General features: G+C 70.6%; 650 protein-coding genes, 4 tRNA genes and 16 pseudogenes (2 of these 670 running past the window's edge). 356 read left to right on the top strand and 314 right to left on the bottom strand.

Going from position 1 to position 922,746, the window contains the following annotated elements; translation table 11 throughout:
• A protein-coding gene (locus WMF19_RS48795; protein ID WP_272096312.1) for a glycosyltransferase family 2 protein crosses the window boundary here: on the bottom strand, window positions 1–449 show its 5' portion. It extends 1,117 nt beyond the left edge of the window; only the first 449 of its 1,566 coding nucleotides appear in the window; it begins with the start codon at window positions 447–449; its stop codon lies beyond the left edge, outside the window.
• A gap of 519 nt (window positions 450–968) precedes the next feature.
• Between WMF19_RS48795 and WMF19_RS48790 the strand changes: the two genes are divergently transcribed.
• Window positions 969–2,009, top strand: a complete 1,041-nt coding sequence (locus WMF19_RS48790; protein WP_437896608.1) for a hypothetical protein — start codon at window positions 969–971, stop codon at window positions 2,007–2,009.
• Between the two features lie 82 nt (window positions 2,010–2,091).
• Here the strand turns inward: WMF19_RS48790 and WMF19_RS48785 are convergent, their stop codons facing one another.
• The 16 genes from WMF19_RS48785 to WMF19_RS48710 all read right to left on the bottom strand — a co-directional run bounded on the left by WMF19_RS48785 (window position 2,092) and on the right by WMF19_RS48710 (window position 24,091).
• Window positions 2,092–2,466, bottom strand: a complete 375-nt coding sequence (locus WMF19_RS48785; protein ID WP_272096310.1) for a response regulator — start codon at window positions 2,464–2,466, stop codon at window positions 2,092–2,094.
• 322 nt (window positions 2,467–2,788) lie between these two features.
• Window positions 2,789–3,547 (bottom strand): ABC transporter ATP-binding protein, encoded by a 759-nt coding sequence (locus WMF19_RS48780; protein WP_272096309.1) that lies wholly within the window; start codon window positions 3,545–3,547, stop codon window positions 2,789–2,791.
• On the bottom strand, window positions 3,544–4,344 hold the full coding sequence (locus WMF19_RS48775; RefSeq protein WP_272096308.1) for an ABC transporter ATP-binding protein: 801 nt from the start codon (window positions 4,342–4,344) through the stop codon (window positions 3,544–3,546). Before WMF19_RS48775 ends, WMF19_RS48780 begins: the two co-directional genes overlap by 4 nt.
• Entirely contained in the window at window positions 4,341–5,591 is a 1,251-nt protein-coding gene (locus tag WMF19_RS48770) for a branched-chain amino acid ABC transporter permease (RefSeq protein WP_437326267.1), read from the bottom strand. Before WMF19_RS48770 ends, WMF19_RS48775 begins: the two co-directional genes overlap by 4 nt.
• Before the next feature lie 56 nt (window positions 5,592–5,647).
• Window positions 5,648–6,382, bottom strand: a complete 735-nt coding sequence (locus tag WMF19_RS48765; protein ID WP_437896607.1) for a ClpXP protease specificity-enhancing factor SspB — start codon at window positions 6,380–6,382, stop codon at window positions 5,648–5,650.
• Between the two features lie 271 nt (window positions 6,383–6,653).
• On the bottom strand, window positions 6,654–8,027 hold the full coding sequence (locus WMF19_RS48760) for a phenylacetate--CoA ligase family protein (protein ID WP_437896606.1): 1,374 nt from the start codon (window positions 8,025–8,027) through the stop codon (window positions 6,654–6,656).
• A 239-nt stretch (window positions 8,028–8,266) separates the two neighbouring features.
• A complete protein-coding gene (locus tag WMF19_RS48755) occupies window positions 8,267–9,190 on the bottom strand; it encodes a DMT family transporter (RefSeq protein WP_437896605.1) in 924 nt (307 codons plus the stop codon).
• A 72-nt stretch (window positions 9,191–9,262) separates the two neighbouring features.
• Entirely contained in the window at window positions 9,263–10,930 is a 1,668-nt protein-coding gene (locus WMF19_RS48750) for an IgGFc-binding protein (RefSeq protein ID WP_437896604.1), read from the bottom strand.
• A gap of 704 nt (window positions 10,931–11,634) precedes the next feature.
• A complete protein-coding gene (gene uvrA, locus WMF19_RS48745; RefSeq protein ID WP_437896603.1) occupies window positions 11,635–14,673 on the bottom strand; it encodes an excinuclease ABC subunit UvrA in 3,039 nt (1,012 codons plus the stop codon).
• A 126-nt stretch (window positions 14,674–14,799) separates the two neighbouring features.
• Window positions 14,800–15,570 (bottom strand): PP2C family protein-serine/threonine phosphatase, encoded by a 771-nt coding sequence (locus tag WMF19_RS48740; protein WP_437896601.1) that lies wholly within the window; start codon window positions 15,568–15,570, stop codon window positions 14,800–14,802.
• Window positions 15,571–16,009: 439 nt separating this feature from the next.
• Window positions 16,010–16,456: a hypothetical protein gene (locus tag WMF19_RS48735; RefSeq protein ID WP_272096295.1), complete on the bottom strand. Its 447-nt coding sequence runs from the start codon at window positions 16,454–16,456 to the stop codon at window positions 16,010–16,012.
• 13 nt (window positions 16,457–16,469) lie between these two features.
• Entirely contained in the window at window positions 16,470–17,450 is a 981-nt protein-coding gene (locus WMF19_RS48730; protein ID WP_437896599.1) for a DUF2894 domain-containing protein, read from the bottom strand.
• A gap of 35 nt (window positions 17,451–17,485) precedes the next feature.
• Window positions 17,486–18,118: an OmpA family protein gene (locus WMF19_RS48725; RefSeq protein WP_437896598.1), complete on the bottom strand. Its 633-nt coding sequence runs from the start codon at window positions 18,116–18,118 to the stop codon at window positions 17,486–17,488.
• Between the two features lie 118 nt (window positions 18,119–18,236).
• On the bottom strand, window positions 18,237–20,885 hold the full coding sequence (locus tag WMF19_RS48720) for a hypothetical protein (RefSeq protein WP_437896597.1): 2,649 nt from the start codon (window positions 20,883–20,885) through the stop codon (window positions 18,237–18,239).
• A gap of 18 nt (window positions 20,886–20,903) precedes the next feature.
• Window positions 20,904–21,710 (bottom strand): hypothetical protein, encoded by an 807-nt coding sequence (locus WMF19_RS48715; protein WP_437896596.1) that lies wholly within the window; start codon window positions 21,708–21,710, stop codon window positions 20,904–20,906.
• Between the two features lie 236 nt (window positions 21,711–21,946).
• Window positions 21,947–24,091 (bottom strand): prolyl oligopeptidase family serine peptidase, encoded by a 2,145-nt coding sequence (locus tag WMF19_RS48710; protein WP_437896595.1) that lies wholly within the window; start codon window positions 24,089–24,091, stop codon window positions 21,947–21,949.
• A 374-nt stretch (window positions 24,092–24,465) separates the two neighbouring features.
• On the opposite strand from WMF19_RS48710, the gene WMF19_RS48705 reads away from it, so the two are divergent.
• A complete protein-coding gene (locus tag WMF19_RS48705) occupies window positions 24,466–25,572 on the top strand; it encodes an AraC family transcriptional regulator ligand-binding domain-containing protein (protein WP_437896594.1) in 1,107 nt (368 codons plus the stop codon).
• A 260-nt stretch (window positions 25,573–25,832) separates the two neighbouring features.
• Complete coding sequence (locus WMF19_RS48700) at window positions 25,833–26,633, top strand: alpha/beta fold hydrolase (protein WP_437896593.1); 801 nt, start codon at window positions 25,833–25,835, stop codon at window positions 26,631–26,633.
• 119 nt (window positions 26,634–26,752) lie between these two features.
• Here WMF19_RS48700 and WMF19_RS48695 read toward each other — a convergent pair whose 3' ends face one another.
• The 3 genes from WMF19_RS48695 to WMF19_RS48685 form a co-directional block, all read right to left on the bottom strand.
• On the bottom strand, window positions 26,753–27,868 hold the full coding sequence (locus tag WMF19_RS48695) for a lactonase family protein (protein WP_437896592.1): 1,116 nt from the start codon (window positions 27,866–27,868) through the stop codon (window positions 26,753–26,755).
• Window positions 27,869–27,923: 55 nt separating this feature from the next.
• Window positions 27,924–29,237, bottom strand: coding sequence for a lactonase family protein (locus WMF19_RS48690; RefSeq protein ID WP_437896591.1), 1,314 nt, complete (start codon window positions 29,235–29,237; stop codon window positions 27,924–27,926).
• Between the two features lie 270 nt (window positions 29,238–29,507).
• A complete protein-coding gene (locus WMF19_RS48685; protein ID WP_437896590.1) occupies window positions 29,508–30,416 on the bottom strand; it encodes an AraC family transcriptional regulator in 909 nt (302 codons plus the stop codon).
• Window positions 30,417–30,527: 111 nt separating this feature from the next.
• Between WMF19_RS48685 and WMF19_RS48680 the strand changes: the two genes are divergently transcribed.
• Window positions 30,528–31,421 carry an SDR family oxidoreductase gene (locus WMF19_RS48680; RefSeq protein WP_437896589.1) on the top strand — a complete coding sequence of 298 codons (894 nt, stop codon included), beginning with the start codon at window positions 30,528–30,530 and terminating at the stop codon, window positions 31,419–31,421.
• A gap of 82 nt (window positions 31,422–31,503) precedes the next feature.
• On the opposite strand, the gene WMF19_RS48675 is transcribed toward WMF19_RS48680, so the two are convergent.
• A complete protein-coding gene (locus tag WMF19_RS48675; protein ID WP_437896588.1) occupies window positions 31,504–32,346 on the bottom strand; it encodes a DUF998 domain-containing protein in 843 nt (280 codons plus the stop codon).
• 139 nt (window positions 32,347–32,485) lie between these two features.
• On the opposite strand from WMF19_RS48675, the gene WMF19_RS48670 reads away from it, so the two are divergent.
• Genes WMF19_RS48670 through WMF19_RS48655 form a run of 4 tightly spaced genes read left to right on the top strand, consistent with a single transcriptional unit; the run spans window position 32,486 to window position 35,004 of the window.
• A complete protein-coding gene (locus WMF19_RS48670) occupies window positions 32,486–33,379 on the top strand; it encodes a LysR family transcriptional regulator (RefSeq protein WP_437896587.1) in 894 nt (297 codons plus the stop codon).
• Between the two features lie 29 nt (window positions 33,380–33,408).
• Window positions 33,409–34,146 carry an RCC1 domain-containing protein gene (locus tag WMF19_RS48665; protein WP_437896586.1) on the top strand — a complete coding sequence of 246 codons (738 nt, stop codon included), beginning with the start codon at window positions 33,409–33,411 and terminating at the stop codon, window positions 34,144–34,146.
• A gap of 7 nt (window positions 34,147–34,153) precedes the next feature.
• The gene (locus WMF19_RS48660; RefSeq protein WP_437896585.1) at window positions 34,154–34,420 is read left to right on the top strand and encodes a putative metal-binding motif-containing protein; all 267 of its coding nucleotides are present in this window, start codon (window positions 34,154–34,156) and stop codon (window positions 34,418–34,420) included.
• Complete coding sequence (locus WMF19_RS48655; RefSeq protein WP_437901795.1) at window positions 34,306–35,004, top strand: hypothetical protein; 699 nt, start codon at window positions 34,306–34,308, stop codon at window positions 35,002–35,004. The genes WMF19_RS48660 and WMF19_RS48655 overlap by 115 nt, the downstream gene beginning before the upstream one ends.
• A 4-nt stretch (window positions 35,005–35,008) precedes the next feature.
• Here the strand turns inward: WMF19_RS48655 and WMF19_RS48650 are convergent, their stop codons facing one another.
• Window positions 35,009–35,269: a hypothetical protein gene (locus WMF19_RS48650; protein WP_437896584.1), complete on the bottom strand. Its 261-nt coding sequence runs from the start codon at window positions 35,267–35,269 to the stop codon at window positions 35,009–35,011.
• Between the two features lie 91 nt (window positions 35,270–35,360).
• Between WMF19_RS48650 and WMF19_RS48645 the strand changes: the two genes are divergently transcribed.
• Together WMF19_RS48645 and WMF19_RS48640 are read left to right on the top strand one after the other, a co-directional pair.
• Complete coding sequence (locus tag WMF19_RS48645) at window positions 35,361–37,691, top strand: nitric-oxide reductase large subunit (RefSeq protein WP_437896583.1); 2,331 nt, start codon at window positions 35,361–35,363, stop codon at window positions 37,689–37,691.
• Window positions 37,692–37,774: 83 nt separating this feature from the next.
• The gene (locus WMF19_RS48640; RefSeq protein ID WP_437896582.1) at window positions 37,775–38,740 is read left to right on the top strand and encodes a universal stress protein; all 966 of its coding nucleotides are present in this window, start codon (window positions 37,775–37,777) and stop codon (window positions 38,738–38,740) included.
• A gap of 101 nt (window positions 38,741–38,841) precedes the next feature.
• Here WMF19_RS48640 and WMF19_RS48635 read toward each other — a convergent pair whose 3' ends face one another.
• The gene (locus WMF19_RS48635; protein WP_437896581.1) at window positions 38,842–39,552 is read right to left on the bottom strand and encodes a DUF998 domain-containing protein; all 711 of its coding nucleotides are present in this window, start codon (window positions 39,550–39,552) and stop codon (window positions 38,842–38,844) included.
• Window positions 39,553–39,630: 78 nt separating this feature from the next.
• On the opposite strand from WMF19_RS48635, the gene WMF19_RS48630 reads away from it, so the two are divergent.
• A complete protein-coding gene (locus WMF19_RS48630; protein WP_437896580.1) occupies window positions 39,631–40,602 on the top strand; it encodes a LysR family transcriptional regulator in 972 nt (323 codons plus the stop codon).
• Window positions 40,599–40,832 (top strand): hypothetical protein, encoded by a 234-nt coding sequence (locus WMF19_RS48625; RefSeq protein ID WP_437896579.1) that lies wholly within the window; start codon window positions 40,599–40,601, stop codon window positions 40,830–40,832. Before WMF19_RS48630 ends, WMF19_RS48625 begins: the two co-directional genes overlap by 4 nt.
• A 29-nt stretch (window positions 40,833–40,861) precedes the next feature.
• Here the strand turns inward: WMF19_RS48625 and WMF19_RS48620 are convergent, their stop codons facing one another.
• On the bottom strand, window positions 40,862–41,146 hold the full coding sequence (locus WMF19_RS48620) for a hypothetical protein (RefSeq protein ID WP_437896578.1): 285 nt from the start codon (window positions 41,144–41,146) through the stop codon (window positions 40,862–40,864).
• Window positions 41,147–41,533: 387 nt separating this feature from the next.
• Complete coding sequence (locus tag WMF19_RS48615) at window positions 41,534–42,385, bottom strand: aldo/keto reductase family oxidoreductase (RefSeq protein WP_437896577.1); 852 nt, start codon at window positions 42,383–42,385, stop codon at window positions 41,534–41,536.
• A gap of 76 nt (window positions 42,386–42,461) precedes the next feature.
• On the opposite strand from WMF19_RS48615, the gene WMF19_RS48610 reads away from it, so the two are divergent.
• The gene (locus WMF19_RS48610) at window positions 42,462–43,364 is read left to right on the top strand and encodes a LysR family transcriptional regulator (RefSeq protein WP_437896576.1); all 903 of its coding nucleotides are present in this window, start codon (window positions 42,462–42,464) and stop codon (window positions 43,362–43,364) included.
• A 246-nt stretch (window positions 43,365–43,610) separates the two neighbouring features.
• On the opposite strand, the gene WMF19_RS48605 is transcribed toward WMF19_RS48610, so the two are convergent.
• Window positions 43,611–44,048 carry a hypothetical protein gene (locus WMF19_RS48605; protein ID WP_437896575.1) on the bottom strand — a complete coding sequence of 146 codons (438 nt, stop codon included), beginning with the start codon at window positions 44,046–44,048 and terminating at the stop codon, window positions 43,611–43,613.
• Window positions 44,049–44,312: 264 nt separating this feature from the next.
• Between WMF19_RS48605 and WMF19_RS48600 the strand changes: the two genes are divergently transcribed.
• The 4 genes from WMF19_RS48600 (at window position 44,313) to WMF19_RS48585 (ending at window position 48,317) form a co-directional block, all read left to right on the top strand.
• Complete coding sequence (locus tag WMF19_RS48600; RefSeq protein ID WP_437896574.1) at window positions 44,313–45,014, top strand: DNRLRE domain-containing protein; 702 nt, start codon at window positions 44,313–44,315, stop codon at window positions 45,012–45,014.
• Window positions 45,011–46,426, top strand: coding sequence for an oligopeptide/dipeptide ABC transporter ATP-binding protein (locus tag WMF19_RS48595; protein ID WP_437896573.1), 1,416 nt, complete (start codon window positions 45,011–45,013; stop codon window positions 46,424–46,426). The genes WMF19_RS48600 and WMF19_RS48595 overlap by 4 nt, the downstream gene beginning before the upstream one ends.
• A complete protein-coding gene (locus WMF19_RS48590) occupies window positions 46,423–47,517 on the top strand; it encodes an ABC transporter ATP-binding protein (protein ID WP_437896572.1) in 1,095 nt (364 codons plus the stop codon). The genes WMF19_RS48595 and WMF19_RS48590 overlap by 4 nt, the downstream gene beginning before the upstream one ends.
• A gap of 392 nt (window positions 47,518–47,909) precedes the next feature.
• On the top strand, window positions 47,910–48,317 hold the full coding sequence (locus tag WMF19_RS48585; RefSeq protein ID WP_437896571.1) for an OmpA family protein: 408 nt from the start codon (window positions 47,910–47,912) through the stop codon (window positions 48,315–48,317).
• A 360-nt stretch (window positions 48,318–48,677) separates the two neighbouring features.
• On the opposite strand, the gene WMF19_RS48580 is transcribed toward WMF19_RS48585, so the two are convergent.
• From WMF19_RS48580 to WMF19_RS48555, 6 genes are all read right to left on the bottom strand, one after another.
• A complete protein-coding gene (locus WMF19_RS48580) occupies window positions 48,678–49,118 on the bottom strand; it encodes a hypothetical protein (RefSeq protein WP_437797048.1) in 441 nt (146 codons plus the stop codon).
• 211 nt (window positions 49,119–49,329) lie between these two features.
• The gene (locus WMF19_RS48575; protein ID WP_437901762.1) at window positions 49,330–49,614 is read right to left on the bottom strand and encodes a GrpB family protein; all 285 of its coding nucleotides are present in this window, start codon (window positions 49,612–49,614) and stop codon (window positions 49,330–49,332) included.
• Window positions 49,615–49,680: 66 nt separating this feature from the next.
• Complete coding sequence (locus WMF19_RS48570; RefSeq protein WP_437896570.1) at window positions 49,681–50,148, bottom strand: hypothetical protein; 468 nt, start codon at window positions 50,146–50,148, stop codon at window positions 49,681–49,683.
• Window positions 50,145–50,507, bottom strand: coding sequence for a c-type cytochrome (locus WMF19_RS48565; RefSeq protein ID WP_437896569.1), 363 nt, complete (start codon window positions 50,505–50,507; stop codon window positions 50,145–50,147). The genes WMF19_RS48570 and WMF19_RS48565 overlap by 4 nt, the downstream gene beginning before the upstream one ends.
• Window positions 50,508–50,570: 63 nt before the next feature.
• Window positions 50,571–51,113 (bottom strand): response regulator transcription factor, encoded by a 543-nt coding sequence (locus WMF19_RS48560; RefSeq protein ID WP_437896568.1) that lies wholly within the window; start codon window positions 51,111–51,113, stop codon window positions 50,571–50,573.
• Window positions 51,103–52,830, bottom strand: a complete 1,728-nt coding sequence (locus tag WMF19_RS48555) for an ATP-binding protein (RefSeq protein WP_437896567.1) — start codon at window positions 52,828–52,830, stop codon at window positions 51,103–51,105. Before WMF19_RS48555 ends, WMF19_RS48560 begins: the two co-directional genes overlap by 11 nt.
• Between WMF19_RS48555 and WMF19_RS48550 the strand changes: the two genes are divergently transcribed.
• Window positions 52,831–53,124 (top strand): hypothetical protein, encoded by a 294-nt coding sequence (locus tag WMF19_RS48550; RefSeq protein WP_437896566.1) that lies wholly within the window; start codon window positions 52,831–52,833, stop codon window positions 53,122–53,124.
• 162 nt (window positions 53,125–53,286) lie between these two features.
• Here WMF19_RS48550 and WMF19_RS48545 read toward each other — a convergent pair whose 3' ends face one another.
• Window positions 53,287–53,751 (bottom strand): hypothetical protein, encoded by a 465-nt coding sequence (locus tag WMF19_RS48545; protein ID WP_437896565.1) that lies wholly within the window; start codon window positions 53,749–53,751, stop codon window positions 53,287–53,289.
• Between the two features lie 59 nt (window positions 53,752–53,810).
• Between WMF19_RS48545 and WMF19_RS48540 the strand changes: the two are divergent.
• The 5 genes and pseudogenes from WMF19_RS48540 to WMF19_RS48520 all read left to right on the top strand — a co-directional run.
• Window positions 53,811–54,044, top strand: a pseudogene (locus WMF19_RS48540) (hypothetical protein); the annotation flags it as partial.
• A gap of 65 nt (window positions 54,045–54,109) precedes the next feature.
• Window positions 54,110–54,232, top strand: a complete 123-nt coding sequence (locus WMF19_RS48535; RefSeq protein ID WP_437901794.1) for a hypothetical protein — start codon at window positions 54,110–54,112, stop codon at window positions 54,230–54,232.
• A gap of 298 nt (window positions 54,233–54,530) precedes the next feature.
• Window positions 54,531–55,289, top strand: coding sequence for a hypothetical protein (locus WMF19_RS48530; protein WP_437896564.1), 759 nt, complete (start codon window positions 54,531–54,533; stop codon window positions 55,287–55,289).
• A gap of 198 nt (window positions 55,290–55,487) precedes the next feature.
• Window positions 55,488–56,114, top strand: coding sequence for a hypothetical protein (locus WMF19_RS48525; protein ID WP_437896563.1), 627 nt, complete (start codon window positions 55,488–55,490; stop codon window positions 56,112–56,114).
• Window positions 56,115–56,214: 100 nt separating this feature from the next.
• Window positions 56,215–57,213, top strand: coding sequence for an NADPH:quinone oxidoreductase family protein (locus WMF19_RS48520; RefSeq protein WP_437896562.1), 999 nt, complete (start codon window positions 56,215–56,217; stop codon window positions 57,211–57,213).
• Window positions 57,214–57,319: 106 nt separating this feature from the next.
• On the opposite strand, the gene WMF19_RS48515 is transcribed toward WMF19_RS48520, so the two are convergent.
• Entirely contained in the window at window positions 57,320–59,539 is a 2,220-nt protein-coding gene (locus WMF19_RS48515) for a glycoside hydrolase family 3 protein (RefSeq protein ID WP_437896561.1), read from the bottom strand.
• A 1,032-nt stretch (window positions 59,540–60,571) separates the two neighbouring features.
• On the opposite strand from WMF19_RS48515, the gene WMF19_RS48510 reads away from it, so the two are divergent.
• On the top strand, window positions 60,572–61,777 hold the full coding sequence (locus WMF19_RS48510) for a hypothetical protein (RefSeq protein ID WP_437896560.1): 1,206 nt from the start codon (window positions 60,572–60,574) through the stop codon (window positions 61,775–61,777).
• Between the two features lie 33 nt (window positions 61,778–61,810).
• Here the strand turns inward: WMF19_RS48510 and WMF19_RS48505 are convergent, their stop codons facing one another.
• Complete coding sequence (locus WMF19_RS48505) at window positions 61,811–63,736, bottom strand: fructose-bisphosphatase class III (protein WP_437896559.1); 1,926 nt, start codon at window positions 63,734–63,736, stop codon at window positions 61,811–61,813.
• 261 nt (window positions 63,737–63,997) lie between these two features.
• Between WMF19_RS48505 and WMF19_RS48500 the strand changes: the two genes are divergently transcribed.
• Window positions 63,998–64,351: a response regulator gene (locus WMF19_RS48500; protein WP_437896558.1), complete on the top strand. Its 354-nt coding sequence runs from the start codon at window positions 63,998–64,000 to the stop codon at window positions 64,349–64,351.
• Window positions 64,352–64,558: 207 nt separating this feature from the next.
• Window positions 64,559–64,921 (top strand): VOC family protein, encoded by a 363-nt coding sequence (locus WMF19_RS48495; protein WP_272096251.1) that lies wholly within the window; start codon window positions 64,559–64,561, stop codon window positions 64,919–64,921.
• Between the two features lie 77 nt (window positions 64,922–64,998).
• On the opposite strand, the gene WMF19_RS48490 is transcribed toward WMF19_RS48495, so the two are convergent.
• The gene (locus tag WMF19_RS48490; protein ID WP_437896557.1) at window positions 64,999–67,509 is read right to left on the bottom strand and encodes a protein kinase domain-containing protein; all 2,511 of its coding nucleotides are present in this window, start codon (window positions 67,507–67,509) and stop codon (window positions 64,999–65,001) included.
• Window positions 67,510–67,789: 280 nt separating this feature from the next.
• Here WMF19_RS48490 and ggt (WMF19_RS48485) point away from each other — a divergent pair, with 280 nt between their 5' ends.
• Together ggt (WMF19_RS48485) and WMF19_RS48480 are read left to right on the top strand one after the other, a co-directional pair.
• Entirely contained in the window at window positions 67,790–69,619 is a 1,830-nt protein-coding gene (ggt, locus tag WMF19_RS48485) for a gamma-glutamyltransferase (RefSeq protein WP_437896556.1), read from the top strand.
• A gap of 834 nt (window positions 69,620–70,453) precedes the next feature.
• A complete protein-coding gene (locus WMF19_RS48480) occupies window positions 70,454–75,415 on the top strand; it encodes an AAA family ATPase (protein WP_437901761.1) in 4,962 nt (1,653 codons plus the stop codon).
• 77 nt (window positions 75,416–75,492) lie between these two features.
• Here the strand turns inward: WMF19_RS48480 and WMF19_RS48475 are convergent, their stop codons facing one another.
• Window positions 75,493–76,482 (bottom strand): terpene synthase family protein, encoded by a 990-nt coding sequence (locus tag WMF19_RS48475; protein WP_437896555.1) that lies wholly within the window; start codon window positions 76,480–76,482, stop codon window positions 75,493–75,495.
• A 62-nt stretch (window positions 76,483–76,544) separates the two neighbouring features.
• Window positions 76,545–77,783 carry a cytochrome P450 gene (locus WMF19_RS48470; RefSeq protein ID WP_437896554.1) on the bottom strand — a complete coding sequence of 413 codons (1,239 nt, stop codon included), beginning with the start codon at window positions 77,781–77,783 and terminating at the stop codon, window positions 76,545–76,547.
• A 1,356-nt stretch (window positions 77,784–79,139) separates the two neighbouring features.
• On the opposite strand from WMF19_RS48470, the gene WMF19_RS48465 reads away from it, so the two are divergent.
• The 3 genes from WMF19_RS48465 (at window position 79,140) to WMF19_RS48455 (ending at window position 82,325) form a co-directional block, all read left to right on the top strand.
• The gene (locus tag WMF19_RS48465) at window positions 79,140–79,808 is read left to right on the top strand and encodes a TetR/AcrR family transcriptional regulator (RefSeq protein ID WP_272096246.1); all 669 of its coding nucleotides are present in this window, start codon (window positions 79,140–79,142) and stop codon (window positions 79,806–79,808) included.
• Between the two features lie 22 nt (window positions 79,809–79,830).
• Complete coding sequence (locus WMF19_RS48460; protein ID WP_437896553.1) at window positions 79,831–80,595, top strand: SDR family NAD(P)-dependent oxidoreductase; 765 nt, start codon at window positions 79,831–79,833, stop codon at window positions 80,593–80,595.
• Between the two features lie 203 nt (window positions 80,596–80,798).
• A complete protein-coding gene (locus tag WMF19_RS48455) occupies window positions 80,799–82,325 on the top strand; it encodes an ATP-binding cassette domain-containing protein (RefSeq protein ID WP_437896552.1) in 1,527 nt (508 codons plus the stop codon).
• Between the two features lie 46 nt (window positions 82,326–82,371).
• Here WMF19_RS48455 and WMF19_RS48450 read toward each other — a convergent pair whose 3' ends face one another.
• The 3 genes from WMF19_RS48450 to WMF19_RS48440 form a co-directional block, all read right to left on the bottom strand.
• The gene (locus WMF19_RS48450) at window positions 82,372–84,606 is read right to left on the bottom strand and encodes a S46 family peptidase (protein WP_437896551.1); all 2,235 of its coding nucleotides are present in this window, start codon (window positions 84,604–84,606) and stop codon (window positions 82,372–82,374) included.
• A gap of 524 nt (window positions 84,607–85,130) precedes the next feature.
• A complete protein-coding gene (locus WMF19_RS48445) occupies window positions 85,131–85,391 on the bottom strand; it encodes a hypothetical protein (RefSeq protein ID WP_437896550.1) in 261 nt (86 codons plus the stop codon).
• Between the two features lie 142 nt (window positions 85,392–85,533).
• Entirely contained in the window at window positions 85,534–87,510 is a 1,977-nt protein-coding gene (locus WMF19_RS48440) for an ABC-F family ATP-binding cassette domain-containing protein (protein ID WP_437896549.1), read from the bottom strand.
• Between the two features lie 352 nt (window positions 87,511–87,862).
• Here WMF19_RS48440 and WMF19_RS48435 point away from each other — a divergent pair, with 352 nt between their 5' ends.
• Entirely contained in the window at window positions 87,863–88,798 is a 936-nt protein-coding gene (locus tag WMF19_RS48435) for a BON domain-containing protein (protein ID WP_437896548.1), read from the top strand.
• A 114-nt stretch (window positions 88,799–88,912) separates the two neighbouring features.
• Here the strand turns inward: WMF19_RS48435 and WMF19_RS48430 are convergent, their stop codons facing one another.
• The 8 genes from WMF19_RS48430 to WMF19_RS48395 all read right to left on the bottom strand — a co-directional run bounded on the left by WMF19_RS48430 (window position 88,913) and on the right by WMF19_RS48395 (window position 96,280).
• Window positions 88,913–89,671, bottom strand: a complete 759-nt coding sequence (locus WMF19_RS48430) for a hypothetical protein (RefSeq protein WP_437896547.1) — start codon at window positions 89,669–89,671, stop codon at window positions 88,913–88,915.
• Window positions 89,672–90,101: 430 nt separating this feature from the next.
• The gene (locus tag WMF19_RS48425; protein WP_437896546.1) at window positions 90,102–90,368 is read right to left on the bottom strand and encodes a hypothetical protein; all 267 of its coding nucleotides are present in this window, start codon (window positions 90,366–90,368) and stop codon (window positions 90,102–90,104) included.
• A 10-nt stretch (window positions 90,369–90,378) separates the two neighbouring features.
• Window positions 90,379–90,906 carry a hypothetical protein gene (locus WMF19_RS48420; protein ID WP_437896545.1) on the bottom strand — a complete coding sequence of 176 codons (528 nt, stop codon included), beginning with the start codon at window positions 90,904–90,906 and terminating at the stop codon, window positions 90,379–90,381.
• Entirely contained in the window at window positions 90,899–92,215 is a 1,317-nt protein-coding gene (locus WMF19_RS48415) for a DUF3696 domain-containing protein (RefSeq protein WP_437896544.1), read from the bottom strand. Before WMF19_RS48415 ends, WMF19_RS48420 begins: the two co-directional genes overlap by 8 nt.
• A 79-nt stretch (window positions 92,216–92,294) precedes the next feature.
• Window positions 92,295–93,086 (bottom strand): carbohydrate-binding family 9-like protein, encoded by a 792-nt coding sequence (locus WMF19_RS48410; protein WP_437896543.1) that lies wholly within the window; start codon window positions 93,084–93,086, stop codon window positions 92,295–92,297.
• A gap of 265 nt (window positions 93,087–93,351) precedes the next feature.
• Window positions 93,352–94,995 carry a signal recognition particle protein gene (gene ffh / locus WMF19_RS48405; protein ID WP_437896542.1) on the bottom strand — a complete coding sequence of 548 codons (1,644 nt, stop codon included), beginning with the start codon at window positions 94,993–94,995 and terminating at the stop codon, window positions 93,352–93,354.
• A gap of 188 nt (window positions 94,996–95,183) precedes the next feature.
• Window positions 95,184–95,726, bottom strand: coding sequence for a hypothetical protein (locus WMF19_RS48400; RefSeq protein WP_437896541.1), 543 nt, complete (start codon window positions 95,724–95,726; stop codon window positions 95,184–95,186).
• Between the two features lie 11 nt (window positions 95,727–95,737).
• A complete protein-coding gene (locus tag WMF19_RS48395; protein ID WP_044967211.1) occupies window positions 95,738–96,280 on the bottom strand; it encodes a hypothetical protein in 543 nt (180 codons plus the stop codon).
• A 315-nt stretch (window positions 96,281–96,595) separates the two neighbouring features.
• Here WMF19_RS48395 and WMF19_RS48390 point away from each other — a divergent pair, with 315 nt between their 5' ends.
• The 5 genes from WMF19_RS48390 (at window position 96,596) to WMF19_RS48370 (ending at window position 102,660) form a co-directional block, all read left to right on the top strand.
• Window positions 96,596–97,456: a hypothetical protein gene (locus WMF19_RS48390; protein WP_437896540.1), complete on the top strand. Its 861-nt coding sequence runs from the start codon at window positions 96,596–96,598 to the stop codon at window positions 97,454–97,456.
• A 169-nt stretch (window positions 97,457–97,625) separates the two neighbouring features.
• Window positions 97,626–98,336 carry a hypothetical protein gene (locus tag WMF19_RS48385; RefSeq protein WP_437896539.1) on the top strand — a complete coding sequence of 237 codons (711 nt, stop codon included), beginning with the start codon at window positions 97,626–97,628 and terminating at the stop codon, window positions 98,334–98,336.
• A gap of 40 nt (window positions 98,337–98,376) precedes the next feature.
• Window positions 98,377–99,216, top strand: a complete 840-nt coding sequence (locus WMF19_RS48380; RefSeq protein WP_437896538.1) for a hypothetical protein — start codon at window positions 98,377–98,379, stop codon at window positions 99,214–99,216.
• Window positions 99,217–99,578: 362 nt separating this feature from the next.
• Window positions 99,579–101,588: an AAA family ATPase gene (locus WMF19_RS48375; protein ID WP_437896537.1), complete on the top strand. Its 2,010-nt coding sequence runs from the start codon at window positions 99,579–99,581 to the stop codon at window positions 101,586–101,588.
• On the top strand, window positions 101,578–102,660 hold the full coding sequence (locus WMF19_RS48370) for a 5-methylcytosine restriction system specificity protein McrC (protein WP_437896536.1): 1,083 nt from the start codon (window positions 101,578–101,580) through the stop codon (window positions 102,658–102,660). Before WMF19_RS48375 ends, WMF19_RS48370 begins: the two co-directional genes overlap by 11 nt.
• Window positions 102,661–102,779: 119 nt before the next feature.
• Here WMF19_RS48370 and WMF19_RS48365 read toward each other — a convergent pair whose 3' ends face one another.
• The 3 genes from WMF19_RS48365 to WMF19_RS48355 all read right to left on the bottom strand — a co-directional run bounded on the left by WMF19_RS48365 (window position 102,780) and on the right by WMF19_RS48355 (window position 106,302).
• The gene (locus tag WMF19_RS48365; RefSeq protein ID WP_437896535.1) at window positions 102,780–103,964 is read right to left on the bottom strand and encodes a hypothetical protein; all 1,185 of its coding nucleotides are present in this window, start codon (window positions 103,962–103,964) and stop codon (window positions 102,780–102,782) included.
• A gap of 47 nt (window positions 103,965–104,011) precedes the next feature.
• On the bottom strand, window positions 104,012–105,493 hold the full coding sequence (locus WMF19_RS48360; protein ID WP_437896534.1) for a hypothetical protein: 1,482 nt from the start codon (window positions 105,491–105,493) through the stop codon (window positions 104,012–104,014).
• Window positions 105,494–106,020: 527 nt separating this feature from the next.
• On the bottom strand, window positions 106,021–106,302 hold the full coding sequence (locus WMF19_RS48355) for a hypothetical protein (protein WP_437896533.1): 282 nt from the start codon (window positions 106,300–106,302) through the stop codon (window positions 106,021–106,023).
• 346 nt (window positions 106,303–106,648) lie between these two features.
• On the opposite strand from WMF19_RS48355, the gene thiO reads away from it, so the two are divergent.
• The 4 genes from thiO (at window position 106,649) to WMF19_RS48335 (ending at window position 110,358) form a co-directional block, all read left to right on the top strand.
• On the top strand, window positions 106,649–107,758 hold the full coding sequence (gene thiO, locus WMF19_RS48350; RefSeq protein WP_437896532.1) for a glycine oxidase ThiO: 1,110 nt from the start codon (window positions 106,649–106,651) through the stop codon (window positions 107,756–107,758).
• A 204-nt stretch (window positions 107,759–107,962) separates the two neighbouring features.
• Complete coding sequence (locus WMF19_RS48345) at window positions 107,963–108,547, top strand: RNA polymerase sigma factor (RefSeq protein ID WP_437896531.1); 585 nt, start codon at window positions 107,963–107,965, stop codon at window positions 108,545–108,547.
• On the top strand, window positions 108,487–109,230 hold the full coding sequence (locus WMF19_RS48340) for a zf-HC2 domain-containing protein (RefSeq protein WP_437896530.1): 744 nt from the start codon (window positions 108,487–108,489) through the stop codon (window positions 109,228–109,230). The genes WMF19_RS48345 and WMF19_RS48340 overlap by 61 nt, the downstream gene beginning before the upstream one ends.
• Window positions 109,231–109,251: 21 nt before the next feature.
• Window positions 109,252–110,358 carry a cytochrome c biogenesis protein/redoxin gene (locus tag WMF19_RS48335; protein ID WP_437896529.1) on the top strand — a complete coding sequence of 369 codons (1,107 nt, stop codon included), beginning with the start codon at window positions 109,252–109,254 and terminating at the stop codon, window positions 110,356–110,358.
• A 15-nt stretch (window positions 110,359–110,373) separates the two neighbouring features.
• Here WMF19_RS48335 and WMF19_RS48330 read toward each other — a convergent pair whose 3' ends face one another.
• Window positions 110,374–110,802, bottom strand: coding sequence for a (deoxy)nucleoside triphosphate pyrophosphohydrolase (locus WMF19_RS48330; protein WP_437896528.1), 429 nt, complete (start codon window positions 110,800–110,802; stop codon window positions 110,374–110,376).
• Between the two features lie 214 nt (window positions 110,803–111,016).
• Window positions 111,017–112,360, bottom strand: coding sequence for a hypothetical protein (locus tag WMF19_RS48325; protein ID WP_437896527.1), 1,344 nt, complete (start codon window positions 112,358–112,360; stop codon window positions 111,017–111,019).
• Between the two features lie 341 nt (window positions 112,361–112,701).
• On the opposite strand from WMF19_RS48325, the gene WMF19_RS48320 reads away from it, so the two are divergent.
• The 4 genes and pseudogenes from WMF19_RS48320 to WMF19_RS48305 all read left to right on the top strand — a co-directional run.
• A complete protein-coding gene (locus WMF19_RS48320; protein ID WP_437896526.1) occupies window positions 112,702–113,487 on the top strand; it encodes a PhzF family phenazine biosynthesis protein in 786 nt (261 codons plus the stop codon).
• A gap of 520 nt (window positions 113,488–114,007) precedes the next feature.
• Window positions 114,008–114,367 (top strand): transposase, encoded by a 360-nt coding sequence (locus WMF19_RS48315; protein ID WP_437894792.1) that lies wholly within the window; start codon window positions 114,008–114,010, stop codon window positions 114,365–114,367.
• Window positions 114,367–115,491: an IS3 family transposase gene (locus tag WMF19_RS48310; RefSeq protein WP_437894791.1), complete on the top strand. Its 1,125-nt coding sequence runs from the start codon at window positions 114,367–114,369 to the stop codon at window positions 115,489–115,491. Before WMF19_RS48315 ends, WMF19_RS48310 begins: the two co-directional genes overlap by 1 nt.
• A 39-nt stretch (window positions 115,492–115,530) precedes the next feature.
• A pseudogene (locus WMF19_RS48305) lies at window positions 115,531–115,872 on the top strand (AIR synthase related protein); the annotation flags it as partial.
• Window positions 115,873–115,904: 32 nt separating this feature from the next.
• Here the strand turns inward: WMF19_RS48305 and WMF19_RS48300 are convergent.
• The 3 genes from WMF19_RS48300 to WMF19_RS48290 form a co-directional block, all read right to left on the bottom strand.
• Window positions 115,905–117,536 carry a hypothetical protein gene (locus tag WMF19_RS48300; protein ID WP_437896525.1) on the bottom strand — a complete coding sequence of 544 codons (1,632 nt, stop codon included), beginning with the start codon at window positions 117,534–117,536 and terminating at the stop codon, window positions 115,905–115,907.
• Complete coding sequence (locus WMF19_RS48295) at window positions 117,521–121,546, bottom strand: RHS repeat-associated core domain-containing protein (RefSeq protein ID WP_437896524.1); 4,026 nt, start codon at window positions 121,544–121,546, stop codon at window positions 117,521–117,523. The genes WMF19_RS48300 and WMF19_RS48295 overlap by 16 nt, the downstream gene beginning before the upstream one ends.
• Window positions 121,547–121,815: 269 nt before the next feature.
• Window positions 121,816–121,950, bottom strand: coding sequence for a hypothetical protein (locus WMF19_RS48290; RefSeq protein WP_437896523.1), 135 nt, complete (start codon window positions 121,948–121,950; stop codon window positions 121,816–121,818).
• A 508-nt stretch (window positions 121,951–122,458) separates the two neighbouring features.
• On the opposite strand from WMF19_RS48290, the gene WMF19_RS48285 reads away from it, so the two are divergent.
• Both WMF19_RS48285 and purM read left to right on the top strand, forming a co-directional pair.
• Window positions 122,459–122,875, top strand: coding sequence for a hypothetical protein (locus WMF19_RS48285; protein WP_437896522.1), 417 nt, complete (start codon window positions 122,459–122,461; stop codon window positions 122,873–122,875).
• A gap of 591 nt (window positions 122,876–123,466) precedes the next feature.
• On the top strand, window positions 123,467–124,513 hold the full coding sequence (gene purM / locus WMF19_RS48280; protein ID WP_437896521.1) for a phosphoribosylformylglycinamidine cyclo-ligase: 1,047 nt from the start codon (window positions 123,467–123,469) through the stop codon (window positions 124,511–124,513).
• A 102-nt stretch (window positions 124,514–124,615) separates the two neighbouring features.
• Here the strand turns inward: purM and WMF19_RS48275 are convergent, their stop codons facing one another.
• Entirely contained in the window at window positions 124,616–128,257 is a 3,642-nt protein-coding gene (locus WMF19_RS48275) for a protein kinase domain-containing protein (RefSeq protein WP_437896520.1), read from the bottom strand.
• A gap of 217 nt (window positions 128,258–128,474) precedes the next feature.
• Between WMF19_RS48275 and purN the strand changes: the two genes are divergently transcribed.
• Window positions 128,475–129,197 (top strand): phosphoribosylglycinamide formyltransferase, encoded by a 723-nt coding sequence (gene purN / locus WMF19_RS48270; RefSeq protein WP_437896519.1) that lies wholly within the window; start codon window positions 128,475–128,477, stop codon window positions 129,195–129,197.
• On the top strand, window positions 129,194–130,819 hold the full coding sequence (locus WMF19_RS48265) for an NAD(P)-binding protein (RefSeq protein ID WP_437326184.1): 1,626 nt from the start codon (window positions 129,194–129,196) through the stop codon (window positions 130,817–130,819). Before purN ends, WMF19_RS48265 begins: the two co-directional genes overlap by 4 nt.
• Before the next feature lie 265 nt (window positions 130,820–131,084).
• On the opposite strand, the gene WMF19_RS48260 is transcribed toward WMF19_RS48265, so the two are convergent.
• Window positions 131,085–131,879, bottom strand: coding sequence for an ABC transporter ATP-binding protein (locus WMF19_RS48260; protein ID WP_437896517.1), 795 nt, complete (start codon window positions 131,877–131,879; stop codon window positions 131,085–131,087).
• 327 nt (window positions 131,880–132,206) lie between these two features.
• Between WMF19_RS48260 and WMF19_RS48255 the strand changes: the two genes are divergently transcribed.
• Together WMF19_RS48255 and WMF19_RS48250 are read left to right on the top strand one after the other, a co-directional pair.
• A complete protein-coding gene (locus tag WMF19_RS48255) occupies window positions 132,207–133,676 on the top strand; it encodes a cellulose binding domain-containing protein (RefSeq protein WP_437896516.1) in 1,470 nt (489 codons plus the stop codon).
• A 291-nt stretch (window positions 133,677–133,967) separates the two neighbouring features.
• The gene (locus WMF19_RS48250) at window positions 133,968–135,332 is read left to right on the top strand and encodes a hypothetical protein (RefSeq protein ID WP_437896515.1); all 1,365 of its coding nucleotides are present in this window, start codon (window positions 133,968–133,970) and stop codon (window positions 135,330–135,332) included.
• 213 nt (window positions 135,333–135,545) lie between these two features.
• Here WMF19_RS48250 and WMF19_RS48245 read toward each other — a convergent pair whose 3' ends face one another.
• Together WMF19_RS48245 and WMF19_RS48240 are read right to left on the bottom strand one after the other, a co-directional pair.
• A complete protein-coding gene (locus WMF19_RS48245) occupies window positions 135,546–136,568 on the bottom strand; it encodes a phosphotransferase (protein WP_437896514.1) in 1,023 nt (340 codons plus the stop codon).
• Between the two features lie 203 nt (window positions 136,569–136,771).
• Window positions 136,772–137,113 carry a hypothetical protein gene (locus tag WMF19_RS48240; protein WP_272096212.1) on the bottom strand — a complete coding sequence of 114 codons (342 nt, stop codon included), beginning with the start codon at window positions 137,111–137,113 and terminating at the stop codon, window positions 136,772–136,774.
• Window positions 137,114–137,211: 98 nt separating this feature from the next.
• On the opposite strand from WMF19_RS48240, the gene WMF19_RS48235 reads away from it, so the two are divergent.
• Together WMF19_RS48235 and WMF19_RS48230 are read left to right on the top strand one after the other, a co-directional pair.
• Entirely contained in the window at window positions 137,212–139,002 is a 1,791-nt protein-coding gene (locus WMF19_RS48235) for a DUF2169 family type VI secretion system accessory protein (protein WP_437896513.1), read from the top strand.
• Between the two features lie 115 nt (window positions 139,003–139,117).
• Complete coding sequence (locus tag WMF19_RS48230) at window positions 139,118–140,566, top strand: type VI secretion system Vgr family protein (RefSeq protein WP_437896512.1); 1,449 nt, start codon at window positions 139,118–139,120, stop codon at window positions 140,564–140,566.
• A gap of 65 nt (window positions 140,567–140,631) precedes the next feature.
• On the opposite strand, the gene WMF19_RS48225 is transcribed toward WMF19_RS48230, so the two are convergent.
• The 3 genes from WMF19_RS48225 to WMF19_RS48215 all read right to left on the bottom strand — a co-directional run bounded on the left by WMF19_RS48225 (window position 140,632) and on the right by WMF19_RS48215 (window position 143,700).
• Entirely contained in the window at window positions 140,632–141,834 is a 1,203-nt protein-coding gene (locus WMF19_RS48225; protein ID WP_437896511.1) for an STAS domain-containing protein, read from the bottom strand.
• Window positions 141,835–142,117: 283 nt separating this feature from the next.
• On the bottom strand, window positions 142,118–142,648 hold the full coding sequence (locus WMF19_RS48220) for a hypothetical protein (RefSeq protein ID WP_437896510.1): 531 nt from the start codon (window positions 142,646–142,648) through the stop codon (window positions 142,118–142,120).
• The gene (locus tag WMF19_RS48215; protein ID WP_437896509.1) at window positions 142,645–143,700 is read right to left on the bottom strand and encodes an AAA family ATPase; all 1,056 of its coding nucleotides are present in this window, start codon (window positions 143,698–143,700) and stop codon (window positions 142,645–142,647) included. Before WMF19_RS48215 ends, WMF19_RS48220 begins: the two co-directional genes overlap by 4 nt.
• A 109-nt stretch (window positions 143,701–143,809) precedes the next feature.
• Between WMF19_RS48215 and WMF19_RS48210 the strand changes: the two genes are divergently transcribed.
• The 9 genes from WMF19_RS48210 (at window position 143,810) to WMF19_RS48170 (ending at window position 160,682) form a co-directional block, all read left to right on the top strand.
• A complete protein-coding gene (locus WMF19_RS48210) occupies window positions 143,810–144,598 on the top strand; it encodes a hypothetical protein (protein WP_437896508.1) in 789 nt (262 codons plus the stop codon).
• A 579-nt stretch (window positions 144,599–145,177) separates the two neighbouring features.
• Entirely contained in the window at window positions 145,178–146,626 is a 1,449-nt protein-coding gene (locus WMF19_RS48205; RefSeq protein WP_437896507.1) for a hypothetical protein, read from the top strand.
• Window positions 146,623–148,815, top strand: a complete 2,193-nt coding sequence (locus WMF19_RS48200; protein ID WP_437896506.1) for a hypothetical protein — start codon at window positions 146,623–146,625, stop codon at window positions 148,813–148,815. Before WMF19_RS48205 ends, WMF19_RS48200 begins: the two co-directional genes overlap by 4 nt.
• A 140-nt stretch (window positions 148,816–148,955) precedes the next feature.
• A complete protein-coding gene (locus tag WMF19_RS48195; RefSeq protein ID WP_437896505.1) occupies window positions 148,956–149,864 on the top strand; it encodes a hypothetical protein in 909 nt (302 codons plus the stop codon).
• Between the two features lie 29 nt (window positions 149,865–149,893).
• The gene (locus WMF19_RS48190) at window positions 149,894–150,955 is read left to right on the top strand and encodes a hypothetical protein (RefSeq protein ID WP_437896504.1); all 1,062 of its coding nucleotides are present in this window, start codon (window positions 149,894–149,896) and stop codon (window positions 150,953–150,955) included.
• A gap of 157 nt (window positions 150,956–151,112) precedes the next feature.
• Window positions 151,113–152,921 carry an ATP-binding protein gene (locus WMF19_RS48185; RefSeq protein WP_437896503.1) on the top strand — a complete coding sequence of 603 codons (1,809 nt, stop codon included), beginning with the start codon at window positions 151,113–151,115 and terminating at the stop codon, window positions 152,919–152,921.
• Window positions 152,918–158,458 carry a hypothetical protein gene (locus WMF19_RS48180; protein ID WP_437896502.1) on the top strand — a complete coding sequence of 1,847 codons (5,541 nt, stop codon included), beginning with the start codon at window positions 152,918–152,920 and terminating at the stop codon, window positions 158,456–158,458. The genes WMF19_RS48185 and WMF19_RS48180 overlap by 4 nt, the downstream gene beginning before the upstream one ends.
• A gap of 172 nt (window positions 158,459–158,630) precedes the next feature.
• Window positions 158,631–159,206, top strand: coding sequence for a DUF488 domain-containing protein (locus WMF19_RS48175; protein WP_437896501.1), 576 nt, complete (start codon window positions 158,631–158,633; stop codon window positions 159,204–159,206).
• A 255-nt stretch (window positions 159,207–159,461) separates the two neighbouring features.
• Window positions 159,462–160,682: a hypothetical protein gene (locus WMF19_RS48170; protein ID WP_437896500.1), complete on the top strand. Its 1,221-nt coding sequence runs from the start codon at window positions 159,462–159,464 to the stop codon at window positions 160,680–160,682.
• A 209-nt stretch (window positions 160,683–160,891) separates the two neighbouring features.
• On the opposite strand, the gene WMF19_RS48165 is transcribed toward WMF19_RS48170, so the two are convergent.
• Window positions 160,892–161,821, bottom strand: a complete 930-nt coding sequence (locus WMF19_RS48165; RefSeq protein WP_437896499.1) for a ketopantoate reductase family protein — start codon at window positions 161,819–161,821, stop codon at window positions 160,892–160,894.
• Window positions 161,822–161,952: 131 nt separating this feature from the next.
• Between WMF19_RS48165 and WMF19_RS48160 the strand changes: the two genes are divergently transcribed.
• The 5 genes from WMF19_RS48160 (at window position 161,953) to WMF19_RS48140 (ending at window position 172,084) form a co-directional block, all read left to right on the top strand.
• Entirely contained in the window at window positions 161,953–164,658 is a 2,706-nt protein-coding gene (locus WMF19_RS48160; RefSeq protein ID WP_437896498.1) for an ATP-binding protein, read from the top strand.
• A 353-nt stretch (window positions 164,659–165,011) separates the two neighbouring features.
• On the top strand, window positions 165,012–167,552 hold the full coding sequence (gene nirB / locus WMF19_RS48155) for a nitrite reductase large subunit NirB (RefSeq protein WP_437896497.1): 2,541 nt from the start codon (window positions 165,012–165,014) through the stop codon (window positions 167,550–167,552).
• Window positions 167,553–167,589: 37 nt separating this feature from the next.
• A complete protein-coding gene (gene nirD / locus WMF19_RS48150; protein ID WP_437896496.1) occupies window positions 167,590–167,988 on the top strand; it encodes a nitrite reductase small subunit NirD in 399 nt (132 codons plus the stop codon).
• Between the two features lie 119 nt (window positions 167,989–168,107).
• Window positions 168,108–169,838 (top strand): DmsC/YnfH family molybdoenzyme membrane anchor subunit, encoded by a 1,731-nt coding sequence (locus WMF19_RS48145; protein ID WP_437326168.1) that lies wholly within the window; start codon window positions 168,108–168,110, stop codon window positions 169,836–169,838.
• Entirely contained in the window at window positions 169,838–172,084 is a 2,247-nt protein-coding gene (locus WMF19_RS48140) for a molybdopterin oxidoreductase family protein (protein WP_437896495.1), read from the top strand. Before WMF19_RS48145 ends, WMF19_RS48140 begins: the two co-directional genes overlap by 1 nt.
• Window positions 172,085–172,129: 45 nt before the next feature.
• Here WMF19_RS48140 and WMF19_RS48135 read toward each other — a convergent pair whose 3' ends face one another.
• From WMF19_RS48135 to WMF19_RS48115, 5 genes are all read right to left on the bottom strand, one after another.
• Window positions 172,130–176,161: a non-ribosomal peptide synthetase gene (locus tag WMF19_RS48135; RefSeq protein WP_437896494.1), complete on the bottom strand. Its 4,032-nt coding sequence runs from the start codon at window positions 176,159–176,161 to the stop codon at window positions 172,130–172,132.
• A 44-nt stretch (window positions 176,162–176,205) separates the two neighbouring features.
• On the bottom strand, window positions 176,206–177,381 hold the full coding sequence (locus tag WMF19_RS48130) for a PAS domain S-box protein (RefSeq protein ID WP_437896493.1): 1,176 nt from the start codon (window positions 177,379–177,381) through the stop codon (window positions 176,206–176,208).
• A gap of 677 nt (window positions 177,382–178,058) precedes the next feature.
• A complete protein-coding gene (locus WMF19_RS48125; protein WP_437896492.1) occupies window positions 178,059–178,409 on the bottom strand; it encodes a PE-PGRS family protein in 351 nt (116 codons plus the stop codon).
• A 1,241-nt stretch (window positions 178,410–179,650) separates the two neighbouring features.
• A complete protein-coding gene (locus WMF19_RS48120; RefSeq protein ID WP_437896490.1) occupies window positions 179,651–181,324 on the bottom strand; it encodes a hypothetical protein in 1,674 nt (557 codons plus the stop codon).
• Window positions 181,318–182,397 (bottom strand): hypothetical protein, encoded by a 1,080-nt coding sequence (locus WMF19_RS48115; RefSeq protein WP_437896489.1) that lies wholly within the window; start codon window positions 182,395–182,397, stop codon window positions 181,318–181,320. Before WMF19_RS48115 ends, WMF19_RS48120 begins: the two co-directional genes overlap by 7 nt.
• 215 nt (window positions 182,398–182,612) lie before the next feature.
• On the opposite strand from WMF19_RS48115, the gene WMF19_RS48110 reads away from it, so the two are divergent.
• Both WMF19_RS48110 and WMF19_RS48105 read left to right on the top strand, forming a co-directional pair.
• On the top strand, window positions 182,613–183,716 hold the full coding sequence (locus WMF19_RS48110) for a sigma-70 family RNA polymerase sigma factor (RefSeq protein WP_437896488.1): 1,104 nt from the start codon (window positions 182,613–182,615) through the stop codon (window positions 183,714–183,716).
• 96 nt (window positions 183,717–183,812) lie between these two features.
• The gene (locus WMF19_RS48105) at window positions 183,813–184,043 is read left to right on the top strand and encodes a hypothetical protein (RefSeq protein WP_437896487.1); all 231 of its coding nucleotides are present in this window, start codon (window positions 183,813–183,815) and stop codon (window positions 184,041–184,043) included.
• A 533-nt stretch (window positions 184,044–184,576) separates the two neighbouring features.
• Here the strand turns inward: WMF19_RS48105 and WMF19_RS48100 are convergent.
• The 3 genes from WMF19_RS48100 to WMF19_RS48090 all read right to left on the bottom strand — a co-directional run bounded on the left by WMF19_RS48100 (window position 184,577) and on the right by WMF19_RS48090 (window position 187,487).
• On the bottom strand, window positions 184,577–185,392 hold the full coding sequence (locus WMF19_RS48100) for an ExeA family protein (protein WP_437894233.1): 816 nt from the start codon (window positions 185,390–185,392) through the stop codon (window positions 184,577–184,579).
• Complete coding sequence (locus WMF19_RS48095) at window positions 185,389–186,744, bottom strand: DDE-type integrase/transposase/recombinase (RefSeq protein WP_437894231.1); 1,356 nt, start codon at window positions 186,742–186,744, stop codon at window positions 185,389–185,391. The genes WMF19_RS48100 and WMF19_RS48095 overlap by 4 nt, the downstream gene beginning before the upstream one ends.
• Before the next feature lie 119 nt (window positions 186,745–186,863).
• Window positions 186,864–187,487: a hypothetical protein gene (locus tag WMF19_RS48090; protein ID WP_437894230.1), complete on the bottom strand. Its 624-nt coding sequence runs from the start codon at window positions 187,485–187,487 to the stop codon at window positions 186,864–186,866.
• A gap of 1,638 nt (window positions 187,488–189,125) precedes the next feature.
• On the opposite strand from WMF19_RS48090, the gene WMF19_RS48085 reads away from it, so the two are divergent.
• Window positions 189,126–189,623 (top strand): lipase family protein, encoded by a 498-nt coding sequence (locus tag WMF19_RS48085; protein WP_437896485.1) that lies wholly within the window; start codon window positions 189,126–189,128, stop codon window positions 189,621–189,623.
• A gap of 250 nt (window positions 189,624–189,873) precedes the next feature.
• Here WMF19_RS48085 and WMF19_RS48080 read toward each other — a convergent pair whose 3' ends face one another.
• Window positions 189,874–190,047, bottom strand: coding sequence for a hypothetical protein (locus WMF19_RS48080; RefSeq protein WP_437896484.1), 174 nt, complete (start codon window positions 190,045–190,047; stop codon window positions 189,874–189,876).
• 98 nt (window positions 190,048–190,145) lie between these two features.
• On the opposite strand from WMF19_RS48080, the gene WMF19_RS48075 reads away from it, so the two are divergent.
• The gene (locus WMF19_RS48075; RefSeq protein ID WP_437896483.1) at window positions 190,146–190,475 is read left to right on the top strand and encodes a hypothetical protein; all 330 of its coding nucleotides are present in this window, start codon (window positions 190,146–190,148) and stop codon (window positions 190,473–190,475) included.
• On the opposite strand, the gene WMF19_RS48070 is transcribed toward WMF19_RS48075, so the two are convergent.
• Window positions 190,459–191,583, bottom strand: a complete 1,125-nt coding sequence (locus WMF19_RS48070; RefSeq protein ID WP_437896482.1) for a 2-isopropylmalate synthase — start codon at window positions 191,581–191,583, stop codon at window positions 190,459–190,461. The genes WMF19_RS48075 and WMF19_RS48070 overlap by 17 nt on opposite strands.
• Before the next feature lie 306 nt (window positions 191,584–191,889).
• Here WMF19_RS48070 and WMF19_RS48065 point away from each other — a divergent pair, with 306 nt between their 5' ends.
• From WMF19_RS48065 to WMF19_RS48040, 6 genes are all read left to right on the top strand, one after another.
• A complete protein-coding gene (locus tag WMF19_RS48065; RefSeq protein ID WP_437896481.1) occupies window positions 191,890–193,389 on the top strand; it encodes a hypothetical protein in 1,500 nt (499 codons plus the stop codon).
• Between the two features lie 147 nt (window positions 193,390–193,536).
• Window positions 193,537–195,906 (top strand): type VI secretion system Vgr family protein, encoded by a 2,370-nt coding sequence (locus WMF19_RS48060; protein ID WP_437896480.1) that lies wholly within the window; start codon window positions 193,537–193,539, stop codon window positions 195,904–195,906.
• A 69-nt stretch (window positions 195,907–195,975) separates the two neighbouring features.
• Window positions 195,976–198,654, top strand: coding sequence for a DUF2169 family type VI secretion system accessory protein (locus tag WMF19_RS48055; protein ID WP_437896479.1), 2,679 nt, complete (start codon window positions 195,976–195,978; stop codon window positions 198,652–198,654).
• The gene (locus tag WMF19_RS48050) at window positions 198,651–199,778 is read left to right on the top strand and encodes a pentapeptide repeat-containing protein (protein WP_437896478.1); all 1,128 of its coding nucleotides are present in this window, start codon (window positions 198,651–198,653) and stop codon (window positions 199,776–199,778) included. The genes WMF19_RS48055 and WMF19_RS48050 overlap by 4 nt, the downstream gene beginning before the upstream one ends.
• 51 nt (window positions 199,779–199,829) lie before the next feature.
• A complete protein-coding gene (locus tag WMF19_RS48045) occupies window positions 199,830–200,471 on the top strand; it encodes a DUF3540 domain-containing protein (protein WP_437896477.1) in 642 nt (213 codons plus the stop codon).
• 29 nt (window positions 200,472–200,500) lie between these two features.
• Window positions 200,501–200,902: a DUF4150 domain-containing protein gene (locus WMF19_RS48040; protein WP_437326155.1), complete on the top strand. Its 402-nt coding sequence runs from the start codon at window positions 200,501–200,503 to the stop codon at window positions 200,900–200,902.
• A gap of 61 nt (window positions 200,903–200,963) precedes the next feature.
• Here WMF19_RS48040 and WMF19_RS48035 read toward each other — a convergent pair whose 3' ends face one another.
• Together WMF19_RS48035 and WMF19_RS48030 are read right to left on the bottom strand one after the other, a co-directional pair.
• Window positions 200,964–201,914, bottom strand: coding sequence for a hypothetical protein (locus tag WMF19_RS48035; RefSeq protein WP_437896476.1), 951 nt, complete (start codon window positions 201,912–201,914; stop codon window positions 200,964–200,966).
• Between the two features lie 102 nt (window positions 201,915–202,016).
• Window positions 202,017–204,563, bottom strand: a complete 2,547-nt coding sequence (locus tag WMF19_RS48030; RefSeq protein ID WP_437896475.1) for a DUF2169 domain-containing protein — start codon at window positions 204,561–204,563, stop codon at window positions 202,017–202,019.
• Window positions 204,564–204,810: 247 nt separating this feature from the next.
• On the opposite strand from WMF19_RS48030, the gene WMF19_RS48025 reads away from it, so the two are divergent.
• Both WMF19_RS48025 and WMF19_RS48020 read left to right on the top strand, forming a co-directional pair.
• Window positions 204,811–205,539 carry a metallophosphoesterase family protein gene (locus WMF19_RS48025; protein WP_437896474.1) on the top strand — a complete coding sequence of 243 codons (729 nt, stop codon included), beginning with the start codon at window positions 204,811–204,813 and terminating at the stop codon, window positions 205,537–205,539.
• A 204-nt stretch (window positions 205,540–205,743) separates the two neighbouring features.
• Window positions 205,744–206,205 carry a hypothetical protein gene (locus tag WMF19_RS48020; RefSeq protein ID WP_437326150.1) on the top strand — a complete coding sequence of 154 codons (462 nt, stop codon included), beginning with the start codon at window positions 205,744–205,746 and terminating at the stop codon, window positions 206,203–206,205.
• A 383-nt stretch (window positions 206,206–206,588) separates the two neighbouring features.
• On the opposite strand, the gene WMF19_RS48015 is transcribed toward WMF19_RS48020, so the two are convergent.
• Together WMF19_RS48015 and WMF19_RS48010 are read right to left on the bottom strand one after the other, a co-directional pair.
• The gene (locus WMF19_RS48015) at window positions 206,589–207,335 is read right to left on the bottom strand and encodes a class I SAM-dependent methyltransferase (protein WP_437896473.1); all 747 of its coding nucleotides are present in this window, start codon (window positions 207,333–207,335) and stop codon (window positions 206,589–206,591) included.
• 102 nt (window positions 207,336–207,437) lie between these two features.
• Window positions 207,438–209,342, bottom strand: a pseudogene (locus tag WMF19_RS48010) (transketolase); the annotation flags it as partial.
• Window positions 209,343–209,977: 635 nt separating this feature from the next.
• Here WMF19_RS48010 and WMF19_RS48005 point away from each other — a divergent pair.
• The 4 genes from WMF19_RS48005 (at window position 209,978) to WMF19_RS47990 (ending at window position 213,429) form a co-directional block, all read left to right on the top strand.
• Window positions 209,978–211,108 (top strand): beta-ketoacyl-ACP synthase III, encoded by a 1,131-nt coding sequence (locus WMF19_RS48005; protein ID WP_437896472.1) that lies wholly within the window; start codon window positions 209,978–209,980, stop codon window positions 211,106–211,108.
• A gap of 28 nt (window positions 211,109–211,136) precedes the next feature.
• A complete protein-coding gene (locus WMF19_RS48000; RefSeq protein WP_437896471.1) occupies window positions 211,137–211,835 on the top strand; it encodes an iron-containing redox enzyme family protein in 699 nt (232 codons plus the stop codon).
• A gap of 1 nt (window position 211,836) precedes the next feature.
• Complete coding sequence (locus WMF19_RS47995) at window positions 211,837–212,742, top strand: DUF6999 family protein (RefSeq protein WP_437896470.1); 906 nt, start codon at window positions 211,837–211,839, stop codon at window positions 212,740–212,742.
• Window positions 212,743–213,000: 258 nt separating this feature from the next.
• Window positions 213,001–213,429, top strand: coding sequence for a CBS domain-containing protein (locus tag WMF19_RS47990; protein ID WP_272096166.1), 429 nt, complete (start codon window positions 213,001–213,003; stop codon window positions 213,427–213,429).
• A 41-nt stretch (window positions 213,430–213,470) separates the two neighbouring features.
• On the opposite strand, the gene WMF19_RS47985 is transcribed toward WMF19_RS47990, so the two are convergent.
• The 5 genes from WMF19_RS47985 to WMF19_RS47965 form a co-directional block, all read right to left on the bottom strand.
• Window positions 213,471–214,874 (bottom strand): protein kinase domain-containing protein, encoded by a 1,404-nt coding sequence (locus WMF19_RS47985; protein ID WP_437896469.1) that lies wholly within the window; start codon window positions 214,872–214,874, stop codon window positions 213,471–213,473.
• A gap of 301 nt (window positions 214,875–215,175) precedes the next feature.
• The gene (locus tag WMF19_RS47980; RefSeq protein ID WP_437896468.1) at window positions 215,176–217,068 is read right to left on the bottom strand and encodes a hypothetical protein; all 1,893 of its coding nucleotides are present in this window, start codon (window positions 217,066–217,068) and stop codon (window positions 215,176–215,178) included.
• Window positions 217,069–217,200: 132 nt separating this feature from the next.
• Complete coding sequence (locus WMF19_RS47975; protein WP_437896467.1) at window positions 217,201–218,259, bottom strand: hypothetical protein; 1,059 nt, start codon at window positions 218,257–218,259, stop codon at window positions 217,201–217,203.
• Complete coding sequence (locus tag WMF19_RS47970) at window positions 218,256–219,920, bottom strand: M16 family metallopeptidase (protein ID WP_437896466.1); 1,665 nt, start codon at window positions 219,918–219,920, stop codon at window positions 218,256–218,258. Before WMF19_RS47970 ends, WMF19_RS47975 begins: the two co-directional genes overlap by 4 nt.
• Before the next feature lie 35 nt (window positions 219,921–219,955).
• The gene (locus tag WMF19_RS47965) at window positions 219,956–221,866 is read right to left on the bottom strand and encodes an insulinase family protein (RefSeq protein ID WP_437896465.1); all 1,911 of its coding nucleotides are present in this window, start codon (window positions 221,864–221,866) and stop codon (window positions 219,956–219,958) included.
• A gap of 178 nt (window positions 221,867–222,044) precedes the next feature.
• Between WMF19_RS47965 and WMF19_RS47960 the strand changes: the two genes are divergently transcribed.
• From WMF19_RS47960 to WMF19_RS47950, 3 genes are all read left to right on the top strand, one after another.
• Entirely contained in the window at window positions 222,045–222,266 is a 222-nt protein-coding gene (locus WMF19_RS47960) for a DUF350 domain-containing protein (RefSeq protein WP_272096160.1), read from the top strand.
• Window positions 222,267–222,282: 16 nt separating this feature from the next.
• Window positions 222,283–223,455 (top strand): hypothetical protein, encoded by a 1,173-nt coding sequence (locus WMF19_RS47955; RefSeq protein ID WP_437896464.1) that lies wholly within the window; start codon window positions 222,283–222,285, stop codon window positions 223,453–223,455.
• Window positions 223,456–223,683: 228 nt separating this feature from the next.
• Window positions 223,684–224,094, top strand: coding sequence for a response regulator (locus WMF19_RS47950; protein WP_272096158.1), 411 nt, complete (start codon window positions 223,684–223,686; stop codon window positions 224,092–224,094).
• Here the strand turns inward: WMF19_RS47950 and WMF19_RS47945 are convergent.
• Window positions 224,091–224,342 carry a hypothetical protein gene (locus WMF19_RS47945; protein WP_437896463.1) on the bottom strand — a complete coding sequence of 84 codons (252 nt, stop codon included), beginning with the start codon at window positions 224,340–224,342 and terminating at the stop codon, window positions 224,091–224,093. The two genes, WMF19_RS47950 and WMF19_RS47945, sit on opposite strands and share 4 nt — an antisense overlap.
• 337 nt (window positions 224,343–224,679) lie before the next feature.
• Here WMF19_RS47945 and WMF19_RS47940 point away from each other — a divergent pair, with 337 nt between their 5' ends.
• Window positions 224,680–225,123 (top strand): hypothetical protein, encoded by a 444-nt coding sequence (locus tag WMF19_RS47940; RefSeq protein WP_437896462.1) that lies wholly within the window; start codon window positions 224,680–224,682, stop codon window positions 225,121–225,123.
• Between the two features lie 73 nt (window positions 225,124–225,196).
• On the opposite strand, the gene WMF19_RS47935 is transcribed toward WMF19_RS47940, so the two are convergent.
• Window positions 225,197–226,444 carry a P1 family peptidase gene (locus WMF19_RS47935; protein ID WP_437896461.1) on the bottom strand — a complete coding sequence of 416 codons (1,248 nt, stop codon included), beginning with the start codon at window positions 226,442–226,444 and terminating at the stop codon, window positions 225,197–225,199.
• Window positions 226,445–226,728: 284 nt separating this feature from the next.
• Window positions 226,729–227,343: an NAD(P)H-dependent oxidoreductase gene (locus tag WMF19_RS47930; RefSeq protein ID WP_437896460.1), complete on the bottom strand. Its 615-nt coding sequence runs from the start codon at window positions 227,341–227,343 to the stop codon at window positions 226,729–226,731.
• A 68-nt stretch (window positions 227,344–227,411) separates the two neighbouring features.
• Between WMF19_RS47930 and WMF19_RS47925 the strand changes: the two genes are divergently transcribed.
• The 5 genes from WMF19_RS47925 (at window position 227,412) to WMF19_RS47905 (ending at window position 235,685) form a co-directional block, all read left to right on the top strand.
• On the top strand, window positions 227,412–228,347 hold the full coding sequence (locus WMF19_RS47925; RefSeq protein WP_437896459.1) for a LysR family transcriptional regulator: 936 nt from the start codon (window positions 227,412–227,414) through the stop codon (window positions 228,345–228,347).
• A gap of 171 nt (window positions 228,348–228,518) precedes the next feature.
• Window positions 228,519–229,691: a hypothetical protein gene (locus WMF19_RS47920; RefSeq protein WP_437896458.1), complete on the top strand. Its 1,173-nt coding sequence runs from the start codon at window positions 228,519–228,521 to the stop codon at window positions 229,689–229,691.
• 825 nt (window positions 229,692–230,516) lie between these two features.
• The gene (locus WMF19_RS47915) at window positions 230,517–232,988 is read left to right on the top strand and encodes an FG-GAP-like repeat-containing protein (RefSeq protein WP_437896457.1); all 2,472 of its coding nucleotides are present in this window, start codon (window positions 230,517–230,519) and stop codon (window positions 232,986–232,988) included.
• Between the two features lie 195 nt (window positions 232,989–233,183).
• On the top strand, window positions 233,184–234,137 hold the full coding sequence (locus WMF19_RS47910; RefSeq protein WP_437896456.1) for a class I SAM-dependent methyltransferase: 954 nt from the start codon (window positions 233,184–233,186) through the stop codon (window positions 234,135–234,137).
• 204 nt (window positions 234,138–234,341) lie between these two features.
• The gene (locus WMF19_RS47905) at window positions 234,342–235,685 is read left to right on the top strand and encodes a serpin family protein (protein ID WP_437896455.1); all 1,344 of its coding nucleotides are present in this window, start codon (window positions 234,342–234,344) and stop codon (window positions 235,683–235,685) included.
• A gap of 1 nt (window position 235,686) precedes the next feature.
• Here the strand turns inward: WMF19_RS47905 and WMF19_RS47900 are convergent, their stop codons facing one another.
• The 4 genes from WMF19_RS47900 to WMF19_RS47885 form a co-directional block, all read right to left on the bottom strand.
• On the bottom strand, window positions 235,687–236,667 hold the full coding sequence (locus WMF19_RS47900) for an HTTM domain-containing protein (protein ID WP_437896454.1): 981 nt from the start codon (window positions 236,665–236,667) through the stop codon (window positions 235,687–235,689).
• Entirely contained in the window at window positions 236,664–237,218 is a 555-nt protein-coding gene (locus WMF19_RS47895) for a hypothetical protein (protein ID WP_437896453.1), read from the bottom strand. Before WMF19_RS47895 ends, WMF19_RS47900 begins: the two co-directional genes overlap by 4 nt.
• A gap of 238 nt (window positions 237,219–237,456) precedes the next feature.
• Entirely contained in the window at window positions 237,457–237,780 is a 324-nt protein-coding gene (locus tag WMF19_RS47890) for a hypothetical protein (protein ID WP_437896452.1), read from the bottom strand.
• Between the two features lie 289 nt (window positions 237,781–238,069).
• The gene (locus tag WMF19_RS47885) at window positions 238,070–238,819 is read right to left on the bottom strand and encodes an SDR family oxidoreductase (RefSeq protein ID WP_437896451.1); all 750 of its coding nucleotides are present in this window, start codon (window positions 238,817–238,819) and stop codon (window positions 238,070–238,072) included.
• Between the two features lie 106 nt (window positions 238,820–238,925).
• Here WMF19_RS47885 and WMF19_RS47880 point away from each other — a divergent pair, with 106 nt between their 5' ends.
• Window positions 238,926–239,702: a helix-turn-helix domain-containing protein gene (locus tag WMF19_RS47880; protein WP_437896450.1), complete on the top strand. Its 777-nt coding sequence runs from the start codon at window positions 238,926–238,928 to the stop codon at window positions 239,700–239,702.
• Window positions 239,703–239,919: 217 nt separating this feature from the next.
• On the opposite strand, the gene WMF19_RS47875 is transcribed toward WMF19_RS47880, so the two are convergent.
• From WMF19_RS47875 to WMF19_RS47865, 3 genes are all read right to left on the bottom strand, one after another.
• On the bottom strand, window positions 239,920–240,390 hold the full coding sequence (locus tag WMF19_RS47875) for a GxxExxY protein (RefSeq protein ID WP_437896449.1): 471 nt from the start codon (window positions 240,388–240,390) through the stop codon (window positions 239,920–239,922).
• A gap of 842 nt (window positions 240,391–241,232) precedes the next feature.
• Complete coding sequence (locus WMF19_RS47870) at window positions 241,233–242,471, bottom strand: type I restriction endonuclease (RefSeq protein ID WP_437896448.1); 1,239 nt, start codon at window positions 242,469–242,471, stop codon at window positions 241,233–241,235.
• 291 nt (window positions 242,472–242,762) lie between these two features.
• On the bottom strand, window positions 242,763–243,323 hold the full coding sequence (locus tag WMF19_RS47865) for a hypothetical protein (RefSeq protein ID WP_437896447.1): 561 nt from the start codon (window positions 243,321–243,323) through the stop codon (window positions 242,763–242,765).
• Between the two features lie 926 nt (window positions 243,324–244,249).
• Here WMF19_RS47865 and WMF19_RS47860 point away from each other — a divergent pair.
• The 3 genes from WMF19_RS47860 (at window position 244,250) to WMF19_RS47850 (ending at window position 249,990) form a co-directional block, all read left to right on the top strand.
• Window positions 244,250–245,398 carry a glycosyl hydrolase gene (locus WMF19_RS47860; protein WP_437896446.1) on the top strand — a complete coding sequence of 383 codons (1,149 nt, stop codon included), beginning with the start codon at window positions 244,250–244,252 and terminating at the stop codon, window positions 245,396–245,398.
• A 201-nt stretch (window positions 245,399–245,599) separates the two neighbouring features.
• Window positions 245,600–247,069 (top strand): hypothetical protein, encoded by a 1,470-nt coding sequence (locus WMF19_RS47855; RefSeq protein WP_437896445.1) that lies wholly within the window; start codon window positions 245,600–245,602, stop codon window positions 247,067–247,069.
• An 89-nt stretch (window positions 247,070–247,158) separates the two neighbouring features.
• Window positions 247,159–249,990, top strand: coding sequence for an AAA family ATPase (locus WMF19_RS47850; protein ID WP_437896444.1), 2,832 nt, complete (start codon window positions 247,159–247,161; stop codon window positions 249,988–249,990).
• Window positions 249,991–250,061: 71 nt separating this feature from the next.
• On the opposite strand, the gene WMF19_RS47845 is transcribed toward WMF19_RS47850, so the two are convergent.
• The 3 genes from WMF19_RS47845 to WMF19_RS47835 form a co-directional block, all read right to left on the bottom strand.
• Complete coding sequence (locus tag WMF19_RS47845) at window positions 250,062–250,445, bottom strand: nuclear transport factor 2 family protein (protein ID WP_437326123.1); 384 nt, start codon at window positions 250,443–250,445, stop codon at window positions 250,062–250,064.
• Between the two features lie 41 nt (window positions 250,446–250,486).
• Complete coding sequence (locus WMF19_RS47840) at window positions 250,487–251,191, bottom strand: hypothetical protein (protein WP_437896443.1); 705 nt, start codon at window positions 251,189–251,191, stop codon at window positions 250,487–250,489.
• 80 nt (window positions 251,192–251,271) lie between these two features.
• Complete coding sequence (locus tag WMF19_RS47835) at window positions 251,272–254,079, bottom strand: DUF4388 domain-containing protein (protein WP_437896442.1); 2,808 nt, start codon at window positions 254,077–254,079, stop codon at window positions 251,272–251,274.
• A gap of 328 nt (window positions 254,080–254,407) precedes the next feature.
• Between WMF19_RS47835 and WMF19_RS47830 the strand changes: the two genes are divergently transcribed.
• From WMF19_RS47830 to WMF19_RS47785, 10 genes are all read left to right on the top strand, one after another.
• On the top strand, window positions 254,408–254,605 hold the full coding sequence (locus tag WMF19_RS47830) for a hypothetical protein (RefSeq protein ID WP_437896441.1): 198 nt from the start codon (window positions 254,408–254,410) through the stop codon (window positions 254,603–254,605).
• A gap of 66 nt (window positions 254,606–254,671) precedes the next feature.
• Complete coding sequence (locus WMF19_RS47825) at window positions 254,672–255,361, top strand: sterol desaturase family protein (RefSeq protein ID WP_437896440.1); 690 nt, start codon at window positions 254,672–254,674, stop codon at window positions 255,359–255,361.
• A 162-nt stretch (window positions 255,362–255,523) separates the two neighbouring features.
• On the top strand, window positions 255,524–256,693 hold the full coding sequence (locus WMF19_RS47820; protein WP_437896439.1) for a hypothetical protein: 1,170 nt from the start codon (window positions 255,524–255,526) through the stop codon (window positions 256,691–256,693).
• 82 nt (window positions 256,694–256,775) lie between these two features.
• Window positions 256,776–258,482 carry a substrate-binding and vWA domain-containing protein gene (locus WMF19_RS47815; protein ID WP_437896438.1) on the top strand — a complete coding sequence of 569 codons (1,707 nt, stop codon included), beginning with the start codon at window positions 256,776–256,778 and terminating at the stop codon, window positions 258,480–258,482.
• Window positions 258,483–258,490: 8 nt separating this feature from the next.
• On the top strand, window positions 258,491–259,288 hold the full coding sequence (locus tag WMF19_RS47810; protein WP_437896437.1) for a hypothetical protein: 798 nt from the start codon (window positions 258,491–258,493) through the stop codon (window positions 259,286–259,288).
• Window positions 259,285–260,481, top strand: a complete 1,197-nt coding sequence (locus tag WMF19_RS47805; protein ID WP_437896436.1) for a substrate-binding domain-containing protein — start codon at window positions 259,285–259,287, stop codon at window positions 260,479–260,481. Before WMF19_RS47810 ends, WMF19_RS47805 begins: the two co-directional genes overlap by 4 nt.
• A 222-nt stretch (window positions 260,482–260,703) precedes the next feature.
• Window positions 260,704–262,377: an ATP-binding protein gene (locus WMF19_RS47800; RefSeq protein ID WP_437896435.1), complete on the top strand. Its 1,674-nt coding sequence runs from the start codon at window positions 260,704–260,706 to the stop codon at window positions 262,375–262,377.
• Window positions 262,374–263,543 (top strand): response regulator, encoded by a 1,170-nt coding sequence (locus WMF19_RS47795; RefSeq protein ID WP_437896434.1) that lies wholly within the window; start codon window positions 262,374–262,376, stop codon window positions 263,541–263,543. Before WMF19_RS47800 ends, WMF19_RS47795 begins: the two co-directional genes overlap by 4 nt.
• Window positions 263,544–263,730: 187 nt before the next feature.
• Window positions 263,731–264,762, top strand: coding sequence for a hypothetical protein (locus tag WMF19_RS47790; RefSeq protein ID WP_437326115.1), 1,032 nt, complete (start codon window positions 263,731–263,733; stop codon window positions 264,760–264,762).
• Between the two features lie 256 nt (window positions 264,763–265,018).
• Entirely contained in the window at window positions 265,019–265,675 is a 657-nt protein-coding gene (locus WMF19_RS47785) for a superoxide dismutase family protein (RefSeq protein ID WP_437896433.1), read from the top strand.
• Window positions 265,676–265,794: 119 nt separating this feature from the next.
• Here the strand turns inward: WMF19_RS47785 and WMF19_RS47780 are convergent, their stop codons facing one another.
• The 6 genes from WMF19_RS47780 to WMF19_RS47755 form a co-directional block, all read right to left on the bottom strand.
• A complete protein-coding gene (locus WMF19_RS47780; RefSeq protein ID WP_437896432.1) occupies window positions 265,795–267,537 on the bottom strand; it encodes a protein kinase domain-containing protein in 1,743 nt (580 codons plus the stop codon).
• 206 nt (window positions 267,538–267,743) lie between these two features.
• Window positions 267,744–271,130, bottom strand: a complete 3,387-nt coding sequence (locus WMF19_RS47775) for a protein kinase domain-containing protein (protein ID WP_437896431.1) — start codon at window positions 271,128–271,130, stop codon at window positions 267,744–267,746.
• A gap of 67 nt (window positions 271,131–271,197) precedes the next feature.
• Entirely contained in the window at window positions 271,198–274,860 is a 3,663-nt protein-coding gene (locus WMF19_RS47770; protein WP_437896430.1) for an FIST N-terminal domain-containing protein, read from the bottom strand.
• 118 nt (window positions 274,861–274,978) lie between these two features.
• Window positions 274,979–276,256: a PP2C family protein-serine/threonine phosphatase gene (locus WMF19_RS47765; RefSeq protein ID WP_437896429.1), complete on the bottom strand. Its 1,278-nt coding sequence runs from the start codon at window positions 276,254–276,256 to the stop codon at window positions 274,979–274,981.
• A 48-nt stretch (window positions 276,257–276,304) separates the two neighbouring features.
• Window positions 276,305–277,327 (bottom strand): hypothetical protein, encoded by a 1,023-nt coding sequence (locus WMF19_RS47760; protein WP_437896428.1) that lies wholly within the window; start codon window positions 277,325–277,327, stop codon window positions 276,305–276,307.
• A gap of 239 nt (window positions 277,328–277,566) precedes the next feature.
• A complete protein-coding gene (locus tag WMF19_RS47755; RefSeq protein ID WP_437896427.1) occupies window positions 277,567–278,430 on the bottom strand; it encodes a hypothetical protein in 864 nt (287 codons plus the stop codon).
• A 526-nt stretch (window positions 278,431–278,956) separates the two neighbouring features.
• Here WMF19_RS47755 and WMF19_RS47750 point away from each other — a divergent pair.
• A complete protein-coding gene (locus WMF19_RS47750) occupies window positions 278,957–280,681 on the top strand; it encodes an ABC transporter substrate-binding protein (RefSeq protein ID WP_437896426.1) in 1,725 nt (574 codons plus the stop codon).
• A gap of 115 nt (window positions 280,682–280,796) precedes the next feature.
• Here WMF19_RS47750 and WMF19_RS47745 read toward each other — a convergent pair whose 3' ends face one another.
• Window positions 280,797–281,891 carry a PEGA domain-containing protein gene (locus WMF19_RS47745; protein WP_437896425.1) on the bottom strand — a complete coding sequence of 365 codons (1,095 nt, stop codon included), beginning with the start codon at window positions 281,889–281,891 and terminating at the stop codon, window positions 280,797–280,799.
• A gap of 95 nt (window positions 281,892–281,986) precedes the next feature.
• On the opposite strand from WMF19_RS47745, the gene WMF19_RS47740 reads away from it, so the two are divergent.
• Both WMF19_RS47740 and WMF19_RS47735 read left to right on the top strand, forming a co-directional pair.
• Complete coding sequence (locus tag WMF19_RS47740; protein ID WP_437896424.1) at window positions 281,987–282,376, top strand: sigma factor; 390 nt, start codon at window positions 281,987–281,989, stop codon at window positions 282,374–282,376.
• Between the two features lie 345 nt (window positions 282,377–282,721).
• On the top strand, window positions 282,722–283,189 hold the full coding sequence (locus WMF19_RS47735) for a hypothetical protein (RefSeq protein WP_437896423.1): 468 nt from the start codon (window positions 282,722–282,724) through the stop codon (window positions 283,187–283,189).
• Here the strand turns inward: WMF19_RS47735 and WMF19_RS47730 are convergent.
• Complete coding sequence (locus WMF19_RS47730) at window positions 283,152–283,532, bottom strand: hypothetical protein (RefSeq protein WP_437896422.1); 381 nt, start codon at window positions 283,530–283,532, stop codon at window positions 283,152–283,154. The two genes, WMF19_RS47735 and WMF19_RS47730, sit on opposite strands and share 38 nt — an antisense overlap.
• A 596-nt stretch (window positions 283,533–284,128) precedes the next feature.
• On the opposite strand from WMF19_RS47730, the gene hsdR reads away from it, so the two are divergent.
• From hsdR to WMF19_RS47715, 3 genes are read left to right on the top strand one after another with little or no spacing between them, the layout of a single operon-like run.
• Entirely contained in the window at window positions 284,129–287,707 is a 3,579-nt protein-coding gene (gene hsdR, locus WMF19_RS47725; RefSeq protein WP_437896421.1) for a type I restriction-modification system endonuclease, read from the top strand.
• A 25-nt stretch (window positions 287,708–287,732) separates the two neighbouring features.
• Entirely contained in the window at window positions 287,733–289,157 is a 1,425-nt protein-coding gene (locus WMF19_RS47720; protein WP_437896420.1) for an N-6 DNA methylase, read from the top strand.
• Window positions 289,154–290,743 carry a restriction endonuclease subunit S gene (locus WMF19_RS47715; protein ID WP_437896419.1) on the top strand — a complete coding sequence of 530 codons (1,590 nt, stop codon included), beginning with the start codon at window positions 289,154–289,156 and terminating at the stop codon, window positions 290,741–290,743. Before WMF19_RS47720 ends, WMF19_RS47715 begins: the two co-directional genes overlap by 4 nt.
• A 201-nt stretch (window positions 290,744–290,944) precedes the next feature.
• Here WMF19_RS47715 and WMF19_RS47710 read toward each other — a convergent pair whose 3' ends face one another.
• The gene (locus WMF19_RS47710; RefSeq protein WP_437896418.1) at window positions 290,945–291,730 is read right to left on the bottom strand and encodes a hypothetical protein; all 786 of its coding nucleotides are present in this window, start codon (window positions 291,728–291,730) and stop codon (window positions 290,945–290,947) included.
• A 351-nt stretch (window positions 291,731–292,081) separates the two neighbouring features.
• Between WMF19_RS47710 and WMF19_RS47705 the strand changes: the two genes are divergently transcribed.
• Together WMF19_RS47705 and WMF19_RS47700 are read left to right on the top strand one after the other, a co-directional pair.
• A complete protein-coding gene (locus WMF19_RS47705) occupies window positions 292,082–292,267 on the top strand; it encodes a hypothetical protein (protein WP_437896417.1) in 186 nt (61 codons plus the stop codon).
• Window positions 292,268–293,312: 1,045 nt separating this feature from the next.
• Window positions 293,313–293,642 (top strand): DUF6968 family protein, encoded by a 330-nt coding sequence (locus tag WMF19_RS47700; RefSeq protein ID WP_437896416.1) that lies wholly within the window; start codon window positions 293,313–293,315, stop codon window positions 293,640–293,642.
• Between the two features lie 569 nt (window positions 293,643–294,211).
• On the opposite strand, the gene WMF19_RS47695 is transcribed toward WMF19_RS47700, so the two are convergent.
• Window positions 294,212–294,403 (bottom strand): ATP-binding protein, encoded by a 192-nt coding sequence (locus WMF19_RS47695; RefSeq protein WP_437901760.1) that lies wholly within the window; start codon window positions 294,401–294,403, stop codon window positions 294,212–294,214.
• A 389-nt stretch (window positions 294,404–294,792) separates the two neighbouring features.
• On the opposite strand from WMF19_RS47695, the pseudogene WMF19_RS47690 reads away from it, so the two are divergent.
• The 3 genes and pseudogenes from WMF19_RS47690 to WMF19_RS47680 all read left to right on the top strand — a co-directional run.
• Window positions 294,793–295,399, top strand: a pseudogene (locus tag WMF19_RS47690) (hypothetical protein); the annotation flags it as partial.
• 760 nt (window positions 295,400–296,159) lie between these two features.
• Window positions 296,160–296,519, top strand: a complete 360-nt coding sequence (locus WMF19_RS47685) for a hypothetical protein (RefSeq protein ID WP_437896415.1) — start codon at window positions 296,160–296,162, stop codon at window positions 296,517–296,519.
• A 153-nt stretch (window positions 296,520–296,672) separates the two neighbouring features.
• A pseudogene (locus tag WMF19_RS47680) lies at window positions 296,673–297,178 on the top strand (hypothetical protein); the annotation flags it as partial.
• 270 nt (window positions 297,179–297,448) lie between these two features.
• On the opposite strand, the gene WMF19_RS47675 reads toward WMF19_RS47680, so the two are convergent.
• Window positions 297,449–298,423, bottom strand: a complete 975-nt coding sequence (locus tag WMF19_RS47675; protein WP_437896414.1) for an ATPase — start codon at window positions 298,421–298,423, stop codon at window positions 297,449–297,451.
• An 842-nt stretch (window positions 298,424–299,265) separates the two neighbouring features.
• Here WMF19_RS47675 and WMF19_RS47670 point away from each other — a divergent pair.
• Window positions 299,266–300,174 carry a hypothetical protein gene (locus WMF19_RS47670; protein WP_437896413.1) on the top strand — a complete coding sequence of 303 codons (909 nt, stop codon included), beginning with the start codon at window positions 299,266–299,268 and terminating at the stop codon, window positions 300,172–300,174.
• Window positions 300,175–300,721: 547 nt separating this feature from the next.
• Window positions 300,722–301,396: a hypothetical protein gene (locus WMF19_RS47665; protein WP_437896412.1), complete on the top strand. Its 675-nt coding sequence runs from the start codon at window positions 300,722–300,724 to the stop codon at window positions 301,394–301,396.
• 81 nt (window positions 301,397–301,477) lie between these two features.
• Here the strand turns inward: WMF19_RS47665 and WMF19_RS47660 are convergent, their stop codons facing one another.
• The 10 genes from WMF19_RS47660 to WMF19_RS47615 all read right to left on the bottom strand — a co-directional run bounded on the left by WMF19_RS47660 (window position 301,478) and on the right by WMF19_RS47615 (window position 314,791).
• On the bottom strand, window positions 301,478–303,754 hold the full coding sequence (locus tag WMF19_RS47660) for a hypothetical protein (RefSeq protein WP_437896411.1): 2,277 nt from the start codon (window positions 303,752–303,754) through the stop codon (window positions 301,478–301,480).
• A 9-nt stretch (window positions 303,755–303,763) separates the two neighbouring features.
• On the bottom strand, window positions 303,764–305,812 hold the full coding sequence (locus WMF19_RS47655; RefSeq protein WP_437896410.1) for a DCC1-like thiol-disulfide oxidoreductase family protein: 2,049 nt from the start codon (window positions 305,810–305,812) through the stop codon (window positions 303,764–303,766).
• A complete protein-coding gene (locus WMF19_RS47650; RefSeq protein WP_437901759.1) occupies window positions 305,809–306,921 on the bottom strand; it encodes a tryptophan 2,3-dioxygenase family protein in 1,113 nt (370 codons plus the stop codon). The genes WMF19_RS47655 and WMF19_RS47650 overlap by 4 nt, the downstream gene beginning before the upstream one ends.
• Before the next feature lie 241 nt (window positions 306,922–307,162).
• Entirely contained in the window at window positions 307,163–307,846 is a 684-nt protein-coding gene (locus tag WMF19_RS47645; protein ID WP_437896409.1) for a hypothetical protein, read from the bottom strand.
• A 19-nt stretch (window positions 307,847–307,865) separates the two neighbouring features.
• The gene (locus WMF19_RS47640) at window positions 307,866–308,273 is read right to left on the bottom strand and encodes a hypothetical protein (protein ID WP_437896408.1); all 408 of its coding nucleotides are present in this window, start codon (window positions 308,271–308,273) and stop codon (window positions 307,866–307,868) included.
• A 195-nt stretch (window positions 308,274–308,468) separates the two neighbouring features.
• Window positions 308,469–308,804: a hypothetical protein gene (locus WMF19_RS47635; protein WP_437896407.1), complete on the bottom strand. Its 336-nt coding sequence runs from the start codon at window positions 308,802–308,804 to the stop codon at window positions 308,469–308,471.
• 406 nt (window positions 308,805–309,210) lie between these two features.
• A complete protein-coding gene (locus WMF19_RS47630) occupies window positions 309,211–310,581 on the bottom strand; it encodes a sigma-54-dependent transcriptional regulator (RefSeq protein ID WP_437896406.1) in 1,371 nt (456 codons plus the stop codon).
• 47 nt (window positions 310,582–310,628) lie between these two features.
• Complete coding sequence (locus WMF19_RS47625) at window positions 310,629–312,143, bottom strand: sensor histidine kinase (RefSeq protein ID WP_437896405.1); 1,515 nt, start codon at window positions 312,141–312,143, stop codon at window positions 310,629–310,631.
• Window positions 312,144–312,175: 32 nt separating this feature from the next.
• Window positions 312,176–313,546, bottom strand: coding sequence for a hypothetical protein (locus WMF19_RS47620; protein ID WP_437896404.1), 1,371 nt, complete (start codon window positions 313,544–313,546; stop codon window positions 312,176–312,178).
• Window positions 313,547–313,576: 30 nt separating this feature from the next.
• Window positions 313,577–314,791 carry a hypothetical protein gene (locus WMF19_RS47615; RefSeq protein WP_437896403.1) on the bottom strand — a complete coding sequence of 405 codons (1,215 nt, stop codon included), beginning with the start codon at window positions 314,789–314,791 and terminating at the stop codon, window positions 313,577–313,579.
• A gap of 402 nt (window positions 314,792–315,193) precedes the next feature.
• Between WMF19_RS47615 and WMF19_RS47610 the strand changes: the two genes are divergently transcribed.
• Together WMF19_RS47610 and WMF19_RS47605 are read left to right on the top strand one after the other, a co-directional pair.
• A complete protein-coding gene (locus tag WMF19_RS47610; RefSeq protein WP_437896402.1) occupies window positions 315,194–315,916 on the top strand; it encodes a hypothetical protein in 723 nt (240 codons plus the stop codon).
• Between the two features lie 68 nt (window positions 315,917–315,984).
• A complete protein-coding gene (locus tag WMF19_RS47605) occupies window positions 315,985–316,338 on the top strand; it encodes a hypothetical protein (protein ID WP_437896401.1) in 354 nt (117 codons plus the stop codon).
• Window positions 316,339–316,434: 96 nt separating this feature from the next.
• Here WMF19_RS47605 and WMF19_RS47600 read toward each other — a convergent pair whose 3' ends face one another.
• Window positions 316,435–317,910 (bottom strand): MBOAT family O-acyltransferase, encoded by a 1,476-nt coding sequence (locus tag WMF19_RS47600; RefSeq protein WP_437896400.1) that lies wholly within the window; start codon window positions 317,908–317,910, stop codon window positions 316,435–316,437.
• Between the two features lie 387 nt (window positions 317,911–318,297).
• Here WMF19_RS47600 and WMF19_RS47595 point away from each other — a divergent pair, with 387 nt between their 5' ends.
• Genes WMF19_RS47595 through WMF19_RS47585 form a run of 3 tightly spaced genes read left to right on the top strand, consistent with a single transcriptional unit; the run spans window position 318,298 to window position 320,452 of the window.
• Complete coding sequence (locus WMF19_RS47595; protein ID WP_437326096.1) at window positions 318,298–318,858, top strand: hypothetical protein; 561 nt, start codon at window positions 318,298–318,300, stop codon at window positions 318,856–318,858.
• 3 nt (window positions 318,859–318,861) lie between these two features.
• Window positions 318,862–319,662, top strand: a complete 801-nt coding sequence (locus WMF19_RS47590; protein WP_437896399.1) for a polysaccharide deacetylase family protein — start codon at window positions 318,862–318,864, stop codon at window positions 319,660–319,662.
• 46 nt (window positions 319,663–319,708) lie between these two features.
• Window positions 319,709–320,452 (top strand): SirB1 family protein, encoded by a 744-nt coding sequence (locus tag WMF19_RS47585; protein ID WP_272096089.1) that lies wholly within the window; start codon window positions 319,709–319,711, stop codon window positions 320,450–320,452.
• A gap of 37 nt (window positions 320,453–320,489) precedes the next feature.
• Here WMF19_RS47585 and WMF19_RS47580 read toward each other — a convergent pair whose 3' ends face one another.
• On the bottom strand, window positions 320,490–322,139 hold the full coding sequence (locus tag WMF19_RS47580) for an ATP-binding protein (protein WP_437896398.1): 1,650 nt from the start codon (window positions 322,137–322,139) through the stop codon (window positions 320,490–320,492).
• Window positions 322,140–322,456: 317 nt separating this feature from the next.
• Between WMF19_RS47580 and WMF19_RS47575 the strand changes: the two genes are divergently transcribed.
• Window positions 322,457–323,314, top strand: a complete 858-nt coding sequence (locus WMF19_RS47575) for a CPBP family intramembrane glutamic endopeptidase (RefSeq protein WP_437896397.1) — start codon at window positions 322,457–322,459, stop codon at window positions 323,312–323,314.
• A 333-nt stretch (window positions 323,315–323,647) separates the two neighbouring features.
• Entirely contained in the window at window positions 323,648–324,079 is a 432-nt protein-coding gene (locus WMF19_RS47570; RefSeq protein ID WP_437896396.1) for a hypothetical protein, read from the top strand.
• 328 nt (window positions 324,080–324,407) lie between these two features.
• Here WMF19_RS47570 and WMF19_RS47565 read toward each other — a convergent pair whose 3' ends face one another.
• The 8 genes and pseudogenes from WMF19_RS47565 to WMF19_RS47530 form a co-directional block, all read right to left on the bottom strand.
• Window positions 324,408–324,629 carry a hypothetical protein gene (locus tag WMF19_RS47565; RefSeq protein WP_437896395.1) on the bottom strand — a complete coding sequence of 74 codons (222 nt, stop codon included), beginning with the start codon at window positions 324,627–324,629 and terminating at the stop codon, window positions 324,408–324,410.
• 12 nt (window positions 324,630–324,641) lie between these two features.
• Window positions 324,642–324,812 (bottom strand): hypothetical protein, encoded by a 171-nt coding sequence (locus tag WMF19_RS47560; protein ID WP_437901793.1) that lies wholly within the window; start codon window positions 324,810–324,812, stop codon window positions 324,642–324,644.
• A 718-nt stretch (window positions 324,813–325,530) separates the two neighbouring features.
• Window positions 325,531–325,755: pseudogene (locus WMF19_RS47555) on the bottom strand (RHS repeat-associated core domain-containing protein); the annotation flags it as partial.
• A gap of 2,177 nt (window positions 325,756–327,932) precedes the next feature.
• Window positions 327,933–328,298, bottom strand: coding sequence for a hypothetical protein (locus tag WMF19_RS47550; protein ID WP_437896394.1), 366 nt, complete (start codon window positions 328,296–328,298; stop codon window positions 327,933–327,935).
• A gap of 169 nt (window positions 328,299–328,467) precedes the next feature.
• Window positions 328,468–328,704: a CPCC family cysteine-rich protein gene (locus WMF19_RS47545; RefSeq protein WP_437896393.1), complete on the bottom strand. Its 237-nt coding sequence runs from the start codon at window positions 328,702–328,704 to the stop codon at window positions 328,468–328,470.
• Between the two features lie 550 nt (window positions 328,705–329,254).
• Window positions 329,255–329,635: a hypothetical protein gene (locus WMF19_RS47540; protein WP_437896392.1), complete on the bottom strand. Its 381-nt coding sequence runs from the start codon at window positions 329,633–329,635 to the stop codon at window positions 329,255–329,257.
• A gap of 60 nt (window positions 329,636–329,695) precedes the next feature.
• On the bottom strand, window positions 329,696–336,118 hold the full coding sequence (locus tag WMF19_RS47535) for an RHS repeat-associated core domain-containing protein (RefSeq protein ID WP_437896391.1): 6,423 nt from the start codon (window positions 336,116–336,118) through the stop codon (window positions 329,696–329,698).
• A gap of 346 nt (window positions 336,119–336,464) precedes the next feature.
• Window positions 336,465–338,078, bottom strand: coding sequence for a sigma 54-interacting transcriptional regulator (locus tag WMF19_RS47530; protein ID WP_437896390.1), 1,614 nt, complete (start codon window positions 338,076–338,078; stop codon window positions 336,465–336,467).
• Window positions 338,079–338,638: 560 nt separating this feature from the next.
• Between WMF19_RS47530 and WMF19_RS47525 the strand changes: the two genes are divergently transcribed.
• From WMF19_RS47525 to WMF19_RS47515, 3 genes are all read left to right on the top strand, one after another.
• Entirely contained in the window at window positions 338,639–341,212 is a 2,574-nt protein-coding gene (locus tag WMF19_RS47525; protein WP_437896389.1) for a sensor domain-containing diguanylate cyclase, read from the top strand.
• 70 nt (window positions 341,213–341,282) lie between these two features.
• Entirely contained in the window at window positions 341,283–341,642 is a 360-nt protein-coding gene (locus WMF19_RS47520) for a hypothetical protein (protein WP_437896388.1), read from the top strand.
• Between the two features lie 72 nt (window positions 341,643–341,714).
• Window positions 341,715–342,044 (top strand): hypothetical protein, encoded by a 330-nt coding sequence (locus WMF19_RS47515; RefSeq protein WP_437896387.1) that lies wholly within the window; start codon window positions 341,715–341,717, stop codon window positions 342,042–342,044.
• A gap of 1 nt (window position 342,045) precedes the next feature.
• On the opposite strand, the gene WMF19_RS47510 is transcribed toward WMF19_RS47515, so the two are convergent.
• The gene (locus WMF19_RS47510) at window positions 342,046–342,603 is read right to left on the bottom strand and encodes a dihydrofolate reductase family protein (RefSeq protein ID WP_437896386.1); all 558 of its coding nucleotides are present in this window, start codon (window positions 342,601–342,603) and stop codon (window positions 342,046–342,048) included.
• A gap of 666 nt (window positions 342,604–343,269) precedes the next feature.
• Window positions 343,270–344,928, bottom strand: a complete 1,659-nt coding sequence (locus WMF19_RS47505; protein WP_437896385.1) for a recombinase family protein — start codon at window positions 344,926–344,928, stop codon at window positions 343,270–343,272.
• Between the two features lie 1,291 nt (window positions 344,929–346,219).
• Here WMF19_RS47505 and WMF19_RS47500 point away from each other — a divergent pair.
• Both WMF19_RS47500 and WMF19_RS47495 read left to right on the top strand, forming a co-directional pair.
• The gene (locus WMF19_RS47500; RefSeq protein ID WP_437896384.1) at window positions 346,220–349,162 is read left to right on the top strand and encodes an SBBP repeat-containing protein; all 2,943 of its coding nucleotides are present in this window, start codon (window positions 346,220–346,222) and stop codon (window positions 349,160–349,162) included.
• A gap of 765 nt (window positions 349,163–349,927) precedes the next feature.
• The gene (locus WMF19_RS47495; protein ID WP_437896383.1) at window positions 349,928–353,188 is read left to right on the top strand and encodes a serine/threonine-protein kinase; all 3,261 of its coding nucleotides are present in this window, start codon (window positions 349,928–349,930) and stop codon (window positions 353,186–353,188) included.
• Between the two features lie 19 nt (window positions 353,189–353,207).
• Here the strand turns inward: WMF19_RS47495 and WMF19_RS47490 are convergent, their stop codons facing one another.
• Entirely contained in the window at window positions 353,208–355,079 is a 1,872-nt protein-coding gene (locus tag WMF19_RS47490; RefSeq protein WP_437896382.1) for a hypothetical protein, read from the bottom strand.
• A 157-nt stretch (window positions 355,080–355,236) separates the two neighbouring features.
• Between WMF19_RS47490 and WMF19_RS47485 the strand changes: the two genes are divergently transcribed.
• On the top strand, window positions 355,237–356,622 hold the full coding sequence (locus WMF19_RS47485; protein WP_437896381.1) for a sigma 54-interacting transcriptional regulator: 1,386 nt from the start codon (window positions 355,237–355,239) through the stop codon (window positions 356,620–356,622).
• Window positions 356,623–356,716: 94 nt separating this feature from the next.
• On the opposite strand, the gene WMF19_RS47480 is transcribed toward WMF19_RS47485, so the two are convergent.
• From WMF19_RS47480 to WMF19_RS47470, 3 genes are all read right to left on the bottom strand, one after another.
• The gene (locus WMF19_RS47480) at window positions 356,717–357,295 is read right to left on the bottom strand and encodes a hypothetical protein (protein ID WP_437896380.1); all 579 of its coding nucleotides are present in this window, start codon (window positions 357,293–357,295) and stop codon (window positions 356,717–356,719) included.
• Between the two features lie 502 nt (window positions 357,296–357,797).
• Complete coding sequence (locus WMF19_RS47475; protein ID WP_437896379.1) at window positions 357,798–358,979, bottom strand: protein-glutamine glutaminase family protein; 1,182 nt, start codon at window positions 358,977–358,979, stop codon at window positions 357,798–357,800.
• A 312-nt stretch (window positions 358,980–359,291) separates the two neighbouring features.
• Window positions 359,292–360,032: a pectate lyase family protein gene (locus WMF19_RS47470; RefSeq protein ID WP_437901758.1), complete on the bottom strand. Its 741-nt coding sequence runs from the start codon at window positions 360,030–360,032 to the stop codon at window positions 359,292–359,294.
• A 649-nt stretch (window positions 360,033–360,681) separates the two neighbouring features.
• On the opposite strand from WMF19_RS47470, the gene WMF19_RS47465 reads away from it, so the two are divergent.
• From WMF19_RS47465 to WMF19_RS47455, 3 genes and pseudogenes are all read left to right on the top strand, one after another.
• On the top strand, window positions 360,682–360,876 hold the full coding sequence (locus WMF19_RS47465; protein ID WP_437896378.1) for a hypothetical protein: 195 nt from the start codon (window positions 360,682–360,684) through the stop codon (window positions 360,874–360,876).
• 530 nt (window positions 360,877–361,406) lie between these two features.
• Window positions 361,407–361,625 (top strand): annotated as a pseudogene (locus WMF19_RS47460) (RICIN domain-containing protein); the annotation flags it as partial.
• A 1,386-nt stretch (window positions 361,626–363,011) separates the two neighbouring features.
• Entirely contained in the window at window positions 363,012–363,527 is a 516-nt protein-coding gene (locus WMF19_RS47455) for a lipase family protein (protein ID WP_437896377.1), read from the top strand.
• Between the two features lie 207 nt (window positions 363,528–363,734).
• On the opposite strand, the pseudogene WMF19_RS47450 reads toward WMF19_RS47455, so the two are convergent.
• The 6 genes and pseudogenes from WMF19_RS47450 to WMF19_RS47425 form a co-directional block, all read right to left on the bottom strand.
• Window positions 363,735–363,920, bottom strand: a pseudogene (locus WMF19_RS47450) (ABC-2 family transporter protein); the annotation flags it as partial.
• 45 nt (window positions 363,921–363,965) lie between these two features.
• Window positions 363,966–365,255 (bottom strand): outer membrane protein assembly factor BamB family protein, encoded by a 1,290-nt coding sequence (locus WMF19_RS47445; RefSeq protein WP_437896376.1) that lies wholly within the window; start codon window positions 365,253–365,255, stop codon window positions 363,966–363,968.
• A gap of 334 nt (window positions 365,256–365,589) precedes the next feature.
• Window positions 365,590–366,342, bottom strand: coding sequence for an SDR family oxidoreductase (locus WMF19_RS47440; RefSeq protein WP_437326079.1), 753 nt, complete (start codon window positions 366,340–366,342; stop codon window positions 365,590–365,592).
• A gap of 103 nt (window positions 366,343–366,445) precedes the next feature.
• Window positions 366,446–367,030 (bottom strand): TetR/AcrR family transcriptional regulator, encoded by a 585-nt coding sequence (locus WMF19_RS47435; RefSeq protein WP_437896375.1) that lies wholly within the window; start codon window positions 367,028–367,030, stop codon window positions 366,446–366,448.
• A 260-nt stretch (window positions 367,031–367,290) separates the two neighbouring features.
• On the bottom strand, window positions 367,291–368,796 hold the full coding sequence (locus WMF19_RS47430) for a carboxypeptidase regulatory-like domain-containing protein (protein WP_437896374.1): 1,506 nt from the start codon (window positions 368,794–368,796) through the stop codon (window positions 367,291–367,293).
• A 400-nt stretch (window positions 368,797–369,196) separates the two neighbouring features.
• Entirely contained in the window at window positions 369,197–369,910 is a 714-nt protein-coding gene (locus WMF19_RS47425) for a TetR/AcrR family transcriptional regulator (RefSeq protein WP_437896373.1), read from the bottom strand.
• A gap of 83 nt (window positions 369,911–369,993) precedes the next feature.
• Between WMF19_RS47425 and WMF19_RS47420 the strand changes: the two genes are divergently transcribed.
• Window positions 369,994–371,130 (top strand): FAD-dependent oxidoreductase, encoded by a 1,137-nt coding sequence (locus tag WMF19_RS47420; protein WP_437896371.1) that lies wholly within the window; start codon window positions 369,994–369,996, stop codon window positions 371,128–371,130.
• 99 nt (window positions 371,131–371,229) lie between these two features.
• On the opposite strand, the gene WMF19_RS47415 is transcribed toward WMF19_RS47420, so the two are convergent.
• Window positions 371,230–371,910: a hypothetical protein gene (locus WMF19_RS47415; RefSeq protein WP_437896370.1), complete on the bottom strand. Its 681-nt coding sequence runs from the start codon at window positions 371,908–371,910 to the stop codon at window positions 371,230–371,232.
• Window positions 371,911–372,393: 483 nt separating this feature from the next.
• On the opposite strand from WMF19_RS47415, the gene WMF19_RS47410 reads away from it, so the two are divergent.
• From WMF19_RS47410 to WMF19_RS47400, 3 genes are all read left to right on the top strand, one after another.
• Entirely contained in the window at window positions 372,394–373,959 is a 1,566-nt protein-coding gene (locus tag WMF19_RS47410; protein WP_437896369.1) for an MYXO-CTERM sorting domain-containing protein, read from the top strand.
• An 87-nt stretch (window positions 373,960–374,046) separates the two neighbouring features.
• Window positions 374,047–374,736: a helix-turn-helix transcriptional regulator gene (locus WMF19_RS47405; protein ID WP_437896368.1), complete on the top strand. Its 690-nt coding sequence runs from the start codon at window positions 374,047–374,049 to the stop codon at window positions 374,734–374,736.
• A gap of 120 nt (window positions 374,737–374,856) precedes the next feature.
• Window positions 374,857–376,017, top strand: a complete 1,161-nt coding sequence (locus WMF19_RS47400) for an epoxide hydrolase family protein (RefSeq protein WP_437896367.1) — start codon at window positions 374,857–374,859, stop codon at window positions 376,015–376,017.
• A gap of 36 nt (window positions 376,018–376,053) precedes the next feature.
• Here the strand turns inward: WMF19_RS47400 and WMF19_RS47395 are convergent, their stop codons facing one another.
• From WMF19_RS47395 to WMF19_RS47380, 4 genes are all read right to left on the bottom strand, one after another.
• Window positions 376,054–376,581, bottom strand: coding sequence for an RDD family protein (locus tag WMF19_RS47395; RefSeq protein WP_437896366.1), 528 nt, complete (start codon window positions 376,579–376,581; stop codon window positions 376,054–376,056).
• 209 nt (window positions 376,582–376,790) lie between these two features.
• Window positions 376,791–379,961 (bottom strand): hypothetical protein, encoded by a 3,171-nt coding sequence (locus WMF19_RS47390; RefSeq protein WP_437896365.1) that lies wholly within the window; start codon window positions 379,959–379,961, stop codon window positions 376,791–376,793.
• Window positions 379,962–380,211: 250 nt separating this feature from the next.
• Window positions 380,212–382,149, bottom strand: a complete 1,938-nt coding sequence (locus WMF19_RS47385; RefSeq protein WP_437896364.1) for an RICIN domain-containing protein — start codon at window positions 382,147–382,149, stop codon at window positions 380,212–380,214.
• Between the two features lie 1,154 nt (window positions 382,150–383,303).
• The gene (locus WMF19_RS47380) at window positions 383,304–384,734 is read right to left on the bottom strand and encodes a hypothetical protein (RefSeq protein WP_437896363.1); all 1,431 of its coding nucleotides are present in this window, start codon (window positions 384,732–384,734) and stop codon (window positions 383,304–383,306) included.
• 28 nt (window positions 384,735–384,762) lie between these two features.
• On the opposite strand from WMF19_RS47380, the gene WMF19_RS47375 reads away from it, so the two are divergent.
• Window positions 384,763–386,352 (top strand): IS1182 family transposase, encoded by a 1,590-nt coding sequence (locus WMF19_RS47375; RefSeq protein ID WP_437894432.1) that lies wholly within the window; start codon window positions 384,763–384,765, stop codon window positions 386,350–386,352.
• Window positions 386,353–386,373: 21 nt separating this feature from the next.
• Here WMF19_RS47375 and WMF19_RS47370 read toward each other — a convergent pair whose 3' ends face one another.
• The 4 genes from WMF19_RS47370 to WMF19_RS47355 form a co-directional block, all read right to left on the bottom strand.
• Window positions 386,374–387,948, bottom strand: coding sequence for a hypothetical protein (locus WMF19_RS47370; protein ID WP_437896362.1), 1,575 nt, complete (start codon window positions 387,946–387,948; stop codon window positions 386,374–386,376).
• Window positions 387,949–389,235: 1,287 nt separating this feature from the next.
• Window positions 389,236–390,651 (bottom strand): hypothetical protein, encoded by a 1,416-nt coding sequence (locus WMF19_RS47365; RefSeq protein ID WP_437896361.1) that lies wholly within the window; start codon window positions 390,649–390,651, stop codon window positions 389,236–389,238.
• 101 nt (window positions 390,652–390,752) lie between these two features.
• Complete coding sequence (locus WMF19_RS47360) at window positions 390,753–391,202, bottom strand: HNH endonuclease (RefSeq protein ID WP_437896360.1); 450 nt, start codon at window positions 391,200–391,202, stop codon at window positions 390,753–390,755.
• Entirely contained in the window at window positions 391,162–392,940 is a 1,779-nt protein-coding gene (locus WMF19_RS47355; RefSeq protein WP_437896359.1) for a recombinase family protein, read from the bottom strand. The genes WMF19_RS47360 and WMF19_RS47355 overlap by 41 nt, the downstream gene beginning before the upstream one ends.
• A 1,088-nt stretch (window positions 392,941–394,028) precedes the next feature.
• Between WMF19_RS47355 and WMF19_RS47350 the strand changes: the two genes are divergently transcribed.
• The 4 genes from WMF19_RS47350 (at window position 394,029) to WMF19_RS47335 (ending at window position 397,401) form a co-directional block, all read left to right on the top strand.
• Entirely contained in the window at window positions 394,029–394,706 is a 678-nt protein-coding gene (locus tag WMF19_RS47350) for a hypothetical protein (protein ID WP_437896358.1), read from the top strand.
• 168 nt (window positions 394,707–394,874) lie between these two features.
• On the top strand, window positions 394,875–395,270 hold the full coding sequence (locus WMF19_RS47345) for a GFA family protein (RefSeq protein ID WP_437901757.1): 396 nt from the start codon (window positions 394,875–394,877) through the stop codon (window positions 395,268–395,270).
• Window positions 395,164–396,684, top strand: a complete 1,521-nt coding sequence (locus WMF19_RS47340; protein WP_437896357.1) for a hypothetical protein — start codon at window positions 395,164–395,166, stop codon at window positions 396,682–396,684. The genes WMF19_RS47345 and WMF19_RS47340 overlap by 107 nt, the downstream gene beginning before the upstream one ends.
• A gap of 66 nt (window positions 396,685–396,750) precedes the next feature.
• The gene (locus WMF19_RS47335) at window positions 396,751–397,401 is read left to right on the top strand and encodes an NAD-dependent epimerase/dehydratase family protein (RefSeq protein ID WP_437896356.1); all 651 of its coding nucleotides are present in this window, start codon (window positions 396,751–396,753) and stop codon (window positions 397,399–397,401) included.
• A 110-nt stretch (window positions 397,402–397,511) separates the two neighbouring features.
• On the opposite strand, the gene WMF19_RS47330 is transcribed toward WMF19_RS47335, so the two are convergent.
• A complete protein-coding gene (locus WMF19_RS47330) occupies window positions 397,512–399,098 on the bottom strand; it encodes a vWA domain-containing protein (protein WP_437896355.1) in 1,587 nt (528 codons plus the stop codon).
• Window positions 399,099–399,746: 648 nt separating this feature from the next.
• Between WMF19_RS47330 and WMF19_RS47325 the strand changes: the two genes are divergently transcribed.
• The 5 genes from WMF19_RS47325 (at window position 399,747) to WMF19_RS47305 (ending at window position 404,624) form a co-directional block, all read left to right on the top strand.
• Window positions 399,747–400,334 (top strand): hypothetical protein, encoded by a 588-nt coding sequence (locus WMF19_RS47325; protein ID WP_437896354.1) that lies wholly within the window; start codon window positions 399,747–399,749, stop codon window positions 400,332–400,334.
• A 141-nt stretch (window positions 400,335–400,475) separates the two neighbouring features.
• The gene (locus tag WMF19_RS47320) at window positions 400,476–401,105 is read left to right on the top strand and encodes a hypothetical protein (RefSeq protein ID WP_437896353.1); all 630 of its coding nucleotides are present in this window, start codon (window positions 400,476–400,478) and stop codon (window positions 401,103–401,105) included.
• Between the two features lie 254 nt (window positions 401,106–401,359).
• Window positions 401,360–403,099, top strand: a complete 1,740-nt coding sequence (locus WMF19_RS47315) for a CotH kinase family protein (RefSeq protein ID WP_437896352.1) — start codon at window positions 401,360–401,362, stop codon at window positions 403,097–403,099.
• Window positions 403,100–403,174: 75 nt separating this feature from the next.
• Complete coding sequence (locus tag WMF19_RS47310) at window positions 403,175–403,738, top strand: deaminase (protein ID WP_437896351.1); 564 nt, start codon at window positions 403,175–403,177, stop codon at window positions 403,736–403,738.
• A gap of 64 nt (window positions 403,739–403,802) precedes the next feature.
• Window positions 403,803–404,624 carry a phosphodiester glycosidase family protein gene (locus WMF19_RS47305; protein ID WP_437896350.1) on the top strand — a complete coding sequence of 274 codons (822 nt, stop codon included), beginning with the start codon at window positions 403,803–403,805 and terminating at the stop codon, window positions 404,622–404,624.
• 94 nt (window positions 404,625–404,718) lie between these two features.
• Here the strand turns inward: WMF19_RS47305 and WMF19_RS47300 are convergent, their stop codons facing one another.
• The 3 genes from WMF19_RS47300 to WMF19_RS47290 form a co-directional block, all read right to left on the bottom strand.
• Complete coding sequence (locus WMF19_RS47300) at window positions 404,719–405,285, bottom strand: YaeQ family protein (RefSeq protein ID WP_437896349.1); 567 nt, start codon at window positions 405,283–405,285, stop codon at window positions 404,719–404,721.
• A gap of 11 nt (window positions 405,286–405,296) precedes the next feature.
• Entirely contained in the window at window positions 405,297–405,650 is a 354-nt protein-coding gene (locus WMF19_RS47295) for a DUF3817 domain-containing protein (RefSeq protein WP_437796727.1), read from the bottom strand.
• A 233-nt stretch (window positions 405,651–405,883) separates the two neighbouring features.
• Window positions 405,884–408,709, bottom strand: coding sequence for an FG-GAP-like repeat-containing protein (locus WMF19_RS47290; RefSeq protein ID WP_437896348.1), 2,826 nt, complete (start codon window positions 408,707–408,709; stop codon window positions 405,884–405,886).
• Between the two features lie 569 nt (window positions 408,710–409,278).
• Here WMF19_RS47290 and WMF19_RS47285 point away from each other — a divergent pair.
• Together WMF19_RS47285 and WMF19_RS47280 are read left to right on the top strand one after the other, a co-directional pair.
• The gene (locus WMF19_RS47285; protein ID WP_437896347.1) at window positions 409,279–409,677 is read left to right on the top strand and encodes a hypothetical protein; all 399 of its coding nucleotides are present in this window, start codon (window positions 409,279–409,281) and stop codon (window positions 409,675–409,677) included.
• A 302-nt stretch (window positions 409,678–409,979) separates the two neighbouring features.
• Window positions 409,980–410,132, top strand: a pseudogene (locus tag WMF19_RS47280) (fuconate dehydratase); the annotation flags it as partial.
• A gap of 7 nt (window positions 410,133–410,139) precedes the next feature.
• Here WMF19_RS47280 and WMF19_RS47275 read toward each other — a convergent pair.
• Both WMF19_RS47275 and WMF19_RS47270 read right to left on the bottom strand, forming a co-directional pair.
• Complete coding sequence (locus WMF19_RS47275) at window positions 410,140–410,703, bottom strand: hypothetical protein (protein WP_272096021.1); 564 nt, start codon at window positions 410,701–410,703, stop codon at window positions 410,140–410,142.
• Entirely contained in the window at window positions 410,700–411,308 is a 609-nt protein-coding gene (locus WMF19_RS47270) for a hypothetical protein (protein ID WP_437896346.1), read from the bottom strand. Before WMF19_RS47270 ends, WMF19_RS47275 begins: the two co-directional genes overlap by 4 nt.
• A gap of 1,246 nt (window positions 411,309–412,554) precedes the next feature.
• On the opposite strand from WMF19_RS47270, the gene WMF19_RS47265 reads away from it, so the two are divergent.
• Complete coding sequence (locus tag WMF19_RS47265; protein WP_437896345.1) at window positions 412,555–414,882, top strand: LysM peptidoglycan-binding domain-containing protein; 2,328 nt, start codon at window positions 412,555–412,557, stop codon at window positions 414,880–414,882.
• A gap of 36 nt (window positions 414,883–414,918) precedes the next feature.
• Here WMF19_RS47265 and WMF19_RS47260 read toward each other — a convergent pair whose 3' ends face one another.
• The 4 genes from WMF19_RS47260 to WMF19_RS47245 form a co-directional block, all read right to left on the bottom strand.
• Window positions 414,919–415,764, bottom strand: coding sequence for a hypothetical protein (locus WMF19_RS47260; RefSeq protein WP_437896344.1), 846 nt, complete (start codon window positions 415,762–415,764; stop codon window positions 414,919–414,921).
• Window positions 415,765–416,134: 370 nt separating this feature from the next.
• On the bottom strand, window positions 416,135–417,499 hold the full coding sequence (locus WMF19_RS47255) for a prolipoprotein diacylglyceryl transferase family protein (protein WP_437896343.1): 1,365 nt from the start codon (window positions 417,497–417,499) through the stop codon (window positions 416,135–416,137).
• 16 nt (window positions 417,500–417,515) lie between these two features.
• Window positions 417,516–418,001 (bottom strand): hypothetical protein, encoded by a 486-nt coding sequence (locus tag WMF19_RS47250; protein ID WP_437896342.1) that lies wholly within the window; start codon window positions 417,999–418,001, stop codon window positions 417,516–417,518.
• A 2-nt stretch (window positions 418,002–418,003) separates the two neighbouring features.
• Window positions 418,004–421,639 (bottom strand): eCIS core domain-containing protein, encoded by a 3,636-nt coding sequence (locus WMF19_RS47245; RefSeq protein WP_437896341.1) that lies wholly within the window; start codon window positions 421,637–421,639, stop codon window positions 418,004–418,006.
• Between the two features lie 412 nt (window positions 421,640–422,051).
• Here WMF19_RS47245 and WMF19_RS47240 point away from each other — a divergent pair, with 412 nt between their 5' ends.
• The 3 genes from WMF19_RS47240 (at window position 422,052) to WMF19_RS47230 (ending at window position 427,095) form a co-directional block, all read left to right on the top strand.
• Window positions 422,052–422,720, top strand: coding sequence for a hypothetical protein (locus WMF19_RS47240; RefSeq protein WP_437896340.1), 669 nt, complete (start codon window positions 422,052–422,054; stop codon window positions 422,718–422,720).
• A gap of 375 nt (window positions 422,721–423,095) precedes the next feature.
• Entirely contained in the window at window positions 423,096–424,919 is a 1,824-nt protein-coding gene (locus WMF19_RS47235) for an eCIS core domain-containing protein (RefSeq protein WP_437896339.1), read from the top strand.
• Between the two features lie 25 nt (window positions 424,920–424,944).
• Entirely contained in the window at window positions 424,945–427,095 is a 2,151-nt protein-coding gene (locus WMF19_RS47230; RefSeq protein ID WP_437896338.1) for an ATP-binding protein, read from the top strand.
• A 197-nt stretch (window positions 427,096–427,292) separates the two neighbouring features.
• Here WMF19_RS47230 and WMF19_RS47225 read toward each other — a convergent pair whose 3' ends face one another.
• From WMF19_RS47225 to WMF19_RS47175, 11 genes are all read right to left on the bottom strand, one after another.
• Window positions 427,293–427,790, bottom strand: coding sequence for a hypothetical protein (locus WMF19_RS47225; protein WP_437896337.1), 498 nt, complete (start codon window positions 427,788–427,790; stop codon window positions 427,293–427,295).
• Entirely contained in the window at window positions 427,780–430,143 is a 2,364-nt protein-coding gene (locus tag WMF19_RS47220) for a glycosyltransferase (RefSeq protein WP_437896336.1), read from the bottom strand. Before WMF19_RS47220 ends, WMF19_RS47225 begins: the two co-directional genes overlap by 11 nt.
• Window positions 430,140–430,556, bottom strand: coding sequence for a hypothetical protein (locus WMF19_RS47215; protein WP_437796706.1), 417 nt, complete (start codon window positions 430,554–430,556; stop codon window positions 430,140–430,142). The genes WMF19_RS47220 and WMF19_RS47215 overlap by 4 nt, the downstream gene beginning before the upstream one ends.
• A gap of 14 nt (window positions 430,557–430,570) precedes the next feature.
• On the bottom strand, window positions 430,571–431,080 hold the full coding sequence (locus WMF19_RS47210) for a hypothetical protein (protein ID WP_437896335.1): 510 nt from the start codon (window positions 431,078–431,080) through the stop codon (window positions 430,571–430,573).
• 71 nt (window positions 431,081–431,151) lie between these two features.
• Complete coding sequence (locus WMF19_RS47205) at window positions 431,152–432,561, bottom strand: hypothetical protein (protein ID WP_437896334.1); 1,410 nt, start codon at window positions 432,559–432,561, stop codon at window positions 431,152–431,154.
• An 89-nt stretch (window positions 432,562–432,650) separates the two neighbouring features.
• Window positions 432,651–433,136 (bottom strand): DUF4150 domain-containing protein, encoded by a 486-nt coding sequence (locus WMF19_RS47200; RefSeq protein WP_272096004.1) that lies wholly within the window; start codon window positions 433,134–433,136, stop codon window positions 432,651–432,653.
• Between the two features lie 12 nt (window positions 433,137–433,148).
• Window positions 433,149–434,219, bottom strand: coding sequence for a hypothetical protein (locus WMF19_RS47195; RefSeq protein WP_437896333.1), 1,071 nt, complete (start codon window positions 434,217–434,219; stop codon window positions 433,149–433,151).
• Window positions 434,216–435,238, bottom strand: a complete 1,023-nt coding sequence (locus WMF19_RS47190) for a DUF2169 family type VI secretion system accessory protein (RefSeq protein WP_437896332.1) — start codon at window positions 435,236–435,238, stop codon at window positions 434,216–434,218. Before WMF19_RS47190 ends, WMF19_RS47195 begins: the two co-directional genes overlap by 4 nt.
• A gap of 2 nt (window positions 435,239–435,240) precedes the next feature.
• On the bottom strand, window positions 435,241–437,421 hold the full coding sequence (locus WMF19_RS47185) for a DUF2169 family type VI secretion system accessory protein (RefSeq protein ID WP_437896331.1): 2,181 nt from the start codon (window positions 437,419–437,421) through the stop codon (window positions 435,241–435,243).
• On the bottom strand, window positions 437,418–438,647 hold the full coding sequence (locus WMF19_RS47180; protein WP_437896330.1) for a TIGR02270 family protein: 1,230 nt from the start codon (window positions 438,645–438,647) through the stop codon (window positions 437,418–437,420). The genes WMF19_RS47185 and WMF19_RS47180 overlap by 4 nt, the downstream gene beginning before the upstream one ends.
• A 43-nt stretch (window positions 438,648–438,690) precedes the next feature.
• Window positions 438,691–440,868, bottom strand: coding sequence for a type VI secretion system Vgr family protein (locus WMF19_RS47175; protein WP_437896329.1), 2,178 nt, complete (start codon window positions 440,866–440,868; stop codon window positions 438,691–438,693).
• Window positions 440,869–441,111: 243 nt separating this feature from the next.
• Here WMF19_RS47175 and WMF19_RS47170 point away from each other — a divergent pair, with 243 nt between their 5' ends.
• From WMF19_RS47170 to ycaC, 7 genes are all read left to right on the top strand, one after another.
• On the top strand, window positions 441,112–442,584 hold the full coding sequence (locus WMF19_RS47170; RefSeq protein ID WP_437896328.1) for a hypothetical protein: 1,473 nt from the start codon (window positions 441,112–441,114) through the stop codon (window positions 442,582–442,584).
• Between the two features lie 284 nt (window positions 442,585–442,868).
• On the top strand, window positions 442,869–443,840 hold the full coding sequence (locus WMF19_RS47165) for a hypothetical protein (protein WP_437896327.1): 972 nt from the start codon (window positions 442,869–442,871) through the stop codon (window positions 443,838–443,840).
• A 29-nt stretch (window positions 443,841–443,869) separates the two neighbouring features.
• A complete protein-coding gene (locus WMF19_RS47160; RefSeq protein ID WP_437896326.1) occupies window positions 443,870–444,817 on the top strand; it encodes a glycosyltransferase family protein in 948 nt (315 codons plus the stop codon).
• Window positions 444,818–445,004: 187 nt separating this feature from the next.
• On the top strand, window positions 445,005–447,467 hold the full coding sequence (locus WMF19_RS47155; protein WP_437896325.1) for a glycosyltransferase: 2,463 nt from the start codon (window positions 445,005–445,007) through the stop codon (window positions 447,465–447,467).
• Window positions 447,468–447,678: 211 nt separating this feature from the next.
• A complete protein-coding gene (locus tag WMF19_RS47150) occupies window positions 447,679–448,599 on the top strand; it encodes a LysR family transcriptional regulator (protein WP_437896324.1) in 921 nt (306 codons plus the stop codon).
• A 98-nt stretch (window positions 448,600–448,697) separates the two neighbouring features.
• Entirely contained in the window at window positions 448,698–449,210 is a 513-nt protein-coding gene (locus WMF19_RS47145; RefSeq protein WP_437896323.1) for a pirin family protein, read from the top strand.
• Window positions 449,211–449,289: 79 nt separating this feature from the next.
• Window positions 449,290–449,913 carry an isochorismate family cysteine hydrolase YcaC gene (gene ycaC / locus WMF19_RS47140; RefSeq protein WP_437296142.1) on the top strand — a complete coding sequence of 208 codons (624 nt, stop codon included), beginning with the start codon at window positions 449,290–449,292 and terminating at the stop codon, window positions 449,911–449,913.
• Between the two features lie 95 nt (window positions 449,914–450,008).
• Here the strand turns inward: ycaC and WMF19_RS47135 are convergent, their stop codons facing one another.
• The 15 genes from WMF19_RS47135 to WMF19_RS47065 form a co-directional block, all read right to left on the bottom strand.
• On the bottom strand, window positions 450,009–453,077 hold the full coding sequence (locus tag WMF19_RS47135; protein WP_437896322.1) for a vWA domain-containing protein: 3,069 nt from the start codon (window positions 453,075–453,077) through the stop codon (window positions 450,009–450,011).
• 64 nt (window positions 453,078–453,141) lie between these two features.
• Window positions 453,142–454,737 carry an IPT/TIG domain-containing protein gene (locus tag WMF19_RS47130; RefSeq protein WP_437896321.1) on the bottom strand — a complete coding sequence of 532 codons (1,596 nt, stop codon included), beginning with the start codon at window positions 454,735–454,737 and terminating at the stop codon, window positions 453,142–453,144.
• A 33-nt stretch (window positions 454,738–454,770) separates the two neighbouring features.
• A complete protein-coding gene (locus WMF19_RS47125; RefSeq protein ID WP_437896320.1) occupies window positions 454,771–457,314 on the bottom strand; it encodes a hypothetical protein in 2,544 nt (847 codons plus the stop codon).
• Window positions 457,307–458,872, bottom strand: a complete 1,566-nt coding sequence (locus WMF19_RS47120; RefSeq protein WP_272095984.1) for a baseplate J/gp47 family protein — start codon at window positions 458,870–458,872, stop codon at window positions 457,307–457,309. Before WMF19_RS47120 ends, WMF19_RS47125 begins: the two co-directional genes overlap by 8 nt.
• An 18-nt stretch (window positions 458,873–458,890) precedes the next feature.
• Window positions 458,891–459,280 (bottom strand): GPW/gp25 family protein, encoded by a 390-nt coding sequence (locus WMF19_RS47115; RefSeq protein ID WP_272095983.1) that lies wholly within the window; start codon window positions 459,278–459,280, stop codon window positions 458,891–458,893.
• Complete coding sequence (locus tag WMF19_RS47110) at window positions 459,277–459,705, bottom strand: hypothetical protein (RefSeq protein WP_437896319.1); 429 nt, start codon at window positions 459,703–459,705, stop codon at window positions 459,277–459,279. Before WMF19_RS47110 ends, WMF19_RS47115 begins: the two co-directional genes overlap by 4 nt.
• A gap of 16 nt (window positions 459,706–459,721) precedes the next feature.
• A complete protein-coding gene (locus WMF19_RS47105) occupies window positions 459,722–460,585 on the bottom strand; it encodes a phage baseplate assembly protein V (RefSeq protein ID WP_437896318.1) in 864 nt (287 codons plus the stop codon).
• Between the two features lie 5 nt (window positions 460,586–460,590).
• Window positions 460,591–461,727: a phage late control D family protein gene (locus WMF19_RS47100; protein ID WP_437896317.1), complete on the bottom strand. Its 1,137-nt coding sequence runs from the start codon at window positions 461,725–461,727 to the stop codon at window positions 460,591–460,593.
• 3 nt (window positions 461,728–461,730) lie between these two features.
• Entirely contained in the window at window positions 461,731–462,024 is a 294-nt protein-coding gene (locus WMF19_RS47095) for a hypothetical protein (RefSeq protein ID WP_272095979.1), read from the bottom strand.
• Between the two features lie 9 nt (window positions 462,025–462,033).
• Entirely contained in the window at window positions 462,034–462,630 is a 597-nt protein-coding gene (locus WMF19_RS47090) for a CIS tube protein (protein ID WP_437896316.1), read from the bottom strand.
• A 19-nt stretch (window positions 462,631–462,649) separates the two neighbouring features.
• Complete coding sequence (locus WMF19_RS47085) at window positions 462,650–463,960, bottom strand: hypothetical protein (protein WP_437896315.1); 1,311 nt, start codon at window positions 463,958–463,960, stop codon at window positions 462,650–462,652.
• Window positions 463,961–464,145: 185 nt separating this feature from the next.
• Window positions 464,146–464,910, bottom strand: a complete 765-nt coding sequence (locus WMF19_RS47080) for a hypothetical protein (RefSeq protein ID WP_437896314.1) — start codon at window positions 464,908–464,910, stop codon at window positions 464,146–464,148.
• Between the two features lie 17 nt (window positions 464,911–464,927).
• On the bottom strand, window positions 464,928–465,389 hold the full coding sequence (locus WMF19_RS47075; protein WP_437896313.1) for a phage tail protein: 462 nt from the start codon (window positions 465,387–465,389) through the stop codon (window positions 464,928–464,930).
• Between the two features lie 18 nt (window positions 465,390–465,407).
• Complete coding sequence (locus WMF19_RS47070) at window positions 465,408–466,937, bottom strand: phage tail sheath family protein (protein WP_437896312.1); 1,530 nt, start codon at window positions 466,935–466,937, stop codon at window positions 465,408–465,410.
• A 45-nt stretch (window positions 466,938–466,982) separates the two neighbouring features.
• The gene (locus WMF19_RS47065) at window positions 466,983–467,591 is read right to left on the bottom strand and encodes a DUF4255 domain-containing protein (RefSeq protein ID WP_272095970.1); all 609 of its coding nucleotides are present in this window, start codon (window positions 467,589–467,591) and stop codon (window positions 466,983–466,985) included.
• Between the two features lie 697 nt (window positions 467,592–468,288).
• Between WMF19_RS47065 and WMF19_RS47060 the strand changes: the two genes are divergently transcribed.
• Window positions 468,289–468,765, top strand: a complete 477-nt coding sequence (locus tag WMF19_RS47060; RefSeq protein ID WP_437896311.1) for a glutathione peroxidase — start codon at window positions 468,289–468,291, stop codon at window positions 468,763–468,765.
• A gap of 40 nt (window positions 468,766–468,805) precedes the next feature.
• Here WMF19_RS47060 and WMF19_RS47055 read toward each other — a convergent pair whose 3' ends face one another.
• Complete coding sequence (locus WMF19_RS47055; protein ID WP_437896310.1) at window positions 468,806–469,831, bottom strand: hypothetical protein; 1,026 nt, start codon at window positions 469,829–469,831, stop codon at window positions 468,806–468,808.
• 414 nt (window positions 469,832–470,245) lie between these two features.
• Here WMF19_RS47055 and WMF19_RS47050 point away from each other — a divergent pair, with 414 nt between their 5' ends.
• Complete coding sequence (locus tag WMF19_RS47050; RefSeq protein ID WP_437896309.1) at window positions 470,246–471,067, top strand: aldo/keto reductase; 822 nt, start codon at window positions 470,246–470,248, stop codon at window positions 471,065–471,067.
• Window positions 471,068–471,155: 88 nt separating this feature from the next.
• On the opposite strand, the gene WMF19_RS47045 is transcribed toward WMF19_RS47050, so the two are convergent.
• A complete protein-coding gene (locus tag WMF19_RS47045) occupies window positions 471,156–472,160 on the bottom strand; it encodes a hypothetical protein (protein ID WP_437896308.1) in 1,005 nt (334 codons plus the stop codon).
• 447 nt (window positions 472,161–472,607) lie between these two features.
• The gene (locus WMF19_RS47040) at window positions 472,608–475,340 is read right to left on the bottom strand and encodes a Kelch repeat-containing protein (protein WP_437896307.1); all 2,733 of its coding nucleotides are present in this window, start codon (window positions 475,338–475,340) and stop codon (window positions 472,608–472,610) included.
• 692 nt (window positions 475,341–476,032) lie between these two features.
• On the opposite strand from WMF19_RS47040, the gene WMF19_RS47035 reads away from it, so the two are divergent.
• The 4 genes and pseudogenes from WMF19_RS47035 to WMF19_RS47020 all read left to right on the top strand — a co-directional run bounded on the left by WMF19_RS47035 (window position 476,033) and on the right by WMF19_RS47020 (window position 480,190).
• Complete coding sequence (locus WMF19_RS47035) at window positions 476,033–476,854, top strand: hypothetical protein (RefSeq protein WP_437896306.1); 822 nt, start codon at window positions 476,033–476,035, stop codon at window positions 476,852–476,854.
• Between the two features lie 632 nt (window positions 476,855–477,486).
• On the top strand, window positions 477,487–477,888 hold the full coding sequence (locus tag WMF19_RS47030; protein ID WP_437896305.1) for a hypothetical protein: 402 nt from the start codon (window positions 477,487–477,489) through the stop codon (window positions 477,886–477,888).
• A gap of 118 nt (window positions 477,889–478,006) precedes the next feature.
• Window positions 478,007–479,378, top strand: a pseudogene (locus WMF19_RS47025) (DDE-type integrase/transposase/recombinase).
• Complete coding sequence (locus tag WMF19_RS47020; RefSeq protein WP_437896304.1) at window positions 479,375–480,190, top strand: ExeA family protein; 816 nt, start codon at window positions 479,375–479,377, stop codon at window positions 480,188–480,190. Before WMF19_RS47025 ends, WMF19_RS47020 begins: the two are co-directional and overlap by 4 nt.
• 220 nt (window positions 480,191–480,410) lie before the next feature.
• Here WMF19_RS47020 and WMF19_RS47015 read toward each other — a convergent pair whose 3' ends face one another.
• On the bottom strand, window positions 480,411–480,548 hold the full coding sequence (locus tag WMF19_RS47015) for a hypothetical protein (RefSeq protein ID WP_437896303.1): 138 nt from the start codon (window positions 480,546–480,548) through the stop codon (window positions 480,411–480,413).
• A gap of 436 nt (window positions 480,549–480,984) precedes the next feature.
• Between WMF19_RS47015 and WMF19_RS47010 the strand changes: the two genes are divergently transcribed.
• Window positions 480,985–481,356: a hypothetical protein gene (locus WMF19_RS47010; protein WP_437896302.1), complete on the top strand. Its 372-nt coding sequence runs from the start codon at window positions 480,985–480,987 to the stop codon at window positions 481,354–481,356.
• 963 nt (window positions 481,357–482,319) lie between these two features.
• Complete coding sequence (locus tag WMF19_RS47005; RefSeq protein WP_437896301.1) at window positions 482,320–483,342, top strand: lipase family protein; 1,023 nt, start codon at window positions 482,320–482,322, stop codon at window positions 483,340–483,342.
• Window positions 483,343–483,416: 74 nt separating this feature from the next.
• On the opposite strand, the gene WMF19_RS47000 is transcribed toward WMF19_RS47005, so the two are convergent.
• Both WMF19_RS47000 and WMF19_RS46995 read right to left on the bottom strand, forming a co-directional pair.
• The gene (locus WMF19_RS47000; RefSeq protein ID WP_437896300.1) at window positions 483,417–484,250 is read right to left on the bottom strand and encodes a toxin TcdB middle/N-terminal domain-containing protein; all 834 of its coding nucleotides are present in this window, start codon (window positions 484,248–484,250) and stop codon (window positions 483,417–483,419) included.
• Window positions 484,251–484,288: 38 nt separating this feature from the next.
• Complete coding sequence (locus tag WMF19_RS46995; RefSeq protein ID WP_437896299.1) at window positions 484,289–484,513, bottom strand: hypothetical protein; 225 nt, start codon at window positions 484,511–484,513, stop codon at window positions 484,289–484,291.
• A 208-nt stretch (window positions 484,514–484,721) separates the two neighbouring features.
• On the opposite strand from WMF19_RS46995, the gene WMF19_RS46990 reads away from it, so the two are divergent.
• The 12 genes from WMF19_RS46990 (at window position 484,722) to WMF19_RS46935 (ending at window position 498,164) form a co-directional block, all read left to right on the top strand.
• A complete protein-coding gene (locus WMF19_RS46990) occupies window positions 484,722–485,582 on the top strand; it encodes a hypothetical protein (RefSeq protein WP_437896298.1) in 861 nt (286 codons plus the stop codon).
• Between the two features lie 153 nt (window positions 485,583–485,735).
• Complete coding sequence (locus WMF19_RS46985) at window positions 485,736–486,233, top strand: DUF2505 domain-containing protein (RefSeq protein WP_012240946.1); 498 nt, start codon at window positions 485,736–485,738, stop codon at window positions 486,231–486,233.
• Window positions 486,230–488,902 (top strand): signal peptide peptidase SppA, encoded by a 2,673-nt coding sequence (sppA, locus tag WMF19_RS46980; RefSeq protein ID WP_437896297.1) that lies wholly within the window; start codon window positions 486,230–486,232, stop codon window positions 488,900–488,902. Before WMF19_RS46985 ends, sppA begins: the two co-directional genes overlap by 4 nt.
• Window positions 488,903–488,906: 4 nt before the next feature.
• Window positions 488,907–489,905 (top strand): ABC transporter ATP-binding protein, encoded by a 999-nt coding sequence (locus WMF19_RS46975; RefSeq protein WP_437896296.1) that lies wholly within the window; start codon window positions 488,907–488,909, stop codon window positions 489,903–489,905.
• Window positions 489,906–489,935: 30 nt separating this feature from the next.
• A complete protein-coding gene (locus tag WMF19_RS46970; protein WP_437326019.1) occupies window positions 489,936–490,589 on the top strand; it encodes a hypothetical protein in 654 nt (217 codons plus the stop codon).
• A complete protein-coding gene (gene proB / locus WMF19_RS46965; protein WP_437326018.1) occupies window positions 490,582–491,745 on the top strand; it encodes a glutamate 5-kinase in 1,164 nt (387 codons plus the stop codon). The genes WMF19_RS46970 and proB overlap by 8 nt, the downstream gene beginning before the upstream one ends.
• A gap of 345 nt (window positions 491,746–492,090) precedes the next feature.
• Window positions 492,091–492,627 carry a hypothetical protein gene (locus WMF19_RS46960; RefSeq protein ID WP_437896295.1) on the top strand — a complete coding sequence of 179 codons (537 nt, stop codon included), beginning with the start codon at window positions 492,091–492,093 and terminating at the stop codon, window positions 492,625–492,627.
• A gap of 323 nt (window positions 492,628–492,950) precedes the next feature.
• A complete protein-coding gene (locus tag WMF19_RS46955) occupies window positions 492,951–493,778 on the top strand; it encodes a trypsin-like serine peptidase (protein WP_437896294.1) in 828 nt (275 codons plus the stop codon).
• A 72-nt stretch (window positions 493,779–493,850) separates the two neighbouring features.
• Window positions 493,851–494,489 (top strand): signal peptidase I, encoded by a 639-nt coding sequence (lepB, locus tag WMF19_RS46950; RefSeq protein WP_437896293.1) that lies wholly within the window; start codon window positions 493,851–493,853, stop codon window positions 494,487–494,489.
• Window positions 494,490–494,714: 225 nt separating this feature from the next.
• A complete protein-coding gene (locus WMF19_RS46945) occupies window positions 494,715–495,773 on the top strand; it encodes an FHA domain-containing protein (protein WP_437326014.1) in 1,059 nt (352 codons plus the stop codon).
• A 30-nt stretch (window positions 495,774–495,803) separates the two neighbouring features.
• The gene (locus WMF19_RS46940; protein WP_437896292.1) at window positions 495,804–497,585 is read left to right on the top strand and encodes a DUF2169 family type VI secretion system accessory protein; all 1,782 of its coding nucleotides are present in this window, start codon (window positions 495,804–495,806) and stop codon (window positions 497,583–497,585) included.
• A 27-nt stretch (window positions 497,586–497,612) separates the two neighbouring features.
• Complete coding sequence (locus tag WMF19_RS46935; protein WP_437896291.1) at window positions 497,613–498,164, top strand: DUF3540 domain-containing protein; 552 nt, start codon at window positions 497,613–497,615, stop codon at window positions 498,162–498,164.
• A 60-nt stretch (window positions 498,165–498,224) separates the two neighbouring features.
• Here the strand turns inward: WMF19_RS46935 and WMF19_RS46930 are convergent, their stop codons facing one another.
• The 5 genes from WMF19_RS46930 to WMF19_RS46910 all read right to left on the bottom strand — a co-directional run bounded on the left by WMF19_RS46930 (window position 498,225) and on the right by WMF19_RS46910 (window position 505,496).
• Window positions 498,225–498,791: a hypothetical protein gene (locus WMF19_RS46930; protein WP_437896290.1), complete on the bottom strand. Its 567-nt coding sequence runs from the start codon at window positions 498,789–498,791 to the stop codon at window positions 498,225–498,227.
• A 550-nt stretch (window positions 498,792–499,341) separates the two neighbouring features.
• Complete coding sequence (locus WMF19_RS46925) at window positions 499,342–500,304, bottom strand: S41 family peptidase (RefSeq protein WP_437896289.1); 963 nt, start codon at window positions 500,302–500,304, stop codon at window positions 499,342–499,344.
• 19 nt (window positions 500,305–500,323) lie between these two features.
• Complete coding sequence (locus WMF19_RS46920; RefSeq protein ID WP_437896288.1) at window positions 500,324–502,063, bottom strand: pentapeptide repeat-containing protein; 1,740 nt, start codon at window positions 502,061–502,063, stop codon at window positions 500,324–500,326.
• Window positions 502,060–504,297: a pentapeptide repeat-containing protein gene (locus WMF19_RS46915; protein WP_437896287.1), complete on the bottom strand. Its 2,238-nt coding sequence runs from the start codon at window positions 504,295–504,297 to the stop codon at window positions 502,060–502,062. Before WMF19_RS46915 ends, WMF19_RS46920 begins: the two co-directional genes overlap by 4 nt.
• Window positions 504,297–505,496, bottom strand: coding sequence for a hypothetical protein (locus WMF19_RS46910; protein WP_437896286.1), 1,200 nt, complete (start codon window positions 505,494–505,496; stop codon window positions 504,297–504,299). The genes WMF19_RS46915 and WMF19_RS46910 overlap by 1 nt, the downstream gene beginning before the upstream one ends.
• A 53-nt stretch (window positions 505,497–505,549) precedes the next feature.
• On the opposite strand from WMF19_RS46910, the gene tssI (WMF19_RS46905) reads away from it, so the two are divergent.
• Complete coding sequence (gene tssI, locus WMF19_RS46905) at window positions 505,550–507,607, top strand: type VI secretion system tip protein TssI/VgrG (protein WP_437896285.1); 2,058 nt, start codon at window positions 505,550–505,552, stop codon at window positions 507,605–507,607.
• 12 nt (window positions 507,608–507,619) lie between these two features.
• Here the strand turns inward: tssI (WMF19_RS46905) and WMF19_RS46900 are convergent, their stop codons facing one another.
• From WMF19_RS46900 to WMF19_RS46875, 6 genes are all read right to left on the bottom strand, one after another.
• Window positions 507,620–508,318 carry a GbsR/MarR family transcriptional regulator gene (locus tag WMF19_RS46900; RefSeq protein ID WP_437326005.1) on the bottom strand — a complete coding sequence of 233 codons (699 nt, stop codon included), beginning with the start codon at window positions 508,316–508,318 and terminating at the stop codon, window positions 507,620–507,622.
• A complete protein-coding gene (locus WMF19_RS46895) occupies window positions 508,315–508,503 on the bottom strand; it encodes a hypothetical protein (protein ID WP_437896284.1) in 189 nt (62 codons plus the stop codon). The genes WMF19_RS46900 and WMF19_RS46895 overlap by 4 nt, the downstream gene beginning before the upstream one ends.
• Window positions 508,504–509,352: 849 nt before the next feature.
• On the bottom strand, window positions 509,353–510,003 hold the full coding sequence (locus WMF19_RS46890) for a TlpA family protein disulfide reductase (protein WP_272101816.1): 651 nt from the start codon (window positions 510,001–510,003) through the stop codon (window positions 509,353–509,355).
• A 78-nt stretch (window positions 510,004–510,081) separates the two neighbouring features.
• A complete protein-coding gene (locus WMF19_RS46885; protein ID WP_272101817.1) occupies window positions 510,082–510,330 on the bottom strand; it encodes a glutaredoxin family protein in 249 nt (82 codons plus the stop codon).
• Window positions 510,331–510,368: 38 nt separating this feature from the next.
• On the bottom strand, window positions 510,369–511,859 hold the full coding sequence (locus WMF19_RS46880; RefSeq protein WP_437896283.1) for a B12-binding domain-containing radical SAM protein: 1,491 nt from the start codon (window positions 511,857–511,859) through the stop codon (window positions 510,369–510,371).
• Between the two features lie 84 nt (window positions 511,860–511,943).
• Window positions 511,944–514,499, bottom strand: coding sequence for a DNA internalization-related competence protein ComEC/Rec2 (locus tag WMF19_RS46875; RefSeq protein WP_437896282.1), 2,556 nt, complete (start codon window positions 514,497–514,499; stop codon window positions 511,944–511,946).
• Window positions 514,500–514,746: 247 nt separating this feature from the next.
• Here WMF19_RS46875 and WMF19_RS46870 point away from each other — a divergent pair, with 247 nt between their 5' ends.
• The 6 genes from WMF19_RS46870 (at window position 514,747) to WMF19_RS46845 (ending at window position 520,903) form a co-directional block, all read left to right on the top strand.
• Window positions 514,747–515,928 carry a trypsin-like serine peptidase gene (locus WMF19_RS46870; RefSeq protein WP_437896281.1) on the top strand — a complete coding sequence of 394 codons (1,182 nt, stop codon included), beginning with the start codon at window positions 514,747–514,749 and terminating at the stop codon, window positions 515,926–515,928.
• Window positions 515,921–516,994: an ABC transporter substrate-binding protein gene (locus WMF19_RS46865; RefSeq protein ID WP_437896280.1), complete on the top strand. Its 1,074-nt coding sequence runs from the start codon at window positions 515,921–515,923 to the stop codon at window positions 516,992–516,994. The genes WMF19_RS46870 and WMF19_RS46865 overlap by 8 nt, the downstream gene beginning before the upstream one ends.
• A complete protein-coding gene (locus tag WMF19_RS46860; protein WP_437325997.1) occupies window positions 516,991–517,749 on the top strand; it encodes a TlyA family RNA methyltransferase in 759 nt (252 codons plus the stop codon). The genes WMF19_RS46865 and WMF19_RS46860 overlap by 4 nt, the downstream gene beginning before the upstream one ends.
• Before the next feature lie 317 nt (window positions 517,750–518,066).
• Window positions 518,067–519,266, top strand: a complete 1,200-nt coding sequence (locus tag WMF19_RS46855; RefSeq protein ID WP_437896279.1) for an ABC transporter substrate-binding protein — start codon at window positions 518,067–518,069, stop codon at window positions 519,264–519,266.
• A gap of 76 nt (window positions 519,267–519,342) precedes the next feature.
• Window positions 519,343–520,227 carry a branched-chain amino acid ABC transporter permease gene (locus WMF19_RS46850; RefSeq protein WP_437896278.1) on the top strand — a complete coding sequence of 295 codons (885 nt, stop codon included), beginning with the start codon at window positions 519,343–519,345 and terminating at the stop codon, window positions 520,225–520,227.
• A gap of 109 nt (window positions 520,228–520,336) precedes the next feature.
• A complete protein-coding gene (locus WMF19_RS46845; protein ID WP_437896277.1) occupies window positions 520,337–520,903 on the top strand; it encodes a hypothetical protein in 567 nt (188 codons plus the stop codon).
• A gap of 11 nt (window positions 520,904–520,914) precedes the next feature.
• Here WMF19_RS46845 and sdhB read toward each other — a convergent pair whose 3' ends face one another.
• From sdhB to WMF19_RS46830, 3 genes are read right to left on the bottom strand one after another with little or no spacing between them, the layout of a single operon-like run.
• Entirely contained in the window at window positions 520,915–521,736 is an 822-nt protein-coding gene (gene sdhB, locus WMF19_RS46840) for a succinate dehydrogenase iron-sulfur subunit (RefSeq protein WP_437896276.1), read from the bottom strand.
• A 1-nt stretch (window position 521,737) separates the two neighbouring features.
• Window positions 521,738–523,810, bottom strand: a complete 2,073-nt coding sequence (sdhA, locus tag WMF19_RS46835) for a succinate dehydrogenase flavoprotein subunit (RefSeq protein ID WP_437896275.1) — start codon at window positions 523,808–523,810, stop codon at window positions 521,738–521,740.
• A gap of 55 nt (window positions 523,811–523,865) precedes the next feature.
• Window positions 523,866–524,675, bottom strand: coding sequence for a succinate dehydrogenase (locus WMF19_RS46830; protein WP_437896274.1), 810 nt, complete (start codon window positions 524,673–524,675; stop codon window positions 523,866–523,868).
• Between the two features lie 176 nt (window positions 524,676–524,851).
• On the opposite strand from WMF19_RS46830, the gene WMF19_RS46825 reads away from it, so the two are divergent.
• The 4 genes from WMF19_RS46825 (at window position 524,852) to WMF19_RS46810 (ending at window position 529,626) form a co-directional block, all read left to right on the top strand.
• Entirely contained in the window at window positions 524,852–526,783 is a 1,932-nt protein-coding gene (locus WMF19_RS46825; protein ID WP_437896273.1) for a hypothetical protein, read from the top strand.
• A 160-nt stretch (window positions 526,784–526,943) separates the two neighbouring features.
• Window positions 526,944–528,083 (top strand): hypothetical protein, encoded by a 1,140-nt coding sequence (locus tag WMF19_RS46820; RefSeq protein ID WP_437896272.1) that lies wholly within the window; start codon window positions 526,944–526,946, stop codon window positions 528,081–528,083.
• Window positions 528,084–528,086: 3 nt separating this feature from the next.
• Window positions 528,087–528,638 carry a tRNA (adenosine(37)-N6)-threonylcarbamoyltransferase complex ATPase subunit type 1 TsaE gene (gene tsaE, locus WMF19_RS46815; protein WP_437896271.1) on the top strand — a complete coding sequence of 184 codons (552 nt, stop codon included), beginning with the start codon at window positions 528,087–528,089 and terminating at the stop codon, window positions 528,636–528,638.
• A 187-nt stretch (window positions 528,639–528,825) separates the two neighbouring features.
• The gene (locus WMF19_RS46810) at window positions 528,826–529,626 is read left to right on the top strand and encodes an MlaE family ABC transporter permease (RefSeq protein WP_272101832.1); all 801 of its coding nucleotides are present in this window, start codon (window positions 528,826–528,828) and stop codon (window positions 529,624–529,626) included.
• A 55-nt stretch (window positions 529,627–529,681) separates the two neighbouring features.
• Here WMF19_RS46810 and WMF19_RS46805 read toward each other — a convergent pair whose 3' ends face one another.
• Complete coding sequence (locus tag WMF19_RS46805; RefSeq protein ID WP_437896270.1) at window positions 529,682–530,602, bottom strand: hypothetical protein; 921 nt, start codon at window positions 530,600–530,602, stop codon at window positions 529,682–529,684.
• A gap of 150 nt (window positions 530,603–530,752) precedes the next feature.
• Here WMF19_RS46805 and WMF19_RS46800 point away from each other — a divergent pair, with 150 nt between their 5' ends.
• Window positions 530,753–531,778: an NADP-dependent oxidoreductase gene (locus WMF19_RS46800; RefSeq protein WP_437896269.1), complete on the top strand. Its 1,026-nt coding sequence runs from the start codon at window positions 530,753–530,755 to the stop codon at window positions 531,776–531,778.
• Between the two features lie 195 nt (window positions 531,779–531,973).
• Here the strand turns inward: WMF19_RS46800 and WMF19_RS46795 are convergent, their stop codons facing one another.
• Both WMF19_RS46795 and WMF19_RS46790 read right to left on the bottom strand, forming a co-directional pair.
• On the bottom strand, window positions 531,974–533,182 hold the full coding sequence (locus WMF19_RS46795) for a hypothetical protein (protein WP_437896268.1): 1,209 nt from the start codon (window positions 533,180–533,182) through the stop codon (window positions 531,974–531,976).
• Between the two features lie 9 nt (window positions 533,183–533,191).
• The gene (locus tag WMF19_RS46790; protein WP_437896267.1) at window positions 533,192–534,145 is read right to left on the bottom strand and encodes an ArsA family ATPase; all 954 of its coding nucleotides are present in this window, start codon (window positions 534,143–534,145) and stop codon (window positions 533,192–533,194) included.
• Window positions 534,146–534,256: 111 nt separating this feature from the next.
• On the opposite strand from WMF19_RS46790, the gene WMF19_RS46785 reads away from it, so the two are divergent.
• The 4 genes from WMF19_RS46785 to WMF19_RS46770 all read left to right on the top strand — a co-directional run bounded on the left by WMF19_RS46785 (window position 534,257) and on the right by WMF19_RS46770 (window position 538,367).
• Window positions 534,257–535,024, top strand: coding sequence for a phosphoadenylyl-sulfate reductase (locus tag WMF19_RS46785; RefSeq protein WP_437796588.1), 768 nt, complete (start codon window positions 534,257–534,259; stop codon window positions 535,022–535,024).
• A gap of 128 nt (window positions 535,025–535,152) precedes the next feature.
• Window positions 535,153–535,815 (top strand): HAD family hydrolase, encoded by a 663-nt coding sequence (locus tag WMF19_RS46780; RefSeq protein ID WP_437896266.1) that lies wholly within the window; start codon window positions 535,153–535,155, stop codon window positions 535,813–535,815.
• 70 nt (window positions 535,816–535,885) lie between these two features.
• Entirely contained in the window at window positions 535,886–537,466 is a 1,581-nt protein-coding gene (locus WMF19_RS46775) for a lactate racemase domain-containing protein (protein ID WP_437896265.1), read from the top strand.
• A gap of 22 nt (window positions 537,467–537,488) precedes the next feature.
• Window positions 537,489–538,367 (top strand): 5'-3' exonuclease, encoded by an 879-nt coding sequence (locus WMF19_RS46770; protein WP_437896264.1) that lies wholly within the window; start codon window positions 537,489–537,491, stop codon window positions 538,365–538,367.
• Window positions 538,368–538,380: 13 nt separating this feature from the next.
• Here the strand turns inward: WMF19_RS46770 and WMF19_RS46765 are convergent, their stop codons facing one another.
• Complete coding sequence (locus WMF19_RS46765; protein ID WP_437896263.1) at window positions 538,381–540,174, bottom strand: DUF885 domain-containing protein; 1,794 nt, start codon at window positions 540,172–540,174, stop codon at window positions 538,381–538,383.
• Between the two features lie 47 nt (window positions 540,175–540,221).
• Entirely contained in the window at window positions 540,222–541,520 is a 1,299-nt protein-coding gene (gene purB / locus WMF19_RS46760) for an adenylosuccinate lyase (protein ID WP_437896262.1), read from the bottom strand.
• Between the two features lie 129 nt (window positions 541,521–541,649).
• Here purB and WMF19_RS46755 point away from each other — a divergent pair, with 129 nt between their 5' ends.
• A complete protein-coding gene (locus WMF19_RS46755) occupies window positions 541,650–542,396 on the top strand; it encodes a universal stress protein (protein ID WP_437896261.1) in 747 nt (248 codons plus the stop codon).
• 77 nt (window positions 542,397–542,473) lie between these two features.
• Here WMF19_RS46755 and ggt (WMF19_RS46750) read toward each other — a convergent pair whose 3' ends face one another.
• The 4 genes from ggt (WMF19_RS46750) to WMF19_RS46735 form a co-directional block, all read right to left on the bottom strand.
• Window positions 542,474–544,366, bottom strand: a complete 1,893-nt coding sequence (gene ggt / locus WMF19_RS46750) for a gamma-glutamyltransferase (RefSeq protein ID WP_437896260.1) — start codon at window positions 544,364–544,366, stop codon at window positions 542,474–542,476.
• Window positions 544,367–544,519: 153 nt separating this feature from the next.
• Window positions 544,520–545,353 carry a hypothetical protein gene (locus tag WMF19_RS46745; RefSeq protein ID WP_437896259.1) on the bottom strand — a complete coding sequence of 278 codons (834 nt, stop codon included), beginning with the start codon at window positions 545,351–545,353 and terminating at the stop codon, window positions 544,520–544,522.
• 217 nt (window positions 545,354–545,570) lie between these two features.
• Window positions 545,571–546,701: a WD40/YVTN/BNR-like repeat-containing protein gene (locus WMF19_RS46740; RefSeq protein WP_437896258.1), complete on the bottom strand. Its 1,131-nt coding sequence runs from the start codon at window positions 546,699–546,701 to the stop codon at window positions 545,571–545,573.
• A 7-nt stretch (window positions 546,702–546,708) separates the two neighbouring features.
• Window positions 546,709–547,809, bottom strand: coding sequence for a hypothetical protein (locus tag WMF19_RS46735; protein WP_437896257.1), 1,101 nt, complete (start codon window positions 547,807–547,809; stop codon window positions 546,709–546,711).
• A 160-nt stretch (window positions 547,810–547,969) separates the two neighbouring features.
• Here WMF19_RS46735 and WMF19_RS46730 point away from each other — a divergent pair, with 160 nt between their 5' ends.
• On the top strand, window positions 547,970–548,191 hold the full coding sequence (locus WMF19_RS46730) for a hypothetical protein (protein WP_272101848.1): 222 nt from the start codon (window positions 547,970–547,972) through the stop codon (window positions 548,189–548,191).
• A 91-nt stretch (window positions 548,192–548,282) separates the two neighbouring features.
• Window positions 548,283–549,485 carry a protein kinase domain-containing protein gene (locus WMF19_RS46725; protein ID WP_437896256.1) on the top strand — a complete coding sequence of 401 codons (1,203 nt, stop codon included), beginning with the start codon at window positions 548,283–548,285 and terminating at the stop codon, window positions 549,483–549,485.
• A 101-nt stretch (window positions 549,486–549,586) separates the two neighbouring features.
• Here the strand turns inward: WMF19_RS46725 and WMF19_RS46720 are convergent, their stop codons facing one another.
• Window positions 549,587–550,888: a citrate synthase gene (locus WMF19_RS46720; RefSeq protein WP_012240890.1), complete on the bottom strand. Its 1,302-nt coding sequence runs from the start codon at window positions 550,886–550,888 to the stop codon at window positions 549,587–549,589.
• Window positions 550,889–550,964: 76 nt separating this feature from the next.
• Here WMF19_RS46720 and WMF19_RS46715 point away from each other — a divergent pair, with 76 nt between their 5' ends.
• Entirely contained in the window at window positions 550,965–551,636 is a 672-nt protein-coding gene (locus WMF19_RS46715; protein ID WP_437325972.1) for a hypothetical protein, read from the top strand.
• Window positions 551,637–551,714: 78 nt separating this feature from the next.
• Here the strand turns inward: WMF19_RS46715 and WMF19_RS46710 are convergent, their stop codons facing one another.
• The 6 genes from WMF19_RS46710 to WMF19_RS46685 all read right to left on the bottom strand — a co-directional run bounded on the left by WMF19_RS46710 (window position 551,715) and on the right by WMF19_RS46685 (window position 557,788).
• Window positions 551,715–553,145 carry an ABC1 kinase family protein gene (locus tag WMF19_RS46710; protein ID WP_437896255.1) on the bottom strand — a complete coding sequence of 477 codons (1,431 nt, stop codon included), beginning with the start codon at window positions 553,143–553,145 and terminating at the stop codon, window positions 551,715–551,717.
• A 143-nt stretch (window positions 553,146–553,288) separates the two neighbouring features.
• Window positions 553,289–553,624, bottom strand: coding sequence for an HU family DNA-binding protein (locus tag WMF19_RS46705; protein ID WP_012240887.1), 336 nt, complete (start codon window positions 553,622–553,624; stop codon window positions 553,289–553,291).
• 495 nt (window positions 553,625–554,119) lie between these two features.
• Window positions 554,120–555,067: an NAD(+)/NADH kinase gene (locus WMF19_RS46700; protein ID WP_437896254.1), complete on the bottom strand. Its 948-nt coding sequence runs from the start codon at window positions 555,065–555,067 to the stop codon at window positions 554,120–554,122.
• Window positions 555,067–555,729, bottom strand: coding sequence for an NUDIX hydrolase (locus tag WMF19_RS46695; RefSeq protein WP_437896253.1), 663 nt, complete (start codon window positions 555,727–555,729; stop codon window positions 555,067–555,069). Before WMF19_RS46695 ends, WMF19_RS46700 begins: the two co-directional genes overlap by 1 nt.
• Window positions 555,730–555,842: 113 nt before the next feature.
• Window positions 555,843–556,583: a CPBP family glutamic-type intramembrane protease gene (locus tag WMF19_RS46690; protein WP_272101855.1), complete on the bottom strand. Its 741-nt coding sequence runs from the start codon at window positions 556,581–556,583 to the stop codon at window positions 555,843–555,845.
• Window positions 556,583–557,788: a decaprenyl-phosphate phosphoribosyltransferase gene (locus WMF19_RS46685; RefSeq protein WP_437896252.1), complete on the bottom strand. Its 1,206-nt coding sequence runs from the start codon at window positions 557,786–557,788 to the stop codon at window positions 556,583–556,585. Before WMF19_RS46685 ends, WMF19_RS46690 begins: the two co-directional genes overlap by 1 nt.
• 311 nt (window positions 557,789–558,099) lie before the next feature.
• On the opposite strand from WMF19_RS46685, the gene WMF19_RS46680 reads away from it, so the two are divergent.
• From WMF19_RS46680 to WMF19_RS46670, 3 genes are read left to right on the top strand one after another with little or no spacing between them, the layout of a single operon-like run.
• On the top strand, window positions 558,100–559,002 hold the full coding sequence (locus WMF19_RS46680; protein WP_272101857.1) for an AAA family ATPase: 903 nt from the start codon (window positions 558,100–558,102) through the stop codon (window positions 559,000–559,002).
• Window positions 559,003–559,012: 10 nt separating this feature from the next.
• The gene (locus WMF19_RS46675; protein WP_437896251.1) at window positions 559,013–560,233 is read left to right on the top strand and encodes a DUF58 domain-containing protein; all 1,221 of its coding nucleotides are present in this window, start codon (window positions 559,013–559,015) and stop codon (window positions 560,231–560,233) included.
• Complete coding sequence (locus WMF19_RS46670) at window positions 560,230–562,404, top strand: transglutaminaseTgpA domain-containing protein (RefSeq protein WP_437896250.1); 2,175 nt, start codon at window positions 560,230–560,232, stop codon at window positions 562,402–562,404. Before WMF19_RS46675 ends, WMF19_RS46670 begins: the two co-directional genes overlap by 4 nt.
• Before the next feature lie 132 nt (window positions 562,405–562,536).
• Here WMF19_RS46670 and WMF19_RS46665 read toward each other — a convergent pair whose 3' ends face one another.
• A complete protein-coding gene (locus WMF19_RS46665) occupies window positions 562,537–564,573 on the bottom strand; it encodes a hypothetical protein (protein WP_437896249.1) in 2,037 nt (678 codons plus the stop codon).
• A gap of 197 nt (window positions 564,574–564,770) precedes the next feature.
• Here WMF19_RS46665 and aspS point away from each other — a divergent pair, with 197 nt between their 5' ends.
• Both aspS and WMF19_RS46655 read left to right on the top strand, forming a co-directional pair.
• Window positions 564,771–566,720 (top strand): aspartate--tRNA ligase, encoded by a 1,950-nt coding sequence (gene aspS, locus WMF19_RS46660; RefSeq protein ID WP_437896248.1) that lies wholly within the window; start codon window positions 564,771–564,773, stop codon window positions 566,718–566,720.
• A 208-nt stretch (window positions 566,721–566,928) separates the two neighbouring features.
• On the top strand, window positions 566,929–568,314 hold the full coding sequence (locus tag WMF19_RS46655; protein ID WP_437896247.1) for a DUF4388 domain-containing protein: 1,386 nt from the start codon (window positions 566,929–566,931) through the stop codon (window positions 568,312–568,314).
• A gap of 196 nt (window positions 568,315–568,510) precedes the next feature.
• Here the strand turns inward: WMF19_RS46655 and WMF19_RS46650 are convergent.
• The 6 genes from WMF19_RS46650 to mxcH form a co-directional block, all read right to left on the bottom strand.
• Window positions 568,511–568,597, bottom strand: a tRNA-Ser gene (locus WMF19_RS46650).
• 333 nt (window positions 568,598–568,930) lie between these two features.
• Window positions 568,931–569,245, bottom strand: a complete 315-nt coding sequence (locus tag WMF19_RS46645; protein ID WP_437896246.1) for a hypothetical protein — start codon at window positions 569,243–569,245, stop codon at window positions 568,931–568,933.
• Window positions 569,238–569,585, bottom strand: coding sequence for a hypothetical protein (locus WMF19_RS46640; protein WP_272101864.1), 348 nt, complete (start codon window positions 569,583–569,585; stop codon window positions 569,238–569,240). The genes WMF19_RS46645 and WMF19_RS46640 overlap by 8 nt, the downstream gene beginning before the upstream one ends.
• Window positions 569,578–571,185, bottom strand: coding sequence for a PepSY-associated TM helix domain-containing protein (locus tag WMF19_RS46635; RefSeq protein ID WP_437896245.1), 1,608 nt, complete (start codon window positions 571,183–571,185; stop codon window positions 569,578–569,580). The genes WMF19_RS46640 and WMF19_RS46635 overlap by 8 nt, the downstream gene beginning before the upstream one ends.
• Window positions 571,186–571,233: 48 nt before the next feature.
• Window positions 571,234–572,499, bottom strand: a complete 1,266-nt coding sequence (locus WMF19_RS46630; RefSeq protein ID WP_437896244.1) for a hypothetical protein — start codon at window positions 572,497–572,499, stop codon at window positions 571,234–571,236.
• 53 nt (window positions 572,500–572,552) lie between these two features.
• A complete protein-coding gene (gene mxcH, locus WMF19_RS46625; RefSeq protein WP_437896243.1) occupies window positions 572,553–575,279 on the bottom strand; it encodes a TonB-dependent siderophore myxochelin receptor MxcH in 2,727 nt (908 codons plus the stop codon).
• A 570-nt stretch (window positions 575,280–575,849) separates the two neighbouring features.
• On the opposite strand from mxcH, the gene WMF19_RS46620 reads away from it, so the two are divergent.
• The 11 genes from WMF19_RS46620 to WMF19_RS46570 all read left to right on the top strand — a co-directional run bounded on the left by WMF19_RS46620 (window position 575,850) and on the right by WMF19_RS46570 (window position 618,726).
• Window positions 575,850–581,210, top strand: a complete 5,361-nt coding sequence (locus WMF19_RS46620) for an amino acid adenylation domain-containing protein (RefSeq protein ID WP_437896242.1) — start codon at window positions 575,850–575,852, stop codon at window positions 581,208–581,210.
• Complete coding sequence (locus tag WMF19_RS46615) at window positions 581,207–584,434, top strand: type I polyketide synthase (RefSeq protein ID WP_437896241.1); 3,228 nt, start codon at window positions 581,207–581,209, stop codon at window positions 584,432–584,434. The genes WMF19_RS46620 and WMF19_RS46615 overlap by 4 nt, the downstream gene beginning before the upstream one ends.
• A gap of 2 nt (window positions 584,435–584,436) precedes the next feature.
• Window positions 584,437–586,227, top strand: a complete 1,791-nt coding sequence (locus WMF19_RS46610) for a cyclic peptide export ABC transporter (RefSeq protein WP_437896240.1) — start codon at window positions 584,437–584,439, stop codon at window positions 586,225–586,227.
• Window positions 586,224–588,626 carry a penicillin acylase family protein gene (locus tag WMF19_RS46605; RefSeq protein ID WP_437896239.1) on the top strand — a complete coding sequence of 801 codons (2,403 nt, stop codon included), beginning with the start codon at window positions 586,224–586,226 and terminating at the stop codon, window positions 588,624–588,626. Before WMF19_RS46610 ends, WMF19_RS46605 begins: the two co-directional genes overlap by 4 nt.
• 32 nt (window positions 588,627–588,658) lie before the next feature.
• On the top strand, window positions 588,659–588,880 hold the full coding sequence (locus WMF19_RS46600) for an MbtH family protein (RefSeq protein WP_437325953.1): 222 nt from the start codon (window positions 588,659–588,661) through the stop codon (window positions 588,878–588,880).
• A 95-nt stretch (window positions 588,881–588,975) separates the two neighbouring features.
• The gene (locus tag WMF19_RS46595; protein WP_437901756.1) at window positions 588,976–589,911 is read left to right on the top strand and encodes a TauD/TfdA family dioxygenase; all 936 of its coding nucleotides are present in this window, start codon (window positions 588,976–588,978) and stop codon (window positions 589,909–589,911) included.
• A 9-nt stretch (window positions 589,912–589,920) separates the two neighbouring features.
• Complete coding sequence (locus WMF19_RS46590) at window positions 589,921–603,990, top strand: non-ribosomal peptide synthase/polyketide synthase (protein ID WP_437896238.1); 14,070 nt, start codon at window positions 589,921–589,923, stop codon at window positions 603,988–603,990.
• 4 nt (window positions 603,991–603,994) lie between these two features.
• Window positions 603,995–612,127, top strand: coding sequence for an amino acid adenylation domain-containing protein (locus WMF19_RS46585; protein ID WP_437896237.1), 8,133 nt, complete (start codon window positions 603,995–603,997; stop codon window positions 612,125–612,127).
• 50 nt (window positions 612,128–612,177) lie between these two features.
• Window positions 612,178–616,131, top strand: a complete 3,954-nt coding sequence (locus tag WMF19_RS46580; protein WP_437896236.1) for a non-ribosomal peptide synthetase — start codon at window positions 612,178–612,180, stop codon at window positions 616,129–616,131.
• The gene (locus WMF19_RS46575) at window positions 616,128–617,180 is read left to right on the top strand and encodes a TauD/TfdA family dioxygenase (RefSeq protein ID WP_437896235.1); all 1,053 of its coding nucleotides are present in this window, start codon (window positions 616,128–616,130) and stop codon (window positions 617,178–617,180) included. Before WMF19_RS46580 ends, WMF19_RS46575 begins: the two co-directional genes overlap by 4 nt.
• Window positions 617,181–617,277: 97 nt before the next feature.
• Complete coding sequence (locus tag WMF19_RS46570) at window positions 617,278–618,726, top strand: diaminobutyrate--2-oxoglutarate transaminase (RefSeq protein WP_437901755.1); 1,449 nt, start codon at window positions 617,278–617,280, stop codon at window positions 618,724–618,726.
• A gap of 25 nt (window positions 618,727–618,751) precedes the next feature.
• Here WMF19_RS46570 and asnB read toward each other — a convergent pair whose 3' ends face one another.
• The gene (gene asnB, locus WMF19_RS46565; protein ID WP_437901754.1) at window positions 618,752–620,425 is read right to left on the bottom strand and encodes an asparagine synthase B; all 1,674 of its coding nucleotides are present in this window, start codon (window positions 620,423–620,425) and stop codon (window positions 618,752–618,754) included.
• 486 nt (window positions 620,426–620,911) lie between these two features.
• On the opposite strand from asnB, the pseudogene WMF19_RS46560 reads away from it, so the two are divergent.
• Window positions 620,912–621,075, top strand: a pseudogene (locus WMF19_RS46560) (diaminobutyrate--2-oxoglutarate transaminase); the annotation flags it as partial.
• A 110-nt stretch (window positions 621,076–621,185) separates the two neighbouring features.
• Here WMF19_RS46560 and WMF19_RS46555 read toward each other — a convergent pair.
• Window positions 621,186–622,070 carry a hypothetical protein gene (locus WMF19_RS46555; protein WP_437896234.1) on the bottom strand — a complete coding sequence of 295 codons (885 nt, stop codon included), beginning with the start codon at window positions 622,068–622,070 and terminating at the stop codon, window positions 621,186–621,188.
• 445 nt (window positions 622,071–622,515) lie between these two features.
• Between WMF19_RS46555 and WMF19_RS46550 the strand changes: the two genes are divergently transcribed.
• Window positions 622,516–623,526 (top strand): hypothetical protein, encoded by a 1,011-nt coding sequence (locus WMF19_RS46550; RefSeq protein WP_437896233.1) that lies wholly within the window; start codon window positions 622,516–622,518, stop codon window positions 623,524–623,526.
• A gap of 102 nt (window positions 623,527–623,628) precedes the next feature.
• Here WMF19_RS46550 and WMF19_RS46545 read toward each other — a convergent pair whose 3' ends face one another.
• Entirely contained in the window at window positions 623,629–624,102 is a 474-nt protein-coding gene (locus WMF19_RS46545; protein ID WP_437896232.1) for a nucleoside 2-deoxyribosyltransferase domain-containing protein, read from the bottom strand.
• 76 nt (window positions 624,103–624,178) lie between these two features.
• On the bottom strand, window positions 624,179–624,850 hold the full coding sequence (locus WMF19_RS46540; protein ID WP_437896231.1) for an RNA polymerase sigma factor: 672 nt from the start codon (window positions 624,848–624,850) through the stop codon (window positions 624,179–624,181).
• A 112-nt stretch (window positions 624,851–624,962) separates the two neighbouring features.
• Here WMF19_RS46540 and WMF19_RS46535 point away from each other — a divergent pair, with 112 nt between their 5' ends.
• Window positions 624,963–626,126: a hypothetical protein gene (locus WMF19_RS46535; RefSeq protein ID WP_437896230.1), complete on the top strand. Its 1,164-nt coding sequence runs from the start codon at window positions 624,963–624,965 to the stop codon at window positions 626,124–626,126.
• Window positions 626,127–626,214: 88 nt separating this feature from the next.
• Here WMF19_RS46535 and WMF19_RS46530 read toward each other — a convergent pair whose 3' ends face one another.
• Entirely contained in the window at window positions 626,215–629,400 is a 3,186-nt protein-coding gene (locus tag WMF19_RS46530) for an efflux RND transporter permease subunit (RefSeq protein ID WP_437896229.1), read from the bottom strand.
• 7 nt (window positions 629,401–629,407) lie between these two features.
• Window positions 629,408–630,496 (bottom strand): efflux RND transporter periplasmic adaptor subunit, encoded by a 1,089-nt coding sequence (locus WMF19_RS46525; RefSeq protein WP_437896228.1) that lies wholly within the window; start codon window positions 630,494–630,496, stop codon window positions 629,408–629,410.
• Between the two features lie 332 nt (window positions 630,497–630,828).
• Here WMF19_RS46525 and WMF19_RS46520 point away from each other — a divergent pair, with 332 nt between their 5' ends.
• The gene (locus WMF19_RS46520) at window positions 630,829–631,461 is read left to right on the top strand and encodes a TetR/AcrR family transcriptional regulator (RefSeq protein ID WP_437896227.1); all 633 of its coding nucleotides are present in this window, start codon (window positions 630,829–630,831) and stop codon (window positions 631,459–631,461) included.
• A gap of 478 nt (window positions 631,462–631,939) precedes the next feature.
• On the opposite strand, the gene WMF19_RS46515 is transcribed toward WMF19_RS46520, so the two are convergent.
• A complete protein-coding gene (locus WMF19_RS46515; protein WP_437896226.1) occupies window positions 631,940–632,749 on the bottom strand; it encodes a hypothetical protein in 810 nt (269 codons plus the stop codon).
• A 110-nt stretch (window positions 632,750–632,859) separates the two neighbouring features.
• Between WMF19_RS46515 and WMF19_RS46510 the strand changes: the two genes are divergently transcribed.
• From WMF19_RS46510 to WMF19_RS46500, 3 genes are all read left to right on the top strand, one after another.
• Window positions 632,860–636,702 (top strand): RHS repeat-associated core domain-containing protein, encoded by a 3,843-nt coding sequence (locus WMF19_RS46510; RefSeq protein ID WP_437896225.1) that lies wholly within the window; start codon window positions 632,860–632,862, stop codon window positions 636,700–636,702.
• 10 nt (window positions 636,703–636,712) lie between these two features.
• Entirely contained in the window at window positions 636,713–637,213 is a 501-nt protein-coding gene (locus WMF19_RS46505) for a hypothetical protein (protein WP_437896224.1), read from the top strand.
• Between the two features lie 554 nt (window positions 637,214–637,767).
• Window positions 637,768–640,077, top strand: a complete 2,310-nt coding sequence (locus WMF19_RS46500; protein WP_437896223.1) for a hypothetical protein — start codon at window positions 637,768–637,770, stop codon at window positions 640,075–640,077.
• A 283-nt stretch (window positions 640,078–640,360) separates the two neighbouring features.
• Here WMF19_RS46500 and WMF19_RS46495 read toward each other — a convergent pair whose 3' ends face one another.
• Entirely contained in the window at window positions 640,361–640,501 is a 141-nt protein-coding gene (locus WMF19_RS46495) for a hypothetical protein (protein WP_437896222.1), read from the bottom strand.
• 251 nt (window positions 640,502–640,752) lie between these two features.
• On the opposite strand from WMF19_RS46495, the gene WMF19_RS46490 reads away from it, so the two are divergent.
• The 4 genes and pseudogenes from WMF19_RS46490 to WMF19_RS46475 all read left to right on the top strand — a co-directional run.
• Window positions 640,753–640,917, top strand: a complete 165-nt coding sequence (locus WMF19_RS46490; RefSeq protein ID WP_437896221.1) for a hypothetical protein — start codon at window positions 640,753–640,755, stop codon at window positions 640,915–640,917.
• A 285-nt stretch (window positions 640,918–641,202) separates the two neighbouring features.
• Complete coding sequence (locus WMF19_RS46485) at window positions 641,203–642,018, top strand: DUF5131 family protein (protein ID WP_437742513.1); 816 nt, start codon at window positions 641,203–641,205, stop codon at window positions 642,016–642,018.
• A gap of 9 nt (window positions 642,019–642,027) precedes the next feature.
• Window positions 642,028–643,320 (top strand): three-Cys-motif partner protein TcmP, encoded by a 1,293-nt coding sequence (locus tag WMF19_RS46480; protein WP_437896220.1) that lies wholly within the window; start codon window positions 642,028–642,030, stop codon window positions 643,318–643,320.
• 51 nt (window positions 643,321–643,371) lie between these two features.
• A pseudogene (locus tag WMF19_RS46475) lies at window positions 643,372–643,662 on the top strand (DUF488 family protein); the annotation flags it as partial.
• A gap of 6 nt (window positions 643,663–643,668) precedes the next feature.
• Here WMF19_RS46475 and WMF19_RS46470 read toward each other — a convergent pair.
• Window positions 643,669–643,866, bottom strand: coding sequence for a hypothetical protein (locus WMF19_RS46470; RefSeq protein ID WP_437901792.1), 198 nt, complete (start codon window positions 643,864–643,866; stop codon window positions 643,669–643,671).
• 636 nt (window positions 643,867–644,502) lie between these two features.
• Between WMF19_RS46470 and WMF19_RS46465 the strand changes: the two genes are divergently transcribed.
• The 7 genes from WMF19_RS46465 (at window position 644,503) to zigA (ending at window position 657,083) form a co-directional block, all read left to right on the top strand.
• Window positions 644,503–647,022 carry a protein kinase domain-containing protein gene (locus tag WMF19_RS46465; protein WP_437896219.1) on the top strand — a complete coding sequence of 840 codons (2,520 nt, stop codon included), beginning with the start codon at window positions 644,503–644,505 and terminating at the stop codon, window positions 647,020–647,022.
• A 12-nt stretch (window positions 647,023–647,034) separates the two neighbouring features.
• Complete coding sequence (locus WMF19_RS46460) at window positions 647,035–647,805, top strand: hypothetical protein (RefSeq protein ID WP_437896218.1); 771 nt, start codon at window positions 647,035–647,037, stop codon at window positions 647,803–647,805.
• Between the two features lie 5 nt (window positions 647,806–647,810).
• Window positions 647,811–648,911, top strand: a complete 1,101-nt coding sequence (locus WMF19_RS46455; RefSeq protein WP_437896217.1) for a hypothetical protein — start codon at window positions 647,811–647,813, stop codon at window positions 648,909–648,911.
• Window positions 648,912–648,964: 53 nt separating this feature from the next.
• Window positions 648,965–650,509, top strand: coding sequence for a PGRS family protein (locus tag WMF19_RS46450; RefSeq protein WP_437896216.1), 1,545 nt, complete (start codon window positions 648,965–648,967; stop codon window positions 650,507–650,509).
• Window positions 650,510–651,820: 1,311 nt separating this feature from the next.
• Complete coding sequence (locus WMF19_RS46445) at window positions 651,821–652,939, top strand: hypothetical protein (RefSeq protein WP_437896215.1); 1,119 nt, start codon at window positions 651,821–651,823, stop codon at window positions 652,937–652,939.
• Between the two features lie 209 nt (window positions 652,940–653,148).
• A complete protein-coding gene (locus WMF19_RS46440; protein ID WP_437896214.1) occupies window positions 653,149–654,537 on the top strand; it encodes a PGRS family protein in 1,389 nt (462 codons plus the stop codon).
• Between the two features lie 1,301 nt (window positions 654,538–655,838).
• Window positions 655,839–657,083: a zinc metallochaperone GTPase ZigA gene (gene zigA / locus WMF19_RS46435; protein WP_437896213.1), complete on the top strand. Its 1,245-nt coding sequence runs from the start codon at window positions 655,839–655,841 to the stop codon at window positions 657,081–657,083.
• Between the two features lie 94 nt (window positions 657,084–657,177).
• Here the strand turns inward: zigA and rpmG are convergent.
• Window positions 657,178–657,318 (bottom strand): annotated as a pseudogene (gene rpmG / locus WMF19_RS46430) (50S ribosomal protein L33); the annotation flags it as partial.
• 288 nt (window positions 657,319–657,606) lie between these two features.
• Between rpmG and WMF19_RS46425 the strand changes: the two are divergent.
• The 7 genes from WMF19_RS46425 to WMF19_RS46395 all read left to right on the top strand — a co-directional run bounded on the left by WMF19_RS46425 (window position 657,607) and on the right by WMF19_RS46395 (window position 667,263).
• Window positions 657,607–658,473, top strand: a complete 867-nt coding sequence (locus WMF19_RS46425) for a fumarylacetoacetate hydrolase family protein (RefSeq protein ID WP_437896212.1) — start codon at window positions 657,607–657,609, stop codon at window positions 658,471–658,473.
• An 11-nt stretch (window positions 658,474–658,484) separates the two neighbouring features.
• Entirely contained in the window at window positions 658,485–659,990 is a 1,506-nt protein-coding gene (locus tag WMF19_RS46420; RefSeq protein ID WP_437896211.1) for an aldehyde dehydrogenase (NADP(+)), read from the top strand.
• Window positions 659,987–661,936, top strand: a complete 1,950-nt coding sequence (locus WMF19_RS46415; protein WP_437896210.1) for a YjhG/YagF family D-xylonate dehydratase — start codon at window positions 659,987–659,989, stop codon at window positions 661,934–661,936. Before WMF19_RS46420 ends, WMF19_RS46415 begins: the two co-directional genes overlap by 4 nt.
• Before the next feature lie 478 nt (window positions 661,937–662,414).
• A complete protein-coding gene (locus WMF19_RS46410) occupies window positions 662,415–663,611 on the top strand; it encodes a sugar ABC transporter substrate-binding protein (RefSeq protein ID WP_437901753.1) in 1,197 nt (398 codons plus the stop codon).
• A 57-nt stretch (window positions 663,612–663,668) separates the two neighbouring features.
• A complete protein-coding gene (locus tag WMF19_RS46405) occupies window positions 663,669–665,237 on the top strand; it encodes a sugar ABC transporter ATP-binding protein (protein ID WP_437896209.1) in 1,569 nt (522 codons plus the stop codon).
• Window positions 665,234–666,289, top strand: a complete 1,056-nt coding sequence (locus WMF19_RS46400) for an ABC transporter permease (protein WP_437896208.1) — start codon at window positions 665,234–665,236, stop codon at window positions 666,287–666,289. The genes WMF19_RS46405 and WMF19_RS46400 overlap by 4 nt, the downstream gene beginning before the upstream one ends.
• Window positions 666,290–666,294: 5 nt before the next feature.
• Complete coding sequence (locus WMF19_RS46395) at window positions 666,295–667,263, top strand: ABC transporter permease (RefSeq protein ID WP_272101894.1); 969 nt, start codon at window positions 666,295–666,297, stop codon at window positions 667,261–667,263.
• Here the strand turns inward: WMF19_RS46395 and WMF19_RS46390 are convergent, their stop codons facing one another.
• The 4 genes from WMF19_RS46390 to WMF19_RS46375 all read right to left on the bottom strand — a co-directional run bounded on the left by WMF19_RS46390 (window position 667,264) and on the right by WMF19_RS46375 (window position 676,539).
• Window positions 667,264–668,184 (bottom strand): SMP-30/gluconolactonase/LRE family protein, encoded by a 921-nt coding sequence (locus tag WMF19_RS46390; protein ID WP_437896207.1) that lies wholly within the window; start codon window positions 668,182–668,184, stop codon window positions 667,264–667,266. It lies immediately after the preceding gene.
• Between the two features lie 149 nt (window positions 668,185–668,333).
• The gene (locus tag WMF19_RS46385) at window positions 668,334–669,233 is read right to left on the bottom strand and encodes a M20/M25/M40 family metallo-hydrolase (RefSeq protein ID WP_437896206.1); all 900 of its coding nucleotides are present in this window, start codon (window positions 669,231–669,233) and stop codon (window positions 668,334–668,336) included.
• Window positions 669,234–669,344: 111 nt separating this feature from the next.
• A complete protein-coding gene (locus WMF19_RS46380; protein WP_437896205.1) occupies window positions 669,345–671,825 on the bottom strand; it encodes a GH25 family lysozyme in 2,481 nt (826 codons plus the stop codon).
• Between the two features lie 457 nt (window positions 671,826–672,282).
• A complete protein-coding gene (locus WMF19_RS46375; protein WP_437896204.1) occupies window positions 672,283–676,539 on the bottom strand; it encodes a DEAD/DEAH box helicase family protein in 4,257 nt (1,418 codons plus the stop codon).
• 135 nt (window positions 676,540–676,674) lie between these two features.
• Here WMF19_RS46375 and WMF19_RS46370 point away from each other — a divergent pair, with 135 nt between their 5' ends.
• The 3 genes from WMF19_RS46370 (at window position 676,675) to WMF19_RS46360 (ending at window position 682,381) form a co-directional block, all read left to right on the top strand.
• Window positions 676,675–677,466: a hypothetical protein gene (locus WMF19_RS46370; RefSeq protein ID WP_437896203.1), complete on the top strand. Its 792-nt coding sequence runs from the start codon at window positions 676,675–676,677 to the stop codon at window positions 677,464–677,466.
• Window positions 677,467–678,030: 564 nt separating this feature from the next.
• Entirely contained in the window at window positions 678,031–679,305 is a 1,275-nt protein-coding gene (gene ltrA, locus WMF19_RS46365) for a group II intron reverse transcriptase/maturase (protein WP_437894755.1), read from the top strand.
• Between the two features lie 1,243 nt (window positions 679,306–680,548).
• Complete coding sequence (locus WMF19_RS46360) at window positions 680,549–682,381, top strand: ParB/RepB/Spo0J family partition protein (RefSeq protein WP_437896202.1); 1,833 nt, start codon at window positions 680,549–680,551, stop codon at window positions 682,379–682,381.
• Here the strand turns inward: WMF19_RS46360 and WMF19_RS46355 are convergent.
• Window positions 682,362–682,808 (bottom strand): HNH endonuclease family protein, encoded by a 447-nt coding sequence (locus tag WMF19_RS46355; RefSeq protein ID WP_437896201.1) that lies wholly within the window; start codon window positions 682,806–682,808, stop codon window positions 682,362–682,364. The two genes, WMF19_RS46360 and WMF19_RS46355, sit on opposite strands and share 20 nt — an antisense overlap.
• A gap of 400 nt (window positions 682,809–683,208) precedes the next feature.
• Here WMF19_RS46355 and WMF19_RS46350 point away from each other — a divergent pair, with 400 nt between their 5' ends.
• Together WMF19_RS46350 and WMF19_RS46345 are read left to right on the top strand one after the other, a co-directional pair.
• On the top strand, window positions 683,209–686,898 hold the full coding sequence (locus WMF19_RS46350; protein WP_437896200.1) for an AAA family ATPase: 3,690 nt from the start codon (window positions 683,209–683,211) through the stop codon (window positions 686,896–686,898).
• A gap of 4 nt (window positions 686,899–686,902) precedes the next feature.
• On the top strand, window positions 686,903–688,675 hold the full coding sequence (locus tag WMF19_RS46345; RefSeq protein ID WP_437896199.1) for a DEAD/DEAH box helicase: 1,773 nt from the start codon (window positions 686,903–686,905) through the stop codon (window positions 688,673–688,675).
• Between the two features lie 172 nt (window positions 688,676–688,847).
• Here the strand turns inward: WMF19_RS46345 and WMF19_RS46340 are convergent, their stop codons facing one another.
• A complete protein-coding gene (locus tag WMF19_RS46340) occupies window positions 688,848–689,366 on the bottom strand; it encodes a hypothetical protein (protein ID WP_437896198.1) in 519 nt (172 codons plus the stop codon).
• Window positions 689,367–689,672: 306 nt separating this feature from the next.
• Between WMF19_RS46340 and WMF19_RS46335 the strand changes: the two genes are divergently transcribed.
• From WMF19_RS46335 to dbpB (WMF19_RS46260), 16 genes are all read left to right on the top strand, one after another.
• A complete protein-coding gene (locus tag WMF19_RS46335) occupies window positions 689,673–690,188 on the top strand; it encodes a TIGR00725 family protein (RefSeq protein WP_437896197.1) in 516 nt (171 codons plus the stop codon).
• Window positions 690,185–691,117: a polysaccharide deacetylase family protein gene (locus WMF19_RS46330; RefSeq protein ID WP_437896196.1), complete on the top strand. Its 933-nt coding sequence runs from the start codon at window positions 690,185–690,187 to the stop codon at window positions 691,115–691,117. The genes WMF19_RS46335 and WMF19_RS46330 overlap by 4 nt, the downstream gene beginning before the upstream one ends.
• Entirely contained in the window at window positions 691,114–691,935 is an 822-nt protein-coding gene (locus tag WMF19_RS46325; RefSeq protein ID WP_437896195.1) for a M20/M25/M40 family metallo-hydrolase, read from the top strand. Before WMF19_RS46330 ends, WMF19_RS46325 begins: the two co-directional genes overlap by 4 nt.
• Complete coding sequence (locus WMF19_RS46320) at window positions 691,932–693,503, top strand: carbamoyltransferase C-terminal domain-containing protein (RefSeq protein ID WP_437896194.1); 1,572 nt, start codon at window positions 691,932–691,934, stop codon at window positions 693,501–693,503. The genes WMF19_RS46325 and WMF19_RS46320 overlap by 4 nt, the downstream gene beginning before the upstream one ends.
• Entirely contained in the window at window positions 693,500–694,627 is a 1,128-nt protein-coding gene (locus tag WMF19_RS46315; protein WP_437896193.1) for a hypothetical protein, read from the top strand. Before WMF19_RS46320 ends, WMF19_RS46315 begins: the two co-directional genes overlap by 4 nt.
• Complete coding sequence (locus tag WMF19_RS46310; protein ID WP_437896192.1) at window positions 694,624–696,885, top strand: glycosyltransferase family 2 protein; 2,262 nt, start codon at window positions 694,624–694,626, stop codon at window positions 696,883–696,885. Before WMF19_RS46315 ends, WMF19_RS46310 begins: the two co-directional genes overlap by 4 nt.
• Before the next feature lie 247 nt (window positions 696,886–697,132).
• Window positions 697,133–697,396: a hypothetical protein gene (locus tag WMF19_RS46305; RefSeq protein ID WP_437277888.1), complete on the top strand. Its 264-nt coding sequence runs from the start codon at window positions 697,133–697,135 to the stop codon at window positions 697,394–697,396.
• 780 nt (window positions 697,397–698,176) lie between these two features.
• A complete protein-coding gene (locus WMF19_RS46300) occupies window positions 698,177–698,434 on the top strand; it encodes a hypothetical protein (protein WP_437896191.1) in 258 nt (85 codons plus the stop codon).
• Between the two features lie 9 nt (window positions 698,435–698,443).
• Window positions 698,444–699,157 (top strand): 7-cyano-7-deazaguanine synthase QueC, encoded by a 714-nt coding sequence (queC, locus tag WMF19_RS46295; RefSeq protein ID WP_437896190.1) that lies wholly within the window; start codon window positions 698,444–698,446, stop codon window positions 699,155–699,157.
• Complete coding sequence (gene queE, locus WMF19_RS46290; RefSeq protein WP_437896189.1) at window positions 699,154–699,795, top strand: 7-carboxy-7-deazaguanine synthase; 642 nt, start codon at window positions 699,154–699,156, stop codon at window positions 699,793–699,795. The genes queC and queE overlap by 4 nt, the downstream gene beginning before the upstream one ends.
• Before the next feature lie 11 nt (window positions 699,796–699,806).
• Window positions 699,807–700,166, top strand: coding sequence for a 6-carboxytetrahydropterin synthase QueD (queD, locus tag WMF19_RS46285; protein ID WP_437277885.1), 360 nt, complete (start codon window positions 699,807–699,809; stop codon window positions 700,164–700,166).
• A 1-nt stretch (window position 700,167) separates the two neighbouring features.
• The gene (gene folE2, locus WMF19_RS46280; RefSeq protein ID WP_437896188.1) at window positions 700,168–701,013 is read left to right on the top strand and encodes a GTP cyclohydrolase FolE2; all 846 of its coding nucleotides are present in this window, start codon (window positions 700,168–700,170) and stop codon (window positions 701,011–701,013) included.
• Between the two features lie 30 nt (window positions 701,014–701,043).
• Entirely contained in the window at window positions 701,044–702,000 is a 957-nt protein-coding gene (locus WMF19_RS46275) for a hypothetical protein (protein WP_437896187.1), read from the top strand.
• On the top strand, window positions 702,000–703,178 hold the full coding sequence (gene dbpB / locus WMF19_RS46270; protein ID WP_437896186.1) for a DGQHR domain-containing protein DpdB: 1,179 nt from the start codon (window positions 702,000–702,002) through the stop codon (window positions 703,176–703,178). Before WMF19_RS46275 ends, dbpB (WMF19_RS46270) begins: the two co-directional genes overlap by 1 nt.
• Window positions 703,175–704,476, top strand: coding sequence for a tRNA-guanine transglycosylase DpdA (dpdA, locus tag WMF19_RS46265; RefSeq protein ID WP_437896185.1), 1,302 nt, complete (start codon window positions 703,175–703,177; stop codon window positions 704,474–704,476). The genes dbpB (WMF19_RS46270) and dpdA overlap by 4 nt, the downstream gene beginning before the upstream one ends.
• Window positions 704,473–705,627: a DGQHR domain-containing protein DpdB gene (gene dbpB / locus WMF19_RS46260; protein ID WP_437896184.1), complete on the top strand. Its 1,155-nt coding sequence runs from the start codon at window positions 704,473–704,475 to the stop codon at window positions 705,625–705,627. Before dpdA ends, dbpB (WMF19_RS46260) begins: the two co-directional genes overlap by 4 nt.
• 17 nt (window positions 705,628–705,644) lie before the next feature.
• Here the strand turns inward: dbpB (WMF19_RS46260) and WMF19_RS46255 are convergent, their stop codons facing one another.
• Genes WMF19_RS46255 through dpdE form a run of 7 tightly spaced genes read right to left on the bottom strand, consistent with a single transcriptional unit; the run spans window position 705,645 to window position 722,068 of the window.
• Entirely contained in the window at window positions 705,645–706,211 is a 567-nt protein-coding gene (locus tag WMF19_RS46255; protein ID WP_437896183.1) for a hypothetical protein, read from the bottom strand.
• 8 nt (window positions 706,212–706,219) lie between these two features.
• Window positions 706,220–711,736, bottom strand: a complete 5,517-nt coding sequence (locus WMF19_RS46250; RefSeq protein WP_437896182.1) for a DEAD/DEAH box helicase — start codon at window positions 711,734–711,736, stop codon at window positions 706,220–706,222.
• Window positions 711,736–712,503 (bottom strand): hypothetical protein, encoded by a 768-nt coding sequence (locus WMF19_RS46245; protein ID WP_437896181.1) that lies wholly within the window; start codon window positions 712,501–712,503, stop codon window positions 711,736–711,738. Before WMF19_RS46245 ends, WMF19_RS46250 begins: the two co-directional genes overlap by 1 nt.
• A complete protein-coding gene (gene dpdH / locus WMF19_RS46240) occupies window positions 712,496–715,414 on the bottom strand; it encodes a protein DpdH (protein ID WP_437901752.1) in 2,919 nt (972 codons plus the stop codon). Before dpdH ends, WMF19_RS46245 begins: the two co-directional genes overlap by 8 nt.
• A 59-nt stretch (window positions 715,415–715,473) precedes the next feature.
• Window positions 715,474–716,364 (bottom strand): protein DpdG, encoded by an 891-nt coding sequence (gene dpdG / locus WMF19_RS46235; RefSeq protein ID WP_437896180.1) that lies wholly within the window; start codon window positions 716,362–716,364, stop codon window positions 715,474–715,476.
• Entirely contained in the window at window positions 716,361–718,898 is a 2,538-nt protein-coding gene (dpdF, locus tag WMF19_RS46230) for a protein DpdF (RefSeq protein ID WP_437896178.1), read from the bottom strand. Before dpdF ends, dpdG begins: the two co-directional genes overlap by 4 nt.
• Window positions 718,895–722,068 carry a protein DpdE gene (gene dpdE, locus WMF19_RS46225; protein WP_437896177.1) on the bottom strand — a complete coding sequence of 1,058 codons (3,174 nt, stop codon included), beginning with the start codon at window positions 722,066–722,068 and terminating at the stop codon, window positions 718,895–718,897. Before dpdE ends, dpdF begins: the two co-directional genes overlap by 4 nt.
• A gap of 615 nt (window positions 722,069–722,683) precedes the next feature.
• Between dpdE and WMF19_RS46220 the strand changes: the two genes are divergently transcribed.
• The 23 genes and pseudogenes from WMF19_RS46220 to WMF19_RS46110 all read left to right on the top strand — a co-directional run bounded on the left by WMF19_RS46220 (window position 722,684) and on the right by WMF19_RS46110 (window position 742,639).
• On the top strand, window positions 722,684–722,908 hold the full coding sequence (locus WMF19_RS46220) for a hypothetical protein (RefSeq protein WP_437896176.1): 225 nt from the start codon (window positions 722,684–722,686) through the stop codon (window positions 722,906–722,908).
• Between the two features lie 58 nt (window positions 722,909–722,966).
• Window positions 722,967–723,101, top strand: a complete 135-nt coding sequence (locus WMF19_RS46215; protein WP_437896175.1) for a hypothetical protein — start codon at window positions 722,967–722,969, stop codon at window positions 723,099–723,101.
• Window positions 723,088–723,597, top strand: a pseudogene (locus WMF19_RS46210) (recombinase family protein); the annotation flags it as partial. The gene WMF19_RS46215 and the pseudogene WMF19_RS46210, both read left to right, overlap by 14 nt.
• Before the next feature lie 561 nt (window positions 723,598–724,158).
• A complete protein-coding gene (locus tag WMF19_RS46205) occupies window positions 724,159–724,308 on the top strand; it encodes a hypothetical protein (protein ID WP_437896174.1) in 150 nt (49 codons plus the stop codon).
• The gene (locus tag WMF19_RS46200; RefSeq protein ID WP_437896173.1) at window positions 724,305–724,655 is read left to right on the top strand and encodes a hypothetical protein; all 351 of its coding nucleotides are present in this window, start codon (window positions 724,305–724,307) and stop codon (window positions 724,653–724,655) included. The genes WMF19_RS46205 and WMF19_RS46200 overlap by 4 nt, the downstream gene beginning before the upstream one ends.
• Before the next feature lie 28 nt (window positions 724,656–724,683).
• Window positions 724,684–725,283, top strand: a complete 600-nt coding sequence (locus WMF19_RS46195; protein WP_437896172.1) for a JAB domain-containing protein — start codon at window positions 724,684–724,686, stop codon at window positions 725,281–725,283.
• A 158-nt stretch (window positions 725,284–725,441) separates the two neighbouring features.
• On the top strand, window positions 725,442–725,729 hold the full coding sequence (locus tag WMF19_RS46190; RefSeq protein WP_437896171.1) for a hypothetical protein: 288 nt from the start codon (window positions 725,442–725,444) through the stop codon (window positions 725,727–725,729).
• Window positions 725,713–726,456, top strand: a complete 744-nt coding sequence (locus tag WMF19_RS46185; protein ID WP_437896170.1) for a hypothetical protein — start codon at window positions 725,713–725,715, stop codon at window positions 726,454–726,456. The genes WMF19_RS46190 and WMF19_RS46185 overlap by 17 nt, the downstream gene beginning before the upstream one ends.
• Before the next feature lie 121 nt (window positions 726,457–726,577).
• Window positions 726,578–727,516: a hypothetical protein gene (locus WMF19_RS46180; RefSeq protein ID WP_437896169.1), complete on the top strand. Its 939-nt coding sequence runs from the start codon at window positions 726,578–726,580 to the stop codon at window positions 727,514–727,516.
• Window positions 727,517–727,611: 95 nt separating this feature from the next.
• The gene (locus WMF19_RS46175; protein WP_437896168.1) at window positions 727,612–728,763 is read left to right on the top strand and encodes an AAA family ATPase; all 1,152 of its coding nucleotides are present in this window, start codon (window positions 727,612–727,614) and stop codon (window positions 728,761–728,763) included.
• Between the two features lie 9 nt (window positions 728,764–728,772).
• Window positions 728,773–729,942, top strand: coding sequence for a vWA domain-containing protein (locus tag WMF19_RS46170; RefSeq protein ID WP_437896167.1), 1,170 nt, complete (start codon window positions 728,773–728,775; stop codon window positions 729,940–729,942).
• Between the two features lie 21 nt (window positions 729,943–729,963).
• Window positions 729,964–730,356, top strand: a complete 393-nt coding sequence (locus WMF19_RS46165; protein ID WP_437896166.1) for a DUF6573 family protein — start codon at window positions 729,964–729,966, stop codon at window positions 730,354–730,356.
• A gap of 589 nt (window positions 730,357–730,945) precedes the next feature.
• A complete protein-coding gene (locus WMF19_RS46160; RefSeq protein ID WP_437896165.1) occupies window positions 730,946–731,446 on the top strand; it encodes an RNA polymerase sigma factor in 501 nt (166 codons plus the stop codon).
• A gap of 248 nt (window positions 731,447–731,694) precedes the next feature.
• Window positions 731,695–731,859, top strand: a complete 165-nt coding sequence (locus tag WMF19_RS46155) for a hypothetical protein (RefSeq protein ID WP_437896164.1) — start codon at window positions 731,695–731,697, stop codon at window positions 731,857–731,859.
• Window positions 731,856–732,137: a hypothetical protein gene (locus WMF19_RS46150; protein ID WP_437896163.1), complete on the top strand. Its 282-nt coding sequence runs from the start codon at window positions 731,856–731,858 to the stop codon at window positions 732,135–732,137. The genes WMF19_RS46155 and WMF19_RS46150 overlap by 4 nt, the downstream gene beginning before the upstream one ends.
• A gap of 96 nt (window positions 732,138–732,233) precedes the next feature.
• Window positions 732,234–733,265 carry a recombinase RecA gene (gene recA, locus WMF19_RS46145; RefSeq protein WP_437896162.1) on the top strand — a complete coding sequence of 344 codons (1,032 nt, stop codon included), beginning with the start codon at window positions 732,234–732,236 and terminating at the stop codon, window positions 733,263–733,265.
• A 222-nt stretch (window positions 733,266–733,487) separates the two neighbouring features.
• Complete coding sequence (locus tag WMF19_RS46140; RefSeq protein WP_437277852.1) at window positions 733,488–733,673, top strand: hypothetical protein; 186 nt, start codon at window positions 733,488–733,490, stop codon at window positions 733,671–733,673.
• A gap of 74 nt (window positions 733,674–733,747) precedes the next feature.
• Window positions 733,748–734,074 (top strand): hypothetical protein, encoded by a 327-nt coding sequence (locus tag WMF19_RS46135; RefSeq protein ID WP_437896161.1) that lies wholly within the window; start codon window positions 733,748–733,750, stop codon window positions 734,072–734,074.
• A gap of 902 nt (window positions 734,075–734,976) precedes the next feature.
• Window positions 734,977–737,634, top strand: a complete 2,658-nt coding sequence (tssI, locus tag WMF19_RS46130; RefSeq protein WP_437896160.1) for a type VI secretion system tip protein TssI/VgrG — start codon at window positions 734,977–734,979, stop codon at window positions 737,632–737,634.
• A 51-nt stretch (window positions 737,635–737,685) separates the two neighbouring features.
• Window positions 737,686–739,359, top strand: a complete 1,674-nt coding sequence (locus WMF19_RS46125; protein WP_437896159.1) for a hypothetical protein — start codon at window positions 737,686–737,688, stop codon at window positions 739,357–739,359.
• Window positions 739,360–739,581: 222 nt separating this feature from the next.
• Entirely contained in the window at window positions 739,582–740,379 is a 798-nt protein-coding gene (locus tag WMF19_RS46120; protein WP_437896158.1) for a hypothetical protein, read from the top strand.
• Window positions 740,380–740,413: 34 nt separating this feature from the next.
• The gene (locus WMF19_RS46115; protein ID WP_437896157.1) at window positions 740,414–740,830 is read left to right on the top strand and encodes a PAAR domain-containing protein; all 417 of its coding nucleotides are present in this window, start codon (window positions 740,414–740,416) and stop codon (window positions 740,828–740,830) included.
• Between the two features lie 9 nt (window positions 740,831–740,839).
• On the top strand, window positions 740,840–742,639 hold the full coding sequence (locus WMF19_RS46110; RefSeq protein WP_437896156.1) for a hypothetical protein: 1,800 nt from the start codon (window positions 740,840–740,842) through the stop codon (window positions 742,637–742,639).
• 104 nt (window positions 742,640–742,743) lie between these two features.
• On the opposite strand, the pseudogene WMF19_RS46105 reads toward WMF19_RS46110, so the two are convergent.
• Window positions 742,744–743,157, bottom strand: a pseudogene (locus WMF19_RS46105) (HIT family protein); the annotation flags it as partial.
• Window positions 743,158–743,349: 192 nt separating this feature from the next.
• Window positions 743,350–744,102 carry a hypothetical protein gene (locus WMF19_RS46100; protein ID WP_437896155.1) on the bottom strand — a complete coding sequence of 251 codons (753 nt, stop codon included), beginning with the start codon at window positions 744,100–744,102 and terminating at the stop codon, window positions 743,350–743,352.
• Window positions 744,103–744,392: 290 nt separating this feature from the next.
• Between WMF19_RS46100 and WMF19_RS46095 the strand changes: the two genes are divergently transcribed.
• Together WMF19_RS46095 and WMF19_RS46090 are read left to right on the top strand one after the other, a co-directional pair.
• The gene (locus WMF19_RS46095) at window positions 744,393–745,373 is read left to right on the top strand and encodes an AAA family ATPase (protein ID WP_437896154.1); all 981 of its coding nucleotides are present in this window, start codon (window positions 744,393–744,395) and stop codon (window positions 745,371–745,373) included.
• Between the two features lie 23 nt (window positions 745,374–745,396).
• Window positions 745,397–747,850, top strand: coding sequence for a S8 family peptidase (locus tag WMF19_RS46090; RefSeq protein WP_437896153.1), 2,454 nt, complete (start codon window positions 745,397–745,399; stop codon window positions 747,848–747,850).
• A gap of 445 nt (window positions 747,851–748,295) precedes the next feature.
• On the opposite strand, the gene WMF19_RS46085 is transcribed toward WMF19_RS46090, so the two are convergent.
• Window positions 748,296–749,147, bottom strand: coding sequence for a hypothetical protein (locus WMF19_RS46085; RefSeq protein ID WP_437896152.1), 852 nt, complete (start codon window positions 749,145–749,147; stop codon window positions 748,296–748,298).
• 118 nt (window positions 749,148–749,265) lie between these two features.
• On the opposite strand from WMF19_RS46085, the gene WMF19_RS46080 reads away from it, so the two are divergent.
• Both WMF19_RS46080 and WMF19_RS46075 read left to right on the top strand, forming a co-directional pair.
• The gene (locus WMF19_RS46080) at window positions 749,266–749,490 is read left to right on the top strand and encodes a helix-turn-helix transcriptional regulator (protein WP_437896151.1); all 225 of its coding nucleotides are present in this window, start codon (window positions 749,266–749,268) and stop codon (window positions 749,488–749,490) included.
• Window positions 749,487–751,244 (top strand): ParB N-terminal domain-containing protein, encoded by a 1,758-nt coding sequence (locus WMF19_RS46075; RefSeq protein WP_437896150.1) that lies wholly within the window; start codon window positions 749,487–749,489, stop codon window positions 751,242–751,244. Before WMF19_RS46080 ends, WMF19_RS46075 begins: the two co-directional genes overlap by 4 nt.
• Window positions 751,245–751,321: 77 nt before the next feature.
• Here WMF19_RS46075 and WMF19_RS46070 read toward each other — a convergent pair whose 3' ends face one another.
• Window positions 751,322–753,601, bottom strand: a complete 2,280-nt coding sequence (locus WMF19_RS46070) for a hypothetical protein (protein ID WP_437896149.1) — start codon at window positions 753,599–753,601, stop codon at window positions 751,322–751,324.
• A gap of 331 nt (window positions 753,602–753,932) precedes the next feature.
• On the opposite strand from WMF19_RS46070, the gene WMF19_RS46065 reads away from it, so the two are divergent.
• Window positions 753,933–754,706 carry a hypothetical protein gene (locus WMF19_RS46065; RefSeq protein WP_437896148.1) on the top strand — a complete coding sequence of 258 codons (774 nt, stop codon included), beginning with the start codon at window positions 753,933–753,935 and terminating at the stop codon, window positions 754,704–754,706.
• A 567-nt stretch (window positions 754,707–755,273) separates the two neighbouring features.
• Here WMF19_RS46065 and WMF19_RS46060 read toward each other — a convergent pair.
• Both WMF19_RS46060 and WMF19_RS46055 read right to left on the bottom strand, forming a co-directional pair.
• Window positions 755,274–755,417, bottom strand: a complete 144-nt coding sequence (locus tag WMF19_RS46060; protein WP_437896147.1) for a hypothetical protein — start codon at window positions 755,415–755,417, stop codon at window positions 755,274–755,276.
• Window positions 755,414–755,668: a hypothetical protein gene (locus WMF19_RS46055; RefSeq protein WP_437896146.1), complete on the bottom strand. Its 255-nt coding sequence runs from the start codon at window positions 755,666–755,668 to the stop codon at window positions 755,414–755,416. The genes WMF19_RS46060 and WMF19_RS46055 overlap by 4 nt, the downstream gene beginning before the upstream one ends.
• A 1,413-nt stretch (window positions 755,669–757,081) precedes the next feature.
• On the opposite strand from WMF19_RS46055, the gene WMF19_RS46050 reads away from it, so the two are divergent.
• From WMF19_RS46050 to WMF19_RS46035, 4 genes are all read left to right on the top strand, one after another.
• Complete coding sequence (locus WMF19_RS46050) at window positions 757,082–757,771, top strand: hypothetical protein (protein ID WP_437901791.1); 690 nt, start codon at window positions 757,082–757,084, stop codon at window positions 757,769–757,771.
• Between the two features lie 91 nt (window positions 757,772–757,862).
• Window positions 757,863–758,186, top strand: coding sequence for a hypothetical protein (locus WMF19_RS46045; protein ID WP_437896145.1), 324 nt, complete (start codon window positions 757,863–757,865; stop codon window positions 758,184–758,186).
• On the top strand, window positions 758,183–758,497 hold the full coding sequence (locus WMF19_RS46040) for a hypothetical protein (RefSeq protein ID WP_437896144.1): 315 nt from the start codon (window positions 758,183–758,185) through the stop codon (window positions 758,495–758,497). Before WMF19_RS46045 ends, WMF19_RS46040 begins: the two co-directional genes overlap by 4 nt.
• Window positions 758,498–758,502: 5 nt before the next feature.
• Complete coding sequence (locus WMF19_RS46035; RefSeq protein WP_437896143.1) at window positions 758,503–759,600, top strand: tyrosine-type recombinase/integrase; 1,098 nt, start codon at window positions 758,503–758,505, stop codon at window positions 759,598–759,600.
• Window positions 759,601–759,693: 93 nt separating this feature from the next.
• On the opposite strand, the gene WMF19_RS46030 is transcribed toward WMF19_RS46035, so the two are convergent.
• From WMF19_RS46030 to rpe, 3 genes are all read right to left on the bottom strand, one after another.
• Window positions 759,694–759,780: transfer RNA gene (locus WMF19_RS46030), tRNA-Ser, on the bottom strand.
• A gap of 171 nt (window positions 759,781–759,951) precedes the next feature.
• Complete coding sequence (locus tag WMF19_RS46025; protein ID WP_437896142.1) at window positions 759,952–761,544, bottom strand: hypothetical protein; 1,593 nt, start codon at window positions 761,542–761,544, stop codon at window positions 759,952–759,954.
• Window positions 761,541–762,254: a ribulose-phosphate 3-epimerase gene (gene rpe / locus WMF19_RS46020; RefSeq protein ID WP_437896141.1), complete on the bottom strand. Its 714-nt coding sequence runs from the start codon at window positions 762,252–762,254 to the stop codon at window positions 761,541–761,543. The genes WMF19_RS46025 and rpe overlap by 4 nt, the downstream gene beginning before the upstream one ends.
• A gap of 176 nt (window positions 762,255–762,430) precedes the next feature.
• Here rpe and WMF19_RS46015 point away from each other — a divergent pair, with 176 nt between their 5' ends.
• Together WMF19_RS46015 and WMF19_RS46010 are read left to right on the top strand one after the other, a co-directional pair.
• A complete protein-coding gene (locus tag WMF19_RS46015) occupies window positions 762,431–762,865 on the top strand; it encodes a GNAT family N-acetyltransferase (protein WP_012240797.1) in 435 nt (144 codons plus the stop codon).
• A 184-nt stretch (window positions 762,866–763,049) separates the two neighbouring features.
• Complete coding sequence (locus WMF19_RS46010) at window positions 763,050–763,553, top strand: cyclic nucleotide-binding domain-containing protein (RefSeq protein WP_272101903.1); 504 nt, start codon at window positions 763,050–763,052, stop codon at window positions 763,551–763,553.
• Between the two features lie 721 nt (window positions 763,554–764,274).
• Here the strand turns inward: WMF19_RS46010 and WMF19_RS46005 are convergent.
• The gene (locus tag WMF19_RS46005; protein WP_437896139.1) at window positions 764,275–764,664 is read right to left on the bottom strand and encodes a hypothetical protein; all 390 of its coding nucleotides are present in this window, start codon (window positions 764,662–764,664) and stop codon (window positions 764,275–764,277) included.
• 216 nt (window positions 764,665–764,880) lie between these two features.
• On the opposite strand from WMF19_RS46005, the gene WMF19_RS46000 reads away from it, so the two are divergent.
• Genes WMF19_RS46000 through WMF19_RS45990 form a run of 3 tightly spaced genes read left to right on the top strand, consistent with a single transcriptional unit; the run spans window position 764,881 to window position 767,545 of the window.
• Window positions 764,881–765,579: a YggS family pyridoxal phosphate-dependent enzyme gene (locus WMF19_RS46000; RefSeq protein ID WP_437896138.1), complete on the top strand. Its 699-nt coding sequence runs from the start codon at window positions 764,881–764,883 to the stop codon at window positions 765,577–765,579.
• Window positions 765,576–766,160: a redoxin domain-containing protein gene (locus WMF19_RS45995; protein WP_437896137.1), complete on the top strand. Its 585-nt coding sequence runs from the start codon at window positions 765,576–765,578 to the stop codon at window positions 766,158–766,160. Before WMF19_RS46000 ends, WMF19_RS45995 begins: the two co-directional genes overlap by 4 nt.
• Window positions 766,157–767,545 (top strand): replication-associated recombination protein A, encoded by a 1,389-nt coding sequence (locus WMF19_RS45990; protein ID WP_437896136.1) that lies wholly within the window; start codon window positions 766,157–766,159, stop codon window positions 767,543–767,545. Before WMF19_RS45995 ends, WMF19_RS45990 begins: the two co-directional genes overlap by 4 nt.
• Before the next feature lie 29 nt (window positions 767,546–767,574).
• Here the strand turns inward: WMF19_RS45990 and WMF19_RS45985 are convergent, their stop codons facing one another.
• Both WMF19_RS45985 and hpt read right to left on the bottom strand, forming a co-directional pair.
• A complete protein-coding gene (locus tag WMF19_RS45985) occupies window positions 767,575–767,907 on the bottom strand; it encodes a tetratricopeptide repeat protein (protein ID WP_437896135.1) in 333 nt (110 codons plus the stop codon).
• On the bottom strand, window positions 767,904–768,425 hold the full coding sequence (hpt, locus tag WMF19_RS45980; RefSeq protein ID WP_157907284.1) for a hypoxanthine phosphoribosyltransferase: 522 nt from the start codon (window positions 768,423–768,425) through the stop codon (window positions 767,904–767,906). Before hpt ends, WMF19_RS45985 begins: the two co-directional genes overlap by 4 nt.
• A 151-nt stretch (window positions 768,426–768,576) precedes the next feature.
• On the opposite strand from hpt, the gene WMF19_RS45975 reads away from it, so the two are divergent.
• Window positions 768,577–769,023: an acyl-CoA thioesterase gene (locus WMF19_RS45975; protein ID WP_437325914.1), complete on the top strand. Its 447-nt coding sequence runs from the start codon at window positions 768,577–768,579 to the stop codon at window positions 769,021–769,023.
• A gap of 45 nt (window positions 769,024–769,068) precedes the next feature.
• On the opposite strand, the gene WMF19_RS45970 is transcribed toward WMF19_RS45975, so the two are convergent.
• Together WMF19_RS45970 and WMF19_RS45965 are read right to left on the bottom strand one after the other, a co-directional pair.
• A complete protein-coding gene (locus tag WMF19_RS45970; RefSeq protein WP_437896134.1) occupies window positions 769,069–770,367 on the bottom strand; it encodes a hypothetical protein in 1,299 nt (432 codons plus the stop codon).
• Complete coding sequence (locus WMF19_RS45965) at window positions 770,364–771,119, bottom strand: HAD family hydrolase (protein ID WP_437896133.1); 756 nt, start codon at window positions 771,117–771,119, stop codon at window positions 770,364–770,366. Before WMF19_RS45965 ends, WMF19_RS45970 begins: the two co-directional genes overlap by 4 nt.
• Before the next feature lie 217 nt (window positions 771,120–771,336).
• On the opposite strand from WMF19_RS45965, the gene WMF19_RS45960 reads away from it, so the two are divergent.
• Window positions 771,337–771,729, top strand: coding sequence for a hypothetical protein (locus WMF19_RS45960; protein WP_437796397.1), 393 nt, complete (start codon window positions 771,337–771,339; stop codon window positions 771,727–771,729).
• A gap of 30 nt (window positions 771,730–771,759) precedes the next feature.
• On the opposite strand, the gene WMF19_RS45955 is transcribed toward WMF19_RS45960, so the two are convergent.
• Together WMF19_RS45955 and WMF19_RS45950 are read right to left on the bottom strand one after the other, a co-directional pair.
• Window positions 771,760–774,735: a carboxypeptidase regulatory-like domain-containing protein gene (locus WMF19_RS45955; RefSeq protein ID WP_437896132.1), complete on the bottom strand. Its 2,976-nt coding sequence runs from the start codon at window positions 774,733–774,735 to the stop codon at window positions 771,760–771,762.
• Window positions 774,736–774,843: 108 nt separating this feature from the next.
• Window positions 774,844–776,106 (bottom strand): LeuA family protein, encoded by a 1,263-nt coding sequence (locus WMF19_RS45950; protein ID WP_437796395.1) that lies wholly within the window; start codon window positions 776,104–776,106, stop codon window positions 774,844–774,846.
• A 193-nt stretch (window positions 776,107–776,299) separates the two neighbouring features.
• Here WMF19_RS45950 and WMF19_RS45945 point away from each other — a divergent pair, with 193 nt between their 5' ends.
• From WMF19_RS45945 to WMF19_RS45920, 6 genes are all read left to right on the top strand, one after another.
• The gene (locus WMF19_RS45945) at window positions 776,300–778,594 is read left to right on the top strand and encodes a heme lyase CcmF/NrfE family subunit (protein WP_437896131.1); all 2,295 of its coding nucleotides are present in this window, start codon (window positions 776,300–776,302) and stop codon (window positions 778,592–778,594) included.
• Window positions 778,591–779,163 (top strand): cytochrome c-type biogenesis protein, encoded by a 573-nt coding sequence (locus tag WMF19_RS45940; RefSeq protein ID WP_437325907.1) that lies wholly within the window; start codon window positions 778,591–778,593, stop codon window positions 779,161–779,163. The genes WMF19_RS45945 and WMF19_RS45940 overlap by 4 nt, the downstream gene beginning before the upstream one ends.
• Entirely contained in the window at window positions 779,160–780,032 is an 873-nt protein-coding gene (locus WMF19_RS45935; protein ID WP_437896130.1) for a hypothetical protein, read from the top strand. The genes WMF19_RS45940 and WMF19_RS45935 overlap by 4 nt, the downstream gene beginning before the upstream one ends.
• Window positions 780,029–781,666: a hypothetical protein gene (locus WMF19_RS45930; protein WP_437896129.1), complete on the top strand. Its 1,638-nt coding sequence runs from the start codon at window positions 780,029–780,031 to the stop codon at window positions 781,664–781,666. Before WMF19_RS45935 ends, WMF19_RS45930 begins: the two co-directional genes overlap by 4 nt.
• Window positions 781,667–781,696: 30 nt before the next feature.
• Window positions 781,697–782,569 carry a formylglycine-generating enzyme family protein gene (locus tag WMF19_RS45925; RefSeq protein WP_437896128.1) on the top strand — a complete coding sequence of 291 codons (873 nt, stop codon included), beginning with the start codon at window positions 781,697–781,699 and terminating at the stop codon, window positions 782,567–782,569.
• 150 nt (window positions 782,570–782,719) lie between these two features.
• Window positions 782,720–783,961 (top strand): CinA family nicotinamide mononucleotide deamidase-related protein, encoded by a 1,242-nt coding sequence (locus tag WMF19_RS45920; protein ID WP_437896127.1) that lies wholly within the window; start codon window positions 782,720–782,722, stop codon window positions 783,959–783,961.
• A 39-nt stretch (window positions 783,962–784,000) separates the two neighbouring features.
• Here the strand turns inward: WMF19_RS45920 and clpB are convergent, their stop codons facing one another.
• From clpB to dnaN, 4 genes are all read right to left on the bottom strand, one after another.
• Window positions 784,001–786,610: an ATP-dependent chaperone ClpB gene (clpB, locus tag WMF19_RS45915; protein WP_272101922.1), complete on the bottom strand. Its 2,610-nt coding sequence runs from the start codon at window positions 786,608–786,610 to the stop codon at window positions 784,001–784,003.
• A 288-nt stretch (window positions 786,611–786,898) separates the two neighbouring features.
• Complete coding sequence (gene gyrB / locus WMF19_RS45910; RefSeq protein ID WP_437896126.1) at window positions 786,899–789,397, bottom strand: DNA topoisomerase (ATP-hydrolyzing) subunit B; 2,499 nt, start codon at window positions 789,395–789,397, stop codon at window positions 786,899–786,901.
• A 445-nt stretch (window positions 789,398–789,842) separates the two neighbouring features.
• Entirely contained in the window at window positions 789,843–790,994 is a 1,152-nt protein-coding gene (gene recF, locus WMF19_RS45905) for a DNA replication/repair protein RecF (protein ID WP_437896124.1), read from the bottom strand.
• Window positions 790,991–792,121 carry a DNA polymerase III subunit beta gene (gene dnaN, locus WMF19_RS45900; RefSeq protein WP_437896123.1) on the bottom strand — a complete coding sequence of 377 codons (1,131 nt, stop codon included), beginning with the start codon at window positions 792,119–792,121 and terminating at the stop codon, window positions 790,991–790,993. The genes recF and dnaN overlap by 4 nt, the downstream gene beginning before the upstream one ends.
• Window positions 792,122–792,874: 753 nt before the next feature.
• Here dnaN and WMF19_RS45895 point away from each other — a divergent pair.
• Entirely contained in the window at window positions 792,875–794,227 is a 1,353-nt protein-coding gene (locus WMF19_RS45895; RefSeq protein ID WP_437896122.1) for a serine/threonine-protein kinase, read from the top strand.
• A 24-nt stretch (window positions 794,228–794,251) separates the two neighbouring features.
• Complete coding sequence (locus tag WMF19_RS45890; RefSeq protein WP_437896121.1) at window positions 794,252–794,908, top strand: ABC transporter ATP-binding protein; 657 nt, start codon at window positions 794,252–794,254, stop codon at window positions 794,906–794,908.
• Window positions 794,909–795,060: 152 nt separating this feature from the next.
• On the opposite strand, the gene bioD is transcribed toward WMF19_RS45890, so the two are convergent.
• From bioD to zapA, 3 genes are all read right to left on the bottom strand, one after another.
• Entirely contained in the window at window positions 795,061–795,711 is a 651-nt protein-coding gene (gene bioD, locus WMF19_RS45885) for an ATP-dependent dethiobiotin synthetase BioD (RefSeq protein ID WP_437896120.1), read from the bottom strand.
• A 44-nt stretch (window positions 795,712–795,755) separates the two neighbouring features.
• Window positions 795,756–796,910, bottom strand: a complete 1,155-nt coding sequence (locus WMF19_RS45880) for an aminotransferase class I/II-fold pyridoxal phosphate-dependent enzyme (protein WP_437896119.1) — start codon at window positions 796,908–796,910, stop codon at window positions 795,756–795,758.
• Between the two features lie 79 nt (window positions 796,911–796,989).
• Complete coding sequence (gene zapA, locus WMF19_RS45875) at window positions 796,990–797,319, bottom strand: cell division protein ZapA (protein WP_276597790.1); 330 nt, start codon at window positions 797,317–797,319, stop codon at window positions 796,990–796,992.
• Between the two features lie 206 nt (window positions 797,320–797,525).
• Here zapA and WMF19_RS45870 point away from each other — a divergent pair, with 206 nt between their 5' ends.
• Window positions 797,526–798,140, top strand: a complete 615-nt coding sequence (locus WMF19_RS45870; protein ID WP_437325896.1) for a hypothetical protein — start codon at window positions 797,526–797,528, stop codon at window positions 798,138–798,140.
• 34 nt (window positions 798,141–798,174) lie between these two features.
• On the opposite strand, the gene WMF19_RS45865 is transcribed toward WMF19_RS45870, so the two are convergent.
• Window positions 798,175–798,930 carry a hypothetical protein gene (locus tag WMF19_RS45865; protein WP_437796381.1) on the bottom strand — a complete coding sequence of 252 codons (756 nt, stop codon included), beginning with the start codon at window positions 798,928–798,930 and terminating at the stop codon, window positions 798,175–798,177.
• A gap of 259 nt (window positions 798,931–799,189) precedes the next feature.
• Between WMF19_RS45865 and WMF19_RS45860 the strand changes: the two genes are divergently transcribed.
• The 9 genes from WMF19_RS45860 to WMF19_RS45820 all read left to right on the top strand — a co-directional run bounded on the left by WMF19_RS45860 (window position 799,190) and on the right by WMF19_RS45820 (window position 813,604).
• Complete coding sequence (locus WMF19_RS45860) at window positions 799,190–799,528, top strand: DUF167 domain-containing protein (RefSeq protein WP_437896118.1); 339 nt, start codon at window positions 799,190–799,192, stop codon at window positions 799,526–799,528.
• On the top strand, window positions 799,525–800,322 hold the full coding sequence (gene dapF, locus WMF19_RS45855; protein WP_437325894.1) for a diaminopimelate epimerase: 798 nt from the start codon (window positions 799,525–799,527) through the stop codon (window positions 800,320–800,322). The genes WMF19_RS45860 and dapF overlap by 4 nt, the downstream gene beginning before the upstream one ends.
• Window positions 800,319–802,205: a diguanylate cyclase domain-containing protein gene (locus tag WMF19_RS45850; protein WP_437896117.1), complete on the top strand. Its 1,887-nt coding sequence runs from the start codon at window positions 800,319–800,321 to the stop codon at window positions 802,203–802,205. Before dapF ends, WMF19_RS45850 begins: the two co-directional genes overlap by 4 nt.
• A gap of 52 nt (window positions 802,206–802,257) precedes the next feature.
• On the top strand, window positions 802,258–803,871 hold the full coding sequence (locus WMF19_RS45845; RefSeq protein WP_437896116.1) for a DUF4388 domain-containing protein: 1,614 nt from the start codon (window positions 802,258–802,260) through the stop codon (window positions 803,869–803,871).
• A 156-nt stretch (window positions 803,872–804,027) separates the two neighbouring features.
• Window positions 804,028–805,140, top strand: a complete 1,113-nt coding sequence (gene ald, locus WMF19_RS45840) for an alanine dehydrogenase (RefSeq protein ID WP_437796379.1) — start codon at window positions 804,028–804,030, stop codon at window positions 805,138–805,140.
• A gap of 16 nt (window positions 805,141–805,156) precedes the next feature.
• Window positions 805,157–806,248: an isocitrate/isopropylmalate dehydrogenase family protein gene (locus WMF19_RS45835; RefSeq protein ID WP_437796378.1), complete on the top strand. Its 1,092-nt coding sequence runs from the start codon at window positions 805,157–805,159 to the stop codon at window positions 806,246–806,248.
• A 113-nt stretch (window positions 806,249–806,361) separates the two neighbouring features.
• The gene (locus WMF19_RS45830; protein WP_437896115.1) at window positions 806,362–810,054 is read left to right on the top strand and encodes a response regulator; all 3,693 of its coding nucleotides are present in this window, start codon (window positions 806,362–806,364) and stop codon (window positions 810,052–810,054) included.
• 123 nt (window positions 810,055–810,177) lie between these two features.
• A complete protein-coding gene (locus WMF19_RS45825; RefSeq protein WP_437896114.1) occupies window positions 810,178–812,487 on the top strand; it encodes a sulfatase-like hydrolase/transferase in 2,310 nt (769 codons plus the stop codon).
• Between the two features lie 355 nt (window positions 812,488–812,842).
• A complete protein-coding gene (locus WMF19_RS45820; protein ID WP_437896113.1) occupies window positions 812,843–813,604 on the top strand; it encodes a hemerythrin domain-containing protein in 762 nt (253 codons plus the stop codon).
• Window positions 813,605–813,640: 36 nt separating this feature from the next.
• Here WMF19_RS45820 and WMF19_RS45815 read toward each other — a convergent pair whose 3' ends face one another.
• A complete protein-coding gene (locus tag WMF19_RS45815) occupies window positions 813,641–814,498 on the bottom strand; it encodes an SOS response-associated peptidase (RefSeq protein WP_437896112.1) in 858 nt (285 codons plus the stop codon).
• Between the two features lie 61 nt (window positions 814,499–814,559).
• Here WMF19_RS45815 and acnA point away from each other — a divergent pair, with 61 nt between their 5' ends.
• From acnA to WMF19_RS45790, 5 genes are all read left to right on the top strand, one after another.
• Window positions 814,560–817,313 (top strand): aconitate hydratase AcnA, encoded by a 2,754-nt coding sequence (gene acnA, locus WMF19_RS45810; protein ID WP_437896111.1) that lies wholly within the window; start codon window positions 814,560–814,562, stop codon window positions 817,311–817,313.
• 128 nt (window positions 817,314–817,441) lie between these two features.
• Window positions 817,442–818,743 carry a serine--tRNA ligase gene (gene serS / locus WMF19_RS45805; protein WP_437896110.1) on the top strand — a complete coding sequence of 434 codons (1,302 nt, stop codon included), beginning with the start codon at window positions 817,442–817,444 and terminating at the stop codon, window positions 818,741–818,743.
• A gap of 5 nt (window positions 818,744–818,748) precedes the next feature.
• Window positions 818,749–821,004, top strand: coding sequence for an ATP-binding protein (locus tag WMF19_RS45800; protein ID WP_437896109.1), 2,256 nt, complete (start codon window positions 818,749–818,751; stop codon window positions 821,002–821,004).
• 20 nt (window positions 821,005–821,024) lie between these two features.
• Complete coding sequence (locus WMF19_RS45795) at window positions 821,025–822,053, top strand: hypothetical protein (protein WP_437896108.1); 1,029 nt, start codon at window positions 821,025–821,027, stop codon at window positions 822,051–822,053.
• Between the two features lie 149 nt (window positions 822,054–822,202).
• Window positions 822,203–822,652 (top strand): universal stress protein, encoded by a 450-nt coding sequence (locus WMF19_RS45790; protein WP_437896107.1) that lies wholly within the window; start codon window positions 822,203–822,205, stop codon window positions 822,650–822,652.
• Between the two features lie 16 nt (window positions 822,653–822,668).
• Here WMF19_RS45790 and WMF19_RS45785 read toward each other — a convergent pair whose 3' ends face one another.
• Window positions 822,669–823,214, bottom strand: a complete 546-nt coding sequence (locus WMF19_RS45785) for a chalcone isomerase family protein (RefSeq protein ID WP_437325880.1) — start codon at window positions 823,212–823,214, stop codon at window positions 822,669–822,671.
• Between the two features lie 394 nt (window positions 823,215–823,608).
• On the opposite strand from WMF19_RS45785, the gene WMF19_RS45780 reads away from it, so the two are divergent.
• The 3 genes from WMF19_RS45780 to WMF19_RS45770 all read left to right on the top strand — a co-directional run bounded on the left by WMF19_RS45780 (window position 823,609) and on the right by WMF19_RS45770 (window position 828,376).
• A complete protein-coding gene (locus tag WMF19_RS45780; protein ID WP_437896106.1) occupies window positions 823,609–825,147 on the top strand; it encodes a vWA domain-containing protein in 1,539 nt (512 codons plus the stop codon).
• A gap of 461 nt (window positions 825,148–825,608) precedes the next feature.
• Window positions 825,609–826,805: an aminotransferase class V-fold PLP-dependent enzyme gene (locus tag WMF19_RS45775; RefSeq protein WP_437896105.1), complete on the top strand. Its 1,197-nt coding sequence runs from the start codon at window positions 825,609–825,611 to the stop codon at window positions 826,803–826,805.
• 746 nt (window positions 826,806–827,551) lie between these two features.
• Window positions 827,552–828,376: a hypothetical protein gene (locus tag WMF19_RS45770; protein WP_437896104.1), complete on the top strand. Its 825-nt coding sequence runs from the start codon at window positions 827,552–827,554 to the stop codon at window positions 828,374–828,376.
• A gap of 242 nt (window positions 828,377–828,618) precedes the next feature.
• On the opposite strand, the gene WMF19_RS45765 is transcribed toward WMF19_RS45770, so the two are convergent.
• Window positions 828,619–828,939, bottom strand: a complete 321-nt coding sequence (locus WMF19_RS45765; protein WP_272101952.1) for a hypothetical protein — start codon at window positions 828,937–828,939, stop codon at window positions 828,619–828,621.
• 1,661 nt (window positions 828,940–830,600) lie between these two features.
• Between WMF19_RS45765 and WMF19_RS45760 the strand changes: the two genes are divergently transcribed.
• Both WMF19_RS45760 and WMF19_RS45755 read left to right on the top strand, forming a co-directional pair.
• A complete protein-coding gene (locus WMF19_RS45760) occupies window positions 830,601–832,241 on the top strand; it encodes a thiamine pyrophosphate-binding protein (protein ID WP_437896103.1) in 1,641 nt (546 codons plus the stop codon).
• 5 nt (window positions 832,242–832,246) lie between these two features.
• A complete protein-coding gene (locus WMF19_RS45755; protein WP_437896101.1) occupies window positions 832,247–832,768 on the top strand; it encodes a M17 family peptidase N-terminal domain-containing protein in 522 nt (173 codons plus the stop codon).
• A 26-nt stretch (window positions 832,769–832,794) separates the two neighbouring features.
• Here the strand turns inward: WMF19_RS45755 and WMF19_RS45750 are convergent, their stop codons facing one another.
• The 6 genes from WMF19_RS45750 to WMF19_RS45725 all read right to left on the bottom strand — a co-directional run bounded on the left by WMF19_RS45750 (window position 832,795) and on the right by WMF19_RS45725 (window position 843,310).
• The gene (locus WMF19_RS45750) at window positions 832,795–834,861 is read right to left on the bottom strand and encodes an ATP-binding protein (RefSeq protein ID WP_437896099.1); all 2,067 of its coding nucleotides are present in this window, start codon (window positions 834,859–834,861) and stop codon (window positions 832,795–832,797) included.
• Window positions 834,862–835,412: 551 nt separating this feature from the next.
• Entirely contained in the window at window positions 835,413–836,225 is an 813-nt protein-coding gene (locus WMF19_RS45745; protein WP_437896098.1) for a hypothetical protein, read from the bottom strand.
• Between the two features lie 62 nt (window positions 836,226–836,287).
• Window positions 836,288–838,651, bottom strand: coding sequence for an AAA family ATPase (locus WMF19_RS45740; protein WP_437896097.1), 2,364 nt, complete (start codon window positions 838,649–838,651; stop codon window positions 836,288–836,290).
• A 135-nt stretch (window positions 838,652–838,786) separates the two neighbouring features.
• The gene (locus WMF19_RS45735; RefSeq protein WP_437896096.1) at window positions 838,787–839,773 is read right to left on the bottom strand and encodes a universal stress protein; all 987 of its coding nucleotides are present in this window, start codon (window positions 839,771–839,773) and stop codon (window positions 838,787–838,789) included.
• A complete protein-coding gene (locus WMF19_RS45730) occupies window positions 839,767–842,811 on the bottom strand; it encodes a glycoside hydrolase family 65 protein (RefSeq protein WP_437896095.1) in 3,045 nt (1,014 codons plus the stop codon). The genes WMF19_RS45735 and WMF19_RS45730 overlap by 7 nt, the downstream gene beginning before the upstream one ends.
• Before the next feature lie 88 nt (window positions 842,812–842,899).
• Window positions 842,900–843,310 (bottom strand): response regulator, encoded by a 411-nt coding sequence (locus WMF19_RS45725; protein WP_437896094.1) that lies wholly within the window; start codon window positions 843,308–843,310, stop codon window positions 842,900–842,902.
• 345 nt (window positions 843,311–843,655) lie between these two features.
• Here WMF19_RS45725 and WMF19_RS45720 point away from each other — a divergent pair, with 345 nt between their 5' ends.
• Window positions 843,656–844,318, top strand: coding sequence for a response regulator (locus WMF19_RS45720; RefSeq protein WP_044970202.1), 663 nt, complete (start codon window positions 843,656–843,658; stop codon window positions 844,316–844,318).
• Window positions 844,319–844,367: 49 nt separating this feature from the next.
• Here WMF19_RS45720 and WMF19_RS45715 read toward each other — a convergent pair whose 3' ends face one another.
• Complete coding sequence (locus WMF19_RS45715; protein WP_437896093.1) at window positions 844,368–844,937, bottom strand: pentapeptide repeat-containing protein; 570 nt, start codon at window positions 844,935–844,937, stop codon at window positions 844,368–844,370.
• Window positions 844,938–844,990: 53 nt separating this feature from the next.
• Here WMF19_RS45715 and WMF19_RS45710 point away from each other — a divergent pair, with 53 nt between their 5' ends.
• Together WMF19_RS45710 and xth are read left to right on the top strand one after the other, a co-directional pair.
• Complete coding sequence (locus tag WMF19_RS45710) at window positions 844,991–845,875, top strand: alpha/beta fold hydrolase (protein ID WP_437896092.1); 885 nt, start codon at window positions 844,991–844,993, stop codon at window positions 845,873–845,875.
• Window positions 845,876–845,954: 79 nt separating this feature from the next.
• Entirely contained in the window at window positions 845,955–846,764 is an 810-nt protein-coding gene (gene xth, locus WMF19_RS45705; RefSeq protein WP_437896091.1) for an exodeoxyribonuclease III, read from the top strand.
• Window positions 846,765–846,777: 13 nt separating this feature from the next.
• Here xth and WMF19_RS45700 read toward each other — a convergent pair whose 3' ends face one another.
• Window positions 846,778–847,977, bottom strand: a complete 1,200-nt coding sequence (locus WMF19_RS45700) for a penicillin-insensitive murein endopeptidase (protein ID WP_437896090.1) — start codon at window positions 847,975–847,977, stop codon at window positions 846,778–846,780.
• A 329-nt stretch (window positions 847,978–848,306) separates the two neighbouring features.
• On the opposite strand from WMF19_RS45700, the gene WMF19_RS45695 reads away from it, so the two are divergent.
• Window positions 848,307–848,380, top strand: a tRNA-Arg gene (locus WMF19_RS45695).
• A 79-nt stretch (window positions 848,381–848,459) separates the two neighbouring features.
• A tRNA-Lys gene (locus WMF19_RS45690) sits at window positions 848,460–848,532 on the top strand.
• Between the two features lie 280 nt (window positions 848,533–848,812).
• On the opposite strand, the gene sbnB is transcribed toward WMF19_RS45690, so the two are convergent.
• The 8 genes and pseudogenes from sbnB to WMF19_RS45650 all read right to left on the bottom strand — a co-directional run bounded on the left by sbnB (window position 848,813) and on the right by WMF19_RS45650 (window position 876,184).
• Window positions 848,813–849,835: a 2,3-diaminopropionate biosynthesis protein SbnB gene (gene sbnB / locus WMF19_RS45685; protein WP_437896089.1), complete on the bottom strand. Its 1,023-nt coding sequence runs from the start codon at window positions 849,833–849,835 to the stop codon at window positions 848,813–848,815.
• A gap of 168 nt (window positions 849,836–850,003) precedes the next feature.
• Window positions 850,004–850,231, bottom strand: a complete 228-nt coding sequence (locus tag WMF19_RS45680) for an MbtH family protein (RefSeq protein ID WP_437896088.1) — start codon at window positions 850,229–850,231, stop codon at window positions 850,004–850,006.
• Between the two features lie 215 nt (window positions 850,232–850,446).
• Window positions 850,447–851,613 (bottom strand): cupin-like domain-containing protein, encoded by a 1,167-nt coding sequence (locus tag WMF19_RS45675; protein WP_437896087.1) that lies wholly within the window; start codon window positions 851,611–851,613, stop codon window positions 850,447–850,449.
• Window positions 851,614–851,687: 74 nt separating this feature from the next.
• Complete coding sequence (locus tag WMF19_RS45670) at window positions 851,688–853,049, bottom strand: MFS transporter (protein WP_437896086.1); 1,362 nt, start codon at window positions 853,047–853,049, stop codon at window positions 851,688–851,690.
• A complete protein-coding gene (locus tag WMF19_RS45665) occupies window positions 853,046–858,901 on the bottom strand; it encodes an amino acid adenylation domain-containing protein (protein WP_437901751.1) in 5,856 nt (1,951 codons plus the stop codon). The genes WMF19_RS45670 and WMF19_RS45665 overlap by 4 nt, the downstream gene beginning before the upstream one ends.
• A gap of 12 nt (window positions 858,902–858,913) precedes the next feature.
• A pseudogene (locus tag WMF19_RS45660) lies at window positions 858,914–866,704 on the bottom strand (amino acid adenylation domain-containing protein); the annotation flags it as partial.
• An 8-nt stretch (window positions 866,705–866,712) separates the two neighbouring features.
• The gene (locus WMF19_RS45655) at window positions 866,713–875,235 is read right to left on the bottom strand and encodes an amino acid adenylation domain-containing protein (RefSeq protein WP_437896085.1); all 8,523 of its coding nucleotides are present in this window, start codon (window positions 875,233–875,235) and stop codon (window positions 866,713–866,715) included.
• Window positions 875,236–875,359: 124 nt separating this feature from the next.
• On the bottom strand, window positions 875,360–876,184 hold the full coding sequence (locus tag WMF19_RS45650) for a phytanoyl-CoA dioxygenase family protein (protein ID WP_437896084.1): 825 nt from the start codon (window positions 876,182–876,184) through the stop codon (window positions 875,360–875,362).
• Between the two features lie 106 nt (window positions 876,185–876,290).
• On the opposite strand from WMF19_RS45650, the gene WMF19_RS45645 reads away from it, so the two are divergent.
• Entirely contained in the window at window positions 876,291–877,070 is a 780-nt protein-coding gene (locus tag WMF19_RS45645) for a GNAT family N-acetyltransferase (RefSeq protein WP_437896083.1), read from the top strand.
• 38 nt (window positions 877,071–877,108) lie between these two features.
• On the opposite strand, the gene WMF19_RS45640 is transcribed toward WMF19_RS45645, so the two are convergent.
• Together WMF19_RS45640 and sbnA are read right to left on the bottom strand one after the other, a co-directional pair.
• Window positions 877,109–878,434: a hypothetical protein gene (locus tag WMF19_RS45640; RefSeq protein ID WP_437896082.1), complete on the bottom strand. Its 1,326-nt coding sequence runs from the start codon at window positions 878,432–878,434 to the stop codon at window positions 877,109–877,111.
• Window positions 878,435–878,569: 135 nt separating this feature from the next.
• Window positions 878,570–879,640, bottom strand: coding sequence for a 2,3-diaminopropionate biosynthesis protein SbnA (sbnA, locus tag WMF19_RS45635; RefSeq protein ID WP_437896081.1), 1,071 nt, complete (start codon window positions 879,638–879,640; stop codon window positions 878,570–878,572).
• Between the two features lie 527 nt (window positions 879,641–880,167).
• On the opposite strand from sbnA, the gene WMF19_RS45630 reads away from it, so the two are divergent.
• The 5 genes from WMF19_RS45630 (at window position 880,168) to WMF19_RS45610 (ending at window position 887,122) form a co-directional block, all read left to right on the top strand.
• The gene (locus WMF19_RS45630; RefSeq protein WP_437896079.1) at window positions 880,168–882,204 is read left to right on the top strand and encodes a carbamoyltransferase family protein; all 2,037 of its coding nucleotides are present in this window, start codon (window positions 880,168–880,170) and stop codon (window positions 882,202–882,204) included.
• A 45-nt stretch (window positions 882,205–882,249) separates the two neighbouring features.
• Window positions 882,250–883,809, top strand: coding sequence for a hypothetical protein (locus WMF19_RS45625; RefSeq protein WP_437896078.1), 1,560 nt, complete (start codon window positions 882,250–882,252; stop codon window positions 883,807–883,809).
• A gap of 127 nt (window positions 883,810–883,936) precedes the next feature.
• Window positions 883,937–885,262 (top strand): TauD/TfdA family dioxygenase, encoded by a 1,326-nt coding sequence (locus tag WMF19_RS45620; protein ID WP_437896077.1) that lies wholly within the window; start codon window positions 883,937–883,939, stop codon window positions 885,260–885,262.
• 272 nt (window positions 885,263–885,534) lie between these two features.
• Entirely contained in the window at window positions 885,535–885,984 is a 450-nt protein-coding gene (locus WMF19_RS45615) for a hypothetical protein (RefSeq protein WP_437896076.1), read from the top strand.
• A gap of 220 nt (window positions 885,985–886,204) precedes the next feature.
• Window positions 886,205–887,122 carry a cation diffusion facilitator family transporter gene (locus WMF19_RS45610; RefSeq protein WP_437896075.1) on the top strand — a complete coding sequence of 306 codons (918 nt, stop codon included), beginning with the start codon at window positions 886,205–886,207 and terminating at the stop codon, window positions 887,120–887,122.
• A 410-nt stretch (window positions 887,123–887,532) separates the two neighbouring features.
• On the opposite strand, the gene WMF19_RS45605 is transcribed toward WMF19_RS45610, so the two are convergent.
• Entirely contained in the window at window positions 887,533–887,814 is a 282-nt protein-coding gene (locus WMF19_RS45605; protein ID WP_437896074.1) for a hypothetical protein, read from the bottom strand.
• Between the two features lie 214 nt (window positions 887,815–888,028).
• On the opposite strand from WMF19_RS45605, the gene WMF19_RS45600 reads away from it, so the two are divergent.
• Window positions 888,029–888,427 carry a phage holin family protein gene (locus WMF19_RS45600; RefSeq protein WP_437325859.1) on the top strand — a complete coding sequence of 133 codons (399 nt, stop codon included), beginning with the start codon at window positions 888,029–888,031 and terminating at the stop codon, window positions 888,425–888,427.
• Between the two features lie 30 nt (window positions 888,428–888,457).
• On the opposite strand, the gene WMF19_RS45595 is transcribed toward WMF19_RS45600, so the two are convergent.
• On the bottom strand, window positions 888,458–889,183 hold the full coding sequence (locus WMF19_RS45595) for a hypothetical protein (RefSeq protein ID WP_272101970.1): 726 nt from the start codon (window positions 889,181–889,183) through the stop codon (window positions 888,458–888,460).
• Between the two features lie 361 nt (window positions 889,184–889,544).
• Between WMF19_RS45595 and WMF19_RS45590 the strand changes: the two genes are divergently transcribed.
• Both WMF19_RS45590 and WMF19_RS45585 read left to right on the top strand, forming a co-directional pair.
• On the top strand, window positions 889,545–889,751 hold the full coding sequence (locus WMF19_RS45590) for a hypothetical protein (RefSeq protein ID WP_272101971.1): 207 nt from the start codon (window positions 889,545–889,547) through the stop codon (window positions 889,749–889,751).
• 69 nt (window positions 889,752–889,820) lie between these two features.
• Window positions 889,821–891,236, top strand: a complete 1,416-nt coding sequence (locus tag WMF19_RS45585; RefSeq protein WP_437896073.1) for a sugar porter family MFS transporter — start codon at window positions 889,821–889,823, stop codon at window positions 891,234–891,236.
• Window positions 891,237–891,290: 54 nt separating this feature from the next.
• Here WMF19_RS45585 and WMF19_RS45580 read toward each other — a convergent pair whose 3' ends face one another.
• From WMF19_RS45580 to WMF19_RS45570, 3 genes are all read right to left on the bottom strand, one after another.
• Entirely contained in the window at window positions 891,291–892,130 is an 840-nt protein-coding gene (locus tag WMF19_RS45580) for an SDR family NAD(P)-dependent oxidoreductase (protein WP_437896072.1), read from the bottom strand.
• Between the two features lie 197 nt (window positions 892,131–892,327).
• On the bottom strand, window positions 892,328–894,295 hold the full coding sequence (feoB, locus tag WMF19_RS45575) for a ferrous iron transporter B (protein ID WP_437896071.1): 1,968 nt from the start codon (window positions 894,293–894,295) through the stop codon (window positions 892,328–892,330).
• Window positions 894,292–894,813: a FeoA family protein gene (locus WMF19_RS45570; protein ID WP_437896070.1), complete on the bottom strand. Its 522-nt coding sequence runs from the start codon at window positions 894,811–894,813 to the stop codon at window positions 894,292–894,294. The genes feoB and WMF19_RS45570 overlap by 4 nt, the downstream gene beginning before the upstream one ends.
• Before the next feature lie 405 nt (window positions 894,814–895,218).
• On the opposite strand from WMF19_RS45570, the gene WMF19_RS45565 reads away from it, so the two are divergent.
• Window positions 895,219–895,440 (top strand): heavy-metal-associated domain-containing protein, encoded by a 222-nt coding sequence (locus tag WMF19_RS45565; RefSeq protein WP_272101976.1) that lies wholly within the window; start codon window positions 895,219–895,221, stop codon window positions 895,438–895,440.
• Window positions 895,441–895,970: 530 nt separating this feature from the next.
• Window positions 895,971–897,236: a cellulase family glycosylhydrolase gene (locus WMF19_RS45560; protein ID WP_437896069.1), complete on the top strand. Its 1,266-nt coding sequence runs from the start codon at window positions 895,971–895,973 to the stop codon at window positions 897,234–897,236.
• Window positions 897,237–897,293: 57 nt separating this feature from the next.
• Here WMF19_RS45560 and WMF19_RS45555 read toward each other — a convergent pair whose 3' ends face one another.
• On the bottom strand, window positions 897,294–898,025 hold the full coding sequence (locus WMF19_RS45555) for a nucleotidyl transferase AbiEii/AbiGii toxin family protein (RefSeq protein WP_437896068.1): 732 nt from the start codon (window positions 898,023–898,025) through the stop codon (window positions 897,294–897,296).
• The gene (locus WMF19_RS45550) at window positions 898,022–899,053 is read right to left on the bottom strand and encodes a non-canonical purine NTP pyrophosphatase (protein ID WP_437896067.1); all 1,032 of its coding nucleotides are present in this window, start codon (window positions 899,051–899,053) and stop codon (window positions 898,022–898,024) included. The genes WMF19_RS45555 and WMF19_RS45550 overlap by 4 nt, the downstream gene beginning before the upstream one ends.
• A gap of 351 nt (window positions 899,054–899,404) precedes the next feature.
• On the opposite strand from WMF19_RS45550, the gene ltrA (WMF19_RS45545) reads away from it, so the two are divergent.
• Window positions 899,405–900,679 carry a group II intron reverse transcriptase/maturase gene (ltrA, locus tag WMF19_RS45545; RefSeq protein ID WP_437894755.1) on the top strand — a complete coding sequence of 425 codons (1,275 nt, stop codon included), beginning with the start codon at window positions 899,405–899,407 and terminating at the stop codon, window positions 900,677–900,679.
• Between the two features lie 64 nt (window positions 900,680–900,743).
• Here the strand turns inward: ltrA (WMF19_RS45545) and WMF19_RS45540 are convergent, their stop codons facing one another.
• From WMF19_RS45540 to WMF19_RS45515, 6 genes are all read right to left on the bottom strand, one after another.
• On the bottom strand, window positions 900,744–901,133 hold the full coding sequence (locus WMF19_RS45540; protein WP_437896066.1) for a hypothetical protein: 390 nt from the start codon (window positions 901,131–901,133) through the stop codon (window positions 900,744–900,746).
• Window positions 901,134–901,206: 73 nt separating this feature from the next.
• Window positions 901,207–901,440 (bottom strand): hypothetical protein, encoded by a 234-nt coding sequence (locus WMF19_RS45535; RefSeq protein ID WP_437896065.1) that lies wholly within the window; start codon window positions 901,438–901,440, stop codon window positions 901,207–901,209.
• Window positions 901,427–901,990, bottom strand: a complete 564-nt coding sequence (locus tag WMF19_RS45530; protein ID WP_437896064.1) for a DUF99 family protein — start codon at window positions 901,988–901,990, stop codon at window positions 901,427–901,429. Before WMF19_RS45530 ends, WMF19_RS45535 begins: the two co-directional genes overlap by 14 nt.
• Window positions 901,991–902,153: 163 nt before the next feature.
• Window positions 902,154–903,815: a DUF3556 domain-containing protein gene (locus WMF19_RS45525; RefSeq protein ID WP_437896063.1), complete on the bottom strand. Its 1,662-nt coding sequence runs from the start codon at window positions 903,813–903,815 to the stop codon at window positions 902,154–902,156.
• A gap of 221 nt (window positions 903,816–904,036) precedes the next feature.
• Window positions 904,037–904,180, bottom strand: a complete 144-nt coding sequence (locus WMF19_RS45520; RefSeq protein ID WP_437896062.1) for a hypothetical protein — start codon at window positions 904,178–904,180, stop codon at window positions 904,037–904,039.
• 117 nt (window positions 904,181–904,297) lie between these two features.
• Complete coding sequence (locus WMF19_RS45515) at window positions 904,298–905,254, bottom strand: NADP-dependent oxidoreductase (protein WP_437896061.1); 957 nt, start codon at window positions 905,252–905,254, stop codon at window positions 904,298–904,300.
• A gap of 103 nt (window positions 905,255–905,357) precedes the next feature.
• Between WMF19_RS45515 and WMF19_RS45510 the strand changes: the two genes are divergently transcribed.
• Window positions 905,358–905,936 (top strand): TetR/AcrR family transcriptional regulator, encoded by a 579-nt coding sequence (locus tag WMF19_RS45510; protein ID WP_437901750.1) that lies wholly within the window; start codon window positions 905,358–905,360, stop codon window positions 905,934–905,936.
• A gap of 234 nt (window positions 905,937–906,170) precedes the next feature.
• Here the strand turns inward: WMF19_RS45510 and WMF19_RS45505 are convergent, their stop codons facing one another.
• Window positions 906,171–906,326, bottom strand: coding sequence for a hypothetical protein (locus WMF19_RS45505; RefSeq protein ID WP_437896060.1), 156 nt, complete (start codon window positions 906,324–906,326; stop codon window positions 906,171–906,173).
• Window positions 906,327–906,852: 526 nt separating this feature from the next.
• Here WMF19_RS45505 and WMF19_RS45500 point away from each other — a divergent pair.
• Together WMF19_RS45500 and WMF19_RS45495 are read left to right on the top strand one after the other, a co-directional pair.
• Window positions 906,853–907,788 carry a hypothetical protein gene (locus WMF19_RS45500; protein ID WP_437896059.1) on the top strand — a complete coding sequence of 312 codons (936 nt, stop codon included), beginning with the start codon at window positions 906,853–906,855 and terminating at the stop codon, window positions 907,786–907,788.
• Window positions 907,789–908,075: 287 nt separating this feature from the next.
• Window positions 908,076–908,375: a helix-turn-helix domain-containing protein gene (locus tag WMF19_RS45495; RefSeq protein ID WP_437896058.1), complete on the top strand. Its 300-nt coding sequence runs from the start codon at window positions 908,076–908,078 to the stop codon at window positions 908,373–908,375.
• A gap of 211 nt (window positions 908,376–908,586) precedes the next feature.
• On the opposite strand, the gene WMF19_RS45490 is transcribed toward WMF19_RS45495, so the two are convergent.
• Window positions 908,587–910,509 (bottom strand): methionine--tRNA ligase, encoded by a 1,923-nt coding sequence (locus WMF19_RS45490; protein WP_437896057.1) that lies wholly within the window; start codon window positions 910,507–910,509, stop codon window positions 908,587–908,589.
• 870 nt (window positions 910,510–911,379) lie between these two features.
• Between WMF19_RS45490 and WMF19_RS45485 the strand changes: the two genes are divergently transcribed.
• Complete coding sequence (locus WMF19_RS45485; protein ID WP_437896056.1) at window positions 911,380–912,903, top strand: serine/threonine-protein kinase; 1,524 nt, start codon at window positions 911,380–911,382, stop codon at window positions 912,901–912,903.
• Between the two features lie 137 nt (window positions 912,904–913,040).
• The gene (locus WMF19_RS45480; protein ID WP_437896055.1) at window positions 913,041–914,330 is read left to right on the top strand and encodes an Hsp70 family protein; all 1,290 of its coding nucleotides are present in this window, start codon (window positions 913,041–913,043) and stop codon (window positions 914,328–914,330) included.
• A 1,265-nt stretch (window positions 914,331–915,595) separates the two neighbouring features.
• On the opposite strand, the gene WMF19_RS45475 is transcribed toward WMF19_RS45480, so the two are convergent.
• Complete coding sequence (locus tag WMF19_RS45475; RefSeq protein WP_437896054.1) at window positions 915,596–916,891, bottom strand: metallophosphoesterase; 1,296 nt, start codon at window positions 916,889–916,891, stop codon at window positions 915,596–915,598.
• 781 nt (window positions 916,892–917,672) lie between these two features.
• Between WMF19_RS45475 and WMF19_RS45470 the strand changes: the two genes are divergently transcribed.
• Complete coding sequence (locus WMF19_RS45470; RefSeq protein WP_437896053.1) at window positions 917,673–919,082, top strand: glycoside hydrolase family 6 protein; 1,410 nt, start codon at window positions 917,673–917,675, stop codon at window positions 919,080–919,082.
• Window positions 919,083–919,377: 295 nt separating this feature from the next.
• The gene (locus WMF19_RS45465) at window positions 919,378–920,307 is read left to right on the top strand and encodes a LysR family transcriptional regulator (protein ID WP_437896052.1); all 930 of its coding nucleotides are present in this window, start codon (window positions 919,378–919,380) and stop codon (window positions 920,305–920,307) included.
• 90 nt (window positions 920,308–920,397) lie between these two features.
• Here the strand turns inward: WMF19_RS45465 and WMF19_RS45460 are convergent, their stop codons facing one another.
• Both WMF19_RS45460 and WMF19_RS45455 read right to left on the bottom strand, forming a co-directional pair.
• Entirely contained in the window at window positions 920,398–921,477 is a 1,080-nt protein-coding gene (locus WMF19_RS45460) for a hypothetical protein (RefSeq protein WP_437325836.1), read from the bottom strand.
• Window positions 921,478–921,580: 103 nt separating this feature from the next.
• Complete coding sequence (locus WMF19_RS45455; RefSeq protein ID WP_437896051.1) at window positions 921,581–922,255, bottom strand: DsbA family protein; 675 nt, start codon at window positions 922,253–922,255, stop codon at window positions 921,581–921,583.
• Window positions 922,256–922,686: 431 nt separating this feature from the next.
• On the opposite strand from WMF19_RS45455, the gene WMF19_RS45450 reads away from it, so the two are divergent.
• Window positions 922,687–922,746: the start of an Eco57I restriction-modification methylase domain-containing protein gene (locus WMF19_RS45450; RefSeq protein WP_437896050.1), read on the top strand. It continues 2,883 nt past the right edge of the window; the window shows 60 of its 2,943 coding nt (coding positions 1–60); its start codon is at window positions 922,687–922,689; its stop codon lies beyond the right edge, outside the window.

The raw sequence follows: 922,746 nt of genomic DNA, 5'->3' as shown, positions 1-922,746 counted from the left end.
AAGTCGGCGTCGAAGATCGCGACCAGCTCGCCCTTCGCGACCTTGAGCCCCGCGTCGAGCGCCCCCGCCTTGTAGCCGACGCGATCCACGCGGTGCAGGTACACCGCGTCGAGGCCCTGCGCGCGCAGCCGCTCGACGTGCGCGCGGACGAGGCCCTGCGTCTCGTCCGTCGAGTCGTCGAGCACCTGGATCTCCAGCTTGTCGCGCGGGTAGTCCATCTTCGCGACGGCATCGAGCAGCCGCGCCGCGACCGTCGACTCGTTGAAGAGCGGGAGCTGGATCGTCACCGGCGGGAGGTCGCGATCGGTCAGGGCCGCGACCTCCTGCGCGCGGGTGATCTTCGCGCGGTTCAGGCGACAGAGGACCACGAGGTGCAGCCGGTGCAGGCCGTAGGCGCTGAGACCGAGCAGCACGCCGAAGTACAGGACACAGAGCAGCAGGGAGAGCATCGCGAGCACCTACCGCCGGCGGGTTGCCGTGCAGCCGTGGGAACGGGCGAGAGCGCCGATCTCCACCCCTGCAGGCGCCGGCAGACAACGAACGCGTACCATCCGCCGGATCCGAAGTTGTCAGGCACTTGTAATTCGTTGCAACTCACTGTCGCGAGGTGCGCAAAGTTGACTTCGGCCCGAGTCGCTCCCCGCGGAAAATGACAATCACCGACAATCCCGCTTCGCCGGGGCGCGCGGCGCTGCCCGCAGGTCTGCCTCGCGAACGCACGTGCGCGAGCGGCGCGCCGACTCAGGGCGTCCCCGGACACTGGAGCTCCAAGTAAGGTGTTTTCGGTAAGGCTCCTCCGAATCCACGTTCGATGAGTAGGGTGCTCACCCGCTGGGCAGATTCACAGTACTGCGCGATTTCAAGGCCCGGGCCCCTGCCGACGCGCCGCGCGCCGCGCGCCGCGTCGGCAGGGGCCCGGGGTCATCTGCGCCTGGCACCAGCGGGGGCTCGGGGCTATCGGTTCCCCGATGGATCGGGCGCTACTTAATGAACTGAAGGCTCGTCAGATCGCGTTCCTCGAGGCGCGGCTCGTCTCCGAGGCCGCCGCGCGCGACTTCCGGGAGCGGCTGCCCGCCGGCTTCGCCGCGCTGCTCGCGACGCCGCTGGGCGAGCTCGTGGACGCGGGGGCGATCGGGCGCGCGCTCGAGGCCCTTGCGGCGGAGGAGCCGCTCCGGCGGGCGGTCCGGCCCGCGGCCGCCGCGGCGCTCGCGGCGCTCGTCGAGGCGGCGCGCGCCGAGCGGCGGCGCGGGAAGGAGCTCCTGCCGGAGGGCGCCCGCGACAAGCTCGATCGCATCCTCGAGCAGCCGAAGATCGTGCCGGAGCGGCTCGTGCGCGAGGTGCTGGAGAGCGCGGCGCTCGACGCGGTGATGCGCGACGTCCTCTACGACACGCTGATGGAGTTCTCCGACAAGGTGAACCCGTTCTTCGCCGAGTGGGGCCTGCCGGCGCTCCTCAAGCGGGTCGCCCCCTTCGGCCTCGGCGGGGTCGGCAAGACGATGGGCGCGATGCGGGGCGAGTTCGAGCGGCGGCTCGAGCCGGAGATCCGCCGGTTTCTGCAGGGCTTCTCGCGCACGGCGATGCGCCAGGTGCACGACCTCCTCGTCGCCAAGGGCGACACGCCCGAGTTCGTCGGCCTGCGCAAGCAGGTCGCCACGTGGGTGCTGGAGCAGGAGATCTGCGCGCTCGTCGGTCAGCTCGACGCGAAGAGCTCGGCGATCGCCGAGGAGCTCGGCGCCGACATCGCCGCGCAGCTGCTCCGCGATCGGCCCGTCCGGGCGCGGACCAGCGAGGCGATCGCGGCGTTCGTGGCGGCGCACGCGGGCGAGCCGCTCGGCGAGGCGCTGGGGCGCCTCGGGATCGCGCCCGAGCTCGACGTCGGCGCGCTCGCGGATGCGCTCTGGCCCGTCGTGAGGAGCATGTGCGCGACCGGACCGGTGCGGGCCTGGGTCGCGTCCGTGGTGGAGGAGTTCTTCGACGGGCTGCCGGACGGGATCGAGCCGTCCGCCTGAGGCGAGCCGTCGCGATGGGCGCCTGCCGCGGGTGGGACCAGGCCCGCGGCGAGCGCGGGCCCCGGCCCGCGACTGGCCGCGCTCAGCCCATGGCCGAGGCGTCGGCCACCGCAGACTCGATGTACGCGAGGCCGCGCGACGGGCACGCGGGCACCGTGGGCGCAAACGCCTCCATGTCCAGGATCAGCTCGGGGCCGGCCGCGGGCGTGAGCACCACGACGGGCACGCGCGGCGACATGCGGCGGAGCTGCTCCATCTCGCTGTGGAGCTCCGCCTCCTCCCGCGGCACGAGCACCATCACATGAGGACGCCAGCGGGCAAGCACGTCACGCGCATGGCCGAGCCCGCAGCACGTCTCCACCGTGTAGTCCCGGGATGAGAGGAAGTGGACGAGCGGCTGGGAGTTGCTGGCGTCGTCATCGATCACCAGAACGCGGGTCGTGCTCTCAATCTCCATGGGTATCCCCCGTCAGCGGCCGGCGCTGACCGCCGCTGTGAAAACCAGGTCTTCATGGCCTGGCTCACAGTGACCATACTCCATATTCAGCAAAGAGCGATATCAATCGCGCCTCAGCGCATCACGCGATGCGTTGATACGCGCTTGAAACACCAGCGCTTTCCGCCTGTCTCTTTTGCGATCCGCTGCGATCCGCTGCGATCCGCTGCGATCCCCTGCGATCCCCTGCGATCCCCTGCGATCCGCCGTGATCCGCGATGATCTGCGACCCGTCCGGGGGATTCGCGGCGCGCCGACACGGGTCGACGCGGGAGCGGCGGGATCAGCCGCCGAGGTAGGCCGCGCGGATCTCTTCGTTCGCCGCGAGGTCCTTCGACTCGCCGCTCATGGCGATCTGCCCAGTACGGAGCACGTAGGCGCGCATCGAGTACTTGAGCGCCAGTCGGGTATTCTGCTCGACGAGGAGTACGGTAGTTCCCGACGCCGCGATCTTGGCGATCGACTCGAAGATGTCTGCGACGAGCCGCGGCGCGATGCCGAGCGAGGGCTCGTCGAGGAGCAGCATGGCGGGGCGCGCCATCATGGCGCGGCCGATCGCGAGCATCTGCTGCTCGCCGCCGGAGAGCGTGCCGCCGTGCTGGTGCATGCGCTCGCCCAGCCGGGGGAAGAGCTTCACCACGTCGTCGACGGTCTCCGCCATGGTGGGGCCGTGCTTGTGGCACCACGCGCCGAGCTCGAGGTTCTCGCGGACGCTGAGGTTCGAGAAGATCGCGCGCCCCTCCGGGACGAGCGAGACGCCGGCCGCGACGAGCTCCTCCGTCGAGACGGACGCGAGGTCCTTGCCGTCGTAGCGGACGCGGCCGGAGGCGATCGGGAGGAGGCGGACGATCGTCTTCAGCGTGGTCGTCTTGCCGGCGCCGTTCGCGCCGATCATCGCCACGATCTCGCCTCGCCGCACCTCGAGGCTGACGCCCTTGAGCGCCTTGATGCCGCCGTAGCTGACCGCGAGATCCTCGACGACGAGCAAGGGGTCGCCAGGGGCCACCGAGGGGGGCTGCCGCGTCGGATGCGATGTCTTCATGCGGGCTCCTCCGCCGCCGCGCCGGCCGCCTCGTCGTCGATCTCCTCGCCGAGGTACGCGGCGAGGACCTTCGGGTCCCTGCGCACGACCTCCGGGGTGCCGTGCGAGATGGTCTCGCCGTGATCGAGGACGTGGATCTCCTCGCACACGCCCATGACGACCTGCATGTTGTGCTCGACCAGCACGACCGTGATGTCGAAGGTGTCGCGCAGCCAGCGGATCTGCTGCTTGAGCCCCTCGGCCTCGCCGTAGTTCATGCCCGCCGCCGGCTCGTCGAGCAGGAGCAGCCTCGGCTTGAGCATCATTGCCCGGGCGATCTCGAGGCGGCGCTGGTTGCCGTACGAGAGCGACGTCGAGATCTCGTCGGCCATCTCCTCCAGCTTGAACACCGAGAGCAGCGAGAGGGCGCGCTCGGTCATCTCCTGCTCGTCCTTGTAGAAGAACGGCGAGCGCAGCAGGGCGGAGGCGAGCGTGGATCTCCGCAGGTTCTCGCAGGCGACGAGCACGTTCTCGAGCACCGTGAGCTGGCCGAAGAGGCGGATGTTCTGGAACGTGCGGGCGATGCCGAGGCGCGCGATCTGGCTCGGCCGGAGCGGCGCGAGGTCGGTCCCGCCGAAGCGGATCGCGCCCTCGTCGTGCTTGTAGACGCCGGTGATCAGGTTGAACACCGTCGTCTTGCCCGCGCCGTTCGGGCCGATGAGCCCGAAGATCGAGCGCTCGGGCACGGTGAAGGAGACGCCGCCGACGGCCCGCAGGCCGCCGAACCGCTTGGTCACGTGCTTCAGATCGAGGTTCACTCGAGATCCCTCCCGGTCGGCGCGCCCTCGCGGCCGACGGTGATGCCGGGCGGCGGCTCGTCCGGCGGCGCGCCCGGGCTGGGCAGCGCGCCCTCGTGCCCGACGGCCACCTCCACGCCGGTCGTGGCGGGGACGGGCTCGGCCGGGCCCACCGGGAAGCGCTTCCTGCGCGACCAGCGCCGGCCGAAGAGCTCGCGCTCGCCGAACAGGCCCTCGGGGCGGAGGACCATCAGCCCGATGAGGATGCCCGCGTAGAGCACCATCCTGAGGGCGTTCAGATCGAGCGCGGGGTAGGCCGCCTTCAGCGCGAGGACGCTGTCGAGGCCCTGCAGCTGCTCGATGAGCTTCACCGTGAAGGTCACGAACACGCCGCCGAGGATCGCCCCGGAGACGCTGCCCGAGCCGCCGAGGATCACCATCGTGATGGCGTCGAACGAGTAGTTGAACGTGAACTGGTCCGGCTGGACCGTGGGGTTGCCGTCGCGCATCGAGGAGAGCAGGGCGCCGGCGATGCCGCCGCCGGCGGCGGAGATGACGAACGACGTGACCTTGTAGCGCGTCGGATCGACGCCCACCGCGGCGGAGGCGATCTCGTCCTCGCGGAGCGCGCGCAGCGCGCGGCCCCAGCCGGAGAACTTCAGCCGCCAGGCGAGGATCGTCGCGATCACGACGGCGCCGAAGATCCAGAACGGGCCGGCGTACTGCGGCACGCCGGTGTCGTCGGGCCCGGCGTAGCCGATCGGGCCGCCGAGCGCCCCGAGGAGCTTGCCGAGCGCCCCCTGGTCGGGGCCGCCGGTCGTCGCCGTCGCGATCGTCAGGCGGAAGATCTCGGCGAACCCCAGGGTCACGATGGCGAGGTAGTCGCCGCGCAGCCGGAGGCTCGGCAGGCCGACCACGAGGCCGAAGAGGGCCGCGACGAGCCCGGACGCGAGCAGCGCCGCGGGCATCACGACGAACGAGTTGCCGAAGAGCGGCTCGCCGCCGCCGAGGTGCTGGTGCAGGTTGCCGGCGACGACCGCCCCGGTGTACGCGCCAATCCCGACGAAGCCGGCGTGGCCGATCGAGAACTGGCCGGCCATGCCGTTGATGACGTTGAGCGAGAGCGCCGCGATGACGTTGACCATCGCGAACAGGGCGAGCTGCCGCCAGGCGGCGTCCGGCAACAGGGTCTCGAAGCCAAACTCGAGGGCGACGACGACGCCGAGGAGCAGGAGCGCAGTGAGGACGCGCTGCAACGGTCGAGGCATGGCCGGCCAGAGTTGGAATGGCCGAGCCGCACCGTCAAGCAGTAGCGTCAGTGGCGTTACTTGATGACCCGCAAATAAGGGGGCAGTTCCCGCTTCGGCTTGCCCGCTCCCTGGCGAGGCTTGGGCTCGGGCTCACCAGAGCCCCCCGATTCGTCGTCTTCGCGCTCCTCGGTGGACCGCACCGGCGCGAGCGCCGGCGCGGGCGCCGGCACCGGCGCCAGCGGCCTCACGGCCGCGCCCGCGTCCCGCGCCGGGGCCTCGCCCGCGCCGAGGCGCTCGCCGGCCTCCACGGACTCGAGCTGGGGGCGCGCCCTGTCGCGCGCCCGCGCCTCGTCCGCCGCCTCGTCGCTCCGCTCGTCGTCGCTGCTGGGGGGCGCGACGGCGGCGAGCCGGGGGCGCGGCCGCTTGGCGGGCTTCTGCGGCGGGGCGACGGCGGGGCGCTGCTGCTTCTGCGCTGCGAGATCGGCCGGGATGTCCTCGGGCCACACCATGCCGCGCTGGTCCTCGCTCACGAGCGCCCAGATCGCGTGCCACGGCAAGCGGCACCAGAAGGGCGCGCGGTTGAACGACAGGGTGCAGCTGATCCCGTCGTCGTCCACCTTGAGGTCGGGGATGGCGATCGCCATGTTCATGCCGACCTGGAGGATCAGCTGCGGCTGTCCCGTGAACCACTTGGGGACGGAGACACCAGGCCGGCGCGGATCGAGGTGGATGAACACGCTCGGCTCTCGCTCGAGGAGAGCCAGCGCGACGTCCTTCTTCGGCGGAAGCGGTCTCTGCACGTCGGACATCGTACTGCTCTGCCCAATACCCCGGACCGCGCGGCTCCGCCAGCGCTTCGGGGGACGCCGCGCGCCGAGCACCGTGACGGGTGAGCAGGCCGCGGCGCGCCAGCCGCCAGGCGCTCCAGCAGATCTGTAGAAAGCGCGCTGTGACCGTGAGCGCCGCGCTTGGCGTGGGGCGTGGCCGAGGCCGGCGCCGCTCGAGGCCCCGGGCGGCCCAGCGTCGCCGGGGGCGCCGCGCGGCGCGGCGCGGCAGGCCCGCGCCCGACCCCGGCGACGCTCACGCTGCGCGCCCCCGGCCCAGCTGGACGGGGACCTCGGAGAGGGTGACCCGGTGCTTGCCGCCGCTCGTGAGGGGGATGTCGTCGACGATCTGGACGCGGACCTCCGCGCGCTCGCCCAGGTGCTGCCGGACGACGCGCTCGATGAGCCTCGCGGTCTCGAGCTGGAAGCCCTTGCCCGGCACGAGCTTGACCGTGAGCGCGCGCCGCCGGTCCTGGTAGACCTGGTAGCGGGCGATCGTCGGCTGGTCCTTGATGAGGTGCGGGAAGAACTCCCCGGCGAGCAGCTCGCCGTCGGGGCCGACGAGCAGGTCGAGGACGCGGCCCTCGACCGAGGCGAGCATCGGCAGCCCGCGGCCGCAGGCGCACGGCGCGCCGGCGGCGATCGCGACGTCCTGGTTCTTGTAGCGGATGAGCGGCATCGAGCGGCAGACGAGGTCGGTCACGACGACCTCGCCAGCCTCGCCGGGCAGGGCGTGCCGCCCGTCGCGGATCAGCTCGACAAACACGTTCTCCATGTTGATGTGCTTGCCGGCGTGCCGCCCGCACTCGGCGGCGATCAGCATGAGCTCCCGGCAGCCGTACCGATCGAACACCGGCGCGCCGAACGCGCGCTCGATGGCCTCGCGCTGGTGCGCGAACAGCCGCTCTGCGCTGGTGACGATGCCGCGCGGCGCGGGGAGCGCGCGGCCGTCCGAGAGCGCGTAGCGCGCCGCGTGGTACAGCGCGCTCGCGTAGCCGACGATGAGCTGCGGCCGGTACCGCGCGATCTCGTCGAGCAAGGCGGCGAGGCGCCGGTCGGACAGGTCGAAGGCGGAGATCATCTTCTTGCGGAGGATGGCCTCGTGAAGGGAGCGCTTGGCCTTCTTGGCGAGCGTCTCGCTGACCAGCACGGCGCTCCACAGGTGGAGCTCCCGGTCGCCGAGCCGGGCGCCCGCCCACCCGTCGGACCGCATGGCGGCCGCGATGCGGCGCTCGTACGTGCGGTGGTCGAAGCGGAACTGCACCGGCTCCCCCGTGGACCCGCCCGTGCCGCTCGAGTAGAGCCGGCCGACGAAGCCCTCGGCGAGGAGGTCCTGCCCGTGGGCGCGGAGATCGGCCCTCGTGAGGACGGGGAACCGCAGGAGGTCCTCCGGCGCCTTCACCGAGGCGGCGCGCACGCCGTGCTCGGCGAAGCGAGCCCGATAGAACGGGACGTGCTGCTCGGCGAACTGGAGGGCGGCGAGCATCCGCCGGAAGCTGAGATCGCGAATCTCGTCTTCCGATCGCCACTGGGAGCGCTCTATCTGCTCCAGGTCTTTCAGGGTCTCCCTGCCCCTCAAACGGGTCTCGTAGAACGGAAACAGGATGTTTCGAAACAGCCCACCATACATGGGCGAAGCGTTCTTTCGAATCATCGACCGTCAAGCGCGCGCGGGCGGCTCTCCCGCGAAAATCCCTGTGTTCGTGGCGCGGAGTCCGACCGGAGCGGCGCGCGCGGGGCAAGCTCCGTCCCGGCAGAGCCGGTGAGCGCTCGGCGCGACCGCTGCACGGACACACGCTGTCACGCCTTCACGCCGCGCCGGGCATCGCGCGCCAGCCGGGGGCCGCGTCGCGCCGGAGGGGGCGCGCTTCAGCCTGCGCTCGTGGCCGCGGACGAGCTCGACCCGAGGATCGCGACGGTGGCGCCGAGGAGGATGATCGCGGCGCCCGCGATCTCGAGGGCGGTGGGGGTGGCGTGGAGCCACAGGGCGCCGATGACGATCCCGCCCAGCGTCTCGCCGGGGGACACGAGCGCGACGATGGACGGGGACATGCGGCGCGCCGCGATCTGGACCGCTGTGTGGCCGACGACGGTGGGGACGAGCGCGAGCGCGACGATGGCGACGGCGGCGTGGGCCGGCGGCGGGGCGACGCCCTCGAGCGCGCCGGGCGCGAACGGGAGCGCCACGGCGAGGAAGACCGCGGCGCTGCCGTAGACGAGGGCGGCGTAGCTCCGCGCTGGCAGCGCGTCCCGGAGCGCGCGGGCGAAGGAGACGTAGAGGCCGTAGAGGAGGGTGGCGCCGACGACCAGGAGGTCGCCCGAGAGCCGGTGATCGCCGGCGCCGGCCGAGCGCCCGACGACGAGCGCGCCGACGGTGGCGAGGAGCACGCCCGCCTGCTCGGAGCGCGTGGGGCGGACGCCGAAGAACGCCCACGCGCAGAGCACGACGGCGAGCGGCTCGAGCGAGACGAGCGAGAGCGCGGCGGCGAGGGACGTGCGGTCGAGCCCCCAGAGGAAGAGCGCGAAGTGGACGGCGAGCAGGAGGCCGGCGCAGAGGACGGCGGCGCGCTGGCGCGGCGAGAGGCCGGCAGCCGAGCGGGCGATGGCGCGCAGGTCGACAAGGGAGAGCGCGATCGCGGCGAGGGCGACCCGGCCGAAGGCGATGGCGAGCGGGTGGACCGGGCGCGCATAGCGGGCGAGCGGGCCGCTCGCGGCGAAGGCGAGGCTGGCCAGGACGACGAAGAGCGCGGCGCGGCGGGCGCGACGTGCCGAGGAGCGCGGCTCGTCCGTCATGCGAGGGTGCTAGTTCAGGAGACCGGGAAAGACAACCAGCGCGACGCCCGACGACGATCACCGCGCGCGCGGTCAGCGGGGCGGGGGCGGCGGAGGCGCGATGACGACGAGGTTGAGTCCGCCAGGGTACTGGTAGCTCGTGTAGGCGCCGTAGCCGAGCACCTGGATGCCGACAGGGGCCGAGGCGGTCAGCACGTGCGCGCCGCCGTTGCCGGGGCCGAGCCGGACGCGCGCGACGCCGAAGCCGGAGCCGTTGCCGATCGGGGTCGGCGCGACGTCGACGGGGGCGTCGTCGAGCGTGATCCTCGCGTCGAGCGGCTGGATGATGTCGACGTAGCTCTCATCGTAGTCGCTCGGCGCGAGGAAGACGTACTTGGAGCGGTATTGCTCGACCGCGGTGGGGTGGCTCTGCGACGGATCGCCCTTCTGACGAGACTCGGTGTCAGCGTCGACGATCTCGGCGCCCAGCATGAACGTGCTGACCGCGAACTCGTGGTCTCCCACGACCTCGAAATCCCGCCTCACCACGTCGAGATCGACGACCTGACCAGCGTTGATGGTGGTCGGCGCGCCGTCCGGCCTGCCGGACGGATACGTGAGCGCCGTGCCATCGACGTTGCCGTAGAGGCGCACGAGGTGGCCGATGACGTGGCCGCCGGGCGACGTCGGGACCGTGACGAAGTACCGCTTGCCCAGCGTCTCGGCGGGGAACACGGACTCCTCGATGTGGTCGCAGGCCTGGTGGCCGACGGGCGCCTGCACGCACGGTATGCCCGTCAGCACCTGGACAGGGCGGGTCGCTGTGACGAGGCTGCCGCTGAGGTCGCTCCTCGGGTGCCCGAGGACCTCGACGACGTCTCCCGCTTCGAGCTGGACGGTGAAGCTGCCGCCGCCGCTCGTCCGGGGGATGCCGTCGCCCGCGACCACCGAGCCGCCCTGGGCGACGTTCACAGTGACGCTGGTGCCGTCCTGGATCCCGCTGATGACGATGTAGCCGCCGAAGTCCGCCTCCGCCCAGCCGCGCTGGCCGGTGATGCGGTAGTTGCCTGTCATCGCGGTGCTCGGCAGGAGCAGCGACGCGTCGTTGGTGAAGGAGAAGCAGCCGAAGGGTTCCCCGTCGTTGGCCGCGCACGCCTCGTTGCCGGGGCAGGAGGACCAGTCCTTCCCGGACGGGCCGCCCTCCCCCTTGTACTCGAGCGCGTTGAATTGATAGACGGTGACCGGCCTGGTCGAGACGAGGTGGTAAGCGCCGCCGTCGACGCGGACGGAGCTCGTGATCGAATCGCCCCCGGTGCAATGGGTGGCGTCGGGCCCCTTCAGCTCGCGCACCCAGGGGAGGTAGATCTTGCTCAGGCTGTTGGGCTTGACCTCGGCGCGCGCCACGGCGGCGCCGGCGCGCGTCACCTCGACCTCGGCGATCTCGTCGCCGGCGTTCGCGACGACGACCGCATAGTCGAAGATCGACCAGACGATGTTCGCGGTGACCGTGGGCCAGAAGTCACAGCCGATATAGGACTTGCTCGCGGCGGCCTCCGCGCACGTCTTCGGGTCGCCGGCCAGCTCGGGGCCGACGGCGTCGCCCCCGGTGCCGGCGCCGATGTCGTCGCCGAAACCGCCGGAGCTCATCGACCCGACGTCGTCGCCGCCCGAGCCGCCGCCGGCGCTTGAGGTGGTCCCCGGCCGAGGGGCGCCCGCCGACGAGCCGCTGGCGGAGCACGCCGCCGCCGAGGCGGCGCCCACCCAAAGTCCTACGCCGAGAAATAGAGCATGCTTCGAGATCTGCATGGGCCCTCCCGTCAACGGATCTCGAGCGCAGGGGCCTGTACGACAGCCCCGCTGGCGCGAGATATCATGATGTTTTCTTGCTGAAGGTGCTGGTCGGGTGCTCGCGCACTCCTGGACACGATGGTGTCCATCGATCCCGGCTACGCGCTTTTGTGCCGCGGCGCAAGCCGATCGAATAAATCCGTTATGGGCGCCACCAATGAATATCGCGCTTATCTGAAATGGATGGTCTGCAGGCGACGCAAATCACAAGTGCGCCTGTCTCAGGCCTGTCGGAGTGAGCCGTCGCAGACGTTCTCTGCCCCACTCTGCCCCAGATGATCCATCGTCGAGCGGCCAGCGCCTGCACAGGGCATAGGCGTTAACCAAGCTCGTTCGGTTGCACTCAACGCACGAAGCCCTCCCCCTCCACCCCACCATCGGTCACCAACGTGAACGTGGTCGTGAACGTGGTCGTGAACGTGAACGTGAACGTAAACGTGAACGTGAACGTGAACGTGAACGTGAACGTGAACGTGAACGTGGTCGTGGTCGTGGTCGTTCACGGTCTACCGTTGACGACCACGACCACGTTTACGACCACGACCACGTTTACGACCACGACCACGTTTACGACCACGACCACGTTCGAATGTAGGAGAACGCGGCGCGGGGCTTGGTTAACGCGGGAGAAGGGGGCTAAGGAACTGCCCTGTATACGAGCCCTTCACCTTCGCGACATGCTCCGGCGTCCCCTCGGCGATGACCCGGCCTCCTCCGGCTCCGCCCTCGGGGCCGAGATCGATCACCCAGTCCGCACACTTGATGACGTCAAGGCTGTGCTCGATGACCACCACCGTGTTCCCCGCTTCGACCAGCCGGTGGAGCACGCCGAGCAGCTTGCGGATGTCCTCGAAATGCAGCCCCGTCGTTGGCTCGTCGAGGACGTAGAGCGTTCGCCCCGTCTGGCTCTTGCCGAGCTCCCGGCTCAGCTTCACGCGCTGCGCCTCGCCGCCGCTCATCGTCGGCGCGCTCTGGCCGATCTTCATGTACCCGAGGCCGACCTCGACCAGCGTCTCGAGGATGCGGCGCAGCGCGACGTGGTGCTCGAAGAGACGCAGGCAATCCTCGATGCTGGTGTCGAGGATATCCGCGATGCTCTTGCCCTTGTACCGCACCGCCAGCGTCTGCGCGCTGTACCGCTTGCCGGCGCACACCTCGCAGGGGACATAGACGTCGGCGAGGAAGTGCATCTCCACCTTCACCATGCCGTCGCCGCTGCACGCCTCGCAGCGCCCGCCCTTCACGTTGAAGCTGAACCGCCCCGGGCCATAGCCGCGCGCGCGCGACTCCGGCAGCTCGGCGAAGATCTCGCGGATCTGGTCGAACGCCTTCGTGTACGTCCCCGGGTTCGAGCGCGGCGTGCGGCCGATCGGCTTCTGATCGATCGCGATGACCTTGTCGAGCGCCTCGAGCCCCTGGATCGCGCGGTGCGCGCCGACCGGCTCGGTGCTGTGGTGAAGCGCCCGGCCCAGCGCCGGCAAAAGGATGCCGTTCACCAGCGAGCTCTTGCCCGCGCCGCTCACCCCGGTCACCGCGAGCAGCACCCCGAGCGGGAAACGGACGTCGATGCTCCTCAGGTTGTGCTCGGCCGCGCCGAGGATCTCCAGCCACCCGCGCGGCGCGCGCCGCGCGTCGGGCACCTCGATGCGCGCGCGCCCCGCCAGGTACGCCCCGGTCACGCTCTCGGGGTCACGCGCGATCTCCTCGGGCGTCCCCGCGGCCATCACCCGGCCGCCGAGGTGCCCGGCCCCGGGGCCGAAATCCACGACGTAGTCGGCGGCCCGGATCGTCTCCTCGTCGTGCTCCACCACGAGCACCGTGTTGCCCAGATCCCTGAGGCGCCGCAGCGTCTCGATGAGGCGCTGGTTGTCCCGCTGGTGCAGGCCGATGCTCGGCTCGTCGAGCACGTACATCACCCCGGAGAGCTCGCTGCCGAGCTGGCTCGCCAGCCGGATGCGCTGCGCCTCGCCGCCGCTCAGCGTCGGCCCCGAGCGGTCGAGCGTCAGGTAGTCGAGCCCCACGTTCAGGAGAAAGCTGAGCCGGCTCGTGATCTCGCGGCGCACCCCCTCCGTGATCTTCTGCCGGTTGCCCGGCAGCTCCAGCCGGGCGAAGTGCTCGTAGGCGTCCCTCACCGTCATCGCCGTGACGTCGGCGATCCCCTTGCCGGCGACGCGCACCGCGAGCGACTCGGGGCGCATCCGCCGGGAGCCGCAGGCGTCGCACGGGCGCTCGCTCATGAACTTGCGGTAAGCCTCCCGCGCCGACTCGGACGACGACTGCTGGAACCGGCGCATCAGGCTGGGGATCACGCCCTCGAACTTCATGCCCCAGGTGCCGTGCGTCTCGGTCCCCTCCTTCCCCCACGTCACCGCGATGCGCTTGCCGGAGAGGCCATGGAGCACCATCTCCTGCTTCTTCGCCCCGAGCTTGCGCCAGGGCACGTCGAGGTCGACGGAGCACGCCTTGGCCACGGCGTCGATGATGCGGAACGTCCAGCCCTCCCCGCGCGCCATGGCCGACGCCCAGGGGGCGATGGCGCCCTCCCGGATCGACAGCGCAGGATCCGGGATCACGAGCGCCGGATCGATCTCGAGGCGGGTGCCGAGGCCGTTGCAGGCGCCGCACATGCCGAGCGGGCTGTTGAACGAGAAGCTCTGCGGCGAGAGCTCGGGGAAGCTCTGGCTGCAGCAGGAGCGCGCGGCGCTGAACAGCAGCGGGGCGTCGGGGCGACGCCGCTTCCCGGACGCCCCCTCGTCGGCCTGGAGCTCGACCCGGAGCTCGCCGCGCCCCTCCTGGAGCGCGAGCTCGACCCCCTCCGTGATGCGCTGGCGCTCGTCCGACCGCACGACCAGCCGGTCCACCACGAGCGCGATGGTGTGCTTGAGCTTCTTGTCGAGCTTCGGCAGCTCGTCGAGCCGGTGCTGCGCCCCGTCGATCTCGACCCGCACGAAGCCGCGGCCCCGGAGCTCCTCGAACAGGTCCTTGAACTCCCCCTTCCGGTGCGTCACGAGCGGCGCGAACAGCACGAACTTCGTCCCCTCCGGCATCCCGAGGAGCTCGTCGACGATCTGCTCCGAGCTCTGCGCCTTCACCGGCTTGCCGCAGAGGTGGCAATGCTGCTCGCCGGCGCGCGCATAGAGCACGCGCAGGTAATCGTAGACCTCCGTGATCGTGCCGACCGTGGAGCGCGGGTTGCTCGACGCGCTCTTCTGCTCGATGGCAATGGTCGGCGACAGGCCGCGCAGGTGCTCGACCTGCGGGCGCTCGAGCTGACCCAGGAACTGGCGCGCGTAAGAGCTCAGCGTCTCGACGTAACGCCGCTGCCCCTCGGCGTAGAGCGTGTCGAACGCCAGGCTCGACTTGCCCGAGCCGCTCACCCCCGTGAACACAACGAGCTTCCGCTTGGGCACCTCCAGCCGATCGATGCGGAGGTTGTGCTCCCGCGATCCGAGCACCTCGATGAAATCCGGCTCCCGCGCCGCGTCGAGGAGCTTGAGCGCCGGCCGGTGGTGCTCCGCAGGATCGAGCTCCGTCGCCGCCGGCCCGGCGCGCCGCGCGCCCGATGAGCTGCCCTTCCCGGGCTTGCTCAGCGCCCCGCTCCGGGACGGGGATTCGATGGATTGCGGGTGTGTGGAGCCGTTCGTTCGCGCGCCCATTGGATTCCCCACCGCCATTAACACGGTGGCGCGCTCTCCGGCACGCGGTGTTCCATGGAAAAACCGGCGAGCTGAGCGCAATGCTGTCGCCCGCACACCGCCGGAGCGGCGGGGCGGGCGCGCGGATCAGCGCCTGGTGGGGCCGCCGGGCGAAGCGCGCCAGCGCACGACAACGCAGGTGACGTTATCGGGGCCACCGTTCTCGTTGGCACGCTTGACGAGCCGCGACGCGATCTCGGCCGGATCGGCGTGGGTCGCCAGGATACTTGCGATATCTTGCGCCGGCACCACGCCGGACAGGCCGTCTGAGCAGAGCAGCAGGACATCGCCTCCCTCGATGGCGTCGATCCGCGTCTCCACGTCGACCGCCTCGTCGGTGCCGAGGGCGCGGGTGATCACGTGCTGGAGCGGGAACGAGCTCGCCTGCTCGGGGAGGAGGTGGCCGAGCCGGATGCACTCGTTGACCAGCGAGTGATCCCGCGTGAGCTGCTCGAGGCGATGATCGCGGAGGCGGTATACGCGGCTGTCGCCCACGTGCGCGACGGCGATGAAGCCGTCGCGCGCCAGCACGGCCGCGATCGTGGTGCCCATGCCGCGCTTCTCCCGGTCGCGCCGCGCCGCGGAGAAGATGCGGCCGTTCGCGAGCTGGATGCCCGCGACGAGCAGGGGGAGCCCCTGATCGACGTAGCGCGCCTCCGAGCCCCGCGTCGTGGGCGGCCCCACGCCGACGGCGACAGGCCAGGTGGAGTCCGGATCGTCGAAGAAATCACGCACCGTATCGATCGCCATGCGCGAGGCGACCTCCCCGGCGGCGCGCCCTCCCATGCCGTCGGCCAGGAGGAACAGCCCACGGTGCTCGAGGATCGCGAAGCTGTCCTCGTTCGTTTCTCTGACCATGCCAGGATGGGTGATCCCGGCGGCTTCAAAAACGAGGTGACGCTGCACGGCGCTTCCCTCCAGCTTGCTCGCAGGCACGCTCTGCCGGACTGCCGGACGACGGGCGCGCGTCTTCCGTCATCGCGTCATCCACACCCTTCCGGCACACCCTTCCGGCGCCTTCATCGGACCGATCGCGCGACACGGGGTGCTTCGTCTGCTCATCTTGCCGCCCGCTCCGACTGCTCGTAGCGAGCCTACGCGCCAAGGATCGGTCGCGTCCACCAGATCAGGCCTCGGGCCGCGCCCGCCCGCGGCTGTCCGCGCCGGGCTCGGCGCGGGCGGCGATCGCGCCTCACGCTGCGCGCCCGTCACCGTTCCGTTTCCAACGTCTCAATTTGCCGCGGCTTCGGGGCAGCCTCCCGTCGGGCCGCCGGGCCGACGGCGCGTGGCGGCCTCGTCACGGGACCGCGAACCGCTCGGCGCCGCCGCCGGAGCACGCGCTCAGCGCGAAGCCGAACCGCCGGTCCTCGGTGCCGTCCTGCATGATCCGCTCGAGGTTGCGGCACTCGTGGCGGAAGACGCCCCGGAGCGCGTAGCGATCCTTGCTGTTCACGACGACCACGACGCCCGTGAGCGTGACCTCGAGGCGGTAGGTGACGGGGTCGCCTTCGATGGTGTACCGCGTGGTCGTGAACTCGGACGGGTCGTGGTTCCTGTACGCCTGCCAGATGCACTCGCGCGCCGCGCCGTTGTAGCCGTCGCCGTGCTTGACCACCTCGGTGCCGCACTGCTTGAGCGGCGGCGTGAGCGGCCCGCTCTGCACCTTGTCGGGCGAGGACGAGCAGGAGCCTGCGAGCAGGAAGAGCGCGAGGGAAGCGAGCGATCGGCCTGGCGAGCGAAGCATGGGGACTACTTACCTAACGCGATCCGCGAAAAAGGGATTCTTTTTTTCGGGCGGACCGGGCTGGCCGTCGGCGAGGGGCAGCGTCGCTGCTGGTGTTCCGCGGGGCGGCCTTTTTCCGCGCTGGCTTCTCGGGCTGCGGCTCGAGCGCGGCGGCCAGGGCGCCGAGGTCCTGGAGGCTGGCCACGAGCGCGCGCAGGTAGTGCTCCGAGAGCCGCTCGGCGGCGCAGAGCGCCCGGGCGGCGAGCACCTGGGCGTTGTAGGGGCCGGCGTCCTCCGGCACGTTGTCGGCCGCGCGCGCGACGGCGAGCGTGGCGCGAGCGCTCACCAGCGACTCGTGGAACAGCGCGGTGGACAGCGCGCTGCTGAGGGCCTGGGCTTGCCGCTTCACCCGGCGCTCGACGACGTCGCCGTCGCACGGGAGCTCCGCGAGATCGCGCGCGAGCGGCTCGGGGAGGCGCACGTCGCGCGCGGCCACCTCGCCGCGGAGGCGCGCGAGCGAGGGGACGGCGGTCGTCTTCCGCTCGGCGGCGAGCGCGCGCAGGCGGCGGCGCGCGGTCCTCACGACGGCGGGGAAATCGCCGAGCGCGAGCGCCGCGGCCAGGGCGCCGTCGTGAGGGAGGCCGGCGTCGGCGAGGGCGCGGAGGTGGGCCTCCGCATCGGCGCGGGCGCGGTGGAAGGCGGCGTCGAGCGCCGCGAGCCGCGCGGAGGCGCGGGCAGCGAGGCGCGCGCGGGCGCCGCCGTCGAGGGCGCGAGCGCGCTCGAGGAGCGCCTCGACGAGGCGGTAGCCCGCCGGGTCGAAGCGGTGGGCGCCGGCCGCCCGCAGGGCGGCGAGGCGGGCGTCGGACGGGGGCGACCCGGGTTGGGAGGACGCGGGCGACCCAGGTTGGGACGACGCGGCCAACCCGGGTTGGGGCGACGTGGCCAACCCGGGTTGGGACGACGCGGCCAACCCGGGTTGGGGCGACGACGCGGCCAACCCGGGTTGGGAGGGCATGGGCATCCTCGGCGAAAAATCCGCCGTGGATGTCATCAGGGCGCGCCTCGCCGCGGGATCGGCGAGATCTCCACCCGGCGGTTCTTCGCCCGGTTCTCGCTCGTGTCGTTGGGCGCCACCGGGTGCCGCTCTCCGAAGCCGGCCGCGAACAGCGACGTGTCGGGGACACCCGCCGCGGCGAGCGCCCGCGTCACCGTGAGCGCTCGCTGCGCCGAGAGCTCCCAGTTGTCGGCATATCCGCGGGACGAGCTCGTGAGCGGGCGGTCGTCCGTGAAACCGCTCACCATGATGAGCTCGTCATGAAGATCGAGGTACGCCTTGAGCGGGCCGGCCAGCGCGCGGAGCAGCGTGATGCCGGCAGGCTGAAGCTCGGCCGAGTTGAGCTCGAACAGGATGCTGCCCCGGATCCCGATGCGCCCCTCCGTCAGGGTGATCCGTCCCTCGGCGAGCGGTCCGGCCAGGGCGCTCTCGAGCGCCTCCAGGCGCGCGCGCTCCGTCGCGCGGGTGGCGCGCTCGGCAGCGAGATCGCGGGCCAGATCGACCTGAAACGAGATCGCCCAGACGAAAAAGAGCACGAAGAGGCCGAAGAGACAGGCCATGAGGTCGCCGAAGACCGGCCAGACCGCCGCCTGCTCGGGCACATCGTCCTCGGCCGGCGTCAGGGACATCGCATCGCGCTCGCGGCAGACGTCAGCAAACAACGCGGTGAGATCTCGCCACGATCCTCGGAGCCCACGATCGCGAGGCGCGGGAGACCAGGGCCGGACGCACGCGAGGCGCGGCGCATCAGCTCGTCTTGCTCCTCAGCGCCCGCAGCTCGGAGAAGAGCTCGCGCTGGAACTGCAGCGAGTGATCGAAGACCTCACGGGTCTGGTCGAGGTAGGCGCCGAGGAGGTCCGTCGCCTCGCCGTGCTCCCGGCGCTCGATCGCGTCCTCGATCGCCCCCAGGCTGTTCAGCCAGCGATCGCTCGCGTCGCGGTAACGGTCCACCGCGACGGTGAACATTTCCGCCACAGCCGTCATCTCGGCACCGCCGGCCCGCACGAGCTCCGAGGCCTCCCGCACGACCGCTGCGGTTGCCTCGAGGCTCTCGCCGAGGCCGCGGGCATGGGCGCTGAGCCGCTCGGCGAGCCCGTCGGCCGCCTCCCGCCGCGCTCCGTCGAGCCGCTCCTCGAACGCCAGCAGCCGCGCCGCCTGCTCCGCAAGCTGCGCCCGCGCCGCCTCGCCCAGCGCCGCCACGCGCGCCTCCGCGCGCGCCTCGCGCTCCGCGCCGCTGCGCTCCGCCGCCTCCGCCAGCGCAGCCACCCGCTCCGCCTGCTCCCGCGCGCTCCCCGCCATCCCCGCCGTCGCTTCCGACAGCTTCTCCAGCAGCGCGTCCAGCCGCGCGTCCCGCGCTGCGTCCGCCTCTGCGCGCGCCGACAGCCGCTCCGACGCCTCCCCGATCAGCCGCGACGCCGCCTCCGGCGCCGCCTGCGCCGCCCGCGCCGCCTCCGACAGCGCGCCCGACAGCGACTCGCCCAGCGCCGTCAGGTGCGCCGCGCGCTCCGCGTCCAGCTCCGCCTGCCGCTCCGCAGCTTCCGCTGCGCGCGCCGCGTGCGCTCGCTCCAGCCGCTCGATCGCCTCCCCCACCACCGACGACAGCCGCTCCGCCTGGCCCTCCAGCCTCGACGCCGACGCCGTCTCGAACTCGTGCCGGCGCGCGGCGGCCTCCTGGTCGAGCCGAGCGAGCCGCTTCGCAGCGCCCTCTTCCATCTGCTCGAGCCGCGACGCCACGCCCCCTTCCATCTGCTCCAGACGCGACGCCACGCCCCCTTCCATCCGCTCCAGCCGCGACGCCACGCCCCCTTCCAGATGCGCCAGGCTCTCGCCGAGGCCGCGGGCATGGGCGCTGAGCCGCTCGGCAAGCCCGTCGGCCGCCTCCCGCCGCGCTCCGTCCAGCCGCTCCTCGAACGCCAGCAGTCGCGCCGCCTGCTCCGCCAGCTGCGCCCGCGCCGCCTCGCCCAGCGCCGCCACGCGCGCCTCCGCGCGCGCCTCGCGCTCCGCGCCGCTGCGCTCCGCCGCCTCCGCCAGCGCAGCCACCCGCTCCGCCTGCTCCCGCGCGCTCCCCGCCATCCCCGCCGTCGCCTCCGACAGCTTCTCCAGCAGCGCGTCCAGCCGCGCGTCCCGCGCTGCGTCCGCCTCCGCACGCGCCGACAGCCGCTCCGACGCCTCCCCGATCAGCCGCGACGCCGCCTCCGGCGCCGCCTGCGCCGCTCGCGCCGCCTCCGACAGCGCGCCCGACAGCGACTCGCCCAGCGCCGTCAGGTGCGCCGCGCGCTCCGCGTCCAGCCCCGCCTGCCGCTCCGCAGCTTCCGCTGCGCGCGCCGCGTGCGCCCGCTCCAGCCGCTCGATCGCCCCCCCCACCACTGACGACAGCCGCTCCGCCTGGCCCTCCAGCCTCGCGGCCGACGCGACATCCGCCTCCCGCCTCGCGCGCGCCTCCTCGTCGAGGCGCCGCTCGACCGCCTGCAGCGCGCCGCCCGCGGCCGCGCCAGCGCGCTCCACCGCCTCCGCCAGGATCGGCTTGACCACGCTCGCCGCGACGTCGGCGGTCTGCCGGAGGCCCGCGGCGATGTCGCCGCGGACCTCGGCCGCGGCCGCCGCGAACGACGCGGCAGCCTGGCGCGCGCCCTCCACCTGGACCGCGAGCAGCCGCTCCTCGAGGCGCTCGAGGCGGCCCGTGGCCTCGCGGAGCGACGCCGCCGCGGCGGGGAGCGCCTCGCCCTGCCGCGCGAGCGCCTCCAGCGCCGCGAGCTGCCGCCCCGCCACCGTGAGCGCCGCGAGCGGGCCCGACGCGTAGGCCTGGAGCGCCGCCGCGGCCCGCGCCTCGGCCCGGCGCAGGAGCACGCCGGCGAGCCCGAGCATCCCCGACGCCGCGACGCCCGCCGCCGAGGTGCCGAACGCGCGCGAGAGGCCCTGCATGGGCGCGGCCAGGCTCTCCCGCAGCGCGTCGACGTCGGCGCTCATCGTCAGCGCCTCGCGGGCCCCCCGCAGCGTCTCGAACAGGCCGAGGAACGTGCCGAGCAGCCCGATCATCACGAGCAGGCCGACGAGGTACGACGCGAACGCGGCGCTCGCCGGGGGCAGCGCAGCGCCGGCGATCCGCGCCTCGAGCATCGCTCGGAGCGGCGCGCCGCTCTGCTCGATCGCCGCCCGCGTCGCCGGCCGCGGCAGCGCGCCGAGCTCGCGCTCGATCCGGGCAGCCCGCCCCGCGCGCACGAACAGCTCCAGCGTGCCCAGCGCGAGCCCCAGCGCGATGAGCTGCACGAGGCGGTACGCGAGCGGGTCCGCCCCGCGGTAGACGAGCGCTGCCCGCCCCACCAGGGCGAGGCCGACCCCGCCGGTGAGGAGCACCAGGATCCGCGTCGTCCACTGCCGCGCCGTCGCGAGCCGCATCGTGAAGCTCCCCGCGAGCTACGCGGGCGCGCCCGCCGCCGCCGCCCCGTCGACCAGCGAGAGCAGCCGGCCCGCCTCGTGCGCGAGCACCGCCTGGACCACGAGCTCCATGCGCTGGAGCTCCCGCAGGAGCCACTGCTCCTGCCCGAACCAGCCCGCGACGTCCTCGAGCCCGGCCCCCTCCGGCAGCGCGCCCACGGCCGCGCGGAAGGCCCGCGCGAAGGCGCGCGAGAGCCCGGGGACGAGCTCGGCGAGCGCGCGCTCGCGCCGCTTCTGGGTGGCGGAGGAGATCGCGGCGTCGAGCCGCTCGAGCCGCGCCGCGTCCGGGCCGAGCGCCCGCAGCGAAGGCGCGAGCTCCTCGCGCAGCGCGCGCGTCTCGAGCCGGATGCGGCCGAGGACGCGACCCACGAGCTCCCCGAACGGCTCCCAGAGCTGCCCTGCCGCGGACGCGAGCGGGCGCCCCCCGCGGTCGCGGGCCGCGCGGGCAGGCAACACCCCGGTCTGCTCCAGCGTCGCGTGCACCGCCGCCGCGTCGGGGAGCTTGTTCCGCCGGTGGAACGGGGCGGCGAACACGTGGTCGAGCGCCTCCGCGAGCTCGCCGAGGCGATCGGCGGCGAGCGCCCGGACCTCGGCGCGGGCGCCCTCGGACGCCCGCGGAGGCGCGGCGTGGCGGTCGAGGAGCGAGAGCTCGCGCGCGAGCGAGACGCTCCCGTACAGGTCCATGAGCCCGGCCAGGACCGCCGCAGGATCGGCGAGGTCCGCGAGCGGCGCGCGCGGGCCCTCCGCGAGCGCCGAGACGGCGGCCGCGAGGGGGCGCGAGATCAAAGGCCCGCGGCGCGAGGCCCCGGCTACGGGGTGAAGCGTTCGCACAGCGGCGCGTTGTTAGCCGTCGCGGCGCGGAGCCGCAAGCCTGTCCGTCGCCCCGCCCGCGGCGCGCGTCCCGCGCCTCCTGCGCGGCTCTCGTGGTGCGCCGCGCGCCTCATGCGTCTTGCGGCGTACGAGCGTCGCGCGCCGCACGCGCGGCGCCCGTCATGCGCAGCGCCGCGCGCCGCCTCGACTCGTTACCTGTTTGACTTGTTTGCCGGCGCCTGCGCGCTCGTGGCCCACAGCGCGAACGAGATCTGGTCGGCGCCCTTCGCGACAGCCGACTTGATGAGATCCGCGCCGCCGTGCCCGGCGTTCCGCTCGATGCGGAGCAGGACCGGACCGCCCGCGCTCGCAGACTGCAGCGCGGCGGCGAACTTGCGCGCGTGCATGGGATCGACCCGATCGTCGCTGTCGGCCGACATCAGGAGGACCGGCGGATACCGCTTCCCCGCCTGGACGTGGTGATAGGGGGAGTAGGCGTAGAGCGCCTTGAACTGCTCCGGATCGTCGGCGGAGCCATACTCGCTGATCCACGTCTTGCCGGAGCCGAACAGGTGGTATCGCACCATGTCGAGCAGGGGGACGCCGCAGAGGACGGCCCCGAACAGGTCGGGCCGCTGCGTGAGCGCGGCGCCGACCAGCAGGCCGCCGTTCGAGCCGCCCAGGATGGCGAGCCGCTCGGGCCGCGTGTACCCCTCGTGGACCAGGTGCTCCGCGGCGGCGATGAAGTCGTCGAAGACGTTCTGCTTCTTCAGCAGCATGCCGTCCCTGTGCCACGCCTCCCCGTACTCGCCGCCGCCGCGCAGGTTCGCCACCGCGTACACGCCGCCCCGCTCGAGCCAGGGGTACATCGATGCGGTGAACGCAGGGGTCTGCGACATCTGGAACCCCCCGTAGCCATAGAGCAGCGCGCGGGAGCTCCCGTCCTTCTTCATGTCCTTGCGGCGGACGATGAACATCGAGATCTTCGTGCCGTCCTTGGAGGGGAAGAAGGTCTGCTCGACGCTGAAGGGCGACGGATCGACGGGCACCTCGACGCGCGCATAGAGCTCGGTCCGACCCGTCTTGATCGAGGTCGCATGGATCTCGTGAGGCGAGGTGTAGGACTCGAACGAAAAATACGCCTCGTCCTCGTCGGGTAGCCCGGAAGGGCCGCCGACGGTGCCGATGCCCGGCAGCGCGACCTCGCGGACCAGCTTGCCGTCGAGCGTGCGCACCTCGACCCGGCTCGAAGCGTCCTTGAGATAGCTCAGCGCGAGGTGCCCACCCACGATGGATACGCTGTCCAGGGTGGCGTCGGGGCGCTCCGGGACGATCTCCTTCCACGCAGCGCGATCCGGCCTGTCCGGATCGACCTCAAAGACGCGATAATGCGGCGCGCCCTCGTCGGTGTGGACGTAGAACCGGTCCTTGTAGACCTCGACGCTGTAGTGGGCGTCGCGCCCGACCGCGAGCGGCTTGTCCACGGCGGGCCCGCCCGGCCTGCGGAGATCGCGGAAGTAGACGTCCGCCGAGGTCCACCCGTGGGACACGGTGAGCATCAGGAAGCGGCCATCCTTGGAGAGGGACGCGCCAAGGAACGTCCTTGGATCGCCCGTCCTGCCGCGCACCACGCGATCCTGCTTCGGATCCTGGCCGAGCCGGTGGAAGCGCACCTCCGCGTAACCCGGCCGCTCGGCGACAGGGATGGACGGGTCGGTGGGGAGCCAGACGTAGTAGAAGCCGTCGCCGGAGGGCGTCCATGACGCAACCGCGTACTTGCCTCCTTCGATGACATCCACGTCGGAGCGCTTGCCGGACGCGACATCCATCACATGGAGGGTCGCTTCATCCGAGTTGTTCTGCTGGATCTTGTAGGCGACGTTCTTGCCGTCCCACGACACCTCCCATCCGCCCAGCGAGACGCTGCCATCGTCGGACCAGGTATTCGGATCGAACAGCACGCGCTCCTCGCCGCTCTTTCCTTCCTTCCAGTACACGACCGACTTCTCCTTCGTCGCGTGCCGCCGGCTCAGGAAGTACCGGCCCCGGCGGTGGCGCGGCGCGGAGACCGCATCGATGTAGAAGAGCTGCTTCAGCCTTGACGCGATCGCGTCCCGCTCGGGGAGCCGGGCCAGCTCGGCGCGCGTGAACGCGTCCTGAGCCTTCATCCACTCCTTCACCTCGGGCGCGCTGCCGTCCTCGAGCCAGCGGTACGGGTCGGTGATCTCGACCCCATGCACGGCGTCCGTCACCGGGGCGACGCGGGTGGGCGGGTAGGCGGGGCGGCTGGGACCTTCGGACGCGGGAGCCGGCGCGGCGCTGGCCGCGGTGGGGAGCAGAGAGGAGCTTGCGGTCATGGTCGAACCCGATGGGTGTGCCTCGCCACCTCCGCAGGCGCCAGCGAGAAGCGCCGAGAGGAGCAGGCCGGGAGAGTACTTCATGGTGCGACAAGCATACCGTGCCCCAGCCGACAGGGGCACGCGGGTTCGCGGGGCTCGCGTCGGGGCGCGAGCGCCGTGCGAGGCAGGTCGCCGGGGAGGGCGCTGTTCCCGCGCCGGCCGGAGGGCGGGAGGCCACATGATGGGCTGGAATATCCGATAGATGCGCTTCGAGCGCGCTTCTCGCCGTGTCCTGGCCTGCGGTTCGTGGCGGGGCTCGAGCGCCGGCTGCGGCCTGCCATCTCTTGATTCTCGAGAACGCGTTTGCTCCTCTTGGCCCCTCCACTCGAACGATGCCTCCGCGCGGCACACAACTCTCGGCGCCGAGCCACAGCGCCGCTGCTGGCTCCTTCCTGTCGATTCTCGTTTTCGCCGACGAGCTCGCGCCCGGCGCAGCGAGCCGCCTCCGCGCCGAGGTGCTCGCCGGCGTCCCGCTGGACGGCGTTGACGCCCGCGGCCCTGCCGAGAAGCTCCCCGAGCTCCTGAAGGCCGCCGTCGAGCTGACCCGCGTCGACGATCTCGGGCTTCGCCTTGCGAAGGCGGCGGACCCGCGCCGCTTCGGGGTCGTCACCTATGCTGCTTCCACGAGCCCCACGCTTCGCGCCGCCTACGAGCGGACCGCTCGCTACCTCGTGCTCTGGAACGAAGGAGTCCGCCTCGAGCTCGAGCGCGATCGCGCGGCGCGCCTCACGTCGATCGTGCTCCGGCCCCAGGGGAAGACGGCCATGGCCGCTCCGGAAGGCCGTCGCCAGCTCGCAGAGCTGGGCAGCGCGACGATGCTGATGCTCGGCCGATCCTTCATCGGCGCGCCGATCTCTCCGGTGCGCGTCGAGCTCGCGTCCTCGGCCCCGGCCGACGTGCGGCCTCACCAGCGCCTGTTCGCCGCGCCGATCGCCTGGAGCGCGCCGGTGCCGCGGCTGATCTTCGATGACGCCGTGCTCGACCAGCCGCTTCCGCAGCACGACGCCGTGCTCCAGGAGCTCGTCTCCCGCTCTGCGGAGGCGCTCCTCGCCGCCCTGGCGACGAGGGAGACCTGGTGCGCGAGGACGCGGGAGGCGATCGCCTCCCTCCTGCGCGACGGCTCGCCCGACATCGCCCGCGTCGCGAAGTCGCTGGGGACGAGCCGGCGCACGCTCCAGCGCAGGCTCACGGGCGAGGGCCAGACCTTCGAGTCGGTGCTCGATCAGGTGCGATACGAGATGGCGGCGGGCTTCCTCGCCGACGAGCAGCGATCGATCGCCGACGTCGCGTGGCTCGTCGGGTTCCGCGAGCTCAGCGCCTTTTACCGGGCGTTCCGGCGGTGGAGCGGCCGCACGCCGGCCGAGTACCGCGCTTCGCTGGCGCCAGGCACCACGGCACAGCCGCGTCCCGACAAGGCGCCGGCGCGCCGGGTTCCCTAGGGCGCCGGGCCCGCGCGCGGGCTCGATCCCCGGCAGCGCGCGGCCTCTGGCGAGATCGCAGGACACCGTGCGCTTGGCGTCGCGTGCCACCTTTCTGGCACGTCCGGACAATGTGCGCCGTCGAGCAAGGCGCTAGGGTCGAGTCATCAAGGCCGCCACGCTGCGCCCCAGCGGACGATCCGCGCGCGCGCCGCTTCGACAAGAGCCTTACCACAAGCGGTCCGGCGAGCGCGCTCGCCGCAACCCTCCAGGGAGCCCCCATGGCAACGCACAGCCTCACCCTTCCCGGCCACGGCCAACTCGATGTCACCGTCGACGCATACGGCGCCGGACACCCGTTCCTGCTGCTGCACGGCGGCGCCGGTCCCCAGTCCGTGGCCGGCTTCGCCAGGACCCTTGCCGAACGCAACCACGCCCGGGTGATCGTTCCCATTCATCCTGGCTTCGACGGGACCCACCGCCCGCAATGGCTGACCACCATCGCTGGCCTCGCCCAGCTCTACCGCGCCCTGCTCGATCAGCTCGATCTCGTCGATGTCACCGTGATCGGCAGCTCCATCGGCGGCTGGATCGCCGCCGAGCTCGCCCTCCTGCAGAGCCAGCGCATCAGCAGCACCATCCTCGTCGATGCGGTCGGCATCGATGTCGCCGGCCAGCCCGTCGCCGACATCTTCTCTCTCACCCTGGCCGAGCTGGCCGAGCGCAGCTATCACAACCCCGAATCGTTCCGCATCGACCCGGCCAGCCTCAGCGACGCCCAGCGCGCCGCCATGGCCGCCAACCGGGCCACCCTGCGCACCTACGGCGGCACCATGACCGATCCGACCCTGCGCCCACGGCTGGCCGCCATCTCCCAGCCCACACTCGTCCTCTGGGGCGACAGCGACGGCATCTGCACCCCCGACTATGGCCGCGCCTACGCCGCCGCCATCCCCGGCGCCCGCTTTGCGTTGCTCCCCAACGCCGGTCACCTCCCCCAGATCGAAGCCCCCGAACCCCTCCGCAAGCTCGTCTGGGACTTCGCCGAATCCCACGCCACCCACCGACCCGCCGGTCGCTGACCGAAGGTCACGCCCGCGTCCATCCAAGGTGCCCGGGAACGGCGCGGTCGGGCGCCGGCCGGTCCCTTGAGATTCCTGCGGTCCGTGGAAGGTGGAAGACGCTTGCCGCATCGCCCCGGCTACACAGCGGCGAGCCCGGTAGCGCCCTGGGGCAAGCGGCCTACCGGCGGGCCCAGCGAGGTCAGCGCGCCGCTCGGCTCGATCCGGTAGCCGTGGACGACGGCCGGGCCCGCGCCTGTGAAGGGCGGCACGCTGAACCCGTCGGGGCTCAGCACGTAGAGGAAGTCGTCGCCCATGCTCACGGCGCAATCGAGGGCCAGCCCGCTCGTGAACGCCGCCTGCTCCGTCGCGCTCAGCGGCCCCACCGGCGTCAGGCTGCCGCTCCTGTCGACGCGGAGGGCGGTGACAGAGCGAGAGCCCGCCGACGTGATGAACGCGAACGTCGAGGGGCCGGCGGTCGCGGTCGCCACCCAGCACGCCGCGGTCGTGAAGATGCGTTGCTCCGCGATGAGCCGCATTTCCCCGGTGGGGGCGACGCTGTAGCGCGAGACCGAGCTGTCGCCGGTCAACGACAGATTCGAGAGGATGACGTGGCCGCGCCGATCGAACGTGAAGCCGAACGGCGCCTGGCCGGCCTTCACCACGTCCTGCCGGCGGACCGGCCCGGGCATCCCGTGGTCGTCGACCGTGACGGTCTCGAGGCTCCCCATCGGCTCGCCGTCCCCGCGGCTCGCGATCACAAGGACATCGCCCGTCCGGTTGAACGCGATGGTGGCGAACCCGGAGCCGCTCAGCGAGCGCGAGGCGCCGGCGAGCATCGTCAGCTCTCCCGTGTGGCCGACCCGGTATCCCTGGATGCTCTTGCTGTCCGCGTTCGCGACGTAGAGCACGCCCTCGTGCAGCGCGAGGGAGACCGGGCGCGCGCCGTTCGAGGAGACGAGGCCGACCCGCTGGAGCTCCCCGCCTCGGCGGACGACGAACGAGGAGATCGTGTCGCTCCCTGCATTGACGGCAAAGAGCATGCGCCCGTCCCGGCTGACGACCAGGGCGCTCTGGGACTCGAGGATCGGGAAGCCGAGCGGAGGGTTCGGGGCGTGGCCGTTCCCGCCTGTCGGGTAGGAGGCCCCCGGGGAGAGCGTGCCGTCGCCCGCCCGGTGGAACACCTGGATGGCATTCGGGGTCGCGTTCGTCATCACGTAGACCGCGCGTCGATCGTTCTTCGCATCGTTATGCATGATTCGATTCCTTGAGTTGAGCGTGGATGGATATAGTGGAATGGGCCCGTGAGCCTCAGAGCACGCCGATACCGGCCGGGCTCCCGCCGGGGCCGAAGCGCTCCTCAGGCGCCCTGTCGCCGTCGACGGTCCTCGGGAGCCCGCCGTATTCGCCGATCTTGGTGAGGCCGCCGTCGTCCTCGATCCGCCAGGCACCCACCTTGCCGGAGCCCGGCAGGACGTCGTAGAGGAACCTGCCATCGGGGCTGATGCCGAGATCGAGCGGCGTCGAGCCCTGCTGGCTCGCGCCGGCGGTGCCCGCGCGCTCGTCGGTGAGGCCGGCCTGCTCGTCGAGCACGGTCAGGCTGCCGTCGTCGCCGATACGGAAGCTCGAGACGGTGCCCGAGGTATAATTCGCGGTGAACGCGAACTCCCCGTTGTTCTCGAGCCAGCACGGATCGAGCTGGCTCACCTTCGCGTTCCGCGTGATCGGCGTGAGCGTGCCGTCCGCATTGATCTGAAACGATCCGGCCGCGCCGGCGAGGTCATCGCCGCCCACGAACATGGCCGTGAGCAGGTGCCCGGCCGCGTCGAACGAGAACCCGAACGGACCGTCGTTGTCGAGTTCGGTCTGCGTGAACGTCTGCGCGAGCTGGCCGTCATCGAGCACGTCGAACACGAGCACCCGGCTCGGGCCGGTCGGGGTCACGCCGCCGATCAGGCCGGCGGCGGGCCCGTCCTTGATCGTGATGACGAGCTTCCTCCCGTCCGGCGTGAAGGACGCCTGCGCCGGGTTGAACAGCGTGTCCGGCGGGCTGGCCTGGTTCGCGGCGAGCAGCCGGGTCGAGCCCGGCATCGGCGTGAGCTTCCCCTTGTCGTTCAGGCGGAAGCCGGTGACGCTCCCCTCGCCGGCGCCGTTCAGCGCATAGACGAGATCGCCGTGGTGGGTCACGCTGTTCGGGAAGCCCGGCCCGGCGCCATCGCTGGTGGGCTGGACGTCGGTGACCTCGAGGGTGTCCTTTCCGACGCGAAGCACGGAGAGCGTGTCGCTGCCGGCGTTCGTGACAAGGAGGAATGCCCGGTCCTGGCTGAGCACCATCGAATGGGACGAGCCGAGACCATCGCCGGCGAAGCGCGCCGAGGGCCCGGACCCCTGACCGCCGGTGTCGACGTGATCGGCGAGCTCGAGCGATCCATCGGCGAACCTGCGGTACACGGCGACCTGGTTGGCAGGTTCGCCGGCGTCGTGCGTGTTGTTATGGTTCGTCCCCACGAACACGAATCCGACGGCGCTCTGGCCGTCCGCGGAGCTCTCGGGTTCACCCCCGCAGGCGCTCAGACAGGCCGACGCGAGGGATACGAACAACAGGGCGCCAACTGATTTTCTCATAGCTGCCTCTCCATCCTCTGATGTATTGCGCTGTCCGCGACGCGCCATCCGCGCATTGAGGCCGTCGTGCGGCGTCCACGGGCGAGCCCATGTCCGGATACGGCTGCATGCTTCGGCGATCGGCGCACCGCCCCGCTCATGTCGAGCGGTGCCCAGTCCTACGGCGAAGGCGCCGAGCGGTTTCTGGGCGAGCTCGATCTTTCAGATCGAGGCGGCCACGGGGGCGGGATGTGGGAGCGGGAACGAAGGACGTCGATGGAAGCGGCCGGACTACATGTCCTGGACGACCGCGGCCTTCTGCTTCAGCGCGCGGGCATCGCGCAGCGGCGAGTTGCCGAACATGCGCGAATACTCGCGGCTGAACTGCGAGGCGCTCGTGTAGCCGACCTGGAACGCCGAGACCTCGGCGCCCACGCCCTCTTCGACCATCAGGCGGCGCGCCTCGAGCAGGCGCAGGCGCTTCTGGTACTGCAGCGGGCTCATCGCGGTGGCCTCCTTGAACCGCTTGAAGAACGCCGCCCGGCTCATCCCTGCGGCGCGCGCGAGCGCGGCGATGTCGACGTCCTCGTCGAGCGACGCCTGCAGGTGATAGACCGCCTCGGCGATGCGGTGCGCCTGGCTGCCCGCGCGCACGAGCTGCCGGATCGCCGGGCCGTCGGGGCCTTTCAGCAGGTGAAAGGTCAGCTCCTTCCTCACGAGCGGCGCGAGCACGGCCGCGTCGTCGGGCGTCGCGAGCAGCGCGCCCAGCCGGAGCGCGGCGTCGAGCATGCGGTCGGTCGCCTTGCCGATGAAGATCGCGCGCCCCGGGTTCTCGCCGCCGTCCGGCCGGGCGCCGTCGAGCTGCGCCGCGACCTCGCGCAGCAGGGCCGCGTCGAAGTCCATCTTCAGGCCCAGAAGCGGCTGCGCCGCCGACACGCCCATCACCCGGCTCGTCACAGGCAGGTCGATCGGGCTGACGATGTAGTGCGGCTCCCGCTCGCGAAAGACCTGCCGCTCGAGCAGGATCTCCTTCGTGCCCTGCACGACGATGCAGAACGACGCGCGCCAGTGCCGCTTCGCGCGTTGCTGCGGGCGCGAGACTTTGATGCAAGAAATCCCGGGCACCGGCGAGGCGTGCACGCCGTCGCTGGGGCACCAGCGCGAGATGAGGTTCTTCAGCTCGTCGCTCCCGGGGATCACGGTGGCAGCCTAGCCCCGCGTAGACGATCGGGCAAGAACTGGAGACGGCCGTGTATTTCGCGGTTGCCGCGGCGGTGCCATGGTGGATCGCGAACCAAGGAGAGGTTTCCTATGCGCATCTTCCTCACGGGAGCCAGCGGCTTCATCGGATCTTCCATCGTCCCCGAGCTCGCCCGCGCCGGCCACCGCGCGCTCGGTCTCGCGCGCTCGGACGCGTCCGCCGAGAGGCTCGCCGCCGCCGGCGTCGACGTGCACCGCGGCTCGCTCACGGATCTCGATAGCCTGCGTCGCGGCGCCGCCGCGTGCGACGGGGTGATCCACTGCGCGTTCTCGCACGACGACTTCACCGACTACGCCGGTAACTGCGAGAAGGACCGGGGCGCGATCGAGGCGCTCGGCGGCGCGCTCGCCGGCTCCGGACGCCCGCTCGTCATCGCCTCCGGCATCGCGCGCTTCGCGCCGGGCCGGGTCGCCACCGAGGACGAGGCGCCCGACGCGTCGGCCGGTGGCCTGCGGGCCGCCTCCGAGCAGCTCGCCCTCTCGTTCGCGAGCCGCGGCGTGCGCGTGTCCTCGCTGCGGCTGCCGCCGTCGGTCCACGATGATGGCGACCACGGGTTCGTCCCGATGCTGATCGAGATCGCGCGCAAGACCGGGCGCTCCGGGTACGTCGGTGGCGGCGAGAACCGGTGGCCCGCGGTGCATCGGCTCGACGCTGCGCGGCTGTTCGTCCTCGCGCTCGAGAAGGCGCCGGCCGGCGCGCGACTCCACGCGATCGGCGACGAGGGCATCCCGACCCGCGACATCGCCGGCGTGATCGGCCGCAAGCTCGGCGTGCCTGTCGAATCCGTCCCCAAGGAGCACTTCGGCTGGCTCGGCGGGTTCTTCGCGCTCGACACCCCCGCGTCGAGCGCGCTCACGCAGGCGCGGTTCGGCTGGAAGCCCGAGAAGGCGGGGCTGCTCGCCGACCTCGAGCACGGCACGTACTTCGCGCGCGCATCCACCTGATGCTTCGTTACATGCTGCGGCGCTTCCCCGAGCTCTCCGCGCGTCGCCGGCACCACCCCCGATTTCTCCATTCCGACCGTGGCTAGCTGGAACAGCTCGTCACTCGCTCCGGGCTTGGCGCGCGTTTTGATGATGCAGGCTGCAGGCTGCAGGCAGGCTGCTGCTTCAGCATCGGTGGTCGGGAAGGCTCGTCCTCGCCGCTCGAGCGTGCACACGTCCGGCGATTCCAGATCGACGCCCCCGCACAGATGAAGCCGACAAGGATGGGATAGACGGCGCAGCGTTCGACGAGACCGACGAGGACGTTGGCCCCCGAGCTGGCGACCGAGAGGAAGGCCACCATCGAGGCGAGCCCGAACACGCCGAGGACGACCATAACCCTCCCGGCTTTCGGAGTGACTCCGATTTGCTGGCGCTGGCGCCCAAGAAGGATCACGAGCACGTTGCCTCCGACGATGGACGCGAAGGCGCCCAGGCCGTGACAGTCGACTGCGCCGTCGGGCGGCTCTCCGGAACCGGGGTTGAACGCCAGCAAGACGCCGCCAAGCGCCACGAGGGCTCCCAGGACGAGCGCTGCCCAGCGGCGCCAGCTTCGCAGGCCCTTGAGCGCGGCGACACCGATGAAGAACAGGATCCCGAAGAGGAAGAACCCGGTGTTCATGACCCACGCGAGCGGAGAGTTCATGAACTGCCCAAGCGCCTCGAGGGGGCCACGGACTCCCAGGTTGCTGATGTAGTGATGCGTGTAGCTGTAGGGAGGATCCGTCCATGCCGCGGCGGCGATGAACTCGGCGAGGAAGAAGATCACCGCCCCGGCGACGAGCACCGCGCCGGCGGGGCGACGTTGCATCATCTGGTTCGCCTCGGGCGCGGGGCTCGCGCGCTCCCTTCGTTCGGAGCTGGAAGTGGGGTTGTTCTCGGTCATGGTCGGGTCCTCTCGGTTGTCGGGCGCGAGGCTCAGCGAAACAGAGACATGTCGATGGCCTCCGAACAGCCTGCACCGTCGCGCTCAAGACCACCAAGACATTGATTGCAACGGTTTCAGATCCTATAGGTCTGAAACCATGGAGCTACGCCACCTGCGGTACTTCATCGCCGTCGCGGAAGCGGAGCACTTCGGAAGGGCGGCCGAGCAGCTGCACGTCTCGCAGTCGCCCTTGAGCCGGCAAATCGCTCAGCTCGAAGAGGAGATCGGCGTCGAGCTCTTCGTGCCCTCGGGACGCGGGGTGAAGCTGTCCGCCGCCGGCCGGAGTTTCCTCGAAGGTGCGCGCGCGACCCTGGCTCGCGCCGCGCTCGCGGACGCCCGCGCGACGGCGCAAGGCCGTATCGGGACGGTCGTGGTCGGATTCGACGGCGCCCTGGCCGACACCCTCCTGCTGCCGGAGATCATGCAGACGTTCCGCGCGCGTCATCCGCGCGTCGAGGTGCGCCTTCGGCCGCTGTCGAGCGAGGAGCAGGTCGCCGCGCTGCGCGATGGCAAGATCTCCGTCGGGTACGGGTACCATTCGCCGGAAGACAACCCGCTCTTTCGCTTCCGCGTGCTGTATCGCGAGCGCGTCGGCGTCGTGATGTCGAAGAGCCATCGCCTCGCTGCACGGCGCTCACTCAGGGTCGCGGACCTGAAGCAGGAGCGCTTTCTCTGGCCTCCGCGCAACGAGGGCCCGCGCCTCCACGACGACATCATCGCCGCCTTCCGAGCGCGTGATCCTACGCTCGATCTCGCCCACGAGGAGGTCAGCAGCGATGTGATCCTCATGCTCGTGGCGAGCGGCGAAGGTCTCAGCTTGTTTCCCGAGAGCGCCGCGTCGACGCTCCTTGCCGGAGTGGTGTTCAAGCGGGTTCGGGACCTCGACGTCGTCGTCCTTGGCCGCTCGGTGTGGCGCGCCATGGACGACAAGGACCCGCTCGTGCGGTCGCTCCTCGAGATCACGAATTCGGTGCATGGATCCTCACGGTAGGCGTGCGCTATCGCGCGCACCGGTTGTCCGTGGCTCTACGGAATCGGCAGGGCAACCCTCGACTTACAGCGCCCTGCTGGGGCAACAATACCTATGGCCAGATCGGCACCGGCGGCTCCGGCAGCGCGCCTCAGGGATCGCCCGTCCAGGTCCCGGGATTGCCCGCGATCAAGGCGATCTCCGCCGGCGGTTACCACTCGCTGGCGCTCGACGCGTCGGGCTCCGTGTGGGCCTGGGGCCAGAACAGCTACGGTCAGATCGGGACGGGCAGCGCCAGCAGCGTGCCCCAGGCGACGCCGGTGCAGGTCCCGGGGCTGCCCCCGATCAAGGCCATCTCCGCCGGCGCGTCGCACTCGATGGCGCTCGACACGAGCGGCGTGATCTGGGTCTGGGGCGCCAGCTCCTACGGGCAGATCGGCAACGGGTCGAGCGGGATCAACCAGGTGAGGCCGACGAGCGTGATCGTCCCCGGGGGCGCCGCGGCGATCTCCGCGGGCTGGCACCACTCGCTGGCCGTGAGCACGGGCGGCTCCGTGTGGTCCTGGGGGCGCAACAACTATGGGCAGATCGGGAACGGCACCTCCGGGACCACGAACCGGACGACGCCCTACCAGGTCGCTCTCGGCGGCACGGCCGCCGCGGTCGCCGCCGGTCTGCCAGGCGTGGACCTGGGGCTCCAACAGCAATGCCCAGCTCGGCAGCGGCGGCGCGGACGCCGTCCGGCACCCGACGCCCGCGTCCGCGTGGACACGGATCAGCTACTTTGACAGCGACATGGATGGATACGGCGATCCGTGGTCGCCCGTGACGGAGTCGTGCACGGACCCGGTAACGCCGGGGTACGCCGCGAACGACGCCGATTGCGACGACTTCGACCCATCCATCAACCCGGACGCCCCGGAGCTGTGCAACGGGCTCGACGACAATTGCAACAGCGTCGCGGACGAGGGCGTGCGCTCGTCGCCATCGCGCCCAGGGCGCTGCTGCCCTATGTCGTCCCCGGCACCACGACGCCGTACCACGGGTATGCCCCCTTCGTGATGGACGGCCCCACCAGGAGGCCACATGCCTACGGGAACGGAATCATCCTGGGGAAGGTGCCCTGTAGCAACTGGCTCGGGGGCACGGCTCCCGCGGGTTACCAGAACGGCAGCGACGGGCACGTATCTGGAGTCGCCATCGAGCACTTTCCTGGCATCGGCGACCCCGAAAACAAGACCGCCTGCCCGGCCGCTTCGAGCCAGACAACGCTCGATCCATATGCCGTTTATTCCGTGAAGGTCTTCGTCAAGCAGGCCCCCTGCCCGGCACCTTCCACGGCGCAGTGCCGCTCGGTCGGCTACGCGATCCAGAGGACGGGGGCTGTCTTTGGCGCCACGCTCCTCATCAGGGGCGGGGAAGACACTGTCTTCCTCGACAACTCCCAGCCCGAGCCGTCCGGCCCTGTTTTTGGCGGCGGGCCCACCATCGTGCCGCGCGGCTGGAGCAGGCTGCTGGTCGCGGGCCAGTCCAGCTGGTTCATCGCGCACGCGTTCACCAATCCAGGGACCGACTGGTCCTTCCAGGTCAGGAACCTGCAGCTCAGCGTGAGCAATTCGGCGCCGGCCTGGTGGACGAGTCCGTGAGGACCTACCAGGTCCCACTTTTTTGCTGTCTCGAAATCGTTCCCTTCTTGCCGAAGAACGGGATCGAGATGAGCAGGTCCGTCGTCAAGAATCGCTCGATTTCGGAATCGTAGATCCTGCCCTTCAGGTTCACGAGCCCGAGCTCGTCGTCGCTCTCGTACCCGGTGAGCCCCTGCATCGTCTCGCTGGAGAACGACGCAGGCGGGCGCTCCCCGGCGCGGCGCGCTGGCCGGGGCCAAGACCCCCGCTTCCTCGTCCGGATCATCGTACCCGGCACGAGCGCCGCGCAACGCAGCCTCCTCGGTCGTCATCTCGGGTAACGGGTAGGCCCCTCTCGGCTTGCTCCCGGCATTCCCATGGCGTCCTCATCCAAACGGCGAAACCTCCTCATCTCGCGCGGCTGGGTCCAGGCGACGGCCCTCGTCTTCCTGCTCGGGTTCTTCGTGCTCGGCCTGCTCGCCTACCGCACCTACGCGGCACAGCCACCCATCCCCGCCCGGGTGGTCGACCCTGGGGGGCGCATTCTGTTCACGGGCGACGACGTGCTCACGGGTCAGGAGCTGTTCCTGCGCAACGGGCTCATGGAATACGGATCCGTCTTCGGCCACGGCGCCTACCTCGGCCCGGATTTCACCGCCGATTACCTCCGTCGGGCCGCCTCCCACGCCGCCTCTCGCCACGGCGGCGCGGGCTCGGCGGAGGCGCTCGCGCGCACCGTCGGCGATTTTCGTCGAAACCGCTATGATCCCGCGACAGGGACGCTGGTCTTCACCGACGCCCAGGCAGAGGCCTTCGAGCTGCTGAAGGATCACTATCGCAGCTTCTTCGCCCAGCCCAGCGGCAAGCACGGCCTGCGCTCCGGCCTCTTCTCGGACGCGCGCGAGCTCTCGCAGCTCACCTCGTTCTTCGCCTGGACGGCCTGGACCGCCGCGGCGGAGCGACCCGGAGAGGCCTACTCGTACACCAACAACTGGCCTCCAGAGCCGCTCGTCCGGAACCAGCCCACGGGCGAGCTGGTGGTATGGAGCGTGCTCTCGCTCATCGCGCTCCTCGGCGGGACCGGCTTGCTCTTCGCGGCCTTCGGGCGATGGCGCTTCCTCGGTTGGCACGGGCGGGAAGGGCACCGGCTCAGCTTCCGCCAGCCGGGCGAGGTCGCCTTGACCCCAGCCCAGCGCGCGACGGCGTGGTTCTTCCTGGTCATGGCGCTGCTGTTCACCCTCCAGTCCGTCCTCGGAGGCGCCACGCAGCATTATCGCGCCGAGCTGTCCAGCTTCTTCGGCATCAACCTGGCCGGGGCCTTCCCCTTCAACCTGGTGCGCACGTGGCACCTGCAGCTCGCCATCTTCTGGGTCACGGTCTCCTATCTCGGCGCGGGCATCTTCATCGCGCCCATGATCAGCGGGCGCGAGCCGAGAGGCCAGAGCTGGCTCGCCTATGGTCTGCTCGGGGCGCTCGTCATCGTCGTCGCGGGAAGCCTCCTCGGCGAGCTCCTCGCCATCCACGGCGCGTCGGACAGCATCTGGTTCGCGCTCGAAGGGTTCGAGTACCTCGATCTGGGCCGCTTCTGGCAGGTGCTCCTGACGCTCGGCCTGTTCTCCTGGGTGGCGCTGCTCTTCCGCGTGCTCCGGGGTCGGCTCGCCGTCGAGCACCGGGGCAACATGCCCTGGCTCTTCTTCTTCGCCGCGCTGGCCATCCCGGCCTTCTACGCCGTGGGCCTCCTCGCGCACCCGCGGGCAAACTTCACGAGCACCGACTTCTGGCGCTTCTGGGTGGTGCACCTCTGGGTGGAGGACTTCCTCGAGCTGTTCACCACGCTCATGGTGGCCTATCTCTTCGTCCTGCTCGGGGTGGTGGCCGAGGCGATCGCGCTGCGGCTCATCTACCTGGAGATCATCCTCTATTCGGCGGGCGGGGTGATCGGCACCATGCACCATCTGTACTTCTCCGGCACGCCCGTGGAGCACATGGCGCTCGGCGCCTTCTTCTCGGCCGCGGAGGTGATCCCGTTGACCTTCCTCACGGCGGAGGCGTGGACCTTCCTCCGCCTGGGGATCGTGCAAGGCGAACAGTCGACGAAGCCCTTCCCGCATCGGTGGGCGATCATGTTCCTGGTGGCCGTGGGGTTCTGGAACTTCCTGGGGGCCGGGATCTTCGGGTTCCTGATCAACTTGCCGATCGTGTCCTATTACGAGATCGGCACCGCGCTGACCGCCAACCACGGGCACGCCTCGATGATGGGCGTTTATGGCATGCTGGCCGCCGGGCTCGCGCTCTTCGCGCTGCGCTACCTGATGCCCGCCGCGCAGTGGTCCGACAGGGCGGCCAAGATCAGCTTCTGGTCGCTGAACGTCGGGCTCGCGTGGATGGTCTTTGCCACGCTGTTCCCGCTCGGGCTCATGCAGCTCCACCACGCGGTGAGCTACGGGTACTTCGAGGCTCGAGAGCTCCAGTACCTGACGAACCCCACGAACCGCCTCATGGAGTGGATGCGCCTGCCGGGCGATGTGCTCTTCATCCTCGGCGGCACCCTGCCGCTCCTCTTCCTCGCCTGCCGCGGCGTCCGCCATCGCGCTCCGCAGCTCGCGGGAGCAGGGGCCCAGGACGTACTCTTCACCGAGGTCGAGGCGCCGCCGGACAGCGCCGAGAGGGCAGATCCCTCGGGCGCGGGGCAGGTCGAGCTCCCGTGAGCGTCGCGCCGGAGGCGCTGCTCGGCGCCGGATGAAGGGCGTTCTCCGAGAAGGGACATGCTTCATAGAGAGGAGGTCACACGATGACCGAGAGTCTGAAGAAGCCGAAGGCAGGCAAAGGGCGGCCCGAGATGGACGAGGCCGGGCGCTTCCATTCATTGCTCGTCCCCGTCGATCTGACGGCCATCTCGGACCGCGTGCTCGGCCGCGTCGCACGTCTGCCTCTGGCCGACCGAGCTCGCGTCACGCTGCTTCACGTCGTTCCCGGCAACCTCCCCGCCAGAGCTAAAGACCGCGCCGAGCGGGATGCCAGAAAATCACTCGTGAGCGAGGCGCGGCATCTCGCGAGCGCGCTAGCCGAGGGCGTCGACGTCGAACCGGTGGTGAAGGTCGGCAGCTCGGCCGCGGAGATCGCAGGCTGCGCGACCTCGACGGGGGCCGAGCTCATCGTCATGGGTCGCGGCGGCAGCCGCGCGCTCCGGGACATCTTTCTCGGCTCGACCGCGGAGCGTGTCATCCGCCGCGGGCAGCTCCCGGTCCTGGCGGTCCGGCTGGCTCCTCGCGCGGCGTACAGCCGGCCCGCGGTCGCCCTCGATCTCGAGCAAGGATCCACGGATGTGCTCGCTCTGATGCTCCGGCTGATTCCGACCCCGCCGCCGCGTGTCATGGTGATCCATGCGTTCGACACTCCCTATCGCGGAGCCATCTACCGCAGCCTCTCGGAGGAGGACGCGGAGGCATGGAGCAGCGAGCTCGAGCAAACAGCTACACAGCAGCTCGTGAAGCTGCTCGCTGCCTCGCTTGCGCGGGCGAAGGTGCGGCCAGCGGAGGCGCCGCCCTGGAAGATGCATGTTCGATGCGGCTCCGCGCGGCGCGTGATCGAGAAGGCAGTCAAGAAGGCAGACAGCGACCTCCTGGTGCTCGGCACCCGCGGCTATTCCGGGGTCGCTCACGCCTTCCTCGGAACGGTCGCTGGAGACGTGCTGCGTGAGGTCGCCAGCGACGTGCTGATCGTGCCTGCTCGGCCACGCGCCGAGGAGCCCGAATGAGGCTGCATCCTGCTGGCCTCACCCCAGCCGTCGGCAGGAGCGCGGTGAGCACGCCGACCACCGCGGCGCCGCCGGCCTTCGCGGCTGCGCGAGGATGTCGGTCAGGTAGAGCTCGCCCTGCCACAGATCCTGCGATTCCAGATCGACGTCCCCGCACAGAGGAAGCCGACCAGGATGGGATAGACGGCGCAGCGCTCGACGAGGCCGATGAGGACATTGGCCCCCGAGCTGGCGACCGCGAGGAAGGCCACCATCGAGGCGAGCCCGAACACGCCGAGGGCGACCATGGCCCTCCCGGCCTTCGGAGTGACTCCGATCTGTTGGCGCTGGCGTCCAAGGAAGATCACGAGCACGTTGCCTCCGACGATGGACGCGAAGGCGCCCAGGCCGTGATAGTCGATTGCGCCGTCGGGCGGCTCTCCGGAACCGGGGTTGAACGCCAGCAAGACGCCGCCAAGCGCCACGAGAGCTCCCAGGATGAGCGCTGCCCAGCGGCGCCAGCTCCGCAGGCCCTCGAGCGCGGCGACACCGATGAAGAACATGATCCCGAAGAGGAAGAACCCGGTGTTCATGACCCAGGCGAGCGGCGAGTTCATGAACTGGCCAAGCGCCTCGAGGGGGCCACGGACCCCCAGGTTGCTGATGTAGTGATGCGTGTAGCTGTAGGGAGGATCCGTCCACGCCGCGGCGGCGATGAGCTCGGCGAGGAAGAAGATCACGGCCCCGGCAACGAGCGCCGCGCCGGCGGGGCGACCTTGCATCATCGGGTTCGCCTCGGGGTGAGCCGCCGGGCCTCTCTCGTGTCGCAGCATGTTGAACAGCCTGCGCCGTCGCGTTCAAGGCCACCAGGACATTGATCGCAACGGTTTCAGACCCTATAGGTCTGAAACATGGAGCTACGTCACCTGCGGTACTTCGTCGCCGTCGCGGAAGCGGAGCACTTCGGAAGGGCGGCCGAGCAGCTTCACGTCTCGCAGTCGCCCTTGAGCCGGCAAATCGCGCAGCTCGAAGAGGAGATCGGCGTCGAGCTCTTCGTGCCCTCTGGACGCGGGGTGAAGCTGTCCGCCGCCGGCCGGAGCTTCCTCGAAGGCGCGCGCGCGACCCTGGCTCGCGCCGCGCTCGCGGTCGAGGACGCCCGCGCGACGGCGCAAGGCCGTATCGGGACGATCGTGGTCGGATTCGACGGCGCCCTGGCCGACGCCCTCCTGCTGCCGGGGATCGTGCAGACGTTCCGCGCGCGTCACCCGCGCGTCGAGGTACGCCTTCGGCCGCTGCCGAGCGAGGAGCAGGTCGCCGCGCTGCGCGACGGCAAGATCTCGGTCGGGTACGGCTATCATTCGCCGGAAGACGACCCGCTCTTCCGCTTTCGCGTGCTGTACCGCGAGCGCGTCGGCGTCGTGATGTCGAAGAGCCATCGCCTCGCGGCGCGGCGCACGCTGAGGGTCGCGGACCTGAAGCAGGAGCGCTTTCTCTGGCCTCCGCGCAAGGAGGGCCCGCGCCTCCACGACGACATCATCGCCGCCTTCCGGGCGCATGATCATCGGCTCGAGCTCGCCAACGAGGAGGCCAGCAGCGATGTGATCCTCATGCTCGTGGCGAGCGGCGAAGGTCTCAGCTTGTTTCCCGAGAGCGCCGCGTCGACGCTCCTTGCCGGAGTGGTGTTCAAGCGGGTTCGGGACCTCGACGTCGTCGTCCTTGGCCGCTCGGTGTGGCGCGCCATGGACGACAAGGACCCGCTCGTGCGGTCGCTCCTCGAGATCACGAATTCGGTGCATGGATCGAACCAGGCCGGACGTAGACCACCCCGCTCCGGCGGCCCGCCGTCGCTGCTGGTACGCGGATTGCTTCGAGGCTCATCATGAAAAAGCAGCAGAAGAATCAGCCGACACAAGCGACGAGCCAGCAGAAGCAGGCGGACCCGGCGGCGGAGGGAGAAGCGAAGGAGTCCTCGCCGGAGGACGAGCTCGCCGGAGGGGCGGCCAAGGGGGCGCTCGCCGGAGGCCTCCTCGGAGGCGCCGGCGGCGCGGCCGTGGGCGGCGCGGCCGGCCTGATCGGCGGCGTGCTGGGCGAGGACGAGAAATCCGGCTGGTGACCGGCATCAGCCGCCCGGTGGAATGGACGTCAATCAGAGATGGGGCACTGCTCGTAGCAGCGCCAGACCTCCGTGTTGCGGTCCGTGCCGCCGGCGAAAGACGCCTTGATCTCGTCGCAGGGCGCGTCGAGCACGCACGACGCGCGACACGCCTCGTGTTCGGAGCAGCCGGTGAGGTCGTCCTCGAGCTCGAGATTCTCGACCCCGCAGGCCTCGGCGTGCTCGACGGCATCCGCGCATGTCCCCGTTTTGCAGCCGGCCGTGAGGAGCGCGGTCGCGACGAAAATTGACGCCATGAGATAAGTCTTGCGCATGGTCCAGCTCTGCAGCTCGCAACGTGTGGATGGGGGGAGCCGGCCGGCCCATACAGCGCGGCGCCCCGGAAGCGGCCCGCCGTTGTCGCCGGCCCCTTCGCCCTGGGAAGAACGTGGGGGAGCCAGTTTGGGCACGGGCCGATGTCGATTTTTGAGTTCGAGTCTTGCTGGAATCCGGCGGAGGTTGAACCGGGGGATCGGCCCGCTCGGATGGGAAATCGGCGATAGAGCAGCTTCCTCCCACCGCTTCTACAACCAGAGCAGAGCGGCGGTCTCCCGCACAGGAGACGGGCCCAGATCGGCGTTTTCGGCGCGCAAGCGCACTCCCATGCGCTGAGCACCGAAAACGCCGAGGTGGGCGCGTATCCGAAGCGGGTGACCGTCGCTCTAGAGCGCCTTCATCGCGTCGTCGGGCAAGTCGAGATCTGCCGCCGCGAGGTTCTCGCGCAGGTGCTCGACGCTCGACGTCCCGGGGATGAGAAGGATATTCGGCGAGCGCCGCAGGAGCCACGCGAGCGCGACCTGCATCGGCGTCGCGCCGAGCCGACGCGCGACGTCGGACAGCGTCGAGGACTGGAGCGGCGAGAAGCCGCCGAGCGGGAAGAACGGCACGTACGCAATGCCCGCCGCGGCGAGGCTGTCGATCAGCGCGTCGTCCTGCCGGTGCGCGAGGTTGTACAGGTTCTGCACGCACACGATCTCGGTCATCGCGCGCCCCTCTTCCACTTGCTTCGCGGTCACGTTGCTGAGACCGATGTGGCGGACCTTGCCCTCGCGCTGCAGCTTCATGAGCGCGGAGAGCGGCGCCTCGATCGAGCCTTCCGCGGGTCCCTGCGCGTTGAACAGGATGCGCAGGTTCACGACGTCGAGCGCGTCGACGCCGAGATTCCGGAGGTTGTCGTGGACCGCGCTCATGATGTCCTCGGCGGCGAACGCCGGCTCCCAGGATCCCTGTGGGCCGCGTTTTGCGCCGACCTTCGTGGCGATCACCAGATCCCTCGGATACGGGTGCAGCGCCTCGCGGATGATCTGATTCGTGACGTGCGGCCCGTACACGTCGCTCGTGTCGATGTGATCGACGCCGCGCTTCACCGCCTCGCGCAGCACGGCGAGCGCGGCATCGCGGTCTCTCGGCGGTCCGAACACGCCCGGCCCGGCGAGCTGCATGGCTCCGTAGCCGAAGCGCTTCACCGTGCGACTGCCCATCTTGAACGTCCCGACCTTGGCTAGATTCGTCATGGCTGTCGACGGTAGGCCACGGCGGGGTGTATGATAAGGGCCTCGAATCAGCACGGCCCGTACGGAAAGGCGAACAATGGCAGTGGATCTCGACGACGTCCGAGTCTTCGCCGCGGTGGCGCGCGCCGGCGGCTTCCGCGAGGCGAGCCGCACGAGCGGCACGAGCGCGTCGAGCGCGAGCGAGGCGGTGCGCCGGCTGGAGGGCGAGCTCGGCGTTCGGCTTCTTCATCGGACGACCCGCAGCGTCGCGCCGACCGAGGCCGGCGCGCGTCTCCTCGAGCGGCTCGGTCCTGCGCTCGCCGAGATCGCAGCGGCGCTCGACGTCGTGAAGAGCTCGAGCGAAAAGCCGGCCGGCACGCTCCGGTTGAACGTCCCCGTCGTCGCCGCGCGGCTCGTGCTCCCACGGATCTTGCCGCCGTTCCTCGCCGCATATCCCGATATCCGCGTCGAGGTGACGGCGGACGACACGCTCGTCGACATCCTCGCCGCGGGCTGCGACGCAGGCATTCGTTACGAAGAGACGCTCGAGAAGGACATGATCGCGGTCCCGATCGGCCAGCGCGAGCAGCGCCTGGCGCTCGCGGCGTCGAGCGCCTACCTCGAGCGGCACGGGCGCCCGACCCATCCGCGCAAGCTCCTCGATCACGCATGTCTGCGCGGCCGCTTCCCGAACGGCGCGCTGTGCCCGTGGGAATTCGAGCGCGACGGCGAGGTCGTGAAGGTCGACCCGACCGGCCCGCTCGTCGGCAGCCTCGGGAGCGCGACGGACCTCCTCGTGGACGCAGCGATCGCGGGCACCGGTCTCATCTACTGGTTCGAGGACTGGCTGCACCCGCACCTCGAGAGCGGCGCCCTGAAGCCGGTCCTGGAGCGCTGGTGGTCGCGTTTCTCGGGCCCCTTTCTTTATTATCCGAGCCGCCGCCACATGCCCGCGGCGCTTCGCGCGTTCGTGGACTTCATCCGCGCGGACAGCAAATAGTCATGGTGGGGGCATGGGAAAGAAGTGCTCGACGAACGACGTGGGCGAGACGTTTGTTCTACGACGCGACGCGCGCCGCTTCGGCCTGCGCCGCCGTTCCGGGATCTCGCCGGCAAGAGCGGCACATGCTCCCACCGGGGCCGCCGGAGGATGCTCCGCCTGCGCCCCGCGGACTGCGCCCGGTCAATCAAGGGGCAACGCCCTCGCGGCCGAGCTCCCCGTGCTTCGAACGCCGCCTCCCGCCGCTCAGCGCGGCGTGCTGCTCGCCGCCGGCACCGCCGTCCGCTGCCCCGAGCCCGAGCGCGCGCCGCCCTTGATGCGCGCCTCCGTCACGACCTCGTCCCACTGCGCGTCGTACCCGTCGAAGTGGACCCGGTAGGAGCCGGGGGCGACGACGCCGGTGATGATCGCGGGCTTGTACGAGCCCTTCCACTCGACCTCGATGCGGTCGCCGACCTTCCGCGCGCCGCCCTCGCCCGAGGTGCGCTGCTCCTCTTCGCGCAGGCGCCGGGCGCTCCCCTCGTGCAGGCATTGCTCGCGGTGGCAGGCGAGGCCGGAGGCGCAGTCGTCGTCCGCGCGGCACGGAGACCCGAGCGGCGCTTTCTTTCCGCAGGCGGCGAGCGCCGCAGGCACGGCGGCCACGATCAACAGCGCTCTCAGGAAGGTAATGGCTCGAACGCGCACGACACGGCATCCCAGCAGAGCGGCCGCGGCCCGACAACAGGGATCGCAATGCTCTTGACCGGCAACGCCTCTCGACACGCGCGCGTTCCCGGCGCCCTTGCAACCATGCCCTTCGGACAGCGGCCCGCGCGCGCCCGCCGCCGCCCTCCACGCCCGAGCACCCCCGCTTCCGACGCGCCGCCCCCCTGCGTGCCGCGCCCGCCACCATCCCCGCCACGACCCGCCCCCGCCACCGGGGCCGCCCTACCAGGGCCGCCCTCTGCTATGGTCGGCCCCGCTGTGCGTCTGCTCGCCGCCCTCGCGCCCGTGGCCCTGCTCGTCGCGGCGCCGCCGCTCCTGGGCTGCGGCGGCGGCCCCGCGAAGGACGCGGGCGTGTGCGCAAGCGCGAGCGTCTGCGGCGCCGGCTACTGCGTCGCCGGGCGCTGCCGGCCGGCGAGCGCCCTCCCCGCGCCCATCGACGCGCGCCGCGTGCTGCTCCCGCCCGCCGACCTCGCCGTCCTCGTCGAGGACGACGCCGCGGCCACGCCGGGCGTCCCCGACGCCGTCGCGCTCGGGCGCGCCGGGGCCGGCGATGTCGTCCTGCTGCTCCGGTTCGCGCCGACCTTCGGCGTCGGCGCCGACATCGCGAGCGCCTTCGTCGTGCTGGAGCCGGCCCCGATGGCGCCTCCGGCCGAGCGCGCGCTCACGCTCGAGGTCGCGCGCATCCTCGAGCCGTGGCGCTCGGAGACGGCGACGTGGGGCCGGCAGCCGCGCCTGTCGATCCCGGAAGCCGCCGCCATCGCGCGGCCCCGACCGGCGACGCCGCTGCGGATCGACGTCACCTCGCTCGTGCGCGACTGGGCCAGGCGGCGCAAGGACGACCACGGCATCGCCATCCTCGCGCCGGGGAGCGACGCCGTCGGGGCGGCCTACTCGATGGGCATCTCCCAGGGCGTCGGCCCCCGCCTCGAGGTGTACGTACGGTGAGCAACGGCCAGGACGACGAGGACGACGACCTCGGCGCGCGGAACTCGCTCCCGCTTCCCCTGATCCGCCACGACCTCGGCGAGAGGAGGCCGGCCGTGCCCAGCGCGCCCTCTCTGCCCAGCGCTCCGGCCACGCCCGACGCCCCGAGCGGGGGAGCTCTTCCCGCCCCCACCACGCCGCCCGCAGGCCCTCTTCCCACCCCCACCACGCCGACCGCAGGCGCTCTGCCCGCGCCCGGCGCCTCCGCCGTCCCACGCGGCGCCCTCGCGCGCGGCCTGCTCGACGACGACGAGCCCGCCGTCACCCAGCGCTCGGCGGCGAGCGGGCGCCCCTCCGTGCTCCCCCGCACCGCGCCGCCCGTCTCGCCCGAGGAGGCCCCGCCGCCCACGCTGCTCCGGGTGAGCGACCTGCGCGTGTCGTTCGCCGCCGACGGCCGCGTCACGCGCGCCCTCGACCGCGTCTCGTTCACGGTGCCGCGCGGGCGCACCGTGGCGCTCGTCGGCGAGTCGGGCTGCGGCAAGACCGTGACCGCGCTCAGCATCCTGCGGCTCCTGCCCGCGCCCTACGCGACCATCGACGGCGGCTCGATCGAGCTCGACGGCGAGGACCTCCTCTCGCTGAGCGAGCGCGAGATGCGCGCCGTGCGCGGCGGGAAGATCGGCATGATCTTCCAGGAGCCAATGACCTCGCTGAACCCCGTGTACACGGTCAGCGCCCAGATCGCCGAGGCGATCCGGCTGCATCGGCCGATGTCCCGCGGCGACGCCCGGCTCTACGCCGTGAACCTCCTGCGCAAGGTCGGCTTTCCCGAGCCGGAGGTCCGCGCGAACAGCTACCCGCACGAGCTGTCCGGCGGGATGCGCCAGCGCGTCATGATCGCCATGGCCCTCGCGCCGGAGCCCTCGCTGCTCATCGCCGACGAGCCCACCACCGCGCTCGACACGACGACGCAGGCGCAGATCCTCGACCTCCTCGAGCGGCTCAAGGCAGAGACGTCGATGAGCCTCCTGCTCATCGCGCACGACCTCGCCGTCGTCGGCGAGCTCGCGGACGAGATCGTCGTCCTCTACGCCGGCGTCGTCGTCGAGCAAGGGCCGGCGCGCGACGTGCTCGCGGCGCCCTCGCACCCGTACACGCGCGCGCTCCTCAGGAGCATCCCGGCGCGCGGGCTCCGCCCGCACCGCGTGCGCGGCGAGCGCTCGCTCCGCCTGCCGACCATCCCGGGCGCGCTGCCCGATCTGCGCGATCCGCCGCGCGGCTGCCGCTTCCAGGACCGCTGCGAGGCCGTGTTCGACCGCTGCCGCGTTGAGGCGCCGGACCTGTACGCCGTCCCGCCCGGCGCCGGGCACCACGCGGCGCGCTGCTTCCTCCTCACGGGCCCGGGGCGCGCGGGGAACGAGGGCGCCCCGTGACGCGCGACAGCGGATCCCTGCCGCCCACCCAGCGCGACGAGCCCGGCGCCGCCGCGGCGCACCCGCAACCTGCCGCCGCGGCGCCCCCGGAAGGCGCGGAGAGCGCGCCCGGCGAGCGACCGCTCCTCCAGGCGGAGGGGCTCTCGAAGTTCTACCCGGTGCAGCGCGGCGCCTTCGCGAAGCCGTCGTTCGTGCAGGCCGTCGTCGAGGCGACCTTCCACGTCCACCGCGGCGAGACGCTCGGCCTCGTCGGCGAGTCGGGCTCCGGCAAGAGCACCCTCGGGCGCCTCGTGCTCCGGCTCATCGAGCCCACGGTTGGCCGCGTCCTCTTCGACGGCCACGACCTGAGCGCCCTGTCGAGCCGCGCGCTGAGGGCCATGCGCCGGCGGATGCAGATCGTGTTCCAGGACCCCTACGGCTCGCTCAACCCGCGCATGACGCTGCGAGAGATCGTGGGCGAGGGCATCGTCATCCACCGCCTCGCGAGGAGCCGCGACGAGGAGACCGCGATGGTCGAGGGCGCGCTCCAGAAGGTCGGCCTGCGGCCGGACATGATGGAGCGCTTCCCCCACGAGCTCTCCGGCGGCCAGCGGCAGCGGGTCGCGATCGCCCGCGCCCTCGCCGTGCGCCCGGACTTCATCGTCTGCGACGAGCCCGTGAGCGCGCTCGACCTCTCGGTGCAGGCCCAGATCGTCAACCTGCTGGAGGAGCTCCAGGACGAGCTGTCGCTCGGCCTGCTGTTCATCTCGCACGACCTCCGGGTCGTCGAGCACGTGAGCCACCGCGTCGCGGTGATGTACCTCGGCCGCATCGTGGAGATCGGCCCCACGCAGGGCGTCGCCGGCCGGCGGCACCACCCGTACACGCGCGCGCTCTTCGAGGCGACGCCGTCGATCGAGCGGGGGAGCAAGGCGCGCCGCCTGCTGCCGGGCGCGCCCGGGAGCGCGATCAACCCGCCCGACGGATGCGTGTTCCACCCTCGCTGCCGGAAGGCCGAGGAGGGCAAGTGCGACGTCGAGATCCCGCCGCTCGAGGAGCTCGTCCCCGGCAGCGGCCACCGCGTGGCGTGCTGGTACCCCGAGATCGAGTGACGGCGGCGCGCCGGCGCGTCGCGGGATGAGCCGGGCCGCCTCCGCGGCCCGCCGCGGTTGTCTCCTCGGGGCTCTTGGCCGCTGCGATCAGCGTCGCCGCGTGCGGCCTTGCGGTTCCTGCCGCGCCGTCGCCGGAGACAGCTCCGCGAGACGCGCCTCCCACCGCCGCTGGATTTGATCCGCGGGCTGCTCCGGTGAGCGGACCCGAGCAGCGGAGAGAGCCCGTCGCGCCTCTCGCCGCAACGGTGGGGCCCGGGGAGGGCGGCCGCGCGACGGAGCCATCACCCGCGCGCACGGATAGCGACGACGACGGCATTCCGGATCCGGGTGACGCATGCCCGTCCGTCTCTGGAGCGCCGTCGGACGATCCTACGAAAAATGGCTGCCCCGGAATGGTCGTTGTGACCACGCTAGGAATTCCGATCGTCCCCCTCTTGCAGTTTGACTTCGGCAAATACGCGATCCAACCTGCCAACCGTTCAACCATCGAAGAGATCGCGAAGGTGATGAGCGAGCACCCCGAGATCATTCGCGTCGCCGTTCGGAGGCACACCGACGCCAAGGAGCCGCGTCCAGGGAAGCTTGCGACGGCGAGGGCGAACGCGGTGGTCGACGCGCTCGTCAAGCTGAAGGTCGACAGGGCACGCCTTGTGGTTGAAGCCCCCGGCGCCGAAGAGCCTCTCGACACCAACAACACCGATCAAGGCCGAGCGCGTAACCGTCGCGTCGACTTCAAAATCCGCGAGCAGACGAGCTGCCCGAGCCCAGGCGCCACGTCGAGCGTGGCGGACCCCAATTGAAGAGGTCGAAGCGGTCAGGCGGTTATTCTATTGGAATCCTCACGGCGCGCGGCGGCGCCACGACGCAAAGGACGACTGGGAGTAGGTGACGAGCGCTCACGCCCGCGGTCGTGCCGCCCGGCGTCCTCCGAGACGGCCAGGGTGCACGGCGAAACGGCGGCCGCCGCTGAGGCGCTCGGCGATCTGAAAGGTCTGCGCGCCGATTCCGGCGGCCTCACGCCACAGCCTGCGGGCCGCCCCTGCCCCCGCGCATCGTCGATGCCATACGTCGATGCTCCGGCTCAGCGCGTCGTCGCTCTATCCGAGCTCGGTCCTCGAGACCCCACCTCCGGCGCGCCGCCGGCGGCGCGCCCGGCCGTTTCACTGCTCGACGCCCTCCAGCGTGTGGCAGCTGTTGCACGAGAACCCGGTGCCAGTCGCCGGGTCGTACGTGGCGACCTGCAGCTGGTCGGCCATCTGAGGCAGGACCGTCTCGAACATCCACGTGCCCCACCGCGCATACTCCGGATCCTTCGTGCGCTCGGCAAACGCCTCCTCGCTGGCGGGCAGCGCGGGGAGCTGCGGGCTCGGCATCGCGTACGACCCGTCGGCCGCGCCGCCGCCGTGACAGGTCGCGCAGTTCATCCCCTCGAACTTCGCGTCGAACGCGACGAACGTCTCCGTCATCTGCGGCAGGACGACATCCTCCATGAACGCATAGCGCTGCTCGAAGCTCATGTCCTTCCACGCGACAGGCTCCGCCTCGTCCTCACCTCCGCACGCCGCAACGACCAGGCACATCGCGATCAAGACGCGCTTCATGACCATCTTCCTTCTCCCTTCGTTGCAGCTCGTGCAGCGTCTCACCGGGCGACTCGAACCGCCCTCTCCGGTCGCGGCGGCGGCGCGCAGGGCCGCATGCCCCGAGCACCGCCGCCGTCCCCGGCGACCGCCGGCGCCATGATCGCGACCGGCTGTACCCCATAGACCCCGCTGCCCGCGGAAACTCATCGCCCAAAAGAACGAGGGGGGGTCAAAAATCGAACGTCCCCCGGCCCGACCACGCCATTGTTATCCAACACACACTCAGCCCGACCATCGCAGGCGGCGGCTGCTCCTGCAATGGCGCGGGCGCGATCCACGATCGACTGGACGAGCTCTGTCTTGCTCTTCGTGTACGCCATGGAGTCGCGGCGTCGTCGAGCCGCCGCACGGCGGCCATCATGTCGATGACCGGTTTGGCCTGCAGCCCGGGAACGGCCGAGCTCCCGATGTGCTCGAACGTGGCCCACCGGCGCTGCGCCGAGAGGACCTCGATGCGAGTCCGGAGGGCGCCCGAGGCGCGCTGTCCGAGCGGGGGCGGCGCCGACGATAGGTGGCAGTCTCAGGGCAGCCGGAACAATGGGCGCCCGTAGGGCAGGGACGGCCAGGGGATGGCGGCGAGGACGAGGAGCAGCGCGAAGAGGGCGCCGAGCACCATGCGCCGATGCTGCGCCGTTGGGGTCTGGGCGCGCTTCGCCCTGGCCAGCGCGACGTGGGCGACCACGACCGCCACGACCATGAGGAAGATGTGCTCGACGGCGAAGAAGCGCAGCGCGGAGATGGGCATGGCCGCCCGCAGCGCGGCCAGCGACCCGGGCGTGACCGGGCTGAGCACGACGTAGAGCAAGAGGCCGAGGAGCAGCTGGACGTCCAGCGAGCCGACGAACGCAGCGCCGATCTTGCGATCCGCGTCGGTCCACGGCCCCTTCTGGGCCCAGCCCCGGGCAGACCGCACGACCGCCGCCAGCCCGAGCAGCAGGACGACCCAGCGGAGCCACGAGTGCACGACGAGGACGAACGTATAGATCATGGTCTCTGCATTCCGGCCGCGTTGCCGGCCTCGATCATGTACTGCGCCACATCGGCGAGATCCGACTCACGGACGCCGCGGAAGCTGGGCATCGGGGGGACGTCGGTGCGCTTGCGGCCCGGGCTCACGGCCCAGCGGACGATCGCCTCGGGATTGGCCCCGTGCAGGCTCGCGATCTCGCTGAGCGGAGGGCCGACCAGCTTGGCGCTGGGGGCGTGGCAGGCCGCGCAGTGGGTGGAGAACATGGCCTTGCCCTTCTCGGCGCGGGGCGACAGCCTGGCCGCCTCGTCGGCGGGAGCAGGCCTGTCGCACGCGGCCGCGAGCAGGGGCAGGGCGGCGAGGATCGACGACCATCTCATGCGAACGGGCCGGAACGTAGCGCGCGGCCGCGGCCGGCGGGTGCGACGTATTGACGCAGGGGGTCAGCGGGGCACCGGGTACTTGGCCAGCTTGCGCTGGAGGCTGCGGCGTTGGATCCCGAGCAGGCGCGCGGCCTGGGAGATGTTGCCCCCGCAGTCGGCGAGCACCCGGTTGATGTGCTCCCACTCGGCGCGGGCCAGCGAGGGGACCTCGTGCTCGATCGACGCGGGCTCCGCGGGCGCGTCGGCGCGGGCGAAGGCGGCGAGGATATCGTCGACGTCCGCGGGCTTGGAGACGTAGTGCGTGGCCCCGCGGCGCACCGCCTCGAGCGCGGTGGCGATGCTGCCGTAGCCCGTCAGCACGACCACGCTCGTGCGCGGGTCGATGGCCTTGAGCTCGCGCACCACGTCGAGCCCGGATCGGCCTGGCAGGCGCAGGTCGACCACCGCGAGTTCCAGCCTGATCGCGCGGGCGACGGCGAGGGCCGCGTCCGCGTCGGGCGCGCCCTGCGCCCCGAAGCCGCGCCGGGCGAAGGCCCGGACCAGGCGGGCGCGGTAGGTGTCGTCGTCGTCGACGACCAGGAGCGAGCGCGCCTCAGAGGGCATGCATCACCTGGCGCGGCAGCTCCAGCGTGGCCCGCGTGCCCGCGCCTTCCTCCGAGACCACATCGAGGCGGCCCGAGCAGAGCTCGGCGAAGGTGCGGCCGAGGAAAAGCCCGAGGCCCATCCCGCGGCCCGGCGGCTTGGTGGTGAAGAACGGCTCGCCCAGGCGGGGCAGGAACGCGCTCGGGATCCCGCAGCCCCGGTCCTGGACCGTGAAGCGCACCCGCGTGGGCGCCACCTCGGCGGAGATCGTCACCGCGTGCGCCGATCCCTCGCTCGCCTGCAGGCCGTTCTGGACCAGGCTGACGAGCACCTGGACCAGCCCCTGCACCGGGCACCGGAACGGCGCGTCGCGCACGATGGCGATCTCGATCCGGGCGAGCTCCGCGGCGCCGAGCTGCCCGCGCACGAGGCCGAGGATCGCGGCGGCCGTGGTCAGCTCGGGCAGCTCGCCCAGGAGCCGGCCGGCGCGGGCGCTCATCCGCTGGACAATGCCCCGGCAGCGCTCGACCTCCTCGCGGATCAGGCGGGCGTCCTCGCGCGCCTCATCGGGGGCCTCGGTGATGAGCTCCTCGAGCTCGCTCGAGGCGACCGCGATGGTGCCGAGCGGGGTTCCCAGCTCGTGCGCCGCGCCGGCGGCGAGCGCGCCGAGCGACGCGAGCTTCTCGGCGCGCGCGGCGAGCCGCTGGGCCCGCGCGAGCGCCGCCTGCTGCTCGCGGAGCGCCCTCGCCAGGCGGGAGACGAAGTAGCCGACGATCAGCGCGGTGATCAGGAGCGCAACCGACATGCCGTGCAGGTGGTAAGCGTGCGCCCCGGGGCCGCGGAGCGGCGCGTGGGCGACGTAGAGGCTTGCGTAGCCGGCGGCGGACAGCGCGACGATCCCAGCGGTCCAGCCGAGGCCGAGCACCAGGGCCGCGAGCGTGACCTGGACGAGGTAGAGGACCCCGAACGGGTTCGCGGGGCCGCCCGCGAACGCGAGCAGCCCCGTGAGCGTCAGCGTGTCGAGCGCGAGCACGCCCCCGATGATCCAGGACTGGATCGTCGGCTCCCGGCGCAGCCAGGCCACGAGCAGCACGTTCGACGAGGCGGTGATGGCGACCAGCGCGGCCAGCGCCGCGACGGGCAGATCAAGGCCGAGCCAGCGGGTGGCGATCAGAACGGCCAGCGCCTGACCGGCCACCGCGTGCCAGCGCAAGCGCACGAGCCACGCCAGCGTGATCGCGGTCGACGACATGCGCGCCGCGACGCCCCGGGCCGGTGGCGGTGCTCCGATGGACACGACGTGCCTTGTAGCGCGCGCAAGCGCGGGTGTCCCGGGCGCCATGTCGCGGGCAGGCTGCGCCTCCTTCGCGCGCCGGATGGACGTCGCCTCGACGCGCGCCGCGGCGCTCAGGCCTCTGGAACCGGCGCCGCGCCGGCCGGTGCGGCCGGTCCGCGAGGCCCGCTCCGCACCCCGAAGCAGGCCGAGCTGCTCGAGGGCGAGGTCCGTGCCGACGCTGCTGGTCGAGCGCTGCGCGCACGGGCGCGATCTCGCCGTCGCGGGCAGCGCGCTGCGGCCCACGGACATCTTCGCCCACGACGTGCTCGAGGGCTCGCGCGCCTTCGCCGAGCACGTCTTCAGGGCGCGCGGCGCCCGCCGCATCGAGGTCCCGCTGCCGCGCTCCGACGGGCCGTTCGCGGAGATCACCTGCACGCAGGTCGGCGAGAGCCGGCGGGCCACGTGCTCGTGCCCGGCTTCCGCGCCGGCCCCGACGCGGCGGCGGCGCTGGTCTCGGCGCTGGCCGAGCGCGGCGTCGCGGGCCTCTACGCGATCGCGTACCTCGGCGTACGCAACGCGGGCGCCCAGCCGCTGGTGACGAGCGGCCGCTGGGAGGCGATCTTGCTCTGGAGCGTGATCGACCACCTGTGCGCGTGCCACGGCGCCGGCGGTGCCTCGGTGCTGTCGGCCTCCCACGGCTACATCGGCGCGATGATCGCGACAGCGCGGAGCGCGGGATCCCGGCGGTGTGCGTGAAGGCAGAACCGCGCGGGCCACCAACGCGGGCTGGCGCTCGGGGATGCGCGGGGCAGGAAAAGGCTCAAGAACGAGGGCGCCGCTCGCATGGGGTCGAGCGGCGGGCAGAGGTTGGCCAACGGCCACGCGCGAGCGGCACGCGGAGGGACGAGGCCGAGAGGCTCACGCCGCGTCGAACCACGGCTCTCTGGCCCTGGCGATGGGCGGCGGCTCGGTGGGGATGCCGAGATGGGTCAGGAGCGCCACGATGGCTTCGCGCTGCGCACGTTGACCGATATCGGCGACGAGCCGCCGGCGCCCACCGCACGGACACGCGAGCACATCCTCCCAATAGACGCGGCGGATGAGCGAAGCCCAGTCGATGCGTGCGTAGACCGGCGGGACGATGCCGTCGCCGAGGCTCGTGCGCGCGCTCGCCGGAGGGTCCCAGGTAGCCGCGGGAGGTGGCGCCGTGACGTCGTTGGCGCAGGTCGGTGGCGCCGTCGCGCTCGTCTTCGTCTTCGTCTTCATCTCCGGCACCGGGATGCCCGTCGCCGCGGGCCGGTGAGGCACCACGGCGGCTCGCCACGACGAGCCCGACGCGAGCACGCCGGCCAGGCGCAGCGACGGATACCGGGGTGGAGGCACGAGAGCCGCGATGCGCGCCAGAATCGTCCACGAGCTTGCTCCGCCGCAGCCACCGCATCATGCGCTTGTCGACGCGCGCGGCGACAGCGGCGATGTCGTCGCGCGAGGGCGCAGGGCCCTCGTGGAAAATGTTCATCTCGCACGACCTCCGGGTCGTCGAGCACGTGAGCCACCGCGTCGCGGTGATGTACCTCGGCCACATCGTGGAGATCGGCCCCACGCAGGGCATCGCCGGCCGGCGGCACCACCCGTACACGCGCGCGCTCTTCGATGCGACGCCGTCGATCGAGCGCGGGAGCAAGGCGCGCCGCCTGCTGCCGGGCGCGCCCGGGAGCGCGATCAACCCGCCCGACGCTGCGTGTTCCACCCGCGCTGCCGGAAGGCCGAAGAGGGCAAGTGCGATGTCGAGATCCCGCCCCTCGAGGAGCTCGTCCCCGGCAGCGGCCACCGCGTGGCGTGCTGGTACCCCGAGATCGAGTGACGGCGGCGCGCGACAGCGGCAAGCCGGCGCGTCGTCGGATGAGCCGGTCCAGCCGCTGGTTCGTGCGTTGAGATGGCGCCGGGATGCCCCGGGAAAGCTGGCCTGCCGGGAATGGCGCCTGTGAGCGCAGCCGCTCACATCTCTGCCACGGCTCAAATTGGCACAATCGAAGGTCCGGTGTGTCACGAGCCAGAGGCGCTTCTGCGGGAAGCTGCGCTTGCTGCGCGAGGCATCCCTTTTGCTGGACGCCCCTCGCGGCCGCGCGCGAGGTTCGGTGGCGGAGCGACGAGGTGATGCGATGAAAAGCGACGTGCTTCGCGTGCTGGCAGCAGCCCTGCTGTCTGGTGCGTGCCTGATGGGATGCAAGAACAGCGTGAATGACGGCGTTGGCGCCAGCAGCGGCAACGACGGCAGCGGCGCCAGCAGCAGCAGCAGCGGCGAGGGCGGCACCGGCGGAAGCGGCGGCCACAACAGCGGTGGCGGCGGCAACGACGACAGCGGCGAGGACGGCGCCGGCGGCTGCGGCGAGGGCAGCGGCGGCGGCTGCATCGACCCGTCGGACGGGCCGTGCGCGGTGCGCGACGTCGAGGGCACGATCCCCGGCGTGAAGATCTCGATCGAGTCGAGCCGCTGCAACTACCGCCAGGGAGAGCCGGCCGAGTTCATCTACACGGTCACGACCGACTCGAGCGTCCCCCCGATCGACATCGCGGCCTCCACCGGCTGCGGGCGCTGCGTCGAACCGACGAGCGATCCGCTCTCGCTCGTCTCCTACAAGATCAGCGGCCTCTCGTGGGGTGCTGATCCGCAGCCGCAGCTCTACTGCCTGTGCGACGTGGGCTGCTGCGCTCCCGACGAGGCGGTGACCGTGCAGGTCGACGCGACCACGGCGACGCAGACGATCCGCTGGTCGGGACGGCAGTGGACCGGGCCGTCCGACACGAGCAATCCGGAGGGCGCCCCCTTCGCGCCGGGGAGCTACGAAGTCGAGGTGACGTTCGATGGCAAGGAGCAGGGCGTCGTCACGGCAAAGCTGGGGATCGAGATCTACCCCTGAAGCACCGCTGACGCGACGCCCGCAAGCAGGCCGCGGCCCAGGGTGGCACAGCCGACGCCCCGGGGTGGCGCGCGCCACGGCCTGTCCCTCCGGAGCCCGCGCGCGCTTCGTGGAGCATCTCCCTTGCTGCCGATCGCGCGCCGCCGCAGACAGGCGGCGTGGCGCGAAGGAGGGAGAGGTGAGGGAATGGCGAACGACATGATTCGAGCTCTGGCGATAACCTTGCTGTCCGCTGCGTGCGCGGCCGGATGCGGCGGCAGCAAGGAGGGCGGCGGGAGCAGCGACGACGGCAAGAGCAGCAGCAGCGGCGGCGACCGCGGGCTGCCGCCGGGGGCCGAGCCGTGCGCAGTGCGCGACGTCCAGGGCACGATCCCGGGCGTGACGATATCGATCGAGTCCAGCCGCTGCGTCTACTGGAGGGGCGAGCCAGCGGAGTTCGTCTACACGATCACGACCGACGCGAGCGTCCCTCCGATCGAGATCGCGGCGTCCGACGGGTGCGGGCACTGCGTCGTGCCGAGCGCGGATCCGCGCTCGTTCGTCACGTACCAGATCACAGGGCTGTCGACGGCGGGAGATCCACAGCAGTACTGCCTCTGCGACACGGGGTGTTGCGCTCCCGACGACGCGGCCACGGTGCAGGTCGACGCGACGGCGGCGACGCACACGATCTCCTGGTCGGGGCGGCAGTGGAGCGGGCCATCGGACACGGACAACCCGGAGGACGAGTTCTTCGCGCCGGGGACCTACGATGTCGAGGTGACGTTCGACGGGCAGGAGCAGGGCTCCGTGACGGCGAAGCTGCCGATCGAGATCGTCCGCTGATCTCCCGCGCCGGCGATCCCGCGGGGGATCCGCGGCGCGCGAGGCGGCGCCGCCGCGGCTTCCGCCGGGTCGCCCGGGCTTTCTGCTAAGGTCCGCGCGCATGCACGCCTGGCGCGGACACGCCTTCGGTCCCCCCGAGATCCTCGTCTGGGAAGAGGTGGACGACCCCCCGCTCGCCGAGGGGGAGGTCCGGATCGAGGTGGCCGCCGCCGCGATCAACTTCCCCGACGTGCTCTTCACGGCGGGCGCGCACCAGGTCAAGCCGACTCCGCCGTTCATCCCCGGCTTCGAGGTCGCCGGCGTCGTCGTCGAGAGCCGCGCGCCGTCCCTCCCGCAGGGTGCCCGCGTGGCCGCGACGCTCCCCGGCTCGGGGGGGTACGCGACGCACGCGATCGCGGGCACGCGCACCACCTATGTGCTCCCGGACGCGATGCCGTTCGAGGACGCCGCGGCGATGACCATCACGTATCAGACAGGCTACTTCGCGCTCCACCGGCGCGCCGGCGTCCAGCCCGGCGACACGGTCCTCGTGCACGCCGGCGCGGGCGGCGTCGGCAGCGCGGCGATCCAGCTCGCCAAGGCGGCCGGCGCGACCGTCATCGCGACCGCCGGCGGCGAGGAGAAGACGGCGGTCTGCCGCGCCCTCGGGGCGGACGTCGCGATCGACTACCGGCGCGAGGACTTCGTCGCCATCGTGAAGGAGCGGACCTCGGGCCGGGGCGCCGATATCGTCTTCGACCCCGTCGGCGGCGACGTCTTCGATCAATCGACGAAATGCGTCGCGTTCGAGGGCCGCATCGTGGTGATCGGCTTCGCCTGCGGCCGCATACCCGCGGCGCGCGCGAACCACCTGCTCGTGAAGAACTATTCGGTCATCGGCCTCTACTGGGGCACTTACAGCCGCACCCGGCCCGATCTCACGCGGAGGGCGCAAGACGAGCTCTACGCGCTCTACGGCCAGGGCGCGATCAAGCCGCTCGTCTCCGCCGCGCGGCCGATGGCGGAGGCGAAGGCGGCCATGACGGCGGTCGCGTCCCGCGCGACCACGGGCAAGGTGGTGCTCATGACCGCGCGAGGCAGCAGCGCGCTGACGCGCTGAGGCGCTGATCACGGAGACCCGGCCCGCCGCGCGGCGGGCTGGGCCTCGGCCTCTCACACGAGTGCCGCTGCCGCTGCGGAGAGCAGCAGCGGCGCGGAAGATGGGATCAGTTGCAGCCGCCGGCGGTGGACGCCTCCGGGAGCGCCGCAGGCGTCTCCTTGTTCTCCGTCGTCAGGCCGAAGCCGTACGGGAACAGCGCGCCGTCTTCCCCGCGGTTGACGCGCTGGCAATCGGTCGCAGGCCAGGAGTACGAGAGCTTGCCCTGGAACGGCTGCTTGCCGAACAGCACGTCGGCCACGCCGCCGCCCTCGGAGCCCGGGAGCCACGCGGCCACGAAGGCGTCCGAGCGGTTCAGCTCCTTGTTGACGTAGAGCGGACGGCCCGACAGAAAGACCGTCACGATCGGCAGATCCGGCTTGGCCGTGCGGATCGCCTGGAGGACCTGCAGATCCTCGGGGTGGAAGACCGCGTGCTCCAGCGTCTTCGCGTGCGGCGTGTCGTCCGTCGCGAGCTGGATGTCGCCGTACATCTCGGCATAAGGCGTCTCGCCGATCACCACGATCGCCGCGTCGAAGGTCCCTGAATTGGCGGCGGAGCCGTTGGCGCTCAGCGTCGCCTGGCCGCCGCCGGCCGACACCAGATCCTGGATCCCCTTGAGGATCGACGTCGCGCCGGGGAAGTCGGCGTTCGTGAGGTCGGTGCCCTGCCACGTCCGCGACCAGCCGCCGGACTGGTTCGGGATGCTGTCCGCGGACTTGCCCGCGACGAGCACCTTGGCCGACGCGGCGAGGGGAAGCACCCCGCCGGCGTTCTTCAGGAGGACGAGCGACTTGCTGACCGCCTCGCGCGCGAGGGCGCGGTGCGCCGCCTGCCCGAGCACCGACTGATCGCCCGCGAACATCCGCTTCGACGGCGCCTGCTTGGTCTTCTTCGGGCCGAGGAGCCCCGCCCGCATCTTGACCCGCAAGATCCTCGTCACGGCGTCGTCGACCCGCGCCATCGAGATCTGGCCCCCCTTCACCTGACTGAGGGTGTTCTCGTAGAACGCCTTCCAGTCGTCCGGGACCATGATCATGTCCACACCGGCGTTGATCGAGGCGGCGCACGAGGCGTTGGTGCAGCCCGACACCTGCCCATGACCGTTCCAGTCGCCGATGACGAACCCGTCGAAGTGGAACTTGTCCTTCAGCACCCCGGTGAGCAGATCGCCCTTCCCGTGCATCTTCTGGCCGCGGACGCTGTTGTACGACGCCATGACGGTCTGCGCGCCCGCCGGAATGGCGGACAGGTAGCCCTGAGCGTGGATCGTGCACAGCTCGGTGTCGGAGGCGAGGTTGTTCCCCTGGTCATCGCCCTTGTCCGTGCCGCCGTCACCGATGAAGTGTTTGGCCGTCGCGATGACGTGCATCGCGCCGAGGAGATCAGGGCTGTTCGCGGCGCCCTGGATGCCTTGCACGATCCGGCCCGCGTAGGCGTTCACGATCTCGGGATCCTCGGAGTAGCCCTCGTACGTGCGGCCCCAGCGGTCGTCGCGCACGGTCGCGAGCGTCGGCGCGAAGGTCCAGTCGAGCCCGGTCGCGAGGACCTCCTTGGCCGTCGCGGCGCCGATGCGCTCGAGCAGCTCGGGGTCGTGGGCCGCGCCGAGGCCGATGTTGTGCGGGAAGAGCGTGGCGCCGCGGACATTGTTGTTCCCGTGCACCGCGTCGATGCCCCAGATGATCGGGATGGCCACGCGGCCACCGCTGGTGTCCACCGAGGCGTTGTAGAACTCGTCGGCGAGCTTCACCCAGTCCGCCGCCGTCGCGTTCTTGTTCTTCCCCGGCCACGAGCCGCCGCCGTTCAGCACGGAGCCGATGTTGTACTGCTTCACCTCGGCCGGCGTGATCTTCTGGATCTCGGCCTGCACCATCTGGCCGACCTTCTCCTCCACCTTCATCTTGCCGAGCAGCTCGGTGATGGCCGCCTCGATCTCCGGATCCTGCGCGATCGCGCTCCGCACCTCGGGCCAGCCATTGTCGCAAGGCAAGAGGCCGCTGCTGTCCCCGGCGCCGCTGCCGCCGCCGCCGGTGCTGTCGCTGCCGCCGGTGCCGCCGCCTCCGGTCCCGGAGCCGCTGGCGGAGGAGCCAGCGCCAGCGCCGGAGCCGCTGCCGGAGCCGGAGCCGCTGCCGGAGCCAGCGCCAGCGCCGGAGCCGCTGCCGGAGCCAGCGCCAGCGCCGGAGCTGGCTCCGGAGCCGGTCGCGTTGTCGGACGTGTCGTCACCGCAGGCGGCCGGCGCGAGAACGACAGCCGCCGCCAAGATCCATGTTGCATACCGTGTGAGGCGCATGGGTGCTCCCCTCTCTTGTGAATGAGATGAAGGATGGGCTCTGAGGTGAACCGTGCCGGGCAGCAGAGCCCTGTCGAGCCGTTCGCCCGAGCGAGGCCGAAAGCCGATCGAGGGCGTGAGCATGGGAAGAAATGATCTCCAAGCGATGGGTGTAAGAAATATAAGACAGAGAGCGAACGTTCTAATCCATGACTCCACCGGCACGCAAGCCCCCCTCATGCCGCGAACGAGGGTTCGGTCGCGTGGTCGCGTGGTCGCGTGGTCGCGCTCGCGCGATCGTCGCCGCCGCGCCGTGGCGATGAGGCCGAGCCAGCCCTCTCTCGTGCCTCGTGGCGCACCGGATGACACGGTGCGTCCTGGGACGCCACCGGTTAACCATAGTTCGAGTCGGGCCGCAAGTTGCAAACCCGATGGCGCAGCGCGGTAATTTACCCGTGGCATAACGCGACAACCCGTGCACGAGCCAGGACGCGACGGGCTCATCGATGGATGCGGGCTCACCGGGGTCGAGCACATCCTCTCCGATCCGGTGATCGAGAGACGGCGCGAGGAAGACAAGGAGGAGAGATGATGGGGGCGCAACGACGAGCCATCCTCAACTGAGTTGACATCACCAGCGTTCCACCGGCGGTCGAGGGAGTCGGCGATCAACGCTCCATCATGAAGATGGCGGTGAACAACTATCATGTGCCGTGGCACCTCGGGGATACGATGCAGCCGCCGCACCACGCCGCGCGCGCTCCGCATCGTCGAGCCCGTCCTCGCGTGGTCGTACACCAGCAATGAGGACTCCAGCCGGGCGCGGCGTGATCGGCGCGGTCAAACAGGGCCGGCGGACAGAGCCGTGGCCTCACTGCAGCGCGAGCCGACGGGCGAGCCAGGGCGTCGATCGCCGCGATTCAGCGGAAGCATATTCCGTCAAGGGAGCAATGATAAAATCTTGTCTTCTGTGCGGCAGCATTTACCCGCGATACTGCACGCGCCTATTCTCCGCGCATGGTCTCTATCCCGCGTACTTCCATTCGTCTCTTCATGACCACCGGGACGCTGCTCCTCGCGCTCACCGCGTGCGGAGACGACGAGGTCGGCTTTGGCACAGGCGGCGCAGGCGGTGAGGGCAGCGGCGGCACCTCCACCAGCACCGGCGCAGGAACTGGCGGCGGCAGCACCAGCGGCAGCGGCGGCGAGGGCGGCACCGGCGGCGCTCCTGGCACGGGCGGCGAGGGCGGCGCCGGCGGCGCTCCTGGCACGGGTGGCGAGGGCGGCGCCGGCGGCGCTGCCGGCGCGGGTGGCGAGGGCGGCGAGCCTTCCACCGGCACGGTCGGTGCGGGCGGCGAGCCTTCCACCGCTGCCAGCACCAGCGTCGCGGCTAGCTCCAGCGGCTCGGGCGGCGAGTCCTCCACCGCCGCCACCACCAGCGCCGCGGTCGGCGCGGGCGGCTCGGGCGGCGAGTCCTCCACGGCTGCCACCACCAGCGTCGCGGTTGGCGCGGGCGGCTCGGGCGGCGAGTCCTCCACCGCCGCCACCACCAGCGTCGCAGTTGGCTCCGGCGGCTCGGGCGGCGAGTCCTCCACAGTCGCGGTCGGCGCTGGCGGCGCGGGCGGCGAGTCCTCCACCGTCGCGGTCGGCGCTGGCGGCGCGGGCGGCGAGTCCTCCACCGCCGTCGCAGTCGGCGCTGGCGGCGCGGGCGGCGAGTCCTCCACCGTCGCGGTCGGCGCTGGCGGCGAGTCCTCCACCGCCGTCGCAGTCGGCGCTGGCGGCGCGGGCGGCGAGTCCTCCACCGTCGCGGTCGGCGCTGGCGGCGCTGGCGGCGAGTCCTCCACCGCCGTCGCAGTCGGCGCTGGCGGCGCGGGCGGCGGCGCTGGCGGCGCTGGCGGCGCGGGTGGCGATGACGGCGAGCCCGTGCGATGGGCCGACGTGGAGCCGATCCTGCTGGCGAAGTGCTCGCCCTGCCACACCCGCACGGATCCCCCGCCGGCCAGCGGCTTCTCAATCACCTACGAGTCCGCGAAGCTTCCCTCGAACTCGGCCCAGTGCGCCGTGGGCCCGGGTGAACCCACGAGGACGCAGGGGGAGTGCGCCACCATCCGCATCCACGACCTCGACATCGCCACCCGCATGCCGCGCAACCGCGGATGCACCGGCAACCCGGCGCTCGACGCCGCGAACTCCAACTGCCTGACGGCCGCAGAGCAGCAGACGCTCGTCGACTGGATCGCGGACGGTCAGCTGGAGTGACGAGGCCAGGCGCGGCCCCCGCCGCGCCTCACCTCACCTCGGCTGCTCCAGGAGCGCGCCGTCCCGATACGCCTCGATGAGCCGCTCAAGGATCTCGATCTCCCGCTCGATCTCCTCCGCCTTCTCGGTGTCTCCCACCCGGCGCTCGGCCTCGTAGACCTCCACGTCCGAGATCACGGGGATGATGTCCTCCCCCGCCTCGACGGCCTGCTCGACCGACGTGAAATGGTGGTGCTGCGCGAGCCGCGCCCCGCTCGCCTCGAGCACGAGCGTGTACCCCTTGTCGCCGTACGCCTCCGAGAACGCCCCGTCGATCGTCACCGCGCGGCGCGACGCCTTGATCGGCGACTCCCCCCGCTCGACCCTGACCGGCACGTGCCCGTTCACGATGAGCCCGCGCTCCTCGTCCACACCGAACTCGCGGCACACCCGGCCGCAGAACGCGGCGTCGTGGATCAGGTGGAAATACGGGTTCTTCGTCTCCTTGTGCGTCCTCTCGTCGGCGACGAAATACGACTCGAACGTCGTCATCCGGTCCTTGCCGAACATGGGCGAGAGCGGCCCGGTCCAGAGGTACCAGAGCATGTCGACGTCCTCCTGCGCGCCCGCCCGGAAAGCCCGGCGCACCGTCCGCTCCAGCGCGTCGAACAGCGCCCTGCCGCGGCGAACCTCGCCGTCCACCACGAAAGGAAGGAGCTCGCCCTCGCCGTCCACCGGGACACAGCCGTGGAAGATGAGCGCCCGGTCGCGCCTGAGCCACGTCGTCCCCTGCTGCACCATCCAGCGCATTTGGCGCGACAGCGCCGGGCTCCTCAGGAAAGACTCCTTCAGAAGGGCGATGCACGCCGCCTCGTCCGGCGTCAGCGCGTACGGATCGCCGGGGTCGAGCGTCGGGAAGCGCGCGTCGAGCAGCGGAAACACCTCGCCGTCGATCGCGACCGTGCCCGCGCGCGGGTCGATGCGATGGAGCAGGCAGCGGTGCTCGAGCGCGTACTCCGGGCGGCGCCGGCAGAGCTGCCCCTCCAGCTTGAACTGGAGGACGGCCGCGGCCTTCTGCATCCGCGCCAGCAGGAGGGCGTCGCGCAGCCCCTCGCCCCGGACCGCGAAGCGCTCCGCCGGATCGTCGGCGTAGGCGGTGCGCGCGAGCCGATCGAGCGGCGCCACCGGGATGCCAAAGCCCTCTTCCAGCTGCGACAGGCGCCCGTACCGCAGCGAGAGCCGGACCACCGTGGCGATGAGCGCCTCCTGGCCGAGGCTCGCGCCCATCCAGCTCACGTCGTGGTTGCCCCACACGACCCGCACGCGCGGCTGGCGCATCAGGTACTCGATCACCTTGTCCAGCCGGGGGCCGCGATCGCCGAGATCGCCGGCCACCACGAGCTCGAAGACCGTCAGGTTCCGGATGGCGCGCGCCGTGGCGCGCAGGATCTCTATCTCGCGGCCGTGCTGCACGAACGGCTCGATGAGCGCGTCGAGGTAGCCGCCCTCGCCGAGGGCGGCGCGCGCCGACACGAGCTCGCGGAGCAGGCCCCGCATGTCCTCCGGGAACGCCGACTCCACCTGGCGGAGCGTGTAGCGCAGCGACAGCTGGCGGATGACCTCGACCTCGCGCGCGAGCGTCCAGAGCAGGAAGCCCCGCCGCTCCCCCTCGCTGCGGGACGCGACGCGGGCATAGCTCTCGCGAGGATAGTAGACGACCGAGAGCAGCGCGCGCTTCTCGGCCGCCGTGAGCCGGTCGCCGAAGACCCGCTCGACGAGCGGCCGCAGGCTCCCCGAGGCGTTGTTGATGATGTGCTTCAGCTTCCTGTGCTCGCCGTGGACGTCGCTGACCACGTGCACCGTCCCCTTCGGGAGCGACAGGATCGCCCGCAGATGGCCGATCTCCGAGAGCGCGGCCTCGGTCGTCGGGTACCGGCCCGCGAGGGCCCGGAGGAGCGGCAGCTCCCGCGTGTCGAGCATGGCGCCGCAGCATAGAGCAAGGCCGCGGCTCGACGCACGCGCGCGCGCAACGTGTGCCGCGTGTCGCGCTGAAGCAGCCGGGCAAGCGCGCAAGGCGCGCGCATGCGCCTGGCTCTGCCGCGTTTCTCCTTGCGGCCGCGCGGCGTCCTACTAGCAAATGCAATGGGAGCCCATGCAATTTCGGGGCTGCGAGGCCGCTCCTTTGCGCCGGGCGGACTCGACGCCGGCCTCACATTCACCAGCGAACGCCCTCTTCACTACATGACCAAGTCTGTTCTGATCATCGATGACGACGTGGATCTGGCGACGACCCTGGCCGAGACGCTGCGCGACCTCGGTTATGAAGCGACGCCCTTCTTCAGCGGGCGGGAGGCGCTCGAGCGGCTCCTCGACGGCGAGCGGCCCGGAGTGATCCTGCTCGACCTGATGATGCCGAAGATGAACGGCTGGAAGGTGTGCGACGAGCTCTGCGCGGTCCCCGCGCTGGAGGACATCCCCGTCGTCATCATGACCGCGGCGTCGAACATCAAGCAGCCGATGCCGACGCACGCGCGCAAGGTGCTCAGCAAGCCGTTCGAGCTCGAGGCCCTGCTCAGGACGATCGACGCCGCCTGAGCGGCGCTCGATGACGGCCGGACGGCCGACAGCGGCGGCCGCCCCTGGGTTCCGCGACGGCGCGATGCCGCCGTGAAGGAGCGAGCGCGCGCGTGGAGGCGCGCCGCGCATCGACCGCAAGATTCTCCAAGAGCGCCGGGGGCACCCCTCGCTAGCGTCTCCGGCGTGGAGGCGCCCTCTCGTGGGTCCTCCTCATGAGGAGGCAACATGTACGATCACATCGGACTGAAGGTGAAGGACATCGAGGCGAGCGTTCGCTTCTACGCCGCTGCGCTGGCGCCGCTCGGTCACGTGCTGTGCGCCCGCGACGAGGCTTATGCGAGCTTCGGTCCCGAGGGGGCCCCGGCCCTTTATCTGCAGGTGGACCACGGCCCCCGGGGCCCCGGCGCGCACATCGCCCTGCGCGCCGCGGATCATGCCGCGGTCGATCGGTTCTACCGGGAGGGGCTGGCGGCCGGCGGCCGCGACAACGGCAAGCCCGGCGTGCGCGCGGATTACGCCCCGACGTATTATGCGGCTTTCCTGCACGACCCCGACGGCAACAACCTGGAGGCGGTCTGTATGAAATAGGGGCGCGCGGCCATTGCGCCATTGCCGCAGAGGGCTCCGGCCGCCGCACCGAGGCGGCCTGGGCGCCGGGCGCCGGGCTACCGCTTCTTCTTCGCCTTCGGCGGTGCGCTCGGCTTGATATCGATGCTCGTGGCCCCCTGGCAGGGCACCTGCGCCGTCACACCCGCGCTGAGCCACTCGGGGAACTTCGTCTTCCCGGGCCGGCCGACGCGCACGAAGAAGCGGCCGCAGCGCACGGCCAGCGCCTGGTTCACATCCCCCGCGTACTTGCCCGTCATGTAGACGCCCCCCGGCTGCGGAAACCCCACCGTGAGCAGGCCCTGATCCTTGGGCAGCGACGCGGGATTGCCCCCCTGCTTCGCCTGGCTCGCAGCCTCCTTCGCCGCGGCCTCCTTCGCCGCGGCGGCTTCCTTCGCCGCAGCGGCTTCCTTCGCAGCGGCCTCCTTCGCCGCAGCGGCTTCCTTCGCAGCGGCCTCCTTCGCAGCGGCGGCTTCCTTCGCCGCAGCCTCCTTCGCAGCGGCGGCCTCCTTCGCCGCAGCCTCCTTCGCCGCGGCGGCCTCCTTTGCTGAAAGCGTCTTCGCCGCCTGCGCCTTCCCTGCCGGAGCCTTCTTCGCGGGGGGCGACTCGCTCGCAGCGGACGCCGCCGCGGCCGTGGGCTCGACGAGCGCGGGCGCCAGCTCCACCGCGGCAGCGGCAGCCGGCTCGGGCCGATCCCGTCGCGCCACGTAGATCCAGAGCCCCGCCACCACCGTCGCCGTGATCGCCGACACCGCGATCGTCCCGGCAGGCGACAGCGAACGCGGCGCTTGCCACGCCAGCGCAGGCAGCCGCGGGCGCCGCGACGACGCGCCCGCCGGGGGCGACGACTCCATCGGAGAGCCGCTGCGGCCCTCCGCGCTCGGCCTCGGGTACGGCACGCCCCCGGGCGGCGTCAGCCCCGATGAGCCGTCCACGGGCACCGTCACCCCGGGCGGCGTCAGGCCCGACACGCCCATCGGCACGGTCACGCCGGAGGGGGTCACCGGCGAGCCGGAAGGCGGCTTCGGCGGCGCCCCCAGGAACGCGGGCGCGAGATCCGCCGGGAGGGCCGGCGGCGGACCGAAGCGGATCGCCTCCGGGATCACCGAGGTGGTCGGCACGAAGCGGGCTGCCTCCGCGCCCGTGCCGGGCATCGTCGTGCCGTCCTCCTCGAAGAACACCGGATCGACCTCGGTCAACGTCGGCGGCCCGCCCCCCGGCGGCCCCTCGTCGGCCGCCGCCGCGTCGCGCTCCGCCGCGCGCTTCGACGCCTCGAACAGGCGGCCGAACGTCTCGCGATCCGGCAGCGCGGGCCTTCGTCCCTCGACGCCCTTCGCGCCCTCGCCCCGCACCTCGAGCGCCGACGACGGATGGCCCGCCGGCACCGGGATCGTGATCGGCTCGGGCGCCGGCGCGCCGAGCGTCGGCTTGCCTTCCTGCCGAGCCGACCCGCTCAGCGCCTCGGACGCCGCCGCCGAGGGAGGCGCGGTCTTCGCCTGCGCGCCGGGAGTCCGCAGCCTCGCGGCCCCGCCGTCCCTGGCCGCCTGATCCCTGGCAAAGAGATCCTTCGCGAGCCGCTTCGCCGCGTCCGCCGCGGGCCGCGCGGTCTGGCCTCCCTTGCCCTTGACCGGGATCGTCGGCCGCCTGTCCTCCTCGCGATCCGCGTCCTCGATCTCGATCGTCGCGTGCGCAGATTGCACGCGCGTCACGAGCTCGGCCTTCCCCTTCTCCGGGCGAGCCACCTTCGCGAGCGCCTGCTCGATCTCGTGAACGGTGATCTTCCGATCGTCCGGCGCGGGCGCGAGGGCCGTGTCGAGCAGCGCCACGATCGGGCGCGGGATCTCCGGCCGGATCGTGGCGATCGCCTGCGGGCGCGTGCCGTCCGCGGGCGGCCGCCGCCCCGTGAGCAACGACCAGAGCAGCAGCCCCACGCCATAGATATCGGCCTTCACCGTGACGCGCTCGGCGCGCGCCTGCTCGGGCGCCATGTAGCCCGGCGCGCCCTTCACAACGCCCGCGATCGTATCCGGCGTGCGCCCGAGGATCTTGCCGATGCCGAACCCCGTCAGGCGCACCTGCCCGTCCCACCCGATCACGATGTTCTCCGGGTGGAGGTTGCGATGGATGATCGGCGTGGGGCTGCCGTGCTCATCGACGGACCCGTGCGCGTGCGCGAGCGCCCCGGCGATGCAGTGGACCAGGTAGTAGACTGCCGCGTCGGCGAGCTTCTGCTGCCGCGCCGCGAGGTGCTGGTGCAGCCGATTGAGGTTCACGCCCTCGACGTGCTCGAGCACGAGCACGAGCCGGCCGTCGTGCTCGAAGAAGTCGAACATCCGCACGATCGCCGGGTGGTTCATCGTCGCGCAGATCGACGCCTCGCGGGCGAGCTCGTCGGCGAAGCGCGGATCGCCCTCGGCGGTATTCGGGACGAGCTTCAGCACGCAGACGCGGCGAAACCCGAGCGGGCCATCCAGTCGCCCGAGATAGACGCTGGTGGGCCCAGAACCGGACAGGTGCCGGAGAATCTTGTAGGCCCCAATCGTCTCGGGAGCGGGCTCCGTCGGAAACATCCGGGGCCGATCATACCCAAGCGGGGCGAAGCCCCCAAGCCAACGACCAAGACCGATCACTTCGCGGCGCCAGGAGGCGTCCCCGGGCGCCTCGGTACGAGCCCATGCTCCACGCGCCCTGTACGGCGCGTCGCTCTCCCGTTCGCCAGAGAGCGGTACGGCTGATCAGCAGAAGCCCGAACAGCTGTGACGGATCACCGTGGAGAAACCTCCGGCCGCGCTCGCGCGGCCGCGCCTCCGGCTTTCGAGCGGCGCGGGGCCTGGGCTATAAGCCGCCGCGATGAAGCTCCGTGCCTGGCATCGATTGCTCGCCGTCGTCCTCCTCGCGGGCTGCGAGGCCGCCGTCCCGCCTCCTCCGCCCGCGCCGCCCCCGCCCCCATCGCCGAACGCCGCCCCCGCCTCGGCGCCTGTGCCCGCGCCGGCCGCGCCGCCCGCGCCGGCGTCGCGGTTCCCCGCCGGCTGGCCTTTCCCCGAGGGCGCGCCGCCGGTGCGGGGCCCCTCGATGGTCACGAGCGACGCCGCCCTGGCCACGAAGGTGGGCGCGGAGGTCCTCGCCTCGGGCGGCAACGCCGTCGACGCGGCGGTCGCGACGGCGTTCGCGCTGGCGGTGGTGCACCCGACGGCCGGCAACCTCGGCGGCGGCGGGTTCATGGTCGCGCGCGTCGGCGACAAGGAGCACGCGCTCGATTTCCGCGAGACCGCGCCGGGCAAGGCGACCCACGACATGTACCGGGGCAAGGACGGCAAGGCCACGGAGAGCGCGCGCGTCGGCCACCTCGCGGTCGGCGTGCCCGGCAGCGTGGCGGGGCTCTGGGACGCGTACGACAAGCTCGGCTCCAAGAAGAAGACCTGGGCCGAGCTCGTCGCGCCCGCGATCCGGCTCGCGAAGGAGGGCTTCGCGGTCGACGAGAACTTCGCGACGACCGTCAAGGCCGCTTCGGCCAAGCTCAAGCGCTTCCCGGCGTCGGTCGCGCTGTTCCTGCCGGGCGGCGCGCCCATCGAGATCGGCGCCACGTGGAAATCGCCCGAGCTCGCGGCGACGCTCGAGCGCATCGCCGAGAAGGGGCCCGCGGGCTTTTACGAGGGCAAGACCGCCGAGCTCTTCGTGGCCGAGATGCGGCGGGGCAAGGGCATCATCACGGCCGCGGACCTCAAGGGCTACAAGGCAAAGTGGCGCGAGCCCGTCGTGTTCGAGTACCGCGGGCGCCGCGTCGCATCCATGCCGCTCCCGTCGTCGGGCGGCCTCGCCCTCGCGATGATCGCGCATCAGCTGGAGGGGCTCGACATCGCCAAGCTCGGCTGGCACTCGCCGTCGCACGTGCACGTGGTCGCCGAGGCGATGAGGCGGGTGTTCCTCGCGCGCAACGAGGTCCTCGGGGATCCCGATTTCGTGAAGAACCCGGTGGACGACCTGCTCTCGGTCGCGTGGGCCGAGAAGCAGCGCGCCACGATTGCGGCGGACCGCGCGACGCCGACCGACGAGCTCGCCCGCGGCGCGGCGGTCAAGGACTCGGGCGGGCGAGGCCCGCACACGACGCATTTCTCGGTGGTCGACGCGCAGGGCAACGCCGTCGCGCTGACCACGACGCTGAACGGCTGGTACGGCTCGGGTGTGACGGTGTCCGGCGCCGGCTTCGTGCTGAACAACGAGATGGACGACTTCGCCGCCGTGCCCGGCACGCCGAACCAGTTCGGCCTGGTGCAGGGGGAGGCCAACTCCATCGCGCCCGGCAAGCGCATGCTCTCCTCGATGTCGCCGACGATCGTGACGGGGAAGGACGGGCGCGTGGAGCTCGTGCTCGGCGCCGCGGGCGGCCCGACGATCCTCACTGCGGTGTTCCAGATCCTCTCGAACGTGGTCGACTTCGGCTTCGACGTGACCACGGGGGTCAACGCGCCGCGCTTCCACCAGCAGGATTACCCCGACAAGCTGATGGTCGAGCAGGGCGGCTTCCCCGACGAGCTGCGGAGCGCGCTCGGCGCAATGGGCCATACCCTCGACGACCGCGAGCACATCGCCGACGCGCCGTCGATCGGCCGCGAGGGCGCCGCGTTCGCCGGCGCGCGGGAACCGCGGCGGCCCGGCTCCGAAGCGGCGGCCGGAAAGTAGCGTCGACAGCGTCGACCGGGCGCCGCTCCCCACATCGGCCCACGCGACGCCTGCGTATCCCACAACGGGCGGGATCCATGGTCTGCTGCGAATCGGCAGACCGGCGCCGCGGCGTGCCGGGGGGCGCCGCCAGGCGGGAGCCTCAACAACGAGCCACGCCCGTCGACGGACCCGCCCGACCCGCGTTGTCGCCCGCCGGGCGACGCATGTTGTCGGGACGACATTGCGACGATCAATCGGTCAGGCGTTTCCTTACCTCTCTCAGGCGCCAATCGCCGCTCATTTCGATGGGCTTACCGCCCCCAGAGGCGCCGCGCGCATCAGGCACTCCCCTAAGGAAACCCCTCTCTGTCTGGCGCACGTTGGCCGTTCCCGGCACGCGCGTGTGCCCAATGGACTGTGGCGCCCCCCTCGTGAAGGCGTCATCGCGTGATGCATCCGACGGCCCTCTGCGCCACGGAGCGCCGTGAGTCCGGGCGGCGAGGCGACGCTGTGTCGCATTCGCTCCCGGCCCTCGAACCGAGTCGTGCGTCGCTGGCCTGACGCGCGGCGTCTCGGCGGCGGATCCACGCAGGAGCGCGCGATCTGCGCGCGGAGCCGCGGCGGTTCGACCTTGACACAACCCGTCCGTTTCGATTGCTTATGGCGATGCGCCTCGCCGAGCACGTTCGCTCCCTCGGCGGATCGCGCGCCCGCCTGTCGCCATCCTTGAATTTAGCGCCCCGAGGAGCTGCCGTGAAACGGGGGACTGCAGCTTGACACGGACCGAGATACCGGCTGAACGCCGCGCTGTGGGTAGATAGCCCTGTCACGCAGGGGGGGGTCGCCGTCATGGTGGAGCTGTTGAATCACGAGTTGCTCGAGACGTTGCACGACGGTGCTCGCAGCAGCGTCTACCTCGGCCGGAAGAAGAGCACCGGCAAGATGTGCGTCATCAAGGTCGCGCGCAAGGGTGTCAATGGCACCCGCAACGTGGCGATCCTGAAGCGCCAGTACGAGATCACGAAGCACCTCGACCTCGACGGCGTCGTCCGGGTCCACGAGCTCGAGGTCCGGCTCGATTACGCCGCGCTCGTCATGGAGTACTTCGCCGGTCGTTCGCTGCGGGCGATCATCGACGGCAATGGGCAGGGCGTCGGCCTCGCGCAGGCGGTGAGGATAGCGCTCCAGCTCGCGGACACGCTCGGGGCGATCCATGAGCGGAACATCGTCCACAAGGACATCAAGCCGAGCAACATCATCGTCGACAGCGACGTGCGCACGTCGAAGCTCACGGACTTCTCCATCGCCTCGCTCCTGCCCGGGGAGCGCGCGGCGGTGGTCGACCCGTGGTCGGTCGGCGAGGGCACGCTGCAGTACATCTCGCCCGAGCAGACGGGCCGGATGAACCGGTCGATCGACTTCCGCTCGGACTATTACTCCCTCGGGGTCACGCTCTACGAGCTCACGACGCGGCGCCTCCCCTTCGAGACGACGGATCCGCTGGAGCTCGTGCACCATCACATCGCGAAGACGCCTATCGCGCCGCACCTGATCCGGCCGGCGATCCCGGAGGCGCTCTCCCGGGTGATCATGAAGCTGCTCTCGAAGACGGCGGAGGAGCGGTATCAGAGCACCTTCGGCCTGAAGGCCGATCTGAAGGCCTGCCTCGATATGCTGGAGCACGGCGCGCCGGCGGCGGACTTCGTGCCAGGGACGAGGGACAAGCCCACGCGGCTCCAGATCTCGCAGAAGCTGTACGGCCGGCAGAGCGAGGTCGGCGTGTTGATGGCGGCCTTCAGGGACATCAGCGGGTCTGGGCCGGAGGCAGCGGAGGGTGGCCGATCGGAGCTCGTCCTCGTGGCCGGCTACTCCGGCGTGGGCAAGTCGGCGGTCGTCAACGAGATCCACAAGCCGATCGCGAAGGAGGCGGGTTACTTCGCCGCCGGCAAGTTCGACCAGTTCACGCGCAACGTCCCGTATGCGGCCGTGCTCGCGGCGCTGCGGGAGATCGTCCGGCAGATCCTGACCGAGACCAGGAATGAGCTTGCCGACTGGAGGGCCCGGATCCTCGCGGCGGTCTCTCCGAACGGGCGGGTCATCGCCGAGGTGATCCCGGAGATCGAGCTCATCATCGGCGAGCAGCCGCCCGTCCCGGCGCTGGGCTCGATGGAGACGCGGAACCGCTTCAACCTGACGTTCCGGAACTTCATCGGCGCGATCGCGCTGAAGACGCGGGCGCTCGTGCTGTTCCTCGACGATCTCCAGTGGGCCGACACGGGGTCCCTGAACCTGCTCAGCGTGCTCCTGGAGGACCCGGACATCCGTCATCTCTTGCTGATCGGGTCGTACCGGGACAACGAGGTCGACGACGCGCACCCGCTGACGATGATGCTGAGCGCGCTCCGGAAGAGCGAGGCGCGCGTCCGCACGATCACGCTCACGCCGCTCGGGCCCGATCACGTCAACCAGCTCGTGTCGGACACGCTCGACGCGCCTCGGGAGGAGTGTCGCGAGCTCTCGGGTGCCATCTTCGCCAAGGCGCACGGGAACCCGTTCTTCACCATCCAGTACCTCGAGAGCGTGTGCCGCGAGGGCCACCTGCGCTTCAGCTCCGAGACGGGCGCCTGGCGATGGAACATCGCCGACATCCAGCGGATGGAGGTCGCGGACAACGTCGTCGACCTGATGGTCCGCCGGATACAGGGCCTGGGTGAGGCGACGCAGCGGGTCTTGAAGCTCGCCGCGTGCATCGGCAATCAATTCGATCTGAGGATGCTCGCCCTCATCCACCAGAAGAACCGGCGCGCGACCGACGAGGACCTGTGGGGCGCGCTGGACGCAGGGCTCGTCGTGCCCGTCGACGGCGAGTACGGGATCGCGCGCTTCCTCGACGACGCGGACGAGGACGCTGTCACGTTCAAGTTCCTCCACGACCGCGTGCAGCAGGCGGCCTACAAGCTGCTCCCGGAGGGCGAGCAGAAGCGGATCCACCTGGAGCTGGGGCGGCTCATGCTCGGAGAGAGCCCTCCCGCGTCCGTCGAGGAGCGGATCTACGACATCGTGATGCACCTCAACATGGGGGCAGAGATGATCGTGGACAGGCGCGAGCGCGAGGAGGCCGCGACGCTCAACCTGAGGGCCGGGCAGAAGGCGAGGCGCTCCACGGCCTACGGCCCCGGGGTGCAGTGCCTCCGCGCCGCCGCGGCGTTCTTGCCTGAGGACTCGTGGGAGACGAACCACGAGCTGTCGCTCACGATCTACACGGATCTCGTCGAGCTCGAGTACCTGACGATCAACTTCGACCGCGCGGAGGCGTGCGCGAAGATCGTCGTGGACCATGCAAGGGACGTACTGGAGAAGATCCGGGTCTACGAGACCCGTATTCAATTCCACATGTCGCAGCATCGACTGGCGGATGCTCTCGATATCGCCCTGGCTGTGCTCGCCATGCTTGAGGTGCCGCTCTGCGAGGCGCCGCCCGTCGACATCGACATACCTCGCCTGGCGGAGCTGCCGGTGCTCGCCGATCGGAGGATGCTCGCCGCGAACCGGATCCTCGTCTCTGCCTTTCCAGCGGCCGTCCTGACAAAGCCCCACGTCGTCCCATTGATCGCATTCACGATGATGGGAATATGCGTACAGCACGGGATCTCACCCTCCGCGGCATACGCCTTCGCGATCTACGGCCATATTCAGTGTAGCGTGATGAACAATATAGATCATGGGTTCGCGCTCGGCCAGCTCGCGATCGATCTCACTCATCGCTTCGGGGCGATCGAGCTCGAACCCAAGATCTACACCCTCCATTACATCGCCATTCATCACTGGAAGCGGCACCTGAAGGAGACCATCGAACCGGCGCGCCACGCGGTCCAGGTAGGGCTAGAGACAGGAGACATCGAATACGCCGGATACAGCTCCTGCCAGCACCCCACATACTCCTTATTTGCTGGGGAGGACCTGGGAACGACCGAGCAGCGAATGACACATGCTATCGAGCTCGCGCTGAAGCTCAAGCAGCAGTATCCGCTGTATTATGTAAAAATCTGGAAGCAGCTCGTGCGCAGCCTCCGAGATCCATCTGCAGAGAAGCTGCGGCTGGTCGGCGAGAGCTTCGACGAAACGTCGATGATCCCTTGTCTCGAGCACAACAGGACATCGTTGTTTTGCCTGCACCTCGCGAAGGGCATGATGCTCTACTATTTCGGCGAGCCAAAGCTCGCCTACGAGTGCCTTCGCGCCGGAGAGGAGTACCAGGATGCGGTGGGGTTTGCCACCGTCGTGGAACAGAACCTCTACAGCTCGCTCTCGGTCCTCGCCGCGTTCGATCGACTCTCGAAGGAGGAGCAAGACGCGGCGCTCGCCAAGGTCGACGCGAATCAGCAGAAGCTCGGGATGTGGGCACACCACGCTCCGGAGAACAGCCAGCACAAGCACGACCTGGTGAGCGCGGAGCGGGCCCGCGTGGGGCGCTCGATGATCGAGGCGATGGCCCTCTACGATCGCGCGATCGAGGGAGCTCGACAGCACGGATACATCCAGGAAGAGGCGCTAGGGTGTGAACTTGCGTCGTCGTTCTACCGGGGGATGGGTCGGAGCGAGATCGCTCAGCACTACATGACGATGGCCTACCGTGGCTATGCTCTGTGGGGCGCTGATGCGAAGTGCCAGAGCCTCGTCGCGGCGTTCCCTCATCTGAGGCTCGAGGGGGGGCCAGATCCATCGACGTCGGTGACGGTGACCTCCACCCACGATGACGCGGTCCTGGATCTGCTCAGCGTGGTCAAGGCGTCGCAGGCCGTGGCGAGCGAGATCGTCCTGGAGAGGCTCCTGGAAAACCTCATGACGATCGTGCTGGAGAACGTCGGAGCGCAGTCCGGCATGCTGGCTCTGGCGCATGGCGATGCCCTCCTCGTCGAGGTGGAAGGGACCTTTCAGCCAAAGCAAGTTCACGTGCTCAGGTCCGCGCCCGTCGTCTCGTTCAGCAGAGCACCTCTGTCGATCATCAGCTACGTGCAGCGCACGCAGAAAGCCATCCTGCTGGACAACGCGGCGGAGGAGGCCAGGTTCTCTGCCGACCCTTACATCCGAGAGATGCGTCCGAAGTCGGTCATCTGCGCCCCGATCATCCGTCAGAGTCGGCTCGTCGGCGTGCTCTATCTCGAGAACAACCTGTCCACCGGCGTATTCACGCAGAATCGCCTCGATCTCCTGAAGCTCCTCTCGACGCAGATCGCAATCTCCATCGAGAATGCAAAGCTCTACGAGAGGCTCGAGCAGGCGGTCGCTGCGCGCACGGAGGAGCTCCGGCTGTCCAACGAGCAGCTCCGCGACGTCAACGACCAGCTGCAGGTGGAGCTGGGCGAGCGGGTCCGGCTGCAGGAAGAGCGCGTCCAGATGCAGGAAGCCATCATTCAGACGCAGCGGGATCGGCTCTTCGAGCTATCAACGCCCTGCATACCGATCACCGATCAGGTCATGGTGATGCCGATCATCGGAACCATCGATGAAAAACGGGCGGCGCAGATGATTGAAACCGCGATGCAAGGGGTCGCGTCCAGCTCTGCCAAAGTCGTGATCGTCGACGTCACGGGGGTCAAGAGCGTGGACACAAGCGTCGCGAGCAGGCTGATGAGCTTGGCCCAGGCGGTGGGACTGCTCGGAAGCAAGGCTATTTTGACGGGGCTCCGCCCTGCGGTGGCGCAGAGCTTGGTCGCGCTCGGCGTGGACCTCGGCTCGATAGAGACCCGCTCCAATCTCAAGGCAGGTATCGCCTACGCGATGCGGCGGACAGCGACGAGATTGCACGCGTAGGGCGCCCCCTTTCTCACAGCGCGCCCCGTGACGCCGGCCGACCCCCACAAGCGCACGCGCCGGTAGTCCCCTTGCCTTCATCCAGCGCGCACGATCAAACTTTCTAGTCCGGAGTAGCGACCGGCTTCGAGCGCCCAGCGCTGATTCCCGGCGATCATGGCGTCGGCCGCGTCCAGGTAGAGGCGGATCTCGTCGTCCGCCCAGAGCGCGAGCGCCTTCTCCTTCACGTCCTGGTACTCCGCCACCCGACGATCGTGCATGTGCTTGAGCCGCTCGATCGCCTCTTCCAGCGTGCTCACGCATTCATTCCGAAGAACGACGATCAGGTTGTGCGTCTCGCCGTTGCTCAGCTCCTTCCCGAGCGAGAAGTAGTCGTTCGTCCAGCAGAGGATGTCATTACATATATCGCGAACGGTCTGTATCAATGGATGCTGGACGACCTCGAGCGGCAGCGGCCGTTCGAGCAGCAGCTCCAGCAGGTCGCAGTAGGTATAGACGGCTCCGCTGTAGCGCCGCATCATCAAATATTCTTCAAGATGCGGCACCCTCACCTGTTTTCGGTTGTTCGCCTCCCACAGGTTGGCCTCGTAGTAGTACTGAAAGTGCGAGAGCCATCGATTCAGGAAGAAGTGCGGATGGCTGCGTCGGATGCGCTCACGCACATCGAGCATCCCACGCGTCAGGGGATCGCTCATGTCCGCTTCGGTGTACCCGAAGAGCTCACCCAGGTACTTCTCATTGAGCCACTCGACGGACTCCGGGTCCGCGCTGAGCTGCCCCTCGTCGTACGCGTCATCCAGGAGGAACAGCGCGGCAGTGAAGTCCGACGCCAGCTGGAGCGTCTGCATGCTTGCGGACGGAAAGAGCCATGCCGCCAGCTGGGAGAAGTTCGTCGCCTTGAGACGCGAAAGCGACCGACCGTCTGGCACCAGACGCAACCGGCGAACCCACGCCAGGGTCCTTTGCTCCGCGACCTCTCTCCCGGGGTGACACGACGCAGCAAATGGATATTCGAATACACCAGCATCGCGCTTGCTGACGACAACGCTAGTTCGATCGGATGACATGACGAGCTCCGCCACAGGACGATTTCATGGAATAGAGACATCCTCACGACGACAGCATGGTCCTACCAGATCCCCTGGAGGACCGGCGACTCACGCGTGGCGGTAGTCGAGATGGGGATCACCTCGATGGGCAGCGCCACCGGGGAGCGTGTGTTGAGAGCTGCTTGCCACTCGAGACGGTCGGTACGAAGCACGATGCGGTGGCATCGACGCAGGAGCTCCTCCAGCGCAATGCGGGCCTGCACCCTGGCCAGGAAGACCCCGAGGCAGAAGTGGGCACCATGGCCGAATGCCAGGTTGGCCTGATCGCCACGCTCTGGGTTGAAGCGGTCCGGCTCCTGGAACCTCGCCTCATCGCGCAGACCCGAACTTATGAGCAGCGCGACCACGGCGTGGGCGGGCAGACGCGTACCGCCGAGCTCCGTCTCGGTGAGGGTCAGCCGCATCGTGGCGTGCACAGGCGCCTCGAAGCGCAGGACCTCTTCGATGAAATGCGGGATGAGCGCCGGCTCCGCACGAAGGCGATCCATCCACATCGGACGCTGGGCGAGGATCAAGACCATATGGGTCATCAGCGATGTCGACGTTTCGAGCCCTGCCACGAGGAGCAGGGAGAGGAGGGATACGAGGTCCTGGTCCGTGATCCCATCGTCGTCCCTCCGAGACCGGAGCAGCTCACTTACCAGGTCGTTCTCCAACCGACGCCGGCGGCTCGCCAGTAGGCCCAGCATGTACTGCTCCATCTCATCGATGGTCCTACGCACCTCGGCGATCCGCGCATGGTCCTCTGGAGGTATGACGCCAACGATGACCAGGTCAGTCGCCCATCGCTTGAAGTGCTCCTCCAGCCCTGGATCAAATCCGATCAACTTGGCGAGGACGCTGACCTGCGCGCGGCTCGCGAACTCGGAGATGAACTCGACGAAACGACGCTGCACCAGGCCGTCCGTGAGCCGCACGGCCATGGATCGCATGTGGTGCTCCAGCGTGCTCACCATGTTGGCGGTGAACGCACGGCTGCTGAGGCTGCGCAGCTGTCCGTGCCGCGGCGGGTCGGCGAGGATCATGGATCCGGACAAGGGATTTTGACGCCTCAGGTAAGGAGGCTCGGTGGCCATGCGAAGCCCCGCGGACGAGAACACCTGCGTGTTCTTGAACGCCGCCACGATGTCATCATACCGCGTGACCACCCACATCCCGTTGGGGTCCACCTGACACACGGGCGACTCGCGGCGCAGCGCCGCGTAAAAGGGGTACGGGTTCTCTCGGACCTCGGGGGCAAACAAGTTCAGTCGACTCATCGCGCTCTTCCTGTGGCTGTGGCGAAGGCAGGACGCAGCCGCACCGCCATGACGGCACGCGTCGTTCGGCCTAAGTGTGGTGTTGCCTCGGATGACGCGCTGGGCGACGCGATGGCGTCGATTCGGTGCTGCCTTAAGGCAGCTGGCCCCTAGCGCTGAAAGGAGCACGAGACGGAACCCGCAAGCCGCGTTTTCGCGATGCTCCAGCGCGTGGTCACCTGGGCGCATCTCCCGCGAGCAGGGCGCTGAACAGCCGCCACGCGGTCCGAGCCAACGCTCGGTGTCCGCACGACACGGCTGCACTCCTCGGTCGTCGCCGCGCTCGCCAGGATGCGAGCATGCGACTCACGAGCGCCTGAACTGCTTCCAGGGCATCTCCCGGTGCATCATGAGACCAGAGCAAGCGAGAGAGCCGCTAGGCTCTCTTCATGGCTGCAGGGGTCCGATGGTCGTTGGGTGCTCCTCCATCTGATGACAGCATCCTATACCATGCGGACGAATGCGCAACTGTATTCTTATTTGCGGACTTCACACGACGACCTCGTCGTGTTCGAAACTTCACGGACAACGAATCTTCCAACGCTTCAATACGATGGCCGAGCCGGCACAACATGCCGCGTGAATAAAAATACATTTGAGCGTCCGCGACCTGCGCGCCTCCAGCACGCGCCGAGAGCATCTACTGCCCCCGGGCGACACCTCGATGGCCATCCGATAGAGATGCGTTGCGATCGATGAGCGCAATGATCTCTGGATGATCTACGTCATCTTTCGTGAGCGACTGTGCAGCAATGCAAGATGCAGTCGACTCGGGTTTCATTCGTGAACGCATAGCGCATGACCCGGAGCCGCCCCCGCTACGCTCCGGATGGAGCGAGCCGTGGAGACGAGAACACTGCAGGCATGCGTCGGCCCGGACGCCCGCGGCGTCGGCCTGGGATGCTGATGGCGAAGTAATGCACCATCGATGTGACGTGCATTGCAGTAATGCACGGCCGCACGAGGGTGCTCCTGCGCGCTATGCAAAATGAACGCCTCGCTCGGGCGGACCACGGTCACGCGTGCCGGCATCGTCGACGAGGATGCGCGTCGCTCGATGTCACGCTCGGCTCGATCTCGTGACCTCGAAAGAGGGCGCTTCTCCCTGGAACCACACCTCCTCCGGAGGCCCGCCGACCCACGCCGGAGGCGCGTTCAGGATTGGGTGTCGCGCTCTGGGCACGTCCGGATCGTGCTCACGGAGAGCCCCAGTCTGCTCAGGGTGCGCCCTGCCCTGAACCGCTGAACAGCGGCCAGCGACGCGAACCGCCCCCGCCTTGACGATGCGACCGGTCGGTCATATGACTGACCGGTCGCATGCCGAAGAGCACGTTCTTTGGGTTGCCCGAGGAGCGGCGGGACCGCCTCGTGCGCGAGGCGATCGCCGAGTTCGCGGATCGCCCCTACGCCGAGGCCTCCCTCTCGCAGATCGCGCGCCGCGCCCGCATCCCCAAGGGGAGCTTCTACCAGTACTTCGAGGACAAGCTCGATCTCTACCGGTGGCTCCTCACGGAGGAGGTGCCGCGGCAGAAGCGCGCGTTCCTCGGCGCCGCGTGCCTGGAGGGGGACTTCTGGGCTCGCCTGGAGGTCCACATCGAGCGCGGCATGGCGTTCCTCGTGGAGCACCCGCGCCTCGCCCGCCTGTCCGCCGCGGCGGCCGACCCGACAGCGACGGTCGAGGTCCGCGGCCTCCACAAGGCCATCTGCGAGGCCGGCGCCGCGGAGCTCCGGGCCCTCCTCGAGGAGGGGATCGCGAGCGGCGCCGTCCGGTCCAACGACACGAGCCTCGAGGTGGCGACCCGGCTGGTCGCCGCCGTCATCGGCCCCGGGCTGACCGAGGCGGTGCTCCAGGAGCTCGGGGCCGAGCTCCACGACGTGCTGGCCTCCGACGCGCTGCGAAAGCAGCTCGGCCCGAAGCGCCGCCGTCGCCTCGCCCAGCAGGCGGTCCAGTTCATCCAGCGCGGCCTTGGCGCGAACACTGCGTGATTCCACCAGGAAAGGGAGCCTCATGATCACCTACGACTTCGCCGGACGGGTCGCCCTCATCACCGGGGGCACCTCGGGCATCGGCCTCGCGACCGCGCGCGCGTTCGCGCGAGGAGGGGCGCGCGTCGCCATCGCCGCGCGCGACGGCGACGCCGGGCAGCGGGCCTGCGCCGCGCTGGAGCGAGAGGGCGCGACGGCGCTGTTCGTCCAGACCGACGTGCGGGACGACGCCTCGATGAAGCGCGCCGTGGAAGAGACGATGAGCCGCTTCGACCGGCTCGATTTCGCGGCGAACTGCGCGGGCATCGGCGGCGACATGGCCCGCCTCGAGCGCGCCGATCAGGCGGTGTGGGACGACGTCATGGCGACCAACGCCCGCGGGATCTGGCTGGCCATGCGGCACGAGATCCCGGCCATGCTGGCGTCGGGCGGGGGCGCCATCGTCAACATGAGCTCCATCTACGGCGTCGCCGGGAAGGCGGCGCACCACGCCTACGTCGCGTCCAAGCACGCGGTCCTCGGGATGACGCGCTCGGTGGCGCTCGAGGTGGCGCCGCTCGGGATCCGCGTGAACGCCCTCTGCGCCGGCGTCACCCGCACGCCCGCCATGCAGCAGGCAGAGGCGCTCGCGCCCGAGCTGGTGCAGGCGCTGGTGGCGCAGCACCCGATGGCGCGGATGGCCACCGAGGACGAGATCGCCGGCGCCGCGCTGTGGCTGTGCTCGGAGGGCGCGGGCTACGTGACCGGCGCGGCGGTCCCGGTCGACGGCGGCTTCCTGGCCGCGTGACCGCGCCGATTGCGCAGGCCTCGGCCGTCTGTTAGAGAGCACGGCTGACGCAAGAGGAGAGTGCTCCGGTGAAGATCAACTCCTGAATCGGTCTCCGTCGCAGGTCGCGAGCGCGACAGGTGGCATCCCTGCTCCCTGGCCGCGCGAGGCAGCCTGCCCGTCCCGTGACCGGGCCATGTGGCCCTCTGGATTCAGGAGTTCGTATGTCGTCGTTGCGCGCGCAGCGCCTCTCCTTCTCTTATTCCGACGCGTCCGCGATCCTCGCGGACGTCGATCTGTGCCTGACCCCCGGGTGGTACGGGATCGTCGGGCCGAACGGCGCCGGCAAGACCACGCTCCTCCGGCTCTTCGCCGGCGAGCTCGCGCCCGAGGCCGGGAGCTTGCGGCTCGATCCGCGGGGCGCGACCATCGCGGTCTGCCCGCAGGCCGTGGAGCACGCCGACGCGGCCATCCATGCGCTGGCCGACGCCGAGGACGGCGCCGCGCGCAGGTTGCGCGGCGAGCTCCTCCTGGATCCGGCGGAGCTCGGGCGCTGGGCCACGCTGTCGCCCGGCGAGCGCAAGCGGTGGCAGATCGGCGCGGCGCTCGCTGCGGCGCCGGACGTGCTCCTGCTCGACGAGCCGACGAACCACATCGACGCGGACGCGCGGGCGCTGCTCGCCGGCGCGCTCGCCGGGTTCCAGGGGATCGGGGCGTGCGTCTCGCACGATCGCGAGCTCCTCGACGCGCTGACCACCGGCACGATCCGCGTCGAGCGGGCCGCGGCGAGGCTCTATCCCGGCGGGTACAGCGCGGCGAAGGCGCTCTGGGAGGCCGAGGCGCGCGGGCGCGAGGAGGCGCACCAGCGGATGCGCGCCGAGGAGCGGCAGCTCCGCCGCCGCCTCGGCGAGGAGCGGCGGGCGCAGGCCGCGGCCGACGCGGACCGGAGCACGAAGCGGCGCATGAAGGGCCCGCGCGACAGCGACGCCCGGGGCCTGCTCGCGGACTTCCGCGTGTCATCGGCCGAAGCGCGGCTGTCGCGCAACGTCGGCGTGACCCGGCGCAAGCTCGAGAAGGCGTCGGCCGAGGCGGGAGAGGTCGAGCTCGAGAAGGCGGTGGGCCGCAGCGTGTTCGTCGACTACGAGCGATCGCCCGCGCCGTGGCTCTTCGTGCTCGACGCGCCCCGGCTCCGCGTCGGCGGCGAGAGCGAGGAGCGGACCCTGCTGCGGGACGTGCGGCTCGCGGTCGGCCGCGAGGACCGCATCCGGATCGCGGGCCCGAACGGCGCCGGCAAGACCACGCTGGTGAACGCGCTGCTCGCCGGCGCGCGCGTGCCGGCGGACAAGGTGCTCCATGTGCCGCAGGAGCTCGGCGAGGCGGAGCAGCAGGCGCTCCTCGCGAGGGCGCGGCGCCTCCCTCCGGACGAGCGCGGGCGGGTGATGTCGCTGGTGGCCGCGCTCGGCGTGGAGCCGGGGCCGCTGCTCGGGTCGGCGCGGCCGTCGCCCGGCGAGGCGCGCAAGCTGATGATCGCGCTGGGCCTCGGGCAGCACGCGTGGGCGCTCGTGCTGGACGAGCCGACCAACCACCTCGACCTGCCCTCGATCGAGCGGCTGGAGCGCGCCCTCGCCGACTACCCGGGCGCGCTGCTCCTCGTCACGCACGACAGGGCGTTCGGGCGGAGCTGCACGTCGATCCTCTGGACGGTGGCCGACGGAGAGGTGCGGGTGTCGTCCGACGACGCCGGCGCGTGATCCGCGCCGGCGTCATCGCGATCGTGCTGTCAGCGCAGCGCCGCGCTCACTCGATGGCCGGCTTGCCGCCCATCTCCTTCAGCACGGCGTCCGCGCCCGACACCGCGTCCATCACCCACTCCATGTAGCGGTAATCGACGTGGATGGTCCGGGTGATCGACGGCATGAACAGCCAGTCGGACGCCATCGCCTCGTAGTTGCCGTCGAAGGCGAGGCCCACGAGCTCGCCGCGCGCGTTCAGCGTGGCAGAGCCGGAGTTGCCGTTCGTGATGTCGAGATCGCTCAGGAAGCAGACAGGCACCTCGCCGAGGTCCTTGTCCACGTACGGGCCGAACCGCTTCTCGCGCGCCGCCTCGAGCAGCGTCGCCGGGGTGTTGAACGGCGCCTTGTCGGTGCTCTTCTTCACGACCTCGCTGAGGGTGGTGAACGGGCGATACGCCGGCTTGTTGGCCTCCGGGCGGTACCCCCGCACGGTGCCGTACGTGATGCGGAGCGTGCCGTTCGCGTCGGGCGCCAGGAGGCCGCCCCGGTACGCGCGGAGCGCCTCGACGAAGCGCGGCTTCACGAGGCTCATCGCCCCGGCGTAGGCCTTGTCCCGCGCCTCGATGGCCTTGTCGACAGGCGCGAGCTCGAGCGCCAGGCGGATCATCGGATCCCGGCTCGCCTGGAGCTCCTCGAGCGTCGCCGTCTTGAGGAGCTTGATCCGGGTCGCCGCGTCCTCGAGCGCCGTCTTCTCGTAGAGCGCGTCGATCGCCGCGGCGACGCCGGCCTCCGTCGGCGACTGCGTGCCCGCGAGGCTCCCGAGCAGCGCGGGCCTGTCCTTCGGATCGAGCTGCAGCGCGCGCTTCGTGGCCAGCTTGAAGGTGCTCCGATCGAGCGCGCGGTCGTACGACTTCTGCAGCGACGCCTGCGCCTGCTCGAGGCGCTCCCAGTTGCGCTGCTGGTACTCGGCCTCGCGCTCGGCGTCGGCCTTCGGCCGCTCCTCCGCCATGCGCACGATGGTGACCGCGGCGTCGAGGAGCCTCGCCGACGAGGCGATCTCCGACACGGCCGCGTCATGGTCGCGCGTCGCCCGCTGCTCGGCGTGCAGCGCGGCGATCCGCTCGATCGCGCCGCCGTAGGCCGCCTTGCGCTCCGGGTCGGCGTCGATCCATGCCTTGAGGTCGGCCTCCTGCTTGGCCTTCTCCTTGGCCAGGCCGCCCTGGACCAGCCCGTCGAGCAGGCCGCGCGTCTTGAGCAGGTAATTGGCGTAGCCCTGGATGGTCGGCTCCGCCTTGATCCGCAGGGCCGGGTCGTTCTTGCCGAGCTCCTCCAGGACGGCGATCGACTCCTCGTAGAACGACACCCGCTTCGGGTACAGCCATGAGACAGCGGACTCGACCTCTGCCGCGGTCCGGAGCCGGTTCGTCGTGCCGGGGTAGCCGGCGACCATCACGAGGTCGCCCTGGTGGAGCGGCGACGACGCGAGCTTCAGGTGGTGCGCCGGACGGTAAGGCACGTTGTCCTCGGCGTGCGCCGCAGGCCGGTTGTCCTTGCCGACATAGGCCCTGAAGAAGGCGAAATCGCCGGTGTGGCGCGGCCAGCGCCAGTTGTCGACGTCCCCGCCGAAGTTGCCGATCGCCTCCTGCGGGACATAGACGATGCGAACATCCTTGATCTCCAGCTGCTCGATCAAGGAGACCTGGCCACCGCCGAAGTACTCGGCGACGGAGCAGCGGATCTCGGGGCGCCCCTCCTCGCACGCCGTCACGAGCTGCTTCTTGCGCTTCTCGATCTCGTCGTAGCGCTCGAGATCACCCTGGATCGCCTCGATGCCGCGCCGCACCTCGGCGGTGACATCGCGGAACGCGCGGGTCACGAGCACGCGCGCGGTGGGGCCGGCCCATCGCTCCTCGGCGCGGGATTTCGCGAGGTAGCCGTTCGTCAGGAGGTCCTGCTCCGGGGTGGAGTTGTACTGGAGCGCCCGGGTCGAACAGTGGTGGTTCGTGGCGATGAGCCCATCGGGCGAGACGAACGAGGCCGAGCAGCCGCCCAGGCTCACCACCGCGCCGAGCGGGGACGCCGTGGGATCGGCGAGCGACTCGGGATCGATCTCGAGCCCGAGCGCCTTGAGCTGGTCCTTGTGCTGCGCCATCTGCTCCGGCATCCACATCCCGCCGGGGTTCTCGAAGGGCGCCCCCTGACCGGGCTCGGAGCCCGGCGGCCTGGTATCGCCCGCTTGCGGCCGCTCCGAGCCGCAGCCCGGCGCGAACGCGGAGACCGCGAACAACGCCAGGAGCATATGACTACGTAGAGAGGAGTGAGACATGCGGTGTTGTTACCATCGTCGGTAGACAGTGCAACCACACACCAACTTTCTAGTGATACGAGACACAGTAGAACGAGCCTCATGCGGGCCAGGGACGCGTGAAGGCGGCGCGCGATGCGCTCCATGCGTGATGATGGACACCGGATCTCATCGATGTTCGTGGAGGCGAGCTTCGCCTGCTTCAGCGGGCTTGTCGGGACTTCATGTTCTGTGCGCCGGGCGGCCGGACTGGCATCCACGGCATTCCGGACAAGGCGCGCGCGGGGTGGTGGGGGAATACCGCCACCCTGACGGAAGGATGGAAGAGATGATGGAACCGCCAAGGCGCCAAAAGACGCCAAGAAAAATACAAAAAATCTCGGCGTCTTTGGGCGTCTTATGGCGCCTTGGCGGCTCCAAAGCCCTCCGCCTTCGGCCGAAGTCCCCCGCCGCGCGCGCAGGGGGGACGCCGCGCCAGGGCGGCGCGGGGGTCGGTCGAGCAGCGGGGGCGATGTGGCTCAGTCGACCTGGTGAGCCCGGAACGCGGCGACGGCCCCGTGGGTCTCCAGGCAGCGGTGAATCCAGGCGGCGTCGCGCGCGCGCACGGCGATGAGCCGGACGTTGGCGGAGCCGTCGAGCGCCTGGAGGCCCTGGAAGCCGACAAGCGCTGCTTCCTGGAGCGTCATCACCTGCGCGCCTGTCTCGCTCAGGACCTCGTCGCTGAGCAGGCCGGCGCCGTCGGATCCCTCGGCGAGGTGCACCTCGAACACGGTCATCATGGGGCCATGGTCGCCGGGCCGCGCCGCGCCGACAAGGGTCGTCGTGCGAGGCGGGTCGCCCCCTGCACCGCTGGCCAGCGGCCTCGCGCTCGGTCGCGCCCTGTCACGCCTGGCCGCTCTCCTCGCGCTCGGTCGCGCCCTGTCACGCCTTGCCGGCGGCCTCGCGCTTCGTCTCGAGCTCCTCCCAGCGGCTGACCAGGCGCGCCGCCTCCTGCTTGGCGCGCTCGAGCTCCGAGAGCAGCGCCGCCACGTCCGCGCCGCGGCTCGCGTAGAGCGTCGGGTCGGCGAGCTTCGCCTCGAGCTCGGCGACCTTCTGCTCGGCCGCGTCGATCTTCCCGACGATGCCGTCGAGCTCGGAGCGCTCGGCGTACGTGAGCTTCGGCGCGCCGCCTGCCTTCGCGGCGGCCTTCGCCGGCGCCGCCGCCGGCCGGGCCTCCGCCGCCTGGGCCTTCGCGGCCCGGGCCTCGGCCTCGGTCTCGAGCGCCGCGTTCGCGCGCTGCTCGCGGTAGGCGTCGTAGTTGCCCGCGTACCGCACGACCCGGCCGTCGCCCTCGAACGCGAGGATCGAGGTCGCCACCCGGTTCAGGAACCAGCGATCGTGGGTCACGACGAGCGCCGAGCCGTCGAGCTCGATGAGCATCTCCTCGAGCGCGGCGAGGGTCATCACGTCGAGATCGTTCGTGGGCTCGTCGAGGATGATCACGTTCACGCTCTGGGTGAGCATCTTCGCCAGGGCGACCCGCGCCCGCTCGCCGCCGGAGAGCGAGCCCACTGGCTGCCGCGCCTTGTTCGGATCGAACAGGAACCGCTCCAGGTAGCTGCGCACGTCCATGGATCGGCCGCCCACCTCGACGCGCGTGTGCGAGCCCGCGATGTTCTCGAAGATCGATTTGTCGAGGTCGAGCCCGCTCCTGTGCTGGTCGAAGTAGGCGACGCTCGAGTTCTTTCCGAGCACGACCTCGCCTTCCATGCGGGGCCCCTCGGCGGCGGCGCCGTCGCCTTCGGCGCCGAGCTGGCCGAGGATCGCGCGGAGCATCGTGGTCTTGCCCGTGCCGTTGCGGCCGACGATGCCGACGCGCTCGCCCTTGGTCAGGGTGAAGTCGAGGCCGCGCACGAGCCATTTGCCGTCGAGCGAGAGGCCGAGCTTCTTCAGCTCGAGGATGGTCTTGCCGGTGCGCACCGACTCCACCGAGAGCTGCGCGGTCCGCTCGGCCTTGGGCGGCGGCGCGCTCTTGGTCGTCTCGGCGCGCTGGATGCGGGCCTTCTGCTTGCCGGTGCGCGCCTTCGGCTGCCGCCTGAGCCACTCGAGCTCGGTGCGCAGGAAGTTCTGCCGGTTCGACTCGGTGCGCGCCTCGAGCGCGAGGCGCTCGGACTTCTGCTCGAGGTACTCCTCGTAGCCGCCGTCGTAGCTGTAGACCTTGCCCTTGTCGATCTCGAGGGTGCGCTCCGCGACGCGGTCGAGCAGGTAGCGGTCGTGGGTGATGAGGAGGAGCGCGCCGGGGTGCTCCTCGACGAGGTAGCGCTCGAGCCACTCGACGGTCTCGACGTCGAGGTGGTTGCTGGGCTCGTCGAGCACGGCGAGGGCGGGCCGCGACACGAGGAGGCGGGCGAGCGCGACGCGCCTGCGGTCGCCGCCGCTGAGCACGCTCATGGGCGCGTCGGGCCGGGTGACACCGACGTGGCCGATGATGGCGTCGACCTGGTGCATCATGTCCCACCCGCCGAGCCGCTCGACGTCGGCCCCGGCCTCGGCCTGCTCGGCGAGGAGCGCCTCGGCGTCCCCCGAGCCGGCCGCGAGCGCCCGGCTCACCTCGTCGTGGCGGGCCTTGGCGGCGTGCCAGGCGGAGAGCCCGGCGAGCACCACGTCGCGCGCGGTGTCGGTCGGCTCGAAGACCGGGTCCTGGGAGAGCACGCCGATCTCGGCGCCGCGGCGGCGCGCGATGGTGCCGCTGTCGGCCTGCTCGACCCCGGCGAGGATGCGGGCGAGCGTGCTCTTGCCGGAGCCGTTGACGCCGACCAGGCCCACGCGCTCGCCCGTGCGGATGTTGACCGAGACGCCGTCGAGGATCGTCTGGGGACCGAAGGATTTGTGGAGATCGTGAGCGGTGAGGACGGGCACAGGGCGCGGAGCTTAGCGCAGCCAGGGGGGCATGGGCCGGCTTTGCTGCGCCCGTGACGGATGGTTCCGGCCCCCAGGGGGCGCGGCGCCGCCCCAGCCCTGATCGGGGAGGGCGAGTGTGCCGTGTTCTGCGACGAGCGGCGGAAAGGCGCTCAAGGCAAGCTCTTCTGTGCTGATCCGATGAATCGTCATTTTCGGGATCGCCCGGGCGCGAGACGAAGGGTTCTCCCCGGTGGCAGAGGGCGCCGACACGACCCATCTTCGCGATCCACGCTACCAGGCTGGCGCGATCCATCGCGCGGCGGAGACGTGTTGAAGGCGCAGTGCTCGCTAGGAAGAAAGGAGGCGCAGGATGCGAGGTCGATTCGACAGGGACACAGGCTACGGCCCCAATGAGCACGGTTGGGATCGGCGCTACGGAGACGACCGGGGCCATTTCACCGAGCGCGGCTATCCTCGCGACGAGCGCCGCAGCGCGGGCCCGATCCACGATGACGGGGCCGCGCTGCGCGACGGCCGCGATTGGGGCCGCGAGCACGCTCGTACGGTTGGGCCCACCACGCACCGCGACCCCATGGGCCGCGCTCTCGGCGACGGTCGCTTCGCCAACGGCGACAATCGTCCCGGTGACGAGGAGCGCGGCTGGCCCCACGACGACCGCGGTGGCGATTACGTCGGCGGCCGCGATGACAGCCGCAGCTTCGGCGGCAATCCCCTTCCCGCGGTGGGCAGCGCATACAACTTCAATCTCGGCGGCGCCTATTACCTCGGCATGACCCGCGTCGTGAACCCTGACTACGGTCCCGATGCGGCCTTGGGCGGCGGCGCGTACGGCGGCGAGAGCCACGATCACCGCGAATCCGGCCACTCGGCGCTGGAGGGCGTCGGCCACGCGCTCGGCGAGATCGGAGACCGCGTGCGCAGAGCGCTCGGCCGCGGACCGAAGGGGTACAAACGCTCCGACGCGCGCATCCAGGAGGACATCTGCGAGGTGCTCTCGGGGCGCCACGACATCGACGTGAGCGACGTCACGGTCCAGGTGGAGAACAACGAGGTCATCCTCGAGGGCACGGTGCCCCAGCGTCACCACAAGCGCATCATCGAGCTCGTCGCCGAGGGCACGCGGGGCGTCGAGGACGTGCACAACAGGATCCGGGTCCAGCGAGCGATGGAGTCGACGACCCGCTCGACCGCCACGGCGGGCACGATGGGCGATGCCGCCCTGGCGGGCACGCGGCAGGGCGCTGCTCGCCCGACGGAGAGCCACGCGGCCCGGGTCCGGATCTGAACCTGCTCGGCGACACCCGGACCACGTTGGGCGGCCCGGAGCACTGCACCGGGCCGCTCACGAACATCGCATGGGCGTCCGATGAGCTTCGCCGGGCGGGCGTCAGCGCAAGCGTCAGGGCGCGACGATCCGTCCGGGCGCCCCCTCGGCGCCGTTCTGGGAGTGGCAGCTGTTGCAATCGCCGCTCATCTGCGCGGTAAGCATCTTGCGCTCCTTGTCGCCCTTCACCACCCGTGCGGTGATCGGGAACTTGACGGGCGTTCGATCTCGGACGGTGTCGAAGAGGAAGTTGCCTGACGCGTTGACCGGCAGCTGGATCACCCGAGCGTCGGCGGTCGTGATCTCGACGACCACGTCCTCGGCCTCCCCGTCGACGCCGAGGCAGTCGTCGGGCTCGTGCCCGGTCGGGTAGACGGTGCCGACGATCGGCAGACGCATCGCGACCCGCGGCTCCTTCGTCGAATGACAGGTCCGGCACGCCATGCCTGGGTGCATGAGCGGCGATTCGTGATCGCCCATCGTCCAGTGCTCGTCGCTGCTGCACACAGGAGCGTGCGCGAACGGATCATCGCCGCCCGTGCCCCCCGTGCCGCCGGAGCCGCTCGCGACGCCCGAGCCACCGGAGCCACCGGAGCCGCCCGAGCCGGTCGCGTCGCCTGAACCGCTCGTGCTGCTGCCCGACCCGCTCGTCGGGTCCTCGATCCCCGTGCCCGTCGTGTTCGTCGTGGTGCCCGACGTGGTCGGCCCCTCGCCGCTCGAGCTCGTATCGTCTCCGCCCGCCGAACCCGTCCCGCTCTCCGCGCCGGTGCCCTCCCCCGCACCGCCGCAGGCAGCCAAAAGGATCGCACCAACGAGAGTAAAGAACCGTGTCATCGCATGAACCTCCATCCAACCTGCCCGCGGACGATCGATCCCGGTATGTCGGGATGGGTCACGATCCGAGGCATGCAATTGAATGTCACGACTCTCGATGATCTTTCGCGTCGACGCAATAGATCGATCGCGCTCTCGCATGGAGGCTACCGCCGGCGGGCGTCGTGTCATTGCACGGCGACGCACCCCGCCGCGCGAAATGTGCAGCATCACGCGAGGACGATCGAGCGCACTGCATCTCCGGACACGCGGACGAGAGGCGCGCTGAGATCGATGGATGGAAGGCAGCCAACTCGATGCACCGATGAATTCTGGACACGGCCTCGCTTTCTCATGAGAGCGGATCGGAGGAGGCCTTCTGGATCAACCAACGCCGGTAGCGTGCCTCGTTGAGGAGGACCGCCCCGCAGCTGTGGAGAAGGCGGCCCCTTCATTGCACGGACACGTTATCGATATAGCGTTTCGCTTTCAGGAAGCCGCGGACCTCACTCATGCTGTTGATGTAGCGTTTCGCTTTCAGGAAGCCGCGGACCTCACTCATGCTGTTGATGTGGCGTTTCGCTTTCAGGAAGCGCGCCCACCTCGCGCTGCCTCGTACGAGCCCACGACGCATCGCCCCACGACGCAGCGCGACCCCATGGGGAGCGGCGTCACTGTCCGGGCGGAGAACAACGAGGTCACGGTGCGCCGGCGCCACCGCAAGCGCATCATCGAGCGCGGGGAGGCATCTTCTCGGGGTTCTTGCGCCAGAACTCTCTCTGGCACCACGCCGGGAGGAGCTGCTCCACGATCACCCCTTCTGCGGAGAGCGCCTCTTCGTGCTCGTGCCAGTCGGTGTCGCACGCGTTCACGATGGTGCTCTGACCACCGTCCGCTCGGTGCGCGAGGTGCGCCGCCACGAGCTTCTTGTCGGAGTTGTCGAAGCGAGCGAGCGCCTCGGGCACGACGGCGTACTCGCCGTCGTACTGCACGGAGACGAACGCCGCCGTCCGGAGCTTCTCCATCGCCACGACGATGCCGTAGTCCTGGGCCGTCAGCTTCTTCCTGTACTCGCGCAGGATGCCGCGGGCCCTGTCGATGATCAGACGGCGCCCGTCATCGGCGCGAAAATCCTTGAGCCACGCGAAGACGATCCTCCGCTCGCTCGTCGGGACGTGGGTGTCCTTGAACGGCGAGGCAGGATCGGCGGCGCTCGCGACGATGAGCACGTTGGTGTCGACGACGTGATCAGCCACGTTGCTCGTCCTTCTCCATGCGGTCGAGCATCCGCTCCATCTGTCGCTCGACCTCGCCCACCGTGTCACCGAAGAACTTGTCGGGCCAGTTCGCGACCCGCCCGTACTCGTTCACCTCGAGCGGCTCGAGCACCGAATCCCCTCCGTTGCACCGGGCAAAGTACATGGCGCACTCGTCCGGCGTGATGCGCTCCTCGGCCATCAGCGTCTGGATCCGCCGGAAGAGGTGCTCCGAGTGCGTCTCCACGAGGAGCTGCACCCCGCGCTCTCGCACGGCCTCGACGAGCAGATCGCCGAGCGCGGATTGCGCCAGCGGGTGCAGGTGGAGCTCGGGCTCCGACATGATCACCGTCGAGCCCTCGGGCGCGAAGTACGCCGCCGTGACCACGGGCAGGACCTGGGAGACCCCGAAGCCGACGTCGAGCAGGTTGGTCCGGTGGCCCTGGAAGGTGATCATGACCTGGAAGAACGTCGTCGCCTGGCGCTCGATCTCCATCCTGTCCGCGACCCCGAGCCGCGCGAGCCCCGCGGAGACCTGCTCGACGAGGCGGCCCCGCTCGGACCCGTCGGCGTGGCGGCCGACGAGGCTCGCGATCAGCGCCGGGATCGCGTGCTCGCCGCTCGATCCGAGCTGTCCTATCGAGCGCCCCGTCCAGGCGTAGTGGCGCGTGGGCACGCTCCGGTGGGGCCCGAGGTAGGCGAGCCGCCGGAGCTCCCGCGTCAGCGCGAGCGCGAGATCCTGCGCGTCCGCCCCCGCGGCGCCGAGGGCGGCGACCGCATCGGCCGAGAAGCCGACGGAGCGCTCGGGCTCGTAGGTCCGCCGAGCTCGCCGGTCGTCGGGCAAGGGGCCGCCCGGCGCGGAGAGCGCGTACGCGCCGTCTCGCTGGCGCGCGACGGCGTAGGCGCCCTCGGCGGTGGCGTACGAGAGCCGCTCCACATAGGGATTCTCATCCTCGCCGGCGCCAACCTCCACCTCGTAGTCCACGGAATCAAGCGTGCGCGGCGCGGCCCCCTTCCCGATGCTCACGGGGCCGAACGTCAGGCGGAAGCCGAGCCCGGCGCGCACGTCGCCCCCGGAGACGACGTCGGAGAGCCTGCCGAGGTCCAGCATCTCACCGGGCTGCCCACCCAGGTTGAGCGCCAGGAGCCGGTCGGGCGACTCGATGGTTTGTTTCAGGAGCAAGAGCGGCTGCAGCAGGCTCGTCTTGCCGGCCGAGTTGACGCCGAGCACCAGCGTGAGCGGCCTGAGGTCGAACGCATGTGCGCCACGCCAGGACTTGAAATCCCGGAGTCCGAGCTTCGTGAACATCCTCTGTTTCCCTTTCCACGGAGGGCTCGCGCCGCAACGGGGTTCGCTGTTCTGTTGCTCGAGACGCCGGACGCGCAGCTCAGCGGTCCAGCGGATCAACCCGGTAGCCCGGCTTGGGACCGGCCGACGCGGAGGGCGCCGTCGCGGACGCCGGGCCCGCGTCGCGCGCGGGCGCCCCCGCGCCGCCCGTCTCACCTTCGGCCGCGACGAACCTGACCCTACCGAACCGCCGCGCCCTGTGGAAGTTCCCCTCCCCCAGGATGGGCGACCACGCCGCCCCACCGTTGTTCTGCATGGCGTAGAAGTTCATCCGCCACGCGTCCCCCGGCGCCGGCGGCGCGGCCTTCGCCTTCGCGAACGAGCTCCACGGGATCTTCGCCTCGACGACATACCCCCGGTCCTCGTCCGAGTCGTCGTCGAGCGTCCCTCCCAGCGCGACCGCGCTCGCGAGCCCCGCGCTCCACTCCTCATGACCGAAAGGCCCGCTCGGGCCGCCCCTTGGAGCGTTGTAGTCGTCGAACTGCGAGTCGAAGACGAGGTTCTGAGGGTTTATCTGGATTTCGTAATAGTCTTTATTATCTCCGTCTCCGTCCGGATCGATCATCACCTCGACGGTATCCCGCTCCCAGAGGTGCGGATCCCGCGCGCCCTGGGGGAACCCGCCGGTGAGCGTCCTGTCGCTGACGTCGAATCCGACGTAGAGGAACCCGTCGTCCCAAAGCAGCCGCGCTTCGCCCTGCGTCGGCAGCGACCGATCCTCGCGGCCCGTGCCCACGTTGACGAACGGGCCTGTCATCGCCGCGGCCTGCCACGCCGGCTCGTCGAGGCGGCCGTCGATGACGACCGCCGCGCCGGGCGCGAGCTTGCGCACGGAGAGCTCTTTCACGACAGCAGGCGGTCGTCTCTGACTCTGCCCGGCGCCCGCGCCGCTGCTCGCCGGCGCTGGCGAGCGACCCGTCGCCCCGGACGGCGCCGCCTCCTGCTCGCCCCCGCCGCCCCGGGAGCACGCGGCGGCGAAGGCCACGGCGACAAGCGCGAGCGCCCGCGCGCGAGCGTGCGCGCCGTCCGCGCCGTGCGGGCCGTGCGCACCGTCAGCAACGCGCCGCCGGCCGCAGGGCCCGCGCACGCGGCCGCCGCTACTTCCGCCCCTTCTTGCGGGCGTCGCGCTCGCGCTTGCGCTGCGCCTTCTTCGCGTTGCGCTCGGAGGCGCTGAGCGTCTTCATCTTCGTCATGTTCGGGCCCCCGGCGCCGGCGCCCGGGAAGCCGCCCATGCCCGGCATCCCCAGCCCGGGCATCCCCATGCCCGGGAAGCCCATCCCCGGAAAGCCCATGCCCGGCATCCCCCCCATCCCGGGCAGGCCGCCGCCGGCCATCATCTGCTTCTGCATCTCCCGCATGTTCTTGGCCATGGCCATCTGCTTCATGCCCGGGATCTTGCCCATGAGGCCCATGTTCTGGCCGAGGCCGCTCATCATCTGGCGCATGAACAGGAACTTCTGGACGAGCTCGCTCACGGCCTCGGGCTTCGAGCCCGAGCCCTTCGCGATGCGCTCGACCCGCTTCGGCTCGCGGACCAGCGCGTACGGGTCGCTCTTCTCGAAGCGGGTCATCGACTGGATGATCGCCTCGATGCGGACGAGCTCCCGGTCGTCGAGGTTCACGTCCTGGGGCAGGCCGCCCGGGAACATGCCGCCGAGGGGCAGCTTGTCGACGAGATCCTTCAGCGATCCCATCTTCTGGATCATCCGCACCTGATCGAGGAAGTCCTCGAGCGTGAAGTCGCCCTGGAGCATCCGCGCGGCGTCCTTCTCGGCCTTCTTCTGGTCGACGACCTCCTCGAAGTCCTGCATGAGGCCGACGACGTCGCCCATGCCGAGGATGCGGCTCGCCATGCCGTCGGCGCGGAACGGCTCGAACTTGTCCGTCGTCTCGCCGATGCCGGTGAAGAGCACGGGCGCGCCCGTCACCTCCTTGATGCTGAGCGCCGCGCCGCCGCGGGCGTCGCCGTCGAGCTTCGTCAGCACGACGCCGCCGATCGACAGCCGCTCGTTGAAGCCGCGCGCCGTCTTCACGGCGTCCTGGCCGATCATCGCGTCGACAACGAGGAAGATGTTCTCGGGCTTGGTCGCGTCCTTGATCTGCGCGAGCTCCTGCATGAGCGGCTCGTCGATCGCGAGGCGGCCGGCGGTGTCGTAGATGATGACGTCACGGCCGAGCCGCTTCGCCTCGCCGCGGGCGGCGGCGCAGATGGCGACCGGCGACTCGCCCGGGATGTTGAACACGGGGATCTTGAGCGACTCGCCGAGGACCTTGAGCTGCTCGACGGCCGCGGGGCGCTGCATGTCGGCCGCGACGAGCAGCGGCTTCTTCCCCTGCTTCTCGAGGTAGCGCGAGAGCTTCGCGCAGCTCGTCGTCTTCCCGGAGCCCTGGAGGCCGACCATCATGATGCCCGTGGGCCCGCCGTCGGCCCAGGCGATCTCGTCGCCCTCGTGGGTCATCATCGCCTCGAGCTCGTCGTGGCAGATCTTGATGAAGTGGTCGCTCGCCGAGACCTGGTGGACCTCGCCGGCGTGCTTCACGCGCGTCTCCAGGGTGCGGCCGACCGCGGCCTCCTTGACCCGGGCAAGGAACGCCTTGACCACCCCGATCTCGACGTCCGCCTCGAGCAGGCTGAGCCTTACCTCGCGGAGCGCGACGTCGATGTTGCTCGCGGTGAGCTCCGTGAGCCCGGCGAGGCGGTTTCTGGCCTGACGAAAGCCCCGTGTCAGCGTGTCGAACATGGCAGGGCGGGTCTTAGCACAGGGGACCGCGAGCGCGGATGCCCTTGCCCTCTTCAAAACGCCGCACGCGGCGCGGCGCGGGCGCGGCCGGCGCCCCTCCCCGGGGGCGCGCGCGGCGCGGGCGCCTCGGCCGACGCGGACGCGGCCGACGCGGCCTCGGCCGACGCGGGCGCCGTCGACGCGGGCCGTCACATCCCGCGCCGGCCCGAGCGGCGGAGGATCGCGAGCGCCTCGGCGCACCTCGGCATGACCTCGGCGCTCTCCTTGACCTTGGCGTCCGCCGCGGCGAGATCCGCCAGCGCGCCGGGCCCGGCGGCCCCGTCGGGTGCCTCGAGCAGGGCGCGGACGCGCGCCTCGGCGGCCGTCGCGTCGAGCAGCAGGCGGTAGGCCCGCGCGCACGTGTCCTTGGCGCTCGCGGCGGGCGGCGTCGATGCGGGCTGGCGCTCGAGCTCCGCCAGCAGCGCCTCGCGCGCTTCGCGAGGCTCGCTCGGCGCATCGCGGAGGACGTCGATCGCATGCAGGAGCGCGTCCGCCTCCTGCTGCTCGGCCGACCGGCCGCACCCGGGCGCCGCCTGGGCCATGGCGACGGCGGCGAGCGCCACGGCGATCCGCTTCGCTGGAGCGATCCGCCGGACGGCCGTCCCTGCTGCGCCTGCCGCCCCTGCCGCCTTCGCTGCCCCTGCTGCGCCTGCCGCCCCTGCGCTGCCCGTCGCGCCGGGCCTCGTCGTCACGCTGGGCGCCCTCAGTCGGCCGGCTTCGCGGGCGGGCCCATCTGGATGCGCTCGCCGAGGTAAGAGCCGATCAGCGTGAAGAGCACGCCGATGAGCGCCATGATCACGTACATGAACAGCGGCATCGTCCGGACGGTCTGGCTGTGCAGGAGGTAGAACACGGTCGGGATCGCGACGAGGAACGACGCGACGACCGGCTCGAGGAACGTCTTGCCGGGCGAGATCATGCCGAGGAGGACGCCGCCGATGAACCAGACGGGGATGGCGACGATCATCCCGTTCGACCCCTCGAAGTCGAGCTGCTGCACGATCATGGGGAGGCCGCCGACGAGGGCCGCGGTGAGCACGCTCTGCAGGACGAGGGCGATGAGGCACCAGAGGATCGAGAAGCCCTCCTGCTGGTAGCGGCGGTGGCGGTCGAGCTCGGAGTCGCGGAAGGGCGCGAGCGAGCCCATCCTGGCGCCGCACGCGATGCAGCGCCCGCTCGCCGTCACGGAGGCGTTGTTCGCGCCGCATGACGGGCACACGATGGAGCTGTCGTTCTTCGAGGGCATCGCGGCTAGGCTAGGCAAGGCGCCGCTTGCGGGCAAGCGCGCGGCGCGGCCCCTGCGCCGCGGCCGGGCGAGCGTGCGGCGAGCTCGAGGGCAGCCCGAGAGGGCGGTGGTCCGCTTGACGATGCGTGCGGCGCCTCGTGACCCTGCCGGCCATGGGAGGGTGCCGCCCCCGGCGCGTGTCCGGGCGCCGGCTCGGCGATCGCGCCGCGCGGTTCCTGATGGGCGAAGGCACGGGCTAGACTCGGAGCCCCGCCGACGGACGCTCGCGCGGCGGGGCTCCCGCCGGCTGGTGCGAGCCACACGAGAGGCGCACGAATGGGCCTGGACGCGACCGTGACGTGCAGATGCTGGCTCGACGGGACGACGCGGACGCCGCCCCCGCACGCGGAGCACGTAGGGTTCGATGAAGATGGGCAGCTTTGCCTGACGCTCCCCGAGGAGCGCCGGGACGCGCACGACGCGTTCTATGCATGGATGGAGGACTGCTGCCCGCACCCACGCATGTGCCTCGCCTCCGAGTGGATCTCGAACTGGGCAGGTCTCAGGGCGTTCCAGGCGGCGCTCGATCGGATCGGCTGGCAACATTTCCCGACGCTGCAGGCCGAGCTGCCGGCGGCGAACGGCGGCATGATGCTGGCCGAAGCCAGCGCGCAGGCGCTGGGAGAGCTCGCGCGGTTCGCCGAGCTCGTCGCCTCCGTCCGCTCGGCCTTCCTTGTCGATTCCGAGACCGGCGATGAGCTCTATGACTTCATTCCGCAGTACGACGGCATCTTCATCATGAGCGGCTCGGAGCAGATCGACCTCGGCTTCGACGTGAACGGCTTCTTCGTGCAGAGCCGCGAAGCGCCGCCCTGCGAGCTGTTCCGCGCCCTGCGCGTCGCGCAGATCCTGCTGGAGCCCGAGCGCACCGAGGCCCACGAGGACGGCCGCGTGCTGCTCCGGAACCTCGACACGGGACGCGAATTCGAGTCCAGGATCGCCGTTCCCGGCGGGTGCATTCCTTGGCCCGACGGTCGAATGCAGGACGATAGAGGGCGCGTCCGCTCCGCGTATCCGCGCTCCTTCCACGTGAAGCAGCGCGCGCTGGGCATCGCCGATTTCGAACAGATCCTCGGCTCCCTGCGGCGGGTCTTCGAGGCCTCGGTGGCCACGGGCAACCCGGTGTGCTGGTGCTGAGCCCGCGTACGCACCCCGGGAGCGTGTCGTTCGCGCATGTCTCGCGCGCCGCGCCCGACGTCCTGCGCGCCCAGGGCCGCCACGCCCGAGCCCGCTCCTCCCCTCGTCCGAGGACCGGCGAGACGGCGGTGCACCGCGGCCGGCGCTCCGGCTATATACTCGACGAAGCGTGCCCACCGACCCGACCTCGACCCTGGAATCCATGACGTCCGGCCCGCGCGGCCCGGGCGGCGATGGCCTCGACGTGGCGGGGCCCGATCCGGAGCTGCTCGCGCTGCCGTCGCCCCCGAAACAGGAGCGCACGGTCACGGTGGCGCTGATGGCGGCGACCGCGGTCGCCGCGCTGTGGATGGCCGTCGCGCTCCTCGGGGAGGCGCGTTACGCGCTGTCGCCGGGACAGCCGACGGACGTGGGAGAGCTCGCGTCGCTGCGGCCGCAGGCGGACCTCGCGAACCGCTACGTGCGGGCCGTCGGCCTGCTCGGGACGCGCGGCGCGATCCGGTACGGGCGCGCCGCGGAGGGCGACTCGTTCCGGCTGGCGCCGGTGGCGGGCAACCCGGGGCTGTGGGTGGAGATCCGGGTGCCGGAGGGGTTCGAGGGCCCGCGCTTCGTCCCGCCGAGCACGTTCGCGGGGCGGCTCGTGCCGTTCAAGAGCGCGGGCATCCGGCACGCGCGGCTGGCCGCCGAGGTGGAGGAGCAGGCGGGGACGGCCGTGACGGACGACGCCTGGATGCTCATCGACGGCAGCTCGCCGCGCGCGTCGCGCTGGGCGGTCGCGCTCGTCGCGCTGTTCGTGGGGTTCGCAGGCTGGAACCTGGTCGGCATCGCGCGGGTGCTCCACCGCGTGCGGGACGCGAGGGACGCGCGCCGCGCTTCTTGACGCGCTCGCGGCAGGGGAGCAGGACGCTCCCCGTCCACCGATGCCCAAGGTCACCTTCGTCAACGAGCACAGGACGGTCGAGACCTCGCCGGGTCGTCTCCTCAGCGACATCGCGGCCGAGCTCGGGATAGCGGTCTGCCGCGAGGCGTTCCGGGGCACCGGCATCGGCGATTACACGTGCTGGGTGAAGGGGGAGCCCGGCGCGACGTCGCCCCCGACGTTCCTGGAGAAGCTGCTCGGCGCGCGCGGCCAGCGGCGGATGGCGAACAGGACGCGCGTGCTCGGCGACGTGCAGGTGTGGACCCAGGCCGGCCCTGGCAACAGGCTGCGCGCGCCGCGGCCGATCGCGCCGCCGCCGAGCCCGGCGACGGATCCGGAGGCCCCGCGCAAGCCGATCGACGCGAGCGGCAGCGCGGCGTTCCCGTACGGCGATCCGCGCGCGGTCGGCCACGGCAAGCGCGAGCCGATCGCGGCGGGCGCGCTCGAGGCGAAGGCCGCAAAGGAGAAGAAGGCGAAGGCGGCCCCGGCGAAGGCGGCGGAGGGCGCGGCGCCGGAGGCGGCGGAGGGCGCGGCGCCCAAGGCCGCAAAGGCGCCGAAGGCTGCTGCAAAGGCGCCGGAGCCCTCGGCGTCCGACGCCGCAAAGGCGCCAGAGGCCGCGGAGCTCGAGTCAGCCGCCAAGGCGTCGGAGGCTGCGGCGCAGACACCGGAGCCCACGGCAAAGACACCGGAGACCGCGGCGCCGGAGGCTGCGGCGAAGGCGCTGGAGGTCGCGGCCCCCGACGCCGCAAAGGCGCCAGGGGCCGCGGAACCGGAGGCCGCCGCGAAGGCGCCCGAACCTGCAACGGCAGCCAAGGAGACCGGCGGAGGGGCATCGGAGTAGCGGTCGTTGCGCGCTGGCGCCACGCCGACGCGAGCGAAGTTGAAGGCGTCGAGCGGCCTGTCTTCTCGACGATCCCCGCGCAGGCTGACGGGGCTATACAGGACTTGAGGGGGTATGTCCTTGAGAGCTGCTTTAAGCCTGTGCTCGTAGCTCCAAGGTGCGAAGGCTCTCAACCGTCCACCCGACAACTCATCCTGTTTCTTCCGCGCTGGCCGAATTTGCCCTAGCCTCCCAGGCTGGAGGCTGCCCGCGATGAAAGCACGTCGGCGCAGACGAGCATGACCGAGATATCGAGGAAGGCGATTGCGTCTTGGCAAGCGCATCTCCAACAGGCGCACCACGACGGCGCATGGCTCCAGGCCATGAAGGCTCTCGAGGAGCAGCGCGAAGAAGTCGTGCCGCAGATCCGGGAGCTGCTCGACAGCTTCCTCGCAGGTAGCACCGATCTCGAACGCTTCCGGTCGGAATTCGATCGGCGAAGCCGCACAGAATGGAGCACCTTCGGGCTCGGCGGGTTCGGCGGTGGCATGGTGCTGAACAAGCTGGTCAAGCATGTGCCCGATCACGCCACGCTTGCGGCGAAGCTCAAGGCCGCGCTCCATGTCCCTGCCGACGAGGCTGCAGCCACACGGCAGCTCCGGGAGTTCCTCGATTACCTCGCGGCGCTGGAGACCACGAATGTCACGACGGCGATCAGGGCCGACACGTCGCGGGTACCCTTCTTCGTGCCCTTCTGGTGGCATATCCAGGCCCCTCAGGAGTGGCCCATCTATTACAAGTCCGCGCGCTCCGCGTTCATCGCGGCGGGCCTCCTCGGCGAGGACGCGGGCATCGTAGACCAGTACACGCGTTTCCGCCGCGTCTTCCTGGAGCTCGCAAAGGCACTCGACATCGACGCCTGGCGACTCGAGCAGCTCTGCAAGCGCGTCGGGAGCGGTGAGGGTGAGGGCACGCATGAGGAGAGCGTGATCGCCGCGCCCGACACGACAGAAGGCGGCGTGGAGCGCCGCGTCTGGCTGCTGGCGCCTGGAGAGGGCGCACGCCTCTGGGAGGACTTCAAGAAGGAATCCATCGCAGCGATCGGTTGGGATTCCCTGGGCAACCTGAAACGGTACTCCGACTTCGACGCGATCCGGAAGAAGCTCGCCGAGGGTCGAAACGACGGCAGGATCCCGACGAACGACGCGCTGGCCTGCTACGAGTTCGCGCGCAAGATGCAGATCGGTGACGCCGTCGTCGCGAAGCGAGGCGTCCACCACATCGTCGGCTACGGCATCATCGAATCGGACTATCGCTTCGACCCCAAGCGCTCCGAGTACAAGCACGTGCGCACCGTGAAGTGGCTCAAGTCCGGCGACTGGCGTGTACGCGACAAACCGCTGGTACTGAAGACGCTGACCGATATTGGCAAGTACCCGCAGCTCGTGGCGCAAATCGAGGACGTGCTCGGGGTTCGCGGCGGCAACGGTCCCGAGCCTCCGGAGCCGACAAAATCGTACACGCTCGACGAGGCATGCCGTGACCTCTTCCTCGGGCGCATCCAGATCGAACGGATGCTCGGGCTCCTGCGGAACAAGAAGAATCTCATCCTGCAAGGACCGCCCGGGGTGGGGAAGACGTTCGTGGCGAAGCGGCTCGCGTACCTGCTTCTCGGTGAGAAGGCTCCCGAGCGCATCGACATGGTGCAGTTCCACCAGTCGTACGCCTATGAGGACTTCGTCCGCGGCTACTGCCCGACCGAGGAAGGCTTCGTGCGGCGCGATGGCCCATTCCTCCGGATCTGCAACCGCGCTTTGCAGGATCTCGACAACTCCTACGTGCTCATCATCGACGAAATCAACCGCGGCAACTTGAGCAAGATCCTGGGCGACCTGATGATGCTCATCGAGGCCGACAAACGTGGCCAGGAGTGGGCGACGACGCTCTCGTACTCGACCGAGGACGAGGAGCGATTCTACGTCCCCCCGAACTTGCACATCATCGGCACCATGAACACAGCGGACCGCTCGCTCGCCCTGGTGGACTACGCCCTCCGGCGCCGCTTCGCGTTCGTCTCGGTCGCGCCGAGTTTCGAGACCGACGCGTTCGCCACGGAGCTCTCGCGGATGCAGGTGCCAGAGGCGCTCGTCGGGCGGATCCGGGCGCGCATCAAGCTGCTCAACGACATGATCCGGGAAGATCGGCAGCTCGGCCAAGGCTTCTGTATCGGCCACAGCTACTTCTGCCAGGTGCCGGCGGGGCGCGCTCCTGCCGAGGACTGGTATGGGCAGATCGTCGAAACCGAGATCCGACCGCTGCTCGAAGAGTACTGGTTTGACGCGCCCGAGCGCGCCGCAGAGGCGCTCGCGCTCATGTACGACGATGAGCACTGACACCTTCGAGATTCCGATCCGGAACGTGTACACGCTGCTCGCCTACGCGTCCGGGTTCCTGGAGCTCTCGGCCGTCTCGGAGGTCGGCGCGATCGAAGCGGACACGCCAGCAGATCTCCTCGCGCGGCTGCTCGCGGACGGGCTCAGTGCGCTGCTCCGGCGTGGGCCGTACCGCGCGTACCTCGAACGCGCGGAGGATGTACGGCGGCCGCGTGGTACCGTCGACGTCACGCGCACGGTCAGCTGCGCGCTGCGGTCGCGAGGGCGCGTGGGCTGCCGCTTCGACGAGCTGTCGTACGACGTCATCGAGAACCGTGTCGTCAAGGCAGCAGCCCGCTTGCTCAGCACGTGCCGCAACATCAAGCGCGAGCTCGCCCTCGCGCTGCGCGCCGCGTACTTGCGCATGGAGGACGTCGCGGATGTCGAGCTCAGCGCCGAGCTGCTGCGGCGAGCCCGCGTCCCCCGCGGGTATCGCCTCTACGGGATGCTGCTCGACATATGCCAGCTCGTGCTCGCAAACTTTCTCCCGGACGAGCAAGGGGACGGATCTCGACTCCGGGACTTCACCCGTGACGACGAGCAGATGGCGCACCTGTTCGAGGCGTTCGTACGCGGCTTCCTCCAGCACCATCTGGACGGCGCTAGCGTCGCCCGCGAGTACCCAAGCTGGGCCAGCGCTTCGGGAGAGCGCACGGCGCTCCAGCTCCTGCCGCGGATGATCACCGACGTGTCGGTCCGCTGGCCCGGGCAGTGCACCATCGTCGAGACCAAGTTCGTGAGGCGGCCGCTCAGAGAGCTCGCAGGCAGCGTACGGTTCAAGCTGAGATCGGATCACCTGTACCAGCTCTTCGCCTACGTGAAGAACACCCGCGAGCGGGAGCCCGCATCGATCAATGTAGACAGCATCCTGCTCTACGCGAGCGTCGGACGCGGCCTGTCCGAGACACTTTCGCTGGGAGACATCCGCGTCTCCGTCCGGACGCTCGACCTATCAGCGAGCTGGGCCGACATCCGTGCGGCCCTGCTCTCCTTGCCGTTACGACGCGGCGCGACGCGCATGGTGGCTGTGTGAGAACGCGCTCTCCGCGTGCACAGCGAGGCGCTTCGTCGAACCCAACGATGGCGTGCGGCTTCGCAGCGCCATCGTGTACATCACACCTCGCGACCTGCGGGCCGGGCGTGCCAAGACGATCACTCCTCGCAGCCGCAGACGCCTCCGTGATGTGAGCAGCAGCCACGATACGAGGAGCGGGCGCAGAGGCAGCTCGGCGAGAGCGTGCCGTCGCAGCACTGCACCCGGAGGCTCGCCTGTCGCCTCTCCTCGGCCGCTGCTTTCATCAGCCGCCGTCTCTCCTCCGGGGCCTCTTGGAGCTCCCGCCGCCGCCTCTCCTCCGCCTCCCGCCGCTGCCGGATCTCGTCCACACCCGCGTCGACATCCGGCCGTAATCGCGCGACCCGCGCGAGGAGCGCTGTACACGGCTCTGCCTGCTGCACGTCGGTGCCCCGGAACTCGTCCAGCGCGAGCTCTACGCGGCTCAACGCAGCTTGAGCATCCTCCCACCGTCGTAGCGTTGCCCTGGCGGAGGCGACCTGCAGGTCCCGAGCGATCGCTGGAGCGACATCCTTGAAGCGGGCAGCGGCTCTCTGCTCCTTCGCCGCCCGCTCCTGCTCCTCCTCGACGCGCTGTTGCGCCTTTCGGGCGGCTTCCTCCTCGTCACGTCGCTGGATGGTCTCGCGCTCTCTCCCGTCGACATCGGCCTCCGTGCGCAAAACCTCCAGCAATGCCACCCCGACGCAGGTGCTCCGCGCCTCCTGGAGATGCGACCGGGCCCGATCGAAGCTCGCGGCCTCGAGCGCCTCGTTCGCGCTGCTGCGTGCCTGCTCGCAGGAGGCAAGCGCCTCCCGGCGGACGCGCTCGTCGGCCCTGCGCTTCGTGATGAAGCCCGCGAGGCCCACGCTCAGCAGGCCGGCCACCGCGGGGTAGACCACCCACGGCGCCCGACGCGACGCCAGCGCAGCAGCCGCGAACGGCCGCGGTGCAGCCACGGGGGAGGCACCGATCGCGACCGTCAGGCCAGCGAGGATCCCTGCCCCGAGCACGACGAGCGCCACAGGCTCGAAGGTGGCGCCAATCACGTAAAGTAATAGCAGCGTGTAGACCTGGGTTCCGGCCCACCCGAGGGCGACGCCGAGCCTGGCCCTCGCCTCACCCGTGTATCGCCCCTCCGAGCTGGCGATCTCCCGGAGCACGAGCCGGCCGAGTAGGATCGCAGGCACGCCAAGGAGGGGTCCAAGCACCATCGCCGCAGCGCCCAGCTTGAAGAGCGTCTCGCTCGACGGATGAGGCCGCGGGAAGAGCCCTTCCAGGTTTGGCACTGGACTCGGGCCGTGCGGGGAGCTGGGCGGATCCCGATCTGCCACCGTCACGTCTCCAGCGCCGCGAGCGCCTCCTCGAGCCAGCGAATCTGCTGCGCTTGCAGCTCGTCTGGGACCTCGTCGGAGCGGACGGCATCGAGCGCGGTAAGCAGATGGCGGCGCTTCGCGGCGGCGGTCTTGAGCCCATCCACCTTCTCCAGGACGGCGTCGACCTCGATCTGGGAGGCCTCGAGCAGGAGCTGATCGCGCAGATCGTGGAGCGTGAGCCGCTCGAGGCCGAACCGGACGGCGCTCCTGCGCCCCGCCGGCCCCTTCGCGGCCTCGAGCTTTGCGAGCGCCTCATCGAGCGTTTCCTTTTCTTGCGCCCGCAGCGCCCGTTGGCGGCGCTCCTCCTCCTCGGCAAGGATCGCTCGCCGGCGCGCCTGCTCTCTGGCACGGATCGCCTCCCGGCGTGCCGGTGCGTCCTCATATTCGCCGAGCGCCTCGTACTCCTGGTCGGCCTGCATCGGCGTACCGGCGTCCTCCAGGGCGATCGCCAGCTTGTAGCGAACCCCGCGCGCGGTCTCCTCGTCCATGGGAAGCTTCAACGCATGGCGGAGCCCTGCCGCCGCGAGGCCGTGCTGGCCCGCCGCGCCGAGCTTCTCCGCGTGAGCGATCGCGACCTTCAATGCTTCTCGCTGCTGCACTTCTTCCTGGCGTTTCCGCGCCTCCTCCTCGTGGCGCCGCTCGTCCTCGACCTCGGCCTGCAGCGCCGAAAGACGGTCGGCCGCGTCCTCCAGACCGCCCTGAGCGATCAGCGCCTGGTACTCGACGATGGCGGCAGAGCGAGACTCGCTGTCTTCCAGCAACCGCGCCAGCTTGTAGCGCAGACGGCGCGACAGCTCGGGGGCACAGCCCGGCGCATCCGCGGCCTGCCTCAGCGCCGTCGCTGCATGTTCGATCTCGCCCAGCGCGACCTGTGCGTCCGCCAGCGCGCAAGCGCCCAGCGAGAACGCGGGATCCGAGGCAGAGAGCTTGAAGTCGCCTACGGCCTCACGCGGACGCCCGTCGAGCACATGAATCTGGGCTCGCGCGACCTCGATGCTGCCGGCTCCCCCGCCTCCCGGGCGAAACGGCAACGGCGCCAGCAGCCCAGGAAAGGCCAGCGTCATGCCCGACGAGAGCCGGCCGATGCTCGGGACCCGCGCGGCGGCCCTTTCCAAGGCCGCGAGGGCCTCCTGGTAACGCGCGCGGCACGCGGCGTCGGCTGCGAGGAGCAACCACGCGTCAGCATCGTCCCGTCCGCGGGCCTTCAGCGTGCTGAGCAGCTCGGCGGCCCTGGGATCCGATGCGTGGAGTGCGGCGATGGCATCGAAGAACAGCACCTCCAGGCGCTCACGCCATATCCGTCGAGCTATCCGGTAGATCGCGTAGGTAGCACCGGCGGCGCCGAGAAAGATCCAGACGGCCGGGATGCTCAGGACCATGACGAGCGCGTACAGGAGCAGCGCGAGGACGCCGGTCAGCGCGATGATCGCCAGGAGCACCACGAGAGGGTGTCCACTCCGCGACGCGCCCTGCCCGGAGGGCGGGAGACGCTCGCGGTATACGACATAACCCGCGCCGACGAGCCCGAGCGCGATCCACGGGTACGGCGTCGCGAGGACCGCGGCCAGGGCGGAAATGATCGCGAACAGCGCGGAAAGCCCCAACCCGATCGCGAGCAGGAGCGCAAGCGCACCGGCCGATCCACCACGCCGCCCGTGTGTCCGCGGAAGGCGGACGCGAGGGAAGGGTCGAGGGCTACGGCGTCCCATTCGCCACGTTCATTCTCGGCGGGGACGCCGCTGCTTGTCAATGTGCCCTTGCACGGCGGTGGGACAACATCGCCCCTGGTCCCACGATGGCAGTTGATGCTGGACGGCGTGGTACCGGACCTGGTGGTCCTCGCAGAGACTCCAGTAGCAACAGCCGACGTCACCACTGTACCGCGACCAGCCGAAGCCTTGACGTGACGACCCTTCACTGCGAATCGTCTCGCAGTGTTCTCCATGTCGCTCTCTCAAGGTCGGCCGCTCTAACGGTTTTTGTTTTCTCTCTGCATGCTGCCTGCCGAAATCACTGACTCGGCGCCACCTCCAACAGCATCACCCCCGTTGGGCCCCTGCATGAGCAGCTCGTACAGCGTCCCCTCCGTCTCTAGCGCAGATGGCACGAAGATCTTACTCACGGCCTCCAGGGCGATGTCCCCGCGAGCGACCCAGAAGACTGCCGCCGCCTGCCGCATCTCCAGTGCGACTTGTTCCGGGGTCTTGGGTGTACGGAACGCATCTTCCGGTATTTCCATGATGACCCTCATGCATGCCTCCTGTTGCTCCCGGTCCCTGAGCCCTATCTTCCACGCAAGCACGCCATCCAGTCACTGCCGAACCGCGGCAGCGCTTCCTCTTGCCCCTGCCTGGTGTCGGCAGCGCTTCCCTCTACCCCCTGCCGGGTCTCCGCAGCGCTTCCCCCTTACCCCCTGCCGGGTTTCCCAGCGCAAGTGCTCCGAAAGGCGCACGCCCCGCCGCCGCTCGTCGGTAAATCCTCCCCTGCGCTGAAACATCCCGCGAAGCAGCCCCCGCTCCCATGTCGCAGTGCGCCGCGCTCGCTGCGCTCCAGGTTGTGTGGCTGCCCTCGGCGCCCGGCGTGCTATGCACGCGCCGATGAGCGACGTGGTGGTGATCGGCGGCGGCGTGGCCGGGTGCGCCTCGGCGCTGGCCCTGGCGCGGCGCGGGCTGTCTGTCCGCGTCCTCGAGCGCAACCAGGGTGAGGGCGCTTCGTGGGCGGCGGCGGGGATCATCGGCCCCCAGCTCGAGGCCACGGGCGACGGCCCCCTCGCGCGGCTCTGCCTCGCGAGCCGCGCCCTGTACGCGGAGCTCGCCGCGTCGCTCGTCGAGGCGACGGGGATCGACGTCGGGTACCGGCAGAGCGGCGCCCTCCGCGTGGCGTTCACCGCTGAAGGACGTGAAGAGATCGCGCGCGAGCTCGCGTGGCAGCGGGAAGCCGGCCTCGCCGTCGAGATCTGCGACGGCGACGGGGCGCGCGCGCACGCGCCGGCGCTCTGCGACGAGGTCGCCGGCGGCGCGTGGCTCGCCGACGAGGCGCGCATCGATCCGCCGTCGCTCATGCGCGCGCTGCGCATCGCGGCGGAGCGCGCGGGCGTGCAGTTCAGCACGGGCGCGACCGTCCGGCGCATCGTGGTCGAGCGGGAGCACGCGCGCGGCGCGCAGCTCGAGGACGGGACGAAGGTCGAGGCTTGCTGGACGGTGCTCGCCGCCGGGAGCTGGTCGTCGCTGCTGGAGGCGTCGGGCCTCGCGCCCTCCGCGGTGCGGCCGGTGCGCGGGCAGATCGTCGAGCTCACGCCCGCGACGCCCGTGCTCTCGCAGGTGGTCTTCGGCCCCGGGTGCTACCTGTCGCCGCGCGACGACGGGCGCGTGCTCGTCGGCGCAACCATGGAGTTCGCCGGCTACGTCACCGCGGTGACGTCGCGCGCCGTGCGCGACCTCCTGACCGCGGCGCTCCGGCTCGTGCCCGCGCTCGGCGACGCGCCGATCGGCAGGACGTGGGCCGGCCTCCGGCCCCACCCGAAGGACGCGCTGCCGATCCTCGGCGAGGGGGAGATCGCGAACCTGATCTTCGCGACAGGGCACTTCCGCAACGGCGTCCTGCTCGCCCCGGTGACAGCGAAGATCGTGGCGGCGCTGATCGCCGGAGAGGAGCCGCCGCTCGATCTGTCGCCCTTCTCGGCCAGGCGGGCCGGCATCGCCGGCTGAGCGGCGGCCGCGCAGCTCGGGCCCAGCCCGGCGACGGGCTAGCCGCTCGCACCTCGTCGCCCGAGGACGAAACCGCCGCGATCCGTCGCCACGCCGGGATCCCGGCGAGGCGTGACGGTCAGGAACTTTTCGCGGGGCTCGCCGTGTCCTCAGAGTGTCTGGGGAACGAGGCGGCGCACAGCCCTCCTGCTCCCGGTCCAGCCCATGCCCACGTCTCCCCACACCTCGTTCGTCGACCGGCTCCTCACCGAGCTCCCGTGCCTCCTGCGCGCGGCGCGCCGCCTGACGCGCTCGGAGCAGGACGCCGAGGATCTGGCGCAGGCGACGGTCGTGCGCGCGATCGAGCGGCACACCGACCTGCGCGACGAGGATCGCATGCGCTCGTGGCTGCTCCGCATCGAGCGATCGGTGCTGCTCAACGCGACGCGCGGCGCGCGGCAGCGGCTCGAGGTGATCGAGGGCGGCCGCGGCGCCGAGTCGGTGCCGGAGCCGCAGGGAGATCTGGAGGCGGAGCTGCTCGAGCGCGGCTTCGCGGACGAGGTCGAGCGCGCGCTCGCGCGCTTGCCCCCGGAGTGGCGCGAGGCGCTGCTCCTGCGGGAGGTCGAGGAGCTCTCCTACGAGGAGATCGCGGATCTCCAGGGGTGCCCGGTGGGCACGGTACGATCACGGCTCGCGAGGGCGCGGCTCGCGCTCGTCGAGGGCCTCTCCGAACGATGCGAGGAGACGTCATGGCAGGGTGCAACCGCGAGTGGTTCGAGAACATTTCGGCGTGGCACGACGACGAGGTGACGCCCGAAGACGCGGCGCGGATCGAGGCGCACGTCGCTAGCTGCGGGCCCTGCCGGCGCGCCGCGGAGGTCCTCGGCGGCGTGCGGCGCGCGCTCGTCGCCAAGGCGGACGGGGAGGTCCCGGAGCGCCTGCGCGATCGGGCGGAGGCCGCCGCGCGGAACGCGCGCGCGCGGCGCCGCGGCCCCTGGGCGATCACGGCCGCCCTCGCCGCGGTCGCGGCGGCCGCCGCGCTGGTCGTCGGCAGCCCGAGCCGGGGCGTGAGCGCGGCGATGGCCGACGAGCTCGTGAGCCACCACGTGCGGGGCTTCGCGCGCGAGCGCCCGTGCGACTTCGAGTCCTCCGATCCGGGCGCCGTCGCCGGGTGGCTCGAGGGGAAGCTCGGCTACGCGGTGACCGTCCCGCCGGTGTCCGGCGCCCGGCTGCTCGGGGCGCGCCTCTGCCAGATCGGCGGCACACGCACGGCGGCGCTCATGTATGAGAGCGGGGACAAGCCGCTCACGGTGTTCGTGCCGCCGCCCGGCTCCGGCGCCGCGACGGCGGCGCGCGCGCTCGCGGGGCGCAGCGTGGGGTGCACCCAGGGGCCGCTCGGCAACGCGATCTGCGCGAGGAGCGTGGAGCAGCCGGTGCTCGCGGTGGCTGAAGTGGACGCAGCGGCGCTCGCGCCGGCGCTTTTCGGGCGCTGATCCCGTCGATCTCGAGGACCCATGATGACGATCGGTTCATTGCTGACGCTCTTCGGCGCGGGGCTGCTGACGTTCGCGTCGCCCTGCGTGCTCCCGATGCTCCCCGTCTACCTGTCGGCCCTCGGCGGCGCCGGGGCGCTCGGCGGTCCGGACCCCGCGGCGGCGAAGCGCGGCGTGCGCCTCGCCGGTGTCGGCTTCGCGATCGGCCTCGCGATCGTGCTCGTCGCGCTCGGCGCCGGCGCCTCGGCGATCGCGGCGGTCCTCGCGCCCCACCGGCGCGCCTTCACCGTCGTGTCCGGCGTGATCCTGGCGCTCTTCGGCGCGAAGCTCCTCGGCGTGCTGCGCCTCCCATGGCTGGAGCGCGAGGCGCGCCCGCTCCTCTCCCGCCTCCCGAGCGCGGGCGGCTTCTGGGGGGGCATGCTCTTCGGGATCGCCTTCGCGGCGGGGTGGACGCCGTGCGTCGGCCCGGTGCTCGGCGCCGCGCTGACCTATTCGGCCAGCGCGGGCGCGAGCCCGCTCACCGGCGCGATCCAGCTCGGCGCTTACGCCGCGGGCCTCGCCGCGCCGCTCGTCGCCGCGGCCTTCGTCGGGCCGGCTGCCGTAGAGCTCGCGCGCCGCGTGATGCCGGCCACGCCGGCCCTCCAGCGCCTGACGGGGGCGCTGCTCATGGCCGCCGGGATCGCGGTCGCTGCCGGCCGTCTGGACGCCCTCTCGCCGGCGCCCGCGGCGGCCCTGGACGCGGGCGCGCCCTGCGAGGTCGGCCCCGCCGGCGCGTGCGCGGCCCCGGAGGGCGCCGTGGCGCACGGCGACGTCGCGCTGCCCGAGGGGATGCCTCGGCTGCTCGAGTTCGAGAGCGCGCACTGCGCGGTGTGCGAGCGCATGGCGCCGCTCATGAAGGAGCTCGAGGCGCGCTGCGCCAGGGAGGACGGCACCGTCCTGCGCATCCAGGTCGACGACCCGCGCGGGCGGGCGCTCGCCGCCCGCTACGGCGTGCGCTTCGTGCCGACGTTCCTCAGCGTCGACGCCGCAGGGCAGGAGGTGGAGCGCGCCGTCGGCGAGCTGCCTGCCCAGCGGCTCGCGAGCCTCATCGGCGACGTCCGCGGCGAGGCGTGCCCCCCTGCCATGTGAGCCCCGACGGCGCGGCTAGGCTCCCGCGAGGCGCGCGCGCACCTTGGCCAGCACCGCGACGTCGGCGGGGGGAAAGAGCTCGTCCCGGAGATCGGCCGCCTCGGCCCAGCGCACGGCGGCGACGTCGAGCGCGGCGGGCGCGGGCGAGCCCTCGGCGAGGGCGGCGGCGTAGAAGAGGAGGAGCACCGGCTTCTTCGGATAGCGGTAATAGGTCACCTCGACGATGTCGCCGACCTGGGCCTCGACGCCGATCTCCTCGCGCAGCTCGCGGATCAGGGCGTCTCGCGGGTCCTCATCGGCCTCGACCTTGCCGCCGGGGAACTCCCACGCGCCCTCGAGGTGCGCGCCCGCCTTGCGCTGCGTGAGCAGGACGCGGCCGCGCTCGATGATGACGGCGGCGGCGACGAGGACGAGGGGAGGAGCGGGCTCGGGCGTGGCGGACATGGGCGCGTAGAATGTCGGCCGCGGCGCGCAAGACAAGGGCGAACGGCACGCTCGACGCTGCGCTTCCCTCCGGCGTCTTCATTGCCTTTCTGGGCTGGGATTTCTCACCCTCGGACTCGAGCTCCGGCGGCGGCGGGAGCGGGGGAGCGATCGGCAGCACCGGCACGACCGGGAGCACCTCCGGCACGCCAGCGCGGCCAGCCGCGCCCCGTCATCACGGCTCGTAGCTGGGCAGCTCGATCACGTAGGCGTCGACGGTATCCCCGTTGCCCCAGTCGCTCCCGAACACGGCGCGCGTGCCGCTGGGGCTGGGCACGGTGTGCGGCTCGGCCCAGTACGGCTCGGCGAGGTGGGTGTTCTCCTTGCCCCAGCTCCGGTGGCGGCCAATGCGGCAGACCTTGCCCGTGCTCGTGTCGGCGATCAGGTTTTCCATGTCGAGCACCCCTGCGCCCGACGCATCGCCGATCGACGACACGAAGACCCACCCCGGCTGCTTGTACGCCATCCCCGAGATGTGCCCTGTCGGGGGATAGGGCCACCCCGTCTCCGGGCCAATGACCACCTTCGAGGTGCCCTCCGCGAGATCCCATGTCACGAGGAGCCCGATGTCGTCGTTGCCGCCGGGGCCGGGATCATAGACAGCCCCGTTCCAGGTGTCGTGGCCGTTCACCATGCTCAGCGACGCGTGGCCGTACGGCTCCAGCAGGTCCAGCGTGCGCACCACGTTCAGCCGCGGATCGGTCACGCCGCCGCTGTCGCTCAGGAACGCGAGCGTGCCGCTCGGCGCGACCTGGGCGGGGTTCTCGTCGAACGCCTTCCTGGCGAGCACCGTATTCTGGCCGACATCATAGAGGAACACCTGATCGTCGCACGCGAGGCCGATGCGGTTCGAATCCCACGACATGAACAGCGGGTCGCTGCCCGCGCTCGCGCCGCCCGAGCAGAAATCGAACGTCGTCACGACCTCCTTCGTCCCGGCGCCGACGTGGTAACGGATGAAGTCCTTGTCGTCCACGTAGAACAGGACGTCGGGATCGGAGGTGTGCCAGTACACCTGCTCGATGTCCGCAGGCGAGATGTCGAGCGCCTCGATGAACTCGTATGTCTTGCCGTCGTAGAGCTGGTGCTCGCCGGCCGCGACCGAGAAGAGGATGAGCCTCGACTCGTCCGCGTTCCAGGCCGAGATGGTCGAGTACATCGGCTTGATGACCGGGTCGTTCCCGCCGCCCGGCGCGACCGCCGTGATCCGGCGGATCGTGGTGCCGAACTCGGCGTCCGTGACGGCCTCGCCGGGCGCCGGCTTGGCGAGCTCGGTCATCGGGCGCGCGTCCTTGTCGTGCACGAGGCCCGCGCAAAGATCGATCGGCTCGCCCGGGCCCGCGCCCCCCGCGCCGCCCACGCCCGAAGAGCCGCCCGTACCGGCGGCGCCCGTCCCCGCGGCGCCGCCGGATCCGGGCGTGCCTCCGGTCCTGCCGTCTCCGGCCGATGAGCCGCCGCCGGAGCAGGCGGCGAGGAAGGAAGAGGAGACAAGGAGGGTGACAGCGGCGCCGGCTCTCATGGGGTTTCCTTCGCGCGAGCCACGACGCGTGGCCGCGGCAGCATACCCCGAAGCAACGTCAGGCGTACGGGGCGCCGCAGGACGACGTCTGCACGCCGCTCACGGGCGTCGCCTGCCGGAATCGTGCTGGGTCATCCCACTGCGCCCCGCGAGTGTGGATCTAACTTGCTCATCCCGTGCGTGAATACGGCGAGGCTCCCTTCTGCACGTCATGCTACGTTGCGGAGATCAAGCTCCCTCCGCCCGCTGCGCAGTGATCACGAGGGGGCCCGGGGCTTCGGCCAGCCCCCCGATCGGACAATCAAATCATCGCTGGCCACGTCAACAACCTGGTGAACCCCTTGCGCGCACCCATCTTTCAGCTCGATGCATTCACCACGCGACGATTCACAGGGAACCCGGCGGCCGTCGTGGTTCTGCAGAATTTCCCCGAGGAATCGGTCATGCAGGCCGTCGCCGCAGAGAACAATCTGGCGGAGACAGCCTTCCTCGTGCGCGAGGACGCCGAGTACCGCCTGCGCTGGTTCACACCGATGACGGAGGTGCCGCTCTGCGGCCACGCCACGCTGGCGAGCGCGGCCGTGGTCATGGAGCGCCTGGAGCCCGCGCGCAGCCGGGTGATCTTCCATTCGGCGAGCGGGCCGCTCACCGTTACCAGGGCGAGCGCCGGTTACCTCATGAACTTCCCGGCGCGTTTTTCGGAGGCCGTGCCGCCTCCGCCTGGCCTGGCAGAGGCGCTGGGGCTCGCTCCTCTCGAAGTGCATGTCAATGCCTTCAACTACATGGCGGTCCTGGAAAGCGAGAGCGCTGTCCGGACCGTCGCGCCCGACATGGCGCGTGTGCGCCGCCTCGATCGCAGCGGGCTCATCGTGACCGCTGCGAGCAGCGGTGAGTATGATTTCGTGAGCCGCTACTTCGCTCCGGCGAAAGGCGTCCCGGAAGATCCGGTGACCGGGAGCGCTCACTGCATGCTCACCCCCTACTGGGCCAAACGACTGCACAAGAGTGAGTGTCGCGCCTTTCAGGCATCGCAGCGAGGTGGAGAAATGACGTGCCGGCTGCTCGGCGAGCGCGTCGAGATGGAGGGTGCCTGCGTCTTCTACATGGAAGGCGAGGTGGAATTCTGAAGCTCATGCGCTCGCATCGCTTGTTGCCGATCGGGTCACCCAAGAAGCCCATCCACGCGACGTCAAGACGCTTGCGGATGCCATAACCTTCGCCGGAGGAACGAGCGGCAGGCCGGCCGGTCGCCGGCCCGACCCGAGGCGCTCCCCGCGGCACGGGGAGCCCGGCCGCCCGCCGACCCCGGAGCCGCCCGGAGGCCGGAGCCGGAGAGCGAGCCCGCTTCCCTTTGCCGCCGAGGTGTGGGATGCGCCTGCCATGAGCGTCACGTACCGGGAAGCCGGGGTCGATATCGATGCAGGGGACGCGCTCGTCGAGCGCATCAAGCGGCTCGCGAAGCCGACGCGCATCCCCCCTCTGTGCCAACGTCGGTTGAGACAGGCTCCCCCTAGAAATCTGTGGTGAGAGGGCGGAGAATGGACCTGACTCGTGCCGAAGCCTTCCCATCTCCGATCCGTCGATCCTACCCCCGCCCCAGCGGCGCAGGGCGCTGCTCCCCGCCCGAGTGGCGTCGCCGTCGAGACCATGCCGAAGGCGGGCAAGAGGCGGAAGTTCTCGGCGGCGGAGAAGCTGCGCATCGTGCGCGAGGCGGCCGCGTGCACCCAGCGCGGGGACATCGAGGCGCTCCTGCGCCGTGAGGGCATCTACAGCTCCCTCCTGACGGCGTGGCGCAAGCAACTCGCCCTCCACGGCAGCGAGGCCCTCTCGGGGCGCAAGCCCGGCCGCAAGCCGAAGCAGGACGCGAAGGACCGGCGCATCGCCGAGCTCGAGAAGCGCTCGGCGCGGCTCGAGGAGAAGCTCGCGCTCGCTGAGAAGCTCATCGATCTTCAAAAAAAAGTCTCTTCCATTCTGGGCATCAACCTCACGAACGACGAAGAGCGCTGATGGACATCATCGAAGAGCTCGATGACCCGCACGTCTCCATCGCCCAGGCGTGTGCGGCACTCGGCGTCAGCCGCGCCACGCTCTACCGGCAGACCCAGCCCGCGAAGCTGCCCGCGCTGACCGGGCCCGCTCCGAGCCCACGCCGGCTCAGCGACCCCGAGCGGCAAGCCGTGCTCGACGTGCTGCACAGCGACGAGTTCGTCGACCAGCCCCCGCCGGAGGTCTACGCGACGCTGCTGTCGCGCGGCGTCTACCTCGCCTCCATCCGCACGATGTACCGCCTGCTCGCGGCGTCCCGCGAGAGCGGCGAGCGACGCGCGCAGCGTGGGCCGATGAAGCATGTCAAGCCGACCCTCACCGCCACGGCCCCCAACCAGATCTGGACGTGGGATATAACCAAGCTGCGCGGGCCGCTGCCCGGGGTCTTCTACTGCCTGTACGTCGTCCTCGACCTGTTCAGTCGCATGACCGTCGGCTGGCTGCTCGCTGAGCGCGAGAGCGCGGAGCTCGCCGAGCACCTCTTCGCAGAGACTGTCGCCCGCCACGGCGTCGAGCCCGGCTCGCTCACCGTGCACGCCGACCGCGGCTCCGCGATGAGGTCGGAGGGGCTCGCTCAGCTCCTCGGCTCGCTCGGCGTCGTTCGTAGCTTCAGCCGGCCTCACGTCAGCGATGACAACGCCTTCTCCGAGTCGCAGTTCAAGACGCTTAAATACCAGCCCGACTATCCGGACCGCTTTGCCTCGCTGGCTCATGCACGAGCGTGGTGCCAGGAGTTCTTCAGCTGGTATAACGACCTTCATCAGCATTCTGGCCTTGCGCTCTTCACACCTGCTGATGTATTCTACGGCCGCGTCGATGATATCGCGGCTCGGCGCCAGGTCGCCCTCGACACGGCCTACGCCGCGCATCCTGAACGCTTCCCGAACGGCCCGCCCGTCGTGCGCAGGCCGCCCGCTTCGGTAGCCATCAACCCGCTGTCCATCGACGACGACGCCTGCGCGGCCGCGGCGCCGCCGCACACGGGCACGACCAGCGACGCGCCCACCGCCGTGCCGCGGCCGCCCCGATCTCGACCGGTTGGGGCCCAGAGCCGGAACGCGCCCCTCGTCGCGATCCCCTCATAGGATTCTCGTCCGGCCTGTCTCAAACCCGTTGGCATTCTCCGCCCCGAGGTGCTCGCCGACGTGGGCGGCTTCGCCGGGCTGTGCGCGCTGCCGGGCGGGCTGTCCGAGCCGGTGCTGGTCAGCGGCACGGACGGGGTCGGCACCAAGCTGAAGGTGGCGTTCGCGACGGGCGTCCACGACACGGTCGGCATCGATCTCGTCGCGATGTGCGTGAACGACGTGCTGACCGTCGGCGCGCGGCCGCTGTTCTTCCTCGACTACTTCGCGACTGGCAAGCTCGACGTCGACGTGGGCGAGGCCGTGGTCCGCGGCATCGCCGAGGGCTGCAAGCAGGCCGGCTGCGCGCTGATCGGCGGCGAGACGGCCGAGCTGCCCGGTATGATCCGGGCGCGAGGCCGTCGAACCGCTAGATATCACGAATCCAAGACATCGGAATCATTGAAATCGGACCACCATTGTCGGTTTGACGAGATCGTCCGGATGCCTTCGCGGCCGAGCGCCTGCGACAGCTGCGTCCGGCTCTCGCTCCAAGCGCTGATAGCCACTGACTCCAGCCGCATCACCTCTCGTGCATTCTCGATCAACAGGAGTGCCCGCTCGCTGGTGTCGCAGCGAACCACACAGAACGAGATTCCAAGTGGAGCTATCAGCTCGCGGACCCAGAGGTCCTCCCCCTCATAGCTGGAGACGAGGCGGTCCGTACACTCAGGGACAGGTCGGAGTCCGAGCCGCTCCGCGATGAGCCCCCGCCGTAGGTGCGAATCCAGCGGGAAAGCCAGCTCGACGCGGAGTCGCTCGGCCTCCGCTAGACCGTCCTCCACCGCGAGGATCTCGAGCCATGTCCGGAGCTCGCCTGCCACAAAGTCCATCTGCTCAGGCATATTTGCGTACACCCAAAGTCCGCCTTCGCCGGACCACAGGATGAGCTTCCAGTCGTGCCATGCTCCCACGGCAACGAGCTGCAAGTCCTTCCACGACCAGAGCGGCCAGTGGACAAGGCGAAGGCCGGTCGGAAACGACTCCGCTACGCCTTCGAAATCGAGGAGCGACTGAGCTCGCTCTGGGAGCATCTCGCGCGGAAGCAGCCCCAGCCACAGTGCGCCGTCCGGCATCTCGTGCTCGCGAGGCATGACCACACAGCCTCCGCCCACGAGTCCACGTATGGACTCGACCAGCGCCGACGGCGCAGGGACCGGCGGCGCAGCGACGCAGACGGCCCCTTGGTCCTGCAGGTAGCGATCGAGCCGAGGCGAGCCGAGTGCCGGCGCGCGGCAGCGGTGCTGAGTCGCTTCCTCGCGGAGGATGTCGAGCCGTGCGACTGCTTGTTCCAGCACGAAATCGCCCTGAATCACGTGTTCATCAGTCACCCACACACGGCGCGAAGTGAAGGCGGACGCGTCCGTGTAGAGAGGAGCAGCCGTGGGCACCGATAGCTCTGGAAGCTCGCGCACAGCGACGCCAGCCCCCACGTCGAACACCGCCCGGGCACCTTCATGGGCACAGAACCGAAGCACGTCCCCGAGCACTGCCAGCGTGCGCGTGAAGATGCGCGGCTGCGCGACGACGACATCGTCCGCTCGAAGGAGCGAACCACCTTCTCCAGACGGTGAAAGCGAGAACTGCTCACTCAGTCGCGTCCAGAACGTCTGCGCGGCCCGACGACGGCGCACGACGAGCGAAGGCCAGAAAGCGTCAAAACAGTCCACGCTCGCCATCAGCGCCACATGGTCGCGCCACAGGCCGACACCGAGGCCACCAAAGGAGTCGAGGTAGAGCGCGCCCTTCCAACGATCCCACGCAAAGAGGCGGCGCTCACCGCGGCCCATCGAGGGCACCGTGCTGGGCGCGAGCGCGCGGGCAGCGGGGTAGCCGAATGCTGCCCCCCCGAGGAGCGGGAACCCACGGCGACCCGTCAGCTCAAAAAGCTCTTCGTCCTCGACGGGTGTCGGCGAATCCGGCCGAAGGCTCACGCCAGGAACGATGGGCGCCTGGCGGAGCTGCTCGCACGTCGCAGGAGACCATCGCTGCATCAGAGCTTCGTCCATCTCTTCCCGTCCCAATTCCAGGCACCAGGCTCGGCCGCTCTGCCTTCTTTGTTCATGAACATACCCTCCCTGGTCGGCGACTGTGTCCTGTTCGCCCCAGGCACCCATGATGGGCCGTAGTTCGGCCCTGTTGTGTTCTGAGAAGGGTTGCTGCCGCTCGTGAATCCCCCAGGAACCGTCTGCAGTCCCGGGGGAGGCAACCCTGCAAGGCTCCAGAGGCGGGGGACCGCCTGAGAGCAGTTGGGACATGCCTGCTCGAGCTGACTTTTATCACTTCCTCTGTATGATTTCACACCACCAACGCTCTCGAGCGCTTCTCCCAGGTGCTGCTGCCAGTTCTCATGACCTGGCCTGCACATCTTCCCCGTATCCTGCTCCCATTGCTTCAAATAGTCGCTCAGCGCCTTGGGTTCCGAACAAACATTCTGCGCGCCGCCGCTCTCGGAAGGACGTGCGTTGTTCGGAGCCAGCGCGGCCTCCACTGCGGGATGTAGGTCCGTAGAGCCCGCCCTACCGGAATTTGCGAACTTCGTCACATTGGCTTTCTTCCCGTTCTTCTTTAGATAGGAGCCAGTCACTTCCGTATGCATCTTGGAGAGACCGTTGAAATCCGAGAACTCGAGAGGCCACCCATCAACATACGCGTATGTCCGAAGGCTGCCCTCCAACCGGATGGGCTCCGGGCTCAGGTACAGCCCGGTCTCCGGGTCATAGTACCGGTACCGGTTGTAGTAGAGCTCCGTCTCCTCATCCGCGTACTGCCCCGGAAACCGCATGGGCGTCAGCCCGGCCTGCTCCCCCTCGACCTTGCCGAACAGCGACGCTTCGATTTCGCCCACGAGCCGTCCGTTTCCGCCCACCAGCGCCGCCGGCATCCCGTTCGGCGCCTCGACGTAGTACCGCACCTCGTCGCTGTCGCCCCGCCGCACCCGGTCCGCGAGCGGCGTCACCCCGTCCGGGAGCACCGCGTACGCGCGCTCTTCCACCACCGGCTCCCTGCCCGCTTCCCCGAACAGCTCGCGGATCTCGTGCACCAGCGCATCCCCGCTCCAGGTGTATCGCGTCACGCTCTCCACCACCCGATCGCGCCCCCGCTCCACCCGCTTCTCCAGCCGCCGCGCGAATGGGTCGTAGGCGAAGCGCACCACCCGCCCGTCCGGCAACCGCACCGCCTGGAGCAGATCGTCGTCGCCCCACTCGAAGTAAGCGACGCGCCCGCCCGGCAACCGCTTGCTGGTCATCCGCCCCCGCTCGTCGTACGCGAGCTCCGCGCCTCCCCGCCTCTTGAGCTGCCCGCCCGGCGCATACTGACGCAGCGTCGCGCTCTCGTAGAGCTGCCCGCTCGGCCCGTGGCGATACCCCTCGATCAGCTCCCGCCGCGCCCCGTCCACCCGCTCCCGCCCCACCACCCGACCCTGCGCATCGCGCAGGTACTCCACATACGCCCCGCCCGCCTCGCCGCTGCCCACCGCGCCGAGCTGCCCGGCCGCCGACCACCCGTAGCTCTGCGCGAACATCACCTCATGCGGCAGCGGCCCCACCCACGCTGGCTCGCCCGGTCGCATTGCGGGAGTCACGCTGGGGCCTGTCACCTGCACACCGGACGGGAGTGCATCTTGCGTCACCCCCTCCGCGATGCGCCCTCCCGCTGGCAGCACCCGGTCGAGGAGGTGGCCCGCTGGATCGTACGCCATCTGCATCTTCATCGTCTGCGCGCCGACGTCCCCGACAGCCACCGTCACTGGCCGCCCCACCACGTCGCGCGCGATCTCCATCCTCCCGAACGGCCCGCTCGTGCTCACCGCTTTGCCCAGCGCGTCGTGCGCCGTCTCCACCACCGTCCGCCGCCCGCCGCGCGTCACCGCCTCCCGAACCACCCGCCCGCGCGCGTCATAGGTGTACTCGCACGCCACCTCTCCGCTCGTCACGTATTCGACCCGACCGAGCAGGTCATAACCGAGGCTCTCCGTCCGGCCATCCGTGAAGCTCCGCTCCACGAGCCGGCCGCACGGGTCATAGACGAAGTCGACCGTACCAAGCCCATCCCGGATCTGCGTGATCCGCCCCATCACATCGTGCCGGTAATAGATGCGGCGCCCATCGAACGTCCGCTCCTCGTCGATCCGCCCCTCCCCGCGCCGCACGTACCGGTGCTCCTCGCCGGATTCGTTCACCACCCGCACCAGGTCCTGCTCCCGGTCGTAGAAGTACCGCACGGCGCTCCCGTCCGGCTTCACCACCTCGGTCACCACGCCGATCCCGCCCCATCGCAGCGCCGTCACCCGGCCGTCCGCGTCGGCTATCTCCGACAGGTTCCCGTCGACATCATAACCATACCAGTCCGTCGCCCCGCTCGGCCGGCGCACACGGAGTAGCCTTCCGCAGCCATCGTATCCATAGGATGTCTCCAGCCCGCGCTCGTCGACGAAGCTCGTCAGCCGCCCCAGAAAATCATAACGAATCTTCCGCCTCGCCCCGTCCGGCTCGATCACCTCGACACGATTGCCGAGCGCGTCATAGGCCATCCGCGTCACACCGCCGTTCGGCAGCGTCGCCTCGACGAGCAAGCCGCGCTCGTCGTAGCGGAAACCGACCACCGGCCCGAGCTCGTCCTCGACGGCCACCACATCGCCTCGCGCGTTCCGCTGGTAGCGCGCGAGTCCGCCCATGGCGTCGCGAACCTCCTCGATGAAGCCCCGCTCGTCGTATTCGTACACGGTTCTCGCGCCCATCGGATCCGTCACGACGCGCAGCCGGCCCAGGTCGTCTCGCTCGTAGCGCCATGCGTGCCCCAACGCGTCCCGATACACCAGCACGTTGCCCGTGGCGTCGAACGTGTAGGCGTGCATGCCGCCGTCCCACGCGACGCCGTTCACCTTGTCCAGCTGGTTGCCTTCAATCCGCCGTTTCGCGCGCGAGGTGATCACCTCGACGAAGTGGTCGTAATCGTCGATCTTGACGTGACAGAAGCCCTTGGCCCTCGTCTCGCCATCGTCCAGGGTGCCCGGCACGTCGCCATCGAGGGCGTCGTTGCCCTCGCGACGACACCATGCCTCCACGCAGCGGTCGTTGTCGCCATAGCGGAACTCCGCCACCAGCCCTCCCGGCTCGCGGCGCCGGACCAAGCGGTGCTGTTCGTCGTATTCATAGCGCTCCTCGCTGCCCGCCGCGTCGCGCGCCGAGACCAGATCTCCTCGATCGTCGTAAATATACGTGCGAAACGCTCGCCACCCTCCGCCCGGCGACTCGTCCTTCACCTCGAACGCGGCGATCCTCCCGTCCGCGTGCCGCCGCGCGCGGACCATCCGTCCAACCGCGTCGATCGCATGGGACAGGCGCCCTCGCTCGTACGAGAGCCGTATCTCGTTGTCGTACCGGTCCACGATGCGCGACAAGAGCCACCTGCTCTCCTGCCTCTCGCCGAACACGAGCAGCACGCCCTCGGCCTCGAGGGTGTAGCCGCCCTCGTGACGCCTCAACACGCCGCACGGCATCGGGACGGGACGGTCCGGCTCGGGGATCTCCGCCTCGGTCGGCGCCGCGTGAGGCTCCAGGACACGCAGCGTCCGCCGCCGCTCCTCGATCGCCCACGCCAGCGAGTGGCTCCACCCGAACCCGAGCCCGAGGTCCACGTCGCTCGTCTCGGAGGAGTAGCTCCGCTCGATCCGGAGCGGCAGGATCATCCCACCGAGCGCCAGATCCACGGCCTTCGCGGTGTAGACCCGCCCCGTCATCGGATCGACCGGATCCCCGGCCGATGTGCCGCCCCCGCGCCCGTGCGACGGATTCGGGCACCCGCCGCCGCTGCCCGGCCCGCAGGTGCCCGCGTTCTTGCCGCCGCCTCGCGGCCCTTTGCCGCCGCTCTTGCCGCCCGCCCCCTGGTCGCCGCCGCGGCCCCGCCCTCCGCGGCCGCGGCCGCCGCCTCCGCCGCCCCCGCCACCCAGGATGAATGTGCCGGGGTTCATGCCGGGAATCGCGGGGATGTTCGGGACCGGCGCCGTTCGTGCCATGGCGGCCATAGTCGATAGGCACACCCCGCGCTGTCAAGCCGGGCAGCCTCTGTGCGACGCAGATCTGGAACCGGCGATAGCGGCGTTGAGGGAATGACCCGCGTCCGGCATGCGGGACCGCGGCTCGCCGCGCCGAACTGGCACGCGATCGACCGCTGTTCAGGCTCGCTCGACGGCTGCACCGAAGTCGCGGCGGGCTTATCCTCGCCCATCTCGGTTTCAACTCCGTGATCGTGCGTCGCGAGCGCAGGTCTCGCCCGATCGCCTCGTCACTGCTGGAGGATCGGCGTGAGCAACGCGAGCAGGCCCGAGTTCCTCGCGTGCGTGCGCTCGTCTTGCTTGCCCAGAATCATGGCAACAGCCTCGAGCAGGCGCCCCTGGCCTTTGGCGCGCGCGGCACGCACCCCTGACCCTACAAAAAACGCGGTCTGGTGGCTCCATCAGGCTGCAACCTCGCAAGAGCCGGGTGGCAGCCCGACGCTACAGCCTCGTGCAAACCAGGGCCGCCAGCTCCACTCGCCGGAGGCGGCCTCCGCGCCCGGCGAAAGATCGAGCTTACGGACGCCGCAGATCCCTGTAGCATGGTTCACATATGCGGGCAAATCAGCGGTCATGGCTGCGGCGGACGAGCGGCGCACCCGGCAGACCGACGATGACGGTACGAGCAAACCGTCCCCCCCCAGCTTGCTCGCGGAGGGGCCGCCAGAACACCGGCCCCTCCGCGAGCAAGCTGGAAGGAATTCGGCGGCCCTGTATTCAACCTGGCTTGGAGGCTCGGGATCGTTCGGGCGAACTGGTCCGGTAAGGCATCCTTCGCACGCCATGAAAAACTGATAGGACCCAACAATTCATTCAAGCGAAACCCGCCCTACAGAACGGCTCAATCCAGGCGTTAGCCAGGCAGCTACACCAATGCGAAAGAAGTCACTGCAAGCCATCAATTTCGACAAATTTAGCGAGCGAATGAACTCCGAATCTGACAGGGCCTGCGCGGTACTTGGCGCCGCGCTGCTCGATGCCAAGCTGGAGACGCTGTTCCATCGACACCTTCGAAGCTTCCACGAAGAGCTCCTTGGCGCAAGCCGCCCTATCGGATCCTTTAGCACGCGGATTCAATTGGCAAACGCACTGGCGCTTATCAGCGACGATGCCCGCGCAGACTTGGACACCATCCGCGTCATTCGAAACAATTTTGCTCACAGCTTCGATTACGAACTCGGTTTCGACGACCAGTCCATCACAGATCGTTGCACAAACCTAAGAACAGCCAAGGCTTACATTGACGGCTTTGATTTCGCCGCGGCCGCACCGCACCGCACCGCAAGTTGAGTGCCATGGCAATCCACGCAATACGTGATCGTTTCAGGGCTCCTCGCTGGCGGTATCAGCTTTCGGTTGATTTCTTGGCACAGTACTTGGACGAGATCGCGACGGGCACTCCAAACTATGCGGGTTCGGACCTGCTTGCCGAGGTTCGGGCCATCAGCGCGAACACCGGGTTGAACTAGGGGCGCAAGGGAGTGTTCAACCGCCGGCCGTCACAGAAGCGGCGCAGGAAGCCCCCTCGTCGTGTGATGCTGGCGAACATGGCTTTGCAGCCTTCTGGCCCCTTGCCGCCTGCTCACCGTCGCGACCCGTGCCCTCCCCGACCATGGCCACCGTCTCCGCGCCAAGGATGAACGCGCCCGGATTCATGCCAGGAATCACGGGGATGCTCGGGACCGGGGCCGCGCGCGCCCTGCCGGCCATCGCCGAGAAGCGTTGCACGCGACGTACAGCGGCCCACCATCCTCCCCGCGCTGCCCAGCCAGCCGGCCGTCCTGGCGAGGCTGCTCAGCAGAGGCGAGCCGGACGACCTCGGATGCCGCCCCGAGAGCGAGCCCGCTTCCCTTTGCCGCCGAGGTGTGGGATGCGCCTGCCATGAGCGTCACGTACCGGGAAGCCGGGGTCGATATCGATGCAGGGGACGCGCTCGTCGAGCGCATCAAGCGGCTCGCGAAGCCGACGCGCATCCCCGAGGTGCTCGCCGACGTGGGCGGCTTCGCCGGGCTGTGCGCGCTGCCGGGCGGGCTGTCCGAGCCGGTGCTGGTCAGCGGCACGGACGGGGTCGGCACCAAGCTGAAGGTGGCGTTCGCGACGGGCGTCCACGACACGGTCGGCATCGATCTCGTCGCGATGTGCGTGAACGACGTGCTGACCGTCGGCGCGCGGCCGCTGTTCTTCCTCGACTACTTCGCGACTGGCAAGCTCGACGTCGACGTGGGCGAGGCCGTGGTCCGCGGCATCGCCGAGGGCTGCAAGCAGGCCGGCTGCGCGCTGATCGGCGGCGAGACGGCCGAGCTGCCGGGGATGTACGCGGACGGCGAGTACGACCTCGCCGGGTTCGCCGTGGGCGTCGTCGAGCGCTCGCGCATCCTCGACGGCAAGCGGATCGCGGTCGGCGATGCGGTCATCGGCGTGGCGTCGAGCGGGCTGCACTCGAACGGCTTCTCGCTCGCGCGGCGCGTGCTCGAGAAGGAGATGGGCCTCACGATGAGCGACCGCGTGGCCGATCTCGGCGGCACCGTGGGCGAGGCGCTGCTGACGCCGACCCGGATCTACGCCCGCGCGATCACGGCGCTCCTCGCGGCCTGCGGCGACGCGGTCCGGGGGCTGTCGCACATCACGGGCGGCGGCCTGCCGGGGAACCTGCCGCGCGTGCTGCCGGACGGGCTGGGCGCGCGGCTCGACCTCGGCTCCTACCAGCGGCCGGCGGTGTTCCAGGTGCTCCAGCGCGGCGGCCCCGTGGAGGAGGCCGAGATGCGGCGCACGTTCAACCTCGGCGTCGGGCTTGTCGCGGTCGTCGAGAAGGGCGCCGCGGACCGGGCCATCGAGACGCTCGCGAAGAGCGGCGAGCAGGCCTGGGTGCTCGGCGAGGTCCTGTCGGTCGGCGACGTGCCGTTCGAGGAGCGCGTGCTGTTCGGATGAGAGGGCCGGCGAGGGCGACGCGCGGCGCGCGGGCCGCGCAGCGCGAGACAACCGGGCGGGCCCGGATGCGCTGAGCGACCGCGCGGGACGCGCGGCGCGAGCTCAGCCGCCTTCGAGCCTCGATCGCAGCTTCTTGATCGCCTCGTCGATCGCCCGGTTCGTCTTGTAACAGGGCCTCACCGTCGTCTCGAGCACGACCAGGGTGCGATCGTCGCCCTCCGAGACGGCGCGCTCGAGGAACGGGAGCTTCTCGCCGCACGTGGCGTCGCGCAGCTCGAAGGAGATCCGGAGCGCAGGGGTCCCGCGGGCCGCGATCTCCGGATCCCGCAGCAGCTTCGCGGCCCGGGTGGCCGGCGTGGAGCGGCCGCGGGTCTCGACGATCTCGTAGAGCACGTCGATCCCCGCCGTCCCGAAGCGGCTCGAGAGCGCGTCGAAGACCTTGTCGGCGTGCTCCTCGCCCGTCTTCGCGATGGCGATGGCCACGTTGCGCGCCGCGATCGCGAGCGCGCGCTCGCGGAGCGCCGTCGGATCGTGCTCCGCGAGCTTCTGGATCGCGTCGGCGGCCTTCACCCACCGGCGCGCCCTGACAGCGTCGGTGAGCGCCTTCCGGGCCGCTTCATCCGGCGGAGGCTCGGCCGGCGCATCGGGCGCCGCCGACGCAGCGGCCTCGGGCGCCGGCGCCGTGGGCGCGGGTGCCTCGGGGACGGCGGTGTCTGCCGGGGCCGGCTCGCTCGTGGCGAGCGCGCTCGCGGGAGGCCTCGCGGGGCCGAGCTGGGGCTCCGGCTCGGGCGGGGCGCGCCCACCGCCGGCGAGCGCCGCGATCACGGCCGCCGCAAGGATGCCGCCGCCCAGGTACGGGGCCAGCCGGCCGATGCGGCCGCCGAGTCCTTCGTGACCCAGCCGCGACGCGCGAGCTTCCCGGGCTTCCCGCTTTCGCCTGGCCTTCTCCTCGCGCTCGCGCGCGGCGCGCTCCGCCTCCTCGGCGAGCTTCCGCTTGGCCTCTTCCTCGCGCTCCCGGGCGACGCGCTCTGCCTCGGCGGCCTCCAGCTCCCGCAACAGCGTCGGGGCGAAGGCTGGCCGCGAGCCGCTCATCCGCTCGGACGTCGGCTCCGAGATGGGCGCCGCCTCCTCTGCGGGCGGCTCGTCCTGCGGCGGCTGCGCCTCCACGGACGGCGCGGGCGATGGCGATGACGCCGGCTCCGCGCTCGCCCCTGACGGCGGCTTCGACGACGCCGGCTTCGCTACGGATGCCGACTCCGCAGCGGACGCGGACAGCGGCTCCGATGACGCATGCTCCGCTGCGGGCGACGGCGGCTTCGATGGCGAACTCTCCGCCGACGGCGGCTTCGATGGCGAACTCTCCGCCGCAGACGACGACGGCGGCTTCGACGACGCCGGCTTCGCGACGGACGCCGGCTCCACAGCGGACGCGGACGGCGGCTTCGATGACGCGCGCTCCGCCGCAGGCGACGACGGCGGCTTCGATGGCTCACGCTCCGCTGACGGCGGCTTCGATGACGCAGGTTCCGCCGCAGACGACGACGGCGGCTTCGACGACGCCGGCTTCGCGACAGACGCCGGCTCCACAGCGGGCGCGGACGGCGGCTTCGATGACGCACGCTCCGCTGACGGCGGCTTCGATGGCGCAGGTTCCGCCGCAGACGACGGCGGCTTCGATGACGCACGCTCCACAGCGGACGCGGACGGCGGCTTCGATGACGCACGCTCCGCTGACGGCGGCTTCGATGGCGAGCTCTCCGCCGAAGGCGACGACGGCGGCTTCGATGGCGCCTGCTCCGCTCCAGGCGACGACGGCTCCTCCACGCCCGACGGCGATCGCTTCTTCGCCGAGGGCTCTACCGGACGACGCTCCGCCTGACCCGGCGACGACAATAGATCGTCCAGCGACAGTCGTAGGGAGCTCAGTCCCGTTGCCGCCGTCGCCACAGGCGCTTCGACGGACCGCGCTGACTCCCCAGGCAACGGAGCCGCTTCCGGCGACGGAGGCGTCGAGACCGGCCGCGCCGGCTCCGCCGGTGCCGCCGGCTCCTGCGACGGCGCCGCCGCATCGAGCATCTGCGACGGCTCGCGCGGCGGCCCCGGGTCATCGGCCCCGGAAGGAGCGCCACCGCCTGCAGCTTCGCGAGCGAAAGCGGCCTGGGCGATGAGCGCGGCGCCGCCTACCGTCGTCGGGCGCGCGTCCTCCGGCACGCTCGAGTCGTCGGCCGCGGAGGCAGCGTCAGCCCTGGCGACCTCCTGCGCGAAGGCGACCTGCGCCATGAACGCCGCGCCGCCCACCGCCGTCGGGCGCGAGTCGCGCGTCAGCTCGGCGACGAGGGTCGGCGTGTTGCGCACCGGCGTCGGCCGCGAGTGGCTGAGGGCGTCCTCGTCGTCTTCGTCGCCCTCCGGCAGCTCCGAGGCCGCCGCCCCTGCCGGCTCCACGGGCGCCGTCATCCCCGCCAGCTCCACGCTGTCCGCTCGGCCCTCCCCCGGCTCGCTCGACGCACGCGCTCGCGCTGCCTCCGGCGCGCCCGCGCCGCTCCCGGCCGGCGCCAGCGCGTCCGCGACGTCGTTCAGCGAGACAAGGCACGAATCCCCGAGGACGATCGCCGACGAGCCGCCGGCGCTCGCGTCGATCGCGCGCGACGGCGCGCTGGGCACGGGCGGCCGGTTGCTCGGCACACGCGCCGCGTCCGCGATCGCAGGCACCGACGTCATCTCCGCCCTCGATGACATCTCCCCCCTCGATGCCATCTCCGCCCGCGGCTCGTGCACGGCGATCCCCGACACGGAGCACGCGTCGTCGAGCGCCGCGATCAGCTCCGCCGCGGTCCCGAAGCGGGCGCGCGGATTCTTCTCGAGGAGGAGCCGCACGACCGCCTCGAGGGCGGGCGGGACCTCGACGCCGGGCGAGTGCGCGGCGATCGCCGGCACGGGCGCGCTCCGCTGCTGGTTGAAGAGCTCGACCGGATCCTTGGCCAGGAACGGGTGCTTGCCGGCCAGCATCTCGTAGAAGATCAGGCCCAGGGCGTAGAGATCGGCGCGCTCGTCGACGAAATCCATCCCGAGCGCCGACTCCGGGGCGAGGTAGGCGATGGTCCCGAAGATCACGCCCGCCGTGGTGAGCCGGACCGGGAGCGAGTCGGCCCCTGCCCGCGCGGACTCCGGCGACGCGACGGACCGGCGCAGCTGATCGACGCTCACCTTCGCGAGGCCGAAATCGATGAGCTTCACGAGGTCGCCCTGCGGCTCGACGACCATCACGTTGCGCGGCTTCACGTCGCGGTGGACGATGCCCATCGCGTGGGTCGCGTCGAGCGCGGCCGCGAGCTGCCTGGCGATCAGGGCGGCGCGCGCGGCGGGCACCGGCCCCCGCCGGATGATCTCGTGGAGCGTCGTGCCGCGCACGTACTCGAGGACCAGGAAGAACGACCCGTCCTCCGCCTCGCCGAAATCGGTCGCGGTCGCGACGTTCCGGTGCTCGATGTGGGCGCCGGCGATGGCCTCGCGCTCGAAGCGCTGCACGAGCTCGGGGAGCCGCTCGGTGTCGGGGTGCAGGATCTTGATCGCGACGCGCTTGTGCATGTGCACGTGCTCGCCGCGGTAGACCGCGCCCATGCCGCCCATCGCGATGACCTCGTCGATGCGGTAGCGCTTCGAGATCACCCGCCCGAGGTAGGACCTCGCCCGGTGCTTCGCGGCCTCGTCGGGGGTAAGGGTCGGCTCAGGCGGGCGTTCCGACATCGTGGCGCCGCCACCCTACCCCGAGCGGCGCGGCATTGGTAGGTGGCCGGCCAGAGGGGCCCGGCCCCGACGAGGCGGGAGCGCGCGCAGCCGCAAATGACAGCGCGAGCGGCCCGGCGGTCGCCTCGCAGCCCTCGAGGCGTCCCCCCGGGGGCCGGGCGGCCGCTTCCGCCCCGGATCTCTCCCGCGCCCGCCTCCGCCGTAGTATCTGCCCCCCATGCCCCCCCTCGATCTCGGCGTCCTCATCTCCGGCCGCGGCTCGAACCTCCAGGCGATCCTCGACGCGATCGCCGCCGGCCGCCTCGACGCCCGCGTGCGGCTCGTCCTGTCCAACCGGGCGGACGTGGAGGGCCTCGCGCGCGCCGAGCGCGCCGGGGTCCCCACGCGCGTCATCGCGCACCGGGACTTCGCCGATCGCGACAGCTTCGACGCCGCCGCCGTCGACGCCCTCCGCGAGGCGGGCGCGACCTGGGTCGTCCTCGCGGGCTTCATGCGCCTGCTGACGACGACCTTCCTCGACGCCTTCCCGCACCGGGTCGTGAACATCCACCCGTCGCTCCTGCCCTCCTTTCCCGGCGTCGACGCCCAGCAGCAGGCGCTCGATCACGGCGTGCGCGTCACCGGCTGCACCGTCCATCTCGTGGACGCCGGCACCGACACCGGGCCCATCCTCGCGCAGGCCGCCGTCCCCGTGCTCGACGGGGACGACCGCGACGCGCTCGCCGCGCGCATCCTCGTCCAGGAGCACGCCCTGCTCATCCGCGCGCTCTCGTGGATCGCCGAGGGGCGCCTCCAGATCGCGCCGCCTGACGTGCCGGGCGGGCGAGCGCGCGCGACGCTCGCCGGCGTCGAGACCGCGCTCGGGCTCGCCCAGAACGGCCCTGCGCGCGGGGACGTCGGAGGCGTCGGGGAAGTCGGAGAAGTCGGGGAAGGGGCGTGATCCACAAGCACTACGACGTCATCGTCCTCGGCCGGTCCATCGGCGCGCTCACGGCCGCGGCGCTCCTCGCGCGCCGCGACTTCACCGTGATGGTCGTCGGGCACGGCGAGCGCCCGCCCACCTACCGCCTCGACCAGCACGTCCTCCGCCGGCGCGCGTTCACCATGCTCGCCGAGCCGTCGCCCGCGTGGCGCCGCTTCCTCGTCGAGCTCGCCCAGTCGCAGACCTGGAAGCGCCGCATCGTCCCGGCCATGCCCATGCTGCAGGCGGTCGCGCCGCGCCGGCGCCTCGACGTGCCGCCCGACATGGTCCTCTTCGGCCGCGAGATCGACCGCGAGTTCCCCGAGCTCCGGCGCGTCGTCGACGAGCTCTACGCCGAGCTCGCCCACGTCAACGGCGCCGCGGACGACGCGTTCTCGCACGACGCCCTCTGGCCGCCGGGCACGTTCTGGGAGCGGCGCGAGACCGCGCGCTACGCCGGCCTGCTCCCGTACGCGCGCGCCGAGCCCGACGCCGACCTGCTCGTCGAGTTCCCGCGCGGCCACCTGTTCCGCTCGATCGTCACGCAGTCCGTCCTCTTCGCCACGGACCTCTCGGCGCTCCCGCCCCCCTTCGCGGTCGCGCGCCTGCACGGGGCGTGGACGCGCGGGCTGATGATGCTCCCGCGCGGCGAGGAGGAGCTCGAGGAGTTCCTCGTCGAGCGCATCCTCGCCCACGGCGGTCGCTGTCTGCTCGACGAGCGCGCCGCGTCGGTCCACGTCCGCCGCGGCACAGCCGCGGGGGTCGTCCTCGACGGCGACGATCACCCGAACGGCAGCAGCTTCGTCATCACCGACATGGACGGCGAGACGCTCGCGAGCCTGTCGGGCGGCGAGGGCATCCACAAGCGCGCGCTGCGCGAGTGGCCGCGGATCACCTCGTCGGTCGGCCGCTTCGTCGTGTCGCTCATCGTGCGCCGCGAGGGCTTGCCCGAGCCGCTCGGCCCGGAGGCGCTGCTGTTCCCCTTCCCGTCCGCGTCGACGGGCCGCTCGCCCGCGCCGCCGCGCGTGTCGAGCGACGGCGCGCCCGGAGGCCGGCCGAGCTCGCCGCGGCACACGCGGCCGGCAGGGCCCGGGCGTCCCGTGGTCCACCTCCAGCGCTGCGACCTGCCGGCTCCCTCGACCGACACGCTGCTCGTGGCGGAGATCCTGCTCCCCGACCGGGGCCCGCTGTCGCTTCTCGAGGCGCGCCAGGCGGTGCTCGACGCGCTGACGGCCGAGCTGCCCTTCCTCGAGCGCCACCTCGTGCTCGTCGACTCGGTGCACGACGGGCTGCCCGTGTGGCTCTACGACGGCCAGCGCCGCCGCCTCATCGAGCGCGCCGCGCTGAAGGGCGCCGCGCCGGGCGCCGAGCCGATGGTGCGGCAGCTCGAGGTCGACCCGCCCGGCTACCTCGGGCTCGCGGGGGAGCCGATCCGCGGGCCGATCGAGCGCACGCTGCTCGTCGGCCGGAGCGTGCTGCCCGGCCTAGGCCAGGAGGGCCAGCTGCTCGCCGCCTGGGGCGCAGCGAGGCTCGTGACCCGGACCGATCGGCGGAAGGAGCGGATGCGGCGCGACATGTGGAGCAAGGTGGAGATCGGCTAGCGGGGGGGGCGGACATCGACAGGCTGCACGGCCCCCAGAGAGGGTGTTCTCGGCGCGGGGTGGGGGCCCCGCCGAACTCGCCTGAAACACGAGTCATCCGGCAAGGCCGGATGACTCGTGTTTCAGGCTCAGACATCGGCCCATCCCCCACCCCGCGCCGAGAACACCCTCTCTGGGGGCCTACCGTTTTCTGATTTCTCCACTGCGCAGAGGACGAACCGTGCGTCTTGCGAAGCGGTGAGACGTGAAGGCGAGACTTTGTGTCTCAGGGAGATCGGGGGAAGACCTGAAAGAAGCCTTCGCGCTCGACGACGGTGAGGGGTACGTCGAACAGGCGCGACAGGTTGTCGTCGGTCAGCACCGCGCGCTTCGGGCCATCGGCGAAGACACGGCCTCTCCGCAGCAGGACGACGCGCCCGATCTCCGGCGGGATCTCGTGCACATGGTGCGTCACCAGGATCAGCGTCTTGCCCTGCCGCGCGAGGCGCCTGAGCAGATCGATGAGCTCGAACGCGGCCTTCAGATCGAGGCTCGTCGTCGGCTCGTCGAACACCAGCGCCTCCGGATCGTGCACAAGGGCGCGCCCGAGCAGGCAGCGCCGCTGCTCGCCGGCAGACATCTCCGCGATGGGCTTGTCGCCGAGGTGCGCGACGCCGAGGTCGCGGAGCACCTCCTCGGCGCGCCGGCGCTGCGCGGCGGTCGGCGGCTCGTGCTCGTGCAGGCCGGCGCTCGCGAAGAAGCCAGAGAGCACCACGTCGCAGCCCCGCACACCCCGGGGATAGGACATCTGCAGCTCGTACGACACGAGCCCTAACCTGCGCCTGAGCGCGGACACCTCCCACCTTTCGCGACCGAGTATTCGCACATGCGAGCTCTCGCGGTGGACCGGATAGATTTCCCGTGAGAGCAGCCGCAGCAAGGTCGACTTCCCGGCGCCGTTGGGCCCGAGGATCGCGGTGTTCTCGCCCTGCTCGATGCGCAGCGACAGCCCCTCGAAGACGCGCGTGTCGCCGCGGAAGACCTCGGCGTCCTCGATCTCGATGAGCGCGGGCGCGCTCATCGCTCCACTCCACGGTCCTGGTTCATCGGGCGCAGACTACCCGCTTACCGGCGTTCCGCACCGAGAAATCAGGCCGTTCGCGGTGGATCATCCGTGCCCCGGTTCGGCGATCCACTCCATCGGCCCACTCTCCATCTCTCGCGGACAGGCACCGTCGGAATGCGCCCGTGAACCGGCGTTCTCCGCTCTGGAGAGACGATGGCCCGGCCGTTGCAAAGCTCTACGAACCTTCCTTTCAACAAGCGCCCCGTGCCAAGCCGATGCTGGCACTCGGGAGTGGAAAAATCCGATGCGGCGCGGAGCCGCTCGGTCACTTGGAGATTGACAATGACGAAGATCAAGGGTTCGCTTTTCGGTGCTGGGGCAGCTCTGTGCCTGCTCGCCGCTGTCGGCGGGTGCATCGTTGTCGCGGACGATGGTTCCAGCGCCTCCGAAGAGGACGAGATTTTCGCCGATGAGGCAGCAGCGGCCGCGGCGGCATCGCAGATGCGCTTCGGCGTCGCCCCGCAATGGAGCCAGAGCTGGTCGCCGCCCCAGTCCGGACCCGCCAACGTCGATGTGGTCGCCGTCGGGGACTGGTTGCAATCGGGCGGCTTCACCAGCACACACAAGAACAAGCTTACGCAGATCGTCAACGCGGGGAAGACCCCCTACTTCTTCGGCTACATCGCCACGGACATGACGAAGAAGGGGCTCGGGTCCGAGAACGACTGCGACGGCAACAGTGGCGCACCGCTGTGCCAGAAGGGCGCGGCGTACGTGCGCGCCAACATCGGCGCGATGGTGACCAAGTACAAGGACGCGGCGCAGAAGATCTACGCGGGCCTCGGGGGCAGGGCGGTCGAGCCGCTGATCCACATCGAGCCGGACTGGTACCAGTTCTCGCAGAAGGATCAGCAGAACGCGTTCGACAAGACGGAATCTGACGGCTTCATGAACCAGATCCTCGGCGCCATCAAGTCGGGCTGCCCCTCGTGCAGGGTGGTCATCGACTTCAGCCCGTGGTTCAACCCGTCTGCGACCCGGTGGGCGACGACGCCCGGCGGGTTCTACGCCGGCTGGGATCGCAGCGTCGTCAAGTACGTCGGCCTCACGGGCAAGCAGTTCCCGTTCACCGAGGGCAAGATCGACAACTTCACCTACCGCGATATCACCACCGCGCTCAACCTGCCGCTCGTCATCGTGGACGCGTACACGTTCGGCGGCGGCCCGATCAACGTCGACTCCACCTGGCTCAACGAGAGCAACGTCGCCAAGGCCGTCGACATGGGCGTCGCGATCGTCATGCTCTCCCAGACGGGCGACGTCGCCGGCTATGACAGCTTCATCGCCCGGGTGAAGGGCAGCAGCAGCAGCTCCAGCTCCAGCAGCACCACCTCCAGCAGCTCCAGCTCCAGCAGCTCCAGCTCCAGCACCTCCGGCAGCGGCGGTGGCGGCGGCGGCACCACCACGTCCTCGTCGAGCAGCAGCAGCAGCAGCACTGGCAGCGGCGGCAGCGGCGGGGGCAACCCCGGGACCGGGGTGCGCGTCGAGGGCGGCAACATCACCGTCAGCATCACCCCCAACTCGACGTGGACGGGCGGCTATTGCAACAACATCAAGCTGACGAAGACCGACAGCGGCGAGACCACATGGAAGCTCTACGTGCCCTCGAACGGCGCGACGCTCCGTGACTTCTGGAACACCAACGCCGTCAAGCAAGGCACCGACTTCGTGTTCAGCGGCGTGAGCTGGAACGCCAAGATCAAGCCTGGCACGAACGTCGAGTTCGGGTACTGCGCGAACGGTACGCGCTGAGCTCCAGTCGACGAGCGCCGCGCCGATCGAGGAGGAGAGACGGCCTCCCGGCGGCGCGGCGCGCCTGCCTTGCAGGAGGGGCCGATCGACACGGGAAGAGCCCCTCTCGGGTTCCCCGCGCGGCCTCCGCGCCCGGTCGCGCTCGCCCGCGGCCCGCGCCCTCTGGTACCGTGGGCGCACCGTGCCCTCCGCCCCGCAGCGCATCCCCCTCGCCGGCGATAGCCCGGTCGACCCCCTCTACACCGCTTCGCTCCCTCGTCGTCGGGGGCGCCGTCCGGTCCGGGGCGCCGCATGGCGCTGAGGCTCCGTGTCACCTGGCGCAATGCGGGCAGCCCGCTGCTGCCCGACGCGCTCTCCGACGTACAGGCAACGGCCGACGACGCGCCGCTGCCGCTCGCCGGCTCGAGCCCGGGGCGGCGGGAGTTCGTGATCCCCGCAGGGGCGTCGCGCGTCGCGCTCAGCGCGCGCTTCTCGGCGGCGTTCGACGCCTTCGAGGACGTCCCCGCCCGAGAGGAAGAGGTCCTGTCGATCGACCAGGCGTTCGACGTGACGGGCGGGGGTACGGCGCTCAGCCCCGCCCCTGACACGGCGTTCGGACAGGCTCACCCGCTCGTCGACGTGCAATCGGCGCCCGGCCTCGCGCTCGCCCAGATCAGGACGGATTTCGTCGATATCACCCCATTCTGGATGGCCTACGCCGGGTACTCGGACGAGTACCGGCGCGAGCATCGGCCCGGGACCGAGCTCGTGGCCCTCGGCGCCACCGCGGGTGAGCCGAAGATCTGGTTCGCGAGCATCCCGGAGGCCTGCAAGGCGCCGCCGGACGCGGCGATCTCGGCCCTCGTTTTCTACCGGCCAGAAGGGTACGCCTATACCCGGGTCGACCAGCGCCACGAGATGTTCGGGCTGAATCGATACCTGCTCACGCCCGACCCGTCCCCCGGCGCCTCATTCTGGGCGCGCGACGTGTTCGAGCGCGATCCGCGCGACCAGTCCCGCTGGGTCTATGTCCGCTGCGGCTTCGAGGAGGCGCTCGCCGCGAGCGGCAGGGCGGTGGTCATGCTGCACCCGTGGCCGAGCGGGGCGAGCTTCGGCGCCGCCACGACCGCGAGCCTGCCCGGCCTCGCGGAGGCGGCGCTCCGCTTCCTCTGCGGGGCGCAGAAGATCGGCATTGGACAGGGCGGGCCGCGGCTCGGGAAGCTCGGGCTCGCGGGCTTCAGCGCCGGCGGACTGGCTTTGTGGCAGGCGCTCGCGGCCAACAAGGACCGCGTGAGCGAGGTGTTCGCGTTCGACGCCCGCGGCATCGCCAAGAACGAGGCCTTGCTCGTGCGCTGGCTCGGCGGCGACGCCTCGCGCCGCCTGCGGATGACCGGCGGCCACCAGCTCGACGCGAACGCCGCGCTCCAGCAGAAGCTCCCTGGCCCTTCGAAGGAAGCGCGCCTGACCCGCCTTCCGCCCGACAAGAGCGGCTATCTCCCCGGGGCGAACCCGCGCTGGGATCACGTGTGCTCCTCGCTCGAGGCGAGCGAGAAGGATACCTATCTGCACGCCGACTGGGTATGGCACCAGTTCGCGATGTTCGGGGGCTTCCCGGAAGCTGGAGAGCAAGCCGCCGTCACGTTCCTCCAGCGCTTTCTGGAGGAGTCGGAGCTCTGAGCCGCACAGCGCCCGAGGCCTAGATCCGGCCGGCCGACGACCGGGCATGTCAGATTGAAACGCCAAGACGCCAGAAGACGCCAAAAAAGAGACGATTGTTCGCGACAAGATAGCCAGGGTCATCGATATGGCCTTCCGAGGACCACGCGCCCCCTTTTCTCTCGTCTTTTGGCGTCTCTTGGCGTCTTTTGGCGTCTTGGCGTCAACTCTCTCTCACAACGCGATGAGCCGCGCCAGCGCGCGCATGTCCTCGTCGTCGCCCATCCTCGCGAGCGCGGCGCGCGCCCTCGCGAGCGCGGGCTCGACGTAGCGCAAATACGTCGCATCCACGCCGATGCGATCGAGAAAGACGAAGCGGCCGGCGTCCTTCAGCTTGCGCTGGACCGTGAGCACATCGAACTCCCGGCCGAGCGCGTCGCGCGCAATCCGATCGAGCGAGGCGGCGGCCGCATAGTCGTCCAGCCGGGCCTCGACGAACGGGCGATCCAGGTCCTGGGCGCAGTCGTTGAGGAGCGTCGCCAGATCGTAGGCGCGCGGGCCGAGGAGGGCGTCCTGGAAGTCGAGCCAGGCGATCTCGAGGCACCCGCCCGCCGCGTCCAGCACCATGAGGTTCTGGCTCTGGTAATCGCGGTGAACGAAGCCCCGCGGCCACGCGGCGATGCGCCGGGCGAGGCGATCCGAGACGGCATCGAGCTCGGCCCGCGCGGCGTCGCCCAGCCGGAGCCCGCGCGCGTCGAGCGCCCACGCGCGGAAATGGTCGAGCTCCCAGCGCAGGAGCGTCTCGTCGAGCGCGCACGAGTCGACGATCGAGCCGCTCGGGAGCGCCGCGAGCGCCCGCTGCGCCCGGGCGAGATCGCGCGCGGCCAGCGCGTAGACCTCGGCGCGGCGGGCGGGCGCGCGCTCGACGAAGGTCGAGAGCGTCGCGTCCCCGAGATCCTCCAGGAGGAGCAGGCCGTGCTCGCAATCCTCACCGAGCAGCGCCGGCACCCGGACGCCGCGCTCCCGGAGGAGCGCGTGCACCTCCAGGAAAGCCCACCGCGGGGGAGCGGCGCCGACCGCGACGCCGTCGCCCTCCGCGCTCGGCGCGAACATCGCGACCGCCGTCCCGGCCGGCGTCACGATGCGCAGATAGCGCCGGCACGACACGCCCCCGCGCAGCGGGACCATCGACGACGGGACATGGCCCGTGGCCCGCTGGACGAGCCGGAGCAGGGCGTCGGTGTCGAGCTCGCGCACACCCTCTCCTACGCCGGCGGACGGCGCGGACGCCAGGGCTGTCACGACATCGCCCCGCGCCGCGCTGCGGCCGTCACGCCTCGGCGCCTGTCCCCCTCGCCGCCTGTCCCCTCGCTGCCTCGGCGCCTGTCCCCCTCGCCGCCTCGACGCCTGTCCCCCTCGCCGCCTCGACGCCTGTCCCGATGCAGGAACGGGCCAGACGCTCAGCAGGCGCCGGCGCAGCCGTCGGCGCTGTTGAACCAGAGACCGCCAGAGTCCTCGCACGCGCTGCGGTCGTACCTGCCAGAGCAGCAGCGCTCCTGGCTCTCGCACACCTTCGCGGCGCCCTCGCCGCTCCGGAAGCAGCACTTCCGGCTCTCGGGCGTCTCGGGCGCGGCGGCCGCATCCTCGGGCGCGGCCGGCTCCCCGGGCGCGGTCGCCTTCTCGATGACCACCGGAACCGCAGGCGCGACGAGCGTCGCCACCGTGTCGCAGCCGAACGAGGCAATCATGACGAGGAGGGCGAGCGCCGATCCCAGCCCACGAGCGGTTCCAGCCAGCTTCATGATCGCCGTGGGTGGCATGGGCGCAGTGCGGCGGCAAGTTCGTGACGAGAGCCGTGCTATAACGCCGCGGAATGGCGAACGGTGCGACCAAGAGCGCGATGAACCGTGGGACGAACGGCGCGACCGGGCCCGTGAGGGTCACGCCGCTCAACGGAGCAGCAGCCGCCGCCGTCGCATGGCGCAGCCGGGGCGAGCTCCACATCACCGTCATCGTCAAGGCCACCTTCGCCTTCGCGGCGGACGCGGAGATGCCCAAGGTCGAGCCGCAGCAGGTCGTCCACGCGGAGGTCCATCACGGCAACAACCCTGGGCGGAGCGTCCGGCTCACGAGCGATCTGGCGCCGCACCTGGAGCGCGCCGACGTGCTCTTTACCGGCCACGCCCACGCGCCGCCGCCCGGCGCGCCCGTGCACGCCTTGCCCGTGCGACTCGCGATCTCCGATGAGGGCGGGCCCCTCCTCGACAAGGAGCTCCTGGTCAAGGACAGGGCCGGGTTCCAGCGGATGCCGCTCGTGTACGAGCGGGCGCTCCGCGGGGAGAACGACCAGGAGAACTTCCTCGGCGTGCAGGGGACGGGCGACGCGTCCGAGCCCGAGGCGAACATCGTCGATCCGCTCCAGCCGGCGCGCGCGGCCGGCTTCGGGCCCATCGCGCGCGCCTGGCCCGCGCGCAGGCGGCTGCTCGGGGCCACGCCCCGCAAGGCGCTCGACGCCGCCATCGCCGAGATCCCCGATCCCTTCGAGTGGGCCTATTACCAGGCGGCGCCTCCCGATCAGCGGACGCGCTACCTGCGCGGCGGCGAGTGGATCGAGCTCCACGGGCTCCACCCCACGCTGCCGCGCCTCCGGACGCGGCTGCCCGAGGCGCGCGGGCGAGCGCGCGTCCACGGCCTCTCCGCGTTCGGCGTGACCGAGGGCCACCCGCTCGAGCTGAACGCCGACACGCTGCGCATCGACGGCGACGAGCAGCGCTGCACCCTCGTCTTCCGGGGCAGCCTGGTCGTCCCCGACGAGGCCGCGCTCGCGGCGGCCAACATCGTGGCGGGGGTCGAGCTCCCCGGCGAGCCGCTCGAGTGGCCCGAGCTGCCTGCGGAGCAGGGCGCCGCGGGCGGACTCGCGCGAGGCGTCGACAGCGACCACGACGGCGGCCTGGGGGAGACCCTGGCCGCTCCGGCCGCCGGGGCGCGCACGTTGAGCCTCCCGGACGCCGGCGCGGCGGCGGCTGCCCTGGCCTCGGCGGCGGCGACGCCGTTCCGCCCCGGGTCGGCTCCCGGCGACATCGTCGGGCCGGCGGCGGGCGCGCCCGGGCCGCGGATCGACACCGGGACCCTCTCGATCTCCTCGGTGGAAGAAGGCCCGGAGGCGTTTCCGGCCACGACGCTGGCCCTGCTGCCCGAGCAGGACGCCGACGCGACGGACCAGCCGGCGCTCCCGTTCCAGCCGGCGCTTCCGGGCGCGGGGCTGCCTCCCTCGATGACGGCCCAGGAGCCGGTCGCGGCGGAGGAGCGCGCGGGCTCTGGCACGCTCGCCCTCTCGCTCGACGACGACTGGACGCCGGGCGCTGGCGCGCCCGACCCTTCCGGCGATGGCGCGCCCGCGGCCTCGCCTGCGATCACGCCTGCTCACGCGGAAATGGCGGAGACCGCGGCCGCGCCGCTCCAGGAGCTGGAGCCGGCCGCGCCGCCTCCGGAGCTCGCGCTGCCGGAGCCTCCGCCCCAGCCGAGGCCGGTGCTGAGCGCCTCGCCGGCGCGCTCCCCCGAGCCGGACGAGCCGCCGCCGGCCCCGCCGCCCCGACGGCCGCCGCCACCTCCGCCGGAGCGCCCGGCGCTGCCGACCCCTTCCCCTGCGTTGAGGAGGAGCCTTTACGAACGGTTCGATCGCAAACGGTAGCTCGCGCAAACGGTAGCTCGCCGAGCCCACCTCGACGAGCGCGAGGGGCGTCCGCGCGCGAGGCGCCCCAGGGCAGGAGATCTTCTCCCACGGCACGAAGGATGGAGCTGCGACGATGACCACCCGATCCGATTCACTAGACATTCGACTCGAGCTCTCCGGCTTCTCGTCCGACCTCCTCCAGGTGAACAGGCTGTCCGGGCGCGAGGCGATCTCTCAGCTCTTCACGTTCGAGGTCGAGGTGGCCTGTCCGAGCGACGCCGGGGTCGACGGACAGACCCTCACGGGCGAGAGCGTCGCGATCGTCTTCGAGCAGGACGGGGTCGAGCTGCGGCGCGTCCACGGGATGATCGCGGAGGTCCACGACCTCCTCGCGAACCTGCGCGATTACCGCGCGTACCGGCTGCGCATCGTCCCGCGCGCCTTCCGGCTGACGCTGGTCGAGACCACCGAGATCTCGATGAACAAGGCGGTGCCGGAGATCATCAAGCAGAAGCTCGAGCTCGTGGGCCTGAGCGGGAGCGACGTGGAGCTCCGGCTGACGGGCACCTACCCGCCGCGGGAGTTCACGGTGCAGTACCAGGAGACCGATCTCGCCTTCGTCTCCCGCCTGGCCGAGCACGCCGGGATCAGCTTCTTCTTCGAGCACCAGGACGGGCAGGACACGATGGTCTTCACCGACGGCGCCGGGTTCAAGCCCGCGGCCGGCGCCGAGTCCGTCCATTTCCGCGAGCGCGGCGAGACGCGGGACGTCTTCGAGCTAGAGGCGAGATCGCGGCTCGTGCCGAGCGTGTATGTGGCCCGCGACTACAACTACCGGCAACCGATGCTCGATCTGACGTCGGAGCACGTCCTCTCGACCGGGTATGCGGGCGGCATCGTCGAGTACGGCGGCCATTACAAGACGCCGGCGGAGGGCAAGGCGCTGGCGCAGGTCCGGGCCGAGGAGCGGCAGGCGACGCAGCTCGTGTATGCGGGCAGGAGCGCGGTGTGCGCGATCGGAGCGGGCGGGCGATCGGTGCTGGAAGGGCACCCGAGCCTGGAGTCGCTCGATCTGCTGTTCGTCGAGGTGGAGCATCGCGCGTCGCAGGCGGCCGGCGGCCTGGGCGGCGGCGACGAGCCGCGGCGCTACGTGAACACGTTCCGCGCGATCCCGGGCCAGAACACGTACCGGCCGCCGCGCGTCACGCCGACGCCCCGGATCGGCGGCGTCGTCACGGGCATCGTCGACGCCGGGCCGGGGGGCGGGGGCAACGACGCGCAGATCGACGATCAGGGCAGGTACATGGTGCGGTTCCTGTTCGACACGGGGGCAGCCGGCGGCGTGACGTCCAGGCCGGTGCGCATGCTCCAGAACCACGCGGGAGCGAACTACGGCACGCATTTCCCGCTCAAGCCGGGGACCGAGGTGCTCATCGCCTTCGTGAACGGCGACCCGGATCGGCCGGTCATCGTGGGCGCCGCGCCGAACCCGCTGACGCCCTCTCCGGTCAACAGCGCGAACCGGTCGACTCACCGGATCAAGACGCAGGGAGGCATCGTCTTCGATCTCGTGGACGAGTGAGCGGCCTCGATCTCGTGAACGGGCGCGCCCGCGCGCGGTCCCGGGGCGGCGGGCGATGACGCCGCTCAGGGAGCTGGCTTCTTGCCGGGCGCCGGGCCCGCGGCGGGGGAGGCGCCCTGGGCGCTCGTCATGGCCCGGATGGCGTAGTTGAGCGCGGCGCGCAGGTTGCGTTGCGTGTTGAGCTGGGAGAGGTCGAGGCCGAGCGCGACCATGGTCTGGGCGACCGTCGGCTTGATGCCGGCGACGATGCCGTCCGCGCCGAGGAGGCGGATGGCGGTGATGAGCTGGATGAGGTGGCTCGCGACTCGGGTGTCGACGACCTCGACGCCGGTGAGGTCGAGGATGGCGAAGCGCGCCCGCTTCTCGACGATCTGCGCGAGCAGGCTGTCCATGACCTCGGCGGTGCGGACGCTGTCGACCGTGCCGACCATGGGGAGCGTGAGCACGCCGTCCCAGACCTCGATGATCGGCGTCGAGAGATCGCGGATCACCTTCTGCTGCGCCGCGATCTGGTCGAGCTGGATGCGCAGCTCCTTCTCGACGAGCCTGGAGTCCGACACGTCGAGCGAGACCCCGAGCACGCCGTCGATGGGGCCGCCGGGCTCGCTGCGGAGCGGGATGAGCCAGGTGTCCCAGTCGGCGCCGTGCGCCTCACCGCGACCGCGGCGCACCTGGCCGTCGTACCATTGCCGCATGTCGGCGGCGGCCTCCGGGGAGGTCCCATAGAGGTCGTACACGCTGTGCCCGACGTGCTGCCCCCGTGTCAATCCGGCCTTCGCGGTCGACTTGCCGTCGTGATAGACGTAGATCCCGTCGCGGTCGAGCGCCCATATCGTCAAGGGATCCACGTGCTCGACGAGGCCGTCGAGGAGGCGCGCCTTGAGCCGGAGCGTGCTCAGCTCGTCCTCGGTCACCGGGGCAGGGGCCGCGGGCGCGGGGCGGAGCGAGCCGAGGACGGCGCTTCGGTCGGATGACCGGCTGACGCTGCACGACAGCGGCCGGTAGGCGCCACCGGAGTCGCGCAGGCGCACGCTGAACGAGACGGGCTCGTCCCTCTGAAGGAGCGACGACCAGGCCGCCGAGAGCGCGGCGCGATCGTCCGGGTGCGCGAGATCCGCGAGGAGCGCGCCGCCCGCGACCCCGGGGCCGAGCGCCTCGCGGAGTCCGCCGCTCCCGTGGAGCAACGCTCCGTCGGCCGAGGCGATGAAGAGCAGATCGGCAGAACGGGCGAAGAGCTCGCCAAGCAGCACGCTGGGGGCAGATTCCATCAGTCTCACAACTCCTCAGAGAGCAGAGAAGGATAAGTATAACGTGGACGGAGCAGGCTGCGAAAGAGCTCCCTGGCGGCCGTTGTGCGATTGAGCCGGGAGAAACGCGCCATTTTGTGGGGGCGCTAGCGCTAGCGTGGCGGGCGCTGCGCGGCAAGACGGTGAGCCGGCTCGCCGCTGAATGAGCTACGGCGAGGTGGGCGCAGGACGGCGGGGCGCTGCTTGCGTGGACCGGAGCGGGAGAGGTGGTGAGAGGTGCGGTCCAGGGGATTCCGGGAGCGCCTCACGACAGGTTCGTGACCGAGAGGCCATGAACTGGGTCTCTCTGGACGAGCGACCGGCATGTCACCAGGACCCTCGGATTCAGCCAGATGAGCTCGCGCTTGATGGCTTCGCCGAGCGCTGAGGCGAGCGCAGGCTCGGGCGGGCGATCTTCCTCCAGCCAGAGCACGACGGGAACCTTCTTGGTACGGGCGAGGATCCGTCGCACGAAGCCGCGTAGCTCACCGCGATCGAGCGGCAAGCGATCGCAGGCCCATACCATGCCCGCCACGGTATCCCGCACCTTGTACGCGACCTCTCGGGCGAGCTCTCCGCTCGAGAGGCGGATCTTGTTCTCGATCCGGTACCCGCGGAAGTCCTTGACCTCGATGAAGTAAGGATCGTCGAGATACAGACCGAAGAAATCGACCGCCTTGGTCTCTTGAAACCTCTGCAGCCCACCGACATACGCGCCGTGGTCGTCCCATTTCAGGATCTTCCAGTCGCTGTCGAAGGCGAAACGGAGCTTGCCCTCGTCGTGCACGAAGCTCATGCCGCGGAGCCCTCCTCGGGCGCCTCGTCGAAGAGCTTGCGCTCGAAATCGTAGTGGCGCGAGAACTCATCGAGGATCGGGTTGGTCGGCAGTTCCGCCAGCGTATCGCCGCCATCGACGAGCGCAGGGCCATGCGCCTCCTGACGGTGGAACGCGAAGAACCGGATCGGCACGTCGGGCTGCTTCCTGTACTCGGAGAGGAGCGACAGCTTGTGGGAGAGCAGATAATCGTGCGTCGTGACGAAGATCTGCACGCCGCGCTTCCCCAGCTCGAGGAGGATGTCGACGACCAGCGAGACGAGCTGCGGGTTCAGGTTCGCCTCGGGTTCATCCCAGAAGAGGATGCCATTCGTCGTCAACGAGCCGTTCGAGACCATGTGGGCGAGGCAAGCGATCTTGCGGAGCCCTTCGGCGACGAGGTGCGCCTCCATGCTGCCGTCCTTGCGCAGGAGATAGAACCGACCTCCCTGGAGGGAGACCTTGCCGCCGAGCGCCGTCTCGATCGGCTCGATCAGCACCCTCGCCTCCTCGGATCGGGGGCCGCGCAGCGCCGCCTGGCTGAGGGCGACGCAGGCGTCATAGTATGTCTCATCGAACGAGAGCTTGCGTTCCTGGTACGCGGCGATGAATCCTTCGAACATGGCGAGGACCTCGCGCGTCGGCAGGAAGATGGATGGCGCCTCGGTCTTCCAGGTCGCGGTCTTGACCTCGACCTGCTGTTTGCCCTTCGTGTTCAGCACGACAGCGACGTCGCCCGTGCTTCCTCGGATGGTGATGAACCCCTTGCCCTGCCCCTTGCGGCGGTGGACGAGCCTGCCCATGTACGCGTCGTCCGGCCGGAAGACGTTGGCCAGCTTCTCGTGCAGCCGCAGATCCAGGGGAATGACGGAGCCCTCCTGCTCGAGCGTCTTGAGCGGGGCATAGAGCGCCTTCATGGTGTGGCTCTTCCCGGTCGCGTTGGTGCCGAGGAAGACGTTGATCCCCGGTGAGAAGGCGAGGTCGACGTCCTCGAACGCGCTGAACTGCTTCATGTGCAGGTGCTGGACCTTCATGGCTCTCCGGGGCTTCTCGTTGACGGTGCAGGACGGCGACTGCGGCAGGGTAGCTCAGCGGTCGCGAGCGGTCACACAGAGGGGATGCCCCGAGGCAGCGTCGAAATTGGTGACCGACAGGGACAAGTCCAGCCGCGCCGTGGCCGCGTCGGCCGAGACGCACGCCGACGAGATCGCGAAGGGGATTGCGACCGAGCTCGCGCCCTGCCTGAGGTCCGGCGAAAAGATGCCCGACGTGGCGTTGCTTATGCGCCTCGTCGCGCGCCGGCTCGCCGCGGACACGGCCGCGCTCGTGGCGGCCGACGACGCGCACGAGCGCGAGCTCGCCGACGACGCCGCGCCCCGCGAGGCGCGCGACGAGGCGGCCGCCCGGTTGCGCTCGGTGCTCGTCGACGTCGTCGACGGGTGCGCCGCCGTCGACGCGGCGTTCGGGCCGGCGGGCCTGCGCAAGCTGCTGCTGGACGGGGCCGTCGCCGAGGACCCTTCCGTGCTCGTCACGGCCGGCGAGCGGGTCGCGAGCGCCCTGCGGGACGCGGAGATCAAGCTCCCGAAGCCGAGGCGCGCGTCGATGAAGCTCGATCGCGCAGCGCTCGCCGACGAGATCGCGGCCGAGCTGCCGGCGCTGAAGAGGGCGCTCGCGAAGGTCGCGACCGAGGAGCGCGAGAAGGAGGCCACGCTGCGCGCGAAGCAGAACGCCATGCGCAAGAGCGACAAGAGCTTCGGCCAGGGCGCCGCGCTGCTCGCCGCGAGCTTCACGTTCGCCGGCCTCGAGGATCTCGCCGCCAAGGTGCGCCCGTCCGGCCGCAGGCCCGGCCGGACCGCAGCCGAGGAGGACGACGCGCTGCCCCCAGAGGAGCCCGCCTCGCCCGGATCGCCTCCACCGCTCGAAGGCGACTGACCGCCGGCGGCGCGGGCCGAGCCTGAAAGCGGCCCCCATGCTCCCCAGATCGCGCTGCCACGGCCGGGAAACGCGATGATCCCGCGGCAAAGCGCGCTCTGAACCGTTCCCCTCGGGCGTCGCCGCGGGCGCAGCCCTTCCGAGGCGACCGGCGGCCCCGGCGCCGCCGGACCTCGCCTTTCTGACGGCTCCAGCGTCGTCTCGCCCCGGGCTCGTCGCCCGCGGAGCGGCTCCTGCGTCGTCTCGCCCTGGGTTCGTCGCCTGTGGAGCGGCTCCTGCGTCGTCTCGCCCTGAGCTCGTCGCTTGTGGAACGGCTGCTGCGTCGAGCGCCATACCGCCCTGCGTCGCCTGCGCTTCGGTGGACGGCGCTGGCGTCACCGCGGACTCCCGTCGGATGCACCGGAGGACACCTCACCCGGTCCCGCGTCGGTCCGTGCGTTGACGACGGTCGACATGGCGCACGAGGGCGCGATCCAGGGCCGAGCAATGTCCTAGCGCTTTGGTGGGGACGCTTGCTTCTGGAGAACGTGCGGACGAGCGCGCCCGGGCGAGAAAAATCGCGGGGAGGAGGCAATGAGCATGGGAACGAGGCGACTGACCAAGAGCGTCGGGGTGGCCGTGGCCGCCCTGGCGCTCGGCGCGGCAGGGGCCGGGTGCTTGTGGAAGTTCGGGGACGACACGTTCGGGAGCTTCTGCGCGGCGGCGGTGGGCGGCGAGGAGCACTGCGTCGGCGAGAATCAGGGCCCGGGCGCCGCGTGGGCCCAGGCCGAGAAGGACGGCGTTCTGCCCATCGAGGTGTGGGCCACCTGGCCGAACAACAAGACGCCGGAGGAGATCGTCGCGAGCGAAACCTCGCTCGGCGTCTGGTTCGGCCACATCGACGAGGCTGTCGCGTACGTGCGCGACGACGCGAGGAACGCCGAATCGCTGCGGGCGACGCTCGCTGGCAAGCTCGCGTCGCTGCTCGACGAGGCGAGGGACCGCCAGAGGGCGCTGCTCGCGGAGACGCCGGTCGACGCGGCCGGCAACTTCACGGCGGCGATGATCGAGAAGGCCAGCGCCGAGAGGGAGCCGCTCGCCGCCACGCTCGCGGCCGACAGGCAGGCGATGGCGGCCGTGCAGGTGATCTTCGACCAGGCCCGGGACGAGGCCGCCCCGCTGCGATCGAAGTACGCGGGCGTCGCGGCGCGCTTCGCCGCGTACCGCGCGACCGAGGCGGCGGAGACGGCAGCGTACGCGGCCCTCTCGGCGCAGGCGTCGCGGTCGGACATCGACGGCCTCGGCGGCGTGGAGCAGGCGGTGCTCGCGGCGGCGCGCGAGGCGAGCCGCGCGCCCGGTGAGCTCACCGCGGAGATCCTGAGGTGGTCGGCGACGCTCCAGGTCTTCGCGGCCTCCTTCGACGAGGCGATGGCGCCGCACAGGGACCTCCTTGCAACGCACGGGGCGGTCGTGCCGGACATGACGTCGGGCGCGCTGCGCTCGCTGAACGCGATGCTGGGTTACATGAAGGGGCGCGTCGCCCGGAGCGACGCGACCGCGGCGGCGCTGCTCGGCGGCATCGCGCTGCGCCGGCAGGCGCTCCGTGTGCTGGAGATGGACGAGGGGGCGCGCGAGGCGGTCGCGGGCGCGCGGATCCGGAAGGCGTCGGAGGCGTTCGGGGAGCGTGCGCGCGCGCAGGTCGCGGCGCTGTCGGCGGCGCCGCCGGTGAGCGAGGAGCTCGGGCTGCCGCTCTTGGCCGAGCGGTGCGGGGAGCTAACGGCGATGGTGCAGATGCGCTCGCTCTGCGAGGCGGCGGGATCGTCGTGGCGGGAGGCCGGGTGCGCCGAGCTCCGAGGGCGGTTCGACGGCGCGGAGGCCGAGCTCGAGACGGGGCTGCCGCGGAAGATCGCGGCGGGGCTCGCGAAGCTGCGGGAGAAGGGGATGGCCGCGGCGGCGCTCGACGCGGTCGAGGCGAGGCTCGACGCGGGCGACGTGAAGGGCGCCGCGATCGCGTATGACGCCGCGGTGCGCGGGGCGGAGGGGACATGAGGCGGTCGAAGAAGAACGTTGCGCCGCGTGGCGTTCGCGCCGCTGTGCTGCGGAAGGTCGTCGCGCTGGTCACGATGGTGGCGGTGCTGGCGCCGTCGGTGGGGTGGGCGGGAACGCCGTACACCTTGCTCTGGAACGAGCGCGAGGACGCGACCTCATGCGGGAAGGCCGAGCTGGAGAGGGAGGGCGAGGCATTCTTCGAGGTGAACCAGACGCCGCTGCCCACGTACTCGGTTCCGGACGCGCTGCGGATCGAAGCCGATGGCTCCCAGAGCAACATCTTCGAGGCGGAGTTCGACTCGGTGCTGCTCTGCACGGGCAGCAACGACTTCCACTTCCGGGTCCACACCGTCAACGGCGGCGACTGGTGTACCCACTCGCACGAGGTGGTGCACCTCGTCTCGGAGCCGCTCGGGCTGAACAAGCCGCTTTTCGATATCCGCCGCGATGCAACCGGTTTCGAGGGCAGCCGGAGCGTCGACCTGAGCCTGACGGAGATCAACCCGGCGCTGGCGCGCGACATCGAGATCCTGCTGGCCGAGATCGCCAAGGAGCGCGCGGCGCTGGTGGCGAACGCTCGGGCGGTGGGCCTGCTCGCGGAGAAGATGGACCTGCTCCAGGAGCTCGACACCGAGCTCAAGGACCTTGTCGGCCGGCCGCTGGACGAGATCTCGCGGACCGACCTCGAGGCGATCCTGGACCGGTACAAGGACGCGGTCGCGCCGGAGACGCGCGCGGCGATGGAGCAGCTCGTCGACGACCTGAAGAAGAGCGTCAGTGATCTCGAGGACGAGGTCGCGCGGCTGATGGACGAGTTCGGCGCGCAGGCCGACGAGGTGGCGGACCTGGCGACGGAAGACGCACGCGCCGAGGGGTGGGACCCGGACGACCCGCAAGCGTACGCGCTCGGGGAGAGCGAGGTGCCGGGGGTCGAGGTGCCGGACGTCGCGGGGGTCGACGGGGCGTTCGAGGAGGGGCGGGATCCCTACGCGGCGTACGCGGACGCGGTGCTCGCGGCGCTGGAGGCGGATGTGAGCGGCCGGGTGGTGGTCCTCCGGGCGGACTTCGTGGCGAACGTGCGGGCGTGGCGGGCCAACAGCGCGGCGCTGGAGATCGCGCTGCGCGACCGCATAGGCGTGTCGCTGGCGGAGACCAACGCCTTCCTGAAGGCGCAGAACCGGATCACCGGGTTCGTGCGGCAGTTCATGGATGCATCGGACTGGTTCGAGGACTCGCCCGTGCCTGCCGACCTGCGGGCGCAGGTGGACACGGTGCTCAAGCCGAGGTTCGATGCGCTCGCGGACCAGATGAAGGACAGCCTGAACCAGTGGACGGGGGACGGGCTCGACCTGGAGCAGACGCAGCTCTACCAGACGATCAGCGCGTTCGCGGGGGCGATGTCGACGGTCAGCGAGGGCTTCGAGGCGTACGCGGAGGTGATGCAGACGCTGGTGCACGCGACGACGCGCATCGGGGTGGGGTTCGTGCCCGTGCTCGGGCCGACGCTCGACCTGTGCGAGGCGGTGACGGGCAAGGAGTGGTGCGTGCCGTCGGGGCGAGAGTTGAGCGATGAGGAGCGGATCTTCTCGGGGCTGGGCTTCGGGCTCGGGGCGGTCGGGCACATCTGGCACGGCGTTGCTGCCGCCGGCGCGCTACCGCCGCGTGGGATCCGGATCGCTGGGGAGATCGCGGCGGTCGATAAGGTCGTTGTCAAGGGATTCGAGGTATGGAGGCTCCGCGGGTTCAAGACGCTGAAAGGGCACGTTACGGAAGCCGGGTTCAACACCTTCGAGAAGGCGGCGATCAGCCACATGACCCGCGAAGGGCGGGCGCTCCTCGGCGTCGGCGACGAGGGCGTGCGCGAGATGCTCAAGATGCCAGCGAGCGTGAAGGCTCCGGACTTCGTGACGGTGTCCCGGGGGCAGAAGCCGATCGTGAGCGAGGTGAAGGGGGGAAATGAAATCAAGGTCAAGGAAATGATCCAGCAGTTGTCGAGCGGGATGGAGGGGCTGCGACAGAGGGGGGTCGTCGGAGATGTCGAGCAGGTCGAGCTCATCATGGCGCGGGGTGGCAAGTTCAGCCCGGAAAATACCTACAGCATCAAGGACGGGTACCTCTTCAATGTGAAGAAGGGCAAGAGGGAGCCCCTGAACGGGTTCAACACACCCATCCGGGTGATCCAGCTATGAGCGACTCGGGACCGTGGTTCTTCGCCTGGTGTGATGGTCCACAGAGGCTCGACGCGTTGCTCGCCGCGCTGTCCGCCCTCGTATACCCAGGGACTCGTATCGGCGTGTCGCACGACGCTACTCTCATCCACACGATCTCCATGGATGAGGCCGTCGCGATGATCCGCGCCGAGTTCTCCGAAGGTCCTTCTGGTGGAGCAATCTTTGACGTGATGCTGAGCGGCTCCAAACGTCTCTTCGGTTGCAGCAGCGACTGCTACACGGAAGAGGCCGGCCGCGACATCTCGGCCGGCCCCATCGACATGGCCACGTGCGACCAGCGTAGGTTTCTCTGCTCCTACCTCGAGCTCGCCTGGGGCAGGGGCCCGCGCTCGATCGAGGCCGAGGCCGCGGTCGCGTGGCACCTGCTCCGGGACGACCTCGAGGACCTCCTGCTCCGCCTCTGCGCACCGGACGCGAGCGGTCGCATCCGGACCGGCGCATGCGCGAACGCAGGAGACTGGATCGCACCGGTGCGCATGTGCGCGACGTACAACGCGGACGCCCGAGACATCGCGCGCGATCTCGCCCTCTCGTGGCTACAGCGCCACGACAAGGAGATGGTATCGCGCAACGCGGGCCTGTCGCTGGAAGCGCTCCGCGCGCGGGTGGAAGCCGCGCCGGCCGGGGCGCGCGTCCCGCTCAAGGGCGGAAGCGAGCGCGCGCACGCGCTCTCCCGCGAGACCGTCCTCAAGGCGCTGGCAACGCCGCCCTCCGCCCTGCTGGAGGCGCTCGAGGCCGCGGCGGCGCCCGACGAGGCGTGGCGCGCCGCCGAGCCGCGCGCGCGAGAGATCCTGGCGCTGACGAGCGAGATCGCGGAGACGGGCGAAGGCCCGCCCACGTGGCAGGTGCACACGGACACGCGCGCCCACGTCCGCTTCCTCCGAAAGCACGCGCCTTTTCACGTGCGCCGCCTCGCGGGCGGCGGCGTGATCCTGGCGACCCACCCGTTCCGCTCGCTCTGGCCGCTCTGGGTCGACGCGCTCTTCTCGCTCGGCCTGATGCCCTGACCCATCAACCTCATGTGGGTGAACCAAGGATGAAACCAGGGCCGTACTTCTTCGCCTGGTGTGACGAGGCAGAGCGGGTCGACGCGTTCGCGGCGGCGCTGCCGGCGCTCGTCATCCCAGGGATGTATATCAGCGTGACGATGGGCTCCGACGTGGATCGCACCGTGAACTTCGTGGACGAGGCGGTCGCGATGATCCGCGCCCACTTCGGACGCACCGATGCCGAAACCTACTTCGCCATGGAGCTCGACGACCAGCGCTCATTCTATGGCCACTATCGCTGCTTCACCGGCAAGAGCGAACGTCTCAAGCCGATGGGCCCCATCCACATGGTCCCTGCAGCAGTGGCGAACATTCTCCCGCTGGATTTGTACCTCGCCCTGGGCAGCGGACCGCGCTCCGTGGAGGCGGAAGCCGAGCTCACGTGGCACATCGTTCTGGACTACCTCGAGGACCTGCTGCTCCGCCTCTGCGCGCCCGACACGAGCAGGCGCGTCTCGACCGGCGGCTGCACGAGCGCGTGGACCTGGCTCGCGCCGGTCTCGATGTGCGCGACGTACAACGCGGACGCCCGCGACATCGCGCGCGATCTGGCCCTGTCGTGGGTCAGCCTCCACGACAAAGAGAAGGTCTCGTTGATCGCGGGCATGTCGCTGGAGGCGCTGCACGCGCGTATCGACGCCGCGCCGGCCGGGGCGCGCGTGGTTCCGACGGACCAGAGCGGGCGCTCGATCCCGCTCTCCCGCGAGACCGTCCTCAAGGCGCTGGCCATGCCGGGCTCCGCCCTGATCGAGGCGCTCGTGGCCGCCGCCGATGTGCCCGACGAGGCGTGGCGCGCCGCGGAGCCACGCGCCGAGGAGATCCACAACCTGACGGTGCAGGCCAGGGCGCGCGGCGAGCCGTTCACGCGCGGCGGCGGGGCCCTCACCTGGGTAAAACTGACGGGCGAGCACGTCTACTTCCTGGTGGATCACGCCCGGTTCCACGTCCGGCGCCTCCCGAACGGTGGCATCTTGCTGGCGACGCACCCCTACCGCACGCTCTGGCCGCTCTGGGCTGACACCCTCTCCGCACTCGGCCTGATGTCCTGACGCAGAGTCTCCCCCGCTCTCTTCACTTCGGGCTTTGCACCTGTCACACCTGCGCCTGTTCTCGGGCCAGTCTCCGCTCGCATAGACTCCATCCCTCCAGTCCCGGCAGGCCCTCTTCCAACCGCAGCTCCCGCCGTGTGATAGCCTCGCAGGACGCATGGCACCCTACCGCTCCTCTCGCGAGGACCGCGCCGCGCCCCCGCCGCCGCCGCCAGGCCCGGTCGCCGACATGGTGCAGCAGTTCGCCGACCCGTACGCCTTCCTGCGCGAGCTCGTGCAGAACGGCATGGACGCCGGCGCGCGGAAGATCGCCGTGCGCGTCGAGGCGCTGCCCGGCGCGTGCGCCACCTCGGTCGCCGACGACGGGTGCGGCATGAGCCGCGAGGACATCGAGGGCCCGCTGCTCACCCTCTTCAGCTCGTCGAAGGAAGGCGACGCGACGAAGATCGGGAAATACGGCGTCGGCTTCGTCTCCGTGTTCGCCCTCCAGCCGCAGCAGGTCGACGTGGAGACGTGGCGCGACGGAAAAGCATGGCTCCTCCGGCTGCACAGCGACACGAGCTACGAGCTCGAGGACGCCGGGCCGCGCCAGGGCAGCGGCACGCGCGTGACCCTGATCCAGCGGCTCGGCCGGGAGGCGTTCGCGGAGCACGCGCGCCGCGCGCAGGCCGCGCTCCGCCGCTGGTGCCGCCACGCCGATCGCGAGATCACCCTCAGCATCGCCGACCACGAGGGCGGCTCCCGCACGGGCGCCCTGCGCATCGACTGCCCGCTCGCCGTCGCAGCGCCCGTCTCCGTGACCGCCGTCGAGGAAGAGACCACCGTCGTCGTCGGCCCCTCCGCCGGCGCTCAGCACCTCGCACGGCCCACGGGCGGGGACGGGGACCCCGCCGTCGAGCACGGCCAGAGCTTCGCCGGCTTCTACAACCGCGGGCTCACCCTGTTCGAGACCGCGGACGAGCTCTTCAGCGGGCTCGCGGGCGTGCGGTTCAAGGTGATGAGCCCCCACCTCCAGCACACCCTGAGCCGCGACAACGTGCGCCGTGACGACGCCTTCTGGGAGGCGATCGCGCGCGTGCGCGAGCTCGTCAAAGGTCCGCTCCGGCGCGAGCTCGCCGCCCGCCTCCCGCAGGCCGCGGCAGCCGCAGCCGCCGGCGAGGCCGAGGGCGCCGCCGCCTACGCGGCGATGCTGGAGGCGGCGCTGTCGCCGCCGACCGCGCTCGATCCGGACGAGATCCCGTTCCCGCTCGCGAGCCCCGTCGCCGGCGACCGGTGCCGCGCGGGGCTCCGGGCGCTCGCGCCGGGGCGCGAGCCGCTGCTCGTGGCCAGGCGATCCGACGCGCTGACCGCGGCCATGGCCCGCGGCGGGCTGCCCGTCGTGCTGTGCAACCACCGCGCGACCAGGGCGCTGCTGAAGCGGTGCTTCCCGGCGGCGCGCGTCGAGAAGGCGCACGCCGCCTACCTGCTCGTGCGCGAGGAGCGCGAGGAGCCGAAACGCGCCCGCGCGGCCGACGCCGCGCTCCTCCAGGTGATCGCCGACGCGCTCGCCCGCGCCCGGCACGGGGTCGCCCGGGTGAGCCTCTGCCAGGTCGAGGGCGCCCTCCGCCAGCGCAGCGGGTTCCTCCTGCCCGGGAGCGAGGAGCGCGCCGGGCCCGAGCAGAGCTGCCACGCGGCGCGCGAGGTCGTGCGCCGCGCGGCGCGCTTCCCGCCCGGGCACGCCCTCTACCTCAACATCGAGAGCGACACCGTGGCCCTCGCGCGCAGGCGCGCCGCCGTCGACGCGGTGACCGCCGGCAACCTGCTCGCCCGCGCGTTGCTCGTCGAGGCCAAGGGGCCGCTCGATCCCGAGGACAGCGACCGGCTCCTCGACCTCTCGGCGAGCCCGCCGCCGCTCGCGGGCGCGGCGCGCGGCGAGCGGGCGCCCGCGGGCGGCGCGCGCCCCGCGCCGAGGGGGTCCCCGCGGTGAGCCGGGTCGTCGCCCGCGGCGCGATCCGCGTCGATGCCCGCCGCGCCGTCCAGAAGCTCAGGGAGCACCTGCTCGTCGACCTGGACCTCTACCTGCTCGAGCTCGTCCGCGCCGCCGCGGCCGGGGGCGCGACGCAGATCGATCTCCGCTACGACGCCGACGACGTCGTCGTGACCTCCGACGGAGAGCCGCCCGACGGGCCCGCGCTGGCGCGCCTCCTCGACCACGTGCTCAACGCCGCGCCCGACGCCGCGTCCCGGAGGCTCCGCCTGCTCGCCCTCGGCGTGAACGCGGCGCTCGGGCTGCGCCCGGCGCGCGTCGACCTGCTCACGACGGGCCGCGGGCCGTCCGGCGAGGGCCGAGGCGCGACCTGCACGCGCGTGCGCTTCACGCCCGCCCTGCTCGAGGCGCCCGCCGAGGCCCCCGCGCCGGCCGCCGGCCCCGCCTGCGACGAGGTCCCGAGGCCGCCCGGGATGCCCGCGGCCGGCCTGCGCATCGAGGTGCGGCGGAGGCTCGGCTGGTCGGTGCTCCGCCGGGCGATCACGGGCGATAGCCCGCCCGAGCTCGCGCACCTCGCCGCGGCCACCGGCGATTTCCCGGTCCCGATCGCGCTCGCCGGCGAGCCGCTGCGCCGCGCTCTCCCGAGCAGCGACGTCGCGGTGCTCGTGCGCGTGCCGTTCCACGTGCGCGGCGCGCGCCGCGCCGCGCTGGAGATCGTCGCGCCCCCCGAGCCCGCAGGAGGGCCGGCCAGCTCGGCGCCCCGCTCGCGCCCTCGCGCCGCGCCCCTCTCCGCGCCCCTCCCCACTCCCCTCCCCTCCGGCCTCCCCGCCGTCGACTACCTCGAGCACGGCGTGCGGCTCGTCCGCGAGCGCTGGAGCTTCGCCCCGCGGTTCCCCTCGGCGCCCCACCAGGGCGTCGAGCTCCCGGTCCGCGTCGTCGTCGACGCGGACGCGCTGCCCACCAACGCGTCGCGCTCGGCGCTGCGCGAGGACGCGCCCCTCCGCGCGCGGCTGCGCGAGGCGGCGGTGGGCGCGCTGCTCGACGCCATCAAGGCCCTCGCCGCGCTCGTGTGCGGCGAGGGCGCGGTCCCCGACGGCGCGCTCGTCGTCGACGAGGACCGCGGCCGGCTCGCGGACGCGCTCGCGGCCTTCGCCTGCGTCGCGACCGGGGCGGCGCGGACGGGCGCCGAGCTGCCCGCGGAGGCGCAGGCCGTGCGCGAGCTCCCGCTGCTCCGCGACGGGCGCGGGCGGCCGACGTCGCTCGCGGCGCTCGACGCGCGGCACGCGCGCGACGCGTCGCCGCTCTTCCTCTTCCGCGGCGACGCGAGGCTCCCGGAGGAGCTCGCCCCCTGGGCCGGCGACGTGGTCTGGAGCCCCGGGGGCCTCGTCGAGCACGCCCTCGCCGGGCTCCCGCTCGCCGACGCCGAGGCCATGATCGAGCAGGCAAAGCTCGGCGCCGAGCGCCGCAGGGCGTTCCTCCTGCACGCTGCCGGCGATCCCGTCGTGCCGCCCTCCCCGGAGCACGCGTTCCGCGACGCGTTCCAGGTCGACGACGGGCCGCTCGCCGGCCTCCGCGGCGAGCTCGCGGTCTTCGCCGGCGCCCGCGAGCCCCCGCGCGGCGCGGAGGTCCGGGTGTTCGTGGAGGGGCGGCACCTCGAGACCGTGGAGCTCGATCCCGCCGCCGTCCCCTTGCCCGTCGAGATCGCGCTCGCGTGGGAGGGGCGCATACGGCCGCGGTTCGCGTACGACGGGGTCGAGCGCGACGCGCGCTTCTGGCGCGCCGTCCGCCACGCGCTGAAGGTCGCGCTCGCCGCGGCCGACCGCGAGGCGAGGCGGCTCTTCGGCCCGAGGGACGCTCGGCGAGGCCCGCGCTCGACGACGCCCGCGCCTGCGCCCGAGAGCGAGCTCGCGCGCGTGAGGCCCGCGCTGCGCGCCGCGATCGGCGCGGTGTTCTGCGCGCCGCCGCGCCTCGGCGCCGCGGACGGCAGCCCCGGGCGCGGAGGCGGCGCCGCGCCGGCCCCGGACGACGGCCTCGCGCCCGCGAGCTTCGAAGGCCTCCTGGACGCGCGGATCTGGCCCACGCTCGCGGCCGGGTGGTTCGTGAGCCTGAAGGGGCTCTCCGCGCTCTCCCGGCCGACGCGCAGCCTCTGCACGGCGCCGCCCGAGGCGCGGGGGCGCGCGGCCGACCGGAGGACGGTGCTCGCCGCCTCGCAGCGCGAGCTCGACTGGCTCGCCGCCGCGCTCCCGGAGCGCGAGCTCGTCCCCTACGCCCCGGGGCTCTTCACCGAGGACGAGCTCGCGGCGCGGGGGCCGGCGCGGCGGCGCGCGCTCGCGGCGTCGCTGGAGAGGCTCGCGGCGCTCCCCGCCGGGGCGCCGGTCCTCGAGGTCAGCGGCCCCGGCTTCCTCGCGCTCGCCGCGCCGAGCGACGCGATGGTGGAGGCGTGGCACCACGCGTCGCGGCCCCTCGCCACCCTGGAGGCCGCGCCGCTGCTCGGCCCCGCCGCCATCGCGATCGACGACGACACGGCCGCGCCGAACAGCGGCTGGGACGGCCTCCTGTCGCCGCGCAACGACGTCGTCGTCCACGCGGTCGAGCGCGCGCTCTGCGAGGCGCTCGTGGCCGCACTGGAGGGCGACGCCGCGGCGCGCGCGCGCCTCGGCCTGCGGGGCGATCCGCTCCGCGAGCGCGGCAGGCCGGACCCCCGCGTGAGCGCCTACCTGCTCGACAGCGCGCAGGCGCTCGAGGCGCGCGCGCGGGCGCTCGGAAGCGCGCCCCTCAGAGCCGCCCAGAGCGACCTCGCCGCCCGCATCCGGCGCCTGCCGCTGCTCGCGATGCTCGACGCGCGCGGCCAGGAGGTCGCGTGCTCGCTCGAGGCCCTCGACGAGACCCACCCGGCGCCCGCGCCGATCCCGGTGCTCGACGCGGCGCCCGGCTTCGAGACGCTCTCCTGGCACCCCCTCGTCGCCCACGACCCGCGGGAGCGCGCGGCCCTGATGCGGTGGGCCGGCGGGCGCGCCCTCCTGGCGCAGAGCGGGGTGCCTGCGCGGCGGCAGCGCGCCGCCGCCGCGCAGGAGCGCCGCGCCTTCGCCGGCGGGGCGCAGCAGGAGCATGGCCCTCGCGGCGCCGCTGGCCCGCCGCGCGCGCCGCTCGCGCTGACGGGCGCGCCCTCGCACCCGCTGCTGCGGGTGAGCGCCGCCGCGCTCGGCATGCAGGGGCTCGAAGGCGAGATCGAGATCGTCGAGGGGCCGGTATCGGACGCCCGCTTCGTCGGCCCCGACGGCGCGGAGCGGCGCGTGGAGGTGGAGCTGCCGATCCCGCTCCGCCTCCTCGTGCGCGCCGGCGCCGCGGACCCGTCGAGGGACGCCTCCCGCGCGATCCTGACCCGCCTCGCGAAGGCCGCGGGCCGCCACCTGATCTCGCTGGCGCCGCGCTTCGACGAGCTGCCGCCGTTCGCGCGGAGCCACGCGCGCCGCGCGGTCCTGAAGACGCTGGCCCAGGGCAAGCGCGTCGTCGCGGAGGCGGCGCGCGCGCAGCTCTTCCACGACATCGAGGGGAACCTCTTCTCGCTCGACGACCTCCGGCGCGACCCGCGCGCCGAGTGGCTGTGCACCTCGACGCCGCCGCCCTACCCGAAGCAGCGCTACGAGCGGCCGGTCCTCGCGCTGAGCAGGCCCGAGCGGCTGCAGCTCGCGACCGCCGTGCTCATCAAGGACATCACCGACGCGGTCGCGCGCGATCGCGCGGCCGAGGAGCGCGTCACGGCGCCGCCGCTCGCCGCCGTCGGCCTCGACGCGGCCGCGCGCGCGGCGTGCTTCGCGATCCTGCCCTTCGAGCAGCCGGCCGGAGCGCAGGAGGGCGCGCCGCCCGCGCGCGGCGAGATCGGCCTGCTCGCCCCGGAGCACGCCGGGGCGGCGGGCATCGCGGTGCACGTCGGGCGCCGCCCGCTCTGCGCGCTCGACGCCGGCGACGGGTGGCCCCTGTGCGCGGCCGTCAACGACGACGCGCTCGAGCCGAACCGCGCCTTCGACGGGCTCAAGGCCCGCGGGGACGCGTCGCGGCTCCGGCAGGCGGTGCGCGACGCCGCCGCGCGGTGGCTGCGCGCCCGGCTCGCGCCGCCCGGCGACGCGCTCGCGACGCGGTGGATCGACGTCGCCACCACCTGGCCCCGGCCGCTTTTCGTGACCGGCGCGCTCTGGCTGCCCGCGCGGTGGCCGCGCGCGCCCCGGGTGCTGGTCGCCGCGCCCTCCGCGGCGATCCTCGGCGAGGGCCGCGGAGGCGGCGGCGGTGGCGGCGGCGGTGGCGGCGGCGGTGGCGGCGGCGGTGGCGGCGAAGGGAGCGACGGCGGTGGCGGCGGCGGTGGCGGCGGCGGTGGCGGCGGCGGTGGCGGCGGCGGTGGCGGCGGCGGTGGCGGCGGCGGTGGCGGCGAAGGGAGCGACGGCGGCGGCTTCACCCCCGTCGCGCTGCGCTGCGGGGCGGGCGTGGGCTCCGGGGCGACCGGCGTGGTCGAGCTCGCGCCGGTCGAGGGGAGGCTCCTCGTGTGGCCGCTGCATGAGGCGCGCTGGGACGCCATCGCGGAGCTCGCCATGGAGGCCGCGGCGTCCATGGCCGCCGAGCTCTCGGACCAGGCGGCCGCGGCGCCGTACCTGTGGAACTTGCACCTGCTCGGCCGCCTCTCCGGCGGCAAGCTCACGGCGCGGACCGCCGCCGGCGAGAGCGTCGGCCCGGCGGCGGTCCGCGCCGAGCTCGCGGCGAGCGGCTGCCTGTGGATCTCCGATCGCCGGGGGAGCGCGGACGGCGATTTCCCGGACGGCACGCCGCCCTTCGTGCTGCTCGACGACGGCTCGCCGCTCGTCGAGGTGCTGCGCCACCGCGCCGCCCCCGGCGCGCTGCGCGAGCTCGGCGCCCTCGCGGCGACGCCCGCCCCGGCCGGGGCGACCGCGGTGGAGATCGGGCCCGCCTCCGGGACGGGCCTTCCCGCCGCGGGCGCGGGCCTTCCCGCCGCGGGCGCGGGCCTTCCCGCCGCGGGCGCGGGCTCTCCCGCCGCGGGCGCCCACGGCGCGGAGGCGCACGCGGCCGCGCGCGGCGCGGAGGCGCCTGCCGCGGAGGCGCCGCCCGACTCGAGCGGCGCGCGGGCCTGGGCCCTCGCGCTGTGGCGCAGCGTGCTCGGCCTGCTCGGCGGCGAGGCGGCGCCGCTGCCCGGCGCCACGCCCGAGGGGCAGGAGGCGGCGACCGGGGGCCCGCTCGCGGCCGCGATCCACGAGGCCATCGCCCGGATGAACCTCGCGGGGTCCCCCGTGCGCGCCGTCGTCGAGGGCCGCTCGGGGCGGCCGATCCGCTACGAGGCGAGCCGGAGCCTCATCGTCGTCAACACCGAGCACGAAGCGCTCGCGTGGCTGCGCGCGCGCGGGGCGCCCGACCCGGCGGCCGTCGCGCTGCTGGCGGCGGCCGCCGTCGGCGAGGTCAACCGGGCGCTGAAGTCGGTCACCGACGCGGAGGAGCGCCGGGCGCTCGATCATCTGCTGCGCTCCATCGGGTAGAGCGCGGGTGGTGGTCGACTTTGCCCGAGAAAGACACAGGGAGACAGGGAGATTCACTAAGTTTTTCTCCCTGCCTCCCCGTCTCCCTGTTCAGATTGACCGGTACCGGAGCGCGCGGGCGCCCCCGCTCCCCACGTTGCCCGCACGCCGCCGGGGCGCAAAGCTCTTCCCCGTGGACACCATCTTCACCGTCGGCCACGGCACCCGCAGCGTGGAGGAGCTCGTCGAGCTGCTCGGCGAGGGGCCGGCCGATACGCTGGTCGACGTCCGGAGGTTCCCGGGATCGAGCCGCTCCCCTCATCTCGGCCGCGCTGCGCTCGCCGAGGCACTGCCTCGGCTCGGGGTGACCTACGTCTTCCGCGGCGACGCCCTCGGCGGGCGGCGGACCGGGCGGGCCGACTCGCCGCACGTCGCCTGGGAGAACCCGAGCTTCCGGGCCTACGCCGATCACATGGAGACCGCCGCGTTCCAGCGCGCGCTCTCCGAGCTCGAGGCGGAAGCGCGCGCTGGACGGCGAATGGCCCTCCTGTGCGCCGAGACGCTCTGGTGGCGGTGTCACCGCCGCCTCATCGCCGACGCCCTCGTCGCGCGCGGGCTCGCTGTCGTCCACCTGCTCGGCCCCGGCGCGCAGACCCCGCACCAGCTGAACCCCGCAGCCCGGCCCGACGGCGCCGGCCACCTGATCTACGACGTCGGCGCGCAGCGCGCGCTGCCGCTCGGAGGCCCTGACCGGAGGGCCGTGCGGTAGGTGTCAAAAATCACGAAGTCCACGTAGTGGTCCAGTCGGGTATCACCTGAAAAATAGACCATCAGTCGTCGCACTGACGTCCTGATGCCGGCCCCCCCGGAGCGCCCTCCGCGCCCACGGGCCTTCCGCTGAGCTCGACATCGCGCGCTCCCCAGCCCGTCCGGTATGGCGGAACTGCACCGATTCCGTTACCGTCCCGAAATCACATGAAGGCGCGCCCGATGTGGGCAGGGCCTCCTGGCTCGGGAGACAGTAATGAAAGTGCAACGCATTTCGGCGATCCTGCTCACCTCGGTCGCCTTCTCTGCAGGCTTCATCGGTTGCGGTGACGACGACTCGGGCGAGGGCACGGGCGGCGGCTCTTCCTCTTCGACCACGAGCTCGTCATCGGGGGGAGTCGCCCAGAGCAGCGGCGCGGGCGCGAACACGGCCGAGTTCCTCGGCACCAGCTGCACGGCCGACGCCGACTGCGGGCCGGACGGCGTGTGCGTCCTGGAGTCGGATGGGGAGGCCGGTCCTGCGGGCGGGTACTGCACGACGGAGTGCGCCGACGACGGCGACTGTGAAGGCGAGGGCAGCGCCTGCGTCAATGGCATCTGTTACCTGGGCTGCGTCCTCGGAGAGCCCCAGATCACGGCCCTCGACGATGAGCTCGACCCGCTCAAGTGCCACGGCCGCGACGAGCTGCGCTGTGAAGAGGTGGATGACGGCGTGACGGTCTGCATGCCGAACTGCGGCTCCGACTCCCAGTGCTCCGACTCCGGCCGAAGCTGCGATCCCAGGCAGAACGCGTGCGTCGACACGCCGCACGAGGGTCTGCCGATGGGCGCCGCGTGCGACCGCGACGCCGACGAGGATCCGTGCGCCGGATGGTGCGTGGGCTTCCCCGGCGGCGTAAGCGCGTGCACCGAGTTCTGCGGATTCGGCGGCGATCCGCTCGAGTCCGACTGCGGCGGGTTCGAGAACGGTATCTGCCTCTACCAGTTCGCGGAGGTCGTCGGCGCCGGCGACTTCGGCGCCTGCACCAGGGCGTGCACGGCGCACGACGATTGCCTGTTGCCGAACGCCCGCTGCGAGGACTTCGGCCTCCCGAACAACGGCTTCTGCATCTTCGACAAGCTGCCGTGCGAGGACAACAGCGATTGCAAGGACCCGGACGAGTGCGCCGAGACGCCTGATGGCTTCTTCTGCCTCGACCCGCTGTACCCGCTGAGCAACGAGGGCACGGGCGGCGCGGGCGGCAGCGGCGGCGCGGGCGGCAGCGGCGGCGGCGACGGCGGTGCGGGTGGCAGCGACGGCGCGGGTGGCAGCGGCGGCGCGGCCGCCAGCAGCAGCGCGGCCAGCACCACCGCGGCCAGCACCACCGCGGCCAGCACCAGCACCAGCAGCGCGGCCAGCACCAGCGGCGCCGGCGGAAGCGGCGGCGCGGGCGGCGCCGGCGGCGCGGGCGGCGCCGGCGGCACCGGCGGAGCCTGATCGCCGAGTCCCAGGACAGGCACTCATCTCATCTCCTCTCGATCCCCAGGAGGTGAGATGAGCGCCTCGCGCTCCACTCCCCTTCCCCGAAGCACCCGAGACACCGCCGTGGCGGTCGCGACGACGCGTTTCCCAGGGCGCCCACGCGCCCAGGGGGCGGCGCGCGCCGCCCTCGCCATCGCCGGTCCCGTCGCGCGCGCGAGGTCTGTTTATCGGCCCGCAGAGGGCGCGCTCGCCCGCGGCGACAGGCCGCGGACGAGGGTCGCCAGCGTGCGCAGCACCGGGGTGTCGACCCCGGCCCGGCGCCCGCGCTCGACCACCGCGCCCTGGAGGATATCGACCTCCGTCGCGCGGCCGGCCCGCACGTCCTGCAGCATCGAGGGCTCGGTGAGCGGGAACTCCGAGCGCGTGAGCGCGAGCATCGCGTCCGCGGTCGCCTCGGAGATCTCCGCCCCTTCCGCCCGCGCGACCGAGATCACCTCGAGCATCGCCGTGCGGGTGAGGTCCTCCATCCGCTCCGCGACCACGCCGGCGCGCTGGCCGGTCAGCGCGCAGATCGCATTGAAGGGGGCGTTCCAGACCATCTTCTCCCAGAGCATGGCGCGGTGGTCCGCCCCGCGGCGAACCGGGATGCCCGCGCGCTCGAGCAGCGCGGCGGTCGCCTCGACCCGCGCCTCCTGCCCAGGCCGGTAGGGCGCGAGCCCGGCGCGCGTCGGCGCGAGCGTCTCGATCTCGCCAGGCGCGGCCACGCCCGAGGACATGTACGCGATCGCGGCGATCACGCGCGGCGCGCCGACGTCGCGCGCGACAACGTCCTCGGAGTCGAGCCCGTTCAGGAGGGGCGCGGCGAGGCCGTCCGCGGCGAGCAGCCCGGGCAGCTCCGCGCTCACCGCGGCGAGCGACGGCGATTTCACGGCGATGAGCGCGAGATCGAACGGCCCACGCGCCCCGTCGAGCTCGACGACACGGAGGGGCGGAGTGCGCAGCTCGCCGGACGGCGTGCGGAGGATGAGCCCGCGGGACCGCATCGCCTCGGCGTGCGCGCCCCGCGCGACGAAGGTGACGTCCTCCCCAGCGAGCGTGAGCCGCGCCCCGAAATAGCCGCCCACCGCGCCCGCGCCCACAACGAGGATCCGCATCGGCGGCGACCATAGCACGCTCGAGCCGGACCGCAGCGGACCGACGGGTGGCGACCCGCGAGGATTGCAGATATGCCTACGCCGAGATGCGTAGGCCGGAAGCCCCCGCCACGGCGCACGAGAGCGGCCTCATGAGCGCAGGCGAGCCGAGCGTGACGATGGAAGCCGAGCAGCTCCAGCGCTTGCTGGACGCCCTCCCGGCGCTCATCTCGTATATCGACAGCGACGAGCGCTACGGCATCGTCAACCGGGCCTACGAGCGCTGGTTCGGCGAAGACAGCGGCTCCGTCGTCGGCCGGCACGTGCGCGAGGTGATCGGCGACGCCGCCTACGCCTCCGTGAAGCCGCACATCGCCGCGGTGCTCGCCGGGCGGCCGCAAGACTTCGAGTCGGCGCTCACCTACCCAAAGGGCGGCCGGCGCCACGTGCGCATCCAGTACATTCCCCACCTCGGGGCGGGCGGCGACGTGCGCGGCTTCTTCGTGCTCGTCTCGGACGTCAGCGAGCAGAAGCGCGCCGAGGACGCGCGGCGCTTCCTGGCCGACGCGTCGGCCGCGCTCGATCCGGCGCAGGGCCGCGACGCGGGCTTCCGGCGCGTCGCGGCCCTCGCGGTCACCTCGGTGGCCGATCTGTGCGCCGTCCACACGCTCGAACCCGACGGCTCCGTCCACGCGCGAGTCGTCGCGCACGCCGATCCCGCCAAGGCAGAGCTCGCCGCCCGGCTGGCCCGGCGCAGCCGCACCCGGCCGGAGCCCGGGACGCCGCCGTCGCCGCTGCACGAGGTGCTCCACGGCGGCCACGGCCGGCTCCTCGCCGACCTCGCCGGCCACGCGCTGGCCGACGCGGATCACATCGCCGCCCTGCGCGAGCTCGGCTGCCGCTCCGCGATGATCGTGCCCATCCGCGGCGACGGGTGTGTCCTCGCGGCGCTCACGCTCGCGTCCGCGGAGGTGGCGGATCGCGCTTCCGGCGCCGCCGATCTCGCCTTCGCCGAGGAGCTCGCGCAGCGCATCGAGGTGGCCTTGCAGCGCGTGCGCCTCTACGACATGGCCCGCGACGCCGAGTCCGAGGCGCGGCGGCGCTTCCTCGCCGAGCAGGAGGCGCGCCGGGCCGCCGAGCGGGCGGCGCAGCGCATGGCCGGCCTCCAGCGGATCACGGCGGCGCTCGCCGACGCGCTCACCAGCGAGGCCGTGGCGCAGGTCGTCGTCGACGTCGGCGTCGCCGCCGCGGGCGCGTACGGCGGGGCCATCGTCGTGACGGCGGGCGACGAGCTCGAGTGCCTCAAGGCGGCCGGCTACGAGGGTGACACCATCGAGCGCTTCCGGCAGATGCCCCGCGACGCCGCGCTCCCGCTCACCGACGCGCTGCGGACCGGCGCGCCCGTCTGGCTGCGCTCGCGCGAGGAGTGCTCCGCCCGCTACCCGCACATCGTGAGCACCGCGCTGTCCGGCGCGACCCAGTCGCTCTGCTGTCTCCCGCTCGTGGTCCAGGAGCGGCCCATCGGCGTGCTCGGGCTGAGCTTCGCGGAGCCGCGCCCGTTCGACCGGGAAGAGCAGGAGTTCCTCGTCGCGGTGTCGCGCCAGTGCGCGCAGGCCATGGAGCGCGCCCGCCTGCACGAGGAGCGCGCCGCCTTCGTCGAGCGCGAGCGGCGCGTCGCCCTCGAGAACGCCCGGCTCTACCGCGAGGCCCACGAGGCGGACCGGCGCAAGGACGAGTTCATCGCCATGCTGTCGCACGAGCTCCGCAACCCGCTGGCGCCCCTCACCACCGGCCTCGAGCTCCTGCAGATGAGCGCCCAGATGAGCGCCGGCGAGCGCGCGGATCGCGACGATGGGCAGATCCTGGCGACCCTCGAGCGGCAGGTGAAGACGATCGTCCGGCTCGTCGACGATCTCCTCGACGTCTCCAGGATCACGCGCGGCAAGATCGACCTGAAGCGGGAGCGGCTCGACGTCGCCTCGGTGATCGAGACCGCCGTCGAGTCGGTCCGCCCGCTGCTCGTCCACCGCAGGCACGACCTCGTCCTGTCGGTGGATCCGGGCGTCTTCGTGCACGGCGACCGCGTGCGGCTCGAGCAGATCGTCGTGAACCTCCTCAACAACGCGATCAAGTACACGAACCCCGGCGGCCGCGTCTCGCTCGCCTGCGCAGCGATCGCCGGCGACGCGCGGATCCAGGTGACCGACACCGGCGTCGGCATCTCCGCCGAGCTGCTCCCGCGCGTCTTCGAGCCGTTCATGCAGGCCCGGCGCACGCTGGACCGCTCCCAGGGCGGCCTCGGGATCGGGCTCACGCTGGTCAAGCGGCTCGCCGAGCTGCACGGCGGCCGCGTCGAAGCGCTGAGCGCGGGCCACGGCGAGGGGACGGCCATCAGCGTCTGGCTCCCGCTCGCGGGCCCGCCGAGCGCGCCGGCCGAAGCCCCCCCTCCGCCAGCGCTCGAGGCCGCCCCTGGGCGCTCCGGGGCGCGCGCCCTCCACGTCCTCGTCGTCGACGACAACGTCGACGCCGCCGAGGGCCTCCGGCGCATCCTCCAGCTCCACGGCCACGCCGTCTCGGTGGTCCACGACGGCCCGGCGGCGCTCGAGGCCGCGCGCGCGTCGAAGCCCGAGCTCGTCTTGCTCGATATCGGCCTTCCCGGGATGGACGGCTACGAGGTCGTCCGGCGCCTGCGCGCCGAGCCCGAGCTCACGCGCTCCTACATCGCCGCCGTCTCCGGTTACGGTCAAGACCAGGACCGCCGCCGCTCGCGCGAAGCCGGCTTCGACGCGCACCTCACCAAGCCGGTCGCGACGGCGCAGCTCCTGTCCTTGCTCGCCGAAGCCGCCCCACGAGGCTGATCGGCCCGCGCTCCATTTCAGAAGTGCAATGCTTCCGCCCCGGGGCGCGATACGTCACTGAAACAGACTCTTTCAGCTCTGAAGGATGCGCCCATTTCCTTTCATCGACGCTGTCGCGTCCAGGCTCGCTCGGGGCCTTGTTGGGCTCGTCGATGACGGCGAAACATGCATGAAACAGAGGCGATGTCCCGCGCCGAGCGCCCCGTCAAGCCGACAATTTATTCGTGCGAAACAGTTGCGAAACAGAGCCCACAGTACACAGTTTTTGGTCCGGGACTGTGGCTGATGCCTCGTTCGGACGGCAGCGCGGCAGTGACGGTGAGAAGGACTCACCGGGTCCAAAGGTGGGTTTCATGAGCAAGAAGAAGGACCTCCTCGTCATCGGCAACGGCATGGTCGGGCACAAGTTCATCGAGAACATGGTTCTCGGCGGCTTCCTGCGCGAGTGGAACATCACGACCTTCTGCGAGGAGCCGCGGCTCGCCTACGACCGGGTGAACCTGTCTGCCTTCTTCAACGGCAAATCGGCCGAGGATCTGTCGATGGTCAAGCCCGGCCTCTACGAGGAGGCGGGCATTCAGGTCCATCTCAACGACAAGGCCGTCTCGATCGATCGGCGGAAGAAGGCCGTCACGTCGGCGAAGGGGAAGACGGTCTATTACGACAAGCTCATCCTCGCCACCGGCTCGTATCCGTTCGTCCCGCCGATCAAGGGCAAAGACGCGAAGGGCTGCTTCGTCTACCGCACGATCGACGACCTCGAGGCGATGGACGCCTACGCCAAGGTCGCGAAGGTCGGCACGGTCATCGGCGGCGGCCTGCTCGGGCTGGAGGCGGCCAACGCGCTCAAGAACATGGGCCTCCAGGTCCACGTCGTGGAGTTCGCGCCGCGCCTGATGGCCCTCCAGGTCGACGACGCCGGCGGCGCGATCCTCCGGGCCAAGATCGAGTCGCTCGGCGTGAACGTGCACACGAGCAAGTCGACGACGGAGATCGTCGCGGAGCACGGCCGCGTGGCGAGGATGGTCTTCGCCGACCAGAGCGAGCTCTCGACCGACATGATCGTCTTCTCGGCCGGCATCCGCCCGAGGGACGAGCTCGCGAGGGCGTGCGAGCTCGCGCTCGGGAACCGCGGCGGCGTCGCCATCAACGAGCGCTGTCAGACGTCGGATCCGGACATCTACGCGATCGGCGAGTGCGCGAGCTACAACAGCCAGCTCTACGGCCTGGTGGCGCCCGGCTACCACATGGCCAAGGTCGCGGTCGACGCCATCACCGGGGGGAAGGAGACCTTCGGCGGCTTCGACATGAGCACGAAGCTCAAGCTGATGGGCGTGGACGTCGCGAGCTTCGGCGACGCGTTCGCGACCCAGCAGGGCGCGCGCGTGCTCAGCTTCATGAACGCGACGTCGAACGTCTACAAGAAGCTCGTCGTCAGCTCGGACGGCAAGCTCCTCCTCGGCGGCATCCTCGTCGGCGACGCCGCGAACTACGGTCAGCTGCTCCAGCTCGTGCAGAACAAGATCGTCCTCCCGCCGAACCCGGAGGATCTCATCGTCACGGCGCGGGACGGCGCGAAGCCGGCGGGCCTCGGCGTCGACGCGCTGCCCGACACGGCGATGATCTGCTCGTGCCTGAACGTCACGAAGAAGGCCATCTGCTCGGCCATCTGCGACGACAAGCACGTCACGGTCGCCGGCATCAAGGGGCACACCAAGGCCGGCACGGGCTGCGGCTCGTGCACAACGCTGATCTCCGACATCCTGAAGAAGGAGCTCAAGAAGGCCGGCGTCGCGGTCAACAACTACATCTGCGAGCACTTCAACCACTCGCGCCAGGAGCTCTATCACCTCGTCCGGATCCACCAGATCAAGACCTTCGACGACCTGGTCGCCCGCCACGGCCAGGGCAAGGGCTGCGAGATCTGCAAGCCCGCGGTGGCGTCGATCCTCGCGTCGACGTGGAACGAGCACATCCTGAACAAGAAGCACCTCCCGCTGCAGGACACGAACGATCGGTACCTGGCCAACGTCCAGCGGGACGGCACCTACTCGGTGGTCCCGCGCGTGGCGGGCGGCGAGATCACGCCGGATCAGCTCATCGCCCTCGGGGTGGTCGCGAAGAAGTACAACCTGTACTCGAAGATCACCGGCGGCCAGCGCGTGGACCTGTTCGGCGCGCGGCTGGAGCAGCTGCCCGACATCTGGCGCGAGCTCATCGCCGCCGGCTTCGAGTCGGGGCACGCGTACGGCAAGGCGCTGCGCACCGTGAAGTCGTGCGTGGGCAGCACCTGGTGCCGCTACGGCGTGCAGGACTCGGTGGGCTTCGCGGTCGCGGTCGAGAACCGCTACAAGGGGCTGCGCAGCCCCCACAAGCTGAAGTCCGCGGTGTCCGGCTGCGCGCGCGAGTGCGCCGAGGCGCAGGGCAAGGACTTCGGCATCATCGCGACCGAGAAGGGCTACAACCTCTACCTCTGCGGCAACGGCGGGATGAAGCCGCAGCACGCCCAGCTCTTCGCCTCGGATCTCGACGAGGCGACGCTCATCAAGTACCTCGACCGGTTCCTGATGTTCTACATCCGCACGGCGGACCGGCTCCAGCGCACGTCGGTGTGGTTCAACAACCTCGAGGGCGGCATGGATTACCTCCGCCAGGTCATCATCGAGGACTCGCTCGGGATCTGCGATGAGCTGGAGAAGGAGATGGCCCACCTCATCGCCACCTACGAGTGCGAGTGGAAGACCGCGGTCAACGACCCCGAGAAGCTCAAGCAGTTCCGCCAGTTCGTGAACGTCGGCGAGCCCGACCGGAGCATCGTGTTCGTCAGCGAGCGCGCGCAGCACCGCCCCGCGGCGTGGCAGGAGAAGTCGAACCTAGTCGAGGAGATGATCTGACGGCAGGGCCGAGGGGCCTTGTCTGAGGGAGACCGTCATGAGCGAGCTGCACACTTCGAAAGCGCCTCGGAGCGAGACCACGACCCAGGTCTGGGTCGACGTCTGCGGGGTGGAGGACATCATCCCGAACACGGGGGTCTGCGCGCTCGTCGGGAAGCGCCAGATCGCGCTGGTCCGCGTCGGCGAGGGCGAGGAGATCTACGCCATCAGCAACTTCGACCCGTTCAGCAAGGCGTTCGTCCTCTCCCGCGGGATCGTCGGCGACAAGGGCGGCGTCCCCAAGATCGCCTCGCCGATCTACAAGCAGAGCTTCGACCTGCGGTCGGGTCAGTGCCTGGACGACCCGGGCGTGAGCATCCCCGTGGTTCCCGTCCGGATCCGGGCCGGGCGCGTCGAGATCCAGGCCGCGGCGGAGCCGCTCGCGGCGGCGAGCTGACGGGATGACCTGGCGAGCCGGCGCCAGGCGCTCCCTTGCGGCGGACGCGCCGCCGTTCGCTGTGTCTCTCTTGGAGTTCTCGGGGCTGGGCTTCCGCGCCGGGTAGACAGGGAATTTCGATGAGCGTTGCAAAGGTGTCGGACACTCATTTTCGCTTACCCATCGTCAACTCGGCGCCGAAGATCCACGACAACAACAAGAGCCTGCTGGAGTCGCTCCTGGCCGACCAGCAGAAGCTCACGGCGGTCGAGAAGTTCTCCAGGATGCACGAGGAGCACGCGCTCCCGGCTCAGTCCAAGTACTACCGCGACCTCATCCCGCTCGAGAAGCCGAAGCCTGGCCAGCAGTACGGCTTCGAGGTCGACCTCGACGCGTGCACGGCCTGCAAGGCGTGCGTCACCGCCTGCCATAGCCTGAACGGCCTCGACGACAACGAGGTGTGGCGCTCGGTCGGGCTCCTCCACGGCGGCACGCCCCAGACGCCGGCGCAGCAGAGCGTGACGACGGCGTGCCACCACTGCCTGGACCCGGCGTGCATGTCGGGCTGCCCGGTCAAGGCCTACGAGAAGGACCCGATCACCGGCATCGTCAAGCACCTCGATGACCAGTGCATCGGCTGCCAGTACTGCATCCTGATGTGCCCCTACGACGCTCCGAAGTTCAACGCGGAGCGGGGGATCGTGCGCAAGTGCGACATGTGCAGCGATCGGCTGGCCAACGACGAGGCCCCGGCGTGCGTCCAGTCCTGCCCGAACGGCGCCATCCGGATCACGATGGTCGACCAGCAGCAGGCCGTGCAAGAGAGCCAGACGAGCCTCTTCTTGCCGGGGGCGGCGGCGCCGGAGATCACGATCCCGACGACGACCTACAAGACGCAGAAGTCGCTCCCGCGCAACATGCTCCCCGCGGACTTCTACCAGGTGAGCCGGGAGCACTCCCACCCTCCGCTCGTCGCGATGCTGGTGCTGACGCAGCTCTCGGTGGGCGCGTTCTGCGTGAACCTTGCCCTCAACGAGCTCCTCGGCGCGCAGGCGACGCGGGATTTCGGCGGCCACAGCGCCACGTTCGCGCTCGTCTTCGGGATCGCCGCGCTGAAGGCGAGCCTCTTTCACCTCGGCCGGCCGCAGTTCGCGTTCCGGGCCTTCCTGGGCCTCAAGACGTCGTGGCTCAGCCGGGAGATCCTGGGCTTCTCGCTCTTCGCCGGCGCCGCGACGCTGTACGCGGCGTCCTTCTGGGTGCCTGCCATCCCGGCGCTCTCGATGCTGCCCCCGATCGGGCCCCTGCAGGCGCCGCTCTCCTATGCGGTCGCGCTGAGCGGGATCCTCGGGGTCTTCTGCTCCGTGATGGTGTACGCCGCGACGCAGCGGGAGCACTGGCGCGGGGCCCTGACGGGCTTCAAGTTCGCGACCACGGCGGCCATCCTCGGGAGCTCGACGGTCCTGATGATCGGCCTGCTCCTGAGCGCCGAGCACGCGGCGCTGCTCCTGACCCGGGGCTTCCGCGGGCTGAGCGCGTTCCTGTGCGTGGCGACGGCGCTCAAGCTGCTCGTGGAGCTCTCGATGTTCCGGCACCTGCGGAAGCGGAGCCACTCGACGCTCAAGCGGAGCGCGATCCTGATGACGGGGGAGCTGAAGGGCGCGACGGGCTGGCGCTTCGCCTGCGGGGCGCTCGGCGGGATCGTCCTGCCGGCGCTCAGCCTCTTCTCGGCGCCGAACAGCGGCGTGAGCTCTGAAGTTCTGATGGCGATGGCGGTCGTGGCGTTCCTGTTCTGCCTCGCGGGCGAGTTCCTCGAGCGGTACCTCTTCTTCGCAGCGGCGCCCGCCTCCAAGATGCCCGGAGGGCTCTCCTGATGACGACCAGCGATGCGAGCGATGCGAAGAAGACGCCTCCGGCGCCCAAGCAGGCGGACAACCTCCTCTTGCAGCGCAACGGGCCGCTGACGCGCGAGCTGCTCCTCACCCCTGGCGAGTTCGGCCTCGGGAGGGTGCCTGCGCGGCTCAAGCCCGACCAGACGACGACGGTCGTGTGCGGGTTCTGCTCGACCGGGTGCGGGCTGAACGTGCACCTCAAGGACGGCGAGGCGATCAACCTCTCGCCGAACACCGACTACCCCGTGAACCTCGGGATGGCGTGCCCGAAGGGCTGGGAGGCGCTCACGCCGCTCCGCGCGGCCGATCGCGCCACAACGCCGCTCCTCAGGAACGCGCGCGGGAAGCTGGAGCGCGTGGAGTGGGACGTCGCGCTCCGCACGTTCGTCGATCGGTTCAAGGCGATCCAGGACGCGCACGGCAAGGAGTCGGTCGCGTTCATCAGCACCGGGCAGATCGTCACCGAGGAGATGGCCTTCCTCGGGGCGCTCGCGAAGTTCGGGATGGGCATGCTGCACGGGGACGGCAACACCCGGCAATGCATGGCGACGGCGGTGGTCGCGTACAAGGAGGCGTTCGGGTTCGACGCGCCGCCCTACACGTACCGCGATTTCGAGGAGTCCGACGTCGTTGTGCTCGTCGGCTCGAACCTCTGCATCGCTCACCCGATCATGTGGGAGCGGCTCTGCAAGAACAAGAACCGCCCCGAGATCCTCGTCGTGGATCCGCGCAAGACCGAGACGGCGATGGCGGCGACGGCGCACTATGCGCTCAATCCGAAGTCGGATCTGACGCTGTTCTACGGCATCGCCCACATCCTCATCCAGCGCGGGTGGATCGACCAGGGGTACATCGACGCGCACACGGTCGATTTCGAGGCGTTCAAGGCGAGCGTCGAGGACTTCACGCCGGCGCGGGTCTCCGAGGCGACGGGGCTCAGCGAGGCGCAGCTCGCGTCGTTCGCGGAGAAGATCCACAGCGGGAAGCGGGTGTCGTTCTGGTGGACCATGGGCGTCAACCAGAGCCACGAGGGCGTGCGGGTCGCGCAGTCGCTCATCAACCTGGCGCTGATGACGGGGAACATCGGCCGTCCCGGCACCGGGGCGAACTCCATCACGGGCCAGTGCAACGCGATGGGCTCGCGGATGTTCAGCAACACGACGGGCCTGTTCGCCGGCCACGACTTCACGAAGGAGGAGCACCGGAAGAAGATCGCCGGGATCCTCGGTATTCCGGAGGAGGTCATCCCGACCCGGAACAGCCTGGCCTACGACCAGATCATCGAAGGCATCTTGAAGGGGAAGATCAAGGGCCTCTGGATCATCGCGACGAACCCGGCCCACTCCTGGATCAACCAGGAGGACCTGCACGAGCTCCTCGGCCGCCTGGAGTTCCTCGTGGTGCAGGACATGTATTCCACGACGGAGACGGCGGAGCGCGCCCACCTCGTCCTCCCGGCGGCCTCGTGGGCCGAGAAGGAGGGCACGTTCATCAACTCGGAGCGGCGCATCGGCCTCGTCAAGAAGGTCGCGCGGGCCCCGGGCCAGGCACTGGCGGACTTTCACATCTTCCAGCTGGTCGCCCAGTACTGGGGCTGCGGCGAGCTGTTCAAGGAGTGGAAGAGCCCGGAGGCGGTCTTCCAGATCATGAAGCGGCTCTCGAAGGGTCAGCCGTGCGACATCACGGGCATCGAGGGCTACGCGATGCTCGACGAGCGCGGCGGCATCCAGTGGCCCTACCCCGAGGGGGCTGCCTTCGAGACGAACGAGCGGCGGCTGTTCGAGGACGGCCAGTATTACCGCCCGGATCAGAAGGCGAAGTTCACCTTCCAGGCGCCCCGCCAGCTGCCGGAGCCGACCGACGAGCAGTATCCCTTCACGCTGCTCACGGGGCGAGGGAGCTCCAGCCAGTGGCACACGCAGACGCGGACCAAGAAGTCGGCGGTGCTGCAGCGGCTCTATCCGAAGGAGATCTACGTCGAGCTGAGCCCTGTCGACGCGAAGAAGATCGGTATCGAGATGAACGAGTGGGTGGTCATCGCCTCCCGCCGCGCGGAGATCAAGGCGCGGGCGTTCGTCACGAACTCGGTGAAGCCCGGGGAGATCTTCGTCCCGATGCACTACGAGATCACGAACAAGCTGACGTTCCCGGCCTTCGACCAGTACTCCCGGCAGCCGTCGTACAAGGCCTGCGCGGTGAAGGTGCGGCGAGAAGAGGATCGCGGGTAGCCCGCGCGCCCTCCGCGAGGGGCGCGCGGCGCGCGGGAGGCGCGCTCAGCGGTGCGCGCCCCGCCGCGTGCGCGCGACATCTTGCCATCGCAGCGGGCTGCGGGCCCTCGGCGCGGCCAGGCGCACGCCGCTCGCGGCCGGCGCCGGGGCGCTCAGGTGCCCACTGCGCAGGTAGTGGGCCAGGAGCGTGTCCAGCAGCCGGGCGCTCATGGGGGGACACGCGATCGCCGTGCCGGCCAGCCCATCGATCGTGTTCTGGCAGTCGAAGGCGGGCATCTGCGCGTACAGCTCCCATCGGGTCAGGTCGCCGTGGACCTTCTCGGTCAGCATCGGCAGGAGGGGAAGGAACGGGCTGTCGCCCGATCTCTGTATCCACGCCAGCAGCTGCTCGCACCATTGCGCGTACGGAAGCCGCACGAGCGGATAGCCGCGGGACACGAGCATGTCGAAGAAGCCGTTCAGATCGAGCCGCTGAGGCGACGGGGGCACCAGGTGGAACGCCTTCCCCAGCGAGCCCGGCCGGCAGGACAGGTGCATGATCGCCCGGCTGACGTAATCGACCGTCACGAATTCCTTGCTCTGCGCGGGGAGGTCGGGGGCACATCCCATCTCGACGCAGCCTTTGATCATCCTGCTTACGAAGTCGGCCACGTTGGCGGCGCCCGTCTGGCTGTGACCCACGATGAACCCGGGGCGGAAGACGGTGACGGGCACCCCGCGCGCGTGCGCGAGCCACACGAGCTTCTCGGCGACCCACTTGCTCTGGGAATAACCCATGTCCGTGTGGAGGTGGTCCACCCAGCGATCCAGATCGTCGCTCTCCCGCACGGTCCGGGCGCCGGTGAAATAGCCGATCTGGCCGATGGCCCCGATCGTCGAGACGTGATGCACGGGCTTCGTCCTGCGCAGGCAAGCGAGCCGCAGGATCTCCTGTGTCCCCAGCACGTTCGCCGCCTTGTGGGACGCGTACGGCTTGATGTAATTGACCTCGGCGCCGGCGTGGTAGATCGCGTCGATGCGCTGCGCGAGCGCCTCGAAGCAGGCCGGGGTGAGCCCGAGCAGCGGCTCCCTCAGGTCGCCAGGCACGGCGACGATCCTCGCGCTCTCCGCGGGATCCCAGAGCGAATAGGCCTCAAGGCTTTGCCGGAGCCTCGCGAGGCCTGCGGCGGCGTCGGGAGCGCGGACCAGGCAATGAATCGTGGCGCGCGTCTGCTCGAGGAGGTCGCGCACGAGAAAGGCGCCCAGGAACCCGGTGGCGCCGGTGAGGAAGACGTGGCGAGGCGGAGCGCTCGCGTCGACGAACGAGCCGCAAGGGCGGATGTCGGGGGCGAGGGCGGCCTCCGCGCGGAGGTCGATCGCGCCCATCGACGCCGCGGCGCCGCGCGCCTTCCAGCCCCGCGCCTCCTCGACGGCGCGGGCGAGCCCGGCCAGGGTGGGCGACTCGAACAGCCGGCGCGCGGGCACGTCGACATGGAAGGCCGTCCGCACCTCGAGGAGCACCTGCGCCGCCAGCAGGGAGTCTCCGCCGAGCTCGAAGAAGTCGTCGTCGACCTCCGGGCGGTCGATATGGAGGACGGACGCCCAGATCTCGGCCAGCTGGCGCTCGATCGGAGTGCGGGTGCTCTCCGGCTCTCCCGTATGCAGCCGGCCGACGTCGGGCGGCGGCAGCGTCCGGCGATCGACCTTCCCGGTCGCGGCGAGCGGCAGCGATGGCACCCTGACGAACGCGGCCGGGATCATGTAGTCGGGCAGCTTCTCGTGCAGGAACCGGCGCAGGCTCCTCGACAGGTCGCGGGACGCGGGGCCGCAGCTCGCGGGGCCGCTGCTGTCCACGCCGGCCTCGGCTCCCTGCGACCGATCCCCGCCCGCGGGGCGCGACGGAGGGCCGCCCGCGCCGAAGTCCGAGGAGACGACGTACGCCACGAGGCGCGTGTCGCCTGGCGCGTGCTCGTGGGGCACGACCACGGCCTCGCGCACGGAGGGGCATGCGCACATCGCCGCCTCGATCTCCCCGAGCTCGACGCGGAAACCACGGATCTTTACCTGGGCGTCGATCCGGCCCAGGAAATCGAGCGATCCATCGGCCAGATAGCGGACCTGATCGCCCGTTTTGTACAGGCGCTCTCCCGGCTCCTCGGGCAAGGGGTTCTCGACGAACGCTGCGGCGGTCAGATCGGGTCGGTTCAGGTAGCCTCGGGCGAGCCCGTCGCCGGCGACGTAGAGCTCACCGGGGACCCCCACCGGCACCGGCTGGAGCCGGCGGTCCAGGACATAGGCGCGCGTGTTCGAGATGGGCCGTCCGATCGGCACGCGGGAGGCGCCCTCCGGGACCGCGCGCACGAGGTGAGCCGTGGAGAACGTCGTGTTCTCGGTCGGACCGTAGCCGTTCACGAGGTGCTTCGGGGGGCCTTTCAGGAGCACCTCTCTGGACAGCGTCGGATTGAGCACGTCGCCGCCGACGACGAGGTAGGAGAGCCCCTGAAAGGCGTCCGGGCTCACACGCGCGAGGTGGTGGAAGAGCGCTGTCGTCAGGAACAGGACGGTGATGCCTTCGCGGCGGAGGAGCGCAGGCATCGCTTCCGGCGACAGCAGCGTCTCGCGAGACACGATGACGAGGCATGCGCCGTTGAGCAGCGCGCCCCAGATCTCGAACGTCGACGCGTCGAAGGAGAGGCTGGAGGCGTGGGCCACGCGATCCGAGGGCCCGAAACCGACATAGCCGGTGTCCCGTACGAGGCGGACGACCCCTCGGTGCGGGACGGCGACGCCCTTGGGCCGGCCGGTCGAGCCCGATGTGAACATCACATAAGCGAGATCGGTCGGGGCAGCAGGAATGGCGGGGTTTCTGTCGTCGCCGGGCGCGCCGTGGTCCTCGTCGAGGCACATGACCTCCCCGCGGAAGTCGAGCCGCGTCACCAGCGCTTGCTGCCCGAGCACGAGGCTCACCGCCGCGTCCTCGAGCATGAAGCGCAGCCGCTCGTCTGGATAGCTCGGATCGAGGGGCACGTAGGCGCCGCCGGCCTTGAGGACCCCGAGCAGGGCGACGAGCGCGCTCGACGAACGTTCGACGACGACGGCCACGCGCAGGTCGGGGCCCGGGTGGCGCGCTGAGATCCGATGAGCGAGCCGGTTGGCGCGGCGGTTCAGCTCGCGGTAGGTGAGCGCCTCGCTGCCCTCGATGACAGCGATGGCGTCGGGCGTCCGCGCGACGTGCTCCTCGAAGAGCTCATGAACACACGCGTCGCGGGGATAGGCGGTCCGCGTCGCGTTCCAGACCACGGTCATCCGGCGGCGCTCCTCCGGCGTGAGCAGCGGAATCTCGGCGATCGGCCGCTCGGCGTCCTCCGCGATGCCCGCGAGCAGGAGGCCGAGGTGGTCCAGGAGCCGCTCGATGGTCCCGGGATCGAACACGTCGGTGCTGTACGTCATCGTCGCGGCGAGCCCTCGTTCGGACGCCGTGACGGACAGCGACAGATCGACCAGCGTGGCCGGGCGGGGGCGCGAGCTCCGCGCCCCTGTCGCCGTCCGGATCGCGGCGCGGCGCAGGACAATTCCGGGTCGCGCGAGCTCGAAGGTGGTCTGGAACGTCGGGTGATCGTTTGGGTCCTCCGCCGCCCGGAGCCCCGAGGGCGGCTCGTCCGGAGGCATGTGCCGGGGCCCCTCGGCCGAGGCGATCTGTGCGGCGATCTGCGCGAGGAGGTCTCGAAAGCTGAGCTCCTCGTCGATGCGGGCATGCAGGACGAGCGGATGGCGGGGCCCTGGCGCCGCGCGCCAGCCCCACCGGCCGCCGCGGCGAGGCCAGGGCGTCCCGATCAGGATCTCGCTCTGAAGGGTATGGCGGTAGAGCAGCGCCGCATAAGCCGAGAGAAGGGTCACGAAGAGCGTCGCGCCCGAGCCCCGGCGCACGCGGTCGAGCTCCAGGGCGAGCCGAGGCGGCAGCTCTCGCGACACCGACGCGCGACGTCGCGAGGGCGCGGGAGGGCGTGGGCGCTCGGTCGCGAGATCGAGCGCGGGGAGCTCGCGCGGGAGCTCCCCTGGTGCGTGGGACAGACGAGCCTGTGTCGCGTGAGCGCGCATGATCGAACCTCCCCGTTGAACTGCAGAGGACGATGCGTGGGAGCTCAGACGGTCATCGAGCGTGCCTTCCGCTTCAGCGCGTAGGCGATACCGCTTTGCAGGGTGCCGCAGGTGACGAGCCCTCTGAGCTCTGTGCCAAGATTGACGAGCGCCTGCGCGACGACGGGGCGGACGCCTGACAGCACGACGTCGGCGCCGAGCAGCCTCGCCGCCTGCGCGACGCGGACCAGCGCGGCGGCCACCTCTTCGTCCACGGCCTTCACGCCGGTGATATCGAGTATCGCCACGGCCGATTGCTTCTCGCCGAGCGCGTTCAGGAGCGTCTCCAGGATCTGCTGCGCGCGCTCCCGGTCGATCGCCCCGATGAGGGGCATCGCGATCACGCCGTCGGCGATCGGGATGAGCGGCGTGCCGAGCTCCCGGAGCGCCGCCTGCTGCGCCTGGATCACCCGCATCTGGGCGAGCGTCTCCTCCTCGTACCGGAGCTGCTCCGTGATGTCTCTGAAGAACGCCGCCATGCCCGTCGGCTCGCCCGCCGGGCCCAGGACCACGAAGGCGGTGGTCTGCCCCATCCAGTCGCTCCCGTCGGGGCGCCGGATCTTGAGGACGCCGCGCCATGCGCCGTCCTTCATCAGGATCGGCAAGACCTCGTTGGAGAGCTGGCGAAAGCTTTCGGGTGCATAGAAGTCGGTCAGCCCGCAGCCGACCGCGCGGTCGCCGAAGCCGCTCATCGCCTTGAAGGCGGTGTTGGCGTAGACGACCTGCCCGCTCATGGACGTCAATGTGATGCCATCTAGCGCATTGTCAATCAATGTCTTCGACACGCCGAGCTCTTCGGCCTGGCGGCGCTGCTCCACCTCCATGCCTTTTCGACCTGTGATATCCTGGACTACGCTCATGACCTGGCGCGGCTTGCCAGCGCCGTCGCGGGCGACGACGATCTCGCGCCTGGTGACCCAGCACCAGGACCCGTCGGCCTTGCGCAGCCGATACGCGAGCTCCGCCGAGTCGCTCGCCTGGCCTTCTCCGGCGTGATCGAGCTGCTCGCGAGCCCGGGTCTGGTCGTCGGGGTGCGCGAGCATCACGAACGCATCGAGGCCCGCGAGCCCCGCTTCGTCGGCCTCGTATCCGAGCTCGCCGGCCAGCGAGCGGTTCTCGTAGAGCTTGCGCTGCTCGACCGGGTCGTGGACGCAGAGCAGGTACGGAATTGTCTGTAGCACGGCGTTCGTACGGCCGAGCTCGGCACGCAGATCCCGCTCGATCTGCTCTAGCCTGGACACACGAGCGCGCAGGGCGGCAAGCTCGCCATGATGCGAGTGGAGAACCGTCTCGTGAGGTTCCATCGATTTCCCCCAATGCTGGCTGCTGGCAAAGGTCAGGCGGCGGCCGTGGACACGTCGCCTCCACCTGCGACGTTACACCTGATGAGGCGCCTTAGACAGCATCAATTTCCGCATGAAGAGCGTCACAGTGGGGACAGCAGGGCTCGCGGAGAGATACCGTCACAGCGAGGACGTTTGCCGCGCTCGTCAATGAATTCTGGATCTATTGCTTGGTTGCGCGCGTCTCCGACGGAGCGAGCGCGCCTCGTGCAGCTCCGCGGCCGCATGCCCAGCGTCGCAATCATACGCTCGTCGCATGCAGATGGTCAGAAGACTCCTGATTCCGAGGGCCACCCGTATGGCGCTCTCGTTCCCTGTGCGTCATTCTGGGCACCGCGTCGCCGTCCCGCGACGTCCCCACCTTCCGCCGGGCGAGCTCGCGACGGTTCGTAACGGCTCCTCACCGTGCTGCCGCGAGGCCAGGCTGGACGGCATTGGCGACGAGGCGTTCGCCCCGGGAATCCGCGCTGGGGCGGAGCCCGGTGCCGAGCCGGCGCCCTCGGAGCGTCAGGCGTCTAGTCCTGAAAGCCCATCGAGACCGCTGCGGAGCCGGGCTTGCCCGAGTTCGCGTTCAGATCGCCGGCGCCTCCGCCGTCACCAGGGATGCCGATCTTGATCGGAGAGTCGGGCTCGACGTCAGGGCCGTGGTCGACGGTATGTGCGACCGCGAGTGAGTGTCCTCCGTGGCCTCCACCGCCCCGGCCCCCGTTGCCGCCCTTCCCGCCGTCGCCGCCACGGCAGCCTGGCTGCGATCCAGCCCTGTTGCCTCCGCCGGTGCCACCGTACCCACCCACGCCGCCGTACTGGCCGTCCCCGCCTCGTCCACCGTTTCCGCCACGACCCGTGATGATGCTGGTCTTATTCACGCGGACGCTGGCGTGGTAAGACAGAATCCCGATGCTGGATCCGCCTGGGCCGCCGCCCCTCCCAGGCTTGCCGCCGCAGCCGCCAGCACCGCCGGAACCGCCAGAAGCGCCGCCCTGTACTGCGCCTGCGCCGCAGTACGCTGAACCGCCACGCGAGCCGCCTCCACCGCCGCCCCCGTAACCGTGCTGCCCTGCGTGGCCATCTTCGCCTGCGCCACCTTCCAGCCCCGTGTCTGTGACCCGACCCGGCCCTGATGCGCCGTTCCCGTTGGCGCCGTCATCCCCCGCCAGGCCGCCCCTCCCCTCTGTGCAGGACAGGATGCCTTGCCCAGCGCCACCCAGACCGTGGCTCATTGGATTCGTGATTGGCAGAGGGGAACCACTTTCGCCGTCGCCGCCATCACCGTTTGTGCCGATACCACCCATTCCCCCCGACGAGATGCCATCGTCACACGAGGTTGTGACTCGCGCCCCTCCGGTCACCGTATCGGCAGAGCACGCCATTGCTCCCGAGTTCCCTGGTGCCCCGTCTTGTGCCGGGTTGACGCCTCCGTCCGCGCCAGGGGCTCCATCTGCGCCGTTCCCGGCTACGACCTCGCTCAAGCGCAGCTGTACCGTCACTCCCGGCAGCGCGCGCATGGCAATGGAAGAGCCGCCCGGCACGGTGGCATCCTGTGCGATCATACGGATTCTCGTCAGCGTCGTGATCACGTCGGCCTCGGGGGAGGGCTCCGCCGCCTGGTCCACGACGGTGAGCGGAATCCGGTTCGGACCTGGCGCAATCGTGGTGAGCTCGCCGAGTGGATGCAACGGCCAATGACTTGGCAGACCGCGGCAGTCGAGACCTCCCCAGACGTCCATTCCTGCCGGCACACGGACTTCGACAGAGAATGTGTCGGCGCATGCGTACACCCGCATGCCACGCTCGCGGGCAAGCTCGAACGCCCGCGCAAACGTTTGTACCGGCAGATTCGGCGTACCAGGGCTAGTATCATCGCCGTTGTCTGCCACATACACGCCCTCGCAGTCGACCGGACGATCGGCATCGCCGGGATCCGCGTTGCAGGACTCCACCGGCGCGCATGTGAGGGTCTCCTCGCAACGTTCCCACACACCCGATTCGCTGCCGCATCCGAGCGCCGCGCTCCCGTTGAACAAAGCGACTCCGAACAGCAAAGGCCGAGCACCCAGCGCGCGGAAGCCCGATTCCCATCTCGTCATCTCATCCCACATGGCGCCCTCTACTGCAGCTCATGAGAGTCTGGGTCGTTCGGATCGATGGCCGCAAACGGCAGGAACTCGGCCGCCACGCCATCGTCGCCCTTGCTCTCCGTGACATTCGGATCGCCGCCGTCCCCTCCCTCCCCAGCAGTTCCAAGGAGAAACGTCGCCTGGACGTTCTCGCGCGTAACCTCCGCGGTCTCCAGATACGCGATGGCTACCGAATGACCGCCGAGCCCGCCGCCTGCGCCACCGCCGGGCCCCCCGTTGCCGCCATCGCCTCCGCGGCATCCCGCGAGCGCCCCGGGCACGCCTCCGCCTCCCTCACCGCCGGGAGCTCCGCTTCCTCCTGGCAGTCCCGCCCCTCCCGCACCGCCCCGACCGCCGCGGCCGGTCTGAAGGGTCGATCCGCGGATGGTGACATTCGAACCTCTTGTGACGATGCCAGCGCTCACTCCTCCGGCGAAACCGCCTGTCCCCTGCTTGCCGCCACAACCGCCGGAACCACCCGAGCCGCCGAACGCCCCCCCGACCGGCCCGGCGCCACAGGCGGTCGCGCCGCCGCGCGAGCCGCCACCACCGCCGCCGCCCTGACCCGGGCGTCCGAGCGTCCCGTCCTGCCCCTTGCCCAGCGTGCGGACCCATCCCACAACGCCAGGAAGCCTTGCCCCCTGACCGTGCACACCCGCGGCACCGTCGAGGCCGCGCTGGCCGTCGGTGCACGCCATGCTCCCCTGCTGACCGACACCCCCGGTGCCGGCGCCCGTCGGGTTCGGGTCGGGCAGCGGCTCCCCATGACCTGCGTTGAAGCCCTCATCGGGCAGACCGGGGCCGCCTTGGCCGCTGACCGAGGTTTCGTCGTCACACTCCGTCGTGACCTCTCGGGTTGCAGTCACGTCATCGACCGTGCACGCGTCGGCTCCAACGTGTCCAGGCCGCCCATCGGCCGCCGCTGCGTCCTCCGCCGGAGCTCCGGGCTCACCGTCGGCTCCGTCACCTGCGACGATGCGGCTGTCGATCACCTCGATCTCGCTGCCAGCGGAGAGGTAAATCCCGATCGAGTTGCCGCCCGGGATTGCGCCCCGTCCTGTGATGACTTCGCTCGCAACGAGCTTGAGCTCGGCCTCATCGCGCACAGCGACGATTCCGATCGAGCACGCTGCTGTTCGGTCCATCTCGTTACCATCGGGCGCCACGATCCGCAGGTTCGCGAGCGTGATTCCCCGCCCTCCGAACGTCACGACTTCGCGCTCGGGCTGCTTCGGGGCGATGACGGTCTTCGCATCGGCACCGAGGTGCTGCCAGCCGTTCGTGCAGTCGAACCCGCCCCAGATGCTGGTGTCGTAGAACCAGATACGTTCGTCGAAGGTTTCAGCGCAAGCGTAGACATGGTGGGGATGACCGCCCGCCTCCACGAGCTCGAGGGCCTTGCGCAGTGTCTTCAGTGGCTTCGCGCGCGTTCCTGGATTCTCGTCGTCGCCGAGACTTGCGCTGACGAACAGGCCGCACCCATCTTGCGGAGGCTCCACCGTGGGGTCGTCGACACAGATGGGATCCTCGTGACCGGAGGAACACCCGTACACGAGAGAAGCGATTCCGAACCCGAGCGCGATAGGCACCAAGGTGGCCACAGCCACGCCGCGTCGACCTTTCGATGAGGTATCCATGCTCCGAAGCTCCACGTTCGTCACCACACACCCGCCATCATAAGCCCCATGCGCTGCCCGCTCACCGTGGGCACCACACGCACCCCATCGCTGGACGGTGAGGTTCGGTCCACGAGCAGAGACACGAGCGTCAGCGCACCGATCGCGCCGCCCGACACCAGGGTCATCCATCCAGTTTTCGTCAGGAAATCGCGCTTTTCTTGCAGGTCGCGCAGCTCCGAGCACGCGCGCGGTGCATCGGGGCGGGCACATCGGCTCGCATCCTTGTCCGCGCCGCGCAGCGCGGTAGCTCGGTCGTGAAGCTCATCCTCGGCGTACGCACTCCAGATCAGCAATCCACCGCCGGCTGCCATGGTTGCCCCTGCCACGACCGCGCCAGCGATGCGCAGCTTCGACGCCGTGGAGGACGGCGCCACGGAAGACGACGCCTGCACCGGTAGCGCTGAGCTCCGCATCGAGGTTCCCTTCGCAGGGGTGCCCGGCGCTGCCGCGCGCGGCACCTGCAGCGAGAGGGTCGTCGGCTTCCCGGCCTGCGCGTCGAACGACGCGAACGCCTCCTCGTGGCCCGCCAACCGGGCCCGCACCATGTGCTGCCCGGGATCCAGGAACAGCCTGTAGGTCCGCGCTGGTGCGCTGATGGGCTTGCCGTCGATGAGCACCTCGGCGTCGGGCGGGTCGACAGACAGGTAGAGCGTCGCGACATGCGACGCTGCCTTGCGTTGCCCGGCCTCGAACCGCAGCTGTAGTTCAAGCGGGAGGACGTTGCGCTGCTCGAGACTCCAGGCGAGATGCTCGGCAGCATCACGGTACTTGCGCAGCTCGAGCTCACACAAACCGAGCTCTCCGGCGATCTCCGCGCGCTCCTTCTCCGTGTTCGACGCCGGGTCTGTCGCATCGAGCGCCGCATTGTAGGCCGCGTGTGCCTGGGTCCACCGACCTGCGTCACGGGCTATCTGCGCACGGCGAACATGGTCCTTCACCGTCGAGCTGCCGCTTCGCTCCAGCGTCGAATACATGTCCTCCGCGCTGGCCGGGCTCGTGTAGGCAGCGCCGGCGCCAAGCATCAGGCAGAACAACAACGAAGGCGCAACGTCACGCATGCGCGGAACGTACTTACGCCCGGCGCGCGGCGTCAACCGCGACAAATTCGCACGGAGTGGACGTTTTTCCAGGCAAAGATCGGCCCGACGACGCAAAGGAGCTCGTCGCCCCTCCGAGCAGTGGAGCTGCCCAGGTACGCGCATCACAAGCGCACATTATCCTACCAAAGTTGATCGACCCTTCTCTTTCTTGAACCCTTCCGGCCAGCTCAGGGGTGCTACCAGCTGTGGGCAAGCCAGCACGAACTCCCCCCCACTTCGAGCGCTTCCGCCGCCTCGTCAGGCGGGTCGGTGTCCCCGCGCGACACGCCGAGGACCTCGCGCAGGAAGCGCTCCTACGGGACTGGGAGGCGAGAGGGCGGCTCGAGCCGGGCGTGGATCCAGCGCCGTACTCCGTCACCATCGCCCTGAACCTCGCCCGCAGCCACCTACGGGACGCGAGCCGTCGGGGTGAGGTCCTGACCCCGTTCGACGAGCACGACTTCTGCGGGAACCAACCGAGCCCGGAAGCCTTGCTCCGGAGGCAGCAGCGGGAAGCCGTCATGCGCGACCTGATCGAGCAGGTCGATCCCAAGTACCGCGACCTCTTGGTCAAGCACGAGCTCGAGGAGAAGTCGCTCGCCGAGATCGCCGCCGAGCTGGGGCTCAAGCTGGACACCGTGAGGAGCCAGCACCGCAGGGCACGCGAGCAGCTGGACGAGGCGAAGCGGCGCTGGATGGCGCAGCAAGAATTCCGGGGCTGGGGCAAGGAGCCCTGCGTCCCGGTGGCGTTCGGCCTGTTCCGTCGCTCGTGGTGGAAGACCGCGCTGCACCCGCAGAAGGTCGGGGCGAAGGTGCTCGCGCAGGCTGCGCTCGTCGTGCTGACGGGCGCCGTCGTCGCGACAGCTCCACACTCGTCAGGCTCGGCCAGTACGACCCCGTGGTTACGGCCGGCAGCGATTTACGCCGGTGCGGCGACGCCCCCGCAGCAGCACACCGCGCCGCCCCTCGACCAGCCAGACACACGCCGTGCGGTCGCCACGGCCTCGCCCCCAGTGCAGGGCATCCCAGCACACGGCGAGCATGCACCGGCCGCGATGAACGGCAAGCCTGCTTCGCAGGCGGCAACAGCTGCGCGTTCCTCGCCGCCCGTGCGCGCCGTACGCCCGGTCGCGAGCGAGCGCGAGAAGGGCCTGATCCTCCAAGCGCGCAAGGCCATCGAAGCCTACAACGCCAGGGCTGACGTCGAGGCGCGACGCCTGCTCGACATGCACGCCATGGAGTTCCCTCGAGGGCAGCTGGCCCGGGAGCGCGAGGCGCTGCTGCTGCAACTTCGCTGAATCGGCGGCGGCCCTGGCGACAGATAGACGGCGGTGTTCTTGAGCGACGTCAGGCCGAGATCCGCCCTTCGCCGGGTCAGGAGAATGAGCACGTCCATGACACGCAAGGAAGCCGTGGCGGAGCATCGGCGCACGTCACGTCGAGTCGAGATGGGTGCGCCCCCGGCAGTGCACGTTCCCTTCGAGGTCATCATGCGGCACTCGAGGATGATCCATGCCGTGTTGCGCCAGTTCGGCGTACCCGCCGAGAACCGGACCGACGTGTTCATCCCAGGCGCCTGGCTGGGCAGCCCCGTGGTTACGGCGACGGACCATCAGCCAGCGTGAGCGTCAACAACTACCGGGGGATCCATCGTCAAGGAGTGTAGGCTCTGCATCGCGCGAGACGGCAACCGGGCGTTTGGTCCGACGGGCGATCTGCATACCTACAACCCCGAATAGCCACGCGTTCCGCCGAGCCCGTCCGAGGAGCGATGCGGCGATGAAGGTTGCTCCGTACGACGGCGTCAGGCTGGAACCGGGGCGGCCTTGGGAGCGAGCTCCCGCCGTGTCAGAGGCCCAATGCGGTAGTTCTGCTCGCTGGGTGGGCTCCGTGCAGGGGGCGGCCCGAGCCCGACGGGGCGAAAGGCCGTCCCTACCGCCCCGTCAACGGTGTTGACGCTCAGGCTGGCTGATGGTCCGCCGAGCAAGCCGCTTGATGGCCATCGCGGGCGTGCACGGTTGCGGTGAAGGAGGGCGATGGCCATCGCTCGGACGCGCGCCTCAGGGCGGCTCGCAATGGCCATCATGGTTCGTGGCCGTCGGCGCCGGCGAGGTGTTCGTTCGCCAGCGCCGAGGGGGGCCCGTCGTGTCGGTCAGCGTCAGCTGCCGTCCGTTGCCAGGTCGCCGACAATGCGCGCCATCACGTCACGCTCGACGAGTTTCTTTTTCCGTCGCGCCGCCTCGCGCAGCGCGGCGGTGGCCATGCGGTCGATCTCGCGCAGGCTCGATCCAGCCGCCTCGTGGAGCAGCATCAGAGCGTCCGCGGTGAAGACGTCGCGGTCGGCGCCGGCGCGGCTCATCCGGAGCCGCACGTACTCTCCAGTATCGTCGGGGACCATCGCACCGATCGACAGACGCCGCTCGATGCGCGAATACAGCGAGCGATTTTTGCGCAGCTCAAGCCGGTCTTGGAGGTCGGAGAGCCCTACCAGAATCAGCGACAACAGGGCGCGGCTATCCCATTCGTAGTTCAACAAGATGTGGAGATGATCAAGCGTGTCTTGGTGGAGCAGGTGCGCTTCGTCCAGCAGGAAAACCGGGTGAATCCGCTCGCGGCCGAGGGTCTCGATATGCGCGCTGACAGCGTAGAAGACGGCCGCCGCGGTCGCAGCGGGGTTGAGGCCGAGTGCATGGCAGAGCTGGCGATAGAAGTCGCGGCGGCCCAGCGTGGCGTTGTGGCAGTAGGTCAGCCGGAAGCCTGCCTGCGGCAACCGATGACGCACTGCCCGCAGCACACACGTCTTGCCGGCGCCGGGCTCGCCGACCAGCAGCACTTGGGCGTGCTCGTGCACGGCCTCGCACACCTCCTCGACGAGCTGCTCTTTGGAGGGCGGCAGCCACAGGTCGCCGTCCTGGATCTCCTTGGAGAAGGGGGCGGCGGACAGGGTGAAGAAGCGGACGTAGGACTCGCTCACGTCTCACCTCCGCGCTCGCTCGTGTCGGCGCCAGTGCCCAGCGAGCGGCCGAGCGTTCGCGCGGGGTTGAAGTCCACGGGTCGTGTCGGCTTGTCCACCACAGGCCCGCCGCACGGCAGCCGCTTGCGCCGCGCGTTGCGCTGCGGGTCGACCGGATGCAGCACCAGGCGCTTGCCCTCGTGCTCGACCCACGGCGGCTCGTCGGGCGCGACGAAGCACCGGGCGACGGAGACGATCTGGCCGGCGAGGTAGCCCTGATCGAGCTGCCAGGCGACACCGTCGACAGAGACGATGTTGTCGCCCGAGACGCGGCGTCGGGTGCGCTCGGTGAGCGCGACGCGCAGCGCTTTTTCGTCGACGACGCCTTCGGCGGCGGGGCGGGCCGCATAGACCTTCGCCGGGGTCTGGCCGAGCAGGCCCGCGTGCGGCGCCGTGTGGTAACGCCTGTCGAGGAAGGCGCGGAGCGTCGTGTTGATGTCGGCGAGCGACGCCACAGCGCCAAGGTAGGTAAGGCACCCTTCGCGCAGCGTGCGCCAGAAACGCTCCATCTTCCCGCGCGCCTCTGGGTCGTACGGCTTGGCGTGCAGGAGCGTGATGCCGAGCCGCGCGCACGCGGTTTTGAGGACGTCGCCGCGGTAGGTGGAGCCGTTGTCGAGATAGAGCGCGTCGGGTTTGCCGTGGCGGCGCAGAGCGTCGACGGTCATGGCGAGCATGTCGACCTCCTTCTCGGTCGTGTGCGCCTCGAGCGCCACGACGTAGCGAGAGGCGTCGTCAAGCAGCCCGTGGATGCGGAGCGGCATCGCTTTGCCGCCGACGGTGCAACCGGTCACGTGGCAGACGTCGCCGTGCCAGAGCGCGCCGGGGCGCTCGGCTTGCCAGCGCAGCCGCGTCTTCGGCTCTTGCTCGGCACGCGCGGCGCGGCGGCGAAGGCCGTGCGCCGCGTACAGTCGCCGTACGGTGGGCTCGGAGACCTGGGTCGCCTCGAGTCGCCCCTCGTCGACAAGCGTCTTGAGGATGAGCGGCACCGAGGCGTCGGGATGCTCGCGCCGAATGTCGAGCAGCAGCGTGCGCAGCTCCTCCGACAGGCCCTGCGCGAAGCCGCGATCGCTGCGTGGCTGTGGGCGCAGGCCGTCGAGGCCAGCGGAGCGATACGCATATAGCCAGCGCTCGAGCGTGGGCACCGAGTAGGTGCGCGTGCTGTGTGCGCCCGGCGGTCGAAACCGCTGCTCGCTCAGCACACGCAGCGCGGCGGCGAGCTGGCCGTGGGTGAGCACGCGGTGCATGAGAGGGCCGATGACCGTGGCGCGATAGATCGCGACGGTCTCGGCGTGGTCGGCGGGGCCGAGGGCCATTCGGACAGGTCCTTTCTGCGCCTTGCTGGCGCGCGGTCCTTGTCCGGGATCGGCGGCGTTTTCGGCAGGGATCCTCTCAGGTGGGCTGGTTGATCGGGGCTCCTCGGGGGCAGGGGCCCTCATGCCGCATGCGCGGCGCCGAAGAAGGCGCGCTGCTCGATCGGCAGCGCTCGGGTCGTCGGATCCGCGCTTGCCGCGAGCGATGTCGCGACGGCGGCTGCCCTCTTTCGGAGCGAGGCGGACGGGCCTGGGTCGGGGGCGTCCGAAAACAGACGTCGCTGCGCGACGTCGCGCGCCCACCGGCGCAGCGTGGCCCAGCCGGCGGCGGCGCTGTCGCCGAGGATCTTCGCCGGGCCCACGCGCCGACGGACCTCGGCCGCCGTCGCGAGCGCCAGACCCCAGAGCGCGAGGGCGAAGCCGATCGCGGCGGCGCTGTACACGCGGAGGCCGAGCACGCCGCGAGGAACGACGAGCAGCACAGCGCGGCAACCGAGGCAGCGGTAGCGGCGGGCCGTCACCGAGAGCACCTCGGGGGGATGGTCTGGGGTAGCGGGGCCCCAGACCTGCCGCTCGCGCCTGCCGTGGCCTTGGAGCCGGATGGCGCCGCCCAGCGGACAGCTCGCAGCGCCGCAGACGGGGCAGCGCGCAGGCCGCGCTTCGACGACCGTGGGCGGCTGCTGCTGCCAGCGCTTGATGTCGATGGCGCTCTGGATAACACTGCGACCGCTTCGATTCCTGGGCACAAGAACCGGAGCACGACGAGGAGACTGTCCGCCAAGATCAGGTCTCCTCGTCACCTATTTTGTGGCCGGCACCGCGCCGCTGCTCCGCTCCTGCGGTGGACCTACCCCGTCGTGAGGCAGGCGTGGGAGCGACGAGGGGTGGTAATTTTCGACCGATGGACGGAAGTGGAGCGCCCGCGCGGGAAGGGCTTCTCCGAGCCGACGCAACCGTGCTCATAGGGGGGCTGCGATGAGAATCTTGAGGGGCCGGATGTAATGCGTCGTGCGCCGCGGCGCTCTGGAGTCGTCCTCTCGGGTCGCGTACGCGGAGCGAGCATTCTCCTTGATGGCCAGCCTCGTTGGGCGGAACCCCTCACCATCAAGCATCGTGCTCGGTGCGGTGGGCTGCCGCATCAGTGAGAGCGCGCGGTAATACCTGCCGATTACTCGCCAAGCCCCCTGAGCATCACCCTCCGCTGACGCGTCGCCTCGCCGAGACCAACCTTCATGATTCTGTGGAGTCGCCGCGGCCTTGCAATGACCTGAAATTCTGAATTCGAACTCGGCTCAACCCGCCCAGCGAGCAAGACGTCCTTGCGCTTCACCAATACGCACAGGAGATTAAACATGCCTACCGAACGCAACCCAGCACACGACAGCACACGCCACAAACCCACTCCCGGGACCGTTGCACATATCAGGACGATCAATCATATACATACCGCATCAACAAACCACCAATCAACAGAAAGGCAGTCAAATGAAATTCGAAAGCACTCGCGGATCTCGCCCTCGGAGATCAACAATACATACGGACTCGGAAATACGGGTATTTTCAGAATTTTCATCTTCAGAATTTATCAGGCGCATGCTATCAGCGACCCACCTCGCATCACCCATCACCACGGGGATAATGCATGCCTCCGCAACAAGCGGCGAGACGGCGGTGCCGAGTATTGTACATAAATTGGCTGAACTCCCAGCCGGCATGTACGATAGTCGAATAGCATACATCCTCGCCTGTGCCTCTGCATGGGCATATTCCGATATTGATAATTTTTCAAGGATGCTCGCAGTACGCGGGATCGATAACAATTATTGCAATTCAATAATATTTCAGAACGATGCACTGCTCATCGATGCGTCAGCGTACTTCGCCCAGAGCGAGGACGGTCAAATCGGAATTCTTTGTTTTCGCGGCACAGAGCCACGAAACGTAGTCAACTGGCTAACCAACGTAAACAGCCATCCAGATCCATTCAACGAGATGGGTCCGGTTCACGGAGGATTTTATCGATCAGTGCGATCGCTATGGCCAATGATTGTCAACATGATAAACTCCGCATTAAATGCAGAAAAAGTTTGCGCGGACATTAATAGAGATCAAAAAAAACAATATCCAACATCGAATCGAACATAGATGATATTTCCAGCAAAATTGCAAGCATAGACAAAGTCGGTCGTTCGATAGAGAAGAAATTGAATGACATGTATCCATCCCCACCGAGCGGCGGTTCAACGTCGCCGACCGATGGTTCTTCGGGCGACACGTCCAACAGGAAGCAGGGAGGCCCCGATATCACGGACGATCTCATCAAAAATCTGAGTGCGCCAAAGACTGCGTGCAGCGACGAGTCTGCCTCATTCAGATCAAATGATTTGAAGAAGTTGAAGGCACTCTACATCACGGGACACAGCCTTGGTGGAGCGATGGCCATCATTGCGGCGGCGATTATCCACTCGAGCAGCGAACTCGAACCCATCAAGAATGTGCTGCGTGGCGTTTACACGTTCGGAGCTCCGATGGTCGGTGGGAGGGTGTTCTCCGAGACGTTCAACACGGCGTTTGGAGCGCACTTATTCAATCACGTTTATGGCCATGACGTTGTGCCGAAGATGCCACCGCGCACGATGGGATCATTTATACCGTTTGGAAAACAGTACGTCTCGACGCCCTATGGCTGGCAGCTTGAGCGCCGGTTCGTGCGGCAGGCGATACTGGGTGGTCTGAGCATGGGGATCGGCGTCATGGCCTTCGTCCGCAACCAGTTTCCCCTACTCAATTGGATTCCCCTGCATGTCTCATGGGCTGACCACTCCCCCCTCAATTACCTGCGAACTTCACAGATCGTATATCCAGGATCCGAATTCGGGTGATGGGAGAGGGCGTTAGGGGAACTTGACGCCCACGATGTCGACCCTGCTGATTCCCGCTCCTGCCGACCGTGGCTGCACGACCAGATACGTCGGAGAAGCTCCGCCGTCGCCTGGCGAGGGTGGTACCGTGCCCGCGCGCCCGGTCGTCTCGCCAGCCCGCGGTGGTGAGGCGAGAGGACCCGCGTCACTCCTCACCTCGGATCCCTCACTGCACGTTCCTCACGCGGCCAGGCGCATCCGTCACCTCGCCTCAAACCCCGCGCGGGAACTCGCCCAGCGGCGGGAAGCGCGGGTCCTCCGTCGGATCGGGCGACGGCGGCTCCGGCTGCTCCGGCCCTGGATCCCCCGGGTTCGGCGGCAGCGGGGCATCCTCGTCGTCGCCGGGAACGTCCGTCTTTGCGAGCTCATGCGTGCTGTGGTTCATGACGGCCTTCCGCTGCAAGTTTCAAACCGGAGCATCCGGACGCCAGGAGCCGCCCCCGGCTTGACGCCCCCGCGCGGCATCCGTGATCTGCAGCCAGCGTGCTCTCGATCCGCCATGACCCCTTCCCGCTGGAGGCCGCCCGCGACCTGCTCGGCATCGTGCGCGCGCTCTACGCCGAGGCGCGCTCCCGCGGGGCGAGCGTGGCAGATCTCCACGCCATCGTGGCGGTCGGCGACGACCTCCGGCAAGCGATCGCCCTCGCCGAGGCCCATCCGCCCGGCACGCTCGGCTTCTCGTCGGCGTGGACCCGCGCCGAGCGCGCGGCGGGCCGCGTCGGCGAGCTCGCGGACGCGCTCGCGCCCGCTGCGCCCATCGTCCGCGCCGCCCTGGCGCGCGTCGGCGGGGGCAACCTCACCCCCGGCGGCTGAGCGCCCCTGCGATCGGGTGGTCCGGCGCGACGGGCCAGGCGAGCGCACGCGACGCGGCCGCGCAGTACGCGGCCAGGCGCTCGCGCGGCACCGGGCGGCGCGCGCCAAGGCGGCCGAGGTTGTCGACGAGCAGCTCGAGGCAGGTGTTGCCCGTCCGCTCCCCGACGCCGAGCGCCGTGGCGTGGACCCGCTCGACGCCGCTCGCCACCGCCCAGAGCGCGGCCGCGAGGCCGAGCCCGCGATCGTTGTGGCCGTGCCAGTCGAGCTCGATCCCGGTCGCCCCCAGCGCGCCCAGCTCGCGCCGGGCGAACGCGACGAGCGCCTCGACCCCCGGCGGGGTGACATGGCCGGTCGTGTCGCAAAGGCAAAGGCGCGCCGCGCCGGCGTCGACGGCGGCGTGGAAGAGCGTGCGGAGCATGTCGGGCGGCGAGCGGGTCGCGTCCTCCGCGACGAGGCAGAAGGGCAGGCCAGCCGCCGCGGCCGCCCGTCCGGCCTCGTCGACGCTGCGGGCCAGGAAATCGGGCCCCCACCCCTCGACGAAGTGCCGGATCGGCGAGCTGCCGATGAACGCATAGACCATGATCGGCGCCCCGGTGCGCTCGGCCACGCGGGCGACCTCCTCGACGTCCGCGGCGAGGGTCCGCGCGGCCGCGGTCAGGCCGAGCGGCAGGCGGGACGCGACGATCTCCCGGGCGAGCAGGCACGCGTCGTCGAACTGCCGCGGCCCGGTCGCCGGCATGCCGAGGTTCACGACGTCGACGCCGACGCTCGCCATCGCATGGAGAAGCTCGATCTTGTGCCCGCGCGGCGGGTTCACCGTGGAGACGCCCTGGATACCGTCGCGCAGCGTCTCGTCGAGCACCTCGACCGGCCGGGCTCCCCGGCCAAAGGGCAGCCACGCCCCCCCGTCGGCGCGCGCGGCGCGCCACGCCTCGGCGGCCAGGCCGCCGGAGGGCGACAGCTGCCCGCCGGAGCCGGAGGGCGACGGCTGCCCGCCGGAGGGCGACAGCCGCCCTCCGGGGCGCGGCGGGCGCTCCCCTGGCGCGGGCTCGGCGCGGTTCCAGTCGAAGGGGGCCGCGGCGCCGGGATCCCGGCCGTCGGCGCTCATGCGCTGCATCTCATCTCGAATCGAAGGGGGCTCTCGGCGTGGCGCGGGCGCGGCGCACCGCGTCGATCCGCGCTGGGGGAAAGGTTACTTCATGTCGGCCGCCGGAGCAGGTCCCAGCAGCGCACGGCGAGCGCCGCACCCCGCGCCGCGAGCGCATCGAGCCGGCGCCAGGCGTCCACGCCCGCAGGACCGGACCACCGCGCCCGCCGGCGGGAGCGGCTTTCCGCGCGGAGAGCGGCAGCGTAAAAAGCTGACCAAGGAGCAACTTGCTGCTCCGGGACACCTGCCGCTTCGGGAGCTTCGATCATGCACAGGCTTCGCCTGCCGATGACCGCGCTGGGATTCCTCACGATCGCCACGATCGCCCTCTGCGCCGGCTGCTCGCCCTCCGAGCGGAACTTCGCGTCGGCCGGGGGCGGCCAGGGCGGCGGCGCTGGCCACGGCAGCGCCGCCGCCGGCGGCGAGGGTGGGGCCAGCGGCCAGGGAGGCGCCGGCGGCCACGGCGTCGCGTGCACCTCGCCGAAGGACTGCCCCGCCGGGGAGAACGCGGCGCCCACGTGCGAGGACGGCGTCTGCGGCCTCGCGTGCGACGCGGGCTTCCTCGACTGCGACGCCGCGGCGCAGGGCTGCGAGGCGAGCGCGCGCGATCCCCAGCACTGCGGCGCCTGCGACCGCCGCTGCGCGATGGAGTGCGTGGACGGGGCCGACGGGGCCTTCTGCAACGACCCGGTCGAGATCTCGGCCGGGTTCGCCCACACCTGCGTGCTGCGAGGGGACGGCAGCGTCTGGTGCTGGGGGAGGAACACGTTCGGGGAAGCCGGAGCGCCGATCGATGAGCCGAGCGTGCCCTGGCCCGCGCGGGTGTCGCTGCCCGGCAAGGCGGTCCACGTGGCGGCGGGCGGCGGATACTCGCGCACGGACAACAGTGCCCCTGCGCACTCCTGCGCGGTGATGGAAGACACGACGGTCGTCTGCTGGGGAAACGGCCGGCGCGGGCAGATCGGCAACGGCTCAACCCTCGATTCCGTCGGACCGACGCGGGTGACGAGCCTCATCAACGTCGTGCAGATCTCGCTGGGCGCGGCGCACTCGTGCGCCGTGAAGACGGGCGATGAGCTGTACTGCTGGGGATCCGACGAGGAAGGCCAGATCGGCAATGGCGCGGCGGAGCAGTCGGGCTATGCGACGCCGCTCCTCGTCCGGAGCGATATCCGGCAGGTCGCGGCCGGCCAGGATCACACCTGCGCCATCAAGGCCTCCGACGGGGGCGTGCTCTGCTGGGGCAGGAACTTCGATGGACAGCTCGGCAACGGCGGGCAGGAGACCTCGCCCTCTCCGGTGAACGTCCTCGCGCCGCTCGCAGCAGGCGTCGACGAGGTGGCCGCGGGCGACCGGCACACGTGCGCGCGCAAGGGCGCCGAGGTCTACTGTTTTGGCAACGACTACAACGGCGCGGTGGGCGCCAATCGCTACGGGCCCGTGCCGGAGCCCACGCTCGTCGCCGTGCCGCGCGCGGCGCGCATCGACGTGGGCCGCGAGCGGAGCGGCGCGGTGTCCGGCGACGCGCGGGCGCTCAAGATGTGGGGAGTCGGCTACCTGGGCAACGGAGACGGGATGCTGTCCACGCAGCCGGTCGACGTGCCCATCGACGGCGTGGCGCAGCTCGCCGGGGGCTACCAGCACACGTGCGCGCTGAAGGCGACCGGCGAGATCCTCTGCTGGGGCGAGAACGCCGAGGGGCAGCTCGGCGTGGGCCAGGGGGTCGGGGATCAGCCGTCGCCGGTCGCGGTCAAGTTCGAGCCCTGAGCGAGGGCGGCGCTCGCTTGCCAAGCGGGCGCTCTTCTGGTGTAAGGGCTGGTGTCGTGAAAACGTCCGCGCGCGGCCGCTCCGCTCAAGAGGGCCTCGGGTGGACCACAACCCGGTGGGGAGCTCATGAGCGCGGACGTTCTTGCCATGCATTGCGCAGCGCTGCCGGCCGCCCGGGCCGTCGGCTTCAAGGGCACCGAGGCGCTGTGCCGGCCGTTCGAGCTCGACATCCTGTTCACCGTGCCGGCGGGCACGGACGTCCGCGCCGCCGTCACCGCCTCGGCGACGCTCACGCTGCAGCGCGGGGGCAACCTGCCGCCGATGTGCTGGCACGGCGTGTTCGTGCGCCTCCGCCTGCTGCGAGAGTCGGGCGAGCGCGCGCTCTACCAGGGGTCGCTCATGCCCAGGCTCTGGCTCCAGCGCCACTCCGTGCGCAGCTTCGTCCACACGAAGAGCAAGATCGACGCCTTCCTGACGAAGACGCTCACCCACGGTGGCCTCTCGACGACCGACTTCCGGTTCAGCATCGATACGGACCGCTATCCGGAAGAGGAGTTCGTCTGCCAGTACCGGGAAAGCCACCTCGACTTCACCCATCGCTGGCTCGAGCGCGAGGGGCTCTACTACCACTTCGAGCACCCGGTCGGCGACGACGGCGCGGAGATCATGGTCATCGTCGACAGCAAGGATCAGCACGATCCGCTGAGCGGGGATGGCCGGGTCCGTTACCATCCGACCTCGAGCAACGATGTGACGGCCGGCGAGTGCTTCCGGGAGGTGTACGTCGATTTCAGCACGCTCCCTGCCGCGGTGCTCATCAACGATTACAACTATGCAAACCCGGCCGCCTCGGTGTCGGGGGAGCACACGGTGTCCAGGAGCGGCCGCGGCGAGGTCCGCGAGTACGGCTACCGCGTCTTCACGCAGGACGAGGCGACGCGGCTGGCCCAGGTCAAGGCGCAGTCGATCGCGTGCCGCGAGCTCACCCTGCACGCGACCGGAAACGCCACCGGGCTGCGGGCCGGCTACATCTTCGAGCTGGAGGACGGCCCTTCGGACATGCCGACCCGTTACCTCGCCGTCGAGGTGCGGCACACAGCCGCGATCACGAGCGGCTCCCTCGATATCACGCGCTTCACCGGGCTGGAGGCGAACGAGACGTACCGCGTCGAGGTCGTCGCGATCCCCGCCGACGTGCAGTTCAGGGCGGCCCAGTCGACGCCGTGGCCGCGCATCTACGGCTTCGAGAACGGCGCCGTCGACGGCCCGAGCGAGAGCCAGTACGCCCAGATCGACGACCAGGGGCGGTACCTCGTCCGCTTCAACTTCGACGCGAGCGAGCTGCCCGACGGCTCCACGTCGACCTACCTGCGCATGATGCAGCCGCACGGCGGCAGCATCGAGGGCTGGCATTTCCCGCTGCGCAAAGGGACCGAGGTCATGGTGTCGTTCCAGGGCGGCGACCCGGACCGGCCGGTCATCGCCGGCGTGGTGCCGAACGCCCACCGGCCGAGCACGGTGACGAGCCGCAACCAGACACAGAACGTGCTGCGCACGGGCGGCAAGAACCACATGGTCGTCGAGGATCTCGAGGGCAAGCAGCACATCGACCTGTACACCCCCGTCGGCGGCACGAACCTCCACATGGGCGGCCCCACCCGTCAGGCCTTCGTCGTGCCTCCCCTGACGCCGGACGCAAACCCCACGATCCAGGCCGTCGACTGCATGTTCTACGTCTACACGGACGGCAACGCCGGCTTCAACGTGTGCGGCGACTGGTGGCAGAACGTCGGCGGCAAGTACTACGTCGACGTCAGCGACAACGCGACAATCCACTACGTCGGCATCCACACGCTCAACGTGGACGGCGATTCGAACGAGTTCTACAACAGCCATCAGAACGTCACTGTTCACTCGGGCCGCACCGATACGGTCCAGGCGGGCGGCATGACGCAGGACATCCATGGGGGCCTCACCCAGACCATCGAGCCCGGCGGCAAACAGGAGGTCACGGGCAGCTGGCTGCACAAAGTCAGCGCACAGAACCACGACGATTACGGCGAGTGGAAGACGGACGTGGGCAAGGCGTGGACGGCGGACATCAAGGGCGCGTGGTCGCACACCGTGAAGGGCAACATCACGATCGAGAGCACGAGCGGGACGATCCTGGTGAAGAGCCCGACCAAGATCACGCTCGACGCGCCGGAGGTGAAGATCACGGCGCCGGCGAAGGTGTACAAGCACACCAACGCGCTCATCGAGACGTTCTATACGAAGAACTCGGCCGGCGTGCACAAGTGGGACAACACCGCGATCAACATGTCGATCAACATCTCGAAGGTGGAGGCCACCGCCATCGCGGCCTCGAGGATCGGCATGAAGGCGGACAGCGTCGGGATCAAGGTCGATCACGTCGGCATCGCGAGCAAGAAATGCGGCGCCGGACAGGACGTCAAGGCGTTCAGCCTGCGCCAGGCCGCCGCGTCCATCTGCACGTACGGCTTCAAGAAGCTGTGAGGACGCTGTGAGGACGGGTGACCCGTGCGAGGGGCGCCGCTCGGCCGCCCAGGGGAGCGACGACGCGCCATGAAGGTCATCAAGCCCATGAAGATGCCCGTGCTCCACCGCGTGATCGAGGTGGCGCGGAAGCCGACCTTCCATCTCGGCGCCATGCTGGCGTTCCCGCTGGCCGAGCCCCGGGCGCTCCTCGACGAGCTCTCGTTCTGGACGGCTATCTCCACCCAGCTCGGCGCGCAGGGCGTCATCGACGAGGGCATCGCCAAGACGCGCGGCGAGCTGCTCGTGTGCGGCCACTTCTTTGCCCCCGGGGGCAAGCCGCTCCCCGCCTCCTACGTGCGCGCGCGGGTCGGAGCCGTCGACAAGCGCCTCGCCGTCGTCGGCGATCGCTTCTGGCAGGGCGGCGCGCCGTCGCCCCCTGCGCCGATCGCGACGCTGCCGATCGACTGGGCCCACGCGTTCGGCGGCCCCAGGTACGACCGGAACCCGTACGGCAAGGGCGCAGAGGCGATCGAGGTGAACGGGCGCGCCGCGCAGCCGCTGCCGAACGTCGAGCGCTACGGGGCTGGGTTCATGATGCGCGCCCCCTCGGAGCGCCCGGAGCCGGCGGGCTTCTTGCCAATGGACATCACCTTCGCGCAGCGCAGGAAGCGCGCCGGCACCTACGACGACGACTGGCTCAAGGAGCATTTCCCCGGCTTGCCCCCCGACGCGGATCCGACGTTCTTCAACGTGGCGCCCGAGGATCAGTGGATCGACGGGTTCTTCCGGGGCGACGAGGAGCTGTCCGTCGAGAACATGCACCCGAGCGAGCCGCGCATCGACGGGCGTCTCCCGGGGCTCTCGGCGCGGAGCTTCGTCACGCAGCGGACGAGGGACGGCGAGCGTTTCCACGAGATCGCCTTGCGCTGCGACACGGTGTGGCTGTTCCCCGCGGCCGGGCTCGGCGTGATCATCTTCCACGGCGCGCTCCCGATCGCCGAGGACGACGCGGCAGACATCGTTCACCTCGTGTGTGCTTGCGAGGACCCGTCATCGCCCCGCCCCGCCGAGCATTACCAGCACGTGCTCGCGCGCCGGCTCGACAAGGACAAGGGCGCCCTCGCGGGCATCTCCGACAGCGACCTGATGCCACCGCGCGCCTCGGGGGTCACACCCAACGTCAGCCTCGGCGAGATCGACATGGGCCGGTGGCTGAAGGGCGACGATCTGGCCCTGAAGAACGCGCGCCGCGGCCAGGAGCGGCAGCTCGCGGAGACGCGCGCGCGCCTCGAAGCCGCGGGGATCGACCCGACGGACCACGGCGCCGCCGAGCTGCGGCCAGCCGAGGAGCCGCCGCCGCTCGACGATCTCGACGCGCTCGCCACCTTCATGGAGGAGCAGTCCGCGCGCGCGGATCTGGCGTTCGACAGCGTCGACGCAAAACAGGCGGAAGCGCGCGAGAGGGCCCGGGAGCTCTATGCGGAGATGGGCCAGGACTACGACGCCGTCATGGCCGAAGCCGAGAAGACGGGCGGCGGCCCCCCCAGGTTCTCGGCCGCCGCCCATCTCGAGGAGCTGCGGTCGATGGCCGAGGAGGCCCGCGCCGACGGGGGCGCGCTGGAAGACCTCGAGCAAGCGATCGCCGACCCGGGCTACCGAGCGCAGATCGTGCAGCAGGAAGAGCGCCTGCGCGAGATGTACCGGAGCTTCGCGCACCTCCAGCCGGCGGCTGGGGCGATGGATCCCGACGCCTCGGCGCGGGCGCGAATCGTCATCTCGCTCGCGATGGAGTCGAACGAGAGCCTCGCGAACCGTGACTTCACGGGGGCGAACCTGGCGGGGATGCGCCTCAACGGCGCCGACCTGTCGGGCGCCTTCCTCGAGGCGGCCGACCTGTCGGGCTGCAATCTCTCCGGCGCGAACCTCGCTGGTGCCGTGCTCGCCAGGGCGAACCTCGGCGGCGCGGACCTGACCGGAGCCCGGCTCTCCGGCGCGAACCTCGGCGGCGCCGTGCTGCGCGACGCGATCCTCGATCGCGCCGACCTCACCGAGGCCGTCCTGAGCCGCACCGAGCTCGCGGGCGCGCGGTTCGCCGGAGCGAACCTCACCGGCGCCGACTGGCTCGAGGCGAAGATCGGCGCGGTCGATCTGTCGGGCGCCCAGCTGGGTCATTGCAACATGCTGAAGGCGGACCTCACCGGCGCGCGCTTCGCGGGGGCGGACATGTCGGACGCGAACCTGGTCGAGTGCACGCTGGACGACGCTGATTTCTCGCGAGCGACGCTGCTCAAGACGACGTTCGTCAGCTGCAGAGGAGATCGCGTCTCGTTCCGTGAAGCGCGCTTCCGCCAGGGCGCCATCGTGCACGGATCAGCGTTCCCCAGGGCGGATTTCCGCGACGCGGACATGGAGAAGGCGAACCTCCGCGGGACGGCGCTGGAGGGCGCGCGCTTCGACCGGGCCAACGTCGGCGGCGCTGACCTGTCCGAGTGTGACGCCGCCGGCGCGAGCCTCGAACGCGCGGTGCTGAAAGGCAGCCTGCTCATCCGCACGAACCTCGCGAACGCGTCGCTCCTCGGGGCGAACCTGATGGACGCGCTCGCTTCGAAGGCCCGCCTCGCCGGCGCGAACTTCACGGGGGCGAACCTGGCCCGAGCCGATCTCTCCCGTGTGGTGGGTGACGGCCGGACGACGTTCGCGGAGGCGGAGGTCGATCACGTGCGCTTCTTGCCGACAGCGGACGTCCCTCCGAGGAGCGGCGCATGAATCGGGACGAGCTCTTCGACAAGATCCGGCATGGAGAGCCGGTGCGCGGCGAAGATCTGTCGCACCTCGCGCTGGCCGGCGCGGATCTCTCGGGCGCGTTGTTCGAGGAGGTGCGGTTCCCCGAGGCGCTCGGCGGCGCGCGCCTCGAGGAGTCCGTCTTCATTGGCTGCGATTTCACCGGGTGTGATCTGACGGGCGCCGACCTGCATCTCGCGAGCGTCTTCCGATCGAGCCTCGACCGCGCGCGCTTCGATCGCGGCAAGCTCATCGCGGCGAGCTTCACCGAGTGCTCCGCGGCCGGCGCGTCGCTCGCGGAGGCCGAGGCCCCGCTCGCGAGCTGGGTGAAGACGTCGCTCCGGGGCGCATCGTTCGCCGGCGCGAACCTCGACCGCGCGAACCTCGTCGAGATCGACGCCGACCAGACGGGCTTCGCCAGCGCGAACCTCGAGAAGGCGACGCTGTACCGCGCCGACCTCCGCACAGCCGACCTCACAGCCGCCAATCTCACGTTGACCACGCTGGTCGAGGCCAAGCTGGGACCGAAGAGCTTCGCTGGAACAAGGCTGTTCCGGACACAGTTCATGAAGAGCGACCTCGCGGGCGCGAGCTTCGCGGGGGTCGATTGCACCCAGTGCAACTTCATGGGCGCCGACCTTCGCGACGCCACGTTCGAGGGTGCCCATGGGCCGCAGTGCTTCTTCGGTGAGGCGAAGCTGCCACGGGCGCGCCTCGTGAACGGGATTTTCGCGCAGGCGGTCTTCGAGAAAGCAGAGCTCACCAGGACGAACCTGTCCGGCGCGACGCTGGAGGAGGCCTACTTCGGTCGTGCGCTCGCGCTCGGAGCGTCGTTCGTGAATGCGAAGCTCCGCGAGGCGGATTTCTCTCACGCCGACGTGTCGGGCGCTGATTTCTCGGGAGCCGGCCTCCACCGCACCCGGTTTCATCTGGCGAAGCGCGCAGGCGCGGCGCTCCCCCGCGGCGCGGGCTGGCTCGGCGACGATGAGGCCCTGGCCCGGCTGGAGACGTGGCAGCCCAGGCACGGCGCGGCGCGCGAAGAGGAGAGCCAGGGCGTCGTCAGCCCTCGCGACGCAGGGACACCCGATGAACGCCCCCAGAGACGATGATTCGCGGAGAATCTCCGCCGCGCACACGAGGAAGCGAGAGGTCGACAGATCATGACAGCAGCGAAGAAGCTGGCCAGCCCAGAGACCTACATGGAGACGGGGCGCGTCGAGCGGGTCGGCGCGGCGTTCGCGGTGCGGCTCTCCTCGGGGAGCTGCGAGGCGCGGCGCGCGAAGAGCTGCCTCGTGGCGCCCGACGTCGGGGACAAGGTGCTTTGCGCCATCGAGCCGGATGGGGTCTATGTGCTGGCCGTGCTCGACGGCCGCGAGGGCGCGCCGACGAAGCTCGCGACCGACGGCGATCTTGTGGTGCAGGCCCGCGGGGGACGTTTCGCGGTCTGCGCCTCGGAGCGCATCGACATCGCGGGCGCGCGCGAGGTCGCCGTGACCGGCGCCGAGGTGCAGGTACGCGCCAGGAAGGGCTCTGTGGCCATCGATGAGCTCGGGTTCTTCGGCAGGCTGGTGCAAGCCGAAGTGACGAAGATCGCGCTCATCGCGCAGGAGGCCGACACGGCGCTCACACGATTGACGCAACGCGTCAAACGCGTGTTCCGCTTCGTCGAGGAGGTCGATCAGACGCGCGCGGGCACCATCGATCTGCGCGCCCAGAACCTGGTCGGCATTCGCGGCGAGAACGCGATCATCTCGGCCCGTGTCCTCGCCAAGGTCGACGGCGAGCAGATCCACCTCGGCTGATCGCTGCGCCGAAGAGAGGAGAACCCGATATGCTGGCGAAGACGAGCGCGGGCGGCATGTGCCTCGCGTTTCCTGACGTGTGCCTCACGCCGGCTCCGCCCGCGCCGGCCCCGATCCCCGTCCCCTACCCGAACATCGGCCTCGAGCCCACCAACGTGGCGTTCGTGCCGAACGTCCTGATGACGTGCACGCCTGCGCACAACATGGCGACGATGCCTGTCCTCACGAACGGCGATAACGCGGGGCTGGCGACCGGCGTCGCCTCTGGCACCGTCATGGGGCCTGCGCGCACCGTGACAGCGGCGTTCACCGTGGTGGTCGGGGGGATGCCGCTGGCGCGGCTCACCAGCATGACCATCCAGAACAACACCAACGCGCCCGGCGCCAAGATCGTGCCGAGCGTGACCAACGTGATCGTCCTCGCGCCGTGAGCGCGCCAGCCGCGCGATCTGGGCCTCGGAAGGCGAGCTGCGCGCGCGGGCGCCCGGCTGGCTACGTGGCCCACAGCACGGCGGCGGACAGGGCGATCGCGAGCTGGACGGCGAGGATGACCAGGATCGCATGGGCGGACGACGCGCGCTCGTGGGAGTCCGACCGGCCCCGGATGAGGCTCGACAGGGCGGCTGCGAGCGCGAGCCCGACGGGGAGCCCCGCCGCGATGCCCAGAGGAACGGGCGTGAAGCACCCATCCCACGACAGCAGCACGCTCGCGCCGCCGTTGTTCTCGAAGTCGCAGCGATCTCCCGCTGCGAGGAAATAGGCGGGCACGCCGAGCAAGAGGAGAACAGCGCAGAGGACGCCGCCGACGAGGAGCAGCGCGCGCCCGGTGTCCGCCGGCCGCGGCGCGGACGATCGCGCCACAGGAGGGACGTTGCGGGCGATCGCGGCAAACGCATCGAGCATGCGCGCGGCGCAGCCGGGCCTGCAGTGCCTGTCCGTGAACGCCTGGAGATGCGCGCAGATCTCGCCTCGTTCGTCGTCGAGCTCGATGCTCGAGAACCCCTCGGCCAGCAGCGCGCGGACGCTCGCGCGCAGCTCGGGCGAGCCGAGCACCCGCTGGACGACGTGGGGATCGCTCGGCGAGTGGATAGAGACCTCGTGATCGAACGGTGGATCGCCCGTCTGGACCTCGGTCGAGACGAGGGCGGCCTTGGCAGCGCGGTGCTCGGACGTCTCGGGCCGCAGCTCGATGCTCATCGGTCGGACGGCAGAGAGCGGCGCGCCGGCGGGGTCGCGATAGGCCGCCTGGGCGCCGTCCACGGGCCGTTGCGCGCCGGGCGCGTACGGCGACCTCAGCCGGATGAAGTCTTGTACTGAATACGTCACGCGGACCGGGGAGCCGCCGATGTTGAAATGGAAGTCGACGGGCCACTCGGTCTCTTTGGGCGCGCCGGCGAGCTCGCGGAACTGACGCGCGAGCGCGGCCTCGGGATCACCGTTCATCTCATGGCTCCTCGCAAGGCGACCGCACCACGCCCCGCCGCACCGGAGCGGACCGGGCAGCGCCGGGCCTGCGCCGCCTGCGCGCGCTCCGCCCGGACGCGCTCACGAGCGTTCGGGGTCATCGGGGGCCACCGGCGCTGTCTCGTCGATATCCTTCATGTTCGCGCCCGCGATCTTGGCCCTTCGCCGTGCTGCCCCGTGCAGGTTGGCGCGCGCGAGGTCAGCGCCGCGGAGATCGGTCAGGTCGAGCCGCGCATGCGCGAGCACCGCGGAGACGAGGCGGGCCTTGCGGAAGGAGGCCGCGCCCAGATCGGCGCGATCGAGCCGCGCCGACGTGAAATCGCCGCTGTCGGCCTTGGCTTCCCGCAGGTTGGCGTCGGCGAAGGAGGCCCCCACGAAGCGCGATCCCTCCATGTCGGCGCCTTCCAGGTTCGCCGCGGCGAGGGTCGCGCCATCGCCGCGGGCGCGCGCGAGCCGTGCTCGCCCGAGGTTCGCCCTGGAGAGCGAGGCGCCGCGGAGGTCCGCCTCCTCGAGCACCGCCTCGACGAGCTCCGCTCGGTCGGCGCGCGCGTTCGTGAGGACGGCGCGGGACAGATCTGCGCCGCGGAGGTCCGCTTCGTCGAGCACCGCCTCGACGAGCGTGGCGCCCGCGAGGCGCGCGCCACGGAGCTTGGCGCCGCGCAGCGAGCACCGCGCGAGCGATCGCCCGCTGAAGTCGAGTCCCGACAGGTCGCCGCCCGACAGATCGTCTCCGTCGAGCGCCTGGCCTTGAGCGAGCTTCGCCTCCGCGCGCTTCCGCGCGTCCTGCCCGGCGAGCGGCGGAATCGATGCCATCGGCGCCATGGCCGAAGGCGGCTCGATCGCGGCCGGCGGCGTCACGTCCACGGGTGGCGCCAGCCCAGCAGGCGCTGGCGGCGCGACGTCGACCGGCGGCGCCCCCCTCTCCGGCGGCGCCACCTCGGCCGGTGTCGGCAGCGCCGCCTCGATCTGCACGCCGATCGCCTCCGGCTTTGCCGTCTCCACCACCGGAATGGCCGCCGCCTGCTTCGAGGGCTCTCGCAGCACGAGCATCGACCCTGACGCTTCCGGCCAAGGAGCTGCGGCGGGACCCGGCTCCGGCTGCGGCGCCGGCTCCGCGACACCCCGCTCCGGAGGTCGAGAGCCCACCAGCGTGGGCGCCCCCTGCGAGGATCGAGGGTCGCCCGGGAGGACGAGCGGAGGCGCGGGCACGGGGCTCCACGGCGCGCCCGGGATGGGTGCCTCCCCGCGCATCCCGCTCGTACCCGGCGCGGCCACCGGGAACCGCGCCCGCTCTGCCCCGAGCTCCGCGAGCCTGTCCTCGGGGATCGGCACCCGCTGGCCCAGCGGTAGAGTTGAGCCTCCGTTCACGAGGAGGGAGAAAGGAGCCTGCGGCGCGGCAGGCACATCGCGGAACGGGAGCACGGGCGCTCTCACCTTCGAGAGGGCGCCGGTCATCGCCAGCGCGGCGGGCGCCGCTCTCGACGAGGGGACGGGCGCGGCCGGCGTCGAGCTCCTGTGTGTCACCGCAGGCTCCCCGAGGGGCGACGCGCCGTGCTCCGGCCAGGAGACCGTCGCGGTGCGCGTCTCGACGCCCGCGAGCAGGCGGATGCGCTGGAGGACCTCCTGGTTCTCGATCGCGAAGTTGCCCCGCCACACCAGCGAGGCGGTCTGTCGATCACCGTCGATGACGAGCGCGTCGGCCATCAGCGAGATCTCCTGCGGTCCGCTCACCCGCGCGGCATCGACGCGATAGCGGCGCACGCGAGCGCGCGCCGCCGGGAGGCGCGTCTGGACGCGCGCTCTCCCGGCGCTCAGGTGCTCCATGAGGATCCACTCATCGCCCTGAAGAAAGGGGATCTGCTGATCGAAGGGCGCCGGGCTGAAGGCGCGAAAGTCGAAATCATCGGGAAGGTGAAGCACCTTCGCGCGCTCGGCGAGGGCGGGGTCCGCGCCGGGCGAGCCGTGCTGTACCGAGGGCCCCGCCGCGCCGGGCTCGAGGCCGTTGAACAGCCGCTTCCGCAAGGGCCAGTGAGGCGCGATCGGTCCAAAGCACGCAGGCCGGTGAGGGTTCGCGGGATTGACCAGGTTCGGGCGCGCTCGACCGGAGCGCGCCGCTGGATCCAGCGCGTCGGCTCGCGTCCCATCGGCGGCCTCGGAGACGCCGACCGGGTTCCAGGGCAAGCTGGACCCGCCCGGCGCGCGCTCGTACACGAGCGGAATTGTCTGGAACGGTGCGGGCGCGCCGCTGCCCGGCGCCGGATCGCCGAAGACGTGGATCGTCTTGTCGAGCAGCGGTCCATCGCGGAAGAGCGCGAGCCTCGCGGAGAGCGCGGTCACCGGCACCGCGCCCGGCGCATGAGCGCGCCCGGTCAGCACGACGCCCGCGCCGGGGAGGTACGGCGCGATGTCGCTCGCCGCGCGCAGGCTCCGCGAGGGGTCATCGTCGTGAAAGCGGTCCTCGCGCTCGACGGGCTCGGGCGCCACGAGATCCGCGTCGCCGTCTGCGCCGAGCGCAAACGTCGCCTTCACGATGATCGTGACGCGCAGCACGCCGCCGATGCGCCACAGGACCGCGCCGCACGACACGGGATTCAAGGCGACGACGTCCACCGGCCAGAGCGAGCGCACGCGCCGATCCTACCCGCTCGTGGTCCGGCGCGGACAGGGAGACTTCGCCGTTGTGATGCGCGTGTCCATCGCCGCCAGCCGTCGCGCCGTCGCACCACCGCGCTGCCACGCGCCGCGCCCGCCCGGCCGTGAGGGGCTGGAGGCGCCGGCTGACATGGTCTATCGTCACGAATCCGCCCATCGGACGCCGCGAGGCGCCGAGAGCCGCTCCAACGTCTCGATGGCCGCCGAAGGGGAGGTTTTCACCATGCGGATCGCGCTGATATCCGACATCCACGGCAATGAAGTGGCGCTCAGGGCCGTGCTGGCCAGCATCCAGGCGACGGGCGTCGATCAGGTGATCTGCCTCGGCGACGTCGCGACGCTGGGACCGCGGCCTTCGGCCATCCTGGACATGCTGCAGGAGCTCGGGGGCCCCTGCATCCTCGGGAACCACGACGAGTTCATGCTGGATCCTGAGCTGATCCGCACCTACACCGAGGCCCCCATCGTGGTCGACGCGGTGGACTGGTGCCGTGATCGGCTGTCGAGCGACGAGCTCGCCTTCCTGCGCACGTTCCAGGCGCGCCTCGAGATCCCGCTCGACGCCCACTCGACGCTCCTCGTGTTCCACGGCTCGCCCCGGTCTCACATGGAGGATCTGCTCGCGAACACCCCGCCGGAGGAGCTCGATCGCCGCCTCGCGGGCCACGCTGCGACGGTGATGGCCGGGGGGCACACGCACCTCCAGATGCTCCGCCAGCACCGCGGCACGCTCCTCGTGAACCCGGGGAGCGTGGGGCTCCCCTTCAAGGAGTACGCGAACGGCGGGCCGCCGACGCTGCTGCATCACGCCGAGTACGCGACCGTGGAGGCGAAGGGCGGCGCGGTCAACGTCAGCCTGCACAGGGTGCCGGTCGACAGGGACGCGCTCCGCGCGGCGGTGAAGGCCTGCGACAACCCCATGCGCGGCGCGCTGCTGCAGCAATACGCCTGAGCGAGCCCGGCCGGCTCGGTCGGCCCCGGCGCGCGCCGAGAGCAGGCAGCGCGAGCGCCTCGAGGCCGCCCGCGACGCCGCGCGCCGCGCGCTCCGCCGAGGGATCCCGCGGCGTCGGCGAGGCCGAGGGGCCCGATCCGCGTGCGGCGAGGCGCGGCGATCTGGTAGCCTCGAGGGCGCGCGCCGGAGAGCGATGGAGCCCCGATGACGAAATACGAGCACATCAAGCTGTCCTATGAGGCCTCCAAGGCGGCGATCGGCCAGGTCGCCGAGGAGCTCTTGCAGTGGATATATGAGCTCCGCGACCACATGGCCTGGCCGAGGGACAAGTGGGCGCTCAACCGGATCGCCGGGGACGCCCACGCGAACGGGCTCTTGCAGCGGTTCGTCGTCGAGAATCAGCCCGGCGTCGGCGAGGTGTTGAAGTGCCAGCTGTCCCTCACCGTCGAGGACGAGCTGCCGTTCACCGTCGACTTCTTCGCGGTGGGCAGGACCGACAGGGGCCTCCTCGTCGTCCTCATCGGCGGAGAGCAGATCACCGTCAGCAAGTCCTCCCCCGACGCCTTCTTCGAGAAGGCCGTGGAGCACATCCGGCAGCAGGCGAGGCGCGTGGCGAAGACGCGCCGCGTCGGAGCCATCGCCGGCACGCCCCACCGCCCTGCCTAGGCGCAGCGCTCGCCTGGCCGCCCAGGCGCAGCACGCGCCTGACGCTCGGGCAGGCGCCGCCGCGCGACCGCTCGCGGGAAACGGTCCCCCGGCGCTTCAGCAACGAAATCCACCACACCAGAAACGAAAGCCTCACCCGGACGACGCCTACGTAAATTCACAGACCTCCGTCAGGAGACTCCTGGCCCAGCTCCTGCATAGCCATGACACCGGAGCGCCTGAGGGACGGTTTCCCCCCCCACACCGTCGGACGGGCGCTCTTTTTTTCTTTTGTGCGCGCCTCCGCCACGGCACCCGCGCGGGTGCCGTGGCGGCTCACCGCGAGACGAAGGGCACCCTTCTGTCACCGGAGACGAGCTGGCACGCTCTGCCCAGGTGGTGCGTCACGCCAGCTCGGCGAGCAGCACGCGATGGCCCAGGTCGAGCGACTCCAGGCGTCGCAGCGCCCCGTACTTGCGATCCCACTCCCCCGACGCGAGGTCCGCCCTCAACCACGCGAGCCCTTTCGCCACATCGCCCTCCTCCGCGAGCGCGAAGTTCGAGATGTTCCTCCGGACCTCGGCATCCAGGTACATCTCCGGCCGCCCCCAGTACGCAGCGAACAGACCGTCGGCGCAATCGCGAGGCAGCTGGAAGGGCAGCGATTTCACGGACGGGAGCTCTTCTCTGATCACGTCGACAATGGCCGAGTTCCTTCGTGACGGGTCGAGCGCGGGAAGGTAGTCCTCGGTGAGCCAGAAAGGCTCACCGCTCGGCGGGTCGCGCATGAAAATGACGATTCGCTTGCGTGCGACCCTGCGAAGCTCGCGCAGGCCTGCCCGCAGGTCGGTCCAGTGATGTAGCGTGTTGACGGCCAAGGCGGCGTCGAAGCTCTGGTCGGGGAGGGGCAGGCGCTCGGCCGTGGCCTGGAGGGCCGGCGCCGCACCGAGCGGCCTTTGCGCGATCATGGCCGCCGAGGGCTCAACCGCGAGCACCTCTCGGTCGGTCGGCTCGTACGCGCCGGCTCCCGCGCCCACGTTGACCACCGAGCGCGCATCACCAAGGGCGCCTCTGATCAGCGCCTCGATGCGGGGCTCCGTCCTCCGCGTCGCGGAGTAGCCCGCGCCGATGCGATCGTAGAGAGCGCTCATGTCGGTCCTGTCGCTGGCGTTGTATCATGATCGGCCGACGACCGATCCGCAGCGCGCTTGCGCCCGATCCTTCGCGGCCTGCACGCCCTCCTCGCGCGCGCATCAGGACATGTGGCCCCCGCTCTCCCCCCCGTGGCCCACGCCCGCGGCGCGTGCTGCGTCGGAGAGGAGCCGCTTCGCTGCGCCGACGATGGCGGAAGCATCCAACCCCGCCGCATGCAGGAGCTCGGCTGGGGTGCCCGAGCCAGGCATCTCCCTCACGGCGAGGTGGACGACGCGCGCAACGACGGGCTCCTCGCCAGCCAGGGCTTCGAGCACGGCGTCGCCAAGGCCGCCCTCGGCCCAGTGATCCTCCACGATGACGGCGTTTCCAGCCGTGGCCTGCACCGCCGCGCGGATGCCGGCGGCGTCGATCGGTTTGATGCCATACGCGTCGAGGACTCGAGCGGAGAGCCCGCTCGCCTCGAGCTCTGCGTGCGCCTTCAACGCTTCGTGGACGGTGATGCCGGCGGCGATGATCGTCACGCGATCGTGGGGTGTCTCGCGCAGCACCCTGCTCCCGCCGATGGGGAACGCCTCGGTCGCGTCGTACAGGACAGGCGTCTTCTCGCGCGTCGTCCGGAGGTAGACGATGCCCTTCTGGTCGGCCATGGCAGCGACCAACCGCGCGGTCTGATTGGCGCAGCACGGATAGAGCACGGTGCTCCCGTGGATGGCGCGCATCATGGCCAGATCCTCGAGCCCCATCTGCGACGGACCGTCCTCGCCGATGGATACGCCCGCGTGCGAGCCGCAGACGCGGATATTGGCCCTCGACACGGCGGCCATCCGGATGAAATCGTGGGCGCGCGTGAGGAAGGCCGCGAACGTCGACGCAAAGGGCGACCAGCGCCGGACGCTCAGCCCGACGGCGGCGGCCACCATCTGCTGTTCGCTGATGAACATCTCGAAATAGCGGTCTGGATGGGCCCTCGCGAACTCCTGGGCAAAGGTCGAGTTGTTGACCTCGGCGTCCACGGCGACGATATCCGCGCGCGCAGCGCCGAGCGCCTCGAGCGCGTCGCCGTACGCTTTCCGCGTCGCGACGGCCGTGGAGCGCTCGTAGCTCGGGAGCCTCAGCGGCTCGGCGGCGGGCCGCGGCGCAGGCTCACCCGGCGCAGGCGCCTCTGGCTCGATGACGATGTCGCGAATGCCTCCCAGCTCTTCGATCGCTTGCGCGCACTGCGCCCGGTCGAGCGCCTTTCCGTGCCAGCCGTCCTTGTCCTCGACGAGGGACACGCCCTTTCCCTTCACGGTGCGCGCGACGATCAGGGCGGGCGCGTCCGAGGCGCGGAGGGCCTCGGCATAGGCGCCGGAGATGGCGGCTGGATCGTGGCCGTCGATCTCCAGGGCGCGCCATCCGAACGCGCGGGCGCGCGCTGCATAAGCTGCTGAGTCCCAGCCGAGGGGCGTCTGGCCGCGCTGCCCCAGGCGGTTCATGTCGAGGATGGCAGTGAGGTTACCGAGCTTCGCGTGGCGCGCGTGGTCGAACGCCTCCCAGATGGAGCCCTCGGACATCTCGCTGTCGCCGAGCAACACCCAGACACGGTAGGGAACCTTCTCCAGGTACTTCCCGGAGAGCGCGATGCCGACGCCGATGGGGAGCCCCTGACCCAGGGAGCCGGTCGCCACCTCGATCCAGGGGAGCGTCGGCACCGGGTGCCCCTGCAGCGGGCTCCCGAGGCGCCGATACGACAGGAGCTCCGCGTCGGAGATGACGCCCGCCGCCTTGAGCATCGCATAGAGCAGCGGGGAGGCGTGGCCCTTCGAGAAGATCACGTGATCGTTGTTCGGGTTCTCCGGATGCCTCAGGTCCCAGCGGAGGTAGTCGCGGAGGAGCACCGCGATGAGATCGGCCGCCGACAGGCTGGAGGTCGGGTGCCCGGAGCCGGCCATCGTCGAGCAGCGGAGGCTATCGACGCGAAGCTGCTGAGCGAGCTCACGATGACCGTGAGCCTGCTCGGCGCTGCCCCGGTGTTGCCCCTCGCGCCCGCCGCGCGGTTCGTGCTCACGCCGCGGCGCTCCGTGGGGCGCCTGGGTCGACCGCTCGCCGGGCGGCGCGGGCGAGCGGTCCTTTTCGGCCCCCGGCGCCTGCCCTCGATCGTCCTGCGCAGGAGCTCCCCTGGGACGGCTCGGAGCGACGTCTTTCAGGGGGCTGCGTACGTGCTTTGGCCGTCTTTTCTCGGGTGTCTTGGGGGCCTCTTGCGCCATGGCTGCACCTGACGCTGCCGTCTTGATGCAAGCAGGGCGCCACCGGGCACGAAGCTCGAGTCTGGCTCCGACGACGGCAGCCAAGTCGACCCGCATGGATGGCGCCGACCGGCCGTAGAATGCGGATGAACCTGGGCGGCGGCGCCGAGCTCTTCAGCTCATCGACAGGCACGCCGTGCTCGATCTGCGCGCGGATGCCCTCGAGCTCGGCGCGGTTCGCCTCTTCGACGGCCCGGAGCACGATCGCGCAGGTTCCGACCAAGACGGGTGCGAGCGAGAGCGCGAGGACGGGACATGGTTACGCCTCGGCCCGGCGAGGGCGATTGAGGTAGTGTTGATGCCGCATGCCGCCGTGACGAGCTCCAAGCCCATGTCTGCCACGGAGAAGGATCATGGATCGTTCCGTCTACATCACCAGCACTGGCGCGTTCTTGCCTGGCAAGCCGGTCCCGAACGAGGAGATGGAGCAGTACATCGGTGAGATCAACGACAGACGCTCCAGGCTCGGGCGCTTCGTCCTGCGGCAGAACGGCATCAAGACACGTCATTATGCGTTGACGCCGGACGGCGTGCACCTTCACAGCAGCGCAGACATGGCGGCTCGCGCGATCCGGGACGCGCTTTCGCGCAGCGAGATCGCCGCGGAGAGGCTCTCCTTCCTGGCGGCGGCCACCACCCAGGGCGACCTCCTCGTCCCCGGTTTTGCCAGCGCGGTCCACGGCGAGCTCGGCCTGCGACCCATGGAGATCGCGAGCTTTCAGAGCGTCTGTGCCAGCAGCATGATGGCGTTCAAGTCCGTTTACCTCCAGCTGAAGGCGGGCGAGCACGACTGCGGCGTGGCCTGCGCCGCCGAGTTCTCCAGTCGCTTCTTTCGACCTGGCTTCTATGCCGGTCGGGAGCAGGAAGGCGAGGACTCCTCCGCCTTGATGGAGACCGAGTTTCTCCGCTGGACCCTCTCCGACGGGGCCGGCGCCTGGCTCCTGGAGACCAGGCCGAACGAGGGGCGCCGCTCCCTGAGGGTGGAATGGATCGATCTCTGCTCCTACGCCGACCGCTTCGACCCCTGCATGTACGCGGGCACCTCCAGGAACCGGGCGGGTGAGAGGAAGCCCTGGAGTCACTACGACAGCCCTGCGCTCGCGGCGCAGCAGGGCGCCGTCGTCCTCAAGCAGGACTTCGATCTGCTTTACCGCATGTTCCCCGTGTGGGCGAAGCATTACCTGGAGCTCGTGGATCGGCGACGTCTGAGGCCCGGAGCCATCGACCACTTCCTCGCGCACTACTCGTCCCACTCTCTCCGCGGAGAGATGGTCAAGCTGCTCGCGAGGACCGGGGCGATGGTGCCCGAAGCTCGCTGGTTCACGAACCTCTATTCCCAGGGGAACACGGGGGCCGCATCCATTCTCCTCATGCTGCACCAGCTGATCGAGGAGCGGGATCTGCAGCCGGGCCAGCAGGTCCTCGGCTTCATCCCGGAGAGCGGCCGCTGCGTCATCGCCTTCATGCTGCTCACGGTCGTCTGACCCGCCGTCATCACCAGGGAGGTCCAGGATGCTTCCGGAACGTACGTCGCCTCGAGACGAAGATTCACCGCAGGCCGTCCTGCGCGGGCTGTCGTCCATCTGGCTGGATTTCGAGTCCCAGGTGCATCACATCCCGATCGTGCGGCGCGTGATCGAGCGTCGCATTCGCCTGGCCGATTACCACGAGCTCCTGCTGAACCACCGGGCGCAGGTGATGAACGGGGCGCTCTGGATCGCGCGCGCCGCCTCCAACATCGGCCACGAGTTCGCCGAGCTGCGCTCGCGCTTCATCCGCCACGCGGCCGCGGAGCATCGCGATTACCTGATGCTGGAGGAAGACTACCTGAAGAGCGGCGGCGACCCGGCCGGGCTCGCGCGGCACGAGCTGAACATCGGCAGCGAGGCCCTGTCCGCCTGGATCTTCCATCGCGCCGATCAGCCGAACCCCTTCGATCTCCTCGGCGCCATGTACATCATCGAGGGCCTCGGCAAGCGGGTCGCGGCCCAGTGGGCCGAGCATGTGCGGTCCGCCCTTCGCCTGGAGGCGCAGGCGGTCAGCTTCTATCTCTATCACGCGAAGGCCGACGAAGATCACCTGGGCGAGCTGGAAGAGGCGCTCCGCTGTGGTATCTTGAACCTCCCGCGGATGGCGCCGAAAATCCTCAAGGCCGCCCGGGTCACCGCGCGACTTTACCGCCTCCAGCTCGAGGAGATCGGGAGCTACTGACATGGACTTTCAGGGCCTTTTCAGGAAGATGAAGCACGACCCCGAGGATCCTGATCCGTGGCTGGCCTTGTACCTGGACCGGTCCTTGCCGATCGACGAGGGGGCCAAAGCCGCCTTCCTGAAGAGCCAGCGCAGCACCACGCGCAGGGTCGTGATGCCGATCATCAGGCCGTTCGCCCGCCTGTCGATCTCCGGCATCAAGCTCATGAAGATTTTTGTCCCGGCGAGCTGGCAATCTCCGTGGTTGTTGCACCGGTCCATTTACTGGGGCCTGAGGCTCTTCGTCGCCCCGGAGGCCAATTACCTCATCCTGCGGCACTTCACCATCGGCACGGAGATCTTGAAGTTCATCGAGGACAACGTCCCGGGCATCGAACTCGAGACGACGACGCCGCTGAGGACCAGGAGGCTGGAGGACCTCCTGGACAACACGTTCACGGTCCACGATCTGACCTTCTACAACTTCATCATCGAGCTGAACGAGAAGCTTCGCGCAGAGGGGCGTGAGATCGAGCCCCGGAAAGAGATCGACTTCTCTGCCATCACAGATGACGACGCGAGCATCGGCGACCTCCCGAACACCTGGCTGAACGTCGTCGACCTGCAGACCGCCATCGAGATCTACACGCCGCTCTATGCGCTGTTCCTGTCGGACCACCATTTCTGGCGGGCGAGCAATTCGCTGCAGCTCGACGAGATCATCGCGCTCTACGTCGGCAAGATCCTGAACGACCTGCTGCCAGTCGCCCTGGTGCACAACCATCATCCCATGGTGCCCAGCTCGACGCTCGAGGCCGGCTTCCGGTTGACGCTACATGGCCTCGACTCCGAGACCCTGCACGGACACCTGAGGAAGCTGAAGGCAGAAGCGAAGAGAGCGGCGGCCGAGGGAGCCGTCGCGCCGTGACGATCTCCTGAATCTTCCTCCTCGAACCGAGGCTTCTCCGGGCGAAATCTGGAGGAGCGTCGAGGCCGCCGGAGGGCAGAAGATCGCGCCTCGTGTCCGCTCGATCGCAGCGAGACGTGTGCCACGTGCGATCCTCTGCGCGCCGCGAGCTCGACACCTGTGCCTCGCCGGCGTGATGGCCCGCCGTTTGCTGGTCTTCGAGACGGGACGATGGGCGTCTCGAACACGATGCTGAGTGCGATTCCAGGAGGAGAGACAATGAATTGCTCCGAGCTCATGAAGACCGACGTGGCCTGCTGCAAGGCGAGCGAACCCGTCGAGAACATCGCCGAGCTGATGCAGGCGCGGAACATCGGTTTTGTTCCGATCTGCGGCGACGATGGCTCCGTCATCGGGACCCTGACCGATCGAGACCTCGCCATCCGGGTGCTCGGCGAGCACCGTCGCGCCTCGTCGACACGGGCGGAGGACGTCATGACCCGAGAGGTCGTCTGCTGCGGACCGGACGAGGATCTGAACGTGGCCGCGCGCCTGATGAGCAGCCACAAGAAGTCGAGGATCATCTGTGTCGATGGTCAGAAGCGCCCTGTCGGCGTCATCAGCCTGTCGGACATCGCCGACCGGGACGGCGGGGCAGGGTCGTCAGCGCTGCTGAGCTCGATCTCTCAGCGAGAGGCGCGCTCGTAGAACGGGCTCGTTTTACGTACGCGCTCGTTGGCAACAACGGCTCAGTGACGCGTCCTGAGCAGCTCGCGTTCGGTGGGCACGCTTCGCGCGCCGGTCGCGCGGTTACCGCGAGGGATGCGAGCGCTCCGCGGCGCCGGGCGCGGGTCGACCGGGCGCGCGGCCTGCGCGGAGAGGGGGCGCGGCGCGGCCGCGGGGACGGCGGCCTCCTCGGGCGCGGGGACGGCGGCTCCCACCCCCGCGGTGTCAGCCGATCTCGCTGCTGGGCGTGGGCTCGCCTGGGCTTCGATGCGCGCCTGCGCGGCGCGAACGATGGACGCGGCGCGCGCGTCGACGCTCGACGCCCGCAGCGCGGCGGGGACCTGGGCTTGCGCCCACAGCGCGCCGGTCGACAGCACGACGCCAAGCGCCACGACGACGCCGGCCGCGAGGCCCAGCTTGCCCCGGCGCGCGGGCTCGGCTCGCTCGGCTCGCGCCGGCGCACGCGACGGGCCGACGGCGGCCTTGTAGGCGGCGACCATGGCCTCGATCGAGGCGAACCGCTCCGCCGGGTTCAGGGCGAACGCACGCGCGAACCAGGCCGAGAGCGCTGGCAGCGCCTCCGGGTACAGCGCCGACCGCGGCGGTTGCGCGCTGGCCAGGATCGAGGCGAGCACGTCGCTCATGGTGTGGCCCGGGAAGGGCAGCCGGCCCGTGAGCGCCTCGTACGAGACGACCGCGAGCGCCCACATGTCCGAGTGCGGGCTGGTGTCCCCGTCGCATGCGTGCTCCGGGCTCAGGTACGCCGGCGTGCCCAGCACCACGCCATCGACGGTTCGACGGGGGAAGTCGGCCGGCAGCTCCTTTCGGATCCACTTGGCGATGCCGAAGTCCGCGACCTTGGCGCGCACGTCACCGTTGCGCTCCTCCTCGAGCAGCACGTTCGTCGGCTTGATGTCGCGGTGCACGATGCCCAGGCCGTGCGCGACGGAGAGGGCCTCTCCGATCTGGCCGAGGAGCGGGGCGAACTCCGCCGGGGATACCGGCCCCCGCTCCTGCATGAGCTGCCTCAGGGACCGACCTCGAACGTAGCCCATGACGAGGTACGGACCGACGGCAGGATCGTTGCCGACGTCGTGCACGGCGACGACGTGGTCCGTCTTCTGCGCCAGCTGCGCCGCGACCTGGGCCTCGAACCGGAAGCGCTCCAGCGCGGTGCCGGCCTGGCTCTCGCGCTGGACCGTGAGGAGCTTGAGCGCGACGTCGATCCGCAGCGCCCTGTCGTGCGCGAGCCACACCTCGCCCATGGCGCCGCGTCCGACCAGCCGCGAGAGCTTGTACCGCCCGGCGACGAGCTGGTTGCGCCGCGGGTCCTGGGCTACGTCGCCCCGCCCGGCTGCAGAAGAAGCGGGACCGGCGTCGCCGGAGCGGTCAGAGCGCGCCGCAACTGCACGCGCGCTGTCCACCATCGGGAGATTGACGTCAGATCGTCCACCGGAAGCCGATGCTTGCCACACGAGCGGTACCCTCCGTGCCGTCGCCGTGTCCAAGCTCGTTGACGCGCTGATGCGACAACGCCCCTGGACACCGAGACCGGGGCATGACGACCACGGTACCACCGAGAGGGCGAAGCTGGAATCAGGAACGACGGAAGCGTCTCGCTCGGGAGTCTCCGGATCCACCATAAGGTGCGCAAGGGTGGTGGATCAGCGCCATGGCGGCGCCCTCGCCCAGGTCAGAACGTGATCTTGATAGCGATCGCCAACCTGTTCACCCGGCCGTGAGTGAAACCATGCGGCGGCGCCGGATGACCCGATGAAGGGCCGCCGCCCAGACGGCCATCCATGCCGCCAGAGCGCCCGTCGGGGCGGTTCGGCCTGCCACTCCGCAGGCGCACCCGCCGCCTTCATCGCCCTCTCCACCTGCGCTGTTCGATGTGCTGGAGCCGCCGCTGGATGCGGAGGATCCGGTGCCGCTACCGGCGCCAGCAGCCACGCACCTGCAACCGTTCGGCTGGTCGGGAGGAACGCATCCCGCGGAGCAGCTCCCGGGATCGTCACCGTCGCACTCCTCGGGAGCCTCGATCGTGCCATCGCCGCATTCGCTCGTGGGCTCACACGACTGACCCAGGCAGGAGCAGGTCTCGGAGCAGCCCCGGAAGCTGCTCCACATGCACTCCCCCATCGCTCGTTCACGATTGCCCCCGTCCTTGTTGCTCCCATCGAGCTCGGGCACCCTCCCCGAGCCGGAGATACACTCTCCGCTCCCGTCAGGACCGTAGTCGGAGCCGTACTGCGCCCCGACGGGCGCGCAGGGGTCCGGCTGTGTCAAGGCGCCGTGGTCGACCCAGCGATCCGCATAAGAGAGGATGACGTCCTTGTTGACCGGCCATGCCGCCGCGAGCGCAGGCATGAGCCGCATGAGGAGCGCCGAGTATTTCGTCGGTTTGGCCGTGTTGTCTTGATACCATCCGCCAGGCTCGAAGCCGCCGTCGATGTACCCATAGGGGTCTCGGATCGTCCGGGTCGACTGGTCGGAGAAGTCGGCCCAGTACTCCTCCTCCGAACCGACGGGCTGCCCCCACAGGGCGGCGCCGTTCTTGCCGGCGTAATAGCTGGCCGTCTCGAAGAATCGGTCCGCGTCGACGGCCGAGAGGTCAGCAAGCATCGCCGGGTCGGCCAGCATCGTGGCCGCGAAGGCATAGGCGAAGAGCTTGCCGCCGCCATTGCCGCCGCCGCCTCGGAACAGGCTGGCGCCCATCCTGTCGACGCCCCAGATGTCGATACCGTGCTGCACGTAGCCGACGAGCACGGGGAACTTGGCGGCGAGATCCTCTTCGGGCGTGCAGGGCGGCGCGCCGCAAACATCGGCGAGATGCAGCCATGCATAGACGTCGGTGTCGCGCGCCCAGATGTCGGTCGACCACGGCCTGCCGTCGGGGAGCGCGTCCTCCGGCGGCATGAGGTCGCACGTGACCGAATGGCTCGTGTAATCGAGGCGGAGGTGACGCGTCCAGGCCAGGGCCGTCTCCAGCGAGGGTGTGTCGGCGCACGCAGTCTGCAGGCGGGACAGGAGCTGCGTCTGCAGCGTGGAGGTCGAGAGCACGGGCTTGTTCGTGCCCACGAATGGAGGACGAAAGGTCGTGCTCGGGTCAGCGGGCGGCGCGTCGATCACAGTGACCACCGCCGCGAAACGCCCGCATGACTTCTCACCGGCGCCATCGCAATCGCCCGACGGGTTGTCGGACACGTACTTCACGACGGAGCTGCCGGGCGGCGCGGCGTAAGGCAGGCTGACGGGCGGCGCATGGTCGTCGAGCCGGTCGTCCCAACGCTGCGGCCCGTCGGGGGAAGGGTTCACGTCCACACCGTGACGGCCGCCGGCCGCCTCGGGCGTGATGGTCGTGATGCTGGCGACGCCGTCCTCGCTGATCACGAAGTACTCGCCCGTCGCATACCGACCGCAGGCATAGGCCTTGTCGAAGCGGAACGTGATGTCATTGCTCGGCCCCGATGGCGCCTCGTAGCGCAGGCAGGGGCCGCTCGAATCGGACGTGATGGCGCTCGGGGTCCCTGAACAGCCGCAGTCCGCCCTGGCCTGTGCGTCAAGGAGGACAACCGCCGCCGAAGCGGCGAGCGCGACGGTCAACAGGTCGAGCTTCATCCTGTACACGACCTAACATGGGGCGCGCGTCCGAGGGATGCCGGCCAACCCGCTTGAGCTGTTTTGTGCGCGGCGCTGCCTCGGCGCCGCGCGGCTACCGGGTGACGGACGCGGCGGCGCGTCCCGGGGCGGTCACGGCGAGACGCAGGGCACGCTCGGCGCGGCGTCCGGCGAGAGGAGCGACGGCAGCCAGCGCCGCAGCACCAGGGGCACCATGGCGTCGTGGGGCATCGGCTCCGTCGGGATGAGCGGCTCGAGCTCGCGGAGGACGCCCGGCGCCGCAGGGTGCGCGTCGACGCCGCGCTGGAAGGCGCGGCGGAAGTCGGCGATGGGGCGCTTGACCCAGGTCATCGTCTGCCACGACACGACGACGTGCGTTGTCGGGCGCGAGCGAGCGAGGGGGAGCGCGATGTCGACGTCCATGCACGTGTCGATCACGAGCGCCGCGTGCACAGGGGTCGACGCGCTCAAAGCGGCCGCGACGCCGCCCGCCTTGTTGCAGCCGCCGCCGGAGTGGCCCGCGACGACGACGCGCGCGCGGTCGACGGTCGCGACGCCGCGCAGCCGCGCGGCCGTGGCGTCGAGGAACGCGTCCAGATCGAAGGCGGGCCAGCTCGTCCGCGCGACGGCCACGGCCGCCGGCAGCACGGCGCTCGGCGCCGCGACCAGCATCGGCGGGATCCGGCCCGCTTCCATGAGCTGCGCCGCGATCCGGCGCACGTCGCCCTCCTGGCCGCCGCCCATCCAGCGGTGCTCGATCCGCGCCTCGTTGGTGCCGTGCAGGAACACGAGGATCGGCAGCGGCCGCGCGGGATCGGCGGCCGCCAGGCGGTGCACGAAGGCGCGACCCCGCCAGCGCCGCTCCGGCGGCACCGCGGGCGCGGCATCCCCGGCCTGCGCTGCGCCCTGCTCGGCGGCGCCGCTCGCCGGCGCAGACGGGTGCTCGTAGTCGTACGTCGCGCCGTCGAGCTGCATGGCCGCCGCCGTCGACGCCGCCGGCACGGGGGCCGCCGGCGCAGGCTTCGGCTGCGCCCGCACGGCGCCTGGAGAGGACGCGGCCGCGAGCCCCGCCGCGAGCGCGAAGGCGCGCATCGCCGGCGCGAAGGCGGGCTTCGCCGGCGCGAAGGCGCGCATCGCGGGCGCTGGACCACGCGGCGCGCGCGCGCCCCCGCGGCGCCCGGCGGCCGTCACTGCGGCTCCTCGGCCGGCGCCGCGCGGCCAGCGCCGGGCGCCGGGGCCTGCGACGGGGCGGACGAGGCGCTCGTGTCGCGCGGGATCGTGCGCTTCCGCTCGAAGGCGCGGGTCGGGTCGACCACCTTCACGTCCCCGAGGCGGCTCAGCATCGGGCCGATCGCCTGGGCGTCGCCCACCACGACGATCGCAGCGTGCGCCGGTCGCACGTTGTCGTGCGCGACCTTGCCGGCGAAGGCCGGCGTGATGTCCCGGAGCTCCTTGCGGTAGCTCTCCTGGTGGTCGTCCGGCAGATCGAGCGCCTGCATGCCGGCGATCTCGTCCGCGAGCCCGGTGGCCGTCCCGAGGCCGAGGCCGAGGCCGGCCGTGAGCCGCCGCGCCGCGGCGTCGACCTCCTCCTGCGAGGGCGCCGCGGCCGCGAGCCGCTCCACGTGCTCGAGCATCGCCTGCGCGGCGAGGCCCGTGCGCGCCGCAGGGACGCGGACGTGGGCCAGGAGCGGGACGGGCCCGTGCGCGACGTCGAGCGGCGCCGCGGACACCTCGCGCGCCGGCCCGCGCGGCTCGAGGAGCTCCTGCGAGAGGCGCCCGGAGGGGCCGCCGAGGACCTCGCCCGCGACCGCGATCGCGGGCCACTCCGGGGCGCTGCGCTCGGGGCCGAGCGCGCCGAGGAAGAGCTCGCTCTCCGCGCTCTTCGGGCGATCGACGATCGTGATCTTCAGCGACGCCGGGGCCACCGGATCGGTGAACGAGAGCGCCGGGGGCTCCTCGCCGCGGCGGTCGGTGAAGGCCTTCTCCACGGCCGCGCGCGCCGCCTCGGGCGTCGTGTCGCCCGCCACCACCACCACGGTGTTCTTCGGGACGTACCACGCCGCGTGGAACGCGCGGCAGTCGGCGGCGGTGATCTGCGGGAGCTCCGCCGCGGTCGCGCCGAACGAGGCGTACGGGTGCAGCTCGGTGGGGAGCGCGTAGAGGTCGCGGAAGAGGACCATCAGCGCTCCCCAGCGGCCGTCCGAGCGCGCGCGCTCCCTCGCCGCCTCAGCGGCCTGGGCCTTCAGCCTGGCGAGCTCCGCGGCGTCGAGGCGCGGCCGCTGCACGACGAGCCCGAGCAGCAGGGCCGCCTCCGCGAGGCGATCGCTGGGCGCGCGCAGGCCGATCACGGTCGCGTCGAGGCCGGTGTCCACCCGCAGCGAGGCGCCGAGCGACTCGACGCGCGCGAGCACCTCGCGGCCGGGGAGGCCGCCCGCGCCCCCGCGCAGGAGGAGCTCGCCCGTGAGCGCGGCGAGCCCTGTGCGCTCGCCGTCGGCCGCGGAGCCGCCATGGATGACCACCCGGACCTCCACGAGCGGCAGCGCGCGGCTCACCGCCGTGGCGACGCGGAGGCCGCTCGGGAGCTCGGCCCAGGCGATCGGGGGCATGCGCGCGGGCTTCGCGGGGCCGGACGGCGGCGGCTGCTCCCCGCGAGCGACATCGGCCGGCGGCGCCGCCGGCGCAGACGTCGCCGGCGCGGGCCTCGCCGGCGCGCCCGCCTGCGCGTGCGGCTGCGGCGCCTGCCCAGCAGCGCAGCCGCACGCCACGGCCGCCGCGAGCGCCGCGGTCCAGGAGAGCCAGGGGCGCGCTGTCCGCCGCCCGCGCAGGTCGCGTCGCTCGCTTCGCTCGTTCATCGGGTCACGCCTTCTCCGTCGCCCGCCTCTTCGCGTCACTTCTTCGTGTGTTTCGCCGGCTTCCTCGGCGCCTGATCCGGCGCGGGCCGGCTCGCCGCGCCGCGCGCCTTCGCCGGGCGCTTGCCCGGCGCGGCCTTGTGCGTCGCCTTGCCCGACGCGGCCTTGCTCGCCCCCTTGCCCGACGCGGCCTTGCCAGGCGCCGCCTTCTCCGCGCCCTTGCCCGGCATCGCCACCTCGGCGTCCTGCCGCGGCGCGCCGGTCGACGCGCGCGGAGGCGGGGCGGCTCCCGGCACCGCAGGGGGATAGGTCTCGACGATTGTCCGGCGCGTCGGGCCGAGGTGCTCGCGCGCGACGCGCTGCACGTCCTCCCGGGTCACCGCGAAGTAGCGCGCGAGCTCCCCGTTCAGGTGGGCGGCGTCCCCGAAGAGGAGCTCGTGCTCGCCGAGCGCCCGCGCCCGCGCGCTCGCGTCCGCGAGGCCCGACAGGAACGCCGACTGGAGCAGCCGGCGCGCCCTCGTCAGCTCGGCCTGCGAAGGTCCCGCCGTCGAGAGCGCCCGGATCTCGCCCTCGATCAGCTTCTCGACGTCGCCGACCTGGGCGTCCTCGGCGAGCCGCACGTCGATGGAGAAGAGATCGGGCCCGCGGTGCCCGTCGATCGCGACCTGCACCGACCGCGCGACGGCCTTGTTCCCGACCAGGAGCGCCTGGAGCCGCGAGCTCTCCCCGCGCCCGAGCAGCGAGGCCGCGAGCGCGAGCGCGTGGTGATCCGGGTGCTCGGGCGGCGGCGCGGCCCACCCGTAGAGGATGGACGGCGCGCGGGCGGCGCTGTCCCTCACGACGCCGGTGCGCTGGCTCGTCTGCTCGGGGAACGGCACGTCCTTGAAGGGCGCGGCGGAGACGGCGGGGATGCCGTCGAAGTACTCGTGCACGAGCGCCATCGCCGCGCCCGCCTCGAAGCCGCCGGCGATCGCGAGCACCGCCGTGTTCGGGCCGTAATGGGCGGCGTGGAAGTCGCGGACCCACGAGAGCTCCGCGCCCGCGAGATCGTTCGCCTCGCCGAGCGCCGGGTGCTCGTGGGGCCAGTACCCCTGGAAGACGAGCTCGCCGAGCCGGATCGCGCCCTGGCCGTGGGCGGCGCCGAGGGTCGCGCCGCGCCGCTCGATCGCGTCCCTGCGCTGCGCCTCGAAGCCCTCTGCGCTCGGCGCGGGCGCCCTCATGCGATCGGCCTCGATCCACAGCGCCAGCGCGAGCTCGTTCGCGGGCGCCACCGCCGTGTAGGTGGTGCGATCGACGTCCGCCTCGGCGTGGAGCTCGCCGCCGCGCTCGGCCACGAGGCGCTGGGGCTCGCCCGCCGGCAGGCTGCGGCTGCTCCGGGCCATCATGTCCATCACGAGGCGCGCCGCGCCGCTCCTGCCGCTCGGCTCGTCGCGCGAGCCCACGTCGTACGTCACGGCCACCGCGACGGTGGGCGAGCTCTCGTCGGGGCTCAGCACCACGCGCAGCCCGTTCTTCAGCGTGACCCGCTCGACGGGCAACGCGAGATCGAGCGGCGCTTCCGCCGGAGCCGCCGCGGCGCTCCTCGGCGCCCCCGCCGCGTGCGCCGCCTTGCCGATCGGCGCGCCCCCGCCGCGCAGCGCCTTGCCGGCCGGCGCGTGCGCCGCCTTGCCGGCCGGTACGCCCGCCGCCTTGCCAGGCTGCGCGCCACCGCCGTGCGCGCGCCCACCGGCCGGCTTGCGATGCGCCCCGGCAGCGCCCGCCCGCTGCGCCGAGGCGCGCTGCGGGCGCGCTGCCGCCTGCGGGCGCGGGCCAGCCGGCCGCGCGGCGGCGATCGGCGCCGGCTCGCCGGACGGAGGCGCCGCTGCGGCGAGGTGGGGCGCGCCTGCGCAGAGCAGGCCGAGCGCCGCGAGCGCGGCCGTGAGGGCGCGGCGGGGCAGGGTTCGGCGCACGGTCGTGGACACCGCAGGGCGATAGCACGTCGCCGCCCGGGCGCGCGCGTCGAGGACGCGACGCGGCGCAGCGACCGCGCTTCACCCTGCCGGCCGACTCGCGTAGGCTCACGCCCCCCGAGCTCACGACGTCACGAGCGCGCGCCGCGCGCCGCCCCGCGCCCAGAGAGAACCGCCGATGCCCGACGTTCAAAATTTGATCAAAGCCGTCATCGGAACGCTCGTCTTCGTCGCGGTCGGGCTGCTCGTCTTCCTGCTGGCGTTCGTGCTGATCACCAAGCTCACCCCCTTCTCCATCCGCAAGGAGATCGAGGAGGACCAGAACACGGCGCTCGCGATCGTGATCGGCTCGGTGATCCTGGGCCTCGCCTGGATCATCTCCGCGGCCATCCACGGCTGACGCGCAGGTCTCGGCGTTGGCCTCGGCCGGGCCCGACCTCCTCGGCGCGCTGCCGGCCGGGCCCCGCGGCGCGGCGCGCGGCGGCTTCCTGTGGGGCCGCGGCATCGACCTCGCGGTGTTCGGCGGCTCCGCGGCGGTCGCCCTCGCCCTCGCCGCGCTCTCGACGGGGGGCGCGCTCCCGGCCTGGGGCTTCCTGCTCTTCGTGGTCGGCGTCGACGTGGCCCACGTGCACACGACGCTCTTCCGCACGTACCTCGACCCGGAGGAGCTCCGCCGCCACCCCGCGCTCTACGCCGGCGTTCCGCTCGCCTGTTACGCCGCCGGCGTCGCGCTCCACCTCGCCTCCGAGCTCGCCTTCTGGCGCGCGCTCGCCTACGTGGCCGTGATCCACTTCGTCCGCCAGCAGGTCGGGTGGGTCGCGATCTACCGCGCGCTCGCGGGCGAGCGCTCGCGCGTCGATCGCCTCCTCGACGACGCGCTCGTCTACGCGGCGACGGGGTGGCCGCTCCTTTACTGGCACGCGCACGCCCACCCCCCGCGCGCGTTCCAGTGGTTCGTGGACGGCGATTTCGTGAGCGCGCCCTGGCTCGCGGCCGCGGTGGGCCCGCTCGGCGCGGTGTACGCCGCGCTCGGCGTCGCGTACGTCGCCCGCGCGATCCAGCGGGCCTGCGTCGACCGCGCGCCGCTCAACCTCGGCAAGCACGTCGTCGTCGCGACGACCGCGGCGACCTGGTACGTCGGCATCGTCGCGACCGACAGCGACTTCCAGTTCACGGTGACCAACGTGATCGTCCACGGGGTCCCGTACATGGCGCTCGTCTTCGCGTACGCCCGGGAGCGGGCCCGCGAGGCGCCGCGCTCGCTGCTCGCGCGGGTCCTCGCCTCCGGGCTCCTCGCCTTCCTCGGGATCGCGCTGGCGCTCGCGTTCGTCGAGGAGATGCTCTGGGACCGGCTCGTCTGGCACGACCGGCCGGAGCTCTTCGGCGGCGCGCTGACAGGGGACGAGCCGCTCCTCGGGCCGCGCGCGCGGGCGCTGCTCGTGCCGCTGCTCGCGCTGCCGCAGGCGACCCATTACCTGCTCGACGCGGTGGTCTGGCGCCGTCGCCACACCGGCCCAGCCCAGGCGCGCGCGCTCGGGTTCCGGCCCGGAACGCCGGAGGGCGAGCGGGGCGAGAGCGGAGAGGCTTGACCCGCGGCGCAACTCCCGTAACCCTCGGCGCTTCGCATGGCTTCGCTCGCGGTGCCCGTGCTCCCGCCACGCCCCTCGCCCGCTGCTCGGCGCGGAGCGGCGCCGCCCCCGCGTAGCCCGGAACCATGTCCGGAGAAGATCCGACGATGCTGAGGGCATGCAATGCGTGCGCGGTGTTCGCCTGCTATCGCTCCTGCATGCTTGCGCAGTCTGGAAGAGGTAACAGCGATGAGTGAACCCTTGCCAACCGACGGGCTCAACGGGCCGCGCGTGACGCCGATTCCCCCGAACCCGCGCGCCCCCGTCCTCCTGGTCGACGACGACGCCGAGCTCCGCGAGATGCTCCGCGAGATGCTCGAGTCGTCGGGCTACGATGTCTACTGCGCCAGCAACGGCAGGGAGGCGCTCGATCTCCTGCACCAGGCGGACCCGCCGCCCGGGCTCATCCTGCTCGATCTCATGATGCCGATCATGACCGGCGAGGAGATGCTCGCCGCGCTGAAGCAGGTGCACGCGCTCGCGGCGATCCCGGTGACCATCGTCTCCGGCCACGACGGCCCGCCCGAGGGCACGGCCTACCTGAAGAAGCCCGTCGACTTCAGCGCGCTGCTCGGCGTGGTCCAGAAGACCTGCGGCTAGCCCCGCCGGCCGAGCGCGGCCAGAGCGTCGACCGGAGCGCCGGCCGGAGCGTCGACCAGCGCGCCGACCTGGACGGGCGACGGCGATCGCTGGCTCATCGCCGCGAACGCGAGGAGCGCCACGACGGTCAGCAGGAGAGCGAGCGCGAACGCCGCGGCGAGGAACAGGATGGCGAGCGACGCGCGCTCGCTCCCGGCTTCGCCCGCGCCCTGGTCCGGGTCCTCGTCGCGTCGCTCTGGCTCATCCACGCTCCGCCCTCCGCTCGCCGGCTGTGCTTACCGCCTCGCGCAGGATGGCGCAACGGACGCGGCAACGACCTCCGTGTCCGCCGCGTTCACCGGGCGCGGCGGCGTCCCCGGCGGACGCGCCCGTCCGGACATTGTCTGTCCGGAAGGACCATCGCCGTCCGCCTCCAACGGCTGTAGGTTCGCCTCCTCGGAGGGCGTGAGAATGGCAGAAGGCCGCACCAGCGACGCTGCGGAGAAGAGCGGACAGGCGAGCTCCGATCGCCTGTGGATCCTTGTCAACACAAGTCTTCGTGAGTCTGCGCCAGAGCGCGTAAGTGGCCGCCCCCCGCGGGAAACCATGGTGATACGTGATGGCGATACCCTCCTCGTCAGCGTCGATGTCGGCCGGGGCCGCGGCTCGGCGCTCACCGTGCCATTCAACAGGGTAGAGCTCGGTCGCCTGGAGGCGACGCTGGTGGTGCGGCTCGCGGCGACCTCCGCCCCGTGCGCCGCCTGCGTCGACGAGAGCCTGGCCAGGGCGGCTCAGGAGCCCGGGGGGCTCGACACGGAGCGCGTGTTCTGCGCGGTGCGCGCCGCGATCGCCGGCTGCGCGCAGCGCGCGCACGGCGATCGCGGCGCGGCCGACGCCGGCGGGCCTCCGCCGGAGAGCTCGGGGCCGCGGCCCTTGGGCACGCTCCGGCTGGCGCCGGTCAACGCGCCTCACGTGCCCGCGGGGGGCGCGGCGGGGGCGGGGGGCGCGACGGGAAAGGAGAGCGAGCTCGAACTCCTGCTGATCATCTGAGTCGAGACTTCGCTCTTCCCGGGGGGGCGCGCATGTCGGCTCTCGATCCGGCGTCGCGGCGCGCAAATCCGGCTCAGCGTCCCGGCTCACCGAGCCTCCCGTACCGCCGCATCGCCTCGCGGAGCCGGTCGAGCGGGATGGCGTGGGCGACGTGGTCGCCCTGTCCGAACGTCGTCGTCGCCATGGTCATCGCGTTGAGGATGGCCTCCTCCACCGCCTCTTCGGCGCCCTGGAACATCGGGTTCAGGCGCGCGTCGTCCACCTCACGCAGATCCCGAGTCAGCCCGCCGGGCGCGGCCGGCACCCGGTTGCCCGTCGCGAAGGCCAGGAACAGGTCGCCGCTGCCGTCGCGCGATATCGTCCCTGTGCGCCCCACCGCGAGCGCGATGCGCCGCGCCACCCGCTCGAGCTGCCGCGCGGACAGGGGCGCGTCGGTCGCGACGACGGCGAGCAGCGAGCCTTCGCCGTGGACAGCCGGCACCGGCAGGAGATCGCGGATCTCCTGCCCTACCGGCACCCCGTCGACCCGGAGCTCGCCGCGCGCCCCGAAGTTCGCCTGCACGATGGCGCCCACAGTGAACCCGCCCGCGGCTTCCGGCAGGACACGCGACGCCGTCCCGATACCGCACTTGAAGTCGTAGCAGATCATCCCCGTCCCGCCGCCGACCGCCCCTTCGTCGACAGGGCCATCCGCGGCGCGCTCCGCCGCCTCGAGGACGTCCTCGGCCGACACGTGCAGACCGCGGATGTCGTTCAACACGCTGTCGTCGCACTCTCCGACGATCGGTGTCACCGTGGGCTCGTCCACGCCGATGCCCGGATAGCGCCGGAGCATGTACTGGATCGCCCCATCGAGCGCGCGGCCCACGGCGAGGGTGTTGGTGAAGACGATGGGCGTCTCGAGGACCCCGAACTCCATCACATAATGGAGGCCGGTCATCTCCCCGTTCCCGTTCAGGACGAAGCTCGCGGCGGGGACCTTGTTGTGCCAGAAATCATCGGACGTCGGCAGGATGACGGTCACGCCCGTGCGCACCGGCCCCTTGCCCGGGTCGAGCCGGCCGGCGCCGCGGTGGTGGGTCACGTGCCCGACGCGCACGCCGTGGACATCGGTGATCGCGTTCAGCCTCCCGGTGGGCAGGCGGCCGATCACGATGCCGAGATCCCGCGCGCGCCGGCGCGCCTCGCCGGCGGGCGCCGCGGACAGCGCACCGGCGCTCGATGCGGGAGGGAGAGGCCGAGGGCCGGCGCACGCGAGGAGCGAGGGCAGCAGGAGCGCCGCGGCGAGCGCGGCGTCGGAGCGGAGGCGTGGACGACGCATCGGCGGGAGGATAGCTGACGGCGGTGCCCTCGAGCCCCGCTCAAGGAGCCGCAGAAAAGTCCTTACGCGATCTGCCCCTCCTGGATGAGCAAAACCATCTCGACCCATCATCCACGCAGAGAAGGTGCCACTTTCAGGCGGTGGGCATTCCCCCACCCTGCGGGAACGATGAAACCGCCAAGACGCCATAAGACGCCATTTTTCATTTATTTATTCTTGGCGTCTTTTGGCGTCTTGGCGGCTCAAAAGACCCCAGCAAGCCCCGAATGCCCCACCACCGACCTTCACGCAACAGCCAGCGTGCGGGAGGATCTGGCGGGGAATTGCCGCGCATCCCGCTCGCCGATGCGCTCCATCTCCCGGAGCCATGCCGCTCGTTGCTCCTGGGTCCGCGTCTTCTGATCGAAGAAGGTGGTCTCGCGGACGGGCCCAAAGCCGACGAAGCGCAATGTCGCGTTGATGAACGAGGTGTGGACGGAGCGCCAGTGCCAGAATCGGTACCACCAGCCCGGGCTATCCATCGTGGTCACGACGCGCGCGCTGCGGCCGGCGAGCAGCCCCTCGGGAAGCGCGCTCCGCTTTCGATAGGCGAACGACCATCCTGGCAAGAAGGTGCGATCGATGAAGCCCTTGACCAGCGCGGGCGGCCCTGCCCACCAGGTGGGGAAGAACCAGGCCACGTGGCTCGCGCGCTCGATGGTGGCCTGGGCCTGGCGGAGATCGGGCTCGAGCTCCTGCTGACCGCTGAAGCCAGCGCGCAAGTGCGGATCGAAGGTGAGCGAGCGCAGGGCCAGGAGCTCGACGCGGGCTCCGCCTCGTTCGAGGCCGCTGGCGTAGGCCCGAGCGAGCGCGTCGCTCAGGCTGTCGGGGGCTGGGTGACCTTGGATGACGAGGTGCATGCGTCGATCTTGCCCATGCAGCAGCGTCCGGGTAGACGGTTCTGAGCAGGCGTGCCATGCGTGGATGCATGGCACGCTCTCCCGCGTCCCCGCCCGCAGGCAGGCCGCTCGCCGACCTGGATTGGGCCGATCTGCGCCTCTTCCTGGAGGTGGCGCGCGCCGGCAGCTTCTCGTCCGCCGCCCGCAAGGTCGGCATCGAGCAATCGACGGTGAGCCGGCGCATGGCGACCTTCGAACGAACGCTCCGGGTGGCTGTCTTCGATCGGCTGCCGGGAGGCTCCATGCTCACCCCGCTCGGCGAGCAGCTGCGTCGCCACGTCGAGTCGATGGAGGCCGGCGCCGACCAGTTCGTGCGCGAGGCCAGCGGCCACGAGAGGGAGGCCGAGGGGATGGTCCGACTGGCGCTCACCGAGTCGATCGCCGTACACGGCGTCATTCCGCGCGTGCTCCCGGCGCTCGCCGAGAGGCACCCGCGCGTGTCGCTCCACCTGCTGACCAGCTACGAGGTGGCCGATCTGGGCCATCGTGAGGCCGAGATCGCCGTGCGCTTCTTCCGGCCGAAGAGCGGCGATCTGGTGGCCGCGCGCATCGTCACCCTGCCCACGGTGCCTATCGCCCACCGCAGGCTCTCGAAGAAGGGCCGCGACGAGCTCGACTGGATCGGCGTCGATCTGGGCCGCACCCCCACCGTCGAGGACGACTACCAGAAGCGGCATGTAAAAAAGGCCCCGAAGCTCATCGTGAGCAGCTACATCGCCCAGATCGAGGCCGTGCGCGCGGGGCTCGGCGCCGCGGTCTTGCCGTGCAGCGCGCTCGATCTGGACGACGACCTGGTGGAGCTCGATCTGGGCCTGCCCGCAGGTCCAGTGCTCGAGCTCTGGCTCGTCACGCCGCGCGGCCTGCGCCAGGTGCCGCGCATCGCCGCCGTGTGGAGCGCCCTCGAAGAGCACCTCCAGTTCCTGAACGCCCCGCGACGCGCGCGGGCGCGCTTGCGCTCGCGATGAGCCGCATCGCCGGCGCAGGTGATCTCCCCTGTCGCTGAGGATCGAGCGCAGCTCGAGAGCGCACGGCTCCTGAGCGACCAGGCTGTGCAGGCATGGCCGAGGTGTCGGCTCGCCCACGCTTGTCTTCTCGGCTAGCATCCGCGGCGCGCTGCAGGCGCGAACGAGGTTTCCATGATCAAGGCAACGAAGCACACGCCTCTCGCCACGACCATCACCGGCTCTCTGCCGCGGCCGTCATGGTATGTCGCGAACCTCGCGGGCCGCAGGTTCTCGATGGCCATGGCCGATCTCGTGTTCAGGGAGCAGTACACCGACACCCTCGCCGTACACATCACCGATCAGATCCGGGCAGGCCTCGATATCCTGACCGACGGCGACGCCCGCTTCGATATGGATGTCGGCGGCCGCTCCTGGTTCAGCTACCTGGCCGAGCGCATGGAGGGCCTCGGCGATCCCGGGCTCCGGCCCCAGCCCTGGACGTCGCCGAGGGAGAGGGCCGCAGGCGACATCCTCCACGAGGTGATGGAGGCTCGCCTCCCCTTCTTCGTTCGCGGCCCGGTCGGCCGGGGAGGGCTGGAGTACGCGCGCGTCTGGAAGGCGGCGCAGCGCATGACCCACAGGCCGATGAAGTTCGGCACCTGCTGCGGCCAGCTCCTGGAGGTCGTCGTCCTCAACCAGCATTACGCGAGCCGCCGCGAGCTGCTCTTCGCGATCGCCGACAGCCTCAACCAGGAGCTGCACGAGGTCGCCGACGCGGGGTGCCCCGTCGTCCAGCTCGAGGAGCCCTTGCTCCATTACATCGCCGGTCATGACCAGGGCGCCGAGCTGGACACGGAGCTCTACATCGACGCGTTCAACCGCGAGGTCGCCGGGCTGCGCGACAAGACCGAGGTCTGGGTGCACACCTGCTGGGGCAACCCGGCGGCGCAGCGCGTGGAGGTGGTGACGAGCGGTTACGAGGGCGCGCTGGAGCTGCTCGATCGGCTCGACGTGGACGTCATCACCTTCGAGGCCGCGAGCGACGGAGGCGCGGCGCTCCCGGCGATCGGCCAGGCCGTCGGCAAGGACAAGAAGGTCTGCATCGGCGTCGTGCACCACCGCAGCCTGGAGGTGGAGACCCCCGAGCAGGTCGCGGGGCTCATCCGCAAGGCGCTCCGGTTCATCGAGCCGGAGCGGCTGATCCTCAGCAGCGATTGCGGCTTCGGCCGGCAGGGCATGAGCCGGATGCACGCCTTTCACAAGATGGTGTCGCTGGTGCGCGGCGCGAACCTCGTCCGCCGCGAGCTCGGGCTCGACCCGGCCCCGTGCCTCGCGGCCGAGCAGCGTTACTCGATGCTCGCATAGCCCGCGGAGGTCGATCCGGGGAATGGCGCTGGCCTGCTGACGCATCCCCTCAAATTACACCAGTGATTTCGCGGACAAACGCATGCTCTTGGAGGATTTCTGCGTATGCGTCCATGAGCACGACAAGTCGCTCCTCCCTCATCTCCGGGATGGCCATCTACCAGCAACAGCCCTGGTTGTAGAGCGACATGGTGCGATGCTTCACCGTGTTTGCCTTCAGGAATCGGTCGCTCCGCGCCCTTGGATTCCGTGCCTCCGAGGAAGCCCTCCGTGCGCTGATCTCGCACGCCGCCAAGAGTAACCCTGGAGCAGCGTGACATGCACGTCAGCGCCGGCGGATGCGGCGGTTCACCTGCTCCCGTGGTCCGGTACATGCTCTCCAGCTGCTCCTGGAACGTCTCATCGAACAATTCGTGCCGGTGCAGCCTGAGAAAGCCGAATAAGGCTCGCACCCCCGGGAGAATTGAAATTCAGACCGGAGGCTACCGAGAGCCTCCCGGGAGAATTGAAATTCAGACCAGAGCCTGTCGAGCCCCCTCCGGAGAATTAAAATGCTCACCGGAGCACTGGCGCAGCTGTAGGGTTGAACGATTCAGATGGCACCGGACGTTCCACACCTGCGCGGCCTGTTCTTGCCCATGCTGCGCAGCCTCGGTCACGCGGCCAGTCCCTGCCGGCCGCTGGCCGGCTGGGCGAGCCTCCTCGTCTCCGCTCTCCGCAGAATCCCGCAGGCTCCTCGCCAATTCCACGTCCATCGCAGGGGCACGCATCATGCTCTTGCATCTCCTCGCCTCGCGACCCGCGGGCTCAAAGGCAGGAGTAGCCATGTCGAAACAGACCGAGTCTCCCTCTTGCTGGCAGCGCGCCGCAGCGCGCAGCGTCCTCCTCGTTGGATTGCTCGGATCGAGCCCGCTCGCCATCGGGTGCTACGCCGCCAAGGACGACGCGCCGGACGACCAATCGGGGGAGGCCGCCGGGGCGCTCACGCTCCCCACAGGGCCCCAGTTCAGGGACCTCTACATGGTCGCCCACGAGGACGACGACCTGCTTTTCATGAGCCCGGACGTGCCCGAGAGCATCCGCGCCGGGCACACCGTACGCACCGTCTATCTCACGGCCGGCGACGCCGGCAAAACCAGCGCCTACTGGAAGGACGGGCGCGAGGCGGGCATCCGCGAGGCCTATGCGCTCATGGCCGGCGTGGTCAACAGCTGGACCGAAAGCGTCGACACGGTACAGGGAAAACCCACCTATCGCTTCACGCTCGACGGCAACCAGCGCGTCTCCGTCGTCTTCCTGCGCTTGCCCAACGGCGGCAGCGGCGACGGCTTCCCCTCCCCCTCGGGCGATACCGACTGTAACCGCCCGGGTAACACGAGCCTGAGGAACCTGTGGAACGACGCCACGGGCGCTTATACGGTCCCGGTGCTCGGCACCTGGGGCAGCTGCGCCGGCACCACCTACACGAAGGGCGAGCTCGGCGCGGTCCTACGCTCGCTCGTGCAGAGCTTCGGCCCGACGCGCATGCACATCCAGGACCTGAGCGACCTGTACGGCGGCGGCCACCCCGATCACATCCACGCGGGGAAGTTCGCGTTCAACGCGCACCACGCCTATGCGGGGGCGCATCAGCTCGTCGTGCACCGCGACTACAACATCGCGAACGAGGAGGAGAACCTCTCGGCGCGGCAGAAGGCGGACAAGACCGACGTCTTCTGCGCCTATGCGGAGCACGACGAGAATATCCGCGACTGCTCGACCTACGGCGACGGCGCGCACGGCTCATGGCGGGGCAGCCAGTATTCGAGCGCCCAGGTCACCTATGCCCACGGGTGGCTCGGCGGCCTCTCGGACAAGTGCCTCGACCTCCCGGGCGGCAACGCGACGAACGGCACCACGCTCCAGATCCGCGACTGCGCCGACGTGCCGCATCAGAAATGGACCCTCACGGGCGGTAAGATCCAGCTCGCCGGCGCGAACAAATGCGTCGATCTCCTCGGCGCGGACACCACGAACGGCACGCCCGTCCAGATCTGGGACTGCGCCGACGTGCCCAACCAGAAGTGGACCCTGACCAGCGACGGCATGCTGCGCGGGCTGGACGGCAAGTGCCTCGACGTGAGGGGCGCCGATCCGGCCAACGGCACGGTCGTCCAGGTCTGGGACTGCGTCGCGCAGCCCGCGAGCGGCGGTGGCCTGGAGGTCGTCCCGCAGCAGAGCTGGACCCCGCGCTTCGGCCCGGTGGCCGCCTGGACGAGCGGCGGCCTGCTCAGCGATAGCGACGCGTCCGGCCGCTACGGGCTCTACTCGTTCTACTATGGCTCGGTCCGGCTCGGCGATGTGAACGGCGATCACCTGGCCGACGTCTGTGGCCGCCGCCCCGACGGCGTTTACTGCGCCCTGAACCAGGGGGGCGCCAGCTTCGGCGCTCTCGCGCTCTACACCGAAGAGTTCAGCGACGCGCGCGGCTGGGGCACCGAGATGCACGGCATGACGCTCATGCTCGGGGACGTGAACGGCGACGGCCGCGCCGACGCCTGCGGCCACGGCGGCAACGGCATCTTCTGCGCGACCGCGAACGCGACCGGCACCGCGTTCGTGCCCGACTTCCGCGCCTGGACGTCGTCGTTCTCGAACGCGACCGAGTTCGCGGCCGGCGCGCAGTACTACGGCTCACTGCGCCTCGTGGACGTGGACGGCGACGGCTACGCCGACGTCTGCGGCCGCGGCGCCGGCGGCATCCAGTGCGCGATCAACAACCGGCAACGCGCCTTCGAGCTCGCCGCCACGTGGCTCGGCACCGAGTACCTCGATTCGCTCGGCTGGGGCGCGGAGCGGTACGGCATGACCATCGCGTTCGGCGACATCAACGGCGACGGCCGCGCCGACGTGTGCGGCCGCGGCGGCGGCAAGATCTTCTGCGCCACCGGCAAGGCCGGCGGCGGCTTCGAGAACCCGCGCAGGTGGTCGCTGCGGAACGATTTCGCCGACGCCGGGACGCCGACCGGCTGGGGCGCGTCGCGCGCCGATTACGGATCCATCCGCCTCGGCGACGTCAACGGAGATGGTTACGCCGACGTGTGCGGCCGCAGCCCGACAGGCCTGGTCTGCGGCCTGTCGAGCGGCAACGGGCTCGACCACGTCCGCCGGATCCTGCCGCAGGACTACACCGACGTCGCGGGCTGGGGCGTCGACCGCTACGGGATGACGCTGGAGCTCGCCGACCTCGACGGCGACGGCGCTGTCGACGTGTGCGGCCGCGGCGGCGCCGCCATCCTCTGCGCCCACGCCCGGTAGCGTTCCTGAACGTCCACGCCGCCCGGACCCTCGCGGCGTCGAGCCAGTTCGACTCGATGGTCGCCACGTTCATCACGGGGGCGCGGGTGTACTCCGCGTAGCTGCCGTTCATCGTCCGGCCCAGCCCGCCCGCGGGGTAGCCTGTCGGGAGGCGCGCTTCCGCGCCGGGAACCAGTGGGAAAAAGGGGCAGAGCCATGCTGAACAGGATCTGGGATCGCCACCGCGCCGCCGGGCTCGACGCAGCGGCGGCCGCCGTCGCCGCGCCGTCGCCGGAAGGCCTTTGTTACCTCGCGATGCTGGCGTTCTCCGACGAGCGCTACGCGGACGCCGCGGCCTTCGCCGCCCGCGCCGCGGAGGCCTCGCCGGGAGACATCCTGTTCGAGGCGGCCGCGGCGCACCTCGCGCGGGTCGCCCGGGAGGGGAAGCGCAATGTCTACGTGTCCGCCGAGGGGTTCGCCGCCTTCATTCGCGGCGGCGGCAATGTGCCGCTCTACCGGGAGACCAGCGCGGCGCTCGCCGGCCAGTACCCGGAGGCGCCGTTCGATCTGCTCGACATCGGCGCCGGCGATGGATTGGCCCTCCTGCCCGCGCTGACGCCGGCGGTCCGGCGGGTCACCGTGGCGGAGCCGGCGGCGCCGCTGCTCGAGCGTTGCTCCGCGGCGCTCTCCGCGCGAGGGGTCGACTTCGAGGCCTTCGGCGGGCGACTCCAGGATCTCGCCGCCGACCCGGGCATGGCGCCGCGGCGCTGGGCGGTGGCGCAGGCGACCTTCTGCCTGCACGCGATCGCTCCGGCCGAGAGGCCGGCGCTGCTCCGCTGGGCGCGCGCGCATTGCGATCTGCTGCTCGTCGCCGAGTTCGACGCGCCGCGCATGGACGAGCCGCTCTCGCCGGACACCGCGCGGCACGTGCTCGCGCGCTACCGTGAAGGGCTGGCCGAGTACGCCGGCGCCGATCTCGACACGGTCGCGCAGGGCTTCCTGATGCCGGTGCTCTTCGGCTATGTGGACCGCGGCGCCACCCGCACCACGTTCGAGCACCCCATCGACGACTGGGCGGCGCTGCTGCACGAGGCCGGCTTCGCGCGCGTCGAACGCCGGCTGCTCCATCGCTACTGGTGGGCGCCGGCCTGGATGCTGGCGGCGCGCTGAGGCGCCTTGCGGGGTTTCTGGTGAGCGAGCCAGCTCCGGGCTTGACAGGGCCTCTTGTGCCAGAACGGGCCAGCCGTTCGCCGGATGTCAGGGTTCGGGGGCGCCCCGCGCGCGGCGGCCAGGTCGCTCCGCGCGGTTCGCCTCGGAAACACACGAGCCCGCGATCGCGGCCGGCGCGGCACGGCCGATGCTGGACGGGGCGGCATGCAGCGAACCATCCGAACCTGCGCTCCGCTCTTCGCCCTATCTCTGGCCGCCATCCTCGGTTGCGAGGCGTCCACCGATCCCAACACGAACCCGAACCCCGACACCGGGGACGAGGAGTGCAGCGACTCCGACAGGGCCATCTGCGTGATCGCCTCGGACAAGCAGCGCATCTCGAGCCCGGACGTCCCTCCGGCGGACAAGACCGCGCTCGTCTCGGGCAACTCTGCGTTCGCGCTCGACCTCTACCAGGAGCTCCGCCAGGAGCCCGGCAACGTCTTCTACTCGCCCTACAGCATCTCGACGGCGCTCGCGATGACGTGGGCCGGCGCGAAGGGCGAGACCGAGGCGGCCATGGCCGACACGCTGCGCTTCGACCTCGGGCAGGACAAGCTCCACCCGGCGTTCAACTGGATCGACCAGGAGCTCGAGAGCCGCGGTCAGGGCGCCCAGGGCGCCGACGGACAGGGCTTCCGGCTCAACGTCGTGAACGCGCTCTGGGGACAGATCGGCTATTCGTTCGAGGCCCCCTTCCTGGACACGCTCGGGCTGCACTACGGCGCTGGAATGCGCGTCGTGGACTTCGTGGGCCACCGGCAGGAGTCGGTCGATCTCATCAACGGCTGGGTCAGCGACCAGACCGAGGGCAAGATCGAAAAACTGGTGCCCGTCGAGGCGATCACCGCGGAGACGGTGCTGGTCCTCACGAACGCCATCTACTTCAACGCCGCGTGGCGCACCCCGTTCGAGCCCACCGCGACGGAGGACGGCGCGTTCGAGACGGCCGATGGGACCGAGGTGACGGTGCCGCTGATGCGCGGCAGCCTGGAGATGCCCTACGCCGAGGGCGACGGCTACCAGGCGGTCGCGATGCCCTACGATGGGGACGAGCTGTCGATGGTGATCCTCCTGCCGGCGAAGGGCACGCTCGACGCGTTCGAGGCGTCGCTCGACGCGGCGAAGGTCGACTCCATCGCCGGCGCGATGAGCGAGCACCTGGTCGACACCACGATGCCCAGGTTCAAGTTCGAGTACGAGCTGAGCCTGAAGAAGACGCTGGAGGCGATGGGGATGGAGATCGCGTTCACGCCGGGGGCCGCGGACTTCACCGGCATCAACTCCGGCGGACAGCCCTACATCCAGGACGTCATCCACAAGGCGTTCGTCGGTGTGAACGAGGCCGGCACCGAGGCGGCGGCCGCGACCGCGGTCATCGTCGGCGACGAGTCGGCGCCCCAGCCGGCGTCGCTCGCGCTCGTGAATCCCTTCCTGTTCCTCATCCGCGACAACGCGACGGGCAGCATCCTGTTCGTCGGCCGCGTCGCCGACCCCAGCGCGGGCTGACTCAGGCCTCGCCACGCCGAGCCCAGCGTGCCACAGCCGAGGGCGCTCGCGTCTGTCGAGGGTCCGCCTTCACGCCGAACGCGGCGATGGTGAACACCGACATGATGGCGCCGAAGACATGGAGCCTCATGAAGACGGCGATTCCGAGGTGCAACCCGACCGTGGCTGCCACCCAGAGTCGCCGGGTCCGACGTGGCCAGATGAAGAACGGGTACCCGATCTCCACGAGCAGCACGAGCCACCCCGCGGCCACGGCGATCCAGGCGTGGTCAGCGAGCCACGAAAAATCGAACCGCCGGTACTCGGGCAGCATGAGCGAATGCCACATCGCGTCGCCGTCCCACCACGCTGAGCCCAATGCCTTTTCCACACCGCTCGAGAGGTAGACGAGACAGAGGTGCAGCTGCACCACCCGCAGCCCGAGGCGCGCTGTCGCGCTCGGCTCAGGCGGCGCTCGCCCGAAGGCACGATCCAGCGACAGCGCAGCGCCAGAAGGCATGAAGATGAGGTAGAACAGGAAGATGTTCGCGAACTGATCTGCTCCGTAGTTCGTCCTTTCCGCGGTCATCATCAACGTCAAATGCAGGAGCCAGGCGCACGCCGCGGAGAACCTCGTCCTCCAGCCGAGCAGGAGACCCCCCAGCGACAGCATGTAGAGCGCACCCACGCCAGCGATCACCGAGCTCTCAGCGACCCCGAGGCGCGAGAAGGCATTCACGAGGTGGCCGATCCGGGGGAAGCCGATCGCGCCAGCCCCGTCGAGGAGCTGTCCCTGAACGATGCCCGAACGCGAGTACAGCTCGGAAACGATGGGCGCGATCAGCGCCGCCTGCATCAAGAGGACCGACGCGAGCCCTATCCGGAGCGCTGCCAGGGGCCGCGCCGACGCGGGTGCGAACGCGAATCGCCCCATCGAGCCCCACAGGCGCGCAGCCGCCTCTCTGGCCTTCGGCAGGAGGAGGGTATGTTGCCGCTGCCTCATGGCGTCGCCTCTTTGTCGATCTCGCCGGCAGCGAGCTGCGTCTTCAGGTTGAACTTGGCCTGGTATTCGGCATACCACCGCGGCTGTTTGCCCGCGCGATACTCCGCCATCGAGGGCAGGTCGTAGCTCTCGAGTCGGACGACGACGCTGTCCGCCTCTGGGTGCCTGGCGAACACCTTCGCTACCCAGGACGCGATCAGGGCGCGCCTCGCGGCCGGGTCCTGCTCATCCCAGTACATACCGATGATATTCTTGATGCGGAGGTCCGCTTCCCGGTTCGCCCCTGTCTCCAGCACCTCGGTCGTCAGCGTTCCCGCGCGATCCCTGACCTCGAAGGTGGCCCAGGGCAGGGGCCCGACGCTCGGAGCAAAGAAGGAATACGCGCTGCTGGCCCCGGAGAGCGCGCCATAATAGCTCACCGCGGGCTCCACCCAGCCTCCATACGGCAAGCGCACGTGCAGCACACCCAGCACGAGCACCAGCCCGAGGTGGATCGCAGCGGCGGGAAGCACGAAGAGCAAGCCCTTTTCTATGTTTCCTGTCTCCTCCATGGAGCTCACCCCCATGGATCCATATTGCGCGCGGCGTGCCACCCGCTTTCGCCACCCACGTTTCCAATGCGTCGCCATCGGGCCGCAGAGCACCCCGCCGCCGGGCGGCGACGCTCGACGTGCGATGTCTCGTCGCAATCGCCCGTGATGTTCGACTCCGCGCTCGGCAAAGCGGACCCGGCATTCCGTGACGGCCGAGTCCAACGCCGCACCCATCACGGTAGAGCTTGTACCTGCGCTAGCGCCGATGGGGCCGGTAGTAGCCGGTAGCCGGACGGTAGTAACCGGCGGCCGGGCGGTAGTAACCGGCGGCCGGGCGGTAGTAGCCGGCGGCCGGGCGGTAGTAACCGGCGGCCGGGCGGTAGTAACCGGCGGCCGGACGGTAGTATCCGACAGCCGGACGGAAGGGATAACGCACACTGTCGGGCGATGTTGGCGGTGCTGTTTCCTCGACGAGATTCAGGTTGTCGATCGGCACCGTATTCGCCGCAGAAGCAAGCGCGGAGATCCCGCACACTCCTGCGCTGACGGCGATGAGGCCAAGAATTTTCAAATGGTTCATTTGTCGGCTCCCCTCCTCTTCGGTCGCGTGACGTCGCGCCCACGGACACGACGGTGCGCCCATGACGATGCAGGAAACAGGCCGAGTTTGACCGGTGCGGCAGGTGGCAGGCTGCGGATCGCAGCGCACCAATCATTCCTGAGTTGTGGGTAGGTCAGGTGAAGATGTGCAACGCGTGAGCAGCGCACTGCGACACTGCAGCATCAGCGGCATTACAGCCATTCATGGCAGTCGAGGACCTACCCCAGCAGGGGGCATCCAGGTTCTTGGGCGACCGTGTTCAGGACGTTCACCAGGGCAGCGGTCCCTCCTCGTTCGAGAAGGTGCCCGTCGGCCCGTTCGCGTCGAGCAGCGCCAGCCGCACCGGCTCACGGGCCCCTTGCTCCACGCTGCGCGTCCCCCTGAAATTGTTCAGATCCGTCGCGGTGAACCCCGGGCACGCCGCGTTCACCTTGATCCGCGTCCCCTCCAGCTCGTTCGCGAACGCCACCGTGATCGCGTTCAGCGCGGTCTTCGACGGCACGTACGCCGCGTTCGGTGTCCGGTGCGGGTTCGACGGATCGCGCTGCTTCGCCAGCGACCCCACCTCGCTCGACACGTTGACGATCCGCCCCGCCGGCGCCTCGCGGAGCAGCGGCAGCATCGCCTGCGTCACCGCGATCACCCCGAACACGTTCGTCTCGAACACCGCCCGCACCTCGGCGACGGGCGCCACGCTCGGTCGGCTCGCCTTCAGCAGCTCCTCGAACGGCGTCCCCGGCTTGCCGGCGTGCGAGATCGCGGCGTTGTTCACGAGCACGTCCAGGCGCCCGAGCTCGCGCCGGATCCACGCCGCCGCCGCGGCGATCGAGGCGTCGCTCGTCACGTCCAGCTGCACCGCGCGCGCCCCGGACCCGACGCTCTTCGCGGCCGCTTCCCCGAGCTCCAGGCTCCGCGCCCCGACGAGCACCGTGAGGCCGCGCCCCGCGAGCTCCTTTGCGATTTGAAGACCGATTCCCTTGTTTGCCCCGGTGACCAGGGCGACGAGTTTGTCATGCATGGCCCCAGTGTGCGGCCGCCCCGAGCGCCCACTAGGCGATCCTTGGCGCGACCTATCCGCCAAGAATGCCCAAGCCCCGCTCCCCCGCGCACGCTACCGTCCCGACATGACGGACTCCGTCGAGCTCCCCGTTTCGGTGCCTGGCCTCCGCGTCCTCCGGACGACCGCCCAGACCGTCCGCACCGGCGTCAAGCAGTACTACGCCGTCGCCCGCGTCGAGCGCGGCGGCTTCGACTGGTGGGGGCGCGGCAACGCGTGGCACAGCCCTCCCGGCTCCATCCTTGTCAAGGAGCCCGGCGACGTCCACCGTGACCTCGCCCTCCACGGGCCCACCGTCTTCACCGCCGTCGTCCTCCCCGCGAACGACGTCGCCCGCGCCCGCGACGCGGGCAAGGTCGTCGCCATCCCCCACCTCGAAGCCGGGGACGAACGCGCCGCCCCCTTCCACCGCCTCCACGACGCCATCTGCGCCGGAGCCGATCGCCTCTCCCTCGAGGTCGCCCTCGCCGAGGCCATCGCCACCTTCGGCCGCCTGAGCAGCGCCCGCTCCGACCACACACGGCCCGTCCGCCGCGCCATGGAGTACCTCCGCGAGCGCCTCGCCGAGTCGATCACCCTCGACGACCTCTCGGCTCACGCCTCCCTCGACAAATTCCACCTCTGCCGCGCCTTCCGAGCCCAGATCGGCATGCCTCCCCACATGTACCTCACCCACCTCCGTGTCCAGCGCGCCCAGCAGCTCCTCACCCAGGGCGTGAGGGCGTCCGAGCTCGCCCCGCGCGTCGGGTTCTATGATCAGAGCCAGCTCACGCGGCACTTCAGGAGGATCGTCGGGGTGACGCCGGCGAGGTACGGGAACGCGAGGGTGAGCGTCGCGGGGTAGGGGACGTACTCGAAGGCGAAGTGCGCTGCGGCATCGCTTCAGAGGTCGCGCTCGCCGCCTGGAGCTCGCCCTTCGCCGCCGAGCGCTCGAGCCTCGTCATCTCGCCTTCCCAGCGCACGCAAAGGCCATTGCGCGGAAGCGCCGTAGCGCTGCGGCTACGGCTCTCCGCACCAACGACCGGGCGCGGCCTCCCTATCCTATCACTGCTGCGGGAGGTTCATCGCGGAGAGAGAGGAACCGCCAAGAACGCCAAGAACGCCAAGTTTACAGGGAGTGAACTACGCGCCTTACGCCGGAGGACGGCCACTTTGAAGGTGTTCAAGAGGCCAAGTCGAAGTCTCGCCGCCTTAAGATATGACAGAACCTGTGCAACGTGGATCGGGGCAATGCACTCGGTGGCCTTGAGCTCGACGACGAGCTGACCATCCACCACGAGATCCATACGAGCCTGGCCCACCGGATTCCCCTTGTAGTCCACGCTGATGGGAACTTGCCGGGCGAACGGAATGCGGCGCAAGGAGAGCTCGACGCAGAGCGCTTGCTCGTAGATAGCTTCGAGGAAGCCGGGGCCGAGAGTTCGGTGCACTTCGAGCGCGGCGCCGATGACGCAGTGGGCGAGGCGATCCGACGCCGCGTCGGGCTCGCTCCTCATTTCGTCCTTGGCGTCCTTGGTGTCTTGGCGGTTCATCTCATGTCTATCGACACAGCTCCGCCCTCAGTTGCGTGCTCCGTCGCAAATGCGGTTGGCAGTTTGGATAGCCTGGGACGGTGACACAGACGGCACCGAGGGAGCGATGCGACGAGGCCGTGCGCCATGGCGAGGCGAAGAGCAGTGAAGGAGTCGGAGAAGTGGCGCTCAGGCCGTATTACAGAACGCGTGACTTGGCGCTTCCCCTCGGACCGAAGGGGTAAAATGCCATATCGTCGCAATGAATCTTCCGGCGGCCCAGGCGGAGAAGTCGCGAGCCTGGGTCCGTCGTGAGCTTGGGCAGGAGGCAACGCAGACGGGCACAGAGGTGGCGCAGTATGCCGTTGTCTTCACCACGGGTCTCTCGTCGCGAATGTCTACTGCGATGTGCCCGGACCTGCACCGGCTCCGCTGGCAGTTAAAGCTGGCCTTCAAGCGATGGAAGTCTTTATGCCACTTCGATCGCTTACCCAACTATCGCGACGACACCATATTATCCTGACTCTACGCAAAACTGCCATTCGCGCTGTTGATGCACCGAATAAGTTCGGCCATCAGCCCGCTTTCCCCCTTGATCCAAGGCAAAGCGGAGCCCACCATGGCACTCCGCTCCATGAAAGGTGGTCAGCGCCATGTGGCCCACCATCGCCACAGCGTGCGGACTCGTCCAACAATAGCCCGCCGCTCGTCGGGTGACGCGCATTGTGCTGCGCTCGCAGACGTCAACGACGTTTTCGGTCATGAGGCGAAGGCTGCGCGGTGGTCGACGGGTCGTCGACGACGGCGTGGGGAGCCGGCGTGGGGTCAGGGCAGGGCGTGCCTGATGCTGGCAGTGGGCGTTGCTAGTGGGGCATGGCCACGCCAGCCGGCAACTCGTCTTCCTCGGGTGTGTCGCCAGATTCGGCGCGACGAACCTCGTCCTCGAATGCGAGCATCAGCAGAGGCCTTAGCCGCTCAAGGTCCTTCAGGCCACTAACGTACACGCGGCTCTTCCCGACGTTTTCACTCGGCACGTCAACCTCAAATCCGGGCGCGAGCAGCGTTGCCCTGTCGGAGGGGACTTTGGTAACCACGGACTTGCGCTTGCCGTCGAAGAACAGGCGAACGAACCACTTTTTCGTGTTCCCGATGTTGATGCCGAAATAGTTAACCGCGTCTCGGTAGTGAACCTGCGCCTTGCTGGCCGCTGGAGAGTCGGCGCATATGCGACGAACGACCTCGTAGGCGTCCAACTCCTCTTGGGTCGTGACGACGCCTTTCCCGTTTTCCGGAGCCGAGTCTCTTGAAGGCGGCACAGCCTGCGGGGGCGGTTGTGGCATGGGCGGGGGCGGGGGCGGCGCCGCCACTGCTACGTCCTGCGTCTCTTGCCTGATCGATCTGGTGGCCATGTCGAGCAGGGTTGTCTGAATAGCCTTGCGTACGATCGGTATGAATTTTTCGACGCGCTTCGCCGTGAGCTTGCCCGTCGTGATGTTCAACTCGCCGAGAATGAAGCGCGTGAACTCTTCTGTCGGGTTGCGGAGCACGTCGTTGATGTAGGCCGTCATTCGCCCGGTGAAGATGATGTCTTCTGCGCGCGTTCGCACAGTACCAGCATCGAAGTTGTCCTTGGAGAACGCATCGAGCGTTTCGACGTCTCTTTCCGCGAATTCGAGCACATTGAACTCGAAGAACGGGCGCTCGCCCATGATGTTAGGTTCTTCAAGATCGGTGAAGAACATGTACCGAACACCGTTCGTGACAACCGCCACCTTGACGGACGGAGTCGAGTTAAAATACCGTGACAGCTGGCCGCTGTGCGTGTTCGGCTCCGCATCGGCCGGCTTGCACTCGATGAACATCACCGGCACGCCGTTGATGTAGATCGCGTAGTCGACCTTTTCGAACTGACCGTTGCTTTTCTTCTTGGCGAAGTCGGCCACATACTCAGGGCGAACCTCCGTCGGGTCGAACACGTCGTAGCCAAGTGCTCCAAGAAATGGCATCACGAGAGCGTTCTTGGTCGCCTCTTCGCCGATCGTGTTTGGGAGCCTCTTCCGAACTTGCTCCGCAAGACGCCGCATGTTGTCAATAAGCGCCATCGTTGCCTCCTGCTCCAGCCGAGCCATACTTGGCTAGGAAGCCTGTAAGGCTACGCGCTCGACGAGATGCCAGTCAACGGCGTGGTCTTGGGACAACAGTGGCCGTCGTGGTAGTGAAAGGTATTACCTGGGTTCCGTGCTCCGCTTGCGCACGGGCCAAACCAGCGGTTCCGCTCGGGCGTCGTCCCGCTGGACCTCGCGCTCGCCGGCGGCTGCGCCGTATGGATCCATGGGTTCGGCCACGCGGAGGATGGACGCCTCGGCGGGAGCTGTGGGACGGGTGGGTGCGGCTCAGCGCCGAACAGCGGCCAGCGTGTCTCGTCGACGAAGATGACCGACACAATCGGATGATAATCCAGATTTAGATTGAGGCTGCCGCCGAATCTCCAGCAGAAGCAGCAGAGGCGACGCCTGGAGCCGGCATGGCCCCACGAACCCGCGCCGTGCCAGCATGCACCAGCCCCGTCGCCGGTCTTTCCTCGCGTCTCCCCGCGGCGCCCGCGCCTCCACCATGGTGCCGCCAGGCACAAGAGCAGGGGAAGGTTCGTCGCCCGCGCAACCCGCACGTACCGGCCGTAGGCCTCCCGCGCCGTCGGCATCATCGCCGTCGAGCGCCGCTGGACCATCGCCCCGGCGAGTTCCCGCGCGCGCCGCGTCGCCGGCCCGGTAAAGCTTCCGGTCGTCCTTCACCACGTCGGCGCGTAGCTCGTAAATCCGCGCGTAGCCGAGCAGGTCGTTCGCGAGGTCGCGGTGCCCGGTGCCGGGCCGCAAGCGATCGAGCTCCGGCTTGATTACCGGGTCGTCCGAGAGGTGGTACTCGAACAGCGCCTGCATGCGCCCCTCGATCTCCATCGCCCTCCATCGCCTCGCTGACGAGCTCGGCGGGCAGCCACGCGTCCGTCGTGATCGCGCCGGCGGCGCGGGCCTCGGCCAGCGCATGGAGCCCGGCGAAGCACACGAGCTCCAGCTCGTCGTGTTGCGTGATGTCGAACTCCTCCCGGGGCAACAGCGCGAAGCGCGCGAACGTCGGGCGAGGACACGAATCCGACGACTCCGAGGGCCGCATACGTGGCCGCCTCGATATCCAGCCTCACGGTCACGAGGTCGGCCTAAAGCACGGAACAGGCTAAAAGCTGATTAAAATCAATTAATTACGAGACAAAGTCGAGCTGCCAGGAAGCAAGCTCCAAGGGCAAGGAATGCGAGAAAGAGAGAAACCGCAAGGGCCGCAAGGGACCAGAGACGAGATATTCTCTTTCCTTCCCCTTGCGCCCCTTGCGCCCCTTGCGCCCCTGGCGGTTTCTCTTCCCTTCTGTTAATTCCTCGGGACTCCAACGTGATCGGTGCACTAGGCGAGGCGGTCGAGCTCCGCGGCGAGCGCCTCGCGCGCCTTCTTGTCGGCCGTAGGAGAGTAGATGGGCGAGGGACACATCGTCTCTCCGGCTGGCATAGCGGCCGCGGAGCGCTTCTTCGACTTGGTTACAGCGGGTATATCTATCCTCCTGAAGTCTCCGCGAAAAGGGAGTCTGTCGGTTGCGTACGACCCGAGCCGTCACCTCGCCGCGCAAGACGCGCGAGCGAACGATGGATCCGTGCCGCCGGGACCGAGCGCGCCGTGCTAAGGGGATCCGTCGCCCGGCGTCCTTCCGTCCCGTCGAGGAGAGAAATCGGGAGCACGACCCCGATCGGGTCACGAGAAGCGACCCGAGCCCGTCGTTTTCCCGCTCGCGAGCCGCGCTCTATCCTCGTGCAACCCGAAGCCCCCTCATGAGGACCCGATGAAGAGCCGCGCCCTCCTCTTCCTGCTCGCCGCGGCGAAACTCGCCTCCGCATGCGTCGTCGGCGGCGACACCGGCAACGGCGGCGGCGGCGACACCGGCAAGGGCAGCGGCGGCGACGGCGGCAGCGTCAGCGGTGGTGGCGGCGACACCGGCAACGGGAACGGCGCGCTCCTGTTCGGCCCCTACAAGGACACCAGCGTCAACATGAACTGGGGCACCAACGTGATCTCCACGAAGGTGTCGGGGACCCAGACCGTGTTTGCCGACGACCTCAGCGCCGCCGGCGGCAACGTCGTCAGCCTCGCCTTCGCCACCGGCGAGTGCGGCAACGAGAGCTGGGGCGACGTGCCCGGCGCGGCGATGGCGGCCGCCAACGTCCCCGTGCTCGAGGCCGCCGGCGTCGGCTACATCCTGTCGACCGGCGGCGCTGCGGGCTCGTTCACCTGCGGCTCCGACGCCGGCTTTGCGGCCTTCCTCGATCGCTGGGCCGGACCGCACCTGATCGGCGTCGACCTCGACATCGAGGCCGGCCAGTCGCCGCAGGTGATCGCGGCGCTGGTGCAGCGCCTCGAGACCGCGCACGCCGCGTACCCGGACCTGCGCTTCAGCCTGACCGTGGCGACCCTCGCCAACAACGAGGGCGCGTCGACCGCGCGCTCCCTCGGCAGCAACATCGGCTCGAGCCTCAACGTCCTCGGCGACACCGCCATGTCCGCGGTCGCCGACGTCTTCGGCTTCGACGGCAGCGCGGCGACCTGGCCGAGCTACGTCACCGTCAACCTGATGACCATGAACTACGGCTCGCCCGGTCCCGGCGTGTGCGTCGTGTCCGGCGGCCAGTGCGACATGGGCCAGTCGGCGATCCAGGCCGCGTACAACCTGCACGATCACTTCGGCGTGCCCTACGCCAACATCGAGCTCACCCCGATGATCGGCGGCAACGACGTCCGCGGCGAGCTCTACACGCTGGCCGACGTCGACGAGACCGCCGCCTTCGCCAGGTCCCAGGGCCTCGCCGGTGTCCACTACTGGTCCTACGACCGCGACGTCGACTGCCCGATCGGCGCCGCCTCGCCGGTGTGCAACTCCCTCGGCAACGCCGGAACCCGCGGCTTCCTCGCCCGATTCCTCGCCGCGGGGCTGTAACCACAGCGCGCCCGCGCGCGGCGGAGTGGCCGGTGTACGGGGTGAAGCGGCCCTGCGCCCCGGACGCCGCCCGGCCGCGGAGCCAGAGCGCCCCCGGTCCCGGCCGTGGGGCCAGAGCGCACCCTCCCGGTCCCGAAGAACGGGTGATGGCGGCGACGAGGTGCGGCCACACAGCCTCGACCAACACCTCGGAGGTACCGGATGCGATGTAGGACATGGCTGGCGCTCTTCGCTCTCCCTGCGCTCGCGGCGTGCTCGGCGGTTCCAGACGAGCTGCCCCGCGCGCTCTCGGTGGAGGAATCGCCCGCGGCCTCCGGCGCCGGCGAGGCAGCCGCCTGCAGCGCCCTCGCGCCCGCGGGGCCAGCGCTGAGCCTCGCGCAGCCGGGCACGGACCTGCTCGATCCTCAGTGGGTCCTCGGGGCCAAGGACGCTCCGGTCTATCTCTACACCTCGTCCGCGACCCCGGCCGGGAGTCGGGTCCTCCAACGCGTCGCCCTGGATCCCTGGTCAGCGCAGCCGCCCGCCTTCAGCGAGCCGGCGCTGGTGCTGGACGCAAAACACCAGACCATCCCGGGCGACGCCTTCGCGGTGGCACAGCTCTATCCGTTCGACGAGGACGACAACTTCGAGTCTGTGGTCGTTTACCGAGAGCGCTATACGACCCTCTTCCCGGATCCCCTGCCGCCAGGCGGCTTTTTCAGGACCGCGCGCGCCTGGAGCGAGGGCAGCGAGCCCTTCTCTTCATGGTCGCAGCACATCGGCCAACACTACGGCGAACGCATCGTGTCGTTTCGTTCCTCAGGGGCGGAACAGCTCGCTATCAGCGAGGTCCACGAGCCCGGCCCGCGGTACGCGATGATGGTCGGCACCGTGTGGGAAGGGGTGGGCAGCTCGAAGACCGGGATGTACGTCGGGTGCGCAACAACGCCCATCGCCTTCGATGCGGCATGGTGGACGCGAGTGGATGAAGAGGATACGGGATGGGTGCTGCATTACTGGCTCTTCGGCGCCGCGCTGGGCGCGCCCACCGATTGGCAGCCCGGGTGGCAACCGTGCGACGTCAAGTACCCGGGCGTCGGACCGGCGACGACCATTTACCTGGGGCGGTACTCCACAGACGGCCTCAGCATCGGCTCCGACGGCGGCGCGATGACCTCGAAGGAGGCGATCCACGAGGCCGCGCCGGTCGCGCGCCTCCGCATGGCCCCCCGCGCCGACGGCGCGTGGCTCGCCTGGACCCTCGCGCCGCTCGAGGACGCGCCGAGCGCGCTGCGCGTCGCGCGCATGACCCCTTCGGGCGGGATCGCGCTGCCCCCCGTCACCGTCCCCTCGTGCTCCACGCCCGTCGCGGAATCGCTGGCCGCCGAGCAGATGGACGGAGACCTGGTGGTCGCGGTCGTCGAGACGAACACGCGCGGCGAGGACCGGATCGTGCTCCGCCGCCTCGACGCGGATGGCACGTTGACCTCGATGACCACCCTCATCCCGGGAGGGAAGGTCGAAGGCAGCCTGTCGATGCTCGCACAGCGCGATCGCGGGCTCTTGATCGCGTGGGCGGAGCGGCCGTCGAGCTCGTCCGCCTCGCAGCTGCGCGCGGTGCGCCTCGGGTGCGCCGAGGGGTCCTCCGCCGCCACGCCCGTCTGCAGGACCGAGGAGGTGATCCCTCAGTGACGTGGCACGCGGCACGCGGCCGCCGGCCTCCGAAACTTGGCCCGCCCTCGCCCGGCGTGCGAACCCCGAGCCCGGAGACCTCTGCAAGGATGACCAGCCCTCGCTCCCACGCCGAGCTCGTCACGCTGCGCAAGCTCGCGCAGGACCTCGCCGCCCAGCGCAAGGAGCGCCTGTCGAGCGTGCACCTCCTCGTGGCCATCGCCATGAGCGGCGGCCCCGCCGCCGATCTGCTCCGCGATCGGCGGCTCGACGACGAGGCCCTGCTCAAGGCGACCCGCTCGGTCGACGACGAGGGCCCCGACCCGATCGGCCGGGCGATGGGGGGCGCGCGCGACGTCGCGAAGCGGGCGACCGCGAAGGAGCCCGCGGCGCTCCACCTGCTGCTCGCGCTCCTGTCCGACCGCAGCTCGGCCGCGCACCGCGCGCTCACCCAGTCGGGGGTCGACCTCGCGCGGCTGCGGACCGCGGCGCTCCAGATCGCGCTCGGCGTTGTGCAGGCGCGGCGGACGCCCTCGCGGCTGCTCCAGGACGGCGGCGCGCCGGAGACGCCGGCCGCGCCGGCCGCGACGCCCGCGGCGCGACGCTCCCGCGGCGAGGCCGCCGATCCGGCGCGCACGCCGCGCTCGCCACGCACGTCCCAGGAGCTGCGGCCCTCCAAGGGCGCCGGCATCGCCGTCCCGGAGCTGCGGCCCTCCAAGGGCGCCGGCGTCGCCGTCCCGGAGCTGCGGCCCTCCAAGGGCGCCGGCGCGCCGGAATCGCGGCCCTCCAAGGGCGCCGGCCCGGGCGTCACCGTGCCGCTGTTCCCGCCGACGCCGCTGTTCCCGCCGGGGCGCCCTCGCCCCGCCGCGGCCCCGATCGGAGCCGACGCGCTGAGCTCCGCCGAGCCGATCGCCCTCACGCCCACCCCCTCCCCGGCGTCCTCGACCTCCCCTGCCCCCGCTTCCGCCGCCTCCCCCGCCGCGCCCGCGCCGGGGCGGCCGCTCCCGCCGCTCGCGCCGCCGACCGCCACGAGCGCCGCCGCGAGCGCCGCCCTCGCGGCGCGCTTCACCCTCGACCGCGCGCGCTTCCCGGCCCTCGCCTCGCTCGGGCACAACCTCTCGCTCGCCGCGGTGCAGGGGGAGCTCGAGCCGATCGTCGGCCGCGAGCACGAGATCGAGCAGGCGCTCGACGTCCTGGCCAAGCGCCACGCGAACAACCCCTGCCTCCTCGGCCCGGCGGGCGTCGGCAAGACCTCGGTCGCGCGCGGCGTCGCCCACCGGCTCGCGTTCGACGAGCGGGAGCCGCGCATCGTGGTCGAGCTCGTGCCATCGGAGCTCCTCGCCGGCACCGGCGCGCGCGGCGCGCTCAGCGAGCGCCTGTCCGCGCTCCGGTCCGAGCTCCGCGAGGCGGGCGGGCGGGTCATCCTGTTCATCGACGGCCTCTCGGAGCTCTTCGGCAGCGGCGCGCTCGACGAGGCGATGGCCGAGCTCAAGCTCGCGCTCGCCCGCGGCGAGCTCACGCTGATCGGCACCGCCACGCCCGAGGAGTACCGCAAGAGCATCGAGGTCGACCCGGCGCTCGCGCGGCGCTTCACGATCGTCGAGATCGACGAGCCCGAAGAGGACGAGGCGTTCCTGCTCCTCCAGAGCGTCGCGGTCGGGCTCGGCGCGCACCACGGGCTCGCGTTCACCGACGAGGCGCTGGCCTCGGCCGTCGCCTGGTCCGTGCGCTACCTGCCCGGGCGCGCGCTGCCCGACAAGGCGCTCTCGATCCTCGACCTCGCGGGCGCGCGCACGCGGCGGCGCGCGTCCTCGGCGTCAGGCGCGTCACGCGCGTCGCGCACGGCGCTCCGTGAACCTGCGCATGCGCAGCCGGCGCGGCAGGTGGGCCCCGCCGAGGTCGCCGAGGTGGTCGCCGAGCTCGCCGATCTGCCGGTCGAGCGGCTCCTCGAGACCGACCGCGAGCGGATGCTCTCGCTGGAGACGCTCCTCGCCGAGAACGTCGTCGGCCACGGCGAGGCGCTGGCGCGCATCGCGCGGGTGCTCCGCAGGAACGCGGCCGGCCTGCGCGCGCGCCGCCCGATCGGGTCGTTCCTTCTGCTGGGGCCGACCGGCGTGGGCAAGACGGAGACGGCGAAGGCCATCGCCGAGGCGCTGTTCCACTCGCCCGACGCGATGACGCGGCTGGACTTCTCCGAGTACGCGGAGTCGCACGCGGTCGCGCGCCTCGTCGGCGCGCCGCCCGGCTACGTCGGCCACGAGGCGGGCGGCCAGCTCACCGAGGCGGTGCGGCGGAGGCCGTACCAGGTGGTGCTGCTCGACGAGATCGAGAAGGCGCACCGCGACGTGCTCGAGGCGTTCCTCCAGGTCTTCGACGAGGGCCGCCTGACCGACGGCCGAGGCCGGCGGGTGGACTTCACGAACACGGTCCTCGTGATGACCTCGAACCTCGGCGCGGCGGAGGCCGGCGCGCTCCGGTCCGAGCGCTCCGTCGGCTTCGCCCGCAGCTCCGCGGCCGTGTCGCCCGAGCGCCTCGGCGAGGCGATGCTCTCGGCGGCCCGCGCCACGCTCCCGCCCGAGCTCTACAACCGCATCGACGAGGTCCTCTGCTTCGCGCCGCTCACGCGGGCGGACGTCGCCGAGATCACGCGGCGGCTGCTGGGCGGCCTCGAGCGCGAGCTCGAGGCGCGCGGCGTGGAGCTCGAGGTCGAGCCCGAGGCGATCGACGCGCTGCTCGACGCCGGAGGGTTCGACCCGGAGCTCGGCGCCCGGCCGATGAAGCGCACGATCGCGCGCCTCGTCGAGGCGCCGCTCGCGGAGCTCATCCTGCGCGGCCAGCTCGAGGAAGGGTCGGCGGCGCTCGTGGGCGTCGAGCAGGGCGAGGTCGTGGTGGACGCGATCGCGCGGGCCGGCACCCGGCGCTACGCCTCATGCTCCAGCTGAAGCGCGGCGCTACGCCGCGTGCTCCAGCTGAAGCGCGGCGCTACGCCGCGTGCTCCAGCTGAAGCGCGGCGCTACGCCGCGTGCTCCAGCTGAAGCCCGAGGGCCCTCGGATCGAAGTACGCCTTGAACCTCCTGATGGCGCCGGCCGGGTGCTCGATGACGCTCACGCCGTCGTACGAGAACTCCCCTCCGTGGGATAGCTTTCCACGGCTCGTCCACTCGAGGATGGCGGCCTCGTCCGACTCGACGACGCACCGGAACTCCGACCGCACCTCGCCGAAGGTGTGCCGGTAGCTGCGCCAGAAGTTGCGGGCGCCGTCGGGGCCGTGGAGCGGCCTCGAGACCGTCGGGTTGCTGAGCTCGGCGTCGGGCGCGAACAGCCGCGCCATGGGCTCGACGTCGCCGCTCTCCTCGATCCGACGCAGGGCTTCGATGAACTCGCTCGCCTTGGACATGGTGCCTCCTGCGGTGCGGGCGCCTGCAAGGGGCGGACCTCTCAGTGCGCGACGGAGCGCTCGTGCCGCCGCGTGACGACCGCGATGGCGACGGCGATCAGCGCGGCAAGGAGGAACCCCCCGCCGAACGCGAGGCCGATGATCCAGGGCTGGATCGCCCTCCCCAGGCCGTCCGCGAAGCCCGTGGCGGCGGCGCGGCTCGCGCGCTCGATCGCGACGCTCGAGCAGCCCGGGTCGCCGGCGGGGCACCCGGCGAGCTGCTCCATGAGCTCTTCTGTCCCCTCGCGCGCCGCAGCCCTCGCCGCGGCGCCCGTGCCCTGCTCGACGAGGGTGACGAGCGCCCGGTCGTGCTGGAGGGCCCCCTCGATCACGGCGCTGCTCACAGCCTCGCTCGTCTGCGCGATGACCGGCTCCAGGCCCTCGGCCTGCCGCCCGATCTCCGCCGCGCCGGCCCGGACCGCATCGTGGACGATGGCCCCCACGAGCGGTCGCTCGCGCTCGTGCGCGCCCTCGGCCGGCCTCTTGGCCGATCCTCCGGCGGGCCCGGCCCGGTCCTGCGCGCTGCGCTCGAGCGCCTCGAGCGTGCCGTGGGTCGCCTCCTTCGCCGCCTCGCGGACGCACCCCGGGGCGAGCGCGAGGGCGGCGATCAGCGCCGCCGCGGCCGATCGGCCGGAGCGCGTCGGCTCGCCCGCGCGCGGCGCCGTCGACGCCGTCGGTCCGGGTCCGGGAGAGAGCGAGCATTGCACAGCCGCGCCGGCCTTCATCAACCGTGCCCGCCGCGCGTCCTGCAGCGTGCGCGGAGCCGCCTCCCCGCGCCCGCGGCCGCTTACGGCGGCCCCGCCTCGATCGCCCGCCGGTACCGCTCGCGCCGGTGCGGCTCGCGCAGGATCTCGTAGGCCTCGTCGAGCACCTCGATGACGAGCCGCACGTCGTCGAGCAGGTCCACGGTCGCGGCGGTGAGCAGGGTGGAGGGCTCGAAGGCCTTCCTCAGCGCGAGGTACGCGCGGCGGATCTCGTAGTTCGTCGCGTCGCGCGGGATGCCGAGGATCGAGAAATAGTCTCCGTCCTCCACCAGCGCGAGCCGCGCCCGGACGCGCTGCCGGATCGCCTCCTCGTCCAGCGGATCCTCCACCGGCGGGGGCGGCGCCTCGGTGATCGACGGCGGGATGAGGACGTCGAGCACCTCCAGGCAGACGAGCGCGTAGAGCACGCTCGCGTTCTCGGGCTCCGCCACGCTCACGAGCTCGCCGACGCTGCGGCCGCGCGCGGTGCGCACGAGCTCCTCCTCCTCGCGCCGCAGCGCGCACTCGCCGAGCAGGTTGCGCCGGACGCCGTCGTCGAGGCGCGCCCCCGGGCCGCCGAGGCGGCGCAGGGCGACCTCGGGGGCGATCACGCGGCGGATCGTCTCGACGAAGACCTCGGCGCCGGTGGCGCCGCCGAAGACGTTCGGCTCCGCCTTGAGGCGGCCCGGCGGCTCGGGCTCGAGGTCGCACGTGCCCGCCTCGACGAGCACGACGTGGCCGATGACCCACTCGGCGTGCGCGCGCAGCACCGGCCAGAGGTCGTCCTGGCCGAGGTGGCCGTGCGCGATGAGCGCCGCGCCGGCGTGCCGGCCCGAGGCGGGGAGCTTGCCCGCGAGCCGCGCCGCGACCTCGCGCTCGAGGTCGCCCCGCCCGACAAGGAAGGCGAGCAGCGTCTCCTCGGGGATGCTCGAGCCGGCGGTGACGAGATCGCCCTCGTGCAGGACGATGCGCCGCGCGCCCTCCTCGGTCGTGATCGCGAGGGCGCCGGAGGAGCGGCTGCCCACCGCGCGGGCGAGCGCGCGCGGCGCGTCGCCCGGGCCGAGCACCGTGGCCGAGGAGGCCCCGCCGGAGCTCGGCGCCTCGTCGACAGGCTCAGGCGCCATGGCGCGGCCGAGCACGGCCGCGCTGACCGTGGCCGGCGCGGGCGGCACGAGCGGCAGCGGAGGCGGCGCGGGCCCACGCAGGGCCGCGCCGGAGATGGCCATGGACGGCGGAGCTTGCAGGGGTCCGCGGCCGAGCGAGACCGGGCTCGGAGCGGCAGGCGGGCTGGGCGCCAGCAGGCCGCGCCCGAGCGAGCCGGCGCCCGCGCTCGCCGGGACGGGCACGCCAGGAGGCGCAGGGGCGCGCCCCGCCGGGGCGGAGCGGGCCTGGGACGGAACAGGCGGCAGCGGCTCGGGCTCGGCCCTGCCGACCGACGGCAACAGCGCGGTCCGCACCTCGACCGAGGGAGGCGACACGAACGCGACGCCCGGAGGGGGCGGCGGCGGAAAGCCGGGCGCGCGGGCATCACGGGCCTCGCGCGACCGGGGCGGCGGCTCCGTGATGCGCTGGCGCACGCTCGGCTCGAGGCGACCCGACGGAGCGCGCGCCCAGTCGACGTCGTCGCCGCCGCGCGCGGGGCCCGGCAGGGCGCGGTCCCACGCAGGCTCCTCTCGCGGCGCGGGGGATGGCGAGGGCGACCGATCCCACGCGGGCTCGGGGCGCGGCGGCGGCGACGCGAAGGCGTGGGGCCGGCCCGCGTCGCGCGGGGTCGGCGGCGCGGCGTCGCGGCCGCCGCTCCGGCGCGCGGGACCGCCGTGATCGCGCTCCTCCCTGCCGAGCAGGTGCGCCTCCCTGTCGAGCGAGAGCGCCGCGAGCTCGGGGCCGGCGCGCTTCGTCGCGTGCGCCCCGTCGAGCGCGGGCTCGGCGTCGAGGTCGTCCTCGTGCTCGTCGCCCGGCTCGGCGAGCTCGACGAGGGAGTCGCCGGGCCCCGTGTGCTCGGCGCGGGTGGCCGCCGGCTGCGGAGCGGGCGCGACGCCGTACGGGCCTTCGCTCGTCCTCGGCTGCGAGGGCGACCCGGTGGGCACCGGGGCGACGGCCGCGCTCGCGCCGGTCCGCGGCTCGTCCTCGTCCGGATCGAGCGGCTCGTCGAGGGCCGAGAGCAGCTCCGGCGACAGCATCAGGTCGACCTCCTCCTCGGCCGCCGGGATGCTCGACGGGTGCGCCTTCGCCGTGACCCGCTGCTCGGCGGCGACGAGGATCTCCTCGAGCTCCGGGCTGATCCGCGCCGGCAGGAGCCGCGGGCCGACCTCGTCGCCGTCCTCCTCCGGGGGCGGCAGCACCGAGCCGACGTCGAGCGGGTCGAGATCGCTCGAGAAGTCGGGGTTCGACGGGACGTCATTGTCGAGCGGGAGGCCCGCCGCGAGGCGCGCCTCGACGGCGTGCTCCCCGCGGAACCGCCCGGGCTCCGCGACAGCGCTCACGTGCGCGGCGAGCTCGGCGGTGTCGACCGGGCGCTCGAAGACCTGCCCGAACAGCTGGGGATCGAGCTCCGCCGAGCGGACCGGATCCCCCACGAGGAGCACGGACGCTGCGACGCCGCCCGGCCGCAGGTAGAGGCGCTCGAGCGCCTCGATCGCGCCGGGCTCGTCGATGTCGACGATCACGACCCGCGGCGCGTCGCTCGCGAGGCGCGCGTCGAGCTCGGCGATGGGCGCCGCGATCACCTCGAAGCCCCGGCCGCGCAGCGCAGCGCCGATCGCCTCCCCGTCCGCCGACGCGTCGGCCAGCAGGATGGCGCCTTCGCGCGGGCGCGCGTGCACTGCTTCGTAGTCGTCGCGGAGCTCGGACACGGCGGTCATCTCATGGAGGCGGCCCGGCGGAGCAGCGCCCAGGGGCCCGCATCGACTGGACTCTCGACGGTCGTCGGCGGGCTGTCAAACGCGATCGCGGCCCGCTCGCGTTCTCGCTCGTGTTCCCGCCGCGCAGCGCAGCTCCCTCCACAACGGCCCCGCCGGCGCGGCGAGGTCTCCACCCCTGCCGCGCTGGGAGCGCCCGGCCGACATCACCTCCGCGACGCGAGCGCGAGCGCGACGTCGCCGCGCATCGACGCACGCCCGCACGCCCGCACGCGCGCGGCGGCGCCCCCCGCTGCGGGCGCCGCGTGGTAGACGTCGACGCATGGTGCTCGGCGCTTCCCACAACGAGATCGCCCTGACGGCCTTCCTGCTCATCGTCGTGCTGCTCGCCGCGAAGATCGGCCGCATCGGCGAGGCCATCGGCGGGCTGTTCGAGCGGGGAGCGCCCGCGACGGACGGCGGCGCGCCCGAGGACGGCGCGGAGCAGGCGGACCAGAAGGAAGAGCGCCAGGAAAGCTGAGCGCGCCCCCTCGCTCGCGGCCTCGCCCGCGCTTGCGTTCTGTTTTTTTAGAATCCATAGTTTCCGATGGTCGTGAACGAGCCGGCCTCGCCGCGGTCGCGGCGGCGCGCGGAGATCGCGGCGCGGATCCCGCGCGGGTACCGCCCGGCGCTCCACCTCGCGGCGCCCACGCTGCTCGGCGCGCTCGTGCTCGCAGCGGCGGTGCGCCTGCTCGATGCGGTCGATGCCGTCGAGCTCCTCGCGGTGCCGGCGACGCTGCTGCTCGCCTTCGCCTTCGAGTGGTGGGCGCACAGGTCGGTGCTGCACCGGCGGGCGCCGCTGCTCGGCGCGCTCTGCGAGCGGCACGAGCGCGAGCACCACCTCGCGTTCACCGCCGACGACATGGCGCTGCGGAGCGCCCGTGAGCTCTGGCTGGTGCTGACGCCGCCCGCCTCGGCGCTCCTGGTCCTCGCCTCGCTGCTGCCGCTCGCCGCGGCGGCGGGCGCCCTGTTCTCGCGGGACGCGGCGCTGCTCGGGCTTGCGACGGCGATGGCGTTCTTCGTCAGCTACGAGTGGCTGCACCTCGCGTATCACCTGCCGGCGGGCAGCCCGGTGTACCGGATCCCGGGGCTCGCGCGGCTCCGCGAGCACCACCGCCGGCACCATGACCCCCGGCTCATGAAGCGCTGGAACTTCAACGTGACCGTGCCCGTGTTCGATCTCGTGCGCGGGACGCGCTGGTCGCCGCCGCCGCGCCGGCCTACACCGCGCGCGTAGCCGCCGCGCCAGCCTGCACCGCGCGCGCAGCCGCAACGCCCAGGGCGCGCAGCGCCACGCAGGGCGCGCCCTGGCGCAGCGCCCTCCTCCGCCCCGCCGGGGCGCGCGAGGTGCGCGCGCGCGCCGGGGCGTCCGCCGCGGCCGTGTGCTAACGGGTCGCGGGTGCAGCCGCGGACCAGAGACGGCCTCGTCCTCCTGCTCGTCGGGGTCCTGCTCGGCGGCGGCGTCGCCTGGCTCCTCGGCCGCCGGCGGGAGAGCCCGCCCGCCGCGCCGCGCGCGCTCGACGCCGTGCCCGCGGGCGCGATGCTCGTCGCGACGCTCGATCTCCCGGCCCTGCGCGCCTCTCCCGCGTTCGCCTCGTTCCTGCGCGAGGAGCGCGAGATCCCGGGGCTCGGCAAGGTGCGCGACGTGTGCGGCTTCGACCCGGTGGCCGCGTTGACCGAGGTCGCGATCGCCATCCCGGCGGCGGGCGAGGGCGGCGACTTCGGGCTGGTCGCGGCCGGCGCGGTGCAGGACGAGGCGCTGCTCGCGTGCGCCTCCAAGGTCATCGAGGCCCGCGGCGGGCGGCCGGTCGTCGCCGGGATCGGCAGCTTCCGCGCGGTGCGGGACTCGAGCGCCGAGGGCCACGGCGAGATCGCCGTGCGCCCCGGGGGGCCGATCCTGCTCGGCGGGGGCGCGTACCTGCGCGCCATGATCGACGCCGCCGAAGGCCGCGCCGGCAACGTCGGCGCGAGCGGCGCCCACGACGCCATCGCCCGCGCCGTGGGCGAGGGGGCGGCGCGCGTCACGGTGGTGCTCACGCCCGAGCAGCGCGCCGAGATCGGGCGCGAGCTCGCGCTGAGCGGCTCCAGCCGATCGCCCGCGGCGTCCCTGCTCTCCGGCGGCGCCAGCGTCGCGCTCGGCCCCGAGATCGCCGTCCACGCCGCCGTCCTCTGCGACGCGGAGGCCCCCTGCGCCGCGCTCGGCGCGGAGCTGCGCGCGGCCCGCGACGCGCGCGCGGCGGACTTCGCGACGCGGCTCGTCGGCTTCGGGTCCGTGCTCGAGCGCATCGCGATCGCGGCCGAGGGCAAGGCGCTCCACGCCCGCGTCAAGCTGTCGGCCGAGGAGGCCGGCGTCCTCGTCGATCGGCTCGCCTCGCTGCGCGGCCTCCGTCAGCCCGCGCTCCCGCCCAGGCCGCCGCGGCCCGCGCAGGGGGACAGCGGCGCGCCGCCGCGCGGAGACGCCAGCGCGCCGCCGCGCGCAGACGCCAGCGCGCCGCCGCCCGACGCGGTCGTGACGCCCCGGCCGCAGGCGAAGCCGGACGGCGGCGACGGCGTGGACGAGCGCCGGTAGCGCCGGGCCGAGCGCGTTTCGACGCAGAGTTGTCACACAACTCGTCTATGTGAAATGCGTTTGAACCCGAGGAGACCGGTCCATGACACGACGGGACGCGCTGTCGCTCGCGATCCTGGCGCTCGCGCTGTGCGCCAGCTGCAGCTCGAAGTCCGATGGACCGTCGCCCGGGGCTGCCCCGGTCACCTCCGAGAAGCCCGCGCCGGAGCCGGCGAAGGCGCCCGTGACCGTCGTCGTCGCGTACGGCAGCGAGAAGAAGACCTGGCTTGAGGAGCAGGCGCAGCGCTTCGAGGCGCTCGGCGAAAAGACGAAGTCCGGCCGGCCCATTCACATCGAACCAAAGGCGATGGGCTCCGGCGAGGCGGTCCAGAGCATCACCTCCGGCGAGCTCAAGGCGCACGCGTTCAGCCCTGCGTCGGCGGTTTACATTTCGCTCCTGAACAACGCCTGGTCGGCGAAGACCGGCAGGCCCAAGCCGCTCTCGCCCGCCGGCGACCCGCTCGTCCTCTCCCCGATCGTCGTCGCGATGTGGAAGCCGATGGCCGAGGCGCTCGGCTGGCCCGGCAAGCCGATCGGCTGGAGCAACCTCATCAAGGTCAGCGCCGACCCGAAGGGCTGGGGCGCGCTCGGCCACCCCGAGTGGGGCCGCTTCAAGCTCGGCCACACCCACCCCGAGTACTCGAACTCCGGCCTCCTCGCCGTGCTCGCCGAGGCCTACGCCGGCGCCCGCAAGACGCGCGGCCTGACCGCCGCCGACCTCGACGCGAAGCCCACCCAGGACTACCTCCGCACGATCGAGCAGACCCTCGTCCATTACGGCAAATCGACCGGCTTCTTCGGCGACAAGATGCTCGCCCGCGGGCCCGCGTACCTCTCGGCCGCCGTGCTCTACGAGAACCTCGTCATCGAGTCGTACGCGAAGCGCGGCGACGCGCCGTTCCCGATCGTCGCAGTCTACCCGGTCGAGGGGACGTTCTGGTCCGATCACCCGTATGCCGTCCTCGACGCGGAGTGGGTGGGCAGCGAGGAGCGCGAGGGCGCGCAGGCCTTCCTGCAGTTCCTCAAGGAGAAGCCCCAGCAGGAGCGCGCGCTCGCGCTGGGCTTCCGGCCGGCCGACCCGTCGATCCCGATCGGCGCGCCTGTCGACGCGGACCACGGCGTCGACCCGAAGCAGCCGCAGACGCTGCTGGGCGTGCCCGACGGCGCGACGCTCGAGAAGCTGCTCGGCGTCTGGCAGAGCGTGAAGAAGACGAGCGACGTGATCCTCGTCTTCGACAAGTCCGGCAGCATGGCCGGCAAGCCGCTCGCCGAGGCGAAGAACGGGGCCAAGTCGTTCCTCGACGTCCTGCACGACCGCGACGACGTGACGCTCCTCTTCTTCGACGGCGCGCTCTACCCGGCGATCGGGCCGAAGCAGCTCGGCAAGGACAAGGCGGAGCTCGTCGCGCGCATCGACGGGGCGGTGGCCGACGGCAAGACGGCGCTCTACGACGCCGTGGCCAGGGCCTACGAGCTCGCCCTCGCCCGGGCCAAGGCGGAGCCGGCGCGCATCCACGCGATCGTGGTCATGACCGACGGCAAGGACGAGCACAGCAAGCTCGCGCTCGACGCGCTGATGAAGCGCTTCTCGGACGAGGACGCGCCCGTGAAGGTCTTCACGATCGCCTACGGCGCGGGCGCCGACCCGACCGTGCTGGAGCAGATCGCCGAGGCCGCGAAGGGGTCGAGCGCGAAGGGCGCGACCGACACCATCGTCGGGGTGTACAAGGACATGGCGTCCTTCTTCTGAGAGGCACCGTGGCGAACGAAGGCGAACGAGGCGGGCCCCGCTCCCCCGTCGGGCGGGTCCTGGGGAAGGCGGCGACCGGCGCCGTCAACCTCGCCGTCGCGGGCAGCGCCGCGGTGGGCGCCGCCGCGCTGCACTCCTGGCCCGTCCTCGCGCTCGGCGGCGTCGCCTACGCGGCGCTCGTCGCATGGGACATGGCGAGCCCCAGGTTCTGGAAGCAGGCGCTCGCGGCGCCGCCCGCCGCGCTCCCCGACCCCGACGAGCTGCTCGACCACGCGACCCGGGACGCCGTGCGGGCCATCCTCTCCGCCCGCAAGGAGCTCGAGGCCGTGCTCGAGGAGACGAGCGACGAGGTGAAGGGCCACCTCGGCCAGACGCTCTCCTCGATCACGGAGCTGGAGCAGCGCTCGGCGCGGCTCATCTCCCGGGCCGAGGAGCTCGCGCGCTACCTTGGGACGGTGAGCGCCGCGCCGGTCCAGCAGGAGATCGCGCGGCTCGACGAGAAGGCGCGCACGGCGCGCGACCCCGCGGCGCGGCGCGAGTACGAGAGCGCCCGGAAGGCCCGCGAGGAGCAGCTCAAGGCGCTCGACGACATCGCCGGCGCCAAGGAGCGGGTCGTCGCGAACCTCTCGCGCATCGTCGCCACGCTCGAGGGGCTGCCGGCCAAGATCGTGCGGATGCGCGCGCTCGACGCGCAGGCGATGGATCAGCTCTCGGGGTCCATGCACGACGAGCTCGAGCACATGAACGTCGAGCTCAAGGCGTTCGAGGAGACGTTGACGACCCTCGGGGAGATGGCGAGCGCATGAAGGCCAAGGGCATCATCATCGTGGGGTTCCTCATCGCCGTCGCGGTCGTGCTGTTCCTGACGACGCGCGACAAGCAGACCGCCCAGCCCGACGTGGTCCCCGCCGCGCTGAGCGCGAGCGCGGCGGCGCCCCCGCCCCCCGCGCCGGCCACCGAGATCTCGATGCTCTACAGCAGCGAGAAGCAGGAGTGGATCGAGGCGGCGCTCGCGGACTTCAAGAAGGAGCACCCCGAAATATCGCTGCGCCTCAAGGCGATGGGGTCGATCGACGCGGCCCAGGCGATCGTCGAGGGCAGCGAGAAGCCGACGATCTTCAGCCCCGCCGACTCGCTTGTGCAGAACCTGCTGATGTCGGACTGGCAGACCAAGTACAAAACGGAGCTGTTCGCGGCCTCCGGCGACGACGCGCCGCAGCCCATCGTCATCACGCCGCTCGTCTTCGTCATCTGGGAGGACCGCGCGAACGCGCTCCTCAAGGCGTCGCGCGGGGAGATCTCCTGGCAGGCGATCCACAAGGCGGTGAAGTCCAACGAGGGTTGGCCCGCGGTCGGCGGCCAGCCCGCCTGGGGCTTCGTCAAGCTCGGCCACACCGACCCAACGCGCTCGAACTCCGGCCTCCAGGCGCTGCTCCTGATGACGCTCGACCACTACAAGAAGACGAGCGGCCTCGCCGTGGGCGACCTCTTGAACCCCAAGTACCAGGCGTTCATCGGCGAGATCGAGAAGGGCGTGCCCCGGTTCGAGACGTCGACCGGGACCTTCATGACGGACATGGTCCGGTTCGGTCCGTCGAAATACGATATCGCGGTCGTCTACGAGAACCTCGCGATCGCGCAGCTCGAGAACGCGCAGGGCCGCTGGGGCAACCTCAAGGTGTACTATCCGGCGACGACGCTCTGGAGCGATCACCCGATCGCCGTCCTCCAGGCCGACTGGGTGACGCCGGCGCAGAAGCAGGCCGCGGGCGTGTGGATTCGTTACCTGAAGAGCCGCCCTGTCCAGGAGAAGGCGCTCGCCTATGGGTTCAGGCCGGCGGACACGAGCGTGCCGTTGAAGACGGCCTCCGCGACGAACCCCTTCACCCGGCTCACGCAGCACGGCGTGAAGATCGAGATCCCGCCCGTGGCGCAGGTGCCCGACGGCCAGGTGGTCAAGAACCTCATGATGATGTGGACCCGAGTCGTGGGCAAGTGACCGCCGCCGCAGCGCGGCGTGGTTCGGTGGTCCCGTCGTCCACGTGGTCCACGTCGTCCCCCCGATGGTTCCGTGGTCCGCCTGACGAGCGCGCCGCTCCGCCGCCAAAAGCCGCGCGGCACGCCCGATCGGGCCCCCACGGGCTGCCCCGAACTCCTGTAACCTGATCGTTGCCTTCCGACGGGATCGGCGCTCCGGTCCTTCCCGCCGCGCAGGAGGCGGGTGGGGGCACATCGCATGCAGGTCGTCGGGATCTCCGCCTTCGTGGTCGTCGGGACCCTCCTTCTGGTCGCCCTCTGGGCGCTCCGCCGGCGGCTCCACGCCCGCGAGCGCGAGCTCGAGCGGAAGGCGCAGGAGCTCGCGGTGAGCCGCGCCGCGGAGCAGCGGCTTGTCGAGGAGCTCGCCGAGGCGCGGCGGGCCGAGGAGGAGGCGCGCAGGGCGAGGGAGGAGGCCATGAACGCGAGCCGGTCGAAGAGCGCGTTCCTCGCCAACATGAGCCACGAGCTCAGGACCCCGCTCAACTCGATCCTCGGCTTCGCGCAGCTCGTGGAGCGCGACCCCTCGCTCGCCGACCGGCACCGCGAGAACCTCGCGGTCATCTGCAAGAGCGGCGAGCACCTGCTCGGCCTCGTCAACGACATCCTCGAGATGGCGAAGATCGAGGCCGGCCGCATGACGCTCGTCGACGCCGAGTTCGACCTCCACGACACGCTCTCGGGGCTCTCGGAGATGTTCGCCGTCGAGGCCCAGAAGCGGGGCCTCACGCTCACGGTGGAGCGGGCGCAGGACGTGCCGCGGCACGTCCACGGCGACGAGGGGAAGCTGCGGCAGGTGCTGATCAACCTGCTCGGCAACGCGCTGAAGTTCACGCCGCGCGGGTCGGTCACGCTGCGCGCCTCGGCGCGGCGCGCGACAGGCGCGCACGACGGCGCGGCGGGGCGGGTGCGGGTGTCGTTCGAGGTGGCGGACACCGGCCGGGGCATGGCCAAGGAGGAGCTCGCGGAGCTCTTCGAGGCGTTCGCGCAGACCGCGACCGGGCGGCAGTCACGCGAGGGCACGGGCCTCGGCCTGCACATCAGCCGACGCATCGTGCGGATGATGGGGGGCGACATCCGCGTGGAGAGCCAGGCCGGCCGCGGGACGACGCTCCGGTTCGATGTGCGCCTGTCGCTGGTCGACGCGCCCGACGCGCGCGCCGGCGGCGCCGCGCGCCATCCGGCGGCGCTCCGGGCCGTGGGGCTCTCGCCGGGCCAGCCGAGGTACCGCGTGCTCGTCGTCGACGACCGGTGGGACGTGCGCCACTGCCTGCTCAAGCTGCTCGACTCGGTGGGCATCGAGGCGCGCAGCGCGACCAACGGGCTCGGCGCGGTGGCGCAGTGGGAGACGTGGGCGCCGCACCTCGTCCTGCTCGATCTCCGCATGCCGCTGCTCGACGGCTACGAGGCGGCGAGCCGGATCAAGTCGAGCCCGCGGGGGCACGAGACGGTCGTCGTGGCGATGACCGCGAGCGCGTTCGAGCAGAACCGGGCGCTCGCGGCGGAGGCGGGGTGCGACGACTTCGTGAGCAAGCCGTTCCGCGACGCGGACATCCTCGGCCTCCTGACGAAGCACCTCGGGGCCCGCTTCGAGTACGAGGAGCGCGCCGCCGAGCCCGGCGCGGCCCAGGGGGCGCCGGCCGTCGACCTCGCCCGGGCGGCGGCCGGCCTGCCCGCCTCGCTCCGCAAGGACCTCCGGCGGGCGGCGACGCGGCTCGACGCGAAGGCCGTCCAGGCGACGATCGATCGGTTCCGGCCGGAGGACGCGGAGCTCGCAGGGGCGGTTGCTGAGCTCGCACGGGGGTATCGCTTCGACAGCATCTTGGCGCTATCGAGCGCCGACGAGGAGGAGCCGTCATGACGGACACCGACGCAAAGCCAGCCCCCCGCGGGGCGGCCCCGGGCGCGCGGCCGGAGCGCCCCAGGGAAGAGCCCCCGAGCATCCTGATCGTGGACGACATGCCGGCGAACCTCTCGCTCCTGACCTCGATGCTGACGGCGCAGGGCTACGAGGTGCGGGCGGCGATCAGCGGCGCGATGGCGCTGATGTCGGCGGCGGCGGCGCCTCCGGACCTCATCCTGCTCGACGTGAGCATGCCCCACATGGACGGCTACGAGGTGTGCCGCCGGCTCAAGGGCGATCCCGGGACGGCGGACATCCCGGTCATCTTCCTGAGCGCGATGACGGGCATCGGCGACAAGGTGATGGCGTTCGACGCGGGCGGCGTCGATTACGTCACGAAGCCGTTCGAGCTGCGCGAGGTGCTCGCCCGGGTGGGGACGCAGCTGCTCTTGCACCGGCAGCGCCGGGAGCTCGAGCGGCAGCGGAGGGAGCTCGAGGAGCGCTACGCGCAGATGCGCCAGATGCAGGCGGCGCTGCGCGGCTACCTCTCCGACCGGGCGTGGGAGAGCATCGAGGAGAGCGTGTCGTCGAACAGGCCGAGCCCGCCGGCGCGCGAGGTGCTGACGGTGCTGGTCAGCGACATCGAGGAGTTCGTGCGGCTCTCGGAGAGCGAGGAGCCCGGGCCGCTGATCGCGGATCTCAGCCTCTACATGGCCACGGTGGCGCAGATCGTCTACGACCACGCGGGCGAGGTCGACAAGTACGTTGGCGACGGCATGCTCGCGTTCTTCCGGAGCGCCAGTGACGCGCTCGCGGCGGCGCTGCGGATCCAGCGGAGCATCGCGGCCTTCAACGAACACCAGCGCTCGCAGGGCCGGCCCGCGTTCCCGACGCGGCTCGGGCTCTCGACAGGGCCGGTCCTCCTGGCGAGCATCGGGTCGAGCGGCAGGCGGGAGTTCACCATCATCGGCGATCGTGTGAACACCGCGTTTCGGATTCAGGCACAGGCGAGGGCCGGTGGCCTTCTGATGGATGAGGCGACGTTCACCGCGGCCGGGAGCCCGGGAGAAGCGATGCCCGCGCTGGTGCGGATCCGGGGAAAGCAGGGAGAGGAGAGGCTCTATGCGATCTCGCCGGAGGCAATGGTGGAAGGCGGCGGGCGCGGCGGGGCGGACGGCGGTTGAACGTTCACGCGCGCTCACGGCCCGAGAGGCTCGCTGTTCAAGGCTGCTCCCGCGCCTGATCGTGTCGCCCCACACCGCCGGCGCCATTCGAGTTCGAGCGTCTGGATCGTGCGATCTGCCGAAAACGTTCGTTCTTGAACGACGCGATGGCCTCGTGCAATAGTCGCCGCGGAGGATGGAAACGAACATGAAGCTTCGAGTTAGCGTTACTTTGCTTGGCCTGCTCGCGGCCTTCGCGGCGGGCGCGACTGCGTGCTCGGATGACGATGGTGGCACGACGTCGACGTCGTCCTCGACCAGCGGCACGGGCGGCGGCGCCACCAGCGGTGGCGCCACCGGCGGCGGCGGCGCCGGTGAGGGCGGCGGCGCCACGACCAGCGGCGGCGCCACCGGCGGCGGCGGCGCCGGCGAGGGCGGCGGGACCGGCGGCGGCTCGGCCTGTGAGGCGCTGCTCTGCGACGACTTCGAGTCGTACGAGGGCCAGGGCGAGAACGGCGAGAAGCTGGGCAAGTGGACGGTCTACACGGCCATGACGGGCTCCACCGTGTCGGTCGACACGTCGAAGCATTACAGCGGCACCAAGTCCATCAAGGTGACCACGCCCGCGAGCTCGGGAGACAACAACTACAAGTCGGCCATGATCAAGTTCACGGGCACCGACGCCCTGCCCACCGACGAGAACGTCATCCATGGACGCATGATGTTCTTCCTCGAGGCTGCGCCGACGGGGGATGTGCACTGGACCATCATCGACGGTTCAGGGACGATTCCTGGCAGCGATTTCGAGGGGATGCCCTATGCGGCACAGTATCGCTACGGCGGGCAGCACCCGGTCGCGGGCGGCAGCCAGCTCATGGCGAACTACGATACGCCCGGATACTGGAGCGACCCGAAGACCGGGCCGCAGTCGGACTGCTGGCACCACGCGGAGGAGACGACGGTGGTCCCGACCGGCGCATGGACCTGCGTCGAGTTCAGCTTCGACGGGCCGAAGAACGAGATGCGCTTCTGGCTCAATGGCGAGGAGCTCTCCGATCTCAAGGTGTCCGGGACCGGCCAGGGCTGCGCCAACAACGTGGAGAACTACACGTGGAAAGCGCCGGCGTTCGACAGCATCGGCCTCGGCTGGGAGTCCTATCAGGCGGATTCCGCCCGCTCGATGTGGATCGATGACGTCGTGATCGGCACCGGGCCCATCGGCTGCCCGCCCGCGCAGTGAGCGCGCGTCGCTGAGCTCGGCGAGGCGCCGAGGAGAACTCCGCGCCTCGCTCGTCTCTGTCCCCGGGGTCGGGCGCGCGCCGCCCGCGGCGCCGCCTTCAGGCGCGCCGGCGCGCGCGGCGCAGGCCGCGGCGACGCGGGCAGCGCGCGCCTGGAGCCGACGCGCCTGACGAATTTCGCCGATTGATCGCTCGCCAGGACCGCTCTACGAGACGGCGGAGGTCCAACGCCTCACGAACCTGGAGGTCTCCGCTGTGATGAAACCGGCCTATCGTCTCTCGCTGCTCGCCTCGTTCGTCCTGGGCGCCACCGCTTGTGGCGGCGCGCCCGAGCCGGCCCCCGCGGTCCCCGACGTCCCCGCCCAGCCCGCGCAGCCTGCGCCGGAGGCGCCCGCGGCGCCCACGGCCGCGGCGCCCGAGGCCGCCCCGCCGGCCGCGGCGCCGGAGGCCGCGCCGCCTGCGCCGCCGGTGAGCATCTCGGTGCCCATCGAGGCGCGGACCAAGTCGAAGCTCAAGGGCACCGCGACCTTCACCGAAGTCGAGGGCGGCGTGAAGGTCGCCGTCCTGATCTCGGGCGCTCCCAAGGGCAAGGTCGCCGTCCACGTGCACGAGACCGGCGATTGCAGCGCGCCGGACGCGAAGAGCGCGGGCGCGCATTACAACCCCGAGAACCACCCGCACGGCATCCCCGACGGCGCGCCTCACCACCTCGGCGATCTCGGCAACATCGAGGTCAAGGCCGATGGGACCGGCTCCCATGAGATCATCGCCAAGGGCGCGAATCTCAAGGACGGCGCCCCGAACACCTTCCTCGGCCGCGCCATCATCGTCCACGAGAAGGCGGATGACGGCAGCCAGCCCGCCGGAAACGCCGGTGGCCGCATCGGTTGCGGCGTCATCTCGCAGGGCAAGTGAGAGCCGCGCGCGGCGCGGTCCGCCGCTCCACGCTCAGGACACGTTGACTCCACCTCGCCGCCCGTCCTGAGGGGGCCTCTCCCCGAGCGCCCGCAGGGCGGGAGTCTCGCTCTCTGTTGTCACCGGGGCGGAACGCTGACCGGATCGCCCTTTACCCCCGACGGCCCGGAAGCGCTGGAGCCCGACGGCCGCTCCTCGGGCCGCGTTCCGCTGGCCAGCAGCGCGACGACGATCGCCGCCGCCACCGCCGCCAGGACGAAGCCCGCCCTGAAGGGCGAGCGCAGCCGCCGGAGCGTGTCGGCGATCGTCGTCTCGTCGGAGTCCTCCTCGACGCGCGCCCTCGCCGGAGCTGGGCCGGCCGCGCCCAGCGCGGCGCGGCCGGCCTCGGCTCGGGTCTGCGGCCGGCCCGAGCCGGTCCCCGCCTCGCTCCGCTCCGCAGGGCCAGCCTCCGCCCGGGCGCGCGCTTGGTCCGGGACCGTCGCCGCCTTGCTCCGCTCCGCCGGATCCACCTCCGCGTGGGCGCGAGGGCGGTCCGAGACCGTCGCCGACTCGCTCCGCTCCGCAGAACCGGCCTCGGCCCGGGCGCGGTGGCGCTCCGAGACCGTGACAGCCTCGCTCCGCTCCGCCGTATCCGCCTCCGCCTGGGCGCGAGGGCGGTCCGAGACCGTCGCCGCCTCGCTCCGCTCCACCACGTCGGCCTCCGCCGCACGGGCGCGCGAGCGGTCCGGGACCGTGGCCACCTCGCTCCGCTCGGCGGGATCGTCGTCCGCAGGAGGCGCAGGGAACACAGGAGGCGGCAGCTCCGGGCGCAGCTCGATCGCCATGCCGCCGGTGGATGGGCCGGAGCCCATCGTGGTGGGGATCGAGCCGCGCTCCCCCGCGTCGCTGCCGTCCACGCCGGGGCGCGCCCCGGCCAGCGAGTCGCGCAGGCCCCCGCGGAGGATGCGCTGGATGCGGTCGACGAGCGGCTGGGCTGCGGGCGGCGCGAACGGGCGGAGCGCCAGCGTGAGCTCCGCCAGGTCGGGCCAGCGCTTGTCGCGGTCCCGCTCGAGGCACCGCATGATGATCGGATCGATCTCCGGCGAGAGCCCGCGACAGACCTTCGACGGCAGCTGCGGCACGAACTTGCCCCCGAGCACGAGCGAGACCGTCTGGACGGAGCGCGCGTGCATGGGATACCGGCCGGTGAGCAGCACGTAGAGGAGCGACCCGACCGCCCAGATGTCCGCGCGCGCGTCGACGTCGCGCTGCCCGCGCATCTGCTCGGGCGGCATGTAGTGGGGCGTGCCCAGCATCTGACCCGTGCTGGTCCGCATCTCGGCGACGCCGAGGAGAGCCGCCTGCGACACCTTGGAGACGCCGAAGTCGAGCACCTTGATGCACGGCGTCCCCTCGCGGGTGTGCGTCAAGAAGAGGTTGGCCGGCTTCACGTCGCGGTGCACGAGCCCGAGCGCGTGCGCCTCCGCGAGCGCGTCACACGCCTGGATGACGTAGAGCGTCGCCTCCTCCACCGGCAGCGGGCCCCGCTGCTTGCGGATGACCCGGAGATCGCGGCCGTCGAGGAACTCCATCACCATGTACGGCAGCCCGTTCTCGAGCCGCCCGACGTCGTGCACCTTGACCGCGTGCTCGCTCCTGAGACGCGACGCGATCCGCGCCTCCTGCAGGAAGCGCCCGCACATCTCCGGATCGGCCGCGGTCGCCGGCAGGAGCACCTTGATCGCCCGGAGCTCGTCGAGATCGACGTGGGTCGCGGCGACGACGGCGCCCATCGCGCCCTTGTCGAGCAGCCGATCCACGCGGTACTTGCCGGCGATCAGGGTTCCGACCTCCAGCCCTTCGATCTCTTCCAGGCCGCGCATGTTCGAAACCTCCGACCGAGAGCGCCGCGCCGCGGCAGCCAGCATAGCGCAGCCGATCGTCGGCCGGACAGCCGATGCCGAGGCGGCGCGCATCTGGCCCTCTGCACCCTCTGCTGGCCGGTGCGACGTTCGCGCATCGGCGTGGCGCGATGTCGCGGACACTCTCACCGACGCCGAGCGCCGCCGCGCTCCCAGGAGCGCACGGCTCAGCGCGGCCCGCCGGCGCGGACCGCCCCGGCTCGGCCCCCTTCCCGCGCCGCGCTCGGCCTCTTGATCGTGACCGTCCGCCGCGCGCCGCCCGACTCGAGCGTGAGCTCGAGGGTGGCGCCCTCCTGCGCGCCCGGCAGCGCATGACGCATCGCTTCAAAGCTGACGACCGGCCGGCCGTTGATCGCGACCACCGCGTCGCCGACGCGGACGCCCGCGGCCGCGGCGGGGCCGCGGTCTTCCACGGCGACAACGACGGCGTCTCCGCTCGTCTTCAGCTCGCCTTCGAGCAGGGGGAAGAGGGGCGCCGCGGTCAGCCCGAGCGCGCTGACCGTCCTCCGGTAGCTCTGCACGGCCGCGTCGAAGCTCTCCTTGCGCATGCGGTAGCGCGCGACGGCCGCCACCGCGCCGTCGCGCTCCTGGAAGCGCGCGTCGACGCGCTCGGGCGTGGCGAACGCGCCGACCTGCTTCAGGTAGCGGCTCGCCTCGGCCTCCGCCATGCCGGCGCGCCGCGCGCCGCCGCCGTGCGCCTGGATGAAGCCGTACGCCTGCGACCCCGCGAGCGCCGGCACGACGTTGCTCGCGAGCCGGGAGATCGCGTCGGCGCGCGCGACCGCGAGCGCCGCCTCTCGGCTGGCGCCCGAGCCCTCGCCGACAACGAAGATCGCGTCGCCCTCGGCGGTGAACGGCCTGTCCATCCACGGAGGGCCCTCCTCGACCGGCGGCGCCGCGCGCCACCCCGAGCTCGGCGCGGGCGGCGGGGCCGCCCCGGCGGCGGGGCGCGAGCGTCCACGGGCCTGGTAGGCGAAGGCCACGGCGAGGACGAGCAGCGCGCCCGCCGCGAACGCGGCGAGCACCCCGCGCGATCTGGTGCCTCCGGCCGCCGAGACGGCCGCGGCCGACGGAGACGCCCCCGCCGACGCCGCTGCGCCCGCCGGCGCCGCGGCGCCCGCCGATGCCGCTGCGCCTGCCGACGCTGCTGCGCCCACGGGCGCCCCGGCCCCCGCCCCCGCCGCCGTCACATGCCCCCCCGCGGCAGACCGTTTCGTCGCCGGCTCATGCGCCCCGGCGAGCGTGGGCGCCGGCTCCGGCGCGGCGCCGAGGCGCTTCAGCGCCGGCCGGAGCCACGGGAACGCGAGCGGCGCGTTGCACCGCTTGCACGGCACGTACGGCTCCCGGTCCTCGCGGGCGGCCTGCGCGGCCTCCTTCACGTCGAGCAGCGTCTGCCGGGGCGCGTTGCACCGCTCGCAGGTGCCGTCGACGATCGCCGAGACCACCTCCGCGCGCAGCGGGGGGCTCTCCGCGGCGAGGTGCTCGAGCAGCACCACCGGACAGCCCTCGATCTGGATCGACGTCACCTCGCCGCCCAGCGCGCGGAGCGACAGCGCGAGCGCCCTCGCGCCCTCGAACGTCACCCCCGCCGCGCCCGCGAGATCGAGGACGAGCGCCCCCTCGATCCCGTCGAGCGCGCGCTTCCACCGGACGTGCGCGTCGAGCTTGCAGCGCACGCGGATGCGGGTCCCGCGCTCGTCGACCGTCTTCTCGATCGCCTCGTGGGTGCCCGCGTCGAGCCGCGCGAGCTCGTCGAGCGCGGCCCGCACGTCCGCCGGCAGATCGATCCCCGCCTGGCTCGCCGCGAACGCGAAGTAGCTCTCGGCGTCGTCGTCGAACACCGCCGCCGCGCCGCAGCGCGGGCAGGGGCTCGCGGGCGGCTCGTGCGTCCTGACGAGGTGCGCGTCCCTGTCGCAGTCGAACAGCCGGTCGAAGGCGGCGCCGCAGCGCTCGCACCGGTACGGGCCGTAGAACGACACGACGCGCCCGTCCCCGAAGAAGCGGCGGATCATGCTGATCTGGTTCACGATCGGCTCGGTGCAGCGGCCGACGTAGATCTCGGACGCGCTCCGCGACACCTCGGCCAGCATCGCCATCCACTCGCGCACGCCGAACGACGTGACCCGCTGCACCCCGCCCAGATCGAAGAGCACGCGGCCGGAGATGCCGCGCGCGACCGCGAGGCCCTGGAGCTCCTCGGTCATCCGCCCCGACAGCGAGACGATGAGCAGGCTGCCCAGCCTCCGCTTGGTCACCGTGAGGGCCCGCGGGCCGTGCCCGAGCGCCCCCTCGGGCTCCGCGCCCTCCACGCCGGCGCCGGCGTCCGCGAGCGACAGCGCGGGGAGCCTCCTGGAGCGCGGCGGCGTGTCCGGATCCCCCGCTGCGTCGGGCCGCGACGCCGCGAAGAGCGGCGCGGAGAGCTTCGTGGCGACCCCGCCGGGGCGGCCGGTCTCGACGGCCTGCGGCGCCTCGGCCACGGCGTCGAGCGCGCCCGCGAAGGAGTCCTCGTTCTGTATCGCCTCCTGCTTCTCGACGATGTGCGATTCGAGGCCCTCCCCCGAGGCGAGCGCGCCCCGCCACACCTCCACGCGCTGGCCGAACAGCTCCGACATGAACGACGACAGGGCGAGCGCCGAGGTGGCGAGCCGCTCCTCCCGGGCGAACGCCTCGAGGTCGATCTGGAGATCCCTCGCGGTCGCGTACCGCTTCTCCCGATCCCGCTCCAGGCACTTGAGCAGGATGCGCTCCAGCGCCGGCGGGTAGTCGGCGCAGACCTCGCTCGGCGGCAGCACGGGGTCCTCCACGATCGCCCGCATCAGCTCGAACTCGGTTGCGCCGCGCCGGAACATCCGGCTCCCCGTCGACATCTCGTAGAGCAGGAGGCCGACCGAGTAGATGTCGCTCCGGCGATCGAGGTGCTCGCTCGTGCACTGCTCGGGCGACATGTACGGGACCTTGCCCTTGAGCGCGCCGTCGCGCGTCTCGTTGACGCGGTTCGCCGCCTTCGCGATCCCGAAGTCGAGGATCTTCACGGCCCCGTCGTAGGTGACGATCACGTTGTGCGGGGACACGTCGCGATGGACGATGTCGAGCGGCTTGCCGTCGAAGCCGACCTTCTCGTGCGCGTAGTGGAGCCCGGCCGCGACGCCCGCCGCGATGGTGATCGCGTGCTCGATCGGCATCCGCCGGTTCGCCGACCGGAGCGACTTCCTGACGGTCCTGAGATCCTCGCCGTGGAGGTACTCCATCGCGATGACCGGCACGCCGTCGACGTCCTCGATGTCGTACATCTGGACGAGGTTGGGGTGGTCCAGGGTGGCGGCGATGCGCGCCTCGTCGAGGAACATCCGCACGAACTCGGGGCTGTCGACGAGGTGCGGGAGGATGCGCTTGACCACGCAGATCTTCCTCACGCCCGAGATGCCCGCGACGGAGGCCACCCAGATCTCGGCCATGCCGCCCATGCCGATCTTCTTGATCAGCCGGTACCTGCCGAGCGTGGAGGGGTGGCGCGAGCCGACGCTCATGGGGCCGGCGGCGTAGCGCTCGGTCATTCGACCGCCTCCATCGCGCGGGCCGGCGGCGTCACTTCTCCAGGAGCGCGGCGGGCGGACATGGTGCTCATCGAGGGCCTTCGGCCTGGGATTTCGCGAAGCTCACGCTGCGGCGCTCACCGCGCGACTCGATCTGGAGCGTCATCGTACCACCGGCCGGCGCGCGCGCCCACGCGTCCGCCGCGGCCTTCCCGAAGATCTCGACCGACTGGACGGGGCGATCGTTGACCGAGAGTACGATGTCCCCCGCGACGACCCCTGGCTCCGCGCCGCGCTGCGAGCGCTCCGCCGCGACGACGACGAGCTCGCCGGAGGTGCGTACCCTCGCCTCGAGCTGCGGGAAGAAGCGCGCAACGGTGATCCCCTGGAACGTGGCCGTCTGGCGGTAGAGCTCCGCGGCCGCGTCGAAGCTCTCCCGGGGCAGCCTGTAGCGCGCAAAGGCGAGCACGCCGTCGCCTTCCCGCCGCACGACGGCGTCGACGCGCTCGGGCGTCGCGAACGCGCCGACCTGCGCAAGGAAGCGCCCGGCGATGCGCTCGACGATCTCCGCGCGCTGCGCCGGCCCGGCGTCGGCCGGCGGCTGCGCGACGAGCAGCTCGGCCGCGGGGGAGCCCGCGAGCTCGGCGGCGAGGCCGGACGTGAGGCGCTCGAGCGCGCCGTTGCGCGCCGCCGCGAGCGCGCCCGACTCGCTGGCCGCGGGGCCGCCGCGGCCGACCACGAGCACGCTCTCCCCCTCGATGACGAACGGCCGCTCCACCCACGCGGGCGGGAGGTCGTCCATGACCGACCAGCCCGCCGTGCCGGGGCCGCTCGCGGGCGGCGCCGGCGCGCGCGCCTGGCCCACGGGCGCCGCTGGGGCCGCAGAGGCCGCCGAGGCCGCGGGCGCCGCCGAGGCCGCAGGCGCCGCCGAGGCCGCAGGCCCCGCAGCGCGGCCGACGCCGCCGCGCCACGCCGCGAAGCCGACGGCCGCGAGCGCCACGCCGCCGAGGAGCGCGAGGAACGCCGCGTTGCCGCCCGCGCCGCGCTGCTGCGGCGCGGCGGCGCCCGCGCTGTGCTGCTGCGCCTCGGGCGCCGCGGCCGGCTGCTGCTGCGGGCTCGCCGGAGGCAGGGCGGGCGGCAGCGGGGCGGAGGGGGCGCGCGCCGCGTGGGCGCCGAGGAGGTAGAGCAGCGAGCGGGAGCCGTCGAAGGCGAGCGGCGTGTTGCAGCGCTTGCAGGTGACGCCCGGGTCCTGGCCGCCGTGGAGCAGGGGCGCGCGCCGATCGACCTCGACGAGCACCGTCCGGATCGCGCTGCACGACGCGCAGCGGCCCTCGACGACCGCGGACGCGATCCTCGCGCGCTCGGGCCACGAGGGGCCCGCCGTGCGCTCGGCGAGAAGCCGGGGACAGCCCTCGATGCGGATCGCCTCGACGGCGCCGTCGATCTTGCGGAGCGCAGACTCGAAGCGCGCCGCGCCGTCGGCGGTGACCGCGGGGACGTTGCTCAGGTCGAAGACGACCTGGCCCTCGAGGCCGTCGATGATGCGGCTCCAGCGGAGCGTGGCGGTGAGCTTGCTGCCGACCTTGAGGCGCGTGACGCGCCCCTCGACGGACTTCTCCACCACGTCGCCGACGGCCGGCTCGTCGGACCGCTCGAGCTCGAGGAGGATCTCGCGCACCTCCGGCGGGATCGCGCCGGCGCCGTGCTGGGCGACGAACCCGAAATAGGTCTCCGCGTCGTCATCGAACGCGCCCGCGCCTTCGCAGCGGGGGCACACAGCGTCGGGCGCCTTTCCCTCGGCGAGCGAGGCCGCGTCGTGGGCGCAGTCGACGAGGCGCTCGAACTGGGCGCCGCACGACTCGCAGCAGTACGGCGCGTAAAACGAGACGACCCGCCCGTTGCCGGCGAACCGCCGGATCATGCTGAGCTGGTTGATGACCGGCTCGGAGCAGCGCGCGAGGTAGAGGGCGCGGAGGCGCGGCTGGGCCGCGTGGATCATCTGGAGCCACTCGCGGACGCCGAACGACGTGATCCGCTCGACGCCGGCGAGATCGAGCAGGACCTTGCCCTCGATCTCCCGCGCGAGCGCCGCCCCCTTGAACGCCTCGGTCATGCGCCCGGCGAGCCGGACGACGAGGACGTCGCCGATCGTGCGCCGATCGAACGCGAGGCTCTCGAGGCGGCCGGCGGCGCCGGCGGGCGGCACGCTCCGCGTCGGCGCGGCGCGGTGCGCCCAGGCGGCCGGCGGCGGCCGGTCCACGGTGGTGGGGCTGTGCCCCGACGAGACCGGTCCCGAGGCAGGCTCGGCGCTGTGCGGGCGCGACGCCCTGCGGCCGTTCGGCGGCGGCACCCGGACGGTCGGCCGCGGCTCCTCGCCCTCGAGCGCCGGGGACAGCGGCGACGGCCCGGGCGCCGCGCTCGACGCCGACGCCGGCGCGTCGAAGGCGGTCTCGGACGTGAAGGTCGAGTCCGACGCGATCTCGAGCTCCTCGAACTCCGCCATCCCGCCGGCCGGCTGCGCGACCACGCGCGCCGCCACGGCCGGCGCGCGCTTCGCGGCGCGCGGCCTTCGCTCCCTCGGGCCTTCGCTCCTGACGAGCGGCGTGAGCGCCTCGGAGAGCACGGTGAGGGTCATGGTCTGGTTGTGCAGGTCGCAGTGGCCGGTCGCGTACGGCGAGATCTCCCCGTACGAGTAGAACCCCGTCACCTGCGTGCCCTTCGGCAGCACGTCCAGCACCGCCTCGACCTCTTCCTCGGTCCGGTCGCCCAGCACGATCCGCCGCCCCACGCAGCTGATCGCGATCGCCAGCGCATTGTCCCCGCCCGCCCTGCCCGCCTCGCTCGCCGCCCTCGCCGCCTGCTCCGCGCCCCCGATCAGCCGCTCGAAGTCCGCCTTCATCAGCTGCACCAGGTGCCCTCTCGGCACGTCCCCCGCGAACGTCAGCGACTGCGCGTCGTGGTCCACCGCCAGCACCGTCCGCACCAGCGCCTTCTCGTCCTGCGCCGTCGCGCGCAGCGCCAGCGGGAACAGGAGCGCCGACGCCGGCAGCTCCGCCGCCTTGTCCCCGAGGTACTCCTTGTACAGCGCCAGCGCCGGGCGGCCGTCGACCTCGTAGAGCACGTTGCCCTCCGAGCGCGTCACCACGCGCTCCGGCCCGAACTTGTCCCAGCCGCCCTTCGACCCGTGCTGGATCACCACGTGCTCGCCGTACAGCCCCACGGCCGCCACGAGCCCGCTGCGCACCACGTCCCCCGCGCACACCCACGTCCGCTTGAACTGCGTCCCGTCCCCGGACAGGCCCCCGGTCACCACGACCGACTCCGGCAGCACCGCGTTCAGCCCGCGCACCAGCTGGCTGCCGTTCACCCCGAGCCCCTCCGACAGCACGAGCACCCCGCGCAGCCCCGGCCGCTCCAGCTTGCGCGCCAGCGCCTGCCCCGCGGCGAACGACTCCGACGCGCTCGCCACCTCCACCTGCGCCGTCGCCAGCGCCGTCCGCTCGAACCGCGCCACCGCCACCGTCAGCGTCCCGTCGCGCACCGACGTGCCCGCGATCTCCCCCGCGCTCGAGCACCCCACCACGTGCGACCGCGGGTACGCTCGCCGCAGCTCCCGGATCGCCCCGGGGTCGTCGAGGAGCTCCGGCGCGCCGAACGCCAGCACCAGCGTCCGCTCGCTGTCGAGCACCGGCAGCACCCGCACGGACCACTTCTTGGTGTCCCGATCGTAGTGGAAGGTCTCGAGGATCATGGAGCTCCGCGCTCTCAGGCTACAGCACGCGGGCGACGACCGGCGTCATGTCGTGACGGGACGGGCGCCGTGACGCGGCGGTCGAGCTCGCTCGTACGCCCGTCGTCTTCGTGGCGCCCTAGGACACGCGCGCCACGACGAGCGTCACGTCGTCGTCGAGGGCGCGCTCGCCGCGGAACCTGGACACCGCCTCGACGATCGCGTCCCTCGCCTCCTCGGGCGCGCTGGCGGCCACGCTCTGGAAGAGCGATCGCAGCCGCTTCTCGGTGAACTGCTCGCTCGACTCGTTCTCGCACTCGGTCACACCGTCGGTGAACCAGAGCAGGGCGTCGCCGCCCTCCAGGGCGATGGTGCTCGACGTGTACTCGGCCGAGCTCGCCGCCCCGAGCGGCTCGCCCTGCGCGGCGAGCTGCCGGATCGCGCTGTTCCTGACCAGGTAGGGGAACGGGTGCCCGGCGTTCGCGAGGGTCAGCGAGCCGGCTGCGGGGTCGAAGATGCACGCCGCGCACGTCATCAGGAACTTCTGCTGCCCCGCCTCGAAGATCGAGCAGTTCATGACCCGGAGCAGCTGCGCCGGGCTGAGCTGCTCGCGCGCGAACGTGCGCACGACGTCGCAGGCGGCCTTCGCCGCCCCCGTGATGATCGCGGACGAGATGCCGTGCCCGGTCACGTCGCCGACGACGGTGAGCAGCCTGCCGTCCGGCAGATCGTGGAACGTCCACCAGTCGCCGCCGCACTCCGCCGCGGGCTGGAAGTGGCTGGCGAGCCGCAGGGAGGGCCGCTCGATGACGTCCTCGCTCGGCACGAGCATCTGCTGGACGGCGCGCGCGACCTCGAGCTGCTTCTTCAGCGACGCCTTCTCCGCCGTGTCGTAGAGCAGCTGCACCAGCCGGTCCCCGAGCGCGACGAGCTGGACGCGGACCTCGTTGATGGCCTCGTCCGAGCCGCTCGCGCCTGCGGCGTCCTGGGTCGCGCTGCCAGGCGCGGCCTGGGTCGCGCCGCCGGGCGCCGCGCTGCTCAGGGAGAAGAGCTCGCCGAGCTTCGACGCGAAGCGCCGCTTGGCCGTGGAGATCGTCGAGCCGACCTCGATCGGCCGCGACGGCTCGACCTGCGAGCTCGCGGCGTCGTGGAAGATGGTCAGCGCGTCCCCGATGGCCACGACGACGCTGCGCAGGCGGTCCCGCTCGGCCAGGAGCTGGCGGTGCAGCGCGCCCATCTCGTTCGTGGAGAGGTCGAGCGAGCGGGTGAGCAGGCTCCGGTCGTCGGCGACGTGGCGGTAGTGCTCGCTGATGCGCGCGACCACCTTGTGCCAGGTCTCCTTGTCGGGCGGCTCGCCGAGGTCCTCGAGCCCGAGGCGCCTGAGCTGCCGCGCGAGGAGCGGATCGATCTCAGCCATGGCGCCCGCCTCGGCCGGCTCGCCGTCCTCTCGCGCCGCGCGCGGGCGTCACCACCCGGTCCGCTCCAGCGTCTCCATCGCCGGCGTGGAGCGCTCGAAGAAGTGGAGGGACGCCGGGAGCGAGCGGAACTCGCGCGGGTTGACGTCGAGGTCCCAGAAGGAGGTGACCATGGTCGAGGCCATGGGCGACACGTCGACGACCAGCACGGCGCCGGCCGAGTAGATCTTGAGCATGCCGAGGCCGGCGCCGCCGCGCGAGGTGTCGAGCACGGGGGAGCCGGCGGCGTCGGCGCCGCGGGCGCTCAGGCCGCGGGTGATGCCCTCGAAGACGTGGTGTCGCCGGAGGCCGCCGAACGGATCGTGGGCCTGGAGGGCGAGGTACGCGCCGTCGGTGCCGAGGCGCAGGGTGGGGATCTCGTTCTCCTCGAGCACGACGTCGCGCCGCCTGTCGTGCGCGTAGCGGGGGCGGCCGCGGCGGTCGACGGGCGCGTCGTACATCGCGTTCATGAGCAGCTCGTGCGCGAGGGCGGCGAGCCGCTCGGCGACGCGCGCGGGGGCGCCGGAGCGCTCGGCCCAGTGCGCGACCTCGGTGACGGTGCGGTCGCGGTCGTCGCTCGTGCGGGGGCGCCATTTCACGATGGTGGCGCCCCAGGAGAGCAGGTCGGAGAGGCGAGGCGGCAGGGCGAGCGGCTTGAGGATGCGGCGGACGGCGAGGGCGATCTCCCAGGGCCGCGGCATGGAGGCGAAGCTCGGCCAGCCGACGATGCTGGAGAGGCGGGGCTCCTTGAGGGCGGCGTGGAGGATCGCGTCGGTGCTGCCCGAGGTCCACACGAGCAGGTGCATGCTGGGGTATCGCTCGGCCGCCCACTCGAGCGCGAGGTCGAGATCGGCGGCGTCGCAGCCGAGCAGGAGGGGTCGCTCGGACAGCCGGGCGCACAGCTCGGCGGGATCGCTGGCGACGGGCACGTCCTGCAGGCCGGAGGCCGCCGCCATCACGCGGGCGATGCGCTGGCCGACGACGCGGTTCCGCTCGAGGACGGCGATGGTCGCTTTGGGAGGAGAGGCGCTCAAGGGCTCACCGCGGGTTATCCCCCTGGCAGCGGCTGCCCCGGGGGTGGACACGGCCCATTACATCACAGCGCGCGTCCGAGAGGCGCCGTGAAGACGCCGAGCCGCCGCGTGGGCGTGGAGGCGCGGGGGGCGCGGGGGGGCGCTCGCCCCGCAGACGACCGCACATGCAGAGGCGGCGTCGCCGCCGAGCGCCGGATCCGGCGCCTGTACGGCATCCCTCCGTCAAGCCGCCGCGCCGGTCACCGGACGCACTGAGACCAGGCCGTCTTGTTGTTGACGGTGTGCTGCTCCCAGTCGAGCGTCGTTGGATTGTACTCGAGCCAGACGCCATCGGTCCAGGTGTTCGACGTGAAGGGCCCGCCCAGCCCTGTCATGCCGCACGCCACCCCGCCGACCGAATTGCTCGCCAGAGGATCGATGCGATGGTTGTTGCCGGCGAGCCACTGCCAGGCACCGTAGTTTTGCGGCACGTCCACGCAGATGGCCTTCACCGTGGCCGTCACCGGGGTATCCACGCCCGTGGTGCTGACGCCCTCGAGGAACCATTCGCCCGAGGCGTCTTTTCGCACCCTCGCGTAGTCCGTGATCCAGTTGTTGAACCTGAATGCGCCGTCGCTGATCACCTGCGTGAGGAAGCACCGCCGTGACGACGTGCCGAACCCCATGCTCGTCGGCAGGCCATCCCCCGGTCCCCAGGTCCAGGTGTATTGACCCGTCCTGTTCTCCGCCGTGTTGACGCACACGGCGTTGGCGCCCAGGTTCTGGCCGCTGGCGGCGTCGACGTCGAGTATCCAGTCGCCGCCGGACCGCTGCACGCGCACCGAGGCCTGAGAGCTGGCCCCGAGCTTGCCCCAGACGCCTGCGAGGAAGCACGTCCTGTCGACGTCCGTCCCCAGGTTGAGCTCGCAGCTCCCGCCGCATCCCCAGCTGTACCCCGACCAGCCGACCGCCGCCTGGGCCTCCCCGACGGCCTCGTCCAGGGCCCCTTCGTCCCCATGGTCCACCTCGCCCACGCAGCCGAGCGCCAGGGGAGCGACGAGCAGCGCCAACGCCGAGCCGAGATGGGCGCTCCAGGGCTTGTTCACCAGCGTCTTCGATCTCATGGGAGGAGCTCCTTGGCAGAGGGGAAGTGAGTCGATTTCAAGTTCAGGACAACACTCCAACCTCTATCGTTTTCAACGATGGTTTGTCAACATGGTTAACTTTCGAGCAGCGCATTCTCTGCGACATGAAGCATGAAGGAGGAGGTCCGGAATCAACGCGCTCTACGTGCGGGTGATCCCCCTGCTCGCCTGTCCCTGTCGTCCGGCGCGCGTGGGCGCGCGGGCGCGCGCCCCGCTCGGCCAGGCCTCAAGTCTCCAGCTCCCGCCGTTCCTCGCCGTTCCTCGCCGTCCCTCGCCGTCCCTCGCCGGACGGCGGCGACGGAGCGCGCGGCGACTGCCACGTTTGCGCGTTGACACCTACATGACTTAACCGGTAAAGTCGTCCATGCCATGCCGACCACGGCGTGGCGTGGAGGACCTCGCGCGGTCGTCCGTCGGCCCTTGTCTGCCGGGCGACGGCGCCGCGCGCTGTCACGGGGATGGAGCGTCGCGGGGACCGGACGTCGCCCGCGCGGAGAGGCTTGTCATGAAGACTGGACTTATGCCGCGTCGCATCTTCTTTCTATCGGCGCTGATGCTTTCCGCCGGCGCCGCCGCCGGTTGTTCTTCCAAGGAGAAAGCCGAGGCGGCTCGCGGCGGTCCGGAGGGGTCGGCGGCGTCCGCGCCGACGCCTGCGGCGAAGGGCGCCTCGATGGTCACGATATCGAGGGAGCAGCAGGCCTCCTGGGTGCGGAGCTTCAACCCCCTGCTCGCCGAGGGGAGCGTGCGATTCCCGACGCTCGCCGGCATCTACGAGCCGATGCTCATCTTCAACACGATGAAGGGCGAGTACACGCCGTGGCTCGCCACGAAATACGCGTGGAGCGACGGGAACAAGAGGCTCACCTTCACGACCCGCTCCGGCGTCCAGTGGTCGGATGGACAGGCGTTCTCGGCGAAGGACGTGGCGTTCACGTTCGAGCTCCTGAGGAAACACCCCGCGCTCGACCTCTCGGGGGTGTGGAAGTTCGTCGAGTCCGTGAAGGCGACGGACGACACGACGGTCGAGTTCGCGTTGAAGCGGCCGTACGTCCCGGGGCTCAGCTACATCGGCCACCAGCCGATCGTGCCGGAGCACAAATGGAAGGACGTCGCCGATCCGGTCACGTACGCGAACGAGACCCCCGTGGCGACAGGGCCGTTCACCGAGATCAAGACCTTCCAGAACCAGGTGTACGAGCTCGGCAAGAACCCGAACTACTGGCAGAAGGGGAAGCCCGCCGTCGATGGGCTGCGCTTCCCGGCGTACCCGGGCAACGACCAGGTCAATATGGCGATCATCAACGGCGAGGTCGACTGGGCGGGCGCGTTCGTCCCCGAGATCGAGAAGGTCTATGTCGCCAAGGACCCGGCGAACCACCATTACTGGTTCCCGCTCGTCGGCGGCATGGCCACGCTCTACCCGAACAGCACGAAGAAGCCGTTCGACGACGTGCGCGTGCGCAAGGCGATCAGCATGGGCATCGATCGGGCGCAGATCGTGAAGATCGCGTCCAACGACTACACCCAGCCGGCGGACGCGACGGGGCTCGACGACTCCTACGAGCGCTGGCGCAACCCGAAGGCCGTGGCGGCGGGCGACTGGGTGAAGCTCGACGTGGCGAGGGCGAAGCAGCTCCTCGACGAGGCCGGGTACGCGCCGGGCCCGGACGGGATCCGGGTGAAGGACGGCAAGCCGATGCGCTTCGAGATCAACGTCGTCACCGGCTGGTCCGACTGGGTCCGCGCGGTCCAGATCATGACGCAGAACCTCAAGCAGCTCGGCATCGACGCCTCGCTCAAGGCGTACGATTTCAGCGCGTTCTTCGAGGCGCTCCAGAAGGGCACGTTCGACATGTCGATGGGGTGGACCACCGTCGAGCCGACGCCCTACAACTACTACCGCGATCTCATGTCGGCGGAGCTCGTGAAGCCCGTCGGCGAGGCGAGCGCGCGCAACTGGCACCGCTACGGCGACAAGGAGGCCGACAAGCTGTTCCAGCAGTTCGAGGCAGCGACGGAGTCAGCCGAGCAGAAGCGCATCCTCGACGAGGTGCAGCTGCTCTACGCGCAGAACGCGCCGGTGATCCCGCTCTTCAAGAACCCGTCCTGGGGCGAGTACAGCACGAAGCGCTTCACCGGCTTCCCCACCAAGGAGAACCCGTACGCCAAGCTGTCGCCGAACAACCCGCCGGAGTACCTGCTCGTCCTCACCGAGCTCAGGCCGAGGTGACACGGAGCTCAGGCCGAGATGACACGGAGCTCAGGCCGAGATGACGCGCCGCGGGCCTTCGCGGGGGACACCGCGAAGGCCGCGTCGGCGGTGATCCCCTTCATCGGTGGCGGACTCACCACGCTCCGAGCGCCACAACGCCGATCTGGTGCGCCGCCGTCACTGGCAAGACACGGAGCGTGGTCGTCCCCGGCTTCGATCGGTCGAATGAGACGTGGGGGACGAAGGACGCCACGGTGGCTGCGCCGACGACTGCCCCCGTCGCGACGAGCGCGGCCCCGAGGACGCCGGACCTGTCGCGCTGCACGCGCAAGCGGTGGAGCTCGGGGCACGCGGAGGGCTGCGGTACCTTCGAGCACGCGTCCGAGGTCCACGCTGGATCGCGGCTGAGGCCTTCGATCCGCTCGTCGATGTCCCCGTCGAGCGCGCTCGCCCGCAGCATGAAGACGGCCCCCGATGATACGGCGGCCGTCGTGACGGCGATCCCCGCGATCCGCAGCGCGCCCGGCCACGACGCCCAGGGCCCCGGCGCCGGGGCCGCTGCCGGCCCGGCCGGTGCGCTCTTCTTCGCGCTCGGCTCGGGGGCGGGCGGGGGCGGCGGGGCCACGCGCGAGAGCGTCAGCGTCGCGCCGACCGTCGCCCCAGCGGCGATCTCGACCCGGTGCGAGAGCTCCTCGTACCCCGACAAGCGGGCCAGGAGCGTGTGCATCCCCGGATCGACGAACAGCTCGAGGACCGTGGCCCCTGTGCCGATCGGCTCCCCGTCCAGGAGGACCTCGGCGTCGGGCGGGGCGGCAGCCACGTAGATCCTTCCGACGTGCTCCAGCGCCTTGTTGAACCCGCTCTTGAACCGGCGGACGAGCGGCTCTTTCAGGACGGCGTCGTGATCGAGGCTCTCCCCCAGGTGCTCGGCGGCCTCGCGGTGCTTGCCCTGCTCCAGCTCGGAGAGCCCGAGATACCCGAGGACCTCGGCCTGCTGGACCTCGGTCATCCCGGCGGCATCGGGCGCCGCCAGGGCGGCCTCGAAGCGCGCCTCGGCGTCCGCCCACCGCCGCCCGAAGAAGGCGATCCGCGCCTGCTGGCGCAGCGCCGCGGCCGCCGGCGGCGAGCCCCCGGGCGGCGGCGCCGCGCGCGAGGGCGCCGTGGCGCCGAGCAACGCGCCGAGAAGGCAGCACCGCAACAGGACCGACCGCAAGCGCAAGCGCGTCATCCAGGCGACCTTACCAATGACGGCGCCAGTCCGGCAACGGCGCACCCCCGCGTGGCGCCGCGCTTTTGCACGACAATTTTGGCGACGTCTCTGGAATGCAACCGACCGACGCGTCGACGTGTCGTCCCCGGGGGGCGCACCCCGGCGCACCGTTCTTCGTCGCGCCGGTCGATTCGGACACCTGTTTTCGCGCCTGGATCATCTGGACGGGCATGGATGTGACCACCTGGGCGAGCGCGGACGGCGCGGCGCCCTGGCAGCTTGGTTCCGATCGCTTCCGCCGGCTCGCGCGCGCCATGCGTGTGCCGTCCCAGGACATCGACGATGTCGTCCAGGAGGCCTGGCTGCGCGTCCTCGAGAACCACGCGCGGCTCGGCCTGGCGAGGGACGCCGTGGCTTATGCAGATCAGATCGTCAGGAACGAGGCGCGCGCCAGCCGAGACCGAGGCGCACGACTGATCGCATCGCAAGAGACAGAGCGGTAATCCCTCTCTGCCCTGGTGCGCGGCGTGGCTCCACGGGCATGGACAGCGGCGAGTTCGGGAGCGCGCTGAGCCCCACGCGGGCGAGCACGGCGCAGACAGGTCGATGGCCACTCGGGCGAGCGCAACACCGCGGGCGTCGAGGCGCTCGAGCGCGTGCGCCACTGGAGATGCACTCCGGCGAGATGTGGATCCGAAGCGGATTTCGCATTTTTCAAGAAAATCCGATTATGGATCGGTGTCGATCCATATCGATCTTGTTGACTGTGCTGATTGTCAACGCAAATCGACGTCGACTCGACGACGCCGCAGCCCCCTTCCCACGTAAGACCGAACTAGACTCCGGGCATGCCTCACCCGGATCAGCCCCTCACCAACGACGACGACGAAGAACCTCTGCTCGACGAAGACGAAGAGGATCTCCTCGACTGGGCGTCCATGGCCGAGCTCTACGCTGTCGGCTACATCCGCATCCTCGCCGACGCGATCGAGCGCGGCGATGCCGATCTCCAGGTGGATCCCGTGGCGTGGGAAAACACCCTGACCGCTGCCGAGGGGGCGATGTGGGAGCACATTCGCGGTCGCCTGCACGGGCCTACGGCCATCACCGTGGAAGACGTCGAGCGGGTGCGGCGACTCCGCGGACTAGGTTCCGCTGCCCTCTTGGGCGGTGAGCGGTCGCCCGAGCTCGGCCCGCTCGCTCTCCGGTGCATGGAGTCTCTGTTCGGACCGGACTGGCAGCGCGCCGCGCGGAAAGCCGCGTCCTACGCGCGCGCTCTCAATCAGGAGTTCCACCCTCGTAGCGGCACAGAATAGGAACCCCGAGGACGAACCGACAGATATCTCCGTTTTCGTAATAGTACCAGCAGCTGGTGACCACGCCGAGGCCTCTGCATTGCATCAGTAGTCCAGTTTTGACGTTGGATTTGTACGGGTGTTTTCGTCCGGCCTGACAAGATATTCCTGCATCGGCGCACTTCATCATGCAGTCAGCGCCGTGCTCATATCTCTTGCAGTGGATGATCTTGAAGCTGCCGATCGCCTCCGGCTCGGTCGTGGAAACGTCCTCCGTTTCGTCGTCAAGTGTCAGATTGTCAGCTTCCGGCTCGCTGGTTGGTGTGTCGAACTCCGTCTCATCGACACTTTCTGATGGGTACATGACACAAGATGCAGCGCATAGAGCGACTCCATGGAGAGAGATTACGGCGGCAACCGTTGGAATCGTTCGCATGGTACGGGCGACGCACGCTGGGGGCCACGTCAGCCGCGCGTGACGGTGCCACGCGGTGCGCATTCTGGAGCCCGAGGAGCGGCACCGCGGCCCGGGTCGCCGAACCAGGCGCGGCAGGAGCTCGGGACCGCCGACGTCCACCCGGCCAAGGGCGGCACGCTTCACACTACGTGACGCACGCATGGCGGAGGTACGAGGTCCTGGTGCCGGACGCGGGACGCCTCGTTCAAGACCACGCCTCCTCGCCGCTCGGGCAGATGGAGGCCCGGGAAGCGCTGCGCGAGCTCAGGCGAGCGCGTCCCAGGTTCCGAGCCGTCCTTGCCCTCAAGGCGCAGGGATATACGTGCAGAGAGATCGGCGCGGAGCTGGGGCACAACCCCAACACGGTCTGGAATCGAGTGCGCCTCGGGCCGCTGTGGTTCCGACGAGCCGAGGCTCGCGAAGACGTCGCCAGCCTGCGCACATCCCCCGAGCACGACCTGCACCGAGACAAGCGCGGTTGTTTCTGATCGAAGCGGCTCGAAGTGCGCGTCAACCGCGCGCACCTGAACGTCTGCTCCTCGCGCGATACCGCCCGGCGCGGCGGGTCGTTCCACTTCCATCCGCACCCCGGGCTGGTGTTCCATGGAACGGTCCGCCCACCCACGGGCGAGCTCGATCCCATGCCCCCTGCCGCCTCGCCCAACTTCGCGTTTCTCGCCCACCACGACCCGCGCCTCGTCGTGCTCGGGACGCAGGCGGAGCGCTACTTCGCCGAGGACCCGAACACCTGCCTGGTGAAGCTGCGGCAGTTCGGCGAGATCCTCGCTCAGCGCGCCGCCGCGCGCCTCGGGCTCTACATGTCGCCCGAAGACAACCAGGCCACGCTGATCGGCCGCCTCCGCGACCGGGGCGCGCTCGACGCGACGACAAGGCAGCTCTTCCACGACCTGCGCGTCGCCGGCAACAAGGCGACCCACGAGCTCCGCGGCGACCACCACGAGGCGCTGCACCAGCTCAAGATGGCGCGCGAGCTCGCTGTCTGGTTCCAGCGCTCGTTCGGGAACAACAGGAAGTTCCACCCCGGGCCCTTCGTGCCGCCCCCGGATCCCGCGAAGGAAGACGCCGCGCTCGCCGCCGAGCTCGAGCGGCTGCGCGAAGAGCTGGCCAGGAGCAAGGTCGACATCGAGGCCGTCCGAGCCGCTGCCGAGGCGGAGGCAAGGAAGCGCCTCACGGCAGAAGAGCGCGCCCGGAAGGAGGCCGAGGACCGGGCGCTCTGGGAAGCCCTCGCCACCGAGGCCGAGCAGAAGCGGTCGAAGGACGTCGAGGCCTTCGAGCGCCAGAAGGCGCAGCTCGCCGCGGAGCTCGCCGCCCTCCAGGCCCAGGCCGCGGCTGCGCCCGCCGCAGAGGTTCAAGCCTTTGTCGACCGCGCTGCGGAAGCAGCACAGGCGATCCACCTCGACGAGGCCGCGACCCGCCGGCTCATCGACAAGCAGCTCCGCGACGCCGGATGGGAAGCGGACTCCGAGCAGCTTCACTACAAGCGGGGAACGAGGCCGCAGAAGGGAAAGAACCTCGCCATCGCGGAGTGGCCGACGGAGACCGGCCCGGTCGACTACGCGCTGTTCGTCGGGCTCGAGGCGTTCGCGGTCGTCGAGGCCAAGAAGATGAGCGTGGATGTGGCCAACGTGCTCAAGCAGCAGACCACGCGCTATAGCCGCGGCTTCAAGGTGGAGGGTGACGCCAGGTTCGCGGGCGGTCCGTGGGACAAGGGGCACAAGGTGCCGTTCCTCTTCGCCACGAACGGGCGGTCGTATCTCAAGCAGATCGAGACCAAGAGCGGCATCTGGTTCCGCGACGCGCGGCGGTCCACCGCCCTCCCACGCGCGCTCCAGGGCTGGTACACGCCGGAGGGGCTCGTCGCGCTCTTCAAGCAGGACATCGACGCCGCCCACGCGAAGCTGGGCAGCGAGCCCACAGGCTATCTCGACCTGCGCGATTATCAGATCCGCGCCATCCGGGCCGTGGAAACGGCGATCGAGAGCGGGCAGCAGGCGTGCCTCGTGGCGATGGCCACGGGGACAGGGAAGACGCGCACCGCGATCGGGCTCGTCTACCGGCTGATCAAGGCCCAGCGGTTCCGGCGCGTGCTCTTCCTCGTCGACCGGAGCGCGCTCGGCGAGCAGACGGTGGACGCGCTCAAGGACGCGCGGCTCGAGAACCTGCAGACGTTCGCGGAGATCTACAACATCAAGGGTCTCGACGACGTGCGGCCCGACGCGGGCACCAAGCTGCATGTCGCGACCATTCAGGGCATGGTCAAGCGCGTCCTCTCGCCGAAGGACGAGGGAGACAAGGGGGAGAGCGACGTGCCGCCGGTCGACCAGTACGACTGCATCGTCGTCGACGAGTGTCATCGCGGGTACACGCTCGACCAGGAGATGAGCGACGTCGAGCTGAGCTTCCGCAGCCTCGACGACTACGTCTCCAGGTACCGGCGCGTCCTCGATCACTTCGACGCGGTGAAGATCGGCCTCACGGCCACGCCCGCGGCGCACACCAAGGAGATCTTCGGCAAGCCGGTCTTCCTCTACTCCTACCGGGAGGCGGTGATCGATGGCTGCCTCGTCGACTACGAGCCGCCGGTGCCCATCGTCACGGAGCTCGCGAGGAAGGGGATGATCTGGAAGAAGGGCGAGAAGATGCGGCGCCTCGACCCGCGCACCGCCGCCATGGAGCTCGTCGACGTCAAGGACGAGGTGAAGATCGACATCGACGGATTCAACAGCAAGGTCATCACCGAGAGCTTCAACGAGGTCGTGTGCGCCGAGCTCGCCAGGCACATCGACCCCACGCTCCCAGGGAAGACCCTTATCTTCTGCGTCAACGACGCTCACGCCGATCTGGTCGTCAGGTTCCTGGAGACGGCGTTCGCCGCTCACTATGGCAGCGTCGACGAGGGGGCGGTGGCCAAGATCACCGGTCACGCCAGCGTCGATCGCCCGCTCCAGCTCATCCGGCACTTCAAGAACGAGCGCCTCCCCAACGTGGTCGTCACCGTGGATCTCCTGACCACCGGCGTCGATGTCCCGGCGATCTGCAACCTCGTCTTTCTGCGGCAGGTCAAGAGCCGCATCCTGTACGAGCAGATGCTCGGCCGGGCCACGCGCCTCTGCCCGCAGATCGAGAAGGCGAGCTTCCGCATCTTCGACGCGGTAGCGCTGTACGAGAACTTCGAGCGGCTCACCTCGATGACGCCGGTGGTGAACGACGTGAGCTTCTCGTTCGCGGCGCTCGTGGGCGAGCTCCGGACGGTGAAGGACGCCGAGGCGCGGGCGGCGGTGCTCGAGCAGCTCATCGCCAAGCTCCAGCGCAAGCGGCAGGTGCTCAAGGGGGATCGCCTCTCTCAGTTCGAGAACATCGCAGGGATGTCGCCGGCCGAGGCCGCGCGCTTGCTCAAGGCGGGGACGCCGGAGGCTGCGGTGGAGTTCTTCGCCCAGCACGGGTATCTCGTCTCGTTCCTCGACAAAAAGATCGAGGCTGGCCGGCCGCTGATCGTCTCGGAGCACGTCGACCGGGTGATCGAGGTGGGGCCCGGCCACGGCAAGGTGGCGCGGCCGGACGATTACCTGGAAGGCTTCGCGGCCTATCTTCGCGACAACGGCAACGCGCTCCCGGCGCTGATGCTCGTCACGCAGCGGCCGCGCGACCTCACCCGCGAGCAGCTCCGGGAGCTCAAGCTCGCGCTCGACGGGGCCGGCTACAGCGAGGCGGGGCTGCGGGCCGCGTGGCGGTACAAGACCAACGCCGACATCGCCGCCTCCGTCATGGGCTTCATCCGGCGCGCATCGCTCGGCGATCCGCTCGTGCCCTACGGCGAGCGGGTGGACCGGGCGGTGGCGAAGATCGGCCAGAGCCGCGCGTGGACGGCCGTGCAGCGAAAGTGGCTCGAGCGCATAGGCAAGCAGATCAAGGCCGACGAGGTCGTGGACCGGGCGGCGCTCGATCGCGGGCAGTTCCAGGCCGACGGCGGCTTCCAGCGGATCGACAAGATCTTCGACGGGCAGCTCGAGCAGGTGCTGGGCGACCTGAAGGAGGCGATCTGGGAGAAGGCGGCCGGCTGACTGTGGTACGTGGAGCGCGCCGACCATGACGACCGCTGACATCGTCCGCAAGCTCTGGGATCTGTGCCACGTCCTGAGAGACGATGGCATCACCTACCACGAATACCTCACCGAGCTGACGTACCTGCTCTTCCTCAAGATGGCGAAGGAGACGAGCAAGGAGAAGGAGCTCCCCAAGGGGTATCGTTGGGATGATCTCTCGACCAAGGGAGGGATCGAGCTGCTCAACTTCTACCGCGCCACGCTGCTCCACCTGGGCACTGAGGCGTCCGGACGCGTGCAGGCGATCTTCGTCAACGCCAAGACATCGATCAAGCAGCCGAAGAACCTCGAGACACTGGTGAAGGAGATCGAGCGGCTCGACTGGTACTCGGCGCGCGAGGAGGGCCTCGGCAACATGTACGAGGACCTGCTCGAGCGGAACGCGAGCGAGAAGAAGTCGGGCGCCGGGCAGTACTTCACGCCGCGGCCGTTGATCGACTGCATGGTGCGGCTAGTCCAGCCGAAGGTGGGAGAGCTGGTTCAGGATCCGGCGGCGGGGACGGCGGGGTTCCTGATCGCGGCGGATCGATTCATCAGGGCGGATGATGCGATTTATGAGCTGCCGCAGCACGTGCAGAATTTTCAGAAGCAGAAGGCGTTTTACGGCGTCGAGCTGGTGGAGGACGCGCACCGGCTGGCGCTGATGAACCTGATGCTGCACGGGATCGAGGCGAACCTGCTGCGCGGGGACACGCTCTCATCCGACGGCGAGCGGCTGGCGCCTGCGGATGTGATCCTGACGAACCCGCCCTTCGGGACCAAGAAGGGGGGCGGGCTGCCGTCGCGGAAGGACTTCACGTACCCGACCTCGAACAAACAGCTCGCGTTCTTGCAGCACATCTACCGGGGGCTGAAGCCGGGCGGGCGGGCCGCAGTGGTGCTGCCCGACAATGTGCTCTTCGAGGAGAACACCGGGGCGCAGATCCGGGCAGACTTGATGGACAAGTGCGATCTGCACACGATCCTGCGACTGCCGACGGGGATCTTCTACGCGCAGGGGGTAAAGACGAACGTCCTGTTCTTCACGCGCGGGGAGGAGCGGAAGGACAAGGGAAACACCAAGGTGGTGTGGGTCTATGACTCGCGGGCCAACATGCCATCGTTTGGAAAGCGAACGCCGCTCACGAAAGAGCACTTCACGGAGTTCGAGAAGGCGTTCGGGAGCGATCCGTACGGGAAGAGCCGGCGGAAGGATCAGGGGGAGGAGGGGCGGTTCCGCAAGTTTACCCGGGAGGAGATCAAGGGGCGCGGGGATAACCTCGATATAAGCTGGCTCAAGGACGAGAGTGGCCATGGCGCGGATGATCTGCCAGAGCCGGACGAAATTGCGACGGGAATTCTGGAGAAACTGCGGATCGCAACGGAGGAGATGGAGGGACTCCACGCTGCGTTGGGAGGAGAGGCGTGAGCGAGCTGCCGAGAGGATGGGCTTCGGCGAAGCTCGGGGACGTTATCGAAGGTTTCGAGAGCGGCCGTAACCTGATGGCTGCTGGGCGCCCTGCAACTGGCCAGGAATATGGTGTACTCAAGGTCAGCGCTGTCACTTGGGGTTCGTTCAAGTCAGACGAGAACAAGGCTCTTCCGCCTGACAAAGAACCTCGTCCACACGAAGTCGTGAGGCGAGGCGATGTCCTGATCTCGCGCGCCAACACAACGGAGCTTGTCGGTGCCGTCGTCATCGTGCGCGACAACTTCCCGCGACTGATGTTGCCGGACAAAATCCTTCGGATTGTCCAGACGCCATCAACCGTCGACTCTAACTTTCTCATCTACGCTCTCCGAACCCCTGACGTCCGTGCTTACTTTTCGGAGGAAGCGACCGGTACAAGCGATTCAATGCGAAACCTTTCGCAGCCGAAGATCGCTGGGGCTCCGCTCATATTGCCACCGCTCGCGGAGCAGCGCCGCATCGTCGCCAAGATCGAGACCCTCACCGCCAGGAGTCGCCGCGCCAAGGAGGCGCTCGACGCCATCCCCACGCTCCTCGAGCGCTTCCGCCAGTCCGTGCTCGCAGCCGCCTTCCGCGGCGATCTCACGGCAGACTGGCGGGAGAAGCACCCTGACGTGGAGCCGGCCGAGGAGCTGCTCAAGCGCATCCGCGCCGAGCGGCGGCGGCGGTGGGAGGAGGCGGAGCTCGCCAAGATGCGGGCGAAGGGGAAGATGCCGACGGATGATCGGTGGAAGGAGAAGTACGAAGAGCCGGCACCGGTGGACGCGAGCGAGCTGCCCGAGCTACCGGAGGGGTGGGTGTGGAGCATCGTTGACGAGATCGTAACCAATCACGACCATAAACGGGTTCCATTACGCCAAGAGGAACGCAGCTTGCGGCGTGGAGATTTTCCGTACTATGGAGCTTTTGGCGTAATCGATCACGTCAACGCTTATCTATTCGACGGGAATTACCTCCTCGTTGCCGAAGATGGCAAGAACCTTCTCGAGAGAAAGCGCCCCATAGCTCTCCAGGCTTCTGGTCGGTTTTGGGTAAACAACCACGCTCATGTTCTTCAATCATTAGGCGAGATACCGCTGGACTATCTTGAGGGATACTTCAACCACGTGGATCTTTCGGATCGTCTAACCGGTATCGATCAGGTAAAGCTGACCGCCGGGGCACTGCATCGCGTCGCAGTACCATTGCCGTCGCTCAACGAGCAAAAAGAAATTTCAAAAATTATGAACGCATCGTTGGCGCGCGCAGCCACCTCTTTTGCCGTGGTGACCGATGCGCTTTCACAGTTGGTGGAGTTAGACCGTGCCATTCTGGCCAAAGCCTTCCGCGGCGAGCTCGTCCCCCAGGACCCCAGCGATGAGCCCGCCTCGGTCCTCCTCGAGCGCCTCCGTGCCGAGCGCGAGCAGAACGCCAAGACCACCAACGGCGCCGGCCGCCGCCGCACCGCCGCATCTCCTCGCCCGGCCCCATCCGACCCCACCGTTTCACGAAGGAAGTCCCCCGCAAGCCGCCGAAGCCAAGCTCCGGCGCGTTCCCGCGGATAGCAAGCAGTTCCTGGTGCCGCACAACCGCCGGCCGTACTCCTACTCCTCGCAGCGTAAGCAGTGAGATGCCTTTTGCAACCTCGGCTGCAAAAGGGGCCGGCCATCATGGCCGCGACCGGGAGCGCCCATCGGCCCGGCGATCATCATCGGGCAAAGCCCGTCTGATTCATCGCCAGCCCAATGGGCCGCATCCGTCAACCGTCACGAGAGCACTTCGATGGCCGTCGTCGCCCCAAGGGCGTTATCGATCCAGCGGTCGAGGGTCGCCATGTCCGTGCATGCCTGGACGCGCTCTCTCTCGCTCTCGCTGAGCACGATCCCGGCCCGCGCGAGCAACCGAAGCAGGGTGTCCCTCTTGCCTTCGAGCTTCCCTTCACGCATGCCCTTGAGCTCGCCCTCACGGAGGCCCTCGAGCTTGCCGCGATCGATGAGCTTCTGTACGAACGGGGGCAAAGTCGCCTCGCCTTCGATCTGCCGTTCCATGACCAACGCCTCCAGCGCCCACCGCATGGGCTCACGCAACCCGTTCCAGATGACCTGAAAGTAGACCATCGCGTGCTCCTGGTCGAGCCGACCGAGGGCAACGAGCGCCGCCTGAACCACGGTGAGCCCGTTCGGCCCGTTGCCGTGCGCCACCGCCGACAGCACGGCGAGCTCCGCCTCCGCCTCGGCCTCGGCAGGGTCGGTGATCTCGGGGACGACGGACGGACCGAGCACCAGCGGCTCGACGTTGCCGCGGCCCAGGCCGAGGTCGATGGTCTCCGCCGCCCAGGCGGCCACGCCGGCGTCCGGTGCGACCACGAGGACGACCGTGCCGCAGCGCCTCCTGGCGCGCACGACCGTGACGTACGTCGGCCATGAGAACTTCTTGTCCGAGTCCACGTCGCGCTGGACCTCGACGACGATCGCCAGAACGAGCGTGCCGCTCGCCTCTCGGTAGCCGCTCCGCAGAGCGCGTTCTGAAGCGAGCTTGTGAAAGACGGTCACGTGCGTAGAGTCGCGGTGCGATGGCGAAGCGACGGAGCGGGGAGGAGGGAGTCGAAGTCCCGAGCCTGATGACGGCGGTGCTGAAGCTGTCCGCGCCGCATGTCGCGTGGCAAGGCCGCGAGGACGTCCCCGCCCGCGCGAAGGGGCGCCCGCGTCGCGCGGCCGGGCAGGAAGAGCGCGCGGGAGCAGCCGAGCCCGCATGCGTGGGGCGCCGCAAGAGCGCCGCCCAGCCGTCCGCGGAGCAGGAGAGCGGACGGCGGCCGACCCGAGGCGCACCGGGCGGGGCCGTGGGGGACGGCACCTGGTCGTGTGGCGGCGGCGAAGGAGGCCGAGGAGGCGACGGCGGCTACGGTGGGTCCCGGGCGCGGCGGCGACTCGATCGGCATCGCCTACCTCGACGAGGACCAACTCACGCTGCAGGGCGTCACCTACGATCTCGGACCGCCGGGCAAGGGCGGAGTGAGCTGGGATTGGTCTGGCGAAGAGATCCACGGGGAGGACGGCATCCAGGTCGAGACGCAACGTTTCCCTGAATAGGATCACGACACATCAGGCGAACCCTGTAATAAACGGTGTGAAGCGCATACGCCGCGGGCGATCCTCCACAGCGTGACCGCGGTAACTTCAGCCGCTGGCGACCGCCGCAGCGACGCCTGTCATCGCCGTGCTCCAGCCGACCGCTGCAACAGCACTGCCGGCCGGGAGGAGCGAGTATCGCCCTCGCGAATGCACACCCCGAGTTGCACGACGTCACCCGCGAGCGCAGCCCGGCGCGCCGGCGACGTGAACAGGCAGGCGTGAGGGGGCGCCGACTGTGGCGCGCGTGAAGCTCCACGACGGCGCCGCGGGCCTGATGGTGGCAAGTTGGACAGCCGCGCGGAGCTCCAGGAGCACTACTCCAGGTCGTGGCGCCGAACCCGCGCTGGAGGAGCTCGCCGGCCACGGCCCCGAGCTCGTGCTGCGCCGCCCGGCGAGGGCCCGGGCCGTTCGGCGGCGTTACGACTGTTCAACCACCTTCATTCTGAAGCTTGAGAAGCCGAGACGGCTTGTGTTTAGGGCGCGCCTCGGCAGCACACTCGAGCCAGGCACACGCGTCGCAATAGCGACATTGCATGCGAGCTCTCAACACCATCCCCGCAGCTGTCATTTTTTGTTTTGCTACGGCGTGTACAGTTGATCCATTGCCCGAATCGGAACCATTGTTGGAGGAGGAGACTCTAGAGGACGGCGAGGCTCTCGCGACACGTGGCAGGTGTGAAGATGCAGTCGACGAGGGGGCGGATTTCTGGAGGCTCATGTGTGGAGCGGCGATGCAAGACACGCTCTTTACGCCTCCAGAAACGGCCCATTGCTTGGGAGAGAGCAGCGAAGGTCGAGGCGCAGGCAAGGCAAAGTGCCGCTCCAGTTGCCCCACGGCGTGCATGGCGCTCGTATCGCGATGGCAGCTGTACTGTGAAGAGCATCAGATCAGGCTCCCCTTGAGCATCTGCGAGAAAGCGCGCAAGATTGGAATGGATCGATGCCTGAGCTCCTGCTGAGCACGTGCGCTTGACATCAACGACGCGGGCGCTAGGTAGGCGTCATGCCGGAGCTCATCGCAGAGCGCACCCTCGCGCTGACACTTCCGAACGGTACCCAAGAACGCATCCACGTGCGAGTTTGGGCGCCAGAACACAGGCCATCTGTGATGTGCTGGGAAGCTGACGTGGAGGTCGACGGCGCGGGGGACACCGACAAATCCCATGGAGTCGGCATCGACGCATTCCAGGCGCTCTACAGCGCGCTCTTCTTGATCCCGTCAATGCTCGTCAAATACGAGGACGTGGGCCGGATATCGTGGCTGGGTGACGAGTGGCTCGGGTTCCCAGAGTTCAAACTAACGAAGCCGAAAGCTGGGTCGTCGGCGCCGTGAGTGCGGTGCACTGGAGCCGTGGCCGAGCTCGCTGACGCGCTCCTCGACGTCCTTCGCGGCCTGTGCGTCGAGGTCGAGGCGTGAGCCGCGCTGGGCTTCCCGTTGGCCCGAGCTTCCGGCTCGACGCTGGCGACGAGGAGCACATGGGTGAACTCGGACCGCAGCGGCGTGGGCGCGCGCCGCGAGCCTCCTCGCCGAAGGTGGCCGCGCCCTAACCTCCCGTCCGAAAGTACGGCGCCGCCGCGCGCGTGTTCGCCTCGTTCTTCCAGGGCGGCGCCGCGGCGCTGGTGCTCCAAGAACTCGACGCTGGCCGCGGCGCGCTCGTCCAGGTGGACGTCGACGCCGACGCGATCCCGACGTGTCCCATGCTCACCTCGACGCCGGCGGTGCGGCGCTGGTGCTTCAGGAGCTCGACGCCGGCCGACTCGATGCCGGCCGCGGCGATTCTACCTGGAGGAGATGATCCCCCGACGAGGACCAGCTCACGCTCGAGGGCGTCACCTACGAGCTCGGACCGCCGGCCAAGGGCGGCATCCGAACCCGGTGAAGTTCACCGGTGAAGAGGCCGCTCAGTGCTTCTTGGTACGGCGCTGCATGGTGCGGAGTGCCCTCAGCTCCTTGGCTTCCTTGAGACGGTAGCTCTCGGCCCCGATCTCGATCACCTCGGCGCGGTGCACCAGCCGGTCGACGAGCGTGACGACGCTGACGGCGTGCGGGGAGACCTCGCCCCAGTCGGTGAATGCCTTGTTCGTGCTGAGCAGGATCGGCTTCTGCGCGTCGGAGCGTCGCCCGCTGCGTGGGCAGCAGCGATGGTCTGCGTGAGGGTCGCGACGAGCACCTGGCGCGGACTGTTCGCCGGGGGCGTGTCAAGAGCCGCTTCGGTTCGAGTAGTGGTCGTCTGCGCCGCCTGCTTCACAACCGCCGAGCGCCCCGCCGGAAGCGTCACGGAATCGTCCGGCCGACCAGAGATCGCGGATTTAGCACCCACGATCGCCAAGTCGACCCCATCAAAATCCGCTGACACCCGCCCGAAGGCGTCCTCGCGCTCCCCCTGGAAAGGCGACGTTACAGCTTGCGGCGCACGCCGGTGACCTCGAGATCGTACGCACGCGTCATGAACCTTTTTGTGCATCTCGCCCCCCATCGTGTCACGCGCGCCCGGCACCGCTGCCCAACCGGACTGCTGATCGTGACGATCGACGCGGCGACGGCGCGCTGGAGCGCGCGGCCGATCGACACCGGCCACCCTGGCTGGACGCTGACGCCGCTGGTCCTCGGGCCCCAGGGCGTCCCGGTCGTCACCGACGCCGAGCAGGCGAAGGCGGCGCCCGAGGTAGCCGTGCTCTCCGCGATGGCGCACGGACAGAGCGAGGCCGCCGAAGCCATCGGCGTTTTTCGAGGCGGCGGACGAGCTCGATGAGGAGCGCCGGGCCGTCTACGGGGACCTGGTGCTATCCTCGCTGAACGCAGCGGCGAGGCGGAAGTTGGAGGCGATGATGAAGAGCGGTTACCAGTTTCAGAGCGAATTCGCGCGCAGCTACGTGGCGAAGGGGCGAGAAGAAGGGATGCGCGAGGGCACCCTGAAGACCAAGGCGCAGGCGGTGCTCGCCGTCCTCGAAGCCCGCGGGCTGGAGGTCCCCGCCGAGGTGCGAGAACGCGTTCTCGCGAGCACCGACCTCGACGAGCTGGACCGCTGGATCCGCCGCGCCGCCGTGATCAGCGATGCCCGCGAGCTCCTCGCCACGACCGGCTCCTGAACCGACCCACCATCGCTGGCGGTGACGGCGCGCCGGCGGTCGCGGCCCGGAGCGGGCCCGTCGCACGGGATGGGCGCGGCGGGCCGAGCCAGCCAGCGACGTCGTGGCCCCCTGCCCCGCCCTCGCCGCGCCCGCTTGCGGCCCGTTCACCCCCTCGTTCGCCGGGCATCTCCGCCGCGGCCCCGGCGCCGTCGCGCTGCTTCCTTGAGCGCCGGCGGCAATGCCGGCAGCCCCGGACGCGGCCGATACCCCGGAGTCCGGTACGACAGGATCGGAATCGCCTCGTTCTCATAGGGCGCGCTCTCCCAAGACGGCCCGCGTCTCCAACGGGCTCCGTGCGCTGCGGACGCCGCCGCTCCAGGGACGCGGCCGGCGACGCCAGGATCGCGGACTCGATGCAGTACGCACCAAACTCCCCGACGACAGCGGTCCGTCGCACGATGACGATCCGTATGAAGCAGGACTGAAAGTATTCTGCACCACACCAGACCATGGTGCCACATGCTCGGAACGGTGCTTCGCGAAGGGGATCGGATGCGTTGCGCTCGCCGTACACCCATGGCGGAAACGGCAAGCTATTTTCATGCAACGACTTAACAATCGGGTTCATGTGCGGATATCATTACCCGAATGGCGACGACTGCTATTATCTAGTTGGCGGCCTGCCATTCCCGAAGGTTTGTTCCTACTCTGGGAATGACTACGTCTCTGCGATCGGCCGTTGCAACGCCGATGAACCAGGAACATTGCCGAGGGCAGCATGGCGGACATCGAGAAGTTGTTGGTCGATTTCTACAACGGGGCACATATGGTCGACATCGTCGCCAAGTGGGCTTTTGTGGTCACAAACCGACAGATGGTTCTTGAGAATTTCGCGTCGTTCGAACGGGCATACGAGCAGCTCGTCGAGCTTCGCGCAGCGGGGAAGCTCGGCGCCGGAGCGGCCGACTTCTCAGCGGAGAACCTCGACGTGGTCAAGCGCATCAACCAGCTGATCGCGCCGGGACTCGACAGCGACGAAGCGCGTCAATCGGCTCGAGAGATACATGATTTGGCTGAACGATGCGCGCGAGCGCTGCAAAGAAGCGACACGCCGCCCGCCGGACAAGGAAGTCAATGACCCCGAGGAGATGGGCAGCCCACGGGGTGTGAGAACCGTTGACGCTCACGCTGGCTCATGGTCCTGCGAGCAGGCTCATCAACACAAGGGATGCGGGAGGACACCCTGAAGACCAAGGCCCAGGCCGTACTCGCCTTCCTCGGGACCTGCGGGCTGACGCCGCTGGTGCTCGGGCCCCAGGCGTCCCGGTCGTCACCGACGCCAAGCAGGCGAAGGCGGCGCCCGAGGTGGCCGTGCTCTCCGCGATGGCGCACGGACAGGGCGAGGCGGCGGAGGCGATCGGCGTGGCCTTCTTTTCGAGGGCGGTGGACGGGCTCGATGAGGAGCGCCGGGCCGTTTACGGGGATCTGGTGCTATCCTCGCTGAACGCAGCGGCGAGGCGGAAGTTGGAGGCGATGATGAAGAGCGGTTACCAGTTTCAGAGCGAATTCGCGCGCAGCTACGTAGCGAAGGGCCGGCAGGAAGGCCGGAAGGAGGGAATCCTCGAAGCCAAGGCGCACGACGTGCTCGCCATCCTCGAGGCCCGCGGGTTCGAGGTCCCCGCCGAGGTGCGGGAACGCGTCCTCGCGAGCACCGACATCGACGAGCTGGACCGCTGGATCCGCCGCGCCGCCGTGATCAGCGACGCCGAGGAGCTCCTCGCCACGGCCGACTCCTGAGAGCGGCTCGCGCACCAGGAGCGGACAAGCGCGCTGCTTCTGTCCTGGCAGGCGATGGCAGGCCGGCCGGGCACCATCCTACTTCTCCGCCCTCGCCTCCTTCAGCGCCCGTGGCAGTGGCGGTAGCCACGGACGCGAGCGTGGCCCAGATCGGCGTGGGTGCCGGCGTTGAGCGGTGAACGCTGGCGATCATGGGGCCGCGGTCTTCACCGATCGGACGCGGAACGCGACGATCACCGACAGGTGAGCGAGGATCCGTGAACCCCGAGCTCAGTGCGATTCCCCGTCATCGCCCGCCTCGCCGTCCTCCGCCTCGCCGTCTCCCGACTCGCCCTCCTCCGACTCGCCGTCTTCCGGCTCGGCCTCCTCCGACTCGCCGCCATCCTCCCCCTCCTCTTCTCCTCCGCCATAGGCGCCGCGGGAGGCGGGGAACGGCGCATAGTCCTTCATCTTGTCGGTGCCCGCGTACCAGTACTCCGCGGCGGCGCGCAGCCTCCGCTCGGCGTTCACGACGAGGGTGTACGCGGCGTCGCGGAGCTTGCGCGAGCGCACCGTCTCGAGAGAGAGCTTCTTGTCGGCGAGCATGCGCGCGAGCAGCGGCGAGAGCTCGCGGAGGCGGTCCGCCGCGGCGCCCTCGCCGCGAGGCGCCTTGTGAACGGCCTCCGCGTGCTCGGCGCAGAGCAAGAGGAGATCGGAGGCGTCCTGGACCAGATCCGCGTCGCCGCTGCCCGCCCGGATCGCCATGAGCCGCTTTTGCCCTTCGGGGCTCTTCTTGAAGCGGAGATCGAAGAAGCGGAGGAGCGATTGCTTGATCTGGACGGCCTCGGCGGCCGGCTTCACGAAGGCCGCGGCGGCCCGCTCCTGGCGCTGCTGCGCCGCTTGCCAGCGCGATTGCACGACGCGCAGGAGCTCGATCTTCTCACGAAGCCCGCCGATCTCCTCGGGCGTGAGCGGGGGCTCGCCCTCGGCGAACGGCGTGCGCACGAGATCCGCCGCGTCGCGCTCGGCGGCGAGCTGAATGCGGCTCGACCAGATGACGCGCCGAGCGAGCTTGCCTGGAAAGAAGGAGGCGTTATCGCCGAGCAACTCGGCCTCTCGGAGCAGCTCGGCCTCTCGCTCGGCGCTCAGCGTGAACTCGGGCGCACCGCCCGACGATCGGCGCGCGCCTCCGGCGTCGCTCAAAGCGCGCGAGCTCTGGGCGTTCTTGGTCCTGGCTGAAGCGGTGGAGGGTGCCTTCGTTGCCATGGCGATGAAATGTCTCCTTGTCGAGGTCAGCGCCCCTCCGAGCAGAGGCGCGGTCGCTCGATGAGGAAATCGGCGTCGCCGAGGATTCGGGTCACAGGAGAGCACGATACCGACGCTTTCGTGGCGAGGTCGCAAGGAGACAGAGGCGCCGCGCAAGCGGACACCGAGGCTGCGCAGCAGCGGTGCAGCAGCGGCAACGGCCATGCGCAGGCGTCGAGCCATGGTAACCCAGGGCAGCAACTGGGCGTGCAGAGGGGCGCTGGGGCTGCACAGGAACCACGCGATCGTACGATAGGACACCCCAATGGGTGCGCAGGAGGGTCCCGAGGGCCGCGCAGGAGCCACGCGATCGTACGATAGGACACATCAATACGTGTGCGGGAGGGCCGCCGGGGCTGCGCAGCAGGGCGCCGAGACCGCGCAGGAAGGTCGCCGGGCCTGCGCAGCAGGGCCGCCGGGGCTGCGCAGGACGGCGCCGACGCCGCGCAGGAAGGTCGCCGGGCCTGCGCAGCAGAGCCGCTGGCGCTGCGCAGCAGGGCGCCGAGGCCGCGCAGCAGGACTGCCGGTGCTGCGCATCAGGGCGTCGAGGCCGCGCAGCAGGGCCGCCGGGACCGCGCAGCAGAACCGCTGGCGCTGCGCAGGAGGGCGCCGACGCCGCGCAGCAGGCCTGCCGGAGCCGCACAGCCCCTCGGGGCCCCGCGGATCACGAGGCGTGATGACCCCGAGGAGCTCTCCGGAATTCATGAGTGGGAGGACGCTGCTCGGCCCGTGCGGGCCCCACCGCATGAGCCTGGCGCGCCACGCAAATCCAACATGATTGCAACCACTCGTAAGACCACTCCATGCCCTCAGTGACCCATGAAGCCCTGGTGGAGCTGTTCAAGAACCGACCGACGCTCGCCGCCGAGCTGCTGCACGACGCGCTCGGCCATCCGGTCCCGACCTTCACCGAGGCGCGCGTCGAGCGCTCCGACCTCACCGAGATTGTGCCCTCCGACCGCCGCGCCGATGTCGTCGTCGTGCTGCTGGCCGGCGAGCAGCAGCAGCCCGCGATGGCCATCGTGGTCGAGGTGCAGCTGGGCGTAGATCCGGACAAGCCCTACGTCTGGCCGGTGTACGTCACCCAGACGCGCGCCCGGCATCGCTGCCCAACCGGGCTGCTGGTCGTGACGATCGACGCAGAGATGGCGCGGTGGAGCGCGCGGCCGATCGATACGGGTCATCCCGGATGGACGCTGACGCCGCTGGTACTCGGGCCCCAGGGCGTCCCGGTCGTCACCGACGCCGAGCAGGCGAAGGCGGCGCCCGAGGTGGCCGTGCTCTCCGCGATGGCGCACGGGCAGAGCGAGGCGGCGGAGGCGATCGGCTTGGCGTTTTTCGAGGCGGCGGACGAGCTCGATGAGGAGCGCCGGGCCGTCTACGGGGACCTGGTGCTATCCTCGCTGAACGCAGCGGCGAGGCGGAAGTTGGAGGCGATGATGAAGAGCGGTTACGAATTTCAGAGCGAGTTCGCACGCAGCTACGTGGCAAAAGGCGTGGAGAAGGGTCGGGAGCAGGGGCGGCTGGAGGGAATCCTCGAAGCCAAGGCGCGCGACGTGCTCGTCTTCCTCGAGGCCCGCGGGCTCGAGGTCCCCGCCGAGGTGCGGGAACGCGTCCTCGCGAGCACCGACATCGACGAGCTGGATCGCTGGATCCGCCGCGCCGCCGTGATCAGCGACGCCCGGGAGCTCCTCGCCACGACCGGCTCCTGAACCGACGCCCCTGGCCCCAGGAGCAGCCGAACGCGCTGCTCCTGTCGCCAGGCGGCGATGCGGGGTGTCTCGTGCACCACCTTGCTTCTCCGCGCTCGCTCCCCTGCGCACCGGCGGCCCCGGACGTGGCCGATACCCCAGCTTGCGGCCCGACGAGATCGGGATCGCCTCGCTCTCTGAAACGACAATTCACGGCTCACCGCGTCTTCTGAGTGAGGCATCGGGAATCGAACCCTGAGCTGAATCCGAGAGCCAGCTGCGCGAGAGACACGGCGGCGCCGTATCCGAGGCACCGAGACGGTGTCGGCATTCCATGAGGGCCTGAGGCCGCTCGTGTCCCCGAGAGCTCGCACGCGGCCTCGTGCCCTGACCGCCGGGGGGCGCACGCGGGTCACACGGCGTGACGAATCCGAGAAGCCGCCCGGAATTCATGAGTGGGAGGACGCTGCTCGTCCCGTGCGGGACCACCGCATGAGCCTGGCGCGCCACGCAAATCCAGCATGATTGCAACCACTCGTGAGACCACTCCATGCCCTCACGGCCCGCGATGGCCATCGTGGTCGAGGTCCAGCTCGGGGTGGACCCAGACAAGCCCTACGTCTGGCCGGTGTACGTCACCCAGACGCGCGCGCGGCACCGCTGCCCAACCGGGCTGCTGGTCGTGACCATCAACGCAGCGATGGCGCGGTGGTGCTCGCGGCCGATCGACACCGGCCACCCTGGCTGGACGCTGACGCCGCTGGTGCTCGGGCCCCAGGGCGTCCCGGTCGTCACCGACGCCGAGCAGGCGAAGGCGGCGCCCGAGGTGGCCGTGCTCTCCGCAATGGCGCACGGACAGAGCGAGGCCGCCGAAGCGATCGGCGTGGCGTTTTTCGAGGCGGCGGACGAGCTCGATGAGGAGCGCCGGGCCGTCTACGGGGACCTGGTGCTATCCTCGCTGAACGCAGCGGCGAGGCGGAAGTTGGAGGCGATGATGAAGAGCGGTTACCAGTTTCAGAGCGAATTCGCGCGCGGCTACGTAGCGAAAGGTCGGCAGGAGGGAATCCTCGAAGCCAAGGCGCACGACGTTCTCGTCTTCCTTGAAGCCCGCGGGCTCGAGGTCCCCGCCGAGGTGCGGGAACGCGTCCTCGCGAGCACCGATATCGACGAGCTGGATCGCTGGGTCCGCCGCGCCGCCGTGATCAGCGACGCCCGCGAGCTCCTCGCCACGACCGGCTCCTGAACCGACGCCCCGGGCCCCCAGGAGCAGCCGAGCGCGCTGCCCCTGTCGCCGGGCGGCGATGCAGGGTGTCCCCTGCACCCCCTACTTCTCCGCGCTCGCCTCCTTGAGCGGCGGCGGCAACGCCGGCAGCCCCGGACGCGGCCGATACCCGGGCTTCCGGTACGACAGGATCGGGATCGCCTCGTTCTTGTACGGCGCGCTCTCCCCCGGCTTCGGGCACTGATCTCGCACCCAGTACACGTCGCACGCCACGATCTCGTCCTCCGGCCGCCCGGTCCGCTCATGATACCTGAGCAGGTAGTCCTGGAGGCCCGGCTTGCGAAACGCCTTGTTCCGATCGAGCCTGATCCTGTTGAAATAGTCCTGCTGGATCTGCCCGAGCCCCAGCCCCCGCGCGTCGGAGAGGTTCAGATCCGGCGGGAGCCCCGTGAACGGATCCACATGCCGGCCGTCGACGGTGATCGCGTCGACGCTGATCGACCCGTCCTCCGTGATCGGGTTCGGCGCGAACATCCCCCACCCCTGGAGGATCCGCGGATACACGATCGTCGCCTGCACGAAGCTCGGCTGAGAGTGCTTGAGGAACGCAGGCACGCTCTTGTTCTCGTTGATGGCCTGGCTCACCGCGCACAGCCCGAGGTACGCGATCAGCGCCTCCCGCGCGATCGTCCTCCCGCGGGCGAAGCGCTCCGCGAGCGGCGACGGGCTCTCCACCACGCCCGCCGCCCTCCCGCGCGGCGCCCGGCCCAGCCCGAAATACCGCGCGATCTCGTCGCGCCGCCTCGAGACGACCCCGAGCAGCGCGCCCGGCGCGCCGAGGGCCAGCGCCCAGACGAACGGCCAGGCAAAACGACCTCCAGGGAGCGCCTGCACGATCTCGCGCAGCCCCGCCGCGCCACGGAACACCCGCCCATCCGCCGGGTCGCTCGGGTCGCGCACCTCGAAGAGCTCCGGCCGGGGCTCCCCTCCCCCGGCGGCCTCCGCGCCGCCCGCAGGGACAGCGCGCGCCTCCTCGAACCGGAGCAGCTCCAGCGCATCGAGCCGGACAAGGAAGCGCATGAGCGCGAAGGCGAGCGGGGAATCGCCGTCATAAACGACGACCCGGGGCGCCGCGCGGCGGCGATACCAGCGCTCGAGCGCGTCCCAGTGCTGCGCCGTCGGCAGCAGGAACGACCAGGCGATCATGAACCACGAGAACGGGCCGAGGCGCATCATCACCCCGAACGACCCGTGCAGGGCCCACATCCCCCCCATCGCGAGCGCCCGCGTGAAGCGGCGGCCATAGGGCGAGAGGATCCACGTCACGAGCATCGCCTCGAGCATCAGCACGCCCCAGGTGAGCCCCTTCGTCGCCCAGAACGGGATGAGCTCCCGCGCGAGGACGGCGACCCCCGTCACCATGCGATCGAGGTGCAAGACGTAGTGCACCGTCTCGCCGTGACGCCAGATCTGGCCCGACTTGTTGACGACGTTGAAATAATAGATGGTCGCCAGGTTCAGGATCGCGAGGAGCACGATCCCCGAGACGTACGGCCGCTCGGCCCAGTCGGGGCGCCTCCGATCCGCGAGATCGGCGACCGTCCGCTCCCGCCGCTCGCGGTAGGAGCGAATCAGCGCGTCGACGGAGAAGCGCCTGCCGGTCGGCATGAACATGGCCCAGCAGGTGATGATGTTCACGACGACATAGCCGCCGTTCTCGATCATCACGATCCGGTTGTCCCTGCTCGTCACGAGGATGAACGACAGGATCGAGAACAGCCGCGTGTTCCATCCGACGAAGTAGCAGAGAAAGCAGAAGAGCGAGAGCGCGAACGCGACGTGGACCTCTCCCGTCGACGAGAACGCGTGATACAGGCTGAAGTTGTATCCGCTGCTCGGGTGGAAGAGGTGATAGTGGTTGGTGAGCACCCCGTCGTTGCTGTAGATCCAGCTCGCCTCGGCCCAGTGGCGCACGCAGTCGGCCGAGAGGAGGAAGCCGAGCACCAGCCTGAACAGGCCGAGCGTGCGGACGTCGATGGTGCAGTAATGCTCCTTTATCCATCGCCCCACGCGCCGGAGGCGCCCCTCGGCCGGCCGCCTCGGAGCCCCGCCCTCGGGCGCTCGCGGCGCGCCCTCACCGCCCAGCGCGCTCTCCCGCGGCTCGCCTTCGCCGGGCGGAACATCCTCTGTCGACGCGCCTTCGCCGGGCGGCACATCCGCTGTCGACGCGCCTTCGCCGGGCGGCACATCTTCTGTCGGCGCGCCCTCACCGGGCGGAACATCCGCTGTCGACGCGCCCTCACCGGGCGGCGCGCCCGCGCCACTTCCGAGCGCCGCGTCGGGGTCCGCGGCGCTCGCGTCCTCGTCAGGCCGACCCATCCGAGCGCCTCAGTTCGGCTTGCCGTGGTGCCGGAGGACGCTCGGCGCGAAGGGTAGGCCCCCCTCGCCCAGCTTTCCCGTGCCACCCCGCGAGTGCGAGAACAGCTTGTCCCGCTCGAAGCTGGTCGGCGCGGGCTCGCCCGGCGCGGGGATCGGCGCCGAGACCCAGTACGCGTCGAAGCCCCCCAGCGACGCCTCGCGCCCCGTTCCGGACGCCTGAGGTCCGCCCTTCGCGAGGTAGTCGCGGAAGGCGCGCTGGTAATCGGACCACTCCGGCCGCCGGATGCGATCGAGGTAATCGGACCAGAGCTGGCCGAGCCGCGCCCCGGGGTTCCCGGCAGGCTGGAGCCGCGGCTCCTCCCCGGTCAGCGGATCGATCGGCTGCGACGCGCGCGTCTGGCCGTCGATCACCATCAGCGCGTTGTCCCGCGGCGGCTCGGGCGCCATCACGTTCCACTTCGCCAGCATGCGCGGCCACGACGCCACGCCCGCGAGCACCGCCCCCTGCGGGACGGCCGCCGCGCCGGGCAGCGGGTTCTCCTTCGCCGTCTGCGCCAGCACCGCGGCGAGCACCACGAGCACCGCCGCCTCCCGCAGCGACCCCAGCGCAAGCCGCGCCGTCCGCACCGCCGGCGCAGGGCCGTCCGGAGCGGGGCCCGCGTCGCCGCCGTCCGCTTCGCCCTCGTCGGGCAGCGGGATCCCGCACGCCTGCCGCCCGAGGAGCTCGCTGATGCGGTGCCTGCGGGCCGCTACCACGTCGTAGAGCGCGTTCAGGAGGTGCGAGACGCCCGGCAGCTTGAGCGGCCAGGCGAGCCAGCCGAGCGGCAACGCCAGGAGCCCCTCGGTCACCGCGCCGCCTCGCGTGTAGACGCGCCCCTTCCGGTCGATCGCGAGCGCCGTCCGCTCCACGAGCTCCGGCGTGACCTCCTTCGGCATCGGCACGCGCTCCGTGGCGCCCGTCTGGTTGCGGACGTAGAGCTCGTCGAGCGCGACATTGCCCTGGAACGTCAGGTGCTCGCGCAGATCGAGCCGCTTGACCAGGCGCGCCAAGAGGAGGCAAACGCCGCAATCGGCGTCGTACACGAGCGTGCGCGCGCGCCCCTCGCTCCAGGAGCGCTCGTACGCGTCCCAGAGCTCGCCGGGGAGCACGATCGGCGCCGCGGCGGCGAGCGCCCAGCCGAACAGCCCGAGATCGAAGAAGACCCCGAGGATCAGCCCGTGCAGGACCATCAGCGCGGCGGCGGCCCCGCGCGTCCAGCGGAAGAGGGCCGGGACGAAGAGCAGCGCCGGGATGGCGAGCTGCATGGCCCACGTGCCGAAGGTGAGCCCGCGCAGCGTGCCGAGCGGCAGGGCGTCGCGGAGCCAGATGCCCGCGTCGCTCGCCAGGCGCTCGGCGTGGAGCGCATAGTAGAACGCCGTCCCGTCGCGCCACGCCGCGCCGCGCTGCTGGAGCGCCGTACAGAGGTAGATCAGGGCGAGCTGCAGCAGCACGGCCAGCGCGGCGAGCGACGTCGGCGACCACCCGGGCAGGCGCCCGGCCGCGATCTCGGCCTCCGAGACCCTCGACCTGTCGTTCAGCTCCGTGTCGCGCTTCTCGTCCCGCAAGGCGAGCGAGGCGCGGAGGCTGTCGAGCGAGAAGCGGCTCCCGCACGGCAGGAACGCCGTGAGCGCGAGGATCGCGATCGCCGCGTAGTTGCCGGCGTTCTCGAGCAGGATGTTCCTCGACGTCAGGCTCACCAGCACGAGCAGGGAGAGCACGTGAAAGACGCGCGTCCGGTGGCCGATGAGGAACAGGGCGTAGACGACGAGCGCCAGCGAGAAGGCGAAGTGGGCCTCTCCCTCCGTCGAGATGGCGTGGAACAGGCTGAAGACCTGCTGTTTGCCCCGGAGGTTGAAGAGGTGGTTGTGGTTCGGGAGGACGCCCTCGTTCGAGTAGAAGTCCCGCACCCATCGCCACCGCCCGAAGAGGTCGGCGATAAGGACCAGCCCGAAGGTGATGCGAAACAACCCGAGCGAACGGGCGTCAAGACGCAAGAAGTGATCGCGAAGTGATTTCACGGAGAGTCCTCGACACGGAATCCGTAATCCGATGCGTGCTCGAGCACAGGGACGCTCGGCTTACGCAAGAGCAGGGAGCGCACCGTCCAGAGATCGCCGAAGACGCGGTAGCGCAGCGCGGTCTGGTCGAGGTAGTCGACGCCCGCGGAGCCGCCCGTGCCGGTGCGCCGGCCGATCACCCGCTCGACCATCCGCGCGTGGCGCTGCCGCCAGATGAGCATGGCCTGCTCCATCTCCAGGATGCGGTCGAGCACCTCGCGCGGCCACGCGAGCCGGGGCAGCTCGCGGTAGCTCTCGATGAAGACGATCGCCGCGCGGATCGCCCGGCGCTTCTCGCGCGTGGCCTCGTCGGCCGCCGGATCGTCCTCGGCGAGCAGGAACGCCTCGGCGGCCGCGCTCTCCGCCTCGTAGCGCGCGCGGAGCCGCTCGACGTCCGGCGGGGTGAGCGCCTTGTCGATCGCCATCTGGACGCGGCGCTCGTTCTCCTCGCGCATCGAGCGCGTGTAGCTGCGCAGGAAGCTCAGGACGCCCTCCGGCTCGCTCGATCCGTCGATCGGCGTCCGCGAGAGCCACTCGTACAGGGTGTGCTTGAGGCTCGGCCCGCTCGCGAGCCGCGCCTCCACGCGGCGCGTGGCCGCCGAGGGCGCGCCGTCCGCTGTCTTGAGCGCCTCCTTGTAGCTCCCCTCCCGGCCGAGCGGGATCCGGAGCGCGTCGTCGAGGCCCAGCACGAGCTCGATCTCGCGCAGCTGCGCCGACTGGAAGCCGCTCGCCGGGATGAGGCGATCGCGGAAATCGAGGTAATCGCGGGTCGTGAGCGTCTCCATGACCCGGAAGTGCTCGATCGCCTGCTCGAAGATGGCGACGACCCGCCGGAACGAGCGCGCCGCGGAGGCGAGCTTCTGATCGGGCACGGGGTTCTGGCGGAAGAGCTCGCGCGCCGAGGTGAGCTCCCGGAGGATGAGCTTGAACCAGAGCTCGTAGATCTGGTGGACGACGATGAACAGGGCCTCGTCGTTGCTGACCTTCTGCTCGTCGTCGTCGAATCCACCCTGCAGGGCGAGCAGCTCCTCGACGTGGATGTAATCCCAGTAATTCATGTCGTTGGTGATTCGAGAGGCGCCGCCTGCAGCGTTCGTGCGGCGTGTTCGCAGCAAGCGGTGCGCCCGCGCCACGAGCGGCGCCGGGAGTCTACTTCCCGCCCCCCGGGAAACGGAAGGGCCTGGCACGGGTCGCACGGATTGCGCGCCTGCGCAAAAAGCAACGTGATGCGCCGCCGGGCGAGCGCGCGCGGCGTGCCTTGCCGGGCGAGCGCGCACGGGCGGCCTCCACCGAGGAGCGTGCGCGGCGCGCTCAGGGCGCGCTCGCGCTGGGCGGCGGCTCGGCCGGGGCGCGCCGCACGCCGTCGGGGCCCATGTCGACGGGCGGCGCGTAGCTCTTGAGCTCGGCCCGCTCGTAGCTCGCGCCGCCCGCGGCCTCGATCACGACCACGCCGACGTCCGGGCAGAACGTCGACACGTAGCGCGCCGGCCTGTCGCCGAGGCGCTCCTCCACGGTCTGCACGCACCCCGTGAACCGCCCCGCGGGCACCTCGATCGCCACGTCGACCGCGGCGATCCGCGCGCGGCCGCCGTGCTCGCCGGTCCACGTGGTGCCGGGCGCGATCGGCTCCTTGAGCACGAAGACGCCCGTGTCGCTGCGGATCACGCCCTCGGTGGTGAACTCGAAGCGCTTCACCCCCGAGGGGAACCGGAGCTCGCCGCGGCGCGCGTCCGCGCGGTGCACGCGCGCGACGAGGAGGCCCTGCTCACCGCCCTCGCTCATGGTCGCGTAGTGGTAGATGTGCCCGTCGACGAGCGGGAAGTAGCGCTCGGCCCGCGTGCCCGAGGTGGCGCCTTGCTGCCCGTCGGGCGCCGCGTCCCACACAACGGGCCGACCCGGGCTGGCGGCGCCCCCGCAGGCGCTCAGCGCGAGCGCGAGCGCGGCGAGCCAACGCGCGGGGCGGCGGCCTGAGGGACGTCCGGGCTCGGCGTTCACCCCGCTGCCTCCTCGATCGTCACGGGGCCGCGTGGCCGTGGGACCAGTACCAGAGCGCGAGGAACGCGAGCAGCGCCATGGCCGCGACGAGCAGGACGACGGCGAGCGGGTCGGGGTCGACCCGGCGCAGCAGCGCCCGCGCCGCGCGGCGGACGTCGTCGTGCTCGGCCTCCTTCGCGAGCCGCCCCGCCTCCGCGCGGACCAGCGCGTAGTCGCCGCGCTCGAACGCCTGCTCGAGGCGCTCGATCTCGGGATCGCGAGGGCCCGCCGGCGCGTCGTTGCCGGGGGGCGGCGCCGCCTTCTCGTCGCGCCGCTTCCTGCGCTTCTTCGGCGGGCGCCGCGGCTCGGCGTCGGCCTGCGCCTCCGGCGGCGAGCTCGGATCCGGCTCGGGCCGGGCGTCGGTGTCGGCCTGCTCCGTGTCCGTCACGTACAGCTCTCGGTGGTGATGTAGGCCATGGCCGAACCCCGCGGCAGATCCCCGGGACGGCGCAGGCTACCCCAAGCCCGGCCGCGCGTGCCCGAAAAAGGCCGGAAAACCCGCGGTCCGCCGGCGGCTGCCGCCGGTGTGCTGCCCGGGCGCATCGGCCCGGGCGCGCAGCGCGCTCATCCGATGCGCCCCGACCTACTCGAACGGCAGCCGGTCCCGCTGCCGGTCGACCTCGGCCGGATCCGGGCGGTCTCTCCAGGGGACCATCGCCTCGCCCTCGCCGCTCACAACGCAGCGGAGCGCCTCGCAGGCGGCCCGGTAGTACGCCTTGCGACCGCAGCCGACGGCCTTGAAATGGCCGCCGAGCTGCTCCTCGATGCGGACGTCCCTGTCGGCGCAGTCGAGGTCGGAGGTGGCGCGCGCCCGGATCATCGGCATCGCGTTCGCCGGCACGTTGGCCACGCTGCACGACAGCGCGCCGGCAAGGAGGACGGCGAGGGGGGCGAGGGCGGCGAGAGGGGGCGGGCGCACGGCGAGAGCGTAGTCCCCCGATGCGACTGAAATCCCGAGAAATGAACCACGGTGACGCCAGAGAGCACGCCGCGCTTGCCCCGTTCCCCTCCGCCTCCGTGGCTCAGCTCTCCCGTCTGCTGCACCGCCCGCTCGGAACGGGACGTACACGAACGACACCGCGGCCCCGCCCCGTGCTGATGGCGGCGCTCGTCGCGGCCCCCGGCTTCGTCCCGATGGCGCCCCTCACGCAGGACACCCATCACGTCGAGAACCCGAGCGAAGTCAACAGGGAGACGAGGAGGCAGGGAGGAAGAGAGAGGAGGACCTCCCCGTCTCCCTGGGAAAGCCCTGATGCTCCCCGGGGTTTCAACCTGTTCAAAGCGACGGCCTTCGAGCGGCCGAGTCGCGACGGCGTCCCCGGTCGTCACCGGAGATCGTGCTCTTCGAGCTTCGCGTAGAGCGTCCGCCGGCTGATGCCCAGGATGCGCGCGGCCACGGTGCGGTTATTGCCGGACTGCCGGAGCGCGGTGATGATCGCCTCGCGCTCCGCCCCGCGTCGCCGCGCGTCCAGACCGGCGGTGCCGCCGCCCTCCTCGGTCGCGGAGGGTGAGGGGCCCTCGGGGGCGCTGATCGAGCGGCGGGCGAGCTCGCGCGACACATCTGCCGCCGTGACGATCGGCCCGTCGGAGAGCACCACGAGCCGCTCGACGAAGTTCTGTAGCTGCCGCACGTTGCCCGGCCAGCGCTCCTCCGTCAGACGCTCGACGGCTCCGCCGTCGAGCGCGAGGCCGGCGCGGCCGTGCTGCTTCGCGAGCAGGGCCGCGAAGCGGCGCGCGAGCAGCGCGACGTCGCCCCGCCGGGCGCGCAGCGGGGGGACCCAGATGGGCACGACGGAGAGGCGGTAATAGAGGTCCTCGCGGAAATCGCCCCGGCGCGCCATCGCTTCGAGATCGCGGTGCGTGGCCGCGACGAAGCGCACGTCGGCCCTGAGCGTCTGGGTGCCGCCGAGCCGCTCGAACTCGCGCTCTTGCAGGACGCGCAGGAGCTTGATCTGCATGGCGGGGGTGATGTCGCCGATCTCATCCAGGAACAGCGTGCCGCCCTCGGCGAGCTCCATGCGGCCGGGCTTGCGCGCGGCGGCGCCCGTGAACGCCCCCTTCTCGTGGCCGAAAAGCTCGCTCTCGAGCAGCGAGTCCGGCAGCGCCCCGCTATGCACCTTCACGAAGGGCCCCGTGCTCCTCCCGCTGAGCCGGTGGATCTCGCGCGCCGCCAGATCCTTGCCGACGCCGCTCTCGCCGCGCAGGAGCACTGTGGCCGCGGTGCGCGCGGCGCGGGCGAGCAGGGCGCGGCAATCGGCCATTTCCTGCGACTCGCCGACGAGCTCGGTCTCGAGGTGCGCGGTGGCCTCGGCGGGAGCCGTGGCGGCCAGGGCCTTGCGGACGCTGTAGACGATCTCCTGCCGATCAAAGGGCTTGAGGATGAAGTCGGCGGCGCCGCGCCGCATCGCCTCGACGGCGAGCCGCACCGTACCGTGAGCGGAGATCACGATGACGGGGATCCCGGGGTGGACGCGGTTCACCCGATCGAGCAGCTCCATTCCGTCCATCCCCGCCATCCGGAGATCGGTCACCACCACGTCGACCGGCGCGGCGGCGAGCGCCACGAGCGCGGCCTTGCCCGACTCGACGCACGTGGCGCGCATGGCTGCCTGCTCGAGCAGCGCGGCGAGCACCACACTGACCGCGGGGTCGTCGTCGACGATGAGGACGTGGGCGTCGACTGCGGCACAGGTCATGGAACGCGAGCAGAATGTAGCACGGCCGAACGCCGTGCGTGCCCGCGCTAGGCCGCGGGAAACCGCATCCGCACGGCGGTGCCCCCGCCGGGCCGGGGATGGAGCTCGATGTCGCCCCCGTGTGCCTCGACGACACGCCGTGCGAATGGAAGCCCGAGCCCTGCGCCCATGGCCTTGGTGGTGAAAAATTCGTCGAAGGCCTGCTCGCGGGCGCGCGCGTCCATGCCCTCGCCGGTGTCCTCGACCGTGATCGCCACCCCATCGGGAGCCTCGGACCGCTCGGCGCGCACGGTGACGACGCCCCCGCCGGGCATGGCCTCGAAGGCGTTGCGCATCAGGTTCTCGAGCACCCTCGAGAGCAGGTCTTGATCGGCGTGCAGCAGGGGCAGATCGCCGGCGAGATCGGCCCGCACGGCGATATTGCTCGAGGCGGCGAAGGGCTGCAGCGCGAGGGTGTCGCGCACGAGCGTCGCCACGGACACGGGCGCGCGGGTCGGATCGATTCGGAGCGCGCCCTGGTACTCGTCGATGGATCGCTCGATGCGCCCGATCTGCGTGAGCATCAGGTCGAGAAACCGGGTGTGTCCGTCGATGGATCGCCCCCGGGCCCGCTCCTCGACGAGGAACTGTGCCGCGCCCTTGAGAGCGGCCAGCGGATTCTTCAGATCGTGCGCCATCTGCGCGGAGATGCGACCGAGCGCCGCGAGCTGGGAGAGGCGCTCGCGGCGCCGCGCGGCGTCTGCTGCGGCGCGCCGCGCCACCGTAATGAGGCTGATGGTGAGCAGCGTGGTCGCACCGACGAGCAGCGCCCGGTGCGCCCCGAGGAGCTGGAACAAGACCGCGTAGGCCGCGACGCCCGCGATGGTGAGCCCGGTCGCGTGGACGACGACGCTCGTCGAGAGCTCGTGGCCAAACAAGCGCAGCCGGAGCGCGACGATCGCCATCACGACGGCGCACAGCAACACGCCCACGCTGCCAAGGTGCGGGATCGCGATACCGAGCGGTGAGAGCGGGTTGATCAGGAACTCCGTCGAGCCGAGCGCCGCGCCGATCGGCAGCGCGAGCAGGAGCAGCCGGGTGCGCGCCGCCTCGTCCGGGCTGGTCGCCTCGCGCAGGTGGCGCACGAGCAGCCAGCCCGCGACGGCGCACACGGACGCGGTCCCCGCGAGCAACATCAGCGGCCACGCGCGCGCCTGCGGACCGGTGACCTCGCGCAGCGCGGGGAAGAGCGCGCTCGCCGCCACGATGGACGAGAGCAGCCCGAAACAGGCGTACGCCGCTCGCCGCAGCCGGCGCAGCGAGCGCCGCTGCCCCACGAAGACGAGCACGAAATCGAGGCCCAGGGGCGCAGTGAGCGGAGTGGCGGTCGCGTCGAGCCAGGGCCAGATCGGTGACTGCGAGAGATCGGCCGCGGCGAGCGCGAAGTTCCATGCAAAGAGATCGGCCGCGAGCAGCGCAAGCGGCATCGCCAGCGGGCTGCGCCCCGGCCGGAGCAGCGCGAGGAGCGCCACGCCGAGCTGACCGGCGCAGGCGATGAAGGCGATCAGGGCGCTCGGGTGCATGAGCGTACGGCGGCTCCGGCGGTGACGCGGGGCTAACGACCCACCCCGGGACGGTCAACCGCGCCTGTCTCCTCAGCGCGCGGCAGATCGTCGAACGATCCCTCCTGCTCGAGGCGAATCAGATCGCCCTGCGTCACGAGCTCCTTGCCGAGACGCTGCTGGGCGCGCTCGATCCGCGCGATCATCGCGGGCGACGTGACCTCCTCGCCCGAGGTCGGCGTGGGATCGGGCGGAGGGCGCATCACCGCGAAGGACCCCGCGGCCGGCATGCCGGAGGCCGTATGGCCATGCACCTCGTACGTCTCGAACATGACATCAGGCGTCTCGCGCATCCGCAGCTTGACCGTGAACGAAATCGAGCTGCCCGCCGGGATGGTCGTCGAGCCGAGGATCGAGGCAGGATCGACGTCCTCGGCAGGCGATGAGCCCACGTCGCCCTCGTAGGCCATGACACGATTGAGGCGTGTGATGGTCACGTCCTCCGCGGAGGCGTGGCGCAGGGAGACGGTCTGGGTCACGACCCCCTGGTCGTCGACCACCGGGAAGCGCGGGGAGAACCTGGGCGTGATCAGCGCGAGGTTCTGCTGCGCGAAGTGGTAACCGAGGTTCTGCAGATCGAGGGTGTCGCGGCCGGTCACCACGCGACCGTCACCCAGCCTGGCCTTCACCTCGACGAGGAAATAGGAATACTCGGCGTCCTGCGGGCGGCTTCCGTAGTCGTGGCTGACGCGCGGCTCGGCCGACCTCGCCGAGGCGCCGTCGCCGAAGGACCACTCGAACGACGTCGCCTCCTCGGCTTTCATCGCGCGCGGGTGCCCCGCCGAGGCATCGGGCACGAGCACGCGCGCGAGGAGCTCGATCTCGTCGTCGCTGTTGGGCAGGGCCTGGTGCCGGATCCGGACGACGGGCTTGGGATCGCACCGATTGACCCGATAGTGCGGAAGGTCCGCCTCGACCGGCGGAGCGCCCGGGACGAAGGCGATCACCTTCGGCAGCTTCACCCGGCCTCGCTCGTCGAGGTACGCGCGAATCGGCACCCGCGTGCCCTCCTTGCTGCCGATCTTCACGCGCAGGAGCGGGCCTGAGCGACCCCGACCTCGGGCGCGCACGGTCACGATGTTCTCCTCGCCCTCGCACACCTCGCTCTTCTCGACATCGACGGACTCGATGACGGGCGGCTCCGCACGCTCTCCGGGCTGCGGCGCGGCATCCATCGCGGGGGGAGAAGCGCGCTCCGCCGCCGGTTCGGCGGAGCGCACCGGTTCGGTCGAGACAGGTCTGCGGGCGATCGGGGCAGGCTCGGGAGGCGCCTTGCCCATCTGAAACAGCAGCGCGATCGTGAAGATCACGGCCAGCGCGGCGAGGAGGATGAGCCCCGATCGGACAGGACGGCGGGTTGACATGGCTCGCTCCGAGGTATCTGCTTTCGAGGTTCAGCCGGGCCAGTGCTCGTCGGTCTCCCAGCAGCCGTAGACGCCGCCCTGCGACGCCCACTGGAGCACCGCGGGGGTAGCGATGGTCACCTTCGCGCCATTGACCTTCCGGTAGGTCGCCCAGGGGGTGCCGGTCGCCTCGTTGCCAAGGATGTGGTCCGGGGCGATCACGGTGGCAGTCAAGCCCCCGGCCCAGTTCGCGGAGCTCTTGTACTCCTCGCCGTAGTCCTTGCACAGCGGGTCTGTCCGGACGAAGCAGTTGGCGATCTGATTGCCAGCCTTATCACAGACGTTGGCGATCTCGGCGCCGATCTCGGTGAACCAATCGCCCGCAGCGACCTTGTCCTTGCACAGGTCCTCGGTGGCGTCGTGCGCCGCGGTGAGCGCGGCGTGGACGGTGGCCGAGGAATAGGTGGTCGGCGTGATCGTCGTCCCGGAGGACCTCTTGAACGCCCAGGCGAGGAACGTGGAGCACGCGAGCCCGTCGGGCGGCACCGTGCCCTGGTGGGCTGTGCCGAGGTTCTTGAACTGGAAGAACGAGTACGGCGTCGCCACGGAGATCTCCATGCCCGAGGGGGCCCCGGGGACGACATTGCTCAACGGCTGCGGCAAGCGCACCCGATCGAGCCCGGCGGTCTCGTAGATCGAGAGCTGACCACCCCAGCCCGCGATGGCCTCGTACACCGGCTCGGTGGGAAGCCCCGCGACGAAGGTGGCAATCGCGGCGGTGCCGGTGCCGGTGACGAACTTGCCGGCGTCGAGCGGGCCATGGCTGCACGTGCCGAGAGAGGCGTGAGAGCACGTGCCGTAGATCGACGCGTAGGTGGCGCCCATGTTGAGGCGCGAGACGCCGGGGTGTCCCGCCGAGAGGGTCGAGTCATCGTTACCGCTGGCGAGCACCTTGCCGTCGGTGTGGAAGGGCCGCCCGACGATGGCGTCTAAGTCGGAGTTCTGCTTGGGATCGGGGCGCGTCGCGTGGAACATCGTCGAGGAGCCGCCGGACAGCATCACGTGCGTGAAGTCCAGGTCAGCGACATCGAAGATGGCCGATACGACGCCCGGAGTGCGGGTGACCACGGCCGCGCCCCGCGGAGCGTTCCAGTTGCCGGGTGAGGTGCGGCAGCGCTTCGAGCCGGCCATGGCCGTGCCCGCCGACGAGGCGAAGGCGAGTGAGAGGGTGGTGGCGACGAGTACGAATCGGGTTCTGCTCATCATGGTCTCCATGGGTTCCCGCTACGGTTTGCAACGCCCGTGCCGGAGCCGTCTCGCCGCGCTTCGCGCCGCGGGCCCCGTTCGGTGTGCGGCGACTCGCACACGATGGGAAGCCCTCCACACAGTGCACCCGGGGACGCGGGCCCTTCAGGCAAGTGTCCCTTCCAGAGGGGACCGGCGCCCGGCCGGCCCGCTGCGAGCCGGAGCCCGTCGCGCCGGAGGCGCCGGCTGGAGTGCCCCCGCTGTTTCAGGACTCCAGCCATGTCCCGGCCACGATTCGAGACCCGCCGCGGGTCGTCGGCAGGGCACGCGTGTTGCTCCGGACGGATCTGTACTGAGCGGCGCGATCTCGCGCACCTCGCCCGGGCAGATCACCGACGCCACGACGGCGTAGACCGGCGGCGGATGGACGGTCGGCGAGGGATCACGGCCGACGAGGAGCTGGCCAAGACGCTTCCCGACGTGGAGATCCACCGCGACGACAAGCTGTTCCGCGCCTCGCTGGTCAGCGTCGGATCGCTCGGGCTCATCACCGAGCTGGTGCTCGAGGTCGCGCCCATGTTCGGCCAGTCCCAGCAGGTGGTGCCGACCACCTGGCAGAAGTTGTGCGATGCCCTGGAAGACGGCTCGCTGTTCACCTCGCCCACCGCGCTGGGGGCGGCGACCCCCACCAGGATCAGGGCGCAGGCCGTCACCCCCGTGCCCGAGGGGCTGGAGATCTTCATCAACCCTTACCGCAGCGACGACGACTATCATCACGGCGGGTTCGATCGGCAGTGCGTGGTCGTCACGCGGACACGCATCGACGGCGTCGCCCCCGAAGAGCCGAACGTGCAGTACGAGCTCAGCGGCGGCGGCGCGATCATCGAGTTCTTCCAACAGCTCGGGAAGTTCATCGACATCGAGACGGGCGGGCCGGCCCAGTACCGCGGTATCATCGACGGCATCATCACCCACGCTCGCGCGAAGATCGCGAAGTACCTCCCGACCCCGACGGTGCTCGATACCTACTCGGGCGGCGGTGACAAGGATCCAGGCCTGTCGATCGAGCTCGCGATCACGACGGCCGGGGATGCGCACATCAAGATGATGACGCGGTCGATTATCGACGACCCCGGGACCGTCTGATCCTCCTCCAGCCGAAGCTCAAGCCGCCCGTCGTCGACGTCCTCACGCATGACGCCCCGATCGCGGTGATGGCGACGGCGGCCGATCACCTCAACATCTTCGGTGTCGTGGACGGCCGGCTCTATCGCATCGACGGCAGCGTCAACGATCCGTCCTGGGACTGGGTGATGCCCCCGGACAAGTCGGCCCCGCCCGAGCTGCGCTACGAGACGAGCGCGCGGGATCGCGGCGGCTCGGACGCGTATCTGACGTTCGAGTCGCAGCAGCGGGTGTTCGCGATGCCGACCGGACCGGCCACAGCGGTGCATCGCGGCGGCCGGATCGACGTGTTCACGCGGGCCGACACCGGCGCGATCCTGTGGGACTGCAAGCCGAAGAACCGGTCGTGGAAGGGTCGGATCCGGCTGCCGTCGCCCGGATGAGCGGTGCGGCCGGAGCCGCGGATCGGCCGGCGAGAGCGCCGCGAGGACGGCGTCCCGCATGCGTGGACGGGGCGCGTCCGGCCTCCTGCGCCCAGATCAGAACTGGAAGTACACGAACGGCACCGCGGCTGCGCTCGCCGCCTCGTGGAGACCGATCGCGACGAGGAACAGCAGCGCGCCCTGCACCGGCGCAGGCGCCGCGATGAAGGCGCCGCGGGCGCGCTCGTAGAGGCGCTCCGGCACGTAATGGGACAGGAGCGCGACCCCGAGGAGCGCGACCAGCACGGGCGGGAGGTTCGGGTGGAAGGTCGTCAGCGTGCCGATCTGCCGCAGGATGAGCACGGCCTGCGAGAAGGTCGGCACGCGGAAGAAGATCCACGCGAAGCAGACGTAGTGGAACGTCAGCAGCACGCACAGCGCGCGGAGGGGAACGCGGGAGAGGGGTGAGCTCGCGGTCGCCCCCCCGCGCTCGCCCTCGCCGGCCGGTCGCCGGCGCTGGACGGCGCGCTGGAAGGCGCGCGTCACGGCGAGGCCGAGGCCGTGGAGGAAGCCCCAGAAGACGAAGTTCCACGATGCCCCGTGCCAGAGGCCGCCGAGCAGCATCGTGATCATCAGGTTGCGGTACGTCGCCAGCTCGGAGCCGCGGTTGCCGCCGAGCGGGATGTACAGGTAGTCGCGGAGCCAGGTGGAGAGCGAGATGTGCCAGCGGCGCCAGAAATCAGCGAGGTTGTGCGCCTTGTACGGCGCGTCGAAGTTCTTGGGGAACCGCACGCCGAGCAGGAGCGCCGAGCCGATCGCGATGTCGGTGTAGCCCGAGAAATCGCAGTAGATCTGCGCGGCGTAGCCGTAGACGCCCGCGAGGACCTCCAGGGCCGAGTAGTTCTCCGGGCGCTCGAACACGCGGTCGACGAGGTTGAGCGCGAGCTGGTCGGAGAGGACGACCTTCTTCACGAGGCCGATCGCGACGAGGAACAGCGCCGCCCCGCCCTCCTCGAGGGTGAGGCTCGGGGCGCGCTCGAACTGCGGGAGCAGGTCCCGCGGGCGCACGATGGGCCCGGCGACGAGGTGCGGGAAGAAGGCGACGAAGAGCAGGTAGCGGAGGTAGCTCTTGTGGGGCGGGAGCTCGCCCCGGTACACATCGACGACGTAGCTCATCGACTCGAACGTGAAGAACGAGATGCCGACCGGCGGCAGGAGCACCCGGAACGCGTGGCCCACGCTCGCCGGCTCGCCCGTGAGCAGGGCGCGGAGCGCCGCGGCGTTCTCGAGCGCGAAGTTCCAGTACTTGAAGAACCCCAGGAACCCGAGGTTCAGCACCACCGTGGCGACGAGCATCGCGCGCCGCGCCCGGGGCCGCTCCTCGCGGGCGATCGCGCGGGCGAGGAAGAAGTCGACGGTGGACGAGGCGAAGATGAGCGGCAGGTAGCGCCAGTCCCAGGTCGCGTAGAACCCGTAGCTCAACAGCAGCAGGAACACGAGGCGCGGCCAGGCGCCGGCGTACCGCACGAGCGCCCACGATCCGACGAAGACGGCGGCGAAGAACTCGGCGTAACGGAGGGTATTGAAGAGCACGGCCGGTCGGAGTCCGGGTCAGGCTGTGGCGAGGGGCGCGGCGCGCGGCAGGGCCGAGCGCGTTGTCGAGGAGGAGCGGGCTACCCGGGCGGTGGGGGCCGTCTACCACAGGGGGCGCCGCGCGGTCGCTCTCCTGGCGCGGCCCGATGGCGCCGCGCGGTCGCGCTCACAACGCGGCGCCCTGCGGAACGACGCGGAACGACGCGGAACGACGCGGAACGACGCGGAACGACGCGGAACGACGCGGAACGACGCGGAACGACGCGGAACGGTACGGAACGGTACGGAACGACGCCGGGGACGCGACCGCGCGGGGCCGCGTTTCAACGGCGCCATGGCGCCGCGCCATGTTGAACGGCGCCCCGCGTCGTGCCAAGGATGGATCTGATGCTGGGTCGCCTGATCCTCGGGGTTGTGAAGGGGCTCATCGTGGGGGGCCTGCTGGGCTTCGCGCTGGCGAAGCTCGGCTTCGCCGCGCCGGTGGCGATCATCGCTTACGTGGCCGCGGCGCTCGCCGGGGTCCTCGTGGGGCTGATCGCGGGCAAGCCCATCTGGGCGAAGGACGCGAAGATCGAGGCGGGGATGAAGGCCTTCGTCGGAGCGCTGCTCGGCGCTGGCCTGATGTACGCCGCGCGCAGGTGGCTCACGGTGCCGGTGCCTGTGCCGCTCGGCGAGCTCGGGGGCGCGAACCTGTCGCTCGGCGAGGCCGCGGGGAGCACCGGGACGTTCGGCGGCCTGGCGGTCACGTCGCTCGCCGCGATCGCCGCGCTCCTCGGCGGCTTCTACGAGGCCGACAACGACCCCTCGGACGAGGAGAAGCCTGGCGCGAAGCCGGCGGTGAAGGCGGCGGCCGGGGGCAACAACAAGCGCATCGCCGCCTCCGCCGCGGCGGACGAGCTCGACGACGACCTCGAGGTCGAGCCCGAAAAGAAGCGCGCGAAGAAGTAACCCGTGCCGTTCGCGCGGGCCCTCCTCTATGCCGCGTCGCTGGGCGCGCTCGCGCTGGTCGCGCGCTCGCTGCTCGTCGCGCCGGTGCCCATCGCGGTCGCGTGCGCGGCCATCGCCGGCTACGTCGCCCTCATCCTGTGCGGGGTCTTCTTCCTCGGGCTCGGCATGTTCGTCGACGTCGTGAAGCGCGGCCCGCCCGGCGCGAGGGGCGTGGCGCTGACCTTCGACGACGGGCCGAGCCCGGAGCACACGCCGGCGGTCCTCGCGCTCCTCGACGAGGCGGGCGTGAAGGCGACGTTCTTCGTCATCGGCCGCAAGGCCGAGGCCCACCCGGAGCTCGTCCGCGAGATCGCGGCGCGGGGCCACGCCATCGGCCTGCACAGCCACGCGCACGACCGGCTCTTCTCGCTGCGCTCGGCCCGCCGGGTCGAGCGCGACCTCCGGCAGGGGCTCGACGTCATCGAGCGGATCACCGGCGCCCGCCCCACCATCTTCAGGCCGCCCGTCGGCCACACGAGCCCGCGCATCGCCCGCGTGGTGGACGCGCTCGACCTCGACGTAATCGGCTGGTCGGCGCGGGGGTTCGACGGGCTCCCTGGGGCGGACCCCGGGCGGGTGGCGGGGCGGATCATCCCGGGGCTCCGCGACGGGGCCATCGTGCTGCTCCACGACGCGGCCGAGCGCGACGACCACGCCCCCGCAGGGCCCCTGGCGCTCCCGCGCATCCTGGCGGCGATGGAGAAGCGCAACCTGGTCGGGGTCCGCGTCGACGCGTGGCTCGACGACGGCGACCGGGACGCCTAGACCATCTCCACCGGGTGGCGCTACGCTCGGTCCAATGGCCGCGCCGGTGAGTCTGACGCTCTTTGCGCATATCGCCGGGAGACCGGAGGACGAGCTCGACCTCGCCGAGGCGGCGCTCCTGATCGACGACGCCGCGTACCCGGGGCTCGACATCCCGCACTACCTCGGCGTGCTCGACCGGCTCGGCGGCGAGGCGCGGCGCGCTGTCGATCGCCCCCTGCGCGCCGCGGAGGCGACGCCGGGCAGCGGCCCCATCGAGCAGCTGCTCCGCTGGTTCTACGGCGACCTCGGGTTCCACGGCAACTCCGGGGACTACTACGACCCGAAGAACAGCTACCTGCACGAGGTCCTGGATCGCCGGACGGGCATCCCCATCACGCTGGGCGTCGTCCTCCTCGAGGTGTGCTGGCGCGCGGGCCTCGAGGCCCAGGGCGTCTCGTTCCCGGGCCATTTCCTGGTGAGGACGCCGGTCCGCGGCGGCGTGCTGCTCATCGACCCGTTCGAGGGCCGCCTGCTCGGCCGGGACGACCTGCGCGCGCTGCACACCCGCGCCACGGGCACCACGCGCGATCCGGATCCGCGGCTGCTCGTGCCCGCGCAGAAGCGGCAGATCCTGGTGCGCATGCTGAACAACCTGCGGTCGATCTACTCGAGCCGCTCGGACGCGTCGCGGCTGCGCAGCGTGCTCGAGCGGATGCAGGTGCTCGCGCCGACCGACGAGCTTCGGAAGGAGCTCGATCAGATCGGCGGCGAGCGCCCCTGGCCGTCTGCGGGGCGGGACGTGAACTGACGCAGGCCGACGCAAGCCGACGTGGGCCAGCGTGGCCTCACGGCGGCTCGCTCGCCTCGCGCTGCGCTGCGCCCGGCAGCAGCACCACGAACCGCGCCCCGCCGTCCGCGCCTTGCTCGACCCCGATCGAGCCGCCGGCCGCCTCCACGAGCCCCCGGCACACAGCGAGCCCGAGCCCCGTCCCCTCGCCGACCTCCTTGGTCGTGATGAACGGCTCGAACAGCGTCTCGCGGACCGCCTCCGCGATCCCCGGCCCGTTGTCCTCGACCTCGATCCGCGCGCCCCCGCACGCGCCCCGCGACGCGCGCACCGCAACGCGCCCCCCGACGCGCGGCGCCGCGTCGGCCGCGTTCAGGAGCAGGTTCAGGAGCACCTGCACGAGCTGCCCGTGCGCGAGCGGCACCGCCGGCACGTCGGGCGCGACGTCCCGCGTGAGCTCGATCGCGCGGAACGCCCTCTGCGGGGCCACGAGCGAGACGACATCGTCGATCGCCTCCGCGACCGACCCGGAGGGGCGGCGCCCTGCCTCTCCGTCATCGCCGGCCTCGGCCGCGCCGCGCGCAGCGGGCCGGGCGAAGTCGAGCAGGTCGCGCAGGATCTTGTGGATCCGCTCCGTCTCCCGCTTCATCCGCTCGACGAAGTCGCGCTCCTCGGCCGGCGTGAGGCCCCCGGCGAGCAGCAGATCCTGCAGGCCGAGGATCGCCGCGAGCGGGTTGCCGATCTCGTGCGCGAGGCCCGCCGCCAGGCGCCCCACGGACGCGAGCCGCTCCGAGCGGACCAGCCGCTCCTGCGCGCTCTTCAGGTCCGCCGCGTAGCGCTCGACCTCGGCGATCTTCGCCCGCAGCGACTCCTCGTCGGCGCGGAGGCGGCCCGTCATGAGCGCGAGGCTCGCGCCGAGCTCCGCGAGCTCCCGCGCGCCGGCCCGCGGCACCTCCAGGTCGCGCGCCCCGCCGGCCACGCGGCGCGCGGCCTGCGACACCGCGTCGATCGGCCGCACCACGAGGTGGGTCATGGAGATGTACGCGAACACGAGCAGCGCCAGCGCCACGATGCCCGTGTAGAGCGCCACGATCCGCACGAGCGGCGCGGCGGCCACCGTCGACGGGTCGGTCGGCACCAGCACGGCCACGGAACCCGTCGACGCCGCGGGCGCCGGCTCCGTGAGAGGCGCCGCCTCGCGCGCAGGCTCCGGGACGACCACCAGGAGCGCATCGCCGCGCGCCGTCCGCACCGTCTTCAGCACCTCCGTGCCGGCCTCCACCGAGGCCGGCAGCGCGGCCGCGATCTCTGGCTCCCCGGCGCGGCCCGAGAGCGCCCCCGCCGCGTCGTAGACGCCGATCGCCGACGCCCCGTCCGGGCCGAGCTGCGCCTCGAGCAGGAGCGAGAGCTCCGGGGCGGACCGCGTCGTCCGCGCCGCGGCCACGTGCCCGGCGATGGCGCGGCCGATCGCGCGGGCGCTCGACGCGCGCGCGCCGCTCATCGTGGCCCGCGTGAGGCTCGCCACGGCGAAGAAGAGCGGCACGAACGCCAGGAGGAGCAGCGCGCCGATCGCGAACAAGAGCTGAAGCCGGATCCCGAGCCGCACGGTGTTGTCTGCCCCCTGTCGTACCGTCCTCGCCCAGCTCGGCGCCCGCTCGTCCGTGGCAGCGCGCCGGGCTCGGAGGAACGACCTCTCTGATAGCGGCATGCGCGCCCATGGCAAAGCTCGCAAAGCGCGCAGAACGCGCGAAGCGCGCAAAGCGTCGACCGACGGCTGGGCCTGCTGCCCCGCGCCTGCCGGGTGCGCGCCGCTGGGACCAGACGTAAGCGGCGTGAACGATCGGAACGCCGTGAGCGGCGTGAACGCTCGGAACGCCGTAACCGCAAGCGGCGTAAGCGGCGCAAACAGCATGAACAAACGCGAACAACGCGAACCGCGCTGGCTGCTACAACGGCGGACCTCTTCCGCGCTTGATCGCTCGCCAAGAGACGTGACATCATGGCTGGTTCAATGGGGATACTCTTATGAGCTTGCTCGAATCCTCCTCCGACGTGATCGACCCCCACCATGTTCCTTTCCTCGCCGGCTCCGCCGCCCGCGACGCGCGCCCGTCGACCGGTCGGCGCGACCGCTCGACCGAGCGCGCTGGGCTGGCCGTGGCGAGCGACGCCGATCACGACCTGCTCCGCCTCGAGATCGAGCTCCTCCGCCGCGGCGGCCGGGACGCCCTGGAGCTGCGCCGGGAGCTCGCGGCGTTCTTCTTCGTCGTCATCGCCCTCTTCGGCGTCGCGCAGCTCGTCCGGGATCTCATCCACCCCGATCTGCCGCCGCTGCTCCAGATGGGCTATTCGTGGGGTTTCTTGCTGCTGCTCCTCGTGCCGATCGGGTGGTTCGCCCGGCGGCAGCCGCTGCCGCTCGCGCGGCTCGGCGTGACGCTCTCGGGCGCGCGGCATAGCCTCCGCGAAGCGCTCGTCATCGCCGCCATGGCCTTCGCGGCGTGCCTCGCGCTCCGCGCGGGCCCCGCCCTGCGCGGCGAGCCGTTGCTCGACTGGGGCTCGGTCGCAGGGTACTCGCGCCTCGAGTTCGCGATCTTCCTCGCGAGCTACGGGCCGCACTGCCTGCTTCAGGAGTTCATCGCGCGCGGCGTGATCCAGACCTCGCTCGAGCGGCTCCTGCCCGACGCCGGACGCCTCGCGCCCATCGTGGTCACCTCGGTGCTCTTCGGCGTGTTCCACCTCTACGTCTCGCTGGCCTTCGCGGTCATCACCTTCGCCGCGAGCGTCCTCTTCGGCCTCTTCTACGCGCGCCACCGCACCCTCGTCGGCGTCACCGCCGTCCATCTCACGGTCGGTCTCGCCAGCGTCGCCGCTGGCCTCAACTGACGGCAGCGGCTGGAACAGCCGTGTTCGCAGCGACGATCTCGCGCACTCGCGCCCGCGTTCGAGCCTCCACCGACGGCGGCCCTCCGGCGCACGCAGAAATGATGGATACAGCGTAGCTGTCCAGGAGAGCGGGGCGTGTTGGAGACTTTTGTCGCCCCACGTCGGCACCGTGAATTGTCATTGACAGCCGCGGATCGCTTTGCTCTTCATTGTAATGCCGCCCTTCTGAGCCGACCGGGACGTACATGACCGCCGCATGCTCCGCGACCGCCCTCTCGTACGAATCCATCCGCGTTTCGGGCCAGCGTGGCGTTCGTCGGGACGGAGGCGGCCTTGGCTCGCGGGATTGAGCTGGATCGTTCGCGCTATCCGCTGGTCGTGATGCGGGCCGGCGAGCACTACACCCAGGACGATTGGGACGTGCTGATGCGCGGCATGATCCAGCTCATCGTCTCGGGGCCGTTCGGCCTGATCAACGACACGCGCGGCAGCAGCATGCCGAACGCCGTGCAGCGGCGCGCCGTCGCGCAGATGTACGCCGACTACGAGCGGCAAGCTCGCGCGCACCTGCTCGCGTCCGGAATCGTGGGCGACTCCAGCCTGGTGAACGGCATCCTGACCGCGCTCAACTGGCTGAAGCCGCCGCCGCATCCCGTCAGGGTCTTCTCGTCCATGACCGACGCGGAGCGCTGGGTGCTCCAGCATTTCAACTTCGAGCTCCGCCAGCAGGCCCTGGCGCCGAGCGTCGAGCACAGGGTCGGCTGACCCGCGCACGAGCGCAGGCGAGCTACCGGCGTGGCGCCCTGGGGGCGTGAGCGAAACAGTGGCGCGGAACTTGTCGATGAATCCCCAGAGCAGTTCTCTGGCTTCTTCAGCCTACGACGTCAGCTGGGCAGATACCTCCTGAGGGCGTCAACATCCCTCGATTCGATGCCGCTTCGATGGCAGGCCGACGCAACCTGTCGAGCAATTCGTCGCACCTGAGCCGCAAATCAGGCAAGTCGATGTATTCCTCATGCATAATACCCGCATCGCGTCGATCCTCAATACAGCGCAACAGCGCGGCATTACCATCCTTCCGCGTTAGTGTGATTCAGTAGGGGCCGTCCATGAATCGAAGCACCGCCTCGTGATCAACGCCCCGCTCGAGCTTCTCAAGTGCGTCCAACCACCAGGTGGCGATGACCACCACGAAGTCGATCCATCGTTCCCCAGGAAACGGATACCCACTGAAGTCGAAGTAGAGCACACCGGTTATCGAGCAGCTCGCGTTGTTCCCTTGCTCGAGCGTTGATTCATCGAACATAACACGCATCGTCTGCTCCTATTAGAACTTCGGCCAAGCGCCCTCGATTTCCTTCGTGGCTCGGTTGACCCACATCTCGATGGTCCCGTTCCCGAACGGACCGCTGACAAAGACTCGCTCGCCCTGGGACTGCAGCACATCTCCATTGCGATAGGCATTCCGCACGGCGCGCTCGACCTGCAATTCGCTCATACCCTCGAAAAATATCCTTCTTGTTGCCGGGCGCGAGGTCTTTTCCGCACGGCATATGGCGTTCGCGGATGTGTCCCATCTCGATCTTGATCTTTCGCCACGCCGGCATGTTGACCCGCGACCCTGCCGCTAGCCCCCTTGCGGCCTGATTTACCTCCGCCATCCCGCCAGCCTTCCCAACCTGTCCCGCACGCTTCACGCTGGAATAAAGCTTGCTGGCATCGCCGACTCCAGGCGCGGCGGCCCAGAGGCTCAGCGTCGCGTTCACCGCGTCACCCTCCCCGGCGTAGATGCAGGCATTGGCGACGTCGCACACCGGGCCGACCGGCGGCGGCGCGAAGCCACAAGTATCGAGGCAGACGTGCGTGAGCTCGCGCATGTCCGCCGCCGTCATCGGACCGACGCTGAACCCAGATTCTGTTCCTCTGTCCCACTCCGACGAGGGGCCGCCCTCCCCGCCTTCTCCGCCAGGACCCGCTCCACCGTCGCCGCCGGAGCCCTCGATGGCGCCATCGTCTTCGGGAAGGAGCTCCTCACCGTCCTCGAAGACATCTACCTCCTTCGTGCCAGTGCCGTCACCATCGATGGTGACGCCCGGCGACGGCGCGATCGTCTCAGGCGTGATCGGCGTGCAGTTCGTCCCGTCGCACGGCTGGAAGCCCGTCGGATCCCTCAGGTTGAGGGGATCATTCAAGACGTAGGCGTAGGGATTGTACCCTTGCACCGTCAGCGGCGACGGGATGACGGGATCGGACGTGAGGAACCGACGAAGGCTCGGATCGTAGACACGCCCCTGCATGTCGATCCAGCCGAGCTCGTCATCATGCTCGTGCCCCGTGAACCCGGTCCGCGCGTCGCTGATCCCGAGGGGCAGACTGGCGATCGGCCCTCCATTCTCGTCGACGCGCCCACCGAAGGGCTCATGGAAGTTCCGGGAGAGCACACTGCCATCCGGACGCAGCACACGCCCACGCTTCCGAGCGCGTCCTTCTGCACGAAGCGGTCCTGAGAGCTTCCGTCCGGGTGAACGAGGTGCTGCGCCACCTCCTCGCCGTCCGCGAAGACATGGAAGACGTGGGTTGTCTGCGCTCCCGCCGTCCGCCGCTCGTACAGCCGACCGAGCGTCAATACCGTCTCCGAAGGGCCCTCCTTCATCACACGCTTGCCGTCGGCGTCGTACTGGAACGAGGTCGTTCCGCCCCCGCGCACTACCAGCCTGGGCAGGTCGAACTCCGTGAACGTCACGCCCATCGGGGCGCGCGGCCCACCTCGGCTGAACAGGCGGCCGCGAACGTCGTACGAGAGCGTGTCCGCCACCGCGCCGCCGATCCGGACCTCGCTCGGCCTGTAAGGCGGCCCGAAGACGTATTCCTCCCGAAGCGCGCCGCCGACGGACACCTCCTTGACGTTTCCCAGGGCATCGTACGAGTAATCCGTCCTCGTCGACGTCGTGCCGGTCTGCAGCTCCCACCACCTGAGCAGCTCGCGCGCGTCATACCCGAACGTCTCGTCCCGATTCGACTGCCTGTCGTAACGTCGCTTCACGCGGCCATCCAGATAGTAGTCGTAGTCGAGATCGTACGCCCCAGGAGTCTGAACCCGATCCAGCCGCCCTGTGAGCGGCTCGTAGCTGTACGTCGTCTCGACCGTCTCGCCCAGCTGAACGGAGAGCGGCTGATCGTCGCTGTTGCGGCTGTTCATGCGCCAGATCGGAAGAAAGACCGCGCTGCTGATCGTCCCATTTCCGGCCACGAGACGGCGGACGACCTCGTGAAGGTAGCCATGGGCGTTGTAGCGGTGCTTCACCTGAAAGCCGGCCGCTCCCTCCACGGACGGGTACTCTAGCAGCTCCACCCACCCCAGCGCGTCGTGCGTCTGCCGAATGACGTACGCGTGACCGTCGATCGTCCACGTCGTCGCCTCAGGCCGCCCGTGCTCGTCGTAGGCGAAGCTCTTCTGGACCTCGTCCGGGCTGGTAGAGCTGGCCAGCCGGCCGACGCCGTGCGGGGCCGTATCCCAGACGAGCTCGGTCTCGCCATCTGCGTCCACGATCGTCTCGACACGTCCCAGCGCGTCGCGCTCGAACGTGCGCGTGGACATCGAATCGGCGAGCGTGACCACCTCACCGAACGCGTTGTACGTGACGGTCGTCGCCGCCGACACAGGCTCCTTGTACCACCTGCGCCGGCCGCGCTGATCATAACGTTGCTCCAGGAGCACCAGATTCCCGCTGGACTCGTTGATCACCTTGCCGAGCAGGCCGAACGGCTCGTACACGTAGCGCAGCGTCTGGGTCCCCTCCGGCGCGACCCGCACCGTCACGTCGCGCCGACCGAGGGCTCAGGCGCCTACCTGGGCCCTCTTCCATTTTGTCACGCCGACCTTGGCGAATTTACCGGCGGGCCATCTCTGGGACCGAGTTCGCGTCCAATTTCCGCGTATCAGGGTGGCCGTCTACACGCGCCCGACGAGGAGCTCGCCGCGCGCCGGATGGCGGCCGCGGTCGAGCAGGTGCGCGAGGGGCTCCCGGCGCGCCAGGTCGAGGCGTGCCGGCTGGTGCGCGAGGAGGGGTGCAGCCTCGACAAGGTCGCGGCGCGGCTCGGGTGTACCGAGATGGCGGCCCGCCTCTGCGCCCCCCCGGCGCGGGCGAGCATCCGCCGCCAACTCGGCGAGGCGTGGGGGGGTCGCGGGGTAAATGAGGGGAGACGGGAAAACGGTGAGGATCTCGCGAGGTGGGAGATCAGGAGAGCTGGACCAGCTCGAGGGCGAGTTGGCCGGCGTGGGCGAAAAGGCCGCATGGCCAGGCGGGAGGTGCCCGGTAGCCGGTTGGGCCGGTGAAGGTCACCGCGCTTTTATGGGCGCATAGGCGCGTAGCTGGGCCGGTGCCTCGCCTCCAGGATGCCGAGTGGCGCCCACGCGGGCGGCGGGCCGGCACCGCCCCGCATCCAGCGTCGTCGACCCCGGCGAAAGCCGCAAGTGACCACGGCCATGGCGATCCGTGGGCGGTGCCCCTTCTGACGCTCAGACCACACGCTCGACGCTACGTGTCCCCACCAAACGAACGAGGGAAGCGTCGATTATTGCTCCGCCCCTTGCGGCAGAGGATCAGCGCGGCCGGCGCTACGGCGGCCACGGGACCTCGGCAGAGCGTGACAAGCTATCGCCACGTTCCCGCAAAAACTCCTCAAACAGCAAGAAGAACGTCCGAACATTCCGCTCACCGGGATCCTGCGTGGCAACCAGCGTAGGCCACGCGACATCTCGCGTATCGTCAAGCTTGGCGGCTAGCCATTTCTCAAATTCATCAAATAGCGACGACTCTGTAGCGCCAAACTCCGGCATTCCGAGATCGATGCGGGCTTGGCGGTAGCCATGAATAAATGTCGCGAGCGTCCTCACATTCTCGTCACCGAGGAACATGCCCGGACGCACGCTTACACGCTTCAGAAACGCGAGCAGCCAAGGGTCATTGGGCAAAAATGGCACAGTAGCCTCCTGTCAGAACGCAGTCTCGATAACGCTTACGTACGGGGTGCCGAAGAAGTCCAAACCGCCAAGATCCTCGATGAACTCCGGGTACGACACGACCAATCGTCGAGCCCCGGAGGTAGAGAGCGGCTTTCACGGAGAGGAAGACGAGTGATGTGGAGGGGCTTCAACGGGGGCGGGACTGACCCGGGCCGTCCTGCTCGGGATCGCTCGTCCCATGCAGCGCAAAGTTCCGGCGTGCCGCATTGAGGCTAACCCGATTTGCTCCGCCGTCGTAATCAGGCTTCTCCTCCTGGAGCCGATCGTCCTCCCAATTGCACGTTGCGCAGATGTCGTAATGTCCTCGTCCGTCGAGAGTGCGTTGGCCGCAGCACGGGCACTCGCAAAGCTCAGATTGCGTCATCGCCCATACCTCTCAACCTGGTCGGCCCAATAGCTCGCCCCATCGCGAGGGCGGAAAGGGTCTCAATCGTCCCGTCCGGCTTCATCGTGGCGAATTCGTTTGTTTGGGAGTTGTATCTGAATGTCCAGCCCTGCTTCGAGGTAAAGCCTTGGACGTCACCTCCGACTGGTGAACGAAGCAGAGTCTCTGCCCGCTTCGCGTAGCCCATCTTCGTGATGTTGCCCGCCCCCCACTCCGAGGCATGCTTCGCAAAATGGCGCTCCAGATGCGCCTCAGATGCGAATCCTCGGACTCTTGACATCAGCTGTGGTGCCCCCCTTGCGAGCCGAGGTGCAGCAGTCGTTTCACGGAACCCATTCTCACGGCCGTGACTACGCTGTGGATGCAGGGGCGCAACGTCCTCGACTACGTGGCCAACGCGCGCGAAGCCGTTCTCCAAGTGCGAGATGCGCCCTCGCCGCTGCCTGGTTGAATACCACACCGCAACACCGCCCAGCGCAGGAAGTCTGGGCGGTGAACGCTTACGTCCGCGCTACGCTACTTCTGCTCGTCATGGCTCTTTAGGGTCTGGAATCCAATCGGGCGACAACGGGCTGTACCAATCCTGCCGCGTCAGCCAATTCTCGTAACTGCGATAGATGCGACGGAGTCCGCTCGGCGCCTCACGCTCACCAAGGAACTTCTCGAACGTATCAAACAGGAACTCTATCACCGCGCTCTGACCCTCTGCACTTTCCACTTCAGCCGAAGACCGCTCGCCAACACGCCCCATCAGGCTCAACACCAGAGCTGACCATGACAGGTTATTGCCATCATCCAACTTCACAATGAGCCATTCTCGAAATCCCACAAGGAATCCCCCACACAACGCCAAATCGTATCCTTCTACAAAGGCAACGATTGTGCTGTACGAGACATTGCTCAGGTACATCCCTGGATGCTTTCTAACGCTTTCGAAGACCTCTGGTAGGCTCATCTTACTAGCTCCGAGTTAGAACCCAAAGTTAATGACGTCCGAGTACTGCCACAAGGCTTTGTATTCATCGATGGGCAGCCCCTCGTGACCTGTGAACGCATCGTACACACGGCCTTCCTTTACAACCACTTCGTGATGAAACCACCCGAGATCTTGTTCTCGATACGCGCCAAGATTCCTCGCTCTGGGGTCCGCCGGAACGATTCGCTTGATTTCACCACCCATGTGCTTCTGAATTTGCGACGCTACCCGCTCGCATCCATTGCGGCAAGCAGGGTCGTTGATTGCTCTGGCCGGCCACTTCGGTCCGATCCTGATCGGCCCTGCTGCAGCCATCCTGCCAGCCTTCCCGACCTGTCCCGCACGCTTCACGCTGGAATAAAGCTTGCTGGCATCGCCGACTCCAGGCGCGGCGGCCCAGAGGCTCAGTGTCGCGTTCACCGCGTCACCCTCCCCGGCGTAGATGCAGGCATTGGCGACGTCGCACACCGGGCCGACCGGCGGCGGCGCGAAGCCACAACCATCGAGGCAGACGTGTGTGAGCTCGCGCATGTCGGCCGCGGTCATCGGACCGATGCTGAACCCAGATTCTGTTCCTCTGTCCCACTCCGACGAGGGCCCGCCCTCCCCGCCTTCTCCGCCAGGACCCGCTCCACCGTCGCCGCCGGAGCCCTCGATGGCGCCATCGTCCTCGGGAAGGAGCTCCTGGCCGTCCTCGAAGACATCCACCTCCTTCGTGCCAGTGCCGTCGCCATCGATGATGACGCCCGGCGGCGGCGCGATCGTCTCGGGCGCGATCGGCGTGCAGTTCGTCCCGTCGCACGGCTGGAAGCCCGTCGGATCCCTCAGGTTGAGGGGATCATTCAAGACGTAGGCATAGGGATTGTACCCTTGCACCGTCAGCGGCGACGGGATGACGGGATCCGACGTGAGGAACCGACGAAGGCTCGGATCGTAGACACGCCCCTGCATGTCGATCCAGCCGAGCTCGTCATCATGCTCGTGCCCCGTGAACCCGGTCCGCACGTCGCTGATCCCGAGGGGCAGACCGGCGATCGGCCCCCCGTTCTCGTCGATGCGCCCACCGAAGGGCTCATGGAAGTTCCGGGAGAGCACGCTGCCATCCGGCCGCAGCACCACGCCCACGCTTCCAAGCGCGTCCTTCTGCACGAAGCGGTCCTGAGAGCTTCCGTCCGGTTGAACGAGGTGCTGCGCCACCTCCTCGCCGTCCGCGAAGACATGGAAGACGTGGGTTGTCTGCGCTCCCGCCGTCCGCCGCTCGTACAGCCGACCGAGCGTCAATACCGTTTCCGAAGGGCCCTCCTTCATCACACGCTTGCCGTCGGCGTCGTACCGGAACGAGGTCGTCCCGCCCGGGTGCGCTACCACCCTGGGCAGGTCGAACTCCGTGAACGTCACGCCCATCGGGGCGCGCGGCCCACCTCGGCTGAACAGGCGGCCGCGAACGTCGTACGAGAGCGTGTCCGCCACCGCGCCGCCGATCCGGACCTCGCTCGGCCTGTAAGGCGGCCCGAAGACGTATTCCTCCCGAAGCGCGCCGCCTACGAACACCTGCTTGACGTTTCCCAGCGCGTCATACGAGTAATCCGTCCTCGTCGACGTCGTGCTGGTCTGCAGCTCCCACCACCTGAGCTGCTCGCGCGCGTCATACCCGAACGTCTCGTCCCGATTCGACTGCCTGTCGTAGCGTCGCTTGACGCGGCCATCCAGATAGTAGTCGTAGTCGAGATCGTACGCCCCAGGAGTCTGAACCCGATCCAGCCGCCCTGTGAGCGGCTCGTAGCTGTACGTCGTCTCGACCGTCTCGCCCAGCTGAACAGAGAGCGGCTGATCGTCGCTGTTGCGGCTGTTCATGCGCCAGATCGGAAGAAAGACCGCGCTGCTGATCGTCCCATTTCCGGCCACGAGCCGGCGGACGACCTCGTGAAGGTAGCCATGGGCGTTGTAGCGGTGCTTCACCTGAAACCCGGCCGCTCCCTCCACGGACGGGTACTCTAGCAGATCCACCCGCCCCAGCGCGTCGTGCGTCTGCCGAATGACGTACGCGTGACCGTCGATCGTCCACGTCGTCGCCTCAGGCCGCCCGTGCTCGTCGTAGGCGAAGCTCTTCTGGACCTCGTCCGGGCTGGTAGAGCTCGCCAGCCGGCCGACGCCGTGCGGGGCCGTATCCCAGACGAACTCGGTCTCGCCATCGTCGTCCACGATCGTCTCGACACGTCCCAGCGCGTCGCGCCCGAACGTGCGCGTGGACAGCGAATCGGCGAGCGCGACTACCTCACTGAACGCGTTGTACGTGACGGTCGTCGCCGCCGACACGGGCTCCTTGTACCACCTGCGCCGGCCGCGCTGATCATAACGTTGCTCCAGGAGCACCAGATTCCCGCTGGACTCGTTGATCACCTTGCCGAGCAGGCCGAACGGCTCGTAGAAGTAGCGCAGCGTCTGGGTCCCCTCCGTCGCGACCCGGGTGCTGGACACCAGGCGCCCGTCCCAATCGATCTTGGTGCGGTGCTCGCGCCCCTCGGCGTCGAAGGAGGTGGTCTCGAGGAGCGAATGCTCGTAGTGATCGCGGCTCCCGTCCGGGCGCCGCTCCTCGAGGAGCCTGTCGAGCGAGTCGTAGCTATAACGAGTGACCTGCACCGTCTCTTCGGACGTGGCCGGCCGAGTCGTCCGAACGAGGCGCCCCAGCACGTCATAGCTCTGGCGGCTGCTCGCGAGCGCTCCGTCGAAGCGCTCGTGGGCCATCTCGATCGGGCGCGAGAGCTCATCCAGGGAGAGGATTTCCCGACCCGCCGCCACGGCGCCGCCGCGCGCGACCGTCGCTCTCGTCCCCGTCACCAGCGGCCCCTCGCGAAGCGCTTCATAGGTCACGTTGGTGGGAGTTCCGCCCTCCCGAGTCTCCGCTCGCAAGCGGTGGGACTCGTCGTACTGCCGCGTCACGGTGACGCCGTCGCTGTCCATCTCAGCGACCAGATCTCCGGTCGCGGGATGGTAGACAGTCCAGCGCGAATGATCGATACCATTCACCTCCGTCCAGCTCTGCTTGGGAAAGACGCGCTCATCGCCCAGCGACGCGTCGCCCCAGTCGATGTACTGCCGTCGGTCCTCACCGCTGACCGGCGAGCGCACGATCATCCACGGGAGGCCGTCCGGGTTGCGGCTGTACGTGATCGAGATCGGAATCGACGCATTCGCGTCCCCTTTCTCGATATCCACGACGCGCACCAGGCCGCGATCGTCGTACGTCCACTCGACCTTGCGGGGCGCCGGGGGCGTGCTCCCGGTCTTGTACTCCGTCTCGAGCCGCTGCCGCGGGAGTCCGATGAGCCAGTCCTCCGTCAGGTTGTCGTACGTCGTCGAAACGATATGACGCTGCCCACCCGTCGTGAAGGTGGCCACCTCGGTGACGTTCGCGAACTCATCGAGGGCCTGCGACCCCACCTGCTGGCGCCGCGTGCTGGGCATGCTCGATGCTGCGTAGCTCACATGGGTCCACGCGAAGTCTTCCCGGTCGATGGTCGCCGCCTGCTCCCACTCGTTCTCGGTCCATGCGTACGGGTAGGCGAAGTACGTGAGGCCGGAATGCAGCAGCCTGACCGCATATTGCTTCACGGTCTCGACGATGCGCGTGGTGGGCGCGCTCGTCTCCGGAGGTACACCTACCACCGATGGCCCGAGGACGGGGGTGATCACCACCGTCTTGGACGGCAACCCGGCGAGAGCATAGCGGGAGTCGATCCGGGTCGTGTGGTCGTAGGTGATCCGCGTCTCTCGAGGGCGCTCGGGCTCCCACATGCGAATCTCACCGAACCCCAGCGACTTCCGAGAGGACCAGTCGTACCGCAGATCACGGTAGCCGTAGATCGTCCGGCGGAACGCGGCGACTTGACTTCCCTGGTTCTCCCAGAGCTGCTGCACGACCGGCACCCCGCGCTTCTGGCATACTTGCGGATAGGTGCATGTGTCGGGGGAGTCGGGCCGCACACGCGCGTAGAAGAAGCGGACCTGCGGCTGCTCCGCGGACTCGTCTCTCACGGCGACCACGCGATCGGTGTCAACACCGCGGTTCAGCAGCACCTCCCAGTCAGACGTCGTGGAGTTGACGTGGACCAGGTCCGTCTGCCCATCCCCGTTGAAGTCGCCGACGCGCGACGCGCCCCAGGGCATATCTCCGTTGATGAAGAGCATACCCGAGTCGAACGGCAACTTCATGGTCGGTTGGTAGCCGCCCCTGCTCGTTGACAGTGACACCTCGATCTCTCTGGTCGGGTAGTTGCGGAAGACGACGAAATCAGTGCGGCCGTCACCGTTGAAGTCGGCCGTCCGTAAGCCCTCATCGGTGTTCTGCAATGTATCAGGAATCGGTCCGTTCGGAACCGTTTCGACGGGTCCAAACCCTCTGCCGGTATTCCAGCGCACACCGGTCGCGTCGTCTTCGAATATCGGATAAACCAGATCGTCGAGCCCATCCGCGTTCATGTCGACGAACAGGTCGTCCCCGTCGCCGTAGAGGTCGTCGGCGTCCTCGACGACGATGGCTCCAGCGTCGGCGGCCGTCAGGAGCTGCTTTGATCCGCAGCCGAACAGAACGTCCCCACGCCCGTCGCCGGTCTTGTCCAGAACCCGCTGCGAGGTGGGGCATGCCTCAACGGGTCCTTGGACGATCTGAGGTAGTGAGCTAAATGACGGCGCTCGGTTCCAGTGTATATTAAACTCCCCTGACTCATTCATAGGGTGATAAACGATATCTGCGCGACCATCGCCGTCGATGTCTGCCGCGACGGCGGGCAACGGTTTGTAACCGCTGTCGCTATTGAATCCTGGGAACGTCAGCCCCGCAGAGTCCAGTCGCTTGGTAGACGGGTTGAATCGGAGAAGCGGATAGCTCTTATGGTCTCCCCACCTCTTCGCTGTGAATGCCATCTTCCCGCTAGCATTCACGTTGACTTTGATGGAAGCTTCCACGGACAACGTGAGCGTCTCGTCAAACCCAACGCCGGCTAGCAGGCGAATGGGCGCGCCGAGGCCATCGGCGGTACCCAGGCGCAGCCAAAGCGAGTCTTCCGTGGGATCGTCGTAGCTGGGGGTGCCGAAGTCTCTGTTGTACCCGACGATACGGTAGATGAGGTCATCGCGCCCGTCTCCATCCGCGTCGATCACGAGCGGCTTCGGCTCGGCGTCGAGCCAGTGCGGCTTCGGCGCGTCGTGCGCGGCGACGGGCTTCGCCTCGAACGCGAGGGGCCTATCGTCGTACTCCACCACCTTGGCGCGCAGGCACGACCCCTCGGCGCCGCACCGCTCAACCCGGCGGAGCCGCGAGCGTCCCGTCGTCGGGCTCTCCTCATACGATAGCCGGTACTCCCACGCCAGGGTTGTGTCGGGCGATCGCCAGCCCAGCGCGTACATCTCCAGCCGCTGCAGCCGCCAGGGCTGGCTCAGGCGCACGCCGCTGACGTATCGAAACTGATCGTCCGGGTTCGACTCGTACACGAAGCGGACCTTCCTGCGTGGAGCCTCTCCCTGTCGGGAGGTGTACTCGATGTTTCGTGGCGCATAGGCAAAATCGAACGGCGCGGAGGTATTCTGCCGCGTGTCGTACGAGATCGTGATCGCGTTGCCGGCGCGGTCCTCCACCCGCGCCAGGACCCACGCGACGCCGATCTCGTTCTCCTCTACGTAACCGGACGTCACCGTGGTCGGACGGATACGCTTGGCTGCGAGGCGCTCGTAGGTAGAAATTCGCCCATCCTTGCCCCACACCTCGAAGCGCGTTGGGTCTGCCAGACCGCCATACAGGAGGACGCGCGCCATGGAGTCTCGCTCTGTCCGCATCTCGATCGCGTCCGGCAGGGCGGGGTTCGGAACAGAAAGCAGCCTCTGTCCGTCCAGACAATACGCGTCCTTGTCATCAAAATTGACTCCGCGCGGCCTTCCGTCGGTCGCTATTGTCCTCGCGCACCGCTTGATGGAGGACAACCCCGTCACGCTCCACCCCACGCCTTCTGGCCCGTTCCCATCGCCGCTCTCGTAGGAGAGCGCAAGGTCAGGCTGCATTCCTGCGCGACCTTTCGGAACTTCAATGGGTATTCGATACCTTGCGCGTCCTTGCTCTACGGTCCAGGTCGCCGGAATCGCACCGACCCGGTCGCTCGTCGGCACGATCGGGTCGTCGGGCATCACGAGCGCCTCCGGCGGCGCCGGCGGATCCGGGGGCGGAGGGTTGTGAGGATCGAGCGGGTCATCGGTAGAATCGGTCTCACTCTGCAGCGACGCGAGATCGTCAAAATCCGCCTCGAGCGCCTCTTGCACGTTGGACAAGGGCTCCGGGGCGTCCCCGCGCGCCGCCCCGTCCTGGTGGGTTCCGCACCCGGCGAGCAGCCAGGCGAGCCCCCACGCTAAATATCGAACCTTGTACATGAATCGCTCCTTGAGATGTTCGCGACGAAGGCGCACGGCGGCGTCGAGCTCGCAGCGTCGGGCTTTCGAGATCTGCAATCTTTTGCCCTCGGCGAGCACCGCGCGGCGCCCGTCGAGCGGCGGCCCAGCGCGCCCTCGTCGGCCGCCGTAAAGCAGGTCCGGTGCCGCGGGGCGAGTCGGCGCCGACCCTGGCCATTTCAGCCGGTCATTGCCCCCGGCGCAATCCGCTCAACCGTCCGTGGAGCGTCCACGAACCGTCCGTGAACGCTGGAGGACGGGTTCTGAACGCTTGCGTCACTCGACAGCGGGGAGCCGGACGGTCCGCGGACCGTTCAGCACGCCGCGATCAGTCCGGCGGCGCTTCGCGCAGCCGCCTGGAGCGACCGAGCTCCCGCAGGCGCAGCGTCAGCCCCCGCTTCGACACCTCGAGACGCGCCGACATGGCGTCGAGATCTCCGCCGCACGCGTGGTGGCAGCGCATCAGCTCGTCCTCCGGGATGTCCGCCGCTTTTCGAACGCGAGGGCTTCGCTCGATGAGACGGTAGAGGGCGGTGCGCGAGACGCCGAGCGTCGCCGCTGCGGGTCCGATCGACCAGCGGCTCTGCCGGAGCGCCCTGAGCAACGCCTCCTCGTCGACCTCCCGGTCCATGGGGTGGTCCGCTGGATTGGCCGTGGAGGCGTCCGCATCTCGCCTCTCGGCGAGGCGCGGTGCATCCGACGGGGGCCGCGGTGTCTGACGCGCCTGCTCCAGCGTCCGTTCCAGGCTCTCATCGATGACGATGGCGTCGGCGCCGCGGCTGGAGATCACGAGCTGCCGCGCCACGTTCCGGAGCTCGCGCACATTGCCGGGCCAGCTGTGCTGGAGCAGCCGCACCATGAAGGATCGAGGAAACCACGGCAGCGCGCCGTCCGCGGGCGGCTCCAGCCGGCGCAGGTCTCCGACGCGCGCGAGCTCCTCGCGCAGAAAATGGAGCAGCAGGCGGGGAATGTCCTCGCGGCTCTGGCGGAGCGGAGGAATGGTGATGGTATAGCCCTGTAGCCGATGGAGCAGCGGCGCGCGAAACCTGCCTTGCGCGATGGCTTGCTCCAGGTCGACGTCGGTCGCCGCGATGACCCTGACATCCACCGCGCGCTGCTCGGTGTCGCCGAGCGGCAGGATCGTGCCGGTCTCGAGCGCCCGGAGCAGCATCGCCTGGACATCCATCGACATGTCGCCGATCTCATCGAGGAAGAGCGTCCCACCGTGCGCGCGCTCGAACAGGCCGGCGTGGCGCTGGTGAGCGCCCGTGAAGGCCCCTTTCGCGTACCCGAACAGCTCCGCGGCCGCGGTGGTCGGGGCCAGCGCGGCCATGTTCACCGCGAGCCATGGGCGACCTGCCCGCGGGCTCGCCTGATGGATGGCCTGCGCGACGCGCTCCTTGCCAGCGCCGGTCTCCCCCCGAAGAAGGACGGGGACTTGCAGATCGGCGACACGCGCGATCGATCGGAGGACCACCTCGAGGGCGTCGCTGTCGCCGACGAGCCCGTATCTCGGCGCTGGGGGCGCGGTGGTCACCGCATGGACGAGGATCACGATCCTCCTGGAGAGCTGCAACAGCAGCCCTGCGCGCAGGACGTTCGGAGGAAACCGGTGGGTCTCGTCGATGGGCTGTCCATCGACAGACAGCTGTCCCCGCCCCGCGGGCGTGATGGTCACCGACTCGTCTGCGCCCCACGTCACATGGTGAGGTTTCCGGCTCACATGAGGGTCGCAGAGCGGCGCGCACTCGTGGCTGCGCGGCTGCGCGAACTCGGGCTCGAGGCGGGAGAGGGGTACCGCGTACCCAGGGACGGCCACCGTGGTTGCCCGCGCGCCGATCCGGCGCAGGTCCGGATGGTAGAGCAACGTGAAGCGCAGGCCATGGGCCACCCCGGATGCGCGACGCTCCGGCCCCGTGTCGACGCCATTCAGCGTCTCCACGTGGTGCCATGAGTCCCGCAAGGAGCATTCTGCCGAGTTCGGCGGCTCGCCTCGCGCTCCCTCGGTCATCCTTGTCGTAAGCGCGGACGCCTGAGCGACAGCCTCGAAGCTGTCACTGCCCCTGATCTCGGTGCTGCACTGACGCTGAGACACGATCCGTTACTCTATCGCTGCTCTCCCGGTGTTCGTCCAGCAGCTAGTTAGCTGCCACACAATTGCCACACTCCTGCGCCGTGACTTCCCAAGGCCAACCAGCCCCAGTCGATCTCGCGCTCCGCTCGTTCCAACCGTCCGCGGTCCCGTGGGGCAGCTCAGTCGCCCCTGCGAGGTCGTTCACGGTGCCCACCCCGGCGATCGTCGAGCCGCGCACGTATCGACAAGGATCGTCGCCCCGCCTCCGCATACCCCAGCCAGGGCCCCTCGACCTCTCATCCATCGACGACTCCAGGTCACACCCTCACCCCCTCTCTCGCCTCTTTCCCCCCCCCCATCGCGCAGCCGCCTCCGCAGGCAGAGAACTGGGCCGCGGCGATCGACCTCTGGTACCGGCATCCGAGCCGATGGCCAACCTGGTGCTCGCCGTGCTCACCGCCCGCCGTATCGCGCGCAACGCGGCGCCGCTCGCCTGCGCGCTGGCCCTCGGGGGGCTCGTGGTCCTCGACGCGGCCGCGCCGCTCCCGCCGCTCGCGGCCGCGACCGCGCTGCTCGTGCTGCTCGTGGCGCTCGTCCAGCGGGCGCGGCGGCGCGCCGCCGCCATCGAGGCGAGCGCCCTGCTCGACCTCGAGGTCGGCGCCCTGCTCCTCGTCGCCACGTTCGCCACCGTCCTCCGCCTCGACGGCTCGCTCGACGGCGACGCCCACGCCGCCCTCTACGTCGTCATCGCCCTCGTGAGTGCGTTCGCCCGCCCGGGGGCGTCGCTGCTCGTCGCGATCGCCGCCGCCGCCCTCGAGATCGCCGTCCGCTCGGCCGCGGCCTCGCGCGGCGCGCCGAGCCTCCTCGACGTCACGCGCGCGGCCGCGCCGCACATCGGCTTCATGGCCGTCTTCTCGCTGCTGAACGCCACCATCCTCCGCGCAGAGCTCGGCCGCGTCAGGAAGGCCTCGCACACCCGCCTCCAGGCCGAGATCGAGCGGCTCCGCGACGACGCGCGCAGCTACCGCCTGCTCTCGGCCCCGGCCCAGGCGCGCGGCGTGGCCCAGAAAGGCGATGACGAGCGGCTCGCCCGCTCCGGCGTCGAGGAGATCCACCAGTCGGTGCTCTTCGCCCTTCGCCTCCTGCGCGAGTCGCTGGAGCTCTACACCGCCGTGCTCCTCTGGCAGAACGACGCGGGCACCCACCTGCGCATCAGCGAGCTCGCGAGCGACGCCCCGAACCTCTCCGAGGGCCCGTTCCTCTCCGGCGACGGCGTCTTCGGCGCGGCGATCACCCAGCGCGCGCCGGTCGTCCTCGGGGGCCTCAAGCCCGGCTACAAGCTCCCCTACTACGTCGGCCCCTCCCCGGTGCGCGCCGTGTGCGCGCTGCCGGTGTTCGAGCACGGCCAGCTCCGCGGCGTGCTCGTCGTCGATCGCGTCGAGGACCGGCCGTTCTCGCCGCGCGAGCTCGAGCTCATCGACGAGGCCTGCCGCTACGCCGTGCGGGCCATCCAGAACGAGCGCGTCTTCGTCCAGCTCGAGCGCGCCAAGGTCGAGCAGGGCAAGCTCTACCGCGCCGCCGAGGGGCTCGGCGCCGCCACGACCGAGGCCGGCGTCATCGAGGCCGGCGTCACGAGCGCCCGCGAGATCACGTCCGTCGATTTCGCGGCCGTCACGCTGTACGACGAGGCGCAGAAGGTCCACGAGATCCGCGCCGTCAGCGGCGACGGGGTCGCCGAGCTCACCGGGCAGCGCTTCCGCCACAACGCGGGGCTCGTCTCGATGGTGCTGCAGAACCGGCACCCGCTGCCGTACCGCGGCGAGTACGACGAGAAGCGGCAGATCGTCTTCACCCGCCGCGTCACGCCGCCGTCGATGCCGTCGATCATCGTGCTCCCGCTCGTCGTGCACGACCGGCCGCTCGGCACGCTGGTCCTCGGCTCGCGGCGGCGCGCGGCGTTCACCGACTCGGTGCGCAGCACGCTGGAGGTCCTCGCCAGCCACATGGCCGTGTCGCTCTCGAACGCGCGCATGGTGCGGCGCCTCGAGGAGCTCGCGACGATGGACGGGCTCACCGGGCTGCTCAACAAGCGCGCGATGCTCGAGGTGGCGGACCAGAAGATCACCGCGGCGCGGCGGTTCTCGCGGCGGCTCTCGGTGCTCGTCACGGACATCGACCACTTCAAGAAGGTGAACGACACGTACGGCCACGACGTGGGCGACGTGATCATCAAGGGGCTCGGCGACGTCCTCCGGCGCGCGAAGCGGACGACCGACGCGGTCGCGCGCTTCGGCGGGGAGGAGTTCGTCGTGATCTGCGAGGAGACGGACGCGCGCGGGGCGATGCTGCTCGCGGAGCGCGTGCGCGAGGAGCTCGGCCGGACGACGTTCCACGCGGCCGGGAGCAACGGGCCGGTGCAGTGCCAGGTGACCTGCTCGATCGGGATCGCCACCTACCCCGAGGCGGGCAGCACGTGGGAGGAGCTCTTCAAGGCCGCGGACGAGTCGCTGTACGTGTCGAAGCGGTCGGGCCGGAACCGCTCCACGGCGTGGTCGCCGGCGGTGCGGTCGAACAGCGCGCATCCGCCCGCAGCCGAGGCGGGCGCTCCGGCGAAGCACGCGGCGGAGGCGACCGGCGCGGCGAAGCAGGCGGCGGAGGCGGGCGCCACGGCCACGGCGAGGCACGCGGCAGAGGCGGCCGCCACGGCGAGGCACGCGGCGGCGCCCGCGACGGCGCGGCCCGCGGCGACGGCCGCGGCGGCCAGGGCTGCGGCGGCGAAGCCCGCGGCAGGGGCGCCCACGGCGCAGCGCAGGCCGGCTGTGACGGGCGGCACGGGCGGCGCCCCGGCGGCCCCGGGACAGGACGGCGCGCCGTCCGCCGGGAGGCGCGCCGCGGCGGCCGCGCAGGCGCCGGGGAAGGCGCCCGGCGAGGCCGAGCCCCGGAGCAAGCCGAGGCGCCCGCCGGACGTCGATCCCACGAGCAAGCCGAAGACGGCCGCCTGAGGCCTGCGCGCCGCTTGCGGCGCAGGCGCGGCGGGAACATAAGCCTCTTCGACGAAGCCAAGGAGGCGCGATGAGCTCGGACCCCGATCGCGACGACCCCAGGGAGGACCTCAAGCAGGGGCTGAGCCTGCTCTGGCGCGCGGCGCGCAAGACGGCCGTGGACCTGCGCAAGGACCTCGACAGCACGAACGTCGGCAAGGCGATCGACGACGCCGGGCGCGAGCTCGTCCGGGCCGCGACGAACGTGGTCGGCCGGATCGGCGCCGAGCTGAGCAAGGGGCCGGCGCAGGCGCCCCCGCGGGACGAGCGAGCCGAGGGCCGCGGCGAAGAGGTCGAGGGGCCCGAGACGCGGCCCGCCGGGCCCACCCCGGAAGACCCGGGGTTCCGCATCGCGGTCGACCCGGAGGACAAGGACACGAAGCCCCGCTAGCTGCGTAGGTCAGGAACCCCGCCAGAGAAACCGGTCGATAGCGAGTGGTCGCTGGAAACCGCAGCGATTTTCGTGCTGTGCCTCGAGGAGGCGTTCTACCGCTTCTGCGAGTACGTCACGTCGGCCTGGGCAACCCGGCGGTGCGGCAGGACGAGTGGCTCACCGCCCAGCTGCGCGCCCTCGCGCTCTGTCCCGAGCCGGCCTTCGTGGTGCCCGCCGAGGTGCGCCGCGCGCCGCGCGGCTGGTTCGCCATTCGCCGGCGACCCGCCGATCCTGTACGCCGCGCTCGCCGGCCGCGCCATCCGCGGCGCGATCACCCCGAACATCGCCGCGGTGCTGCGCGGCGAGAAGGCTCCCGACGACGCGCTGGCCCGCGAGCTGGGCGCGATGGCGCTCCTCTGAGTCAGCGCGCGCGCCGGTAGTGCATCGCCACCGCGCCGCAGCGGAGCGGCTTGGCCGAGACCAGCTCGAGCCGCCGCGCGGCGGGCAGCCCGCTCTGGTACAGGGTCGGGCCGTGGCCGGCGAGCCTGGGGTGGACGAGGAACTTGTACTCGTCGATGAGATCCAGCCGATCCAGCTCGGTCGCGAGCTTGCCGCTGCCGAGGAGCACGCCGGCCGGGGTTGCGTCCTTGAGCTTCTGCACGCCCATGCGCAGATCGCCGGCGATGTGGTGGCTGTTGGTCCACGGGAAGTCCTTGCGCGTGGACGACACCACGTACTTCGGCTTGGTCTCCAGCTTGACCGCCCACTCGCGCATCGCCGGAGGCGCCTCCTCGTCGCCGCGGGCGACCGCCGGCCAGTAGCTCTCCATCATCTCGTAGGTGACGCGGCCCCACAGCATCGCGCCGCTCTCGTCCATGAGGCGGGTGAAGAAGGCGTGCGTCTCGTCGTCGGCGATCCCCTCCTGGTGGTCGACGCAGCCGTCCAGGGTGACGTTGATGGTGAAGGTCAGCAGTCCCATGCGGCGAGTCTCCTTCGGAACGAGGCATCGGTCAATGTTCCGGTATTGCAATGCGCACCGCGAGGCTCTCGGCTTTGTCATCTCGCAAGACTCTCGAGTCCGTGTAGTCGCAAAGCACAGGCCCAATCTGACGTTCTGGCAAGATGTGCAGCTGCAGGGATTCGTGAGTCCCCCCTACACTAGGTGGGACGTTTTCGGTAGCGGCCCAGGGGACAAGTCGGCTCACCTTCGAGGAGACTTGGGACTCCTGCGTCGCCAAGGTTGATGTGAGCTTGTCTACCATCAGCGCAACGTCAAACCGGGTGCCTGCGGTTGCAGTGCCAGCGCGTAGGCAAATCAAGCCGGATCGCAGCGCGAGGAAGTGTAGCGCGGCAGAGCGAAAGGGTGGGACCGCGAGCGTCGTGATGGCTCGGTCCTTGGTCGAAAGAGCGTGGTCCAGGCGGCGCCGCGCGCGCTAAGGGGCGCGTCGGCGTGCCGTGGGCACACGTGTCCGTCCGGGCGTTGGTCTGGCCCGGGAGGCGCGTCGCGAGACGCTATACGGCGTCACCGGGCGCCTTGCGGCGCACAACGGTGCTTTTCCAGTACGGTGGTCCCCGGTTGGGAGAGCGTGCTGGAACATCGGTCGGCTCGCCGAGCGCGCAGAGGAAGCGGACGATGTTCCGGGACTCAGTGACCATGGCGACGAGCTTCATCCGCACCTTGCAAGCTGGGCACTCGAGGACATCGATCCTGCGAACGTAAAGCCGAAAACCGGCCGGAGAGCGGGATCGCGTGCTCGATAGCGACGTGGTCGCCTGTCACGACGACACGCTCGATCAGCAGCCGGACGAGGCGTTGCCGCCCTGCAAAGTCCAGCTTGTCCAGTCCTTCCCGCAACGTCACCGCAAAGGCCGTCAGGTCGTCGGCCAGCTGATTGAGCCGAGTTCGGTCCTGGTCCTGGGCCGCGATCTCCTCGATGCGAACGCGCACCGCGCGCTGCTCGGCATCGAGGCGATCGCGCCGCGCCTTGAGCTCCTCGACGGATATCGCGCCGGCCTGATAGGCGTCGACCAGCCGTTCGACGTGAGTCTGGAGCTTGCGCTCGGCGCTCTCGAGACGGGCACGGTCACGGCGATTCTGGTCCTCTCCTGCGCGGCTCGAACGCCATGCCTCAACCTCTTGCAGCAGCATCTGCGGGGACTGAATCCACGATACCAGCGCGTCCCATACCACCGCATCGAGCTCGTCGCGACGGATGTACTTGGCTTTGCACCGCTTGTCATGGCCGCGCACTTCGGCGAGGCGGCGTCGGCATCCATAATAGAAGTACTCGTAGGGCACGCCGGACCGCGGGGCCTGTCGATGGCCCTCCATGCGCCACCCGCATTCACCGCAGACGACGAGCGACCGGAGAAGGTAGTCGTACTTGAGGTGCCGCGGCGCCTGCCACCGGTGCTTCGCGAGGATCGCGCGGACCTCGGCTTGCTCCTTTTCGTCAACGATCGGAGGGACCGGAATGATGAGCCACTCCTGCTTGGGACGGAAGCGGCTGGAGCTCTTGAGGTGCTTTCGGTAGGAACCCGGCTTTTTCGGTCGTGCCGGTTCGACCGACATCCGACGACCGTAGGTCGCCATGCCAGTATAGGTGGGGTCGGTCAGCACCCCATAGACGCGGCCCTCGGTCCACCGCGCCGCCCTGCGGGGACGTATCCCCTGTGCGTTCAGTCGCCTGGCGACGGCGCGTGAGCTGAGATCCTCCTCGCGCACCCACCGGTACATCGCCCGTACATGCTGGGCTTCGACCTCGTCGATGACGACCGTGCGCCGCAGCCCATCGGCAGAGCGTTCGATGGCATAGCCATAGCGTGCGACAGAGCTGTAAGGGAGCATCTGCCCGGCACGCAGTTTGTGAATACGACCGCGGCGCGTGCGCTCCATGATCTTCGCGCGCTCATACTCGGCGATGATGCCCTGCATCTGCACGAGCAGGCGGTCCTCGGCACGCTCGGTCGCGGGGCATTCGACGAAGTGTACGTGGACTCCGCGGTTCGTCAGCTCCTCGACCAGCACAACCTGATGCACGTAATTGCGCGCGAGCCGATCGGGAGCGTGTACGAGCACCACGTCGATCAGCCCATCGGCCGCTGCGTCGCGCAACGCGTCCAATCCCGGCCGATCGAGGCGAGCGCCACTGATGCCGTCATCGATGTACCGTCGCTCTGCCGGCACCGTGAGTCCCATGGCGGTCGCTGCGTTCTCGAGCGCTTCGAGCTGCGACGCCACCGTTTGCTCCTGTTCCTGCCGCGCCGTCGAGACGCGCGCATAGAGGGCGGCTCGTTGGCTCATGGTCTCTCCTTTCGTTGCTGTTGCTTGCGTTGGGTTCGTTGCTCCTCTTGGCGCCGTCGTCCCCGCTCCTGCGCAACCCGATCGGGGGGCTTGCCGCGGCGTCGATCACGAGGCCGACCGCCAGGCTGAGCCGAGATGAACCGTCGGGCTGGGGCCGCGCTCTCCACTCGATCCTCCACGCACGCTGGGTCATGGATCCCCGCCTTCCTTTCGGGGACCCCCTCACGACCCCACTCCGTTGACGGGAGCGACCCATCTGCAGCCTCATTCCCACCCTTCCCAAAATTCCTGCGGATCTTGAAAACACGCCGGTACAGCACCAGCCTCAGCAGGTTTTCATGCTTTGCGTTCGCAGGATGTCGATCGCAAATGTGCGGCGCAAGAGCTCGGCGCGGTTTGTCGACCGCCCGATAGCCGCCACGCTTGCGTTTCGGAGCGGCGTCATCGTCCGCCTTCGTAGACTCTTCTGGCTTCGCAGGGCGCGGTCCGATGCGCTTGCGCCATGGACTCGCCGGGACGAGCACCCCCGCGTAGTTGACGGTGTGAAAGCGCGGCGGCGGGACGCTGGCCACGACACGGCCCCCGCCAGCGCGAGCGCGCCCGAGGCGGGCACCGCGGCGGCACCTGCGGTGGTGCCGGCCCCGTTGCCGCTCGGCCCGGGCGCGGACGCGGGCGCGCCGAACGCCGCCTCCCTGGCGCCTGCGCAGCCATCGCCCGTCCCCTCCGGGGCGGCAGCGCGAAGCGCCGCGCCCGCGCGCCCCACGTCCCCGGCCACCGCTCGGACCGCGCCGACATCGGCGCCGCGCAAGACACTACCGGTCCTCGCAAGAAGTCCGGCGGGCGCGGGCCGGACTGGGGGCGATAGAGCCCGCGTCCCTGGATGAAGCGCTGCGTCCCTGGGTGACGAGCACGCTGCCGCATGTGCCCCCTGCACGGAGGCGGAACAATCCCGTCCCTGGAGCGGCGCTCACCTGCGCGCGGTACGGGCTCAGCCGAGGAGCTAGCCTGCGGCTCAGTGGTGCAGATCTGAAGCTTGAAAGGTCAGGCACGCTCGTTGCGCATGGCCCCAGCGACCCCCGCGAGAATCGGAGCGCGATGAGGGGCTATCCGGAAGCTCTGAGCTTTCGGCGGCGAGGAACGCGCGCTCGTCGAAAGCAGGCGGCGTCAAGGCCGGACTCGCGGCCTCACACAGGCCGGATAGTACGGGGCAACCAACAAAGAGAATGAAACATCGGTTTTTCCCAGCCTCAGGGCCATGTCGAGTTGACATCATTTACTGCGAGGTTCAAGCATGAAACGATTTCATTGTGAGACGCTCTCCGTGTGCATCCTGGCAGCAGGCGTCGCCGCTTGCAGCGGCTCGACCGGCGATCCTCTGCCGGTGGGCTCGACTAGAGGCGCCCAGCCCGACCAGGCTGCGCCGATCTCCTCCGGGGACGACGGCTCCGGAGCGGAGGGGGATGATCTCGCGCCCGCCGGAGAGCTGAACGAAGATACCAGCGCGACCGAGGAGGAGCTGAGGCCCAAGGAGGACGACTCCCCCCTGTCCACGCTCCCGTTCGACCCCACGGGGGGGGATCGCCCGAAGGGCCTCCCGCTCCCCTTGCAGAACGTGACCTGCCCCAGCTTCGAGGGATTCACGTGGCATGACGAGACTCCCACGACCGGCGCGGACCTCGGGAATGCGGTCGCCGCGTCCTGCGACGCCGTCTACCAGGTCGGGTCCACCACCGGGGCCATCTTGGGCGAGGTGAACAGCGGCGCGAGTGACGCCTTCATCCGCAAGGTCGGGCAGGACGGGAACCTATTGTGGGGCGCGCAGATCGGCACGTCGGCGATCGACCAGGCGACGAGCGTCACCGTCTCCTCGGCCCAGTGCCCCACGAGCGGCAACGAGTCGCTCTACGTGGTCGGCCACACGAGCGGCGCGATCGTAGCCGGTCAGAACAAGGGATCTTCGGACGTCTTCCTCGTCAAGCTGAACGCAAACGGGACCGAGGCGTGGCGGCGCCAGTTCGGTACGGCCGGGGTGGATCAAGCGTGGTCTGTGGCCCACGCACCTGATGGCAGCGTCTACGTGGTGGGCTCCACAGCCGGGAATCTCGCCGGGGTGAACCCGCCGCCGACGAACGGCACCACGTCGCTGTTCGTGGCGAAGTATTCGGCGAGCGGCAATCATGTCTGGACCAGGCAGCTCGGAGTGAACAACAAGACGACCATCGCGCGCGGCGTGTCCGTCGGAGCCGATGGGCAGGTCTACGTCGCCGGTTACACCACCAACGCGCTGGCAGGCCAACCGTACGCGGGCGGCAGCGCTGATGCCTTTGTCGCCCGCTACAGCGACAGCGGTGCTCTGGGCGGGGTGGCTCTCCTCGGCACGAACCTCCAGGACCAGGCGTTCAGCCTGACCACTGCGGTGGAGTCGGGTCAGACCGTCGTCTACGTCTCCGGCACGACGAACGGGAACTTCCCCCCTTATGCCTCTTCGACGAAGTATGACGCCTTCCTCGCCAAGCTGGACGCGAGCCTCACCACGCAATGGATCCGGCAGACAGCGGCGAGCGAGAACGTCTCCGCCACGTCGGTCGCCGTCGTCGGTGGATCTGTCGTGTTGACCGGCCAGACCTCCCGCGACCTCGACTCCGACGCGCCCCTCGGGAGCGAGGACATGTACCTGCGCGAGTACAGCACGGCGGGGGCACACCTGCGCACCGAGTACATCGGCACGAACGCGACGGAGGCGGGACAAGGGCTCGCCGTCGATCCGAGGGGCAACGTCTTCCTGACGGGCAGGACGGACGCGCCGTTCTGCGGTCACTCCTTCGGCGGCGGTGGTAGCGACGCCCTCCTCGTCAAGGTCATGAAGGGGTGCCGCGTGGACACCCAGGATCAGTCCTGCAAGCCCGCCGTGTGCTGGGGAGACCCCCATTACGTCAGCTTCGATAATGTCGCCTTCGACTTCCAGGGGGAGGGCGACTTCGTGATGGCGACCAGCGCGGCCACTCCCGATCTGGAGATCCAGATCCGGCAGTGCCCCGTGTCTCCGGGCGTCTCGACCGGCCGGGCCGTGGGCGCGCGCATCGCGGGTGATCTCGTGGAGTTCCACGCGAACGGCGCGCTCTACTTGAACGGGCAACAGACGACGGTGCCGTCGAGCGGCGCGCTCGCGCTCGCCGGCGGCGGGAGCGTCTACCAGTCCGCGAGCGGCAGGACCGTGCTGGCCTGGCCGACGGGAGAGCGGCTGGCGCTGCATCCAAGGAGCTATGTCCTCGGCTTGTACCTGGACATGCTCTTCCTCGTCCCGCCGGCCAGCGTGGGCAAGATGGTCGGCCTCTTCGGGAACGCCGATAACGACCCCACCAACGAGTTCATGATGGCCCGGGACGGCAGCGCGCTGAGCAGCGGGCTGACGTTCTTCGAGATGTACCAGGACACGAACAGCTACGCGGACGTCTGGCGGGTGGGCGCCGCCCCGGGCGACGTCGCGCTCATCCAGCAGGGCACGCCGTGCGGCGGTCCGGCCGGTCCCGGGCAGCCGGCGTGGCTCAACAACTTGACCCCCGCGCAGAGGGCCGCGGGCGAGCTGGCCTGCGCCGGCATCACCGACGAGGCACTCAAGCAGACGTGCATCCTCGACGTGGGCCTCACCGGCGACCCGAGCTTCGCGGACTCGGCCCAGGACGCCGCCACGGATCTCGCGAGCCACGGGCAGGGCGGGCTGGTCATCAACAGCCCCCGCAGCGTCTACTTCAACAACTTCACCGGATCCATCGGCCCGGAGTGGGAGTCCATCGTCACCAGCGTCACCCCGCTCGGAGACCGCACCTTCCTGGGGCAGTTCGGCAACGAGACGGTGAACCTGACGCTCGACGATCTCGCCCCCCACACCGAGCTGACCGTCAGCTTCGACCTCTACCTCGTCAACGCTTGGGATGGCGATGGCCCCCTTGGCCCCAGCGTCTGGACCGCCTCCGCGGACGGCGTCGAGCTGCTCAGCGGGACCTTCTCCAACACCCTGAGCTCCCAGAGCTATCCGCTGGACGGGAGCCTGGCCGGGTCGGGAGCGCGCGAGGTGAACACCCTCGCCTATCCGTACGGCGACTCCGTGTACCGCATGAAGCTGGTCTTCCCGCACTCCGCGCCCGACCTCGCGCTCGACCTGTCCGCGGCTGGGCTGACCGGCCTCTTCGATGAGGGCTGGGGCGTGACCAACTTCGAGGTCCAGGGGCGCTGACGCTCCCTGAAATAGCCGTGAAATAACCTCGACGGGCGGGCCTCTCCATAACCCGCCGGGCTATCGCCCATGGCCGCCGCGCTTGCCTCCCGGCACAGGCCTGCTGGTTGCCGACATCACTTTCCGGATGCCTCCGGGGCGCTTCGGCACGCAACCGCCGCGCGCGGGCGATCCCAGTAGAGCCTGCGGGCACTGGCGAGCGGCAAGGCTCCGGCAGCGAGTCGACGCGAGCGGCGGGCTCGACGTTCGGCCCAAGCTTGCTCACCCCTCCGGTGCCACCGGCAGCCCGAGCAGCCGACCGAGCGCCTCGTGAACGATCCGGGCCGCCACCTCATCCCCGAGGGCGACGGCGCGGCATAGGGTGCTTGCGAGCGAGGCGACCACCGCAGCCCTTCGCGACGGATCGGTCACGGCGAGCTCCCCAAGCCCGGGGCTTGGCCGCTGGGCCCGGGTTGGGTCCACGCCCTCCGAACGGGTGCGATTCGTCGTCACGCTCTCCTCAAATCCCCGGGAACGCGACGGATCGCGGCGGTTCGCCCCCGCGGAAGAGTCCCGCCAGAATTCCGCCGCTGCGTCCACGTCAGCGCGGCCGAGGCACCGAGCTCCTTCGCGAACGCAAGGAGCACGGGGCTGGTGAAGCGTTCGACAAGTTCGTAAACATTTTCGCAAGGGCTCGATCTTCGACACGCCCGCGCTCCAGGCGTGGCGTCGCAAACGTGGACGGTGTCAGGAGCGCCAAGCTACCCTCCCACACAGAGGGCTCGCGTGACGTCCATCGAGGTGAGCGAGGGGGCAATCTTCGCCGGCCGTTATCGGCTGATTCGCCGCCTCGCCGCCGGCGCCATGGGCGCGGTGTACGAGGCGCATCACCTCGGGACCGGTCGCCGGTCGGCGCTCAAGGTGATGCTCTCCCACATCATCGAGCGCCCCGAGCTCCGGAGGCGATTCGAGCTCGAGGCGCGGGTGACCGCGCACGTCGAGAGCCCGTTCATCGTGGAGGTCTTCGATGCCGGGGTCGACGACGCGACGGGGGTGCCGTTCCTCGTCATGGAGCTGCTCCGGGGCGAGGAGCTCGGCCAATGCCTGCGGCGCGTCGGGCGGTTCTCGCCCGAGGAGGCGCTCGCGTGCCTGCACCAGACGGCGCTCGCCCTCGACGAGACACACCGGGCGGGGATCATCCATCGTGATCTCAAGCCCGCAAACCTCTTCCTCAGCGTGCGCGCGGACGGCGGGCGGCGCATCAAGATCCTCGATTTCGGCGTGGCGAAGATCATCGCCGAGAGCACGGCCGGTGGTGGCGCGACCCAGACCGTGGGGACGCCGCTCTACATGGCACCCGAGCAGTTCCGGGGCCGGCGCGTCTCGGCGGCGACTGACATCTACGCGCTCGGGATGATGGCCTATACGTTCCTCGTCGGCGAGGCGTACTGGGCCGATGAAAGAAAGGAAGAAGACAACCTCGTCGCCTTCGCGCTCGACGCGGCGTATGGGCCGGTGGAGCCGGCGAGCGCGCGCGCGGCCAGGAGAGGCGTCTCCCTGCCCGACGGCTTCGATGCATGGTTCGCGCGGGCGACCGCCGTCGATCCGGACCGGCGTTTCCCCACGGCGACCGCGGCAGCGCGCGCGCTCGGCGACGCGCTCGGCATCGCTGACACGGCGCCCCTCGACCTGCCTCGTCCGGCCCTCGGCAGCGTGGAGGAATCCACGGCGGAAACGGCGGCGGCCGCGGAGGGCGACGGCACCGTCGAGGACGGCGAGGCGCGGCGCGAACCCGCAGGGACCGCTCAGGAAGAGACCGAGTCGGCGTTCCCCGAGGGCTCGACGGCGCCAGGCTCGACGTCGGAGTTGGAGCCTGCAGCTCCCGTCGGAGCAGGAGGACGGGCGGCGCCTGGAACATCGGCGTCTCCGCCGCGCGCGTCGTCGCCGCCCGGCCGACCTCGAAAGATGGGAATCGGGCTGCTGGCGTTGGGGGGCGGTGTGCTCCTCGCGGTCGCCGGCGCATCGGTCCTCGAGCGGCAGATGCGCGCGCGAGCCGTGCCTCCTTCCGCCCCGGCCGCGCCCTCTCCCGTCTCGCCCCTGCAATCGCCGTCCTCGGTGCTGGCGTGCCCGCCCTTCGACGCTTCGGGCGTCGACGCGCCTGCAGGTTGGTTGGGCGCTGCTGCGGCGTCCCTCTTCTGCGAACGAGCGCGCGTCGCGCTGGGTGGCTCCTCCGGGCGGACGCTGATCCCCGCCGAGCTCCTGTCGCTCCCGGCGCAGCCCGTGGACCGGTTCCCCGAGGATCCCTACGCCGCCCCTGGAGCACGCGCGAAAGCGGTCGAAGAGGCACGCCGGCGAGCGGCCGCCTACGTCGACGGCGAGGTCGTCAGCGAGGGCTCCGGCTTCCGGATCACAGTCACCCTCCGCCGCCCCGACGAGGCCGAGATCGACCGTGCCGCGGGCGCCGGGCGCGCCCTCTACGAGGCCGTACGGGACGCGATGAACCCTCTCGCCGAGCGGGGCTCGCTCCCGGCGGCGCCCTCCCTCGACGCCACGATGGCCGATTTCTCGCGCGCCCGCGATGTCGGCGGCGCCCTCGCGCTGCTCGACCTCGCCGCGGCCATGAGCAACAATGCGGGCGGGCTCCCGGACGAGTGCTCCCGCGTCGCGGCGAGGAGCGCCGATCTCGCGGAGCTCGCGCGCGCCGAGGGCCGCCATTGCGCCTACACGCTCGGCCTTCCGCTTCCGGAGGTGGAGCTGCCTCCGCGCAGCGAGCCTGCGTCCTCGGGCGAGCTCGCCGCGCGCGCCCGCGTCGAGCACGTGGCGCTGCGCAGGGACGATCCGGCCACGATCGCCGAGCTCGAGGGCCGCTTCGCGCGCGAGGCCACGCCGCTCGGGCGCTCGACGCTCGCCACGTCCCTCTCGTGCCTCCTTCAGTCGCCCGACCCGAAGCGGGCCGCGGAGATGGCCCTGCTCGCGGTACACGCGGATCCGAGGAACCCTATCGGTGAGGGCTGCGCGCCTTGGCTCCAGCTCCTCTCGGTGACGTATGGCACCACCAGCGCAGGGGCGACGCTGCGGGCGATGCAGGCCTGGGTGCCCTGGAACAGCTATGGTTGGCTGTTTCAGGCGAAGGTCCCGGGCGACAAGGCCGCTGCGCTCGTGCATGCCCGGCGCGCGTATGTCCTCTCGCCCCTCGACACGTCCGTGGCCGGCACCCTCGCGGACCAGCTGCTCGCCTCGGGCGCGCGCGAGGAGGCGCGGGGCATCGCGGTGGCGCTCGCGACCGGGGGGTATCCCGTCCACCGCGTGGGAAGCGATCTGCTCCTCGTCCGTATCGAGGCGAGCGAGGCCCGGTTCGGCGCTGCGCTCGCGCGCGCGAGACGAGCGATGGTCGTCTCCGGGGACGACGCCGGCTGGCTTCGCGTGCAGCGCCTCGAGATTGCCTGGCGCGCGCTGCAAATCGCGCTCGTCCTCGGCCGCGCGCCGGAGACCGCCGACCTCCTCGTGGAGCGATTCCTCGACCCCGAGCCTCCACCGCTCGACGGCGCATACCTCGACGTCCCGCTCCGGCTCCCTGCGATCTGCGCGCACGCCTCGCCCGCCGTATCCCCCCGCTGCTTCGCCCGGTTTCGGGAGCTCCGGCAGCGCCTGTCGTACAGCGCCCTCCCGGACGCGGACGCCTTCACCGAAGGCGCCGAGCGCTATGCGAAGGGAGATCCCGCGGGCGCGGCGCGAGCGTTCCGGCCTCTGCTCAGGACGCCGGGGCCGTTCGTCGAGGTGCTCGCCGAGCCGATGGTGGAGACGTTCGAGCGCACGGGCGAGAGCGAGCTCGTCGCGCGGCTGGAGGCGGCGATCGCCGATCGCTCGTCGGAGCTCAACGGGGCGAGCCTCGCGCTGGTGCGCGCTGCGCGTCGCGCGGCCCGGCGGGGGGAAGACGACCGCGCGCGGGAGCTCGCGAAGCGGGTGCTGGACGCGTGGTCGGTGGCGGACGAGACGGTGCCCGCGGTGGCGGAGATGCGGCGGCTGGTCGAGGCGCCGGCGCGGTGAGCGGAGCTTTGCTCGGGGATCAGCCGCAGGTTCCGCCAGCCAAGGTCCGGACTTCGCGGACACAGAGGCTATCCCAGGCGGTGGTGCAGCAGAAGGGATCCGCGCGGCAGACGCTCCTCGCGATCGAGCTGCAGTCGCTGAAGAGCGCTGCGCCGGTCGCGCATTCGTCGTGGGAACACTCGGTGAGCGCGCACTCGCTCTGAAATTCGTCCACGCAGATGCCGTCCCAGGCGCTATTGCAGCAGTAGGGATCCATCTTGCAGATCCTGGCCACGCAGCCGGGCGAGGAGAGGGCCGGCACGTCGCAGCCGGGGGTGAGCTCGTCGCCTGAAGTGGAGAGCGGGTGGTTGCAGGTGCCTTCGACGCACTGCGCGCTCTTCGCCACGGTCTTCACCTCGGCGACGCATTGGGCGTCCCAGGCGACGTTGCAGCAGTAGGCGTCCGCGGCGCAGACGCTCGTCACGACGGGGCTGCATCCGCCGTCGAGCGGGGCCCCCGTCGTGCATTCGCTGTGGGTACACTTCTGCGCCAGCAAGCAGGATTTGGTGTCGCTGGAGAGGGCGCAAGGGTCGCTGAGAAAGACGGTGACCCCGTGGTGCCACGGAGGACGGACACGCTGCTCCCCTTCGCAATCCAGGTACGCCGAGCTGGGAGCCTCGCTCTCGCCGAAGCAGAGGTGGGTGGTCGCGGGCGCGGCACGCTCGTCGCCGTCCGGCGCGGCTCGACAAGGCGAGGGCTCGTGCGGGAGGCAATCCTCGCCGGCGGGGCCTGCGCAGAGCCGGTCGGCGAGATGTGCCTTTCCGAGGCTCCAGATGTCGCTGTAGCAGGCGTATCGGCTCTTCGTCCCTTTGAAGACATCGCCGAAGAACGAGCCCTCGCGGTAGGTGAAGACGTCCTCTTCCTTGGCGGGATAGTGGGCAGGGGTGCCAGGAGAGGGATGCACGTCGAGCTCCGGCGGCAACGGCTCCTTGGAGCTCGGCGACGCGAGCATGACGCTGAACAGGTCGCCGGGCGGGCAAGGGAAGGATATCTTTTCGTCCTTGGCGAAGTCTGCCACGAAGCCCGCATAATAAGGTAGCTCCGGGGAGCTCGCGACGTCCGGCTGGTCGTGATCGCAACCGTAAATACCTCGGCACACACGCACCATGGGCTGCTCCTCGAACAGAAGCTCGCGCTCCAAGGTGACGGAGGTCTTGGGCTCGCACCTGCCCACGTAGGCCGCCTGCCAGCCGCAGTCGCGCTCCTTTTTGCCTTTGGTGACGTCGGTCGTGCATGCCTCGAAGCTGGCGATCGGCTTCCGGTCGCGGAGCTCTCGCTCGACCCGAACCTTGTCCCGGAGCACGAAGAGGCTGGCATCCTGGCCGCGGATCGAGATGGGGACCTGCCTCTCCAGGGCGTTCATCCGCGCAAGAACGCAGCTCGAGACCACCTCGAGGCAGCCCTGCGTGGGTACGTCGCCCCCCCAGCTGCCCAGCGGGGACTCCTTACCGCAAAGCCCGAGCTGGCCCTGCCAGGTGAATGTCCCGGCGCGGACCTTGGCCGTCACTTTCTCATCGGGATCGAGCGCGCACGAGACGATCACGTCCATGAGCTCGTTGGCGTCGACAGCGCCTGCATCCTTGAATAGCTCGGCAATGCGGGGGTCCCTCGACAGGATCACGTCGAGCTCGTGGGTGTCGAGCCTGTGTTCCCTCAGCTTCTCCAGCAGCAAGATGTTCCGGGCGACCGCTCTGGGTTCGAGCCCATTCTGCGGCATCTCGAAGCCCGGGGCCCTCAGGGCCTGCCGCGTCGAGGCCGCGACTTCACCTTCCATCATGTCTCCGGCGCTGCACCCCAGGGTGACGACGGCGGGCACGACGGCGAACGAGGCAATGGTGCGTCGAAAGCTCATGCCCAACGCCCTACAAGACCCATGCCCACCCGTCGAGCGCCCCTCCGGGCGCTCGGTCTGCAAGGCGCAGGTTGCAGTGTGGCACCCCCTGTTGCGTTCCAATGCCCCGTTGCGCCTCGGCGACGCCCGCTCGGAGATGGTGTATGCAGAAAATGCTATGATCGACTTCCAGGACAGCAGAACGCTCTCCTCCACCGAGGAGCTCAAGGAGCTCGGCGACGCCCACCACCACCCCCACGTGTTTCTCGTCCTCGCCGCGCACCGCCCGCTGGCTCCTCCCATGCGCTTCTCGCTCGCGCAGCTCGACGAGCTCGTCATTGGCCGCGGGACCGCCCGGGAGGTCGAGGCGATGACCGTCGCTCGCCGACTCACGGTTCGCACCGACGATCGCCGCATGTCCTCGACCCACGCGCGCCTCGGCAAGCTGCTCCAGCGCTGGGTCCTCGACGACCTCGGATCCAAGAACGGCACGCTGGTCGACGGCGTCCGGACGACCCGGGCCGAGCTCGAGGACGGCAATCTGATCGAGCTCGGACAGAGTTTTTTCGTTTACCGGGAAGCCATTCCCTGCGATCCGGACGATCCTCCCGTGCTCGACGGGGCAGCTTTGCGTCCGGAAGCCCTGGGCCTCGCGACCGTGCTCCCTCAGCTCCATCGCGTGTTCGAGAGGCTCGTCCCCATCGCGCGCTCGACGGTCTCGGTGCTCCTTGCAGGCGAGAGCGGCACCGGCAAGGAGGTGATGGCGCGCGCCCTCCACGCGCTCTCGCGGCGGCCCGGCGGTTTCATCGCCGTCAATTGCGGCGCGCTCCCCAAGGACCTCGTGGAGGCCGAGCTGTTCGGCCACAAGCGGGGCGCCTTTTCGGGCGCGACCGAGGATCGCCCCGGCCTCGTCCGCAGCGCCGACCGGGGCACGCTGTTCCTCGACGAGATCGGCGATCTGCCGGCGCCCGCGCAGGCGGCCTTGCTCCGGACCCTGCAGGAGCGCGAGGTCCGCCCGATCGGCGGCACGCGCTCGATGGCGGTCGATCTCCGGGTGATCGCGGCGACCCACCGATCCCTGGAACGGATGGTCGCCGAGGGGGCGTTTCGCGGCGATCTCTGGAACCGCCTCGCCGGCCACAAGGTCGAGCTCCCCCCGCTCCGCGCGCGCCGCGAGGACCTCGGCCTGCTCACCGGCGCGCTCCTCGCCCGCTTCCCGCCGGAGCACGCCGCGCGGATCCGGATCCACCCGCGCGCGGCGAGGGCGATGCTCCACCATGACTGGCCGGGGAACGTGCGGGAGCTGGAGAAGTGCCTCGAGACGGCGGTGGTGCTCGCGGGGGAGGAAGGGCTTGTCGGGCTGGAGCACCTCCCCCCTGCGGTGCAGCGCGCGCTGGAAGGGTCGGGAGCAGAGGATGCCGCGCGGCGGGAGGAGCTCGTCCGGCTGCTCGGCGTGCACAAAGGGAATATCAGCGCGGTGGCGAGCGAGATGGGCAAGGCGCGGATGCAGATCCAGCGCTGGCTGAAGCGGTATGGGATCGACGCGGAGCGCTTCCGGAGATAGCCGCGCTCCTGACCGACGACGGGCGCGACGTCGACGAAGGGCAGCGTCCCACGCGCACGTGGACGCGGTCATGTGTGCGTGGGACGCGCGTGGCTCACTGGCGACACACCTGCTGGTAGTCGGGGCAGCAATCCCCGTTGGCCGTGCAGAGGTTGTCGCAGAAGCACACAGCGCCTGTACCATCGGGGTCAGGGCCGGCCCCGCCGCAGAGCGTCCCGCGCCTGGCGGTGCATGTATACAGGTTGCTGCGCGCCTCGAAGCTCGTGGCCCTGCACTCGCCGCCGCCCCAGAACGCGTTCGTGTGCACGTGGAGCCTCGCGCGACAGTCGGTCGGATTGCTCGGGTTGACCCAGCTGTGGAACTCGCAAGCTCCGTTCCCGGTCCAGCTCACGTTGACGTTCACCCGCTCGTACCCCGGGGAGCACGTCCCGCCGAATACCGGGTAATGGTCCTCTTCCATGATGTTCCCGCCGTAATGACGGCTGAAGCTCGCATGCACCCGCGGCGCGCCGACGGCGAGCGCCTCGGCGTCGCTCCCGACGGCCTCCTCGTCGGCGGCGCCGGCGACCTCCTCGCGATCCTCGCCAAGGTCGCCCGTGTCACCCGCGTCGACGGCGCACCCGAACCCGAACAGCGAAGCCAAAACGACCGCACACGTATTACGGATGAACATGATTCGCTCCTCATGAAGAAGGAAAATTCTGATCGTCAGCGCGACGGCATCGAGCGCTCTTCAGCGCCCCAGTTCATCGCGTCGCGGCGACGCCATGCCGTTTCGCAACGGCCGTGCCAGACGAGAGATCGGCTGCTTCCACGTGCGCCGCGCGCGCTCCGGCTGCGCTGGGGCGTCCGCATCCCGCCGCCCTCGGCGGGCGCGGAACCGCAGGGATCCTGGGACACGCCGCGCCGGAGCACCGGTCGACGCCGCGCTCGCCCCTGCCTGCTCCGACACCTCGTCTCGTGGCCGCCGTGCTCGTGGAGGTCACGCGCCGGCTGGCCAGCCTGGGTGCAACGGGGGTGCAACCGGGTGCAACACCGCCGCTCCCCGCGCCGGCCCTGGCATGCACCGCGCGATGACCGCGCCGCAGTGGCTGAAATCCAGCGTGCCTGGAGCCTACGCTGCGAGCGCTGACTTCAATTGCGCGTTCCGTCGACGACGAGCACCTGGCGCGTCATCATGGAGCGAATGACTGAATGTGAAGGTCCATCGGCGGACTCGCGAGCTCTCCGTTCGACACCGTCACCTGATAGTCGCCGGGCGGATACTCCTGGCTGATCAGGATCCTGCGGAGGTTGCAGGCCTCGATGGGCGCGAGCTCGTCGATGCCGTTTCCGGTGATGCGCACGGTCGTCCAGCCTTCGACGAAGTTGTCCCCGATGACGTAGAGGGGATACCAGACGGGGCTGTCGAACTGGTCCGACGCAAAGCGCCGGATGCTCGGTGGGAGGCCCGGATCGGGCGTGGGCTCCGGCTCGGCGCAGGGGCCCCACGGCGGACAGTCGCCGAGGACCCGGTACGGATCGCGCCCGAGGATCTCCTGAACTCGCCATTCGGTCAGGAGCCGCGAGTACATGCTGCCATACGGGTTCAGGTTGGGCGGCGGCGGCTCCACGGGCACAGCGTCGAAGCACCCCTCCCCCAAAGCGTGGTCGCGGCACAACGCGACGTCGATGTCGCCGGCGACGCTGAATTGAGAGAGCCACTCCGCGATCGGGAGGGGCCGCGACGGATCGATGGCGGCGTCCAGGATCATGAGCTGCCCACCGACCCGGACCACGGGCGCGACGTGGCCGGACCACGTCACGGTTCCGGACGGCTCGTTGGCTGTCTGGAAGACCAGCCGCTTGCGCGGCTTTGCCTTGACCCTGGCAAAGTAGGGCGTCGGATAGTCCCATTGGTGGAAGAAGTAGACCGCTGTCTCGGCCCGCTCCTCGCAGCCGTTGTCGGCCGCGAGCCAGGGAATCCGCCGCAGAAACTCGGGTTGCTCCGGCATGATGAGCAGCCGGCTGTCGCGGATCGCGGCGAACCCGGAGCTCAGCTGCTCCTCGGTCCACGTGGGAATGCAATCGGCTGCCAGGCTCCCGGGCGGGCCCTTGAGCTCATCGAATGAGCGCGGACCGTCGGGCAGCTGGCAGGTCCCGCTCGCGCTGCCTCCAGGGGATCCTTCGTCACCCGGCGAGCCCGCGCCGGACGGCGAGGAGTCGGCGGCGTCCTCCTGCAGCGCTCCCGTGTCGGAGCGCTCGATGTCAGGAGCCTGATCGGAATAAGCGCCCTCGTCGCCTCCACAGGCCGAGGCGGCCAGGGCCACCCCCGCGCCGCACAACACTCTTGCAAGAGTAAAATAGGACTGTCGCATGAATCTATTCTCCCTGCGTAAGATATGAAGCGCCCCGAGAGGAGCCGTCACGCTCGGAGCATGTCGGGGACCGCGGGGTGCGGCGCACCATAGCGCCGCTCGCGGTACCCGCAAGGCGGACATCGACGATTCTCGACGCTCGGCTGGCTCCTGCTCCGCCGCTCGACGGTTACCGGGTGGATGCCGGCAACCGCGGTCGTCCTTCGCTCGAACCGCATCGGAGTGCGCCGTTTTCCTGCTGTGCGCAACCACGCACCGCGACGCGAGATTGCCACGGCTCCGTTCTCCGCGCTGGGCGACGTGTTTTGCCGCTCAGAGCTTTCCCACTCCGGCCGACGCGGGAACGACCGTCTTCACGTCGTTCGTGTCGCTCGTCAGCACAGAGGAGTACGCGTACGGGATGTCCGCCGTGCAATTGGCGGGATAGGCGCGCGACGTGCGGCTCACCTCGACGTTCGAGATGCGCTCCGTCTTTCCAGGCGAATCGGACGGCGTGTAGATCGAGTAGTGGAGCGCTTCGTAGTAGTTCCGCTCGACGCGCACGCATGTGTTGGCGCGGATCTCCGTCGCGTCCTTCGCGCCGACGATGTAGTTGTTGAAGAAGTGCCCCACGGCGCCGCGGTACATCGGAACGCGGAGCAACACGTTCTTGTAGTGGTTGTGGTGCATCGTCACCTTGCGATCGTCGTGGAGATCGTCGTCCGCGGCGCCCACCAGGCCGCCCTTGTGGTGATCGTGCAGGTATGTCCACGAGATGGTGATGAAGCCCGTCCGGCCCTTGATGTCGATCAGACCATCGTACTTGTCCTTGTCGGTCTGGGCGCTCGGGTCCTCGGAGTACACCTCGCAGTGGTCGATCCAGATGTTCTTGCTGGTCCCCGAGATCGAGATGACGTCGCCCCCGTTCACGTTCGCGGGCGTGGTCGTCCCCACCAGGGTCGCGCGCAGGTTCTGCAGGATGACGTTGTTCTGGCTCGAGACGTCGATGCCCACACCGTCGAGGAAGGCATCCTTGCCGATGCCGACGATCGACTTGTTCGACTTGACGCGGATCCGACCGCCGCCCGATCCGTTCGTGATGCGGCCCTGGACGAGGATGACGTAGGGTTGGCTGGCCTCCGCGTAGCTCTTCAGCTCGGCGTAGCTGTCGACCGTGACCGTCGCGCCGGCCTGGCCGCCGGTGGTTCCGCCGTTCAGCGTGGCGAACCGATCGGCTCCCCCACGATACCGGCGGCGCTGCCCGGAGAGCCACCCGTGCCCGAGCCGCCGGTCGCTCCGCCGCTGCCGTCAGCGCCGCCGGTCGCTCCGCCGCCGCCGCTCGACGTGCCGCCCGTGGAGGGCTCACCGCTGCTGGCCGTTTCGCCCGTCGAATCACCGCCGCTCCCAGCACCGCCGGCAGCGGAGCCTCCCGTCGTGGCGCCCTGCGAGCTGCTCACGCCCCCAGAGCTGGTCGCACCGCCCGCAGCCCGCTCTCCGCCCGTAGCGGCGCCGCCGCCTGAGCCCACCTGGTGGCCATCGTCCCCGCCCTCGCCGTCGGAACAAGCGACCAGAATGCCCAAAGCGAGGAAAATCGGGGCGGTTCGAGAGATCCGGGGTGCGCGGCGAGCAAGGCGGAAAGGAAGGGTCATGGTGGGCTCTCGGTTGCCCGAGCGACCGGAAACCCGTCATCAAATTTCATCCCCCTTCGGCGGCGCCGGGCCAGGTGTCGCCCATCAAGGGCCCGGCTAGCATCGCTCGGCTGGCAGAGAGCGAGTTTTGGTTCGGACCGAACGGCGCGTCCGGGCGCATCAGCCACGACATCGCCGAGCGCCTCGCCTGGGGCGACGCTACCGACCCGCTCTTCCAGGAGTACGTCGCGCAGGCCCATCTGGACGCAGGCGCCAACGGTGAACGTTGAACCCCGGCGATCCCATGGCCGCGATCTTCACGGGCCCGACGCGGGACGCGAACTTTACGGACACGGGACCGAAGACGTGCCGGGGCCGAGCAGATACGTCCACTCGTCGACGGTGACCAGCACGCGACGTCCTTCACGACCCGCTCTTCGTAGCGCATGGTCTGGTGCGAGGGCGGCGCGCGGCACGTGCCAGGCTTCACGCGTTCGAGCGGTTCGCTGCGTACTCGTCCGCGGTTTGCCCGTCTATACCTGTCGCCCCGTTCTTGCGCGCGCGCCGGTACGCCTCGCGGCGCCACTCGATGTCGAGGCGCCCGCGCAGCGGGGCGAAGCGCCTGGCGGCGCGCGAGCACGGTGCCGCCCTCGCCAGGCGACGGAACGACAATTAGCAGTTCGATCTCATCCCTGCGAGCGCAGGCTACGTCAACATCGTCGCCCGTCACACCCGCGAATGCGTCGATGTGTACCACGTGAGCACCGCGAACGACGCGTCCGCCATCCAGTAGTCTTGCAGTAGCGGCAACAACCAGCGGTTCAGTGTCGTCGATGCAGGCAGCGGGTACGCGATGCTCGTCACCAAGCACAGCGGCAAGCACCTCGACGTCGGGTACGCCAGCACCGCGGCCGGCGCCCGGATCAGCCAGTGGCCCTACGCGGGCTCGGACAACCAGTTTTTCGCGGTCGGACCGCGGCCTCTCGCTCGGCGCCGAAGCCAGATCTCGCCCAGGCCGTGTGCCTCGGCGGGCACCTGAAATGCGCACGGTACGCGATACGGCGTTCGACGACCTCGTCGCTGCATGCAGAGGACATGCGCTCTACAGCGGTGCAGCCCTTTCAACGTACGGTCCGCGGCGCTGCGGACATCGCTACTTCCGGTGGGGGGGGGGTGAGCACGACAGGGGTGCACGCCATGGCTTGAGAGGCTCTTTCAAGAATGTCGCGCGCGCCGCTCTACAGACGACCACGGCTCGGCTGACACGAGCACTCCAATGCAATCGAAGTCAATTTTTATAAATTTAAGAAAAATCCCACCCGCGCCCTGGATCCACACTTGCAAGCCGCTTCATCACACGACGATCACTCACCACGATGATGCCACGCCGTGACACATGAATCATCATGCTTCACGTTATGCGTTGGCGACTCAGTAACCATGCGGAGAACATATGATTATCGGTAGATTTCGTGTACCAGGAGAGGCGAGGCGTAGAGAAGTCGGAGAACGGGAGCCCGAGGGTCTCAGGGGTGCCGAAGGTCTCCGGGGTCCTGCGGGTCCCCCGGGTCCCCCGGGTCCCCCGGGTCCTGCGGGTCCCCCGGGTCCCCCGGGTCCTGCGGGTCCCCGGGGTCCTGCGGGTCCCCCGTGTCCTGCGGGTTCCTCGGATTCCGCCGGTTCTTCGGAGCCTGCGGGTCCCCCGGGCTCCTCGGATTCTGCGAGTCTCCCAGCTCCTGCGAATTCCCTGAATCATTCGATTTTTATGAATTCTGAAGATACTCCGGCTCCTTCAGTTCCACCAAGTCCTGAGTGTCCCCCGGAAGGACCTCGGTTCCCGGGTCCCGGGGCCCCTCCCAGGACTCCTCGGGAGCGCCCATATACTTCAATCGATCCAATAGGCGGCCATTACGAACTTCCCGAAGACCTGCTGAACACGCAAGCCGGCGTATACAATGCCAAAATCGCCGAAATTCTCGCCTTTGCCGCAACATGGACATACGCCGACTTGCCAACATTCGCCGAACGCATGCATCGCCGTGGATTCGGCGACAGCGAATGCGTCTCGGTTGGCATCCAGAACGAGGCCCTACTGTTGGACGTCAGGTCGGTTCTCGTACAGAGCCCCGACGGAAGAATTGCCGTTTTGTGCTTCAGAGGAACCGAGCCCACGAATATAGTAAACTGGCTCACGAACGTAAACGCTCCCAAAGAACCATTCTATTCTCGTGGATACGTTCATGGAGGCTTCCATCGGACGATTCTCGCACTGAGAGCCGTCCTTGCAAAACTGCTCATATTTGCTGCCAACGGTCACTCCATCAATAGAGCGGCAAAAGAAATCCAGGACCGATTAGCGACTCAACTCAACAACGACTCAGACTGTGTAAATGAACCACGGCCCCGCACAGATGAGCCATGCGCTCGCATGGCTAATCCACGGAAACGACAGAAGCTGGAGGCACTTTATATCACCGGCCACAGCCTAGGCGGCGGCCTAGCCGTGCTCGCAGCGGCACTGATCCAAGACGACGAGGCCTTTCAGGTCGTAAGAGAGAAGCTAAGGGGCGTTTACACATTTGGACAGCCCATGGTTGGCGATAGCGCATTCGATCTGGCCCACAGAGAGATCCTCAACAAAATACTATTTCGCCACATCTATCGCAGAGACATAGTACCGCGTCTTCCACCTTTTTCAATGGGGACGTTCGTGCACAATGGAGCGCAATACAATTCAACAGACGGCGGCTGGATGCCCGTGCCGAAACCTGTGAATCGCATGTACACCGCCAGCCTGAGCAATTTGATTGGGGTTATCGCGTGGGTCGCGCAGCAGGTTTTTCCATTTGGCTGGATACGTTTCCCGGTTTCCTGGGGAGACCATTTGCCGCTAAATTACCTGCGTACGTCGATGGCTCTGTCTCCAGGGGTCGAGGTGGAGTGAAGTGCCATCGGCATAGCGAGTGGCTTCGCGGCGGCCCCCGAAAAGGCCCCCGTGGAGGGTGCTCGTCGCGCGGAATGGGATAGGCCTTTGTTTGAGCGCGAATGAAATCCTGGGCACATCGTGCGACGCACACCTGGCACAGGACGTGCCACGCGAGTTCTGCCCGTTCCCGCCTCCCGCGACGAGCAGCGGGCCTGCGGGGATCTAGCTCACGGACGCGAGCGGCACGACGAAGGTGAAGAACCGCCGGAACCAGTCGCGGTACAGGGTCAGCGGGTACTGCGCAGCCTCCGTGCCGCCGTATGTCCACGCGTTCATGATCTCCAGCGACTCGACCGTCCAGAAGCACAGCGTGGCCTGGAGCACGAGGAGCCCGTAGAACACGCAGGCGCCGCCGTCGCTCGCGCCGGCGCGAGCAGCGGGCGCGCCAAGGCGGCTTCACGGAGCGCCGGCCGCGGTGGTGCGGCGTGGGACGCCAGGCCACGCAGCCTCCACGGGCCTCGGGCCGACGGCCGCCGCGGTGAGCCCGTCGGCCTGCACCACGCACGCCTGGACCGGCCGCCCGAGCGACGCGCGCCCCGCCACGGCCCCGCGCTGCGCGTCGAGGAACGAGATCCCGCCGTGTGCGTCGCACAGCGCGAAGCCCCCCACGTAGGCGGCGCCGCCGAGGAAGTCGGCCTCGCCGGCGTGGGCCCAGGCGAGCGCGCCGGAGCGCGCGTCGAGGCCGACCGCGGCCCGGTAGTACGTCGCCACGAAGCGCTCCGCCTCGATGCCCGGCGGACCGGCCGGCCGGGGGCGGGCGTAGAGCCGCGCCATGTCTCCGGCCGAGGCGGTCGGCGCGAGCACCTCGGTCCCGGCGGTCATCCAGACCGGCGCCCCGGGCAGCTCGCGCGCCGGCAGCCGCGCGGTCGACGCGCGCCCGGCCGCGCCGAGCGCGATCGAGGCGTCGAACCGCGTCGCCGCCTCGCCGCCGAAGAAGACCGCTCCGCCGAGCAGGAAGGCGCGGCTCACCTCGGTGCGGAGCAGCGCCCGCGCCACCTCGCCGCCGGTCTGCAGGTCGAACACAGTGACGTAGCGCCCCTGCCAGGGCAGGAACGCGTAGCGCCCCACGACCGCGGGCACGCCGATGGCGGCGGAGTCCTCGATCTGGCGCAGCACGAGGCCCTCGCGGCTCACCGCGAGCACGACGCTCGTGGCGCCGGTGGTCGACACGAGCGAGACCACGGTGGTCTCACCGTCATCGCCCGCGCCGCGGAGCCTGCCGCCGGCGCGCCGCGTCCAGAGCAGCTCCCCCGTGCGCGCGTCGAGGGCGAACAGCTCGCCCCGGCCGAGCCCGACGACGACGCTCCCCGCGATGGCCGGGCGCGCGTCGAGCGGGTGCGCGAAGGTCCACGCCGGGCCGCCGTCGAGCGGCACCCCGACGAGCTCGAGCGCCCCCGAGCCCGCGACGACGCCGACCGCCACGTCGGCGCCGAGGGGGATGCGCCTGCCCGCGAACCGCTGCTGGAATGCCGCGATGCCCGCGCCGCCGTCGTCCTTCCAGCGCGGGTCGAACGCCTCGCCCTGCGTCTGGCCGCCGCCGCAGGCCACGGACAGGGCCGCGAGGGCAGCGCACACAGGGACGAGCAGCGCGCGGGCGCGGGCGGCGGCGCCGGGCGAGCGCGGGCGCCGGGTTCGACGGCAGGCCGTGGCCGGAATAGCCCTGTTCAATTCAATGATTTCGGGCATTTGTGTCCACGTTCCGGCGATCCCCCGCGTGCGATGTGTTCCTGCGCCGGTCGTAGCGTGGCTTCGGCTCGCCGAGCAAGCGAGGGGCTCCTGCACACGGGTCTCGGTACGGTGCTCGTCGACGACGACGTCGCCGTGAGCTGCGAATCCTCAGCAGGTCGAGCGCCTCGCGTTCGCCGCCGTCCCCGCGGCGCTGCGGGCGATCGCTCCCGGCGGCGCCCTGCTCGCCGTCACGCTGGTGGAGGACGAGGCGTAGGCGCGCGCCGTCGCGGCCTTCAACGAGGTGATCGCGCAGGGCTGCGGCGAAGCTCCCCGCGATGGCGGCGTTGGCAGCTCACGCCAGGAAGGCGCCGTCGATCGTCAGGCTCACGCCGTTGATGTAGGTCGACTCGGGCCGGGCCAGGTAAGCGACGAACCGCGCGATCTCGTCGGGGTCGGCGATGCGCTTCTCGGGGCTCTGGTTGCGCACCCAGTCGACGTGCGGGCCGTCGGCCGGCATCATGTCGGTCGTCGTCGGGCCAGGCTGGATGTTGACGACCGAGATGCCGCGCGGGGCGAAATCCAGCGCCAGCCCGCGCACCAGCCGTGCGACAGCAGCCTTCGTCATCCCGTACACGGTCAGGCCGGCGAGCATCGCGCGCTCGGCCGTGTTGCTGCCGATGACGAAGATCTTCCCGCCGCGCGAGAGGTGATTCGCCGCGGCCTTGGCGGCGACGAACACGCCGCGCACGTTGACGGCGAGCATCCTGTCGAAGTCCTCGAGGCTGTATTCGTCCACATTGCCGAAGATCAGGATGCCGGCGTTGTTCACAAGGACGTCGAGCCCGCCGAGCACCCTCGCGGCCTCGGCGATCGCGCCCTCGAGCGCGCTCGCGTCGGCGCTGTCGGCCTGAAGGGCGACGGCGCGCCCGCCCTCGGATTCGACGGCCGCGACGAGCTCTCGCGCCCGGTCCGGACTGCTGACGTAAGTGAAGGCGACCGCCGCGCCCTCACGCGCGAAGCGCTTCACGAGGGCCGCGCCGATGCCGCGCGATCCGCCGATGACGATCGCCTTCTTCCCTGCGAGCGGCCTGATGTCGTTGTTCATGTCGAGCTCCTTTGCGTCGCTGGCTGTTGTGTGCTGGTCTACTTGAACGATCAGTCAAAAATAGCGCGTAGCGAGGGCGCGGTCCGGAGCGGCCGCCGCGCGCTCAGCGCGGGCGCAGGCTCTGGACCGCGAAGGCCGCGACGTCGCGGAGGGCTTCGGTCGACGCGCCCGCCTTGGCCTGCACCTTCATCCCGCTGAGCGTGGCTGCGAGGAAGCGAGCGGCCTCGCGGCTGTCGATCGCGCTGCCGATGTCGCCCTCCGCCTTGCCGTCGTCGATGACGTCCTTCAGCACGGTCTCGAGCAGCGCGGCGCTGGTCGCGGTGAGCGCGCGCACCTCGTCGTCGTCGCGGGCGAGCTCGCAGACGGCGTTCACGCCCATGCAGCCGAGGGAGCGCGCCGCGCCATGCTCCTCGGCGAGGTCGACGAGGACACGCTCGAGCGCCGCGAGCGCTGTCGGTCCGGCCCGGAGCGCCTTGATCACCGAGGCGATGCTGTCGGCGTTGTAGGCGCGGAGCGCCTCCAGGAAGAGGCGTCGCTTGTCGCCGAACGTGTCGTAGAGGCTCTGTCGGCCGATCCCCATGGCACGCACGAGATCCTCGGTCGAGGTGCCGGCGAAACCCTTCTCCCAGAAGACCGGGATGGCGCGCCGGAGCACCTCGTCGCGATCGAACTCCTTGGGACGGGCCACGGAGAGAGCATGAACGTTCTGGACTGACAAGTCCAGAAAAAAAGGGCTGCGCGACGTGGAGCCTGGGCGCCACGCGGCCGAAATGGAGCTCCTCGGCGAGCACGACGAGGGTGTGAAGGTGTCGCAGATCCATATCCGAGGAGGATGGTAGACGCGGGCGTCGCGCTCCGGGCCGGCAGACGAGCGCAGGCGACGACACCATCGCCGCTCGCATCGCCTGGGAGATGCGCGGCCGCTGGCGACGATCGCGCTGAGGACGGTCAGGGGGCGACCGACTCGGATCCTGGCGAGCAGTCCCCCGCGAGGGTGCTGCAGCTGAGCCGGTTCTGCATGAAGCTCACCCGCCGCGGGATCTCGACCTGCTTGACGAAACTCGAGAGGACGCCGGTGCCGTCGGGGCCGGGGGTCGCGAACGGCGCCACATGATAGAAGGTGGCGAGCTGCTGGGTCTCCGCGTTATGGCACCCGTTGCAGGTCTGCCCGGCGAACGCGTGGCGCAGCGGCTCGTCCGCGCCGGGGAAGACCCATTTCGTGGCGGAAGGCACGATGTTGCCCTCCGCCTCGCCGCCGAGGAACGAGGGGTCGAGCGGCGTCGCGCCGGCGATGATCCCGGTGCGGTTCGCGAGCAGGAAGGCCTCGAGGCCGGCGTCGCCGTTGAGCTGCTGGTCCGGCGTCTGGGCGGCCTCCACGAGCCGAAGGAAGGCCTGGTAGCCGGTCGGCTCGGGGACGAGGTGGAACTCCCGCCACGACCAGGGAGCGCCCATGAGGTCTTCGCTCGTGCGGAGCTGGGCGAGCGCGCTCGCGTTGGGGTTGCCCATCGTGCTGCGCTCGGCGCCGCGCTGCGTGAAGAGATCCGTGATCTCCTGGAGCTCCTGGTTGTACTGGACGCCGAAGGCGTGCTGCCCGAGCGCGTGGAAGCGGGCAATCCAGCTGTGCCGATCCGGCGCGATCGAGTTGGTCGGCAGGCGGTACTCGAAGATCACCGTCATTCCACCGATGAAGTGATTCGGCGGAACGATGCCGAACACGAAGCGCGCCTCGCCGCTGCCGCTCGCGTGCAGGTCGGTCCGGTTGAAGATGCCGAGGAGCCGGAACGGCGCCTGCGCGACATCGAGCTTGCCGTCCGGCCGCGTCGGCCAGAGGTTCAGCAGCGAGAGCGTCCCCCGGTTCGTCGTGGGATAGCCGTTGATCGTCAGCGGCTGGAAGCCCTCCAGCCACTCCGCCACGAAATCCGCAGGATCGACGCCGCTCGGGGTCATCTGCTCGATCAGGTACCGGAAGCTCCAGGGCCCGCCCGTCGCGTTCGAGGTGCGCGCGTCCTGCGTGACCGACGGATCGACGATCGCGATCTCCTTGTAAGGATCGACGGCCGGGCCCGCGCCGCAGGCGCCGGCGCAGGTGAAGCTCTGGATCCGATCGGCCGTGACGCTGCCGAGGTTGACCGTGCTTGGCGTGATCGTCGCGCCCGGCTTGGACGGGGTGAGCGTGTACGTGCCCGCGGGCAAGCCGGTGAAGAGGAAGTTGCCGTGGCTGTCGGTGACGGCCTGCGCGCTCGCAGCGCCGCTGAGCTGGACGATGACGCCGCTCATCCCTGCATTCGAGGTGTCGTTGCCGACGTGCCCCGCGACCGAGACGGCGCCGTTCAACGCAGCCTCGGCGATGTCCAAGGATGGCTGCGCCTCGATCGGCTCGACTCCGCAGGACGAAAGGACAAGGGCAGAGAGCGCGAGCAGGAGAGAGGGCAAGGGGCGTAACCTGGTTTTCATCGACAAGGATCCTTTCACGACAGGTGGAACGGGCGCGCGGCCGTGCTCGCCCGATCTTGGGCCTCTAAGAAGGTCGGGACCCCGGTCCGTCAAGAGATTTTACATTACTTCACAGGCTTTCCACGAGGCGGAGCGCCTGCGCGGCGTCTCCTCGGCGCCGGAGCACGTGATTTCCGGCATCGAGTGCCCCCCACTGGCAACCCGTCGGTCCTCGCCGCGTTCGCCCTCCGACGACGACAGGCCTCCTCGTCGCTGAGCGACGCTAGTTAGGTGGCGAGGGATCGCGGCCGCAGATCTCGTCGAGTCGATCGGTGTCGTTCAGCCTGCCGGTGTCGCACGTAGAGCAGCCTCTGTTGATGGCCTTGCCGATCCGCAGATTTCTGACCCTCCTCGGGCATCATCACGTCGCTGAGGACGCGATCGGGCGGCCCGCGATTCCGGCGAGGATTAGGTCGATCCCGGCGAGGAGCTCCTTGCGGTCGTCGTGGCCGGGGAGGTGGGCGGCGACGCTCCGCGTGAACGGGTACTCACGGGGGTCGAGCTCGCGCCAGCGCGCCGCTGCCGCCTCGAGGAAGTCGACGCGGTTCGTCGACGGCGCGAGCTCGCGGCGCGCGAACTGGCTCGCCGTGGCGTTCTGGATGCTCACGCCGATGACGTAGCCGAGCAGCGTCGACGCCGCGGTGAACTGGGCGCGCCCGCGCACGCCCAGCGCCTCGACCTGGCGGCCGAGGCGCTCGTAGATCCGCAGCATCGCCGTCTCCCACGGAGCGCGTGAGAGCTGCGCGCCCACCCACGGATGCGCCTCGATCGCGTCGAACACGCCGAGCGCGATGCGATGGATCGCCTCGTGCGGCCTTGTCGAGCCGCGCACCTCGCCCATCGTGCGCGCGACCACGGCGTCGGTCGCGGCGACGAGGAGCTCGCCCTTGTTCGTGACGTGCCAGTAGATCGCGCCCGGGCCCGTCGCCAGGCTCGCCGCGAGCGCGCGGAACGTCAGCCCATCCTCACCGTCCGCGTCCAGCAGCGCGATCGCCGCATCGACGATCCGCTCGCGCGTGAGCGCCTCCTCGCGGCGCCTCTCGCGCTCCGGCCCTCGCGTCGACTTCTTCGCCAAGGCTCCATCTTGACAGTTCTGGAGCAGCGTTCCAGATAAATCAGTGGAACGATGTTCCAGGCTGAAGGCCGAGAGGAATCACCATGACTTCTATCACCATCATCGGCGCCGGGCCGGGCGGGCTCACCCTCGCGCGCGTCCTCCACGTCCACGGGATCCGGGCGACCGTGTACGAGGCGGACGCCTCCGCCGAGGCGCGTACCCAGGGCGGGATGCTCGACATCCACGACTACAACGGCCAGCTCGCGCTCAAGGCCGCCGGCCTCTTCGACGAGCTCCGCCGCATCGTCCACGAAGGCGGTGAGGCGATGCGCATGGTCGATCCGCAGGGCACGGTCCTCCTCGACCAGCCGGACGACGGCGCCGGCGTTCGCCCCGAGGTGCTCCGCGGCGACCTCCGGCGCATCCTCCTCGACTCGCTCCCGCCCGACGCCGTGCAATGGGGCAAGAAGCTCACGGGCGCGCGCGCGCTCGGCGACGGAATGCACGAGCTCACCTTCGCGGACGGGTCGACCGTGACCACCGGCCTCGTCGTCGGCGCCGACGGCGCGTGGTCGAAGATCCGGCCGCTCCTCTCCGACGTGAAGCCCGAATACGTCGGCACTGCCTATGTCGAGACGTACCTGCTCGACGCCGACGCGCGGCATCCCGCCAGCGCCAGGCTCGTCGGCGGGGGCGCGCTCTACGCGCTCACGCCCGGCAAAGGCATCATCACGCACCGCGAGACGAACGGCGTCCTCCACACCTACGTCGCGCTCACGAAGCCAAAGGCGTGGTTCGAGGGCATCGACTTCACCGACCCGAAGGCGGCGCGGGCGCGCGTCGCCGCGGAGCTCGAAGGCTGGGCCCCGGCCCTGACCGCGCTCATCACCGACGGCGAGACCGATCCGGTCCTGCGCGTGATCCACAAGCTCCCCGCCGGGCATCGCTGGGATCGCGTGCCCGGCGTGACGCTCCTCGGCGACGCCGCGCACCTGAGCCCGCCCGACGGGGAAGGCGCAAACCTCGCGATGTACGACGGCGCGGAGCTCGGCAAGGCCATCGCGGCGCACCCGGATGACCTCGAAGCCGCGCTCGCAGGATACGAAGAAGAGATGTTCGTTCGTGGAGCGAAGGCCGCTCCCGAGGCCGCGGCGACCTTCGAGCTCTGCTTCGGCGAGACCGCCCCGCACGGCCTCATCGCGTTTCTGTCGGGCGGGGAAGCGCGGTCGAGCGGCTAGCTTGCCCCGTCGCGGGGCCGGCGCGCCGTGCTGAGGGCGTGAGCCTCGCGACGAAGGTGCTGCGCGCGGCCGGCTCGGAGGGCGGGTTACCGAGGTGCTCTAGTCCAGCAACACCGGCTCGACGGTGAGGTTGTACGTCACATTGAGCTCGAATCCGCTCGAATTCTCGGCATGGATAAAGATCGTGTGCCTGCCCGGCGAAAGCGACGGGAGCAGCACGTAGATCCCCTCGTCGACGCTGGGCGAATAGATCCCTGCCGGCACGTCCTCGCCGCATGGCGCGTCGAACAGGTTGTCTTCGGGCACCGTGATCGCGAAGGCATCGGACCGGACGTGGCGCGGATGCCTGACCTTCGCGCCATCGACCGTGGCGTACGCGTCGGTTATGCCTTCGATGAACGGATGTATCCCCTCGAACAGCTCTCTGACGCTCAGGTTCGCCGCGCCCTGCCCGCACACGTTCGGGCTATTCCAGCCAAGGATGTTCACGATCGGAAAGAAGATCTTTCTGTCCTCGGGCACGGTGCAGCTTCGGGTCACCGTTCCTCCAAAGACCGCGCCCGCCAGAAACCAGACGTCGCCCCGCTGACCGACCATGCAATCTTCCCCAGTCGTGTCTTCCAGAGGGTTTACGGGGCTCGGTATCGACGTTGCCCATTGCCACCACTCGATGCTCAGATCGCGGTAAGGCCTGGGGCCGGCGGGCCCCGTTCCGGTCGGAGCCATGACCCCGAAGCCGAGCACGATCATCGCGGCGAGGTTCCTCGCGCTGTTCTTCATGGCGCTCTCCTTCTCACGAGGGACGGAGCCATGCTCTGCCCTCGACATGGATACGCTTGAAACATCAAATAAAGAAATGTCTCCCGGCGACAACGATACCCACAGCGTGACCATGCGCAATCGAGCAAGCCTGTCACGCGAAGACGAAGACAGGGAGACAGAACGGACACCGAGTTCCCCCCTGTGTCCCCGTCATCGAGCAAGGCCTCTCCGGACGGAGGACATCATTGCTCTCCTACGGATGGACGTGAATGTCCAGGTCAGCAGCCCGCGCCGCCCCGAGGCGCACGCGCTCCGCGCTCGGTCACGACAGGCGTGCTCGCGCCCGGCTCACCCGGCCGCGACGCACAGCACGTCAGACCGGTAATCCACCGCGCTTCATCGTGGCCTGGATGAGCCCGTACGGGGAGGAGGTCGCGCACGGCCGCCACACGTTGCACGCGCCGTCTTGACGGGCGAGCGCGCCCGCGCATTCTGGCAGCCATGTCCCTACGCCGCGCGCCCGTCGCTCCGCTCGCCCTGCTCACCTCCCTCCTCCTCGCCGCCCCCGCCGCGGCGGCCGTCATGCCGGTCGGCACAACCGACGAGCTCGTCGCCGCGATCGGCGCGGCCAAGGCCGGCGACGAGATCGTCCTCGCCTCGGGCACCTACGCCTTCGACGGCGTCTCCTGCGCGGCCGCAGGCACCGAGGCCGCGCCGATCGTCGTGCGCGCCGCCGAGCCGCTCGGCGCGATCCTCGAGCTGTCGGGCGTCGAAGGCTTCAAGGTCAGCGGACCGAACTGGCACTTCGAAGACCTCGATATCCGCGGCGTCTGCGCCGACGACTCGGACTGCGAGCATGCCTTCCACGTGTTCGGGGCAGCGAGCCGCTTCACCCTCCGCCGCTCGAAGGTGCGGGACTTCAACGCCCAGCTCAAGATCAACGCCGCGCAGGTGGGCGGCGTCTGGACGGCCCCCGACGACGGGCTGATCGAGCGATCGGAGCTGTTCGACACCCACCCGCGCAGGACCGGCAATCCCGTCACCAAGATCAACATCGACGGCGGCAAGCGCTGGACCGTGCGCGACAGCTACCTGCACGACTTCCAGAAAGACGGCGGCGACACTGTCAGCTACGGCGCGTTCATGAAGAGCGGCGGCTCGGACGGGCTCTTCGAGCGCAACCTCGTCGTCTGCACCACCGCCGGCTCGCCGGACGGGGCGCGCATCGGGCTGTCGTTCGGCGGCGGCGGCACGGGGGCGCAGTACTGCGCCCCGGCCTACGACCCCGACGTGCCCTGCGAGGTCGAGCACACAGGCGGAACGATGCGGAACAACATCATCGCGAGCTGCTCGGACGTCGGGGTCTATTTGAACCGCGCGACGGACACGCAGCTTCATTTCAATACGCTGATCGCGACGAGCGGGATCGACTTCCGCTTCGCGACGACGAGCGGCGTCGCGCGCGGCAACGTCCTCACGGGCAAGATCCGCGACCGCGACGGGGGCACGCATCAGGAGAGTGACAATCTGGCCGAGGTGGGACTCGCGACGTTCCAGACGTGGTACGAAGATCCAGGTCTCGGCGACCTGCACCTCAAAGGGGATGTTGCGTCGCTCGTCGGCAAAGCGCCCGCCGAGGCCGCGGTGACCGACGACTACTGCGCGCGCGGGCGGCCGGGCAGCGGGAGCTTCACGCTCGGCGCGCTCGAACATTCGCTCGGCGACTGCGCGACGGTGCCGCCGCCGGGGCCCTCCGGCGAAGGGGGCGCGGGCGGCGGCACCGCCGGCTCGGGCGGGATGGGCGGCGGCACCGGATCTGCGGGTGGGACGGGCAGCGGCGCCGGATCCGCGGGCGGGGGCGAGGCGGGCGGCGCAGGCGGCACGGGCGCAGGCAGCGGCACCGGCGCGGCCGGCGGGGGTGGCGACGCCTCCAGTGACGGCGAGGGCTGCAGCTGCCGCGCCGCGGGCGTCGGCGGGAATCACACCCTTGGCCTCCTGGCGGCGGTCCTCGCCGCATTCGCCCTCCGGCGACGACAGGCCTCCTCACCGCTGCGCGACGCCAGGTAGGTCGAGAGGGGCGACTGCGATCCACCCGGGCTCGCGGTGGACCGCAGGGTCGGCCATACTGGGCAGCATGACGAAGGGAAGCTGCCCATGAGGACCACGCGCTCCATCCGCGGCAGCGACCATGCGCTGGTGCAGCGGATCACGCACGTCGCCTATGGCGACGACACGCAGGACCAGTCCCTGCCCGACGGCTGCTGGGACCTTGTGTTCATGAAGCGCCGCGGCCGGCTGCAGGTGCTGCATACCGGTCTGATCACGCACCCGGTAGCGCTGGGCTACGAGACCGGCGACGAGTACCTGAGCATCGCCTTCCGGCCAGGCGTGTTCATGCCGGGGGTGCCGGCGATGGGCATGCTGGATCAGGGCGTGCTGCGCCCGCTGACGAACCCGCGCTCGTTCCTGCTGGGGCCGCGAGCCTTCGAGGTGCCCGACTTCGAGAACGCCGACGATCTGGTGGCGCACCTCGTCGGGGCCGGCCTGCTGGTGGCAGACCCGGTGGTGTTCCGCGTGCTGCAAGGCGATAGAGCCGGCACCAGCCTGCGCTCGGTGCAGCGCCGTTTCCTGAGCGCCACCGGTCTCACGGCCAAGCAGCTGTCGCAGATCCACCGTGCGCAGGCGGCGCTGCAGCGGCTGATGCATGGCAATGCGCCGGCCGACGTGGCTGCCGCCTGCGGCTACGCCGACCAGGCGCACCTGGGCAATTCGCTGAAGCGGATCATGGGCAGGACGCCCGGCGAAGTGGCGCGGGCTGCGGCCCGGCCCAGGGCTGGGCGCTGAGGGCCCAGGCGGTCCGGCGAGTCCCGAGTCTGTCGTTTTCTTCCAATACGGGGCCCACCCCGGTGGATACGGTGCCATCGCCGGCTCGCACCGGCGAGCTCGACCAACCCGAGGACTCCCATGCACCGCGACTCCGAGATCCACCCCTTCCGCATCGACATTCCGCAAGCCGACATCGACGACCTGCGCGAACGCCTGGCGCGCACGCGCTGGCCGGCGCAGCTGCCGGGCGGCGACTGGGTGAGGGGCGTGCCGGTGGCCTACCTGCAGCGGCTGGCCGCGCACTGGCTGCACCACTACGACTGGCGACGCTGCGAGGCCCACCTGAACAGCCGCCCGCAGTTCACCACCCGGATCGATGGCCAGACGATCCACTTCGTGCACGTGCGCTCGCCCGAGCCGGACGCGCAGCCCCTGCTCTTGCTGCACGGCTGGCCCGGCAGCTTCGCCGAGTTCGATCGCGTGGTGGACGCGCTGTCCGACCCGCGCCGCCACGGCGGCGACCCCTCGCAGGCTTTCCACCTGGTGATCCCGTCGATCCCGGGTCACGGGTTCTCGATGCCGCTGGCCGACGCCGGCTGGAACCACGGCCGCTGTGCCCGTGCGCTGGCGGCGCTGATGCAGCGCCTGGGCTACACACGCTACGGCGTGCAAGGCGGCGACGTGGGCGCTTTCATCGCGGTGGAGCTGGGCCGCCTCGACAGCGAGCATGTCAGAGGCGTGCACTGCAATGCGCTGGTGACGTTTCCATCCGGCGACCCCGCCGAGCTGGAGGGCCTGACGGCCTCGGAGCAGCAGCGCCTGGAGCGACTGCAGAACTTCCGCGACCGGATGATGGGCTTCGCGCACGTCCAGGGCACGCGGCCGCAGACGCTCAGCTACGGGCTGCATGATTCGCCGGTGGGCCAGCTGGCCTGGATCGTCGAGAAGTTCAAGGAATGGACCGATCCCGCGGCCGCGCTGCCGGAGGACGCGGTGGGCCTGGACGCGCTGCTGGACAACGTGAGCCTGTACTGGTTCACCGGCACCAGCGGCCCCTCGGCCAACCTGTACTATGAAGCCTTCAACGACCCATCGGCCTGGGCGCCCAAGCCGCGCGGCACCGTGCCCATGGCCGTGGCCGTGTCGCTGACGCAGGACGTGGCGGTGCGCCGGCTGGCCGAGCGCGACCACCACATCGTGCGCTGGACCGAGCTGGCGAGCGGCGGGCATTTCCTGGCCACGGAGACGCCCATGGCGCTGGCCGGCGATCTGCGGGAGTTCTTCGGTTCGCTGTCCTAGCGCCTTCCACGCCGCTCGCTCGTAAGCCGCTCGGGCCTACTTGCTTTGGTCCAGCTTCACGACGCGTGTGCCCGCGATGTGATCATGCACGCAGCGCCGATCCTTGCGAAAGATGAACAACGGGTTGACGATGCTGAGGACGCCGCCCACGTACGGGATCAGAGCCACCAACGACATCGGCAGGAGCCGTCGCAAGGCGATCGTGCCGAAGGCCGCGGGCTTGCCGTCGCTGACGTTGACGATCTGTATGCCCAGCGCCTTCTTGCCGATGGTCTGCGCGCTGCGGGCGAGGAACGTGCCGTGCAGCACCAGGGTGATCGCTAACCCCGCCAGCGCCCACAACAACGATTGCCAGAACGGCGGCTCGGAGATCTTCGGAAAGTCGCGATAGACACCGGCGAAATACTGCAGCGGGACGAAGATGATGATCGCCAGAACCCCGTCGATCATCGCCGCCCAGAAGCGCGACATGCGCGACGCGCTGCCATCGCGGGCTCGCTCCGAGTCAGCCATCGGCTCGATCGAGGTCGGCGGTTGATACGGGTTGGGAGCGAATTGGGCCATGGCTCATGCAACGCCGACCGCAGCCGCGCGTCAATTGGCGACCACGGTTCCGACGATGGTGCCCTGCCGCCGCTGCTGGTCGACCATCGAGGGCGACGGCCACCTCTCTGTGTCGAAGGTGCGGGCGCCGCCTCGTCCGCCATGGTCCCCCGCGCCCCGCCGCGAGGGCTGTCCGGTTGGCGCAGGAGCAGAGCGCGACATCGACGAAGCTAGGTGTCCGCCAGCAGTAACCGCTCGGCGGCGTCGGCGTGCATTGCGCGGATGGCGTCCAGCCGAGCGCGCCACGCGGGGCTGTCTCGGAGTTGCTTCTCGACCTGCAGCGACAGCTCGGCAGCCGACAGCGCGGCCGCCAGTCCGCCATGCTGGATGAGCCAATCGACCAGGGAGGCGGCGAGCCCGGGATCCTTCAGCTTGCCGGTGGAGGGGCTCCGACGCGCAGGCTGTTCGTCTACCAGGGCCAGATACTCCGACCATAGCTCCGCGGCGAACCTGACCTCGGCGAGATCGACGTCGAGGATCTCCTTCAGCGAGGCGGCGGCCGTGAGGCGCAGGCCTGCAGCCTTCTGAGCCAGGCCGAGCGCGATCCGGAACGCCCGTGGCCTGGGCGCGAGCCGCGCCAGTCGAGCCAGCGCCCAGGTTTGACCGCCGCTCGCTGCTGCGACGAGCCGGGCCAGCGCCGCCTGCCAGTGGGGTAATCCGGCGTCGTCAGGGAGGCGGCTCAATGAGTCGACGGTCTGGACCAGGACGCGGCCGGAGGTGCGCGCCTCGGCGAGGAGCCTGGTAGCCAGACCAAGCCCTTCCGAGCACAGGTCATGCTGGGCGATGCAGACGCCCGCTGCCGTGGAAGCGATACGCTCGTCGCCGGATTCGACCAGCACCTCGGCCAAGGCCACGAAGCCGCGGGCCACCGCGGGTCGCGTCTGCGACTCGTTCGGGAACAGGAGCCTCGACCCGGGGTTGAGCAGCCGCCACGTATCCGGCAGCGTCGTGATGCCGTCGATGAGCACCTGTCGGACGTCGACCTGGTCGACGAAGCGCAGCAACCCCGCCAGGATGTCCGGCTGGATGCTGGGGTGCAGGTCCTCGGACCGCCACGCCTCCATCAGGAGGTCGCGAGCCTCCCCGGTCGCAGAGGCTGAGACCCTGCAGGCGGCGTTCTTGCGGTTGACCACCGCGCAGTCCTTCGACAGCAGCAGCGCACGATACGGCGCCAGATCGAACGGACCGGGCATGCGCTCGGACAGCACGTTGAGGGCGCTCATCGCCGCGCGCCCCACAACGCCGGATCTTCGCGCGCGCTCCAGGAACAGCCGCCTGAGCTCGGCGGTCGGCGGAGCGATCCGGGCGCACCGCGCCAGGATCGCGGCGGCGACCGGCCCGGCCGCTCCCGGCAGCAGCTCGAGCAGCAGCGGCGCGTCCTCGACGCGGCCGATGGCCTTGACGCGCCTCGAGAGATCGAGGCTGGCGTCCCGTGCCACCCGCAGGAGATGCTGCGTGAAGCGCCTGCGCTGGGAGGGCGTCCACCGCCCGGGGGCCGATCGTGAGATCGCCGCCACCAGATCGGTCTTGTGGGGATCGGTCGTGTCGTCCCGATCCAGCAGCTCGTCGACCAGGGCAGTCTCCTTCAAGCTGATCTCCGGGACGTATCCCATCACCTCGTCCAGCGGCCCGCCGCACGTGACGGGCCTGCGCGGAGGCCGCGGCGCCTTCGGTGTTCTTCCGAGGAGCAGGTCCAGGATGAGCCGCTCCGCCTCGGGCTCGTAGCGGCCGACCGCCACCGGTCCCAGCATGGGTGTGGTGCCGTCGAGGCGCACGCCCTCGTAGGCCGCATGGAGCTGGGCGGCGAGACCTTCGGCGATACGCAGCGGGCTGGGCAGGTACTCCATGGACGGCGGCTTGTGACCGGGCGCCGGCGCTTTGTCGGCGCGCCAGCGCACCCGGGGATCCAGGCGAATTTGAACCAGGAGCCCGAGCAGCTGCGCCGCGCGCGGGATGTCGTCCCGGAGGATCGCGGCGCCGATGGCCTTGTGCACGGCCCGCTCGGCCTGGGCCAGGGTGGTTGTGTTCGACTCGCGCGACTGCACTGTTGTGAGCAGGGCGTCCCGATAGGTCTGCACGGGGATCTCCGAGACCTGACGATCGGACAGCTGGGCCAGCTCGGCCATGACCAGGTGGCGGCTGGAGCCATGCCATGCCGGCTCCACCTCGGCGAGAACGGACGCGCAGGTCGCCGGGTCGGCGCCGCGGCGGAGCGAACGCACCAGCGCAACCATCCGCGCCGCGCGCTCGCCCCGGTCCCTGGCCGCGCCCAGCGCCTCGTGCTCGGATCGCAGCTGGGCGAGGTCGAGGTGCTTTTCGATGGCCTGAAGCCGCTTGCGCCGCGTGTCCGGATCGACGGGAGGACTCAGGGCCGCCGCCGTGAGCCGCGCGACGCTCGCCGGCGGCATCGTGGCCAGCCGCGCGTCCATGCCACGACGGGGCGACCACGCCGCCGTCGCGGCCTGTTCCAGCTCGGCGCCAAGAAGACGCTCGCGCTCGGTCAGAGGCAGGAAGCGGAAGAGCGGATCGGCGGAGGCGTCGAGGGGCTTGCACCGGTTCCGGAGCTCCAGCACGTCCTCGGCCGGCAGCGTCGAGAGCGGCAGCAATCCGGAGGGAAGCGGAAAGTTGGAGAGAGAGACAGTCCAGTCGTTCCGGCGCAAGACCTCGAGCAGCTCGGCCGGGCAAGCCATCGCCAGGGCGTGGATCGCCCTCCCATCCAAGGCATCCCGCCGCACGAGCAGCGCCAGCGCCTCCCTCGGATATCGGGCGCAGAACAGCGTGGCCTCGTCCGCCGTGATCTTACGCCTCGTCGCCAGCGCCACGCGAAGGCCCCGCTCCGGCGCGCGCGTCACCAGCTCGCGCCACGCGGCCTCGTGCTCGGCCGCGTGATGTTCCAGCGTGTCGAGATCGCATATCGCGAAGAGGCGTGTCGCGAGCCCCACACCATGCCTGGCGATGACCAGGGGAATGACCGCCGTCGCCTGGGTGACGAGACGGTGCCTCTGCATGATCATGACCACCCCGCGTGCCTCGCGGCGATTCCCCTCGCGCAGCACGTGGAGCAACACCTCGTCGGACACGGGCACTCGGCGCGCCGAGGAGAGCGCAGCCCGACGCATCACGGGATCGCGCAGCGCCCTCTCGATGCGCGCCACGTCCCGACGATAGGTCGCCAGGTCCAGCGCCAGCCGCCGCTCGTCGCCGTCGCCCCCATCCAGCGCGGCCATGACTGAATCGGCCGTGGCCTGATCCCAGCCGCGCGCGAGCAGGGCAAGCGCTCGCCCCCGCTTCGCGAAGCTCAGGCTTCCGAGTCGACGGACCTCCGACAGCGGTTCCACCATGATCCGAGTCTAGACGAACGCGGCGCGGACGAGGACCATCCGCTTGCCCTGTCGCAGGGCCGGGGCGGCGTGCTCCGGGCGCAGCCGTGCCTCGACGACGGCGGCGAGCGCTCGCCATGACGGGGGCGGGTCGTGTGCTCAGCTACGTGGCGTCGAACCCGAACGCCATCGGCTCCCACGTCGGGTCGCTGGCCGAGGCGCTCGACATCCGTCAGCAGCGCCGGCCAATGTGGCAAGGGGCGCGCGCTCGTCAGCGCGGGAGGAAGAGCTGCTCGGGAAGCGCGGTGTTGCAGGGCTCCTGAACGATATGGGCATACCCCGCGGTGCTGGCACCCTCGACGCTCAGGCACTTCTGGCTGTTCACGTTCATGATCGACCGATAAGCGCCCACCGGCCGCAGGACGAACTTCTGGTTGGGGCCGCCCGTGCAGGTGTATTGAATGAGCTCGGCACCGTCCTCGAGGCTCGAGTAATAGACGTCGAAGCAGAGCCCGCTGTGCTTCGGCTTGATGAACACGCTCCCGTCGGGGTCTCCCGTCGGGATGAGCTCGAAGCTCTGGTTGGGGTTGCCGGTCGCAGGCCATTGAATGATCGGCGAGAGCGGCGTCGTCTGCGAGTAGTAGACATCCATGTTGAGACCGCTGTTCTGGTTGGTGAAGGTCACCGCCGGGTTGGTGCTGCTCACGCTGCCGAAGTCCACGGTCGTGTCGAGCTTGGGGGAGACAGAGTATCCTTGAGGATGCGCCTGGACGTAAAAGAAATTCCAGTCGACATAGATCCCCTGGAGCACCTGGGTGTGCACGACGGAGAGCGGCACCTTGCCGTTGAACGAGCTCGGCGCGGAATAGACGGTCTGATACGTCGGCTGGAGGGTCGAGACCGCCAGGAACGGCAGCGTGTGGAGCGTCCCGGTCCACTGGTCGACGAGGTCGACGGGGTTCCAGTACGGATGGCCCTGCGCCGAGGTCATCCGGTAGCTCCAGGCCGACGTCAGCCCGGTGCTCTGATCGATCGCGGTGAAATCGGACAAGGACACTGTGGCGCTGTCCTGGAAGCTGCACGAGAAGCTGGCGCTGGCCGCGTCGGTGCCCCCCTGCGCGCCGACGCTGCAGCCGACAGAGCGCGTGAACGAGCTTTGCCCGTTCGGGGAGTTGGGCACGTGGGCGTACGGGCTCAGCGCCGTGCTGCCAGGCACGACGCTGACGTTCAGCTGCTGCTGGTAATAGCCCCGGTTGAAGTTGCTGTTCGTGTTCAGCGGTCCCGGGTTTGCTCCCGCGCCCACGCCGGTGATGACCATGAATTTGTTGTTGGGCGTGGTGGAAGCGACGAGCTCGACCTCGTAGCTCAGATCCAAGGTAGCGACTTGCGAGGTGCCGGGGACGGTCCACCACGAGGAGCCGTTCACGATGAACTGGCGGTAGGTGCCTGGAGGGGCCGCGCTCGCGACGGAGAGGGCGAACGGCTGCACGACGGGCGCAGTCGCGAGCGTGCGGATGCGCGCCGCCACCTGGGCCGCGACATCCTCGCGCGACGGACCTGCCGCGGGCATGGCGCCCTCCACGGCCTGCTCGGCGTGCTCACGGCCCGACGCGCGCGCCGCCAGCTCCTCGGCGGGCAAGGTAGCGGCCTCGTGGCTCACCTTGAGCGTGGCGGAGGGGGACTTCACCGCCGTCGTCTCGATGTTCCCGTAGAGCTTGATATCGAACTTCGTTCCCCCGCGCGATGGCTCCACGATAACCACGTCGCCCGCGACGCCGTAGCCGAACACCGCGGCCATGCGCGCCGAGTCGCGGACATTCTCGAAGACGAACGGGACCCCGGCCTCGCTCGCGGCCTCGACCAGCGACCGGTATGTCGCGAGGTCTGCCTCACCGAGCTGCTCCATGTCGGCGATCACCGCGCCGGTCCGGAGGAGGAGGTCGCTCCGCTCGGCGTCGTCGGAGCGGAGCGAGTCGAGAGCGCGCCGCGCCGACGTCGCCTGGATCTCGCCGGCAAGGTGGTGCAGGACCGGCGTCCTGTCCGCGGAGATCGGGGTCAGGGCGATGAACGCGGTGCGCGCGGCGGGCGCCACGGACGTCGTCGCAGCTTCATCGAGCGGCTCGACGTCGGCGCCCCCGCAACCTTGTTGCAAGACTCCGAGGGCGAGCGTCGAGAGCGAGAACACCAGGCCGACTCTGGAACGGATCATGGACTCCTCCCTTGCGGCTCTCTTCGCCCCCCCAGGCGAACGATCGAGCCGTCAGGTCCAGTAACGGCGGCCATCGGGATCGGTTTCGCGAATGCGCAAAAAAATCGGCAGCCCCGGCGGAGGAGCCCCGATGGCAGCGGGGGCACGCGCGCGCCGGGGGTCGTCCTGCGGCGCGCAGGAGGACAGGGGCGGCGGTGTAGAGCGAGAGTGAGACCTGGCTCTCCGGCGCCAGCGACAGCTCCTCCCGGTGCAGGACGGACCGCGCGCTGCCGCGCCGGCATCCAGAGGGGAAGACCAGGACGAGGCTCGCGGTTTCCTGGCGGATAGGAAACCGTAGAACTTTCGCCCGTGTCAAGCCCCGCGGGAACGGCGCCTGGCGAGCTGTTTTTGTTTTGGCCCATTAGACACCCGCTTGCCCCGTCGCAGGGCCGGGGCGGCGTGCTCCGGGCGCAGCCGTGCCTCGACGACGGCGGCGTGCGCTCGCCATGACGGGGGCGGGGCCTGTGCTCAGCTACGCGGCGTCGAACCCGAACGCCCTCGGTTCCCACGTTGGGTCGCGTGGGGGTGCTGCCGTTCGCGGGTCTCAGGGGAGGTTGAGATGAACGAGGATGCGGCGCACGGCCTTTGGGTCCGTGATCGTGGAAAGCGCGCGCATCTTCCGTTCGCATCTCGGCCATCGCATCCATTGGACTCATGACGCGGTGAGTGCGTCCCCGCCAAGATATCTTCAGCAAGTACGCTATGCGCCTATCGGGCAGGAGCCCGATTCGATCGAGTGCTAAAGCCGGGCGGGTGCAGTACCGAACGAGCCTCTCGCAACCCTGATCGTCATCCGCGGCGATCCGCACCGCGCGATGCACGTCGAACCCGTCGCACGTGGCGAAGAAGCGTCGCTCCCGGCGCTCGAGAGCCGCGTCGGGGTCGTCCTTGCGCTCGAAGGGCCGCGCAAGGAAGGCTCCACCCGCGAGCGCAAGGTGGGGTACACGCATCAAGCGTGGAGGGCACGACGATCTCGTTGCTGCGCTCCTCGACCGCGCGCTCTTCGACGTAACCGTGGCGACGTAGCCAAAGAAGCGCACGCTCGCAGACGCGTCGCGCCACCTCGCCAACGTGCGGGGTGTGCACGGGCGGATGCGGATGACAGGCGAATTCGGTCACGTCGCGCGAGCGCGGCTGGGGTCGTCCTTCGTGGCTAATGCGGGTGCCGGACTGTCCGCGCTTGCGTGATCGCCTCCACCGGCCTTGGACGTTGCTTCCTGCCGCAACGCCACGAGTAGTCGAATGGGAAACAAGCGCAACGTTTGGGTTGTTTTGTCTTGGGCCTCCGTCGGGTCGGGAGACTCCTGAGACAGCAACGCCCTCATCTCTGGTTCATCGCTCAACTTCCGACGCAGTTCCTCTGGCAGGTAGCGCCACTGTGAAGTAACGACACGCACCGCGAGGAACATAGGAACTGGAGGAAGAGTCAAAATCGCCCGGACAATCGGGTCGACGTCCACGGAAGCTTGCGGTTCGCTCATGCCACTCATGTTCACGTAGCGCCAGAGGCGCGCGAGCGTCAGGATAGGCTCTTCTGATCCGATGCCTTCCAGCTCGCGAGAATCAAAGGGACCGAAATTTCCTGCGATCTTAACTGCTTCGGCGAAAAGTCCCCCGCGCATTTCACAGGCGCGCAACAGGTCGTTCTGCCAGGGACAACGATCGTTCTTGAACAGCAAAGTGGCGAACATGTCGGCACAAGCGACGTCGTCGGCACGTTCGAATAGACGCGCTGCGAAGGACTGGCAGAAGTCCTTCTGACCAAGGCCTTCCTCGAAGACCTCCAACGGCACCGTTATGTCGGGATCGGCCGTCATCGCCAGAGAAACTCCGTCAAATTCGGTGGGGGCATTCTCGTAAAACACAAGCGCCGCAATGCCGACAGCAGCTCTAACTCTAGACATCCTGGACGTCATCCTGTCTCGGAGATAGACATGCAGTTCGCTGGCCGTATTCCAATGGCGAGCTATTTCTAATAGCAGTCGCCCTTGTGTAGGTCCACTCTCCAGCACCTTAGGGTCGTTGACAACATCCCTCATCCACGTTGGGAGGGATGTCCAATGTTCGACGATCGAAGTCGCCATCGCATAGACCACCATCGCCGGTTGTTCCTTCAGCCGGTTGCGCAGCAGTACCTCGAACGATGGCGGCATGGTGTTTGCGTGGGCCCAGACCCAATCCCACGGGGGGCCCGAAAACTCGAAGCGGCTCGCGCCAAGCGTCGGGTGCTCAAGTAGCGCGGTCGCGATGAACCACCCGTCGGCCGGGTTCGTGTCGCTGCGGAGCGCGGCACTAAGATCGCCCAATAGCATCCCCGCCTCCATCGACCCTCCGGCGAACCTAAGCCCGAGCAGTTCGCGGAACCGTGCGTCTGCGCCCGGCAGCGCGGAGACGATCGATCGGCCCGACTTGAATGGATTACGCCCGTGCGCCATTAGCGCAAAGTAAGCGTCCTGCTCAGGCGAAGCGACTAGAGGACCGATCAGTTTGATTTTGTGGTAATCCCGAGCGCTTCGATGGAAGGCTCGACGGTTTCGGCGGGCCATGATCTCGTCCGCGCCTGGAGGTGCACGGATGGAACGATGGTTGCCGCCGGTGGAGCTGTCGCGGCAGGAACAGGCGCTCATGAAACGGTTGACCCGGGTGCGAGCCCTGTTCGGCTTTCTCAGGCTGCACCGGCACGAGCTATTCGACGAGACGTTCCAGGAGCAGTTGGAGAGCATGTACCGGACCACGGGAGCAGGTGAGCCGCCGCATCCGCCGGCGCTGATGTGCATGGTCACGCTGCTCCAAGGCTACGTCGGCGCATCGGATGCCGAGGCGGTGGAGCTGTCGATCGTCGACCTTCGCTGGCAGATGGTGCTCGGCTGCCTGGGGGCGGCCACGCCCGCGTTCGCGCAGGGCGCGCTGCAGGCGTTCCGAGAGCGGATGGTCGAGCATGAGATGGACCGGGTGCTGCTGGAGCGGACCGTGGCGCTCGTTCGGTCGGGCGCGATGACGGCGAGCGAGAAGCGGGCGGTGTCCAAAGCGCTGCGCGTGGCCATCGATAGCCGCCCTTTAGCGGGAGCCGGGCGGGTTGAGGACACGATCAACCTGCTCGGCCATGCAGCACGCAGCATCGTCCGCGTCGTGTCGAAGATCACGGAGCGCCCGCCCGAGGAGATCTGTCGCAAGGCGGGCATCCCGCTGCTTCTGGCTCCCAGCATCAAGGCCGGGCTCGATCTCGATTGGAGCGACCCGAGACAGAAGGCGGCGGCGATTCAGATCCTGGAGCGGCAGGTCTCGTCCCTGCAGCAGTGGGTGGACCGCCATCTGGACGACGTTGTCGAGCAGCCGCTCCGCTTCTATCTGGATGCGGTCACACAGGTTCGGGACCAAGACCTGGAAACGGCTGAGGATGGGACCGTTCGCATCCGTCAAGGTGTTGCAGCTGACCGCCGTGTCTCCATTGAGGACGCCGAGATGCGCCACGGAAGAAAGAGCCGCTCGAAGAGGTTCGATGGCTACAAGGAACATATCGCACGCGACCTGGACCTTCCCGTCATCGTCGCCTGTGCGGTCACGCCAGCGAATCGCCCCGAAGAAGAGGGGGCCGCACCGATCGCCAAGGACATCCAACGTCAGCGGCTGCGCCTCGGCGAGCTCCATATCGATCGCGCCTATGTGAACAGTCCCGTCGTTGACGACGTGATCCGCGACGGTGGCCAGGTGTTCTCGAAGCCTTGGGGACAGCGTGCTCGCAGACCCAACCTGTTCAGCAAGCGCGACTTCAAGATCGACCTGCGCACCAAGACGATCACCTGTCCGGCGGGACAGGTCGAGGTATTCGAGCCGGGCGACACGGTCGAGTTTGATCCTGAGGAGTGCGGCGCGTGCCCCCTCCGAGCTAGGTGCACCCAAGCCGCCTCGGGACGGGGGCGGACCGTGTCCATCGCGGAGGACGAGGCTCTGCAGCGCAAATTCCGGAAGCTGCAGCAGACGGGGGCAGGTCGCGCCGTGCTCCGCCAGCGGGTGGCTGTGGAGCATGCGCTCGCCCACATCGCGGCACGGAAGGGCCACACTGCACGCTACATCGGCGCCAGGAGAAATCTGTTCGACCTCCGGCGCGCAGCAGCGATCCAGAATCTCGAGGCGGCCCAACGCCTGATGCAGCAGGCAGCGTAACCTGCCGTAATTTAATCGTTTTCAATGTGTTCGCCGCTCTAGGACCGTCGAGTGAACGGGGTCAAGATGAACTCCAGCGGGATTAATTTTATCGCCGATCGGAGTGCGCGTCACGACCGATTCGTATTTCGCCATGGCGCTCTCGAGTGCGGTGGCTGCGCTTCCGTTTAGAGCGAGAAGGGCGAATAGCTCTTCGTAGGTTCGCGAAAAGTAGTCGCGACCGGCAGTCGAGCGGGTCTGTGCACAGAGGCAGAGCAGGAAAAGCCGGTCGGCATCTGTTTCCGGTCTTACGAGTGAGGTCGCGGAAGCCAGGCTAAGATGACGTGCGGCCTCAGCTGCGGCCCTTGCCTGCTCGTCAGTGGCATCTTGGGGAAGGGCGTGCACGCACTGCTCCACCTCGAATGGCGTCTCAAGCTGACGTGCGATGTGTTCGACGATCTCGGACGAGAGAGTATTCCTCTGAACTCTCGCGAGTTTGTTCGCGAGGTCGACGCGATCCTGAAACGAGTAGCTGCCGGATTGCAGACGAACAACGTTGACCCGCGCGTCGATGCCTTTCCCGCTTTCTCGCAGCCATCGTTCAAAGAGACCTTCCCGAGATGTTACTAGCACCCGAGCCGATGCCCGGGCCGCTCCAGCGAGAAGCGTAAGAAACGCATCAAGGTCAAAGAATGGATAGGTATGAAGGCTCGTAGTGAATTCCGCTGGCGTCTTGCCGAAGGGATCTTCGATGTACACGAGCGATTGAGGCAAGAAATGCTTTGCGACAAATTCCGTAGGATCGAGCGGGGGATGTCGTTCGCGCAATCCAAGCTGCCGACTTAGGAAGTCAACTCGCTGTCGCGCATCCGGCAAACCCGTTGACAACGACATTGGCCCTTCTGTGAGCTGATGCGTTGGAGGCGCAATCCAGCTCACCGTTTTTCCCGCGAGCCAGTGTCTGTGCGCTAGCAGCGCCGCCAAAAACGTTTTACCTGTTGCTGGAGGACCGACGAGGCAGGTTACCGGATACGTCGCGATGGACTCCTTTACATCTTGAAAGCATTCCGGCGCCACGAACCGGTCATCCGGCGACAGCGGATGCCATCGATCGAGGTAGAGGCCTATCAGTGCGGATTGGCCCACGTCGTCGAAGAACGTCGTCCAAGGGCGGCTCTCGTCGTGAGGCTCAACAAGCGGTTTCGAGAATACGGTCAGGAGACCCGCCGCGCGCTCGGGGGGAATCACTACGAGGTGCGGTCTTTGGTAGCGACGCGACTCCATGACAAAATGTTGGATTCGTGCCTCGTTCGGTGGATACGGATCGCAACCGAAGATCACGACAAGCTCCTCCACCCCCAAAGCCTGCGACTCCGTGACTTGGGCCTTTAACTCCCGCTGAAACGTCGCGGATTTCAGGTCTTTGTCCGACTTGATCTGGATGCCAATGCGGGAGGCGGTGACGAGGCCTGTCACCAATACGTCAACGCCGTGATCCTGAGGGTGATCGATGTACTCAACCTCGACCGGTTCGCCGAGCCACGTCTGAGCACAGGCAAGCCAGTCGCGAAGCATCCGGCCGTAGCCATTGTTCCCCCGCCCAGGAATGCCCTTCAACGCCCTGCTCGCTTCCGAGGTCGAAGTCGGTGCCGCGTGAAATAGTAGGCGCCGTAATTTTCGCGAAAGGGACATTTGAGCTCGCTTGAGTGACGTGCGTGCGACGCGCCCGTTTTTGGTGGATAGGAGACCGTAGAACTTTCGCCCGTGTCAAGCCCCGCGGGAAAGGCGCCTGGCGAGCCGTTGGGGGCCCATCAAACACCCGCTTGCCCCGTCGCAGGGCTGGGGCGGCGTGCTCCGCCGGACGCAGCCATGCCTCGACGACGGCGGCGTGCGCTCGCCATGACGGGGCGGGTCCTGTGCTCAGCTACGCGGCGTCGACCCCGAACGCCATCGGTTCCCACGTTGGGTCGCGTGCGGGTCCTGCCGTTCGCGGGTCTGAGGGGAGGTTGAGATGAACGAGGAGGCGGCGCACTGCCTTTGGGCCCGTGATCGTGGAAAGCGCGCGCATATTTCGTTCGCATCTCGGGCATCGCAAAGCATCGAACCCGAACGTGCGTTTCATGAGCACGTCCCACTCGACGTAGCGGCTGATAAGCGAACGAGATCGACGGAGACCACACCGCTGCCGTCCTCACCGAGCGCGCATCGGACGACGACTTCGCACGCTGGCGGGAGCGCGGCGGGCCGGGCCCGCTCGCCGGCGCGCGCAGCGGGGACGAGGTGGCCCGCAAGGGCGGTGGCGACATAGACCTCGCCACCGCCCTCGGGAAACTCGCCGTCAGGGTCGCGCTCGCAGGCTGCTGTTCGAGCGGGGCCGGATCAACGGCACGATCCTGCCCGATGGCCTGGTCGACGAGGTCAGCCTGCAGATCACCTCGGTCGCCGACGGCACGATCGGCACGCCGCCGCTCTTCGATGTCGTCGGCGTCGGGCTGGACGCATGTAGGGACACAGCGCACACCAACTTGCGTTCGACGCCGTCCAGCGGTGTGCTGGCGCTGTCCTCTGCCTCCGTGACCGCGTCGAGCCACGGATCGAACTCGGGTAGTCCTCCATACGCGAAGGGCTAGCGCACCGGCGGGATCAGGTGACCCTGCGATCTTCGCAGAGGCGAGCGGCGCGGGCGCCGGGCTGAATGTAGCGCATGCGGGCCTCATCATATCAGATACGCCCTGAGGCTATGCGATGGTCGCGATTCGAAGGATTCTTGCTTTCCGGCTAACGTACTGGTGGTCGGTGGCGGCGCCATATCGAGCCAAGCGAGGGAGGGCGACATCCGCTCCAACGCCTCGTTAAGAAGCTCCAGTGCTCGTATTTGCGCTCAGAAATGGATCCCCCCGCCGCTCATACTATCTTGAGTCGCCGCTCCTTCGGGGAATAGCGCACCTGCTTGAGCACAAAGTCATCGCGACCTGCCTGTTTGCACTTTTCGGACACAATGCGCTGGATCGCCATCTTGTCCGAAATGGACGTTCTCATCCCAAACACAACGCCTGCGAGCTGCGAGAAATCAAACTTCACCACTGGATATTGCTTGGTTAAACCAATCATGTCCGGCACCGCGATGCGATATTCCTGCTCGTGCTGCCAATCGCTCAACTTTCGCTCGTAGACGCTGTAAAAACTCTCCCACAACTGATTGCGCCACTTCTCCTGATTATCAATGATGCTAGCCAACCTAGGGCTTGGAGTGCCATCGACTGCCATATACCACTGCTTTTCAAATTGTGGCCACGGCAACCGTCCCAGAAACTGGAAGAAGTCTATGGTCGGCGCGCTCGAGCTGTACTGTATGGGGCGCAGGGTGGCCTCGACGGTGCCCCATCCGGGAATGCCCTGTGGCGAAGAAGGACTAGACGAAATACTGTTAACCTTACGAAGCGTCAGCGACAGCCGGCCGTTGCCATCATTCTTTGGTCGAAAGATGAGGGCCGCTCCCCGGTGCTCATCTGCATAAGTTGCCCACATCGAGGCATTTTCGCATGTTGCGGAGAAACACGCGATGCGGCACGGAGGGTGCACAAGCTCCTCCACGATTTCTTCGACATAGCGGTGAGGAAACTCTGCAAGCATGAACAAATATCGGCGCAATCGATCGGCACCTTGTTCGTTTGTCCCCTTCGCAAGGCGCAGGGCCTGTTGCTCGCTTACGTGAGCAGTCGTGAATCCGAACGCCTCAAGCAAGTCTCCGCGCTGTGTGTCATCAGGCTGTTCCGTCTTCAAATGTGTGAGAAGCTCGACAACGCCCTGCTGATTCGCTTTGGGAAGCTTCGGGAGCGATTTTGGCGTCAACCCCCGCGCGCTAAGTTCCTCGCAAACTGCGGCGAATGCTGGAACATGAAGGACCGTCAGTACCATTCGCAGCCCGTACGCACGTAGCGGCGTGCCGAGCGATGCCAAGGCCGAAGGGACCTGCGCGACTGAAGCGTTCTCGAGGAAGCGTGACCGAGCGCTGCGGTAGATCTCGCGAAATGTATCCGTAGGCAGTCGGTCCTCTGAGAGCGTTGCGGCAATCGGAGGTGGCTCGAAGTTCCGTTCTTCGGACACTAGGCAGTAACTAGTGGCCCAGACGAGTGCGAGAATGTAATGAGAGAGAAGGTTTTCCCAGAGGATCGTGTCACCGTCCCAATAGACATCCTTGTATCCCTCCATGGGATCATTGAGGCGTCGCGCTTCGGCGAGAAAGATTTCCTCTCTCTGGAGCTCCTGGAAACCGGAAAGCAGTGAATTCATAGGACGAAGACGATAGACGAAATCCATCTCACTCTCCTGGACTGACAACGCGACAGACTGTTCGAGGTCCTTGCGTCGCATATATTATATACCATGTGCCGCGGATAAAGTCCGCCAACTGCGTCCGCTCAGAGGCCGTGGAGATCACCATGATGAGAGCGGAGAAGCCGCAAGCTATCAGGAGCATCGGGTGCGGGGGCATGGTCACCCTTGAACCGGTTGCACATGGTGCAAGCGTAGACGAGGTTCTCGATGTCGTCGGAGCCTCCAGCTGCCAGCGGGTGGAAGCGATCAATCTCCAGCTCGCCCCGCACCAACGGTTCGGAAACGCCGCAGCAATCACACCAGCCACCGAGCGGATAGGAAACCGTAGAATTTTCGCCCGTGTCAAGCTCCGCGGGGACGATGCCTGGCAAGCCGTTTTTAGCCCACCAGACACCCGTTTCCCCGTCGCAGAGCTGGGGCGGCGTGCTACGGGCGCAGCCGTGCCTCCACGACGGCGGCGTGCGCTCGCCATGTCGGGGGCGGATCGTGTGCTCATCTACGCGGCGTCGAACCCGAACGCCGTCGGTTCCCACGTCGAGTCGCGTGCGCGTGCTGCCGTTCGCGGGTGCGAGGGGAGGTTGAGATGATCGAGGATACGGCGCACCGCCTTTGGGTCCGTGAGCATGGAAAACGCGCTTCTTCCGTTCGCATCTCGGCCATCTCAAAGCATCGATCCTGCGAACGTAAAGCCGAAAACCGGCCGGAGAGCGGGATCGCGTGCTCGATAGCGACGTGGTCGCCTGTCACGACGACACGCTCGATCAGCAGCCGGACGAGGCGTTGCCGCCCTGCAAAGTCCAGCTTGTCCAGTCCTTCCCGCAACGTCACCGCAAAGGCCGTCAGGTCGTCGGCCAGCTGATTGAGCCGAGTTCGGTCCTGGTCCTGGGCCGCGATCTCCTCGATGCGAACGCGCACCGCGCGCTGCTCGGCATCGAGGCGATCGCGCCGCGCCTTGAGCTCCTCGACGGATATCGCGCCGGCCTGATAGGCGTCGACCAGCCGTTCGACGTGAGTCTGGAGCTTGCGCTCGGCGCTCTCGAGACGGGCACGGTCACGGCGATTCTGGTCCTCTCCTGCGCGGCTCGAACGCCATGCCTCAACCTCTTGCAGCAGCATCTGCGGGGACTGAATCCACGATACCAGCGCGTCCCATACCACCGCATCGAGCTCGTCGCGACGGATGTACTTGGCTTTGCACCGCTTGTCATGGCCGCGCACTTCGGCGAGGCGGCGTCGGCATCCATAATAGAAGTACTCGTAGGGCACGCCGGACCGCGGGGCCTGTCGATGGCCCTCCATGCGCCACCCGCATTCACCGCAGACGACGAGCGACCGGAGAAGGTAGTCGTACTTGAGGTGCCGCGGCGCCTGCCACCGGTGCTTCGCGAGGATCGCGCGGACCTCGGCTTGCTCCTTTTCGTCAACGATCGGAGGGACCGGAATGATGAGCCACTCCTGCTTGGGACGGAAGCGGCTGGAGCTCTTGAGGTGCTTTCGGTAGGAACCCGGCTTTTTCGGTCGTGCCGGTTCGACCGACATCCGACGACCGTAGGTCGCCATGCCAGTATAGGTGGGGTCGGTCAGCACCCCATAGACGCGGCCCTCGGTCCACCGCGCCGCCCTGCGGGGACGTATCCCCTGTGCGTTCAGTCGCCTGGCGACGGCGCGTGAGCTGAGATCCTCCTCGCGCACCCACCGGTACATCGCCCGTACATGCTGGGCTTCGACCTCGTCGATGACGACCGTGCGCCGCAGCCCATCGGCAGAGCGTTCGATGGCATAGCCATAGCGTGCGACAGAGCTGTAAGGGAGCATCTGCCCGGCACGCAGTTTGTGAATACGACCGCGACGCGTGCGTTCCATGATCTTCGCGCGCTCATACTCGGCGATGATGCCCTGCATCTGCACGAGCAGGCGGTCCTCGGCACGCTCGGTCGCGGGGCATTCGACGAAGTGTACGTGGACTCCGCGGTTCGTCAGCTCCTCGACCAGCACAACCTGATGCACGTAATTGCGCGCGAGCCGATCGGGAGCGTGTACGAGCACCACGTCGATCAGCCCATCGGCCGCTGCGTCGCGCAACGCGTCCAATCCCGGCCGATCGAGGCGAGCGCCACTGATGCCGTCATCGATGTACCGTCGCTCTGCCGGCACCGTGAGTCCCATGGCGGTCGCTGCGTTCTCGAGCGCTTCGAGCTGCGACGCCACCGTTTGCTCCTGTTCCTGCCGCGCCGTCGAGACGCGCGCATAGAGGGCGGCTCGTTGGCTCATGGTCTCTCCTTTCGTTGCTGTTGCTTGCGTTGGGTTCGTTGCTCCTCTTGGCGCCGTCGTCCCCGCTCCTGCGCAACCCGATCGGGGGGCTTGCCGCGGCGTCGATCACGAGGCCGACCGCCAGGCTGAGCCGAGATGAACCGTCGGGCTGGGGCCGCGCTCTCCACTCGATCCTCCACGCACGCTGGGTCATGGATCCCCGCCTTCCTTTCGGGGACCCCCTCACGACCCCACTCCGTTGACGGGAGCGACCCATCTGCAGCCTCATTCCCACCCTTCCCGGAATTCCTGCGGATCTTGAAAACACGCCGGTACAGCACCAGCCTCAGCAGGTTTTCATGCTTTGCGTTCGCAGGATGTCGAACCCAAACGTGCGTTTCATGAGCACGGCCCACTCGAGCAAGCCTATGTCCCTGGCCTGCTCGGCGTCAGGATGGGCTCGACCGAACGGATACCGCCGATCGGGCCCGACATGTAGACGACGACCCGGCATGGCGCGCGTCAGTCGGAATGCTCTCGAGCAGGCCGGGTGGCGAGCGCCGGCCGAGGAGCGTCGATGCCGGGCACGGTGCCACCCTCGCCAGGCGACGGCAGAGTTCCTCCGACGTGTCCGGTTGCGCGGCCTCGATCGGCAGCTGCGGGAACCAGCAGGCGAACTTCTGCGCGAAGGCCGGCTCCTCGGCTCCGTCGCAGTGGTGCTGGCCGTGCAGCTCACCGGTGCTCCGCTAGCGCCCATCCTGGCGCCTCTTACGGATGCCCCCGATCCTCTCTCACGAAGTCGTCACCCATCCGCCGGCAGCCCTGGTAGCCTCCGCGCACTGCTCGTCCGGTCGGCGGCCGCGGCGCCGTGGAGGTGAGCGTGCAGCGAAGGTCGTCGCTGGGGAACGATCTCCTGCTCGACACAGCGGCGTCGCCTCGCGCGCGTGCGCGCGTGTCACAGGTCGACCCGCCGCGCCAAGAAAGCGGACGACGTCCGCGGGCCGGCCCGGGTACCCTCCTGGCCATGCTCTCGCGCAGACCTCCAGCGTCTCTACTGGCCGTCGAGCTCGCGGCGATTCCGCGGCGAGGATGAGGAGCGGCGCTGCGTCATGGTGGCCCCTACCCGCGTCGCGCCCGCTCTGATCCTGGTCGGGGTCTCCGCGTTTCTCGTCCTCACCGCGCTGGCCGCGGCCGCATATCCGGGCGGCACCTTCTGCGACGCGAACGCGCCCGGCTACGAATTCTGGGGCAACTTCTTCTGCGACCTCACGCAGCCCGTGACCCAGCGCGGGGTGGACAACACGCGCGCGCGCTCGCTCGCGCAGGCGTCGTTCGTCTGCTTTTCCCTCGCGCTCGTCCCGTTCTGGTGGGTTCACGGCGCCCTGCTCGGCGGCCGGCTCGGCGGCATGGTTCGCGTGTTCGGACTGCTCTCCGCCGCCGGCACGAACCTGATCGCGTGGCTGCCATCCGTGGTCTCACCGCTGCTCCACGAAGTGTCGGTATTCGCCGCGACGATCCCCGGGCTGCTGGCGACGCTCCTGGGCGTGACCGGCGCGTTTGCACAGGGCAATGCGGGCGAAGGCCGCTCGTCACCGTTGCGCTTGTCGGCGTGGCTCGGTGCGCTTTCGCTCGCGCTCGGCAGCGCGGACGCCGCGTACTACGTGTATGCGATTGCGGTGCCGGACTGCCACATCTTTCTGCCAGCGCTTCAGAAGCTCGCGGCGCTCTCGGTGATCGGGTGGATGGGCACGATTGCGCGCGTGGGTGCCACGCGTGGGGCGCGCTAGCGCGTCGGATGGCGCCTGTGAGCCTTGCGGTGCAGAGCCGATCCGTGAGACTTTCCGTGGGGGGACGTTACAAAAGGCGACGAGCTAGACGGACCTGGCCCGGCGGTTTCGGTTGACCAATCGACAGACAGTTAGTTAGGCGGCGCAATGGAAACCACTTCACTGCCCATGACACCTCGAATCGCATCCTGCAGCTGCGGCCAACTACAAGCGAGAACTGCTCGCGAGCCTGTTCGCGTTTCGGTGTGCCACTGTTTGGCGTGCCAGCGCCGTACCGGCAGCGTCTTCGGTGCTCAGGCTCGCTTCTCAAGCGAAGCAGTCACCATCGTCGGCGAGAGCGTCGAGTACGTCCGCGTCGGGGACGAAGGCACAAGAAGCACTTTCAGATTCTGTCCTCGCTGCGGTGCCACCGTCTACTACACCCTCGAAGGTCATCCAGAGTCCGTGGCAATTCCCGTTGGCGCATTCGCGGATCCTGAGTTTCCAGCCCCAACGTTCTCGGTCTACGAGGAGCGCATGCACTCTTGGGTCAACATGCCGCCTGGCATCGAGCACGTGGCATGATCCAAGGAGCAGCTGGCTTCTGAAAGAACGAAGTTCTCCTGATCGCGGAGCAGCTGGCCGCTCCAGAGCGACCCCGGCGGCGCTCGTCGGGGTGTTCTGGTCGCTGGCGTTGCTCGCGCATGCTGCCGCCGCGATCGCAGCTTGGGTGCTGCTTCCCGGCGGCTTTCCCCTCCTTCACGCACGTTTCCTCGCGAACCGCGCTCTGCCGGCGATCGCGGTCGGGAGCGTGATCGCCGTCGGTGTTCTGGCCGCGCGACGGTCGACGGGCGCGCGTGTGTTGCTGTTGCTCTTTCCGGCGGCGTGGCTCGGGGTTGCTCTCGCTGCAGGGACCATGTTCTCGGAGAGCGGCGGGACGGTCGCGTTCGGTGCGGGTTGTCTGGCGGTGGTCTTGTCGCTGGGCCTCGCGATGGCGTGGTGGCGGTTCGGGGTCCCGCCGCGGCTGACCTGGCTCGCTGCGCTGCCCGGTGTCGTTCTCGGTGCGGGGTTCGTGGCCGCGCAGCGGGCGCCGGAGCCTTCGACAGCTCCGTTTGCTGCGCCCGAAGTCGAGCTCGGCGGCGATCGCTCGACGCGATCACTCGCTGGGCCCGCTTCGTTCGACGTGGCCCCGTGGCTTCGCGTGGTACCGGACTTGGGTGAGGTTTCGCTGCAGGCGGGCGCGGTGGGCATCGTCGTCGAGCCGCGGCTCGAGTTCATCTCGCGCTCGCCGGATCGTTTCTGGACGGTGTTCGCGCCCCTGCAATGGCGCGGCGACTCGCCCGTTCGTCGTTTCGAGCGCGCCGATCGCGAGCTCGCAGTGGACTACTCGGACGAGGGGAGCCTGCGCGTGAGGGCCACTTCGGATCAATCTGCCGCCATCGACGCACGAACCGCGCTTCAGGTGCCCGTGTTCTCGCACCTGAACTCCTTCACGCGCGTCTCGATCACCGGCCATCGCCGGCTCGGCTTGCGGTTCTCGCCTTGCCCCGAGGTCGTGGTCGAGGTGACCCACTTCGACTATCCGTTCGGCGCGCCCGCGCGCTTCGCGTACCTCGACGCCGGCGGCACGTTTCGCGTCGTTCAGGCGAGCGATGCCGAGAAGGGGCCGTTCACGACGCTCGGCGAAGGCCGGCTCGCCCGCGGCGAACCCCTGAGCGTCGCGCTCGTCGAGCAGGGAGAATCGCCACCCCGCGAGCTCGCGACGATCGTCTTCCGCGACTGGTCACGCCAGCTCTCGGCGGAGCTCTCGCCCACCGCCGGCTGGGGCCTGCCGCAGAACGCGTTCGAGTTCGGGCTCGCCTCGAACGCCCCTTCGTCCGCGGCCTACCTCACGCTCACGCTGGCCGGGACGAGCGTGGGGCGCGGCTGGGACAGCGTGGGTCACGCCGCCGGCAGCTACACGAATCGGATCGAGATCCGGCTGCCGCCGTCCAGGTGAAAGAAAGGGCACGCTCGCTCGTTCTATGGTTTGCGCCGTCGGCGCTTCGGGTCGAACATGGCGGCCATGAAGGTCATCGTTACCGGAACGACCGGCATGGTCGGCGAAGGCGTGATGCTCGCTTGTCTCGGGGATCCCACGGTCGAGCGGGTCCTGTCGGTGGCACGCCGGCCGTCGGGGCATGCGCACCCGAAGCTCGAGGAGTGCTTGATCCCCGACTTTCGCGAGCTCGGCGCCTTCGAAGCGCGGCTCTCGGGCTACGACGCGTGCTTCTACTGCGCCGGCGTGAGCTCGGTTGGCATGAGCGAAGCGGACTATACGGCGATCACGCACGATACGGTGCTCGCCTTCGCGACGGCGCTCGCGCGCCTCAATCCCGGCATGGTGCTCACGCACGTTTCGGGTGCGCACACCGACTCGAGCGAGCAGGGCCGGGTGATGTGGGCGCGCGTGAAGGGCAAGGCCGAGAACGCGCTGATGCGCCTCCCCTTTCGCGGCGTTTACAACTTCCGGCCAGGCCTGATGACGCCGGTGCCGGGACAGAAGAACCTGAAGCGAGTCTACCGCTTCCTGCTTCCGCTCGTCCCGCTCATGAAGCTCGTGCTCCCGGCCCTGAAGCTCGAAGAAGTGGAGCGCGCGATGGTGCGTTCCGTGACGAGCGGGGCGCCGAAGCAGGTGCTCGAGGTCGCCGACATCAAGGCGCTCGCTTCGGCGTAGCTCACGGGCGCCGGGGGAGAGGCAGAGTAGAGCGAGAAGAATCTATTCTCTCCTCTCTTGGCGCATTGGCGATTGAAGCTCTCTGTCTCTTCAGAGCCCGTGCATACCTCTCAGTAGAGCGGGTGGAGCGAGATCAGCTCCGCGATCTCGTCGAGCTCCGGATCGCCGCCCGGGTTCGCCGCGATCACCTGCTCGCGCGCGGCGTGCAGCGCCTCGCTCGTGCCCGCCTTGAGCGCCTCGGCGTAGGCCACGATGGCCTTGCCCTTGACGAGCTGCTCCTTGCTCCCGGCGGCGAGCTCCGCGAGGGTCGCCTCGCGGCTCGCCTCTTTCGGCTCATGGGTGAGCGGCGTCTGCCAGCGCGCGCGCACGGTGAGGGTATCCTCGTCGTTGATCACGCCCGGATCGCACCCCCGCACGAGCTGGCTGAAGATCATCGCGTCGCCCGGCGCGAGGTGCTGCGGCTCGACCTCCTCGGCGTTTGTCGAGTACTCCTCACCGTAGAACTTCTCCATCTTGAAGTACCACGGCATGGTGAGCTCCACCTGGACGCCGCGGGCGGCCACCTCCATCACCTCCGCGAAGCGATCCCGGAACATGTGGAACGCCTCGTCCACGTCATCGAGATAGACATAGGCGCCGCGCCCCTTGTCGGTCACGACATCCATGAGCACATCGTTGTAGCCGACCGCCGGACCCGTCCCCACGCCCACGAGGTAGATCGCCTCCTGGTCGGCGTCCTCGGCGTGCAGCGCGATGAGCTCCTCGGAGGTGACTCCCACGTTGGCGCCGCCGTCGCTGACGAGGATCACCCGGTTGATCCGGCCTTCCTCGAAGTGCTCCTGGGCGAGCTGATACCCGACCCGGAGGCCGTTCTCGAGATCGGTGCCGCCGCTGGCGGAGAGCGCGTCGGCCGCCGCGAGCAGCGCCGGGTCGTCCGGGCCGTCCACCACGTGGCCGCTCAAGATCACCGAATTCTGGGTGTTCCAGGTGACCATGTTCACGACGTCGCCCTCGGATAGGCTCGCGGCGACGGCGCGCACCGTGGCCCTCTCGCGCGCCATCGGCTCACCATCCATCGATCCGGAGGTGTCGAGGACGAACGTGACCGCAATGGGGCGGCGCGGGCTCGGCGGATCGTAGGAGCGAACGCCGATCTGAAGGGCGTAGGTCCCCGCCTCGTCACCGGGCTCGATCTGGGGCTCGACGCGGAGCTCGCCCTCGTCCGGCGGCGCGTAATCGATGCGGTAGTAATTGAGGAACTCGTACGTGCGCACCTGCCGCGGCTCCGGCGCGCTGCCCGAGCGGAGCAGCTCGCGCACGTGCACCGGCGAGCTCATCGAATTGGAGTCGTCGGCCGACAGGTACAGGACCACGGGCTGGCTCGAGTCGAGCCCCTCGCAGGTGAACGCCTGGGCCGCGCCGGCGTCCTCCTCCGACGGCGCCGGGGGCGGCACGGACTGGGCTCCATCGACCTCGCCCGCACCGCTGCCGGCGCCGGTGCTGCCGGTGCCGGCGCCGGTGCTGCCGACGCTCCCGTCGCCGTTGACGAAGGGCGGCTCCGGGGAAGAATCTCCGCTGGGACCGAGATCCTCCGAGTAGCCGGCGTCCAGGCTGCAGGCGGCGAGCCCGGCGCCGCCAAGGAGGACCGCCGATACAGCGTAAAGACAGAGAGATAGGGACGCGGGAACGGTTCGCACTGGCACCCTCCTCCGCGATGCGACCGCATCGCGCTCGAGACGGCCCGCCGAGCAACATGGGTGCCGCGCGCGCAATGCCATCCGGACGCCTCGCCGCCCCCGAGCGCCGCTGGTCCGATCGCGCCGGATCGCGCGTGCCACACAGCTCAAACCGCGGCCATCTGCGCTCCGGCGGCAAGTACCATGACAGCATTGTCAGGTTCGCGACTCAGCATGGCGCACGCTGGCATTGCTCGGCCCACACGGACGCGAAATAGGCGCTGCTCAAAGGCCCTTTTGGGTCCGTGGTCGTGGAGAGCGCGCGCATCTTCCGTTCGCATCTCGGGCATCACAAAGCATCGACCCCGAACGTGCGTTTCATGAGCACGGCTTACTCGACGTAGCGCGACATGGCGAACAACTCCCCGTCGAGCAGCGGCCCCCAGCGCAAGACCGAGATCAGGGCCGGCTCATCCTGGAGAGCGCCCGTGCGCCGGCGCTCGCTGGCCATGGCAGGCTGGAGCCGATGGTGACCTGCGGCAGCGCGCCGGCGGAGCGATCGCACGAAAAGCCCGGATTTTTTGGACCTTTCGGCGCGGAGCCGACGGCGGACGGTCGAGCTGGCGCTTTGGGCCACGCGCTACGGCGCCCGGTGATAGAACGACCGCCGTGAATCCGCACGCGGACGCTGGCCCGACGAGCAGCGACTACCTGGATCGCCTGATGCGTCGAGGGTCCTTCGAAGCCCTGTGGCCGCTCTTCGCCAAAGCCACGCGCCCCGCCAAAGAAATGACCGAGAGCTATTCGGCGCTCGAGCACCTGCGGCCCTTCATGGCCAGCGCGCCGTGCCGGGTCATCCACGTCGGCGACGGCGCCCACGCCCGCACCGGGGCGTTGTTCGCGCTGAAGACGGAGGCAGAGAACGTCAGCGTCGATCCGGTGCTCAACGAGCCGCTGGTCGAGGCCTGGCGCACCAGGTTCGGCATCCGCCGCTTCGCCTGGCAACGCGCCGACGTCTTCGCGGCCATCGAACGGCTCAACGCGTTGCCCGACATGCCCGTGCTCGTCACGTTCGTGCACGCCCACGTCCCCATCGACGATGTCCTCGCCCGGCTGCGCTGGAACGTCGCGTACACGCTCGCCTGCTGCCAGCCAGGTCATCAGCTGAGCCAGCAGCACGACGTGCTCGCGACCGGCGAGGACCCGTACGTGTTATCCAGCGGACGGCGCTTCCAGGTGCTCGCCCCGCGCGCGTGAGCGCGGGACGCCGCGGCAACGCGCGCGCCGGCCGTCAGCGCACCACAGTGCGGACGCCATGTTTCTATGATGCCTTCTCCCCGGCGACGGTTCACCGGCGCTTTCGCGATCGTCGGCCGGTGATGGTATAGGGCCTCATCCATGATCTCCCGCCGCGCCGTGATCGCCGCAGCCGGCCTGTTCTCCGCCGGCGCGCTCGCCCCGGGCCTGGCCCGCGCGGCGGGGCGCGTGCCCGCGCCCCTCCCGGCGTTTCCCCTCTCGATCGCGGTGACGGAGGAGGAGGCCGGCAAGCCGGTGCGCGACGACGCCTGGATCGACGCGCAGATCACCGAGGCGGTCCGGCTGTTCGAGTCCGCCGGCGTGGCCCTGCGCAAGGTCGGCTCGCGCGCGCTCGCCCCGCGGTTCTCGCGGATCGAGACGCGCGAGGACCGGGACGCGCTCGCCTCGGCGATCGAGGCGCGCCGGATCAACGTGATGGTGGTCGCGTCGCTACGGGACGTCGACGATCCGCGGCGCTTCCGGATGGGCGTGCACTGGCGGCACCGGGCGACGCCGGAGCGGCGCTTCGTCATCCTCGCGGCGAACGCGCGGCCCACCGTGCTCGCGCACGAGCTCGGGCACTTCTTCGGGCTCGGGCACAGCGGCGTCGACGACAACGTGATGAGCTACGCGCGCACCGGAGCGCCCGTCTCCTTCGACGCGGCGCAGATCGCGAAGATCCGGTCCGCCGCGCGCGGGTACGCGTCGAGCAAGGCGTTCGAGCCCGCCTAGACGGGACCTCCGGGGCTCCTCCGTGCCCCGCCGCTCAGCCCCCGCCGGCGCAGGACGCCGAGGCGTGGCGCGGGGTCGGGCGTCGATTCGCGTCGATTCGCGTCGATTCGCGTCGATGTCGCGAGCATACCTACTCATCGCGAACCCTCCGACACGCGCAGGACTGGCCCGGATTTCGGCTCGATTCGAAGCGGACGCGAGACCCATCACGCGCTCGTTCGAATTCACGAGCGACCCGAGTAAACTGTGCGGGAATGTTCGACCTATCGAAGCTCGTGGCGCTGCGCATCGCGGGGGTGTTCGTGTTGGCCTCGCTCGGAGGCTGCTCCAGCGAGGCGCGCGATGACACGAAAGCGCCTGCGCCTGCGCCTACGCTTACGCCTCCGCCTGCGCCGAAGTCGTTGGCCGTCGTGTTCACGCCGAAGGGAGGCACCTTCCAGGCGTCCGAGCCCGTGGAGCTCACGGTCGAGGACGAGCGCGCTGTGGTGCATTTCACGACCGACGGCTCGCTGCCCACCGCGAGCTCGCCTGTCTACGCCGAGCCGCTCGTACTCACCACGTCCACGCGGGTGCGCGCCCTCGCCGTCGTCCCTCACGCCGCGCCTTCCGGGGAGGGCGGCAACGGCGGCAACGGCGGCAACGGCGGCAACGGCGGCAACGGCGGCAACGGCAGCGACGGGGCCGACCTCCTCGGGCCGATCGCGACCGAGGCGTATTTCAAGGTCGACGCCGATAGCGCGGAGTTCAGCTCGGAGCTGCCGATCGTCGTGATCCACACCTTCGAGTCGAAGGAGCTCGACCCGCTCGGAACCGAGTTCGTCCCGGCCACGTTCATGCTGCTCGAGCCCAAAGCTGGGCAAACCAAGCTCCTCGGCCGCGCGAGCTTCGATGGCCGCATCGGCATCCACGTCCGCGGCGCGACGTCTCGCGAGTTTCCGAAGAAGCAATACTCCGTCGAATTCCGCGACGACGCTCTGGACACGGATCTCGACCGGGCGCTCCTGGGGATGCCGGCGGACTCCGACTGGGTGCTGAGCGATCCGGTGAGCCTCGACCGCTCGCTGATCCGCAACGCGCTCGCCTTCGAGATGAGCAACCGCATTGGCCGGTACGCGCCGCGTACGAGCTTCGTCGAGGTGTTTCTCGTCGACTCGGGGGCTGACGTGGCGAAGAAGAGCTTCCTCGGGTTCTACACGGCGATCGAGAAGATCAAGCGCGGTAAGGATCGCGTCCCGGTGGCCAAGCTCTCGGCCGGCGACCTCACGGAGCCGGACGTGACCGGTGGCTTCATCTTGCGCGTCGACAAGGGCGAGAGTCAATTCAATGCCGGCGGCCTGGACCTCCAGTTCGTGTACCCCGATCCGGAGGAGATGCTGGAGCGCGCGCGAAAACCGCAGCTCGACTACATTCGCCGTTACATCGACGACTTCGGCGAGGCCGCCAACGCGGATGACTTCAAGCAGCCCAGCAGCGGCAAACACTATTCGAGCTTCATCGATCAAGACGCCTTCATCGACCACAACATCATCGGCGCCCTGACGAAGAACGTCGATGCCCTGCGGATCAGCACGTACTTCTTCAAAGATCGACAGGGCCTGCTCTCGGCCGGTCCCGTGTGGGACTTCGACCGGAGCCTCGGAACGCCCTACGACGAACGCGCGTTCGAGCCGGAAGAGTGGAAGCTCGAGGGCTCCGACGGGACCGACTACTTCACGGAGGGCTGGTGGGGGCCGCTGTTCCGCGATCCAGCGTTCAAGGCGCGGTACAAGGCGCGATTCTTGGCGCTGCTCGAGGGCGAGCTCGCGCCCGACGAGCTCGACGCCATGGTGGACGGCCTGGTGCGCAAGGCGGGAGCTCCGGCCGTGGAGAGAAACTTCGCGCGCTGGCGGGATTCCCCGCCTCTCGATGGGTCCTACGACGCCGAGATCAGCCTGCTCAAGGACTTTCTCCGCAGGCGGGCGAGCTGGATTCGCGACGAGCTCATGACGTGGTGAACGTGCGTTTCATGAGCACGGCCGAGCTTTCATCGCGCACACGGCCGGCATGAGGTAGGGTCATGCCTGCGTTCGATGAGCAACGACCACGAGAAATGGATGCGCCTCGCGATCGAGGAGGCCGAACGGGCGCGCGGAGGAACGGGCGACAACCCTTGGGTCGGCTGCGCGATCGTGAGCGCCGCCGGGGAGCTCCTCGGCAGCGGGCATACCCTGGGGCCGGGTGAAGATCACGCGGAGATCGCCGCGGCACGCGCGGCGCACGCGCGCGGGTTCAGCGTGGTCGGAGCGACGCTGGTTTCGACCCTCGAGCCCTGCTCGTTCCACGGCCGCACGCCGGCGTGCTCGCGATCCATCATCGAGCGCGGCGTGGCCCGCGTCGTGATCGGGATGAACGACCCGAACCCGCGCGTCGACGGCGAAGGCGTTCGCATCCTGCGCGAAGGGGGCGTCGAGGTCGTCGAGGGCGTATGCGAAGCGGAAATCCGCCGGCAGCTCGGGGGTTGGGTGCTCGATCACCATCCTCACGAGCCGCTGCGGCGCGCGCTGACCTTTCCGGCATCGGACCGCGTCCCGCGGCTCGCGGAGATCTACGGCGTCGATCAGTCCCGGATCGAGGCGCTGCTCGCAAAGCGTTAAGGACCGCACAGAGATGGCTTCGTCGAAGTACTGGGCGCGCTCGCGGATCGAGTAGAGCAGGCTCGTGACGCTCCGCGCTTCCCCGAAGGCGCTTCTGTCGATGGCGGCGCTCGCGCTCCTCGGCGCCGCTGCGCTCGCGTCGCGGCGCCCCGCGCCGAGCGCGCCCGCTCCTCCGGAGCCCCCGCCGCCCGCTCCCGCTACGCTTTCCCCCCCGGAGGGCCCGGCGGCCGGCGCCCCCGTCCAGCCCGAGGTGATGACCGTCGAGGGAGAGGACTACCGCGTCCATGTCATCGCGTTCCGCCTCGCGAACGCCCATTTCGAGGTCGTCGACGTCGAGATGTCGCGCGACGTCGCGGGGGTGCTCGAACGCACCCGCGCGTCGTTCGTCATCAACGGTGGCTTTTTCGATCGACAGAGGAGACCCGAGGGGCTCGTCGTGGTCGATGGCCGGGAGCTCGCGCCGCTCGCGCCCTCGCTCGGGGGCGGCGTGCTGGTGGTCTCCGGCGGCCGCGCCGCCCTGCACGACGCCGCCGGGTTCGTCCTTTCGCCCGGCGCTCACCTCGCGGTCCAGGGGCTGCCCCGGCTGGTGCTCTCCGGCAGCCGGAACGTGCGCAGCGACGGCGGCCCGCGGGCGGAGCGGACGGCGCTGTGCGTGCTCGACAGGGGGCGGCGCATGGAGGCCATCGTCGCGCGCGGGGACCGGGCGCACAGCGGGCCTACGCTGGGGCTGCTCGCCGACATGCTGGTGGCGCGCGGATGCGAGCAGGCCCTCAACCTGGACGGCGGACCCTCGACCGGCGTGGCGTGGCGCGAGGACGGCGGCGCGCGCGAGATGGCGCCGCGGGGGCCGATCCGGCACGCGATCGCGGTGCGGCTGGATCCCTGACAGGGGAATGCGGTTCTGAGCCCGGAGTGGACCGCTCGCGTCCTCTGCAGCGCGACGGCCGGAGGTTAGAACCTGCCCTCTTGTCGCGACGCGATCACGGCTCTTCGAGCCGCGAGCGGACGACCTCGCCGTCGAGTGTGCTGCCGTCGGCCTCGATATAGAGGTGATCGCCCACGATCGTGACCGCCCATTGGCGCCGCAACCCCGTGTTCTCCGCGAGCGCGGCGACGAGGCGGTGGTCGACGGTGGAGAGCGAGATCGCGCCGGTGACCTTGCTCGCGCGCGAGGCGGCGTCACGCGCGCCGGACACGAGCTCGTCGCGCCGGCGCGCGTCCGAGAAGAGCGCGTGAACGGCCACGCCCGCGTTGTGCTGCACGACTCTCTTGAGCTTCTCGAACGGCGCCGCGCCGCACTCGATCCAGGTGAGGACGCGGCCCGCGGGATCGCGCGTCCAGAGGTCTGCCCCCTCGGCGTCGGCGAGCCCCGGGCCGAAGGTGAGGCCCTCTTCGTGAAAGAGGCAATACGCGAGCACCCGCAGCATGACGTGCTCGGCGCTCTCCGACGGGTGGCGGGCGACGATCACCCGCTCGCTCGCCTCCCGGCCGCGATCGACGTGCGAGAGGTCGATGCGGAAGTCCATTCGCGTCGAGGGGAGTGCCATCGATGCTCCCGCTAGCCTCGATGCGCCGCGCCGCTGTCGGCGGACGCGGCTTCGGGCAGCGCCGCTGCCTCTTCTTGTTGCTCCCGCCGCAGGCGGGCGTCGAGCACGAACGGGCCGAAGGGGATCAGCGACGCGAGGAGCGCTCGGAGCCCCTGCCCCACCGACCAGCGCCCGGCGGCCACCGCCTCGATCACGCCGAACACGTAGAGCACGAACAAGAGGCCGTGCACCATACCGACGACGCGGACCGCGGCCGGAAAGCCTGCGAAGTACTTGAGCGGCATCGCGACCCCGAGGAGGAGGAGAAACGACGCTCCCTCGCCCAAGGCGACGAGACGGAACCTTCCGACCGCTGTGTTCAACATCGATGACCTCCGGAGCGCGCCGCTGTTCGCATCGCGCACGACCCGCGCTCCAGCCGGATACCACGCGAGCGAAGGAGAGGCCATCTGGAACGTGTTTCACCCCTCGCCGGGCGACGGCAAAGCGCCTCCGACGCGCCCGGCTGCGCGACCTCGATCGGCAGGCGCGGGAACCAGCAGGATCGACCTTGCGGACGCCACGTTCCGCTGATGCCTTCTCCCTGACAGCCTCTCGCTCAGGGCATCGTCGTGTTGAGCAGGAGCTGATTCACCTGGCTATAATTCCCCAGCATGAGATCCAGGTCCCCGTCGCCATCCATGTCGCCGACGTCCCCGTCCGCCGTCAAGAGGAGGGTCTGGGTGAGCCAGGGGGCGTCGATCTGGGCGAAGTAGCCGCCGGCGTTCCTGTACAGCGAGTGCTTGCGCGATGACATCGAGGGGATGTCGCCCCGCAGCATGACGATGTCCACGTCGCCATCCATGTCGAAGTCGCCGACCTCGACCTCGCGAGCGTCGGCGTCGTAGGCGTGCATGCTGATCCGGCTCGCCGTCACGTTGACGAAGTACCCGGTCCCGTTGTTGTAGAGCAGGACAGTCTGACTTCCGCCTGCGGGGGCGAACACCAGATCCAGGTCCCCATCGGTGTCGAGGTCCGCAGCCTCGACGTCGACCGACCCGAACGTCGTCACCGGCGCACTGGCGCTCAGACGACCGTTGGCGTTGACGAACGCACCTCCCTGGGTGTTGCGCAAGAACATGCTCGTGGTGCCGGCCAGGATGAGATCGGGGTAGATGGCGTGACGGATCGCGAGGCAATCCGCCTGCTGGGCCGGCGTCACCGCGCCGCTCGCCACGAGCCCGGCGACGGATCGCTTGGGATCGGAGCAGATGTTACACAGGGCAGCAGGGCGGCCAGCGCACGCGGAAGCGTTGACGTCCGCGATCTCCACGCACAGCGCCTTCTCCACCGTGATGCCCTGCGTCGCGGCGCCGAGCCACAAGCTGCTCTGGTCGGTGAACACGCCGTTGCCCCCGTTGATGAGCAGCGTCGAGCTGCCCGGCGCGACGTTCCCGAAGAACGCGTCGAGATCGCCGTCGGCGTCCACGTCGCAGAGCTCGACCGCGCGATCCGACATCGTTGTCGATGGCAGGCGCCCGGTCGTGGCCACCGTGAAGGTGCCGCCGGCGTTGAGGTACAGGGCGGCCTGCTTCGACGCCGTCGTGCCCGTGGGGGAGTAAGCTGCCGCGATGATGTCCATGTCGCCGTCACCGTCCACATCGCCGGAATCCACGTCGGTGTGCTTGACCAGCACGCTGGGGAATTGCAGCGCCGTGACGTCCACGAGGTGGCCGCCGTCGTTCCTGAGCAGGCGCGGCTGCATGAGAGCGGCCGAGTAGGGCGCGATGAACACGTCGAGATCACCGTCGTTGTCAATGTCGATCAGGTCGATGTCGCTGGTCGCGGTCGTCGTGCCCAGCGGGACGCGCCCCACCGTGCCGTCGGTGAACAGCGGCTGCGCAGGCAGCGGCGCGGTGAGCGCGGCGTGCGCGTCGACGATGCCGCCGGTGCGGGTGAGGCCGGCGAACGCGGGCAGCGGCGCGGCGGTCTGCTCGATCATCTTCACCACGCGCACGGGGTCACCGCGCAGCTCGCTGTGCTGGGACAGGAGCAGCCCGGCGACGCCGCTGACCATCGGGGCGGCGAGGGACGTGCCGTCGGCGCCGAGGAAGGTGTTCGTGCCAGGCGCCGCGACCGAGACCGTCTTGGCGCCATAGTCGGACGACTGGCCGCCCGGCCAGACGGAGCGATTGCCGGACTGGTCGCTCGCCGCGACCACGATCTTGTTGGGCAGCCCGAGATGAGCGGGAAAGTTGGCGAGGAGCGGATTTCCAAACGAATCGACCGTGTCGAGGTTGGTCCCCCCGTTGCCCGCGGCGGTCACGAACAAGAGGTGAGAGACGCCGAGGTCCCAGACGGCCTCCGTCATTTCTCGAAGGGCGTCCTCGGGAGTGTACGAGATGCCCGTCCAGCTGTTGAAGCTGCCGCCGAACGAGCTGTTGACGATGTGCGCGCCGTTGCGCGCGGCGTACTGGTACGCCTCGAGGATGGCATCGTACGTCGGGGCGGCGACGGTCGTCGGTGTGCCGTTCACGATGCGCGTCACCAGGCGCCCGTTGCCCAGGGGCATGATCTTGACCCGCTGCATCACGCCGGTGTAACCGGTGCAGTCGTCTCCGATCTCGCCGAGAGCCCCCGCCACGATGTCTCCGTGCGTGTTTCCGGTGTCCACGGGCGACGGGTCGTTCGGCCTGAGCGGGCTGCCGCCGAGGTCGTGTCCCGGGCGCGCGAACTGGAAGCCGCGGCAGTCGTCTGGATAGCCGTTCTCGTCATCGTCTCGCGCGGCCCCGTCGCAGTCCTGTCCTTCGGGCGCGCCCAGCAGCGCGCCCGGGGGCAGGGCGTTGCAGGCGACGCCGCCGGGGCCGATCTCGTCGGCGATCGAGCCGTCGCCGTCGTCGTCCAGGTGGTTCGTGTAGATGCGCGCTACGTCGGGATCGAGCAAATCCGCCGCGCCGTCGCCGTCGTCGTCCACTCCGCAGGCGCCGGGGCAGCCGTCGCCGTTCAGGTCCGACCGCGGGCAGGTCCCGCCCGTCGTGAGCGGCATGCAGTCGCTGCTGCACGGGGGCGCGGCGCAGCACTCGTCCGCGTTGAGGTAGATGTTGTCGACCAGCGGATGAGGGCCCGGGCCGCTGCAATTGTCCGTGCCGTAGTACGCCGCCTGATAGTAAATCACGCCGCTGTCGACCACCGCGACGACGACATCGTGGGATCCTCGCTGGATATCCCAGGCGGCGTCCACGTTCATCGCCTCGATGTACCAGTTTTGGGTATGATAGTATGGATCGTTCGGCGCGTAGGTCGGCACGGCGATCAGGTTGGGCAGGACGAGCCGCACCGGCTCGCCGCCCGCGAGGAGCGCCGAGAGCGCCTCTTTCTCCGTCCCCTTCGGCACGGTGACCACGCCCATGTCCGGCGTGATCTGCCGCGCGCGCGCCCTGTACACCGGAGAGGACGCTCCCGCGCTCCTCCGCCGACGTGCCGGAGCTGAACTTCACGATGAGCTCGCCCGGCACCATGGGCGCCAGGGACACGACAACGATGTCAGAAGCGCTCTCGTTGCCGTCGATGTCGGTCGCGACGACGTGGACCCGGTTGGGCGTCAGGAACTCACCCGGGTCGTTCCGGAGCGGCAGGTCGATGGAGAACTCTCCTGCCGGCGTGAGCGCCGACGCCTGCGCCGGCGCATCGCCGACGCTGACGCTGACCGATCGCGCCAGCGTGTTGTCCTCGACGCGGCCTCGCAGGGTGAATGTCCCCTGAGCCACGATGTCCCCCTTCGCCGAGGACCTCGCGTAGTCCTCGGCGACGCGGAGCCTCGGGGCCTCGTCCGTCGCGCCGAGGCGGATGGCGTCGAGCCGGCAAGGGCCGTTGGCGCCCCGCGGGAGATCGAGCGCGATCTTGAGCCGCAGGTCGTCGTACTCTGTCTGGAGCGCCGCCACCAGCTCGGCAGGCAGCTCGAAATCGACGCGTGTGAACCGACCTGCCGCTCCCCGGGGGAGCGCGACCTCCTGGATGAACCGGCGCTCGATCCCCTGGGAGGGCAGCTCCACGAACAGGTGGACGTGCCCCAGCGGCTCCGCGCCGGACGGCGCCTCCGGGAGCGACAGGCTGATGGAGAAGGTGGAGTGGACCGCCGCGAGGGTGCTGAGCGGCGCGCTCACCAGCTCGTGGTACCCGCTGCCGGGCACCTCGAGGCTCTTCTCGCCGTGCGCGCGCTGGTCGCTCGCCTGCGCGGCGCCGCCGTCGAGCGTCCACGCGCTCGCGTCCTCGAACCCGAGGATGCTCTCGTTCGACGGTCGCGCCGCGCCGGCGCTCGGCGCGCCGCCCGGAGCGACGCTCGTGCCATCGCAGCTGCATATCAATGCTGCGACGGCGACCCATCGTCCACGTTTCATATCATTCTCTCGCTGATGCCCGAAGATTGAACCGAGATGGAAGTCGGCAGGTCCACGATGGAGGGCATTCAGCGGGCGTGCTGTATGACGTGCCTGTCGCTGTCCTGTTGGACGCCGGCCCGCGTGACGGGCGTGCACCGGGCGCCAGGCAGGCATGGCAATGCTCCTGCCCGCCGGTTCCGCGCGCGCGGCCATGTGTTTCGGCCGGCTTCTCTCGCGACGGCGGCCGCGAGGTGGCGCGATGTCACGGTGCGACGGCCCGCTGTCACGTGACAGTGTCACGTGACAGTCACGGGACAGGAGCCGGCCCGCCGCTCCGGCCCCCTCCACCTGGCGACGGCCGCTGTCGTCAACGCCGCCTGGGATCTGTGGGCGAAGATCGCGGGCAAACCGCTCTGGAAGCTCCTCGTGGACATGACCCCGGAGGAGCTCGTCCGCTGCGTCAGCTTCCGCTACATCATGGATGTGTTGAGAGCTCTCACAGCGGCTCGATGCTCAGAAGATCGCCCGCCAGGTGATAAACGCGGTAGTGAGCGCCGTGCGTCGTGAGCTCCCACGCTTTCTGCGAGACGACGAAGGCGACTCCGCCGATCGTGTAGCGCCATTGGCTCGGCATGCCGCCGCGGCCGTCGACGTGCACCTTTTGGAGCGGCCCCTGGGCGACCAGCGCGGGGCTCTGGGCGTACGCCTTGCGCCTCGCGCTGACCTTCCAGAACGTCAACAGCGCGCCGATACCGAGCAACCCGCCCAGCACGACGCCGCCCCCGCCGAGCGCGTAGAGCCCGTTCATGTCGGTGTCGGAGATCGGCTTCGAGTAATCGTCGTGGAGGTACAGCGCACCTCCGACGCCCCCGGCGGCGACGAGTAGCCCGAGCAGGAGCAAGAACACCCCGCAGCCGATGCCGGAGCTCTTGCCGCGCTTGGCCTGCGCCGGATGAAGGCGCCCTTGCCGGTTCATCTCGAGCTCTTCGAGCGTGAAGCCGTGGGCCGCTCCGAGGTCTCGGAGGTACGCCTGCCGCGGGTCGGAGGGCGAGGCCATCATGCGAACCTCGAGTGACCCAGGGCGACCAGGGCGTCAATGGGGGCTTCGAGCTCGGCGGGCTTCAGCGGCTGACCGCCGTAGGAGAGACAGAGCTCGCCGTTGTCATAAGAGAGCCCGATCTGATTCATGGGCAGCTTGAGCAGCGCTGCCTTCACCGCCGAGTTCATGAGCGCACGAGAGAGGGCGGGCGAGTCGCTCCTGAGCGAAATCATGCGATCGAAGTTCGGGTCGCCCGTCGGCACCAGGTGGTACTGCGGGCCACCCGCGCCGCGCGTGATCTGGAGCGAGAAGCGATGCGGCGCCGGATACAACGAGCGCGCATAGAAGGCCGTGGAGGTGGTTCTGGTGTTGCCCACCATGCTCCAGCTGGAGATGACGCGGAGCGGCACGTTCTGCACGGCGCCGGTGAGCGACTTGACGTGGCGCTGTGACGTGAGCGCGTTGCCCTCGTTCTGTTGATCGAAGGTCAGCCCGTACCTCGTCGCACAGTTCGGCCAGACCGCGTCCGTCGCGCGCGAGAGCTTGATCGCGCTCGCCACGATCGCGACCAGGACGAGGGCGCCCGCCCCGAGCCCCAACCATTGGAGAAGTTCATACGTGCTCATGTCGTGTTCGCTATCTCGGAAAGAGATTACTCGCCTTTGGATAGGCGCGACAACGGGCCGCTCTCGCGCCGCGAAGTTCCCTGCGGTGAGGATACTCACCACCGATCACAAGAAACGACGAAACACGGTCCACCCACCCTTCGGCGTTCCGAATGAACGTGTTGCGATGATCAAGATTCAGCGAAGCGGGACGGGTGGGTCGTGGTCGGGAGGAGCGTGCTTTCTAGAGGATAGCCCACGCGAAGCCATTCCGATCTGTCAAGAATTTCCCGCCAACGAACGGCAGTTGACATAACGTGAAAGTACAGATCCACTGATCCGCCTACAAAAACCGAGAGATCCAACGAGCTCACTCGGCCATGTAATATTTCTTACACCACGCTGAAGAAGACCCGAGCCGGGGTGTGCGATGGTCGGCCTGCGCGCCGGAACAGCGGCGTTCCGGTGCCCGATGGATCTGGAGTTCCACCAGCTCGACCCCGAAAGCTGTGGCGTGAGCGTGGTCCCTTCGATGCATGGCTAAATTGTTGATATGGCGTTACTTTTTCAGGGGGTGTCGAATCGCATAGAAGAAATGTTCGGTCAACACGGGGGGAGGTCCCGCAATTGGGGCTTGATGTTTCCGATACGCTTGGAGTTCCTTCTCCCCGCGTTACTCGTTCGTCCTGGTCTTCGACCGGATCCTTGCGCGACCACGCATTCCCGCATGACTCGGGCTTGTCGTGCAGCGCTCGGGCGGACCGCTGCACCGGCGGCGGACAGCGCTCTCGACAGGAACATCGCCGTGGGCATGCCCGTCCAGAGCTGGTAGGGTCCGAACAACCACGACGAGGAGAGCTCCTCCATGTTCTCGTTCGACCGGAAGCCGCGTCCATCTTTGGCGCCTTCTCCTGCCGCGAAGCCTGCGTCGCAGCGCCAGGTCAATGCGCCGCCGATGAACCCGCCCTGGTTTCGGCTGGCCACGTCGAGCAACGCCGGAGCGGCGACTTCGTCCGAGCTGACCGAAGCGAGACGGCGCGACTTCGAGCCGCGCTTACCCGCTCTTGCAAGCGCTCCCTGGTCGCGCGTCGCGCGCGCTGGTTCGGAGACAGAGGCGGAGGCCGAGGCGTCTCAATCTGTCACACCGGGACCTGTCGCACCGGCTCCCCGGTTCGATTGGGCCCGCTTCGCCGTCAGGCCGCCGCCGATCCAGCGGAAGGCGACCGTCAGCTCCCCGGGAGATCCGTACGAGCGCGAGGCGGACGAGGTGGCCGACAACGTGATGCGGACGGCGGAGCCGGGGCCCAGCGACTCGGCACCTGTCTCGATCCAACGTAAGTGCGCGGCGTGCAAAGACGAGGAGAGCACGACGATCCAGACCAAGCGCGCGCCGTCGGCGGGCGCCGGAGCCGGTCTGGACACCGGGGCCGCGGTGCGCGCGGCGGAGCGCGGCGGACAGCCGCTGCCGGCCTCGCTCCGCGCTTGGTTCGAGCCGCGCTTCGGGCGCGATCTCGGCGGGGTTCGAGTGCACACGGACAGCGAGGCCGCGGACGGGGCGCGGGCGGTGCGGGCGCGCGCGTACACCATCGGGAGCGACATCGTGTTCGGCTCCGGCGAATACGCGCCCTCCACGGTGGAGGGCCGCCGGCTGCTCGCGCACGAGCTGACGCACACGATCCAGCAGCGCGCCCTGCCGAGCGGCGGTGGCCCTGGCTCAATCCACAGGCTCATCCAGCGCTCGTGTCACACGGTGGCAGCCAAGGAGACGATCTACGGGATCGCGTCGAAGTACGGTGTCACGGAGGAGGCGCTGCTCGACGCCAATGGCCTGAAGGCCACGGACACCTTGTCGGTCGGGAAGACGCTGGTCGTGCCCGACGGCAAGCCGTGTTCGCACACGGTGGCGTCGGACGAGACGCTCTACAGCATCGGGCGCATCTACGGCGCCACGGTAGACGACATCAAGGCAGCCAACAAGCTGACCAGCAACACCATCGCCCCGGGGCAGGTGCTGACCATCCCGGTCGCGGGCGGCCCCAGCTCGGTGAGCTACACGGTGAAGGCGAAAGACACGCTCTACTCGATCGCCAAGGCGCACGGGGTATCGGTGGCCGATATCCAGAAGGCCAATGGAATGACCGGGACCGACGTCGCGATCGGGCAGACGCTCACGATCCCCATGGCGGGCGGCACGCCGGCGCCGGCCAAGCCGCCCGCGACACCGGCGGCGACGCCGGCCAAGCCGCCGGCGACACCGGCCAGTCCGCCCGCGACGCCGGCCCCGACCAAGCCTGCTGCGACGCCGGCCCCTGCGAGCACCTCGACCGATTCCGGCCACGACCCGGGCAAGGACTATGCGAGCGGGGTGATGCGCGAGGACAGCTTCCTGCGCAAGTCGGACAAGGCGACCTATCAGGTGTCGGGCGGCGTCAGGCTGTTCTTCCAGACGGGTGACACCGTGACGCTCAAGGCGAGCTCGGCGGACTGGATCGAGGTCGAAGGGCCGGTGTTCAAGGCGGGCAAGCCGGCGGTCGCGGCGGGGACGGGCAAGGGCTGGATCATGCGCGCCTGGACCTCGATGACGATGGGCGACTACAAGGACGTGCCCGTCGACGATCGCACGGAGGACTACGGAAAGCTCGCGTCGGGCTCATTGCCCAAGAAGGATGTGAACAGCGTGATCCTGCACCAGACCGGCAGCAGTTCGGGCAGCAGCACGCTGGCCGGCTACAGCAGCCGGATCGCGGCGAAGCAGACCATCGGCGCGCACTACCTGATCGACGAGAACGGGAAGATCACCCTGACCGTGCCGGTCGACAAGAAGGTGTCACACGTCGGCAAGACCAAGCCGGGATACGACACGTCCAGTAACTCTCACGCCATCGGCATCGAGCACAGCGGCGTCGAGGACGCCCTCGATCTGCCGTCGAGCTCCAAGGACACCGCCACGATCACCGCGAACCGCGCCGCCATCAAGGCGATGGAGCTGTCGCCGAACCTGAAGGCGCGGCTGATCGCCATGAAGGACGCGGAGCTCTACCAGGTGGCGCGCGACAACAGGGACCCGGATACCAAGGTGAAGAAGTGGTACCTCTACGGCGACATCAACGCGGCCCAGAAGCGCTCGTCGTTCGTGCTCGCCTCGAAGCTCATGGCAGACTTCGGGCTGGCAGAGAAGGATCTGCTCCCGCACGAGACGGTGTCGTGGAAGACCATCGGCGAGGGCGAGAACATCAAGGAGTACCTGGCCGCGCGCATCGCTTATCCGGGCCTCGTGATCAGCCTCAGGAAGCTGGTGAGCGGGGACGCCAAGCTGGCCGCGGACGTCACGCTCGCCAAGATCGTGGCCGACGAGGAGACCACGGTGGTGGCGCTGGCGGTGGACGCGACAGCGACCGAGAACACGGCGCTCGCGACAGAGAAATCGGGCGGCAAGGGGGGCGTCGCCACCGCGCGGGAGGCGCTGCGGACGGCCTTCTACAAGAAGTTCTGGGCCCGGCACACGCAGCTCGTCGACCTGGTGAAGTTCCTGGGGGCGTCGGGCTCGAGCAAGCCGGCCGAGCTGGCCAAGAAGCTCTCCGCTTGGGTGACGTGAGCGGGCGCGAAGCTCACAGCGCCGGTGCAGGCGCTGTCAGTGTGCGGCGCCGTTGAGGTCGGCGCCCGCGAACAGGAGCTTCGCGACGTATGGGCGGCCTTCCCAGCCGCGCCACGTCTCCTGGATCAACACCGCCACACGGGTGTCATGGGGGCTCCGAAGGTAGCCGGGAGCGGTCACCTCCAAGGGGCCGATGCTCGGCGTCCCGGTCTCGTCCGGCGTCTCCGGCGACCCGCTGCGGTGAATCGTCGTGGTGCCTCGTGGGGTCGTGATATCGACTCGATAGCTCGTGATGTGGGCAAACCCGACAGGGGAGTCATCGCCGACCGTGGTGGTGTGGATCTGGACGCGCGGCCCACCGCCGTCAGAGGTCGAGAACGGCCGCAGCGCGGGCTCGTTGCTCCGGACGATACCGAGCTCGTGCAGGCGGGCGGAGAGCATGCCGCCGCGGGCCCGCCACACAGCCTGCAAGCTCGTGAGCTGATCGGGATCCCCCTCGCGGATCTCTCCGGATTCGTAGCGGTGCTCCCACGTGATCCGATGGGTGGCCAGATCCTGGACGATCAGGTGGAAGAAGTAACATCCACAGGCTTCGTCGGGTGGCTCGTAGACATAGGCGAACAGGCCGCTGCGCGACCAACCCAGAGGAAAGACGCGGCCCGGGAGGAGCACCGCGTTGGGGCGCTCGAACTCGGCGAGATCGGGGACGATGAGCTGGACGGGTGGCTGGGCGTCTTCGGGGATGCCGACCCGGGCGGGGATGCTGGCCTGGACGGAGGACGCCGCGGGCGGCGCAGGCTGGCTGCCGTGGCAGGACGCGCACCCCACCAGCACCAGGGCCGTCACGAGGGCCGGGCGGGCACACCCCGCGAGGGACTTCATTCCTTCAGGGTATCCGATCCGCGGCGCGCCTGCACGCGCGCGCTGAAGACACCCTATCTCTTCGGCCTGCTCGGCGGCTGCTCGCAGGTGTTCTGCCACGCGCAGTGGTACCTCGACTGCGAGGGCGTCGAGAACCTCGTGCACGGCTTCCGCCACGGGATCCAGGAGCGGGGGCTGCCGCGCGACGCCTACAGCGATCGTGGAGGTGCCATGAAGGCCGCCGAGATGCGGGAGGGGCCCGAGCGGCTCTGCATCGTGCACTATCTCATGCTGCCGAACAGCCCTCATCAGAACGGCAAGCAAGAGCGCGCAGAGCTCGTTGACCCGCGCTCGGGCGGCCAAGGAGAGGCCGGCCAGACGACGCGCCCGATCACCGCTGCGCGTCACCTTCAGCTTCGGCGTCGAAACCGCGCGACGCGCTCGAGAAGCGCCCTCGCCGGAAATCGACCTCCGAGCGCGACGACGGCCCCTGACGCCCCGGCTCCGGCGTCGCCCGAGGGCGATCGGCTTCAGCGGGCGGCGCGGCTTCGGCGAGGGCATCCTCAGGGGCGCGCTGCGCGTCGCGGGCGACGCGGAAGTAGAGCGCCCGCTCACGCGGCCTGTCGTCCGCCAAGAGCCGCGACGTCACCCTGGTCACGAGCAGCCCGCCCTCGATCCAGCGCGTATGGTCGGGCGAGAGCCCCGGGAAGGCGCGCGCCGCGAGCGCGCACACCGCCTGGAGATCGCGCCGCCCTCTCGGGACATGGAGCGACACGAGCCGATCGCTCGGCGCGTCGCGCGGCGTCGAGACGACGACCGACACCCCCGCCGACGTACGATGAAGGCGCGGCGCGTCCGAGCCCTCCGCCGACGCCGCGAAGTCGCGCACCTCGGCGACGTGCGCCGGCGCGAGGAGCACCCGCGTCGGGTCGGCGGCGATCCGGTACGCGAGCACGAGGGCGAGCAGCGCGACAAGGCACGCGGCCGCGGCGAGCATGCGAGCATCGCGGGCGCCGGCGGCGCCGTCGACGAGCACGACGGCGAACGCGAGCTCTGCAATCGCCATCCAGCGGCTCGCCGAGAATGTGAGGAACGTCGGGCGCTCGTCGCCGCGCAGCCCCTCGAGGCCGAACCGAAAGACGGCGTACGATGCGAGAAACCAAGCGAACACCCGCCCTTCGGCGGCGAAGGGGAGCCCGACGAGCCCGACGAGCCCGATCGCGACGAGGCCGGTCGCCTCGAGGAGCTGCACAGGGAAGAGGCGCACACCGACGAGGTGCTCCGGCAGGCCGCCTTCGGCGATCGATGCGTCGTAGACGATGCCGACGGAGCTCGGGCGGCCGTGGCAACAGCCGACGACCAGGCAGCCGAGCCGCCCTGACGCGAGGAAGAAGGCGAGGCCGAGGCTGACCGCGTCGAGGTAAGGCAAGACGGGCGCGCCCATCGCGTGGAGCGTCGCCGCCGCGCACGCTTCGGCGATCCAGACGTGCTCGAGGAGCACGAGCGTCTCGCGTCCCGTGACCGCGCGACGGATCAGCGCCCATCCGAAGAACGAAAGCGCGCACGCCGCCGAGACCGCGAGCGCGACGAGGAGCGAGCCGGCGCGAAGCACCGAGACGCCGACCATGACGACGAGCGCGAGGTAATAGCCGGCGATTCCCAGGCTCCGGAACGCGGGCACCTCGCGCGCATGGCGGCCGAAGACGACGCGCGGAAGTCGATCGAAGCTCGCGTTCAGGAAGGGCACGGATGACACGGCAGCAGCGTGAGCGTCACGGGAGGTCGAAGTCGCACGCGACGGCCCATCCGTGCGCCTCGGCCCAGGAGAGCGCCCGGCGGACGTCATCCAGATCGTCGATCACGCGGAGCAGGCCGTGGCCGCTCCGCACGAGGACCAGGCGACCCGCGCTCTCGACGCAGACGCCGGCGTCGAGGAGCGGCTCGGCGGCAGGGCGGAGGGGGCGATCGGCGTCGTCCACGCACGCGCGCAGGCGAGCGCCGACGTCGCCGACCAAGGCGCAGAGCGGCGAGAGCTCCGACGCGGCGAAGCGTCGCTCCTCGGGCTCCGCAGCGTCGTTCCGCTCGATGAGCGCGCGCGCGACCGGGTGCAAGCGGCCGAGCGCGTCGGAGAGGTCGAGCGCGTCGTGGACGCGAGCGCCGCCCCCGTCGACCACCCTGGGAATGCCGTCTTCTTCCGGCAGGCGGGGCGGCGCCGCCCCGCCCGGCGGCAGGAGGAAAAGAGAGAGCTCGATCGCCATGGCTAGTACCGTCCCGAGGTGATGAGCTGACGCTCGACGAGGAGCTGCGCCAGATCGCGTATCTGGGTTCGTCCGAATGGCACCGCGGCCGTGTAGCCCCTCCCCCCCTGGGGCCCGATCGTCTGCTCCGCCGCCGCGCCGCCGGGCGCCTCGGTCAGCTGTCCCGTGAGATCCACCTCGGTCGCGCCGTCCAGCGCGGTGACGCGGGTTATCCGAGCGAATGCAGGTCGACCGTCGATGGTGACCTGCGGCAGCCCGGCCGCGGTCGGGCCGCGAATGACGGCGAGGGCGCTTCGATTCTGAGCCGCTGCGTCGGCAGCCTGGTTACGGCCCGCCTTCACGTTGGCCACGGTGTGCACTTCGATCGAGGTGCCACGGGAAATGACAGCGGCGTAGTCGAGCTCGGTGATGTCGGTGTTCACGAGCGGGCGCCCGTTCCTCCGGGCGAACGGCGTCGTGCCCGCGGCGTCGGTGAACGCGTCCCCGACGAACCGGATCCGGCGCAAGATCCGGCCTCCTGGTGGCACCGTCACGCGGACGCGCGCCAGCCATTCGGTCACGACCCCCTCGAACTGCGGCGCGCTCCTGGCGTCGAGCCACTCGGGCGAAGTGAGGATGCCGGCGGTCTCGAGCTGCGTCGTTTCGGTGACGAGCGCGGGGTCGGCGGCCGCGCGCAGGCGCCCCGTCCTGCTCAGGTCGAGGAGGAGCTCCTGGGCCGACGCCCGCGCCCCTGGGCGCGCGAGGAGGTCTCGCACTTGGCGCCGCACCTGCGTGAGCGCCCACGCGAAGTCCCGCGTCGGTTCGCGCGCCAGGTGCTCGGTCATCATGCGGAGCAGCATCCGCTGCGCTTCCGCGCGAGTGACCGAGAGCTCGGTGAACAGCAGCTGGACGTCGGCGCCCGTCGGGTCGATGCGGATCTCGCCGGCCGGGCGCTCCCGGAAGAGGATGGGGCGCTCGCTCCCGAAGGTTGCCTCCACCGTACGCAAGCCCGTCGCCGGATCTTGCGTCCTCGTGACGATCGCGCCGGCGGCCCTCAGCGCATCGTAGAGCAACCCCGTCGTCCCTGACGCGTACGTGTGGCTGCGCGACCCCGCGCGCTCGAGCGCGACCGCCTCCGGGATCCCGAGCGCGCTCGCGAGCAGCTCGGAGCCCGTCGCGTCGGCCATGTCGCGGATCGTGTCGAGCTCGTTCCGCAGGTCGTCGAGGTTGAAGCGCCGATCGGCCTGCACCTCGCGCATGAGCGCCTGGAACTCGCGCTCGAGCGCCTCCAGGCGGCCGCGCGCCGCCTCGATCTCGGCGTCCGGCGCCCCGCGCTGCTCGAGCGCCGCGATCTCGGACTGCAGGCGCGCGCGCACCGCCTCGAGCCCGGAGAAACGGAGCCCGTACGCGTCACGGAAGCGGCGGAGCGCGGAGTCGGGCCGAGAGGCCGTCCAGCGCTGCACGACGCGCAGGCCGACGGAGAGCGCCACCATCGTGAGCACGTTCTCCGCCGTCATCTGGCCAAGCTCGGCGCGCGACGGCCACCGGCCGCGCTCCGCGCGGAAGCGGAGGATCCCGTACCCCTGGAGGATCGGGAACGGCGTGACGAGGTGAACCGGTCCGGAGAGCACCTCGAGCTCCGCGGCGCGCAGGCCGCGCGTCGTCGCGGCGCCGGTCGCGCGGAGAACGGTGAACAAGCCTGCGTTCCACGCCAGATCGCGGAGCACGCTGCCGAACGTGGGTCGGTCTCCGAAGAGGAAGGTGTTGAGCGTCGTGTTCACCCCCGTGAACACGAGCGTCTCCAGCGCGACGGTGCCGGCAAAGCTGAGCGCGCCGCGGACCGTGATCCCCGTCGCCGCGGCCCGCGCTCCGCCGGCGAAGATGCCTCCGACGCCGCCGGTCGCGAGCGCCGCGATGTACGCGACCCCGATCCGCGCGATGAGCTGCGTCGTGCCCATCATCCCCGGGAGCGCGCGGTAGAACGTGTCGAGGTGCTGGTCCTCCCGGACGCTCGTCACGCGGGCGCGCAGGTCAGCGACGTTCCCGGCGTAGAACGCGAGCCGGATCGCCTCCATACGATCACGGATGCGGTTCATCGCGCTGACGGTCGGTGTGTCCAGCACCCCCGGGCGGTTCCGGAGCATGAACTCGAACGCGCGGAGATAGCGGTCGTACTGCTCCATGCCCTCGAGTCCGAGCTGCACGAGCTCGGCTTCGCTCGCGAGGGTGGACGCGGACGTCGACGCCGTCCTGCGCGCCTCCAGCGCGTCGAGGCGCGTGCGCATCTCCTGCACCCAATCGCCGAGCCGCTGCGACGGGAGCAGGTGTTCCCGGTTGCGCGCCGCGTGCCGCTCGATCGCGTCGAGATCCACGTTCACGAGCGCGCGCGGCAGGCGCTGCGCCGCGGCTTCCGCGGCGTTGAAGGTGGCGCGCGCGTCGGCTGCGAAGAGGTGGCCGAGCGCCTGCATGTAGCTGGCCCGCACCGCGGACACGGCGCCGAGGTGCTCCGAGCGGCCCGCGAGCGCGCGCTCCTGCTCGTCGAGCAAGGGGAAGATGGCCTCGAGGCGCTCGAGGATCTCGAGGGCGGTGCGGACGCGCTCGGCGTCGACCGTGCCGCCGACGAGCTGCGTGCGCGTGCGCGCGACCTCGGTTCGCGCTCCCGTGATCGCCGTCGCGAGCGCGGCGTCGGACGAGCGCTCGCTCGCGAGGCGATCGAGGCGCTCCGCGACGAGATCGAGCTCCGACTGGAGCGCGGTGAGCCCCTGGGGGGGCGTGGGCGCCGCGCTGGACCCCGGCAGCGAGACCGCCGGCTGCGCTGTCCCCGTTGCGGCGGTCCCCTGGCTCGACCCGACGGTCCCCTGGCTCGACCCGACGGTCCCCTGGCTCGCCGCGGCGTCGGGGACGCGCGCGGGCGGAGCGCTGGTGGCGGTCGCCTGGCTCGCCTCCTCGTCGGCGTCGCCCCCGCAGCGGTGCAATCCGAGCGGGCTCACGAGGCGCGGGCGCGGGCTAGCGCGCGCGTCGTCCAGCGCGGCGGCCGCGACGCCGTGCTGCTCGGCGTGCGCGTGGAGCTCCGCAAGGCTCGCGTCGCCCGTGCTCAGCGCGCGTCGGCCAAAGAGGCCCATCGCCGTGCGATCCGCGTCGCGCTCGAGCGCCGCGGCCCCCGCCGAAGCGCCCCGGGGCGACGGCCGCTGCTGCGCGGCGTGAGCGAGCTCATGCAGGAGGAGGAGGTCGCGCGGGATCGCCCGCGGCGACCCGAGCACGATGTCCGACCCGAAGGACAGCGCATGCGCGCCGTGCCGGGCGGCGACCGCGGCGGCCGCTGGACCTTCGTGCACGCGGATATCGGCGAGCGGCAAGCCGAGATCGCGCTCCACGTCGCCCTGGAGCGCCGACGCGACCGGCCGCCCCGGTCCGAGCGTCGCGAGATCGCGCGGGACGGCCGGGCCCGGGCCGGGCGGCGTATCGAGCGCCCCGCTCGCGCGCCACCTGCGCACGGAGAGGCGGATTCGCTCATCGACGGCGGAGAGATACCCGTCCAACGTGGGCTCGCGGGGTCGCGCGTAGACGCGAATGGCGCGCTCGAGATGCTCGTCGGACGCGTTCACGTAATACGCGAGCCACGCCTCGATGAATGGACACCCCTCCGCGGTTCGCCCCACGTCGCGCAGCTCGGCATCTGCGGCGGCGCGGACACGGGACTCCAGGCGACTTCGAAAGCCGCGCATGTGCACCGGCGAGACGACGGCGTGGGCCTGTGGCGACGCTTCGGGCGTCTCGGCGCCTACACGCGCGCTCCTGACCTGCGTATCCCGCGCGTCGGAGCGCGCCGCATTGGCCGCTGTTATCGTCTCGCGCACGCGGATGCAGCATAGATCACCGCGTCGGCCCTCGCGAGGACAAAGGCCGGCTCCCGGCGCGGGATCGCGCCATAGCCACATCCGTAGGAGATCCGTACAGGCAAGGCGTCGACGAGCACGCGCGCGCCTTTCCTTGATGGATCGGGCGTTTGCGCGCCGGCGCCTGGAGCCGCGTATCCTCGATGCGCGCAGCGCCGCTGGTGTGTGTTCCACCGTGATGGTACAACGCGCGTCGATGGGGAGGGCGGCGTGGGGGACGCACTGCGCGTGGACGCTCGTTATCGCGGGCAGCGCGCTGTCGTTCGCGTGCGGACAAGCGCGCGAACGCACGCCGCCTGGGGCGCGGCCGCCGGAGCCGTGCACGCTCGAGCGCGTGATCCCGGAGATGCTCTCCGGATCGGAGCCTGAGGCGCGCGGCGCAGCGCAGGAGCTCCGCGACGACGCGCGCCGCGGCGTCTGCGGCCATGCCTGCGCCGAGCAGACCCGCGCACGCATCCTCGACGCATCGAGGGCGCGGAGCCCGTTCGTCGCTGTCTGGACGGGCAACTTCACCGATGGATCCGGGCGGCGCTTCGCGGTGATCGGACGAGGCGCGGGGGACTCGTACCGCATTGCATGGCTCGAATATCGGCTCGCGAGCGGGTCCGACGCGCACGGCGCGCAGAGGGGCCCGAGCCACGAGCGGATCGTGGCGCGGGACTGCTCGACCCTCGTCGATCTCCGCGACGAATGCGGTCCGAGCGGCATGCACCGCCTTTGTCAGAGCGCGACCGCGAGCCGCGCCGAGGTCCTCGACCTCGGCTGCGTCACCGATACCGAGCGCGCGATCTGCGACCAGCCCATCGCCGGCCCGGAACCGGAACCGGAACCGGAGAAAGACTAGCGCATATCGCGCGTCGACATCGGTCTGATAGGCTGTTACCGTATCTTCATGTTCGATGTCCGAGAGCTGGCTCGAGGAATGCAGCCCGCGATCGCGAATCGCGCGGTGCGCGCGCAGCCCCCCCTCTGGCGGGCGCCGTCTCCGGGAGCGACCCGAGGCGTGAGCGCGGCAGGGATGGAGCCCGGGGCCATCTCCGCGGCCCCCGTATGCGGCGAATGCTCTCGACAGCACTCCTCCTCGGCGGCGCCGCGCGGCGACACGCCCTCTCCGCGTGCGCCCGGGGGCGTCACGCTCGCGCGGCGCTTCTCGGCTCCGCCGTCTCCCGCCAGCGAAGGCGCCACGCGCGCGGTAGAGCCGAAGCTGAGGGTGGGCTCCGTGGACGACCCGCTCGAGCACGAGGCGGATCGGCTCGCGGACGCGGTCATGCGGATGCCGGCGCCTGCCCGGGATCCGGCCGCGCCGCCCGCGCGCGGCGAGAGCGCCGCGGCGGAGCCAGCGCCCGTCATCCGCCGCAAGTGCGGCGCATGCGCCGCGCACGAGGAGGAGCAGGACGGGGTCGTCCTGACCAAGCCGGACGCGCGCGGGCCGGCGGCCGCGGGCGCCGGCGCGGCAGCGGCGGCGGTCGCGGAGGGCGGAGCGCCGATGTCGCCCGGCGTCCGGAGCTTCTTCGAGCCGCGCTTCCAGCGCGATTTCTCGCGCGTGCGCATCCACGACCACGCGCGCGCGGCCGACGCGGCGGACGCGATCCACGCGCGCGCCTTCTCGCTCGGCGACGACATCGCCTTTGCGCGCGGCGAGTTCGCGCCGGCCACACACGAAGGAGCGAGGCTCCTCGCGCACGAGCTCGCGCACGTCGTCCAGCGACAAGGCGGCGCGGGCCGCGGCGTCATCACCCGCCAGGCGGCCCCGTTCCGACAGAGGAGGTTCCAGGATCGCTCGGGCGGCGGCACCACGGACTTCGTGGAGACCGTCCAGAGCGCGCCCACCCGGTCCGGGAACACCATCTCGGGCACTGTCCATCGGGAAGAGTTCGCGCCCGCGGTGGGGAGCGCTCCGCAGCAGAGCATCAGCCAGGGCGAGGTCGCCGTGCAATTCGACGCGCAGACTTGCCAGATGAGGCTCCCGTACAAGTTCAACTTCGTCCAGCAGGCGACATCGGGGACCCCGGGCATCTGCGAGGAGCCGGCCAGCACGACCGCGGTGACCCCGCTCTCCGCCGCGCGGGTCCAGGAGATCGGGCGCGAGTACGTCGCCGCGGTCAACGCGGGACTGCGCGACCAGTTCACCGCGCGGATCACGGGGTGCGAGAACAACTGCGCCAACCGAGACATCGAGATCGTCCCCGCGGCGACGCTCGATGCCTCGAGCCCGAACAGGACCGTGAACGTCGTCAATCGCGGCGGGCGCGGCGACGCCGGCACGATCTGCGCGCGGGACATGAACACCGGATTCGTCGTCCACGAGTCGGGCCACCAGCTCCTCGGGATGGGGGACGAGTACCGCGAGGACGATCCCGCGGTGCGGCAGCGCGTCCCTCAGTGGGCGCGCGACGAGCGCGTGCGGACCGACCTGACGCAGCTGGGCGACCGCCATAGTTACGGTCGCTTCGCGCAGTACAACGAGCGGCACTTCCGTTTTGCCCAGCTCTTTCTGGAGGCCGCGTTCCCCGGGTGCTCCGTCGCGCTCAACGGGATCACGCGGCGGTCGCCGGACTACCGGCTCGACTTCCTCGCCGGCGGTATGCTTTTTCCCGGGGGCAGCGCGATTGCGCTCGGTGGCGCCTTCACCGTCGGGCTTCCCCTTACGCGCCAACGCCAGCTCGAGCTGCGCCTCGGCGCGCAGGGCATTTATCTCTCGACCCTGGCCCCGCTCTATCGGGAAGCGCTCCTGCTCGGCGCGACGGCAGCGCTCGAGTGGCGCACATCGCCGGCGAACTTCGCCGCCACCTTCGGCCTCTTCGGGACCGGCGGTGTCTACCATCAGTTCCGCGACGAGACGACCGATCCGCGAGCGCCCGTGCCGGCGCGAACGTCCCCGTATGCCGAAGGCGGGCTCTCCATTGGCCTCACCTCGGGCATGCTCCCGAGCATGCCCAACATCGACCTTCAGGTCGAGGGCGCGCTCGGCCACGAGATTCGGGACGACCCGGCGGCGATGCGCTGGTTCCGCTTCGGCGCAGCCCTGAACTTCACCTTCTGAGGCACGGATCCTCTCGAGCGCTTCGATGATCGCTTATTCCTCTTCGCGCGAGCACCTGCTCGCTGAGATCGATCGGATCGACGCCATCATCCGTCTGTGCGTCTGGCGCGCGCGCCAGGCGACCGGCTCCGCGGAGCTGCTCCAGACCACCGGGGGCGCGCTCGATGACCTCCTCTCCGGTCCCGGCGGGCTGCCGTCGTGGAGCTCGTCCCGCGCGGAGCCGACCGAGAAGTGGTCCAGCGGCTGGGACGCGATCTGCGCGGAGCTCCGCGAGCGACGCGAGGAATCGCTTCGATCCGGGGTCCCTCTCCGCTTCGTCGAGCTTTGCAGGCGCTTCGGCCTGACGCCGCTCGACGCCGACATCGTCCTCTTGTGCCTCGCCTCGGAGGTCGATCTTCGCTACGAGGAGGTCTTCGCGCTCCTCCAGGGCGATTCGACGCGTCGCCGCCTGAGCGTCGATCTGGCGTTGAACCTGCTTTCGAGCTCGCTGGAAGAGAAGCTCGACGCCACCTCGCGCTTCTTCTCCGACGCGCCGCTCGTCCGCCACGCGATCGTGCGGCTGCTCGGGGACGACGGGCGCCTGCACGCGCCATGGTTGGCCTCCACGCTCAAGCTCGACGAGCGCATCGTGCGCCACCTCTTCGACTCCGACGAGGTCGACCCGTCGCTCGCGCCCTTTGTCCGTCGCGTCCGGCGCGCTCCCCGGCACGAGCCCGCGTTCGCGGCCGCGCGCGTCGACGAGCTCGCGCGTGAGCTCGCGCGCTGCGGCGGCGTCGCGCGGTCGCTCCTCGTGCACCTCCGCGAGCCATGCCACGGTGACGGCCTCGACGTCGCGAGCGCCGCGTGCGCGCGCGTCGGCCGCGAGGTGCTCGCCGTCGACGGCGAGCACCTCGCGGCGCTCCCCGACCCTCCGGCGGGGCCGCTGTCGCTGCTCCTGCGCGAGGCCGTCCTGCGCGGCGCGGCGCTCTTCCTCGGCGACGCTGGGGCCAGGATGCCGCGCATCCTCGAGGCGCTCGCCCGCGAGCTGCCGCAGCTGCCAGGGGGGCTCGCGGTCTTCGTGTCCCGCGACGCGCCGTGGGAGCCGGAGCCGTCGGAGCGCGTCGACTTCGTCGAGATCGACGTGCCCACGCCGAACGGCGTGGAGCGCGCGGCGCTGTGGCGAGAGGCGCTGCCCGGCTTCGGCGCCGAGATCGACGCAGTCGCGGCCAAGTTTCGCTTCAGCGCCGCGCAGATCCGGGGCGCAGCCGCGGGCGCGAGGCGCCGCGCGCGCCTCCGAGGGGACGAGGACGCGCCCGCGGTGGACGACGTCTACGACGCGTGCCGCGGCCGCTCGAGCCACGCCGTCGACCAGCTCGCGCGGAGGATCCGCCCGCGTTATCGCTGGGATGATCTCGTGCTCGCGGAGGACGCGGTACGGCAGCTCCGCGAGATCTGCGATCGCGTGACCCACCGAGGCCGCGTGCTCGACGAGTGGGGCTTCGCGGGCAAGCTCTCGCTCGGTCGCGGGCTGAACGTCCTGTTCGCGGGCCCCTCCGGCACGGGCAAGACGATGGCCGCGGAGATCATCGCGGGCGCGCTGCGGCTCGATCTCTATCGCATCGATCTCTCCTCGGTGGTGAGCAAGTACATCGGCGAGACCGAGAAGAACCTGTCGCAGATCTTCGCGGCCGCCGAGACGAGCAACGCCATCCTCTTCTTCGACGAGGCGGACGCGCTCTTCGGGAAGCGCTCCGAGGTCAAGGACGCGCACGATCGGTATGCCAACATCGAGACGAGCTACCTGCTCCAGCGGATGGAGGAGTACGAAGGGATCACGATCCTCGCGACGAACCTGCGGAGGAACCTGGACGACGCATTCGCGCGCCGCATGGCGTTCATGATCACGTTCCCGCTCCCGGAAGAGGAGGAGCGCCTCCGCATCTGGCGACAGGTCTGGCCCATCGATACCCCGCGCGACGCGGAGCTCGATCTGGCGTTCATGGCGCGTCAGTTCAAGTTCTCGGGCGGCAACATCAAGAACATCGCGGTCGCCGCGGCCTTCCTCGCCGCGAGCGACGGCGGGATCGTCACCATGCGGCACGTGGTCCGCGCCACGAAGCGCGAGCTCCAGAAGCTGGGCCGCACGCCGGTGTCAAACGAGTTCGGGTCCTACTCCAACGACGACGCGGAATCATGACGGCGTGCAGCTCCGGGTCACGTCTCCTCCGAAGGAACCCCCGATGTCTTGTATCTCCGTCATCGAGCAAGGCCTCTCCGGACGGAGGACATCCTTGCTGTCCTACGGATGAACGCGAATGCTCAGGTCAGCAGCCCGCGCGGCCCCGAGGCGCACGCGCCGCGCGCTCGGTCACGACAGGCGTGCTCGCGCTCGGCTCACCCGGCCGCGACGCGCAGCACGTCGGACCGGAGGTGGAGAAACGACGCGTGCACATAGCGCACGAACGGCGCCTTCAGGCCGAAGAACGCCGCCAGATCGACCTCGGCCTCTGCGCGGAACATCCCCTGATCCAGCACGGGAGCCTCGGTGCGCAGCGCGCCGGTCGCGAGGCTCCGGCAGGCGGGGGACGCCGACGCGGGGTGGATGGCTACCACGAGCGTGGCGGCCCACGGGGCGGCGGCGAGCCGCTCGCCCATGGAGCTCGGATATCGATAGCGGAGCGCGAGCACGGCGCCCCGCAGCGCGGCCTCGAGGACAGGCGCCGCGCCCGCGACGCCCGGTGCCGGAGGGGCGGCCTTCCCCGCCGCAGGCGCGCCCCTCGCCCCCGCGATCGCGCCCCCCGCCCCGGGCGCGCCGCCGCAGCCGCCGAGCGCCACGAGGCCGGCCCCCGCGGTGACCTGCGCGATGAACGCGCGCCGCCCCTCACTCGCCATGCGATGGCCCCTGGAGCCTGCGCCTGCGCGCCTGCCCTACCAGCATCCGCGCCGGCGTGATGCGGCCCAGCGCCGCCGCGCTCTCCTCCGCCGTCGGGCGCACGGGGTGACCCGGCGGGAGCTCGGCGACCATGCTCTGCCACAGCGCGAGCGCCCGGTGCTGGTAGATCTGCGCCAGGCTCGAGCGCGGCGAGAGGAAGCGCTGGCCGAGCACCATCGCCCTCTCGAGGAACGCGATCGCCTCGTCGTCGCGGCCGTCGTTCAGGAGGTGGAGACCCTCGTTGTACCAGGGCATCGGATCCGCCGGATCCTCCTCGCGCATGCGCTGGTTCGCCTCCAGGTAGCGCGACAGCTTCTCTTCCATGACGCCGTCGTCCTTCAGGAAGCCGTAGTGCTGGATCTCCACGCCGGACGGGCGAACGACGAGCTCCGGGTGCCGGTCGAGGCTCGGCTGCACCGTCTCGTGGACGGCGCGCCCGTACCGGATCCGCGCGTCGTTGCGGAACAGCCGCACGGCGATCGTCATGACGGGCGGGCCGTCCTTCTGATGATTGGCGATCTCGAACGAATAGGCATGGACGTCGAGGTCGTCCATGAGCCGCACGACGCGCGGCAGATCCCAGTGCGCGAGCTCCTCGTCCGGGTCGAGGCTCAAGATCCAGGGCCGCGTGGCCATCTCCAGGCCGACGTTGCGCACCTCGGCCAGGTCCAGCCGGTCCGTCCGGTGGACGCGAATCCGGTCGGTGAACCTCCTCGCGATCTCGACCGTCGCGTCGTCGCTGCCGTTGTCGACGACGCATATCTCGTCGACGAACGGCTCGAGGAACGCGAGGAACCGCTCCAGCCGCTCCGCCTCGTTCCTCGCGATGATGCAGAGCGATACGCCGGACGCGGGCGCATACCTGCGCAGCGTCACCGTGTTGCTCACGAGATCGGCCAGCTCGGGGGGCGCGCCGGCGCGCGGCGGCGTGGACGGGTCCGGCCGCCCGTGGAGCGCGATCCGCGCCTGCCGTGACGCCTCGGTGTCGTAGCCGAGCCGCCGCACGCGGACGTCGGTGAAGCGCCCGCACCCGTCCGGCATCTCGGGGATGCCGCCGCCGGGCAGGCCGCCCCCGGCCCCCCAGGCGACGCGCAGGCCCGGCTCGTTCCGGTACATGCGGTAGCCCGACATGGCCCCGAGCGCGCCGTCCGCCCGGAAGTACGTGCGCGTCGGCTCCCAGAACGTGTACCAGTGGAAGCCGAGCGCCTTGATGTGCGGATCGGCGAGCTGCATGAGGCGCTCGGCGCGCGCGCGGTCCATCTCGAACACCTCGTCGGCGTCGACCGCGATGATCCAGTCCGGGGAGAGCTCCGCCGCCATCTGCAGGGCGCGGTCGCGATCGCGCCGTTCATCGACGATCGACGGCAGCTCCGTCCGCTCGTACCTGGCCACGGTGGGGTGCGACCGCGCGATCGCCCCCGTCCCGTCCGTCGATCCGTCGTCGAGCACGACGATCGCGTCGGCGAACCGCGCTGTCGCGTCGAGGCTCTCGCGCAGCGTCGCCTCCGCGTCCCTGACGCGGTACGCGGCCACGAGCCGCGTCTTCCCGGCGCGGCGGGCGCGCCACTTCTCGAAGAAGAGCTCCGCGCCCCCGAGGCCGCCCTGCGCGCCCGGGAACGCCTTGCTCAGCGTGGCGCTCCCCTCGTGGTGCACGTACACGTCGCTCGCGATCATGCACTCGAAGCCGCGCTCCTGCGCCCGCAAGGCGAGGTCGGCGCCCTCGTGGCCCACCGGGAAGAAGCGCTCGTCGAGGCCGCCGATCTCGGCGTAGACCTCGCGGCGCATCATCAGGCAGAAGGTCGAGAGGGCGAACGACGGCGCCCACCGCCGGCGGAACGCCTCGCGGTGCTCGGCCGCGAGCTCGTTCAGCGCCTCCGGCTGGAACGGCGGCGGGTTCTGCACCTTCTGCGGGCCGCGCGCGCTGTTCGTCACGGGCCCGACCAGCCCGACGCGCCGCGCCCCGGGCACGGCCCGCGGCGCCTCCTCCATGCACTCTCGCAGCCCCTCCAGCCACCTCGGGGTCACAACGACATCGTTGTCGAGGAACACCAGGTACTCCCCGGCAGCGACCTCGAGTCCCCGGTTCGCGCCGCCGGCCAGGCCGAGGTTCTCGTCCAGGAAGACCGTCTTGGCGGCGTCCCCGAGCCGGCGCGCGACGTCGGTGAGGTAAGCGGGGGTGCCGTCCTCCGAGCCGTTGTCGACGAAGACCACCTCCGCGTCCGAGGGGAGCGTGCGGAGGAGTGCGTCCACACATCGCGCCGTGTACTGGAGGTTGTTCCACGTGACGACGATAACGGAATAAACAGGCGTCATCGGGCACCGGGCGGGGCCATGAGGCGAACCACGTTGGAGACGTACTGGCGATACGCCGCGTGCAGATAGAACGCCCCGACCCGGGGTGCCAGGACGATCTCGCACCGGAAGCTGCCCACGAGGTCCGCGCCCACGTCGTCGATGTCGTCCGGGAAGACGAGCCTCGGCCCGAGCAGAGGCACCGTGACGCCGCCCTGCGCGGGCGCGTAGATCAGCGTGAGAAAGACGCCGCGGAGCACCTCGGCGCGCTCGACCTCGATATCGACGGCGGGCACGCGCGAGCTGCCGTGGACGACGTGGACGAGGGCGCCGCCCTCGACGAGGGGCGGGCCCGGCTGGGCGAGGACGACGCCCGCGCCGGAGGTCGCGGGCGTCTCCGCGGTCAGGCCGAAAGAGACGGATCGGACGAGCATGGGTTCACCGCCGGTCAGAATTCGATGGCCTTCTTGTCGACGAGATCGATGCCTATCACGTTCGACACGTAGTTCTCGAGGACGAGGTACACATAGACGCTCGGCCGGTAACGGGGCACCGCCACGGCGCAGGGGAAAGCGACGGTGACGTTGAGCCAGGCGCCCTGATAGCCCTCGGACGCGAGGCTCCCGCGGCCCGGCATGGGCAGCGCGGGCTCGGCGAGCTGGTTCGGGCCGTCGCGCTCGCCCGCCGGGAACTCGATGAACGTGTTGCGCGCGAGCAGTGCGCCGCCGTCGGCCTGCTCGATGTCGTGGACGACGAGGACCATCGACTCCTCGACGTCGCGGTAGCGGCTCGCGACGGCGTCCGGGAACAGGAACGACGCCGAGACGTCGAGCTCCACCGTGCCCGCCGCGAAGGACACCCGCGAGATCGCGAGTCGGATGGCCTCCTTGCCGGCCGCGATCTCGGGCGAGCCCGCGTGGGGGGCGAAGCCAAAGGGTGTCCGGGGTTCGATGTCCATGGGGTCCTCTCGACGTGGGTGCGGCGCGGGGCGCGGGGTCGAGGGAGCAGCGCGCCCCCCGCCCGCGAGGTTCAGCCAAAGTGGTTCCAGTTGCGGGAGGTCTGCGCCGGCGTATCGAGGCGCACGCGGCGGATGCGCGGTGCGCACACGGGGCAGAAGACGCCGTCGTCGCGGTTGCTGTGACCGGCGTGGTAGATGGTGCAGAGCCGCCCACCGAGCGCGGGCCACCAGTCGTACCGCTGGCCCGACGTTGTGGACGGGTCCGGCGTGAGGCCCGCGTTCGTGTTGCAGTGCGGGCCCTGCCCGCCGAACTGGTCGGTGTACCAGCGGGGGTTGGCGAGCTGCGTGGCGAGCGCGACGCCGGTCGCGCTGTACTGCGGCTCCTGCCGGACGGTCTGCCCGATGCCGTGCCCCATCTCGTGGACGAAGGTGCCGAGGACCGCCGTCTCGCTCCGGCCGGGGCCCGTGCACCCGACGACGCAGAAATTGCCCCAGCTATAACCGTTGATCGAGCTCTTCCAGATGAACGAGAAGGTGAGGTTGTACGTGTTGCCCGGCGTGGCGAGGTGGGCCGTGAGGCCCGGCAGCGTGGTGAGGTTCCAGTTGACGCGGTTCGGCGACCCGGGCGTGAAGGTGAAGTACGCCCGCACGTCGGTGGCGCCGGCCGCCGGCCACGACGCCTGCGCCGTCCACATGAAGTTGTTGCCGTTCGTGGGGTCGCGCCACACGGTGCGGAACGTGGTGATGCTCCCGACCGCGTTGTTCGCCGTGGGGAACGCGCGCCGCTCCAGCTGCGTGTAATAGCAGTTCGGCACCAGCAGGAAGGCCATGTGAAGCGGCTTGTCGGTCAGCGTGCCCCCCCCGGGGGGCGCTCCGCCGACGCGCAGGTTGAGCAGCGCGTTCGGGCCGCCGTTCATGAACGGCCAGTCGAAGGTCGGCGAGCTGACCGCCTGCTGCGACAGGCTCTGGAAGTCGACGCGGGCCGAGTCCACGGTCGCGAGCGCCGGGAGGACCGCCCTGCGCTCCAGCTCGATGAAGTGCCGCGCGAACTCGCCCACGAACCGCGGATCGATGTTGTTGTACGTGGCGAGCGTCTGCGCGCCGGAATACCAGACGGTATAATAGAGCTTTCGCCACGTCTGGAACTCATCCGTGGCGAGGAACTGCGCCCGCTGCCCGTCGCGCGACGCCTTGATCGTGTACTTGTCGCCGCCGATGTGCGTGAACGTCAGCGTGTTGTCGAAGTGGTGCCCCATGCCGACCGTCACCCCGGGGGCCGCGCCGTGCGCGAGCCTCGTGCGCTCGGTCAGCGACTGGAATGCGAGGCTCTCGTTGCCCGGGTCGGGCTCGATCCACCAGTCCACGCGATCGCCGGGCGCGACGTTGGGCACCTGGTTGGGCGTGACGCGCAGCTGCCGCACAGGACCGTTCACGCCGGTCGCGGCGACAGGGAGGTTCACGTATTGCTTGATCGTCGGCATGCGAGAGCTCCAGGACGAATCAGCGGGGAGTCCGGTCCATCAGCTAGCGCGGCGCGGCGCGGGTCGAGGCTCGCTCCGCGGCGACCCCTTCAGAACACCTCGATCTTGTCGACGCCCCAGTCCTTGGGGTTCTCGGGCGCGGGCGGGGGCTCCTCCATGACGATGACGATGAGCGGCGGCTGGATGACCGGCGTGGGCGGGGTGTTCTTGCTGTTGTGGAGCATGAGATCGAGCGCGCGGGCGCAGCCTTTCCCCTCGACCTTGACGTCGAACGAGTAGCTGATGAACTCGGCCTTGTTCATGTTCACGCCGGAGGCGACGCCCCCGTTCGTGCCCGCCTCGTCGCCGCTGCTGCGCGAGAAGTTGCTGTCCTGATGGCAGAGCGGGTTGCCGTCGGCCTTGACGTTCTTCGCGGTGCTCGCGGCGTCGGACGACATGGCGATGTTGGGATAGGGCACGGGGACCGGCGGGGCGGGCGGCGCGGGGGTGAGGCACACGTCCGGGAAGGCGATGGTCATTCCATTGCTCGCGGCGTGGACGACCGTGCGTGAGTTGACTCCTACGGTGACAGGCATATCGCTCCTCCTTCACGCCCTCTTCGCTGCAGCCGAGACGAGGCACACGGCGGCGCGCGTCCCGTCGCCGGAGCCCGCGAAGAGCGCGGCGCGCCCCGCGGGGGACGCGCGCGCCGCACCTCGCTCGAACGATCGCACGCACGCGGCCGCGAGGCACCCGCCGGTCGCGGCGCCGACGTCGCCGTAGCCGTCGGCGGGGTGCCACAGCGCCCGCACGCCCCCGAGGAGCGCCGGCGCGCGGACGCGCGCGAGCCCCCACTCCTTGGCCCTGTAGCTCTCGCCGTTGAGATCGCAGAGGACCCACGCGGGCGGGCCGCCCGCGGCGCACGCGGCGGCGAGCGCCGCGGCGAGCGCCGCGCCCGAGGGGGGATCGCCGCTCTCGATGGTCTGGGGCTCCTGGCCGACGCCCGAGCCCTCGATCTCGGCCAGGATGGGGGCGCCGCGCGCCTCGGCGCGGCGGCGGTGCTCGACGAGCAGCGCCGCCGCGGCCTCGCCCGGGATGAACCCGTCGAGGTTGCGGCGGCTCTTGAGGCGGCGCGCATGGTCGAGCGCCTCGAGCAGCCCCACGTCGACCAGGGCGTCGGCGCCTGCCACGATCCAGGGCGTGCCGGGGTCGGCCTCGACGGCGCGCGCCGCGTGGGCCAGGCCGAGGAGCATGGCGGCGTGCCCGTCGGGGGCGAGGAGGCCGCGGGTCACGGCGTCGATGCCGGCGGCGTCCGCGACCCTCTCCCGGAAGGCGTCGCGCAGCTCGTGGTGGTGCGCGGAGGGGCCGGGCGAGGGGCGCGCGAGGAAGAACGAGGCGTCCTCCAGATCGGCGCGCGCGAGATCGGCGGAGGTCGCGAGGTCCTGGAGCGCCAGCGCGAGCAAGCGGACCGGGAGGTCGAGCGCGCGGGGGAGATCGGTGTACGCCGCGACCACGGAGAAGGGCTCCTCCGGGCGGGGCGGGTCGGCGGGGAGGCAGGGGTAGCTCGGCCACTCGCGGAAGCGCGTGAGGCGGGCGCGGACCGCGGCCGTTGTGGACGCGGCGGTGTCGCCGAGCGCGGTGACCATGCCGGCGGCGGTGATGACGGCTCCGGTGCTCATGCGGGCGCGGGCTCCACCTCGATGCGGCGCACGCGGAAGACATCGCGACCGACGGGCATGGCGCCCCGGTACACGAGCACGGCGCGGAGGTCGTCGGGCTCGAGGACCACTGTGTCGAGGACCAGCGGGAGCGGGCGGCGCTCGGAGTCGATCACGACCACGGCGCGAGGCGTCGCGGGGGGCAGCGAGAAGCGCTGCGGGCCGAGGGGGCTCAGGTGCACGAGCTCGACCGGCTCGCCGCCGCGCAGGTGCGGCGTGGCCACGAGGCGCGGGTGCGCGCCCTGGTGGTAGCGAGGGTCGAAGGCGGCGGGCAGGAACGGCGACGGCGCAGGGGGCGGCGACCCGGCGGGAGGCGGCGGCGACGAGGGGTCGGGCGCCGTGGCGGCGTAGCGCAGGCGCGGCTGCCAGCTGCGCGCGATGAAGCCGAGGCCGACGGGCTCGGGGCGATCGTCCGGGGAGCGGAGCGGCTTCCTGGGATCTTCGAGGTTCGGCATGGCGAGCTGCGCGGGGTCGACGAGCGAGCGGCGCGCCCGGAACCCGCGTCCGACGGGGTTGCGCGGCTCGACCTCGTGGTCGGCGGCGGACTCGGCGGACTCGTCCCGCCCGCCGAACGCGCGCTCGTACACGAGCGGCATCCGCTCGAACGGCGCGGGGGACGCGGGGCGCGCCCAGGTGCGGTCGCCGAAGACGGCGATGGTCGTGCGGATCGGGCCGACGCGCACGGAGACCTGGACCTCGGCGTCGCGGCGGCCGGGCGGGTATGCGTGGCCGAGGACGACGACGTCCGTGCCGACCTTGTGCGGCGCGAGATCGCTCTCGTAGCGGACGCTCGAGAGGCCCGGCTCGCCGTGGAAGGCGTCGGCGTGCTGGAGCGGCACCTGCTCGGCCGCGGGCGCGAGGCGGCCGCCGGCGTGGATGGCGAGCGTCGCCTTGACGAGGACGACGAGCACCTCGGCGCCGGCGGCATCGACGTGGACGATGCGCTCGGCGACGAAGGGGGTTCGGTTGCGGAGGTCCATGTTCAGGTGGGCGTGGGCGCGGCGTCGGGCACCGAGCGGAGGAACGAGGCGCCGAGGCCCTCGGCCGCGACCTTCGCGGGGCGGCGCTTGCGCGGCGGGATGAGCGGCTCCGACGAGGGGCGCGCGTCCGGGGCGAGGCGCTGCCGGCGCGGGCGCGCGGGGCGACGGGCAGGTGCGGCGGCGGCCGCCGCGGGCCACGGCGAGGCGGCGGGCGACGGCGAGGCGGCGGGCGAGGATCCCAGGGCGTACGACGGCGCGATGCGCGGCTGGGAGAGGGCGTACGACGGCGCGGCGGGCGGCGGCGCGGCGACGTGCGCCGAGGCCACGGCTGCGCCCGACACCCACGGCGATTGCGGCTCCGAGGCGGCGTGGGGCGCCGCGCCCGACGCCCACGGCGAGGAGCGCTCCGGCGCGGCCGGCGCTGGCGCTGGAGGGTGCGCGGCCGGCGTCTGGGGAGCAGCAGGAACGGGCGCGGCCGGCGCTGGCGCGAACGGCAGCACGCCGGACGCGCCCGCCGGGGGTACGAACGGCAGCACGCCCGACGCCGACGCCGGCGCTCGGACCGGCGCTGCAGGCGACGCCGCGACGGGGGCGACGAACGGCAGCGCCCACGCCGCCGCGCCATCGCGGGCGCCCGGGGAAGGCGGGGCGGCGGGCGCGAACGGCAGCGCCCCGGAAGCTGCGCCCGCCTGCGCCACGAAGGGCAGGCCGCCGCGCCGCGGCTCCGCAGGCGGTGCCCCTGCCGCGGCGGGCAGCTCCGCCGTGCGAGACCTCTCGGGGCGCGGTCCTCCCACGGAGGCCGCGGGCGGCCGGAACGGTAGGGCGGGGTTCGGCTGCCCCTCGTCCGGATCGACCGGCAGCGTCCTGGCCAGCGGAGGGCGCGGTCCTCCCACGGAGGCCGCGGGCGACCGGAACGGCAACGCGGGGTCTGACTGCCCTTCGTCCGGATCGACCGGCACCGTCCCGGCCAGCGGATGGTCCGCCGCCCCGCGCCCCGCCCGCTGCGGGCTCGCCGCGGCCGACGCCTCCTCCGGATCGAGCGCCACCGTCCCCGCCAGCGGATGCTCCGCCCCGCGCCCCGCCCGCTGCGGGCTCGCCGCAGCCGGCGCCTGCGCCGCTCGCGCCTGCTGCGGCGCCGCCTGCGCCGCTCGCGCCTGCTGCGGCGCCGCCTGCGCCCTCTCCGCGCGGGCCGGCGGCGCTGCCGCGGGGTCCCACGGCACGTCCTCGCCTGGGAGCGCGACCCTGGCCGTGACCCGGACGCCGGCGAGGGCCTCCTCGCCCGGCAGCACCGCGCTCGCGCGCCACACGAGCGAGCAAAGCCAGCGATCGGCGTCGATCACGAGCATGTCGGCGACCAGCGGCAACGCCTGCGGCTGCGCCGCCCCCCCGAACGCGACCCGCGCCTCGGCGACGGGGCCAGGCAACCAGGCCTCGATGCGGTCGAGATCCGGGTGCATCCCCTCGATCAGGATCCACTCGTTCCCCCGGAGATACGGCGTCTGTTGATCGACCGGCGCCGCCTGGAAATACGCCCAGTCGAAGCCATCCGGGATCACGGGCCACGGGGCCTGCACGCCGCGCGGATCGGCGTTGCCCAGCCGGCGCTGCCGCGCGGGCCAGTGCGCCGCGATCGGCCCGAAGCCGGCCGCGCGGGTAGGCTGCCGGGGATCGATGATGTTGGGCGCGCGGCCGGCGCGCGGATCGACGCCGGCCGGGTTGTCGGGGTCGGCCGGCCCGCCGGGGGCGCGCTCGTAGCCGAGCGGCATGGCGAGGAACGGCTGCGGGGCGCCGCGGCCGTTGCCGCCGCGATCGCCGTAGACGTGCAGGGCCTTGTCGAGGAGGACGGCCGCGTCGAGGCCGACGCGCAGGCGGACCGGGACGAGCGGCGCCGGGCTCCGGCCGCGGGCCCAGGCGTGCCCGCCGAGGAGAACGTCCGCGCGCGGAAGGAACGGGGCCATCTCCGCGGCCGCCGAGATGGCGGCGCGCGGATCGGCCGCGGCGCGCCCCGCGCGCACGTCCGCCGCGACGATCGGCGCGGGCGGGAGCGGCGACATGGCGCGCTTGTGCTCGAGCTGGAAGGTCGCCTTGACGACCACCGCGAGCATCACCCGCCCCCGGGAGCGGAAGGGGCGCACCGCGACCGCGGCGTGCCCGAGGGCGCGCGGCGCGGGCGGCGCCGTCACGGCGAGGCCCCGAGCGCGGCCCTCTGCCGCTCGACCCGCGCGGTCACGTCGAACAGCGGGCGGCCCGGCGCGCGCGCCGCCCGCTCGAACGCGGCGCCCGCGCGGCGCCGCTGGCCGCCGAGCCGGAGCACGCGATCGAGCGCCCCCTCGTCCAGCGGGCGGCCCTCCACGTGGCGCACCCCCGACGCGAAGCGCCCGCGGTGCGCCGCCCAGAGCGCCCGCGCGTTCGCCCCGTGCGGCCACGGGAGCTGCGTGTCCGGATCCATCTTCACGCTGGCGTCGCGCGGATCGTCGCTCGGCCCGGCGTCGAAGCCGGGCGCCGGGGCCCCGCGCAGCGCCCCCTCGATCGGCGCGCCGGTGATGCGCGAGAGCGCCTCGCCGGCGAGCCGCGCGAGCGGCGCGACGTCCAGCCGGTCGAGCACCCACGGCAGCAGCGCCGGATCGCCAAGCGCCCCCGCCGCGACGAGGCAGACCCGCCCGAGGCCGGGCGACCGCATCAGCGCCTCGATCCGGCGGCGGGCCTCGCCCGGCGGGCTCACGCGGGCGGCGCAGTCGGCCGCCTCCTCGGCGAACGCGCCGCTCCGCCCGGCGACGCTCCACAGCGCCTCGTCCGCGCCGCGCGCCCCGAGCAGCGCGCCGGCCCACGCCGACCAGAAGCGCTCGGCCTCGTCGTCCGAGCCCCACGCGCCGCGGAGCTCGCCCGCCAGATCGGCGCGGCCCAGCGCGCCGGCCGCGCGGAAGGCCAGCGCGCGGACCGCCGCGTCGCCGTCGCAGATCGCGTAGCCGAGGAGCTGCCCGGGATCGCGGCGGTGCGCGACGCACGCGGCCAGCGCGAGGCGGCGCAGCGCCGGCGGCTGCGCCCCCGACAGCATCGGCGCCACGATCGCGAACGCGTCGGCCGGCGACGCCCACGCGAGGGCGCCCGCGATGCCGGCGGCGGGCTCGTCCGCCTCCTCCGTCGCGTCGAGCACGGCCGCGAAGCCCGGGTAGTCGCGCGCCTCGACCGCGGCGATGGCCGCCGCGAAGAACGCGCCGGGATCCTTCGTGGAGAGGGCGGCCAGCGTGAGCTCCCAGCCGGGCTCCCCCGCGATCCGGAGCCCATCGAGGTGGGCCTCGACGCGCTCCTCGAGCTCCGCGAGATCGGCCAGCGTGTAGTGGTGCGACCTCACGGCCATCTCGCGGAGCTCCCAGAGGAACGACGCCATCTCCGCGTGATCAGCCACCACCTCGTGAACCATCCGCCTCGGCTCCGATCCTGCGCGCCGCCGCTCAGTTGATGTCGACCCCGCTCCCCGAGAGCTTGATGTTCGAGCCCGCCTTGACGCTCACGTCACCGTCGCTCTTCACCTCGACCTTGGCGCCCTCCACCTTGACGGTGCCCGAGCCCTTCACGGTGATGTCCGACCCCTCGACGGTGATCTTGCCGGAGCTGTCGACGATGATCTTGCCGCTCCCGCACTCCAGCGTGAACTTCTCGCCGACCTTGACGGTCTTCTTCCCGCCGACGGACTCGGTCGCGTCCACGTCGATGTTCCGGGTCTCGGTGCCGCCGACCGACAGCGAGTCGTCGCTGCCGACGGTGGTGTTGCGCTTCGAGCCGACCTCCAGCGTCGCGCGATCACCCACCTTGACGGTCTCCTCGCCGCCCACCGAGAGCTCGCGCTTGCCGCCCACCGACTCGATGTCGTCCTTCCCGACATCGGTCTTCCGGCCCTGCCCGATCTTCAGGCTCGCGTTCTCGCCGATGTCCACGCTCTCGCTCTGGACGACGCCGAGCGTGCGGTTCGCGCCGATCTTCTCGTTGTGATCCTGGCCGACCTCCGTGGTCTTGAAGGCGCCGATCGACTCCCACTGGCTGTTGTCGATGCGCTTCTTCCGGTCGTGGCCGACGGTCAGGCGCTCGTCGTGGCCGACGGACTGGGTCTTGTCGTTCTCGACCTCGATGTTCCAGTCCTTCTGCGCGTGCAGGTAGATCTCCTCCGCGCCTTTCCTGTCCTCGAACCTGAGCTCGTTCGAGCCGCCGCCGCCCGGCGAGGTGTCCGACTTGATGGTGCTCTTCGTCTTCTCGGCCGGCAGCGCGTAGGGCGGCACGTTCGCGCCGTGGTAGACGCGCCCGACGATCAGCGGGCGATCCGGGTCGCCCTCGAGGAAGTCGATGACGACCTCGTGGCCGATGCGCGGGATGTACATCGAGCCCCACGCGGCGCCCGCCCAGATCTGGCTCACGCGCATCCAGCACGAGCTGTGCTCGTTGCGGCGCCCCTTCCGGTCCCAGTGGAACTGCACCTTCACACGGCCATAGATGTCCGTGTGGATCTCCTCGCCCGCCGGGCCCACGACGATCGCCGTCTGGATTCCGCGGGGCGTCGGCTTGGGCGTCTGCACGGGCGTGCGGTAGGGCACGTCGTCCGGGATGCACTGGAATCGATTGGAATACCCCACGACGGTATCCTGCGACTCCCCCCCGACGGCCCGCGAGCCGAAATGGTCGACGCGCGTGATCAGGTATCCGCGGTTGAAGCTCTCGCGGCCGTGGTCCTCGAGCGTGAAGGTGGCCCCGGGCATGAACCGGAGCACGCTCCCCTGCCCCTCCGCCGTGCGGCGCACGAGCTGGAGCTGCTCGAGCCGGAGCTTCGCGAGCTGGGCGCCCTCCTCGGGTAGATCGTGCTCGGTGGCATACACGTACACCTCCAGATCGGTGTCGCGGTCGGCCTCCGCCTCCCCCTCCAGGCTCAGGCTGGGCTTCTGGAAGTTGTAATCGCGGACGGTGACCTTGCCGGGCCGGACCTCCTCGGCCATCGAGAAGCGGGAGACGGCCTCCTGCGAGGTGAGCGCCCCGCCGGCGGCCCGGTACGGCACGACGCTCGATCCGTCGATGGGCTCGTGGACGAACGGCGCGTCGCCGAAGACGAGCACGTGGTTGTCGGCCTTGTGCTCGAAGAAGCAGAACATGCCTGTCTCTTCCATCAGGCGGCTGATGAACGCCCAGTCCGTCTCGGCGTACTGCACGCTGTACTCCCGCCGATCGTGGGTCATCGCCGTCGAGATGCGGAAATCGTCGGAGGACAGGCCCGCCGCGCGGAGCACCTTGTCGATGATCTCCGGCGCCGTCGCCTCCTGGAAGATGCGGTAGTCGTGCCGGTGCTGCAGGCGCCACGCCCGCGGGGCGACCGTCGCCAGATAGGTGGTGACCGAGCGCCCTTCCTCGTGCTGCTCGAAGCGCGCGATGATGCCGTGGATGTACCGAGTCGACGCGTCGTTCCGGATCGTGAGCAGGCACGTTTGCCCGACCAGCCCGTCGAACGCGAGCGCGGCGTCCGTCGACGCGAGCGTCACGCGGAAGTGGAACAGCCGCGATATGCCCTCATGACCCTCGATCCGCGCGACGCGCCACGGATCGGTCGCGCCTTCCACAGCGAAATCAAACTCGATCGCACCGTCCGCCATCGGTCGCCTCGCCCTCGCCCGTCCGGGAGCCCGAGCCGTCGAGCCTACCATCGCTCGCCGGCCGGGTGGGCACATTCACGCGCGTCGACGTTGTCGACATGTTGGCGCGCATGCCGTCGACATGCCGGCGCGCATGCCGTCGACATGCCGGCGCGCTGCTTGACGAACGGTTGACGCACGGCGAGGGCGGGCCTAGTCAGATCGGGCGCCGGGGGAACAGCGGACAGCGGATCGCGCGGATTCATGGGCAACGTCTGGCAGGTCGTCGATGCGTACGGAGACGTCGGCTTCGTCCGCGCAGCCGGCGCGGTCCTGCCCCAGGGCGCGGAGCCGATCGAGCCTCATCTGGCCGCCCTCGAGGTGCCCGCGTGGTTCCCTTCGGAGGAGCCGGACCGCGAGCGCGTCGATCTCCTGAGCGAGCTGTGCGCCGCGGGCGCCGGCATCGTGTCGCTCGACGCGGCGCGCGAGCTCGACCTGCTCCGCGAGCGCGTCGCCGAGCTGCTCCGGACGGGGTGCATCCTCGCCTTCCGCGGCCCGCCGCCGCGCGCCCCGGAGGCGCGCAGGCCGCTCGAGGTGCCGCCGCCGGTGCAGCCGTCGCCGAAGGCGCCCGACATCGTCCATGCGCTGGTCGGCGTGATCCAGGTCGACTTCGCGGCGAACCACGCGGTGGAGCGGGACTCTCTCGGGAACTTCGCCTCCCCCGAGTGGCTGAGCACCCGGCAGGCGGCGGATCAATCGCCGGTCTGCTACGTCCGCGGCGCGCGTGTCCCGCTCGCCGTGGTGCTGCGCGTGCTCCGGCCGCCCACCGGGACCGAGTCCGTGCAGCTGCGCGGCCGCGCCATGGCCGGCGGCGCCACGCTCGAGTGGACGTGCACGGTCAGCGTCTCGCCCGGGTCGGTCGACGTCTCCACGCCCACGATGACGAGCAGCGCGCCGCTGCCGGACGTCGTCGCCTGCTACGATCCGCTGACGATCGCGTGGGAGGCGAACGCCGCCGGCACCGGCTGGGTCGGCGCCGGCACGACGACGCACCTCGTGTACGCGGTGCTCGGCGCGCCGGCCGGCACGGTTCACTGGACGCTCGTGGACATCTCGTGCCGCGCGGCCCAGGGAGAGACGACCGAGGGGCGCGTCGTGTCGCAGAGCTTCGCGCCCTTCGCCACGCGGGCGCTCACGCGCAAGCGCGACGGCGTTGGCCTCACGTACTGGAACCCGAACACGACCACCTGCACGAACACCCGCCTGCTCCTCGCGAGCGCCGACGGCAGCGGGCAGTGCGGCTCGTGGGCCGAGTTCTTCATCGACATGCTCAAGGTCCACGGCATCACCAGCGCCGACAAGGTGGTGGTCGTCGTCACGGTGACGGCGTGGACCTCGGGATCTCAAGGGTTCCTCGTGAAGAACTGGCAGTGGAACGCGGCCACGCAGCCCGCCCCGTGGACCCACCGCATGTGGACCGACGTGGTCAACCTGCCGGGGATCCCCGGCCAGCGGAACCCCGAGCCCCCGCCCGCGTTCTTCAACCATTTCATCGTCGTGCACGGCGGGCAGCTCTACGACCCCTCGTATGGCGGCGGGCCGTTCGCCGACGCGGCCACGTGGGAGACCGGCGCGATCGACGGGCTGTTCGCGGCCGCGCTCGCCGGCTACCCGAAATCGTCGAACCCGCAGGCCCTCGTGCAGCTGTGGAACATGCGCACGAACGCCCGCATCTAGAGCACCGACCAGCTTGGAAACCAGGGGAATGAACCGCCGAGGCGCCGAGGATGCCAAGAAGACAATAGAATCTTGGCGTCCTCGGCGCCTTGGCGGCTCAATTTCTTGCTGTTTTCATGCGGCTTCAACCCGTCTGTCGCGCTAGCGCAGCGCGGAGGTCGACCGGCATGCCCTCGCCCCTCTCGACCAACACCCCCTGGAGGCCGCGGCGCGGGCCTCCCGCGCCCGCGCTCCTCGTCTGTCTCGCCGCCGCCGCGTGCCGCCCCGCCCCCGGATCTGCGCCCATGAACGAAACGCCCCCTCCGCCTGTCGCGCTCTCTCCCGCCGCGCTGCCCGACGCCCCGCTCGCGGACACCTTGCGCCTCGTCGCGCTCGACGGGGCGCCCGTGCTGCTCGCGTCGTCGACGCACAGCGCGGCGCCGCCGCACCGCACGGACATCTGGGCCTTGCCGCTCGCGGGCCGCGGTCCGTCGGGCGCCGTCGCCACGATCCCGCAGCTCTTGCCCGCGCTGCCCCGCTGGGACGCCGCAGCGGCGGACGGCGGCGCGCTGTCGTTCGTCGTGGAGGTCGCGGGCGGCGCGGTGAACGCGCTCGTCCGGCTCGACGGCGCCTCCGGTCTCCGCACCTCGCTCACGGCGCACCGGCCGTTCGCGAGCTTCAGCGGGCCTCGGTTCGTGCGCGGCGCGGCCGCCGGCTCGCTCCCCGCGCCCTCCCCCGGCGCCCCGGGCGCCGTGTCCGCCGTCGTCGACAACGCGACGGCGGTCGTGCTGGAGCCCGCGGCGGCCGGCGGTGCCTCGACGGAGCGCCCGCTCGGCGAGTGCATCGACGTCGTGGTCCTCGCCGGGTCGCCGGGCCCCACCGCGGTGTGCAAGCGCGTCGCCCCCGGCGCCTCGCGCGGCGGCGCGCTGCCCGGCACGGTGCGCGTCTCGGCCCGCGATGCGGCGTACGGCCCTGCCGGCGCCGAGGACGCGCCGTTCGGCGACCGCCGCGTCTTCGAGCTCGACGCCGACCGCGCGGGCGGCGGGCTCGTGATCGTCGCGACCTCCGCCGCCCACCTGCTCGTCGCGCACCGGCCGGCCCCGGGCGCCGCGTTCCGCGTGCTCCCCGTGGACGCCGGCGGCGCCGATCCAGCGACCTTCTCCGCGCCGTGCGTGCTGGTCACGGATCGCACCGTGACGCTCGCGGTGCTCTCGAAGGCGCGCACGCCCGACGCGCGCGCGCTCGTGGCCACGTGGCCGCTGGACCCGCCGCCCTGACGGGCGCTGCCGTCGTGGCCCCCTCGCCCATGCGCCGTCGCATCCTGTACATCGGCAATTTCGGCCCGTCGTTCTCGACCGAGAACCACGTCGCAGAGAGCCTGCGAGAGCTCGGCGTCGATGTCGTCCAGGCCCAGGAGAACGCCTTCACCCTGCAGGAGCTCGACGGCATGGCGCGCGACGTCGATCTGCTGCTCTACACCCGCACCTGGGGCCTGCGCGGCGACGCGCTGCGCTGGATCACGCAGCTGCCCATCCCGACGGCCTCGTACCACCTCGACCTGTACGCCGGCCTCTCGCGCGGCCGCGATCTCCGGCTCGACCCGTTCTGGCGCACGCAGCACGTGTTCACGCCCGACGGCGGGAGCGAGGCGTTCTTCCGGGCGCAGGGGATACGCCACCATTACCTGAAGCCCGGCGTGTACGGCGCCGAGTGTTATCTCGCGGACGTCGACCCCGGCGTTGCGGCCGACGTCTGCTTCGTGGGCTCGTACGATTATCACCCGGAGTGGCCTTATCGGAGGCGCCTCGTGGATTTCCTTTCGGAGGCGTACGGCCGCCGCTTCGTGAAGCACGGCTCGCCGGAGAGCTGCGTGCGCGGCGACGCCCTCAACCGCCTGTACGCCTCGGCGAAGGTCGTCGTGGGCGACAGCCTGTGTGTCGGCTTCGATCACCCGCATTACTGGTCCGATCGCATCTACGAGACGCTCGGCCGGGGAGGCTTCATGATCCACCCCTACATCTTCGGCCTGGAGGAGGAGTTCCGGGATCGCGAGCACGTGGTCTTCTATCCGTTCGGCGATTTCGCGGCCTTGCGGCGCCTCATCGACTATTACGTGAAGCACGACGACGAGCGCGAGGCGATCCGGCGCGCCGGTCACGCGCGCGTCAAGGCGAGCTTCACGTATGTGCACCGCATGCGCCAGATGCTCGGCATCCTGGGCGAGCACCACGCGGGGCTGAGGGGCTGGGTGTGACCGTGGCCTGGTGGAGGACGCTCGCGGCGCCGCGGCTGGATCGGGCTGAGATGCGGATCATGACAAATCCCCTCATTTGACAGAGAATTGAACAGGGAGGCGGGGAGACGGGGAGATTGATGGGATTTTATTCCCCTTCTCCCCGCCTCCCCGCCTCCCTGTGAATCTTCCCGAAAAATTCGACGGGATGCTTCCGATGCAGATCCACATCGTCACCAACATCGACAACGGCAAGGGGCTCGAGCGCGACTACCGCCTTCTCGGCAGCCTCCTGGAGAGCTGGGGCCACCGGGTCACCGGCGTTCACTTCCAGCGTTCCGAACGCGTGGGGGGCGCCGATCTCGTCATCTTCCTCGAGGTCTACGAGCCGCGCCTCGCCGAGGGCGCGCCGCGCCGCTGGCTGATCCCGAACGCCGAGTGGTGGCGGCCGGAGATGCGGTCCGCGCTCGACGATTTCGAGCTCGTCCTGTGCAAGACCCGGGACGCGCTGTCGCACTTCGCCCCGCTCACGCCGCGGGCCCGCCACCTCGGCTTCTTCTCGGAGGACCGCTGGGACCCGGCCGTGCCTCGGGCGCGGCGCTTCCTGCACGTCCCTGGCGGCTCCGACGCGAAAGGCACTGACTCCGTGCTTCTGGCCTGGGAGCGCCATCGCATCCCGTATCCGCTGACGGTCGTGTCCTCGCTCGGCTGGCCGCTCAGGCCGCGGAACGTCGAGTTCGCGGGGCGCGTCGACGAGCGGCGGCTTCGGTTCTACCAGAACGCGTCTCGATTCCACCTCTGTCCGTCTCGTTACGAGGGCTGGGGCCACGCGCTCCACGAGGGCCTGTCGGTCGGCGCCGCGGTCCTCGTGCCCGACACCGAGGCGATGAGCGAGATCGACGGCTGCGCGCTGCGCATGCCGGCCGCGCCGCACGGCGCGCAGGGCCTTGTGCGCACGCACGCGGTGGCTCCGGAGGACGTGCGCGATGCGGTCGAGCGCTGCATGGCGTTCACGGAGGCGGATCTCCGGCGCATCCAGGAAGCGGCGCGGGACGCGTACCTGAGCGAGCGCGAGCGGTGCCTCGCCAGCTTGTGGGAGGTGCTCGGCGAGCGCCCGGCGCTGAGGGGCGGCCCTGCGGCGGGAGCGGGCGATAGAGGCGCGTCCGCGGGCGATGCGGCCGTCGGATGCGGCGCCGCGCGCGACGCGGCCGGCTCCGCGCGCGGCGCGGCCGGCTCCGCGCGCGACGCGGCCGGCTCTGCGGCCGGCGCGCCCGGCTCCGCTGCAGAGGCTCACGCGAGGAGCGCCGCTCCCCCGCGCATCGCCCTCGTGATCCCGTGCCAACCCTCGACCGCGCCCCTCCTGCGGCGCGCCGTGGCCGCGCTGCGCGCGCAGACCGCCGCCCCGTCGTCCTTCGAGGTCGTGGTGGTGTGCGACGGCGGCGATCCAGGCGGCGCGATCCGCGCCGCGGCGGAGCCGGGCTCTCACCCCTTCCGGGTCGAGATCGTCGACAGCCCGCGCCCGCGGGGGCAGTTCCCGCACTGCAGCCATGCCAGGAACGCGGGCGTTCGCGCCGCCCGGGCGCCCTTGATCTGGTTCCTGGACGCCGATGTCCTGCTCTCGCCCGAGGCGGTCGAGCACGCGCTCTCGGAGCACGACGCGGCGCTCGCGCGCGGCGTGCCGGCCGTGCTCACGCCGGCGCTGGCCCGCGTCGCCTTGCCGCCGGCCGCGTGGATCGAGCGCTCGGCCGCCTGGGCGGCCTCGGGCGCCGTCGAGGGGCTCGCTCCGCTCCTCTCGGGCACGCCGCTCGACGGCGGCGCGCCCGGCGCCCAGGGGGATCGGCTCCGCCCCGGCACCCCGGGCTCCGAGCCGCTCTCCGATGTGCGCGACGGGCTGCCCATCGTCTGGCGGGGCCTCGTCGATGCGCTCGGCGGCTTCGACGAGTGGTTCATCGGCGGTGGCGCCGAGAAGGGAGCCTTCGTCGATCTGCTGGAGGGCGTGCGGCGCGCGGAACTCATCGACATACGCCTGCTCACGAGCGTGCGCGCCCTGCGCCAGCCGCAAAAGCCCGTATCCGAGGCGTTTCACGTCCACGTCCATCGAGGGCGAGACGAGCGCGACCGCCGCGCCCGGGAGATCGCCCATGGCGCGCGGTGGTGGCGGGCGCGGCTCGCCGCGATCCGGGCGGCGCTGCCCCCGGCCGTCATTGCTGCCGCCCCGGACGCGCCGGCGGCGGAGCGCCTGCCGGACTGCTCGCCCGACGCGGTCGAGGCGCGCGCGCGGCTCGTCCGCGGCGTGAGGGCGGTCGCCGCCCCCGCCTTGCGCGGGCTCTACGGCGGCGTCGTCGTGGTCGGCGAGGCGGCCGAGCTCCTCGCGCGCGACGTGGCGCAGGTGTGCGGCCTCGCGGCCCGCGTGGCGACCGTCGCCGGGCTCTCCGCGCTGCCGGCGAACCGCGCCTGCGGGGTCATCCTCAGCGGTGTCCTCGCCGGCGCGACGGAGGACGAGAGGGCGCGCGTGCTGGACCAGGCCCGCCGCATCGTGAAGGCGACGGGGCCGCTCCTCATCGCCGAGATCGCGGGCGGCTCGGTGGAGCTCGGCGCAGGGGCGGCGGGCCGCGATGCGGCGCTGACGGCCGCCGAGGTGCGGGTGCGCGTCGAGCGCGTCGGTGTGTGAGCCTCCTGGCGCTGCTCTTCCTCGGTTGCAGCTCGAGCGTTGCGGCTCGGGACTCGATCTGACACCGCTGCGTCGCTGGCCGGAGCCCCGGCGCGCTCGAGCGCGTGCGTGGTTGCGCCCGAACCAGCGGGGCGCGACTTTGCGCAGGCGGATCGAAAGAGGTCGCGATCGCTTGGAACAATCCGCGCATTCTGCGTAGATTGTACCACCCATGGACCCTCGCCTACCCAACGTCGCTCTCGACGAAATCGTCCTCTTCACGAGGGTTGTTCAGGGAGGCAGCTTCACGGCGGCGGCGACCGCCGTCGGGATGCCGAAGTCGACCGTGAGCCGGAAGATCTCCGATCTCGAGTCGCGCGTCGGCGCGCGGCTGCTCCAGCGGACCACGCGAACCTTGAGCCTCACGGACGTCGGTCGCGTCTACTACGAGCACTGCGTTCGCATCGTCGCCGCGCTCGAGGAGGCAGAGCTCGCGGTCTCGCAGCTCCAGTCGACGCCCCGGGGGCTCTTGCGGGTGACGGCCCCGCTCGCGTTCTCCGTTCTCGGACCGATCTTCGCCGAATACCTGCGTCTTTTCCCCGATGTCCAGGTCGACCTGGTTTGCACCGATCGCAGGGTCGACGTCGTCGAGGAGCGCTTCGACCTCGCGCTGCGGGCCGGCACCACGCCGGACACGAGCCTCGTCGCCCGGCGTCTCGGAGCCGTGCGGCGCCGTCTGGTCGCTGCGCCCGAGGTCAAAAGGGCGCTTGGCGAGCCGAACGACATTGCCGAGCTCGCGGACCACCCGTGCATCGTGTTCGCACCGGAGGGAAGCTCCTGGGAGCTCAGGTCGGGGCCCAGGATCGCCGAGATCACGGTTCACCCGCGGCTCGTCGTCAACGACTACGAGATGCTTCGCTCGGTCGCTCGCGCGGGTTTCGGCGTAGCGCTCTTGCCGGAGCACCTGTGCGCGGAAGACCTCGCCGCGGGGCGGCTCATGCCGGTGCTCGCGTCCTGGTCGGCGCCCGAAGTGCCCGTGTTCGCGCTCTATCCGAGCACACGGCACCTCTCGCCGAAGGTGGTAGCGTTCCTCGACCTGCTCCGCCAGCGCCTCGTGTTATCCGCCACGCCGAGCGTGGCCGCCAGCATGTGACAGGACTGTTCCAAAAACTGGAACAGTTCTTCCCACTGTTGCATATTGTTCTACGAACTCGGCATCTCTATTCCTCCTCGTGTCAGGAGAACGCAGCCATGACCACCACGAATACGATGCAGACGCGGACCAGCGCCAAGGCGCACAAGATGTCGCCGCCTCGGTATCAAAGCATCACCAGCGATCGGATGGGCATCGTGACTCTCCCCGAGAACGCGGGCTCCGTGCGGGTCATCGCAGGTGAATACCAAGGCGCGAAGGGCCCCGCGCAGACGTTCACGAAGATCGATGTCTTCGACGTCCGCCTGAACGCGCGAGGCAGGGTCGAGTTCACCTTCCCGGCGCGCCATAACCTGGGCCTGCTCGTCATGAAAGGCGACATCGCGATCAACGGAACGCACGCCGCGGCGCACGACCTCGCGGTGTTCGAGAACGCCGGCGAGCGCTTGTTCATCGAAGCCGAATCGGAGGCCCACCTGCTCGTCCTGAGCGGCGAGCCGATCGACGAGCCCATCGTCCAGTACGGCCCGTTCGTCATGAACAGCGCGCAAGAAATCCAGCAGGCGTTCGCCGACTTCGCGAGCGGCAAGTTCGGCCATCTGGACGATTGAACGACTTGCATGCTCGGGCGTCGAGCCACACAGACGCATCACGCACGACGATAGAAGACGATAGAAGAGGAGACAGCCCATGACCAAGCCGTACGTTCGACTCGACAAGAACAACGCCGCCGTGTTGCTGGTCGATCATCAGGCGGGACTTTTGTCGCTCGTGCGCGACATCCAGCCGGACACGTTCAAGAACAACGTGCTCGCGCTCTCCGATCTCGCGAAGTACTTCAAGCTGCCGACGATCCTCACGACCAGCTTCGAGTCCGGCCCCAACGGCCCGCTCATGCCGGAGCTGAAAGAGCAGTTCCCGGACGCGCCGTACATCGCGCGCCCCGGCAACATCAACGCGTGGGACAACGAGGACTTCGTCAAAGCCGTCAAGGCCACGGGCAAACAGCAGCTCATCATCGCGGGCGTCGTGACCGAAGTCTGCGTGGCCTTTCCCGCGCTGTCGGCGATCGAGGAGGGTTTTCAGGTCTTCGTCGTCACGGACGCGTCCGGGACGTTCAACGAGATCACCCGGCACTCCGCCTGGGATCGCATGTCCCAAGCCGGCGCGCAGCTCATGACGTGGTTCGGCGTCGCCTGCGAGCTGCACCGCGATTGGCGCAACGACATCGAGGGATTGGCGACGCTGTTCTCGAACCACATCCCTGACTATCGCAACCTCATCACCAGCTACAACGCGCTGACGAAGAAGTGACGGCGGCGCTCGATCGAGGAAGGCACCGTCCGCGTGACGTGGCGTAGGAGAGAAGAAGTGCGACTCTTAGAAGGGGGAGGGTTGAAGAGTCGGCGTCAGCGGAAGCCGATGCCGCGGAGGCTCACGCCCGGGCTCGCGCTGGGCAATCGATCGCGGCCCCGCGTCTTGCCGCTCGTGTCGACGACGCGGACCGCGCTCACCCCGTTGGGCGCCACCCGGACGAGGCTGAAGGTGCGCGTGACGCCGGGCGAGGCGCCGAGCGGGATCCACTTCTGGCGAAGGGCCTTGAGCACACCGGCCTTGACCGCCGAGAACAGATCGGTCGGCGAGCGTGCCGCCGCGGGCAACACCTCGACACGATAGGATTGCAGGACCTCCTCGGGCTGGACGAACACCGTCACCGCGCGGGCCGGGCCCGCCATCGCTGGCGCCGCGACCGCGATATCGCCGTACGCGCCGAGCGACACGAACACATCCCGCGGCTTCGGCGTGGGATCGCCGAGCACAGCGTCACCGTCGGTGTGGCGATTGGCCCCGGGGGCGGCCTCGGCGCCGAGGCGCAGCTTGCTCACCTGGTCGGCGAAGACCAGGTCGTTGAGGACAAGGAGCTGGAAGCCGTGAAGGAGCGAGACGCCGAGCACCTCGATGTCGACGTGCGGCGGGCTCTTGATCGGGTACTGGATCTGCACGACGTAGCTGCCGTCGATGTCGGGGTGCATCCGGAGCTGGCCCACCTTGCCGCCCCACGCCCTGACGACGATCCGGTCGTCGAACGAGGGATCGATCAGGATCACGTTGCCAAAGCGGTCCTGAGGCCAGAACCGGATATTCACGTTCATATCACCGTCGACGATCGAGTAGTCGAAGTCGATCGGCGACGACGCGCGATCGGGGACGGGGGAGACGCCCACCTCCAAACGCCGCTCGCGGCGGTACGGGTTGCCCGCTGGGTCGTCGCCCCTGGCGATCGCGTACGCGGCGTAGGTGCCTTGGATCTTGGTGTCCGGGATGGTCGCCCTGTACACCTGGTCGGTCGGGTCGTACACCATCGGCACCTTCTGCTTCACCGTGGCGTCGTTGAATACGAGCCCCATTTCCCGGAGCGCCCAGAGCTTCACGAACATCGCCGTGAAGTCCTTCTCCCGCCGCTCCCGGATCTCCGACGCCGCCTTCTTCATCAGGTCGGCCGGAACGTGGTTGCGAGCGATCCAGTTGAGGATCGAGTCGACCGGCGACTCGAGCACCACCACCACCGCCGCGTCGTCGATGGGGAGCCCGTCGATCGCGAGCCTTCCTCGGACGTCGATGGAATCCCCCGTGGCATGCGCGCCGGGCGTCGTCGTGAGCGCGAAGCCGAGCCCCGAGTCGGTGAGGACTTGATACGCATACCGGAAGGGCACCTTGTCGTCGCTCATGCCGCGGCGGACCACGATCCGCCAGGTGCCATGGCGAGGCTTGGCCGGATCTTTGGCGTTGACGAGGGCGTCCTCGTCGAGGAAATACGAGATGTAGAGCTCGCTCCGGACCCTGCGCACGCCGTCCGGCTGCGCCTGAACCGTGATCACCTCACCGAGCGGGGAGATGAGCTCGACCTCGACGCGTTTGTCCGGGCTGAGCCAATGGACGCTGACGGACACCTTCCGGTCGTGCGCTGTCACCTCGAACGGGTGAACCGACTGCGGCTTGGCGTTCGTGAGCTCGCCCTCGGGGTCGATGATGGAGCCGAGCGCCAGGCCCTCTTTGAGCGCGACGTTGAACTGGCCGATGAGCCCGGTGCCGAGGTCGTTCGGCCCCGCGTCGAGGAAGACGGGAGCCGCCGCGGCGCCCTGGCCGGCCTGGGCGATGCGCTGGAGGCGGCCGTGATCGACCTCGCCCTCATCGCCGTACGCCACGGTGATCGCGCGGACCTTCTTCTCGTCCACGTAGTAACTCGCCTGCTCCGACGGGGCATTGCCCTGGTTGTGATACCCGTCGGACATGAGCACCAGCCAGCGGTGGTTGTGAGCGACATCGACCTCGGCGCCGCTGAACAGCCCATGGCTGTTGGGCACGCCGGGAGAGCCGGCGGCCTGGTCGACGCCTTCGCCCATCGGCGTGCCGCCCGAGGGCGTCACCCCGTTGATGGCCGCGATCGCCGAGCTGGGGTTGGCAGGGATCTTGGTCCTGGGGACGAGCACCCCCGGAGGACCGCCGGTGATCTTGGGGAAGAGCACGACCGCGAACTGGCCCTGGGTGCTCGCGAAGTGGGACAACGTATGAAGGAAGTTCCCGGACGCCTGCGCGAGCTGATACCAGCGAGACTGGTCGGGGTTCGTCGCCGTGGTGCCGTTCGGCCTCCAGCTCATGCTGCCCGAGGCGTCGAGCAGCAGGACCACCTCGATGGATCCGGTGCTCGCCGTGAAATCGACCACCGCGTCGTGGCCGGGCGTCGGGTCGTCGTGCCCGAGGGTGAAGGCGCCGGGGTGAGCGCCGGCCTCAGGCGGCGACTTGAACGTGAAGGTGAAGACGCCCGAGGCGCCGGGAGCGATGGGGCTCGTCTTGGTCTTGAGCGTGTAATCCCCCTGCGTCGTCATGACCAGCGTGCTGACCGTGAGCTCCTTCGTCCCCCAGTTGTCGACGGTGGCCGAGACGTCGTACGACTGCCCGGTGAGGAGGTCCTTCATGAGCGCCGTGCCCACGTCCACCGGAGCGTCCGGCGCATGGATCCACGGTTGCTGCGACTCGTTCACGTCATCGGCCACGACCCACGTGTACCTCTGACTGGGCGGCGCGGCGGCCACGGCTCGCGTGAAGGTGAGGTTCCAGGTGGTCCCAGGGAGATCGTTGGTCGCGCCCGAAGGGTAGAAGTCGATCCGAAAGACGTTGGCGACGCCCGTGGACAGGTACTCGACGCTCGCGATCTCGGCCCCTCCCGCGGTGACCACGCTCTGGAGACCACCATCGAGGACGAGCGTCGTGGTCGCTCCCGTCCCCGCGCCGGTGACGACGCTGAGCCCGACCGTGGCCGTCGCGCCCCCGCCGATGACGACGAAGTGAACGAACATGGCAGAGATGCCGCTGTTGGGTGCCACGCCGGCGTTCACGACAGCGCTGAAGCTTTGCGTCACCGTGGCGCCGGCCGCCACGGAGAGCGGCGCCGCGTTCGGATACACTTGATGAGCCATGAGTCCTCCCTTGGATAATCGGCGAGATGAGTATCGTGATCGACGAAGCCCCGACGCCAGGCCGTCAAACGGCCGGCAGGACGGTAAGCACCTCGGTGGAGGTGGCCGACCAGCCGGCGACCGTGACCGTGACCGTGACGCCCGCGCCGGTCGGGAGCCCCACAGGCACCCTGACCGAGATGGTCTGCTGACCGGCCCCGTCGGGCGCGGTGACGGTGATGTCCCCGGGTGCTGCCGAGACCGGCGTGGGTGACGCGTTGAACGTGACCGTGGGTTTGGGCGAGCCCGAACCGAAGTTTTGACCTTTGAGCGTCACGTTGTTGTTGATCCGCTGGCTGGTCGGCGAGATCTGGCTGCCGGCGCCCGTGAAGCCGTTGAAGAACGGCGCGCTCGCAGGCTGCACCTGCACCGTGTCCACCGTGGTGGCGAGCGGCACCGGCGATCCGTCGGCGAGGACGGCCCCCTCGATCGCGAGCGTGACGTTGATGGCCGTGAGGTTGGGCACGACCGCGTCGGGGATCCTGACCTGGATCTGGCTGTTGTTCTGGCCAAGGATGTCGGTCGGCTGCGCGACCACCGGCGCCGCCGCGTTGAACGTGATCTTGTTGACGAGCGAGAGGTTGAGTCCGTTGATGGTGATGGCGTTCCCGACGCGCTGCTGCTTGGGCGTGATCTGGGTCCCGGCCGCCGCGAAGGAGGGTGCGCTCAACGCGAGCACCGTGATGCTCTGCAGCGCGGTGGCCTCGCCGACGTCGTTGCGCACCTTGAGGGGCCACGTGCCAGGGCGGGTGCCGAGCGGCGGCCTCACGACGAGGCTCGTGTCCGTCGAGGCCGCTAGATCGACGATGGCCTGGGTGTCCCCCAGCAGCACCTGCGGGGTGCCCACCTGGAAGTTGCGCCCGGTGATGGTGATCGGGCTCGTCTGCGCGGGCCTCACGGTCTGCGGAGTGAAGCTGGTGATGACGGGCCCGAGGAGGCGCTCCAGCGTCTGGATGCGCTGCTCGAGCAGCGCGAACGACATGTTCTTTCGCCGGAGGTCCTTGAGCATGGCCGCCGTGATGGCGGCCCCGCCCGCGGGCCGCGCGAGGAGCGCGAGCGGTGTATAGGTGTGCCCGAACGGCGCCGCGGGTAGCGCGCCCGGCGGGCTGGTGGTCACGTCCACCCCCTCGGCCACGCGCACGACCCAGTTGGGCTTGCGCCGGACCGAGGTCCGCATCCCCACGTCGTCCGGGTTGTCGAGCTTGATCACCGGATCGGCCCCCACCTCGTCCGTGAACGTGTCCAGATAGATGGTGTCCGTCCTGGGCCCCGAGGTGCTCAGCGCGGGCACGCCGCCGGGCTGGGCCTTGTAGCGGATCGAGGCGCTGATGGACATCTCCATGCCGCCCGCCAGGAACACGCCCGCTCCCCCTGCGCTGATCATGAAGTCGTCCGCCGCCGCGGGGCTCACCGGGGCGATGTTGAACGTCGTCGCCGCGTCCGGCACGCCGTCGCCGATGTACCGGCCGACGACGCTCCGGAGGCGCGCCATGATGAGGTCGCCGAGGAGGTTCAGGTCGCGATCGAGGACGGGCACGCCCTGCTCGACGTGGAGGCCGACATACCCGTTGTCGATGTTGTCCTTGAGCACGTCGAGCGGCGATTTGGAGAAGTTACCCATGGCTTGATTCCTCGTTTTCGACGACAGTCCTGCTCAACCGTCCGATTGCACGGCCTCGATCGATCCGTCGGTGCGCTCCAGGATCCACACGAGCCTCATCTGGAGCGGTCGGAACGGCGCGACGAACGCCCCTGCGCGCGTGACGGCCTGGCGCTGCTCGACGTCGGGCACGCCCGACGCGCGAAGGTAGATCCCGACCGCGTCGCGCGCATAAAAGCTCTCCTTGGCGCGCCGCGTGTCGTAGGTGTAGTGCATCCGATCGGCGTGGCGGTGCATGGTCTTGAGGGCGAGCTTTCCCGCGGGAGACGCCGTATCGACGGTGCGCGACTGGAAGCGCTCCCCGCCCTCCCGCGACGAGAAGAAGAGCGACAGCGCCGCGCCGTCCAGGACCGGCGCGGGGTCCCTGTCGTTGGAGGGGCGGCCGATCGCCAGGAACGACGTCCCCCACACCGTGCCGCCCGCCTGCACCCTGGCCCAGATACGGAACCTGCCACCCTGGTTCGAGCACCAGAGGAGCCACACGTTGCCGTTCCACACCACGGCGGCCGGCGCCTCGTTGCGGACGCCGGGCGCGGCCGAGACGACCTCCTCGGGCGCGCTGAAGCCCGCGCCGGTCCGCTTCGTCTGCAGGATCACGCTGCGATCGCCCCTGTCCGCGCTCCAGAACAGGCGCAGGACCCCGCCCGGATCGATCACGGCCGCGGGCATCTGATCCCGCGCGTCACCGGACGTGACGCGAACCGGCTTGTCCCACGTCACCCCGTCCGCCGTGCTGATGGCCCAGATATCCGTGGGGCCGCGTCGGCGGGACTCCCAGAACACCCAGATACGACCGCTCGTGTCGCGCGCCGCGGCGGGCCGCGCGTCCGGCGCGGCGTGGCTCGTGAGGCGCACGGGCGCGCTCCGCGTCGCCAGATCGCCGGTGAACGTACGCGCCCACAGATCGGTTGTCTTGCCGCGGTTCGAGGACCAGAAGAGCCACATCCTGGATCCGTCGAAGAGCGCGGCCGGGCCCTCGTCGACGAAGCCCGGGTCATCGGGCAGATCGCCGAGCACGTCGATCGGCGCGGGATCGAGGCCCTTGAGCCGCTGGGCCCAGACACGGCGGCGCCCCGGCCGGCCTGCGAGGGCGCGGTGAGCGTGCCAGAAGAGCCACACCGAGCCTCCCGGGCCGATCGCGGCCGAGGGCTCGCCGTCGAACGCGTCCGGCCGGGCCTGGGTGATCGCGGGCTCGTTCGATGGTGGGTACAGGTTGGCCTGAGGGCCCGGCGCCCCGAAGCCCGGTCCCGTGTTGACGGCTTGATACACCTGCACATGGCGCGAGGCCTCGGGCGCGTTGGTCATGAACACGTTGTTCACGAACTCTTTGACATCGCAGTCGTACCCCGTGACCCTGCTCACCAGCGACGTGAGGTTGGGGATCGTCCCGACCGTGCCGAAGATCTCGGGCGCGGCGAGGATGTCCGTGCGCTGCACCTCTTCGGCCAGCGTCCGATCGGGCTCCCAGCCGATCCACGCGGCCAGGCGAGGCAGGTGCGCCGCGTCCACCGTGATGACGTCGTGGAGCGAGAGGAGCCCCTCGGCCGTGCTCCGCGCGAGATCGACGCCGTCCCCGAAGATCCGGAGGAAGCGGCGGAGCTGCCCCGCGCCTGCCTGGGCGGCCTCGCGCTCGTCGAAGAAGCGGTGCGCCTCGGGGAGCAGGCGATACAGGAGATCACCGCCTCCGTAGCTCGCCGTGGCCGTCGCCGCGGCCGTCGCAAACGGCTTCGCGGCGAAGGCCCCGGACGTCGCGGCGAACGCGGCGTAATAATAGGTCGTCCCCGGCTCCAGCCCTCGCGCGGCGCTCGAGGGGAAGCGCGTCGGGCCAGGGTCGAGCGCGCCGCGCGGGGCCTTGGACGAGCGCTCCTCGTCGGCGATTCGAAGGGTTCGCGTCCACTCGCCGGTGTCGGGGTTGAACGAAGCTCGGTAGTCGGTGACGCGGATGTCCTCGCCGTCCGCGCGGGTGGAGAAGCGGACGCGCGCTCCCCCCTCCTCCAGGACGGTGGAGACGATCTCTTGATCTTCCCGACGGTCATAGTCCACAGCGAGCGTCACGGCGCCCGCCGACCAGACGACCTGACCGCTCGAGACCGTGAAGGTGCCCGCCGAGGTCTCGGGCGCGGCGCCGATGCGCTGAAAGATCTCCGTGGCGCCGCCGGTCGTGACCACCCGGCTCACCTGGTCGATCCGGACGACACGAACTCCGTCGCTCGTGCGATCATAGGCGGTGATCACCACCTGCTCCACGGCGCCGCCCGCGCCCACGTAGGCGGCGAGCTCGGCCTGCACCATGCCGCCCTCCGCGAGCGTGTTGAGCACGAGGTAGCGCTGCCGCCGCACCTCCGGCCAGGGATCACCGGCCTGCGTGAACAGATCGGCGAGGTCGAGCACGACGAGCCCGTCGGTCGCCGACTTGGGGGTCGAGGAGCGGCGCCGCAGCACGCGCGCGTGCGGCACGGACTCGGCCGTTCCTACGAGCGTGAGATCGATGTCGATGCGCTCGCCGCGCGCGTCGGCTCGGGCGTCGAGCTCAGGCATCGAGGCGCCCTCCGGTGACGCTGTTCAACGAGATCCCCTTGACGTCGGGGATCTCGTTGAACGAGAAGCGCAGCGTGCCGTCGGGGGGGATGGCCGGGCTGCCCGCGGGGGCGTCGGCGCGGGCGAAGCGGGTGATGTTGATGGCCCCGACGCCCTCGACGCCCTCGATGGCCTCGTAGATCTTGCTGATGTAGAGGTGGTCCTCGAAGTCGACGTTGGCGAACGACCAGAGCTCGCGCATCACGGCCTCGACGCGCGCCTTGACGAGCGGCTGCGAGAAGCGCGGCTCCACCACCAGATCCCCCTCGATGAGGACGAGCGGGGTCTTCGGATCGACGATCTCGATCTGCGTGGTGATCATCCGTTTGCCATCGAAGTACGCCTCGAGATCGCGCCGGAGCGTCTCGCTCGGGGCGCCGCCGCCCTCGGGCGCCACAACCAGGTTGACCTTGTTCCACGACGGCGCGAACGCGCGCACCTTGGCGACGCCGTAGCTCTTGGCGTGGAGCTCGTAGTCGGCCGCCGTGACGGCCCGCCCGGACGAGCGGAACTGCTGCGGCGCCCGCGCCGCGGCCGCGGCCGCCGCCTCGTGCTCTCCGCCCCCGCTCGCCGCCTTGACGTTCATCACCCGCTTGAGGCCCGGGACGTCGGGCGTGATCACGATCTTGGAGATCGCCCTCGGCGGCACGTTGCCCTTCTCGCCGCCGCCGACCAGGTAGCGCGCGGTGATGTTGTTCCGGCCCCGGCGAGGCGCCTTCCCGTAGGTGTTGTTGCCGAACTCGATCCACGCGTAGTCGTCCTCGTCGCGCCGGACGACATAATGTTTGTCTCTGCCGCTGCTGTGGAGCAGGCTCGGCACGCGCGTCCAGGCCTCGCTCGCGCCCTCGTCGACCGTCACGACGAGCGTCTCGTCGATGAGCGGCTTGAGCGCGAGCCGGAACCTCTGTCCCGCGCTGCCGTCGGACGATCCGAGGATGTCCTTGGGAGGCGGCGGAGGGTCATCGACCTGGACGACGGGCAAGGTCTCGTAGGCCCTGAACACGGTGTTGTCGATCGGCCGGGCGCCGCCCACCACGAAGGGGACGAGCTCCCCGCGCTCGTCCACGCGCATGAGAGGGAGGTCCTCGACCCTGGCGATCGTGACAGCGGGCTTGATGAGCTGGAACTTGACGGCGACGCCGGTGCTCTCCTTGGTCGTCGTGAACTGCGCCCCCGTCGGGATGGTGGCGGAGCCCGTCGCGTTGTTGGCGAAGAGCAGGGTGAGATCGGCCGACGCGGCGGTGGGCGGGCGGAGCTCGTAACCGATGAGGCGGAGCAGGTTGACGACGCTCCTCCGCTCGCGCGCGGTCGCGAGGAAGCTCTCGGCCGCGATGCGATCCTGGTTGTAGAAGAGGGAGTCGCCCATGTGCGCGAAGAGCTCGAGCAGCACGACGCCCATGTCGTTCGGCGAGTGATCGGTCCACTCGGGCAGCCGCTCCGCCGCGAGCTCGAGGAGGGCCGCGCGGAGGGACTCGTAATCCTTGTTGGTGTAGTCGATTCGCCCTTGCTCGTCGCTCATGGGACGCTCCTCCCTCGCTCAGATCCCGCCGAGGCCGATGGGGACGCTGAGCGATTGTGTCTGCCGCGTGCGGCGGATGACGTATGAAATCGAGACCCAGAGCTGCTCGGCGCCGCCGTCGCGCCTCGCCTCGACCTCGATGCTCTGCACGAGGACGCGGGGCTCGAACCGGCTCACCGCCTTGGCGATCTGGTGCTGCACGATGGCCTTGAGCGCGACGTTGCTCGGGTCGTGGAGGAGCTTGCGGAGGCCGCCGCCGTAGTCGCGCCGCATCACGCGCTCCCCCGCGCCGGTGAGCAGGATCTGCACGATGTTCTCTTTGAGCTTGTCCGTCCCGCGCTGCTCGGCGACGCCGCCGCCCTCGGTGATGCGGAAGGGGAAGGAGAGCCCGCGGATGGCGTCGCTCACTGGAGGATCCCTCGGAGCTGCTCGGGCACGGGCTTGCCCGAGAGGTAGCCGTTGATCGCGTTCTTGAGGCTCACGCCGTCCGCCGTGGTGGGCGCCCAGCTCTGGAACACGCCGACGAAGCCCTTGAGCCAGTCCCAGAACACCGCGTCCTCGACCCTGGACGAGAACGCCTCTCCGAACACCGGGTCCGCAGGGGAAGGCGATGGATCCCTGCGCAGCGAGGAGACCAGCCCCGAGGCGATGACGAAGCTGAGCTGCCGCCAGTTGGCCTGCGCCTTGATGACCGCCTTCTGGATCTCGTCCTCGGGGGATCCGGTGTCGCGGAGCGACTGCTCCATCGGCGGGCGGAGCTCGGCGTCCATGGCGTCGAAGATCACCTTGGTCATGCCCCTGGTCGCGTCCCTGTCACCGATATTGAGCGCCATCTCGCCTCCTCCTCGATCAACCGCCCGGCCTCGACGCCACGCCCGACCCCGCCGACATCTGCGCCGTGAGCTGCGCGAGCTGTCCCGGGTTGAGCGGCGTCGGAGCGCCCATGTTGCCGATGTGCGTATGAGCGAGCAGCCACGAGAGGATCTGCCCGAGCACCACCCCCTGCGCCGCGCCGGTCGCGTCCGTAACGGTCACCCCCGAGGGGCCCGCGGCCACCTTGCTCAGCGGTCCACCTTCGAGCGTGGCGCCGCTCGACGCGTCGAGCTTGAGGGACACCGTGGCGCCGGCCTTGAGCTCGATGGCGCTCTGGGAGAGCGTCAGCTTGGCCTGGCCGAACTCGATGGTGACCCCGTTCGAGTCCATGGTGATCGTGCCTGTCCCGCTGCTCTGCTCGCACTCCACCTTGACGCCGCTCGCGTCCATCGTGACGGTGTTCTTGTTCTTCTCGTCCTTGATCACGAGCTTCTCGCTCCCGCTCGTGTCGTCGAGGTGGATCACCTGACCGGAGGGCGTGCGGATGATCTTCTTGTGCTCGTCCGGGGCGCTCCCGCCGCTGTCGTTGGGCGGAGCGTCGTTTGGATAGAAGACGCCGGTCCAGATCGGAAAGTTGATGTCTCCCGCCACGAACTCGACCCACACAGGCGCCTCGGCCTCGGGGATGAAGAAGAAGCCGGGGAGGAAGCTCGGCGCGGCGACCACCTCGATGGGGCGGTCGGCGCCGCCGCCGGGCTCCTCTTCGAGTATCCCCGGCACGCGCACCTTGATCTGGCCGCGGTGCGCGCCCCCGCCCTGAGCGGCGTTGTCCATCACGATCCCGGCGTATTTGCCGTAATAGCGCTGCTCGCGCCGCTCGGCCGTACCCGTGTCGCCCATGTCGCTCATCGTCGGCACTCGAACTCGGTTTTGTACCCCTCTCGATCGAGCTTGTGCCGCACCTGGGAGAGGTACCAGGTGCCCGAGAAGCGCCCGCCGACGTCCTGGATGGACACGCTCGATCGGGCGAACATCTCCTTGATCCCGGGCGAGGAGCCGCTCCCTCGCATGCCGCGCAGGCTGGTCGAGAACTGGTTCTGCGCCAGGGTGTTGAGCTCGGCCTCGGTGGTGAAGGTGGGGACGCCTTGCCGCGTGGAGGTGCCGAGCTCCTCCCGGAGCACGGCTTGCGTGGCCGAGGCTGCCCCGATGAGGACCTCGAGCTGCGCGGCCTTCACGGGGTGGTCGGTCCGGAAGGCGGTGAGGTTCTCGTCGAAGAACGGGTCCTCTTCCTCGCGCACCTCGAGCGCCTGCGCCGTGGTCACGCTCGTGGCCTGGCCCGTGTCGAAGTCGATGCCCGAGAGCACCCGAGGGAGCTCGACGTCGCTCACGTTCGCGCTCGATTGAAAGCTGTAGAGCGGGTGCGCGGCCCCGGCGCGCCCATAATGGAGGGTGACCGAGGGCTCGGTCATCATCACTGTGTATTGGGAGACGAAATGGAGGGTGTCGCCCGAGTCGCCGGGCCGGACGTACATCACGCACCCGTAGGTCCGCGCGAGCTCGAGGAGGAAGTCGAGATCTGTCTTGTCCTGCTGCCGGATGCCGTTGCCCGTGAAGCGCGGGTCGCCGACCACGTCCACGTTGACGCTGGCAAAGCCGTGGAGACCGGCGACGTTCCTCACGATGTCGGAGAGCGCCATGTCGGTGAAGGGGCGATTGCGACGTTTGAGCCCCATCTTCATGCTCCGGTCGTACGCCTGGACCCGGAGCGTGGGGACGCCGTTCTCGGGGAAGCTGCCGTCGACCCGGTAGATGCGCCCCGCGAACACGAGCGCGTGATCGTCGCTCGTGCCGAGCTCGACCTCGACGTCCATGCCCTCCTGCACGGCGTGGCTCAGCACCTTGTAGGGATCGCTGAGCGTCACGACCATGGAGTCGGGCTGGGCGTCGCGCTGCTCGACGGTGAGCGACACGATGTCACCGGACAGGTCGTAGCCGGCGCCGCTCGCGTCCACGCTCACGCGGTAGAAGAGGTCCGCGCCCAAAGGTCACCTCGCCGCGGTCCTGGTGGCGACCTGGATGGGAGGGATGACGAGCTTGTCGCCCGGCCCCCACGCGTGCGCGAAGCGGCGCGGGTTGGCGTCGGCGATTCGCCACCAGAGGTCCTCCCTGCCGTAATAGAGCTTCGCGAGCTGGTCGAGCGTCTCTCCGCCCACGATCTCGTGGATGAGGCTGTCCGGGTAATCCCGCTCCGGAGCCGGCGGGCGCTGCGCGAGGCTGACCGATCCGCCGACATCGACGGTGGGGAGGCCATGGTAACGAGAGTGGATGGAGAGCGGCATCGTGGTCCCTCAAAACAAGCGAATGTTCTGCAGGCCGAGCGCGGCGAGCACGTTGCGGTGCTGCTTGTCGAACTCGTAGAGCGCGCTTTCGGTCTCTTCGATGACGACGAGCGTGACGCCCACGTCGGCCCGGACCGGCGCGAGCATGCTGTTGAACTGCGTCTCGCTGACGCGGAGATCGGTGAGGACGCACTCGAGGATGCGCGTCCCGAACCCGAAGTAACACGTGGGCGGCGCCGAGATGCGCGTCCCCTCGCCGCCCCCTCCGAACAGCCCGCTCAGGGTCGCCCACGCGTCCGCCTTGGGGTAGAGGAACGAGCGGAGCTTGGCGAGCTCGGTGGAGACGCCGTTGTCGAGCGGCGTCGGGTTGAGCTTGTTCGTGCCCTCCTCGAGGCCATGGAGCTTGAGATCGAAGCTGATGGTACGGTGTCCGCCGCCCGTATAGACCTTCCCAGGCGCGTTGCTGCCGATCGTCTGGGCGCGGTCGGCGTAGCTCACCGCCTTGTTGTCGCTGATCGACGCAGGGTTGAACTGGAACGTGACGATCAGAGGCGGGAGGACGTCGACGTTCGCGAGGAACCCACGCAGGACTTGTCGCTCGCTCATCACATCGCTCCTTCCGTCATCAGCGCAGGCGCCCGCTGCGGAACTGCTCGTCGCGGGCGATCGAGGCCATCCGGTTCATCAGCCCGCGGACGAAATCGTCGCTCTCCACGTCCACCCTGTGGGCGGGCGGGGGCGGCGGCGGCGGCTTGTGCTCGGCGGCACGCGCCACCTCCTCCGAGACCTCGCGCCTCACGAGCTCGATCAAAGGATCCGCGAGCCCGTCGAGGCCGCGCGCTGGGAGCGAGGGTGACGGAGCGCGCCGGTGGACCAGCGCCGGCCCCTCGATCGGAGCCTCGGTCGGGGGCGCCGCGTCGCGAGCAGGCGATGGAACATCGATGTCGGGGAGATCGACGTCGACGGTGGAAGATCCTCGCGCTCCGTCCGTCGGCGAGTCCCCCCATTCAGGGATGGAGTCGAGGGGATCGAGGGCGCCTCGAGGGGGGCTCGGAGCGCCCTGATCGGCCAGAGGCGTAAAGGGTGCGGCGCGGCGTCGATCCGGGCCCGTGGAGAGGTTCGGTCCGGAGACGTTCGGGACCACCCACCGCGAGAGGCTGGAGGCCGCGGGGAGGAGCGGAGAGACGATCGGGCCCCACACGCCGGCGGCCGATCGCATCGACGCCATCGCCATTCGCCTCGAGTGGAGGAACGGCATGACGGCGCTCCCCTCCAGGGCGCCGCCGCGCTGTGGGAGGGGAGATCGCGCAGGAACGGCGTCGGGGCCCGCGAGCTCGAAGGCCGCGGGGATCCGCGGAGATCTGAGAGGTTCCACCATCGTGACCGCCGGGAGCCCATCCAGCTCTCCCGCCGCGCCCACGGGAGACCTCTCGAGCCCTCCCGCCGCGACCACGGGAGACATCTCGAGCTCTCCCGTCGCGACAGCGGGAGGCCTCTCGAGCCCTCCCGTCGCGATTGAGGGCGACCTCTCGAGCCCTCCCGTCGTGACCGCAGGGGAACTCGCGGGCGCCGCCGCCGCGGGGATGCCTCGAGGCTCGGAGCCATGGCCGCCGAAGACGAGCGCGGGCGCTGCCGCCGCGGAGATGCCTTGGGGCTCGGGGCCCCGGACGACGGGCGCAGGCCCCGCCGCGGAGATGCCTTGAGGCGCCGGGCGCTCCCCCTGGAGAGCCGGGAGCTTGAAGACCGCGGCGATTCCCTCGAATCCACCCATCGCGACGGCGGCGCCGCGGCGCGGGCGGACATCCAGCATCCACACGCCCAGCCGCGGCGCCGTCGCGACAGCGCGCGCGCGGGTCCGGCCGATCGCGAGCGCCGCGTCGATCGGAGCGACGCTCGGTGCAGGCGCCACATCGCGGATGAGGGGACCCTTGGGCATGGTTCACCTTCGTTGGAGACGCCGGTTCAGCTCGTCGATCATCTCGTTCTCGGACTCGATACGCTCGGCGAGCATCCTCACGAAGGCTCGCCGCTCGCTCACGTCCAGGTCCATGATCTCCGTCCTCGACCAGTGCAGATGATAGGCTAGATAGAAGACCTCGCGAGCAATGCGAGCTCCTCCACCTAGCCCAACACGAAAAAACCGGACGCCTCCAGCACGGCGCCGAATTGGCCGTTGCAATGCGCGCAGCGGATGGACCGCCGGAAGTTCACCCCCGGCGTCTGCGCCTCGATCGCCTGATATAGCAGCCGCCGATCGCCCATCGTGAGATCGCGCAGGATCTTGATCCCGTACGACTCGAGCGCCTGGCGCCGGAGGGCGCCGAAGGACTCGATGCAGCGGAGGATCAAGGCGTCCCGAGCGCGCAGCGGATCCTTCTCGGCCGTGCGCGAGACGAACTCCTCGTCCGCCCCGCGGGGGAGGCGGACCTGCACATCGCGGTGCACCGCGCCGTCGCGATCTTCGTATCCGTCTTCGAGCGTGACCGCGATGGCCTGGGGGCTCGATCCGTTGGTGAGGCGGCGGACCTCCAGGCTCCCGAGGTCCTCGACCACCGTCGTCTCGCCCCCGCAGCTCGGGCACGTGTACGACGCCGGGAGCTGATCCCCGAGCGTGATCCGGCGCAGCTCGACGATGAGGTAGTTGCGGTCCGCCGAGTAGAGCTGCGACACGAGATCGCTCGTGATCGCGTCGATGTCGCCCAGGCGGATCAGGCAGCCCTTGACGAGCTCCGTGACGAGGCGCCCGGGGGTGAGGAGCGGATCGTAGAACAGCGCCTCCTCGTGCCCGCGCATCTTCCGGATCGAAGCGCGGCGGTGCACGCGACCCGAAGCGTCGGTGTGTCCGACGGGCAGGGTGACCTCGTACTCCACTTGGCGTGCGCTCATCGTGGGCCCGCGATCCGTCAGATGCGCGTCATCCGCTCGATGGCGAGCACGATGGTCTGCTTCATGAGCCCGGAAGCCGAGGCGTCGAGATCGGTGAACTTGGACGACTTGATCCACGCGCCCTCGAACGCGAAGCGCATCACCTCCGCGCCGAACTGCTTCTTCACGACCGATCCGTTGCGCCGCAGCTTGGACCCGAGGCCCGTGCCGTCGATCTTGAACATCTCCTGGAACCAGTCCTTGAACGCCTTGTCCGCGGCGGTCCCGTCCATGTTCCGCTCGATGGTGATATCCCCGTGCTTGATGATGCCCGAGCTGATCTTGTGGATGATGTTGGAGCCTCCGTCGGGCTGGTCGATCGCGTCGACCTCGCCGTCGCTCAGGCCCGTCACCTTCGTGACGCCTGGGCTCTCGATGCCCTCGATCTCGACCACGAACTCGTGCGTCCTGTACGCTTCGGTGAACCCAAGATCCGCCATGATGAGCCCTCCTCCCGATCAGCGATCGCTTGCCGACGCGCCGCCTTCTTGTTGCCCCACGGTGATGATGACCGTCTCGGCCGGACGCGAAGGATAGAAATAGACCTCGACGTTGAAGATGCCCTGCTGAATGTTCGCGGGAGGATTGTTCTCGCCGTCGACCTTGACGCTGAACACCTTGTCGGGCGCGCCGGGGCCGAACGCGCCACGCCTCCAGAGCCCCATGAGGAACGGCGTGACGCTGTTGTATTTGACCTTGCTCCACAGGGTCGGATCGTTCGGCTCCTGCACGACCCAGCGCAGGCCGTACTTGAGCGAGCTCTTCACGAAATTGAAGAGCAAGCGCACGTTGACGTAGAGCCAGAGCGGATTGGTGCTGAGCGTCCTCGAGCTGTCGACCACGATGCCCTGGCCGGCGATGAACCGCACCGCGTTCACCGATCCGTTCTTGACCAGATCGGTGTGCTTGACGTCGTTGATGGCGAACTTCACGTCGAGCGCGTTGTTGACGCTGGCCGCGTTGCCGGCCGGCGCCTTCCAGATGCCGCGCTCCCGCTCGGTCCGGGCATAGACGCCGAGGACGTGGCCCGTGGGCGGGATCCACCGGAAGCCGCCCAGCGGATCGCTCACGCGGATGAAGGGGAAATAGATCGCCCCGTAGCGCTTGTCTCCGCGGAGGGGCTGGCCATAGGCCTTGGCTGCGTCGGCGTCCGCGTTCTCCGCCGTGTGACCGACGAACATGCAGTCGCCGCGGTCCGCGCAGTAGGTGAGCGCCGCGTTCACCAGCGCGGCGTCGTGGGTCTCGGGGCAGCAGAGGAGCTGGACATCGACGCCGTCGAAGACCCGGTTGTCGACGGCCTTTTGCAGCTCGGCGACGCGATCGGACTCCCGCCCGGACGCGTCGAGGTTGTCGTCCGCGCCGCCGGAGTTGAGCGGCGCGAACGCCGGGCTCGCCGTCGGCGCCGGGTTCGCCGTGGCGGCCGACGGGACGGCCACCACGATGTACTTGGAGCCCGCGACCTCGTCGTTGATCTTGAGCGGGTTCTCGGCTCCGACGCCCCCGAACTTGATCTTCTCCCAGAGCTCGACCTGGACCCCGTTGTACTGCACGGCGAGGTTGTAGGTGCCATCGCTGTTCGAGGTGATGCCGACGGAGATGCCCTTGCCCCACGCCCCCGGATCGGGGCTGCCGCGGTACCCCGCCGTCACGGTGATCGCCGTGGTCGCGCCCGCGCCCGCGGACGGGAAATCGCGCGTGGCCGGCGTGGCGGCGGTCACCGAGCCCGACGCCGCGGTGGCGACGGCGCGCGTCACGTACGCGAGCGAGCCGCCGTTATCGAAGAAGCCGCGCACCGCGTAGGCGCCGAACGCGGCTTTGTCGTAATCGCCGAAATAGTCGCGAAAGTCCGCGAAGCTCGTCACCTGCCGGACCTTGCCCGGCACGCCCCGCTTGGAGCGGACGATGAAACCCGCCACCGAGGTGGGTGCCGCTTGGATGCTCGGCGTCGCCTTGCCATCGACCTCTAACAGATTGATGCCAACATTCATGCTCATCCTCGCGATCTAGAAGGATCGTGCCGGCTGTCCGGTCGCTCAGCCTTCGGGTGTCTTGTGATCGGTCTCCACGATCACGCTCTCGACGACATGGCCGAGCGCCGCGTCGGACGGGATGTCTTCGAGCAACATCGCGAGCGTGACCACGTAGTTGAGTGAGGGTTTCAGCTTCTGATCGAGCGCGTGCCAGAACTCGGGTTGGTTCTTCACCCCCTCTTTGGAGGCGATCACCGTTGGATAAGGAGGGATCTGCGTGGCGAGGCTGCCCTTCAGCACCGCCGCGGGGATCGTGGGGTGGCGGAGCAACAAGAGGAGCGCTTGGCTGAGCAGGCGGTGCTCCTCGAGCACCGCGTCGCTCGTGGAGGGGCTCCACGCCGTGATGCAGTACGCGCAGTCGATGCGAACCGGCGGCGCCAGGCGCGTGGCCCTCTTTTTATCGGCGCTGCGCGCGGTGATCGGCTCGTTGGTCCGTATCTCGCGGTTCTCTTGGATGTCGTACAGGTAGCAATTGAGCGTGAGGGTAGAGAGCCCCGCCCGCCACTGTGCGTCCGGCAGATCGAAGCTGATCTCCGCGTTCGCGAGCTGAGACCCGGTCGGTGCGCGCGCCGTGATCAGCTCACGGATCGTATCATCAAGATCGCGAATCATCGATGCTCATCACCCCCGCACATGTCGTGTGAGGCAAAGGTCGCTCGAAGAGGGCCATACGGGCCCTCACACACGCGATGAACCTATGCGCGGCTCGCCGAAGACTTGATTAAGCGACGCGCGAATTTTCAGCTCCCCGGGGACGCGCAGCGCCCGGTGTCCCGACCCCTCATTTTTGTCCCCCCTGGAAGGGGGCATTGCAGTCCTACACGCGGCCCGCACCGGTTGCAAGAGAAAAAGAAAAAATGGAAATGCGAGCCAACGGGCTCCTTCCGCTTACTGGCGAGGCATCGTTTGTGGCCACGGTGACCGCGGCGCTCGGCTCCTCGTAATTGAAGCGATTCTTCCGCATTGCGCTCAGAGTGTAGATGGCCTGGCAGATTTGCAGGATTCGGACCACCAAGATCCGTGGGAATGTGACCTCTCCCGCAGAAAAATGACCGCGACGCCCGCGAAAACCTGACCCCGTACGCCGCGAAGATCTGCGGCGGCGTCGCCTCGGCTCGGAGCGCGTTCCTGCTCGACGCGGTCCGGACGCGCGTCTATCCATGACGCCATGGAACGCTCGCCGCGCGTGCTCCGGTGCCAACTCGCCCTGACCGCCTCGCTCGCCCTCGCCTGCGTGTCGGGCTGTGGAAGGGATGTCGAGCGCAGCTCGCCGGAGCGCACGCCCGGCGCTGCTCAGGAAGGAAAAGCCATGTCGCTCTACGACTTCACCATGAAGACCATCGACGGACAGGACCGCTCCCTCGGCGACTACCGAGGCAAGGTGCTGCTCGTGGTGAACACTGCCTCCGAATGCGGCTATACGCCGCAGTACGCGGGGCTCGAGGAGCTCCATGAGCGGCTCAAGGATCGCGGCTTCGCCGTCCTCGGCTTCCCGTCGAACGATTTCGGCGCGCAAGAGCCGGGGACCGACGCCGAGATCGCCGCCTTCTGCTCCACGAAGTTCGGCGTCAGCTTTCCCATGTTCTCGAAGATCCCGGTCAAGGGGGGCGGCAAGCACCCCCTCTATGCCTTCCTCACGCAAGCCGCACCTGCCGGTGAGGTGAAGTGGAACTTCACCAAGTTCCTGATCGGCAAGGACGGGTCGGTGATCGCGCGGTTCGAATCGTCCGTGGCGCCGGACGACCCGAAGCTCACGCAGGCGATCGACAGGGCGCTCGGGGGCTGAGCAAGGCGGCGCCCGAGCCGCCGGACTGACGAGGCGGCCGTCAATTGCAGTCGAGGCACCTCCACTCGACCTGTCCAGACGCCGGGACCCCGAACCGCTGAGCGGTGTACTTCTCGATATCGATCAGGTACCCCGACGGCTGCGCGTTCCGCGTGCAACACCCGCTGCAATCCGAGTCGGAGCACATGTCATAGACCTTGACGTCGATCTCTTTGCCATTCTTTCGAAGGCGCAGGGTCTTGAGCTTGTACCTCTCGAAATCCTTCGAGTGCACCGCGGCGATGTTGTTCTCTCTGACCCAGCTCTCCGGCTGCTTTCCGTCGAGGGCCGCGAACTGGCCGGCCCACGTGCACCCGTTGTACTCGATGCACTCCTCGCTGCCGGGGTCGGGGTAAGACTCGAACTCCGTCAGGCTGGCCGTCTGCCACACAACGCCCGAGCCGCCGCCACCACCGCCGCCGCCCGTCGTGCTGCCGCCCGTGCCCGTCGTGCTGCCACCGCCCGTGCCCGTGCTGCTGCCGCCGCCCGTCGTGCTGCTACCGCCGCCCGTGCCTGTGGTGCTGCCGCCGCTCGTCGTGCTGCTGCCGCCCCCCGTCGTGCTGCCGCCGCTGGAGCAGCTGGTGTCGCGGAGCTCGATGCGGGACGGGCTGAACGAGGACGCCGAGTCGGTGGAAAAATTGAGTGTGAATGACGCACCGCGAGCGATGGACACGTTCGATGTCCTCGAATACGTGCATCGAGAGCCGGCTTGCGTGTGGGTCCAGCCCGGCTCGTGATGATCGCACGTGACACCGCTCGGCACGTCGAAGGCGACGATCGGCTTCTTCAGCGCGCTCGCGCCCGTGTTCTTGACCTTGATTGTTCCCCAGTACTCCGGGGCTCCCTCGAACGAGCTCGTCGTGACCGCATACGAACAGGCTGCAAGATTCTGGTCCAGCTCGCCCATGTCCTCGGCCCTGGAGCCCGTGTCGGCCGAGCACGCTGCGAAGCAGAAGGCTGCTCCCGCAGACGCGGACGCGAACGCCAGCTGAGCTGCCCGCAGACCTCGGATTCGATTGATACGCATACGGCGATCCTTTCCTGCGTCCATCGGCGACAGGCCATGATGTAATGACATGTCCTCCCCCCCCAGCGCCGGACACGTGTGATGGGTAGCACTGCCGCGCTGCGCTGTCGAGGAAACCATCGCGGTGTTCACGCATGATCTGGGCCATCAGCACCTCCGCGACCGGCGCCGGCTGAGCGAAGATGAAATCGTTCTTCTCTCCGTCCTCGTCTCCTCTCCTCCGAATCTCCTCTGAACGAGGGACCGGGCCCTACCCTGATGTGATGACCTGCAACCGCAGAGTCTTCACGGCTGTTTCTTGTGCTTGCCGACGACCTGCACCCTGACTAGCTTCTCGACGTCGTCAGCGCACTCGTTATCGCGCTCGTTGCGCTCGGCCATGCCGGGCGATGAATGAAACCAGGGAGCCCGCCCATGATCGAATCACCACGCCTGCAGATGATCGACGGTCGCTACATTCCGCAGCTCGGGCTCGGGGTGTATCAATCGGAGCCCGGCGCAGAGACCGAGGGCGCCGTCCTCGAAGCGCTGCGCCTCGGCTATCGCCATATCGACACCGCCCAGTTCTATGGCAACGAGGCGGACGTCGGCAGCGCGTTGCGCAAGAGCGGCCTCGGGCGCGACGCGGTGTTCGTCACGACCAAGATCGCGAATTTCAACCAGGGGCGCGACGCGACGCTGCGCTCGCTCGAGCGCTCGCTGAAGGAAGCCGCGTTCGACGCCTACGATCTCGTGTTGATCCACTTTCCCGTCACCGGCAAGCGCAGCGACACCTGGCGCGCGCTCGTCGACGCGCAGAAGCGAGGCCTCGCAAAATCGATCGGCGTCAGCAACTACACCGTACGGCACCTCGAGGAGCTCCTCGGCGAGAGCGCGGTGGTGCCGGCGATCAACCAGGTCGAGCTCAGCCCGTTCCTCGGGCAGGCCGAGCTGCGCGCGTTCTGCGCAAAGCACCGGATCCTCGTGCAGGCGTACAGCCCGCTCACGCAGGGCGTGAAGCTCGGGCACAAAGACATCGTCTCCGCGGCGGCAAAGGCCGGGCGCACACCGGCGCAAGTGATGTTGCGGTGGGCCGTGCAGCACGGCTTGATCGTCCTGCCGAAGTCGGTCACGCCCACGCGCATCGCCGAGAACGGCGCGATCTTCGACTTCGCGCTCGACGCCGACACGATGCGCACGCTCGACGGGCTCGATGTCGGCTTCCGCGCGAGCTGGGACCCGACGGACGTCCCCTGATCCACGCCGTCAACGGAGGACGCGCAGCGAAAGGCGATGCAATTTCGATTCCTACCGCCTACCCTCCTGGAAACGCGACGTTAGCCGCTCACGGACACGCCTTCGGGCGGACCACGGCGTAGACGAAATCGCCGAATCCAGTCGCCACGAACCCGCCGCCGGGGAGCAATGTGACTCCATTGATCCGGGCCGGCGTGCCAACATCACCTTCGTACTCCCAGCGCAGCTCCCCGTCGGTATCGACGGAGATCAGCCAGGTCCGCAGCGTTCCTCCGTCCGCTCCCCGCGTCGCCCCGCCGAGGTGCAAGAGCCCTGTGCTCGGATCGTGCGCGATGGCGTTCAGCTCGGTGTCGAGCTCAGGGTGATAGGTCCTGGCCCAGATCACCGTTCCGTCGGCGTCCAGCAGGATGACATGACTCTGACCGACGCTTATCGCAGCGATCGCGATACGGCCATCGGGCAGGGCCGCGATGTCCTGGGGCCACGCCTCGCCGACCTCCTCCAGCACACGGTCGAACACCGGCGCCGTCTGCTCGGTGCTGCGGACGACGCGCAGGTAACCGGCGTGCGCGGTCAGCTGAACCACGTCACCTCCGGGCAGCAGCGCGGCCCCGCCCCGACTCCAGGACTCCGGCATCGCGGAGCCGGGAGCGAGCGGCATGAAGCGTTCGTGGACGATCTCGCCCGCGTCGTCCAGCCGCACCAGGCGCAGCCGAGGCGCGGCGCCCTCGGCCTCGCTGTCGTGGGTGGAGAGCACGTATCCCCCGGTCGGGTGCGGGAGCAGCTCGATGTCTACGTGCACGCTGAAGGTCGACGGTCCGAGCTGCCGGCTCTCCAGCAGCTGACCGGCTCCGTCGAGCCGACCGAGCCACAACCCCTCGCCGGAGGGAGACGTCGAATCATTCACCTGGCCCGCGACCATGAGGCCCCCGTCCTGGGTCTTCGCGCCGGTCTTCAGAAATCCGCCGGGCAGGGGGGTCGAGCTCCACACAACGTTGCCGGCCTCGTCGAGCTCCGCGACCCCTCCGTTCGCTGGTGCTCCAACCGCGATGAACCGTTCCCCATCCGCCGGAAGAAGCCAGTCGGCGTCCATTCCCGAGGGCGCATAGAACGATACCTGGGTGCTTTCAACGCAGCTCTGCGGCTCGCCATCCACAGGGCCCGGCGGCTCGCTATTCATTGAGCCCGAGGAGTCGACATCTTCCGGGCCCGGTGGCTCGGCATCCTCGGAGCCCGGTGGCTCCGCATCCTCGGAGCCCGGTGGCTCGACATCCACAGAGCCCGGTGGCTCGACATCCACAGAGCCCGGTAGTTCGACCGTGACTTTGCCACAGCCCGCAATCATCGCGAGCACGACGAGGGAACCCGCAGCGAAACCAGTGTGTCCCGAGTTGGTCTTCATGAAGCGCCTCCTGCAACCAGCGTGCCCTACATTCAAGGATGGCATGAACCTCGATCACATTGAGCTGTTCTCAGCCAAAGAGCCCGGCGGGCGATCATGCCGGGCGCGCGAGCGGAGCAAGCCCCTGGTGAAGACTTTCTATGCGGCGTCGCGAGGGGGCGGCGCACGGCGGGCCCGCCTGCGGCGCGCGCCGAGGAGCATCGCGAGCCCAGCGGCGACAGGCTGCCAGTCGGAGCTCGAGCCCGCCGCGCTGCAGCCGCTGCTGGAAGGCGGGGTCGTGCTGGAATCGACGTCGCTCGCGCCGGCGCTTCCCGCGCTGGTAGCTCCGCCGTTGCCGGTTCCGGCGCCCCCCTCGCCAGCGTCAGCGCCTCCTGCGCCAGCGTTGGCGCCACCATTGCCGGCGCCAGCGCCTCCTGCGCCGGGGCCGCCATTGCCGGTGTCTCCAGCGCCGGCGCCTCCCTCCCCAGCGCCCGCGCCGCCGTTGCCAGCGCCTTCCTCGCCAGCACCGGCGCCGCCGTTGCCAGCGCCGGCGCCTTCCTCGCCAGCACCGGCGCCGCCGTTGCCAGCGCCTCCTGCTCCAGCACCACCACCTCCAGCGCCAGCGCCCCCTGCACCAGCGTTAGCGCCGCCATTGCCTCCTGCTCCAGCGACGGCGCCCCCCTCGCCAGCGCCCCCTGCACCAGCGTTAGCGCCGCCATTGCCGGCGCCAGCGCCTCCAGCGCCAGCGATGGCGCCCCCCTCGCCAGCGCCAGCGCCGCCTCCACCAGCGTTAGCGCCGCCATTGCCGGCGCCAGCGCCTCCAGCGCCAGCGCCGGCGCCGCCCTCGCCACCGCCGGCACCCCCCTCTCCAGCGCCGCACTCCGCGCTGCTCGATGGATCTCCGGCGCACACCCCGGCGTCGCAGGAATCGTCGAGCGTGCACGCGTCGCCGTCGTCACACGGGACGCCGTGGGCAGGCGTGCACACCCCGTCCACCGTGCCCCCCGCCGCGATGGAGCAGGCGATGCACTCAGCACCGCTGCACGGCGACGCGCAGCACACGCCGTCCACGCAGATCCCGCTCGCGCATTGTGCGGCCGTCGAGCAGAGCGCGCCGTTCTTCAAGGGGTCGCTGGCATACACGACGGCGCTGTCCGTGCTGAGCCCCTCGCGCGTCGACCAGAGCCACGTGTACCCGCCCGCCACGAGGACTCCGCCGTCATCGAGCGACGTGGCGGAGTGATAGCCTCGCGGAGTTGGGATACCGTCGCTTGGTGACCACACGTTGGTGACCGGATCGTAGAGCTGGACTCGATCGTAGGTGTCGTGGGCGTGCTCAAGATAGAGCGAACTGCAGCTGGTCCCTCCCCAGGGGTCCGCATAGTAGATCGCCTCGATGCCTCCGCTGATCATGACCTGGCCGCCGGGGAGCCGCGCCGCCGCCTCGCCGAGCACGCCGAGCCCGGTCACGTAGGTCCAGTCATCCCACGAGCCCGTCGCGGGCGTGTCGCCCCACTTGCCTGGCGCCGCGGTCCACGCGTCCACAGCAGGATCGTAGACCTCGGCGGCGCCTGCGAGGCCCGTGACGAGCACGCGTCCGTCGAGGAGCAGCGTCGCCGTCAGCCAGCGAGCGCCGTCGCCGAGCGGCGCCGCGGCCGACCAGGTCGCTGTCGCCGGGTCGAAGATCTCGACGACACCCGCGACCGCCCCGTAGGTGCCGCCCGTGACCAGCACGCGCCCATCGAGCAGCCGCGTGGCCTGGTGAGCGGCGCGGGCATTCAGCATGGGGGGTCCCGGGGCCCACGTGTTGGTCGCCGCGTCGTAGATCTCGGTGCTCTCCGTCGCCGCAGACCCGGCCCTTCCTCCGGTGAGGAGGACCCGCCCGTCGTCGAGCAGCGTGGCCGTGGGTCTCGACCGCGACACCGAGGGTGCCGAGGCCGCTCGCCATGCATCGAGCGCGTCATCGTAGATCTCGGCGCTCGTGCCTCCGGCCTCTTCGCCGATGACGAGCACCCTCCCGTCCGCGAGGCGTGTCGCGGTGTGAACGCCGTGCACAGCAGCCATCGGCGCCGCCGCAAGGAACGCGCCCGTCGCAGGATCGTAGATCTCCGCGCTGCCGAGCGGCGTCGTCGAGAAACTCGGATTGCAAGTGAACCCCTCGTCCACGCCCAGGACCCCCCCCGCGATGAGGACCTTGCCGTCGTCCAGCAAGGTCGCCGTATGCTCGGCGCGCGACGTGATCATCCTCCCGGTCGCCACCCACAGCGGGTCCACCAGCACGGCCTCCTCCGGCGGGGCGTCGACCCAGAGCGAGAGCGTCGAGCCCTCGGCGTCGAGGCGCGTCGAGACCCTCCGGCCCCCGCGCGCGAAGGCCGACGGCGCCGTCACGGCGAGGCGCGCGACGCCGGCCTCGTCGGCGAGCTCGATCGCCGCGCCGCGCCGCCGCAGCGTCGCGCCCTGAACGGACCACGCGGCAACGGGCGCGTCCGGCCGGAAGGTGCCCGGTCGGAGGAGGAGCCACTCTTCGTATCCCCCGCGCGCCGCCGTCCAGAAGGAATACCCACCTTCGTGCGCATAGGCGACGGCATCTCCGCCGGTGATCTCCTGAGTCCCCACGAGCCGTCCGGCGCCGAGCCCGCTGCGCTCGCGGACGCGCACGCGAAAGCCGTCCGGCAGCTCGATCCGGATCTCCTCGCTCCCGTGCTCGGGCAGGTGGACGACGAGCCCCCGCGCCGACGAGCCGCTGCCCGGCGCGGCCTCGCCGCGCGCCGTCGCCGCGGAATAGCCGAGCTCGCCGCGCGCCAGGGCGCCGTCGGCGGCGAGCACCAGCCCGGCCTGCTCCGGGAAGAGGGCGCGCAGCTCGGCCTCGGCGGGGTCGAGCTCGTCCTGCATGCCGCTCGCGCAACCGGCGGAAAATACGGCGGCGCACGCCATGAGGCAGAGCCGGAGCGCCGTCGAGAGCCCTGCGCCGCGGCGGCGAGCCGGCGCGGCGCAGGGCCGCCGCAGCGCGCGCGCCGCGGGCTCGCGGGAGCGGGGCGGGCACCCCGCACCGCCAGGTGACGGGCCGCCGGATGGCGGGCCCCCGGTGGGAGATGGAGACGGTCGCACGGGGGCCGTGGGGTCATCGAAGCAATGCATACGGACGCTTCGATGCGTCCGCTCGGCCGGCATTCACGCCAGGCACCGGCTCGACGTCACAGCGCGCTCCACGCGCGCGCCGGTCACGCGCTCGATCGCGGCGTCGCCGCACGCGCGCTCAGCCGCTGCATGCCGTGCGTGAGTCCGGCCCGCAGGTTGATGGCGCTGAGGTCGAGTCCTGGCGCCAAGCTCCGCCTGGTTGCCGACGCAAGGTATGTGGAATTCGCGGCCACCTATGTCCCGCATGCCCCCTCCTTGTCAACACCCGCTCGATTACAATCGATTACAGCGCGCCCCCTCTCCTCTCCTCGCCGGCCGCATCTCCCTCCGTGTCGCGCGAACGGTCTGGCGCAGCAGCATTCAGGCGCCTCAGAGCACTGAACGTCCTTGACAGCCACTCTCGATAAGCAACCATCCTCCGGCTACTCTCAACCAGGAGGGAACTCATGCCCCCGACACGCGCCGTCAAGAACACACCTGAATCCACGTCTCCCAACGCCAGGTCGTCCAGCAGGACACCGATCACGAAGTCGAAGCGTCCGGCTGCACAGCCCCACGATCCGACCAGCGATGAAGCGCTCCTCGCGCTGGACTCGGCCTACGCATCTGCCCCCGACATGCCAACGGGCGTCGAGGAGCGCGAGCTCACCGCCCTGGCGCGCCTCGCGCACGCGCAACAAGCGCGTCTGTCGAGGATCGGTGTCACCTCCGACAAGGTGGATCTCCTCGCGCGCTTCGCGCGGCGCCTCGGCGCGCTCGAGAAGGCGTGGCAGAGAGCGCGCGGCGCCGTGTCGCTGACGTCCGCGCAGCGCAGGCTCCGGGACGAGGCCGAGGCGCTCGACGCGAAGCTCGTGGCCGGCGGCCGGTGGGGCTGCCGCAACGACGAGGCCGCGCAGGCGGAGCTCTCGCGCATCGCCGACGGCTCAGGCCTGTTGGACACCATCCAGGACCTGCGCGATCTCGTCGATTTCTGGTCCGAGCACGAGGGCACGCTCGGCGTGACCGATATCACGACGAAGGATCTCGCGCGGGCCAAGGCGCTCGCCGATGCGCTCGAAGACGCCGCCGCCAACGAGGCCTCGGACGCGAGCGCCGCGCACGCGCTGGATCTGCGCAACCGTTGCTTCTGGGCCGCCGACGAGCTCGCCAAGGAGATCCGCGAAGGCGGCCGCTACGCCTTCCGCGACCAGCCCAAAATCGCGGCCAGGTTCGTGTCGCGCCACCGGACGACCCTGAGCCGGCGCTCCCGTCTGAAGGCCAAGTGTTAGCGCCCAGCCTCAATAAGGCTTCAGGCCGATATCTCGCTCAAGCTCCTTGATGGAGGAGGGTGCGCATCCCCGCACGAGGCATCGTCCACCGTGAGCACAGGGGCGCCTCCTCGTGCCCGCCGGCTGCATTCCCGCGACCTATCTCAAATTCCCACGCCGTCTGCTCCTCCCTGCGCTTTTTCTCAGATCATGGGGCACGCGGACGTTCGCGTCGCCGCCCCGGCTCGCCACGCCGAGATGCATTGCTTCGTCCCGACCGAAACTGTCATGCTCATCGTCGCATTTCCCGCCGCCCACGGGTGTAGGAGCGGCCGCGGAGTGGGAGCGGAGCATCGGCGCGGTGCCAGCCACAAAAGGCGACGAGGAGGCCCAGTCTTGGCGGACAACCTCCTCGTCGTGCTCCGGTTCGCGTGTCGAGGAATCGAAGCGGTCACAGTCTCGTCCACAGCGCGCTCGATATCAAGAGCTGGCAGCAGCAGTTGCCCACGGTCGAGGCGCTGCGCCCCGCTCGCTGCCCTGCGTGCGGAGCGGCGAGCCAGCCCGTCGGGGGACCTCTTGACCTCCACGGCCATGGCCTTCGCGAGCGGCAGGTACGTGGCCCGGCCGGCCCGAACGCGCCCGCCGTTCTTCTCGTGCTCAAGCTGCGCCGTTACCGCTGCCTGCCCTGCGGGGCGGTGCTCCTCGTCGGTCCACGCGAGCTGCTGCCGCGGCGGCACTACAGCGCCGCGGCGATCGGCTTCGCTCTTGCGCTCTACGGGCTCGTGCTGGCGACCGCCCGCGAGGTGCGCCGGCGGATCAGCCCGCAGACGATCCTGGGCGCCATGGCCTTCACCGGCTGGGCCACGCTCCGCCGCTGGACGCGCGACGTCGCGCATCGACGCCTCTTTGCCGCACTGCCGTCGTCTGATCCCAGCGCGATGCTGCGCCGCGTGGCAGCGAGCGCGGCGGCCTCGCTCGCCGCCTACGCGGCTCCGACCTCCCGGGGCGAAGCGCTGGAGCACCGAGCGTTCCTCGGCGCCGCGCACGCAGCGTGAGGGCGGCTGTCAGCGACGAGCCCAGAGAACAAGGCCCACCCGAGATGATCCCTCCCTCGACGAGCCTCGGTGGCGCACAAGGGCCCCGCGCCGCAGGGCGCAGAAAGGACCCTTCGATATGGATCTTGGACCTGCCGATCACGCCGAGGCCGTCGCGATCTTTCGCGCTTCGGTCATCGGCCCCGTCATGCACCGCGAGCTCAGCCGCGGACGGCTCGCCACCGAGCTGCGCGCCTTGAGCGCCCAGCGCTTCCGGCCGCCGGGCGCCGACAGCACGCGCACCTATTCGGTCCCCACGCTCGAGCGCTGGCTGTACGCGTACCGCGCCGCAGGGCTCGCCGGCCTTCGTCCCGAGCCGCGCTCCGATCGCGGCTTCGCGCAGGAGCTGCCCGCCGAGCTGCGCGAGCTCTTGCTCGACATCCGGCGCGAGCATCCCGCGGCATCGGTATCGCTCATCCTGAGCACGCTCGTCGACGAGGGGCGCATCGATCCGGGCCAGGTCTCGGCGCCGACCGTGCGACGGTTGTATGCGGCGGCGGGTCTGTCGCGTCGGGCGGCGCGCTCGGAACAACAGCCGAGGACACGGCTGCGCTGGCAGGCCGAGCGGCCCGGAGCGCTCTGGCACGGTGACGTCTGCCACCTGCCGCAGTGCAACATGGGCGGTCGGACGGTGCCTGTCCGCATCCATGGCTTGCTCGACGATGCCTCTCGCTACGTCGTCGCGCTCGAGGCGCACTCGACCGAAAGGGAGGTCGACATGCTCGGACTGCTCGTGGACGCGCTTCGCCGTCACGGCAAACCGGATGCCCTTTACCTGGACAATGGCTCCACCTACCGGGGCGAAGTCCTCCGGACGGCGTGCTCGCGACTCGGTATCACCCTGCTGCACGCGAAGCCCTATGACCCGCAGGCGCGCGGCAAGATGGAGCGCTTCTGGCGGACGTTGCGCGAGGGGTACCTGAGCTTCCTCGGCGAGGTCGCGTCGCTCAAGGACATCGACGCACGGCTCAAGGCCTTCCTCGAACGGCGTTATCACGCGACGCCGCACGCCGGGCTGATGGGCAAGAGCCCCGCGAAGCTGTACGCGCAAAAGCCCGCCGGCGAGGGCGCTGTCGAGGAGCGGGCGCTGCGCGCCGCGCTGACCGAACGCAGCCGGCGGCGCGTGTCCAGCGACAATGTGATCTCCATCGACGGCGAAGCGTGGGAGCTCGACCAGGGCTACCTGGCTGGCCAGCTCGTCACGGTGGCCCATTGTCACGTCGCTCCGGACGCGACCCCGTGGGTCGAGCACGAGGGCAAGCGCCTGGCCGCTCCGCCTCCTCGATCCGGCGAAGAACGCGCGGCGCCGGCGGCCGCCACGCGGCGGTCCGCTCGCACAAGGGCCGAGCCGCCCCACCGACTTCGCTCCGACGAGGGCGCTGCTGCGGGCTGGAAGCGAAAGGCCGCAGGCCTCCCAGCCCGACGACAGCTCCGAGGGAGGTGCTCGATGAGCGAGTCCTTCGTCCGATTCTTCGGGCTCTCCGAGTCGCCCTTCTCCAAGGAGATCCCGGACAGCGATCTCTGGCTGCCGCCCTCGAAACATGAGCTCGTCGAGGAACTGTGCGACGCGGTCCACGAGCGCTCCCAGGTGCTGCTCGTTGGCGAGCCGGGCGCCGGCAAGACGTGCGTGCTGCGCGCGCTGCGCCATCGCTTGCCGCAGGCCGGATTCCGCCTGACCTACTGCCACAACGCCACGCTCGGACGCCGCGACTTCTACCGGCAGCTCTGCCAGGCCCTCGGCCTGACCCCTGCCGCGACCGCAGCCGCCGTCTTCCACGCGATCAGCGCGCACGTCGAGAACCTCGGACGAGAACGGATTCACCCGGTCTTTCTGCTCGACGAGGCGCACCTACTTCATCAGGACACGTTGGACCATCTTCACATCTTGGCAAATTACGAATGGGACAGCCGGGCGCTGCTGAGTCTGATTCTGGTGGGGCTGCCCGACCTCAGGGACCGGCTTGAGCTGCGCAAAAACCGCTCCCTGTACTCGCGGATCGACCGGCGCCTGTCGATCGGACCGATGACGGCGGACGATACGAGCGATTATGTCCGCCTGCGGCTCGGCCGTGCCGGCTGCGATCGCGATCTCTTTACCTCCGAGGCGCTGACGTCGCTGCACGAGGCCGCCGGCTCGAGCCTGCGCGAGATCGACCGCGTGGCCACCGCCGCGCTGCGCGAGTCGGCTCGGCGGAAAAAGAAGCTCGTTGAGCGGGACGTCATGGCCCGGGTGATTGCCGACGTGAAGAGTGACGCCGACTGAACGGCGTCTACGCTCACGCGTGGCAGGCGCCGGCAGCCATCGCGCCGTCGGCGCCTACGGGTTATCCGACGCGATGGCCATCGCGCGTTGAGGGCCCCGTGCGCCGGACATGGCCATCGCCCAGCGGCGCGGCCCGTGCAGGCGGGTGATGGCCATCGCCCTCCTCGACCTCGCCCGCGCAGGCTCGTGATGGCCATCAACCAGACGGCGCACAACGCCATCAATCAGCCTGAGCGTCAACACCGCGCAGCGTCGACCGTGCCACAGGCCCGCGCCGGTAGAAGCTGTCGTTCAGGTACTCGACGTCCTCGCTCGACATCGCCGTGACGCCATCCTCGCCGAGCGCCGTTGTCGTCACGAGCCCGTACCGAGCTCGACGCGCTCCTCCCGGTGCCGGGCGCACCAAGGAGCGGATTCGCCGCCCGTTTCACGGCGATGCCCTTGACCCAACCGGCGCGCGGCCGATCTCGGCAGGCCATGCGAGCAAGAGGCGGCCCAGCTCAGAGCGACCCGAGTTCGCGTCCGGTTCTCGCGGCTCTGAGTGGCCATCCACGCACGCCAATTCTCCAGCCTCGCCCTAATCACGATCTCCTAAACTCCACAGACCGGACTATCAGCCTGAAAGGCGCCATCTTCCGTGCCGTATTGGGGGGATGTAGCTGGCCTCTGACACCTGAGCGGCGCGACCTCGGAGTGGCACGTCCTGCACATAAACCGCGAGGCATACGAAGTGCTTTGTGGGAATGCGGTACGCCTCAAGGCCAGACGGTCAGGGGGGCGTCGAGGAGTACAAGATGTTCTCATTCAATGACAAAATTGCTGGTTTCGCAATGATTTGGGCGACTCTGACGACGGGGTGCGCCATCGACGCGGTCGGTACGGACGACGCCGATCTTGACCAGGTTGGCATTGACGAGGCCAACGCCGAACCGCGCGATTCGACGGCCGATCCACTCGGGGGGGACAAGAGGGGCGCCTTGGTTGCCTCTAGCAAGAGCGAGATGCTGCCGAGCAAAGGCTATGTAGGAAAATTGGCGGTGCGGCAGGCGGGGTTCAGCCAACAGGCGCCGCTCTACGGCCCCCAGGGGCTCAAGGGTGTTGAGGGGGAACTCCGCCCCGGTTGTTATTGTCCGCCATGTCCACTTCCTTACGATGGGCCTCGGTAGAGGCCACCTGGGGCCGGTAACGCGGTCCGGATTGCGCCTGCCCAAAACTACGCAAGTGACGCTGCTCGTCGATCGGGATTCGGTGATCGCAAACGCTACGAGCCTCTCGGTGGCTTGGGATGAAACTGCACCCACCTGGCTTCAGCAGCGCTTCGAGGTCGGTACCCGGTGTAGGAGCCCAATGAGCGAGCAGCGCTCGCTAGGATTTGTGCAGGGACGACCCGAGTCGACCAGTGAGCAGTGCCACTCTTTTTCTGAGCGTCATTTCCGCGAGTCCCGCAGGACGCGGCGCGTCATACAGGCCCAACCTCGCCTGGAGTTCAGCGTGTCAAGGGTGCGCTCGCTACCCGTACCGCCGCGCGCCCCTGACACGCCCTGTGCTCAGGGCGGGCCCTAAGCGAGAGCGACGCCCGAGGGATACCCCTGACCGGGAGGCTCCTGGCTCGAAATAGTTCCCTCGAAAAAAAAACACACAACAATTCAGGAATGACCAATTCGCCCTCGATCTACTTGCGCTCCCACATCAGTAAGTCGACGAAGAGCAGTCACGAGCACGCCCCGCCGAACCCAACGGAAGTAGCCGTCGCTGAATGGCTCGGCCACTACGGTCCGCGAGTCGACCGGGCTGTTCAAGTTCTCGCGCCTCGCCGAGTCCGATAGCGGAGACAGAGGCTTGTTCCGATGAGCCGATGACACCACATGAGGAAGTGAAACTGCACCACCAGAAGAGCGACGCTGCGAGCATCGAACAGAGCCCCGTAGAGAATATTGTGGCCGTAGCCTCGTACCCATGTCGAATCGAGGGGCTCCGGAAAGCCGAGACAGCAGATGAGAATCGATGGTATCCGCATAAACGTCCCCGAGACAAGCAACACAGAGTCTACACGACCGTACATTCCGGATCTCTGCGGAAATGGCCCCCCCATGTCCGCAGTCGACCGTATGGTGAAGATGAGGCAGGGCGTGCACTACCGCAGCCTCGCGCATATCCTTGGTCGAGCGTCAGCTTGGGCATACTCCGACATCGACACGTACGCCAATATGATGTATTGCCTCGGGATCGCGAACGAATTCGTCGCCGTCACCACAACCAATCCTTCGCTTCTCGTGAACACGACGGCATATATTTCCCAGAGCGCAGACAAAAGACTGGCGATCCTGTGCTTCCGCGGAACGGAGCTTCAGAACTTCGTCACGTGGATGACGGATGCGAGCGCCCGCGCTGACCTGCTTTTTTCCGCGGGGCACGTCCACGGAGGATTCCTGCGCGCGGTCATGTCGGTGTGGACCGCTGTCGAAGCACTGCTCTACAGCGCACACGTTGGCTATTCCATTTGCGACGCGGGAAGCCAGTTGAAAAATCGATACCAGCATTGCGTCGGTGAAATTCGGCAATGCGGCCGATATGTTCAACGCAGGGATAGTGAAAAATATCAGGACAACTCAGACCACATCCCGCCGGCGCTCGCATTAAAAAATGAGCACAGACTGAAGGCGCTCTACATCGCGGGTCACAGCCAGGGCGGGGCGATGGCCGTCCTCGCTGCAGCCATTCTTCACCTCGACCCTGAGCTCGACGACCTCCGGCAGAAGCTGCGCGGCGTCTACACATTTGGCCAGCCCATGGTCGGTCATCGAGACTTTGCCGCATCCTGCAGTAAACAGTTCGGAAACAAGCTCTTTCGACATGTCTATGGCAATGACATCGTACCGCGCCAGCCACCGCTCACAACGGGACGCTTCATGCACTTCGGCGAAGAGTATGGATCGAGTGAGGAGGGATGGGAGCCTCGGGCCAAGTCCGCGAGTCAGGCGTGGACGTTCGTCGGCAGCTCGATCGTCGGTCTCCTGGCCTGGGCGACGCAGAACCTGAAGGGCATCCCCTTCCCCAGTTGGTTACATATGCCTTTCTCGTGGAGCGATCACGAGCCGATCAACTACCTGCGCACCTCGCAACTCGTCGGCCCTGGCGCCGAATTTCTCTGAGCGCGCCTCCTGAACATACTCTATACATCAGGAAAAATATCGCCTTCTCAGCGCGGCAGTCCGGCCCGAGGAGTTCAGGAGATCGTGACCAGGGCGAGGATGGAGAACTCGCGTGAGACCGCCGTATTCGGAGGCCTTTCGAGAGAAGATCGTTCAGCGGATGCTCGGGCCGGGCGCCCTGACCGCCACGCACCTCGCGCGCCGGCTTGTGCGGCGCGTCCGGGTCGGCCGTCGTCCCCTCGTAATATGCAGTCTGTCGGTTCATCTCCTTGAGGAAGAGGCACCCGACCTCCCCGGGCGCAGGCACCCCAGGCGGCGGGAGATGTGATCTCCTGAATGGTATAGAGCAGCCCGTCGCCATCGCGCAGCTTCGACGCGCCACAAACCCGCGCCGGTAGAAGCTGTCGTTCAGGTACTCGACCAGCACGACCGACATCACCGACATTACCGACGCATCGTCGTCCTCCGCGCCGAGCACCGTCGTCGTGACCGCCCCGAAGCCGAGCTGCGCGCGCCCGTCCCGATCGTCGATCGCATCCGCGTACGTCTCGATGCGCGTCCTGTACGTGCGCACGCCGTGTACCCCCGCGTGCCCTCCACCCGTCGCGCAACGTCACGGCGCTCAGCACCCACTGGCTCGACGGCATGTCGACCCGCGGCGCCCCGTCCGCCTCGTCCATCGGCCCCTCGCTCGGCAGGACCAGGTTGCCTTCACGCATATAGTCGAGCTCGACGCTCCCGCAGAGCGGCATGTTCGCCTGGCGCAGCAAGTCCGCCTTGCCGATCGCGTTCACGCGCGCGTACGCCTTGGCGTCGCCGTCGCGGTTGAGCACGTGGTCCGCGAGGCAGTCGCCGTCGATGTCCTCGAACGCGAGGTGCGATGAACCGCTCCCCTCGAAATAGAACACCGAGCCTCCGACGCAAACGAAGCAGCAGACCTCGACCCTCAAGCGGCCCTCGTAGCTCTCGGACCTGCGGAGCCCACCGCGTCGCCGCCGCCCATGAACGCGTACTCCGGCGGGTCGAGCGGCACGTTCCAGGCGGCCGCCGGCCAACGCTCTTCCTGCGCGAACGAGCCGCCAAGGTTGAGCCGAACCCGGAAGAACGGCTCCTCCGGCGCCTTCATCACCTTGCCCGGGAGCGCGTCGCCGTTCACGTCGGCGCGATCCACGACCGTATGCGCCGCCGTGTCAACACCCGCTCGATTACAACCGATTACAGCGCGCCGCCCTCCCCTCTCCTTGCCCGCCGCCTCTCCCTCGATATCGCGTGAAGGACTCGGCGCAGCAGGATTCAGGCGCCGGAGCGGGGCAAACGTCCTTGACAGCTATGCTCGATAAGCGACCATCCTCCGGTACCTCTCAACCAGGAGGGAGCTCATGCCCCCGACACGCACCGTGAAGAACACGCCCGACTCCACGTCTCCCAAGACCAGGTCGTCCAGCAGGACGCCGGCCGCAAAGACGAAGCGCCCGGCCGCAAAGACCCACGACCCCACCACCGACGACGCGCTCCTCGCGCTCGACCCGGGTTACGCGTCCCCGCCCGATATCCCTCTGAGCGTCGCCGAGCGCGAGCTCACCTCGCTCTCGCGCCTCGCGGGCGCTCAGCAGGCGCGCCTCTCGAAGATCGGTATCGCCGCCGACAAAGTGGATCTCCTCGCGCGCTTCGCGCGGCGGCTCGGCGCGATCGAGAAGGCATGGCAGAAGGCGCGCGGCGCCGTGAAGCTCACATCCGCGCAGCGGAGGCTCCGCGACGAGGCCGAGGTGCTCGATGCGAAGCTCTTGGCCGGCGGCCGCTGGGGCTGCCGCAACGACGACGCCGCCCAGGCGGAGCTCTCGCGCATCGCCGAGGGCGCCGGCCTGGCGGACACCATCCAGGACCTGCGCGATCTCGTCGACTTCTGGGCCGACCACGAGGGCGCGCTCGGCGTGACCGACATCACGAGCAAGGATCTATCGAGGGCCAGCGCGCTCGCCGACGCCCTCGAGGACGCCGCCGCCAACGAGGCCTCGGACGCGAGCGCCGCGCAGGCGCTGGAGCTCCGCAACCGCGCGTTCTGGGCCGCCGATGAGCTCGCCAAGGAGATCCGCGAAGGCGGCCGTTACGCGTTCCGCGATCAGCCCAAGCTCGCAGCGAAGTTCGTCTCCCGCTACCGGGCGAGCGTGAAGCGGCGCTCCCACCGAAAAGCGACGGCCACCACGCCCGTCGCCGTCCCGGAGCCCGCCCCGGACGCATAACCGGCCCCCGCGCCCGATCCTCCCACGCCCGCGCTCGATCCTCCCACGCCCGCGCTCGATCCTCCCACGCCCGCGCTCGATCCTCCCACGCCCGCGCTCGATCCTCCCACGGCCCCGCGCCTGGTCCTCGAAGCGGGCGTGTTACAAGGCCGCGTGCACTTCACCATCTCGCACGAGCTCGACGCGCCCCTCGACGCCGTGGAGCTCGCCGTGCTCTCGCCGGACCTCGGGCCTCGGCTCGCCACGCGGGTCGCCTCCCTCGAGAGCGTCGTGACCGTCGAGCACGCGCTCCGCGACGGCGAGCTCCTCCGCGTCCTGCGCTTCCAGGCGAGCGCGCCGCTGCCGATCTTCCGGAGCTACCCCGTCGCGAAGGACGCCATGTCCTGGGAGGAGCGCTCGACCTACCGCCTCTCGGACCACGCCTCCACGTGGCAGGTCAGCCCGAAGGAGCAGTGGCGCAGCTACTTCCGCTCGGCGGGGACATACCGGCTCGAGCGCCTGCCACAGGGCCGCACCCGCCGCCGCGTCGATGGCGACATCCAGATCCGGCTGCACCTGCTCGGCCCGCTCGTCGAGCGCCTCGCCCTCGCCGAGGTCCAGCGGACGTACGACGCGGAAGCGGATACGCTCCGGGAGCTCATCCGCGCATGAACAACCTACCCCGCCCCCAAAGCCCCGCCCGCTCCACGCGCCCCGCCCGGCTGGGGCGGCTCGCAAGCATCACTCACCCCGCCAGCGTCACCGCCGCGCTGCTCGGCCTGTGCGCGGGCCTCTGCGCGCTCGCCGGCGCGACCGCCGCGCGCGCCGCGCCGGCCGACGGCCCCTCGCAGCCGCTCCCCGATCCTGGCAAGCCCGTCGCCAGCAGCGACGACACCTCGGCCATCGCGGTGAACCCCGCGAACCTCTCCTTCCTCCCGGGCACCGAGCTCCGGTGGACCTGGGTCCACACGGGCTCCGCCTCGCCGCTGCCCGCGCGCGGCCACTCGATCGCGCTCGGCGTGCCGCTCTGGTACGTGTCGACAGGCCTGCGGCTCGACTTCCTCGACCCGCCGGACGGCGCGCCGCCGCCGTTCGACAGCCCGTCGCGCTGGGTCCGCTGGGGGCTCGCCCTCGACACCGGCCCCACCTTCGCCTTCGGCACGACGCTCGGCTGGGGCAGCTCCGACGCGCCGGCGCTCGACGGGTACTTCTCGCTCACGAGCGGCGTCACGCTCCGGCCCTCCACCTGGCTCTCGCTCTCGGCCGTCGCGCGCGACTGGAACCGCCCCGAGAACCGCCTCCGCGAGGCCATCGAGCGCAGCTACGACTTCGGCGTCGCCGTGCGGCCCGTGGGCGGCAGGCGCGCGCTCGAGATCGGGCTCGAGACCTCCTACGTCGAGAACAGCGACCCCGACGAGAGCGGCGCCTGGACGCCCCGGGCGACCCTCGGCCTGCGCGTGCCCTACGTGGGCACGCTCCGGGGCGACGTGACGCTGCGCGACCTCACGGCCGACGGCGGCCCGAAGATCGCCGCCATGGCGGGCCTCGACGTCAACGTCGACGAGCTGCAGGTCTCCGCCGGCGGCGTCTTCGGCAACGCCATCACGAAGAGCGGCACCGGCTTCTACGCCGGCGTCGCGCTCCGCAGCTTCTCCGAGCGGGGCGTCCAGCTGCCGGCCCGCGTCGTCCGCGTCCGCCTCGACTCGACCCCGGGCGTCCGCAGGCACACGCGGCTCCTCCAGCAGCTCTGGCGCCTCGCCGAGGACCCGGAGGTCTCCGGCGTCGCCCTCGTGCTCCGCGCGGAGCCGGCCAGCTCGCTCGCCCACGCTGAGGAGGTCTCCGACGCGATCCGCAACCTGAGGAGCCACGGCAAGAAGGTCCTCTGCCACCTCGAGGACGCCGGCGGGCGCTCGCTCCACGTGTGCTCGAGCGCCGACGTCATCGCGATGAACCCCGCGGGCGGGCTGCGCTTCGCCGGCATGTCGTCGAGCTACTTCTACTTCGGCGGCCTCCTGAAGAAGCTCGGCGTGCAGGCCGACATCGTCCGCATCGGCGCGCACAAGCTCGCCGCCGAGCAGTTCGCGCGCGAGACGAGCACCCGGGTCGGCAACGACGACCACCAGGCGCTGCTCGATCAGCTCAACGACGCCTTCCTGGCCGAGGTGAGCGCCGGGCGCCGCATCCCCGCCCCGGAGCTCGAGCGGCGGATCGCGCGCGGGCCGTTCCTCGCCCAGGAGGCGCGGCAGAGCGGCCTCGTCGACATGCTCGCCTACGACGACGAGCTCGGCCGCGTCATCGACGAGGTGATGGGGCGCGCCTCCCGCGTCGTCGACGACGACCCGAGCGACGAGGCGCCCGAGCGCTGGGGCCGCTCGCCCAAGGTCGCGCTCGTCTACCTCGACGGCGACATGATCGACGGCGAGAGCCGGTCGATTCCGTTCGTCGGCGTCAAGCTCGCGGGCTCGTACACCGTCGCGGGCGCGCTGCGCCGCGCGCGCGAGGACCGCAGCGTCCGCGCCGTCGTGCTCCGGGTCGAGACCGGCGGGGGCTCGACGCTCGCGGCGGACGTCATCCTGCGCGAGGCGATCCTCACGGCGCGCGTGAAGCCGCTCATCGTCTCGATGGGCTCGTCGGCCGCGAGCGGCGGCTACTACGCGTCCGTCGCCGGCGCCCCGATCTTCGCGAGCCGCTCCTCGATCACCGGATCCATCGGCGTCTTCTACGGGAAGGTCGACGTCACGGGGCTCCTGGAGAAGCTCGGCGTCAGCATCGAGACGTTCCGCTCGTCGCCCCGCGCCGACGCCGAGTCGCTCTACAGGCCGTACACCGACGACGAGCGCGAGCAGCTCGGCGTCAAGGTGAAGCAGTTCTACGACCGGTTCGTCGCCCGCATCGTCGAGAACCGGCACATGAAGGCCGAGGAGATCGACGCGCTCGGGCGCGGGCAGGTGTGGACCGGCGCCCAGGCCCTCGAGCGCCGGCTCATCGATCGCCTCGGCGGGCTCCGGCAGGCGATCGAAGAGGCGCGCCGGCTGGGCCAGCTGCCCGACGACGCGCCCGTCCTGTCGCTCCCCGAGGAGGACACGTCGCTCCTCGGCTACGCCCTCAGCCTGGTCGGCTTCTCCGCGCAGGCCCAGGGCGAGCTGGCGAGGGCGAGCATCCCGCCCGTGATGCTCGACGCCGCTCGCGCCCTCACGCCGTTCTTCGTGTTCGGCGCGGACAGGCCGCTCGCGCGCAGCGAGTTCGCCGGAGAGATCTCGTTCGGCGCGCCCGGCACGGCCCGCGAGGACGAGCCCGGAGGATCCGCGCCGCCCGCGGCGCCTGCGTCGAAGGAACGCTGAGCCGATGGAGCAGCTCGAGCCCGCGTCGCCCAGGACCGCCGAGCCCGCGGAGCAGGCCGGGCCCGCCGCGCCGCCGCTGCTCCACGCCCGCGCGGCGCGCATCGCGGTGGACGACGTCGTCGCCATCGACGCGCTCACCGCGGCGACGCGCGGCGATCGCGTGCTCTGCGCCGGCGACGCCGGCGCGCTCTTCGCGGCGCTCACGGGCGTCCCGTTCTCGTCCCTCCGGAGGCCGGCGCGGCCCGGCGCGGCGGACGACGCGGGCGACGCGGCGCCCGGCGAGGCGCGCGTCGTCGCCGGGCGCCTCGAGGTCGCGGGGCGCGACGTGGCGCGCTCCGCGCACCGGGCGGCGAGCGGGGCGGCGCCGCTCGATCCGCCGCTGCCGCTCGCGTGGACCGCGGACGCCTACGTCGGCTGGGGCGCGCGCCTCGCGGGCGCCTCGCCGCGCGAGGCGGCCGACATGGTGGCCCCCGCCCTGGCCCGCGTCGGCCTCGCGGCCTCGCGGAAGCGCGCGCTGAGCGCGCTCGCGCTGCCCGAGCGCCGCGCGCTCGTCCTCGCCCAGGCGATCGTGACCGCGCCCGCCGTGGTGATCGCCGAGGATCCGCTCGTCGGCCTCGACGGCGCCGCGGCCGCCTTCGTCCTGGCCGCGCTCGCGGGCGCCACCGAGGGCCGCGGCGCGCTGCTCACGGCGGCACGGCTCGACGTCGAGGGCCCGCGGGGCGCCCTGGTCCGCGGCGCCACCGACGTGCTCGTGCTCGCGGGCGGCGAGCTCGCCTTCTCGGGCACGTTCGCGGAGATCGCCGCCGGGAGCCGCCTCTACGCCGTCACCGTCCGCACGAACGCGGAGCTCCTCCGCGAGGAGCTCGCCGCCCGGGGGATCGCGCTGCGGGGCGGGCCGGTGCGCTTCGCCGCCGCGCTGCCCGAGGGCGCGACCACCCGCGACGTCGTCCTCGCCGCGACGCGCTGCCGCGCCGCGATCGTCGAGCTCACCCCCCTCTTCTGACCTGCCGGCCGCCGTAGTACCGTGCGTCCGATGTCATCCGAACCCGCCGCGAACAAGCCGACCGCCGCTCAGGTCACCCCGGGCGGCCCGCCTCCCGGAGGTCGACTCGCCGTGCTCACCGCCTTCGCGGTGGGCGCCTCGTGGATCCCGGTCCCGGTGCTCCCCGCGCGCATGCTGCTGCGCATCCGCGGGGCCATCGTGCAGGACACCGTCGCCCGCCACGGCCTCAGCCTCACCACCGACGCGCGCGCGCTCCTCGTCGAGCCCGGCTCGGAGCAGACCCCGCTCCGCAAGGCCGCGCAGCTCGTCACGAAGGAGGTCCTCCGGCGGCTCAACCCGGCCCTGGCCCTCGCCGCGGCCGCGCGCGGCCTGGAGGTCTACGCCCTCGGCCACCTCCTGGACCGCTACATCACGCGCTTCCGCCGGAGCACCGCCGTGCGCGTCCACGCCGAGGAGGCGCGCTGGGTCCGCGACGCCGTCGATCGCGCCGTGCGCCGCGCGCTGTCCCCCTCCCTCCAGGCGAGCTTCACCGTCCTGCCGAGCGGCACCGAGGACCTGCGCGACGAGTTCACGCGCTGGATCGACGCCTTCCTGCTCGCGGGCGCCTCCGTCCCGGAGTACATCGAGCGCCGCCTCGACGCGGCGTTCGACGAGATCGCCGCCGCCGGCCTCCCCAATGACTGACACCGAGGACCGCACCGCCACGAAGGGCGGCGCCGCGGGCCGCCCCGCGGCCGACGCCGCGCCGGAGCTGGATCCGCAGGCCGCGCGCGCCGCGCTCCGGCGCTGCCGCCGCATCATCGTCAAGATCGGCTCGAAGAGCCTCTCCGGCGACGCCTGGGACCGGCTCGCCGCCGAGGTGGCCGCGCTCCGCGGCCGCTCCGGCCGGAGCCTCGTCATCGTGTCGAGCGGCGCCATCGCCCTCGGCGTGGCGAAGCTCGGGCTGAAGTCGCGCCCGAAGGACATGGCCTGGCTCCAGGCCGCCGCCGCCGCGGGCCAGAGCGTGCTGATGCAGCGCTACGAGGAGGCGTTCGGCAAGGTCGGCCTGCTCGTAGCGCAGGTGCTCCTCACGCACGCCGACCTCGCGGACCGCACGCGCACGAACAACGCGAGGAACGCCCTGGCCGCGCTGCTCGAGGCGGGCGCCATCCCGATCATCAACGAGAACGACGCCGTCGCGGTCGAGGAGATCAAGTTCGGCGACAACGACCAGCTCGCGGCGATGGTGACCCCGCTCTGCGAGGCCGATCTCCTCATCCTCCTCTCGGACGTCGAGGGCCTGCTCGACGGCGACGGGCGCCGGGTGCCGTTCGTGCGCAGCGTCGCCCGCGAGGCGCGGCACCTCGCGGGCGCGTCGACCTCCGGCGTCGGCACCGGCGGCATGGCCAGCAAGGTGGAGGCCGCCCGGCGCGCCACGCTCGCGGGCTCGCACGTGGTCATCGGCGCCGCCCGCGAGGCGGGCATCATCACGCGCATCGTCTCGGGCGAGGACGTCGGCACCCTCTTCGCCGCCGTCCCGCAGCGGCTCAGCGCGCGCAAGCACTGGATCGCGTACACGCTGCGCCCGCGCGGCGCCATCCTCGTCGACCGGGGCGCCGCCGAGGCGATCGGCTCGAAGAACCGGAGCATCCTCGCCGTCGGCGTCCTCGGCGTGCGCGGCACCTTCCTGCCCGGCGATGCCGTGGCCGTCGTCGACCCGGACGGCACCGAGATCGCGCGCGGGCTCGCGCGGATGTCCGCGAGCGACGCCGCGCGCACCGCGAGGAAGAAGCGCGAGGAGGCCGGTGATGACGACGTCGTCGTCCACCGCGACGACCTGGTGGTGCTCCCGAGCGAGTAGCCCCGCAGTCCCCGGCCGGGTGGGGGGTACCTTGGCCGAAGGTGGGATCTTTTGAACCGCCAAGTCGCCAGAAGACGCCAAGAAAAGCACGAGATCTTGGCGTCTTCTGGCGACTTGGCGGTTCCATCGCTCCGGAAGGGCGGGATGAGTACTCAGCCCCCTGGCCGCCCTGTAGGTGCGCCAGCCACCCGGCCGACCACGATGGCGCGCCGCTCGCGCTTCGCGGGAACCTTCGCGCCGCCCCGCTGTCGCTTGGGTTTACCGCATGTTACCGCACGCGACTGCCCGTCACCGCCGGCCGCCGCCGACGGCCGGGGGTCCCTGCCGGTTCCTGGAGGTCGGGTGATGCGCATCGGGTTGTTCGTCGCGAACGGCTTAATTCTCGCGGGGGTCGCCTGGACGATCGGGCTCGGGCCGAGCGTCCGGGCGGCGGAGCTCCTGCCGTCGCGCGCCGCGGCGGGGGCCGACGAGCTCGCGGCGCTCGAGGCCCGCTACGCCGAGGGCAGGACGCCGGCCAGCGTCACCGCGCTCGCCGCCGCCTACCTGGAGCGCGATCAGCCCGGGCTCGCCTCCTCGGCCCTCGACGCGGCGCCCGGCGATGTGCGCGCGCTCCCGGAGGCGGCGCACCTCTCGGCGCGGGCGCTCCTCCACCGAGGCCGCGTCCGGGACGCCCTCGCCGCGGCCGAGCAGGCGTCGGCGGGCTGCGCGGCCGGCGCCTGCCCCGCGTGGCTCGCGGCGAAGTCCGAGCACCAGCGCGCCTTCCTCGAGCAGCTCGTCGCCGCGGGCGTCGAGGATCCGCAGGTCGACGCGGCCGCCGCCCGCGCCGCGCTCGACGCCTACGCGCGCAGCGCGAGCCAGGTGCGCCTCGTCGCGGTGCGCTAGCGCGGCGCGGGGAACATCGACGCACGCGCGAACGTAAGCCCAGGCGTAAATGTACAAGGCAACTACAACAAGGCGGCTACAAGGCGGCTAGACGACGGGACGCCCGATGCGATCGGCGATCGTCGAGGCCGTATCCAAGCTTGGAAACCCTGTCGTTGTCGAATGACGGTCACCGTCTTATGTCGTAGCCTTTGGCATTGCTCGGCGCGTTCGTACCGGGGGCGCTGTCCGAGAGAACAACCGGTTGCGCTTGGGAGGGTCTCCCTCAGGTGGAACAGCCGCAAGCTCGCACGCTGGGCGCCCTTGCGACCGCAAGGTCAGGGTTGTACCGACGCGGCGCCGCCGTGGCGATCGCGCTCGCCCTCACCGTCGCCGCGGGCTGTGCGCGGCCGATCACCAACGCGGGGCTGCCGATCCCCGCGGCGAAGCCGGGCATGGAGCAGCGCCCGCTCGAGCTCCGGCCTCCGTTCGAGCTGGCGACGAACGAGGACGCGATCGTCCGGATCGTCACCGACGTGACGTGCACGGGGACGCTCATCACCGAGGACCTGGTGCTCACCGCGCACCACTGCGTCGCGGCGCGCGACGACAACGGCAGGACGCTGCGCCGCGATCAGGATCCCGAGGCGATCTCGATCGAGCTCGGGGGCGACCACCTGCCGTGGGGCGACGTGACGGTCCGCGCGGTGGTGTCGCCGGACTGCGGGTACACGTCGGGCGAGGGCGACATCGCCATCCTCGTGCTGTCGCGGCGCCTCGTCGGGATCCCGACCCTGCCGCCGCGGATCGAGGGTGAGCCGGTGTCCAGGGAGCAGGTGACGCCCTACGGCTTCGGCCGCTGCGCGCTCTCGCGCGACCCGATCCACCTCGCGCCGCGGCTGGGCGGCACGATCGACGCCGTGAACCCGGGGCAGTTCGTCGCGATCGCCTCGATCTGCCCCGGCGACTCGGGGGGGCCGGCGCGCAGCGATCGAGGCGGCGACGTCGTCGGCGTCATCTCGTCGAGCGTGATGGACGGTGACGAGCACACCACCGGGACCTCGTATTTCAGCCGCCTCGACGTGTGGCCCGAGCTGTTCTCCGCCGCCCGCGAGATCGCGGCGGGCGCGAGCCCGAGCGAGCTTCCGCCGTACCGGGGGTGCCTGCGTTGACGGCGCCGCCGCGCCTTCAAGCTGCGCTTGCCCGACGCCCGCGGCCGGAGCTGCGCTAGGCTGCGCCGCTGCATGCGGAAGCTGTTCAACGGGCTGCTCTGGATCCTGGGAACCCTGCTGTTGCTCGGCGTCGTGCTCCGCGCGCTCGTGCTCGACGTCTGGAAGGTGCCGAACGATCCGATGCTCGGCGCCTCGCTCGCGCCGAGCCTCGCCCCGGGCGACGTGGTCGTCGTGCTGACGCGGGGCACGCCCGGCTTCGGCGAGCTGGTGCGGTGCCCGGATCCCGAGGCCCCTGGCAGCCACATCGTCGGCCGGATCGCGGGCTTGCCGGGCGACAAGGTCGAGGTCGACCACACCGTCCTCCTCGTGAACGGGCAGAGCTACGACCCCGAGACGGCGTGCGCCGAGCCCAAGGTGAGCATCACCGACCCGGCCACGGGCAACCCGGTGCAGCTCTCGTGCGACATGGTGATGATGGGCCCCGGCCTCCACGCCCGGGCGACCGGGCGCAGGCCCCCGCTCGAGCGCCGCCACCGCGTCGAGGTCCGGCCCGACACGGTCTTCCTGCTGAGCGACAACCGGAGCTACCACGACGACTCGCGCGACTACGGCCTGCAGCCGCGCGCCGCGTGCAACCAGCGGATCGTCTTCCGGCTCTGGGGCGGCGCCGGCTGGAGCGACGACCGGCGCCGCTTCACCTTCGTGCGCTGAGCAGGGCCGGCCGTCGACCTGGCCGGCGCACCTCGAGCTTGACCCCTCCGCTGATCGACGTCTAGAACCGTGTCTCTCTCCACCCGGGTCGGGGATCGAGCGCCAGCAGCGGCCCGGGTTCCCGTCCTGGCTCGCTTCATCGGTCGGAGGTCCGCCACGGCGGCCTTCCACTGGCGCGGGTCGGAGAACCGCGATCCGCGGTCCTCCAATGCACCGAGGAGACGTTTGCACACCGAGCAGAACGAGATTGGCATCGTCTGTGGCCAGTGCGACCTGTGGAGCCCGATGGGCACCGCGCGTTGCCCTGAGTGCGCGAACGACTTGGCCCTGTTCACGCCGCGCCGGGCGAGCTCGACGACCACGCCGGCCCGGCGCTCCCCGACGCCCGCGGCCGGCAGCGCGGGCGCCCGGCTCGACCCGACGAGCGCGCGCGGTCAGGGCCGGGGCCCCAAGACCACCTCGTCCAAGAGCGAATTCGCCGAACTCTCCCAGGAGGAGCTGATGGAGCAAGCCCGTAACTACGTCTGCCGTTCCTGCTCGAGCGGTGTCCCCTCGGGCCACAAGTTCTGTGGGAGGTGCGGAACGGCGGTCCCGCCCGAGATCCTCAACGCGCAGACGCTGTTCTTCGGGGACATGCAGAACCCGGCGAAGGCGAAGCTGATCCTCATCCGCGGCGAGGGCATGGACGGCCTCTCGTTCCACCTCAAGGCGGAGCAGCACATCGTCGGCCGCAACGGGCAGCTCGTCTTCCCGGACGACCCGTTCGTCTCGCCGAAGCACGCGAACTTCTTCTACCGCGACGGCAAGCTGGTTGTGCGCGACGAGGGCTCGCTGAACGGCGTGTACATCCGCGTGCGCGGCACGATCGACATCACGCCGGGCGACACGTTCCTCGCGGGCGAGCAGCTCTTCCGGCTCGATCCGACGCCGCGCGCCTCCGACGGCCAGGATCCGGACGGGACCTTCTTCTACTCCTCGCCGAAGCACCCGAGCCCGTTCCGCCTCACGCAGGTGCTCCAGGGCGGCGCGGTCGGCATGACCGTCTGCGCGCGCGGCACCTCGCTGCAGATCGGGCGCGAGGGCGGCGACCTGAACTTCCCCGTCGACCTGTACATGTCGGGCTCGCACTGCCGGCTCGAGGAGCACAACGGCAAGTTCACGCTGACCGATCTCAACAGCCGCAACGGCACCTACGTGCGCATCAAGAGCGAGCGCGAGCTCGCCCACGGCGACTACCTCTTCATCGGCCGCAAGCTCCTGCGCGTCGAGCTCAACACGAACTGACGCTGGCCCGCGGGCGCGGCGCCCTCGCCCATGACCACCGCGCGTCCTGCCCTCGACGTCCTCCGCGCCGGCCCGGTCGCGGCGGGCGCGACGCTGTGGCGCAGCCGCGGCCAGCTCCATGTGACCCTCGTCGCCAAGGCCACGTTCGCGATGGTCCCCGGCGGCGAGGCGCGGCGGATCGAGCCGCTGGAGATCGTCCGGAGCGAGGTCTACACGCGGGGGAACCCGATGAAGCCGCTGCTCGCGGCGAGCGAGCTCGCGCCGTGGCTGGGGCGCGCCGAGGTGGTGCTCACCGGGCACGCGTGGGCGCCGGGCGGGGCGCCGCTCCGGCGGATGGCGGTGCGGCTCGCGCTCCTGCGCGCGGGGGCGGCGCTCGTGGACAAGAGCCTCGAGGTCGTGGGCGATCGGGCGGGCGGCGCGGCGGCGGTCGCGCTGCCCGAGCCGTTCGTGAAGATGCCGATCGAGTACCAGCGTGCGTATGGCGGCCCCGGGGAGCCGGAGAACCCGCTCGGCGTCGGCGCCGGCGAGGGCGGCGGCGCGCTGCCCAACCTGCTGCCGCCGGGCGGGGGGCGCGCGCCGGCGGGCCTCGGGCCGATCCCGCCGATCGTGCCGAGCCGGACGCGGCTGCTCCGCGGGCTCGCGCGCGCCGAGCTGGAGGGGATCGCGTCGATCCCGGACGATTTCGACTGGTCGTACTTCCAGTCCGCGCCTGCGGATCAGCGGTTCGATCGGGTGCTCGGCGGCGAGGAGATCGTGCTGGAGGGCCTGAGCCAGCACCATCCGACGCTGGCGACGCGCCTGCCGGCGCTGCGGGCGCTCGCGACGATCCTCCTGCCGAACGGCGCGGCGCGGTGGCTGCCGCTCGTGGGCGACACGCTGATCGTGCAGCCCGACGCCGAGCGCTGCGCGGTGGTGTTCCGCGGGAGCTTCCAGGTGGCCTCGGAGGAGGTGCTCCCGGCGCTGCGCGCCGCGGTGGGCGTGGAGGTGGGGGACGAGCCGGTGCCGTGGCCGGACCTCAGCGAGGCGCCTGCGGGCGCGCCGAGCGCGGCGGGCGCGGCCGCGGGGGAGAGCGCGAAGCGGACGGACTGGAGCTCCACGGTGCGGCTCGGCGAGGACGACGTCGTGGATGCGCCGGTGAGCGTCGCGGGCGGCGCGGTCAGGCGAGAGCCGGTGCGTGACGGGGCGCACCCGCTCGAGGGGACGTTCCCGCTCGATGACACGTTGCCTCCGGCGGGGGGCGGGGCGAGGCCGCGCGAGGCGCGCACGGTGCCCCTGCCGCCCGTGAGGGTCCGAGGCCCGGGCCAGGACGACGCGGTGAGCGCGCCGTTTCCGATCGCGCCTGCCGGGGCGCGTGGCGAGCGGGAGGGCGGCGAGCGCCCGAGCGCGCCGTGGGCGGCGGGCGGCGCGGCGGCGGTCCCGGCGATCGCGTCGCCGCTGGAGGGCACGATCGAGCTGAGCGAGCCGGAGGCCGCGCCTGCGCAGACGGCGCCATCGCCCGCGCAAGACGTCACGCCTGCGCCGACGCCCGTGGAGATCGCAACGCCTGCGCCTGCGCCAACGCTGGCCGCCGCGTCTGCATCTGCGCCAACGCAGGCCGCTGCGCCTGCACCTGCGCCCACGCAGGCCGCCGCACCTGCGCCGGTCGCCACGCCCGCGCCGGCGCGCGCCTCCGAGCCGTTGCCCGCGCCGGCGCGCGATCCCGAGGTCGAGCGCTCGCCCGAGCCGCGCGCGCCGGCCCCGGCGCCGTCCGCGCCGAAGCGAGAGCAGCCCACTCTCCTTGGCAGCCTGTACAAGCGCTTCCGCAAGGACTGAGCCGGAGCGAGGATGGAGGGACCAACCATGTCGGAGGGAGCCGTGGTTCGGGAGCGCGCCACGTCCGCGCGCGCCGAGGAGTACCTGGGGCCGGCGCACGTGCTGGAAGCCCGCGGCCAGACGGTGGTGATCGAGCTGCCGGACGGCGAGAGCGCAGAGGCGACGATGGCGCTGGCGCTCCCGTATGCGCCGGCGGTGGGCGACGTGCTCCTCGTGATCGGCCGGGGCGCGCGCTTCTATGTCATCGGCGTCCTGCACGGGACCGGCAAGGTGACGCTGGAGCTCCAAGGCGACGTCGACGTCCGGGCCGCGGGCGGGGCGCTGCGGCTCTCCGGGGACCGGGGGGTGGAGCTCCGGGGGCCTGAGGTGGACCTGCACGGCGACAAGGTGCGGGTGTTCGCCGGGACGCTGGTGCAGAAGGCGGCGTCGCTCGTCCAGCGCGTGACCGACCTGTTCAGCCTGCACGCGCGGGAGAGCCACACGGTGGTGGACGGGTCGGCGACGACGAAGGCGAAGAGCGCGACGGTGCTGACCGAAGAGACGATGACGATCAACGGGAAGGAGATCCACCTGGGGTAGCTGGAGGGCATGGAGCCATCGAGTCACCAGGGGTCTCAGGGGCTGCGGCCACGGATCTCATCAATAGGGAGGGCCTTTCGGCCCTTTCTTCCAGACGTAGTCGTTACCGTGAATCCGCTTGCTGGCCACGTCAATCACGTACGGCGTGACGGTGCCATCGGGCTGCTGGCGGTATTCGAACAGAATGCCCCCCGATCCGCCGTTGATGTGGCTGTGATACCTCATCCCTGTTCTGGTGCCCTTGATGTGCTCATCTTTGAGGTATCCATTCCGCAGGTTGTTCAGAATCACCCTGTTCTCCGGGGTGTCGGTGATATCGGCTTCGCGGAGACCTGCCGCGTATTGCACCGGGTTGAAATCCCAGGTGTCGCGGTTGTCAGGCTTGAAGCGATCGAGCCTGGCCGATACCGCGTTCAGGCGTGCGTGAGCATCGTGCTCCTGCTGGGCGAGCTCGATCTGCAGCCTCTCGAGGTCCGCCCTGGTCCTCGCCTGTTGAGCTCCCCAGAAGTAGTGGTCTGTACCTGCGAATGGCCTGAGCCTTCCGAGCATATGCGTCGCCCAGCGGTTCAGATTGGCGTCAGGGGAGTTTGATGCAATCGTGAGAGCACTGATCAGTTGCTTGGCCATTCGGGACAGAGCGTGATGCTCGTGCTCTTCCGCGGTGGGAGCGGGTGCCGGAGTCGGGGCCGGGGCCGGAGTCGGGGCCGGGGCCGGAGTCGGGGCCGGAGCCGGAGTCGGGGCCGGAGCCGGGGCCGGGGCCGGAGTCGGGGCCGGGGCCGGAGTCGGGGCCGGAGTCGGAGTCGGGGCCGGAGTCGGGGCCGGGGCCGGAGTCGGGGCCGGAGTCGGGGCCGGAGTCGGGGCCGGAGTCGGAGTCGGGGCCGGGGCCGGGGCCGGAGTCGGGGCCGACGTCGGTGTCGTCGTGGTGGCTCCCCCGCCCCAGTACCATCGGGCCAATGCTGCTCCTACGACCCCGCCTACCGCGAAGCCCACGCCCGCGCCGATGGGGCCGCCGAACATTGCCCCGGCGACCGCCAGGGCGGTCGCGGGGGCCACGGTCGCCGTCGTCTGCCCCGAAGGGAGGTGAGCGGTGACCGAATTGACGATGGTAGCAGCGTTTCCTCCACCGCCCGTCGCTCCGTTGCGCGGGATCGATGTACCGCCGGGGCTCGTTTCCTTGTTACGCCTCACGGCTCCCCCCCGCGGTCCCCACGTCGCGCCCCGGTCTCACCCCCACCCCCTGCACCTCCGCCCCGCCCGGCAGCGTCACCCGCACCGCCGCGGCCATCCGCGCGCCCTCCTCGCCCGCGCACAGCGCGAGCCCGACCGCCTTGCCGTACGTCCTCTCCCCCGCGATCCCCGCCCGCCCGTGCGCCTTCAGGCACCCCGCGAACAGCTCCGCCGCCGACGCCGTCCCGCGGTTCACCAGGACCGTCACCGGCACCGGATACGGCTCCTCCTGCCGCGAGCGATAGACCACCTCGTCCCCGTCGCCGTCCGTCACCGTCGCCACGACGCTCCCCGCCGGCAGGAAATCCCCCGCGAGCTCCACGAACGCCCGCAGCTCTCCTCCGGGGTTGTCCCGTAAATCGATGACCAGCTCCCGCATCCCCTCCGCCTGGAGCGCGCGTATCGCCCGGTACACCAAGGCCGGCACGTCCAGCGAGAACACCCGGATCCGGATCACCCCGATCCCATCGCTCAACAGCGCATGCGCCACGTTCCCCGCGCCCGGGAGCACCTCCTCAGGCGCCGCCGCGCACGTGTAGAACACGTTCACCGCGCTCGGCACCAGCACCGCGCCCACCGCGTTGTTCCCGGCGTTCCCGGTCGTGGGACAGGTGAGGTTGATCGCCGGCAGCCCCTCGATGATGACCTTGGAATTGCCGGCCACATACGCCCCGACATCCATGTAGAGCGGGTGCGCCACCCCGGGCTCCATCCCGAAGGTCATCGGGATGGTCGTGCCGAGGTTCAGCGCGTTCATCATCGATACCTTCACCTTCACCGAGAAATTCACCGCCATCGCGTTGAGCGCGAAGTTCGGGTACGGAATCGGCACCACCACCGGCCCCACCGGCGTCAGGCACACGTCCGGAAACCCGATGTTCATCCCGGCGCCGTTGTTGCTCGCAGGCAGCACGCGTCCGCTCCTTTCGCTCTTATCGGGGCGGCCGCGGGGGCGTGTACGCCTCCGCCTCCAGCCGATCGACGTCCGTCCGGCGCGCGCCGAGCAGCCTCGCGCCGGAGAAGCGCGCGCCCTTGTCGTGGAGGGCGTGCAGGTTGGCGCCGCCGAGATCGGCCTCGCTGAAGTCGGCCTCCTCGACCCGCGCGTGCGACAGATTGGCGCGCTCGAGGCGCGCCGAGAGGAAGAGCGCGCCGCGGGCCTCGGCATGATCGAGCATCGACTCGCGCAGATCCGCGGCGGCGAGGTTCGCGCCGTCGAGGTCCGCCCGGGTAAACGTGGCGTACCGGAGCATCGCCCGCGAGAGCTTCGCCCCGCGCAGCGAGGCGCCGCCGAAATAGGCGGCCTTCGCCACGACATTCGGCAGGCTCGCGCCGTCCAGCGCGGCCTCGCGGAGCCTGGCTTGCGTCAGGATGGATCCCTCGAAATCGGCGCCGCGCAGGTTCGCCTTCGAGAAATCGCTGCCCATGAAATCGCAGTCGCGGAGGCTCATCCGCTCGAGGTTCGCCTCCATGAAGGCGCAGCGGTGCACCGTGAGGCCGGCGAAGGAGACGGCGCGAAGATCCACGCCGGTGAAATCGACGCGATCGAAGATCGTCTTGCCGAGCACGGCGCCCTCCAGCGCGGCTCCGCGGAGGAGCGCCTGCTGGAGCACCGCGCGCGTCAGGTTCGCGCGCGCGAGCCGCGCCCGGTCGAGGATGCAGCGGATGAGGCGCGCGGCCGTGAGATCGGCCCCCTCGAGATCGGCCTCGATGAGGATCACCGACTCCAGATCGCGGCCCGAGAGGTCCACGCCGCGGAGGATCGAGCGCGAGAGGTCGCAGCCGAGGAGGCTCGCGCCCCGGAGGTCCGCGCCCGTGAGATCGCAGTCCGAGAGGATCGAGCGCTCGAGGCGGGCGCCGCGAAGGCTCGCGCCGCGCAGGTCGGCGCCGCGCAGCGAGCAGAGGGAGAGATCCGCGCCAGAGAGGTCGAGGCCGGAGAGATCCGCGCCCGTGAGGTCCGTCCCGGCGAGGTCCTTGCCCGCGAGCTCGGGTCGGCCGAGCTTTGCCTCGTCGAGGACCACGCCGTGCATGCGCTTCGGGAAGCGGACGCCGCGCAGGTCCGCCTTGACGAAGACCGCGCGGTCGAGCTCCGCGCCGTCGAGGTCCGCGCCGGTGAGATCGGCCCCCACGAAGGCGCCGGCCTCGACGCGGGCGCGGGAGAGGCGCGCGCGGCCGAGGTTCGCGCGGGTGAAGGAGGAGCGCGCGATGCGGGCCTCCGTGAGATCCGCGCCCTCGAGGTTCGCGAGGTCGAGGCGCGAGCCCTCGATCGTCGCGCCGGCGAGCCGGGCGCCGGACCAGTCCGAGCCCACGGCCTCGACCTCGGTGAGCGTCGCGCCGGAGAGATCGGCGCGGGCGAGGCGCTGGTACGAGAGCTTCGCGCGGGCGAGCCGCGCGCCGGCGAGGCGCGCGCCCTCGAGGTTCGAGCCGAGCACGAGCGCGCCGTCCAGCGCGCAGCCCGCGAGGTCCGCGTCGCGGAGGTCGCACTCGACGAAGTGCGCGCCCGAGAGGGTGCTGCCCGCGAGCCGCACGCCGCGCAGGCTGGCGCGAAGGAACCGGGCGCGAGCGAGATCGAGGTTCGTGAGATCCAGGCCTCGGAGGTCGAGGCCATCGAGGCGGGCGCCCTGGAGCGGCGCGCCGGCGCGGATGCGGTCGAGGAGCTCCTCGACGCTCTTCACGCGCCCTCCAGGCTGGAGCGCCGCAGGTTCGCCCCCTTGAAATCGCAGCCGGCGGCGCTCGCGCCCTCGAGGCGGGCGCCGTACAGGCTGGCCCCGGCGAAGGAGGCGCCGTCGAGGCGCGCCTTGCAGAGGTCGGCGCCGAAGAGATCGGCCTGCGCGAGGTCGGCGCGCTCCAGGGAGGCGCGGTAGAAGCGGCTCCCGCGCAGGACCGCGCACGCGAAGCGAGCGCCCCGGGCCGAGGCCCACGAGAGGTGCGCCCGCGGGAGGGACGCATACCGGAGGTCGGCGCCGTCGAGCTTCGCCCGGAGCAGCGCCGCGCCCTCGCCGCGCGCTTCCACGAGCGTCGCGCGCTCGAGATCGGCGTCGGCGAAGCTCGTGCGCGGCAGGGACGCGCCCGTGAGATCCGCGTCCGTCGCGGAGGACCCGGCGCACATGCACCCGACGAGCGACGCGCCTCGCAAGGAGGCCCGATCGAGCTTCGCCCCCTGGAGCACGGCGCCGTCGAGGTGGAGCTCCTCCCCGTCGATCTCGCGGAGATCGGCCGCGTCGAGCAGCGCGCCGCGCCCCCGCGCCCTCGCCAGGCGGGCGCGGGCGAGATCGGCGCGGGTGAAGATGGCCTGGTCGAGCGTCGCGCCGCGCAGATCGGCGCCCGCGGCGCGCGCGCCGGTGAGGTTCGCCTGGGAGAGGTCGGCGCCCTCGAGCGCGGCGCCCTCGAGGTTCGCCTCGAACAGCACGGCCCGCGAGAGATCCGCGTTCGAGAGGTTCGTCCCCGAGAGGTTCGCCCCCGAGAGGAGCGCGCCGGAGAGCTTCGCCCCGGAGAGGTCGCGGCCCGAGAGGTCCTGCCCGGAGAGATCGCGCCCCGAGAGGTCGGCGCCGGGACCGGGCTCGGGCGGCGGCGCCGCGGCCTCGCCGGGGAGCCGGTAGCCGGGGACGATCTCGCGGAGGCGGGCGTCGCGGAGCAGCGCGTCGAGGCGCTCGACGCCCTCGAGCTCCGTCCCGCGCGCGGCCGCGTCCCGGCGGAGCTTCTCGACGCGCGCGACGAGCGCGTCGAGCGCGCCGCCCATGGGGACGCGCGGCGTGCCGGCGGGCGTGGCCGGGAGGTACGCGGCCTGCCGCTGCGCCGGGAGCCGCGCGAGCGCCTGCGCGATGGTGCGCTCGAGGTCGACGCCCTCGGGGGTGCGCAGGGCCCGGAGCTTCGCGACGAGCTGCCGCACGCGGTCCTGCTCCGGCGCGTGCAGGCCGCCGAGCCGCTCGGCGAGGAGCTTCGATACCGGATCCGCCTCGTCCGCGGCGGCGCGCGGCGGCCGCGGCGCGCCGTCGCGGACGAGGTCGTAGGCGTCGCGCACCTCCGGCGGGAGATCCTCGAGGCCGCGCGGATCGCGGGCGAGCTGGGCGAGCTGCTCCCGGTACTTGTCGAGCGGCAGCGGCGCATCCGAGAGCGGCTCGGCGGCGATGACGACGGCGCGCACGTCGGCGAGATCGTCCTCGGCCACCTCGGCGTGGCCGCGCCAGGTCAGGGTCACGAGGCCCGCGTCCGGCTCGACGAAGAGCGTGTCGAGGCTCATGCGGGCGTCCTGCACGCGGCCCTGGGCGTCCTCGACGACCGCGCGGATCCGGAGGCCTGGCAGGCGGAAGGAGGCGGTCTGCGCGGCGGGGTGGAGGTTCAAGAGCGTGACCTCCTCGTCGCCGCGCAGGTGGCCGGCGAGGCGCTGATCCGGCGGGGCGGCCTGGAAATAGGCCCAGTCGAAGTCTTCGGCGTACCACGGGGCGCGGGTCTTCCTGTACGAGGGGCCGTATTCTTTGCCGAGCATCCGGCGGTGCTCGGGCGAGTCCGGGTGGATCGGCCCGAAGGGCGCGGGCACCAGGCGGCCCTCGCGCGGCGCCGGGACGAGCAGCGATTTCGACCAGCTCCCGACCGCGAAGCCCACGGGGTGCTCGCGCTGCGGCTCGCCGGGAGGCGGGTGGCAGGCGCCGCGGAGCAGGAGATCCGCGGCCGGCTTCCAGTCGGCGAAATCGCCGGGGTACGTGCGCTCGCCGTCGCGCTCGCCGTCGCCTCCCTCGAAGGTCTCGGCGGTCAGCGCCCCCTGCGCGAGCTGCCCTTCCAGCGGCGCGAGCGGCTCGCCGAGGCGGAGCGAGAACCGTCCGCGGACGACGAGGACCACCTCGGGCTGCGGCGGCCTCCGCGAGCAGACCTTGGCGCCGAAGGGGAAGGGCGTGAGGTTTTTGGTCTGCATCAGAACAGGTTGATGACGCCGGACATCAGGTTGTACGCCCCGGTGCTCACCGACTCGGCCGACGAGACGCTCGCGCAGATGTTCTTCACGTTGGTGCGGAAGTCGGAGAGCTCCTGCCGGTTGGTCAGGTTGAGCTCGGCCTTGGGGCCCATGTTGATCGAGACCCCCGCCGTGAGCGAGACCTCGAGCATGGCCGCGATCGTCAGCTCGACAAGGCCACCGATCGTGACCTCCTCGGTGGCGCCGACGGTGATCGACGCCGCATTGCCGATGGTGACGTCGCTCGTACTGCCGATGGTGACCGACTGGACCTCGCCGATGGTCGTGTCCGACACGAGCGAGGCGGTCGTCGTGCTGGACACGGTGCTCGCGGCGGTCTCGTCGCTGATCGACGTGGCGCTCGTCGTGCTGGAGATCGTCTGCGCGGTTGTCTCGTCGCGGATCGCGGTCGCCGTCGTCTTGCTGGCGATCTGGTCGGCCCAGGTCTCGTCGGAGATCAGCGGCACAGGGCAGGCCGCCGAGCCGGTGTACGACTCGATCCGCTGCGCCCAGGTGGAGCTCAGGCAGGTGGGGTTCGGTCGCTCGGCCGTGGGGGCCTCGGAGCCCGTGATGCTGGTTTGCTTGTTGCCATAGAAGCGATCGAACGTGTCGCCGTGATAGGTGGTGTCGACGTCGCCCTTCTCGGTCTTCTCGGTGACCTTCCAGGTGCCGTTGTAGTTCTGGACCCATTCGATGGTGGTGGCGGCGGTCCAGAGATCGGTGGCGTCCTGGATATGGCCGCCGGAGACGTCCCAGCCGGCGGTGTCCTCCTGCCGGCCGAGGACGAGCATGCGGTAATTGCCCTTGATGACCTCGACCTTGTCGCCGCGCGTGGTGGTGATGCGGTTGCCGTCGGAGTGGTCGCGCCAGCCGCCCTTGGTGTGGAGCTTTGCTGTCTCGGCCTGCCGCTCGGCCTCGGGGATGAAATCGGGGCAGCCGTCGCGCTTGCGGGTGTCGTCGATGAACGAGGTCACCCGGGCGGCGAGGTCCTCGCCGGTCGCCCTCGGCGCGCCCGGGTTGGCGGCGAGGCTCGGGTCCTTGACCGCGCCGAGGCGGAGATACGAGCCCATCGCCTCGGCGTCGGACGCCGCGTCGTTGAAATTCGGGACCTCGATGAGGAGGTATTTCCCGTTGATACCCTCACCCTCGCGCGTACCCATGCGTGCCTCCGCGTCGGGTACAGTACCAGGCGAGCCGCGGAGGAGGCGCGACGATGAACCGAGAGCCGACGGAACCCCTGAGGTGCAGCGAGCCGTCCCCACCCACCGCCGCGCCGCCGTGCGGTGAGCCCACGGCCGCGACGGCGCACCGCGCGCCCACCGGCGTGACGATGGCCGCGGGGTCCCCCGCCGCGCGCATCCGCGAGGCCCCCGACGCAGGGCCCCCGTGCAGCGAGCCCATCACCCGCGCGGCGTGCGCTGAGAGCCCGGAGGAGGCGGCCGGGCCGGATGATGCCCCGCCAGCGCCGTCTCCGGACGATCGAGAGCTCCTCGAAGCGCCGGTGCAGGCGAGCGCCGGAGGGCCTCGCGAGGGGCCGTCATCGCCGCTGCGGGCGAGCGCCGGAGGGCCGCGGGGAGCGCCGCCGTTGCGCCCGGGGGCGACCGCCGGAGGGCCGCGGGAAGCGCCGCCGTTGCGCCCGGGGGCGACCGCCGGAGGGGTGCGGGAGCTCCCGCCGTCCCAGGGCGGCCCAGGGGCGCCCGATCACCTGCCGTTCCGCGATCTCGGCGCGGCGGGATCGGCGCTGCGCCCGCCGCGCACGGCGCCGATGGAAGCGCTTCAAGAGGCGAAGGCCGCGCTCCGGGACCGGGCACGGCAGGCGCCGATCCTGCGGCTCGACTCCGACGATTTCTCCTGCGACCTCGTCCGGGTGCGCGGGGTGCACGGCAAAGAGGCCATCGGCCAGCTCTTCTCGTACGACATCGACGTCGTGTGCAGCGACGGCGCCGAGCTCTCGATCGACCAGGTGCTGGGGGCGACGGCGGCGCTCGTGTTCGAGGTCCAGGGCGCGGACGAGCGGACCGTGCACGGCATGATCGCCGAGGTCGAGGACCGGCACGAGACGGAGACCGCTTTCCGCTCCTACCGGCTCCGGCTCGCGCCGCGGGCGTTCCGCGCGACGCTCGTGGAGCTCCAGCAGGTCTTCCTCGACATCAGCGTGCCAAAGCTCATCCAGCACAAGCTCGCGATGGTGGGGCTCGGGCCCGAGGACGTGGTGATGCGCCTCTACCGCGATCACCCCGAGCGGGAGATGATCGTCCAGTACAAGGAGACGGATCTGGCCTTCATCTCGCGGCTCGCCGAGCACCTCGGGATCTCGTTCTTCTTCGAGCACGAGTCGGGCCGCGACGTGATGGTGTTCACCGACGAGCCGACGGGCTTCCAGCCGCTGCCAGGGGGCGACGCGGTGATGTTCCGGCCGCGGGGCGAGCGGCGCGACATGTTCGAGCTCAGGGAGCAGGCCAGGGCCTTCCCCGCGACGTACGTCATGCAGGAGTACAATTACCGGACGCCACGGCTCGACATGACGGCAGCGCACGAGTCGCCGGCGGGCCTCGGGGGCGGCGTCGTCGAGTACGGCGCCCACCACAAGACGCCGGAGGAGGGCCAGCAGCTGGCGCAGATCCGCGCGGAGGAGCGGGCCTCGTCGAGCCGCTATTTCGAGTGCCAGAGCGACGAGCTCCGGCTGATCCCCGGGGCCGTCTTCGCGCTCGAGGGCCACCCGCGGCTCGACGGCGAGCGGTTCCTGGCCGTCGAGGTGGAGCACCGCGCGGTGCAGCCGGTGGCCATCGAGGGCGGGGCCGGCGGCGAGCAGGAGTACGTCAACCGCGCGCGCCTGGTGCGCGCCGGGCAGGCCTACCGCCCGCCGCGGACGGCGCCGCGGCCGAAGATCCACGGGGTGGTGACGGCGCTGGTGGAGCCGCTCCCGGAAGGCGAGATCGGGGAGGTCTCGCCGATCGACGAGCAGGGGCGCTACCGGGTGCGCTTCCACTTCGACGCCGGGGATCCCGCCTCGCGCGCGTTCCCCTCGCGGCTCGTGCGGATGATCCAGCCGCACGCCGGGCCCAACTACGGCATCCATTTCCCGCTCAAGCCCGGCATCGAGGTGCTGATGGTCTTCGTCGACGGCGACCCCGACCGGCCGATGATCGTGGGCGCCGCGCCCAACCCGATCACGCCGTCCCCGGTCACCCGGGAGGTGAACCTGATGCACCGGATCGAGACGTCGACCGGCATCCTGATCGAGATGCGGGACTGCCCGCCGCGCGGGTGACGCGGCCCGCCGCTACCGCTTGCGACCGGCTCGGCCGCTCAGGCGGCTGATCGCGTCGCCCGCCGCCCAGGCGACGCGGGCCGCCGCGTTCAGGGAGCGGACCATCGCCTCGGGCACCTGCGCGATCAGCCGCTCGAGATCGACAGGGCCGTCGATCGACGGCAGGAGCTGCTCCATCAGGTCGGCGAACAGGTCGTACTTGCGCGACAGGTCGTCGAGCCGCGAGCGCATCGCGTCGGCCTCCGGGCCCTGCGCGTCGCCGAGCAGCGAGAGCGCGCGCCGCGCGAGGGCGCGCTTGTCCTGCACCACGCGGCGCAGGCGGCCCAGGTAGGCGCCGACGATCACGTCCGGGTACTTGCCGCGCAGCGCGAACGAGTCGTGCCGCGCGCCCGACTCCCGCCGGCGCTCGATGATCCCGGCCGCCTCGAGGCCGCGCAGGTTCGCGAAGATGTTGCTCTTGGAGCGGCCGAGCTCCTGGCTGAGCTCATCCATCGAGCGCGGCTCGTCCGCTAGGTAGAGCGCCGCCACGACCTGCCCACCCAGCCGGGTGATTCCGGGGAACGACGCGGCGATCTCGGCGCCGACCCCCTCGAGCAGCGCCTGCCGCGCCGCCGCGACCCGCTCGTCCGAGGCGCTCCCGTCGCCCCCCTCACCCGTTGCGGGCGGCTGCGGCGGGTGCGCTGTCGGCGACGTCGGCCTCCGGGCGGTCATGATGGGTGACTCACATAACGATCTTTCGCGGGTGCGCCAAGCGGCCAGCGCGCGATCATCTCGCCCACCTCGAGCGCCAGGCTGCTCGACCCGTCCCGCGCGCCGCCGAAGCGGGCCCGGAGGATCGCGGCCGGATCGAGGATCCACGTCTCATGGGAGAGCTGCGTGCCGTACGTGTCCAGCACGATCTCGGCGTCGGGGTCGAACAGGACCAGGAACGGCGGATCGCCGTTCGGGGTGGGCGACGATCGGGTACTGCCGTCGGGCGTGGGGGCGGCTCTCGGGGCAGAGCCACCCGGGCGCGGCCGCTGCCCTGCGGAGCACCGCGCCGGCGAGGCGGGGTGAGAATCCCGCGTCGAATCGCCCCAAGAAGCGACGAAAGAAACAACGAACCTTGTCAGACAACCGAGGACAGCGGCGAACGAACCATCGAGGACAGCGCACGAGGTGATCGTCGCGCGAGGCGCCTCGATCCATTCCAGGAGGGCATCATGCGACGTTTCATTGCTGGACTCTGCGTCATTTTGTCGGCGTATTCATGGGGTGTATGGCGTATCCGGCCGACGTGGTGACGGACGAGAGCCTATCGAGCGAGGCCGTCACCGAAGAGGTGGAGGAGGCGTCTGAGGCGCTGACGGCCTGCGGCTCCGGGCTCTGCTGCTCTCTCTCGGACTGGTCCGGCTCCAGCGAGTGTCAAAGCGGGAACCAGGCCGTGCACTGCTGTCCCTCGGGCTATGGCTCCGTGGGCGGCTCCTGCATACCCTATTGCCCGGGCGGCCGCTCCTGCGGATGGGACCGCGTAGCGGGCGCAGGCGCCTGCACGCAGGGCTGCAAAGGATCCATGATCTACTGCTGTCCGGCCGGGAAGACATATACGGCAGCGGGCTGCCGATAACCTCGCGCCTGCCGGTCCGCGCCTCCCGCGGCCGCTTCGAGGGCGCGAGCGCGCGCCGGAGTTGCGAGCACGCTGGCAGCTTCAAGCTTCATTGCATGGGCGGACCCCAGGCGCTCTCGCCCTCGGAGCAATGAGCCCTTCAGGAGTCGTCGGTGCAGACGTCGACGGACCCGGCGCGCGGCTTGCTCTTGTAGATATCGGCCGGGCAGCTGCCCCAGCGCGAGACCACCTCGCCCACCTCGATGGCCAGGCTGCTCGACCAGTCCCGCGCGCCGTCGAAGCGGGCCCGGATGATCCCGTTCGGGTCGATGATCCACGTCTCCGGGTAGAGCTGCGTGCCGTACTGGTCCATCACGACCTTGGACTCGGGGTCGAAGAGGACCGGGAACGGCGGGTCTCCGTTCAGGGCCACCTTGAGCGCGTCGCGCACGTCGTCCGGCCCCTCGTCGGTCGAGACCGTGAGGACGACGATGTCCTTCCGCGACTGGGCGATCCGGCCGAGCTCCGCGAGCGCCGGCATCTCCTGCAGGCACGGGGCGCAGGTCTTGGTCCAGAAGTTCAGGAAGACCGTCTTGCCCCGGAACGACGACAGCCGGACGGGCTTGCCGTTCATGTCCGGCAGCTCGAAGTCCGGCGCGAGCCGGTTCCGGCCGGCGTACGCGGGGCGCAGGGCGCAGATGGCCTCGCAGCCTGTCGTGCGCTGGTCATTCTGCGCCGCGTGCACGAAGCCGTAGACCGTGACGGCAGCGACGAGGATGAAGGCGAGCTGCGCGATGGTCGTCCACTTCACGGGGGTTCGCATAGCGTAGCGCGGCGCAGGGCGAAAGCGGGCCGAAACGCCCCGCCGCCGCGCGTCGACGCGGGGGCTTCACTCCGGGCCGGAGAGCAGCCGCTCGAGCCGCCGCTCGTCGACGCGGTACTTCATGATCTTCCGCCCATCGAGCTCGACAACGGGGACCTCCCAGTCGTACAGCGCTCGCTTCTCCGGGCCGGCCTCCCGGTCGAGGTCGACGACGGCGAGCTCGAACGGCAGCCGGGCGCGCACGCGCTCGAGCGCGGCGTGGGCCTCCTCGCAGAGGTGGCATCGCTCGCGCGTGAAGAGGGTCAGCGTCTTCATCGTCACGTGGCACCCTCCGGGCCGGGCTGCCGCCCCGCTCACCCCGCCGCGAGCAGCGGCAGGCTCTGCCGGCGCGGCGGCTCCGGCCGCTTGATCTTCTCGAACGCGCGCTCGTAGTCCCGGAACGAGCCGCCCGCGTGCACGGCCTGCAGCACTGCGCGCCCCTCGGCCTCGCCGCCGGCGGCGAGCACCGCCTCGACCCACGCCCAGCGCGCGCTCGTGGCCCGCACGTCCGCGCGGCCCCGCAGCCCGCGGCGGAGCCGGTCGAGCCGCTTGTTCACGACGTCGATCCCGGCGAAGCGCGCGCCGTGGAGCGGCGTGTTGCGCTTCGGGCAGAACGGCGCGATCCCGAGCGCGACCGGTACGATCCGGGACAGCTCCGTGACGAACGCGACGCACTCGTCGACGTCGGCGTCGGTCTCGCCGGGGACGCCCACCATCAGGTACAGCTTGAGCCGATTCATCCCGTGCTGCCGCGCGAGCTCCGCGGCCCGCTGGAGGTGCCTGGGCCGGGCGCGCCGCTCGAGCGTCTCGCGGACCCGCTCGCTCGTGCCGTCCATCGCCGTCGTGAGCGTCTTGTAGCCCGCGAGCCGGAGCGCGCCGACGAACTCGTCGGTCAGCCGGTCCGGCCGGAGGCTGCTCAGCCCGACCTCGCAGCCCCGCTCGGCGAGCGTCCGGACCACCTCGACGATCTTCGGGTGATCGCTGACCGCGGCGCCGACGAGGCCGACGCGCCTCGCGTCCTCGGGGATGAGCTCGAGGAGGCGCTCCTTCGGGACGATGCGCATGCCGCCGTTGGTCGAGCGGCGCATCACGCAGTAGGTGCACCCGCGCGAGCAGCCCCGCTCCGCCTCGATGAGGAACATGTTCGAGAGCTCGGTCTCCTCGGCGCGGATCGGCGACCAGGCGGGCAGGAGCGCGTTGTCGCACTGCGCGACCGGGGGCATCTCCGCGCCGTGGCGCGCGGGGACGAAGACGTGGGGAAGGGCCGCCAGCGCGTCGAGCGCCGCCTCGCGCGACGAGGCGTCCCGCAGCAGGCGGAGCACCTCCACGGCCAGGGTGTCGGCCTCGCCCATGATGATCGCGTCGGCGAACACCGCGAGCGGCAGCGGGTTCGAGAACGTGAGCGGACCGCCCGCGAGGACGAACGGATCGCGGAAGGAGCGCTCCTCCCGGAGCGCCGGTATCCCCGCCAGCTCGAGCAGGCGGACGACCCCGGCGAGCTCGAGCTCGTAGGCCACCGAGAGCGCGATGACCGGGAAATCGGAGATGGGGCGGAGCCCCTCGTACGTGATCGGGGGGCCGTCCGTGCCCTGGCCCTCGTCGTCCGGGAGGAAGGCCCGCTCGCACGCCATCCCGGGCTCGGCCTGGATGGTCTTGTAGATCTGGAGGAAGCCGAGCGAGCTCATTCCGGCCCGGTACGGCGAGGGGTAAGACAGCGCGACGCGGAAGGGCGCCTGCTTGTCGATACGACCGATCTCGCCCGCCAGGCGGCGGCGGATCGTGGTCGTCATCGCGCTACGAGACATCGGCCCAGCGTCCCTCAGGGGACGTCCAGGCGCAAGGATGGGGAGGCCGGCTGACAGCCGTCCGGAGCGGCGATTTTTTCCAGCTCACGGCCCACCGTTCTCCGGAGCGTGTCCGGCGGCGGCCCCCCGGCCGCGGGAACCGGGGGCCGGGTGCGGCGGCTCGCCCGGGCGGGACCAGAGGACGCGCTCGCCGTCGGTCTCCCAGGTCAGGGCGCCGCCGCGGTCCGTGCGCGCGATCGCGACGCCGTGGGCCGAGAGGCGGGAGAGCACCTCCGGGCTCGGGTGCCCGAAGCGGTTGCGGACGCCGCAGGACACGGCGGCGATCGAGGGGTCGACGGCCGCGAGGAGCGCCGCGCCCGTCGATGTCCGGCTGCCGTGGTGCCCCACCTTGAGCAGGTCGGCGCGGAGCGCGGCGCCGTAGCGCGCCACGAGCGCGTCCTCGGCCTCGTGCTCCGCGTCGCCCACGAGCAGCGCGGATCGAGCCCCGTAGGTGATGCGCACGACGAACGAGTTGTCGTTGGCGCCCCGGTCGGGGTGGAGCTCCGGGCACGGCGCGAGCACCTCGATCGTCGCCCCCGAGAGGACCCGCGGCCTGCCGCAGAGCGAGGCGGGCCGCACGATGGGCACGCCGCGCGCGCGCAGGTCCGACAGGAGCTTCCGGTAGACCGGGCCCGCGCCCTCGGCCTCGCCTTGGCCGGTGTCCCAGAGCTCGCCGACCTCGACGCCCTCCACCGTGGCCGGCAGGCCGCCGAAGTGATCGGGGTGGGGGTGCGAGAGGACGACCACATCGAGGCGCGCGCGGCGGCGCGATCGCAGGAGCGGCCGGAGCACGCGCGCGCCCGTGTCGACGGGGCTGCCGACGAAGCCGCCCGCGTCGACGAGCATCGCGCCGCCCTCGGGGAGGTCGATCAGGATGGCGTCGCCCTGCCCCACGTCGAGCACGTTGACGCGCAGCACGCCGCGCGGCGCGCCCGCGCGCGTGGCGACGCCCTCGAGCAGCAGCCACGCGGCGGCGCCGGCGGCGAGCGCGGCGAGCCGGCGGCCGCGGCGCTCCGCGGCCCACGCGATCGCGATCGCGGCGGCGAGCGCGGCCAGCTGGGCGGGCGACGGCTCGGGCAGGCGCAGCACCACGCCGGTGTCCGCCGAGGCGCGGGCCACGGCGCGGACCGCGAGCAGCGCGCCCGACCCGACGAGCGCGCACCCGCGCTCGACCGGCGGCGCCCACGAGAGCACGGCGTGCGCGAGGCAGAACGGGAGCGCCGCCAGCTCGCCGATCGGCGCGGCGACGACGTTCGCCGCCACGCCGAGCAGCGGGAACGTCTCCCCGTTCAGGAGCAGCAGCGGCGTGCACCCGAACATGGCGGCGAGCGTCGTCGCGAGGGGCGCGAGGACCTTGCGCGCGAGCTCCCGCGGCGACGACCCGCCCTCGGCGCCGCCGTCGCCGCGCTCCTTCTCGCCCGGGACGAGCAGCGCGGCGAGCGGCCGCTGCAACCAGAGCAGCCCGGCGGTCGCGGCCGCGGACAGGCCGAACGAGAGATCCCACGCGACGAGCGGATCCACGGCCGCGGCGCCCGCGAGCGACAGGGCGAAGCAGCGGACGCCCACCGGACGGAGGCCCAGGAGGCGGGCGCCCATCGCGCAGCTGAGCATCGCCGCGGCGCGCATCGCCGAGCCGCCGCCGCCGGCGAAGTCGGCGTAGAGCCACGCGGCCGGCACGCACAGCGCCGCGGTGATCCGGCCGGCGTCCCACCGGGCGGCGATCGGCCCGACGCGGACGAGGATCGCGCGGAGCGCGGCGGCGAAGCCCGCCACCGCGAGGACGAGGTGGGTCCCCGAGACCGCGAGCAGGTGCGCGAGGCCGCTCTCGCGGAAGGCCTCCTGGTCCTCGGGCGCGAGGTCGGTCTCGCCGAGCACGAGCGCGCGCCCGAGCGCCACAGCGTCGGGGTGGAACGTCGCCTCGATGCGCCCGCGCACGAAGGCCCGCGCGCGATCGACGGCCGCGCGCACGTCGATCGCGCGCCCCTCCGACGTCCGCCGCGCCTCCACGATCGTCCCGCTCGCGACGATCCCGCTCCGCGCGATCGCGGCGCTCCCGTCCCGGAGCCCCTCGTTCCGGAACAGGTGGATCGGCGCGAGGTCCACGGTGACCTCGAGCCGGTCGCCCCGCGCGAGGTCCACCGGCGCGCCGTAGAGCCGCGCCCGGAGCGGCCCCGGCAGCGCTCGCCCGCCGCACGTCCCGCCGGAGAGCTCCACGTCGATGCGCGAGGCCGGCGGCTCGTCGTCCACCCCGGGCGCCGCTGCGGAGCGCTGCTGCGCCGCCCCGACCACGACCGGCGAGCCGACGACGGCGCACGCCACCTCGCAGCGCGCCGGCGGGTGCAGCAGCGCGAGGGCGCCATCGTAGGCGGCGTCCGCGCCGTCGAGCAGCGCGCGGGCGCGGAGGCCGCTCACGACGAGCGCCACCCCGGCGGCGGCGAGCGCGGCGCGGCCGGCCCGGCGGCGGAGCGCCGCCGCGGCGAGCGCGGCGCCGAGCGCCGTGGCCAGCGGAGAGAGGGCGAGCGGCGCGCCCGCGGCGAGCGCCAGGCCGAAGAGCAGCACGGGATCGATCACGGCCACGCCGCCCCGCAACACCCGGGCCACGCGCTTTCCCGCGGTATTTCACGGGGGAGCGGCCGCCGTGTTCCTGGCGCCGCCATGGCGGCGTGCGGCGTGCGGCGTCGACGCGGCGGACGATCCTGCAAGAGCTCTCTGTTATGTGGGGGAAGCAACGAGGCGAGTCGGTCATCGCCCCCGGCGCGCGTGCACGACCGCAACTTCGCCTCTAGAATCTTCTGCTCCTTGCGGCGCCCGCAGCGCGCGCAGACATTGCAGTATTTGGAGGCTTTCGATGTCGTTTTGCTTGCCCAGAGTCGCCTTGATCCTCGCCCTGGGACTCGCTGCGACAGCGTGCAGCTCCGCCCTGGAGGAGCCTCCTGACGAGATCGGTGAGGCGCCGGATGCCATTCAGGACGGATATCTCGACGACGGCGACAGGGCTGTCGTGGGCATCTACAACGACGAGATCGGCGCGATCTGCACCGGCAGCTTGATCGCCCCGAACGTGGTGCTGACGGCCCGTCATTGCGTGTCGGACATGGCCAATGAGCTCGACGGCCAGATCACCTGTCGATCCACGAGGTTCACGGACACGCACCTCGCGCGGCGGATCTTCGTGACGACCGACGCGGAGATCGGCAGGTACGCGCGTTTTTACGGCGGCAGCGAGGTCGTGCTGCTCCCCGGCGAGGGGACGGACGCGTTCTGCGGCAACGATCAGGCGATCCTGATCCTGGAGGAGCCGATCCCGGAGAGCGAGGCCGTGCCGCTCGTGCCGCGCGTCGACGTGCCCCTCGCGGAGGGCGAGGAGTACTACGCGGTCGGCTTCGGGGCGACGAACGACGCGAGCACGGGCGCGGGCCTGCGGCGGCGCCGCGACAGGCTGTTCATCGACTGCGTGGCTGACGGCTGCCCGTCATCCCTGGTGAAGGCGACGGAGTGGGTCGGGGACACCGGCATCTGCGAGGGAGACTCGGGCGGACCCAGCCTCGATATGATGCACCGCGTGATCGGCGTGACCTCGCGCGGGGCCACGGGCTGCGAGTATCCGATCTACGGCTATGTGTACGGCTGGGCGGAATGGATTAAAGAGACGACCGTGCGCGCCGCCCGTGCCGGAGGATACAAGGCCCCCCCCTGGGCGACCGGCTACCCCACCGATCCCGCCTATTCGGCGGAGGTCGGCGCCGCGTGCGGGCAGCCGGAGCAGTGCCCTGCAAACGCGTGCCTCGACGGCTACTGCACGCGGCCCTGCAACGGGGCAGCGGCATGCCCCGACGGCTACAGCTGCAACGGCGAGCCCGGCTTCTGCGCCAAGGTCTCGGAGCCCTCCGCAGACGACGAGGGGAGCGGGTCCTGCAGCGCCAACCCGCGGCCTGATCCGACGCAGCCGGTCCCCTGGGTGCTCGCGGCGGCGAGCCTGGGCGCCCTCGCGAGCCTCCGGCGGCTGCGCGGCCGGGAGCGGCTTGGCTGACGAGCGGCGCTCCTCCACGCGGAGCGCCGCCGGCCCCGCGCTCCTGCCGGGCGCTGCGGGGCCTGCGCTCCCGCCAGGCGCCGCGCGGGCCTCGCTCCTGCCGGGCGCGCCGGGCCGCGCGCTCTCGCGGCGGGCCGCGCTCGCCGGGCTCGCGGCGCTCGGGCTCGCGGCGTGCGGGCGCACCGCCCCGTCGCGCGCGGCGGGAGCGCGCGTCGTCTCGCTGTCGCCAAGCACCACGGAGGCGGTCTGCGCGATCGGCGCCGGCGCGGCGCTCGTCGGCCGCTCCCGCTACTGCGACCACCCGCCCGAGGTGCTCCGCCTGCCGAGCGTCGGCGGCTACGCCGATCCGAGCATCGAGGCGATCATCGCGCTCTCGCCGACCCTCGTCGTCGGCGCCCGCGGCCCCGCGGGGCCCGCGCTCGACGAGTCGCTGCGCGCGCACGGGATCGCGACGTGTTTCCCCGACACCGAGTCGCTCGCGCAGATCGAGGACATGCTCACGGAGCTCGGGCGGCGGCTCGATGCGACGCCCGGCGCGGAGCAGGCGATCGGCCGGATCCGCGCCTGGCGCCGGGCGGTCGAGCAGGCCGTCGCCGCGAAAGCCGCCCCGCGCGTCCGGACCGCCCTTCTTTACGATACCTCACCCCTCTTCGTCGCGGGCCCCGGCAGCTTCCCCGATGAGCTCATCCGTCTGGCGGGCGGCGAGAACGTGATCACCCGCGGCGGCCCCTACCCGTCGATCAGCGTCGAGCAGCTGCTCGTGCTGGATCCCGATGTCCTGCTCGACGGCACGTCCAGCGACGGCGATATGCGGGGCCCCTCCAGGCTGGCGGCGCTCAGGGACGCGCCCGGCTGGAGATCCCTGCGCGCCGTGCGCGAGGGGCGCCTGCGCCCGCTGAACGCCGAGGTGGTGCTGCGCCCGGGCCCCCGCATCGGCGACGGCCTCGCCGCCGTGGCGCGGGCGCTCCACGGCGACGCGCTGGCGCTCTCCGACGACGCGGCCGTCCCCCCCTCCCCCGGCGCCGCGGGCCTCGCGGCGCCCCTGCCCAGGACGGAGGCGCCATGACCCGCGTGCGCGCCGACGCCCTGCTCGTCGCCCGGAAGCTCGTCGGCTCGCGGACCGAGGCGCAGGCGCTGATCATGGCCGGCAAGGTCACCTCGGGGCCGCGCCGCATCGACAAGCCGGGCACGCTGCTCCCGGAGGACGCCGAGGTCCACGTCGCCTCCGGCCCCCGGTTCGTCTCGCGCGGCGGCGACAAGCTCGAGCACGCGCTCGCGGCCTTCGCCGCGCACGGCCTCGACGTCGCCGGGAAGACGTGCGTCGACGTGGGCGCCTCGACCGGCGGCTTCACCGACTGCCTGCTCCAGCGCGGCGCGGCGCGGGTCTTCGCCGTCGACGTCGGTTACGGCCAGCTCGCCGCCAAGCTCCGCGCCGATGCGCGCGTCGAGGTGCGCGATCGGGTCAACGCCCGCGAGCTCCAGCGAGAGGACTTCGACGTCCCCATCGATCTCGTCGTCGTCGACGCGTCGTTCATCAGCATCTCCCGCCTCATCGACGCGATCGCCCGCCTGCTCCGCCCCTCGGGGGATCTCGTGGCGCTGATCAAGCCGCAGTTCGAGGCGGGCCGCGAGGCCGCCGCCCGCGGCCGCGGCGTCATCCGCGACGAGGCGACCCGCCTCGCGGCGATCGCCGAAGGGCGCCAGGCCATCGAGGCCGCGGGCTTCTCGGTGGTCGGCCAGGTCGACAGCGCGGTGCGCGGGCCGAAGGGGAACGTCGAGCACTTCGTCCATGCGCGCCGCGTCGATCAGCCGCCGCGTTGATCGGCCGGCGCGTCAGCCAGCCGCCATGTGCACCCCGTTGACCAGCCGCGGCGTCGGCTAGCCGCCATGCGCACCGCGTTGGCTGGCCGCGGCTTGCGACGCCGCGCGCCACGACGCCGGGCTCGGTCGCCGGAATCCGTGGAAAATCGAACACTTAAGATGCTCCACGCCGACCGCGCCGCGGCCCGACGGTGCTGACGTGCCGCGTAGACAATGGTAGACGCGGTGAGTACACGCGCTCTGAGCCGCTGCGTGGGCGGCCATGGCCAGCGCGGGCGACCCACGCGAGGCAGCCCGGCGACAGGGAGGACGACGACATGCTCGGACGACGGGGTTTGGTGAAGATGATCGCCGGGGCGCTCGCGCTCAGCGCGATGACGCTCGGTTGTGACAAGAAGAGCGAGGGTTCCGCCGACAACGCGGCCCAGCACGCCAAGGACGACGCCGAGTGGAAGGTCGGCGCTTACTTCAGCCTCTCGGGGGAGGAGACGGCGTTCGGCGTCGACTCGAAGGAGGCTATCGATCTCGCGATCGACGAGATCAACAAGGCCGGTGGGGTCAAGGGCAAGCCGATCCACGTCCTCTACGAGGACAACAAGTCGAAGCCCGAGGAGGCGACCAACAAGGTCCTGCAGCTGATCGATCGGGATCACGTGCTGGCCCTCCTCGGCGAGGTCGCCTCGTCGCGGTCGCGCGCCGGCGGCATCGTCGCCAACAAGAAGAAGGTGCCGATGATCACGCCGTCCTCCACGAACCCGGACGTGACGAAGGTCGGCCCGTTCGTGTTCCGCGCCTGCTTCACGGACGACGTGCAGGGCCAGATGGGCGCGCAGTTCATCGTGAACACGCTCGGCAAGAAGAAGGTGGGGCTCTTCTTCGCCTCCGACGACCTCTACTCGTCGGGCCTCGCCAAGGAGTTCCGCGACGAGGTGAAGCGCCTGGGCGGCGAGGTCGTCATGGAGAAGAGCTTCCTCAAGAAGGAGACCAACTTCACGACGTACATCAACGAGCTCAAGTCGGCGAACCCGGAGATGATCTACGCGCCGATCTACTACACGAGCATGGCCCCGGTCGCGCGGCAGGCCAAGGCCGCGGGCGTACCAGGGAGCATGTTCGTCGGCAGCGACGGGTGGGACGCGAACGAGCTCCTGCGCGACGCCGCCGAGGAGCTCGACGGCGCGTACTTCACGAACCACTACGCGCCGGACGTCCCCTGGCCCAACTCGCAGGCCTTCGTGAAGAAGTACAAGGAGCGGTACAACCGCACGCCGTCGAGCATCGCGGCCCAGGCCTACGACGCGGCCAGGCTGCTCGCCGACGCGATGGGGCGCGCGAAGGAGATGACGCCGGACGACATCCGGGCGGCCATCCAGGACACCAAGGGGTTCCAGGGCGCGACGGGCGTCATCAGCATCGATGCGGAGCGCAACGCGAACAAGCCGGTCGTCATCGTCCGGATCAAGGACAAGCAATTTACCTACTACGCAACGGTCAACGAGAAGGCTGCGAAGCCGTAGCGGTCGTTCCCGCCTGCTGTCCCGCGCGCTGACTTGAGCGTGCGGAACGCGCGGAACGTGCGTCAAAGAGGTCTCCATGGAGAAGATCGTGAATGCCCTGATCACAGGGCTCGCCCAGGGGTCGATGATCGCGCTGGTCGCCCTCGGCTACACGATGGTTTACGGCATCCTCAAGCTCATCAACTTCGCTCATAGCGAGATCTTCATGATGGGCGCCTTCGCCGGGCTCTTCGGGATCGCGGCGTTCGGCGGCAACAGCGCGCCGCTGTTCGCGGGCGTGGCCGGCACCCTCTGCGCGATGGCCTTCGCGGGCGTCCTCGGGGTCATTGTCGAGAAGGTGGCTTACGCGCCGCTCCGCTCACGGGGGCGGGGCCTCGCGAACACCCGGATCACGCCGCTGGTGACGGCACTCGGGATGAGCGTGCTCCTCCAGAACCTGGCGCAGCTCCTCTTCACCGCCCGCTACCGCGGCTATCCGCAGCTCCTGCCGATCGAGCACACGCGGCAGGTGATCTTCGTCACCTCGATCCTCGTGATGATCGGCCTGGAGCTGCTCGTGCGGCGCACCTGGACGGGCAAGGCGATGCGCGCGCTCAGCGTGAACGTGGAGGCCGCCCGGCTGATGGGCGTCCGCACGAGCCGCATCATCGCGCTCACGTTCCTCACGGGCTCGATGCTCGCGGCGGTGGGCGCGGTGCTGTACTGCCTCGATCAGTCGCAGGTGTACCCCACGATGGGCGTCGTGATCGGCAACCGCGCGTTCGTAGCGGCGGTCATCGGCGGCATCGGCAACATCACGGGCGCCATGCTCGGGGGCATGCTGATCGGGATCATCGGAGAGATGACGAAGCTCACGCCCTACTCCGGCTTGCAGGACGTCCTTGTGTTCGCGGTGCTGATCGGGGTGCTCCTCGTGAAGCCGACGGGGCTGCTCGGCACGACCGGGACCGAGAAGGTGTAAGGCCGCCCTGGCCAGCCGGCCCACGCGCCGCGCTTCCATCCTCCAGAACGAGCAGGGCCGCCCTGGCCCGACGGCCACGCGCCGCGCCTCCTTGCGGTATGCTCGGCGGATGCGACGCCTCGCTCTCGTCGTACCGCTCTCGCTGCTCGCGGCGTGCGCCCCGGTGCCCCCGGCCAACTGGGTGCGCGGCGGCGCGCTGCTCGACATCCCCCGCGCGCGCTGGGCGCTCGCCGACCTCACGGTCGACATCATGCCGGACGGCAAGATCCTCGTGAACGGCGAGCACCAGCTCAGCGTCGATCGCGGCGGGCGCGTGTTCGGCCTGGAGGCCGAGCCGGTGGCGCTGCTCGAGCCGGACGGCCGGGTCACGGGCCCGAACGACGATCCGCTGGGCCAGGTCGGCGTGCTGCACGCCTCGCTGCCGCGCCAGGCGAACGCCTGGATCACGGTCGCCGAGGGCGGCGCGGTGATCCGCTACGCCGACGACGGCGAGCGGGAGCCGCTCGGCGCCTGGATGGGGTGCGAGGCGACGGCGCGGGCGCACCAGGCCTGCACGCTGATCACGCACGTCCTCGGGATGCGCATGGACAAGCTGGCGCGGCCGCGCACGCCGGACGCGCTGCAGATGGGGCTCGGGAACGGGCTCGGGCTCGCGACGGGGTCGCTGTTTCCGTAGATCGGGCGCCCCTACTTCAGCAGCCAGCCGAACAGCATGCGCTTCGTCGTGTCGCGGGAGACGGCCGCGAGCGAGTCGACGAGCGGGATCTCCTTCGGGCACACCTCGACGCAGTTCTGCGACTTGCCGCAATCGGTGATCCCACCCTCGCTCATCACCGACTCGAGGCGCTCGCCCTCGTGCATCGCCCCCGAAGGGTGCATGTTGTAGAGCCGCACCAGGTTGATGGCGAAGGCGCCGACGAACTTCGTCCCGTCGTTGTACTGCGGGCACGCCTCGACGCAGCAGCCGCACGTCATGCAGCGGGAGAGCGGATACCGCTCCTGCTGCCGCTCCGGCGACTCGCGCGGGCCCGGGCCGAGCTCGTGCGTGCCGTCGATGTCAATCCACGCCCGCACGCGCTTCATGTCCTCGAACATCCGGCTCCGGTCGACGAGCAGGTCGCGCACGAGCGGGAACTTGGACATCGGCTCCAGCGTGATCACCTCGCCCTTCGGCGCGATCTGGTCGATGAGCGCCGAGCAGGCCTGTCGGACTCGACCGTTGATCACCATCGTGCACGAGCCGCAGACCTCCTCCAGACACACCGCCTCCCAGACGACAGGAGCCACCTCCTTGCCGTCCACGGTCCGCGGATCCTTCTGGATCTGCTGCAGCGCGCTGATCACGTTCATCTGCGGCAGGTAGGGGACCTTGAACTCCTCCCAGCGCCGCGACTCCGTCCGGTCCGCGGTGTCCTGCCGCCGCACGCGCAGGTGCACAAGCCGGCCCTCGCCCTTCGGCTGCGCCGGCGCCGCCGCCCCGTTCGCCTCGTCTCCGCTCGCCTTGGCCATCCTACACGCTCTTCTGCGACAGCTTCCCTGTCGTCGTCTGGACGTTCGCGACGTTCGCGACGTTCGCGACGTTCGCGGAGTTCGCGGCGCTCGCTGCGCTCGCCGCGCCCGCCTGCTCGTACTTGCGCTCCCGCGGCGTCACGAGCGACGTGTCCACCGCGTCCGTCACGTGGATCGACTGGCCGGCGCACGCGTAGTCGAACTCGCGGACGAACTTCACCGCGCCCTTCTCCTCGTGGCGCGCCAGCGTCGTGCGCATCCACGCGGCGTCGTTCCGGGCCGGGAACTCCGGCTTGTAGTGCGCCCCGCGCGACTCGTCGCGGTTCCTCGCGCCCTGCGCGATGACCCGCGCGAGCACCAGCATGTTCTCGAGGTGGCGCACGAATTGCGCCCCCTGGTTCACCCGCGGGGCCGTGTCCGTGCACTTGATCCGCCCCGCCCGCTCCTCGAGCTCGCCGAGCTTCTCGAGCACCCGGTCGAGCGTGGCGTTGTCGCGCTCGATCGTGCAGTCGCGCAGCATCGTCTCGCCGAGCTCCTGGTGCAGCCGGTACGCGTTCTCCGGCTGCTTCGCGTCCTGGTTCTGCGTCAGGATGCGCTGGTAGCTCGCCTCGGCGCGCTTCTCGGCCTTGTCGAAGATCGAGCGCGGCAGATCGAGCGCGCTCCGCCTGATGCTCCGCTGATAGGTCGCCACCGCCGGCCCGCACACCATGCCGCCGTAGATGCACGAGAGCAGCGAGTTGGCGCCGAGCCGGTTGGCCCCGTGGTACTGGTAGTCCACCTCGCCCACCGCGTAGAGGCCCGGGATGCTCGTCGCGTGGTTGCGCGGCGACCCGGCCTTGAGCGAGCCCCGCGCGTCCGCCTCGTAGTCGACCCACAGGCCGCCCATCGAATAATGGACCGCCGGGAAGACCTTCATCGGGTTCTTGTACGGGTCGGTGCCCGCGAACTTCTCGTAGATCTCGAGGATGCCCGCGAGCTTCGACCGGAGGAACTTCTCGTCCTTGTGGGTCAGGTCGAGGTAGACCTCGTTCTCGTTGCGGCCCGTCGCGGGGTTCCAGATGCCGCGCCCCTCGTGGAAGCACGTCTTGAAGATCGCGCGCGCGGCGATGTCGCGGGGGACGAGGTTGCCGTAGCCGGGGTACATCCGCTCGAGGAGGTAGTCGCGCTCCTTCTCGGGGATGTCCCGCGGGCTCCTCGCGTCGCTCTTGTCCTTCGGCACCCAGACGCGGCCGCCCTCGCCGCGCGCGCTCTCCGAGATGAGCCGCAGCTTGTCGGCGCCCGGGATCGCCGTCGGGTGCACCTGGATGAACTCGCCGTTCGCGTACACAGCGCCCTGCTGGTAGACCGCCGACGCCGCCGTCCCCGTGCAGATCACGCTCAGCGTGGAGCGGCCGAAGACGATGCCGCAGCCGCCCGTCGCGAGCACGACCGCGTCGCCCGTGAAGGCGCGGATCTGCATCGATTTCAGGTCCTGCGCGACGCAGCCCACGCACGTGCCGGAGTCGTCGAGGATCGCCTCGAGGAAGTCCCAGAACTCGAACTTCCGGACCATCTTCTCGCCCGGGATCGCCACGCCGTGCTCGTCGGTCACGTCGGCGAGCTCGAACCGCCGCACCTGCTCGTCGAGCGCGTAGAGCAGCTGCTGCCCCGTCGTCGCGCCGGCGAACGCCGTGCGGTGGTACAGCGTGCCGCCGAAGCGGCGGAAGTCGAGCAGGCCCTCCGGCGTCCGGTTGAACGGCACGCCCATGCGATCGAGCATGTTCACGATGCCCGGCGCGGCCTCGGCCATGCCCTTGACGGGCGGCTGGTTCGCGAGGAAATCGCCGCCGTAGGCCGTCTCCTCGAGGTGCACCTGGGGGCTGTCGCCCTCGCCCTTGGTGTTCACCGAGGCGTTGATGCCGCCCTGCGCGCACACCGAGTGCGAGCGCTTCACCGGCACGAGGGAGATCAGGTCGACAGGGACCTTCGCCTCGCACAGCTTGATCACCGTCATCAGGCCGGCGAGCCCGCCCCCGACGACGATCACGCGCCGAACCTTCCCCCCCTCGCTCCTCGTCGTGCTCTTCGCGGCCATGTTCGATCCCGATGCTCCCGCGCCGCTCCCCGGAAGGGCGCGGCCGATACGATGGTCAGTGCGAGGCCGGCGCGCCCACGCCGGCGCCGATGGCCGCGCGCGCGGGGGCGCCGGTGGAACCGGTCGACGACGACGCGATGTCCGCGCAGGTGCGGCCCCCCTCCGCGGACGGGCCCGGCGTCCCGGGGAACGGCGCGCCGGTGGCGAAATAGATCACCGTGTTGGCGCCGAACAGGAAGACCACGAGGCCCACGGCGCCGAAGACCACCGCGGCCATCCGCTGCGCCCGGCGCGACACGGTGATCCCCCACGAGAAGCAGAAGCCCCAGAGGCCGTTGGCGAAGTGGAACACGCTCGCCGCGATGCCGAAGAGGTAGACGAGCGCGATCACCGGGACGCCGCCCACCGTCGACGCCATGTCGGCGCACAGCCGCGGGTAGAACTCCTCGGGCGCCATCCGGCCCAGCCACTTCTGCGCCCAGTACGACCAGAGGTGGAACGCGATGAACGCGAAGGCGAGCACCCCCGTGACCCGCTGCAGCGTGTACATCCAGTTGCGCGAGAACGTGTAGCTGCCGACGTTCGGCTTGCCCTCGAGCACCAGCTTGACCCCGTAGAGGGCGTGGAACGCGAGCGGCAGCACGACGAGCCCGATCTCGAGCACGGGCAGGTACGGCATGTGCGAGATATCGGCGACGGCCGCGTCGAACCGCTCCTGCCCCTGGAGCGCCTTCGCGTTCGTCCAGAAATGGAAGAGCAGGAAACCGCCCACGGGGAGGGCGCCGGTGAGAGAATGCAGCTTGCGCAGGAGAAAGGACCGGCGGCTCTCGTGAAAGAGCGATCTCGCGGGGGTTGCCTCGGACACGCTGACCTCGATGGAAGGCGGGCGCGGCGGGTGTATGGGATGCCCCGGGTGACGTCAAGGTGAACGCAGTCGACAGTTCCGGCCGGTTTTCCGCTGCCTTTGGCGCGTCGAGCGGCGGCGTAGCGGCTAACCCGCGTCGCCGCGCCGCCCGGCGACGTCGGCCACTTCACTCCCGCGTGGCCGCGATCGCGGCCGCGGCCCTGCTCGCGCTCGCCGCCGCGACCGCCGGCGCGGGCTGCGGCGCGCAGGACGGCGGAGCGCCGGTGAGCCCGGCGCTGGCCGGGTCGCCCGCGGCCCAGGCCGAGCTGCGCCCCCTCCTCTCGCGCTTCGCGAACGGCGCGCGCGCGGAGCGCGTCGCGCTCGAGCCGGAGCTCCTCGCCTTCCGGGGGCGCCACGCCTCCGACGACCTCGCGCGCGTCGCGACCGTCCACCTCGCGTGGATCGCCCTGGAGCGCGGGGACCTCCGCCGCGCCGAGGCGCTCGCGGCCGAGGTCGAGGCGGCGGGGCGGAGCGCGATCGGCGATCTCGCGCGCGTGATCCGCGGCGCGGCGCTCCGGCGGGCCGGCAAGCCGAGGCCCGCCTTCGGGGTGCTGCGCCCGCTGGTGAGCAAGATGATCGACCCGTACGTGCGCGAGCTCCTCAACGAGGAGGTCACCACGGCCGCGATGGAGGCGAACGCGTGGACGCAGGCGATCGAGCTGATGAGCGTCTGGCTGCGCGAGGCCGACGACGACCGGCGTGCCGCCGTCCGGGCGCAGATCGGGGCGCAGCTGCGCGAGGTGCCGATCGATCACCTCGTCCGAGCGCTCCGCGCCGGGCAGGCGACCGGAGAGGTCGTGAGCCCGGATGTCGACCTGCGCTCGCTGGTCGCCGAGCGCCTCGCGATCGTCGCCCGCGAGCGCCGCGACGTGGCGCTCGCGAAGGAGCTGATCGATCGGGCCGACGCGGCGCTCGGCGCCCAGCGCGACGCGATCTTCGAGCTCGCGGCCGGCGCGGATGCCGCGCGCGTCGAGCCGCCCACGGTCGGCCTGCTGCTGTCGACGCGCACGCCCGCGTCCCGCCGCCGCGGAGTCGAGATCGCCGCCGGCGTGGCGCACGGGCTCGGGCTGCTCCGGCCGGGCTCGGACGCGCGGCTCGTGAGCCGCGACGACGGCGGCGAGGGCAGCGTGGACGAGGCGCTGAACAGCCTCACCGCCGAGGGCGCCGCGGTGCTCATCGCCGGCTCCGATCGGGAGCAGGCGACCGAGGCGGCGAAGTTCGCGCGGACGCACGCGATCCCGGTGCTGCTCGTCCACCCGCCGGAGCCGGCGGCGCTTGACGGCGCGTTCGTCTTCGTCGTGGGCGAGGAGCCCGCGAGGAGCATCGAGGTGCTCGCCGCCGCGCTCGCGGAGCGGGGCGCGAAGCCGGTGGCGCTCGTGGGCGGCGATGCCGATGTCCGGAAGGACGCGGCCCCCGCGCCGGCGGGCGCCGCCGGGGCCGCGCCGCCGGGCGTTGCCGGGGCCTCGCCGGCGGGCGCTGCCGGGGCCGCGCCGCTGGCCGAGCACGGCATCGCGCTCGCGCTCCCCTGCGACGGGCCCTTCGACGCGCGCGCCCTCCGGCCGCCGGCCATCCGGGGGATTGTCCTCGCCGGCGACGCGCGCTGCGCGGAGCAGGCGCTCCGCGCGGCTCCCCGCTCGGTGACGATCGCGCTCGCCTTCGAGACGGCCATCGCGCCGCCGCCGGGATCGCTCGTCGCGACGGCGGGGCTCTTCCCGCTTCTCGCGGCGCCCTCCGGCGCGCAGCCTCCGCCGGGCGCGGGCGATCCCAGGGCGACGCCTTCCTCGGGCGCGGCGGCCGCGCTCGCGGCGTGGCTCGCCACCCATCCGTCGCCGCCGAGCTTCTGGGCGGCGCTCGGGCGCGACGCCGGCGTGCTCGCCTGGGCCGGCGTGCAGCGGCTGCCGAAGACGGGCACCGAGGACCCGGCGGAGGTGAAGGCGCGGCGCCTCGCTGCGGTGAGCGCCATGAGCACCGCGACGGCGGAGCTCTGGACGACGTCGGCGGACGGCTTCGGCGGGCGGCGCGTGCTGCCGCGGGTGATCGGCCACCGCGAGAGCGGGAAAGCGCGATGAGCGGGGCGAAAGCGCGGTGAACGAGGCGGTGAACGAGGCGACTCACCCGGCCCGTGCCCGGTCATCGCAGGGGACGACGCGCGAGGCACAGCGTGGAGACCGTGCCGGCGCGTCGCCCCGGGGCTGCTCCGGCCTGCCGGCGGGCGTAGCATGGCGCCGCATGATTCGCCGAGCCCTCTCCTGTGCCACCGCCGCCGCGCTCCTGGCGATCGCCCCCGCCGCGCTCGCCGATCGGGTGGCGTTGCTCCCCACACGCGGGGGCACCGACGAGGCCGCACGGAGCGCCGCCCAGGCCGAGGTCGCGCGCGGGCTCGCCGCCCTCGGCCACACAACGGCGCCGGACGGCGCGGTCGCGGCCGCGCTCAAGGACGTCGTCGATGGCGTCGCCGACAGCGCGGACGAGTACCGCGCCGTGAGCGCGCGGACGGGCGCGGACTGGGTCCTGACCGGCACCGTCGATCCTGCGGTCACGACCACCCGGATCGAGCTCACCGCGTACCTCGCCTCGACGGGCCGGGTCGAGTCGGTCGCCAGGGAGGTCGACCGGGGTAAAGAGGCCCGGCAGACGCAGGAGATGCTGGCGGTCCTGCTCCGCCCGGAGGGCATCGGCGTCGGCGAGCTCCCCTGGGAGCGCGCCGCGCGCTCCGCTCCGGCGAGCGCGCCCCCGCCTCCGGCCGCGGGAGGGACGATCGTGCTGCCCCCGGTGCCCGCGCCGCCGCCCGCGCCGCCCGCGAAGGAGGTGCTGATGGCGTATCCGCTCGGGCCGGAGCGCGTGTGGCCCGCGTACACGGGCGGGCGCCGGGTCGCCGTGTCCGCGTCGCTCGGGCTGGCCGTCGCGGCGGCGCGCCTCCCGGGCGCGAGCGGCAGCGCGGCCTCGCTGGTCGGAGAGGCGCGCGTGGCCTATGCGCCCGGCGACCGCGGGCTCGAGCTGTTCGCCGGCGGCGGCGGCAACCTGGCCGGCCCGTTCGCCGCCTGGATCGAGGGCGGCGCGCGCCTGCTGCTGACGCCCAGCCTGACGCCGCACGAGGGCGCGTGGCGCGCGTTCCCGCTCCACCTCGGCCCGTCGCTCCGCGCGGGCGCGTTCTTCAGGTCCGGCGCCGGCGCCGTGGGCCCTGATCTCACGACGTACCACGGCGACCTCGAGGTCCACCCGGTGCTCGGGGCGTCGCTCGACGTCGCGCTCGCGCTGAGCCCCTCGGTGCAGCTCGAGGCCCAGCTCGGCAACCTCCGGTGGGTTCCCACGGGGGGCGGCTCCCTGTTGCTCGTCGGCGCGACGCTCGGCGCCGGGGCCCGGTTCTGACGCATGCGCATCGAGCTGCCGAGCCGCCGCAGCACCATCCGCCTGGCGCGAGCGCTCGCCGGGCGCCTCGCGGGCGGCGATCTGGTCGTCCTCGCCGGCGATCTCGGCGCCGGGAAGACGTTCTTCGCCCGCGCCCTGTGCCGGGCGCTCGGCGTCCCGCCGGCGCTCCCGATCACCAGCCCGACGTTCACGCTGATCCACGAGCACGAGGGCCGGGTCCCCATCGCGCACGCGGACGCCTACCGCCTCGGGGGCGCGTCCTCCGCGGAGGGCGCGCGCGACGACGCCGCCGCGGAGCTCGCCCAGCTCGGGCTGCGCGAGCGCCGCGCCGAGGGCGCGCTCGTCGTGGTGGAGTGGGGCGAGCCGTTCGTTGAGGCGCTCGGTGGCGACGCGCTCCAGATCCACCTCGCCGCGCCGGAGGACCCGGCCGCGCCCGGCCGCGCCGCCGAGATCAGGGCGACGGGCGTTCGGAGCGGCGAGGTGCTCGCGGCGCTCGATGACGAGCTGCGGCGCGGCCCCGTCGGATCGCGGGGAGCCGGGCCAGGCGCTGCGTGAAGCGCATCGAACGGCCGGAGCCTGGCGAGGACGAGCGGGGGACCGCTGCGCCTTCGGGCAGGCTCGACCGGCGGCTCGATCCACACGCCGGCGCGAAGCGCACGTCGCAGCGCGGGCGAGCGGGCGCGCAGGGCCATCGCGAGCCCGATCCCGTCCGCGGCGGCATTGCGTGGTACAAGAGCGCACCGTGAAAGAAGGCGCTGAGACCAGCCACGGCCAGCTGCTCAACAGGGCGCTGGAGCCGGTCCTCGCGTTCCTCGACAACATCGGCAACATCGTCACGCTCACCTTCCAGACGATCGTCTGGCTCGTGCGCCCGCCGTTCCGCCCCGCCCAGTTCCTCGCGGCGATGGACTTCATGGGCGCGCAGTCGGTCTTCATCGTCGGCCTGACCGGCGTCTTCAGCGGCATGGTCGTGACGCTGCAGACGTCCTACGCGCTGCGCGCGTTCAGCGCCGAGGGCCGCGTCGGCGGCCTCGTCGCGGTCTCGCTGGCCCGCGAGCTCGCGCCGGTCTTCTCCGCGATCATGGTCACCGCCCGCGCCGGCAGCGCCATGGCCGCTGAGCTCGGCAACATGCGCGTCACCGAGCAGATCGACGCGATCGCGACGATGGGCGTGAGCCCCGTGCAGTACCTGCTCTCGCCGCGGCTCTTCGCCGCGACGGTGATGCTGCCGCTGCTCTGCATCCTGTACACGAGCGTCGGCATGTGCGGCTCGTACCTCGTGGCCGTGCTCTGGCTCGGCGGCGACGCGGGCGCGTTCTTCCAGAGCATCCGCGACTTCGCCCTCCCCAAGGACATCTCCATGGGGCTCATCAAGGCGTGCGTCTTCGGCTTCATCGTCTCGTCGATCTCGTGCCGCCACGGCTTCTACGCCTCCGGCGGCGCGCGCGGCGTCGGCGTCGCGACCACGCGCGCGGTCGTCGAGAGCTGCGTCACCGTGCTCGTCACGAACTACATCCTGACGCAGCTCTTGCTCGACATGTGAGCCGCAGCGGCGGACCTTCTCTACATCACGTCGACTGAATCGCTGGGTTGCGAATTCAGCCCTCCACTGGCACCCACACGTCCTCGGCCGGCACCTCGATCAGGCGCGTCGGCCACGGCCCTTCGCTCGGCGCGTCGAGCGGGTGAATCGACCACACCTGCATCTCGAACGCACGTATTCGCACGCGCCGCGCCGGCCCGTGCAGCGGGAGCGTCACCTCCTCTGCTCCGGCCGCAATCGCCGCGGCCGCGTCGAGCCCGGCGCGCGCGATCTCGTCCTCCACCATCTCCCCGCAATCCCACCCCGCCGCGCGTCGCCGCCCGAAGAGCAGCCCTGGCTCGCTCACCGCCCCTCCGGTCAGCGCGCGGAGCGCCCGATCGGCCCAGAGCGTCCGGCAGAGATCGAAGAAGCGGGCGCGGCCCATCCAGCCGGGCGGCTCCCCCGCGGCCTCCGCGGCGCGACACTCCGTATCATGGCGGGATACCCATGCCTGAAACGGCGCGGGCCCGCCGATCCGGTGCGCCCAGAGGGTGTCCGAGTGGCGCGTATACCCCGCGACCCAGAACGGCGCCCCGCGCGCCTCGAGCACGCGACGCTGGGCGGCGTCGAGCGCTTGCAGCCGGGCGCGCCTCGACAGGGAGAGGGCGTCGAGCTCTCGGGGATCGCTCAGCGGCGGGACGTCGAGCGCCGCCATCTCGCGATCGAGCGCCTCGATCTCCGCGAGGCGCTCCTCCGGCAGCTGGATCCCGGCCTCCGCCCGCAGCTGGGGTGCGAGGGCGCGCGCGTCGACGAGCGAGAGGTCGGACTTCCAGTCATCGAGCTGCTGGAACTCCGGAAAGCCCGCGTCGGGCCCGAGCGCCACGTGGAGCGCGCCTCCGAACGAGAGGCTCGCCCGAGCGCGGACGCCGATCACCCCGGGGACGGCGAGGCGATCGACGTCGAGCCGGATGGGGCGATCGTGCGCGCGGGGATCCATCGGAGAGGTCTCGATACGCTATGCGGGCCCAGCGCGGGCTCCAAGCGCCCGACTTCAGGAGCAGGACGCGCCGGGCACGTACCCGAGCCCGCCTTCCGCCGGGTCGGGTTGCACCTTCCGGTGGAGCCTCCGGGCGTCTAGCTTCGTGTGATGAGCACCTCGTCCCTCTCCAACCGCCGCTACACCCTGAAGGCGCGCCCCGAGGGCCCGCCGGACCGCAGCCATTTCGAGCTCCGCGAGGCTCCGGTCCGTGAGCCTGGCGATGGCGAAGTCCTCGTCCGCACACGCTACCTGTCCGTCGACCCGACGAACCGGCTCTGGATGAGCGACATGAAGCAGTACATGCCGCCCGTGAACCAGGGCGAGGTGATGCGCGCGGTCGGCGTCGGCGTCGTCGAGCGCTCCCGTCACCCCGACTATAACGCGGGAGACCTCGTGTCCGGCCTCCTCGGCTGGCAGGACTACAACGTCGCGGCTCCAGGCGAACTCGCCCTCACGCGCTTGCCCGCGCTGGACGTCCCGCTCGGCGCCTTCCTCTGCCCCCTTCACATCACCGGCGGCTTCACCGCTTACGTCGGCCTCTTCGATATCGCGCAGCCGAGGCCCGGCGAGACCATCGTCGTGTCCGCCGCCGCCGGCTCCGTGGGCTCCCTGGTCGGCCAGATGGGCAAGATCGCCGGCTGTCGCGTGGTGGGCATCGCCGGCAGCGACGCCGGGTGCCGCTATGTGACCGAGGAGCTCGGCTTCGACGCCTGCATCAATTACCGCACCGAGGATGTCGCGGCGGCGCTCGCCCGCGCGTGTCCGAATGGTGTCGACATCGATTTCGAGAACGTGGGCGGCGACATCCTCGACACCGTGCTCGACAAGATGAACCTCTTCGGCAGGGTCACGCTCTGTGGCCTCATCTCGACCTACAACGACAAGCAGCCCCGCCCGGGCCCTGTGCGCTTCCCGCTCATCCTGATGCAGCGGCTCCGGGTGCAAGGCTTCGTCATCCTCGATCATCAAGCGCGCTTCCCCGAGGCCTTCGAGAAGATCTACGGCTGGATCAAGGAGGGCAAGATCACCTGGCGCGAGCGCGTGGTGGAAGGCCTCGAGAACGCCCCGGATGCGCTCGCGATGCTCTTCCAGCCGAACAAGATCGGAAAGCTGCTGATCAAGGTCTCCGAGTAGTCGGCCAGGCCGGCGAACGCCCATGTCGACGAGGCGCGGCAGGGCGGTGAAGCACCAGCGTCGAGTTGCTGATGGGGATAGGCGACGTTGCGGCGATTCGCGCGCTGATGGCCGCGACACCCATCCACACCTCCGGCGACGAGCTCCGTCCCTGCGGGCCGGTCAGCTCAGCGAGAGCTCGAGCTCACCAGGAAACTACCGCAGCACCCCCGGCGGATCCGGCTCCCGCAGCGCGATCAGCGCCGGCGAGAACTGCACCGGGTACCTCGCCGGCGCGCGCAGGAGCGCGACCGCGTCCGGCAGCAGCTGGCGCGCCGCCAGGGAGCGCTCGCGCCCGGCGCTCGCCGGCTCGGGCGACTCCAGCGCGCGCCCGCCGCGCATCGCCGCGCGCGCGAGCGGGGCGAGCCTCGCGGCCCCGAGCGCGCGCGGCGCCAGCATCCGCTCGTGCGCGAGGTGGATCACGTCGAAGGCCGCGCGCCCCGCCTCGTCGTAGTAGCGCGCCACCATCTTCCGCCCCGCGATCACGTCGCCGCGATCGCTCGTGCCCTGCCGGAGCGCCCACGCGCCCGACTCCTCGAGCGCCACGAGCTCGCAGCGCGCCGCCGGCAGCCCCTCGGCGGCCTCCGCGAGCCCCGACGCGACCCAGCCGCCCGCGCTCGCGCCCACGCGCCTCGCCTCGAGGAGCAGCGCCTCCTCGTCTTGGCCCCCGAGGTCGACCATCCGATCGGCGTACCAGGGCCAGCTGCCCTCGAGCGGGGACGGCGGCGGCGCGAGCTCGCCGAGGTCGATCCCCGCCTCGCAGCGGAACGGGATGCCGAGCGCCGTGGCCGCGAGCGCGCTCGTCGTCGCGGCGGCGCCGCCCACGTGCGCCGCGCGGGCGAGCGCGAGCGCCTCGTCGGCGAACGGCGCGCCCGCCGACGACCCGTCGACGATGTCGCCGCCGCCCGCCGCGATGTGGAGCCGCGCGGCCCGCGTCGCCACGGCCGTGCCGCGGCGGAGCGCCGGGACGAGCAGCGCGCCCACGAGCAGCGCCTCGACGAACGGCCCCTCCACCGAGGCGACGGGCGTCCCCGGGAAGGCGATCGTCCCGTCGGGCATCGCGTCGATGTCGACAGAGATCGGCGCGCCGGCGAGCCGCTCCTCGAGCGCGTCGCTCAGGCCGCACGCCGCGCGCGCCGCGGAGACCGCCGCCGCGTCGAAGCGCGCTCCGTCCACGGCGAGCGCCTCGAGCGCCGCCTCTACGCCAGCGACCACGAGGAAGCCCGCGTGGGGCGGCATCGCCGCGAAGGCGAGCTCGAAGCTCGCGCGCCGATCGGCGACCCCCGCGTGGACGAGGCGATCGGCGTCGAGCAGCGCGCGTCCATCGCGGAGCAGCGGGCTCGCTCGCAGCAGGGCCGCCGGCATCGGCCTCCGTCAGAGCCGCTCGGCCAGCATCCGCGTGCCGGCGACCGTCGAGCCCTCGTCGAAGAGGAACGGCAGCATCACGGTGGGCAGGTCGAGATCTCGGCGCAGGCGGGCCAGGCTCTCGCGCTGCACCGACTCGCGGATCGCCCGCCGCGCGCCGGCCACGAAGGCGCTCTCGACGGTGTCCGCGGCGCGCGCCGGCGCCTGGATGTCGAGGCGCGCCGGGTCGACGAGGAGCGCCCGCTGCTCCTCGGGCGAGAACAGCGCCGGCAGCACGCCGTTGATGATCACCCGGTGAACGGGCAGGCCAAGGTCGCCCCGGACCTCCGCCACGAGCTCGACGGTCTCCGTGGCCGGCATCTCCTCCGGCAGCGTCACCACGACGACCCCGCTCCGCGCGGGATCCCTGAACATCGCCCACGCCGCCTCGGCGTCCCGGCGCAGGATGCCCGGCGGCGCCACGTCGAGGATCACCTTCGGCACCCGCAGCATGTCCACCCCGTGCCCCGTCGCGGGCGCGTCGAGCAGGACCACGTCGAAGCGGTTGGAGCCGTCCGGGAGCAGCTCCGTCGTGTGGAACCACGCCTTGCCGAGCATCGCCCACTCGAACAGCCCGGGCACCGCGCGGAAGAAGGTGCGCGTGTACTTGTTGTCGAAGACGAGATCGGCCGCGGCGCGCACCTTCAGGACCATCTCGCCGTACTCCCGGAGGGCCCTGTCCGGCGAGATGTTCACCGCCCACACGCGCTGGCCGACCTGCATCACCTCGGGGCCGATCGGCTTCGAGCCGAGGATGGCGGAGAGCCGCTCCTTCGTGTGGCACATCGCGACGAGCACGCGCTTTCCGCGGGCCGCGAAGGCGAGGGCGAGGGCCCCCGAGATCGTCGTCTTCCCGACGCCTCCCTTGCCGGTCACGAACAGGAAGCGCCGGCGCTCGAGCTCCGGCAGGTCATGGCCGAGCACGCCCGCTTCTGAGGCTTGATGGACGCTGATCATTCCTCGCCAGCGGAGTTACGCGCAAGCTCAGGCGAAGGCAACCCGGATCAAGGAAACGGGCTCTGCTATGCATCGCTCATGCGCATCACCGAGCGACACCTCGAACCGCTGAACCGACGCTTCCAGGGCGCGTCACCCGTGGAGCTCCTCCGCTTCGTCCGCGAGTCCTTCGGCCCGCGCGCGGCCATCATGAGCAGCATGCAGCGCGCCGGGACCGCGCTGTGCCACATGGCCGACCGCGCCGGGCTCTCCTTCGACGTGGTCTTCGTCGACACCGGCGTGCTCCACGCCGAGACGCTCGCCACCCGCGACGAGCTCGCGCGGACCCACCCGAACCTGCGCGTCGTCACGCTCTCGCCCGAGCGCACCTTCGCGCAGCAGACGCGCGACGAAGGGCTGCTCTACCTCTCGAAGGAGGGCCAGGAGCGCTGCTGCGACCTCCGCAAATCGGCCCCGCTGAGCGCCATCCGGGGCCGCTACGACGCGCTCGTCGCGGCGCTGCGGCGGGGCGAGGGTGGCGCCCGCGCCAAGGTCGCGCCGTTCGGCCTCGACCCCGCGAACAACACGCTCCGCGTCCACCCCTTCGCGTCGCTGACCGGCGAGGAGCTCGACGCGTACTTCGCCGCGCACGAGGACGCGATCGAGAACCCGCTTCACGGGATGGGCTTCCGCACCATCGGCTGCTTCCCCTGCACGACGCCGGTGCTGCCGGACGAGCCCGAGCGCGCCGGGCGCTGGCGCCACCTGGCGAGCGTCGAGTACTGCGGGATCAACCCGGTGGACCGGGGAGACACCGACGGCGGCGTCGACCTCGACGACCGGTACGAGCGCCTGTTCGCGGCGTGATGGTCGACGGCCCGCGCGAGCACGTCGACGCGGCGTGGCACCTCGACGCGGCGTGACGATCGCCTGCGAACACCGGTTCGCGGCAGCTCGATCTTGACTCAAACGGCATGCAGGGAGATTTGCCCCGCATGCCGGCGAGCTACTTCGACGTAGACGGCACCCTGGTCACGACGAACCTCGTGCACCCGACGGTGTTCTACATGCTGAACCAGCCGACGCCGATGCACAGCCTCGCGAAGCTCGGCCGCGCCCTCGTGAAGGCGCCGTGGATGGCGATGGCGGAGCTGCAGGATCGGCGCCTCTTCAACGAGCTGCTCTTCAGCTCGTTCGAGGGCGTCTCCGAGGATCGCCTCGTGGCGCTCGCGGAGGAGGCGTTCGCGAAGGTGCTCAAGCCGGCCATCTACGCGAAGGCGCGGGACCTCGTGAAGTGCAGCCTCGACAAGGGCCACGACGTCGTCCTCGTCTCCGGCGCGCTGGATTTCCTGATGCAGCTGCTCGCCGATCACCTCGGCGCGACGGGCATCATCGCGAACCGCCTCGAGGTGAAGGATCGGTTCGCGACGGGCAAGCTCCTGCGCCCGGTGGTGGCCGGGCCCGAGAAGGCGCGGCTCATCCGCGAGCACGCCCACGCGCACGGGCACGACCTCGACGAGTGCTTCGCCTACTCGGACAGCTACTCGGACGTCCCGATGCTCTCGGTCGTCGGCTACCCGGCGGCGGTGAACCCGGACCGCAAGCTCAAGATGCTCGCGCAGGCGTACCACTGGCCGATCCTCCACCTCGCCGCATGACCCTGCCTCCCCCGGACGGCGGGAGGCCACCCCCAGCCCAACACGTCGCACCCCCTGCTCTGAAGGTCCCATGAGCCATCCTTGCGTCGTCACGCTAGACAGCCGCAGCGCCCCCCGGGTGCTCTTCTCAGGCGACCAGCTGGTCGAGGTCGACCTGCCCACCGGCACCCGGGTGCTCTACGCGAAGCCGCCCCTGGAGCCGCTGAAGGACGTCGACGCCGCGATCCGCTACGCGATCAACCACCCGTACAACTCGGAGCCGCTCTACGCGAAGCTCCGCCCGGGGATGAAGGTCACGATCGCGGTGGACGACATCTCGCTGCCGCTGCCCCAGATGAAGCGCCCCGACATCCGCGAGCGGGTGCTCACGATCGTGCTCGACCTGCTCGCCGACTACGGGGTCGACGACGTGGAGATCATCATCGCCACGAGCGTCCACCGGCGCATGAAGGACTGGGAGGTCCGCCACATCGTCGGCGACCGGATCTTCAACGCCTACTGGCCGAAGCGGCTCTACAACCACGACGCCGAGAACGCCGCCAACATGAAGTACGTCGGCACGACCGACGTCGGCGAGGAGGTCGAGCTCAACAAGCGCGCGGTCGACAGCGACCTCGTGATCTACGTGAACCTCAACCTCGTGCCGATGGACGGCGGGCACAAGTCGGTCGCCGTCGGCCTGTGCGGGTACCGGAGCCTGCGCGCGCACCACAACCCGCGGGTGATGCGCGACTGCTACTCGTACATGGATCCGAAGAGCTCCGCGCTGCACACGAGCGTCGAGCGCATGGGCCGGCTGGCCAACAAGAAGCTCAACGTCTTCACGATCGAGACGACGATCAACAACCGCATGTTCGATCGCCCGCTCGAGTTCCTCGCGAAGAACGAGGACGACCTCAGCGCTGGCGAGAAGAGCGCGCTGCGCGCCCTCCGCTTCACGCTCTCCAAGGTGCCGCAGCCCGCGCGCCAGGCGATCTTCCAGCGCGTCCCGTCGCCGTTCGGGGTGACCGGGGTGTTCGCCGGCGAGACGGAGGCCGTCCACGAGCACACGCTGAAGCGCAGCTTCGACCAGTACCTCGTCCCGGTCACGGGCCAGGCCGACATCCTGATCACGGGCATCCCGTACATCAGCCCGTACAACGTGAACTCGTTCCTGAACCCGCTGCTCGTGCAGGTGATGGCGAACGGGTACCTGTTCAACCTCTACCGCGGCGCGCCGATGCTCAAGAAGGGGGGGACGATGATCATCCTTCACCCCTGCACCGACCTGTTCGACAACGAGCACCACGCCCCGTACATCGAGTTCGTGCACCGGCTCCTGCCGGAGACGCGGGACGCGATGGAGCTGCACAAGCGGTACGAGAAGAAGTTCTCGGAGAACCCCGCGTACATCGAGATGTACCGCTTCGGGCACGCGTACCACCCGACCCACCCGTTCTTCATGTGGTACTGGGGCGAGGCGGGGCGGCAGCACATCGGCCGGATGATCGTGGTCGGCGCCGACAACGAGTACATTCCGCAGCTGCTCGGCTGGGAGACGGCGCGCACGATGGACGAGGCGCTCCGGATGGCGAAGCAGTCGGCCCCGCCCGCGCCGGAGATCCTGGCCCTGCACACCCCGCCGATCTTCATGGCCGACGTGACGGTCTAGCGCGCCCGCGGGAGGAGCCACCGTGCGGCTGCACCTCATCGACGGCACCTACGAGCTCTTCCGCGCCCACTACTCCAAGCGGCCCGGGCACCGCGCGCCCGGCGGCTGGGACGCGAAGGCGACGGTGGGCGTCGTCGCCTCGCTCCTCGCGCTTCTGCACCACGTGGACGAGGAGGTCACGCACCTCGCTGTCGCGTTCGACAACCCGATCCGCTCGTTCAGGAACGACCTGTTCGCCGGGTACAAGAGCGACGAGGGGATGGATCCCGAGCTGCGCCGGCAGTTCGATCCGGTCGAGGAGGCGGTGCGCGCGCTCGGCGTCGTCGTCTGGTCGATGGACGCGTTCGAGGCGGACGACGCGCTCGCGACGGCGGCGGCGCGGTTCCGTGGCGCGGTGGAGCAGGTGCGCATCCTCAGCCCGGACAAGGACTTCGGGCAGTGCCTCGCCGGCGATCGGGTCGTGCAGGTCGACCGCCGGAAGGAGAAGGTCATCGACGAGGCGGCGATGCGCGCCGCGCGGGGCGTGGCGCCGGAGAGCATCCCGGACTTCCTCGCGCTCACGGGGGACGACGCCGACGGCATCCCTGGCCTGGCGGGCATCGGCGAGCGGACGGCGGCCGCGCTGCTCGGCGCGTACGGGCACCTCGAGCGGATCCCGGACGACCCGGCCGCGTGGTCGGTGGCGGTGCGCGGCGCGGACCGGATCGCGCGCGCGCTGGTCGAGCAGCGGGAGGACGCGCTGCTCTACCGGACGCTGGCGACGCTCCGGACCGACGTGCCGCTCGCGGAGGGCCTCGACGACCTGCGCTTCCGCGGCGTGCCGCGCGACCGCTTCGAGGCGTGGTGCGACGCGATGGACGTGCGCACGCTGAAGGCGCGCCCGACGCGCTGGGCGCCCTAGAACGAGGCCTTCGTCAAGGCTGTTTCTTCGCCGGCGCCCCGAGCTCGGCGAGCACGCGCTCGCGGACGAGCGGCAGCGGGGGCGAGCCGTGCGAGAGGAGCGCGTCGTGGAAGCGGCGCAGCGAGAACGCCGGGCCCAGGGCCGCCTTCGCCTCCTCGCGGAGCTTCAGGATCTCGAGCTTGCCGAGCGTATAGGCGAAGTAGCCGGGGTCGAACGTCGCGCGCACCGCCTGCTCCCGCGCCGTCGCGCGGTCCTGGAAGCAGTCGTCGACGAAGCGGCGCTCGGCCTCGTCGAGGCTCATTTCCTCGGCGTGCACCCCGAGCGACACGACCACCCGGCAGTTGCGCAGCAGCGCGTCCGCGAGCTGGCCGAGGCGACTCTGCGGGTCCTCCTTGCCGAACCCTTGCTCGATCATCATCTGCTCGACGTAGTGGGCCCAGCCCTCCACGAACGAGTAGCTCCCGAACATCTTCTGCGCGTCCGTCGGCGCCCGGCTCTCCCACAGGCCCTGGACGAAGTGCCCCGGGTAGACCTCGTGCACGGTCGTCGAGAGCAGCGTGCCCCGCAGCATCACGTACTCCTCCTGCTCCTTGCGGGGCCAGGAGGGGTCCGGCTTCGTGATGTAGTAGAACGCCTCGAGCCCCTTCCGATCGAACGGCCCCGGCGCGTCGAGGAAGGCGGCGTTCCAGCGCATATAGGGCGGCGTTTCCTTCACGATCGCCCGCTCGTCGGACGGGAGGCTCACGATCTCCTTGTCGACGATGAACTTGCGCGCCGACTCCATCATCCGCGTCGCCTCGGCGAGGAGCTGCTCCGCCTTCGGCCGGGAGGCCTTCACCTTCCTGGCGAGCTCCTGGTACGCCGCTTTGTTCGCCGCGAGGTCGTCCTCGCCCATCTTCTTGAACTCGGCGAGCGGCATCGAGAGCCCCTCCTGTGCGAGAAGGAGCTTCCTGTAGCGCGCCTCCCCGAGCACGTGGCTCGCGTCGCCCTTCGGCAGCTCGACCTTCGCGAGGTGCTCGGCGAGCCTCTCCGCCGCGGCGGCGAGCGCGGCGTTCGTCTCCTCGAAATCGGCCTGGAACGCGGGGTCGCCCACGCCCTTGAGCAGCTTGACGACGTCGCCGCGCAGGTACTCGGCGTAGCCCCGGAAGATCTTCACGGCGACCTCGATCACCGGCTTCGGCATCGGGCTCGCGAGGTTCTCGAGGATGCGCGGCGCCTGGGCCAGCGCCGCCTTCTCGTGCTCGAGGAGGCGCCGCGCGCGCTCGGGCAGCGGCGCGTACGCGCGATCGAGGTACTGGTTCACGCCGAACAGATCGCCGTAGAACTGCGGCCGCCGGCGCCACTCCTCGAGGTCCCTCCCGTTGAAGAGCTTGAGGTCGATCTGCTGGAGGAGCAGCGCGCGGTCGAGCGCCTCGTCCGGGGAGAGCGCCGCGGCGTCGACGGCGGCGAGCGCCGCGCGATCGCGCTCGAGGCGCGCGAGCCGCCGCTCTATCGCCGCGGCGGCGTAGTCGGTGACCTTGCCGTCTTGCTCGTGCAGCCCGCGCGAGCGCGCGAAGGCGGGCTCGTCCGCGACCCACTCGCGCAGGATCCGATCGCGCAGCGCGGGGAACGGCTCGCGCGGCGCCTCTGCCGGCCGCGCGGGCTCGGCGCTCGCCGCGGCCTGAGGGGGCGCCGCGGCCGGAGGGGGCGCCGCGCCAAGAGACGAAGGCGGCGCCGAGGCGCTCCCGCTGCAGGCGGCGAGCGCCGCGAGCGGCGCGAGCACCGCGAGCCGGCGCCAGCGGACAGGTGGGAGTGCGGGTGCGGCCATGACGGGCCGAGCCTGTCAAACCGGCCCGCGCAGGTCAACGCCGCAGGTCAGTCGCGGAGCGCGCGATCGATGATCGTGTCCACGTGCGAGAGCGCGTGGTCGAGGTCGAAGCAGCGCGCGATTTCGTCCGGGGCGAGCAGCGCCGCGACGTCGGCGTCGGCGGCGAGGTTGTCGCGGAAGCGCCCCTCGCCCGCGATCGCGCGCATCGCGCAGCGCTGCACCAGCTCGTAGGCCGCCTGCCGCGGCCTGCCCTTCTGGACAAGCGCCAGGAGCACCGCCTCGCTGAAGAAGAGCTCGCCCGTGCGATCGAGGTTCTCGCGCAGCTTCTCGGGGTAGACGACGAGCCCCTCGACGAGCCCGGCGGCGCGGTCGAGCATGAACCCGAGCGTCGAGGTCGCGTCGGGCGCGATCATCCGCTCGACCGACGAGTGCGAGATGTCGCGCTCGTGCCACAGCGGCACGTTCTCGAGCGCCGGGATCACGGCCGCGCGCACGACGCGCGCGAGGCCGCACAGGTTCTCGCTGAGGATGGGGTTGCGCTTGTGGGGCATCGCGCTCGATCCCTTCTGGCCCACGGTGAAGCGCTCCTCCGCCTCGCGGACCTCGGTGCGCTGCCAGTGCCGCACGTTGGTCGCGAGCCGCTCGATGCCCGCCGCGATGAGCGAGAGCGCGGTGAAGAGCTCGGCGTGGCGGTCGCGCGCGACGACCTGCGTCGAGACCGTCTCGGGGCGCAGGCCCAGGGCGGCGAGCGCGCGCTCCTCGATGCGCGGCGACAGGTGCGCGTACGTCCCGACGGCGCCGGCGATCTTCCCGACCGCGATCGCCTGGCGCGCCGCGAGCAGGCGCGCCCTGCCGCGCTTCATCTCCGCGAGGTGGCCGGCGAGCGCCAGGCCGAACGTGATCGGCTCGGCGGCGATGCCGTGGCTCCTGCCGATCATCGGGGTGCGCCGGTGCTCGTCCGCGCGCCGCGCGAGCGCGCTGCAGAGCTTGTCGAGCCGCGCCGAGAGCAGGTCCGTCGCGCGGACGAGCAGCACCGCGAGGCTCGTGTCGAGCACGTCGCTCGAGGTCATCCCCCGGTGCAGCCACCGCGCGCCCTCGCCCGCGAGCTCCTCGACGTGCGTCAGGAAGGCGATGACGTCGTGCTTGACCGTGCGCTCGATCGCATCGATCCGGACCGGATCGAGCGTCAGCTGCTTCGCGCGGATCCCCTCCGCGATGCCGGCGGGCACGAGCCCTTCGGCCTCCATCGCCTCGCAGGCGGCGAGCTCCACCTCTAGCCAGGTCGAGAATCGGGTGGCGGGCGACCAGAGCTCTTCGAATTCAACAGGAGTGTAGCGGGGGATCATGGGCGGGACGCTGCGAAGGTCTGGAGGGTGCGTCAAGGATGGAGTGGTCCCGGGAGGTCCGGGCGCGCGCTGGCCGCGCCGTCGGGCGGGGCGCTTGCGGACGCGCGGCGCGCGGCAAACGTTGGCGCGATGCCAACCGAAGCACCGGCGCCTGCGCGCGCCGATCAGGGCAGGTCGTTCGCCCGCACGCCGCACGCGGCGGGCGACGCGCCGCCAGAGACGCTGCCCGCAGGGGCGAGCGAGCCGAGCGCCATCGGCCAGGCGCCGGCCGCCCCGCGGGCCGAGCCTGGGCGCCGCGAGCCGGCGGGGCGCGTAGGCGGCGCTGCCGCCGCTGCGAGCGCGCCGGCTGTCGTGAGCGAGCCGGCGCCCGCGAGCGAGCCGGCCCGCGCGAGCGTGCGCGCGGGTCGCCGGCTGAAGTCGTACATCGTGGTGGTCGCGATGGACCTGTCCGAGCCGGGCGGGCGGGCGTGGCGCTTCGCCTTCGATCTGGCCGCGCTCCGCGGCGAGACGGAGATCCACGCCGTGGTCGTCGGCCCGCGGCAGGTCGCCCCTGCAGTGCGCGACGTGACGACGCCGGGCGCGTCGTCGCCGCCGTCGCTCCGCGTGCTCCAGCACCGGTTCGCGGACGGCCAGGCCCGGCTGATGGCGATGCACTTCCGAACGGGCCGGCCGGACAGGGCGATCGTCTCGCTCGCCCGAGAGCTCAGCGCCGATCTCATCGTCGTGGCCACGCACCCTCAGTCGCGCCTGCAGCGGCTCTTCGGCGGCTCGACGGCCGATCGGATCGCGCGGAACGCGCCGTGCCCGGTCGTCGTCGTGCGCCCCAAGGAGGACGACGACGCCGACGCGGCCGACTACGACCCCAGGCTGCGCTGACGCGGAGGCGCGCGGCGGACGACCGCGCGCTCGACGCCTGTGCGCGGACCTACCGGCCGCTCGATGCCCCGCGCGGGCTACCGCGCGCTCGACGATGACCGCGCGTCGACCTGCGCCGCCGCGTCGAGCTTGTCGGGCGCGCTGACGCCCTCGGCCTTGCCCCCTTCGCGCGTGTCCGCGTAGCCCCACGCGACGCCGGCCGCATCGACGAGGAGGTTGTTCGCGTCGCCGATCGGCATCGGGTCCATCACGAGGACGTGCCCTCGCCGCGCGAGGTCGTCGAGGGCGGCCTGCGGCGGCGGCGTCAGCCGCTCGACGCGCACGCGATCCGGCATCCACTGGTGGTGGATGCGCGCGTGGCGGACCGCCTCGTCGATGGTCATCCCGTGATCGACCAGGTTGCGGAGGACCTGCGCGACGGTGTTCGGGATCGTGTCGCCGCCGGGAGATCCGAGGACGAGCGCGACTTTGTCGTCGCGGCTCACGATGGTGGGCGTCATCGAGCTCGCCATGCGTTTGCCCGGCGCCACCGCGTTGATCCCCGTCTCGGAGAACGCGCCCATCGCGTTGGCGAGCAGGATGCCCGTGCCGGGGATCACGATCCTCGCGCCGAAGCTCGCCGACAGGGTGGTCGTGCACGAGACCGCGTTGCCCTGCGCGTCGATCACCGAGAAGTGCGTCGTCTGCGGGGACTCCTGCGCGACGGCGCCCAGAGGCGCCGCGATGTCGCCCGCCGGCGTGGCCCGCTCCGGGTCGACGGGCGGCCTGCGGCGCATCAGGTAGGCCCCGTCGAGGAGCTGCGCGAGCAGCTGCGCCGTCTCGGGCGCGACGAAATCGGGGTCGGCGCTCACCTTGCGGCGATCAGCGTACGCCCGCTTCGCCGCCTCGACGAACAGGTGCAGCGACAGCCCCGAGTCGACGGGCGCCTCGTGCGCCTTCAGCCGCTCGAGCGTGAGCATCATCTCCGCGAGCGCGACGCCGCCCATCGAGGGCGGCGGCATCGTGTCGACGGTGAAGCCGCGGTACGAGAACCGGAGGGGCGCCCGCCACTTCGCCTGGTAGGCGCGCAGGTCGCTCTCGCTGATGTGGCCGCCGTGCTCGCGCATCGCGCCGGCGATCTTCCCGGCGATGGAGCCCTCGTAGAACGCGCGCGGCCCCTCCGCGGCGAGCGTCTCCAGGGTGCGGGCGAGATCGAGCTGCCGCACCAGCTCGCCCTGGGCGACCGGCGCCTTGCCCCGCCCCCAGATGGCGCTCGCGGCCCGATCGGCCTTCAGCCGCGGCCACGCCCAGCGCAGCGTCAGCGCCTGCCGCGCGCCGAGGCGGTGCCCCTTGCGCGCGAGGGAGATCGCCGGGGCCAGGAGCTCGGCGAACGGGCGTGTGCCGAACCGCTCGTGGGCCAGGGCGAGGCCGGCGACGGAGCCCGGGACGCCGGCGGACGCATAGCCGTGCGCGCCGGCGCGCACCATCGCCATGTTCGACTCGGTGGTCACCGACGCGGGCGCGGCCTCGCGGAAGTCGATCGCCTGCGTCTCGCCGTTCGCGAGGCGGACCAGCATGAAGCCGCCGCCGCCGATGTTGCCCGCGCTCGGGTGGGTCACCGCCAGCGCGAACGCCACGGCGACCGCGGCGTCGACCGCGTTGCCGCCGCGCCGCAGCACGTCTGCGCCCGCGCGCGTCGCGTGCTCCTCGACCGAGGTCACGAGCCCGGCGTCGCCGCGCACCGCCCGCGGGCCGCCCGAGGCGAGCGCGATCGGCGGCTCCGGCGGCGTCGGCTCCGGCGCCGCGGCTTCGGCCGTGGGAGCCGCCGCTGCGCTCGCGGCCTGCGGCGCGGCGCTCGCGCTGGCGACGGCCGGCGCGCCCGAGGCCGCGGGCGCCGCCGGGTGCGGCGCGGGCGGCGTGCGCGCCTCGCAGCCTGCGAGCAGCGCGAGGGCGAGCGCCCAGCGCGGCTTCGAACGACGGAGCAGGGTCATCAGGGTGCGCGAATCTACTACGCTGCCGGAGAGCGCCGGGCCAGGCCGCGCGGGGCGGCCCAGCCTGGGGGATTCGTTCAGGACGCGAGGATGCGCAGACGGCGCGCGCCGGATCCGCCTCCGCCGCGCGCCGTCTGGAACGCCGGACCTCGCTCAGGACCGCTTGCGGCGGCGCGCGGCGGCCACGCCCACGCCGGCGACGAGCGCCGCGAGCCCGGTGCCCGCGAACGGCGCGGAGGAGGACCCCGGCGCGGCAGCGCAGGAGACGCTGGCCTCGGCCTCGGCGTGGGCATCCACGTTGATCTCGAGCGAGCTCAAGTAATCCAGGCAGTCCTGGAGGCTCCCGACGACGTCGACATACTGACCGTTGCAGAACAGGGCGCCTTCCGGCTCCGAGCACTTCGCCTCACACCCGCCCTGGAGCTCGACCGTGCAGTCCGCATTGCAGTCGATGTCGCAGTCGAAGTTCGCCTCGGCCTTGCACTCGCCCTCGCAGCTCGCGTTGCATTGTGCCTGGCAATCCGCGCTCGGCGGCGTGCCCTCGCAGCTCGCGCCGCACTCGCCGTCGCAGCTCGCCTTGCAGGCCCCCTCGCACTCCGCCTGCGAGCCGCTGCCGCTGGCGCTCGCCGAACACTTGGTGCTGCAGTCCCCCTTGCAGCTCGCCGAGCAGCTCGCCCTGCAGTCGAAGCTCCCGGGATTGACGTTGCAATCAGCTTCGCATTTCCCGGAGCAGTCGACGTTGCACGCGGCGGTCGCGCTGGCGTTGCAATCAGCTTCGCACTTCCCGGCGCACGCCGCCGTGAGGCGGACCGGCTCGCAGTACGCAGTGCAGCCGCCCGAGGTGCGGAACTCGCAGTTTGCGCTCGCAGCGAGCTGGATATTTCCACATGCCTCCGGGCCGGGCGCCGCCGACGCCGACGAGGCGATGGCCAGAGGGATCGCAAAAGTAAACGCACTCACAAAAAGCTGAGCAATGGTCCGTCGCATGCCAATTCTCCTGGGTTCAGAGCGCGGGTTCCGCGTGTGGTCTCCGCAGGTGTTGCAATCGGACGACCAGCGCCACCCTTTGAAGCATTTCCCAAGAAAAAAGTCTCGCTGCTCGTGACCGCTCGGCCACAGCGTATCTCCGCGTTCACGGTCCCATGATGCGCCCTGCCACACGAAGGGCATGTCCGGGCAGGTGAGGACACCTGCGACGTGGTGATCAGCGGCTCACAGTGTCGGCGATTTGCCCTGTTCCGTAGCGCGCCACCACGCCCTTGCGGGCTCTGCCGGGTGTCGGCTGGCTAAGGAAGTCCCCGCCGACCGCCCAGAAGGCCCCTTCCCCGTCGGCCCAGACGGCGTGGAGATCCGCGTAGGGCTCCTCGGTGAACTCATCGATCCAGGCCCCGTCGACGAGGCGTTGCTTGAGTCCCCCGTAACCGACGATCGCGACCTCCCCCGGGCGGCCGCAGGCGACGCCGTTCACGTCGTTCGTGAGCTCTATCTCGAGCCGGCGCCACGACGCGCCGTCCGAGCGGAGCACGTCTCTCCCGCCGACCGCGTATACCTCTTCACGGCTGCAGCCGGCGGCCGTGAACAGGGTGCCTTGCGCGATCGGCGGATCGGATTGCAATTCCCAGGTCGAGCCCGCGCGGTGCCAGATCACGCCGAACTCACCGACGGCGTAGAGATCCTCGGAAGATTCACCCCATACCTTGTAGAGCGCCCGGCCGGTCGCCACCGGCAGCGGCTCTCGCGACCATGCGCTGCCGTCCCAGCGGAGGACGATGTCCTTCTCTACATCCGCGCCGCTGCCGGGCATGCCGCCGACGGCCCAGGCATCGTCGGGTGAAAACGCGATCACGCCCCACAACGTCGCCTCCGTCCCCGTCTCGTGCTCGGTGAACGTCGCTCCGTCCCACCGCGTGGCGCGGCCGCGCTCGCCGACCATCCAGACGTCCTGCGGACCGGAGCCGGCCACCCACCAGAAGGTCGCATCCCCGCCCGCCGGGAGCTCGCGCCACGTCGCCCCGTCGTAGTGCAGCGCGAGCGCCCTGAGGCCCGTATTGCCGAGCGGCCCCCCGACGGCGAACACGTCGTCGGGCGCCGTCCCCCAGATCGAAAGGACCGCTCGGTCGAGATCGTCTTCGTCGAGCAGCACGCGCCACGCCGGCGGCTCCTGCTCAGGAGGCTTCGCAGGGTCGCCGGGGCAGCCGGCGAGGGCGACCGCGCCGAGCGCCGCCAGAGCCATCGAGTGAAAGCAGGTGCGCATGGGATAGAAGACCAGCCTGGAGAGGTCGTGCCGGCGCGCCGCCGATGTCGGCCCACGCGCGTCCACCTGGCGCGCCGCCATGGAAGGCTCAGTTGCAGAACACGTCGGTCTGCTTCGGATAGTAATAGACGAAGATGTTGCAGTGCTCGTTCTTCTCGACGATCGGCCCGAACGTGTAGCAGCAATCGAGCGACTCTTGGGCGGTCCCGTTCTTGGTCACGTCGTAGTCGTCGAGGCCGCTGCACCCCACGGACGGGTCCGGCGGCTGCCACTCGTAAGTGCATCCGTACCAGACGCCGCCGTTGGTCGGGAGCTCCCTGTCGAGCTCCGGCGCGATGAGCATCGGCGGGTCGTCCCACGCGTTCGATGTGTAGAAGCGATCCGAGTCCGGAGGCGTGCCGATGGTCTTGCCGTCCCATGCATACATGTCGAACCGCGTGCCCCGGCTGTGGAAATGGCCGTTGGCGCCGATGATCCTCACGGGAGAGGGGCTGTTGATCTGGCACGAGCCCTCGAACGTGGGCGTCGGGTTCGACTGACAGACACGGATGGATTGCTTGGTCGCGAAGACGGTGCCCATCTCGGCCTTCACCTCGGCGTCGGGCAGCGCCCAGAAGTTCACCCGGACGCGGCCGACCGCCTCGGGGGTCTTCTGCGACGTCGCATTCACGTAATGCGTCTGCAGCATCAGCCATTCGTCGGGGGCGAGGACGTTCGCGACGCCCTCGGGGAACTCCCAGTCGACCTGGCCGTTCTGCTGGGAGTTCGCGATGAGCGGCCAGTCGGCCCAGTTGGGGCTCTTGAAGCACTCCCCCACCCCGTTCTGGTTCTTCTGGATGCGCCCGCCCTCCGGCCCCAGCCCCTTCACGGTCTTCACGCGGAAGATGTTCATGTGGTGCGAGCCGTCGCGTTGCGCGATCTGCACGCGGTGGAGGTTCACGGGCTTGTTCGGGTCCAGCCCGTTCGACTCGGCGAGCTCGCTGACCTTGAAGAAGTAGCAGTCCTGCTGCTCGACCCCCGCCGGCACCTCGGTCTCCTCGGTCTGCATCTGGAAGCCCTGGCCGACCGGCGGCACATCCAGCAGCGACTCGTCGACCGGCACGGGCGTCACGCCCCCGCCCCCGTCAACGCAGGCCACGGCCCCCAGGACGACGGGAAGCAAACCAAGCGTCAGGCATCGAACGGCCATGAGTCCCTCCAGGCAATCGCGTAGCGATGAGGAGAAGAGATATACACGGCTGCGCAATTTCAGGGCGATCGCGTCACGGGGCGGGCAGGGTTCCGTCGGGCGCCGGGGTGTCGTGGCCGAGCGCTGGCCGCTGCTGCTAGGATGTGGGAGAGGTTCAACCATGGCGGCGCCCAACAAATGCGGTCCACACACCGAGCTCGCCTCGAACGAGGCGACGCGCATCACCAGGTGCGGGTGTGGCACCGTGCACGTGACACTCATCGGCCCTGGCGTGACGTTTCGCATGCCAGCGGACGCGTTCCGGGGCGTCGCCTCCGGGCTCAAGGCAGCGGCCGAGCGGCTTGACGACGACCCGCGTTTCGGCACGACCTCCATCAATTAGCTTGCGCGCCCGCTGCGGAGCGGCCTACCAGTGGCTTCGCCGCTGAGATCTCTCTCCTCGGATGGCCGCTGGTCGAAAGAGGGCGCCTCTCGTGTACGACGACGACGCGGAGCACTGGGTCGGCAAGACGTTCGCCGGGACGTGGTGGATCGAGCGGGTGCTCGGCACCGGCGGCATGGGGAGCGTGCTGCTCGGGCGTGCGGCGGACGGCTCTCAGGTCGCGCTCAAGGTGCTGCACCCGGAGCTCAACGCGATCGCGGAGGTGCGGAAGCGCTTCCTGCGCGAGGGGTTCATCGGCAACACGCTCGGCGGGGCGGACGCGGTGCCCGGCGTGGTGCGCATGCTCGGCTCCGGCGAGACGCAGGAGGGCCTCGCCTACCTCACGATGGAGGCGCTCCAGGGCGAGACGCTCTTCGATCGGATGGCCCGCACAGGGACGATGCCGGTCGGCGAGGTGCTCGCGCTCGCCGACCAGGTGCTCGAGACGCTGGCGATCGCGCACGCGCGCGGCGTCGTGCACCGCGATCTCAAGCCCGAGAACATCCACCTCGGCAACGACGGGCGCGTGCGCATGCTCGACTTCGGCATCGCGCGCGTCGTCGACGGGCTCACCGGCCTGCCCGAGAAGACCGCGACCAAGACGGGCATGATCATGGGCACGGCGACGTACATGGCGCCGGAGCAAGCGACTGGGCTCATCCATGACATCGACGGGCGCACCGACCTCTTCGGGCTCGGGGCGACGATGTTCCGGCTGCTCTCGGGCCGACAGGTGCACGGCGAGGTGACGGAGGCCATGGAGGTCATCGCCGCCGCGACCGAGGCCGCGCCGCCGCTCGCCTCGGTCGCGCCCGGGATCTCGCCCGCCGTCGCTGCCGTGGTCGATCGCTCGCTGGCGTTCATCAAGTTCCATCGCTACCCGAACGCCGAGACCATGCGCGCAGACGTCCGCGCTGTACGCGCAGGCGCGCTGCCTCCGTACGCGCAGGCCGTCATCGAGGGGCGGATCCGCGCCGGCCAGCCCATATCTCAGCCGGCGCCTCCGCTGCATGCCGGCGGTTCACCGAGCGCGCGCCCGCAACCGACCGTGGTGGAGCCGGCCGCGGCCCCTCGCCATTCGCATTCGATGAGCCGACCGGAGCGAACGCTCGACGACAACCCGTCGGCGCCCTCCCGCGCTGGCGCGTCGCTCTCGCCGCTGTCGACGGGCAAGCTGCTCCTGCTCGTCGGCGGCGCCTCGCTCGTCACGGGCGTCATCGTGGCGTTGATCGTCGTCCTGCTGCTGATGAGATGACCCGCTGACGGGCCGCGAGCGCGCCGCCAGGCGCGCGCTCGTCGCGGTGAGGGGGGATCGTCGGTGGAAGGTGCAGGCGGGGCCGCTGGGCCCCGCCGCGGTCACTCGCGCTCGTCGAGCGGCGTGTAGTCGACGGCGTTCTCGCCGGTGTAGATCTGCCGCGGACGGCCGATCTTGCCGGTCGGGTCGTCGTTCATCTCCTTCCAGTGGGCGATCCAGCCGGGGAGGCGCCCGAGCGCGAACATGACGGTGAACATGTTCGTGGGGAAGCCGAGCGCGCGGTAGATGATGCCGCTGTAGAAGTCGACGTTCGGGTAGAGCTTCCGCTCGACGAAGTACGGATCCTTCAGCGCGGTCTCCTCGAGGCGCTGCGCGATGTCGAGCAGCGGATCCTTGATGCCGAGCTTCGCCAGGATCTTGTCGGCGGCCGCCTTGATGAGGACGGCGCGCGGATCGTAGTTCTTGTACACGCGGTGGCCGAAGCCCATCAGGCGGAAGTTCGAGGTCTTGTCCTTCGCGAGCTTGACGAACTTCGAGACGTCGCCGCCGTCCGAGCGGATCGCCTCGAGCATCGTCACGACCTCCTGGTTCGCGCCGCCGTGGAGCGGGCCCCAGAGCGCACAGATGCCAGCGGCGACCGAGGCGAAGAGGTTCGCCTTCGAGCTCCCGACGAGGCGCACCGTCGACGTCGAGCAGTTCTGCTCATGATCGGCGTGCAGGATCAGGAGCAGGTTCAGCACCTTCACGATGTCCTCGTCGATCTCGTACGGCTCCGCCGGGACCGAGAACATCATGTTGAGGAAGTTGGCGCAGTACGAGAGCGAGTTGTGCGGGTAGACGAACGGCTGGCCGATCGACTTCTTGTACGAGAACGCGGCGATCGTGCGCACCTTGGAGAGCAGCCTCGCGATGGTGATGTCGAGGTGCTCGGTGTTCTTCACGTCGATCGCTTCCGGGTAGTAGCTCGACAGGGAGAGCACCATCGCGGAGAGGATCGCCATCGGGTGCGCCGTCGACGGGTAGCCGTCGAAGAAGCGCTTCATGTCCTCGTGGATCAGCGAGTGCCGGGTGAGCAGCGTGGAGAACCGGGACAGCTCGCTCTTGCTCGGCAGCTTGCCGTAGATCAGGAGGTACGAGGTCTCCACGAAGGTCGACTTCTCGCCGAGCTGCTCGATCGGGATGCCGCGGTAGCGGAGGATGCCCTTCTCCCCATCGAGGAACGTGATGGAGCTCGTGGTCGAGGCCGTGTTGACGAAGGCCGGGTCGATGCAAACGTACCCGGTCTTCGAACGAAGGGACGCGACGTCGATCGCCTTCTCCCCCTCGGTGCCCGTGATCACAGGCAACTCGATCGTCTGCTCCCCACCGTTCTTCTTCAGCGTTAACTTCGCGGTCTCCTGCACGCCTCCTCCTTCCGCCGCAGCGCGGCGTAAGCTATCACGGGCCGAGGGAAGAATGCTTCCCCGAGAAAATGAGGTGATGCATTTGAGCGAGCCGGTCGTGCGGGGGGAGCTGGCCCACCACCCAGAGGCGCCTCGGTTTGCGGCCGAGGTGCGCCGAGTCCACGGGCGTTACGCCGACGAGGTCGTCGCTCACTACCGGCTCTGCCCGTTCATGCGCGACGCCGCAACCGGATTCGGTCGCTTTTACGTCCTGCTCGATCGCGAGCCCGTCCTGGAGACGGCGCTGGCGGCCATGGAGGAGGCCGACTCCGCGGTGGTGCACCTGGTTCTCCCGTGCATCCATACTCCGTCGCCCCAGTTCGAGCGCTTCGCATCGCGCCTGGGTGAACAGCTGCGGCGGCGCTTCAGCCCCGCGCCGGTACTGGCCGCGTTCCACCCCGAGATGGCGGGGGACGAGACGAACTCGCACCGGCTCGTCGGTCTCCTCCGACACGCGCCAGACCCGTTTGTACAAACGATTCCAGAGGGGCTGAACCATACTGGGACCGTCCTCGCGGGGGCAGGCGTCGAGCCTGCGGTCGACCCCGCCGAGGACAATTACCGACGCCTTGAAGGGGCAGGGATCGCCGCAGTCAAGATCAGGCTCGCGGAGATCATGGCAGATCGGGACTCGAGTTATGCGCCCTTCCTGGCGCGGCTCGGGCTGAGCCGCCCCGGCCCGCGCTTCAGCCCCCTCCCAACACGGTAGCGCGCGGGCGAAAGGCGCAGACGAAACACCTGCGAAACGCGCGCGAAACGCGTGTTGCGCGTGTCGATGGGCCTTGGGTCAATCCGCAGGCGAGCGGCGCGGCGCCGGGCCCGATCCGTCGGACCCGGCCTTGGCCTCGCGCTCCGCCATCAGCGGCATCAGGTACGGAAAGCCGGCCGCCATCGTATCGAGGTGGGGATCGATCTGGGCGGCCAGCCAGAAGAGGAGCACGCAGGCGCGCTCGACATAGAACCAGTCCTCCGGGTACTCGAACGACCGCATCAGCTCCTGGAGCTCACCGCGCTCCAGCTCGGGATCCGCGAGCCGCTCCAGCTGCTCGGGGCGGGCGCGCATCAGCGCCGCCGGCGTGCGATCCTGGATCTTGAGCAGCTTCGCGAAGTAGGTCTTCACGGTCCTCTCGAGGAGCGCGTCGTTGCCCCCGGGCGCGACGAAGCCCATCCTCCGGAAGCCGCGCACGACCGCCGCGTCGTCCTGCGCGAAGATGCCCTTCAGGATGTCGAGCAGCCCGTCGATGAGCTCGTCCCGGGCCTCGCAGCTCGCGCCGAAGTCGAGGACGACGAGGCGAAAGCCGCCGCCCTCCTCCGCGCTCCGTGGGGCGACAAGGAAGTTCCCCGGGTGCGGATCGGCGTGGAAGAAGCGATCCGCGAAGAGCATCTTGTAGAAGGCCTGCACGAGCCTGAGCGCCACGTCCGAGGGCTCTACGCCCGCGCTCCGGAGCGCGTCGAGGCGGGTGATCTTGATGCCTTCCATGAAGGTCATCGTGAGCACGTCGCGCGTCGTGAGCTCGTGGACGACCTCCGGGAACGCGACGCCCGCGTCCCCCTCGAAGTTCTGCGCCATCCGCTCCATGCACGCGGCCTCGTGCAGGTAGTCGGTCTCCCGGCGGAGCAGATCGACCAGCGACTCGTGCACCCGCTCGATGTGCCCCACCGGGACGAACCGCTTGTAGACGAGGATCGCGAGGCGCAGGACGCGCAGGTCGACGGCGATGATCCCGCGGATGCCGGGGTAGAGGAACTTGACCGCGACCTTGCGGCCGTCGCGGAGGCGGGCGACGTGGACCTGCCCCAGCGACGCGGCCGCGAGCGGCGCGCGCTCGATCGACGCGAACAGCTCGCCCGCCGAGCGGCCGAAGCTCGCGCGCAGCGCGGCCTCGAGATCGCTGAACGGGTGCGGCGGCACCTGGTCCTGGAGCTGCTCGAGCTCCTTGCCGTAAGCGCGAGGCAAGAAGCCGCCCATGATGGACAGCACCTGGCCGAGCTTGATGAAGACGCCCCGCAGCTGGAGCATGACGCGCAGCAGGCGCCGGGCGTTGTTCTGATCGACGCGGGCGCGGCGCGCGACGAGCCAGCCAGGCGGCTCACCCGCAGGCGAGCCACGCCCGAGGCGCCTCGTGAACACCCGCGCGAGCCCCAGCTGGATGAGGTAGCTCGTCAGGATGACCGAGAACGCGAGCAGCGCGCGGAAGAGTCGGACGGCGAGCGTCATGTGCGGCAAAGCAGCCGCACCATGCTACCGCAGGGGCAGCGCGGGGCCAGCCGCCCCTCGCCCTCAGCGATAGGTGGACCCCGGCGAGGGGGCCGCCGCGGGCCTCCGCCGCGCAGCGGAGCCCTCCCGCGAGCCGGAGAGGCTCAGGAGAGCGAGTCCTTGATCGCCTTGATGGGGCGGGCGCGGACCGACTTGCTGGCCGGCTTGGCCGCGAACGTCATCGGCTGCTTCGTGAAGGGGTTGATCCCCTCGCGCGCCTTCGTCGCGGGCTTCTTGACGACGCGGAACTTCGCGAAGCCGGGCATCGTGAAGATGCCGTTCTTCTTGAGCTCCTTGTACGCGATGTCGGTCAGCGACTCGAGGATCGCCTTGACCTGCTTGCGCGAGATCTCGTTCTCGTTGGCCTCGACCACCGCGTTGATCAGCGCGCTCTTGCTGAGCGACGTGCTCTTCTTCCCATCCGCCTTCTTGGCCGCCATGTTCATTCCTCCTGAGGTTTGTGCCCTCTTGCGGGCCAAAGGAACCACAACGGCCGCCGCAGATCCAGTGTCGAATCGTCGATCGGAGCTACAAAAGAAGGGGTTTCATGCCCCGGGGGGCGCGTCGCTCCGCCGGAGGGAGGGCCGGGGGGCCCTGGCACGGGCCGTCAAATTCGCGGGAAAACAGCCCAAATCGCCGCTTCTTCAGGCCTCACGCGCCCGCCGCGAGGGAGGTCGGATGCCGGGCGCTCGACGTAGGAGATCACCCGAACCCCTTCCGTTGAAGGCGATCCTGGTCGCCCGGGCGCCCTCTCCGGGTCGAGCCTCCTCGGCCGACGGCCCTGCTCGGCTCACCCACGCCTCGCCCACGCCCGAGATCGCGCGCGTTCGGGCGCGTGGGCGAGCCGAGGCCCCGCTCGATCGAGGCCCGCTACCCCGCGGCGCGCCTCGCGCCGGCGCGCGCATGCGGGGGGACGGCCGCGCGATCACCGAGCGCTAGCGGCGGCTCACCGCCGAGCCCGCGCCCCACTTCCTCTTGGCGGAGAGGCCCAGGATCGTCAGCGACTGGGGCGCCTGCGTGAACTCGATGACGTCGCCGAAGCCGACGCTCACCGAGTGGATGGGCCCGTCGAAGAAGAGCTTCGCGTCGTGCGTCTTGCTGCGCACGACGAGCGAGGCGCCCGGCTGGATCAGGGCGTGACGGAGGCGGTACTCCTCGCCGTGGGGGGTGTAGGGCTCGCGGACGACGAGCTGGAGCCGCTTCGACGTGAGCGGCAGGACGCGCCCGCCCGCGGAGCGCTGCGCGGCCGTGGATCCGGCCGCGGGGCCGATCCAGAAGCCGCTCGACTTCTGCTCCTCCTCGGCCCGGCCGAGCCGGAGCACGTAACGCGACGTGGCCGCGGGGGAGACGTGGCAAAAGAGCGCGTCGTTCAGGACGCGGCCCGTGGCGAGCTTGTCGTTCACCGTGACCTGCATGCGGGTGAGCACGGTGCTGCGGAGCGAGCCGCGCAGCGCCCCCGCGATCGCGTCCGCCGCGTCGCGGCTCGTCGCGCCGCAGAAGAAGCCGACGGAGTGGCCCGGCGCGCTGTTGATGCCGAGGATCGGCACGTCGCCGACGTTGTGGGACGCGCTGAGGAGCGTCCCGTCGCCGCCGACCGTGATCACGAGGTCGAGCTCGCCGGCGTCGAAGGACTGCGCCGCGCTGGCGACGACGTCGATCTGGGCCCCGATGTCGTCGAGCGCCGCCTTGACCTCGCGCACGGTCTGCTCGTGCGCGTCGTGCGACGCCTTGAGGCGCGCGACCGCGGAGTCGCCGGCCTCGATGAGCCGCGTGATGCGCGGGTCCTTCCGCTCCTCGCGGTAGATCTTCCAGGCGGAGCGCTTCACGACGAGCGCGACGCGGGGCGGACGCCGCGGCGCGGGCGTGGGGGATCGTTCCGCCATCAGAGCTCCGCGAGGCGCCGGAGCGCCACCTCCGTCTTCGCGTCCTCGATCACGCCGCGGCGGGTGAGCTCGATCGCCTCGTCGAGCGGGACCGCAGCGATGGCCGCGAACCGCTCGAGGGGGGAGCCGTCCTCGAGCGGCGTCCCCTGGCGGGCCGGGTCGACCTCGACATGAAAGAAGAAGTGCCGCTCGCCCACCATGCCCGGCGCCGGGAATGTCGACGGGCCGAGCGGCTGGAGCGCCGACGGGGGCACGTCGAAGCCGACCTCCTCGAGCAGCTCGCGCGCGGCCGAGCGCTGCAGGCCCTCCGGGCTCCGCTCGTCGAGCTCGACGAGCCCGGCGGGCAGCTCCCAGATCGCGCCGAGCGTCGGCGCCTCCGGGATGGGCCACGCCTCGGGCGGGCGGGTCGCGGCCGGGGGCCGGAACGCCGAGCGGAGGAAGACGTAACGGCGCCCGTCCGCGCCGCGGTAGTGCGGGGCGATCACCACCGCGTCGAGGCGGGTGCGATCGACGCTGTCGTAGGTGAACGGGTCGCTCAGAGAGCCGTCCGGGAACTCGACGCGGAACACCTGGCGTCGCACGTTGAGGAAACCAGGGCCGTCCAGCGAGGGGATCGTCCGGACCAGCTTGAGCGCGAGCTTCGGGAAGGGAGGTAGCGGCATGCGTCGAGGCGCGAAGCATAGCGCCAAACGACCGCCGATCGCGATGCGGCTCGTCCCCGCGCCCGTCGCGCGCTCGCCCACGCCCTCGCCGCGCGCTCGGGGCGGCCCCGGGCTCAGCGGAGCACGAGGACCCAGACGTCGTAGAGCGCGTGGGTCCAGACGGCCGGCGCGAAGCCGCGGAAGACGTAGATCGCCGTGAGAACGAGCCCGCACACCATGCGGAACACGAAGGAGGGGAGGTTCCAGGGATCGCCAAGCGACCCGACATAGTGCCAGCCGGAGAAGACGGCGGCGGCCACGACCGCCCAGCCGACCATCAGCACCACCCCCTGGACCCCCTTGCCGAAGAAGAACTTGATCCCGAGCGCGCCCAGCCCGTAGAGGCCGACGCGGAAGGCGATCTCCTCGTAGAAGCCCGCGCCGAGCGACATCACGACCCCGGTGAAGATGTCGTTCGACGCGGCGGGCGGGCCGAGCCGGAGGGAGCCGACCACATAGGAGCCGGCGAAGCGCATCAGGATGGCGTAGAGCGCGCCCTCGGCGGCGAGCAGCGCGAAGCGCCTCGTCTGGAGGGCGTGGCCGCGGCCGAGGATGGAAAGGACGAGGACGAACGCGGCGCCGACGGCGACGGTGAGGCCCGCGTAGAGCGGGAGGCTGTGCTTGGCCAGCGCGCGGAGCTCGGCGGTGACCGGATCCGCCGCGTTGCGGATGGGGAGGAAGGCGACGCCGAGGTGATACAGGACGAAGATCGGCATCGTCAGCGCGAGATCGGTCAGCGCATCGCTCTTCGCGGTGGGCTTGTCGCCGGCAGGGGCCGCCCCCGGCCGGGCGAGCTCCGGTCCGGCGCCGAGCATCAGGACGGCCTCAGGCGGTACACGATCACCAGCACCTCGGCCGACCACATGACGACGTTCAGCACGAAGGGCGTGTCCCGGAGGATCTCCTGGGTGGGGCTCTCCGACTTCGCGCTGCCGGCCACGAGCTGGAGGAACCGGATCCCGCCGAAGAGCGGGTGGATCGCCGTCAGCCAGAGGTACGGGTTCTGGAAGAACCGCTGTGTGTCGTGGTCGAGCGTGTACGCCAGGTAGGTGGCGAAGGTGGCGAGGCCCGTCACGGCGAGCGCCGCCGTCAGGGCGGAAGGCGAGTAGCCGTCGAGCGCCGCGCGCTGCTTCGAGGCGTTGACCGAGGCGAGCTCGTGGCGGCGCTTGCCGAAGCCGAGGAAGAGCGCGAGCAGCGCGGTGCAGGCGATCATGAAGCCGGAGAGCGGCGTCCTCGTCGCGAAGCCGCCGGCGAGCACCCGCAGCACGAAGAAGACCGCGATGCAGCCGACGTCGAGGTAGGCGATCTTCTTGAGCCGGAACGAGTAGGCGACGTTGAGGACGTAGTAGCTGGCGGCGACGACCGCGAAGAGCGGCGGGCCGAGCAGGCTCGCGCCGAGCGCGATGACCGCGAGGCCGACCGCCATCGCCTTGGCGACCGGGATGGGCACGCGGCCCGAGGCGATCGGCCGGAAGCGCTTGACCGGGTGGACCCGATCGGCCTCGACGTCGACGATGTCGTTCAGGATGTAGACGGCGCCGGCGAGCAGGCAGAAGATCGCGAAGGCCCCGATCGCGCTCATGATGATCGAGGGGTGGGTCAGGTGCTTGGCGAACACCACGGGGGCGAGGACGAAGAGGTTCTTCACCCACTGGTGGGGCCGCATCGCGCGGATCATCCCGCGCACACGCCAGAGCAGCGTCCCCTTCGGGGAGTCGGGCAACAGGGGCGGCTGCGCGATCAAGCCGCCCGAGGGGGGCCCGCTCTCCGGCGGACCGGAGCTCGGCGCGCCGGCGCTCCGCGGAGGCGAGGACGGAGGCTTGCCGGCGGGGACGGAGCTCACCGAGGCGGGCGAGCCGCCCTGCTCGGCAGGCGCCGGCGCGTCCGGCGCGCCCGCATCCGGGTGAGCATCGGCGCCGGGCGCCTCCTGAGCAGGGAGGGCTGCGGCGCTGCTGCGAAAAAGGGGCCCCGAGGCGGTCACGGCGCGCGGAGCATACTCGGGCGCCTTGGTCCCGGCCATTCCGCGGCAAGTTAAAAGCACAGGGGGCGCCGGCGCCCGAAACCGACGAAATCGACGAAACCGAGCGCCAGCGGCAGCTCCGAAGCCCCTCCAGGCCACGAACCAGGAAGAACGTGCCGCAGCGCACCCGGGCCGGCGGCCACGCAGCGAGGTCGCGAATCTGGGTTCGCACCCGCCAGCCCGGCTCGTGGAACGCAAAATGCGCATCCCCGCAGGCGGGCCGTGACCTCGTGCTACCATCGCCCCCGATGACATCAGCGCTCTCGGTCGCGCGTGAAGCTTCGCCTCTTCTTCTGAAGCTTCGCTCTGCCGTGGAGCAGGCCCTCGAAGGGAAGCCAGAGGCGGTCGAGCTGGCGCTCATCGCGCTGCTCGCCCGGGGCCATGTCCTCATCGAGGACGTACCCGGCGTCGGCAAGACGACGCTGGCCCGAGCGCTGGCCAAGGCCGTGGGGGGCGAGCTCCGTCGCGTTCAGTTCACCAGCGATCTCCTGCCGAGCGACGTCCTCGGGGTCAGCGTCTTCGACCAGCGGCTAGGGCAGTTCGTCTTCCGGCAGGGGCCGATCTTCGCGAACGTGCTGCTCGCCGACGAGATCAACCGGGCGAGCCCCCGGACGCAGTCGGCGCTGCTCGAGGCGATGAACGAGGGGCAGGTGTCCATCGAGGGGACGGCGACGCCGCTGCCGTACCCCTTCTTCGTGCTCGCGACCCAGAACCCGCAGGATTTCGCGGGTACGTTTCCGCTGCCGGAGTCGCAGCTCGACCGGTTCATGGTGCGGATCCGGATCGGGTACCCGCCTCCCCAGGTGGAGATGCGGCTGCTCCTCCAGGGCGGCGAGCCCGACCGGGCGCGGAACGTGCCGCAGATCATCGATCCGGCCCAGCTCGTCGCGCTGCAGCGCGAGGTCGATCGCGTCGAGCTCGACTCGTCGCTCGCGACCTACCTGCAGGCGGTGCTCACGGCCACGCGATCGAGCCCGACCCTCTCGCTGGGCGCATCGCCGCGCGCCGGCATGAACCTGGCGCGCGCGGCCCGGGGGCGCGCGGTCCTCTACGGACGCTCGTACTGTATCGCGGACGACATCCACAACCTTGCGGTCGCCGTGCTGGCGCACCGGGTCCGGCTCTCGGCCCACGCGGAGGGCTACATGCCGACCCGCGACGAGTGCGAGGCGGCGGTGCGCGACCTCGTGGCGCGGGTGCCGGTCCCCCTCTGAGGGGTGGGCGATGGGCGCAGAGGACAGGGAGCGGGGATCACTCAGCGGCAGCTCCCGCGGCGCCGAGCGCGCCGGCGCAGCGGCGCGGAGCGCCGTCCGGCCGAGCAAGCCGAGGCGCGACAGGCCGCTTGTCGAGCAGCGGCCGCTGCTGCCCGCGCGCGGGGACAAGGCGTCGTTGTGGACGAGGCTCCTGCTGTTCCTCAGGCCGCCCCGGAAGCTCAAGTTCACCCGGGAAGGAAAGTACTACCTCGGGATCACGCTGGGCGTCGGCTTCGCGGCGATCAACACGGGCAACAACCTCCTCTACCTGCTGCTGGGGATGCTGCTGTCGCTGATCGTCGTCTCCGGCGTGATGAGCGACCTGTCGCTGCAGCACCTCACGGTGACCCGGCGGCTCCCGGCCCGCGCCCAGGTGGGCCGGGCTCACCTCGTCGAGATCGAGGTCTACAACCACAAGAAGCGCGTGCCGTCGTACGCGATCGAGGTCGAGGATCTGCGCGCCGGCCAGCCGGCCGACAAGCGCTGCTTCTTCCTGAAGATCAGCCCCTCCAGCGCGCAGGTGGCCGCGTACAGGCGGACGCCGGCGAGGCGCGGCCGCGACCGGCACACCGGGTTCCGCATCGCGACCCGCTTTCCCTTCGGGCTGTTCGAGAAATCGCGTGAGGTCGAGGCCGAGGGCGATCTCATCATCTACCCCGCGGTCGATCCGGTCCGGCTCCCGGTCGAGGACGCGGGCCGGCGCGAGGGCGGCGCGAGCCTCAGCGGGCGCGGGGGCGGCGACGAGACCTTCGGCCTCCGGCCGATGCGCGACGGGGACGATCCGCGCGACATCTACTGGAAGAAGAGCACGATGCGCGACCAGCTGGTGCTGCGCGAGCGCACCCGCGAGACGCGGCCGGACGTGCAGATCGTCGTCGACACGGTGCGCCCCGCCGGGGAGGGCGACGCGTTCGCGCCGACCTTGGAGCGGAGGATCCGCGAGGCGGCGTCGCGCGCCGTCGCCCACATCAAGCGCGGCGACGCCGTGGTCGTCGCGACGACGCTGGGCGAGCGGGTGCGCGGCGATCGCAACATCGGCTCCGACGCGATCCTCCGCTTCCTGGCGCTGCTCGAAGCGGTCGACGACGGCCGGGCGCCCGAGCGCGGCGCCCGCGCGCCGCTGCGCCAGGGATCGAGCCCGAGCCCGAGCAGCGGTGAGCGCCGCGCCGGCGCGCCGAGGAGCGCGTCGTGAGGTTCGGGATGGTGCACCGGGTCATGACCGACGCGCTCGCGGCGCTCGGCGTCATCGCCCTCGTCGCCAGCGGGCAGTTCAACCGCTACGTGAGCTGGGCGATCCTCATCAGCCTCGGGCTCGCGCTCGTCGTGCGCGAGTCGTGGCAGCGGCGCCCGGCGCTCCGCCACCTCGACACGGGCATCCTGCTGGTGGTCATCGCCGTCCAGGTGGTCCGCATCGTCGCCACCGACGCGAGCGTGCTCGACGTGCTCGTGGAGTTCGCCGCCGCGCTGCAGATCATCCGGCTCGCGACGCGCAAAGGGGCGGCGCACGACCAGCAGGTCATCGTGCTCGCGCTGCTGCACCTCATCGCCGGGACCGTCCTCGGCGGCGGCATGGGCTACGGGCTGTGCTTCCTGGGGGTGCTCGTCGTCGCTCCAGGCGCGCTCGTGCTCAGCCACCTGCGGCGCGAGGTCGAGGGCAACTACCGGCAGGGGGCGCGCGACCGGACGGGGCTGCCCGTGGACGTGCCGCGCATCCTGCGCTCGAGGCGGGTCGTCGGGCGCTCGTTCCTGGCCGTCACCTGCCTGCTCTCCGTCCCGATCTTCGTCTTCACCGCGCTCCTGTTCGTCATCTTCCCGCGCGTCGGCCTCTCGCTGCTCCTGCTCAACCGCGGCCACACCGGGCGGATGATCGGCTTCTCGGGCAAGGTCGACCTCGGCGCGGTCGGCGTGCTGCGCAGCGATCCCAAGCTGGCGATGCGGGTCGAGATCCCCGAGCTCCCCGAGCCGCCGCCCCCGCGCCTCACCATGCACCTGCGCGGCACCGCGCTCGACGCGTACGACGGCCGCACCTGGACCCAGAGCGAGACCTTCAAGCGCCCCACGGAGAGCGACGGAGGGCTCGTGCCGATCGAGCGGTACCCGGACCCGGCGGTCGACCCGGTGATGCGCATCGATCTCGAGCCCATCGATCCGCCCGTGATCTTCCTGCCGCCGAACGCCACGGGGCTCCGGCTCAAGCACCGCGGGCAGCTCGGGGTCGACGCGAACGCGATGGCCCAGCGCGGGCCGGAGGGGGAGCTCAGGTACCAGCCCACGGACGATCGCGGGCTTGTCTACGACGTCTTCCTGTCGCGGAAGCGGGCGCCGACCTTCCAGCGCCTGCCGGCGGCCGAGCGGCGGCGCTACCTGGATCTCCCGAGGGATCTGCCGTCGCGCGTCGTCGAGCTCGCGCAGCAGTGGACGCAAGGCGTGGATCGTCCGGCCGACCGGGCGCGGGCGATCCAGGAGCACCTGCGCACGGAGTACCGGTACGACCTTGCGTCGCCGTCGGGCGCGGACCCGCAGCCGCTCGATCACTTCCTGTTCGAGTCGAAGCGCGGGCACTGCGAGTTCTACTCGACCGCGATGGCCATCCTGCTGCGCGCGGTGGACGTCCCGACACGCAACGTGACGGGCTTCGTCGGCGGCACCTACAACCGCTTCGGCCGGTTCTATGCGGTGCGCCAGGGCGACGCCCACTCGTGGGTCGAGGTGTACCTCGACGGCGAGGGGTGGATGACGTTCGACCCGACGCCCCCGGCCGACGCGGCGCCGAAGAGCGAGCTGGTCGGGGCCTGGGCGTACCTCCGCGATTTCATCGAGGCGACGAGCCAGCGCTGGGACAGGCACGTCGTCGGCTACGACCTGAACCAGCAGGTGGGCCTGCTCCAGACGCTGACGTCGCGCTACCGGAGGTCCGGATCGAGCAGCGATCTCTCGCTGTCGCGCCCGCGGATCCTCGCGGTCGCCGCCGTCGCGCTCGCGCTGGGCGGCGGCCTGCTCTACTGGCGCTTCCGCCGCACGCGCCGCGGGCGCGAGGAGCGCCGCGCGGACGCCGGCCGCACGCCGAGCGCGATCCTGGCGACCGCGCTCTACGAGAGCCTGGAGGCCGCCATGCTCGTCCAGGGCGTGCCGCGCCCCCCCAGCCTGCCGCCGCTGCGCCACGCCGAGGCGCTGGAGCTCGCGGATCACCCGCTGGCGCGCGAGATCCTGACGCTCACGCAGGTCTACCTGCGCGCCCGCTTCGGCGGGGCGACGCTCACGGAGGACGACAGCCGCGACTTCGAGCGGCGGGTCAAGGCGCTGCGCTCGACGGAGCGGCGGGCGCGCGCTGCGAGCGACAGCGGGCTCGCCGCGTCGCCCTGATCGCGGCCGGGGACCGGGAAATCGCGGCCGGGGACCGGAAAGACGAGGGGAAGACGAGCGGCGCGCCCGGGGCCGCGGCGCGCGGGCCACGCGGGCTGCGCCGCGCGAGCTGCTCCAGCCGCGCGGGCCGCATCAACGGCGGCGCAGAGGCCGCCTCGCGATGAACGCCTGCCGGATGCCGGCGACGGCGCGGCGGCTCGGGCCGCCGGAGATGAACGGATCCTGGGGCGCGAGCTCGCCCAGCCGGTCGAGGAACGACTGCGCCACGACGCGCTCGCCCAGCAGGCTCACGACGTCCGACTGGCTTCGCATCGTGGACGCGAGGACGGCCGCCGTCGACGTGTCCGGCACCGCGGCGATCGAGAGCGACTCCAGCACGCGCCTGAGCGGCGCGATCGACTGCGCGGTCGCCAGCTTGCGATCCGAGGCGCCGAGCGGCTGCGGGGCGTACTCGAGCCAGATGCCGGCGACGTTCAGGTGGCCGAGCAGCCTCTTCGACCAGCGCGGATCGAGCTCCACGTGGAGCGGCCGGACGTCGGCCAGCGTGGAGAGGGCGAACTCGCCGGGCTCGCCCGCGAGCGCGAAGTCGCGCAGCAGCGGCGCGAGCTTGCGCTCGTCGGCGAGCAGGCTCGCGGCGACGTGGCCGCGATCGAGCAGCGGGATCGGGACCACGAGGACATCCGGTCGCTCGCCGCGCGTGATCCGCGCCGCCCACACCCGCCACGTGATCGCCGGCGATCGAACGAGGATCGCGGAGCCGGGATCGAGGCTCCCGTACGCCTCGTCGGTCCAGACCTCGGCGGCCGTCTGCTCGCTCCGATCGGCGGCGAAGCCTGCCTCCTCGCTCGTCAGCGCGACCAGCGTCAGCTGGAAGACGACGAGCAGCGCCGCGCCGCTCCGCGAGAACGGCACGCGCGTGTGGAGCAGCGCCCGCACCGCGGCGTGCGCGCCGAGCGCCGATCCGACGGCGATCGCGGCGACCGCGAGCGAGCGCAGGGGGGTGAGCGGATCCGCGGAGAGCACGCCGGCAGCCCGCGCGGGCAGGAGGGTGTCGAGCGCGAGCAGGACGAGGAAGGGCGCGACGAGCCACCGCGCGCGCGGGCGCAGGAGCGAGAACGAGAGCCCGGCCGCGGCGATGAGCAGGGAGACGACGCCGATCTCGCGGCTCCACGCGGCGAGCGCCGTGGTGCGGGCGCTCGCGACGTCGAGGGCGGCGAGGCTGCCGGCCGTGAGCGCGCGGCCGATGTCGGCCCAGGCGCGCGGCGCGAGGGGCCTGAGCGCGAGCGGCGCGAGCAGGAGCGCGGCCGTGAGCGCCCCCGCGCCGGCGGCGGCGCCCAGCAGGCGCCGGGGCGGGCCGCCGGCCGAGGCCTCGGCGGGGCGCCCGCCCTCGTGCTGTGCGCCGCCGCGCGCGAGGAACATCGCGTACGACGCCGCGAGCGCAGCGAGACCGGCGGGGGGGCTCTCGGCGAACGTGGCGCCGAGGAGCGCGCCGAGCGCGATCCACGCGCGCCCGGCGTGCCGCGCCTGCTCGGCGCAGGTCGACGCGAGCGCGAGCGTCACGAGCGCGCAGCAGGTGGCGACCATGGCGCCGCCGCCGACTGTCGCCTCGCGCTGCCACGTCGGTGACAGGGCCGCCGTCAGCACGGCGATCGCGGAGAGCACGGAGGCGAGCCGCGGGCTCACGGCGCCGCCGAGCAGGTCCGGCTCGGCGGGCGCGCCCGGCGCGGATCGCGCGCCGGCGGGCGTCGCCTCGGCTGCGCCGCCGCGGAGCCTGCGCCAGAGCGCGAGCCCGGGGAGGGGCGCCGGCCGCGCGGACTCCAGGAGAAGGCGGCGGACCATCCCGTAGAGCAGGCGCGACGCGAGCGCGAGCGCGAGCGCCGATCCGAGGGCGGTGCGGAAGGTGCGCGAGCCCAGCGGGAGCAGGCTGAGCGCCTGCGAGAGCGCCGTCGACAGGCCGCCGCCCACGCCGACAGCGACGAGGCCGAGATCCCGGACGGCCGTGAGATCTTCCCGCCACTGCCCCGAGGAGGCGGCGCGGGCCAGCGACAGCCCGAAGGGCAGCGCGGCCGAAAGCAAGGCGAGCGACCGATCGAGCCAGCAGCGTTTCTCTCCGGAGCCCACCGAGCGGCCATGCCAGATGGGCCGCGGCCGGGCCAAGTTCCGGCGCACCCCGGCGCGCGTTTCGCCGGCGGCGCGGCGGCGCGCGGCGGCGCGTGGCCCGCGCCGCGAGCCGCCGCCGCCGCCGCGCCGCCGGCGAAACGCGCGCCGGGCCGATCCGCGCGCGCAGGGCGCGGAGGATACGGAGAGGCGGTGAGCGGCGACCTGGGCTAGAGTCGCCCCTTCCACGGAAAATCGGAGGTCGTCTCGTGTCCCGTTTCATCGATGAGCTCAAGAGGACGCACCGCTGCGGCGATCTGCGCGAGGCGGACATCGGCAAGGAGGTCGTGCTGTTCGGCTGGGTCGCGCGGCGCCGCGATCACGGCGGCTGCATCTTCATCGACCTCCGCGACCGCACCGGCGTGACGCAGATCGTGTTCGATCGCAGCTACCTCGAGGCGATCAGGAAGCATGGCCTGAAGGCGGAGGAGAAGGACCTCCTCGACGCGCACGCCGCCGCCGAGAAGGCCCGGTCCGAGTGGGTCGTCGGCGTCCGGGGCGTCGTGGTCAGCCGAGAAGGCAACGTGAACGACAAGATCGACACGGGGGCCATCGAGGTCTGGGTCGCCGAGGCGACGATCTTCAACAGGGCGGAGACGCCGCCGTTCGAGATCGCGGACGAGATCGAGACGCGCGAGGAGATCCGGCTCCAGCACCGGTACCTCGACCTGCGCCGGGCCCCGCTCCAGCGGGCGCTGCGGATGCGCCACGAGATCAACCGGGCGACGCGGAATTACCTGTCGGACAAGGGCTGCATCGAGCTCGAGACGCCCTTCCTCGTGAAGTACACGCCGGGCGGGGCGCGCAACTTCCTCGTCCCCTCGCGGATCTCGGCCGGCAAGTTCTACGCGCTCGCCGAGAGCCCGCAGCTCTACAAGCAGCTCTTCATGGTCGCGGGCTTCGACCGCTACTTCCAGATCGTGAAGTGCTTCCGGGACGAGGACCTGCGCATCGACCGGCAGCCGGAGTTCACCCAGATCGACGTCGAGCTGTCGTTCGTGAACCAGGACGACGTCTTCGGGCTGATGGAGGGGCTCGTCTTCGCGGTGTTCAAGGCCGCCCTCGGCAAGGACCTCACCGAGCTCTACCCGACGGGACGCTTCCCGCGCATGCCGTACGCCGAGTCGATGCGCCGCTTCGGCAACGACAAGCCCGACCTCCGCTTCGGGATCGAGCACACCGACCTCACGGACCTCATCATCGAGCACAACGGCGGCGGGGTGCCGTTCTGGGTCGAGCTCGCCGAGAAGTTCAAGTCGGGCAAGCTGCGGCGCGACCTGCCGGCCGAGATCGTGAAGGGGCTCGTGATCCCGGCGAGCGCCAACCTGTCCCGCCAGCAGACCGAGGACCTCGAGCGCGGGCTCCGCGACGTGAAGGGCTTCCGCGGCCTCGCGCGCGCCAAGCTCGCCGAGGACGGCTCCTGGACGCAGTCGCCCCTCACGAAGTCGATCACGCCGGAGCTCCGGCAGAAGCTGAACGAGGCGCTCGGCGCCAAGCCGGGCGACGTCCTCTGCTTCCAGTTCGGCAAGGAAGCCGTTGTGCACACCGTGATGGCGAAGCTCCGCATCGACGTCGCGAAGAAGATGGGGCTCATCCCGGAGTACGGGCATGGCGACCAGTGGAGGTTCCTCTGGGTGACGAACCCACCTCTGTTCGAGTTCGACGAGGACACGGGGCGCTGGGCCGCCGCGCACCACGCGTTCACGCGGCCGATCGACGAGCACGTCCCGCTGCTCGAGAGCGATCCGGCGCGCGTCGAGTGTTACCGTTACGATCTCGTGCTGAACGGGTTCGAGATCGGCGGCGGCTCGATCCGGCTGCACGATCCCGAGGTGCAGGCGCGCGTCTTCAAGACGCTGGGCATCGACGAGAACGACGCGCGCGACAAGTTCGGGTTCCTCCTGGACGCGCTCCGCAGCGGCGCGCCCCCGCACGGCGGCATCGCGATCGGCATGGACCGGCTCGCGATGCTGCTCAGCGGCGCGCCGACGCTCAGGGACGTCATCCCGTTCCCGAAGACCAACCAGGGCACTGATCAGATGACGGGCGCGCCCGTGATCGTCGACGCCGCGCAGCTCGCCGAGCTTCACGTGAAGACGGCGGTCGCGGCCGCGGACCCCCGGCAGGGCGCGACGGGCACCGGCAGCGCCGGCGCCTGATGCCGGCCGGGGGGGCACGCGCGCGATCGGACGCACCTCCGGCGGTGGCGGCGGTGGTGTGGCAGCGCGGCGGGCCCCTCGCCGCGCTGCCGCACCGCCGCCGCGATCGCGCGCGCTGTGCTCTGCCTCGCCGCGCGCGGCCGGTCGCGTTGGCCTTTATGTTTGCAGGCCGCGCACTTCTGGTAGGGTAGGGCCTGTATCCTTCGCCATGGCCTCCCCGGCGCGAGTCCTCGTTGTCGATGACAGCCCGACCATCCTGAAGGTCGTCAGCGCCATCCTCGCTCGCAATGGGTTCGACCCGACCGTGGCGCGCGACGGGCTCGCGGGGATCGAGCTGGTCAAGAAGGGGCCGAAGTACGATCTCGTCCTCCTCGATTTCGTGATGCCGAGGATGAACGGCTACGCCTTCTGCCGGGAGCTCCGCTCGAACCCGTCGCACCGCAACGTGCCCGTGGTCCTGATGAGCGCCAAGGGCGACAAGCTCAGGGGGCAGTTCGTCCAGCAGACCGGCGCCGTCGACGCGATCACCAAGCCGTTCGACGCGCGCGCGCTCGTCGCGGTGATCGAGGGCGCGCTCTCGAAGGCGGCGGAGGGGCGCGCGCGGCCCGTGCCCGAGGGCGCGAAGATGCCCGACGAGGACACGATCGCCGAGAGCGTGCGGCCGAGCCTCCTCGCCAGGAGCATGCGCCAGCGCGCCGGCGCGGAGTTCGCGCAGCAGCTGTCGACGGTGATGACGCCGGCGATCATGAGCCTCTCGCTCGAGGCGCGGACCAACGAGGCCGCGGTGATGCAGGCGGTCGCCCGCGTGATGACGACCGAGGTGGTCTCCAAGCTGACCCTGACGCTCCGCGATCTCGACGACACGCCCGCGGACGCGAAGGAGGTGATGAGCGGCGACGTCTCCGCGATCCCGCTCGCCGAGATCCTCCAGCTGCTCCAGATGCAGCGGCAGACGGGCGTGCTTCGGGTGACCACGAACCGCGCGTCGGTCACGATCTCGCTCCGCCAGGGGCTCATCGATCTGGTGCAGGCGCGCAACTCGTCGGACGAGTTCAAGCTGGGGCGCTACTTCATCGAGCGCGGGCTCCTGACGCGGGAGCGGCTCGAGGCGCTGCTCCGCGCGAAGCGGCCGCACGCGCTGCTCGGCCAGGTGCTCGTGGAGGCCGGCGTCGCGACGAACGACGACCTCATCGCCGTGCTGGAGCGGCAGTCGAGCGAGCTCATCTACGAGGTGCTGCGCTGGCCGTACGGGCGCTTCTCGTTCACGCGCGAGCCGTTCCGCCCCGAGGTCGAGCAGGCACACCTCGGCCTCCCGGTGTCCGCGCTGGTGCTCGAGGGGTTCCGGCGCGTCGACGAGTGGCGGCTCATGGAGGGGACGATCAACTTCGACCAGGTGGTGGTCGTGGATCAGGTCGCGCTCGACGGCGTGGGCTCCGGCAAGCTGACGCGCATCGAGCAGCTCGTGCTCGGCGCTGTCAACGGCTCGCGCACGGTGAACGAGGTGATCAAGGAGAGCGCGGTCGGCTCGTTCGACGCGATCAAGACGATCTACCAGTTCCTTCAGTCGCGGGTGCTGAGGACCAGGGCGGCCTGAGCGCCGCGGCCGCGAGGGCCATGCGGTCCCGTGTGAGGCCGCGACGGCGCGATGACCGCCGACGTGTCGCGCACCGCAGCGGCACGAGCGAGCGCGGCCCGCATCGACGCGGGTCGTCCGTTTGTGTTCGCGTGTTTCGCGTGTTCGCGGTGCTCAGGCCGCCGCACGACGGGCGTAGCGCTGAGCGTTCTCGCGGCGGAGAGGGCGGGATTCGAACCCGCGGATCAGTTTCCCGATCGCACGCTTAGCAAGCGTGTGCCTTCAGCCACTCGGCCACCTCTCCTGGTACCCAGGATGGTCCGCCCGCCCCGTGCTCAGCGCAGGAGCAGCGCGGACCTCGATGCATGACGATAGAAAGAACGCTGGCTCGTCGACGCTCGGCGCGGCGGCGAGGGAGTGGCAACATACCAAAGAGGTTGTCGCCGTGCACAAAAGATCGTGCAGGGGGATGCCGGTGGCGACGGATCTCGCGGGGGCGGGACGGACGGCGCGGGAGGCGGGCCGCCAGGCTCGGCCGTTGGCGCTCGGATCGGCCTGGAACCGTCGAACCAACGAGGAGCGCCGAAGGCGCCGGGCCAGCGCCGGTCGCCAGGAGGTCGCCAGGATCGCGCGTCCGTCATTGCGGCACCACGTAGGCCAGGGCCAGCAACACGGCGCCGAGCGCCCCGCAGACCCCCCACGCGCGGGCCGCGCTGCGGGCCAGGAAGGCGAAGCACATCGCTGCGAGCCAGAGCGGTACAACGAGCGAAAAACCGAGGGCGGCCCGCGTGCTCTCGGCGAACGGCGCGAATCGCGCGAGACACACGCTCGCCAGGACGGCGAGCGGGAGGGTCCCGACCAGCGCCGCGAGCACGCGCAGCGCGGCGTCGAGCCGGGCGAGGCGGGCGAGCCGGGCGAGCCGGGCGAGCCGGGCGAGGCGGCGACTAACCATGGCGCGCTCCGAGGAGCGAGAGCGCGGCGATGGCCAGCGGACACAGGAGGGCGAGGCCCCAGACGGCGCGCGGCCAGACCGGCGCGAGCAGGACGAACGCGCTCGCGGAGCAGAGGAGCGCCGCGAAGGGTACGAGGAGCGCCGCCGCGCCCGCCTCGGCTCGGCTCCACAGCCACACCGACAGCGAGAAGAAGGCGACGGCCAGGGCCCGGGCCGAGGCGCGCCATTCGCGCCTCGCGCGCAGCCGCGCCGCGACGCCGAACGGCAGGCGCTCCGGCCGCGCCCCGTGGAGCAGCGCGAAGGCGAGGTACGCCGAGAGGACCGACGCTGTCTCAACCATGGGTCGCCGTCTGCCGCCTGGCCACGAGCGCTGCCCCGCCGTGAGCCAGCGAGGGCGGCGGCGCGCCCCGCGTCGGCAGGAGCCGCGCCTCGGGTCGCGAGATCGCCCGGCGAAGCGCCCACGCCGAGGCGCAGAGCGCCGCGGCCGTCAGCAGGAGCGCGACGTCGACGGCGACGACGGCGCCGAGCTTCGGCCCCGCGCCGAAGAGCCCCGCCCCCGACCAGCGCGCCGCGAGCGCGGGGACCGGCAGCAGCAAGAGCCCCGCGAGCCCGAGCTGGCGCGACCAGAGGCGCCCGCCGTCCCGCGCGGCGAGCGCCCAGGCGACGCAGAGCCCGAGCGCCACGAGGAACGTGAGCTCCTCGGCGACGACACGGCCGCTCCAGTCGAGCGGAAATGCCCGGCTCACGAGGAACAGCGCCGCGATCGCGACGACGGTCCCCGCGCCGAAGCCCACGGTGAGCCGCGCGAGGAGGCGGTTGCCGACGCGCTCTTGCCGCGCCTCCCGTCGAGCGAGCCAGATCCAGTTGCCGGTGAGGATCGTGGCGCACGTCGCCAGGGCGAGCGCGAAGAACAGGACGCGAAGCGTGACGCCGCCGAAATTCGCGAAATGGAGCCCATAGATCCAGCGAATCACGCCGCTGCGCCCGCCCTCGGCGCCCGGCGCGTCGAGCGAGAGGACCGCGCCGTCGACCGCCCGCAGGCGCACGATGCTGCGCGAGAACGGGACGCCCTCGATCGATCCACGGATATCGACGGTCCCGCTGTCGAGGCCGTGGTGCCGGACAGAGAACACCTCCGGCACGAGCCCGGGCGCGGCGGCGCGCGCGCGGGTCAGGTGCTCGTCCAGCGTCAGGCCGCGAGCGGGCGCCCCGCGCGCCGGCTCGTCCGCAAAGGACGCTCCCCAGGCCACCTGGTCCGCTCGACCAGCGTCTCCGCCGAGCACGGGATTCGTGAACACCGGCACGAGCAACCCCAGGAACACGAAGAACGCGCCGGTGTAAGCGAAGAGGACCTGGAACGGCAGGCCCATCACGCCGAGCACCTTGTGCATGTCCGACCACAGGACACGGCGCGTCTTGTCCGGCCGGAACTGATGAAACTGCCGGACGATGTCCTTCAGGTGGATGAGCACGCCGGTCGCGAGCGCGAGCAGGAGCGCGACACACAGGAGGCCGGCCACATAGAAGAGCCACACGCCGGTGACCCTGTGCCAGAGGTAGTGCAGCTCGAAGAGGAAGTCGGACAGCCGCTCGCGCTCGGGCACGAGCGGCTCCTCTACCCACCGCGAGACCCGCTCACCCTGCGAGAAGTAGAGGAGCCGCGCGACGCCCAGCCCGCCCTCCGGCGGATAGAGCCAGAGCTGCTCGGGCGTCGTCCCCGCGGCGGCGAGCCCCTGATCGAGCGTGGCCTGGAGTCCCACCTGCTCGATCGAGGAGCGCTGCTGGGTCAACGGCTCCTCCCACACCTCGAGTTGCCTCCGGAAGAGCGCGATCCCCCCCGACAGGAACATCACGTAGAGCAAGAGCCCACCGATCACGCCGACCCACGCGTGTACGTCCCAGAAGGTCGTGAAGGCATGGCGGGAGAGCTTCTTGGCCATCGCGAGTCACCTTGTCCCCTCACGCGGAGCGCCGCGCGCCGCTCGTCCTCATCGCACCTTCGCCAGACCGTGCAGGTACCCCGGCGCCGTCAGGCCGAGCTTCGGGCCGCCCTCGGCCGTGAGCTCGATCAGCGTGCTCTCCGTGGAGCCGTTCTTCTCGTCGATCGTGAAGACCCGGCCATCGACCTCGAAGAAGGAGACGTTGGCGGGCGAGGGGGCCAGATCCTGGATCTCCTTGGCCTCGTTCGTCGCTGTATCCCACCGCCACCAGCGCCACGCCGGCTGGCTCGTGATCTGAAAGGTCTTGGTCTCCTCGTCGATCGTGGCGAGACTCTCCTTGAACACCCGGAGGAAGAGGCTGTCGCCGCCCGCGGGGATGGGATCCCCCACGATCGCTCCGCCGACGAGCTCGCCCAGGCTCAAGGCGAAGTCCGGGTCGAAGGCGTCTGCGTCCTTCAGGACGCGCAGCGCGCAGGGCTCGGTCTCCAGCCGCTCGAGGTGATAAGACGCTCCCGCGAGCGCCGAGCTCACGAAGTAAGCGTCGCCGGAGGCCGTCTCGACGGACTGCGTGATCCCCGCGCACCGGTCGTCGACGTCGAAGCGCACGAGGGTGTCGGTCTCGGTGTCGATCACGACGAGCCCTGTCTCCGGGACGATGGTGTCGGTCGTCTGCCAGTCGAACCACCCCACCGAGAAGAGCAGCGTCTTGCCGCGGAGGACCGAGCCATATCCGTACACCGCCAGGTGGCCGTCGCGGTGGGTGTCCGGCAGCGGGATCGTCCCCTGCACCTCCATCGTCGTGGGGTTCCACACGACGATCTGCTCGCCAGCGCGATCCGGATGGTACGCCTTCGTCGGAGAGATGATGTAATTCGTTTGCCAGAGGTCCTGCACGCCGAAGGGCTGGAGGCTGATCGCGTCTCCCTTGACGAGCGCGTCGCCATTGCCGAGCGTGTAATGCGAGATCGTCGGCGACTGGCCGTCACCGATGCCGAACCAACCCTGCCCCTCGAACGCAAACAGCCTGGCCGATCCGGGGATCTCGAGCGCCTGGGTCGGGTCGACCGGCGTGCCTGCCTCGAGCGACGACACCACGTGGAAGTAAGAGTTGGTCGCGGTGTCGTCCCAGACGCGCGTGGCGACCACGAACGCGTCGCCGCCGTTGCTGCCACCACCGGTACCGCCCTGTTCGACGGGGCTCGACGTCTCGTCGTCCGCGCAGCCGCCGCCGAGCGCGCCGGTCAGGAGCACGAGCGCGAAGGCCGTCGCGCTCGTCCGGTTCGATGGCCGCTGCTTCCGCTGAATCCCACGCATCTGAGTCTCCTTCTGTCGCGCGAGCGAGAGAGCTCGCCTCGACATCGTCGTCATCACATCTCCAGCGTCGCCTTGGAGAACAGCGTCCGCCCGGGTCGCTGGGTACCGTAGAAATCGAAGGCCGGTTCGTTGGTGAGGTTGTGCGCCTCGATGGTGAAGCTCACCGTGCGCGGCTCGTCGCGCGCGACGTAGGTCAGCGCGAGCGAGTGAAGGAGCTGCGAGGGCACCTTGGCCTTGGAGTCGGGCCGCCCCCAGTTCTCGAAGCCGAGGTAGAACCGGTGCACGTAGCGCGTATCCCAGGTGAGCGAGATCGCGTCGCGCGGCGCGACGATCTCCTGGAGCTGCAAGCGCGCCGAGCCGTTGGCGAAGAGCCACGGCCGGTTCGGCATCCGTTCGCCCTCGGAGCGAGCAAAGTTCCCCTCGTCCGACGTCTTGCGGAAATCGTCGTAGGTGATGTTGCCGTCGAGGGCGACGTGCTCTCCCGGCGATGTCCAGCCCGCGGCGGCCTCGACGCCCAGCGACCGGGCCCCCGAGACGTGGATGTACTGGATCGAGTCCGTGCGGTTGTTCAGCACGATGAGCCGCTCGACCGCGCGGAGAAAGCCGTTCGCGTCGAGCCGCCACGCGCCCCACGCGGTGTCGCGCGCGTCGATCGTGAATCCGAGGTTTCCATTGTGGCTCGTCTCGGGCTTGAGCTCGAGGTTGGGCACGATCATCGCCCCGTCGCCGAACACCTCGACGGGCCGCGGGAGCCGCGTCGCCCACTCGTACGACGCCTTGGCGTAGAGCCACTCGGAGAAGCGATAGCGAAGGCCATCCCCGACGCCGAGGCGATGGGTGTCGCGCTCTTGCCGGCCGAAGCGCCCGTCGAGCCCCGGGAGGCGCCCCTTCATGCGGAGCAGCTGCACGTAGTCTTTGACGAAGGCGCTGTTCTCCAGGCGATCGTCGAACAGGTTGAGCTGGTGCTCGACGCCGTGCACCCAGGTGAACAGGCTGTGTCCGCCCCTGAGCTGCTCGCGGTCGTCGTTGTCCAACCTGCGCTCTTCCGCCGTGCGCGCGATGAACGTCGGAGACACGGAGAGCTGCAGCGCGTGCTCCGGGTGGGGCCGGTAGCGGAGGTTCAGGCGGCCGAGGCCGCTGTGCTCCCGGAACACCCGGTCCCGGGGGCGCGGCCCGTCCTCGCCTGGGACGGTGCGCTTGCTGATGCAGCGGCCGGACCAGGCGTAGACGCACTCGCTGACATCGAGGAAGGTGGCGCGCCCGTACGTGTACCCGAGGAGCGCTTCGAGGGCGACGCCTCGGCCGATCCCGTGCTCGTACTGGAGCGTCGCGCCCGGCACGGTCTCGCCGTTCGTGACCTCGCCATAAGGCGTCTTCATGACGCCGAACTTGTGCTGATGCTCCTTGTCGTAGTCGGTGACGAAGGCGCGCAGGAGCAGCCGCCGCGCCCAGGGCCGATTCACGAAGCCGAGCTCGGCGCTCCCGCCCGCCGCCCTGTAGGCGTCGTGGAAGCGGCGAACACGGGTGGGCTCGGAGTCCTCTCGCCCGGTCGTCTCGTTCGCGAGCACGACGTCGACCGGATAGTCGTTCTTCGCGTAATCGAAGAAGCCGTTCACGCGGGTGAAGAAGCCGCTCGGCTCGTGCAGGTGCCTCGCCGTGAGGGAGAGCCGGTGGGTGTCGTAAGAGCCGACCTCGTAGGACGCCGCGCCGTGGGTGCCGCGGACGTCCCGATCGGTCACCAGGTTGACGGCTCCGCCCAGCGCGTCGGCGCCGAAGCGCACCGGCACCACGCCGCGGTAGATCTCGACGCGCTCGACGAGGTTCACAGGCACGTTCGAGACGCCGAACGGGTAGCCCGCGAGATCGAGCGGCACGCCGTCGATGAAGAAGCGGATCTGTTCGTCCGTGAGGCCGTTCAGCGAGAAACGCGCCCACGACCCGAGCCCCGCGCTCCGCCGCACGCCGACGCCCTGGGTACGGGCGAGCACCTCGCCCAGATCGGCGGTCCTCCGCTGCGCCTGCTCGGTCTCGATGACGGTGATCGCCTGCGCGGATTGTCGGAGGCGCTCGGCCATCGCGGCGCCGCGCACGGTCACCTCGGCGGGCGCTGCGGTGTTGGCCGGGTCGGGCCCTGTGGCCGGCGGAGGAGCTGCGTTGTTGTTGGCCGGGTCGGGCCCTGTGGCCGGCGGAGGAGCTGCGTTGTTGTTGGCCGGGTCGGGCCCTGTGGCCGGCGGGAGCGTGGTCGCCGCCGTGCCCGTTGTCGCGACCGCGCTTCCCCCTGTCGCCGGGGAGGCGGGCTCGGCCGGGGGCTCCTCGGGGAGCCGGAACTCGTAGCTGTAGAGGATCCGTACCGCGATCGGCGTGCCGCCCCGGCGCGCCGGCGTGAAGCGGGACCGGAGCGCCGCGGCGCGGGCGGCGTCGTCGAAGCCATCGCTGATTGGACCCGTGATCTCCGCCTCGGTCACGCGCCCCGTCGCGTCGATCAGGAGCTTCAGCACGACCTTGCCCTCCCGTCGTGCCGCTCGGGCCTCCTTCGGGTACTCGGCCTCGGCGAGCTCGAGCAGCCGCGGCGGCTCGATCCGGGGGCCTTCAGCGCCGGGCGGTGAGCGCTCCAGGTCGGGCGAGCCGGTGGCAGGCGCATCCACGCGCGGCTCTCGGTCCCCCCCCGCGCGCCCGGGCGTGCCTCCCTCCTGAGCGTGCGCCGGTGCCTGCAGGCCGAGCAGCAGGAAGGTCAACACGCCTGCCAGCGGGCCTCGAAGCGCGAGAGCACCTCGCGCCACCGCGTCCACCTTGAACCTGGCCCGCGGCTCGGGACGCGGCGGTTGGGGAACCGAACTGACGAACATGTCCGAACTTTTCGGTACCCAAGATGAAAACAGAATTCAATTTCATTCGTTGACGTGATCGTGTCGTCCAGAATCCAAGATTCCGCCTATGATGGATTCTCCGTACGCCTCCGGGCCGTGACCTGGTCCCTCCGAGGTGAACCCGGAGCACCCGGCTGACCGGGCCGCTCCCCGTTCGGTCACCCCCCGCCAGGCCTTCCTCGGCGCACCCGGAACCGGACCCCTTCCGCCGCTCCGCTCGCCCTCGTCGCGCATCCTCGCAGGCCTTTGTCGGTTTTTGCCTTGACACCGATCGGATCGGTATTCCATACAACCGCCTCCAAGAACTTGATCATCATTTTCATTTTCATCAGCACGTCGAAAGGCGCGTGTCGCGGTCGCTGAGGGAGCTGTCAGGCATTTCGAGCTCGCGACGCTCTGCGTCAGCAGGCTCGAAGCCCAGGGCCTGGTGAACGCGACTGCTTTTCACCGGGCTTTCTTTTTCGGTCTGGAGCTGAGGTGGCGATGGAGTCGAACCGATCCCCTGGGCGTGCGATCAGCGATCGCGGCGGCGGCGCGAACGAGCCTGCGACGCTTGTCGCGCTCCTCCAGCGCCGCGCGGAGCAGCGCCCGTCAGGGCACGCAACCACCTTCCTTGTCGACGGGGAGGCGGACGCCCGCGCGATGACGTACGGCGAGCTCGATCGGCGGGCGCGCGCGCTCGCCGCCGAGCTCCAGGCCGGCACGCGGGCGGGTGACCGCGCGCTCCTGCTGGTGCCGCCGGGGCTCGACTTCATCGCCGCCTTCTTCGGCTGCCTCTACGCGGGGCTCGTCGCGGTGCCCGTGCCGCTGCCGCAGCGCAAGAGCGGGCTGATGCGCGTGCTGGCCATCGTGCGCGACTGCCGGCCGAGCGTCGTGCTCACCACCGAGGCGTTCCTTGGCGCGGTGACGATGCTCCGCGACGACCCGAGCTTCGCCGAGCTGAGCCACCTGCGCTGCATGGCCGTCGACACGATCCGGGACGGCCAGGAAGACGCGTGGCGAGCGCCGCGCGTGACCGCCGAGACCGTGGCGTTCCTCCAGTACACGTCGGGCTCGACCGGCACGCCCAAGGGCGTGGTGCTCACGCACGGCAACCTGCTGCGCAACGAGCTCATGATCCAGCGCGCGTTCGCGCACACCGAGGAGAGCGTGATCGTCGGGTGGCTGCCGCCGCACCACGACATGGGGCTCATCGGCAACATCCTGCAGCCGCTCTACGTGGGCGTGCCGTGCATCCAGCTCGCGCCCGAGCACTTCCTGATGAGGCCGCGGCGCTGGCTGGAGGCGATCTCGCGCTACCGGGCCACGACGAGCGGGGGGCCGAACTTCGCCTACGAGCTGTGCATCCGCAAGATCCCCCCGGAGCAGCGGGAAGGGCTCGATCTCGGCTCATGGAAGGTGGCCTTCAACGGGGCCGAGCCGATCCGGGCAGCGACGCTCGACCGCTTCGCCGAGGCGTTCGCGCCTGCAGGGTTCCGGCGCGGCGCGTTCTATCCCTGCTACGGGCTGGCCGAGGCGACGCTGCTCGTGACCGGCGGAGCGGCCGATGCGCCGCCCGTCGTGCGCTCCGTCGACCGCGCGGGTCTGGCGCAGGGATACGCGGCGTTCGAGCCGCGCAGGCCAGAGGACGGTGTGTCCCTCGTGGGCTGCGGGGGATCACCCGCGGGCGACGAGGTGCGGATCGTCGATCCAGAGACGCTCAGGCCCTGCAAGGACGAGCGCGTCGGGGAGATCTGGGTCGCAGGAGCGAGCGTGGCCCAGGGCTACTGGGAGCGGCCGGAGGAGACGGCGCTGACGTTCGAGGCACGGCTGTCGACGGGAGGAGGGCCGTTCCTGCGGACAGGCGATCTCGGGTTCTTCTCGCGCGGCGAGCTGTACGTGACGGGCCGGCTCAAGGACCTGATCATCGTCCGCGGGCGCAACCTCTATCCGCAGGACATCGAGCTCACCGCGGAGGAGAGCCACCCGGGCCTCCGCGCCGGCGGCGGCGCGGCGTTCTCGGTGGACGTCGACGGCGAGGAGCGCGTCGTCATCGTCCAGGAGCTCGGACGGCGCGCGCCCGCGTCGGGGCCGGCGGAGCCGGCGGAGCTCGGGGCGGCGATCGAGCGCGCCGTGGCCGATCGGCACGAGGTCGCGGTCCACGCGGTGGTGCTCATCAAGCCGGGGAGCCTGCCGCGGACCACGAGCGGCAAGGTGCAGCGGAGGGCGTGCCGCGGCCGGTTCCTGGAGGGATCGCTGGATGTGGTGTGGCAGTCGGCGCTCGACGCTCGCGTCGAGGCCGAGAGCGCGGAGCCGCCGCAAACGGCGCTGGAGAGCACGCTGGCTGGCATCTGGGCCGAGGTGCTGGGGCGCGCGCGGGTCGGCCGGAGCGAGGAGTTCCTGAGCCTGGGCGGCGATTCGCTGCGGGCCATGCAGGTGAGCGGCCGGGTGAGCGAGGCGCTCGGCATCGACGTGGGACCGGCGCAGCTCTTCGAGTCGGCGACCGTCGCGGCGCTCGCGGCGTGGATCGAGGCGAGGCAGGCCGGCGCGCCCGCGGGCGGCGCGGCGGGCGGGAGCGCGGCGCTCGCGCCGGTGGAGCGGCCGGAGCGGCTGCCGCTGTCCCTCGTGCAGGAGCGCCTCTGGTTCCTGGAGCAGCTGGTCGCGGGGGCGCCGGTCTATCACATCGCGGCGGCCGTGCGGCTCGCCGGGGGCCTCGACGCGGGGGCGCTCGAGAAGGCGGTGACGGAGCTCGCGGCGCGCCATGAGGCCCTTCGCACGAGCTTTCCCTCCGTCGAAGGGAGGCCCATCCAGAGGATCGCGCCGCCCGCGCCGGTCGCGCTGCCGCTGGAGGACATGAGCGCTCTTGCAGACGAAGCGCGGGAGTCCGCGCTGCAAGCGCGCCTGCGCGAGGAGGCGCGGCGCGCGTTCGACCTCGCCGAGGCGCCGCCCGTGCGCTGGGCGCTCCTCCGCACGGGCGAGCGAGAGCACGTGCTCTCCGTGACTTGCCATCACCTCATCGCGGACGGCTGGTCGATGAACGTGCTCCTGCGGGAGCTCTCGCTGCTCTATGGCGCCTTCGCCGCGGGGCGGTCCCCGGCGCTCGCGCCGCTCGCGCTGCAGCAGGCGGATCACGCGCTGTGGCAGCGCCGGAACGAACGGGCGGCGGCGCGCGAACAGGAGCTCTCGTACTGGCGCGATCGGCTGAAGGGGCCTGTGCCTCCCCTGGAGCTCCCCACCGATCGACCGAGGCCTCCAGTCCAGACCTACGCAGGGGCGCGCGAGGAGCTCGCGCTCTCACCGGAGCTCGTGGCGCGGCTGAGCGCGCTCGGGCGGCGGACGGGCGCGACGCTGTTCACGATCGTGGCGGCGGGGCTCTTCTCGCTGCTGCACAGGTACACGGGCCAGAGCGACGTGTGCATCGGGACGCCGGTCGCGGCGCGGCCGCGGGCGGCGCTGGAGGGCGTCGTCGGGTGCCTGCTCAACACGCTGGCGCTGCGGGTCGACCTCTCGGGCAATCCGAGCGTGACCGAGCTTCTCGCCCGCGTCCGCGCGGCGGTCCTCGAGGGGCAGGCGCACCAGGAGGTGCCGTTCGAGCGCGTCCTCGAGGCGCTCTCCCTCGAGCGGAACCTCAGCCACACGCCGCTGTTCAACGTGATGATCGCCATGGATCCCGCGCCGGAGCAGGCGCCGGAGATCCCGGGCCTCTCGATCGGCGTGCAGCGGGTGGACACCGGCACGGCCCAGTTCGATCTGACGCTCGGCCTCACCCTGGACGCGCAGGGGGGTGCGCGGGGAGCGTGGGAGTACAATACCGATCTCTTCGATCGCGCCACCGCCGCGCGGATGGCGCGGCACCTGCTCGCGATCCTCGACGGGCTCGCCGGCGGGCCGGAGGTGCGCCTGGCCGATCTCCAGGTGATGGACGCGGCCGAGCGGGAGCAGCTCGTGATCGGGTGGAACGCCACGGACGCCGAGGCGCCGCTGGATCGCTGCGTCCATGAGCTGATCGAGGCGCAGGTCGAGAGGACGCCGGAGGCGGCGGCGGTGGTGTCCGGCGCAGAAACGCTGACCTACCGCGAGCTGAACCGGCGAGCGAACCAGCTCGCGCATCACCTCCGGTCGCTCGGCGTGGGGCCCGAGGTGCCGGTGGGACTCTGCGTGGAGCGGTCGATCGACATGGTGGTGGGCATGCTGGGCGTGCTCAAGGCGGGAGGCGCGTACGTGCCGCTCGACCCGAGTTACCCTGACGATCGACTCCAGTTCATTTTGGAGGACACCGGCGCGCCGGTGCTGCTCACGCAACAGCACCTCGCGGCGAGGCTGGAGGGGCGCGGGGCCAGGACGCTGTGCCTGGACACGCAGCGAGAGAGCATCGAGCGAGCGCCGGGCGGCAATCCAGAGCGACGGGGGACGCCGGAGTGCCTGGCGTACGTGATCTACACCTCGGGTTCGACGGGAAAACCGAAGGGGGTGATGATCCCGCACAGGGGCCTTGTCAATTACCTGAGCTGGTGCGTGGAGGCGTACCGGGTGTCGGAGGGGCAAGGCGCGCTCGTGCACTCGTCGATCGGGTTCGATCTGACGATCACGGGGCTCTACGCGCCGCTGCTCGCGGGCGGCCGGGTGATCCTGGCAGGCGAGGTGGAAGGCGAGGGGCTGGCCCGGGCGCTCTGCGAGCAACAGGGCCTGAGCCTGGTGAAGCTGACGCCCGCGCACCTGGCGGTGCTCAACCACCTCGTCAGGCCGGAAGAAGCGGCGCAGCGCACACGGGCGTTCGTGATCGGAGGAGAGGCGCTGAGCGGGTCGACGCTGCAGTTCTGGCAGCAGAACGCGCCTGAGACGCGGCTGATCAACGAGTACGGGCCGACAGAGACGGTGGTCGGCTGCTGCATGCATGAGGCGGGGCGCGGCGAGGGAGACGCGGCCTCGGTGCCGATCGGCCGGCCCATCGCCAACACGCAGCTTTACGTGCTCGACCGGAAGCTCGTGCCCGTGCCCGTGGGCGTCTCCGGCGAGCTGTACATCGGAGGAGCAGGGGTGGCGCGCGGATACCTGAACCGCCCTGCGCTGACGGCGGAGCGGTTCGTGCCAGACCCGTTCCGCGCGGAGGCGGGAGCGCGGCTGTACCGGACAGGCGACGCGTGCCGGTGGCGAGGGGACGGGACCCTGGAGTACCTGGGCCGGCTCGATCACCAGGTGAAGATCCGCGGATACCGGATCGAGCTCGGCGAGATCGAGAGCGTGCTGATGCAGCACGAGGGCGTGCGCGAGGCCGTGGTGGTGGCGCGGGAGGACTCGCCGGGCAACAGGCGGCTCGTCGGCTACGTGACGGGGCGAGACGGGACGGCGCCGGAGCCGGAGGCGCTGCGGGCGTGGGCCGCAAAGGCGCTCCCGGGCTACATGGTGCCGACACCGATCCTCGTGCTGGAGCGATTGCCGCTCTCGCAGAACGGCAAGGTGGACCGGCGCGCGCTGCCGCCGCCGGAGGCGCTGGTCGCCGCGACCGCCAGGGACACGACGCCGCCGCGCACCGAGCTGGAGCGCACGCTCGCGGCGATCTGGCGAGAGGTGCTGTCGGTCCCGCAGGTCGGCATTCACGACAACTTCTTCGATCTTGGCGGACACTCGCTCTTGCTGGCCAAGGTCCACAGCCGGCTGCGCGACACGGTGGACCGTGATCTGCGGCTGCTGGTGCTGTTCCAGCACCCGACGATCGCCTCGCTCGCGGCGGCGTTGAGCCGGGATCCCGGCGCCGAGGCGGCGCCGCAGGGCGGAGCGCCGGACGGCGAGCGGGCGAGGGCCGCGCAGCAGCGGCGCGGGGAGATCTTCGCGCGGCGGCGCGGCGGACTGGAGACAAAGAAATGACGACACCGATCGGCGGCGAGCCCCGCCCGGGTCTGGACATCGCGATCATCGGCATGGCCGGGCGCTTCCCGGGCGCGCCGGACGTGGCGGCGTTCTGGCGAAACCTCTGCGCGGGCGTCGAGTCGGTCTCGATCCTCACCGACGAGGAGCTCCTCGGCGCGGGCGTGGACCCCGCGCTGATCGCGCGGCCCGAGTACGTGCGGGCGCGCGCGGTGCTCGACGACATCGAGCTGTTCGACGCGGAGCTCTTCGGGTTCACGCCGCGCGAGGCCGCGGCGCTGGATCCGCAGCACCGGCTGTTCTTGGAGTGCGCGTGGGAGGCGTTCGAGAGCGCCGGGATCGACCCCGAGCGCGCGGGCGGCCCGGTCGGGGTCTACGCCGGATCGAGCCTGAGCGGGTACCTGCCCCACCTCTTCCCCGACGGGCCGCGCCTGCAATCGGCGGCCGACATCGCGGCGCTCCTCGCGCTCGACAAGGACTTCCTCACGACCCGCGTGTCGTACAAGCTGAACCTGGAAGGGCCGAGCATCGCCGTGCAGACGGCGTGCTCCACGTCGCTCGTCGCCGTGCACCTGGCCTGCCAGGGGCTGCTCACCGGCGACTGCGATCTGGCGCTGGCGGGCGGCGCCTCCGTCAGCGTCCCGCAGAAGAGCGGGTACCTCTACCAGGAAGGCGCGATCGCGTCGCCCGACGGGCACTGCCGCGCGTTCGACGCCGCCGCCCGCGGCACCGTCGGCGGCAGCGGCGTCGGCGTGGTCCTCCTGAAGCGGCTCGACGACGCCATCGCGGATCGGGACGCGATCATCGCGGTGATCAAGGGATCGGCCGTCAACAACGACGGCCGGGCCAAGGTCGGGTACACCGCGCCGCGCATCGACGGGCAGGCGCGCGCGATCCGCGCGGCGCACGCGGCCGCGGGCGTGGACGCGGGCTCCATCACGTACGTGGAGGCGCACGGCACCGGGACGCCGCTCGGCGATCCGATCGAGATCGCCGCGCTGACCCAGGTCTTCCGCGCGACGACCGACCGGAAGGGCTTCTGCGCGATCGGCTCGGTGAAGACCAACGTCGGGCACCTGGACGCGGCCGCGGGGGTCACCGGGCTGATCAAGGCGGCGCTCGCCGTGGCCCGCGGGCGCATCCCGCCGAGCCTGCACTTCCGCGCGCCGAACCCGGCGCTCGACCTGGAGAACAGCCCCTTCCGCGTGGCCGCCGAGCTCACGGCGTGGTCGACCCCAGGCGCCCCGCGCCGCGCCGGCGTGAGCTCCTTCGGCATCGGCGGCACGAACGCGCACGTCGTGCTCGAGGAGGCGCCGCCCCCGCCGGAGGCGGACCCGCCCCGGCCGTGCGAGCTGCTCGTGCTGTCGGCCCGGTCGAGCGCGTCGCTCGAGCGCCTGACCGACGCGCTCGCGGAGCACCTGGAGACCCACGCCGATCTCGAGCTCGGCGACGTGGCGTTCACGCAGCAGCTCGGGCGCCGGGCGTTCGGGTACCGCCGCGCGGTGGTGTGCCGCTCGCGCGAGGAGGCTGCGCGCGCGCTGCGCGATCGCAGCGACGCGGTGCGCACGGGCGGGCCCGCGGCCGGACCGCGGGCGGTCGCGTTCCTGTTCCCCGGGCAGGGCACCCAGCGCCCCGAGATGGGCCGCGATCTCTACGAGACCGAGCCCGTGTTCCGGGCCGAGGTCGACGCCTGCGCTTCGCTGCTGCAGCGCCACCTGGGGACGGACCTCCGGACGCTGCTGTTCCCGGCGCCCGCGGACGTCGAGGAGGCCGCGCGGCGCCTCGATCGGACGTCGATGACGCAGCCGGCGCTGTTCGTCGTGGAGTACGCGCTCGCCCGGCTGTGGATGGCGTGGGGCGTGACGCCCGACGCGATGCTCGGGCACAGCGTGGGCGAGTACGTGGCCGCCTGCCTCGCGGGGTGCCTGTCGCTCGAGGACGCCGTGGCGCTGGTGGCGGCGCGGGGGCGGCTGATGGAGGCGACGCCGGACGGCGCGATGCTCGCTGTGTCCGCGGCCGAGGCGGAGATCGCGGGCTGGATCGGCGACGAGGTGGCGCTGGCCGCCGTCAACGGGCCGCGGCAGTGCGTGCTGTCCGGAAGGGCGGCGGCGATCCAGCGGGTCGAGCAGGAGCTCGCGGGCCGGGGGATCGAGGCGCGCCGGCTGCGCACGGCGCGGGCCTTCCACTCGCACCTGATGGACGGCGCCCTCGCGGCGTTCCGCGAGGCGGTGGGCAGGGTCACGCTGCGGACGCCGCGCATCCCGTGGGTCTCGAACGTCACCGGGACGTGGATCACGGCGGCCGAGGCGCAGGACCGCGAGTACTGGGTCCGGCACCTCCGCAGCACGGTCCGGTTCGCCGATGGCGTGCGGACGCTGCGGGAGAAGGCGGAGCGGATCTTCCTGGAGGTCGGGCCGGGGCAGACGCTCACGGCGCTGAGCCGGCAGCTCGCGGGGGAGGCGCTGGCGCTCGCGTCGATGCCCATGGGGCGGGAGCCTGCGAATCAGGGCGCGGCGGGCGCGGCGCTGCTCGACGCGGCCGGGCAGGTCTGGGCGGCCGGCGCTGCGGTGGACTGGGCAGGTCTGCAGGCGGGGCGGCACCGGCGGCGCGTCGCGCTGCCGGCGACCCCGTTCGAGCGAAAGCGGTACTGGCTGGAGCGCCCCGGAGCGAGGGGGGCGACCTCAACCTCGGTCGGGACCTCAACCGCGGTCGGGACCTCAACCCCGGTCGGGACCTCAACCTCGGTCGGCTCGACCTCAACCTCGGTCGGTTCGACCTCAACCTCGGTCGGTTCGACCTCAACCTCGGTCGGGACCTCCGCGGCCGAGGAGGTGGCCGCCGGCGCTGCCGAGCACCCGTCGCCCGACGCGGTGACGGCGCAGGTGACGGCCATCTGGGCGCGGGCGTTCGGCATCGAGCACGTCGACCCCGGAAAGGGCTTCTACGACCTCGGCGGCGAGTCGCTCCTCGCCCTGCAGATCCTCAACCGCGTCCGCGAGACGTTCCAGGTGGAGCTGTCGCTCCGCGAGTTCCTCGAGCGGCCCACCGTGGCCGCGCTCGTGGAGCGCGTCCAGCAGGCCCGAGGGCAAGCGCCCGCGAGCCCCGAGCCGGCCCTGGTCGCGCTGCCCCGGACCGCGCGCCGGCTCCCCGGCGCCGGAGGCCCCAAGGCGCCGGCGCTCCCGGGCGGCGAGCCGGGCGGCTCGAAGGCGAAGGGACGAAAGTGAGCGTGCTCGGCTTCCTCGTGCGCCGGTCCCGCCGGTCCCTCCTGCTCGCCATCGCCGCCGGCGTGATCAGCGGCCTCGCGGCCGCCGGCGTCATCGCGCTCGTCCACGAGGCGCTCTCCGCGGACGACCGCCCCGCTGCGCAGCTCGCCTGGGCCTTCGCAGGGCTCGCCGTCGCCGGCGTGCTGAGCAGGGCCGTCTCCCAGGTGCTCCTGACCCGGCTGGGACAGGCATTGATCGCCGAGCTCCGCGTGCAGCTCAGCCAGCGCATCCTCGAAGCGCCGCTGCGCCACATCGAGCAGGTCGGCCCCCACAGGCTGCTCGCGACGCTCAACGACGATCCGGCCGTGATCTCGCAGGCGTACATCCACCTGCCCCTCCTGTGCGTCAACCTGGCCACCGTCCTCGGTTGCCTGGCCTATATCGGGCGGATCGCGTGGTCGGCGCTGGCGATCGTGCTCGGCGCGATGGCGCTCGGCGCCCTGCTCTTCCGGACGCACCAGCGGCGCGCGATGCGCGCGTTCACGCTCGCCCGCGAGACGAGCGACGCCCTGTTCCAGCACTTCCGCGGGCTGACGGGCGGGATCAAGGAGCTCAAGATGCACCGCGGGCGCGGGAGGGCGTTCCTGTCCGATGTCCTCGGCGGCAGCGTCACGACGTACGAGCGGGCGTTCGTCGCGGGCACGACCGAGTACGCCGTCGCGATGGGCTGGGGCACGCTGCTCTTCTACGCCGTCCTCGGGATCGCCCTGTTCGCCCTCCCCGTCTGGGCAGGCCTGACGACGCCGGCGCGCTCCGGCGTGGTGCTGGCGATGCTCTTCCTGATGACGCCGTTCGCGCAGATCGTCGAGCTCCTGCCGTCCGTCGGGCGCGCCAGCATCGCGCTCGACAAGGCGAGCCAGCTCGGACTCGCGCTGACGCCCGAGGCCGCGGCGCCGCCGCGCGGAGGCGGCGCGGAGGGCGCGCGCGCGACGTGGGAGTCAATCGAGCTGGCCGGCGTCACGCACCGTTATTACCGGGAGAAGGAAGAAGGCAGCTTCCAGCTCGGGCCCATCGATCTGGCGTTCCGGCCCGGCGAGATCGTGTACCTCGTCGGCGGCAACGGCAGCGGCAAGACGACGCTGTCCCTCCTGCTGCTCGGGCTCTATGCGCCGGAGTCCGGCGAGATCCGGCTCGACGGCGCGGCCGTCGACGACGCGAGCCGCGATCGGTATCGGCAGCTCTTCTCGGTCGTCTTCGCGGACTTCCACCTCTTCGAGCACCTGCTCGGCCTGAACGGCCCCGACCTCGACGAGCGCGCCCGGCGCTACCTCGAGCGGCTGCAGCTCGATCACAGGGTGCGCGTCGAGCAGGGCGCCCTCCGCGTGACCGGGCTGTCGCAGGGGCAGCGCAAGCGCCTCGCCCTCATCACCGCCTACCTCGAGGACCGGCCGTTCTACGTGTTCGACGAGTGGGCGTCCGACCAGGATCCCCAGTTCCGGAAGTTCTTCTACACGGAGCTGCTCCCCGAGCTCCGGGCGAGGGGCAAGACCGCCCTCGTCATCACGCACGACGACCAGTACTTCGCGCTCGCGGATCGCTGCCTGCGGCTCGACTTCGGCCGCCTGTCGGAGCTGCCCGCGACAGCCGCCGAGCCGCGATCGGCGCCGAGAGAGCACGCCGCGAGCCCCCGCGTCGACGAAAGCGGTCGGGCCCGCTCGGCGCAGTTCCACCGCCTCCCCGTCGAGCGGCAGGCCGCGCTTGAGCCCAGCGCCAGCGGCCATGAGGCCATCAGAGCAACGGAGCATGAAGCATGAAGCGTGACATTCGATCACTCCTCGCCTCGGCGCTCGTCTCGCTGGCGGCCGCCGGCTGCGCGGAGAGAGCCCCGGGCGTGACCCGAGCCCCGGCGCAGCGCGCCGGCAACGCGACGACGCTGTCCGGCCTGGAGGCCACCGTCACCGTCACGTCCGATCGGCTGGGGATCCCCACGATCCGCGCCGCCTCGCGGCAGGACGCGCTCCGCGCCCTCGGCCTGATCACGGCGCGCGACAGGATGTTCCAGATGGACCTGCTCCGCCGGAGCAGCGGAGGGCGCCTCGCGGAGATCCTCGGGCGCGGCCTGCTGGAGGCCGATATCCGGCAGCGCCAGTTCGGCGTCCCGCAGGCCGCGACGGCGATCCTCGCGCGCCTGCCGGAGAGCCAGCGCGCCGCGCTCGACGCGTACGCCGAGGGCGTCAACGCGTACCTCCGGAGCCCGGAGGCGCTGCCCGTCGAGTTCCAGAAGCTGGGCTATCGGCCCGAGCCGTGGCGCCCCGAGGACAGCGTCCTCGTCGTGCTGGGGATGTTCAACGCCCTCAGCGAGAGCGAGGACATCGAGCGGACGCAAACGGTCCTGACACAGAGCCTCCCGAAGGGCGTGATGCCCTTCCTGCTCGAGAGCGTCGACCCGTACACGAGGTCGCTGCTCGGCGCGCAAGACATCGCGCCTCCGCCGCTGCCGGCCGAGGCGCTGCGAACGCTGGTGGCGCAGGGCCGGAAGGAGCGGAAGGAGCGCCCGCCGGGCCCGCCGAGCCGACGCGTGCTCAGCGAGGACGCCGGCGAGGCGCCGATCGGGTCGAACGGCTGGGCGGTGGCCGGCAAGAGGACGCGGGACGGCCGCGCCATCCTCGCCAACGACATGCACCTCCAGCTCGGCGTGCCCAACATCTGGTATCGCGCCGAGCTCCGCTACGGCGAGCGCGAGGTCGCGGGCGTTGTGCTGCCCGGCGTGCCCGTGGTCATCGTGGGGACGAACCGCCATGTCGCCTGGGGGCTGACAAGCCTCCTCGGTGACGTGATGGACCTCGTCCGGATCGAGACCCTCCCCGAGCGCCCGGGCGAGTACCGGACGCCGGACGGGTGGAAGCGGTTCGACGTCGCGCAGGAGACGATCAAGGTCCGCGGCGAGCCCGACGCGACCGTCACCGTCCGCAGCACGATCTGGGGGCCCGTCGCGGCGCGGCCGCTCCTCGGAGCGCCTGTCGCGATCCGCTGGACGGCGCTCGATCCCGAGGGGGTCGACATCGGGCTCCTCGAGATGGATCGGGTCCGGAGCGTCGACGATGCCGTCGCCGTGATGAGCGCCGCCGGCGGGCCCGGGTGCAACGTCCTCTTGGCCGATCGAGCCGGCCGCGTGGCGTGGACGGTGACGGGGCGCATGCCCCGGCGCCGCGGGTTCGACGGCTCGGTCAGCGTCTCCTGGGCCGACGGGCGCGCCGGCTGGGACGGCTACCTGGCCCCCGCGACGTTGCCGCGCGTCGTCGATCCGCCGTCGGGGTTCATCGTCAACGCCAACCACCGCATGCCGCTCGGCGAGGGCGCGCCGGTGCTCGGCCACGACTACGTGAACGGCTACCGCGCCTACCGCATCACCGAGCGCCTTCGCGAGGCGCGCCAGGTCGCCGAGGCGGACATGTTCCAGCTGCAGCTCGATACGCGGGCCGAGTTCTTCGGCTTCTACCGCGACCTCGCGCTGCGCGCGCTCACCGAAGAGGCCGTGTCGAAGCGGCCGGCGCTCGCCGAGGCGCGGCGCGCGGTGGCCGCGTGGGACGGCCGGGCGGACGTGTCCAGCGTCGGGCTGCCGCTCCTCGTGCGGTTCCGGCGCGTCCTGGCCGACGACGTGTTCGCCGCGTGGCTCGGCCCGAACCGCGCCGCGGAGCCGGACCTCGAGCTCGCGCTGCCCGACATCGACACGCCCCTCCAGCGCGTCCTCGACACGCACGCGCGCTCCGCCGATCTGGTGCCGGCGCCGGCGGGCGGATGGGACGCGTTCGTCCTCGCGGCGCTGGAGAAGGCCACGACCGCCGTGAAGCAGGAGAACGGCGGGCGGCCCCTCGACCAGCTCGAGTGGGGCGCGGTGAGCCGGGTGCGGATCGCGCACCCGCTCGGCGCGAGCCCGGAGCTCGCCGCGCTCCTCAACATGCCCGACGAGCCGCTCGCGGGGTGCGGCTTCTGCGTGCGCCTGGCGGTCCACGCGGTCGCCGCGAGCGAGCGGCTCGTCGTCTCGCCGGGCCACGAGCAGGACGGCATCCTGCACATGCCGGCCGGCCAGTCGGGAGACCCGCGGTCGCCCCACTACCGCGATCAGCAGCGCGCCTGGGTCGACGGGCGCCCGCTGCCGCTCCTGGCGGGGCCGGCCGAACACACGATCACGCTCGTTCCCGAGCGCCGCTGACGTCATCACCGCATCTCGAAACGGAGGAGTCCATGGCCAACGATGAACGCGAAGACAACACCATTTACAAAGTCGTCGTGAACCACGAGGAGCAGTACTCGATATGGCCCGAGTACCGCGAAAACCCCCTCGGGTGGCGCGACGCGGGCAAGACGGGCACGAAGGCCGAGTGCCTTGATTATATCAAGGAGGTCTGGACCGACATGCGGCCGCTCAGCCTGCGCAAGCAGATGGAGGAGGGCCGGCCGTCGTGACCGCCTCGAGCGCTCTGTCACAGGGCGAGGCGCCCGAGGGCGCGGCGCGGGGCGAGGCGGCAGGCCTGTCGCGATCGTTCTTCCCGGGCCACGCGCTGCCGCTCGTCGTGAGCCCGCTCGGCCGCGGCGACGCGGCGAGCGTGCCCGCGCTCGCCGCGTCCATCCGGGCGTGCGCGGAAGAAGAGCTGATCCGGCACGGAGCGGTGCTGTTCCGCGGCTTCCCGGTCCAGTCGCTCGCCGACTTCCACGCCTTCGTCCGGCTCGTGACGCCGGAGCTCCTCGATTACACGTTCGGGTCGACGCCGCGCTCCCACGTGCAGGACCGGATCTACACGTCGACGGAGTACCCCGCTCACCAGCACATCCCCCTTCACAACGAGCAGTCGTACACGCTCGATTGGCCGCTCAAGATCTGGTTTCACTGCGCGCAGGCCGCGCCCGAGGGGGGGAGCACGCCTATCGCGGACAGCCGCGAGGTCTTCCGTCGCATCCCGGCCCGGATACGGGAGCGGTTCGCGGCGAAGAAGGTGATGTACGTCCGCAACTACGGCAACGGCCTGGACCTGCCGTGGCAGAAGGTCTTTGGCACGGACGACCGGGCCGAGGTCGAGCGCTTCTGCAAGGCGGCAGGCATCGAGTGCGTGTGGAAGGCCGACGGCGAGCTGCGCACACGCCAGGTGTGCCAGGCCGTGGCCACCCACCCGCGCACCGGAGAGCAGGTGTGGTTCAACCAGGCTCACCTGTTCCACGTCTCCAACCTGGACCCGGCCGCGCGGGAGGCGCTCCTCTCGATCTTCGCCGAGGAAGACCTGCCCCGCAACGCCATGTACGGAGACGGATCGCCCATCGAGGGCGCCGCGCTCGACGAGATCCGCGAGGTGTACAGGCAGCTCGCCGTGGAGTTCGCCTGGCGAGAGGGGGACGTGCTCCTCGCGGACAACATGCTGGTCGCCCACGGGCGCGCGCCCTACCGCGGCCCGCGCAAGGTCCTTGTAGCCATGGCCGAGCCGTACCGGGCCAAAGCCTCCTGAGGTTCTTTCATGCGTGAGGATGTCTTCGTTTTTCCGATGAGCTTCGTCCAGGAGCGGCTGTGGTTCCTCGCCCAGCTCGAGCCGGAGAGCGCCTCTTACAACCTGGCCACCGCCGTGCGGCTCGCCGGGGCGCTCGACGTCTCCCTGGTGGAGCGGTGCGTCTCCGAGATCGTGCGCCGGCACGAGGTGCTGCGCACGACGTTCGACGTCCTCGACGGCCTGCCCTCGCAGATCGTCCACGCCGACGGGGCGCCGCGGATCGAGCGGATCGACCTCGGCGCGCTGCCTGCGGCGCAGCGGGACGCCGAGGTCCGGCGCCTGATCGAGCGCGAGGCGCGGCGGCCGTTCGACACGGCGAGCGGACCGCTCCTCCGGCTCACGCTCCTGCGGCTCGGATCGGAAGAACACATCCTCCTCTGGGTCGTGCATCACCTCGTCTTCGACGGGTGGTCCACGAGCCTCGTCCTCACGGAGTTCGCCGCGCTGTACACAGCGCTCTCCGCGGGCCGGCCCGCGGCGCTCGCCGACCTGCCGCTGCAGTACGCGGACTTCGCGCACTGGCAGCGCGAGCGCGTGGAAGGCGGGCTGCTCGAGGCCCAGGTGGCCTACTGGAGAAAGCAGCTTGAAGGGCAGCCCGGGCTGCTGGAGCTGCCCGCGGATCGCCCGCGGCCCGCGATCCAGCGGTTCCGGGGAGCGCGGCATTTCTTCCGCGTGCCGGGCGCGCTCGCCGGGGCGCTCGGGGCCCTCGCGCGGCGCGAGGAGACGACGCTGTTCGCGGTGCTGATGGCGGGGTTCCAGGCCCTCCTCGCCCGCCGCGCGGGGACGTTCGATATCAGCGTGGGCACGCCGGTGACGAACCGGAGCCGGGCCGAGCTGGAAGGGCTGGTCGGGTGCTTCGCCAACACCGCCGTTGTCCGCGCCGACCTCTCCGGGGATCCGCCGTTCGCGGCGCTGCTCGCCCGGGTCACGGGGGCCGTGCGCGAGGCGCAGGCGCACCAGGAGGTGCCGTTCGATCAGGTGGTGGAGGCCGTGAGCCCGGTCCGGGACCTGAGCCACGCGCCGCTCTGCCAGGTGATGTTCGCGCTGCAGCCAGCGCTGCGGCAGCCCTTCGCGATACCGGGCCTCGAGGTGCGCCTGCTCGATCTGGACGTGGGCGGCGCCCAGTTCGATCTCTCGCTCAACCTCGCGCCCGACGAGGACGGGCTGGCAGGCGCCCTCGAATACGACACGGACCTGTTCGACGCGGGCACGATCGCGCGGATGGCCGATGAGCTGCTGCGCCTGCTCGCAGGCGCGGCGGCGAGCTCCGCGACGCGCCTGTCGGAGCTGCCGCTGCTCGCGACCGAGGAGCGGCGGCAGGTGCTCGAGTGGGGCACGCCGGGGGCGCTCGGAGAGACGCCGCGCGCCGCGCACCGGAGGTTCGAGGAGCAGGCGGCGCGGGCGCCCGGGGCGACGGCCGTCGTCCACGAGGCGCAGCAGATCACGTACGGCGAGCTGGATCGGAGGGCCAACCAGCTGGCGCAGCTCCTCCGACGGCGCGGGGTGGGGCCGGAGGTCCGCGTGGGCATCTGCCTGCCGCGGTCGATCGGGAGGATCGCCGCCGTGCTCGGCGTGCTGAAGGCGGGCGGCGCGTTCGTCCCGCTCGACCCCGACCTCCCCCGGGAGCGGATCGCCGAGGCGATCGGCGGCGCCGCGATCCGCGTTGTGATCGCGCAGGGCGACCCGGCGGCCGAGCCGCTCCCCGGCGTCGACGTGGTCCACCTGGACGCGGCCTGGACGTGCGTGCTCCACGAGCCGTCCATGCCGCCGGCCGGCGAGCCGGCGCCGGAGCAGGCGGCGTGCGTCTGCACGACCTCCGGCGCGGCGGGGACGCCCGAGAGCGTCGTTGTGCCGCACCGGGCGCTCGCGGGCTTCGCCGACGGCGCGGCGGCGGCCTACGAGATCTCGCAGGACGACCGGGTGCTGGAGCTCGCGTCGCCGAGCCTCGACGCGGGCGCGGTGGAGATGTTCGCGTGCCTCGCGCGGGGCGCGACGCTCGTGCTGCCCACAGAGGCGGCGCTCGAGTCCGCGGCCGGGCTCCTCTCGGCGTGCGGAGCGTCGGGCGTGACCGTGGCGGTGCTGCCGACCCTGGTCTGGCACCGCGTCGTCGCGGGGCTCGACGAGGGCCTGGCGCTGCCGTCGTGCCTCCGGCAGGTCGTTCTCACGGGCGAGGCAGCCTTGCCCGCGCGCGTGCGCGCCTTCCGGGCGTCGCCGGGGGCCGCGCGGGTCCGGTTGCTGAACGCCTACGGCGCGGCCGAGACCACGGCGACGGCGGCGGCGTCTGACCTGACGGCCACGGATCCGCGCGACGGGTGGGCGGTCGCCGTCGGCCGGCCGCTCGCGGGCGCGCGAGCCTACGTGCTCGACCTCGCCGGGCAGCCGGTGCCTGCCGGCGTCGTCGGAGAGCTTTACCTCGGAGGCCAGGGGCTCGCGCGCGGGTACCTGGAGCGCCCGGATCTGACCGCGGAGCGCTTCGTCCCCGATCCGTTCGCCGATCAGCCGGGAGAGCGGCTGTACCGGACCGGGGACCGGGCGCGGTGGCGGGCCGACGGACGGCTCGAGCTCGCCGGCCGCGTCGATCAGCAGGTGAACCTGCGCGGCTTCCGGATCGACCCCGCGGAGGTCGAGGCGCGCCTCGGCGAGCTGCCCGGGGTGCGCGAGGCGGTCGTGATCGCGCGGCAGGACCGGCCGGAGGAGCTGCGGCTCGTGGCGTACGTCGCGACCGGCGCGGACGTGGCGCCGGAGGAGCTCCGGCGCGCGCTGAAGGAGCGGCTGCCGGACTACATGGCGCCCTCGGCGCTCGTGGCGCTGAAGGAGCTGCCCCGCACGCCGCGCGGCAAGATCGACAGGCGCGCGCTGCCGGCGCCGATCGAGGAGAGCGCCCAGGCCACGACGCCGCGCACGGAGGCCGAAGCGACGCTCGCGGGGATCTGGGCGGAGCTCCTGGGAAGGCAGGCCGTCGGGGTCCAGGAGAACTTCTTCGAGCTGGGCGGCGACTCGATCCTCGCGCTCCAGGTCGTCTCACGCGCGCGGGCCGCGGGCCTCTCGCTCACGCCCCGGCAGGTCTTCCAGCATCAGACGATCGCCGGTCTGGCCTCGGTCGCCGCGTCGGGCTCGGCGCCGGCCGCGGACGCGCAGCTCGCGATGCCGCTCCCCGGCGACGCGCCGCTCACGCCCGTCCAGCGCTGGTTCTTCGAGCTCGGCGGGCCGAACCCGCACCACTGGAACCAGACGGTGCTGCTCGAGCTGCGGCAGCGGGTCTCCGTCGAGGCGCTCACGGCCGCGATCGAGGCGGCGGTCGAGCACCACGGCGCGCTCCGGCTGCGGTTCACGCGCGAGGAGGGCGGGTGGAGCCAGTACTTCGCGGACTCGCCCCCCGCGGCGGTCGCGCGGGTCGATCTCTCGGACCTGCCCGCCGAGGCGCAACCCGCGGCGCTGGCCAGCGCCGCAGCGGAGCACCAGGCGCGCCTCCATCTGGCCGAGGGGCCGGTCCTCTGCGCTGTGCTGTTCGATCTGGGCCCGGAGCGCCCCGGCCGGCTCCTGCTGGTCGCCCATCACCTCGTGATAGACGCGGTCTCGTGGCGGATCCTGATCGAGGATCTCCAGACCGCCTGCCAGCAGCGCGAGCGCGGCGAAGCGATCCGGCTCCCGGAGGAGATCGTCTCGTTCGGTGAATGGGCCTGGCGCCTGTTCACGCAGGCCCAGTCCGAGGAGGTGACCCGACAGGCGGAGGCGTGGCTCGCCGCGAGCCGCCCCGCGAGGGCGCTGCCCGCCGACGATCCGGCCGGCGCGAGCCTCGAAGCGGACACCGTGTCGCTGACGCGGTTCCTCGACGCCGAGGAGACGCGCGCGCTGCTGCAAGCCGCGCCTGCGTACCGGCTCCGCGTGGACGAGGTGCTGCTCGTGGCGTTCGCCGGAGCGCTCGCGCAGTGGACGGGCGATCCCGCGGTGCTCGTCGATCTGGAGGGGCACGGGCGCGACGCGCTCGACGACCTGGATCTCTCCCGCACGGTGGGGTGGTTCACGAGCATCTACCCGGTCCGGCTGGAGATCCCGGCCGGCGCGGCGCCAGAGCGCGCGCTCAAGGCGCTGAAGGAGCAGCTCCGCGCGGCCCCGCAGGGCGGCGCCACGTACGGGATGCTCCGGTACCTGAGCGAGGACGCGCAGGCGGCGCGGCTCCGGGAGCACGCCGCGGCGCAGGTGCGCTTCAACTACCTCGGGCGGTGGGACGATCTCTTCGCGTCGAGCCCGCTGTTCGCGCACGCGGAAGGCGACGTCGGGCGCAACCAGGATCCGCGCACGCCGCGGGGCTACGAGCTGGAGGTCGACGCGGCCATCGTCGACGGGCGCCTCCGGATGATGTGGAGCTTCAGCGGCGCCCGCCACCGGCCCGAGACGGTGGCGCGCGTCTTCGAGGACTTCGCGGCGCGGCTGCGCGCCCTCGTCGCGCGCGGCGCCGCCCCCGACGCCGGCGGCTACACGCCCTCGGACTTCCCCCTGGCGCGGCTCGATCAGGCGAGGCTGGACCGCCTGCTGGGGCCTGGCCACGACGTCGAGGACGTCTATCCCCTGAGCCCGCTCCAGCAAGGGCTTCTGTTCCATAGCCTGTGGGAGCCCGGCTCCGGCGTTTACGTCGAGCAGGTGACGTGCAGGCTGGAGGGGGCGCTCGACGTCGACGCGTTCCGCGAGGCCTGGCAGGCCGTGGCCCTGCACCACGGCGTCCTGCGCACGACCTTCGCCTGGGAAGGCGCCGACGAGCCGCTCCAGGTCGTGCGGCGCGGGGCCGCTGTGGCGGTCGAGATCGAGGACTGGCGCGGCGCGCGCGACGCTGGCGCCGAGGAGCAGCGGGCGCGCCTGGAGGCCCGGATCGAAGCGGATCGCGCGAGGGGCTTCGATCTCGCCCGGGGCCCGCTGATGCGCGTCGCCCTCCTGCGCGTGGCCGACGAGGCCTACCAGTTCCTCTGGAGCCACCATCACCTCCTCCTCGACGGGTGGGCGGCGTCCCTCGTCCTGCAGGACGCCTTCGCCGCGTACGACGCCCTGCGCGCCGGCCGGCCGGCCGCGCTGTCGCCTCGCCCGCGTTACCGCGAGTACATCGGCTGGCTGCGCGAGCGGGACGCGAGCGCCGACGAGGGGTTCTGGCGGGGCGCGCTCGCAGGCTTCAGCGCGGCGACGCCGCTCCCCCTGGAGCGCGTGCCGCCGGCCGAGGAGGCGAGCGGCCACGGGGCGACGATCGTGTCGCTGCCGGAGCCGGTCACGGCGCGCCTCCAGCGCTTCGCGCAGCAGCACCGCGTGACGTTGAGCACGCTGGTCCAGGCCGCGTGGGCGCTCCTGCTCAGCCGGGCTGCCCGCGCCGACGACGTCGTCTTCGGCGTCACGGTGGCCGGGCGGTCGGCCCCGCTCGCCGGGATCGACGCCATGGTGGGGATCTTCATCAACACGCTGCCGCTGCGCGTGGCCGTGCCGCAGGCGGCGACCGTCGCCGACTGGCTGCGCGATCTCCTGAGGACGACCACCGATCTCGGCCCGCACGAGCACACGCCGCTGGCCCAGGCGCGGAGCTTCAGCGCGGTGCCGGCGGGACAACCGCTCTTCGAGAGCCTCGTCGTCTTCGAGAACTATCCCGTCGATCCTCGGACCCAGCAGGGGTTGCCCGGGCTCGCGGTCCGCGACGTCGCGTTCGCGGACCAGACCAACTACCCGCTCACCCTGGCCGCCCTGCCGGGGGCTCAGCTCCAGCTGCGCCTGTCCTACGATCGGCGGCGGTTCGACGAGGAGGTCGCCTCACGCCTCCTCGGCTTCGTGGAGGTGGCGCTCCGGCAGATCGTCAGCCGCCCCGAGGCGCGGGTCGGCGAGCTGTCGCTCGTCGGCGAGCTGGAGTCGAGGCGCGTCGTGACGGAGTGGAACGCGACCGAGCGCGCGTATCCGGGCGAGCTGCACGTCCACGAGCTCTTCGAGGCGCAGGCGGCGCGGACGCCCGACGCGGTGGCCGTGATCTTCGGTGAGCGGCGGCTCAGCTATCGAGAGCTCAACGCGCGCGCCAACCGGGTGGCCCACGCGCTCAGGAAGCGCGGCGTGGGGCCGGACGTGCTCGTCGCCATCGCCGCGGAGCGCTCCGTCGAGCTGGTCGTCGGGCTGCTCGGCATCCTGAAGGCCGGCGGGGCTTACGTGCCCATCGACCCCGATTACCCCGCCGATCGTATCGCCTACATGCTCGAGGACGCGGCAGCGCCGGTCCTTCTGAGCCAGTGGCCCGTGGCCTCGCGCCTGCCGCCCCACCGCGCCCAGGTGCTGTGCCTGGACGTGGATCGCGCCAAGATCGACAAGGAGCCTGCCACCAACCCCGCCGTGGTCGTCTCGCCGGACAACCTCGCTTACACAATCTACACCTCGGGCTCGACCGGCAGGCCCAAGGGCGCCGGCAACAGCCACCGTGGCCTGCTCAACCGGCTCCAGTGGATGCAGGAGCGCTACGGCCTCACCCCGCAAGATCGGGTGTTGCAGAAGACGCCCTTCAGCTTCGATGTCTCGGTCTGGGAGTTCTTCTGGCCCTTGATGATCGGCGCCGGCCTCGTCGTCGCGAGGCCCGGCGATCACCGCGACGGCGATCGGCTCGTCGAGCTGATCACGCGGAACGGCGTCACCACGCTGCACTTCGTCCCGCCCATGCTCCAGGCGTTCCTGGAGACGCCCGACGTGGCCTCGTGCACGTCGCTGCGCCGGGTCATCTGCAGCGGCGAGGCGCTGCCGGCGGAGCTCGCGCGGCGGTGCTTCGAGCGGCTTCCGGACGCCGAGATCCACAACCTCTACGGGCCCACCGAGGCGTCGATCGACGTCACCTTCTGGGCCTGCCAGCGAGACGACACCTCCGCCTCGGTGCCTATCGGAACTCCGATCGCCAACACGCAGATTTACCTGCTCGACCGCCAGGGCCAGCCCGTGCCCGCCGGCGTCGCCGGCGAGCTCCACATCGGCGGCGTCGGCCTCGCCCGCGGCTATCACCGGCGTCCTGACCTGACCGCGGAGCGCTTCGTGCCCGATCCGTTCGGGTCGGCGCCCGGAGGGCGGCTGTACAGGACAGGCGATCTCGCGCGCCACAGGCCCGATGGAGCCATCGAGTTCCTCGGCCGCCTCGATCACCAGGTGAAGATCCGCGGCCTGCGCATCGAGCTCGGCGAGATCGAGGCGCGCCTGCTCCAGTACCCGGGCGTCGGCGAGGCCGTCGTCCTCGCCCGGAGCGAGGCCCACGGCGGAAAGCGCCTCGTCGCCTACGTCGCGGGCCGCGACGGCGCGGCGCTCGATCCGCAGTCGCTCCGGGCCTGGCTCGCCGAGGCCCTCCCGGCCTACATGGTGCCCGCGCCCATCCTCGTGCTCGAGCGGCTGCCGCTGTCGCCCAACGGCAAGGTCGACCGGCGCGCCCTCCCCTCCCCCGAGCAGCTCGAGGCGCCGGCCGATCGCCCCCACGTCGCGCCCCGGACCGAGCCGGAGCGCTTCCTCGCGGAGGTCTGGGCCGAGGTGCTGCGCCGCGAGCAGGTCGGCGTCGAGGACGACTTCTTCGAGCTCGGCGGGGACTCCATCGTCACGCTGCAGATCATCGCGCGCGCCGCGCAGCGCGGGCTGCGGCTGACGCCCAAGCAGATCTTCACGCGCCGCACGATCGCCGCGCTCGCCGGCGATCTCCCCGCGGCGCCGGCCGCGCCCCTGCCGCCCGCCCCGCCCGTCGAGATCGCGCCGTTCAGCCTCGCCCGGCTGGAGCGGGCGCAGCTCGACGCGTTGCTGCAGGCCGACGACGGCATCGAGGACGTGGTCCCCGCGTCCCCGGTGCAGCAGGGCATGCTCTTCCACTCGCTCCTCACGCCGGAGGACAGCCCGTACTTCAACCAGATCGTCTGCCGGTTCACGCAGGGCCTGGACGTCGAGGCCTTCTCGCGGGCCTTCGAGGTCCTCAGCGCGCGCCACGCCATCCTGCGGACGGGCTTCCTCACCGGCGTCGAGGAGCCGCACCAGGTCGTGCGGCGCGCCGCGCGCCTGCCCATCGAGGTCCTCGACTGGCGCGAGGTCCCGGAGGCCGAGCAGGGGGCGGCGCTCGAGCGCTTCCTCCGGGACGATCGCCGGCGGGGCCTCCGCTTCGAGGAGCCGCCGCTCCTGCGGGTCTCGGTGCTGCGCCTCCCGGAGCGCGTCGACCAGATCGTCTGGAGCGTCCACCACGCGCTGCTCGACGGCTGGTGTCAGGGGCTGATCCTGAAGGAGTGGCTGACCTGTTACGACGAGGCGCGCCGCGGCGCGCTGCGCGCGCGGGAAGAAGCGCCGCCCTACGCGAGCTACGTCGCGTGGCTCGAGCGGCAGGACATGGCGGCCGCCGAGGCCTTCTTCCGGGCTCACCTGAAGGGGCTGACGGCGCCGACCCCGCTGCCGGAGCGCGACGAGGCCGAAGCGGCGCCGGGCTTCCGCGAGCGCCACGCGCGGCTCTCGCCGGACGCGACGAGGGCGCTCCAGGGCTTCGCGCAGGCGCAGGGGGTGACGCTCAACACCGCCGTGCAGGCCGCGTGGGCGCTGCTCCTGGCCCGCCATGGCGGCGAGCCGGATGTGCTCTTCGGCGTCACCGTGGCCGGTCGCCCCGCCGACCTGCCCGAGGCCGGCTCCATCATGGGCGCGTTCATCAACTCGCTCCCGCTGCGCCTCCGCATCGCCCCGGAGATGCGGCTCGGGGCGTGGCTCCGCCACATCCAGGAGCTCAACCTAGAGCTGCGCCAATACGAGTACAGCCCGCTGGCGCAGGTGCAGCAGTGGAGCGACGTGGAGCGAGGGGCGCCGCTCTTCGAGTCGCTGCTCGTCTTCCAGAACTTCCCCATCGACGACGCCGTCGACGAGCACAGGAAGGCCCTCGGGATCGAGGTGAGCACGGCGGAGGCCTGGACGAACTACCCGCTCACCGTCTACGTGACCCCGGGGCGCGAGCTCTCGCTCTTGCTCTCGTTCGACGGGCGGCGCCTCGACGACGGCTCGGTCGCCCGCATGGCCGCGGCCCTGTGCGCGCTGCTCGAGCGCATGGCGAGCCAGCCCGGGGCGCGGCTCGCCGAGCTCGCGCTCCCCGACGACCCGGAGCTCCTGCGGCTCACCGCGGAGCGGAACGCGACGGGGCGGGACTATCGGTCGAGGCCGTGCCTGCCGGAGCTGCTCGCGGAGCAGGCCGCGCGAACGCCGGACGCCGTCGCTGTGACGTGCGGGCAAGACCAGCTGACCTACGGCGAGCTGAACGCCCGCGCGAACCGGCTGGCCCACCACCTGCGCCAGCAGGGGGTCGGCCCGGGGACGCTGGTGGGCCTGTGCGTCGAGCGCTCGCTGGAGATGCTCGTGGGAGCGCTGGGCATCCTGAAGTCGGGCGGGGCGTACGTCCCGCTCGACCCGGCCTATCCGCGCGAGCGGCTCCGCGCCATGCTGGAGGACTCGCGGCTGCCGCTCCTGCTCACGCAGGAACGCCTGCTGCCGGCGCTGACTGGCGCCGGCGCGCGCGCGATCTGCCTCGATCGGGACTGGCCCGCCATCGCGGGCGCGCCGGCTCACGATCCGGCGCCGCGCGCGGGCGAGGAAGACCTCGCCTACGTCATCTACACGTCGGGCTCCACGGGTCGGCCCAAGGGGGTCATGGTCCGCCACGGGGGCGTCGCCAACTTCCTCCTGTCGATGCAGGAGCTGCTGGCGCCGCCGGCGGGCTTCGTGCTGCTCGCCACCACGTCCATCTCGTTCGATATCGCGGTGCTCGAGCTGTTCCTCCCGCTCCTGGCAGGCGGGCGCGTTGTGCTCGCCCACCGCGAGGACGTGGCCGACGGCGAGCGCCTCGCCGCGCTGCTCGGCGCGTCCGGCGCCACGTGGATGCAGGCCACACCGACGGGCTGGAAGATGCTGCTCGACAGCGGCAGCCCGCGGCTCGCCGGCGTCACGGTCCTCTGCGGCGGAGAGGCCTTCCCGCGGGAGCTCGCGCGCAGGTTCCTCGACGCGGGCGTGTCGCCCTGGAACCTCTACGGACCGACGGAGACGACCGTCTGGTCGAGCCTCCACCGCGTGACCGAAGGCGGGCCGATCCCGCTCGGGAGCCCGATCGCCAACACCGAGATCCACGTGCTCGATCGGCAGCTCTCGCCCGCGCCTTTCGGCGTGGCGGGCGAGGTCTACATCGGGGGCGCCGGCCTCGCGCGCGGGTACCTCGATCGGCCCGATCTGACGGCCGAGCGCTTCGTCCCGGACCCCTTCAGCCGGGAGCCCGGCCGCCGCCTCTACAGGACCGGCGACCTGGCGCGGCTCCGGCGCGACGGCGCGATCGAGTTCCTCGGGCGGGCCGATCATCAGCTCAAGATCCGCGGCCACCGGATCGAGCCGGGCGAGATCGAGGCGCAGCTGCGGGCGCACCCGGGCGTGCGCGACGCGGTGGTCGTGGCCCTCGAGGACGCAGGGCTCCTCCGCCTCGTCGCGTACGTCGTGCCGGCGCGCGGCGCGGCGCTCACCGCGGACGGGCTGCGCGCATCGCTCCGGGAGCGGCTGCCCGAGCCCATGGTGCCCTCGGCGTACGTGTGGCTCGACGAGCTGCCGCTCACCCCGAACGGCAAGCTGAACCGGAAGGCCCTGCCCGCCCCGGGGCTCGCCTCCCGCGAGCAGGCCGCGAAGCCCCGCACCGCCACGGAGGAGGCCGTGGCCGCGATCTGGGCCGAGGTGCTCGGCCTCGAGGCGGTGGGTGTGGACGAGACCTTCTTCGAGATCGGCGGCAACTCGCTCCTGGCGACGCGCGTGATCGCCCGCGTCCGCGCCGCGTTCCAGGTGGAGCTGCCGCTCAGGTCGGCCTTCGATCACCCGACCGCAGCGCGGCTCGCCCGCGCCGTGGACGACGCCGTCAGGCAGCGGCAGGGCGTGACGCTGCCGCCGATCACCCCGCAGCCCGAGGACGGCGCGCCGCCGCTCTCGTTCTCCCAGCAGCGCCTGTGGTTCCTGGCCCAGCTCGAGCCCACGGCGGCCTCGTACAACATCCCGGCGGCCGTGCGCCTCGTCGGCCCGCTCGACGTGGACCGGCTGCAGCGCGCGTTCGAGGCGGTGGTCCGCCGTCACGCGTCGATGCGCACGACGTTCGCGGAGATCGACGGTCAGCCGGCGATGATCGTCCGCGCGGAGCAGCCCGTCGCGATCGCGATCGTCGACCTCCGCGCCGCGCCCGGAGCGGATCGCGAGGCGCAGGCGCAGCGCGCGCTCGAGGCGGAGGCGAGCCGCGCCTTCGATCTGGTCGAGGGGCCGCTGTTCCGGATCACGCTGCTCCGCCTCGGCGAGCGCGAGCACGCGCTGCTCGTGGTCCTCCACCACATCGTGTCGGACGGGTGGTCCTTGAACCTCCTCGTCGACGAGGTGATGGAGCTCTACGCCGCCGACGCGGAGGGCCGCGCCGCGGCGCTCCCGTCGCTGCCGGTCCAGTACGCCGACTACGCCCGGTGGCAGCGCGCGTGGCTCGCCGGGCCGGCGCTCGACGAGCAGCTCGCGTACTGGCGGCGGCGGCTCGGCGCGGAGCCGCCGGTGCTGCGCCTGCCCACGGATCTGCCGCGACCCCTGGCGCGCTCGTACCGGGGCGCTCGCCACGCCTTCGCGCTCCCGGGCGAGCTCTCGACGGCGCTCGGCGCCCTCGCGCGCGGCCAGGGGGTCACCTCGTTCATGCTGCTCCTGGCCGCGTTCGAGCTGCTGATCGCGCGCTACAGCGGGCAGACGGACCTCTGCATCGGGACGCCGATCGCGGGCCGCACCCGCGTCGAGATCGAGGGGCTCATCGGGCTCTTCGTCAACACGCTCGTCCTGCGGGCGGACGTCAGCGGAGATCCGAGCTTCCCCGAGCTGCTCACGCGCGTCCGCGAGGAGGTGCTGGCGGCGCAGGCGCACCAGGACCTGCCGTTCGAGCAGCTCGTCCAGGCGCTCCGGCCCGCGCGGGACCTCGGCAATACGCCGCTGTTCCAGGTGATGTTCTCGCTCCAGGACGACCCGCGGGGCGCGCCGCCGCTCGGCGACCTCGAGATCCGACGGCTCGACGTCGATCCCGGCAGCGCCCAGTTCGACCTCTCGCTCCACATGGCGGCGACGCCGGAGGGGCTGCGCGGCTCGTTCGAGTACAGCACCGATCTCTTCGAGGAGCGCTCGATCCGCCGCATGGCGGACGACCTCCTCACGCTGCTGGCGGGGATCGCCGCCCGGCCGACCTCCCGGCTCTGCGAGCTGCCGCTGCCGGAGCCGCGCGTCCCGGCGCACCCGGAGCCGCTCGAGGCCGCGCGCCAGGACGACGCGGTCGGCGCGGTCGGCGCGGTCGGCGCAGCGGCGGACGCGGCGCCCGTCACCGCCGTCGAGTCGCGGCTCGCGGAGATCTGGGCCGCGGTGCTGGGCCGCGAGCGCGTCGGCCGCCACGACAACTTCTTCGAGCTGGGAGGCGACTCGATCCTGAGCCTCCAGGTCGTCTCCCGCGCGAAGCAGGCGGGCCTGCGCCTGACGGCGCGCCAGATGTTCCAGCACCAGACCCTCGCCGCGCTGGCGGCCGCCGCGGGCCTCGCCACGGACGCCGCTCGGGCGCCGGAACCGGACGAGGAGGGCGCGGCGGCGGGCGACGTCCCGCTGACGCCGATCCAGCGGCGGTTCTTCGCGCGCGACCTGCCGAACCCGCACCACTGGAACCAGGCGCTCCTGCTCGCCGTCGCCGAGCCGCTCGAGTGGCCGGCGCTGGAGGCGGCCGTGCAGGCGCTCCTCCGCCACCACGGCGCGCTGCGGCTCCGCTACGTGCCCGAGGAGCGCGGCTTCCGCCAGACGCTCGCGCCCTCCCACGAGCCCGCCTCGGTCGGCGCGGTCGTCCACCGAGCAGACCTCACCGGCGTGCCCGAGGCCGAGCAGCCGGCGGCGATCGAGGAGCACGCGTCCCGGTGGCAAGCCAGCCTGGACCTGACCGCGGGGCCGCTCCTGCGCGTCGTCGGCTTCGAGCTCGGCGCCGGCAGGCCGGGGCGGCTGCTGCTCGTCGCGCACCACCTGGTCGTCGACGGCGTGTCGTGGCGCGTCCTGCTCGAGGATCTGGAGGCCGCCTACGATCAGGCGCGCCGCGGGGCGCCGCCTCAGCTGCCCGACAGGACCACCTCCTTCGCGCGGTGGGCGGCGCGCCTCGACGCGGCGGCCCGGGACGCCGCGCTCCAGGAAGAGGCGGCCTTCTGGCTCGGTCTCCCCTGGGATCGCCTCGCGCCGCTGCCGGTCGACGAGCCGGCGGGGGATCGCGCGGAGACGGCCATGGCCACGCTCAAGATGGGCCTGAGCGGGCCGGAGACGCGGTCGCTCCTGGAGGCGGTGTCGGAGGCGTACCGGACGCGGATCGACGAGTTCTTGCTGGCCGGGCTGGCCCTCGCCCTCCAGCGGTGGACCGGCCAGCCGCTCTCGGCGATCGACGTCGAGGGCCACGGGCGCGAGGCGCTCGACGGGGAAGACCTCGATCTGTCGCGCACCGTCGGCTGGTTCACGAGCGTCTACCCGGTGCTGCTCGAGATCGCGCCGGGCGCTGCGCCGGGCGCGGTGCTCAAGGCGGTGAAGGAGCAGCTCCGCCGCGTCCCGCGGCGCGGCCTCCCCTTCGGCGCGGTACGGGAGCTCGGGACCGGGGCGATCGCGGACCGGCTGCGCCGCCTGCCGACGCCCGGGGTCGGGTTCAACTACCTGGGGCAGTGGGACCAGGTGGTCGGCGCCGGCGCGCGGTTCTCGCTCGCCGCGGAGTCGCCCGGCGCCCAGCACGACCCGCGCAGCCCGCTCGCGTACGAGATCGAGATCGACGCGGCGGTGTACGACGGCCGGCTCGAGGCGACCTTCCGCTACAGCGCCGCGCGGCACCGGGAGGAGACCGTCGCGGCGGTCAGCGCGCTGTGGCGCGACGCGCTGAGAGAGCTGATCGCGCACTGCCTGTCCCCCGACGCCGGCGGCTACACGCCGTCGGACTTCACTGACGTCGCGCTCGCGGCGGATGAGCTGGACTCCATCCTGGAAGCCTTGGACTGACGCCATGACGAACAAGAAGAAAGACGTTGAGTCGATTCACTACCTCTCCCCGCTCCAGCAGGGATTGCTCTTTCACGCGGTCTCGGATCGCGCCGCGGACCCGTACTTCGTCCAGACGGCGTTCCTCCTGGAGGGGCGGCTCGACGTGGGCGCGTTCGAGCGCGCCTGGCAGGCGCTCGCGGAGCGGCACCCGATCCTGCGCACGGCGTTCGTCTGGGAGGGTGTCGCGCGGCCCGTGCAGGTCGTCCGCCCGCGGGCGGCGATCCCGCTCTCGCGCCACGACCTCCGCGGGCTCGCCGCGCGCGAGCGGGAGCAGGCATTCGTCGAGCTCATGGCCGCGGACCGGCGCGCGGGCTTCGACCTGCTGAAGGCGCCCCTCATGCGGCTCACGGTGGTCCAGGTCGACGAGGAGGCGTTCTATTTCGTCAACAGCCATCACCACCTCTTGCTGGACGGGTGGAGCCTCGCCCTCCTGCTGAGAGAGGCGCTGTTCGTTTATAAGGCGCTCGCGCAGAGCGCGGCGCCCGAGAAGGCGCTCGCGCAGGGCGCGGCGCCCGAGCTGCCGCGGGCGCGCCCGTACCGGGAGTACCTCGCGTGGGTGCAGGCCCAGGACGAAGGGGCCGCGGAGCGCTTCTTCCGCGGCGCGCTCGCCGGGTTCCGGGCGCCCACGCCGATCCCCCTGGAGGCCACGCCGGCGGCGGCCGCGGCGGGCGAAGGCGCCTTCCCCTTCGCCGAGCAGGTCCTGCGCTTCTCGCGGGCGGAGACGGAGGCGCTCGCGGCCTGCGCGCGCCGCCTGCGCGTCACGCTGAACACCCTCGTGCAGGGCGCCTGGGCCCTCCTGCTCTCCCGGCACAGCGGCGAGCCCGACGTCGTCTTCGGCGCCACGGTGTCGGGCCGGCCGCCGGAGCTCCCCGGCGCCGAGGCCATCGTCGGCGTGCTGATCAACACCCTGCCGGTGCGGGTCCGCGTGGACGAGCACGAGCCGCTCGCCCTCTGGCTCTCGCGGCTGCAGGACAGGAACAGCGAGCTGCGCCAGCACGAGTGGGCCCCGCTGTCCGACGTCCAGCGCTGGAGCGAGGTGCCGGGCGGGCGTTCCCTCTTCGACACGATCGTCGTCTTCGACAGCTACCCCGAGGAGGACGTGAGCGGCGTGCCCCTGGACGTCCGCGCCAGCGTCCTGCCCCGCCCCGGCGGCGGGCGTGTCGGCGACGCCCTGCTCACCGCCGGGCGCAACAACTACCCGGTGTCGCTCATCGTTGATCCGTCGCGCGAGCTCGGGCTCATCCTGTGTTACGAGCGCCGCCGCCTCACGCACGAGGCCGCGGCCAGCCTGCTCGGCCAGTGCCGCGCGCTGCTCGAGGCGATGGGGGCGCGGCCGCAGGGCCGCCTGGCCGAGCTGCCCCTCGTGGGCGCCGCCGAGCGGCGCCGCCTGCTGACCGAGTGGAACGCGACGGCCACGGCCTCCCCGCCGGCGGCCTGCGTCCACGAGCTCTTCGAGGCGCACGCCGCCGCGCGCCCCGACGCGCTCGCGGTCGCCTGCGAGGAGACGGCGCTGACCTACGGGGAGCTCGACCGGAAGACGAACCAGCTGGCGTGGAGGCTGCGGGCGCTCGGCGTGGGGCCCGAGGACCGGGTCGTCCTGTGCATCGAGCGCTCGGCCGAGATGATCCTCGCGCTGCTCGGCGCGCTCAAGGCCGGCGCCGCGTACGTGCCCGTCGACCCGAAGTTCCCGCGCGAGCGGCTCCGCGCCGTGGTGGAGGACAGCGGCGCGCGCGTCGTGATCACGCAGGAGCGGTGGGCCGGCGCGTTCGACGAGCCGGGGCCCGCGCGGCTCTTCCTGGACCGCGACGCGGGCGCCCTCGCGGCCGAATCCGACGCGCCGCTCGACCGGGCGGCCCGGACCGAGAACCTCGCTTACCTCATCTACACCTCGGGCTCGACGGGGCGCCCGAAGGGCGTGGCCGTCGAGCACCGCCACCTCGTGAACTACGTGCGCGGCGTGCTCGCGCGGCTCCCCCTCGCCGAGGGCGGCGGCATGGCGCTCGTCTCGACCGTGGCCGCGGACCTCGGGCACACGTCGCTCTTCGGCGCGCTCTGCTCGGGCCGCGCGCTGCACGTCCTGTCCGAGGCGCGGATCTTCGATCCCGACGCGACAGCCGAGTACATGAGCCGCCACGGGGTCGAGGCGCTCAAGATCGTCCCGAGCCACCTCGCCGCGCTCCTCGAAGCCGCGCGGCCCGAGCGCGTGCTGCCGGCGCGCTGCCTCGTTGTCGGCGGAGAGGCCTCGAGCTGGGAGCTCATCGAGCGAATCCGGACGCTCGCGCCGGGCTGCACCGTCGTGAACCACTACGGCCCCACCGAGACGACAGTTGGATCGCTCACATGGCAGATCGACCCCGCGGACGGCCGCTCCGGGGCGACGGTGCCCATCGGCCGGCCGCTCCCCAACACCCAAGCATATGTCCTTGGTGTAAATTTTGAGCCGGTGCCGGTGGGTGTGCCCGGGGAGCTCTACCTGGGCGGGGCCGGCGTGACGCGCGGCTACCACGCTCGCCCCGAGCTGACGGCGGAGCGCTTCGTCCCGGATCCGTTCGGCGGCGTCCCTGGGGGTCGGCTGTACCGCACCGGGGATCGGGCGCGCCTCCTCGCGAACGGCGCGATCGAGTTCCTCGGGCGCACCGATCACCAGATCAAGCTGCGCGGCCACCGCGTGGAGCTGGGCGAGATCGAGGCGCGGCTGCGGGAGCAGCCCGAGGTGCGCGAGGCGGTCGTGGCGGCGCGGGACGACGGCGGGGCCGTGCGCCTCGTGGCCTACGTGGTCGGCCGGGAGGCGGCGGCGCTCGACGCTGCGGCGCTCCGCGGCCGGCTCGCGCAGCAGCTGCCCGACTTCATGGTGCCCGCCGTGATCGTGCCGCTGCCGGCGCTGCCGCTCACCGCGAACGGCAAGATCGACCGCGCGGCGCTGCCCGAGCCGGAGCGGGCCGGCGCGCAGGAGGCGAGCGGCTTCGTCGCGCCCCGGAGCGAGGTCGAGGCCACGCTCGCGCAGATCTGGGCCGACATCCTGCGCGTGGAGCGGGTCGGCATCCACGACAACTTCTTCGCCCTCGGCGGCGACTCCATCCGGAGCCTCCAGGTCATCGCGCGCGCCAACCAGCGCGGCATCAAGCTGAGCCCGAAGGCCCTGTTCGACCATCCCACCGTGGCCGGCGCCGCGGCCGTCGCTGTCTCCACCGCGGCCCCGGAGAAGGCTGCCGCTGCGCCGGAGAAGGCGCCCGCACGCCCGGGGAACGCGGGAGGGCCGCAGGGAGAAGAGCAGCGCGAGGCGACGCCATCCATGTCGACGTCAACGTCGCAGTCGCAGACAACCTCTCTGCCAACATCGCAGTTCCCGCTGAGCGGCCTCACCGACGACGAGATCGCGCGCTGCCTGCCGGACGCGTCGGGCCTCGATGACGTCTACCCGCTCTCGCCGATGCAGGAGGGCATGCTCTTCCACACCCTCCTGAACCCGGGCTCCGGCATCTACCTGATGCAGCAGCACTACGTGTGGCACGGCCCGCTCGACGCCGGCCTCATCGTCGAGGCCTGGCAGCGGGTGGTGGCGCGGCACCCCATCCTGAGGACCTCCTTCGCCTGGAAGGACCTCGAGCGGCCTGTCCAGGTCGTCCACCGCCGGATCGACCTCTCCGAGGTCATCCACGTCCTCGACTGGCGCGATCAGACCGAGGCCGAGCAGGAGAAGCGCCTCGCCGAGGCGCTCGAGGCCGAGCTCGCCGCCGGGCTCGACATGACCCGCGCGCCGCTGATGCGGATCCGGCTGATCCGCATGAAGGACGACGCGTATCGCATCGTCCGGAGCTTCCACCACATCCTCACGGACGACTGGTGCTTCTCCGTGATGATGATGGAGTGCCTGTCGTATTACGAGGCCTTGAGCGAGGGCCGCTCGCTGGAGCTGCCCCAGCCGCGCCCGTACCGCGACTACATCGCCTGGCTCGCGCAACAGGACCTCTCGGCGGCCGAGCGGTTCTGGCGCGAGGAGCTCCGCGGCTTCGCGGAGCCGACGCCCCTCGGCGTGGAGCGCGCCGCCGAAGGCGGCGCGGCGCCGCTCGCGGAGGCCGGCATCAGCGACGAGCACGTCGAGCTGCCCCCGGCCGTGAGCGAGGCGCTCCTCCGCCTCTCGCACCAGCACGGATTGACGCCCAACACCCTCGTGCAAGGGGCCTGGGCGCTCCTCCTGAGCCGCTACAGCGGCCAGCGCGACGTCGTGTTCGGCGTGACCGTGGCGGGCCGACCGACCGATCTGCCGGGCGTGGAGACGATCGTGGGCCTGTTCATCAACAGCCTTCCGCTCCGCGTCCGCGTGTCGCCCGAGCAGCCGCTCCTCCCGTGGCTCAAGGGGCTCCTCGCCCACAACTACCGTATCCGCGAGTTCGAGTACCCGCCGCTCGTGCACATCCAGCGGTGGAGCGAGCTCCCCAAGGGACAGGCGCTGTTCAACAGCCTCCTCGTCTTCGAGAACGCGCCGAAGGATCCCCGCCTCGGGGAGCAGGTCGGCGCCGTCCGCCTCTCGTACGAGCAGGACCGGGTCCACACGAACTACCCGATGACGGTCGTGGCGTACCCGGGCGAGACGCTGGGGATCCGGCTCTCGTACGACCGGCGCTGGTTCGAGCCCGACGCCGTCGAGCGGATGCTGGGCCACCTTGTCCAGCTGCTGTCGGAGATGGCCGCCCGCCCGGAGGCCCGGCTTGGCGACCTCGCGCTCCTCGGCGAGCGCGAGCGCCGGCAGCTCCTGCGGGAGTGGAACGACACGACGAGCGCGGAGCCCGCCGCGCCGGGCTACGTGGCGCTCTTCGAGGCCCAGGCGCGGAGGACGCCGGACGCGGACGCGGTGACGTGCCGCGGGCGCCGGCTCACCTACGCGGCCCTGAACCGCGCCGCGAACCACGTGGCCCACGCGCTGCGGGCCCAGGGCGTCGGTCCGGACACGATCGTCGCCGTGCTGGAGTCGCGCGACATCGAGCTGGTCGTCGCGCTGCTCGGCGTGCTCAAGGCCGGCGGCGCGTACCTCCCGCTCGATCCGCACCAGCCGGAGCAGCGCATCGCCGGCGTCGTCGAGGCCAGCCGCGCGCCCGTGGTCGTGACCTCGGACGCGTGGGTCCCGCGGCTCGGGAAGGCGCTCGCGCACCTGCCGGAGGCGGCGCGGCCGCGGTTCGTGACGCGCGAGCGGCTCGCCGCGCAGCGCGGGCCTGCGCGCGTGCCCGTCGACGACCTCCCGCAGCTCACCGGCCCCGGTCACCTCGCGTACGTCATCTACACGAGCGGATCGACCGGCGTGCCGAAGGGCGCGATGGTCGAGCACGCGGGGATGCTCAACAACGTGTGGGGCAAGATCCCCGCGCTGGAGCTCGGCCCCTCGGACGTGATCGGCCAGACAGCGTCCCAGTGCTTCGACATCTCGGTGTGGCAGCTCCTGACGGCGCTGCTCTGCGGCGGCCGCGTCCACATCGTCCCCGACGAGATCGTGGGCGATCCTCGGCGACTGCTGGAGGAGGCCGAGGCGCAGGGGATCACGGTCCTCGAGCTGGTCCCGTCGCTGCTCGCGGAGCTCGTCTCCGCGGACGTCGACGCGCCGCGCCTCCCGCGCCTCCGGTGGATGCTGCCCACCGGCGAGGCGCTCACGCCCGATCTCTCCCGCCGGTGGTTCGCGAGGTACCCCCGCGTCCCCCTGATGAACGCCTACGGCCCGGCCGAGTGCGCCGACGACGTGGCGCTCCACGCGATCACGGCGGCCCCTGGGCCCGAGGTCGTCCACATGCCCATCGGCCGGCCCGTGCCCAACGTGAGGCTCCACGTCGTGACGGGCGACGATCTCGCGCCCGTCGGCGTGACCGGCGAGATCTGCGTCGCGGGCATCGGCGTGGGGCGCGGCTACCTGAACGACCCCGCCAGGACCGCCGAGGTCTTCGTGCCCGATCCCTTCGGCGGCGCGCCCGGCGCGCGCATGTACCGCACAGGCGATCTCGGCCGGCGCCTCGCGGACGGCGCGCTCGAGTTCTCGGGGCGGCGGGATCACCAGGTGAAGATCCGCGGCTTCCGCATCGAGCTCGGGGAGATCGAGGCGCGCCTCGCGCGGCACCCGGAGGTCCGCGAGGCCGTCGTCGCGGTCCGGGAGGAGCGCGCCTCGGGCAAGCGGCTCGTCGCCTACGTCGTCGGCGAGGGCGGCGCGACCCCCGCGCCCGAGCGCCTGCGCGAGTTCCTGAAGGAGACGCTGCCCGACTACATGGTGCCGCCCGTCTTCGTCGGCCTGCCCGCGCTGCCGCTCACCCCGAACGGCAAGGTGGACCGCAAGGCGCTGCCCGCGCCCGAGGCGCCCGCGGTCGACGCGGGCAGCGCGGCGGCCGGCGCCCCGGCGACGCCGACCGAGGAGGCCCTCGCGGGCATCTGGGCGGAGGTGCTGGGACTCGAGCGGATCCCTGTCCACGCGGGCTTCTTCGAGCTGGGCGGGCACTCGCTGCTGGCCACGCAGGTCGTGTCGCGCGTGCGCAAGGCGCTCGGCGTCGAGCTGCCGCTCCGCAGCCTGTTCGACCACCCCACGGTGGCCGAGCTCGCCCGCGACGTCGATCGACGGCGCGATCCTGCCGGCGGGGCGCCCGCGGCCGGGGCGCCGCCGATCGTCGCGGCGCCGCGGCAGGGGCCGCTGCCGCTCTCGTTCGCGCAGCAGCGCCTGTGGTTCCTGGAGCAGCTGCAAGGACAGCGGGGCCTGCTCACGATCCCGTTCGCGCTCCGGCTCACGGGCGCGCTCGACGCCGAGGCCCTGAAGAGGAGCTTCGCGTCGGTGATCGCCCGGCACGAGGTGCTGCGCACCGCCATCGTCGTCGATCGGGGGGAGCCCTGGCAGGCCATCCTGCCCCCGCAGCCGTTCGAGCTTCCGCTCGACGATCTCTCCGCGCTGCCCGCCGAGGTCGCGGGCGCGCAGCTCTCCCGGCGCATCGACGCGGTCCTCACGGCGCCCTTCGATCTCCAGCGCCCGCCGCTGCTGCGCGCCCAGCTGTTCCGCCTCGGCCAGCGAGAGCACGTCCTCGCGGTGGCGCTGCACCACATCGCCGCCGACGGATGGTCGATCGCGCTGCTCGTGGACGACCTGATGGCGGCGTACCGCGCCCTGAGCGACGGCGGCGCGGCCCCGGAGCAGCCGCCGCAGGCGCTCCAGTACGCCGACTATGCGGCCTGGCAGCGAGCCCACCTCCCGGGCGCCGTGTGGGAGCAGCAGATGGCCTACTGGCGGCGGCAGCTCGCCGGCAGCGCCACGACGCTGACCCTGCCCCAGGCGCGGACCGCTCCGGCCCAGGAGCGGCGCGCCGCGCGCCTCGTGCGCGCGCTGCCGCGCTCCGCGGCGGACGCGCTGCTGCGCGGCGCCGAGCAGCACGGCGCCTCGCTGTTCATGGTGCTGTACGCCGCGCTCAACGTGGTGCTCCACCAGCAGACGGGGCGCGGCGATCTCCTGGTCGGGACGGACGTCGCCAACCGCCATGTCCGCGAGACGGAGAGCATGGTCGGCTTCTTCGTGAACCAGCTGGTGCTCCGCTGCCGCATCGACGGCGCCCTGCGCCTCACGGAGCTGCTCGCCGAGTGCAAGCGCGCAGCGCTGGAGGCTTACCAGCACCAGGATCTCCCGTTCGACGCGCTGGTCTCGGACCTCCTGCCCCGGCGCGACGCGGACGGCGCGCCGTTCTTCCAGATCAAGCTCATCCTGCAGAACACCCCGCAGCGCGATCTCGAGCTCACGGATCTCTCCATCTCGGAGCTCGAGCTCTCGCCGCGGGACGTCGAGGTCGACCTGCTCATCGCCGTCAACGCGCACGCCGACGGGCTGCGCGTGGCCTACGACTACCGCGCAGACGTCTACCCTGCTGCGTTCATCGAGCAGCTCGCCGCCCTGTACGAGGCGGCCCTGCGGATGGTGAGCGAGCCGGAGACGCGCACCGTCGCGGAGCTCGTGGAGGCGCTGAGCCAGCACCAGAAGGCGCGGCAGCAGCAGGCGATGGAGGCAGGCCGGGCCGCGCGCGAGCAGCAGCGCGCGACGCTGGGGACCGTCCAGCGCAAACCCTTGGCTGTCCAGAAACCACAGTGAAAGGCCGACCGCTCACGGAGCGAGTCGCAGCGACGGAAAGGGAATCTCAGATGTCCAGCTCAAACACGGCACGGAGCGACGCCCTCATCGAGGGATTCGAGCTCTCCCCGGAGCAGGCGCGCTCGTGGCGGTGGCAAGAGGCCCATCTGGCGAGCGCTGCCCGAGCTGCCGAGTTGTGTCTCCGCGTCCCCGCCGGCACCGACGGGGCGCGGCTCGAGCGCAGCCTGGCGGAGCTCGTCGATCGTCACGAGATCTTGCGCACGGACTACGCGCAGCTGCCCGGCATGGCGCTGCCCGTCCAGGTGATCCAGCCCTCCCCGGCGATCCGCTGGAACGCGGCGGATCAGGCCGGCCCGGGCGGCGTCGCGGTGGCCCTCTCTGGATCGCCGGACGAAGGCGCGAGCGTCCGGCTGCGCCTGCCAGCGGCGCACACCGACACAGCGGGCCTGCTGCGCCTCGTGGCCGCGTGGGAGCGTGCCTATCGCGGCGAGGACCCGGGGGACGCCCCGCTGCAATATGCGGACTACGCCGCCTGGCGCAACGAGCTCAAGGGGAGCGATCCGCAGGCCGACGCGTTCTGGGAGGAGCAGCTGGCGACCAGGGCGCCCGCGCCGGCGCTGCCGCTGCGCGGCCACGCGCACGGCGGCGTCGCGCGCGTGGAGCTCGCCCGCGTGCGCTTGCCGGTCTCACCCGAGCTGCAGGAGCGCTGGGCGCGCCAGGCCAGCGCGCTGGGCGTCCCCCCCGCGCTGCTCGCCCTGACCGCGTGGGTGACGCTGTTTCATCAGCACGGCGACGCCGATCGCCTCACGGTGGGTCTCGACTGGCAGCAGCCCAGCCGGGACCTCGGCGACGCGATCGGCTTGTTCAGCGAGCCGGTGCCGCTCACCGTGGACGCGCTCGGCGGCGCGACCGCGGAGACCCTCTGCGATGCGCTCCGCGCGCGCTGCGCGGAGCTCAGGGAGTGGCGCGATTACTTCCCGAGCACGGCGGACGAGGAGCCCTATCCGCTCGGCTTCCGCTACGTGCCGGCCGCCGGCGACAGCGCGCTCGCCGCCGCCGGCTGGCGCGTCGAGTCCGCCGACAGCCCGACCGCGCCGCACCACCTGCTGCTGGAGCACTGGGAGGAGGGCCACGGGCCGATCCTCACCCTGCATTACAACCAGGCGCTCTACGACGGCGCCACGGCCGCGCTGCTCGGCGATCAGCTGGTCGCGCTGCTGGAGGAGGTCTGCCGCCACCCTGCCCGGCAGCTCCGGGAGCTATCCGCCCTGAGCGAGGCGGAGCGGCGCCTTGTGACCGACGTCTATAGCCGCTCCGAGCCGCTCTCCGCGGAGCGAGAGCGGGAGTTCGCGCGCATCGCCTCATTGCCTCATCTGGCCGCCTGCTTCGCCGAGCAGATCCTGCAGCGATCCGACCAGCCGGCGGTCAGCAGCGCTACGCAAAGCCTGAGTTACGCCGAGCTGGACAACCACGCCACGCGGCTTGCGCAGAGCCTCCTCGGCCGCGGCGCGGCGGCGGGCACGCGGATCGCGCATTTCCTCCAGCGGGACGTCGACGCCATCGTCGCGATGCTCGCCATCCTGAAGGCCGGCGCGGTCTATGTCCCGATCGATCCGGACTACCCCGCGGCCCGCATCGCCTACGTGCTCGACGACTGCGGGGCTGACCTCGTCCTCACCCGCCGTGAGCTCGTGGAGAGGCTGCCGGAGCCCTGGCAGGACGGGGCGAGGCTCCTGTTCACCGACGCCGCGCCGGAGGATGGGGCGGCGCTCCCGTGGCCCGAGATCCTGCCGGAGCACGTCGCGTACGTCATCTACACCTCCGGCAGCACGGGCCAGCCAAGGGGCGTGCCCATCACCCATGCGGGCGCGCTCTACTCCCTGGCTGCCCGCGTCGCTTATTACCAGGACCCTATCCGTCGCTTCCTTCTCCTGTCCTCCTTCGCGTTCGACAGCTCGATCGCCGGGCTCTTCGGGACGCTCGCGCAGGGGGGTTGCCTGCGTCTGTGCAGCGAGATCGAGCAGAAAGACGCGGAGCGGCTCGCCGGGATCATCCGCGAGGAGTCCATCACTCACCTGCTGGCCCTGCCCTCCCTCCATCACCTGCTGCTGCACAGGCTCGCCGGCCAGCCCATCGCCCTGAGCACCGCGATCGTGGCCGGCGAGGCGTGCCCGCGCGCGCTGGTCGACGCACACCACCGCGCCCTCCCCGGCACGCGCCTCTACAACGAGTACGGCGCCACGGAGGCATCGGTGTGGAGCACGGTCGGCGAGTGCGCAGCATCGCAGTCCGATCGTCCCGTGACCATCGGTCGTCCCATTCCTCATAGCCATGTCTATGTGCTCGACGAGCGCGGCCAGCCGAGCGCGCGCGGGCTCAAGGGCGAGATCTGGGTGGGTGGACCGGGGCTGAGCCCCGGGTACCTGAATCGGCCCGAGCTCACGAAGGAGAAGTTCGTCCAGGTCTCGGGGGAGCGGCTCTATCGAACAGGCGACTACGCATCCTGGGATGAGCGCGGAGAGCTCGTGTTCCTCGGGCGAGGCGACGGCCAGGTGAAGATCCGTGGTTACCGGATCGAGCTGGGCGAGGTCGACGCCGCGCTGCGCCGCGTGACGGGCGCCGAGCAGGTCGTGGTGCTCGCCGATCGGGGCGAGGACGGCGAGGTCTTCCTGCGCGGCTTCGTCGAGGCGGCACAGCCGCTTGAGGTCGCGGCGGTGCGCCACGACCTCGCAAGGCTGCTGCCGGATCCGATGATCCCGGCCGACATCCAGGCGCTGCCCACGCTTCCTCGGACGGCCAATGGCAAGTTCGACCGACAGGCGCTGCTCGCGCTCAGGCGCCACCGGCAGCGGGCGCCGTACGCCGCGCCGCGCACCGACGTCGAGCGGGCGCTCGCCGCGCTGTGGGAAGAGCTGCTCGCGGTCGAGCTCATCGGCCGCGACGACGACTTCTTCGCCCTGGGTGGGCACTCGCTGCTGGCGGTCCGTCTGGTGCATCGGATCGACACCGAATTGCACGCCACGATTCCTGTCCGCACCGTGTTCCAGCGCCCCCGGCTCGAGGCCCTTGCGGCGTTGATCGAGGCGGAGGAGCCGTCTCGGCCGACCGTTCCGATGGCGGCCGGATGCGTGGCGCGGGCGCCGCGCTCGAGCCTTGTGCCGCTCCGCGCCGCCGGGTCTCTCCCCCCGCTCTTCTGCGTGGATCCCTCGGGCCTGCGCGTCGGGGCATACCAGCCGCTCGCCGACGCGCTGGGCGGGGAGCGGCCCGTGTTCGGGCTCGATCTGGGCCCGGCGCTCGCGGGCGAAGGCCCCTCGTGCCGGCGCATCGTCGATCAGCTGGCCCGCGAGATCCGGCAGCATCAGCCGCGCGGCCCGTATCACCTCCTCGGGTGGTCGCTGGGCGGCGCGCTGGCGCTCGGCGTCGCCCGGGCGCTGGAGCAGCAGGAGGAGGCGGTCGCCTTCCTCGGCATCCTGGACACCCAGCCGCCCACGAGCCTTTACGCGGCGGGACCGCCGGACGTCGTGGCGGAGCTCGCGGAGTATGTCGACACCGACCGCAGGGCGGCGCTTCTCGCGCTCCCGGAGGCGGAGCTGCGGGCGCTGCGGGAGCAGCTGGAGGGCCGAGGCGACGAGGAGCGCGTGATGGCGGCGGCGGCATGGGCCCAGACTCGCGGCTTCCTGCCCGAAGGGGCGCAGACCGCCGCGCTCGCGCACCGCTACGCGCTCCTGCGAGACGCGGCCCTGTTCATGAACGAGCTGCCGCCGCGGTGCCTCCACGCCGCCATTCACGCGTGGTGGAGCGCCGAGACGCTCGAGCGCCACGGCGGCCCGCCCGTGGACTGGCAGCGGTACACGCGCGCGGCCGTGCACACCGCGACGGCTCCCGGCGATCACCTCGCGGCCCTGGAGGGGAGCGCCGTGCACGCGCGCCTGCGCGCCCTCCTGTCCGGCGCCCCGGGCGCGCCTTCGTCCGAACGCATCGATCTCACCATGGAGCGAGCATGAACTCTGGCAAGACTGCACCGATCCCGGCGCCGAGCGCCCCGCGCCGCAAGGCCATCACGGTGTCCGACAGCACGCTTGTCCGCGAGCGGATGTGGCACCCGGAGCGCCCGTTGCCGCTCGTGATCGAGCCGGCCGTCGCGGGCGTCGATCTCGTCGAGTGGGCCTCGAGGCACCGCGAGGCCCTGGAGCAGAAGGTCCTCCAGCACGGCGCCATCCTGTTCCGCGGCTTCACCTGCAAGACCGTCGAGCGGTTCGAGCAGACCATCGCGTCCCTCTCGCCCGGAGCCCTTGAGTACATGTTCCGCGCGTCACCGCGCACGCGGGTGGGGGGCAACATCTACACGTCGACCGACTACCCGGCCGACCAGAAGATCTTCCCGCACAACGAGCACTCCTACTCGCCGCGCTTCCCACTGCGGTTGTTCTTCTACTGCCATCAGCCCTCGGAGACGGGCGGAGAGACCCCCATCGGCTCCACCCGGGAGGTCCTCCGGCACATCCGCCCCGAGATCCGGGAGAGGTTCCGCCAGAAGAGGGTCCTGTATGTCCGCAACTACGGGGACGGCTTCGGCCTGCCCTGGCAAACCGTCTTCCAGACCGAGGATCGCGGCGAGGTGGCGTCCTACTGCGCCTCGGTGGGTATCCAGATCGAGTGGAAGCCGGGCAACCGCCTTCGCACGACCCAGGTAGGGCCGGCCATCGTGCGCCACCCGCGCACGGGAGAGGAAGTCTGGTTCAACCACGCCACGTTCTTCCACGTGAGCACGTTGCCCCCGGACGTCCGCGGCTCGCTCACCGCGAGCTTCGTCGACGACGAGCTGCCCACGAACACCTTTTATGGCGACGGCAGCCCGATCGAGCCCGAGGTGCTGGAGGAGCTCCGGGGAGCGTACCTCTCTTCGCTCGTGAAGTTCCTCTGGCAGCAGGGAGACATCCTGTTCATCGACAACATGCTGTGTGTCCACGGCCGTGAATCCTACGGTGGCAAGCGCGCCATCCTCACGGGGATGGCAGAGGCGTACTACGCGAAGGATCTCGAGCAGAGCTAGCTCACGGCATCGGTCCGCGCGGGAGCGCGGCCCGCGTTCCGTAGTCGAGGAGCGCGTGAATCAAGGGACGTTTCGCAACAGGGAGTACCCGATGAGTCTGTCTACAGCCTCCAGTTTCTCCGCGGTGGACCCGTTGGCGCCGGCCTCCAGGGCGCCCCTGCACGCGGGCCTCGCCGCGGAGCTCGGCGAGCGCCACCGGCGACGCGCGCTGTACGAGCTCGGGGATCACCCCTTGCTCGAGCGGCAGCGGCAGCGCGAGTCGAACGCCCGCTCGTACCCGCGGCGGCTGCCGCTGGCGCTCTCGCGCGCGCAGGGCGTGTATGTGGAAGATGTCGAAGGGCGCGTGTTCCTCGATTGTCTGGCCGGTGCCGGCACCCTGGCGCTCGGGCACAACCACCCGGCGGTCACCGACGTCCTTGTGCGGACGCTGCACTCCGGCCTGCCGCTCCACACGCTCGACATCACAACGCCGGTCAAGGATCGCTTCACGCAGGACGTGCTCGGCGTGCTGCCGGCGCCCTTTGCCCACCACGCGCGCATCCAGTTCTGCGGCCCCACGGGCGCGGACGCCGTGGAAGCTGCGCTGAAGCTGGTCAAGCTCGCGACCGGGCGCGGCACGGTGCTGGCCTTTCAGGGCGCGTACCACGGCATGACGCAGGGCGCGCTCACCCTGATGGGCAACCTCGGGCCCAAGGCGGCGCTCGGCTCCAGCCTGAACGGCGTGCAGTTCCTGCCGTATCCGTACGAGTACCGCTGCCCGTTCGGGCTCGGCGGCGGCGCCGGCATCGCGGCCTCGCTCGCGTACATCGACAACCTGCTGTCCGATCCGGAGGGCGGAGTGCCCAAGCCTGCTGCCATCATCGTCGAGGCGGTGCAGGGCGAGGGGGGCATGATCCCGGCGCCGGTCGCCTGGCTGAAGGGGCTGCGGGCGCTGGCGACGCGCCATGATATCCCGCTGATCCTCGACGAGGTGCAGACGGGCTTCGGCCGCACCGGGCGCATGTTCGCGTTCGAGCACGCCGGCATCGAGCCGGACGTGCTGGTCCTGTCGAAGGCGCTCGGCGGCGGACTGCCGCTCTCGGTCGTTGCGTATCACGAGCGCTTCGACACCTGGCGTCCGGGCGCCCACGCCGGCACGTTCCGCGGCAACCAGCTCGCGATGGCGGCGGGCTCGGTCACGCTGTCGGTGCTGCGCGCGGAGCGCCTGGACGCGGCGGCCGCGGAGCTCGGCGCGCGGCTCATGGCGCAGCTCACCGCGCTCGCCAAGGAGCACGCGTGCATCGGCGACGTGCGCGGGCGCGGCCTGATGATCGGCGTGGAGCTCGTGGACGCGGCGGCCGCGCCCGACGCGCTCGGGGCGCGCCCTGCCCACCGCGAGCTCGCCGGGCGCGTGCAGCGCGAGTGCCTGCGGCGGGGGATGATCGTGGAGCTCGGCGGCCGCCACGGCAGCGTGGTGCGGTTCCTGCCGCCGCTCGTCATCACGGCGGCGCAGATCGACGAGGCGGCGAGGATCTTCGGTCAGGCGCTGGTAGCGGCCCTTCCGTAGCCGAGCAGGCCCAGGCCTCCTCCTACTACAATGCCGCGTTATGGACGCCCGCCACCGCGCGCCCCGACGGGTCCGCCGCGGCGGCGAAGCTCGCGTCCCAGGCGATCGCGGCGGGCGACGAGCACGCGATGGACTTGCCGCCCGGCACCGTCTCCGCGCAGGCCTGTCCCGGATAGAACTGCTCGAACAGGCTGCGGTAATGGTACGCTTCCTTGGTCCGCGGCGGATTGATGGCGAAGCGCCTCTCGGCCGCGGCCAGCTCGCGATCGCTGACCCGCGCCTCGGCGTACGCCTTCAGGCCGTCGATCCAGCCGTAGCCCACGCCATCGCTGAACTGCTCCTTCTGCCGCCACAGGATCTCCTTCGGCAGATAGCCTTCGAACGCCTCGCGCAGCACCGCCTTCTCGATGCGGCCTTTGCCGGCCATCTTGTGCCTGGCGTCCATCCGCATCGCCACGTCGAGGAACTCCACGTCAAGGAAGGGCACCCGCGCCTCCACGCCCCAGGCCATCATCGACTTGTTGGCGCGCAGGCAGTCGTAGCTGTACAGCGCGTCCAGCTTGCGTATCAGCTCCTCGTGGAACTCGCGCGCGTTCGGCGCCTTGTGGAAGTACAGGTAGCCGCCGAAGATCTCGTCCGAGCCTTCTCCCGACAGCACCATCTTCACGCCCATGGCCTTGATGCGCCTGGCCAGCAGGTACATGGGCGTGGACGCCCGGATGGTGGTGACGTCGTAGGTCTCGATGTGGCGGATCACCTCAGGCAAGGCGTCCAGTCCTTCCTCGAAGGTGTACTCGAACCCGTGGTGCACCGTGCCCAGCGCCTCGGCCGCGACCGCCGCGGCGGCCAGGTCGGGCGAGCCTCTCAGGCCGATGGCGAACGAGTGCAGGCGCGGCCACCACGCCTCCGACGCGCCGTCGTCCTCCACCCGCTTGCGGGCGAAGCGCGCGGCCACCGCGGCCACCAGGGAGGAATCGAGGCCGCCCGAGAGCAGCACGCCATACGGCACGTCGGTCATCAGCTGGCGGCGCACGGCGCGCTCGAAGGCCTCGCGCAGCTCTCGCTTGTCCACGCCGACGCCTTCCACCGCCGCATAGTCGCGCCACGGCCTGCGGTAATACTGCGTGAGCTCGCGCGTGGCGCTGTCGTAGCAGTGGCCCGGCGGGAACTGCGCGACATCGGCGCAGAGGCCCGAGAGCGCCTTCATCTCCGACGCGACGCACAGCCTCCCCTCGCGGTCGTGCCCCCAGTACAGCGGGCACACGCCGATGGGGTCGCGCGCGATGAGTGCGCGCTGCCCGCGCTTGTCCCACAGGGCGAAGGCGAAGATGCCGTTGATCCGGTCGAGGAAGGATCCCGGAGCGTCTTCCCGGTACAGCGCGTTGATCACCTCGCAATCGGAGCCGGTCTGGAAGGAATAGGGTTGCTCCAGCTCCTTTTTCAGCTCGCGGTGGTTGTAGATCTCCCCGTTGACGGCCAGCGCCAGCTCGCCGTCGGCGGAGCGCAGCGGCTGCGAGCCGCCGGCGGGACCGACGATGGCCAGGCGCTCGTGCACCAGGATGGCGCCCTCGTCGATGTACACGCCGCTCCAGTCGGGCCCGCGGTGGCGCTGCCGCTGCGAGAGCTCCAGCGCCTGTCGTCGCAGGGCCTGCCGATCGTCGCCGGGATGCAGGCCGAAGATGCCGAAAATGGAACACATGAGTTGGCTCCTGAAGGGTTGTGAATCGGCCGCGGCGTCGCGCGTTTCCTGAGTGTCGAAGACCAGAGAGCCCCTCGTGGGTGGGCGCGGCTTTGCAGCGCGAAGGGCTCGATAGGCCGCCGATCTGGCTGATAAGCCGCTCCCCGCGAGAGCCGAGCTCACGAGGGGAGGCATCGCCGGAATCCAGCTCGATCGACCAGGGCAGCAGGAAGGTCGACACGCGTGCAAGCGGCCGCTCGAAGCGCGAGAGGGCCCCGTGGCGCCGCGTGCACCCGTGGCCGAGCCTGAAGGTCGGAGCGTTGAAATCGGGGAACCGAGCTGACGGCCATGCCCGACCGCTCCGGTAGTTCAAATGAAAATAGAAATCAATTTCATTTCTGAGCGAGGTCCCGCGACGGCTGAATATTCCAGTCGCACTTGGGGGTTGAAAGGCCGGCGGGCCGCGGATCTCGGTGGTCGCGTGTCACGAGCGATTCGACACCTGGGCGCGAGTGCCTGCGGCAGGGATGATCGTGGAGCTCGGCGGCCCCCACGACAGCGTGGTGCGCTTCCTGCCGCTGCTCGTCATCACGGCGGCTCGGATCGGCGAGGTGGCGAGGATCTTCGGTCAGGCGCTGGCGGCGGCTTCTCTGTACTTGTCGTTCGGGTGAGATAGCCGCTTCTTTCCTCTGTGTCGGCCACCAGCACGTGCGCCAGGTCAGGCAGCGCTCATGGACGCCGCGGGTTTTGGCGTCGAGCTATCGAGGGTGGGGGCGCGTGTTCACGAGCCGGTCGTGGAGAGCAGCTCCCGGGCGTCGCTGATCACGGCAGCGCGACGGATCCAGCGATCCAGCTCGTCGATGTCGGTGCTCGCGAGGACGTGTCCCCGCACCTCCGCGGGGACCTCGATCCCACGGGCTTCGAGGAAGGCGAGCACGGCCTGCGCCTTGGCTTCGAGGCTTCCCTCCTGCCGACCTTTCGCCACGTAGCTGCGCGCGAATTCGCTCTGAAACTGGTAACCGCTCTTCATCATCGCCTCCAACTTCCGCCTCGCCGCTGCGTTCAGCGAGGATAGCACCAGGTCCCCGTAGACGGCCCGGCGCTCCTCATCGAGCTCGTCCGCCGCCTCGAAAAACGCCACGCCGATGGCTTCGGCGGCCTCGCTCTGTCCGTGCGCCATTGCGGAGAGCACGGCCACCTCGGGCGCCGCCTTCGCCTGCTCGGCGTCGGTGACGACCGGGACGCCCTGGGGCCCGAGCACCAGCGGCGTCAGCGTCCAGCCGGGATGGCCCGTATCAATCGGCCGCGCGCTCCAGCGCGCCATCTCTGCGTCGATCGTCACGACCAGCAGCTGGGTCGGGCAGCGGTGCCGGGCGCGCGTCTGGGTGACGTACACCGGCCAGACGTAGGGTTTGTCCGGGTCCACCCCGAGCTGGACCTCCACCACGATCGCCATCGCGGGCCGCTGCTGCTCACCGACCAGCAGCACGACGACGACATCGGCGCGGCGGTCGGACGGCACGATCTCGGTGAAATCGGAGGACTCGACGCGCGCCTCCGTGAACGTCGGGACCGGATGGCCGAGCGCGTCGTGCAGCATCTCGGCGGCCAGCGTCGGCCGGTTCTTGAACAGCTCCACCAGGGCTTCATGGGTCACCGAGGGCATCGGGTAATCTCACAAGTGGTTGTATTCATGATGGATTTTCGTGGCTCGCCAGGTTCGTGCAGTGGATCTCCCAGCAGCCGTGCGGCGCCCTCCCACTCATGAGTTCTGGTGAGCCCCTCGGATTCATCACGCCGCGTGTTCTGTCGACTGCTCCCCTCGCCCGCGATGGGGCAGCGAGCAAACGGGACCGTCTTGACCCGAGACGTGCTCTCGGCTTACTTCGCAGGGCAGGGGTGGCCCCATGGGACGAGATAGAGCGGCAAGGGCGGCGATGTCTTGGGAAGGGTCGGCAGCGGATCGAGCGCTCGGCCCCCGATGGGAGCCCCCGGAAGCACGCGACAATCGTTGTCCTCCGGCGCTTCGCGCCGCTCTGCTGCTGAGCGTCCTCCTCCTCACCTGCCCCGCAGCCGCCGCGGAGGTGAGCGATGCGGAGAGCGGCCTGCGAATGGATCTCGGCGCTGCGGGCGTGCCCGTCTGCATCGTGCGTCCAGAGGAGCTCCGTCGGGAAGAGGATTGCAACGGCCTCGCGATGGATGTGCTCGAGCGATCGCCCAGCGCCTCCGCCCCCAACAACCTGCTCTTTGCCCTCGCTCGCACCGAGACGACCGGCGTCCTGTTGACCGTATCGAAGACGCCGCACCGACGCAGCTCTTCAGGGCCCAACCTGGAAGCAGTATTCCTGGGCTTTCAGAAGGACATGATGAGCACCATGCCCCGGGCGCGCTTCCGCGGGACCACCCCGGGCTCACGCTTCGATTCCCTTACATTGAACGGCGCCCCGGCGATGCGCATGATCCTGGAGACCCAAGAGCAACAGAATCCGACGACGAGCTTGGTGGTCAACGTGTTCGCCGACCGCGCCAGCATCACGGCCGTCTTCTCGGCCGAGCCCACGCAATTCGGAGAAGCGCAGCTGATCGCCGACCGTCTCCTCAAGACGCTGACAGTTCGTGCGCTCGACAGCTCCGCCGGAGCGAGCACGAATGGCGCTTCATCGGGAGAGAGCAACGATGATGTGAGCGCGTCGTACCGTCTGGGACGCATCATCGGTGGTGGCGTCTTCGCGCTCATGGCGGTGGTCGGCTTCGCGGTCGGCGCGGCCTCTTGGATCCGAAGCCGTCGCACGGCAGCGGAGCTGGCCGCGCGCGCTTCGGGAGCCGCCGCCGTGGATCCCGCCTGGCGGCCGCGCGCCGCGGCGACCGCCAGCTATGCCTTTCCGCTCCTCGGCGCCTTGGGCTCGAGTCTCCTTCGTGCGGGGTCAAAGTCGCCCGGGTTCGACATCGTATTTGGCGTGTTCTTCTGCGTGCTCACGCTCGCGTGCATCGGAGCATCCGTGTACGCGCTCGCAGCTCTCCGCACGCTCGGGAAGCGCGGCATCCTCTGGCCGGCATTGGCGGGGTTGCTCGTCAACGCGGCATTCATCGGCCTCGCCAGTTGGGGTCTACTTGCCCCCTGACGGTCCACCACCACCGCCGAGAGTGACACGAGGCCGCGACGCCGAGAAGGAAGCCCTGACGCGCTTGCCCCGGAAGCGGCCCCATCGCGGGGCGACTCAGCACTAACCGCCGCTCCTCCGCGAGAGCGCACCTTGCACAGCGCGCAGCCCCTCGGGCAAGCTCGCGTAGCGCGGGATCGCGTACCGCTCGCACACGACATCCACGTTGCCCTTGCGCCAGAACCCCTCTGGACAGACGACATGCATCTTCCCGGAGCGCCCGAACAGGCCGAGCTCCAGCAAGCTGATCGGCGCCTTCGAGCCCGGCGCGAAGTACATCAAGATGACGTCCGCCTCCTCGAGCCCGCGGAGCTCCCATTGCACCTGCTCCACGAAGCTCGGGTTCTCGAGGCTCTGCGCCCAGCCCGGCTCCCACCGCTCCCGCCGCGGATTGAGGATCACCACGTCGAGATCCGCGAGCTCCTGCGCGACGCTCGCCTGCCACAGCTCGGCCTGGCCGTTGTCGATGGATCCGGCGAGGAACAGCTTCGGACCCGTCAATCCGTCGAACGGCCGCGGCGCCAGCACCTCGATCATGGGGAACACCTCGCTGATGAGAACACGTGAACGATGATCGCCATGCGGGCCGCTCCCCTCCCCGCGCAAGGAGCGGTCAGCCCGCTCCGCCGTGCCCGTGCCCGCAGCCTCGCTTCGGCTCGGGCTCGTCCTTCGCCTGCCGCAAAGGCACCGGGGCGCACGTGCAGTCGAAACACCCGTGCTCCGCGCAGCTCCCGCACGACGCGATCACCTGCTTGCGGAGGGCCTCGCGGGCGCGGAAGAGGCGCACCGCCGCGTTGTTCGCGGTGATCGACGCCTCCTCGGCGAACGCCTGCACCGAGAGCCCGTCGACCTCAACGCGCTGGATCGCGGCGGCGTACTCGGGCTTCAGCGTGCCGGCCAGCGCCCGGACGCACTGGCAGACGGCGCGGTGCTCCACCTCGGGCTGGGCCGCTTCGTCGAGCTCGGCGGCCAGCGCGGCCATCGCCCGCTCCGACGCGCCCTTTCGCCGGAAATGGTCGACCACGGCGTTCCGGAGGGTTCGATAGAACCACGCCGTGGCCGACTCCTCGTCGCGCAAGCTGTCGATGCGCCCTATGCCCCGCACGAAGGCATCCTGCAGGATGTCCTCGGCGATGGCGCGATTGCCCACCTTCCGTTCCAGGAAGCGCAGGAACTCCCGGTGGCTCTCGACGAGGGTCGCGACCGCCGAAGGCCGCGCATCCTCGGCGCCTTCCCTCGACGTCTCGGTGCCCTCCGGGCCTCTCGCTGGCTCGCTCTCGCTCATGACGCACCAGGCTATCCACGAGGGCCGCCCTGCGCCACCGCGCCACGGCACAAAGCGATGGCCCGCGTGACCTGTCGGGTCAGAATGTCCTCCTCTTCACCGGGAGGCTTGAATGACGCTTCAGAGGGTGCTCTTCGTGTCCAGCGTGGCGCTCCTGCCGGCCTGCTCGGGGGCGGGCGACGAGGCCCCGACCGCGCCGCGCTGCAGTGCATCGCCGGAGTGCGCCGCCACGCCCGAGACGCCGCTGTGCGACCAGGCGCGCGGCGAGTGCGTCGAGCTGCCGCCGGGATCTCCGATCGGCGTGAAGGATGGCAGTCCTTCCTCGGTCGCGCTCGTGTCCGTCTTCGAGCCGAACCGGCAGCGCGAGCCGACCGACCTCGCCTTCAACCCGGAGCGGCCCGAGGAGCTCTGGGTCGTCAACCGCAAGGATGACAGCGTGATCATCATCACGAAGCCCGGCGCGCCGGACGGCTCGTGGGTCCGCCTCCGCGACCCCGCCGCGGCGCACTTCATGGACAAGCCGCCCGCGATCGCCTTCGGACACCCAGGCACGTTCGGGGTCTGCGGCGACAACGACAACGGCGGCAACTACTTCATGGGCCCGTCGCTCTTCTCGTCGGATCTCTCGATCTTCGCCACGGAGACGCCGGACGGCCTCGGGTCGCACCTCGACATGCTCCACTCGAGCCCCTTCTGCAAGGGGATCGCGCACGAGCAGGCCAACGTCTACTGGGTCTTCAACGACTACGACAAGGCGCTCGACCGGTACGACTTCGCCCACGATCACGGCCCCGGCCACGACGACCACTCCGACGGGGAGATCTACCGCTATGCCGCCGGCGAGGTGCTCGGGGTCGACGCCACGTCGAGCCATATCTTCTACAGCGCCAGGGAAGAGCGCCTCTACGTGGCCGACACCGGCCACAAGCGGCTGCTCAAGCTGGATCCGACGAGCGGCGTGCCCGGCGCGAGCTTCGACGGGCAAGAGCCGGTCAAGGTGCGCAGGCACATGGACGGCGCCACGCTCATCGAGTTCGTCCCCCCGGGGACGCTCGAGGCCCCGAGCGGCCTCGAGGTCCACGAGGGCCTCGTTTACGTCACGGATCACGCGACGAGCCGGATCTACGCCTTCGACACGGCGGGTCAGGTGGTCCGCACCCTGGACACGGGCCTGCCCGCGGGCTCGCTCGCGGGGATCACCTTCGGGCCGGACGGCAAGCTCTACCTCGTCGACACGCTGACGAGCCGGGTCTACCGCATCGATCCCATCCTCTGAGGCGGCGCATCGCGCGCCGCGCGCCCGGCCGTGAAGGCCCCGGCCGCGCGGCTCCCCTGCGCTCCTACGCCCCTACGCTCCAACTCCATTACTCTCCGCCCGCGGGCGCGCTCGCTTCCGGCCCACCGAGCAGCGCGTCCAGCTCGGCCTCGCCCTTGTCCTCTGCCGCCCTGCGCCGGCGGCGGCGGATCCACTCGGCCGCGTCGTCGAAGAGCGAGTAGGCCACCGGCACGGCGAGCAGCGTGAGGACCAGGGAGAGCGACTGGCCGCCGAGCACGATGGCCCCCGTCGTCCGGTTCTGGCCCGAGCCGACCCCGTGCGAGAGCACGAGCGGGATCATGCCGGCCACGAAGGCGATCGTCGTCATGAGGATCGGGCGGAGCCGGTCCTTGTTCGCCTGCAGGATCGCCTGGAGCCGCGGCATCCCCTCCGCGCGCAGGTGGTTCGTGTGATCGATCTGGAGGATCGCGTTCTTCTTCACAACGCCGAAGAGGACGAGCAGCCCGAGCCCCGAGAAGAGGTTCAGCGACTGGCCGAAGAGCTTGAGCGAGAGCAGCGCGAAGGGCACCGTGAGCGGCAGCGAGAGCAGGATCGTGATCGGGTGGAGCCACGACTCGAACTGCGCCGCGAGGATGAGGTACATGAACACGAACGCGAGCCCGATGACGACGACGAAGCTCGCCGCCGTGCGGGCCGTGTTCTTGGAGCTGCCCACGGGCTGCGCGGAGTAGCCCGCCGGCATCCGCTGCTCGGCGATGATCCTGTCGAGCGCCGCCTGCACCGCCGTGTCGCCGACGCCGGGGGCGGCGTTCGCGCTGATCGTGATCTGCCGGCGCCGGCCGAGGCGGCCGATCGACGAGGGGCCGCTGTCGGGCTCCATCGTGACGACGCTCTGGAGCGGGACGGCGCCGTGCTTGGACGAGGGCACCGTGAGGAACGCGAGGCTCTCGGCGTCAGCGCGGTGCTTCGCGTCGGCGCGCGCGCGGACGTCGTACTGCTCGCCCGCCTCCGAGTACGTCGACGCCTTGAGCCCGCCGACGAAGAGCTGGAGCGCGCCGGCCACGTCGGCCACCTGCACGCCGAGATCCGCGGCGCGGTCGCGGTCGATGGTCGCGCGGAGCTCGGGCTTGCCCACGACGAGGCTGTTGTCGACGTCCACGGCGCCGGGGACCTTCCGCAGTTCCTCGGTGATGCGCGCCGCGTACTCGCCCAGCCGGTCGAGATCCGGCCCCTGGATCGCGACCTGGATCCTCGCCGAGGACTGGCCGCCGGACGAGATCGCCTGCACCTCGCCGGCCGTGACGCGCAGCTCCTTCGGCAGCTTCGCGAGGATCTCCTCGCGCACCCGCTGCATGATGGCGAGCTGGCCGAGCGCGCGCTGCTCCGGGTCGACGAGCATCACGTAGACCTTGGCGACGTTCGCGGCCTGCTGATCGCCCTCCCCCACGGTCAGGAGCGTCCGGGTGACGCCCGGGAGCCGGCGCACGTCGCCGGCGATCCGCTCGGCGATGAGGCGGGTCGAGGTGAGGCTCGTCCCCTCGGGCGCGCGCATGTTGATCTCGAACTGCGCCTGGTCGTCCTCGGGGAGGAAGCCGGCGGGCAGCCTCTTCGCGATGGGCGCGCACGAGCCGAGCGCGACCGCCGAGGCGACGACGATCACCCAGCGGCGCTTCATCACCCACGAGAGCGCGGCCATGTAGGCGCGCTCGATCGGCCGGTAGAAGACGTCGACGGCGCGCTCGAGGACCGACGGCTTCGCGGGCGCGCCGTCACGTCCGTCACGCACACCGCGCGCGTGCCCTGAGAGCCACCGCGCGGCGAGCGAGGGCGTGAGGGAGAAGCTGACGATCAGCGAGACCCCGATCGCGAACGCCATCGTGAGGCCGAAGCTCTTCAAGAAGCGCCCCACGATCCCGGGCATGAACGCGACCGGGATGAAGACCGCCATGAGCGACAGCGTGGTCGCGAGCACCGCGAGGCCGATCTCCTTCGTCGCGAGCACGGCGGCCGGGAACGGCTTCATGCCCTTCTCGTCGATGTAGCGGACGATGTTCTCGAGCACGACGATCGCGTCGTCGATGACGATGCCCACGGCGAGCGCGAGCGCGAGCAGCGTGAGGAAATTCAGCGTGAAGCCGGCGATCCACATCACCGCGAACGTCCCGACGACCGAGATCGGGATCGCGAGCGCCGCGATGAGCGTGCTGCGGGCGTTGCCGAGGAAGAGGAGCACCACCACCGCGGCGAGGAGGGCGCCGAGGACGAGGTGCTCCTTCACGGCGGCGATGCCCGTGCGGATCACGCGCGAGCCGTCGCGCACGACCTCGATCTTCGTCCCCTCGGGCAGCGAGCGCTGCACCTCGTCGAGGCGCGCCTTCACGGCGTCGACGACGGCGACGGTGTTCTGGCCCGACTGCTTGACCACCGACAGCAGGACGGTGCGCCGCTCGTCGAGCTGGGCCCACGTCTTCTCCTCGGCGCGGCCGTCCTCGACGCGGGCGACGTCCGAGAGGCGCACGGCGTGGCCGTCCTGCTCCCGGAGGACGATACGGCCGAGGGCCTCGGGCGACTCGACCCGCCCCATCACGCGGAGCGTGAGATCCTCGGGGCCGGTCTCGACGCTGCCGCCCGGCGTCATCAGGTTCTGCGCCGCGATCGCCCGCTGCACCTCGGCCGCGGTGATCCCCTGCGCCCGCAGGGCGATCGCGTCGAGCCAGACGTTGATCTGCCGGCTCTGCGCGCCGATCAGGCTGACCTGGCCGACGCCGGAGATGCTCTCGATCTGCCGGCGCACCCGCTTGTCGACGATCTCGCTGAGCTCGCGGATCGGCTGATCGGACGACACGGAGACGAGCATCACCGGGGCCGCGCCGAGGTCGATCCTGCTCACGATCGGCGGATCGATGCCCTTGGGCAGGCTGGGCAGGACGACGCTTATCTTGTCGCGCACCTCCTGGGCCGCGACGTCGGCGTTCTTCTCCAGCTCGAAGCCGACGACGACCTGGCTCACGCCCTGGGTCGACGTCGAGCGGAGGTCCTCGATGCCGCTGATGGTGTTCACAGCGCCCTCGATCCGGTCGGAGATCTCGGCCTCGACCTCCTCGGGCGCCGCGCCGTCGAGGCGCGTCGTGACGACGACGTACGGGACGTCGATGTTGGGGAACTGGTCGAGGCCGAGCCGGGTGTAGCCGGCGACGCCGAGGACCACGATGACGAGCATGAGGACCGACGCGAAGACGGGCCTCTTGACGCAGACGCGGGCGAGCCACTGCATGACGACCTCACTCCACGGCTTGGCCGTTCTGGAGCGCCTCGGACGGGTTGATGACGATCGCTTCCCCTGCGCGGACGCCGCGGAGGACGGCCACGGCGTCGGCCCTCTCCACGCCGGTCTGCACGACGCGCTCCTCGATCCGGTGGTCGACGACGGCGAACAGGTGCGCGCGCCCGTCCCGCGGGACGATGGCGGACCTCGGCACCACAGGGCTCGGCGCCTCGGCCGTGGCGAGCGCGACGGACGCGAACATGCCCGCCCGCAGCGCGCCGTCGGGGTCCTGCACCTCGGCCTCGGCGACGAGATCGCGCGTGGCCTCGCGGACCGCGGCGCCGATCCAGCGCACCGTGCCCGCGAACGAGCGCCCCGGGTACGCCGGCACGGTGAAGGTCAGCGCGCCGCCGGTCTTGACGGCCGCGAGGCTCGCCTCCGGCACGGTGAACCGGAGGCGCGGCGCGCCCTTCGAGACGAGCGCGACGACCCGGGAGTCCTGGCGGACGTACTCGCCGACGTCGACGAAGCGCTCGGCGACCACCCCGTCGAACGGCGCGCGGATCTGGCCGTCGCCGACGCTCTGCGCGGCGGCGCGGGCGCGGGCGGAGGCGGCCGCGACCGAGAGCGGGGCGCTCCGGCACTGGTCGGCGATCCGGTCGTGCTCGACCCGCGAGATCGCGCCGCTCTCGAGCAGCGCCCCGTAGCGCTCGCACTCGCGCTTCGCCGTCTCTTCCTGGGCGCGTGTCAGCGCGGCGTTCGCCTGCGCCTCCGCGGCGGAGAGCGCGGCGGCGCGGACGTCGAGGCGCGCGAGCAGGTCGCCCTTCTTCACCTCGGCGCCGCGCTCGACGAACGTCTCCACCACGCGGCCGACCGCGTTGGCGGCGAGATCGGTCTCCCGATCCCCGCGCAGCGTGCCGGTGAGCGCGATGCTGCGCGGCATGGGCTGCTCGCGCACCTCCGCGGTCTCGACGCGGACCTTCGGCCCGTTCGTCTCGGCGGCGGTGGAGGCGCTGGCCCTGGTCTCGCAGCCCGCCGCTGCGGCGGCGAGCGCGAGGAGAAGGAGGAGGCTCTGGGCGCGGCCTGTCGTCGTGGTGTGGCTCAAGGGTCCCTCGGGGCAGCGTCGGTCGCGGAGCGCCTGATCCGGGCGGAGCACGGCCCTCGGCGGAGCACGGCGCCACGCGCGTGCGGCGCACGCGCCGGTGCGCTGCGCCGTCCGCTCGTTCTCCCGTCGCCCAGCCTCCGACCCCACCGCTCGGGCGCGCCGGCGCCCAGGCGATCGCAACCGACAGTTGCGATGGGTATAACACGGCCGGAGCCGACCGCAACCGTTGGTTGCGATCATCGCAACGAAAGGGTGCGATAGCCGGCCACGCCGTGAACACGCCGTGAAATTGGGCTGGCGTGTGCCGCGCGGCGGAACTTCAATGGCGGCCGATGCAGGCGACGACGGCGAAGCGCACGGCGAAGCGAGGCTCCGCGAAGACGCGCGCGCTCGTGCGAGGCGAGCCTGTCGTGCGGGGCATCCTCGCCGCCACGCTGGAGGAGCTCGCCAGCGCGGGGTATCGCGCGCTCCGGATCGAGGACGTGGCGACGCGCGCGGGGGTCAACAAGACCACCGTCTACCGGCGCTGGCCGACGAAGGAGGATCTGGTGCGGGCCGCGCTCCTGTCGGTCACGGACGAGAAGATCATCCCGCCGAACACGGGCTCGCTCCGCGGGGACCTCGTCGCGCTCGGGCGCGCGATCATCGAGATCCAGACGTCGCCGGTGGGGCAGAGCCTCTTCCACGTGTTCCTGTCGGAGGGGCCCGACTCGGAGCTCATGACCATCGCCCGCTCGCTGCGCGCGGTCCAGGAGGCAGGGATCCGGGCCATCATCGAGGCCGCGGTCGCGCGCGGCGAGCTCGCGCCGAGCGCGGATCCGCTGCTGCCGTGCGAGCTGCTCGCGGCCTATCTCAGGCACCGGATGCTCGCGGATCGCACGACCGTGAACGAGGACCAGCTCGCTCACGTCGTCGATGTGATCCTCCTCGGCGTGCTGCGCCCGGACAGGCGGAAGCGGGCCTGAGCCGCGGGGGCGCGGCGGCGACCTGCGCGCGCGCGAGGAACGCGAGGAGAACATGCGGTGCTCTAGGTGCTCGGCCGTTACGACGCGATCGCATGCGGCGCTGCCGGCGGCGACTGCGCCGCGGCCCCGGCCGCGCAGGACGCCGCTTACATCGTTCCAGATAGCGGCCACTCGATCAACGTGAGCACGGGGGCGCCCCTGTTCTACCTCTACTGCGGGAAGTCGGCCGGGGAAGCGAACCGCCAAGACGCCATAAGACGCCAAGAAAGCCGGGGAACAGGGGGGAATGCCCGGACGGCCAGCTTTCCCCTCTCCCCTTGGCGTCCTTGGCGGCTTGGCGGTTTTTCTGCTGATCGGGGGCAACTTCCCGCAGTAGAGCTACGAACGGACGTTCACCTGGCTCGCCGAGCGAGGGATTTCGCCCTGATGTGCTGACGCACGCCTTCCGCCGGTTCTGGTGAGATGGCTTTGCAGCGAACTATGCGCGATCGGCCAGGTACGTCCGGTAGTGGTCCGGATCGAGGATGGGGATCGCGTCGTTCTTCGTGACGCACGACATCCAGTAGGGACCGGCGCGCTTCATGAACGCCTCGAACTGGGCCTCGGGCGTGGGCTCCTCGCTGAAGTAGAAGAGCTTGTCGCGCACCATGGTCTCGATCCGACCCTTCATCTCCCCGGAAAAGCTCTTCGGGTCGCCCCAGAGGAAGACCTGGTCGCCATGGCGGATGGCGCGGATGAGGAGGATCTCGCCCGGCTCACGGCCATCGGTCGACGGGACCGCCGAGAGGGTCCGCCCCGAGAGCAGCTCGCGGAGGCTCGCGACGGTCTTCGTCCGCCCGACGTCATAGTAGAGGCCGAGACGGCTCTTGCGCGCCTCGTCGATTAAGCGCTGGAACCCCGGCCCCACCTCGGTCCCCTCGAGGAACTCCTCGAAGTAATCGAGCGCGGTCTGGCGCTCGGGGCCGAAGGGGAAGTCCATCAGCACCCAGCTCTGGGCGAAGACGCCGTCCTCGAACATCGGGTCGCCCGTGAACAGCGCCTCGATCTCCTTCCAGCAGCGGGTGAACGCGGGGTACTTGTCCTCCACGACGCACACGATTCCGAAGAAGAGGAGGAAGCGGTACGCGCGCATGTACTCGGCGAAACCCGGCGGGCCCTCGATCTTCTCGGTGAGGAAGGCGTGAGCCGCCTTCGCGCTCCGCAGCTCGTCGAGCGTGAAGCGCGACGGGTCCAGGTTGCCCGGCAGGATGGATCGCCACGTGGCGATCGGCCTCTTCTTCTTCACCATCGGGCGAGCGATAGCAGGCGGCGCGCCCGGCTTTCATCCTGCGCCGCGGAGATCTGAGCAGCGAGCTTGCGAGATTGAAGCGCCATAGCGGCGCGTCTATCTGCAGCTTCATGGCCCGCACCGCGCCCGCGCCGAACATCCCCGCGATCCCCGGCATGAACCCCGGCGTCTTCATCCTCGGCGGAGGCGGCGGGGGCGGCGGCAGCGGCGGCCCTGGCGGAGGCGGCGGCGCCGGGGGCCAGGGCGCCGGGGGCGCGGGCGGCGGCGGCAGTGCGGGCGGCGGGGGCAAGAGCGCGCCGGATCCGAACAGGTACCCGGAGTGCGGCACAGTCTCGCACCCGATCGATGTCGTCACCGGCCGGGTGTTCACGCACGCGATCCCGATCTGCGCGCTGCCGGGACCGCTGCCGCTCGTCTGGGAGCGGTCGTACAGCTCGGCGTCGGCGGACCGCGACGCGGGGCTCGGTCACGGCTGGGGCCACAGCCTGGGCTGGGAGCTCGAGGTGCGGAGCCACCGCGTCAGGGTGTGGACCGGGCTGGGCACCGCCGTGGATCTGCCAAAGCCGGGCGAGGGCGAGGAGGTACACGGCAAATGGGGCTACTCGCTCCGGCGCGAGGCAGAGGCGTGGCTCCTCGACGTCGGCGACGGGGTGAAGCGGCGGTTCGCGTGCATGCAGGAGGGCGGCCGGCGCGCGCGGCTCACGGCGGTGGAGGACCGCAACGGAAACCGGCTCGCGCTGGTCTACGACGTGAAGGACGGCCGGCTTGTCGAGGTGACCGACAGCGCGGGGCGGCGCCTACGGCTCCGCGACAGGAGCGCGGGCGAGCAGCGGGTCATCACGATCGAGGTGCAGCTCGACCAGGAGCGCGGTGAGTGGCTCGCGCTCGGCACGTTCACCTGCGATCGACGCGGCGACCTCGTGGCGGCGACCGACGCGGACGGCCACGCCTGGCGGTATGCTTATGAAGAAGGTCACCTGCTCGTCGAGGACGCCGACCGCGACGGGCTGACATGGCACTTCGTCTATGATAGCCACCATCGCGGCGTCGAGGCGTGGGGCGACTACGGTGCCCAGGCGGATCCGTGCCTGGCCGGCGAGCGGTCGAAGTACCTTTACGATCAGGAGACGCGGTGGAAGGGGCTCCACCACTGCAAAGTCAATTACTGGGACATCGGCTTCACCGAGGTCATCGACTTCAGCCAGTCGAGGCGCTTCCACGGCAACGAGCACGGCACGCTGGACAAGCAGGTGATCGGCGGCGCCGTGGTGGCGGCGACCTACCGCGAGGACGGCTGGATGACCTCGCGGCGCAACGAGCGCGGTGGTACCGAGGTATTCGAACGCAATGAGCGCGGGAGCGTCGTCCGGTACGTCGATCCGGTCGGGCACGTCACGAGGATCGAGCGCGACGCGAGCGACCTGCCGGTCGAGATCGTGGACGCGAGCGGCGGCGTCCACCGGTTCGAGCGCGACGCGCGGGGGAACGTCACGCTGTACGTCGACCCCACGGGCGCGGCGACCTGCCGCCGCTACGACGCGCGGGGTCTCGTCGTCGAGGAGATCTCGCCGAACGGCGAGCGCACGGCGTTCTCCTGTGACGCGCACGGCAACTGCGCCGAGGTGACGCTGGCGAGCGGCGCGACGTGGCGCTTCCGGCACGACCGGCTCGGCCGGCGCGTCGCCGAGATCGACCCCTTCGGGGCGGAGACGCGGTACCGGTGGTCGGCGCGGGGCGACCTCGTCGCGGTGATCGACCCGACCGGCGCGACCACGCGCTACGCCTGCGACGGCGAGCAGCACGTGACCGAGATCGTCGACGCGAACGGCGGCGTCACGTCGCTCGTGTGGGGTGGGTACCACAAGCTCTGCCTGCGCCGGGACGCGAATGGCCACGAGGTGCGGCTCGGCTACAACCCCGAGGGCGAGCTGATCGAGGTGCGCAACGAGCAGGGTGAGGTCCACACGCTGCGGCGCGACGGCAGCGGCAAGGTGCTCGAGGAGGTGACCTTCGACTGGCGGACGATCCGCTACAACCACGACGCAGCGGGCGACCTGATCCGGCGATCGCAGGGCGAGCTGGACCGGGTGCGCCTCGGGTACGACCTGGCCGGCAGGATCATCCGCCGGGAGTACTGGGACGGCTCGGCCGAGTGCCTCGAGTACGACGAGCTGGGCGCGCTGATCGGCGTGACGTGGCCGGGGGGCGAGATCCGGCTCGACCGCGACGCGGCTGGACGCGTGGTGCGGGAGATCCAGATCGTCGACGGCGTGGAGCACCGGGTCGAGAGCGCGTATGACCGGGAGGGCGAGCGCGTCCTGCGCGAGACGTCGCTCGGGCACAGCGAGGCGGTCGAGCGGGGGCCGTGCGGCGCGCGGCGGCGGACGGTGCTCGACGGGCGTGTGGTCGTCGACCACGCGAGCGACGTGCACGGGCGGGAGGTCGCGCGGGCGCTGCCGGGCGGCGGGCGCATCGAGAGCGCTTATGACCGGATGGGCCGCCTCGAGCGGCGGCGCGCAGTGGGTCCGTCTCGCGAGGTGCGTGTGCGGCCGGGCGAGCCGGCGTGGGTCGGGCCGCGGCCGGAGAACGTCACGGTGGATATGGCATATCGCTATGACCCTGCGGGCGAGCTGAGCGCCTCGTGGGATCAGCGGCGCGGATGGACCTCGTATCAATATGACCCTGTCGGCCAGCTCCTCGCCCGGGTGCCGGAGCAGGCCCGTGCCGAGGTGTTCCGCTATGACCCAGCGGGGAACAGCCACGAGGCCGGCCCGGGTGCGGCGTCGAGGGAGTACGGGCGCGGCAACCAGCTCGTCCGCAAGGGGAACACGCTCTACCGGTGGGACACCGAGGGGCGGCTCGCGGAGAAGTGGGTGGAGGATCCGGCGAGCGGTGCGCGGCTCGCCTCGAAGTACACGTGGAACCACGCGGGGCTCCTGGAGAGCGTCACCACGCCGGAGGGCGAGCGGATCGAGTTCCGGTACGATCCGTTCGGCCGGCGGGTCGAGAAGCGGGTGGGCAAGGCGCCGGCGAGCTCCCTACAGGCCTTCAGGCCGCAGTCGGTGACGCGGTTCGTGTGGGACGGCGACGTGCTCGTCCACGAGATCTCCCGTCGGGCGCGTACCGAGGAGGACCCGGCGGTGGAGGTCAGGACCTACTGCTTCGAGGACGACGGGTTCGCGCCGGTCGCGCACCGCGACGACGGCCGGTGGTTCCACTACGTGAACGACCCGATCGGCACGCCCGAGCGGCTCGTCGACGAGCGCGGCGAGGTGGCCTGCGAGCTCCGGCGCGACGCGTGGGGGCGGACAGAGGCGGCGCCGGAGGCGAGGACCTCGACGGCCCTCCGGTTCCCGGGGCAGTACGAGGATGCGGAGACGGGGCTTTGCTACAACAGGTTCAGGTACTACGACCCCGACGCGGGGAGGTTCATCAGCGGAGATCCCATCGGGCTAAACGGCGGGCCCAATGCGTTCTCTTATGCTGCAAACCCGATCAACTGGGCGGATCCGCTCGGCCTCGTTTTTGCACGACGCTACTCTCGTGCTGAGGTGAGGAGAATTCTCGCCGAAAGTGAAGGGCGAAGTCCTATTCCGGGTGTGCCTCCTGGCCATGCGCAGCGCCTACACGGCCACATCGGCGACCTCGCCCTTCAGGCTCGCTCGAACGCGGACAGCGCGCGTCGAACAAGTTACCGCACCTGCGCGCAGCAGACGCGCACCACATTCGAAGCCATCAATTCGCCTCAAGGACAGGCGGAACTGGCAAGATTGGACGTCGATCCGGGTCTCCCCGCGGTGAATATCAGTGCGCCGGTTCAGGCGCGAGCGCGCATCGCCTCCCCAGGTGGTACCGGGCCACGCGATCAAGCGACGAGCTCGACCTTCGTGAGGGTGTATCGGCTCCCCGGCCCTGGAGATCGAATCCACATACAAACATCCTATCCAAGATAGGAACACGGCCATGACAACCACACTTTATACGATAGACACAGGGCTCGAGGCTGCTAAAGCCAGCCTCTTGGCACAAGTCCATCCAAGACGCGCGCAAACCATACACATCCTGGCACACAACCATGAGACCCAGGAGGGCGGCCTCGACGCGCTGGCAGCGGCTCGCGAGTACATCGGATTCCTGAGGCTTCAAACGGATCAGATTCGCTATTTCTCGCGAATTCATCGCGACGAGGCCGAGAGGATCTGCATAGGCACCGCGGAATTTGATATCATTATGTCCGACCGACAAATGCCTCACGAGACGGCAGCCAGCCTGGCCGCCGCTTGGCTCGAACGATTCGATGACCAAACCACATTTCTTACGAACGGAGAGCCACCGCAGAGCTCTTCTCGAAAATTCAATTTCGATCGATTCCAATACAGCCTCTTCTTCACCGACCGCGAGGCGGGCGTGCTCGCCATATCGCCCGCCAAGCTCGGCATCTTCTGGTCTGCTGAAGATTCATGATCACAGCAAGAGATGTTGACACGGAGGGGGCATGAGCGGGACTGCCTGATGGAGCGCAAGATCAATTGGCTGATCCGTCGGACATGTGGGTACACGGCTGCGAATGCGTACGACAGGGCATCGGTCGGGTCGCGCCTGGACAGTCGTACCGGGCGGCGCCGGCCTCCGCGGACGGATTTGTGGACAAGCCAAGGCGGCGCGCGCCCTGAGATCGGTCACCAACCTGGCCGTGGTCGCGATCGTGATCATCGACGACGCGATCCCGGACGTGAACGTTCTGCCACGGACCACCCCCAGGTTCGTTCGCCCCCCTGACGCAAAAGCCGATTGAAGCGCTCTGGTGGCGCAGCTACTCCCGCCTCCATGGCCCGCACCGCGCCCGCGCCGAACATCCCCGCGATCCCCGGCATGAACCCCGGCGTCTTCATCCTCGGAGGAGGCGGCGGGGGCGGCGGCAGCGGCGGCCCCGGTGGGGGCGGCGGCGCCGGGGGCCAGGGCGGCGGCTACGGCTCCGCGACAGGAGCGCGGGCGAGCAGCGGGTCCTCACGATCGAGGTGCAGCTCGATCAGGAGCGCGGTGAGTGGCTCGCGCTCGGCACGTTCACCTGCGATCGACGCGGCGACCTCGTGGCGGCGACCGACGCGGACGGCCACGCCTGGCGGTATGCTTATGAAGAAGGTCACCTGCTCGTCGAGGACGCCGACCGCGACGGGCTGACATGGCACTTCGTCTATGATAGCCACCATCGCGGCGTCGAGGCGTGGGGCGACTACGGTGTCCAGGCGGATCCGAGCCTGGCCGGCGAGCGGTCGAAGTACCTTTACGATCAGGAGACGCGGTGGAAGGGGCTCCACCACTGCAAAGTCAATTACTGGGACATCGGCTTCACCGAGGTCATCGACTTCAGCCAGTCGAGGCGCTTCCACGGCAACGAGCACGGCACGCTGGACAAGCAGGTGATCGGCGGCGCCGTGGTGGCGGCGACCTACCGCGAGGACGGCTGGATGACCTCGCGGCGCAACGAGCGCCAAGGGCTCGAGCTGTTCGAGCGCAACGCGCGCGGCAGCGTCGTCCGGTACGTCGATCCGCTCAGGTACGTCACGAGGATCGAGCGCGACGCGAACGACCTGCCGGTCGAGATCGTCGATGCGGCGGGTGGGATGCACCGGTTCGAGCGGGACGCGCGCGGAAACGTCACGCTTTACGTCGACCCCACAGGCGCGGCGACGTCGCGACGTTACGACGCGCGGGGGCTCGTCGTCGAGGAGATCTCGCCCGATGGCGAGCGCACGGCGTTCTCGTACGACGCGCACGGCAACTGCGCCGAGGTGACGCTGGCGAGCGGCGCGACGTGGCGCTTCCGGCACGACCGGCTCGGCCGGCGCGCCGCCGAGATCGACCCCTTCGGCGCGGAGACGCGATACCGGTGGTCGGCGCGGGGCGATCTCGCCGCGGTGATCGACCCGACCGGCGCGACGACGCGCTACGCGTACGACGGCGAGCAGCACGTGACGCAGATCGTCGATGCGAACGGCGGCGTCACGTCGCTCGTGTGGGGCGGCTACCACAAGCTCTGCGCGCGTCGCGACGCGAACGGCCACGAGGTGCGGCTCGGCTACAACCCCGAGGGCGAGCTGATCGAGGTGCGCAACGAGAACGGCGAGGTCCACACGCTCCGGCGCGACGGCAGCGGCAAGGTGCTCGAGGAGGTGACCTTCGACTGGCGGACGATCCACTGCAACCACGACCCAGCGGGCGACCTGATCCGGCGATCGCAGGACGAGCTGGACCGGGTGCGCCTCGGGTACGACCTGGCCGGCAGGATCATCCGCCGGGAGTACTGGGACGGCTCGGCCGAGTGCCTCGAGTACGACGAGCTGGGCGCGCTGATCGGCGTGACGTGGCCGGGGGGCGAGATCCGGCTCGACCGCGACGCGGCTGGACGCGTGGTGCGGGAGATCCAGATCGTCGACGGCGTGGAGCACCGGGTCGAGAGCGCGTATGACCGGGAGGGCGAGCGCGTCCTGCGCGAGACGTCGCTCGGGCACAGCGAGGCGGTCGAGCGGGGGCCGTGCGGCGCGCGGCGGCGGACGGTGCTCGACGGGCGTGTGGTCGTCGACCACGCGAGCGACGTGCACGGGCGGGAGGTCGCGCGGGCGCTGCCGGGCGGCGGGCGCATCGAGAGCGCTTATGACCGGATGGGCCGCCTCGAGCGGCGGCGCGCAGTGGGTCCGTCTCGCGAGGTGCGTGTGCGGCCGGGCGAGCCGGCGTGGGTCGGGCCGCGGCCGGAGAACGTCACGGTGGATATGGCATATCGCTACGACGGGTCCGCGCCGGTCGCGCACCGCGACGACGGCCGGTGGTTCCACTCCGTGAACGACCCGATCGGCACGCCCGAGCGGCTCGTCTACGAGCGCGGCGAGGTAGCCTGCGAGCTCCGGCGCGACGCGTGGGGGCGGACGGAGGCGGCGCCGGAGGCGAGGACCTCGACGGCCCTCCGGTTCCCGGGGCAGTACGAGGATCCCGAGAAGGTGCTTTGCTACGAGGATGAGATCTTTCTATCTATTCGTTCGCGCGCCGGACGACGCGATGGTCTCATGGCTCGACTCGGCGGCAGAGCGCGCGGCAGGCGCCAGGCAGTGGTTCTACCCTGGCGTGGCCAGGAAGGTCCTCTATGTAGAGCTCGCGGACGAGCTCTACGACGAGCTGGAGGCCGATGTCGCGCAGGCGCTGCGCGATCGTTTCGGGGGAGAGCGCCCCAGATGCGTCTGCGTGGACGTGTCCCGTCACTGCTCGGCGGAGCGCGAGGTCACGGAGTTCGCGATCGCCATGCTTCGTCAGTTTGGTGGGATTGCCATGGATGACGAGAGCGAACACTACTGGACGGCAGAAGCCATTGCGGAAGGCGAGACGCATCAAGGCCATCGGTTCTTCGGCATCCCGCGAGCAGAGTGAACGTCGTGGCGTTGCGAGCCAGCAGGGAACAGCGATGAGGCCGGGCCGGGCGCGACGGCTCGCCACGGCCACCCGCGGGCCTTATCCGACGTGCCAGAATCATGCTCCGGGGTTGAACGCCCGGGCCTCGATGCTCGACCTTTCAGCATGGAATGATGGCCTGCCCATCATTCCGCGCTGGCGGAGCCAGCATCAACCTTGAACCTGCCAGGAGGACTCCATGGCCCCCCGAACGACGACGAAGAAGAGCGCGGAGAGCACCAAGAAGCCGAGCGGCGCCAAGCCGCCCAGGCCCCCGAGCACCCGCGAGGTCGCCGAGATGCTGGGCGTCACGCCCTCGCCCCCGCTCAAGCCCGAGCAGAGCGCGCGGCTGCGCAAGGCGCTGCCGGGCTATGCCGGCATCCTGGACGACGTGGCGGCGCTGCTCGAGGAGGACGCGGGCGCGCTCAACCTGCCCGACGTCACCCCCGAGGCGCTGCTCGAGGCGCAGGCCGAGCAGAAGTACCTCCGCCGCGCGCGAGGCCGTCGCGCACGCCGTCTACCGGAGCCTGTTCGAGCAGCGGCTCCAGGTCGACGATCGCGCGATGAAGATGCTCGAGAAGCTCGCCCGGCGGGTCAACGCCCTGAAGGAGGACGACCGGGATCTGCCAGGGCGCTGGAAGCTCCTGCTCGACTTCCTCGGCACGTTCCGCCAGGGCGGCGCCAAGCGAAAGGCCGCGCCCGCGGAGCCGGCCGCCGCCGTCGAGTAGCGCCGCCGAGGCGAGCCTCGCCAACGGCGCTCGACCACGCGTGCTCGGGTGGCCATCGCCGGACGACCGTGATGCAGCCGGCTCGCATCTGTGGCCACGTCCGCTCACCGTCGCGTCCGTTTCCGTCATCTCTGTCGTCGACTCCTGTACGTCCGGGGAAGCCGCGGACGCCGAGGTGCGCCTCGCGCCTCGAGAGTTGGGGGGCCTGACGCATGGGGCGCACGACCCCTGTCAGTTCCCCCCCGCTTGCCGCGCCCAGGCCTCTACTGTACACCTGTGCAAGTCATGAGCGACGGCAGCGCGATCGAGTGGACGGACGCGACCTGGAACCCCCTTCGTGGCTGCACGAAGGTCAGCCCCGGCTGCAAGCACTGCTACGCGGAGATCTTTGCGGAACGCTTCCGGGGCGTGCCCGGTCATCCGTACGAGCAGGGCTTCGATCTACTGCTGGTGCCCGACAAACTCTTCGAGCCGTTCCGATGGAGTCGCTCGCGCAGGATCTTCGTCAACTCCATGAGCGACCTCTTCCAGGTCGGAGTCCCAGATGAGTATGTCCGCCAGGTCTTTGAGGTCATGGCCTCCGCTGATTGGCACATTTACCAGATGCTCACCAAGCGTGCGGCACGCCTCCGCGCACTCACGTCGCAGATGCCGCCCGAGATCGTTCGCCGCAAGCATATCTGGCTTGGGGTGAGCGTGGAAGACCGGGCTTACGGCCTCCCGAGAATCGACGAGCTCCGCCGGACTCCAGCCGAGGTACGCTTCCTCTCCATCGAGCCGCTGCTCGAAGACCTGGGCCGGATCGATCTGGAGGGCATCGACTGGGTGATCGTGGGCGGTGAGAGCGGTCCAAGGGCTCGTCCCATGGAGGAGCGCTGGGTGATCTCGCTCCGCGACCAGTGCAGGGAGGCGGGCGTCCCGTTCTTCTTCAAGCAGTGGGGAGGGGTCCAAAAGTCACGCGCCGGCAGGGAGCTTGGAAAGCGAACGTACGACGAGTACCCTGCGATTGAAGCGGCGGCGCCGCCCCCTGCGGTCGTACGCGCGCAGCGGCTTGCAATGCTTCGGGAGCGCTTCCAGCGTGGGGCACTGGCGGCGGAGTAGGAGCGCGTCGTGCCGAAATACGATTATTCTGACGGCCCAGCGACGCTGGGAGCCCACAGCTTGGCGAAGCACACGATCCTGAGGGAGTACATAGAGCGGTATATCCCCATCTTGACCAGAGGCGGCACTGTACCCCTCAAATTGATGCTCATCGACGGGTTCGCCGGAGGAGGTCAGTACGTCGTCGAAGGCCAGGGCAACACGCTCCACCCCGGCTCACCGCTCATCCTGATCAACGCTGTCCGGGCCGCAGAGGCGCGGCTCAACGCCACGACTGGCCGTAAGAAGCCGTTCTCCGTCGACGCGAGCTACGTCTTTATCGAGAAGAACCCCAAGACTCACGCTTATCTGACTGAAACGTTGAAGTCGCATGTCGGCGAGAGCTTCATCCGAGAGAAGGTCGACCTTCGGCGTGGGGCGTTCGAGGAGGAGCTCGATAGTGTCCTGGATCGGATCAAGGCTACGACTCCGAGGCGCCCGCGGCCGATCTTCGTGCTCGACCAGTACGGTTATAGTGCCATCCCCGTCGACTTCATCGCGAGGATCATGACGGAGATTCCCACAGCGGAGGTGTTTCTGACCCTGGCGGTAGACTACATCTCCGCACACGCGAAGACAGCCGGAGAGGCGCTCTCCAGGCTGAAGGACGCGCGCCTGGTCGCGCCCGAACTGGACGCGTTCCTTTCCGGTTTCCGGGAGATGGACGAAGCGGCGACGCTGTCCACCCAGGACCGTGGCCAATTGATGCGCTTGATCCAGCTTCTCCTGCACGAGACGTTCGCGAAGCGCGCTTCTGCCAAGTGCTATACGCCATTTTTCATCAGGTCTCAGCTCAGCCACCGTTCGTACTGGTTCCTGCACCTTGCCAATAGCTCCAGGGCGAACGACGTCGTGAAGGCCCTCCATTGGTCGGTGAGCAACCACTTCGAACATTTCGGCCGCGAGGGCACGATGATGCTGGGCTTCGATCCGACGAAGAACAGGGACCAGATCCTCTTGCCGTTTTCGTTCGAGTTCGACGACTCGGCGAAGACGCGGACGGTCAAGGCTCTCGTCGAGGAGCTGCCGGCAATCTTCCACGCCAGGCACCAGAGCGGCGTCTCCCTCGAGGATCTCTACAGCGCCCTCTGCAACGAGACGCCGGCGGATCTGGCAACGCTCGGCGACGCCGTCAACCGGCTGTGTGCTGACCTCGAGTTCGAGAAGCGCGGAGGGAACGGTGAGGAACGCGAGATGTCGACGAAGGTAAAGAACTCCGACATCATCCGCCCCGCCAGACAAGGACGTCTTTTCAGGAAGTGAGCTCGACGAACGACGTGGGGAACGCGATGATGTGCATCCGACGCTCGACGCGTGTCGAGCGACCCCTCGCGCGCCCGCTTGCCCACAACCGGCTCGGGTGAGCGCGTCCGCGTGGGCAAGAGACGCTGGATTGGCTTCACGAAGACTTCGGCCGAGCGGTTCTTCGGACGCCTCAAGGAGGCCGAGGTTCGGACGCTGATTGACGTTCGGCTCAACAATGTTTCCCAGCTCGCGGGCTTTGCGAAGAGGGACGACCTTCGGTACTTCACCCAGGAGATCGTGCGCGCGCCTTATATCTGCCGACCCGAGCTCGCGCCGACCGAGGACATTCTCGACATCAGGCAGCGGTCACATTTCCGGCGACCTGCGGTACGGCGGCGGCATCATCGCGGGGAGCACCAGGAAGCCGAGCGGCGCCAAGCCGCCCAGGCGCCCGAGCACCCGGGACGTGGCCGAGATGGTGGGCGTCGAGCTTTCGCTCCCGCTCGAGCCCGAGCAGAGCGCGAGGGCGCGCAGGAGGCCGTCGAGGCTTGCGCAGGGGGACACCGACGCTGCGCAGGGGCCACCCGATTGCCGCGCAGAACTCATGCACGAGCTGCGCAGGAAAGCGCCAGGGCTGCGCAGGCACCGAACGACGGTAACAAAGGACACCAACATGGGTGCGCAGGAGAGGCGCCGAGGCTGCGCAGGAGGGCCTCTGGGGCGCGCACGAGTGGCGCCGGGGCTGCGCAGGAGGGCCTCTGGGGCGCGCACGAGTGGCGCCGGGGCTGCGCAGGAGGGCAACGGGACTGCGCAGGAGGGGCGCCGGGGCCGCGCAGGAGGGCAACGGGACTGCGCAGGAGGGGCGCCGGGGCCGCGCAGGCGCCGATCGACCGTAACAAAGGACACCAACATGGGTGCGCAGGAGCGGCGACGGGGCTGCGCAGGAGCGGCGACGGGGCTGCCCGTCGTCCCAGCGTCCTCCTCGGAGGCCGCCCCCGATTCGATCGCCGCCCGCTGATTTCCTGAGCACATCCGGCTCCAGCGCCCGATCACTCTGCAGGGGCTCCCAAAGCCGCGGCGCCCCCGCCAGAGCCCCGTGCCCGCAGCGCTGAACGCCCTCCCAGAGCCGTACCGCGCGCGCCCCCGCGCCGCGGGCGCCATTGACCCGCCGCGAGCGCGCTGCGTAGAAGGCAGCTCGCCATGAGCCTACCGGAGGGCACCCGCTCGGACGCGCCGCCGCCGGCCGAGGACCGGACCTACGCCACCGGCGATCGCTGCGAGAAATACCGCATCGTGCGGCTCCTCGGCGAGGGCGGCATGGGGCAGGTCTACGTCGCCGAGGACGAGTACCTGGGGAGGCGCGTCGCGCTCAAGGTCGTGCGGCGCAAGTACATGCAGGGCGGCGGCTTCGCCCAGGGGCAGCGCAAGGAGGCGCGCGTCCTGGCGGAGCTCGACCACCCCGCCATCGTCAAGGTCTACGACGCGGGTATCACGCGCGGCGGGGTGATGTACATCGTCATGGAGCTCATCGAGGGCATCTCGCTCCGGGAGCTGATCTTCCGCGCCGGCGCGCTGGACCTCCCGAGCGCGCTCTCGATCGCCGCGCAGATCGCGGACGCCGTCCGCGTGGCCCACCGGGCGGGCATCGTGCACCGCGACCTCAAGCCCGAGAACGCCCTCGTCACGCGCGCCGGGCTGGTCAAGGTCGTGGACTTCGGGATCGCCAAGCGGATCCGGCGGCAGCCGGCGGGGCACACGTCGAGCGACCCGTTCGCGAACATCGGGACGGTGCACTACATGGCGCCGGAGCAGATGCTCGGGGACGGCGCGACCAAGGCGTCGGACGTGTATGCGATCGGGATGATCCTCTACGAGATGATCGCCGGCCGGCACACGTTCGCGGCGACGTCGCACGAGGTGCCGACCGCGGGCGAGGTGATGCTCCACCAGGTCCACGCCGTGCCGACGCCGCTCGTGGAGGCGGTGCCGGGCTTCGACGCCCGGGAGATCAGCGATCTCGTCGGCCGGATGCTGTCGAAGCTCCCGCGCGAGCGGCCCCGGGCGGCCGAGGTCCAGCGCGCGCTGGCGCGGGCGGTCCGCCGTTACCGGGAGGAGCACCCCCGCGACGAGGGACGCATCCCGCTCGCGGCGGAGCACCGGCGCGACCCACCGATCGCGCCCCAGCCCCGGAACCGCCAGGCGAGCTGGGCGGAGCTCGACGCCGGCGCGGCGCGGGGCGCGGGCGGCGGTCCGGAGAGCACCGACGAGCACGCCGCGTGGCCGGGGCCGGACGGAGCGCCTCACGTGCCGCAGTTCGGGACGGCGCCGCTCGCCGCCGCGTTCCGGGCGCCGGAGGCGGCGCTGCCGTTCCGGCCGGCGGGCGCCGCGCCGCCCGAGCTGCGGGGCCGCGGCTGGACGGCGCGGATGCCCGGCGCGCCGGGGCCGGCGGGGGCGGGCGTGGCGACCGCCATGGCGGGGCCGGCGGCGGCCGTGGGGGCGCCCACGCCCGAGCAAGCGGCGGCGGGCGCGGCGGCGGCGCCCACGCCCGAGCAACCGGCGGCGGACGCGGCGGCGGGCGCATGGGTGCCCGCGACCGGCGTCGCGCCGACGCCTCACGGCACCCTGCCGTGGGAGCAGCCGGCGACCGTGGCGCCCACGACCGCGCCGCTCCTCGACGCTCGCGGGATGCCCACGGGCGCTCCGGGGCCGGGCGCGTACGCGCCGGAGGCGACGGGGCGGGCGGGGTTTTCGACCGCCCCGCTGGGAGGAAGCGCCGGCGCGCGAGCGAGCGCGCCGCACGCGGCCACCGCCGCGACCGATCCGAACCCGTGGGCGCGCTCGTTCGAGGGCCCCGCGCCCTCGACCGCGCCGCTGCGGCCCGCCGAGCTCAGCGCCGCACCGAGCGGAGCACCGCCGTGGGCCGGGGCCGGCCTGCCGGGGAGCATGCCGGCCCAGCCGAGCATGCCGGCCCAGTCGACCATGCCGGCCCAGCCGAGCATGCCGCCCCAGTCGGTCGAGCTCGGCGCGGCGTCGAGCGGAGGATCGCCGTGGGCAGGGACCGCCCTGACGCAGGGCATCCCATCCGGATCGATCGGGCTGGGTCCACCGCCCATCGACCGGCGCCGGAGAGCGCGGCTGGGGTGGGCCGCCGCCGTCGCGTGCTCGCTGGCGCTGGGGCTCTCGGCCGGGCTCGTGCTCGTCTGGCGCTCACCTCGCGACGTCGCGGCCCCGGCGCCCGTCGCGACCGAGCCTGAAGAGAGGCGGATCGTGACTGTGAGCCCGCCGGAGGGGGCGTCGAGCGCCGGCGCACCGGCGCCGCCCTCGAGCGTCGAGCCGCTGGAGGAGCCCGCGCAGCCGCCGACCGTGGGGCCCGCGGCCGGCGGGGCGGCGTCGCCCGCGGCAGACGGCAGCGCGCGGCCGGCGGCCTCGGCGCAGGAGGCGGCGACGACCCCTCCCCCTGCCACGCCGGACGCCCCCCACGTCGCGGCCGAGCCCCCGACGTCGCCTGCGCCAGCGCAACCGCGATCCGCCCTCGCGGCGCCGCAACCGCGCCCAGCCGCCGCGGCGCCGCAGCCACGGGCGACGCCTGGCGCGAAGGGCGCCCGGCCGCCCGTCACGGTGCTGGAGAAGGACGACGACATCTATGGCATGCCGGCACCCGACCGCCGGCGCGCCGCCCCGCCGCCACCCGCGCGCAAGGCGCCCGCACGGCCGTTCTGATCGAGGTGCCGCATGAGCCACGACGTCAAGAATTACCTGCCGAACGATGAGACCCTGCGCCGGGTCGCGGATCAGGACGCCTCGGACGAGAACATGCGCCGCGCCATCGAGAACCCGCGCCTCCAGGACGTGCTGACGCGGCAGGAGGCGGCGCAGCAGCAGGCGAAGCGCGGCGCGCGAGGGGCGGCGAAGGCCACGCCCGCGGCGGTGCCGGCGACGGCGCCGGGGACGGCCGTGCCCGGCGCCGCGGGGGGCGTGGCGACGGCGCGGCCTCGGGCGCGACGGTGGCTCCGGTACGCGCTCATCGCGGTGGTCGCGGCGCTCTGCGTCCTCGTTCCGACGGCGCTCGCCTTCCTGGCCGGGAAGAAGAGCGCCCAGGAGGACGATCACGGCGGCGCGCTCTCCCCACCGGCGCCGCCGAGCGCGCTCCCGGGCGCGGCGAGCTCGGCGCCGGCCCCGAGCGCGCCGGCCTCGACGGCTTCCCCGAGCGCCTCGGCCTCGGCACCGGTCGCCCCAAGCGCGCCCGCCTCGGCCACCGCCGCCCCGACCGCCTCGGCCTCGGCTCTCGCCGCCCCGACCGCCTCGGCCACCGCCCCCGCCCAGAGCGCGATGGTGCGCCCGAACGCGGCGGCCGTGCCCGCCCCGCGAGCCGGCGCGGTCCGGGCGCTGCCGAGCGCGCAGCGCGCTCCGGCGCCGCGCTCCGCCGCGTCGGCCGCGCCCGCCCCGGCGGCGACCGCCACCGTGCACCCGCCTCTTCCCTTCGGAAATAAGCCGGAGTTCTAATGCCCATGAAGACCCATCGATCGCTCGCCGCCTCGCTCCTCGCCGCCCTCGTGCTGTCGCCCGCGGCAGGGAGCGCCGCCCCGCCCGCGCCACCGCAAGCCCCTGCGGCCGCGACGCCGCAGGCCACCTCGCCAGCGCCAGCGCAAGCCGACGCCATGTCGCGGGCGGCGCGGGACATCTTCGCGAAGGGCGAGGAGGCGTGGATGCAGGGGAAGTACGACCAGTGCCACGCATGGTTCCTCGCGGCGTGGAGCATCCGGCCGCACCGGCAGATCGCAGGCAACCTGGCGGCCTGCGAGCTCAAAGTCGGGCGCTACAGGGACGCCGCTGAACACCTGGCGTTCCTCATGCGGCCCAACGCCGACGGCAAACCAGTGCCGCTCAGCCAGGAACACCGCGCCCTGCTCGACGAGGCGATGGCGAAGATCGCCGTCGTCCAGATCGACGCCGAGCCCGGTACGACCATCGTGCTCGACGGCAAGTTTGTGGGGCAGACGCCGCTCTCGACGCCGCTTTACCTGGACCCGGGCGAGCACACCATCGAAGGGCGATCGCGCGCCGGCGGTCATGAGCAGGTCCCGCTCACGCTCGCTCCGGGCACGCAACGGAACATCGATCTCCACCTGCAAGCGCCGCAGCCGGCGACCACGACACCGGAGCCGGCAGAGGCGCCGCCACCGGTCGCGCCGCCGCCGACGCTGCCGCCGGATACGCAGGTGCGCGACGGGGTCGTGATCGGAGGGCTCGCGCTCGGAGGAGCGGCGATCGCGGCGGGGGTGGTGTTCGTGGTCGTGTCGAACGGAAAGAGCGAGAAAGTGAACGAGGCGACCCGATCGATCGCGATGAGCGGCGACGCGAACGCGTGCAACGATCCCGCGTTCAGGGCGCGCTGCGACGCGCTCGACGACACGTACATCGCCGAGGAGACGACGAGGAACCTGGCGATCGCCGCCCTGGTGACTGCGGGCGCCGCGCTGGGCGGCACCGCGCTCGCGTACGTGCTGTGGCCGGTCGGGACGCCGCGGACAACAGCCTCACCCGGCGTGCGCGTTACGCCAACCATGACGGCGCACAGCGCCGGGCTCACGATCGGAGGTGCATTTTGAGTGAGCACGCGGCGGAGCAAGGGGCGACTTCCGGTGGCCAAAGGAAGAGGGTGATGCGACGCATGGACTGGAGCGGTGTCGTTGTCGTGCTGGCTGGCCTCGCGGTCGCCGCCGGTGCAGGGTGCAGCACACTGCCACCGGACTGCCCGCACCGGTTTCGATGCGGGCCGGTCGACGGCAGCGGCGGCGGTGGGGGCACGCCGGAAGGGTGCGTGCCGAGCACGAGCGGCCGGCCGGTAGACGACGCGTGCGGGGTGTTCGTCACGGCCTCGGGGGACGATGCCGCGGCGGGGACCAAGGGCGCGCCCGTCAAGACGATTCAGCAGGCCTTGGCGCTGGCACAGCAAGAGGGCGCTACACGTCGTGTGTACGCGTGCGCCGAAGAGTTGGAGGGGCAGGTCGAGCTACCCGGCGGCCTGGCTGTCTTCGGAGGGCTCGCCTGCGCGAACGGCTGGACCTGGATCGGCGACAACGAGAAGACGACGCTCACCGCGCCCGAAGGTGAGATCCCGCTCGTGATGCGCGGCGGTGACGGCGCCATCCGCATCGAGGACGTCCATGTCACCGCGCGCGCCATCGACCTGAGCCATGAGGCAGCGCGGGGCTTGTCGTCCGTCGCCGCCCTCGTGGAGGGCGTCGCTGTCGAGATGGCGCGCTGCACGCTCGAGGCGGGCGACGCTGGCGACGGCACCGACGGCGAAGCATACACCGATGCGGCGCTCGCCGGCGAGCAAGGCAACCCGGGCAAGGAGGCGTGCTCGGGGGAGATCGTCGTGCCCGGTGGTGTCAAGCGGAATGCGTGTGGCACACCGGACGACCCGAGCGATGATTCCACGGGCGGCACCGGCGGAATCGGACAGCTCGACAGTGGCGCAGACGGATCCGCCGGCACGCCAGCGGGCGACGAGAACCGCGGCCTCGGAGAAAACGTCAACGCGTGCTCCCCCGGCGCCGCCGGCGCCGAGGGCGCCACCGGCGAGCCCGGCCCGAGCGCCACCGGCCTCGGCGCGCTCTCGTCCTCTGGCTACACCGGCCTCTCCGGCAGGCCCGGCACGCCGGGCACCACCGCGCAGGGCGGCGGCGGCGGTGGCGGCGCCAAGGGCGGATCCACCGCCAACCAGTGCCCCCTCGACTCCGCCGGCGGCGCCAGCGGCGGCTCCGGCGGCCCCGGCGGCTGCGGCGGCAAGGGCGGCAAGCCGGGCGGACCGGGCGGCGCCAGCATCGCCCTCATCAGCCTCGACGCCGAGCTCACCTTCGACGACGTCTTCCTCAAGACCGGCCGCGGCGGTCGCGGCGGCAACGGCGGGCCTGGTCAAGAGGGAGGAATCGGCGGCCTGGGCGGCTCGGGCGGCATCGTGCCGGATGGCATCCAAAACCTCAAGGCCGGCTGCGCCGGCGGGCCGGGTGGCAAGGGCGGCAACGGCGGTATCGGCGGCGGCGGCATCGGCGGACACTCCCTCGGCATCGCCTTCCGTGGCTCCCCGCCCCCCACCGACGGCCTCACCATCACCACCGGCGAGCCCGGCCCCGGCGGCAACGGCGACGGCGACAGCGCCGCCGCAGGCATCAAGGCCGACACACAGGAGTTCGCCCAGTAACGGTGCGCCGACGGACGTGCCCGAGAAAAACCGCACTGCCCTCAACAAAACCTGGCAACGGAGGGCCCTCATCGGCAATGGCTCGTGGCGAGGAGGGTTCTCCCTTGGGCACGCGCGTTGGGCCTTCACGTCCCTCGCTCGGCGCGGTAACAGCCCAACTGCACCTTGCGTGCCGCAGGTCGCACCCTGCGGGGTGCGACTCGGCGGGTCAGCCGGCAACTGCCGGTTGGTGGCCGATGGGCAGCCGGCGCAACTCTCCACCCACGAAAGTGGCCCGAGACCGGCTCAGCCCCGCTTTGTCGATGGGCGCCGCGCGCATGCGCGGCTGCCGCCCGCGCGCCGATGACGCCGGGCGCTGCCGGAAATCGACTGGGCCCGCTGCACTTTATTGAGCCGATCGGCGCGCTCGATCGGATCTCTCTGCAGAGCCGACGCGCACCGCAGCGGTGCCCGCGAGCGCTGCCTCGCATCCCAGACCGGCCCAGGAGATGTCTCGTGCGCAAACCCGGCTTGGGGGTCCCCACACGACGACGCACCCCTCCCGTCCGGCGCTGCGCGCCGGACTTGGGAGGGGCGGGCGGCGCGCAGGCGCGCAGCGCCGAGCACCGACGGGGGGTGGGCAGCCCTCTCCCTCTCTGCATCTTCTTCCTTGCATCCTTCTTGAACAACCCGGAGCTCTTGCGCCCAGGAGGCGAAGCGCGGCGCGCGAGGGGCGGCGAAGGCCACGCCCGCGGCGGTGCCGGCGACGGCGCCGGGGACGGCCGTGCCCGGCGCCGCGGGGGGCGCGGCGACGGCGCGGCCTCGGGCGCGACGGTGGCTCCGGTACGCGCTCATCGCGGTGGTCGCGGCGCTCTGCGTCCTCGTTCCGACGGCGCTCGCCTTCCTGGCCGGGAAGAAGAGCGCCCAGGAGGACGATCGCGGCGGCGCGCTCTCCCCACCGGCGCCCCCGAGCGCGCTCCCGGGCGCGGCGAGCGCGGCGCCGGCCCCGAGCGCGACCGCAACAACGTCGGCTCCGAGCGCGTCCGCCACGGCGTCGGCTCCGAGCACGACGGCCTCGGCGTCTGCTCCGAGCACGACGGCCTCGGCCCCGGTCGCTCCGAGCGCGCTGACCGCCCCGAGCACGCCAGCCTCGGTACCCGCGGCACCGACGGTACCGGCGACGACGCCGCGGGGCGCCTCGCCTCGAGCGCTGCCGAACACCCAGCGTCCCCCGGCGCCGCGCTCCTCCGCGGCGTCCCGGTCCGCCCCGCCACCGAACCTCCCGCCACAACCCCCTCCGCCCTTCGGAGACAAGCCCGAGTTCTAGAGCCTATGAAGATCCATCGACCGATCGCCGCCCTGCTCGTCGCCGCGCTGCTGCTCCCGCCCACGGCGGCGAGCGCCGCACCGCCCGCGGCGGGGAGCCCGGCGCTGCCCGCGCCACCGAAGACCGCGCCGCCCGCGCCGCCGAAGGAAGACGCCATCTCAGCGATGGCCCGCGAGCTGTTCGCGAAGGGCGTCGCGGCGTGGAACCAGCGGAAGTACGAGGAGTGCCGCGCTTCGCACCTCGCCGCGTGGAGCATCAAGCCGTACCGGCAGATCGCGGGCAACCTGGCCGCCTGCGAGGTGAAGCTCGGCCTGTACCGCGACGCCGCCGAACACCTGTCGGCCCTCACCCAGCCCGCCGCCGACGGGACGCGGGCGGAGCTGAGCCTAGAGCACCGCCGCCTGTTCGACGAGGCGCTGGCGAAGATCGCGGTTGTCGACATCGACGTCGAGCCCGGCGCCACCGTGCTCGTCGACGGCAAGGCCGTGGGGCAGGCGCCGCTCCCCGCGCCGCTGTTCCTGGAGCCCGGCGAGCACATGCTGGAAGCGCGGACGGGCACCGGCGCCGTCGCGCAGATCAAGGAGCGGTTCGAGGCGGGGACGCAGCGGAATATCGCGCTGCAACCGCGGATGCCGCAGGCCGCGACGACGGCGACGACGACGCCGACGGCCGCGACGTCAGCGCCGCCGCCGGTCGCACCGACGGCGCCGCCGGTCGCGCCGCCGGATACGCGGGTGCGCGACGGCGTCGTGATCGGCGGCCTCGCGCTCGGCGGCGCGGCGCTCGCGGCGGGTGTGGCGCTGGCGGTCGTATCGAACGGCAAGAGCGAGGAGGCGGACGAGGCGCTCCACTCGGTTGTGAAGGACGGCGGCGTCAACGCGTGCAGCGACCCCGCATTCAGGGCGCGCTGCGACGCGCTCGCCGACGCGAACAGCGCCGAGGGAACGACGTGGCGCCTAGCAATTGCAGGATTCGTAACCGCAGGCGCCGTGCTCGGTGGCACGGCGCTAGCGTCCGTCTTCTGGCCGGTCGAGACGCCGCGGGCGGCGGCTTCACACGCCGTGCACATCGCCCCAGTGGTCACCGCGCAGAGCGCCGGGTTCACGATCGGAGGTGCGTTTTGAGCGAGCACACGGCGGACCGAGCGACGATTTGGGGTGACCAAAGGAAAACGGTGATGCGACGGATGAGCTGGAGCGGTGTCGTTGTCGTGCTCGCCGGGCTCGCGACCGCCGGCGCGGGATGCGGATCGCGACGGGATGGCTGCTTGTTCGAGGCACGATGCGATTTCGGGGACACAGGCGGAGGAGGAGGAAGCACGCCGGCGGGGTGCGTGCCGAACAGAAGCGGAAGCGCCGTGGACGACGAGTGCGGGGTGTTCGTCGCGGCCGCGGGAGATGACTCCGCGGCGGGGACGAAGGGTGCGCCCGTCAAGACGATCCAGCACGCCGTCGCACTGGCGCAGCAGGACGGTACCGCGCGACGGGTGTACGCATGCGCCGAGACGTTCGAGGGCCAAGTCGAGCTGCCCGGCGGCGTCGCGCTCTTCGGTGGGCTCGACTGCGCGAGCGGCTGGGGCTGGATCGGCGACAATGAGAAGACGACGCTCTCCGCCCCCGAAGGCGAGATCCCGCTCGTGATGCGCGGCGGCGACGGTGCGGTGCGCGTCGAGGATGTGCAGGTCACAGCGCGCGCCATCGACCCGAGCAACACGGCAGCGCGGGGTCTGTCGTCCATCGCCGCGCTCGCGGAGGGCGTCGCCGTCGAGATGGCGCGTTGCACGATCGAGGCAGGCAACGCAGCCGACGGTACCGACGGCGAGGCGTACACCGAAGCGGCGCCCGCCGGCGAGCAAGGCAACCCGGGCAAGGAGGCGTGCTCGGGAGAAATGATATTCGGCGGCGGTGTCAAGCAGAATGCGTGCGGCACGCCGGACGACCCGAGCGACGATTCATCGGGCGGTACCGGAGGCATCGGGCAGTTGACCGAAGGTGGAGCTGGTTCGCCAGGTGGGCCGAGCGGCGCCAGCGGTCTGGGTGGCATGGGCGAGAGGGCGCTGGAATGCACCACCGGCACCGCCGGTGACGAGGGCGCCGCCGGCGACCCCGGTGCCAGCGCCACCGGCCTCGGCGCGCTCTCCTCCTCTGGCTACGCCGGCGTCCCCGGCTACGCCGGCGCTGCGGGCACCACCGCGCAGGGCGGCGGCGGGGGCGGCGGCGCCAAGGGCGGCACCGCCGCCAACCAGTGCGCCCCCGACTCCGCCGGCGGCGCCAGCGGCGGCTCCGGCGGCCCCGGCGGCTGCGGCGGCAAGGGCGGCCTCCCCGGCGGCCCCGGCGGCGCCAGCATCGCCCTCGTCAGCCTCGACGCCGCCCTCACCTTCGACGACGTCTCGCTCAAGACCGGTCGCGGCGGGCGCGGCGGCAACGGCGGCCCCGGTCAAGAGGGCGGCAGCGGTGGCCTCGGCGGCCTCGGCGGCACCCTGCCGACCGGTGTCGAGGACCTCAAGGCCGGCTGCTCCGGCGGACCGGGAGGCAAGGGCGGCAACGGCGGCAACGGCGGTGGCGGCCTCGGAGGACACTCCCTCGGCATCGCCTTCCGCGGCACTCCGCCCCCCGCGAGCGGCCTCACCATCACTACCGGCGAGCCCGGCCCCGGCGGCAACGGCGACGGCGACAGCGCCGCCACAGGCATCAAGGCCGATACGCAGGAGTTCGCCCAGTAACGGTGGGCCGACGGGCGTGCCCGAGAGAAAAAACGCACTGTCCTCAACAAAATCTGGCAACAAACGGCGCTCATCGGCAATGGCTCGTGGCGAGGAGGGTTCGCCCTTGGGCACGCGCATTGGGCCTTCACGTCCCTCGCTCGGCGCGGTAGCAGCCCAACCGCACCTTGCGTGCCGCAGGTCGCACCCTGCGGGGTGCGACTCGGCGGGTCAGCCGGCAACTGTCGGTTGATGGCCGATGGGCAGCCGGAGCAACTCTCCACCCACGAAAGTGGCCCGAGACCGGCTCAGCCCCGCTTTGTCGATGTGCACCGCGCGCGTGCGTGGGCGCCACCCGCGCGACGCGCGCCATGCGTTCCGATGACGCCGGGCGCTGCCGGAAATCGACTGGCCCGCTGCACTTTCCTGAGCAGGTTGGCGCGCTCGATCCGATCTCTTCTGTAGAGCCGACGTGCACCGCTGCGGTGCCCGCGAGCGCGGCCTCGCGTCCCAAACCGGCCCGGGAGATGTCTCGTGAGCAAACCCCGCCTTGGGGGTCCGGACACGACGGCGACCCCCTCCCGTCCGGCGCGCAGCGCCGGACCTGGGAGGGGCCGGCGGCGCGCAGGCGCGAAGCGCCGAGCACCAACGGGGGGTGGGCAGCCCTCTCTCTCCATCTTCTTCCTTGCATCCTTGTTGAACAAGCCGGAGCTCTTGCGCCCGGGAGGCGAAGCACAACGCGCGAGGGGCGGCGGAGGTGGCGCTGAACACGGAGACGATGGTCCACGTGAGCGTCCCGCAGATCTGCATCGAGGCGAGCGCGGTCGTGGAGTAACGACCGACCATGCCGCGCCCGACGAGGAAGACCAGCGTCAGGAGCAGCATGTGCGTGATCGCGGGCCAGGCGAGCCGCCAGACCCGCCCCGCCAGCGCCGCCCATTCCCGCGCAGCGGGGGGCGGCGCGCTGGGCCGCCGGGGAGCGTGTCGCGGCCACGCGGCTACCGTAGCGCCGAGCCGGCGCCCGTCGAGGCGAGCGAGCAGGCGGCAAGGCGGCCCGCGCTGGGCGCGGCGATCGGGTCGGTCTCGGCGCGCGGGGCCGCGGCGCCCCGGCCCGCGCGCGAGGTGTCCGGCGTGCGCCCCGGCGACAGAGGCTATTTCATTGCAAGTGCATCTTGATTGCATTACATCGAGCCCACGCCAGCCCGGGGCCCCGCCGATCGCGCCGCGGTCGCGGATGCACCCCGTTCACCGCACGCTGCGCGCGCGGCAGGCGCACCCGCACGCGCTGGAGCGCGCCGGCGCTGGCGAGAGAGGATCTCGACGTGACGCAAAAGCTTCCTGTGACCGTGCTGTCCGGCTTTCTGGGCGCCGGCAAGACCACGCTGCTCAACCACGTCCTGGCGAACCGCGATTCGCTGCGCGTCGCCGTGATCGTCAACGACATGAGCGAGGTCAACGTCGACGCCGCGCTCGTGCGGGGCGGGGGCGCGGCGCTGCGCCGCGTGGAGGAGCGGCTCGTCGAGATGTCGAACGGCTGCATCTGCTGCACCCTCCGGGAGGATCTCCTCGTCGAGGTGGCCCGCCTGGCGGCCGAGGGGCGCTTCGACTACCTGCTGATCGAGTCGACGGGCATCTCGGAGCCGCTCCCGGTCGCCGAGACGTTCACCTTCGACGACCCGGCGACGGGCAAGCGCCTCTCCGAGGTCGCCCGGCTCGACACGCTGGTCACGGTCGTCGACGCGCAGCGGTTCCTCGCCGACTGGACGAGCGCTGACGACCTGCGCGCGCGAGAGGCCGCGCTGGACGGCGACGACGAGCGCACGGTCGCGGATCTGCTCGTCGAGCAGATCGAGTTCGCGAACGTGCTCGTGCTCAACAAGACGGATCTCGTGAGCGAGGACGAGGTCGAGCGGCTCACGGCGATGCTGCTGCACCTGAACCCCGGCGCCCGGATCGTCAGGGCTTGCCGCGGCCGTGTCGATCCTCGCGAGATCCTCGGCACCGGGCGCTTCGATTTCGAAGAGGCGGCGCGCTCGCCCGGCTGGATGCGGGAGCTGCGCGGGGAGCACGCCCCCGAGACCGAGGAGTACGGGATCGAGAGCTTCGTCTACCGCGCGGAGCGCCCGATGCACCCGGAGCGGCTCTGGGCCTTCCTCCACGGGGCGGCCGCCTGGGATGGAGTGCTCCGCTCCAAGGGGTTCTTCTGGCTCGCGACGCGCATGGACATCACGGGTTCCTGGTCCCAGGCGGGCGGCGCCGCCTCGTTCGAGGCGGCGGGGCTCTGGTACGCGGCCTTGCCGGAGGAGGAGCGGCCCGAGGACGACGGGCCGGCCGCCGCGTGGCATCCGATCTGGGGCGACCGTCGGCAGGAGATCGTCTTCATCGGCGTCGACATGGCCCGAGAGGAGCTCACGCGCGGGCTCGACGCCTGCTTGCTCACGCCGGACGAGATGGCCGCGGGGCCGTCCGCGTGGAGCCGGTTCGAGGATCCCTTCCCGGCGTGGGAGGACGCGAGTGACCTGAGTGAACAGGAGAGAGGGGCAGGGCCGGAGCAGCTCAACTCCTGAGGCGCTCCATGCAGGCCGGCTGACGCAGCCTCGGCGGCGCGCTCGCTGCAGCGCAGCGCGCCCGCGCTGGCTGCAGCGAGCGCTGGAGTCGCGATTACCTGCCTGCTCCCTTCGAGATCTTCCCTTCCGTGAAGACCACGTGTTTGCGGGCGATCGGATCGTACTTCTTCATCTGCATCTTCTCCGTCATCGTCCGCTTGTTCTTCGTCGTGTAGTAGCAGTGACCCGTCCCAGCAGGGCGGGCTGGCGCGCGAGGTAGGCAGCGCCGACGAGGGCGAAGCTCAGCGCCGGCCAGAGGAGGGCGAATCCGGCGCCGCCGACCACGACCGCAAGCCACAGGAGCGACGCGCTCAGCGCGATGAACAAGGAGCCGTAGCGCATCGAGCGGTCCGATCGTAGGGCCCGGGACGAGAGAAGTGTTGACGCGATTCCAGGATTGCATCGAGAGTGCGTGGGTGGACGCGCAGGGCGGCGCGCTCCTGGCATCGCGATCGACAGGGCGACTCTGTAGGGAGGTGCGGACATGAAGCTGTTTCGGTTTGCGGGCGGTGGCGGTGCTCGGCTCGGGCTCGAGGACGAGCGGGGAGCGCGCCACGACCTCACGGCGGCATCCCCGGAGGCGTTCGCGTCCGTCGCCTCGTGGCTCGCCTTGCCGGATCCCCTCGGCGCGGTGCGCGACGCGCGCGCGCGCGCCGCGGCCCACCCCCTCCCGCCCGACGTCCCGCTGCTCGCCCCGATCGACGGGCAGGAAGTCTGGGCCGCGGGCGTCACCTACGAGCGCTCGCGCGCCGCGCGCAAAGAGGAGAGCGCCGGCGGCGGCGACTTCTACGACCGCGTGTACGAGGCCGAGCGCCCCGAGCTGTTCTTCAAGGCGACGCCCCGCCTGGTCGCCGGCCCGGGCGCGCCGGTGCGCATCCGGCGCGACTCGAGCTGGAACGTGCCCGAGCCGGAGCTCTCGCTCGTCGTCTCCACGGCGGGCCGCATCGTCGGCTACACGGCCGGCAACGACGTCTCGTCGCGGTCCATCGAGGGCGACAATCCCCTCTACCTGCCGCAGGCGAAGGTCTACGACGGCTGCTGCGCGCTCGGCCCCGCCATCGTGCTCGCGGACGAGCCCGGGCTCGACCTGCGCGCGCTCTCCATCGAGCTCGCGATCCAGCGCCGTGGCGAGGCGGTGTTCGCGGGGAAGACCTCGACCGCGAGCATGCGTCGCTCGCCAGAGGAGCTCGTCGCCTACCTCACGCGCGAGCTGAGCTTCCCGGCGGGCGTCGTCCTCATGACCGGGACCGGCATCGTCCCGCCGGACTCGTTCACCCTGGAGCCCGGCGATCTCGTGGAGATCACGATCCAGGGCGTCGGCACGCTGGCGAACCCGGTATCTCGAGGTTGACGAGGCACCCCATGGAATTCCTTGCCCACGACGCCGCCACCGGGGAAGCGCTCGGCGCCTACCGTGACGCCACCGCCGCCGAGATCGACGCCGCCGCCCGCGCCGCCGCCGCCGCGGCGCCCGCCTTCGCCGGCCTCGCGCCGGAGATGCGCGCCCGGTTCCTGGAGACGGCCGCCGACGAGATCATGGCGCTCGGCGACCCCCTGATCCAGACAGCGCACCGGGAAACCGGGCTGCCCGTCGCCCGCCTCGAAGGCGAACGCGCCCGCACCACCGGCCAGCTGCGCCTCTTCGCCGCCGTCGTGCGCGAGGGCTCGTGGGTCGATGCCCGGATCGATCCCGCGCTGCCCGACCGCAAGCCGCTCCCGCGCCCCGACGTGCGGCGCGTGCTGCGGCCGATCGGTCCGGTCGCCGTCTTCGGCGCGAGCAATTTCCCCCTCGCGTTCTCCGTTGCCGGCGGCGACACCGCCTCTGCCCTCGCCGCGGGCAACCCGGTCGTGGTCAAGGCCCACCCGGCGCACCCTGGTACCTCCGATCTCGCGGCCTCGGCCCTGCGCTCCGCCGTGCAGAAGGCGGGCCTGCCCGCGGGCGTGTTCGGCATGGTGCACGGCGCCTCGCCCGAGGTCTCGCTCGCGCTGGTGCGCCACGAGGCCATCCAGGCGGTGGGCTTCACCGGGTCCAGCCGCGCGGGGCGCGCCCTCTGTGACGCCGCCGCCGCCCGCCCGCGGCCCATCCCGGTCTTTGCCGAGATGAGCAGCGTCAACCCGCTGGTCGTGCTGCCCGGCGCGCTGCGCGAGCGCCGCGACGCGATCGCCGAAGGGCTGATCAACTCGTGCACGCTCGGCGTCGGCCAGTTCTGCACCAAGCCCGGCCTCGTCCTGGGGCTGGCCTCCCCTGAATGGGACGCGTTCGCGCGATCGGTCGCCGACCGAGCCCGCGCCATCAAGCCTGGTGTGATGCTGCACGCCGGTATCCAGGAGTCGTTCGACCGCTCCGTGCGGGAGCTGAGAGGCGTGGAGTGGCTGACCGACGCCGGCGCGCGCGTCGCTCGCGTCTCCGCCGCCGACTTCGCGCGGGAGCCGCACCTCGCGCACGAGATCTTCGGACCGTACACGCTGCTCGTCACCGCTTCGGACCGCGGAGAGTTGCTTCGGCTCCTCGGCGCGCTCGACGGCCAGCTCACCGCCACGCTGCACGGGACCGCCGACGATCTCGCCGCCGCCCAGGACCTCGTCGATGTCCTCGGCCGCGTCGCGGGCCGCCTCCTCTTCAACGGCTACCCGACGGGCGTGGAGGTGTCGCCCGCCATGCACCACGGCGGGCCGTATCCAGCGAGCAGCGACGTGCGCTTCACGTCGGTTGGGACCGCGGCCATCCTCCGCTTCGCACGCCCCGTTTGCTACCAGTCGTGTCCGCCAGCGCTGCTCCCGCTGGAGCTGCGCGACGAGAACCCGCTCGGGATCTCACGCCTCGTCGACGGCCGAGCCACCCGCGACCCCATCGCACCCCGCGCATGAGCCACGATCCGGTGTTGGAGTCCGGCAGCGAGGCGATCTACACCCTGCGCACCACCGCGCCCGGACCATCGGGGCGCCTCCCGCTCGGGGCCGAGCAGCTGCGCGCCATGTCCAGCGGCGAGCTGTTCGGCTGGACTCAGAATGCCGGGATGGGGTGGGATCCTGCGCGCCTGCGAGGGAAGCAGTTCCTCGTGCTCAGCACGCAGGGGGGGATCCGCGCGCCCGACGGCACGCCGATCGCGCTCGGGTACCACACGGGGCACTGGGAGGTCGGGCTGCTCATGGAGGAGGCAGCCCGCACGTTCACGGCCGGCGGGGCCATCCCGTTCGCCGGCTATGTCAGCGATCCGTGCGACGGGCGGACCAATGGCACCGTCGGCATGCTCGACAGCCTCGCTTACCGCAACGACGCCGCCATCGTCTTTCGACGGCTGATACGCTCGCTGCCCACCCGCCGCGGCGTGCTCGGCGTCGCCACCTGCGACAAGGGCCTGCCGGCCATGTTGATGGCGCTCGCCGGCACCCCCGACCTCCCCACGGTGATCGTGCCGGGAGGCGTCACGCTCCTCGCGGAGGAGGCCGAGGACACAGCCAAGGTCCAGACCCTCGCGGCGCGTTATGCGCGCGGGGAGGTGAGCCTCGACTACGCGGCCGAGATGGGCTGCCGCGCCTGCGGTTCCCCCGGCGGCGGCTGCCAGTTCATGGGCACGGCCGCGACGAGCCAGGTGGTGGCGGAGGCGCTCGGCCTCGCCCTCCCGCACGGCGCGCTCAGCCCGTCGGGCGCCGAGATCTGGCGCGACCTCGCCCGCCGCTCCGCGCACGCGCTCATGGCCCTCGAGCTACGTGGGGTGACCACGCGGGACATCGTCACCGACGACTCGGTCCACAACGCCATGGTGCTGCACGCCGCCGTCGGCGGGTCGACCAACCTGGTGCTCCATGTGCCGGCGATCGCGCATGCGTCCGGGCTCCGGCGCCCCACGGTGGACGACTGGGCGCGCATCAACGCCCTCGTTCCGCGCCTCGTGGACGTGTTGCCCAACGGGCCGAAACACCACGCCACGGTTCAGGTCTTCCTCGCGGGAGGCGTCCCGGAGGTTATGCTCCATCTGCGCGAGCTCGGCCTGCTGCGGCTCGGCGCGCGCACCGTCAGCGGTCGGACTCTGGGCGAGAACCTCGAGTGGTGGGAGCACAGCGAGCGGCGCCGGCGCCTGCGCGACAAGCTGCGGCAGCTGGACGGCATCGATCCGGACGACGTGATCATGTCCGCCGGGAAGGCACGCGAGCGCGGCCTCACCAGCACGGTGACCTTCCTGCGCGGCAACCTCGCGCCCGAGGGAGCGCTCGTGAAGAGCACCGCGATTGCCCCCCAGGTGATCGGACCGGACGGCGTTTATCTGCACGAAGGGCCTGCGCGCGTGTTCGGCAGCGAGGACGCGGCGATCGAGGCGATCAAGACGGGCGCCGTGCAACCGGGTGACGTCATGGTGCTGATCGGCATCGGCCCCGGTATCGGGATGCCGGAGACGTACCAGATCACCTCTGCCCTCAAGCACGTGAAGGATGGGCACCGTATCGCCCTGGTCACGGACGGTCGTTTCTCCGGCGTCTCCACCGGGGCGTGCATCGGCCACGTCAGCCCGGAGGCGTGGGCGGGTGGACCCATCGGCCGCGTGCGCGACGGCGAGCGCATCCGGCTGCGGATCGACACGCGCACGCTGGAGGGGACGGTGGACGTCGTGGGCGTGGATGCCGGCAGCCTTGCCGCCCGTGCGCCCAATCCAGCCCTTCAACCGGACGGCCGAGTGAACCCGGATACGCGGTTGTGGGCTGCGCTTCAGGATGCCAGCGGCGGCAGCTGGGGTGGTTGCGTCTATGATGCGGAGCGCATCATCGGGCTCCTCGGTCGCGCCATCGCCGCCGAGCGGAGCTCCTCTGGCACATGAGCTTTTGATATAGCGCCATTTTTCCAGGAAGAGACGGATCGCGTGAGTTTCATCATTCAGCCAACGCGTGCAGCGTGGCTGTACGATGTGAACGATCACAACGAGAAGCTTGACTTCCGGATCGCGTTTGGATTTCCTAAGCCCCGAAACCAGAAGATCTCTCGTGGTAGGCCCCACGAGCGTCGCCGATCGCGTCATTGAATTGTGAGGGCACTCGCGAACTCCGCGTGGTGCCCCGGGAATGACGCGCGACACCGTCGCTCGCCAAACGCGGATCGTTTGTACCCCAGTGCTTTTGCCGCGAGCATGCGGCGGCACACAGACATTGCCCTCGTGGTTGGTGAGGGCGAGAACGTGACGACGTGTGATGGGCCGTAGAGATCTCCATCCGACCACGTCTCTTTGCTCGAAAGGTAGCGGCACGATGTCGATTGGCCAGTTGAAGTCACGTGGATCGGCGCGGCGCGCAATGGCGGTGTTGAGCTGTGCGCTCGGGCTCTGGGGTCTCTCTGCCTGCAAAGACAAGCCCGACAGCGCTCCGGCCGCGGGAGGCGCCGCCAGCGCCGTGGCCTCAGGAGGCTCCGCCAGCGCCGCGGCCGAGCAGGCGCCGAGCGGGCACGGGCCCAAGATCGTGCCAGGGCCCGGCTATAACCCCGAGTGCTTCGCGCCGTGGAAGCAGGACACCAAGTATCTGCAGTGGACGGCGCGAAAGCCGCCGTTCCGCCTCGCGCTCGTCAACGGCTACGTCGGTAACGCCTGGCGCATCCAGATGGTCAAGACGGCCAAGGCCTTCGCCAAGGACCCGGCCATCGCGCCGCTGATCAAGGAGTTCAAGGTGGTGTCGACCGGCACCGACGTCGCGGCCCAGCTCGGCGCGATCGAGGACTTCATCAACCAGGGCTTCGACGGCATCGTCACGCTCGCCGTCAGCCCCGACGGCTTCGATCGCGTGATCCGGCTCGCCGACAAGAAGGACGTCATCCTGGTTCCGTTCGACAACGTGCTCGATACGGACAAGGTGATGCAGGTCAACGAGGACCAGCTGGCGATGGGGCGCCAGTGGGGCGAGTTCCTCGACAAGCAGCTCGGCGGCAAGGGCAAGGTGCTCGAGGTCCGCGGCCTGCAGGGCAACTCCGTCGATCGCGACCGCCACGTCGGCTTCCGCCAGGTCATGGAAGCGCCGGGGAAGAGCTACACCATCGTGGAGGTGGTGGGCAGCTGGGACGACGGCAAGGCGCAGAAGGCGGTGGCCGACGCGCTGGCCGTGCACCGCCAGTTCGACGCGCTCTTCGCGCAGGGCGGCTCGACGGGCGCCGTCCGCGCGCTGCTCGACGCCGGACACAAGCCGATCCCGGTCGCCACGGAGGCCGAGAACGGCGTGCGCAAGCTGATCGCGAAGCACCACGAACAGGGCATGAAGGGCCTGTCGCTCGGCCAGTCGCCGGGGCTCGCGGCCATCGCGATGAAGGCGGCGCTCGAGGGCCTGCAAGGCAAGGTGATGCCCCAGATGATCTCCGTGCCGATCCCCGCCGCCGATCACACCACGCTGAAGGACGGCGAGAGCTTTTTCTCGCAGCTCTCCGACAACTTCTTCACGCCCAACGAGTTCCCGCCCTGCGGGGTCAACATCTCGGGCGTGAAGATCATGAACGAGTCGGAATCCGACGTGAAGTAGACGTCGAGTAAACGTCAAGTAGACATGAAGTAGCGCCCCGCGGGCCCCCCCAGCATCATGACCGAACCGGTGAGCCCTCCGCTTCTCGAGCTCCGGGCCGTCTCCAAGCACTACGGCGGAGTCACCGCCCTGAGCGGCGTCGACTTCGCCTGCGAGGCGGGGAAGGTGCACGCGATCCTCGGCGAGAACGGCGCGGGCAAGAGCACCCTGATCAAGATCATCGGCGGCGTGGTCAAGCCGAGCGCCGGGGAGCTCTTGCTCCACGGCAAGCCGGTCCGGTTCGACCACCCGATCGAGGCGAACGCCGCCGGCATCGTCTGCGTCTTTCAGGAGCTGTCCCTGATGCCGACGCTGACGGTGGCCGAGAACATCGGCATCTCCATGCCGACGAACCGCCTGGGGCTCTTCGATCGCAAGGCGCAGGTCCGCAGGGCCGAGGAGCTCCTCGCGCGCGTCGGCTGCGAGGGCGTGAACCCGAACGCCTGGGTGAGCGACCTGCCGCTCTCGCGCCGCCAGATGGTCGAGATCGCGAAGGCGCTCGGCAAGGACCCGCGGCTGTTGATCCTGGACGAGGCCACCTCCGCCCTGACCAACAGCGACGTCAAGAAGGTCTACGACCTCCTGGCCGAGCTCAAGGCTCAGGGCGTCGGCATGCTCTACATCTCGCACCGCATGCACGAGATCAAGGAGCTCGCGGACGTGATGTCGGTCTTCCGCAACGGCCGGCACATCGAGACCTTCGCCAAGGGCAAGCGCAGCGACGACCAGATCGTGGAGCTCATGATCGGCCGTGACATGGGCCACGTCTTTCCGCCGAAGCCGGCGGCCCGCAGCTTCCCTGCGACGCTGCTCGAGGTGAGCGGCCTGAGCTGGGAGCAGCAGCTCGAGGACGTGTCGTTCAAGCTCGGCAAGGGCGAGATCCTCGGCATCGGCGGGCTCGACGGCCAGGGCCAGCGCGAGCTGTTGCTCAGCTTGTTCGGTGTGCTCAAGGATGTGCGCGGCGAGATCAAGATCGACGGCAAGCCGGTCAAGCTGACGAGCCCGCGCCAGGCCAAGGACCGCGCGCACGGCATCGCCCTCGTGCCCGAAGACAGGAAGACCGAAGGCCTGATGCTGCCGATGGCCATCTCCGCGAACCTGTCGCTGGCGTCGCTCGACAAGTTCACGAGCGGCCTGGTGCTCGACCGCCGGCGCGAGGCCGCGCGCGTCGACGAGATGGTGCGCCGCATCCAGATCAAGATCGGCTCGCTCGACCACCCTGTGTCGTCGCTGTCCGGCGGCAACCAGCAGAAGGTCGTGCTGGCCAAGTGGCTGATGACGGAGCCGCGGCTGCTGATGCTCAACGATCCCACCCGCGGCATCGACGTCGGCACGAAGCAGGAGATCTACCAGCTGCTCCGCGAGCTGGCGGACGCCGGCACGTCCATCCTCTTCTACACAACGGACTACGACGAGCTGATCGGCTGCTGTGACCGCGTGCTGGTCCTCTACCGGAACCGCGTCCAGGGCGAGCTCGTGGGGCCCGACATCACCGAAAAGAACATCCTGGACCTGGCCCTCGGTCTGCGCGGCGGGCCTGAGCGCGCGAGGCGCGACGACGAACCCGCGCCATCGGAGGCACGATGAAGGACTGGAAGCTCCGCCTGCGCCAGAACCAGGGCCTCCTCGTGGCCGTCGGTCTGTGCATCTTGTTCTACGGGCTCTACTCGCTCTCGCATCCCAAGGGCTTCAGCGCGTCGCTGGTGGGGCAGAACGCCAACGAATCGTTCGTTCTGGTCGCGGCGGCCATGGCCCAGACGATCCCCGTGCTGACCGGCGGCCTGGATCTGTCCGTGGGCGCCGTGATCACGCTCGTCAACTGCGTGGCCTCGCACGTCCTTGCCGGCAGCGCGCTCACGGTGTTCCTGGGCATCCTGCTGTGTATGGCCGTGGGCATGGCGGCGGGCCTTCTCAATGGCTGCCTGGTCGTCTATGGCCGCCTGCAACCGATCATCGCCACGCTGGCCTCGGGCACGATCTTCCTCGGCATCGCGCTGTTCCTGCGACCGACGCCCGGCGGCCAGGTCGACGGCGATCTGGCGTTCGCGGCCACCTTCGATGTCAACGAGCTGCTGCAGGCCGCGGGCGCCGCCCCCCTCGACGGCGCGCTGGGCTTCGTCGGCACGATCCCGTCGCCCGCGATCTGGATGGCGCTGCTCGCGCTGCTCTGGACCTATTACCGCCGCACCCGCTACGGCCTCGGCGCTTACGCCGTCGGCGCGTCGCAGGAGGCGGCGTACATGTCGGGCGTCCGCGTCAAGCGCGTCAAGCTGGCCGCGTACACGCTGTCTGGGTTCTTCGCCAGCGTCGGCGGCCTCTACCTCGCGCTGCAGACGACGTCGGGCAACGCCGACATCCCACAAGCCGGCTCCTACACGCTGAACTCCATCGCCAGCGTCGTGATCGGGGGCACCTCGCTCTACGGAGGGATCGGCGGCGCCATCGGCTCGCTCTTCGGCGCCCTGGTGCTCCGCTCCGTCGCCTTCAACTTCCGCGTCTTCGACGAGGGCTCGGCGCTCGGCCTCCTCGCCAACCCGCTCTACCAGCCGCTGTTCGAGGGCCTCATCCTGCTCGCGGCCGTCTGCCTCGGCGCGCTCTGGGTCATCCGCGTGAAGAACCGGCTGCAGGTCTTCAGGTGAGCTCGATGCAACAGCCCCTCTCCCTCAAGAGCCGACTCGGCGAGATCGACAAGCCGACCTGGTACACGCTGCTGTCGATCGGCGTCGTCCTCGTGGGCGGCTCGATCGGCACGCTGATCACCCAGGGCACGCTGAGCTTCCTGAGCCCGTACTACATCCTGCAACAGCTGCAGATCGCGGCCTTCCTGGGCGTGGCCGCCACGGGCATGATGATCGTGATCCTGCTCGGTCACATCGATCTCTCGCTGCCGTGGGTGCTCACCTCGAGCGCCATGCTGGCCGCGGGGCTCGGCGGCTGGGCCGCGTTGCCCTGCGGCCTGGCCGTCGGCGCCGCCGCGGGTCTTGTGAACGGGCTCGGCGTCGCCTACCTGCGCGTGCCCTCGATGATCTTCACGCTGGGCACGAACACCGTGCTTCAGGGGCTGATGGTGCTCTACACCGGCGGCTTCGCTCCGCGCAGCGAGGCGCCGGCGTGGATGGAGGTCCTGGCCGTGGGCAAGACGCTCTCCATCCCGAACTCGCTGTTCGTCTGGATCCTTGTCGGCGGCGTCGGCACCTTCGTGCTGAAGAAGACAGCGCTCGGTCGCTACATCTATGCCGTGGGCAACCAGGAGCAGGCCGTCTACCTCTCGGGCGTCAGAACGCACTTCGTGCTGATCGGCGCCTTCGTGATGTGCGGCGTGTGCTCCGCCATGACCGGCATGCTGCTGGCGGGTTTTTCGCACAAGGCCTATCAGGCCATGGGCAACGACTACCTCATGCCGGCCATCGCCGCGGTGGTGATCGGCGGAACCAACATCATGGGCGGGCGCGGGACGTATCTCGGTACCGTCCTCGGCACCATCCTGATCGTGCTGCTCCAGAGCATGCTCAGCGTGCTGCAGATGCCCGAGGCCGGCCGCCAGATCATCTACGGCGCCGTGATCATCGCCATGCTGCTCGTCTACGGCCGGCAACATCAAGAGGGACGATGACTAGCGCCCGGCGCCGCGGGTGTTCAGGTAGACCGCGTAGAGCGAGGTCGTGCCGCAGATGAACAGGCGGTTGCGCTTGGCGCCGCCGAAGCAGACGTTGGACACCGTCTCGGGGATCAGCACCTTTCCGAGGAGCGCGCCGTCGCTCGCGTGGCAGTGCACGCCGTCGCCGGCCGACAGCCACAGGTTGCCGTGCACGTCGACGCGGAAGCCGTCGTACAGGCCGACCGGGCAGGTCGCGAACACCTCGCCGCCGGTCAGCGTGCCCTTCGCGTCGACGCGGAACTTGCGCACGTGGTGCGGGCCGCCCTTCACGTGCGTCGCGCCTGTGTCGGCGATGTACAGCAGCGACTCGTCCGGCGAGAAGGCGAGGCCGTTGGGCTGCACGAAGTCGTCCGCGACGACCGTGAGCGCGCCGGAGACCGGGTCGAGGCGATAGACGCGCTGCGCGCCCTGCTCGTTGGGCGACGCGTCGCCTTCGTAGTCGCCGTCGATGCCGTAGCTCGGGTCGCTGAACCAGACGCTGCCGTCGGACTTCACGATCACGTCGTTCGGCGAGTTCAGCCGCTTGCCCTCGAAGTGCGACGCGAGCACCGTGCGCGAGCCGTCGTGCTCGGTGCGCGAGACGCAGCGGCCGCGGTGCTCGCAGGAAACGAGGCGGCCCTGCAGGTCGACCGTGTGGCCGTTGGTGTTCATCGCGGGCTGGCGGAACACCGAGACCGAGCCGTCGGTCTCGTCCCAGCGCATCATGCGGTCGTTCGGGATGTCCGACCAGACGAGGTAGCGCCCCGCTGGGAACCACGCCGGCCCCTCCGCCCAGCGGCAGCCCGTGTACAGCTTGTCGACGTGCACGTGCGGGAGCGCGAGCTTGCGGAAGCGCGCGTCGACCACCTCGAAGCTCGGGGTCAGCTCGATGACCATCGGGATCTCCTTTTACAATCCATCGGCCGGCGGATGGTACGTCGAAGCAGACGCGAGGTGTCCGCTCGTCGCCACCCGGCGCAGCCTGGCGCCCGCGCTCGGCGCGTATCTCCTCGCGTCGAGAGCAACGTGGTTGCACAGCCGGGGGGTCAGCCGGTACGGACCTGCCGCATCACCGTCGCGAGGACGAGCTGCGTCACGCGGCGCATGAAGCCGTAGTCGAGCGTCTCGGGGGTGTCCGTCGGGCGGTGGTAGTTCGGGTTGCGGAACTCCGCCGTGTCGGTCCAGAGCATGGCGGGGATCTTCGCCTTCCAGAACGGCGAGTGATCGCTCCGGTGGAGCACGGGGAGCCATTCCTCGAGGCCGAGGTAGACCTTGAGACCCACGACCGGCAGCTCGGGCACCATCGCCTCTGCCTGCTTCGCGGCGAGCTCCACGAGGTGGTTCGAGCGCTGGTTCGTCAGCAGCCCGATGAAGTCGCCGACGTCCGGCGCGCCGGGGACCGGGACCGGCATCCGCTGGGATCCCGGCTCGTGGCTCGCGTAGCCGACCATCTCGAGCACGTGCACGGCGGCGATCGGCCCTCCCCCCTGCGATCGATGCCGCGCCACGAACTCGACGCTGCCGAGCAGCCCGTCCTCCTCGCCGTTCCAGGCCACGAAGCCGACGGGCGGGGCTGGATCGAAGCGCGAGAGCGCCCTCGCGCAGGCGAGCATCGCGGCGATCCCGCTCGCGTTGTCGTCGGCGCCGGGCGTGTCGGGCACGCTGTCGTAGTGCGCCCCGACGAGGATCATGGGGCGATCAACCGGATCCCGAGGCGTCGCGACCACGTTCCCGAGCTCGCCCTCGATCTCGACAGCGTAGCCCTGCTCCTCGAGCGCCGCCGCGACGTGCTGCGCCGCGCGACGGTTCTCCGCGCGCTGGCGGAACATGTGCCGCGGCCTCGCGAGCGCGACGACCGCGTCGAGCAGCTCCGCCTCGCTGACCGACGCGAGCGCGTCGATCAGGCTGCCGTGACCGCCCATGGCCATCGTGCGTCTCAGCTCCATCGCGGGGGTCTCCTCCTGCTACCGGATGAGTGTAGCTGAGTTTCACCCCTCCCCTCGCCCCTCACCCCTCCCCTCGCCCCGAGTTCGGCCGCGGCAACACGAGCGCACGGGTCACCCGAGCGGGTGCACTTCGTACCTCGGAACGCTGATGATCCCCTCGTCGCTCACGAGACCGCACAGCGCCGGGTCGAGCAGGACGTCGGCCACGCAGCGCTGCTCCGACCCGAGGGCCATCAGTCCGCCGATCAGCCGCACCCCGTGGCTGTAGTCGACGTAGGTGTCCTCGTGCGGCAGCCGCCGCCGGAGCGACGTGTCCAGCGGCTGCCACGGCTTGCCGTCCGCCTTGTAGAAGCCGTAGATCGCCAGCCGGCGCGCGTAGTGGTGCAACCGGTTCGTCACCACGACGTCCTTCTTGTGTCCCGCGAGCAGCTCGCCGAGCTCGCCGGCGCGGTGCTGCTCGATGGCCAGGTGGTGGTCACGAAAGCGCTCCACCCGGGTGCCGTCCTGGGGATCGAACGGGATGGCCGTCTGCTTCCGCGAGGCGGCATAGATGTCCTTCACGAGCTTCTTCGTCGGCAGCACGCAGCCGCACGCATCCGCGACGCGCTGGGCGGTGACGCCGGTGAGCGGCATGCGCAGGAAATCGGTGTCCGAGCCGATCGCCAGGTAGTCGGCGCACACGTACGCGACGCCCCGCTTTCCGGCGGGCGCCTCCACCGTGACGCGATGGAAGCGGCGCAGGAAGCCGGGCACGTTCCCCCGCAGCACCTCCTGGAGAAAGAGCTCCTCCCGCGCCGCGAGCGACAGGCCCCGGACCTGCTCGTAGAACGTCGTGCCGGTCAGCGCGCCCGGATCGCGCGGCGGCAGCCAGTCGAGGCCCGTCCCGTCGAACACGGATGCCAGCTGCGCGGACGCGGGCTGCGCCTGGCTCGACGCGAAGAACGCCACGGCGCCCCCGGCGTCGTTCGCCCGGGCCGCCGCGACCGGCTCGGGGGTGGCCGTCACCGTGAACCGGAAGCCGCTCTGCGCGAACGTGTAGCTGCGGGTGCCGGCCGCGTCGTAGCCCGGAGTCGCCATCGCCGTGGGCCCGCCGGCCGCTCCCTGGAGCTCTGCCTGCGGCCCCGCGGCGCGCACCGCGCCTCCCGCGGCCGCCCGCTGGCCGACGACGCCCAGGAGCGCTCGGCCCAGCGCGCGCGGCAGCTCGAGGGCGCAGGGCGGGCGCGGCAGCGCGCGCTGCATGGCGTCGCGCGTCTCGGGCCCGACCGCGCCGGTCACGGGCAACCCCATCTCCTGCTGGAAGATCCGCGTGGCCGCCTCGGTCTCCTCGCCGAAGTCGCCGTCCGCGCCGAACCGCGGCAGGATCCCGGCGCGCCACATCAACAGGTGCTGTTGCCAGGCCTTCACCTCGGGCCCCTTTGCGCCGCGCGCGAGCCCGCCGCCGGGCGGCGCGGCCCCGTAGTCGAGGCCCGGTATCCGGCCCGCGTGCGTCCAGCCGCGGTCCAGGGCCGGGAACACCCCGACGCCATGCGCGGTGTCGCGCGCCTCGATGGTGCGCCCGTCGCCCAGGCTCATGGCCACGTGGGCGTGCTCGGGGCGCCCGCCCGCGAACGGGTCCGCCGAGAAGCGGAACAGGAGGGCGCCGCGGGTCGCGATCGCCGTGTCCACCGGCATGAGCAGCCGCGCCGCCTTCACGTGGCGCGCCTGCATCCAGGAGCCGTCGGGCATCGTGGGCTCGACGGCAAGCTGGGCGCAGCCCCACTCGATGAGCTCGGAGCAATCGAATGCGGAGGGGTTGGGATCGGTCAGCCGCACCTCGTGGCCGAAGATGTATCTGTCGTCCGCCTGCGAGAGCAGCTTCTGGCAAAGCGCGTCGGCCGTGGGCAGCGGCTCGGACGTCACGGACCCGGCCTCGAGCCGGGCGAGGCGCCGCAGCTCGCTCACCGTTCCATTGAACAGGTTGGCGTCCACCGTGTTGGTCCGGATGCCCGGCATCACAGCCTTGGCGGTGATCTGCCAGAACGACCACGCGGACCAGGGGTCCCATGCGCTGAGCGGCTTCTTGTGCGCCCAGTCCGCCCATTCCTTCGGGTTGGCCGGGGGCCTCGCCCGCAACGAGTCGAGTCCGTAGGTATAGTTCGCGATCCAGAGCGGGCAGTCGACGAACTCGGAGCTGCCGCCGAGGCAATCGTGCCAGAAGTCATGGCGGGTATAGAGGATGACCGAGCGGCCCGGGTAGCGCGACTTCACCTCCTGGACGAAGCGACGGGTCCACCCCTGAAGAGCCAGGGTGTCCTGCGACGTCCAGACATGGCCGTTGTTGCCCGCGTGCTGCGTCTCCTCGAGATCGAGCACGATGTCGAGCTCCCCGGGCTCCAGGTCGCCGACAACGCTGCAGAGCTTCTGCGCTTGCTCGGCGGGGTCGAGGCGCGGCAATGCGTAGTGATAATACCCCCGGAGGAGCCCGCAGCGCGCGGCCTCGGCGCGGTTGGTTGCGAACCTTCTGTCGACCCCCTCCGTCCCGTACGTCGCCCGGATGAAGACGAAATCGAGCCGTGAGGCGAACGCGTCCCACTGGATATTACCCTGGTGCACCGAAACATCAGCACCGCTCAACATAGGCTCCCACCTCCCCCGCGCACGCTGAGCGCGGCCTCGTGTCCAGAGCCGTGCTCGGCGTGCGCGCCCTTACGCTCATGTCGCGCCGCCCGGGCGACGTGATCCCCCGGGGTAGTTTAACTGCTATCGCGGGGAAGCGTGTCCGTCGAGCAAGGTCGCCCGCTGCAGAGCGTACGTCCGTGCGGTCATGGCGGCTGTGCTGATGGCGGGGGCGGCACGATGGCCGAACCGGCTGGCCGCACGTCGTTATTATGCAGGAGCTACTGGCGCGGCGAAGGCGGGCAACGCGATAGCACGCCTCAAAGGAAGGAGTCCTGCAATAGCCGCTGCAGAAAGGTCAGGCATTGCGGACCGGGCATGGCGATCGGCACGGGTTGCGACGAGCTGCCAGGGAATGCGACGAGCCGCTGCGAGCCCGCCCTCCACGCCGCCATCACCCTTCGCCGTCCGTCGCAAGCACAAGCGCCCATCCCGTGTCGATCCACCGCGTCGATGCCCGCGGCGTCCCCTCGAGATAGCGCAGCCGATTGACCCGCTGTTCGTCCAGCAGTCCGCCGTTTTTCCTGACGTCGTCGCGCGCGACGATCACCCACGCGAGATCGGTCAGCGACACCGTCCGCTCCGCGAAGCCGCCCGGGCCACCGTCGATGCGCAGCCCACCTCCGTCGGCCCGGCCGACGATCCTGCACCGCCCGCCGTCCCGCTCCACGAAGGCGCCCGCGCCGGGCCGCCGGAGCAGCTCCTCCACGAGTGCCCGCGCGCGCTCCCGGGTCCCCACCGGGAGCGATCGGGATACCGCGCGGCCTGCTCCCAGGGCGCGGTACGCGGCATGGTCGATTCCCGGACAGGCCCAGAGTCCCTCCTCATCGAGGTAACGGGCCACGCCAAGGTATCGCCAGGCGGGCTCGCCGGGCGGCCGCGCGAGCACGAAGGCCGTCTCCCCAGGACGGCGCTCCTGGGCTGGCACCGGCGATCGAATGCGATCGGGCGTGACCAGCGCTCCGGGCGTCTCCAGACAGAAGAAGAGGTGACCGCCGACACGGCCGGTCCGCGGCGGCTCCTCCAGCCCGAACGCGCGGGCTGCGGCCTCGTCGTCCTCGAAGCGCTCGCCGGCGCTCGGGCCCATGTCCTCGGGGCGGACCACCTCGACCAGGAGTGCGATAGGCACTGTCTCGGCCGTGGCCTCGTACGATGGCCCATCCGGATTGTCCGAGCGGAGCCGCCATCGCGACCGATCGCGCACGATCCGCTTGATCTGATAGGCAAACCCCAGATCGCGATCGGGTACCTGAAGCAGCGCCACCTTACCGTCCAGCGCACCGTACGAGGCGCCGCGCGCGAACCTCATGATCAGCCAGTCCCCGTCGCAGATCGGACGCTGCCCGCCATCCATCGAGTCGCCCGAAGCGCGCACCGCAAAGAGCCCATCGCCACGCGCGGCCACGATCGGGAGCCGCACCGTCTCGGCATCGGGAGGGAGCTCCGTCGGCGCGCCCGCGGCGCCGGCCGCCGCGCGCAGGTCGGGGAAAGCGATGAGCGCGCCGCGCGGCGCCGTCGAGGCCCCTTCGGGGCTCTCCGGCTCGACCCATAGCCCATCGGGCGAGCGCACGAAGCGCACGTGGAACGCCGTTCCGGGGCGGCCGGCGGCGAGGCCGAACCAGCGGCGCATCAGATCGGGGAGCTCGTTGCGCTGCGAGCCCACGCGGTGCGCGACGTTGCAGAACGCCTTCATGAAGCGGAAGCGCCACACCTCACCGTCCGGAAGGCGGACGTCGACGTCCCCTGAAGGCCGGTCAGGGCGGGCTGCGCGCGAGGGCAGCTTGAGGATGGGGTCGCGCTTGTTCCACAGCACCTTGGCCGAGAACGACGCGCCGGAGCCGTCCTCGCGGTGGCGCGCGCGGTACATGGCGAGCCGGTAGTCGACGAGCTCCCGCGTCATCGCGGCGAAGGCCTCCTCGTGGCCTGGAGGACAGGAGAGCTTCGAGACGAAGCGGTCCCCGTCGAGCGCGAACCAGCGGCGGCCTCGCGCGCCCGTCCACGCGGCGATGGGGTTCTCCTTCCAGTAGCTGACGAAGCGCGGCTCGTCGAACCTTCGGCCGCCGCCCAGCTCGGCCACGCCGTCGAGATCGCGGGAGAGCTCCGGAGAGCGGGCGAGAATGGATTGGCTCCTGCGCGCGAGCTCGACGATCGAGATCCCGTCGAAGAGGGCCCCCGTCTCGAGAAGCGCTTCGAGCGTGACCATCTTGTAACACTTGCTCATCGCGGTGATCTCGAGCTCCCGGAGCCACGCGCCGGCGGCGCGAAGGACCCTGAGCTCAGGCGGGCTCAGATCGCCTTCGGAAGCCACGAAATCGAACCAGCCCTGGTGGGCTGGCCGCAGCGTGGCAGGCCGGTAGCCCATCCGGAACAGCGCGCCGGCCGTCGGGCGCTCGCCGCGCGCGTCGCGGAGATCGCGGTACGCGCGCTCCACCTCGCTCTTCCCGCGGGCAGGAAGCAGGCTGAGCAAGAGCTCTTTGGCCTCGAGATCGAGGTCCGCCGTGCAGCCCGACGGCAGGCGCGCGGCGCCGATGCCGCCAAGGAAATCGCGCAGATCGGACGCCTCGGAGCCGAGCGAGACCAGCGTTCGCACGCGGTCGAGGAAGACGCGGTGATTGCCCACGAAGTCGAGCACGGTGAGGCGCGCCTTCCCGTCCGCGACGCGCAGGCCGCGGCCGAGCTGCTGCAAGAAGACGACAGGAGACTCCGTGGGACGGAGCATCACCACGCGATCGACGTTCGGCAGATCGATGCCCTCGTTGAAGAGATCGACAGCGCACAGCGCATCGAGCTTGCCAGTGACGAGATCCGCCAGGGCATCCTCGCGCGGCGCCGATTCCGGACCGGAATGGACCGCGGCGACGCGAACACCTCGGGCGGCAAGGAAGTCGCAGGCATGGTGCGCGTGCCGGATCGAGCAGCAGAACACGAGCGTGCGCTCCCCCGGGTGCGCCTGCCACGCGCGCCACATCTGCTCGAGGCGTCGATCCGTGTCGATGGCCTTCTCCAGCTCTCCTGGCTCGAACCTCCGGTTCTGGAAGGTGACAGCGCGGTAATCGGTCTCGTCCCTGAGGCCGAAATACGCAAAGGGGACGAGCAGCTTCCGCTCGATGCCGGCGCCGATGTCCGCCCGGTAGGCGACGTGATCGTCGAACAGCCCGACGACGTCCGCGCCGTCGGCGCGCTCGGGCGTGGCGGTCAGGCCGAGCAAGAAGGCCGGATCGAGCCGGTCCAGGATGGCGCGGTAGCTCGGCGCGGTGCCGTGATGGACCTCGTCCACGATGGCGTAGTCGAAGCTCCCCGGGACGAGGCGCGCGAGGTGCTCGGGACGGGACAGCTTCTGCACCGAGGCGAAGACGACATCGCCGGCCAGCTCACCGGCGCTCCCGGCGCACCAGCCGAAGCGCGCAGCGCCGCCCCGCAGGAGGCGACGGAAGGTCCGGGCGGCCTGGACGAGGAGCTCCTCGCGGTGGGCGAGCACGAGGACGCGCGGACGGCGGCCGTGGTGCTCGGCCCAGGCCTCGACGTCGAGCGCGGCGAGGTACGTCTTGCCGAGGCCGGTGGCGAGCACCACGAGCGCGCGACGCCGCCCCTCCTCGGCGCGGCTCCGGTGCAACGCAGCGAGCGCCTCGCGCTGGACGGCGTGCGGCGGAGGCGGGGGCTCGGTGGGCTCGGCGTCCTCCTCGCCGGGCGGCAGGCCCACAGTGGCCTGCCGCGCGCGTCCGGCGTAGCTCTCGACCCAGTCGGCCGTGAGCGGCCGGGCGCGGGACCACCAGCGCTCGAAGGCGCCGGCGGCGGCCTCGTACGCGTCCGGATCGCGGTGTCGGTCGACACGGAGGTTCCACTCGATGCCGTGACCGAGCGCGGCGAGGGAGATGTTGCTAGACCCGACGAACACGGCGCCGAAGCCCGGGCCCTCGAAGCGCCACGACTTGGGGTGGAACGAGCGGAGCTTGCCGGGAAGCGTGTCGACCTCGACCACGCGCGCCTCGAAGCTGCCCCAGGTACTTTCGGCGCCCGAAAGGGCGGCGTTGCCACCGGCCCAGTCGAGCAGCTCGGCGAGGGCCGTGGCCTGGGTGATGTGGAGGTAATCGCCGGTGACGAGCCGGACGCGAGCGCCGCGCGCGAGGGCCGCGAACACGTGGCTCTCCAGGACATCGAGGCCGCTCTCCTGGACGAAGGCCGAGAGGATGGCGATGTCGGTCGCGCGCGCGAAGACCGGCGCGAGGTGGCGCAAGAAGGGGTCCTCGGCGCCGCCTGTCGCGAGCGGCGGGGCTCGCTCGGCGAGGTAGTTCCCCCGGCCCGGGATGACGTGGCGCACGCCGCCGCGCGGGTCGTCCACATCGCCGCGGAAGCGCGGGATCACGTGGACGTGCAGGTGCATCACGGTCTGCCCTGCGGCCTCACCGGCGTTGATCCCGACGTTGTAGCCGTCCGGGTGGAGCTCGGCGTCGAGGTCCCGCTTGACCGTGTCGACCAGCTCGAAGATCGCGACGCGCTCCTCGGCGGTGGCGTCGAACCAGGTCGGGACGAGGCGGCGCGGGACGACGAGCGTGTGGCCGAGGCTGACCGGGAAGCGGTCGCGCAGCGCGAAGGCGAGCGCGTTGCTCGCCACCCAGGCGGATTCGGGGGCCTCGAGGAACGGGGAAGTCACTGGCCGGTGGATGGTACTTCGGAGCGGGCGCGAGGTGTCTTCTGGTCGGCGCCACGTGCAACTTCCCGAGGAGCTCGTTCATGGCTACCCCGGCCGCGGCGTGACTTCGCCGCGGAAGCACAGCATGAGCAGGACGTGACTTTCCGAAAGGGAGCATGGCTGGGGATCGACGTCGGCTCATCACGAAGCAAGGTCGTGAACCTGTGCCTCATCGCATCCGACGGCGCAGGAACCGTCACGGTAACGTTCGAGCGCGGTCAGGTTCGTGAGGCACCTGGGGATGCAAGATGGCCGGTGAACAACGCGGCGGGCTTCCTGGATCTCGCTCGCAGCACCTGGCTCACTCCAGCGGTCGAGCTGGGCGTGCGTAACATTCTCGAGCGCTCAGCGCTGGTGCGGCAATGGTCGGCCCGCCTGTGCGACAAAGCCGGGGTGTACGGCGCGGCCGTGGATGCGCCCTGCGGTTTCGCGAGGCCAGGCGAGGAGCAACGAGACACCGAGTCGGCGGCAGTGAACTCGTTCAAGACCCCTGCCCGCACAGAGTTCCTGGCCCAGATGCGCCGCTTCGCGACCATCGAGAGCGAAACGCCACTTCAGCAGCGGTATTTCTGGAAGTTGGTCGGCCTCGTCGTACTCCGCGACCTACTTGCGCAAGCGGGCGTATTGCCCTTTGAGGCTGGCGTCGAGCAGATCGCAACGCTTTGCGTCGCCGGTCTGGTCGACGGAGGCCACGGAGCTCTCGAAATCGAGGGGCCGCGTGCCGGCGAGGTGCGAGTCCGCGAGGCGTTCCCGAGCGACACCTATGCTCGCGCCAACGGTCAGCGCGGCGTGCTCGGCGGCGACGCGCGGGCCTTGCTCGAGCGTCTGGTCGCCGTGACCTGGGATTTCAGTGCGCCAGGCGAAGCCTGGGCGAGGAGGAAGCGATGACGTAGCGAACCAGAGCGGAAACCTCGCGGTGGAACCCAGCGGGTTCGAACCCCGCCCGGCCAAGGTGGGCCACCAGCCGGAAGTGAGTCTTGCGTGGTGCACGGGCGACCGTGGCTGCGAAGCGTAGACAGCGAGCGTGCAGGCCGTGCGATTGAGCCTCGAAATTATGGTTGTTGCGGGAGCCGACGCGGTTGAAAACGTGGAAGGCAACATCGCTGCGCCCAAGGATGGGCACTGCCCTGATGGTCCGGTGCAGCGGTCCCGCCGAGGTCGGAGAGCAGGGCATGCACGGGAGGGTTCCCCAGGAACCTGGGAGATCCCGACACCTCCACGGTACGTGGAACCGCCGAGCAGAGCGCAAGCGAGCGGAGCGGGGGCGTCGGGAAGTCGGAGTGCCGCAGTACGAGCAGTGACGCGGGGGAACCGGCCCGAGGGACCCCGCCGAGCAAAGGGCGGCACCAGGTCACGGACCCGTTCGAGGGAAAGATGACGAAGACACCGAGCTCCGCCACCATCTCCACGAAACTCGAACGGATAGCATCGCGGGCGCGGGAGGCGCCCGGCATGGCGTTCACAACACTCGCCCATCACGTCGATCTCGCCTGGCTTCAGGAGGCGTACCGGCGCACGCGCAAGGACGGCGCGACGGGCGTGGACCGGCAGACCGCGAAGCAGTACGCGGCGAACCTGGAGGACAACCTCCGGTCGCTGCTTGATCGCGCGAAGTCGGGCACGTACCGCGCGCCGCCCGTGCGGCGGGTCCACATCCCGAAGGGGAGCGATGGGACGGAGACCCGGCCCATCGGCATTCCAACCTTCGAGGATAAGGTCCTGCAACGCGCGGTGGCGATGATGCTGGAGGCTGTCTACGAGCAAGACTTCATCGACGGCTCGTACGGCTTCCGGCCTGGTCGCTCCGCGCATCAAGCGCTGCAAGCTCTCTGGCTCCAGACGACGCGGCTTGCGGGCGGGTGGATCCTCGACGTCGACGTGCGCAAGTTCTTCGACACGCTGGATCACAGACGCCTCCGGGAGATCCTGCGCCGCAGGGTGCTCGACGGGGTGCTGCTGCGCCTCGTTGACAAGTGGCTCGCTGCGGGTGTGTTCGAGGCCGGGGGCATCATGTACCCGGACGCGGGCAGCCCGCAGGGCGGGGTAGTGTCGCCGATCTTGGCGAACATCTACCTGCACGAAGTGCTCGACGTGTGGTTTGACCGAGAGGTCAAGCCGCGTCTGTCGGGTCGAGCGCACGTCGTCCGTTACGCGGACGACGCTGTGCTCCTCTTCGAGCACGAGCAGGACGCGCGCCGGGTGATGGCCGTGCTGCCGAAGCGATTCGGCAAGTACGGCCTGACGCTGCATCCGGAGAAGACGCGGCTGGTCGAGTTCCGGCGGCCTGATCGACGCGCGCCGCTCGTGAGCGGTGGCGCACCGCTCCGGCCAGGGACCTTCGATCTGCTCGGCTTCACCCACTACTGGGGCAAGTCACGCGCCGGGAAGTGGATCGTACGTCGATCGACCGCCAAGGACCGCTTTCGACGAGCGCTCCGACGGGTTGCCGACTGGTGCCGCAAGCACCGGCACGATGACCTACGAGCGCAACAGCAAGCCCTCGTGCAGAAGCTCATGGGGCACTACGGGTACTTCGGGATCACCGGGAACGTGGAGGCCCTTCGACGCTTTCTGCACGAGGTCACCCGCGCGTGGCGCAAGTGGCTTGATCGCCGCTCGCAACGCGCCCGCGTGAACTGGGACCGGATGCACGCGCTGCTGGAGCGGTACCCGCTCCAGCAGCCGCGTATTGCGCGCCCATACACGCCGCGAGCAGCGAATCCATGATCTGAAGAGCCGGATGCGGGAATTCTGCACGTCCGGATCCGTGGGGGGCCGGGGAGGGCGTCCTTCAGGGCGCTCTCCTCGGCCTACCCGACCAGGAAACCAGCTCGGACGCGCCTCCAGCACTCCGACCAAGAAGATGCAGCAGCGCCTCGAGGCCCAGCGGGCGAGCGTGTCCTCCGAGCTTCGTCGAGGTGGCACCGTTCGGTCCATGGTTAAGATTCCCGGCGATCCAAGCTGGGCCGACCTCTGGGACGCATTCGCTTGCGCGTTCGTCGTCGCCTGTGAGGCACATGGTGCGGCCGTGTTCCTCGGCACCGATTCCCTGCGGCTCCGAGCCGAGGGCGCCATCCTCGCCCCCCGTGCCGGCCTCCCCTTCGAGTAGATGTCACATGACCTTGGGGACTGAAGAGGCGGAGCTCGGGTTGGTTTGGAAGGTCCCAGAGGAGTTCCATCCCAAGGCATGATCGACGAACAACAAGGATCCGGCGCGAGCATCTCGGGTACTGGGACCGTCCCTGAGCCGGTGTCAGACACGGTGCCGCGCCGAGAGTTTGCCGAATCTCCGGGCCGCTGTGGCCTCAGCCGTCCGCTCCCGACGCTCGCGGAAACGTCGCCAGGTTTCAGTACTACTTCAAGAATTCAGCGGAGGAGAAGGGATTCGAACCCCTGGTTGAGTTGCCCCAACGGCGGTTTTCAAAACCCGAAGGGGGCCTCGGCGGCGTCGCGGAAGGCCTCCGCCCGAACCCTGCGGGATCAGGCAAAAAACCTAGCCTGATCGCGTGCTTGGGACAGCCCTGCGGGGTTCGGGTGGGAGGCTGGAACGCGACGGAACGCGACCCGGGGCGACCCCTCGCGACGGTGGGCGTGTGAATGGCGTGTGAATGGCGGGAGGGCGCTCGGCGGCGAGAGAACAGGGGAAAACGGGGCCGGGTGGCATCGCGTCGCCCGGTCGGGTCCTCGGTTGCCCACGGGGCCGGCGACGACAACATCTCCGCGCTGTCCCTCGGGACCGAGCAGCTTGCTGGCGCCCACGCGCCGGCCCTGTTGCGCTTGCCGGTGGTGGATGCGCTCTCGTCCTCCGGGCAAACTTGCCGTGCCGGAACGACTCCGTTCGGTTGAGAAGACCATGATGATCCCGAAAGTGAGCAGGCCCAGTCCGAAGCCGAAGCGGACCACGAGGTCAGGCCTCGGTGCCACACCGTCCATGCTGGACGCGACCGAAGCCGTGCACAGGGAGGTGCACATGGTCGCGATCAAGAACATCGCCATCCCGCCGCACCGCGAGCCCGACCCCGCGACCGTCCGTCAGCTCGCCGCGTCCATCGCCGAGGTGGATCTGTTGAACCCGATCATCCTCACGCCGGAGGGTGAGCTGGTGACGGGCCGCAACCGGATCGCCGCCTTCGTGGAGCTTGGCCGAACGCACATCCCGGCGCGCACCGCCACGTGGGGGATGCTCGAGCGCGAGCTCGCGGAGATCGACGAGAACATCGTCCGGCGCCGCTTCTCGGTGCTCGAGCGAGGCCGGCTGCTCGCCCGTAAGAAGGAGCTGTACGAGGCCGTCCATCCCGAGGCACGCCAGCATGCACGAGGGGGTCGCGCAAAGGCGGCAGCCGAGGCGGCAACGGAAATTATTTCCGTTGCACCGGCCTTCGCGTCGGATGCGGCCGACAAGCTCGGTACGTCGGAGCGGTCCGTGCGGGAAGAGATCCGCATCGCCACGGAGCTGGCTCCCAGGGCGGCCAAGCTCCTCTATGGCACCCCGCTCGAGGACGAGAAGGTCCTCCTGATGCAGCTCACCCGGCTGCCTCAAGAGCAACAGGTGTCCGTCACGCAGTTGCTCGTCGACGGCCGCACGAAGAGCGTCAAGTCAGCGGTCGCGATGCTTGAGGGAGATGCGAGAGCGACCGAGAGGAAGAACCTACGGAGCAGGAAAGGCGGCGAGAGCACCGCACGCATGCGCGAGGTCACGGGCTCGCTTCACGAGGTGGGGAAGCGATGGGGGCGTCTCGTCCACGACTTGGATCCGGCACTCGCACAAGAGGCGCAGGAGATCGGCATCGCGCTCGAGAAGATCGAGGAGAGGATCCGCGCGCTCGTGCGTTCAGTCGCGGAGCCTGCTGCCGAGCCGTCGGGACACGGCGAAGCCCAGACGTGCCGCGATAAGCATGCGCCGACGACGCCGCTTCACGACCTGTTCCATCGGATTCTCGCTGCTAAGAATCGGTTCTCAGAACGTCATGGAGGGCTCCTCGACGGCTCATCTACTTTCGCCGACTACATGGCGGCGTGCCGAGGCGATCCCGAGCGCGTCCGCGCAACGATGGCGCTTCTGGCGAGCGATCTGTTCACATTGGTCCGTGAGGTCAACTCGTTCAGCATTGAGGTACCCGGCACGAGGCCCGGGCCCACGCTGGGCCATGTGAACGGGTCAGGAAGCGCGGCCCCAGCTCCCGCGGGACCGAGCCGTACGCTTCCGCCCTTGGGATCTACTCTCACGCCGCTGCCGGCTGCGAATGCGACGAGCGCGCCGGCTCCGCCGAAGGTGGTGCTGCACAACCCGACGGAGGAGGAGATCGAAGCGGTGGTCGTGCAGATCATCGAGGGATACAGGAGCGGCGCGCTAAATTTGCCGTTCCAAGGTCGGGCTGAAATCTGGCGGAAGAACTGGCCCGCGCACGTGAGGGAAGCAGCGTCCAAGAAGTTCTTCGCGATGCTCGACGCGTTGCATGCGTCCGTACGTGCGGCGCCACAATCGGCATCGAATGCAACAGTACTTTCTGCAGCGCCAGCTGAAGCAGAGCTTTTGCCGCTCAGCGCCCAGACGGCGCAGCCGCAGAAGGCCATCTTCGCGCCCCCCGATGCATCGACTTCGCTGGATCCGACCACGCCCCGCATGGGCGATCTCGCGAGGGCCGCGGCACTGGTCCTGGCCGCGCCTGGGTCATCGCATGCGTTGACAATTGCCGCAAGACTGGTACGGGCCGACACGGACCCACGGGAAGAACGCCGCAGCGCCCGACCGAATCTGTCCCAGCCGAGGACGCAGCTCACGACTAGGGCGGCCAGCGCTTGAGGCAGAAGTCGATGGGTTCCTGTGTGCGAGCCTCCACCGCGTCGCGATCGAACTTGTTGTTCGCCTGGCTCGCCACACCGATTTGTCGTGTCGCGACGAGCTTGCTGTCCTTATAGACATCATCGGCGGATGCTTTCTGTTCGGGTGTCTTCTTCTGCGCGGCGCTGTTGATGCGCTCCTCGACGAGGGTCAGGTTCCCGAGCCGATGGTTCTGCTCCTCGTACTCGTCGCGGTCGGCAAAGCCGCGCCCCTTCAGCGCGAAGGTGCGCTCCTCAGGAAGCACGTAATCGATGGTGATCCCGGCCGCGCGAAGCCCCCTGAGCTCAGCGAGCAACATCGGGGCGCTGCCCGCGCCCAATCGCGCGACCTCCTCGTGCTCCACCAAGATGTGGCGTGTGCCCTCGTTCGACTCCACGACGAAGGACACGCCCGACGTGCTGATCTACATCGTCAGGCTTCGGCGAGCGCTGATCGCGATCGAGGCCAAAATGTACGACCGGCCCGCGACGGCTGCGTTGAACGGGCAGCTCGCCGCAGGCGGCGCTCTTCCGCTACCTCGCGGGGCGGTTCAACGTCGAGGCAGCGAGCCTAGCGCACGTCGCGCTGCCGCCGGCGGCGCTCGCCTCGGAGGTCGGCACGGTCCTCATGACGACGGTGACGTAGGAGCGGCTGCTCGGCGACCGCAGTGAGCAAGGCGGCCGAATGGCGGCAAACACAGCCGTATCGAAGGGCGTGCGCTTCCTGGAAGCGTCGCGCCGGGAACGGCTGGTCCGCATGGGCGTCGGCAGCGTACCATCGGCAGCTCATCCGAAGGGGGGCCTCGAGACATGTTCCACCTGACCGCTCGCGTCGCCTGGCACGACTCGCGTTGGAACGGGCGCGTTTGCCGCGTCCCGTCTTGCAACTCCTTCTGCACCGCGCTCGACCGGATCCGCGAGGAGCGCGACGATGCGCAAGAAGACACCCTGGCTGGGAGACCGTGGAGCGGCCTCAAGCCCGACGATGTGCCGCCCTGCCAGGCCGAGTCCGGCGCGTTCATGAGCCCGGAAGCGTGGACACGCCGCTTCACCCATCCTTACGCCGGCATCAAGAAGGCCGAGGAGACGCACGGGCACCTCGTGCCCACGCTCGTCAAGGCGCCGCCGTACTCCACCTTCGTCGTGCCCTTCGCCTGGATGCTCAGCAACGAGCAGGAAGCCATCGACGCGAAGCTCCCCGAGCCGCTGCCGCCCGATGAAGAAGCGCCGTTCTCGAGTCCTTGGGTCTTCGGGAGGTCGCGCCAAGAAGCGCTGCTCCAGCTCTTCTTCGGTCGCCTCGTTCCCGAGCGGTCGCTCGTGTTCTTCTACTGCAAGGAGGGGCAGCCGCTCGGCGATACGATCTCGCGCCTGGTCATGGGCGTCGGGCGCATCACGGCCATCGCGCCGCCGAAGTCCTACGATACCGCGAAGAAGAAGCCCTCGTACGGGATGTGGGACCGGTTGCTCCAGCACTCGATCCGCCCTGACGGCGATGACGGCTTCTTGCTGCCGTACCACGACTACCTCGAGCCGACCGGCGATCCCCGCGAAGACGCCCGGCGGCTCACGCAGCTCAGGGAGATCGCCGTCCCTGCCGATCCCGCACACGTGCGGGTCTTTTCGTACGCGGCCGAGCTCGCGCCGGCCGACATCGCGCTCTCCACGCTTGTTCGATGCCTCGAAGCCGTACGCCGGATCCGGACGCACGGCGTCGCGAAGGGTCCGTGGGAGCGCCGCGAGGAGTGGCTCAACGCTCAGATCGCGACGACCTGGAAGGACCGCGGCGCCTTCCCTGGGCTTGGACCCGCCCTCGAAGCGCTCGGGCTGCGCCTCGGAACGGCGCTCACGCTCGAGCTCCTCTCCTCGAACGCGGTGGCGCGGGATGCGGATCCGTGGCCCGTCGTCGACGCGATCCTCCGGGGAAAGAAGAAGCCACCGCAGCGCGCCTACGCTCCCGACCTCGAGGCGGTTCGCGAGACCTGGACGAATCTCACCGACGAGCAGCGGAATCTGCTCCGGCTGCTCTCCCGGTTCGCGCTTACGTCCGCGCAGGCGAAGCGCTGGTACGATGTGGCCGAGCGGGCGCGGGGAACCACGGCCAAGGTCTCCGACCGAGAGATCCTCGAGAACCCCTATCGCATGAGCGAGGTCGATCTCGGAAACTGGAACGACTCGCCCGTGTCCGTTGGCATGATCGATCGCGGCTTGCTCCCCGAGGCGACCATCGCCGCGAAGCATCCGGTGCCGGCGCCCTCAGCGGTGGGGTCACCCAACGATCCCCGGCGCATCCGGGCCGCCATGGTCGCGGTGCTGCGACGGGCGGCCGAGCAAGGCGACTCGCTCCTCGGTACCGCAGACGCGCTCCAGGAGGTCGCCAAAATGGATCTCGCACACCCGTGCGTTGTCGGGAGCAATTGGCCGGCAGCGAACCGCTCGGCGCTCCAGAACGTGATCGAGCTCGTCGATGTCGTGACCGACGACAGGGGCACGTCGACCGCTGCCCTTCAGCTCACCGAGCTCAAGGGGCGCGAGGACCGTCTGCGGTCGACGCTGTCGAAGCGGGCCGGTAAGCCGATCATGCCCGTGAAGGCCGACTGGAAGACGCTCCTCGTCGAGGCGATCACGGGCGCGGGCGGGAGCTTCGACCCCAAGAACGAACGCCGCGCGCTGGCGATCGCCGAGCAGTCTAGCGCGCTCGCGCGTCTCACGTCGCGTCGTCTCAGCGTCCTCATCGGGCGCGCGGGCTCAGGGAAGACGTCGGTCCTGGGCGCACTGATGCTCTGCCCGCCGCTCGCCAAGGACGGGATCTTGTTCCTCGCCCCCACCGGCAAGGCCCGCGTCCGCCTCGCCAAAGCGACGAACGCCGAGGCAATGACGGTGGCGCAGTTCCTCCATCGCCTCAAGCGCTACGACGGCGCCCGTCAGCGGCCACGCTTCGAGGGCAAGGAGAAGTACCGCCAGGAGAAGACGATCGTCATCGACGAGTCCTCGATGCTCACGATGGACGATCTCTTCGCCGTGCTCGAAGCGATCGATCTAGCTCATGTGCAGCGGGTCATCCTCGTGGGCGATCCGAACCAGCTTCCGCCTATCGGTGTGGGCCGCCCGTTCGCGGATCTCGTCGCGTTCCTGGAGACGACGACCGCAGCGGCCGACGATGGAACGCCGCTCGGCGACGCGCTCGCTCGGCTCACCGTGGAGGTGCGTACGCTGGCATCGTCGAGCGAGCCGTCGGACACGCTGCGGCTCGCATCGTGGTTCACCAGGGAGCCGCAGCCCATCGACGCCGACCGCGTCCTCGGCGATCTCGAAGCGGGCACGCCGTTCAACGACCTCGAGGTGGTGCTCTGGAAGACGCCCGACGAGCTGCGGGCGAAGCTGCTCGAGGCCTTCGCGCGACACCTCGGCGTGAAGGACGCGAGCGACGTCGCCAGCTTCGACGGAGCGCTGGGCCTCAACGACAAGGGGTGGGTCCCGTTCGACAAGCCCGACGGCTCGGAGCGGTGGCAGATCCTCTCCCCGGTACGCATGCACCCCCACGGGGTGCATGACCTGAACCGGTGGATCCAGCGGCAGTTCCGCGCGAAGGAGCTCGACGCTGCCGTGAGACGATGGGCCCCGAGCCTCGGCGACGAGACCATCGTGGCGAAGGACAAGGTCATCCAGACCGTGAACCAGCGGCGCAAGGCGTACGACTGGAAGGAGCGGAACGCCTGCGAGTTCGACATCGCGAACGGGGAGATGGGGCTCGTCAGCAAGGTGAAGGACAACCTCAAGGTGGCCTTCGCAGGCCGTTCGAACGTCACGTTCGACTACTGGCCCAGCCAGTTCGGCGACGGGCGTGCGCCGCTCGAGCTCGCCTACGCGCTCACGGTCCACAAGGCCCAGGGCAGCGAGTTCAAGAAGGTGTTCGTCGTCCTGCCCAAGGGCTCACGTCTTCTCACGCGCGAGCTCGTCTACACCGCGCTCACGCGCTCGCGCGAACGGCTGGTGCTTCTCGTCGAGGGGAGCGACGCGACGACGCTGTTCGACCTCACCCGCCCGGAGCGCTCCGAGACGGCACGCCGCAACACCAACCTCTTCCAGGGCGCAGTCCGCCAGGGCGAGGACGAGGTGCCCTATGCCGAGCACCTCATCCACCGGGCCGCGAAGGGCCACCTCGTGCGCAGCAAGTCCGAGCTCGTCATCGCCAACATCCTGTGGGAGCTCGACGTCAAGTACGAGTACGAGCGCGCCTACGACGGCCAAGCCGAGGCACGTCGCGTCCGCCCCGACTTCTCGTTCGTCATGCCCGACGGCGACCTGGTGATCTGGGAGCACCTCGGCATGCTCGACCGCGAGGACTACCGCCGCGGCTGGGACTGGAAGCGCAACTTCTACGAGCGCAACGGGTTCGTGCTGAGGAAGACGCTGTTCACGTCGCAGGAAGGCGAGCGGGGCGCGCTCGATACGCTCGCCCTGAAAGAGATGGCGCGCACCATCAAGAAGCTCCTCGAGTAAGGCCATGGACAAGGAAGAGAGAGCGCAGATTGAGCAGGTGCTGTCGCGGCTCTCGCGCGAGGACTGGGACGGGTTCCTCGCGAGCGACGAGGGCGCGCGGGTGGGCGAGCGGCTCGACGCCGTGCGGGCGGCGCTCCGTGGATCGGGAAACCTGTCGCCCGGGGCACCCTCGCGTCCGATCGCCGAAGTCGTCGATCTCCTGGGCCATCGGCTGCTGTCCGACGGCGCAACCGGCCCGTGGCTCCGGGAGAAGATCCTCCAGAACCTGCCGACGACGAGATACAAGAAGCTCGAGGCCCTCTACCGCGAGGTCGGAGGACGGCGCGCGGCGCCGCTGCACGGCAACATGACGCAGCAAGGCGCAGGCTCGCGCGTGATGGCAGCCTACTGGCACCAGGGCAGCACCTGGGCGCGCCGCTTCTGCGAGATCGCCGGGCTGCCCGAGCTGCTCGCGAAGTGCCGATCGAACCCCCTGCCCGACGACGAGGAGGTCGTGCCGGTCGAGCCGTTGCCGCCGCTGCACGACTTCCAGATCGAGGTGTACGCCGCCATCCGGAAGATGCTCCTTGGCGGCACCGGGGAAACGGCGTTGCTGTCGCTCCCCACCGGGGCCGGCAAGACCCGCGTGGCCGTGGAGGCGATCTGCGATCACCTCGCCGAGGAGCGGCAGCGGTGCAATGTCGTGCTCTGGATCGCGCAGAGTGACGAGCTCCAGCGGCAGGCGTGGGAGTGCTTCCGGCAAGTCTGGCAGGTGCCGCCGCAGCGCGCGGGGAAGATCATCCGTAGAACGCCGCCGCTCAGCATCGTGCGGCTCTGGGGTGGGCGCGATCCGGATTCGATCGAGATCGGCGACGAGCCCACCGTGCTGGTCGCAGGCATCGATCAACTCGCGAGCTGGGTGGACAACAGGCCGGACTTCTTTGAGAGCTTCCCGACCCGGCGGCTCGCGTGCGCCGTCGTGGATGAAGCTCACTCGCTCATCACGCACACGCAGCGCGAAGTGCTCGTAGCGCTTGGGCTTTGCGCGAAGCGTGAATGGCGTGCGCTGCAGGGAGCGGCCCCCGTCATCGGCCTGTCCGCGACGCCGTGGCGCTCGAACGACGAGGAGAGCGCGACGCTCCAGCGGTACTTCCAGAAGCAGCTCCTACGCCCTGACTCACTGGGCCAGAAGCCGATCCAGGCCCTCCAGCAGCGGGGAATCCTCGCTCAGGTCAACGCGGAGCGGCTCCGCGTTGAGGGGACCCGCGCGATGACGGACGCTCAGCTTCGCCGCTTCGAGCAGTTCAGGGACCTTCCCGGCGATTACGTCGCGCAGCTCGGGCTCGAGCACGACCGCAACGCCCGGATCCTCAAGCGCCTCGGCCGGCTCCCGAAGCGCAGGCGCGCACTCGTCTTCGCGTGCTCCGTCGCGCACGCGGAGGTCCTCGCCGTCGCCCTGAACCACGCCCTGGACGATGGCTGCGCCGCAGTGGTGACCGGGCAGACACCGAGGGCCGAGCGCGCTGCTGTCATCGAGCGCTTCCGTGACGGTGACGGCCTACGATTCCTCTGCAACGTCGGCGTGCTGACGACGGGCTTCGACGCTCCTCGCGCGGACGTGGTCTGCATCACGCGGCCAACGACGAGCGCGTTGCGGTACGAGCAGATGGTCGGTCGCGGCCTGCGCGGCCCCGAGAACGGGGGGACTGCAGAGTGCCTCGTCGTCGACGTGCAAGACGATGGGCTACCGGAGGGCATCCAGAGCTACAGCCGCGTCGCCCATCTGTGGGATGGCTGACGCATGCCGCTCCCCGAGACAGGACCGCAGAGAGCCCATGACAAGGTTCAGCATGCCGAGCGCTGACACGGAGTCATCAGCTCCGACTGTACGTCTTCCTTAGAACCTATCGCAGTAGGAAGTACCTGGGATCTCAGGAGACTATCATCGGGAACATGTGGAACCCCTTGCTTCATCTATTTTGGCCACGGGGCAGCTCTGGATCGGGGTAAGGCCAGAGATTGGTCATCGGTCCGGGAAGCAATTTCCGTTGCTCGAACTTGGGCGGTTGCTTCTCGGATGATGGCAACCTATCGATCACCCACCCCGTAAAGCACCGGTGCTCCGGGTCTCGCGCGTAGCCTCTGCTCGGGTCCTTCTCGTGCTCCTCCGTCAGCAACCGGATCATGCCGGAATTCTCGGGATCTTCGCTGACTCTGAACAGTGCCGTGCCCTCGATCCGCTCACCGAACTGTTTGGAGTATTTACCTCCGTGGACTACCACAAAGCTACCGTAGCTTGGCACTTTGCCGTCGCCGCGTGCGTAGTAGAAGTGGATGATGTCACCGAGGTCGACCTCCCTTACCCGATCCGACTGGCTGCCATTACGCTCCACGGCCGAACGGCAGAGAAAGTGCCTCGCCACCGCAAGATGAAGAGTCTCATAATAACCGACCTTGCCCTTGGTTGCTTTATATATCCACTCCTTCATTCGTTACACTCCTTAACGGAAGCGGTCATAGGCATTACCCATCATCGCCTTCGACAGTGCCGCTTACTTCGCCCTATCACCCCTGCTTCGACCTTGTGGCAGTCCCGAGCGCCTCCTCGGCTTCGTCGGATTCACAGCGGGGCCACTCCTCGCCGGCTTGCTTTGCGTACATGGTCTCGAAGAGCTGAGTACATGGAACACATTGCCAATATTGACCCAGGAGGCGCGAAAAGGCCCTTCCCGAGCTTGCAACCGTGATTTATCCTACACTACTGGGAGCAGATGATGCGCCGACCCGTTGCCGCCGTGATCGGAAGCACTCGCGCGACGGCCGACCAGCTCGAGCTTGCCCACGAGCTCGGGACGGCTCTCGTCGACCAAGGATTCCGGGTGCTCACCGGCGGGCTCGGCGGCGTCATGGCCGCGGCGCTCCGGGGCGCGCGCTCGTCGGCGCGTTACCAGTCCGGAGATACCATCGCCATCCTCCCCACGTACCGGGCGGGCGACGCGAGCGACGCCGCGGACGTCGCGATCTGCACGGGGATGAACCACGCCCGCAATGCCGTGCTGATAGCATCCTCTGACGTGGTGCTCGCGGTCGGGGGGCGGACCGGTACGCTGGGAGAGCTCGCGCTCGCATGGGAGCTCGGGCGACCCATCGTCTGCGTTGGCAGCTCGGAAGGATGGGCGACGCGTCTCGCCGGCGAGACGCTAGATAACCGGCGCGGCGATCGCGTGCACGGCCCCCTGGCACCTCGCGATGCAGCGCAGCTCGCCCTGACCCTCGCCGAGGCGGTCGTTCCTCCGCCCTCGTTCGTATGACGGGGCAGCTCGCGGTCCTCTGCTACCACCGGGTGCTGCCGGATGCGGACCGCACCGGTGATGCGTGGCCGTACTTCTCCCGCGGGACGGCCGTCTCGCTCAGCAGCTTCTCGCGCCAGGTGGAGCAGCTCATGCAGCACGTCACGCTCGTGGGCGAGGCGGCAGTCTCCGCCTGGGCCGACGGCCGCATGGAGCTCGATGTCCCTTCCGCCTGGATCACCTTCGACGACGGCTATGCAGATGTCGTCGAGCACGCATCGCCGGTGCTCGCAGCGGTGGAGGCTGCGGCGAGCGTCTTCGTCACCACGTGCACGCTCGCGACGCCGCCTCGGGCGCTGCCGGCGGATCGCTGGTACTCGGCGCTCGCTCACGCACGGAGGCGCCGGGGCACGCTCGTGGTGGGTGGGCACCGCTTGGAGTTCGATCTCGACCGTCCCGAGGATCGGGCGCGGCTCGTTGATGGTCCCGAGCGGCGACGTTGCCTCCAGGCTCCCGAGGAGGAGCGGGATGCGATCCTGGCCACGCTGGGCGAGACGCTGGACGCGCCAGCCGAGCCCTCGCGGCGGTTGTACCTACTGGCCGAAGAGCTTCGTGGCCTCGTGCGGCGAGGCTGGTCGATCGGAGCCCACGGCGCGACGCACAGGCCGTTTCCGGTGCTGGATGCTCCAGCACTCACGGCCGAGCTCGACGGGGCCGACCAGGTCTTCGCTCGGCATGGCTTTCCGAAACCGACGACCCTCGCTTACCCCGATGCAGCGTGGAGCGAGGGGTCCGAAGGAATCGTCGCGGCGCATGGCTACCGTCTCGGCCTCCTCCTCGGCAACCAGGTGACCTCCCGCCGGCCGCTGCGGATCTGCAGGTTCGTGGTGCCGGACGAGCCTTGCTGGGTGGAGCAGACGCTGCTGCCAGCGCTCGGGAGGCGTGGATGAGCGCCGCATGGCATCGCGAAGCGGAGTGGCTCGACCGCGTCGGGCGCTGGGTTGCCCTCCACCCCGTGGCCGGAAGCACGTCGGTCCTGGAGGTGGCGACCGAAGTTCACGTTGAGCTGCGCGGTCTCGGCTTCGCCGTGGAAGAGCTGCGGCACCCCGGGCATGCTCCACTGCTCGTCGCGCGACGTCCCGCGCCGATCGGGATCCCGACGATCGGGCTCTACGGCCACTACGACGTCGAACCCGTGAACGAAAGCTGGCACGGCGACGCGCTGCAGCTCCGGGTCGCCGCGGGACGCGCCTACGGGCGTGGCATCGCGGACAACCTTGGACCGCTCGCACAGCGCCTCCTGGCGGCGCGAGACGTGCGATCCTGGCCCGGCGTGCTCTGGGTGATCGAGGGAGAGGAAGAGACGGGCTCGCCTGTGCTCGCCGGGCACCTTGCCGCCCTGCGAGAGATCGACGTGGCGGTGTGGCTCGACGAGACCGGATACTTCGAGGTCCCGGAACGGCAGCGCATCCTGGTGTTCCGATCGGACAAGCGCCTCGATGATCTTGGCCGCCGCTGGCGAGAGCTCTCCCGCGAGGAATCGGTCTCGGTGGTGCTCGAAGCCCGCGCACTGAACCGCGCCTCAGCGGCATCCGCCGGGCCCGTCAGCTCGCTCTTCGACGAGCGGCCCTATGCGGCCTTCGGGCCCAACGACGCGCACTCGAATGTCCACGGCGCCGACGAGTCGCTACCGCTCGGCACGCTCGCGCTGACGGCGCGCCAGCTCGTCGCGACGCTGGAGCACATGGCCTCCGGGGAGCAGTCATGAAGGTCATCGCGTTCCATGTCCAGCACGACGCGGGGCTCGCCGTGGCCCACGACGGCGTGTTCGAGCTCGCACTCGAGCTGGAGAGGTTGTTCGAGGAGCGGTACTTCGCGAGCGCGTGGGATACGGAGATCTTCCGGGCGCAGTGGCGGCGGGCGATCGAGGTCGCCGTACGAGCGACGGGGATCGAGCGCTTCGACATGGCCGTGACGAGCTGGGTGATGCCCTCGCTCCGCCGCATCCTCGCCGAGTCGGTTTCGGCCGAGCGCTGGGTAACCGTCGACCATCACCGCGCCCATGCCCTGCACGGGATCCACGACGCGCCCTTTCGGCGCGCCCTCGTCATGTCCTTCGACGGTGGCGGGAACGACGGCACGTGCAACCTGTTCCGCGCGTACGACCGGGCTCTCACGCACCTTCGCCGCATACCGCTGAACCTCGGCACCCCGTACCGGTTGCTCGCCACCGCCATGCCCGAGGTCACGGGACGGCGCCCTCAGCCGCGCGCGGGGCACCTCTCCCTCGCTGGCAAGCTGATGGCCTATGCCGCCTTGGGGCGCATCCGCGAGGCGTGGCTCAGCCCGGTCGAGGATTACTACCTGAACTTCCAGGAGCCCTTGCAGGCCCTCTACTCGCTCGGCGAGCAGCTTGGCCTGGAGCTCGAGGCCGACGCGGTCGCCGAGGACGAGGCGCGCGATCTCGCGGCGACGAGTCAGGCGGTGTTCGAGAAGCTCGTGCTCCGGATCCTCCGAGAGCATCTCGCGGAGCACGACGAGGGGATCGTGCTCACCGGCGGGTGCGCGCTCAATGTGCGGGCCAATGAGCTCGTCCGCCGGACGTTCGGCCGCCCGGTCCATGTGCCTCCCGCGCCCAACGATGCCGGCATCGCGACCGGCGCGCTGTGGTCCGTCGAGCCGCCGTCAGCGCCGCCGAACGTGTTCGTTGGGCCAGGGCTCGACATCGATGTGGGCGAGGGCGAGCTCGTGCGGCGCGGTGCCGTGCGAGCCGGTGTCGAGGAGCTCGCGGCGCTTCTGCGCCGCGGCGCCGTGCTCGGCGTCGCCCACGGCCGCGCCGAGCTGGGACCACGAGCGCTCGGTCACCGCTCGCTGCTGGCGCTACCCGGCTCTCGAGAGGTGAAAGAGCGGATCAACGCCCGCATTAAGTCGCGGGAGTGGTACCGGCCCTTGGCTCCGGCCGTCGCTGCGGCGCGGGCAGGAGAGTTCCTCCTGGATACGGCCCCCTCGCCCTACATGTCCTTTGCCGTCGAGATGCGCCCCGAGGCGCTCGTCCGCTTCCCTGCCGCAGCGCACCTCGACGGGACGGCGCGGGCGCAGATCGTCGCGCCAGAGACGTTCCTGGGGCGGTTGCTCGAAGCGCTCGAGCGGCAGGGTGAGCCGCCCATCGTGCTGAACACGTCCTTCAACACGAAGGGTCGTCCCCTCCTCCAGCGCGCCAGCGCGGCGCTCGACGCGCTCGACGAGACTCACCTGGACTTCGCCTGGATCGAGGGCTGGTTGGTGCCGCGCGACGCGGCAACCATGCAACGGTTCGCAGGAGGAGTGCTCCCGTGACCCAGCGACCGCGTCTGCTCTGCGACGCCAACCCGATGGCCTACGGGTCGAGCTCGGCGCTCCTGGCCATCCTGGAGCACGCCGACGCCGAGGCGATCGCGCTGGTACGCGACGTCACGGCCGAGCTGCTCGGCGCCGACCCGGCGATCGCGCGCACCATCGCGGTCGACGTGAAGGATCCCGACGCCGTAGCGAGAGCGCTCGAAGGAGAGCGCGTCGACGCGGCGCTCGTGGTCTCGAACCTGGCCAACATCGAGGTCTACCGCCGGCGCGGGCTGCCGATCTTCTTCGTAGATATCCTGTACTGGTACAGCGCACGCAAGGACCATGCGGTGTGGACGGCTGCGCAGCGCGGCTACGCGCAAGCGTTCCCCGGCGTCCGTGAGCGGGTCGAGGCCCTGCCGCCAGCCGTGCGACCGGTCGTGGTCGGCCCCTTGATCCGGACCATGCCTCTACGGTCGAAGGCGCCGCAGGGCACCTTGATCAATCTGGGCGGGGTGCGCTCGCGCTTCATCGATCCTGGCCGGGCGCCGATGTTCCTCGAATGGGTCGCCCGGATCCTCCACGAGGTGGAGCCGCAGCTACCTCCCGGACCGATCCTCATCGCCGCCGGGAGCGATGCGTGCGCCGTGCTTGGTCCCATCCTGCCGCCGCGGGCGAAGGCCGTGTGCCTGCCGCAGCCGGCGTACCTGCACGCGCTCGCCGACGCCGCGCTGTTCCTGACCGCTCCCGGGCTCAACGCGGTCTTCGAAGCGCTCTGGCTCGACGTTCCTGTGGTGTTCCTTCCCCCGCAGAACGCCACGCAGGTGCTCCAGCTCGCCCGCTACGAGACCGTGGAGCTCGTCCCGCCGGGCATCAACCTCCCGGGCCTGGTCCCCGCGCTGGACCTGCCCGAGCGGATCGATGACGAAGGCGCCTACACCGAACGGGTGCTCGCAGCGCTCCGGACAGCCTTGCGCTCCGGCGCGGTGCTGGAGGCGGCCGCACGCCACGTCGCAATGCAGATCTGCGAGGTCGCCTCTCGCGAGGCCGCCCAGCGCCGATTCCGGTCATCGCTGGGTGCGCCGGGCGGGGCGGCGATCGCGAGCGACATCCACGGCTTCTGGCGCGAGCGCGCTCCTTGAGCGACCTGATCGACGCCGCCGTCATCGTGCCCACCACTGGGCGCCGACCCATCTTGCTGCGGAGGGCGCTCGCGTCGGTGCTCGCTCAGTCCCCCAGACCGCGCGAGATGCTCGTGATCGTCGACGCGGCGGAAGACGCCGTACCCGGTGTGGTCGCGCAGATCGCGGGGCTCCCCTGCACCGTCCTGGCGGTGGGGGAATCACGCGGCGCTGGAGCCGCGCGCAACCACGGGGCCCGCGTGGCGCGCACCCACCACCTGTGCTTCCTCGATGACGACGATGTCTGGAAGCCCGGCTATCTCACCGCAGTCTTCGCGGACGGACCGGGCTTCGATCTCGCGCTGACCGCCTTCGAGAAGCACAACCGCGACGGGGCGCGGCCCGAAAAGGTTCCCCCGGAGACGCTTGATGCGGGGGTGTTCCTGGTGGCCAACCCCGGTCTGCGGGGCAGCAACCTCGTCGTCACGCGGGAGCTCTTCTGGACAGCCGGGGGCTTCTCCGAGAGCCTGCCGTCGTTCAACGACATGGACTTCGGCCTCCGCCTCGTCGCAGCGCAACCGCGCCGTTATCGGCGAATCCTCACACCCTTGGTCGAGTACCACGCCCACGACGGGGAGCGCCTGTCCCGTCGCGGAGCACAGGCCATCCCGCCCGGGCTCGAAGGGTTCCTGCAACTGCATGGGCCGAGGATGGATCATCGGCAGGAGGCTGCGTTCCGTGCGCGCGCGATCGACCTCTGGGGTGTAGACCCCTGGGCCCCGGCGGCGCTGGAGCGGCGGCTGAAACAGGCGCTCGCCGCGGGCACCATCGCAGCGCACTTCCCCGGGCTGCTGCATGCCGCGGAGACGGCCCTGATCGAGGCGACGTGCCGCAGCGACACGGAGGTCGACGAACGGCAAGCGTTCATCGACCGCCTGTGCGAGGCGTTGGAGCGAGATGGCGCTGCGCCGAGGCTTCGGTCTCTGCGCATCGTCGTCATCACGACGGACACGGCCGGGAGCGTGGCAGGGCTCCTCGCGTCGCTTCAGCACGCGCTCGAGCGTTCACTCTGGCGGGCCAGCGCAGGGGGGCCACTCGTCGAGCTGCTCTTCGTTCGCAACGACCGCGACCCCGAAGTCGACGACGAGCACGGTGCCACGCTGCGGACGTGGACCGACCCTCGGATCGTGGTCGCCGAGGTTCATGTACCGAGGTCGTCCCGCCCGCTCTCCCTGTGCGAGGCCAGGGCCTTCGCGTTTCGGGCCGCGCGCGAACGCGGATGGGAGCCATCCCCCGAGGCGCCCGTGTGGTCCCTCGACGAGGATTTCCGCTTCGAGGTCCTGGTTCCCTCGATCGAGCGCGGCTTCCGGCGCATCGCCGGAGGCGCGCTGCTGCATCGGCTCGAGCTCCTGGCGCTGCGTTGCGGCTCGAGCGGCATCGATGCGCTCGTCGGCGGCAACAGCGGGGCGGCGCCCGTGCCAGCGCTGGGCCTCCTCCGGCGGCAGATCTTCGATCTGACGTCGACGCCGGCCCCAGGGGTTCAGACCTCTGAGACGGGGCGGAGGCTCGCGGCCTGGCTGCGACGGCGTGATCCCTACTACGATCTGACGACGGATCAGAGCGAAGAGCTCTGGATGCCCCTGCGCGCGGCGTGGTGGCGTGCGTCGGGCGAGTGGGCGTGGGACGAGGTGGTCGAACGGCTCATGCTCGGATTGCCGGTGACGCGGCCGGCGCTGCCGTCGCTCGACGAGATGCCTCCGACCGCATGGGGGCACCTCGATGCAGCGACGGTCGCGGGCGGCAATACGGTGCTCCTGACGCCGCGGGTGCTGCGGCCGGAGGCGTTCGTCCAGGTTCGGTGGGGCTCGGTACGATCACGACGAGGCGACACCACGTGGCGCATCAACTGCCGGAAGAGTGGGGCGATGATCGCACGCACTTCCATCCCGATGCTTCACGATCGGACGCCACGACGGGGCACACCGGCGCGCGAGGCGACGGTGCGCGACGCGGTGGCCGATGCCCTCGGGGTCGGCCTCTATGAGACGCTCGGCACCCTGGGGCGCGCTGAGCAGGAGGCGACCAGGCGCGGCGCAAGACGGCGACTGGCTGCCGTGATCGAGAACCTTGCCGCCGCTACGGCTCAGCTGGAAACGCCCGGGAATCCCTTCCCGTCGGAGCCCCGCACGAGGCTGCTCGCGTTCTTGCGCGACGTCGCGGACGCCCTGACGGGTGTGCGGCTGGACAAGATTGAAATCAGCGATGCTCAGAGTCAGTAGCGGAGCTTCCCCTACGGCTGCAGGCAGGTACAGGCGCAGGTTTCTAGAATTCCGTACAATCGGACGAGCAGACGCTTACCTAGCTCTCCGCGTACCGACCGAGCGTGCACCTCGGACGCCGCGCTGCACCACGCGCCGACGTCCTGGTACTGTTCTTGAGCGTAAGGTGGCAGGGGCGACGGTGGTCCACCGACTCCAGTCACGACTATTCTGGCGGCGACCGAAGCCCTGCGAGGTGAAGGTGAACATGGCGACGACCGGAGAGCGATTTGGGAAGGTTCGGCGCGAGCACGTGGAGAAGGCATGCCGGGAGCTCACGGCGAGCGGGGCGTCGACGGGCGGCGGGTCCTATTTCGTCCGCTTCGACGGCCGCGACCTGCCGGCCAAGCGGGTCCTACGCGACGCTTACCGCCACGCCAACGAGCGGGAGATCGAAGCGAAGGCCTTTAGCGGCGGCCAGTTCACGGCACGCATATTGCAGAAACTCGGGTTTGAAGTAGTCGTCCGCTGATCATTCGATCAGATCATTCAGGAGCTCTATGTTCTCGCGGTCGAGGTCCTGTAATTTCCAGAGTTCGCAAAGCTGACCCAGGCCGACTCCTTCGAGACAGTGCGGTCCTCAGTGCCACGTTCCGAAGCCGAGTGGCTTGATCGTGCACAAGAGCGGGTGTTGACGCTCAGGCTGATTGATGGCGTCGCGCGCCGGCTGGCGGATGACCATCACCGTCTTGCGTGGCCCTTAGGCGCGGCCATGCGCCTCCTCCATCAAGGATGGTTGAGCGAGATGTCGGCCTGAAACCATAGTGCGACTGATCCCGAACAACGCGGGCTTCGGTCTGCGACGCGAGCGGAGATCGCCTCGCCGAGCATCATCCGATGCCCGCCTCGAGCCGGACCGACATTGGGCCTTGGGCCCACGGCGCCCCGCGCCAGCAGCGCGGTCGACTCCGACGAGAGCCGCAAGAGGCCATGCCCGCTGAGAACTCGGTCGCGGCACCACCCCAACCGTGGTGCTGTCACTTACCTAGACGAGGTGCCACGTGAAGGTCGGAAGCTCATTACAATTTCCTCTCCGAATTTCTACCTTCACATCCAGATAAGCCTCATTTACCCAGCCCGGACGCCTCAGAAGCGACCCTGAGCCATTTCGCTCAGGGAATAATTTTCCATGTATGCCAACTGATCGCTCCCGCCGGCTCTTGACGTCGTACAACGCTGCGGGATAGGTTGCACCGGAACCTGACGGTTCGTGACAGCTGTTACGCTCTGCAACCTGAACATACGAACAGAAATGAGTTTCGTCCTCGACGGAACTACCTATTTTTCTGCCGCTGAGGTAGTCCGCGACATTGGCGTGGCTCGCCAGACGCTCTGGCGTTGGAGACAAGACGGGAAGATCCCGCCAGGTCGGCGCTATCGCGAACACCAGGTGGTGTTTACAACCGAGGAATTCGCCGCGATACGTGAATTCGCGCACCGGATTGAGCCCATCAACGATGCACCTCCCAACCAGTTGAGATTGTTCAGTGGTCGGCGTGCCCAACGCTGAGGAGGGACTATGTCGAGTAAACCGAAAGCTGTTGTACTTCTGAGCGGCGGACTTGATTCCACGACTACCCTGGCCATCGCGCAGAGCGAAGGGTACCACGTTCATGCCCTCACGTTTCGTTATGGCCAGCGCCACGAGGGCGAGATCGAAGCCGCGCGCCGTGTTGCGCAGCGCTTGGGCGTCGCTCAACACGTTGTCGCACAGATCGACCTTCGGATGTTCGGCGGCTCAGCGCTCACAAGCGACATAGCAGTGCCCAAGGGGCGCTCTCTCGACGCTATCGGGACCGGCATCCCTATAACCTACGTCCCTGCCCGGAACACGATCTTCCTGTCGTTCGCCCTCGCATGGGCCGAAGTACTAGAGGCGAGCGACATCTTCCTCGGCGTCAACGCCCTCGACTACAGCGGTTACCCAGACTGCCGTCCAGAATACATCGAGGCATTCGAGCGGATGGCAAACCTCGCAACGAAGGCAGGTGTCGAAGGTCGGCAGCATCTTAAGATCCATACCCCGCTGATCCTCCTGACCAAGGCGCAGATCATCCAGCGTGGGTTGGCACTCGGCGTTGAGTATGGGCTGACGCTCACCTGCTACGACCCATCTGCTCAAGGCGAGGCGTGTGGGCGGTGCGATGCCTGCCTCTTGCGCCTGAAGGGTTTCGCGGAGAGCGGACTCGCGGACCCAGCTCCCTACCGCGTCGACGCGCGTGCACTCGCATGACTTACTCAGTCAAAGAGATTTTCTATACCCTGCAGGGTGAGGGAGCCCAAGCTGGCCGGCCTGCCGTCTTTTGCCGCTTCACGGGGTGCAATCTTTGGACAGGGCGCGAGGAGGATCGCCAGCGAGCCATTTGTCGCTTCTGCGATACAGACTTCGTGGGCATGGATGGACCTGGCGGCGGAAAGTTCCAAACCGCCCGAGACCTCGCCCAAGCCGTCGCTAACGTCTGGCCTCATAATCCTGCGCAGGTCGGCCCGCGTTACATCGTCTGTACAGGAGGCGAACCGCTCCTTCAACTCGATGACGCACTTGTCGAGGCGTTCCATGCCGAGGGGTTCGAGGTGGCGATCGAGACCAATGGTACCCAGCTCCCGCCAAGGGGGATCGACTGGACGTGCGTGAGCCCTAAGGCAGGCACTGACCTGCTGCTTCGCTCCGGGGACGAGTTGAAACTCGTATTTCCCCAGGAGGGCGCTGAGCCTCACGTCTTCGAATGCCTCGATTTCTCGCGCTTCTATCTGCAGCCGATGGATGGCCTGTTGCGGCAACGAAACACCGAACTCGCCCTCCGCTACTGCTTGGAGCATCCGCAGTGGCGGCTCAGTCTTCAAACGCACAAGATGCTCGGTATCCCTTGAGAGGGTGACGAATGGAGATTTTCAAAGAGTTCACCTTCGAAGCCGCGCATCGGTTACCGAACGTGCCACCCGGTCATAAGTGCAGCCGGCTGCACGGGCACTCCTTCCGCTGCGAGATCCACGTGCGCGGAGACGTAGGGCCGGAGACGGGCTGGGTGCTGGATTTCGCGGACATCAAGGCCGCGTTCGAGCCTGTGCACAAGGTCCTCGATCATAATTTTCTCAACGAGATCGAAGGTTTATCAAATCCGACGAGCGAGAATCTCGCGAGGTGGATCTGGGCGCAACTCGCCCCGTCGCTGCCGGGGATCTCGGCTGTCGTCGTTCGAGAGACGTGCACCTCCGGCTGCATTTATCGAGGAGAGGGGTGACATGGAGGACGTGCAAGGCCGCCGTGATGCACGCGGCATCCCCATCAATCAGGCTGGAGTCAGCGACCTCGCCTACCCGATCGTCGTGCTCGATCGTGCCCGCGAGCGGCAGCACACCATCGCAAAGATATCAATGTCCGTAGGGCTGCCCCATGACTTCAAGGGGACCCACATGAGCCGCTTCATCGAGGTGCTCGAGGAGCACCGCGGTGAGGTGACAGTGCGCACCCTGCCGCGGATCCTGCGCGCCTTGCGCGAACGGCTGCATGCAGAGACCGCACAGATGAAGGTCGTGTTCCCCTATTTTCTGGAGCGGCGGGCCCCGGTGAGCGGCGCCTGCGGCCTGATCGACTACGAGTGCTCCCTCACCGGCGAGACGAGCGGCACGAGCGAAGACTTCGTGCTCGGCGTCCGAGTGCCAGTCACGACCCTCTGCCCCTGCAGCAAGGCCATCAGCGATTACGGCGCGCACAACCAGCGGACCTACGTGACCATTGAGGTCCGTGGGACGTCGCCTATGCGCGATTCGTCGAACTTCATCTGGATCGAGGAGCTCGTCGAGGTCGCCGAGGCATCGGCGTCGGCCCCCGTGTACCCCCTCCTGAAGCGTCCGGACGAGCGGCACGTGACCATGCAGGCCTACGACAACCCGGCGTTCGTCGAGGATGTCGTGCGCGAGGTGGCGCTAAAGCTACAGGAGGATCCCCGCGTCGCCTGGTTCAGGGTGCACGCGAAGAGCGACGAGAGTATCCACAACCACAGCGCGTTCGCGCAGGTCGAGCAGGCGCGGGTGGGCAGGCAGGAGCCGCCGCGGCGTCCCCTTGGCAGGGATCCGGCAGAGGTGTAGCGTGCCGCGCCATTTCGGGCAGAATCCAAGGTGATCGTGACTCGTCCCATCGTCCAGATTGTCGCCGGTTGCACCGATCGGAAGCGGCTTCCGATCCCGGCGGATCTGCGCATTCGCGCTGTCCGCGCGAAGCGTCCGGGGGACCTCTTCGGCACGTGGTGGCGCGCACTCGAGCAGCACAACTCGCGGGCAGTTCCGGCGGTCGATCTCTACGGCGGCGATCATTGGACCGTGGTCCGCGACCTGCCGCGCGTTGCACACGATGCGGGACTCGACGCCCGCCTGTGGGTGGCGTCCGCTGGGTACGGACTCGTGCCCGCGGAAGCGCACCTCCGCGCGTACGGCGCGACGTTCACGCCCGGCCACCCCGACTCCATCGCGGAAGGCAGCGCGAGCGATGAGATCGCGCGCCGCTGGTGGCATTCGCTGGCCGGGCGGCCGGGGCCGCATCGGACCGCACCCCGGACCCTGGCGGATCTGGCGCTGGCGTCTGCGGGTGCGAAGCTGCTCGTCGTGGCCTCGCCCCGCTACGTCCGCGCGGTGGCGGACGACTTAGTGCAAGCCGTGTCCGCGCTGCGGGATCAGGACGACCTGCTCATCGTCTCCGGAGATCCAGGGGCTTCCCACGAAACGCTGCGCCGGAACTGGATCCCATCTGTCGCGTCCCTACAGACGACGGTCGGCGGGAGCCGACTCTCCCTTCATGCACGCATCGCCCGGCGCATCCTCGAGGAAGCCGCTCGACGCGGGATCGCCGCCACCGCGGTACGAGATCGCTTCATCGAGCTAGCCCGCGCGGCGCCGCCTCCTCAGCAGTACGATCGAACCCCACTCGACGACGAGGCCGTTCGCAGCTTCGTAGCCCAGAACCTTCGAAGCAATCCGGCGGCCACGCACACGCAGTTGCTCAGGGCCCTCCGTGACAGCGGGCGCGCATGCGAACAGTCACGGTTCAGGCAACTTTTTCTCCAGGTAAAGGAACGTTGATGGCGCGCGCCGCGAAGAAGACGACCGCCCACAAGGGGATCATCCGCCGTGCGGTGATCCGTCGCAGAGCACTGCGCATCATGCAGGACCCAGAGCGACCTCTCTATCTCTTCAGCCTCCGCGCTGAAGAGATACTGAAGATCGCGGACATCTCGCGCATCGCACGCGACGCTCAAGGCGAGTTGCTCGGCTACCAACGCCCCGAGGTACGCCAGCACATCCGGAACATCCAAGCCTATCTCGACGGCCGCCAAGGCGGCATGCTGTTCCCGAACTCGATCATCCTGTCCCTCTCCTCGTCCGTACGCTTTCAGCGCGAGCGCGGCCCTGAGGCCGATGACGGCCTCGCCCATGCAGGGACCATCGTGATCCCGATCCCAGGCATCGACGACCCAAAGCCCGCCTGGATCGTCGACGGCCAGCAGCGTGCGATGGCCCTTTCTCGGAGCCAGCGCAACGATTTCCCCGTCGCTGTCAACGCCTTCGTCGCCGACGATATCGCCACGCAGCGAGAGCAATTCCTTCTAGTAAACAGCACCAAGCCGCTGCCACGCGGACTCATCACTGAACTCCTTCCGGACATCGACACGACTCTGCCGGCGAACCTCGCCATCCGGCGTGCCCCCGCAGTCCTCTGCGACCTTCTGAATCGAGATCCGAAATCTCCCTTTTTCGGCCTGATTCGCAGGGCTTCGTCGACGAAGGCGGCGCGAAAGACCGAGGTGCTCGCTGATACGTCTGTCATGCAAATCCTGCAGGAGAGCCTCACAACCCCCTCCGGCTGTCTGTTCGCCTACCGCAACGTGGCCACCGCGCAGACTGATTTCACCAGCATCCGAAAGCTCCTGCTCATTTACTGGAGTGCTGTACGGGACACCTTCCCCGACGCCTGGGGGCAGCCGCCGACCCAGAGCCGCCTGATGCACAGCGCCGGATTGCGTGCGATGGGCCGCCTGATGGACCGGGTGATGGGATCCATCGACATCGAAGCTTCCGACGCGCGGCGGCGCGTGCTCCGTGAGCTTGCACCGCTCACCCGCGTCTGTTGCTGGACGTCGGGCTCCTGGAGCGACCTCGGCCTGCGGTGGAATGAGGTCCAGAACGTGCCCACGCACGTCCGCAGTCTGACAGATTTCTTGCTTCGGACCTACCATGATCGAGTGGGGGTGGCGCGGTGAAGTACTTCCTGCCTGACAGCCAAGACCTGGTCGATCCGACCTTCGACTTCGAGCGGGAGCGAAGGTCCGCGACGCGCCTGCGCCAGCGCGACGACCTCTACGCCCACGAGATTTTCAAGGAGCGGGTGCTCGACGGCATCCTGGTCTCGAAGGGCATCGTCGACGGCTCCGAAAACTCCGGGGGGCGCTACACGCTGGCGCAGCGCCACCGCCTCCTCCGCGTCGGGGCGCGCGAGTTCTTCCGCATCGATCGGAAGGACAACATGCCCATCGCAACGATGGGCGACTGTGGAGCCTTCACATATGTCAAGGATCAGGTGCCACCGTACACTGTCGACGAGGTGATCCGATTCTACGTTGACTGCGGCTTCGATTACGGCATCTCCGTCGATCATGTGATTCTCGCGTATAGCACCGAGTGGGACAAGCCGGGTGCCCAGGTGCCCGCCGAACTGCGCGAGCGACAGGAGATCACGCTTGAGCTCGCGCAGGAGTTCTTCACACGATGGAAGAACGATCGCCTCCCGTTCCAACCGCTCGGCGTCGCGCAGGGCTGGAGCCCGCGCTCTTACGCACGGGCCGCCGAGCAGCTCCAGAAAATGGGATATCGCCATGTCGCAGTCGGCGGGATGGTTCCCCTCAAGACGCCGGAGATCCTGGCTGGGCTCGAAGCCATCGACGGCGTACGGCGGAAGGATACCCGGCTTCATCTCCTCGGGGTCACACGCACTGAGCAAATGCAGGCCTTCGCGAAGATGGGCGTCGAGAGCTTCGACAGCACATCGCCGCTTCGACAGGCATTCAAAGACGATAAGGACAACTATTACACGATGGACCGCACGTATGTAGCTGTGCGTGTCCCCCAGGTGGAGGGAAACCCGAAGCTGCAAAAACGGATCTCGTCGGGCAACGTGCCGCAGGGAAAGGCCCGCGAGCTCGAGCGTGCCTGTCTCGACGGGATGCGGCGACTCGATGCGGGCGAGGTCAAGGTCGAGGTGGTACTCGACGCCCTCCAGCGATACGACGAGCTGTGCGGCGTTCCGTCGAGCCATCGCGATGTGTATCGCGAGGTACTCACCGATCGCCCCTGGACGCAATGCCACTGCGACGTCTGCCGCGAGCTCGGCCATCACGTGATCCTGTTCCGTGGCGCGGAGCGGAACCGTCGCCGCGGTTTCCATAATACGTGGGTGTTCTACCGAAAACTCGCGCGGGAGCTCGGCGGTGGCGTCGCCGAGACCACCGCGCGAGAGTCTCCACGCACACGTCGCGTGTCCGCCCCTGAGGTATTCTCATGACGACCGAGCTCTGTTTCCCAGCCATCGAGGTGCGCCAGTCGCCTAAACGCACCCTCTACACCTTCGCGGTGGACGCTAAGCTGGTGCCGAAGTTCGCGACGGTGTCCCGCATCCGGCGGAAGGACGGAGACGAGCTCCAGGGCTACCAGCGGCCGGAAGTCCTGGCGCACATCGAGGAGATCCGAGCCTATGTGGAGAGCGCGTCCCCTATGATCCCGAACGCCGTGGTGCTGGCGTTCGACTCTCGTGTGCGCTTCGAACCGCAGGCGGGGCCATGCAGCCCCTATGCTCGCCCTGGGACGCTCTTCATCCCGATCGATGAGGAGGCACCTGAGGAGGAGCGACCCGGCTTCATCGTCGACGGTCAGCAGCGCCTCGCGGCCATCCGGGACGCGACCGTCGATTCCTTCCCCATTTGCGCGAGCGCGTTCGTGACGGACGACGTTCGTGAGCAAACGGAGCAGTTCATCCTCGTCAACTCGACGAAGCCGCTCCCGAAGGGGCTCATCTACGAGTTGCTTCCCGGTACCGATACCGCTCTCCCGACGCTCCTCCAGCGCCGGAGGCTGCCTGCTTTTCTCATGACCCGGCTGAATCAGGACCAGGCCTCGCCTCTCCACGGAATGATTCACACAGTAACGAACCCGTCGGGCACCATCAAGGACAACTCGGTCCTCAAGATGCTGGAGAACAGCCTGAGCGACGGGGTTCTCTACCGCCTGCGGGACGGGAGCGGAAGCGAGGTGGATACGGACACCATGCTCGGCGTTCTCTTCGCGTTCTGGAGCGCGGTCAAAGAGGTGTTCGGAGAAGCGTGGGGGCAGCCCCCCAAGAAGTCGCGCCTGATGCATGGCGCCGGGGTCGTGAGCCTCGGGTTTTTAATGGACACGATCTCGGAGCGGTACCGCAAAAAAGGGCTGCCAACCAAAGCAATGTTCGCGAAGGACCTGAAGCCACTCAAGCCGCTGTGTCGCTGGACCGATGGGTACTGGGATTTCGGGCCCGGGCAGCAGCGGAAGTGGAACGAGGTCCAGAACACGACCAAGGACATCCAGATGCTGACCAACTACCTCGTGGTGCAGTACAAGTCGCTGGTCTGGAACCGCCCGGGGGCGCCCACAGGGCGTCAGCTGATCCTGAACGGGTCCTGAGCAGCGGAGGTCGAGAGTCAGGGAATGGACGCCGCCTTCGGCGAGCGCTGATAGCACGCGCGCAGATTCTGCCGGTTGGGCGGGTATTCTACATGATCGTGAGCGAAGTACAGGGCGTTCTGCGTCTGGAGGAACAGGCCACTGCGAGTTATATTGGTCGAGCCCGTAAGGAGGCCAAGCGGCGTGACGACGCCCTTCGCGTGGAGATCTGGCACGAGATGGACGGTCGCGCCGAGACCGAGGAGACGACTGAGCACCTGCCTCTCTCGGGTGTGGGCGTTAGGATCCTTGTGAATTCCGCAAGGGTTGAAGCCGTAAGCGAGGACGGCGATGTCGACTGCCCAGCCCCTGACGAGAAACCGTTGCAGAATCCGGCTGAGGCCATAGCTCGCCGCGGAGCGCTCGATCTGGAGTTGACGATGCCACAACCCCGGCCGCAAGGAGAGCTCAACCTCGCTGAGCCAGGGGGAAACGACGGAGATCTCCATTGCTCCGGGAAGCATCATCTCGTTTTCCTCGGCGAGCAGGTTGATGGCGAGTAGGTCGACGAGGATCTGGGGCTCCTGCCAAGATACGTTGGGCATGGCGACTCCTAAAGGGGCATGCGAGGTCGGACGCGCGGCGTCGGCGCTGCCGAGGGGCTCCAATCGGGCCGGAAGACACGATCCCACGAGCCGGGAGTCGTTGCCGGGAACACCGTGACGTCCGACGTCCCGCTGCTACCGTTCAGCGTGACGGCGAAGCTCGAGAGGCCCGTGGGGGTCCGGCCGAGAGCGGACGCGACAGTGACGCCGAGTTCGGACCAGTCGACGGTGCGCGCTGGACCGCTGCCCGGGTACGTGAAGAGTGTCATCGGATCGGCCGACGTGCAGACGCACTCGCGATAGAGCGCGTCGAGCAGCAGCTTGCTCACCGTCTCGCGCGCCGTGAGCACGCCGTGGAGGTTCTGCTCGGGGGCGACGATGCAGGAGACGCAGCCATCGACGCAGAAGCCGACGGCGGACTCGAGCGCCTGGAAGGTCGGGTACGCAGAAGTGCCGACGAGCGGCGCAGGGCCGTGGGCGGGGTACTGGCTCACGTGCGCGAGGAACTCGGGGACCCACTGGAGCAACACCAGATCGTCGAACGAAGCGAGGCCGAGGCCGCCTCGCACGAAGTCCAAGACCCGGCCGGCGATCTGGCGCTCTCCGAGCCGCTGACCGTCGAGATCGCGCCAGCACCCGTGGGAGGTGCCCACGCCGTGGAAGGCCAGGTGTGAGGCCTGGCTGCTCGCGCACTCCTGGAGAGCGTCCTCCAGGCAGTCGACAAAATCGTTGGTGGGCAGGGGGTCCGGCGAACCCCCAAGCGCCGTCTCGCGGGCGACGAGGACGCGCTCGATCGCGGAGACGTGGAAGTTGCGCCGGAGGAGATCGCACGTGCCGTTGCCGAACTCGTCGCTGTCGAACAGCACGATCTCCGAGGGAGCCTGGTCCCGGTGCTGATAGAAGTACGACAGGTTTTCGGACTCGGCGCCGCTCAGACGCAGGGCCGCGGCATGCATGGCGAGGCCGAGAGAGTTGAGCAAGAGGCGCGCGGCCGTCCGTCGAACGAAGGTAGGGTCGAAGTTCGCGACGCGCTGGCAGGCCTCGAGGAAGTAATCGTAGCTGCCAATCAGCGTATCGGCGCGATCGTTGGTCGAGGCCGGGTTCTGCACCGAGGCGATCCACCTAGAGACACGCTGGAAGCGATTCCGATCGAGATACCGCGAGTGCCCCGGGGTGAAGCAGCCCACCAGATCATCCAGCGTGAAGCGCGGCGGTGCGGTAGGGCGGGCGTTCGCGACGCTCGGCGGGTGCCACTGCTCAAGGAGATGAAACCAGAGGATGGTCCGCAGGTTGCGGACGATGAACACGGACGGGCGAGCCTGCTCGGCCCAGGGAGGGTTATTGGGGTTGACGGGGGCGCGCGCGTTCTCCTGGAGGAAGGCGTGCAGCGTGTGTCCGAGCAGCGCCTGGTGAACAGGCGAGGCGACCTCTCGCAACACGGCGTCCAGAAAACCGTTGAGCGGGCTCCCCGTCTGGAGGTCGACCTCGAACCGCAGACCGGTCGTCGGGTAATGGTGGCCGAGCACGACGGGACCGTAGAGTTGCGGATCGGCGCTGCGATAGACGAGGCGCGCGGGTTCGACGGTCCGGGTCATGAACTGCCGGTCCAGCCCCCAGACGAACGTGGTGACCTCGAGCGCGCCGTCGAAGGAGAGTGTGCCGAACAGTTGGAGGACTGGCGGCCTCGGCGCGGGCGGGATCGGTGGGGCGCCGGTGGGGGCCCGGTAGCGCGCCTGTAAACGGTCGGGAATGGCCGATTGCTGGCTGGCCGAGGGGGTGAGCCGATACCAGCGCAGCGCGAAGCAGCGCGGTGGCGTGGGCATGGGCGGGAGCGACGGTCCAGATCCGAGACTGCGCTCGTCGTTGTCACACAATAGCCCTTCCAGATGCGGAATCGGCTCGCTCCAAGAGGGCAGGAGGTCCACCCGCCGCGGCTTGTACACGGCGACGGGCTGGTTGCGATCCGGAAAGTCGTCGGGAAGCTCGTCCGGCCGCACGGGAGGGCAGGGGGTCGGCTCGAAATAATCCGGCTCGGAGACCGCGAGGAGGACGTCCTCGAGCCCGCGCTGACGCTGATCGAGGCCGCGTGCGCCGAACTGGCTGACCGGCACCTTGGAGGGCGTGGTGTCGTACCGATAGGTAACTGTGCCCGGCACGAGGAGGCTGAGGACCACGGTCAGCGGTTCGAATTCCGCCGGGCGGTTGTTCCCCTCCTCGAACACCGGGACGTACTCGCGTCCGACCGATTCGAAGAGGTTTGGCGTCCAGAGGAACGGTTGGTTTCCAGGCACCTTCGCCGAAGGAAGACCGAGGCGGAAGAGTGGGAGGGTGAGCAGGTTGTGCAAATACGAGCGGCGCTTGGGCGCGTCGCTGGTGTGGTACGTCCGCAGAAACTCGAGGTGACGGGGCGGGGCAGGGATTGCCAGCGTGGGAGGCGGGTTGCTCCAGGCCGCGAGTTGCGCGAGCGACAGCGGCGACGGCCTGAACGGCAGCGGGGTCAGGAAGAAGTTGGGGCCGAAGTCGTGGCGGAACACGTCCAGCGCTCCTGCGGGCAGCGAGCACGGCGCCCCCGCGGGACCCCGATCGACGTATCCGGGCGCCTCGATGTCGGCCGGTTCGGCGCCGAGGAGCCTCAGGTAGGCGCGCAGGTTATCGAGGTTGACGGAGGCCCGCGGATGGGCGCCTGAGAAGAAGTCGTGGACCGCGGCGGCCTTGCGATCCCAACCAGAGAACGATTTCGGGTTCTTGTGATCGTTGATCAGCATCAGGCGATCGCCGTCGGCCGCGGGACGGTGCGAGGCGGGACCCGAGCCCGTGAGCAGCAGGAAGTCGAAGATCGCCATGAAGAGGTGATTCTTGGCGACGATGCGGTTATTCTCGTGGAGCGGGATGGGTTGGAGGTAATCGGGGTCGAGAGCGATTCGTGGGTTGCGGAAATAGAAATGGTCGCGCGCGTTCTCGGTGACGATGTGGACGACGACGCTGTCGGAGGCGAGCTCGCGGCCGACGCGGCCCACCTTCTGTTGTAGGCTCGCCGGGTCCCGCATGGCGCGGAAAGTGACGCCCTCGCGGACGCGGGAGAGATCGACTCCTACCTCAATGCGCGGCGAGCCGATCACCAGGCTGCAGTTCTCCGGATCGTCGCCGAACTCGGAGTGACGGAAGACCGATTTCGCGGGACCTCGGAACACCTCGTTGATCGACTCCATGTCCGAGTCGAGCCCGGTCTTCGAGGTGAAGGAGTGGACGCGGATCCCGTTGACCGGGCTGTGGCGCCCCGTGTTGTTCGGGCGAGCCTGGAGATAGCCGTGGAGGGGCGTGTTCCGCGCAGGGGGCTTCGGGTGGTTGTTGCCGAGGTGGTCTCTCGACCACCACCAGCAAAGGCCCGCCCGGAGGAAGCCGCACGCATCGAGGTTGCCGATGGTAGCCTGCGTGGAAGCCTGGACAATGGGGGCGAAGAACGGGGAGCTCAGGTCGTCTGGCAGGACGTTCAATCGACGCAGGTAGGACTCTTCGTTGTTCGGATCGGCGTGATTCCAGAGCCTCTCGAGCGCGTCCGTTTGCGCCTGGCGGAGCCCCGACGGGATGCGCGGGATGGTGCGCCGGACGCCGCGTTTGCAGTCGCGGCAGAGGGAGCCATAGTGCCGGATCGCCTCGCTGCGCCAGGTGGGCGGCTTCTGCGAGAAGTCGCCGTGGTGCACGACGCGCCAGAGCGGCTCTTGAAAGAGGGCGAAATAGGGGATCGACTGGATGGGGTTCGCGCTTGCCGACATCGACTGCGCCTTGGTGCGCTCGTTGTCCGCGAGGAGATCGGACCAGCGGTTCACCCCGTCGAGCGAGTCACAGAATCCCAGCGTTTTGTGGATCTCACGAGGCTCGCGCGGCTCGACCCCGCTCGACGGGAGGATCGGGTTCGGGAGCTCGTCGAGCCGTAGGGGAGCGCCCCCGCCACGCCGCTGGTAGTACTCGTGGTGTAGCCCGTCGCGCCGGTTGTGGACGAGGCACGAGGTGGCGTTGATAGCCGCTGTGAGGCTGCTCGCCTCGGGCCGCTGACGGAGGAAGAAATGGTGCACCCAACCCGTTGCCTCGGGCTCGATGACCTGAACGTGCAGAATTTGCTCGGGCGTGGAGCCGAGCACACGCGCGAGGTGCTCCCGGGGCTGGGCGATCGTGGCGCTGGCCCCGAGGATGTACGGCGGCGGGATGTCGACCGTGGCGCCGAGCAGGTCCTCGAGGGCGGCACTCGGGTCGTCCCAGCGCAGGCGCCAGAGCCGCCGCGCCAGGAGGAGGCGCTTGAGGAGCATGGCCCCGTGCGCGCCGTAGAGGCCACTGAGCAGGTGCACCTCATCGAGGACGATCAGGTCGAGCGGCCCGGTGAGGCCCGCGCTGGCCTCAGGGTGGACGATGCGATTGGCGAGCGTGTCCAGGTTCGAGATCAGGATCGACGTCGAGCCCTGGTAGACGTTGCGTATCGAATGGAACTTCTGCCCCTTGACCGGGGCCGAGCCCGCGGACTGCTCGCCGAGCCGCCCGCCAGCGTCGAGCTCGGGGGGCGCGATGGGCACGCCGAGTCTCATGGCGGTGCGCTCGACGAGACGCTCGAGCTCCTGGAACTGGTTCGTCGCCAGCACTACGCGCGGATAGATCAAGAGGATGCCAATCCCGGTCTCGTTGTGAATCGCCCTGTACGCGGCGTGGACGAGCGCTCCCAGCTGGAATGAGTACGATTTCCCGGATCCGACTCCGGCGGTGACGATATGGCCCGTGCGGGACCGGCGATACTCGCTCGAGTAGAGACCTGCAAGCGTGGCAATGAAGGACTGCTCCTGAAACTCGGCGAGCTTCGCCGGCACGGCACGCTCCATGAGAAGGTCGAGAAGCGCATCGAGCGCAGCCCGCACCGCGCGGCTCAGCGCGTCGCGGTTCACGCGGACATCGAGCGGGTGAACCTCCGAGATCCCGCCGAGGGCGGGGAGCCGAACCTCGCCCGCGCGGATCCCGTCCACTGTCCGGTTCCGGAGCGCCATGAGATCGACGACGTAGGAGGGGCGTATCTGCGGCCTACGCTCGTAGCGAAGCAGCCCGGTGCTCGGCAGCATGCGGAAGCGCTGGTGGTTCCGGGAGAGGAGCCGCCCGATTTCCGCGACACGCGAGCGATACCGCGTCTCGACGGAGGCGTCGTAGAGCGCGACGCGCTCCCAGGGGTGGCCGTCGTTGCCGCGTGCGTCATGCTGTTCGGCCGGGAGGCCGCAAGGGCCATCGCCGATGGCATCGTCGCCCTCGAGAAGGACGTCGACTAGCCTGGGCTCCGCGCCCTCGGGGGCGATCTGGAGCACCTTGCGGCGGACCCAGAGCTCCTCGAGCACGGTTCGGACCCACGATGCGTCGTTTCGATGCGGATCGTCCGCCGCGAGGGCCGCGGCAACCTCCGCAGGCGTGAAGAACGAATCGAGTCGCTGCTGCTGCAGCGCTGCCTCTTCGAGGCCGTAGAGCGCGCCGAGAATGGTCTTATGAGCGGGCGTCATCAGGTATTCGGCTTTGCAGGGGGCTTGAGGACGATGGTGAAGTACTCCAGCAATTTGCATTTGCGGAGCTGCTCGAGGAGCGACGCGTTCTCGAGGAGCTTGGCCAGCGATGCGCCGGTCATCGCCTCCTGGAAGAAGCGCATCACCTCCTCGTCGAGTCCGCGCTTCTCGAGGGCGTCGATCTCGACGCTAAGCACCCGCTGCAGCTCGCGGACCCGCTCGAGGGCCTCCTGCGTGCTCGGCAGGCGAGAGGCCTCGGTGGCGAGCTGGGCGAGCAGGGTCTGGATGCGGTTCCTCGCGGACGCGTGCCCGTTGAGGCGGGCGAGCAGCTGGACGAGCGGTGCGGCGCGGACATCCGCACTCGCCGACGACTTCCAGGCCTCGCGTAGAGCGCTCTCGAGCGCCACGATCGGCTTGCGGATGGCGGCGGGCAACCGGTCACTCGCCGCTTCAAGGTGCTCCCAGTCGCGCGCCTCGAGGGTGCGGACCTCTTCGAGGGCCGCGCCGACGTCCGGCAGTGCGAGGAGCGAACCCAGGTCGGCTCTCAACAACCTCGCTGTGCCGGCGGTCGCGGAGAGCTCCGACGCGATCTTGCGCAACTCGTCGCGCCGCACCTGCAGCTCTTCGAGGTGGCGCACCGTGGTGTGTTGATCGCGGAGCTGAGCCGCCAGATCCTGCAGGCGCCGAGCTTTCTGCCCGAGGGGTCCCTGCGGTCCCTTGGGGCTGCGCGCGGCCGGCGAGCGCCGCCGGGCGGTGGGCTCAGCCATCGGTCGACTCCGTTTCGAGGAAGGTTTGGTAATCGGTGGCGATGCTCTTCAGCGCGTCGCGGATCTCTTGTGCCAGCTGCGTCGAGTCCGCGCCGCCATGGGCGTCCTGCAGTTGCTTCTGCAACTTGCCGGTCCACTCGGTGAGCATGCGATCGGCGAGATCCAGGCACCGTTCGATCTGCGCCATCAGTGGGCGGGACATGCGGCCGAGGGCGTTGAGGCGCGTGGCCTCTTCCTTGGTGTTGAGGGCGTCGCTCACCGTGGCGAGGCACTTGTCGACGGGCTTGTCCTCAAGATGGGCGAGCGCGTCGCGCAGGGGTGCGTTCAGGAGCCCGGTCGTCTCAGCGGCTTCCCGCGCTTCGCGGAGCCAAGTGAGCGTGTTGCTCAGCGAGTCGTCGCCCGTCCAGCCCTGCACCCTGGCACGCCAGCCCTCCGCGGCAGCGAACTCCTCCGAACGAGCCTGCTCAAGGTGTTGCTGGACCGCCAGCGCGAGCTCCGCCACGTCCTTGTAGATGCCCCAGGACGCCGCGTCTTCCGGCGCCGCACCAAGCGATGGTTGTTCCCACGTGGCGGACAGGATCTCGAGCACGCCGGAAGGCTCGAGGAAGTTGCCGGCGTCACCACCCTTGGTGCAGCCGAGTGCGTGGACGACCAGCCGCTGGACCTTCGGTGCGGTCTTGTTGTAGGCACGCAGGAGTGCGCTCCACGCGCTCCCTCGCTCGGCCGTGCGGTCGACCTCCCAGTCCAGCTTGAGCGCGTGATCGAGCATCTCAGCCTCGCTGAGGGAGCGGCCGCCCTGGCCTCGCAGGAACGCGCCGATGGCGAGGATCCGCACGGCGAGCGCGATCGGATCTGCGTCCTTGGGGGGGAGGAAGCGTGATGCGAGCGCCTCGCGGACGGAGGCCGCCCATCGCTCGATGGTCGTGCGCGCGACGAGGAGATTCTGCCTGCCGCTGCTCAGCTTGCGCGTGGTGGGGTAGGCGAGGGTGCGCAGCGTGATCGCCGCCTCCGCGGAGCGCATGACCTCGAGGATGGGGGGGCCGTGGATGCGGGTGAACTGGCCTTCAAGATAGATGCTCGCCCTCCCGAAGCTGGACTTGAGTGGGGCCAGCCCTTCCGTATCCCAGTCGATCGTGGCCGAGATGGCTTCGTGGATCCTGACTCGCCAGGCATTCAGGTCCGAGTCGGCCACCTCTTCCTTGCGCAGCCAGCGATCGAAGGCGTCGAGCTGCGGCTCTACAGGCTGCGGCTCGGCCACGGGTCGATTGGTGCGCTTCACGGCGGGCAGAGCGGGCGCGGGTCCGATGTCCGGGAGTCGTAGGGCGAAGGCCGTCGCGATGCCGGAAGGCAGCTCCGGCCGATCGACCGAGGGATGCTCCGCATACATCTCGATCGCGTGGCGAACGCGCTCGCCATCAAGGCCCAGCTGCGTCCTCAGGGCGAGCTCAAGCTGCGCCGTGGTGCCGGACAGATCGAAGGCCGCGATCAACCCGCGCGGCGGGAAGTCTCCGCGAGGTAGGCTGCGCTCGGCTTCCTCTAGCGTTGCGCTCAGGACACGGCGCAGCAAGAGGCGGGGATTGAAGGCGCGCGTGCGCGCGTCCTCGCCGGCGACACGCCGGTAGAGACGGCCGAGCGCAGTTGCCGTGAAGGGATACGTACCGTACCCGCCGATTTCGCCGAACGCCCGGTGGCACGTCGGGCGGTTCGGGCATTCCTCGCAGGCGCTGGGCGGAGTCGTCACCGCCCCGGCCTCGTTCCACACGTCGAGCTCGGACTCGTCGAGGCGGGCTGCGTTCAGGTAGCGGGCCGCGAACTCGGCTAGCACCGCTTGCTCACGGCTGGGGTCGTCCGCGCCGAGAGGCACGTCGAAGCGCAGCGTCCGCAGGACGCGCCCCTTGATGTTCTCGCGCATCCGCAGGTGATCTTCGTTGGTGACGCCGATGATGCTCCGCAACGTGCAGAGTTCGGTCCCCGTATCGTGCGTCCGCACCTGGAGGGCCTCAAGCAGCTCGCCATCGATCCCCTCGGTGATGGACAGATCCTCGATGAGGAGGACGAGCTCCTTGCGCTGCTGCCGGAGCTGCTGCCGGATCTCCTCCAGGGAGCGCTTGAGGTCGCCGCTGCGAAACCGGAGCAGCGCCGCGAGCGCGGGCCCGTGGGCGCGATCCAGGAGGGCGCAGGCGATGCGTCGCATCTCGTCGTCCGTACGCATTCCATCCGCCAGCTCTCGAGCCTCCTCGCCGGCGCGCACGGTGATGGCGGCCCGGAACTCCAGATCGGAGGGCTGCCATCGCAGCTGGTCGACGTCCCCCGTCTCGCGGCGGCCGAGCACGTGGCGCGCGAGCCAGTGGGTGATGCCTCCCTTCCGCGAGCACAGCTCATTGCGCACCGCTTGATCGCGGAGGAGCGCGGGCAGGAGGGAGCGGACGTAGCGGGTGATCTCGTCCTCGTCCGCCGGCGCCGCCGCGTGCTCGACGGCGATGGCGATCTCGTCGAGCACGCGCTGGCGCGCCTCCGCCTCCGAGAGGCCGTGATGGCGTTCGACCTCCTCGCGGAGGCGCCGCGTTGTCTCGCCGCCGAAGTCCTTGAGAATGCGGCGGAGGACGTCCGCGAGGTTGGCGCTGGATCGAGGAATGGGGACGATGTGTCGCTCCACCTTGTCCTTCGCCGAGCGATGGAGGGTCTCCTGGTGCAGCCAGCGGATGAAGTGCGACTTTCCGGTCCCGGAGTCGCCGACCGCCACGTCGAAGACGTGGGAGTGCTTGGCGTCGAGGAAGTCCTCAAGGAACTCCCGCTCAGAGACAGGGACGGACGTTCCGGCCGTCGCCCCCTCCCAGCGGAGCAGGCTCGGATGGTGGGTGGCCCTGAAGACGGAGATCGGAACGTCGAGCGCAACCGGGTTGAGCACCATCTCTCGACGCGCGCCGTTCCAGCAAACGCTGTTCGGGAAGGGAGCAGGGAAGGATCGTGTCATGACTCGGCTCGGGGTGGCCTGGAGACGAACGCGATCTTCTCGCCGTCGTCGAGGAGCAGGAACGTGCGCTGATCGTCGGGGCAATGGTAGTGCAGCTTCGCGTGCTCGCGCAGCTCGCGGAGCGCAAGGCTTACCCCGGGTGACATGCGATCTTCGTGCTCGAGGCTCCCACCCCGGGCCTTCGCGATCTGGGCGCGGGCCTCGCGGTGGATGGCGCCGCCGTCGAGCGTGGGGAACAGCTCGCCGAGCTTGTCCCGGAAGGCGTCAGCGGTGATCTCCCGCCCCGGCGGTAGCAGATCGTCGAGGAACCAATTGATGAGGGTCGACGGATCACAGACGATCCCGCTCGCCTTCGTGCTCGAGAGTTGCCAGGTGAGCCCAAGGAACTGCGACCAGTAGAAGACGTTCTGCCAGCGCTGGTCGTTGTTGAGGCCCATGTTGTCGATGTGGAAACCGTCGCCGCTGAAGCGCCGCTTCCACGCCGTCTCGTCCTCGGGCGTGTCGTCGCTGGGGATCATCATCAGCCAGGCGAGCACGAGCGCGAAGTTCCGCGACGCGTCTTCAATGAGGTCATGCAGGACGCGCCGGGCGATCCAGCGCGCCAGGTACTCCCGCGACGGATCGCTCGTATCGATGAGCTTGCTGAGCCTCATGGACGGCTCCCCTCGAGCGTTCTCGAACTCATCAACGAGGCCGAGTTCGCTGGCAGCGCCAATGACCCTGTTGGCCATGTCCGCGGTGCCACTTTCGCCTTTTCGAAGCGAGGGCGGCTGGAGGAGCGCGACCACGTCCTCGCGCGTGCGCTCGCTTCGCTTCCCGGAAGCGAGCAGGCGGGCGAGCCCCAGGATACGGCTCGGAACGGCTTCGAAGCTGGTATAGAGCTTCATTCGAGGAACCAATCCTCCCAGAGGGTTAGCGGCCAGCGCGCCACGCCGGTGACGATGTCGCGGCTCAGCCGATCCGGACGATCCGGTTCGTGCGCGTCCTCCTGCAGGACGATGACGCTGCCCGGAGACAGATCCTTGAGCAACAGCTCGATGTGCTTCCAGTCCTCCGCCGTGTTCCCGAGGACGAACGCGGCAGCCGGGAACCCTCTGCGGATGCCCGTTGGTCGCTGCTCGTGGAAGAACAGTGGCGGCTGCCCCAGAGCGCCGAAGGAGTCGCGCCATTCCGCACGCGTCGCCGTGTCCAGCACCAGGTCGTGGAGGCCCTCGCCCACCAGCCATTCCGCCAGCGCACGGAGCCTGTCGAGATCGTCGGAGTCCGCGGCGCGGACGAGCACCAGGGCAAGGCGCTCCCCGGAGAGCAGTCCCTGCAACTTCCTGCCGAGCCGCGGACGGACGGCCCGGCTCTCCGGTGGCGTGTGTCGAGGGAAGAGCCTGCCGATCGACATGCCTTCGCCGCGGCGGCGGCAGCGGGGGCACGAACCGCAGGCGCGAACGACGACGATCCTCGGCGAGTCCGCCTCGTAGGCTTGTTGGAGCACGTGCGCGAGGCATCGATCCCCGCGCACGGCGTCGTTCATGAGCTCCCACTCGCGGTCGTAGGCGGCGAGCATCTCGCGGCGGCGCGGTTCGATGTCGGTCGCCCAGAGAACCTCGTCGAGGTGTCCGGGCTTGAGCACCTGGACGTGTGCCATGGTCCGCACCCGGCCGTTGCTACGCCGCATCGACTCACCCTGGAGTTCGACGGCGCCGGCGCGTTGCATGAGCAGGAGCGTGCGGTGGTTCCAACGCTCGTTGGCCTCGTTGATCATGTCGATGTCGCCGGGCCGGGCCGACGGGCTCACGTCGGTGGGAACCGCGAAGACGCCGCCCCCGCGGGGTTCCTTCGCGTGCGAGCCGAACATCGAACGCCACCGCTCGAGGCCTCGCTCCACGCCGATCAGGGTCGGGCGCGCGAGGCTACTGGCGACGTCTTCGTCCTCTCCGGTCCAGACCATGAGCGCGAGGTTGGCGTGGCCGTCGCGACCGCCCCGGCCGACGTCCTGGTAGTAGCGATCGAGGCTTTCCGGAAAGCACGCGTGCAGCACGGCGCGCACGTCGGCCTTGTCGACGCCGAGGCCAAAGGCGGAGGTCGCGACCATCAGATCGATCCGATCGTCGTTCCATCGCTCGAGGGCCTTACGGCGCTCATCTTCCGTGCTGGAGCCGTGCACCAGGCCGATCCGCGCGTACCCGAGGGCGAGCAGGCGAGCGTGCCAGTCGATCGCGTCCTTCCTTCGAGTCGTGTAGAGGATCGCCGGGCGCGGGAGATGGGCGAGGGCCTCCTGGATCCGGGTGATCTGCTCGTGGCGGTGCTCTGCCCTGGTCCAGTAATACCGGGGCTCCGGCCGGAGCCGCACGGCATGGACGACGTGGAGCCCCCGTGGCCCCCCGAAGAGCTCGTCCAGGGCGCGCAGCGCGTACGCCGTCAGGGTCGCCGACAGCAAGACGGTCACGAAGGGCTTCCTGCACGCGGCGAGCAACTCGCGCCTCACCCCCGCCAGTTGCTGGAACGCAGGCCGGAACTCGTCACCCCAGGTCGCGATCATGTGGGCCTCATCGACGACGAGGTAGCGGAGGTGACCGGCCGCCGCTGCGGTACGGAGCGGCTCCTTGACGGACCCGACCAGCGCTTCGGGGGAGAGCAAGAGCGGCCCCTGGACCCCGGCCTCGACCCTCTCGCGCATGGCGGCAGCCTCCGTCGTGTCGGGGCGGTACGCGCAGGCGTGGGAGAGCAGCCCTTTTTCGTGGATGCGCCTCTGCAGGTCGAGGGCCAGGCTGACCGTAGGGACGACGATCGGTGTGACGCCGAAGTGATCGACATCGTCCGGCAACGTCAGGAACGAGGGCAACAGACTGCAGGCGCTCTTTCCGCTGCCCGTCGGCAGGAGGACGATGACGGTCTCGCCCGGCTGCGCGGAAAGCACGGTGCGCACGGCCTCGCGTTGTGCCTCCGACTGGTAGCGATCGTAGCCGATGCGCAGGAGCACCGGATCTGCCTCGGCGGTCGGATCGTGGCGCACCAGGCGGCTGTCGTGGAGCGGCGCTTCGATCCCGCCCAGGGACTGCGCGCCCGCTCCCTCGACCCAGCGCGGCGTCCAGGGCAGCGCGCGGAGGTGCACGCGGCCTGCGTGTCGATGGGACTCCTGTAGCCCGTGACGAGCGAGCACGTCGGGCGTCAGGAGGCGCATCCACGTTTCCGGTACCCAGAGGCCGGGGCGCTGCGTCCGCTGGCCGGCATTGCGGATCACGGCGCGGAGGAGCACCGCGAGATCGGCGGCGCCCGCGCCCAGCGCCGGCGCGGCGATTCCCTCGCGGAGGACCCTTGCGAGGCGCGCATGGTACGGGTCGGTCTGAGACAAGCCGTCGACGTCGAGATCGACGGGTCGGGTCAGATCCGACCACCCTGCCTCAAGGAGATCCGTCGCATCGCTCATGGCTCGATCTGGATCCAACCGGCGTCGGCCGCGAGCACGTAAATCCCGATCGCATCGACGTGAAATGCCGGCCGAGCCAGGAACTCGTCGACACGATCGTGGACGGACCGGTGCATTGCGCGCTCGGCCGCGATGTCCCCGAGCATCCCCTGGCGCTCGCGGAGACGCAGGTGCACCTCGAGCTTCCCGAAATACTCGTCCGCCTCGGAGCGCGCCTGCGACAAGGCTTGCACGAAGGAAGCGTCCTTACGTGCCAGATCGAGCGCCGTCTCCGCCATGCGATGGCAGTAGGTGGGCCACTCGATCGAAGGCACCAGGGCGTGCAAGGCGGAGGAGCGTTCACCTCCCAAGTTCGTGTCGCGGGGCGTTTGATAGGAGGGCGTGCACTGCTCTATCTGCTCGTTCGTCGCGGCGGTGCCGTCCGCTTGCAGGAAATGCTCACTGCGCCACGTCGCGAACCAGTTCATCGCGAGGCGCTGGACCGAGGCCGCGGCAATCGCGTCGCGCGCCGCCTCACCCATCAGGCTCGTATCGAGTGTCGCCCTGACACATACGCGCGCCACCAGATGGGGCGCGCGCCAACCGGGCACCTTCCGCCACAGCGCGAACGCCCGGCCCCGATCATCCCAGTCGGCCAGAGCGCGCAGGCCGTCGAGCAGCGGGTGCCCGGGGCGCAGCAACTCGACGTCCATCTCCTGCGTCGCCCGCTTCCTGCCGAACGTAAACAGGCGCCTGGGGGACGGCAAGAAGGTACGGATCCGCTCGGCAGGGAGGAGTATGTCGTGCTCGCGGCCGCGATGAAGCTCGAATTTCGAGGCGGTGCCCGGTTGACGCTCGCCGACATACCAACGCTTCAAGGCGACTGATTTGTCGACGTAGCCGGCGAAGGCCCGCTCCAGTGCGTCCTCGGCCGCGTCGACGTCCTCGAGGGCCTTCCACCAGGAGCTGCTGCGGACGGCTCCCGCGTAGGTGCCGTCGAGCACGTCCTGCTCTTCTGCTGTTTCGCGTTCGCTCTTGAGCTGCTCGCGGAGTTGGGGGATGTACTCGTAGAGTGCGCTCGGTCCGCGCTCGAACACGCGCCTCGCCATCTCGGCGAGCTGGTTCTCGAGGAAGAAGGGCACGTCGGCGATCGAGTCGCTGAATAGCCCGAGGCCGTGGACGACGGCCTGGTACCAGGCGCGATCGAAGGCCAAACGCCTGTCGTCGGCGTCGTCGACGGAGAGGATCGCGATGGCTTGCAAGGGGCGGACTCGGTTCAGCCGATCGAGCCGGCCGGCGCGTTGCTCGAGGCGCATGGGCTCGAATGGCAGATCGAACATGACCAGGCCGTCCGCGGCTTGGAGGTTGAGGCCCGCCTCGGCGCTCTCGTCGACCACGAGGATCGCTTGCGCCCGCGCCTCGACGAATCCGTCGATCAGTTCCTGCGAGTTCCGGACGACCGTCCTGTCGAGACACTGCACGTCGACGTCCGAGAGTCTCTCGCGGAGGTGGTGCGCCACCGCTTGCGCCCGGTCCGCGCCGCTGCAGAACACGACCCACCTCGGCGCGCGGTCGAGCTGGCTCCCCAACACCTCCGAGAGCGCTTCGAGTCGGGCCGAGCGGGGGATCTCCTCCGCACGGCGCGCGATCGCGTCGAGCGTATCCGCAGCGAACGTGAACTCGGGGTCGCACCGAGCCGTCTCGAGCAGCCGATTCAGCATGGGCGACGGGTCGGCGACGGCGCTTGCAATCGCCAGGTAGCGCTGCTGCAGACGCCGCGCACGCTCGTCCGGGAGCGACACCGCCCTCGCCGCGGCGGCCATCCGGAGCTCCTCGACCCAGTCCCACAGGTCCGCCCAGGCGCGCTCCGCGTCGAGGTACGCGCTCACGAACTCCGGCTCTTCCACCTTGCGGCGGCGCTGGGCCTCGCCGTCCTGCACCAGGACGCTGCGCCGGGTGCGCAGCATCCGCCGGTGGAGCCGCCAGGTCTCCGCGACGTGAACCCGCACACGCGCGGCGAGTGCAGCCCACGCCGCCGCAGCCTCGGGGCCCTTTCCGGTCGGCGCCGTGGCGAGTTCGGCCTGCAGCACCTCGTCGTCAGCTAGTTGCTGGCCGAGCTGGCCGAGCTGTCGCTGGATGATGAACGGGCTGCTCGCGCGGGAGAGCGCGAGCAGGGACCGTCCGATGGGAGCCCGCCTCTCGAGGCGGCGCTTGAACCCGGCAAGGTCGTCGAGTCGGTACTGATCGGGATCGAGCAGGTGGAGCAGCGCGAGGAGTTCCGCGTCGCGGTGGAGCACGGGCGTCGCCGAGAGTAAGAGGAGGTGCCGGGTCCGCCTGCAGAGTGCGCTTAGCTGCTCGAAGTGACGCCGCTTCGCCGCCTCGTCGGCCCCCGCCGAAATCAGCTGCTGGGCCTCGTCGATCACCACGACGTCGTGGCTCTCGCCGGCAAAACGGCGCATCTCCTCATGGGCCACGACACGTACGCCGTGCAGACGGAACCGGCGGTCGAGCTCCGCCCTCCACTGCGCCGTAAGCACGGACGGCGTCAGGACCACGACGCGCGCATCGGGCATGTCCCTCAAGAGTTGGCGCAGGATGGCGCCCGCTTCGATCGTCTTGCCCAGCCCGACCTCATCGGCCAGCAGGTAACGCACTCGATGGTCTTGCAGGGTGCGCCGCACTGCGTCCGCCTGATGCGGGAAGAGCTCCACCGCCGACGTATCGAGTGCCTGCAAGCCACGGCTCGCGGCGGCGTGGATATCGTACGCCGTCACCCACGCCAAGCGGCGCTCAAAGAAGAACGGCGTCTCGTGCGCCAACGCCGCCAGCGTAGCGACGGGATCGGTCGAGCCGAGCAAGCTTCGCGCTCGAAATTCGGTCTCCGCGAGGGCGACAACCCCCTTGGTGTTGGGAAAGGCCACATAATAGACGCGGGGCTCGTTTGGGGCGCTGTTGCGGCAATTCACGACACGCCCGACGCGGTAGCCGCTCTCCAATGCGACGAAGCAGCGTGTCTGTTCTTCCAACTGGACACGGCGTATCGACTTCGCTACCACGGGTTCGTAGCTTGTAGGCCCACGATAAAAGTGGACGATAACGGCCCCCGCACTGTCCAGTGAGGAGGCTACCTCGCCAGCCCCGAGGTCTTCGCGTCCTACGATTTGCACCTTCCAGCCAACTGGTACAGGCATTTGTGACAGTATCCCAGGCTTCAGAAGGTCTGACAAGTAAGTCCTCGCTCTGGCCCGTCCCCCGAGCGCCCGCAGTTCGCGTAAATCGCGCGTGTGCGTGCGGCCCGCACATCGTTCCCGCACGAGGGCGCGTCCGCCTGTGGACGGGGGCACGTCACGTCGGTCATCAGCAGGCGCCGTACCGCCGCCTCGCGCGCAGATCCGTGCTGGCACGGCGGCTAAACGACCCGTCAGAACTGCGACGTCTTCTTTCTCAGCCGTGCCGGCAGGCGCGGCGGCGAGCGCCGCATCGACGCTCCCTTCGGTGTGCTCCTCGAAGTCGTTCTGGTGAAGCGTCCCGCCGCGAGCATCGCCTTGACCTCGTGTGGCAGCGGCACGGTCTCGCGCCGCAGCCCCCGCGTGTCGCGACGCGCAGGTAGAAGCGCGGCTCCAGGCCATTGAGCTTCGCGCTCTCCACCAGGCTGTAGAACGTCGCCGCGACCTCGGTACCGCGCAGCGAGTGTGAGCCGTAGTGATTCTTCCTGCCGACGGCAATTCCCAGGTCATTCTGCCCATGTCGCGTTTCGCGCGGAGGTCCACTATCCGTGGCACCCCGCGCGAGGCAGTGAGGTCCCCGTGCTGTACCGCGAGAAACGTGGCGGAGAAGAAGCCTTCGTCTGCGTGTTCGCCGACGACGCCGGGGTCGTAATCCCGGCGTGGATCTTCGACCGAGCCGCCTGCTCGGAAATGACCCTCGGCGTGCGCCGGGTCTCGATCGCAGCCCTGCGCGAGGCGCGCCGCTTGGTGGACGAGATCCAGTCGCCGACGCCGATCGCGTCTTCTGGCAGAGTGGCGCCGTAGGACTCCCATGGCCCATCGACGCCACCGGGCCGACCCGCCACAGGATCCATCATCCCAGTTGTCGATCGCGTTCGCGCCGAGACGCGCGCTCGACCAACGGCAACGGGCCGACGCCGTCGCGCTGCTGAGCCAACTTCTCCTTCAGGTGGTGAGCGCGCAACGCCACGACGAAGTGCACGATGACCGCTCGTGAATTGCCTAAGGAGGTGCTCTCGCGCGCAGCCGTTGTGTACGTGCGCCAGCCCACTGAAATCCAACTGCAAGAGAATCTCGAGAGCCAACGGCGGCAGTACGAACTGGTGGAACTTGCCCGTCAGTACGGCTTTCGCGAGATAGCAGTGATCGACGAGGACCTCGGCCGCTCCGCCAGTGGCACGGTGGATCGACCGGGCTTCCGGAATCTCGTGGGGCGCATCTGTGAGGGCTCCGTGGAGGCCATGTTCTGCCTGGAGGCATCTCGACTTGCGCGCAACGGGCGCGACTGGCATCACCTGCTCGAACTGTGCGGCCTCGTCGGCACGTACGTGATCGACAGCGACGGCGTTCACGACCCTGGTCTGCCGAATGATCGGCTCCTGCTCGGCCTCAAGGGGACGATGAGCGAGTTCGAACTGACGTTGATCCGCAAGCGGCTGATCGACGCGGCCGTGGCCAAGGCGCGCCGGGGCGAGCTTCGGATCGCTGCTCCACGCCGCGCTTCCCGTACTTGTCGGCGTCGTCCTGGATGACGTTCACCAGGGCGCCCAGTCGATGCCGAACCTTCGCGTCGTTGATTCCTGCGGACGCGAGGGCCTGGCAGATCCTGTCGCACTCCTTGCGGAGCGCCGAGGTCATGTTCTGGAGCGCGCGTTCCGCGCGGCTCGGCTTCGGTTCGAGATCATCCTTTCGCATCGGTCGGCTCCTTGCCGGGGGAGTTTCCTCAGACCCAGTGCGTCTGGGTCGCGTTCCCCGTGGCCCTCGTGCACGGTCAGCCGCGTGATCGTCGGGCGCAAATGATTGGAATTACAGGGGATAATACTGGGGAAGGAGGTCTCCGCTCGAGAGATTCACGTCCATGAAGAACCACAAGCTCCTCGTGAAAGTGCTGCGCATCACCGCGGCGGTCCTCGCGATGGCCGCGCAGGTGGTCCTCGCCAGCGTGGGCTAGCCGCCCACGCTGCCCCTGTCCACCGCGACATGTCGTCCGGATCACCATTTCATATTCCGTCCAGATCGAAACGAGCCCTCATTGGCGCTCAGGAGAGATCCCCATGTCCCAGAACGACGAGAACGCTACGGCCGCTGTCTCCTCCTACGTCCTCCGTGTGTTCGCGAACGAGTCGGTGAAGAAGGGCGCCGCCGCCGCCGTCGCCGGCCTCCTGGTCGCGGCCGTCTCGGAGGCGATCTGGCCATCGCGGTGAGCGAGCTGATCGGCGAGGCCCTGCTGGAGCTGCTCCGGCACGGTCTGCCCCGGCGCGTGCCAAAGGCCGCGGAGATGCTCGACTGGCTCCGGGAGGCGGCAACCCCGCCTCCAGGTGTCGAGCTCTTCAGCGCCGACGGCGCGGCGTTCACCGGCATCGTGATCGTCGACCGGAACCTGCCGATCTTCATGCTCGCCGCACGACAGGGCCCGGCGCCGCGGATCCACATGGGCCCGTCGGTGCCACCCAGCGCGCCGCGCTACGGTTCGCCCTGTGGCCAGCGGTCCCTGTTCGACGAGGACGACGAGCCCTACTGGCGCGACGGCCATGCCGGCTGGCCGCGGTGAGGCTGGCCTCGGGGCTCAGCGCCCAGGCGTGCAGCTCGGGGGCGCCCTGGCCGCGCCCGAGGACGAGCTGCTCCGCACCGTGCTGCGCCGCCGGCGCATCGCGGACCGGCTCGCCCGCGCCGCAGGCGGTTGGAGAGACCTGAGCGAGCACGAGCTGGAGCAGCTCGGGCTCACGAGCGTCCAGCGCAGCGCCGTGCTGGCGTTGCAGCAGCTCGTCCGTAGCGGCTACCCCTCCCTGCCGAAGCACAAGTTCTCCTGCTCGGCGGACATTGCCCGCATCTACGCCGACCGGCTGGGCGGGCTCGTTCACGAGGTGATGCTCGGCATCGCGCTCAACGGTCGCAACGAGTTCATGGCCGAGCTCGAAGTGGCACGGGGCGGAAGGCACGGCGCCGCGCTCACCGTCGCCGATGTGCTGCGGCCGGTCATCCGTGCCGGCGCCAGCGCGTTCGTACTCGTGCACAACCACCCGTCCGGGGATCCGATGCCCAGCCCGGAGGACATCGCGCTCACGACGGCGATGAAGAGGGCTGCTGACCTCGTGAGCATTCCTCTGGTCGACCACGTCATCATTGGAGGTCGCGGCGGAGGATTCAGCTCCATGCTCGACCTCTGTATCATCCAGTAAGAAGACTGCCGACAGATCGCATCGACTCCATTGTCGCGCTGCGCTGGTCCACAGCAGCGCTGACAATCTCTCTTACAACCCCCTGATCCACAGGCCGCCCGTTGGCACGAGCTCTCGTGCTCCGGGCGCCCTTCCGTTTTCGAAGAAAGGAACGTCTCATGCGCGTCAACGGTCGTACGCTCCGCCCCTCGACCCTGGCCGAGCGCCGTCTGCTCTTGTCGCTCGGCACTGCCTCCCTGCGCGTGCCGCGCAGCATGAATCCGTTCGCCGTTGCCCGGCGGCTGCGGCGCGCCGCGCTGGGCAACAGTCCCGATCACGAGTTCGCCCGCGACCTGGTGAAGGCGAAGAAGCGGCCCGACCAATTGCCGGTCCCCTCGCCGGATCTGGATCTGCCGGAGCCGACGAATCCCGACGAGGTCGTGATCGTCCATGGCCGGGCGGCGTAGCGGCCTGGCAGGTCTCGAGCGCGTTCTTCGCGCGCTCGAGCCCGGGTCGCACAACATCGACGATTACGTCGCCGAGCACGACGAGGAGCTCGCGGTGCTGCTCGGCGTTGATGCCAGCGAGCTCCGGGCACTGGCCGGCCAGCCCGACGACGAAGCCGCTCCACGTGTTCGCGCGCTCCTCCAGCATCGAGCTGAAGCCCGCACGCTGCGTCATCAGGCTGCCCGTCGCGACGCCGTCCTGGCGGCAGCCCAGCGGCTTGCCATGACGGCAGTCTGGCGGGACAGCGCGGTGCTGCTGGACATGAGCGTCCTCCTCGGCGATCTGCTTGCGGATGTGACGGTCCCGCACATCAGCTTGGTGAGCCGCCTCTTCGCGGTACATCTTCCCCGCAAGAAGCTGGTCGAGGTGGCAGAGGTTCTTCCGAGGCAGTTCGCTGATCTGGTGAGCTGGGTGGACCGGACCGGACTCCACTTTCGATGGCGCCAGGGGCGTGGCGGGCTGAGCCTCTACTCGCAGGTGGTGCCAGCCAGCGAGTCCACCCACGTCGTCAACGTCAGCATCCCGGCGCCTGCCATTAAAAAGCACCGGCCGGCTCCGGCGTCAGCTTGCCCGGGACGTCGCATCCAAGACGCCCCACGCCCGAATCCCGCGAATGCAGCGCCAGCTGCCCCTCGCAGCGCGGGATGGCTCGCCGAAGCTCTCACCGAAGCTGCGTTCTCGGCCTAGCAGTCACCGCGGTCCATCGTCCTTTGGGTGGGCCGCTGCTCTGGGCAGCGTGCGAATCGACCCGCACAGCGCCCGCTTCTTCTCCGCACAACAACGCTATCCACAACAAGGAATCCACACCATGAACAGCGCACCGGCGACGCTCGAGCGCACCCAGCGGCGGCTCGCTGCCGCGGGAGGTCGCCACATCGGCGATCTCATCTCCTGGAACACCGACCGCATCGATGTGACGCGCGAGGCAGCTCGCCGCGTCTTTGCGACCGAGGGGCTCGGACACCTCATCCCGGACATGGAGCCGGCCACCGCGCTCTCGCGCGCCGCGGCCGAGGTGAAGCGCCCGGCCGGCATCCTCGTCCGGCCCTTCGCCCGCCCCAAGGGCGACACGAGCGCCGCGGTGGGCATCTACGTGCAGAAGACCCGCGAGGGCGAGGCCGGCGACGAGTACCTCTGCGGCGCTCGCAGCCGTGTCGACCGGCACACGGGCACCATCGTGGGCCTGCCGCCCGATGGCGCGCCCTCGATCGCCGAGGCCCTCGCACACGCCGAGGCCATGGCCGCCCACGGAAACCACCTCGTCGCGCACGCGGAGACGCGGGACATCTCCTTCGCCATGGTCGCAACGGCCAAGGCGCTCTCCGGCGTGCCGCTGCGGGACCGAGGCGGGTTCTACCTGCTGCCGCCGTCCACCTGCGGTGCATGGCTCCGGCTCCGGCCGGGGCTCGAGCAGCTCGGCGTGAAGCCGATCCGGATCGAGATGCATGACGCGCCCGACAACGTCGCGGTCGCCAGGGCGGCAGCACAGGGCGCGCTGGAGGCGGACGTCGCGGAGCTCATCGCCGACCTCGACAAGGCGGCGTCCGAGGGAATGCGTCAGAACGCGCTCACGCGGCGGGTCGAGCTCTGCAAGGAGCTCACGGCCAAGGCCGAACTCTACCGCGGCGTCCTCGCTGGTGTCGCCGACCGGCTCACCGCACGGGTTAAAGAGCTCCAGCACAGCTTCCAGCTTCAGCTCGATGGCGGAGATGACGTGTCGTTCACCATCCCCGTGGTCAACGACTGAGAAGGGCGGGATTGCCGAAGGGGAGACGCCTCACCGTGGGTGACACCGCGGCGAGGCACCGGCGCAGCATGCCCGCTGCGCAGACACATGAGGTGATGATGAAGTCCACGACCAACAACTCGGTTGATATGACCTCTGTGCGGCACAGGTTCCGGACCGTGCGCGACAGCTTGCTTGCTGCGTATCGAGAGCGCGAGAACGCCGTCGAGTGCATCCTGCTCGCTGCCCTCTCGGGCAATCACGCGCTGCTGGTGGGCCCTCCGGGTACGGCGAAGAGCGCCTTGTTCTTCGGGTTCCTGTCGTGCTTTCCGGACGCGCGGAAGTTCCAGACGCTGGTGACCAAGTTCGGGACCGAGGACGAGTACTTTGGGCCGGTGAAGCTCAGCGCCCTGAAGAACGACCTCTGGGAGCGCAACCTCGACGGCCGGCTCGCCGGGGTCGAGTGCGCGTTCCTCGATGAGGTGTTCAAGGGGTCCGACTCGGTACTCAACGCCTTCCTGTCGGCGATGAACGAGCGGCTCTACAAGGGCCGGCCGATCCCGCTGCGGATGCTGGTCGGCGCCTCGAATGAGCTGCCCGAGGAGGAGAACCTGGCGGCGGTTTATGACCGCTTCCTGCTGCGCGACCTGGTCGAATACGTGCAGGCGGACGCGACCTGGATGCAACTCGTCGCGGCGCCGCCGGCCTACACGGCCTCGGCCCAGATCAAGCTCGCGGAGTGGGACGCGGCGCGGGCGGACGTCGACCGGGTGACGCTGCCCGAGCGCATCGTGCAGGAGCTCCTCCGGATCCGGAACGAGCTCAAGGTCAACGGGATCGTCGTCTCCGACCGGCGCTGGATCGCGCTCACCCGCGTGCTCCGGGCCGCCGCCTGGCTCGACGACTGCGCCGAGGTCGAGCTGGACCACCTCGCTGTGCTTCGGTACGGCCTCTGGCAGAAGCCGGACGATCGCGCGCGGGTCGTCGCCGTGCTCGACACGGTGGACAGGAGCGCGGTGGCGAAGGCGATCACGGTCGTGGACGAAGCCCTGCGTGCCTACGCCCACCGGCCCACGGAGGCAGCGGCCTACCTGGAGGCGCTCCCCAAGCTCGCCGCCGACGTCACCGACGCCGCCAAGCGGGTGCAGGAGCAGCTCAAAGAGGGCGTATCCCGCCGGGCACAGGCGCGCATTCAACCGAAGCTCGACGAGCTGAAGAAGGTCCACGACGCGCTCAAGGCCGACCTGGCGAAGCGCTACGCCCTGTAGGAGGTCGCGATGGGGACCTTCCTCCAGGCTCGGCGCGCACACCGCGCCGTGGCGGTCGCAGCGGACCAGGACGCCGCGATCGCCGGGAACCTCTGGAACGCGATCGTCGGGGCAGGGAGCGAGCCGCTCGCGGGCTCCTTCGCCGAGGCGGTGCAGGACACCGCGCCGGTGGAGCACGCCGCGCTGCTCGCGTCCGACGACGTGGCAGCGGCGTACGCCTTCGAGCGGCTGTGGGCCTGCCTCCCTGCCCTGCCCCCCAGGGCGTCGCCCTTCGAGCTGCGCGGCATCGCCCGGGAGACGTGGAAAGCGTTCGATGCGCAGGCCCGGCGCACCGAGCATCTTGCCGGGGGGTTCGGCTGGGACGTCAGCGCGGCGTGGACCCACGCCCGCGACGTCGAGCTTGCCCACGGGGACCTCCACCAGGTCGAGCGCATCGCTCGCCTCGCTGGGCGCATGTACGCGGCACTGCGAGGGGCCCGGGCCAACCGGGTCCACGGCGTGCCCGCAGAGGTCTACTCCGTCGAGCAGGGCAACGACGTGTCCCGTCTGCTGCCGGCCGAGCAGGTGCTGCTCATGGAGCCCGTCCTGGAGACGGTCGTCCTGGAGCGGATCGCCGCTCGGCGGGCAGCGCAGTATGCCGTCCGAGGGGAGGCGAAGAAGTCGAAGGGGCCGCTCGTGATCGCGCTCGACGAGTCCGGGAGCATGCACGCAGCACGCAACGAGTGGGCGAAAGCCGCGACCGTCGCGCTCTGCCGCGTCGCGTTCGACGAGAAGAGGCCGGTCGCCGTGGTCCACTACTCGACCTCCACCGTGGTCCAGGCCATCAAGTCCGGCGACACGGAGGCCGTGTTGCGGATGGTGCGCCACTTCCTCGGCGGTGGAACCGCCATCGGCCTCGCGCTCGGCATGGCCGTGCAGCAGGTCCGGCAGCTCGCCCAGCGGGGCCATCAGGGCGCCGACATCATCCTCGTCACCGACGGCGTGGACGGGGACCAGGCGGCTCAGGAAGCGGCGCTCCGCGAGGGCCTGGCGCTCGGAGTGCGGCTCTGGACGGTGGCCATCGAGTGCGAGGTGGCCGAGACCTCGCCGCTCCGGGCAAAGGCCGCGCACTACGTACGCCTCGGTGGCGCAGAGCTCGCGAAGGGTGAAAGCGTCTCTCTCCTGGCCGGCGCCACGTAATCCCAACCGGAGGAAAACACGATGCCGGACGACGACGAGCTCGAGTTCGAGGTCATCAGTACGTATACGCGGGCCGAGGCCATCGCGGATGGCACTTTGATGGACGTGACGTCAACGGCCCGGGAGATGGGGATCAAGCTTCCCGTCGCCGTGACGCACTCAGTCTGGGAGCGCTACGTAATGCTGACTCCGGCTGCACTGCGCGCGCGCAACGACGAGCGTGGCCGATTGTGGGATGTGCTCTGGATGTTCCGCGTTGCGGCCCAGCGCGCACCGGAAGCAAACGAGATCGTCTTCTCGCTGTACGTGGTCACCGATTCCGCCAAGCCCTCGCTGGTGGAGCTCAAGGCGGTCTGCGGTCCCGGCGACAACGCCGAGCCCGTGATCACCATCATGCTACCAGAAGAGGATTGAGACTACGCAGCTTCGGGCTGGTCTCGGGGCTGCATCACTCCCGCTCTTGCAGTTCTTGCGTGCTGCACACTCTCCCTGTGAAGCAGGGATAGCGTCATCTCAGCTTGAAGTAGTGCAGCCCGCGGCGACTGCAATCGCCCGGGCTGCGTGGCCGAAACCTCAGTGATCGAGGTTGCGACATGCTGATTGTAGTCCGCCCGCTGTCCGCGGGCCAAGGGGGTCGTGCGCCTTCGCGCCGGCGCCCTCGTTCCCATCCGCCAATCCTGACCGACGCCGAACCGAGGCGGCCCCATGCCCCGCCCAGCAACCTGCCGGGGCTGTACGGCTCCCGCTCCTGCCCGTCCGGAGTCATCGGCGTTCGCGACCGAGGCATCCGGCACACCGCCGCCGGCCCGCGTCGCTCGTCGCCAGGCATGGCCAGGCGGGCGGCCCAGGAGGCCAGCCCTCCGGGACACGGCCGGTTGAGCGCGCCCGGTATGGCTGACGGCGATCGGCACCCCGAGAGGGGCGGGTGAGCCGCGGGCGGAACGGGGCCCACCGCGCACCCGCCGCGCTACATCCCCCGGCCCGACCGAACATCTCGGCAGTCATGGCGGAGCGGCCCTTCATCGTGGCGACGCTTATCTCCTGCGGCGTCCCCGCGCGCGACAGCGCCGACGTCGCGCAGGCGGTCGTGCTGGGCGCGTGGGAGGCCATCGAGGCCGACCGGTACCGTCCCGACCCGGCTGCAAACGCTCGGCAGGTGCTTCGCCGGTGGCTCCGCGGTGTCGCGTGGCGGCAGGCGACGCACTACCTCGAGAGCGCGTACGTGCGTCATGAGGTCCTGCACCACGAGCCGCTCGGTCCTCTGCGCCACGCCGTGGGTCTGAATCTCGAGGCGCAACTCCAGGCGCGTGCCGAGATGGAGGCGCTCCTCGCGCTCTGCCAGATGCCGCTCTGGGCGCGCGAGGTACTCGCCCTGGCGGCTCTGGGCCATGGGGGCACCGAGATCGCGCGCGTGCTGCACTTGCATCTCGGAACCGCCGTCAGTCGGCTCCGCCGGGCTCGCAAGCTGCTTGCTCGCATGCGCAAGCGAAAAGGGGGCCGATGAACCTCCGACATCCCAAGCACCGCATGAATGTCACGTTCCCCGGCAAGCCAATCACACGGTGCGCATCTCCCGACGACATCGAGGCCTACGTGGAGTCAAAGGGTTACCAGTCGGCGCTCTCGGTAGAGCGCGACTGGCCCAGGGACATCCCCTACGCCTAGTTACCGCCCAGCTGGCCGGATCGGCGCGCCCCGCCAATTCGCATCCAACCACACATCTTGCGGGGACCACGGCTGTGCTCGCAGTCGATGGAGAAGGTCATCGAGGCCATCGCGCACAACAAGGGACGCACGCCCGGCGAGGTGCTGCGCGAAATCGCTGTGCACTCCCAGCTGGAGAACGGCGAGAAGCTTCATCCGCCCCGCCATCACGACGCACACCGTGCCCTCTCTTCTGGAGGCAATCCACCATGACAGAGACTCGCCAGTACCCGGCGGACGACGACACATGGGACGGCCGTACCGAACGCCCGCCACTGAACGGCTCCATCCGGCTCGACGACGCCAGCTACATGCGCAAGTGGATCACGGCGCTTCGGGAGCAAGTGGACCAGGGGTTCAGCGCGGCCGAAGATGCCACGCGCCCCGTCCAGGAGCGCGTTCTCTCCCGACACGAGGCGCGCCGCCGCATCGAGAAGGCGACGGAGAGCATCTACAACCTGCTCGACGCTGCGGAGCGCGGCCTCCCCTGACGACCGCAGACGCAAGGGCGCCGCCTGCGCAGGCCCTGTCTGCTGCGGCGCGCTCTCCTGTCTCGGCAACACCCTCACCAGAAAAGGACCTTCACCATGAACACTCACGTCAGCAAGGCTCGCGCCGTTCAGTCCGTGGTTGGTGCCATCGAGAAGCAATTCGGAAAGGGAGCCCTCATGTCCCTCGGAAGTGGTGACAACATCCCCGAGATCCGGGTCATCCGCACCGGCTCGCTCGCGCTCGATGCCTCCCTCGGCGTCGGCGGGTACCCGCGCGGCCGCGTCGTCGAGATCTACGGCCCGGAGTCGTCCGGCAAGACCACCCTCACGCTTCACGCCATGCGCGAGGCCCAGCGTACGGGCGGTGTCGCGGCGTTCATCGACGCCGAGCATGCGTTCGACGTCACCTACGCGCGGGCGATCGGCGTCGACACCGACCGGCTCCTCGTCTCCCAACCGGACAGCGGCGAGCAGGCGCTCGAGATCGCCGAGATGCTGACCCGCTCCTCGGCCGTCGACATCATCGTCATCGACTCGGTCGCCGCGCTCACGCCGAGGGCCGAGATCGAGGGGGACATGGGCGACCAGCACCTCGGGCTGCAGGCGCGGCTGATGAGCCAGGCACTCCGCAAGCTCACGGGCATCGCGCACCGGACCGAGACCACCCTGATCTTCAGCAACCAGCTCCGCCACAAGATCGGCGTCGTCTTCGGCAGCCCCGAGACGACCACGGGCGGCAACGCGCTCAAGTTCTACGCGAGCGTGCGCCTCGACGTGCGCCGGATCGGGACCGTGAAGGCGGGCGAGGACACGGTCGGAGCTCGCACGCGGGTCAAGATCGTCAAGAACAAGCTGGCGCCGCCCTTCAAGGAGGCGGAGTTCGACATCCGCTGGGGCAAGGGGATCGACGCCGCCGGCGACCTCGTCGATCACGGCCTCACGACCGGGGTGATCCAGAAGAACGGCGCGCACCTGGCCTTCCGCGGCGAGCACATCGGCCACGGGCGCGATCGAGCTCGTGAGGCGCTGCTCGCGAACGGAACGCTGGCCGCTGCTGTGCGCGCCGGCGTTGAGGCGGCTGGGCACGAGCCCCAGGCACGCCAGCGGGTCGAAGCCGCGGGGACCTGAGCCCTCAGCAGCGACGACCAAGAGCAGGTGGACAGCCCGCGGCGCTCCCCGGCGGGCTGTCTCCCCGGCCCCGAGATCCACCCGCAGTCATCGTCCCACGCGAGCGGGTTTCAGCCGGGTGACTGCACCTCGCTGGAGTTCCCCCGCGACGGCTGCCAATCCCGTCGCGCGGCGCAGGCCGCGCTTTCCCATCAGCAACCGAGGAGAAATCATGCTCCAGAGGTGCTCGACGCGCTCGATCTCGGGGATGACCGGGTGCGCCTCTCCATCGTGCATCGAGACAAGAGCGGTGCAACAGCGGTGGATCGGGTCGGGTACAGCGACGCGCTCGCCAGGTGCGCGGAAAGGCGGATGACGCTCTCGCGGCTGTGGCTGTCGGGTGCGCTCGGCGGGATGCACAACATGTGAGCTCAGGCGTCGCAGCAAGCGTCAACGCAAGTTCAGAACACGCGTGGGGATAAGAAACGTGAAGGAGGACGACCATGAACATTCTGCGTCGCGTCACCCAGCTCGTGCTCGACATCAACAAGATCCAGGCCGAAGCCGTGTTCAAGGTGTACGGTCGATTCGGTCTCTACCGGCGGCTGTACATCGCCTGTGGCTTCCCCGAGGGCACCGCAAAGCGGCTCGAGGAGCGGCTGCTCGCGCTCGGCCACGAGGGCGTAGCGGAGCAGCACGAGATGCTGTGCCGGTTCGTGCGGGGTGACATCGGCGTTGTGCAGCTCTTCGAGGAGCTGACTCAGTGGTTCTCAGACTACATGGAGAACTGCCAAGCCGCCGCAATGGACGAGCTGCACGCCGCTGCCTGATTCCAGGCGCGGGGAGCAGGAGGACGGGCGGAGGCTCCCGCCGTTCTCCTTCTTTAGCACCTCCTTCGGAAGCCTGTCGCCCCGACCCAGTACCCCCGAAGTCAACGCGGCTGGACAGGCGGGCGAAGACAGCTCTCCGCCCCTCACGATCCACCGCCGCGCGATGGCCCAGGCGACTGCGGCCAGCAGCAGGAGGTTGATGTCCGCGACCGCTGTCCCGATCCTCTTGCGGTGTCCCAGAAGATCGTCCTGGCGCAGCCACATTCCGAGCGTGCCGGCGCACGATGACATCCGTCGGCACGCCGCGACGGTGTGCATCCGCCGATTCCTGGGCCAGCAGGCCGCCGTGGCTTTGGCCGACGAGGACCGCAAGCATGTCGCCCGTACTAGCTCGCTGTGACCAATCGCCAATGCAGAGATGCTGGATGTTTGGAAGGCCGGCCTCCGCTCTCGCTTCCCCTGATGGGGCGGACCCCCTCGGCGATGCGCGGCCCGCACCACGAGCCCGAGCTGAGCCGGTGCGTCGCCTATTTCACTGCACTGGCGAGGGCGAAGCCCTCGGCCCAGGAGAGCGAGGTCGCCCATGTCTTCGCTCCGTCGGTCGCGAAGAAGCAAGCTGGTCCGCAGGAGCGACGATGGCCACGCGTGCCCGTCGTGGTAGCCGGAGCAGTCGGCATCCATGAGCTCGGTCGACGCCTGACACAGCGCGGAGCTCTTGTGCAGCGACGTGCCCCCGCTCGAGCCGACGTGCCCCCCGGCAGAGGGAGGCCGCGCGGCCTCGCCGATGGGCATGGCGAAGCGCCGGCACCCACCTGGCATGCGCAACGCAGAGCCACGCACATCCGTCGCGCGGCAACCGTGCTCCTTGCAGGCGCCCTTGCGACTCCTGTTACATTGCGCCCGTGATCAGCGATCCCTTCGAGCTCCACGCCGGGGCGTTCACGCCCGCGGACCTGCGCGTTGTCTCGTTCCGCGGGCGTGAGGCGCTCTCCGAGCTGTTCTCGTTCCAGCTCGTCGTGCAAGCCACCCCCGAGCTCGAGGGCCGCGACGCCGAGCTGCTCGGCAGCCTCGCCGCCTTCGTCCTGCGCGATGGGCGCGGGGCCGAACGCCGCATCGAAGTTGTCGTCGACCAAGTGCGCGCAGACGCCGCGTTCATCGCGCGGACCGGCCCGACCTGGCACCTGCGCCTCGTTCCGCCGCTCGCGCTCCTCCGGCGCCGGACCACGAGCCGCATCTTCCAGGACGAGACCGTGCCGCAGATCCTCCAGCACGTCCTTGCCGCGGCCTCCATCCCGGTCGATCTCCGCCTCTCGCGGACGTATGCGGTCCGCAGCTACTGTGTGCAGTACCGCGAGAGCGATCTCGCGTTCGTGCGGCGGCTCGCTGCCGAGGAGGGGATCGCGTTCTGCTTCGCGGACGCGCCGCCAGGCACGCTGGGAACCCGCGCCCCCGTGATCTTCCTCGACGAGCCCGCGCACTACTCCGCAGCGTTCGGCATCGAGTCCGGCGCGCTCATCCTGCGTCCCGAGGAGGGCCTCATGCCGACAGGGCGCGAGATCATCTCCTTCGGTCTGCAGCGATCCATCAAGCCACGCTCAGCACACCTCAGGGACTATGACTTCCGCCGGCCAAACCTGGTCCTGAGCGAGCGGGTTGGGCCCAAGACGAGCGGGGCACCACCGTTGGATGTGTACCAGCACCACGCCGACTACGACACGCCGGATGTCACGCCCGATCGCGCGCGGGTGTTCCTGGAGCAGGCCCAGCGCCGAGCGGTCGTGGGCAGCGGCGAGAGCTGGGTACGCGAGCTCGCGCCGGGACGTCGCTTCGACCTCAGCGCCGAGGCCTCCCCCGGGATCGAGGGAGCCTACGCCGTGACCCGCGTCATCCACGAGGGCCATACACCCGAGCTGTCCGGGCGACCCGCGGAGCGCACCTACCGCAACCGGTTCGAGTGCATCCCGGCGCCCACGCTGCTCCGGCCGCGTGCGCCGGCACGCAAGCCGAGGCAGGTCCTCGAGACGGCGGTGGTCACCGGGCCGGCAGGGCACGAGGTCCACACCGACGAGCACGCGCGCGTCAAGGTGCAGTTCCACTGGGATCTCGCTGGGCAGCGTAACGACAAGAGCTCGGCCTGGCTGCGTGTCGCGCAGAGCTGGGCGGGCGCGTCGTTCGGCTCGCAGTTCGTGCCGCGCGTGGGCATGGAGGTGCTGGTCGGCTTTCTCGGCGGGGACACCGACTGCCCGGTCGTGCTCGGGTGCCTGTACAACGCCACGCATCCGCCGCCCTTCCAGCTCCCCGGGGAGAAGCTCAGGAGCGGCCTTCGGACCCAGAGCTCGCCAGCTGCCACCGGCTCCAACGAGCTCAGCTTCGACGACACCGCTGGCGACGAGCAGATCTACGTGCATGCGCAGCGCGACCTCGACGAGCGGATCGAGCGGCGCCGGACGACGCTCATCGGTGAGGACGAACAGACCGACGTGCGCGGCAACCAGCAGAATCACGTCGCTGGTGAGCGACGCGAGCGTATCGGAGGAAGCCGGCGGGGCAGCGTCGGCGGCGATCACGAGGAACGGGTTCAAGGCCACCAGACCGTGCGCGTGGACCGCGACCAGACGAACGAGATCGGAGGGAGTCGGCGGCTCGTCGTGGGCGGCGTATCCAAGGAGGTTTTCATGGATGACGCAGTCACGCTCTGCCAGGACACGTACACGCTCCACGTGGAGCGTCAGGCGGCGGTGACCGTCGGTTCTCGCGGTGATTCGTCCCGGAGCGACTTCTACGTGTTCGGCGATCACACGACCGGAGCCGCGGGCAACCTCGTACTCACGGCGGGCCGATCGCTCACCCTGCAATGTGGTGACAGCATCATCGCCCTCACGCCCGAGGGCGTGAAGATCGGCGGCAACGTGCTCGCGTTGGCCGGAGCGAACGGGGCGAGCATCAAGGGCAAGGGCCCTGCGCTCGACCTGGGCGAGGAGGCCGAGCTCGTTGCCAAGAAGATCCGGATTTTCTCCCCGAACGCCTCGCTCGATCTGGACGACGATGCGCACCTGCGCGGCAAGCTGGTCAAGCTCAACTGCGACTCGGCCGACCTGCTCTCCAGCGATGAAAACGACGAGCCGCCGAGGACCCGGCCGCTGCGGCTCAAGCTGTCGGACGTCGCGATGGCGCCCTACGCGGAAAAGACCTATCGCCTCACGGTCGACGGTCGCGTTCACGAGGGAACCACGGGCCCGAACGGTGAGCTCGAGCTGGAGGTACCGGAAGCCGCAAAGAGCGCGGTGCTCGTCGTCTGGATCGAGAGTTACCCGGAAGGGCCACGCCAGCAGTGGACGCTCAGCCTGCGCGAGAGCGCGCCAGCGGACTCGGTGCCCGGCGCAGCGCTCAGGCTGCGCAACCTGGGCTACTACGAGGGACCGCTCCGGGACGACATGGCCGAGCTACCCGAGGGAGCCGTGCGAGGGCTCAAGGATTTCCAGCGAGACCATGGCGTGCAGGTGACCGGTAAGCTCGATGCGGCGACGGTCGCGAAGCTGAGGGAGACATACGGCCACTGAGGTCGTGATGCGGGCGCGAGTGGGGCAAATTAGGTCTGATTGAGGTGTTGCATGAACTGGACGGATGGCGGTGGCGGCGCCGGGGGAGCGAGCGGAGGGAACGACCCGCGATTCGATGGGGCCGAGGGCGGGCCGCAGGCGTACGATTATCACACGCCCGATCCCCACGAGCCCGAGGCGCTGCCGCCCGAGCAGCCACCGGCCCCTCCACCGCCGCCTCCTCCCCCGAGCACCTTGCCAAAAGATCCGCCACCACCCGCGGCTGCAGACGTAAGCCCGGGACCTGACAACCACATATCCCAGGCAGCCGGCACGCCCTTCACGGGCGCGTTGCCGAAGTGGGTTCTCGAGATTACCAAGACGCAGGACGCCGCCGATCTGGAGCTTACCTACCCCAAGGGCGGGCCGACCACCAAGCGAACCGTTCGGCTCTATTGGTTCCGACTTCTTGGCGTCGGTTTCCTTTCTGAAAATGTGATGGGTGTCAATCGGGAGCTCCTCAAGAAGCTGCTTCGCGCGCAGGAGGAGCTCTATCGACAGTACCGCGAATCGATGGGCGCTCCGGTCGACGATGCCGATGATCAGAAGAAGTTCAAGGAGTGGTGTGCGGCGAAGGAGCTTGTCGGAGGACAGGGGAAGCGCGGCGGGGGCAACCACCGAGATGGGAGTGCGATCGATATCGAGTATACGGCCTCGCCGTGGGTACCGATCTACGGCGGCGATGGCCCAACCGGCGAGATCCACAACAACAGGAACGTCGAGTGGAGCAGGATCAACGTGTGGGAGCCTTGCTTGGAGGTGTGCCAGCGGGCCACGCTCTTCTGCTTCGGCCACAGCATTCAGCCGCGCAAGTCGAGCGATGCATCACGCTCCTACGATACGTTCAAGAAGGTCCATGATGGCCTGGTAGGCTACCTCGCCTACCGTTATCCCAACGGCGCACAGGGGGACCTGACCGAGGCATCCCTGAGCGACTTCATCAACCGTGTCAAATCTGAGAAGGATACAACGCTCAGCGGTTGCAAGATTTTACTCCGCGATGGGAGCGGAAAGCTCGCTGAACGGAGCCCATACGACGAGCAAGGGGGCCTCGATGAGCGGCTCCTGGGCGAGGCGTACGCCCAGATCGAGGCCGATCGCAAAGTGATGCGGTACGGCATGGTGAAGAACGCCTTGAAGATTAACGCCGACCGAATCGATGAGAGCGCGACCAATTTCCGAGAGCCCTGCCGAGGGTTTCTGATGCTCAAGAAGGAAGTCGTGCTGGCGCTGATCAAGGTGGGCCTGCGCTGGGGAGGACAGGACTTTGGCGACATGATGCACTTCGACATGGGATTCGAGGTGCTCAACGAGTTCTACGATGTCGCCGTCGCACACAAGGCATCGCAGTCATTGAATATGCTGGGGACGAAGGACGATGTCGGCCTCCAAAAGCTGAGGGATGCGGCCGCGGCAGTCAAGAGTGCAGCAGAGACAGCGGGGCCAGCGGCCAACCAGGCAAGCCTCGTCGGTAACACGGCGAAGGAGGACGCATGCCGCGCGGCGGTACGCTCGGCAGACGCAGCGCTCAGCAAGGTCGTCGCTGCCGGTGATGCCGTGAAGAGAGCGGCTTCCAGCGAGAAGATACCAGAAAACAAGAGGCAAAAGGCGCTGGATGCTGCGGACGCGGCGCTGGCGGCAGCCAAGCAGGCCGAAACCGAGGCACAACAGGCGGCCGCGATGTAGGTCGACGCCGTGTCCCAGCCGTTCCGATCCGGTATCATGAGGCGCGAGATGAGTCGTCTTGTTCTCCTTGGTCTGTTCGTTGCAGTCGGTGTGACCTCCTCTGCCTGTCGGCCAGCGGCGCGACAAGCCCAGCCCGAAGCCGGTGTCGCGCACGCCGCTCCTCGTCCGTCCGCAGCGTCGAGGGAGCAGGTCGGCCTATGTCCACCGATTCAGCGCGCCCGGGTGGCCACGTTCAATGAAGAACAACGCACCCATGACAAGCGCTGGCTCTTGCCCGAAGTGGTGGAGAGTCCGCCCAGAGAGCCCGTGCAGGAGGACTCCGAGGTACCGCTGGACGAAGCCAGCGCGCGGGCGCGAGGTGCCACCTCTAGCAACGATCCGGTGTGGATACTGGGCGACGGGGTTCCGCCGTGCCGGATGATGCCGGGGCAGTATCTGCTCCAGCGCGAGAGCTGGGGACCCCAGATCGCGAGAGTCGTGCGGGTGCTCGAGGGGGTGTGCGCTGAGCAGGGTCGGTCGGCACGGTCGGTCGCGTTTCAACAGACCGAATCGCCGGAGCGGTGCCTCTTGCATAAGAAAGAGACATTGACCCAACGTGCTCCACCCGAAGGTCTCATTCCCCAGAAACGTTGCGAGGAGCCGGAGTGCCGCTACATGGAGGCCGTGGGCGGGGGTGAACTACCCGGTGGTGGCGGAAGCGCGGTGCTCGAAGTAACAGCCACCTGGCTCTACCCTACGGAAGAGCATCAATGTTCCTGGGCGCACGACGACTTCTACGGCATCTTCGTCCAGGCGAGAAGAGACCTACCGTTTACCAAGATTCCCAACGTAGACAGCCTTTTCGGTGTCCTGGTCGATGATCGAGGGCTCCGTGCCGTGATCGGCGACGCGTTATGGATCATGACTTTCGTGCCTATTGCTCCGTCTGGGCAGCCGGAGAAGCCGCTCAGCGTGACGGCCCATGTGGCCCATCATGATGAGAAGACCTGGAACTCGCTCGCCCCCTACTGCGGGCCGTGAGCCGGTGGTTGCCACGAGAGAAGGAGAAGCGAGCATGCCAGCGCATGGGCCGAAGGCGGGCAAGCCTGCGGCAAAGCATGGGGACAAGATCGTCGGCATCGACACGCACGTGGTGATGATCCCCTCGCCGGGCGGGCCGGTGCCCACACCGACGCCGCTGCCTTTCAGCGGAACGTTGAGCGACGATCTGAGCCGGGATGTGCTGATCGAAGGCAAACCGGCCGCGATCCAGGGCAGCACCGCGGCGAATGCGCCCGCGCATGTACCTCCAGGGGGCACGTTCCAGCGCCAGCCGTCGAATCAGGCTCGGGTCCAGGCGGGCAGCAAGACGGTGCTCATCAACAACAAGCCGGCCGCGCACCTCGGGGATCCGGCGATGACCTGCAACGACCCGGCCGACGCGCCGAACGGGAGCGTGATCGCCTCCGGGACCGTGCTGGTCGGCGACTAGGGCCGGGGGATGGCGGCAGGCACGAAGCCCGCAGCAGGGGCGCAGGAGGCGCGCGAAGGGATCTCGCTGGCGCAGTACGCAGCCGTCAGGGCGGCGGTGACGGAGGGGTTCCCGCTGGCGGACGTGCTCGCGATCGAGGGGCTCACGCCGCGTACGTTCGCGCGGGCCGATCTTGCCTGGAAGCAGCGGTTGGCCGCCGAGCCGGAGCTGCTCGTGGCCTACGAGCAAGAGCTGGCGCAGGCGGAGGACTGGCTGGATCGGCAGGTCGAGCCGCTCGCGGAGGACCCGACCGCCTGGGCGAGCTTCCTTGCTGTCTTCGCGGCGCACCCGGCCCCGTTCGAGCTGCTGCAGGAGAAGGACCTGGGCATGAACGACGTCGCGCGACTCCGCCGCCGATGGGCGCGGCGCGTTGACGAGGACGCGAAAGTCGGCGAACTCCTCAAGGATCTGCACGCGAGACCGGGGAAGCTGGGATCGCTCCGGGTCGGCCCGCGGGTGCTGCAGCCGTCGAGGGTGGCCGAGGCGCGGGGCTCGGGGAAGGCGGTCGCAGATGAGCACTCTGCGGCGGGACCGCCGGGCGAGCCCAGGCTGGGGCTGGCCGAGTACGCCGCGCTCTGCGCGGAGCTCGATGCGCTGCCTGAGCAACGCGAACGGGTCCTGCGGCGCCACGGTCTGGCCGATGAGGAGATGCGGGCAGCGCTGGATCGGCAATGGCGGGCAGCGCTGGGCCGTGACGCGGCGCTGGCGAAGGACTTCGAGCGGCTCCACGCGCATCACGCGCGTCGGCTGGAGATGCTCCTCGCCCGAGCGCGGGAGGTCGGCAACTTCGAGCGCTCGCCAGCATCCGTTGTCGTCTCGTTCGCGCCTGCCGCGCCGTCTTCCGAGGCGATGGCCGGTCCTGGGGCGCCCCTCATGACCCCAGCGGCGCTGCAGGGCACGGGGCCCCTGCTGGATGTCCACCGAGGCGCAGCGGTCCCCTTCGTGCCCGTGCGCGTCCAGCTCGCGATCGTGAAGGCAGAGCCGAAGCCTCCTCGCGCTGCGGAGTCGCTCACCGGCACCGCCCCCCTGCCCGACGTTCCGCGAGGGCCGGAGCTGCCGTTCCCTCAGTCCGGTGCGGCGAAGGTGGTGAAGCGCCCGCCTCCTGTGATCGCGGAAACCGCACCGCTTTCTGACATTCCCCGCGGCCCCGCTCTCCCGTTCACGGCCGGACCATCGGGGGCTCCCGTGCCGCCCACATTGACAGCCCGGCCGCAGCAGCCGCGAGCCCCCTCGGAGGTCGCAGAGACGTCACCGTTGCAAGCTCCCCCTCGCGGCCCGGTGATCCCCTTCACGGCAGCGGACCCCACGAGGCGTGCCGGAGCTCTGGCAGCATCGAAGCCCGCTCCGCCGACCGCAGCAGACCTCCGGGAAACGTCGCTGAACCTGGCAATTCCCCGGGAGCTGCTGACACAAACCGCGTCCTCGCCGGCCCCAATGACCGGAGCAGTCTCCCAGACCGCCAAGGTATCGCCGCTTTCGAGGCCCTCGAGCACGGCCGGCGACGGAAGTACAGTGCCCCTCCCCGAGTCGCTGGAGACGATCCTGCCGCTCGCCCAGTATGCCGCGCTCTGTGCGGAGCTGGCCCTATGCCCCACGACGGCCGAGGAGATCTTCCGGCGCTACGGCCTGGGTTCCGGCGAGATGCGGTCGGCGGTCGATTCGGCCTGGAAGGAGCGGCTCCGCGAGAACCCGGCGGAGTACTCGAGGTGGCAAGACATGTACCAGCGCTACTACGCGCACTTCGCCAGACGGGGTGCGCCCCCGCGGTGAACCGTTTCGATCTTGCGATACCCGATCGCCGAGATGGATGTTCACCGCGACGTCATCCGCGGACCTTGCTGCCCCACATGCGGCATAGAACAAGGTGCGCCCCCGGGCGAGCTCAGCCGAACGGTCGCGTGCGGCGGGGGTCTCGCGGCGAGGTAGTTCCCTCTGCCCGGGATGACGTGGCGCACGCCGCCGCGCGGGTCGTCCACGTCGCCGCGGAAGCGTGGGATCACGTGGACGTGCAGGTGCATCACGGTCTGCCCTGCGGCCTCGCCGGCGTTGATCCCGATGTTGTAGCCGTCCGGGTGGAGCTCGGCGTCGAGGTCTCGCTTGACCGTGTCGACCAGCTCGAAGATCGCGGCGCGCTCCTCGGCGGTGGCGTCGAACCAGGTCGTGACGAGGCGGCGCGGGACGACGAGCGTGTGGCCCGGGCTGACCGGGAAGCGGTCGCGCAGCGCGAAGGCGAGCGCGTTGCTCGCCACCCAGGCGGACTCGGGGGCCTCGAGGAACGGGGAAGTCACCGGCGGGCGAATGGTACTTCGGAGCTGGCGCGAGGTATCTGCTGGTCGCCGTCACGTGCTGCTTCTCGAGGAGCTCGAGCGACCTTCTGATCCCCACGCATGCCCAGCCGGCGGCCGAAAAGACGACGACGGTAGGGTCGCGATCCCAGGCTGCGGCGGCAAGGCAGCGCTGGCGGCGCGCCATGGCGCGGCTCAGTCCGGATCGACGAACGCGCCCTGCTCGACGAGCTTGTGGATGACCTCGGTGAGCGTCAGGTACGTGTTGCCGTTCCAGTGCTCGTAGGCGCGGATGCTCCGCAGCTGCAGGGTCATCGCGAGGTGCATGAAGTCCGGGGTCTCTTCTTCGGGCGCGAGCGGGAAGTCTTCGACGAGCGGCACGTCGTGCCGCTCTCGCCGTCGATCCTTGTGGTACCGGTCGAGCGCACGCCGCGCCTCTGCCGGCGTCTTCGCGTCCGCGAGGTACTGCTCCATGCGCTCCTCAGTCACACGCGGATCGATCACCGTGACGTTCTGGTCGAGGTGTCGATGGAGCTGCTCGAGGTCGCCCTGCATCTCCGCCCCCTCGAAGAAGCGGTTGATCACCCGCGCGCGCCGGAGGACTGCCACGGAACCGAGAAAGGGACCGAAGAACCGCGCGGCTGCGATGGCACGCTCGAACGAGCGGACCTCCACGATCATGCCGCCCTTCTTCGGGAAGCGGAGGGTACCGATCACCACCGGGTGCACCTCGGCCGGGAGCTCGGCGTGCGGCCGGCCGAAGATCAACGCCTCGGCCTCCGCGGTGTAGAACCACACCCAGCAGCCACGCTCGTGGTCCTCCCTCGTGCAGCGGAGCTGTGACAGGACGCGCGTCACGAGGGGCTTGCTCGGGATCGTGTAGTACAGCCGCGCCGGCTGGAAAGGCTCACCGGTTACCGTGGCGAGAAGCAGACGATCCGTGCGCATCGGCGAGATGTCGATCATCGGCCGTGGCATCCCTCACGCGAATCCCGGCGTCTATCTCTCGTGGCTCTCGGGGCGCCCAGCATGACGCAGGACCTCTTCGGTGACGCGTAACTAAGGTGGAGGCGGGCCCGGAGGCTCGGCCTCCTTCTCTCCAACCCCCAGCTTTCCGTACTTCTCGTCTCCGGCCCTGCCGGACGCAGAGCGTCCCGGTAGAACTTGACGGAGCCAGCGCGGCCGTGTTGGCGTGCGCCGAGTAAGGTAGACTTCTTCAGGCGGGAGCACGCGAAACCATGGCGACGGCGGAGCAGCTCAAGGCGCTGCTGAAGAGCTACAGCGAGGGCGACGAGGAGCGCTTCTTCGCCACCGCGATGCAGGTCGCCGCCCACGCCGCGCGGCAGGGGCACGGCAAGTTGGCCCGGGACCTGCGCGAGCTCATCGATACGGCGAAGGCGAAGGGACTACCTCGGCGTGGCGAGCGGGCGCCGGTTCCGGTCGTGCAGCCGCGCGGTGAGCTCGCCGGACTGCTCTCCGTCAGCTATCCGAAGACGCGCCTCTCGGACATGGTCCTGGAGCCGAAGCTCCACGCCCGCCTCGAGCGCATCCTCCTCGAGCAGCGCCAGCGCGAGAAGCTCCTCACGCACGGCCTCACCCCGCGGCGCAAGATCCTTCTCGTCGGGCCTCCCGGGACAGGGAAGACGCTCACCGCCCGCGCCCTCGCGGGTGAGCTCTCGCAGCCGCTCTTCGCGATCCTCCTCGACGGCATCATCACGAAGTTCATGGGCGAGACGGCCGCGAAGCTCCGGCTCGTCTTCGATGCGCTCCAGCGCACGCGCGGCGTCTACCTCTTCGACGAGTTCGACGCGCTCGGAAGCCATCGAACGTCGCAGAACGACGTGGGCGAGATCCGGCGGGTGCTGAACTCGTTCCTCCAGTTCCTCGAGCAGGACGAGTCGGAGAGCCTCATCATCGCCGCGACGAACCACCCCGAGCTCCTCGACCGCGCCCTCTTCCGCCGGTTCGACGACGTGCTCGAGTACAGCCTGCCCGACGACGAGCTGGCCGAACAGATGCTGCGCTCGCGGCTGGCGTTGCTGGACACGGAGCGCGTCGACTGGGCGCAGGTGGTGAGCGCTGCACGGGGCTCGAGCTACGCCGAGATCGTTCGAGTGTGCGAAGACGCTGCGAAGGACGCGGTGCTGAACGATCGTACCGAGGTGACGACGCAGGACATTCTTGATGCGCTCGCCGCACGGCCCCTCAGCCGTGCGTGATGCGCGGGTGACGACGCGGGGGTATGGCGACCAAGGAGATCGATCGACGGAGGCACCTGCTCCTCACCGGCACGTCCGCGGCGGAGCCGTATACGTCCCCCCAGCAAGGCGGCGGTGAGACGCGTTTGCCCCCCGTCGATCCAGCACATCACGGCAACGCGCTGAAGAAGCAGCTCGAGCGGGTCAGAAAGGACCTGATAGCGCGAGATACGCGACACGACGCCATCGCCGTGGAAGCGCGACGGGGCGTCTACCTGGAGTTCGCCAGTGCTTCCGGCTTCGATTTGGCCCTGCAAAGCCTTGAGGATAGGCGCGCAGGCGTCGAGCTCGCCGCCACGCGAACCCAGACCGGCGTGACCTACGCGACGGTGTACGTGCCCAGCGGGCAGCTCGGCTACTTCGAGAAGAAGGTCGAGGAGTACCTCACCAAGACCACAAAGAAGTCGGGGAACCCGAAGAACAAGCCGCTCATCGAGAGCATCGCGGAGATCCGACTCGCGGTGCTCGAGGGGTTCTGGACCGACGACCCCGCGCTGTTCCCTCCTGCTGGAAAGACGATCTGCTGGGAGGTCTGGCTGCGCGGGGAGGGTGACGACTTGCTTGCGCGCTTCCGCGAGTACGCGCAGAAGGTGAAGCTCCAGGTCGGGGACGAGCAGCTCAGGTTCCCCGATCGCCTTATCGTCCTCGCCTACGGCACGCGCGAGCAGATGACCGGATCCATCGAGCTGCTCGATGTCATCGCAGAGCTTCGACTCGCGAAGGAGGTGCCGACCAGCTTCGTGCGGATGAACGTGATCGAGCAGGAAGGCTGGGCCAAGGAGCTCAAGGACCGGATCACCGCGCCCTCGCCGGATGCGCCCGCCGTCTGCATCGTCGACACCGGCCTCAACGCCGGGCACCCGCTGCTCGAGCCCGCCTTGCGGAAGGGTGACCTGCACGCCTACGATCCTTCGTGGGGCGTGCACGATGATGACGGCCACGGTACAGGGATGGCCGGGATCGCGCTCCACGGGGACCTCGCTGAGGCGCTGCTCTCATCCTCGCCGGTGGCGCTCACCCACCGGCTCGAGTCGGTGAAGATCCTTCACAAGGGGGCCGCGAACCCGCCGAAGCTGTACGGTGCGATCACGGCCGAGGGCGTTGCCCGCGCCGAGATCGCGGCTCCGCAGCGCAAGCGCGCGATCTCCATGGCTATCACGGCGACGGACTTCCGCGATCGAGGTCAGCCCTCGTCGTGGTCTGCCGAGATCGACAAGCTCTGCTCGGGGATGGACGACGACAACCCGCGCCTCTTTGTCGTCTCTGCCGGGAACATCCGTGTGGCCCCGGGTATGGACTACCGGTCGCGGAACGAGAGCGAGGGCATCCACGATCCCGGGCAGGCATGGAACGCCCTCACGGTGGGCGCCTACACGGAGCGCACGCGCATCACCGAGCCCGTCTTCAACGGCTGGAGCCCCATCGCGCGCCCTGGGGACCTGTCGCCGAGCAGTACGACCTCGTGCATCTGGCAGTCGCAGTGGCCGATCAAGCCGGAGATCGTAATGGAGGGCGGGAACATGGCGCTGAGCCCCGACGGCAAGGACGCCGATTTCCCCGACTCGCTCTCGCTGCTCACCACGCACTACCAACCCTTCGTCAAGCTGTTCACCGTAACCGGTGAGACGAGCGCCGCCAGCGCCGGCGCCTCGCGCGTCGGCGCGGTGATCTGGGCGCAGTACCCCGACTTCTGGCCGGAGACGATCCGCGCGCTCCTGGTGCACACCGCCGAATGGACGCCTCGGATGCGCGAGGAGATCACCGCTACCCGATCGAGGCGGCGCGACATGGAGCACCTCCTCCGCTGCTTCGGGTTCGGCGTCCCGAACCTGGAACGCGCCCTCTGGAGCGCGGGGAACGCGCTGACGCTCGTCGTGCAGGACGAGCTCCGGCCGTTCGAGCGTGACAAGAGCAACGAAATGCGCCTCCACACACTGCCGTGGCCGAAGCAGGCCCTCTTGGACCTCAGCAGTGTGGAGGTCGAGCTACGCGTGACGCTCTCCTACTTCATCGAGCCGAACCCCGCACGTCGAGGCTGGGAGCGCCGGCATCGCTACGCATCGCACGGCCTGCGGTTCGCCGTGCAGAAGGCGAATGAGGAACCTGATGATCTGCGGAAGCGTGTCAACAAGGCGGCGCGCGACGGTGACGAGACGATCGACTCCGGCGACGCAGGGTGGCTGCTCGGCCCGACCTTGCGCGAGAAGGGATCCGTCCATCACGACCGCTGGAAGGGTACGGCAGCGGATCTCGCAAGCCGGAAGAGCATCGCGGTCTGCCCGGTCATCGGCTGGTGGCGGGAGCGGCATCAGCTCGGGCGCTGGAAGAAGGCGGCGCGGTACGCGCTCATCGTGAGCATCCGGACGCCAGAGACAGGGGTGGATATCTACGAGCCGGTGGCGAACCAGGTGAAGATCGCGACCGCCGTGCCGATCTGAGTCATCGCGTTCGGATGGCTGTAGGAAAGCTCTTTGACCACAGGCGCCGCCTCCCTCGCCGGGATCAGACAGATCTCGTTATTTTGCTGCAGGGTCGGCCAGATGAAGACATCCTGAATTTCGTACTCGATGTAAAAATCAAGCCGTTTTGGATTTGCGACGACGATAAAAGCAAAGGGCTATAGCTTGCGGTTACGCAGCCCAAGGAGCGCAAGAGCAAAGCGCAGGCAAAGTCGCCCGCGTCTCGCCGCTTCCAGTCGAGCAGAATGCTACTGGCGGGGAGAACCGCCGGCGCGGTATTGCCCGTGGCCGAGGTAGCAACCTCCGCAGCGGTGCCCGGGCGGGAGCCGCGGTGGAACGGTGGGTGGTCGTTGCCCATGCGGTCGGGGTGGCGCTGAACGCCGACGCGCTTCCCGCAATGATCGATGGTGCCCTTGCGGGGCGATCACAGGTCGATCGGCTCGGCCTGGGGCTCCACGAGCCTGTCCGCCAGTTCGCGCAACCACTTCGCAACCATCGCGCGACGATCCTTCTCATCCCAGTGCATGAACATCTCGGTGACGCCGGAGAAGCCCTGGTCCATGTGACGGACCGCGTAGTCGAGCAGGTGGAAGGGAGAGCGCGGATCGTAGCCGTACACAAGACTCGCTTCCTTGGGCAACCGCACCGTCCCCTGGGCCTGCTCCCGGCCTTTGAGGGCGCTCACGTGACCCTGCATGGTCCGAACGCGGGCGGAGGTCACCTTCACTTTCACCATGGCAGCAAGGATGTGCTCCAACCGCCCTTCGGTTCCTCGCAGCTTCGTGATCGCGGCCTCTACGAGCGCGTGCCGCTGTGCATCATCGATCGGGAGACCCGCAAGTTCGAACTGCTGCTCGATGTACTTGGCAAGCTCGTCCTTGAACGTTGCCGAGCCCTGCTCCTTGTCCTTAATGAACTCGCGAATGTTCAGCGCCACCTGGGCCGCTCGGATCTGTCTGACCAGATCCCACCGCTTGTCCCGGTACTGGAGGATCTCGTTCACCAGCCGGCGCAGGACCTCTCGCGTCCCCAAGGTGTACCAAACCGTTCGCTGCGCATCGCGCTCTTCCTGCACGGCCATCCCGTTCGGCCCGGAGATCAGCTCGTACTCGAGCGCCATCCGGAGCAGCTCCATCGCGGCTTCCGCGACCGTCTCCTGGGAGAGCGCGCGGGTCTCGTCCTGGCGCCCACGCTGCCCGCGGTGATCCGCGCGCCGGGATGCGGTGCCCGTCCCGCCCCTCCCGGGCTTGATCGACGAGCCACGGTCGTTGCGCATCCTGGGTCGTCCTGCCTCCTCGCAGCTCCCGCAACGTACACCCCTCCCATTGCGGGAAGCCAGCGCTCGCAACGTGAGAAACGTCGGCCGTCCGGGCCATCGGCCCGAGGAGGAAGGCATGGCCGACGATAACGTGATGGACTACGCGGCGACGGCCGCGTTCACCGGCCTCGCGCAGGGCACCGTACGCGCGATGGTCTGCCGCCGGCAGATCCCCCACCTGCGGCTCGGGCCACGCCTGGTCCGCTTCCGCCGGAGCGACCTGGAGGAGTGGCTGCGCGAGCGACTGGTTCTGCCGCGCCCGACGGCCGCGGCGGCACCGCAGAAGGGAGGCTTCCGGTGACGCATGCGTCCTACGAGATCTGCGCGGCGCTCCGCGCGACGCTGGATGGGAAGCTGAGCGCCGTCCCCCATGCGGATCAGCCGCGAATCACGGCGTTCCTGCAAGCCTTGGCGGACTTCGAGCTCGATCGAGACCAAGGTTGCCCCCAGGACGAACTGGCGCGCGAGCTGGACTTCGTCGACGAGCGGCGGCTGGAGGCGATCGAGGAGCTCTCCGGGCTTATCGAGCGCGGGCCGCTCCACCAGGGCGTGCTCACCTCGGCGTCGCCGAAGCCCGAGAACGCGCGACCCATCAGCCCCGAGCTCGCGGCGCAAGCTGGGGCGAAGGCAGTCTTGCTCGGCTGCACAAAATCCGTGCAAGCCATGCGCGACCAGAGCGACGCTCGGGAGCAGGCGCTACTCGCGGCCTTCGACGATGCCCTCCTGGAATGGAACGAGAGCCAGCGCGATCCTTTCACCGACGCCCGCCAGGTTGCCTACCAGAAGCTGGATGCCGCGATGCGCAGTCTGCTCGCTGCCGTCGAGCACCGCGATCGAGGGCTCATCGCAATCGCCGCGCCCAACGCGCAACGGTCCGCACCGACCACCGCGCCCGCGAACCACGAGAAGAAGAGCGCCGTCATTGCGACCCCATCGACCGTCATGCCTTTGGGCGCCCGCCTTCGAGGCATGTCGGTGCACATAAAGGTCGTGGCCCCGCGCTCGCTCCGCCCTCACCACAGGAACCGCGAGCTCTTCCCGCCTGAGTCCGAGAACCAGGACAGGTACGACGCACTCCTGCAGCACGTCCGCAAGCACGGTGTTCAGCGCCCGCTGCTCGTGGCGGGAGAGCGATGCGCCTCCGCGCCCGGCACCATCCTCGGCGGGCATCGCCGCCATCGCGCGGCCCTCGAGGGAGGGCTCCGGGAGGTTCCCGTTGTCATGCACGACGGTCTCAACGCCGCCGACGAGCATCTGGTCATGCTCCTCGACAACCACGGCGACCAGCATGGGCGCAAGCTGACGCCCCGGCAGAGGGCCGAGCTCGAGAGGCAGCTCAGCGAGGCGCTCAAGGTGGGCCGGGGGAGGCGGACCGACCTGGTCACCTCGGTCAAGAATAACCAAGGTTCCGCCCCCACGCCGGCCGACGCCTCCGGCAAGCCGACCGCGATGCGGAACAAGGTCGCGGCCGAGACCGGGACCTCGGCGAGCGCGGTGACCGCACGGCAGGTGGTCTTCTACTCCCCGATCTCGACCGCGGCATTGCACCAGGCGGTCGATGCCGGAAAGATCAAGCTGAACCCAGCGGCCGACATCGTGCGCACGGCCCAGCGCGCTCCCGAGGTCAGCGCCGCACTGAAGGCGCTCACGGCGGGCAAGGACACGGCGGCGGAGCAGGCCGTCATGGAGGACGCGAAGCGGCGGGTCGACGCCGCGCTCCAGAAGCGGCTCTCCACGCCGCGGAAGAAGAGGGCGCCGCGCGGATCGACGAAGAGGAGGCCCGCCCAGGCGAGGACGCCGGTGCCCGCGTCGACGAGCACGCCGACAGCGTCGCCGTCGCCGCGCTGGATCCACGTCGGCCAGGCGCCAGAGCCTTTGCTGCAAGCCTTCGAGCGCCTGACCACGGAGTTCGAGGCGCTGGCCGATCGCTACTCGACCGTCGCGGCGAAGTACCTGCACCGCCTCACGAGGGCCGTGGTGAAGGGTGCCGACGCCGACACATCGGCGGTGCTGGAAGCCTGGCATCGGGCTCATCCGGGCCAGGCGCGACGCTGAGGCACCCGAACGTGCATCGAGGCGCCGAGGTGGATACGCTCACCTCAACGGCTGAAACTTCCGCCTGCCTCGCTGGTCTAGACGAGGTACTCCCGTCGCGTCCACGTCGCCCAGCCGCACCACTGGCGGGGGTCGGCAGAGATCCGGCAAACGCGGGACATGAATGCGGTCGCTGCTTCCACGGCAGGCCATGCAGTGGGGGCAACCGATGCTCGAAGGAGGCCTTCCAAAAGCGCCTGAAAGGCATGCCAGTCGACCTCGAACCACGCATGCCAACGATTGGCGACCACCGCGCGTGCGCCGGCACGAAGCATGAGTTCCGGAAGAGAACTCCACTCGCTCTCGCCGGAAGAAGCACCAGCCGCGGCGAAGCAGGTGACCGCGACGACGGTTGCATGCCCCCGCAGCCGTAGCCCCTTGAAAACATCCTCCGCGGGGGCGGCGCCAGCAGGCAGTTGGAGGACCAGCGGCCCCGTGATTGAACTCTGGCTGCCATGGCACCCGAAGACTACGAGGCTCGCATCAGCGTCAGCCAGAGCACCTCGGACCTCCTCGGCAGTTCTTGCCTGAATACTGGTCGTACCCAGCCGTTTCGCGTAGCGCTCAACCTCACCATGAAGGGATTCACCAGGGGTGAAGGCGTTGATGACCACTGCACGCGCCGTTTCGGGCGTCGGCGGCTGACCTTCGGACACCTTACCCAGCTTCGCCATCGCGATAGCCTTGGCGTCTTGTGACGCCTTGAGCAGTGCGCCCGCGAGCGGGACATGCACCCCCAGTCCGTCCGTCTCGATGATCCATCGCCCTGTCGCTGGAGCCCCGCGTCGCGCCAGCGGGGTAATGGCCAGTTGCCCGACGAGGCGGTCAATCAGCTCCTTCCAGGTGTCAGCGCTCTGCGGCGCTCGCTTTGTCTTCCGGAACGTTTCGACGTCCTTGAAGGTCAGTGCACGAATTAGATCGAGCGTGCGCGCCAGCTGGTGGGCTTCTTGGCAGATGCTCCACGTAGCCTCCGGGTGATCTTCCGACGACACGCCGCCAGCAGAACCACGCCGCGTCACGTGCCAGCGGATCACGCTTGTACCTGGGTGTCGCGCGAGCTGCTCAAGTGGGCGCCCGCGCAGTGCCTCGTAGGCGCGTGCGAAGGCGTCCGCCGGTGGGAACTCGAGCCCGAGGAGCACGCCGAGCCAGTCGTCGGCGTCCGAGAGCACGATGCTCCGGGAAAAGACGTCTCCTCGAGCATCCTTGAGGTCTTGTTGGATCGAGGTAAGAGCCTCGTCGACGAACGGAAAAGCGCGTGATGGTTCAGCGACGGCATACGCCTCCGCGACGCGACGAAGAAGCTGACGGCGGTCGCGTGCGCTCTCGTACCGGATGTTCACGAGCCTTGCGGCGAGTTCCTCGGCGACTTGACCCAGCATGCCGCGCAAGTTCTCTCGTTCGGTCGGACGCCGCTCGATGATGTCGAGCGCGTCGTCGATCAGCACCGAGAGCGCTCCCGCCGCGTTTTCGGGCTCGCCAACTTCGTCGTAGACATGCGTGAGCGCGCACCACTTCTCGTCCCGGTCGCCGACGATCTCTCGCCGCGCCGCGGCGCGGCTCGCTTGCCACGTCAGTCGCCGATGCTCAAGCGCGGCGCGCGACCGCTTCTTCTCGCGATCGCTCGTGTTCTTCGCAATGTCGCGCTCCTCAATCGCCGGTCCCAGTTCCTCGTCCAGGAACTTGAGTCGCGCCACCGCGATGCTTTCCCGGAGCTCGTCCTTGAGGGGCGGCGTCTCATCGTCAGCCGCGCAGAGATTATCGTAGAAAGCCTCCAGCAGAAGGACGCGCGCCTCCAGGTTGTCGGGATGCTTCGGATCGTCTGACACGAGGCGCAAGGCGGCATCGATCGTCATCTGGGCAGTCACGAGCGCGCATGCCTTGCGATAGATTGCGGCGACGCGCTGCAACAACTCAGCGCCGAGCGGGCGGAAGGCGCGGTGCCGAGCCATTCCCGCGAGGACGATAGCGGAGTGCGCCGAATAACGCTCAAGCTGCGGCGTGCTCATCGCGACCGGAGGGGCCACGAGCACGTAGAGCTCGAACCACAGCGGAATGAGGACACTCGGCGCCAAGCGCGGATCGGGCGCGGTTGCCACATCGATTGCCGTTGCGCTCGACGGATCGCGTGACGCGACAAGGTCGAGGCTCGGGAAGAAGATGGCGGCCAGACGACGGCGCAAGAGGCGCAGGCGCTCGATCCCCGCGCTCTGCAACCGCTCCCGAGTGTCGATCACTAACTGCTCGAACCCAGCGATCGACCACCGCTCGCTCGCGATGTCGGCCAGCTCGGCCGACGGGTCGTCGAGCAACTCCGCCAACGTGTGAACCCGTGCCATACGAGGGGAAGAAATATACGGACCCAGGCTGCGCGGGGCTACCGGAACACGAGCCCGAGACGCAGGTTGTAGACGAACGATCCCTCTCGAAGTCGGCGTCCAGGTGCACGCGGTCGGCAGGGGCACTTCGGTCAAGAATGACCGAGGTCGTCCACCGCGCTCTGTGGGGGCAAGGAGCCGCATCCCGCGGGGATAAGAGAAGGAAGGGCTCCCCTCGTTCTCGCTGAACCGGTCGACCGCGCCCCGCGCCGGGCACTTCTCGCGCGTCACGTGGGCCACGGGCCTCCGTTTGCGCGCCGTACGGAGGGCCACCGTGACCATGAACATCCCGACCGATCTGCACCGTGCCTTCGAGGACAAGATCAAGCGCGGCATCTTCAACCCCGTCGCCCGACTTCTTCCGGAGCAGGTCCGTGAAGTCCGACTGCAAGACGCGATCGCGCAGACCTGGGCCATGTACGAGCGCTACGCCGAGCGCGGCGAGCTGCTCGACGATGTGATCTTGATCCACTCCTGCGGCCTGCGGGCGACGGACGCGAGCCGGTACTACGTTCCCTGCGACGGGTACCAGCGGAAGCGCGACGTCTTCGACCCGCGCAACTTCATGCACGGGCGTGTCGAGATGCTGCGCTTCGGCGACTTCGCCGCCGAGGATGAGCATCGCGGCCCCGACGAGGACGAGGCGCCGGTCGGCTTCGGCCTCGCCGAAGCGACCAGCAACAACCCCACACAGCGGATCCTGTCCGCGATCAACCTCATCGCCTGGCTCGCGGAGCGCCCCGCGGACGACCGGCGGATGCTCGAGCTGCGCGCCGCGGGGTTCGATCTTGGTGAAATCGCCAACGAGCTCGGCTCGTCGACGTTCGCCATCTGCCGGCGAATCAAGGAGCTCGGCGAGGACCTGGCCAGGCACACCGGCCTGACGTGTGCCGTTCGTCGCCGGCAGTTGAAGCCCACGACGATACACGAGGAGGTGCAACCGGACAGCGGCGTCCGACCGAGGGTGCGTGGCCGGTTCAACAAGTCGCAGGCCCCCACCTCCAGCACCAAGGGCATGTCGATCCGGCGGGGCCGGCGGGCGGCGTGATGCCGCGGGACGGGCCCATGCCCGTTCCTCTAGCCCCGAATCGCCTGCGCGACAGCGGGCACGCGGATCTCGGCCGCTCTCCACCGCTCGGGTCGGGGCCGCGAAACGGCATCCTGCGTGGAGACGCTCAGGACACGTTGAAACATGCTGGAGGCTAAAACGAGGGAGACCCCTCGTCGAGCGCCTCAGCGCTCATCTCCGGATGTCCGACGTCGTACAGGAGGATCTCCACGACGCTCGGGCGAGGGGCCGAGGCGAGCAGCAGTGCCCTGGCCTCTTCCGGCCGCTGGGCAAAGGGGTCGGCAGCCGGCGAGGTTGTAGCCGGCGTCAATCCCGCGGAGGTGATCGTGGTCGGCTCCCCGTGTGCGACGGTGCCGGGCATGTTGGTCCATTTTGACTCGAGAGCAAGGCTTCGACATCATGGCCAAGACGATGCCACTGCACCCGCTTGGGATGGTTCAGGTCAGGGCGTGAGCCATCACGCTGTGTGGGCTTGACTTCCACGGCACCCCCGGCGGTGGCGTCCGGCTCATGCGAGAAGCGCGTGAGGTGCGTGCCGGTGCACAGTCATGGCGTCCGGGCGTACTTGCCCGTGCCGTGGACCTTCTCGGCGGCGTCCGCGCACCTGTTCAAGATCTCAAGCGCCTCGTCGGACGCGGAAGAAGCGGGAGCGACCAGCAGCAGCGCGCCCGGACGAGCGGCGGTTCTCACGCCATCGGCCATGCCATGCAGCGAGGCGGGATGGCATCGCTCGGGCCGGCCCTGAGCGAGCCGCCCCCGAGTTCGTTCATCCGCCGCGCCCCCTCGCTGAGGGCGTCGTCCCCGAGAGTCAGCTGGGCGGCTCTCGTCAGCGCGTCGTTGTCCGTGAGCGTCAGCTGGGCGGCTCTCGTCAGCGCGTCGTTGTCCCTCGTGGGCTGGCTCGGCGGCATCTTGATCGTCCTATCCATCTTGATGTCCGTCATGATGTCCTCCTTCGCGTACTGGCAGGTGGCTAGATAGCCAACCACATATCAAACGATATGGAAAGCACTACCACCGAGGTCGTGTCTACCTGGAGTTGTTGAGCTCGACATCCTCGGCCGAGTTGGTGGTCGTCTGCGGCATAACGTCCGTCGCGTCATTGCCGTACCTTCCTGATGTCGACTTGACGTCGGGCTCGGCTCCGATCGTCGCCGAGGGTACCTCTTCGTGCCTGTGATCATGTGCTCCGCCAAAATGGCCATGATCGGGTCGGCATGTTCTTCGGGTGCCCCGCTGGAACCGGTAGGATGGCCTTCGCACCGAGCTCCTTGAGGTGGCGTAGACGGGTGATGGCCGGTGTTGTCCCTCCGGCCGCTGCCAGCAGTGCCAGGATCGGGCGTCCCACGAGCCTCAAGCCCTCGGCCTACCCCGCAGATCCTCGATCTGCTGAAACGCCACTTGCAGGGTGGGGGGTCAACGCCGCGAGCACCTCCAGCAGCAAGCGGACGCAGCAGTGCACGTGCGAACATCGGAGCCATCCCGCTTCCTTGCCCTGTCGGGCCAGGAAGACGAAGGGATGCTCGACAGGTCGAGCCGGGTGCCCACTCCAAAATCCTTCAGCGGCCCACCCGTCGGCGAAGGCGAGCACCTCCGTCATGGGCCAAGGTTCGTCGGCCAAAGTGCGAGGCCGCCGTGAGGATTTTTCGCAGTGGTTACCTGCCGTTACAGCGATTCATCTCCCGCCAGCGCAGCGAGGTACGGGACGTAGAGCCGGGCCGTGGAGCCGAGGGGAAACCGCTCGTGGTCGCGTTTTGGTGGTCGGCGAACGGCAAGAAAAACTGCCGATGCCCGATGCCACCATAGGGACGGTGAATGGAGGTGCTCACCAGACGCTCGACGGCCGCCTGCGCTTCTTCAGCGAAAAATCCATTCATTACCAATACTTACATGGTTGGCTCGGTAAAACGCACGATCGTCCGGGGGTTGAATCCCGAGAGCAGGATCCGGGGCCCCGGGTCGCCACGTCGCCGTCATCATCGGAACCGAGTGCTGTAGCGTGGGGCGTGTGTGCCCGGTGAGTTCGCCGAAAGAGCGCTCTGCTGATCGATGACCCCCCGGTCACCGGACTGACCCACAGCATCCCGGCAGGACACGGACGGTTCGCCGCTTGGTTGCCGTTGCTTGCGGCATCCCCCGCCCGCGCCGCACGCACGGAAGTTGCGCATGAACTGCCCGCGCCGGTGATCGGTGTCGAGCATGCCCGTCGTTTGCCTGAGCGCGACGAGATCGCGGTCGCTGAAGCCCCGGATCGTGCCACGCCCGTACGCGGCAGCACAGCTCGCAAGGTCCACGAGACCGACGCCCGAACGGGAGCCATCAAGGGGCGGCCGCGCGTAAGCTACGGCTCAAGCACGATGAGCCCGAAGCGAGCCACACGGAAGAACAGGCGGGAGCGGTTCTCCAACAAGGAGAAGCTCCTCGCGCAGCTCCTTCCGCAGTGCGAGAGCGAGTACGAGAGGGCGTTCGGTCATCCCTGGAACGCCGGTCGCGTGGCTCGCGTCGAGGCCCTCACCCAGCGATGGAAGGTCGAGGCGGAAGCCTGGAGCGTGATGTACGAGTTCCGGAAGGCCGCGGCCAAGGCCCTGAAGTTCTTCGAGAGCGCTGGGATCGAGTCGAGGCGGCCGGACTACGGGCTCTTCTATGCTTACAGGGTCAACAAGCTCGTGAAGCAGCGTCGCCACTTCCTCCAGTCGCTCATGAACGATGTCCGGGAGGACTATGAGAGGCCGCCCGACAGGCGGCACTGGCTCGCCTGGACCATGAACTTCGCCAAGCCGAACGCGTTCGGGAAGCTGCCCGAGGATCTCCCCTACAGCCGGGAGCTCTCGAACCGCGAGCTCGCGATTCTGAGCATCCTGATGACCGACGGCGAGGAGGTCGACTTCACGACTGGCATGACCGTCGGCGGTGCGATCGAGCAGGAGTTGCGGCGGATGGCGAGGGCAGCGGAGCGGGCGCCGCTACGTCTGAAGAGGGTGAACTCGGGTTACGTGAGCGCACCGCCCTCCGACGGAGAGGACGACGCGGGCGACGAGCCTGAGTAAGCCCTGCCGAGATCTGTGTGGCATCTCACGGAACAGTTCGCACGCGGACTGTTCCGTAGCTCGCGAACCCCCGGTCGCTAGCTTCGAGAGCATGAGCCAAGGGGCAAAGGATATCGGCCTTTCGGCCGAGGAACGGCGTACGCTGCACGCCCTCATCGAGGAGCTCGGCGAGCGCGCCGTCCTGGCCGAGCTGAACGTGTCACGCCAGGCGCTGGGCCGGGCTCTCGCCGGTCTCGGCGTCCGCCGCGGCACCATCGCTCTCGTGCGCGCCGGCCTCGCCTCGCCAAACCTCCGCGCTAAGAGCGAGGAGCCCAAGGACGCGATCCACCTCGCCGGCAGCGCGGCGCCGCCGGGAGATGCCCCGGTCATGGCGCGCCAGACGGAGCGCTCGATGGGCTCGCGGAGGTCCCCATGAGCGACAACTCGTCCGCCAGCACCCTCCCGGGGCTGCGGGGCTGGGTCTGCATTAGGACCGCGGCGGAGTTCCTCGGCAAGTCGCCCGACGCGCTCCGCCGGAGCATCGAACGCCATGTCGTCCGCGGCCCCGACGGGGCGCTTGAGGCGAACATCGACGGCGTCCGCGCCCGCAAGTTCGCGGGCCGCTGGCGCGTGAAGCTCAGCGCCGCGTGGCTCGCCGACACCGGGAGCGACGACAAGAACCACGGTGCCCCCTGTGCTACTTCTTCGCCTCGTCCCAGGCACGCGGTCCGGCCGGAAAGGAGCTGACCGGCATGACCGTGCGGCGAGACCACCGGCGCCCCGAGGGCCCCTGGATCATTGACTTTTCGTACAAGGACGCGCGCACCGGCGAGAAGAAGCGGTACTTCAGGAACGCTACCCTGCAGACCGCCGACGGTGCGCGGAAGGAAGAGCGGCGGCTGCTCGTGACCATCGCGGAGAAGGGCTATCTCCCCGATCAGGTGGGCGAGGCGGAGCCGACGCTGCCGAAGCCCGAGATGACCCTCGGCGAGGCCGTCGACCTGTACAAGGCGACGCTCGCGCCGAAGCTCAAGCCCTCGACGCACATCGGGTACATGAAGAACGTCGACGCGTACCTGCTGCCGCGCTTCGGATCGTGGCCGCTCAGCAAGATCGACAAGGCGGTGGTGACGGCGTTCGACCTCGAGCTCGCGCGGGAGAACCTCTCGGCGTCGACGCGGAACAACATCGTCATCCCGCTGCGCACGATCATCGGCAACGCGGTCGAGCTCGGCCACCACGACAAGAAGCCGGACTTCCCCAGGCTGAACCGGGTGAAGTCGAGGGTGTACGAGCCGCCCTCGCCCGCAATGGTCGACGCCGTGGTGGCCACGGCGGACCCGCACGTCCGTCCTGCGATCGCGCTCGCAGCCTACGCCGGCCTACGTGCCGGCGAGGTGCGCGGCCTCCGCTGGTGCGACGTGAACCTGGGCACCGACCTGCTCCTCGTTCGGCAGGCCATCACCTGCGGTCAGGTGGTCGCGCCGAAGTCCGGGCACGAGCGGGGCATCCCCATCGCGCCCGCGCTGAAGGAGATCCTCGTCGAGGCCAGCAAGAAGCCGCACAAGCCCACGGCCCCGGTGGTTCCCTCGAGCAAGGGGACGCCGTGGACCGAGGGCGGCCTGCGGCACGCCTTCAAGCGTGCGCTCGTCAAGGCGCATGTGCCGGCCACCCGGCTCCACGCTCTGCGGCACTTCTTCATCACGGAGTGCTTCAAGGGCGGCGCCTCGGCTCCGACCGTGCAGCAGCTCGCCGGCCACCTGCACCTCTCGGTCACCCAGCGCTACGCGCACACCAACGACAACCTGAAGAAGGACGCGGTGCAGGTCTTCACACGGCGGTCGGCGTAGCCTCGGCGTCGCCGTGTGAATGGCGTGTGAATGGACCCGCGAGGCTCACCAGGGAGCGCCCGAGCTCCTCGACGAAATCCTCAATGGTTTCAGCGGAGGAGAAGGGATTCGAACCCCTGGTTGAGTTGCCCCAACGGCGGTTTTCAAAACCGCTGCCTTCGACCGCTCGGCCACTCCTCCAAACATCCAGAACGACTCGCTTTTCTGCCTCTTCTAACGCCCCCTGTCAACGCCGCCCTGAGACCCGCCCCCTACCCTGCCCTGCTCCGGGCAGCGCCTGGGCTCTCCAGCCCCGGCCCCGACGCTTCCGCCCGCACCGACATCTCCCACCGCCCCCACCGCCCTTCGCCCCTACTTCTCCCTCCCCGCTGCCCCCGCCGCCCCCGCCGTCCCCGCTGCCTGCCCCCCCACCCCGCCCTTCATCACCTCCGCCAGCCACTTCCCCGCCCCCGCGCACGTCCCCGCCGCGCTGACCTCCCCTCCCCCGCTTGCCCCGCGCCTCGCGTACGGCCCTGCCACGATCGCCACATCGCTCCCTCGCGCCGTCCACGCGATGGGCCCGAGCGCCGGCCGCCTCCTGCACGCCTTCCCGAAGCGCCGCTCGATCACCTTCCCCGCCTCGGCCGCGTCGCCCGCGCTGTCGAACCGCAGCCGCCACGCGAGCGCAAACTCCTTCCGCGACGGGTCCTCCGGGTCATCCCTCCGCACCACCGCGAACCGATCCCCTCCCCACCCCGCCGCCGCGCCGATCGCCGCATCGCGGTGAGCATACGCCGCGAACGCGATGCGCAGCGCCTGCTCGCCCATCACGTCGTCGAAGACGACGCGGAACCCCGGGCCGAGCGCCGCGGCCGTCGGCACCGCCACCGCGACGGCGGGCTCCCGCGCGGCGAGCTTCTCGGGGTGGAGCAGCTGCTCGGTGGTCTCCGGCAGCGCGCGCCAGACCGCATCCACCGAAGCCCACCCGCCGTCCCGGCGCAGCGCCTGCACGAACGCGAAGCCGTCGGTGTACGGGGCGCCCAGCGACTCCTGCAGCACGAGCGGCGTGTCGCCCACCGACGACAGCGCCGTCGACATCGCCACGAGCTTCCGGAGCATCGACTCATCGACCTGGAACGCCGAGCCGACCAGCACGTCGAACATCGCGCTCATCGCCTCGCCCTCGACGAGCGCGTGTGTGGCCGCCAGGCGATCGCTGTCGCCGAGCTTGAAGTCGAGCAGCCTCCCCAGCGAGAAGCTCTGGTCCTGGAGCGCATGGACGAGCTCGTGCGCCAGCGTCTCCTCGGCCTCGGCCTCGCTGAGGTCATCGACGAGGTACATCGTCGCGTCCTCCGGCTCGTAGAAGCCCGCGATGCGGCCCTCGAGCAGGCGGTACATCCCGGCGGTGAAGTCGTAATCGGCGGGAATGAGCTCGAGCGCCGCGAGCACCTCGCGCTGGTGATCGAGCACACCCTCGGGGATCTCTCGCTCCACGTGCGCGCGGACCCGCTCCAGGATCTGCCCGCGGGCGAGCACGCGGCTCCGCACATCGCGGCGCACCGGCAGGCCGCGCGCCTTCGCCACGCGCGCGAGCACGCGCGCGATCTCGCCGTCGCTCAGGCGAGCCGTGTCCTCGTCGAGCCCGCCCTCGTCGACCGGGCCTGCTCCCTCAGCCGGCCGAGGCGCGGCTGACGCCGCAGGAAGCGCCGCAGCCGAGGCCTGCGCTCGCGGCGGCGCCGCAGGCGCGGCGGCCGGCGCGCACCCGGTGAGCACAGCCACCCCGACCAACCCGACCAGCCCACCCGTCCCCACCGGCGCCGCCGCAAGCCCCGCCGCCGCCACGAGCGCCGCGCCGCGCCCGCGGCCGCGCTTCGACGTCGCGCATGCCGCGCATGTCGCGCGCGCCGCGCCCATCTCGCAGCGCCCCTGGCCCGCCGCGGCAGCGTCCTCGACGCGCCGGGTCACGACGGCTCCCCGGCGGGCGCGCGGAGCGTGCGGATCGCCTCGGCATAACGCGCCACGCGCGCGTCGAACGGCAGATCCTCTCCCGGCGCCACGGCGCCGAACACCGCCGAGCCCGCGACGAGCGCCCGTGCCCCTGCGGCGATGACCTGCCCGGCGGTCGACGGGGCGACGCCGCCGTCGACCTCGAGCGCGATGTCCAGGCCTGCCTGGTCGATCGTCCGGCGCAGGCTCCGCAGCTTCGTGAGCGCCTCCGGGATGAACCGCTGGCCGCCGAACCCGGGGTTGACGCTCATCACCAGCACCAGACCGATATCCGCCATCACGTGCCGGATCGACTCCTCCGGCGTGTGGGGGTTCAGCACGACGCCCGGGCTCGCGCCTGCATCCCTGATCTGCTGGAGCGTCCGGTGCAGGTGAGGCGACGCCTCGACGTGGACCGAGATGCGATTGGCGCCGGCGGCCGCGAATTCCGCGACGTAGCGCTCGGGCTCGACGATCATCAGGTGGACATCGAGGGGAAGACGCGTCGCGGCGCGGACCGCGCGAACCACGAGCGGCCCGATCGTGATGTTTGGCACAAACCGGCCATCCATCACGTCGACGTGGATCCAGTCGGCGCCGGCGGCCTCAGCGGCCCGTACTTCCTCGGCGAGACGACCGAAGTCAGCCGACAGGATCGACGGAGCGACGATGATTTTCTCGTGACGCACAGGGTAGCGCTAGCAGGCGTGACGCGCGGCGGCTAGCCGAGCATCCCACGAGCGCGCTTACGGGGAGGCCGGCGCGGCTGCTAGGCTGCGTAGGGTCTTCGCGACGCGTTCGTGTCGTGTGCGCGGACGCGGCAGATCGAGGGCAGGGGATCCGAACCGTTCGAGTGAGGTGATGCATGGAGACACGGCCGCTGACGAAGCCCGACTACGACCGGATCGTGGGCGAGATCGATCGGTGGTGGGCAGGCCCAACCAGCGCGCTCGCGCACCCGATCTTCTTCTACGAGCTCGGCAGGCTCGCGCGCGTGGTCGAGGATCGCGGGCTGCTCGTCGGCTTCCTGCTCGGGTTCAGGTGCCCGGACGCGGCGGTCGGGTACGTGCACCTCGTCGGCATTCACCCGGACTATCGCCGCCGCGGGGTCGGCAGGATGCTCTACGCGGCGTTCGAGGAGGACTGCCGCCGCGAGGGCTGCCGGCAGCTCAAGGCGATCACGACGCTGGGCAACGAGGGCTCCGTGCGCTTCCACGCCGCGGTCGGCTGGTCGGCGGCCGAGGTCGAGGACTACGCCGGGCCTGGGCGTCCGCGGATCGTGTTCACCAAGGACCTCTAGTGCGGCCTCTGGTGCAGATCGCGCGGAGCACGCTCGTGTTGCGGCGTACGCTCTCGACGGGGTACATCTCCTCGGAACCGCGAGGTGGAGCGATGCGAGAAGGCGGGCATGTTCGCGACGTGGTGGTAGGCGTTGTCGGGTCAGCCGGCAGGACGGTCGCCGCGGGCGCCCTCGGTGCATCCAGGTGAGTCATCCCCCTGCGCTGATCACGCAGCTGCGCGAGATCGGGCTGTTCGGAGGCCTGGGCGATCACGTCCTCCAGGGCCTCGCCGACACGCTGGAGCTGCTCGATCTGGAGCCGGGAGCCGTCGCCTTTCGCGAGGGCGACAGCGGCCGCGAGATGTTCGTGCTGCTCTCGGGGGAGATGGAAGTGCTCAAGCGGTCGAAGCGCGACGTCGAGGCGCGCGTCGCGATCCTCGGGCCGAACGACTGGTTCGGCGAGATGTCGATCCTCGACGTGATGCCCCGCTCGGCGACCGTCCGGGCGATCGCACCATCGCGCTTGCTGCGTGTCACCGCGCACGATCTCGACACGCTCTACCGGCGCGATCTCAAATCGTACACGCTGCTGGTGCTGAACATCGCGCGCGAGATGTCGCGCCGCCTTCGCGTGGCGGACAGCCTGCTCGCCGAGCTGGTAGCGAACATGCTCGACGAGTACGCGCGGCCACGGCGACCGGCGATCTGAGCCGGCGCCGCCGCGTCAGCCGACGTCGAGCGCTCTGCCGGCGGGCGCCGGGCCCATCCGTCGCCTCATCCGCCGTCTGGACCGATCGCTCCACCGCCGCCGGCTTCGCCACCCGCGCCACCTGCACCACCGCTGCCGGCTTCGCCACCGGCGCCGGCTTCGCCGCCTGCGTCGCCCGCACCACCGTCGTTGGTTTTGCCACCCGCGCCGCCCGCACCGCCGCTGCCGGTTGGGCTGGTCGGTTCGCCCCCAGTGCTGGTTGAGCCGGTGCTAGCACCGGACCCGGTGCTCGCACTGGACCCGGTGCTCGCACTGGACCCGGTGCTCGCACTGGACCCGGTTGGACCGGCGCCGCTCGAACCGGCCGCGTCTGGCAGCAAGCCGCCGCCGCCCGCGCCTTCCTCTTGTCCTGGATCACCGGCGGCGACGCCCCCTCCTGCGCCGGTCGCGCCGAGGTCGTCGCAATCGCACCCGATGCCCCCCTCAGCGGGAGGCTCCGGTTGTGGATTGAAGACACAGCCCGCGAGGACGACCCCGAACACAAGGACGACAAGCTGGCGCATAAGCTCCCTCCTCATAGCACCCTGCGCATCTCCCCGCCCGCTTGCGCGGCGCTCTCGTCCGCGGGAACGCTGCTGCGTCGAGCGCGATCCGTCGGCTGCTTCTCGCTCGCTTTTACCGCCGGGTCGACGCCGCCGTCACACCCGGGCCGCGTGCTCGTTCAGCCGCATTCCACCGCTCCAGCGCCTCCAGCGCCTCCAGCGCCCCCGACACCGCAGGGCTCGCCGCCCGCGCCGCCCTGACCGCCCGCGCCGCCCTGACCGCCCGCGCCGCCCTGACCGCCCGCGCCACCCTCGCCCCCTCCAGCACCGCCCTGAGCGCCCGCGCCGCCCGCTGCGCCCCCATCGCCACCGCCCGCGCCTTCCCCGCTGCCAGTGCTGGTCCCTGCCGCCGCGTTGCCGGCGCCCGTGCCACCCGAACCTGAGCTGCCGACCGCTGCGCCGGTCGTCGACGATGCCGTCGTAGAGGGATCCTGGAACGGCGGTTCAGGCTGCGGGTTGAACGAGCATCCAACCGCGAGGAGCAGGGCGAGGAACAGCAGGCTTCGCATGGCGGGTGCGCCGAGTATGGCAATCAGCATGCCACGTGAAAATAGCCGAAAAGCACCTCGATCGCTTCGCTGTCGACGCGGTGCTCAGGCACACTCTGGCACGCCGCTCGGGCGGAGGGATCCGACACTTCCCTCCGCGCCACGACCTGCGCGGACCCGTCCGCTGCAGGGCGTCCCCCCTGGTGTCCACGGCGGCAGCTCGCGGTATCGTGCGGCGTGATTTCGGAAGACCTGGGGAACGTCGCGTCGCGGCTCGAAGAGGTGCGGCGCCGGATCGCGAGCGCCGTCGCGCGGGCAGGGCGCGGGCCAGAGGAGGTCCGGCTCATCGCCGTGTCCAAGGGGAAGTCCGCCGAGGACATCCGCGCCGCCTACGCCGCCGGGCAGCGCGATTTCGGCGAGAACTACGCGCAGGAGCTCGTCGAAAAGGCCGAGGCGCTCGCCGATCTCGACGGGCTCGTGTGGCACGCCATCGGCCAGCTCCAGAGGAACAAAGCGAAGCTCGTCGCGCGCGCGGCGCACGTCGTGCAGTCGGTCGACAGGGAGGAGCTCGCCGTGGAGCTCGATCGGCGCGCGGCCGCGCTCAATCGCACCCTCGACGTCCTGCTCGAGGTGAACGTCGGCGGCGAAGCCTCGAAGGGCGGCTGCGCCCCCGGCGATTTCGCGCCGCTCCTCGGCGCGATCGCCAGGTGCGCCCACCTGCGGCCGATCGGCCTCATGACCATCGCGCCGTTCCTCGAGGACCCGAACGACGTCCGGCCGTTCTTCGCGCAGCTGCGCGCCCTGCGCGACGCGCACGGCGGTCGGGCCGTGCTGCCCGAGCTCTCGATGGGCATGTCGCACGATTTCGAGGCAGCCATCGCGGAAGGCGCGACGTGGGTCCGCGTCGGCACCGCCATCTTCGGAGCCCGCGGATGACGGCGAGGTCCGCCGCGTCGCGCCTCGGCTCGGCCATCCCCGCCGGCGGCGCCGCGCGCGGCGCCACGCTGGCCACGTGCGCGCTGCTCGTGCTCGGGTGCGGGCCGGGCGCGATGCCCGCGTCGGTGCGCCACCCGCTCGTCGGCAGCGCCGCGCCGGAGTTCCACGCAGAGTCCACGGCGGCGGTCACCGTCGGCGTGCCCGGCACGCGGAGGACGCGGGTCACCGTGATCGACTTCTGGGCGTCCTGGTGCGCGTCGTGCAGCCGGACCATGCCGGCGCTCGACCGGCTCTGGCGCGAGCGCAAGGCGGACGGGGTGGCCGTGATCGGCGTGAACGTCGACGACTCGGAGGCCGCCGCGGAGGCCGCCGCCTACGAGCTCGGTGCGACGTTTCCCATCGTCGCGGATCTCGATCAGCGGCTCACCGGGACCTACGGCGTCGCGCAGGTCCCCCTCACGTTCGTTGTCGACGCCGCGGGCACCGTGCGCTGGGTCGGCCACGATCCGGCGAGCGCGCGCCGCGCCGTCGAGGTCCTCCTCTCGGAGCGCCCCGCGGGGGCGCGGTCGGTCTTCGAATGAGCGCGCCCCGGGGCGGCGGCGGCGCGCGACGGCGGCCCGCGGGCGACGAGCCGACGCTCTTCGACGCCGCCCGGCAGCGGGAGCCCGAGCTCAGGGGCACGGTGCCCCTCGCCGAGCGCATGCGCCCGCGCTCGCTCGAGGACATGATCGGCCAGGGCCACCTCCTCGGCGAGGGCAAGCTGCTCGCGCGCGCGATCGCCGCCGACCGGATCCCCTCCATGATCCTGTGGGGCCCTCCGGGCGCCGGAAAGACCACGCTGGCGCGCGTCGTCGCGCACACGACGAACGCCCGCTTCGTCCCCTTCAACGCCGTGCTGGGCGGCGTGCCGGAGCTCCGCGAGATCCTCGCCCAGGCGCGCACCGCGCGGTCTTACGAGGGCAAGCGGACGATCCTGTTCGTCGACGAGATCCACCGCTTCAACAAGGCCCAGCAGGACGCCTTCCTCCCGCACGTTGAGGACGGGACGATCACGCTCATCGGGGCGACCACCGAGAACCCCTCGTTCGCGGTCAACGCGCCGCTCCTCTCCCGTTGCAAGGTCTTCCGGCTCCAGGGCCTCGGCGCCTCGGAGCTCGTCGAGCTCCTGCGCCGCGCCCTCGAGTCGCCCGCCGGGCTCGCCGGCGCGATCGCCGCCGACGACGACGCGCTCTCGGCGATCGCGGCGCTCGCGCAGGGCGACGCGCGCAGGGCGCTCACCACGCTGGAGATCGCCGCGGACGAGGCGGCGCGCGCGGGCGCCACCACGATCACGCGCGAGCTCATCGCCGGCACGAGCGAGCACAAGACGCTGCTCTACGACAAGGCCGGCGAGGAGCACTACAACGTCATCAGCGCCTTCATCAAGTCGATGCGCGGCTCCGATCCCGACGCCGCCATCTACTGGCTGATGCGCATGATCGAGGCCGGCGACGACCCGCTCTTCCTGCTGCGCCGGATGATGATCTTCGCCTCCGAGGACATCGGCAACGCCGACCCGCGCGCGCTGGAGATCGCCGTCGCTGCCGACGCCGCGTTCCGTCGCATGGGGATGCCGGAGGGGCTCTACCCGCTCACGCAGGCGGCGCTCTACCTCGCCACGGCCCCCAAATCGAACGCCTGCAAGACCGCCTGGCAGTCGGCGCAGGCCGCCGTGCGCGAGCACGGCGCGCTCCCGGTCCCGCTCACGCTGCGCAACGCGGTCACGCGGCTGATGCGCGACGAGGGCTACGGCGAGGGATACCGCTACGCGCACGACGAGCCGGGCGGCGTCGCGCTGGGCGAGGCCTACCTCCCCGAGCCGCTCGCGGGCAGCCGGTTCTACGAGCCGACCGACCGCGGCTACGAGCGGACCATCGGCGAGCGCCTCCGCCGGATCCGGGGCGAGGGGGAGGGCGAGGGCGGCTGAGGCGCGGCGCCGGCCCAGCCGTCAGGGCATCACGCGTCGTCGTCGTCGCCGCCGCCCGCGCCGGCGAGCGCCTGCTGGAGCTCGCTCAGCGCGTGCTGATCTCCCTTGCTGCGCGCGACCCCGATGCCGTCGGCCAGCCAGGCGCGCCCCTCGTCGAGGCGGCCCGCCTTCACCAGCGTCGTCCCGCACATGAGGTACATCGGCACGTACGCCGGATCCATCGCCCGGAGCGCGACGAACGTGGCGAGCGCGTCGTCGTGGCGGCCCTGCCCCGCGTACTCCAGCGCGAGCGCGTACCAGTGGAATGGATCCTTCGACCCGTCGCGGGTCATCTTCTCGAGCATCAGCAGCCGCTTGCTCACGTCGCCTCCACAACCCCGATGAACGGCAGGTTCCGATAGCGCTCGGCCCAGTCGAGCCCGTAGCCGACCACGAATTTGTCCTCGATCGTGAAGCCCAGGTAGTCGATCGGCACCTCGACCCGCGCGCGCGCCGGCTTGTGCAGGAGCGCGCAGACCTTGACGCTGTTCGGCATCCTCGTGCGGAAGAGCTGGAGCAGGTGCGAGATCGTGAGGCCCGTATCCACGATGTCCTCGATCAGGAGGATGTCTTCACCCTCGATCGGGCGGGTGAGGTCCTGCGTGATCTGCACGACGCCGGTCGAGGCCGTGCCCTCGCCGTAGCTGCGCACGCCGAGGAACTCGATGCGCACCGGGAGGTCGATGTGGCGCGCGATGTCGGCGGTGAACACGAAGCTCCCCTTGAGCACGGAGACGAGCACGAGCCGGCGCTCCGCGTAGTCCCGGGTGATCTGCGCGCCGAGGTCGCGCACGCGAGCGCCGATCTGTTCGGCGGACAGGAGCGTCCGGACATTCGCCATGCCGCCCGCTAACATCGCGGCGCCCGCGCCACCAGCGCCGAGGCGGGCCCGCCGTCGCCGCGCGCCGCGATCCCATGTCGTGCGGAGGATGTCGCGCGGTCGCTCTGCTGCTGCCCGGGTCGAAACTGGGTTAGTCTCTGCGCCGCCCGCGATGCCGCTCCCTTCTCTGCCCGACGCGCCCCCGCACCTCACCTCGCGCACGCCCCTGGCCGTCCGCTTCTGCGAGACGGATCTCATGGGCATCGTCCACCACGCGAACTACGTCATCTACCTGGAGGCTGGCCGCATCGACTGGCTGAAGCGCCGCGGCCTCTCCTACGAGGAGATGGTGCGGCGCGACCTTCACCTCGCCGTCGCGGAGCTGCGGATCAAGTACCGCCAGGCCGCGCGGTTCGGCGACGAGCTCGTGGTCGAGACGACCTGCCGCGAGGTCCAGCGGGTCACCGCGCGCTTCAGCTACCGGATCCTCCGGGGCGAGGACGTGATCTGCGACGGCGACATCCTCCTCGCGTGCCTGGGCTCGAACCTGACGCTGACGCGGATCCCGGACGACATCGTCCAGCTCCTGGCGAGCCCCGAGACGGCGGCCGATCGCTAGGGCAGGGGACGCCGCCCCGCTTCCGCCGCCGTCCGCCGCCCCGCTTCAGCCGCCGTCCGCCGCCTCGGCCCCGCTGCGCACGATGCGCGCCGGCATCTCGACCGTCTGCGGCGGCTCGATGCGCTCGCCGAGGAACGTGCGCCACTGGACGACGTAGCGCCCGCGCAGGGGCCCGATCACGTAGCGCTCGCTCGTCGGAGGAACGGCGACCGCGGGGATGCCGTCGACGAGCAGGTAGAGCAGCGCGTCGGTCTGGTTGACCGCGACGAACCCTTCGCCGGGCGCGCCCGGGTCGACGCTCGCGGGCAGCTGGAGCGGCTCTTCTCGGATGGCCGCGAGCTCGTCGCGCGTCAGGAAGACGCCGCCCTGCGCCGACGGGAGCCCGGCGGCGGCGTACGCGGCGCTCGGGGGCGGCATGAGCATGTCGGTCGAGATCAGGTCCGTTCGCCGGGCGATCGACGTGACCTCGAACGCGACGCCGCCGCCCCCTTGCCAGGCATAACTCGCGTAGAGCGGCACCTCGCCGGCCACGCACTCGGGCGACTTCGGATCCACGCCGAGGATCTCCAGCAGCGCCCGGCAGAGCAGCGGCCCCCCGTCGCCGGCCTCGGGGACCCTGCCGAGCTCGACGTACAGCGCGCCGAGGCTCCCGTGCACCTCGACCTTGCGGACGTCGAGATCGAGCCGCTTGCCGTCGCCGACCGGGCGCGTCGAGCCCGTCGACAGCGGCGTCACGTCGACGCGCCGCTCGCCGAGGAGCGTGCGGAGCGCCCCCGGCGGCACGACCCGGTACTGGGTCAGGGACGGCCAGAGCAGCACCTCGCCGTACACGTCATGGCGCGCGCGGAGCTCGGAGCCCGCGGGCAGCGGGAGCGCCCGCGACGTGACCTGGACCCGCATCCGGCCCGTCTCCGCGAGCTCGACCTTCCACGTCAGCTCGGTGAGCTTCTGCGCCGCGTGGATCCCGGAGGACGCCACCTCGGGCGCCTTGGGAGGCTGCGGCACGTCGCGGAAGCGAAAGGCCGCCTCGAGCGTGACGCCGGGGAGCTCGCGCGGCGAGAGCGCGTCGTCCGGCAGGGGGGTGGCGGGCGAGAGCGGCAGCGGCGACTGCGGGCTCGCCTCGGACATGATGAGCCGGCCGTAGTCGTCGGCGATGATCTTCGCGGTCGCCTCGGCGACGGAGGCGTCGAGCAGGTCCGGCGTCTCGTTCGCGAGCGGCGCGGGGAGGATTTTCGCGTTCGGGCTCGCCCCGGCCTCCACGGGATCGACGGGCGCATGGCGCGACCGCTCGCACCCGGCGACGGCGAGCAGCAGGAAGGCCGCGGCGACGCGCGCGGCGATCACGGCTCCCGCTCGAACGTGTGGATCACCTGCACGCGCGCGTCGAGCGGCGGCGGGTCGGGCGCGCACTGCGTGTCCAGGAAGACCGCGGTGCAGCGGGGATGGCAGCCCACGAGCAGGTTGCAGTTGGCCGCCTCGTTGTCGAACACCGCGATGACCTGCCCGAGCCGCGAGAGCTGCGGCGCGACGCTCCGCTTGAACTCGGTGTCGGGCATCTCGAACCTCGGCTTCACGACGAGCTCCGTGCCGATGATCCCGATGGGGAAGCCGAGATCGCGCAGGCTCGCGAACGAGCCGAGCGCCATGTTCGGCAGGTCGCGGCCGGTGAGGTACACGAGGGTCGCCCCCGCCGCGTGGCAGTCGCGCGCGTACTGGCTCGCGCCCGGCACCTCGACGTCGTGCCGGATGTGCGGATCGTTGAAGAAGCGGGCCCGCCAGAAATCGAACGCGTGCAGGTGGAGCGCCTCGTCGTCGATGCCGAGCCGCCGCAGGTTGTCCTGGAACCCGTACACGATGCCGTCGGGCGACGCGCGCTCCAGGAGGCCGGCGGCGTGCGGGTGCTTGCGGCGCCACTCCTCCGCCAGCTCGTGGAGGATCGCGACCACCCGCGGCCGGTTGTCCATGAGGGTGCCGTCCAGATCGAAGACGATCACGGGAGGCCCCTCCGACCGATCGGCCGCGCGCTCGACGATGGATCTCAGGAGCCGCGTCCGCTCGAGAGGGACGAGGCGCTTCTCGTGAAACAGCGTGCTCAAGGTCGTCGCGCCGCGGAAACGCGCGTCTTCCGCGCGGCTCCTCAGGGCGGAACCCTAGCGCGAACTCGCCCTCCCCAGAAGCGGCGGCGCCCACCCCCTCGCCAGGCCCTGCGACCCTGTGTAAGTGTGCAGAAATATCCTACATTGTTGGCCTATCCATTCCGCTCTTCGTAGGATTTTCCAAATCAGGACCCCTCGAGGCTCCGAAGGAAGGCCCATGCAGAACCGCATCAAGACCGCTCTGGCCCTGGCGATGGCGACGACCGCCGTGGTGGGCTGCTCGAAGACCCCTCGCGATCGTCTGCAGGGGCGCTGGTATGGCGATGCCATCGAGAACGCCCCTGTGGATCAGCTCACCAAGGCAACCGGATGGGTGAAGGGAACGGCGCTCGAGTTCAACGGCAGCAAGGTGACGGTGACCGTGCCCGCGGAGACCCCGCGCAGCGGCACCTTCAAGGTGACGAAGGCGGACGGCGATCAGGTGACCGTCGCGTTCCTCCGCCCCGAGGGCGGGCTCGACGAGGCGGCGTTCCGCTTCACCGCGGATCAGACGCTGCGCTGGGAGATCGGCGACGGCCGCAGCATCGTGCTGACGAAGGCGAAGAACTGAGCTCGGCCGGCGCCGCGGGCGCCCGGCCGGCTATCGCCGCACCCGCTCCCTCCGCACACGCGTGAGCCACCGCGCCTCGCCGCGATCGCCGTCCCGCGCGAGCAGCACCACGACGTCCTCCGATAGCGGCCCGGTGAGGCGCCGCCGCACTTCCTCGATGGAGCGCACGTCGACGCCGTTCACGGACAGGAGCCGATCGCCGGGCTCGATGCCGGCTTCCTCGGCCTCGCTCCCCGGGGGCACCGAGACCACGGTCACGGTCCTCCGCTCCTCGCCGAGCGTCACCGCCAGGCTCCCTGCGCCCTTCGGGTCTTGCCGCGCGCCGTCTCCCGGCAGCGCGATCCTCACGCGCTCGGTCGTCCTGCCGGCCCGGACCTGCACCGGCTGCGACTCGGCGCGCCCGAGATCCGCGCTGTACGCCTCGATGACCGCCGTGCCCTCGGGCAGCCCGCCGAGCTGGAATCGCCCGTCGCGGTCGGTGGTCACGACGCCCGGCGGCAGCGGGCCGAGCGGCAGGTACGTCGGCACGCGGTCGCGCGCCACGCGGGCCCCCACCACCGCGTCGCCGCGCTGATCGACGACCTGGCCGGCGACCTCTCCCGCCTCGGACAGGTCGATGCGCCCGAGGTCCGTCGGGCGATCGGGATCGCCGGCGATCGTGACCCGCAGCGTCGCCGGCGCGTACCCGTCGCGGCTCACCGTCACGCGGAACTGGCCCGGCGCGAGGTCGGCGAGCGTGAAGGCGCCCTCCGCGTCGCTCGTGGCGCGGCGCGGCCCGGTCGTCGAGAACAGCGTGACCCGCGCGCCCTCGATCCGCTCCCGCCCGCCGCGCCCGGTCACCGTGCCGGTGGCCTTGAGGGCGGCGCCCATCTCGAGCCGCAGCTCCTTCGGCGCGGCGTCGACCTGCTCGACGCGCGGGGACTTGCCGGAGCGCACAAGGCTTACCCGGAGCGGCAAGCCGGCGGCGTCGGGCAGCAGCGCGTCGCCGTCGTCGTCCGTGAACAGCGTCTTGCGGAGCGGAACGGCCACGTCGAGCGAGAGCACGCGCACCTCCGCGCGATCGAGCGGGTAGCCGCGATCGTCGGTGACGTGGATGGCCACCGCCTCGCGCACCTTCGGGAGGACGACCTCGATCTCCTTGCGGTCGCGCTCCGGGACCTCGACGACGAGCCGCGCCACGACGTCGCCCGGCGACTCGGCCCGGGAGACGGAGACGAGCACCTCGTCGGGGACCGCGGCGAAGGCGAACGTGCCGTCGTCCGCGGAGTACGTCACCCGCTCGAGCGAGCCGGCGGTCGCGGCCAGCTCCACGCGCGCGCCGGCGACCGGCTTGCGGTCCTCCTCGAGGACGCGGCCCTCGAGCAGGCCGCCCTGGCGCATCACCACGCGCACGTGGGCCTCGCCGCCCGGCTGCAGGGTCACGATCTCGCTGGGCGTCTCGACGTACTCCGGGTGCCGGACGATCGCGTGGACGCGCCCGGGGGTGACGGGCTCGGCCCGGAACGTGCCGTCGGCGCGCGTGACCCAGGGCTCGCCCGACCGCACCGAGGCGCCCGGCAGGACCGCATCGCCATGCGGCAGGTCCGGGATGGGGCCCGGCATGACCCCGAGCTCGCCCGCGGGGATCAGCGGCGCCGGGCCGGGCAGGGCGCGCTCGAACTGCTCTTCCCTGAACTCGGACATCGCGGTGGTCTCGTCGATGGGCATCCCCTCGGCGTCGGCGCCCACGACCTCGATCGTCGCGCCCGGGACCGGGTAGCCGCGGTCGTCGACGACCTCGCCCACGAGCGCGCCGCCGCGGAGCAGGGGGATGCGCACCTCGGTGGCGCCTGCGTCGACCTGCACCGCGTTCCTCGGCACGAAGCCGGCCGCCAGGGCCGAGGCGCTCGCGTATCCGGGCGCGATGGGCCCGAGCGTCACGGACCCGTCGTCGCCCGTGCGGCCGTGCAGCGGGAACGCCGACAGGCCCTGCTCGACGAGCACGACGTTCGCGCCCTTCACGGCCGGCGCGTCCTCGCCGTCGCCGTCGGTCACGAGGAGCCGCACGTGGCGGCCGGGCCCGAGCACGAGCTTCACCTCCTTGCCCTCGCCGCGCCTCACGGGCACGGCCAGCGCCGTCGCGCTGACGGCGGCGCCGCGCCGGGCCTTGAGGTCGTACACCCCGTCGCGGAGCCCGGCGATCCTCGCGGCGCCCGTCGCGTCGGTCGTCGTGCTGCGCGCTGGCCAGAGTCCGGTGCCGGCGGCGAGCACGGTCGCGCCGTCGGCCGGCTGCCCCTCTGCATCCACCACGCGGACCGTGAGGGCGCCGAGCCGATCCATGCGGAGCCTGAGCGGCGCCGGCCCGGGCACGATGCCCGTCCGCACGGTGTCCTCGAAGCCGAGCGCCGACGCGCGGACGACGTAGGGCGCCGCCCCGAGCCGATCGAACCGCGCGCGGCCGCCCTCGGCGGTGGTCGCCACGAAGGGGAGGGGATCGGCGGTCGCGACCGTCACCTCGGCGCCGTCGATCGGGCGCTCGGCCTCGTCGACGACCAGCACGTCCAGCACCTTCGCGGGCCGCAGCACGAGGTCGACGGCGCGGGGGCCTGGCTCGAGCGCGACGCGGGTCGAGGCCCGGGCCCGCTCCGCGCCGTACGCCATGATCCAGGCCTCCCCGGACGGCAGCCCGGCGAAGCGAGCCTCGCCCGCGGGATCGGTCTTCTGCTCGCCGGCGAAATAGGCTCGGTCATCGCGCATCGCGAAGACGCGCACGGTGGCGTCCTTCAGCGGGCGCCCCTGCTCGTCGCGCACGGCGGCGGTGAGCTCTGCCGCGCGCCCTTCCACCCACGCGGGCACCGGCGGCGCCGGGATAGGCGCCCCCGGCAGGAACCGCGGCCCCAGATCGCGCAGCGTGGTCGCGGCGAAGAAGCAGACCAGCGCGGCGAGCGCGGCCAGGACGGTATCGAGTCGCGACCGGCGATCGGCCCGGTCGGCTTCCGCTGCGGGTTGCTTGTCCTGCTCGGCCACGGCCTGGATTTCTACTCCGGATCCGTGAAAACGCCGAACGTCCAGGCGCCGTTCCCGCCGCCGTCGCCTGATCGCGCGACGCCGCGACGCCGCGCCGGCGCCCCGGGATCAGGCCTGGCGACCGCGGTGCAGCTCGATCACCGCCTGGATCTCCTCCTCGGACAGGATGTGGTCGGTGGCCTTGGCCTTCGCCAGGATGGCGTCGACGAGCTCCTTCGAGGGCTCGATCTTCCGCTGCCGGAGCCAGTAGTTCACGTTGGAGGCCCCGGACATGTAGCCCACGCAGATCTCCTGCTTTCGCCCGAACATGCCGGCGGGGACGCCGGAGTAGATCCGGTCGGCCATCCAGGCGTCGCCCTTCGACTCGGCCTTGATGATGGCCGCCGCGTGCACGCCGGTCGCCGTGCGGAAGGCGTCCCGTCCGACCAGGGGATAATTGATGGGCACCTCCCAGCCGACCGCCTGCGCGGCCGTCGTGCAGTACTCGAGGAGGTGGGTGAGGTCCTGGTGCTCGAGGAGGCCGAGGAGCTTCATGTTGAGCAGGATGAGCTCCATCGCGGCGTTGCCGACCCGCTCGCCGATCCCGAGGGCGGTGCCGTGAACCCGGTCCGCGCCGAACTGGAGCGCCCAGATCGCGTTCTCGAGAGCGAGGCCGCGATCGTTGTGGCCGTGCCAGTCGATGCCGACCGACGCCCCGGCCCCCGCGACGATGGCCCGCGTGAAGTTGATGAGGTTGCGAACCCCGTCCGGCGTCGCGTGCCCGACGGTATCGCACAGGCATAGCCGGGACGCGCCGTGATCGATGGCGACCTTGAAGAGCGTCGCCAGCACCTCGGGGCGCGAGCGCGTCGTGTCTTCCGTGACGTAGGCGACGGGGAGCCCGGCCTTCACGCCCGCGTCGATCGCCGCGGCGCTCCGCTGCGCGATGAGGTCGACGTCCCACGCCTCCGCGAGCTGGCGGATCGGGCTCGATCCAATGAAGGCGTAGATCTCCACAGGGATCCCTGCGCGCTGGGAGATCTCGATCATGGGCGTGATGTCCGAGACGACCGTGCGGCCTGCGCAGGCGACGCGGAGCGGCAGGTTGTTGTCGGCGACCTCCCTGCACATCCGGAGCACGTCCTCGAACGCCCGCTGCGAGCTGCCGGGCAGGCCGACATCGGCGATCTGGATGCCGATCTTGGCCATCAGGTGGAGCAGCTTGAGCTTGCGCTCGATGTTCGGGTCGGCGACCGATGGATTCTGCAGGCCGTCGCGCAGGGTCTCGTCGAAGAAGCCGATGTTCTCCGGAATGACCCGTCCGACGCGCCCCACCTCGTTCCAGTCATAGATCAGCTCGGTCGGGCGGGTACCGGAGGCAGCGATCGCCATGCACTATTATAGTGCGCCGCGCTCGACGCCGGGCCTGAAACGAAGCTCTTCCGGGGCTCTCGACATGACGCACGGCGCAGGTGAAGACGCAAACGTCTTCGACCACGCACCACGCACCACGCATCACCCGCCACGCACCGCTGCGGTGCGCTGGCCCTGCGCGCCTGGCAAGCCTAAGCTTGCGGCCACGACGATGTGGCAATCCCTACCTGAGTTCGGGACCGGCGTCCTTTACGCCATTCTGGTGACCGCGGCGTACACCTTCGCCGTCGGGCTCGCGTCGGCGCGCGGGCGGCCGCGGCTGCTCCAGGCGGCGCGGCTCGGCGCGTACGGCACGATCGCGCTGGTCGGCCTCGCTGTGCTCGTGCTGGCGTACGCCTTCGTCAGCCACGATTTCCGCATCGCCTACGTCGCGCAGTACAGCGACAGATCCATGAGCACGCCGTACCTCATCGCGGCGCTCTGGGGCGGGCAGGACGGCTCGCTGCTCTGGTGGATGTTCCTGACCGCGCTCTTCTCGGGGACCTGCGTCATCTGGCTACAGCGCCGGTATCTGGAGCTCCAGCCCTACGTCATCGCGACGCTGATGAGCGTCCTCATCTTCTTCTCCGCGCTGATGATCTTCGCGGTGAACCCGTTCCGGACGAGCGTGGCGGGCGCCCCGCTCGACGGCAACGGGCTGAACTACCAGCTGCGCAACTTCTACATGATCATCCACCCGCCGAGCCTCTACATCGGCTTCACGAGCGCGGCGGTCCCGTTCGCGTTCGCGATCGCCGCGCTCGCCACGGGCCGGCTCGACAGCGAGTGGATCGTGGCGACGCGCAAGTGGATGCTCTTCTCCTGGCTGTTCCTCTCCATCGGCAACGTGCTCGGGATGCTGTGGGCCTACGAGGAGCTCGGCTGGGGCGGCCCGTGGGCCTGGGATCCGGTCGAGAACGCCGCGTTCCTCCCGTGGCTCACCGCGAGCGCCTACGTCCACTCGACGATGATCCAGGAGCGCCGCGGCATGCTGAAGGTGTGGAACGTCTCGCTCATCTGCGGGACGTTCTTCCTCACCATCTTCGGCACCTGGCTCACGCGGTCCGGCCTCATCGCGAGCGTCCATTCGTTCGCCCAGTCCGGCATCGGCATCTGGTTCGTCGGCTTCATGGCCGTGATCGTGGCCACGTGCACCGCGCTGATCGTCTACCGCCTGCCGCGGCTGCGCAGCGACGGGCAGTTCGAGTCGATGCTGTCGCGCGAGGCCGCGTTCCTCTTCAACAACTGGGGCCTCTTCAGCATCATGATCTTCATCGCGGTCGCGACGGTGTGGCCGCGCATCAGCGAGTGGCTGCTCGACCAGAAGTCGACGCTCGGGCCGACGTTCTACAACATGTGGCTGCCCCCGGTGGCGCTCGTGGTCTTCCTGCTCATGGGCGTCGCGCCGCTGCTCGGGTGGCGGAAGACGTCGCCGGAGCTCTTCCGGAAGAGCTTCCGCTGGCCGGTGCTGGTCACGGTCGTCACGACGGCGCTCCACCTCGTATTCGGCAAGCGGGTGGGCTTCGCCCCGTTCGTCGCCGTGGACCCGATCTACCCCGGCCAGCTCGGCGACGCGCTGGCGAAGCTCGCGTCGACCTACCCGTTCTTCACGGTGGCCATCGCCGCGTTCAACGTCGCCGTGGTCGTGCAGGAGTTCGCCCGCGGCATCGCGGCGCGGCAGAAGCGCGGGAAAGAACCGCTGTTCGCCTCCTTCTACAACCTGATCGCGAGGTCGCGGCGCCGCTACGGCGGCTACATCGTGCACGTCGGCATCGCGGTGATGTTCCTCGGGTTCGCCGGCCGCGCGTGGGGCGTCGACAAGGAGATCAGCCTCCACCCGGGCGAGTCCGTGCAGATCGAGGAGTACCGCCTCACGTACGCCGGCCCGCGCATGGAGGTCGACAGCGAGAAGCGGATGGTCTTCGCCGACCTCGACGTCGAGCGCCACGGCGCGCCGGTCGGCCGGATCAGCCCGGCGAAGTTCATCTACAAGGCGTCCCCGGAGGCGCCGTCGACCGAGGTCGCGCGGCACATCACCGTCAAGAACGACCTCTACGTGATCATCGGGATGGCGAACCCCCAGACGAAGGTCGCTTCGTTCCAGATCCACGTGAACAACCTGATCTCGTTCATGTGGTTCGGCGCGGGCATCCTCATCCTGGGGGCGCTCGTCGCGATGTGGCCCGACATCGCGCTCGAGGAGGCCGGCGCGTTCGGCTATGTGCGGGCGGCGGGCTCCGTCACCGCGTCCGTCGTGTTCGCCTTCCTGCTCGCCGGCGGCCCGTCGCAGGCCTACGGGCACACCGTCCAGGAGGGGCTCGGGCGGCCGGTCTTGCTCGCGCCGGGCGCGGCGGACGGCGACGTCCGCGCCCCAGGCTCCGGCGCGTCGGTCGATCCCGGGCGGGCGCCCGCGATCGGTGCCATGCTCCCGACCGCTGTCGACTCGAGGCAGCCGGCGTTCGAATGAGCCGCACACGAAGACTCATCCAAGGCATCACCCTCCTCGTCGCGGGCGCCCTCGCCCTCGTCGTCCTGCTTCGCTCGCCGGAGTTCGCCCACGGGCAGCAGCTCGGGGAGGGGATGGAGCGCACGGGCGTCGTCGGCATCGCGAACGACATCGAGCGCAAGCTCTTCTGGAGCCTGATCTGCACGTGCGGCTGCCCGCGCGAGACCCTCGGGACGTGCACGTGCGGCACCGCGCACGAGCGCCGCGACCAGCTCCGCGCGGCGCTCGCGTCGGGGCTGTCGATCGAGGCCATCCAGACCGCCTACGCCGAGCGCTACGGGGCGGAGGCGCTAGCCGTGCCGCCCAACAAGGGGAGCCAGCGGCTGCTCTACCTCCTCCCGCTCGGCGCCATCGTGGTCGGCGCGGGCATCGTCGTCGCGACGCTGCGCCGATGGAAGCGGCGGAGCGACGAGGCGGGCGCCGCCGGCCAGCAGCCATCCCCGAAGGGCGTTGTCCCCGGCGCCCGTGACGATTACGACGACAAGCTCGACGAGGAGCTCAAGAGCCTGGACCGCGAAGACCGCGAATGAGCGCCGAACAGCCCGCCAAAAGCGCCACCTCGGCCACGGCCGACGAGACCGTGACCAGGGGTACCGACTCGCCGCTGGAGCGGCAGATCATTCACTACGCCCGCTTCGGAGCGCCGCTCGCGGCGCTCGTCGGCGCCGGCATCGCGGGGCTCGTCGGCGGGCCGCCCGCGGCGATCCTCGTGCTCGCGGGCGGCGCGCTCGTCGCCGTCATCGCCATCTTCTGGGCGAGCCTCCGCGTGCTGATCGGGGAGACGCCGCTGAGCGGCGCCGACGCGTACGCGATCGGCGCGCCGCGCGCGGAGGAGGAGCAGAAGCAGGCCGTCCTGCGCGCGCTCAAGGACCTCGAGTTCGAGCGGAGCGTCGGGAAGATCAGCGATGAGGATTACGCCGAGCTCGTCGCGAAGTACCGCGCCGAGGCGAAGCGGCTCCTCCGCCTGCTGGACGCCGACGCGCAGCCGCGGCGCGAGCAGGTCGCGGCGCTCGTGGCGAGGCACCTCCGGCGCGCCGGGTTCCAGGACGACGGCGCGCCCGGGGAGCCGGACGAGGACGCCGGCGCGAGCGATCCGGAAGGCGCCGCCGCGGAGGCCAGGCCGGCGAAGCGGAGGCGCGCCAAGGCCCGGCCGCTGGAGAAGCCGGAGGGCGATCGGGAGCCGGCGGCGGACGGCGAGCGTGACGAGGCCGCGGCGACGGCGGAGCGCGCGGCGACGCAGGTGGCGTGCGGGGCGTGCGGCACGCTGAACGACGAAGACGCTGTGTTTTGCAAGAAGTGCGGGACGAAGCGCGCGCTCGGCGCGCCTCAGGACGACCCGGCCGCGACGGACGACGCCGCGGCCAGCGCCGATGAGAATGACCGCAGGAGGGCTTCGTGATGCGCTGGACCGGGTGTACGGCGCTGGCCGCGATCGCCTCGCTGAGCCTGACCGCCGCGCAGGCGGTGCAGGCGCAGCCGGCCGCGTCGGCGCAGCCCGCGGCGGACAAGGCCGCTCCGGCGCAGCCCGCAGCTGGGAAGGCTGCTCCAGGGCAGCCGGCAGCCGGGAAGGCCGCGCCGGCGCAGCCCGCTGCGGCGAAGCAGGGTGAGAAGCCGGTGGCGCCGTCGGGCGGAGCCGCGCCTGCCGGCAGCGGCGCTCCTGCTGCGACCTCGACGGCCGCGGCGTCGGACGCGGGCGCGCCCGACGCTGCGGGCGCCCTTCCGCCGGGGCATCCCGAGGTGGGGCAGGGGCTGCCTTCGGGCCATCCGCCGGTGGGGAAGCCTCCCGCGGCAGACGCGGCCTCCCGGCGCGCCTCGGAGCAGCTGACGGGCCTGTTCGATGCGCCCGACGACACCGTCCAGGAAGACACAGGCCTTCCGCCCGGCGTCCTCGTGCTCACCGTGCAGGACGCGGACGAGAACCCCGTCCCTCGCATCTCCGTCGATATCGACATCCTGCAGAGCTCGGTGTCGAGGGGCGACTCGCGCGAGCGCATGAGCCGAGAGACGGACGACGCGGGCACCCTCCGGCTCGAGAACCTCGCGATCGCCGGCGGCACGAGCTACGGCATCTCGATCACGCGCGACGGCGCGACGTTCTCGATCCCGCATTTCGGGCTCAGCGCCGAGGCCGGAAAGCGGGCCGTGCTCCACATCTACGACGCCACGCCGAACGTGAGCGGCCTGATGGTCGGGACGCAGGGCATCGTCTACCTCCAGCTCCGGCAAGACTCGATCGCGGTGGAGCAGCTGTTCCAGGTCTACAACCTCGGCCGCGTCGCCTGGCTGCCTGACGAGACGTTCGCGCTCCCGCGCGACTACAAGGCCTTCAACAAGAGCGAAGGCATGGGCGAGGAGATGCGCTTCGACGAGGTCAAGGGCACCGGCGTGGCGCTGCGCGGCACCGTGAGCCCTGGCCGGCACGAAGGGCAGTTCCGCTGGCAGGTCCCGCTCCACGACGAGGAGCGCCAGACGATCCGCATCGAGCTGCCGCCGCGCATCGCCCAGATGCGGGTGATGGCCGAGGCGTCCAAGTCGATGACGCTGAACGTCGCCGGCTTCCCCGCGGCCCAGCGCACCCAGAACCGGGACGGGAAGAAGATCCTGATCACCGAGATGCAGGGCACCCGCACGGACGGCGGGATGAAGGTCATCGAGATCACGCTCGGCGGTCTGCCGACGCCGGGCGTAGGCCGGTGGATCGCGCTGCTGCTGGCCGGCGCGACCGTGATCGGCGGGACCGCGTTCAACCTGGTCCGGCGGCGCGACCAGGACCGCGGACCCGACGACGAGGAGCGGCGGGAGCTGCTCGAGGCGCGGAACGCGCTGCTCGACGAGTTCGTCGAGCTCGAGCGCGCGCGGAAGCGGGGCGACGTCGGTCCGAAGACGTACGATCGCGTCCGTGCCGCGCTCCTCGACGCGCTCGCGCGCATCGTGGCCATGATCGAGGCCAGGCCGGCGCGCGGGAAGGCCGCTGGCGCGCGCGAGCCGGCCGGCGCGCTCAAGGCCGACGCCGCCGGATCGCCGCGCTCCTGAGGGGTGCGGGCAGCACCGGACGCCGGGCGGATGCCGGGGTGGAAGGCCGGTCTGGCCGCGGGCGCGGCCCTCCTGATCGGCGCCGTCGTCGCGCTCGCCTTCCGTCGCGCGGAGCCGCCGGCGCGCTGCGCGCCGGGGATGGTCGCGCTCGGCCCAAGGTGCTGCGGCGAAGGCCAGCGCCTCGACGATGCCGGCCGCTGCGCAGGCGCGCCGAGGCGCTGCAGCGCCGGCCTCACGGTGACCGCCGCTGGCTGCGTCGCGCCGAACGCAACCGTCCGCATCGCCGCGGGGACGCTGCGCCTCGGGCCAAGCGACTGGGAGGCGCAGGGCATCGTCGACCCGCGCGCGGTGTTCGTCCCCGCGTTCTCGCTCGACGCGTTCGAGATCACCGAGCAGCGCTACGCGGCTTGCGTCGAGGCCGGCGCGTGCGCCCCGCTCCCGCTGCGCGGCGAGCCCGGGGTCCCCGTCACGGGCGTCACCCTGGCCGAGTCGGCTCGGTACTGCGCCTTCGCGGGCGGGGCGCTCCCCTCGCGTGATCAGCTCGCCTTTGCCGCGGCGGGCGACTCGGGCCGGCGGTACCCGTGGGGAGACACCGGCGCGGTCTGCCGGCGCGCCGCCTTTGGCTTGCGAGCGGGCCCCTGCGGCTGGGGCGCGACGGGCCCCGAGCTCGCCGGCTCGCGCCCCGACGGCGCCGCCGTGCTTCCGGGGGGGCGGGTGTTCGATCTGGCCGGCAATGTTGCCGAGTGGGCGGCCCCCGATGCGCTCGACGGCGAGTTCTCGGAAACTCACGGCGGATCATGGACGGATGGGGCGGCGGCCGCGCTTCGCACCTGGAATCGTCGGCTTGTCCCGGTATCCACCCGAGCCCCGGATCTTGGCTTCCGGTGTGTCTATCCACCGTAGCGCTCGCAAGGGCGTCCGGCTCGGCGGCGGGCGGGGTGGGGAGGGGGGACAAACCCGCGTAGGGGGACAAAACCACCTCGCTTTCCGACCGCAAAACAATCCGGAAACGCGCTCCGGCGGCGCCGGATTGAGTTAGAGTCCCGAGTCCCAATGGCTGTCGCGCTTCTCTCGATCGGGACCGAGCTCACCCGGGGCGAGATCATCAACACCAACGAGGCCTGGCTCGCTGCCGAGCTCACCGCAGCGGGCTTCACGGTCAGCGAGTCCAGCACGGTCGACGATGACGTCGATCGCATCGTCGCCGCGGTCCGCCAGCTCGCGAGCGCGCACCGGCTGGTGATCGCCACAGGCGGCCTCGGCCCCACGACGGACGACCTCACCGCGCAGGCCGCGGCGCGCGCGACGGGCGCCGACCTCGTGCGCGACGAGAGCACGCTGCTCGCCATTCGCCGCCGCGTCGAGGCCCGTGGCAAGGTGATGAACGCGGGCCACGAGAAGCAGGCCGAGGTCCCCTCCGGGTCGGAGATCCTTCCGAACTCATCCGGCACCGCGCCCGGCTTCGGCATCCACCTTGGCGAGTCGACCGTGTTCTTCCTCCCGGGTGTGCCGCGGGAGATGAAGAGCATGTTCACCGAGCAGGTGCTGCCGCGCGTGCGGCCGGCTGCTCCGAACAACACCTTCCAGGTCCGCCTTCGCACCTACGGCCTGCCCGAGGCGACGCTCGGCGAGCTCCTGAAGGGCGTGGAGGAGGCCCACCCCGGCATCACGCTCGGCTACCGGGTGCACTACCCGGAGGTCGACGTGAAGGTCCACGCCCGCGCCGCCACGCAGTCGATGGCGCACGAGCTGGCCTTGAAGGCGACGGCCGATGTCCGAGAGCGGCTCGGCACCGCCGTGTACGGGGAGGGGGGCGACGCCTTCGCGGAGATGGTCGGGCGTTCCGTGCGCGCCCGTGGCTGGCGGCTCGCCGTGTCGGAGTCGTGCACGGGCGGTCTGATCTCTCACCTGCTCACCAGTTACCCGGCGAGCGACTACCTGGTCGGCGCCGCGGTCACCTACGCGAACAGCGCCAAGACGCGGCTGCTCGGCGTCGCGGAGGACACCCTGCGCGGCCACGGCGCGGTGTCGGCCGAGGTCGCCGCCGAGATGGCGCAGGGCGTCCGCCGCCTCTGCGAGGTCGACGTCGCCATCTCCGTGACCGGCATCGCCGGCCCGACGGGCGGCACCGCGACAAAGCCGGTTGGCCTCTGCTACTGGGCTGTGTCGCACCCTGGCGGCCTCGTCGTGCGCGACCGCGTGTTCTCGGGAGATCGCGAGGAGGTCCAGCTCGGCGCAGCCTATGCCGTCCTGGACCTCCTCCGCCGCATCGCCGGCAATCTCCCTGAGCGCTGACGCAGGCCGAGCGCTGACGCAGGCGCGGGCCGGCGAGCGTCAGTTCGGCGCTGCGCGCGTGAAGGTGAGCCCTCCGGCCCCGCGGTCGATCCGCACCGTGTCTCCCTGCTTGAACTCGCCGCCGAGGATCCGCTTCGCGAGCTCGTCCTCGATGCTCCGCTGGATGGCGCGCTTCAGCGGCCTTGCGCCGTACTGCGGATCCCACCCCTGCTCGATGAGGTAGCCCTTCGCCTCGGACGAGATGGTGAACAGCAGCCCGCGTCGATCCAGGCGCTTTCGCAGCAGATCGAGCTGGATATCGACGATCTGCTCCATCTGCTCGCGCGCCAGCCGCCGGAACACGATGAGATCGTCGAGGCGATTCAAGAACTCCGGGCGGAAATGCTTCCGCACCTCCTCGATGACGGCCCTCCTCACGAGCTCGGCCTTCTCGTCCGCCGGCAGGTTCGCTCGCTCCTCGATCGCCGCGGCCGCCGGCGTCCCGAGGTTCGATGTCAGGATGATGATCGTGTTCTTGAAATCGACCGTGTGCCCCTGGCCGTCGGTCAGGCGACCGTCGTCGAGCACCTGGAGGAGCGTGTTCCAGATGTCCGGGTGGGCCTTCTCGATCTCGTCGAACAGCACCACGCTGTACGGCCGCCGGCGCACCGGCTCCGTGAGCTGGCCGCCCTCCTCGTAGCCGACGTACCCGGGCGGCGCGCCGATCAGGCGGGCCACAGCGTGTCGCTCCCCGTACTCGCTCATATCGAGCCGCACCATGGCCTTCTCGTCGTCGAAGAGGATCTCGGCGAGCGCGCGCGCGAGCTCGGTCTTGCCGACGCCGGTCGGCCCGAGGAACAGGAACGATCCGATCGGCCGGCGCTCGTCGCCGAGCCCGGCCCTCGAGCGCCGGATGGCGTTCGACACCGCGCGGAGCGCGTCCTCCTGCCCGACGACCCGCCGGCGCAGCTCCTCCTCGAGGCGCAGCAGCTTCTGCATCTCGCTCTCGAGCATCTTGGAGACGGGGATCCCGGTCCATTTCGAGACGACCGCGGCGATGTCCTCGTCGGTGACCTCCTCCTTCAGGTAGCTCTGCTTCGACTGCACCTGGGAGAGGGTCGCGCGGATCGACTCGAGCTGCTTCTCGATCTCCGGGATCTTGCCGTAATGGATCTCCGCGGCGCGCCCGAGGTCCCCGGCGCGCTTCAGCCGCTCCTCCTCGAGCCGGAGCTCCTCGATCTGCGGCTTGAGCCGGCGCAGCTCGGAGATGAGCTCCTTCTCGCGCATCCACTGCGCCCGCATCGCGTCGCGCTGCCCCTGGAGCTCGGCGATCTCGCGCCGCACCTCGTCGAGGCGGACCTTGCTCGCCTTGTCGCTCTCGCGCTTGAGCGCCTGTTCCTCCATCTGCAGCTTGAGCAGATCGCGCTCGACCTGATCGATCGGCGTGGGCAGGCTATCGATCTCCATACGGATCTTCGACGCCGCCTCGTCGACCAGATCGATCGCCTTGTCGGGCAAGAAGCGCTCGGTGATGTACCGGTTCGACAGGACGGCGGCCCCGACGAGCGCCGCGTCCTGGATGCGGATCCCGTGGTGGACCTCGTACTTCTCCTTGAGGCCTCGCAGGATGGCGATCGTGTCCTCGACGCTGGGCTGCGTGACGAGCACCTGCTGGAACCGCCGCTCCAGCGCCGCGTCCTTCTCGATCCGCTTGCGGTACTCGTCGAGGGTGGTCGCGCCGATGCACCGGAGCTCACCGCGCGCGAGCGCCGGCTTCAGCATGTTGGCCGCGTCCATGGCGCCCTCGGCCGCGCCGGCGCCCACCAGCGTGTGGAGCTCGTCGATGAACAGGATGATGCGGCCGTTCGAGCCCTCGATCTCCTTGAGCACGGCCTTGAGCCGATCCTCGAACTCCCCGCGGAACTTCGAGCCTGCAACCATGGCGGCGAGATCGAGCGCGGCGATGGTCTTGTCCTTGAGCGACTCCGGCACATCGCCCGCGACGATGCGCTGCGCGATGCCCTCGACGATCGCCGTCTTGCCGACGCCGGGCTCGCCGATGAGCACCGGATTGTTCTTGGTGCGCCGCGAGAGCACCTGGATGACGCGCCGGATCTCCTCGTCTCGCCCGATCACCGGATCGATCTTGCCCTGTCGAGCGAGCTTCGTGAGATCCCGTGTGTACTTCTCGAGCGCCTGGAACTTCCCCTCGGGGTCCCGGTCCGTCACGCGCTGATTGCCGCGCACGGCCGCGAGCGACGAGAGGAGCTTGTCGTACGAGAGCCCCGCTCGTTCGAAGATCGATTGGATCTCCTTGTCGGCCTTGATGCCGGCGAGCAGGACGTGCTCTGTCGAGATGTACTCGTCCTTGAGCGCCTTCGCCTCGTCTTCGGCCTTTTGCAGGACCGTGAGCGCGCGCCTCGACAGGTTCGGCTCGGCGCCGCCGCTGACGCGAGGATAGGTGTCGATCTTCGCGTCGAGGAGGCGCAGCACGCCCGCCGGATCGGCGCCTGCCTTCTGCACCAGAGGCGCGCCGACGCCGCCGTCCTGGCTGACGATCGCCCGCACAAGGTGCTCGGGATAGAGCTCGGGGTTTCCCCGACGGCTGCCGAAGTCGACAGCCTCTCGTATGGCCTCTTGGGCCTTCGTCGTCATTCGCTCGATTTTCATGGCCCCTCGAAGCTAAGGCGGGTGCCCCGCCTAGCAAGGGGACGGCCAGGCAAGCGGCTTGCCAAAAACGCTGAAGGGCGCTGATGGGACGCCGAAGAGGCGCTGATGGGATGACGAGCGAACAGGGCAGGTGAGCGATGCAGCGGCAGCGCCGTGTCAACCCCCCGGCCATGCGCCTCGAGCGGGGGCTTGACGCATGCACGCCCGGGCGCAGGGGCCGAGGCGCCGCGCCCCTGGGCGCAGGAGCCGCGCTGGGCGCGCAGGAGCCGCGCGCCCTGGGCGTGGGGCTCAGATATCGAGGTTCTTCACGTTGAGCGCGTTCTGCTCGATGAAGTTGCGCCGCGGCTCGACCTGGTCCCCCATCAGGATCGTGAAGAGCTCGTCCGTCTTCACCGCATCGTCGATGCGGACCTGGAGGAGAGTCCGAGCGTCCGGGTTCATCGTCGTTTCCCACAGCTCGTCGGCGTTCATCTCGCCGAGGCCCTTGTAACGGCTGATCGAGATGCCCTTCTTGCCGCGCTCCTCGATGTACTCGACGAGCGACTCTCCGTTCTCGAGGGTCTCCTCGCCGCTCGAGGTGCGCGCACGGTACGGGGCCGCGCCGATGGACCGGAGGTCCTGCTCGATGGACCAGGCCTCCTGGTACTCCGGCGAGTTCACAAGATCCCAGTCGATGACGCTCTTTCGCGCGCTCGCGCCCGGGCGCGGCACGACCTCGATCCGGCTCGTCCCGTGCTCCGTGTCCCGGGGCGTCGCCAGCGTGAGCGGGAACAGGTCCGGATAGCGCTGCTTCAGGTAGGCGCGGAGCTCGTCGGCGGCCGCGGCGACCTTCTTGGTCTCGCGCAGATCGTCGCGCCCGAGCCCGCTCGACCGCAGCAGCGCCGCCACGATCCGCGCGTCACAGCGCTTGTCGATGTTGGAGAGCACGGCGCGGAACCGCTTCAGCCGCTGCGCCAGCCGGTAGAGCGGCTGGCCCGCGATGCCCGTCTGGGCGCCGCTGGCGACGATCTCGAGCCCGTCCACGGCGTTGCCCACGAGGAACTCGTCCAGGGCGCCCTGGTCCTTCAGGTACAGGTCCCGCTTGCCCTTGCGCACGCGGTAGAGCGGCGGCTGCGCGATGAACAGGTACCCCTTCTCCATGATCTCCGGCATCTGCCGGAAGAAGAAGGTCAGCAGCAGCGTGCGGATGTGGGAGCCGTCGACGTCGGCGTCCGTCATCAGGATGATCTTCTGGTAGCGGAGCTTGTCGATCTCGAAGCCGCCAGCGTCGTTGATCCCACAGCCGAGCGCGGTGATCAGCGTGCCCACCTCGGCGGAGCTCAGCATCCGGTCGAGCCGCGCGCGCTCGACGTTCAGGATCTTCCCCTTCAGCGGGAGGATCGCCTGGAAGTGCCGGTCGCGCCCCATCTTGGCGCTGCCGCCGGCGCTCTCGCCCTCGACGATGTAGATCTCGCTCTTCTCCGGGTCCTTGGACTGGCAGTCGGCGAGCTTGCCCGAGAGCGAGGTCACGTCGAGCGAGCCCTTGCGGATCACCTCGCGGGCCTTGCGGGCCGCCTCGCGCGCCTTCGCGGCCACGACCGCCTTCTCGATGATCTTCTTCGCGCTCTGGGGGTTCTCTTCGAAGTACTGCCCGAGCTTGTCGCTGACGGCGGCCTCGACGATGCCCTTGACCTCGCTCGACACGAGCTTGGATTTCGTCTGCGAGTCGAACGACGGATCAGGGTGCTTGATGCTGAGCACGCACGTCAGGCCCTCACGGGCGTCCTCGCCCTGCAGGCCTTGCTTCAGCTCCTTGAAGAGGTTGTGCGCGCTCCCGTAGTTGTTGATCGTCTTCGTGAGCGCGGCGCGGAGCCCGGTGAGGTGGGTGCCGCCGTCCTTGTTGTGGACGTTGTTCGTGTAACAGAAGATGGCTTCCGTATAGGAGCCATTCCACTGCAGCGCGACCTCCACGCCGACCGGCGGAGCCGCGGAGCTGCCGCGGCCGTTCGCGCCGTCGCCCGTGGCGCCGACCTCATGCTGCGACACGAAGCTGATCACGTCGTCGTGAATCGGCTCCTTGGTCTTGTTGAGCAGCGACACGAACTCGGAGATGCCCCCCTTGTACTCGTAGACTTCCGTTCTCCCGTCGGGGCGCTGGTCGTGGAGGTGGATGATGAGCCCGGCGTTCAGGAACGCGAGCTCACGCAGGCGGCTCGCCAGGATGTCGAAGCTGAACTCGACCGTGCTGAAGACGACCGGATCGGGCTTGAAGGTGAGCTTCGTCCCCGTCTTGTCCGTCACGCCGATCCCCTTGAGCGGCGCCTTCGGCACGCCCCGGGCGTACTCCTGAAACCAGAGCTTTCCTTCGCGCTTGATCTCGAGCTTCAGCCATTCGGAGACGGCGTTCACGGCGCTCACGCCGACGCCGTGCAAGCCCGCAGAGACCTTGTAGCTGGAGTTGTCGAACTTGCCGCCGGCGTGGAGGACGGTCATGACGACCTCTGCCGCGCTCACGCCTTTGGCGTGCATCCCGACAGGGATCCCGCGGCCGTTGTCCTCGATCGACACCGAGCCGTCGAAGTGGACGGTGACCCTGATCTCCGTGCAGGCGCCGGCGAGGTGCTCGTCGACCGCGTTGTCGACGGCCTCCCAGACCAGGTGGTGGAGCCCCGATCCGTCGTGCACATCGCCGATGTACATGCCGGGTCGCTTTCGCACCGCTTCAAGGCCTTCGAGCGCCGTGATGCTGTGGGCGTCATACGACGCCTTGGTGAGGTCGGTCGGCTGGCTCAGGGTGGGTTCCGTCATCTCGGTCCTGGTGGCGCGCCCGCCGCCTCTCACCGGGGGCGCAGAGCGGCGGAGGCCGCTCGGATTGCCGGAGTTCTTGCAGTGGAGGGGCCGGCTCGATGGCAGCTCGTCTGGTGAGACCCGGGCGCCGCGGCCGCGGCGCCGGATCGATTCCGGGGCCATGAGCGTTCACGCGCGGACCGCTCGTCGATGCCCCGTAAAGACTGCGGAAATGTAGCCGAAATCAGGGGCTCGGGCAAGCGTTTCGCCGGGTCCGGAAGCCTCGTAACACCGTATTTTCGGCGCCCATCGCGGGCGCGTCCGGAGCATCCCAACTCGCGCGCTCCGGGGCCGGGATCAACGCGTTTGACGGCGGTCACGGCGCGGTCGGCTGACGTTCGTCGCGCGTGCCGCGCGCCGCGCGCGTCCGGCAGCCGGCGGCAGCCCGGCGCGCCCGCGACGAACGTCAGCCGACCGCGCCGCCTTCGACGTGAAAATCGCGCCGCTCCGAGGAAGGTACGCCCGGCGTGACGATGAGATCGCGCCGCGTGGTCGTCAGGAATACCTGTCCGCGCGCCATTCCGAGGAACATGAACAGCGCCGCGGTCCGGTCGGGATCGAGCTCGCTCGACACGTCGTCGAGCAAAAGGATCGGTTCTACGCCCCGGACGGAAGCAATGGCAGCGGTCTCGGCTGCTTTGAGCGCGAGCGTGAGGGCCCTGTGCTGGCCCTGGGAGGCGACCACGCGGGCGGGGTGGCCGTCGAGCTCGAGCACCAGGTCGTCGCGGTGGGGACCGAAGCCCGCGCTCGGCCTGTGCGCGTCGCGGCGGCGCTGCTCGCGCAGCGCCTCGCGCGCCTGCTCGGCGGCGCCGCTACCGCCGGGCGCATACCGCGCGGCCAGCTCCAGGTTGGGCGCGGCGATGCGGGCGAAGGCGTTCGTGAGCTCCGGCGCCAGCGCCTGGACGGCCGCCTCGCGGGCGCGGGTCAGCGCCGCGCCGTGGAGGGCGCAGAGCGCCTCGAACGCGTCGAGGTCGGGGCTCGCCTGGGCCTGCGCGCCCCCGCCGCGGTGGAGCAGCTCGTGGCGCGCGCGGAGCGCCTGCGCGTAGCGGGCCCGGTGGTCGGCGCTCTGCGGGTCCATGAAGAGCGCCAGGCGATCGAGCAGCGTGCGCCGCGCGCTCGCGGGCCCGGTGGACAGCGCGAGCTCCTCCGCGTGGAAGGCGACGACCGGCGATCGCGTCGCGAAGCTCGCCAGGCTCGGGGGCCGGTTGCCGTCGATCCGCACGACGCACCGCTTGTGCTCCACGGCGGCGGTCTGCTCGCGCGCGAGCGGCTGCAGCGCGTCCCGTCGCTCGACGAAGCGCGCGCGCGCGCTCGCGATGGGGGCGCCGTGGCGGACCAGCTCGGCCAGCCGGTGGGTGCGGAAGCTCCTCGAGGTCGCGGCGAAGTAGATCGCCTCGAGCAGGCTCGTCTTTCCCTGCCCGTTGTTGCCCGCGATCACGTTGATGCGCGGCGCGGGCTCGACATCGACGCGACCGAGGTTCCGGAACTCGCGGATGTGGAGCCGTTCGAGGAGGAGGCTCGGGGAGCGCCCCTCGGTCTCGTCGGAGGGCGCGCTCAAATCCGCATCGGCATGATGACGGCGACGTAGCTCTGCTGGTTCGACTCGCTGCCGGGCCGGATCACGGCGGGGTCGAGCTCGCCGGAGATGCCGAGGATGACCTCCTCGTCGTCGATCGAGGCGAGCACGTCGAGGAAGTACTTCGCGTTGAAGCCGATGGTGACCTCGGGTCCGCTGTAGTCGACGGCCACCTCGTCGAAGCCGGCGCCGGTGTCGGGGCTCTCGCTGGTGATCCGCAGCGTCGCCGGCGCGATCGACAGCTTGACGCCGCCGGTGCGGTCGTTGGCGGCGAGCGCGATGGCGCGGAGGGCCTCGGCGAACGCGACGCGGGGGGCGCGGACCGAGCGCTCGGTGACGGACGGGATGACCTGCTGGTAGGGCGGGAACTGCGCGTCGACGAGCTTCACCGAGAACTGCATCCCGGCGATGTTGAAGAAGGCGTTCGGCCCGCTCTGGGTGATGGCGACCATCGGGGTCTCCTTCTCGGCGCGCGCCTCTTCGGCGAGGCGGCGGAGCTCCGTGATCGCCTTGAGCGGGATGAGCATGGTGGCCGTCGCGGAGCTGCCCGACACGGTCGCCTCCATCTTGGAGAGCCGATGGCCGTCGGTGGTCACCATCCTGACGCGATCGCCGGCCCACTCGAACAGGGCGCTGTTCACGTGGGCGCGGGTCTCGTCGGTCGAGATCGAGAAGTGGGTCCGGGTGATCAGGAGCGCGAGCTGCTCGACGGGGAGCTCCAGCGAGGGCGCGTCCTGCGCCGGGGCGGGCAGCTGCGGGAACTCCGAGCCGGGGAGCCCGGGGAGCGTGTAGCGCCGGGGCGATCCCACGGCCTTGAGCGACGTGTGGGCGCCCTCGGTGGTGGTGATCTGGATCGGGCCATCGGGCATGGCCTTCACGCGCTCCAGCAGGTCCCTGGCGGGGACCGCGACGGTGCCGCCGGTCTTGATGTCCGCGTGGGTCTGGCCGGTGACGCCGAGGTACAGGTCGGTCGCGGCGACGCGGACCGCGTTGCCCTCGGCGGCCAGCAGGACGTTGGCGAGCGCGGGCATGGCGCTCTTCTTGTCCGCCACGCCTTGGCAGCGCGCGACGAGGCGAAGCAGATCTTTCTTGGGGATCACAAGGTCCATAGCCGACTCCGGAGCCGCTCCCTTTAGCAGGGTTATCGCCCGGGGGTGCGCCGGAAATGAGCGCTCGCGTGACCTTGCGCAACGCCTCTTCTTTCCATGAAATAGATAGATAAAGACATCGTCTTCGTCGTAGGCGCTGTGGAGGGCGGGGATAACTCAGAATGCGCAACGAATCCAATGAGTTAGAAGCGGACGCCCTGGGGTAAATGGACCGTCCTCAGGGGTAGGTGGACAGGGGAGAGCTGGCGGATGACCGATCTCCCCCGTTTTGCCCCCAGGGTTGCCGGCGGGGTTATCCCCAAGGATCCCCCAGGGGACGTGCGGGGTGATGTGGAACCGAGCGCTGCCCACATGCTCTGACCGATCGCTGTGCAGTTCCGAGCGGCACCTGGATGGAGTATTTGAAATTGTACGGACTTGAGTTCGGTGCGGTGTATCCACTGCGGTAGCCACCACGATCTCGCGGTGGTCGTGTGTCCGGCGACCGGGCTGGTCGTCGCTCCGAGCGATGCGCCGCCCTCGCGCCCGGGCCCTCGCGCTGGTGTGGCTCCGTTGCAGCCGATCCCTCGGCCAGCAGCGCGTCCTCCGTCGAGGGTGGCGCCGCCGTTGCTGAGGTGGCCGACGGGCGTTGCACCGAGCTCATCGGTGCGTGGCGCGCTGGCGCCGGGTCCAGAGCAGCGGGCGTTCGCGTCGCGCGCTCCGTCGTCTCCCGAGGCAGGCTCGCGGACGCCGGCGTGGCCGAGGAACCGCGGCGTGAGCCCGACCTCTTCCGGGCGCTCGCTGCTCGGCCACGTGATCGGCGACAAGTACGCGGTCACCGCCATCATCGGGGAGGGCGGGATGGGCGCGGTGTACGAGGCGGAGCACCTCCAGATCGGGCGGCTGGTCGCCGTCAAGGTGATGCATCCGCGGGAGACCCAGAAGCGCGAGGCCATCTCGAGGCTGGAGCACGAGGCTCGTGTCGCCGGGCGGATCGGTCATCCCAACATCTGTGAAGTGTACGACATGGGGTGGCTCCCTGACGGCAGCCCCTACCTCGTCATGGAGCGCCTCCATGGGGAGACGCTGGCGCAGCGGATCGCGCGCTGCGGTGTCGTTCCGCCGAACGAGCTCGTCGACATCATGCTTCAGGTGCTCTCGGCGCTGGTCACGGCGCATGATCGGGGGGTCGTCCACCGTGATCTGAAGCCAGAGAACATCTTCCTCTCGGAGCGCGCCGGCATGTTGCCGGTGGCCAAGCTGCTCGATTTCGGCATCTCCCAGGCCCCAGGCGTGGATGGGGTGGTGATGGATCTGACCCGCACCGGCATGGTGATGGGCACGCCGTATTACATGGCGCCCGAACAGGCACGGGGCGACGCGGAGCTTGACCGCCGGCTCGATCTGTGGGCTGCGGGCGTGATCCTGTACGAGGCGCTGACGGGCCAGCGCCCGTTCGTGGCCCGCAACTACAACGCGCTGCTCGTCCAGATCCTCACGCTGTGGCACCGGCCGATGACGGAGCTCGATCCGACGATTCCGCCCGGCCTCTCCCGCCTCGTGGATCGCGCCCTGGCGAAGGCGCGGGATGAACGATTCCAGAGCGCGCGGGAGTTCCTGGAAGCGCTGCGGCGGTTCAAGAACCAGGTGCCGGTATCCCAGAAGCGCCAGGTGGTGGAGCGCGTCGCCGTTCAGAATGTCGTCGACGAACAGTCCGACGACGGCACGATGATGTTCGCTCGGCTCGGAGAGGGCGAGGAGAGGCGTGACCCTGGCAGGGTCGTCGTGGCGGGCGCACGTGGCACGGCGGCAGCGGCGAGCAAGGAACCGCAGACGGCGGATTGCAGCAACGGGCTGCAGGTCCTCCACGGCGCGCGGTCGCTGCGGTCGTCCGACGGCGGCGCCGTGCGCAGACCGAGCGAGCCGGTCGCGGAGACGGGTGACGGGCAGTCTCGGGACGATGAGTCGGAAGATCGACCGACGATTCCTTCGTTGAGCCCGCTCGAAGCAGAAGCGGAGCTCTCCGACGATTCCGAGGCGACTGTCGTTGATCCGCCGGCGTTCCCGGAGGACATCACCACGGTCGTTCAGGGCGAAGGTCGCGCTCGAGGCGGCGACAAGAGCTGACGGGAACGCGAGCGCAGGAGCGAGGTGAGCGCTGTGAGTACGATCGAGCGCGTGGTGGCCCGTGGTGTCGTGAAGACCTACGGAGCGACGGCGGCGTTGCGCGGAGTGAACGCGACGATCGAGGCAGGGCGATTGACGCTCATCGAGGGGGCGAACGGGTCGGGCAAGTCGACGCTGCTCGGGATCCTCGGGACCGTGATCCGTCCCACGTCGGGCGCTGTGAGCTACGAGCCGCTCGGCGACGATGCCGGGATGGCGCGCGGCACCATCGGCTGGCTGTCCCACGAGTCGCTGGCGTACCCGGACCTCTCCGGTCGGCAGAATGTCGAGCTGGCGGCCGGCTTCCACGGGCTCGACGCGCACGAGGCGTGGCGTCATGCAGAGGAGCGCTTCGAGCTCGGGAGCTTCGCGCTAAGGCCGCTCCGCACGTGTTCGCGCGGCCAGCGGCAGAGAATCGCGCTCGCGCGAGCGCTGGTGCACCACCCGTCGCTGGTGCTGCTGGATGAGCCTACCACGGGCCTCGACCGCGGCGGCGTCGCGCGACTCCTCACGGTCGTGGAGGCGGAGGTCGAGCGAGGCGCCGCGGTGGTCGTGGTGTCCCACGAGCCGGAGGTCTTCCGGGAGCGGGCGGCCGCCCGTCTGGTGCTGGAGCGGGGTCGCGTCGTCACCGACGCTTCCTGACGACGCGCACCGATCTTTCGGAAGTCCCGCGAACCCGCCGAGCGGGTCCTCGTCGGACCGGAGAGTCAGGACCAGGTACTCGGGTCCGGTACCTCGGCTTGATTTCTCACGACCTCGGGGCTGGCCACCCCCTCGGACGTGACGACGTCTCGTCAGGACAGTGCGAGGCGCGCCAGGGCGACCTGCGCCGCGGCGAGTGAAGCCGGTGCGGTTGGAGCCGCGCGCGGCATCACAACCGCGCCGGAAGCAATGCCGAGCGCGGCGAGCTCCCCCGCGTTTGTGCCAGTCGATGCGTCGGGCGCTGCCGGCGGGTTCAGCACGATCACGGCTGGCGGAAGACCAGGAGCGAGCGCACGGAGGGCGAGCGTGCAGCAAGCGACCTCGTGAAGGATGCCCAGCCGGTCGAGGCCGACCAGCACGAGGGCATCGGGAGAGAGTGCGCGCACGAGGTCTGCGTTCGTCAGTCCTGGTCCGAGCGGGGAGAGGAGCGCGCCGGCGCTCTCCACGATGGCAAGGGGAGCTGGCTGCCTGTCGACCCACGCGCCGGCGACCTCCAGCGAGATGGCGCGTCCGCAACGGCGCGCTGCCAGGTGAGGGGAGATCGGCTCAGCGAAGCGGTAGGGTGCTGGCTCGGGTTGGACCGAGCTGACGAGCGCCAGCTGCTCGGCGTCGGTCGTCGAGGTGCCGTCGATGCCCGATTCGATGGGCTTCAAGCCGCAGACCTTGTCGCCGCGAGCTGCCAGCGCTGCGACCAGCGCGACCGACACGTGCGTCTTGCCCACCCCGGTCCCGGTTCCGACCACCGCGACCCGGATCCGTCCTGTTTCACGTGAAACAGGATGCCCCCTCATCGCATCGCCTCCCGGAACCCTGCAAGGGCACGCTCGACGTCCGACTCGGAGAGCGACGCGTTCGCCACGATGCGGAGCCGCGAGGTACCTGCGGGCACCGTCGGCGGTCGGATCGCCTGGACGAGGACACCCTCGCTCGCGAGGCGCCGAGACATCTCCACCGCGGCCCCCGTCGACTTCAGAATCCAGGGGAGGATCGGGCCCGAGGAGCCAGGAAGCAGCTCGGCTCCCAGCGCCTGCAGACCGGAGCGAAGCCGGCGGGTGAGCACCGCCAGGCGCGCCCGAGCCGGGTCGTCCGCGGCGGCGCGGCGGACCCGCTCCACCGCAGCGAGCGCCACCACGGGGCTGATGCCTGTCGAGTAAACGAAGCTCCTGGCGCGGTTCCACAGGTAAGTTCGCAACGTCGAGGAGCCCGCGACAAAGGCGCCGTGGAGCCCGAGCGACTTGCCGAGCGTGCCGATGAGCACGTCGGGGCGAACCCCGACCTCGGCGCAGAGGCCAGCGCCGCGCGGCCCGAAGACACCCAGGGCGTGCGCCTCGTCCACGATCAGCGCTGCATCGTGGCGATCGCAGAGCTCACGGAGGCGGCGGAGATCGGGGGTGTCGCCATCCATGCTGAAGAGCGATTCGGTCACCACCCACCGGCGGCGGGCGCCCCTGGCCCGCGCGAGGGCGCTCTCGACCGCCTCCACGTCGACGTGGCCCACGACCTCGACCGTCGCTCCCGAGAGACGGCATCCGTCGATGAGCGACGCATGGTTCAGCGCGTCCGACACGACGACATCCCCCGGCCGGGCCAGCGCGGCGACGGTGCCGACGTTGGCTGCGTACCCGGAGGAGAACAGCAGCGCCGCCTCCACGCTCAACCAGGCGGCGATCTTCCTCTCGGCCATCAGATGGGCCTCGTGGGTCCCGCTCACCAGGCGGGACGCCCCCGCACCGCTCGCGGTTCCGACCTCGGAAGGCAGGGCGAGCCCGGCGTAGCCGAGGTAGTCGTTGGAGCACAGGACCAGCATCCGCGCCGGAGCCGGGGCAGCTGGAGGCGTGCGCAGCAGGCCGGCACGCTCCATCTCGGAGAGCTCGTCCTGGAGATGGCGAAGGGCGTTCACGCCTCCAGGCGTGGGGTCGAGGGCCTGGAAAGCTTCATCCATGGGTGCGGGCATGCCATCTCCAGTCAGCGGCAGGGGCCGAGCGGCAGGACCACCCCTCGCCAGGTACGGGCACTCCAGCTCAGCGCGTGCTGTCGTTCGCTCCGCTGGACGAGGGCGACTCCGGACCGGCGCCGAGGACCGCGTCGACCCGCTGCAGGATACGGCCAAATGCGTCCCGCGCGCGCCCTGCGATCGCCGACGCCCGGGTCCGCTCCTGCTCGAGATCGTGCGCGAGCGCGATGGCGGCGAGCAACATGGCCTGGGGGGTCACGGCGCGGCCGGCGGGCACAACGGTAGCGAGCTTCTGATCGACGACCGCGGCGAGCCGCTGGAGCTCCTCGTCGCTCGCGGACGTCACCACGCGGTAGGTCTGACCTCCTACCCGTAGCTGCACTGTGCGTCGCGCCATTGCCCCCGGACGCTACCATGAACGCCAGCGGGCGCGCAGGGCGGGCTGCGCGGTGCGAACGGAGGGACTCACCTGCGACGGACGTGACGGACGCAACGCACGCGACGCACCGAAAACGAACTCAGGACATCCTCACGCAGGGCGCAGGCTCCGTGCCGCAGAATTCAGGCGCGCTCCCCGCCAGCGCCCTGTAGCATGGCTCCATCATGGCCACCGCGGGCCGCCCAGCTGCCTTGGTTGCCGCGCTCCTCGGAGCCGTTCTCCTCCACGGCACAGCCCGCGCCGAGCCCCAGGCGAGCGCCGGCGTCACCGTCGGCCTTGCCGGCGTTGGCCTCGACCGGCAGCTGTGGGACTCCACGGTCTTCCACGTCGGACTGCGCGGAGACGTCCTGTTCGGCCGCGCTGCCAACGCCGACTTCGGCGTCGGTCCCTACGCCGAGGTGCTCACCCACGCGTTCGATGAGATCCAGACCGGCGTGGGCGTCTCCGTGCTCGCGCCCATCCACGACACGTTCCCCCTGGTCCTCTCCACCGGCGCCTACGGCCGGTGGAGCGGCGACGCCCGCGGCGTGGAGCCAGGGATCGCCGCCGCCATCTTCTGGGGCGGACGCAGCTACAACTTCCACTCGCGCTACGGGATGAGCACAGGGCTGCTCGCCCAGGGGCGGTTCGGGCTCGGCGGCTCGAAGGAGACCGCCGTCGTCCTCGCGGCGCAGCTCGATCTCGCGCTGCTCGCCCTCCCGTTCGTCTACCTCTTCGAGGCTGCGAAAGGGCCGTCACCCGAGGCAGCCCCGGTGCGCCGCGCCAAACCGGCGCCCTGAAGGCGGCTCGATCTGGCGGCTGCTGGGGAGCGCTCTACAGGCCGAAGCTTGCGATGTGATCGGCGCAGGGCTGACCGAGGTCGCGACAGTCCTGAGGGCCCCGGGCGCCAGGGCAGGCGCCCTCGAGCTCCTTGGCGTCCTCGCACTCCTCGTTCGCGGAGCTGGAGCAGCAGTCCGGCGGCGACGTGTCGACGCACCGGCTGCAGGCGAAGCAGACCCTGACGGGGTAGGTCCACTCCTTGGTCTCGACCTCCTGGCCGCCCAGCGTCCTGCCGCGCAACACCACCGTCGCCCACACCTGGATGTCGCGCCGGAGCTGCGCGGCCTGCACGCGCAAGGTGTCCATGGTGGCGCCGTCGATCAGGAGGACCTCGGTGCAGTTGTAGCCGGGGTCGCCGGACGTGCTCGGGTCGACCGCGCCGGTGATCGGAACGACGTAGCCCGGCGTCACGTCGTTGCCCTCGATGTCGGCGACGCGGACCTCGGCCTCGTAGAGCTGGACGCGGGACGTCTCCGTGCGGAGGACGTCCGGGTCGCCGCGCTCTACGATCTGGTTGCCCACCAGGAGCATCGCGCTGTGGCTGCCCGCATAGGCCGAGTCCACCGCGTCCTCGGTCCAGAACGGTTCGCTGGGACCGCAGCTCACGGTGCAGTCCCCCGTCTCTGCCATCCGCATGCGGATGAACAGGCTGCTCTCGTTGTCGGCGCATGCAGACCCGAGCAGGCCACCCGACGTCGCGAGCAGCGCGAGCGCGCACAACCTCCTCGCGAGGCCTGGCGTTGCGTTCACGGACCCTTCTCCTTCATCAGTCATGTCCAACGCCTCCACCGCGGAAATGAACATCGGCAGCGAACAACGAGAGCCGCCGATGCAAGTCGACCTGCCGGATCGTACTGCGCGAGCCGACCCACGGCCGGGGCGAAAAGAGTAGCGGGTCAGGCCGCCGACCGGCAAATTCGCGATGGTCGTCGCCGTCCGAAGAGCGACATCACCCCGCCTCGCGGGAACCACGCGTGAGCTCCAGATACGCTACGATGCCGCCGGCCAGATGAGCAAACCCGAGGAGAGCGGCGCCGTCGGCGAGTGGAGTCGCCTCGCGATCACCGAGCGCGCCGAAGGCGTCCGCATCTCGGTCCAGGTGCGCCCGAAGTCGTCGCGCTCGGCCATCGTCGGGGTGCGCGAGGGCGCGCTCGACGTGTCGTTGACCGCGCCGCCCGTGGATGGCGCGGCCAACGCGGAGCTCGTCAAGCTGCTCTCGCGCGCGCTCGACGTGCGCCAGAACGATGTCCAGATCGCCCTCGGCGCGAGCGGCAGGAGCAAGGTCGTCGCCGTCCGTGGGCTCAAGGAAGCCGAGGCGCGAAAGCGGCTCGCCGGGGCGAAGCGATGAAGGAAAACGTCGTCCGGTTCGAGAAGTGGGAAGGTCTTGGCAACGACTTCATCCTGGTCGAGGCGGTCCCGATGACCGCCGAGGCAGCGCGGCGCCTCTGCGACAGGCGGTTCGGCATCGGCGCCGACGGCGTGCTCGTGATCGAGCGCGAGCAGCCGCGCATGCAGGTCTGGAACGCCGACGGGAGCCGCCCCGAGATGTGCGGCAACGGGATCCGCTGCGTCGCGGCCTACCTCGTCTCCCGCGGCACCCCTCAGAAGGCGCTCACCATCGCGACCGACGCCGGCGACAAGCGGTGCGAGGTCACACGGGCGGGCGATCGCTTCGACGTGCTCGTCGGCATGGGCCGGGCCCGCATGGGCGAGACGCTCGTCGTCACAGCGCTCGGCGCGGAGCACCGCTTCGCCACCGTCGACGTCGGCAACCCGCACGCGGTGACGTTCGATCCCTACACGGAGGACGCGATCGATGAGCTCGGGCCGATCGTCGCGACCACGCCCGCCGAAGGCATCAACGTCGAGTTTTGCCGCGTTCGACCTGCCGAGCACGGCGAGGCGGCGCGCATCGACGTGACCGTCTGGGAGCGCGGGGTGGGCCGCACGCTCGCGTGCGGCACGGGCGCCTGCGCCGCAGCGGCCGCGGCGTGCGCGCAGGGCCGCGCGCCGTACGGAGCACCTCTCCGCCTGGCGCTGCCGGGCGGCTCGCTGCGCATCACCGTCGCGCCCGGATCCCTGGAGCTGCTCATGCAAGGCCCGGCGCGCCGGGCGTTCTCGGGTGAGGTGGTGATCGCGTGACCGCCTCGCTCGAGGGGGTCTGGGGTCCTGGCCGGGCGCCGGCCCACGAGTTCTCGCTCAAGGTGCTCGCCGTCATCGCCGACGAGGCGACGCGCACGCTGTTCTCGCGCGTCATCACGTCCGATGAGCTGCTGCTCGCCGGCGATCTCGCCGAGGGGATCGTCCTTGCCGAGACCGCCGCGCCCGACATCGCGTTCATCGATGTCGGGCTCGGGGACGGGGCCGGCCTCGCCATGGTCCACCACCTGAAGGCCCTCGCGTCCGAGGCCACCGTCTTCGCGCTGGCGACGAGGGCGGAGCTCGAGGCGGGCGCCCATGCGGTCGCGCTCGGCGGCGCCGGGCTCTTCCTGCTGCCCCTCGGCGGGGACGAGGTGCTGAACGCGGTCGGCTCGGTGCGCCTGCGCTTCGCCGAGCGGGCTCTCCGGATGCAGCTCGAGCAGGAGTCCGCGCGCAGCGCGCGCGCGGCCGGGTGGATCGCCCGCTTGGCCGAGCTCGCCGACGCGCGCGACCGCACGGCGGCGGCCCAGCAGCTCGCCGAGGTGTTCGTCGAGGCGACGGGCGCGGCGGCAGCCGCCGTGTACCTGGCCGCCGGAGAGCGCTCCAGCGAGCTGGTCCGCTCCGCGGCGATGGGGCCGCTCGAGCGCGCGCCCGCCTACGGGACCGAGACCGACATCCTCGATTTCGCCCGGCGGGAGCAGCTCGTCGTCGTCCCGCTGGCGCTCCGCAAGCTCGCCGCAGGGCACCTCCTTCTCCAGAAGGAGCCTGGCCGCAGCTCCGCGTTCCCTTCGGTCAGGCGCCCGGACAGCGCGGCCTCGACCCCGCGGCGCGCCCCGCTCCTCGACGGCCTGGTCAAGCTGCTCGCCACGCAGGCGACGACGGCGCTCGCTCTGCTCGGCGAACGCGAGCGCTCGACGGGCGGCGCAGCGATGAAGGATCCGGCGTCGAGCGCTTACTCGTTCGCCTACTACGTCGACGTCGCCGGCCGGGAGATCGACAAGGCCAGGCGGTACGGCCGCCGGTTCACGATCGCGACCATCGTGATCGAGCCTGACGCGGCGGCCGCACCGGAGCGCCCAGGCGACCTCGCCTTCTGGAGGATCACGCCGGCGCCCCCTGCCAACACGCACAACCCGGGTCAGGTCGTCGAGCACCTGCTCCGCGCCGTGCGCGACACCGACATCCTGGCCCGCGTCGACGAGAACGAGTTCCACCTGCTGATGCCCGAGACGGCCGCCCTGGAGGCTCACGCCTGCCATCGACGGATGCTCTCCAACGTCGCCGAGAGCGAGAAGCGGGCCGGGTACCTTCCGAAGGGGCTGCTCGTCGGGGTCGCCACGTTCCCCCATGACGGCCAGAGCCTCGCTCAGCTGCTCCGCATCGCCCGGCGGCGGGCCGACGCCACCAAGTCCTCGATCGTCCATCGCATCCCTCAGGATCGGCGGAGCATGGGCGAGATCATCAACCTCCTCTTCCGGGAGTCCCCCGCGCCCGGTGGAGCTTCCGCGATCTCGGCGCCCCGCGCGCTCGATCTGTCGGTGTCCGATACGATCCTGCTCGCGACGTCGGTCGTCAGGAACGCGCTCCGCGGGGGCGCGGTGTTCGTGCTGGTCGCTCACCACGACGGGCTGAGCCTGGGAGCGCAGGTCAAGGCGCTGCTGGCCTCGCCGCGCGACGACGTGGTGGTGCACACCGTCGATCTCCGCTCCTCGCCTGGGTGCAACGACATCGAGGCGCTCTGTGTACTCGCGGAGCACGGCGCGTATGCCCTGATCGGGCGTAACCAGGGGGGCTTCGTGAAGGGTATCCACGCCGCCGATCCGCTGCTCGCGGACTTCCTCGCGGAGCGGCTCGGCCGCGCGGCCGGGCTGCGGGTCTTCGGCTGACTCGGAGGGCGCCGATCCAGTGTCTCGCAGGGTGCTGCTGGTTGATTCGGACGTGGACGCGCTCGGCGCGCTCGCGTCGGCGCTCAGGGCGCGTGGTCTCACCGTGACCAACGCGAACGGCGCGTTCGAAGCCGTGGAGCAGGCGTTCAAGCGCCGGCCCGACGTCGTGCTCGCCGCCAGGGCGCTCGACGAGGACAACGCGCTCGCGGACGCGTTCGCCGCCGTCCCCGACCTCGCCGATACCCCGATCCTCTTCCTCGTCGACGGCGCCGAGGGCGATCTGGGCTTCGACGAGGTCCTGCGCGGCGACGTCGATCACATCGTCTCGCGGATCACCGAGGCGTCGCCGCGCGGCTCCAAGCCGACGGTGCCGCAGGAGATCCGCGGCGATCTCGAGCAGGCCCCGCTCGTCGACCTGCTCCAGCTGCTCGCGATGAACCGCCGGAGCGGCACCCTCGGCATCACGACGCCGACCGGGGCAGGGGAGCTCCGGCTCTCGGCAGGGGAGGTGATCGATGCCGTCTACCGCCGCCTCGAGGGCGAGAAGGCGCTCTATCGGCTGCTCGGAGAGCGGGACGGACACTTCGCCTTCTCGCCCGGCGAACCGGCGAGCGTGCGCCGCATCATGGCGCCGACCTCGCGTCTCCTGATGGAAGCGCTCCGCCAGGTCGACGAGGTCCAGCGCCGGCGAGCGGAGCTCGCGCCGGCCGGTGAGGCCTTCCTGGTGACCGAGCCCGCGAGCGACGATCTCGACCTGTCCCCGCTCCCGGACCACGAGGCGTTCAGCGTCGACGCGACCTTCGGCGACGCGGCGGACCGAGCGAGCGCCGCACCCCTGGCGAACGCCATGAGCTCGGTGCCCGACTTCACCGCCGCGCCGATGCCGGCGAGCGACGTGAAGGGCAACCGCGTCGGTTCGATGCCGCCGCCGCCCACGCTCCGCGCGGCCGAGCCGGCCGCGTTCCGGCTCGACGCGCTCCGCTCCCCGACGACGTCGCCGCCGGCGCCCCTCGGGGAGCCCGCGGAGCGCACCGCCGTGGCCGAGAAGCTGACGGCGCTGCTCCAGATGCCGCACAACCTCGACGAGCTGCTCGACGAGATCAGCGGGCCGGATCTCCTGATCCTCGAGGTCCTGATGGAGCTGACGGCCTCCGGGAAGATCCGCCGCATCTCGCTCGCCGACCTCACGACGCCGTTCGCGCCGTCCGAGCACCTTCCGGTCCTCCGGTCCCTCGTGACCCGCCTGGCCCGGCCGGGCTTCGCGCCGCCGCCTCACCTCGTCATCGCCGCGAGCACGCGCCGTATGGCGACGCTCTCTCATGCGGTCCGCCGCATCGGAGACGCCGTCGTCCCCGCCGAGCCTCCGCCGCAGGCGGCGATCCCGAGGCCGCTCGGCGTGATCCGGCTCGGCGACGCCGTCGAGCTCGCCCTGGTCGGCCTCCCCATCGAGGAGAGCTTCGCGCCAGCCTGGCCGCTCGCCCTGCACGGCGCGGCCGCGGTCGTCCGGCTCGGCGATGGCGGGGAGGACGCGCTGGCGGCGCACTGCGAGGCCCTGGAGCTCTTGCTGCTCGACGCAGAGGCCATGATGGGGCCGCTCGATCTCGCCTCACCGGGACAGATCACGCTGCTCGTCCGCGCCGCGCTCGAAGCCGCCGCGGGCGTGTGACCGGCCGACGAAAACGTCGCTTTGGAACGGATCTTCCGGGTTTCTCACCTCGGAAACCGGCGTTCGACTCGGCGGCGCACGGCGTTGCGAGAACAGGTTTCTGCTATCGTCGCACACGCCTCGCTTCAGCAGTCCGGCGAGGAGAGGAGCGCGATCGTGCTTATCGGAGTCCCCAAGGAGATCAAGACACGTGAGTACCGCGTCGGCATGACGCCCGCGGGAGTCCGGGCCCTGGTCGGGCACGGGCACAAGGTCCTCGTGGAGACCGGCGCCGGCGAAGGCAGCGGGCTCTCCGACGAAGCCTACGCACGCGCGGGCGCTCTCATCGCGAGGTCGGCAGCGGAAGCGTGGAGCGCCGATATGGTCGTGAAGGTGAAGGAGCCGCTCCCTGCCGAGTACGGCCACTTTCGCCCGGGTCTCCTCCTCTATACCTACTTGCACCTGGCCGCCGAGCCGGATCTCACCCGGGAGCTCGCCAAGCGAGGCGTGACCGGCGTCGCGTACGAGACCATCCAGCTCGAGGACGGCTCGCTGCCGCTGCTGCGGCCGATGAGCGAGGTGGCCGGCAGGATGGCCGTTCAGGTCGGCGCTTCGTGCCTGGAGAAGGAGCGGGGCGGCAAGGGCGTGCTCCTCGGCGGCGTGCCGGGGACGCGGCGCGGCCGCGTGGCGATCCTGGGCGGCGGCGTTGTCGGCCGGAACGCAGCGACCATCGCGGTCGGGATGGGGGCGCAGGTCACCGTGCTCGATGTCCGCGCCGAGACGATGAGCTACCTCGAAGACGTGTTCGGCGGCGCGATCGAGACGCTCTACTCCAACGCGGAGAACATCGAGACGATGTGCGAGCGCGCCGATCTCGTGGTCGGCGCGGTGCTCGTGCCCGGCGCCAAGGCGCCCCAGCTCGTGACCGAAGAGCTCATCCGACGCATGGAGAAGGGGACGGTCGTCGTCGACGTCGCCGTGGATCAGGGAGGGTGCATCGCGACATGCCGCCCGACGACGCACGACAACCCGACCTACGAGGTGCACGGCGTCGTTCACTACTGCGTCGCCAACATGCCAGGCGCGGTCTCGCACACGAGCACCTGGGCGCTCACGAACACGACGATCGGCTACGCGGTGGCGATCGCCAACCAGGGCATCGTCGCCGCGGCCAAGGCCGACAGGGCCGTGGCCCTCGGGATCAATACCCACGGCGGCCACGTGACCTACGGCCCCGTCGCGGCGGCCCACCGGCTGGAGTACGTGCCGGTCGAACGCGCGCTCGGCTGACCGGGAGCGCGACCTCGTGGCAGCCAGAAAAAACAAGAAAATAGCGATCATCGGCGGTGACGGCATCGGTCCGTCCGTCATCGACGAGGCGAAGCTGCTGCTCGAGCTCTATCAGGCGCGAGCAGGGCTGCCGATCGACCTCTGGGAGCTCGATCTCGGCGCCGATCGGTACCTGCGCGACGGGACGACCTTTCCGAACCAGATCCAGATAGCCATCCAGCGCGAGTGCTCGGCGGTGCTCCTCGGCGCCCTGGGTGATCCCCGCGTGCCCAACCTGGAGCACGCGCGCGACATCCTCTTTGGCATGCGCTTCGGCTACGACCTCTACGCCAACGTGAGGCCCGTCCGCGCGCTGTCGGACCGGCTGGTGCCGCTCAAAGGCCGCACGGCGAAGGACATCGACTTCGTCGTGTTCCGCGAGAACACCGAGGGGATCTACGTCGGGATGGGCGGGCAGTTCAAACGCGGCACCCCCGACGAGGTCGCGATCAACGAGGACGTAAATACGAGGAAGGGCGTCGAGCGGATCATCCGCGCGGCCTTCGACTACGCGCGGGCGAACGGCCGGACGCGGGTCACGATGGCGGACAAGTCGAACGCGATGCGGCACGCGCACGAGCTCTGGCTGCGCGTCTTCCACGAGGTGCGCGCCCAGTATCCGGAGATCCAGTCGAACCACGTCTACGTGGACGCCCTCTGCCTGTACGTCATCCAGGATCCCGCGCAGTTCCAGGTGATCGTGACGAACAACCTGTTCGGCGACATCGTGACCGACCTCGGCGCGGCGCTGCAGGGGGGGCTCGGCATGGCGGCGAGCGCGAACGTGCACGCGTCCGATCCGGGGCGGGTCGCGCTGTTCGAGCCGGTGCATGGGTCGGCGCCGCCGCTCGCCGGCAAGGACATCGCGAACCCGTTCGCGGCGATGCTCACCGCGGGGCTGCTGCTCGCTCACCTCGGGTGGCCCGAGGAAGAGCGCCGCATCGAGCGCTGGGTCTCCCAGGCGCTCGACAAGGGGATGTGCACGGTCGATGTGGGCGGCACGCTCGGCACGCGCGCCGCCGGCGCATGGGTCCGGGAGCAGATCGCCGCCGAGCTGGGACCGCCGTGAGGTGACCCGGGGGCGCCCGCGCGCGGCCGGCGCGGGGGGCTCGATCGCCGAGAAGTTCGGGTGTCCGATCCTCCTGTGATACGGGACCGCCAATGGGCGTAGGATCGAGGGCAGTGGAGCACGCGGGGCCGCGCAGCAATGCAGCGAGCGAGTCTCGGCACGAGCGGCTGGGCGGAGCGCGCGCCGAGTTCGTGGCGAACCTGGGTCGCCGCGTGGCGGAGCTCCGCGAGATGGTCCGGCGGATCGAGGCAGACGGAGATGCGCCGCGGCTCGTCGAGGAGCTGAAGCGGCGCCTGCACTCGCTCGGCGCGGGGGCGCGCCTCCTGCGCTTCGCGCGCGTCGCCGAGCGGCTCGCCGAAGGGGAGTCGCAGCTCGCCGCCGCGAACGGCGCGCGGCTCAGCGGCGAGGCCGCGGCGGCCCTGCGGAAGCTGCTCGAGGAGCTGCCCGCCCTGGCCTGGGGGCAGTCGGCCATGGGCGAGCAGGCGCCGGCGCCGCGCGCCGCCGCGCCGCTCGAGCAGGCGTCGGCGCCGCCCCGCGCGCGCGCTGCCGCGGATCCGCCGAACGCACGCGGCGCCGGCGCGCGGCCGGAAGCCACGGGCGCGGCCGCGGCCAAGGGCCAGGCCACGACGTGGATCGCGGGCGTGAGCAACGGCCGCGCGCTCGCCCCCGAGCCGCTCTCGCTCGACGATGAAGAGGAAGCCCGCGCGTCCTCGACGCGCGGCGTGGAGCAGGCGCCCCCCGCCGAGGCGCCGGAGGCCGCGTCGGCCGTTTCGATCGACGCGCCGATCACGGTCCTCGTCGTGGGCGCCGCGCCGCTCGCCGAGGCGCTCGACGCGGCGAGCGCCGACGTCGGGCCGTCGTTCGAGGTGGAGCGGACCGACGACGTGGAGACGGCGATCGATCTCGCGCGGGCCTTCGCGCCGGATCTGGTGCTGCTCGACGCGGACATGCCGGGCGCGCGCGGGCTCGCGGAGGCGCTGGCCGCCGATCCGCTGACCGACCTGGTCCCCGTCGTCGCCGTCGGCCGCTTCGCGCGGCCGGAGGACGCGGCTCCGTACCTGGCGCTCGGCGCCGCGCGCGCGCTGCCGAAGCCCGTGTCGCCGGACGCGCTCCGGCGCGCCGCCGCGGAAGCAGCGGCGGCCTGCGTGCGCGCTGAAGCCTCGCGCGCCGTGCGCGGGCCGTTCGGGGCCGTCAGCCTCGAGGAGCTCGGCGCGCGCCTCGCCGCGGAGCTGCGCCGCGGCCTCTGCGACGCCGCCGAGCCGAGGAGCCGCGGGGCGCACGTGGATCTCGGCGACGGCGCGGAGGTCCTCGCGGCGCTCTGGGGCGCGGTGGCGCGCATCCGCGATCTCGTGACGATCCGCTCGCAGGGCGGCGTGCGGTTCTCGCCGAACGGGCCGGAGGGCGCGCTGCCGCTCGCCCCGTGGATGATCGCGCCGAGCACGCCCGAGGGCGAGCGCTCGCGGCTGCACAGCGAGATCCGCGCGAAGTCGCCGGCGCGCACGATCAGCGCGTCGCTCGCGTCGCTCGCGTCGAGCGCGGTGCCCGACGACGCGGCGCTCGACGCCCTCGACATCGTGGTGGCGGACGACGATCCGGCGGTGACGTGGTTCCTCGCCGGCGTGCTCCGGGCCGCGGGCGCGAACGTGCACGAGGCGCACGACGGCGCGCGGGCGCTCGACCTCGCGTACCAGACGACGCCGGACCTGGTCGTGAGCGACGTGCTGATGCCGCGGCTCGACGGCTTCGCCCTCTGCCGTGCGCTCAAGCGCGACGTCGCGCTGCGCGACGTGCCGGTCATCCTGCTCTCCTGGAAGGAGGACCTGCTCCAGCGGCTCCGCGAGCTCGGCGCCCAGGCCGACGGCTACCTCCGCAAGGAGGAGAGCGCGACGGCGTTCGTGCAGCGGGTGCACGAGGTCCTGCGGGGCAGGCGGCGCGTCGCGGAGCGCATCGCGACGGGCGGAGAGGTCCGCGGGCGGCTCGACGGCATGACGACGCGGACGCTGCTGTCGCTCTCGTGCGCGCACCGGCCCGACGCGCTCGTGTCGGTCCGGGACGCCGCGTTCCTGTACGAGGTGCTGCTCAAGGACGGCCGCCCCGCCGGCGCGACGCGGACGGCGCAGGACGGGACGTTCCACCGCGGCCCCTCGGTGCTCGCGGCGCTCCTCGGCGTCGGCTCCGGCCGCTTCGTCGTGGCGCCCGCGCCGGAGAGCGAGCTCGCCGCGCCGCCGCGCCCCGGGTTCGAGGGGACGCTCGCGGAGCAGCTCCTGCCCGCGATCGCGGCGGCCCGGGCCGCCCAGCGGCTGTTCCACGGGCCGCCGTTGATGCAGGTCGAGCGCGTCGTCCTCGACCTGGAGGGGATGGGCGCGACCGCCGACGCGACGCCCGAGCCGGCGCGCTCGCTCCTGAGGGCGCTCGCCCGGGGGACTTCGCCGCGATCGGTCATCACCTCGGGGGAGTTCGCCGCGAGCCTCGTCGAGGACGTGCTGAACGACGTCGCGGCGCGCGGCGGCGTGCGTCGGGTGATCGGCCGCGAGGGAGACGACCTGCTCGCCCCCGCCGTGGCCTACGAGGAGGAGACGCTCCGCGGCGTGCGGCGCCTCCCGGAGCGGGCCGCCCCGATCGTGGCGCTGCCGGCGGAGCTCGCCGGCGACGTCGCCGCAGCGTCGTCGCGCGCGTCGAACGAGCTCACCGACGACCAGCTCACGGTGGTGCCCGGCTCGGTGGCGCCGAGATCGGCCATGCCGGCGCGCGGCTCGGCGGCGCCGAGCTCGGCGGTGTCGGGGCCGGGCTCGGCCATGTCTATCCCCGTGCTGTCCGTGGACGGCGAGGACGAGGACACGGCGTTCGCGAGCGCGGGCGAGGAGGAGGCGAGCGCGCTCGCCAGCGCGCTGGTCAGCGCGCGGGTTCCGAGCGATCTCGCCGAGGTTCGAGGTGATGTGGTCAGCGTGCGCGCGGCGCGGAGCCCCCAGGTGGAGGCCGCTGTGCTGGCGGGCGTGACGCCGGCCGTGCCGGGCGTGGCGCCCGCGCCCCGCAGGCCGGAGGCCACGCTGCCCGCGCTGGAGTACCCGAAGCCCGAGCGGCTGCTGACGCTGGGCTCGCTCCCGCCGCCGCCCGTCGTCGAGGCGCCGGCGCCCGCGGCGCTCAAGATCCCCGCGGCGCCGCCCGCCGCGCGGCTCGCAGCCCCCGCCCCGGCGCCCGCCGTCGACGAGTCGCCCACGCCGCGCCGCGTGCGCCGGCCGTCGGCCTACGTGCCGACGCCGCAGCCGCCCGCCCGCGACAACCGCACGACGATGTGGGTCCTCTTCGCGGTGGCGGCGTTCGTCTTCGCGGTGGCCGCGCGGTTGTCGCGCGATCACGAGCTGCAGGGCGCCTCGCCGCCCCCAGAGCAGCCGGGCCCGGCAGCCGCAGAGCCCGCGACAGCTGCCCCGGCCGGCGCTGCCGTGCCTGCCGCCGTCGGCTCGTCGAGCGTGGTCGCGGCGGCGGTCGCCGCCACGCCGGCCGCGGCTGCCGCCGGGCCGATCGGCGAGACGACGGCCAACCCGGTGCTCCCCGAGACGCTGCCGCTGGCCGCCGAGCACAAGGTGCCCGAGGGGCAGGGCATGCTGGAGGTGATCGCCGGCGCGGGCGACACGCTCTTCGTCGATGGCCGGAAGGTCGGCACCGGCAGCGTCAAGCTGCCGCTCGCGCCCAAGGACGGCGCCTACGAGATCCGGGCGAAGCTCCGGGACGAGGAGCGGGTGCGGTTCGCGGTCGTCAAGGCCGGCCGCCTCACCCGGCTCCGCGTCGCGCCGCCGTGGCGCCGCTGAGCGCGCCGCGAGCGCTCCTCCAGGCAATCGAGCAGGCAATCGAGGAGCCCGCGCTCGCCCCGGGGTGCCCAGCCACAGGCAGGGGACCCCGCTCGTGGTAGAGGACGCCCCGTGCGCGCCCGCGTGATCCGAACCCGCCGTTCCGCTTCTGCTTCCGCTTCCGCGCTCACGCTCGTCTCCGCCGCGGCCGCGCTCCTCTCCGGTTGCACCGGGTGCGAGTCGTCGACCCGGGATCTGCCTTCCGGCGCCCCGGCCACGGCGTCCGCGAGCCCGCAGGCGGCGCCTCCGCCGCCGGCGCGCGACGTCGTACACCTCATCGACGAGCTGCCCAGCTGCGATCTCGAGCACCGCGGGCTCCTGTTCGATACCGGCGCGAACGCGCTCATCGGCCGCTTCGCGTGGCAAGGGACCGTGCCCACCGGCATCCAGGCGGTCGAGCACGATGGATCGACCTGGGCGCGGATCTCGGAGCGGCAGATCAAGCTCACGTTCGTCCTGCCGTCCGCGAGCCCCATCTTCGTGTCCGCCCGGGCCGTCGGGCTCACCTCCAAGTACGCCACCGTCTCCCTGGACGATCAGCTCCTCGGAACGCTCCGCCTCCAGCGCGACCAGATCCGGATCGCCTCGACCCCGACCACCACGCTCCCCGCCGATCCCGGCCTGCACACCCTCACGCTCCAGTTCTCCGGCCGGCTCCGCCAGGGGGAGTCGTTCGCCGACGTCGACTGGGTGCGCGTGGGCATCCCCGACGAGGACCCGGCCACGTACGGCCCCCCGACCCTGCGGGACGTCGTGGCACCCGCCGCCGCCCTGTCGGGCGTCCCCCACCGGTCCATCGCGCTGCGCGCGCCGGGCGCGGTCCGCTGCGCCTTTCGCCCTTCCAGGGTGACCCGCCTCCGCACCGCCATCGGCGCGCTGGGCTCAGGAGAAGGCGACGCCGAGATCCGCGTCCTCCGCGACGGCCAGGAGCCGCTCGTGATCCATCGCGTCCACGTCGAGGGCGGCGACAAGGCGGCCTGGACCGACGTCGAGCTGCCGCTCGCGCCCTTTGCCGGGTCCCTCATCTCCCTCGAGCTCCGCGCCGCCGCCGCGGCCCGCGGCGGGCGCATCCTCTTCGGCGACCCCGTCCTCGCCGGATCGCCGGAGCCTCCTCCGTCCGTGCCCGCTGCGCGCGCCGTCGTGATCGTCGCCATGAACGGGGTCGAGCGGCCCGATCTGCCCCCCTGGAGCGGTCGTCCGGAGCCGCACCTCGCCACGCTCTCGGAGCTCGCGACGTCGGCGACGACGTTCGATCACCACCGGGGGCCGAGCACGGTCGTGTCCGCCGTGGCCGCGTCGCTGCTCACCGGCCTTCCGCCGCCGGCCCATACCGTCGCCGACACCGGGGCCCGCCTCCCTGCCCATGTCACCACCATCGGCGCCATCGCGAGCGACAGCAGCATCCGCACCGGGTTCTTCACCGGCGTCCCCACCACCTTCCGGGCGTTCGGCTTCGGGCCCGGCTGGTCCCGGGTCCTCGAGCATCCCCCGACGAGCGGCGAGCCAGCCACCACCCCGATCGACGCCGCCGCCGCCTGGATCAGCGAGACCGTCCGTCAGGACGCTTCCAACCGCCTCCTCGCGTTCGTCCACGCGCGCGGCGGCCATCCGCCCTGGGAGGTCAGCCCGAAGGAGCTGAACGCCCTCAAGCCCGCCGATTACGCCGGCCCCGTCGAGCCGCGACGCGCCGCTCAGGTGCTGGCCAGGCTGAGGAGCCGGCGGCGCGATGTGCTCAGCCCCGAGGATCGCGACAGGATCCGCGACCTCTTCTCCATCGCCCTTGCCGGCCAGGACCGCGCCCTCGGCAACCTCATCGGGACCCTCAAGGCCGCTGGCCTGTGGGACGACACCCTCTTCATCGTGACAGGCGATCTGGCCAGCGGGCGCTCCGACGCCGCGCTCTACGGCGAGGGCATGGACCTCCAGGAGCCCGTCCTGACGCTCCCGCTTTATGTCCACTTTCCCGGTGATCTGTACGCCGGCCAGCGCGTCGCTGCCCCGACCGAGATCATCGACGTGGCGCGCACGGCGATCGCCGCCCTCGGCCTGTCGTTCGCCCGCAAGCCGCTCGGGAAGGATCTGGCGGCGGTCGCCTCCGGCCTCGAGGGCGTCGAGCGCGGCCCCCAGATCGCCGCCCTCGGCGATCGTTACTCCACCCGCTGGGGCAACCTCGTGCTTTCGGGTCGACTCGGCGTTCCCCCCTTTCTCTGTGACCTCGACGTGGACCCGACCTGCGCCTTCAACCGTCGCGAGGTGATGCCCCTCGCCACCGTGTCGCTCTTCCGGCGCACCGTGACGTTCGACCTGTCCGTGCGCGCGCCCGCGGCGCAACGGGAGCCGGCCACGATCGACGCGGAAACGGCGGCCGTGCTCAACGTATGGGGCGCGAACTGAGGCGCGCGCGATCGACGTAGGCCCGCGCCTGCGAGCCGGGGAGAGCCCGCTGACGGCGCCCGGCGGCGCGCCGGCGCCCTGCGCGGGCGAAGGCGTCCGCGACATCGCGCAGGCCGCGCGCGATCACGCTCCAGCGTTGCCATGACGCCTCGCTGCGGGGCAGCACGCCCCGCGTCGCGCGCGCCGCGACGCCCCCGCGCGGGTTGGCCGATCGACGTACGCCCGCGCCCGCGCGTGCGCGTCGTGCGCTCGCTTCGCGCGCGGAAGGCGCCTGGCATGCTTCGCGCAAACCCCGCAGACCGCACAGGCCAAGCGCCTCGACGGCGCTTCATCATTCCGTGAGAGGAGTCCCCGCATGAAGGCGACCGACCTATTGAAGGAGCATCACCAGGAAGTCGAAGAGCTCTTCGAGCGCATGTCGCAGGCTGACAACGACGAGATCAGCGCGCTCCGCGACGAGCTCGTGGCGACCCTCGTGAGCCACACGGCCATCGAGGAGGAGCTCTTCTATCCCGAGAGCCGGGAGGCGCTCGGCGCCTCCCCCCTGATCACGACCTCGTACGAGGAGCACGCGCTCGTCGACGTCATGTTGCAGAAATTGCTCAGCACCGAGCCGGGTGACGAAACCTTTCACGCCAGGCTCGGCGTGCTGAAGGAGCTCGTGCAGCACCACGTCGAGGAAGAGGAGAAGGAGCTCTTCCCCCAGGTCGAGAGCGCCATGGGCGCCGAGCGCCTCGAGGAGCTCGGCAGCCGCCTGGCGATGCGCTTCGGCCAGGTGCGCGAGAGCGACGTCGAGGCGCTCCTCGCTCGGAACGTCGCGAAGAGCATGCCCGCCGCCGGCCGCCGCGCGCGCGCAGCGAAGCCGCAGGCGCGCAAGGCGGCGGCCAAGCGTCCACCCGCGAAGCGCGCGCCGAAGCGCGCGTCGACGCAGCGCGCCGAGCCGGCGCGGGGCGCGCAGAAGGGGCGCCGCACCGCCGCGACCGGACGGAAGAAGACAGCGGCCACGGCGCCCACGAAGACCGGGCGAGCCGCGCCCGCGCGCAAGGCGAGCCGGCCGGCGAAGACCAGCCGCACGGGCCGCAAGGGCGGTCGCGCGAGCAGCGCCTCCGCGCGCTGACCGTCACGAGCGCACATCAACGCACGTTGCCGCAGATCAGCGGCGCGAGGTCCGGCCGGAGGGGACGGCGGGCCTCGCGCCGCCATCGAGATCGAACAGCGGAAGCGTGCCGCCGGCCTTCGGGGCAGCGGCCTTCGGAGAAGCGGCCTTCGGGGCGGTCTCCGCCGCGAGCTCCTGCAGCAGGGCGGGGTCGTCGTGGGCGACCGAGTTGACCCGCGGCGAGACGGCGCGCGCCGCGAGGGCGCCGCGAGGCGCCGGCCGGAGCAGCGCCTCGGCCCGATCCGCGTCCGCGCCGTCACCGAGGCCGAGCCAGAGGTCCACGTCCCCGGGGCCCAGCAGGACCGGCATCCGGTCGTGGATCGGCGCGACGTCGGCGTTCGCCTCGGTGGTCAGGAGCGTGAAACGGAGGTCGGGCTCCCCCGTGTCGGCGTCTTTCGCCGGCTGGTAAAGCCCCGCCAGGTGGAGCAGCCCGCCCTCCGCGGGGTGGAACCAGGTGGGCCGCCGCGCGCCCTTGGGCCCGGTCCACTCGTAGAAGCCGTCCGCCGGCACCACACAGCGGCGCGCCGCGAACGCCTCGCGGAACGTCGGCTTCGCCCGCGCGCTCTCCGCCCGCGCGTTCGCCAGGAGCGAAGGCCCGGCGCCGCCGCTCGCGAATCGACCCAGGAAACCCCAGGTCGCCGCCACCAGCGCGCGCCGGCCGTCCCGAGCGCGCAGCACCGGGTGGACGGTCGCAGGTGCGATGTTGAAACGAGGCCGAAACCTTGCCGCTATCTCCGGATCAGCGGCAATCGACCGAGCCGGACCGCCACCTGCTCGGCCCGCGCCAGAGGACGACTCGAGCAGCGCGATGAGGGTCGCAAAGTCCGGAACGGCGAGGGTGAAACGCGCGCACATAACACTAGATTAGCGGCTTCGGGGCGCCTACAAGGGCGCTCCGGACGTTGGAGGAGGCCGCATGGTCGACAGCTTTGGCACCAAGAGCACGCTGACGGTTCAAGCCGAAACATACACCTATTACAAGCTCACCTCGCTGGCGCAAGGCGGCGCGTCGATCGACAAGCTCCCCTTCTCGCTCCGCATCCTCCTGGAGAACCTCCTCCGCCACGAGGACGGGCGCGTCGTGCGCAAGGACCACGTGGAGGCCGTCCTCAACTGGGACCCGAAGGCCCGCCCCTCGCAGGAGATCGCCTTCCACCCCGCGCGCGTGCTGCTCCAGGACTTCACCGGCGTCCCCGCCGTTGTCGATCTCGCCGCCATGCGCGAGGCGCTCGCGAAGCTCGGCGGCGACTCGCTCAAGATCAACCCGCTCCAGCCCGTCGATCTCGTGATCGACCACTCGGTCCAGGTCGACCGATTTGCGTCCTCGACGGCCGTGAAGGTGAACGCGGCGCTCGAGTTCGAGCGCAACGAGGAGCGCTACGCGTTCCTCCGATGGGGGGCGCAGGCGTTCACGAACTTCCGCGTGGTGCCGCCCGACCAGGGCATCTGCCACCAGATCAACCTGGAGTACCTCGCGGGCGCCGTCATGCGGCAGGGCACGCTGGTCTACCCGGATACGCTCGTCGGCACCGACTCGCACACAACGATGATCAACGGGCTCGGCGTCGTCGGCTGGGGCGTCGGAGGCATCGAGGCCGAGGCGGCGATGCTCGGCCAGCCGCTCTCGATGCTCATCCCCGAGGTCGTGGGCTTCAAGCTCCACGGCAGCCTGCCCGAGGGCGCGACCGCGACCGATCTCGTCCTCACGGTGACGCAGATGCTGCGGCAGAAGAAGGTGGTCGGGAAATTCGTGGAGTTCTACGGCCCCGGCCTGAGCGCGCTCTCGCTCCCGGACCGCGCCACGATCGCCAACATGGCGCCCGAGTACGGCGCCACGATCGGTTTCTTCCCCGTCGACGACGAGACGATCGCGTACCTGCGCTTCACCGGCCGGCCCGCGCAGCTCGTCGCGCTCGTCGAGGCCTACTACAAGGAGCAGGGGCTGTTCCGCACGGACAGCACCCCGGACCCCGTCTTCAGCGACACCCTCTCGCTCGACCTCGGCGACGTGGTGCCGTCGATCGCCGGCCCGAAGCGGCCGCAGGACCGCGTCCCGCTGCGCGACGCGAAGCGCGCCTTCCGCGCCTCGCTCCAGGGCATGCTCGAGAAGGAGTTCGCCGGGGCCGACGCGCCCGCGGTCAAGGCGTTCCTCGAGGAGGGAGCCGGCAACGCCGCCGCGCGCGTCCCCGCGCTCGAGAAGATCATGCGCCCCGCGGAGATCACCGAGGGCGACACGCGCTACACGCTGCGCCACGGCTCGGTCGTGATCGCCGCGATCACGTCCTGCACCAACACGTCGAACCCGGCGGTCATGCTGGGCGCGGGCCTGCTCGCGAAGAAGGCCGTCGAGCGCGGGCTCACGGTGAAGCCGTGGGTGAAGACGTCGCTCGCCCCCGGGTCGAAGGTCGTCACCGACTACCTGCGCCAGGCGGGGCTCCTGCCGTACCTCGAGGCGCTCGGCTTCCACATGGTCGGCTACGGCTGCACGACCTGCATCGGCAACTCCGGGCCGCTGCCGGACGTGATCGGCGACACGATCCGCAACAACGATCTCGTCGTGGCGAGCGTCCTGTCGGGCAACCGCAACTTCGAGGGCCGCATCAACCAGCACGTGCGGATGAACTTCCTCGCCTCTCCGCCGCTCGTCGTCGCGTACGCGCTGCGCGGCGACGTCGACGCCGACCTCTTCAAGGAGCCGGTCGGCACGGATCGCAACGGCGAGCCGGTGTACCTCAAGGACATCTGGCCGAGCTCGGCCGAGGTCAACGAGGCGATCCGGACGGCCGTGCGGCCCGAGCAGTTCCAGGTGCAGTACGAGAACGTCTTCGCCGGCGACGAGGAGTGGCAGAAGCTCGCGGTCCCGGGCGGCCAGACGTTCGTGTGGGACGAGGGCTCGACCTACGTGCGCAGGCCGCCGTTCTTCGAGGGCCTGTCGAAGGATCCGGCGCCGCTCACCGACATCCGGGGCGCGCGCGTGCTCGCGCTGCTCGGCGACTCGGTGACGACCGACCACATCTCCCCGGCCGGCAACATCGCCAAGAACAGCCCCGCCGCGAAGTACCTGGTCGAGCACGGCGTCGCGCCCGCCGACTTCAACTCGTACGGCGCCCGCCGCGGCAACCACGAGGTGATGATGCGCGGCACGTTCGCGAACATCCGCCTCAAGAACGCCCTGCGCCCCGGCGAGGAAGGCGGGATCACGGTGCACCTGCCCGACGGCGAGAAGACCACGATCTACGACGCGGCCATGCAGTACAAGGACGAGGGCGTGCCGCTGCTCGTGATCGCCGGCGCCGAGTACGGCACCGGGTCGTCGCGCGACTGGGCGGCCAAGGGGACCAAGCTGCTCGGCGTGCGCGCGGTCATCGCGAAGAGCTTCGAGCGCATCCACCGGTCGAACCTGGTCGGCATGGGCGTGCTTCCGCTCGAGTTCGCGCCGGGCGAGGACGCGTCCACCCTCGGGCTCACCGGGCGCGAGGTGTTCGAGATCGACGGCATCTCGGACAACCTCACGCCGGGCAAGAAGCTCAACGTCGTCGCGACCGGGGAAGGCGGGGCGAAGAAGACGTTCACCGTCACCGCGCGCATCGATACGCCGAACGAGGTCGACTACTACCAGCACGGCGGCATCCTCCAGTTCGTGCTGCGCAGCCTGGGCGCCAGCGCCTAGCGCCTCCTGCCACGCCGCTCCTCGCCGCCAGGCCGCCAGCCTGCGGCGAGGAGCGGGCCCATCTTTGAATGCGGAGCGGCGCGTCGCGGCTGCTGACGCGCGTGCAGGCTTCGGCTAAACCCTGGGGTATGCTCGATCCTCGCTACGTCGCGGAGCACCTCGATGAGGTGCGCGCGGCGCTCGCTCTTCGCTCGCCCGCCGCCGCCGCCAGCCTCGGAGACGACTTCGCCTCCACGGTCAGCGCGAGGCGCTCCAACATCCAGGAGCTCGAGCGGTGGCAGGCGGAGCGCAACGCGGCGAACGACGCGATGGCGCGCCTCGACAAGAAATCGCCGGAGTTCGCGCAGAAGCGCGACGAGCTGAAGGCGCTGTCGACGCGGATCAAGGAGGCCGAGCAGGTCGTCTCCGAGCTCGAGAAGCGGATGACCGAGCTGCTCTCCATGGTGCCCAACCTGCCTGACCCGTCGGTGCCCGTGGGCGCGGGGGAGGAAGGCAACGTGGTCGTCCGGACGTGGGGCGAGAAGCCGAGCTTCTCGTTCGCGCCGAAGTCGCACTGGGACATCGGCACGGCCCTCGGCCTCCTCGACTTCGAGCGCGCGGCGAAGCTCTCGGGGGCGCGCTTCACCGTCCTGATGGGCGCGGCCGCCCGCCTCGAGCGGGCGCTGATCTCGTTCATGCTCGACCTGCACACGCGCGAGCACGGCTACCTCGAGGTGCTGCCGCCCTTCCTCGTCAAGGACACGGCGCTGTTCGGCACGGGCAACCTGCCCAAGTTCGCCGAGGACCTGTTCAAGACGCAGAAGAGCGACCCGGAGAGGGCGTACGACCTGTACCTCATCCCGACGGCCGAGGTCCCTGTCACGAACCTCCACGCTGACGAGATCCTGGACGGCGCGTCGCTCCCGATCGCGTACACCGCCTACACGCCGTGCTTCCGCAGCGAGGCGGGCAGCCACGGGCGCGACGTCCGCGGTCTCATCCGGCAGCACCAGTTCGACAAGGTCGAGCTCGTACGGTTCTCGGCGCCGGAAGACTCCGCCCGCCAGCACGAGCTGCTCACCGCGCACGCCGAGGAGGTCCTGAAGCGGCTCGGCCTGCACTACCGGGTCTCGGCGCTCTGCACCGGCGATCTCGGCTTCGGCTCGCAGAAGACGTACGATCTCGAGGTGTGGCTGCCCGGCCAGGGGGTGTACCGCGAGATCTCGAGCTGCTCGAACTTCGGCGACTTCCAGGCGCGCCGCGCCCAGATCCGCTACCGGCCCGAGCCGAAGGCGAAGCCGCGCCTGGTCCACACGATGAACGGGTCGGCGCTCGCGGTGGGGCGGACGGTCATCGCGATCCTCGAGCAGTACCAGCAGGCGGACGGCACGGTGGTCGTGCCGGAGCCGCTCCGGGCGTTCATGGGCTGCGAGGTCCTCCGCGGCAGGTAACGGCGATGGCAGCGGACGAGGAAGCCAAGCGTGAGCTTCCGGAGGCGCGGAGCGCGCGCAACGGAGGGGACGGCGAGCGGCGCTCGCAGATCCCGGAGTCGTGGGGCGCGCGCGGCGGAGGGGACGGCGAGCGGCGCTCGCAGGTCCCGGACTCGCTGGGCGCGCGCGGCGGGGGGGACGGCGAGCGGCGCTCGCAGGTCCCGGACTCGCTGGGCGCGCGCGGCGGGGGGGACGGCGAGCGGCGCTCGCAGATCCACGGGCCGCCGACCAACGCGGAGACGTCGATGGCGCTCGCGCGCCGGCGGCTGCTGGACCTCTGCAAGCGGCACAAGGACGAGCTCATCGACGACTGGATCGAGAACGTGCTGGCGCTGCCGCCGGAGCGGGGCCGGTACACCGATCGGCCCGTGGGCGAGGTCACGGAGAACGTGCGCTCCTGGCTCGCCGCGTTCACCAGGATCCTCGAGGACGGCAGCGAGACGCTGCTCGACGAGTTCATCACGCACCTCGTCGAGCAGCGCTACGCGACCGGGTACTCGATCAGCGGTCCCCTGATCGCCGCGTCCGAGTTCCGCACCGCGGTCGCGGGCGTGCTCGACACGACGCACGACGACGCCGAGGGGGACGGCTCGTCCTCGATCGACGTGCTCCGCGCCGTCGACGCGCTGCTGCTCCAGTTCGAGCACCGCTTCGCCGAGGCGTACGCCCAGCGCTCGCTGTTCGCCTCCGAGGAGCGCTACCGCGAGATCGTCGAGCTCTCGTCCGACGTCCTCGCGACGATCGACCAGGAGGGCATGCTGACGCGGCTGAACGTGCGGTTCGAGGCGCTCTTCGGGCACTCGCGGCAGGCGTGGATCGGCCGGCCGATCACCGCGCTCGCGGTCGCGGCGGACGTGCCGGCCCTGCGCACGCTCGTGCTGTCGGCGTCCCGGGCCGAGGCGCCGCGGGAGGGCACCATCCGCTGCGGGACGCGCGCCGGCCTGACCAAGGTGATGACGGTCCGGATCACGCGGCTCTACGGCGAGGACGCCTCGCTCGCGCTCATGCGCGACGTCACCGAGGAGGTCGCGCGCCGCGCGCAGATCCTCCACAGCGAGAAGCTCTCCTCGATCGGCCAGGTCGCGGCGAGCGTCGCGCACGAGCTCAACAACCCCATGGCGTGGGTGATGGCGAACCTCGAGCAGATCCGGAGCGGGGCGCACAAGCTCGTCTCGGCGGCGCGCCCGGTCGCCTCGGGCTCGTACGAGGACCTGCTGCGCGCCATCGACCTCATCGATCGCTCGTGCCACGAGGCGCTCGCCGGCGTCGAGCGGATGCGGGACATCGTGACGGACCTCAACCTCTTCTCGAGCAGCAGCGAGCGCAAGCCCGAGCGGGTCGATCTCGTCGACGTGATCGAGCTCGCGCTGCGCATGACGGGCCCGCAGCTCAGCCAGCTCTGCCGCATCGAGCGCAGCTACGGCGAGATGCCGCCGTTCGTCGGCTATCCGGGCAAGCTCTCGCAGGTGTTCGTGAACCTGTTCATCAACGCGGCGCAGGCGATGCCGAAGCGCCCGCGCGACGAGAACATGGTGCGCGTGACGACGCGCTTCGACGCCGGCGTCCACCACGTCGAGGTGGAGGACAACGCGCGCGGGATGACCCCGGAGGTCGTCGAGCGGATCTTCGACCCGTTCTTCACGACGAAGGAAGAGAGCGCGCGCCCGGGCATCGGGCTCTGGGTGTCGCGCAACATCGTCGAGGAGCAGCACGGCACGATGACGGTGTCGAGCACGCCCGGCGTCGGCACCGTCTTCACGATCCGCCTGACCGGCCTCAACCCCACGGATCTGCCCGCGCCGCGGCCGCCGCCGGAGCCGCCGCGCGCGTCGTCGCGCGGGACGATCCTGTTCGTCGACGACGAGCCGATGCTGCTCAACGCCTTCGCGCGCGCGTTCGAGGAGCGGCACGAGGTGCTCGTGGCGAAGAGCGGCCACGAGGCGCTCGACCTCCTGCGGGACCGCGGCGGCCGGATCGACGCGATCGTCTGCGATCTCCTGATGCCGCAGATGAGCGGGATGGCCCTGTACGACGAGATCGGCGAGCGGTTCCCGCAGCTCTTGCCGAAGATGGCCTTCATGTCGGGCGGCGCCTTCACGCCGAGCGCGCGCGAGTTCGTGGAGCGGGTGGACAACCCGAAGATCGCGAAGCCGATCTCGCTCGACGATCTGGAGCGGGTGATCGGCGATCTTCTCAGCGGCGGGTCGAAGCGGGGGCACTAGGCTGGAGGAGCGGGGGCTCGATGGCGCGCGCGAAGGCGAGGACGATCCGGGAGCGGGCGAACCACGCGCGTTACCGGCCGGGGCAGCGGGGCGGCTTCTACGAGAGCTTCTTCCAGCGCGCGAACCACCCGACGCGCCCGCTCGCCTTCTGGATCCGGTACACGCTGTTCAGCCCGGCCGGGAAGCCCGAGGCCGCGGAGGGTGAGCTCTGGGCGGTCTACTTCGACGGCGAGTCGGGGCGCCACGTGGTCGCCAAGCGCGAGGTCCCGTTCGCCGGGCGTTGCTCCTTCGCCCGCGACAGCCTGTCGGTCGCCATCGACGGCGCCCGCCTGAGCCTCGGCAGGCTCACCGGCGCGGCGGGCGAGGGGGAGGACGCCATCACCTGGGACCTCGCGTACGAGGGCGGCGGGGAGCCTCTCCTGCTGCTCCCCGCGGCCCTCTACGGCGCCCCGCTGCCGAAGGCGAAGGCGCTGGTCGGCGCGCCGATGGCCGTCTACAGCGGCCTCCTCCGCGTCGCCGGGCGCGGGGTGGACGTCTCGGGCTGGGTGGGCAGCCAGAACCACAACTGGGGGACGAAGCACACGGACCTGTACGCCTGGGGGCAGGTCGCCGGGTTCGACAGCCACCCGGACAGCTTCCTCGAGGTCGCCACGGCCCGACTGAAGGTCGGACCGTTCTGGACGCCGAACATGACGCCGCTGGTCCTCCGGCACCGCGGCGAGGAGATCGCGCTCACCTCGCTCGTCCAGTCGGTCCGCGCCGACGCCTCGTTCGACTACTTCACCTGGCGCTTCCGGACGGAGACCGATCGGCTGAGCGTCGAGGGGCAGATCTCCGGGTCCGCCGGCGATTTCGTCGGCCTGGCCTACAGGAACCCTCCCGGCGGCGTGAAGCACTGCCTGAACACCAAGATCGGGGCCTGCACCGTCACCCTGCGGCGGAAGAGCCTGGGCCGTGAGGTGGGGATCGAGACCCTGACGACGGCGCGGCGCGCGGCGTTCGAGATCCTCACGGACGACCGAGGCCATGGCGTGACGATCCGGGCCTGATCCACGCTGGACGCACGTCCTCCGTGCTCGGCGCAGGCGGCCGGGCCGGCGCGAAGGCGCGGGGCGCCGCCGCCGAGCGATGCGCTGCGCGTCCGGCGCCAGGTCGGCTAAAGAAGGTGCGGTACGTCACCGCACGAAAGGCGGACGCCATGAGTCTCAAGCACCCCCGGACCATCCTCGTTGCACTGGACAGCTCCCCCAAGGCGTCGCTCGTCCTCGCGGAGGGCGTCGACCTCGCGCAGAAGCTCGGCGGCAAGCTCGTGCTCGTGCGCGGGATCGGGCTTCACCACAGCCTGCCCGCGGAAGCGCTGAACGAGTCGCCGACCCGCGTCCCCGAGATCCTGGAGCGGAGCGACCGCGAGGAGCTCTCGCAGCTCGCGCGCGACGTGCCGCCCGAGCTCCTCGCGAAGGTCGTGATCCACGTCGGCGTCGCCTGGGAGGTCATCTGCCGGACGGCCGACGAGGAGAACGCGGATCTCATCGTCATCGGGTCGCACGGCTACTCGGGCATCGACAAGGTGCTCGGCACGACGGCGGCGAAGGTCGTGAACCACACGAACCGGTCGGTGCTCGTGGTGCGCGACAGGCCGTCGGACTGACGGGGCCTCGCCTGCCTCAGCGGAGCCTGGCGATGAGGGCGTCGCTCAGCGTGGGCTGATCGATCTTGCCCAGCCAGATCCGCCAGGTGGCCTTCATGAAATCGACGCCTGCCACGGTCGCCGTCCCGCCGCCGGCGACCGTGACGGTGGTCGTCTTCGCGCGCGGGTCGTACGCGATGGTGACCTCTGCTCCCGCCTTGAGGTCTCCCTTGAACGCCGCCACGAACCTCTCGATCTTCGGCGTGTCCGTGTATCGGTTCAACGCATAGGCGTCCCGCAGCGCCTTGACGATGCTCGCGCGGTCGACGTCGCGGAGCATCGTCCAGACGAACTTCTTCCCCGTGTCCATGTCGATGACAGCCTCCTTGGACTTGGTGGCAGGGAGCTGCTCCATGTAATGGCTGATCCGATAGACATCGATGTCGACCACGCCGATGGTCCTCACGCGGACGCCCGTGCCGGTGAGCGTGTAGCCCGGCAAAGCAAGGAGGCTCCCGACAGCGAGGAAGACCGCCGCGAACGCGGCGAGGAGAGCTGGAGTTTTGCTGCGCGCGAGTTGCATCGGATCGACCTCCTCCGGCATCGCCGCTCCGTGCGGCGCATCGTGTCTCGGCGCCGCGCTCCGGCGATCGCCTGTCGATGGTCGTGAATGAGCAAGACCTGAACCATCGACAGAGGGACGTTGGGAGTCGCGGATCTCGTGAGATCTCGAGATGTGCCCTGGAGTCAGGCAGGGACGACCCATGGATGTGTGCTCGGAGGGGGCTCCGGGCGCGGAGCGGCGGCGTTCCGCCGGTGCGAGGGCCGGCGGTGGTGCTGCCGGCGCGGGCTCTCCCGGAGATCTTTTTTCGGCCCGGTCCGTAGAAGCCGCGCGCTGCGGGGTCCGGGAGATCGCGGCGGAGGGACGCGGTCCCCCCGTGGGCCGCGCCATGGCTTGCGGCGGAAGGAGCTTCTCGATGCGGACGATGCTCGCTGGATTGCTGATGGGATGGGCGGCTCTGGGCTGCACGGCCAGCGCGGCGGCGCCTCCGGGCACGAGCGCCGCGGCGGTGGCGGCCGCGTCGGGCGCAGCGGCGCGGGAGGACGCGACGAAGGGGGAGGAGGCGAAGCGGGTCGCCGTGGCCGTGGCCCCGACGGAGTCGGCCGAGCCCTCCGCGGCGGCGGCCGAGGCGCCGTCGTCCCGCCCGGAGCCGCGGCCTTCGGGGAACCAGGGCGTGTGGATCGGCGCCGCGGGCGCGAGCGACTTCGTGCTGCCGGGGAGGCGCGAGACGCAGCTCGGCGTGTGGATCGATGTCCCGGCGGCGCGCGCGGCCCGCGGACAGCAGCGCGCGCCGGCGGCGGTCGTGCTGCTGGTGGACGCCTCCGGCTCGATGCAAGGCCCCAAGATGGAGAACGCGCGCGCGGCCGCGCAGGCGTTCGTCGACAGGCTCCCCGACGGCGACCTCGTCTCGGTCGCGTCGTTCGCCGACACCGCGCAGGCGCGCGTCTCGCCCACCGTGCTCGGCCCGTCGACGCGCCCCGCGGTGGCGCGCGCCATCGCCGCGCTCGGCCCTGACGGCAGCACCAACCTCTTCGCTGGCCTCCAGCTCGCGGAGCAGCACGCGCTCGCCGCGCCGTCGACGCGCGCTGTCCGGCGCGTGGTGCTCATCTCGGACGGCCAGGCGAACATCGGGCCTTCCTCTCCCGACATCCTCGGAGCGCTCGCCCAGCGCGGCGCCGCGCACGGGGTGCAGGTCACGTCGATCGGGGTGGGGGCCGACTACGACGAGCGCACGCTCAACGCGCTCGCCATCGGCTCCAGCGGCCGGCTGTACCACCTAACCGAGGCGCGCGAGATGTCCTCTGTCCTCGAGCGCGAGCTCGCCCTGCTCCAGACGACGGCGGCGACGGGCGCGTTCGTCGAGATCGTCCCGGCGCCCGGCGTGGAGCTGCTCGACGTCCCCAACGAGCGCACCGAGCGCTCCGGGGACGCGCTCCGGGTGCTGCTCGGCACGATGTTCGGCGGGCAGCACCGCGAGATGCTCGTGCGGGCTCGGGTCACCGCGCCGGCGGCCGGCTCGCACCCGCTGGCGAGCGTGCGGCTCCACTTCCGCGACGCCGAGAGCGGCAACCTCCCGCGCGTGCAGGAGGTGGTCGCCAGCTACGATGTGACGAGCGATCCGGCCCTCGTCGCCGCGCACCAGAACGAGAAGACCCAGACGATCGCCGCGGTGATGGAGGCGGGCATGATGCAGCTCGACGCGGCCCAGGAGGTGAGCGCGGGCAACTTCGGCGCGGCCGAGGCGAAGCTCGCGGCAGCGGAGGACCGGCTCCGGCAGCAGGCGGCGCGCGCCCGGTCGGACAAGGAGAAGGAGCGCGCCGTCCAGGCGGCCTCGGCGGTCGCGAGCGCGCGGAAGACCGCGCGCGCGGCCGCGGCGGCCCCGCCCACGCCCGCGGCGCGGCGCATGGAGGCGCTCGAGATGAACAGCGCCTCCCCGGTCTGGTCGGGCCGCTGATCCGGCGCCGCCGCCGAGGCGCGTCGCTGGCGCCTGCCTGTCGCCGCTGGCGGCTTCCCGTCGCTGCTCCCTGCCCGTCGCCACTGGCGGTTTCCCGTCGCTGCTCCCTGCCTGTCGCCGCTGGCGGCTTCCCGTCGCTGCTCCTTGCCCGTTCGTGACAAGCCGTCATGAGCTGGCAGGTGCGGTGTCCATCATGAGCTGGCAGGTGCGGTGTCCATCATGGGACCGAAGATGCGATGTCCGTCGTGGGACGGCCGGACGCGATGTCCATCATGGACGGGTTGACCGGCTCTGCATGGCCGCCGGCATCCGGTCATGGTTGATCCATGATTCAACATTGACGGTACAGTCCATCATGGATTGGAAGCTGCACCTCGCGTGCCCCTCGACAGGGGTCGGGGCCCGCGAGACATTGTTCCGGGCCCTCCGGCACGTCGCCTCCTCGGGGCCCGCTCCTCGCCATGAACCCGAACGTTTTCCCGGAGTCGCGCGCCGCCGCCGTGCGCGAGCTCTGGTCGCTCGACCCGGCCGTCACCTTCCTGAACCACGGCTCGTACGGCGCCTGCCCGCGCGCGGTGCTCGAGGCGCAGCAGCGCTACCGCGATCGGCTCGAGCGTGAGCCGGTCCGGTTCTTCCTTCGCGAGCTGGAGCCCTTGCTCGACGCGGCCCGAGGCGCGCTCGCCTCCTTCGTCGGCGCCGACCTCGACGACCTCGTGTTCGTCCCCAACGCGACCGTCGGGGTCAACACGGTGTTGCGGTCGCTCTCGCTGCGGCCCGACGACGAGCTCTGCATCACCGATCATGGGTACAACGCCTGCAACAACGCGGCCGAGGCGGTCGCGGCCCGCGCCGGTGCGCGTGTCGTGGTCGCGCCGGTGCCGTTCCCCATCGAGGCGCCCGAGCAGGTGGTCGAGGCGGTGCTCGCGCGCGTGGGGCCGCGGACGCGGCTCGTCCTCGTCGACCACGTGACGAGCCCGACGGGGCTCGTGTTCCCGGTCGCCTCGCTGATCGCCGCGCTCGCGGAGCGCGGCGTCGACGTCCTGGTCGACGGCGCGCACGCGCCCGGCATGGTGCCGCTCGATCTACGCGCCCTCGGGGCGGCCTATTACACAGGCAACTGCCACAAATGGCTCTGTTCGCCGAAGGGCGCGGCGTTCCTCCACGTGCGGCGGGACAGGCAGGGCGCGGTCCGCCCTCTCTCCATCAGCCACGGCGCCAACTCGCCGCGCACCGACAGGTCGCGCTTCCTGCTCGAGTTCGACTGGACCGGCACGGCCGATCCCAGCGCGGCGCTCTGCGTCGCGGACGCGCTCCGCGCCATGGCCGCGCTCGTGCCCGGCGGCTGGCCCGCGCTCCAGGCGCACAACCGGGCGACGGCGCTCGCCGCGCGCGACCTCCTGTGCGAGGCGCTCGGCTGCATGCCGCCGAGCCCCGACGCGATGATCGGCGCGCTCGCGACGGTGCCGCTCCCTGACGCGCCGTCGTCCCGGCTGCGCCTCGATCCGCTCCAGGACGCGCTGCTCGAGCGGTGGGGGATCGAGGTGCCGGTGTTCGCCTGGCCCGCGTCGCCCCGGCGGCACCTCCGGATCTCCGCCCAGATCTACAACGACAGGCCGCACTACGAGCGGCTCGCGGCGGCCCTCGCCGCGCTGCTGTAGCGGCGCGCGGGAGGGCCCCGCCTCGCGCTGCTGTAGCGGCGCGCGAGAGGGCCCCGCCTCGCGCCGCTGCTCCGCAGCGGGGTGCCGCGCGGCGCTCGCCTCTGCCTCCGGGTCGCCCCATGCCCGTCCCGCTGCGGGATGGCACGGGCGCTGCGGGCACGGGCGGCTGCGGGACGGCGCTGGCCGCCGGAGATGCGTCCAGCGCTCGCCCGAGCAGAGCGCGTCTGCCTGCCGAGACGATAGGATGCGCGCTCCAAGGAGACACGATGCCACGTCGAATCCTGGTCTTGTCCTCGCTTTCCTGGCTGGCGGCGACCCTCGTGGTCGCGTCGTCTGCTGCACAGCCCGCGACGCCTCGCCCGGCACCTAGCGCTGCGCCCTCCGCGTCGGCGGGAACGCCTCCGGCGCCGGTCACACCGCAGCGACCAGCGACGCCGCAGCCGCCCGCGACGCCGGCGCCGGGCGCACCGCAGCCGCCCGCGACGCCGGCGCCGGGCACACCGCAGCCGCCTGCCTCAGGCGCACCGCAGCCGCCCGCGACGCCGTTGCCCGGCGGGCCACCGCAGCCCCCGGAACCCGGCGCGCCCGGAGCGGGCACACCTGAGCCAGACGCCTCGCCGCTCGCGCCGGCAGAGGCGCAAACCGCGCCGGGAGCTGCCGGGCCGCCCTCGGACTCGGCGCCGCCGGACCGGAAGCCGGGCGGGCCGGAGGCGGGCCGCAAGGGCAGCACGCCGGCGTCCTGGGCCGTGTCCCTCTCGGACGCCGAGCTGGGGCCGCCGCCCGCGCGCGCGTCGGGAGGCGGCAGAGCGATCGACGAGGGGATCGTCCCGCTGAGCCGGCGTGGCGCGATCGGCCTGGAGACCTCCTCGTTCACCGGCGGCGACGGCGAGGTCTCCGGGCTTTCGGTCGCCCTCTTCGCCCGCATGCCGTTCGCCCCGCACACGTTCCTCGATGTCCGACTCCCGTTCGGGCTCGCGATGGCCGAGCGCACCGACGCCGTGCTCGGCAACGTGACGCTCGGCGCCCATCACGTCGCCCGCGTCGGCCGGACGTTCTGGCTCACGGTAGGCGGCGACGTCGGGCTGGCGACGCTCTCGGGCAAGACCCACGACCACGCCAGCTACGAGCCCGTCAGCGCCAGCCGGGCGTACTGGGATCTCCACGAGTACTTCCCGAGCATCCTCCCCATCCACGCGCGCCTCGGCGCCGAGGCCCACGTCGGCTCGCTGATGATCGGGCGCTTCCAGCTCGAGCCGGTGCTCTACATCCCGCTCGGCCGCAACAAGGAGTACGAGGTCGCGATCCAGCACGCCGTCGAGCTCCAGATCGGCCACGGCATCGGCGGCGGCGTGCGCGTGCAAGGGATGGCGCTGCCCACGTTCGACAACGTGAGCGTCCGGCACGCCGTCGCCCGCAATCTCTACGTCCTGGCCATCGAGCCTTTCCTCGCGATCGAGCGCAACCTCGCGTTCCTCCGGACGGGCCTGCTGCTGCCCTTGGACGAGGAGCTCGGCCCGCCGCTCGACCACACATGGGGCTTCCACTTCACCGCCGGTGTCCACGTCGACTGAGGCACGCGGCCGAGGCGCCCGGCGGCAGGCCGCGCCTGCCTGGCGGCCGAGCCCGCAGCGCACGGACCCGCCCCCCGCTCTACAGCGGTTTCCGCCCACCTCTGCACCATGCACAGCAGAGCGGCGGTCTCCCGCACAGGAGACGGGCCCAGATCGGCGTTTTCGGCGCGCAAGCGCACTCCGGTGCGCTGAGCACCGAAAACGTCGAGGTGGGCCCGTATCCGAAGCGGGTGACCGTCGCTCTAGGCGCCGCGCGCGCGGCTCGCTTCGCCGATCGCGTGGGTGATGTGCCCCTCCAGCTCGCCCGCGGGCAGCTGCTCGGACTCCACGACGACGAGGCGCGCGCCCGCGTCCTCCGCGAGCAACTCGAAGGTCTTCGGCGCACGATCGTGCAAGTGGCTCGGCAAGACGATCGCCAGCGGGCGGAGGCGGACGGCCACCCCCCACGCCGAGGCCGCATCGCAGGAGCGGACGAGGAAGCGAGCCCGCGCTGCAACCCTCCGGCAACGAGCCAGAAAATGGGGGCTGCAGTCGAGCGCCAGCACCATGGGTATCCGGATCAACTGACTGCTACTAGGGGGCTCCGACATAGGACGATGCTACTCCAGCGAAGCGCGATTGCGCGTCCTCTTATCCCGCATAACCGATACAGAGCCTTCCCGAAATAAAAAACAACAAGCTCGCCAGCTCATGTAAGCAGTCACGCGTGATTTTGGTGTATTGGGTAACGTTCTGTGAGCGCAGGATATTTGAAATGAACGCTGCGAGATGGGGAGGCGCCAGCGCACGATAGCTCCCGCGGGACCTCGCGCAAAATCGCCGAGAATTCGGGCCTCCTTGCGCTGCAACAGGAGCGCGTGATGCCCTGAGCGATCGCGTGGTGATGAAATGATGCGCCATGGACGGAGAGGGTCCCGGCGCACACCAGTGAAAGCAACATGGCGATCGATTGTCAGGAATGCCCGGACGGGTGAAGTCGGCGCACACGTGGTAGACGCCGCTCGGGACGTAGGTTGTGAAGGCAGCGTCCACGAGACCGTCGCACAAGATGGCTCGTGTTCACCCCTGATGCTGCCCAGATCGCCGCAGCGGCTCGACGCCTCCAGCCCGTCGAGGTCGGCACGCCGCAAAGGAGTTGGCGAGCACACGTAATGGAGATCGTGTGTCGTCGCCACGCGGCGGGCGAGCCCCGACAACGCGGCCATCGACCGGAGCCGCCCCCCGGTGCCAGCTGCCCTCTCCGGCCGCGCGCCAGGCGTCGCGACAGGGCGCGTCGCGCGCGCCCTGCGAGGGCTCGGTGAGCTCGACACGCCCTTTGTTGGCAACCACCCAGTGCTCGCCGAGCGCCGCAACGGCCATGAACCGGTTACGTTCCTCACAGAAGCTCGGGGGCGCGACTTATCGAGCCCCCTTCGAAATGTTTCCGGCAGGTTACGGAGAACGCCGTCGGCGGAGGTGGCCGCCGGCGGCGTGATCGCCGCGTCGGCAGAGGACCAGGCCGTCTCCCACGCCGGCGGCCGCAGGGCAGGAGCACCGGGGAGAGGTCGAGAGAGGTGGCGGTGTCGAGCTGGCACCTGCAATAAGGTTCCAACTATATCATCTCGTGGCCGGGATAGAAGAGAACAGCGTCGGGTACGTGATCGCAAAGGCGTCGGCCGTTGCGGTGGGGCGACGACCTCGCATCCAAGGTCGGAGTCGATGCTGTAGCGGAGCTGTATTTTTACAGTAACACCCTGCGAAGGGGGGTTATCCTTCTCGGTGGTCGGATAGCCGAGCTGATCGGGCGATAGCGTGGATCACCCGTCAGGGAGGCGGCGCGCGCGCCAGGAAGCGGGTGGTGCCCTGATCCCGAGAGAGATCCGACGAGGTCGGGAGGTTAGGAAGAACACTTGCCTACCACCCGGAACATGAGGGTTTCGGGCGGACACGACCCGCCAGCTCCTGTGATGTTGAGGAGTGGACACCTCGACGCGGCGCCGCAGCGCGACGGCCATGGGGCCGCCGGCGCGTGACCCGTGGCTCGTCCTCGGGGCGGCGACTCGGGGCGGCGACTCGGGGCGCGCTCGGGCGGCGACTCGGGGCGCGCTCGGACGGCGACTCGGGGCGCGCTCGGGCGGCGACTCGGGGCGCCGAGCGGCCGGGCGGGCGACGTGGCCAGGGCGATGCGCGCTCGCCCGGGCGGTGCCGCGAACCGACCGCTCGCCGGCAGGACGCTGGGTCGCACATGGTATATGCCGGCCCCATGGCGCAGGTGCACGGCGGCAGGCTCGTCTCCAAGGCCCTCGCGAGGCACGGGGTGACGCACCTCTTCACCCTGTGCGGCGGGCACATCCAGGCGATCTACGACGGGTGCCTGGATGACGGCATCCGGGTGGTCGACGTGCGACACGAGCAGACCGCCGGACACGCCGCCGACGGGTACGCGCGGGTGACCGGAAGGCCGGGGGTGTGCGCCGTCACCGCGGGGCCGGGCGTCACGGACGTGGTGACGGCCGTCGCCAACGCCCAGCGCGCGGGCGTCCCGATGGTCGTCATCGGGGGCGCCGGCCCGCGCGCCCTCGCCGACATGGGCTCGCTGCAGGACATGAACCACGTCGAGCTGATGCGCCCCATCTCGAAGTGGAGCGTCTCCGTCCCCTCGACCGATCGCATCCAGGAGTACGTGGACTCGGCCTTCCGCATCGCCCAGGCGAACGTGCCAGGCCCGGTCTTCCTCGAGATGCCGCTCGACCTCCTGATGAACTACGCCGGCGACGACGCGCCGGCCACCGCGCCCACGGCCCCGCCTCGCCCCGGGGGAGATCCGGCCGCCGTCGCGCGGGCCGCGGCCATGCTGAGGGACGCCGAGCGGCCCATGTTCATCGTCGGGAGCCAGCTCCGGTGGTCGCCGCGGCGCGACGCGCTGCGCCGCTTCGCCGACGCGGTGAAGGCGCCCTTCTACCTGAACGGCATGGCCCGCGGCGCCCTGCCCCACGCGCACCCGGGGCTGATGAGCCGCTCGCGCCGCTTCGCGCTCTCGCAGACCGACCTCTGCGTCGTGCTCGGGACCCCCTTCGACTTCCGCCTCGAGTACGGCCGCGCCGTCAGCCCGGCGGCCAAGGTCGTCCAGATCGATCTCGACGGGAGCGAGCTCGGCAGGAACCGCCGCGTCGACCTCGGGATCGACGGGGACAGCGGCGTCGTCCTGGAGCAGCTGCTCGCGGAGGTGCCCGACAAGACGGCGGCGGCGTGGCTCTCGGCCGTGCGCGAGGCCGAGGAGCGATCGCGCGCGAAGATGCTGGCGGAGATCGCGAGCGACGGCGATCCGCCGAACCCGCTGCGCGTCTGCGCGGAGATCGGCAGGCGCCTCGGCAAGGACGACATCGTCATCGGCGACGGAGGGGACTTCGTGGCCACGGCCGCGAACGTGCTGAAGCTCGAGTGGCCGCAGCTCTGGATGGACCCCGGCCCGCTCGGGACCCTCGGGGTGGGGCCGGGCTACGCGATGGCGGCCAAGCTCGCGCGGCCGGAGGCGAACGTGGTGCTCGTGTACGGCGACGGATCGTTCGGCTTCCACGCGCTCGAGTTCGAGGCGATGGTGCGCCAGGGCATCCCCGTCGTGAGCGTGATCGGGAACGACGCGGCCTGGACGCAGATCCGAAGGGGCCAGGTGGAGCTCTACGGCGAGGGCCGCGCGCCGGCGACGTCGCTCGATTTCACCCGGTACGACCGCGTGGTCGAGGCGCTCGGCGGCTTCGGGGCCTGCGTGGAGCGCGTCGAGGAGCTCGGGCCCGCGCTGGACGAGGCGTTCCGGTGCGGCAGGCCCGCTTGCGTCAACGTGAAGATCGCGAAGAGCGACTTCCGCAAGGGCGCGATCAGCGTCTGATCCACGTGGAGCTACGGTTCATCTCCCCCGACCTGCAGAGCCTCGACGAGCTCGACTCGGAGGTGCTCGCGTGCGCCCCGTTCAGCGACGCGCGGCCGGTCCACGGCGTGGCCGGCCTCTGCGACTGGCGGCTCGGCGGCCGGATCTCCGAGCTGAGGCGGCAGGGCCTGATCACCGGCGAGCTCGGCGAGGTCGTCATGATCCCGTGCAAGCCGCGCATGGCGTTCGACAAGCTCGTCCTGTTCGGCGCCGGCCGGCGCGACGCGTTCGACGAGGCGATCTTCCGCGAGATCGTGCGACAGATGCTCGCCACGATGGGCGGGCTCTGCACGCGCGCCGCCGTGGTGGAGCTCCCGGGGCGACACGACGGGCTCATCCCGGCCGAGCAGGCGGCCGACGCGCTCCTCGACTGCGCGGGCAGGGAGCGCGGCGACAACGTGTGGACGCTGGTGGAGCGCGCCGAGGGCAGGCAGCAGATCACCCAGCACATGATCGAGCAGCGCCGCAGGGTGCGGCGGGCGCTGTAGCCGCGCGGCGCGCGGCGCGGAGGACGTCAGCCAGGCTCCTTCGGCAGGTCGACGGTGAAGGTCGCCCCCTCGCCCGGCCGGCTGTCGACCTGGATCGTCGCCCCGAGCGCGTCGGCGATCTGCCGCACGATCCACAGCCCCATGCCGAAGCCGCTGTAGTTCTCGCTGGAGACGGCGCGCTCGAAGCGCTCGAAGATGCGGGCCTGCTGCTCCGGGGCGATGCCGATGCCGCGATCCCGCACCGTCAGGCGGGCGCGGTCCGCGAGGTCCTCCAGCGCGACGTCGATGGGCTTGCCGGCGCCGTACTTGATGGCGTTCGAGAGGAGGTTCGTGACGATCTGATCGAGCCGCAGGCGATCCCACCGGCCGACGATCGAGGCGGGGGCCGACAGGTTGACGGGGCAGCCGGCGGCGCAGAGCTCCTCGCGGAACCGCTCCAGCGCCTCGTTCACCGTGGCCGCGAGATCGACGTCCTCGAGCTCGATCTGCAGGCGGCCCGCGGAGATGCGCGAGATGTCGAGCAGGTTCGTGATGAGCCGGGCGAGCCGCTCGACCTGGCGCTTGATCATCTCGAGCCGCGGCGTGGCGCGCTCGGCGGTGAGCCCGCCGCGCTTGCCGGCGCGCAGGAGTCCGTCGACCTGCAGCTGCATGGGCGTGAGCGGCGTGCGGAGCTCGTGCGAGGCGATCGTGAGGAAATCGTCGCGCGCGCGCACAGCGAGCTGCGCCTCCCGGTAGAGCCGGGCGTTGTCGACGGCCAGCGCCGCGCGCCGCGCGAGATCCTGCGCGAGGTCGAGATCGACGGCGTCGTAGCGCCGGTGCGTCGAGGCGAACGAGAGCGTGCCCAGCGTGCGGCCGCGCGCCGTCAGCGGGACCGTGAGGTGCGAGGCGAGCGAGAGCGAGCGCAGCGCCTCGTAGTGCGCTTGATCGAACGAGATCGCGCGGACGAACGAGTCGGTCACCTTGGGGATGAGCTCCGGCTGCGCCGTGCGCAGGACCCTGCCGATGCCCCGCCCGGCGGAGTCGGCCGTGATCCTGCCGAGGAGCTCGGTCGCCATCGCCATCGACGGATCCGCGTGGGCGGTCACCTGACGATCGATCGCGCCGGACTCGTCCTGCAACAGGAGCACGCAGATCGACGCGAAGTCGGGGAGCGCGACGCGGACCACGCGCCGCAGCGTCTCCTCGAAATCGAGCGACTCGCCGAGGATCTGCCCGGCGGAGACGAGGATGCGCTGCGCCTCGTGGACGCGGCGGCGCTCCGTCACGTCGCGGGTGACCTTCGCGAAGCCGCGCAGCTGCCCTGCCTCGTCGAAGAGCACGCTGATCACCTCGTTCGCCCAGTAGCGGGTGCCGTCCCTGCGGACGCGGTAGCCCTCCTGGATCGAGCGGCCGGTCTCCACGGTGGACTCGAGCTCTGCGGCGGGCCTGCCGAGCTCGACGTCCTCCGGCGGGAAGAGGACCGAGCAGTGGCAGCCGATGATCTCGTCGGCCCGGTAGCCGTTGATGCGCTCTGCGCCCGGGTTCCAGCTGGCGATGCGGCCCGCGGGATCGAGCATGAAGATGGCGTAGTCCTGGACGCCCTCCACGATGAGGCGGAAACGCTCCTCGCTCTGCTTGAGGCGCCGGTCGGCGCGCGCCTCCGCCGCTTCCATCTCCCGGCGCAGGAGGAGCTCGCGCATCCTGCGGTTCTCGTCCTCGTAATGCTTCCTGCGCAGCTGGGCGCGCAGGCGCGCTTTGAGCACCGTGAGCTCGCCCGTCTTCGTCACGAAATCGTCGGCGCCGGCCGAGAGGGCGTCGAGGATCGCCTTGTGATCGTCGCGGCCCGTGAGCATCAGCAGCGGGATCGGCCGCCACGAGGCGTTCGCTTTGATGCGGAGGCACGTGGCCGGGCCCGATAGACCCGGCATCACCATGTCGAGCAGAATGCCGTCGATGCGCGCCACCGTGAGCCGCGCGAGCGCCTCCTCCCCTGAGTGGGCGAGCACCGGCAAGTAGCCTTCGTCGCGCATCGCCGCCGCGACCTGGTTCAGGTACGTGGGGCTGTCGTCCACGATCAGGATGCGGTGGGACGGCGTGTCCGACGGGCGGTTCACGAGAGCCTCCGGGGCGGGCTCCTGTGAGCGAGGGCAGTCGCCATGACGGGGCGCGTGGGGCTGGTTAAACCGGTGCAGCACCCGCCGATCACCCCCCGTGGCGCCTCCACCCTCATTGGCCACCCATACAGGTTGGCATGCGTTCTCCCCCGGTCGACGCGAAAAGGCTACCTGGCCCGATGCACTTTGCGTACAGCATCCTATTTCTACCAGCCGCCAGGCGCTCGCAACGTTGCGTCCCCCACCGCCATCCGAAATCCCTGGGGAAGCGCACACAATGCGCGCTGTGGGCTTCGAGCGCCCGGAGCCAGCAGAGGGGGGCTTCCCGCGTTGCAAACCAGGGAAATGACGCTTGACAAGCGGCGTGACGATCCGAGTTGCGCCTGACTCGAGCGACTCGAGATCCGCGCTTGGCGAGTCGCGGCCTCGCGGCGGCGCGCCGGCGTCGAGGAGGGCGTGAGCGCGCGGCGAGGAGCGGAGCTCATCACCGCCCTGGCTCCTTGGCGAGGCCAGGCACGGGCGGCGCGGAAGGTCGGTAACGCGCGGATCCGTCAGCCCTCGTCGATGAGCTCGATCATCGTGGCTCGGGCGGGCCCGCCCGCGGGAATCCAGCGGCAGAGCTCGTCGACGCCGACGTCATCGACCACCCGGCGGAGCTCCGCGCGCGCGGCGGCGGGCTCGCCGAGCGCGGTGAGCGCGTGCGCGCGGGTGATGCGGTAGCGCTGGCGCACCTCGGTGGGCTCTTCCCGCTCGCCATCGCGGAGGCCGACCAGGGAGAGCGCGCCCTCGACGTCGCCCGTGCGCACGAGCACCGCGGCGCGCGCTCCCCGCACGAGCGGCCGCGCCGACGCTGGCGCGCGCTGCTCGTCCAGGTCCGGGAGGAGCCGCCGGGCGGACTCGATGTCGCCAGCGCAGAGCTGCCATTGGGCGAGGTTGCTGATGACGAGCACCCGGACCTGCGGAGGTATCCAGTCGCGAGGCACGTCGCGCAGCGAGGCGGCCGCCGCCTTGTAGCTCCCCTCCCAGGCGAGCGACTGACCGACGGCCTGGGCCGCAAAGGCGTAGATGATCCGCGGATCGTCGAGCTCGGTCGGCGGCGTCGAGGCGCGGTCCGCGCGGCGCGCGGCCCGCTGCCCCTGACGCGGGAGCCGAGGCGCGGGCGCCTCGCGCGAGGATCGACCGGGCCTCGCGGCGATCAGCCGCCGGACGTCGCCGCCGAGGAGGACAAGCAGCGCGATCACGGCGGCGGCCGCGCAGGCGGCGCCGAGCGAGAGCGACCCGCCACGCCACCGGGCGAGCGCGCCCCACGCCAGCAGAGGCGCCGCGGCGCCGGCCGCCGCGAGCAAGATCGGCCGCCGCATCATCGGCGGGCTCCGGCGCGGAGCGGCGCGGGGTCGGCCGTGCGCTTCGGTGCCATCGGTCCTCTTCAGCGCTCCCTCAGCACGCGCCGAGGATCCACGCTCGTCCCGCTCCTCAGCGTGTCGGCGATCGCCTGGTGGAAGCGCTCGAGCCGCTGGTCCGCCGCGTGGAACACGGTCCCCTCCGGGTACCTTCCGTCCGCGTCGGCGACGCCCGCAGGGACGCCGGTGATGATCTCGATGCCCTCCTCGACGGAGCTCACCTCGAACACGTGGAAGCGGCCGGCCTCGATCGCCGTCACGACGTCGCCCCGCAGCATGAGCGCGTCGCGGTTCGCGCTCGGGATCAGCACGCCCTGCTCGCCCGTCAGGCCCTTGGCGGCGCACAGATCGAAGAAGGCCTCGATCTTCTCGTTGATGCCGCCCACGGGCTGGATGCTCCCCTGCTGATCGATGCTCCCCGTCGCGGCGAGCTCCTGCCGGATCGGGACGCCGGAGAGCGCTGACAGGAGCGCGTACAGCTCGCTCGACGAGGCGCTGTCGCCCTCGATGGGCTCGTACGTCTGCTCGAAGACGAGCGAGGCGCCGAACGAGAGCGGGCGGTGCTGGGCGAACCGGGCCGCGAGGAAGCCCGTGAGGACCAGCACGCCCTTGCTGTGGAGCGGGCCGGACATCTCGACCTCGCGCGCGATGTTCACCGGGCCCTCGAGGCCCGGGTAGACGACCGCCGTCACCCGGCACGGGCGGCCGAACGTCTGCGGGCCGTCGGACAGGACCGAGATCGCGTTGACCTGCCCGACGCGCCGGCCGGTCACGTCGATGCGGATCGTCCCGTCCGAGAGCAGCTCGTGCACGTGGTCGCGGAAATGGCTCCCGCGGCGCCGCGCCGCCTCGAGCGCCTCGTTGACCTCGGGGCCGTCGACCACCTTGCGGCCGCGGCGCTGAGCCCGGTAGCCGGCCTCGGTCGCGACCTCGGCGATGAGCCCGACCTGGGCGCTCACCTTGGTCTGGCTCTCCGCGAGCCGGCCGCCGTGGAAGAGGAGCGCGGTCACGCCGTCGGCCGTGATCGGCGGGAGGCCGCGATCGTGCGCGAAGCCGGCGAGGAACGCGGGGTACGTGAGGAGCGCCTGGTCGAGCGAGATCGTCGTCTCGAAGCGCGCCTGCACCTTGAAGAGCTGCGAGAACTCCGGATCGGCGTCGTGCAGGTCCTGGTAGAGCTGCGGGTTCGTGACGAGGACGACCTTCACGTCGATCGAGATCGGCGGGAAGAGCAGCTCCTCCGCGGTGCCGCGGAAGTACGACGGGTTGTGCTCGGGCACGATGAACTTGCCCGCGAGGAGGCAGGCCTTGAGCTGCTCGTAGAGCGCCTCGTTCTTGAGGAGCGCGCCGGCGGGCAGGATCAGGAAGCCGCCGGCCGCCTCGTGGAGGGCGCCCGCGACCGCGAAGCCGGGCTCCGGCGGGAAGCCGGAGTCGGGCGGCGCGTGGGTGCGGCCGAACAGGGCGGTCAGCGTGGGGTAGGGAACCTCGACGACCGGGGCGCCGGAGTCGGGCGTGTGCTCCGTGAGGAGCGTCGGGACGACCACGCCGCGCGGGAGCGTCGCGCCGCCCTCCTCGCCGCGCGCCTCGTCGACGAGCAGGCGGAACTCCTTCGACACGACCGTCTCGACGTCCGCGAGGAACGCGCTGATGTCGTCGCGCCCCTCGAAGCGCGCGCGCACCGGCTGGAAGCACCCCTTCACCCCGTCGCTGAGCAGCTGCTTCACGACGCCGCGCAGCTCGACGTCGGCCTCGTCCTGCACGGTGGCGAGCCGCATCTCGAACTCCTCGATGGAGCCGGCGATGGCGAGCAGGGCCTCGCCGTCCGGCGCGTTGGCGGCGTCCTCGATCGAGGTGATCTGCACCTCGTCCTCGCCGCGCACGAGGTCGAGGCCGAGCTCGCGCGCCGCGGACTTGAGCTGCTCCTCGAGCCGCCGCTCCTCCGCGTTCACGCGGCGCTGGATCTTGCCGCGCGCCTGCTTGAAGCGCTCGCCCTCGGTCGCGCCGCGCAGGGCGTCGACGAGCTTCTCGTGGAGCTCCTCCATCGCCTCGACGAAGGGGCGCCCCTCGCCGGGCGGCAGCGACAGGACCGTCGGCTCGCTCGGGCGGTGCGGGTTCGGCAGGAGGAGGATATCGTCGGGCGTGGGGCGGCTCGCCGCGATGCGCTTCGCGACGGCGCGAGCGCAGAACGTCCGGCCCGTGCCGGGCGCGCCGACGACGACGACGTGGAAGCGGGGCTGGCGGATGTCGAGGCCGAAGGCGAGCGCGGCGAGGGCGCGCTCCTGCGACCCGATGCCCGCCGACAGCGGCGCGACCTCGTCCGTCGTGGAGAAGCGGAAGCTCTGAGGCTCTACGATCTTGCGGCACTCGCTGGGGGGCAGCTTCCGGGAGACCATGGCGGCGCACCATAGCGCCTTTCGCCGTCCGTTGGCGTGGAGCCCGCCCGGCGGCGCGCCCGCGCGCCGATCGAAGGCCGCGAGGGGGGCGCCTCGCCCCCGCTGGGGCGCGTCACGCGTCGCGCGGGGCGCGCGCTAGCGCCGCAGGACCAGCACAGGGCACGGCGCCCGAGCGAGCACGTCGCGGATGACGCCGCCATGGTGATCGGCGAGCTGCCCGTGCCAGACCAGTACTACGAGGTCGCTCGCCAGCTGCCAGGCGAGGCGCGCGATCTCCGCCGCCGGCTCGCCCTTGCCGAGGAAGAACCGCGTGGAGACGCCGTGCGGGCAGTGCCCGATCGCGCTCAGGAACCGGGCCAGGAACTCCTCGGTGAACGCGGGCCACTCGTGCTGCGGCTGGTCGACGTAGAGGGGCGCCACCATCGCGCCCGGCTCGGAGGGCGCGGGCGTCGACACGGGCGGCCCGTCGTCCGCGGCCTCCCGCGGCGAGGCGCAGCCGACCATCACGATATCGAGCTCGGCGCCGAGCTTGCGGGCGACCTCCCCGACGGGCGTGATCGCGCTGGCCGTGCTGGGGGTGCCGTCGAGCGGCAGCAGGATGCGCTGTAGCCGCGGGGGGGAGGGCTCCTCACGGAGGATGACGACGCCGAGCGCGGTGGACTCCAGCGCGCGCGCCGCGAGCCGGCCGACGCCGAAGCGCTCGTCCGTGGGATCGTCCGCGTGCGAGGCCACGATGACGAGCGCGGTCCCGTAGCTCGCCACCGCCGACGCGAGCGCGCCGGCCGGATCGTCGCTCGCCTCGACGTCCAGCACCATGCCCTGCAGCGCCTCCGGGGCGATCCCGAAGTGGGCCGGCACCTCGCTCGCGTCGATCGGCTCCTTGCAGAGGCACAGCCCGCGCAGCGGGGCCTCGAGGCCGTGGGCGATGAGCCGCCCGAGCGCGACGGCGCCGAGGTGGGCGCGGCGGCCGTGGAGCGCGACGACCACGCTCCTGCGCTGCAAGCCGCTCTGCGGCGGGCGCTCGTCGGCCTCCTCGAGCGCGTCAGGGGGCGGCTCGGCCGCGGGCGCCGGCCCGGGCGGCGCCCCGAGCCCGACCGGGGACCCACGTACGGCGCTCAGCATGGCGTGACCTCCTCCCATGGCGTGACGCGGCCGCCCAGCCGCCGCGCCGCATAGCGGCGGCCCGGCTCGGCCAGCACGGCGCAGGCGGGCGCGCCCGCGTCGAGCAGGCAGATCGGCAGCGGCGCGCTCCCCTCCAGCGCGACCTCGACCGCCCCGTCCTCCACGTGGATCTCGAGGGCGCGGCCTCGCCAGGCGATCGGGATCTTGAGGTGCCGCCAGCCGGGCAGGAGGTGCGGCTCGATCCCGATCGCCTCGTCCTCGTCGGGGCACGGCGGCGCGTGGGGGAGCGCCTCCGAGAGCGCGCTCCGCGGCACGCGCGTGACGCCGGCGACGCCGAACGCGACGGCTTGCCAGAGGCCGCCCATGGCGGCGATGTGCACGCCGCCCGCGGCGTTGCCCATCGTGTTGCCGAGGTCGATGTCGGCGGTCTGCTCGAAGTAGCGCTCGGCGTGGGCGTGGAGATCGAGCCGGGCGGCGACGAGCGCGTGGGCGCTGGGGCTCAGCGAGCTGCCGTGGGCGGTGCGCGGCTCGTAGTAGAGGAAGTTGTCGCGCCGGGCGCTCGCGGCCACCGCGCTCCAGAGCAGCGCGATGAGCTGCACGACGTCCGCTTGCTTCACGACCTGGCAGGCCTGCGTCCGCTCGCGCCCGAGCAGGACGTCGACCGGCGCGCTGCGCACGGCGTAGTCGGCGATGGAGAACGGCGCGAGGCCGAAGTAGCCCGCGAACTGCTCGATCAGGCCGGTCTGCGGGTCGATCCCGAGGAGCAGGCGGTCCGCGACGTCGCGCCAGTGATCGGGCTCGTCGGGCCGGAGATCGAGCCGCGCGAGCACGTCGGCCCGCGCGGCGTCGCGCTGGACGAGCGCGGCGGCGACGCGGAGGTTGTGCCGCGCCATCCAGTTCGTGAACGCGTTGTCGTCCACGGTCTCGTGGTACTCGTCCGGCCCGATCACCCGCCGGATGTGGGCGCGGCCATCCGGCCCGAGCTCGGCGCGGCTCGCCCAGAAGCGCGCCGTCTCGATCAGGATCTCGGCCCCCTCGCCGCGCTGGAAGTCGAGATCGCCGGTCGCGCGGACGTACGCGTGCACCGCGTACGCGATGTCGGCGCTGATGTGGTGCTCCTGCTCGCCGGAGAGCACCCGGACCACCTCGCCGAACGGCGTGACGACGAGCGCCGGCGTCGTCTCGTCGCCCGTGTCCGCCGACTCCCACGCGTAGAGCGCGCCCTCGTAGCCGAGCGCCTTCGCCTTGCGGCGCGCGCCGGCGAGGGTGCGGTGCCTGTAGAGGAGCAGCGCGCGGGCGGCCTCGGGGTAGCAGTGCGTGTAGAACGGGACGAGGAAGGTCTCGGTGTCCCAGAAGACGTGGCCGCGGTACGCCTCCCCGCTGAGCCCGCGCGCGCCGATGGAGCAGCGCGGGTCGTCCGGGTTCGCCGCGCCGATGAGGTGGTACAGCGCGAACCGGAGGGCCCGCTCGATCCTGGGGGCGCCGTCGATCTCGACGTCGGCGTGGCGCCAGCGCTCCGCCCACGCCCGCGTGTGCTCGCCGAGCACGTCGGCCATGGCGCGGCTCGACAGCTCGTCCTGGAGCGCCTCGCCCGCCTCGCGCGGCGTGGGCGTGTCGCGCGACGTGTGCAGCGTCGTCGTCCGGAAGAGGCGGCGCCGCTCGGCGACGCGGACGCCGACGTCGCAGCGCTCGGCGATGGATCGCGCGCCTGTGGTGCGCTCGCAGCGCGCGCCCTCGAGGGTCTCGAGCGGGGGCGAGGTCTCGGGGGCCTGCTCCGGGAGCTCCCGCAGGTGCGAGGTCATCGCGGTGACGAGACCGCCGTGCGTGTGCCCGACGAGCAGCAGGCTCTTCGCGCCCGCGTCCGCCGAGAAGCCGGCCCAGTGCGCCGCGCCGCTCGCGCTCTTCACGTCGCCGCTCAGGATCGCGTCGACGCGGATCGTCCCGGTGAAGTTGAGGGGGGCGATGCTGAGCGCTTCCATGAGGACGTGGCGGTTCGCGAGCGACGCCGCGTGGAGCGTGTGCAGGTGCGTGAGGTGGCCTCCCTCGCCGCGCCGCAGGCACTCGCGCAGCAGCACGCCCCGCCGCATGTCGAGGGCGCGGCGGTGGTGCAGCACGCCGCTCGTCTCCGCGGAGAACGAGTCGCCCTCGATGGCGACGCTCAGCCGGCCCCAGTCGGGGGCGATGACGAGCTCCGGCACGCGGCTCACGTCGGCCGAGGGCTCGAACGCGCCCGCGATGAACGTCGCCGGCCGCGACACGCTCGACCCCTCCGGCAGCGACGCGCGCGAGCCGAGGTAGCCGTTGGCGATCGCGAGCAGCGACTCGATCTCGTGCTCGCGCGCGATGTCGAACCCTGGCTCCTCGATGATCCACGCGGCGTCCCGGGGCGCCGCGAGGGAGCCGAGCTCGCCCTCGAGATCCCGCTGGAGCGCGAGGATCTCGTGGAGCCGCTGCGCGCCGGCCGTCCCATGGACGGCGCCCGCGAGCTCCGGCGCGCCGCGGAGGCCGCGCGCCCCTCCGGCCGCCGCGCCGTCGCGTGATTCGCGTGGTTCGCGTGGTTCCGGCGAGATCGCGAGCCGATCGTGCGGCTCGATGCGGAGCGGCGCGATCACCTGAGCGAGCAGCGCGGCGACGGCGGAGCGCCCGTCCGGCTCCGCGCGGGCGGCGAGCGCTACCGCGGCGCCGCGGCGATCGAAGCCGTGGAGCTCCGCGCCCTCGAGCGCGCCGAGGAAGAGCCGCCTGCGGTTCTCGGCGCGCACGCCGCGAGCGAGCCGCCGCGCGAGGTGGGGCATGGCCTCGTCGGTGAAGAGCGCCACGCGCACCCCCATCGCGAGCAGCGCGTCGAGCAGCGCCGCGGCGCCGTCGACCGCCTCCCCGAGGAGACCAGCGTCGATCGCGATGAAGCGGAAGCGGTGGTGCAGCTCGGCCGGCAGCTTGATCGCGGCTGCCGGCGCGTTCGCGATGGCGGGGTTGCCCGATCCGCCTCGCGCGAGGACGGCTTGCCCGGTGGCGCTGTCTTCTACGAGCAGCGACGACATCCTCGGCTTCTCCTGGGGGCCAGGGGACGCGAGGAGCGTGCCGCCGCGCCTGTGCGAGCCGGGATCGGAGGGCCGTGGCGTCGGTGCGCTAGCGTTGCACGGCGCCGGTCAGGCGATCGAGCACGAGCAGGAGCCGGTCGACGTCGAAGGGCTTCGCCAGCACACCGGCCACGGCGCCGCGGATGCTGGGCTCGTTCACGCCGGAGAGCAGGAGGACGGGCACCTCGACGCCCGCGGCGGCGAGCGCGGCGAGGAACTCGTCGCCGGTCATCTCGGGCATGATGTAGTCGAGCAGGACCGCCCGCGGCCGCGCGCCGCGGGCGAGGCGATCGAGCGCCTCCAGCGGCCGCGTGAAGCCCTGAACGCGGTAGCCCTCGTCGGAGAGCAGGTCGAGAAGCGACTCGACGAGCGCGGGGTCGTCATCGACGACGAAGATCTCCGCGGGCGCGCGCGGCGAGGAGGTGGCGGCCGGGCCGGGAGCGGGGACCGGCGAGCTCATCGTATTTCCCTGGATCGCTGGCCATTCCGGCGCATGAGGCGCGCGAAGGATACCAGAGGGTTGCCGCGACCGCATGCGCAGGCCGCTCTGGGCGCATCGTTGCACCTCCCGTCACGTCCTCCGTTGCGCATTCCACGTCGCGCGGATCTCCGTCGAGCTCCGAAACTCGCTCAGGACGGAGTTTTCCTCACCAATTGGGCTTGCCGCCGCGCCGCTCCTTGCAGATCGTTGAGCACCTGATACCCCTGTAAGGTTCCTCCCAGGACGACCCGAGCAGCTTGACTTGAACTGCTCACGGGTATCGAATTGTGGTCTGAAGGACACTCCAATCCCCCTGTGGTCATCATGGCGGAAACCCCTGCTAGCAAGCTGCACATCTATCTGATCGACGATCACCCCGTCGTTCGCGAAGGCTTCGCTCGAGCGCTCTCGGACGAGCCCGACATGGTCGTCGTGGGCCAGGCTGGGACGGCGGCCGATGCCCTGCGCGAGACGGCGAGCTGCAAGCCGGACGTCGTGCTCGTCGATCTCAACATCCCCGACCGGGACGGCATCGAGCTCCTCGGGGCGCTGAGAGCGCAGCTGCCTCAGGCGAAGCTCCTCGTGTTGAGCGGGTATGACGACGAGTTCCGCGTCGCCGAGGCGCTCCGAGCGGGGGCGCAGGGGTATCTCGTGAAGACCTCGAAGCTCGAGGAGGTCATCGAGGGCATCCGCCGGATCGCGACCGGTGGAGCGCCGCTGTCGTCGAGCATCGCGGGGGCCGTGGTGCGCGCGATGCGCAAGCCGGCGAGCGAGGGCTCCGGCGGCCTCGACGCGCTGACGCCGCGCGAGCGCCAGGTCCTGCGGCTGCTCGCGGCCGGCGTGTCGACGCGCGAGACGGCCGCGCGGCTGACGATCAGCCCGAAGACGGTGGAGACCCATCGCGTGCGCATCTACGCGAAGCTCGGGTGCAAGAGCGCGGTCGAGCTGACCCGCATCGCGGTCCGCACCGGGCTCATCGAGGCGTAACCGCCCGCGGTCGCGCGGGGCGCTGCCCGCTCGTTCCGCGGGTGGGACGCTACGGTCTTCGCTCCTTTTTCGGCTTCTTCGGCGGCGCTTCCTTCTCGGTGGCCTTTGGGGCCTGGCTCGCGCGTGATCGATCCTTCGCCTCCTCGAGCAGGCGATCGATCCGCACGCCGTCGATGGTGAGCCCCTCGATCGCGCAGCCGACGATCTCGACGTCGCGGAGGTCCGACCCCTCGAAGCGAGCGCGGCGCAGGCTCGCGTCGGACCAGCGGCTCTCGGCGGCGTCGGCGTTGTCGATGCGCGCGCCGGCGAGCGAGATGTCGTCGAGCGAGGCGCCGGCGAGGGTCGCGTTGTGCAGGCGCGCGTCGCGAAGGTCGACGTCGTCGAGCTCGGCCTCCGCGAGGGAGACATTGTGCAGGCGCGCGCGGGCGAGAGAGACGTCGTCGAGCTCGGCCTCCGCGAGCGAGACGTCATGCAGGCGCGCGCTGCGAAGGTCGACGTCGTCGAAGCTGGCCCCGGCGAGCGCCGAGCCGTGAAACTGCTCGGGCTTCTTCGCCGGCTGGATGCCCTCGTCTTCGGTGGCGCCCGCGCTCGGCGGCGCGATGGGGGGCTTCTTGGCCATGGGTCCATGCTAGCGCTAGGCGCAGGCCGCGCGCTCGCGCGGTCCGGAGAGCCATGAACGCACACGCCGGCTTCGTGCCCCACCATGCCCTCGTCTCCGCCCCCTCCGCGGCGCCTGCCCGCTGGATGCTCGTGCTGCACGGCATCTTCGGCTCGGGCGCCAACTGGCGCACCTTCATCCGACGCCTCGCCGAGGCGCAAGCCGTCGAGGGCGCGCCTCCTGCCGCCGCCCGGCCGTGGGGCTTCATCCTTGTCGACCTGCGGGCCCACGGCATGTCGCAGAGCCCGCCTGCGCCGCACACCATCGCGGCGGCCGCGGAGGATCTGCTCCGGCTGGGCGACCGCCTCGGCCTCGATATCCGCGGCGTGATGGGCCATTCGTTCGGCGGCAAGGTGGCGCTCGCCTACCTCGAGCGCCGGCCGACGGGGATCGAGCGCGGCTTCATCCTCGACGCCGATCCGAGCGCGAGGCCCGCCGGCGAGAGCGGATCGGAGAGCCCCGGCGTGCTCGCGATGCTCCGCGCGATCCCGCAGCCGATCCCGTCGCGCGAGGCGTTCCTCGAGGCGGTGCACGCCGCCGGGTTCAGCCGCGGCATCGCGGACTGGCTGGCGATGAACGTCCGCCGCGAGGGCGACGGCTTCCGCATCCGGCTCGACCTCGACATCCTCAACGAGCTGCTCACCGACTATTTTGCCCGCGATCTGTGGCACGTCCTCGAGGACCCGCCGGCGCCGGCCGGCCCAGGCGTGGAGGAGCGGCGCATCCACGTCGTCCTCGGCGGCAGATCCGCGTCGATCTCGCCGGCCTCGCGCGACCGCTTCGAGGCGCTCGCGGCGCGCGCGCCCTGGCTCTCGGTCCACGTCCTCCCGCGCGCCGGCCACTGGCTCCACGTCGACGATCCGGAGGGACTCTTCGACGTGATCCGGGCGGCCTTGTGACCGGGAGCCGTGAACCGCGCGCGCGCCCCTGGAGCGGGCTTTCCGCCCGGCTCTTCATCCGCTATCGCCCGGAGGACCTATGCGCATCGCGTCCTGGAACGTGAACTCCATCCGCACGCGGCTCGAGCAGCTCACGAGCTGGCTGGTCCGCGCCGCGCCCGACGTCGTTTGCATGCAGGAGACGAAGGTCGAGGACGGCAGCTTCCCCGAGGCCGCGCTCTCCGAGGTGGGCTATCGCTCGGTCATCTTCGGCCAGAAGTCCTACAACGGGGTCGCGATCGCCACGCGCTTCGGCCTCTCGGTCGACGACGTGAAGAAGGGCCTCGACGGCGACGAGCAGGACGTCGCCCGGCGGATGCTGGCGGCGACGATCGAGGGGATCCGGGTCATCAACGTCTACGTGCCCAACGGCCAGGCGGTGGGCACGCCGGCCTTCGCCTACAAGCTCGCGTGGCTGGAGCGGCTGCGGAGCGAGCTCGGGGCGCGCTACCGTCCGGATCAGGAGATCGTGATCTGCGGCGATTTCAACGTGGCGCCCGAGGCGATCGACGTCGCCGAGCCGAAGAAGTGGGAGGGGCAGGTGCTCTTCCATCCGGACGAGCGGGCCGCGCTGGGGCGCCTGATGGAGTGGGGGCTCGTGGACGCGTTCCGCGCCTGCCACCCCGCCAAGGAGGCGTACAGCTGGTGGGATTACCGGATGGGCGCGTTCAGGCGCAACAAGGGCCTCCGCATCGATCTGGCGCTGGTGACGCGCCCGCTCGCCGCGCGCTGCACCGATGTGTCGATCGACACGCGCCCGCGGGAGCTCCAGCGCCCCTCCGATCACGCGCCGGTCGTGGTGGAGCTCGCGGACGGCGCCGCGCCGCAAGGGGCCGCGCCGGCGGCCTGAGCGAGGGCGGACGTCAGCGGGGCGCGGCGGTCGGGCGAGCGCCTGAGGCCGCGGCGGGCGGCGCGGTCGCGGCCGCCGGTGCGGCCGTGGCGCGCGCTCCGTCGGCACTCGCCGGTGCGGCCGTGGCGCGCGCTCCGTCGGCCACCGCCGGCGCGGCCGTGGAAGGCACGCCGTAGATGTCCGCATCCGTCGCCGCGGGCGCCGCGGAGTCGAGCGCCTGCTTCGCTTCATCGGTGGCGCACGCGGGGCGGGCCAGCGACTCCTCGATGCAGGCGCCGCGCATCGACGGAGGGCACATCACGCGGATGTGGAAGTGGTCGTTGTGCAGGTCGGCGTCCCTGGGGCTCATCATCGCGGCCGCGGCCCGGGCCCGGAGGTCTGCCGGGACGCGCTTCTTCGCAGCGTGCGCGAGCAGCCGCGCCCGCAGCGCGTCGGTCACGAACAGGTACTTGACGCCTGCCTGCCGGTCCTCGAGCAGCGCCTGGACGAGCGCCCAGTTGCGCGCGTCGTCGAACCGCGCGCCGGGGAGGCCGATGGCGTTGCCCTCGTCGTCGAACGCCACGAACCGATCCATGCGGAGGGTCTTGCCCTTCGAGTTGACGACGTAGAACCCGACGTCGGCGTCGCGCCCCGTCTGGTGGGAGTTGTGCCCGTCGAGCGCGCCGCCCGTCCTGGCGGAGAGATCGCCGACGAGCAGCGCCGAGTCGCCGTGCTTCTTGGCCACCTGGAAGGCGGCGCGCCGCAGGGTCTTCACGAGCACGGGCAGCCCCCACGTCCTGGCGCCCTCGCGCGCCTTGAGGTGTCTCGACGATCGGAGCCGCACGGCGCCGGTCAGCCGCCCGCGGTTGGGAGCGCCCTTCGACAGCGGCTTCCGCTCGTCGGCGTCGGCGGCGGTGCCGTCGCGTTCCGCGCGGGAGGTGTCGTCCCGCTTCGCCGCGCGCTTCTTGCTGGCCCGTTCCTGGGCCTTCTCCTTGGATCGGCTGCTGCGCGCCGCCCGCGCCTCACCTTCGCCGTCGGCCGAGCTCCGCCGCGCGGCGCGGCGCCTGTTCTGCGGGCTCTTGCCCGGCTGCCGCTCGGCCGCGGCCGGCTGCGCGCCCGTGGGGGTCGAGGGAGCGCCCTGGGCCGGCGCAGCGAGCGAGAGGGCGAGCAGGAGGGCGGCGACGGGGCCTGGGGAGGCGAGGAAACGCCGAGAAAGCGGGCGGAGCAGCGGCATGACGGGCAGGACCCTACCCTGCGGCGCCGCGGATGGAGAACTTCTTTCGCAGTCCCCTCGGGCCAGGCGCAGCCGCGTCGGGCCAAACGCCGCCGTGCCGGGCCAGGCGCGCCCCCTCCGACGGCGTTCCGCTGGCCGCTGCCGGTGCCTGTGGAGGGTGCGCGCTGCCAACCGACGGGGTCTCGGGGGTGTACCTGGCGGGCGCGTCCGTCCGGGCTCGGCGACGGTGGCGGCCTAAAAATTGCGCATCATGTCGCTACAACGTCTTGACATATCGCCGCCGGTGCGGTTAGAAGCGTTCCGCGAGCCCCGCCGAGGGGCGCGCAGGAGCGCCCGTAGCTCAGCTGGATAGAGCGTCGGACTTCGAATCCGAAAGTCGCCTGTTCGAATCAGGCCGGGCGTGCCGGGCTCAACGGGCGACTCAAGCGTTCCGGCGAGATCCCGGGAGCCGTTTCAGGTTCAGTCGGTTTGACAATTCACTCGGGCCATTAGCTCAATTGGTAGAGCAGTGGACTCTTAATCCATTGGCTGAAGGTTCAAGTCCTTCATGGCCCACCCGAGACGATCGAGGAATCCAGCCAGCCCGAGAGGCTGGCTGGGACAGCCGGGACAACGGCTGGCACAGGTGGTTGAGAGCCCGGGACCCGTGGGTCGCCGGGCTTTCGGCGTTCTGGGCCGCCCCTTCTGCCTGCCCGCCCGCTCCGGCACATGAGCGGCGCAGCGGCAGGGGCGCTGCTCGCCAGCCACAGAGGCGCTCCATCTCGCCCGGGCCTCGGGGGCAATTGCCACAGAGTGAGGCTTGCCAGCTTGCGGCCGCTCGTCGCCCGCCCGCCGCTCAACGGGTCAGATCCCCAAAGAAATCCGGAACGATCGTCACGTCGCCGCGCTGCTTGGCCGCCTCATAAACCCACTTTCCGACGGCCAGATCGAGCACGCCGAGCCCGAACGGCGAGACGATCACGGGGCGGTCGGGCGCGATCCGCAGCTTGCCGGCCAGCAGATCCGGGATCGTGCCGTCGATGAAGCCGCGATGCCCGACGCGCTGCTCCGTCAGGTGCGGGGAGGTGCTCGCGTTGAGGACATGGGCCACATCGTCGACGACGTTCGACGCCGCGAGCAAGACGTCCGGCGACAGGTCGCGGAGAGAGACGTTCAGCACGATCGGCGCGTGCGCGAACCAGCCGGGATCGTGGACGTACGGCTCGCCTGCGACGGTCGCGAAGACGATCACGTCGCTCGCAGCGACAAGGCTCTCGACGCTCTCGCTGACGACGACCTCGTGGCGCGCGTCGAGCGAGAGCGCCTGCCGGAAGCGCGCGGCCTCCGCGGGGACGATGTCATGGAGGTACACGCGCGGGAACGACCAGCCCGTCCTCGCGAAGAACTCGTAGATGTACCGCGCGATGAGACCGTTGCCGACGAGCCCGAGCGTCCGGCACGGCGCCCGCCCGCCGGACAACGCGCGCGCCGCGAGGACGGCCGACGCCGCCGTGCGCGCGGCCGAGATGATCGACGCCTCGAGGCACGCGAACGGATACCCCGTCTCGTGGTCGTTGAGGATCAGGACCGCCGAGGCGCGGGGGATCCCCTTCGTGATGTTCTCGGGATAGCTCGCGATCCACTTGATGCCGGCGACGTCGAACGAGCCGCCGAGGTAGGCCGGGAGCGCGATGATTCGCGCCGTCGGCCGCTCGGGGAAGCGCAGGAAATAGCTGTTGGGATTCACGGAGTCGCGAGCGCCGTGCGACAGGTATGCCGCGCGGACGACGTCCATGCATGCGCCAATGTCGCCGAAGACGATCTCGCGGACGGTGCGCCCGCTGATGACCGAAAAACCAGACGGGATCGGATTGGCCATTGCCACCTCAACCACCTCAACACGACCGCGAGCGGATCGCAAACCAATGACGGCAGACCAAGACAAGCGACACGAGGCACGGCCGCCCGACGCCACGAGCCTCCAGCTCGTGGCGCGAGCCGCCCGCAGCGACATGCTCCTGTGAGCGTCGCCCGGCCTCGAACCGCCTCAAGAAAGGCCCGCCATCTGCCTCCGGAGGCTCAGCGGGCGCATGTCCGTCCAGACCTCCTTGATGTAGGCGAGGCACTCGTCCAGGGTGCCCGTCTTCCCGGCATCCCTCCAGCCGAGGGCGTTCTCCCGGTCCGACGCCCAGACCGAGTACTGCTCCTCATCATTCATCACGACCTTGTAGATCCGATCATCACCGCTCGTTTGGCTCGTTTGGCTCGTTTGCATGGCTCGTCCTCGTCGTATCCGATGGGGTACCGCGATGAGCGCAGAAGGCAGCGCCGGGCGCTTCGTCGTCCGGCGCGCTCCGCTCGGGAGCCCGAAAGCCGGATGGCGCTTCATCGCTCGTTGTCGCCGGTTCTCGCCGGCGCTCGCTCGTCTTGACTCACCCTCGCTCCGCCACTTCGCCACATGGCTGCTCCGGAGTGATATCACCAGTCCATTTATCGCATCTCCTGCCGAGCGTCAACCGCGCTCTCGCATGAGCGAGATTGCAGCGCCTCGCCCGCTCGCAGCGTGGCCGCCCCGCCGCGGTGCGCGTCCTCTTCGGTCGAGCTGCGGTAGAGCTTTCTTCCCTCGGTCTCCAGATGGCGCACCGACCGGCGCACCACCTCCAGGAAAGGCCGCGAGTACGTGCCGGGCGACGCGGGCGCGCAGAGCCGCTCGTACAGCCGATCGAATACCTGCTGGAGCTCCTCGCCCTTCTCGATCGGGCTGACCGATGGGCGCCAGTATGCCTGCTCGACCTCGGCGAACGCCCCCTCCAGCTCCGGCGTGATCGCGCGCTCGTCGAGGAAGCGCCATGCGATGGCTTGCAGGCGATAGTCGAAATGGAGGCGGTCGCCGAAGAACCTGGCGTAGCGGTTGCGACGGAACCGCATCGTCAGGGCCATGCTGGTCTCGACGTACTCGAAGTAGTGCCACATGAGCGCCGGTATCAGGAGTGCCTCGCCCGCGCGCAGCATGCACTGGTAACCGCCGGTGAACCGGACGAATTCGTCCCTGTCCGCGTCGGGCACCCCCTCCGGGCTGACCACGCAGTTGTTGCTGATCGGCCCCAGCTTGGTGCCCTCGGACGGAGGGATGAGGATGGCCCGCTTGGCGCCGAAGATCTGGTACTGGAGCACGTGCCTCTGATCGGCGTCGTAATGGAGGTGCGAGTGATTGCCCGCATTTCCGAGCCACAGCTCGGACACGTAATCGTCGCGCTCGCCCGCCTCGTTCAGGCAGTACGGCGGCACCCGGTACAGGGCGCAGAGCTCGGGCACCATGTCCTCCGGCACCTCCGAGGCGATCTCGCGGCTCTCAGGGCGGCGCTCCACCCCCCGCAGGTACTCGTCGACCGTGCTCGGCCTGCGTTCGAGGAGCGAGCCCGGCCGCGGGCGGCCGAACAGCAACTCCATCGCGAGCGTGAAATAATGCTCGTATCCGTTATGCACACATACCCTGGTCCTGCCGAGCGCTGCGCGCGCCGACTCGAGCGTATCGAGCTCGCGAATCGGCTCGCCAGCGAAGAGGTCCGTGACGATCACCGGCCTCCCCTTGACGGCGTACTCCGAGATGAAGGCGTCGTAACTGAGGGAATCGACCCTCGGCACGTTCTCGAACATTGAAAGACTCCTCTCCTGACTCTCGCGTGAGATCGTTGAAGATGACACCAGCGGCGCGGGCGCCTTCCGCCCGCTCAACCCGTGAGCGCCTGCGCGCAGGCCCGCTCTGCCCGCTCGAGCCCGGGCAGGGCCGGCTCGTCGGGGATGGCGTCCGGCAGCTCGTCCTCGACCCGAAGGAGGCGCGGGCAAAAGAGGCCGGCCAGCGCGACCAGCGCGGAGACCAGCCCCATCACGATGGCCAGGAGCGCCACGCCGCGACCAGGCCCCGTCCCGATGAGTCGCCCGACCGTCGCGCTCAGCGGGCCGCCCGCCGCGACCAGCGGCTCGAACACGCCCTCGGCCAGCGGCCCCGCGACGGCGAAGGCGATGGGGAAGGATGACCAGCCGATCATCCACCGCGCAGCGAACACCCGGCCCTGGATGTCGGGCGGCACCTTCGCCACCCAGATCGCCTGAGCGCTCGCGTTGAAGAGCGGTACCCAGAACATGGTGGCGCAGCTGCCGATCGCGATGAGCACGGTGGAGGGCCGCAGCCCGGACAGGGCCAAGCTCAGCCCGAACAGCGCGCTGAACAGCACGACGCCGTGCACCTTGCGTCGAAAACCGCGCCACGCGCTCGCGAGCAGGCCCCCGATCAGCATCCCCAGCCCGGCGAGCGACTGGACCATGCCGAGGGCGGCGGTCGAGGCGATCCGCAGGAGGAAGGGCGGGAGCAGCACCGTGATCAGTCCCAGCGCCAGATCGACGGCGACGCTCATCAGGAGCAGGCCGCGCAGCCCGGGCCGGGCCAGGATGTAGAGCAGCCCGAACGAGACCTCCTCGCGCGCCGTGCGCGGCCGCTCCGCCGAGACGGAAGAGGCTGGCCGCGGCAGTCGGACCGCGAGCTGCACGAGCGCGTCTGCGAGGAAGCTCAGCACGTCGACGAGCAGCACCCCGGGCACACCGAGCCACGCCACAAGGAGACCGCCGAGGGCCCGCCCCCCGATCTGCGCCACCACGGGTCCGAGCTGGGCGATCGCGCTGGCCCGAGGCAGCTCCTGCTTGGGCAGAAGGAGCGGCAGCGAGCCCACATACGCAGGCAAGTGCAGCCCCCTGGCCACCGAGTTGATCGCGCCCGCCAGGTAGAGATGCCAGATCTCGGCCTTATCGCCCGCCATCACGAGGAACAGCGCGCCGACGGCCAGCGCCCCCACCGCGTCGGCCAGGATCATCGCCCGGCGGCGATCCCACCGGTCCGCCACGGCGCCGAGCACCGGCAGGAGCACGGCGCCCGGCGCCACGGAGAACAACGCCATCAGCGCGAACAGGGTCACCGAGCCCGTCCGCTGGTACACCCAGATCCCCAGCGCGAACGCGGTGAGCTCCGAGCCCAGCATGGAGATCATGCGCCCGGTCCAGAGGAGGACGAAGGTCCGCGCGCCGGACCGCGCGCTCACGCGCGCTCCCCCGGATGCTCGCCGCCGTCCGGCGCCCGGAGCAGCGGCTCCAGGCCCTGGATCGTGCGCTGCAAGAACAGGTCTCGCAGGCCGAGGCGCGCCGAGAACACCTCGTTGATCCGCGCCAACATGCGCACCGCCAGGATCGAGTGACCGCCGAGCTCGAAGAAGTCGTCCCCGATGCCCACGCGCTCCACCTCGAGGATCTCCTTCCAGATCTCCGCGAGCTGCACCTGGATCGGCGTCCTGGGCGGCGCCGAGCTCCTCGGCGTCTCGAGGCTCTCCCCGAGCGCGCGCAGGGCCGCGCCGTCCACCTTGCCGCTCGACGCGAGCGGGAGCCGCGAGAGAAAGCGGATGTGGGCGGGGATCATGTACTCCGGGAGACTCGCCTTGAGAAACTCCCGCACGCCGTGGGCGTCCACGTGCTCCCACGCGCCCTCGGCGGGCGGGTGCTCCATCCACACGCTCGGGTCGTAGTACTCGCCGTAATCCTCCTCGACGTTGATCCTCACGGGCTGCAGGGTGTCCGCGAGCTGGTACTCGCCGGACTCGGTGAACTGCCGCCCTGCCCAGCACGCCCAGTCCGACACGCGGGCCCGCACGCGCTGGGAGGTGAGGTCCACCTTCAGCACGCGGCCGCCCACCCGCTCGTGGCTGCGCAGCCAGTTGTCGCAGGGCAGGCCGTCCTCGCGCCGCCTCTGGCAATACTCGCTGAACGTGAGCTCCGGGTGCGCCGTCTTGCCGGTCGGCCGGACCGCCACGAGCACCCGCGTCAGCCCGAGCGCCCGCCCGAGCCGCTTGAACGCCTGGAGGATGAGGGTGGCCAACCCCTGGCCCTGCGCCCCCGGTGCGGCCACGCCGGTGAGGATGAAGAGCGTGTTCGGGACGACCCCGCGCTCGGCGTCGACGAAGCCCTTCTCCAGGCCGTGGTCCCACCCGCGCGGCAAATCCTCCACCGTGCCGTCCCACGCGATGGGAATGGCATTGCCCGCCGCCACCACCGCGTCCTCCTCGTCGAGCAGGACGTACTGGTGTCGGGGGAACTCGCCCGGGAGGCGCGGCCAGTACGTCCGCAGGGCGCAGTCGCCCGCGAAGTACGCCGGCCAGGCGCCGAGGTGCAACGACTCCATCTGCCGCCGAAGCTCCGGCCGCTGCGCCAGCGTGAAGATGCGGTAGGCGCCGCGCTCGCCGCGCAGCACGTCCCCCCCGTCGCAGAGCTCCACCCAGGCCGCGAGCGCGCCCTCCCCGCCGCTGCCGGGAAGGTGGGTGACCGCGCAGCGCGCCACCTGGGGGAGCTCCTTGAGCCGACTCTCCACCTCCCCGAGCTCCACGCGGTTGCCCCGGACCTTCACCTGCTGGTCCACCCGGCCGAGGAAATGGACCACCCCGCCGGCCGAGTACCTGCCCAGATCTCCGGTCCGGTACAGCCGCGCTCCGGGCGCGGGGGAGTACGGGTCGGGCACGAAGCTCGCCGCCGTCCGCGCCGGATCACCGGTGTAGCACCGGGCCAGACCCGGAGAGGCCACGTAGATCTCTCCGGTGACCCCGATGGGCACAGGCAGGAGCGCCGCGTCCAGCACGTGGAGGCGGGCGTTCCCGATCGGGCTGCCGAGCGGGACAGTATCGCCGTCGAAGTCGCTGCGGCAATCGAACTGGGCGGCGTCCACCGTGACCTCGGTGGGGCCATAGTGGTTCTCCAGCGCGCACCGCGGGAACGCGCGGAGGGCGCGATCCCGGAGCTGCCGGCGCATGGCGGCGCCGCCGCAGATCACCCGGCGCAGCGAGGGCAGGGCGGGCGACCGGCCCTGCAGCCGATCCTCCACGAGCGCCTCAAGCATGAGCGGCACGGACTGGAGGAAGGTCACCCCGTGCGCCTCGATCAAGCTCGCTATCCTCGCCGGATCCTTCTCGTCTCCCGCGCGCGGCACGACCACACGGGCTCCGACGGAGAGCGGCCAGAAGACGTCGAGGATCGAAGCGTCGAAGTTGTAGGGGGTGATGAACAGCGCCGTGTCCCCGCCATCCAGCCCGTACCGACGCTGGGTGGTCTCCAGCAGGTTGATCACGCCGCGGTGCTCGATCTCGATGCCCTTGGGCGCGCCCGTGGTGCCGGAGGTGTAGATGACGTAAGCGAGGTTCCCCGCGGCGGCGCCGCCGTCCAGCGCATCTCCCGAGGCGGCGCGCACCTCCGCCGAGAGCGCATCGATCCGCGCGATCTCGCCGTCGAACGCGACGCCCTTCGAGAGCTCACCCGAGGTGAGCAGCATCCGCGCGCCGGAGCTCCGGAGGATCTCCGCGTGCCGGCCCGCGGGGGAGTCCGGGTGGAGCGGCACGTAGGCCGCCCCCGCCTTCAGCACGGCCAGCATCGCGGTGACCATCTCGGGAGACGGCTCCAGGAGGAGCGCCACCCGGTCCTCGCGCCCTGCCCCCCGCGAGCGCAGGACACGGGCCCACCGGTTGCTGATCTCGTCGAGCTCCCGGTAGCTCCACACCCCGCCCTCGGTGACGAGGGCCGGCGCCTCCGGGGTCAGCCTGGCCTGGGCGGAGAAGCGCTCGTGGAGGGTGGCGCCCGCGTCGAAGGGCTCGGCGGTGGCGTTGAAGTCCACGAGCAGCCGCGCTTCCTCCGCCGGGGAGAGCATCCGGTAGGCGGCGAGCGGCCGGGAGGGATCGGCCAGCACCTGCTCCGTGAGCGAGAAGATCTGGTCCATCATCCGCTCGATGGTCGAGCGATCGAACAGATCCGAGTTGTAGTTCAGCCGGACCACCTTCAGGGCTGCGAGCTGGTCGATGATGATGGTCAGATCGAACTTCGAGCTCTCGAACTCCTTGCTCAGCGTGTCGTCCGGGAGAAACTCGAGCGTGAGCCCATCGAACTTCACCTCGGACATCAGCCGGGTCTTGTTGTTCTGGGTCCCGAACATGATCGAAAACAGCCTGTTGCGCGAGGGGTCGAACTCGGGGTTCAGCTCCTGGATGGCCAGGATGATCGGATAGTTGTGGTTGTCGTACCCCGCGATGGCCTCGTCCCGGGTGCGCTCGAGGAGCTCTGCGAACGACGCCCCCGGCGCGATGGTGCAGCGCATGGGGATGGCCGTCGCGAACAGGCCCAGCATCTTCTCGAGCCGCCTGTCGTTCCGGTTCGCGATCGGCGTGCCCAACACGAAATCCGACTGGCCGGTGAGCCGGTGGATCTGGAGGCTGAGCACGGCGAGCATGAAGATGTTCAGGGTGAGGCCGCGCTGCTGGAGGAACCGATCCATCCGGACGCTCACCGGCTCGGACATGACGCGGGAGACGGTCATGCCGCTGAAGGTCTGGAGCGCCGGGCGCGGGCGATCGAACGGTAGATCCAGCGCCGGCGGCAGGGTGGCATAGCGCCTGATCCAGTGCTGCCGCTGGGACTCGAAGAGGCCCTCGCGCACGGCGCCGTGGATCCACTGCGCCCAGTCCACGTAATCGAGCTCCAGCTCGGGGAGCTGCGGGGGACGGCCGGCGCGCGTGGCGTTGTAAAGCTCGCTCAGCTCGAGCGCCATGTTGATGGTGGAAGTCTCGTCCCAGAGGATGTGGTGGACGCAGAACAGCAGCAAGAACCGCTTCCCCGGGAACTCCGCCAGCTTGATGAGCGTCGGCCCGGCCTCGAAGTCCAGCGGGACGCCGCTGTAGTGGCTGGAGACGCGGCGCATCTCCTCGTCCACCTGGTCGTGGGGGACGCCGGTGAAGTCGAGGTAGAAGTCCTGAATCCGCAGCTCGCGCCGGGGGAGCACGCGCTGCACGGGCCGGCCCTCCAGGTAGCCGAAGCTCGTCCGGAAGACGGCGTGTCGATCCACCAGCGCCTGCCAGGCCGAGAGGAACGCCTGGACATCCAGATTCCCGGTGAGCACCGCGTTGGTGATGGCGACGTTGTAGAACGGGCTCTCCGGCGCCAGCTCGTGCATGAACCACTCCGGGAGCTGGTAGGGCGCGAGCTCGTAGTGATCGGCCGGCGGCAGGCGCCGGAGGGCCGCGGCGAAGCCCTCGGCCGCAGGCGCCCGGGAGGCGAGGTGCGCGGACACCTCGGCCACGGTGGGGTGCTCGAACAGGGCGCGCACCGAGAGCTCCACGCCGAGCGCGGCGCGCGCGCGGGAGATGGTCTGGATGGCAACGAGCGAGTGGCCGCCCAGCTCGAAGAAGTTGTCGTGCACGCCGACCTGCTCCACGCCGAGCAGCTCGGCCCAGATCCTGGCCAGCGCCGCCTCCGTGGGGGTGCGCGGCGCCTCGTGGCGCGGGGCCGCCGAGGGCGCGCCGTCGGACGCGGCAGGGGCGGGCAGCGCCCTCCGATCGAGCTTGCCGCTCGGCAGCAGCGGGAGCTCCTGCATGGAGACGATGGCCGAGGGCACCATCACCTCCGAGAGCCGCTCCTTCAGGTACGCAGCCAGCGCGCGCGCGGGCGGACCCGGCGGCTCGCGCGGCACGACATAGGCGACCAGGCGCTTTTCGCCCGGCCGATCCTCGCGCGTCACCACCACGCACGCCCGCACGTCCGGGTGAGAGGCGATGGCCGCCTCCACCTCGCCGATCTCGATGCGGACGCCGCGGATCTTCACCTGGTGATCGGCGCGGCCGAGGAACTCGATCGTGCCGTCGGGCAGGTGCCGCACCCGGTCGCCGGTCCGGTAGAGCCGCGCGCCCGGCGTGGCGGAGAACGGATCCGGGACGAACGCCCGGGCCGTCTTGTCTGGCTCGCCGATGTATCCGCGGCCCACGCCGATGCCGCCCACGCACAGCTCGCCCACCACCCCCGCCGGCACCGGCTGGAGGTGGCTGTCGAGGATGTAGATGCGCAGGTTCGGCAAGGCGCCGCTGATCGGGACGGCCTTCCAGGCCTGGGCGGGAGGCCCCTGCAGCGTGTAATGGGTCACGTCGCCCGAGCACTCGGTGGGCCCGTACGCGTTGATGAGCGGCACGCGCGGGAAGAGGCGGAACCAGCGCGCGCACAGGTCGGGCGGCAGCGCCTCGCCCGTGACCATCAGCCAGCGCAGCGCCGAGAGGTCGACCTCGTCCCCGCGCGCCTCCAGCTCCTCCAGGAGCAGCCGGAGGTGGGAAGGCACGGTCTCGAAGACGGTGACCCCATCCCGCTCCAGCCGGTGGAGCAGGCGCCCAGGCTCCCAGGCGTCATCGTCGGTGACGATGGCAGTCTCCGCGCCGGCGAGGAGGGCGGCGAGGAACTGCCATACCGAGACGTCGAAGGTCTGCGTCGCCGTCTGCGCGACCACGTCGCGCGAGGTGATGCGCAGGTCATGCACCTTCGCGCGCAGGTGGTTCAGCATCCCCGTGTGCTCGATCATGACCCCCTTGGGCACGCCGGTGGAGCCGGATGTGAAGATGACATACGAGAGGCTCCGCGGGGCGCCGGCCCGGGGCGGGTCGCCCTCGGAGCAGGCGGCGGCGAGCAGCTCCTCCAGGCGGCGGACCGCCCGGCCATCGTGGCCGAGCCGGCGCGCCAGCGCCTCGTGGCGCGGCGTGGTGACGAGCACCGCGCAGCCGCTCCGGTCCGCCATCTGCTCCAGCCGCTGGAGCGGCAGCGCCGGATCGAGCGGGACGTAGGCGGCCCCGGCCTTGAAGGCGCCCAGCATGGCGGTGAGGAACTCGAGGCTGCGGTCGAGGAGTAGGCCCACCCGGGCGTCCTGTCCCACGCCCAGCGCCGAGAGCGCATGGGCGACGCGGTTGGCCTGCGCGTTGAGCTGCGCGTAGCTCAGCGCCTCGCCGTCGCACCGCGCGGCGATCGCCTCCGGCGTCCGCGCGACCTGCTCCTCGAAGAGGTGGTGGAAGCACGGCTCCGTGGGCCAGGGGATCGCCGATCGATCCCGGTCCACGAGCAGGGCGCGCTGCTCGGCCGCGGAGAGCAGCGGGAGGCGGTCCACCGGGCGATCCGGATCCTCGGCCACGCCCTCGAGGAGCGTGGAGAGGCACGCGACCATCCGGGTGATGGTCGCGGCGTCGAACAGGTCGGTGCTGTACTCGAAGCGCCCGACCAGGCGGTCGCCCAGGTCCTGCACCTCGAGGCTGAGATCGTACTTGGAGGTGCCGTTGTGCAGCGCGATGGCGGACAGCGAGAGCCCGCCGAGGGACACCGCCCCCGGATCGGCGGTATGGAAGTCGAACAGCACCTGGAACAGCGGTGAGCGGCTGGTGTCGCGCTCCGGGTTCAGCGCCTCGATGAGCTTCTCGAACGGCATGTCCTGGTGGGCGAAGGCGCCCAGCGACACCTCGCGCGCCCGGCCCAGGAGCTCGCGGAAGCTGGGGCGGCCGGCGAGGTCCATCCGCAGGACGAGCGTGTTGATGAAGCAGCCGAGCAGGCCTTCGAGCTCCGTCCGGTCGCGGCCCGCGATGGGCGACCCGATGAGGATGTCCTCCTGCTCGCCCGAGACGCGGTGCAGCAGCGCCGCGAACGCGGCCAGGAGGAGCATGTACGGGGTGGCCCGCTCGCGGCGCGCCAGGGCCTTGAGCTTCTCCCAGAGATCAGGGCGCACCTCCACGGGCTGCAGCGCGCCCCGGTACGTTTGCACGGGGGGGCGGGGCCTGTCGGTGGGCAGCTCCAGCGCGGGGAGCGGACCCGAAAGGCGCTGCTTCCAGTAGGCCAGCGCCTCCTCCAGCCGCGGGCCGGTGAGCCACTCGCGCTGCCAGCGGGCGAAGTCCGCATACTGCAGCGGCAGCGGCGAGAGCGCCGGGGGCCGGCCCTCGGACAGGGCGGCGTACACCTCGGCCAGCTCGCGGACGAGGAGCCGCAGCGACCAGTCGTCGGTGATGATGTGGTGCAGGTCGAGGAGCAGCGCGGACGACGTATCCGTGAGCCGCAGCAGCCTGACCCGGATCAGCGCGCCGTTGGCCAGGTCGAACGGCCTGCGCGCCTCGTCGCCGGCGCGCTCCAGGAGCCGCGCCTCACGCTCCTCTGCCGGCAGGTCGCGGAGATCCTCCACCGGCACGTCCAGGATCAGCGACGGGGCGATCCGCTGCACCGGCTGCCCGTCCACATCGACGAAGGTGGTGCGAAGCGCCTCGTGGCGCGCCACGAGGACGTTCAGGCTATCGGCCAGCCGCGCCGGGTCGAGCGCCCCGTCGATCCGCACCGGCACGGTGACGATGTAGAACGCGTTCCCTGGCTCGAAGCGCTCCAGGAACCACAGCCGGGTCTGGGCGAAGGAGAGCGGCGGGGCCGCATCCCCCTCCGGACGCCTGGAGATGGCCGGGGCGGCGTGCTGCGCCGGGCCCCGCACGGCCTCCTCGATCCTGACCGCCAGCGCGGAGAGCTCCGGCGCTTCGAAGAGGACGCGCAGCGGCAGCTCCACCCCGAAGGCCGACGACAGCCGCGACGCCACCCGGGTGGCCAGCAGCGAATGCCCGCCAAGGTCGAAGAAGCTGTCCGTGCGGCGGATGCGCTCCAGGCCGAGCACCTCGGCCCAGATGCCGGCGAGCAGCGATTCGACCTGGGTCCGCGGCGGCGTGTGGTCCTCGGAGCGAGCGAGCGCGTCGGGCGCCGGCAGCGCCCTGCGATCCACCTTGCCGTTGGGGCTGAGCGGCAGCTCGTCGAGCTCCACGAAGGTGGACGGCACCATGTAGTCGGGGAGCCGCTCCTCGAGGAAGCGGCGCAGCGCCCCCGCGGGGACGCCTGGCGCGGCCGCATACGCGACGAGCCGCTTGCCTCCCGGGCCGTCCTCGCGGACCACCACCGCGGCGTCGCGCACCGCCGGGTGCTCCGCGAGCAGGGCCTCGATCTCGCCGAGCTCGATGCGGAAGCCGCGCACCTTCACCTGCGAGTCGAGCCGGCCGAGATAGTCGAGCCGGCCGCTCGCGGACCGGCGCACCAGATCCCCGGTGCGGTACATCCGGGCGCCCGTCTCGCCGGCGAACGGATCCGGCACGAACCGCTCGGCGGTCAGCGCCGGCCGACCCAGGTAGCCGCGGGCCACGCCGGCGCCGCCGATGTAGAGCTCTCCGGGCACGCCCACGGGCACGAGCTGGAGGTCGCGGTCCAGCACGTAGAGCCGTGTGTTCGCGATCGGCCAGCCGATGGGCACCGGTCCGCTCGACGGATCACCCGCGGCCACCTCGTAGACGCAGCAGCCCACCACCGTCTCGGTGGGGCCATACTCGTTGATCAGCCGGGTCTCCGGCGCGCGCTCGCGCCAGAAGGCCACATCGTCGGCGGTGAGGGCCTCGCCGCCGATCACGAAGGCACGGGTGCGCCCGGCCGCCGCCTCGTTGCCCAGCTGCTCCGAGAGCAGGCGCAGGTGGCTCGGGGTGATCTTCACCAGGGTGTGGTCCCCGGCGGCGCGGAGCGCCCCGGCGAGGCCCTCCACCCGCGCGTCCTCCGGTATCAGGGTCACCGGCCGCCCTGCCGCGAGCGGCGCCAGCAGCGACGTGACGGTCAGATCGAACGCGATCGACGAATGGACGGGCGATCCTGCTCCGTCCTCCATCCGGTACGCGCCCAGGCACCAGGACAGGTAGTTGACCACCCCGCGGTGCTCCACCATCACGCCTTTCGGCCGGCCCGTGGAGCCCGAGGTGTAGATGACGTAGGCCAGGTGGCCCGGCCCGACGAGGCTGGGTGGGCCGTCGGCGCGATGACGCGCGAGCCGCGCCGCGTCCGCGTCCAGGAGGACCCGGGGCGCGCCCTGCGAGGGCAGGCGGGCCGCGAGCTGCTCCTGCGTGACGAGCGCGCCGATGCAGGCGTCCTCGATCATGAACGCGAGGCGTTCGTGCGGGTAGGCCGGATCCAGCGGGAGATAGGCGGCCCCCGCCTTCAGGATGCCGAGCAGGCCCACGACCAGATCGAGCGAGCGATCGAGGCACAGGCCCACCACGGCGTCGGGCCCCACGCCGAGCTCACGCAGCGACCACGCCAGCTGGTTGGCGCGAACGTCCAGCTCACCGAACGTGAGGTGTCGGCCGTCCATCGCCGCCGCCACCGCGTCGGGCGTCCGCGCGGCCTGGGCCTCGATGAGGTGGTGAACGCACGCGTCCTCGGGGAAAGAGGCGCGGGTGGCGTTCCACTCCGTGAGGAGCTGCCGCTGCTCGAGGGCGGTGAGCATCGGCGCGCGGGAGACGCGGAGCTCCGGCCGGGCGACCAGCGCGGCGAGGAGCGTCCGGAAGTGAGACGCCATCCTCTCCACGGTCGAGGCCTCGAACAGATCGGTGCTGTACTCCAGCGCCCCGCCCAGCCCGCCCTCCTCCTCCCACAGGATGAGGCTGAGATCGAACTTGGCCGTATGGGTGTCGAGCGCCACCGGCTGCAAGGAGAGGCCCGGCAGCGAAAGCGGCGAGAGCGGCGCGTTCTGGAGGGCGAACAGCACCTGGAACAGCGGGGAGTGGGTGGTGCTGCGCTCGGGCTTGAGCGCCTCCACCACCTTCTCGAAGGGCACGTCCTGGTGCGCGTGAGCCTCCAGCGTCGTGTCGCGGATCCGCCCGAGCAGCTCGCGGAAGGTGGGGTTGTCCTCGAAGCGCGCGCGCAGCACCAGGGTGTTGATGAAGACGCCGATCAGCCCTTCGGTCTCCAGCTGGTTCCGGTTGGCGATGGGGGTGCCGACCAGCACGTCGTCCTGGCTGGCGTAGCGGTGGAGCAGCGTCTGGAAGGCGCCCAGCAGCGTCATGAACAGGGTCACCCCCTCGCGTCGGCTCAGCGCCCGGGCCGCCTCGGTCAGCTCCGCCGGGAGCGAGAGCGCGACGTGCGCGCCGCGGTACGACCGCACCGGTGGCCGCGGGTGATCCGTCGGCAGATCCAGCTGCGCGGGGCTGTCGGCCAGCTTCTGCTTCCAGTAGGCCAGCCGCGACGCCAGCGCTTCGCCGCTCAGCCATCGCCGCTGCCATGCCGCGTAGTCGACGTACTGGAGCGACGGCTCGGCCAGAGGCGACGGCTCACCTCGGGAGAAGGCTCGGTAGAGGGCAGAGAGCTCGCGGACGAACACGCCCAGCGACCAGCCGTCGGAGACGATGTGGTGCATCGCCACGACGAGCAGGCGCTCCTCTTCGCCGAGCCGCAGCACGGTGTGCCGCCACAGGGGCCCTCGAGCCAGGTCGAACGGACGGAGCGCCTCCTCGGCGGCGAGCCGCTCGACCGCCGCCTCGCGCTCCTCCGGCGGGAGATCCACGAGCGACACCTCGCGCAGCGGGACCGGCGCCGGCGGGCGGATCTCCTGCACCGGCTGCCCGTCCCGGGCCGGGAAGCACGTCCGCAGCGCCTCGTGCCGCCGCTCGATCTCGCTCAGGCTGCGGGCCAGCGCCGCCTCGTCGAGCCGCCCGAGCACCCGGATGGAGATGGGCAGGGTGTAGAAGGGGCTGCCGGGCTCGATCTGGTCGAGGAACCACAGCCGCTGCTGAGAGAAGGAGAGCGGCTGCCCCCCCTCGCGGGCGATCTTCTGGAGCGGCGGGATCTCGGCCCCGCCCGGCGCCTCGGCGCGGGCGGCTTCCACCCGGATGGCTATGCCGGCCACGGAGGGGGCCTCGAACAGGCTCCGCAGCGAGAGCTCCACGTTCAGCGCGCGCGCGACGCGGGACAGGAGCTGGGTGGCCAGGAGCGAGTGGCCTCCACGCTCGAAGAAGTCGTCGTGCACGCCGATCCGCTCCGCGCCGAGCACGTGGGCCCAGATCTCGGCCAGCACCTCCTCCACGGGGGTGCGCGGGGCGACGTAGGGGCTGACCGCCTGAAGCGCCGCCTCGGGGGCGGGGAGCGCCCGCCGATCCACCTTGCCGTTCGACGTGAGCGGCAGCCTCTCCAGCATCACGTAGGCGCCCGGAACCATGTAGTCGGGCAGCCGCGCGCGCAGGTGGGCGCGCAGCGCGTCGGCGGCGGGGGCGCCGCCTGCAGAGGGCACCACATAGGCCACGAGCCGCCGGTTGCCGGGCTGATCCTCGCGGGCGATCACCGTCACCTCGCGCACCCCCGGGTGCTGCTCCAGCACCGACTCGACCTCACCGAGCTCGACGCGGAAGCCGCGGATCTTCACCTGGTGATCGATGCGGCCGAGGAACTCGATCTCCCCGTTCGGCAGGTAGCGCGCCAGATCGCCGGTCCGGTACAGCCGTGCCCCGGGCTGGCCCCGGAACGGGTCGGGCACGAACTTCGCGGCGGTGAGATCCGGCCGGCCCAGGTACCCGCGCGCGAGCGACGCGCCGCCGATGTACAGCTCGCCTGCCGCGCCGATGGGCGCCGGCTGAAGGTCCGCGTTGAGCACGTACATCTCGGTGTTGGAGATGGCCGTGCCGATGGACGGGTGGCTCGGCCACGTCTCGGGCGCGTCCGGCAGGGCGAGGGCGGTCACGACGTGCGTCTCGGAGGGCCCGTAGTGGTTGTGGGACCGGCACCCCGTGAGGCGCTGCATGAGCAGGATCACCGGCCGGGTGATCTGAAGCTGCTCGCCGGTGGTGACGAGCTCCTTCAGGTCGCCGAGCATTTCCTTGCGGTCTGCGCACTCCTCGGCGAGGAGCTGCAGGACGACGACCGGGAGGATGGCCTTCTCGATCCGCGCCTCGGTGAGGAAGCGGGCCAGGGCCGAGGCGTCGGTGCGGACGGGCTCGGAGACGAGAAAGACGGAGCCGCCGGTGCAGAAGGCGGCGAACATCTCATGGAAGCTCGCGTCGAAGCTCAGCGAGGCGAACTGGAGGGTCCGGGCGCCGCGGAGGAGGTGTCGCCGGTGCCACTCCAGCAGGTTGCGCAGCGGCCCATGGCCCAGGCCGATGCCCTTCGGGCGTCCCGTGGAGCCGGAGGTGAAGATCACGTAGGCGAGCAGATCGGGGCTCACCGCGCAGGCAGGGGCCTTGTCGGACGCGCGAGAGATCTCTGCCTGATCGGCGTCGAGCTCGACCCGGCGCGCGCCGAGGACGCCGGACAGCCCCTCTATCAGGCCGCGCCGAGAGACCAGGACGCGCGCGCGCGCGTCCTCCATCATGAAGCGCAGCCGCTCCTCAGGGTGGGCGGGATCCAGCGGGACGTACGCGCCGCCCGCCTTGAGGATGCCGAGCAGCCCGATCACCATCTCCAGCGAGCGCTCCACGCACAGGCCCACCGGCATGTCCTCGCGGACACCGAGGCTGCGAAGGTGGTTGGCGAGCTGGTTGGCCCGGCGGTCCAGCGCGCGGTAGGTGAGCGCGCGATCCTCGAAGACCACGGCCACCGCGTCGGGAGTCCGCTCCACCTGCTCCTCGAAGAGCCTGTGGACCGGCTCCTCGGGGAGCGGCGCGGCGGTGGCGTTCCACTCGAGCAGGGCCCGGCGCTCGAGCTCCGTGAGCAGCGGTAGCGAGAGGATGCGCTGATCGGGGCGGTCGACGGCGCTCTCCAGGAGCTGCCGGAAGTGGCCTGCCATCCGCTCCATGGTGTCCGGCTCGAACAGGTCCGTGCAGTACTCGAACCATCCAGCGACGCCCTGCGGGCCCTCCTCGAGGAAGAGGGTGAGATCAAACTTGGAGGTCCCCGTGTCGGGGGCCTCCAGGGAGATCGTCAGTTCGGGCAGCGCGAGGCGGACGCGTGGTGTGTTCTCGAGGACGAACAGCACCTGGAACAGCGGGGTGCGGGCCAGGTCGCGCTCCGGCGAGAGGTGCGCCACGAGCTTCTCGAAGGGGAGCTCCTGGTGCGCATAGGCGCCCAGGGTGCTCTCGCGCACCCGCGAAAGGAGGTCCACGAAGCGCGGGTTGTCCGAGAGGTCGGCCCGGAGCGCGAGGGTGTTGGTGAAGAAGCCGAGCACCCCTTCCAGCGCTGCGCGGGTGCGGTTGGCGATGGGGGTGCCCACCACGAAATCCGTCTGGCCGGAATGCCGGTGCAGCAGCACCTCGAAGACGGCCAGCAAGGTCATGAAGAGTGTGGCGCCCTCCTTGCGGCTCAGGGCGGCCAGGGCGTCGCGCAGCGCGCCGGGTATCTCCACCGGCTGCCGGCCGCCGCGGTGGCTTTGCACCCGCGGCCGCGGGTGATCGGTCCGCAGGTCCAGCGCCGCGGGAGCGCCCGCGAGCTCTCGCGTCCAGTACGAAAGCTCCTCGTCCAGGAGCTCGCCCTGAAGGCGCCGCCGCTGCCACTCGGCGAAGTCCACGTAGCGGGTGGCGAGGGCGGGAAGGTGTAGATCCCTGCCCTCCACCTCCGCCGCGTAGAGCGCCCCCAGCTCGCGGACGAACACGCCTGTCGACCAGGCGTCCGAGATGATGTGGTGCATGTTCAGGAGCAGCGCGTGCTCGGACCCCGAGAGCCGCGCGAGCTTCGCCCGCCAGAGCGGGGCGCGCGCCAGATCGAACGGCTCCTGGACCTCCTCGCGGACCAGGCGCTGGAGCTCGACCTCGCGCTCCGCCTCGGCGAGGTGGGCGAGATCCACGCGTGTGAGGGGCACCTCGAGCGAGGGCAACAGCACCTGGACGGGCCGTCCTTCGGCGCTCCGGAACAGCGTGCGCAGCGCCTCGTGGCGGCGGGTCAGCTTCGCCAGGCTCCGTGACAGGGCCGCCGCGTCGAGGGCGCCGCGGAGCCGCGCGAGCCCGACGATGCTGTAGAGCGGACTCCCGGGCTCCAGCTGATCGATGAACCACAGCCGTTGCTGGGAGAAGGAGAGGGGATAGCTCTTCTCTCCCTGCGCCCTTTTCTCCAGGAGCTGCCGCAGGCGCTCCCGCTTCAGCTCTGTGCTCGAGGCGTCCTTGAGGTCCATGATATCGCTCATCGGTCCAGCCCTCCCACGGGCTCCAGCTCTTCCAGGAGCGCGTCCAGCTCACGCTCGCCGAGCCTGTCCAGCTGTCCCAGCAGATCCTCGGGCTCGGCGCTCCGGAGGATCGGCTCGTCATCGACGCTCGCGCTCGCGCGGGTGACGGCCTCGGCCAGCTCGGCGATGGACTGGCGCTCGAACAGGGTACGGAGCGGCAGCTCCACCCCGAATGCGTCGCGCAGCCGCGAGGCGACCTGGGTGGCGAGCAGCGAATGCCCCCCGAGATCGAAGAAGCTGTCGTGGACTCCCACGGAGCCCACGCCCAGCACGTCCCGCCAGATGGCCGCCAGCTTCTCCTCCAGCGCATTGCGCGGCGCCACGCGAGGACGCTGGGGATCCGAGCCGTCGTCCGGCGCCGGCAGCGCCTTGCGGTCCACCTTGCCGCTCGGCGAGAGCGGCAGCGACTCGAGCGTCACGAACGCGCTCGGCACCATGTACTCGGGCAGGCGCCGGCTCAGCGCTTCGCGAAGCGCCCTCGCTTCGAGCGCCACACCGGGCTTGGGGACGACATAGCCGACCAGCCGCTTCAGCCCCGGCCGGTCCTCTCGCACCGCCGCGGACGCAGCGCCGACGGACTCGATGGCCATGAGCGCCTGCTCGATCTCGGCGAGCTCGACGCGGAAGCCGCGGATCTTGACCTGATGATCGGAGCGGCCGAGGAACTCGATGTTCCCGTCGGGCAGATACCGCGCTACGTCTCCCGTGCGGTACATCCGCGCGCCCGGCGCGTCGCTGAACGGGTTCGGCACGAAGCGCTCGGCGGTGAGGTCGCCGCGCCGCCAGTAGCACCGAGCCAGGTTCACGCCCGCGATGTACAGGTCGCCGCGCACGCCGATGGGGACAGGCTCGAGCCGGGCGTCGAGCACGTACATCTGCGTGTTGAACAGGGGCTTTCCGATCGGCGGCAGCCTCGGCCAGAGCGAGGGATCGCCCGTGAGGCGATACCCGGTGACGAAGTGGCTCTCCGTCGGGCCGTACTGGTTGTGCAGCAGCGAGCCAGGCAGCTGCCTGTACATCTCGACGACCTCGGGCGTGATCTGGAGCTGCTCGCCTCCGCAGACGATCTCGCGCAGCGCCGTGAGCGTGGCCTTGTCGCGCGCGGCTTCGGCGATGCCCTGGAGCGCCACGAACGGGATGAAGAGGCGCGCGACGCGGTCGCGGACGATCACGTCGAGCAGGCGCGCCGGGTCACGGCGCGCCTCGTCGCTCACGAGGACGAGCGTCCCGCCCGAAGCCCAGGTGGAGAACATCTCGTCGAAGCTGACGTCGAAGCTCAGCGGTGAGAACTGGAGCGTCCGCTCGCCGACGCCCATCGTCGACTCGGTGAGCTGCCACTGGATGAGGTTGGTGAGCACCACGTGGGGGAGCGCCACACCCTTGGGGCGCCCGGTCGAGCCCGAGGTGTAGATGACGTAACAGAGGGCCGAGAGGTCGACCGTTACCGCGTGATCCGCGTCGGGCTCCTCCCACGCGGCCGCGCAGTCGTCCATGCAGACGACGCGCGAGCCGCTCCCCTCGACGTGATGGCGGAGCCGCGACTGCGTCACGACCACCGGGGCGCGCGCGTCCTCGGCCATGAAGCGGAGCCGCTCGGCCGGGTAGCTCGCATCCATGGGGACGTAGGCCGCGCCGGCCTTGAGGACCCCGAGGATCGCGACCGGAACGTCGAGCGAGCGCTCGAGGTACATGCCGACCAGGGAGTGCGGTTCGACGCCGAGCTTCTGAAGATAGCGGGCAAAGCGGTTCGACCGGCGATGCAGCTCCGCGTACGTCATCGATCGATCGTCGAAGAGCACGGCGAGCACGTCGGGTATCCGGCGCGCCGTCTCCTCGAAGAGCGCGTGCACTGGCACCGGCCTGAAGTCGGCGCGGGTCGCGTTCCAGCCCTGGACGATGCTCCGTCGCTCCTCGGCCGAGAGGATTGGCGCCTCGTACACCGACCTGTCCGGGCGCGACAGCGCGCCCTCGACGATGTGGACGAAGTGGTCCGCCAGACGCTCGACGGACTGAGGATCGAACAGGTCCGAGTTGAACTCCCACCGGGCGACGTAGCCCGCCTTCGTGGGCAGGACGTCGAGCATGAGATCGAACTTCGACGTGCCCCAGTCGAGGTCGACCGGGCTGATCGTGAGGCCCGGGAGATCGAGGGCGGGAGCGGGCGCGTTCTGCAGGGCGAACATCACCTGGAAGACCGGCGAGCGGCTCAGGTCGCGCGGGACGTTGAGGGCCTCGACGACCTTCTCGAAGGGGAGGTCCTGGCTGGCATAGGCGTCGAGGGTGGATTGCCTGACGCGCCCGAGCAGGTCGATGAACGTGGGCTCTCCGGACAGGTCAGTCCGGAGGGCGAGCGTGTTGACGAACAGGCCAATGAGCGGCTCGGTCTCGGCGCGCGTGCGGTTGGCGATGGGGGTGCCGACGATGATGTCGCGCTGGCCGCAATACCTGCCCAAAAGGACGCTGAAGGCCGCCAGCAGCGTCATGAAGGGCGTTGCGCCGAGCTCGTGGCTGAGCGCGTCGATCCGCTCGGACAGGTCCTTCCCGAGCGAGCGGCGGAGCGTGGCGCCGGCATGGGTCTGCACGGGAGGGCGCGGCCGGTCCGTCGGCAGCTCCAGGGGCCCGGGAGCTCCCGCGAGGTGCTCCTTCCAGTACGCGGTCTGCGCCGCGAGCTCCGTGCCGGACAGCCACGCCCTCTGCCATGCGGCATAGTCGGCGTATTGAACGGCGAGCGGCGGGAGCGGCGACCCGCGGTGGTGGACGAAGGCGTCATAGAGCGCCATCACCTCGCGGGCGAACACGCCGAGCGACCAGCCGTCGCTGACGATGTGATGCAGGGTCAAGAGCAGCACGTGCTCCTGCTCGGACAGGGCCAGCAGGCGCGCGCGAAGGAGCGGGCCCCGCTTCAGGTCGAACGGCGTCCTGGCCTCGCGCTCCGCCTCGGCGCGCACGCGGGCATGACCGTCGGCCTGGCCGCGCAGGTCCTCGCGCGCCAGGCCGCCCAGCGGCTCCGCATGCACCACCGACACGGCCTTGCCTTCGGCGTCCTGCGCGAAGGTGGTGCGCAAGGACTCGTGGCGGCGCGTCACATCGAGCACGCTCTTCGCGAGCGCGTCGACGTCCAGGCGCCCCTCGAACCGCAGGGCCATGGGGATGTTGTAAGCCACGCTCTCCGGCGCGAGCTGGCCCAGGAACCACAGGCGCTCCTGCGCGAACGAGATGGGCCGCGGGCCTGCGCCCCAGGCCCTGGGCACGATCGCCGGCCCGGCCGCGCGAGCGCCCTCCCGGTCGAGCCGCGCCGCGAGCTGCTCGACCGTGGGGGCCTCGAACAGCACCCGGAGCGGGAGCTCGACGCCGAGCTCCCGGCGGATCCGGGAGACCACCTGGGTCGCGAGCAGCGAGTGACCTCCGAGCTCGAAGAAGTCGGCGGTGACCCCGACGCGAGGGGCTCGCAGCACGTCGCGAAAGATCGCTGCCAGCCGCTCCTCGCTCGGCGTCCGCGGGGCCATGTGCTCGTCGCCGAGCGCGCCGTCGGGCTCCGGCAGCGAACGCCGGTCGACCTTGCCGCTCGGCGAGAGCGGCAGCGACTCGAGCACCACGAACGCGCTCGGCACCATGTAGTCGGGCAGGCACGCGCGGAGCTGCTCGCGGAGCGAGTCCACGCGCGGGTCCCCCGCCACGTATGCGACGAGGCGCCGCATGCCTGGGGCGTCTTCGCGCGCCACCACGACCCCGTCGCGCACGCCGGCGCACCGCCGCAACGCGGCCTCCACCTCGCCCGGCTCGACGCGGAAGCCGCGGATCTTGACCTGATGATCCGTGCGGCCGAGGAACTCGAGGTCGCCGCCTTCGAGGTGACGAACGCGATCTCCTGTCCTGTAGAGGCGCGCGCCAGGCGTCGTGGAGAAGGGGTGAGGGACGAAGCGGTCGGCCGTGAGATCAGGGTGCTTGAGGTACCCGCGCGCCACGCCCTCCCCACCGATGTACAGCTCGCCGGGTACGCCCACCGGGACCGGCTGCATCGCGCCGTCGAGCACGTACAGCTGGGTGTTCGCGAGCCCTCGCCCGAGGACGGGGGTGGGCGACCGCGCGTCGACACGGCAAGCAGCGCTGTCCACCGTGCACTCGGTGGGGCCATACACGTTGTAGAAGCGCGCGTAGGGGGCGCGGGCGAGGGCGCCCCACATCGACGTGTCCACGGCGTCGCCGCCGACCAGCACACGACCGGGGACACCGTCGCTCCGCTCGCCGAGCCCTGCCTCGAGCAGCAGCCGCAGATGCGCCGGCGTGCAGTCGAGCACGTCCAGCCGATGCTGCGCGACGAACGAGAGGAGCGCGTCGGCGTCGCCGCGCGTGTCTTCTGGGATGATGTACAGCGTGTGACCGGACAGCAGCTGGACGAGCTGCTGGACGGACGCATCGAAGGAGAGCGACGCATTGAGGCTCACCCGCAGCGGGGGCGCGGCGCCCTCGTGGACCGCGAGCTCCAGGGCTCGGTGCAGGTTGACCACCGAGCGGTGCTGGATCATCACCCCCTTGGGCGCGCCCGTAGATCCGGAGGTGTAGATGACGTAGGCGAGCGTGTCGGGCCTTGCGCCGGCCGCCGGGTCCTCCGCGCAGCCGGAGAGCTCGGCCGCGCCGGGGCCCAGGCACAGCGCCCTGTCCGGGGCCACCGGCAGCGAGGCCAGGAGGGGTTGCTGCGTCAGGAGCACAGCGACCCCGGAGTCTTCGAGCATCGTCTGGAGCCGCTCGCGCGGGTAGCGCGGATCGAGCGGCACGTAGGCGCCGCCCGCCTTGAGGATGCCCAGCAGCGCGACCACCATCTCCAGGGAGCGCTCCATGCAGAGGCCCACCAGCACCTCTGGCCCCACGCCTCGCGCCCTCAGTTGGTGCGAGAGGCGGTTGGCGCGCTCGTTCAGCTCCCGGTAGGTGAGCCGCCCGCCGCTGCCGACGAGCGCCACCGCGTCGGGAGAGCGGCGGACCTGGGCTTCGAACAGATGGTGAATGCACTCCCGCGGGCGCTCGGCGGCGGTCTGGTTCCACGTGACCAGGACCTGCTCTCTCTCCGGCGCCGTCAAGAGCTCTAGCTCCGCCACGGGCCGCTCGGGGCCTTCGACCACCGCCGTGAGCAGCGTGCGGAGGTGGCCAGTCATCCGCTCGATCCTCTCCGCGTCGAAGAGATCGGTGTTGTACTTGATGGAGCCGCGCAGCGCGCCGCCCGCCTCGGCCATCATCAAGGTGAGATCGAGCTGGGCGGCGCGCTCGATCGACAGCGACTCCAGCGACAGATCCGAGAGCGACATGCTGGCCCCGGCTTCGCCCAGGGAGAACGGGGTCAGCCCCTGATCGTCGAGCAGGTGGGCTCGCTGGAAGGTGAAGGAGGTCTGGAACAGCGGTGAGCGGCTCGGATCCCGCGTGAGCGCCAGGCGCTCAACGATCTCGGTCATCGGGTAGTCCGGATGGTCCAGCGCATCCAGCACGGCGCGTCGCACCCGGCCGAGGAGCTCGACGAAGGTGGGATTGCCATGGAGGTCGCCGCGCAGGGCCACCGGATTGACGCAATATCCCACGAGATAGGCCAGCTCCGGCCGGCCGCGGCCGTGCAGCGGTGAGCCGATCAGCAGATCGTCCTGGCCGCTGTAGCGGTGCAGCAGCACCTGGACCGCGGCGAGCAGGACCATGTAGAGGGTGGCGCCGTGGTCCTCGGCCAGGGCCTTCAGCCGGGAGGTCAGCCCGGCCTCCAGCCCGAACGAGAGGGACGCGCCGCGGTAGGTCTGCACCGGCGGGCGCGGCCGGTCGGCGGGCAGGTCGAGCACCGGCGGGCTCGCGAGCTGCCGCTGCCAGTACGCCCATTGCCGCTCGCCCTCGGGGCCGGCCAGGCGCTCCGATTGCCAGCAGACGAAATCGCTATAATCGGCCGGGAGCGGGGCGAGCGCCGGCAGGGATCCGCCTGCGCGGAGCGCCGGGTACAGCTTGCCGAGCTCCTCGACCAGCACGCAGATGGACCAGAAGTCGAGGACGATGTGATGGGCCGTCAGGAGCAGGACGTGCTCGCGGGCCGAGCGCCTGAAGAGGCGGACCTTGAACAGGGGCCCTCGCTCCAGATCGAACGGCCGGTCCGCCTCGCGGGCGAGCCGGTCCAGGAGGGAGGCCTCGTCCACCGCGGAGGCGTCCTCTTCGGAGAAGCAGCCCTCTGGCCGCGCCAGGATGCGCTGGACTGGCTCGCTGCCCGGCGCCGGCGCGGGGAAGACGGCGCGCAGCAGCCGGTGGCGATCGACGAGCACCTCGAACGCCTGGCGCAGGGCGGCGGCATCCAGATCTCCCGTCACGCGGATAGCGCTCGCCAGGTTGTAGGCGGCGCTCTCGGGGGCGAGCTGGTACAGAAACCAGAGCGCCCGCTGGGAGGCGCTCAGGGGGAACTCCGACGGGCGCTCCCCCGCGGCGAGAAGCGGAGCTCCGGTGAGCCGCCGCGCAGCCACCTCGGCCGCGAGCTCTGTGAGCGTGGGTCCTGCCACGACGCTGCCCAGCGGCAGCACAACCCCGAGCCCCGCCTCGATCGCGCTCGCCAGCTCGACCGATCGCATCGAGTCGAGGCCGCAGGCGGCGAGCGATCTGCCCGCCTCGATCTCGCCGCGGGGGACGTTCAGCACGCTGGACACGCAGGCAGACAGCCAGGCCTCGATATCCTCTGGGCTCCGGGGGGCCTCCGCGGGCGGCGGCGCGGCGACGGCCCCGGCCTCCTCGTCGCTCCCGGCCGACTCCCATGCTCCCACCGCCTCCAGCGCGCCGGACAGGTACTCATCACGGCAGGCCCGCCGCTGGATCTTGCCGCTCGAGGTCTTCGGGATGCTCCCTGCCTCGAGCAGCACCACCGCGTGCGGCCGCACGTCGAAGTGCAGCGTCACGGCCTCGCGAACGGCGGCGAGCACCGCCGGCACGTCGGGCCGCTTCCGGAGATCGATCTCCTGCACCACCACGAGCTGCTCTTCGCCGTCGACCTCCACCGCGAAGGCGGCGCTGCAACCCGGCCGCAGCGCCGGGTGGCTGGTCTCCACGGCGCGCTCGACGTCCTGCGGATAAAGATTGCGGCCGCGGACGATGAGCAGATCTTTCAGGCGGCCGGTGACGAACAGCTCGCCGTCGCGCAGGCAGCCGAGGTCTCCGGTGCGGAGGAGCGGGCCCTGTCCGGCCGCCGTGCGGGCGCGGAAGGTGCGCTCGGACTCCTCCTGTCGGCCCCAGTACCCCTCGGCCACGCTGGCGCCACCGACCCAGATCTCGCCCACCTCGCCCGGCGCCCGGGGGAGCAAGGTTTCCGGATCCACGATGACGAGCTTCCCGTCGAGCAGGCTCCGGCCGCAGCCCACGAGGGCGCGCGCGGCCTCACCCTGCGCTGCGTCGACCATCCGGTGGCGCTCCAGCGCCGCTGCGCCGACGACGGCGACGACGGGCGGATCCGCGCGACGCCCGCCGGCGACGATCAAGCTGGCCTCCGCCAGGCCATAACACGGGTAGAAGGCCTCTCGCCTGAAGCCGTGGGGCCCGAAGGTGGCGGCGAAGCGGTCCAGCGTCTCCGCCCGGACCGGCTCCGCGCCGCTGAACGCCACGCTCCAGGAGCTCAGGTCGACCGCGGCGAGCTCCTCTGGTAAGGCCTTCCGAACGCAGAGATCATAGGCGAAATTCGGGCCCCCGCTGCAGGTGGCACGGTGGCGAGAGATGGCCTCCAGCCAGCGCATCGGCCGCTGCAGGAACGACACCGGGGACATGAGCACGCAGGGGAAGCCCGCGCAGATCGGCTGGAGGATGGTCCCGAGGAGCCCCATGTCGTGGTACATGGGCAGCCACCCGAGCCCCTTCGCGTCCTCGGTGAGCTCGAAGCCGGCGCTGATCATCTGCTCGTTGTGGAGCAGGTTCCGGTGCGTGAGCATGACCCCTCTGGGGTCACCGGTGGAGCCGGAGGTGTACTGGACGAAGGCGAGCGTGTCGGCCGAGATCTCAGGCTCGCGGAAGCTCCCTTCCGTCCCGGCGGAGGCCTCATCGGTGGCGATCCAGCGCAGCCGCTTCAGGCCCGGAGCCTGCTCGAAGACGAGCTCGGCCATGCTCAGGATGGGCGACGTGGTGAGCGCCACGGTGGCCTGCGCGTCACGGACGATGACCGCGAGCCGCGGCAGGGTGCGGTTCAGGCGGGATGGATCCGGCGGATAGGCCGGCACCGCGACCGCGCCCGCATAGAGGCAGCCGAAGAACGCGGCGATGTAGCCGAGCCCCGGCGGATAGAGCAGCAATACCCGCTCTCCCGTCGCGCCGGCCTGCTGCAGCGTGGCGCCGATGGCCCGGGCCTGCCGATCCAGCTCGGCGTAGCTCACGTGGATCTCCTCCAGCTCACCGTCTGGCAGGAACGTGAACGCGCGGCGCTCCGGCTGGTGATATGCACGATGGCGCAGCACGTCGACGAGCGTGGAGAGGGACATCGCAACGTTATTCAAGGCCAGTCTCCTTCAAAGCGAGCAATCTGGATGCGTCTCCGGGCTGGGCTGTCCGCCCGTTCGGTCACCGGCGGCGCGGTCTCCCGGCCTGAGGACGGGCAGTCACCTGGGCCTCCGAGGGGCGCTAGCCACACGCGCGCCTCAGCGCGTCGTCCGCGACCGTCGTGATCGGCAGCGTGTCGCGAGAGACGAGGAAGCTCGGCCGGGGCTCGCCCCTGGGTACGGGGACGTTGTCCACACGATTGTAGGTGACGAAGATCATCGTCCGGCCGAGAGGCGATATGTTCTGCGCAGAGCCGTGCACGAGGTTGCCGTCGAAGAACACCACCGTTCCCGGCGGGCCCTTCAGCGAGGAGAGCCCCTGCTGCCGCACGAGCCGGGCGATGGTCTCGCGGTCGACCGAATACTTGATGTCCGCGACCAGGTTGGCCATCCAGCCGGGCTCGTCCGGCGAGCGCTTGCGGGGTTCTTTGGGCGACAGGTCGATGACGCCCTCGCGGTGCGAGCCCGGGATGACGAACATGGGCCCGTTGAACTCGTTCACCTCGTCCAGGAAGACAGCCGCGGTGCACACCCGCGCGGTGGGCATGCCGTCCTCCTTGAGCCAGTAGATGTAGTCCTGGTGCCACTGCCAGACGTCGCCGGAGAAAGCGCCCTTGAGGTTGATCTTGAACTGGTAGACGTAGACGTCTCCGCCGAGGATGCTCCGGGCAGGCTCCACCAGCCGCGGGTGACGAGAGAGCAGGTTGAACACCTCGTTGCTCTGGTGGGCGGCATAGATCGAGCGCACGGAGCTCCCGTCGTCCTCGAGGATCCGCGTGGCGTGCCTGTCCCTGCTCACGACGGACAGCTGCTGTTGCATCGCGGTGAGCTCCTCGTCGGAGAAGAGGCCGGGGAGGAGCAGGACGCCTTCATCGCGGTAAGTTAGAAGCTGGCTAAGTTGAATCATGGCTGATCTTCCCCTCACATCGTCGCGAGCGCGCGCCTCCGCGCGCCGTCGCGAGGTAGGTTATTTGGGAGTGGGCGCGCGCTCATGGCTGTGCCATGAACGGGACATGACCACTGAGCTCGCACAGGTGATCTCGTTCCGCCGGCTGCTCCAGGACCGGGCCTCCACCCGCCTGGAGCGGTTCCCGGGTGGAACTGCGCTGTTCAATGATGAATTCCGCCTCTCGTTCAGCCACAACCGGCTTCGGCTGGAGGAGGCGGGAGACGAGGTGCGGGCGGCGGAGCTCGCCGCGATCTGCGACGATCTCCTCGGCGCCGCGGGGCACGCGCACCGCAGCATCACCGTCGAGGACGAACGCACCGGCCTCCGGCTGGCTCCCGACTTCGTGGCCATGGGCTGGGTCGCGCGGCGGGACCTGGTCATGGTGCATCGAGCGCTGCCTGCCGGGCGCGCCGGCGCGCAGCTCGTCCGCGAGCTCGACTGGAGCACCGCCCGTCCGATGGTCGAGGAGACGGTGCGGCGCCTCAAACATGGGAAGGGCGCCGAGGTGGTGCGGCAGCTCGTCGACCGCAACCTCCTCGTGGGCCGGGCGGCGCGCCTGCGCCACTTCGGCGTCATCATGGATGGACGCGTCGTGAGCTCGTGCGATCTCTACGAGGGCGGCGCGGTGGCGCAGATCGAGGAGGTGGCGACGCTGGAGGAGCACCGCGGACGGGGCTACGCCGGGGCTGTGGTGCGGACGGCGGTCGAGGCCGCTCAGCGGAGCGCCCACCGGCTCATCTTTATCAACGCCATCGCGGACGACTGGCCGAAGGAGATGTACCGGCGGCTGGGGTTCGAGGCGATCTCTTCCATTCATGAGCTGACGCGGCTCCCTCAAGGCTGAGCGGCGCAGGCGGCGGTGTCCCTCCGCGGCGCGCGCGACTACAGGAGCGATCCGCCGAAATCGGCGGGCACGTAGTGAAAGAAGATGGATGTCGACGCGTGGCCGTCCGGCAGCGCGTCGCGGAAGTGCGGGAGCTCCGCGCCCTTGTAAAGCAGCGCGTCGCCCGGCGCCTGATGGACGACGATGTCCCTCTTCTCGGGCTTTTGGACCTCCAGCCCGATCGGCCAGGGCGACGTGCTCGCCGGATCCGGCTGGTAATCCACGAGAAACGTGGTGCTGATCTCGCACTGCACCCGGTCCACGTGCCGCTCCAGCACCGCGCCCGGCACGTACGAGGCGAAGTAGCAGTACGATGGCTTGCGCGCGCCGCCGATCGAGTCGCCCATCAGGTCCGCCAGCTGATGGTGGAAGTAGCGAGCGATGCGCTCGTTATGCTGCCAGTACCGCTGCACGGTGTCGCCGAACGGGATGTGCCCCTCGGCGAGCAGCCGCCGGTAATACCTGCGCATGGCCGCCATCACGAACGGGTGGAGGACTCCGCGCATGACGGCGTACCCCACCTCGTCGAGCTGTCGCCTGGCGTCCTCGCGCACCCGCCTCCACGCCGCCTGCCGCCTCTCGACGAAGTCGCCCGGGACGAGGATGTGCGCCTGCTGGAGGCGCTCGAGGAGATCGGGATCGAGGTCGCGCGGGGCGGGCTCCCCCGGGACGAAGGAGGGCAGGATCTCCGCATACCGGGCCCTGACCCAGTAGGGAAAGAGCACCCGCGTGCCCGGGTCCTCGATCCATGCCAGCGGATAGCCGTGGAGGACGTCGGTCGCCGGCCAGTAGGCGGTACGGACACGGATGGGGTCCGGGATCTCGTCACCCTGCTGGTAGAGGAAGCTCGGGTTGACGATCAGCTCGTGCGCCTCCCCGCCGCGGCCCGCCGAGGGCGCCGACACCCGAGGGAGGAGCTCCTGGGGAGGGTCGTCGAGGAAGCAGTGGAAGAGGACCTTTTGAGGCATCTCCTCGGGTCTCACGAGGAGCCCGCTGTCGAGCATCGCGTAGAGCTCCGGGTGAACCCTCTCGGAGACAGGGAAGATCTTGAGCCCCTTGCCCTTCACTGGCACGGTGACGACCAGGCCGTTGATCCCGTTCCGGGCCCGCACGCGGGTGAAGGTGGCGAACGAGTTCACTTGGACCCGCACTCCGCGCTGGAAGTCCTCCAGAGAGAGGCCGCCGTCGAAGGCCTGCATCACCTCGTGGAGCTGATTCGACGCTCCGGGGACGGGCTGCGGCCGGAGCACCTCGGCGCTCGCGAGAGCATCGTCGGGCTGTGCGTCGTTCGCGCCTCGCGCGCCGTGGCTGGGATTCAGTGTCATGCTGGGTTCACTCGCGAGTTGCTGGGTTGAAAGCTCATGCGTCGGGGGCGCCGCGCAGGGGCGGCCTCGCGGCCGCCGCGGCACGGCGGCCCCGGTATTCCTCTCGTCTGCTCACGTCGGCCCGGAGATCCACGCTCAGCTCGCCTCCGCGATCTGCGCGCACCAGGCGTCGTCGTAGATCGTGTCGATGTAGGCCGCCCCCCGATCGGCGCACAGCATGACCACGGACGGCTCGTACGTCCCGCTCCTCGGTCCGGAGAAGTACTGGTTCACCGCGTGGTAGGTCGTGCCTGACGAGCCGCCGAGGAAGAGACGATGGCGCACGAGCAGCTCGCGGCAAGCGGCGATCGTGTCCACCTCGCGCACGATCACCACGTCGTCGATGAGCGCCTGCCGGAGCAGGTCGGGGACGACGCTCGCGCCGATGCCCGGGATGACTCGCTTCTTGGGCCGTCCTCCGAAGATGATCGAGCCCTCCGCGTCGACGGCGATCACCTTCACGCCCGGGAACCGCTCCTTCACCCGCCGCGAGACGCCGGCGATCGTGCCGCCGGAGCTGACGCTCACGAACACGTAGTCCACGTGAGGGAGCGCTTCGCAGATCTCCGCGCCAGTGAGGTGGTAATGCCCGAGCATGCCGTCGATGTTGCTGTACTGGTTCGTCCAGAAGGTCCGCGGCGAGCTCGCGCAGAGCTCCCGGACCTTCGCAAGGCGCGTCCTGAGGAACCCGCCCGTCTCATCCGGCACATGGACCTTGATGACCGACTCGCAGGCCGAGCGCAGCACCGCCTCGTTGATGCGCGAGATGCCGGGATCGATGACTGGCACGAAGCTCAACCCGAGCATCCAGCAGTACACCGCGGCCGCGACCGCGAAGTTCCCCGACGACGATTCGACCACGGTCGTGCCTTGATCGATCTCGCCGCGGGCGATCGCTGACTTGAGGATCCAGAGCGCCGACCGATCCTTCACGCTGCCGACGAGGTTCTGGTACTCGAGCTTGGCGAAGAGCTTGAGCCCTGGCCGCTCGATACGGACGAGCGGCGTCTCGCGCATCGCCCGCGCCAGCTGCTCGACCCGCTTCGTCAGGCTGCCCGGCGCCCCGGCGCTCGCCAGCTGCGCTGCACCTGGCTGGAGCACGGCGAGCCCCTCGGGGTCCGTGTCCGGTGATTGCGACGACGGCGCGGTCTCGGAATTGACGATCATCGCTCGACCTTCCAGAGCGCGGTCGCCCCCTTCAGCGACGCGCGCGCGTTCTTCGCGGGAGGCGCTCCAGTGAACCCCGCACACGCGCGGGGCCGACCGCTTCGCGAGGCGTCGCGGCCTCTGTACGACGTTTCTCCCTCGCTCACCACCACGGCGAGTCATCCAGGGCGCGTGGGCTCTCAGCAATGCTCGGGCCAACCTCGCCACGCGTGCGGAAGGGCGGTTTGGGCGGCAATTCCCTCAGCGAGCGGGCCGCCGAGCGCGAAATGTCATGGAACGATGCCCCGGATCGAGCGTGACATGTCACGGGTCGAGCGTGACATGTCACGGGTTGAGCGTGACATGTCACGCTGCGCGACCTTCCGCGCGATCGTCATTTCTGCTCGAACTGCGCCGAGCGCGCCCGCAGCCATCTGGCCTGCTCGTTGCCTGGTCCCCGGCGCGCGCCTGGGGCGCCAGGCGTCGATTGCTCATCACAGGCCCCTCCGCGGAGGAAGGCATGCATCGGAGTAGCCACGATGTACATCATGGGGTTTAACGGCGGCGTCGATCCCGTCTACTCGAATGAGCTCAGCGCCCCGAGCAACATCGCTCACGATGCGGCGGCGGTCCTCCTCGAGGACGGAAACGTCGTCGCGGGCGTTGAGGAGGAGCGGTTGACCCGCATAAAACATACGAACAAGGCTCCGCTGAGCGCGATCCGAGCCTGCCTGGACGTCGCCGGCATCGGGCCAGAGGACGTGGATCGGTGGGTGTTCTCTTCGGCCGAGGAGTCCGTCGACCGTGCGATGTTATTTCGCTGGCACCAGAACACGAAGCTGAAATCCCCCGTGCCGGCGCGTGCCGCGATCCAGGGCCTGTTCGAGCGCCATCTCGGCTTCGAGCTGCCGCCCGATCGGCTGGAGTTCGTGCATCACCACACGGGGCACGCGATGAGCGCCTTCGGCACGGCCGGGTTCGAGAGCAGCCTCGTCGTCACGTGGGATGGCCTGGGAGACGGCCTCTCGGGGACGGTGTGGACGGGGCGCGGGCACGAGCTGACGAAGCTTACCAGCTACACGGAAAAGGCGTCGCTCGGGAAGCTCTACGTCAACGCCATTCGATTCCTGGGCTACGAAATCTTCGATGAGTACAAGGTAATGGGGCTAGCGCCCTACGGGGATCCCGCGCGCTACAGGCGCCTGTTCGACCCGCTCTGCACGCTGAAGCCGGATGGCGAGTACGACGTGCACCTCGAGCGGCTGATGGTCCTGTTCCAGGTCTGCCAGCCAAGAGGGAGGGGCGAGGAGTTCGCGCAGGAGCACAAGGATCTGGCCGCCTCGCTTCAGGAGACGCTCGAGAGGATCGCGTTTCACATCCTGGAGCACTGGCGGCGCGAGACGGGCGAGCGGCGCGTCTGCCTCGCAGGAGGCGTCGCTCACAACTGTACTCTGAACGGCAAGATACTGAGATCCGGCCTGTTCGACGAGGTCTTCGTCCAGCCAGCCGCGCACGACGCGGGCTGCGCGCTGGGCGCCGCGCTGACCGTGCACGCGCGCCATCGACAGCCTGATGTGTTCAAGCGGCTCGGGCACGTCTACTGGGGCGCAGACATCGGAGCCGGCGACGCGATCGGCGCGGAGCTGCGCCGGTGGGGCGACTGGGTCGACCACGTGAAGCTGGACAGGACCGCCGAGCGCGCGGCCGAGCTCCTGGCGCGCGGCAAGGTGATCGGCTGGGTGCAGGGCCGATCGGAGTTTGGCCCGAGGGCGCTCGGCAACAGGAGCATCATCGCCGATCCGCGCCCCGCGAGCAACAAACGCATCATCAACGAGATGGTCAAGAAGCGGGAGGACTATCGGCCGTTCGCGCCGTCCGTCCTCGAGGAGCGGATCGAGGACTACTTCCTGGTGCCCGGGCAGCAGAAGCGGCTGCCGTACATGAACTTCGTCGTCGAGGTAAAGGAGCACGCCAGGGCCGCGCTCGGGGCGATCACGCACGTCGACGGAAGCGCCAGGATCCAGACCGTCTCCCGCGATGAGAACCGCAGATACTGGGAGCTCATCAAGGCGTTCGGCGACATCACGGGCGTCTATGTCCTGTTGAACACATCGTTCAACAACAACGTCGAGCCCATCGTGGACTCGGTCCATGACGCGATCGTGAGCTTCTTGACGACCAAGCTGGATCACCTCGTCGTCGGCGATTACCTCGTGACGAAGAGGCCCGGAGCGACGTCGGAAGCGATGAAGCGGATGCTGGTCGCCTTGCCGCGCCACATCCGCGTGAGGAGCACGCGGGGCTACGAGCCCGGCGGGCTCCTCACGCGACATGAGTGTGTCAACGTCGCCGCGGAGATGCACAACGTTCCCCTGTCGGAGGCCGCTTTTCACGCGCTGAGCGGCGCTGACGGCAAGACGACGCTGGGCGCGCTCCTGGCCCGTGCCGAGGGACGGCGCGCATTTCCCGGCGTGGACGCCATGATCGCCGAGATCTCTGCGCTGTGGTCTCAGCGCGTGGTCGTGCTCTCGCCCGCCGTCGCTCCGGTCGCCGATCGCGGCGGCGGGGACTTCGAGAGGCGCTGAAGGCGGCTGGGTCTCTGGCCGGTTTGATGTTGAAGGACGGATGCGATGAACAGCGAAGGTGATGACGATCTGCTCGTCAACCCTAGAGCCACGGTCAAGGTAGCGATCCTGCCCTCGAAGAAGCGGGACATCAAGCGGCGCCTCTTCCTCTTGAGCTGCGACGCGGGGGAGCGACCGGAGCTCAGCCGCTTCTTGCTGGACCTCGGCGCCGGACAGCTGACGGGCGGGGATCTCGACCACCTCCCAGAGGACGCGTTGCGCGACCTGCTCGACGTGGGCGTGCTCGTGCCGAGCGACTCCCTGTCCCTCCGGGACAGGCTCAGGCGCAAGCTGCTCGGCCTCGTCGGCCGGCGCCGCGAGCCGTCGTTCGTCCGCGCGGGGCGGCGATTGGCCGGCAATCCCAGGATGAGGGTCGGTATGTTCCTGTCCACGAAGACGTTGAATCAGCCGCCCGTGGAGAGGGTCTTCGAGGCCAGGAAGGACTACGCGTTCTGCAGCGCCATCCTGGCCAGCGTGGCGGCCGGGGGGGCCGCCGTCCGCGTGCCCCGGCCGGCGCCTTTGCCGGTGTCGAAGCTGGTCGACGTGGGGTTCCTGGTGCCGAGCCGCGAGGCGCCGAGGGCGAACGGGCTCCTCGCGTGCCGGGTCGAGGACCTGACCGATCTGGTCCCACGGGGGTCGAGGGCGGCGTCGGAGAGGCAGGCGGCGGCCGGGGGCCTCGTCCTGAACAGGGAGATCATCGTCCAGCGCGGCGCCCGCGTCCCGGGCGAGCTCGTCGCCCGTGTCGGCCGGCCCCGCTGGGTCTCCGAGGACCTGCCTGATCTCTGGGTTGGCGATCCCATCACGAGGGCGCTGTCCATCTACTGGCTCAGGCCCGAGCACAAGGAGATCGTCCAGGCGCTGGTTGAAGGCAGGCGGTCCCCGGCTGACCTGGACTCGGATGTCCTGGCTCTTCTCTCCAGGATGGATGTCCTGGTCCCGAAGGATGACGAGGCGAGGCGCGGACGGGAGTGGAGAGAGCGGTTCGATTCGGCGCGCGAGAGCCTCAGGCGCCGGCGGTGCGCGCTCATTCCGGACATGTTGCACCCACTCCAGCTCGCGTTGTGGCGCAGGTATTGCCGCAAGATGTACGACGAGCGCTACCTGAGGTATGACGACGATTACGACACCAAGGGGAGATATTACCTGCACGACGAGGACGCCTCGTGGTTCCTCCAGGAGCAGGCGTGTAGCATCCTCAACCGGTTCCTTCCGAGCCCCGTGAAGCCGGTCTCGAACTTCTTCGCCGTGTACAGGGAGGGCGCGTTCCTCGGGAGGCATACGGACGGGCAGGAGGTCGGGGCGACGCACGCGATGTCGGTCCTGATCGACACCGAGCCCGAGGTGGGCCGGAGCGACGCGTGGCCGCTCTGTCTCAGCGCCAACGGGCGGACGGAGCGGCTGCTCCTGCGCGCGGGCGACGCGGCGCTCTTCGACCCTCATGTCCCCCACTGGCGTGACCGGCTTCAGGGACACGGCTGCGCGGTCATGATCTTCTGGTTCGTCCCCGCGGACTTCCGGGGTTATTTCAAGGGGCAATACATCGGCGAGCGTGCGCCCGTGAGCTGATGGGCACGCGTGAGCGGGCCAGGTCCCTGGCCGCTCGAGCATTCGCATGACAGGAGAGGAGTCCCTGACGATGCTGTCCGCATACCACGGCGTGAGTACGAGGTTGCTCGACGACGCAGAACGAGCCATGAAGACCCGAGAGGCGCACACGCCTCTGGTCATCGAGCCACGGAGGTCGACCAGCGTCGGATTCCTGAAGGAGCTCCTGGCATCCCACTCCTCCGAGATCATCGGGGACATCGCCGCCCACGGCGCCATCTTGCTGCGGGGTTTCGATATCGGCTCGCCCTCCAGCTTCGAGGATGTCGTCCTGAGCATCCAGGGGTTACGAGGGATCCGCGACGTCTTCATGTCCGAGCCCGGTCGCACGATCGTGGACGGCGCGCGCTTCGTGCTGCACACGAACGCGCTGTACAAAACGGGCGGGGCGCTTCAGTTCAACTGCTTCCACGGCGAAAACTACCATGTCCCCGACGTGCCGAGGTTCGTCTCGTTCTTCTGCGAGGTGCCGGCGCGCCTGGGGGGCGAGACCGGTCTGATCAACAGCGCGGGGGTGTACGAGGATCTCTCGGAGGGCGTGAAGGCGAGGCTCCAGCAGAGGGCGTTCCTCGCCAACGCGTGGCCCGTCGCGGCGGTCGCCGCCCGGTATCGGATCTCGGCGGAGCGGGTGGAGGCGTTCTGCGCGGAGGTCGAGTTGCCGACGGGGCTCGTGCGCGGCGAGCGCTCGGTCTTGCTGTACAAGCCGAGCGTCCTCGAGCACCCGCGGACCGGGGAGCGCGCGCTCGTCACCAGCTTCTCGTACGAGTTCAATCACCTGGGGCTCCCTCGCGCGCTCCGGCGCGCGTTCGCGCCCGACTATGCAGCTCCCCGGTGGACCGCCCACAGGCTCGCCTGGCGGTACCCGTGGCTCGAGCTGCTGGGCCAGACAGGCACTCTCCTGCGAGCGCCGAGATACGCAATCGGCGCGCTCTACCGGAGTCTCACGGAGCGAGGGAACCGCGAGCCGGACGCCGCGGACATCACCGCGCGCATCGAGGGGGCGTTCGCCGAGGAGGGCGTCGAGCGGCTGGTCAGGGCGATGCGGGATCGGTTCTCGTGTTTCTCCTGGAGACGCGGCGACGTGCTCATCGTGGACAACCTGAAGATGGCGCACGACGGCATGCCCGGGTTTGGGCCTCGACGGATCAGAGCGCTGATCTGCAACCCGGTCTCGCTGCCGTGGTCGCCTGGATCCCCGGGGCTGTACGCTCCTCGTGAAGACGGGTCACGAGAGAGCGTCGGAGCGCGGCTGCTCAGGTTCGGCGGGGCGCCGCTTGCGCGAGCGACGGGCCTCGACGTCGCAGCCCGCTTGCGCGCCCGGCTCCGCGATCGCGCCATCCCGCCCGACCCGATCCAACAGGCAGGCCATCTCATCGTCCATCGTCTGCAGCTCCGGCCCGTTGCTCCGGCCTGAGATGTAGCCCTCTGCGACGGCTCACCGCGTCCGCCCGATGGTCGTATGACATCACGACGCCCGCCGACGCCTCGGCAGGCCGGAGTGAGCGCTGCGCGGTCGTGGATGTCCTCGTTTCGCCGCCACCCGCCGACGCACATCCCACCTCGGCATGATGCTTGCTGAAATTGCCACGATGCAGCCGAGAGGCTGTGGCACCGGCCAGCCCGGACGCGACGCCCGAGGGGGGCAGTCGGTCTGCCGTGTAGCAGAGAGGCGATCGAGGTGGCGATATGAAACACACTGACATGGGGCGACGAACCGGCCGCCGGATAGGGCTCACGCTCGGTCTTCTCGCGAGCATGGCCCTCGCGGGCTGCGGCGGTCCGAGCGAGCAAACCGTTCATGGCACGCGGCTCGCGCCCGGCGCCGATGCGCACATCACCGCCGACATCGACTCCGACGCCGCGACCACACGGCTCGTGGTGGACGTCGTTCACCTCTCGCCGCCCGAGCGGATCGAGGCCGGCAGCGAACATTTCGTGGTCTGGCAGCGCCCGAGCCCCGAGTCTCCGTGGAAACGGGTCGGAGTGCTCGACTACAATGCTGACAGCCGAAGAGGCAAGCTGGCCCAGATGAGCGTGCCGCATGCCAACTTCGATCTGCTCATCACCGTCGAGAAGCAGAGCAGCCCTCGATCCCCGTCGTCTGCTGCCGTCATCGGGCCGACGTCGGTCGGGTAGCCAGGAGCCCCCAGCGTCCTGCCTCGAAGGCCTATCCCATCAACCCTGCGCGCTCTCCTCCAGCGACGATCGCGTCCGTGCGGCCGCCGTGCGAGCAGGGCTCTCCCTTCACGACTTCACGACTTCACGACTTCACGACTTCACGACTTCACGACTTCACGACTTCACGACATGAGAGCGCCTGGCGCGGCCTGCACATCGCTGGGAGGATCGGCGGCGCATGAGGGAAGGGTCGAGGATCGCCATCTATGGCGCCGTCGGCGCCAACGTGGCGATCGCGGCGGTCAAGTTCATCGCCGCCGCCGTGACCGGCAGCTCGGCGATGCTCTCCGAGGGTGTGCACTCTCTCGTCGATACCGCCGACGGGCTCCTCCTCCTGCTCGGCAAGCACCGGAGCGCCCGCCCGGCCGATGCCGATCACCCGTTCGGCCACGGCAAGGAGCTCTACTTCTGGACGCTGATCGTCGCCCTCATGATCTTCGCCGCGGGCGGCGGCGTCTCGATCTACGAAGGGATCTTGCACCTCCTGCGCCCGCGCCCGATCGAGGATCCGACGTGGAACTACGTCGTCCTCGGCGCAGCGGCCCTCTTCGAGGGAACGTCGCTCGCCATCTCGGTCCACGAGTTCAAGAAGAAGGACGGACAGGGCTACCTCGCGGCGATGCGATCCAGCAAGGACCCGACGACGTTCACCATCGTCCTGGAGGACTCCGCGGCGCTCGCCGGGCTCGCCATCGCCTTCCTCGGCGTCTGGCTCGGGCACCGCCTGGAAAACCCCTACCTCGACGGTGCGGCGTCGATCGGCATCGGCCTCGTGCTCGCGGCGGTCGCGATCTTCCTCGCGCAGCAAAGCCGCGGGCTCCTCGTGGGGGAGAGCGCGGACAGGGATCTCCTTGCCGCGATCCGCGCGCTCGCCAAGGCGGATCCTGGCGTGTCGGAGGTGGGGCGACCGATGACGATGCACTTCGGTCCGCACGACGTCCTGGTCGTGCTGTGCATCGAGTTCGACCCCGCGCTCACGGCCTCCGAGGTGGCGGAGGCGATCGAGCGGATCGAGGCGCGGATACGGAGCCAGCGACCCGATGTGAAGCACATCTATGTCGAGGCCAGGTCATTCCCGAGGCGCGCAAGGCCATGACGCGCGCGTGGAGAGTGGAGAGGCCGCTCGCAGCCTCCTCTGCGAGGCGCGGCGTCACCACCACACGCGCCGGCGTTTGCGGCGTGAGCTCACCGCCACCGCCGCGACACCACCCAGGGCGAGCACGGCCGCCGCAACGACGGCGACGCGCCAGGCCGTATGCTCTGCCTCGCTCCTGGCGCCGCGGAACCTCGCCCGTGCCGCGACCAGGTCGCCCGCGAGCCGCTGCTTGCTGTGCTCGATCTGCTCGGCCGGGCTCGTGGGCGCCGCGAAGCCTGCGCCGGCGCTTACGTGACCTCGCTCGCTGAGGGGACGGGAGACCCTCTCCTCATCGAATCGGATTGCAGTGGACGGTTCCATGTCTCCCGCGCTGCAACCGCCGTTCCTCGCCAGCGCATCGCACAGCAGCGCTAGGCCGCCCCTGCCTGCTGCGCCTGCTTCCGATGCCGGAGTGCGATCCAGAGCCCGGCGGCGTTGTTGACAACCAGCGCGGCGTTCAGGGCGGTGAACACCCAGTTTCTCACGAGCAGGCTGTAGATGAGGTTCCCGGCCGTCCCGGCGATCGCGGCGATGAAGAAGACAAGGGTGTACTTCCTCGATTTATCCTTCTCGCCCTTCCACTCCCTGTAGGTCTGTGACCCGAAGGTCACGAGGAGCAGCAGGGAGCTGATCCAGCCCACGACATGCTTCATCGGCGGTTCCCGTGATCGGTTGCCAGGTGAGCCGTGATCGGCGACGCCCGCGAGCTCGGAGCGTGAGCTCGACCTGGGCGGCGTGCGACATCCGTGCCGCCCCGCCGCGCTGCGTGCCTCCGGTGCGCGTTCGGGCGGGCGCGGCGCGCGCGGGCGCAGACGATGCATCCCGGGGCGCGCCCGGCGCGTGCTCACGCCGGCAGGGAGAGCCCGCATGCAACAACAGCCGTCCATCGGTCCATCACAAACCGATCGCAGCGCGCAGGACCTCGCCGCCGACGCGGTCCACGAGGCGAAGAAGCTCCTCGGCGCGGAGCTCGCGCTCGCCAGGCGCGATCTCCGCCGGTCGGCCGCTGCCCTCTCGCGCTCGGCGATCGCGTTCGGCGTCGCGGGGGTCGCGGGGCTCGCCGGCATCGACGCGCTGATGGTGTCGCTGGCCGTGGGGCAGCGCCGCAATCATCCGGCGCGCTCGACCGCCGTGGGGCTCGGGCTGCTCGCGCTCGCGGCCGCCGCGGCGCTCGTCGGGCGGTCGGCGCTGCCCCGCAGCCCGCTGCCGATCGCCGCGCGCATCGCATCGGACATCGAGGACGTCGCCCAGCGCGTGGTGGGGTGAGCCGTCTCGTGAGGGGAGCGTCGCCCCGGCTCAGCGCCGAAGCGCCGCGGCCGCGCGCCCGGAGACGGCCGATCCGCTCGTGACGATCGCCGACCCCAGCGCGAGCAGGGCGACGAGCGTGAGCACCATGGGATAGATGCCGACCAGCGCGAGGATGCCGAGCACGACCGTTCCGGCGCCGACGAGCGACTGCAAGCCGGCGGCGGCCATCGCCGCCTGACGGGCGATGTGGGCGAGGTGCAGGTGCGCGCCGCGCGCGTCGAGCGCGCCGAGGTCCGCCGTCGCGCCGCCGCTGAGCAGCAGCGTGCCGCCAAAGACGATCACCGCGACCGACGTCAGCGTCCCGGGGGCGAGCCCGAGGAGCGCGAGGATGCCGAGCACGATGCCCGCCGCGCCGCCGACGAGCTCCGCGCCCATGCCGCCGCCGAGCTCGGCGCGCGTGTCCCACTCGACGGGCGCCGTGGTCCGCGTCAAGGCGCCGAAGCGCGAGGCGATCGCGCCGCCGTGCGCGATCAGCGCGGCGCCGAAGACGATCGTGGCGATCGAGGTGAGCTCTCCCGGCATGACCCCCGTCAGGCCAAGGATGGCGAGGACGATCGCCCCCGCGCCGCACACCACCTCGGCGAGCGAGCCGCCGAGCACGATCCGCGGCGCCTCCCTCTCCTCCTCCGGCCTGCGCCGCGCGCCAGATATCGGCGCGATCGGGCTCTCCTGCTGTGTAAACCGTTCACGCTCCTCGGGTCCTAGCGTCTGCATGATTCCCCCATCCTGTGGTGTGGCCTCGCCGCGGCTACGCGCCTCTGGCTTGCATGTTCTGCGCCCCGCTGCAGGTCGTCGATGCGATTCGGGTCCACGGGCTCATCGGTCTGCTGCCGGGTGTCGAGCGGGCCGAAGCGCTGCTCGATCGCCGCGGCCGATGACAGCGAGGCCTCGCGTCGCCATGTTTCCCCCCGGAACTCGGGCAGCGCAAACCTCGTGCACTGTCGAAAGGAGCAGCGGTGAACGCCAGGCGAGCGAGCAGGCGAGGGTCGCTGGCCGGCGGCCCGAACCAGCCGCGCGGAGCGTCCGTGAACGAACGCTCGCCCGAGGGACATGCCATCGTGAGTCAGGAGGAGATATGAGCAAGCTTCATCTCGAGCTCAGCGAGCGCGAAGCGGATGACACGAGGACAGCCCTTTCGACCCGGCTCGTGGGGATGCGAGACGAGCTGGTCCACACCGACGATCGAGCCTACCGGGCGGATCTGAAGGCGACGATCGAGCGGCTCGAAGTGGTGCTCGGCCGCCTCGAAGCGATCGTGGCGGCACCGACAGCGGCGCCGTAGCTGGTCACGCCGGCGGTCGTCGGTCGAGCTGACGAGTCCCGGCGGCACGGTTCGTGGTTCACGGGGGGCATGGCAGAGCCCGCGGCGCAGCAGGGGGATGGACGCGGCGAGGAGCCCCTCTCGACGGTACGGATCGCCCTGATCGCGTCCGTCGCCGCGCTGGGTGGCTTCCTGTTCGGGTTCGACACCGCCGTGATCAACGGCGCTGTCGGCGCGCTGGAGCGGGTATTCACTGCGCACCCGGGAACCGTGGGCCTGTCCGTGTCCTCCGCCTTGCTCGGCGCGGCTGCCGGCGCGGTGCTCGCGGGCAGGCTGGCGGACCGTTACGGCCGGACGCGGACGATGATCGCGACCTCCCTGCTGTTCGTCGTCAGCGCGGCGGGCTCGGGGGCGGCGATCTCGCCCTGGGACTTCAGCGCGTGGAGGGTGCTCGGCGGCATGGCCATCGGCGCGGCCAGCGTCGTCGCTCCGGCCTACATCGCGGAGATCGCGCCGGCCCACCTGCGCGGCCGCCTCGGATCGCTCCAGCAGCTCGCGATCGTGCTCGGCATCTTCGTCGCCCTGCTCGGCGATTACGCCATCGCGACGGCCGCTGGCTCGGCGGCGAGCCCGTTCTGGCTCGGGGCACAGGCCTGGCGATGGATGTTCTGGAGCGCCATCCCACCGGCGCTCCTCTACGGGCTCGGCGCGCTCCTCATCCCCGAGTCTCCGCGCCACCTCGTGGCGAGGGGGCGCGTGGACGAGGCGCTCGCCGTGCTCCGTGACCTCCTCGGCGCGTCCGCCCGGGCGAAGCTCGTCGAGATCCAGAGGACGCTCTCGTCCGAGCGCCGGCCCAGGCTCGCGGATCTGCGGGGGCGCGCCGGACTGCTCCGCATCGTCTGGATCGGCATCGGCCTCTCTGCGTTTCAGCAGCTCGTGGGCATCAACGTCATCTTCTATTACTCGAGCGTCCTCTGGCAGGCGGTCGGGTTCTCCGAGCGAAGCTCGCTTGCCATCACGGTCATCACCGGCGTCACGAACATCGTGACAACCCTCGTCGCCATCGCGACCGTCGACCGCGTCGGCCGCAGGCCGCTGCTCCTCGCGGGATCCATCGGCATGACGCTGACGCTCGGCGCCATGGCGGCCGTGTTCGGCGCCGCGGGCGAGGACGCCGCGGGCAACCCCGTCCTGACGGGCGCCGCCGGCCCCGCCGCGCTGCTCGCCGCCAACCTGTATGTCTTCTGCTTCGGGGCGTCCTGGGGCCCGGTGACCTGGGTGCTGCTCGGCGAGATGTTCGAGAACCGCATCCGCGCCCTCGCCCTCTCGATCGCGGCCGCCGCGCAGTGGCTGGCGAACTTCCTCGTGAGCGCGACGTTCCCCGCGCTCAAGGCGGCCGGCCTGGGCATCGCCTACGGGCTCTACACCGCCGCCGCCGCGGCCTCGCTCGTGTTCGTCGTCGCCTTCATCCCCGAGACGAAGGGCAAGGAGCTCGAGGAGATGTGACGTGCGCTGGCCTGGCGAGAGGCGATATGTGTCGGCGCGGCTATCTCGAGGACATCAGCGGGCGGCGAACTCCCGCTCGTGGATGGATCGCACCTTCTCCAGCACCCTCGGGCCGTGCTCCCGGAACGGGAGATCCATCGCGCGGTCCTTCTTCAAATAGACGCCCGAGAGCTCCCGGTTCGCGCCGAACGCCGCCTCGTAGAGCCGCGAAGCCCCCTGGCTCGGGGGCGGGAACAGGAACCTCATCAGCGGCTCCACGTAAAACGGCAGCCCCGACCGCTTTCCCTTCCTCAGCGTGTTGTTGGGCCCGGGATCCACGCTCCGGATCTTGATCCCGTCCCCCGCGAGCAGCGGCGCCACCTCACGCGTCCAGAGGGAGAGCGCGAGCTTGGAGGTCGCGTAGGGGCCGAAGAGCTGCTTGAACGACGCCGGGCGCTCCAGGGCTTCGGGGTCGAAGCGCCTCGTCATCTCGAATGCATTGGAGGAGGTGTTCACGACCGTCTTCAAGTCCCCCTTCCGCAGCAGCCCTCTGAGCTCCATCGCGATGACATACGGCACCACCGTCTGGAGCTCGAAGTGCAGCTCGCGGCCTTGCCTGGAGAAGGTCAGCTCCGGGGCGCTGCCGCCGGCGTTGTTGAACAGCACGTCGATCTTCTCTTCGCTCGCCTCGATGGCGCCGAGCGCCCGCCTGAGGCCCTCGAAATCGGACAGATCCGCGTTGTGGACGCGGAGCCTCCGGCGCTCGAGGCCCTCCCGGATCAACGGATCCTCCTCGGGGAAGCCCGAGCGGTTCAGCGCGATGACCTGAAAGGCCTCCGACAGCAGACGACGCGTGAGCTCGAGCCCAATACCGTGGTTTGCGCCCGTGATGAGCGCGACCTTGTCGTGTTCCATGGTGTTCCTCGGGAAGCCGCGATAGCGGAAAGAATGTGCCCCTGAGTGGCATTTGTCAAGGAGGGGCACCTGGACGACGCTCGACGACGCGCTCGGCGCGGTCGAGGTCTCGCGGCCGACGTTCGATGGCTACGGGCCCTGGCTTCCAGCAGGCGCCGGCGATCTCCGCCTGGCGCTCCGCCGGGCGCGGCGCCGCCTCACCGCATCCCGAGCAGCCCGCTCCCCTGGTAGACGACGAGCGCCGCGACGTACGCCGCCGCGTAGGTGTAGGCGAGGACGAACGCCGGCCAGCGCCACGACTTCGTCTCGCGCCGGATCGCCGCCACGGTGCTCATGCACTGGCAGGCCAGGACGAAGAACGCGAGCAGCGCGAGCCCGGTGCGCGACGAGTACGCGAGCGCCCCGTCCGGGCGCTTCGCCTCGCGGATCTGCTCGGCGAGCGGCGCGGGCTCGTCGTCGGCGTCCTCGACGCCGAAGATGACGCCCATCGTCCCGACCATGACCTCGCGCGCGCCGAACGAGCCGATGAGGCCGACGTTGATGCGCCAGTCGAACCCGAGCGGCGCGGTCACCGGCTCGAGCGCGCGCCCCACGCTGCCGGCGATGCTCGACTCGAGCGACGTCGCCGCGCTCTCGGCCGCGGCGGCCGGAGGCTCGTGCGGCGCGGCGCCCGGCATGGGGACCTTCAAGAGCACCCACAGCACGGCCGAGACGGCCAGGATCACGGTCCCGACGTCGCGCGTGAACCGCCACGCCGCCTGGCCCGCCTTGCGGACCACGAGCCGCGGCTCGGGGCTGCGGTACGCCGGCATCTCGAGCACCATCGGGAGCGAGCGCCCGCGGGTCGCCGTGCGCCGGAGCAAGAGCGAGGCGACGAGCCCGGAGAAGATGCCGGCGACGTAGAGCGCGACGAAGAGCAGCGCCTGCACCCAGGGGCCGTGGGCCGCGAAGAACGTCGTCAGGAGGAGCGCGTAGGTCGGGATCCGCGCCGAGCAGGCCATGAGCGGCAGGACGAGGATCGCCGTGAGCCGCTCGCGCGGGTCGCGCAGGATGCGCGTGGCGTGCACGGCGGGCACCGCGCACGCGTGCCCCATCAGCAGCGGGAGGAACGCCCGGCCGCTCAGCCCCATCAGCTGGAGCAGGCGGTCGACGAGGAAGGCGCCGCGCGCGAGGTACCCGCTCGCCTCGAGCAGCTCCATGGCGATCGTGAGGATCACGATCTGCGGCATGAACGCGAGCACCGTCCCCGCGCCGCCGAGCAGGCCGTCGACGACGAACGAGGCGGCGAGCCCCCCGCCGAGGGCGCGGGACACGAGGCTGCCGAGCTGACCGATCGCCGCGTCGAGCGCCTCGGTGACCGGGGTGGCCACGAGGAACACGGCGGCGAAGAGGAGCGCCATGAGCCCGAGGAACAGCACCGGGCCGGCCGCCGGGTGGAGCAGCACCGCGTCCGCGCGCGCGGTGAACGTCCTCCGTCGCTCCGCGCCGGCGTCGCGGCGCGGCGGCTCGACGTACGCGGCGCGCGCGACCTCATCCGGATCCCACGCCGCGGCGCCGGGGGGCTTCACGGCGCCCGACGCGATCGCGTCGAGCCGCGCGGCCGCCGCGTCGAGCACCACGCCGCGCGCGGCCGGGTCCCTCGCGCTCACGAGCAGCACCGGCAGGCCGATGGCGCGCTCGAGGGCGCCGACGTCGAGCCCTCGCCCCTCGCCCTCGAGCACGTCGCGCTGCGTGGCGACGACGAGCGGGGCGAGCCCGCGCCGCACGAGCTCACGCGTGAGCCGCAACCCGAGCGCGAGCTGCGTGGCGTCCACCACCTGGACGACGAGGCGCGGCCGCTCTTCCGCGCCGCTGCGGTCGAGGAAGCGGCGCGCGACGCCCTCGTCCGTCGCTGGATCGACGACGGCCTCGATCGAGTAGAGCCCGGGGAGATCCGCGATCGTCGCGACGGCCCCGCCCGCGAGGCGGACGTCGGCCGTGAGGATGTCGACCGTGATCCCTGGGAAGTTGCCGACGTGCGCGCTGCCCCCGGTCAGCCGGTTGAACAGCGACGATTTGCCCGAGTTCGGCCGCCCGAGCAGCGCGATGAGCGGCCGCTCGGCCGACGCCGGGAGGCGCTCCGTGTCTCGCTTCGCGCCTCCACAACAACCGAGCGAGGCGGTCATCCGACCCGCCGCTGCGAGGGCAGGGGTGCCACGAGGATCGAGCGCGCGAGCGTCGCGTTGATCGCGAGCTCCCCGCCCGACCCGGTGCGCACGTGGAGCGGGCCGCCGAACGCCGCGCGCCGGATCGACGTGAGCGTCTGGCCGGGACCGAGCCCCATCGCGCCGAGCCACGCGGCGAGCTCGGCGTCGAGGCCGACCTCGACCACGATCACGCGCTCACCGGCGCGCACCTCCGAGAGCGGACCCGCAGGAGCCGCGGCGCTGGCGTCGCGCGCCCGCGCCTCCGTGCCGGCCACGCTGCCGGCCGAGTCCACATCGGCGAAGCTCACGTTAAACTGGGGAGGAACGCTGGAAACCATGGGCCCCGTCAGATTTTGAAAATCAATTTCAAATCTAATGGCATTGTGAACGGTCTCGGCCAGGATGTCGAGCGCCTCTCGACCAGCTGCCCTGGCGGCTGGCCGCTCCGGGTGGCTGCGACGCCTTTTCTTCCTGTTCCTGCCCAGGCGGCCAACCATTCCTGGTCCTGGAGATAGCCGCGTCGCTCCGTGCTCTCGGGCCCGGCGCACCCCCGATCGGCTCTCCGGCGAGCGGCCGCCGCGCGTCTGCCGAGACCGCGGAGCGGAGCGCGCGAAGCATTCGGGTCGGGCGAGCCATCCGATTCACCGGGCCGCGGCGGAGCCTCGGCCAGAGCGACGGCGGTCCGCGGATTGTCCTCCAGGGGGCCCATTCTACCATGGCGCGCGACGCGAGCGCCTCACGGCGTCCACCGCAGACCCGCCGCTCCTTGGCCACGCGCCACGCGCCACGCGCGCCACACGCGCCACGCGCGAAGGGACGCTGCGGCTCCTGCGCGGTGTAATGAGCCCCGACGGCTGCGTCTCCCGGGATGAGCGGCCCGTGGGTCGCCGAAAGGAAGAGCCATGAAAGAGACCATGCTCCAGGTGGACGGGATGAGCTGCCCGTCCTGCGTCCGCCACATCGACAGCGCGCTTCGCGAGCTCGGCGGCGGCGTGACCAGGGTCGACGTGCGCCTGCGCGAGGGCATCGTCGTGGTGCAGCACGATCCGGCGAGCGCGCCCGTGGACGCCCTCGTCGAGGCCGTGCGCGGGGCCGGCTACGGCGTGCGCCCCCGCGCCGCCTGAATGCACGCAGCGCCCGCGGCGCGTGGCCTCGTATCAGCGCACCGCGCCGCGAGATCTCCCACGCCGCGCTCGACGCTGCAGGGAGGACTTTACCGGTTAATTCAAGCGGGGGCCAGCTCACAGATGTGGCCGTCTCCACGAGCTCCGGGGCGCGCCCGTCCCGATAGGCGCGGGGGCCCCGCGCCGCCCTTCGTGGCGCTGGACAATGAACCGATTAAGTGATTTCCTGTCCGCGCTTCCCGCGTGCCTCGGGCCATGTCGTAGGAGTCGTTTGTGAGCCCCGGTCCGCGGTTTCTTGGTTTCTTGATTCTCGTGGGCCCGCGGACAAAATAGGTCCTCTCCTCGCCGTGGGTTCTTCCCAGGACTGGCCATGCAGGGCGTCATTTGCGCCATCTGCGCGCCGCCCGCGGTGATGCGCGGCGTGCAGGGCCTGTTCGACCTGCAGAACGAGAAGGATTCACCGTGCGGTCACGCAGGTCGAAGCCGGACGTCGCCAGGTGCAATCAGGGGAGAGGCAGAAGGAGATCACGATGCGCGTTCTTCATGGGTCGGTGGCTGGTTGGACCGGAGCAGCCCTCGTGGCGCTGGGCCTCTCCGCGGGATGCGGAGACGACTCGGACGACCAGCAGGGCTCGGGGCAGGAGGCGACCGGAGCGGGCGGCGGCGCATCGGGCGCGGGCGGGGGGGCCACGGGCGCCACGTCCGGCGCCGATGGCACCACGTCGAGCAGCGGCGTCACGTCCGGCGCCGGTGGCGCCACGTCGAGCAGCGGCGCCACGTCGGGCGCCGGCGGCGCCACCTCGGGCAGCGGGGCCACGTCCGGCGCCGGCGGCGCCACCTCGAGCGCGGGCGCCGGGGGCGGGGGTGACCAGGAGACGCCGGGGTTCTCGGTGCGCGGCCGCTTCCTCTACGACCGCTGCGGCGAGAAGGTGCTGCTCCGGGGCATCAACGAGATGGTCGTGTGGCTGTCGTCGGGGCCCGACGGCCTGCCGGAGTTCGCGGAGATCGCGAAGACCGGCGCCAACGCGGTGCGGATCGTCTGGCTCGCCACGGAGTCCTCGGCGGGCCTCGATCAGGCCATCACGAACGCGCTCGCGCAGAAGCTCATTCCGATCGTCGAGCTCCACGACGCCACGGGGAAATGGGATCTCCTGCCGAGCCTCGTCGACTACTGGACGAGGGCGGATGTCGTCGCCGTGATCAAGAAGCATGAGCAGAGCTTGCTCGTCAACATCGGCAACGAGGTCGGGGACCAGGTGGACAACGCGGCGTGGGAGGCGGGCTACAAGCAGGCCATCACCCGGATGCGCGGCGCCGGCATCACGGTCCCGCTCGTGATCGACGCCTCGAAGTGGGGGCAGAACATCGACCAGCTCCAGGCCGTCGGCCCCGCGCTCGTCAAGCACGACCCGAACATCCTGCTCAGCGTCCACATGTGGTGGACGGACGGGAGCGGGGCCACGATCACGAAGGAGCTGCAGGAGTCCGTGGCGCTGAACCTGCCTTTGATGGTCGGCGAGTTCGCGCAGCACGCCGTGTACGAGTGCGGCAAGCACCCGTTCGACTACAAGACGCTCCTGGCCAAGAGCGTCGAGCTCGAGGTGGGGTGGCTCGCCTGGTCGTGGGGCGCCGTCAAGAACAGCGACTGTCAGAGCGACGGGCCGTTCGACATGACGACCAACGGGACCTTCGCGGGGCTCACCGGCTGGGGTCGCGAGGTCGCGGTGACCGACCCGAACAGCATCCAGAACACGTCGGTGCGCCCGCGCTCGATCGAGACCGGATCGTGCAGGTAGCGGCGTGACGGCGCCCCCTGGCGCTCCTGGCTCCGCCCGGTGTCAGGCGCGGCTTCGTCAGCGGACGGGGTGCAGGAACGACCGCACTACCTCGCGCGCTTCGCTGATGGCGTCGGTGCGCGAGAAGGTGACCCACGGCGCCGTTGCGACGTACTTCTTCCACTTGTGACGGCTGCTGCGGCCGGCCCCCCAATCCTCGGCCGTGAAGAAAGCGTCGAGCGCGCTGAGGCTCATCTCGCGGCTGGCGAAGGCGCTCTCGACGCAGCGCTTGGTGGCCACGGGATCGAGCGTGCAGTGCCGAGCCAAGAGCACCAGATCGATGAGCGTCTTCGGGTGCCAGCGACCACGCGGACCGAGCTCCACCAGCGAGTGAACCTTCCAGGCGAACATCACCTCGGGTGCGACGGCCGGCAGCGTGAAACCTTCCAGCTCGAAAGGGCGCGGAGCGACGCCGAGCACCTCGCCCCAACCGAAGTCGACCTGTAGCTTTCGTTCGGCGCGTGAAAGCTCGAGCCGCAGGCCAGGCCAGGGCGTTTCGAGCCAGATGCCCCACGCTTTGACGCAGAGGTCGGCGACGACGCCTTCGGCCGGCAGCTCGCTCGACCCCAAGAGCTGATTCACGACGCGCGTGGCGCGGTCGAGGCTCCAGTCGCCCATGAGAACGAAGTCGAGATCCGCCGCGACGCGCCCGGGGACCCAGCTCGCCGTGAGCTGGCTGCCCCGCAGCACGGCGTCGGCACCGAATTCGGTGCGCTGCATGAGCTCGAGCCACGAACGGATCAGGCTCAAGCCATCCACCCCATGTCCACATCGAGCGCCGAATCATAGACGGTGTACTCACGCGTACGATTGCGCAGAGGCAGACCGAGCCGCGCTGCGAGCGCCAGCACCTGATCGAAGCGCGCGTCGGCCGAAGCCTGCCCCAGGCCCCACGAGCGCAGCGTGACGAAGCGGAGCTCGACGCCGTCCGCGCGCGGCGCGCCGCGCGACATGTAGGCTCCCAGCTCGGCAAATGCGCGCGAAACCTCGGCCTCGCTATCAGGCGACGGCAGCACGACCTTGGCGTGGTGCTCGAAATAATTGGTACGCGGCGCCCGCGCGGCCACCTCGTCCGTGAGCGGCAGATCGCGGTGCGGGCCGACGGCCTCCACCTTGGTGCGGATGACCTCGAAGCCAGCTTGCGCGAGATCGCGAGCCAGCTGATGTACGACCAGCAGGACCTCCTGCAGCGAGCCGCGGTGGTGTGCACCCGTCATCGGCTGACGCGGCGTTCGGCCGCGCGGCAGCGAGATGAACAGCGCCCTCACGCCGAGCGCGTCGCAGGTCTTGGCGAACGCGGCTTCGTCGCAGGCGACGACGGTCACGTGAGACTCGAACACGCCTTCGAAGCCCGTGCCACGCAGCTCGGCGGCGAGGTCGAGAAAAGGCAAAAGTCGCATGTTGACGACATATTTCGAGCTCCGGAGCTCGGCCAACGTGCGCTCGAAGCCGTCCGGGATCCACACAGGGTCCCAACCGTAGCCCTGCTCGCCGCGCGGCTCCTTCGCGACGCTCCCGGAGTTTTCAGTGCGCCAGGCGAAGCCTGGGCGAGGAGGAAGCGATGACGTAGCGAACCAGAGCGGAAACCTCGCGGTGGAACCCAGCGGGTTCGAACCCCGCCCGGCCAAGGTGGGCCACCAGCCGGAAGTGAGTCTTGCGTGGTGCACGGGCGACCGTGGCTGCGAAGCGTAGACAGCGAGCGTGCAGGCCGTGCGATTGAGCCTCGAAATTATGGTTGTTGCGGGAGCCGACGCGGTTGAAAACGTGGAAGGCAACATCGCTGCGCCCAAGGATGGGCACTGCCCTGATGGTCCGGTGCAGCGGTCCCGCCGAGGTCGGAGAGCAGGGCATGCACGGGAGGGTTCCCCAGGAACCTGGGAGATCCCGACACCTCCACGGTACGTGGAACCGCCGAGCAGAGCGCAAGCGAGCGGAGCGGGGGCGTCGGGAAGTCGGAGTGCCGCAGTACGAGCAGTGACGCGGGGGAACCGGCCCGAGGGACCCCGCCGAGCAAAGGGCGGCACCAGGTCACGGACCCGTTCGAGGGAAAGATGACGAAGACACCGAGCTCCGCCACCATCTCCACGAAACTCGAACGGATAGCATCGCGGGCGCGGGAGGCGCCCGGCATGGCGTTCACAACACTCGCCCATCACGTCGATCTCGCCTGGCTTCAGGAGGCGTACCGGCGCACGCGCAAGGACGGCGCGACGGGCGTGGACCGGCAGACCGCGAAGCAGTACGCGGCGAACCTGGAGGACAACCTCCGGTCGCTGCTTGATCGCGCGAAGTCGGGCACGTACCGCGCGCCGCCCGTGCGGCGGGTCCACATCCCGAAGGGGAGCGATGGGACGGAGACCCGGCCCATCGGCATTCCAACCTTCGAGGATAAGGTCCTGCAACGCGCGGTGGCGATGATGCTGGAGGCTGTCTACGAGCAAGACTTCATCGACGGCTCGTACGGCTTCCGGCCTGGTCGCTCCGCGCATCAAGCGCTGCAAGCTCTCTGGCTCCAGACGACGCGGCTTGCGGGCGGGTGGATCCTCGACGTCGACGTGCGCAAGTTCTTCGACACGCTGGATCACAGACGCCTCCGGGAGATCCTGCGCCGCAGGGTGCTCGACGGGGTGCTGCTGCGCCTCGTTGACAAGTGGCTCGCTGCGGGTGTGTTCGAGGCCGGGGGCATCATGTACCCGGACGCGGGCAGCCCGCAGGGCGGGGTAGTGTCGCCGATCTTGGCGAACATCTACCTGCACGAAGTGCTCGACGTGTGGTTTGACCGAGAGGTCAAGCCGCGTCTGTCGGGTCGAGCGCACGTCGTCCGTTACGCGGACGACGCTGTGCTCCTCTTCGAGCACGAGCAGGACGCGCGCCGGGTGATGGCCGTGCTGCCGAAGCGATTCGGCAAGTACGGCCTGACGCTGCATCCGGAGAAGACGCGGCTGGTCGAGTTCCGGCGGCCTGATCGACGCGCGCCGCTCGTGAGCGGTGGCGCACCGCTCCGGCCAGGGACCTTCGATCTGCTCGGCTTCACCCACTACTGGGGCAAGTCACGCGCCGGGAAGTGGATCGTACGTCGATCGACCGCCAAGGACCGCTTTCGACGAGCGCTCCGACGGGTTGCCGACTGGTGCCGCAAGCACCGGCACGATGACCTACGAGCGCAACAGCAAGCCCTCGTGCAGAAGCTCATGGGGCACTACGGGTACTTCGGGATCACCGGGAACGTGGAGGCCCTTCGACGCTTTCTGCACGAGGTCACCCGCGCGTGGCGCAAGTGGCTTGATCGCCGCTCGCAACGCGCCCGCGTGAACTGGGACCGGATGCACGCGCTGCTGGAGCGGTACCCGCTCCAGCAGCCGCGTATTGCGCGCCCATACACGCCGCGAGCAGCGAATCCATGATCTGAAGAGCCGGATGCGGGAATTCTGCACGTCCGGATCCGTGGGGGGCCGGGGAGGGCGTCCTTCAGGGCGCTCTCCTCGGCCTACCCGACCCTGCGAAGAGCTTCACGCTGCGGCCGTCCGCCGTGTACGCCACCACCACGCGGGTCACGCCGCGCAGCCCACCGAAGCGAGCGCTGAAAGCGGCGGGCCCGAGCTCTTGCAGCAGCTGCTTCACCTGCGCCCCCGCGAAGGCCTCGCTCGACTCCAGGTACATGCCCGTGTTTTCGATGAAGCACGGTGTTTCGAGCTGCCTGAAGGCGTCGAGCACGCGCGCCTCGGCGATCTCTTCGAGCTTTTCGGAGTCGCCTTTGGCGAGCGTGATGCGCGCGCGCTCGACGTGCAGCCCCGACAGCAGGCGCCTGGCCTCGTCGTGCCGCCAGCCGTTACCGGTGACGAAGGTGACCGTCTTCATGGCTTCCAGTTCCAGACCGCTTCATGCCCTGAATTCTCGGGAAGGAGCGCGCCGTCGATCTTGTCGCTGCGCACTATTTCGCCATGCCGACCACGCGCCCGGCGCGCTCGACCCGCCAAACGACCGCGACGCAGGAGCCATCGAGCTTCTCTTGCACGAGGACCTCTTCTCCGGGGCGCGACGCGACCAGACAGCGCTCGGCGAGCTCGCGCGGAGCGGTGCGGTCGGACGAGCCAGTGCGAGAGCCGGGCAGGTGCGGGATCTTGAAGTAAGCCTTCCGACCGAGCGGGCGTTCAAGCTCGACCACGGCTCACTCCACGCGTCGTCCCTCCCGCGATGATGTGCGCGAGGCGCAGCGGCTCGGGGATGGCGCCGTGCAACGTGGTCCGTTCGATGAGCTCGCGCCCCTCCTCGAGCGACAAGCCGGCGCGGTGCACCCACAGGCCCGCGCAAGGCTCGATCGGTCCGGCTCGCTCGAGCACGCCCCGCTTCTCACGCGCGCACTTCACCTGCTCGAGCGCTTCGAGGAATTTCTGCATCTTTGGCCGCCTGCGCATCACGACCATCACCGGCACCCCGAGCTCCTCCGCCAGGGCGTTGATGTCGACGACGTTGAACCCCGCCACCGTGATGCCCTGCATCAGCACGCCGCGCACGTGCACCAACTCGTTCTCTTTCACGAGCTCTGCCATCACCCCGGTGGCGTCGCTGCCATCTTGCTCGACGTGCCCACGCACCACGATGTCGAGCCGCGTCCCCGAGCAAACCGTCCCCACGAGCGCTACCTTCCCACCCTCCCCCCGCTCGAACGGCGCATCGTCGAACCCAATCACATTTGAAATTCGTCGGATGCGCATGACTCGGTGTGGAGCGCTTACTTTAACCAAAGGGCGTCACGGTCAACAGCCTGCGGAGGATGGCCCGCGCAAAACCGTTCCGACATATCAACAATGTTCCACCAACGACCGACAGCTGACACAACGTACAGAAGGTACGATCCGCTGATCGGCCTACAAAAAATCAACACACGTCGGTCACGGGGCCCGCCCACGGCTGGCGCCCACGCAGCTCGCGCACGTCGAGCTCGCCGGCGTCGAGCAGGCCGGAGGCAGCGTCGTGGATCTGATACGCCATCTTCGCGCCGCCGAGCGGCTGGCTTTCGACGAATATGCAGCGCAGCTCGCCTGGGGCGAAGCCGCACTGGTCCTGGATCGCGCGCAGCAAGCCATCGCGGTGCAGGTGGCCGTCGCCGAAGTTCCAGCCGAGCGCGAGGCCGGCGACGAGCTCGCCGTCGAGGTACTCGTACTCGTGGAGCGGGCCCTCGATCGCCTTCGGCAGCAGGACCGGCAGCGCGCGGCCCTGGAGGTGCATGAGGCGGAACGCGAGCACCTTGCCGACGAGGCCGACCGACGTGGCGTGGTCGTAGAACCGGTGGAGCTGGTCGTAGATCCACGGCGCGGCCTTCACGAGCCGGTCGAGCTTGCGATAGCTGTCGCCGCGGAACAGCCACACGCTATAGGGCCAGTTTCCGGCGTAGTACCGCATCGCGAGCAGGAACGAGATCCGCCCTGGCGCGATGTTGCCGAGGAGCGGAACAGCGACAAGCATGATCGCGAGGAGCACGCCGAGCCGCGGCGGACCGACGTCGAACGGGTACGCGCCGGGGTGGGCCCAGAACAGCGCGAACACGCCGTAGACCACCATCAGGTTCCACTCGATCGGCGCGCCCATCGGCACATTGCTCGTGATGAAGGCGTGGAGCGCGAGCGCCATCGCGATGCCGACGGCGATCGCCGTCTCGCCGGTCGCGCACGCGAGCACGATGGGCACGCCGAGCTCGAGCGCGGTGCCGGCGTGGCTCATCGCGATCGCGAGCCGCGACGGGCGCAGGTCGTCCGGATAGCGGACGTACATGCGCCGCCGCAGCCATGCGAAGCGGGCGAACGGGCTATTGCTCGTCATCACGCATACGACGGTCGGGAAGTGGTGGTTGAGCTTCGAGACGCCGGCCCAGAGCCAGAGCGCGAGCTGGACCGCCTTTGCGCCGCCGATCCAGTCGGCGGTGGCCGCGAACACGACGACGGTGGTCCAGTAGTGTTCGGCGCGCAGCGCGAGGAAGATGGTGCGATCGGCGACGGCGAGGACCGGCACGAGCGCGGCGATCGGCACGAGGTGCGAGGCGCCGAGCGTGGGGGCGAGCAGCGCGCGCACGAGCAGGGCGAGCAGCGCGAAGTAGAGCGCGACGTCGAGCGGGGTGCGCCGCGTGCCGCCGAGGAGCGGCGCGCGCGCGAACAGCGCGAGCTTCGTGGTGCCGGGGCGGAGGAAGTGGAGGGCGCCGCCGACGGGCGGGGCGTAGCGTCCGCTGAGCGGACCGAACCCGCAGCCGAAGCCCAGGCCCTCGAACAGCATGCTCCACAGGATCGCCTTCTGGAACGCGAGCGGGTGCAGCCACCAGTCGCCGATCGTCGAGAGGCCGCCGAGGCTCGGCGAGGTGCTGCAGAACAGGACCCAGGCGCCGGCATAGAGGGCGAGCTTGACCGCGTGGAGCACGTAGACGGCGAGCGGCGCGCCGGAGCCCTGCAGCGCCCACGCCTCGCAGACCATGCGTGCGCGCTCGGGGAACGGCCGCTTCGCCCAGTCGAGCGGATCGTACGGCGGGGCGAGCGGACGCAGCAGGGCCACGGCCGCGATGCTACCCGAACGCGTCCCCCGGCTCATCAAATCGACGCGCGGCGGGCCTGCCATTCATCGCGGGAGAGCTTGCGTTCGGCGAGCCCCTTTTGTGGCTCACCTGCACTCCATCCGGCGAGCCCCTTTTGTGGCTCGCCTGCACTCCATCCCCTCCGGTGAGCACCCCAAGCTCCCTCACCACCCGCAGGCGCGGCCCAGCGTGCGTCTGCTGATTACCTCAGCTCGTAGACGTCCACCGTGTCCACCAAGACGTGGGGCACGAAGACGCGTCCACGCTTCGTATCGTAGCCGATATCCGTGGGCGTCTTCTGCTCTGGAATCGCGATCTCGAAGGTTCCGCCGAGCTTCTCCAGCACGCTCTCCCAGCGCCGACGCGGCGGCCACCGTACTGGAGAAGCACCGTTGTGCGCCGCAAGGCGCTCGGTGACGCCGTATGCGGCTGAGGCGACGGGTGAGAGGAGCAGGCCTTTTTTCTAGAGGTCGATGACGACCTTGCCCTTCACGTGCCGGCCGGACTGGAGCTCGACCGCGGCGCGGATTTGCTCGACCGGGAAGCTTGCGGCGATGGGTACCCGGAGTCGGCCGGTCGCAATCAGGCGAGCGAGCTTTTCCAGGGCGCCGGGGGCGGCGTTGGCGCCGTTGGTTGGTGTGATCCCGTCGACCTGGGCGGCGATGGTCGTGATGCGCGTGTCAGGGACGCCGAGTGCCCTTGCGGCGTGCGCTGTCTCCGTTCCATGAAGGTCGATCGCAGCGGTGATACCGCGGGGAGCGAGGGCACGGACCCGGTCCGCCAGGCCGTCGCCGTAGGCGACCGGCTCGGCTCCGAGAGCGCGCAGGAAATCGGCCGATGTCGCCGATCCCGTCCCGATCACGCGCGCCCCTGCGATCCGGGCCATCTGGACGACGAATACCCCGACTCCGCCCGCCGCGCCGCCGATCAGCACGGTGTCGTCCGGCCCAAGTTCGACCACGGCCAGGGCGGCGGATGCCGTGCGTCCGGCGATCGTGAGGGTGGCGGCGGTGCGGTCGTCGACGCCGTCGGGGGTGTGATGGGCCTCGTTCGCCGCGATGCCCCCGGTCGGGTCGACCACCACGAAGTCGGCGACCGCGCGGGACAGGGCGCCGCCGAACACCCGGTCGCCAGGTGCGAAGCTGATCACCCCGTCACCGACCTGGTCGACGACTCCCGCATAGTCGGTCCCGAACCCGGCCGGCAGGCTCAAGCCGAACCGGACGGCGGTGTCCGCATCAGCGGTCATGAACCAGTCCATCGGGTTCAGCCCGGCCGCGGTGACCCGAACACGGACCTGTCCCGGTCCGGCCTGCGGAGCTGGAACCTCACGGATCTCCAGGACTTCGGGGCCGCCGAAGGAATCGAGCCGGACCGCCCGGCTCCTGCTCGTCGACAGCTGATCGCTCAGTTTCTGCATGCTCTCCTGTCCCCCGTCCCCTTGGAATGACGGAACGCACTGAAACGGACTATGCTCCGTTTCCATGGATGACCGCAACACAAAAAACGGAGCGCGCTCCGTTTTGACTGAGGCGGAGAGCCGCGCGCCACGGGCGGACGCAACCCGTAACCGCGATCAGTTGCTCGCGGTGGCGACCCGCGTGTTCGCGTCGGCTGACACCGAGCCGTCGATGCGTGCGATCGCCCGCGAGGCCGGGGTCGGCATCGCCACGCTCTACCGACACTTCCCCACCAGAGAGTCGCTGGTCGATGCGGTCTACCGGAGCCAGGTCGTGCGGCTGACGACCGGCGCCCGCGAGCTGCTCGACCAGCTGCCGCCGGCCGTGGCGATGCGGCGCTGGATGGACCTGTTCGGCGACTGGATCGCGACCAAGAACGGCATGCTCGGCACACTGCTGGCGATGATCGAGACAGGCGAGATCGCCCACGACCAGACCCGAATCGAGCTGCTCGCGGCCATCACCACGATCCTCGACGCCGGCCGCGCGGTGGATGACCTCCGCCGAGACGTCACCGCCGAAGACATCGCCGCGAGTCTCATCGGCGTCTTCACGGTGGCCCCCAAGCCCCAGCGAGGAGCTCTTGCCAGTCGCCTGTTGGACCTCCTCATGGATGGACTGCGGCCTCCAGTCCGCCGGTAACGGCAACGCCGCTGCCTGCTGGGAGAACAAGAGGTCCAATGGGGTTCCGCGCGAACTCGCATCGAGCGCAGCGTGGGCGCACAAGACAGCCCTCGTTGCGATGCTCATGTCCTCCGCGGCGGAGCGGGCCCGTGGCGGCGGCCTGCCCGCGAGTGAGTACCAGGCGCTGTACGCCGCTCGTGACGTTGGACCGCCGGCGCGGCCAGCAGCGCTGCGTCGGCGACGCGCCCAACATCAAATCCGAGCGCATGTCGATGGCCATCTCGGACGGGCGGCGCGGAACGGGTACTCGTGCACGGCGACGTATTCATCGTGCCCCACGACGTACTCGTCGTGCGCGACGACGAACCTGTCGTATGCTGCGACGATCTCGTCGTAGGCTGCGAGCATGCATCGCACGCTGCGATGGGCCGACGGGGCTCGGTCGAGCGGGCTGCGCGTCCAGGACCCGGACGGGCAGGAAAGGAGCGGCGAAAGGGCTCCTGCATGCTGGCACGGAGGCCGCCAGGTCGCGGGGCCATGTTGGCTTCAAGCGGCGCCTCCGTTGCTTCTGGTGGACCGGGTGCGGTGCATCTTGCGCCGTGGGCGAAGCTTCCGGCGGGGTACGCGTCCCATCGCCCCGAGGAGACGGTCCTTCATGGGCTGGTTCGAGAGAATCTCGAATCGTTCCTCGCGCACGCCCGCGAAACCTACGAGCGGCCGCTAGCCCCCGCAGGCTCACAGGGTACCGCACGACATCCAGTTGGACGGTTTTAATACATCTGGATACCGCGTTCCGGCAGAGCGGTTCTCGTCAGCGGCCGGTTCCGGGCGCGACTGAGCGATACCGCTCGTCATGTCTCGCCGTTATTGCGTCGCGCGGGATGCTGAACCGGGTCACCTTGACGTGAGCACGGATCACGTATAGATTTGAGTGATGCGTTCGACGGGTGTATCGAGCGGATCTCGTGCGCCGTGGGCCACGGCCCTGAGCGCGATGATGCTCGCCGGTTGCGGCGTGACTGAGCTCTCGCCCATCGACGGCGCTGCCGGCGCGATCGATAACACCGGCAGCGCGGGTTCGGGCGCGGGCGCCTCCAGCCAGAGGGGCTTTGGGCATTCTGGTTCCGGCGCGTCCGGCTCCGGCGGCTCCAGCGCGTCCGGCTCCAGCGGCTCCGGCGCTGGCGCAACACCAGTGCTGGACATCAGCGGTACGTGGGCCATGTTCGGGTTTGAAGACCCGGTCGCCGTGGACATCGAGCAGCGCGGCAGCGTGTTGTCCGGGAAGGGTTGCTTCTTGGGGCTCGAGGTCGACGGGGTGCCCCATCCCTTGGGGCCGTGCACGCCGCTCACCGGGCGCATCGTGAACGGGCGCGCCGAGTTCGCGTTCATGGCCCTCGAATACCGCTATGCCGCGGACGCTTTTGTCGCAAAATCCGGCGATCGCATGGCGGGCCGCTTTCACGGCGTTTCATCGTGGTACGGGCCGACGGCGTGGCTGCGGATCGATCCTTCGCAACGGTGGCTCGCGCACGACAAGCGCCTCGGAACCGCGCTGCGCGAACACCAAGGCAGCTACGATTTGACCCTGGATCCGAGCAACGCACCGGGCGACGCGTTCTCGACCGATCGCTCCTACGCGCTGAGTCTGGGCGTCAACGCTTCGCCGCTCATCTTTGGCGATCTGGGCGCCTTTTGGGCGAGCGAGATGGCATGGCGTGAGCCCACCCTCACGATCGGCCCTGTACCGGCGACTCATCCCGAGCTGCCCGTGGCGCTCGAGCTCCGCTTCCGCGACACCGTGCTTCACGAGGTTACCGCGACAATGCCGGAGGGCGAGCGCTACATCTTCACCGCGGCGCCCACGCCCTGATACGGGCGGGACACTGCCCCGGGCTTTCGTGCTGTCGTCGGTTCGGCTCAGTCTTCGAGCGGCGCTTCGGGACAGCTCTGCTGTTCGATGCCGCGGCGCGCTGCCGCTGCTCGAAGCAGGTCAGGGCGCACGCTCCGCGGTCTTGATACGTGTACTGGAGCAGGTAGACGCGATTGACTCCGGGGGCGATCCGCACCGTTTGCTCGCTCAAATACTTATCCACGCATCAAAGGCGCCGCCTTCACTCCACAGCCACAGCCTGCGGGGCCGAGGGCGATCTGCAGGGAATGTTCTTCGGCTTCGTTCCCGTCACAAGCGGGCTGCTTCGGAAGCGAGCCCGAAAGGCGCGGGATGGAGCCTACCGGATCCGATGCCTGATTCTGCTGAGGTTGGATGCCGGAGCGACGCCAGCGTGTATCGCGGAACAGCTCCAAGTCGCTCGCTCGACGATCAGCCGCGTCCGCTCGCGCTTCCTCACCGAAGGGCTCCGGGGGCTTCGCGACCATCGCGCGGACAACGGCCAGCGCAAAGTAGTGCCCGAACACCGGCAGCGGCTGAAAGCACTTGCTCGACTCGAGCCCGCGTGACTTCGGCTGGGCACGACCGACGCGAACTGCTGGCACTGCAGCTCGAACGACACCGGGCTGGCGCGTCGGGTCAGTCGGCGGGGCCGCCCCGTTGGGCCACACCTGAGCCACCCTCGGCGGCGAAACAGGTGAAAGCCATGGACATTATTACTGTTTCCGGCGACTGCTCGTCATCGACCGGTGTGTCTGGCGGGATTTCTGACTCGCGGAGCTACTCCTCCGGTACCGGCGCGAAGTAGACCTGCTTGGGACCGATGGCGTGCCCGGCGGGGATGGGGGTCCCGAGCTCCTCGAGACGGAAGACGTCCTGTGGGAGTCGGAGCGACTCCCGCAGCCGATCCATCGTGGCCGGGACGAACGGGTAGAGCATGATCATCAGGTTCTTGAGCACGTAGAACGAGGAGAAGAGGGCGTCGCGCCGGCCCTGCTCCGGGTGCCGGTCGTCGTGCGGCTTGAACTGCGCGAAGAGGCTGTTGATGACGCGCGCGTAGTTCTCGATCTCGAAGAGCAGCGTCGGGTAGTCGGCGCGATCCATCGCGCGCACGTAGCGCTGGACGATACGGACGGTATCCGAGGCGACCTTGTCGAGCAGCGCCCCCTCGGGCACGCGCCCATCGAATTTCGAGTGCGCGGCCGAGATCGGCCGCTCGAACGCCGCGTTGAGCGGCCCGGCGAGGAACCGGTTGCGCTCGTCGAGCTTGGCGAGATCGAAGTTCGACGGCTTCTCCGCGAGGCCGAGCAGCGCCAGGTAATAACGGATCTGGTCCGCTGAATACCCCTTCTCGTCGAGGAGCTGATCGGCGGTGAAGAAGTTCCCGCGCGACTTGCTCATCTTGTCGCCCCCGACGAGCAGGTGGAAGCACCCGAGGACGTCGGTGAGCTGCAGCTCGCCGGGCGCCGGCAGCCGGCGCGGATCGGCCTGCGCGCCGAGCCACATCGCGCCCTGCATGAGCACGTAGAAGAAGACGTTATCCTGGCCGAGGAACTGGTAGATCCTGGCCTCCGGATCGCACCAGAAGTCCACGTACCGGGCCGGATCGACGCCCCTCCGGGCGAGCGCGACCTGCGAGAACGCGATGGGCGCGATCAGCGAGTCGGGCCAGACATAGAGCGTCTTGCCGGCGAGCTCGGGATCGAGATCCACCGGCAAGGAGAGCCCCCAGGCGACGTCGCGGGTGATGGCGCGGTGAGCCCAGTCCTCGACGGGCTCGCTGGGGACGCCGTGGCGCGCCAGGGCGGCGCGCGCCTCCTCCATCTCCGGCTTGCTGCCGAGCTGCAGCAGGACCTTGCGATCCTGCGTGAACTTCGCCTTGTGCTTCGGCAGCGACGCCTTGATCTCCTTGTACGTCGGGGCGAGGTCGGCCTCGAAGCGGAGCGAAGGCATCACGGTGTTCAGCACGTCTGCGAGCACCGCCGGGCGCCACGCGCCCTGCTTGCCCTGGATCCAGCCCCGGAGCGTCTCGGACACGGTCCACATGTCGAGCCACCAGTGCGCGGTGTCGCGCATCACCGGCGTGGCATTGCTGAGCGCGCTCCGCGGACTGCCGAGCTGCGAGGGCGAGTGCTGGTGACCGCAGCGATCGCACTCGTCGCTGTACGCGTCTCCGTTGTCGCACTTCGGGTTGGGGCAGCGCCCGCGCACGAAGCGGTCGGGGAGGAAGCACTGGAGCTCCGGATCGAACCACTGGCTGCTCGTGCGCTTCTCCAGCAGGCCGTTCTCGTGCAGGCGCCTCAGGAAGCGGTGCGCGAGCTCCTGCTGAATCGGGAAGCACTCCGGCCGCGAGGTCCCCGAGTAGACGTCGAGATCGATGTCATACCGCCGGAGGCTCGCGCGCTGCTTCTCGTGGATGCCGTCGATGAACTCGCGTATCGGCACCCCGGCCTGCCGCGCCGCGATCTGGCTGGCGGAGCCGTGATCATCGGTGCCGCAGACGAAGAGGACGTTCTCGCGGCCGATGACCAGGCCCAGCCACCGCGCGTGGATGTCCGCAGGGACGTGCGCCCCCGCGAGGTGCCCAAGGTGCAACATCCCGTTGGCGTAGGGCATGCCTGCGGTGACGACCGCCCGCCTGGGCCTGCGAACCTGGCGAAGGACCGAGGCGACGTCGGTCGGGGCGCCGTGATAAGATGCCATCGAAGCTCGCTATACCCCAGCGGGCCCATCAGCACAACGCTCGCGCCTCAAGCTTCCTTCGTCGTCTCATGAGCCGCGAAGCCGCGCCCGCAGCGGGCTCGGGCCCTGCCTGAGCTCCGAGGTGGCCTGCTCCTGAAGCATCCCCGCGAATGGTCCGGGAGAATCACAGGGAGGCGGAGAGAAGGGAAATAAACTCCCATGAATCTCCCCGTCTCCCCGTCTCCCCGTCTCCCCGTCTCCCCGTCTCCCCGTCTCCCCGTCTCCCCGCCTCCCTGTTCAATATTTCTCTAAAAATGCCGACGAAATGAGGGATCTGTCAGGCTCTGCTCGATACCCGTCCTCGTGTCGCGATTCCACTCCTTGCCGGCGCGAACGGACGTCGTGGGGTCAGGTGTCCACCGGTGTCGGCGATCCAGGGTGCCCCCAGGAGGACAGGACGGAGGCCATTGAAGACTTCCGCTTTCACGGCGATCAGGCACGCTCGGATCATGCGCACATCGCGGCGCGTGTCGTGGGGCCACGGGGCTCCGGAGGTCGCTCGCCGGTCTGGGACCATCCGCCCATCGGCGCAGCCAGCGAAGGCGACAGCTCCCCACGGGTGGGCATCGACGCGACGAGGCCGGGCCAGGAGGGCCGTCTCGCCATGCCCGCGTGACACCGGATCGCGCCGCGGACGCCGCCAGGGCGCCGGGCGGCCGCCGGCGGGGCTCTCCGGCGTCGCCCTGCGTCAGCCCAGGCGGGGCCGATCCGTCGCGCCCGGAACCCGCTTCTCGTCTAGACTCGCCGTCGATGGCCGACCTAGCCAGGCAAGCCGCCCCGGACCAGGCACGGCAGCAGGTACCCCCGGAGAGGCCCACCCGACGCTGTCCCGTGTGCGGCGTCCGGTACCCGCTCGACTTCCTCGTCTGCCCCATCGACGCGACGACCCTGGAGCTCCAAGGCGTGACCGCGACCGACCCGATGGTCGGCGAGCTGCTCGCGGGGAGCTTCTGCATCACCGGCGTGATCGGCGCGGGCGGCATGGGCCGCGTCTACGTCGCCGAGCACATCCGCCTGCCGAAGCGCTTCGCCGTCAAGGTGCCGCACGAGCACTTCGCCAGCCACCGGGAGGCGATGGCGCGCTTCGAGCGCGAGGCGCAGACGATCGCGCGCGTCGGCAACGAGCACGTGATCGACGTCGTCGATATCGTCCGCCTCAAGGACGGGCGCCCGTGCATGGTGACCGAGCTGCTCAAGGGCGAGGACCTCGGCGCCTTCCTCGACCAGGTCGGCAAGCTGCCGCTCCCCACCGCCATCACGATCTCGCGCCAGGTCTGCCGAGGCCTGGCCGCGGCCCACGCGACCGGCGTCGTCCACCGCGACCTCAAGCCGTCGAACCTGTTCCTCGTCCGGCGCGAAGGGGGCAGCGTCCACGTGAAGATCCTCGATTTCGGGGTCGCCAAGGTGCTCGACGGCGCCGACCTTACGCGCACCGGCTCGGTGGTCGGCACGCCCCAGTACATGGCGCCGGAGCAGGCGCGCGGCTCGGCCGACGTCGACTCGCGCGCGGACATCTACGCGGTCGGCGCCGTGCTGTACCGCATGCTGACCGGCGAGCGGCCCTTCCCCGAGGAGGAGCCGACGCGGACCATGCTCCGCCTGCTCACCGAGGATCCCCGGCGCCCGCGCGACATCGACAAGACGATCCCCGAGGGGCTCGAGGCGCTGATCCAGCGCGCCATGGCCCGGGCGCGCGAGGACCGGCCGCCGTCCGCCCAGGAGCTCGATCGCCTGCTCGCGGACTTCGATCTGCAGGATCCGCTCGCGCCCTCGCGCGCGCTCGGCGTGGGCGTCGCGGTGACCGAGGGCGCCCCGAACGACGAGCGGGCCACGGTCGTCATCCCGAACGCCCAGGGCCAGAGCGCGGACGACGTGACGCGCAAGGCGCGGCGCGCTCGCCCCCTCGCGTCGCTGCTGTCCATCGCCGTGAGCCTCGCCGCGGGCGCGGCCGTCTTCACCAGCGCGGCGATGGTCCTCCGCAGGGTCTACGGCATCACCGAGCGGCGGGCGCTCAGCCAGAGCGAGGTCCTCCTCGCCGCGGGCGCCGCGGGAGCGCTGGCCTTCATCGCCTTCGTCGCCACGCTCCGGGTCCTCGTCGGCCGCTGGCGGAGCGCGCCGGCCATGGAGCGTCTCGGCAACGGCCTCCTCGGCGCGCTCGTGTGGCTGTTCGTCTCGTGCGGCGCCCTCGCGCTCGGCGCCGCCGCCTACAACGCGTTCGCGCTGCCGATCCCCGCCCTGGGCCTCGATCCGGCCGACTGGCTCGGCTGGATCGACGTCGGCGTGATCGCCCTGCCGACGCTGATCGCGCTCGTCGTGCTCACCGTGGCGCTGCGGCGCGTGACCCGCGTGTCGTAGCGACGCGGGCGGGGCAGCAAATTCTGCTCATCCAGCGAGCCAGCGGGCATTTTCGCATGCATTCGATAGCTTGTAAATAGGTGGCCATGTCGGGCAGATCCGCGTGCTCGCGAAGCACCCCACGAGGAGGCGAGATCATGTCCGCACGATTCAGGCCCGAGGTGTATGCCGTCGATTTCGGTACCTCCAACTCGCTGCTCTCGGCGGCCAGCGCGGAGGCGACCTGCCCGCCCATCCCGCTCGACGCCGCGGCGGCCGATCCGACCGTCCTCCGGAGCCTCTTGTTCTTCGGGCAGGAGCGGTTCTCCTGCGGCGCGGCGGCGATCAGCGACTTCGTCGCGAACGGCATGCAGGGCCGCTTCATCCGCTCGATCAAGAAATACCTCCCCGATCGCAGCTTCTCCGGCACGCAGATCGGGCACCGGGTCGTGACCATCGAGGACCTGATCGGCCGCTTCCTCCGGCAGATGCGCGAGCAGGCGAACCGCCACTTCGACGCCGACGTCGCGCGGGTCGTGCTGGGCAGGCCGGCGAAGTTCTCGGCCGATCCGGCGGACGATCGCCTCGCCGAGGAGCGCCTCGAGCGGGCGGCGCGCATCGCCGGCTTCCGCGAGGTCTCCTTCTGCCCCGAGCCGGTCGCCGCCGCGCACGACTTCCACCTGGAGCTCGATCGCGGGGCCGTCGTCCTCGTCGCCGATTTCGGCGGCGGGACGTCCGATTACACGATCGTCCGGATGCGCCCGGAGGGGTTCTCGCCGTCCGACGTGCTGTCGCTCGGCGGCGTCTCGGTCGCGGGGGACGCGCTCGACGGCAGCCTCATGCGCCACAAGATCGCCCGCCACTTCGGCGCGGAGGTCACCTACCGCGTCCCGCTCGGCTCGAACCAGCTGACCATGCCGCGATCCATCGCCGAGAAGCTCTGCTCACCGGCCGACATGACGGTGCTCCAGCACCGCGACGTCCTCGCCTTCCTCCGCGACGTGAAGGCGTGGTCCCTCGGGCCGGAGGATCGGCAGCGCATGGACAACCTGCTCTGCCTCGTGGAGGACTCGCTGGCATTCCGGCTCTTCGAGGAGATCGAGCGCAGCAAGTGCGCGCTGTCCGGAGAGGCGGCCACGGAGTTCCGCTTCGATTACCCGTCGATGCACATCCGCGAGCGCGTCGCCCGGGAGGAGTTCGAGGCCGGGAGCGAGCGGCCGATCGACGCGATCCTCGGCGCGCTCGACCGGACGGTGGCGGACGCGGGCCTGTCGTTCGACGACATCGACGTCGTGTGCTGCACGGGCGGGACGGCCAGGGTGCCGGCGCTCCGGCGCGGCATCGAGCGGCGCTTCGGCGAGGGCAAGGTGAGGCAGCTGCGGAGCTTCCACTCCGTCGTCCAGGGGCTGGCCGAGCGCGCGCGCAGCATCGCCGCCGCGTCCTGCTGAGCGGGCGCCGGCCTTGCCGGTCGGCGCGGCCTCGCCCGTCGTCGGCGCAACCTTGCCGGTCGGCGCGGCCCCGTCCGTTGTCGGCGCGGCCTTGCCGGTCGACGCGGCCCCGTCCGCAGGCGACGCGGCCCCGCCGTCGAGCCAGCGGGGATCGCCCTCGACGACCCACGGGTACGCCTCGTGGAGCGCGCGTTCCATCAGGCCGCCGTAGCTGTGGCCGGCCCCCACGGCGTGCACGACGCGCGCCGTGACGCCGCCGCGCTCGAGCACTTCCCGCGTCTTGCGCGCCCGCGCCGCGCAGTCGGCCCGGCCGCACGCGAGGAGCACCCGCGCCCCGCCGCCGCCGTGGAAGCGCCGGGCGGCGCCGGGCGTCCACTCGTCGAAGCTGCCGTAGCCACCCTCGATCAGCGCCGCTCGCGCGAAGCGGGCGGGATGCCCGGGCAAGAGCAGCGCGCCCATGATCGCCCCCTGCGAGTACCCCGCATAGATCGGGTCGCGGAGATCCACCCGATCCCCGAAGCGCGCCGACAGCGCCGAGACCGCCGCCGCGACCTCGCGGCTCAGCGCGTGATGGTCCGGGTAGTAGAAGATCCGCCCGGCGTCCGGCGCCCGGACGTCGATCGGCTTGCCGCGCGGGCAGAGCACGAACCCGGCCCCTCTCACGATCCCGCGCCAGATGTCGCAGTGCCATTCGGGCCGATCGCCCGCGCCGTGCGCGACCACGAGCAGGGGCCGCGGCCCCACGCCTCGCGGCGTCACGACCACCGCGGGGCCGAAGTCCGGGACCTCGAGCTCGATGAGCACGGGCTCGTCCGCGGGCGGCGGAGGATCCGGCGCAGGCGGAGCCGCGCCCTGCGGAGCGCGCTCCTGTAGGGCGGCGGGCGGATCGCTGCGGCCGACACGGCCGAGAGGAGCGGCGAGCGGCGCTCGCGCGCACCCCTCGGCGCCGATCGCGAGCGCGATCCCGAGGAGGAGCGCCCGCCGGGGGCCCGAGGCCGTCAGCGCGCGCTGACGTGCCGCGCCCATCGCGCGTGGTGCACGCCTCTCAGGCATCGCGCGTGTCGTACGGGTCGCACGTGTTGCGCTCATTGCACATCGGAGGGTGAACACCCTCAGCACGGGAATCAAGGATCCGAGAACATGCCTGTCCCGGAGACCATCGAGCGCCCGGGAGCACGCGGGGGCCTTCTGCAGATCGACACCGAGCTCGGCCGCCTGCTCGCCCGCGCCATGCGAGCTCGACGGGGACGGCGTCGGGCGGGACGTCAGGCGGCGACGAGGACGATACGGCTCACCTCGGGCGGCGCTCCGACGCGGGCGGGCGGTCCGGCGGTGCCAAAGCCGCGGTTGATGTAGAGATGCGAACTGCCACGCTGGTAGAGCCCGGCGACGTAGCCGTGGGGGAGCAGCAGATCGGCGGGCCGTACGAGGAGGTTGATCTGGCCTCCGTGGGTGTGGCCGCTGAGCTGCAGGGCCACCTCGCCGGCCGCCTCCGGGAAGAACACGGGGTTGTGGCAGAGCAGCACGCGCGGCAGATCGCGGGGCACGTCCGCGAGCGCCCGGCCGAGGTCCGGACCGCCGCCGGGGACCCGCCCCCGCGCCCACACATCGTCGACGCCGAGCAACGCGAAGGCGCCGCCGGGCCCACCCACGACGCACCCGCGGTTGCTGAGCACGCGCGCGCCGCCGCGCTCCAGCGCGCCCAGCGCCGCGTCGATGCCGGCGAAGTGGTCGTGGTTGCCCGGGATCGCCGCGACGCCATGCCGGGCGAGCGGGCCGAGCCTCCGCGTGAGGCGTCCGAGGTGCTCGGCGTACCTCGGATCGAAATCGACGAGATCACCCGTCATCACGACGAGATCGCCGCGGGCCTCGCGCACGAGATCCTCGGCGGCGCGCATCTCCGGTTCGCTGACGAACAGCCCGAGGTGGATGTCGGACAGCTGCACGATGGTGAACCCGTCCAGGCTCCGCGGCAGGCCCGGTATCGGGATGGCGACCTCTTCGATTGTGTAGTCGTGTCGCCCGAGCAGCGCGCCGTACACCGCGCTGCCGCCGCCGATGAGGAACGCGGAGCCAGCGGCCCCGGTCGCGAGGAAGTCGCGGCGGGCGAGCGCCGGCAGCTCCAACGGCGGCGGGAGCGGCAGGGCCGCGGGGCCGCCTTCCTCTCGCGCTGCTCCCTCCTCGAGGTGAGGCGTCGCGCCGGCAGGGCGGCTGGTCCCGCCTTCCGCGGGTCCGGCCGCCGTCGCGCGCCGGAGCGCGGCGCCCCCGAGCCGGGCGATCAGCCGGCCGAGGTCCACGACGGCGAGCAGGACCGCGGAGATCAGGACGCCGAGCGAGAGCGTGCTGCCGGCGAGCCCCATCCCGCGGAGCACCCCGTCCGGCAGCGCGCCGCGCCCGAGCCGCGCGAAGATCATGGCGATGATGCCGGCGGCCAGCAGGCACGCGAGCGCGCGCCGGGCGCGCACACCCAGGCCGAGCAGCCCGGATGCGCGCCGATGCACATACACGCCCAGGACGCCGAGGACGAGGGCGAGGATCAGCGAGACGACAGCGATGCGCATGGGAGGCTCTGCACGAAAGGGGGACGGAAGCCTAACCGATCGGCGACGGCCGGCCAGAAAGCGCTCCGTGACGGCCGGGTGACGCCGACGCGCTGCGACGGATCGAGCGACACGAGCGAGGCGCGGACGTGGGGTGCGATCCTGCTCGCTGTCACGTCATGAGCGCCCGGCTTCGAAGCGGTCCACGCGCAGGCCGCGGGCGAGCGGCGCACTCCGCCCCTCGACCCTCGGACGCGCGATGGCGCCATGCGTCGCCATCGCGCATGACGCCCGGCGCAGAGCGCCGAGCAGCCCTGGTGTGCGTTATCGCTCGGAGAGGCGGAGTTCGTCGTCGCCGGCAACCTTGGAAATAGAACTGAAACCCTTCTATCGGTCTGCCGTGTCACACTGCCGTGTCACATCCGGGCGCAGCCGTGCTCGCAACTGTGGAGTCGCGGTGGTTGCGCGTTGCGTTGAGTGGATGAGTGGAGGGCGCTCGCCCCCGCCGCCGGTGCGTTCTCCCCTTGCAGAACCGCTGCAGCTGCTCGCGGCTGGCCGCGCGGAGGAGGCACGTGTGACGCGCGTCGAGAGGGGTCGGTCGTTTCAGCGTCCGTGGAAAAATACCTACATAGCGCACTATTAACGCAGCCGCGCTGGCGTGGGATAGCCGTCGTTTGTCCTTGCCCGAGAGATGCCTTTGGTCTAAATTCGGCCCGCTATTTGACGCGTTGAATTGGCCTGGTTTCTTCGTTGAAGTAATGAAAGGCTTAATATGCTGAGAAGGAATGCGCATCAGCTGGGGTTGGCAACGTCGGTTGCGGTGATCCTTGCGCTCACGGCGTGCGGCGGAGACGGCGGGAGCGGTGACACGAACGGGACGGGCGGGGGCGGCAACACCAGCGGCGTGGGCGCGGGCACCCCGACGAGCAGCGGCGTGGGCGCGGGCACCCCGACGAGCACCGGCAACGTCGATCCGACGACGACGAGCACCGGCAACGTCGATCCGACGACGACGAGCAGCGGCAACGTCGATCCGACGACGACGAGCAGCGGCGGCATCGACCCGACGACCAGCGCGGCTTCGGGCGGCGGCAACTGCTCTCCTGCGGTCGACATCGCGGCGCCGAATGGCAACCCGTTCGCGGGCGCGAAACTCTTCGTGGACCCCGGTTACGTGGTCAAGGTCGACTCGTCGATCGCGAAGGTCACGGATACGGCCCTGAAGGCGAAGATGGAGAAGGTCAAGGAGATCCAGACCGCGTTCTGGCTCGACAGGATCGAGGCGATCAAGGAGCTCCCGGCCTACCTCGACGCGGCGCTCAAGCTCCAGAACGAGCTCTGTGAGCCGGTCACTGCGCTCATCGTCGTGTACGACCTTCCGAACCGCGATTGCTTCGCCGAGGCGTCGAACGGCGAGCTCCAGCTCGCTCAAAACGGCACCCAGCGGTACAAAGAAGAGTACATCGCCCCGATCAAGCAGATCCTCGCCGCTCACTCGGGTCAGCGCATCGCCGCGGTCATCGAGCCCGACTCGCTCCCCAACATCGCGACGAACCTGGGCGGGAAGCGATGCGACGAGACGACGGCGCAGTCCTACCGGGACAACGTCGCGCACGCGCTCAAGGAGCTCAATATGCCGCACGTGTACCAGTACATCGATGCGGCGCACTCGGGCTGGCTCGGCTGGCCTGACAACCAGAAGAAGGGCGCCCAGATCTTCGCCGAGGTCATCAAGGCCGCCGGCAGCCCGGCCAGCGTCCGCGGCTTCGCGACCAACGTCGCGAACTACACCCAGCTCAGCTACAGCTCGGAGAGCTACGATCAGCAGAGCAATCCCTGCTACGGCGAGTTCGACTACGTCGATGCCATGGCCTCGGCGCTCGCGGCCGAGGGCCTCGGCGACAAGCACTTCATCATCGACACGAGCCGCAACGGCGTCGGCAACATCCGGGCGGACTGGGGCTACTGGTGCAACAACAAGGGCGCCGGCATGGGCGAGCGGCCCAAGGCCAACCCGGGTGGCGCGACGAACCTCGACGCCTTCGTGTGGGTCAAGCCGCCGGGTGACTCCGACGGCGTGGGCCAGGAGGGTCAGCCGCGCTACGACCTGTTCTGCGGCAAGGAGAACGCGGACACGCGCGCGCCGCAGGCGGGGCAGTGGTTCCACGAGTATTTCGTGGAGTGCGTGAAGAACGCCAAGCCGGCGCTTTGACAGGCGGGTAGGCCTGCTCCAGGCTGTGACGAGCGCGCTCGGCTGAGCGCGCGGCCGGCGGCCGGGGCAGGCGAGGAGCGTGAGAAAAAGGGGTCTACCTTCCCGCGGACGATGCGGGCCCGCTGGAGGGTAGACCCCTTGGGAAAACGCTCCTCGCCTGTCCTGGCCGCCGCGCCGCTTTCAGGGACATCACCAGCGCAGAGGGGCCGCGGCCTCCGGCGGGCGCACGCACGCGCCCACCCACTTACCCTGCGACCGCACCGCACCGCGGCGGGCCGTGGCATGGTGATGCGCGGTGCACGACTCCATCACGCTCGAACAGCTGCGCACGTTCCTCGCGGTCGCCGATGAGGGCAGCTTCTCGGCCGCGGCCAGGAAGCTCCGGCGTGTCCAGTCGGCCGTGAGCCACGCGATGGCCAACCTGGAGAGCCAGCTCGGGGTCGCCCTCTGGGACCGGTCGACGAGGATCCCGGCGCTCACGGAGCACGGCCGCGTCCTGCTCGGCGCCGCGCGGCGGGTGTGCGCCGACGCCGACGCGCTCAGCAGCACCGCGCAGCGGCTCGCCGGCGGCCTCGACCCGCTCGTCTCGCTGTGCGTCGATGCCGTCTTTCCGCTGTCCGCGCTCGTCGATCTCTGCGTCGAGTTCGCGCGCGTCTACCCCACCGTGGAGCTCGTCGTCCACACCGAGACCATGGCCGCCGTCGCCGATCGCGTCCTCGACGGCACATGCCAGCTCGGGGTCGTGGGGCCGACGGCGACGGCCCAGGGGCTCGAGCGCCAGCACCTCACCTCGGTGCGCATGGTGCCTGTCGTCGGCAAGACACACCCGCTCGCCGCCGCAGGGCCGCGCGGCGCGCGCGTCGCGACCGAGCAGCTGCGCGAGCACGTGCAGATCGTGCTGAGCGAGCGCGGCGGAGCGCGCTCGCCGGAGCAGGCCGTCCTGTCCCCCCGCACCTGGCGCGTCGTGGATCTCCAGACCAAGCGAGAGCTCCTGTGCGCGGGGCTCGGCTGGGGGAACCTGCCAGAGCACATGATCCGCGACGACCTCAGCGCCGGGCGCCTGGTCCGCCTCTGGCCGGCGGCGTGGGGGGACGACGAGCACGTCCTGCCGCTCGCCGTGGTCCACAGGCCGGGCCTCGTGCAGGGGCCCGCGGGGCAATGGGTGCTGAAGCGCCTCGTCGAGCTCTGCCGCCAGCACGTGGGGGGCCCGGAGGCGCCGCGGTGATCTGAAGTCGAGCGGGGTCGAGCAGGGAGAGCGGCGAGGGCGTCCATCGACGCTCGCGCTCGCACCGGGCTCCCGGAGCCGGCGCGGGCTTCAGAGCGACAGCCGCGACAGCAGCTCGTTCACGCGGAGCGCGGCCGCCACGCTCCCGATGTCGTGCGCGTAGTCCATGGCCGCGAACAGGTGGGTCTGCTCGAGATCGAGCCGCTCCGGAGAGCGCTCGAGGAGCGCCACATAGTGATCGAAGAAGCGGCGCTGATCCATCTGCGTGCGCTTCAACACGGCGTGGCGCACCGTCGCGTGCAGCGCGAAGCGGCCCGCGAACGGCTCCTGCACCAGCCGGAAGCGGCGCAGCGAGGCCAGCGCGTCGCCGGCGCGCCGTCCGGCCCGCGCGAGCTCGGCGAGGGAGCCCTCGTCGATGTGGTCGCCGTTCGAGTGCGCCAGCACCGCGAGCATCCGCCGCGCCGCCGGCGAGAGCCCGCGGAAAGCCCACGCGACGAGCAGGCCGACCTCGGGGAGGTCGTCCTCGTGATCGATGACCTGCACGCGGTCGACGCCGCCCGCCACGAGCCACCGGTGGAGCTCGGCGACGTCGGCCGCGCCGCTCTCGACGATCGCGTCGGCGAGCTCCAGGGAGACCGGGTTCCAGCGGAGCAGGCGGGTCAGCGAGGCGACCGCTGGGAAGGGGCTCCGCCCGGAGGTCACGAGCGGCGCGATGACCGGAAAGATGGAGACGCCGGCCACGAGGCAGCGCCGCGCCGTGATGACCCAGGTCACCGCCTCGTCGCGGAGGCCGTCGAGCAGCTCGGCGACGGCGCGGTCGTGCTCGTGGTTGTCGAGCACGATGAGCATCTCCCCGAGCGCCCGCAGGCGGCTCCGCAGCGCAGGCAGCGATGGCGACGGCCCTGCCCCGAAGCGGAGCGACAGCATGCCGCGCAGCGTGCGCGCGTCCCATGCGCCGACCCGGAACCAGTGGATCCCGCCGGGGAGCTCGCGCGCGAGCTTGTGCCCGAGCGCGCACGCGAGCGTCGACTTGCCGCTGCCGCCGGTGCCGACGAGCGCGACGCGGGTCGGGCGCGACGCGCGGACCGTCGCCACGAGCGTCGCGAGCTCGCGGCGACGGCCGCGCAGCGAGGGGGGGCGGGGAGGGAACACGAGCGGCGATGCGGTCATCCCCGCGCGAGCGTACCAAAAAGCGCGCGAGGCGCCGGTGCCCGTCGCGGCGGTCGCGGCGGTTCACCCGCGTCATCGCGGCGGTCGCGGCGGTTCACCCGCGTCATCGCGGCTCGAGCATGATCTCCTCTATCGCGCGGGAGATCGGCTCCGGCGACATCGAGGTGAGGCGGAGCCGGCGGGGCTCCTGCCCCTCCCGGATCAGGAACAGCGCCGGCACGCCCCGGACCTGGAGCGCCACCGCCTCGGCCCGCGCGGCCTCGAGCTGCTTCACGACCTCCGGGCTGTCGCGCTGCGCCATCGCTCGATCGGCGTCCACGCCCGGCACCTCGGAGGCGACGCGCAACAGGAGCTCGTCCGTGATCGCCGGGCGCTCGCGCTCCTGGAGCCGGAAGAAGCGGTCGACGAAATCGAAGAGCCGATCCTGCATCCCGACCGCGGCAGCCATGCGCGCAGCCTGCACGGAGCTCGGACCGAGGAACGCGAGATTCCGGAATACGAGCTTCACCTGCTTCGTCCTCACATGGCGTTCGAGGATCACCGGCAAGATTTCGAGCCCGTAATCCCGGCAATGCGAGCAGCGCAGATCCGAGAACTCGACCAGCGTGATCGGCGCGTCCGGGTCCCCGAGGACGATGCCGTCCTGGGGAATGCCGGAATAGAGGTCAATCCCGCCGGCGACCGCGCCGGTGGGCTCCTGCGCAGGGTCCTCGCTCGCGCCGTGGCACGCCGAGATCCCGAGCAGGAGCGCGGCGAGCAGGGCGCCGCGCCGCGCCACGGAGTCAGCGCGTGAATTGCGTGAATGAGCGAGTGCGTATCGTTCGAACAGCTCAGGATTCATTCTTGAGCATGCGGCACGAACCATACCTCCATGGGGCCGCGTGCCAGAGATGCTTTCACGAGGATCTCGGTAAACCGTGCTGGGTGAGGACCTCCGGGCGAGGAAGGACTCCTCTCCAGCGCGCCGCGCGGCTCGAGGAGCGGCACGGGCAAGCGCCGAGAGCGCCGGAAGGGGTCGGGACATGGAGGTCTCCTCTCGGCGTTCCTCCCGCCGTGGCGGTCCGCGCGGCGCCGCGGCCGGCCGCGGGCCGCGCGGACCGCCACGACGGGGCGCGACGCCGCGCCGGGGCGCTTGCCTGCACCCGGTCTCATCCGCAATGCTGTTGCGGAACCTGCGTGTCCTCGGAATGCCCTCAGCTCAGCGCCGCCATGGGCCGCGACCGTGAACGGGGCGGCGCCCTCGCCCCGCGCGGCGCCGCGAGGGGAACG

It is taken from the genome of Sorangium sp. So ce124 (assembly GCF_051525235.1).
Taxonomy (GTDB): Bacteria; Myxococcota_A; Polyangia; order Polyangiales; family Polyangiaceae; genus Sorangium; species Sorangium atrum.
The sequence above is the reverse complement of the archived record's forward strand: the minus strand, read 5'-3'. Positions and strand labels throughout refer to the sequence as shown.

Bases quoted from the DNA above. Each gene is read 5' to 3' on its own strand.
- WMF19_RS48790 (WP_437896608.1), top strand. From the start codon at position 969: ATGGATCGGGCGCTACTTAATGAACTGAAGGCTCGTCAGATCGCGTTC.
- WMF19_RS48785 (WP_272096310.1), bottom strand. From the start codon at position 2,466: ATGGAGATTGAGAGCACGACCCGCGTTCTGGTGATCGATGACGACGCC.
- WMF19_RS48780 (WP_272096309.1), bottom strand. From the start codon at position 3,547: ATGAAGACATCGCATCCGACGCGGCAGCCCCCCTCGGTGGCCCCTGGC.
- WMF19_RS48770 (WP_437326267.1), bottom strand. From the start codon at position 5,591: ATGCCTCGACCGTTGCAGCGCGTCCTCACTGCGCTCCTGCTCCTCGGC.
- WMF19_RS48765 (WP_437896607.1), bottom strand. From the start codon at position 6,382: ATGTCCGACGTGCAGAGACCGCTTCCGCCGAAGAAGGACGTCGCGCTG.
- WMF19_RS48760 (WP_437896606.1), bottom strand. From the start codon at position 8,027: ATGTATGGTGGGCTGTTTCGAAACATCCTGTTTCCGTTCTACGAGACC.
- WMF19_RS48755 (WP_437896605.1), bottom strand. From the start codon at position 9,190: ATGACGGACGAGCCGCGCTCCTCGGCACGTCGCGCCCGCCGCGCCGCG.
- uvrA (WP_437896603.1), bottom strand. From the start codon at position 14,673: ATGGGCGCGCGAACGAACGGCTCCACACACCCGCAATCCATCGAATCC.
- WMF19_RS48740 (WP_437896601.1), bottom strand. From the start codon at position 15,570: ATGGTCAGAGAAACGAACGAGGACAGCTTCGCGATCCTCGAGCACCGT.
- WMF19_RS48735 (WP_272096295.1), bottom strand. From the start codon at position 16,456: ATGCTTCGCTCGCCAGGCCGATCGCTCGCTTCCCTCGCGCTCTTCCTG.
- WMF19_RS48730 (WP_437896599.1), bottom strand. From the start codon at position 17,450: ATGCCCTCCCAACCCGGGTTGGCCGCGTCGTCGCCCCAACCCGGGTTG.
- WMF19_RS48725 (WP_437896598.1), bottom strand. From the start codon at position 18,118: ATGTCCCTGACGCCGGCCGAGGACGATGTGCCCGAGCAGGCGGCGGTC.
- WMF19_RS48720 (WP_437896597.1), bottom strand. From the start codon at position 20,885: ATGCGGCTCGCGACGGCGCGGCAGTGGACGACGCGGATCCTGGTGCTC.
- WMF19_RS48710 (WP_437896595.1), bottom strand. From the start codon at position 24,091: ATGACCGCAAGCTCCTCTCTGCTCCCCACCGCGGCCAGCGCCGCGCCG.
- WMF19_RS48705 (WP_437896594.1), top strand. From the start codon at position 24,466: ATGCCTCCGCGCGGCACACAACTCTCGGCGCCGAGCCACAGCGCCGCT.
- WMF19_RS48700 (WP_437896593.1), top strand. From the start codon at position 25,833: ATGGCAACGCACAGCCTCACCCTTCCCGGCCACGGCCAACTCGATGTC.
- WMF19_RS48695 (WP_437896592.1), bottom strand. From the start codon at position 27,868: ATGCATAACGATGCGAAGAACGATCGACGCGCGGTCTACGTGATGACG.
- WMF19_RS48690 (WP_437896591.1), bottom strand. From the start codon at position 29,237: ATGAGAAAATCAGTTGGCGCCCTGTTGTTCGTATCCCTCGCGTCGGCC.
- WMF19_RS48680 (WP_437896589.1), top strand. From the start codon at position 30,528: ATGCGCATCTTCCTCACGGGAGCCAGCGGCTTCATCGGATCTTCCATC.
- WMF19_RS48675 (WP_437896588.1), bottom strand. From the start codon at position 32,346: ATGACCGAGAACAACCCCACTTCCAGCTCCGAACGAAGGGAGCGCGCG.
- WMF19_RS48670 (WP_437896587.1), top strand. From the start codon at position 32,486: ATGGAGCTACGCCACCTGCGGTACTTCATCGCCGTCGCGGAAGCGGAG.
- WMF19_RS48660 (WP_437896585.1), top strand. From the start codon at position 34,154: ATGGATGGATACGGCGATCCGTGGTCGCCCGTGACGGAGTCGTGCACG.
- WMF19_RS48650 (WP_437896584.1), bottom strand. From the start codon at position 35,269: ATGATCCGGACGAGGAAGCGGGGGTCTTGGCCCCGGCCAGCGCGCCGC.
- WMF19_RS48645 (WP_437896583.1), top strand. From the start codon at position 35,361: ATGGCGTCCTCATCCAAACGGCGAAACCTCCTCATCTCGCGCGGCTGG.
- WMF19_RS48640 (WP_437896582.1), top strand. From the start codon at position 37,775: ATGACCGAGAGTCTGAAGAAGCCGAAGGCAGGCAAAGGGCGGCCCGAG.
- WMF19_RS48635 (WP_437896581.1), bottom strand. From the start codon at position 39,552: ATGCTGCGACACGAGAGAGGCCCGGCGGCTCACCCCGAGGCGAACCCG.
- WMF19_RS48630 (WP_437896580.1), top strand. From the start codon at position 39,631: ATGGAGCTACGTCACCTGCGGTACTTCGTCGCCGTCGCGGAAGCGGAG.
- WMF19_RS48625 (WP_437896579.1), top strand. From the start codon at position 40,599: ATGAAAAAGCAGCAGAAGAATCAGCCGACACAAGCGACGAGCCAGCAG.
- WMF19_RS48620 (WP_437896578.1), bottom strand. From the start codon at position 41,146: ATGCGCAAGACTTATCTCATGGCGTCAATTTTCGTCGCGACCGCGCTC.
- WMF19_RS48615 (WP_437896577.1), bottom strand. From the start codon at position 42,385: ATGACGAATCTAGCCAAGGTCGGGACGTTCAAGATGGGCAGTCGCACG.
- WMF19_RS48610 (WP_437896576.1), top strand. From the start codon at position 42,462: ATGGCAGTGGATCTCGACGACGTCCGAGTCTTCGCCGCGGTGGCGCGC.
- WMF19_RS48600 (WP_437896574.1), top strand. From the start codon at position 44,313: ATGGTCGGCCCCGCTGTGCGTCTGCTCGCCGCCCTCGCGCCCGTGGCC.
- WMF19_RS48585 (WP_437896571.1), top strand. From the start codon at position 47,910: ATGGTCGTTGTGACCACGCTAGGAATTCCGATCGTCCCCCTCTTGCAG.
- WMF19_RS48580 (WP_437797048.1), bottom strand. From the start codon at position 49,118: ATGAAGCGCGTCTTGATCGCGATGTGCCTGGTCGTTGCGGCGTGCGGA.
- WMF19_RS48570 (WP_437896570.1), bottom strand. From the start codon at position 50,148: ATGATCTATACGTTCGTCCTCGTCGTGCACTCGTGGCTCCGCTGGGTC.
- WMF19_RS48565 (WP_437896569.1), bottom strand. From the start codon at position 50,507: ATGAGATGGTCGTCGATCCTCGCCGCCCTGCCCCTGCTCGCGGCCGCG.
- WMF19_RS48560 (WP_437896568.1), bottom strand. From the start codon at position 51,113: ATGCCCTCTGAGGCGCGCTCGCTCCTGGTCGTCGACGACGACGACACC.
- WMF19_RS48530 (WP_437896564.1), top strand. From the start codon at position 54,531: ATGAAAAGCGACGTGCTTCGCGTGCTGGCAGCAGCCCTGCTGTCTGGT.
- WMF19_RS48525 (WP_437896563.1), top strand. From the start codon at position 55,488: ATGATTCGAGCTCTGGCGATAACCTTGCTGTCCGCTGCGTGCGCGGCC.
- WMF19_RS48520 (WP_437896562.1), top strand. From the start codon at position 56,215: ATGCACGCCTGGCGCGGACACGCCTTCGGTCCCCCCGAGATCCTCGTC.
- WMF19_RS48515 (WP_437896561.1), bottom strand. From the start codon at position 59,539: ATGCGCCTCACACGGTATGCAACATGGATCTTGGCGGCGGCTGTCGTT.
- WMF19_RS48510 (WP_437896560.1), top strand. From the start codon at position 60,572: ATGACCACCGGGACGCTGCTCCTCGCGCTCACCGCGTGCGGAGACGAC.
- WMF19_RS48505 (WP_437896559.1), bottom strand. From the start codon at position 63,736: ATGCTCGACACGCGGGAGCTGCCGCTCCTCCGGGCCCTCGCGGGCCGG.
- WMF19_RS48500 (WP_437896558.1), top strand. From the start codon at position 63,998: ATGACCAAGTCTGTTCTGATCATCGATGACGACGTGGATCTGGCGACG.
- WMF19_RS48495 (WP_272096251.1), top strand. From the start codon at position 64,559: ATGTACGATCACATCGGACTGAAGGTGAAGGACATCGAGGCGAGCGTT.
- WMF19_RS48490 (WP_437896557.1), bottom strand. From the start codon at position 67,509: ATGTTTCCGACGGAGCCCGCTCCCGAGACGATTGGGGCCTACAAGATT.
- ggt (WP_437896556.1), top strand. From the start codon at position 67,790: ATGAAGCTCCGTGCCTGGCATCGATTGCTCGCCGTCGTCCTCCTCGCG.
- WMF19_RS48475 (WP_437896555.1), bottom strand. From the start codon at position 76,482: ATGTCATCCGATCGAACTAGCGTTGTCGTCAGCAAGCGCGATGCTGGT.
- WMF19_RS48470 (WP_437896554.1), bottom strand. From the start codon at position 77,783: ATGAGTCGACTGAACTTGTTTGCCCCCGAGGTCCGAGAGAACCCGTAC.
- WMF19_RS48465 (WP_272096246.1), top strand. From the start codon at position 79,140: ATGCCGAAGAGCACGTTCTTTGGGTTGCCCGAGGAGCGGCGGGACCGC.
- WMF19_RS48460 (WP_437896553.1), top strand. From the start codon at position 79,831: ATGATCACCTACGACTTCGCCGGACGGGTCGCCCTCATCACCGGGGGC.
- WMF19_RS48455 (WP_437896552.1), top strand. From the start codon at position 80,799: ATGTCGTCGTTGCGCGCGCAGCGCCTCTCCTTCTCTTATTCCGACGCG.
- WMF19_RS48450 (WP_437896551.1), bottom strand. From the start codon at position 84,606: ATGCTCCTGGCGTTGTTCGCGGTCTCCGCGTTCGCGCCGGGCTGCGGC.
- WMF19_RS48445 (WP_437896550.1), bottom strand. From the start codon at position 85,391: ATGATGACCGTGTTCGAGGTGCACCTCGCCGAGGGATCCGACGGCGCC.
- WMF19_RS48435 (WP_437896548.1), top strand. From the start codon at position 87,863: ATGCGAGGTCGATTCGACAGGGACACAGGCTACGGCCCCAATGAGCAC.
- WMF19_RS48430 (WP_437896547.1), bottom strand. From the start codon at position 89,671: ATGACACGGTTCTTTACTCTCGTTGGTGCGATCCTTTTGGCTGCCTGC.
- WMF19_RS48415 (WP_437896544.1), bottom strand. From the start codon at position 92,215: ATGTTCACGAAGCTCGGACTCCGGGATTTCAAGTCCTGGCGTGGCGCA.
- ffh (WP_437896542.1), bottom strand. From the start codon at position 94,995: ATGTTCGACACGCTGACACGGGGCTTTCGTCAGGCCAGAAACCGCCTC.
- WMF19_RS48395 (WP_044967211.1), bottom strand. From the start codon at position 96,280: ATGCCCTCGAAGAACGACAGCTCCATCGTGTGCCCGTCATGCGGCGCG.
- WMF19_RS48390 (WP_437896540.1), top strand. From the start codon at position 96,596: ATGGGCCTGGACGCGACCGTGACGTGCAGATGCTGGCTCGACGGGACG.
- WMF19_RS48380 (WP_437896538.1), top strand. From the start codon at position 98,377: ATGCCCAAGGTCACCTTCGTCAACGAGCACAGGACGGTCGAGACCTCG.
- WMF19_RS48375 (WP_437896537.1), top strand. From the start codon at position 99,579: ATGAAGGCTCTCGAGGAGCAGCGCGAAGAAGTCGTGCCGCAGATCCGG.
- WMF19_RS48370 (WP_437896536.1), top strand. From the start codon at position 101,578: ATGAGCACTGACACCTTCGAGATTCCGATCCGGAACGTGTACACGCTG.
- WMF19_RS48355 (WP_437896533.1), bottom strand. From the start codon at position 106,302: ATGAGGGTCATCATGGAAATACCGGAAGATGCGTTCCGTACACCCAAG.
- thiO (WP_437896532.1), top strand. From the start codon at position 106,649: ATGAGCGACGTGGTGGTGATCGGCGGCGGCGTGGCCGGGTGCGCCTCG.
- WMF19_RS48345 (WP_437896531.1), top strand. From the start codon at position 107,963: ATGCCCACGTCTCCCCACACCTCGTTCGTCGACCGGCTCCTCACCGAG.
- WMF19_RS48340 (WP_437896530.1), top strand. From the start codon at position 108,487: ATGGCAGGGTGCAACCGCGAGTGGTTCGAGAACATTTCGGCGTGGCAC.
- WMF19_RS48335 (WP_437896529.1), top strand. From the start codon at position 109,252: ATGATGACGATCGGTTCATTGCTGACGCTCTTCGGCGCGGGGCTGCTG.
- WMF19_RS48330 (WP_437896528.1), bottom strand. From the start codon at position 110,802: ATGTCCGCCACGCCCGAGCCCGCTCCTCCCCTCGTCCTCGTCGCCGCC.
- WMF19_RS48325 (WP_437896527.1), bottom strand. From the start codon at position 112,360: ATGAGAGCCGGCGCCGCTGTCACCCTCCTTGTCTCCTCTTCCTTCCTC.
- WMF19_RS48315 (WP_437894792.1), top strand. From the start codon at position 114,008: ATGCCGAAGGCGGGCAAGAGGCGGAAGTTCTCGGCGGCGGAGAAGCTG.
- WMF19_RS48310 (WP_437894791.1), top strand. From the start codon at position 114,367: ATGGACATCATCGAAGAGCTCGATGACCCGCACGTCTCCATCGCCCAG.
- WMF19_RS48300 (WP_437896525.1), bottom strand. From the start codon at position 117,536: ATGGACGAAGCTCTGATGCAGCGATGGTCTCCTGCGACGTGCGAGCAG.
- WMF19_RS48295 (WP_437896524.1), bottom strand. From the start codon at position 121,546: ATGGCACGAACGGCGCCGGTCCCGAACATCCCCGCGATTCCCGGCATG.
- WMF19_RS48285 (WP_437896522.1), top strand. From the start codon at position 122,459: ATGCGAAAGAAGTCACTGCAAGCCATCAATTTCGACAAATTTAGCGAG.
- purM (WP_437896521.1), top strand. From the start codon at position 123,467: ATGAGCGTCACGTACCGGGAAGCCGGGGTCGATATCGATGCAGGGGAC.
- WMF19_RS48275 (WP_437896520.1), bottom strand. From the start codon at position 128,257: ATGTCGGAACGCCCGCCTGAGCCGACCCTTACCCCCGACGAGGCCGCG.
- purN (WP_437896519.1), top strand. From the start codon at position 128,475: ATGCCCCCCCTCGATCTCGGCGTCCTCATCTCCGGCCGCGGCTCGAAC.
- WMF19_RS48260 (WP_437896517.1), bottom strand. From the start codon at position 131,879: ATGAGCGCGCCCGCGCTCATCGAGATCGAGGACGCCGAGGTCTTCCGC.
- WMF19_RS48255 (WP_437896516.1), top strand. From the start codon at position 132,207: ATGACGAAGATCAAGGGTTCGCTTTTCGGTGCTGGGGCAGCTCTGTGC.
- WMF19_RS48250 (WP_437896515.1), top strand. From the start codon at position 133,968: ATGGCGCTGAGGCTCCGTGTCACCTGGCGCAATGCGGGCAGCCCGCTG.
- WMF19_RS48240 (WP_272096212.1), bottom strand. From the start codon at position 137,113: ATGAAGCTGGCTGGAACCGCTCGTGGGCTGGGATCGGCGCTCGCCCTC.
- WMF19_RS48235 (WP_437896513.1), top strand. From the start codon at position 137,212: ATGAACCGTGGGACGAACGGCGCGACCGGGCCCGTGAGGGTCACGCCG.
- WMF19_RS48230 (WP_437896512.1), top strand. From the start codon at position 139,118: ATGACCACCCGATCCGATTCACTAGACATTCGACTCGAGCTCTCCGGC.
- WMF19_RS48225 (WP_437896511.1), bottom strand. From the start codon at position 141,834: ATGGAATCTGCCCCCAGCGTGCTGCTTGGCGAGCTCTTCGCCCGTTCT.
- WMF19_RS48220 (WP_437896510.1), bottom strand. From the start codon at position 142,648: ATGAGCTTCGTGCACGACGAGGGCAAGCTCCGTTTCGCCTTCGACAGC.
- WMF19_RS48215 (WP_437896509.1), bottom strand. From the start codon at position 143,700: ATGAAGGTCCAGCACCTGCACATGAAGCAGTTCAGCGCGTTCGAGGAC.
- WMF19_RS48205 (WP_437896507.1), top strand. From the start codon at position 145,178: ATGGGAACGAGGCGACTGACCAAGAGCGTCGGGGTGGCCGTGGCCGCC.
- WMF19_RS48200 (WP_437896506.1), top strand. From the start codon at position 146,623: ATGAGGCGGTCGAAGAAGAACGTTGCGCCGCGTGGCGTTCGCGCCGCT.
- WMF19_RS48195 (WP_437896505.1), top strand. From the start codon at position 148,956: ATGGATGAGGCCGTCGCGATGATCCGCGCCGAGTTCTCCGAAGGTCCT.
- WMF19_RS48190 (WP_437896504.1), top strand. From the start codon at position 149,894: ATGAAACCAGGGCCGTACTTCTTCGCCTGGTGTGACGAGGCAGAGCGG.
- WMF19_RS48185 (WP_437896503.1), top strand. From the start codon at position 151,113: ATGGCACCCTACCGCTCCTCTCGCGAGGACCGCGCCGCGCCCCCGCCG.
- WMF19_RS48170 (WP_437896500.1), top strand. From the start codon at position 159,462: ATGAAAGTGCAACGCATTTCGGCGATCCTGCTCACCTCGGTCGCCTTC.
- WMF19_RS48165 (WP_437896499.1), bottom strand. From the start codon at position 161,821: ATGCGGATCCTCGTTGTGGGCGCGGGCGCGGTGGGCGGCTATTTCGGG.
- WMF19_RS48160 (WP_437896498.1), top strand. From the start codon at position 161,953: ATGAGCGCAGGCGAGCCGAGCGTGACGATGGAAGCCGAGCAGCTCCAG.
- nirB (WP_437896497.1), top strand. From the start codon at position 165,012: ATGAGCAAGAAGAAGGACCTCCTCGTCATCGGCAACGGCATGGTCGGG.
- nirD (WP_437896496.1), top strand. From the start codon at position 167,590: ATGAGCGAGCTGCACACTTCGAAAGCGCCTCGGAGCGAGACCACGACC.
- WMF19_RS48145 (WP_437326168.1), top strand. From the start codon at position 168,108: ATGAGCGTTGCAAAGGTGTCGGACACTCATTTTCGCTTACCCATCGTC.
- WMF19_RS48140 (WP_437896495.1), top strand. From the start codon at position 169,838: ATGACGACCAGCGATGCGAGCGATGCGAAGAAGACGCCTCCGGCGCCC.
- WMF19_RS48135 (WP_437896494.1), bottom strand. From the start codon at position 176,161: ATGCGCGCTCACGCGACACAGGCTCGTCTGTCCCACGCACCAGGGGAG.
- WMF19_RS48115 (WP_437896489.1), bottom strand. From the start codon at position 182,397: ATGCGTGACGTTGCGCCTTCGTTGTTGTTCTGCCTGATGCTTGGCGCC.
- WMF19_RS48105 (WP_437896487.1), top strand. From the start codon at position 183,813: ATGACACGCAAGGAAGCCGTGGCGGAGCATCGGCGCACGTCACGTCGA.
- WMF19_RS48095 (WP_437894231.1), bottom strand. From the start codon at position 186,744: ATGGCCCTCGGCCCCGCCGACCACGCCGAGACCGTCGCGATCTATCGC.
- WMF19_RS48080 (WP_437896484.1), bottom strand. From the start codon at position 190,047: ATGAACCACAGCACGCATGAGCTCGCAAAGACGGACGTTCCCGGCGAC.
- WMF19_RS48070 (WP_437896482.1), bottom strand. From the start codon at position 191,583: ATGAGCGCCGACGGCCGGGATCCCGGCGCCGCGGCCCCCTTCGACTGG.
- WMF19_RS48065 (WP_437896481.1), top strand. From the start codon at position 191,890: ATGCACAGGCTTCGCCTGCCGATGACCGCGCTGGGATTCCTCACGATC.
- WMF19_RS48060 (WP_437896480.1), top strand. From the start codon at position 193,537: ATGCATTGCGCAGCGCTGCCGGCCGCCCGGGCCGTCGGCTTCAAGGGC.
- WMF19_RS48055 (WP_437896479.1), top strand. From the start codon at position 195,976: ATGAAGGTCATCAAGCCCATGAAGATGCCCGTGCTCCACCGCGTGATC.
- WMF19_RS48050 (WP_437896478.1), top strand. From the start codon at position 198,651: ATGAATCGGGACGAGCTCTTCGACAAGATCCGGCATGGAGAGCCGGTG.
- WMF19_RS48045 (WP_437896477.1), top strand. From the start codon at position 199,830: ATGACAGCAGCGAAGAAGCTGGCCAGCCCAGAGACCTACATGGAGACG.
- WMF19_RS48040 (WP_437326155.1), top strand. From the start codon at position 200,501: ATGCTGGCGAAGACGAGCGCGGGCGGCATGTGCCTCGCGTTTCCTGAC.
- WMF19_RS48035 (WP_437896476.1), bottom strand. From the start codon at position 201,914: ATGAACGGTGATCCCGAGGCCGCGCTCGCGCGTCAGTTCCGCGAGCTC.
- WMF19_RS48025 (WP_437896474.1), top strand. From the start codon at position 204,811: ATGCGGATCGCGCTGATATCCGACATCCACGGCAATGAAGTGGCGCTC.
- WMF19_RS48020 (WP_437326150.1), top strand. From the start codon at position 205,744: ATGACGAAATACGAGCACATCAAGCTGTCCTATGAGGCCTCCAAGGCG.
- WMF19_RS48015 (WP_437896473.1), bottom strand. From the start codon at position 207,335: ATGAGCGCTCTCTACGATCGCATCGGCGCGGGCTACTCCGCGACGCGG.
- WMF19_RS48005 (WP_437896472.1), top strand. From the start codon at position 209,978: ATGGATCGTTCCGTCTACATCACCAGCACTGGCGCGTTCTTGCCTGGC.
- WMF19_RS48000 (WP_437896471.1), top strand. From the start codon at position 211,137: ATGCTTCCGGAACGTACGTCGCCTCGAGACGAAGATTCACCGCAGGCC.
- WMF19_RS47995 (WP_437896470.1), top strand. From the start codon at position 211,837: ATGGACTTTCAGGGCCTTTTCAGGAAGATGAAGCACGACCCCGAGGAT.
- WMF19_RS47990 (WP_272096166.1), top strand. From the start codon at position 213,001: ATGAATTGCTCCGAGCTCATGAAGACCGACGTGGCCTGCTGCAAGGCG.
- WMF19_RS47985 (WP_437896469.1), bottom strand. From the start codon at position 214,874: ATGGTGGACAGCGCGCGTGCAGTTGCGGCGCGCTCTGACCGCTCCGGC.
- WMF19_RS47980 (WP_437896468.1), bottom strand. From the start codon at position 217,068: ATGAAGCTCGACCTGTTGACCGTCGCGCTCGCCGCTTCGGCGGCGGTT.
- WMF19_RS47970 (WP_437896466.1), bottom strand. From the start codon at position 219,920: ATGAACGAGCGAAGCGAGCGACGCGACCTGCGCGGGCGGCGGACAGCG.
- WMF19_RS47960 (WP_272096160.1), top strand. From the start codon at position 222,045: ATGCCCGACGTTCAAAATTTGATCAAAGCCGTCATCGGAACGCTCGTC.
- WMF19_RS47950 (WP_272096158.1), top strand. From the start codon at position 223,684: ATGAGTGAACCCTTGCCAACCGACGGGCTCAACGGGCCGCGCGTGACG.
- WMF19_RS47940 (WP_437896462.1), top strand. From the start codon at position 224,680: ATGGTGATACGTGATGGCGATACCCTCCTCGTCAGCGTCGATGTCGGC.
- WMF19_RS47935 (WP_437896461.1), bottom strand. From the start codon at position 226,444: ATGCGTCGTCCACGCCTCCGCTCCGACGCCGCGCTCGCCGCGGCGCTC.
- WMF19_RS47930 (WP_437896460.1), bottom strand. From the start codon at position 227,343: ATGCACCTCGTCATCCAAGGTCACCCAGCCCCCGACAGCCTGAGCGAC.
- WMF19_RS47925 (WP_437896459.1), top strand. From the start codon at position 227,412: ATGGCACGCTCTCCCGCGTCCCCGCCCGCAGGCAGGCCGCTCGCCGAC.
- WMF19_RS47920 (WP_437896458.1), top strand. From the start codon at position 228,519: ATGATCAAGGCAACGAAGCACACGCCTCTCGCCACGACCATCACCGGC.
- WMF19_RS47915 (WP_437896457.1), top strand. From the start codon at position 230,517: ATGTCGAAACAGACCGAGTCTCCCTCTTGCTGGCAGCGCGCCGCAGCG.
- WMF19_RS47910 (WP_437896456.1), top strand. From the start codon at position 233,184: ATGCTGAACAGGATCTGGGATCGCCACCGCGCCGCCGGGCTCGACGCA.
- WMF19_RS47905 (WP_437896455.1), top strand. From the start codon at position 234,342: ATGCAGCGAACCATCCGAACCTGCGCTCCGCTCTTCGCCCTATCTCTG.
- WMF19_RS47900 (WP_437896454.1), bottom strand. From the start codon at position 236,667: ATGAGGCAGCGGCAACATACCCTCCTCCTGCCGAAGGCCAGAGAGGCG.
- WMF19_RS47895 (WP_437896453.1), bottom strand. From the start codon at position 237,218: ATGGAGGAGACAGGAAACATAGAAAAGGGCTTGCTCTTCGTGCTTCCC.
- WMF19_RS47890 (WP_437896452.1), bottom strand. From the start codon at position 237,780: ATGAACCATTTGAAAATTCTTGGCCTCATCGCCGTCAGCGCAGGAGTG.
- WMF19_RS47885 (WP_437896451.1), bottom strand. From the start codon at position 238,819: ATGCATGACAAACTCGTCGCCCTGGTCACCGGGGCAAACAAGGGAATC.
- WMF19_RS47880 (WP_437896450.1), top strand. From the start codon at position 238,926: ATGACGGACTCCGTCGAGCTCCCCGTTTCGGTGCCTGGCCTCCGCGTC.
- WMF19_RS47875 (WP_437896449.1), bottom strand. From the start codon at position 240,390: ATGAACCGCCAAGACACCAAGGACGCCAAGGACGAAATGAGGAGCGAG.
- WMF19_RS47870 (WP_437896448.1), bottom strand. From the start codon at position 242,471: ATGGCGCTTATTGACAACATGCGGCGTCTTGCGGAGCAAGTTCGGAAG.
- WMF19_RS47865 (WP_437896447.1), bottom strand. From the start codon at position 243,323: ATGGAGATCGAGGGGCGCATGCAGGCGCTGTTCGAGTACCACCTCTCG.
- WMF19_RS47860 (WP_437896446.1), top strand. From the start codon at position 244,250: ATGAAGAGCCGCGCCCTCCTCTTCCTGCTCGCCGCGGCGAAACTCGCC.
- WMF19_RS47855 (WP_437896445.1), top strand. From the start codon at position 245,600: ATGCGATGTAGGACATGGCTGGCGCTCTTCGCTCTCCCTGCGCTCGCG.
- WMF19_RS47850 (WP_437896444.1), top strand. From the start codon at position 247,159: ATGACCAGCCCTCGCTCCCACGCCGAGCTCGTCACGCTGCGCAAGCTC.
- WMF19_RS47845 (WP_437326123.1), bottom strand. From the start codon at position 250,445: ATGTCCAAGGCGAGCGAGTTCATCGAAGCCCTGCGTCGGATCGAGGAG.
- WMF19_RS47830 (WP_437896441.1), top strand. From the start codon at position 254,408: ATGGTGCTCGGCGCTTCCCACAACGAGATCGCCCTGACGGCCTTCCTG.
- WMF19_RS47825 (WP_437896440.1), top strand. From the start codon at position 254,672: ATGGTCGTGAACGAGCCGGCCTCGCCGCGGTCGCGGCGGCGCGCGGAG.
- WMF19_RS47815 (WP_437896438.1), top strand. From the start codon at position 256,776: ATGACACGACGGGACGCGCTGTCGCTCGCGATCCTGGCGCTCGCGCTG.
- WMF19_RS47805 (WP_437896436.1), top strand. From the start codon at position 259,285: ATGAAGGCCAAGGGCATCATCATCGTGGGGTTCCTCATCGCCGTCGCG.
- WMF19_RS47795 (WP_437896434.1), top strand. From the start codon at position 262,374: ATGACGGACACCGACGCAAAGCCAGCCCCCCGCGGGGCGGCCCCGGGC.
- WMF19_RS47790 (WP_437326115.1), top strand. From the start codon at position 263,731: ATGAAGCTTCGAGTTAGCGTTACTTTGCTTGGCCTGCTCGCGGCCTTC.
- WMF19_RS47785 (WP_437896433.1), top strand. From the start codon at position 265,019: ATGAAACCGGCCTATCGTCTCTCGCTGCTCGCCTCGTTCGTCCTGGGC.
- WMF19_RS47780 (WP_437896432.1), bottom strand. From the start codon at position 267,537: ATGCGCGGCCTGGAAGAGATCGAAGGGCTGGAGGTCGGAACCCTGATC.
- WMF19_RS47775 (WP_437896431.1), bottom strand. From the start codon at position 271,130: ATGACCGAGCGCTACGCCGCCGGCCCCATGAGCGTCGGCTCGCGCCAC.
- WMF19_RS47770 (WP_437896430.1), bottom strand. From the start codon at position 274,860: ATGATCCTCGAGACCTTCCACTACGATCGGGACACCAAGAAGTGGTCC.
- WMF19_RS47765 (WP_437896429.1), bottom strand. From the start codon at position 276,256: ATGGCTGAGATCGATCCGCTCCTCGCGCGGCAGCTCAGGCGCCTCGGG.
- WMF19_RS47755 (WP_437896427.1), bottom strand. From the start codon at position 278,430: ATGAGATCGAAGACGCTGGTGAACAAGCCCTGGAGCGCCCATCTCGGC.
- WMF19_RS47750 (WP_437896426.1), top strand. From the start codon at position 278,957: ATGAAGACTGGACTTATGCCGCGTCGCATCTTCTTTCTATCGGCGCTG.
- WMF19_RS47745 (WP_437896425.1), bottom strand. From the start codon at position 281,891: ATGACGCGCTTGCGCTTGCGGTCGGTCCTGTTGCGGTGCTGCCTTCTC.
- WMF19_RS47740 (WP_437896424.1), top strand. From the start codon at position 281,987: ATGCAACCGACCGACGCGTCGACGTGTCGTCCCCGGGGGGCGCACCCC.
- WMF19_RS47735 (WP_437896423.1), top strand. From the start codon at position 282,722: ATGCCTCACCCGGATCAGCCCCTCACCAACGACGACGACGAAGAACCT.
- WMF19_RS47730 (WP_437896422.1), bottom strand. From the start codon at position 283,532: ATGTACCCATCAGAAAGTGTCGATGAGACGGAGTTCGACACACCAACC.
- WMF19_RS47720 (WP_437896420.1), top strand. From the start codon at position 287,733: ATGACGACCGCTGACATCGTCCGCAAGCTCTGGGATCTGTGCCACGTC.
- WMF19_RS47700 (WP_437896416.1), top strand. From the start codon at position 293,313: ATGCCGGAGCTCATCGCAGAGCGCACCCTCGCGCTGACACTTCCGAAC.
- WMF19_RS47685 (WP_437896415.1), top strand. From the start codon at position 296,160: ATGGCGGACATCGAGAAGTTGTTGGTCGATTTCTACAACGGGGCACAT.
- WMF19_RS47675 (WP_437896414.1), bottom strand. From the start codon at position 298,423: ATGGCAACGAAGGCACCCTCCACCGCTTCAGCCAGGACCAAGAACGCC.
- WMF19_RS47670 (WP_437896413.1), top strand. From the start codon at position 299,266: ATGCCCTCAGTGACCCATGAAGCCCTGGTGGAGCTGTTCAAGAACCGA.
- WMF19_RS47665 (WP_437896412.1), top strand. From the start codon at position 300,722: ATGGCCATCGTGGTCGAGGTCCAGCTCGGGGTGGACCCAGACAAGCCC.
- WMF19_RS47660 (WP_437896411.1), bottom strand. From the start codon at position 303,754: ATGGGTCGGCCTGACGAGGACGCGAGCGCCGCGGACCCCGACGCGGCG.
- WMF19_RS47630 (WP_437896406.1), bottom strand. From the start codon at position 310,581: ATGACCTGTGCCGCAGTCGACGCCCACGTCCTCATCGTCGACGACGAC.
- WMF19_RS47625 (WP_437896405.1), bottom strand. From the start codon at position 312,143: ATGCACCCGAGCGCCCTGATCGCCTTCATCGCCTGCGCCGGTCAGCTC.
- WMF19_RS47620 (WP_437896404.1), bottom strand. From the start codon at position 313,546: ATGTCAACCCGCCGTCCTGTCCGATCGGGGCTCATCCTCCTCGCCGCG.
- WMF19_RS47615 (WP_437896403.1), bottom strand. From the start codon at position 314,791: ATGATGAGCAGAACCCGATTCGTACTCGTCGCCACCACCCTCTCACTC.
- WMF19_RS47610 (WP_437896402.1), top strand. From the start codon at position 315,194: ATGGACGGTCGGCGAGGGATCACGGCCGACGAGGAGCTGGCCAAGACG.
- WMF19_RS47605 (WP_437896401.1), top strand. From the start codon at position 315,985: ATGGCGACGGCGGCCGATCACCTCAACATCTTCGGTGTCGTGGACGGC.
- WMF19_RS47595 (WP_437326096.1), top strand. From the start codon at position 318,298: ATGCTGGGTCGCCTGATCCTCGGGGTTGTGAAGGGGCTCATCGTGGGG.
- WMF19_RS47580 (WP_437896398.1), bottom strand. From the start codon at position 322,139: ATGCCGCTATCAGAGAGGTCGTTCCTCCGAGCCCGGCGCGCTGCCACG.
- WMF19_RS47575 (WP_437896397.1), top strand. From the start codon at position 322,457: ATGAGCTTGCTCGAATCCTCCTCCGACGTGATCGACCCCCACCATGTT.
- WMF19_RS47565 (WP_437896395.1), bottom strand. From the start codon at position 324,629: ATGCGTGTTATGTTCGATGAATCAACGCTCGAGCAAGGGAACAACGCG.
- WMF19_RS47560 (WP_437901793.1), bottom strand. From the start codon at position 324,812: ATGAGCGAATTGCAGGTCGAGCGCGCCGTGCGGAATGCCTATCGCAAT.
- WMF19_RS47545 (WP_437896393.1), bottom strand. From the start codon at position 328,704: ATGACGCAATCTGAGCTTTGCGAGTGCCCGTGCTGCGGCCAACGCACT.
- WMF19_RS47540 (WP_437896392.1), bottom strand. From the start codon at position 329,635: ATGTACCTGAGCAATGTCTCGTACAGCACAATCGTTGCCTTTGTAGAA.
- WMF19_RS47535 (WP_437896391.1), bottom strand. From the start codon at position 336,118: ATGTACAAGGTTCGATATTTAGCGTGGGGGCTCGCCTGGCTGCTCGCC.
- WMF19_RS47525 (WP_437896389.1), top strand. From the start codon at position 338,639: ATGGCCAACCTGGTGCTCGCCGTGCTCACCGCCCGCCGTATCGCGCGC.
- WMF19_RS47520 (WP_437896388.1), top strand. From the start codon at position 341,283: ATGAGCTCGGACCCCGATCGCGACGACCCCAGGGAGGACCTCAAGCAG.
- WMF19_RS47510 (WP_437896386.1), bottom strand. From the start codon at position 342,603: ATGGGACTGCTGACCTTCACCATCAACGTCACCCTGGACGGCTGCGTC.
- WMF19_RS47505 (WP_437896385.1), bottom strand. From the start codon at position 344,928: ATGAGCCAACGAGCCGCCCTCTATGCGCGCGTCTCGACGGCGCGGCAG.
- WMF19_RS47500 (WP_437896384.1), top strand. From the start codon at position 346,220: ATGAAACGATTTCATTGTGAGACGCTCTCCGTGTGCATCCTGGCAGCA.
- WMF19_RS47490 (WP_437896382.1), bottom strand. From the start codon at position 355,079: ATGAGCTTTCGACGCACCATTGCCTCGTTCGCCGTCGTGCCCGCCGTC.
- WMF19_RS47485 (WP_437896381.1), top strand. From the start codon at position 355,237: ATGATCGACTTCCAGGACAGCAGAACGCTCTCCTCCACCGAGGAGCTC.
- WMF19_RS47480 (WP_437896380.1), bottom strand. From the start codon at position 357,295: ATGTTCATCCGTAATACGTGTGCGGTCGTTTTGGCTTCGCTGTTCGGG.
- WMF19_RS47475 (WP_437896379.1), bottom strand. From the start codon at position 358,979: ATGCGACAGTCCTATTTTACTCTTGCAAGAGTGTTGTGCGGCGCGGGG.
- WMF19_RS47455 (WP_437896377.1), top strand. From the start codon at position 363,012: ATGGCTAATCCACGGAAACGACAGAAGCTGGAGGCACTTTATATCACC.
- WMF19_RS47445 (WP_437896376.1), bottom strand. From the start codon at position 365,255: ATGCCCGAAATCATTGAATTGAACAGGGCTATTCCGGCCACGGCCTGC.
- WMF19_RS47440 (WP_437326079.1), bottom strand. From the start codon at position 366,342: ATGAACAACGACATCAGGCCGCTCGCAGGGAAGAAGGCGATCGTCATC.
- WMF19_RS47430 (WP_437896374.1), bottom strand. From the start codon at position 368,796: ATGAAAACCAGGTTACGCCCCTTGCCCTCTCTCCTGCTCGCGCTCTCT.
- WMF19_RS47420 (WP_437896371.1), top strand. From the start codon at position 369,994: ATGACTTCTATCACCATCATCGGCGCCGGGCCGGGCGGGCTCACCCTC.
- WMF19_RS47415 (WP_437896370.1), bottom strand. From the start codon at position 371,910: ATGAAGAACAGCGCGAGGAACCTCGCCGCGATGATCGTGCTCGGCTTC.
- WMF19_RS47410 (WP_437896369.1), top strand. From the start codon at position 372,394: ATGTCCCTACGCCGCGCGCCCGTCGCTCCGCTCGCCCTGCTCACCTCC.
- WMF19_RS47405 (WP_437896368.1), top strand. From the start codon at position 374,047: ATGAGGACCACGCGCTCCATCCGCGGCAGCGACCATGCGCTGGTGCAG.
- WMF19_RS47400 (WP_437896367.1), top strand. From the start codon at position 374,857: ATGCACCGCGACTCCGAGATCCACCCCTTCCGCATCGACATTCCGCAA.
- WMF19_RS47395 (WP_437896366.1), bottom strand. From the start codon at position 376,581: ATGGCCCAATTCGCTCCCAACCCGTATCAACCGCCGACCTCGATCGAG.
- WMF19_RS47390 (WP_437896365.1), bottom strand. From the start codon at position 379,961: ATGGTGGAACCGCTGTCGGAGGTCCGTCGACTCGGAAGCCTGAGCTTC.
- WMF19_RS47385 (WP_437896364.1), bottom strand. From the start codon at position 382,149: ATGATCCGTTCCAGAGTCGGCCTGGTGTTCTCGCTCTCGACGCTCGCC.
- WMF19_RS47380 (WP_437896363.1), bottom strand. From the start codon at position 384,734: ATGGCCCGCCGAAACCGTCGAGCCTTCCATCGAAGCGCTCGGGATTAC.
- WMF19_RS47375 (WP_437894432.1), top strand. From the start codon at position 384,763: ATGGAACGATGGTTGCCGCCGGTGGAGCTGTCGCGGCAGGAACAGGCG.
- WMF19_RS47365 (WP_437896361.1), bottom strand. From the start codon at position 390,651: ATGGATTTCGTCTATCGTCTTCGTCCTATGAATTCACTGCTTTCCGGT.
- WMF19_RS47355 (WP_437896359.1), bottom strand. From the start codon at position 392,940: ATGAGCCAACGAGCCGCCCTCTATGCGCGCGTCTCGACGGCGCGGCAG.
- WMF19_RS47350 (WP_437896358.1), top strand. From the start codon at position 394,029: ATGGTGGCCCCTACCCGCGTCGCGCCCGCTCTGATCCTGGTCGGGGTC.
- WMF19_RS47345 (WP_437901757.1), top strand. From the start codon at position 394,875: ATGACACCTCGAATCGCATCCTGCAGCTGCGGCCAACTACAAGCGAGA.
- WMF19_RS47335 (WP_437896356.1), top strand. From the start codon at position 396,751: ATGAAGGTCATCGTTACCGGAACGACCGGCATGGTCGGCGAAGGCGTG.
- WMF19_RS47320 (WP_437896353.1), top strand. From the start codon at position 400,476: ATGATCTCCCGCCGCGCCGTGATCGCCGCAGCCGGCCTGTTCTCCGCC.
- WMF19_RS47315 (WP_437896352.1), top strand. From the start codon at position 401,360: ATGTTCGACCTATCGAAGCTCGTGGCGCTGCGCATCGCGGGGGTGTTC.
- WMF19_RS47310 (WP_437896351.1), top strand. From the start codon at position 403,175: ATGAGCAACGACCACGAGAAATGGATGCGCCTCGCGATCGAGGAGGCC.
- WMF19_RS47300 (WP_437896349.1), bottom strand. From the start codon at position 405,285: ATGGCACTCCCCTCGACGCGAATGGACTTCCGCATCGACCTCTCGCAC.
- WMF19_RS47295 (WP_437796727.1), bottom strand. From the start codon at position 405,650: ATGTTGAACACAGCGGTCGGAAGGTTCCGTCTCGTCGCCTTGGGCGAG.
- WMF19_RS47285 (WP_437896347.1), top strand. From the start codon at position 409,279: ATGAACCGGCGCTCGATCCCCTGGGAGGGCAGCTCCACGAACAGGTGG.
- WMF19_RS47275 (WP_272096021.1), bottom strand. From the start codon at position 410,703: ATGATGGCCTCGCCCTCCGACCCGCGGCAGGCGTACCTCCGAGACCTC.
- WMF19_RS47270 (WP_437896346.1), bottom strand. From the start codon at position 411,308: ATGAGCACGTATGAACTTCTCCAATGGTTGGGGCTCGGGGCGGGCGCC.
- WMF19_RS47260 (WP_437896344.1), bottom strand. From the start codon at position 415,764: ATGAAGTCCCTCGCGGGGTGTGCCCGCCCGGCCCTCGTGACGGCCCTG.
- WMF19_RS47250 (WP_437896342.1), bottom strand. From the start codon at position 418,001: ATGGCGATCGAGCTCTCTCTTTTCCTCCTGCCGCCGGGCGGGGCGGCG.
- WMF19_RS47230 (WP_437896338.1), top strand. From the start codon at position 424,945: ATGATCGCTTATTCCTCTTCGCGCGAGCACCTGCTCGCTGAGATCGAT.
- WMF19_RS47225 (WP_437896337.1), bottom strand. From the start codon at position 427,790: ATGGCGAGTGAGGGGCGGCGCGCGTTCATCGCGCAGGTCACCGCGGGG.
- WMF19_RS47220 (WP_437896336.1), bottom strand. From the start codon at position 430,143: ATGACGCCTGTTTATTCCGTTATCGTCGTCACGTGGAACAACCTCCAG.
- WMF19_RS47215 (WP_437796706.1), bottom strand. From the start codon at position 430,556: ATGCTCGTCCGATCCGTCTCTTTCGGCCTGACCGCGGAGACGCCCGCG.
- WMF19_RS47210 (WP_437896335.1), bottom strand. From the start codon at position 431,080: ATGGACATCGAACCCCGGACACCCTTTGGCTTCGCCCCCCACGCGGGC.
- WMF19_RS47205 (WP_437896334.1), bottom strand. From the start codon at position 432,561: ATGCCGACGATCAAGCAATACGTGAACCTCCCTGTCGCCGCGACCGGC.
- WMF19_RS47200 (WP_272096004.1), bottom strand. From the start codon at position 433,136: ATGCCTGTCACCGTAGGAGTCAACTCACGCACGGTCGTCCACGCCGCG.
- WMF19_RS47195 (WP_437896333.1), bottom strand. From the start codon at position 434,219: ATGAGCACCGGAGCCGTCATCACCGCCGCCGGCATGGTCACCGCGCTC.
- WMF19_RS47190 (WP_437896332.1), bottom strand. From the start codon at position 435,238: ATGGACCTCCGCAACCGAACCCCCTTCGTCGCCGAGCGCATCGTCCAC.
- WMF19_RS47175 (WP_437896329.1), bottom strand. From the start codon at position 440,868: ATGGCGGACGGTGCGATCGAGTTTGATTTCGCTGTGGAAGGCGCGACC.
- WMF19_RS47170 (WP_437896328.1), top strand. From the start codon at position 441,112: ATGGGCAACGTCTGGCAGGTCGTCGATGCGTACGGAGACGTCGGCTTC.
- WMF19_RS47165 (WP_437896327.1), top strand. From the start codon at position 442,869: ATGAACGAAACGCCCCCTCCGCCTGTCGCGCTCTCTCCCGCCGCGCTG.
- WMF19_RS47160 (WP_437896326.1), top strand. From the start codon at position 443,870: ATGCGCCGTCGCATCCTGTACATCGGCAATTTCGGCCCGTCGTTCTCG.
- WMF19_RS47155 (WP_437896325.1), top strand. From the start codon at position 445,005: ATGCTTCCGATGCAGATCCACATCGTCACCAACATCGACAACGGCAAG.
- WMF19_RS47150 (WP_437896324.1), top strand. From the start codon at position 447,679: ATGGACCCTCGCCTACCCAACGTCGCTCTCGACGAAATCGTCCTCTTC.
- WMF19_RS47145 (WP_437896323.1), top strand. From the start codon at position 448,698: ATGACCACCACGAATACGATGCAGACGCGGACCAGCGCCAAGGCGCAC.
- ycaC (WP_437296142.1), top strand. From the start codon at position 449,290: ATGACCAAGCCGTACGTTCGACTCGACAAGAACAACGCCGCCGTGTTG.
- WMF19_RS47135 (WP_437896322.1), bottom strand. From the start codon at position 453,077: ATGGCTCATCAAGTGTATCCGAACGCGGCGCCGCTCTCCGTGGCGGCC.
- WMF19_RS47130 (WP_437896321.1), bottom strand. From the start codon at position 454,737: ATGGGTAACTTCTCCAAATCGCCGCTCGACGTGCTCAAGGACAACATC.
- WMF19_RS47125 (WP_437896320.1), bottom strand. From the start codon at position 457,314: ATGCCTGAGCTCGACGCCCGAGCCGACGCGCGCGGCGAGCGCATCGAC.
- WMF19_RS47120 (WP_272095984.1), bottom strand. From the start codon at position 458,872: ATGAGCGACGAGCAAGGGCGAATCGACTACACCAACAAGGATTACGAG.
- WMF19_RS47110 (WP_437896319.1), bottom strand. From the start codon at position 459,705: ATGGCGCTCAATATCGGTGACAGGGACGCGACCAGGGGCATGACCAAG.
- WMF19_RS47105 (WP_437896318.1), bottom strand. From the start codon at position 460,585: ATGGGCGACACGGGTACGGCCGAGCGGCGCGAGCAGCGCTATTACGGC.
- WMF19_RS47095 (WP_272095979.1), bottom strand. From the start codon at position 462,024: ATGCCGCTCTCCATCCACTCTCGTTACCATGGCCTCCCCACCGTCGAT.
- WMF19_RS47090 (WP_437896316.1), bottom strand. From the start codon at position 462,630: ATGAGCGAGCGACAAGTCCTGCGTGGGTTCCTCGCGAACGTCGACGTC.
- WMF19_RS47085 (WP_437896315.1), bottom strand. From the start codon at position 463,960: ATGCCCAAGGGTCCCCTCATCCGCGATGTGGCGCCTGCACCGAGCGTC.
- WMF19_RS47080 (WP_437896314.1), bottom strand. From the start codon at position 464,910: ATGAGCGCACGCCAAGTGGAGTACGAGGTCACCCTGCCCGTCGGACAC.
- WMF19_RS47075 (WP_437896313.1), bottom strand. From the start codon at position 465,389: ATGGCGGATCTTGGGTTCACCGAAGCGTACAGGACGCACGAGTTCGTG.
- WMF19_RS47070 (WP_437896312.1), bottom strand. From the start codon at position 466,937: ATGAATGTTGGCATCAATCTGTTAGAGGTCGATGGCAAGGCGACGCCG.
- WMF19_RS47065 (WP_272095970.1), bottom strand. From the start codon at position 467,591: ATGATTCGCGATCTTGATGATACGATCCGTGAGCTGATCACGGCGCGC.
- WMF19_RS47060 (WP_437896311.1), top strand. From the start codon at position 468,289: ATGTCGCTCTACGACTTCACCATGAAGACCATCGACGGACAGGACCGC.
- WMF19_RS47055 (WP_437896310.1), bottom strand. From the start codon at position 469,831: ATGCGTATCAATCGAATCCGAGGTCTGCGGGCAGCTCAGCTGGCGTTC.
- WMF19_RS47050 (WP_437896309.1), top strand. From the start codon at position 470,246: ATGATCGAATCACCACGCCTGCAGATGATCGACGGTCGCTACATTCCG.
- WMF19_RS47045 (WP_437896308.1), bottom strand. From the start codon at position 472,160: ATGGACGCCGACTGGCTTCTTCCGGCGGATGGGGAACGGTTCATCGCG.
- WMF19_RS47040 (WP_437896307.1), bottom strand. From the start codon at position 475,340: ATGCAGGACGAGCTCGACCCCGCCGAGGCCGAGCTGCGCGCCCTCTTC.
- WMF19_RS47035 (WP_437896306.1), top strand. From the start codon at position 476,033: ATGCCCCCGACACGCGCCGTCAAGAACACACCTGAATCCACGTCTCCC.
- WMF19_RS47020 (WP_437896304.1), top strand. From the start codon at position 479,375: ATGAGCGAGTCCTTCGTCCGATTCTTCGGGCTCTCCGAGTCGCCCTTC.
- WMF19_RS47010 (WP_437896302.1), top strand. From the start codon at position 480,985: ATGTTCTCATTCAATGACAAAATTGCTGGTTTCGCAATGATTTGGGCG.
- WMF19_RS46990 (WP_437896298.1), top strand. From the start codon at position 484,722: ATGCCCCCGACACGCACCGTGAAGAACACGCCCGACTCCACGTCTCCC.
- sppA (WP_437896297.1), top strand. From the start codon at position 486,230: ATGAACAACCTACCCCGCCCCCAAAGCCCCGCCCGCTCCACGCGCCCC.
- WMF19_RS46975 (WP_437896296.1), top strand. From the start codon at position 488,907: ATGGAGCAGCTCGAGCCCGCGTCGCCCAGGACCGCCGAGCCCGCGGAG.
- WMF19_RS46970 (WP_437326019.1), top strand. From the start codon at position 489,936: ATGTCATCCGAACCCGCCGCGAACAAGCCGACCGCCGCTCAGGTCACC.
- proB (WP_437326018.1), top strand. From the start codon at position 490,582: ATGACTGACACCGAGGACCGCACCGCCACGAAGGGCGGCGCCGCGGGC.
- WMF19_RS46960 (WP_437896295.1), top strand. From the start codon at position 492,091: ATGCGCATCGGGTTGTTCGTCGCGAACGGCTTAATTCTCGCGGGGGTC.
- lepB (WP_437896293.1), top strand. From the start codon at position 493,851: ATGCGGAAGCTGTTCAACGGGCTGCTCTGGATCCTGGGAACCCTGCTG.
- WMF19_RS46940 (WP_437896292.1), top strand. From the start codon at position 495,804: ATGACCACCGCGCGTCCTGCCCTCGACGTCCTCCGCGCCGGCCCGGTC.
- WMF19_RS46935 (WP_437896291.1), top strand. From the start codon at position 497,613: ATGTCGGAGGGAGCCGTGGTTCGGGAGCGCGCCACGTCCGCGCGCGCC.
- WMF19_RS46930 (WP_437896290.1), bottom strand. From the start codon at position 498,791: ATGGCCAAGCAACTGATCAGTGCTCTCACGATTGCATCAAACTCCCCT.
- WMF19_RS46915 (WP_437896287.1), bottom strand. From the start codon at position 504,297: ATGCAGACCAAAAACCTCACGCCCTTCCCCTTCGGCGCCAAGGTCTGC.
- WMF19_RS46910 (WP_437896286.1), bottom strand. From the start codon at position 505,496: ATGGGTACGCGCGAGGGTGAGGGTATCAACGGGAAATACCTCCTCATC.
- tssI (WP_437896285.1), top strand. From the start codon at position 505,550: ATGAACCGAGAGCCGACGGAACCCCTGAGGTGCAGCGAGCCGTCCCCA.
- WMF19_RS46900 (WP_437326005.1), bottom strand. From the start codon at position 508,318: ATGACCGCCCGGAGGCCGACGTCGCCGACAGCGCACCCGCCGCAGCCG.
- WMF19_RS46885 (WP_272101817.1), bottom strand. From the start codon at position 510,330: ATGAAGACGCTGACCCTCTTCACGCGCGAGCGATGCCACCTCTGCGAG.
- WMF19_RS46880 (WP_437896283.1), bottom strand. From the start codon at position 511,859: ATGTCTCGTAGCGCGATGACGACCACGATCCGCCGCCGCCTGGCGGGC.
- WMF19_RS46870 (WP_437896281.1), top strand. From the start codon at position 514,747: ATGTCGTTTTGCTTGCCCAGAGTCGCCTTGATCCTCGCCCTGGGACTC.
- WMF19_RS46860 (WP_437325997.1), top strand. From the start codon at position 516,991: ATGACCCGCGTGCGCGCCGACGCCCTGCTCGTCGCCCGGAAGCTCGTC.
- WMF19_RS46855 (WP_437896279.1), top strand. From the start codon at position 518,067: ATGCTCGGACGACGGGGTTTGGTGAAGATGATCGCCGGGGCGCTCGCG.
- WMF19_RS46850 (WP_437896278.1), top strand. From the start codon at position 519,343: ATGGAGAAGATCGTGAATGCCCTGATCACAGGGCTCGCCCAGGGGTCG.
- WMF19_RS46845 (WP_437896277.1), top strand. From the start codon at position 520,337: ATGCGACGCCTCGCTCTCGTCGTACCGCTCTCGCTGCTCGCGGCGTGC.
- sdhB (WP_437896276.1), bottom strand. From the start codon at position 521,736: ATGGCCAAGGCGAGCGGAGACGAGGCGAACGGGGCGGCGGCGCCGGCG.
- sdhA (WP_437896275.1), bottom strand. From the start codon at position 523,810: ATGGCCGCGAAGAGCACGACGAGGAGCGAGGGGGGGAAGGTTCGGCGC.
- WMF19_RS46820 (WP_437896272.1), top strand. From the start codon at position 526,944: ATGATTCGCCGAGCCCTCTCCTGTGCCACCGCCGCCGCGCTCCTGGCG.
- tsaE (WP_437896271.1), top strand. From the start codon at position 528,087: ATGCGCATCGAGCTGCCGAGCCGCCGCAGCACCATCCGCCTGGCGCGA.
- WMF19_RS46805 (WP_437896270.1), bottom strand. From the start codon at position 530,602: ATGGATCCCCGCGCGCACGATCGCCCCATCCGGCTCGACGTCGATCGC.
- WMF19_RS46800 (WP_437896269.1), top strand. From the start codon at position 530,753: ATGAGCACCTCGTCCCTCTCCAACCGCCGCTACACCCTGAAGGCGCGC.
- WMF19_RS46795 (WP_437896268.1), bottom strand. From the start codon at position 533,182: ATGCCGGCGGCCCTGCTGCGAGCGAGCCCGCTGCTCCGCGATGGACGC.
- WMF19_RS46785 (WP_437796588.1), top strand. From the start codon at position 534,257: ATGCGCATCACCGAGCGACACCTCGAACCGCTGAACCGACGCTTCCAG.
- WMF19_RS46780 (WP_437896266.1), top strand. From the start codon at position 535,153: ATGCCGGCGAGCTACTTCGACGTAGACGGCACCCTGGTCACGACGAAC.
- WMF19_RS46775 (WP_437896265.1), top strand. From the start codon at position 535,886: ATGAGCCATCCTTGCGTCGTCACGCTAGACAGCCGCAGCGCCCCCCGG.
- WMF19_RS46765 (WP_437896263.1), bottom strand. From the start codon at position 540,174: ATGGCCGCACCCGCACTCCCACCTGTCCGCTGGCGCCGGCTCGCGGTG.
- purB (WP_437896262.1), bottom strand. From the start codon at position 541,520: ATGATCCCCCGCTACACTCCTGTTGAATTCGAAGAGCTCTGGTCGCCC.
- WMF19_RS46755 (WP_437896261.1), top strand. From the start codon at position 541,650: ATGCCAACCGAAGCACCGGCGCCTGCGCGCGCCGATCAGGGCAGGTCG.
- ggt (WP_437896260.1), bottom strand. From the start codon at position 544,366: ATGACCCTGCTCCGTCGTTCGAAGCCGCGCTGGGCGCTCGCCCTCGCG.
- WMF19_RS46745 (WP_437896259.1), bottom strand. From the start codon at position 545,353: ATGCGACGGACCATTGCTCAGCTTTTTGTGAGTGCGTTTACTTTTGCG.
- WMF19_RS46740 (WP_437896258.1), bottom strand. From the start codon at position 546,701: ATGGCGGCGCGCCAGGTGGACGCGCGTGGGCCGACATCGGCGGCGCGC.
- WMF19_RS46735 (WP_437896257.1), bottom strand. From the start codon at position 547,809: ATGGCCGTTCGATGCCTGACGCTTGGTTTGCTTCCCGTCGTCCTGGGG.
- WMF19_RS46730 (WP_272101848.1), top strand. From the start codon at position 547,970: ATGGCGGCGCCCAACAAATGCGGTCCACACACCGAGCTCGCCTCGAAC.
- WMF19_RS46715 (WP_437325972.1), top strand. From the start codon at position 550,965: ATGCATTTGAGCGAGCCGGTCGTGCGGGGGGAGCTGGCCCACCACCCA.
- WMF19_RS46710 (WP_437896255.1), bottom strand. From the start codon at position 553,145: ATGACGCTCGCCGTCCGACTCTTCCGCGCGCTGCTCGCGTTCTCGGTC.
- WMF19_RS46705 (WP_012240887.1), bottom strand. From the start codon at position 553,624: ATGGCGGCCAAGAAGGCGGATGGGAAGAAGAGCACGTCGCTCAGCAAG.
- WMF19_RS46700 (WP_437896254.1), bottom strand. From the start codon at position 555,067: ATGGCGGAACGATCCCCCACGCCCGCGCCGCGGCGTCCGCCCCGCGTC.
- WMF19_RS46695 (WP_437896253.1), bottom strand. From the start codon at position 555,729: ATGCCGCTACCTCCCTTCCCGAAGCTCGCGCTCAAGCTGGTCCGGACG.
- WMF19_RS46690 (WP_272101855.1), bottom strand. From the start codon at position 556,583: ATGCTCGGCGCCGGACCGGAGCTCGCCCGGCCGGGGGCGGCCCCTGCC.
- WMF19_RS46685 (WP_437896252.1), bottom strand. From the start codon at position 557,788: ATGGCCGGGACCAAGGCGCCCGAGTATGCTCCGCGCGCCGTGACCGCC.
- WMF19_RS46675 (WP_437896251.1), top strand. From the start codon at position 559,013: ATGGGCGCAGAGGACAGGGAGCGGGGATCACTCAGCGGCAGCTCCCGC.
- WMF19_RS46655 (WP_437896247.1), top strand. From the start codon at position 566,929: ATGGCCTCCCCGGCGCGAGTCCTCGTTGTCGATGACAGCCCGACCATC.
- WMF19_RS46645 (WP_437896246.1), bottom strand. From the start codon at position 569,245: ATGGTTAGTCGCCGCCTCGCCCGGCTCGCCCGGCTCGCCCGGCTCGCC.
- WMF19_RS46640 (WP_272101864.1), bottom strand. From the start codon at position 569,585: ATGGTTGAGACAGCGTCGGTCCTCTCGGCGTACCTCGCCTTCGCGCTG.
- WMF19_RS46635 (WP_437896245.1), bottom strand. From the start codon at position 571,185: ATGGCCAAGAAGCTCTCCCGCCATGCCTTCACGACCTTCTGGGACGTA.
- WMF19_RS46630 (WP_437896244.1), bottom strand. From the start codon at position 572,499: ATGCGTGGGATTCAGCGGAAGCAGCGGCCATCGAACCGGACGAGCGCG.
- WMF19_RS46620 (WP_437896242.1), top strand. From the start codon at position 575,850: ATGGAGTCGAACCGATCCCCTGGGCGTGCGATCAGCGATCGCGGCGGC.
- WMF19_RS46615 (WP_437896241.1), top strand. From the start codon at position 581,207: ATGACGACACCGATCGGCGGCGAGCCCCGCCCGGGTCTGGACATCGCG.
- WMF19_RS46605 (WP_437896239.1), top strand. From the start codon at position 586,224: ATGAAGCGTGACATTCGATCACTCCTCGCCTCGGCGCTCGTCTCGCTG.
- WMF19_RS46600 (WP_437325953.1), top strand. From the start codon at position 588,659: ATGGCCAACGATGAACGCGAAGACAACACCATTTACAAAGTCGTCGTG.
- WMF19_RS46590 (WP_437896238.1), top strand. From the start codon at position 589,921: ATGCGTGAGGATGTCTTCGTTTTTCCGATGAGCTTCGTCCAGGAGCGG.
- WMF19_RS46585 (WP_437896237.1), top strand. From the start codon at position 603,995: ATGACGAACAAGAAGAAAGACGTTGAGTCGATTCACTACCTCTCCCCG.
- WMF19_RS46580 (WP_437896236.1), top strand. From the start codon at position 612,178: ATGTCCAGCTCAAACACGGCACGGAGCGACGCCCTCATCGAGGGATTC.
- WMF19_RS46575 (WP_437896235.1), top strand. From the start codon at position 616,128: ATGAACTCTGGCAAGACTGCACCGATCCCGGCGCCGAGCGCCCCGCGC.
- asnB (WP_437901754.1), bottom strand. From the start codon at position 620,425: ATGTGTTCCATTTTCGGCATCTTCGGCCTGCATCCCGGCGACGATCGG.
- WMF19_RS46555 (WP_437896234.1), bottom strand. From the start codon at position 622,070: ATGCCCTCGGTGACCCATGAAGCCCTGGTGGAGCTGTTCAAGAACCGG.
- WMF19_RS46550 (WP_437896233.1), top strand. From the start codon at position 622,516: ATGGATCTCGGCGCTGCGGGCGTGCCCGTCTGCATCGTGCGTCCAGAG.
- WMF19_RS46545 (WP_437896232.1), bottom strand. From the start codon at position 624,102: ATGATCGAGGTGCTGGCGCCGCGGCCGTTCGACGGATTGACGGGTCCG.
- WMF19_RS46540 (WP_437896231.1), bottom strand. From the start codon at position 624,850: ATGAGCGAGAGCGAGCCAGCGAGAGGCCCGGAGGGCACCGAGACGTCG.
- WMF19_RS46535 (WP_437896230.1), top strand. From the start codon at position 624,963: ATGACGCTTCAGAGGGTGCTCTTCGTGTCCAGCGTGGCGCTCCTGCCG.
- WMF19_RS46530 (WP_437896229.1), bottom strand. From the start codon at position 629,400: ATGCAGTGGCTCGCCCGCGTCTGCGTCAAGAGGCCCGTCTTCGCGTCG.
- WMF19_RS46520 (WP_437896227.1), top strand. From the start codon at position 630,829: ATGCAGGCGACGACGGCGAAGCGCACGGCGAAGCGAGGCTCCGCGAAG.
- WMF19_RS46515 (WP_437896226.1), bottom strand. From the start codon at position 632,749: ATGGTGAAGAAGAAGAGGCCGATCGCCACGTGGCGATCCATCCTGCCG.
- WMF19_RS46510 (WP_437896225.1), top strand. From the start codon at position 632,860: ATGGCCCGCACCGCGCCCGCGCCGAACATCCCCGCGATCCCCGGCATG.
- WMF19_RS46505 (WP_437896224.1), top strand. From the start codon at position 636,713: ATGACAACCACACTTTATACGATAGACACAGGGCTCGAGGCTGCTAAA.
- WMF19_RS46490 (WP_437896221.1), top strand. From the start codon at position 640,753: ATGAAGATGCTCGAGAAGCTCGCCCGGCGGGTCAACGCCCTGAAGGAG.
- WMF19_RS46485 (WP_437742513.1), top strand. From the start codon at position 641,203: ATGAGCGACGGCAGCGCGATCGAGTGGACGGACGCGACCTGGAACCCC.
- WMF19_RS46465 (WP_437896219.1), top strand. From the start codon at position 644,503: ATGAGCCTACCGGAGGGCACCCGCTCGGACGCGCCGCCGCCGGCCGAG.
- WMF19_RS46460 (WP_437896218.1), top strand. From the start codon at position 647,035: ATGAGCCACGACGTCAAGAATTACCTGCCGAACGATGAGACCCTGCGC.
- WMF19_RS46455 (WP_437896217.1), top strand. From the start codon at position 647,811: ATGAAGACCCATCGATCGCTCGCCGCCTCGCTCCTCGCCGCCCTCGTG.
- WMF19_RS46450 (WP_437896216.1), top strand. From the start codon at position 648,965: ATGCGACGCATGGACTGGAGCGGTGTCGTTGTCGTGCTGGCTGGCCTC.
- WMF19_RS46445 (WP_437896215.1), top strand. From the start codon at position 651,821: ATGAAGATCCATCGACCGATCGCCGCCCTGCTCGTCGCCGCGCTGCTG.
- WMF19_RS46425 (WP_437896212.1), top strand. From the start codon at position 657,607: ATGAAGCTGTTTCGGTTTGCGGGCGGTGGCGGTGCTCGGCTCGGGCTC.
- WMF19_RS46420 (WP_437896211.1), top strand. From the start codon at position 658,485: ATGGAATTCCTTGCCCACGACGCCGCCACCGGGGAAGCGCTCGGCGCC.
- WMF19_RS46415 (WP_437896210.1), top strand. From the start codon at position 659,987: ATGAGCCACGATCCGGTGTTGGAGTCCGGCAGCGAGGCGATCTACACC.
- WMF19_RS46405 (WP_437896209.1), top strand. From the start codon at position 663,669: ATGACCGAACCGGTGAGCCCTCCGCTTCTCGAGCTCCGGGCCGTCTCC.
- WMF19_RS46400 (WP_437896208.1), top strand. From the start codon at position 665,234: ATGAAGGACTGGAAGCTCCGCCTGCGCCAGAACCAGGGCCTCCTCGTG.
- WMF19_RS46395 (WP_272101894.1), top strand. From the start codon at position 666,295: ATGCAACAGCCCCTCTCCCTCAAGAGCCGACTCGGCGAGATCGACAAG.
- WMF19_RS46390 (WP_437896207.1), bottom strand. From the start codon at position 668,184: ATGGTCATCGAGCTGACCCCGAGCTTCGAGGTGGTCGACGCGCGCTTC.
- WMF19_RS46385 (WP_437896206.1), bottom strand. From the start codon at position 669,233: ATGGAGCTGAGACGCACGATGGCCATGGGCGGTCACGGCAGCCTGATC.
- ltrA (WP_437894755.1), top strand. From the start codon at position 678,031: ATGGCGTTCACAACACTCGCCCATCACGTCGATCTCGCCTGGCTTCAG.
- WMF19_RS46360 (WP_437896202.1), top strand. From the start codon at position 680,549: ATGGTCGCGATCAAGAACATCGCCATCCCGCCGCACCGCGAGCCCGAC.
- WMF19_RS46350 (WP_437896200.1), top strand. From the start codon at position 683,209: ATGTTCCACCTGACCGCTCGCGTCGCCTGGCACGACTCGCGTTGGAAC.
- WMF19_RS46345 (WP_437896199.1), top strand. From the start codon at position 686,903: ATGGACAAGGAAGAGAGAGCGCAGATTGAGCAGGTGCTGTCGCGGCTC.
- WMF19_RS46340 (WP_437896198.1), bottom strand. From the start codon at position 689,366: ATGAAGGAGTGGATATATAAAGCAACCAAGGGCAAGGTCGGTTATTAT.
- WMF19_RS46330 (WP_437896196.1), top strand. From the start codon at position 690,185: ATGACGGGGCAGCTCGCGGTCCTCTGCTACCACCGGGTGCTGCCGGAT.
- WMF19_RS46325 (WP_437896195.1), top strand. From the start codon at position 691,114: ATGAGCGCCGCATGGCATCGCGAAGCGGAGTGGCTCGACCGCGTCGGG.
- WMF19_RS46320 (WP_437896194.1), top strand. From the start codon at position 691,932: ATGAAGGTCATCGCGTTCCATGTCCAGCACGACGCGGGGCTCGCCGTG.
- WMF19_RS46305 (WP_437277888.1), top strand. From the start codon at position 697,133: ATGGCGACGACCGGAGAGCGATTTGGGAAGGTTCGGCGCGAGCACGTG.
- WMF19_RS46300 (WP_437896191.1), top strand. From the start codon at position 698,177: ATGAGTTTCGTCCTCGACGGAACTACCTATTTTTCTGCCGCTGAGGTA.
- queC (WP_437896190.1), top strand. From the start codon at position 698,444: ATGTCGAGTAAACCGAAAGCTGTTGTACTTCTGAGCGGCGGACTTGAT.
- queE (WP_437896189.1), top strand. From the start codon at position 699,154: ATGACTTACTCAGTCAAAGAGATTTTCTATACCCTGCAGGGTGAGGGA.
- queD (WP_437277885.1), top strand. From the start codon at position 699,807: ATGGAGATTTTCAAAGAGTTCACCTTCGAAGCCGCGCATCGGTTACCG.
- folE2 (WP_437896188.1), top strand. From the start codon at position 700,168: ATGGAGGACGTGCAAGGCCGCCGTGATGCACGCGGCATCCCCATCAAT.
- dbpB (WP_437896186.1), top strand. From the start codon at position 702,000: ATGGCGCGCGCCGCGAAGAAGACGACCGCCCACAAGGGGATCATCCGC.
- dbpB (WP_437896184.1), top strand. From the start codon at position 704,473: ATGACGACCGAGCTCTGTTTCCCAGCCATCGAGGTGCGCCAGTCGCCT.
- WMF19_RS46255 (WP_437896183.1), bottom strand. From the start codon at position 706,211: ATGCCCAACGTATCTTGGCAGGAGCCCCAGATCCTCGTCGACCTACTC.
- WMF19_RS46250 (WP_437896182.1), bottom strand. From the start codon at position 711,736: ATGACGCCCGCTCATAAGACCATTCTCGGCGCGCTCTACGGCCTCGAA.
- WMF19_RS46245 (WP_437896181.1), bottom strand. From the start codon at position 712,503: ATGGCTGAGCCCACCGCCCGGCGGCGCTCGCCGGCCGCGCGCAGCCCC.
- dpdH (WP_437901752.1), bottom strand. From the start codon at position 715,414: ATGGTGCTCAACCCGGTTGCGCTCGACGTTCCGATCTCCGTCTTCAGG.
- dpdG (WP_437896180.1), bottom strand. From the start codon at position 716,364: ATGAAGCTCTATACCAGCTTCGAAGCCGTTCCGAGCCGTATCCTGGGG.
- dpdF (WP_437896178.1), bottom strand. From the start codon at position 718,898: ATGAGCGATGCGACGGATCTCCTTGAGGCAGGGTGGTCGGATCTGACC.
- dpdE (WP_437896177.1), bottom strand. From the start codon at position 722,068: ATGCCTGTACCAGTTGGCTGGAAGGTGCAAATCGTAGGACGCGAAGAC.
- WMF19_RS46205 (WP_437896174.1), top strand. From the start codon at position 724,159: ATGTCCCAGAACGACGAGAACGCTACGGCCGCTGTCTCCTCCTACGTC.
- WMF19_RS46190 (WP_437896171.1), top strand. From the start codon at position 725,442: ATGCGCGTCAACGGTCGTACGCTCCGCCCCTCGACCCTGGCCGAGCGC.
- WMF19_RS46185 (WP_437896170.1), top strand. From the start codon at position 725,713: ATGGCCGGGCGGCGTAGCGGCCTGGCAGGTCTCGAGCGCGTTCTTCGC.
- WMF19_RS46180 (WP_437896169.1), top strand. From the start codon at position 726,578: ATGAACAGCGCACCGGCGACGCTCGAGCGCACCCAGCGGCGGCTCGCT.
- WMF19_RS46175 (WP_437896168.1), top strand. From the start codon at position 727,612: ATGATGAAGTCCACGACCAACAACTCGGTTGATATGACCTCTGTGCGG.
- WMF19_RS46170 (WP_437896167.1), top strand. From the start codon at position 728,773: ATGGGGACCTTCCTCCAGGCTCGGCGCGCACACCGCGCCGTGGCGGTC.
- WMF19_RS46165 (WP_437896166.1), top strand. From the start codon at position 729,964: ATGCCGGACGACGACGAGCTCGAGTTCGAGGTCATCAGTACGTATACG.
- WMF19_RS46160 (WP_437896165.1), top strand. From the start codon at position 730,946: ATGGCGGAGCGGCCCTTCATCGTGGCGACGCTTATCTCCTGCGGCGTC.
- WMF19_RS46155 (WP_437896164.1), top strand. From the start codon at position 731,695: ATGGAGAAGGTCATCGAGGCCATCGCGCACAACAAGGGACGCACGCCC.
- WMF19_RS46150 (WP_437896163.1), top strand. From the start codon at position 731,856: ATGACAGAGACTCGCCAGTACCCGGCGGACGACGACACATGGGACGGC.
- recA (WP_437896162.1), top strand. From the start codon at position 732,234: ATGAACACTCACGTCAGCAAGGCTCGCGCCGTTCAGTCCGTGGTTGGT.
- WMF19_RS46135 (WP_437896161.1), top strand. From the start codon at position 733,748: ATGAACATTCTGCGTCGCGTCACCCAGCTCGTGCTCGACATCAACAAG.
- WMF19_RS46125 (WP_437896159.1), top strand. From the start codon at position 737,686: ATGAACTGGACGGATGGCGGTGGCGGCGCCGGGGGAGCGAGCGGAGGG.
- WMF19_RS46115 (WP_437896157.1), top strand. From the start codon at position 740,414: ATGCCAGCGCATGGGCCGAAGGCGGGCAAGCCTGCGGCAAAGCATGGG.
- WMF19_RS46110 (WP_437896156.1), top strand. From the start codon at position 740,840: ATGGCGGCAGGCACGAAGCCCGCAGCAGGGGCGCAGGAGGCGCGCGAA.
- WMF19_RS46100 (WP_437896155.1), bottom strand. From the start codon at position 744,102: ATGCGCACGGATCGTCTGCTTCTCGCCACGGTAACCGGTGAGCCTTTC.
- WMF19_RS46095 (WP_437896154.1), top strand. From the start codon at position 744,393: ATGGCGACGGCGGAGCAGCTCAAGGCGCTGCTGAAGAGCTACAGCGAG.
- WMF19_RS46090 (WP_437896153.1), top strand. From the start codon at position 745,397: ATGGCGACCAAGGAGATCGATCGACGGAGGCACCTGCTCCTCACCGGC.
- WMF19_RS46085 (WP_437896152.1), bottom strand. From the start codon at position 749,147: ATGCGCAACGACCGTGGCTCGTCGATCAAGCCCGGGAGGGGCGGGACG.
- WMF19_RS46080 (WP_437896151.1), top strand. From the start codon at position 749,266: ATGGCCGACGATAACGTGATGGACTACGCGGCGACGGCCGCGTTCACC.
- WMF19_RS46055 (WP_437896146.1), bottom strand. From the start codon at position 755,668: ATGACGGACATCAAGATGGATAGGACGATCAAGATGCCGCCGAGCCAG.
- WMF19_RS46050 (WP_437901791.1), top strand. From the start codon at position 757,082: ATGAGCCCGAAGCGAGCCACACGGAAGAACAGGCGGGAGCGGTTCTCC.
- WMF19_RS46045 (WP_437896145.1), top strand. From the start codon at position 757,863: ATGAGCCAAGGGGCAAAGGATATCGGCCTTTCGGCCGAGGAACGGCGT.
- WMF19_RS46040 (WP_437896144.1), top strand. From the start codon at position 758,183: ATGAGCGACAACTCGTCCGCCAGCACCCTCCCGGGGCTGCGGGGCTGG.
- WMF19_RS46035 (WP_437896143.1), top strand. From the start codon at position 758,503: ATGACCGTGCGGCGAGACCACCGGCGCCCCGAGGGCCCCTGGATCATT.
- WMF19_RS46015 (WP_012240797.1), top strand. From the start codon at position 762,431: ATGGAGACACGGCCGCTGACGAAGCCCGACTACGACCGGATCGTGGGC.
- WMF19_RS46005 (WP_437896139.1), bottom strand. From the start codon at position 764,664: ATGCGAAGCCTGCTGTTCCTCGCCCTGCTCCTCGCGGTTGGATGCTCG.
- WMF19_RS45995 (WP_437896137.1), top strand. From the start codon at position 765,576: ATGACGGCGAGGTCCGCCGCGTCGCGCCTCGGCTCGGCCATCCCCGCC.
- WMF19_RS45990 (WP_437896136.1), top strand. From the start codon at position 766,157: ATGAGCGCGCCCCGGGGCGGCGGCGGCGCGCGACGGCGGCCCGCGGGC.
- hpt (WP_157907284.1), bottom strand. From the start codon at position 768,425: ATGGCGAATGTCCGGACGCTCCTGTCCGCCGAACAGATCGGCGCTCGC.
- WMF19_RS45975 (WP_437325914.1), top strand. From the start codon at position 768,577: ATGCCGCTCCCTTCTCTGCCCGACGCGCCCCCGCACCTCACCTCGCGC.
- WMF19_RS45960 (WP_437796397.1), top strand. From the start codon at position 771,337: ATGCAGAACCGCATCAAGACCGCTCTGGCCCTGGCGATGGCGACGACC.
- WMF19_RS45950 (WP_437796395.1), bottom strand. From the start codon at position 776,106: ATGGCGATCGCTGCCTCCGGTACCCGCCCGACCGAGCTGATCTATGAC.
- WMF19_RS45945 (WP_437896131.1), top strand. From the start codon at position 776,300: ATGTGGCAATCCCTACCTGAGTTCGGGACCGGCGTCCTTTACGCCATT.
- WMF19_RS45940 (WP_437325907.1), top strand. From the start codon at position 778,591: ATGAGCCGCACACGAAGACTCATCCAAGGCATCACCCTCCTCGTCGCG.
- WMF19_RS45935 (WP_437896130.1), top strand. From the start codon at position 779,160: ATGAGCGCCGAACAGCCCGCCAAAAGCGCCACCTCGGCCACGGCCGAC.
- WMF19_RS45925 (WP_437896128.1), top strand. From the start codon at position 781,697: ATGCCGGGGTGGAAGGCCGGTCTGGCCGCGGGCGCGGCCCTCCTGATC.
- WMF19_RS45920 (WP_437896127.1), top strand. From the start codon at position 782,720: ATGGCTGTCGCGCTTCTCTCGATCGGGACCGAGCTCACCCGGGGCGAG.
- clpB (WP_272101922.1), bottom strand. From the start codon at position 786,610: ATGAAAATCGAGCGAATGACGACGAAGGCCCAAGAGGCCATACGAGAG.
- gyrB (WP_437896126.1), bottom strand. From the start codon at position 789,397: ATGACGGAACCCACCCTGAGCCAGCCGACCGACCTCACCAAGGCGTCG.
- dnaN (WP_437896123.1), bottom strand. From the start codon at position 792,121: ATGGACCTTGTGATCCCCAAGAAAGATCTGCTTCGCCTCGTCGCGCGC.
- WMF19_RS45880 (WP_437896119.1), bottom strand. From the start codon at position 796,910: ATGGATGAAGCTTTCCAGGCCCTCGACCCCACGCCTGGAGGCGTGAAC.
- zapA (WP_276597790.1), bottom strand. From the start codon at position 797,319: ATGGCGCGACGCACAGTGCAGCTACGGGTAGGAGGTCAGACCTACCGC.
- WMF19_RS45870 (WP_437325896.1), top strand. From the start codon at position 797,526: ATGGCCACCGCGGGCCGCCCAGCTGCCTTGGTTGCCGCGCTCCTCGGA.
- WMF19_RS45860 (WP_437896118.1), top strand. From the start codon at position 799,190: ATGAGCAAACCCGAGGAGAGCGGCGCCGTCGGCGAGTGGAGTCGCCTC.
- dapF (WP_437325894.1), top strand. From the start codon at position 799,525: ATGAAGGAAAACGTCGTCCGGTTCGAGAAGTGGGAAGGTCTTGGCAAC.
- WMF19_RS45820 (WP_437896113.1), top strand. From the start codon at position 812,843: ATGAAGGCGACCGACCTATTGAAGGAGCATCACCAGGAAGTCGAAGAG.
- WMF19_RS45815 (WP_437896112.1), bottom strand. From the start codon at position 814,498: ATGTGCGCGCGTTTCACCCTCGCCGTTCCGGACTTTGCGACCCTCATC.
- acnA (WP_437896111.1), top strand. From the start codon at position 814,560: ATGGTCGACAGCTTTGGCACCAAGAGCACGCTGACGGTTCAAGCCGAA.
- serS (WP_437896110.1), top strand. From the start codon at position 817,442: ATGCTCGATCCTCGCTACGTCGCGGAGCACCTCGATGAGGTGCGCGCG.
- WMF19_RS45800 (WP_437896109.1), top strand. From the start codon at position 818,749: ATGGCAGCGGACGAGGAAGCCAAGCGTGAGCTTCCGGAGGCGCGGAGC.
- WMF19_RS45795 (WP_437896108.1), top strand. From the start codon at position 821,025: ATGGCGCGCGCGAAGGCGAGGACGATCCGGGAGCGGGCGAACCACGCG.
- WMF19_RS45790 (WP_437896107.1), top strand. From the start codon at position 822,203: ATGAGTCTCAAGCACCCCCGGACCATCCTCGTTGCACTGGACAGCTCC.
- WMF19_RS45785 (WP_437325880.1), bottom strand. From the start codon at position 823,214: ATGCAACTCGCGCGCAGCAAAACTCCAGCTCTCCTCGCCGCGTTCGCG.
- WMF19_RS45780 (WP_437896106.1), top strand. From the start codon at position 823,609: ATGCGGACGATGCTCGCTGGATTGCTGATGGGATGGGCGGCTCTGGGC.
- WMF19_RS45775 (WP_437896105.1), top strand. From the start codon at position 825,609: ATGAACCCGAACGTTTTCCCGGAGTCGCGCGCCGCCGCCGTGCGCGAG.
- WMF19_RS45760 (WP_437896103.1), top strand. From the start codon at position 830,601: ATGGTATATGCCGGCCCCATGGCGCAGGTGCACGGCGGCAGGCTCGTC.
- WMF19_RS45745 (WP_437896098.1), bottom strand. From the start codon at position 836,225: ATGATGCGGCGGCCGATCTTGCTCGCGGCGGCCGGCGCCGCGGCGCCT.
- WMF19_RS45740 (WP_437896097.1), bottom strand. From the start codon at position 838,651: ATGGTCTCCCGGAAGCTGCCCCCCAGCGAGTGCCGCAAGATCGTAGAG.
- WMF19_RS45735 (WP_437896096.1), bottom strand. From the start codon at position 839,773: ATGCTGAGCGCCGTACGTGGGTCCCCGGTCGGGCTCGGGGCGCCGCCC.
- WMF19_RS45730 (WP_437896095.1), bottom strand. From the start codon at position 842,811: ATGTCGTCGCTGCTCGTAGAAGACAGCGCCACCGGGCAAGCCGTCCTC.
- WMF19_RS45725 (WP_437896094.1), bottom strand. From the start codon at position 843,310: ATGAGCTCGCCGGTCCCCGCTCCCGGCCCGGCCGCCACCTCCTCGCCG.
- WMF19_RS45720 (WP_044970202.1), top strand. From the start codon at position 843,656: ATGGCGGAAACCCCTGCTAGCAAGCTGCACATCTATCTGATCGACGAT.
- WMF19_RS45715 (WP_437896093.1), bottom strand. From the start codon at position 844,937: ATGGCCAAGAAGCCCCCCATCGCGCCGCCGAGCGCGGGCGCCACCGAA.
- WMF19_RS45710 (WP_437896092.1), top strand. From the start codon at position 844,991: ATGAACGCACACGCCGGCTTCGTGCCCCACCATGCCCTCGTCTCCGCC.
- xth (WP_437896091.1), top strand. From the start codon at position 845,955: ATGCGCATCGCGTCCTGGAACGTGAACTCCATCCGCACGCGGCTCGAG.
- WMF19_RS45700 (WP_437896090.1), bottom strand. From the start codon at position 847,977: ATGCCGCTGCTCCGCCCGCTTTCTCGGCGTTTCCTCGCCTCCCCAGGC.
- sbnB (WP_437896089.1), bottom strand. From the start codon at position 849,835: ATGGCCAATCCGATCCCGTCTGGTTTTTCGGTCATCAGCGGGCGCACC.
- WMF19_RS45680 (WP_437896088.1), bottom strand. From the start codon at position 850,231: ATGCAAACGAGCCAAACGAGCCAAACGAGCGGTGATGATCGGATCTAC.
- WMF19_RS45675 (WP_437896087.1), bottom strand. From the start codon at position 851,613: ATGTTCGAGAACGTGCCGAGGGTCGATTCCCTCAGTTACGACGCCTTC.
- WMF19_RS45650 (WP_437896084.1), bottom strand. From the start codon at position 876,184: ATGATTCAACTTAGCCAGCTTCTAACTTACCGCGATGAAGGCGTCCTG.
- WMF19_RS45645 (WP_437896083.1), top strand. From the start codon at position 876,291: ATGACCACTGAGCTCGCACAGGTGATCTCGTTCCGCCGGCTGCTCCAG.
- WMF19_RS45640 (WP_437896082.1), bottom strand. From the start codon at position 878,434: ATGACACTGAATCCCAGCCACGGCGCGCGAGGCGCGAACGACGCACAG.
- sbnA (WP_437896081.1), bottom strand. From the start codon at position 879,640: ATGATCGTCAATTCCGAGACCGCGCCGTCGTCGCAATCACCGGACACG.
- WMF19_RS45630 (WP_437896079.1), top strand. From the start codon at position 880,168: ATGGGGTTTAACGGCGGCGTCGATCCCGTCTACTCGAATGAGCTCAGC.
- WMF19_RS45625 (WP_437896078.1), top strand. From the start codon at position 882,250: ATGAACAGCGAAGGTGATGACGATCTGCTCGTCAACCCTAGAGCCACG.
- WMF19_RS45620 (WP_437896077.1), top strand. From the start codon at position 883,937: ATGAAGACCCGAGAGGCGCACACGCCTCTGGTCATCGAGCCACGGAGG.
- WMF19_RS45615 (WP_437896076.1), top strand. From the start codon at position 885,535: ATGAAACACACTGACATGGGGCGACGAACCGGCCGCCGGATAGGGCTC.
- WMF19_RS45610 (WP_437896075.1), top strand. From the start codon at position 886,205: ATGAGGGAAGGGTCGAGGATCGCCATCTATGGCGCCGTCGGCGCCAAC.
- WMF19_RS45605 (WP_437896074.1), bottom strand. From the start codon at position 887,814: ATGAAGCATGTCGTGGGCTGGATCAGCTCCCTGCTGCTCCTCGTGACC.
- WMF19_RS45600 (WP_437325859.1), top strand. From the start codon at position 888,029: ATGCAACAACAGCCGTCCATCGGTCCATCACAAACCGATCGCAGCGCG.
- WMF19_RS45595 (WP_272101970.1), bottom strand. From the start codon at position 889,183: ATGCAGACGCTAGGACCCGAGGAGCGTGAACGGTTTACACAGCAGGAG.
- WMF19_RS45590 (WP_272101971.1), top strand. From the start codon at position 889,545: ATGAGCAAGCTTCATCTCGAGCTCAGCGAGCGCGAAGCGGATGACACG.
- WMF19_RS45585 (WP_437896073.1), top strand. From the start codon at position 889,821: ATGGCAGAGCCCGCGGCGCAGCAGGGGGATGGACGCGGCGAGGAGCCC.
- WMF19_RS45580 (WP_437896072.1), bottom strand. From the start codon at position 892,130: ATGGAACACGACAAGGTCGCGCTCATCACGGGCGCAAACCACGGTATT.
- feoB (WP_437896071.1), bottom strand. From the start codon at position 894,295: ATGACCGCCTCGCTCGGTTGTTGTGGAGGCGCGAAGCGAGACACGGAG.
- WMF19_RS45570 (WP_437896070.1), bottom strand. From the start codon at position 894,813: ATGGTTGGCCGCCTGGGCAGGAACAGGAAGAAAAGGCGTCGCAGCCAC.
- WMF19_RS45565 (WP_272101976.1), top strand. From the start codon at position 895,219: ATGAAAGAGACCATGCTCCAGGTGGACGGGATGAGCTGCCCGTCCTGC.
- WMF19_RS45560 (WP_437896069.1), top strand. From the start codon at position 895,971: ATGCGCGTTCTTCATGGGTCGGTGGCTGGTTGGACCGGAGCAGCCCTC.
- WMF19_RS45550 (WP_437896067.1), bottom strand. From the start codon at position 899,053: ATGTTGCCTTCCACGTTTTCAACCGCGTCGGCTCCCGCAACAACCATA.
- ltrA (WP_437894755.1), top strand. From the start codon at position 899,405: ATGGCGTTCACAACACTCGCCCATCACGTCGATCTCGCCTGGCTTCAG.
- WMF19_RS45540 (WP_437896066.1), bottom strand. From the start codon at position 901,133: ATGAAGACGGTCACCTTCGTCACCGGTAACGGCTGGCGGCACGACGAG.
- WMF19_RS45530 (WP_437896064.1), bottom strand. From the start codon at position 901,990: ATGCGCATCCGACGAATTTCAAATGTGATTGGGTTCGACGATGCGCCG.
- WMF19_RS45515 (WP_437896061.1), bottom strand. From the start codon at position 905,254: ATGCAGAAACTGAGCGATCAGCTGTCGACGAGCAGGAGCCGGGCGGTC.
- WMF19_RS45505 (WP_437896060.1), bottom strand. From the start codon at position 906,326: ATGCTCGCAGCCTACGACGAGATCGTCGCAGCATACGACAGGTTCGTC.
- WMF19_RS45500 (WP_437896059.1), top strand. From the start codon at position 906,853: ATGCGTTCGACGGGTGTATCGAGCGGATCTCGTGCGCCGTGGGCCACG.
- WMF19_RS45495 (WP_437896058.1), top strand. From the start codon at position 908,076: ATGTTCTTCGGCTTCGTTCCCGTCACAAGCGGGCTGCTTCGGAAGCGA.
- WMF19_RS45490 (WP_437896057.1), bottom strand. From the start codon at position 910,509: ATGGCATCTTATCACGGCGCCCCGACCGACGTCGCCTCGGTCCTTCGC.
- WMF19_RS45480 (WP_437896055.1), top strand. From the start codon at position 913,041: ATGTCCGCACGATTCAGGCCCGAGGTGTATGCCGTCGATTTCGGTACC.
- WMF19_RS45475 (WP_437896054.1), bottom strand. From the start codon at position 916,891: ATGCGCATCGCTGTCGTCTCGCTGATCCTCGCCCTCGTCCTCGGCGTC.
- WMF19_RS45460 (WP_437325836.1), bottom strand. From the start codon at position 921,477: ATGACCGCATCGCCGCTCGTGTTCCCTCCCCGCCCCCCCTCGCTGCGC.